A 922,746-nucleotide genomic window follows, 5' to 3' on the forward strand; every position below is an offset into this window, starting at 1 on the left:
ATCACGGTGACTTCCTTCCAGGGCATGAATGACGACACCTCGCCAGATCGATGGGGATCGGGCGGGTGTAACCCATGTCCTGGCACATCTGTTACCTATGTCTCCGGTCCATACACTTGCCCAAAGAGAAAGTAACTAAAGAGAAATGGCCTGAGAGCAGAGGGCGTGCTCTGTAGCCGCGCCTTTTCCAGTGGCAGACATCTGGAGTGCTTCGCTTCTTGCTCTCTCTTCTGGAACTGACTGGCGTCATCAGAGTCGCGCGCACTTTTCTCCTCCCCCTGCTCGCAGGGGGAGGCCGGGAGGGGGTAACCCCTTGCGACAACCTCTCCCGAGACGCTTTCTCAAGTACTCACCCCACCCCAACCCTCCCCTGTCCCACGGGACTAGCTTCGCGTCGCGAGCAGGGGAGGGGGCAGGAGCAAAACCGACGTCTGACACTGGGATAAGTGTTGCTACGAAGCACGCAGCGCTCTTTTAGACCATTTCTCTTTGGTTACTTTCTCTTTGGGTCAGCAAAGAGAAAGTGACTCGGGCGCCGGCAGGCGTCCGAAACGCCCGCTGCGTAAGCGGCCAGGTCGCAATAACTCAACGATTGTCGCGAAGGTGATTGGATTACGCGCTATAGGCGAAAGCGCCGTTTTGCATGACTACGCGGCAGTGCGTTACTGCTGCCGCTTAGCCCGAGTGCGCTTCTTGGGAGCACTCACTGCTCGAGGCGCATCGCTGATCACCATGCTGCCGCCACCACTCATCTGCTCCATCCCCGACAAAGCATCGACGTACAGCAAGAAATGTTGCAGATAGCCCGGCGACAGTTCACGCATGAGCGTGAGCGATCGATGCACCAGGTTGCCGGAGTTGAGCGGACCGGCGTTCGTGGGGACTTGCTCCAACGACTCCCGCAACTGGCTTTCGGTGCGGACCTTGGACCAGATCCTTTTGAAATCGTCGAGCACATGCAATTCCGGAAAGAGTGCGGGTTGGGAAACCGCGTCACTCGCTGCGGGATTGCCGTTGCGGGTGGTTGCCCGGCTGGCGATGCCATCGATCAGTTCGCCTAGCGCTCCGCGAGCGGGTGCGCCCGGTGTCACCGTGCTGTCAACGGCGTCGACGTTGGATGGCGCCTTCTTGAGATCGTTGGCATAAGCCTTGATCAGTTGCGCCAGCCTGTCATCCAGAAGGCGTCTTGCCTCGCCGCTGTGGCCCGCCGCGCGTCGTTCCATCGCATCGATGAAATGAAAGCGGATGGGATTCAGGCGATGGGCGTTCTGTTCGCGCCACGCGTCGAGTAACGCCCGGGCGTTTTTCTTGTTATGACCCATGCGGCGTCACGGTTGCCGTCTGCGGTTTCGGAATGGGGGCGATTTCCACGCGCCGGTTCCTGGCGCGTCCCTCGTCGTCGGCATTCGAACTCACCGGCTGTTCGGAACCGAACGCGGCTGCGAAGACCAGGGAGGCGGGCACGCCTTCGGCGATCAATGCACGGGTTACGGTCAATGCGCGTTCGGCCGAGAGCTCCCAGTTGTCGGCGAACTGGCGGTTGCCATCGCGCACCTGGCGGTCGTCGGTGAAGCCGCTCACCATCAGGATTTCGTCGCGCGTCTTGAGATAGCCGGCGAGCGGACCCGCCAGGCTCTTCAGGATTTCCCGTCCTTCGGGCTGTAGCTGATCGGAGTTCAGTGCGAACAGCACGCTGCCGCGAATACCGATGCGCCCGTTGACGAGCGTGACCCGGCCAGCGGCCAGTGGCCCGGCCAGTGCCTGCTCCAGAGTCTGGCGGCGTTGCGCCTCGATCTGTCGCTGCCGGACTTCCTCGTCCAGTCTGCTCGAGAGCTGCAGTTGCACGCCGATCACGCCCACCAGGATCAGCACGAACGCACCCAGCAGCACCGACATCAGGTCGCCGAAGGCGGCCCAGATCGGCGCCGACGACTCCTCGACGCCATCCATCTCTTCGCTCATGCCACTTCGGCTCCGGCGGATGCGCGCTGATGGCTGAGCTGTTGCAGGTCTTCGACGATCTGCTTCTGCGACAGCATGCTCAGGTCGATCACTTCACGGGCCTGCGCCACGTAATACGCAAGCTGTTCGTCACTGCGCGCGAGGGATTTATCCAGCGCGGTGGCGATGTGCTGCAAGCGGTCCATCAGCGCCTCATTCGAGTTGCCGTACATCTGCACGGCCGCGCCGAAGGCTTCGCTCAGGCTCGCCACCTCGACGGCTCCGCTGGTGACCTGGGCGGCCACGGCGCCGAGCTTGCCGGTTTCGGCTTCGATATGGTCGGTGAAGCGAGTGCTGACGCGATCGAGCAGATCCGCCGAGGTGGTGACCAGCGCGTCGACCGCAACGCGTTGCTCGGTGGATGCGTGGTTCACGGCATCAAGCAGCGTTTCCACCGTGGCCAGCAGACGGCTGCGCTCTTCCAGCATGGCGGTATCGCGCACCATGCTGTCGGAGAGTTTCTGGCGCAGCTCGGCGGCGACTTCGGCGGCTGCCTTGGGCGCTTCCGACGCTGCCTGCACGAGCCGGGAAATCTCGGCGATGGTGTTGCTGGCGTGCGCTTGGGTCTGGGCCGAGATGTCGCTCGCGGTTCGCGCCAGCGTGTCGCAGATTTCCTGCTGACGGCTTGCGGCGTGCACGCCCGCTTGTTCCCAATGGGTGTTCAACGCAGCCGTCATCGAGTCGAGCGTCTCTGTCCACGCCGCCAGTCGTTGCTGGTCCTGCGCGGCCAGCGCCGTCTGCAAGTCAGCATGCGATTGGTCGACGGTGCGGATCAGCGACGCCGAGTGCTGCTCGAAGCTCGCCGCTGCTGTCGTCAACGCTTGCTGGTGGTGAGCCGCCAGTTTTTCGTTGACGCCGTCTTGTTGCGACAGTGCATGATTCCACGCATCCGCCACGCTGCCCGCCGTGGTGTCGAGGCGCGTGAAGACGCCTTCCAGCAGACCGGTCGAGCGCTGCTCGAAGGTCGCGGTGAATTGGTCCAGCGCGCTGCGCAGGTCGTGAACCAGCGTCTCGTTCGATTGCCGGTGCGCGGCCAGTGCCTGGTTCCAGATATCCGCCACGGTGGTGGTGGTCGTTTCAAAACCGCTCGACAGTCCATCCAGCTGTCGTTGCACCGCCTGCGTAACGGTGCCATGCAGCGAGGCCGTCTCGCGTGCGAGACCCGCCATCGTGGCCTCCATCACCGGTTGCAGCGCCGCGCCGGCGGCACGCGCGCTCTCGGCAACGCTCTCCTTCAGCGACTGCTCCATGGAAGAGGCGAGGCGCGTATAGGCAGCTTCGGTCTTGCCGTGGAACGCTTCCTGGCTGGCGATCTGCCGCTCGTTCGCGGCCACGCTTTGTTGTTCGATAGTCGCCATCATCGTCTGCAGACGATCGACCAGGGTCGGCATTAGCGCGGTCTGCTGTTGCAGAAGCTTGAAGGTTTCCTCGCGCTGATGGCTCTGCGAGTAGATGCGCAGCGTGGTCGCGATTTTCGCGTCCAGCAGCTGCACCGCCTGAAGCCGTTCGCGCCGGCACAGCGCGGAAAGCAGCCCGAGCATCGCCGAACTGGCCACGCCCGCGATCGAGGTGCCGAACGCAAATCCCAACCCCTTGACTGGCGCGGCGAGCGAGCCGCGCATGGCCTGCAGATCGGTTGCGCTTTCCAGCGCCAGGCCAGTGCCTCTGAGGGTCGCCATCATGCCGAGCAGCGTGCCCAGCATGCCCAGCAACACCAGCAGGCCAACCAGATACGGCGTCAGCGCCGGCACCGGCAAGGCCACGCGCTCACCCTCGACGCGCAGGCGCGTCGCGTTGCGCAGGCTGGGGTGCAGACGTTCGAGCCAGCTACTCAGGCTGGTCGGTGTGGCGGACAGGTCCGTCACGGCGTGGGTCAGCGTGGTGGTGGCTTGCCGGTAGCGGTGCAGCTCAAGTCCGCCCGCGACGTAGCAGGCGCTGATCACCATCGCGACGGCCAGTCCCAGTGGGTTCGAGCCCACGTAGCCGGCGCCGATCCAGCACACGGCGGCCAGACCTACGGAAAACACAGCGAGATTAAGAAGATTTCTGTACATGACGTCCCAGTTAGCAGGTGCGAAGCGCTGCGAGCAGGCCTTCGACCGGTTGAAAACGAACATCCAGTTCGGCGAGCAATACGCTCTGCATGTCTTTGCGAAACACATCCAGCCAGGCGCCGGGCGTGGCTGTCGGGGTGTCCTCCGCTACCTGCGCATCGGCGAGTGTTTTTTCCTCGGTCTGGCGCAGGCGTTCGAAGTGTTTCCCGAGTAAAGCGGGCACGGTGCCGAGCAGAGTGTGTTCGCGGGGGCTCAGTGCGAGCTCCAGGGCGGCATCCACCTCCGCAAGCCGGGCCATGTCGGCCGATTGCTGGGCGAGTATGTCGCGCAGACGTCCGCGCAGATGGCCCGTGGCCGTCTGCATCCGCCGCTGCACGGCGAGATAGTGCTTGCGAAACGCCTCGTAATCGACCACCGCCTCCGCGTTCCCCTCTTCGGCAGGTACAGGTTCGGCCCCGCGCTGCCTTGAGGTGCTCCGATCGCGGTCGTCGGCAATGGCCGCTGCCAGCAAGCTGCGCACACGGGCGCACTCATCCTCTTCAGCACGGCCAAAGGTCTGCACGCCGGGAGTCGCCGCGGCCGGCCTGCCGTCCAGCGCCGTGGATAGCGCAATGGCATGGGTCCATTCGAGCCACTGGCTCAGACGGTCCGACAGCGCTTGCCTGGAAGGGGAAACGTCAACGTCCGTCAGGCGAGCCAATAAGCGAATGAACGTAGGGCCGCGGACCGTTGTGCGTAGGGGAGCTTGCACCATAACTGCTGGCGTCAAAACGACCAGTTTACACGCTGAGGGCTGGAGGCTGCTGAATGCGGTAAGGGGAAGCGAGGGGGAAATGGCTGGCCTACGCGCTTGGGCCGCCCGTTTCCGGCCCAAAACGAATACTCCATACTGCGGAAGGCGACGGCGGCTACGCCGCGCAAACCGGGGGCATTTGCTGGCAAAAGCTGGCGTCCGTCCCTATCGAAGTGCCTTCAGGGGATACACGTCGAATGATTCGTAGCGTCGTTGCGGCACTTTGGGTTGTCTTGTTCTGCTGTTTGCCATCCAGCCACGCCCAGGACGCCCTGGCTCCGGTCGAGGCCCGCGTGCCGTTTGCGCCTGGCGCGTTTGCCGGCAGCGATGGTCTGACGCATATGGCTTACGAGCTGCATGTCACCAATTTCTACGGCGACACCGGGCCGTTGAAGCCGGCGCAGCTGAACATCTTCGGAGATGAGGCGAAGACGCCGCTGCTGACGCTGGACGCGGAAGCGCTGTCGGGGATGATCCGTCCGGCACCGGCGGAGCATGAAACCCCATCGATCCTCCCCGGGAAACGTGCCGTGATCTTTGTATGGATCACGTTGCCGCCGGGCACGGCGGTGCCACATGTACTGCGCCACCGCATGACATTCGCTACGGATAAGCAGGGCGTTGCCTTGCTCGATGGCGCGACCGTTCGGGTCGATGAAGCAAGACCCATGGTGATCGGCCCGCCGTTGCGCGGTGGCCGCTGGATCGCGCACGAGGGACCCGGCGCGGCGCAGTCGCACCATTGGGGCAGCCTGGTGGCGGTGAATGGGCAGCTCACCATTCCGCAGCGTTACGCGCTGGATCTGGTGGGGCTCGATCCGCAGGGGCACGCGATGCGGTCCGGCGTGAAGGACATCCAGAAGTCGACCTACGCTGACTGGGTTGGCTATGGCGCGGACGTGCTCGCCGTCGCCGACGGCGTGGTGCGCAGTACGCGTGGCGACGCGGAAGAACACCGGCCACTCAGTCCGCAACCCGAGCCGGCTTCGCTCACCACCAACGTTCTGTTCGGCAACTACGTCGTGCTGGAAATCGCCCCCGGCGTATTCGCCAGCTATGCGCATCTGCAGCGCGGAAGTCTCAAGGTGAAGCCCGGCGACAAAGTGCGTCGCGGACAGCCGTTGGCGCGCCTCGGGCAGTCAGGCAATTCGGCGGCGCCGCATCTGCATTTCCAGCTATCCAACGCGGCGACGTTTGAAGGGGCAGAGGGCGTCCCGTACGTTTTCGACCGCTTCGATTTCTTCGGGCCGGAGACCGAGGCGCAGCTGTTCGGGCAGGGCGAGCCGTGGAAGGCCGCCCCCATCGAACGCCGCCGCGCGCAGCTGCCGTTGAACGACGTGGTGATCCAGTTTCCGAGCCAGTGAATCCGGCGGTTTGCGGAGGCGTTAGCCGATGACCGCCCCTGGCACCGGGTTGCTGAAATCCTCCGGTGCCAGCTTCTGCGTCAGGCGGAACACACCTTCATGCACTTTGCGCGGCAGCACCACATCGAGCACGGTGGTCTGGTGCGGCCCCCAGGCAATGTGCAGGTCGTCGCTGGCATCCATCGTCGCCAGGGCGTGATGAACCAGTCCGTCGAGATCGTCCGGTTGCACGCTGGCGGTGTAGGGGCAATGCCCGTTGACGGCCGCACGCAGCGTCTTGCGGCTGTTGGTGGGATCGGCCACGCGATCGTCGCCGGCCAGCAGGGCGTGATTGAGAAAGAACGAGATCACGTTGGGGGTGTGGCTGTTCGCCTGGCGGTCGAGCATGAAGCCTTGCGGCATCCAGTCCGGGTTCGGCGGTGTGCCGGCGGATAGCAGAAAGCGGCTGTCCAGCAGCGCCTCGCCGGCTTCGTCGGCGAGGCGCACGATCAACAGGCTGCGCGGGTCGTGGATATGCACGCGCGGCGAGAACGGCCCGACCGGTTCCAGCTCCACCTTGTCCGCATCGCGCTGCGCATTCTCCGCATCGAAGCTGTTGCAAAGCTGCGCATAGCTGCTGCCGTCGGTGACGCGCAGACAGCGCAGCACGGCATCGATCGTGGTGGCCGGCGCGGCGGCCATGATGCCTTGCGCATCTCCCGAGTGCGACGCGCCGGGAATCAGCTTGAACGCCGTGCGTGGTGCGCGCGTGAGATTGAGCGCGAGCGTGTCGCCGCTGTCAGTGCTGGTCTTGCGCGTCAGCACGGCGTGACAGGCATTGAGGTTCGCGGCGGCGATACGCACCACGCCATCCGAACCGTCTTCGCCGGTGTAGCTGTTGAGGTGGTCGTAGAGCGAACGGTCCGGCCGGTCACCGGTAAGCACAAACAGAAACTGTCCCTTGTCCGTCGGATCGGCGCCATGGATATGGTCGATATTCAACGACAGCGACGCGGCGCTTCCCAACTCCAGCCAGTCCAGAATCCGCTGCCCCGGCTCCACCCCGTTCCACCACGAACGCAACCGCCCCAACACTCCCTTGCCAAGCTGCGCCAGCGCCGAGCCGAAATTGGCCGGCGCCAACATGATCAGATGACTGAGGCGGATGGTGCTGTACACGCCGGGCTTCTCACGCTGCGCACGCAGCCACTCGCGCACCACCGGCCCGCCGGTGGAGTGGGTGATACAGGCGAAGCTGGCACCGATCAGATGCAAGTCACGCAACGCATGGTCGAACCCGCGGACAAGATCGGCCATCGTCACCGCGTCATCGAAACTCACGTACTCCGAGAGCCATAGATCGGCGACGTTCAATGCCATACCGCTGGCGGCGGCTTGCTGCTGCAGACGCTGGGGCAGGGCGCCGTAAGTCGAGGTGTTGGTGACGCTCCAGCCGTGGACGAAAACCAATGTGGTCATGGTTTGGGCTCCGTGGGTGGCCGGAGTATCTCCGATTGGCGTAACAGGTGTGACACTTCACAGCGAGAACCGCTACGTAGCAGCACTATCCCGAGCACCCACCCCTCACCCCAACCGTCTCCCCTGAGGGGAGAGGGAGCTGCTCTTCTTCTTTAAAAGGCGATGCGTAAGCGAGCCCGTCACCGGGTCCCCTGTGGAGCGGTGAGGGTTGGACGATCAGGCCCCGAAGGGGGCGCAGGCAGGACGCCTGCGCCTTTTCGACACGACAGGGATGTCGTGTCGAAAAGCCCGGCCAACCCTCACGGACCCGTAGGCGAAGCCGGAGGGCGCGCAAGAGGGGTGCCTTTTCTTTTGGTTACTTTTCTTTGGGCAAGCAAAGAAAAGTAACTCGGACCGCGGCAGCGGTTCGAAACCCCGCCGCAGGCGGACCAAAACATTCAGACGCTAAAACCCAGCGACAACACCACTGGATGACCAGCTTCGCTGTTGTGAAGCGCCTCCTGCCTACGCCGGAATGACGAGTAGGAAGGAGATTGCCAACTCTAAGTTGGCATCACTCCTTCATATCCTCCAGCTCCATCCCCTTGGTCTCACGCACAGCCACAATCACAAACACAAGAGAAATCAGCGCAAACAACGCATACAGCCCATAGGCAAAACTAAGCCCGATCTCCGCCAGCGAAGGAAAACTGCTGGTAATGGCGAAGTTGGCCAGCCACTGCGCAGAAGCCGCTACCGCCAACGCAATCGCCCGAATGCGATTAGGGAACATCTCTCCCAACAACACCCACACCATCGGTCCCCAGCTCAACCCAAAAAACACCACATAAGCATTCGCCGCGATCAACGCCACCATGCCCCATGGCGCCGGCAGACTGAGCGCCGCGCCGGTGCCGGAGGCCTGCGAAAAACACCACGCCATCAAACCGAGTGTGACCGCCATGCCGGCGGAGCCAATGGTCAGCAGCGGCTTGCGGCCGATGCGATCCACCAGCGCGATCGCGACCAGGGTCACCAGCACATTCACTACCGAGGTGGCGACAGTGATGGTGAAGGAGTCCGCTTCGCTGAAGCCCACGGAGTGCCACAGCGTCGAGGAGTAATAGAAGATCACGTTGATGCCGACAAACTGCTGGAACACCGATAGCAGGATGCCGATCCACACCACCGGCAGCAGGCCGGCGCGCGGGCCGCGCAGATCGCGCAGGGTGGGGCGGTATTCGGAGCGCAGGCTTTGTTCGATATCGGCCAGCTTGTGATCGAGTGCGCCTTCGTCGCGCAGATCGAGCACCTGGCGCAGCACGTCCTTGGCTTCGCTCAAACGTCCCTTCGCGACCAGGTGGCGCGGTGACTCGGGCACGCCCAGCACCAGCGAGCCATAGATCAGGGCGGGGATCACGGCGATCAGGAACATCCAGCGCCAGGCGGACAGGCCGAACCACAGCGGCTGCGAGGCGCCCCCGGCGCTGCTTGCCAGCCACGCATCGCTGAGCAGCGCGGTGAAGATGCCAAGCACGATGGCCAGCTGCTGCAGTGAGCCGAGACGGCCGCGCACCTGCGCCGGCGACACTTCGGCGATATAGGTTGGTGCGATCACCGAGGCCACGCCTACGCCGATACCGCCGACGACGCGCCACAGAATCAGATCCCACATACCCGACACCAGTCCGGAACCCAGCGCGCTCAGGGCGAGCAGCACGGCGGCCACCTGCATGGTGCGCACGCGGCCGAAGCGGTCGGCCAGGGGGCCGGCATACCAGGCGCCGATCGCGGAGCCGAGCAGGGCGCAGGACACGGCGAAACCGATGCGCCCCGCGCCGAGTCCGAAGCTGCCGCGGATCGCATCCACCGCGCCGTTGATCACTGCGGTGTCGAAGCCGAACAGAAATCCACCCAGGGCCGCGGCGGCGGCGATCAGTACCACGCGCGCGGTGGCGCGTTGCTCCAGCCCATTGCTGACGTCCACTACGCTCATCGTGCTCTCCCCATGGTGTTCTCCCCCGTCGATCGCGTATGAAAAGTGCGGCGATTCTGCCCCGCAGCCTTGCGCATAGTGGATGAATACGTATGCACGGGTTGGTGCTACGCAACACAATGGCGGCAGTGTCTAGAGCGAACGCCTGACTCGTGGTGGTGCGCGACTCGGTTTACTCTGGCGCATCCATTCTCGGAACGGGGCTGTCATGACTTTGTCTGTCTTAGCGCTGCTGTGTCTGCTGGCGCTGGTGTTGGGTTATTGGAAGTGGCGCAGGAGCAGCCGCGCTGTCGTGGTGCTGGCCTTGCTGTGGTTCTTCGGCATCGGTTGCGGTGCAGCACCAGCCTGGATGCTGAGTGACCTGCAAGGCGACTATGCGAGCACCGTGTCCGGCGGTTGGACGGCGCGCAGCGCGATCGTGCTGCTGGGGGCAGGCACGTTCCGGGACGAGCAGGTCCACGATCTGGAGCCGAGTTATTTCGCCAATGGGCGTCTGCTCACCGCGGTCACGCTGTATCACGAATGCCACGAAGCAGGTGGCGACTGCAAGGTATTGGTGAGTGGCGGCGATCCACAGGGGCATGGCGAAGCGGAGGCCGCGATCTATCGCCGAGCGCTGTTGCGCGCGGGGATTCCCGAAGGCGATCTGCTGATCGAAACGCGCAGCCGCAGCACCTGGCAGAACGCGGAATTCAGCAAGCCGATGCTGGAGGCGGACGGTGCGGAACGCGTGCTGTTGGTGACGTCGGGCACGCACCTGCGCCGCAGCCTGCTGTACTTCGCGCACTTCGGCCTGCATCCGCAGCCGGTACGCGGCGATTTCGTCAAGGCGATGTGGTCGTGGTATCCGCTGGCCTGGAACTTCACCCTGGCCGACGCCGCGCTGCATGAATACGTCGGCATTGCGCGCTATCACGTGTACAACGCGCTGGGCTTGAATGCCGCGAAGGCGGGTGTGGCTTCGGGGCAGCCTTGATAAATCGGGCCATCCCGTTGCGGGATGGCCCGATGGCGATTACGCCGCCTTCTTCAACGAAGCAATGTCGATCACGAAGCGATAGCGCACGTCGCTCTTGAGCATGCGCTCGTAAGCCTGGTCGATCTGCTGGATGTCGATCATCTCGATGTCGCAGCTGATGCCGTGTTCGGCGCAGAAATCCAGCATCTCCTGCGTTTCGGCAATGCCGCCGATGGCCGAGCCGGTGACGGAGCGGCGGCCGAGGATCACCACACCGGCCTGCACTGGCGGATCGATCGGCTGGAGCTGGCCGACCAGGCAATGCACGCCGTCGAGCTTGAGCGTAAGCAGGTACGGGTTGAGGTCATGCTGGTTCGGCACGGTGTCCAGGATAAAGTCGAAGTGGCCAGCCAGTGCTGCCATCTGCTTGGGATCGGTGGAGAGCACGACATGATCCGCACCCAGGCGACGGGCTTCTTCTTCCTTGCCCGCCGAGCGGGTGAACAGGGTGACGTCGGCGCCCATCGCCTTGGCGAACTTCAGGCCCATATGGCCGAGGCCGCCGAGGCCGATCACGGCGACCTTGCTGCCCTTGCCGATCTTCCAGTGGCGCAGCGGCGACCACGTGGTGATGCCGGCGCACAGCAGCGGCGCGGCGGACTTCGGATCGAGCTTGTCGGAAATGCTCACCACGAACTTGTCGTTGACCACGATGCGCTCGGAGTAGCCGCCGAAGGTCGGCAGGCGGTCGTGGCGGTCGGTGTCGTTATAGGTCCAGGTGGCACCCTCGACGCAGTACTGCTCCAGACCCGCGTTGCAGGAGGCGCAGTGCTGGCAGGAGTCGACCATGCAGCCAACGCCGACCATGTCGCCGACCTTGAACTTGCTGACCTTGGCGCCGACGGCGCTGATTTTGCCGATGATCTCGTGGCCCGGCACCATCGGATAGGTGCTGTTGTGCCACTCGTTGCGGGCCTGGTGCAGGTCGGAATGACAGACACCGCAATAAAGAATGTCGATGACTACGTCGTCTGGGCGCGGATCGCGGCGCTCGAAACGGTGGGCCGCCAGCGGGGTGGTGGCGGCTTGGGCGGCGTAGCCGAGGATGGACAGGGCCATGCGTTTCTCCTGGGTGGAAATAGGGAACGGCGAACGGGAGGAGTATGGGTGGCGGGCACGGAAGGCGGGTAGCCGGATCCTGCGAGATCGTTGCCCGATTCTGCAAAGCTGCGAGGGGGCACTCGCCTTGGCCCGGAGGAACAGGCAATCTCTGTGGCATCGCTTTTTGAGTCAAATGCATGAACAGCAAGCTTTCGTCCGCCCATGCCAGCTCGCGCATCGAGCGGGACTGCGAGGAATTGACAGCCATCGTTGAACGATTCGCGCTGACCGAAGGCGTGCACCCCACCGCCTGGGGGCCGCTCAGCTTCTTCCGCGCGGACTCCACCAGCGCGCCCGTCTGCGCGCTGTACGAGCCGGGCCTTGGCCTGGCCTTGCAGGGGGCCAAGCAGATCCTGCTGGGGCAGGAAACCTTTGTGCACGAACCCGCCAGGTATCTGGTGACTTCCGTGGATGTGCCGGTATCCGCGCAGGTCTTGCGCGCCACGCCGGAAGAGCCCTGCTTGTGCCTGACCTTCCGCTTCGATCTGCAACGCATCCGCGAATTCCTGCCGGAGATCCGGCCAGTCCGCGCGGCGGCGACGCCTTCGCGCGGCATCGCTCTCAGCCCGCTTGACGGTGATTTGCTGGACCCGCTGCTGCGCCTCGCGCGCTTGCTCGACAAGCCGCAGGATCTGCGGATGCTCGGTCCGCTGCTCGAGCGCGAACTGATCTATCGCCTGTTGACCGGCGAGCAGGGCGCGCGACTGGCGCAGATCGCTATCGCCGGCAGTCAGGGGCATCAGGTGTCGCGCGCGATCCGCTGGCTGCGCGAATACTTCGACCAGCCGTTGCGCATCGAGGATCTCGCGGCGCAGGTGAATATGAGTACCTCCTCGCTGCACCACCACTTTCGCGCGATGACGGCGATGAGCCCGCTGCAGTATCAGAAGCAATTGCGCTTGCAGGAAGCGCGCAAGCTGCTGCTGTCGGAATGTTGCGACGTGGCCACCGCCGCGCACCGGGTGGGCTACGAAAGCCCTTCGCAATTCAGTCGCGAATACAGCCGTCAGTTCGGTGCACCGCCGTTGCGGGATGTGAATCGGTTGCGGATGGAGGGAGTGGAATCGGTGGCGTGACGGTATCCACTCCTCCCCCTGCGAGCAGGGGGAGGTTGGGAGGGGGTAAGCCCTTGCGATAACGCCTTATGGCTTGAAGGGCTTGACCCCACCCCAACCCTCCCCTGCTGCGACCGAAGTAGTCCCTGTGGGACACGCAGGGGAGGGGGTAGGTAGGTGCAAGCTTTGGGTTCTTGTGCAGTAAGGAGAGGAAAGCTATTCCTCAAACCTCGCGCATCACCATCAAGCGCAGCTCCGTCATATCCTCGATCGCATAGCGCACACCTTCGCGGCCGATGCCGGACAGCTTCACGCCGCCATACGGCATGTTGTCCACGCGGAAGCTGGGGATGTCGTTGACGATCACACCGCCCTGGTCCAGCTCGTTCCACGCACGCATGGCGTGCGCAAGGCTGTCGGTGAAGATGCCAGCCTGCAGGCCGTAGTCGGAGTCGTTGACCATCGCCACGGCGTCGTCGAAATCCTTGTAGCGGGCGAGCAGGGCGAAGGGGCCGAACACTTCCTGCCGGTTGACCTTGGTGTCGCGCGGCACGTCTTCCATCAGCGTGGCTTCCAGCATCGGGCCTTTGCGCTTGCCGCCACACAGCACTTTGCCGCCCGCCTTGCGGGCTTCTTCGATCCAGCTGTACAAGCGCTCCGCGGCCGCCTCGTCGATCATTGGTCCGAGGAAGGTGTCCTTCTTTTTCGGGTCGCCGGCCTTGAGCTTCTTCACGGCGGCTACGAGGCGCTTCTTCAGTTCGTCGTAGATCGAATCGTGCACGTAGATGCGCTGCACACTGATGCAGCTCTGGCCTGATTGATAGAACGCGCCGAAGATCAGACGGTCGATGACGCGATCCAGATGCGGACCCTGGTCGGCGTCGACGATGCACGCCGCGTTGCCGCCCAGCTCCAGCGTCACCTTCTTGTGGCCTGCGCGCGCCTTCAGGTCCCAGCCGATCTGGCTGCCGGTGAAGGAGAGCAGCTTGAAGCGCGGATCTTCCACCAGCGGGCCGGCGTGCTTGCCGTCGAGGTTGAGGATGGAGAAGGCACCTTTCGGCAGATCGGTTTCCGCCAGCACTTCGCCGATGATCAGCGCGCCGATGGGCGTGCGTTCCGCCGGCTTCAGTACGAACGGGCAACCCGCGGCAATCGCCGGCGCCACTTTGTGTGCCACGAGGTTGAGCGGAAAGTTGAACGGGGTGATGAACGAGACCGGCCCCAGCGGCACGCGCTTGGTATAGCCGTGGTAGCCGTCGAGGCGCTTGGCGATTTCCAGGTTGATGGTTTCGCCGTTGGTACGTACCGATTCCTCGGCGGCGATGGTGAAGGTCTCGATCAGGCGGGTGACTTCGCCGTCCGAATCCTTGATCGGCTTGCCGGCTTCCACGCATAGCGCATAGGCCAGTTCATCGCGGCGCTCGATGAAACGCTTGACGCAGTGTTGCAGCACCGCCTGGCGCGCCCATGGCTTGAACTCGCGCATGGGTTCGGTGGCTTTCACTGCCGCGGCGATGGCTTGTTCTACCGCCTTGGCGTCGGGCACGGCGACTTTGGTCGCCACCTTGCCGCTGTATTTGTCGACCACATCCATCCACTCCTTGGATGTCTGCGCTTTGTTGGCGAGGTAGTAGGGGTATTTCTTCTCAAGCATGGTGACGCTCCGGTTGGATCGCGGCGCTGAGCTGGCGAATCTCTTCGTTGAGTATGCGGTGGTTGTCGCTGTAGTCGATGACCAGATCGATCAGATGCACGCCGCCTTGCTCGAAGGCGCGTTGCAAGGTGGGCAGGAATTCGTCGGCGCTGGCAGGCCGGTGGCCGTGCGCGCCGTGCGCTTCGGCGAAGGCGACGAAATCCGGATTGCCGAATTCCATGCCGTAGTCGGGGTAGCCCATCTCGGCCTGTTTCCAGCGGATCATGCCGTAGGCATCGTCGCGCAGCAGCAGGATGACCAGATCCATCTTGAGCCGCACCGCGGTTTCCAACTCCTGCGCATTCATCATGAAGCCGCCGTCGCCGCAGATCGCGAGCACCTTGCGGTCCGGATACACCATCTTTGCCGCCATCGCCGAAGGCAGGCCGGCGCCCATGGTGGCAAGCGCGTTGTCGAGCAAGACCGTGTTGGGCTGGCGTGCGCGGTAGTAGCGCGCGTACCAGATCTTGTACATGCCGTTGTCCAGGCACAGCACGCCGTCGTCGGGCATGTAGCGTCGCGTGTCCGCCACGAGCCGCACCGGGTGGATCGGGAAGCGCGGATCGTCAGCATGCTCGGCCAGCTGACGCTCGAACGCCAGGCGCACCTGATCGAAGAACTTGAAGTTCCAGTGCGCCTGCGGCTTCAACGCATCGGTAAGGCGTTCGACGGTATGCGCGATATCGCCCACCACTTCGATCTGCGGGAAGTACACCGTGTCCACTTCCGCCGACGAGAAGTTGATGTGGATGACCGTGCGCCGTCCTTTGTGCATGAAGAACGGCGGCTTCTCCACCACGTCGTGACCGACATTGATGATGACGTCGGCCGCGTCGATCGCGCGGTGCACGAAATCGCCATCGGACAGCGCGGCGTTGCCCAGCCAGAGTGGGTGATCCTCGTCCACCACGCCTTTGCCCATCTGGGTGGTGAAGAACGGCATGCCCAGCTTGTCGATGAAGTTGCGCAGCGCTACGGCCGTGCGCTGGCGATTGGCGGCGGCGCCGATCATCAGGATGGGGTGGCGCGCGGCGGTGATCGCCTCGCCGGCCTGCACCAGTGCGGCGTCATCCGGTGCGGGGCGGCGCGCATATTCGGTGGGCAGCAGGATCACTTCATCCACTTCGTCGCGCGCGATGTCCTCCGGCAGTTCCAGATGCACAGCGCCAGGGCGTTCCTCTTCCGCACGGCGGAAAGCCTCGCGCACGCGGGCAGGGATGGTCGGCGCCGATACGATCTGACGGGTGTACTTGGTCAGCGGCTGCATCATGTCCACCACATCGACCAGCTGGAACATGCCCTGCTTGTGCGTGCGGATGGGTTTCTGGCCGGTGATCATCAGCATCGGCATGGCGCCGAGCTGTGCATAGGCGGCGGCCGTGACGAGGTTGGTGGCACCTGGACCCAGCGTCGACAAAGCCACGCCGGCCTTGCCGGTGAGCCGTCCCCAGGTGGCGGCCATGAAGCCGGCGGCTTGTTCGTGGCGGGTGACGATGAGGCGGATGGAGGACTCGCGCAGGGCTTCGACCATATCCAGGTTTTCTTCGCCGGGTACACCGAAGATGCTGCGTACGCCTTCGGCTTCCAGGGCTTTCACGAACAATGCCGCTGCCTTCATGCACTCATTCTCCAGAGATGGAAACGCATGGCCGCGCAGGATGCGGCATGTTCCGTTCATAGCACGTGAGATCGTGTCCTGCGTTGTGCCACGATGGTGACCATAACCGCGTTATCAAGGTGAGTCCGCATGCGTACCGCGACGGTCATGCCTGTGCTTTTCATCGGCCACGGTTCGCCGATGAATGCGATCGAGGACAACGCCTACCATCGCAGCTGGCGGGCGCTGGGGCAGCGCTTGCCGCGGCCGCGCGCGGTGCTATGCGTTTCCGCGCATTGGGAAACACGCGGTGTCTATGTGACCGGTGCCGATGCGCCGGAGACCATCCATGACTTCTATGGGTTTCCGGCGGCCCTGTTTCAGGTGCGCTACCCGGCGCCTGGCGATCCGGCCCTGGCGCGGCGAATGGTCGGTTTGTCGCAGGAGTTCCATCTCCACGTCGATCCCGGTCGCGGGCTGGATCATGGGGCGTGGAGCGTATTGCGCGCGATGTATCCCGAGGCGGATGTGCCGGTGCTGCAATTGAGCCTGGATGTGCGGCTCAGCGGCCCCGAACACTATCGGCTGGCGGCGGTATTGGCGCCGTTGCGTGAGGAAGGTGTGCTGATCCTGGCCAGCGGCAATATCGTCCACAACCTGGCGTTGTTCCGCTTCCATAGTCATGAGCAGCTCGCGTGGGCATGGCGCTTTCGCACCGAGGTGAATGCCCTGATCGAACAGCGCGATCATGCGGCGCTATGCCACTACGAAAACCTGGGTCCGGATGCGGCACTGGCGATCCCCACGCCAGAGCATTACCTGCCGCTGCTGTATGCGCTGGCATTGCAGCGGGAGGGGGAGCCGGTGGAAACATTCAACGACGAGGTCATCAGTGCGTTGTCGATGACCTCGCTGGCCATCGGTCTCGATTCGTAGGAGCGCACCCTGTGCGCGAAAGCCCTGCAAAGCAGGGCCCATGTAGGCAGTTCCACCGGTTTGTCGCGCACAGGGTGCGCTCCTACATGAAGGTAGTCAGTCTTTGCTGGTGCGCAGCGACAGCTCGCCGTCGGCGAGGCGTGCGCGCAATGAGGTGCCGGGTGTCACGTTCAAGGCGGAGCGCAGTACGCGGCCTTCGGCGTCGAACAGGATGGCGTAGCCGCGTTCCAGTGTGGCCAGCGGGCTGACCGCGTGCAGCGTGCGCGCTGTCTGCTGCAAGGTGGCGCGGCGGCGTTCGAGGATCTGCGCGATGGCATGGCGCAGCCGCTGATCCTGTTGGGCGAGCCGATGGCTGAGCAAGGAAAGTTGTTGGCGCGGATGGCGCGCCAGCAGACGGGCATGGGCGCGTTCCAGCCGGCGGCTGCGATCGCGCTCCCGTTCGCGTACGACCGCGGCCAGCCGATGTCGCAGATGCGCCAGCCGTTCGCGGTCGCGCGCCAATCGGTTTTGCGGGCGCTGTGCCTGCAACCGTGCCAGCAGGTGATCGGTGCGCTGGATCAGCGCCTGCATGCGTCGCTGCTGCAGCGTGCCGAGCCGTTGCTGCAGCTGGCGCAGGTGCCGTGATAGGGCCGCGGCATCGGGTACCAGCAATTCAGCGGCGGCCGACGGTGTCGGTGCGCGCAGATCGGCCACGAAGTCGGCGATGCTGAAATCCACTTCATGTCCGACGGCCGAGACCACCGGCACCGCGCTGGCATGGATGGCGCGCGCGACTTGTTCGTTGTTGAAGGCCCACAAATCTTCCAGCGAGCCGCCGCCGCGGGTCAGCAGCAGCACGTCGTAACGTCCGCTGGCGGATGCCTTGCGCAACATGGCGACGATGGCGGGCGGTGCTTCGCGGCCCTGCACGGGTACCGGCAATACTTCTACGTCGGCCAGCGGCCAGCGCCGCGACATCACGCTGAGCACATCGCGCACAGCGGCACCGGTCGCGGAGGTGATCACGCCGATGCGGCGCGCGAAGGCGGGCAGGGCGCGCTTGTGGGCGGGATCAAACAGGCCTTCGGCGTCGAGCCGGGCCTTGAGCTGTTCGAACTCGCGTTGCAGCGCGCCTTCGCCGGCCGGTTCCATATGCTCGGCCACCAACTGAAATTCGCCGCGCGGTTCGTACAGGCCGACCTTGGCGCGCACCAGTACCTGCATGCCGTCGACCGGACGGAACTTCAGCCAGCCGCTTTTGGGGCGGAACATGGCGCAGCGCACCTGGGCGCCGCTGTCCTTCAAGGTGAAATAGAGATGCCCCGATGCCGGGCGCGCCACGTTGGACAGCTCGCCTTCGATCCACACCATAGGCAGCGCGTCTTCCAGCAGGTCCCGCACCAGCCGGTTGAGCGTGCTGGGCGTCAGGATGTGGCGAGAGGGCGTGGTGGAGTCGTCGTGCGCGTGCATGGAGGCGCGAGACTAGCACGAATGATTTGGATTACATCCGCTTGCCCGTGTCTGCGTAGCTTGTTTATGAGGCAAGCGGTTCAAGTCATTGATTAGGCGTTATTCGGTCTCGTCGACGGCCTTGACCCGCCGCCAATGCCGCCGGCGTGCACGCCAGGCCCGGATGCCGAGATTCAAGGCAAACCACAGCGCCAGTACCGCCAGCGGCCAACCCACCACGGCCGGCCAGAAAATCGCGACCACGGCGAGCGCCAGCAGCAGGACGGTGCCCATCACCAGCGGGCCGGTTTCGGTATCGCCCAGCACACGCCGGTCGGTGATCGCCGCGCCCACTGAATTCGCAATGCGCAAAGCGCCAGCGGCGGCGCGGCTCGAACTGCCGCCCATGCGGCGCGCGCGCGGCGGCGGTGTGCTGGCACTCACGCGTTCGGCATGCGGGCGATAGCGACGCGGTGCCAGCACGATCTCCGTGGCGTTGCCCAGGTCGATCTCGTACTGCGCGGCCAGGCAGCGCGCGAACTCCACATCCTCCACCGCCACGTCGATCTCGCGATTGCTCAGCCAGCTCGCGATATTGAGGTTGGACGAACCCACCCGCGCCCATTGCCCATCCGCCACCGCCGTCTTGGCGTGCAGCATCGAGCCGTTCCACTCGAACACGCGGATACCGGCCTTGAGCAGCGGCCGATAACCCGAGCGCGACATGCCGGCAACCATCGGGATATCGCTGCTGCCCGGCACCAGCAGGCGCACATCCACACCATCCCGCGACGCCGAGGCCAGCGCCTGCACGTAAGGCGCGACACCGACGAAATAAGCGTCAGTCAGCCAGAGTGTCTTGCGCGCCATCGCGGCGATCATCTGATCCAGCCGATACATGCCCGCCGTCGATGGCTGCGTTGCGATCACCCGCAGCGCCACCGTCCCGGCTTCCGCACTCGCTTCTTGTTCGAACGGAGGCAGCGGCGTGCCCATGCTCGACCAGCTTTGCGCAAACGCCGCCTCGATCTCGACCACTGCCGGTCCATGCAAAGCCACACCGGTATCGCGCCACGGCGCAATGCCGCGCTTCGCATCGCCCAGCCACTTCTGGCTGATGCAGACCCCGGAAAGAAACCCGACCTGCCCATCCACCACCAACACCTTGCGGTGATCGCGGCTGATCCACCCGAACGGCTGCCCCAATTGCGGCGGATTGAACACCCGCACCTGTCCGCCGGCAGCGCGCAGCGGTGCCCAGAAACTAGAGCGGGACTGCCCCAGGCAACCCACCCAGTCGTAGATCACCGCAACGAACACACCTTCCTTCGCCCGCTCCACCAGCGCATCGCGGAACGCCCGGCCGACCTCATCGTCCCGGATGATGTAATTCTCCAGCAGCACCCTTCGCCGCGCTCCACGGATCGCCGCGAGCCACGCCTCGTAATGCGCAGCGCCATCAATCAACAACTCAATCCGATTGCCAGTAAGCAACGGCGCACCAGCCGCGCGGCTCAGTGCCTGCTCGGCGAAAAGACGGCCGGGCGAAGAGGGAAATGCAGTCCGGTTCATGGGGAGAGTGTAGGGGATTGTTTGTTTTGGTCGGTGTGGCTGCGAGGCTTGTCTCTCACTAGAAGCGGTAAACCGAGCACCCACACCCCACCCCAACCCTCCCCTGCAAGCAGGGGAGGGAGTGAATAGCCAAACGAAGAAAACCATCCCGATGTCTGGCACTGGAAAAGGCGCAGCTACAGAGCACACCGCCTGCTCTTCAGGCCATTTCTCTTTGGTTACTTTCTCTTTGGGCCAGCAAAGAGAAAGTAACCCGGACCGCGGCAGCGGTTCGGAAGCCCGCGGCAGGCGAGCCCGGTCGCGACAACGCGACAACCGGAGCGCACCGCTCTGGATTCCGGCCTTCGCCGGAATGACGAAGTAGGGAGGGAACTACAGAAGACAAAACTCCCTGAAGCGCCAGTCATGCACCCCCGATCACCCTTCTGTCATGATCCCCCGCATGCCGCCAGAGCAATGTCACACCGACACCGAGGCCTGTGCCCAGCACATCGCCGAACGACTGGGTCCCGACCTGCGCATAGCTGCGCCACTCGGGTTGGGCAAACCCCATGGCCTGCTCAACGCGCTTTACCGGTTGACCAAGGCCGACTCCTCGCGATCGATGACGCTGTACACCGCGTTGTCGCTGACGCGGCCACGGCCGAAGTCGGGTCTGGAGGCGCGTTTTCTGCAACCCTTTCTGGACCGCCATTTCGGACGGGACGCGGAAGACCCGCAGTACGCCGTCGACCAGGCCCGTAACGCACTGCCGCCAAACGTAGCGGTCCACGAGTTCTATATGCAGTCCGGCGCGCTGCTGCATTCGGGCAGTGCGCAGCGCAATTACATCAGCCAGAACTACACCCATGTCGCACGCGACCTGGTGGTGCAGGACATCAACCTGCTGGTGCAACTGGTGGCGCGGCGCGAGACACTGCAGGGCGTGCGCTACAGCCTGTCGTGCAACCCGGATCTGACCCTGGATTTTCTCGATAAGGCGCAAGCTGCCGGCAAGCCGCGTCCGTTGTGTGTGGCGGTAGTGCATCCGGACCTGCCTTATCTCACCGGGCACGCCGAGGTAGCCCAGGACTTCTTCGATCTTGAACTGCAGCCCGAAGCGATAGCTCCGCTGTTCGCCTTGCCGCGACAGCCGGTGGATCTGGCGGAGTACGCGCTGGGCTTGCATGCCAGCGCGCTGGTGCGGGATGGCGGCTGCCTGCAGATCGGTATCGGTGCCCTGTCCGATGCCCTGGTGTACGCGCTGCTGCTACGTCAGCACAACAACGTGAACTGGCGGCGCGGTCTGGTCGCCATCGATCCGCGTGGCGCCACGCATGCGCTGGCGACCCGCATGGGTGGCCTCGCGCCGCTCGAAGCGGGTTTGTACGGCGCGAGTGAGATGGTGATGGATGGCTTCATGCACCTGCAGCGCGAGGGCATTCTCAAGCGCCGTAGCTGGGACAACCTGGCGCTCGAGCGCGCAGCCTCCAGCGGGAGGCTGTCCGGCCAGGCGCCTGGCGGGCACTACCTGCGCGGTGCGTTTTTTCTCGGCACGCGCGAGCTGTACCAGTGGCTGCATGACACCGAGGCGGCCGATCCGGATGCGATCGACATGTGCCGCGTCTCCAACGTCAACCAGCTCTATGGCGACCATCAAGCGCTGGCCAGTCTGCAGCGGCGTGGCGCGCGTTTCTTCAACACCTGCATGATGGCGACTCTGTTCGGCGCTGCGGTGTCGGATGGCCTGGAGGACGGCGCCGTAGTGAGCGGCGTCGGCGGGCAGTACAACTTTGTAGCGATGGCTCACGAGTTGCCCGATGGCCGCTCCGCGCTGCTGTTGCGCGCCACGCGCAAGGTGCGCGGTACGGTGGAAACCAATATCCGCTTCAACTATGGCTACACCACGATCCCGCGCCATCTGCGCGATCTGTTCGTCACCGAATACGGGGTGGCGGATCTGCGTGGCAAGACCGACAGCGAATGTGTCGAGGCCATGCTGGCGATCTGCGATGCGCGTTTCCTGGATGCGCTCTGTGCCGAAGCCAAGGCCAACGGCAAATTGGCAGAGGATTTCCAGATCCCCGAGAAGTGGCGCCGCAATCGCCCCGACGCGCTGCGCGAAGCGCTGGCGCCGCTGGAGCGTAAAGGCCTGTTGCCGCGCTTCCCGTTCGGCAGCGACTTCACCGAGGTGGAGCAGCGGCTGCTGCCGGCCTTGAGCTGGCTGCAATTGGCCAGCGCTTCCTGGCGCGGGCGTTTCACTCTTGCACGGGCCATGCTGCAGCGTGGCTCCGCAGTTGATGGTGAAGCGGAGGCCCTGGTGCGCATGGGGCTGGTGGGGCAGGGGCCGTTGAGTGAGCGCTTGCAGCGGAGGTTGGTACAAGTCGCCCTGCGGCACGTCGCGCCTAAAGCGTAGGAGCCCACCCTGTGGGCGAAAGCGGCCCATCAGGGCCGCCTCTTGTGATGGCCCGCGGCCACGCTGCGCGTGGCTTTCGCCCACAAGGTGGGCTCCTACATTAAGCTTCGCAGCCCCTGTCTTTATTCGGTGCCTTGTGATGTCAGATGCGGTGGCCTTGATCGAGCGTTACTACGAGGCGTTCAACCGTGGTGACTGGGGCGCGATGCTGGCCTGCCTGACCGACGACGTGGCGCACGACATCAATCAAGGTGGCCGCGAGACCGGTCGTGATGCCTTCCAGGCGTTCCTTGGCCGCATGGAACGGAGTTACCGCGAGCAATTGCGCGATATCGTGGTGATGGCCAGTACCGATGGCCAGCATGCCGCGGCCGAATACGTCGTGCACGGCGAATATCTGGCGGATGACGAAGGCCTGCCGCCGGCCCAGGGACAGCGCTATGTACTGCCGGGCGGAGCCTTCTTCGATATCCGCGATGGCCGTATTGCGCGCATCAGCAACTACTACAACCTCAACGACTGGATTGCCCAGGTCGGCGGTTGAGCGTGGCGATCCGGGTCATCACCTGTAGCGGCGAGGCGGTGACGCCTTATCTCGGCGACCTGGCGCGGCTGCGCATCGAGGTGTTTCGCGACTACCCCTATTTATATGAGGGCGATGCGGCATACGAGCAGCGTTACCTGACGGCCTATGCGCGGTCACCGCGCAGCGTGTTTGTGCTGGCGCTGGATGGGGATGCCGTCGTGGGGGCTTCCACCGGTATTCCACTGGCCGACGATGGCGATGCGTTCCACCAGCCATTCCTGGAACACGGCATGCTGCTGAGTGACGTTTTCTATTTCGGCGAATCGGTGCTGCTGGATGCTTATCGCGGCCAGGGGCTGGGACATCGGTTCTTCGATGAGCGCGAAGCGCACGCGCGACACCTGGGCGGATTCCGCTGGACAGCGTTCTGCGCGGTCGAGCGCAATCCGGATGATCCGCGGCAGCCTGAAGGTTACCGCTCCAACGACACGTTCTGGCGCAAGCGCGGCTATCAACGCCAGGACAACATGTTTTGCACGCTGGATTGGAAGGAGCGGGGAGATGATGCGCCCAGCGTCCACCGCCTGCGTTTCTGGTTGCGTCCGCTGGACGCCTGATCGATCGAAAGGGACTGCGATGTCACGCACGCTGGCCGAATGGCTGAGTTATCAGGAGCACGTCAATGTACGCAGCATCGAGCTGGGTCTCGATCGCGTGGATGCGGTATGGCAGCGCATGGGCGGCGCCGCGCCGGCGCGTCATGTCATTACCGTAGGTGGTACCAATGGCAAGGGTTCCACGGTGGCAATGCTGGAGGCCGTGCTGCAGGCGGCGGGGCGTCGCGTGGGCTGCTACACCTCACCGCACTTGCTGCACTACAACGAGCGCATACGCATCGACGGCCGCGACGCCAGCGATGAGGCGCTGATCGCCAGCTTCGAGCGGATCGAGGCGGCGCGTGGCGATCTGCTGCTGACGTACTTCGAATTCGGCACGCTGGCGGCACTCGATCTGTTCGCCCGCGCCGATCTCGACGTGGCGGTGCTGGAAGTCGGGTTAGGCGGACGCCTGGATGCGGTAAACATCATTGATGCCGACGTCGCGGTGGTCACCACAGTCGATCTGGATCATATGGATTGGCTGGGCCCTGATCGCGACAGCATCGGCCGTGAGAAGGCGGGCATTGCGCGGGCAGGGCGACCGGCCATCGTGGGTGAGCTCGATCCGCCTGCCGGCCTGCTCGATGCGCTGGCCGCGAGCGGTGCGCAGGTGGAGCGGGCGGGTACGGATTTTCACTGGGAGCGCGAAGCGAGTGGCTGGCGTTGGCAGCACCGCGACGGCATCGCTTTGTCTTTGCCTGATCCCAAGCTCGTGGCGCCAGTGCAATACGCCAATGCGGCCGCGGCGGTGGCCGCACTGCACGCGCTGCGCAAGGTGTTGCCGATCGAGTCAGCGGCGTTCGAGGCTGGCGTGCGCACCGCATTGGTCTCCGCGCGCCTGCAATCGCTGGGTGGCGACCCGGCCCTGATCGTGGATGTCGGCCATAATCCGCAGGCGGCGCGTGCGCTGGCCGAATGGCTGGATGCGCGTCCGGGCGGACAGGTGCATGCGGTCTACGGTGCACTGGCCGATAAGGATGTGGCTGGTGTGATCAGGGCGCTTGGCGCACGTGTCCATCACTGGCATCTGGCTGGACTGGAGCGAGATACGCCCCGTGGCCTGCCGGGTGAAGCGCTGGCGGAAGAGCTGCAACTGGCGTTGCCGGAAGCGCGTTTCGCCGTGCACGCCGACGTGCATGGCGCGTTGGAAGCCGCGCGTGGCACGGCGCAGCGAGGCGATCGCATCCTTGCGTTCGGTTCGTTTTTCGTCGCCGCGGCGGTACTGGCTGAATCACAGTCCTGACGATTTGCCGTGATTGGTCCCTTGGGCGGGTATAATCCCGCCCGTTTCGTGTTGCGCCTGTCGCCTTGGAGTCCGTCTTGAAAACACGTCTGCTGGGTGCCGCCGTTCTGATTGCGCTGGCGGTCCTGTTCGTGCCGATGTTCTTTTCCAGTACCCCACCGACGGCGGGTGGCGATGAAACGGTGAGTCTGGCGATTCCGCCGGCGCCGGATCGCGACCTGCAAACCAAGACCATGAGCCTCACGCCGGGCGTTGCGCCGTCTTCCACGGCTGCCGCCGCGCCGAAGCCGGCCGTGACCGGTGCCGATCAGCCCGTTGCGCCGGGTGCGGCACCCGTCAGTTCCGATAAGCTGGCCACCGTGAATATCGGCTCCAACCGTCCGCGCGACGTGGAAACCGATCCGGCCGCAGGCCAGAAGCCTGACCCCACCACGGTGAGCAACGGCAGTTCGCCGGCCCAGCCGGTGATCCCGGTCCAGACCAAGCCGGCAGCGACGCAGCCGGTGATTCCCGCCCAGACCAAGCCTGCCGCCGACAAGCCGGCCGCAACGGCGGCAGCTGCACCGACGCCGGCCTTGCCAGCGGCTACCGCCGCGCATGGCCAGTTCTCGCTCAATCTCAGTGCCTACGCGTCGACGACCAGCGCGCAGAGCCTTGTGCAGCGCGTGCGGGGCCTGGGTTACCCGGCTTCCAGCCGCGCGATCAATCAGGGCGGCAAGCAGCTGACCCTGGTCACGGCCGGTCCTTTTGAATCCCGCGCCGCGGCGGAAGCTGCGCGCCTGAAGATCACCCAGACCATTCCCGGTGCGCCGGCGCGCCTCGAAGGCAGTGCCAGCACGCCGGCCCAGGACGATGCTCCGGCGGCTGCACCGGCAACGGCCGCCGCCAAGCCGGCCGCGCGAGCGGGCGGCTGGGCGGTGCAGGTGGCGGCGATGGGTAGCCAGGCCGATGCCAATGCGTTGCGCGACAAGCTGCGCGCCAACGGCTTCGACGGCTATGTGGATACCGTGAACGCCAACGGCAAGCAGTTGTGGCGCGTGCGCGCCGGCCCGCAGACGCAGCGCGACGATGCAGTGCGCGTGCGTGACCAGATCAAGACCAAGCTTGGTCTCGGCGGCAACGTCGTCAGCGCGCCCTGACTGTACCGATGGCCACGACCGTGAACTGGACCGACTACATCATCATCACGGTCGTCGGTCTGTCGGTCTTGATCGGCGTGTGGCGCGGCCTTATTTCAGAGGTCATGGCGCTGGGGATCTGGATCCTGGCGTTCTGGGTGTCCTGGACCTTCGGGCCGAGTGTTTCGACCTACTTCGAGCATAAGATCGACCTGCCTTCGGCACGTATCGCCGTGGGCTATGGCACCTGCTTTGTCGCCGTGTTGATCGGCGGTGTGCTGGTGCGTTTCCTGATCGGCCGGCTGATCGAAGGTACCGGCCTGAGCGGTACGGATCGATTGCTGGGCATGGTGTTTGGCTTTGCGCGCGGCATCTTGCTGGTGACGCTGATGGTGTTTCTGCTGGGTTTCACCGCGTTTACCCGCGATCCGTGGTACCAGCAGTCCGTGTTATTGCCGCAGTTCAAGGGAGTGGCTGCGTGGCTCGGCGAAAGGGTGCCGGACAACGTGAAGCGTTATCTGCAGCCGTCCGCCGTGCTGGATCATCTGCCATCGATGCCTGCCATGCCGTCTTTGCAGTCCTTGCCGGCGTTGCCGGCGATGTTGCCAGGCGCCGCACCCGCGCCGGCACGCAGCTCCCAGGCGCCCGCGACGACCGGCGCGGCGCCCGCAACGAATCTCTAGCTATAGGCAACAACAACCATGTGCGGAATCATCGGCATTGTCGGTACCACCGAGGTGGCATCGGCCCTCTATGACGGCCTGACGGTGCTGCAGCATCGCGGGCAGGATGCGGCCGGCATCGCCACGGTCGACGGCGCGCGCCTGCGTCTGCACAAGGGCAACGGCCTGGTGCGTGATGTGTTCACCCAGGGCGCGATGAGCGGCTTGCGCGGCCGCATCGGCATGGGCCACTGCCGTTATCCCACGGCGGGTTCGGAAGGGTCTTCCGAGGCGCAGCCGTTCTACGTGAACTCGCCCTATGGCATCGCCTTCGCCCACAACGGCAACCTGGTCAACACCGAGACCCTGCGCCGCGAGATGTTCGAGGACGACCGCCGGCACATCAATACGGATTCCGATTCCGAGGTGCTGCTCAACGTGCTCGCGCACGAGCTGCAGATCCAGGACCGGATGGCGCTGACGCCCGATCACATCTTCAAGGCCGTGGCCGGCGTACATGCGCGTGCGCGCGGCGGTTATGCCTGCCTGGCGCTGATCCTGGGCTACGGCCTGCTGGCCTTCCGCGATCCCAACGGCATCCGTCCGCTGGTGCTGGGTGAGCGCGTGACCGCCGAGGGCCGCGAGTATGCGGTGGCTTCTGAGTCGGTGGCGCTGGATATTCTCGGCTTCAAGCGCCTGCGCGACGTGGCGCCGGGCGAAGCGGTGTTCATCAGCGACGACGGCCAGCTGTTCACCCGCATGTGCGCCGAAGCCGCGACGCACGCGCCGTGCATCTTCGAGTACGTCTACCTCGCACGGCCGGACTCGATGATCGAGAACGTCTCGGTCTACAAGGCACGCCTTCGCATGGGCCAGAAGCTGGCCGAAAAGATTCTGCGCGAGCGCCCCGACCATGGCATCGACGCGGTGATCCCGATTCCCGATACCGCCCGCACCGCCGCCAGCGCGCTGGCCGAAGCGCTGGGCGTGCCGTTCCGCGAGGGTTTCGTCAAGAACCGCTACATCGGCCGTACCTTCATCATGCCGGGGCAGGGCGAGCGCGTGAAATCGGTGCGCCGCAAGCTCAATCCGGTGGAGCTTGAGTTCCGCAAGAAGAACGTGCTGCTGGTGGATGACTCCATCGTGCGCGGCACCACTTCGCGCCAGATCATCCAGATGGCGCGCGAGGCTGGCGCGAAGAATGTGTTCTTCGCTTCCGCCGCACCGCCGGTGCGCTACCCCAACGTGTACGGCATCGACATGCCGGCCGCCTCCGAGCTGGTGGCTTCCGGCCATAGCGAGCAGGAAGTGGAGAAGATGCTCGGCGCCGACTGGCTGATCTATCAGGATCTGCAGGACCTGATCTGGGCCGTCCAGGATGGCAACGAGCAGCTGAAGCAGTTCGACGCTTCCTGCTTCAACGGCGAATACGTGACGGGCCTGGACAAGACCTATCTCGAACAGATCGAGATGCTGCGCTCCGACGACGCCAAGGCTGCGCGCCGCAGCGCATAAGTCATCGCAAGACCGGGAAGTATGCGCTGGCGGACTTCCCGGTCAGCGGATGTTGTGGCCGATGTGCCACAGCACACCGGTCGGGTCGATCAGATGAAAATCGCGTATGCCCCACTCGCGATCGTCGGGCGAGTTCATGCGCACGCCATGCGGGCCGTAGGTGCTGAGGATGTCCTTTTCCATCAGGCGCCGATGCCACGCATCCGCGTCGTCGACCAGCAGATGCATCATGAAGTTGTTGGCGTGCGCCTCGTTGTAGAAGTTCTGCAGCAGAAAGCTGCATTCGCCGAGCGCGAAGTACGCCACGCCCTTGAAGTCTGATTTCTCCTCGAAGCCCACGTCGGCGTAGAAGCGCCGCGACAGGTCGTAGTCGCGTGCCGGGACGAAAGCCTTGATCTCGACGGCATGCAGGCTGGGCATACGTCATTCCTTTGAGGAAGCCAGGAGCGCGACTATGCGCGCCCATCCTGGCCGGGTGCAATGCGGGCCTGTCGTCCGGCCGGCGCTACACTTCACCGCATGACCGATCTCCATCAAGCCGCCAGGCGCTGCCTCGACGCCAGCGAGCCGGCCGACAAGCTTCGTCTCACGCACGCGACCTGGCAGGCCTTCCTTGCCGGCGAACTTCGCCCGAGCGAGGACTCGCCTCCGCCCGAGCCCATCGCCGCGCCTGGCCGTCCGCTTCGTCCGCTGCTGGTGCCTTCGCGACAGGTTCCGCATCGCGGCCTGGGCACGCCGGAAGGTCGCGCGGCACTGGTGCATGCGGTGGCGCACATCGAGTTCAACGCGATCAACCTGGCCTGGGATGCGGTGTACCGCTTCCGCGGCAAGCCCGATGCGTACTATCGCGACTGGGCCAGTTGCGCCAACGACGAAGCGCGCCATTTCGCCATGCTCTCCGCGCGGCTGGCCGAGCTAGGGCATGCCTACGGCGACTTCGACGCCCACAACGGCCTGTGGGAAATGGCCGAGAAAACCGCCCATCACGACACTGCACGCATGGCTTTGGTGCCGCGCGTGCTGGAGGCGCGCGGGCTGGACGTCACGCCCGGCATGATCGAGCGTCTGCGCAGCGTCGGCGATGAAAGGACGGTCGACATCCTCGAAGTGATCCTGCGCGAAGAAGTGGCCCACGTTGCCGCCGGCACGCGCTGGTTTCGCCACTGCTGCGAGCGCGATGGCATCGACCCGCGCGACACTTTTCTCGACCTGCTGCGTGACTATATGGGCGCCAGCCTGCGCGGTCCGTTCAACCGTCCGGCACGGCTGGAGGCGGGGTTTGATGAGGAAGAGCTGGAGCGGCTCACGGCGCTGGCGTTGTAGCGGCAAGCCCTGAGCCTGGGCACAAAAAAGCCGGCGCTAGGCCGGCTTTTTTATCGAATTTTGGTCGGGGTGACAGGATTCGAACCTGCGACTTCTACGTCCCGAACGTAGCGCTCTACCAGGCTGAGCTACACCCCGTGGGAGCCGCGTATCTTAATGGCCCTTTTCAGGCTTGGCAACAGGTGCGTGTGTCCGAATCGCCCTGATCGGTCCGAGGAGCGGGTGGCCTTCTGCTAACCTATGCGGCTATCGCTGCGCCCAGCGCGCATAGGTCGTTTTCCCTTTTAAAGCTGAGGATTTCATGGCGCTCACCCCGGCCCGCACCATGCCCGGTGTACTCGAATTGCTCCCGCTCGACCAGATCGCTTTCCAGCGCATGCTCGACGTGATTCGCCGCAACTACGAGCGCTTTGGCTTTCTGCCGGTGGAGACGCCGGTGATCGAATATTCGGACGTGCTGCTGACCAAGACCGGCGGCGAGACTGAGCGTCAGGTGTATTTCGTGCAGTCCACCGGCGCGATGGAGCAGGGCGAGAAGCCGGACATGGCGCTGCGCTTCGACCTGACCGTGCCGCTGGCCCGCTATGTGGCCGAGCACGAGCATGATTTGTCGTTCCCGTTTCGCCGCTATCAGATGCAGCGCGTATACCGCGGCGAGCGCGCGCAGCGCGGCCGTTTCCGCGAGTTCTATCAGTGCGACATCGATGTGATCGGCAAGGACAGTCTGTCGGTGCGTTATGACGCCGAACTGCCGGCCGTCATCTATAGCGTGTTCCGCGAGCTCAACATCGGCGCCTTCACCATCCAGCTCAACAACCGCAAGCTGATGCGTGGTTTCTTCGAGAGCCTGGGCGTGGTCGATGCCGAGCAGCAGACCCTGGTGCTGCGCGAAGTGGACAAGCTGGACAAGCGTGGCGCCGATTACGTGCGCGACACGCTCACTGGCGAAGCCTTTGGCCTCAGCGCGGATGTCGCTCAGAAGATCCTCGATTTCGTGCAGGTGCGTTCCACTTCCTTGCAGGATGCCTTCGACAAGCTCGATGCACTCGGCGCTGGTCCGGAGTCTATGGAGCAAGGGCGCGCCGAGCTGAAAGAAGTGCTGGGCATGATCCGCGACTTCGGCGTGCCGGAATCGCATTTCGTGCTGAATCTCTCGATCGCGCGCGGGCTGGACTACTACACCGGCACCGTCTACGAGACCACGCTCAATGACTACCCGCAGATCGGCTCGATCTGTTCGGGTGGTCGCTACGAGAACCTGGCCGGCCAGTACACCAAGTCCAAGTTGCCTGGCGTAGGTATTTCGATCGGTCTGACCCGTCTCTACTGGCAGCTCCGCGACGCCGGCCTGATCAGCACCGCGCACAGCACGGTGGATGTCCTGGTGACGCAGATGGATGAGGCGCAACTGCCGGCTTACCTCGCGCTGGCGGGAGAGCTGCGCGGCGCCGGTATCGCCACCGAGGTGGTGCTGGAGGGCGGCAAGCTCGGCAAGCAGTTCAAGTACGCCGACCGCGCCGGCATCCGCTTCGTGGTGGTGCTGGGCGAGGACGAGCTGGCCAAGGGCGTGGTTACGGTCAAGGATCTGCGTCGCGAAGACCAGTTCGAGGTGGCCCGCGCCGATCTGATCAAGACGCTGCGCGTCGAGTTGGCCCAGGCCGAAATCGGCGCCTGAGCATGGTGATTCGAGGGGAGGTATGTAGCGGGTGAAGTGCTCACTCGTTGCTAAGAGCCTGCTCCCTATCTTTTCGTGGCCCGCGTTGAGTGTCGGCGGGCGTCAGGTGGTGGAGCGTGGCGCAGCGCCTGGCTGGCTGCCAGGCCAAGCCGCGCGCCGCCGCATGGCGCCCGCCGACACTCAACCCGAAGGGCCGGGTCTGTTTGCGCTCCAGCCGGCGTCATCGCTCGGTCGTGTACGGACGTACACTCCCTCCCTCTTCCTTGGCTGGTGCGCAAGCAGATCCCGGCGCGGGCTACGAAAAGATAGGGAGCAGGCTCTTACTTCCCCTTTCTTGTTCTTGTGTTCTCCTTCCCCATTCAACGCATTCTGGATACGCAGGCATGACGGCAAAGACGGTGCTTCTCGACGGCAACAGCCTTACCCGCGAACAATTGGTCGCGGTGGCGCGCCAGGGGCTTGGTGTAGAGCTGGACAAGGCGCAGCTTGTGCGCGTGCAGCGCGCCGCGGATTTCCTGGCCGACAAGGTCAGTTGCGGCGAGCCGACCTACGGCGTCACCACCGGCTTCGGCAGCAACGCCGACAAACTGCTGGGCGCACATCGTCTGCGCGACGAGTTGCCGGGAGGGCATCCTGACAAGCCGGAAGGCACGTTGCTCGACGAACTGCAGCACAACCTGATCATCACGCACGCAGTCTGCGTCGGTAAGCCGTTCGCCGAGGAAGTGGTGCGCGCCATGCTGGTGATTCGCATCAACACCTTGATGCGCGGCCATTCGGGCATCCGCGTCGAAACCCTGCAAGCACTTACGGCGTTGCTCAACAGCGGTGTGGTGCCAGTGGTGCCGGAGAAGGGCTCGGTGGGCGCTAGTGGCGATCTCGCGCCGCTTTCGCATCTGGCAATCGTGCTGCTCGGTGGCGGTGAGGCGTTCTACCAGGGCGAGCGGATGCCTGGCGCTGAGGCGCTGGAGCGAGCCGGTCTGTCGCCGATCCGCCTGTCCTTCAAGGAAGGCCTGGCGCTGAACAACGGCACCGCGCAGATGCTGGCCACCGCTGCGCTGGCGTTGGATTCGCTGGAATACCTGCTCGACACCGCCGACCTGGCTGCTGCAATGACGCTGGATGCCTTCGCTGGCCGCAGCGGCGCGCTGCGTCCCGAGGTGCATGCGCTGCGTCCGCATCCGGGGCAGGTCGAAACGGCAGGGCATGTGCGTGAGTTGCTCGAAGAGAGCACCCTGGTTGATATTCCTTATCACCTGGTGCCGCGCTTCAAGCAGTGGACGGCCGAGGCCTGGGAGCAGCCGGAGGATCAGGCGCTCAGTTTCGACATCGGTTGGGATTGGGTGCCGGCCAACCAACGTCATGGGCGCGAAGCGTTCTATAGCCGCTTCCTGCCGTTCCGTGGCGGCAAGAAGCATCAGCCGCAGGACGCCTACTGCCTGCGCTGCATGCCGCAGGTGCACGGCGCGGTGCGCGATGCCTGGGCGCAGGCGTGCCGGGTGATTGATATCGAACTCAATGCGGTCACCGACAATCCGTTGATCTTCCCAGAGGCGGAGGGCGCACAATTCATCGAAGAGCAGGTGATCTCGGCCGGCCATTTCCACGGCATGCCGCTGGCGCTGGCGATGAGCTACGTCAAGGCAGCCATCCCGGTACTGGCTTCGATCTCCGAGCGCCGCCTCAACAAGCTGGTCGACCCGGCTACCAACGATGGCCTGCCGGCGTTCCTCACCGGCAACGAGGATGGCACCGATTCCGGTTTCATGATCGTGCAGTACACCGCGGCGGCCCTGGTCAATGATCTGGCGACGCGCGCGCATCCGGCCAGTGTGTATTCGGTGCCGACCAGTGCGAATGCCGAGGATCACGTCTCGATGGGTGCCAACGAGGCGCGCCACGTGTTGGAGATGATGGAAGACCTCAGCCACGTGATTGCGCTGGAGTTGTACACCGCGGCGCAGGCGCTGGATTTCCGTCAGGCCATGCTCAATGCGGCCCGCCGCCTCGCGGCGCGCGGCGATTGGAAGGCGCTGGCCGGCAAGATTGCCAACGCGCCGCGCGAGGATCATCCGCATTACCCGCAGTTCGCGGCTGAGGTGCAGCAGCTCACTGCGGCGCTGGCTGGGGTGGGCGATTTCCACGCGGGTACTGCGGTGCGCAAGGCGCATGATGTGATTCGCGGGTATATCGATTTCATGTCGCGGGATCGGGCGATGGATGGGGATGTGCGGGTGGTTTGTGAGTTGGTGGGGCGGAGGGCGGTTCACTGAATTTGCTCGCGCTTTTCTCCCTTTGGTGAGCTGAAGGGGGTTCTGTGGGAGGGGGAGGCGAGTTCGGTCCTTGCGATATCCCTCCCAGTTCGTCATTCCGGCGCAGGCCGGAATCCAGTAGTGGTGCGCCTCGGTTGTCGCGTTATCCCGAATTGGCTCGCCTGCGGCGGGCTTTCGTCTCGCTGCCGCGAGCCGAGTTACTTTTCTTTGCTTGCCCAAAGAAAAGTAACCAAAAGAAAAGGCACCCCTCTTACGCGCCCTTCGGCTTCGCCTACGGGTCCGTGAGGGTTGGCCGGGCTTTTCGACAGGACATCCTTGTCCTGTCGAAAAGGCATCGGCATCCATGCCGATGCCCCCTTCGGGGCCTTTTCGTCCAACCCTCACCGCTCCACAGGGGGCCCGGTTACGGGCTCGCTTCGCATCGCCTAATGGAGCGGTTCTCCCTCTCCCCTCCGGGGAGAGGGTTGGGGTGAGGGGTGGGTGCTCGGGATAGCGCTGCTACGCAGTGCCGGTGCTTTGTGGGGCGGTATGTCTGCACGCGGCGGCGGGGCGCATCGCACTGATGCCCGTTCCATATCCCTGATTTTCCTTGCACTTTCGGCCGCCATTCCCAGGCTTGCGGCGCCGCATCATCGTCGGTATGATGCGATCCACTGTATTAACGCATTAGTACATTATGAAGCGTCGATCGTTGGATCCCGAGACCCCCGCCGAGTCCGCTGAGCTGAGTCTGTGTGAGGCTTTGCTGTCGTTGAAGAATGCGGATGAGATGAATGCTTTTCTGCATGACTTGTGCACGCCGGCGGAGCTGGAGGTGTTGGTGGATCGTTGGCGGGTGGTGCCGTATCTGCTGGATGAGGTGCCGTATCGCGAGATCCATGAGCGCACGGCGGTGAGTATCACCACCATCGGGCGGGTGGCGCGTTTTCTCAATCAGGGTAATGGCGGCTATCTGGCTGCCGCGGCCCGTGCAGCACGTCGTCGCGCGGCGGCGAAGAAGGCCAAGTCATGAAGACACGCGACCGCTTGCGCATCGCGATGCAGAAGTCCGGTCGGCTCACGGAGCCGGCGCTGGATCTGCTCAATCGCTGCGGGCTTAGCTTCCGACAGAGCCGCGACAAGCTGTTCTGCTTTGGCGAGGGCGAGCCGGTGGATCTGTTGCTGGTGCGCGATGACGACATCCCCGGGTTGATTGCGCAGGGGGTATGCGATCTGGGCATCGTCGGTCGCAATGTGCTCAGCGAGTATCAGTTGACTGATGGGCGCGAGGCGGAGCCGCTGGCCGAATGGCGGCCGCTGGGTTTCGGGCGTTGTCGTCTGTCGATCGCCGTGCCGCAGGAGATGGCCTATGAGGAAGTCGGGCAACTTGCCGGGCGCCGCATTGCCACCTCATATCCGGGCCTGCTGCGTGAGTGGTTGCGTACGAATGGTGTGGATGCGGGTGTAGTGACGCTGGCGGGATCGGTGGAGATCGCGCCGCGGCTGGGTACAGCCGACGCGATCTGCGATCTGGTGCAGAGCGGCGGCACGCTGGTCGCCAATCATCTGCGCGAAGCCGATGTCTTGCTGGAAAGTGAGGCTGTGTTGGCCGGGCCGCAGACGCTGCCGGTGGATGAGCGCGGCGACATGATCGAGTTGTTGCTCAAGCGTCTTGATGGGGTGATGCAGGTGCGCGAGTCGCGCTTGCTGCTGCTGCAGACCTCGCGCAGTGCGCTGGAAGCGGTGACCCGCCTGCTGCCGGGTGGTCCGCAGCCGACCTTGCTGCCAGTGGCGGGGCAACCGGACCAGTTGATGTTGCAGGCGCTGTGCGCTGGCGAAGTGAGTTGGCGGCAGTTGGAAGAGATCAAGAAAGCCGGTGCGCGCGAGATGTTCGTGCTGCCGGTGGAGAAGATGCTGGCATGAAGCGCCTGGACTGGAATCGATTGGATGCCGCCGCCCAGCGCGATGCGTTGGCGCGACCGGCGCAGTCACGTGCTGACGAGTTGCGTCGCGGCGTGGAGCAGATCATTGCGCAGGTGCGTGCGGATGGCGATGCGGCCCTGCGCGCGTTGAGCGCGAAGTACGACCGTTGCGTGATCGATGTGATCGAAGTGGATGAGGCCGAGTTTGCTGCGGCCGAAGCGGCATTGGCACCAGAGTTAAAGGCGGCCATCAAGGAAGCCGCGTCGCGCATCGATGCTTTCCATCGCGAAGCCGCGCCGCGGCCGGTCGCGGTGGACACCGCCAAGGGCGTGCGGGTGGAACGCATGCTGCGGCCGATCAGCAAGGTTGGCCTGTATGTGCCGGCGGGCAGCGCGCCGTTGCCGTCGACAGCGCTGATGCTGGGCGTGCCCGCGCGCATTGCTGGTTGCCGTGAAGTGGTGTTGTGCTCACCGGCACGGGCGGATGGTCGCTGCGACGAGGCCGTGCTGTACGCGGCACGTGTTACCGGCGTGCATAAGGTGTTCAAGCTGGGCGGCGCGCAGGCGATCGCGGCAATGGCCTATGGCACCGCCTCGGTACCTCGCTGCGACAAGCTGTTCGGTCCGGGCAACGCCTGGGTCACGGAAGCCAAGTTGCAGGTGTCGGGCGATCCCGAGGGCGCAGCGATCGATATGCCGGCTGGGCCGTCCGAGGTGCTGGTGATCGCCGACGCCGCGGCCAATCCCGCATTCGTGGCGGCGGATCTGCTGTCGCAGGCGGAGCACGGTCCGGACTCGCAGGTGATTCTGCTCAGTCCTTCGGCTGAGCTGCTCGACAAGGTCGCGAGTGAAGTGGATCGCCAGTGCGCCGAGTTGCCGCGTGCGTCGATTGCCGTGCAGGCACTGGCACAGAGCCGGTTGATTTTGGTCGATTCACTGGCGCAGGCCGTGGCGGTAAGCAATCGCTATGCGCCGGAGCATCTGATCCTTCAGGTGGCGGAGCCGCGCGCGTTGCTCGATGGTGTCGACAGTGCCGGCTCGATCTTCCTAGGTGCGTGGACGCCGGAATCCGTGGGCGATTATTGCAGTGGCAGCAACCACGTATTGCCGACCTACGGCTACGCCCGCAGCTACAGCGGCGTATCGGTGGCGAGCTTCCAGAAGCAGATCACCGTGCAGGAGGTGAGCGCCGAGGGCCTGCGCGAGATCGGTCCATGCACGGCGACACTGGCCGCGGCGGAACAGTTGGAAGCGCATCGGCGTGCCGTAACGCTGCGCCTTGCCGCACTGGAGGGCAGGGCATGAGCGTTCTCGATCTGGCGCGCCCGGAAATCCGTGCCATGCAACCGTATTCTTCCGCGCGCATGGAGGCGAGCGGCGGACGAATTCTGCTCAATGCCAATGAGTCGGCATGGGCGCCGGTGGGTGACGCGGGCCAGGGCTGTAACCGCTATCCCGATCCACAGCCTGCGGCGTTGATCGATGCGCTGGCCGAACTTTATGGCGTGCACCATGACCAGCTACTGGTCGGGCGCGGCAGTGACGAGGCGATCGATCTTCTGGTGCGAGCCTTCTGCCGCGCCGGACAGGATGCCATCGCCATCCAGCCGCCGACGTTCGGCATGTATGCGGTGTGCGCGCGCATCCAGAACGCCGGCGTGATCGAAGTGCCGCTGTCGTCGAGTTTCACGCTGGACGTCGATGCCGTCCTGGCAGCGATCACGCCGGCTGTGAAGCTGGTCTTTGTCTGCACACCGAACAATCCGACCGGGCAGCCGATTCCCCACGGGGATATCGAGCATCTCGCCCAGGCGTTGCGTGGCCGCGCGTTGCTGGTGGTGGATGAGGCCTATCTGGAATTCGCTGACGCCGATAGCGTGGCGGGCCTGATCGATCGCTACGACAATCTCGCCGTACTGCGCACCTTGTCGAAGGCATGGGCGTTGGCCGGCGCGCGTATCGGCAGCCTGCTGGCGAACTCGGAAGTGATCGCCTTGCTGCGCCGGATCATGCCGCCGTATCCACTGCCTTTGCCATGTGTCGCGGCAGCGCTTGAGGGCTTGTCGGCGCAGGGGCGGGCGAGCGCCTTCGAACATATCCGCGTGGTGCGCGCCGAGCGCTCACGCATGGCGAGTGCTTTGGCGACGCTGCCAGGCGTGCGGGAAGTGCTGCCGTCCCAGGCGAACTTCCTGGCGGTGCGCTTTGACGATGCAGGCGGCGTATATCAGCGCTTGTTGGCTGAGGGCATCGTGGTGCGCGACGTGCGGCGCTATCCGAACCTGGGCGATGCCTTGCGCATCACCATCGGCACGCCGGAGGAAAATGCCCGGGTACTGACAGTTTTGCAGGGAGCGATGGCATGAGCCGCAAAGTCCTTTTTGTCGACCGCGATGGCTGCCTGATCGAGGAGCCGGCGGACGAGCAGATCGATAGCTACGAGAAGCTGGCCCTGCTGCCGGGCGTGATCGCTTCGCTGCAACGCTGTGTGGCGGCGGGTTATGAGCTGGTGATGGTGACCAATCAGGACGGCCTCGGCACCGAGCGCTTTCCCGAGCCTCACTTCACCGGACCGCATGAATTGCTGATGCGCATCCTGGCTTCGCAGGGCATCCGTTTTCGCGAAGTGCTGATCGATCGCAGCTTTCCGCACGAGGGGCTGGATACGCGCAAGCCAGGCGTGGGCATGCTGCGCCATTATTTGGCGGACGACAGCTGGAGCCGCGCCGCTTCGGCCATGGTGGGCGATCGCGAGACCGACCTGCAGTTCGCCGCCAATATGGGGGTGCGCGGTTTCCGTGTCGGCCCGCAGGGCATCGCGTGGGATGAGATCGCCCACCAGTTGCTCGATGCACCGCGCACGGCCACGGTGGTACGCAACACCAAGGAAACCCGCATCACCGTCAGCGTGGATCTGGACCGCGTGGCCGAACCGCAAGCGCACACCGGGCTAGGCTTCTTCGATCACATGCTGGAGCAGATCGGCAAGCACGGCGGTTTCGCGCTGGAGCTGCATTGCGACGGCGATACCCATATTGACGAACACCACACCATCGAGGATTGCGCGCTCGCATTGGGTCAGGCCTTGCGCCAGGCGCTGGGCGACAAGCGCGGCATCGGCCGCTACGGTTTCACGCTGCCGATGGATGAGTCGCAGGCCAGCGCTGCGCTGGATCTGTCGGGCCGTCCGTACTTCGTGTTCGAAGGCAGCTTTCCGCGTGAACGTGTCGGCGAAGTGCCGACCGAACTGGTACCGCATTTCTTCCGCTCGCTGTGCGAGACGCTGGGCGCGAATCTGCACCTGAGCGTGCGCGGGGAGAATGCGCATCACATGGTCGAGGCGTGCTTCAAGGTGGTGGCGCGCACGCTGCGCCAGGCGATCCGGCGCGAAGGCAGCGAGCTACCGAGTACCAAGGGGGCGCTGTAATGGCCGTGGTCCTGGTCGATGCCGGTGGTACCAATATCGGCTCCGTGCGCTATGCCCTGCAGCGGCTCGGTGTGGACGCCGCGCTGACGTCGGATGCGCAGACCATCCGCAACGCCGACAAAGTCATTCTTCCGGGCGTTGGCGCGGCAGCTCCGGGCATGGCGCGCTTGCATGAGCTGGGGCTGGTCGAGTTAATGCGTTCGCTGACCCAGCCGGTGCTCGGCGTGTGCCTGGGGATGCAGCTGCTATGCGAGCGTTCGGAAGAGAGCGACACCACGTGCCTGGGTTTGATTCCCGCCACGGTGCATCGATTTGTCGAAGCCCCTGGATTGCGCGTGCCGCACATGGGCTGGAACCGCTTGAAGGCGACTGCTTCGCATCCGCTGTTGAAGGGACTGGATGAGCACAGCTGGGCGTACTTTGTGCACAGTTATGCGGTGCCGGTTGGCAATTACAGTCTTGCCGTCGCCGACTACGGCGGCGAGTTCTCCACGGTGATTGCCCGCGGCAATTTCCATGGCATGCAGTTTCATCCCGAGCGTTCGGCTGCGGTCGGCGCGACCTTGCTGAAGAATTTCCTGGAACTATGAGCTTCACCATCATTCCCGCCATCGACCTGCGTGCCGGACGCGTGGTGCGTCTGCGCCAGGGCGATTACGACCAGCAGACCACCTATGACTTCGATCCGCAGACCCTGGCCCGCCGCTATGCGGATGCAGGGGCCGAGTGGCTGCATGTCGTCGATCTGGATGGCGCACGCTCCGGCACGCTGGACAACCTGCAAGTGATCGAAGCGATCGCGCGTACCGGCATGCAAGTGCAGGCCGGTGGCGGTGTGCGCGGCGAGGACGATCTGCGTCGCCTGTTCGATGCCGGCGTCAACCGCGCGGTGCTGGGCAGTGTGGCGATCCGCGAGCCGGCTCAGGTCGGCACGTGGCTGGGCAAGTACGGCAGCGCGCGCTTGACCATTGCGCTGGATACGCGCCGCATCGATGGCCGCTGGGCGCTGCCGAGCGCAGGGTGGACGGAAGTGGAGGCGCGCTCGCTCGACGAACTGGCGCCCTGGTACGCCACGCGCGGCGCACGCCATCTGTTGTGCACCGATATCGATCGCGACGGCATGCTGGCCGGCTTCAATCTCGATCTGTATCGCCACCTTGCGGCCACGGCACCGGCGCTTGAAGTGCAGGCATCCGGTGGCGTGCGCTCGCTGGATGATATCCGCGACGCCCGTACGGCCGGCGCGTGGGGCGTGATTCTTGGACGGGCCTTGCTCGAAGGCCGCTTTACCATCGAGGACGCCCTGACATGTTGAGCCGTCGCATCATTCCCTGCCTGGACGTGCGCGACGGCAAGGTAGTCAAGGGCGTGCGTTTTCGCGATCACGTGGTGATGGGTGAGATTGTCGAACTGGCCATGCGCTATCGCGACGAGGGCGCTGACGAGCTGGTGTTCTACGACATCACCGCCAGCCCGGAAGGGCGCAGTGTGGATCGCGGCTGGGTGGAGCGCGTGGCCCGGGTGATCGATATTCCGTTCTGTGTGGCCGGTGGTATCCGCAGCGTCGATGAAGCCCGCGAGGTGCTGCATGCGGGGGCCGACAAGATTTCGGTGAACTCACCCGCGCTGGAACGCCCGGCGCTGATCGGCGAACTGGCCGATGCCTTCGGCGTGCAGTGCGTGGTGGTCGGCATCGACAGCCTGCGCGATGCGGACGGCGAATGGCGCGTGCGCCAATACACCGGCGACCCATCCAAGACACAGGCATTGGCGCGGCGCACGCTGGACTGGATGGTCGAGGCGCAGCAGCGTGGCGCCGGCGAGATCGTGCTCAATTGCATGGGCAGCGATGGGGTGCGTCAGGGTTACGACCTGGAGCAGCTCGGCGTCGCGCGTGCACTTTGCACAGTGCCGCTGATCGCTTCCGGCGGTGCGGGAGCGCCAGAACATTTCCACGATGCTTTTGTGCAGGCTGATGTGGATGGTGCGCTGGCGGCGAGCGTGTTTCACGGCGGCGCGATCGCCATTCCCGAGCTCAAGCGCTACCTGCGCGAGCAAGGTGTCGAGATCCGTCTTTGAGTGTCGAGGCTTCTTCCATGACTGATATCAACACCGATCTTTCCCGTCTCGACTGGCGCAAGGGCGATGGCCTGTTGCCGGCCGTCGTGCAGCACTGGCGCAGCGGTGAAGTGCTGATGCTCGGTTACATGAATGCCGAAGCGCTGGAGACAACGCGGCGCGAAGGCAAGGTCACTTTCTATAGCCGCAGCAAGCAGCGTCTGTGGACCAAGGGCGAGAGCTCCGGTCATGTGCTGGCCATGAAGTCGATCCGCATCGATTGCGACGCGGATACCTTGCTGATCCAGGCTGAGCCGCAAGGGCCGACCTGTCATCTGGGCACATCGAGCTGCTTCGGCGAGAGTGCTGTAGTGAGTCCGCCGCTCGGGTTCATCGCCGAGCTGGATGCTCTGGTCGAACAGCGTTATGTCGAGCGGCCCGATGGCAGCTACACCACGCGTTTGTTCGAGGGCGGCATCCGTCGGATCGCGCAGAAAGTAGGTGAAGAAGGTGTGGAGACAGCGCTGGCGGCCGTTGCTCAAGGTGACGAGGAGTTGCTGGGTGAAGCGGCTGATCTGGTCTTCCATCTCACGGTCGCGCTGCGCGCACGCGGGCTCGGATTGACTGATGTGGCTCGCTTGCTGGCCGAGCGTCACGCGCAACGCTGATGCTTTATCGCACGGTCTTTCGCAGGCCGTGCATGTCATGTCTTTGTTTCTAAAGCCTTGCGTAAGACGCTGGCGACGCTATTATCCGTTCCCGTCCGTATGGGTTCTTTCTAGTTAGAAATTTCCTAGCGGGCTTCAGTCGTCCGGGAGAGGGCGGCCATCCGACAGGGGGCACAAGCAGAACGACTTGTCGTCCGGATGCGTATCGATGTGATTGCAGGGCTCATCTGAGTGCTTGGCCGGTGACCATGAGGGCATCGGTACGTCGACGGGAACGGACATGAATACAATTTATCGTTTGGTGTGGAGCACCGCGCAGGGTGCCTGGGTGGTCGCGTCGGAGCTGGCCCAGGTACGCAGGGGCAATCGGCGCGGCGGGTCGGGGACCAACACACTGAGAGTGGCGGCGCTGACCCTTGCGCTGTCGCTGGCCGGTATTGGACCGGTGCTGGCCCAGAGCGTGACGCTCGGCGTCTACGACCCCCAGATCAACGACAACAAAGTCGGCCAGCAGATCGTCGGCGCCGGCAACACCATGACCATCTCCGGTCCCCAGCAATTTCTTGCTGGCGACAGCGGCGCGCGCAGCACTACGCTGGGTGCATTGAACACTGCTGGAAAGATCGTCAGCGGTTCGCAGTGGATTGGCGCGGGGCGGCTCAATCCCGGCACCATCAATTTCGGCGTCACTGTGCCCGACCCGATTACCGGCGGCACGCGCGTGGTATCGACCTATGCGACCGCCAATCTGGTGCCGCTGACACCGGTCGACATGAATACGTCGGTGCCTGACGAGGTGAACGTCAACGGTGCGCAGTACATCGACGCACGCGTCGGCACGGTGACTTCGGCCGGCGGCACGCTCAACGTCAATGTCGGCACGGCCGGTGCGGCTTCGACGGCGAGCACCAATGGCTGGACCATGGCGGCCAAGCAGTCCTCGCTGTTCTATGCGGACGGTAGCGCGGGTGTCGCCAGCAACATCAATTGGCAGTCCAACAACCGCATCACCTTTATCGGTGACGTCGCCGCGCCCAATCAGCCGCAAAACTACCAAGTCACTTATGTCTCAAGTTACGGCGGTACCTTCACCGTCACTACACTCGATGGTGTGGCCAATACAAAGGCGGTGAACAACGACAGCGACCTGCGCACCTACAACGACTGGCTGATCAGCCAGATCCGCGCGGGCAACCTGGATCCGGCGCAGTACACCAACGAGTTCAACAAGGCCTATGCGTCGTCGACGCAGAACGTCGGCTACAACATCTCCGCCAACAATCCCGCGGATGAGATCGCGCAGCCGATCGGCCTGCGCGTGGTGATGCATACGATTGGCAACAACGGCAGAGCCACCGTCAACAGCGGGGCCAAGCTGGAGGTGGTGAACTCGAACGGCGGCGCGATGCGCGCGGAGAGCGGTGGCACGCTGACCAACAACGGCACGCTGGCGACCACCCACACTTCGGGTGATGGCACGGCCATGTTCATGACCGGCAGCAGTTCGGGTACCAACAACGGCGTCATCAACGGCAATTTCTTCCTCAATACCAACGGCAGCACGGTCGACGGGGCTTACGGTTCCAATGTGGTCGATCTGGCCGCCGCCAGCGCCTTCACCAACAACGGCATCATCAACCTGGCTACCGGTGCGACCAATGGTGCGGGTGCGTCGGCAGGTATCCGGCTGAATGGCAATAGCAACGCCAACAACACCGGCATCATCAATGTCGGCGTGACCGGCTCGAAGTCCAATGGCTCGATGACGGGCGTGCTGCTTGCCGATGGCACCGGCCAGTTCACCAATACCTCCACAGGCACCATCTATATCGGTCGTGGGCCACAGACCAGCGCAGGCACCACGCCTGCCGATGTGGCGGTGAACCAGGGCACGCTCACTGCCGGCATCACCGTCAACGGTAATGCCACGGCGAACAACCAGGGCACCATCACCATCGGCAGCAGGACGCAGAATGCCGCAGGCATCGTGGTGAGCAATGCGCCCAATGCCACGGTGAACAACACCGGCACGATCAATATCAACGGCAAGGCGGCAACGGTGCCGCGCGAAAACGACGGCATCCTGGTGACCAACTCGGGCGCCGGCGGCGGCATCAGCAATGCGGGCACGATCAATCTCAACGGCGTCAACGGCGTCGGCATCAAGGTGCTGAGCACTAACGCCAGTGCTTCGACGGTCAGCTCCAGTGGCACCATCAATGTGGCCGGTGGCGCCGACCCGGGTAGCGGCACGCGCAACTTCGGCGTGTGGGTGGAAGGACAGGCCTCGGGCACGGCGACGGCGAATGTCAGCGGCCCGGTGAATCTGCTGGGTGATGGTGCTATCGGTATCCACGCGCGCGGCCGCGCAACGGTGGACGTGCTGGCGGGTGCCGAGCCGACCTTCGCCAACGGCACCAGGCAGATCGCGTTCTTCGCCTACGGTACCAACGCCAAGATCAATGTCGCGAGCGATACGCTCAACGTAACGACGACGGGATCCACCCTGTTCCGCATGGAGAATGGCGCGGGCTTCGATGGCACCGGATTGAATCTGACTGCCTCCGGCGCGAATTCAGTGGCGGTGCTGGGTACCGGCGCGCCTTCCGTGGTCAATACGAAGAACGCGCAGATCCAGGTGACCGGCAGCGGTGCCACGGGCGTAGTGATCGAGGGCGGCGCGGTGGGCACGATCGACGCCGCGACGACCATGCATCTCTCGGGTGTCGGGGCGGTGGCGGGCATAGTCGACGGCCAGAAGCACAGCCTGACCGGCGCGAACACCGGCTCGCCGGTGAGCACGACATCGCTCACCACGGCCGCCACGTTGACTGAAAGCCAGACCGCGCTGACCGGCTATATCGCGCGCAACAGCGCCAAGCTGACCAACACCGGGCACATTACGTTCTCCGGTGCGCATTCCACCGGCATCCGCGTGGAGTCGGGCGCGACCGCGACCAACAGCGGCAACATCACCGTGCAGGATGGCGGCACCGGCATTCTGGTCGATGGCAGCATCGGCAACAGTACGACCACTGCGAATACCACGGGCATTGTCACGGCGAATGGCGGCAGTGTTGCCGACCGTACACGCGGCGTGATTGCCACCGGTAGCAAGGCAGTGATGAACCTGCAAAACGGCTCGCAGGTGCAATTGAACGGCGTGGGAGCCATCGGTGCCGAGGCGGTCAACGGAGGTACGGTGAATGTCGCGGCCAGCGCGCTGCCGGTCTTCGCCAACACTGATCAGATTGCGTTCCATGCACTGGGCGCAGGCGCGCAGATCATCAGCGCGGCCAGCGCGGTCGATGCCAGCACGGCCAATTCCACTATCTACCGTATCGACGATGGCGCCACGCTCGCGCTCAGCGGCACGCCGGTATTGACCTCATCGGGCGCCGGCGCGCGCGGGATCACCGGTTCGGGCACCGGCACGCAGGTGACCACGGGCGCGACGACATTCAATGTCAGCGGCGCCGGTGCGTCCGGTCTTGAGGTGGATGGTGGTGCCACCGGTACGCTCAGCGCCGCTTCGACGGTGAATCTCAGCGGCATCGGCAGCATCGGCGGCATCGTGGACGGGCAGAAGACCGATATCTCCGGTGTCGCGGTAGGTTCGCCGGTCGCCACCACGCTGACCAATAACGGCGCCGTCAACGGTACCGGAGCCAATGCCGTTGGGTTTATCGCGAGGAACCAGGGCAGCTTGGTGAATGCCGGCGCGGTCAACATGACGGGCAGCGGCAATACCGGTGTGTGGTTGCAGAGTGGCGGCACGCTGACCAACAGCAACAGCATCCATGTGGCGAACGGCACCGGCGTGCGCGTCGAAGGCGCGCAGTCAAAGATCGCGGGCCTGGGCACGGTGACGGTGGACAACGGTGTGGCCGGCATCCAGTTGCTCAATGGGGCGCAGACGTCGATCGACGGGCAGGGCGGCAGTGTCGTCACCCACGGCACGGCGCACGGCATTCTGCTGGATACGGGCGCGTCGTCGCTGACGGCCACCCATGCCACCATCACCACCGACGGCACCGGCAACGGCATCGAGAATGCAGCGGAAATCGGCACGGTCTCGTTGAACAACCTCACGATCAATACGGGCAACGGTGCGGGCATTCGTACCGCCACGGCCTTTGATCCGGCTTCGACGGTGACGATGAATGTCGCCGGTTCGGGTACAGGCTTCGCCTTCCGCAATGCGGATGGTTCAACGGCCAGCAGCGCGCTGAATCTGAGTCAGAACTATGTGGTGAACGCCAATGGTGCCGGTGCCACCGGTATCCAGGCACTCACGTCGGGTGCGGTCACGACGGCGGCGACTGTCAATGTCACCAACGCGGCCGGCGGTTCGGCGCTGGTTGCGGGCACGGCGTCCACTACGACGAATACCGGCAAGCTGGTCTCGGCCAGCACGGTGTCGCCGGTGGTGGATCTGTCCAACGGCACCGGCACGAGTTTCACCAATACCGGCACGATCCAGGCCAGCAGCGCCACGGGTCAGGCCATTCGCGGCAGTGCCGGCAGCGACACGATTTCGCTAACGGGCGGATCGGTGCAAGGCGACATCGCCACCGGCAACGGCAGCGATAATTTCAGTTGGACGGCCGGCACGCTCAACGGCAGCCTGAGCATGGGCAGCGGCCCGAACAACCAGGCGTTGGTGAAGGGTGTGGATCTCTCCTCTACCTATCACCTGACCAGCGGCGTCGGTAGTGGCAATACGCTCAACCTGGACACCATCACCTATCGGGGCGGCTCCTTTGCTGCGGACGATCTCAGCAAGGGTGTCAATCTGGGCAGCGGCTGGAACACGATCAACTTCACCAAGACCGCATTCACGCTGACCGACAACCTCAGGCTCGCTCACAGCGACGTCACTATCGACTCGGCTTCAACGCTGTTTGCCGGCGACAATGTGCATCCGGTGATTTCCGACCCGACGCCTGGCGGCGTGCGTGTCACCAACGCCGGCACGATCGACCTGACCAATGGTGCAGGTTCGCCGGGCAACAGCCTGACCATCGACGGCGATTACATTTCGCAGGCCGGCAAGATCAACCTGATCACCACGCTCAATCTCGGCAGTGCCCTGAGCAACCAATTCACGGATCGCTTGCTGGTGCAGGGCAATGTCACCGTGCCCGGTGGTGCGACGGTGTTGAACATCACGCCATCGGCGGCGAGCACGGGCGCGTTGACCGATTTCAATCACAACAGCGCGGTGGATGCGAACGAAGGCATTTCGGTGGTGCAGGTGGCGGGCAGTTCCACGCCCGACGCGTTCCGTCTGGTGGGTGGTTACCTTGCCGCGGGTCCCTGGCAGTACGGGTTGTATGCTTTCGAGCCGGGATCGAGTTCGGCGACGCAGCGCGTGGTAGCCGGCTCGGGCAACCAGTTCTGGGATTATCGTCTGGCGAACATCTACGTCTGCGAGACGGATTGCGTGCCGCCGACCAAGGCCAATCCGCCGCCGACACCGCCGCCGGGCGATCCCGCGCCGGCGCCGCTGCCACCCGCCACGGTGACACCGCCGCCGGCTGTCACGGAAGCGCCGAACGACGGCTGCGTGGTCAATGGCATCGACAAGTGTGCGCCGGGCCGTCCGGCAGTGACGCCACAGGTTCCCTCGTATATCTCCGCTCCGGGTGCGCTGGCCGCCTACGGGTTCCGCGTGCTCGACAACTTGCACAAGCGCCTGGGCGAGATCCGCCACGAAACCGAACTGGATGATGGCCAGGGTGGTGAGGCATTCGCGCGCTACATCGGCGGCGACTACACCTACAAGACCAACCTGCGCTTCAACGAGTTCGGCTACGACTACGACCAGCACGTGAGTGCGCTGCAGGTGGGCGCCAACATCTTCAATATCGATTCCGAGAAGTCGGCGATGCGTGCCGGCGTGGCGTTCACGCATGGGCGCACGCGGGTGGAGCCCAAGGCGGCGGATGGCGACAGCCGCACCAAGTTCTATAGCAACAGCATTGCCATGTACCTGACCTGGCAGCACGTCAACGGCTTCTATGTCGATGGTGTGGTGTCGGGCGAACGCCATCAGGGCGATGTGAGCATCGCGCGCATGCAGGATGTGGGGCATCTGCGCGCGGCCGGCTGGACGGCATCGGTGGAAACCGGCTATCCGTGGCGCTTCGACAACGGCTATACGTTGGAGCCGCAACTGCAACTTGCGCGCCTGCACGAGCGTATCGACACGCTGGTCGACCGTGACGGCACTCGCGTGAACTACAACGACTACGACCAGACCATCGGTCGCCTGGGCGTACGTTTGACCCGCACCTGGGATCGCGGCAACGGCCAGTTCGGCACGCCGTATGTGCGCCTCAACTACATCAAGGGCTGGGGCGGTCGCGCACGGGTCAACGTGGGTGACGACACCGCGTCGTCGATCGACCAGACCTTTATCGGCGGTGCCTACGGCCAGGCTGTGGAACTTGGCCTGGGCGGGACCTATTCGCTGCGCAAGCAGCTGTCGTTCTACGGCGAGGCCGACTATCAGAAAGAGATAGGCAGCGGCGGCACGCGCGGCTGGAGCTTCAACGTTGGCGCGCGCTGGGACTTCCAGTAAAGCATAGCCTGCCGGTCAGCGATGACCGGCAGGCGCAGGCTTCAGATGGCCGGCCGGATGCGGTGGCTGGAACGCCACCGCGGGACCCGGTGTGATGTTCTTGCGCCACAAGGCGAGCTGATCGGCAATGCCGTTGCCGATATCGATCTGCGGTTCGGAAGGCGTGAGTTCGTCCTTCTTTTCCCATTGGCTGATTTCGCCGCTGGCTTGCTTGAAGGCGTCGATGAAATCGGGCGTGCGATTGAGCGCGTCGACCAGCCAGGCGCGGCCGAAGTAAGTGATGTCCGAATCGCTGCCGCAGCCGAACGAGCTGCGGTCGGTGCGCGCGGCAGTGAGCACGAGGGTGCCGGCGCTGCGCAGATTGGGCACGAAGCCGCCGGAATAGCAGGCGTTGACCACCACCACTTTCCACTTGAAATGGTGCTTATTGAGTATGTCGGCCAGATCTGGCGCGCCGATCTGGTCCAGCGGTAATGGATCTAGGTCCACCAATAGGCTGTGGTCCGGGCCGCCGTGGGTGGTGAGGTAGAGCATCAGGATGTCTTCGTCCGGCTTCATTACACTAGCCAAGGCGTCGAGACTGCTTTCCAGATTGCTCCAGGTCGCCAGCGGATGTTGCTCCAGCGTATCCGGATTATTGGCCAGCACCAGCGGATGCACGGTGGCGCCGAAGCGGCTGGCGAAGAGTGTGGCGCTGTATTCGGCTTCGTTGCGGAACACATCCTCGCCACCGTCGCCAGCGAACGAGACCAGGTAGAGATTGGGCTTGCCTGGGACGCGAGGCGTCAACTTCGCCAGCGTCTCGCGTAGCAGACGCGGCTGGGAGTAGACCACCTGTTCTGGTGTGGGGCCCTGTGCCGGCCAGTTGTCGAGCGTGCTATCGCCTGGCTTGTCGCTGCCGGCCTTGTCATCGTCCGCCTCCTCGCTGCTGCCTGACTCAGCCGGATCCGCTTGTGCGGTCGTGGCCGATGCCGCCAGAGGGTGGGTGGTTGGCGACAGCGGCGCGCGATGCGACAGCACAAGCATCAGCAGCACGCCGGCGGCGAAGGCGAGCAGGGCGGTGAAGGTGATACGCATGATGGGCTCGCGCGCGGACGTGTATCAGAGAGTGATGGCGTCGAAATCCGTATACGCCGGATGGTGCGGCTCGGCCGGGATGCTCAGCGGCGGGCGCAGCAGCCAGGCCGTGCGGAAGCCGGCGGCTTTGGCGGCATCGAGCTCTTCAGGGATGTCGGATAGGAACAGCAGATGCTGCGGCAGCTCGCCAATGGCTTCGGCGATCTTTTCGTAGGAGGCTTGCTCGCGCTTGGGGCCGGTTTCGGTGTCGAAATAGCCGGCGAACAGCGGGGTCAGGTCGCCTGCTTCGCAGTATTGGAAGAACAGTTTCTGCGACGGCACCGAGCCCGAGGAATACACGTACAGGTGCAGCCCCTCGCCACGCCAGGCATGCAGGCGCGCGGCGACTTCGGGATAGACGTGGGCGCGGTAGTCGCCGGCTTCGTAGCCTTCCTTCCAGATCATGCCCTGCAGGGCCTTCAGCGCGGTGGACTTGCGGTCCTCGTCGATCCAGCGCAACAGCAGTTCGATGATCTCCTGGCGGCTGGCCTCGACCAGGCCGGCTTCCTTCGCCGCTTCATGCAGCCAGTGCTGCACTTCAGGCCGGTCGACGTGGGTTTCCACGAAGGCTGGCAGGCGCTTGCGGGCGTAGGGGAACAGCACGTCCTTGACGAAGCTGATCGAGCTGGTGGTGCCTTCGATATCGGTGACGATGGCGCGGATGACGGTCATGCGGGTACCCGTAATGCAGGGGCACCAAGCTTACCCGTGGTGCGCACGGGCGCCTACCGGATTTCCATCTTGCGGCGAGGTTTCCCCGGGCTGGTTCACATCCCGGGAAATGGGTCAGGCGGCGGCCGTGGCCGAGGTGTGCGGGGTCATGCGGGGGAAATGCTGGGCGATGTCTTCGCCAGTGAAATTGGCGACCCAGCCGTCCTTGTTGGTGAACAGGCGAATGGCCACGAAGTACGGGGCCTCGCTCATATCGAACCAATGGCGGGTGCCGTCCGGCACACCGATCAGGTCACCTTGTTCGCACAGCACGTCGTAGACCTTGCCATCGATGTGCAGGGTGAACTGGCCGGCGCCGGCGACGAAGAAACGCACTTCGTCCTCGCTGTGGGTGTGCTCGCTGAGGAACTTCTGGCGTAGGGTGGCGCGTTCCGGGTGATCCGGCTTGAGGCTGATCACGTCGACGGCCTGGTAACCCTCTTCGGTCATCAGGCGATCGATGTCGCTGCGGTACGCCGCGATGACTTCGTCCTGGCTGGCGCCGGGCGCGACGGGTTGGCTGGCATCCCATTGCTCGAAGCGCACGCCGACCTTTTTCAGCTCGGCGGCGATCGCGGTGTGGTCGGTGTGCGTGGCCAGCGGAGCCTGTGGCTGCTGGTCGTCGAAAATGCGCAGACGGCTCATGCGGACAATCTCCTCAGATCGAGTTCGCAACCCAGCAGGAATTCCAGGGCTTCCAGATGGCGGCGGGTCTCGGCCATGTCGCGGCCCCAGGTATAGATGCCGTGGCCGTTGATCAGATAAGCGTGCAGCGGTTTGCCCGAATCCAGCCAGGCGTCGACCTGGGCAACCAGTTCCGGCATGTGCTGGGTGTTGGGGAATACCGGGATAACCATCTCGGCATCGTGCGTGGTCTGGCCGGCGATAGCCTTCTGCAGTTCCCAGCCTTCGAGGCGTATCACGTCTTCTTTGGCGAACAGGCGCGAGGCCACACTCTGGGTACGCGAATGGGTGTGCAGCACCACATTCATCTCGGGATAACGGCGATAGATCTGCGTGTGCAGATCGGTCTCCGCGCTCGGGCGTGCATCGGTGCCGACGGCCTTGCCATGCATATCGATCAGCATGATGTCGTTGCGGCCCAGCTTGCCCTTGTCGCGGCCGGAGATGGTGATGGCGGCGTGCTCCGCATCGAGACGCATGGAGAAATTGCTGCTGGTCGCGGGCGTCCAGCCGGCCGCGGCGAGTTCGCGTGCGGCATCGGCGATCGCGTCGGCGCGCTCGGCGAACAGGGCAGGGGAAATCGTGGCGGGAAGGACCTGGCTCATGCGGAATGGACGTCCAAATGGAGCGTGACTATAGCATGCGGCCCCAGCGCGGCTTTTCTCGAATGCGAGCCATTCTCGCAAGTCAGGATGAATTTCGCTGGGAGGGTTACCATGGACGCCGGATTCGCCGCAGAGTGTGGCGAAGATGTCCCAAGACGGAGGTTTGGCCAATGTCGCAAGAAAAAGATATCGAATCGCGTCGCCGCTTTCTCAAGGCTGCCGCAGGAACGGCTGCAGCCGCGGTGGCAATCGGAACCCTGCCGCGTTTTGCGCGCGCTGCCGATCTGCCGCATGTAGCGGAGTCCGATCCGACCGCGAAGGCGCTGGGTTATGTCGAAGACGCCGGCAGTACCAAGGATGCCAAGCGCAAGCCGGGTGATACCTGCGCCAATTGCCAGTTCTACTCCGGCGGCGCCGGTGGTTACGGCCCGTGTCAGCTGTTCCCGGGCAAGTCGGTGAATGCGAAGGGCTGGTGCGTATCGCACGCACCGAAGAAAGCCTGACGACGCTCATTCGTCGCAAAAAGAAAGGCCGGCTGAGATGCCGGCCTTTCTTTTTGCGCGTCGCTTACGCACAGACAGACGTCGCCGATGGCGTGCGACGCGAAAGAAGAGCAACGATGAAAGTCATCGGCGATCGGACGATCTGCCGGAAGGAGAAGATGCTGCCCAGACGCGTCAGGCCGAGGAGCTGACCCGCCTGACGCGCCGGGCGGCAATCCGGGGCCCACTGCCAAGTGATCAACCCACGGACTGAAGATCATACTCCCGGCGGGGGCGGTTGGGGCGGTCGGCGGTGAAAAAAATCCCGAAAAAGTCTCGTTAAATTCATTTAATACAATGAGTTACGCGACAATTCGTGATTCCATGTCAGCAATGAGTGTGAATTACCGACTTTCGGGAATAGATGGTTATTTCGGGCTTTTTGAAGAAAAAGCCCGGCTTTTTACGGAGATGCCAGTGGTTCGGCGAAATTTCCCTTAGAGGCGTTGCCGCAGCTTGCTGTGCCGGACGCCGTAGCCGAAGTAAATCGCCAGGCCAATCACGGTCCAGGTGATCATCAACAGCCAGTTGAACCAGGCCATGAAAGACAGCAGGGCCACGCAGCTGATGACACCGGCGGGGCAAATGAGCCATGCGGCAGGGACGCGGAAAAGGCGCGGCAGCTCTGGTGACGTGTAGCGCAGGATCAACACGCCGGCGCACACCGCCACGAACGCGATCAGCGTGCCCATCGAGGTGAGATCCGCCAGCAGATCCAGCGGAAACAGTGCGGCGAGAATGGCGATGCCGGCACCGGTGATCAGCGTGTTGAGATGCGGCGTGCGGTGCTTCGGATGGATACGGTTGAACACCGGCGGCAACAGGCCGTCGCGCGACATAATCATGAAGATGCGCGGCTGAGCGATGATCATCACCAGGATCACCGATGACAGGCCGATCAGCGCGCCGATCTCGACCACCAGTCGCAGCCAGCCCAGTTCTGGATGGGCACGGATCGCGGTGACTACCGGTTCGCTGGTGCCCAGTTCGGTGTAGGAGATCAGGCCGGTCAGTACGGCGGCCATCGCCAGATACAGCACCGTACAGATGACCAGCGAAACCAGGGTGCCGAACGGCAAATCCTTCTGCGGGTTCTTGCATTCCTGCGCAGCGGTGGATGTCGCTTCGAAGCCGATATAGGCGAAGAACACCATCGCCGCACCACGCATGATGCCGGACCAGCCGTACTTGCCCGGTCCTTGTTCCGCCGGAATGAAGGGATGCCAGTTCGCCGGATCGACGTAACGATAGCCAGCGACCACGACCACGATGATCAGGCCGACCTTGAGCGCCACCATCAGCACGTTGAGGCCGGATGACTCGCGGATGCCGACGTAGCAAAGCCAGGTCAGCGCCAGCACGATGGCGACGGCCGGCAGATTCATGATGTGCCCGGTGGTTACCAGGTGCCCGTTGGTGAACGCCAGCGGCGCTTCGGTCAGCGCAATCGGAAGATGGATGCCGACGTGGTCGAGCAGGCTGGTGAAGTAGCCGGTCCAGCTTGCGGCTACCGCGGAGGCGGAGATGCCGTATTCCAGCACCATGTTCCAGCCGATGAACCAAGCCACCATTTCGCCCAGCGTGGCGTAGGCGTAGGAATAGGAGCTGCCGGAGATCGGGATCAGCGTGGCGAATTCCGCGTAGCACAGCGCGGTAAAGCCGCTGCAGATCGCCGCGAGGATGAAAGACATCAGTACTGCGGGGCCCGCATGCTCCGCCGCCGCCTGTCCGGTCACGACGAAGATGCCGGTGCCGATCACGGCGCCGATGCCCAGGGCGGTGACGCCCCATGGGCCGAGGGTGCGGCGCAGGCTGGGGCCGCCGTGGCTGTCGTCGGCGTCGGAGAAATCAGTCTTGCGGGCGAGAAGCTGTTTGAGCATGCGTGAACCTGGTGGAACGTGGCGTCGGGGCATGGTTGCCCAATAAAAGCAGAAGGCCGGCTCGAAGCCGGCCTTCTGACGCGATTATGCGGCGGGCTTGCGCAACTTGCTGTGCGAGTAGCCGTAGAGGAAGTAGATCGCCTGGCCGATCGCGATCCAGGCCAGCATCCAGCGCCAATGCTCGACGAAGGACTGCAGGAACAGCGCCATGCAGGCCAGCGCGCCAAGCGGGCAGACCAGCCACGGCACCGGCACGCGGAATGCGCGGGGCAGTTCGGGGCGGGTATAGCGCAGCACCAGCACGCCGATGCACACCGTGGCGAAAGCGAGCAGGGTACCCATGGCCACCATTTCGCCCAGCACGCCGATATTGAACATGCCGCCCAGCACCGCGGCTAGCACGCCGACCACCACCGTGCCGACATGCGGGGTGCGGAACTTCTTGTGGATGCGACCAAAGACCGCCGGAATCAGGCCGTCGCGCGCCATCGAATAGAAAATGCGCGGCTGCCCCATCAGCATCACCAGGATCACCGAGCTGAGGCCAGTCACCGCACCGATCACCACGATGATCTGCAGCCAGTGCAGGGTCGGATAGTTGTCCAGCGCGGTGGCAACCGGTTCCGGCGTGCCCAGCAGGCGGAAATCGGCAATGCCGGTGAGGATGCCGGCAACGATGATGTAGAGAATGGTGCACACCACCAGCGAGCCGAGAATGCCGATCGGCATGTCGCGCTGCGGATTCTTGGCCTCGGCCGCCGCGGTGGAGACCGCATCGAAGCCGATATACGAGAAGAACACGATGGCGGCGGCACGGCCTACGCCGCTCCAGCCGTACTTGGAGGCGCCTTCATTGGCGGGAATGAAGGGGTGCCAGTTGTCCGGATTCACGTACTTCGCGGCGAAGGCGATGAACAGCAGGATCACCGTCACCTTGATCGCCACGATGATCGAGTTGACGAAGGCGGACTGCGTGATGCCGACGTAGCAGAGGCCCGTGATGGCGGCGATGATCGCTACGGCCGGCAGATTGATCAGCATGCCGGTGGCCTGGATATGGCCGTCAACCACGGTGAACGGCGCGGAAGCCAGCACCTGCGGCAGACTCACATCGTGGCCGATCCATCCGCTGATCAGCGACAGCAGCTTGTTGAAGTAGCCCGACCAGCCCGCCGCCACAGTGGCAACAGTGAACAAGTACTCCAGCACCAGACTCCAGCCCACGAACCAGGCGACGTACTCACCGAGCGTGGCGTACGAATACGAATAGGCGCTGCCCGATACCGGCAGCATCGCGGAGAACTCCGCGTAGCAAAGGGCCGCCAGCGCGCAGGCAAAGCCCGCGAGCACAAAGCTGAGCACAATGGCTGGGCCGGCATGCTGCGCGGCAGCCTGGCCGGTGATCACGAAGATACCCGCGCCGATAATGGCGCCGATGCCGAGCATCACCAGGTGGCGGGCGGTCAGCGCGCGTTTGAGGGTGGCCTCGCCGTGTGGCCCGACATCAGGAAGCTCTCCTGTGCCGGACGATGCCGAAATCGACGTCGTCGCAAAAAGGTTCTTCAGCATGTAGTTCCCCCCTCCGGGAATGGCAGCTTTTAGTTGTAGGAATGTTCTAGTGCGTCGCAGAGGCGGCGCGTTCGGCACGGAAGCACCGAACCTTAGCGGAGCGGTTGGAGGGGTACAAGTCGCGCCGCAGCTATGATGTAGGCCCTCTCCTTTCCTCTGTGTCATAAGTCATGCAAGACCATTCCAGGGCCATGCTGGCCCATTTTCACGACTACGCCGCTCACCGCCCGGAAGAACAGGCGGTCGCTACCCAGTTCACCGACTTTCTTCAATCTGCGCCCGAAGTATTCGAGCGCAGCCATCTCGTTGGGCACTTCACCGGCTCGGCCTGGCTGGTCAGTGCGGACGGTGAGCGGATATTGCTGACCCACCATCGCAAGCTTGAGCGTTGGCTGCAGCTTGGCGGGCATGCCGACGGCGATGCCGATCTGGCGCGTGTAGCACTGCGGGAGGCGGAAGAGGAATCTGGCCTGACCGATCTCGTGGTGGAGCCGTCGCCGTTTGACCTCGATTGCCACTGGATTCCCGAACGCAGCAGTGAGCCGGGTCACTGGCATTACGACGTGCGTTATGTGGTGCGGGCGACGGGCAGTGAAGTGTTCGCGGTCAGCGAGGAGTCCCTGGCGTTGGCGTGGAAATCGATCCGCGATATCGCTGAGGATGTCGAAGCGGACGAATCGCTACGCCGCATGGCGAAGAAGTGGCTGGCGCGTGGCGTGATTTAGTGTGCTACGGCGATTCGTATTTGCTGGGCGCGGGGTGCAGTTGGCCACACTGCGAACAGGTCCGCGCCTCGCGTGAACGATAGAAGCGCTCGAACACGGGCGGGAAGTCGTTCTCGATGCTCTCGAGGGTGAAGTACTCCTCGAAGAGCTTGTGATTGCATTGCTCGCAGAACCACAGCAGGCCGTCCTTCTCGCCGCTCAGTCGTCGACGCTCGATGACCAGCCCGATGGATTCCGGCATGCGTTGCGGAGAGTGCGGTACGCGCGGCGGCAGATAAAACATCTCGCCAGCACGGATCGGAATGTCGCGAGCGATGCCGTCATCCTGCACCTTGAGCACCATCTCGCCCTCGAGCTGGTAAAAAAACTCGGGGCCTTCGTCATAGTGATAGTCGGTGCGCGCGTTGGGCCCACCGACGATCATGACAATGAAGTCGCCGTCGACGATGCACTTGTTGCCCACCGGCGGCTTGAGCAGGTGGCGGTGTTCGTCGATCCAGCGCTGGAGGTTGAGTGGTGGCGTCAACATGCAAAGGCCCTCAGGTCGATGCGCGCTACCTTAGAACCTGTCTGAGTGGTCTGCCTAGTCCGTGTTGAGGCGCTTGCATCTACGCGGTGATTTCCACCGACGCCGTTTCCATCACGGCGCCGGAGCAACACCAGTGTTCTCAGACTTCCAGGGTTGCCAGATCGCCCTTTTCCTCAAGCCATGCCTTGCGGTCGCTGGCGCGTTTCTTGGCGAGCAGCATGTCCATCAGCTTGGCGGTGCCTTCGCCGTCGTCCACCGTCAGTTGCACCAGACGGCGGGTATCGGGATGGATCGTAGATTCGCGTAGCTGCGAGGGGTTCATTTCACCCAGGCCCTTGAAGCGGGTGGTGCTGACCTGGCCCTTCATCTTCTCGCGTTCGATCCGCTGCAGCATGGCCAGCTTCTCGTTCTCGTCGAGGCAGTAGAACACCTGCTTGCCCACGTCGACGCGGAACAGCGGCGGCATCGCCACGAACACATGGCCTTCGCGCACCAGTGCCGGGAAGTGGCGCAAAAACAGAGCGCTCAACAGGGTGGCGATATGCAGGCCGTCAGAGTCCGCGTCGGCGAGGATGACGACCTTGCCATAGCGCAGGCCGCTCAGATCGTCCTTGCCCGGGTCGCAGCCGATGGCAATGGCCAGGTTGTGCACTTCTTCGGAGCCGAGCACGGAGCCGGACTCCACTTCCCAGGTATTGAGGATCTTGCCGCGCAGCGGAAGGATTGCCTGGAACTCCTTGTCGCGCGCCTGCTTGGCGCTGCCACCGGCGGAGTCGCCCTCCACCAGAAACAGTTCGGTGCGGCTGAGATCGGTCGCGGTGCAGTCGGCCAGCTTGCCGGGCAGGGCGGGACCCTGGGTGATTTTTTTGCGAATGACCTGCTTGGATGCCTTGAGGCGCGCACTGGCGCGCTCGATGGCGAGCTGGGCGATGCGTTCGCCCAGTTCCACGTTCTGGTTCAGCCACAGGCTGAAGGCATCGTGCACAACGTTCTCGACCAGCGCCGCCGCGTTGCGCGAAGACAGGCGCTCCTTGGTCTGGCCGGCGAACTGCGGATCCTGCAGCTTGGTGGAGAGCACAAAAGCCAGGCGCTCCCACACATCTTCCGGCGCCAGCTTCACGCCGCGCGGCAGCAGGTTGCGGATGTCGCAGAATTCGCGGATGGCGTTGGTCAGGCCGCTGCGCAGGCCGTTGACGTGGGTACCGCCCTGCGCGGTCGGAATCAGGTTGACGTAGCTTTCCTGCACCAGCTCGCCTTCCGGCAGCCAGGCGAGGGCGACGTCCAGGCCTTCGGTTTCGCGGGCGACGTGGTGCACATAAAGATCCGACGGCAATGCCTCGGCGCCTTCGAGTTCGCCGCGCAGGTAGTCGCGCAGGCCGTCCTCGTAATGCCATTCGACGACTTCGCCGCTCGCTTCGTCGGTGAGTTTCACATTGAGGCCGGCGCACAGCACAGCCTTGGCGCGCAGCAAATGCTTGAGCTTGGACAGCGAGATCTTGGGCGAATCGAAATACTTGGCTTCTGGCCAGAAGCGCACGGTGGTGCCGGTCTTCTTTTTGGGCACGCTGCCGATGATTTCGAGCTCGCTGACGCGATCGCCGTGTTCGAAGGCCATGCGGTATTCGTTGCCGTCGCGGCGGATGGTGACTTCCACCCGGTTGGACAGCGCGTTCACCACCGACACGCCCACGCCATGCAGGCCGCCGGAGAAGTTGTAGTTTTTGCCGGAGAATTTGCCGCCCGCATGCAGGCGCGTGAGGATCAGTTCCACGCCCGGAATGCCTTCTTCCGGATGAATGTCCACCGGCATGCCGCGGCCGTCGTCACTGACCTCCACCGAGCCATCGTTGTGCAGGATTACTTCGATCGCGCTGGCGTGGCCGGCAAGCGCCTCGTCCACCGAGTTGTCGATGACTTCCTGCGCCAGATGGTTCGGGCGGCTGGTGTCGGTGTACATGCCCGGCCGGCGCTTGACGGGATCAAGGCCAGAGAGGACTTCAATGTCGGCGGCGTTGTAGCGACTGCTCATGCGGGGAAGGGGGTCCTGAGGATGGGGTCCTGCGGTGAAGGCGGGGGAGCATGGCCGGGCAGGGCGCGGCGGGTCAAGCATTCATCGGCGGGTGTTTCAGTAAGCCTTGCCAGCATGCTTTTGCAGGCCTCCGGTCAGAGCGGCGCGCAATGCCGCTCCAGCCACATCAGGTCGGCATCTTCCAAGAGTGGGCTGAGTGCGGCGCGCACGGTGGCGTGGTAGTCGTCCAGCCAGGCGCGCTCTTCGGGGTTCAGCAAGCCGGGTTCCAGCGCGCGGCGGTCGAATGGGCACAGAGTCAGCGTCTCAAATGCGTAGAACTCACCAAATTCGGTGAGGTCGGCTTCCACCACCACCGCCAGGTTTTCGTGGCGGATGCCGTGCCGGCCGGGCTTGTACAGGCCGGGCTCGATCGAGGTGATCATGCCAGGCTCCAACGCGACCAGGGCGCCGCCCGGTACCGGCGGCCGGATGCTCTGCGGGCCCTCGTGAACATTGAGGAAGAAACCCACGCCATGACCGGTGCCGTGGCCATAGTCCATGCCGCTGGCCCACAGCGGCGCGCGTGCCAGCGCATCGAGTTGCGGACCGCTGGCGCCTTTGGGGAAGCGCGCGCGGGACAGGGCAATCAGCCCCTTCATGACCAGCGTGGCGTCGCGGCGCTGCTCGGGCGTGGTCTCGCCCAGCGCCAGCACACGGGTGATGTCGGTGGTGCCGCCCAGATACTGGCCGCCGGAATCGACCAGCAGCAATCCCTGTGGTTTGAGCGTGCTGTGGCTTTCCGGTGTGGCCCGGTAGTGCGGCAGCGCGCCGTTGGCCTGGTAGCCGGCAATGGTGGCGAAGCTCTCGCCAACGAAATCGGGCTGGGCGGAACGCTCCTCGCGCAGCAGGGTGTCGACGTCCAGCTCGGTCTGTTTCATGCCGACGATCAGGCGTTCTTCCAGGCGGCGGAAGGCGCGCACCAGGGCAGCGCCGTCGCGGCGCATGACGTCGCGAATGTGGTCGAGCTCCGCCTCGCCTTTGCGTGCTTTGTGCAAGGTCGATGGGTTGGGGGCATCGATGCACCGGACCGCTGCCGGAATCGCCGCCGCGATGGCGCTGACTACGCGGGAGGCATCCAGTAACAGACTGTCGTTCGCGCCCAGCTCGCCCAGCGCGTCGGTGACGGTGGCGTAGTCGGCGAGCAGGATGCCGTCGGCGGCCAATGCAGCGACCAGGGCGTCGTTCAATTTGCCGCGGCCGACGAACAAGGTGGCACGCCCATCGACGGCGACCAGCAGGTGCGAAAGGAAGACCGGATTGCACTCCACGTCGCTGCTGCGCAGATTGGTCAGCCAGGCGATGTCATCCAGGCTGGACACTAGGTGGTGGCTGGCACCGAGTTTGCGCATGGCGCTGCGCAGGCGCGCGAACTTGTCGGCGCGGGACACGCTGGCATAGTGCGGCGCGTGTTCGACTATCGGTGCGGCTGGCAGCGGCGGCCGGTCAGTCCAGATGGCGCCCGGCAGATCCAGGTCGGTGCGCAAGCGGGCGCCCGTCTTGGTAAAGCGGTGCTCGATCTGGCGCTGGGTGGTCAGGGCCAGGCTGTCGCCGGCCGCGGCCAGCACCTCGCCTTCCCCCACATGTTGCTGCAGCCATTCCAGATGTTCAGACGCCTGCCCCACGCGCTGTTTCATCAAGGCGATGCCGCTGCCGGCCAATTGCTTTTCAGCCTGAGCGAAGTAGCGGGAATCAGTCCATAGGCCAGCATGATTCTGGGTCACCACCAGGGCGCCGGCCGAGCCGGTGAAGCCGGACAGCCAGGCGCGAGCCTGCCAGTGCTCTGGCAGGTATTCGGAGAGGTGTGGATCGGCGCTGGGTATCAGGCAGGCGGTAACGCCGTGCTGGCGCATGGTCTGTCGCAGGGCGGCGAGGCGAGAGGGAATGGCTTGGCTCATCCGTTCATGCTAGCAGTCCACCCACATGCGGTTTTCGCGGTATTGCATGAATCCGTGCGGGAATTTTCTACGGATCACTCGCGGCCCGGAGCAACCTCCGCTAAAATGCCGATTTCCAGCACGGCTGCATCCCATGACCCCCCTGATTTTCGTCACCGGCGGTGTGGTGTCCTCTCTTGGCAAGGGCATCGCCGCGGCGTCGCTGGCTTCCATTCTGGAAGCGCGTGGCCTCTCGGTCACCATGATGAAGCTCGATCCGTACATCAACGTGGATCCGGGCACCATGAGTCCCTTCCAGCACGGCGAGGTCTATGTGACCGACGACGGCGCGGAGACCGACCTGGACCTGGGCCACTACGAGCGCTTCGTCCACACCCGCCTGACCGGCAAGAACTCCATCACCACCGGCAAGATCTACGAATCGGTGATCCGCAAGGAGCGTCGCGGCGATTATCTCGGCGCCACCGTGCAGGTGATTCCGCACATTACCGACGAGATCAAGCACTGCATCCATGAGGCCACCCGTGGCTTCGACGTGGCGCTGGTCGAGATCGGCGGCACGGTGGGCGACATCGAATCGTTGCCGTTCCTCGAGGCGATTCGTCAGCTGCGCATCGAGCATGGTCCGGAGAAGGTGCTGTTCATGCATCTGACCCTGGTGCCGTACATCAAGGCGGCTGGCGAGATCAAAACCAAGCCGACCCAGCATTCCGTGAAGGAACTGCGCTCCATCGGTATCCAGCCGGACGTGCTGCTGTGCCGTTGCGAGCAGCAGTTGCCGGACGGCGAGCGCCGCAAGATCGCCCTGTTCACCAATGTGCCGGAGCAGGCGGTGATCAGCGCGGCCGATGTGGACATCATCTACAAGCAGCCGTTGTGGCTGCACAAGCAGGGTCTGGACGAGATCGTGGTCAAGAAGCTCGGCCTCGATGCCGGCCCGGCCGATCTCTCCGCGTGGCAGCGCACCGTGGATGCGGTGGAGCACCCGAAGGACGAGATCAACATCGCTATCGTCGGCAAGTACGTTGAGCACAAGGACGCCTACAAGTCCCTGGGCGAGGCGCTGCGCCATGGCGGCATCAAGCAGCAGACGCGCGTAAACCTGCAGTGGGTCGACTCCGAGCAGGTCGAGGCCGAGGGCTCTGCCAAAGTGCTGGGCGGGGTCGATGCGATCCTGGTGCCGGGCGGTTTCGGTAAGCGCGGTTTCGAAGGCAAGGTGCTGGCGGCCAGGTATGCGCGTGAGCATGGCGTGCCGTATTTCGGTATTTGCTACGGCATGCACGCGGCGGTGGTGGATTTCGCCCGCAACGTCGCCGGCCTTCCCGACGCGGACTCCAGCGAGAACGATCGCAATACCGGCAATCCCGTGATCGCCCTGATCACCGAGTGGACGACCGCCACCGGTGAAGTGGAACAGCGCACCGAGCGCTCGGATCTGGGCGGCACCATGCGCCTGGGCGCACAGGAGTGTCGCCTCAAGGCCGGCACGCTGGCGCGCGAGATGTATGGCCAGGAAGTGGTGCGCGAGCGCCATCGCCATCGCTACGAGTTTAACAACCGCTATCGCCAGTCGTTCGAAGATCTGGGTATGGTGATTTCCGGCAAGTCGATGGATGACCTGCTGGTGGAGATCGTTGAACTGCCGCAGCAGAAGCACCCATGGTTCCTCGGCTGCCAGGCGCATCCGGAATTCACCTCCACACCGCGCGACGGCCATCCGCTGTTCATCGGCTTCGTACGCGCCGCGCGCGAGTACAAGACGGTGCGCGAGGGCGAGCGTCTGGCCAAGGAGTCCGTGGCATGAAGTTGTGCGGGTTCGAAGTAGGGCTGGATCAACCGTTGTTCGTGATCGCCGGCCCTTGTGTGGTCGAGTCCGAACAGTTGCAGATCGATACCGCCGGCAAGCTCAAGGAAATCACGGGCAAGCTCGGCATCAACTTCATCTTCAAGTCCAGCTTCGACAAGGCCAACCGTTCCTCCGGCAACAGCTTTCGCGGACCGGGCATGGAAGAAGGCCTGCGCATTCTTGGCGAAGTGAAGCGCCAGATTGGCGTGCCGGTGCTGACTGACGTGCATGAGTACACCCCGTTCGCCGAAGTCGCTTCGGTGGTGGATGTGCTGCAGACGCCGGCCTTCTTGTGCCGCCAGACGGATTTCATCCAGGCCGTGGCCCGCGCCGGCAAGCCGGTGAACATCAAGAAGGGTCAGTTCCTGGCGCCGTGGGACATGAAGCATGTCGTCGCCAAGGCCAAGGATGTCGGCAACGACGACATCCTGGTTTGCGAGCGCGGCGCCAGCTTCGGCTACAACAACCTGGTCTCCGATATGCGCTCGCTCTCCGCCATGCGCGAGACCGGCTGCCCGGTGGTGTTCGACGCCACGCATTCGGTGCAGTTGCCGGGTGGCCAGGGCGCCAGCTCGGGCGGTCAGCGCGAGTTTGTGCCGGTACTGGCGCGCGCGGCGATCGCGGTCGGCGTGGCGGGCCTGTTTGCTGAAACCCATCCCAACCCGGAAAAGGCGCTCAGCGATGGACCGAACGCCTGGCCGCTGGGCAAGATGGAGGCGCTGTTGGAAACCCTGATGGAGCTGGACGCAGTCACCAAGCGTCACGGCTTCCTCGAACATACCCTTTGATGCCGTAGCGCGGGCTTGCCCGTCACAGCACATTCGCCTGTCATTCGTTTTGTCACCTCTGGATTGGAACTGCATGAGCACTGAAATCACCCGTATTCACGCCCGTGAAATCCTCGACTCCCGCGGCAACCCCACGCTCGAAGCCGAAGTGACCCTGGCGGGTGGCGGTTTCGGTCGCGCGGCGGTGCCGAGCGGCGCCTCCACTGGCACGCGCGAGGCGGTCGAACTGCGTGACGGCGACAAGTCGCGCTATCTCGGCAAGGGCGTGAAGAATGCGGTGGCGAACGTCAACGGCGAGATCGCCGGTGCGCTCAAGGGTTTCGACGCGGCCGACCAGAACGGCCTGGACAGCAAGCTGATCGCGCTGGACGGCACCCCGAACAAGGGCCGTCTGGGCGCGAATGCGCTGCTCGGCGTTTCGATGGCGGCGGCGCATGCCGTGGCCGCCGCGCGTGGCGAGCCGCTGTGGAAGTACCTCTCCAACGGCAAGCCCGGTGCGCTGCCGGTGCCGATGATGAACATCATCAACGGCGGTGCGCATGCCGATAACAACGTCGACGTGCAGGAATTCATGGTGCTGCCGGTCGGCCTGCCGAGCTTCGCCGAGTCGCTGCGCGCCGGTACCGAGATCTTTCACGCGCTCAAGAGCGTGCTGAAGGGCAAGGGCCTGAACACGGCGGTGGGTGACGAGGGCGGCTTTGCGCCGAACCTGCGTTCCAACATCGAAGCGCTGGACACCATTCTCGAGGCGGTCAACAAGTCCGGCTACAAGATCGGCAGCGAGATCCTGCTCGGCCTCGACGTGGCAAGCTCGGAATTCTTCAAGGACGGCAAGTACGACCTGGAAGGTGAGGGCAAGATCTACACCCCGGCGCAGTTCGTCGACCTGCTGGCCAGTTGGTCGAAGCAGTATCCGATCGTCACCATCGAAGACGGTATGGCCGAGGGCGACTGGGATGGCTGGAAGCTGCTGACCGACACCATCGGCAACAAGGTGCAGCTGGTGGGTGACGATCTGTTCGTGACCAACCCGGCGATCTTCCGCGAAGGTATCGACAAGAAGATCGCCAACGCGATCCTGATCAAGGTCAACCAGATCGGCACGCTGTCGGAAACGCTCGAAGCCATCGCCATGGCCGACGCCGCCAAGTACGCCGCGATCGTGTCGCACCGCTCGGGCGAAACGGAAGACACCACGATTTCCGATATCGCCGTGGCGACCACCGCGACGCAGATCAAGACGGGTTCGCTGTGCCGCACCGATCGCGTGGCCAAGTACAACCAGCTGCTGCGTATTGAGGAACAGCTCGGTGCCGCCGCCCGTTACGCCGGCCGCAACGCCTTCCCGAATCTGAGCAGCCTGCCGGGCTGATCGAGGTAACGAACGGCCCATGCTGCGCTGGATCGCCCTGATCTTGCTCCTGGTCCTGATCGGTCTGCAGGTCAAACTGTGGACCGGCAACGGCGGCGTGCACGAGGTGGAAACCCTGCGCGCCGCGGTGAAGAAACAGACCGAGGACAACCAGCGGCTGCTCCAGCGCAACCAGGCGCTGGGCGCGGACGTGGACGATCTCAAGCACGGCGAGCAGGCAGTCGAAGCACGTGCCCGCGCCGAGCTGGGTCTGATCCGTCCGGGCGAGACCTTCTATCAGGTGGTCGAGAAACCCGGCGCGGCCAGCAGCGTGGCGCCGCCGGCCAATAGCAACAACAGCGGGCAGTGAGCATGACGTCGCTGTGGTGTGTGGTTCCGGCAGCCGGGCGCGGTGCCCGGGTCGGCGGAGACATTCCCAAGCAATATCTGCCGCTGGCCGGGAGGCCCCTGATCCTGCATACGCTGGAGCGGCTTGCCGCGCATCCGCGCATTGCGGGCCTGATGGTGGTGTTGGGTGCGCACGATGAGATCTGGCCGGGCATGGATCAGCTCGGTGGCAAGCCGGTACGCACTTCCGTCGGTGGCGCGGAGCGCTGCGATTCGGTGTTGGCCGGTGTTGAAGCTCTATCCGAGGACGTTGCCGATGACGCCTTCGTGCTGGTGCACGACGCGGCGCGCCCCTGCGTGCGGACAGACGACATCAGTCGTCTTATTGAGTTGGGCGCCGTGGCGGGCGGTGGTCTGCTCGGCGCGCCCTTGCGCGATACGTTGAAGCGCGCCGATCCATCGGGCCGCAGTCAGGTTACCGAGCCGCGCGACGAGCGCTGGCGTGCGTTCACTCCGCAGATGTTCCGCCGTGCGGAACTGGCTGCCGCATTGCGCGCCGCCGCGGCGCGCGGATTGAAGGTCAGCGACGAGGCGATGGCGATGGAGCATGCGGGCTTCGCTCCGTTGCTCGTCGAAGGGGCCGAGGACAATATCAAGGTGACAACGGCCAGCGATTTCGCGCTCGCCGAGTTTCTGCTTGGCAAGACTATTTAAGGAGAGGCACGCATGATGCGGATCGGCCAGGGTTTCGACGTACACGCTTTTGGCGATGGCGACCACATCATGCTGGGCGGCGTGCGCGTGCCGCACAGCCAGGGCGTGGTGGCGCATTCAGATGGCGATGTGGCGATCCATGCGTTGTGTGATGCGATCTTCGGCGCGCTGGCACTGGGCGATATCGGTCGTCATTTTCCGCCGTCGCAGGAGCGCTGGCGCGATGCCGAAAGCCGGATCTTCCTGCGTCACGCCGCGACCCTGATGCGCGAGCAGGGCTACGCGATCGGCAATGTCGACATTACCGTGATCTGCGAATTGCCCAAGGTCGGCCCGCATGCGCAAGCGATGCGCGAATGCATTGCCGAAGAACTGAGTTGCGAAGTCGATCGCGTCAGCGTCAAGGCCACCACCACGGAGAAGCTCGGCTTCACGGGCCGTGGCGAAGGTATCGCCGCCCAGGCTTGCGTGCTGCTGGTCCTGGCATGAGCGAGGCGGAGGCCCGCAGCTCCGCTCACCGCTTGCACGAGCAACTCGATGCGATCATCGATCTGTTGCGGCGGCACAAGCTGGTCGAACAGGTCGCGCATAGCCAGCACGGCCCGCACCAGGAACTGGTGGACAACCTGCTGCATCGGCAGCACCTGGTTGAATTGCAGCGACAACTGGATGGCCTGCACCCGGCGGATATTGCCTACATCCTGGAAGCGCTGCCGCTGGAAGATCGCCTCACCGCATGGCAGTTGGTGAAGGCCGACCGCGACGGTGAAATCCTGCTCGAGGTTTCGGATGCGGTCCGCGAATCGCTGATCGCGGATATGGATCAGGGCGAAATCCTCGCTGCGGTGGAGCCGCTGGAAGCGGACGAGCTGGCTGACCTGGTCGAGGATCTCCCGACCGAAGTGCTCCCCGAACTGATGGCCAGCCTCGACGCGCAGCAGCGCGAACAGCTGCAGTCGGCGCTGTCGTGGAAGGAGGATCAGGTGGGCGCGCTGATGGATTTCGAGATGGTGACGATCCGCGAGGATGTGAGTCTCGAGACCGTGCTGCGCTATCTGCGCCGTTTTGAAGAGTTGCCAGGTCAGACCGACAAACTGTTCGTGGTGAACCACGACAACCTGCTCACCGGCGTACTGCCGCTGCACTGGCTGCTGGTGAATTCGCCCGAGAAGATGGTGAGCGAGGTGATGGCGCCGGACGTCAACACGTTCCATCCGGCCGATGACGCTTACGAGGTGGCGCAGGCATTCGAGCGCTACGACCTGGTGACTGCGCCGGTGGTGGACGACAGCGGCCATTTGATCGGACGCATCACCATCGACTCCATGGTCGATGTGATTCGCGAAGAAGGCGAAAGCGAGGCCCTGAGTCGCGGCGGTCTGCGCGAAGAGGAGGACATTTTCGCCTCGGTGTGGAAGTCGCTGCGCAATCGCTGGGCCTGGCTGGCGATCAACCTGGTCACCGCCTTTGTGGCTTCGCGTGTCATAGGCCTGTTCGAGGGCTCTATCCAGCAATTGGTCGCACTGGCTGCGCTGATGCCGATCGTTGCCGGCATCGGCGGCAATTCCGGTAACCAGACCATCACGATGATCGTGCGTGCGATGGCGCTGGATCAGATCACGCCGGATAGTGCCAAGCGCCTGTGGCGCAAGGAGCTTGGTGTGTCGTTGGTCAACGGCTTGGTATGGGGCAGTGTGATCGGCGTGGTGGCCTGGCTGCTTTATGGCAATCTCGCGCTGGGCGCGGTGATGACCGCGGCGATGACGCTGAATCTGTTGCTGGCCGCTTTTTGCGGGGTTGGCATTCCTATGCTGATGACACGCTTCGGTCGCGATCCCGCGCTGGGTTCCAGCGTGTTGATCACCGCCATGACCGATAGCGGCGGTTTCTTTATTTTTCTCGGGCTTGCCACGCTGTTCCTGATGTAATGCCCTCCGGTTTTCTCCTTTTTCGGTTTCCCTATTCATGAGCGAACTCCCTTACGCCTACGGCCATCCGCCGCTCACGGCGCAGCTGCGCAGCACGCCGGAAGACTTTCAGGTGGAAGAAATCCTTGGTTACGACGCCGATGGCGAAGGCGAACATGCCTTGTTGTGGGTCGAGAAGCGCGGCGCCAACACCGATTGGGTGGCGAAGGAGTTGGCCCGTTTTGCCGAGATACCGCCCCTCAATGTGGGTTATGCCGGTTTGAAGGATCGTCATGCCGTCACCCGGCAGACGTTCTCGGTGCAATTGGCCGGCAAGCCGGATCCCGACTGGTCGGCGTTCCCGCATGCCGAGGTGAAGGTGCTGGCCGCGACGCGCCACAAGCGCAAGCTCAAGCGCGGCGCCTTGCGCGGCAATCGCTTTGTGCTGGTGCTGCGACAGGTGCAGGGCGATCGCGAGGCGGCCGAGCAGGTGCTGCGGCAAATCGCGGATCGCGGCGTGCCGAACTATTTCGGCGAGCAGCGCTTCGGTCGCGAAGGTGGCAATGTGGCGCAGGCGCGTGCGATGTTCGGCGGCAAGCGGATGGATCGCGACAAGCGTTCCTTCCTGCTGTCAGCCGCGCGTTCGCATATCTTCAACGCAGTGCTGGCCGCACGCGTCGAACGCAACGCGTGGGATACGCCGATGGAAGGCGAGATCTGGTCGCTGGCGGGTACGCGTTCGTGGTTCGGGCCGGAGCCGTTCGATGCGGCGCTGGCGGATCGCCTGGCGCGCGCGGACATTCATCCGTCCGGTCCGCTATGGGGGCAGGGCGCTACGCCGGCCGGCGCCGATGCTGCCGTGCTGGAAAACGAGATCGCCGCTGCCAACCACGACCTAGCCGAAGGTCTCGCGGCAGCGCGCATGGATCAGGAGCGGCGTCCGCTGCGTCTGATTCCCAAGGATCTGAAATGGCGCTGGCTGGAAGACGATGCGCTGGAGCTGGCTTTCGAGTTGCCGGCCGGTGCGTATGCCACGGTGATCGTGCGCGAGCTCGCACTGACTTGAGCAGGGATCGGGGTGAGTGTCCTCACCCCGTCAGTACTTCCTAGAGAATGCCCAGTACCGCTTCCGGCGGACGGCCCAGTGCGGCTTTGCCGTGCGCAACGACAATCGGGCGTTCGATCAGGCGCGGATGGGTAGTCATCGCGGCAATCAATGCCGTGTCGCTCAGCGTGGGATCGTCCAGGCCTAGTTCGGCGTATTCCGGCTCGCTTTTGCGCAGCAGCTCGCGCGGCGTCATGCCAAGTTGATCGAGCAGCGCGGTGAGTTCATCCATGCTCGGCGGCGTATCGAGGTAGTTGATGACCTCGCACTCGCAGCCGCGCTCCTCTAGCAGTGCCAGGGTGGCGCGCGACTTGGAGCAGCGGTTGTTGTGATAGATGCGGACGTGGGTCATCGGGCCGCATCAACGCTCAGCGATTGCCGCCACGGTTGCCGCCGCCGCTGCGGCCACCACCGCCACCATGAGGACGCCCGCCACCGCCGTGCGGCCGGTTGCCACCGCTGCCGCCCTGCGGTCGATTGCCACCACGCCCTTGCGGTCGGCCGCCTTGACCTTGGCCCTGACCCTGGCCTTGGCGATTACCGCCGCCGGGTCCGCGATTGCCGCCGCCACCAAAACCGCCATACGGATTGCCGCTACGGCCTTCGGCAGAACGGGCGCCCGCCGGCTTGCCGCCACCGCCGCCGGGTCCGCGACGATTGCCGCTTGCAGCAGCGTTACCGCCGCCGAAGCCGCCACGGCCACCGCTGCGACCGCCACTGGCACCGCCGCCATCGCGGCTTTCGCCGGCGAACCAGGTGCGCACGGACGGCAGTTCCTGCCCCGGTGCCACACCGCGCTTGCCCTTGTAGCGACCGGCGCTCGGCGCACGCTCGGGGCGTGCCACGTTGCCGTTCACTTCCTTGCCGGGGCGGCGACGCTGCTGCTTGCCGCGGGCAGGTTCTTCGCGGATGCGATCAAAGGCGCGCAGTTCGCGGGCTTCGTCGTGATGAGCGCTGCTCCATGCGGTGCCGGTGCCGCGCTCGGGGCGATATTCGGTGACGTTGCGGGTGGCGCGACGTTGATGCAGCACGGGGCTCAGGGTAAGCACCGGCTGCGGCGCGCCGAGGCCGCTGACCTGACGCAACTGCTTCACGGCATCTTCGCCCAGCGTTTCGCAGTCGCCACGGCGCAGCGCGCGCGGCAGCTCGACGCTTCCGTAGCGAATGCGCTTGAGGCGGCTGACCAGGAAGCCCTGCGAATCCCACAGACGGCGCACCTCGCGGTTGCGGCCTTCGCGGATCACGACGCGGAACCAGCTATGGCTGCCGCCGCGGCTGATCACCGCGATTTCGTCAAAGCGGGCAGGGCCGTCTTCCAGTTCCACGCCGGCCTTCAGTTTCTCGATGAGCTCATCGGGCACTTCGCCATGCACGCGGCACAGGTATTCGCGCTCGAGTCCGCTGCGCGGATGCATCAGCGCGTTGGCCAGTTCGCCGTCGGTGGTGAGCAGCAGCAGGCCGGTGGTGTTGATGTCGAGGCGGCCCACGGCGACCCAGCGCGCGCCTTTTAGTCGCGGCAGCTGTTCGAACACGGTGGGACGGCCTTCGGGATCTTCGCGGGTGGTCACCACGCCTTCGGGCTTGTGATAGACCAGCACTTCGGTTTCATCGCGATTGTCGGTAGCGACCACGAACTGCTTGCCGTCCAGCACGACGCGGTCGCCGGCATGCACGCTGGCGCCGATGCCGGCGGCCGTGCCGTTCACTTCGACGTCGCCGGCCTGGATCCGCTGCTCGAGCATGCGGCGCGAGCCCAGGCCCGCGTTGGCCAGCACTTTGTGCAGGCGCTCTTCGAGTGCGGGGGTGTTTTCATTGCGCGGTTCGCGCTTGAGGGTCAAAACGGATTTCTGTGGCGCGTTCATGCGCGGTACTCCTCGGTATCTTGCGTGCCTTCGCCGTGTTCGGCGTCGGACGGATTCGCTGCCTCGGCGGCAGTGACGGTCGGGGGCTCGACGGGCGTCGCCGCGTCGGGTTCGGAAGTGGCAACGTCGGCGTCGGCCGGTTGCGCGGGTTCGGTGATCGGCTCGCCGGCGACATGGTTGTCGACGTGGCCGGGTTCAGAAGGGTGTTCGTGACCGGCGACCTGGAATTCGACGTCGTCGGTGTCTTCGTGGGCGCCTTCTCCGGCGGTATCCGCCTGGGCTTCGGTGCTCTCGGTGTCGGTTGCTTCTTCCGCCACTTCATCCGGATCGATCGGCAGATCCTTCACGACGCGGGCGGGGATGTCGTCATTGTCCAGCCGTAGCTGCGGGTCTTCCATGTCGCGGATTTCGGACAGTGGCGGCAGCTCGTCCAGCGATTTCAGGTTGAAGTAGTCAAGGAAGGCGCGGGTGGTGCCGAACAGGGCTGGCTTGCCGGGCACATCGCGGTAGCCCACCACGCGGATCCATTCGCGCTCTTCCAGCGTTTTGACGATGTTGGATGACACCACCACGCCGCGGATCTGTTCGATCTCCGGTCGCGTGATCGGCTGACGGTAGGCGATCAGCGAAAGTGTCTCCAGCAAGGCGCGGGAGTAGCGGCTGGGCTTTTCCGTCCACATCCGCGAAATCCACGGGTGCACGTCCTGGCGCACCTGGTAGCGGAAGCCGGAGGCGACCTCGCGCAGCTCCACGCCGCGGCCAGTGCAATCCTCGGCCAGCGCTTCCAGTGCCTTGGCGATCTGTTCGCGGTCGACTTCGTCTTCCTCGTTGAACAGGTCGCCCAGCTGCTGCACGTTCATCGGCTGGCTGGCGGCGAGCAATGCCGCCTCGATAATGTTTTTGAGTTGCTCGATCTGCATGGCCTTGATCGGATGCGGATACTTTCAGGTACCGACTCAGTCGGCGGCGGAGGCCCGTTGTGGTGCGGCCTCTTCGATGATTTCTTCGGCGTGCGAGACTTTTGCCTTCACGTAGATCGGAGCCAGCGGCTCTTCCTGCACGATTTCCACCAGCATTTCCTTGGCCAGTTCCAGCATGGCGAGGAAGGTCACCACCACGCCAAGCCGGCCTTCGGTCGGGTCGAACAGCGTCTCGAAGCGATGGAAGCTGCTGTCGTCAAGCTTGCTCAGCAGCTCGCCCATGCGCTGGCGCACGCTGAGCGCCTCGCGCTTGATGGCGTGATGCCCGAACAGTTCGGCCCGGTGCATCACATCCTTGAGAGCCAGCAACAGCTCCTTCAGGTCCAGCGGCGGCGGCAGCTTGATCACGGTGCGCTCGCCCGTGTCGGCGTGCACCGCCACTGTGTCGCGCTCCATGCGGGGCAGGGCTTCGATATCTTCCGCCGCCCTCTTGAAGCGCTCGTATTCCTGCAACCTGCGCACCAGTTCGGCGCGGGGGTCTTCCTCAAGGCCTTCTTCCGCAGGCGGCCGGGGCAGCAGCAGGCGCGATTTGATCTCCGCCAGGATCGCCGCCATCAGCAGGTATTCGGCGGCCAGCTCCAGGCGCATCACGTCGCGCATCATGTCGATGTATTCCATGTACTGCCGGGTGATCTCGGCAATCGGAATATCGAGAATGTCCAGGTTCTGCCGACGGATCAGGTACAGCAGGAGATCCAGCGGTCCTTCGAACGCCTCCAGGATGACTTCCAGCGCATCCGGGGGGATGTACAGGTCTTGCGGCATCTGCAACATCGGCTCGCCGCGCACGATGGCCAGCGGCATTTCCTGTTGTTGCGGTACCGACGCAAAAGCGTCTTGCGGTGCTGCGACCGGCTGAGGCTCGACTGGCTCAGTGCTCATCAATACATGTCGTTGGGCCGCCGTAACGGCTTGCAGTGCGTTCAACACGTTCGGAACCCTCGGGTTCCACCGGCATTCGCTCAGGAATGTCCCCGCTTCGGATGGTGGCCAACTGGCGAACACCCGTGAAACTCATTGCACGATGCCTAGCCGAGGCGCAGTTGGCGCCACCGTCGCGGTACCCCAAGACGAAGCCGCGCTATGGCGGTTTCAATCAAGCTGGCCGTGAGCGACCTTATGTGCGCTTTGATCCGGATCGGGTCGCGGCAAAGACGCAAGCCGAAACGCGTGAGAGCTGCGTCACGGGCTGTCCAAGAGGTCTGCTGAGTGCATCGGGCGGGTGCTTATGCTGTGCCGGCCCTGACCGGCAGGCGCACACCCTTTGACCCACGCAGGTTGAAGATTAGCGGCTGGGAGACGCCAAGTCCAGTGCGACGTCCAGTATCCAGTCCATCATGCTGCGGGCAAAATGCTGCAGCATGCCTGCCGCCGAACGCTCAATCATTCACGTTGATATGGACGCCTTCTACGCGGCGGTGGAGCAGCTCGATCGCCCGGAACTGCGCGGCAAGGCGGTGATCGTAGGCGGTCTGGGGCCGCGCGGGGTGGTCTCCACCTGCAGCTACGAAGCCCGCCGCTACGGCGTGTGCTCGGCGATGCCTACGGTTCAAGCCCGGCGCCTGTGTCCCGACGGGATTTACCTGGTGCCGCGCCCTGCGCGCTACCAGGAACTGTCGGAGCAGGTCTTCGATGTGTTTCACGAAGTGACGCCCGAGGTCGAGGGGCTATCGCTCGACGAGGCCTTTCTGGATGTCAGCGCCAGCCTGCGCTTGCTTGGCCCGGTCGAGGACATCGGTCGCCGCATCAAGCAAAGCATCCATGAACGTACCGGACTGATCGCCTCGGTCGGCATGGGGCCGAACAAGCTCCTGGCCAAACTGGCCAGTGAGATCTCCAAGCCCGACGGCTTTTTGCATATCAGGGCAAGCGAAGCCGCCCTGCGGCTGGCGCCACTGCCGGTAGGGCGGTTGTGGACCGTCGGCAAGGTGACGGAACAGGCGCTTCATCGCATCGGCGTGCGCACCATCGGCGAATTGGCAGCATGTGACCCGGCGCGTCTGAGGCAGGCGCTCGGACGTCAGGCCGCCATGCTGCAGGCACTCGCGCGCGGAGAAGACGAGCGTGCGGTCGAGCCGGTGCAGGCCGAGCAATCGATCGGGGCGGAGCACACGTTTGACGTCGATGTCGATCAGCGGGTGATGGCCGAATCCTGGTTGCTGCGCCAATGCGAGCGTGTGGCGGCGCGCGCCAGGGCGCGCGAGCTGCGCGGCACCACGGTGACGGTGAAACTACGCGAGCCGCCGTTTGTCACCTATACGCGCCAGGCGCCATTGCAGGCGCCGAGTGCGTCGGCCAGCGAGATTTATGAGGTGGCACGCCGCTTGCTTTATCTTTGGTGGCAGACGCAGTCGAGACCGCGCCTGCGCCTGCTCGGTGTGAGCCTGTCCGGTTTCGGCAAGCGAGCGCAGGAGGATATGTTCGCCGTTGGCGCGAAAGGCGCCGCGACAGATCAGGTGCAGGACGGGATCAATCGACGCTTCGGCACGGGTAGCCTGGTGCGCGCAGGAATACTGCGGACGCGCAAGCAGGATTGAAGGCCTTGGGGGTGGCCGCGATGGCGGTCGTGGGACAAGGCGGGTGGGCACTGCCGGACGCAGTGCGATGGGAGGAAAGGCATGACCAAAGCCGACGGCAAACCCAGGAGCAGTTCGGAACCCGAGCAACTGCGCCCTGCGCGCATGCGGATCGAGACCACCGTGCTCATGAGTCGCGGCAGCCAGTCGCAGCCGACGGAGCTGGTCGATATCTCGGCTACTGGCGCCCTGTTGCGGCGCCCGCTCGGCTGGCAGGGAGAAGTGGGGCAGAGCTGGATGCTGGACATGATCTTCGGCCATGACCTGCATATCCATCTCGAAGCGCAGGTGGCGCGCGTCTCCGACCGCCACATCGGTTTTGCCTACACACGTATTCCGGAGGACAAGCAGGTCCCCTTGTGGAACCTGCTGGGAGGCTACGCTGACATCCTGGAGATGTGGCACGACGAGTGAATCGTCGCGACGAGGCCGCCTCATGTGCCCGCGAAGGCGCGGGCCGTGGCGCCTCGAGCCTGTTCACTGCCCTGGAGTGGGCTGCCCTGAGGGGTGAACAGGCTCAGGGATAAATGCTCTTTTTCCTGAGCCCTTTTTTCTGGGCTTTCTCTCAGGCGCTGGTCGATGCCGCTTTCTTCTCGTCGCGCAACTCGCGGCGGAGGATCTTGCCTACGTTGCTCTTGGGCAGCGAGTCGCGGAATTCGATCACCTTGGGGCGCTTGTAGCCGGTGAGGTTCTGGCGGCAGAACTCCTTGAGGGCTTCGACGGTGAGATTCGGGTCCTTGCGCACCACGAACAGCTTCACCACTTCGCCCGAATGCTCATCCGGCACACCCACCGCGGCCACTTCGGCGACGCCCGGATGAGTCATCACGATGTCCTCGACCTCGTTCGGATACACGTTGAAGCCGGACACCAGAATCATGTCCTTCTTGCGGTCCACGATATAGAAGTAGCCGTTCTCGTCCATCCGCGCGATGTCGCCGGTGTGCAGCCAGCCATCGGCGCCGAGCACCTTGGCGGTCTCGTCCGGACGCTGCCAGTAACCCTTCATCACCTGCGGGCCGTGCACCATCAGCTCGCCGACTTCTCCCACCGGCAGCAGCTGGCCTTCTTCGGACCAGATCGCCACATCCGTCGAGGGCACCGGCAGGCCGATGGAGCTGTTGTAATCCTTCAAATCCAGCGGATTGATGCATACCGCCGGCGAGGTTTCGGTGAGGCCATAGGCTTCGGCAAGAGGAATGCCGGTGACTTTCTTCCAGCGCTCCGCGACCGCACGCTGCACGGCCATGCCGCCGCCGAGGGTCAGGTGCAGGCGCGAGAAATCCACTTCGGCGAAACCCGGCGTGTTGAGTAAGCCGTTGAACAGCGTGTTGACGCCGGTGAGCGCGGTGAACCTGGATTTCTTCAGCTCTTTCACGAAGCCCGGCATGTCGCGCGGGTTGGTGATCAGCCAGTTCAATCCGCCCAGACGCATGAACACCAGGCCGTTCGCCGTCAGCGAGAAGATGTGATACAGCGGCAGCGCGGTGATGATGACTTCCTCGCCGGGCTTGGCATTGCTGCCGATCCACGCACCGGCCTGCATCATGTTCGCGATCATGTTGCCGTGGGTGAGCATGGCGCCCTTGGCCACGCCGGTGGTGCCACCGGTGTATTGCAGGAACGCGATGTCGTCGTGCGTCAGCGACACCTTCGGCAGCGGATGCGCGGCGCCTTGCGCCAATGCATCGCGGAAGCGCACGGCATGCGGAAGGTTGAACGCCGGCACCATCTTCTTGACGTGCTTGAGCACGAAGTTGATCAGCCCGCCCTTGGGGAAGCCCAGCATGTCGCCAATGCCGGTGGTGACGATGTGCTTCACCTCGGTCTTGTCCACGACCTGCTGCAGTGTCGCGGCGAAGTTGTCGAGTACCACGATGGCCTTGGCACCGGCATCTTCCAGCTGATGCTGGAGTTCGCGCGCCGTGTACATCGGATTGGTGTTGACCACCACCATGCCGGCGCGCAGCGCGCCGAACAGGGCGATGGGGTACTGGAGCACGTTGGGCATCATGATCGCGATGCGATCGCCCTTGCTGAGCTTCAGTACACCCGTGAGGTAGCCGGCGAACTGGCGACTCAGTTCATCGATCTGGCGATAGCTGAGCTGCTTGCCGAAGTTGGAAAAACTTGGGCGATCGCGAAAGCGTTCAAAGGCTTCTTCCAGTACCGCGGCAACGGAGGCGTAGGCATTGATGTCGATCTGCGCGGGTACGCCATCCGGATAGTGGGCCAGCCACGGACGCTCGTTGCTCATGTTTGATCCCTGCTCCTGTATCGACTGCCAGCGCGCGGCTTGCGCGCGCATAAGGCATCATAGTGACGCGGCATTGGAGCATACGCTCGCGTACAGCGGCAAGCCGCGCCGCAACGAGGTTTTCGTATGCCCCGGATCAGGCAAAACCTGCTTTTGCTGATGTTTCTCGCCAGCTTTGTGCTGGCGCTTTCCGGCTGCCATCGCGTGCCTGACGAGCAGCGCATCCGTCAGGCCATCGATGCCGCTGCCCAGGGTACAGGGCAGGTCGATGCATCCGCGCTCACTGCCGTGTTGACCGACGACTTCGACGGCAATGGCGGCACGATGGGGCGAAAGGATCTTGGCAATCTGCTGCGTCTGGCGAAGTTGCGTGGCGAAACCGTGCATGTCGTGATGGGGCCGGTGGAGATGGAGCCGCGCGGCGACCGCTACATAGCGCGCTTTACGGTGACGCTCGGCAGCGGCGGCAAGCTGTTTCCTGCTGAGCTGGGCGTGTTCAAGGTCGAAACGGCCTGGCGCAGGGAAGGGCGTGACTGGCATTGCTATACGGCGACGTGGACGCAGCAGCTGTAGGAGCGCACTCTGTGCGCGACAACCCTACGAAGCAATGCCCCTGCGCGCTTGCCGCGCACAGGGTGCGCTCCTACAAGATGCATCCGGCGCTGACAAAAAACGCCGCCCTGAGGCGGCGTTTTCGTCTTGCAGGTCCTGATCAGGCGGCCTTCTTGCTGGCCAGCTGACGCAGTACGTATTGCAGGATGCCGCCGTGGCGGAAGAACTCCCGCTCCTTCGGAGTCAGCAGCAACACCTTCACGGTGAACTCCTTCTTGCTGCCATCCGCAGCCGTGGCGACGACTTTGGCTTCCTTCGACTCGCCGCCCTTGAGGCCGGTGATGTCGAACGTCTCCTTGCCGGTCAGGCCGAGCGATTGAGCGTTCTGGCCGTCCTGGAACTGGCAAGGCAGCACGCCCATACCCACCAGGTTCGAGCGATGGATGCGCTCGAAGCTTTCCGCGATCACCGCCTTCACACCCAGCAGCAGCGTGCCCTTGGCCGCCCAGTCGCGCGAGGAGCCCGTGCCGTATTCCTTGCCGGCCAGCACCACCAGCGGAGTCTTCTCCGCCTTGTACTTCATGGCGGCGTCGTAGATCGCCAGCTGCTCGCCACTCGGCACGTGCAAGGTGTAGCCGCCTTCAACACCATTGAGCATCAGGTTCTTGATGCGGATGTTGGCGAAGGTGCCGCGCACCATCACGTCGTCGTTGCCGCGACGCGAGCCGTAGGAGTTGAAGTCCTTCGGATCCACGCCCTTGCTGATCAGGAAGCGGCCCGCCGGGCTGTCCTTCTTGATCGAGCCCGCCGGCGAGATGTGGTCGGTGGTGATGGAGTCGCCGAACAGGCCGAGTACGCGCGCGCCGTGGATGTCTTCGATGCTGCCCGCTTCCTTGCTCATGCCGTCGAAGTAGGGCGGGTTCTTGATGTAGGTGGAGTCATCCCACTTGAACAGCGCGCCGTCCGGTGAGGCGATGTTGTTCCAGCGGCTGTCGCCCTTGAACACGTCGGCGTAGTTCTTCTCGAACATAGCCGGATTGATCGCGCCGGCGATGGTGTCGGAGATTTCTTTGTTGCTCGGCCAGATGTCCTTGAGGTACACCGGCTTGCCATCGTTGCCGGTGCCGAGCGGATCCTTGGTCAGGTCGATATCCAGCGTACCGGCGAGCGCGTAAGCGACTACCAGCGGCGGCGAGGCCAGGTAGTTCATCTTCACTTCCGGATGCACGCGGCCTTCGAAGTTGCGGTTGCCCGACAGCACCGACGCCACGGCCAGGTCGCCGTCGGCAATACCCTTGCTGATCTCGATCGGCAGCGGGCCGGAGTTGCCGATACAGGTGGTGCAGCCGTAGCCCACCACGTAAAAGCCAACCTTTTCCAGCTCCTTCAGCAGACCGGTCTTTTCAAGATAGTCGGTGACCACCAGCGAACCCGGGCCAAGCGAGGGCTTCACCCACGGCTGTGCTTTCAGGCCCTTGGCCGCGGCTTTCTTGGCCAGCAAACCAGCGCCAAGCATGACGGCGGGATTCGAGGTGTTGGTGCAGGAGGTGATGGCGGCGATCACGACAGCGCCGTCACCGAGCTTGAAGCTCTCGCCGTTGCGTTCAACGCGCACACCGCCATTCGTAATGGCATTGGCTGGATTGCCGATGGCTGTCGAGCCGCCCTCGCTGATGAAGTTGGAGGTTTCCTCATTGCGCGGCTTGCGGTTGGCGGTCAGCGGACCTACCGCATCGTGGAAACTCTTCTGCACGCCTTCCAGCAACACGCGGTCCTGCGGACGCTTCGGGCCGGCCAGCGAGGGCTTCACGTCGGCGAGGTTCAGCTCCAGCGTGGTGGTGAACTGCGCGTGCGGGGTGTTCTCGTCGTGCCACAAGCCTTGGGCTTGCGCATAGGCCTTGACCAGTTCGATCTGATCGTCGCTGCGGCCCGACAGGTGCATGTAGTTCAGTGCTTCCTGGTCGACCGGGAAGATGCCGCAGGTTGCACCGTATTCCGGGGCCATATTGGCGATGGTGGCGCGATCCGCCAGCGGCAAATGCTTGAGGCCATCGCCGAAGAACTCGACGAACTTGCCCACCACCCCGAGCTTGCGCAGCATCTGGGTGACGGTGAGCACGAGGTCGGTGGCGGTAACACCTTCAGAGAGTTTGCCGGTGAGCTTGAAGCCCACCACCTGCGGAATCAGCATCGATGACGGTTGGCCCAGCATCGCGGCTTCGGCCTCGATACCACCGACGCCCCAGCCGAGCACGCCAATGCCGTTGATCATCGTGGTGTGCGAGTCGGTACCGAACACCGTGTCCGGGTAAGCCCACTGCTCACCGTCCTTCTCGGCAGTGAACACCACGCGAGCCAGATGCTCCAGGTTCACCTGATGGACGATGCCGGTGCGCGGCGGTACGACTTTGAAGTTGTTGAAGGCCTTCTGGCCCCAGCGCAGGAAGGAGTAGCGCTCCTGATTGCGCTCGAACTCGATCTCGACGTTCTTCTCCAGCGCCGACTCAGAGCCGAACACATCAACCTGCACGGAATGGTCGATCACCAGCTCGGCCGGTGCCAGCGGGTTGATCTGATTGGCATCGCCGCCGAGTTTCACCACGGCATCGCGCATGGCGGCAAGGTCGACCACGCAGGGCACACCAGTGAAGTCCTGCAACACCACGCGGGCGGGCATGAAGGCGATCTCGGTGTCCGGCTCGGCCTTGGGGTTCCACTTGGCGACTGCCTCGATTTCCTTCGAGGTGACATTGACGCCGTCCTCATGGCGCAACAGGTTCTCCAGCAGGATCTTCATCGAGTAGGGAAGTTGCTTGAGGTCGAAACGCTGGCCGAGCTTGGCGAGGCTGGCGATCTGGTACGAGCTGCCGTTGACCTTGAGGGTGTCGCGGGTGGCGAATGAATCCAGCATGGGGCTAACTCCTGTTGCTTTGAATCTGGCGGACGCACGAGGCGTAGCAGGGGAATCCTAAGGCACGATACGTGAGAGGAATTGTAAGAGCCTGTTCAATGCCTCCGCGTAGCTCGCGTTGCCCCGCTATGGGCGCCTGGCGGTGAGGCGTGGCGCAGCGCCTGACTGGCCGTCAGGCCAAGCCGCGCCTCACCGCCAGGCGCCCATAGCGGGGCAACCCTTCGGGCCGGGTCTGTTTGCCCACATGCCTGCGTCATCACTCGGTTGTGTACGGACGTACACGCCCTCGTTCTTCCTTGGCCTGCGTGCAAACAGATCCCGGCGCGAGCCACGCGGAGGCATTGAACAGTCTCTCAGGAGACCCGTCTTCCGTTCGGGGATGCCGGGCAGTTTGGGGCAAATGCCGGAGCGCGCAAGCTACCCGTTCGGTTATTCGCGCATTTCGTCCTTGCAAGATTTCGAACGCTGGCGGAAACAACGTCTTGCGTTGCGGTGCCGGTGCTGCGACTGGCAAAATAAGCGGCTGTAATGACGCCCGGAAATGGCTTGGGGGCTAGCTTTTCGCTCCCTTGTGCCGCCAGCCGGCCGTTCAGCCCTTCGCCATTCAACGGACGAGATCACATGCTCAACGCTTATCGCCAACACGTCGCCGAACGCGCCGCTCTGGGTATCCCCGCGCTGCCGCTGTCGGCCCAGCAGACCGCCGACCTGATCGAACTGCTGAAGAACCCGCCCGCTGGCGAAGAAGCGTTCCTCGTCGATCTGATCATCCATCGCGTGCCGGCCGGCGTCGACGACGCGGCCAAGGTCAAGGCCTCGTACCTGGCAGCCGTTGCCTTCGGTACCGAGAAGTGCGCGCTGATCAGCCGCGAGAAGGCGACTGAGCTGCTGGGCACCATGCTGGGTGGCTACAACATCCATCCGCTGGTCGAGCTGCTCGACGATGCGCAGGTCAGTGGCATCGCCGCTGAAGCGTTGAAGAAGACCCTGCTGATGTTCGACGCCTTCCATGACGTCAAGGACAAGGCTGACAAGGGCAATGCCAACGCCAAGGCCGTGCTGCAGAGCTGGGCCGACGCCGAGTGGTTCACCAGCCGTCCGGAAGTGCCGCAGCGCCTCACCATCACCGTGTTCAAGGTGCCGGGCGAAACCAATACTGACGACCTGTCGCCGGCCCCCGATGCCACCACGCGTCCGGATATCCCGATGCACGCGCTGGCCATGCTGAAGAACAAGCGCGAGGGCGCACCGTTCCAGCCGGAGGAAGACGGCAAGCGCGGTCCGATCCAGCAGATCCTCGATCTCAAGAACAAGGGCCATCTGGTGGCCTACGTCGGCGACGTGGTCGGCACCGGTTCCAGCCGCAAGTCGGCCACCAACTCAGTGCTGTGGTGGACCGGCGAGGACATCCCCTTTATCCCGAACAAGCGCTTCGGCGGCGTGTGCCTGGGTTCGAAGATCGCCCCGATCTTCTACAACACCATGGAAGACGCTGGCGCGCTGCCGATCGAACTCGACGTTTCCAAGATGGAGATGGGCGACGTAGTCGAGCTGCGCCCCTATGAAGGCAAGGCGCTGAAGAACGGTGAGGTGATCGCTGAATTCCAGGTCAAGTCTGACGTGCTGTTCGACGAAGTGCGCGCCGGTGGCCGCATTCCGCTGATCATCGGCCGCGGCCTCACCGCCAAGGCGCGCGAGGCGCTGGGCCTGCCTGCCTCCAACCTGTTCCGCCTGCCGCAGAACCCGGCCGACACCGGCAAAGGCTTCACCCTGGCGCAGAAGATGGTCGGCCGCGCCTGTGGTCTGCCGGAAGGCCAGGGCGTGCGTCCGGGCACCTATTGCGAGCCGAAGATGACCTCGGTGGGTTCGCAGGACACCACCGGCCCGATGACCCGCGACGAGTTGAAGGACCTGGCCTGCCTGGGCTTCTCGGCCGATCTGGTGATGCAGTCGTTCTGCCACACCGCGGCTTATCCGAAGCCGGTCGACGTCAAGACCCATCACGAGCTGCCGGCCTTCATTTCCACTCGTGGCGGCATCAGCCTGCGTCCGGGCGACGGTGTGATCCACTCCTGGCTCAACCGCATGCTGCTGCCCGATACGGTCGGCACCGGCGGCGACAGCCACACGCGTTTCCCGATCGGCATTTCGTTCCCGGCCGGTTCGGGTCTGGTTGCCTTTGCTGCGGCCACCGGCGTGATGCCGCTGGACATGCCGGAATCGGTGCTTGTGCGCTTCAAGGGCGAGCTGCAGCCGGGCGTTACCCTGCGTGACCTGGTCAATGCGATCCCTCTGTACGCCATCAAGGACGGCCTGCTTACCGTTGCCAAGCAGGGCAAGAAGAACGTCTTCTCCGGTCGCATTCTGGAGATCGAAGGTCTGCCGAATTTGAAGGTGGAGCAAGCGTTCGAGCTGTCCGACGCCTCGGCCGAGCGTTCGGCGGCCGGTTGCACCGTGCACCTCAACAAGGAACCGATCATCGAGTACCTCAACTCGAACATCACCTTGCTGAAGTACATGATCGCCCAGGGTTACCAGGACGCCCGCAGCCTGCATCGCCGCATCAAGGCCATGGAAGCCTGGCTGGCCAACCCGCAACTGATGGAGCGCGATGCGGACGCTGAATACGCCGCGGTGATCGAGATCGACCTGGCCGACGTGCACGAGCCGATCGTGGCTTGCCCGAACGATCCGGACGACGTGAAGACCCTGTCCGATGTGGCCGGCGCGACCATCGATGAGGTGTTCATCGGTTCCTGCATGACCAACATTGGTCACTTCCGTGCCGCGTCGAAGCTGCTGGAAGGCAAGCGCGACATCCCGACCAAGTTGTGGGTGGCCCCGCCGACCAAGATGGACCAGAAGCAGCTGACCGAGGAAGGCCACTACGGCGTGCTCGGCACGGCTGGTGCGCGCATGGAAATGCCGGGCTGCTCGCTGTGCATGGGCAACCAGGCCCAGGTGCGCGAGGGCGCGACGGTGTTCTCCACCTCTACCCGCAACTTCCCGAACCGCCTGGGCAAGAACTCCAACGTGTACCTGGGTTCGGCCGAGCTGGCGGCGATCTGCTCGCGTCTGGGCCGTATCCCGACCAAGGCGGAGTACATGACCGACATCGGCGTGATCAACGCCAACGGCGACAAGATCTACCAGTACATGAACTTCGACCAGATCGAAGACTTCAAGCAGGTCGCCGATACCGTCGAAGCCTGAGTGATCAGCTAAGTGGAAAACGAAGCCCGGCCCTGTGCCGGGCTTCGTCGTTTATGCTTTGCGCCGCCTCCATCACGGGGCAGGGCAGCGAGGCAACAGGCAGGATGATTTCCACCCACTTATCGGTAGTCTCGTTGCGTGACCTGACCCTGGTGCAGGCCGTGCGCAGGCATGGCAGCTTCAACAGCGCGGCGCGCGCGATGCATATCAGTCCTTCCGGCCTGTCGCATCAGGTGCAGAAAGTGGAGCAGGCGTTGGGCGCGCCGTTGTTCGAACGCGGTGGCCGGCGCATCGTGCCCACGGCGGGCGGGCAACGATTGCTGGAGCAAATCGATGCGGTGCTTCTGGCTGCCGAACACTTGCAGCAGGCCGCGCGTGCGGGTGAGGTAGCGTTCGGTGGCGAGCTGCGGCTCGGTGTACTGGCCACGTTGGGGCCGTACCTGTTGCCGCATCTGATCGCGCCGTTCCCGCAGCATTTTCCGGAGGCCCGCTTGAGTCTGTCCGAAGGCAAGCCGCGCGGTCTGCTGCGCCGCTTGCACGAAGGCGAGCTGGATGCGGTGCTGGCGCCACCGGTTCCGGCGGTCAGTGGCATTGCCATGCGCCCGCTGTTTTTCGAGCCCTGGGAGGTGATGCTCCGTGCGGACCATCCCTTGGCCAGCCGCCGCACGGTGGCGCTGGAGCAATTGGACGCCAGCGAGGCGACCTTGATGACCGAAAGCCATGCCGATCATGTGCTCGGCGGTGGCCATGTGCAAGACGTCAGCCTGGAAAGCCTGGCCGCCCTCGTGGGGCTGCGCGGCGGCTATGCCCTGGTGCCTGCACTGGCGCATGAGCGCCTTGCCTCGACGCCCAACGTGGCGCTGGCGAAGATCAAGGGACAGGCGCCAGGGCGCGAGATCGCGCTCTATTGGCGCGAGGCTTCGCCGTGGCATGGCGATCTGCAGGCCTTTGCGGAACTGCTGCGCAAACTGGCAAAGCAACGGCCAGGTCTCAAACTGATCGACGAGACATGACGCCACGGTAGGAGCGCACCCTGTGCGCGAAATCCCTGCGAAGCAGGGCCTCATGGTGGCATGAAAAAACGCGGCTCTCTCGGGTCGTTTCGCCCACAGGGTGGGCTCCTACGGTTTAGCCGTTATCGAGCGTCGCCCCGGTCAGCAGCCCGCGCGCCAACATGCTGCACTGGCGGCGATACAGCAGCAGTTGCCACTGCCGCCCGCCGATCTGCCGCCACAGCACTGCCGAGCGCACGGCGGCGAGCAGGCTGGTACGCACTTTCTCGACCACATTCGGTTGCTGCAGCTGCTGCGGATTGCCGGTGACCATCACCCGCGGCTTCAGCGTGGAGAGCGTGGAGACATATAGCTCCGCAAGGCGCTTGATGACCTGAGGCGAGTTCTGGCCGAAGTGTTCGACCTGGCGCTGCGCGGACACGATGCCCTGCTGCAGATCGTTGAGCAGCTGGTTGTGGCGCGCCAGGCTGCGCTCCAGCCGCATGACGGTGACTGCCATGCGGGTGATGCCCATGTCGCGGCCGGTTTCATCCAGTTGCGAAATCAGTTTGCGCAGGCCCAGCCGCACGCCGGCGACATCGCCGTAGACACCTGCCACCGACGCGGCGTCGATGCGGAATACGCTGCCCAGGCTGGCTTCGAAGGCAGTCTCGTCGCAGCGTCCGTCGTTCGCCAATTGCTGCGCCAGCGCCGTGGCCTGGAACAGACCGGCAAGGGCGAGTACGCGTTCTTCGTTCATAGCAAAAGTTTCAAGCACGTTGGACGGACTCTTCAGTAACTGAGGCGGCATTCCAGCCGCCGTAGGGAGCATCGGTGCGGGCGATCACGGCGCCGCCGAGACAGGCGTCGCCGTCGTAGAACACCACGGACTGGCCGGGGGTGACAGCCCGCTGGGGCTCGTCGAAGCGCACCTCCACGCCACCCTCGAACAGATGCACGGTGCAGTGCTGGTCCTGTTGGCGGTAACGGGTCTTGGCGGTGCAGCGGAATTCGGTGGCGGGCGCCTCGCCGGCGACCCAGCTTGGCACTTCGGCGATCAGGCGTTGCGAATACAGCCAGTGGTTTTCGCCGCCCTGTGCCACGTAGAGCACATTGGCGGCGACATCCTTGCCCACGACGTACCAAGCGTCGCCGCCGGCACCCTGGCGTCCACCGATACCCAGGCCGTTGCGCTGGCCGAGGGTGTAATACATCACGCCCTGATGTTCGCCGATGCGCTCGCCTTCGGGGGTGCGCATCTCGCCGGGGCGGGCAGGAATGTATTGGCTGAGAAATTCGCGGAAATCGCGCTCGCCGATAAAGCAGATGCCGGTGGAATCCTTCTTGGCATGAGTGGGCAGGGCGGCTTCCAGCGCCATGCGGCGCACCCGCGATTTCTCGATTTCGCCGACCGGGAACAGCGTGGCCGCGAGCTGCTGCTGGCCCAGCGCGTGCAGGAAGTAGGTCTGGTCCTTGGCGGTATCCACAGCGCGCAGCAGGCGATAGCGGCCGTCTTTGAAGTCGACGCGCGCATAGTGGCCGGTGGCGATTTTTTCCGCGCCCAGTGCGCGCGCCTCGTCCAGGAAGGTCTTGAACTTGATCTCGCGGTTGCACAGCACGTCGGGGTTCGGCGTGCGGCCCGCGCGATATTCGGCCAGGAAATGCTCGAATACCCCGTCCCAATACTCGGCGGCGAAATTGCGCGCATGGAACGGAATGTCCAGGCGGCCGCAGACGGCAACAGCGTCCTTGCGGTCGGCGTCGGCCGTGCAGGGGCCGTCGCGGTCGTCCTCTTCCCAGTTCTGCATGAACAGGCCTTCGACCTGATGGCCTGCCTGTTGCAGAAGCAGGGCGGCGACCGATGAGTCAACACCGCCGGAGATGCCGAGCATCACCTTCACGGGTAGCGGTCCTCCGATAGCAGGCTGCCGAGCACGGTCAGCGGTACGCGCTGGCCAGCCAGCCAGGCATCGATGCTTTGCAGTACCAGCGGGCTGCGCAGTTGATCGCCCAGTGCGGCGACTTCAGCGCGGGTCAGCCAGAGCGCGCGGTGGATACCCTTGTCCAGGGGGCGCTGCGGGTCATGTGACAGCGCGCGTGCGGCAAAGCTGAAACGCACCACGCTGTCGCCATGCTCCGTGCTGCGCCATTGGTGGACGCCGATCAGGTGTTCAAGGGCGACGGTCCAGCCGGTCTCCTCCAGCGTTTCGCGCACAGCGGCGCTGGCCAGGCTTTCGCCATCATCCAGATGGCCGGCAGGCTGGTTGTAGGCCAGGCGGCCGGCGACTTCTTCTTCGACCATCAGGTAGCGATCGCCGTCGGCCACCACACAGGCGACCGTGACGCGGGGGCACCAGACGGCGGAAGGGGAGGCCTGGATATCGTTCATGGGGATGATATGGCGCCGTTGCCGGCACTGGAAAAGGCGTCATTGTGCCATTACCTGAAGGACTCATCCGTGCCCGGAGCCCATGCGGTATCCCGGCGCTATACTCCTGACCAAGATCCGGCATCCCGAAACCATGGCGCACGAACCCGAACACGAGCAAGGCCACGAACACGGCCTGGCGGTTGAAACCTCCCGTCCGGAGGTAGCCCGGCCGCCACTGTTTCAAGTGGTACTGCTCAATGACGATTTCACCCCGATGGATTTCGTGGTCGAGGTGTTACGCAGCTTCTTCAGCCTGGACCAGGAACGTGCGGTCCAGGTCATGCTTCATGTGCATACTCGCGGCAAGGGTGTGTGCGGCGTGTTTACCAGGGAGGTGGCCGAAACCAAGGTGACCCAGGTGAACGAATATTCACGTGCTCATCAGCATCCGTTGTTGTGCACTATGGAAAAGCTCTGAGCGAACCCCATTTCGTGGTCATCGCGGCATTGCCGCCCTGCCATTCAAGCGGAGAAGGTCCGGATGTTTAGCAAGGATCTCGAAGTCACCATCGGCCAGTGCTACAAGCAGGCCAGAGAGCAGCGCCACGAGTTCATGACGGTGGAGCATCTGCTGCTCGCGCTCACCGAAAACCAGTCGGCTCTGGGGGCGCTGCGCGCCTGCGGCGTCGACCTGCCGCGCCTGACCCACGAGCTGGAAAAAATCATCGCCGAGACCGTGCCGGTACTGCCGCATGGCGACGAGCGTGATACCCAGCCTACGCTGGGCTTCCAGCGCGTGCTGCAGCGGGCGGTCTACCACGTGCAGTCCTCGGGTCGTAAGGAAGTCACTGGCGCCAATGTGCTGGTGGCGATCTTCGGCGAGAAGGATTCGCATGCGGTGTACTTCCTGCACCAGCAGGAAATCACCCGACTCGATGTGGTCAATTACATCTCGCACGGCATCGCGAAGATCGGCGACGAGCCGTCTTCCAGCATGCCGGGTAGCGAGCGCGACGGCGAAGAGGGTGGCGAGTCCAAGGGCAATCCGCTCAGCGAATACGCCAGCAACCTCAACGAGCTCGCGCTGGAAGGCAAGATCGATCCATTGATCGGCCGCCAGGACGAAATCGAGCGCACCATCCAGGTGCTGTGCCGCCGCCGCAAGAACAACCCGCTCTATGTCGGCGAGGCTGGCGTAGGCAAGACTGCGCTGGCCGAAGGCCTGGCCAAGCGTATCGTCGATGGCGATGTGCCGGAGGTTCTGGAGAGCTCCACCATCTGGTCGCTCGATCTTGGCGCACTGGTGGCTGGCACCAAGTACCGCGGCGATTTCGAGAAGCGTCTGAAGGCGGTGATTTCGCAGCTCAAGAAGCAGCCGGGCGCGATCCTGTTTATCGACGAGATCCACACCATCATCGGTGCCGGTTCGGCGTCGGGCGGTACCATGGATGCGTCGAATCTGATCAAGCCCATGCTGGCTTCCGGCGAGCTGCGTTGCATTGGCTCGACTACGTTCCAGGAGTTCCGCGGCATCTTCGAAAAAGACCGTGCGCTGGCCCGTCGCTTCCAGAAGATCGACGTGGTCGAGCCGACCGTGGCCGACAGCATCGAGATTCTGAAAGGCCTGCGCTCGCGCTTTGAAGAGCACCACAACGTCGTCTACACCAACGAGTCGCTGAAGGCGGCGGTGGACCTGTCGGTGAAGCACATTCCCGACCGATTGTTGCCGGACAAGGCTATCGACGTGATCGACGAAGCCGGTGCTCGCCAGCGCCTGCTGCCGGCTGATCAGCGCACCGGCAAGATCGATGTGCCTGAGGTGGAATACATCGTTGCCAAGATGGCGCGTATTCCGGCCAAGCAGGTCTCGGCTTCCGACCGCGACGTGCTGAAGAACCTGGAGCGCAACCTGAAGATGGTGGTGTTCGGGCAGGACGCGGCGATCGAGGCGCTCTCGGCTTCGATCAAGATGGCGCGTTCCGGCCTGGCTGACCCATCCAAGCCGATCGGCTGCTTCCTGCTGGCCGGCCCCACCGGCGTCGGCAAGACCGAGGTTACCCGTCAGCTGGCGATGCAACTCGGTATCGAGATGATCCGCTTCGACATGTCCGAGTACATGGAAGCGCATTCCGTCTCGCGCCTGGTCGGCGCACCTCCGGGTTATGTTGGTTTCGACCAGGGTGGTCTGCTGACCGAGGCGGTGACCAAGCATCCGCATGCTGTGCTGCTGCTGGACGAAATCGAGAAGGCGCATCCGGATGTGTACAACATCCTGTTGCAGGTGATGGATCGCGGTGTGCTGACCGACACCAACGGTCGCGAGGCGAACTTCAAGAACGTAGTGCTGGTAATGACCACCAATGCGGGCGCGCAGCAGGCGTCGCGTCGCGGCATCGGTTTCGTCAAGCAGAACCATTCGATGGACGCGATGGAAGTGATCCGCCGCACCTTCACTCCGGAGTTCCGCAATCGTCTCGATGCGGTGATCCAGTTCAATGCGCTGGATTTCGAGCACATCCTGCGCGTGGTCGACAAGTTCCTGATCGAGCTGGAGTCGCAGCTGAGTGAGAAGCATGTCATCCTCGATGTGGATGCCGATGCCCGCCGCTGGCTGGCCGAGCATGGGTTCGATCCGCAGATGGGTGCCCGCCCGATGTCCCGCGTGATCCAGGAGAAGGTGAAGCGTGCCTTGGCCGACGAGTTGCTGTTCGGCAAGCTGTCCGAAGGCGGCAAGGTCAAGCTGAGCGTGCTGGATGGCGAACTGAAGGTGGACACCGAGGCGGCGGAGAAACTGCCGGCCGTGGTGTCCTGAGGCAGGGACGCAGGCAAACGAAAAAGGCCGCGCTACAGCGCGGCCTTTTTGTATTTGTAGGAGCGCACCCTGTGCGCGATCCCGTTGTGATACTGCTCTGTAGGTTATTCGCGCACAGGGTGCGCTCCTACAGAATTACTTCATGCGGTACGTGATACGACCCTTGGTCAGGTCGTAAGGGGTCATCTCGACCTTGACCTTGTCGCCGGTGAGGATGCGGATGTAGTGCTTGCGCATACGGCCGGAGATATGGGCTGTGATCACGTGCCCGTTTTCCAGCTGCACGCGGAACATGGTGTTGGGCAGGGTCTCCTGGACCGTGCCTTCCATTTCGATGACGTCGTCTTTGGCCATGCGTTCCGGTCGGTGAGGGTGCAGCCGTCGTGGCCGCGTAAGCGGGCGATTATGCCATGGATACGGGCATGGTTAAAGATTCATCAGCTGAAGTGCTCGTCCAGCTTCCGTCGGATCTCGTCCTCGACCATGCCCTTGAGGGGCGCCAGCATCATGCCCAGCTCGGCTTTGACCTGGATCGCCTCTTTTTCGACCGCGATGGACCCGCTCACGCCAGGGCGCGAAAAGCTCAGCGTGTCGCCCTGCCATTGGCCGCTCATGCCGAACTTCTCCTGCATGCGCGTGGCGACCTTGTCGACCACGGCGCGAGCCTCGTCCATGGAGAGCTGGTGCGGGCGGCGGATATCGATCTTGGGCATAAGCGAATTCCAACTAGAAAATAAAACATATTACGCGGTCTTGCGTCGGACTTGTCCCACTCATCTGCTAGAGTCGCGCCCGTCTATCGACTGGTTCACAGATGCGCATTGAGTTTCCCAATTCGGCCCGTGAGGACTTCCGCTGGGACCAGCTGCTGCTGAGGATCGGCAGCGCACCGGACAACGATCTCGTGCTCGCTGCCCATCAGGCCGGCAGCCATCATCTGCGTATCCAGCAGGATCGTCGTGGCTGGGTGTTGCAAGTGTTGCCGCAGGGCAATCGCATCTATGTGAACGCAAGGCCGGTGCGCGAGCGCGCCCTGTTGCGCCCAGGCGACATCCTCAGCGTGGGCGATTGCCGTATGTTGCTGCGCTCCAATGACGAGCCGGATACGCGTCAGCCACTCGATGCGCCGCCTCTGGAGCGTTGCACGGTGGCTTTGCGCGCCGTGGCCGGGCCGTTATCGGGTCGCGTACTTTCGGTACAGGACAAGCTGGAGCTGGGGCCGCTGGGCCGCTATCCGCTGGAGTTGCCGCAAGGGGAGGCCGCTTCGCTGCGTGTGTCGTGGGGGGATGGCCAGTTATGGCTCGAAACTACCCAGTCATCGGCACGCTACCCGCTACGGCTCAACGGCGTCGCCGTGGAACAGGTGGCCTTGCTGCCAGGCGACCAGATCGGTCTCGCCATGCATCGCTTCGTACTCGATGCCCCCGGCATGGAGCCAGAGCCGGAGATCGTGATGCCCGAGCCAGAGCCGGCGCACCTGCCTGAAGAGGACGCCGGGCCGCGCGGTGAAGTGTGGTGGCTGATTGTCACGGCCGCCGTACTTGCGCTTGGCATCGCGCTGATCCTGCTGGTTCGTTTCTGAGGCAACCGTTGACCTCGGGTTGCTGCGCCGCGCCATAATGCGGGGATTACACCCCACGAGGCGTCTTTAGTGAGCAGGGTTTGGAATTTCAGTGCGGGGCCGGCCGCCATCCCCTCGGTCGTACTGGAGCGCGCACAGCGCGAATTGCTGGATTGGAATGGCAGTGGCGCCTCCGTGATGGAGCTGTCTCACCGCGGCAAGCTGTTTATCGGGCTGGCCCAGCAGGCTGAAGCGGATCTGCGCGAGCTGCTCGGCGTTCCGGACGATTACGCGGTGCTGTTCCTCCAGGGCGGGGCCACCCAGCATTTCGCGCAGATTCCCATGAACCTGGCTGGTGATGGCGATAGTGCCGACTACATCGTCAACGGGCACTGGGGCGAAAAGGCCGCGAGCGAAGCCGCGCCGTACGTGCGTGTGAATATCGCCGCCAGCAGCAAGAGCGATCAGTACCTGCGCCTGCCGCCGCGTGAATCCTGGCAGCTCGATCCTCGTGCGGCTTATGTGCACTACACGCCGAACGAAACCATTCATGGCGTGGAGTATCACGAGATTCCGGATGTCGGCGACGTGCCGCTGGTGGCGGACTTCTCTTCCAACATTCTGTCCGAGCCGCTGAATGTCAGCCGCTTCGGGCTGATCTATGCCGGTGCGCAGAAGAACATCGGGCCATCGGGTCTGGTGGTGATGATCGTTCGCCGCGACCTGTTGCAGCGTGTCTCGCGCCCGATGGCGAAGATCTTCCGCTACGCGGAGCAGGCGGCGAACGACTCGATGCTCAATACCCCAAACACCTGGGGCTGGTATCTCGCTGGATTGACCTTCCAATGGCTGAAAGACCAGGGTGGCTTGGCCGCGATGGCCGAACGCAATCGCGCCAAGGCCGAACTGTTGTATCAGGCCATCGATGGCTCCGGCGGCTACTACCGCAATCCGGTGCAAGTGAGCGCGCGTTCGCGCATGAACGTGCCTTTCACTCTGCACGATAGCGCGCTCGATGCGGCTTTCCTGAAGGAATCCGAGGCGGCGGGCCTGCTGGCGCTGAAGGGGCACAAGGCCCTCGGCGGCATGCGTGCGTCGCTCTATAACGCGGTGCCATTAGAAGCCGTGCAGGCCTTGGTGAGTTTCATGAAGGACTTTGCCGTCCGCCACGGATGAGTCAACGTGCCCGGCGACCATTCCGGAAGAGAATCGGGCACTATGCATAAATCATTTGGACTTCTTTACCCCCAGACTGCCAGACCATGACCGACCAGGGAAAGCCCGACCAGACCAAGAACGATGCCGGCGGTTCGCTCACGCAAGTGCGTGAACGCATCGACAGTATCGACCGCCAGATCCAGGAGCTGATTTCCGAGCGCGCCAACTGGGCGCAGGAAGTGGCTCGCGTCAAAGGCGAGGGGCTTTCCGCCATCGACTATTACCGCCCCGAGCGTGAGGCCCATGTGCTGCGCATGGTGGTGGACCGCAACCACGGTCCGTTGTCGGATACCGAGATGGTGCGTTTGTTCCGCGAGATCATGTCGTCGTGCCTCGCCCAGGAAGATCCGCTCAAGGTCGGCTTTCTCGGCCCCGAGGGCACCTTCAGCGAGCAGGCGGTGCGCAAGCACTTCGGTCATGCCGCCTATGGCTTGCCGTTGGGCAGCATCGAAGAAGTATTCCAGGAAGTGGCCGCAGGCCATGCCGACTTCGGCGTGGTGCCGGTCGAGAACTCCGGCCAGGGCATGATCCAGGTCACGCTGGATATGTTCCTCACCTCCGATGCCAAGATCTGCGGTGAGGTGGAACTGCGCGTGCACCAGTGCCTGCATTCGCAGGGCGGGCGCATGGAAGACATCAAACGCGTTTATGCGCACGCGCAATCGCTACAGCAGTGCAAGACCTGGCTGCGTATCAATCTGCCGGGCGTGGAATGCATCTCGGTGAGCAGTAACGCGGAGGCTGCGCGTCTGGCACGCCATGCCGACGACGCGGCGGCGATCGCGGGTGAAACGGCAGGGCGCGTTTACGGGCTCAAGACCCTCGCCAGCGCCATCGAAGATCGCGCCGATAACACCACGCGCTTCCTGGTGATCGGCCGCTCCCTGTTTCCGCCGTCGGGTAACGACCGCACGTCGTTGCTGATCACGGTGAACGACAAGCCGGGCGCGCTGTACGACGTGCTCAGCCCGTTCGCCAAACATGGCGTGAGCCTCAACCGCATCGAATCGCGCCCCGCACACACGGGCAAGTGGCAGTACGCGTTCTTTATCGACGTGTCCGGTCATGTGCAGGATGCGGCGATCCAGGCCGCTATGCACGAGATGGGCACGGCCGCCGCCAAAGTACGAGTGCTCGGTTCCTACCCGGTGGCACTGCCCTGATTAATCAAGTGGCGGGTGCCTGGTGCCCGCCGGTGGAGATTGCTTCGTGAGTCGACTCGACTGGAACAGCCATCCGGGCCGGACGCTGCAGGGCAGCGTGCGCGTACCGGGCGACAAGTCCGTATCCCATCGCGCGCTGATGCTTTCGGCGTTAGCTGATGGCCGCTCGCATATCCGCGGTTTTCTCGAAGGCGAGGACACCCGCGCCACAGCGGCCGTGCTGCAGAAACTCGGCGTTCTTATCGAAACGCCCGCCGATGGCGAGCGCGTGGTGCATGGCGTAGGCCTGCATGGTTTGCGCGGGACCGCCGAGGCACTCGACTGCGGGAACGCTGGTACCGGTATGCGCCTGTTGTCCGGTTTGCTGGCAGGGCAGGCATTCGATAGCACGCTGGTCGGTGACGCTTCGCTGTCGAAGCGCCCCATGCGTCGCGTCACCGAGCCGCTGGCTCTGATGGGCGCGCATATCGATACGCAGGATGGGTTGCCGCCGCTGCGTGTGCACGGTGGCCAGGGGCTGCGCGGCATCCGGTACACCCTGCCGGTGGCCAGCGCCCAGGTGAAGTCGGCGTTGTTGCTGGCCGGCCTCTATGCCGAAGGTGAAACCGAAGTCATCGAACCGCATCCTACGCGTGACTACACCGAGCGCATGCTGGCCGCGTTCGGCTGGCCGATCGCGTTCGAGCCCGGCCGTGCGCGTCTTTCCGGGCGGCACGCGCTGAGGGCGACTGATGTGGATGTGCCGGCGGACTTCTCTTCTGCCGCGTTCTTCCTGGTGGCGGGCAGCATCGTGCCGGGCTCCGAATTGCGATTGCCTGCTGTTGGCCTGAATCCGCGTCGTATCGGCCTGTTGCAGGCGCTGCGCTTGATGGGGGCGGACATTCGCGTTGAGAACGAACGTGAGAGTGGCGGCGAGCCGGTCGGCGATCTGATCGTGCGCTATGCGCCACTGCACGGCATCGAGCTACCCGAGGCGCTGGTGCCGGACATGATCGATGAGTTCCCTGCATTGTTTGTCGCGGCCTCGGTCGCACGCGGGCGCACCGTCGTGCGCGGCGCGGCCGAATTGCGGGTGAAGGAATCCGATCGCATTGCAACCATGGCGGCGGGCCTTCGTGCGATCGGTGCGGTCATCGAGGAGACGCCGGATGGTGCCGTCATCGACGGTGGCGTGCTGGCTGGCGGGGAAGTGGATAGCCATGGCGATCACCGTATTGCGATGAGCTTTGCAGTGGCGGGCCTGGTGTCGCAGGGCAGCATTCGTATCAACGATTGCGACAACGTGGCTACGTCGTTCCCCGGCTTTCTTGAACTCGCCAATGGCTGCGGCTTCGAGCTTTCGCGCGCGGCCTGACCGGCTCTCGTCTCTGTCCTGCGTTGCGGTTAGGCTTGGCGGCCTCTGAACCGAGGTCGCCATGTCCGCCCACGTACCGCCCTTTATCGTCGCCATTCCCGCCCGCTACGGCTCGACCCGCCTGCCGGCCAAGCCGCTGCGGGAGATCGCTGGCGTGCCGATGGTGGTACGGGTCGCTCAACGCGCATTGCAGGCTGGTGCCATCCAGGTCGTGGTGGCGGTGGATGATCAGCGCATCGCCGACGCGCTCGCCGGAAGCGGCGTGGATGTCTGCATGACTCGCAGCGACCACGCCTCCGGCAGCGACCGCCTGGCCGAATGCGCCGCGCACTACGGCTGGGCCGACGATGCCATTGTGGTGAACTTGCAGGGTGACGAACCGTTTGCCCCCGCTGCGGGCATTCGCGAAGTGGCGCGAGCGTTGGCCGAGGATGACGCGCCAGTAGCCACGCTGGCTACTCCCATCACCGACGCGCATGAATTGTTCGATCCGAATGTGGTGAAGCTGGTGCGCAGCGCTATGGGCCGCGCCCTGTATTTCAGTCGCGCACCACTGCCGTGGGCACGCGATGCCTTTGCCGCGAATCGCGATGTCTTGCCTGCCGATGTGCCGTTCCTGCGCCATATCGGCATCTATGCCTATCGCGCCGGTTTCCTGAACCGCTATGCCAGTCTGAGTCGCACGCCGCTGGAGCAGGTCGAATCGCTGGAGCAGTTGCGTGTGATGGAGCACGGCCATGCCATCGCCGTGCGCCTGACGCCGGAGCCGTTTCCGCCCGGCATCGATACCGCGACCGATCTGGAGCGCGCAGAGCAGTGGTTACGCAGTCAGGCATGAGCGCGCCGCGCCTGCTCTTTGTTTGTCTGGGCAACATCTGCCGTTCGCCGCTGGTCGAGGCCGTGGCACGCCGGCGTTGTGCCGAGGCGGGGCTGGACGTGATGGTCGCCTCCTGTGGCACCGGTTCCTGGCATGTGGGTAAGGGCACGGATGCGCGGATGCGCCGCGCGGCGGAAGCGGCCGGCTTCGACCTGTCCGGGCATCGGGCCCGTCAACTTCAGCGCGGCGATCTGGAAGCATTCGATCTGGTATTGGCCATGGATCGCGACAATCTCTACGGCGTCGAGCGTTTGGTGACTCCACAATCCACGGCTGAGACCGGTCTGTTTCTCGAGTGGGCCGCCGCTGCGCCGCCTGCTGAATTTCCTGATCCGTATTACGGACAAGAGGAAGGCTTCACCGAAGCGGTGGCCTTGGCCGAGCGCGGCGTGGCCGGCTTGATCCGGCGATTGCGCGGCCGCCAAAAAAAAGCGAAATGAGCGCACGGTGACAGCCATCGCGCAGGGGCAAACCGGCTAGAATCCTCCCCATGCTGCCCACCCCGCCGCAAGCCTTCGACGGCAAGGCTTTTGTCCGCACATTGACTACTTCGCCCGGCGTCTACCGCTATTTCGATGCGGGGGACGATCTGCTTTACGTCGGCAAAGCTGGCAACTTGAAGAAGCGCGTGGGCAGTTACTTCCTCAAGCCGAGGATGGAACCGCGTATCGCTGCCATGGTGTCGCAGATCGCGCGCGTCGAGATTACAGTGACACGCACTGAGGGCGAGGCGCTGCTGCTGGAATCGCAGCTGATCAAGTCGCTCAAGCCGCGCTACAACATTCTGCTGCGCGACGATAAAAGCTACCCGTACATCTACCTCTCCGGCTACGAGGATTACCCACGGCTGGCCTTCCATCGCGGTGCGCGGAATATGCCTGGGCGTTATTTCGGGCCCTATCCCAGCACCTTTGCCGTCCGTGAAAGCCTCAACCTGATGCAGAAGCTGTTCAAGGTACGGCAGTGTGAGGACAGCTATTTCCGCAACCGTTCGCGCCCCTGTTTGCAGCATCAGATCGGCCGCTGCACGGCGCCGTGCGTGCAATTGATTACGGTGGAGGATTACCGCAACGACGTGCGCCACGCCGAAATGTTTCTGGACGGACGCAGCAGTGCGGTGATCGATGAACTGGCCGGTTCCATGGAGCAGGCGGCCAAGGCCCTGGAATTCGAGCGCGCGGCGGCGATGCGCGATCAGGTGGCCGCGCTACGGCGCCTACAGGCGCAACACCATGTGCAGGGTGCCAGCGCGGACATGGACGTGATCGCTTGCCGTATCGAATCCGGCATGGCCTGTGTCAGCGTGCTGTTTTTCCGCAATGGCATCAGCCTGGGCACGCGCGATTTCTTTCCGCGTCTGCCGCTCGATGCCGAGCCGGCCGATGTATTGGCGCAGTTCATTGCGCAGTACTACCTGGATCGGCCGGTACCGCGCGAGCTGATCCTAGGCGAACCCGTCGCCGATCAGGAGATCCTGGCCGAGCTGCTGGCACAGCAGTCCGGGCATGCGGTGGAATTGAAATCGAGCGTGCGTGGTGAACGTGCGCGCTTCCTGCAGATGGCCGAGCGCAATGCGCAGGCCTCGCTCACCGCGCGCCTCGCCAGTCGCCAGACGTTGGGTGCGCGCTTCGACGATCTGCAGAAGCTGCTGGAGCTGGATGAAACGCCGCGGCGTATCGAGTGCTTCGATATCAGTCACACCATGGGCGAGGCCACCGTGGCGTCGTGCGTGGTGTTCGGCCCCGAGGGAGCGGAGAAATCGCACTACCGGCGCTTCAACATCACTGGCATTACCCCGGGTGATGACTACGCCGCCATGCATCAGGCACTGACCCGGCGCTTCCGCAAAGTGGCGGAAGGCGAGGGCGCCTGCCCGGACGTGTTGCTGATCGACGGTGGTGGTGGTCAGGTGGCGCAGGCGCTGGATGTGCTGAAGGAACTTGGTATGAGTGGCGTCCATGTGGTCGGTGTGGCGAAAGGGCCCGGACGCCGTGCTGGCGAAGAGACCCTGGTGCTGGCCGATTCGGGCCGTAACTTGCATCCGGGGCCGGCCTCTCCCGCGCTGCATCTGGTGGCCGCCGTTCGTGACGAAGCCCATCGTTTTGCCATCAGCGGGCACCGCAAGCGTCGTGAAAAAGCGCGGGAACGCAGTGTGCTGGAGGACGTGCCCGGCATCGGTGCCCGTCGCCGTACCGCGTTGCTCAAGGCGTTCGGTGGCCTGGCTGGCGTGGAGGCGGCTGGCGTGGAAGAACTTACGCAGATCAAGGGGATTGATCGCGGCCTGGCCGAACGCATCTATGCAGCATTGCACGGCTGATCGGCGGCAGTGCTGCTGACTTGGCCGCGTGCGACACTGCGCGAATGAACGCGAAGGAACCTATGCACATCAATTTACCCACCTGGCTCACTCTGTTCCGCGTGGCCTTATTGCCGGTGATGGTGGTGGTGTTCTACTGGCAATTCCCGGGGCACAACATCACGGCGGCGATCGTCTTTGTGCTCGCCGCGATCACCGACTGGCTGGATGGGTATCTGGCGCGTCGCCTGAATCTCACCTCGGCCTTCGGCGCATTCCTGGATCCGGTGGCCGACAAGCTGATGGTCGCGGTAACCCTGTTCCTGCTGGTGGAGTCGCATCGCGGCGGCTGGCCAGGTGTGGTGATGGCGGTGACAGCGGCAGTGATCGTGGGGCGCGAGATCAGCGTGTCCGCCCTGCGCGAATGGATGGCCGAAATCGGCATGCGCGCCACCGTGAAAGTGGCTTTCGTCGGCAAGCTGAAAACGGTCATGCAGATGATCGCGCTGGTGGTGCTGATCGTGCAGCACGAGAGGAGCGCTGAGGCGCTACGGCTCTACCATATCGGTGAGGCGCTGCTGGTGGTGGCGGGTGTGCTGACGATCTGGTCGGGCCTGCATTATTTGCGCGCTGCCTGGCCGATTCTGCGTGGGGAACCGCCGCGGCGCGAGCTCGCCGACGAAGATGTCTGAGACATGTGACAGAGGCTTGACGATCGTTGTTTAGCCATTACAATGCGCGACTCCGATGCGGGAATAGCTCAGTTGGTAGAGCACGACCTTGCCAAGGTCGGGGTCGCGAGTTCGAGTCTCGTTTCCCGCTCCAGATTCCGCACAAAGCCCCGGCCTAGCCCGGGGCTTTGTCGTTTTGGTCGCTGGGCAAGGGGGCATGTTCCTGGCCCGCGGAGATGCACGAAACGTGAAAAATTCACGTTCAGGCTCTTCACAAATGGCGATGTTCTGCTATGATTTCTGACTCCGATGCGGGAATAGCTCAGTTGGTAGAGCACGACCTTGCCAAGGTCGGGGTCGCGAGTTCGAGTCTCGTTTCCCGCTCCAGTTTTCAGCAAAACCTCGGATTCCCGGGGTTTTGTTTTTTCAGCGAAGCGTGATCTTTCCGGTTACGATTCGCGAGCAATGGCCAGGTGGCAGAGTGGTCATGCAGCGGCCTGCAAAGCCGTGTACGCCGGTTCGATTCCGACCCTGGCCTCCATTGCGAAAACGGTTCTCGCGAACCACAAGAACCCGCCTTGTTGCGGGTTTTTTGTTGGCTGCGATAAAAGAGTTTTCGGCAATCCTGTCCGCGCTGCGAAGCCTATAGACAGAGGTCCGCGTGCTAGGATGCGACCCCGTTTGACGATGCCCGCCACCAAGGCCCGCAACGTCGCGGACCATCTGCCCGGATGGCGAAACTGGTAGACGCAAGGGACTTAAAATCCCTCAGCCGCAAGGCTATGCGGGTTCGACCCCCGCTCCGGGCACCATGATGATTTTTTTACGCTGATGGCGCGGTCTCGCGACTGCCGGCACGCAGTTGCTGTCATTCCAGCGGAAGCAGTTACGCCGGTTTGTAACGACACGGCGTAGTCTGTCGCCGACAGACCCAGGGATGGTGATCGAAGATACTGAACGCCCGCATCGAAGCCAGCGGGTTTACACCTGCCTGTGAACCGAAAAGAGGGGTCTTTTCTGTTCGCCCATGTTTCGCGCGTTTAGCGCTTGCATTGGACAGATAGGCAGCCTAATTTCAGGTTCCACCCAGGGAGGGCGGCGTAGTGATCAATTTGGTTCTGGTTGACGATCACGAGCTCGTGCGTACGGGCTTTCGGATGATTCTGCAGCAGCAGCCCGACATCCATATCTGTGGTGAAGCAGGTACGGCGGAAGAGGGCTTGCGGCTGATCAAGGCGCATGAGCCGGAGATCGCCCTGGTCGATGTCCATATGCCGGGCATGAGCGGTATCGAGCTCACCGAACGGGTGGCCCGTTCCAAGCTGCCGACTCATATCATCATCATCACCGTGGTCGATGACGCGCGTTTTCCGAAGCGCCTCCTCGAAGCGGGCGCGCTTGGCTATCTCACCAAGGGTTGTACTGCTGAAGAGCTGCTTATTGCTGTGCGCCAGGTGGCTGGCGGACGTCGCTATCTTGCGCCGACGGTTGCGCAGCAACTGGCACTCGCCACGCTGGACGGTGAGGGCTCGCCTTTCGATGCGCTCTCCAGTCGCGAACTGGAAGTCGCCATGATGCTGGTGCGCGGCAAGGCGCTCAACGCGATCGGCGAGCAGCTCAATCTGAGTCCGAAGACGGTATCGACCTACAAGCAGCGCCTGATGGAGAAGCTGCAGGTGGATCATGTGGTGAGTCTGGCTCACCTGATGACCATTCACGGCCTGCTGGATACGCACAACAACCAAGTGGGCGGGTGATCGAACCCTTCTCGCGCGAATAAAAAAAGCCGGACGAGAGTCCGGCTTTTTTGTTTTCATCCAGAGGCGGCCTCAGCCGCCAGATGCACTGGTCTTGTCCTCGGACGGCTTCTCTTCCGTCTTGGGCTCGACGAACGGCTCCTGCGACACCGGCGTATGCGGGTGGAAGTCGGGATGGCTCAGCAGGTCACCCTGCTTGGGCAGGCCGGTAACCGGCGGCAGCGTGGTTGCTATGTCAGCGACTGATTCAGCGACTTCTTCCACCTTTTTTCTAGCTTCGACCGGCGTAGTCACCACAGGCACTGGCTCAGGTGCGGGAGCCGCGGGTGGCACGATCTCGACGCTGGTCGTCTCGTGGACGACCGCTGCCTGCACGGGCGCTGCGACCGGCATCGCCGAATGATCCGCAATGCGGACTTCGCTGTCGGTGACCGGCGCATGCGGGACAGAAACCTCAGGGGCGATCGGCGCCTCATGAGAGGCTGCGGGGACATACGTAGCCACCGGCTCAGCAGTCACCGGCTCGCTTTCGCCAGTCTCGGTCTTGACCGGGATAGGCGGGAGCGTCGGCAGATTGAATGCGACCGGTGCGGGAGCCGGCGTTTCCACCACTGGAGCCTCGTGCATGATCGGGGAGGGCATGGACTGCGCTGTGACGGCAGATGCTGCCGTCTCGCTGATCACGGCCGCTGTAGCCGTCGCAACCACGGCGGTCGCGGCAACGGCGGTCGCCGGAGCGGCCGGGTGCGATGCGGCTGCCGACTCGCGATCCTCGTCGTCCAGATCCAGGTCATTGTCGAGCTGAGCCTCGGCACCGCCAGTGCTCGCTTGCGTTCCGTCCTCATGACGACGACGGCGACGGCCGCCGCGACGACCGCGACGACGACGCGCCTGTCCGCCTTCGGCTTCCGGGCCGGCGGCCTGGACCGTATCCGGTGTCACTGCATCGGTCAGCGGCTTTGCGGCCAATGCTTCCTGCGCGGCCTCGGGTGCTGGGGCGGCTGCCGGACGCTGAGCCTGAGCCTGAGGCTGCTGCGGTTGGCGAGGCTGGCGCGGTTCCTGCGCCTGCTGCAGTTTCGCCTGCTGGTCCTGGCGCGGCGGCAGAGCTTGCTGCTGCTTGCGCTCGGCCTGCGCCGCTTGCTGTTCGGGCTTGGGCTGCCGCTGTTGCGGCTGCTGGTCCTGCTTGGCGGCCTGCGCCTGCTGCTGCGGCTGACGCTGCTGGCGATTGCCCTTGCCTTGCTGCTGTTGGCCTTGGCCACCTTGCTTGGTCTGTTGCTGCTCGCGGCGCTGCGATGGCTGCTGGCGATTGCCCTGTTGCGGGCGACCGCGTTCATCGCGACGGTTGGCGCGGGCTTGCGGCGAGGATTCTTCGCGCTTGGCCTGCGGAGCCGGCGCGGCCGGTGTCGCGCTGCTGCGGAACCAGCCCAGCAGGCGTGCGATCACGCCGCCGCTCGGGGCCGGTGCCGCCGCTGACTGGCGACCCGTCGGCTGCGCGGCGACTGGCGTGGCTACTTCCTCGCGCACCGGCGCAGGGGAGGCGGGCACGATGCCGCTGACGGCCGGCTGCTCGCTACTGCCAAGAGCCTGGCCCATCTTCGGGACCGGCGACGCTTCGACGGCGGTCAGGCGCTCGTAGCTGGGCTTGCTGTGCTCGCCCATGTCCGCTTCGCGGATGCGCTGGATTTCGATGTGCGGCGTCTCGAGCTTGTCGTCGGCCACGATCACCACGTGCACCTTGTTGCGCAGTTCGATCTCGACCACGCTGGCACGCTTTTCGTTGAGCATGAAGTTGGCCACCGTCGGCGGGGCCTGCACCAGCACCTGGCCGGTGTTGTCCTTCATGGCGTGCTCTTCGATCAGGCGCAGGGTCGACAGCGCCAACGATTCCACGCCGCGGATATGGCCATGGCCTTCGCAGCGCGGGCACACGATTTGAGTGGCTTCGCCCAGGCTCGGGCGCAGGCGCTGGCGGGACATCTCCAGCAGGCCAAAGCGCGAGATGCGGCCGATCTGCACACGGGCGCGGTCCAGCTTGAGGGCGTCTTTCAGACGCTCCTCCACCTCACGCTGGTGCTTGGGGCTGTCCATGTCGATGAAGTCGATCACGATCAGGCCGCCGGCATCGCGGATGCGTAACTGGCGGGCGATTTCCACCGCCGCTTCGCAGTTGGTGTTGAACGCGGTTTCCTCGATGTCGCTGCCCTTGGTGGCCTTCGACGAGTTGATGTCGATGGCGGTCAGCGCTTCGGTCTGGTCGATCACGATCGAGCCGCCGGAGGGCAGGCGGACCTGGCGGTCGAACGCGCTCTCGATCTGGGTCTCGATCTGGTAGCGCGAGAACAGCGGGGTGTCGTCCTTGTACAGCTTCAGCTTGCGCAGCGCGTTCGGCATGACCTGCTGCACGAACTCGCGGGCGTCGTTGTACAGCGACTCCTCGTCGATCAGGATCTCGCCGATGTCGTTGCGCAGATAGTCGCGCAGGGCGCGGATGAACAGCTTGGATTCCTGATAGATCAGGAACGGTGCCTTCTGCGAGCTGGCAGCGGCGGAGATCGAACGCCACAACTGGAGCAGGTAGTCCAGATCCCACTGCAGCTCTTCGGCGTCGCGGCCCATGCCGGCGGTGCGCACGATCAGGCCGACATCGTCGGGAACGGTCAGGTGTTCCAGGGCTTCTTTCAGGGCCTGCCGGTCTTCACCCTCGATCCGGCGCGAGACGCCGCCGGCCTTCGGGTTGTTCGGCATCAACACCATGTAGCGGCCGGCGAGGCTGATGAAGGTGGTCAGGGCGGCGCCCTTGTTGCCACGCTCTTCCTTCTCGACCTGGACAACGACTTCCTGGCCTTCCTTGATCAGCTCGCGGATGGCGGTCTTGTTCGGATCCAGGCCCGGCGTGAAGTACTCGCGGGAGACTTCCTTGAGGGGCAGGAAGCCATGGCGCTCGGCGCCGTAGTCGACGAAACAGGCTTCGAGGGAGGGTTCGACGCGAGTGATGCGGCCTTTGTAGATGTTGGCTTTTTTCTGCTCGCGGGAGGGGATTTCGATATCGAGATCGTAAAGGGTCTGGCCATCGACGATGGCCACACGCAACTCCTCACGCTGAGTTGCGTTGATCAACATACGTTTCATTGTGGTTTTTCCTTAGCTTGCCGCGCGTCGCGTGCCGCGGTGGCGCCTGAGGGGCGGCCTGCCGGGGATCGCGCCGCTGCGGTGAAGCGGCATAAAGACGGGACCGTTTCCGGTTCCGGGGTGATTCGTGGCATCACGCCAGCCGTTCCGATTCCTCTTAATGAACCGGACAAACGACAACCCGAACCGTTACGATGAAAGGGAGCAGCGACCGGCTGCCAAAGAGGCGGCCGGCGCTATCCTCGCCGGCGTCACGGGCGGGCGTCCTAACCCCAGCCGCAGTTTCGGCGAGTAGGACGTAGCGCTGGCCGAGTATCCTATCTAGTCAGGTTTTTTTCAATGCAGACGGTAACTTCCCACGATGCACCTCAAGGTGTGCGTCAAGTCGAGATCGGCCCCGAGCGGGACGGTCAGCGGATCGATAACGCCTTGATGACCCTGCTCAAAGGGGTGCCCAAGAGCATGATTTACCGCCTCCTGCGCACCGGCCAGGTCCGGGTCAACGGGAAGCGGGCCAAACCTGACACACGTCTCATTGCTGGCGATACGTTGCGAATCCCCCCGGTTCGGGTGGCCGAACGCGCGCCCGATCAGGGTCCGCCGTCAGGGATGGTCTCGGCAGTCGCCGACGCCGTGATCTTTGAGGACAAGCACTTCCTGGTGATCGACAAGCCGTCGGGCATCGCCAGTCACGGTGGTAGCGGAGTAAGCCACGGCGCTATCGAGCTGCTGCGTGCCGCCCGCCCGCAGGAGCATCTGGAACTGGTTCATCGACTGGATCGGGACACCAGCGGCGTGCTGGTCTTCGCCAAAACCCGTGCGGGCCTGACCGGTCTGCAGGCCGAAATCCGCGCTGGCACGGTGACCAAGCAGTACCTATGCCTGATGGTCGGTCACCCCTCCAAAGCCAAGTTCGACGTCAACGCGCCGTTGCTCAAGTCGGTGATGCAAGGCGGAGAGCGCATGGTAAGAGTGGCTGATAACGGCAAGCCATCGCTCACTTTTTTCCGTGAGATGGAGCAGTATCCGGGCGCCCGCCTGATGCAGGCCACCTTGGGAACCGGGCGCACGCACCAGATCCGCGTGCACGCCGCACACATCGGCCATCCGCTTGCCGGCGACGCCAAATACGGCGACAAAGACATGAACAAGCGCTTCCGCGAGATGGGGCTGCAGCGGCTTTTCCTGCACGCCTCGCATATGAGTTTCGAGGTGGACGGGCGGGCCTATAGCTTCTCCGCGCCCATGCCAGATGACTTGAAGGACTTCCTGGATGTGCTTGCCGTGAAAGGAAAAAGGCTGCGCTATCTACAGGAAAAATCGCGCACTGACTTCTAAGGACCGCAGTAGCCCGCCGGCGAGTCCGCTTTCGACCAGCAGAGCGCAGCCGGCATGGGCAAGGGCAATGGGCAACAAGGCCCGCGACCGCATGAAGCACCAGGCCCACCATAGTTCCGCCAGGAAGCAGAGTTGCATCAACACCCCGTTGGGGGTGTGCAGCAGCGCAAACAGGGCGGCGGTTGCCAGCCAGATAGCCGGGCGCGGCCAGCGCAATGATTCCAGCCGGCGCATCACCACGGCCAGCATCAGCCATTGCTGCAGGGCAGCCCAGCCCAGATAAATAAGTGCATGTCGCCCGTCGGGTGGGTTGAGACAGTGACCGAGCCAGGCAATCAATCCCAGTGCGACAGGCAACAACGCCAACGGCATGACCCAGTCCCGCCAGTCGCGGCTTAACCAATGCCATGCATGAGGCCGTTGATGCCATTCGATCCATGCCGCATACAGCAGCGCTGCTCCGAACGCGACCAGGCCAGGTATCGAAAGATGCAAACCCCACTGCAGGCCAGCCATCAGCCAGAGTGGACCGACCATTGTGATGGCGATCTCCAGCCATGGACGTGCTTTGGCCGGAGGCGGCCAAATAGAGCAGCCGGTCAGTAGCAGCACGTACGCTCCACAAGCGAGCCAGCCGAGCCAGGCGGGCATCGGCTCATGTGCGCTTGCGACGAGTCTGGCTCCGGACGGAATCAGCAAAGCCGCAGGCCAATACCCATGCAGTTGGTCGCGGAGGGCGAGCCAGGTCTCGGCCGGGGCGACAGCGGAAAGCTGAAATAGCGGAGCCGGCGATTGATAGCCGCTCTGACGCAATTGATCGATGCGTTGTCCAGCGAGCCACTTGTCTGACGGCAAGACAATAGCTGCGTCGGTATCGACAGCTGAGGCAGGTTGATCCGTCAGCAGTGCGACTTCCCGCAGATGCAGGCTGGCTCCAGCCGGTAGGCGCGGTCTGAGCCGCAACATGTGGCGGAGGACCCCCAGGGGCGCGCAGGCTCGACCGTCAGCAGATCGCCACACAAGGCTGCGCAGATCGACGGTCCGTTCGGCGACGCCCTGATGAAGCGCGGTGGCAGAGGCTGCGATGCAGGTAGGGCTCTGCGCATCGGCCTGTACGACCAGGTCGAGCGTCCCGTCGGTGCTGCTCTCCATGCGCAACCGGAGCAATGGCCAATGCGCAAGATCGATCGGCTGCATCACGGGCAAGCCGAGATCGAAGGGACTGCCATCGTGGCTGGTGACGAGAAGTTGGCCGCCATCATGCGCCGCTGTTGCCGCGCCAAACGGATGGCCTGCCACCAGATTGCGCGGCCGCCGCAATGACCAGTACCACAAGGGCTCCCGGTTTTGCAGCGCGTGAAGTCTGCGCTCCGCCTCGTGCTGCAGATGGGCCTGGGTCACTCGCGTGGATAGCGTGTGCAGTGCCAGCATCAGCAGCGCCACGGCCAGCGCGAAGCCGATGGCCGTGGCGGCAGGGCGCAAGAATCCTTTCACTATCAACGGGCCAGCAAGGCCTCGACCCGTGCCGCGCAGATGAAGTCGTTGAGCGAGAGGCCGCCGACGTCATGCGTGGACCACAGCAGTTGGCAATGACCGTAGCCCGCCTCGATGTCCGGGTGATGGTCTTCATGATTGGCCATAAAGCCCACCGCATTGATGAAGCCCAGCGTATGGTGGAAGTTGGCGAACTTGAAATCCTTCACGATAGCCTGACCGTCCGCGGTCAATGTCCAGCCAGGCAGCTGTGCCAGCAGTCCGTTGATCTGTGCGGCATCCAGCGCGTGCTCCTTGCCTTTGCGCGGGACGCAATGCTGGCTGGCGAGATCGGCATGGCTCATGGGTGTCTCCGGAAGCGATTCAAAGGCGCGAAGCGTCGAAGCTACGCAGAAAAAAGTCAAAGCCATGCACACGATGCAAAACAGGACTAAAATGGTGCTGTTTCTGGCGGGCGCACTTCAAGCGCGCTGCCGGTGTTATCCGGAGCAGGCATGATCGACATTTCCGAACGCGCGCAGCAGCACTTTCTGCGTCTTCTTTCGCAACAAGGCATCGATGGGCTGAGCATCCGCCTGCACGTGACCTCGCCCGGCACGCCGGCGGCGAACTGCGAGCTCGAGTTCTGTGAGCCGCACGAATTGACCGGGCGCGAATGGACCATCGAGTGCGAGGGTTTTCTGTTCCATATCGATGGTGACAGCGCTTCCTGGCTCGACGGCGCTAGTATCGACTACGAACCCAATCTCACCGGCGGCCAGCTCAATATCCGCGCGCCGCGCATCAAGGGCGCGCTGCCTGGCATGGAAGCAGGCCTGGTGGAGCGCGTGCGCTACGTGCTCGAAGCTGAGGTGAATCCGCGCATCGCCGCGCACGGCGGCCGCATCAGCCTGCTCGAAGTCAGCGCGGATGGAGTGGTGGTGCTGCAGTTCGGTGGCGGTTGCCACGGTTGCGGCATGGTGGATGTCACGCTCAAGCAGGGTGTCGAGAAGACCTTGCGTGAGCGCGTGCCTGAAATCACCGAAGTGCGCGATGCCACTGATCACGCCGGTGGCAGCAATCCCTACTATCGCAAGAAGGAAGGGCAGTCGGCGCTCAGCTAGTTCAGGACGACGCTCAAAAAAAGGCCCGCCTAGGCGGGCCTTCTTCATTTCGTTATCCAGGCGAGGGAATTACTTATCGCCCTGGATATGGCCCTGCAGACCGTCAAGCTTGGTCGGCAGGCTGGAGAAGTAGGCGGCCACGTCCTGGATGTCCTGCTCGGACAGCGTAGCGACGAAGCCCTTCATGATGGCGTTGTTGCGGTGGCCGTCCTTGTACTCATGCAGCACCTGCTGCAGATACACGTTGTACTGACCAGCGAGGCGCGGGTACTGCGGATCGACCGCGTTGCCGTCGGTGCCGTGGCAGGCGAAGCAGGTAGCTGCCTTCTGCTTGCCGGCATCGATGTTGCCGGCCGCCGCGAACAGCTGGGTGGAAGCGAACGCCAGGACGGCGCCGAATGAAAGCAGGGTGAGCGCACGTTTCATGCGAATCCTTGATCCTAGGCTACTTACTTGGCGAGGCTGGAAAGGTAGGCGGCGATGTCTTCGATGTCCTTGTCGGACAGACTCTGCGCCTGGGCCACCATGGTCGGATGGGTGCGGTCGCCGCTCTTGTAGCCGTGCAGCGCATTGATGATGTACTGCTGGTTCTGGCCCGCGATCTTCGGCACCGGATAGCGCGGGTAAGCGTTCTGGTAACCCGGTACGCCGTGGCAGCCGTTGCAGGTGTAGATCAGTTTGCGGCCAGCGGTCTTGTCGCCCTCGGCATGCACGCTGCCGGTAGCAAAGAGTGCGGCGGCGACGGTCAGGCCAAGCAATTGCAGTCGAGTCATCGAGATCATTCCCACGATTCCGGCGGGTACATGGCGGTAAGTCGCGGAAGTATAGTGGTTGGGTTCAGGCAGGAACAACACTGCCTGGGACGTTCTGCCAACCATCTGTCGAAGGAGCTGGGGATGCACGGGATCATATCGAGGGGCCGCGCGGCGGCTGTCGGGGTACTGGCGATGCTGCTGTCGCTGCCGCTCGCGGGTGTGCTGGCTGCCGCTGATGCGCCGGCACCATACCGTATTGTTGGCTATGTGGCGGATGCCTCGCCGCTGCCACCGATCGATGCAAACAAGCTTGACGTGATTAATTACGCCTTCGGCACGCTCGACGACCAGGGCGACATTGTGCTGAAGAGTCCGGTCGCTACCGCTTCGCTGGCCACGCTCACCGGACTGCGCAAGGTCAACCCTTCACTCAAGGTGGTGCTGTCAGTCGGTGGCTGGAGCGCTGGCCACTTTTCCGAGGCGGCACTGACCGACGCGTCGCGCCAACGCTTCGCTGACGATGCGGCCAAGCTGATCGAGCAGCACGATCTCGACGGGCTGGATGTCGATTGGGAGTATCCGACGCTGCCAGGTGGCGACATCAGTCATCGTCCCGAGGACAAGCGCAACTTCAGCCTGCTGCTGGAAACCGCGCGCGCTCGTCTGGACAAGCTGGGCAAGGCACATGGCGGTCGCCACTATCTGTTGACCATCGCCGCGGCGGACAGTGAGTTCGTTGCCGGCATCGAGCTGGAACGCGCAGGTCGCTCGCTCGATTGGTTCAACCTGATGACCTACGACTTCCACAACAGCCTGACTTCGACCACCGGACATCATGCGGCCTTGTATCTGGCAGCCGTCGCACCGGCCAACGACCGCTCCGGCGACAAAGCGGTGCGCCAGTTCCTTGCCGCTGGTGTGCCAGCGAAGAAGCTGGTGGTGGGAGTGGCGTTTTATGGGCGTGCTTTCACCGGCGTCGATTCGGCCCATGATGGCTTGCAGCAGAAGTACGCCAAGTTCGTGGGCGCGCCATCGTGGCGCGAGTTGCTGGCGAGCTATATCGATAAGAACGGATATGTGCGCCACTGGGATGCGCAGGCCCGGGCACCCTTCCTGTGGAACGCCAAGACACGCACCTTCGTGAGCTACGAAGACCCGCAGTCGATCCAGGCCAAGATGGATTACGTCAAAGCCAAGGGGCTCGGCGGCGCGATGTACTGGGAGCAGAGCCTGGACCAGAACGATCAGCTATTGGATGTGATCGACCGCGCCTTGCATCCAAAGAAGCCTTAGAGCATGCCCCTTCAGAGCACGCCCTTTTAGAGCAGGCTCTTGAAGATATGGATGCCGGCGGTGTACTCGCCCACGATGGTGCCGAGGCAGACCAGGAAGAAATTGAGCAGGGTGCGCGCGATGCGGTTCTTCCACCAGCCACTCCAATGGCTGATGTCATCGCGCAGCGTGTCGAAATCGGCAACGCGCGGTTTGCGGACCCAGGCTTCGGCCATCGCGCTGATCGCCCCGGATGGAATGCCGGGGCGGAAGGGCTTGATGGGGCCGGCGATGGCGGCGGCAAGAATGCTTAGCGGGTGACCGCCAGCGATCACTGCGCCCAGCACGGAGAAGCCCGCGGTGAACAACACCCAGTCGCGCAGCGCCTGCGCGCCCAGCGACGTGTTGCGGTGGAACGCAAAGCCAATGGCGATGAACACCGCCAGCACCAAGCCCACGGCGACCCATTTCGGCCAGCGCGACTTCGGTGGAAGCTGCGCCAGCTCGGTCGCCGTTGCAGCCGGATCTTCCTGCTGGGAGCGCAACAGTTCGCACAGGCCCTTCAGGTGACCGGCGCCAATCACTACAAGCACGCGGCGGGGGGCGGCGAAGTTCGCCAGTGCGGCTTCCTCACGCAGGCGCGCGGCCATATAGGCATCGCGCTCGCCGATCAGGCTGCGGTAGAGCGGTTGCGATTCGCTGGCGAACTCACTGAAGGCGCTTTCCAGCATGTCGCCTTGCTTGAGCTTCTCAATTTCCTTTTCTTCGATCTCTTCGCGCTCGAACACGCTGGCGAGCAAGCCACCCATCAAGCCGAAGCGCTGCCAGAAACCCACGCTGCGCCAGGCGCGCTTGAGCGTAGTGCCAACATCGCGGTCCACCAGCCATACCGGCAGTCCGCGTTGCTCGGCACCGTCCATCGCTGCCTTCATCTCAGCGCCGGGCTGGATGCCGTATTGATCGGCCAGACGCTTCTGGAACGAGGACAGCACAAGGCTCGCCGCCACCATGCCGGCCTTGCCCTGGCGAATGACCTGGAACAGGTCCATCTTCTTCAGTGCATCCGGATCGCGCATGCCTTGCGCGCGGCTCGGGCACAGCTCCACCGCTACCGCATCGAACGACTCACGCGCAAGCAGTTCTTCCACGGCCTCCACGCTGGCGCGGGACACGTGCGCCGTGCCTAGCACCACATATTCCACACCGTCACGCACTACGCGCTCGATGGGCTGGCCTTCGAGGGCGGCGGGCAGGGTATCGGCGGTAGCTTCCAGGCTCATGCGTATCGTCAATCTTGGTAGGAATCCCCTGCATGGGGATCGCCGCCGCCAGGCACAAGCCGCGCGGCGGACCGGGGTTCAGGCGCGTGCCTTCAGTCGCGGAAACGCTTGAGCAGGTCGCTATAGGCGTCGATGCGACGGTCACGCAGGAACGGCCAGATGCGTCGCACGTGTTCGCTGCGCGCCATATCGATCTCAGTCACCAGCAGTTCGCGCTTGTCGGTACTTGCCTGAGCCAGAAACTCACCCTGCGGCCCGGCCACAAAACTGGTGCCCCAGAACTGAATGCCGGCGCCGACGCCGGAAGCATCCGGCTCATAGCCCGTGCGATTGCACGACAGCAGCGGCAGGCCATTGGCTACCGCATGTCCGCGCTGCACTGTCACCCAGGCTTCGCGTTGGCGGTCTTTCTCCGGCTGCACGTCATTCGGATCCCAACCAATCGCGGTGGGATACAACAGCAGATCGGCGCCGGCCAGCGCCATCAGGCGCGCGGCTTCCGGATACCACTGGTCCCAGCACACCAGCACGCCGAGGCGTCCCACCGAGGTGTCGATGGGATCGAAGCCGAGGTCGCCCGGGGTGAAGTAGAACTTCTCGTAGAACGCCGGATCGTCCGGGATGTGCATTTTGCGGTACTTGCCGGCGACCTTCGCCGAACGATCGAACACCACGGCGGTGTTGTGATACAGGCCGGTCGCGCGCTTCTCGAACAGCGAGGCCACCACCACCAGCTTGAGTTCTTCGGCCAGCTTGCCAAGACGCTCAGTGCTGTGGCCCGGAATGGTTTCGGCAAGGTCGAATTCCGACACCGACTCGTGCTGGCAGAAATACGGGCCGTTATGCAGCTCCTGCAGCAGCACCAGTTCCACACCGGCGGCCGCGGCTTCGCGCAGGCCGGCTTCGATGGCGTCGAGATTGGCGTCGCGGCTGCCGCGGTGGGTTTCCTGCAGCAGCGCGACCTTGAGGGTCTTGCGGGTCATGCCGTGGTGTCCTGTCCGCCCGAATGGCGAAAAGACATAGTGTAGCGGACCCCGGCTAAGAGCCTGCTCCCTATCCTTTCGTAGCCCGCGTTGAGTGTCGGCGGGCGTCAGGTGGTGGAGCGTGGCGCAGCGCCTGGCTGCCAGGCCAAGCCGCGCGCCGCCGCATGGCGCCCGCCGACACTCAACCCGTGGGGCCGGGTCTGTTTGCGTGCCAGCCGGCGTCATCGCTTGGTCGTGTACGGACGTACACTCCCTCACTCTTCCTTGGCTGGCACGCAAACAGCTCCCGGCGCGGGCTACGAAAGGATAGGGAGCAGGCTCTTAGGTTATCGGCCGAAACGCAGCGTGGTTTCAGCCTTGCCGATCACGTGCTGGCGAATCATGAAGCCCGCCTTGGCGGCGGAAGCGTCCGCGGGCAGGCCCAGGCTGGGCACGTCCAGTGCATAAACGGTGAACACATAGTGATGCGGCTGATCGCCCGGCGGCGGGCACGGCCCACCCCAGCGGGCGTCACCATAATCGTTGCGCAGACTGCGGGCGCCAGGGGGCAGGGCGCTGCCTTGCGGCAGGCCCTTGGCCGTTGCCGGCAGATCGATGACCACCCAGTGCCACCAGCCGCTGCCGGTCGGTGCGTCGGGATCAAAGACGGTCAGCGCCAGGCTTTTTGCATTCGACGGCACACTTTGCCACTGGATGGCCGGCGCCAGATTCTGGCCAGTGCAGCCGAAGCCGTTATAAGTGTGGCGCTGCGCGATCATGCCCTGCGCATCCTTGGCATCCACGCTGATGCTGAAATCGCCCGCATGGGCGGCGAATGAGCAAGTGATCAGCAGTGCGGCCGCTACGGTTTTGAACATGGAAGGCTCTCCTCGAGAAGTGCGCGCATGATGCGCTGTCTCACCGCGACGATATGCCAGCATCCGCGCAAGCCATCGCCCGAAACGCTCAGGTGTCGCCCTGGTCGCGCAATTCGGAAGGCAGGCAGCCAAAGCGCTCGCGGAAACGTTCGGAGAAACGCGAGGCCGAGAGATAGCCGCAAGCCATCGCCACCCATTTCAGAGGCTGCGTACCGCCTTGCACAAGGGCGAGCGCATGGCCAAGCCGGACCTCTTCCAGTACATCGCGAAAGCTGGATTGCTCGGCGGCAAGTTTGCGGCGCAATGTCGCCGGGCTCATCGCCAGCCGGGCCGCCAGTGCGCCGGCACGCCAATCTTCGGATGGCGCGCTGGCAAGCAGCATGCGCACGCGTTCTGTCGTTGGCCGGCCGTCCTGCGTGCTGGGCACGAAGCCAGCCAGGGCGAGGGCTTCCAATAATTCAGCCACGCGGTGATGCAGCAGCGATTCGGGCAGGCGATCGCGCAAGCCTTGCTCGGTATGCGCAAAAGCCTGATCGAGTTCACGGGTCGGCGCCAACCGTGCCCAGCGGCGCGAGGGCAGGGTGGCTGGGCGCTTGTGCAGCAGTTCGGTGGCGATACTCAGGCAACTGGCGGCGTAGCCGCCTTCCAGCGCGGGTATGTTCTCGACATTGAGCAATTGGCCGGGTGCGACCACCAGGTAGTGACCCGCATCGATGTCGGTGGAGTGTCCGCCGTCATCGATGCGCTTCTGCCCACTCACGATACGCACCACGCTCAATTCGGCGAACGGGGCCGCTGCGATGCGCTGACGGCGCCGCGTATAAATATCGAGGCGGGCAATGCCCATGCGCGGAAGCCCGCCTTTGCTTCAGTGCGCGATGCCGGCCGGCAACTGCATGGTGATGCAATGCAGGCTGCCGTTCTGCCAGATCAGCGGGCGGCAAGGCACCTGCACCACGACACGGCCTGGATGCGCTTCACCGATGATGCGCGCGGCCTCATCGTCGGCCTTGTCGCCATAAGCCGGCACCAGTACGGCACCGTTGACGATCAGGTAGTTCGCATACGAAGCGGCCAGGCGACGGCCTTCGTCGACGATGGGCTGGGCCCACGGCAATGGATAGAGCTGGTAAGGGCGGCCATCCGGAGTGCGCAGAGCGGCCAGTTCGGCGGCCATCTTCTGCAGCTCGTCATGATGCGGATCGCTGGCATCGTCGCAGGCCTGGAACACGATGCGGTCGCCGGGCGCGAAACGAGCCAAGGTGTCGATGTGCGCGTCGGTGTCGTCGCCTTCCAGGTAGCCGTAGTCCAGCCACAGGATGCGTTTGGCGTGCAGGCTGTCGCTCAGGATGTCGCTCATCGCTTCGCGCGACTGCTCGGGGTGGCGCTGGGTGAGGCAACGCCAGGTGGTGAGCACAGTGCCTTCGCCATCGCTTTCGATGCCGCCGCCTTCCAGTGCCCAGTCGATGCGCTTGTGCGCGGCCTGGCCGAACACGCCGGCCTGCACCAGGCCGGCGATCAGCGCGTCATCCTGCTCGGCGCCGAACTTGCCACCCCAGCCGGTAAAGCGGAAATCGGTGAGCTGGAAGGCGCCGTGGCCGTCCTTCAATGTGATCGGGCCCGAATCGCGCAGCCAGGTGTCGTCATACGGCAGCTCGACAAAGCGGATACGCGAGAGATCCACACCGGCCGCGCGCAGCTGCTGCTCCGCGTGAGCGCGCAGGGCCGCATCCGCGACCACGATGATCAGCGATTGAAAACGGGTGACGGCGCCGGCCAAAGCCACATACGTGGTTTCGACTTGCGCCAGGCGCTCGGCCCAGTCGGTGTCGGCATGCGGCCAGGCGATCAGTACCGCCGACTGCGGTTCCCATTCCGCCGGCAGGCGCAGGATGGAGTTGGTCATGGAGAACTCGCGCTTCAGAACGAATGAAGCGCGAATTGTAGGGGAGCGGCGTCCGAGGGACGAGTTATCCCGCCCCCCGGCTCAGCCGGATCAGTTCACCGAGGCCGGATTCTTGTTGTTGCCGGCCGGCGTGTTGAGCACCGAATGGATCACATGGCTGTGCTCGAAGTACACGATGAAGTTCGAGTAGTCCCAGCGGTTGATCACCGGATGCTTCTGGCTGTCGCCGCCACGGGGCGAGAGCTTGCGCTGCGGGGCGCCGTACTTCTTTTCCACCTGCTCCATGCTCATGCCGCGCTGGGGCAGGTCCATGCCCTTTTCCTGTTGCACGCGGTTGATCAGCAGGTTGTCGGCCCGGGCCGGCTGCGGCGCGGAAACACCGGCAGCGGCGAGCAGCGCGATCATCGGCAGGCTGATGCTGAACTTGTACATGGTCCCCTCTCCACGCTGGCGGGGCACAGCTCAGGCTGCGCGTCCGCACGTTAACCCGGTGTGCCGGTAATGTGTGTCCCCAAGATCCGCGCCAGCGTACCCCGAACAACGGCGCTGCGCGGCAGCAATGCGGCGTCGTTGTAGCAGAACCGGACGGGCTATTCCACGCGCAACCGCTGCGACTGCGATGGGGTAAGCATTTGCTGCGGTTGAGCGCCTGTTCAACGTCTCCGCGTAGCCCGCGTTGCTTGTCCGTGGGTGCCAGGTGGTAGGGCGTGGCGCAGCGCCTGGCTGGCTGCCAGGCCAAGCCGCGCACTGCCGCATGGTGCCCACGGACAAGCAACCCTCCGGGCCGGGTCGGTTTGCCCGCATGGCGGCGTCATCACTCGGTTGTGTACGGACGTACACGCCCTCGTTCTTCCTTGCCCTGCGCGCAAACCGATCCCGGCGCGAGCCACGCGGAGACGTTGAACAGGCTCTAAGATGTCCGGCTGCGGGCGGCTGGACGCCCGGTTACGGATACGCTTCGCCCATGATCGCTTTCCGCCATTTCGCCCTGCGCCGCGGCAGCCGGCTGCTGCTGTCCGACATTGACCTGGTCATCCAGAGTGGCTGGCGGCTGGGCGTGATCGGGCGCAACGGCTGCGGCAAATCCAGCCTGTTCGCGGCGCTGCAGGGGCAGCTGGAAGCCGATGCCGGCGACCTCGATCTGCCCTCCAAGCTGCGACTGGCCTCGGTAGCGCAGGAGACTCCGGCACTGCCGGACCCCGCCATCGACTATGTGATGGGCGGCGACGTGGAACTGGCCACCGCCTTGCGTGACGAGCTGGATGCCCAGGCGCGCGGCGACACCGAGGCCATGGCCAAGGCCCACCATCGGATCGAAGAGCTGCACGGCTATGACGCCCGCGCCCGCGCCGGTCGTCTGCTGCACGGCCTGGGCTTCGCGCCCGAGACGCATGAGCGCGCCGTCAAGGAGTTCTCCGGCGGCTGGCGTGTACGCCTCAACCTGGCGCGTGCGCTGATGGCTCCTTCCGAGTTGCTGCTGCTCGACGAGCCTACCAACCATCTCGACCTCGACGCTGTGCTGTGGCTGGAAGAATGGCTGCGCCGCTACCAGGGCACTTTGCTGATCATTTCGCACGACCGCGAATTCCTGGACGGCGTGATCACCCACACCCTGCACCTCAACGATGGCGGTGCCAAGCTCTATACCGGCAACTACAGCGCGTTCGAACGGCTGCGCGCCGAGCACCTGCGCCAGCAACAGATCGCGCACGAGCGTGAGCAGGCCGAGCGCGCGCATTTGCAGTCCTTCATCGATCGCTTCAAGGCCAAGGCCAGCAAGGCCAAGCAGGCGCAGTCACGCGTGAAGCGGCTGGAGAAAATGGCCGGCACCGAAGCGGTGCGAGCCGAGCGCCCGTTCCATTTCCAGTTCGCGGTGCCGGATCGCCTGCCTGATTCGATGCTGCAGCTCGAAGAAGTGACCGCCGGCTACCCCGGTGAGCAGGGCGAAGCACCCAGCGTGATCCTGCAGGATGTGCGTTTCCGGCTGGAAGCCGGCGAACGCATCGGCCTGCTCGGCCCCAACGGCGCCGGTAAGTCGACCCTGGTGAAGACCCTGGTGGGTGAGTTGCCCGTGCTTGGTGGCGAACGCAAGGCACACAAGGATCTGAAGATCGGCTACTTCGCCCAGCACACGGTGGAAAGCCTGCGCGAAGGCGCCAGTCCGTTCGATCATTTGCAGGACAAGGCGCCGGGCGTCGGCGCGCAGGCGATGCGGGATTTTCTCGGTACCTGGAATTTTGCCGGCGATCGCGCCTTCGAATCGGTCGATGGTTTTTCCGGTGGCGAGCGCGCACGTCTCGCGCTCGCGCTGATCGCCTGGGACAAACCGAACCTGTTGCTGCTCGATGAGCCGACCAACCATCTGGACCTGGACATGCGCGAAGCACTGGCCGATGCGCTGGCCGATTTCGACGGCGCACTGGTGCTGGTCTCGCACGATCGCCATCTGCTCGGCATGGTCTGCGACAGCTTCTGGCGTGTGGCCGATGGCGTCGTCGAAGGTTTCGATGGCGACTTGGATGACTATGCGCGCTGGTTGCGCAGTCGCGGCTCAGCCAACAAGAGGGCGGACAAAAAGGCTAAGGCCGCTGCCGGCAGCAAGCCGGCAATGCCGGTAGAGACGCCTGAAGAACGTCGCCGCAACGCCGCCGCGGACCGGGAGGGCGAGAAAGTCGCCCGTCAGCGCGTCAAGAAGATCGAGACCCGCGTCGCCACCATCGAAAGCGAGCTTACGGCGCTGGAGAGCAAGCTGGCCGATCCCGCAACCTACAACGGTTCTACCGCCGAGCTGATGAAGTTGGGGCAGCGCCAGACCGAGCTGCGCCGTGAGAAGGAAACGCTTGAAGGCGAATGGCTGGAGCTCTACGAGCGGCTGGAAGCCTGAGCATGAGCGAAGCTGTTACGAAGCCGCTGGAGCTGTGGTTGCCGGATCTGCCGCGCTTCGATCCGTCGCATCCCATCCGCGCACTGCTGGCGCGCGGCGATCGCATGGAGGATGGCGCCAAGGGTTATCTCGTCGGACTGGCCGGATACTTCACATGCCCGAATGGCTTCTCCGCGGCGGCGCTCACTCGCGAGATGTTGGCCGGCGATGCGGCTGACGCGGCCTGGCTTTGCGCCGACCCGGCCTGGATCCAGCCCGACCTCAATGGCGCGCGCCTGCTGGCCTGCGGGCAGATGCAGCTCAGCATGGATGAAGCCCAGGCGCTGGGGCGTCCGCTGAAGCCGGTCTTCGGCGATGCCGGGATGATCCTTGAGATCAGCTCGCCGGATCGCTGGCACGTGCGTTTGCCGCTCCATAGTCCGGTGCCGGATTTCGCCGCGCCGGAACAGGCGCTGGGCGAAGACCTCTACCAGCATTTGCCGCAAGGCGCGGACGGTCGTCGCTGGCGCGCGCTGCTCACCGAGGTGCAGGTGCTGCTGCATCAGCATCCCTTGAACGCCGAGCGGCGCGAACATGGACTGGCACCCATCAACAGCCTGTGGCTGTGGGGCGGTGGCCGCTTGCCGAATCGCGTGAACAGCGAGCTGGCGGCGGTGGTGGCCGATGATCTGCTGCTAGGTGCGCTGGCCAAGCGAGCCAACGTTACGGTGTTGCCACGCACGCCGGCTTCGCTTCAACGGCTGCGGGCAGGTTGGCTGCTGGATCTGCAGGATCTCCCGGTGGACGATCTCACCCGCGATTGGTGGCCGCGCTTGCAGCCGCTCGCGGCACAGCAACCGCTGATGTTCGCTTTCGCCAGCGGCGAACGCTGGCTGTATCGCCCCTGGCATCGCTTCCGTTTCTGGCGCGGTGGCGTTCGATGAGCCAGCTGACGTTGTGCCGCCGTGCCCTGCAGGGTACGCCCAACGGCTGGAGCGACGCGGTGCATCCCGTGTTGCAAAACATCTACGCCGCGCGCGGCGTACTGACGCCGGCGCAGGCAGATCATCGGCTCGTGCAATTGCTCTCACCACGGCAGTTGGGTGGCATGGACCGTGCGGTGGATTTGCTGATCGAAGCGATCCGCGACGACTGGGCGATTCTCATCGCTGGCGATTACGACTGCGATGGCGCTACGGGTACGGCTGTCGCCGTGCGTGGCCTGCGCCTGCTTGGTGCGCGACAGGTCGGCTACGCCGTGCCCAATCGGTTTGTACACGGCTATGGCCTGAGTCCCGCACTGGTCGACTCGCTGCAGCCGAAACCGCAGTTGATTATCACCGTCGACAACGGTGTCGCCAGCGTGGCGGGTGTGGCGGCCGCACAGGCGCTAGGTATCCGCGTGATCGTCACCGACCATCATTTGCCGGGCGAGCAATTACCCGCGGCGGATGCGATGGTGAATCCGAATCTGGCTGGCGATGGCTTTCTCAGTAAGGCCTTGGCCGGCGTGGGCGTGATGTTCTATCTGCTGCTCGCCTTGCGCGCCCGCATGCGTGAGCAGGGCACGTTTGAATCAAAGACCGAACCGGATCTGTCCGTGTTGCTGGACCTGGTGGCGCTAGGCACCGTGGCAGATTTGGTGCCGCTGGATTTCAACAACCGTGTGCTGGTGGAGGCGGGCCTCAAGCGCATCCGTAGTGGACGCGCCTGTCCTGGCATCACCGCGCTGATCGAATCGGGCAAGCGCAGCCTCGCCACTCTGTGCGCGAGCGATCTCGGTTACGCCGTCGGTCCGCGCCTGAATGCGGCTGGTCGCCTGGAAGACATGCGCCTGGGCGTGGAATGCCTGTTGACCGACGATGCGGCTAAGGCGCGCCGTTACGCTGATCAGCTCAGTGCGATCAATCAGGAGCGCCGCGAGCTGCAGGCGGCGATGGTGGCGGAAGCGGAAGTGATGGTCGGGCGCGTAGGCGGCAGCGATGCAGTTGGCGTTGCCTTGTTCGAGCCGTCTTGGCACGCGGGCGTGGTCGGCCTGGTGGCGTCCAAACTGAAGGAGCGTTTGCATCGTCCGGTGATTGCCTTCGCTCCGGCCAGTGAAGACAACACGGAAGAATTGCGTGGCTCGGCGCGCTCCATCGCCGGCTTTCATATTCGCGATGCGCTCGCGGCCATCGATGCCCGTCAGCCCGGCTTGATCGAACGCTTCGGCGGCCACGCGATGGCCGCCGGTCTGAGTCTGAAGACTGACGACTATCCACGCTTCGCCGAAGCCTTCGACGCCATCGCCCGCGAATGGCTGGATGACGAACGCTTGCAGGCTGTGCTCTACACCGACGGCGAACTTCCGGCCGGCGGTGCCACGCTCGAACTGGCACGCCAGCTGCGCTATGCCGGTCCGTGGGGGCAGGCTTTTCCCGAGCCGCTGTTCGACAACGAGTTCGAATGCGCCAGTTGGCGTGTGATGGGCGAAAACCATCTGCGCCTCAGTCTGTGCGATCCGCGCGATGGCAACTTGCTCGATGCGGTGATGTTCAACGCCTATACCGGCCATCCGCCGCCGTCGCGGCTGCGTGCTGCCTATGAGCTGACCATCAACGACTGGCAGGGGCGTGAAACACCACGCTTGCTGCTGCGGCACATCGAAGCGATCTGAACGTCGCTCAATGCGCGTAGTTCAAGGCGATCGCTGGAGTAACGGTGGTGGAACTGTGATGTCCGGTAAAGACGCGTACGCCGACCAGTACACCTAGCTGGCTGCTCCAGTTGTATTCGATGGCGGGAGCGAAGCCGAACGTTTCGCTGGGATGGGACGCGAAGTTGAGGTTCTCCTGCACGCCGCTGGAAGCATCCGCGCGATAGCCGCGCACGCGGGTTTCATCCGAACGTCGATAGGACAGGTCAAATGCCAGTACCCAGCGCCGGGTCAGACTGTATTCCCATGCGGCGTTGATGAAGAAGGCGTTTCCGGGCGAAGCGGTCCCGCGAAAGCCATCCGGCGTGCCATAGGCACTTACATCCTCGATGCGCGCGCGGCGGGAGAAAGAGCGGCCGATGTTGAAGCGCATGCGAAGAATGCGGCCATTGGGCATCCACAGATAAGTCTGCGTATTGAGCTGCAGGGTCGTGGTGTATGCGCCAGCACCTTGCCCGTCCGCCAGCCGCTGTCCGAGCCGGTCGTAACGACCGGTGGGAAGCGTTTCCTGGATCATCAGGGCGGTGGCAGGCAGGGCACTGCCTTCATGGAAGGATGTGAAGCTGTACTGCGCGAGCACGCTGACGTCACCAGTACGAACCCCCGAGCTATCAGGACCATGGTTGGGGCGGTTGTAGCCGAATGTGGGAATGACACCGGCTGTCAGGCGATCGGTGACGCCGTACTCCATGTAGGTCAGCGAACCGAAACTGTCGCCTTGCGAGGAACGCACGTCGTAGAGATAGGGCTCGATGAGGTAGTGGCCTTGCGGAAGCGCGGCGGCGTTGTTGGCCATCATCGGGCCGGTCCACCACGCTTCGTCGAGGGACTGACGGGTTGGGCTGGATGATGCGAGATCCGTCGGCGAGTCGGCGATGGGTGATGTGGCGGATGCGATTCCGGACAGAGACAGAAGACTCCACACGAGCACCGTCCGAAGATGGTCCCTGGCACGCATCGTGGTCATGCCTTGTCCTGCTGCGCGAGACGTCGCAAAACCGTCAGGTATGGCTGCCACCAACGGGGGATGGCCGCCGTGGCGTGCTTATTGGTTTCAGCATCCGGCGTGCCCAAGCGCCCATTGTTGGTGGTGAGCAGGATCTTGGTGTGATCGCCGGTGCTCTCGGAGCGAGCGCGCGGTATCGCGAAAAGCAAAGCTACGGGGCCATCGCCCATGCCGCGATAGACGGGATAGGCAAGCGATGCGCGGCTGTTGGATGTGTTGTGGCTCATACGGAATCCTGGGTTTTGCGTCGCGATTCGCGCGACGCTTCGGCCAGGACAGGAGACCACGGTGGCAGGAAGCCACGCTGTCAGAATATTTAGCGATCCAGCGGTCGGTCGCGTGCGACGCGCGCCTCGTGCGTCAGCAACCAGCGCTTGCGCTCGATGCCGCCGCCATAGCCGGTAAGACTGCCATTCGCGCCGACGACCCGATGGCAGGGCACGATGATCGAAATCGGATTGTGTCCGTTGGCAAGGCCGACTGCGCGCGATGCCTTGGGCTTTCCCAGTCGCGCAGCGAGCGCGCCATAGCTTTCCGTCTGGCCGAACGGAATGGCATTCAATGCTTGCCATACGGCGTTCTGGAATGCAGTGCCACGTGGAGCGAGCAGCAGCTCAAAACGGTGCAGTTCGCCGGCGAAGTAAGCGTCCAGTTGCATCTTTGCCGGTCCAAACAGTCTGTCGTCGCGCCGCCATTCGATCCCGATCCGCGGGCCGTATTTGTGGTCGGGCATATAGAGCCCGCCAAGCGCGTCGCCATGGCTTACCAGCAACAGTTCTCCGATGGGGCTTTCGTGCGTGGCGAAATAGATGGTCATTGGAGCGAGATGCTGGGGGATGAGGGATTAACGCTGCTTCGTTACCTGGAGTAAAGCGTGTCCAGTGCGATGCGGGGCAGATGGCTAAAGATTCCGACAGCGGCATACATGGCCGGATGGTTTTCTATGTACACGTCCTTCTGTGGGATGCCATCTCTCGAGGCCAATCGGTTATGCGTACGACGACATTCATTCTTGTTTTGATCTTCTCGATGCTTTCGGCCACGGCACAGGCGATGGACGCCGACCGCTCTGTGCGGGCTGCCGAGCAGCTGATCCAGTCTCACTATATGCATCGCGACCGCCTGGCCACGATCCACCGTGTGCTGAGGATCGATCGGCACCTGGGCGCCTATCGGGCCACCGCTTCGGACGCTGAGCTGGTTGCAAGGGTCAATGCCGATCTGCGCGTCGCGTCGAACGATGTCGACCTGCGTCTGATGCTGAAAGACACGGGAGCATTGGCGGGCAGTGCAGAGCGGGGTGGCGTGATCTGCGGCAACCAATCCGCGGGAGTGCCGCGGATCGCCTACTTCGACATCGGCGAGCGTCTCCAGTTGGCGGTGCCGACCTGCTCGCCGTCGTGAGCCATGCGTGTGTTGTCCCGTTCTTCACGCGCCCTAGCTCTCCCTGCAACAAGCGTCGCGCTTGGATGGTGCCATCTCATCTATCAGGAGAAGGCCCATGATCGTTCAGATGACCGGCTTGCCGCCGGGTGTGCTCGGCTTCACCGCCCACAATCAGGTGACAGCGACGGACTATGAGCGGGTGATCGTCCCGGATATCGAGGCGGCGTTCGCCATCGACCCCAAGCTGCGGGTGATCTTCCATATCGATAAAGACTTCACCGGCTTCGATGCGGGTGCGATGTGGGATGACGTCAAACTGGGTTTCCGTCATTTCAGCGGCTGGGAGCGTGTCGCCCTGGTGACTGATGTGGGCTGGCTGCGCGCGCTGTCGAAGGCGCTGGGTTTTCTTACGCCGGCCAAGTTCCGCCTGTTCCAGGACGCGGAGCTGCAGGAGGCCAGGAACTGGGTCAGCGAAAAATGATCCAGGCCGGGATGGCAAAAAATTCCTGTTGCGCATTGCAGCAGAGTATGCGTAAAGTCGAGCCATGACTTTCCGTATCGCCAGCCCGAGCCTGTTCCATGCCGCCTTTGCGGCAGGTGCTGCCGTGGCCGCGAGCGGCCTGAATAACAACAACGCCAATAACAATCCCCGCATCGATGGGTGGGCCGGCGTGTAGACACGAAACAAGTCTCTGAATCACGCAAAAGGGCCCGCCAACAGCGGGCCCTTTTGTTTTTGCGCGTTATCAACCCTTCGAGGAGTGCAAGACCATGTGTTCCATCTTCGGCATGTTCGACCTGCAGCCCGGCGACGACCTGGCCGGACTACGCCGCCAGGCGCTGGAGTTGTCGCAGCGCCAGCGTCATCGCGGCCCTGACTGGAGCGGTGTGTTCGTCGACGCGGGGGTGATCCTGGTACATGAGCGTCTGGCCATCGTGGACCCTGCCAGCGGTTCGCAGCCGCTGCGTTCGCGTGACGAGACGCTGGCGCTGGCGGTCAACGGCGAGATCTACAACCACCGCGAACTGCGTGCGGCCAGCGATTACGACTTCACCACCGGTTCGGACTGCGAGGTGATCAACGCACTGTATCGCCAGTACGGCGCGGAAGGTTTTATCGAACAGGGCGTGTCGCGGCTCAACGGTATTTTTGCTTTCGCCCTGTGGGATAGCGAAACGCAACGCTATCTGATCGCGCGCGACCCCCTCGGCGTGTGCCCGCTGTATTGGGGGCACGATGCGGAAGGGCGTTTGTGCGTGGCATCGGAGATGAAGGCGCTGTCGGGTGTCTGCGCCGACGTGGATACCTTCCCGCCGGGGCACATCTTCGACAGCGCCACCGGCGAGCTGCGCCGCTACTACCACAAGCCCTGGCGCGACTATGCGGTAACGCGCGGGAACGACCTTGCGCCGGCCGCTCTGCGTGAAGCCTTTGAGCAGGCCGTGCACCGGCAGTTGATGACGGACGTGCCTTACGGTGTGCTGCTTTCCGGTGGCCTGGATTCCTCCCTGGTGGCCGCGTGCGCCGCGCGCTTCGCCCGCGAACGTATCGAGGACGACGATCGCAGCGAGGCATGGTGGCCGCGTTTGCATTCTTTCGCGATCGGCCTGGAGGGCTCGCCCGATCTTGCCGCTGCGCAGATCGCCGCCGACGCGCTGGGCACTGTGCACCACGGTTTCGTCTACACCTTCTGGGAAGGGCTGGACGCCTTGCCGGAGGTGATCCGTCATATCGAAACCTATGACGTCACCACTATCCGCGCCTCCACCCCAATGTTCCTGCTGGCCCGCCGCATCAAGGCGATGGGCGTGAAGATGGTGCTGTCGGGCGAGGGGTCGGACGAGATTTTCGGCGGCTATCTCTACTTCCACAAAGCGCCGTCGCCGGAGGCCTTCCACGAGGAAACCGTGCGCAAGCTCGATGCCTTGCACAGCTTTGACTGTCTGCGCGCTAACAAGGCGATGATGGCCTGGGGTGTCGAGGCACGCGTGCCGTTTCTGGATCTGGAATTTCTGGATGTGGCGATGGGCCTGGATGCCAAGCACAAGATGGCCGGGCAGGGCCGTATCGAAAAGGCGGTGCTGCGCGAGGCGTTCCAGGGCGCTCTGCCGGATTCGATCCTGTGGCGGCAGAAAGAGCAGTTCAGCGATGGCGTGGGTTATGGCTGGATCGACGGCCTGAAGGCTCATGCCGAGCAGGCGGTCAGCGACCGCGAGTTCGCCGCGGCGGCCACACGTTTTCCGCACAACCCGCCGGCGACCAAGGAGGCTTATCTCTACCGGCGCATCTTCGAGCAGCATTTCCCGGGCGCGGCCTGCGCGGCGACGGTACCGGGCGGCAAGTCGATTGCCTGCTCCTCGCCGGCGGCACTGGCCTGGGATCCCGCGTTCGCCGCGGCGGCCGATCCCTCGGGCCGCGCGGTACGCGGCGTGCATCAGCAAGCGCTGGCGTGAGCCGATGAGCGGTCAGGCAGCGGGGATCAGCCGCGAGGCATCCCCCTGCCGACCGCCGTGGCGATGAAGGTCATGGCAGCGGCGCAGGGCCGGCCTTTGGCGCACCAGCGCGCGGGGCTCGTCTGCTATCCTTGCGGGTCTTTGCCCACCATTACATTCCCATGATCGAAACCAATCCGATCCTCGCGCAGATCGCGGACCTCAAGGGCCGCGTCGAGTCGCTTAGGGGGTATCTTTGACTACGCCACCAAGCGTGAGCGTCTGGAAGAAGTAAGCCGCGAACTGGAAAGCCCCACCGTGTGGGACGACCCGCCGCGCGCGCAGGAACTGGGCCGCGAACGCGCCCGCCTCGACACCATCGTCAGTGGTATCGACTCGCTGACCGCCGGCCTTGCCGACTCCGGCGACCTGCTGGAAATGGCCGCTGCCGACAACGACGAAGAGACGGTCCAGTCCATCGTGGCCGACCTCGGCAAGCTCGACGCCCAGGTGAGCAAGCTGGAATTCCAGCGCATGTTCTCCGGCAAGATGGACGCCAATAACGCCTTCGTGGATATCCAGGCCGGTGCCGGCGGCACCGAGGCGCAGGACTGGGCTGAAATCCTGCTGCGCATGTATTTGCGCTGGTGCGAGTCGCGCGGCTGGAAGACCGAGCTGCTGGAAGTCAGCGGCGGCGACGTGGCAGGCATCAAGTCCGCCACCTTCCGCGTGGAGGGCGACTACGCCTACGGCTGGCTGAAGACCGAGATCGGCGTGCACCGCTTGGTGCGCAAGAGCCCGTTCGATTCCGACAACCGCCGCCATACCAGCTTCACCTCGGTGTTCGTGTCGCCAGAAGTGGATGACGACATCGACATCGACATCAATCCGGCCGACCTCAGGACTGACGTGTATCGTTCGTCCGGCGCTGGTGGTCAGCACGTCAACAAGACCGAGTCGGCCGTGCGTATCACGCATATCCCGACCAACACGGTCGTGGCCTGCCAGACCGAACGCAGTCAGCACGCCAACCGCGACCGTGCCATGAAGATGCTGGCCGCCAAGCTGTACGAGCTGGAGATGCAAAAGCGCAATGCGGAGAAAGATGCGCTGGAAGCCTCCAAGTCCGATATTGGCTGGGGCAGTCAGATCCGCAATTACGTGTTGGACCAGAGCCGCATCAAGGATCTGCGCACCGGTATCGAGCGCTCGGACACGCAAAAGGTGCTGGACGGCGACCTGGACGAATTCGTCGAGGCCAGCCTGAAATCCGGCCTGGATGCGGGTGCCAAGCGCATCGACGCGTAACCTGTCCGTCATCGTTCCTCACCAACGACGAGGTGCCTGTATGAACAGCAGCAAGATTGTCCCGATTCTGATCGTCTGCGCGGCGTTCACAGCTTTCAGTGGCACGGCGGGCGCGCAGCAGGAAAACTCTTCCGGCCAGGGCATCAAGCAGGATGCGAAATCTGCCGGCAAGGCAGTCGGCGACGCCGGCCGCGACGTCGGGCATGCGACCCGTGATGTGGCCGTCAAGGTTGGGCACGGCGCGCGCGATGCAGGTGTTGAGGTTGGGCACGGTGCGCGCGACGCTGGCGTCAAGGTGGGACACGGTGCGCGTGATGTAGGCGTCAAGGTGGGGCACGGTGCACGCGACGCAGGTGTCAAGGTTGGGCATGGTGCACGCGATGTAGGCAAGGATATCGGCCACGGTGCGCGCGAAGGCTGGGATGCCACCAAGCACGCGGCCAAGAAGGTGTTCGGCAAAGAAGATTGACGAGATGCCGCTGCGGGGAAAAAAGCTCTCCCGCCCGGCCATCAGATGACCAATGAAGATGCGCACGCCATCAGTGCGCGCTTGCAGCTACGGAAAACCCATGAGTGAACTGACCGATACCCAGCCCGTCGACGAGAACAAGCTGATCGCCGAGCGCCGCGAGAAACTGAAAGCGCTGCGCGGGCAGGGCATCGCCTTTCCGAACGACTTCAAGGTCGACAGCTTCGTCGGTGATCTGCAGGGCGAGTACGCCGACAAGGATGTGCATACCGCCGAAGCCATCGATGCGCTGGCGCGTCGCGTGAAGGTCGCCGGCCGTATCGTGCTCAAGCGCGTGCAGGGCAAGGTCAGCTTCGTGCAGATGCAGGACATGACCGGCCGCATCCAGCTGTTCATCCATCAGGGCACGGCGGGCGAGTCGACGTACGAGGCATTCAAGGGCTGGGACGTGGGTGACATCGTCGGCGCCGAAGGCGTGCTGATGCGCACCAAGACCGGCGAGCTGTCGGTGAAGGTGGACGCGCTGCGCCTGTTGACCAAGAGCCTGCGCCCGTTGCCGGACAAGTTCCACGGCCTGGCCGATGTGGAGCAACGTTATCGCCAGCGCTATGTCGACCTGATCGTCACCGAGGAAGCGCGCCGCACCTTTGCGCAGCGTTCGCGCATCATCGGCTTCATCCGCAAGTGGCTGGAGGAAGAGCCGCGCCGCTTCATGGAAGTGGAAACGCCGATGATGCACGTGATCCCCGGCGGTGCCACGGCCAAGCCGTTTGTCACGCATCACAACGCGCTGGATATGGATCTGTTTCTGCGTGTGGCGCCGGAGCTGTATCTCAAGCGCCTGGTGGTCGGCGGCTTCGACCGCGTGTACGAGATCAACCGCAATTTCCGTAACGAGGGCGTGTCCACCCGGCACAACCCCGAGTTCACCATGCTCGAGCTGTACCAGGCTTACGCCACCTACACCGAGATCATGGACCTCACCGAAGCGGTGATCCGTGACACTGCGAAGAGCGTGATCGGTACCACCCAGCTGACCTGGGACGGCGCCGAGATCGATCTTGGACCCGCATTCCGCCGCTGGTCGATGGAAGACGCCGTACTGGAGCACAACCCCGAAATCCGCCGCGAGGAGCTGCGCGATCGCGCGGCGATGGCCGCTCATGCCAAGCGTCTCGGCTGCCACGTCAAGGACGGCTACGGCTGGGGCAAGCTGTTGCTGGAGATTTTCGAGAAGACGGTCGAGCACACACTGGTGCAGCCGACCTTCATTACCCAGCATCCAGTCGAAGTCTCGCCGCTGGCGCGCGAGACCGATGCCGATCCGGGCATCACCGATCGCTTCGAGCTGTTCGTCAACGGCAAGGAACTGGCCAATGGCTTCTCCGAGTTGAACGACCCGGAAGACCAGGAAGCCCGTTTCCGCGCTCAGGTCGCAGCGAAGGATGCCGGCGACGACGAAGCCATGCATTTCGACGCCGACTACATCCGCGCGCTGGAAGTGGGCTTGCCGCCCACCGGTGGTCTGGGTATCGGTATCGACCGCCTGGTGATGCTGCTTACCGGTGCGTCGTCGATCCGCGACGTGTTGCTGTTCCCCTATATGCGCCCCGAGGCTTAAGCCATGCGTCGACTCCTGGTCATTGCGTTATTCGCGTTGGTCGGGATGTCGCCGGTGCTTCTGCTGGCCAAGCATCATGATGGGCATCAGTCGGCCAACGGCCTGGCTGACGCCACCGTGATGATCATCCGTCATGCCGAGAAGCCTGAAGAAGGTCCGGGCCTTACACCGGAAGGCGAGGCTCGCGCCCGGGCTTATGTCGACTACTTCGAGCATCTGACGCTGGGCGGTCAGTCCGCTACGCCTGATACGCTGGTGGCAACGGCCGACTCCAAGCACAGCATGCGGCCGCGCCTCACCATCAAGCCGCTGAGCCAGGCGCTCAGCTTGCCGGTCGACAATCGCTACAGCGACGATCAGGTGAAACCGCTGGTCGAATCCCTGCGTTCGGACGCCCACGGACGCCGCATCCTGATCTGTTGGCACCACGGGGAAATTCCCGCGTTGATCGATGCGCTGGGTGGCGACTCAAAAACCTTGCTGCCCCATGGGAAATGGCCCGCCGAGGTCTTTGGCTGGATGGTGGTGATGCACTTCGACCACCACGGACGCCTGCAGGCGGGATCGACCGAGCTGGTGCAGGAGCATTTGATGCCTGACGACGCTTCCGTTCCGGCGGCGGCCCGGTAGGAGCGCACCCTGTGCGCGAAAACCCGACGGGATGAGGTTTGGCCAGCTTGATCGCGCACAGGGTGCGCTCCTACGGCGCAATGACGCGGTGGCGTGTTGTGGCATCAAGCCATTCCCGTACATGCCTCGGTGTACTCAGCTAAAATCGCGGTTTTCCCCGAGCGGAAACTGATTTATGTGGTACGCCATCATCGGCACCGACGTTCCCAACTCCCTTGAGGCGCGCAAGTCGGCGCGGCCCGCCCATCTGGATCGCCTCAACCAGCTGCAGGCCGAAGGCCGCATGCTGCTGGCTGGCCCGTTTCCGGCAATCGACGCGGAAGACCCGGGTCCGGTCGGTTTCACCGGCAGCCTGATCGTGGCGGAGTTTGCTTCGCTGGCCGACGCGGAAACCTGGGCCAAGGCCGATCCCTATATGGCTGCGGGCGTGTATAGCAGCGTGGCCGTCAAGCCCTTCCGCAAGGTGCTGCCGTAACCATGGCGATCCCGATGGCCGAGCAGATCCGCGAGCGCCTGCAGTCGGCGCTCACGCCGGTCGAGCTGGAAGTGCTGGATGAGGGTTACAAGCACGCCGGTCATGCCAATGAGGGCAAGGGCCATTTCCACGTGCGTATCGTCAGTGCCGCCTTCGCCGGCCAATTGCCTATCAAGCGGCACCGCATGGTCTATGCGGCGCTGGAAGGGTTGATGGACAACGGGATCCACGCCCTGTCTATCGACGCCGTAGCGCCCGATCCATAAATGCATTCAATAACATTGACATAGAATGTACTCTTAAGATTACACCTACTGTCAAAATGCATTGCGACCCCGCCTCGCGTTTGGCACAGTGCCTTGTCGCCCACAATGGCTGGGCTCCCTGTAAAGCTGCCGCGGATCCCGCATGCGCCTAACCACGATCAAACTCGCCGGCTTCAAGTCCTTCGTCGACCCGACCACGCTGCATCTGCCGACCAATATGACCGGCGTGGTGGGTCCGAACGGTTGCGGCAAGTCCAACATCATTGACGCCATCCGTTGGGTGATGGGCGAAAGCGCCGCCAGCCGTTTGCGCGGTGATTCGCTGACCGACGTGATCTTCTCTGGCTCCAACTCGCGCAAGCCGGTGGGGCAGGCGACGGTCGAGCTGATCTTCGACAACGGCGACGGCACCATCCAGGGCGAATACGGGCAGTACGCCGAGATCTCGGTGAAGCGCCAGGTGACGCGCGACGGGCAGTCCGCCTACTTCCTCAATGGCGCGCGCTGCCGCCGCCGCGATATCACGGATCTGTTCCTGGGCACAGGCCTGGGGCCGCGCAGCTACTCGATCATCGAGCAGGGCATGATCAGCCAGATCGTGGAAGCCGCGCCGGAAGAATTGCGCGTGCATCTGGAAGAGGCCGCCGGCATCTCCAAGTACAAAGAGCGCCGCAAGGAAACCGAGAGCCGCATCAAATCGACTCGCGAGAACCTCGACCGCGTGAAAGACGTGCGCGACGAGGTGGACAAGCAGCTCGAGCACCTCAATCGCCAGGCCCGTGCCGCCGAGCGCTGGAAAGCGCTGAAGGAAGAGCAGACCCGCAAGGAAGCCGAGTTGCGGGCACTGGAATACCGTGGCCTGAAGAGCCAGCACGATGGCGAGGGCGCGGGACTTTCCGCTGCCGAGACCGAAATCGAAAAGCGCCTGGCCGAGCAGCGCCACGTCGAGGCCCAGCTGGAAAGCGTGCGCGAGCGTCATACCTCGGCCAGCGAACATCTGAACGTGGTGCAGGGCGAGGTCTACAAGGTCGGCGCCGAAATCGCCCGCGTCGAACAGCAGGTGCGCTTCAACAAGGAAACCGCGGAACGTCTGCAGCGCGCCCATGGCGACGCCGAGCGTGAGCACGCTGAGCTGGCCACGCACATCGCGACCGACCGCGAGCAGGTCGAGACGCTGCGCATGGCGCTGGCCGAAGGCGAGCCGAAGCTGGAAGCCCTGCAGCAGATGCAGGACGACACCGCCGACGCGCAGCGCGATACCGAAACCAAGCTGGCCGACTGGCAGCAGCGCTGGGACAGCTACACCCGCACGGCCGGCGAGGCCAGCCGCGCTGCCGAAGTGGAGCGCACCAAGCTCGCCTACCTCGACCGGCAGGCAATCGATCTGTCCAAGCGCCGCGAGGCGCTGGAAGCGGAGCAGAAGGCCACCGACGTGGCCGCGCTCGACGCAGCTTCCGAACAGCTGCATCAAGAACACGACACCCAGCGCGAGCGTGTCGAATCGCTCGGCGGCCTGCTCGACCAGCACAAGCTGAGCCACGAGAAGGTGCTGGACGAAGAGCGTCAGGTGCAGTCCACGCTCAACGAGGCACGCCAGCAACTGCAGACCGCCCGCGGTCGCCAGGCGTCGCTGGAAGCGCTACAGCACGCTGCGCTGGGTCAGGAAGAGAGCGCCGCCAGTGGTTGGCTATCGCGTCTCGGCCTGGACAAGTCGCGCCGCCTCGGCGAGGCATTGCAGGTGGAAGCGGGTTGGGAAACCGCCGTGGAAACCGCGCTGGCGGGCTTCCTCGACAGCGTGCTGGTGGATGGTTCGCACGCCCTGGCCAATGAATTCGGTGGCCTAGAGAACGCCGATATCGCGCTGCTCGATGCCGCGGAAGGCGGCGTCAACACGGCGGGCACGCTGGCCGCGCACGTGCGCGGTCCGGCAGCGGCAGTCGCCATTCTCAGCCACGTGCTGACTGCAGAAAATCTTCAGGAGGCCGACCAGCGCGTCGCTTCACTGTCCGCCCTGGCGCCGTACCAGTCAGTGATGACTCGTAGCGGCGAATGGCTGGGCCCGGGTTGGGCGCGCGTTCGTCGTGCGCAGGGCAATCAGGTGGGCATCCTGGCCCGCGAGCGCGAGATGCGCATGCTGGCCGAGCAGATCGCCACGCTGGAAGCCCGCATCGAGGAAGCCACCGGTCAACTCGACGATCTGCGCACCAGCAAGTTCGAGGCCGAGCGTGCCCGCGACGATGCGCAGCGCGAGCTCTACAACGCCCATCGCCGCCAGTCCGAGCTGGCCGGCCAGCTGCAAAGCCATCGCGGCAAGATGGAAACCGCCCGCGCCCGTGCCGAGAAAGTGGCCGGCGAAGTGGGCGACCTGATCAATCAACTCGACGAGCTGCAAGGCCAGACCCGCGATGCGCGCGCACGCCTGGACGAATCCGTCGGCAACATGGGCGATCTGGAAGACCAGCGCCGCGAGCTGGAAAACGAACGCCGCGTCTTGCTGGAAGCGCGCGAAGAGGCCCGCATGAATGCCCGCGAGGCTGCCGACCAGGCGCATGCATTGGCCCTGGGGATGGAGTCCAAGCGATCCGCGTTGAGCTCCCTGGAGCAATCGCTGTCGCGCATGGACGCCCAGATCCGCCAGATCGAGGCGCGCCGTACTGAGATCACCGAACAGCTGGCTGCCGGTTCGGATCCGATCGCCGAGCTGGAAGCCGAGCGTCAGACCTACCTCGACCAGCGCTTGCTGGTGGACAGGCAATTGGTCGAAGCGCGTCGTGGGCTGGAGGATTGCGACGGTGAGTTCCGCCGCCTGGAGCAGGAGCGCCAGCGCATCGAGCAAGGGTTAAACAAGCTGCGCGAGAGCCTCTCCGAGAAGCGCCTTGCTGCACAGGCACTACATCTCCGCGCCCAGCAGCTGGCCGAAGCCATCGCCGCCTCCGGCTTGGAGCTGGAGCCGCTGCTCGCCGAGCTGGCTGAAGACGTCGACGCTGGCCAGTGGCGTTCGCAGCTCACCGATATCGCCCAGAAGATCCAGCGCCTGGAGCCGGTCAATCTGGCCGCGATCCAGGAACACGCGGAGCAGAGCGAGCGCAAGAACTACCTCGACAACCAACTCGCCGACCTTGCCAGCGCCATGGAAACGCTGGAAGGCGCGATCAAGAAGATCGACCGCGAGACGCGCCAGCGTTTCAAGGAAACCTTCGACCGCGTCAATGCGGGTGTGCAGGAGCTGTTCCCGCGCCTGTTCGGCGGCGGTCATGCCTACCTGGAACTGACCGGCGATGATCTGCTCGACACTGGCGTGGCGATCATGGCGCGCCCGCCGGGCAAGCGCGTGTCCAACATTACCCTGTTGTCTGGTGGCGAAAAGGCGCTTACCGCTGTCTCGCTGGTATTCGCCATCTTCGGTCTCAATCCCGCGCCGTTCTGCCTGCTGGACGAGGTGGACGCGCCGCTGGACGAAGCCAACGTGGGCCGCTTCTCCAGCATGGTGAAGGAGATGAGCGAGAAGGTGCAGTTCATCTTCGTCAGCCACAACAAGGCCACCATGGAAGCGGCCTCGCAGCTTTGCGGCGTGACCATGCGCGAACCGGGTGTCTCGCGTCTGGTGCAGGTCGACTTGGCCGAAGCGGCTAAACTCGCCGGCGCAGCCTGAGGAGAATATCTATGACCGTGCAACCCGTGCTCGCTTTTGCGTGGAATCCCGCGGTTGGTATTCCATTGTTGGTCGTCGGCCTGATCGTGCTGGCGCTGATCTGGCTGTTCGGCCAGCCCAGGAAAGAGCAGGGCAAGCGTCGTGTGATGCCCGGGACAGCCGATGAGCGTCGCGAGCCTACGTTTGGCGATGTCGATACCGCCGATGGCGAGCGCTCCTTCAGCGCGCGCGACGACTTCCGCCTGGACAGCATGGATGAGCCTACGCCGCAGCAGGGCGAGCTGGACATGGGGCTGCGCGAGGAGCTCGAGCGTCTGGGGGCCACGCTGTCCGGCGAGCGGATAGCTGCCGCCCCGTTGACCAAGCCGTCGAGTGCTGCCGCTTCCATTATTGAAACGCTGCGCGCGCCGCCGGAGCAGCTGCTGGCTGACCCGTTGGCCAAGGTCGGCGTGCCCGAGCCGTTGCAGCGTAGTGCCGCGCAGGCGCCTGCACCGGCTCCCGCCGCCCCCGCACCTGCCCCGCGGGTACCACCGCGCTCCGATCTTGGCCGCCGCCCCGCGCAGCTGCCGGTCGAGCGCATCGTCACCCTGTTCGTAGTGGCTCGCGAAGGTGCCCCGTTCAATGGCGCGGACCTGATCGTGGCGGCGGAAAAGGCCGGTCTGGAATTCGGCGACATGGGCATCTATCACCGCCTGGTCGACGGCAAGCGCGAGCAGGGGCCGATCTTCAGCGTGGCCAACATGCTCAAGCCCGGCAACTTCGACCTGAGCCGTCTCGATGCCCTGCGCACGCCGGGCCTGAGCTTCTTCATGACCCTGCCGGCGCCCATCCCCGCGCTCGATGCATGGGACGCCATGCTCCCCACGGCACAGCGCCTGGCCGAGCTGCTGGATGGTCAGGTATTGGACGAAGAGCGCAACGCGTTGGGTCGCCAGCGCATCGCCCATATCCGCGACGAGCTGCGTGGCTGGGACCGCGACCACGAAGGCAAAGAGATCATTTTCGGCCGCTGAAACCGGCCCGAATGGGCGGGGCGGCCCCCGAAACTGAAAAAAGTGCCTCAAAAATCCGTGTCTGATGACACATTTGTGCGTTAGCGTCTTGGCGTCGTCGCTCGCTTGCCATACATTCCACCTGCCGAGAGGCATGCTGATTAACCAACCCACCAATAACTACGGGGAATGTATGGCCAAGACGCAGAAAGCCGCCAAGAAGACCACCGCCAAGGCTGCCGCCAAGCCGGTGGCGCCTAAGCCGATCAAGGATGCTCTGAGCAAGTCCGGGCTGGTCGCCCACATCGCTGAAGCCAGCGGTATCGTGGCTAAGGACGTGCGCGCTGTGCTCGCTGCGCTGGAACACGCCGTTGCCGGTTCGATTCACAAGAAGGGCGCCGGTTCGTTCACGCTGCCGGGTCTGCTGAAGATCTCCGCGATCAACGTGCCGGCTAAGCCGAAGCGCAAGGGCATCAACCCCTTCACCAAGGAAGAGCAGTGGTTCGCTGCCAAGCCTGCCACGGTGAAGGTGAAGATTCGTCCGTTGAAGAAGCTGAAGGACGCCGCAGCCTGATAGGCGGTTGCGAGAAACGCGGCAGCGCAAGCTGCCGCGTTTTTTTTGTGCCCGTCATCCGCTGCTGCGCGGATGCGTCGTGTCAGTGAATGACTACGTCAAATAGCGCTGCTCAGGCGCTTACGGTTGGGGAGGGGCGGGTTGCTATAGTCAAAAACCCGCGCTTGGAAGGCTGTGGTTTCAGCATGGAAAGAAAGCTTGCCGCTTCGAATGCGACATCGCCGCGGACATGGCGCATCCTGGTGCTTGAAGACGACGACGTGCTGCGCGAGCACATTCTGATCCCCGGCCTGATCGACTACGGCTTCGACGTCACCGGTGCGCGCACCTCGGCCGACCTGTACCGGCACATGCTTTCCAGCCAGTACGACATGGCACTACTGGATATCGGCCTGCCCGGCGAAGACGGCATCACCGTGGCGCGGCACCTGCGCGAGCTGTCCTCCATGGGCATCGTTATGCTCACAGGAAATCACGAGCGCAGCGATCATGTTCGCGCGCTGGCGGTGGGCGCGGATCTGTACCTGTCCAAGCCAGTCGACCTCGAAGTGCTTGCCGCCAGCCTGCATAGCCTGGGGCGCCGTTTGCGGATCCCTGTTGCGGCCAGCGTGGAAGAGCAGCCTGTCTACGACCCGGCCCCGCCACGCATGGAGTGGCGTCTGGAAACGGACGACTGGTGTCTGGTGACGCCTGGCAACGCCACTATCGCGCTCTCGGGCTCGGAGCGCTGCGCGTTGCAACAACTCGTGGCAGCCAAAGGCATGGCCGTTTCCCGCGAGGAACTCATCGCCACACTTTGCCAGGATATCTACGACTTCGATCCGCATCGCCTGGAGATGCTGGTGTACCGGCTGCGCCGCAAAGCTAGGGAACAGGGCGAGTCGCTTCCATTGGTGACGGTGCGCGGCCTCGGCTATGCCTTCATCGTCGACCAGCATGCTGTTGACGACGAGCTGATATCCATCGGCGGTTAATCGCCCACCCGCCGCAAGGGAATTCTCAACGTAAAGCAGGTTCCGTGACCGGGAGCGCTGTCCACTTCGATGGCGCCGCCGCAATCTTTCATTACGCGCCTCACCACGTCGAGCCCAAGCCCGGTTCCCTCATGGACCGGCTTGGTGGTGTAGAACGGCTCGAAGATGCGCTGACAAATGTCCAGCTCTATGCCCGTCCCGGTATCCGTCAGTGCCACTACCGCATGGCCATGCGTGGGATCGCTCTGTGTCGAGATGCGCAAATAGCCGCCTCCCGGCATGGCGTCACGCGCATTGGCAGTGAGATTCAGCAGCATAAGCTCGAACCGACTACGGTCCATGAGAACAGGGAGCGCCGCATCGGGTGCCTGTTGCAGTTCCACTTGTACCCGCACGCCACAGAGCTGCCGCAGCATGGGAACGAAGTCCTGCAATGCCTGGCCTGCATCGAAGTATTCCGGCTCGCCGGTATCGTCGCGCGAGAAGGTGAGAAGCCGGCGACTGACCTTCATGGCACGTCGCGTTGCTTGCTCGATACCTTCCAGTGCTTCCATCAATGCACGGATGCCGGCGCCCGCCAGACGCTCGCGCGCGGTGACGTAACCAAGGATCACGCTGAGAATATTGTCGAAGTCGTGAGCGATGCCGCCTGCTACGCGACCCACAGCCTCCATTTTCTGGGCATGGAATAGTTGCGATTGCGCGCGCTCGCGTTCCGCAATTTCCGTCACCAATTGCTCCCCACGTGCCTTGGATTCCTTCAGGGCTGTGAGCAGTGCATGGACACAGCGATCGATGACGACCGTAATGACGAGATAACTGAGCACGACAGATGGTGCATTGCCGAAAGCGGCACTCATCGACTTGCCGGCTGCAACGAAGCGATGGGCATCGACCGCCATGCCGATACCAAAGATCGCCTGCAGTGTCGCAAAGATTGCCCACAGCGCATGGCGCCCAAGCACGAGGCCGCCGACGACCAGACTCAGCAGTACATGCGTCTGATCGAACATGAGCAGCTGAAATCCAATCGCCATGGCGCTAGCTGCCATGCCGAGAAGAAGTGTTGAAAGAAACACGACGATCGCCAGACGGAACTTGCCCCAGCGAACAAGCGCAAAAGCTGTTCCCGCGGCCAGCGCCGTCGCCATGTCCGCGACAAACAGCACATCGATGCCGCGGATGGTCGAAAGGCCAACCAGTAGATAGTGGTAGAGCCAGTTGGCGGGAAGCATGACGCTCATGAACAGAAGAAGGAGTTGCATGGCGCGGGCATGGCGTCGGTATAGCGGATCACTTTGATGCGCCATGTCGAGCCAGCGCTTTATGGCATCCAGACATTTTTTTTTCACTGCAAATCCTTTTGCAAATACATCCATAGGAATGATCGGAAAGTCTGGTGAATTTTGTCGTTGTTTTTTATTTGGACTTCCAAATGACATCACGTTTTCTCACCTGTTTCTCACCAAATCAAGTGGAACATCACGAGATGTAAGTGATCTTGGTTAGCTCACGCTAGAAAGCGTGCGTGACTTGAATGCTGCGCTCGCGAATGCTCGGCCTGCGAGAGGTGCTCGATCAAAGAGGGGTGCCTCCTCATTTGCATGAGTCATGACACATCGCATGACTCGCGCAGATCGGTATGGCATGGATGCCCGTCATTCGGATCGGCTCCACGCCTGGCTAAAGCAGTCATGGAGCACGTGAATGAACAAGATCTACAGCAAGGTATGGAACCGGTCGTTGGGAATGCTGGTCGTCGCCTCTGAGTACGCGCGGGCGAACGGCAAGGGTGGTGCATCGCGTCGTCTGCGTGCCGCAGTGGGCGCGCTGACCATGGCTGCCGGCCTGGTGGCAGGGCAAGCGGCTCTCGCTGCCGGACAGAGTGCCAAGAATGAAGCCGGAACCAAAACGACGGTTGCCGATGCTGTAGTGCAGGGCACACCCAACCCTAGCGGCAGCTACGCCGATGGTGGCGGCGCCGTTTCCGGCCGCAACGCTACAGCGATCGGCAGCAATGCAGACGCAACAGCTGATGGCACCACCGCCTATGGCGCCAATGCCAAGGCCAAAAAAATAAGTGCCTCCGCATTTGGCAACAACGCCAACGCGGCCGAGACCAACAGTACGGCCGTTGGCGCGAATGCCCAGGCCTTGCAGGCGACGGCCACCGCCGTAGGTTCCAATGCTCAGGCGCGTTCAAACGCAGCCACGGCGCTGGGTTACGACTCCCGCGTACTCGACGGCGCTACCAATGGGACTGCCATTGGTTCGCGCAGCCAGGCTCAAGCTGACAACAGCGTGGCGCTGGGCGCCGGCTCCATCGCCGATCGTGTCAACAGCGTGTCGGTGGGCTCGGCCGGCATCAAGCGCCAGGTCACCAACGTGGCCGATGCCACGGAAGACTATGACGCCGTGAACAAGCGGCAGCTCGACAAGGTAAGCGAGAGTGTCAGCGACGCACAGCACTACTTCAAGGCCGATGGCGCCAAAGATGGCAGCGATGACGCAACCGCATCGGGTGATGGAGCCGTTGCAGCCGGGCGCAACAGTGTCGCGTCCGGGACCAACTCCATTGCCATGGGCGCCAACGCCGAGGCCGAGGGCGATGATGGTGTCGCCATAGGCAATGGCGCTGTTTCGGTTGGACGTGGTTCTGTCGCCCAAGGTCATAACGCCTATATCAATGGCAAGTCGGCGGTCGGCGTGGGCGAAAGCACCCGAGCGATCGGTGATGCCAGTGTCGCGGTAGGCGGCATCATGATGGTTGACGGCGATATTCCGATGGCCACTTCGGCATACGGTTATGCAGCCAGTGCTTTTGGCGCGGCAGCTACAGCATCGGAAACCGGTGCTACGGCGATCGGTGCACGTGCCTATGCGCGTGGTGAGTTCACTACGGCGCTTGGTTCATTGAGCTCGGCTACTGGCGTTGGTGCCGCTGCGCTAGGTGCAGGCGCCCGTGCATCCGCAGAAGAGGCCCTGGCGGTGGGTAGTAACAGCTCCGCGCTGGCTAATGGTTCGACTGCCATTGGCTCGGGGGCCCGCTCATCAGCAAACAACGCCGTGGCGGTAGGCAATGGCAGTTTTGCACTGGAAAAGAATGCAACCGCGCTGGGTGCAGGTGCCCGTGCCGCTGGTGAGAATAGTGTGGCTCTGGGTGCGGGTTCCGTCGTCACCCGCGATAACGCCGTTTCCGTCGGTGCGGATCGCCACGAGCGTCAGATCATCAATGTTGCGGCTGGTGTCGCGGCGACAGATGCCGTGAACAAGTCGCAGTTGGATCGGGTGAGCGCCGGCGTCAGTGACGCACAGCATTACTTTGCTGCCGACGGCAAGGACGACGGCACCGACGATGCTCGCGTGACGGGTGCCAATGGTCTGGCCGCCGGTCCAAGCAGTCGCGCTGCTGGTGATCGCTCTGTCGCTTTGGGCAACAACAGCGTCGCGTTTGCGCAGGACTCTGTGGCGCTCGGTTCCGGCGCTCGTGCTGCTGGCACTAATAGCGTGGCCTTGGGTGCGGGCTCCGTCGTCACCCGTGACAACGCCGTTTCCGTAGGTGCGGATCGCCACGAGCGCCAGATCATCAATGTTGCGGCTGGAGTCGCGGCGACAGATGCCGTGAACAAGTCGCAGTTGGATCGGGTGAGTGCCGGCGTCAGCGACGCACAGCACTACTTCAAGGCCAGCGGCAAGAATGATGGTACTGATGATGCACAAGCCAGCGCTGATCTGACGCTGGCGGCTGGTGCCAACAGTCGGGCGTCGGCGTTGGCGGCCACTGCACTCGGCACGGGGAGTATCGCATCGGCAGTGGATGCCACCGCGGTCGGTATGTTGGCGCAAGCTTATGGCGCAGAAAGCATGGCGCTAGGTGCCGGCTCGGTGGCGCAGGGTGATTCCAGCGTTGCGAATGGACATGCGGCCATGGCTATTGGGATCGCTTCGATCGCCGTCGGCGATTCGTCCATAGCAGTGGGGGATGATTCGGTTGCTGTTGGCAACGATGCGATTGCCGCCGGGAAGGACTCGATCGCCCTCGGTCACCATGCGGTAACCCAGGCTGACAACGCCATCGCACTGGGTACGAACTCGATCGCGGATCGCAACAATGCCGTTTCGGTTGGTAGCGCAGGCAACGAGCGCCAGATTGTCAATGTCGCCGATGGTACGGAGGCCCACGATGCGGTGAACAAGTCGCAGCTCGACAAGGTGAGCGAAAGCATCGGCGGCGTGCAGCACTACTTCAAGGCCAGCGGTAAGAACGACGGCACCGACGATGCGACCGTCACCGACGAGAACGCCGTTGCCGCTGGTGCCAACAGCGTGGCGGCTGGCGCTGCTACTGCCGTGGGCAACGATGCCCGCGCTACGGGTGTCGGCAGTTCGGCATTCGGACAGAACGCGATAGCTGAAGGGGACGCTTCGGTGGCTATGGGCCAAGGCTCCTATTCGGCGGGCTTCGCCAATACGGCACTTGGTGCTCATGCCGAGGCTAACGCCGATCAGGCAGCTACTGCGCTGGGCGCACTCAGCATCGCTTCGGGTACCGGCTCCACAGCAGTCGGTGGTGCCGCTGAAGCTGATGGCCAAGGCAGCTTGGCGGCAGGCTTCTCCTCCCGTGCGCATGGTGAGGCCAGCGTAGCAAACGGCGCTTACAGCACGGCTGTCGGCGATTTCAGCATCGCCATTGGCCACGACGCATGGGCGGTGGGCAAAGGCGCCATTGCCATGGGTGAAGAATCCACGGCCGCCTCCGAAAACTCGATCGCCATTGGCAACACCACCATCGCCAAGGGCGTATCAAGCGTGGCCATCGGCGACAGCAATAACGTCAATGGCATCCGTTCGGTAGCGCTCGGCAGTAACAACACGGTTAACAGCGACGGTGCCGTGGGTATTGGCGCGGGCAACACCATTGGTACGAATGCCGTGGGTGGCATCGGCATCGGTGTTGGCACCACCGTTGGCAACAACGCCAGCAACTCCATTGCGATGGGCACCTTTTCCACCATCGCCGATGATGTCAAGAACGGCACCGCGCTCGGCTCGTTCTCTGAGGTTACGGGTGATGATTCCACCAGCGTAGGTGGCCTCTATAACGAAGTTCTCAGCAACGGCGACATCGTCACCAGGCATACGCTGGCGGACGGCAAATACTCCACCGCACTGGGTTCCGGTGCGCAGGTGGACGGCGACTGGAGCACCGCCGTAGGTGTAGCCAGCACAGTGACAGGTAACCATGCGCTGGCGGTTGGCTATGACAGCCGGGCGTTGGCGAACAACACCACGTCTGTTGGCAATGAGGCGATCGCCTACGGTATTGGTGGCACCGCCGTGGGTGATAGTAGCCTTGCCTTTGGCGACGCTTCGGTCGCCCTGGGTCAGGGCAGTCAGTCGTGGGGCTTGGGCAACACCGCGCTTGGCGCTCATGCTGTTGCCGATGCCGATCAGGCAGCCACGGCACTGGGTGCACTTAGTACTGCCTCGGGCACCGGTTCCACTGCCGTTGGCGGCAACGCCACTGCGGCTGGCGAGGGCAGTCTGGCTGCCGGCTTCGGCGCGATCGCCCGTGGCGATGGAAGCACCGCGACCGGTAACTACAGCATCGCTTTGGGCAAAAATAGTGTTGCCAATGGCCACTACGCCTGGGCATTCGGTCAGGCATCCATTGCCCTGGGGGATGAATCCACCGCGCACTCTGACAACTCGATTGCTATCGGTAACAAGAGCGTGGCTGACGGTAATTCGAGTACTGCTGTTGGCGGTCAGTTGGCAGTCTTTGGCCGCACATTGTCGACATCGGCTGAAGGCTATGCGGCCAGCGCTTTTGGCGCAGGCGCCTCCAGCATGGGCAACAATGCGACGGCACTGGGTGCGGGCGCCAACGCTAACGGCAACGACAACACCGCTCTCGGTGCGTTCAGTAGCGCGCTCGGCACGAATTCCACTGTCGTGGGTTCCTATGCCAAAGCTTCGTCGGACGAAGCGATCGCCGTGGGTCATTTAAGTGCGGCAGCAAGCGAGAGTTCCATTGCGATCGGCGGTGCCTTCGCTTGCGGAACTCCGATCTGTATCGACGAATACACACGTGCGGAAGGACGCAACGCTGTCGCTCTCGGAGCCGGCTCTCTTGCTCATGGAGATAACAGCGTCGCTATCGGTCCCCGTGCAAAGGCTTGGGGTGCCGATTCGGTGGCGATTGGTTACATGTCATTCGCCGATCGCGATAACAGCGTGTCCGTGGGTCGGGTTGGACACGAACGTCAGATCATCAACGTCGCCGATGGCACGGAAGGCCACGACGCCGTGAACAAGTCGCAGCTGGATAAGGTGGCGCAGAACGCGGCCGCAACGAGCAAATACTTCAAGGCCAACGGCGACAAAGGTATTGGCTTCTTCGACGATGCCATCGCTGAGGGTGACTACGCCATTGCCGTGGGCAGTTCCAGCTATGCCAGTGGTTTGGATGCCATCGCCATGGGCAAGAGCTCGCGGGCAACGGGTGAGCAATCCCTGGCACTGGGTGATTCCGCCGACGCTTCCAGCTACAACGCCATCGCCATCGGCACCGGCAGTGTCTCGAGCGGTGGGTCCGCGATCGCCATGGGCCTGAACAGCCATGCCACGGGTGTCCGCAGTACTGCCATCGGCCAAGATTCCGAAGCCGACCATATTGGCAATGTCGCCCTGGGCTGGGCCGCCAAGGCCAAAGGTCTTTTCTCGATGGCCATCGGTGGGGCATCCCAAGCTACGGGCATGAATGCTGTGGCGATCGGCCCTGGTGCGATCGTCACCGGAAATAACTCCACCGCTTTGGGGGCAGGCGCAGGTGATGGAATGCTCGGCATCGATGAATTTGTTGCCGTTGGCACTAGCGCCCATGTATACGCCTACCGTGGCACTGCCATAGGTGCTGCCAGTTATATCGAAGATGGGGCCACCAACAGCTCCGTCCTGGGCGCCCATGCATCGAGCTTCGACGTTGATGGCACAGCTATCGGCGGTGGCAGCAAGGTGCTGTATGGAGCATCCAACGCAGTTGCACTGGGCGCCAACTCCATCGCTGATCGTGCCAACGCGGTCTCGGTGGGCAGCGTGGGTCACGAACGCCAGGTCACCAACGTTGCTGCCGGTACGGAAGATACCGACGCAGTCAATCTGAGCCAGTTGAAGGACGCTACGGCAGGCTCCAGCGCCAGCAACCACTACTTCAAGGCCAATGGCAACAGTGATGGCAGCGATGACGCCGTTGCCAGCGGTGATTTCACCGCCGCCGCGGGCTCGGGCAGTTACGCCGCAAATACTGGCGCATCGGCGTTCGGCAGTGGCGCCAATGCGCTGGGTGAGTTCAGCACGGCGGTTGGCTATGGCAGCAATGCGCTTGGCAAGAACAGCGTGGCGTTCGGCGAAGGCTCGGAGGCAAGTGCGGAAGGCTCTTCCGCCTTCGGTGCCCATTCGTCGGCGAATGGCGAGTATTCGCTGGCCATGAACGGCGGCACGGTGGGTGCTGGCGCCAACTTCGGCATGGCTTTTGGTTACGGGGCCTATGTCAGCGATGGCTCGCTCGGTTCGATGGCATTCGGTCCGACGTCGGCGGTTATCAATGGTGCTCAGGGTGCGATAGCGATGGGCGTTAATGCCATTGCTGGCAGCGATTTCGCCATCGCCATGGGTGGCTACGGCGCCTTCTTTGACGAGACGGCGAACACCTTCCATCTTGGCGGCCCCATCTCGACGGGACGAGGTTCTATTGCACTAGGCAGCGTCTCGAAGGCTACCGGTGATGAAAGTGTGGCTCTGGGTATTGGAGCGACATCCGCCGGCAACCGTTCGGTGGCTATTGGTGCCGGTGCAGGCATCCATGGCTTGACGGATAACAGCGTTGCCATTGGCGAGTTGAGTTCGGTAACGGGTGCCAACTCCGTGGCGTTGGGTGCTCTCTCTGCAGCTAACCGAGATAACACTGTCTCGGTGGGCAGCGCTGGTCACGAACGTCAGATCACGAATGTTGCCGACGGAACGCAAGGCACGGATGCAGTGAATCTGAGCCAGTTGGAGAAGGCAACGGCTGGTTCCGGCAGCAGTAATCACTACTTCAGGGCCAACGGCAACGGTGATGGCAGCGATGATGCCGTTGCTGACGGTGAGTACGGCACGGCGGCAGGTTCGGGAAGTTATGCCGCGGGTACGGGAGCATCGGCCTTTGGTAGTGGTGCCAATGCTGTCGGAGATTTCAGTACTGCAAACGGTTATGGCAGCAATGCCATCGGTGACTATTCGGTTGCACTGGGTGCGAATTCGCAGGCAACGGGAAGCGAAGGTATCGCTGTCGGTAATGGCAGTCAGGCTCGAGGCGACAAGAGCATCGCTCTGGGTGCCGATGCTCTTGCGGTAGACCCGGACAACATAGCCATCGGTATGAATGCGCAAGCACTGGATCGCGAGACTATGGCTATTGGTGCAAGTGCGAAGGCCGTGGGCGAACGAGCCCTTGCACTGGGTTTGGGGGCCGAGGCTGACGGTACTCAGGCATTGGCCTTGGGCTCGTTCTCTAGGGCACAAGGGCCAGGAGCCGTGGCCATAGGCAATCAGGCCGAAGCGAAGGATTTTGGTGTGAGTGTTGGCTTTGGGGCGAGTGCATCTGACGGCGGTGTGGCTCTCGGTGCAAGTAGCTATGCCAATACCGGCGCCATGGCGATAGGCCAGCAGGCTTCGGCTAAAGGTGCGTTTAGCCAGGCCTTCGGCTTGAGGAGTCAAGCGCTCGGCGATAGCAGTATCGCGTTGGGCAACCGGGCGCAGGCACTGACAGACAACAGCGTTGCACTGGGTGCTGGTTCTATTGCAAATCGTGCCAACGCGGTGTCGGTTGGCTCGGCAGGTAACGAACGCCAGATCACCAACGTTGCAGCCGGTACGGAAGGCACCGACGCAGTGAACAAGTCGCAGCTGGATGCAGTAGCCAATGCCGGTGCCGCAACCAACCGCTACTTCAAAGCCAACGGCAAGAACGATGGCAGTGACGATGCGGTGGCTAACGGTGCGTACTCAATTGCGGTTGGTGCATCGGCCAAGACCATCGGGGCGGACGGGCATGATTCGATAGCGTTCGGGCACAACGCTCTCGCTTCCAGCTCCAATGCAACCGCCGTGGGTTCGGGGTCGGAGGCTTACAGCTACGGCTCCACCGCTATTGGTTCCGGCGCCGTGGCCAAGACCAAGACCAGCGCGGCCAACGCGCCGGGTGCCTTCAGCGCCACCGCGATCGGCTTCCAGTCGCAGGCTATCAACGACTATGCCGTCGCACTTGGCATGTGGTCCAAGGCCGAAGGCAGGTCGTCGACCGCTGTCGGTTCGATGGCACAGGCCCTGGCAGATAACTCTGTCGCACTGGGCGCCAACTCCGTGGCTAACCGTATCAACGCCGTGTCGGTAGGCAGCGTGGGGCACGAGCGTCAGATCACAAATGTGGCAGCGGGTACGGCCGACACCGATGCCATCAACGTGAAACAGATGAACAAGGCCATCGGTGATATCAGCGGCGATCTGGCGGGCGCGGTGAAGTACGACGATGCCAGCAAGTCATCCATCACACTGGAAGGCCAGAACGGTACGGTGATCTCCAATGTCGCCAGCACCAAGCTGAGTGCAAGCAGCACCAACGCCGTCAATGGCGGTCAGCTGTTCGAATTTGGCGATCAGGTGGCCCAGATGTTGGGTGGCGGTTCCTATATGACCGGTAATGGACTAGTTGCGCCGAACTACATCATCCAGGGCAGCTCCTACTACAACGTGGGCGATGCGCTGAGTGCGGTAGACGGCAAGCTGGGCCAGCTGGACCACCGTGTGGGGCAGCTGGAGAGCGGGAATCCTCCTGCTCCGGGACTCGGTGCCAACGAAACGGTAGCCAGTGCTCCGCTTCCCACTTCGCCTGGAGTGACGCCGCCTGCTCCGGCGCCAGCTGCGACACCTGCTGTTGTGCCCAACGTCGCCAATGGCGTAGCACCGACCGATGCCGCCAACGTCAGCCAGGTGGACGAGGCACTGGTCACCGCCAAGTCCTACACCGATACGACAGCGCAGCAGACGCTCTCCGATGCCAAGACGTATACCGACGAGAAGACCGCCAACATGGTCAGCAACTCGGACTTCGACGCCTTCAAGTCGGACACCAACGTTCGCTTCAATAGCCTCAATACGCGACTGAATCGCGTGGGTGCGATGGGTACGGCGATGGCCGGTATGGCCGGTGCCATTGCGGCGGCGCCAGGTACCGACAACCGCGTCAGCGCAGCCGTAGGCGGCTATCGCGGGCAGGGTGCGCTGGCCGTTGGTTATGCCACGCGCATTCCGGGCAATGGTGCCGTGTTGTTGGGTGGTTCCATCGCCGGTGGCGGCGAGTCCAGCGGGACTATCGGTGTCAGCTTCGGCTGGTGATGTCGCGCTCCCCCTTCCGCTAACGGGAGGGGGAGTTTCTCGTACATCGCCATGTCAGCGCTGGCATGGCGACCATCAGGCGGTCGCGGATCGCCCGACTATGTCCGGAGCGCGGAAGGCTCCGGTCCATCTCTGATTGAAGGATCCACGCATGAAGTCACGTCCTACTTTTTGTGTCAGCGCTATGGCTATCGCCCTGACTCTGGCGATGCCTGCGGCCCATGCCGCCGATGCGCCGATGTTGGTGGCACCGAAGCTGTCCGTTGCCACATCCACTCAGGAAAGCTATAGCCGTTTCATCATCACTTATCGCGACGGCAGTGCCGAGCGTGGTAACCGCAGCGCGGTGTTGCAGAACGTCAAGGCCGCGGTGGCCCGTGCGGATCTCGATCACGCCTCGCGTTCGGCCAACGGGGCCACCATGGCGCCCCTGGCGGCGATTTACCAGCGCAAGCTCGGTACCGGTGCGGATCTGGTGCACATGTCGCGCAAGCTCGATCAGCGCGAAGCGAACGCGCTGATGCAGCAGATCGCCGCCGATCCGGCCGTGGCACATGTCGAACCCGATGTGATGATGCAGGCCGTGCGTGACATCACCCCATCGTCGGACGTCGCGCCGCAAGCCTTCACGCCGAATGATCCGTACTACGCGAGGTATCAGTGGCACTTCAACAATGCCATTGGCGGCGCCAATGTCAGCAAGGCCTGGGATCTGGCCGACGGTGACGGCGTCACCGTGGCGGTGCTCGATACCGGCATCACCAATCATCCGGATATCGATCTGTCACTGGCCGATGCGGGCTATGACTTCATTTCTGATGCCTTCATTTCCGGTCGCGCCTCCGATGATCGCGTAGCCGGCGGTTGGGATTTGGGTGATTGGACCACGGCGGACCAGTGCGGTGCGGGCTCCACCGAGAGCAAGAGCAGCTGGCATGGCACGCATGTGTCAGGCACCGTTGCGGAATTGACCAACAACAGTTATGGCATGGCCGGTGTGGCTCACAAGGCGAAGGTCCTGCCGGTGCGCGTGCTTGGTCATTGCGGCGGTTACACCTCCGATATCGCCGATGCCATCGTCTGGGCTTCGGGTGGCCATGTGGATGGCGTGCCGGACAATGCCAATCCAGCACAGGTGATCAACATGAGCCTCGGCGGAAGTGGCGCTTGCGCAGCCGACAGCGTGACGGGCACGGCCATCTCTGGTGCGATCAGCCGTGGTACTACCGTGGTGGTGGCCGCGGGTAACAGCAATGCCAATGTGGCCAGCTTCAATCCTGCCAGTTGCCCCGGCGTGATCGCGGTGGCATCGAACGGCATCACGGGCAAGCGCGCGTTCTATTCCAACTACGGTGCCGGCATTGCCATCTCCGCGCCGGGTGGTGGCGTCTATACCAATGACGACCCGAATACCGGTACTCAGGCGAACCCGGAAGGTTTCGTGTGGTCGGCGATCAATGCCGGTTCGACGGTTCCGAACCAGCCAGCTTACGGTAGCTCGGCGGGTACTTCGCAGGCATCCCCCCATGTTGCAGGCGTGGTCGCCATGATCCTCAGCGCCACGCAACAGGCAGGCAAGGCAACGCCGACGCCGGCTCAGGTCAGGACCATTCTTGCCAGCTCGGCACGTCCTTTCCCGGGCGCTGTCGATCAACCGATCGGCGCCGGCATCGTCGATGCCTATGGGGCCGTCAACAAGGCGCTGGGTAATGGTAGCGGTGCGGAAATTGCGAGGCTGCTGACGCGTAACGTGATTCTCGGCAATCAGGCCGGTGGCACTGGTGCAACCATCTTGTATGCGATCAAGGTACCTGCCAGCGCAACGACGCTCAATATTCGCACGCTTGGTGGTTCGGGCGATGTCTCTCTGTTCGTCAAGGCGGGCAGTTCTCCCTCCTATGACGGAAGCAACGCCGACTTCAAGTCAGTCAAGCCGGGCAACAATGAGGCGGTAGTCATCGCGCAACCGAGGGCGACAACGTACTACATCCGTGTGTTTGGTGTGCAGGCCTTCGATAAGGTCTCCGTGCTGGCCACGTACAATCAGTAATACCGTTCGGGGTGAGGGGCAGAGCCTCCGGCGAAAGCCGGGGGTTTTGTTTGTTTTGGGGTGTGTTATGCCAATGGCTTCGAAATTTTTTGTCGAGCCATCTAGACGTCCAAAGTGCATATGCATATACCCATCCATCATTTCTGTGACGATAGGGTGACGGGCAACCTATCGGGAAACCGGATGGGGATAGGTCACCAAGATGCAGGTGCGATGGCTGGCGCAAATGGCCGATGGATGGGTTGGCCCCATGGCCTTTATGGCTGGCTTGGCCGCGCTGCCGTCGTGCGCTTCCGCTACCGGTGGCTATGACTTCTACGGCAACTGGCCGACCCATGTGGTCGCCGGCGACGGCACTGATATCGGCATCGCCGCGCTGTACCAGGTCGACCTGAATCGATTCGCCGGCGATGGCGGCCGTTTTCAGGATGCCCAGACCAATCGCCGCAAGTACCTCGGCATTTATGTGAGGAAGCAGGGCATCTATGACCTGAATGTGCAGTACGACTATCAGGCCAGGCAATGGGTGGATACGTTCATTCGGGTACGCAGCAAAGGCCTGCTGGGAACCGATCTCGGCACCTTCCGCTTCGGCTACAGCAAGACGCCCGTGGGGTTCGAGGGTGTCACCAGCTCCGCCGCCACTACCTTCATTGAAACCGCGTTGCCGACCCAGGCGTTCTGGGAGGGGCGGCGCACCGGGCTGGACTGGGCCTGGCTGCGGCCCTCGTACCTGATCAACCTAGGCTATTACTTCGTACACAAGGACCTGGATGGCAACAATCCGGGCCATAGCGTGGCCGGGCGCGTCGCCTGGGTACCCGTCAACGAGGCCGGCCACGTCGTGCATCTGGGCCTGTCGGCTTCACGCGAGACACCGGAGTGGCGCGACGGAACCGCCCCCGCGGCTAGACTGCGCGCCCGCCCGGAGGATGGCTTGTCAACGCTCCGCCTGGTCGATAGCGGCGCGCTGCCCTATACGAACCATATCGATCGCCGCGGGGTGGAGGCGCTCTGGATCGAAGGGCCATGGTCCCTGCAGGGCGAATATCTCGACGCCAAGGTCAAACGTGACGGTGGACGGCCAAACGTATCGGGGCACGGCTACTACGCTTTCGCCACCTGGACGCTCACCGGCGAATCGCGTTACTACAGCGACGGCAATGTAGCGGACCGCCGCTACAGCAGCCGCAACCAGGCGGTAATCCGTCCTGCCCATCCATGGGGTGCGCTCGAACTGGCCGTGCGCTACAGCCGGCTCGATCTCGATGACGGCGCTGTTGCTGGTGGTCATGAACACAACTGGACGCTGGGGGCTAATTGGTACCTCGGCGAACACCTGAAATTCCAGGCGAACTACGTCTGGGCCGTCAGCGAGCGCCGTCACGTGCGCGTTGACCCCGATATCTTCGAAATGCGCGCGCAGATCAGTTTCTAGCGCGACGCTGACGATCTTTGAATGATTGGTGTGGGAGAAATACCCATGCAAGGACATACGGCGCGGCTGCCCAGCGCCTTTCGACACTCTGCCCTGGACTGGAGTACCGCAATGCCTCGATTCCGACTGACCTTGCTGCTTGTACTCGCTGGGCTCTCCTTCGGAGCGGGCGCGCAGGCACAGGATCGTCTGCTCAATGTGTCCTTCGACCCGACCCGCGAGCTGTATAAGGACGCGGACGTCGCCTTTGCCGCCGCGTGGAAGCAGCAGACCGGCAAGGATGTGCGCGTCACCACCTCCAACGGCGGCTCCGGCAAACAATCGCGCGCGGTGCAGGATGGGCTCGAAGCCGACGTGGTCACACTCGCACTGGCCTGGGATATCGACGTGCTGGCCGATCGCGGCCTGCTGGCGAAGGATTGGCAGTCGCGTCTGCCGGATCAGAGCACGCCGTACACCTCCACCGTGGTGTTCCTGGTGCGCAAGGGCAATCCGAAGAAGATTCACGACTGGCAGGACCTGATCCGCGATGGCGTGCAGGTGATTACGCCCAACCCGAAGACTTCGGGCGGCGCCCGCTGGAATTTCCTCGCCGCGTGGGGGTGGGCCTTGCACCAGCCGGGCGGTAATGCGGACAAGGCTCGCGCCTATGTCAGCCAGCTTTACAAGCACGTGCCCGTGCTGGACACCGGTGCGCGCGGCGCCACCAATACCTTTGTGCAACGTGGCATCGGCGATGTGCTGATCGCGTGGGAAAGCGAGGCGCTGCAATCGCAGCAGGAACTGGGCAAGGACAAGTTCGACATTGTGGTGCCGTCGCTGAGCATGGTGGCTGAGCCGCCGGTAGCGGTCGTCGATAAAGTCGTCGACAAGAAAGGCACCCGTCAGTTGGCGGAGGCCTATCTGAAGTATCTGTACTCGCCGCAAGGACAGGAACTGGTTGCGAAGCATTTCTATCGTCCGCGCCTGCCGGCCGTCGCGCAAAAGTACGCAACACAATTTCCGCCGGTGAAAACCTTCACTCTGGCTGAAGCGTTCGGCGACTGGCGCAAGGCACAGGCCACGTATTTCGCCGACGGCGGTGTGTACGACCAGATCAGCGAAGCGGGGCACTGAGCCGATGCGTAATCGCGCCATGCCAGGATTTGGTTTGAGCCTCGGCATTACGCTGGCCTGGCTGGGTGGCATCGTGCTGCTGCCGCTGGCGGCGCTGGCGTGGAAAGCCGGCAGCCTGGGGCCGACGGCGTGGTGGGCGCAGATCGGCACACGCCGTGTGCTGCACGCACTCCAGCTCAGTTTCGGCGGTGCGCTGGTAGCGGCTGCGATCGATGTATTGCTGGGTCTGCTGCTGGCCTGGGTGCTGGTGCGTTATCGCTTTCCGTTTCGCCGCTTGTGCGATGCCCTGGTCGATCTGCCGTTCGCGTTGCCCACGGCAGTGGCCGGTATCGCCCTGACCGCGCTGTATGCGCCGAACGGCTGGATCGGCAGCCTGCTGCAGCCGCTGGGGATACAGGTGGCCTATACCCGTATCGGTGTACTGCTGGCGATGGTCTTTGTCGGTCTGCCGTTCGTCGTGCGCACCTTGCAGCCGGTGATCGAAAGCATGGAGCACGAGGTGGAAGAGGCGGCCCGGACACTTGGCGCCACGCGCTGGCAAAGCTTCCGCCGCGTGCTACTGCCGATGCTCATGCCCACCTTGCTGACAGGTTTTGCGCTGGCCCTGGCGCGCGCGGTGGGCGAATACGGCTCGGTGATCTATATCTCAGGCAATCTACCGATGCGCACGGAAATCGTGCCACTGCTGATCGTGCAGAAGATCGACACCGGCGGCGATACCGGCCCGGCGGCCGTGCTGGGTGCGGTGATGCTTGCGGCTTCGCTATTCGTGCTGATGGCCGTGAGCCTGCTGCAACGCTGGAATCGCCGCTGGACGGAAGTGGGCTGATGGTCGCCGTGATCGCCAGTCATGCCATTCATCGCTCACGCGGATGGGGCGTGTCGTTGGGGCGGGGTGTGTTGATCGTGCTGGCGCTGCTCTCTGTCGCCGGCCTGCTGTTGTTGCCATTGATCGCCGTCTTTGTCGAGGCACTGGGCAAAGGCTGGCAGGTATTCGCCACGGCCATCACCGATCCCGATGCGCGCACCGCTGTGCGCCTGACCCTGACCGTCGCCGCCATTGCCGTGCCGGCGAACATGGTGTTTGGCCTTGCGGCCGCATGGCTGATGACGCATTACGAATTCCGCGGCAAGCAGTTGCTGGGTGCCTTGATCGACCTGCCGTTCTCGGTGTCGCCGGTGGTGGCGGGCCTGGTCTATGTCCTGGTGTACGGCGTGCACGGGTGGTTCGGCGACTGGCTGGATACGCACGGCGTGCGCGTGATCTTCGCGGTACCGGGACTGGTGCTCGCCACGATCTTCGTCGCGTTTCCTTTCGTCGCACGCGAGTTGATACCGCTGATGCAGGCGCAAGGCAACGAAGAGGAGCACGCGGCGCGCACGCTGGGCGCCAGCGGCTGGCAGATCTTTTTCCGCGTCACTTTGCCGAAGGTGCGTTGGGCGCTGCTGTACGGCGTCTTGTTGTGCAACGCGCGCAGCATGGGCGAATTCGGCGCGGTGTCGGTGGTATCGGGTCATTTGCCCGGCCTTACCAACACTCTGCCGCTGCAGGTGGACCAGGTTTATAACGGTGGCAGCGACAGCGCGATCGCCGCGGCATTTGCACTGGCGTCCTTGCTTGCCTTACTGACTTTGCTGACCTTGCTGATCAAGCGGCTGGTCGAATGGCGGCATGGCGGCGAGCTGGCGCATCCGGTACGACGGCATTGAGGCGGTGATCGCATGAGTATTTCCATCCAGGGTCTGACCCGCCGCTACGGTGCTTTCAGTGCGCTGGAAGGCGTGTCGCTCGATATCGCCAAAGGCGAGTTCGTTGCGCTGCTGGGGCCGTCGGGCTCGGGCAAGAGCACGCTGCTGCGCATCCTTGCCGGACTCGACGACCCCGATCAGGGCAGCGTACAGCGCGACGATGAGGATCTGCTGGCGTTGGAGGCGCAACATCGCCGCGTCGGCCTGGTGTTCCAGCACTACGCTTTGTTCGCGCACATGACGGTGAGTGAGAACGTGGCGTTCGGCCTGCGCGTGCGTCCGCGCCGCCAGCGGCCCTCGCGCCGCGAGATCGCCACCCGTGTGCAAGAGCTGTTGCGTCGCGTGCAACTGGAGGACATGGCACGCCGCTATCCGGCTCAACTCTCCGGCGGCCAGCGCCAGCGCGTAGCCCTGGCTCGCGCGCTAGCGGTAGAGCCTTCGCTGCTCCTATTGGACGAGCCGTTCGGCGCGCTGGACGCCCAGGTTCGTGTGACCCTCCGTGGCTGGCTGCGCGAGCTGCAGCGTTCGTTGGGCCTGACCACGCTGCTGGTGACCCACGATCAGGAAGAAGCGCTCGAGTTGGCCGATCGCGTGGTGGTGATGAACCAGGGACGCATTGAACAGATCGGTACGCCGGCGGAGATCTATCGCGAACCGGCGACGCCATTTGTCTACGGTTTTATCGGCCGTGCCAATCGTTTCGACGGACGCATCGAAAGCAGCCGCCTATGGCTGGGCACCCATGCTGTGCCGGGTGAACTGCCGGCCACCTGGGCACCCGGCGCAGTCAGTGTCTGGTTGCGGCCCGAACACGTCACCCTCGCGCCGCGCAGCGGCACCGGCTGGGCGGGGCAGGTGGTGCGACTGGTCCAGGCCGGCAGCGCGGTGCGCGCAAGCCTGCAGCTGCAAGGCTGCGAGGGCATCGAAGTCGAAGCGGAGTGGAGCGCCGATGACGTGGAGCGTCGCGCTCTGGTCAGTGGCTCGGCGGTGGCGGTGCAACTGCGCGAGCTGACGTTGTTTCATGCTGGCGGACTGCGTCATGTCTTCCATCCGCGCCAGGACGATGGCGGCGCGAACGGTGGCGCGGTGGACATCGGCCCCTGGCTGCATCGCCGGGGCTGAGCCTTCCTTCTACGTTTCCTGCGATGGGTTTCGCCCACCTTTTCGTTGAGGGCTCCCTCGCACTTTCGACGTGAAGGGCCCCTTCACGTAGTGGCTTTACGGCCTAGCCGCCCGGCCGCCTATACCGCCATGGCTTGTTTGGCACGCTTCTTTCATGCCCTTACACATCCAACAATAGGTATAGACCGCTAACGTTGGTCATGTTGCCGTGGCAGAATGGCACCCTGATCGACCAGCCATCCGGCCCCGCGAACGCTCCGCGGGTATAGCGCCTCGGGCCTGGCGTGATGCGCATCACATATTTCGATGCGCACCCCCCTCAAACCCGATCCACTGGCGTAGCGCACAGGGTCATTCCGTTCGATCATTTGCAGGTCCGGGACGTCGGGGAGGCGCCCCACGCTAGGGCAAGGTCCAATCATGCCGCGAGCTGATTGCCGCGGCAGGCTACGAGGGATGACGGTTACGACGGGGAGGGACGCTATGCGAGACGGAATGGCTCGGTTCGGATGGGTCCGCTACTTGCTGGTGGCGCTGGCTTATGCCGCCTGTTACGTCATGCTTCGCAGCGTGTCGGTCTCCAACTGGAATCTGCCGGCCAGCCTCCGGCTCGCCTGCCTGTTGTTGCTGCCTTATCGCTACTGGCCGGCGCTGATGCTGGGCGAGGCCATGCCTGTCGGCTATCAGGCCTGGACCCTGCACGAACAGTATGGCCTGGCATGGGCGACATTCGCCGCGTTTCCGCCGATCGTGCTGTGCGCACCGGTGGTGGCGTGGTTCCGGCGGAGTACCCGCATCCTGCAAATCGACGGTCGCGTCGATCTCGCGCTGCTGCTCGCTTCCGCGTTGGTCTGCGCGGTGCTGACGGCGATGGGCAACAGCCTAGCGCTGACCTCGGTGCAATTGCCCCATGGTGCGCCGGCACCAACGTTGACCGTGCAGATCGTGTTCGGCTATTTCCTCGGCAACTATCTCGGTGCGCTCACGCTGACGCCCGTGGTGTTCGCTATGCGCGGCTGGCTGGGCGGCGGGTTTGCCTGGTCAAAGGTGTTGCGCAACGATTTCCTGCGCGACGTCGCGGTGGGTCTGCTGCCGGCGCTGGCCGTACTGGTCTGGCTCGGCTCCATCGGCACGTCCGACACCATGCAGGTGTGCCGCATCTTCATGTTCCTGCCGGTGGCCTGGCTGGCCTGGCGCCATGGTTGGCAGGGCGCGGCCATCGGCGGCGGCATCGCCAGCTGCGTAGTGGCGTTTACCTCGGCCGTGCTGCGCGATCCCTCAGTGATCCAGGCGCAGGCCATCATCGCCTTCGCTATTACCACGCTGCTGATGTTTGGTTCGCGCATCACGTTGCCGGCGCTGCAGGGCGAGGAAAGGCGCGAGCGCGTCGACCGCGAGCATGGCCTGCTGCTTGCCCAGCAGGGGCTGTATCAGGAAGAGCTGCGCATGCGGAATGCCGCCGAAGCGCTGGAGCACGTCAGCCAGTCGGTGCGCGACATGCAGAATCGCCTGCTGGAAAGGCTGCGCGTGGTGTTGCCGGCCAATGAGGAGCGTGCCTATTCACGCCAGGCCGCGCTGGCCCAGCACGAGATGCATCGCCTCACCAATGCGCTGTATCCGCGGGTATGGCGCGAGCGTGGCGAACCGTCGCCGCTACAGGAAGGCCCGGTTGCCCTGGCCGCCGCGGCCGTGGGCGCTACTTATCAATGCGCACTGATGGGCCAGGATCTGGATCATCTTGCTTCCGATGTGCACATGGCGCTTTATCGCCTCGCTGCCGAATCGCTGGTCTACGCGCTGAGCCGTCAACCGACGCGGCACGTGGATCTGGTGGTTCGCGGCGGTCATAGCCAGGGCCATCGCTGGGTCGTGATGCGCATGGATTGCCACCGCGCGGCAGCGTCCGATGGCGGTACGCGACTGGCGCAAGAGCAGTGGAAGAAGGCGATGTCGTTGCTCGGCACCAGCGGGCAGGGCATCGACACCATTCGCGAGCGCGCTCAGATCTACGGCGGCGGTGCCCATGTGCGCGAAAGTGCCAGTGGGCTGCGCATCACTATCCTGCTGCATGATGCGCTACGTGCCACTCGCCACACGGCGGGTGGCCCGGAACAACCCCGGGCCACCGCACACTGAGCTGGCGTTCGCTGGCTCAGTTCACGCGCGAACTGCATTCAACCGGATCCTGACACGTCGCGGCAGCGGTGCGGATCTGCAGTGTGCCCGTGCTCTGTGGTGCCACTTGCACCTGCACAGCGTCGTCGCGATACACCGTTTCGCCAGCTTCATTTGCCGCAGGCGGTTGTGGATCCTGCGGCGTGGCGACGCGTGCTGCGTCCGCGCCGATCGGCAGCACGAGATAGTTGCCGCTCGAGGTCGCGAAAGCGCCGCGCACGTTGCCGTTGAGATCGTTGATCTGGATGTAGCGAACGCCGTTGCGCTCGAATACATACACATGCCAGCGTGGGCTCGAGCTCACATCCTGGGCATTCGGCCATGACTGACCGAGGCCTGCCGTGTTGTCAGCCGCCATGGCTGTCGTGGAAAACGCTACGCCGGCCAGCAGCGCGACGGTCGCCAGCTTCTTCAAACCCTGTGTCGTTAGATGACGCATAAATTGTCCCCTTGTAAGCCATCCGGTTTGGGCAAGATGCCGTAAGCCGGCATCTCATTACAACCCGCGCCATAGCGCGGTGACGCTGTAGGTCATGTGCGCTTACGGTCCTCGTGCCGCAAGTGCTCAAGTGTGAACTGCGTCAAATTATGGATGACCCGACTTGGATACTGGGGTCAGCGCGTTCAAGGCGTCACGCGCTCCTCACCTTCTACCGGCAGCACCTCATGAAACACGCCATAGTCGATATGGCTCATGCCATCCTCACCGTCGTGCACCAGATCCAGGTAGCGGTGATTCCAGCGCAGTTGGCGATGGCTCCACTGACGCCGGGCCAGCATCGGTTGCGAGGTGGTTTCGTCGACGCCCTCGATGGTCAGCATGATCAGCGCTTCGGTGCTCTCCAGCGTGTCGGGCGTAGCGTCGTAGAGCGGGCTGGTTTCGTCGATGACATGCATCAGGCTCCAGCTCAGCGAGAACACCGGATGATGGTCGCGCATCAGCTTCAGGTCGTAGATGCGACGCAGCCGGAAGCCTTCGGGCGACACTTCGCGCAACAGCAGATACAGCGTGGCCGAGGCTTCGGCGATCACGTTCTGGCGGATGTTGGCCGCGCGGATCATCAGGGTTTGCTGGCCGTTGATGCTGCGGATCACCGGATGATCCGCGAACAGCATTTTGGCGCGTGGCCGCGAGAAGCGCGAAAAGATCAGGCCGGTGACCAACGCGATGCAACCCATGCCGGTGAAGATCTCCGCCGTCGCGATGCAATGCGCATACACGGTCTGCGGATGCATATCGCCATAACCCACGGTGGCCAGGGTCTCCACGCTGAAGAAAAAAGCCCCGCTGAAGCTCTTGGGAAACTGGTTGGCGATAGCGTTGTCGCCGAGTTGATAGAGCAAGGCGAAGAACGCGTTGAGCAGCAGAAAGATGGTCGCGGCCAGACCAAAGAAAACCGGCCAGCGGATGGTCAGCGCATAGTGATAGATGTCGTCCCAGAACCGTCGCGTAAGTCCATGGCTGACGTATTGACGGCCGCCGATTTCCATCGTGCGCGGCTTGCGCTGAAACAGGGTGGAGCGCTTGGGTTCCATGACACGGTCATCGCGATGGGGAAGACGGCGACTTCAATACCACGTCGCCGCGCCTGTCCCAAAGCGGTGCGTTTCACCGAGCCTCCCTGGTTGCTCCCCTCGTACCGCTAGATCGCCGTCGCCCGCGACCAGTCACCCGTCCGGAACATCAGCGAAATCGGCTGATAGGCGTTTCTGGACAGCAAGGTAAAGGCGCTCTCCGGCGAGAGCTGCAGATAGAGCGATGTGGCGACAGTGCGGGGCATGGCCGGGTTCGTGCGTACCCGTCGCGTATAGGCCCGCAGATCGGCATGCTGGAAGCGCTCGTCGAAATCGGACGCATCCATCAACGCCTGCAGCCGGCGGAAGTTGGGAATGTCGGCGGGTTCGATGCGCCAATAACTCGGCCGATGGCGGAACGACCAGATCGTGCGGTTGGAGAAAGCGGGGGTGAGGTTGATAAAGAAATTTTCGGAATGCGCCTGGGATGACCTCGGCTGCAGCTCGATGGTGAGGCAGGCGTGCTTGATCAGCACGTCCTTGGTAGTGAGAACGCCGATACGTAAGCCGTAAGGATCGGCGCTGCAAAAATCGCAGCGATGCATGTGGCGGGTGTTCCGCGCGAAGAATTTCAGGTCGATGGTCGGGACGTTCAAGGCAGGGCGCTCGTCGGGGCTATCCCTGACTAGACGTCCATAGCCGGCAGAAATGAAACCGCCGGCGGGTGGTCAGAAGTTATAGGTGCCGCTGAGCAGAAAGCTGCGCCGGCGCTGCAGCGGCACGAAGCTCTCGTTGAAATTCACGCCATGCAGGCGGCGGTCGAACAGGTTCCTCACGCCGAGCGTCAGGCTCCAATCCCTGGCCTGGTACGAGAGGCTGGCGTCCACACTGGCCTGGCCGGGGATGTTGAAGTAATCGCCGGTGTTCCAGTTCATGCCCAGGCTGCGGCTGCGCGCGGTGACGCCGCCGGCCACGCCCCAGCCTTGCCATGCGCCGGAGAGCACGCGGTAACTGGCCCACAGGCTCAGGCGCTGATGCGGCGCACCGGTAGCCAGGGTGCCGTCGCGGTTGCGAATGCGCGCGTCGGTGTAGTTGGCGGTGATGTCGGTCCCCGGTGCCACCTGGCCAGTGAATTCGACTTCCACGCCTTTGTTGATCTGGCCGGGGCCGGGAATGGCGAAATAGGGTGGGTCTGACGTCACTACGTCGGTGCTGCGGTCGAGCGTGATGCGGTAGACCGCGGCGGCCAGGCGCGCGCGGCCCTGGAACAGGTTGAGCTTGGCGCCAAACTCGGTCTGGCGCGACGAAGCCGGACGCAACGGCTTACCGTTCTTGCCCAGCAAGGTGTCCGGCTGGAAGCCCGAGGCAAGGCTGCCGTAGAGCGAAACGTCCGGCGTCAGCTTGTACACCACGCCGGCATTGGGTACCCAGCGCGCCTTGCGCAGGTTCTGCGGGTTACCGTCGGCATCTTCGGTATTGAGCTGATACGACGAGCGCCGCACAGCCAGCAGCACATTCCAGTGATCGCCGATGGCGATCTGGTCCTGCAGGAACCAGCCGCTGTCGGTCGTCCACGGGTTGGAGGAGTCGGACGTGCCGCTGCTCGTGTCGAGCACGGACTGCACTGACGGCAATCGCGCACTGGAAAAGATGTTGTAAGGCGTGCCGGCAACCTGGAAGAAATCGGTGCTACTGCCGATCTTGGTGCGCGAGTAGTCGAAACCGATGACTACGGTGTGTTCGATCATGCCGTGCGAAAACACGCCGGTAAGGTCGTTTTGCAGCGTGTAATAGTCGTCCGAATAGCGATAGCTCTGCGCGATGGCGGTGATGTCGCCTGAAGGCATCGGCGAATCGAAGATCCAGCCCTGGATCCGCTTGGACTGGTGCGCATACTGGCCGCGGCTGCGCCACGTCCATCCCGCGCCAAAGCGATGCTCCAGCGAATACGTGAAGCGGTTGGTGCGCAGCATGGAGTGATCGCGCGGGTTGCCCAGCAACAGTCCGTCCGGCGAAGCACTGGCAAGGCTGTCACCCAGCAACACGCTGTAATCGGGCACCGGCAGGCGGTGGGCAATGTATTGCAGGCCCGCGATAAAACGGGTGCTGTCGTTCTGCCAGCCGATGGACGGGGCGAAGTAGGCGCGGCGGTCGCCGTGGTAACCCTGGTCGGTGCGGTCGGCATATTCGCCGGAAAGCACCATGCGGTAGCTCAGGCTCGGGCTCAGCGGGCCGGCCAGGTCGAGGCCGGTCTGGGTGTCGCCATGCGGCCCCAGTGCAAAGCTCAACTGCCGCAGCGGGCGGCTCTGCGGTTTCTTCATCACCACGTTGATCAGGCCGCCGAAATTGTTGTCGACGGAGAGATCGCCAAGGATCGACTCCGGTCCCTTCAGCACTTCGATGCGTTCCACGGCAATCAGCGGCGGGAAATCGCCCAGCCCCGACACGCTGTTGGGCATGCCGTCGGTCATGCCATTGCCGGTATAGAAGCCGCGGATCTGAAACAGCGGCACGCCGTCGTTGCCTTCGATGCCTTGCACGCCGGCAACATTGCGTACCGCATCGGCCACCGAGCGCAGCTGCTGCGAATCGATCAGGTCGCGCGTAACGACGCTCACCGATTGCGGTACGTCGGCCAGCGACGAGATGGTGCGCGTGGCGCTGTCGCTTATGTCGACCATGTAGCCTTCATCGTTGCCCAGCAATCCCATCGAACGCACGGTGGCGAGCAGCTTGGCGTCGCCCATGTCGGCCTTCAGTGCGGCGACGGTCTCGGGGCGAGGCGTCGGCGGACGCACTACCCAGCGCGGGCGCACCACCACGGTGCCGGCGTCGATGAATTCATAGTCCAGATCGGTGCCTTGCAGCAGCCGGGCCAGTGCGGCATCCACTGTCAGCGCGCCGCTGACGCCTTCCGAACGCAGGTTCGCGCTAGTGCAGCCAGCGGTCAGCAGCTGGACATTCGCCTGCTTGCCGAACGCGATCAGGGCCGAGGGCAGGGCTTGCGCTGGAATTGCGAAGGTCTTGCGCAACGTTGTGGCAGCCGGGCGCGAAGCATCCGTGGCACCCAGGGCGACCGAGGACAGCGAAAGACAGCCGCAGATGACCAGCGCGACCCCACGGCTCATAGCATGCACATTGCCCAGGCGAAAAATCTGATTTTTGCATGGGGCTGCAACGAATGTCAGTGCTATGAGGTTGGTGACCCGGTGCGGCTTTACGCACCGGTCACCGTCAGGGTTACCCGAAACTTACGGCGAGGCCTTGCCCTGCGCGCGCGACAGCACGATCTGTTCCTGCGTGGCCTTCACCTGGACGGGGAAGACTTTCGGCAAGGCGCTCACCCAGCTATCGATGGCGTCGGTCTTGATGCTGCCGGTGAAAGTGAGGGTTTCCAGGCTGCTGTCGGCGATGCGTAGCGGGCGCGGGCTATAGCGGTTGATGTTGGCCACCACCACGTCAAGCGGTTCGTTGATGAACTCCAGGCGATCGTCGCGCCAGGCCGCGGTCTGCTCCGGGGCGATGTCGCCGAGGCGCATGGCCGCCGTGGCCGGATCGAAAAAGATGCGCTGGCCGGCACCGGCCTCCAGCGCCCTGGAACCAAGGTGCGTGGACGACTTGTCGCTGACCTGCACACGCCCCTGGCTGACCGCCACGCTCACATGTTGCCCCGTGCGGCGCACGTCGAACGCGGTGCCGATATCGCGGATCGCCAGCGTACCGGCCGTTACCACGAAGGGACGCGCATCGGGCTCGATCTGGAAGAAGGCTTCGCCGTCGCTCAATTCGACCCGCCGCTCCTTATGGCTGAAATCGGCCGTGAGGCGGGAGGCGCCGCCCAGGGTCACCTTGGTGCCGTCGGGCAGGGTGATCTCTTCCTTCTGTGCCACCGCGCTGACATAGACCTTGTTGCTTTGCTCGCCCCCGTAACGCAGGGTCCAGGCCACGTAGCCCGCCAGTGCCATCAAAGCCACCGACGCCGCGGCCGTCATGGCCACCACGGCAAGTGGCCATCGGAACCGACGGCGCGGGGCCGGAACGGGGCGTGCGAACTCGTTGACGAAGCGCTGCCGGGTCAGCTCATCCAGGTTGCCAAGCCGCATGCCGAGTGCGGTGACATGCTCGAAGGCCTCCATATGCCGTGGGTCCAGCTGTGTCCATTCCAGCCACTGTTCGGTGAGGTCGTCGCTGACGCTGTCGGTGTTGTCGCCGGCATCGCGCAAGCGCGTCCACCAGTCGGCCGCGGCCAACAGGGTCTTGTCATCAAGAGGAATCGGTGTTTCGGCCATTACGGCATCTCCAGGTCGCCAACCCGCGCGCGGCAATAAGCCAGCGCATGGGTGACGTGGTAGCGCACCATGCGCTCACTCAGTTTCATGGTCTGCGCGACCACGGCGAAATCGCGTCCTTCAATCACATGCATGACAAACGCCTGATGGGTCTTTTCCGGCAGTTCGCGCAATGCCTCGCGGATACCGCGCCACTGCTCGGCGGCGGATGCATGGCGCTCGGGTATGGGGGCGCCGTGCCAGATGTCTTCCGGCGGATGTTCCAGCGCGGCATCGTTGCGCACCTTGTGCATGCGCAGCCGATCCACCGCCAGGTTGGAGGCGATGCGAAACAGATAGGCGCGCAGCGAGCTGATCTGCTCCGGGCGGTCCAGGGTCAGCATGCGCATGAAGGTTTCCTGCGCGACCTCCTGAGCGTCATGCGCCGAATTGAGCTTGCATTGCAGGAAGGCGATCAGTGCGCGATTGTGCTCGCGGAACAGCTCGGCCACCTGCGCGGCGTACCCCGGCGCGGCGTCGTTGGCGGTTTTTTCTAGCTTATCCACAGCGCTTCCGGACGGCTGTTGTTGAACGACCGGGGGGAGATCGGGCCCTGCGCCAAAGCATACGCGCTGTGCCTGGCAGGGGCCTGGCCGAGTGCATCGATGAGCAAGCGCTCGGCCTCGGTGCGCAGCGCTTCGCGGCGGCGGAAAGCCGCGCGGTGCTGGCTCGGCACGTCGGCTTCGGCCTTGCGTCCGAGTAAAGCAGGCAGTTGGTGCCAGCCATGCCGTACAGGCGTGCCTTTCTGTTCCTGCCAGAACGCATCGTAGTCGGCCTCAAACTTGCGGCCGTTGCGGCGCAGCGGGTGCGCTGCGTTGCTGACTGCGTGGATCCGCTCGATGCCGTAGTACCGCGCGAACGCGTAAGCCAGATAAAGCAGCAATTGCTTGGGACGCAGGCCATGCAGCTGGCGGGTCAGTTCGCGCACGATCTCCCGGCTGTTTTCGCCGTCCGGTCCCTGGATGCAACCGATGGCAAGGGTAGGGCGCTTGTCGATCACCGTCATGATCAGGCGATAGACCGGCCTGTCGTCGGCCAGGCTGAGCTGGATGCACAGCTCGCCCTCGCAACCCATGGCGATGGGTGGGCACAGAGCGATCTTCAGCGGACTGCCATCTTTCATGCGGAGATCGCCGAGCGGCGCATGGCCGCGCACGTAGATCGCCTGGAACAGCGTCCGGGGCAGCGCCGCCAGCGTGAACAGGTAATGCTGGCGGAGACTGCGCAGGCGTTCGCGCCGGCTCCACGTCAGATTGATATAGCGATGAAAATGCCGTTCGAGCAAACGCGCGTCGCGTCCCTGGTAGGCGCGCATGTCTGCGTTGCCGTAGATGAAGTCGAGGTGCCGCATATGCATCAGCGGCATACAGAGCGTGCGCATCACATATTTCACCGCCGTCAGCCGGCGATCCAGCCGCACGCCCAGCCAGTCCGGCCGGCGACGCAGCGAACGCACATAGTTGGTCGCGGTGCTCACGGGGCGCCATGACATGAAAGGGCTGAACCTCTCAGTGGCGGCCTCCCGCAGGGCAGCCATGAAGGTCGGGGCCGTGTCGATGGCTCCGATGCCGGGGCCGTGGTCGGGCTTGTTCAAGGGGGCGACGCTCGTCTGGGACTATGACCTTCAAGACGTGCGTGGGCCCAAAAATTGAAATGGCCGCGGTAAGAGCCTGTTTCTGGGCTGTACTTCGCGGCCCGGCAGGCTTGCGCCGCGCTTTCAGCGTGACGGCACCAGCTGCGGCGGGGCAGGGATCGGCGTAAAGTGGCGCGTTCACTCCCGCACCCATCGGAGCCGGCAACAATGGCACGTCAGAAACCGCTTCCGCTTTACCGCAATATCGGCATCATCGCGCACATCGATGCAGGCAAGACCACGACCACCGAGCGCGTCCTGTACTACACCGGCAAGAAGCACCAGATTGTCGACGTGCACGACACCAAGGACGGCAAAGGCTCCACCACCACCGATTACCTGGAGCAGGAGCGGAAGCGTGGCATCACCATTCAGTCGGCCGCCGTGTCGACCGAGTGGAAGGGGCACCAGATCAATGTGATCGACACCCCCGGACACGTTGACTTCACCATCGAGGTCAACCGCAGCCTGCGCGTGCTCGACGGCGCCGTGGTGGTGTTCGACGGCGTCGCCGGCGTGGAGCCGCAGACCGAGACCAACTGGCGCCTGGCCGACCAGTACAACGTGCCGCGCCTGTGCTACGTCAACAAGATGGACCGCATCGGTGCGAACTTCGCGCATTGCGTGAAGGGCATCCGCGAGCGCCTGGGCGCCAACGCGCTGTTGTGTCAGGTGCCGCTGGGCAGCCACGACGAATTCGTCGGCATGGCCGACCTGGTGGCCGGCGTCGGCTATATCTGGCAGGGCGACGACAAGGACAGCCCGTGGGAAACCGTGCCGCTGGACCAGATCGCCGCCCATCCCAAGACCCAGTTCTCCGCCGTCGCCGATCGCGAATGGGTCGCCAACCTGTCCAAGCTGCGCGACGAGACCATCGAGCGTGCACTGGAGATGGATGACGCCGCGTTCGACAAGCTGCTTCATGCCGGCGATGTCGAAACGTTCGTCAACAGCAGTGATTTCAGCCTCGACCTGCTGAAGCGGTGCATCCGCAAGGGCTGCGTATCCGGCAAGCTGGTGCCGGTGTTCTGCGGCTCGTCCTACCGCAACAAGGGTGTGCAGCAGTTGCTGGACGCCGTGATCGACTACATGCCTTATCCGGGCGAGAACGGCGGCATCGCGCTGGTGGACGAGGACGGCCACGTGACCGGCGAGCAGGGCGTGGTGGATGAAGCGCCGGCGCGCGTGCTGGCCTTCAAGGTGATCAACGACCAGTTCGGCACGCTGACGTTCTGTCGCATCTATTCCGGCGTGATCAAGAAGGGTGATACCTTGCTCAATGTCACGCGCGGCAAGAAGGAGCGCGTGGGCCGCATTGTGGAAGTGCAGGCCAATGCCACCAAGGAAATCGACGAAGTGCGCGCCGGCGACATCTGCGCCTTCGTGTCGCTGAAGGAAACCGAGACCGGCGATTCGCTGACCGATCCGGCGCACCCCGTGCTGCTGGAGCGCATGCGCTTCCCCGATCCGGTGATCAGCGTGTCGGTCGAGCCGAAGAACCGCAATGACATCGACAAGCTTTCTACCGCGCTCTACAAGATGGCGAAGGCCGATCCGTCGCTGAAGCTGGAAGTGGACAAGGAAACCGGGGAGACCGTGCTCAAGGGCATGGGTGAATTGCACCTGGAGATCACCATCGACCGCATGCGCACCGAGCTGGGCGTGGACGCCAGCATGGGCAAGCCGCGCGTGAGCTTCCGCGAAGCGTTCGGCAAGACGGTGGAACATACCTACACCCATAAGAAGCAGTCCGGTGGTTCGGGCCAGTTCGCGGAAGTGAAGATCATCTTCGAGCCGGGTGAGCCGGGCAGCGGCGTGGTGTTCTCCGACGAAGTCGTCGGCGGCCGCGTGCCGCGCGAGTACATTCCGGCCGTGGAACACGCCGTGATGGTGGAGGCGCGCGAAGGCCAGATCGCGGGCTACGAAGTGCTCGACTTCAAGGCGCGGTTGGTGGACGGCAAATTCCATGACGTCGATTCGTCCGCACTCGCCTTCGAAATCGCCGGCCGCGCGTGCTTCCGCGAGGCGCAAAAGCTGTCCAATCCCAAGCTGCTGGAACCGGTCATGAAGCTGGAGGTGGTCACCGAAGCCGATTATCTCGGCGACGTGATCGGCGACATCAACCGCCGTCGCGGTTCGATCAGCGACCAGGGTCAGCGCGGTACCAACGCCTTCGTGCAGGGCTTCGTGCCGCTGGCGGAGATGTTCGGCTACATCAACTTCCTGCGTTCGGCGACCAGTGGCCGCGGCACCTTCACCATGGAGTTCGACCACTACGAAGAAGTGCCGGCCAGCATGGTGGCTAAGTTGATGGAGAAAGAGGGCAGCAAGTAAACAGGCGAGCCCTGCAGCGCCGGCAGCCCGCAAGGGCTGCCGGCGTTTTTGTTTTAGCCGGCGTCCTTTTGCGGCGCCGAGCCTGCCAGGAACATCTCCACGGCGCGTTTGCACATGCGCCGGATCGCTGGCAGTGCGATCGGCGTCGTGTGGCGCTGATACATCCGCGCATTGGTCTCGGCCGTAATGAGCGCCAGCAGTTGGCGTGCGCTTACGCCGGCATCGCCGCGTTGCAGTAGGCCGAGGCTCATCGACTTCTGCAGCAGCCGGGTCAGGGCCGCGATGCACTCGTCGGGACCCGACTGGTGGAACAGTTCGCCCACGTCGGAACGTCCCGCTTCGGCGATGACCATCCGGTTGATGGCGATCGCCTTGGTGTCGTTGGTCAGTACCAGCAGGATCTGCTCCGCAAAGTGCAGTAGCGCGGCCTTGAGTTCCGCCTTGTCCTTGACCGTCGCCGGCAGTTCCTGCGTGGCTTCCGCGAGGTGGTCGGTGGCGAACGAACGCACCACCGCACTGAACAGTTCTTCCTTCGAAGGAAAGTATCCGTAGAGCGTGGCTTTCGAGCCGCGCAGGCGCTTGGCCAGCTCGTTCATCGACGCGCCTTCATAGCCGGATTCCTGAAACAGCGTGGCCGCCGCTTCGATGATCGCTTCGCGCTTGGCTTCGGTTCGGACTTTCATGCGGGCTCCATAAGCGAACCCAACTGTACATTTTTCTTGACGGGAACGAAAATTGCCGCCTATGATGAAAACCGTACCGTACGGTTTCGTTATCGAGCGGTACGGCCGGATAGCAGCCGGTCGTCGGGCGTTCCATCTCTCGCTATCGCGACGCCGTGCCTGGCCTCGCGGTAGCCATCGTTTTTTGAAGAAAACAGCAGCGCGACCCAGCAGTGCGTGTTGTCACGCGCTGACGGGGAAGTGTTTGCCTTTACCTAGCTCAATCAATCTGGGAGCCATCGAATGAAAGCTTCAACCGCGTTGCGTCAGGTGGCTATGGCAGCCATCTGTCTCGCCCTGGGGGCCTGCGCCACCACCCGTCCCATCAATTACTCCGGGCTGGAGTCCTCGCCCGAACTGCAGCCGAATCCCGACGACAGCTCCGGCCGCGTGCCCTATGCCTATACGCCGGAGGTGGACTGGCATCGCTACGACAAGGCCATCGTTGAGCCGGTGACGATCTATCGCGGCCCGGACAACCAGTTCGAGAAAGTCTCCGAACAGGACAAACAGGATCTGGCCGACTTCATGCGGACGAAGTTCGGCGAAGCGCTGTCGACGCGCTTCGGCCTGGTGAACCGTCCGGACCAGCGCACTCTGCTGGTGAAACTGACGCTGACAGGGGCCAAGGCCACCAAGCAATTCGTTGGCACGGTGACCAAGTTCGATCTGGCTGGCGGACCCTACAACGTGGTGCAGTCGATCCGCGGCAAAGAGGGCGCGATGTCAGGCTCGGTGAGCTACGCGGTGGAGATCTATGACGCCTCCAGCCACCGCCTTCTTAATGCGTATGTCGCAAAACAATATCCCAATGCCATGAACGTCAAGGCCACCTTCGGCGCGCTGGGCGCTTCAAAAACCGGCATCAAAAAAGGTGCGGACGACCTGATGGCACGGCTGGACTGACGCGACAGTACCGGGTCAAACACGCGAAGGGCGCCACATGGGCGCCCTTCGTTTGGACGTCTATCGACTAACTTTGGGATCAGCGCACGCCGCCGCCGGCATACAGCTTCTCGCCGGTCAGCCAGTACGAGTCATCGGAAGCCAGGAACACCGCGATCGAGGCGATGTCGCTCGGCTGGCCGATGCGGCCCAGCGGGGTCTGCGACACTGCCCAGGTTTCGAAGTCGGAACCGATGAAGCCGGCCGAATGCGTGCCTTCGGTTTCGACCATGCCGGGGTTCAGCGCATTGACGCGGATCTTGCGCGGACCGAGTTCGCGCGACAGCACGGCGGTGATGGCATCCACCGCACCCTTGGTGGCGGTGTAGACCGAGCCGCCGGTGGGCGCGATGCGGGTCACCAGCGAGCCGATGTTGATGACGCTGCCGCCTTCACCGAGGTGTTTCGCCGCGGCCTGGGTGGTCAGCAGCAGACCGAGCACGTTGACGTTGAACTGCTTGTGATAGTGCTCTTCGGTGATCTCTTCGAGCGGGGCGAACTCATACACGCCGGAGTTGTTGACCAGCACGTCCAGCCGGCCGAACTCCTTGACCGCCGCATCGATGATGGCCTGCGCATCGGCCGCTTTGGAGACGTCGCCCTTCACGGCGACGGCCTTGCCGCCGGCCTTGGCGATCTCCGCCACCACGGCTTCGGCGCCAGTCTTGCTGGACGCGTAGTTGACGACGACCGACGCGCCTGCGGCGGCGAGCGCCTTGGCAATCGCGGCGCCAATACCCTTGGATGCGCCGGTGACGACGGCGACTTTGCCTTTCAGCTTGCTCATGACGGTTCCTGTAGACAGGTGAGTGAGGGTGGTTCAATGTTTCAGTAGTTCGTAACATGTGAACTATGGAACTAAGAGTCAAGGGCCGATACAATGAATCCATGAAACCCCTGGTCCACCCATCGATCGACGACGTCACCGTGGAGGGCATCCTCCATGCGCTGGCCGACCCCGTGCGCGTGGCGATCTATGCGGAGATGGCCGGCTCGGCATGTGCCCTCAATTGCTCGACCTTCCAGAAGGTGAGCGACCGCGACATTCCCAAATCCACGCTTTCACAGCATTTCCGCGCCTTACGCGAGGCCGGCCTGATCCGCAGCGAGCGGCGCGGGGTGGAAATGCACAACACCACGCGCTGCACAGAAATCGAGCGACGTTTCCCAGGCCTGCTTGCCGGCATCATGAATGCGTACAAGGCACAGGTGATGGAAAAGGCGCGCAAGGCGGGGCGCAAGCCGTCCTCAAGAAAGACCGCGTAGGAGCGCACCCTGTGCGCGACAAGCCGGCAGGATTGCCGGTTTGCACGGCGAAGCCACCCAAAGGGCGAGGGCCATGGATGGCCCGAGTGAAAGCCCTGCGTCAGCAGGGCAGCAGCTGGAACGATGAAGAGCGCGGTCCTTTCGGACCGTTTCGCGCACAGGGTGCGCTCCTACAAGAAATCAGCGGAAGAACGTGGCGCTGAACATGGCCGCCAGCGCGGCCTGGGCCTTGTCGTCGGGCAGCTCGTTAGGCATGCAGGCATTGAAGAAGCGCATGCCGTCGATCAAGGACATGGTGCCAAAGGCCAGGTCGGCGGCCGGGGCGGGTGGCGTCTTTTTCATCATGGCGCAGAACTGCGTGATGAAATACGCGATGACGTCGCGCTTCTCCAGGCATAGCGCGTTGAAGCGCGTGCGGAACTTGGCGTCGCGCAGCGCGTGCAGCCGGGCCTCGGCCCACAGCGCGAAATTGTTGTCGTCGCGATAGCACTCGGCATAGAACACCGCGAGCTGCTGCTGGGTATCTTCGATTGATAAACCCGCATCCAGGATCTGCTGCAGCTGATCCTGGATGTCGTCGTGATCGCGCTTCAACAGCTCGATGAACAGGTCGGTCTTGCTGTCGAAATTCGAATAGAACGCGCCGCGGGTATAGCCGGCGCGCGCCGCGATGTCTTCCACGCTGGTGGCGGGCAAGCCCTTTTTCGCAATGATCACCGCCGCCGCGTCGAGCAGACGCTGGCGGGTCTGGTCGCGGCTTTCCTCACGGGTAAGTCGCTTGCGGGGAAGGGTTTTACGGGACATGCGCGCATCCTAGCACGAGGTGACAAATGTCATCATTTGGATTCTTTGTTGAATTCAAATACAACTATGTATTAGTGTTCGCCACTGAATCCCCGATGGGCGCGCCTGCGCGCCGGTCTTCCCCTGGAGTGGCCCATGACTCAGCACGATCAAACCGCCCCCGGCGGCCTGCGGCTTCGGCCGTTGTGGCTGCTTGGCACGACCCTGGCGGTCGCCGCCTTGTCCGCTTGCGGCGGCAAACCGCCCGAGAGCGAAGCGGCGCGGCCGGTGATCGCACAACCGGTGACCACTGCGGACAGCGCGCAGGCGCTGCGTTTCCCCGGCGAAATCCACGCCCGCTACGAGATGCCGCTGTCGTTCCGCATCGGTGGCCAGCTGATAGCGCGCTATGCGCGCCTGGGCGACACAGTGAAGAAGGGCCAGCCGCTGGCCCGGCTCGACGATGCCGATGCCAGCAAGACCCAGGCGTCTGCCCAGGCAGCACTCGATGCCGCCGAGCACCGCCTGGTCTTCGCCACCCAGCAGCGCGACCGCGATGAAGCGCAGGCCAGGGAAAACCTGATCAGCCGTCTCCAGCTCGAACAAACCCGTGACGCCTACGCCGCCGCGCTGGCCGGCCGCGACCAGGCCAGGCAACAGCTCGCGCTGAGCCAGAACCAGTCGCGCTACACCACCCTGGTGGCCGACCGCGACGGCAGCATCACCAGCGAGCAGGCCGAAGTCGGGCAGGTGCTTGCCGCTGGCCAGGCGGTGTTCGGCTTTGCCTGGTCAGGCGAGCGCGATGTGTTCTTCGACGTGCCGGAAGATCGCTTGTCCGATGTCGCGACGGGGCAGGTGGCCACGGTGAATGTGCTGGCCTTGTCCGGCAAACCCATCGCGGCGCGGGTGCGCGAGATATCGCCTGCCGCCGATCCGCAGGCGCGCACCTATCGGGTCAAGGCCTCCATCGACGAGCCCGGCGCGCAACTGCGCCTGGGTATGACCGCCGATGTGGCGCTCGCGCCGGCGGCGAACCAGGGCAAGTCGGTGCGCCTGCCGGCCACCGCGCTGTTCCACCAGGGCGAGAAGACCGCGGTGTGGGTGGTACGCGCCGAAGATTCCAAGCTGGAACTGCGCCCGGTCAGCGTGCTGCGCTACGGCGAACGCGATGTGCTGGTGAACTCCGGCCTGAACGCCGGTGAGCGCGTGGTGATGCAGGGCGTACATACCGTCTCCGCGGGCGAGAAGGTGCAGCCGGTGGCGCCGCCGCATCCGGAGGACGCGCCGCTATGAGTTCGCCCACACAGAACTCCTCCGGGCACGAAGAAGGGCGCTTCAATCTCTCCGCCTGGGCACTGCGCCATCAATCGCTAGTGTTCTTCATCATGATCATGGTGGCGCTGTTCGGCATGCTGTCGTACAGCCGCCTGTCGCAGTCCGAAGATCCGCCGTTCACCTTCAAGGTGATGGTGATCCAGACCTTCTGGCCCGGCGCCGACGCCAAGCAGGTGCAGGAACAGGTCACCGACCGCATCTCGCGCAAGCTGCAGGAAACACCGTCGATCGATTTCCTGCGCAGCTATTCGCGCCCTGGCGAATCGCTGATCTTCTTCAACATCAAGGACTCCGCGCCGGCCTCCAGCGTGCCGGATACCTGGTACCAGGTACGCAAGAAAGTCGGCGACATGGCGGTCCAACTGCCGCAGGGCGTGCAGGGGCCGTTCTTCAATGACGAATTCGGCGACGTCTATACCAATATCTATGCACTGGAAGGCGACGGCTACACCCCGGCGCAGCTGCACGACTACGCCGACCAGCTGCGCACGGAACTGTTGCGCGTGCCCGGCGTCGCCAAGGTCGATTACCTCGGCGACCAGAACCAGCGCATCTTTATCGAGATCCCGAATGCGCGGCTGTCCAAGCTCGGCATCAGCCCGCAGCAGATCGCACAGGCGATCAACCAGCAGAACGCAGTGGCCGCAGCTGGCGTGCTCACCACGGCCGACGACCGCGTGTTCGTACGCCCCACCGGTCAGTTCAACGACCTGGATGCGCTGAAGAACACGCTGCTGCGCATCAACAACCAGACGCTGCGCCTCGGCGACATCGCCACCATCCGCCGCGGCTACGACGATCCGCCGACTCAGCAGATGCGTTTCATGTCGCAGCATGTGCTCGGCATTGGCATCACCATGCAGCCGGGCGGCGATGTCATTCAGCTCGGCAAGGCGCTGGACAAGGCCACCACCGATCTGCAGAAACGCCTGCCTGCCGGCCTGAAACTGGCCGAAGTCACCAGCATGCCGCATGCGGTTTCGCATTCGGTGGACGACTTCCTGGAGTCGGTCGCCGAGGCCGTTGCCATCGTATTGCTGGTGAGCCTGCTCAGCCTGGGCTTCCGCACCGGCATGGTGGTGGTGATCTCGATTCCGTTCGTGCTGGCGGCGACCGCGCTCTGCATGGAACTGCTTGGCATCGGCCTGCACAAGGTTTCGCTGGGCACCCTGGTGCTGGCTCTGGGCCTGCTGGTGGATGACGCGATCATCGCCGTGGAAATGATGTCGGTGAAACTGGAGCAGGGCTGGAGCCGGATGCGCGCCGCCGCCTTCGCCTATACCAGCACCGCGTTCCCGATGCTTACCGGCACCCTGGTGACTGTTTCCGGTTTCCTGCCGATTGCATTGGCCAAGTCCGGCACCGGTGAATACACACGCTCGATCTTCGAAGTCTCCGCCATCGCACTGCTGGTGTCGTGGCTGGCGGCGGTGATCCTGATTCCGCTGCTTGGCTATTACATGCTGCCCGAGCATCACGAGCGCGCGAAGCCGGGCAAGGAGTGGTGGGCGCGCGTGTTGCCCAGGCGCTGGAACGATGCGCGCGCCGCCAAGGCGGCTGCCATCGTGCATCACGAAGGCGATATCGAGATCTACGACACCACCTTCTATCGGCGCTTCCGCGGCTGGCTGGATTTCTGCCTGCGGCACCGCTTCCTGGTGCTGGCCTCGACGGTCGTGCTGTTCGTGATTTCGCTGGCCGGTTTTGGTCTGGTGCCGAAGCAATTCTTCCCCAGCTCGGATCGTCCGGAGCTGCTGGTCGATCTGCGTCTACCGGAGGGTGCCTCGTACGACGCCACACTGACTCAGGTGAAGCGTTTGGAAGCCGCGATCAAGGACCGCAAGGAAGTCGCCAACTACGTCAGCTTCGTCGGCAGCGGCGCGCCGCGCTTCTATCTGCCGCTCGACCAGCAATTGGCGCAGCCCAACTTCGCGCAGTTCGTGATCACGGCGAAGGATGTCGAGCAGCGCGAGCAACTGGCGCACTATCTCGACGGCATGCTGCCGCGCGAATTCACCGCCGTGCGTACTCGCGTGAGCCGGCTGGAGAATGGCCCGCCGGTGGGCTTCCCGGTGCAGTTCCGCGTCAGTGGCGACGACATCGCTACCGTGCGCGGGATTGCCGAACAGGTGGCTGCTGTCGTGCGTGCGGACCCGCGCACCAAGAACGTGCAGTTCGACTGGGACGAGCCGGCCGAGCGCTCGGTGCGTTTCGAGATCGATCAGATCAAGGCCCGCCAGCTCGGCATCAGCTCGCAGGATGTCGCCAACTTCCTCGCCATGTCGCTGTCCGGCACCACGGTGAGCCAGTACCGCGAGCGCGACAAGTTGATTGCCGTCGATCTGCGTGCGCCCAAGGGCGATCGCATCCATCCCGACCAGATCGAACGGCTGGCTGTGCCCACGCCCAGCGGTGCGGCGATTCCGCTGGGCCAGCTCGGTAAGGTCAGCTACGGGCTGGAGTACGGCGTGATCTGGGAGCGCGATCGCCAGCCGTCGATCAATGTGCAGTCGGATACGCGCAATGGCGCGCAGGGCCTGGATGTCACCAACACCATCGACAAGCAGCTCGACGAGGTGCGCAAGCACTTGCCGGTCGGCTACCGCATCGAAGTGGGCGGTTCGGTGGAACAGAACCAGAAGGCGCAGGGTTCGATCAATGCGCAGATGCCGCTGATGGTGATCGCCGTGCTGACCCTGCTGATGATCCAGCTGCAAAGCATCGGCCGCACCTTCATGGTGGTGCTCACCGCGCCGCTGGGCCTGATCGGCGTGATCGTGTCGCTGCTGATGTTCCGCCAGCCGTTCGGCTTCGTCGCCATGCTCGGCACCATCGCCATGTTCGGCATCATCATGCGCAACTCGGTGATCCTGGTGGACCAGATCGAGCAGGACATCCAGGCGGGGCATCCGCGCTGGGAAGCGATCGTCGGCGCCACCGTGCGGCGCTTCCGTCCGATTACGCTCACCGCGGCCGCCGCCGTGCTGGCCCTGATCCCACTGTTGCGCAGCAACTTCTTCGGTCCGATGGCGACCTCCCTGATGGGCGGTATCACCGTCGCCACTGTACTGACCTTGTTCTATCTGCCGGCGCTGTACGCCGCATGGTTCCGCGTGCGTGCCGACGAGCCGAAGCAGGAGATGACGCCATGAGTTACCTGAGCATGAAACACACGGCGACGGTCGCCCTGATCTCCACCGCACTGGCGGCCTGTTCATTCGCGCCGCCAGCCAAGCCGCCCGCGCAACCGTCGCCGGCCAGCTATACCGTCGAGCCGGTGGCGGACCACAGCGCCGAAGCAGGCGGCGTTGCGCAGCGTTTTGCCCTCGGCGCGCGCGCCGTGCCGGAGTGGTGGCGCTCGTATGGTTCGGACACGCTCAACAGCTGGGTCGAGGAAGGCTTGCGCAACAACCCTTCGCTCGATGCCGCAAAGCACACCCTGGAAGCTGTGCACCAGCAGTTCCGCGCCGAAGTCGGCGAAGCGCTGCTGCCGTCGCTGGATGTGGGCGGACAGGGCAATCGCCAACGCGCGCTCGGCATGCCGAAGTTCGGCCCGCCGACCAATCTCTACAACGTCTACGCCGGGCAATTGAACCTGAGCTACACCTTCGATCTGTTCGGTGCGGCGCGCTATGGCGTGAGAGAGGCGGCGGCGCAGGTCGATCTGCAGTCGTATGAGTTCGATGCCGCGCGGCGCACGCTTGCGGCGAATATCGTGGTGACCGCCATCAACGCCTCGGCCCTGGCCGAACAGCTCAGCGCCAGCGAACGTCTGGCGGCACTGGCGCGCGAACAGGCCGGTCTGACCGAGCGCGCGTACCAGCTGGGCTCCGCGTCGCACGACGATCTGTTAAGCGCGCAACAGAATGCCGCGTCGCTGGAAGCGTCTTTGCCACCACTACGCATCCAGGCACAACGCAGCCGCCATGCCTTGGCGACCTTACTGGGCCGCACGCCCGATCAGGCGCCTGCTGCGTTGCCCCTGTCGCAATGGAAGCTACCGGCGGAGGTGCCGGTAAGCGTTCCTTCCGATCTGCTGCAACAGCGTCCGGATGTGATGGCGGCCGAGGCGGCGGTGCATGCCGCGTCCGCGCAAGTGGGCGTCGCCACCGCCAATATGTTCCCGCGCATCTCGCTGTCCGCTTCGCTAGGCACTGCTGCTTTCAAGACAGCCAATCTGTTTACTGGCGTCGGCGAGGTGTGGAGTGTCGGTGCCGCGTTCGCTCAGCCGCTTTTCCATGGCGGCGCGCTGCGTGCCCAGCGCAAGGCGGCCATCGCGAATTACGACGCTTCGGTGTCACAGTACAAACAGACGGTGCTCAACGCCTTCCAGAACGTCGCCGATTCCCTGGTCGCGCTGAACCAGGATGCGCTGGCCCTGCAGTCCGCACAATCCGCGGCCTCGGCCGCGCGTGAATCCTTCGACCACAGCCAGGCCCGCTACAAACTCGGCGCGGTGTCGTATCCGACGACACTGGCCAGCGAGCAGCGCTGGCAGAACGCGAGGCTGTCGGATATCCAGGCTACTGCGGCGCGGCTCAGCGATACCGCGGCATTGTTCCAGGCGATGGGCGTCCAGCCGTCCGAAACGCCTCTGGCGAAAGACTAAGTAACGCGCGCCATAGTCAGTTTGACGCAAGCCAGCGGCCTCTCTTTCGGCGAAAGGGAGGCCGCAATGTCAACGTCATGTGCATGACTGGCGCTTCGTACTAGCGAAGGTGGTGTAGGGGAATTCTCTAAATGATCACCAGCGCACATCTCTATAACTTTCATCAGATGGGATTGTGCGATCGCGCCGAGCATACTCCCCCGGGTCGCCGCCCAACCCCTTGATCCAACGGATATCTCACCGTCTGGTGGCGATGACCTGTCACGGCTCGATAGGCTCCAGGGAGGAGCGACGATGTCGGTCATGCTCGGCCACTCAAAAGCATTTCTGCTGATGCGCACGCAGCTGCATCGGTATGCCGGATGCGACGTGCAGGTGTTGATCGAAGGCGAGACCGGAACCGGTAAAGAACTCGCCGCACGCGAGATCCATTACGCCAGCGAACGCCGCGACCGACCCTTCGTGCCGGTCAATTGCGGCGCGCTGCCGGACAATCTGATCGAGAACGAACTGTTCGGCCATGAGCGCGGCGCCTATACCGATGCCAAAAGCGCGCAGCCGGGCCTGATCGACCACGCGCGTGGCGGCACGCTGTTCCTGGATGAGGTCGATACGCTCTCGAGCAAAGCGCAGGTCACCTTGTTGCGCTTCCTCGAGAACAGCGAATACCGGCCGGTGGGTGGTTGCGTGGCGCGTATCTCGAGTGCGCGTGTGATCGCGGCCACCAACGGTTGCCTGAATACGCAGGTCGCCGCCGGCCTGTTCCGCCGCGATCTGCAATACCGGCTCAATGCCTTGCATGTCCACTTGCCGCCGTTGCGCGAACGTACGGGCGATGTGCCGATGCTCGCCGAACATTTCCTGCGAGTGGTGGCGCAGCGACTGGGCGGACCCGTCAAGCAATGGACGGGCGCCGCCTTGCAGGTGCTGGACACACACCGGTGGCCGGGCAATGTGCGCGAGCTCGAGAACGTCGTACTGCGCGCCTACCTCGGCACGGAAGATGCGTTGATCGATGCGTCGATGCTCAGCGAGTTGATCGTCGCTACCGAACCGGATGCCACCAGCCAGTGCGAAGATGGATGCCCCGAAGAGGCCGACCTGCACTATCTGGAGGCGAAGCATCACGCCATGCACACGTTCGAACGCGGCTACCTGGTGAGCCTGATGAAGCGCGCGCAAGGCAATATCAGCGCCGCGGCGCGTCTTTCCGGCACTGAGCGGCGACAGCTGGGCAAGCTGCTAAAGAAACACGGCATCGCAACGGCGCCGTTTCGCTTTCAGAGCTAGCTGCATTTTTGGCGGAGCACGCCGGTTAGGGATTGCGTCAGATCTCAGCTACCCCCTCACTGTCGTCATTCCGGCGAAGGCCGGAATGACGAGATGTGGCGCTTTTTGATCGGGTTGAGATTCGACGCTGATCAGGCGAGCAAGAACGAGAGCGCATAGCTGAGGCACTCCGTTAATCAACACGCCGGGTATTCACGCACCCACCTGCGCGCATGAAACCGGGTCAACTCGCACCCGGCGCAGCGCGCACAACGCGCACATCTCCATTACTGGCGCCACTTCCTGGCGCACTCGGCGCTGGCATGCGTATTGCCTGAGACGTCCTCGGACGTGGAGGTGTCGCATGAGCCATCAGCGGACCAACGACGAAGCCGATCGGCCGGAGGTAGAGCGTGCCGTGCTTGCGTATCTGGAGCGACATCCGGATGCGGCCGACACGCTCGACGGCATCGTCAGCTGGTGGTTGCCGCAGCAGCGCTACGAGATCGAGCGCCAGCGCATTGAGAAAGCGCTTGGCCATCTGGTTGCGCTGGGCCGGCTTCGCTGCGATCGCCTTCCCGGCGGCGACGTGCTGTACGCACTGAACCGTCCCGACCCACCGGCCTTGCATTGACCGACGCACCCTGACATCACCGAGGAAACTGCTATGCCAGCCACCCTGAGTTATCCAGGCGTCTATATCGAGGAGATTCCCAGCGGTGTTCGCACCATCACCGGCGTGGCGACGTCGATCACCGCCTTCGTCGGCCGCGCGGCCAAGGGGCCGGGCGACGCGGATGGTCCGGTCATCATCAACAGTTACGGCGACTACGAGCGCACTTTCGGCGCGCTCGATCCCGCGTATCCGATGGGCTATGCGGTCCGCGATTTCTATCTCAACGGCGGCGCGCAGGCGGTGATCGTGCGCTTGTACAAGGGCGACGCCAGCAAGGCCAAAGCGCAGTTCGCCATTACCAACCTGCCGCTGGAGGCCGCTTCGGCCGGCATCTGGGGCAATCAGCTGCGCGTGCGCGTGGACAATCACGTCTCGGCCGATGTGGCCGCCTTGTACGGGTTGACCGCCGCCGACCTGTTCAACGTGACCGTGCGCGACATGGCGAGCGGTGCGCAGGAAAGTTTTCTCAATGTCAGTGTGAAAGAGAGTCCACGCCGCGTCGATCGCGTGCTGCAAGCCGGTTCCTCGCTGATCCGGGTGGCGGCCAGCCTGAGTCTGCCGGCGACCACGCCGCCGGCAGCCATGACCGACACCGTGCCGGCCGGCAAGACGGTATGGGACCAGGACGGCACCTCCAGCGGCGTTTCCACCAATGGCAATGACAGCGCACCGCTCGACACCTCGACCTACAACGGCGACCCGAATGCGAAGACCGGCATCTATGCCCTCAAGAAAACGGATCTGTTCAATCTGCTGTGCATCCCGGCGGACGTGCGCGGTGGCGACACCGACAATGCGGTGTACCAGACCGCACTGGCCTTCTGTGTGGAAAGGCGCGCCTTGCTGATCGTTGATGCGCCCAGCTTATGGAGCAATCCCAGCAGCATCGACGCGTCAAAGGTCTCAGGTCTGGGCCTGACCGGCACGGCCGCACGCAATGCCGCGCTGTTCTTCCCGCGTGTGATCCAGTCCGACCCCGCGCGGCAGGGCCAGCTCGACACTTTCGTACCCTGCGGCATCGTGGCCGGCATCATGGCGCGCACCGATACGCAGCGCGGCGTGTGGAAAGCGCCGGCCGGACTGGATGCCGCACTGAATGGCGTGCAGGGCCTGAGCGCGGTGCTCACCGATGGCGAGAACGGCTTGCTCAATCCGCTCGGCGTCAATTGCCTGCGCAACTTCCCGCTCGCGGGGCCGGTGGTGTGGGGATCGCGCACGCTACGCGGCGCCGATCTGCTTGCCGACGAATACAAATACGTGCCGGTGCGCCGGCTGGCGTTGTACATCGAGGAAAGCCTGTTCCGCGGCACGCAATGGGTAGTGTTCGAGCCCAACGACGATCCGCTGTGGGCGCAGATCCGCCTCAACGTGGGCGCCTTCATGCACAACCTGTTCCGCCAAGGCGCCTTCCAGGGCAAGACGCCGAACGATGCCTACTTCGTCAAATGCGATGGGGAAACCACCACGCAGAACGACATCAATCTGGGCATCGTCAACATCGTAGTCGGCTTCGCGCCGCTCAAGCCCGCCGAATTCGTGGTCATCCAGCTGCAGCAGATGGCCGGCCAGATCCAGACTTAGGAGCCTGTTTATGGTCTCCCCGTGGCCCGCGTTGCCGTTGAATGGTTGCCAGGTGGTAGCGCGTGGCGCTGCGCCCGGCTGGCTGCCAGGTCAAGCCGCGCGCTGCCGCATGGCGGCCATTCAACGGCAACCCGCCGGGCCGGGTCGGTTTGCCCGCAGCCCTGCGTCATCACTCAGTCGTGCACGGACGTGCACTCCTTCGTTCTTCCTTGTTCTGCGCGCAAACCGATCCCGGCGCGGGCTACGGGGAGACCATAAACAGGCTCCGAGGACAATGTCATGGCTCAATTCAGCGTCAATGCGCAGCGCTTCGATCCGTACAAGAACTTCAAGTTCCGGGTGAAGTGGGATGGCCGCTACGTGGCCGGCGTCAGCAAGGTCTCCGGCCTCAAGCGCACCACCGAGGTGGTGAAGCACCGCGAGGGCGGCGACCCCAGCAGCAGCCGCAAGTCGCCCGGCCGCACCGAGTACGAGGCGATCACCATCGAGCGCGGCGTCACCCACGACCCGGAGTTCGAGAAGTGGGCGAACAAGATATGGAACTACGGGGCAGGGCTCGGCGCGGAAGTGTCACTGAAGGACTTCCGCAAAGACCTCATCCTCGAGGTCTACAACGAAGCCGGCCAACTCACGCTCGCCTATAAGCTCTACCGCTGCTGGGTATCGGAGTACCAGGCGCTGCCGGATCTCGATGCCAATGCCAACGCCGTGGCGATCCAGCACATCAAGCTCGAGAACGAGGGCTGGGAGCGCGACGTCGGCGTGCAGGAGCCGACCGAACCCAGCTTCACCGTGCCGGCCGGTTGAGCATGCGCACGCCGAGCGCCAGCGAGTTGCTGCACGTATGGGAGCGCGGCGGCGCACAGTCCGCCGTGGCCCGCGGACTCGCGTTGCTCGATATCTGCTGTGGCGAAAACGTGCCGGAAGCGTTGGCCGGAATGCCGCTGGGCCAGCGCGATGCCTTGCTGCTGCAACTGCACGCGCGCCTGTTCGGCACGCAGCTCAACGGGGTGGCGAGCTGTCCCGCCTGCGGCGCGATGGTGGAGGCCAGCTTCGATTGCGACGATCTGCTTGCCATGCAGGGCGACGCGGGCGACGACGTCGCGCGCATCCTCACACTGCACTTGCCCGCCAACGAGATGCAGGTGAGCTTCCGTGTGCCCAACAGTGGTGACCTGCTGGCGCTGGAAGCCTGTGCGGATGCGTCGTCGGCGCGGCAATTGCTGCTCGAACGCTGTCTTGTCGACGTGGAAGGCGCGGCGGATACCGAGCCGCGCTCACTGCCGCCAGAACTGCAGGCCGAGATGGTGCAGGCGATGGCGACAGCCGATCCGCAGGCCGATGTGCAACTGGCTTTCACTTGTCCCGGTTGCGAAGAGCAATGGCAACCCATGTTCGATATCGCGCGGTTCCTGTGGCAGGAGCTGCATGCCTGGGCGCTGCGCGTACTGCGTGACGTTGACACACTGGCGCGCGTCTACCACTGGAGCGAGGCGGACATCCTCGCGCTCAGTCCGCGGCGTCGCCAGGCCTACCTGGAGCAATGCGTGTCGTGAGCGACTTTCTCGACCGGCTGGCGGCAAGGGCGATCGGCAGCGACAGCGTGCTGACGCCGCGGCTGCCGTCGTTGTTCGAGCCCATGCAGCGTGTAGCGGTGATGCCGTCCATGCAGGATGTCCAGGAAGAGCGGGACCGTTTGCCCGTCGGCGATGAAGTTACCGCGACGCCACCAACGCCAACGTCCAGAAGCAAGGCGGCCGATGCTGTCGATCCTGTGGAAGCGCGACGTGCACCGCTGCCTGTGCGCGAGCAAGTGGCGCCACCCGCACAGCACGAGCGCATCGTGTTCAAGGAAGCGGCCCCGTCCGCCGTGCCGCAAACGGCGCGACCTGCTGAAGCTACACAGCTACACACGACGATTATTCGTCACACGGAACATGACGTCGTATCACGCGATGCCGTGCGTCCACGACAGACCCGCCTGGAGCCCGCATCCACGCCCCCCATGGAACGATCCCGGGAGGATCGGGGCGTCCTGCTGCCGCCCGCGGCTCCCGTGTTCGCGACGCCGGTCGCCACGGCGGCACCGGCGCGCAGGCCGGAGTCGTCACGATCCGCCGCTGCATCCAATGGACTTCCGCACAGCGAGACTGGCGAAACGACGGTGCACGTCAGCATCGGCCGGCTCGAAGTGCGCGCCGCGCCGGCCGCCACTCCGTCACGCCGCGCGGAAGCGCCACGACCGAGCAGTCTCGACGACTATCTGCGCCAACGCGGCAAGGCATCGCCATGAGCAATGTCCTCGCCATCGCCGCCGCCACGCGCACGCTGCGCAACGTGCTGCTTTCCCGCATGCCGCTGCTGGATACCGACCTCAGTGACCTGGAGGTGACACTGCAGCCGCCGGATCTCGCGCGCAAAGGCATCAGCAAGGCACAGCTCAATCTGTTTCTCTATCAGGTCGTCTACAACGCCGGCTGGCGCAACATGGACATGCCCGGCCGCGTGCGCCCCGGCGAAACCGCGCAGCCGGCACTGGCGCTGAATCTGCATTACCTGATCACCGCGTGGGGGCGCGGCGATAGCGACAACGACGCGGTGAGCCACCGGGTGCTCGCGGCGGCGATGAGCACGCTGCATGATCGTCCGCTGCTCGACGGCGACGACATTCGCAACGCGTTGCCCAACAACGACCTCGCGGACCAGATCGAGCGCGTGCGTCTCACGCCGCTGCCGCAGAGCGTGGACGAACTCTCCAAGTTGTGGACCGCGTTCCAGACCAACTATCGGGTGTCTTCCGCGTACGAGGCGACGGTGGTGCTGATCGACAACCAGTCGCCGTCGCGCGCCAGCCTGCCGGTACTGCGGCGCGGCGCGCAGGATCGCGGCGTGATCAGCACGGCATCGATGGCGCCCTCGCTGAGCGGCGTGGCGCTGCCGCACTCACAGGCGGCGGCGCGGCTGGGCGACGATCTCATACTCAGTGGCAGTCAACTCAATGCGGCCAACGTATTGGCCCGTTTCAACAGTCTGCGCCTCGATGCGCCGGTAGACGTGGCGCCAACCGAAGGCGCCGCACCGGGTACGCTGCAGGTGCATCTGGCCGACAGCGTCGAGGATCCGCAGGCGCCATCGCGCTGGGCGCCGGGCATCTACACCGTGTCGCTGCTGGCGCAGCCCTCGGGATTGCCGGCGCTGCTCAGTAACGAGCTGCCGTTGGCATTGGCGCCGGTCATCACGATCAGTCCGCTCACCGGATCGCCCGGCACGCAGCATTTGAGCCTGACCTGCCTGCCGCGCATCCGCGATGGGCAGCGTGTTTTCCTGCTCTTTGGCGATCAGTTGGTAACGCCGAAGAGCATCACCAATCCGGTGGACCCGCATCAACCCACCGCGCTGACCTTCGATGTGCCCGGCGTAAGCACCGGGACCTACACCGTGCGCCTGCGCGTGGACGGCGCCGACAGCATTCCGGTCGATTTCACCGGCCCGGTGCCGGTGTTCGCCAGCAACCAGCAAGTGGTGGTGTCATGAGCGATTACGCGCAATGGCTCGCCGCCAACGACCAATACCTGGCCACCGCGCTGGCCGATTTGCGCGCGCGGCTGCAACGCGCCGCGGGCCAGGACACCGCGCCGGCCACTGCCGCGCGCAGCGTACCCGTGGTTCCCATGACGGTGGCGCCGACAATGGCGACGACCGAGACTCGGCATACGTCGTGGCTCGCCCGGGTGTTCGGCGACCACGCATCGCATGCCGCACCGCCCGCACCTTCGGTAGCGCCGGATAGTCAAACCGACCAGCCGGACCCGCAGGCGGCCGAGCCGTCGCCGGCTTCGGTGGCCTTCGACACATCGCCCGATCAGGCCAAGGCGACGTCTTTTGTACCTGCGCTGCAACTGCTTGCACAGCGTCTTGGCCTCTCTGATTTCGAGCGAGATGTGTTGCTGCTGTGCATCGGTATGGAACTGGATACGCGCATGCCGGCACTGTGTGCGCAGGCGCAGCACGACCCGACCAAGCCGTGGCCCACCTTCGCCCTCGCATTTGCAGTGCTGGACCAGCCGAGCTGGGATGCGCTGTCGCCGGAACGCCCGCTGCGCTACTGGCGCCTGCTGGATATCCACCAGCCCGGGCCGCAGCCCTTGATCGGCGCCGCGCTGAGCGCGGACGAGCGCATCGTCAATTTCGCCAAAGGCCTCAACTACGTCGATGACCGGCTGATGCCATTGCTGACGCCGTTAAGCGCCGCGGGCTTGCCGCCGTCGCAGCAGGCAGTGGTGGACCGCATGCTGGACAGCCTGCGGCATGTACCGGTCGGCGAGCCTTTGCCCACGGTGCAACTGATCGGCGCCGACAGCACGAGCAAGCAGGCCATCGCGCAGACCGTCGCGACGGCCTTCGGCGCGCAGGCGTTCCGTCTGTCGGCGTCGTTGCTGCCATCGGGCATTGCCGAACAGGAAACCCTGGTGCGGTTGTGGCGTCGAGAGAGCCAGTTGATGCCGGTGGCACTGTACGTCGACGCGGCATCCATCGACGGCGCCGACGCGGCGGCCAGCCCGGTGCGGCGTTTCTTTTCGCGAGTCGGTGGACTGGTGTTCGTGGATACCCGCGAGCCATGGAATGACAACGCCACGCATGCGTTGAGCGCGGATGTGACCAAACCCACCGCGATGGAACAGCGCACGCTGTGGCAGCGCCTGTTGGGCGAAGGTGCCGATCAGCACTCGCGGCAATTGGCAGGCCACTTCGATTTCAATCTCGGCAAGATCGGGCAGATCGCGCACACCGCGCTGGCCGCAACCGAGCAGAAAGCCGATGGACTCGGCGATGCGCTGTGGCAGGGCGCGCTGTCGCGCACGCGACCGGCGCTCGACCAGCTCGCGCAGCGCATCGAGCCCAAGGCCACCTGGGATGACCTCAAGCTGCCCGAGACCGAGAAAAACCTGTTGCGCCAGATCGCCGACCAGGTCGCGCAACGCAGCACGGTCTACGACGATTGGGGTTTCCGCGAACGCATGAATCGCGGCCTGTCGATCAGCGCGCTGTTCGCCGGCGAAAGCGGTACCGGCAAGACCATGGCGGCCGAGGTGATCGCCAACGCGCTGGGGCTGTCGCTGTACCGCATCGATCTCTCGGCGGTGGTCAGCAAGTACATCGGCGAGACCGAAAAGAACCTGCGCAAGTTGTTCGACGCGGCGGAGGAGGGTGGCGCGATCTTGTTCTTCGACGAGGCCGACGCCTTGTTCGGCAAGCGCAGCGAGGTGAAGGACAGCCACGACCGCTACGCCAACATCGAAGTGAACTATTTGCTGCAGCGGCTGGAAAGCTTTCGTGGCCTGGCGATCCTCGCCACCAATATGAAAAGCGCGCTGGATACCGCCTTCTTGCGCCGCATCCGCTTCGTCGTGAATTTCCCGTTCCCCGGCGTCGCCGAACGCGAGGCCATCTGGAGTTCGGTGTTTCCGGCGAAGGCTGCGATCGGTCCCCTGGACATCGTGCGTCTCGCCAGGCTCGCACTGACGGGCGGCAGCATCCAGGGTATCGCGTTGAACGCTGCATTCCTTGCGGCCAAGGCCGGCGCGCAAGTCACCATGCCGCTGATTCTGGAGGCGGCGCGCGCGGAATTCCGCAAGCTCGACAAACCGGTCAACGAGGCTGACTTCCGTTGGCTGGAACGTGCCGGGGGCCAGTCATGAGCATCGTGCTGCACATCGAGCGGCTGGTGCTGGACGAGGCGCTGCTCAATGGCGAGCGTGCCGGCGCGGTACGCACAGCGATCGAACGCGAACTGGCGCAACGCCTTGCGCAGCCCGGTGCCATCGGGGCGTTGCGCGGCATCGGCACAGTGGAGACGTTACCGCCGGCCACCTTGCCCGCCCCCGCGCATCCGCGCGAACGGTTGGGGACGCGCATCGCCACAGCCATGCATCAGGGATTGGGTATCGGCCATGGTGGGCGGAGAACATCATGAAAGCCCGGCGCCGCGCACCAGCACGCCAATACGCGGCAGGGAGTGGCGGCCATGGCTGAGCTGTCGGTCAAGACTGCCAAAACGGCGGATGTTGCCTCGACCCAGGGCGGGCTGCGACTGCGCCGTAAATGCGCCTGCGGTAACCATTCGCCAGACGGCGGCGAGTGCGAGAGCTGCAAAAAACGTCTTCAGAGAAAAAGCCATGCCGGTGCGGCGCCGGGAAGCGTGCCGCCGATCGTGCACGATGTGTTGGGCACGGCGGGACGGCCGCTGGATGCGGCCGCGCGCGCGTGGATGGAGCCTCGCTTCGGTCACGACTTCAGCGGCGTGCGCGTACATACCGATGGCCGCGCCGCCGATTCCGCGCGCGCCGTGGGCGCGCTGGCGTACGCGGTCGGCCAGCATGTGGTGTTCGACCATCATCAGTACGCGCCGCATACGCCGGCGGGCCGGCATCTGTTGGCGCATGAGCTGGCCCATACGATCCAGGATCCCGGCAGCGGCGCCCTGCATCCATCGCTGGAGATCGGCGACGCCAGCGATGCTACCGAACGTGCCGCGGATCAGGCGGCCGACGCGGTAACGCGTGGCGACAAGGCAAGCGTGGCGCCGGCAGGCGGCGGTGTGATCCGCCGCCAGATGCGCGAGTGCACGGCCAGTCCCGGGCAGACACCGGACCAACGCCTGGTGAGCTGCCCGGATGATGGTGACTTCCGCGTCACCATGAACCTGTCGGACCAGCCGGCCCGGCCGGAAACGCGAGTCACGGTGAACCCCGGCTGGAACAACCAGAGCATCTGGTTGAACATCGCCGTCTGCCGCGGCGGCACCGCAGTCACCATTACGCCGAATATCAACTTGCCGCAGGCGGTGGGTGCGGCGGTGGCCAACCTGACGGCAGGTTCGGATCTGCTGAAGGGAGTCAGCATCACGCCTGGCTTGACCTTCACCATTGCGCAGAGCAACAGCTTCACCTTCACCGTGGGACCGACGGTGACGCTGGACAAGCAAGGCGTAAGCGGCGTCGGCGGATCGGCGGAGGTAAAGACCAAGGATGTGGACGTCAAGGCCGACGTCACCTACGACCCGCGCAGCAAGACCGGCTTCCTCAACTTCACCTTCAGCGGCGGCTCGGCCCAGCCGGCCGTGGATTGCCACACCAAGGGCAAGCAGTACGTGGTGTTCAATTGCGAGCGCATCAGTCATGTGGCTGAAGTGCCAGCCGTGGCCGAGGAGAAAGAGACGCTCAGCGAAACGCGCTACGTCTTCTTTGAATACGCCACCGACAAATTCCGCCGCGACCTGGCCTTGCCGGTCAAGGATGTCCAGGATCTGGTCGGCAAGGGCTACAAGGTCGATTCCATCCGCGGCTTCACCTCGCCGGAAGGGCCACGCGGTACCGAGAACAAACCCAAGTTCGAGGGCAATACGCAATTGGCGATCGATCGCGCCAAGGCGGCGAAGCAATGGCTGCAGACCGGTGACGTCTGCAAGGGCTGCGACCTCAGCGGTGTGGAAGCGGAAGGGCAAGGAGAGTTGCCGCCGGTGCAGGGCAAGCAGGAACCCGAGCCCAAGGGCCGCACGATGGAGAAGGGGGCCGTTGACGAGTTTCTCGGCAAGACACCCGGCACCACGGCCGATCCGCTGGCGCCGAGCGACCCGGCCGAGCGCGAAAAATTCGAGAAGTTGCCGTTCAACGAGCAGCGCGATCGCGCCTTCAAGGCGATGCGGCGCGCCGCCATCGGGTTCAAGCGCGTCGTGACGAAACGCGAAGCGCAGCCGGGCAAAGCGGCCCACGATGAATTCAAGGCCGCCGATTGCCCGGACAATGTGATTGCGGCCGCGCAGAAATCGTTCGGCATCAATGTCACGACCGGCGCCATCTTGCCGCCTTCGGGAGGCAAATAGTGGACACGCGGGCTTCTCAACAGGCACGCCGGCCCGTGGCACCCGCAGTCGCTGGCGCGATGCGGTTGCAGCGCAAATGCGCTTGCGGTACACACGCACCGGGCGCGGGCGAATGTCCGGAATGCCAGAAGCGCAAAGAGACGCGTGCGCAAGCCAAGCTGACGATCGGGGCGCAGGATGATGCCTTCGAACGTCAGGCCGACACGGTGGCGGATGCCGTCGTGCGCAGCACGGGTCGTATCGGGAGCCCTTTGCACGAGACGTCCACGATCCGGCGCGCGCCGATGGCCGGCGCCACCGGCGGCGTCGCTTCGCCGCAAGTGGATGGTGTGCTCAACAGCGCCGGTCAAGGGCTGGATGCCGCCACGCGCTCCTTTATGGAGCCGCGATTCCAGCAGGACTTCAGCGGCGTGCGCGTGCATGCCGATGCCCAGGCTGGCGTATCCGCCAGGGCGATGGGCGCACTGGCGTATACGGTGGGCAACCATGTGGTGTTCGGGCGCGGCCAGTTCCAGCCGCATACCAGCGCCGGCCGGCATTTGCTGGCGCATGAGCTGACTCATGTGGTGCAACAGGGCGAAGGCGTCCTGCGTCGCGCGCCCGATCCGGCGGTGCTGAAGGAATTCGACGAGCGCGCCACCAAGATCAAGAAGGACAAGGTACTGCTGAAGCAGCCCTTCACCGCGCAGCAGGAGGTGAACCAGATTCTCACCGAAGCGCGCAAACGCGATGACCCGCTGTACTACGTGGGCAAGATGGAAGAGCTGCTGGCGACCAAGGAGCAGTCGGCGGAGGAGCAGGCCAAGGAAACCGCGGCAGAAACCAAGGACGCCGCCGATGCCGAGACGACACGTGCCGCCAGCGCGACAGGGCAGGCTCATGCAGGCGATGAGGAGGCGGTCAGCGCACAGCCCGGCCGCGTCTTCAGCAAGCAGAAGGCGCCGGGCGGCGAAACCTTCCTGATCGATGCGCGCGACGTCACCAATATCGCGGTCAAGGTGAAGGTGCATCTGATCCGCGCCGGCAAGGGCACCGCGGACGATGTGAAGCGCGTGAAGTCGATGGAGGATGCCATCGAGAAGCGCTCGGCGACGCTCGGCTACAGTGTGGATCTGGATTTCGTAGAGAAGTCGGGCGCGGACGTGTTCGACGTGAAAGTCGACACCAGCCAGTGGACCGTGTCCGACAACTGGGTCGGCGACGACGCAGCCATGGCGCATGAGCTGCATCACCGCCTGGGCCTGGAAGAGGACCGCTACAACTACATCGAGGCTCACGCGACCAACGAGAAGATGCACGTCGCGGACCGCATTCACTGGTTCCTGATGGAGCTCAACAAGAAGGTCGACAACAACCCCAATTCCATCATGAACGACAACGTGCATTCGCCGCTGGACGACGATGTGTGCCGAGTCGCGGGCAAGAAGACCAAGGCCGATGTCGATGCCTGCGTGGAACAGCGCACGCAGGCACGCAATAAAGTGATCGGTCCTCCGCTCGGCATGGCGGCACGCTGGGCCTACAAGGCATTCGAACGCCTGTCAGGACTTGCGCCGGCGCCGGCGCATCCAGAGAAGAAGGGTGAGCCGACGATGGAGGAACTCATCCAGCGCCGCGCAGCGGGCATGGCGACGCAGTTGTTCGGCGCCTCAGTGCCCACCGACAAACTGGCCGATCACATTGGCGCGACGCGGATGGAATTGACGCTGTGGAACCTGCAACTGGTATCCGCGCTGATCGACGGCTGCGATAGTTCGCCGACGGTGTCGCAGCAGGAGCGGCCGCGCATCCGCCTGTGCCCGGAGTTCCTGCGGATCGGCCCGGAGCAACAAGCGAACGCGCTGTTGCGCGAGGCGTTCCACGTAACGGGCATCGGCAACGCCGGCACCGATGCGGCATGCGCCACACCCGGCTGCGACGATGCTTGCGGCGACGCCAACAATGCCGAAGCCTGGGCGCGCCTTACCCGTTGCGTGGCGGAGATATGAGCATGGCACGGCAACGGCCAGCGACTCGCAGCATGACGGCGGAATCCGCGCGGAGCCGTGGTGCGACAAACCTGGTTCAGCGCAAATGTGGCTGCGGCACACATAGCACCGGTGGCGAATGCAGCGAATGCGCCAAGAAGCGCGAGCTGGTGCAGCGTAAAGGAGGGCACGGCACGGCGGGACACGAGGCGCCGCCTATCGTGGGCGAGGCGATCCAGTCGTCCGGGCAGCCCTTGGCGCCCACCACGCGCTTGTTCATGGAATCGCGCTTCGGACAAGACTTCAGTCAGGTGCGCGTACACACCGATTCGACGGCGGAGCGGTCGGCGCACGCTATCAACGCCCAGGCCTACACCGTGGGCCAGGATGTGGTTTTCGGTCGGGGGCGCTATGCGCCCGAGAGCGGATCCGGGCGGCACTTGCTGGCGCACGAGCTGGCGCACGTGGTGCAACAGAAGACCCTGTCCACCGGGTTGCAGCGGCTGACGATCGGCCAGCCCGATAGTCCGCTGGAGCGCGCCGCCGATGTGGCGGCCGACGCGGCGCTATCCGGACATGTCATGCCAGCGGCGTCCGGCGGTGCGGATACCGGCAGCGTGCAGCGCGCTGGCATGGGCGATGTGCACGAGGCGGAGGGTCGTCAGCTCGAACTGGATGCGCGCGCCGACGCGGCCGCGAAGAAAACCGTAGGCCCGATGGACGGGAAGTTGCTGACGCCGGAAGAACACACGGCGATCGATACCATGCTGACCAAGGACAAATTGCCCGCGGCCACCCCTCTGGCGCATGCCCAGGGCGCGAACTTTCTGTTGCACGACACTTCGTCGCCAGTTGGTGCCGCATCGATTGCCAAGGAGAAAGCCGAAGGGCGTGGCCCACTGGGCAAGGGCGTGAGCGCCTATGCCCCGCGCGACGATGCGCCGACCGTCGCCCGGCCGGATTTCTTCGAGACCAGGCGACCGACCACGACGGAGCGCGAGAAAGCGCTCGATGTGTTTGCCGTGCCTGCCGACGCGAAGTTGAAGCCGGACAAGCGGCTGGAGGCATGGACCGCGCGGCGTGATGCGCTGTTGCGGCAGGCCTGGGATGCCGCCACGCCAACAGCGCAGCAGGCCGCCATGGACGATGCCCTGGCCGGCAAGAACCTCACCCCGGCGGAAATCACCGCCGAGGAAAAAGGCACGACGAAGAAGGGCAAGGGCAAGAAAACCAAACACGTGCCAGGCGCGGCCGAGCAGCTGGACAGCGCCTCCACCGCCAAGATCATGACCACCGGCGGCTGGACCGTCGGCGAACTATGCAAGAAAAACGACTCGGCGGGCAGCAAGAGCGTCGCTCAACCCGGGTCCGAAAAAGCGATGCAGGGCGCGTGCGACGGCCTTCGCTCCTATTTCGGGCAACGCGAAGTGCGCACCGCTTATACAGCGAGCGTAGAGATCGTCCAGGAGGGTGTGAAGAGCGATAAGGGTAATCAGAACACCTGTGATCCCAAGAACCCGAACCTGACGCCGCTGCCGAGTCCACCCTACAGCGACAACCAGTACGCGAGCGTGACCGGGCTTTACCTGCGCGCCGCGCATATCGCCGGACGGTTTCCCGCGGTGACCACGCATTTTGTCGAGGACGCTTTTATCCAGGGCCACTGCGATCCTCGCTGCTTCGATCTTGGGCGTCTGTATAGAGAAATCGCCGCGCGGATCGGTCACCCGGCGGGCTGCACTTATGGACCGATCCCCAGCTACGGACGCACCTGGGGCACCAACAACATCTGGTGGGACGACGGCGTATGTCACGGGAAACCTCCATGAGCGCCCACCCGATTGGGGTAACGGTCCCGTCCCGCGCTGTCGCGCGGTTTGCGTCACAGCGCCACATCGGCGGAGCACTGAGCATGGACACATTGCGGAAAGGCGACCAGGGACCGCAAGTCGCCCAACTCCAGCAACTGCTGACGCAGCGCGGTTACTCCGCGCCGGCCAGCGGCGTTTTCGACACGCGTACCTGGCAAGCCGTGCGCGCCTTCCAGACGCAGAACCTCGATCAGCATGGCCAGCCGCTGGTCGTAGATGGCACGGCCGGTCCGCTGACCTGGTGGAGCCTGCAGAATCCCAAGCCGTCGATCGTCACGCCGACTGCGGTGGATTACACCGTGATGCCGGCGACGGGCGGCAGTGCGCGCGGACGCGCGGCGCTTGCTATCGCCATCGGCGAACTGAAAGCGGGCGCGTGCGAAGAGGGCGGCAATAACTGTGGTCCGTTCGTGCGCAAGTATCTGGCGCCTGCCGGTGTAGCCGAAGGCAACCCGTGGTGCGCGTCCTTCGTCAGCTACTGCTATCTGCAAGGCGCTGGCGGCAATCAGGCGCAGATGCCATTCGCGTACACGCCGAGCGCGCGCGACATGCTGGCCGAGTTCAAGCAACAGGGTTGGGCTTCGACACCGGGTGACGGCTACGTGCCGCAGCCTGGCGACATCGTGGTGTGGTGGCGAGTGAGTCTGGCCGGCTGGCTGGGGCATGTCGGCATGGTGCATTCGGTCAAGGACGGCATGCTCTACACCATCGAAGGCAACCGCAGCCCGAGTGTGCAGGGCTTCTCTTATGTGCTGAGCCGCATGGACAAGCTGCTCGGCTTTGGACATGTGCCATGAGCGGCTTCCCCGGCTCGCCGCGCATTCTGAAGGGCGGCATCGTACTGATCGATCCGGACAGCTCGGCGGTGCTGCGTGTGATCGCGCTGCAGTACAACCCGGATTCGATCACCCGCTCGTTGCAGGTGCAGGCGATCAGCGCGGATGGTGGCGACCGCTCGGAAGTGTTGCGGCTGAAAGGTCCGCCGGTCGAGACGATCAAGCTGGAAGCGGAGATCGATGCCACCGACCAGCTGGAGTTCCCCGAGCGGAACCCGATCGCCACGCAGAGCGGCGTGTTCGCCCAGCTCGCCGCGCTGGAAACCATGATCTATCCCACCAGCGGGCAATTGAACACCAACGACATGCTGTCGCAGATCGGTACGTTGGAGATCATCCCGATGGAAACGCCGCTGGCGCTGTTCGTGTGGAGTCAGACGCGCATTCTTCCGGTGCGTGTGACCGAGTTGAGTATCACCGAAGAGGCTTTCGACACCGCGCTCAATCCGATCCGCGCCAAGGTGAGCCTCGGCTTGCGCGTGCTGTCGGTGAACGACGTGCCGAGCGGGCACAAGGCGGCAAGCCTGTTCATGAGCTATCTGCAGAACAAGGAGCGGCTGGCCGGCACCGCGCCGGCGATGCCGTTGTCTGCGTTGGGCATTACGGGAGTGCCGTGATGAGCGTTATTTTTCCACCGACCAGCCGCTATGCGTTGACGCCGACGGGGACCTTCGTGCGCGCGGACGGCACGCCGGTCACTTATCTCAAGCGCCGCTTCGTGCCTGCGCCCGAGAATTTCGCATTGCTGCAATGGCATCGCGTGGTACAGGGCGAGCGGCTGGACAACATCACCGCGCATTACCTCGGTGATCCCGAGCAGTTCTGGCGGCTGTGCGACGCGAATCGTGCGCTGCGCCCGGATGAACTCACCGAGACCGTCGGCCGCAAGCTCGCTATTACCTTGCCGGAAGGTATTCCGGGGGTGCCGCATGCCTAAGGCCACGCTGACCAAGTATCGCCATCGTCACCAGCCCTGTCTGTCCGCAGGCCGCAGGGCCGTCGGCGAAGGCAGACTGGTGGTCTGTCGAGACGGCGGACCGAAGGCATGTGGACAGACAGGGCTGGCCCCAACATATGAAATGTCGAATGACGGGGTGACCCCAGGAAGGCTCGCAGGCCGCGCCGCGCAGCTTGCCAAGACAGCCAGTCTTCCCTGCGCCGCGCGGCGCGGCCTGCAAGCCTTCCTGGGGTCATGACGATGGCGATACTTGGTCAGCGTGGCCTCGGGGGCGTGCACCTGACCTTATTGGTCGGACCTGTGGTGCCGGTGCCGGTGCCGCAGATGGTGCTCGATGCGCTTACGCAGATCGAAGTGGTGCAGCCTGACGAAGCGGCCGGCGCGTTCACCCTGCAATTCACCCTGAGCGTGCAGTCGCCGCTGCACACCTTGTTTCTGCTCAGCGGCGGTGGCGTGGTGCCGCTGTTGCGGGTCATCGTGGTGGCGACAGTGAACGGCACGCCGCAAGTACTGATCGACGGCGTGGTGACCAAGACGGAAGTCACACCCGGCGCCGACCAGCGCCACACCAACCTGCAGGTGACCGGCGACGACCTCACCACCGTGATGCAGAAGCTTGAATTCTCCGGCCTGCCGGGGTTGCCGTATCCGGCGATGCCGGCCGAGGCGATCGTCGCCTTGCTGCTGGCGAAGTACGCGTTTCTCGGCGTAGTGCCGCTGGTGATCCCGAGTATCGCGTTCGATGTGCCGATTCCCACCGATCGCATTCCGACCCAGCAGGGCACCGACCTGGAATACATCCGTCTGCTCGCCAGCCGTGTCGGCTACGTGTTCTATATCGAACCCGGTCCGGCGCCCGGCATGAGCACGGCGTACTGGGGACCGAAGATCAAGGTGGGCGTGCCGCAGCCGGCGCTGAATGCGGATATGGACGCGGGCAGCAATGTCGAAAGTCTCAGCTTCAGCTACAACGGCAATGCGCGCAGCCTGCCCATCGTCTACATCCAGAATCCGCAGACCAAGATACCGCTGCCGATTCCGATTCCCGACATCGGCCCGCTCAATCCGCCGCTCGGCCTGATCGATCCGCCGCCGCAGACACTCAACCCGCTGCCGGAAACGGCCAAGTACTCGCCGGTGCGCGCGCTGTTGCTGGGCATGGCGGAGGCGGCCAAATCCGCCGATACCGTGACCGGCAAGGGCAGCCTCGATGTGGCGCGCTACGGCCGCGTGCTGAAAGCGCGGCAGCTGGTCGGTGTGCGCGGTGTCGGCCCCGCCTTCGATGGCCTGCACTACGTGAGCGAAGTGCGCCACACCATCAAGCGCGGCGAGTACAAGCAGAGCTTTAGCCTGTCGCGCAAGGGCCTCATCTCCACCGTGCCGCTGGTGCCGCCATGACCAAGTACTACGGCAAATACCGCGGCACCGTGATCCAGAACGTGGACCCCGAACAGCTCGGCCGCATCCAGGCGATGGTGCCGGATGTGTCCGGCCTGCTTCCCTCGAGCTGGGCGATGCCGTGCGTGCCGTTCGCCGGTAAGCAGAGCGGCGTGTACGTGGTGCCGCAGATCGGTGCAGGCGTGTGGATCGAGTTCGAGCAGGGTGATCCGGATTACCCGATATGGAGCGGCGGCTTCTGGGGTATCGCGGCTGAGGTGCCTGCGCTTGCGCTCGCGGGAAATCCGGTCAGTCCCAGCGTGGTGTTGCAGTCGGGTCTGCAGAACACGATCTCGATCAGCGACCTGCCGGGACCCACCGGCGGCATCCTGCTCAAGAGCACCACGGGCGCGATGATCATGGTCAACGACATCGGCATCACCATTTCCAACGGCAAGGGCGCCACCATCGTGCTGGCCGGGCCCACCGTCACCATCAACAACGGCGCGCTGGTCGTGACCTAGGAGCGATGCGCGATGCCCGGTTTCCTCATCCATGTCGGTGCCAGCGTGCTTTGTTCGCACGCGGGGCAGGCGCAAGCCACGATGCCGAATCCGCGCGTGATGGTGAGCGGCCAGCCCACCGTCGCCATATCGGGACCGTGGTTGATCGCCGGTTGCGCGTTTCCGCCGCCGCCCGCCGCCAACGGTCCTTGTGTCAGCGCCCAGTTCGTCACGGCGGCGACACGGGTCACTTCCAATGGACAACCGCTGCTGTGTTTGGACAGCCAGGCGATTTGCGCGCCTACCGGCACGCCGCTGCTGATCGTCGCCAGCCAGGTGCGCGTCAGCGCCATGTGAGGACGTCATGGACACCGCGATCAATATCGATTTCCCCTATGGCTTCGACCGCCGCGGCCGCACAGCGTCGACCGACAACGACGACCATGTGCGCGACATGATCGAGCAACTGCTGTTCACCCGCCCGGGCGAGCGCGTGAACCGGCCGGACTTCGGCAGCGGCTTGTTGCAGATGGTGTTCGCGCCAAACAGCCCGGAAGTGGCTGCCGCGTTGCAGTTCACCCTGCAGGCGGCCTTGCAGCGCTATCTCGGCGACGTCATCAGCGTCGGCGCGCTGCAAGTCACCAGCAACGATTCGACCCTGCAAGTGGATCTCAGCTATACCGTGCTGGCGACGGGTGACGCCCGCACGGCGAGCTTCACGCGGAGCACGCCATGAGCACGACGGTGAATGCGCCCTCGGTAGTGCCGATCGGCTGCGGCCTGTTGCCCGCCTGCAGCGATGAGGCGCGGCGCGAGCGGCTGCGCCTTTCCGGAAAACTCAACGGCATCGACTACGTGGAAGTCGGAGACGACGGCGTAACCCTGTGCGTGCATCTGTTCGGCCCGATACCCGCGGGCATCGCGGTTGCCAATGTGCGCGTCAGCGGCGGCGATCGCATCACCGGGTTGCGCGTGCTCAGCGTCAGCGAAGAGAACGAGCCGGCGATGCACGACGATGTCTGCCTGCGCGTCGTGCTGGATCGCGAAGGCGATCACTCAACCTACTGCCTGTGCCTGGTCGATGCAGCCTCGGGCAACGATCCCGCCGGCTGGATCGCCTATCCCGGGTTCGATCCACGTTATGCCTGCGCCGCGCTGCGTTTCCGGCTGGACTGCGCCAAGGATCTCGACTGTGCGGCGGAAACACTCTGCGTAGAGGCACCGGCACCGCTGCCGGAAATCAACTATCTGGCCAAGGACTACGCCAGCTTCCGCCAGCTGTTCCTCGATCGCATGGCGCTCGACGCGCCAGCCTGGCAGGAACGCCATGTGCCCGATATCGGTATCGCGCTGGTCGAAGTATTGGCCTACACCGCCGACTATCTCAGTTACTACCAGGATGCCGTGGCCACCGAGGCGTATCTGGCGACGGCACGACGGCGCATCTCGGTGCGCCGGCATGCGCGGCTGGTGGACTACCGCATGCACGAAGGCTGCAACGCGCGCGCGTTCGTGGCGCTGTCGCTGCCGGCCGGCGAAGTGACGCTGGATCTCGCGGAGATGTTGCTGCTGGTGCCACCACCTGCGCAGGAAGACGTCAAGGCCGGCACGATCACCGCGGCGGAACTGACGCGTGCGCGTGCCAACGGTGCGCTGGTGTTCGAACCGATGCCGCTGGATGGCGCGACCTCGATCACCGTGGTCGCCGCGCACAGTGCGATCCACCTGTACACCTGGGGCAATGAGCTGTGCTGCCTGCCGCGAGGCAGCACGAGGGCGGTGTTGCTCGACGCGCCGCCGCCTTCCGTTCCGACAACGCCCAATGCCGGCGCCACGGCGGCACCGTCCATGGATGTGGCCTCCACGGCGACCGCGCAGCGCCGATTGAAGCTGCAAGTCGGGGATCTGCTGATCCTTGAAGAAGTTCTGGGGCCCGCCACCGGCAACCCGGCCGATGCGAATTCGGAACATCGCCATGCCGTGCGGCTGACCGAAGTGCTGGAGATGGTCGATCCGCTCGATGGCAGCCTGCTGCTGCAGGTGAGCTGGGATGTCTGCGATGCACTGCCGTTCGATCTGTGCCTGTCGGTGCGCAAACCATCGCCGGATTGCGCGTGGCTGCATGACGTCAGCCTGGCGCGAGGCAATGTGCTGCTGGTCGATCACGGCGACCACGTGCCGGGACAATGCACTTGCGACCCGATCTGCGCGCCGCCGGCATTCATCGACGATACCGACTATCCCGGCCTGAGCCAGGCGCTCGCCGCGATGCCCGATGCCTGCATGCGCTGCGACGCGCTTGCCGAGAATTGCTGGCTGGTATCCGGCAGCGAGCAATATGACTGCTGCCGTTGCGAAGGCGCGGTCCAGGATGTGTTGCGCCCGCCCACGGACACCGGCCATGTGCTGCCCGGCACGCCGCTGACCTGGGCCGAACCCTTGCCCGATGGCCCCAATGCACCTGTGTGCCGATTGATGGTGCGCGATCCGCGCGCGGCGCTGCCGCAGCTCGATGTTTATGGCGGTGCGCTGGATGGCGTGTTGTTCAAAGGTACGCCTGCCGCGCAGTGGCATTGGCAGGCGCGGCAGGATCTGCTGGAGAGCGGTCCGGACGATCGCGACTATGTGGTCGAGATCGACGACGACGGTGCCGCGCACCTGCGTTTCGGCGATGGGGTGCTCGGGAGGCAGCCGCAGGCCGGTGATTTCTTCCGCGCGCGGACACGCCTCGGTAATGGAGCCGTCGGCAATGTAGGGCGCGAGAGCATCGTATGGCTGGCGTTGAAATCCGGCGATCAACCGGATGGCCTGGTTCCGCGCAATCCGCTGCCGGCGAGCGGCGGTACGGCGGCGGAGACGCTGGCCGAAGTGAAGTTGTATGCGCCTGGCGCGTTCCGCGCGCATCCGCTGCGCGCCATCACCGCCGACGACTACGCCATGTTCGCCGCGCGCGAGCCGGCGCTGCAGGGTGCAGCCTGCACGCTGGACTGGAACGGCAGCTGGTACGAGGCGGACGTGGTGGTCGATCCGCTGGGCCGCGAGTCGCTGCCCGGCGCGCTGGCCAGGCAGATCAAGCGCGATCTGCATCCGTATCGACGCATCGGCCACGACATCGCCGTGCGCGGCGCGTGCTATGTGCCCTTGTTGATCGAGCTGATGGTCTGCGTGCTGCCGGATTTTCTGGTGGCGCATATACAGGCGGAGCTGATCGATCGCTTCAGCGCCGGCCTGCGCCGTGACGGCACGCCAGGCTTCTTCCACCCGGATCGCTTGCGGCTTGGCCAGCCGGTCAGCGCCAGTGCGTTGATGGCTGAAGCCCAGGCCATCACCGGTGTGGCCCATGTGGAAGTGATCACGCTGGCACGCATGGATGGCGGCAAGAAGGGCGAGGTGCCGGATGACGGCCTGCTCGACATAGCGGCGACCGAGATCGCGCAAATGGACAACGATCCGGACCATCCCGACCACGGCAGTATCACGTTCACGATGGGAGGTGGCCGATGAGCTGCTGCAGCGCCTGCGGCCAACATGCCTGTGCCTGCGGATGCGGCGCCGGTACGCGCACGCCGCGTTCCCTGTACAACCGGCCCGGGCTGGACAGCCTGGTCTATCGCGTCGGTAGCTACGCCGATTTTCGCGCCACCATGCAGATGGACTTGAGCGATGCCGCCTTGCCGGCGCTGGCCGCACTGCGCACGCGGGACCTGGACGATCCGTCCATGGCCTTGCTCGATGCCTGGGCGATTGGCGCCGACGTACTGAGCTTCTATCAGGAACGCATCGCCAACGAGGGTTATCTGCGCACCGCCACCGAACGTTGCTCGGTGCTGCAGCTCGGCCGCCTGGTGGATTACCGCCTGCGGCCCGGCGTGGCGGCCAGCGTGTATCTGGCCTACACCATCGACGACAACTCGCCGACGGTGACCATTCCCGCGGGCGCCAAGGCGCAGTCCGTGCCGGCGCCCGGCGAGCAGATGCAGACGTTCGAAACGGCCGAGCCGCTGGAGGCGCGCAGCGCGTGGAATGCACTGAAGCCGCGACTGAGCCGGCCACAGAACATCACAGTGCAAACCATCGGCGACCTCGGCGAATTGTGGATCGCCGGCACCAGCAGCAACCTCAAGCAGGGTGATCGGCTGTTGTTCCTGTTCGGCGAACTCGCCACCGGCGTGCAGGCGGTGCGCATGGTGCAGTCGGTGGAGCCGCAGACGCAAAACGATTGCAGCAGGATTCTGCTGCGGCCACTGGAGCCGATTGCCGTAAAGATCATCCAGGCCGCGAATGTGGCCATCGATGCGCTGAATGCTTCCAGCGCCGGGCCGAATCACGACGAGTGGCTGTATGCCTTGAATTGGGTTCGCAAGCTGCTGCTGTTCGGTGGCGATACGACTGATAGCTACGACGCGCTGATGAAGCCTCCTTTCGGCAACGATGATCCGTCGCCGGGACCGCCGCCGGTCGATGTGTTCGCGGCGGCTGCGCAGGCGGCGTTCGGCAGTGGGTCGGATGGAACCGGCGGCTTCCCGGCTTCGTTCTCGTCGCTGTTCCAGGCGCTGACCCTGATGCCGACGGTGCAGCCCGCGAACAATTTTCTGCTTCCGCGCAACCTGGCTGTCGCCCTGGGCACGGCCAGCGATGCGAGGCCGCAGCTGTTGTTGAATTTCGAAACGAGGCTGGTGGATACCTTCTACGGATCGTGGACGGGTATACCGAACGGCGTACCGTCGCCGAAACTCAGTGGCGTGTTTGCACTGCGGCTCGCTGCGCCGATGTTCGGCTACAACGCGGTCGTGCCGATGGGGCTCGCGCCCAATACGGACAGCGCTACCAAAGCGGCCATACCGTTTGTATCGGTACCCGGCAATGACTGGCAGCCCAGCGAGACGCCCGACGTCGTGCGGCTGGACAACGCTTACGACAGTGTGGCTGTGGACAGCTATTTGCTGATCAATCCGTCGTCGTGGAATAACGCCGATCTGCCCTTCGTGGCCCAGGCCCGAAGTGTGCAGATCCATCCGCGCACGGCCTACGGGATCAGCGGCAAGACCACGGAAATCGCGCTGGCCAAACAAGGCAGCGATCCCTTGTGGGACGTTTCGGGCGATTCGAGCATCGCCCGGCTGCGCAGCACGCAGGTATTCGCGCAGAGCGACGCGCTGACGCTGGCCGATCAGGCGATTACCGACGATGTCGGCAATGTCAGCGCCCCCAGTGTGCCGACTGACGGCGCAACGCGGCTCACGCTGGACGCGGCCGTCGACGGACTCAAACCCGGTCGCTGGGTGATCGTGGAAGGCGAGCGCGCCGACGTGCCGAGCGACAACGCGGTGACCTCCGCCGAACTGGTCATGCTAGCCGCGGTGGAGCAGGGCGTGGACGCGCAGCTATCCGGCGATACCGTGCACAGCACGCTGGTGTTTGCCAACAAGGGCCTCGCCTACAGCTACCGGCGCGACAGCGTAAAGGTGTATGCCAATGTGGTCCGCGCCACGCACGGCGAGACGCGGAACGAAGTGCTCGGTTACGGCAATGGCGCCACGCCGATGCAGACCTTCACGCTGAAGCAATCGCCGCTGACCTTTGTATCTGCAGCCACGGTCGACGGCGTGCAGAGCACACTCAGCGTGGTGGTCAATGGGATGCACTGGCATGAGCTGCGCAATCTGGCGTTCGCCGAAGCGGGCAGCCGCAGTTTCGTCACCAGCATCGACGACAGCGGCAAGACCAGTGTGACCTTTGGCGACGGCAGCCACGGCGCGCGCCTGCCTACCGGCATGGAAAACGTCGCCGCGACTTACCGTAACGGCATCGGCACACCGGGCAATGTGAAAGCCGGCCAGATCAGCCTGCCGACGACCAAGCCGTTGGGCGTGAAGCAGGTGATCAATCCCTTGCGTGCTTCCGGTGGCGCGGATGCGGAAACACGCGACCAGGCGCGCCGCAATGTGCCCCTGGCGGTGCTTGCCCTGGACCGGCTGGTCTCGATTACCGATTACGCCGACTTCGCGCGCACCTTCGGCGGTGTGGGCAAGGCAGCGGCGGTCAAGCTGGGTGCCCAGGTGTGCGTAACCATTGCCGGCGCGGCGGACGCGCCGGTCGACCCGACCTCCGACCTCTACCGAAACCTGCTGCAGGCGCTACAGAAGTACGGCGATCCTTCGTTGCCGGTGAGCCTGGATGTGCGCGAACTGATCTCGCTCACGCTGAGCGCGAAGGTAGGGCTGGCGACCGACTATGTCTGGGAAGCGGTCGAGCCGCTGGTGCGCGCGGCCTTGCTCGACCGCTTCGGTTTCGATCGGCGCGGGCTGGCCCGCAATGTCTATCTCAGCGAGATCGTCGCCTGTATCCAGGCGGTGCGCGGGGTGGCCTGGGTCGATGTGGATGCGTTCGGCTCGATGGACGAGGCGACCCTGCTGGAAGGGTTCGGTGCCGACGATCCGGGTGGCGACAAGAACACGGGCGAAAAAAGTACGCTTGCCGTGGTGTCGAAGTCATCCGCTGCGTCGCAACTGGGGACGGTGAACCAGCGCGTGCAGGCGCTGCCCGCACGCTATGACGACAGCGGCAACCTGCTGCCGGCGCAGCTCACTTACTTCCTGCCCACCGTACCCGACACGCTGTTGCTGCAGGAGGCCAAGCCATGAGCGCGAACCCGGATCGCCTGTACGACCTGATGCCGGTGGTCTACCGCATGCGCGATGCGGAGCAGGGCTATCCGCTGCGCGATTTTCTGCGCGTGCTATCCACCCAGGCCAATGTGCTGGAACAGGACATCACGCGGCTCTACAACAACTGGTTTATCGAGACCTGCGATGACTGGGTGGTGCCGTATATCGGTGACCTGCTTGGCTACGGCCTGCTGCCGGAAGCAGCGACGCTGGCCGATAGTGGCGCGCATGCTGCGCGTCTCGGGCGCGTGCTGGCACCGCGTGCCGACGTGGCCAATACGATCGATGCGCGTCGTCGCAAGGGTACGTTGTCGCTGCTGGAAGACCTGGCGCGGGATGCCGCGGGTTGGCCGGCGCGCGCGGTGGAGTTCTACCGCTTGCTGGGCTGGATGCAGCATCTGGATCACCAGCACCCGCATCGCGGCGGCACTGCAGACCTGCGCGATCCCGGAACGCTGCAGCGCATCGGCTGGGCCAACGGTGCGTTCGATCCGTTCGCGCATAGCGTCGACGTGCGGCGCATGAGCAGCCACCATCGCCGTGGCCGTTATGGCATTCCCGACCTGGGCCTGTTCGTGTTCCGCCTGCGCAGCTATCCGGTGACAGTGACGCCGGCTTATTGCCTGGAAGAGCGCGGCCCGCACTGCTTCACCTTCAGCGTGCTGGGCAACGACACGCCGCTATTCCAGCGGCCGGTGGCCGAGAGCGTGCCCACGCATATTGCGCAGGAGATCAACCTGCCGGTGCCGTTGCGCCGCTACCGCTTCGCCGAGCGCGGCGCGGATGCCGACTACGCGAGCGTATCCGCCGCGCTGTATGGCGAAGACAAGAGTGTCCTGATCTATGCGCCCGATTGGCCGTCCAAAGGGCAGGGGATGCCGGTGCCGCGCGAAGCGCTGATGCCCGCCGACCTCTCGGGCTGGCGCTACCAGGTGCCGCGCGGCCGGCTCGCGGTGGACCCGGAACGCGGACGCATGATGTTCCCGGCCAATCAACGCCCCAAGGGTGGCATCTGGGTGTCGTACTGCTATGGCTTCGCCGCCGACATGGGTGGTGGCGAGTACGCGCGGATCACCCCCGAGCTGGAGCACGCCACACGCTACATCGTTCATACCGCGCTGCCCGGCAACGACCCAGCCAAGAACCCGCTGCCCGCGGGACACTACGCCAGCATCGCCGATGCGCTGAAGGCCTGGGCCCAGGCCAAGGCGGCCGACGCCACGCTGCGCTCGCTGATCATCGAGCTCGCCGAGAGCGGTGTCTACGAAGGCAGCATCGATCTGCAGCTGGATGCAGGTGAAGCGATCCAGCTGCGCGCAGCCGAGCGCACCCGGCCTGTGCTGCGCCTGCTCGATGTGCGCGCCAGCCAGCCGGATGCATTGAGCGTTGGCGGCGGCGCCGGCAGCCGCTTGTTGCTGGACGGTCTGCTGGTGGTGGGCCGCGGCATCGAAGTACACGGGCCGGTCGGCGACGACAGCACCACCGAGTTGCAGCAGGATCTGTGCGAGCTGGTGATCCGCCACTGCACGCTGGTGCCGGGCTGGGCACTGCATTGCGACTGCGATCCGAAGCGCCCGGGCGAGCCGAGCATCACCCTCGACAGCACGCGCGCGTCGTTGCGCATCGAACAGAGCATCGTCGGCGCCATCTCGGTGATCAGCCCACCACAGCGCGGCGAGCCGCCGACGCTGCAGGTATGCGACAGCATCGTTGACGCGACCGGCGTCGAACGCGTGGCGCTCGGCTCGCCCGACGAGGCAGTGGCGTATGTCGAGGCAAGCCTGCGGCGCTGCACCGTGATCGGTGAGATACAGGCGCACAGCATCCGTCTGGCAGAGGACAGCATTTTCACCAGTGTCGTGCGCGTGTTGCGCCGGCAATCAGGCTGCGTCCGTTTCTGCTACGTGCCGCCTGGTTCGCGCACGCCACAGCGTTTCCACTGCCAGCCTGATCTGGCGCTCGCTGCGGCGACCACCGATGCGGCCCGCGCGCAGGAAACCCTGCGCGTAGTGCCTCAGTTCCGCAGCCTTCGCTACACCGCGCCCCATTACGCACGCCTGGACGATGGCTGCTGCGAGGAAATCCGCAGCGGCGCCTCCGACGAGTCCGCGATGGGCGTGTATCACGATTTGTACGAGCCGCAGCGCGAAGCCAACCTTGTTTGGCGTCTGGAAGAATACGTGCCCGCGGAAACCGACGCCGGCATTCTCTACGCGAGTTAGGAGATCGACCATGAAAGGCGACTTCGCACGTGTCACGTTCGATCCGACACGGCACTACAACCGGGTGTTGCAACAGCAGGGAAGGGTGCTGCTGGAGGCTGACTGGAACGAGCAGGCCGGTATCCAGCTGCATCTGCTGCACACTTTGATCCGCGATCTGGTGGGGCCGTGTTGGGCCGTGGGTAACGGCTTTTCGATCGCGCAACAGCCGCATGTGGCGGACTGGCAGTTGCAGGCGGGGCATTTCTACGTCGATGGCATCCTTTGCGAAAACGACGTGTTATGCACGCTGGGAACCCAGCCCTATGCGCCCGCGCCAGCCGACGACGGCGGCGACTGGAACAACCCGCCGGCGAGCTTCGCGTTGTGGCTGGATGTGTGGGAGCGGCATCTCTCCGCCATCGAAGCGCCGGGCATTGCCGATGTCGCGCTGAACGGTATCGACACCGCGACGCGGGCACAGACCGTATGGCAGCTTCGCCTGCTGGATCTCGATACGGCACACGAAACCGCGCCACTGGATGCAGCCACGGCTGCGCTCAATCTTCGTTTGCTCGCAGCGACGACCGATGCGGAGAAGGCCGCGATCAAGCAGCAGCTCGACGCGATCGCCCAGCTGCGCAACAGCCTCGCCACCGGCGCCGCTGGGAACAACAACGACCCATGTAACTCGCTGCGCTTGATTCTGGGCGCGCGGGCTGCCTATGCATGGCCGATGCTGCGTGCGCAACTTGGGCCCGTGGTATCAGACAGTGACTCCTGCATCATTGCCGCCGACGCACGCTATCGCGGCTGCGAGAATCAGCTGTATCGCGTGGAAGTGCATCAGGGCGGGATGGCCAGCAGTGCGAACGCGACCACCACCACCGACTTCAAATGGTCGCGCGAGAACGGCTCGGTGATCTTCCCGATCGTCAACGCGGTGAGCACTCCGCAGAACGACGGCAGCGCGCAGCTCGCGGTATCGCTGGCCAACCTGGGCCGCGACCAGCGGCTGGGGCTGGCGGTGAACGACTGGGTGGAGCTGGTCGACGATGACTACACGCTTGCGCAGCGCGCTTCTCCGCTGTTGCAGGTGATCGCCATCGATATCGCCCAGCGTCTGGTGACACTGGCGGTGCCGAAGAATGTCACCGCTTATGCGGTCAGCAACGATCCGAAGAAACACCCTTTGTTGCGCCGCTGGGACCAGAGCCAGAACCTGGATGCGCAAGGCTGCGTGTCGCTGGTGGAGGGCGAGTTCATCGATCTGGAGGACGGTGTGCAGATTCGCTTTGAACCCGGTGGCATCTACGCTACCGGCGATTACTGGCTGATTCCCGCGCGCGTTGCCGGCAATGGCACGCTCGACTGGCCGCAGGCGGCGGACGGCTCGGCTGTCGCCGTGAAATCGCGCGGTATGCATCGTCAGGCCGTGCTCGGCATATTCGGCGCGCAAGGTGCCTATACCGAATGCTGTTGCCGCTTCGATTCGCTGTGCGCCTTGATGAAGAACTCGGTGAGACGATCGACCGATGCCATCGTGGCCGCTCCGGCTGTGGCGCCGATGTTTAATTCAGTCGTAACGACGGGAGCGACTGCCAAGGTCGCGAAGAAGCGCGGCACCGGGGCGAACAAACCATCCGGCTAGGCCGATACGCGCGGCGATCCATCGCATGATGGATCGCCGCGCTTCGTGCCGGAGGGGGGCGTGGGTTTCCGCGCGCTCTTGATCGCCGGCGCCGCATGGCGGCGCATGATGCCGGTGAACGCTTGTATGCCACAGGTCACTCGCCGAAGCGGGCTTTTCGGGAGTTGTGGCACATGCGAGTGAACCGGGCGGCAATGAAGACTGGCCTCCGGCCGGTTGCCGATGGCGCGTTGAATCACCCACAGGACGGTTGAACGACTATGAAGCGTATTCCGCTGGCGTTAGCTGCAGGCGTTTCTTTCGCTCTGGTTCCATGGGTGTTGTGCGCGAAGACGCGACATGTGCCCACCGCAACCGCATCGTGCTCGCCTTCGCTATTGCACGTCGATGGCAACCAGATATGGGTCAACAAGGAAGGGGCGGGGAGCGTGACCGTCGTCTTCGAGTCCGGATTCGGAAACGATTCGAGTGTGTGGTCGCAGATTGCGCCGCGGATTCGCGCCGCGGGTGCGCAGACATGGGTTTACGACCGTGCCGGCATGGGCAAGAGCAGCATCGATACGTCGGCGCCTTACAGTCTCGACAATGATGTGCACATCCTGAGAACGGCGCTGACCGATTGCGGCATCAAGGGGCCCATCGTGATGGTCGGGCATTCCTACGGCGGCGCCATCAGCTTGCTGGCCGCAAGCGAAGATCAGCGCATCAAGGGACTCGTATTGCTGGATGCCGTCGTTCCCGGCGTCTGGCCCAAAAGCGAAGTCGACAAGAACCTGGAAATGATGCGCGGGCAGTACAAGGAAGTCCACGAGAAAGCGCCAGGTCTCGCCAAGGTGGCGATTCCGTGGGCCGAGGCCATGCCGGCGACGGCAAAGCGAGTGGATGGCCTCAGCGTTCCAGACACCTTGCCGATCGAAGATATCGTTGCGGAGAAGGGACGCGACGACCCAGCGAGTGCGCGGATATGGAGTGACGCGCACAAGGCATTCACGGCGAACCATCCGCATCGCGAGTACGTTCTCGCTGAAGGCAGCTCGCACAAGGTCATGCTCGACAAGCCCGATCTTGTGGTGGACGCCATCATCAAGATGCTTGCGCAGGCAAAGGGCCGATAGCGGAGTGGCGAATTCTCAATGCTGGAGGACGCTGATCGTCCGCAGCCACACCTCGACCAGCTCGGGCCAGCCAGTGATCGGGCGCTCCGTGCGCCGCAAGCCGAAAGCATGTCCACCATTTGCGTACAGATGCATTTCCGTCGGCACGCCCGCTTTCTTGAGCGCCGCGAAGTAGACCAGCGATTGGTTCACGCCATCCACGTAGTCGTCTTCCGCTTGCAGCAAAAACGTCGGCGGCGTCTCGCGGGAGACCGGGACATTGGGATTCAACGTATCGTTATCGGTCGCGAGATGCCCTGGATAGATGGCTATCGCGAAATCCGGACGGCTGCTTTCCTTATCGGCCGCGTCTACTGGCGTATATAAGCGGCGCTTGAAGTGCGTACTCACTTCCGCCACCAGATACCCACCCGCTGAAAACCCCAGCACGCCAACCTTGCGGGGATCGATGTGCCACTCCGCCGCATGAAGGCGCACCAGGCCTAAGGTTCTCTGGGCGTCGTCCAGGGACGGCATGGATAACGCGCGGTTGTGCGGACGGCAATCGCACTGCCATTCATAGGGCGCGCTCGGAACGCGATACTTCAACAGGACACAGGTGACGCCTTTGGATGTCAGCCAGTCGCAGACATCGGTGCCCTCGAGATCCATGGCCAGCCCCTGGAATCCGCCGCCTGGAAACACGACAACCGCGGCTCCGGTGTTATTTCCGGTTGGGGCGTAGACCGTCATGGTGGGTAGCGACACGTTGGATACCCCCACGATCGGTTTGCCGCCGATGAGTTTGTGGCCAGTCTCGGTGAACTCGGGCCCCGGCATCGGCTTGGCATCCGGTGGTGTGCCGGGCCACAGCGGTATTTGTGTGTGTCCGTCGGAGGGCTGCCAGACTGTCGTTGCATATGTGCTTGAGCACACCATCAGCAGGCACAGGGCAATAAACCACAGCTTCATGGCGCTCCTCCGTTTTGGCGCACGGCCAAGGTTGAGTAATAGGGCCACCAGTCAGGTGGCCTCGCAGGTGTGCACCGATCGTGCTCGCCGTTCCGGACTGGCGGCGGCCGCTCCCGTGGGTTTTTCCGGGCAAGCCGTCGGTGCCGGAGGGAAGGATGGGGTGACCAACGGCAGAGGCACGGCAGTCCGGCTGGGCGCAGTATCGAGCTGGCCCTAAACCTCTGTTGTATTGACCTTTTCGCCCCCGTGTCTTTAGTTTAGTTGACTGTGGCGATTATTTGGTTCAATAATGAGAATGATCATTCATTCTTTGCCTTTCGCTATCCCCGAGCGAGCTGGATCGAGGTTTCGCATGTCTTCCCCATTCCCCTTGTCGCGTCTGCTGCTGGCAGGCGTTTTGACGGCCACCGCGCTGGCCCTGGCCAGCTGCAAAGGCGGTCACGCCGAGCAACCGCAGGGCGGTCCGACCGAAGTCACGGTGGTGACGCTCAAACCTCAGTTGGTCACGGTGACCCGCGAGTTGCCGGGACGTACCAGCGCGTTTCTCATCGCCGAGGTGCGGCCGCAGGTGAACGGCATCATCAAGCAGCGCCTGTTTACCGAAGGCGCGATGGTGAAGGCAGGACAGCCGCTGTATCAGCTGGACGACGCGACCTATCGCGCCGACCACAACAACGCCAAGGCCAGTCTGGCGAAGGCCAAGGCCACGCTCTACTCGGCGCAGCTCAACGCGAAGCGCACCAGCGAACTCGCGCGCATCGACGCGGTGAGCAAACAGGATGACGAGAGCGCCACCGCCGCGTGGCGCCAGGCTGAAGCCGATGTGGCGGCAGCGCAGGCATCAGTGGAAAGCACCGGCGTTACGCTCGGCTTCGCGCGCATCGTCTCGCCGATCAGCGGTCGCATTGGCAAGTCCAGCGTGACGCAGGGCGCGCTGGTCACGGCCAATCAGGCTGATCCGATGGCGCGGGTGCAGCAGCTCGATCCGATCTATGTCGACGTCACCCAGTCCAGCGGCGAGCTGTTGCAGCTGCGCAAGCAACTGGCCGCCGGCACGCTGAAGGAAAGCGACGGCACGCCGGTAAAAATCCTGCTGGAAGACGGCAGCCGCTATCCGCATGACGGCAAGCTGGAGTTCGCCGACGTCAGCGTCGACCCGACCACCGGCAGCTTCGCGTTGCGCGTGATCGTGCCCAATCCCGAGCACGCGTTGTTGCCCGGCATGTACGTGCGCGCGGTGCTCGACAAGGGCACCAACCCGCAGGCGCTGCTGGTGCCGCAGGCCGGTATTGCGCGCGATCCCAAGGGCGGCGCCACCGCCTTCGTGGTGGACAAGGATGGCAAGGCCGCGCTGCGCGACGTGCAGGCCAGCCGCACCATCGGCGACCACTGGCTGGTGGAGAGCGGTCTCTCGCCTGGCGACAAAGTGATTGTGGAAGGGCTGCAGATGATTCAGCCCGGCGCCGCCGTGCATGCCTCCGAGGCGGGCACGCAGGCCACCGTCGCTGCGGGACACGCGGCGGCCAAGGCCCACTGAGGAAACATCATGGCAAGGTTCTTTATCGATCGCCCGATCTTCGCGTGGGTGATCGCCATCATCATCATGCTGGCCGGCGCGCTGTCGCTCATGCGCCTGCCGGTATCGCAGTATCCGGCGATCGCGCCGCCGCAGGTGTCGATCAACGCCAGTTATCCCGGCGCCTCCGCACAGACCGTCGAGGACTCGGTGACGCAGATCATCGAGCAGAACATGAAAGGCCTCGACGGCCTGATCTACATGTCCGCCACCAGTGACTCCGACGGCAACGTGCAGGTCACGCTCAGCTTCGAGAACGGCACCAATCCCGATATCGCGCAGGTGCAGGTGCAGAACAAACTGCAGCTCGCCACGCCGCTGCTGCCGCAGATCGTGCAGCAACAGGGCCTCAACGTGGTCAAGTCCAGCTCGGGCTTCCTGATGGTGGTGGGCTTTGTGTCGGAGGACGGTCGCCTGGACGGCGACGACATCTCCGACTTCGTCACCGCGCATGTGGTCGATCCGCTGAGCCGTGTGGCCGGCGTCGGCAATATCGAAGTGTTCGGTTCCAAGTACGCCATGCGCATCTGGTTCGACCCGAACAAACTCGATACCTACAAGCTCACGCCCGCCGAAGTGGTGGCGGCGCTGCGCGCGCAGAACCAGCAGGTGGCGGTGGGCCAGATCGGCGGCAACCCGTCGGTAAAGGGACAGCAGATCAACGCAACGGTGATCGCGCAGCAGCGCCTGCAGACGCCGGAGCAGTTCCGCAACATCGTGATCCGCAGCGGTACCGATGGCTCGGTGCTGACCCTAGGCGACGTGGCGCGCGTCGAGCTGGGCCTGCAGGACTACGGCTTCACCAGCAAGTACAACGGCAAGTCGGCCACCGGCATCGCCATCTCGTTGACCTCCGGCGCCAATGCGCTCGCGACGGCGGAGCGCGTGCAGGCGGCACTGAATCAATTGCAGCCGTCATTCCCTCGCGGCGTGAAGTCGGTGATCGCGTTCGATACCACACCGTTCGTGAAGGTGTCGATCCAGGGTGTGATCAAGACCCTGCTCGAAGCGATCGTGTTGGTGTTCCTGGTGATGTACCTGTTCCTGCAGAACTTCCGCGCCACCTTGATCCCGACGATCGCGGTGCCGGTGGTGCTGCTGGGTACCTTCGGCGTGCTCGCCGCGATGGGTTACTCGATCAACATGCTCACCATGTTCGCCATGGTGCTGGCCATCGGCCTGTTGGTGGACGACGCCATCGTGGTGGTGGAGAACGTCGAGCGCATCATGAGCGAGGAAGGCTTGTCGCCTCTCGAAGCCACGCGCAAATCGATGACGCAGATCACCGGTGCGCTGGTCGGCATCGCCATGGTGCTGTCGGCGGTATTCGTGCCGATGGCCTTCCTGAGTGGGTCGACGGGTGTGATCTATCGGCAGTTCTCAGTGACCATCGTGTCGTCGATGGCTTTGTCGGTGCTGGTGGCGATCGTGCTCACGCCGGCACTGTGCGCGACCATGCTCAAGCCGATCGCCAAGGGGCATCACGCTTCCGAGCGCGGTTTCTTCGGCTGGTTCAATCGCCGCTTTGATCAGGGCACGCAGAAGTATCAGGCTGCCGTTAGCGGGATCATTGCGCGCAGTCGGCGTTTCCTGCTGGCCTTCGTGGCGATGACGGTGGCGATGGCGGTGCTGTTCCTGCGCCTGCCCACCTCGTTCTTGCCGCTGGAGGACCAGGGCTTTGTGTTCACCATGGTGCAGGCGCCGGTCGGCGCCACTACGGAGCGCACCGCGCATGTGGTCGACAAGGTGGAGAAGCACTATCTGGCTGACCCGGCGGTGGAGTCGCTGTTCTCCGTGCAGGGTTTCAGCTTCGCCGGTGGTGGCCAGAGCGCGGCGATGGCCTTCGTGCAATTGAAGGACTGGAAGCTGCGCCACAGTGCGGACCTGAGCCTGAATGCGGTCACCGGCCGCGCGATGGGTACCTTCAGCCAGATCAAGGATGCGATGGTGTTCGCCTTCGCGCCGCCGGCGGTGCCGGAACTGGGCAATTCGGCCGGCTTCGATTTCTATCTGAAGGACAACGCCGGCCTGGGCCATGAAGCGCTGGTGAAAGCGCGCAATGCGTTCCTGGAGAAAGCGAACAAGAGCAAGCTGCTCGCCAACGTCCGCGCCAATGGCATGGAAGATACGCCGCAGTTCCGCATCGACGTGGATTACAAGAAGGCCGCTGCGCAGGGCCTGTCGATTGCCGACGTCAACGACACCTTGACGATGGCGTGGGGCGGCCAGTACATCGATGACTTCATGGACCGCGGTCGCGTGAAGCGTGTGTTCGTGCAGGCCGATGCGCCGTTCCGCATGGCGCCGGAAGACTTCGACAAATGGGCCGTACGCAACACCAGCGGTGCGATGGTGCCGTTCCGCGCCTTCGCCAGCACGCACTGGGACTACGGCTCGCCGCGACTGGAGCGCTACAACGGCGTCTCCGCCATGCAGATCAACGGCGAGGCCGCAGCGGGCATCAGTTCGGGCGACGCCATGGCCGAAGTGGAGAAACTGGTGGGGCAGTTGCCGCAAGGCATCGGCCTGGAATGGACCGGCCAGTCGTACCAGGAGCGCGAAGCCGGCGCGCAGGCGCCGCTGCTGTACACCTTGTCGGTACTGGTGGTGTTCCTCTGTCTTGCCGCGCTGTACGAGAGCTGGTCGATTCCCACGGCGGTCTTGCTGGTGGTGCCGCTGGGCATTCTCGGCACGGTGACGGCAGCCTTCCTGCGCGGGCTGGATCGCGACGTGTACTTCCAGGTGGCGATGCTCACCACGGTGGGCCTGTCCAGCAAGAACGCGATCCTGATCGTGGAGTTCGCCAAGGAAAACATCGAGAAGGGCATGGAGTTGATCGCCGCGACCATGCTGGCGGTGCGTACCCGCCTGCGTCCGATCCTGATGACCTCGCTGGCCTTCGGCCTCGGCGTGCTGCCGCTGGCTATCGCGACCGGCGCGGGTTCGGGTGCGCAGCGCGCCATCGGCACTGGCGTGCTTGGCGGCATGCTGGCGGGTACGGCGTTGGGCATCTTCTTTGTGCCGCTGTTCTTTGTGACGGTGCAGCACCTGTTCGGAAGAAAAAAAGCCGCTTCAACATCGGCCCCGGCGGCGGGAGAGCTGTCCCATGAATAAGCTTCTTCTTTCTGTATGTAGCGCGGCAATCGCGCTGGCCCTGGGCGGCTGCGTCAATCTCGCGCCGAAGCTGCCCCAGGCGCAGCCCGGCATCCCGGCCGCGTGGCCGCTGCCGGAAACCACCGATGCCGCCGCGCAGGACAGGGCGGCGGACATCGGTTGGCGCGAGTTCTTTGCCGATCCCCGGCTGGTCAAGCTGATCGAGCAGGCGTTGCAGAACAACCGCGACCTGCGTGTGGCCGTGCTGAATGTGGAGAAGGCGCGCGCGCAGTACCGCATACAGCGCGCCGACCGCGTGCCCTCGATCAACGGCACAGCGTCGCTCACGCGCACGGGTGTCAGCGGCTCACCGGTCAGCCAGCAATATGTCGCGAATCTCGGAACCACCGATTTCGAACTGGATCTGTTCGGTCGCGTGCATTCGCTCAGCACGAGCGCGCTGGAGCGTTACCTCGCGCAAGGCGAAGCGCAGCGTAGTGCACAGCTGAGCCTGATCGCGGAAGTAGCGAACGCCTATCTCACGCTCGCTGCCGACCAGGAGTCGCTGCAGGTGGCGAAAGCCACGCGTGACAACCAGGAAGCCTCGTTCGATCTGACCAGGCAGCGGCACGCGCTCGGCGCCGCCTCCAGTCTCGATCTGAGCCAGGCGCAGACCACGGTCGAAACGGCACGCGCCGATGTCGCCCGCTTTAGCGGCCTGGTCGCGCAGGACACCAACGCGCTCAATCTGCTGGTGGGTGGGCAGGCGGAAGACACGCTGCTGCCGAAAGGCATGAGCGACGACACCACCATGATCGGCGCCTTGCCTGCGGGTCTGCCATCCGATGTGCTGCTGCGCCGTCCGGACATCTTGCAGGCGGAGCATCTGTTGCGCGCGGCGAATGCGGATATCGGTGCGGCGCGCGCGGCTTTCTTCCCGACCATCAGCCTTACCGGTAGCGCCGGCACGGCGAGCAATGAACTCTCCGGGCTGTTCAAGAGCGGCAGTGAGACCTGGACCTTCATGCCGCAGATCACCCTGCCGATTTTCCAGGGCGGCCGTCTCACGGCGCAGCTCGCCGGCGCCAAGGCCGATCAGCAGATCGCCCTGGCGCAGTACGAGAAGGCCATCCAGTCCGGTTTCCGCGAAGTGGCCGATGCGCTGGCGTTGACGCGCACGCTGGACGAGCAGCGCGCCGCTCAGCAGGCATTGGTAAGCGCGGCCGCCCGGGCGGATGAACTATCGCGTGCACGCTATCGGGCCGGGCGCGACAGCTACCTGGTGTCGCTGGATTCGCAGCGCGCGCTCTACAGCGCGCAACAGCAGCTCATCGCCACGCGCCTCGCCGAGCAGACCAACCGGGTCACTTTGTATAAAGTGCTCGGAGGCGGCTGGAGCGAACGTACACCATGAGCAAGCACGAGAAATCCATCGAAGAAGCACCGCTGAGTCGGCGCGCCAGGGAGCAGCGCGAGCGCATCCTGAGCGCCGCGCAGCAGTGCTTCGTCAAGTATGGGTTTCATGCGGCGAGCATGGCGAACATCGCCGAAGCGGCCGAGATGAGCGCCGGACTGATCTATCGCTACTTTCCCAACAAGAGCGCCATCGTCCTCGCCATCATCGAGCAGCAGACCGAGATCGAGCTGGAAGACATCCGCGCGCTCAGCGCATCCACCGACTTCACCGAAGCCCTGGTGGAAGCTTTCGCCATCTGGAGCAAGCCCACGCCGGATATGCGCATGATGAATGCCGCGCTGTTTCTGGAAACCAGCGCGGAGGCCACGCGCGACCCACAGGTCGCCGAGGCCATCCAGCACGCCGACGACCTGTGCTTCGCCGAATTCCGCGCATGGCTGGCCCGCCCGCGCGAACAAGGCGGCGTGGGCATGACGGCGGCACTCAGCGAGCGCCGCTCGCTGGTTTTCCTGTGCATGATCGAAGGCCTCGCGGTGCGCGCGGCACGCGATCCGAGCATGGATCTCGACCTGCTGCGGGGCGCGCTGGCTGAGGTGATGCCGCGGTTGATCGAAGAATGAGCGCCTAGGGTCCCTAGCTCTCGCTCTTCGCGGGAACGTTTCGCCACCGCATTAGGCGCGCCCACGCCGATACGAACAGATTGGTCAGCCCCAGGAAGACGAACAGGCCAAACAGGCCGATCACATCGCCGGTCCATGCCCAGAGCTGGCCATGGGGCCACGCCTTCGGATGGAACAGGGTGGACAGCATCCGCGACAGGGCGATCATCAGCGGCGTGTAGACGAACCACCCCGCGAGCAGCCAGCGATTCCTGCGGTCAAGCACCGCGCTTACGCTGAGGCGATAAGTGATGCGGGCGACGTAGTAGGCCATGACGACGGCGAGGACCACCAGCAGCAGATGGGCCCACGTCATTTCCCGCGAAAACGTCTCGTCGATCCAGCCGATGCCATTCGCCGCCGGCCAGTGCACCGTGACCGGGCGATCGAAATCCACCCATAAAGGGATGCCCAGCCACGTGGCCAGATACATCAGGCCGAAGCGAAAGCCCCACACGGCGGTGATGGCTGCGATACCCGCCATATAAAAGCGCAGCCGTTCATAGCGCATCGGTTCGTCCATGAGTAAGCAGAAGCTGGCGCCAGTCGGGATGGCCTGAGTTGGCGATGATAAATGCCGTGCATCCTTTGGGCAGGCTGGATCGTTGTTGGGGTACACCCCTATGAAGGAGCGACTCCCATGCAAGATCTCAAAGACCAGCGTGTCATTGTTACCGGCGGCAGCAGCGGCCTTGGCCTCGGTGTCGTGGAAGCCCTGGCGGCGCACGGCGCGGACATCACCGTGGTGGCGCGCGATGCCGCGCGCCTCGCTGAAGTGGAAACCCGGCTGGGTGTGAACGCCGCGCCGGGCGATGCCACCGACCGTGCCCTGGCCGCCACCCTGTTGCGGGAGATCCGGCCCAACGTATTGGTGCTCAATGCCGGTACCACGCCCCCGATGGGGCCACTGCACGAGCAAAGCTGGGAAGGTTTCAGCGAGCCCTGGAATAGCGACGTCAAGGCCGGCTTTCACTGGATCCAGGAGGCACTGCGATTGCCGCTCGAGCGCGGCAGCCGCGTACTCGTTGTCTCCAGCGGCGCTGCCGTCAACGGCTCCCCGATGTCAGGCGGCTATGCCGGCGCCAAGCGTATGCTGTGGATCATGGCTTCTTACGCGAACGGTGTATCGGCGGAGCTTGACCTCGGCATCCGCTTCCAGGCGGTCGTGCCGCGCCAGATGACGGCCGCCGGCGGCGTGGGGCGCTTCGCCTCCGAGTACTACTCGAAGCGCAAGGGCATTACGCAGGAGCAATTCCTTGCCGGTTTCGGCAAGCCGCTATCGGCGCGGGATTTCGGCGACTATGTGGTGCGCATCCTCACCGAAGCGCAGTACAACGAAATGCCCGCACTCGGCATCAAAGCCGACTACGGCATCGAGGCACTGGGAGTCTGAGCGTGACCGACGATTCGCTACTCGCCACCCAGCACGAAAGCCGCCGCCGCTTCCTCGATCTGGTGGCGGACCTGCGGCCGGAGCTGCATCGCTATTGCGCACGCATGACCGGCTCCATCGCCGACGGCGAGGACATCGTGCAGGACACGCTGGCACGGGCTTATTACCTGCTGCCGGACATGGGTGACATGCCGGCGTTGCGTCCATGGCTGTTCCGCATCGCCCACAACCGCGCGCTGGATCACCTGCGTCGTTATGAAGCGCGCATGGGCGAATCCCTGGATGCCGTGCACGACACTATCACCGACCCGGCGCCGGACCCGGGCGACGTGATCGCGCACCAGCAAGCGGTGCGACTGGCCGTGTCGCGTTTCGTCGACTTGCCACCGGCACAACGCAGTTGCGTCATCCTGAAAGATGTCCTGGGCCACTCGCTGGACGAGATCGGCAGCCTGCTGGAACTGAGCCTGCCGGCCGTCAAGGCGGCGCTCCATCGTGGCCGGCTGCGCTTGCGTGAACTGGCGCAGGTGCCGCCGGCCAATCTACCGCCACGCGAAACTTCGCCCGTGGTGGCCCGTTATGCTGCACTGTTCAACGCGCGTGATTGGGACGGCGTGCGCGCCATGCTGGCCGAGGACGTAAGGCTCGATCTGCTCGCACGCGCTCAGCGCACTGGACGCGCCGTCGGCGACTACATGAGCAACTACCAGCGCTATAACGACTGGCGCCTGGCCCCGGCCTGGCTGGACAGCCGCGAGGTGATCGCCGTGTTCCGGACGCCAGAGGATGCGCAGCCGGGCTATTTCATCGAGCTGACGGTGGAGCACGGGAAAGTGCGTTTGATCCGCGACTTCCGCTACGTGTCGTATGTGTTGCAGGACGCGCTGGCGGCGGGGCTGGTGGTCGCTGAGGGTACCCTTTGATCCAGGCGAGGCTGCTGCGGTTTTAACGCGGAGTCTGTCTGCCAGCCTATTTGCGCGTCTTGCCGACAAAGCCGAGCGCCTTCACCCATTCGCTGTCGCGCCGGAGCGTTTCGACACGCTGTCGACGGTAGTGCCGCTCGGCACGGTCCTGGATTTGGGTGACCCAACGGCGGAACCAGCGCCGGCTCTGCCGCATGTCGGTGACGAACCAGCGCATCATCCGGCGGCCCGTGGCCGGGGCGAAGCGATGAAACAGATCGTCATCGATGCATACGATGGCCTCGGTGGTGCCGGGATCGCCCTGGCGCGCGCAACGTCCGAACAACTGGCGATCCACGCGGGCCGATTCGTGGAATTCGGTGAGGATGACATGCAGGCCGCCCGCGTTTTCCACGTCCTGGCTGAGCTTGATGTCGGTACCGCGGCCGGCCATGTTGGTGGCCACGGTGATGCAGCCAGGTTGTCCGGCGACCGCCACCGTATCGGCCTCGGTTTTGTCCTGCCGCGCATTGAGTACGGTATGCGCGATGCCATCGCGTTCCAGCAACTGCCCGAGCAGTTCCGAAGCTTCCACTGAGCGCGTGCCGATAAGCACGGAGCGGCCCTGCGCGGCGACCTCGGCGGCGCGTCGCACCACTTCGCGCCAGCGATCCGCGCTGCTGGCGCAAATGCGATCGGCCAGACGCCGCCGCCGGCTGGGTTTGTGCGTGGGAATGCGGGTAACGGGCAGGCCGTAGGTCTGCTTGACCTCGGTGGCCACTTCCTGCGCGGTACCGGTCATGCCGCATAACAGCAGGTAACGGCCAAAGAAGCGCTGGTAGGTGATCTGTGCCAGCGTGCGGCGCTGGCCGGTAATCTCGCAGCCTTCCTTCGATTCGATCATCTGGTGCAGACCGCGCTCCCAGGTGCGATCCGGCATCACGCGGCCGGTTGACTCATCGACGATCTGCACTTTGTCCTCGGCCAGGATGTAGTGCTGGTCGCGCTGGAAGCAATGCACCGCCGAGAGCGCCTTTTGTACGAACTCGTCGCGCCACAAGGAAGAGCGCCACAGGCCGCCGAAGTCCGCCGTAGCTTCGCGAACATGCTGTTTGCCGACGGGAGTCAGCCAGATATCGCGGTGCTGCCCTTTGACGTAATGCGTGCCTGGCTCAAGCGACTGAGCGAGCGTGATGGATTGCGTGTAGATCGATGGGTCGAGATCGTCCGGAAGCGTTTCGGAAATGATCAGCGGCGTGCTCGCCTCATCAATCAATACGCTGTCCGCTTCGTCGATGATGGCGATGTGCAGGCCACGCAAAATCGGCGGCTCGCCCGAACGCGCACCGGCCAGCGAGCGCAGGCGTTGCTGGGTGAGGGATGCCTCGCCCATGGCGATGCAGTCCTTGAGGTAGTCGAACGTCAGTTCCTTGTTCGAGACATAAGTGATGTTGCAGGCATAGGCGGCGCGCCGCTTGTCGATGGCCATGTCTTGCAGGACCACGCCAACGCTCAGTTCGAGGAAATCGAACAGCGGCCGGTTGTGCTCGGCGTCGCGTTCGGCGAGATAGTCGTTCACCGTCACCACGTGCACAGCAGCGCCTGTGACGGCTGCGGTACAGGCCGCCAGCGTCGCCGCCAGCGTCTTGCCTTCGCCCGTCGCCATTTCGGCCAGCCGCCCTTGCAATAAGGCGCGGCCAGCGAGCAGCTGAACATCGTGGTGCCGCATGCCCAGCGTGCGGCGCGAGGCTTCGCGGATCAGGGCAAAAACTTCGGCAAGCCAACGGTCGGTAAAACCTCCGCGAAGCAGGTGCCGGGTGACTTCGTGCAACTGCGCGCGCAGTGCAGCGTCGCCCAGCGCCTTGGCGGCGGATTCGCGCGCCGCTGCGGCTTGTAAGAAACGGCGGGTGCGATAGCCATCCAGGCGCGGCAGCTTGCCCAGCCATGCACGCAGCCGGTCTTCCCAGGGCGAGCGCTTGGCGTCGAGGCGTTCCAGATAGGGACCGTCGCCCAGCTTGAGCGAACGGCCGGCGAGCAGGGCGCGTACGTCAGACACTGAAGTGGCTCAGGAACACCTGACGCAAGCGGCGCAACATCTGGAAGGCGAGCGGTTCGCTGCCGTGTTCGAAGCGCACGTGCACACGCTCGCCGAACGACGGCGAGGTATCGCGGGGCAGCGCCAGGTCGAGCACAAACACCCGCTGCAACACCTTCAGCCCGTTGGTGTCGTTGGGGTTGGTGGGAATGCTGCCGCCACCGTTGAGACCCAATGCGGCCGTCGGCAATTCATCGACCGCGCCAGGAAAGCTGCGTACGACGTGGGATTCGTAGACGTGCCCAAGCGAATCGGCCAGCCGCAGCGACACGCCTTTGAGGCGCTGATGGACGAGGTCGATATCGTCTTGTTGAACCACGACCCGCACCATCAGCTCGTCGCGTGCCAAGACGTAGCCGAGCAGTTCGCCTTTCTTGTAGTAGCGGCCAGGCATGTCCTGCACGGTGGCAACGATAAGATGCCCGTCGGTTTCCGCCTGTCCGGCAAGCCGCGCCGCGCGCGCTTGCGCGCGATCGACCACTTCGCGTGCTTCCTGCAGTTGCCTGCCGGATACACCTGCTTTCACCGGATCGGTGAACTGCTCGGCGTCGTAGCGCGCCTGCGCCTGTTCGAGCTTGGCCTGGTCCACGGCGAGCTCAGCCTGCAGCTGCGGGTTGTCCAGCAGGTACAAGGGATCACCGCGGCGTATCGCCTGTTCGGGCGCACTGAGCCAGCGATTGAAAAAACCATTCTCTCTGGCATGCAGCATGGCGTGATCGGGCAGCCACACAACGCCTTCGGCATGGGTGCGCAACGGCAGGGGAACGAACAACAACAACGACGCGACCAGGCCGATCGCCATAGCCGCACGGCGCAGCGCCCGCTCGCGGCAGCGATGCAGCGCGGCGCTTTGGCGAAGATGCTTCCAACCCTTGCGCCATGGCATGACGAACATGCTGAAGGCGCTCCAACAGGCCATGACCACGCCCACGATGAAGAACTTGCCGGCGACCAGGAAGATCACTGAGAGCGTCACAAAGGTGCGATAGCACCAGGCCAGCGGCGTATAGAAAAACAGCCAGCGCTGTTCGGCCGGCGACTCGTCGGGCTTGACCGCATCGGTGGAACCGAAGGCATAGCGGTCGATAAGCCAGGTCCACCATGTCTGTCCGCGCTGGGCGAGATTGGGCATCTCGATCAGGTCGGAGAGGATGTAGTAACCGTCGTAGCGCAGCAGCGGGTTGCCGTTGACCAACAAGGTGGAGACACCACCGATCACCATCACGTTGAACGCCACGCCGCGCACCACACCGGGCTCTGCGAGCAGCCAGATGTAGAGCGCGAGCGCCGCCAGGAACAGCTCCACCAGCATGCCGGCCGCCGCCACCAGGGCGCGCCTGTACTTGGAAGGGAAGGCTGCCGACGAAGAGGCCTCCACATAGGGCACCGGTGCAAAGATCAGGAACATCAGCCCCAGCTCGCGCACCGCGCCGCCCCAGCGCTTCACCGCAAAGCCATGCCCCAGTTCGTGCAGCAGCTTGACGACGGGATACACGGCCAGCATCACCAGCAGGTTGCTGGCCGATAGCACGCGATCGGAAAGGTTGTGCGTCAGCTCGCTCCAGTGCTGTGCGGCAAGCACGACGGCGGGCAGCATGACGGCCAGCCAGAGCAGGGCGCCGGCCGTGCTGAAACACCAGTTCACGTACGGCGAAAATCGCGTAAGCAGACGGTCAGGATTGAACAGAGGCAGCTTCAGGCTCATGGGATTGAGCAGCCACTGCCGGATGGTTTCCGAACGCTTGCGGCGATGGCGGTCCAGCGCATCGCCCGAATCCGGCGCAACGTCGGTCTGCAGCAGGTCGGCCGCATGCAACTGCACTAGCAGATCCACGACCTCAGGTTGCGTGCAGGCATCGCGCGAGTCGGAGGTATTGGCACGCTCCCACAACGCTTGCACGGTCTGGTGTCCATCCATGCCGGCGATCAGCGCGTAGGCAGCCGTGGACAGGCGATAAACGCGGCCACCGGTCTGATCCTGCACTACGTACCAGGGCCGGCCGCGAAACACGACGCGCTGCACGACCGCATACGGCATCAGTCGTGGCCGCAACGATGCCACGCTGTGCCATGACGGGCTGAACGGACTACGCGACATGCCGGGCCTTCATGCTTACAAGCCCCAGTTCCACAGGCTCAGGCGCAACCAGTCGAACAGGCTATGCAGCAACACCCAGCCAAGCTTGCGGCGCCCCACGCCGATCTTGCCCACGCCTTCCATGCCCGGCAGAAGCAACGGCGAGTCATGCGGGAGCTTGGCTTCGACACGATAGAAGTTCTTGCCGTCCTGCGCGGTCGCCACCGGCATGATGCGGGCGACCGTGAACGACATGGGTTTGCCGGCCAGGCCGCTGATCACCAGCTCGCCCGGCTGGCCTGCCTGCACCTGGCCGATATCGCGCTCGTCCACCTGAAGAATGATGCGATAGCTGTGCAGCGGGGCAATCTCGAACAGCTTTTTGCCTGCCTCCACTGGCGTGCCCACCTGCTGGCTCAAGTCGCCGCTGACGATCACGCCGTCGTAGGGCGCGACGATGTTCACGCGGGACAGCTTGTCGTCCAGCAGATCCAGTTGCGCCTGCGCCTCCTTGAGCTGCGCGCTGACCACCTGGATTGCGGTGAGGTCGTGCTCGGCCATCGCTTCGCGCAGCTTGTTGTCGTACTGGTCGCGCTCGCTCGACCACTTGGCGCGTTCCACGCGAAGTTCGTGATCGTCGAGCTGGGCCAGCGTCTGCCCCTTGGTGACGACGTCGCCGGCGCGTACCAGTCCGGTGGACAGGAAACCTTCGAACGGCGCGGCGGCGACACGCTGCAGTTCGCCTTCGGTGACCGTCTTGGCCGAGACTCGATACGAGACTGGCAGAAAAACCAGCAGCGCGAGCACGAGTACAGCGAGCAAGCCACAGGCTTTCCAGACCAGATGGCGTGGCCCCATGAGGGCGCCGAGGCTCCGGCGGCCTTCATCGCGCAGGCGCTGTAGCGAATGCCGTTCGGCATCGCTGCGTTGTTCGACCACCGGAGCGAGCAGGGCGGCGAAGGTGTCGAGCCAACGGCGTTCCTCTTCGCTCCAGGTATCGCCGTGATCGCGCTCAAGAGTAATGACGGCCAGCGCGCGTGCTTGCTGCGATACCGGTAGCGACATCACGCGAGTGGCGCCCGAGCGCTGGAGCAAGGCCAGGTGCGCGCGATAAGTTGGCGACAGCGGGTCAGCCGGTGAAGCGGTACTGACGGTCTGCGCCAGATCGCAGCATTCCCCCATGGCAGCAACATAAGCCTGCACCAGCGGCGAGGACTTCTCGAAGCTTGCCGCTTCCGACAACGCAGCCATCCGCACATGCCCGCTACGGATCAGCCCGATGGCGACACGGGAGGCACTGAAACGGCGGCGCAGATCATTGCTGACGTCGAACAAAGCCTGCTGGAAGCGCTCATGCCGCAGCGACGTGGCAACGGCTTCCAGCACGCTCAGCGAACGCTCGGCTGACTGACGCGCGTCATCGTGTTCGCGCTTGCCGAGCAGATTGCTGAGCCAGGCGCTGCCCCAATGCAGTTCGCGCAACAGCGCGGGCAAGCTGCCCTCTGTCGTCAGCGAAGCTTCAATGACGACCGTGCCCGCGACGCGCTCGTGAACCGTGATGGGCGTGGCGACATGCCATAAGCCCACTGGCTCTTCGCACGGCTGCACAACGACGCGGCGGTCCGCCATCGCGCGTTGCGCGGCGCCGCCCATGCGCGCCATGTCGGTATTGGCTGCCGGCCACACGGCAATCGGCACGAAACTCTGGCCGTCGTTCGATTCAACCAGGATGGCCGCCTGCGCGATGTCCGGAAATTTTTCGCGGATCAAGGCCAGCCAGCCATCGCAGAACTCGGCGGAGGTGCGCGCGCTGGTGAAACGTTGCCACGCACCCGCCAATAAGGTCGTGGTGTCGGCAGTCAGGTCATCGACGCGGGGCAAAGCGTTCATGGCGCGCTCCCGTCATGCAGCGCAGCGGTGGATGGCATCTCCGACAGCTGCGCCACGAAACATTGATCGAGCTCGTCGATATCGACGCGGCTCAGATCACCCAGGGTCGCCTTCAACTTGATGTACGAAGTGAGCTGCTGATAGCGCCCCTTGCGCATGTCGCGGCGCGACGCGGCGATCTGCTGACGTGCGGCAAGCACATCAGCATCGGTCTTGAGTCCGCGCGCCGTGCCGCGCTCAGCGACGGCCAGTGCTTTCTCGGCTGCCCCTATGGCGATCTTCGCCGCGCGGGCCTTGGCGAGGCCGGCGCGCCAGCTGAAAAAAGCCGTCTTCACGCCGACCATGGCCTGTCGTCGCGCGGCTTCGAGATCGTCCCTGGCCTTGTCGCGCAGCGCGAGCGCCTCCGCCACCTTGGCCGACTGGGTACCGCCCGAATACAGCGGCACATTGAGCTGCAGTCCAACAGTGAGCGTGCGGATGCGATAACCCGGCTGGCCTGGAAAGTTGCCGACGTTCTGGTCGCTGTTGCCGTAGCTGGCCACCATATCCAGCGTGGGCTGATGACCGGCGCGTTGCTTGCTCACTTCCTCGTCCGCCGCCGCCACCGCACGTGCCGCGGCGCGCAGGGCGGGGCTATGCGTGTCGATCATGGTCATCCAGGGCTCGAGATCGTCGCCGAGCAGGTTGGGTAATTCCATGTTGTCGATGAGATAGGGCTGCCTGAGATCTTCAGCCGGACCCACCCATTGCTCGAGCGCCGCCAGCTTGGTGGCCAGATCGAGTTCGGCCGAAGCTTCATCGGCGCTGGCTTCTTCGTACTTGGCGCGCGCATCGTCGGCCTGCGGTTCGCCTTGCGCGCCCAGCTCGGCGCCGCGCCGTGCGATGTCCCATTGCGCACGCAAGGCATCGCGCTGGGCAGTGGTGAACTCCACCGCGTCGCGTGCTTCCATCAGATCGAACCACGCGGTTGCCAGCTTCTGGTAGAGCTGCTGTTCGGCATCTTCCAGTTGATACTGAGCTTGCTGCGCTGCCTCGTGCGCCTGGCGCAAGCTGGCGACGTTTGCTGCGCGCCAGATCGGTTGGGTAAGGCTGAGCTGGTCGGTAGTGCCGTGATAACGGTCGTGCATGGTGCGCGTAATACGGTCCAGCGACTCGTAGCGGCGGCGGTTGCCATTGGTGCTGGCGGTCGCGGAGACCTGCGGCAGCATGGCACCGAATGCCTGCCGTGTACGTGCGCGCGAAGCGTCCAGATTGGCCTTGGCCGCTTTGTAGCCCGGCTCGCTTTCGTGCGCGATGCTGAAAAGTTCGCCGAGCGAATTCACCGCGGTGCTCGCCGCCAATGCGGGCATTGCGACAAGCGCGCATGCGCACGCCAGGGCGCCTTGCAAGGCCCATCGCAGGGAGCGTGGTGCACGCACGGACAGGGGCGGATCGAACCGGATCGGATCCCTGCCGTTGACGTAAGTACGTTCGCGTCGCACCTCAAATCCCTTCGCTGTGTCCGAGGGAGAGGCGGACCCGTCATGGGCCGCAACAACGAAGCGGACAGCGCGCAGGCGCGGTGCCCTGAGTCGTCATTGGTTCGGTAAATCCCCCTGAAGCAGCGCCATTCTGGCACCGTCCCGCAGACCCTGCCAAGGGACGGCGAAGGCAAGTCTGGCGTAAGTTTTTACGTCAGGTTTCGAGGGTCTGGACGTCACATCTTTGCGCTACCATCGCAGCTGTTCGCCAGCGCTCGGCGTATCGTTCGCCAGTCTCAGGGGGAGTCATGAAGCGCATCATGGGAGCGGCCGTACTGGCGGTCGCCTTGACCGGTTGTCACACCACCGGCCAGAAAATCACCACACTCGATCCGGGCAGCAGCCGGGAGCAGGTCGTGGCCACGCTGGGCCGTCCGGATGCCTTGGGCACGATGGGGGACTACGAGGTCTACACCTATCTCGCGCGTCACCGCACGCGCATGTCGGTGACGCACACCGACTACACCGTGGTGATGAAGGACGGGCACGTGGTGCAGTTCGGGCCTGGGCTGGCGCAGCGGGCGGGGTTGCATAACGTGGTGATCGTGCCCCCGGAGTCATAAACGCCGGTGGCCTGGTACGTGCACGAGAGCATGCGCACCACCTTGCGATAGGTGCGCTCGCCCGCGTCTTCAGGCCTCGACAGCATGCGGTCGCATGGGCTGAACTGCTCGATCGGCTAGAGGCCGTGGTCCGTCCGCACCGGCGTGCCCACAAGGATGTAGTCGACGCCAGGTCGCAGATCTCTCATCGGCTTTCGCTGACCAGCAAGTACGGTTTGCCATGTTCCAACTGGATCCTGCCGGGCCACCACGCGAAAGGCTTCTGGTGGCAGAGCGCTTCGATCCGCTCTTGATCCAGTTGAGCGAAGCGCGCCGTCAGGCTGCCGCTCCTGTGCTGGATGAGGCCATCAAGCGACGCCGCGTGGCGGCCATCGCAAGCGTCCAGCAGCAGGGAGCCAACTACTTTGACCTCGTGGCCAGCATAAGCGTCAGCGAAGCGGATAACGTACGCCGGCTCGACGAAGCGATAGTTCGCCACGGTGGCCATCAGCGCCTCATGGGTGGGCGCCAGGTGTTCGAGCAGGGCAGCCCTTTCCTCCATCCGGTTAGCAAGGCAACTGCTGATATCCGGAAACTCACCCGTTGCTTTGGTATTGGCGCAGTAGTTGCGTTCGATCAGCCAGAGTTTCTGGCCGGCGACGAAACTGGCAGCATCCTCGCCTTGGAAGGCCGCGCGTAGGCGGCTGAAGGTGATGGCGATGCGCTTGTCCGCTTCCAACAATTCGGGATGTTCACAGATCGATGCTTCCACGCCCTGGCCCGCACGCGCACAGGCGATGCCGACAGGCGCTTCGTCGGCGATCGCCGGCAGCGTTGCGAGCAATAGGTGGAGCGCGAATGCCACTAATAACGAGATGGCGATGGACACTGGGTTCGATCGAAGCATGGGCAAGCAAGATTCCTAAACGTATTCGCCCAGCCATATCGCATCGTTGCCGAGTGGCATGGTCTGAGGCGATTGCGCTGCGGCGGTGGCCATGGCAAGCATGCCGGCCATCATCGGTCGGTTCATTCGAGGCTAGTTGCAAGCACTGAGTAGATACGCATGGACCAGCGACCCCGGCGATCGCGCGGATCGCCGGGGTCAACCGCTCAGTTCAGCCGCTTCACCACCAAGCCGCTTTGCGCAGCCAGATCGTCCGGCGCTGGTAGCGGATCCGCCATGAGGGTGTTCCACCAGGCGCCGCCGACGTTCGCCGAGCTGCCGATGGTCGAACTGGCATCGCCTTGCCAATCGATCGCCTGCGCGGCATCGCTGTCGGTGTTGGCGCGTCGGACCACGATATAGCCGCTGCTGCTCGCCGACCATCCATAGGTTTGCGCACTTGCGGCCACCATCACGCTTTGCCCGTTCCAGCAACCATCATTGGTGACCACGTTGAGGCTGATCGTGGCGGTAGCACTGAGCTTGCCGTCGCTGACGGTGTATGCGAACCCATCGGAGCCCGTGTAGCCGCGGGCCGGGCGATAGGTGTACGTGCCGTCGTAGTTGCGCGTCAGGCTGCCATGCGTGGCCTTGCCCAGAGTCAGGGTCAGGCAATCGTCATCCGCGTCGCTGATCAGGCAGCTGAAGTCGATGCACACGCTGCCGTCCTTCTGGACCTGGAAGCTGGCGTTGCGCGCGGTCGGCGCGTGGTTCACCGGCGTGACCGTGATGCACACCATCGCCGTGTTCGAGTCGACCGTACCGTCGTTGTCGCGGTAGCTGAAGCTGTCAGTGCCGTACCAGCCCTTGTTCGGCGTGTAGGTGTAGCTGCCGTCCGTGTTGAGGCTGAGCGTGCCGTGGCAGGGGCCGCAGACGATGCGCGCGGTGAGCTTGTCGCCGTCCGCATCGGTGTCGTTGGCGAGCACATTGATGCGTACCGGCGTGCCGGCATTAGTCGTGGCCTGGTCGTCCTTGGCGACAGGAGCGTGGTTAGGTGCCAACACGGTGATGGTTACTGTGGCGGGTGCCGACTTCAGTTCGCCATCGTCGGCAATGTAGGCGAAGCTGTCCGTGCCCACGAAGCCCGCCTGCGCGGTGTAGCTGAAGCTGCCGTCGCAGTTGCGCGTCAATGTGCCGTGCTTTGGTGCCGATACCATCGTGGCGCTGAGGTCGTCGCGATCGCCATCCGGATCCGTGTCGTTGGCGAGTACATCGATACGCGCAGGCTGGTCGGCACGAACCGTGACGGCGTCATTGTTCGCCACCGGCGGCTGATCCACGTGCGCCACGCGGATCCACACCATCGCCGGATTGGAATCGAACTGGCCATCGTTAGCGGCGTAGACGAAACCGTCCAGGCCGTACCAGTTCGTATCCGGCGTGTAGGTGTAGGTGCCGTCGGCGTTGAGCGACAGGGTGCCGTGGCTCGGGCCACACAGGACATGTGTGGTGAGCTTGTCGCCGTTCGGGTCCCAGTCGTTGGCGACCGGATCGATCTTCACCGCGCCGTTCTCATTAACGTACGCCGCGTCGTCGAAGGCGATCGGCGGCAGATTCGGGCCGAGCACGGTGATGGTCACCGTTGCCAGATTCGAATCCACCTTGCCGTCATTGGCGACGTAGGTGAACGTGTCGGTACCGGTGTAACCGCAGGCGGCGGTGTAGCTGAAGCTGCCGTCGGCGTTATGCACGAGGGAGCCGTGCTTGGGTCCGGTCACCAGGCGCGAAGTCAGTATGTCGCCATCGGCATCGGTGTCGTTGGCGAGCACGCGGATCGTCGCGGTCTGGTTGTTGTGCAATGTTGCGCTGTCGTTCGCCGCCACCGGAGCCTGGTTGGCCGAAGCGATCACCAGACGCACCGTCGCCACGTTGGACAGCGATTTTCCATCGCTGGCCTGGTAGGTAAGCGTGTCGGTGCCGTACCAGGTGCCGGTCGGCACATAGCTCAGGCTGCCATCAGCGTTGCGGGTGAGCGTGCCATGCGTCGGGCTGGATACGATGACTACCGACAGCGGATCGCCGTCGGCATCGGTGTCATTGGTCAGCGGGTTGAAGGTCAGCGGCTGACCCTGCTTGCCGTTGTACGCATCGTCGTTGGCCACCGGCGGATGATTGGTGGCGCGCACCGTGATCGTCACCGAAGCCACCGCCGAATCTACCTGACCATCGTTGGCGACGTAGCTGAAGCTGTCGGCGCCGCTGAAGGCAGCGTTCGGCACGTAGGTGATGGTGCCATTCGCGTTCATCGTGAGCGTGCCGTTGGCCGGCTGGCTGATGATGCGCGCGGTGAGGCCGGCATTTGCCGCCCGGCCAGAGCCGGCGTTCACGCCCGTGCTGTTGTCGATATCGCTGTCGTTGGCAAGCACGTCGATCGTGACTGGCACGCCCTGGTCGGTGGCGGCCGTGTCGTTCACCGCGACCGGCGCGTGATTCACCGGCGTCACTGTCAGCACGATGGTGGCGACGTTCGAATCGACCGTGCCGTCATTCACCTTGTAGCTGAAGCTGTCGCCACCGGCGTAGTACGTCGTCGGCGTGTAGGTGAAGCTGCCATCGGCGTTGCGCACCAGCGAGCCATGCGCCGGTCCGCTGACGATCACCACCGACAGCGGATCGCCATCCACGTCGTTCGCGTTCTTGCGTGGATCGATGGCGGCGGCGCCATCCTCCGCCACCGTGGCGCTGCCGTTATTGGCGGTCGGTGCATGGTTCACCGGCGTGACGGTCAGCGTGATGGTGGCAATGTTGGAATCGACCGTGCCGTCGTTGACCTTGTAGCTGAAGCTGTCGGAGCCGCGATAGAGCACATTCGGCACGTAGGTGAAGCTGCCGTCCGCATTCTGCGTGAGCGTGCCGTGGGCCGGGCCGGTGACGATGATCGCAGTAAGCGGATCGCCGTCCACGTCGTTGGCGTCGGTGCGCGGATCCAGCGTCAGGCTGCCTTCCTCGGGCAGGGTGGCGCTGGCGCCGCTCGCGGTTGGCGCATGGTTGATCGGCGTCACGGTGATCTTCACCGTGGCGACGTTCGAATCCACCGTGCCATCGTTGACCTTGTAGCTGAAGCTATCCTCGCCGCGGTACAGCGCGTTCGGCACGTACTGGTAGCTGCCGTCCGCAAGGCGGGTGAGGCTGCCGTGCTGCGGGCCACTGACAATCACCGTGCTGAGCGCATCGCCATCGACATCGGTGGCGCCGCCGCGCGGATCGATCGCTAGCAGGCCCTCCTCGGCCACGGTGGCGGTGAGGTTGGTGGCGGTTGGCGCGTGATTCACCGGATCCATGGTGAAGGTGAGCGTCGCCACGGCTGAGCTCAGCTGACCATCGCTGAGCTGGTAGCTGAAGCTGTCGGTGCCGCGGTACAGCGCGTTCGGCGTGTAGGTGAAGCTGCCGTCGGCGTTGAAGGTGAGCGTGCCGTGTTGCGGGCCGCTGACCAAGGCAGCCGTCAGCGGATCGCCATCGACGTCGGTGCCGTAGCTCATCACCTGGCCGGCGAGTGCCTGTTCCTCCAGGGTATGCACCTGCGCATTGACCGCGATCGGCGCATGGTTCACGTGGACCACTACCAGGCTGACGGTGGCCTTTGACGAATCGACCGTGCCGTCGTTGACCACGTAGGTGAAGGTGTCGTCGCCGTAGAACAGCGAGCTGGGAACATAGGTGTACGTGCCGTCCGCGTTCTGCGTCAGCGAGCCGTGCTGCGGCTGGTCGACGATGCGGTAGGTCAGGGCGTCGCCATCGACGTCGGAGGTCAGCTGCTTGAGGTCGATGATCGCGCTGCCGTCCTCCTGCAGCGTCACCGTCAGGTTGTTCGCGCCCGGTGCATGGTTCACATGTGCGATGGCGAGATTGACCGTGGCGACGTTGGACTGCGCCTTACCGTTGTTCAACAGGTAGGTGAAGCTGTCGTTGCCGTAGTACAGCACGTCCGGTGTGTAGGTGAAACTGCCGTCGGCGTTGAGGGTGAGCGTGCCGTGCTGCGGGCCAGTGACGACGGTCGGCGTGGCGCCGGCCGTGTTGGTGTCGTTGCCCAGCACGTTGACGTTGACCGCGCTGTCCTCCTGGCCCTTCACCAGATCGTCGTTGGCCTGCGGCAGGCCCATCAGGCCCACGTCACTGACCGTGACGTGGCTGCCGGCGGGGCCGAAGCCAATCAGGTCGAACGACAGATTCACCGCCGTGCCGGCCGCGATGCCGCGCAGGTCGACCAGGTAGGTGCGGCTGCCGTCGGGGTTGGTGATGAAGGTGGCGCCCTGGCCGATGTGCGCGCTGCCGTCGCCTTGCAGGTTGAGCAGGGCGTCGGTGCGGGTGAGGTCGATCGCACCGCCGAGCGAGGCGCCGGTGAGGGCGTCGAGCAGGGCGGCTTCGAAGGCGTCTTCGGGCATGTCGCCCGGGTTCTGTAGATTGAGGTTGCTCACGGTGAAGTGCAGGAATCGATCATTTGCACCCAGCGTGAAGACCTGGTTGAGGCGCGTCTGTTGCGTGGCATTCTCTTCCAGGGTTGCGCTGGTGCCACTGCCGTAAACCACCTTGCCGACCTGGGTCCAGTAGCTGTGATCGGACTCGAGCCGCGGGTTCACCACGGCCGGCGTGACGCCCTGCGAGATCGAGCCGCCGCCACTTGCGGGCGACTGCACCGGACTGGTGACGCGTGTACCCGTGACGCCGGTGAACAGCACGCCGCCCGCCGCCTGTAGCAGGCCGGTGTCGACGGCGTCAGGCAAGCGACGCTCACCCGGCTGCAGGTATTGGCCCATGTTGTCGGTATCGCTGGAGATATCCGACAGGCCAAGCACGTGGCCCAGCTCATGGATAAGCACGGTGAGCAGATCGATCTTGTTCGCCGCGTCGGAGCCTGTCGTGGCCTGGAACAGCGAGGGCGAAGAGGTCGCCGTGAAGGACGAGAAATCCGGTGCGACATACCAGCCCCAGCCCGAGCCGGAGGCGTCGAGTGTGATGGCATGGGTTTGCATGTCGGTGATGGCGGCCTGCCCCTGGGGCAGGGTGGCGATCTGCACGGTCGCACGATCGAGCGTTACCTGCGACGCGCCGGCATTCGTCCAATACTGCTTGGCCAATGGCAGCAAAGCCTGCACCTGCGCCAGCGTCAGCACGGCGGTGCTCGTTGTGGCAGGACCTTCAACGTGAACGTCCTGGTGGGCGTAATCGGCGCGGCCGAACTGGATGCGACCGCTCTGGATCATTTGCCGTATGCGGGCAATGCGATCGGCGGCGTCGGCGAAGGCGGGGCCGAGCTTAAGGCCTTCGCTTTTTGAAGGTGGATACGAGAACGTCGAGATGAGCGTCGGATCGTTATCCAGGATACGCTGGACCACGAGGTTCGTGGAATTCAACAAGGCCGCGTCGGAGTCGAACGCGTAAAACACGGCGGTATTGGGGTTGGCCCCAAGCATTTCAGTATCACGGAACAGTGTGTAGACCGCGTCGTTGACTGATTTATCGGCTAGCTCTTTGAAAGCGTCGATTGGCCCCCAGGATTCTTTGCGATCGATGTAAGTGGTGAGGTTACCCTCGACTTTGCGACCCTCGTAAGCCCTGAAGTTGTTCACGTCCGGATGGGCGGCGGCGTCTTCGTTCCTGAAGAGGACGCCGTATTCGGAATGAACCCCCATGTCGTCAACGCGAGCCCCCCATACGCCGCGCTCGAGTACGCCTGCGCTGTTTGCGCGATCGAACGAGTGGAGTATGAACATGCCCCCGTTTTCCGGATTGGGGAATATGTCATTGACCTCGCGTTCGTAAAGGTGCGCCGTATTAGCCGGAATCGGCTCGCCTCGCACCGGGTCCCGCAAGGTAGAGGTAAAGCTCTGCTGCGGATGGGCGCCGCTGCAATTGGTGTTGTGAGCCCATAGGCCGTCCTCGCCCACGTAGTAGGTGTGGAAATCCTCCACCTCGATGTTGAACACCCGCCGACGCATGTAGGGGGCGTCGTATTGAAGATGACTAAGTACACTCTCGTTGTCGGAACTCACATCGCTAAAGCCATGCTCGAGATCCACGCGGAAGCCGGAATGTTTGTCGGCAAATGAGGTGGTAACGAATCCGATGTTCGGATCGGTAGTCTGATAAAGCGTTTCGCATTTGTAGACCACCGCGATGGTGCCGTCACTGAACTCCAGGTTTTGACCCGGCTTCAGATGTTCCAGCGCGATCCAGCCGATGTCCTGCACCCAGAACGGGTGGTTGCCCGTCGCATAGAGATACCCGATGTTCTTCTTGCGCGGGTCGTAGTAGGACAAGTGCCAAATCACCTTGTCTTCATGCACAAAGGTATTGAGCACGCGCTTGTACCGTCGTTCGCCCGTTGCCTCGGGCTGCGACAGCACCATGTCACCGGGCTTGAGCTTCTCGATGGGTACCAGACCGTGCTCCGTCCATACCGGCGTGCCTTCCACGAAACAGCCGATATCGTTCTCGGGATAGTTCTCGCGCATCATTCCGCATAGCGATTTGATTTCCTGGTCGTACAGGGCGTCGCCCGAATAGGTCTTTTTCAGGGTGGCTGCGATTTCTTCCAGCGACGGCACTTGATGACGTTCGGCAAAGCGCGCGCCGAGATCGGTTTCTATCAGCGAATTCTTCGCCGCATCGCGAATCGACTCGCGCAGCAGCAAGGCTTCACGCACCTGCAATGCCTTGGGCTGGGTGGTGTCGATCATGTTGGTGATGTTGCCGACCATGTCGCGGTACCAGCCTTCCGCCTGGCCCAGGGTCATTGATTGCGCATCGGGGCTGGTGAAGAGGGATTTGCCGTTGAAGCTGACGTTGTCGTGCCCAACCAACGTCGGCGCTTCGGTATCGAAGGCGGCGGTATCCCCGCCGGCTTCGACCGCTGGCGAGAAATGGACCTCATCGCTGGCGGACGGCGTGCCGTCGCTGCTCAGTTTGCCGCGCACCGGATCGGCACCGATGCCGATCATCTTGCCGATGCCGGCGAACAGGCCATGCGCCAGCGCGCCGACACCGCTGCCCATAAGGATCGACTCCAACAGCTCCGAGAACGAGAAGCTAGGTTGTCCGGTGGCGCCGTTAGTGAGGTCATAAATCTCCATCAGGCCGTTTTGCAGGATGGCATCGAACGTGGCCGCCGCCGCCGCGCCGCCGCCCACGGCCGACGCCAGCTTGCCCAGGCCGGCCAAACTGATCGTGCTGCCCACCAGCTTGCCTGCGTGCATGGAAATACCGGTGGCGAAGCCGGTATTCATGCAGTCCACGAAATTGGCGGTGAGGAAATCCTGGTATTGGAGTTGGCCGGCGTTGTACTGCTGCAAGCGTTGGTCGTAGCGACCCATGTAGCCGCCGCTGACCAGCAGGTCGAGGCCCTTGAACACCATCTTCGCGGCGAAGGTGTCGTCCGGGTTGAAGAACTGCTCCAGGTTCAGGGGCTGCACTACCGGTGGGCCCGTGACCACATCGAGGCTGGGGGCCGGCACGTTGACGGCATCGAGTTTCACAGGCAACCCCGGCACCGTATAACTGGCCATGCCGAAAATCCACCCATCCCAGAACTGGCCTGCGGTGGGGTTGTCGTAGCGCGAGGGCGTCACGGCCGGGATCAGATCGCCGATACCGGGCCGGGTGACGTAGGTGCGATCGATCGGCATGGTTCTCGGGTCGATGCCGCGCGCCCTGAAAGCGTTCTGTATATCGGGCGAATTGAAGTTCAATGCCGCCTGCACCAGAGCGGCCGCGTTCCATGTGTACATGGTGTAGGTCATGGGCGCGCCGGGGTCATAGTCGGGCTCGTAGCTCCACACACCCGCATACAGGATGCCGTCCATGCCTACCGTCAGCTTGTCGATCGCGCAGCCGGCGATCGGCGTGGTGGCACCGAGATAGACCGGCGGTTGACCGTTGAGGCCGAACGGGTTCTGGATGATGCCGATCTTGCCGCCCACCTGTGAACTGGGCAGGCCGCCGCTTTCCAGATCGAAGGTCGGGTCGTTGAAAAAGTAGTTGAAGTCGGCGACCAGGGCGTATTGCTGGCCCTTGTAGGTGACGATGACAGTGCCGGCGGGCTGCTGGATGTCCTGGTGATAAGCGTGTTGATTGGCTCGGAAGCCGACCGGCGCGCGCATCGCGACCGCGGTGCCGCTGGCGGTCGTGCTGCTGTCGATCTGGCCGGTGCTTCCGGTGTTGAGGGTGATGGCGCCTAGGCCGTTATCGACGTCGTTGCGGTTGCTGATCAGGAATTCGCCGCCGTCCTGGCCCGAAACGACGTACCAGGGGAGCTTGCCGCGGTTTGCCGTTCCGTACACTTCGCCGCCGAAGGTGGTCACCGCACCGGCCCCGACGATGCCCAGGTCGTCGATCTGGTTCAGGTCGACCACATGCACCGTGCCATTGGTCGAGACCACGGCCAAGTAGCTGTCGTCGTTGATGGCGAGGTCGCGATAACCCTGCGGGGGCACTGCGCCGCCGAGATCGATCGACTGTTCCTGATTGAGGAAGTCGCTGTGCACCGGATCGATATTGATGCGCAGCAGACCGCCGGCACCGCCGGTGCCCGAACGCAGGGCGACGTACAGCCACTGGTCGGTAATGGCCATAGCCGTGATGTTGCCGGGCGAGGACGTGCTCAGATGGTAGGTGTACACCACCGAGCGCGTCATCATGTCTACGACGTAGATGTCTTGATTACCGCCGGCGACGTAGGCGATCGAGCCGTCCTTCGAGTAGGTAATGCAGTGCCCAGTGCCTCGGGCCATGGCCAGCGGGAGGCCGCGTTCGTCCGTGGTGATCTGTTCCTGGAGCGCGATCGGCGCACTGTTGCTGTCTGTGCCGGGGCCGCCCGAGTGGTAGACGAAGATGGTGCTGGGCGTGGTGACCAGGGTGTTGCGTCGTGCTTCCTCCGACACCTGGCTGTATGCCTGGATCGGCGCGGTGAAAACACTGCCGCTGTCGACTTGGTCGCCGTCACCGGCATACGCGGTGGCAATGCGTTCGACGCGTATCACGTGCTGCGACAGCGCCACGTCGTTCGGTATGTCGAACTCGATGGTCTGATCCGGTCCGCTGCCGGAGGCAGTGACGTCGAAGGCCTGCCAGATCAAGCCATGCTGCGCGGCCGCTCCGGATACATCGGGCTCGGTCAGCTGATCGCCGATGGGCTGTACCCATACGCGCAATTGGAAGTTGCCGCCCGACTGCCCGCTGGGAATGAAGTCGCCGGTGAGCTTGATGTGGTGGCTGCCCGCCTGATAGTTGAACCCGGTGATCTGCGGTTGCGCATCCGAGCCGGCCGGATCCAGCGCGGGGAACGTCACGTTGGGATCGGTCGAGGTGAGTGCCGACATCGGCACATTGGCCTGGTACGTGCCGGCGATGGTGTACCGGATTTGCGAGATGGCCGTGGGCAGATCCAGCAACAGATTCAGGCCTGCGAGCGGAGCGGACGGCGAGATCAGATTGGCCATCGCGACACTGGCCATGTTCGACCAGAAGACCTGCCAGTTGAAGGCCCAGCCGTTGAGCGTGACATCGCCATGCGGCCCCGGCGGAGACTTGCGCATCGAGATGATGTAGTTGCCGCCGCCCAGTGCGCCGCCATAGGGCGGGCTGGCCGTATGTGCAAGGCCATCGCTACCGATCACGCCGGTATCGGCCAGCCACCAGGTGTTATGCACCACGCCGTCGGCCGACGTAATGGTGCCTTCGCGCCAGAACATCACCTCGGTGCCGGTCGCATAGGTGGTGGGCTGGCCCGTGGCGGGGTCGATTGGGCCGGCGACCTTGATCGCCAACTGCAACGGGGTGTTCGCTTTTTCTCCGCCCAGGTCGATCTTCACAGCCGCGACGATGTTGAGCAGCGTGGGCGCCGGTGGCGGGGTGACGAAACTGTTCTGGTCCGCCGTTTGGATGGAGGCCGTGGTGTTCGCCGCCAATGCGCCGGCGCCAATCATCAGGGTATTGCCGTTGGCGTCGGTGGTGACGCCGCCGGTGGCCGCATTGATCAGTGTGGGGCCTACCACGGGCGCGACTACGGTGACGGTGATGGTGCTCTGCAGCCCGTTGTTGACGATGGTAATGACCGCGGTGCCCGGTCTCTTGGCCTGCACCAGGCCATCTGCCGTGACGCTGACCACATCGGGGTTGCTGACAAAGTACAGCGTGCCCGACGTGGCTGTGCTCAGGTCGGTGGTGACTTGGCCGACAGAGCCGAAGTTGTGCACGTCGATCTGACGCTGCCCCACGTTCTCAGGCAAGTCAAAGCGCGGCGGGAACACGTCCAGCTCGTTGCCGAGGCCGTCGACGAACGGTGCGCTGGGCTGAATGCCCACGGTCAAGGCATTGACGGCGAACACGTTGCCGGCAGAAATCTCGATCACCGCATGGCCATTGCCGGCGCCGTGGATCAAGCCGTTGGCGTCGATCGTTGCGACCGACGCGTCGGTGGACAGCTCTTGCACGTAACTGCTGTCGAGCGAGACGCCGGTCTGATCCTCGAAGTCACCGATGATGTGCAAGGCTTGCGCCGTGCCGGTGTTCAGGGTGGGCATGCGGTCGACGTGCAGCGCGATCAACCTGGCGGCGCTTACATTGATGTTGAGCGATATCGGGGCGCCGGCGGCGTACCCGTCGTCGGCTTGCACCACCACCGTGGCGGCGCCGCTGTAACCCGCGGTCGGCGTAAACAGGATCGAGCGTCCATCGCTGCTGATCTTGGCGCTGCCATTGCTGACGCTGAGGATGCGCCAGTAGATCGGTGAACCGTTGTAGTCGACCGCCACCTGATCCAGCGCGATGCTGGTGCCCAGGCCCACGTGCGTGAGTGTGGTCGGCAGATTCGCCAGCGGCTGCGGCGGCAAAGTGGCCTGGAAGCCGTAGTTGGCGTAGAGGATCTGTCGATCGCTCTGATTGACCACACCATCGCCGCTGAGGTCGCCGGCGAGGTTTTTCGTTGCCAGATCCTGCTCGAAGGCTGCGCTGTCGCTGCCGTCGATCTTGCTGTCGCGATTGAGATCGCCCGCGATGGACACGCTGATATTCGCGGTTCCCGTACCGCTGAGGCGGAGCAGCTTCATGCCGGCCTGGGTGACGCGTACCAGCAGGGTGTGCACGCCGTTCAGCACGGTATCGCCCAGCACGATGCCACCGACCACTTGCAGGCTCGACGATGCATCGCTGAACTGCGCGGAGATCGCCAGGATGATGGCGCCTGTGCTGCCGGGTACCTTCACCGTCGAAGCTAGTTCGCTGTCGCGCACCTGGAAGGCGATGGAGGTGGTCTGTCCCGCCTGCAGGCTGCCGCTCCACTGGTTCGCCGTGCTGTTGCCCAGCCAGTTCGCTGCGGTGCCGAGGTTGGCGGTGATGCTGTCCTGGTACGGCAGGCTGTTGCTGTCATAGCCATACGGCGTACCCATGCCGGTGTCGTCCAGCGCGCGGACGAGGACGAGGCGGTTCTGCATGTCATAGCGATAGACGATGCTGCGGCCATGGCCATTCGCATCCAGCGGGCCCGTGATGCGTGCAATGCGGCCCTGTGCATCGCGCACGATATCGACGCGATCGGTGACCTGGCCATCCGCCAGTGCAATGCCCGCATCCGATACCAGCCAGTGCGCGCCATCGGCGAACACCACGTCGGTCAGCTTTCCTTGCGCGTCGAGGCTGTAATGCGTGCCGTCCGGCGCGGTGAGCACATACCCGCCCGGGACCCACGGCAGACCGGTGATCTGGTCGTACAAATGGTTGCCCTGGCGCTGCAGATGATCGCCGTCGACGGCCTGCAACTGCCAACCCTGGTCATGGCCAAAGCTGGCCTGATACACCACCGGCGCACCGGGCCCGCCGGGCAGGGGGGTGGATGTGGTACCCAGGGTAAAGCTGAGGTTCTGGATGCTGGCGTTGGCGTCGCTGAGATTGCTCGGCATGCGCAGCCATACGCGCGCGCCAGTCGCCCACGCCGCGGTTGCGCCGGTGGCTGTCGTGGCCAGCTGATCCGTGCTGAGATGGGTGGCAAAGCCGGTCAAGCTCCAATTGCCGAAGTAGGCGCCGGCGCTGTTGTCCAGCGCGCGATTGACCGTGAATGCATGGCCGCCGAGTTGGAAGGTGGCGTCGTTCGCACTTTGCTGGCTGAAGCTCTTTTGCGCCGTATCCACAGTGACGCGTGCATCGATCTCGCTGGTGCGGCCGCTGAGATCCCACGCAGTGAGCCGCAATTGGTACACGCCGTTGCGGAACTGCGCCGGGTCGAGCGTGCCGAGGGCCAGCGCCTGATTGACATTGGTGGCGTCGTCGCTTTCTTGTGCGAGCATTTGCCACTGGTCGCTGTTGGCGACGGCGATCTCCAGGCGATAGCCCATCAGCTGCATTTCCTGCAGCGTGGCCTGCAGCGCGATCGGCGAATCCACTTCAACCGGTTGGCTGGTGGAGGTCGATCCGGCCAATGCGCCGAGCCAGTTGATCGCGGGCGCCTGCGTATCGGCGGGATCCCTTACGCGTAGCTGGTTGTCCTTGGTGCTGCTGAAGCCGTCCGCGTCGGTGGCGATCACGCGTACATCGATCAGCCCCGGCTGTGCCGCCTGCAGATGGAATCGGCCGCTGGCGTCCAGCGCCACGGTCTGCCACTGATCGCTGCCGAGTGCGGCGCCGCGCACCTGCACGACCATGTTGGCGATCGGACTGAAGCTGCTCGCGCGCACCGTGACCAGCAGGGTCTGGCCGGGCAGGGCCGGTGTACTGGGCACGCTGTCGACCAGGATGCTCGGTGCGTTGGCGGAGGCATCCGCCACCACGCGCACGGTGAAGGTCTTCTGTACGGTGGCCTGACCATCGCTGACCATCGCCGTGACGATGAAATCACCCACCTGGCCCGGGCCTGGCGTCCAGTTCAGGCGCCGTGCCTGGGCGTCGTAACTGGCGCCGTCGGGCAGGCCGTTGAAGCTCACGGTGAGTCCAGCGGTTTGCGTCGCGCCGTCCGGATCGATGGCATAGATGCCGCCGCCACTGTTGGTGCCGCCGAGCTGAATCGGCAGGCTCAGTGCCTGGCCTACGGTCACGGCATGGCTGCTGACGGTGAGCGCGGGAGCGCGGTTCACGTCCAACACGCGCACACTGACGGTCTGTGTGGTGGCGAGTGTGCCGTCGGTGGCCTTGAAGGTGAAGGTGAAATCCTTGCTGGCGGCCGTGGCGTTGTTCACCACGTCGTACCCCGGGGTCCATTCGAAATAACCGGTGGCCGGGTTGAACGACACGCCGGCTGGGGTGTTGTCGTCGTACACCAGACTCATCTGCACCGGGTCGCCATCGGCGTCGGCGCTGCGCAGGTTGAACGACAGCGTGCTGCCTTCGTTCACCAGCTGCACCGGCATCGGCAAGATCACCGGCGCGTTGTCGACGTGCGCTATGTGCACTTCGAAGGTGCGGGTGAAACTGGTCGCACCGTCGCTGCCGGTCACCGTGAAGCGATAGACGCCCGGATGCGTACCGACGAGGTTGCTGCTCTTTGCGGCGAACATGCCCGGCGTCCAGTTCAGCGTGGCCTGATTGCCATTGGCGGCGCTGGGGACGTTGAGCGTCATGCCCGCAGGCAGGCCCGTCACGTTCCAGCTGATCAGGTCGGATTCCGCATCATTGGCAAACAGGTCGAGCTTGAGCGGACTGCTTTCGCTGCCGTTGAGCACCATCGGCACCGAAACATCGCCACTGTCGATGACGGCGTTGCCGTTGAGCTGTATGCCCAGCAACTGTGGCGCCGTGTCGGTGGCGCGCACCACGATACGGAAGGTGTGGCTGACTACATTCGGCACCGGGTTGGCTGGGTTGGTGTAACCCTGGTCCTGCGGCGGCAGGCCGCTGTCCGTGACGGTGACGGTGATGTCGTGGGGGCCGATGTCGTCGCTGGTCGGCGTCCAGGTCAACACGGCCTGGCCGTACTGCGCCTGCATGGTCAGCTGTGCGCCGAGTGGCAAGCCGGTGGCACTCAGGTGCAGTGCGTCCTGATCGGCGTCGGTGATCGCAATGGGTAGGCTCATCGGCTGCCCGGCCACGGCCAAGATCTGCTGCGGCAGGTTGAACACCGGCGGCTCGGTGAGGCTGCGCGCGGTGACCACGAAGCTCACCGACGTTGCCTGGGCCTGATTGGGTGTGCTGCCACCCGTGTCTTGGGCAATCAATGTGAGGGTGTAATCGCCGCGATCGTTGTCGTCCGGTGCGAAATGAATCGTGCCGGTGATATGGCCGTTGGCGCTGGGCGGATTTTGGGTGTAGCTCGCAAAACGCGGCAAGCCGTTGATGCTCACTTGAATCGGGTTGCCGTCGACATTGGTGATATCGAACGGGATATCCAGCGTGGCGCCCTTATCCACGAAGGCGTTGCTGATCGGTGCGATCAACGGCGCACGCGTCGAGTTGGCCACCACGATGGGAATGATCACCTGCGTGGATGCCGGCACACCGGTGCCGTCACCATCGTTGGTGGCGATCACCGTCACGTGATACGTGCCGGCCTCCGTATAGGTGGGCGTCCAGTCGATGTCGAGCGTATCCGGATCGAAGGTGGCTCCCGCAGGCAAGCCAAGTACCTGATAGGTGACGGTAGCTGGCGTGCTGTCGCCACCCTCCTGGTCCACCAGCGGGCCGCCTGGCCGCAGGCGCACCTTGGGTACGAAACCGGGATTGTTGGGGTCGAAGGCGAACACGTTGATCTGCAGCGGCTGGCCTTCCAGCGTGTTCCAGCTCTGGTTCAATGATGGGTCGAACTGCGGCGCGCCGTTGACGTTCAACACGTTCAACTGCACGGTTTGCTGCGTGCTGGTGCGCTCCACCTGTCCGTCGGGCAGGGTGCAGATGGCGGTGAGGGTCACGACAACGTTGTAGTTGCCATGCTGGGCGTAGCCCGGTGTCCAGTTCAGCCAGCCGGTATCGCGGTTGAGCTGCATGCCACCAGGCAGGTTGGCCGCGGAGTAACTGAGCTTGATCGTCGTGCCGTCGGGCTTGCTGAGGCCGCCCGGCATGCTGCCGGCCAATTGCAGGGCAAAGGCGTCGCCTTCGCGCAGGGTCTGCGCCGGCACCGGTGTGAGTACCGGCTGGGAGAAGGCTTGCTCCACCGCGATGTCGAACTGTTCGCTGACGGTGGTCTTGCCGTCGCTGACCCGCACGGTCACGTTGCGATAGATGCCGGCCTGATCGTAGGTCGGCGTCCAGCTGAGCACGCCGGTGCGCGCGTCAAACACGGCGCCGGGCGGCAGGTTGGTCACGCTGAGGGTGAGCGGGTCGCCGTCGATGTCAGACGCGCTCAGCGGCAGCGAAAGCGCCTGGCCTTCGGTAAGCGTCACATTGCCTTGTGCCGCGAAGGTGGGCGCGTGATCGCCGTTGGTTACGGGCAGGTGCAGCGTGCGCAGGGCCACGCCGCCGCGGCTGTCCTGCACGCGCAGGATCACCACGGTGTCGGCGTCGGCCTGGGCGCCTGGCGTCCAGCTGAGCGTCGCGGTCGAGTGATACGCGCCGTCGGCGCCCGCCGTGCTGCCCGAGGGTGGCGTCAGCGTGAGGCCCGCCGGGCCCTGCACGATCTGCCAATAGAACACGGTGCCGTCGGCGTCGCTGGCGTCGACCTGGGCCGTCCAGGCCTGGCCGACCGTGGCGCCCTGAGTGAAGGTATCGGGACTGGCCGCGCTGCCCACCGGCCCGATTGCCGGCGGCAGGTTGGCCTGCGGCGCGGCATACACGCTGTGGCCGAGATTGAACTTGGCCAGGTCTGCCAGGGGGCCCGCACCGCCGAACTGGCTGAGCGGCACCACGCTTACCGTGATGTTCGACAGCGTGGCGCCGACGGCGAGCTTGCCGCCCAGGGCCTGCAAGGCACTGGTGAGGTCGATGCTCCATAGCTGCGTCTGGTCGCCCGTACCCTGCGCCGCGCCCGTGATGGCGCTGCTGAAATAACTGCCCGGATCGAGCAGCAGCACCAGCGGGCCGCGCAGGTCGTCGGTGCCGATGTTGGTCAGGCTGACGTCATAGCTGACAGCGCCGGTATTGCGGTCCGCGCGGGTGTTGCTGAAAGCGATTTGCACTTGGCTGCTCATGTTGAGCAGGGCGGTGAAGCCGCTGATGGCGTCCTGGCCGATGCGCAGCTGCATGGCACTGCGCAGGTTGCCGCTGATAGTCAGCTGGTAATGGCCTGGGGTGAGGCCGCTCACATCCAGGTAGGCCGTATGCGTGGAGGCATCCCAGCGCACGCTCTTGGGTGCGATGGCGCTCTGGCTGCCGATGAGCTCGTAGTTGAGCGCATCCAGCACGCTGGATGGATCGGCTGCCGAGCTGCCGTTGCCCAGCCACATATCCTGATCGAACTGCACCGCAATCTCGCCCAGCGGCAACGGCACCAGCGCCCCATCCGGCACACTCGTCGCAATCACCTTAGGCGCCCGCGCCGGTGCGATCTCATCGATATGGTGCGTCTCGGCCACGAGGATGCGCCCATCCGCCGTGGTAAGGATCGCCTCACCCTGCGTACCGCCACCCGCCACCTGCAGCACGCGGCGCGATTGCAGTTCGATCATCCACACCGACGAACCGGTGGTGGTGTCGGTCACGCCCGTGGTCTGCACGTGCTGGGGGAGGGCGCCGGAGGCGACCAGGACGCCGTCGAGCAGCGAGCCGGGGGCGCCGAAGGCGATGCTGTCCACCACGCCGTTGAGGCGGTACTCCAGTTCCGCGCGGCCGAGCGTGATGCCGCTCATCGGGAAGCTGACGATGTCGGTCGTGCCGCTCGGGCTGGCGGCGGCGATGTCGCTGCCGGTCCAGCGCACACCCCACAGGCGGCCGTCCGGACCGAAGGCGAGGTCGCCGACGCGGGTGTTGCTGAAGTGCTGCCAGGCCCGGTTCGGATCGGTCTGGTTCGGGTGGAACACCTCGATGCCGTCGCCGTCGGAGACATAGATGTCCCCGGTGCCGGGCTGGATCGCCAGCGCATGTGTCAACGGCTGCTGACTCGGGCCCTGCATGCGGCGCACGATCGCGCCGCTGCTCGCATCGACCTGCAGCAGTTCGTTGCCGGTCATCACCCACAGCTGCCCGTAGGCGTCCACCGCCATGTCGAGCACGGGCTGATCGAGCACGAACAGCGGCGTGACGTTGTGGCCGCCGTCCTTGCCGTAGCGGTACACCTCGTTGCGCTGCTGGCCCGCGCTGACCAGGATCGAGCCGTCGGCCAGCTGCACCATCGCCATCGCGCCGATATCGGCGCTGCCGGTGGCGAAGCCGTCGGCGAAGCCGCGCGCAGCGAACGGCGCAAGCACGTTGGTGAGATCGCCCGCGTTAACGCTCGCCACCGGGCCCGGCAGCATCTGCGTGGCCTGCTGGAACAGCGGATTGCTGGCGTAGCTGCGATCGGGCGTCGCCTGCGGCACCTGCGCGGTCTGGTCGACGCCCGGTGTGACGCCGAGGCCGTCCAGCACCTGCTGGCGCGCGCCGTCGTCCGGCAGCACGGCATTGCTCACCGTGGCCGCCTCGCGGTTGCCCGCCAGGTCGGTGGCCACGGCGAGGAACTCGTAATGACTGCCGGCCTCGCCGGTGAACACCGCCTCGGTGGTGCCCGGCCCGACCTGGCGCTGCCAGATCTTGAAGTCGCCGCCGTTGGTCGCGACGTAGACCGTCACGAAACGGATCCCACTGGCGTCGTCCTGCGCGTTCCACTTCACGTCGTAAGTCGGTGCGCCCTGGGCGTTGTTGCCCAGCGAGGTGACGGCGACGGTGGTGGTCGGCGCCTTGGCGTCCAGCGTGACGTTGAGTGTGGCGCTGTCGATCGGCGGCGTCTGGTCAAAGAGCACGCGTGCCTGCATGGCGATCTTCGCACCCGACGCGGCGCTGGCCGCGGCGGACACGGTGAAGCTGACGAAGCCGCCCTGCGTGCTGCCGGCGAGCAGGCCGCGCGTGGCGTCCTGCATTACTTCGCCGGTGATCGGATCGATCGCCTGCAACAGCCAGGTGGCGATGCCGGTCTCGGCGTCCACGCCCGCGCTCACGCGCAGGATGTAGCCCTTGCTGCCGCTGAAATCGAAATCGCCCTGGAAGTTGGCGCGATCGGCCGGCACGTGGATGTTGATGTCGCCGATCTTCAGATCGCCCAGGCGCACCGAGCGCGGATCCAGGTTCGCATCCAGCTGCGACACGATGCGGATCTGGCCCACGCCCTGGCCGGTCGGATTGCTGAAGGCGAAGGTGTATGGCAGCGGCGTTGCAGACGGCACATAGGCGCTGCCATCGGTGGCCACGGCCTGGCCCTGCGGACCTTGCACGCTGATCGCCGCGTTGGTGGCGCCGGCCTGCTGCGCTACGAGCTGCAGATATTGGGTGAGGTTGAGGCTCTTGCCTGGCAGCGGATTGAACTTCTCGTCCAGCAAGCCTTGCGCGCGCAGGTACTCAAGTTCCGACTGGCTGCCGACGAAGATCTGGAAGTTCTCGAACTGCAGGGTGCGGCCGACGTGCTGGTCGTAGTCGGCCGGATTGGCCAACGCGGGCACCGGCACTTCGATCTCGTCGCCTTCGTCGTCCGTGCGCGTCTCGTAGTGATCGATCGGGCCCTTGGCCGCATTCGGATCGCCGGCATAGGTCGAAGTGTCGCCATACCACTGCTGCACCTTGGCGAAGAAGCCGAGGATGTCGGCCTGGGTGCGATAGCTGTCGCCGCCCTTCGACATCAGGATGCCAGCCGCGAGCGTGGCGTTGAGGCTGACCACCTGCGGATTGGTGGTGATCGGCGGCGCCTGGTCAGCCGGCAGCAGCATGCCGGAGGCTTCCAGCGCGGCCAGCCAGCCGTTGACCCACTGCGATGCGTCCGCAGCGAGTGTGGCGAGGTTGCTCGGCGCGGAAGCGTCGGCCAGCACGGCTGTGCGCAGACGCAGCGCGTAGGCGGTCTGCTCGGCGATGAACTCGTCGCGGGTGAGCGCGGTGGCGGCGGCCACCACGTTCATCTGGAACGACTCCGACAGCATCTCGATCTTGTAGAGGATGTCCTCCGGATCGGTGGAGCGGAAGCGCGCGGCCAGACCCTGCTGGACCTTGTCCAGGTCGGACACGCCACCATCGAGCAGGCCCTGCGTGCGCCAATCCGGATGCACGGCATAGAGCGCGTCGCGCAGGCCACTGAAGTCGCGGTTGATCCAGGCGGTGAGGCCGGGATAAGTCTGCAAGCGGAAGCTCATGCCTACGAAACCGTGTGCGGCGACGTCGAAGGCGTAGCCCGGCGCGAGGTTGAAGCCATTCGTGTTGAGCGTGCCATCCAGCGACGCCCACGGGATATCCGTGCGCGGCACGGTCGAGCCGGTCTGGCCGTAGGCCTGGTTGTTGGCGGGCGAGCCGCTGACGTTGCCGAATGGCGAGCCGCCCACGTTGGAGCCGAAGATCGCGTAGGGCAGGTTGAGTCCGTCGATCAGGTACTGGTTGTAGCCCATCTCGACTGCGCCGACGTCGAAGCGCACATAGGGCGTGTCGACGTTGGTCAGGCTCTGCAGCGAGACCGAGTAGGTGGCGCCGTCGCCCGGGTTGAGATTGCGCGGGCCGCCGATGCCAATGGTGACGTCGTCTTCGATGCCGCGTTCCACCAGGTAGCGATTCGCTTCGGTGACGCTCTGGCCGTTGGGGTTGATGACGGTGACGTCGTACAGGCCCAGCGGGAAGCTGCGCGTGTCGAAGATGGCGCGGATATGCGTAGCGTCCAGCACCTGCCAGCGATCCGGCTCAGCCTCGAACACGCCGGGACGGGTGAGCTTGACCAGCGCGCCGGCCTGGAAGGCCGAGCCGTAGATGTCCAGCGTGACCCAGCGGTGAGCGTCGTCGCTGACGCCACCGTTGTCCGGCGTGACCTTGGTGATCGACAGCGGCAGCAGGTCGGCGCGCAGCGTGACCGGCACGGCGTTGCCGCTGCGCGAGCGCACCAGGATGTAGTAGTCGCCGGCGAGCGTGCTGGGGATCACTGCCTGCTGGTCGGCCGACGAGGCATTCGTGTACGCCGCGTCGTAGGCGTAGGTGGTCGGGATATCGCCGTAACGGATGTACAGCTCGTTGTCGCCGCTGGCGGCCAACGCGTCGAGCATGACGCGCAGGGTCTGGCCGGCCGCGACGGTCACCTTGTACAGCTGCACATCACCGCTCGATAGCGTCGTTTGCAGCGGACTGGCGATGGCGAGCGGTGGCACCTGGGTCTGGATGGTGGCGGCCGAGGCGGTGAGGTTGTTGGCCTCGCCCGGCGCCATCACCAAGCCGTTCGGGCCATAGCTGATGCCGCCTTCGTACACTTCGTTGTACAGATCCGGGCGCACGATGATGCGCCAGTGGCCGTCCTTCAGCGGCGGCAGATTAGCGGTGAGTTTGCCGCTGTAACTGGCGCCACCGGCGAGATCACCGTTGTGGCTGACCTTGCCGAGCAGGATGTCGTCGAGGCCCCAGACATTGTCCATCGACAGATAGATGGCATCCGTCCACTGGCCGTAAGCGGGGTTGGTGGAGTCGTTGATGATGGTGTAGTTCACCGTCACCGAATCGCCGACCTTGGCCTGCGGTGGCACGGTCACGCCGGTGACCTTCAGATCCGCTGGCGGCGGCGTCTGCACCAGCATCGGCTGTACGGCGGCGGTGGCGTTGTTCTGGTCCTTGCCGAACTCCATCACCTGGCCATACGGGCCGGCACCGAAGGCGCGTGCCGGATCGGTGATCACGAACACGTAGTACGGGCCGTCCAGGTCACGCGGCGCGGTGACGGTGAAGTGCCCGTCGTAGCCGCCGCCGGCCGCGAGGCCGCCGCTATGGCCGAGGTAGCCCAGGTAGCGGTCCTGGTTGACGTCCAGGAAGCGGTCGCGCGAAAGGTAGATCAGGTCGTTCCACTGGCTCTGGTCGCTCGGCGTATCGCCGCCGGCGTTGGTGACGTGGTAGTCGACGCTGAAGCTCTGGCCGGCGACCACGGCGGCCGGCGCATTGACCACGCTCACCTGCAGGTCCGGCGGCGTGGCAAGAGCGATCGGCAGTGCGATCGAGGAAACGTTGTTGCCTTCGTTCTGGAACTCCAGCACGGCGCCCGGGCCGTTGCCGATGACCACGTCCAGGCCGTCGCGGATCGAGCTGGGTTCGCTGTAGTACCAATCCTTGGTGGTCGAGGTGTCGGCCTTGACGATGATGTTGTAGTTGCCGCTGATCGACTGCGGCAGGTGGAACGTGGCCGACATCGTGTACGACTCGCCCGGCTGCAGAAAGCGCGGCTTGCCGTTGGCGTCGACGAGGGAGACGCCTTTCACGCGGCCCGGGTTGTCGTAGAGCGAGCCTTCCACCAGCGGGTAGTCGGTGGGATCGAGTGACGTATCGTTGGACAGATAGACGCCGTCGTTCCAGTTGCTGACGCGGGTGGCGCGGTTGCCGCGGTTGGTCACTACCCAGGTGACGGTGATCAGGTCGCCGGACTTCGGTGCCGGATTGGAGACCTGGATGCTGTCGATCTGCAGGTCGGCTTCGCGGTAGGTGATGTCCAGCGGGCTGCCGCCGACGTTGTTGGTGTTGGCGCTGCCTTCATAGACCGAAGTCGCGTAGAGGTTGAGCGGCCAGCTGTTGTCGCCGCCGCTGAGAATCTCGTCGGCGGCGCGCGGCGGCAGGCCGGAGCTGTCGGGACGGGCGCTGTCGGTGATGACGTAGATGTAATAGCGCCCGTTGGTGCCCGCCGGCAGCGCCACGTTGACCGTGGTGGTGTAGCTGGCGCCGGCCGCAAGGCCGTTGGTGTTCTGATGCTCGAACCGGCCGAGCGCGATGGCGCGGCTGGGGATAAAGGTCGGGTCGGTGCTGATGAACACCGAGTCCTGCCAGCTGACGGTGCCAGGCCACACGGCCTGGCCGAAGTTGGTGACGGTCCAGCTGATCGGGGTCAGTTCGCCGGAGTAGTTCTGCGGCTGCACCAGTACCGCCGTCACTTGCAGGTCGGCCGGATGCGGGATGACCGCCGCCGCGTACGGCGTGGCGTTGTTGTTCTCGTTGAGCTCGCGTACCTGATTGAGCGCGTCGGTCTTGACGATGATGTAGCTGCCGACGATATCGGGCGCCAGTTGCACGGTCTGATTGACCGTGTACTTCTCGCCGTTGTTGAGCGTGCGGTTCTGCGTGTAGCTGCCGAGGGTCCAGACATGCGTGGCCTTGCTCAGGTCCGCGTTGTCGGCCACGTAGATGGTGTCGGTCCAGCCGCCGGTGAACAGGTCGCCCTGGTTCTGCACGGTATAGCTGAAACTGAGCGGGCCGCCGGCATCGATCGTCGTAGGCGCGTTGACCTGGGTCACCACGAGGTCGGGCGGGGTGATGCCCAGCACGCTGATCGGACGGCCCTTGTAGTCGTTGTTGTCGATCTGGTACTGGTCGTCATAGTTGATATTGGCCGCCAGCGTGTCTTCCAGGATGGTGCTGTAGGTGTTGGTCCAGACGGTGATGTAGTACTGCCCGCTGAGCGTGCCGTCCGGGATGGTGACCTGCATGTCGCCCAGGTAGTCCTCGCCCACGGCGAGGTTGCCGGTATGTACCATCGAGCCCAGCAGCACGTCGCCCTTATTGGCGCCTGGGCGTTTCGGATCCTTGGCCAGCCACACTGTGTCGGTCCAGCTGTTGACGTCTGCGGTGAGGCCGCGCGTGGTGGCGCTGCCGAGATTGCTGACCTTGTAGCGCACGTCGATGGTGCCGCCGTGCACGGCCTGGTCGGGCGCAGTGACACCGCTGGTGACCAGGTCGGAGAACGGCACCGGGTCGATGTAGAAGTGCACCGCCTTGAAGTTGTTGCTGTCGTTCGGGTACTCGTCGACGTTGTTGTCGGCGTCGGCCACCACGATCAGGTACGCGTCGCCAGGGAACCGGATCGGGATGCTGATGCTGCCGGTGATGTTGGAGTAGCTCTCGGTAGGCGCTAGCGCGCTGCCGTTGTCGAAGGTGCCGACCAGCTGGTCATCGCCGCTGAGCGTGCCGTCGTGCGACAGGTAGACCTTGTCGCGCCAGTGGCCGCTGGCAGGCACCGGGCCCAGGTTGGTGACGGTGTACTGGATGCCGACGTTGGTGCCGGCGGTGACGTGGTCGGGGATGGTGACCGCGCCCACCTGCAGGTCGGGGCGCGGCTGCAGCGCGACCGGCGTCGGGTTGCTGGCGATCAGCACGTTGTTGCTGCCGGCGGCGCCGTACTCGTACACCTGGGCGCCGTTGTTGCTGCCGAAGTTGGCGTTGGTGACGATCTCCAGGCGATACAGCCCTTCGATCTTCGAAGGCAGGCGCAACTGCTCCGTGCGCGTATAGCTCAGGCCCGCCCCGAGCGGGCGGTCATAGGTGAAGCTGCCCAGCACAATGGGCGCGCCGCTTCCGCTGGTCGGCACCAGCTTGACGGTATCCACCCACGGGCCGATCGCGTCGGCCTGGCCCTGATTGCTCACCGTCCAGGTCACGTCGGCGAACGTGCCTTCGAGCAGGCTGCCATCCGCGGCCTGGCTGTCCGGCGAGGCCGGCGCGATGCTGGCCGACTGCACCACCAGGTCGGGCGAGGGCGCGAGCGTGACCGGCACGGCCACGCTGTGGCCGACGTCGTTGTCGCCGTAGACGAACTCGAACGGTCCGCCGGTGCGCACGTTGAGGTAGTAATTGCCTGAGAGGCCGTTGGGCAGGGTGATGCCGATGCTGCGCGTGTAGCTGTCGTTCACCGCCAGCTGACCGATGTGGCTGGCGCTGCCAAACTGCGCGATCACGCCGGTGCCGTCCGGGTTGGCGCTCAGCCATACCTGGTCGGACCACTCGGAGCTGTCAGTGATGCCAATGCCCTGGTTGCTCACTGTCCAGGTCACCGTCAGCGGCTGGCCGCTGACCGGCGTGCCCTGCGCAAGGACGGATTGCACCTGCAGATCCGCATACGGCTTGGGCATCACGTCGACGTTGTGGCCGAGCAGGGCCGTGTCGTCGGCGGTGTTGCCGTTCTCGAACACCTGGTGCGCGGCGTCGGTGACCACGAACAGCTTGTAGCGGCCGGTGGTGCCCGGCGGCAGCATCACGCTGAGCGCGCCGTTGTAGCTGGCGCCCGCGGCGAGCGCGCCGTTGTGCGCGACCTCGCCGATCACGCGGTCGTCGCCGTTGCCCAGCACGCCGTCGGTGGAGAGGATCACGCGATCCACCCACTGCGAGGTGATGCCCGCGCCGGTGCCGTTATTGGTCACCGTCCAGCTCACGTACAACGTGGCCGGATCGGCGATCAAGGTGGCCGGCGCCTGCACGGCGCTCACCGCAAGATCGGCGTAGGGCGCCAGTTGCACGGTCAGCGCCTGCTGGCCGTTGTTGTTGTCGCGCGAGTGGTCGTCCAGTACGCGCGCCGCGTCGGTGATCACCACGAACTGATAGTCGCCGCTGGCATCCAGCGGCAACTGGATATCGGCGAACGCGTCATAGCTGCCGTTGGTGGCCAGCGGGCCGCTATGAGCGACCTCGGCCACCTTCTGCATCGTGCCGTTGTGGGAGAGGAATACCTGGTCGACCCAGTTGCCCGTTGCGATGCCGCCAAGGTTGGCGACCGTCCACTGCACGTGCGCGGTGCTGCCGGAGAGCACCAGCGTCGGTCCGCTGACCGAACTGACCGAGAGGTCCGGACGCGCCACGATCACGGTGGCGGTGGCGGAGGTGACGTTGTCGTTCTCGCCGTTGCGCTCGTAAATGGTGTCGTCCGCGTCGGTGCGCACGACGAAGGTGTAGGTGCCTTCGGTGAAGCCCTGGGGCAGGGTAAAGCTGATCGTGCGCGCCACGCTGCCGCCGGCCCCGAGGCCGTCGGTGTAGAACTGGCTGCCTACTTCGATCAGGTTGCCCTTGCCGTCGTCCAGGTAGACGCGGTCACGCCATACCGTCGTGACATCGGCCGTGCCGGTGTTGTGCGATACGTAGTTGACGCTGACCGTATCGCCCGGCCGCATGGTCGCCGGGCCAACGACGTCACTCACGGTGAGGTTGGCCGACGGTGCCAGCGTGATGTGCAGCACCGTGGCCGTCACGCCGGTGTTGTTGCTGGTGTGGCCGTTCTCGGCGACGGTGTTGTTGAGGTTGGTGTAGACCAGCAGGTAGTAGTCACCCACCAGGTCGCGCGGCAGGGTGAGCGTTGCGTTGGCCGTGTAGCTGTCGCCATTGGCCAGGATGCCCGCATGGGTCACCGAGCCCGCCAGCACGATGTCGTCGGCCGACGGCACGCCGGTGCGCGACAGCACGACGCGGTCGTTCCACAGCGCGAGATTGGTCGGCGCATTGCCGGTGTTGTTGACCGTCCAGCTGACGTTGACGTTCTCGCCGCTGAGCGCGGTGGACGGCGCGCTGACCGACACCACGCCGAGGTCGGCGTACGCCGCCGCCACGTTGATCGGCTGCCCGGCGCTGGCGTTGTTGCCGCGGGTGTCCGGCTCCAGCACTTCGCCATCGGCGTCACTGCGTACGGCGATGTAGTAGTGCCCGTCCGGCAGGTTGGGCAGGTTGACCGTCGCGCTTTGCGCGTAGCTCTGGCCTACCGCCAGTGCACCAGTGTGGCGCACCGTGCCGATGATGATGTCGTCGCCGTTGCCGATGATGGCATCGGTGCTGAGCACGATGACGTCGTTCCAGGCGTCGCTGGTGGCGGCCTGTCCGTGGTTGGCGACGGTCCAGTTCACCGTGACCGGCTGTCCGCCGATACCGGCGGGCGGCACGCTCGCGCTGTCTACGCGCAGATCGGCATAAGGCACCGCCGCCGAAATCACGGCGGTGGCGGCGCTGTTGTTGGCCTCCGCATCGTGCGTCAGGTTGGTTTCGTAGAGCACGCCGATGCCTGCGGCGTTCTGGTCGGTGGTGACCATGATGTTGATATTGCCGGTGCCCTTGAGCCCGTCCGGCAGGCGGAAGGTAAAGCTGCGCAGGCGATAGCCGCCCGGGCCGATGGCGCCGTTGGCCTGTCCGTTGGTGATCGCGGCCGGGTCGTACACGATGCTCGTATCGAGCAGGATCAGGCCCGAGTCGGCGCGCTTGAGGGTGATGCGGTCGTTGAACGCGGTGCCGGTAGCGCTGGCACCCTGGTTCCAGTCTTCCCAGGTGATGGTGACCAGGCCGCCGGCTTGCACGCCGGTGCTGGTGACCTGCAGGTTTTTCACCAGCATGTCCGGGCCGACCGCCTGGTCGATCTCGGCGATGTTGTTGCTCTCGCCGGTACCTTGCGCGTTGGATTCGGGAATCTCGCCGAGGCTGTCGGCAATGACGCGGATGGCGAAGTTGCCCGATGCATCCACGCCGTCGGGCCAGGTGAAGCTGGTTGCGCGCTGACGGCTTGCGCCGGCGGCGAGAGCGCCCTGGCCGAGTGCATCGCGCAGCACTACGGTGGCGACGACCTTGCCGGTGGACAGATTGCGTACTTCCAGCGTTTCGCTCCAGGCGTGGGCGACGTCGACATTGCCCTGGTTGCTGGTGGTCCAGCTGACGTTGACCGTCTGGCCGGGCTGGAAGGCACTGGCCGGTTGTAGCGCCAGGTTCTGTACGGTCAGGTCGGCGTACGGCGACAGCTGCACCGTGACATGCGTGGTGGCCGCGTTGTTGCCTTCGGCCGTACCGCTGGCATTGCTTTCCTTGATGACGTTGTCGGCGTCGGTAATCACCGTGATGCTGACATCGCCGGCCGCATAAGCGCCGTCGGGCAGACGGATCTGCTGATGGCGTGTACGCGCGTCGCCGTTGGCGATGGCGCCGTTGGCGGCGTCGCTGGCGTCATACGGCACCGTGACGTCGGCCAGAATCACGCCGGTGGCGGCATTGCGCACCACGATGCGGTCGTTCCAACTGCCACTGGTGGGCAGGATGCCCTGGTTGGCCACCACCCATTGCACGTCGATGGTCTGCCCAGTCTGCAAGGTGCCCGACGGACTGATGGCGACACTGGTAACTGTCAGGTCGGGCGCCGGGTTGACCACCAGCGTATCGAGGATCACCGGCGGGTTCTCTGGCACCGTCACCAGGCTGAAGCTCATGTTCACCGGTGTACTGAAGTTGTTGTTGGGCATGCCCAGAACGAGCGTGTACTGACCCGATTCGGCCAGCGTGCCCAGGTCGATGCCGGTTCCGTTGAATTGGTAGGTCCAGCGATTCTGCGTACTGTCCCAGACAGAATTCATCGAGCCGGAAGACTGCGCGCCGAAGACTACACGGCCGAGCGGGTCGAGCAGCGTCCACTGCGGCGGATTGGCGTAGTTAGTCGATGCCTGGCCCGGCAGTGCATCAAGGAAATAGTGCACGCCAGCCTGTGCGTTGAAACGGAACAGCTGCATGCCGCCTGGCTTGTCGATGGCGGTATTGACTGGTGTATCGGCCGTGATCGGCGTCGCCTGCGACGGATCGAGCACGCGGAAACTGAAAGGCGCGGTAGACGTGCTGTTGTTGTAGACCGTCAGCTCATAGTCGCCCGCCGCCAGCAGGCCAGCGAAGTCGTAGAGATAGTAGTAGTCGTAGTAGTTGCCGCTGTTGAAGCTGGTGTCGAACACCGGCGTGCCGCCGGGGCCGTCCAGCCGCCAGCGGGCAACGCCGGCGACGCCGAGGCTATCGAACGCATAAACACCGCTTGCGCCGATATGCAGGCTGTAGTGCAGTGGCGCACCGGCGGCAGGCAAGTTGCCACTGACCACGGTGTTGAGTGGCAGTGCGGTCGGTTGCACATCGAAGGCGAAGCTATAAGGGATGGTGCCGCTGAGGTAATAACCCGGCTGGTCGATCACCAGCGTGTAGCTGCCCGCCGCCAGCGACAGCGCACCCATCGTCGTACTGAGATTTCCGGTGGCCACGACGTTGCCGTACGAGGACACCAAGTGCCAGCGGAGATAGTTGGTGCTGTAGTTGTTACTCAGATTGGTGAACGAGAAGGTGCCGGCCTGGGCGACGTCGACGTGGTAGGCGACCACTCCCACCGCGGTATCGAAGTTGCCGTTGACTACCGTATCGGCGCCGAGTGCCGGTGCCGTCGCCAGATCGCTCAGCAGGAAATTGAAATTGCGCGCATAGGTCGACCCGTTCACGTCGGTCATGCGCAGTGTGTAGGTGCCCGCGCCGGGCACGATCAGGGCCCGGTTGGCTTGGCTCGGATTGAACGAATAGAGCAGGGTGCCCTGGCTGTCGTACAGGTCGATCCTCACATAGGGATCGCCCGTGGCGGCGCTGGCAAACCACAGGCTGCTGGCCTGGCTGACTTGCAACTGGAAGGCAGCCGAACCGTTCTGGATATTCGCCGTGGTGACCTGGCCGATGGTGAGCTGCTGCAGGCTGTGCGAAATATTCACCGTGAAGGTGAACGACTGCGCCGCGCCAATGGTGTCGGCAGAGGTATCGCGCACAAGGTAGTAACGCCCGGTGCGTGGAAGATTGTTGAGCGAACCACCGGCAGCGACTTGTTGCAGTGGCCGGCCGAAGGCGTCGTAAAGCATCCACGTAGAGGCACTGTCGTTGGTAGCCAGCGAGATCGTGTCGCCCTGGCTCGCATCGAATGCATAAATGTTGGCGGAGCCCGGCGTGGCGCTGTCCGTAGTGAGCGTGCCGTTGCTCAACACTGCGGCCTTGCTCAAGTCGAGCAGGCGCACGCTCATGTTGGCGTAGCCGTAGGGCGCGTAGCCAAACACCAGCTGATAGTCGCCCGGTTCGAGCTGGAAGATATTGCCGCCAGACCCGGCATTGGCGTTGGCACTGGTGCTGTAGATCACCTGGCCATACTGGAGGATCTGATAGTTCACATAGCCGCCCGACGCGATGTAGCCGGCGTCGAACATCAGACGTGTGGTCTGGTCCAGATGGAAGGCGTAGGGAATGTTCTGCTGCGGCGCGAGCCAGCTGCCGATATCGAACCGGGTAGTCGGTGTGTTGAGCGTGAACTGGAACGACACCGGCGTGGTGTCAGTAGCTGCGACAGCGTTCCACACCAGCAAATAGCGGCCAGCCGAAAGGTAGAAATCGCTCACGTCGGTCAGCGAGCCGCTGCTGACCCGGTTGCCGTTGTAGTCGAGCAGAGTCCAGTTACCGCTCAGTGTGCTGCCAGCCGGCGGCGTGAGGTGAATCTGCTGGTTAGTGCCGTCGATGGCATAGATCAGCTGCTGGCCCGGAGCGAGGCTGGCCGATACCGGCTGATCCATCGTCAGCACCGGCGCCTGGGCCACGTCGCTGAGCAGCAGCGACAGATGACTGGCATCGCTGCCCTGCGCGCGCACGCTCAACTGGTACGTGCCCGCCTGAAGCTGGACGGCTGACGGATTGAAATTGCCGGCGCTGACGTTGCCGCCACCGAACCAGGTATCGAGCTGGGTAAGCTGCCAGCTGAAGCCGTCGCCGCTGTTGTCCAGTGCGTTGATCAGAACACGCGTGTCCTGCGTCAGCGTAAAGGTATAGACATGCGTGCTTGCCGGACCGGTGGTGTCGAGCACCAGCGGCTGCTCCAGCGTCACGCTGCCCGCGGGTTGGGGCGCGGTGGTGCTGAGGGTGTAATTGAATGTGGTTGGAGCGGAGGCATTCGACGACCACACCAGGTAATACGTACCGTCCGCAGCAAACGCGGGCAGGGTGTCCTGCGCATCGGACACATCGCTGTACACATCGTTGCCATTGGCGTCGTACAGATCCCAGTAGCCGTTGGTCGGCACACCATCCTGCGGCAGGAAATACAGGCGCTGGCCCGCCTGAGCCTGGAGCTGGAAGGCTTTAACCTCGCCGGGCGCGAGCGTGACCGATAGCGCCGTATCGGTAGCGACCTCCGGGGCGCTGCCCATCGTGTTGAACAACAGGCTGAAGGCAACGTCTGGCAATGCGCCTTCGCCGCCCTGGGGCTGTTCGGTCACGGTGACGCGGTAGGTGCCGGGCATAAGCTGCATTACCTGGTAACCATTGCCCAGGTTCATTCCTTGCACACCCGGCCCGCTGAGCGTCGCTTGTATGCCGTTACCCTGTACAGGCATCCGGATGTAAACCAGTTTCGGCTGGTCCAGCGTGATCGAGTAGATGCGCGTGCCGCCGTTGGCGGGTATCGCTGCCTGCATCTCCTGGTCCAGGCTGAGCGGGGCGGCGGCGGCGATGTGGATCAGAGAGTCGGTCGGGCCATTGCCGCCCGACGCTATGACGTACCAAATCTCGTCGACATCGGCGTGCAGGGTGCGGATTTGATCGGAGCCGTAGAGATAGTCGCTTCCCAATACCGAGAGATCGGGGCGATAGATGGTGTACTGCGTGTAGGGTTGGCCGGTGATGAAGTAATCCTTGCCCGCCTGCACATGAAGGGCATAGATGTTGGCTGTGCTGGGCACATCGAGCGCATCCTGCGCGACACTGGCCTGCGCCTGCGTGATCACGTTGAAATCGACATTGACCGAACCGTCGACGGAGGCGGCCAGCTCGAGCGTGTAATCGCCCGCGCCGAGCAGGGTGGTGCTGAGCTGGTCGTCGCCCGGGTAGAAACTGTTATTGAGCCATTGCCCGCTGGCATTGCGCAGCACCCAGTTCACGCCATAGCCATCGCTGTGCGCGCGCAGGCCAAACAAGGTCGTTGCGTCGAGATGGAAGGTATAGGCGTGTTGGCCGGTGCCGCTGAAGGAGAGCGCGTAGGCCTGATTCAGTACCAGAGGCTCGGTCGGCACCGCGGGCTGGTTGCCCTGGCTGACAACCGATGTAGTGAACGTGGCGGTCAGTGGCGTGCTGGCGTTGATGACCACCAGCACATAGTGCCCGCCCTTCTCGAAAGTCACCGACTGGGTGGCGCCATTCTGGTCGAAGTAACTGGACGCGATCTGGTTGTTGTTCGGATCGAGGATGTACCAATACGCCTGCGCGGACGAACCGCCGGTCGACGCGGCAAGCGCCGTCAGGTTGAGGACGTCGCCAGCTCCAGCGCTGATGCTGGCTGTCTGCACATCCTTATTGCCGGCAAGATCCAGCGATACGGTATGGCCGGCCGACAGATCCGCGCCCTTGTCGAGATCGGTCAGCGTGAAATCCACATCGGTCGACGCGCCGCTGCTGCCGGTGTTTCCGGCGCCGGCAGCAGCGGCGAATGTAGCGCCCTGGTTGCTGTGGGTGCGCTGGAAAAGATGTAGCGTGAAGCTCCCGGCGGGAAGCTGCAGCACCATATTGTTCCAACTGCCCAGGTAACCCTGGGCCCAGGTATGGCCTTGGGCGTCATTGACGATGTAGGAAATGTTGTCGCTACCGTTGTACGGCGACGCGAGCATGTAACGGCCCGCCGCGGCGGTCGCGAAAGTGAAATCGGCCAGGTAGCCGTTCTCGGGCTGGAGCGAGGCGGTCTGTTTCTCGCCGATGGTCAGCGCGGCGGTTGGAATGGCGGCGGGCGATGCCGACACGGTGTAAGCGATGGCGTTGGTGCCAGGAACCGTGCGGTAAAGCACCAGCGTGTAATCGCCGGCCGGCCAGATCTGGGTCAGGTTGTCCCCGCGGAACTGGCTCGCGTAGAGGTTGTTTGCACCGTCGTAGATGTACCAGCCCAGTGTGTCGGTGCCGGTCGAGAGCGATAGCGGCGAATGCCCGTTGCTGGTGAAACGGAAGCTGGCCGTCGCTTGCGTGGCAGGCAATTGCCCCTGCACAGGCGCGCCGATCGTTATCGGCTGAGTGGTGCTGGCGTCCACCAGTGCGAACTGATACTGGGCGCCGGCCTGCCAGCTGCTGACGCGGATGTCGTAAGTGCCGGCCTGCAGCGTATACAAGTCGCCGGTCCGATCCGGGTAGTAGAGCTGCCCGTCGCGATAGAACTCGAAGTTCACGTTGCGCTGAGTGGACAGCAGGGTCAGTAGGAACGACGTATCGGTGGAGACACTCAGCCGATAGCTGTGCCGCACGCTGGGATCGTCGCCCAGCGTGCCCTGCACTACACCGCCCGGCTGGATCACCGGCGGCGTGACCGGCGTGGCGACAATGTCATAGCTCACCGTGCCGGAGTCGGCGCTATGTGCTTTCAGCACAAGCGTGTAGTTTCCGGGCGGCAGCGTGTTGATATCGGCGTCGCTGGCATCGCTGCCCTGGGCGACCGGATTGCCATTCTGGTCGAGCAGGCTCCAGCGCAGGTTCTGGTTGTTCTGCACGCCGAACGAGAGGTGATAGGCCGAGGCCGTCGCAAGCGATAGCCGCAACATCGTGGCCGCATTGCCGTTGGCAAGGGTCCCCGCGGTATCGGGCGTACTCATGTCCGCAGCCAATGCCGCATTGAGCAGCTGGAAGGCGAAGTGGCTGGCATCGCCCAATCCGCGCACCCACAGCTGGTAACTGCCGGCGTTATACGCGTGGGTGTAGGGATAGCCGTCCTCAGCGTCGTTCTGGCCCGACTCGCCTTGACTGGCGTTGTACCAATTGGGCAATTGGCCGGCCGGGACGATGCTCCATTGGATACCGGCATCCGAGTCGATGTTGTGCCACTGGAGCAGGGTGTACGCGTCCAGGTTGAAGCGGTAGACCGCGAGCGGAGTTGTGGCCGAGAGTGCCCCGGCGACCTGATCGTTGAAAGGTGTGGCGGGCAGCGGCAGCGTTTGCGCCGACACAGTGAACGGCACGCTGGCATCGATCAGGGTGCGGCTCACCATCAGGGCATAAGTGCCGGGAGGAAGCATCGGCGTATCGGTGCCCACACCGGCATCGGCCAGGCGGTTGCCTTGTGCATCGAACAGGGTCCAGCTCACATCGGTCGCGCCCTGGGCGTCGAGCAGAATGCGCAAAGCGGCCGGCGACGACAGTTCGTAGCGATACAGCGTGGCGCCCTGGCCGGCGGCGAGTACGCCTTGCGCCTGGTCTCCGAACACCGGCGCTGCGGCTGTGTCGAGCGTTTGCAGTCGATAGGTGGCGTTGTCCGTTGTCGCAGCGATGGTCACCACGTAATCGCCGGCCGCCGGCATGTTGTCGTAGTAGCTGCTGTTCTGGTCCTGCCAGGGCGCGTTGTCGCCGCTGTCGGCCCGCGCGATGCGCCAATGGATGCCTTGCGACCCGAGGTCGTGCAGCAATTCATTGAAGGAGAGCGTCTGGGTGAAGTTCATCGCCAGGCGATAGCTGGCGACGTCGCCGGCGAGAGCCAGCGAGCCGCTGAGCGTCGTGCCCCAGCTGAGCAGCGTCGGCGGCGGTGCGGCGGCCTCGCTCGGGGTCAGGGTGTAGCTCGCCGGCGCGTTGCCGTCGATCACGATGTAACGGCCGAGACCGGCACGCACGCTCGCTGCCACGACGCTCGACGCCATCGCGCCACTGGTGGACAACACAAGCTGGCCAGCCGCATCGAACACACGCACGATGACGCCGGCCGCAGCGGCTGTGTCCACCTGCAGGCTCAGCGACGATTGATCGAGGGTCGCCGCAATGTGATAGATCAGGGCATGACTGTCGGTGATCGACACCGCCGTGGCCTGGCCCATGGGCAGCTCGGTGGCGGTCGCGACATCGACGATGCGCACGCCATAAGCGCCCAGCGAATTACTATCGCTGGCCTGGATCTCCAGGGCATATAGACCCGGGCCCAGGCGCACCGGCGCGGCCACACCCAACTGGCCCGACTGCACCACCGCACCGCTGGCATCGCGTACCAGCCAGCGGGCGTTTCCAGCCAGGCCATCCACGACAAACATCGAGGGTGTCGCGACCGAGATCGCGTAGATATCCGGCACGCCAACGATGGCAAGGTTGCCCTGCGCATCGACGCCCGCGCTCAGCGTTGCGGTGGTTGGCGTGACCACACTGGCGTCGTAGGTCAGATCGACCGGCGCGGTATTGGCGATGTCGCCATCGAACAACAGTATGTAGCGGCCATCGTTTGGCAGCTTCAATGCGAGATCGATGCCGCCGGTCAAGGCGGAAGAGGGCAGGATCACATTGCCCTGGGCATCGAGCACACGAACGCGCACAACACCGCCCTGCGGCGCCGGCACGTGCAGCTTGAGATAGTCACCTGCATGCGCCTGGATGGCATAGGCCACCGACGCGCTGCCGGTATCCATGTGCAGGGCCTGACCATTGCCTGAAGTCAGCGCGACGGCGGCACTTAGATCCAGCAGGTTGAACGCATAGGCGCCTGTGGCCGCGCCTTCGGGCACCACGGTCAGCCGGTAGTGGCCCGCGGCGAGCAGCGCAATGAACGGATTGCCGGAGGCGTTCTCGCCCTGCACGAGCGACTGGCGATTGACGATCAGTCCGGTGGGTCCGATCAACTGCCAGTCGATATCGGGGCGATTGCTGAGCGCGTCGAACAACACGCGCGTCGGCGTGGCCAGGTCGAAGTTGTACTCGTAGCGCCGTGCGATCGCGTCGATAGTCCCGGTTACCGGCGTGCCGGGCGTCATGGCAAGCGCCGTGGTGATCACGTGGCGCAGCGTAAAGTTGCAGTTGCTGTCGGGCTGGCTCGAGTACGGGTTGTACCAGCTCAGCACGTAGGTGCCAGCCAGCAGGTGGAATGGATCGGCCGCGATGTTGTTGCTGCTGCCGTTGGCGACCACGGTGCCCTGCAGGTTCTGCAGCGACCACTGGGCGTACTGCTGGTTCGGTGGCACTTCCATGGCGTAGTCGCCGTCGGCGCCAGCCGTGAAGGTAAACGGTGTGGACTGGCCGTTCTGATGAAGCGCGGCAGTGGACGCCTGATCGGCGGGCAGCGCGGTCATCGACGCGGTGTCGATCAGGCCGAAATGGAAATTGCCGGTGGAGAGATCGGTATAGGCGACCGTGAGGACGTAAGTGCCTACCGGCAACGAGAGCAGGTTGCTGTAGCTGTTGCCAAAGCTGCGCTGCGATGCCTCCTGTCCGCGCGGACCGATCAGGCTCCACTGCAGATTGGACTGCGCGAGCGGCGTGTTCATCAGCAAGGTGCCGGGCGCATCCAGCGTGAAGCTGTAAGAGACGGTCTGGCCCGGTTGCGTGATGGTTCCGGCGATGTCGCTGCCAAGCGTCAGCGGTGCGGACACCGTGCTGCGCTTGCCCAGCGTGAAGGTAAGGGCCTGCGTCAGCGGTGGGTTGTAGTAGTTCTGATAGGGCGAGAAGACCAGCAGGTATTCGCCCGAATAGGCCGCGAGGATGTCGCTGGTGTCGTAATAGTTATAGGCCGAGCCCTGCGCGACGACCGTGCCTTGCGGACCGAACAACTGCCAGTTGGCGTTGTAGTTGACGCCGCGACGGTCGGCAGCAAAGTACAGGTGATCGCCAGCGCTGGCGTTGAAACGGTAGATGGTGGTCTTGTCGCTGGCGAGGCTGGTCTGCGTGGCTGTGCCGATGCTTAGATCCTGCGCCACGTCGCGGTTGAGCATGCGGAAGGCATAGCTGGTGGGCGTGTCCTGCACGTTGCGCAGGAACACCGTGTACTGGCCGGGTGGGAAGAGCACGCCCGATGCCGTGTCGTAGGACATCTGCTGCCAGTTGGTGATCGCGCCCGTGGCCGAGCGCACCAGCCATTGCACATTGCTGGGCAAGCCATTGGTACCGGCAAGGCTGTCGAACATCAGCACCTGCGGATGATCGACGGTGAAGGTGTACTGGGCCAGGCTCTGGCGCCCGGTCAGTGTGCCGGTGGCCACGTCATTGAAGTTCAGCGCGGCAGTGGTGACGTCCTGCTTGCTCAGGGTGAAGGTGTCGTTCGACGAAGCGGAGCCGTCGTAGTACTGGCCCATGTCCAGCAGGGTGTAGGTGCCGTCGGCCGGAATGGCGAATTGATAGCCCGGGTTGTTGCCCGATTGCGTGTTGATGACCTGGCCTTGTGGGCCGATCAGGCGCCAGGTGGGCTGGTAGTAGCCGGTAACGCGGTCTACGTTGAGTACCAGTGTCGAACCGGCGGTGGCCTGCACGCGATAGCCGACCGTCGCATACGACGGCGTCCGGTTGGCGACCGTTGACTGTCCCAGTTGCAGCGAGGGCAGGGTGGCCAGGTCGGTCACGCGGAACGCATAGGCGCCATTGCCCACGCCATAGCCTTGCGGTGCACCTTGCACCGTCAGTGCGTAGTCGCCTGCGGGCAGGGTGAGCACGCTATCGCTGCTGTTGGACAGATACGACTGGTTGAACTCCGTGCCGCGCGGGCCGCGCAACGTCCAGAGGGTGTTGTTGCCACTGGTCTGGCTGTCGAACAGCAGCTGGGTATCGCCAGTGAGAGTGAAGCGATAGGTCTTGGTGGCGTCCCAGGTCGCCAGCGTACCGGCGGTGGTGCTGCCCAGACTGAGCGGGTCGCCTGCCGGCAGCGGCGCGGGAGCCGTGTTGCTGACGTGATCGACGCGCTCCTGGAAATTCACCGCGGCGGTGTTGGAGACGTCACCTTCCACCAGCAAGGTGTAGTTACCGCCGAGTGCCAGCGAAAGGTTGCCGCTGTCGTACGACAGTGAGGAAGCGCCCGCAACGACGCGACCAAAGCTGTCGTAGAGGCGCCAGGTGGCCGAGCCGCCGGTGACCCCCATGCTGTGCAGGTTGATGCTGTCGCCGGCCGCCGCGTTGAACTGGAACGCCATGCTGGAGTTGCCCGGCGACAGCGTGCCGTTGAAGGCGGTGCCTTGCGTCGCTGCGACCGCTTGCGACAGGTCGAGCAGGTTGAACGCATAGGCGCCCGTAGCCGCACCATTGCCTTGCACGGTGAGCGTGTAGTCGCCCGCAGGAAGCACCATCACACTGTTGTTGTAGTAACCCTCCGAATAGGCCATCGAGAGGCGATTGATTTCCTGCCCACGCGGACCGCTCAACGACCACAGCACGTCATTGCGCGAGGTCAGGGAGTCGAACGCCAGTTGCGTTGCCGCGGCCAGATGGAAGCTGTAGACGGTCGATTGACCGGCCAGCCCGATGTTGCCGCTGACCGCGGTGCCAACGGTCAGCGACGCGGCGATGTCGGGGACGAGATTGAGCTGGAATCCGTAGCTGACGGCAGCAGTGGCGCTGTTGCTGTCCACGCCGTCGAGTACCAGCCAGTAGTCTCCGCTGGCGGCCACCGTGTAGGTGTTGCCGGCCTGTCCGAGCGTGCCGTTACTCACCTGCGCGCCATAAGGATCAAGCAGGCGCCAGTTGGCCGAGCCATTCGAAGGTGATGAGCTGCTCAGGCATACCTTCTGGCCCTGCGACAGCGAGACCTTGTACAGCGCCGATCCGCTCGGGTAATCGAGACTGCCGGCAACGGTGCTGTTGGTGGAGAGCGCTTGCGCGGATGCGCCGGTGAGCAGGCGGAACGGCACGCTGCCCAGCGCGCCGTTGTCCATGTTGATCGCCAGCGTGTAATGGCCGGCGAGCAGATTCATGCGATTGGCGTTATCGCCGTAGGCAGCGTTGTGGCGGGAAATCACCTGTCCGTAGGGGCCGGTCAGCGACCATTCGAAACTCGCATCCGACAGGCGGTCGAAAATCGCCGGCGTCGTGGTGGACAGATCGAAGTCGTAGTACGCCGTTTGTCCCGGTTGCGTGATCGCGGCCGTGGCGGCCTGATCGAGCGCAAGCGTGGCGTGGGTGTCGGTAACCGGGCTGAGGTTGAACGAATAGCTCAGGGGCGATGCGTTGTTGGTATCGCCTTCGACCAACAGAAGATATTCGCCGCTGCTCTTGAGTGCGAACGTGTTCTGGTCGTAGGCCAGGTTGTTGACGCTACCTTCCTGCCGCCCATACGGATCGATCAGGCGCCAGTAGGCGTTGCCGCCGGTGGTAGCGCTGACGCCGCCGCTCTTGAAATAGAACTGTTGGCCGGCCGTGGCGTTGAACCGGTACACGCTGGTCTCGTTGCCCTGGATCAGCGTGTCGGACACCGAGGTGCCGGGTGTGAGGTTGGCGGCCGCGCTGGCATCGACAATGCGCAACGCGTAGGCGCCGACGGCGTCGTTGAGACCATCGACGGTCAGCGTATAGGTGCCGGCGGTGAGGTCGAACGCCGGCAGGCCGCCGCCGCCATCGGCGGAGAACTGCTTGTTGGTGACCACCGATCCGTTCGGGCCCGAGAGCGACCAGTTGATATCGTTGCGGTTGGTCAGGCTGTCGAACACGACACGCTTGGTGTCCTGTACGGTGAATTGGTAATGGTTTTGCTGGCCGGGGGCGTCGAGCGTGCCGCTGATGGATAGCGCGGCGGGGTTGACGTCGCCCGAGAGCAGAACGCGCGGCTCGAGTGCTTCGAAGCGTATGGCGGGTGTCGCCGGGGCCGAGGGCGCTGCCGTGTCGGCGCGCTCCGTCGAGAGGTTTTCCAGGGAGACCTTACCGTTGCCGTTGCTGTGCGACTGTTCCATGTTGCCCTCTTGGCGAGCCGTCGGCGCATCAATGGCCGGGCTCTCAGCGTTGAAAGGTGTCGAGCTTGTGTCGTTGCCTTGAAACCATCAGCGATCGGCGCGCTGGCGCTGACCGTCACATCCGTTATGCGCGAGTCACTGCTTGCCCAGGCTGGCCTTGCACTTGACGCCCGATGGGACGTCCAGCCCGGGATTGGGCAAATCCATGAACACCACAAAGGTGCCGCTGGCCGCATCGATGATGCGATCCACACTGACGACCTTCGCCGTGTACGGCTTGCCCGGCTGTATTTCGGGAACCACGTTGGCGGTCATGCCGACCGCCGCTTCGCCGAAGGCGCGCATCGGCATGACGACGCGGATGCGCAGGGGATTGAGTTGAGCGAGCTTGACGATGGCGTGCTTGGTGGCGCCCGGCTCGAAGATCTCGCCGGGCCACATCATCTGATCCACTACGACACCGTCGAAGGGACTGCGTATCGTGCGAAGATTGAGCTGGCTCGATTGCTGGACGTACTCCAGGTGCGCCACCTCGCGATTCTCCTTGGCCACCAGCAGTTCGGCCTGCGCTTGCTTGAGCTCGCCTTCGGCGTCGTCGCTGTCCTGCCTGGACATGAGTTTTTCCGCCGCCATATCGCGACGCCGGTTGTATTTGCGCTGGGAGAATTCGATCTTGCTTTGCGCAAGCTGGCTCGGACCGGCCAGTTGTGATTTGTAGCGGGCGAGATCGCTCGCCGCTTGTTCGGCATGCGATTCGAGCGAGGCGAGCACCTGGCCATGCGTCACGCGGTCGCCACGCTTGACCAGTACGCGATCGATCAGGCCGGCCACGGGTGCGCCAAGCTCCACCGTTTGCGTGGGCTCGATCAGGCAGTCATAGCCAGCCGCTGCCGGCAAGGCCAGCACGTGCGTGCTTGCGACGGAAGCGATGGCGCCCAGAACCAGAACGCAAGTTCTTCGGGCGTGTAGCCGTGCGCCATGCTGTCCCAGAACCAGTCTGGGCAGAAGAGTCATTCCATTGTCCCCTGTTACACGGTTTGCGGCGGAGCCCCCTGACTTCGCCCTGCGAAACCGCGCAGCGAAAATTATCGGTTCGCCGCAGTACTCACAAGGAGTATTTTTCGCAAGTAATTGCGAAGCGAGAAGGAACAAACACTTCCGATGCGCGGCTCGTGCGGCGGGTGAGCAAACGTCTAGATGAGCTGCCTTCGCAGCCGTGCTCGTCGAGCGCCGTTCGCGAGTGTTCCTGCGCGTCATCGGGGGCATCGTCGTGTATGTGGCACCCGATCCAGAAATAGATAGATCCGGATCTGCCGCATCAATCACTGGCCGAAGTGATGCCGCGCTTGATCGCGGAACAGGCATCGAATGCGCCTGACCCACTGCCTCGAGATCAAAGACATAAACGTCACATGCCCGGGTGCAGATTGCGCGCTCTTTGCGCGCCGTGTTGAGCAAGCCCATTCACCAAGGGAGTGATGAGATGGCCTTCAAGATACTCAGTTGCGATGGCGGCGGCATACGCGGATTGATCACCGCGTTGCTCATTCAGGACCTCGATCAGAAATTCCAGATCATCGCCGGCGCCGACGGTTTTACTGGCACCTCCACCGGTGGCCTGCTGGCACTCGGTTTGGCGAATGGCGTTCCCATCGCGCAGATCGTCGACGTCTACTTGAAAGAAGGGGCAACGGTATTCACCCCGAATGGGTGGCTGCTGACCCAGGACGAAAAACAGCAGGTGAAAGAGCCGGAAGCGTCCTCGATCGAGGAGTTGGGCAGCGGGCCGGGCTTTTTCTCTTGTCAGTATGTGAACTCAGGTTTGAAGAAGATCGCCAGGACATTGGTCGGCGATGCACCGATCGCCTCGGTAAAACCCTTTGTCGCGGTCAACTCCGCGCGGCTATGGGATGAAGCAGGTCGTCGCTGGGTCCCGTGCACCATCTCCAATGGCCCGAGCAATATCTATCGCAACATCAGCATGACCGACGCCGCATTGGCGACCTCCGCCGCACCCACGTACTTTCCGCCGCACCGCGTGGCCGGAACCGGCTATGACTTTGGCTACTTCGCGGACGGAGGCGTCTTCGCGAACAACCCATCCATGACGGCGGTGACTGAAGTGCTGTACCAGAAGTTCGTGTCCAGCCTGGCGGATATCCGCGTGCTTTCGTTGGGCACGGGCGATAGTCCGCAAGGCATTCCGCCAGCCGCCGTGTCGGACCCATTGAAATGGGGTGTCACGCATTGGCTCTATCCATGGAGTAGCGGGCCCGGTGGTGTCGTGCCGGCGATGGCGTTACTGAACCTCACTATGGATGCCACGGCGGAACTGGCGGACATCCAGGCAGGCGAGATGCTCGGAGCCAATTATCGGCGAGGCAACGTGCCGCTCCCGAAGCCCTACGCGCTGGATGACTGGAAGAATGTCGACGAACTGGTCAAGGCGACGAAGGCACATATGGCTACGCCCGCATGGCAGGGCGTCTGCAACTGGGTAAAGCAGAACTGGCAATGAGTCGCGGCGGCCCGGATGCTCCCCAGCGATGGAGCCTGGGGGAACAAGCCGGCGAAGGAGCCAGGAAATGGGGCGGCTGAGATGCGATGCCGTGGCGGCTAAGTAGACTTGTTCGGGATCCGGTCTACCATCGCCGCCAGTACGCATCGAGATCCGCCAGATGATTGTCCGCCAGCAACCCTCCTTCAAAGACATTCTGTTTGCGATCCGCGGGTCGATCCTTCCGCGGATCGCGCGGCGCCTGGTGACGATTGCGCTGCTCAGCGTCGTGGCGATTCTTGCGGCCATCGAGCATCCCGGGATTTTTGCGAAGATCAGTGCCGTCCCGTTCACCCTGATCGGTATTGCGCTGTCGGTCTTCATGAGTTTCCGCAACAACGCTTGTTATGCGCGCTGGTGGGAAGGGCGGAGGCTGTGGGGTGAGCTGATCATTTCCTGCCGCTCCTTCGCGCGGCAGACCTCGACACTTGGGGAGAAGGATCGGCGCTTCCTCCTGCGTAGCCTGTGCGGATTCGCGGCCGGGCTGACCGCGCGTCTTCGCGGCGATGACGAGCCGGCGGCGATCGCCTCGTGGTGCACGCTTGATAACGTGGACAAAGCCCCGAATCCCACCAATGAGGTTCTCAACCAGGTTGGCAAGTACTGCCTGACGCTGATGCATCAGGAGAAGATCGGGGCGATCCACTATTCGGTGCTGGAGAAGCAGCTTGCCCAACTGTCCGATGTTCAGGGCGGATGCGAACGCATTGCTTCGACCCCTGTTCCATTCACCTATTCGCTGCTGCTCCACCGGACGGCCCTGATCTTCTGCATCACGCTTCCGTTCGCGCTTGCGGGTTCGCTGGGCTGGTGGACGCTGCTTCCTGTGCTGCTGGTCGCCTATACGTTCTTCGGCCTGGATGCGCTCGGCCATCAGCTTGAAGCTCCTTTCAGCCTGGAGCCGAATGCGCTCCCGCTCAATGCGATGCAGCGCATCGTCGAACGCGAGATGCTTGGGCTGCTCGGCGAAAAGGAGCTTCCGCCGCTGCTTGAACCCCATAATGATGTCTTGAGTTGAAACCAGCGGGCCATGCGGGTTCGAGCTGCTTTTCCGGAATGATGTGACGATGACTGAGCGCAAGCCTCCTCGATACAAACCCTACAACCAGCCGGCAGGTGGCTGGGGCGCGGCTGCGGCGACGGCCAAGGTTCTGCTTCAACAAAGCGTGGTCGCCAAAGGATCGCGTGCGCTGCTCGACATGAACCAGCCGGGCGGCTTCAAGTGTCCGAGCTGCGCCTTTCCGGATGCCGAATGCACCAAGAAGCTGGAGTTCTGCGAGAACGGCGTCAAGGCGCTGGCGTTCGAGGCGACCAAGTTCCGCATCACTCGCGAATTCTTTGCGAAGCACACAGTCACCGAGCTGATGGAGCAGTCGGATTACTGGCTCGAAATGCAGGGCCGACTGACCGAGCCCATGCGTTACGACGCCGCCACGGACCATTACGTGCCATGCGGCTGGGACGAGGCGTTCGAGATGATCGGCCGCCATCTGCGCTCGCTCGAAAGCCCGCATCAGGCCGAGTTCTACACGTCGGGCCGCACACCCAACGAGGCTGCCTTTCTTTATTCCATTTTCGTCCGGGAATTCGGCACCAACAATTTTCCGGACTGCTCGAACATGTGTCACGAGCCCACCAGCCGCGGACTGGCTCCAGCGATCGGGGTGGGCAAGGGCACGGTCGTGCTGGAGGACTTCGAGCACGCTGAAGCCATCTTCGTGATCGGCCAGAACACGGGCACCAACTCGCCGCGCATGATGACCCACCTGGTCGAGGCCCGGAAACGCGGCGTGCCGATCGTGGCGGTCAATCCGATGCCGGAGCGGGCGTTGATCCGCTTCACGGAGCCGCAGGATGTCGTGCAGATGGCGACCTTCGGCTCTACCGCTATTGCCAGCGAATTCGTCCACATCAAGATCGGCGGCGATCTGGCATTGCTGAAAGGCATGATGCGGGTGATCTTTGAGCGCGAAGCCCTGGGCGAGCAGGTCATCGATCATGAGTTCATAAGCCAGCATACGGCGGGACTGGAGGCGCTTCGCGACGAGGTGATGTCCCAGTCATGGGGCGACATCGTCCGGATCTCCGGTCTGGAAGAAGCCCAGATTCGCCGCTGCGCCGAGATCTATATCCGTTCGCGCGCCACGATGATCTGCTACGGCATGGGCCTTACCCAGCATCAGCAAGGCTCGCGCCTGATCCAGCAGGTGGCGAACCTGTTGCTGCTGCGCGGCAACTTCGGCAAGCCGGGAGCGGGTATCGCGCCGATTCGCGGGCATTCGAACGTGCAGGGCGACCGCACCGTCGGCATCGACGAGAAACCGTCCCAGGCCTATCTGGATCGCGTGCGCGATGTCTTTGGTTTCGAGCCGCCGCGCGAGCATGGCCACCACACCGTCGAGTCCATCGAGGCGATGCTGGATGGCACGGCCAAGGTTTTTATCGGCCTCGGCGGCAACTTCGTCCGTGCGGTGCCGGACACCGAGCGCTCCTACATGGCGATGCGCAAGCTCGCCTTGACCGTGGGGATCGCAACCAAGCTCAACCGGGGTCATCTGGTCCACGGCAAGGATGCGCTGATCCTGCCGGTGAGCTCCCGTTCGGAGTGGATCCGCACGTCGGCAGGTGAGCAATTCGTCACCATCGAGGATGCGATGTCCAATGTGACGGCTTCCCGCGGCGTACTGGATCCGCCCAGTGCGGACGTCATGCCGGAGGTGGAGATTGTCTGCCGCATGGCGCGCGCCACCTTGCCGCACAGCAAGCTGCCGTGGGAGAGCTATAGCCACAACTACGACCTCATCCGCGACAAGATTGCCGAGGTGTATCCCGCGATCTACAGCGAGTTCTCGGAAAGGATCAAAAATCCCAAGGGCTTCCACCTCGATGTGCCGCCGCGCCGTCTGGTCTGGCCCACCCCGAATGGCAAGGCCAATTTCCTGCCGCTGCCGGGGCTCGAGGTCAACGCTCCGGTGGCCGATCCGTGGATGCTGCGGTTGGCGACGGTTCGTTCGCACGACCAGTTCAACACGACGATCTACAGTTACAGCGATCGCTATCGCGGCGTTTATAACGACCGCATGGTGATCTTCATGAACGAACAGGACCGCGTTGCCCGCGGTCTGGAAGAGGGCGCCCGTGTGGCGCTCGAGACCATCAGCGAGGACGGCATCCAGCGGCGCGTGGACGGGTTGACCATCCTCGATTACCCGATGTCACGCGGCGCCATTGCGGGGTACTACCCCGAGCTGAATCCACTGTTGCCGCTCGACTACTACGACAGGATCAGCGGCACGCCCGCCGCCAAGTCCATTCCGGTGCGCGTGATGGCCGAGCGCTTGGAGAGCGTCTCGCAAGACGTCAAAGATTCGTAGTAGGTGCGTTATCGCGACCTGGCCGCTTATGCAGCGGGCATGTCGGACGCCTGCCGGCGCCCGAGTTACTTTCTCTTTGCTGACCCAAAGAGAAATGGTCTAGAAGAGCGCGGCGTGCTTTGTAGCCACGCATCTTCCAGTGTCAGACGTCGGGTTTGCTCCTGCTCCCTCCCCTGCTTGCGACGCGAAGCTAGTCCCGTGGGACAGGGGAGGGCTGGGGAGGGGTGAGTACTTGAGAAAGCGTTTCGGGAGAGGTTGTCTCAAGGGCTTACCCCCTCCCAACCTCCCCCTGTCCCACGGGACTAGCTTCGCGTCGCGAGCAGGGGGAGGAGAAGAGCACGCCTGGCTCCGACGACACCAATCAGCTCCAACGGAGAGAGCAAGAAGAGAAGCCCTCCCGATGTCTGGCACTGGAAGATGCACAGCTACAAAGCCCGCGGCAGGCGAGCCAGCGCACGCAGACGCGGCAACCGAAGCGCATCTCCTGCCCGCGCAGGGATGACGAGTAGGAAGAGTAATTGCGTGCGCCAACCCCGGCTGCGGAGAGATAGCCATATTTATCGCAGCGTAAGTGGATAGGATGGGAGCCTGATTCAACAACCCATCCCCCATCCATCGGAGGCCGATTCATGTCCGAGCGCGAACCTCGCGCCAACTTTCATATGGCCGACGTGCGACGCAAGCGCATCACGGCGCGCCGCGCGGTGGCGGTGGGCGAACTCCAGGCCGGCAGCGCCTATGACGCGATCGTGGAAGGGCGCCTGCCCAAAGGCGACGCCATCGCCATGGCCGAGATCGCCGGCCTGCAGGGCGCCAAGAACGCCTCGCAACTGATGCCGCTATGTCACCCGTTGCCGCTCGAATACATCGAACTGCGTTGTGAGCCAGTACCGGAACGCCAGGCCATCCGCGTCTACTGCGAGGTAGCCACCTTTGCCCGCACCGGCGTGGAGATGGAGGCCCTGGCGGGTGCCAGCGCCGCCTTGCTCACCCTCTACGACCTGACCAAGCCGGTCCAGCCGGCGCTGTCGCTCGGCGGCATCAGGCTGCTGTTCAAGGAGGGCGGCAAGAAAGGATTGTGGCTTCACCCGGAAGGCATGAGTGAAGCGGAGCGGCAGCGATACCGCCCGCGTGCGGAAGCGCGGCTTGAAGGCGTGGCGGCAGCCGTGATCACGCTCAGCGATCGCGCCAGCCGCGGCGATTATCAGGACACTTCCGGGCCGCTGTTGGTAGATCGCCTGCGTGCTCTGGGCGCCGACACAGGACCCGCCGAAGTGCGCGCGGATGACGCAGAGCCGCTGGCCGCGCGCCTGCGCGAACTCGCCGCCGCCGGCGTTGCGCTGGTGCTGTGCACCGGTGGGACCGGCCTCGGTCCGCGCGACCACACCCCCGAAGCGCTGGCGCTGGCTTCCGATCGTCACGTGGCCGGCATCGGCGAACTGTTCCGCAGCGAGAGCAGCCAGCACACCCCGCTGGCCTGGCTGAGTCGCGCGGATGCCGTGCTGGTGGAGAAGACCCTGGTGATCGCGCTTCCTGGCAGTGCCAAGGCCGTGGCCGAGGGCATGGACATTCTTGCGCCGATCCTTGCGCACGCCTTGAGCATGGCGGCAGGCGGAGGTCACGCATGAGTCACGATCTGCTGGATCCGGCGGGCGCGCAGCGAATCATTCTGGATGCTTGCAGCCAGGGGCAGCGTGAGCGTTGCCACAGCTCGGCCGCACTGGGTCGCATATTGGCGCTGTCCGTGGTGAGTACGAGTGCGTTGCCGCCGTTCGACAACTCGGCGATGGACGGTTATGCGCTCGGTGGCGGTACCGAGCCCTTGCCCGCCGGTAGCGAGTGGCCGATCGAAGGCGAGCAGGCGGCGGGGGACGCTGCGCGCAGCGCGCACGGCGCATGGGAAATCATGACCGGCGCACGCGTGCCCGGTGGGTTGGATCGGGTCATTCCAGTCGAGCAGGCCGAGCGACTGGAAGCCCCTTTGCGCGTGCGCCTGCTGGCCGATCTGACTGCGGGACAGAACGTGCGCTTCGCCGGTTCCGATGTGGCCGTGGGCGAAACCGTGCTGGCCGCCGGCAACCTGTTGGCGCCGCACCATCTCATGTTGTTGGCGGCGTTGGGTGTGGCTAGCGTCGACGTGGCCAGCCGGCCGCGCGTGGCCGTGCTGTGCACCGGCCGCGAACTGGTGGATGACCCTGCCATGCCCTTGGCGTCAGGGCAGATCCGCAATTCCAACGGCCCCTTCCTGGCGGCGCGGATACCGCGTGCCGGTGCGGAGCTGGTACATGCCGAAACGGTGAGCGACGACGTCGATGCCTTCCTTGCCGCGGTCGAGCGCGCCCGCGTCGCTGGTGCGCGGATCGTGGTTTCCACCGGTGCGGTGTCCATGGGCCGCTATGACTTCGTGCCGGCGGCGCTGGAGCGGCTGGGCGCGGAAGTACTGTTCCACAAGATAGCGATCCGCCCCGGCAAGCCTTTGCTGTTTGCACGACTGCCGGACGGTACGCTGTTCTTTGGCTTGCCTGGCAACCCCATCGCGGTGGCGGTGGGGTTGCGCTTCTTTGTCGAGCCGGCGCTGCGCACCATGTTGGGCCTGCCGCGCGAGCGGCCGTGGCAGGTGCCGTTGGCCGCGTCTTTCACGAAAAAGCCACGCCTGCACTTCTATTTGAAATCGCGCGTGGAGGTGAACGCTCAAGGACAGTTGGCCGCCACCGCGCTGACGGGGCAGGAGTCGTATCGCATCCGGCCGTTGGCCGAGGCGAATGCCTGGGTCGGGATACCGATCGATGCCACGACCTTGCCGGCGGGAACCCTGGTGGACACCTACGGCCTGGGTCATCTGGAAAGTCCGCAATGGGACTGGAAAGCATCATGAACATCCGGATCGCACTGTACGGTGCGCTGCGCGAAGCGGATCCACGCGGCTACGTCGAACTGGACGTGCCCGCTGGCAGCACCATCGCATCACTCCGCGAACTGCTTACGGCACACCTGCGCGAGCATGCGCCAGCCGTCAATCCGGGGCTGGTGCGAATCTCGGCATTCGCGACTGACGAAGAGATCCTGCACAACCATCGCGCCGTGCCCGAGGGCGTGGCGCTGGCCGTGCTGCCACCGGTAAGTGGAGGCTGACATGGATGATTTTCATGTCGCCGTGGTTGAGCGCAAAGTGGCTGCACTGGATGTGGCGGCGGCGCTGGAGTTCGTGTCCGATCCGCGCTTCGGCGGCATCGCCGTCTTTGTCGGCAAGGTGCGCGACCACAACCTGGGCCGGGTCGTCACCGGGATCAGCTATGACCTGTTCGAGCCGCTGGCCCTGCGTATATTCCGCGCGATCGGCGAACGCGCGCGCGCCGAAGTGGGCACGTCGCTGAAGCTCTATATCGCGCATGCTAAAGGCGACCTGGGCCTGGGCGATCTTGCGGTGGTGGTAGCTGCAGGCACGCCACACCGTGATGAAGCTTTCCGCGCCTGCCGGTTGGCGATCGAAGCGGTCAAGCACGAAGCGCCGATCTGGAAGCAGGAGCATTACATCGACGGTGACAGCGCGTGGAGCGAAGGCTGCTCGTTGTGCGACGAGCAACATGAGGCGCAGCGTGCCCAGGCCAGTCACGATGGAAGCGCCGGTCATGACCATTCTCATGAAAAGCACGACCACTGAGCCTCTGCCATGCATCGGCGTGGTGCTGGCCGGTGGGCTGTCATCGCGCATGGGGCGCGATAAAGCGCTGCTGCCATGGAAAGGGCGTCCACTGATCGAGCATCAGCTCACCGTGCTGAGCGACGCTGGCGTCGATGACGTTCGCGTCAGTGGTGATCGTCCCGGCTACCACGGCATTGCCGATGCGCAACCGCAGGCGGGTCCGCTGGGCGGCCTGGCCAGCATTGCTGAAACCTTGCCTGGCGACGTCGACCTGCTGGTGATTCCGGTAGACATGCCGTTGCTGCAGCCCGGACTCTTGCAGCGCCTGCGCACGGAGCGGCCCCGCGCGCGCAGCCTGTGTTTCGTCGGTCACGTGCTGCCGTTGCGCTTGCGCCTGGATGCCGACAGCCGCAACCGACTGCTTGCCCTCCTGCGGCACGGCGAGCCGCGCGAACGTTCGCTGCGCGCCTTGCAGGCGGCCATCTGCAACGAGGAACTCGCGTTGAGTGCCGCCGAAGCAGCACAACTCACCGACTGCAATACCGAAATGACGTGGAGCGAGGTCTCCGGATGAAGATACAGCTGCAAGAGCAGACGCTGCGCCTGCGCATCGATGAGGCGGAACTCGCGCAACTTCTCGCCGGCACCTCGGTGAGCAATCAGACACACTGGCCCGACGGGCGGGTGGAGCACCACCAATTGACGCTGGGCGGCCGCGCCGGCTGGCAGCGCGACGGCGACGGCTGGCGCGTAACCTTGAGCGACACCGAGGTGCGTGCGTTCGCCGCGCGCCTGCCCAGTCGCGACGGCTTGTCGCTGACACTGCCCGTGCCAGGCGCAGAGCCGTTGCAGTTGTTGTTCGACGTCGACGTGCGCGATAGCGTGCGCCATCGCCGCACTCATCGCGAGGACAGGACATGAATCGCAAACCGATGCTGACACGTTGGCTCGCACCGCTGCTGATGCTCGTCGGCATGACCGCACTGGCCGCCGATGCGCCGGTGCTGCGCGTCGCCTATGCCGGCTCGATGGGCGTGGTGATGGATCAGTCGCTCGGCCCGGACTTCGCCACGTCGCATCACGCCAGCTATGAGGGCATCGGGCAGGGCTCCTTCGCGCTCGCGCGACTGCTCGCGGCGAAGCAGATGCAGGCGGATGTTTTTGTCGCCATTACGCCCAGCCCGATGAAGGTGGTGCAGCAGGCGGGCCTGGTGGAACACGCCGTACCGGTAGCCAGCACGCGGATGGTGGTGATCTACAGCCCCGGTAGTCGCTTCGCTGCCGACTTCGCCGCTGCCGCGCGCGGCGAAAAGAACTGGTACGACGTATTGCGCAAACCCGGCCTGCGCCTGGGGCGCACCGACCCCGCGGTGGATCCGCAGGGCGCCAACGCCTTGCTCACCTTGCAGCTGGCCGCACGTTATTACCACCAGCCAGAGTTGCTACAGCAAGTGGCCGGCGAACTGCAGAATCCCAGCCAGATTTTCGCGGAGCCCTCGCTGATGTCCCGGCTGGAAGCGGGGCAGATCGATGCGGCCATCGGCTACGCCAGCGCAGCGCATTCGCATCATTTGCCGACCATCGATCTCCCCAATGAGATCAACCTCGCGCAACCCGCCATGCAGGCTGCGTGGTATGCGAAGGCGAACCTGAAACTGCCCGACGGCAAGGTGCTGACGGCGCAGCCGCTGGTGTTCTACGCCGCCGTGCTGAGCAACGCGAAACAACCCGAGCTGGGAAAGGACTTCATAAGCCTGCTGCAAAGCGCCGAAGGGCAGGTGATGTTGCGTGAGCGCGGTTACGACCCGCCACATGGCGATGCTCTGTGACGACAGGCGTCACCGCAACGCAGCGTCCGCGACTGCCAGCGCTGGCCGCAGCGCTGGCATTGCTGCTGCTTGCTACACCCTTCGCGGGTTTGCTGCTGGTCACCGATTGGCGGCATTTCGCTTTCGCTCGTGGCGATGGCGGCGCGGTCGCCATATCGCTGGGTTACAGCCTGGTAGCGCTGATACCGATCGTGGCGCTGGGTACGCCGCTGGCTTGGTGGCTGGCGCGGCACCGCTCGCGCAGGCAATGGCTGGTCGATGCGTTGCTGTTGTTGGCTCTGCTCACGCCGCCGCTGGCGATGGGCCTGCTGCTGGCCGCCATGTATGGTCCCTATGGTCCCGCCGGTCGGCTGCTGGAGCGGGCAGGGCTGTTGCTCACTAACTCGGCGCCGGCCTTCGTGCTGGCGCAGTTCTATGCGGCGCTGCCTTATTACGTGATGGCGGCGCGCACTGCGTTTGAGGGCGTGCCGCGCGAACTCGAGCAGATTGCGCTGACGCTGGGTTATTCGCCATGGCGCAGTTTTGTCCACGTGAGCCTGCCGCTGGCACGGCTGGGTCTTGCGGCGGCCGTGGCGCTAGCCTGGGTGCGTGCGCTGGGTGAGTTCGGCGCCGTATTGATCGTGGCTTATTACCCACAGGGCATTCCGGTGAAGCTGTGGGTGAATCTGCAGAACATCGGTCTGGACGCCGTGTATCCCTTGCTGTGGGTGTTCTTCCTGGTGGCGCTGCCGTTGCCGCTGGCGCTTGGCATCGCGGTACGCAGGCGCCTGCCATGATGGGCAAATCGTGATGCGCATCGATTATCAGATTGAGCGCCCGGTGACGCTGCATGCCTGCTTCGACGTGGAAGGCTTCACTGTGCTGCTCGGAGCTAGCGGCGAAGGCAAATCGCTGCTGCTCTCCGCCATCGCCGGGCTGGTGCCTGCGCGTGGCGAACCGTTCGGCGGCCTGCCGCCGCAAAGTCGCGCGGTGGGCTACCTGCCGCAGGGACATGCACTGTTCCCGCACCTGCGCGCGTGGGAGAACGTTGCCTTCGCCTTGCGCGGTTCGCGCCGTCGCGAGCTGGCCATGCAATGGCTGGAGCGCGTGGGCATGTCCGCGCTGGCCGAGCGCTGGCCCAACGCGTTGTCCGGTGGCCAGCAGCAACGCGTTGCGCTGGCCCGCGCGCTGGCGCGACGTCCGCATTTGTTGCTGCTCGACGAGCCTACGTCGGCACTGGATCCGATCACCCGCGATGACGTGCTTGCCGAGCTGATCGCGGAGGTCCACGAGGCGACCATTCCCGCCCTGGCGGTCAGCCACGATCCCGCCCTGGCTGCGGTGGCCGACCGATTAGTGCTGATGCATGACCGGCGCATCGTGCAGGTCGGCACCGCAGCGGAAGTTCACGCGCAGCCGGCCAGTGGCGCGGTAGCGCGGCTGCTGGGGCTGCGCAATGTGCAGCGCGGCCAGATCGTTGGCACTCCCGGCGAGCAACGGCTGCTATGGCCACAGGCGAGTGCGACCCTGCCGGTGAGCACGGCGCTACCTCATGGCGCAGCGGTCGACTGGCATATCGCACCGGCGGCGGTGACCGTGCATGAAGCGACCAGCGCACCTGCCGGCTCCCTATCTGCAACGCTCGAACTGCGGCAGACCAGCGCGCAAGGCAGTTACCTCGGCATGCGTTGCGGGCAGGCGCGGTTGTGGGTCGAGCTGCCGCCGGGAGACGCACTGCCGGCGGCACCGATGCTGTCGCTGCCGCCACATGCGATCCGTTGCTGGCCCGTCGCCGCGCAGGAGAACCCGACGCCATGACACAGCATTCCCCCGGCCTGGCGCGGCGCGCCGTTATCGTCCACCAGGGTGGCACCGAACAGCATGGCGAGGACTGGCTGGCCGAAGAGACGCCCGTCGAGCTGCGCTACAACGGCGAAGCCTTTGCCGTGATGATGGCCACGCCGGCAGACCTGGAAGACTTTGCCCATGGGTTCTCGCTGAGCGAGGGCCGCGTCGCGCGCGCCAGCGACATCCATAGCGTGACGGTGCTCGAACAACTGGAAGGCTATGTGGTGGAGATCCAGGCCTCCGGCGTACTGGCCGTGGACGACGAGTCGGCGCGCCTGATGCCGGGGCGCAGCGGATGCGGACTCTGCGGCAACCGTCATCTGGAAGACGTGCTGGAACCGCTGCCGCCACGCGTGCCGGATGGCCCCGTGCTTGCCCATGGCGCCCTGGAACGCGCGCTTGGCGCATTGGCGCAGCGCCAGCCTCTCAATAGCCAGACCGGCGCGGTGCATGCCGCGGCCTGGGCTTCGTCCGAAGGCGAGATTCTGTGCGTGCGCGAGGATGTGGGGCGCCACAACGCGGTGGACAAATTGCTGGGCGCGTTGAGCCGCGAGGGCGCCGACATGCGCAGTGGCTTTGTATTGGTCACCAGTCGCGCCAGTTATGAAGTAGTGACCAAGGCCGCCCGGCTTGGCGTCGGCCTGCTGGCGGCGATATCGGCCCCCACTGCGCTGGCTGTGGAGCTGGCCCGTGCCAGCAATCTGACTCTGGCTGGTTTTGTGAGACCTGGACGGTATGTGGTGTACACCCATCCGCAGCGGTTGTACGGCGGGGCCTCCTAAGGGGCTGTTTCATATCTCTGATTTTGTATTGATATGCCCGCCAACCCTGCCTTTTGTACCTCCTCCCTCCGGGAGAGGGTCGGGTAAAGGTTCGGCCCTTGAACCATTCCCTCCTACTTCGTCATTCCGGCGAAGGCCGGAGGCGCTTCACAACAGCGAAGCTGGTCATCCAGTGGCGTTGTCGCTCGGTTGTCGCGTCTGCGTGCCCTGGCTCGCCTGCCGCGGGCTTCCGAACCGCTGCCGCGGTCCGGGTCACTTTCTCTTTGCTGGCCCAAAGAGAAAGTAACCAAAGAGAAATGGCCTGAGAGCAGGCAGTGTGCTTCGTAGCTACGCATCTTCCAGTGCCAGACATCTGGATGGCTTCGCTTCCTGCTCCGTTCTCCTCCGGAACTGATTGGGGTTGAGTCAGAGCCACGCGCGCTTTTCTCCTCCCCCTGCTTGCAGGGGGAGGCCGGGAGGGGGGTAGGCCCTTGAGAAGACCTCTCCCGATACGCTTTCTCAAGTACTCACCCCTCCCCAACCCTCCCCTGCGAGCAGGGGAGGGGGCACGAGCAAAGGCAAAAACATCCCAACGTCTGACATTGGAAGGAGTGCGGCTACAAAGCACACCGCGCTCTTCCCGACCATTTCTCTTTGGTTACTTTCTCTCTAGGCCCCCTCGGGGGGTTGGGTCAGCAAAGAGAAAGTGACTCGGGCGCCGGCAGGCGTCCGACATGCCCGCTGCATAAGCGGCCAGGTCGCGATGGCACAACGATTGTCGCGAACAAAAAGGACACCCCCTCAGCAGACTTGATTGTTGCCTAACACGACTAGCTTTATCGTGCGTCGATAACATTTCAAACCCCCATCATCAGGAGTGGATAGTGCCTTCCATCATCGCGCAGCCGGTTACCGCCAAACTCACAAGTGCGGCCATTTTTCTTGTGGTGACCTTGAAGCCCGATCCACAACATGACGACACCGTGCGCGCGCTTTGCGGCGATCTGGCGTCGCTTTTGCGTGCGATCGGCTTCCGCGACCCCGATGGTCGCCTGTCGTGTGTCATGGGCTTCGGCTCGGAGGCCTGGGATCGGTTGTTCGGCCAGCCACGGCCGGCTGAGCTGCATCCGTTCCGTGAGATCAAGGGCCAGCACCACGCCGTCTCCACACCGGGAGACCTACTCTTTCATATCCGCGCGATGCGGATGGATATGTGCTTCGAGCTCGCCACCCAGATCATGTCCCGCATCGGCGATGCCGTTATGACCGAGGACGAAGTGCACGGCTTCAAGTATTTCGACGCACGCGACCTGCTGGGTTTTGTCGATGGCACCGAGAACCCGGTGGATCAGGACGCGGTGGACGCCGTGACCATCGGCGACGAGGATGCCGCGTTTGCCGGCGGCAGCTACGTGATCGTCCAGAAATACCTGCACGATCTGAAGGCGTGGGAGGCGGTACCCGTCGAGCAGCAGGAGCTGATCGTCGGCCGCAAGAAACTCTCCGATATCGAACTGGATGACGCGGCCAAGCCGGCGTACGCGCACAACGTACTGACCAACATTGAAGAAAATGGCGAGCAGCTCGAAATCCTGCGCGACAACATGCCATTCGGCGACGTCGGCAAAGGGGAGTTCGGTACCTACTTCATCGGTTACGCCAAATCGCCGGACCGGATCGAGAAAATGCTCGTGAATATGTTCGTGGGCAAGCCGGCGGGCAATTACGACCGCCTTCTCGATTTCAGCAAGGCGGTCACCGGCACGCTGTTCTTCGTGCCGTCCGCCAGCTTTCTCGCCGACGTCTCGGCGGAACCTGCCAGCCCTTCATCACCTGTCGACGCACCGAGCGCTGGCACGCGCGATGGGCGGTAGTGCTCCCCCAGAAGCTGCTCATCGGTCATTATCCCTTCACCGCGCGCTCCCACTGTCCCGATGCTTGAGCTCAACGAAATGATTCATGGAGATGCTTTGGTGTCGCAACCTCGTGATCAGCATAGGCGTCCGTTACGCGACTTGCGCATCTCGGTCATGGACAGGTGCAACTTCCGTTGCCCTTACTGCATGCCGGAAGCGACCTATGGCGAGCATTTCACTTTCCTCACCAGCGAGCAGCGGCTCGATTTCGACGAGATCGAGCGGCTTTGCCGCCTTGCGGCGCAGCTAGGCGTAAGCAAGCTGCGCCTGACCGGCGGCGAACCGCTGCTGCGTCCCAACCTGGCCGAACTGGTTGGGCGACTGCACCGGATTCCGGGCATCACGGACCTAGCCATCACCACCAATGGCGCGCTGCTGGCCCGGCAGGCCAGGGAGCTGCGCGAGGCCGGACTGGATCGCGTCACGATCAGCCTGGATACGCTGGACCCTGTGCTGTTCCAGCGGATGGCCGGCGGGCGCGGCAAGCTCGACGACGTACTGGCCGGGATCGAAGCGGCGCGCGCCGAAGGTTTCCCCAAAGGGCTAAAGATCAACACCGTCGTGCAACGCGGCGTCAACGAGTCGTCAGTCATCGAGCTCGTCGAACATTTCCGCGGCACGGGCATCGTCGTGCGCTTTATCGAATACATGGATGTCGGCAACCGTAACCACTGGGACACCTCCCAGGTGGTGCCGTCGCGCGAGCTGTTGCAGAACATCCATGGCCGCTGGCCGCTCGAGGCGCTTCCTTCCAAATACCCGGGCGAAGTCGCGACGCGTTATCGCTTCGTCGACGGGGAAGGGGAGATCGGCGTGATCTCGTCCATCAGCCAGCCATTCTGCGGCGGCTGTACCCGAGCGCGACTTTCGTCGGATGGCGTCCTTTACACCTGCCTGTTCGCCACGCAAGGGAAGGATCTGCGCGCGCTGTTGCGCAGCGGCAGTACGGATGAAGCCCTGCTTGAAGTGCTGCAAAAGGTATGGCGAGAGCGCACCGACCGTTACAGCGAGGAACGCGGAAAGAAGCGCAGCCAGGAGAATCACAAGATCGAGATGTATTACATCGGAGGTTGAGCGCGCCGGCCCGGACGGTAGGCGGTGGTGCGCTGAACGTACTTCGTCCAAAAACCATCGTGCTGCGTTCTGGAATCGCAGGAATATGGCCGGACCCACGCGGAAATTTATGCTACTTTCCGGCCAAGCTACGGGGTGATTCCCGTCGGCTTCAGGAGATTTTCGAGCCATGTCCACCGCCCATCCCGCGGGCGGTATGTCCAGCCAGATTTCCCGGGAGCGCAAGCGATGGCAATGACCCGCCGCGAGTTCATCAAGTTCACAGGCCTGGGCTTGGCAGCATCGAGTCTCGGCATGCTCGGCTTCGGGGCTTCAGGGGAGGCGCAAGCCGCCGCCGTGCGGCCCTTCAAGCTCACCCACGCGACCGAAACGCGCAACACCTGCACCTACTGTTCGGTCGCCTGCGGCATTCTGATCTACAGCATGGGCGACCGCGCCAAGAATGCGCGCTCCAACATCATCCATATCGAGGGCGACCCGGACCATCCGGTGAACCGTGGCACCCTGTGCCCGAAGGGCTCGGCCCTGCTCGATATCGTGCATGCGCCGACCCGCCTGAAAGCGCCGCGCTATCGTCCGCCGGGCGGCACCGAGTTCAAGGAGGTCTCCTGGGACTTCGCGCTGGACCGGATCGCCACGCTGATGAAGGAGGATCGCGACAAGCACTTCATCGCGAAGAACGCGGCCGGCACCACCGTCAACCGCTGGACCAGTACCGGCATGCTGGCGGCCTCCGCGTCATCCAACGAAACCGCCTATCTCACGTGGAAGGTGGCCCGCTCCCTCGGCATGGTGGTGTTCGACAACCAGGCGCGCGTCTGACACGGACCGACGGTGGCCAGTCTGGCCCCATCATTCGGTCGCGGTGCAATGACCAACACCTGGCAGGACATCAAGAACGCCAATGTCGTCGTCGTCATGGGTGGCAATGCCGCCGAGGCGCATCCGTGCGGCTTCAAATGGGTGATAGAGGCGAAGATCGAGAACGGCGCCAAGCTCGTCGTGGTCGATCCGCGCTTTACCCGCACCGCATCGGTCGCCGACTACTACGCTCCGATCCGCCCTGGCACGGACATCGCGTTCCTTAATGGCGTGATCCGCTATCTGTTGGAGAAGGACGCCATCCAGCATCAGTACGTGCGTGCGTATACCAACGCCGGCCTGATCGTGAAGGACGGTTTCGCTTTCGCGGACGGCCTGTTCAGCGGTTACAACGAGGAAACGCATAGCTACGACAAGTCGAGCTGGGATTACGAGCTGGACAAGGACGGTTTCGCCAAGTCCGACGACACCTGGCAAGACCCACGCTGCGTGATCAACCTGCTCAAGCAGCACGTTTCCCGTTACACGCCGGAGATGGTTTCGCGCATCTGCGGCACGCCGCAGGACAAGTTCCTGCATATCTGCGGACTGATCGCCGGCACCTCCGCGCCGGACAAGGCCATGACCAGCCTGTTCGCGCTGGGCTGGACCCAGCACTCGGTGGGCTCGCAGAACATCCGCACCATGGCGATGGTCCAGCTGCTGCTGGGCAATATCGGCGTGGCCGGTGGCGGCATGAATGCCCTGCGCGGGCACTCCAACATCCAGGGTCTGACCGACATCGGCTTGCTTTCCAACCTGATGCCTGGCTACCTGAATCTGCCCAACCAGAAAGAAACCAGCTTCGACGAGTACATGAAGACGAAGCTGTACAAGCCGCTGCGTCCAGGCCAGACCAGTTACTGGCAGAACTACCGCAAGTTCGTGGTCAGCCTGCAGAAGGCGATCTACGGCGATGCCGCCACGCAGGAAAACAGCTGGGCCTACGACTGGCTGCCCAAGCTCGACGTGCCGCTGTACGACATCATCAAGGCGTTCGAGATGATGAACAACGGCGAGATGACTGGCTATATCTGCCAGGGCTTCAATCCGCTGCAAGCGTTCCCGGACCGCGGCAAGATCCGCCGCGGCCTGAGCAAACTGAAGTTCCTGGTTACCATGGATCCGCTGGATACCGAGACCTCGCGTTTCTGGCAGGACTTCGGCCCGCAGAACCCGGCCAAGTCGGCCGAGATCCAGACCGAAGTGTTCCAACTGCCGACCACCTGCTTCGCCGAGGAAAACGGTTCGCTGGTCAATTCCGCACGCTGGCTGCAATGGCACTGGAAGGCGGCCGACGGTCCGGGCGAAGCCCAGTCCGACATCTGGATCATGAGTGGCATCTTTCATCGCCTGCGCGAGATGTATCGCAAGGAAGGCGGCGCCTTCCCCGATCCGATCCTCAACCTGACCTGGAAGTACACCGACCCGATCAGCCCGGATCCGGAGGAGCTGGCCAAGGAAATGAATGGCCGTGCGCTGGCCGATCTCACCGATCCGGCTACCGGCGCGGTGACCATCAAGGCCGGCACCTTGCTGGACGGCTTCGCCCAACTACATGACGACGGCACCACCGCGTCGGGCTGTTGGATTTTCGCGGGCTCCTTTACCGAAAAGGGCAACCAGATGGCCCGCCGCGATGCCACCGATCCGCGCGAGCAGGGCATCGCTCCCAACTGGGCCTGGGCCTGGCCGGCCAACCGGCGCATCTTGTACAACCGCGCCAGCGCGGATCCGGACGGCAAGCCGTGGAACCCGGCCAAGCCGGTCATCGAATGGAACGGCACCCGCTGGGTGGGCATCGACGTGCCCGACTACGGTCCCACTGTGAAACCGTCCGATGGCGTCGGTCCGTTCATCATGAATGCCGAAGGCATGGGCCGCCTGTTCGCGCGCGACATGATGGCGGACGGCCCGTTCCCCGAGCACTACGAGCCGCTGGAGTCGCCGGTAGACAACGTGTTGCATCCCAAGGTGAGCGCCAATCCGGTGGCTCGCGTGTTCGCCGACGACCGGTCCGCGTTTGGCAGTCCAAAGAACTTCCCGTACGTGGCGACCACCTACCGCCTCACCGAGCACTTCCACTACTGGACCAAGCACGCACTGATCAACGCCATCCTCCAGCCGGAGGAGTTCATCGAGATCGGTGAAGTCCTGGCCAAGGAGAAAGGCATCGAGCAGGGCAGTTGGGTGAAGGTGTCCTCCAAGCGCGGCGAGGTGGTGTGCAAGGCCTATGTAACCAAGCGCATCAAGCCGCTCGAGGTCGACGGCAAACCGACCCACGTGATCGGCGTACCCATCCACTGGGGCTTCACCGGCCAGGCCAGGAAGGGCTACGGCGCCAACACGCTGACGCCGTCCGTCGGCGACGCCAACACGCAGACGCCGGAGTTCAAGGCGTTCCTGGTCAATATCGAGAAGACCACCGCACCGATCGCCGCCTGAGGACACAGTCATGTCAGATCTGCAATCGCAAGACTATGTCCGCCGCTCCGCGTCGACCATGACGCCGCCCATGGCGCGCAGCCATGAGGATCAGGTCGCCAAGCTGATCGACGTCAGCCGCTGCATCGGCTGCAAGGCCTGCCAGTCGGCGTGCATGGAGTGGAACAACCTGCGGCAGGAAGTCGGCCACTTCGAGGGCTCTTACGAGAACCCCATGGATCTGAGTCCCAATGTGTGGACGCTGATGAAGTTTGCCGAGTACGAGAACGAGGAGGGCAACCTCGAGTGGCTGATCCGCAAGGATGGCTGCATGCATTGCGAGGATCCGGGTTGCCTCAAGGCCTGTCCGGCGCCTGGCGCGATCGTGCAGTACGCCAACGGCATCGTCGACTTCATCAGCGACAAATGCATCGGCTGCGGCTACTGCGAGAAGGGCTGCCCGTTCAACATTCCGCGCATCAGCAAGAAGGATCACAAGTCGTATAAGTGCACGCTGTGCTCCGACCGCGTGGCGGTCGGGATGGAGCCGGCCTGCGTGAAGGCATGCCCCACGGGCGCGATCATGTTCGGCTCCAAGACCGACATGAAGCATCAGGCGGCGGAACGCATCGTCGACCTGAAATCACGCGGCTTCGAAAACGCCGGCCTGTACGACCCCCAGGAAGTCGGCGGCACTCACGTGATGTATGTGCTGCACCACGCGGACAAGCCCTCGCTGTATTCCGGGCTGCCCGACAAACCGCGGATCAGTCCCGTGGTCGGCGCGTGGAAAGGCATCATCAAGCCGCTCGCCCTGGTGGGCATTGCGCTTGCCGCCATGGGCGGCTTCTTCCACTGGATCACGGCCGGTCCGAACGAGGTGACTGAAGAAGACGAGGAAGAGGGCGAGCGCGTCCTGCGCGAGCGTGCCTCGCCCGAGCCGGAGAAGACGCCATGAGCCGCCCGAAGGAAGTGATCGTCCGCTACACGACGGTGAACCGGGTCAACCACTGGATCACGGCCATCTGCTTCGTGTTGCTCGTGCTGTCGGGCCTGTCGATGTTCCACCCGATGCTGTTCTTCCTGTCCGGCCTGTTCGGCGGTGGGCAGTGGACGCGGGCGGTGCATCCGTGGATCGGCATCGTGCTGCTGATCAGTTACCTCGGCCTGATCGTGCAGTTCTGGCGCGAAAACCTCGTGCACAAGGACGACATCGCCTGGATGAAGTCGATCAAGTCCGTGGTGACCAACGATGAGGAACATGTGCCGCCGGTCGGCCGCAACAACGCCGGCCAGAAGTTCGTGTTCTGGTCGATGACGCTGTTGATTCCGGTGCTGTTCTTCAGCGGCCTCGTGATCTGGGAGGTGTATTTCGGCGAGGCTACGTCGATCCCGGTGCAGCGCGCGGCGGTGCTCATCCATAGTCTGGCGGCGATCGCGGCGATCCTCGTCTGGATCGTCCACGTGTACGCGGCGATCTGGATTCGCAACTCGGTGCGGGCGATGACCCAGGGTTACGTCACGCCGGGATGGGCCTGGCGCCATCACCGCAAATGGCTGGAGGAGCTGGCCTCCGATCAGCATGATGGCAAGACCGTTTTCAGGAAGCGTCCGTGAAGCAGGCAGGAGCACCACCCACCGGCAAATGGACCGGCCCGTCCCACGCCGGCGTCAAGGCGCCCGATCCGATCCTGCTCGCCGATCCGACCCAACGCTTCGCCGCTACCGCGCAACGACTGGAGCACCTCGCCGAAGGACATCCGATGGAGGCGTGGCTGCGCTTCATGGCGAAGTTGGCCTGGGCTCAACACGCCGTAGTCACCACGCGCGCCCCTTCAGTCGCGCTCAGTTCCGCCATCGTGGCCCAGGCCACCGAGGCGCGTTTGCCGCCGTTGGCGGCGGATGGTCATCGTCGCGATGCATCCTGGCGCGAAGGGCTCGCCTTGCTGCTTGATCATATCGACAGCAACGGACTGCCGCCTGCGGCGTTGGATGCCATAGCGCAGTTGCGGCGCAGCGATGCCGCCACGCTGGAGAAGCTGGCCGACCATTTCCTGCGTGGCGGGTTGGCCGCCCCCGATGCGGCTGCCGCTGTTTTTGTCGCCGCCGCCTTGCAGGTTTATTTCACCTGCTCAGCGGCGCGCCTCAACGTCGAGGATCTGCGGCTGCTCGAAGAGCGTGGGCTTTGTCCCTGTTGTGGCTCACCGTCGGTAGCTGGCCTGATCACGGCGAGCGGTGTCACGCCCGGCACGCGCTATCTGTACTGCTCGCTATGTTCCACCGCGTGGAATCACGTGCGTGCCGTGTGCATCACTTGCGGTGGCACGCGTCAGTTGTCGCTGCAAGGCATCGAAGGCGATCCCGGTGTGGTCAAAGCCGAGACCTGCGGCGAATGCCACACCTACGCCAAGCGGCTCTATCAGGCGCACGACATGCAGGCCGATCCGTACGCGGACGATCTCGCCTCGCTGGGCCTGGACCTGCTCGTCGCCGAGGCAGGCTTCGCGCGGCATGCGCCGAACCCGCTGCTGTTGGTGAGTGAGAGCGAAGCGGTCGCGGAGTAGTCGGCGAGCGTTTTCAGCGCATCCCCAGCAACGACGCGAGTGCTCCGCCGAGTATCCCGAAGCCGACCACCGCTACCGCAACGGCCACCAGCGTCCGCACGGGGAAGGAACGTGCCAGCATCGCCAGCGACGGCAGACTCACCGCTGGCAAGGTCATCAACAAGGCAGCGGCCGGGCCGCCACCTAACCCCAGGGCCAGCATGGCCTGCACGATCGGCACCTCGCCGGCCGTCGGAATCACAAACAACATCCCGGCCAATGCCAGCGCGGCGATCCAGAACCACTGATCGCCGATGGCCGGTCCGATGTGCGGGAACATCCACGCGCGCACCGCACCCAGCAGCAAGACGATCACCACATACTCGGGAATCAGCCGCAGCGTCATCCGCGCGAAGATCTGCATCCAGCGCTTGCCAACCTCGATCAGCGTACGCGGCTCTGGCTCTACAGGTAACGATGCGGCCACCGAAGGGCTGGGCTCCGTCAGCCGGTTGGCGAGATAACCGAGCCCGAACACCATCGGCACACCCAGCAGCAAACGCAGCAAGGTCCAGTGCCAGCCGAGCACGAAGCCCATAAACACCAGGGTCGCTGGATTCAACATCGTGTTGCCGAGCCAGAACGCCATCGCCGCGCCGGGCGTCGCCTGGTGTTTGCGCAGGCCCACGACAACCGGCGCCGCGCAGCAGGTGCACATCATGCCCGGCACCGCCAGCAGGCCGCCGGCCAGCACGCTACCGAAGCCGCGACCGCCCAGCACACGCTGCACCCAGTTCACCGGCAGCAAGGCCTGGATGCCCGATCCCAACAACAAACCCAACATCATGGCCTGCCAGATCGCCTTGCCGTAGGCCAGCGCATAGCCAAGCGCCGCGCTCCACGATGGCTCCGGCGCGCTCGCCGCGTCGCCCATCAGGATGGAGTGGCCGATGGAATGTTGGGCCGCTGCGACGAAAGCTCGCTCGTAGTACGGATGCCACTTCACATAGAACAAGCCGGCGACCGCCAGCAGCAGGAACACGGTCAGGCGCACAGTACGCGCTGTTTGCAATGCGGCGGGCATCGATCCCCCTGCGGACAGTTTGGGAATGGATGGCCCTACAGGGCACGACATTGCCCGCCGGATGCCGCAGGCCGGGTGCGCTGCGGAGGGGCAAGACTTTTATGAATGCAACGGTGGTGAGCATGCTACGGCGATCAGTCAAAGTCACCATGGCATGCGAGAGGTCTTGCTCCTCCCCCTGCTCGCAGGGGGAGGTTGGGAGGGGGTAAGCCCTTGAGAAAACCTCTCCCGAAACGCTTTCTCAAGTACTCACCCCTCCCCAACCCTCCCCTGCGAGCAGGGGAGGGAGCAGGCGCTCATATCATCGAGATTCAATGCTGGTCAGGTGCGGTTCTCAGGTCTCTGCACGCACGCCGCCAACTCACCTTGACCCCCACTCACTCCCCACCGCAGCATACGAACTACACTGAATCTCTGTCGCCGTGCGCCAGGCGATGTCACAGGATGAGCTGCATGACCGAGTCCGAGGTCACCTCGCTGCGTCACCTTCCTGCGGTTGCCGCCGTGCTGGCGACAGCCGAAGCGGCTGTGCTGCTGGAACGTCACGGTCGCGTCGCCACCACCGACGCCATTCGGCAAGCCATCGACGAAGCGCGCGAGGCATTGCGTACTGCACCCGCCGCGGCGCCCAGCGCCACCGAAGTCGCGCAACTTGCGCGGGGCCTGCTCGAGGCGCGCGCGCCGGGTCTGCGCCCGTTGTTCAATCTCACCGGCACCGTGCTGCATACCAATCTCGGCCGCGCCGTGCTTGCCGAGGCGGCGATCGATGCGGCCGTAGACGCGATGCGCCACGCGGTAGCGCTGGAATACGACCTGGCCGAAGGCGCGCGCGGCGAACGCGACGATCACCTGCGCAGCCTGCTCTGCGAATTGACCGGCGCGGAAGATGCCACCGTCGTCAACAACAATGCCGCCGCCGTGCTGCTTTGCCTCAACACTTTTGCGCTTGGGCGCGAGGCGGTAGTGTCGCGCGGCGAGCTGATCGAAATCGGCGGCGCCTTCCGCATGCCAGACATCATGACGCGGGCCGGCGCGCGCATGGTCGAAGTAGGCACCACCAACCGCACTCATCCCGCCGATTACCGTAACGCGCTCGGTGAACACACCGGCCTGGTGCTCAAGGTGCATACCTCCAACTACCGCATCCAGGGTTTCACCGCGGAAGTCGGTGCGCGCGAACTGGCCGCGATCGCCGATGCCGCCGGCGTACCGCTGTTGAATGACCTGGGCTCCGGCAGCCTCGTCGATCTGTCGCGCTACGGGCTCGCCAAGGAACCCACCGTGCGTCAGGCGGTGGAAGAGGGGGCGCGACTGGTCACCTTCTCCGGCGACAAGCTGCTGGGCGGTCCGCAGGCGGGCTTCATGGTTGGTGATCGCGTGCTGATCGAGCAGATCAACCGCAACCCGCTGAAGCGCGCATTGCGCGTGGACAAGCTGCGCCTCGCCGCGATCGAGGCCACGCTGAATCTGTACCGCGATCCCGATCGTCTCGCCGAACGGTTACCCACGCTCCGCTTCCTCGCCCGCGACAAGGCCGATATCGAAGCCCAGGCGCATCGCCTGCAGCCCGCCGTTGCCGCGCGGGTCGGCGATGCCTTCGTGGTTGAGGTCGGCAACTGTCTCAGTCAGGTGGGTTCCGGCGCACTGCCGCTGGACACCCTCGCCAGCGTCGCACTGCTGATCCGTTCGCGCGGTAGCCAGAGCGAGCTGGAGTGTCTGGCTACGGCACTGCGCACACTGCAGCGGCCGATCATCGGCCGCGTCGCCGATGGTGCGTTGTGCCTGGATATGCGCTGCCTGGCCGAAGCGGATGAACCGCTGTTCCTGGCCGCCCTGGCCGAGCTCGACATCGGCGGCACGGCCACGCACATCCCATGATCGTCGGCACGGCAGGCCATATCGACCACGGCAAGACGGCGCTGGTCAAAGCGCTGACCGGCGTCGATGGCGACCGCCTGAAAGAAGAAAAAGCCCGTGGCATCACCATCGATCTGGGCTTCGCCTATCTACCACTGGGCGACGATCTGACTCTTGGCTTCATCGACGTGCCCGGTCATGAGCGTTTCGTGCACACCATGGTGGCCGGTGCGAGCGGTATCGATATCGCACTGCTGGTCGTGGCCGCTGATGATGGCGTGATGCCGCAGACGCTGGAGCATCTGGCGATCCTTGATCTGCTGCATATCGGACGCGGCCTGATCGCGCTGACCAAGGCCGATCTGGCGACACCCGAACGGTTGGCAGAGGTGAGCACGCAGATTCGCGAGGCGACTGCGGGCACCATGCTCGAAGGCGCCGACATCCTGCCAGTCTCTTCGATCACCGGCCTGGGCATCGATGCGCTGCGCGAACGACTCACCGCCGAGGTGCGCGCTCTGGACGAACGCGCAGCCGATGGCCGTTTCCGGCTTGCCATCGATCGCGTATTCACGCTGTCCGGCATCGGCGTGGTAGTAACGGGCACCGTGTTGTCCGGTGTGGTGCAGGTCAAGGATCAGGTCCTGCTCACCCCGTCGGGATTGCCGGCGCGTGTGCGCTCGCTGCATGCGCAGAACCGTCCAGTCGAGCGTGGGCGGGCAGGGGATCGTTGCGCACTCAATCTCGCTGGCGACGGCATCGCCAAGGATGCGATCCATCGCGGCGACATGGTCGTCGATCCCTTCTTGCACGCGCCGACGGATCGTATCGATGCGCGCCTGCATCTCTTGACGGGTGAACCCAAGCCGGTCGGCCAATGGTTTCCGGCGCGCCTGCATCACGGCGCGGCTGAAGTCGGCGCTCGCATCGTTTTGCTCGAAGGGGAGCAACTGCTGCCGGGGCACACGGCCGACGTTCAACTGGTGCTGAGCCGGCCGATTGTCGCCGCGGCGCTTGATCGCTTCGTGCTGCGCGATGTTTCCGCCCAGCGCACCATCGGTGGTGGACAGTTCCTCGACCTGCGCGCGCCGTCGCGTCAGCGCCGCACCGCCGAGCGTGCGGCACAGCGTGCGGCGCTGGCTATCGCCGATCCGCGGGAGGCCTTCGCCGCCTTGCTCGAGGCGCCGCCGTTCGCATGGGATCTGCTGTCTTTCGCGCGGGATCGTGCGCTGTCCGCAGGCAGGCTCGATGACATCGTGGCTGCACTGTCACCCGTGGTCTTCGACCTTGGCGAGCAACGCATTGCGATCAACAGGGCGCGTTGGCAAGGCTTCGTCACCAGCCTGATCGAGTATCTCCACACCTTTCACGCGACCAACCCGGACCTGCAAGGCGTGGGGCGAGAGAAACTGCGACTGGCGTTGCTACCCAAGCTGCCCGTCGCTGCCTTCGCACTGGCCCTCCAGCAAGCCGACTTTGCTGGACATGTGGTTCGCGACGGCGCCTTCGTACGCCTGGCTAGCCACTCCTTGCAATTGAGTCCGGAGCGTGAGGTCTTGTGGCAGACCATCGCCCCGCTGCTGGGTGGCGAGGTCCGCTTCCGCCCGCCGCGTGTGCGCGACATCGCCGGAGAGCTTGGACGTCCGGAGCAGGGCATCAGGGATCTGCTGAAGTTCGCGGCACGGCTGGGCCTGGCCGACGAAGTGGCGCACGACCATTTCTTTCTACGCGCTACGATGCACGAGATGGCGCTGATCGCCGCCGACCTTGCCGCCCATGCGGCAGGTGGCCGGTTTACGGCGGCGCAATTTCGCGACCGACTCGACAATGGTCGAAAAGTCGCGATCCAGATCCTAGAGTTTTTCGACCGGCAAGGCGTTACGCTTAATCACGGCACCTTGCGCAAAATCCAGGCGCGGTATCTCGACCTGTTCGGACCCGCGCCCGGTGTGATCGCGTTACATGGAAGAGAATCGTCTCCGGTGGGGCGTCCGGACTTCAAATCCGGGTGAGGCAGCCAGACTGTCTCGGATGGGTTCGACTCCCATTCTCTTCCGCCACTTTGTGGCGCACGCGGTAGGAGCGCACCCTGTGCGCGAAAGCCCTGCGCAACAGGGCCGCTCTTTTTCCAATGCAGCAAACGGCCCTGCTGCGCAGGGCTTTCGCGCACAGGATGCGCTCCTACAGAAGATAGCTACGCAACGATAGCGTGGGTCGCACAGGTATATGGAACGGGTGCTTAGATCACCTCGATGCCCGATGCGCCCGCCGTCGCCGCACCGATGATGCTCGCGCGGGGATAGCCCGCCGCTTCGATCATCGCCCGGATGGCCTCGGCCCGTTCCGGCTTGCACGCCACCAGCAGGCCACCTGAGGTTTGCGGGTCGGTCAGCAACGCGCGGCGCCAGTCCGGCAGATCCGCGGGCAGGGCGACACCATCGCTATAGCTGTTCCAGTTCCGCTTGGAGGCGCCCGTGATGTAGCCGGCTTCGGCCAATGGCTCGGCCTGCGTAAAGAAAGGAATGCGCGTCTGTTCAATGCGGATTCGCACGCCGCTTCCACGCGCCATTTCCAGGCCATGCCCCAATAAGCCAAAGCCGGTGACATCGGTGATCGCATGCACATCGGCATCCTTGGCCAGCTCGTGGCCAATGCGGTTGAGCAGCGTGGTCGAAGCAAGCATTTCCTCATACGCATCCGCCGACAGAACCTGCTTCTTGAAGGCTGCCGAATAAATGCCGACGCCGATGCCTTTGGTGAGGATCAGCGCATCGCCGGCCTGCGCGCCGGAGTTGCGGCGCACATCGGCGGGTGCGCAGAGCCCGACCGCCGCAAGACCATAAATCGGCTCGGCCGAATCGATCGAGTGGCCGCCCGCAATGGGAATGCCGGCCCGCGCGCAAATCGCCTCACCACCGGCAAGGATCGCGCGCACGGTTTCCACGTCCATCTTGTCCAGCGGCATGCCCAGAATCGCCAACGCCATGATCGGCTTGCCGCCCATCGCGTAGACATCAGACAGCGCATTGGCCGCAGCGATACGGCCGAAGTCATAGGGGTCATCCACCACAGGCATGAAGAAATCGGTAGTGGCGATCACGCAGGTACGCTCATCCACCTGCCATACAGCCGCATCGTCGCTGGACTCGGTGCCTACCAACAGTCCTGCGAAAGGCATCGCCGCCGGTTTGTTGGCGAGCAATTGCTGAAGCACAGAAGGCGCGAGCTTGCAGCCACAGCCGCCGCCGTGGGCGAGGTCGGTCAAACGAACAGAAGTCATGCACGCCCCTGCGAAAGTCCCGATAGGTACCGGGGAGCATAGCGAAATGCAGCGGGGCTTATAGCGGGTAGCCAGCACAGCGTGCCTCCAGTCGCATTTATATCGACAGGGTATGAGTGCTATCCGATCAGTGATCTTTATCGATCAATGCCCCGGGAAGTAAGTTGCTCGCTGTGATCGGGCCAGAGAGCAACCCATGAAGAAGGACATCGTCCGCAGCTGCTTTTCCATGCTTGGTGCGAGCATGCTCGGTCTCGCCTTGTGCGCCGGGGCGGTGGCAGCGACTGCCAGCCGCGCTCCGTTAGTCATCAAGGATCAGGGAAGTCTGATCGCGGGTGGCACGGTGATCAGTCACCCGGGCGCGTTCGATCCTTATCACCCCATGAAGCCCGATGGTCAGACCTACCATGGTGACCATGTTTTTGCGTTCTATCAGATTCCGGTAGATGCTCGTCCGCTTCCGATCGTCATGTGGCATGGCGCAGGGCAGTCATCGAAAAGCTGGGAGACGACGGCCGATGGACGCGAGGGATTCCAGAACATCTTTCTGCGCCGCCGTTTCTCTACTTACCTGATCGATCAGCCACGCCGCGGCGATGCCGGCCGCAGTATGGTCGAGACCACCATCAAACCGACGCCCGACGAGCAGCTCTGGTTCAATCAGTTCCGCATCGGTCTGTGGCCGAACTATTTCGATGGCGTGCAGTTCGCCCGCAACCCCGAGACGATCAACCAGTTCTTCCGTTCGATGACCCCGAATACCGGGCCATTCGATATGGAGGTGCTCTCCAATGCGGGCGCGGCGCTGTTCGACAAGATCGGCCCCGGCATCCTCTTCACCCATTCGCAGGGCGGCGGCCCGGGCTGGCTGACTGCGATCAAGAGCAGGAACGTCAAGGCGATCGTCGCGTTCGAGCCGGGCAGCAGCTTCATCTTCCCGGAGGGCGAAATGCCTGCGCCGATCCCGAGTGCCTTCGACACCGTGCAGGGCGCCGCTGTACCGATGGCGCAGTTCGTTGCGCTGACGAAGATCCCGATCCTCGTTCTGTACGGCGACAACATTCCCGACCATCCGGTGGATCTGCCCGCCCAGGACAGCTGGCGCGCAAGGCTGCAGATGGCGCGCCAGTGGCGGGACGCCGTCAACAAGCACGGCGGCGACGTGACGCTCGTGCATCTTCCCGACATCGGTATCCGTGGCAACACGCACTTCATCTTTTCTGATCTGAACAATGTGCAGATCGCAGATCTGGTGACGAAATTTCTCGCCGAGAAACACCTGGATCGATAAGCAGCAGCCTCGCTGCGACGCGGACCATCCATTCAAGGAAACATCTATGAAACGCACAACGTTAATGGCTCCGCTTATGGCAGCCATGATCGGATTCTCCGCAGGCGGTGGCGCGGCGGATTACAAGAAGAACCCGTTCACTCTCGTCTATGACGGCGCGATCACGAAGAACGAGCAGGGCAAGGTCAATATCCACCCGGTCACGTACAAGCTAAACGGCCTGGATATTTCCGCCAACGTGTACACCCCTGCGAACTATGATCCGCAGAAGAAATACCCCGCGGTTGTCGTGGCGCACCCGAATGGCGGCGTGAAGGAACAAGTTGCCGGCCTGTATGCCCAGCGCTTGGCGGAGCAGGGCTACATCACCATCGCCGCGGATGCGGCGTACCAAGGTGCAAGTGGTGGCCAGCCGCGCAACGTGGACAAGCCTGCCTATCGCATCGAAGACATCCATGGCATGGCGGATTACATCGCCCGCTATCCGGGCGTCGATAACGCACGCCTTGGCCTGCTCGGCATCTGCGGTGGCGGCGGGTACTCATTGGCGGCGGCGAAAACCGACAAACGATTCAAGTCGATCGCCACGTTGAGCATGTTCAACTCCGGGCGGGTGCGTCGCAACGGTTTCAAGGATTCGCAACTGGACACTATCCAGCAGCGTCTGCAGCAGGCGTCCGATGCCCGTGCCCAGGAAGCTGCCGGCGGGCAAGTGCTCTATTCAGGGGATGCCAACCTGACCGATGAACAGATCGCCAAGCTGCCGTTTGACCTGTATCGGCAGGGCTATGAGTACTACTGGAAGACGCACGCGCACCCGCGCTCGACCTTCAAGTACACCACGAGCAGCTTGCTGGACCTGATGCGCTTCGATGCGACCGATCAGATCGAACTGATCGACAAGCCGCTGCTGATGATCGCCGGCAGCAAGGCCGACACCCTGTACATGACCGAGGACGCGTTCGCCAAGGCAACCGGCACGAAGGACAAAGCTTTGTTTCTGATTGACGGTGCAACGCATATCGAAACCTACTGGGTTCCGAAGTATGTGGATGTCGCCATGAGCAAGTTGACGCCGTTCTATGCCAGGACTCTCTGACACGAGCGCAAACGTAACCATCGGGAGCCAATGACGATGAACAAAACACTGTTAGGCATCGCGGCATGCGTGGCGATCCCTTTCGCCAACGCCGCCGAGCAACGTGGCAAGGCCAACGAATCAGCCGGACAGCAGATCACGCGCGCCGGCACTCAAGCCTCTGTGGCCGGCCCGGCGGAACGCTTCACCGGGCACGTGCGCGTCGACCCCTTATTTCCCGCCAGCGGAGACATCAGCGCATCGGGTGCCTACGTCACCTTTGAGCCGGGCGCACGTTCGGCCTGGCACACGCATCCCGCAGGACAGCGTCTGGTGGTGGTTGCCGGCGTGGGCCTGATACAGGAGTGGGGCAAGCCGGTGCAGGAAATCCACCCCGGCGACGTGGTCTGGTGTCCGCCAGGCGTCAAGCACTGGCATGGCGCCGCGCCAATGACGGAGATGACCCATCTGGCCGTCACCGGCGTAGTGGATGGCAAGAGTGTGGAATGGATGGAGAAAGTCACCGATGACCAATACAACGCCCACTAGGTTTCGCAAGCCCGGCGTGTTGACGACAGCGTTGGCGCTGAGCCTCGGGCTGATGCTGGCACCGGGTCTCGTTGCTCATAGCGCCGCGGAGCCGCAAGCCATGACCTCGACACAATCTCCCTCCGAAACGCTGTCCGCCAAACAGCAGGCCATTCCGCTGATCGCGGCCTTCATGGCCACGAGCGACATGCCCAGGCTACGCGCCGCCTTGAATCAAGGTCTGGACGCGGGCCTGACCATCAGTGAGGCGAAGGAGATCCTGGTGCAGCTTTATGCTTACACCGGCTTTCCTCGCAGCCTCAACGCGCTGGGCGAACTGAAGAAGGTGGTGGAGGAGCGCGAGCAGCGCGGCATCCATGACGCGCCGGGACGCGAGCCCAGTCATCCCGCGCCCACGGGCGAGGCGCTGCTGGCTGCGGGCGCAGCTAACCAGACCCGCATTTCGGGCGCACCCGTCAAAGGTCCGGTGTTCGACTTCGCACCCGTGATCAATCAGTTCCTGCAAGCGCATCTGTTCGGCGACATCTTCGAGCGCGACAACCTCGACTGGCCCAGTCGCGAGCTCGCGACGGTAGGCGCGCTGGCGGCGACGCCCGGTGTGGAGCCGCAGTTGCGCTCGCACGTCGGCGCGAGCATCAGAGTGGGTCTGACCACTTCGCAATTGCGGCAATTGGCACAGGTGCTGGCCGAACACGGCGATGCCGATGCGGCCAAACGCACTCGCGAGGCGTTGGACGCGTACCTGGCCGGAAACACCGGACGGAAGTAAGCCGGATATCAGTCGGAATAGCGCAGGGCGTCGCGGAACAACGTGAAAGCGGGTGAGCTTTGCCGTCTGCTTGGATAGTAAAGGTGGTATCCCGGGAACGGCGGGCACCAGTCCGAGAGCACACGTATCAGCCGGCCCTCCGTGACATGTGCCTGCACCAGGTCCTCAGGCATATAGGCCAGCCCCAATCCCTTGAGGGCGGCGTCCAGGCGCATGGCGATGTTGTTGAACACCAGTTGGCCCTCGACGCGCACTTTCAGTTCTTCGCCTTTCTTCTCGAACTCCCAGGCATAGATGCCGCCGTAGGTCGGCAGGCGGATGGTGATGCAGTTATGCCGAATGAGATCGCGCGGGGTCTTGGGTCGCGGATACCGGGCGAAATACGCCGGGGAGCCGACCACGGCCATGCGTACTTCCGGGCCGATGCGCACGGCGATCATGTCCTTGGCGACTTGTTCGCCCAGCCGGACGCCGGCGTCGTAGCCTTCAGCCACGATGTCGGTCAGGCCATAGTCCACGATGATTTCGATATGGAGGTCCGGGTACTCCGGGAGCAGCTTGGCGAGCACGGGCTGCAGGGTCGTGATCGCCGCATGTTCGCCCGCCGTGATGCGCAGCTTGCCTGCGGGCTTGTCCCGGAATTCGCTGAGCAAGGCCAGTTCGGTGTCGATTTCTTCGAACCGGGGAGTAATTACCTTCAGCAGCTGCTCGCCGGCTTCCGTGGGGGAAACGCTTCGTGTCGTACGGGCAAGGAGCCTGACACCCAGCTGCTCTTCGAGCTGACGCATGGCGCGGCTCAACGCGGGTTGCGATAGGCCGAGCTTGGCGGCGGCACGGGTAAAGCTGCGCTCCCGCGCCACGACCGAGAAGATCGCGAGTTGGTCGTAGCTCTCGGTCGACATTTATCCGCTCCGGTTATCAACCCTTTCCGATTATGCCATCTAGTGCCAGCAATCGTTCGGCCCTAGATTGGCCTCATGGCGGGGGCCACAAAGAGGCAGCAACGACATCTCCATGTGACCCTGCGCGCCGAGCGATCAGGCCGGCCGAAACAACGAACGGAGTAGATCCATGAAGAACCGCAAACTAGGCAACAGCCATCTCGAAGTCTCGGCGCTTGGCCTCGGCTGCATGAGCATGACCGCGTCGTATGGTCCCGCTGCCGACAAGCAAGAGATGATCAAACTGATCCGCGCCGCTCACGATCGCGGTGTCACCTTGTTCGATACGGCCGAGGCCTACGGGCCGTTCGCCAACGAAGTGCTGGTTGGCGAAGCGCTTGCCCCCATCCGCGACAAAGTGGTGATCGCGACCAAATTCGGTTTCGACATCGATCTGGAAACCGGTGAGCGCCGTGGCGGCACCAACAGTCGTCCGGAGCACATCAAGGCGGCGACCGAAGCCAGCCTCAGGCGCCTGCGTACCGACCGCATCGATCTTCTGTACCAACATCGCGTCGATCCGGAGGTGCCGATCGAAGACGTGGCGGGTGCGGTGAAGGACCTGATCGCCGAGGGCAAGGTGAAGCACTTCGGTCTGTCGGAGGCTGGCATCCAGACGATCCGCCGCGCACACGCCGTGCAGCCGGTGACCGCAGTGCAGAGTGAATACTCGCTGTTCTGGCGTGGACCCGAAGCGGAGCTCCTGCCGCTGCTTGAAGAACTCGGCATCGGCTTCGTGCCGTTCAGTCCGCTCGGTGCGGGATTCCTGACCGGCAAGATTGACGAGAAGACCCAGTTCGATCCGACCGATTTCCGCAACATCGTGCCTCGTTTCTCACCGGAGGCGCGCAAGGCCAACTTCGCTTTGGTGGATCTGATCAAGGTGGTCGCCGAGCGAAAACACGCAACGCCCGCCCAGGTGGCTCTGGCATGGCTGCTCGCGCAGAAGCCGTGGATCGTGCCGATCCCGGGAACGACCAAACTGCATCGCCTTGAAGAGAATCTGGGCGCTATCGATCTGGAACTTACCAGCGGCGATCTCGACGAGATCAACCTGGCCGTGTCGACGATCAAGATCGAAGGCGAACGCCTGCCCGAAGCCGCTTTGAAGATGACGGGGCGTTGAGCGAAACCCCGAAAGCTCGCTTTCCATCGATCTGATCAAGCGAGCCGGTAACCTGTGAAGCCTGCCGGAATCTTCGGCGTCGTTTGTGCGCTGCTGCATGGTGCTGCGTTAGGGAGCCGGATCTGCGGCTCCCTAACGATCCTATCTATCGTCCGATCGAGCGCAGTGCCTGTTCACTGTGTTCGTGTCAGCGTTGCCCTGAAGTTCGGCTCCCACGTTTTACCGCCGTCGTCCGAGAACGACTGTTCAAAATGGTGCGACGTCGGAGTGATATCCGACCAGACCTGGCGGACCAGGATGGTTCGGCCCTTGAAGGTCTCCTGATCATAAAATTCGCCGCGCCCGTCTTTGAACTCGCCGAACATGGGGCGACTTACCACGCCATCGTTGACGGCCGCTGCATTGAGGCTCCACTGGTGAGTTTCCGGGTTGTATAGAAACAGCAACAAGTCCTCGATGTGACCCGCAGGGCAATCGGCCTCGAGCTCCTCGAGCTGGCCTCGGCCATCCCAAACCTTGCGCGCGGCCAGGGTGCCTTCGCACTTGATCCATGTCGTGGAGCCCGTCAGCGGATGCTGAAGACGGGATATGCTGCTTTTCCAGTTGCCAAAGTGAAAGTCGAAATCATGCTGTCCATCTCGTTCCGTCGAGGGCATGGCGAGCGCTTGAAGGGGCGATAGAGCGACCATCAGGCTGCATACGACTGTGAAGACCATCGTGCACTTGAAAGGGGTTTTTAGGAACATTCGGCACCTCATGCGATTAGGGCGTGGAGCGGCCAGACTACCGACATGCGGACAGCAATCCAGGACCGTATTGGATAGCTAAAACGGACCGATATCAGGGGGATTTATGCCACGCCAATCGCGAGGAGCATTACTGCCGCCGGTGCCCGGTAGCCATCCACGACGCACCGATGTCTACCTCGCGTTACGCAACGCCATGCTGCAAGGCCTGCTGGCACCTGGGGAACGCATGCCGTCCAGCCGCAAGGCAGCGACCGACTATGGCGTCTCTCGTGGCCTGGTGGAGGAGGTGTATTCCCAGCTCGTAGAGGAGGGTCTGCTCGAACGTATCCTGGGGCGTGGCACCTTCATAGCCGGCCAGGTGGCAAAGCCGGCAGGCCTTGCCCGGGTCGAAAAAGCGCCAGGTCGCGAGTTATCCGTCTCGGCACGCGGGGCGGCGCTCGCGGGCAATCTCACCTGTCGCGTACCGCATGAATTCAAGCCATTCAATTCCGGTGTCGCGGACACGGCCGAGTTTCCCTGGAAGATCTGGCAGCGGATACAGGCGCGCACCGCTCGCGAAGTCCGGCGCGCCGACATGAACTTCACCGATCCGCGCGGCCTGCCGGCGCTACGCAGCTCGCTCGCGCACCATCTCGCGCAGCTGCGTGGCGTGCGCTGCACGGCGGAGCAAGTGATCGTGTTCAACAGTGTCCAGCAAGCGTTGTACCTGCTGGCATTGCTGCTCACGAACCCTGGCGATGCGGTATGGATGGAAGATCCTGGTTACCCAGGCGCGCGTGCGGCACTGGCACTTGCCGGCGCTGCCGTCGCGCCGATACCTGTCGACCGGGAGGGTCTGCAGGTGGAAGTGGGTTTGCGGCATGCGCCAACCGCGCGACTGGCCTATGTCACACCGTCGCATCAGTTCCCTACCGGTGTCGCCCTGAGCATGGCGCGCCGCGTCGCGTTACTGGATTGGGCGGAAAAGCACGACGCCTGGATCATGGAAGATGACTTCGATGGCGAGTTTGGGTATGTCGGCCAACCCGCGACACCGCTGCACTCGCTTGACCGGCATGACCGGGTGCTCTACCTCGGCACGCTCAGTAAATCCATGTTCGTGTCACTGCGGCTTGCCTTTGCTGTGGTACCGGAAGCCATGGTGGAGCAACTGGCCAACATCCGTACCCAGCTCGATACTTTCAGTGCTCCGCTGACACAGCTCGCCATGAGCCGCTTCATGGATGAAGGCCATTTTTCGACGCACGTGCGCCACATGCGTGGCGTGTATGCCGAGAAATGCGCCTTTCTCACCGAAAGCCTGGCGCCACTCGCCGACTACGGCTGGACATGGGAGAAAAACACGGTGGGCGTGCAAATCATGCTCAGCCACCCGGACACCGAGGAAGTGCAGCGCACAGCAAAGGCCAGCGGCCTGGCGCTGCATATGCTCCATACGTATCGACACCAACCCGCCAATGACGATGGCCTGTTGCTGCGCTTTGGTGGCCTCAGTATGGCCGCCATACGTTCGGGTGTTGAACGGCTGATTTCCGCCGCACAGGGAATCCATCAGCGCGCGCCACATGCGGCATTGACCGACTGAAGTAGCCCGCGAATCCTGCCGCCAGGCTATGGCGGCCACGCTGCGTAGTCGGCAGGCGTATCGATATCGAAGGCCGCCATGGGCAGGTCATAGGCATCAACGAGCGCGGCGTGCCGCTCAAGCAGCGAGCGTGCGCCGTGAGGGCCGCCAAGCGTGGTCAGCTCCTCGAAAATCGCACGAGGGAAGATGCAGGGCGGTCCAAGATGGCCCTCGTAGCGGGCGGCCAGAATCCGTTCCGGAGCGGAAGCATGGGCGTCGAGCATGCCGCGCAGGTCGGCGGCGGTAATGGCGGGCTGATCGGCCAGCATCACCAGCACGGCGTGCAGCGATGCCTCCCGTGCCGTCGCGACGGCAACACCGAACGCCAGCGAGGTTCCCATGCCGGAGGACCAGTCCGGGTTATCGGCCAGATGGACGGCCAAACCATCGAGACTGTGTGCAACTTCTTCGTTATACGCGCCAGTGACCACCACGACAGGCGACAGCGCCGCTTCCAGTGCAGTCATGGCGACACGCCGCACCATGGGTACACCCTTGATCGGGAGGGTCTGCTTGGCTGACCCGAAACGACTGGCTTGGCCGGCGGCAAGCACCACGGCACCGATACGCAAGTCACTGCCGTTCATGGGTGGATGGGTGTTTGCGAGTGCGATAGGGGGCCGCCGCTTCTGCCGTTGCGCGTCGCCAGGATTTCCGCGGCGACCGCGAGGGCGATCTCCTGCGGCGTTTCCGAGCCCACATCCAGTCCCGCCGGCATGTGCAATCGCGGATAGGTATGGGGGAAGGCCGCCTGTATTTGCGCCGCGCGTTGACGCGAGCCGATGACGCCGAGGTAACCCACTGGCGTATCCAGCAACGCCTCCAGGTAACCCATGTCGCGTTCAAGGCGATGTGTCATCACGACGGCGGACGTCAGATGGTCCAGCACGAGCTGTGTCGCCAGAGACTGGGGAGAAGCGGCAACGTGCCGGATACCATTCGTTGTTTCCGTCACGGCCTGGGCCGGATCCACCAGCGTGGTTTGCCAGCCCAGCTGCGCGGACAACTCGGCAAGCATGCGCGCGCTGACGCTATCGCCAACGATCACCAGCGCATGCGGCGGCCGCAGCGACTCGACCAGAACATCATAGTGCCGCCCCTCCACCTGCATGCGCCGCGTCATCGCGTTCGGTGCGCCGGCTTCGGTCGACGATAGCTCAGCGGCAAGCTGCTGCCGCAAGGCGTCGGTTTCGATATCGCTCCATGCGACACCATCGCCCTGCACCAGGCGCTGTGGTTTTGGCGCAAGCACGTCGCCATCGACCGCGTACACGGTCGCCATGGCGCCGGGTGAACGACGCGAACGCAAGTGCGCGATCGCATCGAAGAACTGTAGGTCGCTCTGTTCCCGTAGCGGTTCGATCAACACTTCCAGCTCGCCACCGCAGCCCGTTTCAAGCATGACGTCGTAATTCGCGTTGCGGCCATACGCGACGAGCGCCGGCTGGCCGCTGTCGATGGCCTGCTGTGCGCGCAACGCGATATCCCGCTGTGGGCAGCCGCCGGAGAGCTCGCATACCAGGCGCCCATCGCGCCGCACCAGCATGCTCGCACCCGCACGGCGAAAGGTGGAGCCGCGTGTCTGGGTGATGGTGACCAGCGCGGCGCCGTCCTGGTCATGCCCCAGGTTCAGCGCCTGGGCCGAGCGATACAGCGGATCGAACTCTTGGGCGACGTTCATGGGGCACGGTCGGGTAGGGTACGGCGATGTTCTGTCAAAACAGCCAGTCAAAGCCAGCGACAGGCATGTAGCGCCGCCACATTTTCACTTGTCTTTTCGTTCCCGAGGAGGAAGATTTGGCGTTGTCTTCACGGGTTCCGCCCGGTGGCGACAATGCGCACCTAGCCGCTGGCGTGCCTCGATGGATTTTTATCCGGGCGCATGCCGTGACAAAAACGCTTTGCCAGGGATATCCGCATGATCGTCCTTACCATCAACGGCCAGGAAACCCAGGTCGATGTGCCCGATGACATGCCCTTGTTATGGGTGCTGCGCGACGTCATCGGCCTGACCGGCACCAAGTTCGGTTGCGGTATCGCCCAATGCGGCGCATGCACCGTGCATCTGGATGGCCAGGCGGTACGCTCCTGCGTGCTGCCGGTAGCCGGCGCCGTAGGCAAGAAAGTCACCACCATCGAGGGCGTCAGCGGCACCGATCTCGGCAAGAAGGTGCAGCAGGCCTGGCTGGGGATCGAAGTGGCGCAGTGCGGCTATTGCCAGACGGGGCAGATCATGGCGGCCACCGCCTTGCTCGCGCAGAAGCCCACGCCCACCGACGCGGACATCGACACCGCCATGTCAGGCAACCTCTGCCGATGCGGTACCTACGTGCGCATCCGCGCGGCCATCAAGCAGGCCGCCACAGGGCAAGTGACCCTGCCGCAGACCATCGCCTGAACGAGCGCGGGCATCTATAGCGGGTGCCCATCACATGTATCGGATATCGATCGAGAGGATGTCATGACCCATCGCATACACCCCGTTGAGGCCGATACCGATTTACAGGACCCGTCACGCCGCGAGTTGCTGAAGCGTGGCGGCCTGGTGGTGGCCTTCATGTGGCTGGGCGGTGCCAGTCGGGTATGGGGGTTGGCCGATAACGCCCGCATCGACGCAGGCCACCCGCAATTCGCACCCAACGCGTACGTTCGCATCGGCAGCGACGGCAGCGTGCAACTGGTGATGCCGAGCATCGAAATGGGGCAGGGCGCCTATACCGGTCAAGCCACCTTGCTAGCCGAGGAACTGGATGTGGGCCTCGACCAGATCACCGTCGAACATGCCCCCGCCAACCGCAAGCTCTACGCCAATCCCTTGCTAGGCGACCAGGCGACGGGTGGCTCCACCACCATCCGCTATTGCTGGACCACCATGCGCAATGCCGGCGCCGCGGCTCGCTCCATGCTGGTGAGCGCGGCCGCACAGCGCTGGAAGGTTGACCCGTCGCAATGCACGGTGTCGCGCGGCCTGGTCACCCATGCGCCGACCGGGCGCACGCTGCGCTACGCCGAACTCGCCGACGCAGCGGCGAAGCTTCCGCCACCCGACAAAGCCCCGCTGAAAGACCCCGGGAATTTCCAGCTCATCGGCAAACCGATGCGTCGCGTGGATACGCCAGGGAAAGTGGATGGCACGCTGCCTTTTGGTATCGACATCCGCGTACCCGGCATGAAGGTCGCGACGGTGCAGGCATCCCCCACGCTCGGCGGTCGGCTGGGTTCGGTGGATGACACGCGCGCACGCGCCATCCCCGGCGTACTCAAAGTGGTGAAACTCGACAACGCCGTCGCCGTGATCGGCGAACACTTCTGGGCGGCGAAGCAGGGCCTGGAAGCGCTGGACATCACCTGGAATCCCGGCGCCAACGCCAACTTCACCACGGAACAACTGTTCCAGGACATGGCGCATGCTTCCGAACACGGCACGCCCATCCTGGGCCGCGAGGTCGGGCACGTCGACGGTGTCAGCGGCAAGACGATCTCGGCCACGTATCAGTTGCCGATGCTTGCGCACACCACCATGGAACCGCTCAACACCGTCGTGCATGTACGTCCTGATGCCTGCGAGATCTGGGTGGGCACACAGGTGCCCGCGCGCTGCGTCGACGTCGCCACCAAGATCACCGGCCTGCCGGCTGAGCGCATCACGGTGCACAACCAGTACATGGGCGGCGGCTTCGGACGGCGCCTGTTCGAGGACTCTGTGGAGCAAGCCGTTGCCATCGCCAAGCAGGTGGACTATCCGGTAAAGGTGATCTGGACGCGCGAGGAAGACATCGCCCAGGATCGTTTCCGTCCTGCCTACTACGACCGCATTTCCGCCACGCTCGATGGCCAGGGCAAACCTGTGGCCTGGACCCATCGCACCACGGGTGCCTCGGTGCTGGCGGTGTTCGCACCCGGCGCCATGGGCAAGAACGGCCTCGATCCGGACCTGGTGGAATGCGCTGCCGATATCCCCTATGCCATACCCAACATGCGCGTGGACTGGGTGCGCCATGACATGCCCGCGGGCGTTCCGGTGGGCTGGTGGCGTGGCGTCGGCCCCACGCACAACGTCTTTGTGGTCGAGAGTTTCGTGGATGAGCTTGCGCATGCCGCGGGCAAAGACCCCGTGGCCTATCGGCGCGACATGATTGGCGACAATCCGCGCGCGCGTGCCGTGCTGGAGCTGGCCGTGCAGAAGGCCGGATGGGGCCAGGGCACATTGCCCGCGCGGCACGGTCGCGGCGTCGCCCTGGCGGCGCCATTCGGCAGTTTTCTCTGCGTGGTGATGGATGTGGAGGTGTCGCCGCAGGGCGAGATCCGCATGACGCGCGCGGTGGCAGCGGTCGATTGCGGCACGGTGATCAACCCCAATACGGTGGAGGCGCAGATCCAGGGCGGCCTCGTCTTCGGTTGGAGCGCGGCGCTGTACAGCGGTATCACGTTGAAGGGCGGTGCCGTGGAGCAGCGCAACTTCAACGACTATCGCGTGCTGCGGCTCAACGAGACGCCGCCGATCGAGGTCTACATCGTTCCGAGCAAGGAGCAGCCGGGCGGCATCGGTGAAACCGGCACGGTGATGGCCATGCCCAGTCTGTCGAACGCCATCTTCGCCGCCACCGGTGTCCGTCTCAGAACGCTGCCGATCGATACCGCCGCGCTGGTGCAAGACAAGAGCGCGCTGAAGTCCGTATTGTCGGCGGTGAGCGAGCCGGTGCCGGGCCTCGACGATATCGCCGCGAAAGTGAGGAGCCTCGCATGAAAATCGGACGCCTCATCGGCCGGCTCGTGGCGCTGATCCTGTTGGTGGTGATCGGCTTCAGCGTCTACGCCTTGCTCACTGTGCGCCATGGCGGCGACGAAACCGCAGCCCAGCCCTCAGTCGCCGGTGCGCCGGCCGAACTCACCACGCCACAGGCGCGCGGCGAATACCTCACGCGTGCCGCCGATTGCGCGGCCTGCCATACCGTGCCGGGCGGCCAGGCCTTCGCTGGTGGCGTGGCCTTCAAGCTGCCGATGGGCACGATCTATTCCACCAACATCACCGCCGACAAAGACACCGGCATCGGCAGCTGGAGCGACGACGAGTTCGTGCGCGCGATGCATGCCGGCGTGAACAAGGAAGGCCAGCCGCTGTATCCGGCGTTTCCCTACACCTCGTACACGGCGCTCAGTCGCGACGACATTCTCGCGATCAAGGCGTATCTCTTCAGCCTTCCAGCCGTCCATGCGCCGGCGCGCGCCAATGAGCTGTCCTTTCCTTTCAATCAGCGCTGGGCCATCAGCCTGTGGAATGCGGCGTTCCTGAAGAAGCAGCGCTTCCAGCCGGAGCAAGGCAAGCCTGAAGCGTGGAACCGCGGCGCCTATCTCGCCACGGCGCTCGGACATTGCGATGAATGCCACACGCCGAGGAACGCCGCCTTCGCACTGGAGTCCGGCAAAGCGCTTGCCGGTACCGAACTGCAAGGCTGGAAGGCCTACAACATCACCTCGGACAAGGATCACGGCATCGGCGCCTGGACCGATCAGGAGCTGACCGACTACCTGTCCAAAGGACATGCCACTGGGCGAGGCACCGCTTCCGGCCCGATGGGCGAAGTGGTGGAGAACAGCCTGCAGTACCTGACGCCTACCGATATCGCGGCATTGGTCACTTACCTGCGCGATGTGAAGCCACAGGCGGGTGGTGTCTCCGTACCGCCCGTCGCAGCGACGGCAAACACACAGACGGCCACCACGGCCGGCCTGGGCGAACAACTCTTCGTCGGCGCATGCGCGGGTTGCCATCTCGACAACGGACAAGGCCGCCAGACCGACTACGCCTCACTCACCGGCATACGTTCCGTGCGCGATCCCCATGCCACCAATCTCACTCAGGTGATCCTGCATGGCACGCAACTGCACGTGGGCGGGCAACGCATCTTCATGCCGTCATTCGGGCGCGCCTATACCGATGCGGAAGTTGCCGCACTGTCCAACTACGTAGTCAGCCATTTTGGCGGGCAGCAGGGCACGCTCAGCGCGGCAGAGGTGGCGCAGCGCAGGTGATGTGATCTGCGTAGTGAGAGGCAAAGCAGCAGATCCCACCCATGCATGCTGTCGCTCCCTCCCCTGCTCGCAGGGGAGGGCTGGGGAGGGGTGAGTACTTGAGACAGCGCATCAGGAGAGGTTTTCGCAAGGGCCTACCCCCTCCCAACCTCCCCCTGCTAGCAGGGGGAGGGGAACGAGCGCATTACATTGCTAATCGTCCGTTACTTCCCTTTGCCTCAACCAACCACCACACGCTTCACGCCACGCAGACACTTCACCCACGTGATCAATCCGTGAATGAAAGACGCCGGCAAGGAAGGGGGCGCAAGGTCCCAGCACCTTCGGCGCGGGGCAGGCAACACGGGGAAGTGGATGTCGTCGAAGGCGCTTCGGTCAGCGTAATGCGCTGCGAATGGGGGCTGCTGCGTTATTGCGCATCCTGACCTTTAGGGGTCATCGCACGTCTACCTGGAGAGAAGTCATGCTTTCGAGGAACCCAGGCGGCTATCGCGCCGCTCTGTTCATTGCGATCGGTGTTGTCATCGCGGGACATGTCCATGCCGATACGCAATCCGCACCAGACGTAAGCTCTGCCGCTCATCACGATGTGCTTCATTCCTTGCGCGGCGTCATGCCGCGACCCGACGACTTCAGCAAGAGTCCACGCAATCATCCGGCGCATCCGTTGCCGTGGCTGGACGGTCCGGGCAATCCGACAGACGGTGCAGTCCAGGGCGCGACCAGCGGCGTGGCCGCGCCCACGGCCGGCTCCGGTGTCGATGGTGTCGGCAACGGCTTCAGCGGCCCGCAGGGTACGTTCACCGTCAACAGCGCTCCGCCCGATACCAACGGCGCGGTGGGCGCCACCCAGTACGTGCAGATCGTCAACACCGGGTTCGCGGTGTTCGACAAGGCGACCAAGGCGGTGACCTATGGTCCCGTGCAGACCAACACCTTGTGGTCGGGTTTCGGCGGCCCGTGCGAAACCGATAACGATGGCGACGCCACCGTGGTGTACGACAAGGCGGCCGGACGCTGGGTGATCTCGCAGTTCGCCGTCACTGCGGCGCCTTACTTCCAATGCGTTGCGGTTTCGGCCACCAGCGATGCCACGGGCGCGTATTACCGTTACGCGTTCCCCTACGGCAGTGTCTTTCCCGACTATCCAAAGATGGGCGTGTGGCCGGACGCCTATTACGAGACGTTCAATATGTTCAATGGCAACTCGTTCACCGGCGCCAAGCTGTGCGCCTATGACCGCAATGCCATGTTGAGCGGTGCGGCCGCCACGCAGCAGTGCTTCCAACTCTCCAGCAGCTACGGTGGCGTGTTGCCGGCGGATCTGGATGGCAGCACCGCGCCGCCTGCCGGCTCGCCGAACTACCTGCTGAACTTCACCGCCGGCCAGTTGAATCTATGGAAGTTCCATGTGGATTGGGCCAACACCGCCAATACCACGTTGACGGGACCGACGGCGATTCCAGTGGCTTCGTTTGCGGCAGCCTGCGGTGGCGGCACCTGCGTCCCTCAGGCCGGCACCAGGCAGCAGCTAGATTCGTTGGCCGATCGCCTGATGTTCCGTCTGGCTTACCGTCACTTTGCCGACCACGAATCGCTGGTGGTCAATCATTCGGTGAAAGTCGGCACCAGCCGAAAAAACCCTTACACCGGGGTACGCTGGTACGAAATACGCAGCCCGGGGACCACGCCTGTGGTGTATCAGCAGTCCACGTATTCGCCTGATACGACCTATCGCTGGATGGGCTCGGTAGCGATGGACAAGCAAGGCAATATGGCCTTGGGCTATAGCGCATCGAGCAGCACGATTCATCCGGCCATCCGCTATACCGGCCGTTTGGCAACCGATCCGTTGAGCACCATGCAAGCCGAAGCGAGCATCATCGAAGGCCTGGGTTCGCAGAGCGGCAGCAATCTGGCGCGCTGGGGCGACTACAGCGCGATGACCGTCGATCCCACCGACGACTGCACGTTCTGGTACACGAACGAATATTTAAAGGCCACCGGTGCATTCAACTGGAGCACGCGCCTGGAGTCGTTCAAGTTCGCGACCTGCCAGTAAAGAAAGACAGCCCGCTCGCCGGTCGGCAAGCGGGCTTCGGCATGCGACGTACAAGCCATGCGCATTCAAGAACCCTAAGGCACGCCCACGTCGGTAGCGGTTCGATGCTCATCGCGCGCCGCCTCCCATACTTCGCGCGCCGCATCGAGATTCATAAGCATGATGCCCAGGCCTACGATCAGATCGGGCCACATCGATCGGGTGAGGGCGGTGACCGTGCCCGCGGCAATGATGGCGATATTGGCGAACGCGTCATTGCGGGCTGACAGAAAGGCCGCGCGCGTCAGGCTGCCGCTATGGTGCCGATACCGCGTCAGCATCACGGCACAGGTGAGATTGATCGCGAGGGCGCCCAGGCCGGTGAGGGTCAAGGGCACCGGAGCAGGCGGCAACGGCACATGAAATTTTGACCATGCCGACCAAATCGTGGCTAATGCGGGTACCAGCAGAATGCCCGCCAACCCCATGCCGACATAGGCCCGAGCCCTCAAGCTCCAACCCAGCGCCATCAGGATCAGCAGATTCACCGAAGCGTCCTCGAGAAAATCGACGCTATCGGCAAATAGCGACACCGATCCGATCGTCAGGGCGACGGTGAACTCGATACCGAAGTAACCCAGATTGAGCAGGGCCACCAAGAGCACCACGCGGCGCAGCGCTGAACTCTCTTCGACCTCGTGAACCGGTGTGCTCAAGATACCCCTCCGCGATGCGCGCGTTATGAAATTTGCAGGATAGAGTGGTGATGCTGCATCAATCTGTCGATGCTGCTGATGAAAGCCATCGGTGTCCTGTCCTGCGCTGTTCGATGCTAGTGATAGCCACAGTAAGGGGCGAGAGTCCTCTTCAGTGCTGCGCTTGGGTGATGCGAAGCATCGGGCTCCCTTTCAATGCCTTGAGTGGAAAGTAGGCGTGGTGCAATGCAGGGTCCACGGCCACCACATGGGCGTTGGGTCCCAACATAGCCGTACCTAGTGTGCTGACCGTCTGTCCCTGGACTTTGAATAGCGATACCTCGCCAGATTCCCCGGCGACGTAGAGCCAACCCAGCGCTCCGTCGAACGCCAGAACATCCGGGTCTTTCGCCACATCAAACGACGACAACACGCGCCGGCTAGCCAGATCCAGTACGAGCAGCTTGCTGTTGTCCTCGCAAGCGATGAAGGCCAAGCGGGAAGCGGCATCGATATACAGGCCGTGATTGCCTTCAGCACCCGGTAAATCCGTTCGACTGATCACCTTGTCGGTGGCCGGGTCGATTTCCACCAACTGCTTGCGCGTCTGCACGTTCGCAAAGATGTGCTTGGACACCGGATCGTATTGCGTATTGCCGACTTCACCTCCGAGCGGAATCGTGGCGACCCGTGTGTTCGATCGCACGTCGATCACCGTGTCGGTGCCGCCGTGCTCGTCGGAGACGTAGAGCTTGTGGACGTCGGGCGCATAGGCCATGCCGTCCGGGTAATCGCCGGCCGGTACCCGCGCGGTGATCTTCAGGGTCTTCGGGTCGATCGCCACCACCTCATCCGTTCCGGTGGCCGAGGCATAGACGCGATCCAGCTCCGGGACATAGAGAACACCGTGCACGTGGCCCACGTCCGCGATATCGGCGATCACCTTCTGCTGCTGCGTATCGAATACCATCACGACGCTATCGCCCAAGTGCGCGATATAGAGGCGATGCGCAATCGGGTCGAGACTCGCGTAGTCCCAGCGTGTCGTGTGACCGCTTAGTGGAATATCCGCCACGGTAGTGAGAGGCAGATGACCTGCAGCGGCGCCGCTACACGCTGCGGATGACATGGCGAGAAGCACGGCCGTGATACCTGGGAGAACGGCGGCGCGGCGCCGCTCACATCGATCGTGCATGGTCTTCTCCTAAATCTTGGGTGGCCAAGTGTGCGTTTCGCCCTGGGCGAATTTGCACCACGCATACAGGGCGTCGTAGATCACCAGGCCGTGCTGCAACATGGCGTGGTCGTCGGGACAGTTGTGCGACAAACCGAGCGAGATCGCGTACAGACCGGCGGATTGAGGAGTCAGATTCAATCGCGAAGTATCGGCGCCACGGACGATGGCTGCGAGATACGACAACGCGGGCTCCTTCAATGCGTACTTCTCCAGAAAGGCATCGAAGCTGCAATGCTCGCCGACATGGGATAGCTCGGCGCCAGGAATGTCGTAGGGAATCGCCCCGGTCTGGCGGGCCACCTCGAAGACCTCGGCCGATGGGACGTAGAGAAATTCGGGTTCGTTGTCGATGAATCGGGTGACCAGCCACGGGCAGGCGATCCGGTCGATTTTGGGGCGTTCGCGGGTGACCCAGCGCATGGCGGACCTCCACAAAGCACAGTGTTGTTATGACTATGACGTAGACGTAGTATTTACTACATGTCCGTTAATCCTGCTACCTGGCTCATGCTGGTTGCCTCCCTGACGGGACGCAGTCCAGGGCCGCGCATGCGTTTATGGCGAGCCCTCAAGGCAGCCGGGGCCGAGGCGCTGCGTGATGGGGTGTATGTGCTGCCGGCCAGCGAAGCGGCACAAGCGTTGTTCCGCGCTCAGGCCGATGAAGTGATTCAGGCCGGCGGCTCCGCGCAGGTCGTCCCGTTCTCGGCCGCGGACCCTAAACAGGAGTCCGAACTGCGGGCGGCCTTCGATCGGACGCCGGTCTATGCCGAAGGCCTCGATCGCCTGACATCACTGATGACCGAATTGCCCGGCCTGTCCGAGATCGAAGGGCGCCGCCGACTGGTCACTCTGCGCCGCGACCTCGAAGGGATCGTCGCCACCGATTTCTTTCCCGGCCCGGCCCGCGATCGGGTCGAGATCGCTTTACGGGATGCCGAGCAAACGCTCAACGCCCAGTTCTCACCGGACGAACCGCACGCCGCGAAAGGGGCCATTTCACGCCGCGAGCTCGCTGACTATCGCGGCCGGGTTTGGGCCACGCGTCAGCACCTGTGGATCGATCGCGTCGCCTCGGCATGGCTGATCCGACGCTTCATCGATCCCGAGGCTCACTTTCTGTGGCTGGCCAAGCCCGCGGATTGCCCCACCGATGCACTGGGTTTCGATTTCGACGGTGCGACCTTCACCCACGTCGGTCAGCGGGTGAGCTTCGAGGTGTTGGCCACGAGCTTCGGCTTGGATGGTGACCCGAGTCTGGTCCGCCTGGGCCGACTGGTCCGCTACCTGGATATCGGTGGCGTGCCGGTGGCCGATGCCGCTGGCTTCGCCAGCGTCATGACCGGTGCCCGCGCCCGTCGCGGTGACGACGATGACGGCTTGCTGCATGACATGGCGACGGTGCTCGACTGCTTGTACGCCGCTTACCTGGACACTCCCGGAGAACCGACATGAATCCCTTCTTTTCCCGTGCGCGTATGCGTCCACTGTGGACATGGATGATGGTCGTTGGTTTGTTCGGCGTCGCGTTGCCCAGCGCTGCCGCCACCCTGGATCCGGCGATCATCGGTAAAGCCGCGGGTGTCGACGCCAAGGCACAACCTGACGGCGTAGTGAAGATCGGCTGGAGTCGCGCCGATGTGCCCGTCACCGTTGATGGCATGCGTCTGCCGCCCGCTGCCGGGCTGGGCTCGTGGGCCGCTTTCGCACCGATGGGCGACCAGGCGATGGTGATGGTGATGGGCGATACGGTTGTTTTCCAGGACGAGGTTGATGCCGCGATGGACGCGGCATTCGCGCATGGATTGCAAGTCACCGGGCTGCACAACCACTTCTTCTTCGATCAGCCGAAGGTCCTTTTCATGCACATCGGCGGCGAAGGATCGGCCACGCAGCTGGCAGCCGGCGTCAAAGCCGTGTGGGACGCCATCAAGGCGGTGCGTGCGGCGCAGCCACAACCCGCGCAGGGTTTCGGTGGCCCGGCACCTGCGCCAGGTAAGTTGAATGCCGAAGCGATTGCAACAGTCGTGGGACATCCGGCGCCGGTCACCGATAGTGTCGCCAAGATCACCGTCGGCCGCGAAGGTCATATGCACGGCCAGACCATCGGCGCCTCCATGGGGCTGACGACCTGGGCCGCTTTCAGTGGCAGCGACGATCTGGCGACCATCGACGGTGACTTCATCATGAGTGCGGCCGAAGTGCGGCCAGTGCTTCAAGCGCTGCGCAAAGCAGGGATCCACGTGGTGGCCTTGCACAACCACATGATGGGTGAGGAGCCGAACTTCTACTTCACGCACTTCTGGGGCAAGGGCAGGGCGACCGACCTTGCCCGTGGATTCCGCGCGGCGCTCGACGCGCAAGCCACCGTCGACAAGCACTGAGACAAGCGCGACGAAGCATTTCAAATCGGGCACATCATCTCGCATGGCGGTGCCGGTGAAGATTCGATGACGGCAATGATTGAGCATGACGCGCCTTCCGCAGCCTGCGCCATCTCGCTGCGTGAAGCCACCCGTGTCTGGGCCAAGGTGGGGCTGCTCAGTTTCGGTGGCCCGGCGGGTCAGATCGCGGTGATGCATCGCGAATTGGTCGAGAAGCATAAATGGATCAGTGATGCGCGTTTTCTACATGCGCTGAATTACTGCATGTTGTTGCCGGGGCCCGAAGCCGCCCAGCTCGCCATCTATATTGGTTGGTTGCTACATCGAACTGTCGGTGGATTGATTGCGGGTTTGCTCTTTGTGTTGCCCGGCTTTGTCACCATCCTGGGGTTGAGCATCGTCTATGCGCTCTATGGCCAGGTGCCGCTCGTTGTAGCGGTGTTCTTCGGCTTGAAGGCTGCCGTTCTGGCCGTAGTGATCGAGGCCGTGCTCCGCATCGGGCGCAAGGCGCTGAAGAACCGGGTCATGGTGGGTGTCGCCACGCTGGCTTTTCTTGCCATCTATGTATTCAAGGTGCCGTTTCCTTTGATCGTGTTGACGGCTGCCTTGGTGGGTTTTCTGGGGCGCTGGTGGTTACCTGAGCGCTTTCCCGCACCGGCGTCGACATCGACCGACGCGTCTTCGGAATACCTGATCGATCGTCTGCTCGGCCAGGGCCAGCTGCGACACACGAAACCATCCGCACGCCGCGCCATTCGCATCACGCTCACCTGGCTGGCTATCTGGTTACTACCGGTCGCGTTCGTCATCGGCGCGTTGGGTATGCACAGCGTGTTGGCTCAGGAAGGCATCTTTTTCTCCCAAACCGCCGTCGTCACTTTTGGCGGTGCCTATGCCGTACTGGCCTACATCGCCCAGCGCGCCGTTGAAAGCTTTCATTGGATTACGCCGGGACAGATGCTGGATGGTCTGGCGCTTGCCGAGACAACACCCGGCCCGTTGATCATGGTGCTGCAGTTTGTTGCCTTCCTAGGGGCCTATCACCATGAAACCGGGCTATCGCCCATGGCCGCCGGTATAGCTGGCTCAGTCCTGACGACCTGGGTAACGTTCGCTCCGTGCTTTCTATGGATCTTTCTCGGCGCACCGTACGTGGAGGCTTTGCGCAGCAATCGGGCACTCAATGCCGCGCTCTCTGCCGTCACGGCCGCCATCGTGGGGGTGGTATTGAACCTGTCGGTCTGGTTCACCTTGCACACGCTGTTTGGAAACGTGGAGCGACGGCACTTTGGGTCGTTGTCCCTGGATGTGCCGCAGTGGGTCACGATCGATCCGTTTGCCACGGTGATGGCTGTCGCGGCATTGCTGGCCATGTTGCGCTTCAAGGTGGGGATGGGGTGGACGCTACTGGGGAGTGGACTTGTCAGTGCCGTGTCACTTCTGGTTCTCCGGCATCCTGGCTGAATGTTCGGACGATGCTGGCCCGAACTATGCATAACGTTCCACGGCTGTTGACGGGGAAGGTTATGAACCGGCGAATTTCCGAAGAACCATGGTTCAAGCGCCACACGCTTCTATGGGAAGCGCTGGGGTTGTTTGCCGCGATCTTTGCCGTGACCAGCTACTCGCTGGTGCTGACCAGCGCAACCAGTAGCGTGGTCTCCATCTGGATCGCCAACGGGGTGGTGGTCGGCTCCCTTTTGCGCATTTCGGGCAAGAAGTGGTCTGTCTACCTGGCGGTGTCTTTAATCGCCTACCTGGCGGGCAAGGGGCTGCAGGGAGCGCCACTGCTACCCAGCCTGGCCCTGGGCCTCATCAATGGACTGGAAACGCTGATCGTCGCCTTCGCGGTGCGCCGCGCATTCCCGCGCATTGCCGACGACACCACCTTTCTGCGCCTGGGCCGTGTCGCGTTGAGCTCGACCTTGCTCGCCAGCGCGGTCTCCGCGCTCCTTGCGGCAGGGGTTATCGCGGCGACCCACAAGGGCAGCTACTGGCCTACGGTTGATTGGTGGTTCCGCGCCCATGTCCTGGGCATGGTGATTGTGGCGACGGCAACCCTGGTGGTGCTGACACAGCGCAGCCGTGTGCTCGGCAACCCTGGGCATCGCATCGCATTCTTCCGGGACATGGTGCTGGTCGCTGTGACGACCATCGGGGTGTTTGTCCAATCGCGATATCCGCTGCTTTTTCTGGTCTTTGCGCCCCTGCTGTTCGCGGTATTTCGCCATCACTTTGCTGGGCTGGTGGTGGGTATTTCAGTGGTCGCATTGATCACTAATGTGGCTACCGCTATGGGTACGGGGCCATTCGATCTCATGGTTAACGCCACCCCGAATGCGCGCGCGTTGTTGGCGCAGGTCTATCTCGGCGTGATCTGCCTGGTCACGGTGCCTGTTGCGCTCACGCTGGCCGATCGCCGGCGGCTGGAGCAGCAAATTCGCGACAGTGAGATGCGTTATCGCCTGCTGGCGGATTACGCGAGCGACCTGGTCATGCGCATCTGCCGCAACGGGGAGCGACGCTATGTGTCACCTTCCATCAAAGATTTGCTGGGCTGGGAGGTGGCGGACTTCATGCAGCCTCGCCCGGAACTCATTCACCCGGACGACCGGGAGCGGGTGGCCGCAGCCGTCGCCGAGCTGTGGGCGTCGGGGAAATCCTCGCTGACCCAGTATCGCCTGCAGCATCGCGACGGGCACTATGTCTGGATCGAGGCCTTGGTCCGTCTGGCGCCAAGCCCGGACAACCCGGCCGAGTCAGAGTTGATCTACACCGGGCGCGACGTCACCGAAAGCGTGCTCGCCGAGCAGGCTCTGGCCGACAGCGAGAAGCGGCTGCGTACCATCACGGACAATATTCCGGCCGTTATTGCGCATGTGGATTCCGCGGAGCGCTACACCTTCATCAATGCGTACGTGCAAAAGGTCTCCGGCCAGAAGCCTCAGGACATCATCGGCCGTACCGTTCGAGAGGTTCGGGGCGCGGCGCTCTATGAGCGGTTTTACGCCCATATCGCCTGTGCGCTTGCCGGTGGCGAGGCCACCTTCGCCTACGAAATGGAAGGGAGCGACGGCCAGAACCATTACCTGCAAACCACGTATCTTCCGGCCATGTCGGCGGCGGGCGAGCGCACCGGATTCTATGCGCTGACCACCGACATCACCGAAATCAAACGCGCCGAGCAAGAGCTGGCCTATCTGGCCCACTATGACGCGCTCACCGGGCTCGCGAATCGGCGCTATTTCGTCGACTGCCTTCACCTGGCGCTTGAACGCGCACGGGTTGCACGCTTTCCCTTGATGCTACTGATCATCGATGTCGATCATTTCAAATCCATCAACGACAACCATGGGCACGGCGTGGGTGATGCGGTGCTCCGGGAGATCGCGCACCGGCTCAAGAGCGTGACCCGAAAGTCGGATGTGGTGGCCCGCCTGGGAGGCGATGAGTTCGTCATCCTGTGTAATGACGTGGATGCCACCTATGCGGCCGAGGCCCTGGCGAAAAAAATCACCGATGCCATGTCCGAGCCCGTGCGGCTGGATTCGGCCCGGCTGGATGTCACCTTGAGCATCGGCGCGGCACTTTGTCGCGACGTAGGATCCGAGGACGAACTGATGCAACGCGCGGATGTCGCGCTGTATCGGGCCAAGGAGGCGGGGAGGGCGTGCTATGAGCTGGCGGTCAGCGGCTTGTAAGGGCTGCGCTACGCAGCCGGCCACCCAGGTGCGACACACCGTGCTCATAACGCGATGTGTCGCGGGTGATCATAGGGCGCTAGCCGTCCGTCACTTTCCCTTGCTTCAACTTCCTGGCGTACTGATTCAAGAAGTGAACCGCGAGGAGTAGGCCGCCGCTGCACTCCAGCGTCAGCGGGTCATACGCTGCTTCGGCTGGTTTGCGGTGATCTTGCGCGTCACGAAACTTCTCATGGCGCGCAAGCACACACGCGACCGCGTCCACCGCAATGGCAATGCCGGTGAGCTTGATGGATCGGCGCTTGCGCGCCTCTCTCGTCGCGCCTGTCGTAGCGCGCGAGCGGCTGCATGGAGCGGTGGATTTGTCGCCGGGGGGATCCGACAGGCGAACGGGTGCCGTATGATCGGGCTTAGCCACAATCAACTCCTATCAAGTTGGTTTGGTTAGCGGGTCGTGTGAGTGTCCGCTCTCACGATCCGCGCTTCTTCCACAGCATCGCTGCCATGGTCACCGACGTAGCCCCGTGAGAGACGGCGTTGGTGACTGACCGAACGTAGCAAAGGATGCGTCGCGCGTCTGTCAGGGTTTTCCTCGTTGCGGCGTCGCGATGATGTCGGCCTGCTTTCGTAAGCCGCTCACTTCGCCGGCAGTTGCTTGAGCACTTCGTCGCTGAAGTAGGGCTCGTCCTCTACCCAGAAGATGTAGTCCAACCCCAGGTAGTGCTCGGCGAAATCGAGAATGTCGCGCACCGTGTTCTTCTTGCCGGTCTTGGGGTTGATCTGGCGAAGGTTTCCATCCTGCACCGCCATGCCTTTCACCAGCGCATCGGGATAGTTTTTGAAGAAGCCATAGGTCTGCGCCATGTGGCTCTTGCGGTACGGCATCAGGTCAGGCCCGCCTATTCCCATCCTTAGTCGCTGCGCTTCCGCGAACAAGCCCCGCATATAGCCCTTGTCGTTCCACGGCAGCCATTCGCCGGGTACAAAGTTCAGGTAAACCATCGGCACCGATGTCTTGAAGGAGCTGGCAAGCACCTGCATGTTCTCCCGGATGGCATCCACATAGTCCTCAGGGCGGAAACCGGCAGGGAAGGTCGTGGTTCCATCGGGGTGCTCGGTGCCGATATCGATGGAGCTTTCGCTGAAATTGATTCCCGCGATCCTTCCGTCGAACTTATGCCCTAGCTGCCGTATCAGCGCCTGATAGCGCTCACGCACCGGCTTTTCCCACATCTTTGCCGACCAGCCGTATTCGTCATCGGCCAGAGGCTTACCGGGATCGCGCTCGGGGGCGGACGCCATGCTCTGCTTGAGTACGCCACCTTGGTAGATCGGGTCAGCCAGAAGGTAGTCAGGCACGTTGCGCCGGGGCGTAAAGGACTTCTCCTGCAGCTGAATCCAGAGTTGCTTGCCTATCGAATGCAGAAAGGCGAGATCCTCTTCTATGGCACTGAAGTCATACCGACCCTTTTCGGGTTCAAGGCTTCGCCACGTATAGACAATTTGAGCGCCGCTGAAGCGAGGGTCGCGCAGTGACTTGTCTGCCTGGATATTAGCGCCGCCGGCTTCCCGGTGAGGGAAATAGATGTAGTGCTTGATCACCGTATCGGCGCTAACGGCGTTACTGCTGCCCGAAAATATCAAGAAGATGCAAAGCAGAAAAAAATATCTCATGCGTCTCTCCATGCTTCATTGCGAGATGACTCCATGGCACCGATAGGCTCAACCCGAAAGCCTGGTGCATGGACGTTGATCTTAACCAGGTATGGCCCGGATCTTTGTCATGTCGCTCCATGCTTGCCTTACAGTCCGCTGAGAAGGTGACAGGCCTTCTTCCGTCTCACCTGCGAGCGGGGAGAGGTTGGGAAGGGGGGGGCTTGAGAAAACCTCTCCTGATGCGCTTCCTCAAGTACTCACCCCTCCCCAACCCTCCCCTGCGAGCAGGGGAGGGAGCAGGTTGTGCCCGCTGAAATTCAACGCCAATTGGAGGGCGCAACAGGACAGCCGTGCGGCACTGCGCAATGTCTCTACACACTGATTCTTCTTATAGTCGGCAGCATCACCACCAGGGGAGCTCCCATGTCACGCCACCATCTGGCCTCGATCGCCGCGGCCATGGCCGCCTCGTTCTGCCTCGCCTTGCCGTACACCGCCATGGCCCAGGTCAAAGACCCGCAAGCCGAGCAGATCGCCAAACGCAACGACACCGAGAAAGCGCTGGCGGATGTCGCAGTGATCGACCGCAAGGTGATGGTGAAGATGCGCGACGGCAAGCGCATGGCCGCCGACATCTACCGACCGAAGAACGCCAAGGGCAAGTTGCCGACGATCTTTTCGCGCACGCCATACAACTTCAACTATTGGGACGTGAAGCTCGGCGCACCGCGCGACATGACGCGTCCGCTCGATGCGGTGAAGCATGGCTATGCCTATGTCGAGATGAACGAGCGCGGCCATTTCTTCTCCGAGGGCAACTACGACATTCTCGGCGCGCCGGTTAGCGACGGCGTGGATGCGGTGCGCTGGATTTCTTCGCAGCCCTGGTCCAACGGCAAAGTGGGTACCACGGGTTGTTCGTCGACGGCTGAGTGGCAGATGGCCGTGGTGTCGCAGAACGAACCGGCGCTGGCCGCCTTCAATGTGCAGGGCTTCGGCGCGGGCGTGGGCCGGGTAGGGCCGTATTACGAGCAAGGCAACTGGTATCGCGGCGGCGCGGTGCAGATGCTGTTTATCGCCTGGATCTACGACTACGGCATCCAGAATCAGGTGCGGCCACAGTTCGCCCCGAACGCCACGCAGGCGGAACTGGTCAACGCTTCGCGCTTCTTCGACCTGGCGCCGCAGATGCCGCCGGTGGATTGGGACAAGGCGTTCCGGCACCTGCCGGAGAAGGACATCATCAAGGCCGTGGGTGGCCCACCGGGCATCTTCGATACGCATATGCCAGTAGCTACCGGCGGCAACATGGTGGCGCGCGCGCCCAATGATCCGGCCTGGTACAAGGGCGGCCTGTGGCACGACAACATGAAGATCGCCAAGCCGGGCCTGTGGTTCATGAGCTGGTTCGACGTGTCGGTATCGCCCAACCTGGCGGCCTATAACGAAGTGCGCCGTACCGCACCCAAAGAGGTGGCCGACCAGCAGTACGCCGTGATTGCGCCGGTACTGCATTGCGCCTACACGCGCGCCACCGAGCACACCATGGTCGGCGACATGGACATGGGCGATGCGCGCTACGACTACAACGCCTTGGTGTTCGGCTGGTTCGACCGCTTCCTCAAAGGTGAGGACAGCGAGGTCGTGAAGAAACAGCCCAAGGTGATGTACTACCTGATGGGCAAGAACGAATGGAAGAAATCGGCGACATGGCCGCCGGCCGGCGCCACCACCAAAGCCTTCTATTTCACCAGCGCAGGCAAGGCCAACACGCTCTACGGCGACGGCAAGCTGGTCGCTCAGCCGGAGGCCGACGATCATCCCGATCAATTCGTCTACGACCCCACCAACCCCGTGCCCACCTACGGTGGCGGCGGCTGCTGCCAGGGCAATGCGGTGAAGTTCGGTTCGTATGATCAGCGCGAGCAGGAAACCCGCAACGATGTGCTGGTGTACGACACCGAGCCCTTCACGCAAGGCACCGAAGTCAGCGGGCCGATCACGGTCTCGCTGCATGTTTCCTCCAGCGCGAAGGACACCGACTTCACCTTCAAGGTGATCGACGTGTATCCGGATGGCCGCGCCTTCAACGTCACCGAGAACATCCAGCGCATGCGCTACCGCAACGGCTACGACAAGCCGCTGGCATGGATGAAGCCGGACGAAGTGGTGGCGGTGACCTTCCAGCCGATCGACACCAGTTACTACTTCAAGCCCGGCCATAAGCTGCGCGTAGCTATCTCCAGCAGCAACTTCCCGCGCTTCGATCGCAACCTCAATACGGGCGGCAACAACTACGACGAGACCGAGAGCGTCATTGCCCGCAATGCGGTGCATCACAGCCGCGCTTATCCGTCGAAGATTGAGCTGACCGTGGTGCCGACGGAGTCATTGCCCGCCGCAGGGAAGGATTGACGGACTTGCACTGAAGGGAGCCTCGAAAAATCCTTCTTCGCTCGTCATTCCGGCTTTCGCCGTGGATAGCAAGTTATTCGAGGTGTACTGAAGTCGCGATGGGCGCGGTTACGCGTCCATCGCGCTTGCATGGCTAGCCGTTCCGTCTGGGTTTCACAGGGCCTCTACGCCGCATCGACAGCGGCATTACGTCAATTCGACAGAACGGGCGTGGATCGTGGCGTAGGATCGGCGAGACCAAACGTTTGGTTTACATGGACCTCCGATCCGTCATCAAGCTCACGATAGAACGCGCCGGCTGACAGCGTTCTTTTGAACGCAAGATCCGAGACTAATGATGTTTCCTCCTGCCGAAGGCATATATGTCTTTGCGTCGACGCATCATGCTGATCAATGCGGTCGTGCTGGCGGCGGTATTCGGCCTCACGTTTATCTTTGCCGTTCTGGCGCTGCGCCATTCCTTGAATGCGGAGAAGGATCGCGCGCTGGCCAACATCGCGAAGCTCACGACTTCCGCGATACGGGATCGCGAACTGATCGTGGCGGGTTCCGCCGAGATCATTTCTGACCAGGCCTGGCTTGCCAAGACACTTCGTGCAGGAGACCGTGCGGCCCTGCTGCAGGGCACGCAGCGCACGTTCGAACATATGCGCAGTGCGTATGGCGCGAACCTCTTGCAGTTTTTCACGCCGCCCGCCGAAGCCATCCTGTTTGTCGAAAACCCCGACATGCCAGTCAAGGATTTCCGCGCCACGCGGCCGATGGTGATCGCCTCGACCGTTCACGGCGTCAGTCAGCGCGGCATGGAGCTGGGTCCAGCCGGCTTGGCGATCCGTGGCATCGCGCCCATCAAAGACGAAGCCGGCCTGGTTGGCGTGGTCGAATACGCATCGGATTTTCAGGCGCTGCTCAAGCAGGTCAGCGTGCTTACCGATTCGCAGATGGCGACGTTTATCGACGACGATCTGTGGAACAAGGCGCGGCAAAGCGACAAGGAATTTACGCCTGCGCGGGACCAGGTGCTCGACGGCAAGCGCGCGGTTTACTCCACCGACTGGGACCTGACGAGTGCGGCCGTCACGCCGGACATCATTGCGCCGACGCGAGGCAATCGCTCCACCTCGCGCGTGATCAACGGCGCCGAGTATGGCGTACTGACCATGCCGCTGATCGACTACAGTGGCCAGCAGATCGGGTTCATCGTCAGCGTATCCAGCTTTGTAAGGTTGAATACCGCTTACGTAGACAATGTCCGCCTGGCCGTCATGCGCTTTCTGCTCGGCTTTATCCTGGTATTCGGCTGGGTGACGATCCTGATCAATAGCCTGTTGCTACGGCCGCTCGCCGATCTGCAAGGCAAACTCCGCCAGCTGATTCACGGCAAGGCCGATGAGCCGATCGCCGTACCCGGGCGAAAGGACGAGATAGGGAGCCTGTTCGAGACGGCGGAGCAAGTGCGCCAGAGGCTGCATGCCGCGGCGGAATCCGCACCAAGGAGCCCGTGATGTGTCATCGATGGCTATCGCGCCTGCTTGCGCTGCTGCCGCTGATAGCCGCATCCGCCAGCCCGGCGAGCGATCTGACCCAGATGCCGGAGAACGCGCCGCGGCCGCTGCCTGTTGCGGTATCGCTTTCGATCCTGGACATACAAGGGGTCAAGGAAAACCTCAATACGCTGTTCGCCACCGTGGAGTTGCACCAGGCATGGCTGGATTCGCGTCTTGCGTTCGATCCGGTCAAGCAGGGACTGGACCGGCTGATTTATACCGACCGGGAGGCGCAGTCCTTTCTTGATCAGCATTGGAATCCGCACGTCATCGTCACCAACCTGATCAGCACCACCGGAACGCCCCAAATCGGCATCGAAGTACGGCCGGACGGTACGGTAACCGAGATCCGGACCCTCACGGCCGGCTTTTATATCCATAGCGACTATGCCGACTTTCCGTTCGATCAACAGACGTTCCCCATCGACATCGCTTCAGATCGCTACAACCGCGATGCGCTGACACTGCTGTACGGCTCGGAAGAGAAGGCCGCTTCGGCGATCGACCGTTCAGTGCATCTGGCGCAGTGGACGTTGCATGGGCTGGATGGCGAGCATTTCAGCAGCATCGGCTGGGACGGCACGAGCTTCGAGCACCTGGCCATCAAGCTGCAGGCGAAACGAAAAACCTTGCAGTATGCGCCGCAAATCTTCCTGCCTTACTTGTTCATCATGATGGCGCCGTTGCTGGTGCTGGTGATCAAGTTCGAGGACGTGTTCCAGAAGGCGACGCTGCTGAGCGGCGCAGCGCTGGCGACGATTGCACTGCAGTTCTCGGTCGCGGCGAGCTTTCCCGAGGTGGTGCTTACCGACAACATTGTGTCGCGCATGTTCTGGCTCGGCTACGCATTCCTGGTGGTGATGCTGTCGCTGATCATCACGGTCTACAACACCACGCTGCAGTTCAGGGATACCCACGTCATCAAGGAGCTGCGGATTCAGCTCAACTGGATACCGGCCGCCCTGTTTCTGGTGCTTCTGATCGGCACCGTGCTGGCACCTGTGCTTCGGCAAACGTTCTCATGACACCTTACGCCATGACTCACCGTACATCGCGGCGGCACGCTGTGGGTGTCGCGATCATCGACAAGAGGGCAGAGAGATGGGCGCACATTCAAGGTCTATCCGGTCGCATGAATCATCGGGCGTGACGTCACGGCGCCATGCCTCTGCATTTTTGCTCCGACGGCACCGCTGTCTGGCGATGGCACTGTACGCAACGCTTGCATGTACCGGGTTTGCCATGACCATCACGGAGACACGCGCCCAGGAAGGCTCCTCGACGGTTTCTTTACCGATGTACGAGGTGTCGGATGCGGTAAAGAAGGCTGACGATGTCTTTTGGTCTCATTTACAGCAGAAGCTGAAATCCGACGGCATCAACGCACCGGTCGCCCTTGCGCGTACGAACGGCGAACTGGTCGATCAGTGGGAACAGCGGGATCTGCTCTTGTCGCAGGCATGCGGCTATCCCTACGTCCATACACTGGCCGACAAAGGCATAAAGATGGTCGGCACGCCGGTTTACGCCACCAACAGCAGCCTGCCCGCCGGGGAATATCGCAGCGTGATCGTGGTGAAGGCGGATTCGCCGTACAAGACCCTGGCTGACCTGAAAGGCAAGAAGGCTGGCGTGAACGAATGGAACTCCAACAGCGGCATGAACCTGTTTCGTGCGACGGTAGCGTCTAGCTTTCCGAGCGAGGCTTTGAAGCAAGGCATCTTTTCATCGGTGACGCTTACCGAGGGACATCTCAAGAGCGTGCGTATGATCGCCGCGGGCCAGATCGATCTCGCGTCCATCGATGATGTGAGCTACGACCTGATCAGGCGCGACTATCCGGAGCTTGCCGCCAAGACGCGGATTCTGACAGTCACACCCGCGGCTCCAGGCCTTCCCCTGATCACCAGCGCGCAGACAGACGATGCCACGATTCAAAAGATGCGTACGGCGATCAAGGGGCTGATCGAGCATCCGGACGACGCTGCGTTGCGTCAGGCGCTTGCCACTATGAAGCTTACGGGCTTTGTGGTGATCGATAAACAGGATTACGTCAAGCGCATCCGCCATCTGGAAGATATGGCGCGCGACAAAGGCTATCCCACGCTGAAATAAGACGCTGCCGGACGTATGGCCGGGCAAGCCGTCACCTTGCTTGATGGGTTGCGAGTGCATTTTCTCAGGGAGGCATGCATGAACCGTTGGCGGCGTGTTGTACGCGTTATCGCGTGTGTCGTGACCCTTCTGATCGGTTGTGGCCTGGCTTACGGCCAGGACAGCGCCGCCCGGGGGAAACGCAACCCCATCGACTTCCCGACGTCGGCATCGCCGCAGGCGGAGGCGACGTTTCTTGCCGGTGTGAAGTTGCTGCATAACTTTCAGTACGACAACGCGATCGAGACCTTTCGCGGGGCCATCAAGACGCAACCCCATTTCGGCATGGCCTATTGGGGCCTGGCGATGTCCTATAACCACCCACTGTGGGGCGAGCAGGATCTGCAGGCCGCACGCGGTGTACTGGCTGAGTTCGATAAGGCGCCCGAGTCAGGCCTGAGTCCACGCGAGAAGGGTTTTATCGATGCCGTGCGGCTTCTCTATGGCGATGGTGACAAAACCGCCCGCGACACCGCGTATGCCGATGCCATGGGCAAGCTCTACGCGCAATATCCCAACGACGACGAGGTCGCCAGTTTCTATGGGTTGGCCTTGCTGGGGCTGGAAGCGGATGAGAGCCGCAGCTTTTCTCTCCTGATGAAAGCATCGGATGTGTTGGAGGCGGTTTATGCCCGCAATCCCGACCATCCAGGCGTGCTGCATTACCTTGTGCATTGCTACGACGATCCCAAGTACGCGGCGCTCGGCTTGGCCGCGGCCGACCGGTACGAAGAACTGGCCGGCGACTCCGCGCATGCCTTGCACATGCCTTCGCATATCTATCTCGACCTTGGCTTGTGGGGCAAGTTCGTCTACGCGAACGAGCGATCCTGGGTCGCCAGCAAGGCGCGTATCGCGCGCGGCAAACTCAAGCCTGGCGATTACGACATTCACGGGCTCCACACGCTGCAGTGGATGCAGTACGGCTATCTCCAACAAGGACAGATCGCCAAAGCACTGGACTGCTTGAAGGCCATGGAAAAGATCCACGCGCTCAATCCAAGCCCGATGGTGAAGTGGTACCTGGGCATGATGCTCGCCTCCTACGCGGTCGATGCGCCGAACTGGAAAGAAGCGAATATGTCGCTCGATCTGAAAGGTATCGAGCTGGCGGCGCCGACCAGCGACCTGTTCGCGGGCGGTCTGGTTGCGATACGCGAGGGGCACACAGATATGCAGCCGGTGATCAAGCAGATCGGCGATCTCGTCGACAGCCGCAAGCATGCTAATGAAGGGATGGCCGGCCACCACGACGAGTCGTTCTTCACCAGCTTCTATGCCACCAGCATCGCACCCGCCCACATCATGCAGACCGAATTGCAGGCCATGCAGCTACTGGCCGAAGGCAGCAGGCAGGATGCGATCAGTCATCTGATCGATGCCGCCGCGGAAGAAGACAAATTGCCGATCGGCTACGGCCCGCCCGTGCCGGTCAAGCCATCCGTGGAGTTGCTCGGCGAGGTGTACCTGAAACTGGGGCGCCCGGTGAATGCCATGCGCGCGTTCGAGGTGGCACTGATTCGCTATCCCAATCGCGCAGCGTCGTTGGTCGGCCTGGCGACAGCCGCGAAACTCGCGGGCGACCGGGAGACCGAAACGCGAGCGGAGGAGGGGCTTCGCACCATCCGCGGTAACGCTGCCGTCAATGACCAGGGCTGGAAGGCATGGCCTTGTAAAGAATGCTCGGCGCCACATTGAACTGGGTTGCAAATACCCCCGAAGCAGCAGGTATGCTCGGCCTGCGTCAGTGGCGTGAATCTTGAAGCTGGCCAAGGAGGCGTTCGTGAGCAGCGGAAACCGACGCGAGAACCAAGTGGATTTGGAGCGCCTCACCGTAGACGGCCGCCCTCTTGTGCGGCGCTCGGAAGATCTCAACGCGATGACGCTCGACGAGCCCGACGCCGGCCTCTACCGCCGCGAGATGTCCACCCCTCGCTCCACCTACGATCCCTTTCAGGCGAACTTCGGCGAAGTATCGCTGGCTGAAGGCCTGCGCTCGAAGCACAGCAAGCACCGTCAACGCGTATGGGCCTGGTTGCTGCTGGTATTGCCGTCGGCTTTTCTTGGTTGCCTTGGCACGTTGCAGGCATGGGATGACGTGACTTTCGGTGAGTCCGGCTACCTGAAGGCGGCATTGGGGGCAGTCTTCTGGTGGCTGCCTACGGCGTTCTGGCTTCTTGTGATGTATCGCCGGCCTGCAGCGACGTCGAAGCACACGTAGACGCCACCGCGCTTCCATCGCCGCCGTGCATGGCAAGCCACTGATCGTACCGCCGCCGCACCAGCCGCTGGATGCTCGTGCGGGCGGAGGGATGTGCATCGTATTGCGTGGCGGCGACCATCACCTGATCGCCCAGCGTCTGGTGCACGGCGCAGGTGGTCATATGTTCGGTGCGCGCAATGTCATCGACCATCTGCAAGGCAGGGTCGGGCAGGGATGAAGCACGCGCGGCCACGCTGATGGCCAGACACACACATGCGCACACAGACATCTTCTTCATGGCCATAGACTCCCGTCTGGCATGGCCGGCATCGGCGCCAGAGTCTGTCGGTGGTGTTTCATTCCGGGTTGGATGCCCGGAAGGCTAAAGGGGTTTAGAACGTTGGCCGGGAATGGCCTGCGTGACCATAGATACGGCTACTGCCGCGCCGGTTGCATGGCAAATGACGATGGCCACGCGCAAGCTGAATTAGGCCGCGTCTGATATTTCGCCGTGCGTTCCTTGGGGATCATGACTCGATGGCGGGCATCACGCCCCGCAGGAGCATCCCATGGGGAACCAGGTCCATTACCACGTCATTCGCGCTACGCATGGCCAGTGGCAAGTGCTGCGCGAGCGCCAGCCGATCATCGTCCGCCGCGACCTGTTCGAAGCCGTCGATCTCGCCACCCGCTTCGCCGAGCGCGAAGCCCTGGTGGGTACATCCCGCGTCAAGGTGACTTGGAGCCGCGGGTTGTCGCACTGAGCGCACGGGACACATCCGGCGCCGCATCTTTCTTTCATTCCACCCGGCAAGTACCCACCCATGAATAAGGTTACTGACGCGCCGTCGCATCGGTCGGCGCAGCGTGCACGATGGTTCTGGCACGGGCGGCGCTCGCGCATCGTGCGTGGCGTGGATCATGCCGCCGTCATGTCCAATGTGATGGATGGCGGCATGCTCACGCCGCGTTATGCCTTTATGGCGGTGATGTCGTGCGGCATTGCGATTCTCGGTCTGCTGCAATCGTCAGCCGCGGTGGTCATCGGCGCCATGCTTATTTCGCCACTGATGGGGCCCATCGTGCAGCTCGGCTTCTCGCTGTGCGTGGTGGACTTCCGCATGATGCGGCAAGCCCTGGTGGCGCTGATGGCCGGCGTTGCGATGGCTTTGCTGATGGCGATGTGCATCGTGTGGCTGTCTCCGCTGAAGGAGGCCACCAGCGAAATCCTGGCGCGCACGCAGCCCACGCTGTTCGATCTGCTGGTGGCCGTCTTCTCCGGCCTGGCCGGCGGTTACGCGGTGATCACCCGCAAGGGTGAGGCGATTGTCGGCGTGGCGATCGCCACGGCATTGATGCCGCCGCTGGCTGTTGTGGGCTACGGCCTGGCGGTGGGCGATACGCATATCGCTGGCGGCGCGTTCTTCCTGTTCATGACCAACCTGCTGGCGATCGCGCTAAGCGTGACGTTGATCGCCAAGTGGTATGGCTTCGGCATCGACAACTCGCCGCAGCACACGGTGTGGCAGGCGGGCGTGATCGTGGTGACCTTCGTGCTGCTGGCCATTCCGCTGGGATTGGCCTTGCGCAACATTGCCCAGTCAACCTGGACAGCCAATCTGGCCCGCGCGGAAATCCAGGCCTATCTCGACCAGCAGCACGGCAGCATTGAGCGCCTTAAGGTGGAGAGCCATGACCAGCAAGTCGCGGTGAACCTGATGGCGATGGTGCCCGAGTACGTCCATGGCGCTCAGGAAGCACTGAAAGCCAGGCTGGAGCAGCGCCTCAAGCAGGAGGTCACGATCCAGTTCCGCCAGACACTGGAAGCCAACGACCGCCTGCTGCGCGACCGCAGCAGCCTGGACGAGCTGCGCGCGCATGTGGCGGACCTCGACGGGCAGCTTGCGCAAATGAAGATGCAGGCAGGCATGGATGTTGCCTCGCGCATACACGATCTGCTGTATCGACAGCTCGGCGAGGTTTCTATCGACGTGCTGGAACACAAAGTCGTGGTGCATCTCGCCCAGGGCACGCATTTGGACGAGGCAGGCATCCAGGCGCTGGATAGCGCATTGGAGCAGGTCGAGCCGGGTTGGCAGATCGAAGTCCTGTCCGCTCCCATCGGACACGACACCGTGAATTCGGAGGGCGCGCCGCTGGAATCGACAGGCTCGGAACCGAGCCGGGCACCGTAACCTCGCGGCCGCGACTAGCCGTGCTGACTCAGGAGATCTCGGGCGGCGGTACCAGCCCCACCTCCGAGGCGAACTTGAACAAGTCCGCGTCGGAGGCGATACCCAGCTTGGCCATGGCACTCACTTTTTGCGTGCTCACGGTCTGCTTGCTTCGGCCGAGCTGCTTGGCGATCTCCATGATGCTGTTGCCGGCGACATAGAGAGAGATCACCTCGGACTCCCGGGGCGATAACTTGGTAATGGGCTTGTCGCCGGAAAGCGATTGCACGATGGCAGCGATGGCCGGCGAGTAATAGCGGCGCCCCACATGCGCGGCTTGCACGGCAGGCGCGACATGAGCGATGTCGTCCGCCTTGCTGAGCAGGTTCTGGATGCCCTTGGCCAGCAAGGTACGGATCAGCACCGGCTTGTCGATGGCGGTGATCACCACAATGCGAAGCGCCGGGTAACGCTCGGCGAGGAAGGAAAGCAGGTTGAGTCCATCGCCGTAGCGGCCACCCGGCATCGCGTAGTCGGTCACCAGCACCTGGCAGGGCTGGGCATCCAGCAGGGTGACAAGTTCGGATGAGTCGCGCGCCGAACCGATCCGCCGGATTGTCGGAACATCATCCAGGGCGGCCTCGATGCCGAGCCGGATCACCGGATGGTCGTCGGCGACAGCGACGCGAATGTGGTTGCTATCCATGGTGACCGCCGATAAGGGTTCGACCAAGGCGCCCATAGCGCCATCTGGTGCCGCGAAAGCGGCCGTAGTATATGGCACCACGGGCGCGTTGATGCCCTGTGGAAACAAGGCGCCGTCCTGCGGTGGGCGGGGCGTGACGATATGACGACGTCCGGGAGCATCGCTTGACCATTCGAGTTGCGGTTGCGGATGACCATCCGGCCATGTTGGCTGGCATGGAGCAATTGCTGTCCGGCTTCGCGGACGTCACCGTCATTGGCCTGGTGACGGATTCAACCAAGCTGGTGGAGCTGCTGGGAGGCACTGCCTGTGATGTCGTGGTCACCGATTTTTCGATGCCGAAAGGGCGCTATGGCGACGGCATTTCGTTATTGAGGTTCCTACAGCGCAGGTTTCCCACGGTGAAGCTAATCGTGCTCACCGGGGTAGAAAGCGAAACCGTTCTGCGCAGCATTCTGGCCATCGACGTTCGCATCATCGTCAGCAAGGCCGACGACTATGCCTGCCTCGAAACGGCCATCCATCGGGCACGCGATAAGAAGGATTTTTTGTCGCCGGAAATCGAGCGCCTTTTGCAGGCGGCATCCACCAGTCAGACAGGTGCGCCGGATACGCCTGGGCAACTCAGCAAGCGCGAGACCGAAGTGTTGCGGCTCTTCGCCGAGGGGCTCTCGGTGTCGCAGATCGGCGACCGCATCGGTCGTAGCCGTAAAACCGTGAGCGCACAGAAAGTCACCGCAATGAAAAAACTCGGCTTGCAACACGACGTCGATATTTTTCGTTATGCGGTAACGCATGGCCTGGTTCCAGCTTCACAGTCCGCGCGGGAAAGCGCGAAGGACACCGAAGGGAATATGTGATCCGTGTCGCCGAATCGAGTGGCGATGCTGTCGAGAACGGCTGATTAGGCACCGTCCCATAGTTCACCTAAGTGCGCGTCCTTAGGCTCTTTTGAAAGCGGGCATGATCGACATGATCCGCACAGATAACGTCGCACTGCGGGTACACGGACGTGGAAGAAGCCAACGAAGCTAAGGTCTCCATGTTGTTGCTGGGCTTCTGCAATTTGAGCAAGACGGAGCAGGACCTCTTTGTTGAAGGGTTGAACAGATTCCTGTTCGTCTCTCCCGGCAAGCGGCGCCAGTTGATCGAGCGCCTGAAGAAAGCCAGTCATGCCGAGAACGCCAAAAGGGAGCTTCGCGCAAGCGGAGAAGCCCGCCTGTAGTTGCGTACCGGCTCTTCCTGCGAATGGCCGGCTTCAATTACGACCGGTCCGATGGTGGCGAAAAGAGCCGTGACGACAATGAGAGACCTCATTGCCTGTTGGCGATAGCCCTCGGAGTGAAGTCATGATTCCTCGCATTGTTCTGGCAGGCGACCAGCCGGTCGCTCTCATCGGCATAGCTGAAGCCATTGCGCGCAGTGGCGTCGGCCTTGTGACCGGCCAGGCAGCCAGCATGGATGAGCTGCAGGACATTCTGCAGACGGGATGGTGCGACCTGATCGTCACCGATTTCCGTATGCCAGAACGCGATCGCACCGGAGGGCTCGCGCTACTGCAGGACATACGCACTGCCTATCCTAAGATTCCGCTGGCCGTGATGACCGGCATGGACAATCCCGCGATCCATCACGCCGTGCTTTCGATGGGTGTGAAGGCGCTTATCAGCAAATCGGATCGACTCAACGAGATTCCGCAGGCCATCAAGGAAGTGATGCTGGGAAGCACCTATCTCAGCACAACCGTGCTCCTGGCGATTGTGCAGGGCGGCTTGCCACTGGATTTCCAGCAGCCGCGACTCAGCTGCCTGGGGCGTGAGGAATGCCGGATCGTCAGCGCCCTGGCGGCCGGTTCGTCGGTCGAAGACATCGCCTCGAAGCTGGGCGTCTCCACCGCCATCGTGTTCTGGCGAAAGCATGCTGTCATGCGCAAGCTGGGCGCGCGTTCGGACCGCGAACTCTTTGCCTATCTGGACGAACTGGCCGGGTTGCCCGGCGAATGGTTTGTCGATGAAGAGCCCATGCCTGAGCTGGCGTGAGTCGTGATTTTGTTGCGTGTCGCCATGCGCAGATAGTCGCGTGGCGATCGAAAGAACATGCGATAGCGCCGCCGCGACGCCCGACTCAGGGGCTGGCGATGCCCCAAACACGCCGTTCTTAAGCCATCGCAAGGCGATTTAGGCCCGGTCCGATACTTCGGCGCCCCCTCGATTCCTAACATCGTTCTCGTGCCCGGAAGTTCAAACACCAGGCATGCGTGCCCAGACAGAGCGGCGCGCGCCCGATCCCGGGCACCCGTAACCACCACAGGGCTTCGGAAACGCGCGAACCGTTCGCGCGGTGGAGCCATGCGCCCTCGAGAAGGGGCGCCGACTCACTCGACGTCTTTGAGAGGAAAACGAATGAACACCATCTATCGCATCGTCTGGAACGCCGCCACGAACAAGTGGATCGTGGCCTCCGAGCTGGCCAAGGGCCGCAAGAAGGGCTCCACGAAGTCGGCCGCCTCGCTGATGCTGCTGGCCGGCATGGTGGGCGGTCTGGGGCTGGCACATCAGGCTGAAGCTGCAACGACCACGCTCAACCCTACGGCGACGGCAAGCTGCGGCACACCGGCGAACGGCGCTCTACTGAATCCGGCTTGGACTGACGGCACGTCTCTCTGCGGCACCGCCGTGGGTGAAGCGGCTGTTGGATTTCAGGGCGGCTCAGCTTTCGGCGATCACGCCAGTACGAGCGGCTTCTACGGTGTGGCGCTGGGTGCTTATAGCTCGGCGGCGTCGCACGCGACGGCGGTAGGCCCGAGCGCCATGGCGCTGGGTTCTGACAGCTTCGCTGGCGGTGTGAATGCGACCGCTAATGGCACGGCCTCGGTCGCCATCGGCAACCGGGCGGCGACGCAGCAGGCCTATGCCACAGCAGCGGGCAATAACGCCTTGGCGCTGACGAATTCGTCTGTCGCGATGGGCAGCAATGCAACGGCCGGTTCCGTCGATGGTAGCGGCAATCCGATTGGGGCCAACCAGATCGCTCTGGGCATGGGCACGCTGGCGCTCGCGGATCGCTCTGTTGCGCTTGGCGCGGGAGCCACTGTTGACGCTTCAGCGGCCTATGGCATGGCCATGGGCCGCACTGCCCATGTGACCGCGACGGGCGTGAATGCGGTGGCGCTGGGACAGGCGAGCGTGGCCGATCGCGCCGACACCGTTTCGGTGGGTGCGGTTGGCAGCGAGCGCCAGGTGGTCAACGTGGCCGCCGGTACGCAGAACACCGACGCCGTAAATCTGTCGCAGCTCAAGAATACCGCGCAGAGCGTGGCCGGCGCGCTGGGCGGCAGTAGTACAGTGAATGCGGATGGCACGATCACCGCGCCGAGCTACACCGTGGCCGATCTCAGGAACGGCGGCAACAAGACCGTCAACAGCGTGGGCGATGCGCTGACGCAGCTCAATGCCAACACGACCAACCTGGATGGCCGCGTCACCACGAATACCAACGACATTGCGCAGATCCGCAGGTACAGCAAGGTCAACGGTACGGTCGCGTCCTCCGCCACGGGCGCCAATACGATCGCCATCGGTAACGGCGCGCAGTCGAACGTCGCCGGCACCGCCGACGGCAACATCGCGATTGGCTCCAATGCGAAGAACCAGAACACCGGCGCGGGTGCCATCGTGATGGGCCGCAATGCGACGATCCAGGGCACCGGTGGCAACGCGGCGGTCACCGGCGCAGGCTCCATTGCGCTGGGTGATAACGCCAACATTTATGGCAACAACTCGATTGCCATCGGCGCGAATGCTCGGGCCACGCATTCGGGCGATATCGCCGTGGGTGGCGGGGCAGCGGTAACGGGTAACAGCTCGATTGCCTTCGGTATCAACGCATCGGCTTCGGCTGACAATGCCATCGCCCTTGGTGCGAGCGCTGTGGCCAACCGCAACAACACCCTTTCCGTCGGCTCGGCCACGAGCACGCGACAGGTGGTGAACGTGATGGCGGGTACCCAGTCAACCGACGCGGTCAACCTGGGCCAGTTGTCGCCGGTGGTCTCAGCACTGGGGGGTACCGTCAATGCGAACGGCAGTATCACCACGCCGACCTACACCGTGCAGGGCACGGGTTACCGCGATGTCGCCAAGGCATTCGAGGCGATCGACGGCAACGTCACCAGCATCAGGACGGATATTACGGGCCTCGATCAGCGCGTGACGGTCAACGAGAGCAATGTCACCAACCTGATGGAAGGCAAGGTGGGCCTGGTGCAGCAGGCGGACGCGAACGCAGCCGTCACGGTGGCAGCTGCTACCGGCGGCAGCGCGGTGAACTTCGCCGGCACGGCGGGCGATCGCCAGCTCAAGGGCGTGGCGGCGGGTACCGCCGACAACGATGCGGTGAACGTGGCGCAGCTGAAGTCGGCCGGCCTGATCGGCGACAGCGGCGACGTGGCCAATGTGGTGACCTACGACAGCGCCGCGAAGAATGCGGTGACGCTGGGTGGCAGCGCGGCGTCCGTGCCGGTGGCGCTGAAGAACGTGGCCAGCGGCGAGCTGAGCAGCACCAGCACCGACGCGGTGAACGGCTCGCAGTTGTACGCAACCAATCAGCAGGTGGCCAAGAACACGGGCGACATCACGACGATCAACAATCAGTTGGGCAAGGTCGTCGCCAACAACAAATACATCGACATCAAGAGCGGTACGTGGTCGAGTGATGTTGCAGCATCAGCTGGCAACGGCTCGATGGCCATCGGTGCGAACGCGCAAGCGCCCGGCATGTCGTCGGTGGCACTCGGCGGCAATACCAGGGCCACCGGAGGTGACTCAACTGCCGTCGGCCGCGGTGCGCAGTCCGCGATGCAGGGTACGGCCGTTGGTGCAAGCACTCGTGCGAACAACACGGCAGCGACGGCGATCGGTTTCCGTGCCGACGCCAGCGGAGTGGGCAGCACGGCGACTGGTTATGGTGCCGTCGCGTCTGGCGACCGTGCGGTGGCCATGGGGTCTGGCGCTACCGCTTCGGGCGACAACTCGCTCGCGCTGGGTCGCCTGTCCACGGCATCGAACAACAACGCGGTCGCACTCGGCCAGGGCTCGGCGACGGACCGCGATAACAGTGTCTCGGTCGGCTCTGCGGGCAAAGAACGCCAGATCACCAACGTGGCCGACGGCACCGAAGAGACCGACGCTGTGAATCTGCGTCAGCTCAAGAAATCCGGTCTGGTCGCCAGCGATGGCAGCACGATGGATGCGGTGGTGTACGACGCCGGCTCCAATCGCGGCCAGATCACTTTCGGTGGCATGAACGGCACGCTGTTGACCAATGTGGCGCCGGGCCGCATCGCCAACGGCAGCATGGATGCCGTCAACGGCAGCCAGCTGTGGGGCGTGCAGGACCAGATCAACAAGATGGGCGATCGCGTCACCAACGTCGAGAACACTCTGGTGCAGCCGATCGCGCCAGTGGATCCGGTGAATCCCGTGAATCCGGTCGCTCAGGACCCGCACTTCGCTTCCAACGGCGATGCCGACAAGTCGGCGGTGGCGACAGGTGCCAGCAGCGTGGCGGCAGGCGAGAACGCGCAGGCCACCGGTGCGAACAGCACGGCGGCGGGCGCGGGCAGCATCGCCTCCGGCAACAACAGCGTGGCGACGGGTTCGGGGGCGCAGGCAACGGCCAGCAATGCGGTCGCGCTGGGCAACAACTCGGTGGCCGATCGTGCCGATACGGTGTCGGTGGGCTCGGTGGGCGGCGAGCGCCAGATCGCCAACGTCGCCGCCGGCACGCAGCGCACCGATGCCGCCAACTTCGGCCAGCTGCAGGACGCCGTGAGCGGCGTGCAGAACTGGGCCAGCGATCGCTTCGACGGACTGAGCAAGAAGCTCAACGACAACCAGCGTCAGGCCAACCGCGGTATCGCCGCTTCGGCGGCCCTGGTCAACAACATGCCGTACCTGCCGGGCAAGACCACGTTGAATGCCGGTGTGGCGGCCTATCGCGGGCAGAGTGCGCTGGGCGTAGGCATGTCGCGCTGGAACGATAGCGGCCGCTTCAACGTCAATGCGGGCGTGTCCGCTGCCCGTGGCGATGCTCCGATCTTCCGCGTTGGCGTGGGCGTAGTGCTCGGGGACTGACGCGAGAAGAACCCGTCACCCAACGATTGGATCTTGCCTGACCAAGGATGACGGCTTCGGCCCGGATGCACGGCATCCGGGCCATTTTTTTGGCCGTCCATCTGCCTGAGTGAAGAGGGCAATGTTTATCGATCAATTAAGACCGGTCCCATGTTTCGCCCCGGGCGTTCTCTCGATGATCTGCGGGCCTTCTCCCTACCTGCTTAACCACGCTGTCCGGTGGTGAAGGCGAGCGCCGACACGGCGATCAACCAACAACATCTGTCCCCAAGGATTTCATCCATGAAGCACATCAAGCTTGCCTCCGCGATCGCCGTCATCATGGGCATCGCTTTCGCCGGTTCGGCCGTCGCGGCCAACAACAGCGGCACCATCACCTTCACCGGCGCCGTCAACGACGTCACCTGCACCGTCAAGGGCGGCTCGGGCTCCGACGGCGGCACGGGCGACTTCGTCGTCGGCCTGACCCCGGCTGACGCCAGCCAGCTGGCTGCCGCCGGCGACATCGCCAACCCGAAGCGCTTCGACGTGCAGATCGGCGGCCCGGGCCAGGGCACCTGCACCGACGGCAAGATCGGCGCCATGTCGTTCGAGACCGCCAGCCCGCAGATCGACGCGGCCACGGGCGCGCTGCGCAACGTGCTGGCCGGTGAAGCCACCAACGTGCAGGTCCAGCTGGCTGACGCCGCTGGCACGGTGATCAACCTGGCCGATCCGAGCTTCTCGGTGCCTTTCACGATCGACGCGAACAACACCGCGATCATCCCGTACACCGCGCAGTACCTGGCTGTGAACGGCGCGGCGACCCCGGGTCTGGTCCGTACCGACGTGCTCTACAAGGTCGTCTACAACTAAGTAGCGGCGCTTGAAGCGATGCATCGGCGGACGTTCAGACGTCCGCCGATGCCCAACTCTCTTGAGGTGATGTATGACTAACGTAATGCGCTATGCCATGGCTGGCCTGCTCGTATGCGCCGGCATGTTTGCCGCTCGCTCTGAAGCCAGCGTGGTGATCGGCGGCACGCGTGTGGTGTACCCCGCCCAGGACAAGGAAGTCACGATCAAGCTCAACAACGAGGGCAGCAAGCCCGCACTCGTGCAGGTGTGGCTTGATGATGGTGATGAGAAGTCGACTCCCGATGCGGCCAAGGTGCCGTTTACGGTGTCGCCCCCGATTTTCCGCATGGACCCGGGTAAGGGCCAGGCCGTGCGTGTGGTGTACACCAAGGAAGCGTTGCCCACAGACAAGGAAACGCTGTTCTGGGTGAACGTGCTGGAAGTGCCGCCGAAGGCATCCGACGACGGCCGCAACCTGCTGCAGTTCGCTTTCCGTACCCGCATCAAACTGTTCTTCCGTCCACCGGGCCTCGCCGGTGAAGTCAACGCCGCACCGGAAAAGCTGACCTGGAAACTGGTCAATGGCGAAGGCGGCAAAGGCGTAGCACTGCAGGTCACCAACCCCACGCCGTATCACGTCAACTTTGCGCATGTCGGCCTGAAGATCGGCGAGCGCAGCGTGACGGAGAAGGGCGGTGGCATGGTGGTGCCCGGCGGTACCTGCACGTTCCCGCTCAAAGAGCTCACCAGCCGCCCGAGCGGTGACGTGAAAGCGCAGTTCGACGTCATCACCGATTACGGCGCGGTCAACACCATGGTGCAGCCGCTCGCCCCGTAAGCCTCAGCAACCCGTCGATACACCGTTCGGTTTTCCTGTTTCGCACCGCGCCTTGCGCGGCCTGCGAAGCGCATTGACGCGCGCAAGCGCCGGAGATGTTCCGCATGCTTCCCATGTCACCAGGATCGAAAGCAGACAAGACCGGAGCGCCGTGGCGCCTCGCGTTGCTGCCTGCCTTGCTCCTGAGTGCCCTGGCGCAGCAGGCGCGTGCGGCGGATCCCGCCGCAGCGACCGGGGCCGATCCGGCATCCGGCGCCATCAGCTTCGACGCGGGATTCTTTCCGGCGGGCGCGGCGCCCAAGGTCGATCTGTCGCGCTTTGAGAAGGGTAATGTCGTGCTGCCGGGCACGTACCGTGGTGACGTCATCGTCAACAAAGTCTGGCAGGCGCGCACGGATATCGTGTTCGCGGCTGAGCCGGGTACTGACAATGCGCAGCTCTGTTTCGACGCTGCTGCGCTGAGCCGTTTCGGCGTGGACTGGAAGAAGGTTGCCGCCAACACCGAACACCCACCGCTCAAGGCGGTGCCGACGGGGCAGTTCTGCGGGCCGATCGGCGATTACGTGCCGGGTGCCACGTCGGAGTTCGACAGCGGCTCGCAAGAGCTGTCCATCTTCGTGCCGCAGATCTACAGCAACCGTGCGGCCCGCGGTTATGTCGATCCCTCGCAATGGGATGCCGGCATCAATGCGGGCGTGCTGGGCTATACCGGCAACCTGTATCGCACCAGTGGCAGCGGCGACGGCCGGACCAGCGGTTACCTCAGCCTCAACGCCTCGATGAACTTAGGCTCATGGCATGCCGTGCATATGGGCTCCCTGAGCTGGACGTCGGGCACCGGCAAGCACTACCAGAACAGCGCCTCGTATCTGCAACACGACATTCCGTCGTGGCGCGCGCAGCTGGTGGCGGGCGATACCTTCACTACTGGCGAGCTGTTCGACAGCGTGCGCCTGCGCGGCGCGCGCGTGTACAGCGACGATCGCATGCTGCCGCAATCGATGCGCGGCTATGCGCCGGTGGTGCGCGGTGTGGCGGAGACCAATGCGCACGTCATCATTCGCCAGAACGGTTACATCGTGTACGACGCCAACGTCGCGCCGGGTCCGTTCGCCATCGACGACCTGTACCCCACCGGCTACGGCGGTGACCTGGACGTGGAAGTGACCGAAGCGGACGGGCGCATCAAGCGCTTCGCGGTGCCGTTCTCTGCGGTTGCCCAGCTGCTTCGCCCGGGCCAGAACCGGTGGAGCGTTTCGGCGGGCAAGGTCTCGCAGCTGAATCTGATCAATGCGCCCAACGTAGTGCAGGGCACCTTCCAGCGCGGCCTGAGCAACAGCCTGACCGGTTATGCCGGTGCGACCTGGGGCACGGGTTATCGCTCGGTACTGGCCGGCGCGGCATTCAATACCGGGATCGGTGCGTTTTCCGCCGATATGACGCAGGCGCGCAACCAGGTGCCGGGCCAGTCGGCGACGCAGGGCCTCAGCCTGCGCCTGGGCTACAACAAGAACTTTATCGATACGGGCACCAACTTCGCGGTGGCTGCGTATCGCTATTCGACCAGCGGCTACGTGAGCCTCGCCGATGCGGTGAGTCTGCGTGACGCGGCGGCGCGTGGCTATGGCGATGGCGCGGTGCCGCGTCAGCGCAACCGCATGGACGTCAACATCAACCAGACCCTGGGTAGCGGCTACGGCCAGCTGTTCGTGATGGGCTCGATGCGCGATTTTTGGCAGGGCGCCGGCAAGCAGGTCGATTTCTCGGCCGGCTATAGCAATCAGTGGAAGTCGATCAACTACAGCTTTTCGGCGCAGCGGACCCGCGAGAGTGCGAGCCAGCGGAGCGTGCCCGGCATCGGTGCGATCGACCGCATCCCGGGTGCATTGGATGGCTTCGATACGATCAACTTGCCCGGTCGCCGCGATACGCGCCTGTTCTTTACCGTCAGCATGCCGCTGGGCCGCAGCGATCGCGCGCCGCAGCTGACGGCTCTGGTCAATCACGCCAAGGAAGGTGGCACCAGCAGCCAGGCCACGGTGAGTGGTACCTACGGCGCGGACAACCGTATCGGCTACGGCGCCACTATTGGCCACGCCGACAGCGGCAATACGCTCAATTTGAACGGCCAGTACAACAGCCCGCTTGCGCAGCTGTCGAGCGGATACAGCCGCGGCAATGGCTATCAGCAGGTGAGTGCCAGCGCGTCGGGCAGCGTGATCGTTCACGGCGGCGGCGTCACTTTGTCGCCGCCCACCGGCGACACCATCGGTCTGGTCCATGCGCCCGGCGCGGCCGGTGCCGCCGTGTCGAACGGGCAGGGCTCAGCCGTGGATTCGCGCGGCTACGCCGTCGTACCGAACCTGCTGCCGTATCAGCTCAACACCATCACGCTCGATCCCAAGGGCACCGATGCTGGCGTGGATATCAAGGCGACCACGGTCAACGTCGCGCCGCGTGCCGGCTCGGTGGTTCTGTTGAGCTACGAAACCAGCAGCGGCCGCGCGCTGATGATCGAAACCACCTTGCCGGATGGTCGACCGGTGCCGTTCGGTGCCGACGTGTTCGACGAGAAGGGCGACAGCGTGGGCGTGGCCGGCCAGGCCAGCCGGCTGTTTATCCGCGACATGCAGGCCTCCGGCACCTTGACCGTGAAGTGGGGCGAGGACGCCGCGAATGCCTGCCGCATCCATGTGTCGGTGCCGCCGGCCGCCAAGGGGCGACAGGCCGACCTGGAGACGATTCACGCCGCGTGTGAAACCGTGAGTCCGGCGGCGGCGCAGAAGTCCGAGGTGCCGGGCAAACCCGTGGCCATGCTCGATGCCATGCAGCGTTATCCCGGCGTCTACGGCACACCGTCCATGCATGGAGGTCGTTTCGCGCCCGCCACCATCCATCACGCCGATCGCTATCGCGATGCTTCCGGCATGTCCGCGAGGGCCACAGGATGAACATACAAACACATGCCATGAACAACCTGGCTCAGCCAGGCGTTCCCAGCTCAGCGCATTGGACTCGCCGTGCGCTAGCGACCGTGCTGGTTCTACTTGGGCTAGTTACCGCTCCGGCTTATGCAGGGACGTGTGCCTATACCACGGAGACTCCAGTGGCCCTGAATGCTGTGGCGTCTCTTGCGGGAAGTATTACCGTGGGCCGTGACGTGCCGATTGGCACCGAGGTGTATAGAGCGACTTTCAACACGAACCGTCCCGTGAATATCACCTGCACGCCCGGGACCTATACGCGAACGCGCCGTTATGTGACGAATCCGTATCCGCTTTCCAGCTATGTGCATCCGTCGTACGGCAATCGCGTTTACCAGACCTCGGTGCCCGGTATCGGCGCCGTAGTTTGGAACGCCGGCACCGCCTTGCCATCCGTCATCGGTCCGTACACCTATACGGTACAAACCGTATTTACAGCGGCCACGGCCTGGGACATCAGCCTGATCAAGATTGGACCGGTTGGCGCCGGCACCATCCGAGGTACGGACCTGCCCACGTGGGAATACACCCACCTCGGGGACAACACGCTGCGCATGTTATTGGGCAGTTTCACGGGTTCGATCAATATCGTCTCGCGCACTTGCACGACTCCTGATGTGCCTGTGGACCTCGGCTCGCACTACATGACCGAGCTGAAGGGTGTCGGCACGACGACCAACACGTGGGTCAATGTGCCTATTGCCTTGAATAACTGCCCGGCGTTCTTTGGTGTTTTCCGTCGCGCACTGACCAACGACAGTGGCGTAACCCAATCCTCCACAAACAATCAGATTTCCTATCGCGTCGATCCGGTTACATCGATCGTCAATCCGTCGCAAGGCGTGATGGCCTTGCAGCCGGACGGCGTCAATCCGACCGCAACGGGCATCGGCATCCAGATCGCCAATGCCAGTAGCACGCCGGTGAGCTATGGCACGGTGACCAACTCGGGTCTGGCGCTCAACCAGACGAATGGCTCGAACTACACCATTCAGCTCAGAGCGCGCTATTACCAGACGGGAGCTACACCAACGCCGGGACAGGCGAATGGCGCCGCCACCATCACGCTGATCTACAACTGATGGGAGTCCAGGCGATGACGATCCGATTCCCATTGAAGTGGCTGGCCCTGGGCGGCGCGCTTGCCTTGCTGTCGGCCAATGCGGCCGCCGCGGATCTGACGGTGCGCTTCACGGGCCGATTCCTGGCAAGCACCTGCGCCTTTTCCATCGCGGATGTCGACCTGGGCAGCTATTCGGCCACGACCTTTACCGGAAGCACGACTACGCCATCGAGGAACATCGTGGTTCGGGCATCCAGCTGCACGCCGGATATCACGACGGTGCATATGCGGTTCACTGGTACGGCGGATGCCACGGTCACTTCCTACTTCGCCGCGCGGAGCGTAACGGGCAACGTGACGGGAGTGGGCATCGAGCTGATGAACGGTAGTTCGCAACGCGTGACACCCAACGTCACCACGTTCGACTGGCCGTTCGCTACCTGGGGCATGACCTACAACCTGTATGCACGCTTCGCACAGACGCGACCCAGCGTAACGGCCGGCACCGTCAGCACACCCATCACCATCCAATTCACCTACAACTGAGTTCTGCCATGAAGACTGCCATTCTCCCATCTGTTCTTGCTGTCGGCTTGCTCGCCTGCGCCGCCTCCGTGCAGGCGCAATCGGTGACCTTCAATGTGACTGGAACAATCACTCCCGGCGTGTGCGTGTTCACCGCCAATGACGTCGATCTCGGTACGTACAGCGCAACGACCTTTACCGGCAGCACGACCACCGGCTGGGTGGACGTACCGATCCGCTCCACGCGCTGCGACCCTCTGGTGACAGTGGTTCACATGCGCGTAACCGGCACCGCCGACGCCGCCGACGCGGCACTCTTCCGGGGCGTATCGGGTATTGGCGTCGAGCTGCAGCAGAAGATCAGCGGTACGCCGATCGTTCCTGCCGGCACCACCGTCAACTTCACGACCGTCCCCGGAGCGGCGAGTTATATGTTGCAGGGGCGCTTCAAGCAATCGGCGCCGACGGTGGCCGCCGGCACGGTGCGTTCGCCGGTCACCATCCAGTTCACTTACAACTGAGGCGGCCAGCCGATGAAACGCCTGCACCTACCTCTGCTTGTGGCTTTGGCGTTCTCCGCCGCCAGCGGTGGCGCGTGGGCGCAATCGGCCCAGTTCGACATGACCGGTCAGATCACGCTAGGTACTTGCGACTGGGCGGTGGGCGACGACAACCGGACCATCCGGCTGGACCCGATCAATGCCAATGCATTGCCTGCGAACGGCGGCGCTGGATTCAAGGCGTTCCGGTTGACGCTGCATAACTGCACGCCGGTGCTGAGCAATGCGACCTTCATTTTCTCCGGCACGCCGGACACGGTCGACGCGCTTCGTTTTCAGAGCACAGGCGACGCCACCGGCGTAGCGGTCGAGCTCGCATCGATGGACGGCCAGACGATTGGCGCCGACGGCACAAACAACACCCGCACGACACCGATCGTGTCGGGCCAGTCCTCGCTCCTGCTGCAGGCAGGCTACTGGCGGCTTGGCGGGCAGGCGCTCAATGCCGGCACGGTCACCGCCGTCAGCACGGTTACGCTGAATTACAACTAGGAAGTGGTGGTCCGGACCACGCTACGTGGTTTCGGACAGGGCAGGGAAGCCCCCTTTTTTTCATCGCCTCAACGAAGCGAGTGGCGCCGCCAAGATGCTGAATGGCCAATGGCGCCCCGCGAAATTAGGACCTGTCAGATATCTGCAGGGCGGGTCACCCCCTAGCCTTATTCCATACACCACGGATGCCGAGCGCGCGGGTTCATGCCCTCGTGCCGCGCACATGTGGGCGTGATCGCAACGAACGGGCGATGGTCGGGCCAGGACGGCTGGAGGAGCGGTGCCCACGCGCCGTCGTTATCCACCAGAACGAGGCATGACCTGCGCGCCAGACATCGCGCCGTCTTCATCAGACCCATGAACCGACGACTCCACCAACTCAAGGCCGCTCTTGCTGGGCACCGCGTCGATGTCTCCGGCGACGGCGACCTGGCTGCCATGCGTCGCCACCAGCGGCGCATGTTGTATGGCGGCGGCCTGGTGCTGAGCCTGGTGGTGGTGCTTGCCCTTATCGGGGTGATCGCGCAGCGCATGACGGACTATCAGACCAACCAGTTGGATGAATTCAATAGTGCGAGGCTGGCGCTCGAATCGCAGTTCATTCAGCGCGACGCGGGCTACGTGCGCACGCTCAACACCATGGAGTACGCGTGGCGTCATCGACGGGCACGCCTGATGGCGGGCGGCGACGCGCACGAGCGCAATTTCCTTGCGAACGGCGAGCACGCGGTTGTGATCGGCGGTCCGGAGGCCATGCCATGGCTGGTGCTCGGCGAACATGCATCGGCGATGCCAAGGGCTACGCTGGATCGCTACCTTGGGTTGATCGCCGAGCTATCGGTGACTGTGCAGACCTCGATCATGGAATCGAGCCGGCCCGATTCGACGATCGGTTACTTCTACGATCCGAGCGGGTCATTCTTTGCATTCGGCCGCGGGCTGGACGAAGGCGGCTGGCGTGAAGCCACCGGGCAGCGTGATCGTGCTTCCATGTTCGCGAATCTCGCGAAGCACGGCGTCGATCTGCATGATGCCGCAGCCCTGCGCAAACTGCGCCAGGGCAATCCGTTCCTGTCGTTCTACAGTACGAAGCTGCCCAGAATACAAACCACACTCGGCAGACATCCAGTTACCGGTGCGCCTGCGATAACGGGCTCGTTTGCTCTGATGGATGGCGAAAAGCCCATAGGCGCGATGGTGATCTTCGAGCCAGCGGAGCGCTTTGCGGATCGGCTCCGTGAGGTGGCCACGGGCGACTTTGCGTTGATCACCCATCAGGGCGAGGTCGTGCTGAGCACACCATCCGCCGAGGCAGCCTCCGGACTTGTGAAGGAGTTCCGCCGGGCCAATGGCTGGTCCGCCTGGCGTAGCGGCGTGACGGCGCATCGACACGGCGGCCGGTTCTTCATCGCCGACCGGGTCAAGGGTACGGACTGGTCATTGGTCTATGCCTATACCTGGCACGATTTCGTGGCTCAGCACGGCAGCGCCGTCGGGATCGACGCAGCACTGGCCGTGCTGGTGCTGCTGGGACTATGGGGCCTGCTGATCCACCTGGATCGCGGGGTCTTCACGCCTGCGCTTACGCGTGCCTCCCGCGTTTACGAAAGCGAAGATCTGAGCCGGGCGATCATCGAGACCTCGCCGGTGGGCCTGTGCCTGATCGCGGCCGACGATGGCGCGCCCATTCTGCAGAACGACCTGGTGCGCGAATACGCGGCCGGCGTACACCACGGCCATCGCACGCTGTATCGCCAGCTGGTAGAGGGTTTTGCGAAGGCTACGCAATCGCCCACGGGGCGGCCGGAGGGGCGTGAGTTCAAGTTGACGCTCGATGAGACCGGCGTCTATGAGAAACGCCATTTGTTGACGGCGGTGGTGCCCGCGACGTATCAGCATCGCGCGGTACTCTTGTGCGCCCTGCGTGATCTCACGGCGCGTGTCGAAATGGAGGCATCGCTCCGCCAGGCCCGCCAGGACGCGGAAAACGCCAGCCGTGCCAAGTCCGCCTTTGTGGCGACCATGAGTCACGAAATTCGCACACCGCTCAACGGCATCCTCGGTCATATGGAACTGCTTGGCAGGACGGCAATGAGTGCCCAGCAGACCGAGCGCCTGAGTCGCATCCGGCACTCCGCCGATTCGTTGCTGGCGGTGATCAGCGATGTGCTGGATGTTTCCAAGATCGAAGCGGGGCAGCTGGATATTGAAGAGCTGCCGTTCGATCCGCGCGCCATGATCGAACAAGTGGCGCTGTTGTACGCGCCCATGGCCCAGGCCAAGGGCGTGCGGCTGCTCTATCGGATCGACCCGGCGTTGCGGTCCGGCTACCGCGGCGGTGTGGCGCGTATCGAGCAAGTGCTGCGCAATCTGGTCAGCAATGCGATCAAGTTCACGGCGTCGGGCAAAGTGGTGCTGCGCGCATCGCCGGTGTCTGACCTGGATGGCACAACACAGCGCGTGCGTTTTGAGGTGATCGATTCCGGCATCGGCCTGACCGAAGCCCAGCAGGTGCGTTTGTTCGAGCCATTCGTGCAGGCCGACGTCAGTATCGGCCGCCGCTTCGGCGGCACCGGATTGGGCCTGGCCTTGTGTCGTCAATTGAGTGAGCTGATGGGCGGTGCGATCACCGTGCGCAGTACGCCGGGCGTAGGCAGCGTGTTCGCCCTTGAGCTGCCTCTACAGGTGGACAGCGCAGTCCGACCGAAGGAGAGGCCGCTGGAAGGCATGCAGGTTGCACTGCTGTCGAGCGTGCCGGAATGGCGTGGCGAGATCGGCGACCGGCTCGCAGCCTGGGGAGCACAGGTGGCGACCGCTGCGCATCCGGACGAACTGGACAGTGACTTTCTGGCCTCGGCTTCGGCGCTGGTGATCTATGGCCTGCCATGGGGCGCCTGGACTGACGCCGAAGAAGCGGCACTGGAAGCGAGACATGTGATTCGCGCACGCAGCGACGGCCCACTGCTGCCCGAGTGGCATGAGGATGCCGCGATCATTTCCTGCTACGCCAGTGATGCGTTGCTGCGAGCACTGCTACAGGACTGCGCCGATGACATGAGTGAACCGGCAGCGGAGGAAGCACAGGCCGACAGCGAACGCTGCCGCATCCTGCTTGTCGACGATAACCCCGTGAACCGCGAACTCGCGCAGCAACAGCTCGAGTTGCTCGGCTATGCGGTGGAAACCGCCGAGCACGGCAAGGCTGCCCTGGCGCGCTGGGATGCGGGGAAGTACGACATCGTGATGACCGACGTGAATATGCCCGTGATGAATGGCTACGACTTCACCCGCTCCTTGCGTCACCTTGGCGTGACGTTGCCCGTACTCGCCTTTACTGCCAGCACGGAACAAGAGGAGCGGATGCGCTGCGAGCGGGCGGGTATCACCGAGCTACTGCTCAAACCTTTATCGCTGGACCAGCTTCGCGCATCGCTTTTGCCCTACGCCATCCCGTAGGAGCGCACCCTGTGCGCGAAACGACCCGCGAGGGTCGCGCCTTTTGAACAGCGGCCCTGCTGGTGCAGGGCGTTCGCCCACAGGGTGGGCTCCTACATGAGGCCGCACGCCAGTTAACTGGCCACCAAAAATCGGCTAGATTGCCTGGACCAAAGGCTCCGCGCGGGCCCTCCATCGGCATGATCCGGGATATCGATGAGCCACCCCGACCACCCGCGGCCGTTACCCCATGCCCCTCCTGCTCCGGGCGATCACAGCGAACTCGCTTCGTTGCGCCGGCATCAGCGGCGCCTGCTGTTCGGCGGCGGCGGCCTGTTGACCTTGCTGATTGTGCTGACAGCCATCGGCAGCTGCTGGCTGGGTGTCTCGGACTACCACGCAGCTCAGCGCCAACTCTTTCAGGATGGTCGGGCCGCCCTCGATACCTTCCTGGTGCGGCGGAACTACGGCTATACCGCCAGCCTGTATGCCAACAATGCCTTATGGCTGACGCGGCAGTCGCTGTTGCTGCAGAACGGCGAGCCACTGGCCCGGCAGTTCGCGGCCGAGGGAGAGCGGATCACGGTACGGGCCAACGATGCATCCGTGCCGTTCCTGGTGCTTGGGCACGGCACCGCCGCCATGCCGGCATCGCGTCTGGCGGCTTATATGGGCGTGTTCTACGAGTACTCGTCCCTGATTTCATCGACGATCGCCGCGGTTGAATCGGCCAAGCCACTCACGGTATTTGCCTATGAGCCGGGCGGCTCGCTGTTTGCCATCACCGGTGTACGCGACGAGGCACAGCTGCTCGAGGCCTTGAAGGCTCCCACACGCGAGCAGGCATTCGCGCGCCTGACCGTGCGGCAGCCTGCTGCGACCAGCCCGAACGCCGCCGTGCTCGCACGCGGTGGCGAAGTGACGTTCTACTTTGCGCATGATCCGATCACGGGCGACCCTTCACTGGCGAGCACGATGACGCTGGCGGTGAATGGCAAAATCTATTTGCGCCGCGTCGCTTTCGAGTCGACGGACCGGATCAAGGAGAGTCTGCAGTCAATGTCGCCAGCCGTCTTTACGGTAGTAACCCATGCCGGCGACATCGTGCTCAACAGCGGCGACCCGGCAACGACGCCTGCGCAGACGCAGGCACTGCTTCGCTCGGCCGGACTCTGGTCGTTCTGGCCAGCAGGCCAGATAGCTCGTCGCGTCGGCGGCACCTATGTCATAGCGGACCAGATCAAAGGCATCGATTGGGCCGTGGTCCATAGCTATACCTGGCGACAGATGCTGGGCGACCTATGGCAACACTTTGCGCTCATTGCCGCGGCGGCCGCCTTGATCCTGGCGGGCTTATGGGCGCTGCTGCTGCGCATGGACCGCCGTGTGCTGGCACCGGCGCTGGCCGATGCGTCGCGCGTTTATGAGAGCGAGGCGCTGAGCCGGGTCATTATCGAAACTTCGCCAGTCGGCTTGTGTCTGCTGGATTCGCAGCGTGCGGATCCGATCCTGCAGAACGACGTGATGCGCCAATTTGCCGAGCAGGTCGGCGCCACCGTATCGCTGTATACGCAACTCGCCAGACAAACGCGAAACATGACGCACGCTACCCGTACCTCGGGTGCCATGGAATTTCAGCTGGACCTGCAACGGCAAAGCGGCGATCCGCTCAGCCTGCTGGTGGCGGCCGCGCCAACCCAGTATCGCGACCGGCCCGTGTGGCTGTGCGCATTGCGTGACATCACGGCGCGGGCGGAACTGGAGGAACGCCTGCGGCAGGCGCGCATCGATTCGGAGCAGGCGAAACTCGCCGCCGAAGCGGCGAGCCATGCGAAGTCGACCTTCGTCGCCACCATGAGTCACGAAATCCGTACGCCACTCAACGGCATCCTGGGGCACCTGGAACTGCTGACACGTTCGTCGCTCGATGCGGCGCAGCGCGAACGGCTGGATCGCATCCGGCTTTCCGCCGACACGCTGCTGGGCATCATCAGCGACGTCCTGGATTTCTCTCGCATCGAAGCAGGGCAGCTAGATATCGATCCCGTGCCGTTCCGGCTGCGGACCTTGGTGGAGCAGGCGGCGCTGTTGTACGCGCCGGGTGCGCAACGCAAGGGTCTGAAACTTTACTTCGCTATCGATCCTGCGCTCTCGTCCAGCTACGTCGCCGACATGCACCGCATCCGGCAGATCCTCAACAACCTGATCAGCAATGCGGTGAAGTTCACGGAGTCGGGGCGGATCAGCCTGCGCGTATCGCTTGCCGAACCGCATGACGGCAAGCCGCAACTGCGATTCGATGTGGTGGACTCCGGCATCGGCATGTCGGAAGCCCAGTTGGCGCAGTTGTTCGAGCCGTTCTCGCAGGCCGATGCCAGCATCTCCCGGCGCTTCGGCGGCAGCGGCCTGGGTCTCGCCCTGTGCCAGCAGTTGGCGCAATTGCTCGGCGGAGCGATCCATGTGCAGAGCACCGCGGGAGTGGGTAGCGTCTTCACGCTGGAAGTGCCGGTAGAGACGGCGCAGGAGACTGATGATCGAACGCTGCTTGCCGGCAAGCGCATTGCCTTGCTCTCAGGTGCCTCGGAATGGCGGACTGAAATCGGCGCGCTGCTGGGCTCCTGGGGCGCGGAAGCAACGGTAGCGGGGCAGCCTTCCGATTTCGATGCCGCATCGGTACGCCAAGCCGATGCCTTGTTGATCTTCGGTGCGCAACCGGCATGGAGCGACAGCGACGAAGCGGCACTGATCGATGGCGTGAAGCGGGTGATTCGCGCGCACGCCGACGGTCCGCTCGCGCCGCTTTGGCAGGACGGCGCGCTGCATATCTCTTGTTATTCCAGTGAAGCTCTGCAACGCGCCATCTTGCGTGGCGAAGCAGCCGAGCCCGATGCCCTGGCACCAACGGCGATCCCGGTGAACAGCCATGCCAAGGGCAGGGTGCTGCTGGTCGATGACAATCCTGTCAATCGCGAGCTGATCCTCGAACAACTCGAGGCACTGGGCTTTGGTGTGGACACGGCCGAAGACGGCGAGGCGGCCTTACGCCTGTGGCGTTCCGATGTGTACGTAGCCGTGCTGACCGACATCAATATGCCGCGCATGAATGGCTACGAGTTGACGCGCGCCTTGCGCGAACGCGGCGAGACGTTGCCGATCATCGCGATTACCGCCATGGCGCTGGCCAGCGAGAAACAGCGCTGCAAGGAAGCTGGCATCACCGCCATGCTGCTCAAGCCGATTTCGCTGGAGAAACTGGATGTCGCGATGAAGCGCCATGTCGCAACCATCGAACAAGCCAATCCGCCGTCGTTGCCAGCACGCAAGCCATCGGAAAAAGTGCGGCGAGCCTTCGTCGAGTCGGGTACGCAGGATCTGCAGACCATGCTCGATGCGTGGCAGCGACACGACGAAGCCACGGTGATGGAGCGACTCCATTCCTTGAAAGGCGTGCTCTTCATGCTTGGCGAACGCGACGCGGCACAGGCATGCGCTGCGATGGAGCGGCGCGTCGAAGCCGATGGCATCGGGGAAACCGATGCTTCCATTGGCCAGTTGGAGCAAAGGCTGCGGAACGTAATCGGCGATTATGAAGATAAGGGAAGCTCGGTTATCTGATTCGCCCCGCTTCGCGCCCGCTTTCTAATTTCCGTCTATTTTGAAGGCGTTTTAATCGCTCGTTTTTGCGGTTCGTTAGATGACGCAGTTCGCACTTCTTTGCGTAAACCGCAGGTTGTCACGTTTTCTTGACCGTACCCCATGTTAGCGTCGCTCGGCCGTTGGGAAGGGGCTTCCTGTCGGCGTTCTCAAGTTGTTTCGATCGCGCATAAAACTGCATCGCCGGGGCGGCGTAGGTTCTTGCCAGTTTATTGGGGCAGGATGGGGACGGCTTGCCTACTTAATTCGTACTGCAGGCTCATGTCTCTGTATTAGGGGAGTGTTTGTGCTGCCCGGTGGTTTCTCATCACCCATTGGAGAACACCGCAAATGAATAGCGCAAAGATTGGGTATAAGCATGCACGTGTCTGGCTGGCCCTTGTGGGGCTGATCGGCGTCACGGCCGCGCACGCGGCTGATGTACAGAAACTACGCGCACAGAGTCTGGGGGTGACGCCGAGCAATCAGCTCGCCGCCAGACTGGGGCTCAGCGCTGACAACAGTTTCGTCGCACGCCAGGCGACCAAGACGGTGCGTGGCACGCAAGTGGTGCGCATGCAGCAGTACTACAAGGGCGTGCCGGTCTATGGACACAGCATCGCGGTCGAGCAGGATGCCAGCGGCAACTCGCTGAGTGCGGACGGCAACCTGCTGCAGAATGCGCAAGTCGACCTGAGCTCGGTGACGCCGCGCTTGAGCACGGCGCAGGCGCTTTCCTCGCTGCGTGCCACCAAGGGCTTCCTGCCGACGACGGCGCAGGCGCCGCGCAACGAGCGCGCCGACCTGTACGTCTATCCCGATGAGAGCGGCCGCGCACGGTTGGTCTATCTCACCTCCTATGTCGTCGACAGCCCCAGCCCCTCGCGGCCCACCGCCATCATCGACGCCAACACCGGGCAAGTCATCAAGCAGTGGGAGGGCCTCACCAACGCCGATGCGACCGGCCCAGGCGGCAACGCCAAAACCGGCAAGTACAACTACGGTACGGATTACCCGTATCTCAACGTCACACAGTCAGGTACCAGTTGCTCGTTCCAGAACACCTACGTGAAGACGTACAACATGAATCACGCCACCAGCGGCTCGGGCACCTTGTGGAGCTTTACCTGCTCGAACAGCGATGAGGCCGACGTCAATGGTGCCTATGCGCCGATCAACGACGCTCACCATTTCGGCGGCGTGGTGCACGACATGTACCAGGCCTGGTTCGGCGCGCCACCGCTCAACCAGGTGCTGCTGATGCGGGTGCACTACGGCACCAGCTATGAGAATGCGTTTTGGGACGGTACCGCCATGTCGTTCGGTGACGGCGCGAGCACGTTCTATCCGCTGGTGTCGCTGGATGTGACCGGCCACGAGATCAGCCACGGCTTCACCGAACAGCACTCCAACCTGGCGTACTCCGGGCAATCCGGCGGCATGAACGAGGCATTCTCGGACATGGCAGGCGAGGCAGCGGAGTTCTTCGACCGCAACGGCCAGAACGACTTCCTGGTGGGCGCCGAGATCTTCAAGTCCAGCAGTGGCGCGCTTCGCTACATGTGCAACCCGACGCAGGACGGCGCCTCGATCGACAATGCGGCGAACTACTACAACGGGCTGGACGTGCACTATTCCAGCGGCGTGTACAACAAGGCGTTCTGCTTGCTGGCCAAGACCAGCGGCTGGGATACGAAGAAGGCGTTCGAAGTGTTCGAAGGCGCCAACGCCGTGTATTGGACAGCGTCCTCGACCTTCAATGACGGCGCTTGCGGCGTGGAAAAAGCAGCGGTCGACAAGGGCTACACCAAGGCCGACGTGACCGCGGCGTTTACCGGCGTCGGGGTCAGCTGCTCGGGCGGCGGCGGTGGCGGCACCGCGCTCCAGAATGGCGTAGCGGTGACCGGCCTGTCGGGTGCTTCGGGTGCGGTGCTGAACTACACCGCCGACATTCCGGCGGGCGCCCGTAACCTGGTGGTTACCATTTCGGGCGGCAGCGGCGATGCGGATCTGTACGTAAAGTTCGGTTCCACACCGACCACGAGCAGCTACGACTGCCGCCCTTATAGGGCCGGCAACAGCGAAAGCTGCAGCTTCGCCACCCCCAAGACAGGCAAGTACTACGTGCAGTTGCGTGGCTACTCGTCCTTCTCGGGTGTCACCCTGAAGGCCACCTGGACTCCGTGAAGCGCGTGGGTGACCACGTCATAAGCTGAGTCAAGAAGCCGGTGGGCGCCATGCATCCACCGGCTTTTCTATGACACGCCGTAAGCGCAACAGTCGCCGGCATTCAGGCCGACGTACTGACGAGATTGCCGCTGCTGCCGCCGCTTTCGGCCATCAAGGCGGAAACCAATCGTGCGACGGTAGCGGCCAGCTGGCCCATGGTGGTGGCCACCGCTGACTGCAATGCCGCAATGCTGGCGGCATGAGCCGGATCCTTGTCCTTGCCGCCCGACATGGCGGCGCGCAGCTGCTGCTGTTGCTGTGCAAGCTGTTTCTGCAACCGTTCGATCTGCTGTCGCAGGACCTGCACCGTGATGCTCGCGCCACCACCGGTTGCGCCCGCGGAATCCACGTTCCCTCCCTTGACGCCTGACGACTTGGTTGCCGATGTCGACTTGGGTGAGGTGGTGCTGGCCGATTCAGGGGCAGCACTTCCGGTTGTCACTGGCACAGCCGGGGAAGCCGTGTTGGGGCTGATGTTCAAGCGAAATCCTTGCGAAGGGGATGCGCTGTCTGCATCGGCCGATGCTCGCTAAAGTTGAGCCGCACCCATCCGATGCGGCCCAACCGTGCGACAAAAGCGTCGAAGAGCCAATCAGGACTCGCCAGGGATCACTTGATCGGCTTGCCATCGGCAAAGTCGCGTACAGCAGCGATGGTCGTATCCGTCGCTTCTTCCATCAGCCAGTGGCCTGCATGGGGAACCACGAGTTCAGTGACGTGATCGGCGGCGTTGCGCATCACGATGGCCTCGTTCGCACCAAACGATTTTTCTCCGCCGATGGCAAGCACAGGCATGGTGAGCTTGGTGGCCATGGAGGCCTTGTTGTCTTCCGCATCTTGTCGAATAGCGCGGAATTGGGCGAACGCGGAATGCATGGCGCCTGGCCGGGCGTAGATTTCGGCGTAGTGACGGCGCGAGGCTTCGTCGAACTTGGAGGGATCGCCCGCAAATTCGTTCCAGAACCGGTCGAGATAGATGCGCTCACGGCCTGCGACGAGGCGCTCCATATCCGGCCCGCCAAAGTCGAAGTGCCACAGCGCGGGCAGGCGCACGATCTGATCCCACGGCGGAATGCCAGGGACAGGCGCATCCATCACGATCAAGCGATCGGTCTTGGCCGGGTACCGCGCGGCGTAGGCATAGGCCACCATCGTGCCAATGTCATGACCTACGACGACAGCGTGATCGATGCCGAGTTTGGTCAATACGGCGCGTACGTCACCCGCCTGGGTTTTCTTGTCGTAGCCGCCCTCCGGATGCGACGAGAGACCCATGCCGCGCAGGTCGGGCACGACGACCGTGTGATCCCGAGCCAGGTTGGCGGCGAGCGGCACCCACATATCGCCGGTGTCGCCAAAACCATGCAGCAGGACGACGGCAGGGCCATGGCCACCGACGCGAACATGGATCGTTGCGCCGTCCGTCTGGATCTCCTGGGTTCGAAATGAGGAAGGGAAGGGTTGAACGTCCGCCATGGCGGGCAAGCTGAGCACCATGGACAAGGCTGTAGCGAGCAGAAAACGAAACATGAGCTTGACTCCGAGATAGGTGTCTCGCGGTGATGAATGGGATCCCCTGGCCGTGACGAAGCCGTAGTGCCGCTTCGTCAGGAAGGCTAGTTCACTGGAGACAGGGTTAGGTATGTGTGATCAGGGGTGCGCCATCAACCGATGAATGCTCCGCCTGTGATTTTCGTGCCGGTCTACGTCAGGCCTTAGAGCTGACTCATACCACCGTCGGCAATGATCTCCGTGCCGACGATGAAGGCCGATTCGGGCGCGGACAGGTGCAATACCGTCGATGCGATTTCGGCCGGCCGGCCAAAGCGGCCAAGCGGTACCTGGGCCTGGATCTGAGCGGCGGTAGCCTTCAAGGAGGCCTCGTCCAGACCAAGCTTCCCGTACAGCGGCGTTTCCACGGGGCCGGGGCTAACCACATTGACACGCGCGCCGCGCGACAAGAGTTCGGCGGAAAGCGTCTTGGCCAGGGAGATCACCGCTGCCTTGCTGGCCGCGTAGACCGACGAGCCCGGCATGCCGATATGCGCATTGATGGAGCCGTTGATGACCAGCGACGCGCCTTTATTGAGCAGCGGCAGCAGCGCCTGGACCTGGAAATACAGGCCCTTCACGTTCACGTTGAATATCTCATCCCAGAACGACTCGTCGACATCCGGAAACGGCGAGAACTTGGCGTTACCTGCATTGAGAAAGACGGCATCGAGCAGGAGACCTTGCGCACTCAGGCTGCCGGCCAACTCCCTGGCGCCCGCAACCGTGCTGGCGTCGTTGCGAATGGCTACTGCCTTTGGCCCCAGCGTGGCGGCGGCCTGCTCGAGAGAGGTCCGATCGCGGCCGGTGATGATGACGCGGGCACCTTCCGCAGCGTAAGCCTGGGCAGCGGCCAGGCCGATGCCGCTATTGCCGCCGGTGACCAGAACGGTTTTGCCTTCAAAGCGATTCATGACGTTTCTCCAAATGATGGGTTGGGGGTGGGGCGTTGAGCGTCATGTTGCGCGCCTGGCCCATGCTTGCCGTACCATCTCTTCGCCGTACTCGTTCGAAAGGATCGAACATGTTGTCCGAAGACGAATTGGCCCTGCTTGAAGCCATTCGCGATAGCGGAAGCCTTACCCGCGCAGCCGTTCGCCTGGGCAAGGCGCCATCAACCGTTTCGCATGCGGCGCGACAGCTGGAGGCGCGTTTCGACGCTCTTCTGTTCGATAGGCGCCGCTATCGCCTGCAGCTGACACCCGCCGGTCAGCTGTTGGCGCAGGAGGCTGCCCGCCTCAGCTTTGATGTTGCCCGCCTGACCCAGCGCGTGAAGCAGGTGGCCGGTGGCTGGGAAGATCGGCTATTGATCGTGACGGACGAGCTTTTGGAGTTCGAGTTGCTGATGCCCGTCATCCGTGCATTCGATGCGCAGCAATCCGGGGTCGCGTTGCGTATCACGCACGAAGTGCTAGGTGGCACATGGGAAGCACTGCGTGAAGGGCGCGCCGACCTGGTTATCGGCGCCACCAACGAGCCGCCCGTCATGCCGAATCTGCGCTGGCATGAGCTGGGGGTGATTGACTGGGTGTTTGCCATCTCGCCCCGGCACCCGCTGGCCAAGTCGAGCGAGCCGCTGACGAGGGATATGATCGCCGCCCATCGCGCCGTGGTCGTTGCGGACACCTCGCGACGGAGCGAGGGCAGGGTCTATGGCGTTCTTGGCGGACAAGCCACACTTGCGGTGCCAAGCATGCGCGCAAAGGCCTTGACCCAACGCGACGGGCTTGGCGTGGGTTGGCTGCCACGGCAGCGGATCGGCGCGATGCTCAAGAGTGGCGAGCTCGTGGAACGACGAGTGGCTGATCCGCGCGAGCCCAATACCCTCTATCTTGCCTGGCGTGGCGACCAGGCGGGGCGCGCGTTGAAGTGGTGGGTCGAGCAGCTCCATCAACCTCGCCTGGCCAAACGACTCATCCAGGGAAAGAACCTTGTCGAGTGAGTGGATGCTTTAAATCCACTTTGCAGACCTTCCTTTCGTCCTGCGTCATAGCTGCGGTCTTAGCTCCTGAGACAGGGCAATGCTGTAGTCAACGGCCACGAAGATGTTGTCGCCGCAGAACGCCCCACCAGACCACCACATACATCAGCTATGACTAGTCCCCACGTCGATCCAGCGCTCATTTTCGCCTGGCAAGCGGCACACTCCATCGCCCGGGGCTCCCCGCCACCTGTTCATGATCGCGGAGGCTTCCGAGTAGATACCCATTCGGAAAAAGAAGTGAAGCGCTGGGTATTTCCAGAGCTATGTGATGGCGTTCGCGCCGTTGCACATGACATCGAGGCTCCGCGGCATTACTTGAAACTGTGCGGCTCCAACAAAGAGCTGCGAAATGCAGTGCCAGTTCGCTGGGAGGTTCAGCCGGCCAACTATTTTATGCTGGCGACAGCGACGGCCCTCGATACAAAGCCACTGCCGCATGGTTACAGGTTGGAGCTTCATCAAGCCGGACCTGTCACCCGAGCTTGCGTCATCGCGCCTGATGGCGGCCTGGCTGCAAGCGGGTGCGCAGCCGAAATCGCGGATGCCTTCATTTACGATCGCATCGAGACTGCACCGGATCACCGGCGGAAGGGATTGGGCGTCGCAGTGATGGCCGCTCTTGGCAGTGCAAGAAAATCCCTCGCTAATCCTCAGCTCCTGGTGGCGACGGAAGATGGCCGCAACCTCTATGCGAACCTTGGTTGGACGGTGCTCGCGCCATTCGCCACCGCAACTATTCCGGAAAGTTGAGCTGGCTTGTTGGCACGCCCTTCCTTTCCGTGCGGCGGACTTCAAATATGGAAGAGCGCCCCGCGTGTGCGAGGCGCTCGACCGACCTGGTGTCCCAGTCTGGATTACTTCTTGCCCTGGGCTGCCTGCTCGATGATGGCAACGACCGCTTCGGGCTTGGATACATAGATGGCATGGCTGCCTGCTGCCTCGGCCACTGTCGCACCGGCGCGTTTGGCCATCATGTGCTGGGCGGGCGGCGGGATCATGTGATCGTTGGTGGCGACGAGGTACCAGCTCGGCTTCGACTTCCAGGCAGGAACGGTGATCTTGCCTCCAGCCGCCTCGACACCCCACGGTACCTGCGACGCCGCCATGAATTCGGCCTCTTCGGACGGGAGATCGCCCGCGAACGACGCGGCGAACTTGCCGCTATCCAGGGCCAGGAAGCCATCCTTCGGCGGCAGAACCGGGGGAACCGGTGCACCCGGGGCCGGGTTGGAAATCAGCGTCTGCACCGACTCGCCGGCTTCAGGAGCGAAGGCGGCGATGTAGACGAGCCGCTCTACCTTGGGATCGGTACCGGCCTCGGAGATCACCGCACCGCCGTATGAGTGGCCCACCAGCACTACCGGACCGTCCTGCTGCGCGATGACGCGCTTGGTGAAGGCGACATCGTCGGCGAGCGAGGTCGTCGGGTTTTGCACGATGCTGACGTTATAGCCGTCCTTTGTGAGCAGGTTGTAGACCCGTTGCCAGCCCGAACCGTCGACGAAACCACCGTGGACGAGCACGACATTCTTGAGGGGCTTCAAGGTCTGGGTGGGCTTGGCCGCATGAGCGGTGGAGGCCAGGGACAGGGCAGCAACTGCGGCGAACGCGAGTGACTTCAGTTTCATGGGATTCTCCAAAGGCGGGTAGGGTTGCGGATCGGTCTTTCGTCGGAGGGGCTGGCGAACCAGCCTTGGAGTGCAGATTGCCGCCGGGCCCTCGCGCGCACCATCGGTTGAATGACCGAGGCCCGCGCGGGGACGGCGGCGCTAGACTTCCCGCCTTCCTGTCTACAGGCCATGAAATCCATGGATGACTCCGCCGTCGCCCTCCTGGATGTGATCCGCTCGCTGGCCTTCGTTGGCGACCTCGCCATGGGCCAGCCCACCGATCACTCGCCGCGGGCCGCCTGGATGGCCGGGCAACTCGCCCGTGAGGCCGGCGCGGACCACGCAACGTGCACGCGCGCCACGGTGGTCGCTTTGCTGCGATGGTCGGGCTGTACGGCCAATGCGCCGGAGTTCGCCCAGTTGTTTGGCGACGACGTGAGTGGCCGGAAAGCGCTGCTTGCCATCCAGTCCCCCAACAGCGGCTTTCGGTCCGGCACACGCAACAAGGGATCGGCGTTTCTCTCGCTGTCGCGCATCCATTGCGAAGTGTCGGGCGACATCGCGGCACAGCTTGGACTGGATGATGAAACGCAGTTCGCGCTGCACCATCTGTTTGAAAGCCATGACGGCACGGGTGCGCCGGATGGCCTGCGCGGCAACCAGGTTCCCGTGGCCGTCTATATGGCCTCGCTTGCCGGGGATCTTGAGATCTTCAACCGTCTGTACGGCGTGGAGCAGGCATGCAGGCTCATTGGCGAACGGGCGGATGTGCTGTATCCGCGAGACCTCGCGAACGTGTTGCTGGCGCACGCCCAAGAGTGGCTATCCGCACTCGATCAGGACCCGACGCTGTCTGGCCCGTGCTCGCTGGATGCGACGCTCGCAGGACGCACGACGTCCCTGGAAATTCTGGCGCACGTCATTGACTTGAAGCTTCCCTGGATGACCGGGTATTCGCGCGACGTAGCGCAACTGGCGCGTCGTGCCGCGCGTCAGCTGGGGCTGGACGAAGCAGGACAGAAGAGGGTGTATCGGGCCGCGCTGATTCATGGCATGGGGCGAGCCTCAGTACCCAACATGGTCTGGGATACGCCGGGCCGTCTCGCAGAGTCGGCCTGGGAGCGGGTACGACTGGTGCCGTACTGGACTGGCCGCGCCGCGCGACAGATTGGCTCGCTGGCCGGTGAGGCCGAAGTCGCGTCGTATGCGTATGAGCGGCCGGATGGATCGGGTTACTTCCGCGAGGTGAAAGAAGTCAGCATTCCTTTCGAAGCCCGCATTCTGGCGGCGGCCGCGGCACTGGCTTCGCTTCGTGCGGCGCGCCCCTGGCGCGAGGCATATACGGAGCACGCTGCCAACGACATGCTGAAGGCCGAAGCCGCCGCGGGCCGTTACGATGTCGAAATCGTTCGCGCGCTTCTCGACAAGCCACGCTCCTCGGGTGCCCGATTGCAGGCGATGCCGTCGACCGGCCTGCTTACAGAACGCGAGCGGGAAGTTCTTCGCTGCATCAGCCTGGGCGCGAGCAACAAACAGGCAGCACAGAAGCTTTCCATCAGCCCGAGCACCGTACGCACCCATATTGAAAGCGTGTTCCGGAAACTGGAGTGTTCAACGCGCGCGGCAGCCACACTAAAGGCGACTCAGCTGGGCTTGTTGTAGCGCCGAGGCGCCATCGGTACGCAAGGGGATGCCGCTTGCCGTGTGCAGGATGCCGCTCATCCCGCACCGAATGTCCTTCGTCACCTCGTTCTTGCTCTACCAGTCGCGCCCCTGCGAAGGTGAACCACAACGCGCAAGCTTGATTGCCGATCACCTTCTTCAAGCCGATCCAAGGCAAGACACGCATGTCAAATCGCTCATCGGACCCGAACCTCCTGCGCAGGTGTTCCATTGCATGCGTCTTATTGGCGCTCAGTTCTTTGCCCGCGGTGGCAGTAACGCCAACCGGGCAACCGGAATCGACGACAAAAGCCACTCCGGCACCAACGCATTTCCAGCCCGAAACGACATGGCCAGACGGCGATGATTCAGCGCCCGCCTTCACGCCCGACGGCAGAACCGTGTTCTTTACTCATAGAGACAGCGCCATCACGATCATGATGTCCACGCTGCACGACGGCACCTGGTCCAAACCGCAGGTCGCGCCGTTCTCAGGCAAGTGGCGCGACATCGAACCCAGCATGGCGCCGGACGGCTCCTATCTGGTCTTCGTCTCCAACCGGCCTGCGGAGGCGGGCGGAGCGCCTCTGACGGGTTATTTTGGTGGGCAGTCGCAACCTGGCAAGGGCGGCAATATCTGGAGGGTCGAGCGCAAAGGCAGCGGCTGGGGCGAACCCGTGCGACTCCCCGACATCATCAACAGCAACTCGGCGATCTATTCGCCCGCTGTGGCCGGCGATGGCAGCATCTATTTCAACCAGCCGGACCCGGTGACCAGGAAGAGCCACATCTATCGAGCGCAAGCCAAGGGTAATGGCTTCGAGGCACCCGTCCCGTTATCGATCAGCGACGGAACTCATCCAGGCTACGACGTGGCCGTTGCCCCCGACGAATCGTTTCTCGTCTTCTCCGCCAACCGGGCGCCGGCAGCGAAAGGTCAGTCGTTGCTGTTCGTCGCCTTCAAGCGAAACGGTGAGTGGAGCGAGCCGCAGGCGCTCGACCCCCATGTCGAGGGTCTTGAGGCCCGGCTCAGCCCGGACCTCAAGACGCTGTTTTTCGAAACTGATGACGCTTTGGGGACAAAGAAGCAAGGCCGGATCTTTCAGGTTCCGTTGAGCGCATACATTCCCACGCGGTGATTCTTTGCAGACTCCGGGGTGGGCTGAGCAACAAATGCCAGTTTCTGTATGAAGCACAGCGAGCAGGAGGCGCAAACGTGCAGACTCAGCTAAATCCTTTGTACTGTGTTCGCACAATCAACAAAGCCAGAAGCGGTATCGCGACCGCATAGGCGTACTGCGTAAGCGTTACGCCGATGCCAAACGGAAACCATATGGTCGGAACGCCGATCGATCCCAGCTCGCCTGCATATTGCGCCATCAGGATAAATGCCATCGTGGCGATCGCCATGCCGCGCATCGGGCCGCCGCGAACCACCCGCACGGCAATCAGCGCGAACAGCACGAGCAATCCGAGCCGAAAGACGTGAGTCATCGCCGCGATCTGCATCAGTGCTCCCACGATGCCAACCAAAGTAAGCAGCAGGATGGCTCCATCGATGGCTCGCGAGGAACGCACACTCCAACGGTTCCAGGTGAGCGTCCAGGCGGCGACACTCAGGGGCATCCAGACTACTTTTGATAGCCACGCGTAGGTGGGCAGACTCATCAGATCAGTCCACGAGACAATCGCGTTGTCGAGGCGCTTCACCGCTGAAAGCGCGAGCGCGATGCAGGCAAACGCGATGAAACCCGGGCGACTGCTGCGCGAACGGATCGCAAGCGCCAAACCGATGAGCGCAAACATGGCCAGGGGCTCGATCACTTCGACGATGTAGCCCGCGACCGTCCGCCACCATTGCACGTGGTATAGCGCGTAACTCTCTGGGCGTGGCGCCAGCGTCGGCGCGACATGTACGCCGCCGCCATCGGGGTTGGCGTCATTGCCCTGCTGCATGAACGCACGGATGGCGAGCACCGCACGGGTACCGGCCGCATCGGCGGGAAGCGCGAAAATCAGCGGCCGCGTGCCGACGACTCGGGGGGATGCGCCAAGTCGCCCCGATCCGCCCAGCCGCACGCCGTTCCAATACAACTCGTAGCCATCGTCGACGATGGTCGGCCCCAGGACATCCCATGCACGATTTCCCGCCGGCACCGTCACCGTGCGTCGATACCAGGCATATCCCTGATATCCGGGATGCCCGTGCACCATCCAGCCACCGACATAGTTCGGCAGACCGACATCGCCATCATGGCTGCTTGCCGGTGCGCTCAGGTCCATCGTTTCCCAGTCGCTGTCGTCCACGTTCGCATCGGCCCAGCGCGGATCGTCACCGATGTGGAAGCGCCATGCGCCATCCAGCAATGGGGCGGCGGCACGCAGTTCGGATGGATCAGGCCGGCCGCCGATCGCAAGGACAGCGATCACGCCGCCCAGCGCAACCAGGCTAACTATGATGATCCAGATGGAGAGAACGCGGCGCTGTATATCGGGCGCCATTCCAACAGGGGAGGCGGGCTCGGCGGACTCTGCTGCACTCGTCATCTGCGCTCTCCGGATTGACTTCAATGCGTTATCAAACGTACCCGTGCGCAACGTATTGCTGCACTGGATTGGTAGTCTAGGTCGCTGCGAAGCGAGGTGCCTGTGCATTTTGGCCTGCCAATGGTTGGCCCATCCAGGCCGAGGCACGCCACTCAGAGCCGGGGCGCACCTATCTATGAACATGCAGTGCGACCGTGATTAAAGCAGTCCCTCGATAGGCAGTACCCGAAGAACAAGTACCTCGACGCGACGTTTCGTTGTCGCGCCTGGCTCGGTCTGGTCACTGACGGTGACGCCATTTTTTTCAGACAGCCATTGCATATGCGTGGCTTGGGAATGAACTCCGGGCGTCCCACGCAGTACGACATGAAAGGCGTTGCCTGGCTGGATGGCGGTGTCAAAGAATTGCTTTACGGCGTCCGCGAGTTCTGGCGAATCGACGATGAGCCCCATCTCCGTATTGAGCAGCTTGGAGCGTGGGTCCATATTGAGCGAGCCGATGAATACATGCGACTGGTCAACAATCATGGCCTTCGCATGGAGACTGACGCCGGAAGAGGTGCCACGAGCGGTAGCGGGTTGCGCAGCGCCAAGGGCAGGGCGCAACTCATACAGATCGACGCCGCCTTCCAGGAGACGCCTGCGATAGTGCACATAGCCAGAGTGCGCCGCAGGCTCATCGGTCGAGGCAAGTGAATTGGTCAGCACCTTCACGCTTACGCCTTGCTGCGCCAGATTGACGAGATAGCGCGACCCTTTATCGCCAGGCACGAAGTAAGGCGAAATCACTACCACCTCAACGCGTGCCGCGTCCATCATGGCCTTCAGCTTGGGGCCGATGCGCAGAAACGGCGCGTCCTTGGGCGCTTCGATTTTCTCCGGCCGGTCAGCAACAAAGCTTGCCGGACCCCAGAACCAGCCGCCGCGTCGATCGCCGGTGGCGCCATGGGGAAATTCATCGGCGATCTCTTGTGCATAGTCCGATTGTGCGAAGGCGCGCGCATCGCGTACCAGCTTGACTCGCAATACGGCGAGATCCGCATGCGTATCCCGCCTGGTGCGGAACGCCGTTGCCGGATACGCCGCATCGCAATTCCAATAGGCATCGAAGGAACGCGAGGCTTCCTGCACCACGGGGCCGATCGCCACCAGGTCAAGGTCTCGAAAATTGGTATCGCTGCCAGCATCAAAATAGTCGTCACCGATATTTCGGCCGCCGATGATCGCTACGGCATTGTCGACAATGAATGACTTGTTGTGCATCCGCCGATTAAGGCGCGCCCCTTCAAGCGCAAACTGCCCCAACTTCGAAAGCATGGTTGGGTGGCGCGTTCGGAAGGGGTTGAAGAGCCGTACCTGGATGCTCGGGTGTGCATCCAGGGCATTGAACATGACGTCCTCGTCAGCCAGGTGCACGTCATCCAGAAGAATGCGCACGCGTACGCCGCGATCCGCGGCTGCCAGCAGGTGTAGCGCGATAAGCCGCCCTGTCGCATCGTTCTTGAAGATGAAGTACTGCAGATCAATCGAATGGCTGGCCTGGTCAATCAGGGCCACACGACTCATGAGCGCGTTGGTGCTTTTGGTCAACAGGCGAAAGCCGGATAAGCCATCGTGCCGGGTCAGCTCGGATGCGACGTAGCGCGACGACGGGGTGTCCGACGCGGGCGGCAATGCGCTGGAGGGGGATTTGACGAAATCCCTGCGCATGGACGAACAGCCGCCCATGACAGCCATCACCGCAACCACGAGAGTCACATACGAGAGAAGCCTGATACGCATCGCGGCGTCACCTCATCCGATCTCCCGCCCCTCCCACTGAGGGGCAGGGCAAGGCTGCGGGTTGAGCTGGAGCCCGGCTAAGCCTCCTCTGGAGGAGGCTGCAGTGTCACCACCAGCTCCTCGAGCGTGGCGATCTCATCGTTCAACGCATCGTGCAGCTCACTTTGGCGCGTCATCAACGTCTCGATCGGCCCGGCGTGCTTGAGCTTCTTCAGCTCGCCGTCGAACAGAAGCCACTGCGCCGTCAGCGTTTCGACGTTGTTCTTCGCGTAGTGGCGCATCTCTTTGAGTTGCGCAAGGACGTCGTTGACGTGTTCGAACGGAGTCTTCGTATCCGTGGACATGGTGGCACCTCAAGTCCCATCCGATTTTCAGCATAGTCGCGTGAAGCTGGCTGGTGCTGAAACAGAGCGAATACATGGATTTCAGATGTTTATTACCTTCCTGCCAGCCAGGCGATCCGACACATGGCGGTGCACAACCGTGATTGGCTTGTGAATTTTCGGCGCACGGGTGTTACAGGTCGATACGCTGGCCGCTCTTCTCGGCAAAGGCGGTGCTCTTCATACCAAGCGAATTTCCGCCATCAGAAAATGCTCTTCAATTCCGATCAGCTTCATGGCCGATCCTCTATTCACCACGGGACAGTGCGGCCCATGCGGTCGAGGTATTCCAGGCCCGGCCTTCCCCGCTTCGAGAGCAGCGTGTTCACGATGTCCGGAATGGTTTCCTCAAGGCCGGACGGCGCGTTCGGACCGCCCAGCGCCGTACGAATCCAGCCCGGAGCCATCAGCACTAAGGCGCGTGGCTCACCTGCATGGCGAGCAGCGTAGCTTCGCATGTACTGATTCAGGGCGGACTTGCTGCCGCGATAGATTTCAAACCCACCGTTGGTATTGTTGGCGATGCTGCCCTGTCCCGACGACATGACGCCAATGAGGCCATCGGGAGGGACCAGATCCTGCAGCGCTTCGACGCTACGCATAGGGCCAAGTGCATTCGTGACCATCACACGGATGAACTCCTCGGTGGATACTTCAGCGATGGTGTCATTCGGATTCGCGTTGGCGGTACCGGCGTTCACGAACAGGATGTCGAATACCCGGCCCGACAAGCGGGCACGAAGTGCCGCGATCTGCTCCGGTTCGCAGATGTCGACGGTCTCGACCTCGACGCGGCCCTGGTTTTCGTCGGCCAGGTCGTGCAGTTGAGTTCGGCCCTCGATCGGGCGTGTAGTGCCGACGACGCTCCACCCCTTTTTCAAGAGTTCGGCGGCCATGGCATGCCCGAGGCCACGCGATGCACCGATGAGCAGAATGGCAGGGGCGTTATTGCTATTTGAGTGGCTCATAAAGATGCTTTGTCATTGGACAGTCCTGATCTTGGTGAAGGAAGATGCATTGCACCAGACGCGCTTGACGCAATAATCGATTGCATCGAAATCAACGATCAGTCAATGCAGGGGGCGACTTGACATGCAAGACGTGGACTTGAATCTCCTTACCGCGCTGGATGCATTGCTCACCGAGTGCAGCGTGACCAAGGCAGCGCACCGACTCGCCTCCATGCGGATCCCGCCCATCGGTGGCTGCGCGATACCATTTTTGCCATTTGCAAAAGTGCTTTCCCATAGATCCATCGTCACTGCGTGCGTTTGAGGCAAGCTATGGCGTGGACCGCAAAGAGGGGCCACGCCATTTCGAACATTTCAAAGCCGAGATGCCAGAGGCTGGTACACATTTTTAAGTAGCGAGGAGCGCGATGGCCGAGACGACGACAAGCCTTGGTATTGATGAGTTGCACGCCTACTGGGCTCGCGTGTGCGCGCCAGGATCTGCTGCGCCGCTACCGCAGGACGTGGTGAAGACGTTACTGGCCGGCCTGCGTCTTAACGTGCTGGAAACCCTGCGCTATCTGCATCAGAAGCAGCCGAGCTACGCACAATTCGAAGCCTGGGTATGGGAGCGCAATGGCGGCGAACTGGAAGAAGTCGCGCTGAATCGCTTGCGGCGCGCCCTCGCAGGCGAGGCCGTCGGCGCCGAAGTCGGCGATCTTGAGCATGTCGAAGGCCTGACCGCCGACGACCTTGCACACTGGCACGAGCATGGCTACGTCATCCTGCGCAACGCGATCAGCTCGGAAGCGGCGGAAATCGCAGAGACGGCTATTTACGATTTTTTAGAGATGGATCGCGACAACCCGGAATCCTGGTATCGCGAATCGCTGGGTCACTCCATCTGGGTGCCACTACTGCGACATCCCGCACTAGTGGCCAATCGTCGCGCGCCACGCATTCATAAGGCCCATGCACAACTGTGGGGGCGCGAGGATCTTTGGGTAACCATCGACCAAGGCGGGTTTAATCCGCCGGAGCGCGAAAATTGGCCGTTCCCCGGACCGCATTTGCACTGGGATGCCACACTCGCCGAGCCGCACTGCCTTGAATTGCAGGGCATCCTGTATCTCGCCGACGTCGATGAGGACCAGGGCGCTTTCAGCTGCGTGCCGGGCTTTCATCGCACGCTGAAGCAATGGCTGAAAAGTATCCCCTCAGGCATGGATGTGCATGATTATGCGCGGCGTACCTTGACGATGACGCCAATTGCCGCAAAGCGCGGCGACATGATCATCTGGCATCACCTGCTGCCGCATGGCAGCAGTCCGAATCGTTCGCAGCGACCGCGTGTCGTGCAATATATGTCGCTACGACCGACGCGCTTTGCCTACACCGAGGAATGGAAGTCTTGATTGTGATGGCTTCATAGCGTGCGACCAGCGTCGACGCGCTGAAGAAACTCATAGCGCGCCGCGTCGCGATCAACCATGGTATGTGTGTCTGCGCCAATGGCCTGACGCAATAGGCCACCGTCTTTGCCCGCTGCGGCCGGCCAATGCGGCAGGCCCGGGCCATTGGGATCGCCTGTTTTGATAAAGCGAACCCAATAACCCTGCATGATGTCCGAGACATGGCGATCGGCCACGGTCCAGGCAAAGACATCGTTACCGGACAGATTACCCAGGGCGTACTCGATTTCGCCGCTGTGCACCGCGCCGGCATCCGGAGCGGCACTACCGTCGCGCTTGGCTGGGCGCGCCTGGGTGAAATAGTAGTAGTACACCGGCGCTTGCCCGGTCTGGCGATGCAGGCGCATCCATTGCCACGTTGAGAAGGCGATGAACTGGTCGCCCGCGAGTGCTGTGCCGGACGCCTTGGCATCGGCTTCGGTCGGGCCTGGGTAGAGCTTGAGGGCTTCCGCGGCGTGTTCGCCAAACTGCTTCTGCACGGCGGCGCGATAGTTGTCGAGCGTCAGTGCCCGATCTTCGAGCAGGCTTGTGTAACTGCCTTCCTGCGAGTTCGCGCCGAGCAACAGAGGAATATGTGCCTGCCCACCGGCCTCATAGATGGCCTCAGGCGGGCGGGGGAGGAAGTAGCCGTCGACGGTGGGACGGAATTCGGGCACATCCTTTTGGCCCGCGGCTTCGAGTAGCGTCTGTGCGCTCATCGAGCGCAACTGATCCAGCGAGCGCGCTCCAACGCGCCGCACGAACGCTTCGCCTTCTCGCGTCGCCTGGGCGAGTGGCATCGGATTAAGGTTGCCGAGCACAGCGCCGCTTTCGCCTATCGCGCGATGCATCAGGCCCTTGGACAACGGCGAGGCCATTTGCGCTGATACCGACATGGATCCTGCCGACTCGCCGCCAATGGTGACCTGGTCGGGATCGCCACCGAATGCAGCGATATTGCGCCGAACCCACTTCAGCGCGGCTTGCTGGTCGAGCAACCCATAGTTGCCAGCGGCGTGCTCGGGCGACTCGGCAACCAGGGCAGGGGATGCCAGGAAACCGAAGACGTCCAGCCGATAGTTCACCGTGATCGTCACGATCCCGCGTTGCGCCAGGCTGGCGCCGTCGTATCGCGGCTCCGAGCCATCGCCAGCGATGAACCCTCCGCCATAGAAATAGACCAGCACCGGGAGGTTCTTGCGCGGGGTGTCCGCGGGCGTCCAGACGTTGAGGTACAGGCAGTCTTCACTCATGCCGTCGGAACGAAACACCATGTCGCTGAACACGGGACGCTGCATGCACCGCGGACCGAAATGATCGGCTTTTCGCACACCCGTCCACGCGGTCACCGGATGCGGTGGTTTCCACCGCAACGGGCCGATCGGCGGGGCGGCGTAAGGAATGCCCTTGAATTCGTTCAAGCCGGTCTTGGCATCACGGGTGCCGGACAAGCGACCTCCGGCAACGGTCGCTTCCGGCGTTGAGGTGGAAGCCAGAGTTGGCGCTGCGGTCGTGGCGGCCATCAGACCCAGGAGGATGCGGCGCGAGAGCATGGATGCGTTGAGCAAGGTAGGTTCCCCTGGATTGACTCGCCTCGGAGCGTGGCATCGCTGTTTAGAGCAAGTCGCCTTCAGATATCCGCCGCATCGGCTTATGTTTTTGCCATGCGTTGCGGCGGACCTCAAATCGAGCCTGTGTCTGGAGCCAGACTTGCCGCGTAGCGTGCCACATCGCATGACTGATCAAAATCATAATGGACTCCCTCTGGAAATCGCTGACAGGGATTTGTTGAACTCCACTGCTGTGACGATCTTGAAGTAGGAAAACCTATGCGCGGGAAGGCAATGGCACGGCGTCGAGGCTGGGCGGCGGCAAGCGGGTTCATGTGCATGCTGGCCTGCCTGCCCCTGGCGGTTCAAGCGGGGCAGGAGGCTCGTCAGATCGCCATCGACGTGAAGGGGCCTTCGTTTCCGACCGATCGCGCTTACAACGCTTCCGTCGGTTCCGATTATCCAGGCACGCTGATCCGCGATGACAACCTCGCCCAGCTCAAGACCGTGCAGGCGGAGCTCGGCTTTCGCTACCTTCGGTTCCACGCGATCTTCCATGACGTGCTCGGCACCTATCGGGAAGTCGACGGCAAGCCCGTCTACGACTGGACCAAGATCGACTATCTCTATGACCGCTTGCTCGCCATGGGCATTCGGCCATTTGTGGAGCTGGGCTTCACACCGGAAGCGATGAAGACCTCGGACCAGAGCATCTTCTACTGGAAAGGCAACACCTCCCACCCGGTGCTTTCAAAGTGGAGCGCACTGGTGGATGCCTTCGTGCGCCACCTGGAGCAGCGCTACGGGCAACAGGAAATTCGCCAGTGGTACTTCGAAGTCTGGAACGAACCCAACCTGGCTGGCTTCTGGGAGGGTGGCGATCAAAAGGCTTATTTCGATCTCTTCGATGCCACCGCACGCACCATCAAGCGGATTGATCCTCAGTTGAAAGTAGGTGGCCCCGCGACGGCTGGCGCCGCATGGGTACCGGCACTGATCGAACACACCACGCAAGCACGCACGCCGCTCGATTTCGTTTCCACCCACACCTATGGCGTCGATGGGGGCTTTCTCGATGAAAAGGGCGAAAGCGATACCAAGCTTTCACCATCGCCGGATGCCATCGTGGGCGATGTCCGTAGCGTGCGCCAACAGATCGACCATTCCTCGAAGCCAGGACTACCTCTCTATTTCACCGAATGGAGCACCAGCTATACGCCGCGCGACTCTGTGCACGATTCGTATGTAAGTGCCGCGTACATTCTTCAAAAGCTCAAGGCTTGCGAAGGCATGGTGCAGGGCATGAGCTACTGGACCTTCAGCGATCTGTTCGAGGAACCCGGCCCACCGACGGCGCCATTCCAGGGTGGATTCGGCCTGTTGAATCCTCAAGGCATCCGTAAGCCGGCTTATTTCGCCTACAAATACTTGAATCGTCTCGGCCCGACGGAGTTGAAGACGCCGGACGCGCAAAGTCATGTCACCTGGGATGGCGATGCACTCAAGGCGCTGGTATGGGATTTCTTGCAGCCCGAGCAGGACAAGAGCAACCGATCCTTCTTCACCAAGCTGTTTCCGTCACAGCCAAGCCGGCCGCTCAGCCTGGAATTCGAGCATATGCAGCCGGGCCAGTGGCAAGTCGCCATCTACCGCACGGGCTACGACGCCAACGATGCCTATTCGGCCTATCTGCGCATGGGATCCCCCAAGGCGCTGACAGACGATCAGCTGCGGCAGTTGCAGACGATCACGGCGGACAAGGCCGAAGTGCGTGCGCTTAGTGTCGATGCCCGTGGACACGCCACGCTGTCTATTCCCATGCGGTCCAATGACATTGTGCTGGTCGAAATCACGCGACGCGGACGGAATAAATGATCGCTAGCGCGAGCTTCGCGCTAGCGATCACGCGAGGGAAAGAGGCCGCCGCGCACACGTATCGCCTCTAGGTTTCAAGGCGATACGGCGTTGAGATTGATTTGTTGCGGCGGCAGTCCAGCAGCATCGACCTGCACCGTGACCGCTCCGGCATGCGTCGCCGCCTTGACGACGGCAACGACACGTCCATGAAACGTGCGTCGCTGTCCCGACTGAAAGCTGGAGGCATCATGCGGATCGCCATTGCCGATCCCCGCCAGCTGGCCGGCGCCGGCCACATGGAGGGTCACTTGCCGATCATGATTTTGCGCGTAGACCGGCACGCCGCTGGCATCGATGAGTTCCGCCGTCACGTATACGAGATCTTCGCCGTTCGCTCGAAATGGTGTCCGGTCGAGCGATAGCCGGACAGTCGCCGGCTCGCCTTCCGTCCGCAGCTCCCACCGTCCCGCCGCCTGGCCATCGCGATACCCAACCGCCACAAGACGCCCGGGCGCATAAGGAACCTGGTAGCTCGCCTTGTATTCGGTCGCCACATCGACCTTCTTGCGCCCGAGACTCTTGCCGTTGAGGAGAAGCTCCACTTCGGGGTACTCGGAATAGATCACCACCTCCAGCGGCTTTCCTTCCTGTCCCGGCCAGGTCCAGCTCGGATGAACGTCGTCCAGCGACCAATCGAGGTGCGGCGGCGTGATGGGAAACAGATGCCGATCGGGAAGGTCTTCGGTGCCAGGCGGCTGCTTGACGAAAGCCGATATCGGATCGATGCCGGTTTTCCACAGCACCTCCCGGTAATACGCCGCCGGTCGCTTGCGTCCGGTGGCGTCGATCTCGCCGCAGTAGGCCAGATGCCACGGATAGGGGCCAAGCTTCTGCCAGTCCTGGCTGTAGCCCATCCAGCCGATACCCGTTTCGCCGAGGTAATCGACGGCGGTCCAGACGAAATCGCCGAGGACCCAGGGCATGGTTTCCACGCTGCGCCAATACGTGAAGGCATCTTTCGGCGTGGACTCCGAGGTGAACATCACCCGTTCGGGAAACCGTCGATGGTCATCGGCAAACTCGTGCGCGTGGTAGTTGTAACCGGCTACGTCGAGCACAGCGAACTGCCCGTCGCTCTCGTGGCCGCCGGTGCTGACGGCCTGGGTGACTGGGCGGGTGGTGTCGAGGCGACGGACATGGGCGACCATCTGGCGAGCAGTTTCGATGCCCGGCTCAGTACCTTGTTCGGGGATTTCGTTGCCGATGCTCCAGAACACGACGCTGGGGTGATTGCGGCCGCTCAGCACGAGGCTGTCCAGATCAGCCCGCCAGTCCTCCTTGAAGAAGCGGGCATAGTCCATTGCCTTCTTGTTCTTGCTCCACGCATCGAATGCCTCGTCGACGACGAGCATGCCCAACGCATCCGCAGCATCGAGCGTCGCCTGACTGGCAGGATTGTGCGCGCTGCGGATGGCGTTGTAGCCGGCGCCCTTCATCAGCGCGACCTTGCGCGCGTCGGCATCGGGGAGGCCGGCGGCGCCCAGCATGTAGTTGTCGTGGTGGATGTTGCCGCCGCGTAGCACGAACTTTTTGCCGTTGATGCGCAGTCCGTTGGTTGCGTCGACGGCGATCGCGCGAATGCCGAAGCGTGTGCGGCGAATATCGGCGACGCCATCGCGAGTACGGATAGTCTGCTCGAGTACGTACAGATTGGGCGAGTCCGGCGACCACAATGCGGGTTCGCTCAGCTCGAACGTGATTTCGTCCGCGGTCTTGGCATGGGGCGCAAGCGTGGTTTGGCTGCTTTTCTGGACCACCGTCTTTCCGGACGGCGACACGATGCGCGAGACCACGTCCACGCCCTGGGTCTTCGCCGTGCCATTGGCGATGGCGAATTGCGCGATCACGCGGCCGGCCTCGCTGGTAGCCACGGGCGTGGTCACCTGGATGCTGTCCGGTTCGATATGCACGGGTGGCAGCAGTTCCAGTGTCGCGGGGCGGATCAGGCCCGAGCCGGCATACCAGCGCGACGACGGATCGGCGTGATCGACCCGGATGGCGAGCACATTGTCGCCGGCATGCACTTTGCCGGTCAGGTCGACGGCGAAGGCGCTATAGCCGTAATGATGCTTCTCTACGTGCTGGCCGTTGATCCACACGTCGGCGTCCATGTAGATCGCCTCGAAATGGACCAGCACGGTCTGCGCCGCATCCTGCGCATCGAGCGCCAAGTGACGCCGATACCAGCCGACGCCACCGGGGAGATAGCCCGAATCCTGTCCGCTGACCGCGTCGCGGTCGAAGGGCGGCGAGCCGTCGGGCTTGTCTTCGATGGACCAGTCGTGCGGCACGGATACTTGCCGCCACGAATGGTCGTCATAGGCAGCCAGTTCGGCGCCCTTGCTATCGCCGCGCTGAAATCGCCAGTCCTGCGACAAGCTGCGTTGCTCGGCGGCAGCCTGCGGCAAGAAAACGAAGGCGGCGATAGCTATGCAGAAGGCCCATCCATGCTTTGCGGTCATAAGCGGCTCGTAGGCGGCAACGGAGGCCAGCCCTGCGGGCAGGGCGCAGCGCCGGCTACGTTGAATCAGATCGCCAGGTGAGTCACTGGCGAAATACGGCGAAGTTCTTTACGAAATCCGCCGTTGCATCGCGACAGAATCAAGGGACCGCCAGCGCGGCAAGCGCGCCGCGATAGAGCCGGAAATCGCTTATCAGTCCATTGAAAGCGCTGGCCGCATGGCAAGCAATACGCACCCGTGGGCGGGCAGGTCGACGGCCATGCGCACGGATGCCTTCCGTTCGTGACCGCTCCACAGGTCGCGAGCGCGATAGCTGCCGGGGGTCAAGCCGAGCGCGCTCCATGCCGTGTCCAGCGTCACGGGCTTATCGTCCAGGTTGAATATCGCGAGATAGCGTTCGTCACCCTGGCCGGCCGCCACCCATACGCGCACGCGATCGAATCCTTTCGGTAGGCTAGTGACAGGATGATTGTCACGACTGGCCTGGTTGACGGCGATCACTTCCTTGTTGGTGATCAACCTGCGGGTGACGTCGTCCAGTCGGGTCAGATTGGCGCCCAGGATCAGCGGGGAGCGTGCGATGGCGTGCAATGTCAGCAGCGTGCGCTGCTCGTCCGGGGTCAGGCGCGATGGGCGTGGCGTGCCGAGGCCAGGGTGTGGCGCGAGCGTACCGATCGGCAGCATATCGGCATCGGGCCAATGGCCATTGCGGGCCTTGCCCGCCCATAGCGGCAGGCGATCGAAAACATCGCGAACGCCCATGGGGAAATCATTGTTGGGTTGCTCGTGGACGAACGACCAGCCATCCCAGACATCATTGGAGATGCGCCACATCTGTCCGTACTGCTGAATCTCAGCGGCATGCGACAACTGGGTCGGCCCGGGCGACAAGCTGAGCACGATCGGGCGTCCGGTCTTGCCGATCGCGGCGGCAATCTGGCGAATTTCGCTGATTCGGTAGGGATGGTCGGCGATGCAGTCGACCTTGAGAAAGTCCACGCCCCAGCGCGCGTACAAGGCCAGCATGGCGTCGTAATACGCTTGCCCGGCGGGCGTGTCGCGCACGCCGTAGTTGCTGTCGTCCCAAGGGCAAGTGTCCGCGGTGTCGGCCACATCCTTTGCATGGAAGCCGGAGCCGGCAACCGGCAGGTCGGCCGCTACGGCCTGCTTGGGAATGCCACGCACGATATGGATGCCGAACTTCAATCCCTTCGAATGCACCCAATCGGCCAGCGATTTGAAGCCTTGCCCATCGGACGCGGAGGGAAAACGGTTGAGCGCGGGGACCAGCAGGCCGTTTGCGTCCAGTGCGTAGTCCCGGCTCTGCAACGTGTCGCCGAAGGGATGGCGCATGTACCAGCCCTGGTCAATGACGGCGTAGGTCCAGCCATAGCCGTGCAATCCGGCGAGCACGGCGGCATTGGCCTTGAAATCGGCCTCGTCGATGGTGAGCCCGAACGAGTCCCAGCTGTTCCAACCCATCGGCGGGACAGGGCTGACGTCCTGTGCCTTCGCGCTGCCGGCCATGACCAGCAAGGTGAGCAGCACGGTCTGTATGCCGTTTCGCATGAGGTTTGCTCCTGTCGTGCCTCGCTCCTTCCCGAGGAAAGGAGCGAGGCACTTCTGCACGTGGTGATCCTGCGTCAGTTGGTGGAGGTGCCGTAGATGACTCCGCGTCCGCCATTCGTTCCCAGATACACCGTGCCGAATGTCCGCGGGTCGCCAACCACACGCGACACGCCACCCCACTGGTGCTGCGCGTCATTGATCTGCACCCAGGTCGCGCCAACGTCGACGGAGCGGAACAGTCCGGTGACGCCATTCACCGTGCCGGCGAGATAGATGGTCGGGTAGAACTTGCCGACCGCCGCCTTGCCGAAGCCGATCGACGTGGCGGCGCTGACCGTGGACGCACCCACCTGGCTCCAGTTCCAGCCGGAGCTCTGACTGCGATACAGGCCGGACTGCGTGGCGAGCCAGATGTCGCCCTGCACGCCGGTGACGGTGACGGCCTGGCTGGTCTGCCACGACGGCACCACGGGCAGGCCCGAGGTGGTCGACGCGTACCAGCTCGCACCCTTGTCGGAGCTGCTGAAGAAGGTGCCCGTCGCCTGATTCCAGGCGTAGAACAAATTGCCGTTGATACCGTCGGACAACACCTGTGCGCCGATCGGCAAGCTGGCCATGCCGTTGGCGGAGGGATAGGAGAGGGTATGCCAGGTGCTGCCGTGATCCGTGGAGGCCACCGGCGCCACATCCGACGGCGACCACATGATCGTGCCTGCGTCGGCGGAGATCGCCACCGTGCCGCTACCCTTGGTGGAACCTGCCTGGTTGGCGAATGGCGACCAGCTCTTGCCGCCATCGGTCGACCACGCGCCGTACACGTTGTTGCTGGAGTTGCCACCACTGCCCACACGCACGAGCGTCAGCGGCGCGTTCTTCGCGAAATCCAGGCCCGTGCCATTGCCGCAGAGAGGGTTGGTGACCTGGGTGGCGGGGGCGGTATTGAGATCGTTATGCACGAAACCGCAGACGTCGCCCAGGGCGCTGATCAACGGTGCGCCGGCGGTCGGCGAGAGCAACCCCAGTACCGCCGTTTCCTCGATGCCTTTGGCGCCGACGCTCCAGTGGGTGGGCTGACCGGCGTCCGCCGCGGTGAGGTCAGCGCTGCTCCAGATGCCGCCGCCGAAGCCATACATCGCATGCCCGGAATCGAAGGGATCGATGACCACCTCGCCCCAGTTGCCGAACGGCGCCTGGGTTTTGCCTGGCGGCACGATCCATGGCGACGCACTGGAGTCGCGCACCGCGCTACTGCCTACGTCCTTCCACGTCGAACCGCCGTCGGTGCTGCGGTACATGGTGTCGTCCGGCCACCAGTGATCCATCGTCATCACCACCAGCGTGCTGGGCCGCGCCGGATCCACCGCCAGACCGCTGAAGCCGGACGGATAGTTGTAGGGATCGGTCGGCGTGATGTTCCGCCAGGTGCCCAGGCCGATGCTGTACTTCCAGACCTGTCCCGCGGACATGCCGTTGGGCCCGACGGCATTGCCATACGTGATGTACAGACTGCCGTCCGGACCGATCAGGCCGCGCTGCGGCATGAGGCCGGCCGGGCCGCCGGCTATCGGCGCCCAGGTCACGCCACCATCGGCGCTTTTGTAGAGCGTCACGGCAGCCGTGCCGGTGGACACGCCGGCAAACAAGATCTTGGTGGGCGAACCGCTCGTGCTGGAAGGCTTGTAGAAGGCGAGGAACGCCACGCCAGCCCCCGTGCCATCGTTCGATAGGGCGGTGAACCCACTCACCCTCGACCAGGTGCTGCCGCTATCCGTGCTGGTCCACAAGCCGTTCGTGCTGGCCTGATTATTCTCGTTGGAGGTTCCATAGAACAGGATCGATCCCTTGTTCGGATCCACCTGCAGACGCTCGCCCACATTGCGCCCGTCCTCATTACCGCCGATGCGGAAGCTGAGCGGATGCGCGGTGAAATGTGCACCCTGGTCAGACGACACGAGCATCGCACCATTGGCGCCCCAGGATGACGTATACAAACCCGTCGCCAGATAAAGCATGTTCGGGTTGGACGGATCGATGGCGATGCTGTTGATGCCCATCCACTGCGTATTCTCCGGCGACGTGCCGTCGTTGAGCGGCACCCAGGCGGAGGTCATCGAATTGTAGCGATAGGCCCCGCCGACGTCGGTACGCGCATAGAACAGCCCTTGCTGCTTGGGATGCGCAATGATGCCGTCGACGTATCCGCCGGCCACGATCTGCACGTTGTTCCAGGTGTAGGTCGGCGCCGATGACTGCGCAAACGCGGCCATCGGCGGCAGCGCAAGCGTGCCAAAAGCAAGCGCGCAGGCGACGGCCCGCGATATGAGTTTCTGCATGAATCCTCCAGATTGATATCGGCTCGCCGCGGTGTTCCGACGCTGCTGATCCATCAGGGCGGGGCGCATGCAGGCGAACCATTGCGCCGTTTTGAATGCAGCGAAAGAAACCGTTCGCCGCGTGCTTCGCGAAAGAGGAGGCACGTTATGTCGCGCCACATTTCATTCGCCTGTCCACACGGTGACGAACGAACGACATCGGATGGCAGCGTGAGATGCCACACGCCATGCACTTGTATGAAGCTGAGGCAGGATCTTGTGCATACATCACGTCTCTCTCTCACGCATCGGCACTCTATGCGCATTGCGCTGCACGCGGCATTGCGAAGAACATCAATCGCGATTGCGAAAATTGAAACTCGGCGACAGAAATCTTGTGCTCGCGAAGACAATGTGATCAGCATCACCCACCGAAGGTGAAGATGTTCCGTTTGGCGCAATTTCTCGCGTCGCGGACTCGCCACTCGCCACTCGCGCAAGCGCACGGGTGCCATCGCGAGTGGCATCGCGAGTGGCATCGCGAGTGGCATCGCGAGTGGCATCGCTGTAGTTCGGCACGCGCGATCCGAGGGAATGGCGGGACGGCGCACCGAATCTTTATACGATGAGAGAGCGTTATTCGAGTAGGCAGGGGCAGCTTTCGAGTCGAAGTGGATACTCGAAATGCCATTAAGCATCGACGACACCAAGAAAGACTACGAGTGCATCAAAGTTGTGGCAGTCGAATTCGTACCGCGCGCCTCAATCACAGCATGCGCCTGGTCACGCCGTCGCGGTTGATCACCAGATGTTCTAGCCCCTGAAATTGGTGGCCAATGCGCATGAGAAATGCCCCAGGACAGTTATCTCGCTGACGTTGATGTCGCCAACTACGCTCCACGCAAAAACTGATAGCGACTCCTACGCAAAGGTGGCTTACCGCTTCGAATCTCCTGTTTTTCCATCGACAACGTCGAGTCGCTGAATTCAAAGCGATAGCGCGCCAGCATGTCGCCTTCGTTGAATTCGGCCAACAGGACGATGGCTGACGCTTTTTCTTCTATGGAGACGATCTTCCCTTGCCGGGAATCGGGCTGGCCGTCTGACTTGCTGTTCCAGGTAACCGCCTTGCCGTCGATATCGAAGCGCAGGCGTTCGTAGGAATAGACCGTTTTTCCGGGGCCGTCATCATGAACGTATGAGAGTGTGATTTCGTCAGGGGCGCTAAGCGCAACGTAGAGGCGTGTGGGTAGTGTGACTTCTTTATGAGGTGCGCCGTAATCAATATAGGTCAGAGTGCCTTTCCACTCGCCCTGGACGTTGCGAAGTACGTAGATGGGTGCCGGGTCGTAGAGCGCTTTCACGCTAAAGGCGGAGAGTAGCAATGCCAGTAAGAGCGCTATTCGATAGGCCATGACGTGGAGTTCCTACAGGAGAGGGCTGGGATCAGGTCATTAGGATGCGGCGAGCGCTGGAATCGTTTAAAGGCATCCTGGGCTCGAGGCGACTACCGCTTCGGCCGGCAACCCTGACGAGTGCCTGCCGGCGTCGACCAACTTCCGGCACTTATCGCTTAGCCCACCTTCCCTCGATAAGGATGTGCGAACCGATGCGCACGCATCCGGACGAAGGGAAGGGCATGACCGCAATGGTGAACAGGCGACGTTTCGTACAGGGCATGGCTGGTGCGCTCACTGGCCTTTGGCTGACACCTTCACTCTTGGCGAGCGCGCCAAAGAGCATGCGGGCCACCGTTGACGATTTCGTCCAGACCAACGGCTTCCATGGCGTCATCCATCTCGTGCGCAACCGGCGCGTGGTGCTGTCTGAGGCCTTCGGCATGGCCGACGTGGAAGCAGGGCGCCGCGCCACGTTGGATACGCTGTATCCACTGGCCTCGATCACCAAGTGGATAGCCTCGGTTACTGCATTGCGTCTGGTCGACCAGGGCAAGCTGACGCTCGACAGTGCCATTGTCGATTACCTCGCCGACTATCGCTCCGATACCGGCGCCAAGGTGAAACTCAAACACCTGCTGTCCAACAGTAGCGGCATCCCCAATGGCTTCACGCCCCAGGTGAAGGCCGATCCCAGCTTATGGACCCGCACATTCAGCACCGGCGATGCGATCAAGGCCTTCTGTTCCGGCGACCTCACCTTCGAGCCGGGCAGCCGCTTCTCCTATGACCTCACCAACTGGATTCTGGTCAAGGGCATCATCGAAAACGTCACCGGCAAGGAGTTCGCAGAAGCGGTCGACGCGCTCACGCTCGCTCCGCTTGGGTTGAAGCACATCCTGCCGCGCTATGCCGAGGAGGTCCGTTCAAGCATCGCTGCCGGTTATGCCTCCATCGATCCGCCGATGCGGAAGATGAAACCGCAACTGGTCTATATGGTGGCGTCTGGCGGGTATTGCGGAACCGCCGCGGACCTGGTGCGCGCCGCTGAGAGCGTGTACGGCGACTCGTTCCTCCGTGCCGAGTCGCGCAAGGCGCTCGGCACGATCCTGGTACCGACGGAATCCTATGCATTGGGCGGACGTATCAGGACGGTGCAGATCGACGGCACGCCGCAAGCCTTCGCATGGGAGACGGGGCGGACCGATGGCTATCGCTCGTTGCTCGCACACCGGCTGGACGGGCAGTCCACCCTTGTACTGCTCAACAATACCGACCTGAGCCAGAAAACCATCGACCTGTTCGCCGAAGCGCTGTTCGGCAGCATTCGGTGAAGTGGCCACGCTCACGCAATGGCCATTTCTCTAACGTCTTGTTCACCAGGACGTGATACCACCCACCACTGAACCAGATGATGGGATCCTCCAGATCGGCCAAGGCGTCCTGCGGCAAGCCAGGCATGTCGCGATAAACGAGTCCTTTATGAAATCCACCACAGGCTATCTTCCGATCCATCTGGCGAAGCCGGCGAGCACCAGTCCGCCCATCAATGACATGGGGTAGCCCCGATAGCAGGGGAGGTCGGCCGGGACTGCGCCATCCGGCATGGACCCGGTGCAGACCCGCATCCGAACCGCTGGTACCTCGCCGTCGAAGCGCGCGCGGTTCATGGAGACCCAGTGCTTGGCGTCATCGAAACCGAGATACATCATTGCGTTGCAGCAGGCTGCCACGTATCGCGTCGTCGGTGATGTGGAGCTGAGCTTGAGTCCGCGCAGCAGTTCGCCGCCCCGGACGGGACGCATGCGGTCCTTGCGTAGAACGAGGAAGGCGGTGCCCCCGCATGCATCCAGGATAGGCGGGGCACCCGGCAGGCCCTCGATCTGCCTTGCAGCCGCCTGGCAATCCGAACAATGGCACGCAACCGCGGCGATCGGCCGACCGCGGGTCTCGAGCAAAACGCCTCCACAGGCACAGGACGACTGAAAGCAGGGCTGGGGCAGCATCGCATGGGCTCCTCTGGCAACGGGATGACACCGATGGTCGCCAGAGTCACAACCTGTTCGACAGGTCCAAAGAATATTTTTCGACCATGTCGAAACGGGCCGTCCTGGATCGACTAGTAATCGATGCGGGAATTTCAACAAGGAGCAAGTCACCATGCGCTACGTGTGCCTGATCTATTTCGATCCGAAGAAAATGTTCGACGGGAGTGCCGAATCCAATGCGGTGCTCGACGCGGCCGGGGTGCACGGCCAGACCCTGAAGGCCAATGGCCAGCTGATCTTCGCCCAGCCGCTCGCACTGCCGGGCGAAGCGATGACCGTGCAAGTGCGCGACGCCAAGATGTCCGCGACCGACGGCCCTTTCATGGAAACCAAGGAAATGCTGGGTGGCCTGGTAGTTATCGAAGCGCCCGACCTCAATGCGGCGGTGCAGATCGCGGCCGGCATGCCTTTCGCCACACGGGGATCCATCGAGGTGCGGCCGGTTCCTGATTACACCAAACCACGCCCGGTACTGTGATGGAGCCAGGCGCGTACGTTGCCCTCGAGGCCGCCTATCGCAACGAAGCGCGCCGCGTCCGGGCCACGCTGATCCGGCTCCTGGGAAACTTCGAAACGGTCGAAGAAGCCCTCCATGAGGCTTTCGCGGCCGCCGCCGACCGCTGGCCCAAGGAGGGCGTTCCAGCGAACCCTTACGGCTGGCTGGTCTCTGTCGGCCGGTTCAAGACCATCGACCGCTGGCGCCGCGAAGGGCGGCTCGCGCAGGCGCTGCTCGCAGTGGCTCCGTTCGCCGAGGCCAGTCCCGAACCCGCGATGCCCGAAGTGATCGAGGACGACGAACTGCGGCTGATCTTCATGTGCTGCCATCCGATATTGCCGCCGGATGCGAGGATCGCCCTGACACTGCGCGAAGTGGCCGGGCTCGCGACCGAAGTGATCGCCCGCGCCTATCTCGTGCCCGCGCCGACGATCGGACAGCGCATCGTGCGCGCCAAGGCAAAGATCCGCGAAGCGCGGCTACCTTACGAAGCTCCAGCGCCCAGTGATGTGCCGGCCCGCCTGGAATCCGTGCTCAAGGTGATCTACCTGGTCTTTAACGAGGGATACACCGCCACGGAAGGCGACGCACTGATGCGACCGGTACTTTGCGACGAAGCATTACGCCTCGGGCAATTGGCGGCCGGGTTGCTGCCGGAGCCGGAAACCCAGGGCCTCCTGGCGCTGATGTTGCTGCATGATTCGCGCCGGGCGGCCCGCGCCGATGCGGCAGGCGATCTCGTGCTCATGGAAGATCAGGATCGTTCGCTCTGGGACAGAGAGCGCATTGACGAAGCCCGCCGTTTCATCGCGGACGCCCTCGCTCAACGAAAGGCAGGACCCTACCTGCTGCAAGCCTTGATTGCGGCAGTGCATGCGGAAGCAGAGAGCATCGACCGTACCGACTGGTCACGGGTGATAGCGCTCTACGATGTTCTCTGCCAGATGGAACCATCGCCGGTGGCGGCGCTTAACCGGGCAGCGGCGATCGCCATGCGCGATGGGCCGGAAACAGGGCTCGCCGCGATCGATGCGGTAACGGCCGCAGGTGAACTCGAACACTATGTCTATGCTCACGCGACGCGGGCCGACGTACTTCGCCGGCTCGGTCGAGTGGATGACGCGCGCGCATCCTACGGACGGGCACTGGCACTCACGCGTCAATCGGCCGAGCAGCGATTTCTGCAGCGCCGACTTGCGTCCCTTGAGTCAACGGCTTGACCGGATGCCGAACCAGGGCATGCCATCGACCGGCGATTACTCAGGGTGATTGAATACAGATATCCATCTAGCGTTATTTATGCGCGCCGACTGGAGCATCAACCTACCTCACGCATCCCGCCCCAGTGGCATGGCCTACAAAGGCGGGGCGCAAACCTGTTCCGTTCACATGAGGATCGCCCAGTGCCGTTTGCCAACTTCAAATTTCCCGAGGGTGTCATCGATGCCGCTCGCAAGGAAGAAATCATCCATCGAACGACCGCGATGTTCGTCGAGTATTTTGGCGAGGGCGTCAGGCCTTACTCCATGGTGCTCGTCGAAGAAGTCACAGACGGTGGCTGGGGGAGGGCGGATGAAACCCTGACGCTGGCCAAGATGGGGCTTCCGCCAAAGAAATAGTCCTGGGCCCACCATGGGCGAGCAGGGCGGACGCCGCCAATACAGACGCCGCCCTGCAATCATCAGGTGCTTGCTGCTGTCGAATATCAGTTTTCGAGCACGCCAAGATCAATGGAGTTCGCCATCGCCTGGTACCCAACATCGTTGGGGTGCAAATGATCGCCACTGTCGTAAGTGGGCAATAGGGCGGTGGGATTGGACGGGTCTCGCACGACCTGGTCGAAATCGAGTACGCCATCGGCGCCGTTCGCCGAGCGCACGAAGGCGTTGACGGCCTCGCGCTTCATTTCCCCTGCGGCGTCGTAATACGAAGCGCCGTTGTATGGGGTTATGGTCCCCAGGTAAATCTTGATCCCGCTGGCTTTCGCCTGGGCGATGGTAGCCTGCATGGCCGCGATGATTTGATCGGCGGAAACATTTTGCTGCGGAATGAGCTCGCCGAGGCCGATGTCGTTGATGCCCAGCAGGATCATGACGTGGGTCGCGCCCGAAACACCGGCAACGTCGTGGGCGAATCGCGTCACACCGGCAGGGCCGACACCGTCGTAGATCCAGCGGTTACCGGCGATGGCGGCATTGACCACGCTCACACGGCCCAGGTCTTCAGCAGCGGCCTGCACGCGATTGTCGAGATCGTTGGGCCAGCGGCGGTTGGCACTGGCGGTCGAGCCGTATCCGTCGGTGATCGAGTCGCCGAACGCCACGACCACCTTGTACGGATGTGCCGCCAGGTCGGTGACGCCGTCCGATGCGCCGGCTGTCGATGCATCGACCTCACTGAGCCAGAAGTACACGCTCGTCGTGGTGGCGTTACCCATCACGGTGGCGCCCGTCTGATTGCCTGGCGAGAGGTAATTGGTTTGCATGCCTATCGTGTGGGTGGTGACGACGGGCGTGTTCAGCGGCACATACAGGCTGACCGCCAGATCCGAATGCGTGGGCACCTGCAGGTAGACCGGGTCGCTCCATCGTTCTTCGCCGGGCGCGAGCGTTACGTTGCCTACGCCGCCGAATCGAAGCGTGCGATTAGTGGCGGGATCGATGCCGCCGTTGCCCGTACTGCGTGCAACCCTGGCTTCGGCGAACGTGACGGGGGTGGTTCCGAAGAAATTAGACAGCTTGATGCGGATCAGGCTGCCGCCATGCGATGTGTGGACAATCTGGCGGACCGACTGGTTCGAGATGGCGAGAGGCGGAACGGTGACGCCAGGGAAAATGATGTTGTAGTCCTGTGGTGCCGCATACCAGGTGGCGAACCACGGTGGTTGAACGCAGGCTGCCGACAAGAGCACAGCCAACGCCATGCAGGCGATGACTCTTCCGAACAAATAAAAGGTGCGAGTGCCTCTCTGGGATACGCGCTTACTCATGACCATTTCTCCTTGATGGTGATTTGCACGTGTGTTGCTGAGGGCGTTTCGACTTAGGGGCAGGCAAAAGGCGTCAAGCCGCCCTGGCGGTCGGTCACGCGACAACGTTCTTGAGTACTTGTGGGGAGCGGGCGTTCTATCGCCCGTCGTGTGGTGAATTCGTTATGAAAGGCGGCATTAAGCCGTTAGCAGGATGACTGAATTTCAATCCTGCGATAGCGATCACCTTTTGCCGTACAGAGCAGGATTTTCGCCGCGCTGATTGGCCTCTAAGAGGGGCATATGCAGCGGTGCATCGGCAAAGCCAATACCGTTCTCCGCAGCAATGCGGTGAGCTTCAATCCATGCACCGGCCTCGGCATGGCGATCATCAGGATCACGCTGAAGCTCTCGATCACACCGGCATCGATCTGGTGTCCGCTCACGTACTCGTGGCAGCACTACGCCTGGGCGAAGCGTGTGGCGTCCGAACGCGATTCGCGTCTACGACTCACAGCATGCGTTTGGCCACGCCGTCGCGGTTGATCACCAGATGTTTTAGTACCGCGCCGAAATGGAGGAGCAGCAGGAGGCCCAGCGCCACGACGAGACCGATATGGATTCTCCCGAACAGAACGCGCAGTGACTCGTTGGTCGAAAAAAGATCAGGCCAATTCCACAGGCCAAAAAAACTGACCGCGTGATTTCCCGCGACACGATGAGCGTAACCAGATAAAGGTAGCGCCAACATCGCCAAATAAAGCAGTCCATGCACACTGTGCGCCACCCATGCCTGCCAGGCTGGAATGCTGCCCGGCAGCGGCGGTGGACGGTGACCAGCGCGCCAGATCATCCGCGCTACGGCCAGCCATAACACCAATGCACCGATCGAGCCGTGCCAGAACAAGATGCCGTTCCATTCCGGCGACGTATGAGCGTAGCCGGGGAAATGCTCCATGCGCAGACCAACGACGAAGTTCGTCAGGATGAACAGCGCCGCCAGCCAATGCAGGACTTTGGCAGTGCGTGTGTAGTTCGCGGTAGAACGTGTTTGAGCCGACATAGGTGCAAGGGCCTTGTTGAATGAACTCAACGCCAAGCCATTCAACGCGAGGCGATATCAACATAACCACGATGCGGCCCGTTTTATTCCGGTGGATTTCGATGGCGCCGGATGGGCCGCTTCCAGCCATGTCATGGGTCCGCCATTGCGGGCAGTCAGACGCGGCGCGATCACCATGGCTGGATTGATCCGCGGCCACCGATCCAAAGCGGTTGCGCACCGTAGCGCAACCTTTCATCACACCTGGGGCACTCACTCAAATCAGTCAGTACTGAGCCGATCGGGACTGAAAGGCATCATCCGAGCCAGATCGTGGCGGGCAAGGCATTCATGGCCCATCGCTCCGCCACGTCGGCCACCGCAACGGCAATCCAATGGGCGAAGAAGCAGGCTCACGCGGATGGGCACACAAAAGCACAAGCTGGAATGGATTCAAGCGCTGAGGGGACTCGCCGCGCTCATGGTGGTCATGGTCCACAGCCGCAGCATATTGATGGGTACGGCGGCGGGGAAAGGCGTGGCTGACCATGTGCTGCTGCCCATGGCCATGGGTGTGGATCTGTTCTTCATCATCAGCGGCTTTCTGATGGTGTGGACCACCCGGGACTTCGATGGAAGCAACGCCTACCTATGGAAATTCCTGATCAAGCGGTTCGCCAGGATCTGGCCATTACTTGCGGTGATGACGCCCGTCGCACTGGTGGTAGAGCATGGTCCCGGAGGATTGCTCGACCGCACTCTTGTGCTTTCGTACCTGGAAGGGCTGGCCTTCATTCCCCACAACCCCGACGCGTCGGGCATCTACTTTCAGATGGCCGTGGGCGTCGCCTGGACGCTGTGTTTCGAGTGGTACTTCTACCTGCTGTTCGCCGCGTCCATGGTCTTTGGCCGATGGCGTTACGTGGCCATGGCTGCATGGTTTGCCTTGACTCTGGTGGTGATTCCGCTCGACCGAGGCGGCCACACCTTGCATGTGGCCGAGCAGCCCCTGGTGGCGTGGTCCAGGTACGCCAATCTCGCCATCAATCCGATTGTCTGGGATTTTGTGGGCGGCATGGCGGCGGGCTGGCTCTACGGTTCCCGCTTCAGGATCGGATCGACTGCGATGATCTATGCCTCAGCGGCGATACTTCTGGCTTTGCTGTGGCTGGCCTGGCAGCCGTTGGGGATGGTGAACTTCTTCGGCCCGCAAGGGTGGGGTGCGCCACTGACCATTCTGTTCGTCGGCATCGCGTTACTGGCCAAGACCGACGCGATCAAGGTTCCCAGGTGGTCCGTATGGATGGGCGCCATTTCCTATTCCCTCTATCTGGTTCACGTCTACGTCTTCGAAGTCCTGCAGCGCATCGCCATCCTGACCCCCTTGAGCCATCCCGCCTTCGAGATCACGCTCTTCCTGACCCGTCCGGTGGTCGCCGTGATCTGCGCCTGGGTCGTATTCCGCTACGTGGAATCCCCGCTGTCCGCTTGGACACGTGAGCGATTGTTGAGTCTGCGTATGCCTTGGGGCATTCAGGCGGAAGGCACGACCACTGAACTCAGTAACCACTCATAAGTTGGACTCCCGCCTTCGCGTTGCCAATGACGGGCAGCGAGAGATGGCTCAGCATGATGCGTCGCATTGGGTGCGACATCACGGGTTGAGATCTCTTCATAGCCCTGGGTTCTGGCTGACCCACGTTTTCGCATAACTGGGTCAATGGCGACCCAGCGTTGAAGAGACGCATCCCTCAACAGGCGCATTTCCATCGCTTTCACGGCCATCTCGGCATGGCACGCGAATTGCCTCGTGGCTAGACGTCATCGGCGCATCTTCGGCCGCGAGAGGGACGTGCCGACACCACCAAGCTCGGCAAAGACCACCAGTGACGTCGGGGTTTGATGTTGGGACTGGTTAGTGCGTGCAGTTAGTTGAAGCGGCGCAAGTCCGCGTCGCGCAGCCTTCTACCGATTCGATCAAATGCCCAGTCCGGGCCGTTGCGGCTGCTGAAGCCAGGAGCCATGCCGAAAATCCTCAACAGAGTAGGCGGAATTCACGGGGGTATGAAGATGAAAACCCAAGAACATAAGCCGGTGACGATTCGCCTTTCGGCTGAATCCGGCGCCGGAGAAGCGAAAAACCTCTATGCGTACGTCGCGGACAAGCGCGGCAAAGTCATCGAGTCGGTGCCCTTCAAGGGACTGGAGGCGCAGCTCAGGTCCACCAGGGGCGAGCTCGAAGGGCAAGCCAAGCTGTACATCGCGCAGGGCGTGCCGAGCCAGGCCGCCAGCAAGTTGAATGAGCGCACTTTGCTCAAGGCGGGCGCCTACCAGGTGGTGCAGAATTTCTCCGGGCATGTCATCGATGTGCTGCGCGTTCCCGCTGCGGTGCTGCAACCGTGGATCTGGAACAACTGCCTGATCACCGGGCACCTGTCCAAGGATTTCCTGATCGATGGGCAATCAGTCAACCAACCGGTGTGCAATGCCCGCGTGCATATTTGCGAAGTCGAAACCGAGTTCGTGTTTCCGCACATCCCGATCTACTATCGGCCGATCCCCGACTGGGTGATCAGCGAAATCAGCGAAAGATTCGCGAGCCTGTCCCAGCTCAACGTTGCGCCGCCACCCATTCCCGACCCGATCGGGCCGATCAGCCAGACCTTGATCTCCACCGGCCCGCGTCCAGCTCCGGCGGCGTCGCTGAAGATGAAGGCGGCGGCCCTGCCGGAGATCCCGGCGCACGTCCTGCGCTCTCTCACCTCGGGATCAGCCGAGACCGTGCGCCAGGCGATCTACGCCAACCATGCGCTGCTGTACCCGTACTTCTGCCTGTGGCCTATCTACTGGCCCTGGCTCTACACCTGCGACGAAGAGACCGTGGTCTACAGCGATTGCAACGGTCACTTCGAGATGTGGGAAAACACCTTCAGCGAGGACGGCCCGCTCAACATCTATGTCTGGGTCGAGGTCAACATCAATGGCCAGTGGGTCACGGTGTACCGTCCGTCGCTGCCATGCCATACCTGGTGGAACTACACCTGCGGCACCGACATCAATATCAAGGTGACCGACCCGCGCGTGATGCCGTGCGACTGCGGCATCAATGCACACGGTGAGCTCGCATGGTTCCGGTCGATCGGGGAAAGCGCCACTGCCCTGCATATCGAGCAAAGCGACGCCAACGCGGTGAGCGTGCAGGGCGGGGTGAGCCTGTTCAACGTCGGCTGCACCGACATCATCGACGCAAAGCGCATTAGCCCCTTCGGTGGAACCCTGAATTTCAAGCTGCTCTTCGGCGATGGACTGCCGACTGCCGGAGTCACCCATTACCGGTGGACGCGGACCCGTATCAAGGACGCGAACTTGAACGACATCTTCGGCGCCTCCCCTCAGGTCATCAACGGCCAGGTCGCCAAGACTTACTTCGTGATCACGCAGAGCGGCGGCCAGTTCCACTTCGAGACCCACGCGATCACCCTGGGCGCAGAGGGTAGTGGTCAGGACATTGGCTACCGGATTCCGCAGTGGGATATCTACAACGAACCGCTGGTTCCCTCCACCGATAAGGCCTTGACCATTCAGTGGACCAGCCCGGACTTCTGGAGCGCGAGCATCGACAGTCACGCCCTGGATGACGGCCTGTATCGTTTCGACCTGGAGCTGGGAACCATGAGCGCCGGCGCGTTCCAGGTGGTCGCGGTGCCCAAGGCGGTATTCCAGGTATCCGACTACAGCAATTCCGGAAACTCGGTGAACGCGCCCGATTACGACCTGCACATCGATTCCGGCAATACAGCCCATGCGCTTGCGCTGTCGTTCAAGGTGCGCATCGACAACGCCCCCTGCAGCGCCGTGATCCAGAATGCCGAGCTGACCGATGGGGCAGGCCACCTGGTTTATGTAAACGGGGTACCGGTGGTGTCGGGCAAGTGTGGCTTTATCCACTACACCAGCCTGGCCCAGGGAGTGCGCATCAGTTTCAATGCCTCGCATCCGCGCAATTTCGCCACATTTTCCTTTGGCGTCATCAAGGGCAACAACACCGATCCCACGGGCGTGTCCGCCAGCGGCTACGTGTTGTCCGGCGTCGACGGCTTCGCCTTGAGCGGGGGGCTGTTCACCCAGGATGTATCGGTACCGCAGCTGCTCGGCACCTGCCCCCAGGCGGCGTTTTCCGAGAACTTGAATGTGTATGCTCTGGCAACCGACGGCACTTACCGCTTGCAAAGCGGATACGACGCATCGGATGTCAAGGCTTTTGCCCTGAGCAACACCTGAAGCAGGCAAGGGCGGGCCATGCGTAGCGTGCCCGCGCGGACGTGAAGCGCGGGCACGGTCCACGGGCTTTGCCCGCCTTACGTTCGCTACGGGAATAGCCAGCCATCCACGGTAGCCGCAGGCACGAAGAGCGAACATAGCGACGGGTCATGCGACGGGAAGCCATGTGTATCCCTGAGCTTCCTTGTGAATATGCCCGAGCCCGGGAAACGGTGCGTGAGCCGCGGCTACGGCGTCACCACGTCTGAATGCCTCGGCGAGAAAGGTCTCTCGCGTCGTTTTCGCTTGCCTTGGCTGGTTGTCGTAGCAGACGGTCACGCTTGGTTCGGACAGTTGCACTGGGACAACATGGAACAGGTCTCCGCAGAACACGAGATCCCGTTCGCCCGTGCGCAAACGATATCCAGTATGGCCGGAGGTATGGCCGGGCAGGGGTTCTGCCATGAGACATCCGTACCAGGACGTCTCGGGATCGAACAAGCGATAGCGTCCGTCGGCGACATAGGGCGCAACGATCTGGCGAGCACAGTCGAACGTCGCCCGCACGCTAGGATCGACATGGTCGTAGCTGGATGCTTCCAGCCAGAACGCGGCCTCCTCGCGTGGCACATGAACGATGGCGCGCGGAAACACTGCCTCGCCATTTCGTGTCAGGCCACCGATATGGTCTGGATGGAGGTGGGTTACCAGCACGATGTCGATGTCGGAGGGTCGATGGCCTGCCGACATCAGCTGCGTCGCCATCCGGCCCAGTGTTGCGTCCTGCAGATCGCCCGCGCCAGCGTCGATGAGCATGCGATGCTGGCCATCATCGATCAGAAACGCGTTGACGTGGCTGGACACGACGTTGCCGAGGCGGGCTTCCATCATGAGCGTATCGAGCGATACCTCACCGCTGCGCAAGACGTCATGGACAGAAAGTGGGAAGTGTCCGTCGCATAACGCCGTGATCGTCATCCTTCCGATATGGAAACGATGAAAGCTTGGTTCACGAGAAGGCGGACAACTTTCGGGAGTCAGCCGCGGAGACAAGGAAAGACCGTCATCGCACATCGGTAAGGATCCAGAGCAAAGGAGGCTCTAGCCTGCCTATTGCAACGTCAGGCGCACACTGCCACGAACGTGCATCACCCCTTCACTATTGTTCGGGCTCGTCGTCGGCGTCGCCACCAAGCAGGTGCGTTGCGATGTCCGCCAGTGCCCGGATCCTGTCCGTCCCACGCATGTCCTCGTGATAGCCCATCCAGATATGTCGGGAGGGTGGTACTTCGCCGAGATCGATTCGCGTCAGTCCGGACGTCGCGTCACCGACCGCGCGCGGCAGCACGGCGAGCCCCATACCTCGTTGGCACAGTCGTGCCTGCAACGCGCGATGGTTCGCGACAACGACCGGTCGAGCATGCGGCAGGATGTCCCGAAGCCAGTCCACCTCTGGATAGCTGTGTATCACAGTATCCATGAGTAGCAGGTGCGATCCCCGACCATCGCCACGGACCGGAAGCACGGTATCGACCTTGGCGTACACGCCGTAGGTGATGCGTAAGAGTCGACACTGGACTATGCCTGGCTCTTCGAACGGCACTACCCTGAACACCACGTCCGCTTCCCGGCGGGAAAGGTCGTAGCGCCGCGAACTGACGATCAACTCCGGCAATATGCCCGGGTGGTCGTGTAGCAGCGCCTCGATGACAGGCGGCAGGATATAAGTCGCAAACCAGTCCGCAGAGGAAATACGCAGTGGACCGTAGGGACGGCTGTCTTCGCCGGCCAGTCGACGTTCGATGGCCAGCGCGGACACCTCCATCTCCTCCGCGAGCCGGAGCACCCTGGATCCAGCGTCAGTAAGGAGCACCCCGTTGTTGTGCCGTTGAAAAAGGGGGTGACCCACGTCTTCTTCCAGGGCACGCATGCGTCGACCAACCGTAGGATGACTCAGGCCAATGGCTCGCGCAGCTGCCCCTATCGATCCCTGACGTGCGACTGCGAGAAAGATGCGAACGTCACTCCATTCCACGTGAAGACTCCATTTTAGCGGAGCGGCGACTGTGCTTGAGTGCGATATAGCTCGCAAGCTGAGCAAAATAGTCGCGAACCAATCTCCACGTGACGCGCAAGCGTGAGGAGTGTTGCCCATGGCTTCGCCCACATCCTCGTCAACCGGCGGGCAACCGCACCCCGGAACCCAAGCAGAAGGCTGCACCCCAGAGATCAGGCCACAGGACACACCAGAGGCGGAGCCTTGCTGAAAGTGCTTATGCGTACCGAAGCGTCAGAGCTACATCATGGAACTACCCGCCGAATCCTCCATTGACGGTGGTCAGGATCGGCAGCTCGTCCGGGTCCTCCGACAGGGTTGGGAGCGTCCCCTTATTGACTGCCTGCAGGAGCTCCTTGACTCCGGGCATTGCCTCCGAAATCGGCGCGTCTCCGCCCACAATGGCCAGCAGCAGCCCCTCATCGTAGGTGGCGGGCGGCTCAAGGCACTCGAACCGTCTCGGCACACCCGGCGGAAAGGAAATGGTGTCGTACGGCCCGAGGTCAAGGAATTCATCGTGTGCAGGCGCGGCCTCCCATACAAAGCGCCACCGGCCCTGCATGGGGATAAAGGTCTCGTTGGTATTGTGATTGTGCAGTACCGGGCCGTTGCCTTCCTTCGCCTTAAGGAAGCCAACGCTGAAGCCGGCCTTCGGTGCAATGATCGCCTTGGTCTCATCCCCCACGGGATTGACGGCGTCCATACCTTCGGGCGGATTGAATCCGAAGACATTGAGGATCGTCTTGTGGTGACCTTCGATATTGCTGTCTGGCAGGCCCTGATCGGAGCCGTGAAGCTGTGTATAGCGAGCGACGAAGCGCGTTTCCATTTCTTCGCGTGAAACCCAACGCACAGGGAGCATGATTAGTTTCCTCTTGCCATCAATGAGTGGTGAAGGGTGTGTTCCGAAGCCATCGGAATAAGAGTCTTGCGAAAGTGTCCGGTTGCTGGACAACGGGGAGATGGCCACCCCGAGGGATGGCGTGATGCTCGCTGGCCGCATAGCGCGCGCGGATGGCCTGACGCATTGGACGCGGCAGCACCGGATCGTGACTGTCGTCGATCAGCAGCACGCGTTCGTCGGGCAGCGGCGTGCGGGGCAGGGGGTAGGTGCGTGCTAGCAGTTCCATACGCGCCTTGAACTGCACGGCCGTCTGATGCGGACCTAGTAGCGTGGCCATCACGACTTGCAGACGGATGCTGCCGGCATCGATGCCTGGCGCGCTCAACGCCGATATCCTGGCCTTGTTGAGGAGCACCGCGGCGTCAGAGGCCGCTATCGCGTCGATGGAGGGAAGGGTTTGGAGATAAGTGCTGGCGTCGTAAAAGCTATTGGACAGGACTAATCGATCCACACGCTCAGGATGCGCCATAGCGAAGGCTTGTGCGAGATAGCCGCCAAGTGAGCAACCAAGTAGATCGATACGGCCGATATCAAGCTGATCCAGCAGCTGCGCGGTCGATCGGATCATGGTGTCGACCTCGGAAAGGAGCGGCGCATCAGCGCAGATCAGCTCGACTTGCGTGTCGCATCGTGCGAACAGGGAACAGAAGATGCCACTCCCGCCCTGGATTCCCGGCAACGCCAGTAGCGGGCGGGCGCTGCCCGATGTCTCGCGCCGCCGGATGGTCCATAGGCCATCCTCCGTCGGGACCGTCAGAAGCGGCGTGGCAGAAAAATAAGTTTTGAGATCGCGCTCGACCTCGGCAGAAACACTTTCATGGATGGTCATGGCCGTTTGGGCATCCATTAACGATAGCGTTGAGTTCGATGGCATACGGCCGCTCAAGTCGCCTGATCGATGTCTGCCTTGGTACGCGACCCGATACCCCAATGCTCTGGATCAACTTCATCAAGAAGAATCAGCACGGCGTGCTCGGGGACCTGAAGGGCTCTTACGGTCAGCTCCGCCAGCTCTTTGACGAACTGCCTTTTCTGCATCGTGCTCCGTCCCTTGAGCATATGGACCTGGATCATGGGCATGGCTTGGCTTCCATCGTCGGCTGTATTGGCAGTCATGTTGATCGTGCGTCTTCGGCAATGTCTTTCAGGAACCGGATCACCTGATTGGCGGCACCCGTGTTGACCAGCTCCATGGCGGTACGATTGTCCAGCTCCGCAATGGGGTCATTCCGAAACCAGTGCATCACGCGTCGCGGATCAGGCTCGATCATGCCTGCCAGCGCATAGATCAATAGTCTGGTGCGGGATGTTGGTTTTTCCCTTGGAACGTTATGGGGCGGATCCACATCGCCTCCGTGGGCAGCGGTCGTGCACAACCCTGGCTGTGACGACGGAGTCATAGGGCGGTTTTCATCTACACCTGAGCTTTCGTTGCGCGCGTCAGCAGCAACGGACCGGCTCAGCCCAACGAAAAGGACATGCCGCCGGCGTGGCGCGAATCCGTTTTGAGATATTTGCTCTTGCTCGTGGGCTCCAGCAGGACGCAGCACTGCCACCAGAAAGGCATCTCATGTCGCTCGATGGCCCTGACCAACGCGCCATGGATGATGTCTCCCATGCGGCGCAAGGACGAAAGTGGCCGGTCGTTTGTTGTAATGAGGTGGGCAACGATGAACTCCGCCCCCGCATCGTCACCCGCCAGTTTCATGGGACACAGATGGACCCTGCTTTTTAGATCGTCCATTTCCGCCAAGCCTTCGTCAGCCAGGGTGGCGTGTATGACACAGAGTGTCGTATCGACATCGACGATATGAGCGAGACCTGGCGTGACCTCAATGATGATGTGTGGCATGAACATCACTCTCCCGGATACGCTGCTCGATGAAGCTGATCGTACGTTCGGCCAGACGCCGCGGCGACACATTGCTTCCTTTCGCTCATGCGATGGCACCGCCGCCATCCACCAGAACGGTGGATCCTGTGGCATAGGGCGTCCCTGCCAGATAGAGAATGGCGTTGGCGATATCCTCTGCGCTCCCCACGCGTTTAGCGGGGAGTCGATTCGCCGCCGATTCAAACATCTGATTTCTCGCCTCGTCGCTCATGCCCGACCACAGGGGCGTAGCGACGATCCCGGGCGACACCGTATTGACACGTATGGGAGACAGCTCCAGGGCGAGGCCACGCGCCAATGCTTCAAGGGCCGCATTGATGGCGCCTTGCAGCACGGAGGTGGCTGAAGGGCGTACGCTGAGAAATCCCGAGACCAGCGTCAGAGAGCCGCCGGCATGGATTCGGACACGCCTGGCGACGCGATAGGCGCCCCAGAATTTGCTGTTCATGGCGGCATAGGCGTCGGCGAGTTTCAACGAGCGGCTTGGCCCGCCAGGCGTCTGCGCGGCGGAAACGACGACGTGATCAAACACGGGGGCTGCGTCGAAGAACTTATCGACATCCTCGTCGCGAGTGATATCCAGAGAGCTGGTCGTAACACCGGGCAAGTGACGCAACGCCTCGGCGAGCTTGTCATGGCTTCGGGAGGCGATTGTGACGTCCCCTCCCGCATCGGAGAAGGCTTTCGCGGCCGCCAGCCCAATGCCCGAGCTACCGCCGACGACCAGGATGGACTGATTCTGAAAGGTGCGCATGATGGCAGTCACTTAGATGGTTTCGCTTTCGCGCAACGTAAGTGGGCTATGCAAGGCAAATCGGGCAATCTCGTCCTTACGCATGAAGGCCACTCCGGCCTTGCTCTTGGCGTAGTGAATGAATTCATCCCACGCGCTGACCATCTGCGGTGACCCGCTGATGCGGTCGTGCGCACTGATCGACATCATGCGGCGCCGGGTGCCGGCTTCGCGGTAGAGCTCATCAAAGTCGCGCTTGATCTGCGCCAGAAACTTGTCCGGCGAATAATTGCGGCCTTCGACCAGAAGGATGTCATTGTTGCGCAAGGTGTAGGGGACGACCACGAAATCTTTACCGTTGACCTGCTCGATGAAGGGTTCGTCTCGACTGATGTCGTCGATGTGATACGTGTAGCCAAGCTCCTGGAGCAGCGACAGCGTGTTTGGTCCACGCCGAAGCCAGTTGCAGTTGTATCCCGTCGGCCGCTGACCGGTGACCTCTTCGACCATGCGAGTACCTTCGGCAATGAACTGCTTCTCTTCATCCCGGCTCATCGCGTACTCGGAGCTCCAGCGAGGGCCGTGTCCGGCCGCTTCGTGCCCCCGTTCGACGATCGCCTTTGCCAGATCGGGATGCTTTTTGGCCGCTTCGCCGATCATGTGGGACGTCACCTTGACGCCATGGCGATCCCAGAGGTCCAGCATGCGAGGAATGCCTTCGCGATAGCCGTATGCGAACCAGGTGTTGGTGGCCGGATCCGATGGCACGCCCGCGGGAAAATCGACTTTGGGAAAAGGGCTGTCAGTGCCTTTGGGTGGCTGACCGCCGGCTTCGAATTGCATAGAGATGGAGATCACCAGGCGGATGTCGCCCGGCCAGAACCCGCCTACTGCAGGGGAATGATGCTGTGTGGACATGGAGTGCTCCGATCTAGCGTGAGAAATGCCTGGGAGGGTGGTCGCCACAGCGAGGCTGCCGACGGTGACGCCGGCTTGGATCAGAAATTTTCGGCGGCGAGCCTCGGCGAGGGTCAGTTCCGCATCGTTGTGCGTGTCCATAGTTCGGCCCGTCACTTGGCCACGAGGCCGGCTTGCTGCAGGAAAGTCAGGTTGTCTTCCAGGTGCCAGTCTTCGGCGATGCGTCCATCAGCCATCCGATAAATGTCGGTCGCGATGAAGTCGATCGCTTGGCCGCCACCTTGTTTGCCCGCAAAAGTGCCTGTGAAGCGGCCCGTGAAATGCAGGTGGGTGATCACGCGATCGCCGACCACGAGCATCTGCGTCACTTCGCAACGAAGATCCGGCACCGCCGTGCGGAAGGCCCTGGATGCCTTCAGTACGCCCTCTACTCCTTGTGGGCGGCCATGGGGCAACGTGTTGTCAATGAAGGTCGGCGCCAGGGCAATGCGCGCCAGACTTTCGTCGCCGGTATTCCAGAACGTGTCGTAGCGCCGCGCCGCCAGGATCTGTGCGTCCAGCGTCTTCTTGGCAAGGCTCTGGTCGACAATGATCTTCTTAGGTGTTGTCAGCGCTCCGTCTGGATTCGATGCCTGCGCAAGCACGGAAGCGGCGGCAAGCCAGGCGAGGGTCGCCATGAACAGCCCTCTGCTTAGCACGCGTGCTTCACGTGGCCGGAAGAAACGGCCAGCCCAAGTGCTAGCGGCAGATCGATCGGCGAGCGGATATGTGCGTCCGGGTTTGTTCATGGGTTTTCCTTGCAATGCAGCGAGTGAGGATGACGTCGTCAACAGGAGGAGGGTTACGGCGAAAGCGCACTCTTCATGAGATCCGATACGTCGCCCCTTCGACCGGCAAGTACCGCCCTCACGGAATACAACGCCGTGCCAAGCACCTGGCTCGGCTCGATCTTCGGAGGCATGACCAGTTCGTTGCGCGCCACCACGACATCCAGCAGGGCAGGCTCCGGGGTTTTCAGCCAGGCCGCCACGGCGGCCTCGAGATCGTCGGATCGCTCGACGCGCCGCCCCCATAGCCCCATGGCCTGTGCCACCTTGGCAAAGTCGGGGTTATGGAGGTCCGTATAAGCATCGAGCAAACCTTCGACCTTTTGCTCCAGCTCGACGAAACCGAGGGCGCCGTTGTTGAAAACGGCAACTTTGATAGGGAGGTGCTCCTGCACCGCAGTCAGGAGATCGCCGAAGAGCATGGCAAGGCCGCCATCGCCCGATAGCGAGATCACTTGTCGTTCGGGAAACGCCGCCTGGACGCCGAGTGCTTGTGGCATGGCGTTGGCCATGGTCCCGTGACTAAGACTGGTCAACGTTCGGTTGTGTCCGGTCGACCGCACATGGCGCAAACACCAGACCATCGGAGCACCGCCATCGGCCGTATAAACAGCATCCGCGCGGGCGAGACGGTCGATCGTCTCGGTCAAGAACTGCGGATGGATGGCTCCCGCGCCAGCCACGGCACGCCGCTCCAACGTCTCTTCCGCCTCTCGGGTCTCCGCCATCATCGCCGTCAGGAACGCATCGTCCGCGTGAGCCTGAATGCGTGGCAAGAGCGCCTCCAGGGTGGGCTTGATATCACCGACGACCGCGATGTCGACGGGATGGCGACGCCCCAGATGGGCACCGTCGATGTCGACCTGGATGATCGTGGCTCCCTGTGGATAGAACTGCCGCCATGCAAAGTCGCACCCCAGCAGGAGTAGCGTGTCGCACTCGGTTATTGCCCGATAACCGCCTTTGGTGCCAAAGACACCGGTCATCCCGACGTCATACGGGTTATCGTGCTCCAGAAAGTCCTTGGCGCGCGACGTGCGTGCGACTGGCGCTTTCAGTCGTTCCGCAAGCGCAACGACCTGATCGTGGGCATGCGCACACCCCGAGCCACCATAGATGGTGATCCGCCGGCTTGTATTGAGCGCCGTGGCGATGCGATCCAGTTCCGCATCGCTGGGGCGCACGACCGGAGAGGCGCGATGCACCTCGAAGTCCGGCTGGTCGGGCGCCTCGGCGTGCGATACGTCGACGGGGATAATCAGCACGGCAACGCCCTGGCGTGACAGCGCCGCTTGAGCCGCCAAAGCGGTCATACGCTGGGCCTGTGCGGGCGTCCTGATTTCCTCGCAGAAAACCGTGCCCCGGCTATAGACCGCTTTGAAGTCGACCTCTTGCGGGAAGTCGAAGCCGAGCTCGTCACGTGTAATCTGGCTGGCGATTAGAACAACCGGCGCCCGATTGCGATTGCTTTCCCAAACGCCATTGATGAAGTGGAGGCTGCCAGGCCCGCATGAGCCGGCGCATAGTGCCAAGTCGCCGGTGAGTAGCGCATCCGCGCCCGCCGCCATGGCGCCCGCTTCTTCATGACGAACGTGGATCCACCGCAGCGGCGATCGGCGAATGGCGTCCGTGACATAGTTGAGCGTATCCCCTGGCACGCCATAGCAACGCTTTGCGCCTGCCTTGCAAAGTACGTCAATGACGACGTCGGCCACTCGCTTGCTCATCTGCACCACCATGTAGAGAGGCATCCACGACGAGGTCGGCTGATATGGCCGGCGCCCACCTCTGGACGGGTATCTGAATCGCACGTGCGTCCGTCGCGCCTGGATGGATGCGAAGGAGCGGTCACGCATCTGCTGGAAAGACAACCCAACCCACGGGAACGCGTCACGAGCAGCCGCGCGCCGGGCTTGTGTCGATTTATACGGCGCTGGAACGACCGCTGACATCACTCTCTAGGAGGATTAGGCCATCCAGGTGTACCGCGCTTGCGGCACCGTATGCACGACCCACTCTGCGGAGTGGGGCCTGGATAGTGGCTTGTGCATTAGCATGCGTGTGTTATCGGGGATGAAGGGCCATTCCGTGACCGATCTTCCACTTGAAGGCCAGCCCAAGATCCGTGTGCTCGTGGTTGACGATCACCCGGCGATGCGCGATGGCTTGCGCCACTACATCGATAGCGAGCCGGACATGACGGTGGCTGGCGAGGCCACCGATGGAAAGAGTGCTGTGGAGGAATTTCTCCGCCTGCGTCCTGACGTGACACTGATGGATCTGCAGATGCAGATCGCCGGCGGCCTGCAGGCGATAAGCGCCATTCGAAGTCATGCTGCCCACGCGGTCATTGTCGTGCTCACCACATACCCTGGCGAGGCGCGCACCCGGCGCGCGCTCGCCCTTGGCGCTACTTCTTACCTGCTCAAATCGTCGTCCGCGGATGCGATCGTGGGAGCCATCCGCGCCAGTTTTGTCGGTCAGCGTGTGCTAACTGATGAGCTGGCAGCCGGACTTAAGCAGAGCCTGCCCATGGAGCAACTATCGCCACGCGAGCTCGACGTAATGCGATGGATCGCCGAGGGCGCCACCAATTTGCAGATTGCTGAAACCCTGCATGTTTCAGAGCAAACGGTGAAAACCCATGTCAAGAGCATCCTGGCCAAGCTGGGTGCCCATGACCGCACGCACGCAGTAGCGATAGCCCGACGTCGAGGCTACATCGATCCATAACATGACGCGCTCGTGGTGGCCAATGACTCTTCTACGTTTGTGTCAGCCTGAGCGATGTGTAGCCCTCCCCAAAGTCTGGACGTCCATTCGTAGAGACTTCGGGCAATGCACCATTAGCATCTACTGCCAGTCACTCATGCCCCTGCCTTGGCAGTGTCACGTGATTAGGTGGCAAGGTTTCTGAGCGGGGCCTGGAGTGGCAAATTCCTCAGAGAGGGGGCGACATTCCCCCTGCGCCCAGCAGGCAGGGTACGCACGCGCAGTAGTTCGCACTGGCTATACTCCTTAACTGGACACTTGTTGTCCGGCTGGTTGCATCTGGATCATTCCATCCATACTCACGAGCCTGTGCGCACACCTGCGCGAACGCTTCGGGGGAGTCAGCAAGGTTGCACCCATTCATGCGCAATGCCGCCCGCGTCCAGCGTTACAGACGGACCCGCATGACGCTCCTTGGGGCGCTTGCACTGATGATTTCGATCCCGCCGGTTGCGGCGCAGTCTGCGCGATTGGTGACAGACCAGGATGCCAGCCAGATGGTCCACACGGCATTCCGCGTCATCGATGGCGCGCCGTCGGATATTCAGATGATTGCGGTAGGCCCCGATGGCTTTATGTGGATTGCCACGTCGCGGGGTCTGACGCGTTTCGATGGCCTGCATTTCGACCACGAGCCGGTGCTCGGATTCCCCCTGCAGTCGGTGTACGACGTTTTCGTGGACCGCGACAACAGCGTCTGGGCGGGCCTGCTGTACGGCGGCATGGTGCGGGTGCGAGAAGGGAAGATCACCCTGATGAAGGGGGATGGCTTTCCGCCCGGGACCCCGTTCGCCATGCGCCAGCGCAACGACGGCACCTTGTGGGAGGTGACCTCCAAAGGTGTCGCCCATTTCGATGGCAGCCGCTGGGTGCCGCTGCCCCCTAACATGGGGTACACGCCCGTGCGTCCGCTCAGGGCGACACTGACGCCGGACCAGACGCTCTGGATCAACGACAACAACCATATCTACACCCTTGCCGCCGGGGCGCGCACGTTTGGTCATGCCACCGAGGACGACATGTGGCGGGCCAAGAACGAGATGCCGGCTGATAGGCAGTGGAAGCCGGCTCATCAGGGAGGGCAGGGCATTCGGGACAGAGCCGGCACGAACTGGTCAGTCATGGACAGTGGTATCGATCGTTATCACTGGCAGGCAGGCGAGCCGGCTCCTCGCATCGAACACCTTGGCCTTGCCGAAGGGCTTTCCAGCGAAGACATCCGCGGTATCGCCCAGGACAACGACGGCAACGTGTGGGTGTGGAGTTCTCGTGGCCTGGACCGGTTTCGACATAGCCGGCTGACGCGCGTTCCTATTGAAGGGGAGCGTGCCGCACCCGCCATGCAGGCCGACGCACGCGATGGCATCTGGGTCAGTTCCTTTCAGGATCCCCTCTGGCATGTGACCGGCAAGGGCGTGCAGGCCGTGCCGGGCAACGGCGTCGTGGCTTTCGCCTTGTCGCCCGATGGCAAGCTCTGGTCGGTGAGCCAGCACGGCCTGCAGTCCGATCGCGGCGATGAGCACGAGCGCATTCCACTGCCCGATGAAATCACACGGCTCAACTACCAGTCGCTAGCCGTTGGACCGGACGGCACCGCCTGGTTGTCGGTGGCGCGATGGGGCTTGTACCGGTATCGCGATGGACAGTGGCAACGCCTGACTGATCAAACCACGCCGGAGCCTACGCGCATGGTGTTCGATGCAAGAGGGCGGCTCTGGTCGGTGTTCGACGACCGCATCACCGTGACAGAAGGCGAATGGACTACCTCATACACCGCCGCCGATGGTCTGGATGTGGGGCCTGTGATCTCCATCGACGCCGCCGGGCCGGCCGTGTGGGTCGGCGGCATCAAAGGGGTGCAGCTGTTGAATCACGGTCGCTTCGCCGGGCTCGTGACATCAAAAGGTGACGCACTGGAGGGCGTCTCGGGTCTTCTCATCACGCCGTCTGGTGAGTTGTGGGCCAACACCTTGCGTGGGGTTGCGCGCATCGGTGCAGACGATGTCGCAAGGACGATGCTGGAGCCCACCCACGTCAATCGCGTGCAGTGGTTCGATCATAGTGATGGCATCAGCGGCGCACCCCAACAGCGACGCCCGGTGCCCACGCTAGTGCAGAGCCGCGACGGACGCATCTGGGCATCGACGAACGAAGGTGTATTCACCATCGATCCAGCGAGCTTCAAGCCGGACGCGCGCAAGCTCAGGCCGCTGGTGACGCACGTCAGCGCCGATGGCACGTCATTCGATATCCGTGCCGATATCGTGCTGCCCAAACTCGCCCATACCCTGCAGATCGACTACACCGCACCAGACCTGTCCGCGCCGGAACGCGTCCGTTTTCGCTACCGCCTCGATGGCATCGACAAGGACTGGCAGGAGGCCGGCGATCGCCGCGCCGCCTTCTATACGTCGCTACCGCCGGGGAGCTATGTGTTTCACCTGATGGCGGCCAATGAGGATGGCGTGTGGGGCGACGATGTCGTCGCTATCGGCTTTCGGTTGCCGCCCGCGTGGTATCAGTCCATCTTCTTCAAACTGGCCTGTGGCGCGCTGGTGATCGCACTTGCGATGGCCGCCTTCTATCTTCGGGAACGAAGGTTGGCGCGTCTGCGCCAGGTTCGCCGGGCGGAGCGGGAGCGCATTGCTCGTGACCTGCATGACACCCTGCTTCAAGGAACACAGGGGCTGATCTATCACGTCGAAAGTGCGCTCAAGCAGACGCGCGAGACCAACGTCCGCATTATGCTGATCGATGCCATCGAGCGGGCGCAGGACACGCTGATCGAGGGCAGGGAGCGGGTCAATGTACTGCGCGCCGACGACAGTGCGCCGGTCGACCTGGTCGAGCTGTTGCGGGTTTCTGCGCAGACGATCATGCGCGGGCACCACATCCGCTTCGACCTGGCCACCGAAGGCACGCCACGTCTCGTGCACGCCCCGGTCGCCGCTGAACTGGCCACCATCTTCCAGGAGGCACTGTCAAATGCACTGTTGCATGCGCATGCCCGCGCCATCGACGCCCGCATCGTGTTCCAGCGGCGACGCTTGACCATCGCACTGAAGGACGATGGAAGAGGCATTGCCGATAAGGTGTTGAATAACGGTGGTCGCGAAGGGCACTGGGGCATACGCGGCATGCACGAGCGCGCCGAGCTGTTCCAGGGGCGCGTAATCATCAGCCCGGGTACGGACAGAGGGGTTGTCGTCACAATCCACGCGCCAGGCAAGGTGGCCTACGCACAATGATGCGTGGCACCGGGCGAGCTCCCGACCCATAGCGGACGCACGCCGTTTTTCAGCCTTCCAGCCAGCCTCATTCTGTTGCCGACACAAAACCGATCAGATGGGACGCCCTGGTTTCATGGCCGATTAGCCTGCTCGACTTTGAGTTGGCTGCCATGAACATCATTGGTGCAAGGCCGCTCAATGTCCGCGACGGTGTTTGCGCACTGCCAAACACACCGCCCGGGGCGAGGCGGGGCTCCGATGCGCACGAAGGGCAACCTTTCAAGATCCTAAAGGCACTCAATAAGATCCATTCCTTCGTCGCTCGGGTGACGAACTTCAATCGGGAGGAGGGGCTGATTTTCGTGTGAACGGGACTGGACTGTTCTATAAGTGAAGAAGGCCAATTGCTGGCTGGCACTGCTTAGTTCTCCACAGCCCGGCTTGGAGACCAAGAACGTCATGATCAATGAGCACGTAAGGCGCTTTGTGGCCATGGTGCTTGCCGTCATCATGCTTGGGGTAGTTCTTTCCGGGCATACGCAGAGCGTGCCCGAGCGCTCGATCAGCCGGCTTTACCACTCCGCCTGGACAGTGAAGGAGGATGGTCCGGGGCAGGTGTCAGCCATTACACAGACGCCGGATGGTTACCTGTGGCTGGGTGCGGACTCAGGTTTGTTTCGCTTTGACGGCATTCGCTTCGAACGTTTTGAAGACGTCACCGGGCAGAACTTGCCATCGATCACGATCCAGTCGCTGTACACGGCGCCGGACGGTGCGCTATGGATCGGTTTCCAGCGTGCCGGCGTCAGTCGATGGAGCCAGGGGCGACTGGTTAACTACGGAGTCAAGGAAGGCTTGCCGACCGGCACCGTACATACCGTGCAGGCCGATCTGGATGGAGTGATTTGGGCCCAGCTGTGGAAAGGGGTGTATCGGCTTGACCAAGGCCATTGGCAGAAGGTGATCCTGCCCAACGAGAGGCCTCGCGGTGCGATGGCGCTGCTTGTGGATCAACGGGGTACATTGTGGGTCTTCGATGGCGTGGCCATCATGCGCAAGGAGCGCGGCGCGACGACATTCAGTGACACAGGTGACCACCCGGACCATGTCAGTGTGTTGGCACAAGATCGCGAAGGCGTGGTGTGGATGGCCTCCGCTCGCGGAACCGGCGGCGTGCGCCCCGTGCACGGACAGAACCAGGCTGCCGAGGTCACCGGGGAAATTCCAGTGCGCTCAGCCGGCATGCTGTTCGATCGCGAAGGTCGCGTATGGATATCGACTCTTGGTCAGGGCGTACGTTGGTATCGCTCGAGCGCTACGGCGCTTGCCCGGTTACGTAGCCCCAAGCCGTTGGAAGCCGATGATGACTTCACGCGTGACCAAGGCCTCAGCAGCGACTACACCTGGCCTATCTTCCAGGACCGCGAAGGCAACGTATGGGTGGGCAGCAGCACCGGCCTAGACCGCTTCCGCCCTAGTGCGATTGTGCCGTCGCCTTTCCCGCGCGCCATGCATGATGTGGCTCTCGCCGTGGATGCCGACGGCACTATCTGGGCTGGATCTACTACGCATCCGCTAACGCGACTGCAAGGCGATACGCTGCGCGTGTTTGACGCCGTGCGTCCCGAGCTTAGCAGTGCCTTTAAGGATCGCGACGGCAGTCTTTGGTTCGGTGGCGACAACGGCATCTGGCACATTGAGCAGGGTGAGCCTCGCCTGGCCGCACCAGCGCCGGCGGGTGCCAAGGGGCAAGTCCAGGCCATGACCCGTGACACCACGGGCGCACTTTGGGTATCGGGTGTTGGCTATCCGTTCAGCAGGTACGCGCAGGGTCAATGGCACGTAGTGGACCAATGGCCACAATTACCGCGCAACGAGGTTCCGGTAGCTATGGCCACCGATACGGTCGGCCGTATCTGGCTGGGTTATGGCAATGGCTGCGTGTATGTCATCGATGGCAACAAGCTCAACGTCTACGGTGCCAACCAGGGAGTGAACCTGGGCAGCATCACGCAGATTCTGGATACTGGAACTCACCTGTGGATAGCAGGCGATCAAGGTCTAGCCATCTTTGATGGCCAGCGGCTACACCGTATGGCCGCCAGTCGTTCCGGTGATTTGAAGGGCATCGCTGGAATGGTCGAGGGTCCGCAGGGCGACCTTTGGCTGCATACGATCCATGGCGTCGCGCACTTGCCCGCCAGCCAAGTACAGGGCTTCTTTCGAGACCCGGCTAACGTGATGCAACCCGACTGGCTCGACCACCTTGACGGTCTGCCTGGCCCGCCCACGCAGATGCGGCCACTGCCAAGCATGGTCCGCGGCAAGGATGGACGCCTTTGGTTTGCTACCAGTGGTGGCGTGGTATGGCTGGATCCGCAGCAGATTCCGCGGAACGCGTCGACACCACCTGTGCGTGTCACGTCGGTGATTGCGGATGGCCAGACCTATAGTCTGGCCAAGCCGTTTACCCTGCCGAAAGGCACGGTAAACCTTCAGATTGACTACACCGCGACAAGCTTCACGATACCCGAGCGCGTACGCTTCCACTACCGACTGGATGGCGTTGACAAGACGTGGCGTGACGCAAACACGCGGCGGCAGGCCATCTACACCAACTTGCCGCCTGGCGACTATCGCTTCCACGTCATGGCCAGCAACAACGATGGCGTGTGGAGTACAAGCGCAGCCACAGTAGCCTTCAGCATCGCCCCGGAGCCATACCAGACGGTGTGGTTCAGGCTACTTTGTCTTCTGCTGTTGTTCTTGGCTGCGGCTGCGTTTTACCTATGGCGTATGCGCATTGTGGCCGATCGCGTGCGCCAACATGTAAAGGGTCGCACTAGTGAGCGTGAGCGAATCGCCCGCGAGCTGCACGACACTTTGTTGCAAGGTGTGCAGGGCTTGTTAGTACGCCTGGAATCAATAGCAGCAGGCATGGATTCCAACGCCCCGCTTCGCCAGAGCCTGAATACCTCCATTCAACGTGCTCGAGCCATGTTGATTGAGGGGCGAGACAAGATCATTGCGCTGCGAGGCGAGGGTGAGCAGGGGCGCCTGTCGCAGGCATTGCGTGAACTGGGTGATGAATTGGCTGCGGCCCATGGATGTAAGTTCACACTTGCTGTTGCTGGCGTGGAAGTGCCGCTTTACGCTGCCACGGCCGAAGAAGTACTGAACATCTGTCGCGAAGCGTTGCGTAACGCATTCGTGCATGCGCAAGCCAACCTGATCCAGGTGGAAATAGAGTATCGACAAAACTCGTTGCGAGTCCTCATCCATGATGACGGCATCGGGATATCGCCCGACTCAATGCGCCAGGCGCAACGTGCGGGCCACTGGGGTGTGGTTGGCATGCATGAGCGCGCGAAGAGCATCGACGCCACGCTCTCCGTATTCCGGCGCGAAGTGGGCGGTACGACTGTAGCCTTGGCTATCCCGGGGCATGCTGCCTTTCCCCCTTGCACGACACCTTCCGGGTGACACGTTGAAGGCCCTTGGGATACCTACTGTTGTAGATGAGCCCGGTGACATTCTTCGTAGCCCCTCCGATTAACGGAGGCGCGTCGGCCAACCGACTCTTACCAAGACGTCGTCAGGCGCGTTCAAGGCGAACTCGTACATGCCCCACGGCTTGTCGCTCGGGTCGCCGTCTCCGAGAATCTCACCACGAAACACGGCGGCGAGTTCGTCGATATCCTCGCGGTAAAGGTAAAGCCCGAATGGATTACGCCCCGGCACAAGCCACCCATCGACTGCCGGATTAAGATGGATTTGGCCACCGAAGCCGTCGGCGAGCATCCGATAGTCACCCGGACTGTTTTTCTCGCGCTTGAAACCTAGCCGTACGAAAAACGCCTCGGTCCGGTCAAGATCATTGCAGGGCAATATGGCGATGAGGCTTGGCTGCATGTAGGCATGTCTCGCATGAAGACCCGGGACCCCTCAGCGCAACGCATAAGGGAACGAAAAACGGAAGGCTTGCACGTTACCTATCTACCGCCGGATCGGTCCACGCTACCGCCGAGGATGTGACTCCGCCGTGCTGATGCACCTAGTAGGCCAACTACTTATCATAGAGGCGTGCATTACGGCCGCCTCTTTGGGCCCTTGCTCACTCGATCACGCCTTGTAGGAACAATCCTACACATTGACGCGCCCCTCACCTCTACAGACTTCTACCCACGGGTCCTAAGCTATATATGTCCGGCTAGTCAGGCATGCTTGCCGACGACCCGGATTCAGGACATCGCAGCCATGGACGGCTGCAAGCCCCAAGGATGGGGCCCTTCTCTTTGCGAGCCTGCGCCTCCACAGGCCTATGTAATTAGCGCCGTTGCCAGCGCCCGATAAATGCCCGCCTTTGACTGCAGCTCCAGCCGGTGAAGGCTTCTGGATCGCGCATCGCCAATCTCGATATGGGGCAGGGCGATTAGGTCAAGTTACCGGGGCAGGGGAAAGTACTACTCGACGCTAAGTGGATTGCATGCGCCACTGCTGCAACCGCCAACTACGCCATGGCGTGCGCAAGCTTACGCATCATGGAGTGCCAGCCTTCGCACGGCCGCCAATCAGGGAGCTGTGCTGCTGCGCCACGAGCTGAGCGACCGGACCATCGCCCATGCCTACGTAAGGCACCTCGCGCGTGCGATCCACCTTGTATGTCCTCGTGCGAAACAAGCCGTTCGCTTCAGCCGTGGTCAACATCTGCTTGCCCATCGTGTCGTAGCGTCCGTCATCGAGCGCTTCTGCCGCGATGGTGCCCAGGTGTGCCAGCGCGGCCTGCATCGGGCCGCAACCCAGGCTGATGCGCCGCACACCCAGCTGCTGAAGCGCCTGCGAGACAGGTGCGCCCGGATAGCCGGTGTAGACGTTGAGCGGTACCGGCAACCATCGCACGAGCGTTGCGATGTCCTCGGCATCGGCCAGACCGGGGACGAAGATGCCATCGGCGCCGGCGTCGACATAGGCCAGTGCGCGCTTTCGCGTTTCCTCCATGCGAGCCTCCGGTGACAGCTTGCTCAGGTAGGTATCGATACGCGCGTTGATGAAAAACGGCAGATCATGATGCTGCGCAATCGTCCGCACGCAGGCAATGCGCTCGCACAGCACACCCGGATGCACCAGCGTTTGTGTGTCGGGCTCGGTGCCGTCTTCGATATTGATGCCCACCACGCCCAACTGGATCAGCGCGCCGACCAGGCCACCGGTCTCTTTGGCATCGCGCCCATAGCCACGCTCGATATCGACACTGACCGGCGCGGAGACCACCTGGCAAACGCGCCGGCAGGCCGCCAGCAGTTCCTGCACGGGCAACTGCTCGCCATCGGGATAACCAAGCGCCCAGGCCATGCCGGCGCTGGTGGTGGCGATCGCCTTGGCGCCCGCGTTTTCGATCACCCGTGCACTGGCGGCATCCCAGGCATTGGGCAGCATCAGCGGCGCCGGGCCGGCGTGCAGTTGATGGAAAAGCTCGGCACGCATTCTCTGTTTGTGGCTCATGATCCTGGCCTGTGTTTTCGCCCGACGCCGGGCAAGTGAAGCAGACCATGGGGCGGCCTGGCCGCGCTGTCAGAATCTTTAGCCACGCACAGCTCTTTCGGCGCGCGGCCTAGACAGACAACCCGTCTGCTTTCGCCGATGGCGACGGCAAAGCGGGTGGGTCCGCCCAGGGCGTCCATCGCCAAAATACCCCCGGCATGGTCGACATTAGAGAAGGGTGATCAGCCTGTGTTATCGGGGGTGTGGCGGAGCTGCTTTAACCCTGCCCACAAAGCCCCTCCTCAAGCCTTAACTCGCTTGCGGGGCATCCGCTTGCAAGTCACCCGTGCGCACCTTACAGTGAACCATATGGTTCACTATCAAGCCCGCCTCGACGCAACGTTCGCCGCGCTCGCCGATGTCACCCGACGCGGCGTGCTGGAGCAGCTCGGGGGTTCAGACGCCTCAATCACTGACCTTGCCCAAAGGTTTCACATGACCCTCACGGGCATGAAGAAGCACGTCAGCGTCTTGGAGCAGGCGGGGCTCGTGACCACGGAGAAGGTCGGGCGCGTACGAACCTGCAAGCTCGGAATGCGCCGGCTGGAAGAAGAGGCCGCCTGGATCGAACAGCACCGCGAACTCTGGAGCGCGCGCTTCGACGCGCTGGACAAGCTTGTCGAACACCTGAAACGCAAGGAGAAGGCAGATGCCCAAAGAAAAAGAAGGTAGTCCCGCCGCGATGAACCGCACCACCGTGGAACGCAAGTCCGACCACGAACTCGTCGTGAGGCGAACGTTCGATGCCCCGATGCACATCGTCTTCGAGGCGTGGAGCAATCCCGAATTGTTCAAGCAGTGGTGGGTTCCGAAGTCGGTGGGTATGTCGCTGGTCTCGTGCGACATGGATGTCCGCACCGGGGGCACGTATCGCCTCGTGTTCAGCCATCCGGCCTTCGATCAACCGATGGCGTTCTTCGGCACGTACAAAGAAGTAACGCCGCACAAGCGTCTCGTATGGACGAACGAAGATAGCGATCAGGGCGCCGTGACCACGGTGACGTTCGAAGAAAATGCCGGCAAGACGCTGGTCACCTTTCACGAACTCTACCCCACAGAAGCGGCCCTCGACGAAGCACTTGCCGGCTCGGCGGAAGGTCTGCCCGAACAGTTCGCGCAGCTGGATGAGTTGCTCGCAGGCAAATCGTGATTACACCGCGGTCATAGGCATATGAGAGGAGGAGGGCGACATGCTCAGACGCGATTTCCTGAAGACTGCCGTGGCGACCGCAGTGCTGACTGCAGCCCTTCCTGTTCAAGCCAAGAAAACTCTCGCCATGTCGAACGAGCATTTTGCCGACGTCAATGGCCAGCATCTCTTTTACAGCGTGCACGGCGCCGGCAAGCCGCTCATTCTTCTCCACGGTGGCATCAACCCAGACAGCTTCGGGAGCAACCTGGCCAAACTAGCCAAGGGCCGGCGGGTGATCGCCGTCCATCTCCAGGCACATGGGCGCACGCCGGACACCGACAGGCCACTGCGCAGTGAAACGATGGGCGAGGACGTTGCCGCCCTGATCGACCATTTGAACCTTGGCAAGGCCGACGTCATGGGCTATTCGCTGGGTGCCAGCGTCGCGCTGCAAACCGCCATTCGCCATCCGGAGGTGGTCGACCGGCTCGTGCTCGTGTCCGCGACGATGAAACAGGAAGGCTTTTATCCGGAGGGGGTAGCGGCCTTCAAACAGTTGGAGGCCAACGCTGCCACTCTCGGCCCTGGCGTCAAGGCATCGCCGTTAGGGAAGGCCTATCCCGATGTCGATTGGACCAACCTCTTCAGGAAGGTCGGTGACCTGACCAAACGCCCCTTCGACTGGAGCGCCGACGTCGCCAAGCTTCAGGCACACACACTGCTGGTCTTTGCCGACGCTGACGCCATCCGGCCCGAACACATGGTCGAGTTCTGGAAGGCGCTGGGAGGCGGTCAACGCGATGCCGGGATCGATGGCTCCCAGCGGCCCACAAACCAGCTCGCCATCTTGCCGAACACCACCCACTACACACTCCCCGTCGAGCCGATGCTGCCGGAGATCGTCGGACGCTTCCTCAGAACGTTCAAGGAAGGACTTTAGTTTCCAAATCATCCTGCTGCATTTACGACCCTCCGCGTGGTTGCTTCAAACGGCTTCAACTCGGTGGCAGGGGGCTTCCATTTCCGATTCGCGACCCACTCGTCGAAGAGAGTCGATGGAGGTAGCAGCCATGGATACCTGACCCGGTTATAGGGGCCCGCAGCATCTACAAGGCTGCGAATCCGGCGACGCAGGGCGGAGGAGGAGACAGCGTTAATGCCATGACTCCATGCCAGCTATTCATCACTTCATTGCGAAAGCATCAATCCCGGTAAGTTGAGCAGATAGCGCCCAGAGGCGTTCGGCTTGTTCGGAGTCAACAGCGTAAGGCCGGACGCCAACAAAGGATGGCGGCTCGTTTTCATCCAGCGTGGCAATCTCGCAATCCTCGCAATACAAACCTCCCATGCCTTCCAGCTGAGAAGATGTTGCGGCCCATACTTGGGTCGCCGCACCTTGCTGCGTTGTCTTGAAAGTTGGGTCGGCAGGATCGCCATTGGCATCGAGCCAGCCGGCGGCCATCATTTCGTTCTGTGTCAGATGACGCTGGAGTGGCGTGAAAATCTTGCCAGGATGAAGGGAGAAAGCGCGGACACCTTCCTGCTGACCAAGCCGATCAAGATGGACAGCAAACAGCGTATTAGCTGTTTTCGACTGGCCATAGGCCAACCACTTGTCGTAGCCCTGCGTAAACTGCACGTCCTTCCAGCGAATACCCGATTGGTGATGTCCCGCCGATGACACCACCACCACTCTGGCACCGCCTTTGAGCGACGGCCAGAGCAGATTCACCAGCGCATAGTGCCCAAGGTGATTGGTGGCGAACTGTGCCTCCCAGCCCGGCCCTACGCGAGTTTCCGGGCAAGCCATGATCCCTGCGTTGCCGATCAGGATGTCGATGTGCCGGCCGGTTGCCAGGAAGCGTTGCGCGAAGCCATGCACGCTGGCCAAGTCGGAAAGATCCAGCCGCTCGATTTCGACGCCGGAGATTCCGCTGGTTTTTGCGCGAGCAGCTTCCAGATCACGCGCAGCGACAATGACCCGGGCGCCGGCATCCGCCAATACTCGCGTGGTCTCCAAACCCAGACCAGAGTGGCCCCCGGTGACGACCGCGGTGATGTTGGACAGATTGCGCCCTGCGAGTACCTCCGCTGCGGTGGTTGCCGCTCCAAAACCGGAGGAGATGAGAGATTGTTTGCTGGTCATGGAGTGTCCTTTGAGCCTGATATGGAATCGGGGCAGAACCCGTGCTCAATATTGTCCAGGCTGGACTTAGGGCTTTGAATGTAGAAAAGTCCGACTGTCTGTCGAGATCGTCCAAAACACTCTATGGATCCCCTGTCTGAAGTCCTCTCGCTATTGAGCACCCAGAGCTCTGCCTTTGCAGGGTTGAAGGCGGGTGGAGACTGGGCCATCGACTTCCCGCCGCCTGACGGCATCAAGTTCAATGCAATCGTTGAAGGGGTGTGCTGGCTGATTGTGGAAGGCGTGGAGCAACCTATTCGGCTGGAGGCAGGTGATTGCTTCTTGTTGTCGCGCGGGCGGGCATTTTCACTTCGCAGCAACCTAGCGTTGCCAGGCATCCAATCAGATGCAATCTATCGCCACGCAGTCAATGGCATCGCTTGTTGCGGCACGGCCGACGCGTTTTTCCTCATCGGTGGACGCTTTGCCTTTGGTGACGAGACCGGGCTTCTGTTCGACGAGTTGCCTCCCGTCGCGATCGTCAAAAACGGTTCAGATCAAGCATCCGTGCTGAATTGGGCTTTGCAGCGTATTGCCCATGAGCTTGCCTCTCCATCTCCAGGCAACTCGATTGTGGTTCAACATCTCGGCCACATCATGCTGGTGCAAATTTTAAGGATCTATCTGGCCCAAGAAGGAAACAGCACACCGAGCTGGTTGCTGGCCATATCCGATCCCCGTATCGGGGCAGTCATTCAAGCCATCCATGCCAATCCAGCCCATTCTTGGACGGTCGAAAATCTTGCCAAAGTCGCAGGCGTTTCTCGCTCGACCCTCGCTTTACGGTTCAAGCAGAAAGCTGGTATCGCACCTTTGGAATACGTTTCGCGCTGGCGTATGCAATTAGCTACACGAGCGTTGAAGGCGAACCACACCACCATTTCCTCGATAGCGCAGAAGTTGGGCTATGACTCTGATAGTGCGTTTAGCCATGCCTTTAAGCGCATCATGAAATGCTCGCCTCGTGAATATAGAGAGGAGGCTCAGTCCATGAAATAAGCGATTAGAGAGAGTTATCGGGGGTAGGGAAAGGCGGGCTCCGATTGAGCCGTCATTCCCCTGACGCACGCGCTCTATTTAATTGATTTGCATGATTTGAACAGTGAGCGATGGCAAGAGCTGCTTTCACCCCAAAGCCATTGCTCAACTATACCGAGGGGAATGAAGAATGAAATTCGATTGGCACGGCGGGGAGATTTCGCGCACTACAGAAATCGATCCCGATTATAGGAATACGCAAAACGTCCGACGCTTCCTTTCCCATCAGTGCGGACCTGAATTCAAATTTGACCGCGGATTCATGACTTGGGTGCGCAGCGGCAACGCGAAGAACATGGGCGACGTAGCCGATGAATGGTTGCGCCGCAAGGCAGCAACTGGCATTCCGGAACATTGACTATCTATATATCTCCGACATGGCAAATTTCCTCACCGAACGGCCTTGCCGCCCTGATGATTAAACGGTGTTATCGAGGGTTACCCGTGATGATGATCATGCAGTTGGTCTGGCACCCAATCTCGGTCGAGACCACCTGCTGCAAGCCATTGGTGTGTGCTCGCTCTCGCTTGGGTGATAAGGGAGGCCGCCGCCGAGTAATCGTAAGCTGAAATATTCAGCGGGCAGAGGCTGGGTACAATCCGCAGTTGTATTCGGGCGCCTGTGAAGCGCTCCGCATCGTGAGCCAACTGGCGCGACACAAGCAGGCTGAGGGCGTGCATGGCGCGCGCAACGGCACCAGGAGGTGGCCGGTTCAGCGCGCACGCAAAGCCGGTTGGCAAGACTACGATACGCGTTGCGCCAAGATTCATTGCTGTGGAAATCGGTGTGTTGTTGGCTACACCGCCGTCGACGAGCCATTGGGAACCGATCTGCACAGGTGGAAATACCCCCGGGATTGCTGTGCTCGCGAGTACCGCGTCAATAACCGGACCCGATGACAGAAGCACTTCGTGCCCCGTCAACATATCGGAAGCCACGATATGTACTGGCAACGCGGCATGCTCGAGTTTCTGGTAGGGAAGATGCCGTTCCAGTAAGCGCCGCAATGCATAGGAGTCAACCAGATGACCTCGTCTTCGAAGGACACCCAGTATGTTGAAAGGGAGCACGTCACGCCGCTTGAGCATGCACCATAGACGCTCGAGCTTCTCAGTGCATGTTCGTGTGGGCTCCGTGGCGAAGTAGGCCGCATTGATGGCGCCAGCCGAAGCTCCGACCACGAAAGTAGGTGTTTCGCCCCAATCCAGCAGAGCTTGCAGCATTCCCACCTCTACAGCCCCCAGACTGCCACCACCGGCCAGCACGAAGGCCGTGCGGGGTGATCGGCCGTCGCCACTTGATAGCGTTGTTTGTGCCATGCCGGATACCTGCGTGCCTTTTTGCGGCTACATCGCGGCAAATCGGCTGCCGCATCCATCCAACCTCTTATGTTTGGACTTCGCTGCATAGCGACTCGGTGTTACCTGGCAATTCGAAATATGTAGCGCAAAGCGGCCTAGGCACTGCTGGGTGGCGGAGCAGGGGGTCAATACAAGCGTTTGCTCAATGGCTACTGGGCGAAGCAAAACTCAGGTCAGAATGTGCTTTCGAATGACCACTTTATGGCCGAGCCTGACGTAAAGCGATCAGCCCGTGTTATCGGGGGGCAAGGGTGCGCCTGCTTTCAACAAAGCAGCCATTCGATGTCTACGAGATTCGGGCGGTTCATAATGTCAGGAACTGGGGTTTTCGTTGAATACAGGGGGAGCTGTGGCCACGATAGATGGATTCTTGCTTGGCGGACGCCCTGACTCGGAAGGTTGCGCCGATCACGGGGCAGCCATCGCGTATCGCCTTCGCGCGCCGAGCCAGGTGAACCGTTCCGACGAGATCGATGGCTGGAGCGTGGAAAGTGCCGTAGGCAAGTCAACCATCGTGGCGCGGTCGCCGCAGACGCTCAACAGGCGGGAAGTTATCGCGGCAGGAACGGAAAACATCCAACGCTATCTCGACTTGCTGTCCTACGAGCGATTCGCAGTCTCGGAATTGGACGGCGTCGGAGCCGGCCACGTGCTGCTCTATACGCAGGGTAACCGCCGTATCGTGAAGATCATGGCCACCAGCGACTTGGGAATGGGAGTCTCTGTGACGGCTACGACTTACGATCACGAAGGAAATCCGAAGCCGACACCGCCGGGGCCGCCAGCAGTATGAACGCCGACGTTGCGTTTCTATCGGCTCATGCTGGTCGATCAGTACGAGCGCATGCGCTGCTATTTGTTCCACGCCAAGCCGGAGGACGGCATGGCGGCACCAACTCTTCCGGACCCGGAGTCGCTGGCGCTCGCATATGTGTCGTAGCGCCCGGAAACCATCCGGGGAGATGTACCAAGGCCGTGCACGACAAGCACGAGGGCCACGGCCAGAAGCGCCCAAAGGACCACCTCCGGCCCCATCGGCTGCGATCCTTGATTGCGCATAATGTATATTATGTCAAATTATGTAAATGGCTCCGCCGGGCCTGCAAGCGCAATGTTGCGTGTCGGTGCTGCCTGCCGCATTGAATGATGCGCTGTAAGCGTTGAGTTGGTGCTGCTTAGGCGTAGACATGTCTGCCTCATGTTGAACGACGGCGGACAACTGTGCATCACGGCGGCCATGGGCGCGGATAACTCTCCGGTTAGAAGACTCTGCGGACAAAACTTCATGCGTCCTGGCCGCTTTCAGGCTTCGCCTGGATAGCCGCAGCAGCTGGTTGCTCGGATACTCGCCTCTCTAACCGCCTGGACATGCCACGCGCAGCTACCGCGGAAGTAAACCAGCGGTACGCTGGCAAGCCGTATCCGAGCAGTAATCCGATGAGGAAGGACAGGCCCAGGTGCTGATTTCTCACTGTGCTGTCGATAAGTGGCTGGAGCTCCGGATCCCCAAACCAGCCGCATGCCGTGCTCACATCATCAACGGGAAGCCCCACCCGTTTCGCAATGGCTTCGCCACTGAGCGTCTTGCAATCAGCCGCAGTGAAATGGCGTGCCGTACTCCATACCTCGAAATTGGTTGGTGCCAACAAGAGTCCTTTACCGCTACCGTTCTTGACGCTGACCCACGCGCGCTGGGAGGTTAACGCGCTTATGGCAAGGATGAGCGTCGCGCCGCAAACCATGGTGATCAACAAAGACGTGATGAACTCCCAGCGCTTGGGGGGAGCCAGTTTTAAGCCGGGCTTACGTAAATCGAAATAATTGCCACAGCGCGCTACGTCCCCAATCTCCTCATTGTTGTCGACGGTCCAGGCGATTAAGCGACGGGTGTCCTCAAGGGTGCGACAACGCACGCCCGTTACCGCACGAAACTGCATCAGCGTGCTGCGTGAAGCAAGATAGGCTCGAATGACTCGATCACCCGGCTGGGGCTTGCCGTGGACAAGTGACCACAGCCGGGCAAGCAGCATGTGGGGAGAGCCACTTCGCCAGCACAGCCACAATAAAAGAAGGCCAATCGCACCCAGGTGAAGAAGGGTCCAAGCCCAACCGGGAATAGCACTAACGATTTCGAGCATGTCGCCCCTTCCTTGGTGAGTGTGGCTCTGTATTGCCCCTGTTCGGCGAAGCCTTAATTCGTGCCATCAGCTTTCTGGATCGCCGCGGGCTCGGTCAGCGTAATCGCATCAACGGCGACACTTGGATCATCCGCGCGTACCGTCGTGGTTATCGTGCCGGGGTCAATGTTGAATTTTCTCGCCCAGTCGACCACGTTCTTGGGCCTGTAGGTTTTATCGGCTCGCCACCTGGCAAAGACGGATGCGTCGATGGTCTCGTTCACCACGAACTTGACGTCTTTTCCATTCCCCAGCGTGGCTTGTCCAATTGGGCGCCGAAACGGGATGAGGAGGTGAAAAAGGGCGTAGAGCCCGAAAGCCATCTCCCGGAATGAGTTGTTGATTAGCCCCTCTTCCACGCTATCGTCTGCTGGCATGTCCCGAAACACCAGGCCCCTTGCCTTGGCCTTTTCCATCAGCCACATCAGTGGCCGCTGGGCAAGAATGTCGTTCGCGTATCCACCACCGACGTTCGCGTGAGCTCCCGCAAACCAGCGCTGCTCCACTCGCTGAGTGTCCGGGAATGCATATGCCCCTGTGGCGCTCTTATCGTCCTTGGCGCGCGGCCAAGTCCACAGCGTCGGCGCAAATGCGCGCCGATGCTCGTCAATCGCGAGCGCGTGATAGGCGGTGTCGTCATTAATCCAGAGGTCAGTCTGGAGGAAGTTGTATTGGGACCGGCTAATGAAGGGGATGTTGCCAAAGGGAAGGCCGAGTGCCCCGACTGTGTCCCATACGCCAAGGAACCAGATCGCGACGGGGCGAGAGTATCGCTTCAACCAGCGCTCCTCCGTTGTGAGGTTTGCATCCGCCGCATGGACAAGTTTCCGGATGGAGGTGACCTCACGTCGGCGGTATCGCGCGTACAGTTGGTCCACGGACAGTGGCGATCCGGCGATGAGGAGCCCGCATTCAGAGATAAGGCCGTTCAAGGCGCGAGCGGTATAGGCGCCACGACTGAAGCCAAAGATGAAGATTCGATCGCCCGGGTTGTAGTTCTCAACGAGCCATTCGTAGGCATTGATGACTTCAGCGTCCAACCCGTAGCCGAAGGCTCCTCCCATGAATCGCTGTCCAAAGAGCGTGCCCACGCCCTGGCTGTAATAGCTGATCTGGTCTTCGCTCGTGACACAAAGCGACTTGGCACGCCAGACGTTGGTATTGTTCTGGACGGTATTCCAGGTGCCATCCAAGAAAAGCGCAATGCGCTTTGGATTTGTCATGCCTCTCCCCCTATTTCGTTCGAACCAACGACTCCCCATCGTTATGACTACCGACTGCAGTGCGCATCAGTCATCGAGCGCAGATGGGCCGTGCGCCAAGCGAATCCGCATTCGAGCCTGGATCTCTTGTAAAAGCGCTTCGTCTGCGTTGCTGAGCGGCCCGATCCTTTCCGCGATATCGAATCCGCGCCAGACTTCGACCCAATGCCCGTCGCGATCCTCAACGCGCTGTATCGACCATGTCATGTCACTCGTCTCCTGTCTTCACCTGACGCTCGTCCCGGGTCACTTTTCGGTCGTGTTGCTGCACGACACTCGGGGCGCTATTTCTTAGGATGCATGTCGCGCACGAGCTCATGAAGGCTTTTGCCGGTCCGCTCCCGAACCGTTTCCAGGGTTGTATCCGAGCGAAGGCCCTGGGCAAAGTTGGGGCCGTATTCCTCCCTGAGCGTGCGGACGAGGGTGTCGCCACGCTTCTGGCGGATCTCGCCGGCCTTGGGTGGGTTTTGGTCGCGAGTGCGGCCATCGAGGCCGCGGGGCAGCTTTTTGCTCATGAGCGTAGCCCTCAGGTGTGCCGCCTGCGGCGGCGTTGCGGCCATCCTAATGGCCTACCGGTCTCATGCGCTGAGATGACCTGTCCACGGGTTGATCTGGCAATTTGTGCAGCAGCCTGTTGCACAATTGGTCAACAGTCCGCTGACTAATTGTCCAGCGGTCTGCTGGACAGTTAAATCGGACGCCGTGGCTTCGAGATTGTGGCTTCAACTGACTGAAAAATAGCCGTTTCCTACTATTATATAGATAGCGAATAATGGCACTTATTCGCTATCATGAAGTGTCGGCGTCATCTGGGGCGCCTCCTGAGCACCGTCATGGCCGAGCCGACCACCCTTCCCCTACGTGTTGTCGATGCGCTGCAGGACCTCACTTCGGTGCCGGCGGTAGCGCCCGATATCCATGCGCCGCGTCCCGCGATGGCCTCCTCGGTCGAGGCCGTGCTCGCGCGCCTCGCCAACTGGTCGAGCGACTTCGCTGCCGGCAGCGCGCCGGCCACGGTGAAAGCGGTGCGCTCCGACTGGACGCAGTACCTGGTGTGGTGTGAAGCGAGAAGGGCGACTCCCCTGCCCGCCTCCGTCGAGCAACTCGAAACGTTCTTGTCGGCCATGATCGACAAAGGGCGCAAGCGCGCCACGGTGGACCGCTATCTCTATACGGTGGGTTTGGTGCATGTCGCCGCGGGCTTGCCGAGTCCGTCGAAGGATCCGGACTGGCCGGTCAAATGGAAGAAGCTCATTAGACGTCTGAAAACTACCGGTGGCCACGCGCGCCAACAAGCCGGCGAGCTCGACATGGCCGGCGTCGACACCATCCTGGCGACGCTGGGTGAGAGTCCGCGCGATCTGCGCGATGCCGCGTTGCTGTCGATGGCCTCGGATACCTTGTGTCGCGAGTCGGAACTGGTGGCCATTCGCGTCGAACACCTGCACCACAACCGGCGTCGGAATACTTGGTCGCTGCATGTGCCGTTTTCCAAGACCAACCAGGATGGCGCCGCGCCGGACTATCGCTTCGTGAGTGGGGAAACGATCGCGCGCGTGCGTGCGTGGCAGGCCTCGGCCGGCATCATCGAAGGCGCCCTCTTCCGCCCCACCGGTGGACGGCCAAAGGCCAATGGTGGGGCGGCCGAAGCGTTGTTGCCGCAAGAGGTAGCACGGATTTTTCGGCGACGCGCCAAGGCCGCGGGGTTGGAGCATGCCGGGACGATTAGTGGGCATTCGACGCGGATCGGTTCGGCCAATGACTTAGCCGAACACGGTGCGACTGGCACGCAGATCCAACACGCTGGCGGTTGGAAAACGGACCGCATGGTGACCTATTACACGCGACGTTCGCAGGCAGGCGCGTCGGCTATGGCTGAATTGCGAGCATCCAACACGTCGAGCCCCAAGGAAAATCCGGCGTAGTCAGGTGCGAAGGTTAAGAGCCATAAGCACGGATCGAATGAGAACTACGCGGCTCCACCGTAATCCGAAGGGGCGTTTCAAAGCACGCCAAAAAAGCCATCCATGACGGATGGCTCTTTCCATGGGGCCACCGCATCACTTACTTGCTCCAGTGACCGTCCACCCACTCGTACTGCGACGTACCGTAGTTGTAGCGCCAGTGCCCCTTGACCCACCTCGTCGCGCCAAGGGGTTGCAGGGGCCTTAAATTTTGGATCCTGTCCGGTGGCTTCGGAGGTTTCGGCGGCCTGGGTGGCTGAGGAGGCTTAAATCCTCGAAAAACCATAGACCCTCTCCTTCAACGAAAGAGCTTCCGGAGCAACGACGCCCAACCTATCGTCGTGCGGTTATAGACACGGTTGTAGGCCGCCTTCTTAGGATTCGTCAGCCACCCATAGCCCCTTGGTGCGCGTAGACCGAGCGAATTCTTGACCATTCGCTTGACCGATGTCCTGGCCGCGATGGACTTCTTCCAAGACGGTTTGCGAACTCCAAATTTCATATCCTCCCCCTGAGTGCCACGACTGGCAATACGCGAACGCGGCACCCGGCTTGGGGCCGCGCCCTTACACCCTACGCCAGTGGTCGGGGATTCGTTTATCCGACAAATGGCGTACCCGAGCGACGTGCAAGGCATGGGTTGGGTACACCGCTTTAGCCCACGCAATGGCGCCGGCCTGCGTGCTCGATGTGTGGAGTGGCGTACTGGAATGGGCAGGCTCAACCGTGAAACGCCCAGAGTGTTCATTGATAAATAGACTGCTCATCGCTCTCGGTGCCTCCGTAGTAAGTAGGTAGCCCTGCAGGTCAGGCGCGAATTACTTGAATCGCCGACCGTACGGTTCCGCGCAGCCCAGCCATGTCTACGGCGACATGCCAGTGGCCGTAGCTCGGAACTTGAAGCCGGATGGGGGTCTGCTTTGCGAGACCTCCGACATACCGGTACTGATGCCCGCTCCGGTAGCTGGAAAAATTGGAGTTATCCATCAACCGAATATTTGCGGCGCTCCCATGGAGCGAGATCTGAACCACATCTCCGTTGTCGAGCTGCCCCAGGTCGTAGTGTGTGAAATTCATCAAACGTCTCCTTGGTACGAGCAGGTCACCGCCCCTCGGTATTGGCGCGAACATTCAGCCGCCAACTAATACGGCCTTGGTCCGTCGTGTGCTGGTGGTGATTCTGGGGTGGAAACGGATCGGACTCATTGCAGGCGTCCTCTTTGCCACACCCCAGACAGCGGTAGATCCCCGAAACAGGCACCGTGTTGCCAGGGTAATAAGTCTCTGTCCACCAAGAAAATTTCATGTCACCCTTGCTCAATTTCGAATCATCGACATACCAGGACATGTGACCTCCGAAAAATAAAACGACTTGCTTTATTTGACGAAATCGACAATACACTAGACATGTCGATATCGTCAAGTACCATTTGACAGACCCTTGCTGGACCTCCCTTTACATGCCCGAAGATCTGTTCCCGACTCGTCTCCGCCTCATCCGCGAACAACGAGGTTTCACCCAAGCCCAGCTCGCCACTGAGGCAGGGCTCCCTGCAACGACCATTTCGCATTTCGAAGCAGGCTCAAGAAAGCCATCGTTCGATAACCTTAGAAGGCTGAGCAAAACGCTGAACGTCAGCAGTGATTACTTGATGGGCATCACTGACACGCAAGAAGCGACTGGGGCGGCTTCTCGCATTGCTAGACACTTGGGCAATGCCTCCAAGGAAGACATCGCGTTTCTTGAACAGATGGCTCAGGCCATGGCCAACAAGAGCAAACCCAACGATGAATGACAGTCGGCGTCAACAGATTCACACCAAAGCTCTTGAGCTCCTGAGTGATGTAGGCCTCGATGCCCTCCCTGTTGACCCGCTACAAATTGCCCAGCATCTCGATATTGATGTCCACGCGAAATCCGCCAATGTCGAGGGCGCATCTGGCTGGCTTATCAAATCCGGCGAACACTTTGGTATCGCGTATGCGACGCACATCCAGAGCAAAGGGTTTCAGCGCTTTAGCATTGCCCATGAACTAGGCCACTACTGGCTAGACTCTCACCCAGCGCATATCTTCAAGCAGGGCGATATGCATCAATCGCACGCTGGGTTTGGAAGTGCGGACCCTATTGAGCTTGAAGCCGACTACTTCGCTGCGTGTTTGCTGATGCCGGCAACGCTATGTAAGCGGGTCATCTGGGGTAGCAAGGATGGACTTGCTGCGGTCAAGGCCTTGGCCCAGGCGACCCACACATCCCTCCAAGCAGCTGCGATTCGCTACGTCGAGCTCAGCAAAATTCCCTCTGGCATCGTCCTCAGCCTGGACGGCGTGGTGGAGTACTGCCTCGATGGTGGAATCAGGAAAGAAATTGGCTGGCCCAGGGGGCTTGGTCGCGGGGCGTCTATTCCACAAAACACAGCCACGCGACGCTTGGCCTCGGACCCCGATGCGGTTCGTCGTGCCGACGAAGACAGTGATGACGCGCCGGCTTCTGATTGGTTCCATGGGGTAGAAACCAGGCAAACGCTCACCGAGGAGGCTATCGGCCTTGGGTCATATGGCAGAGTCCTCACGCTTCTCACTTTGGATGAAAGTGACGAAGATGAGGAGGATGCTTGGGAAGAGCCTCGTTTTCGATGATAGATGAGACGTATCGCTACTGAGACGCCGTGTCGGTGCCAGGCTAAAGGGGGGGGTCTCATGGGCTTCCTCTTGAGCCGAGATGTTCTACAGGGGGAAATATGGGTAGACGGTCTTCCAGGGCGGAAGGGGCATTGCTGGTGCTGGCCCTCATCGTTGGCCTGCCCATCTATCTCGCCACCAAACTCTTTCAGACCACGGGCTGGGTCATCCCAGTCGTCACCGTCCTCGCAGTCATTGCCCTCCTCGTCTGGAGTGCGCACGTCAAAAAACAGCAGCGGCTGGCCTACCTGCGCGAGAAGTACCAAGACGAAGATATTGTGCAGAAGGTTTTCGCGGGTGAGTTCTGGCGGGGCCAGACTGAAGAGCAACTGCGCGATTCCTTGGGTGCTCCCGTCGCCATCGACAACAAGCTTTTGAAGACCATGACGCGGGAGGTGTGGAAGTATCAACCCTCTGGCGTCAATCGCTATCGACTGCGCATCACGGTCGAAAACGGCCGGGTTGCTGCATGGGACCAAAAGACCTAACCGTCACCACGTGGTGATAACAGGAGGAGCAAAGCATGGCCACAAGCAAGAAAGATGCGTCCAAGGCTTCCAAGTTACTCCGCACCAGCAAGAGCAAGATGGTTCGCTCGGTTGCAGGCTCCGACCTCGCCCAAGCCAAGCGAAAGAAAAAGAAGTAGGCGCTCAACAGGAAGGGCCACCTCGAGTGACCCTTCCTTCGTCAAGAGGGCGTATGAGTGATTGCCACGAGAGAGTGAGTCACTGCTTCAACCTAGTCGTTTGAGCAACCAAGCAAGAGCGAAGGTTCACCTTTACTTACTTGCCCCGATGCAGGTCAATTTGCTGCTGTATCCAGCCATCTAGCTCGAAACTAGCGTCGGCTAAGCGTTCGAAGCCCGTAGTCTCTTCGAGCTTCGGCAATTCGTATCTGCGAGGCGCGCTCGTCTCACGAGAAGGCTATTCTCTGCAAGTAATTGCTATTGATGTCCCCCTGAACTCCCTGGATGACTTCATGCAGCGTCATGTGGTGCTGAGCGAGGGCCATCAATCCAACTAGATTCTTCGGGATAACATCTGGTCGTGCCTCATTGAAGTCGTTGACTTCCTGACCTTCAATGTCTTAGTGCGCCCCAAGAATCTGGGAAAGCCTCGACGCGCGACCGGGGCGAAGCTCTCCTTCTATATCTCTCAAAGGTCGGAGGTAAGTGCTCCTCACCATCTCCCTGACCACAGCTCCAATCTCGGGCCCGATGCCCCGCCCCCCCCCCCGGACCGAACAATGCTGTCTACGCGACCCCGCCACCGCCCCTCTGGCGGTATCCAGCGCGCTTGGAGACCTAGAGCGAGCGAGCTCGTTCCGTCGCCCTCGTGCGTCCGCCAGGGACTATTTAGCCCACGTAAGCATCGATGCGAACGAAAGAAGGTGGACGTCTCTTCAAGCAATACCAATGGCCAAAGTAAACGTCTGTAGGAAGTGAAAATCAGGTCGACGGAGCGCAAAGCCGGATTCCAGCGGATCGCACAGTTTGACCAGCTCAGCATAGTCAGTGTCCGCTAGGTAAGGTCGTAGCCGCGCGCCCCAAGTCGCACGAAAAATTGCCTCGAGAAGATAGTCTTCGTCGCTGGGATTGAGAGGAGACACTCGATCAATATTGAACGTTTGTGCCTGTACGTCTTTCAGGCCAGCTCGTCGCAGGATGCCCACCGACGCTCGCACAGCCGTCAAGTCGCGTTCGTCGAGACTGTACTTGTCCCGATAATACTGACGCACGGCTTCGTTTGTCAGTCGCTCGAGTCTTGAGTCCCATGCGAAGTACATGTCAGGAAGGAATGAGCTTTGCCCTAATGCGATACGACCGCCTGGTCGTAAAAGGGTGGACAGTGTCGCCACGCTGGCATCTGGATCTCGCAGGTGATTGATCGTGTTAACGGACCAGACCAAGTCGAAACTTCGTGCCGATAATGGTGGCTTGGTCATATCAGCTTGAGCCACCAAGACGTCGATCTGAGCTTGCGCTCGGGCCACCGCTAGATGTGGTGAGGAAAGATCTAGGCCGATGACTATGCCATTGACGCCAAGAGCATCACGAAACCACTGGAGTGCTTCTCCTGTGCCGCAGCCCGCATCCAATACTTGCATGCCAGGCTCTAGACTCAGACTGGCGATCGCGTTGCGAAGTTCTGGCGCCGCAAATCGATTAAAGAGCGACAACTTTTGCGCATAGTCCCGGCTTTTCGTATCGCCTAGTAGCCCTGAATCGACAATCGGCTTGTCCACTTTGGCACCTGCAACAAAGGTCGGCCCCTATACCACCGGTAACCCTGAGCTTTTCTAGCCGGGAAAATCCCAGTGGAAAAATCAGGCCTTGAGCTTGCCGTGATAGTAGGCGCCTCTATCGTCGTATAGCTCAATCTTTCCGTCGGCTTTGAGCGCCCCGTAGTAGTAGCGGCTCTTGTGATCGTACAAGTCGATCTTGCCGTTATCTTTTAGCTTCCCGTACCAGTAGTTCCCTTGCGGATCGTAAATGTCGATATTGCCGCCATCCTTGAGTTTGCCGTGGTAGTAGGCGCCGGCCTGATCGTAGAACTCAATCTTTGTCATTCTGTGGTCTCCTTATCTGATGACGGGTGTGCAGAGTGAACCAAACCGACAGGTTCAGTACCACTCCCACAATCGCGGCCGTGACGGCAGAGAGCGCTGCATTAAGAGCTTGATTGCTGCGCAGCGCCTCCACGTACGGTGCGCCGAGAGATATCCACAAGAAGCAAGGCGCGAACGTTACCCAGGTCGTCAGTATCGAGCCGACCACGCCGGCCGCCATAGGCGGTAACCCAGTTTCATGGTAATTGGCCCCAAGAAGGCGACGAACTGCAGCACCATGATCAAAGGGCCAGGCGTTGTCTCGGCAAGAGCCAGGCCATCCAGCATCTGTCCCGGCGTAATCCAGTGGAAGTTCTCCACAACGCCAACAGTCTTGCCGACCCGTCGATGAAACTCGCGCTGCAGGCCATTGGCCAACCGCGCGGGCGGGTACTTGACGCGATGGAGCGCGTCGCGATTCCTGGCGACCACCTTCTCCGACGGCAAGGATCGCGCGCTTTATCGGCGCATCGTGCAGAGGGTGGGCAAGGTCGATACCTTGTCCATCGGAATGGAGTGCGATGGCGCGCCGCTCACTTGGCTCTACGGCCCTTATTTGAGCCAGCCGATCAGCCGCAAGGACGACGAATCGCGGCGCTTGTCCGGATCTGGCAGCGAGAACGCCTGGAGGATCGAGGAGGAAATTGGCTGCAGAACGGCTTACGTCTACGCCATGGGACAGGAGCCCTGGCTGCGATTCGTTGCTGGCCTGCAATACACTCCCCAAAGCAAGCAGATCGTCGAGTCCGACAAGTTCATTGGTCGCTGCCGGGAAGCCGGACTGACGGCGGAACGGCTGTACGGGTCCAGGACGATGCGGGTGTGAGCGCTCACCGCAGTCCCGCCTATTTGGATCCGCCTTGATCTCTACCAGATCGTCTAGCACACCGTACTGCGGAAGAAGCGCGTCAGAACGCGGCCCTGGTTGGCGAAGCTGTGCTCCTGCGAACTGTCAAACAGGTGGCAGCCCGCGGAGACCGTGACGGCTCCCGACGCCAATTCCAGTGTCAGCGTCCCCTCCACGACTACGATGAGGACATGCCAGCCCGAGGGGTCCGCGCCAGCCTGGTAGCGCTCGCCTGGTTGGAGCCGCCATTCCCACGTCTCCACTTCGCGGCTGACGCTCACGCTGCTGAGCAGGACTCCCTGGCCGCCCTGCGGTCCCTCCCAGCCCAGCCGGTTGATCGCATTGTTCATCGACGCGCTGCCCGGCTCACGCACCAAGTCCGCGAGCGTGGCATGGAGCACCAGGCCGATGCGGTCCAGGGTCGCGGTACTGACGCTGGTCCCTCCCCGCTCGATACCACCGATCATCCGCAAACTGACGCCGGAGGCGTCTGCCAGCGCCTTCTGGCTAAGTCCGGCGCGCTGGCGGTAGCGGCGCACATTGTCTGCCACGTGTGACAGGAAGGCTGGAGTGACGGGACTAGGCAAAATATTGCCTCGCTGCTATAGGTAATATATTGCTCATTCTCGGGAATCCGCATGCTGTTGACCAGCCCGCGCTGCTGGCGTGCCGCGCTCGCACTTTGCGTTGCCCTGCCCGCCGCCGCCCAGGCCGCACCCCCCGCGACCTGCCCGCCACCGATTGCCCTGACGGCCGCGGCCGCCCGGGACGACCTCGAACTGGCGATCCGTGCGACCGAAGCCGCCCTGCCCAACATCTATTGGCACCAGACACCGGAAGCATGGGAAACCGCCAAAGCGCAGGCACGCGCGACGATAGGCACCAGAACCTCCGAGGAGGCGTTCCTGCGTACTCTCCGGGTATTGCTATACCAGATCGGCGAAGGGCATTTCAGTGTGCGCCCCAGTGATGCCGTGGCCTGCCGTTATCGAGCCGCCCTCCAGTTTCCACTCGACGTACTGTGGCGCGACGACGGCCTTTTTGTGGCCGCCGGCTATGGCGATGCGAATGACATCCCGCAGGGCTCGGAAATCCTCACCATCAACGGAGAGCCGCACACTGCATTGCTCGACGAGCTGTATCGGGCCAGCCCGCATGACGGCGTGATCCGCACCGGTGTCATGCGTGATGAAGGTGCGCGTTATGCAGCGATGCGCTGGTTCCTGCGCGGCGAAGAACGCGCCTTCCACCTGCGCATTCGCATCCCCAATGGAAGCATCCGCGACGTCGAGGTGCATCCTGTGCCCTACGTCATCCGCCCTAAGCCGCCAGCTGCCTTGTCTCCAGTAGCTCAACTGCAATGGATCGACGACAAGACGGCCTATCTCTATGTCCCCACTTTCAGCAACAAGCGCTATCGCGCCGTCGGGGCCAACTACGCCTCGACGATCCAGGCCATCTTCGACGAATTGGGCGCAAGGGGTGCTGAGCGCTTGGTGTTGGATCTCCGCGACAACGGCGGAGGCTCTGAACCGAACGAGACGATCCTGTTCTCCTACCTTGTCGAGCGCCCCTCCCAGAAGTACGCATCCGTTCGCAGCCGGGCGAATGACCTGAAGGTCACCAGCCCTTCAGGACGTGTGTACCGTCACCAGATCTACGACAGCGACGAACTGTCGACTGTGCGCAAAGTCGGCGCAGATGCCCTGGAACGGCTCAACGCCCCACCGGAAGGCCTCATGACGCGCTGGTCCCCCGCGTCGCCCGTGTTCACAGGCAAGCTCGTCGTGTTGGCCGGCGGCATCACCTTCTCTGGGGGCGCCGAGCTGGCCTCGCTGTTGTATGCGAGCCGTCGAGGGGTGTTCGTCGGAGAGGAAGTTGGTGGTACTCACGCCGGCAATACGAGCGGCTACAAATGGGAGCTCAAGTTGCCGCACTCGGGCATGGAGATCGGCATCCCGCTGCTCAAATTCCGATTCACCTGGCCCGAAGTTCAGCACGACCATGGCGCGTTGCCCGACTGTAAAGTGCAGCCGCGCGTTGGTGAGCGTCGTCAGATTGACGATGCCGCGTATCGGGTAGCGCTGGCATTGCTGGCCATGCCATGGACACAACCACGCGGCGTCATGTGTCCAGCGCCCGCGGAACCCTGAAGCGCTGTCGATGCTGCGGAGTGCGCCGATTTCAGCGCGAGCGGCATACTTCAATGTCGCTCGCGGGTGATTACCGATCCTTCCCCCAGATCACCACTCCCCCGCGTATGGTGTCGCGCACGCGAGCAAAAGGCGGTTGCATCGTCTGCCGGGTCGCCATCGAGGAGCACGAGATCAGCGTCCATGCCCGGGGGCGATACGTCCTTTGTGCGCGGCATAGCCAAAACGAGAGGCTGGCGTGTCAGCTGGGAAACATTTCAAGGCCGACGACTGTGGCGTGATATGGGCAACGCCTTGGCCATCGATCACCGCCTCCACCACATAGGTGATCACGCTTGGATCGCTGCGTAGATCCTCCCTTTGCTCCGCTGAAAGGCCTTTTTCTTCCACCCCGTACGCGGCATCACAATCCGGCATCGTCGCCTTGGTCAGCCCGGTGGCCTGCTTGATCATTGCCCAGCAGTGAGTGGCGTCGCTACGCATCGAGCAAGGTGCGACGTAAAACTTGCGATACGTCAATGTCAGCGGGTGGTAGTACCACGGACGCAACTCGGGGTCGCGTGGCGGCAACAACGGCTTCACCGACAGCAGCGGCGCAGCGACGTCGGAGAATATCTTCCCATCGCCTGCGCTATCGTACACGGCGAAGGGTCGGCCACCGTTGGCGCCGTCACTCCCATCGAAGAACACATAACCTTGACGTACGCCCCGGAAATAACCGCTCCAGTCCCTAATCACGGTCTCGCCGTCGATGTTTTCGCGACGACAGGCTGGCTCGGCCTGTCCTTTCCGAAGGGTCACCATAGAGAGCTGGCCCGCTCCCTTGAGCCCCTCCAGATCCACTTCCTTGACCATCAAATCGGGGTAGTAATAGCAGGAGACCTTGGGATGAGCGCTGGGGTTCGGATCCGCCGGATTGGGCGGTAGCGTCAGGTGTTGCTCACGCAGCGGCTGGTCGAACAAGTTCGACGTCCCAGCCGCCCATGCACTTGCGTGGATGGCCAAGGCGCAGCTGGTCGCCCAATAGAGTTGGGGCGCGATGGCTCGCCAGGGTGACCTACTACGATGCACTTTGACTCGCCCCCAGGGACCCAGGCCAAGAGCCGGGCATCGATGAATTTCGCCAATGCTTCATAATGGACATGCCAAGGATCGTGGTGACCAAGTCTTCACTTGAACGGAGTCGAGAACGAAAGATTCCATAATGAGCCATCGCCGTGGTAGGTGGCGCGTACTTGCAACCCGTCTTTGGCCCACTGGTCCCATTCGACAATATCGTCGTCTACTTCCGTCACCTGCGGCGTACCGAATTCGCGCAGCGCATCTTCCCGCTTGGTGATCGGCCGGTCGCTGAACGGAATCGACCCCAAATATGGCTTGAAGCCCCTGCTGGTTGGGCCATACGCAAACACCGCCACTAGAATTCCCTTGCCGGCATCCTTCGGCACGGCAATTTTCTGCTCGTAGTTTTCCCGGTCCCAGAATGCCAGCTCCAATCCCAGGGACTTGAGTTCGATGGCATCCGAGCCTTCGGCCCGAAGTGTTTTGGTGGACAAGGACTGGATGTTTGCCCCCGCCGACTTCAAAAGCTGATCGAGATTGGTATTCAGTTCGGAATGTCCAAAGAAGGGGAATAACTCTTTCAGTATCACAGAAGGCTACCTCGGCTGATGCCCAAGCGACGCATTTCCCGACAGGCCGTTGAGCGACCAAGGCCGAGCTGCTTTGCTGCTTCGGCAGGTGAAGTTTTGGCGATGACGAGTTTGGGCGCCATAGTTCCACGAAGACGAGTGGTGTCAGATCGAACTCCTTCCCGCAGCCGGTCTAAAAGAGCTTCAGCCCATCCTTGCCGAGTACAAGATTTTTGAGAAAACCCATCGATTGCAGTATGGGTGGTCTCAGATATTTGCTCGCAGATTGACTAGAACTACGCTCATCGAAGGAGTGGGTGCTGTCGACAAATTAGCAGCCTTGTTCGGGACAGCTCCAATCAACGCACCTATGCTGACGACAGCACCTCGGCCGCTTGAGCAGGTCGAAAGCGGTTTCGCCATCAAGCCATCGTCTGACGTGCTTCTCTACGGTTTAGTGGACGAGCACGGCATCACTGTGCGTGGTGCAATGGCTCAGGGAGACGACAGGCAGATCTCTCGGGTGTTCGCCAAATTGCACTCGTCTTTCGGACTCATGCTGGTCGACTGGCGTCAGCAACTTGTTCTCTGCTCGGCTGGCCCGGACGGAAACTTTGTGGCTTGGCGTCCCTAGACGGCAGGTCCGCTTTCGACTGCTATATCAGCGGTCGACACAACACACCATGGACGCGCAAGCGTTAGCGGAAGTTCGCAAGGATCTGTCCGGCCACCTGCCCGTTACCAGGGCAGGTATGTCCGCTTTTCGGAGCGTCGAAATCGCATCTCTTCGGCCACGAAGTATGCGGACCAGGGGCCATGAAAGCCCTCTATCGTGAAGCGGAACACGCTACCGCCATTGTTGTCGAAGAAGCGCTTGCGCGTATCGTCAGGGAGCGCCCCGGGCAAGAGCTTGGAGAAGACCTCCGAGCCGGTGTCGGACTTCCAACTGATGGGGCAGTCAACGTAGCCCACGCCCATGAACTCGATCTGCATCTGATAGCCGTAGCTCATGTCCAGCGTGCCCCTGAGCACCGCACGGGCCTCATCGAGGCTCACGAGATAAAAATCCATCCACGGGTGTTCCATGATGGCCGAGTTCAACGCCTGCTCATCCGTTTCATATTCGGTCTTGTCATCAGCAGGGTTCATTCAGCACTCGGCGATGGTCGACAGTGGAGCTATCACGAAAGGCGGTTTTTTGTCGGCATCAAGTGGTCCCGAAACCCATCTGGTTCGTAAGTGGCGGATGAGCGGCGTACCACCTCGCATAATGCGATCATCAGAGAGAGAAAAAGGGCTGCACTGAGATTCTATGGGATCAAGGGATTGCCAGGGAACGGAATGCGCTCCCAGCGCGTGCCATCGAAACGTGCAATGTCCTTGTAGCCGATCGCCCACAACACGCCATCGACGACTTGCAGTATATGGCCGTCGTTGAATTCCGGCGTCAGTCCTGTCTTCAGCCGGTGGGCAGCACCATTTTCGTAGAAGAAGAGCCCCGTCTCGGTCGCCAGGTAAATCTGGCGATGGTAGGAAACGACGTTCACATAGGGGCGGCCTCGATCAAGGTCCAGCATATGCTTGAAGCCGTCGATGCAATTGCCGTGTAGCAGGGTTCCGTGGCGACCACATGCCCATATCGACGCTTCATGTTCGATGTGAATACTGCTGATCGAGGGAATGCCATGTGCGACAGATGTCCAGCACTGGCCGTCCCGGCAAAGCAAGATGCCGTCGTTCACATTGGTATGCCAGCCGCCCACATAGATCTCTTCTTCGTTGGGTCCGGCGATCGCACCAAGACTGAGGTCGCTCTTGATGCCCTCTGTCAGCAGTATCCCTTGATCGATGTGTTCCCAGCTTCCGTCCCGCAGCCGCCTGTAAACCTGGCCACTGCCGCCGCAGGCGTAAAGCGAGCTCCCGATCTGCGTAACGCTTTTGAGATAGCCCCACCCCTTGGCGTCTTCGTGCCAGAGACCGGAGTCGGCAATTCGTTCGGTCTCCGGCTCGCGCCCCATGGGCAGATGATAAAGTTCACCGTCCTCGTCGAGAAAGACGTAAGCGGTTGGCGCATTGGACAAGCCGGCGTTCGATGCCAGCACAAACAAGGCTGCGTCCGAAATCGTGACGGGCATGTCGAAATATGCCCAGGTCGGGTCCTTTTCCTCGCGGAACAGGCACAGGCGGGAAAAGCCATCAAAGCGCTCGTCGCGGTGGGAGCAGGCTACGAAGAGATCGTGGCGCGTTCTAGCAACGGCCGCCTCGAACATGAGCGGGATGCCATCGGGCTTGGTAAGAGGCTTCATGGGTGCGGTCCATTTGCTACTCATCTGGAAGCGTGCGCCGACGCTTTCAGCTCGTTTGGAGAATGCGGATCGCCTCGGCGCTGAGCGCAGCCAGTTGACCGTCGGCGCGATGTTCCTTGGCAAGCACCGCCATCACCTTTCCGATATCGCGTGGTGACTGCGCATCTACGTGTTTGATGGCGTGCGCAACCATCGCCACTCGTTGCGCCGCCGTCAGTGGCAGGTAGAGAGTTGTCTCGAGAAGCAGCGCAGTGTCCTCGTAACGTGGCAATCCGCTGCTACTGAATTCAAGCACTCCCTCGACCTTCAACGGGATACTCTCTTCGCCAAGCCGACCAAATGAAAGGCACCTAGTGAGGAAAAACACATGCACGCCGAAGAGACACATGCTCCCATCGACATAGCCCGGCGCCGGATTGAAAGGAAATTGGAAACTCTTGCCGGCCAAGGCGGAAAAATCATCTAGGCCGAGGTCGATCTGATCGCACCGTAGCGAGGTGTTGTGCGTCTCCCCATTGAACTCGAACGGGGCAAGCTCAATGGCAATGGATGCCAGTCCCAACGGGCCGCCCTTAGGGGAATATCGTGCCTCTATTGCCTTGATCTGCTCGGTGGGAAACGGGTGCATCTTGTTTGCTCTTTCGCCCTATGACTGATTTTTCGTCGCGCTTGGCATGGCTTTGGAGGGCCGCCTGTTTGCAAGGACGGACATTCCGGTCAAATCGACCCGCAAACCTCTCAACAGGCCACTCCTGGCATGCATGGAGTGCATGTCACCTGCCCCGTTATCAAATTCATCGAGGTGGATCATGCCGCGATCCACCTCGTACCCTTCGGGTCGGGGATGAATACCCTTGGCGTCCAGCAATCGGAACGCAGCGTGCCTACGTCAGCGCCGCAGCAGCAGACTTGATTGGGACCATCGCAGCCATTGAGGCCGCAGCAACCATTGAGGCGGCGCGCGTCGCTGGTGTCATGGACGGACTCGTTGAGATCATCGGGGTTCGACCAGCATTGCAGCACAAACTCCAGCGGACTTGACGCGTCGCCGCAGGCTCGCTCTATCGGCTCCCAGCTCTCGAATGCTACGCCGCAGACGGTGAGCCGCTCGCCTTCCTTATGTTGGGGCTGCGCCACGCCAGGCGTTTTTCCGGACACGATGGTGAGCGCGCCAGCGAGCACCGTCTCGCATCGTGCGCATTGCAGGGCCATTTTCATCTATAGTGCTCTTAAGAAACATGGAGCCCGATGAGGCATCGGACTGGCCGAACCCAGACGACATGCATCTCACCATAAAACTCCGGGCACCTCATCCGCGAGGAGCGGGATTCGCACCGGTGATGAGCATGCCAGCATTCGCATTCGCTCGAAGGGTTGGACCTCGCCCGGCCAAGACTCCGATAACCTGATCCTGACTCCAGTGCGTGGCCTGCCCGCGAAGCCCGTTGATCAGCCGGATTCCGTTCGGATGCTCAATCGTGCAGACCATGGCCGGGCAAGTGCTTACCATCGTGCCCAACCAACAAGCAGGCATCATGGATTTCGAAGAAATCTCTGTGAATGGCCGGCTGAATTGATGACTGCGCCGCTTTTTCCTTGGCTGATGGGCCACCATCCTCGTCGCGAAGCGTGCCTGTATATTGGAGCCGCGTATTCCGAGTATCTCGACAATCGTCGACGCCATCACAGACATCCAGTTGACCTCGTGCCGAGGATATCCGAGGCTGCCAAATTGAAGGCAAGCCTGCAACTGCCCGCCAAAGCATGGGGTGTCTGTTGGAATTTCCGTCCCTTACTGAAAAGTGAACACATGAAACTGAAAAACATGAGCTACCTCGCGGTCATGACCAGCGCCCTGCTCCTTCCAAATGCAGGTCTCGCGGCAGACGCATCCAAATGCACGTTCGGTGAAGCCGAGAGAGACAAGATCGTCGACGGCATGAGCTACGACCAAGCGGTAAAAATTCTAGGTTGCAAAGAAAAACGGACGGGGTCGGGCGAATATACGTTCTACGAATGGAAATCGACCGTTCCTCGCAACCCCAATGATGAGTCTCGGACCTATCCAGGCGTGTCTGCCGGAATGAAGGAAAACAAGCTGTTCGGGGTCACCGCCTATTGAGAAAGAGGCCATGCCTGCCTCTTCAAGGTCAAATCAGTACGCTCCCTCGCCCTACGTGGAACATACGTCTCATGCAAAACCGAGCCAGGGCGTCCCGCATCGCCGCGTCTTTCCTTGCCGTCGGCTGCGTGAGCATGGCTGCCGCGCTGACCGTGGTTCCGGTTGCGCCGGCAAAGGCTCAGGAGGCCTACCTCCCGGCGCAGCAGGATTTTGTCGGCAAATGGAAACTCAGCAGTGCGACCAGTCGGCCGCCGCGCGACATGAAGACGGCGCCGACACCGGCGCAAGAAGCGGGCGCCACGATGTTCCAGGAGACTGTGACGACACTCTATGCCGCGTTCGACTATCTGGAGATCACCGCGGATGGTCGTTACATTTTCCACCGGCCCGGTGACCCGGCCTCGGGTCCCTGCGCACGGTGTGGGACCTGGTCCTTCAGCAGGAGCTCACTGTGGCTCAAGCTGGATACGGCACCGAGGCTCGATATCCAGGCCAAGGGCAGCGAGATGCAGATGACCTTCACTGCGGAAACCGACGAGACATCCAAGTATTCCTGGCTGGTTTTCGGCTGGACGAAAATAAAGTAAGCCGTGCGACGCTGAGCTATATCCCGGTTCGACAGACGTGCTGCTTGTCGTTCCTCCACTGCTCCGTGGCGGCGTTGCCGATATTCCAGATCAATCCCAGGCTGATCAGCCCGCAAAGGGCGCCAAGAACCAAGACGCGGCGGCGCCCACGGCGTTTCAGGAAAATGAAAGTGGCGGCCGCGTACACCATCAAAGCGGGTACGGCAAAGATCAGTACGGAAGCCGGTCCGTCGCAATCGACCGCGTCGACGCCGATCGCGCGATATTCATTCGCCGTCCCCACGATGCCGATAATCGCGACAGGCAACATGGCAATCAGGGCGACATAGCCAAGCAATCTGGAGAAACGGGGCACTTCGGTTCCTTTTACGCTCAATCCTGACGTTATCGATCCGCGACCACCGAGGCGATGCCGCCGGGCTGACGCGGTGCAAAAATACCCTGGCCACCGTCGATAACCGGCTAATCGCAGAGCCTGGCGCGGCGAGGCCTCAGGTTTCCGGTGCACAGGACATGGACCATGCTCCATCAGACATTCGATAACGTGGGTGCCGTCACCGGTTTGTTGGTGACGCCACCCGCGGGGCGGCCGGCCTGGGCAATCAGGCTCTCATGCGTGCAATGAGCCGGGATCGGGCGGCTCGGACCGATAAAGCAGACTTCCACGTAAAGATGCAGCCGTGCCTGCAGGCGCTCCAGCAATCGCTTGCAGGCGGAGGCGCTCACATCCTCTTCGCCGGTCAGTCTACCTACAAGGCGCATGAACCAGCCGTCGTGCGCCTGCACATACAAGAACCAGCGCGGCGGGTCTGCCGTGTCCGGCTGTGTGTCGCGGCAAAGCCAGATGGCGCGAGCGTGCTGAAAAAGCGGCTGGAGCTTCTCCTGCAGCAAGGCGAGTTCGGACGCCTGCATGTCGTGAGGAAACAGGACATCATCAGCTGGCCGGCTTCCATCGCCGCCGGCCCAGGCCAGGTCGGCGATCTGCCGGTGCCGCTCGGCCGCCAAGGTATCTCCCGCCCGCAGGTAAAGCTCGCAAAGATGGAGATGGACTCGATACTCCGGCGAAGACGGGTTTGCGCTGATGCAATGCCACGCGGAAATCGCCCCGCGGATATCGCCATCACGCTCCAGGTCATCGGCCCGGAGCTCCAGCAGTGCCGGGTCGTCGGGCGCCTGTTGCAGCCCGTGTGCAATGGCTTCGGCGCGAAGCGGGCCGGCTGGATCGAACTTCCTCGCCAGCTGTGCCAGCTGCCTCCAATCGCGCTGATCAAACACCTGTTGCTCACGACGCTGCAGCAGCTTCAGGAACTGGCCATGCTGCCGTGCCTGCTGTTCTGCTGCATCCTGCCAGCCGCTGGCTGCGTGCTCGCGCCAGTCGGCATCAAGCTGCGCGGCGATACCGGTGGCCTCCCCTTGCAGCCAATCCGACGCCGCTGACGGCCCTTCAAGGTGCCAGGGCAGGCGGTCCGGGAGCGGGCCCGTCGGATCCCTTCCCGTTGCCGCCAGGCGCTCGGAAAACACGGGGTGAGTGTCGTGCATATCCGGTTTCTGGCAGAGGCTTTCGTGCAGCCAGACGGCCGCCTGCACGCCATCACGTGGACGACTGCCGACCGGCTCCGTCAACAGCTGCGTAAACGGCTGTGCCCGAGCGATGTCATCCTGGCCCGCCTGCGCAAAGATGCCCGGCCAGAATTGCTCGGACATGGCCTTCTGCCTCAGCACCAGGGCGGTTTCCGTCTCGCAGGCGATGTCGGCGCCCACCACCGCCATGGCCTGCGCATCGGCCACGACTTCGCAACGGCGGGAAAACTCCAGCGTCTCGCGCATCATGCGCGGCACATACCAGGAGAGAAACAACCGGAGCGGCGCGGTGATCAGCCGATGATTGCGCTCATGCAATGCGGCCAGCGCGCCCCAGCGTTGACGGGCCACATAAGCCCAGCGCGCAAAATGGCCATGCCGCCGGGAGATATGCGCATATTCATGCGCAATGACCGCCGCGGCCTGCTTGCCCGTCAATAAGGCAAGCAGCGGCAGGCCAAGCACCAGCACATGCTTCGACGGGCCGGCACGGGAGCCTGCCTGATAGATGGAGGCATTCAACTCGGTGTTGACATAGATGGCCGTGAACGCCGGTGCATCGCAGGCGAGCCGCAAGCGCTCGATCTCCCCGGCAAGTGCGGGGACGGTGCCGAGTTCCAATGCCATGCCGTGCGAGACCGGTGCCGGCGGTACCGTCGCATACGCGCGCAGGACCATCAGGCCATACATGACCCACGACAGCGAAGGCAAGGCAAGCAGCGCCAGCAGAATGGGCGATGACACCAGCCATGCCAGCAGAAGCGGCGACAGGATCAGCGCAACACCGCAGACCACCAGGAACGCATCGCCAGAGGCGAGCCATAGCAAGGCTCGCGCTCTGCCTTCACGGGGTGGCGGAAGGGGGCTGGCCGCGGCGATGCTCATTTTGGCGGCAGATGCTCACTCGAAAGTTTCTTGCCGAGGAAGAATGCGCGCAGTCCCCGCCCGGCCATCTGCCATCCGCTCGCCCCATAGACCTGCGTCTCCAGCCACTCCAGCGTGGAATGGCTGGGGAACAGCTCCTTGTAGCGGTCGAACCATTGCATGGCGATGAACTCGCTCTGGGGGACGCCATCGCCATATTTGTAGGCCAGGACGACCTCGCCATAAGCCTCGCCGGCGATGTGATCGTCATCGTGGGCGACCAGGGATTTCATATGGGCGACGGCCTGCTGCTTTTCGTCCGCCGTGCCGTGCCGGCGATCGACGCTGGCGATCCTGATCATGGCCATGTCGATGCCACCATGCATCGCCCCGACGTATAGAGAGCGGATGCGCTCGAAATTCTCACGGACGGTCAGGTCCAGCTTGTCGACATGTTCAAGGCGCCAGGCGTAGTTGTGCAGCGCGACCGGCTCCCCCTCTTCCGCCGCCTGCATGAGCCAGCGATTCACCTCGCTCTCATCGAGCAGTGATGGCTCGGCATCGGGCCGGATGCCGCTGGTGATGTCGTACATGCTGGCCGCGGCGGAGTAAGCGCGCCTTTCCGCAAACGCGCGGGTGAGATAGGTCGCCTCCTGTTGAAATCCCCCGTCCCAGATCATTCGGCAAGCATGCATGGGCGTACATTCGTCGGGCTCGTAGAGCGGTTCGAGCTGTACCGCGCGGTCGATCAATTGCGTCGCCACGGCCGGGTCGGCTCCGATGCCCCATATGCCAAACTGCCAGGCGAAAGCGGCCACGGCAAGCATGGTCGGCTCATCAAAATGGCGGACGGCGGTCTGCAGGACCCTCGCATAGGCGCCCTCCTCATCCTCGGCATGCCTGTCGTCGACATGCTTGATCAACATCAGGTTGGTGAAATCCCGAAACGGACCATCCACACCCGGATAGGTCTCGGGCGGCTTGCCATATCGAATGGATTCGACATGACGCCGGTGCGCGAGTTTCGCGTCCTTGAGCGAGTAATGGGTGAAATTGGCGTACTTCCCGAGCGCCATGAAGCGCAAGTCATCGGAAAGATCCCGCGCAAGCCAATCCTTGAAGATTTTCTCTCTGGCGCGAACCTCCCGAACATCGCCCGGCTCCGGATAATCGGGAAGCGTCAATGCATCATGCACGCCGGGCCATCGGACGGCATTGCGTTCCTGCTCGCTCAGAGCGGAACACAAAGGACCGACGGCGAATTTTTCGACCTCGCCATCGCCACCGCCCCACCTTGGGCTTAGATACTGGGCGTAGCTTGCTAGGAGCTCGGGCCAATGTGGCCGGAGCGAAAGCCCATAACGCAGCCAGTAATAGCCCGGGTTGTCGATGCCTGCCTGTTGCAAGCGCGGAAGACTGGCAGGAAGCGTCGCCGTTATCGTGCCCGGCGGCTTCAGTCCATGCTGGGCAAGCCTGGCGCAGGCCGCATCGTAAAGGTTCGGCTCGACCTCCTCCCGTTGCATGGTTTTTTCGACGGGCAAGCCGCGAAACAGCGCATCGACAAAGTCCGGCTGGCCGAGATACTGGCTCATCTGCATCATGGTTTCGGCAGCAAGCGCCGGCCGCTCCGAGAGCGCCATTGCCGCCAGCAGATGCTCGGCTGCCGTCACGCAAGCCATGCGGGCGGCGACCCATTGGTCTTCGCTCACCGCGGAAGACCAGGCGGCCGTTCGGATGGCACAGGCCCGGCCGAAATAATACTGACCGAGAATCTGCCTGGCATGGTAGGAGCGCGGATAGGCCTGACTCCAGGCTGTTAGCCCTTCCAATCTGAGGGATGCGTCGACGCTGGCATAGTCGAACAGGCCGGCGCCGCTGGACAGAAACCCGTAGTGGATGTCTGCGCCATCCGCCGACTTCCACCATGCCGCCTCAAGCTCGCCCAGCGTGCGCTCGATCTCGTCGAAGCGCCGCTCCAGCATCGCCTTCCGTAAGGCTTCCCGATGCCGGAACCGGGCCCATTCGGGACCATCCAGCGGCAAGGGAGGCGAGCTTGTGGTGATCTGCATGGACAGCTCCTTCAATCGTGGGGATTCGATGGGGATGGGGACAACTTGCCAGCGAACAGGGCGCACCCGAACGCCGGACAGAGGCGTTTTTTTGGGACAACCTATTGGGCGTAGTCCGGCGCTGCCGGACAGGCGTGCTGGATGACTTCGAGCCGTACGATGTCGTTGCGTGCAAGCATGTCGTCGTGGACATAACCGACACGAACCCAGGAGTCCGCGTGGACAATGCCGCCGCCGGGCTCGACCGCATGATAGCCAAGCCGAACTTCGTCCGCGCCATAATCGAACAGCTGCCCCGCCACCGACCATTGCTCCTGGCCGGCATCGGACTCGCCCGGCGAGGCAAGCCCAGGATGGAATTGGTCGAGACATCCCTCGACATTGGCGAATTGGCCACTGCGCACTTGTGCCTTCACCGTGCTGGCATGACGGATCTCGTGCAGCAGCGCCCAGCACACGCCTGCCGTGATGGCCAAGGCAAGCAAAAGGTAGAGCCACGCGCCTTTTCGTCCGAGGCGGGCCAGATACAGCGTGAAGCCGGACATGCCCAGGCCGAGCGCTGCGAAGGTGAGAAAGAAGAGATAGGCCGGGTTGATCTGATCGGGGTGCCGGGTGAGATCGAAAACGTCCAAGAACACTTCCTCTGTGTATCGCCATGCGATGGCTGGATTGGTATGAATATGAATCCGCTATGGCATCTCATTGGGCAGCCGTCTGGCAATCGCGCCGATGCGGCAGGGGCTTTCACTTCGCTCGTGGCAAGGCGTCCAGTTGCGCCTCATAGCTCTCGATCAGGGCAGGATCGGCATCGTCGTGGTGGCTGGCGATGAACGTGACCAATGCTTCCCGGTATTCCGCGATGAAGGCGTTATTGCGCGGACCGGCCCGGAATTGCGCCGCCGCCTTCTCGACGGGTCGACGATCCTCGTCGATTACGTACCTTTTTCCGTAGGGTGAGAGATTGCGCATGACGACGAAGTTGCGTGGGAAGCCTGGAATGTATCTGACCACGAAGATCTCGCCCTCGGGCGGAATGAGGATGGCGTTGGTGATCGGATAGATACTGGCGGACATCGTGTCGAATTGCGTCGGTACATCACGGCCGTCCGCCGTTTTCACTACCGTGTCATAAGCCCAGACGCTCTGATCATTCAGGGTCGAATTGGTTTCCTGCGCTTGGGTGATGACCGCCGTTCCGTCGATCCCGAAGGCCTCGAGAAAAAGCGCATTAAAGATGTGCGCGGTGAAGATGTTGATCTGCCCATAGATGAAGAAGACCAGGATCAGCCCATACCAGCCAGCTTTTCGCCGTCGTTTTGCCAGCGCGTGAGCCAGCAATGTCCCCGCCGCCATGATGACGGGCCAAGCCAAGAAGGGATGCTGGGTGAGGAAATATAGAATCGCCGACAGGATGGCCATGAAAACCTTGATCAGGAGAAGCTTCGTCGTCGCAGACTACTATGAGTCCTATGATTTCTCATTGATGCGAAGTGCCTGGGAATCAGGCAGGCGCTAAAGCCGGATGGTCTCGTTCGTAAGAGCCTCCCTGGGCGAAACGTCATCAAGTACCTCGCCCGTACGTAGGAGCTCGACCGCGCTCTTTCGGGCGGAACCCAAGGCGGAATGCTGAAGCCTGAGAATCCCCTCCCTCGCCAACAAAGAGCAAGGGAGGGGATGTCATTCATCAGGGTTGACTACCCGCCATCTGCACGGCTTTATAGGCATCCAGAATGCCGGCGCCGATGGGTTGGTCGCTACTCACCTGCGGCGTTGCGGCGGACGACGTCAATACCGACGTCACCTGATCCGGCGCCAGCAGTGCCCGGCCAAGGCCTAGGCGATAGCTCTGCATCAAGGCAATCACACCCGCCACATGCGGCGTGGCCTGCGACGTGCCGGCCATGCCTCCGTAGGTAGCCGTGGTTGGTGTTGTGGTGCCCGCGTTGATGGCGGACCAGATGAAGCCCGTCGTGGCCTGGTCGCCACTGGAGGCATCGTCGCGATACACGCCACCACCGGGAGCCGCCAGCGTGATGCCGCTACCGTAGTTCGAGTAGAACGCACGCTGGCTCGTGATGCCCGTCGAGGCCACTGCGACAACACCGGCACAATTCGCAGGCGACGAATTCGCAACGTCCTGGTTTCCGTTACCCGCCGCGACGACCACCGCTACGCCACGACCTATCGCGCCGGCGATCGCGGTTCCCAGTACGCTTTCGGCAGGACATTGCCCGTTGCCGCCCAAGCTCATGCTGATGACTTTTGCCGGATTGGCGTTATCAGGCACGCCATCCACATGACCACCCGATGCCCAGGTAATCGCGTCGGCGATATCGGCGTTCGAACCGCCACAATGGCCAAGTACACGTACCGGCACGACCCGTGCGTTGAAAGCGGTGCCCGCCATGCCCACGCCGTTATTGGTGAGCTGACCGCCCACGGTGCCGAAGACATGAGTGCCGTGCCAACTGCTATTCCTAGCCGCTATGCCGACTCCGCATTGATTGTCCGTTGTCCAGTCTCCCGTATCCCAGCCGCCAGCTACGCGACCGTCAGTCGTGCGGCCTGAAACCGCGTGGTCGAAAAGAAAGTCATAGCCGGCATTGGCCAGGGTGAGGTTCAGATCGGGGTGCTGGGTCACGCCCGTATCCAGGCTGGCAATCACCACGCCAGAACCATCCGCCAAGCTCCACGCCTTCTGGATATTTGCGCCGCCCCAGTTGGCAACGGGCGTGTTGAGCTGCCTGTCAAGAAAATTGGTGCCGTCTGCGGCCAAGTAATCCCATTGATAGGTGGGGTAATACGGGTCATTGGGTACCGTGAACGTCGCCGCGGCGCTGGGCCCAACCACGTCACTCATCGCGTGAAGCATGTATTCCGGCTCCACGAACGCCACCGCCGGATCAGTTGCGATCTGCTCAATGACGGCAGATGCCTCGGCGTTCGAGAGCGGGTGATCAGTGCGTACCAAGTCGGCACCCGAAGCAAGCTTATGCCCGTAATGCAGGCCCGACGCCTTGCTCGCCAATCCCCGCATCGCTTTGGTTCCGACCGATGGCGCACCACCGGCGCGTGTCATGGCGGCGCTGACATTCTGTACGGCTGTACTGGCATCGTCCCGTTCCGTGCTCCCGTCCTTATAAGTGACGATGAAACCGCGGTACGTTTTCCCATCCTGCAACGAACTTAGATCGTACTTGCTGACGAACGAAGGTTGCATGGAATGAACATCGCTAGTCGCCTCGGCTGTCACCGTCGTGATCAGTAAGACGGAAGCCGCTAGCAGCTTCATTTGAAATCCGTTCTTCATTTTTCATTCCTCCCAATGATTGAATCAAAAATGGATATTCGGAGGCGTCTCTAGCCACTTCCCTGTCCGGACCCGGTCGATCGTGCTCGACACACGCATCGACTGCATCAAGGTGTTGAACCCCCGGCGAAGCACTCTATGGACTAGTCCCGTCGCAGAGCTTGCGAATGTCGCGACCTAATCTGAAGTGAGAGAAGGTCCGCACTCTTCGAGTGTGAAGACGCGATGCCGCGGCCTCCATTTCAAAATTTCACCTCTCAATCGTTGAGTACAAACGAAGCACCTTCTTGAAGGCCCACCTGAAGAAGGTGGTCATTCGTTTCTTGATTGATTTGGAGCCGAAGTTTCCCCGTCGCCATCGCCGCCTCGACGACTTCTATGCGGTTTACGTGGTTAGCAAGCTTGGGACAGGGTCAGGGTATTCCTGACCCCTCTTTTCCGATATCGCCGTGGTCATAGTGGGTGTGGGGAGGATCCTGGCTGCTTCGAAGTGCGTGGCTCAGGGCATCAGCATGGATGTCCTACGGCAAACCCGCCCCATTACAAGCCCTCTACGGAGAGGTGGCTAGATCGAGAGTCAGGTGCTCGCTGCACGCCCTCTTCCCGATGGCGACGTTCCACGGAGCATCGACGACAGGACCCGTGCGACTGAGAAGTCATCGACGCCAACGACCGGTTCGGTCTTTAGGCGGGGATGTCCTAGGGAAACTTACCAACTGCAATGGCATCGGCGATCATCGCTACAACGTCGCAGACGTATCAGCGCCTGCGGCCCGCTTGCGTTGCCCTTGTCATCGCGAGGTCTTGAACAAGATCCTTGCGCACATACGGGGCCGCAAGTAAACCGCGTCATAGCGAACGATTAAGGACTGCGTTCGATGCGACGCCTCCCTCGCTAAGGGTGTTACAGCGTGACAGGCTCAAACTCGGCGAATATCTGCGAGGATTCGGCGAGCTGTGCCAAAGGCATGTAATAGCAAGCTTTACTGAAGTCATTCCGCAAGGCGCGAAACGCAGGATGATCGTATGCGCGGCGTTTCGACTGCGCAGAGCACCATTCGAAAACTTCAATGATCGCGCCGTTTCTGGCGCGCACAAGCGAAATCGGGTGGTCGCTGATGAACTGTTCGGATCGGAGCAACCTGACCTGCTCCCTGATCGCCGCAAGCAGTTCGCGCTCTTTGCCAGGTTTGGGCTTATAGGCGACGATCACGAGGCAGCTCATGGCATCTATCCTCTTTAATGCAGCAAATAACATGCACGAGATCCGTGCCGTGGGCGTGGCGTCGGACCGCGCGCGAAGAAAATCATTCCATCCGGCGAGTTCTGATCAGCTGGTCAATTTGCGGACAAAGGCTTCTGCAATGACTTTCGTGCTGAAACGTTCCTGTACATATGGACGCGCGGCCTCGGCCATCGGGCGCCGAAAATCCTCGTTGCACATCATCGTGATGGCGTTGCGCCAGGATTCGACATCGCCGGGCGGAAGGAGCAGCCCAGTTACCCCGGCATGCAGTGTTTCGGGCACGCCGCCGACCTGGCTGGCTATGACGGGCACGCCTGCCGCCTGCGCCTCGATCGACACGCGACCAAACGTCTCCGACGCGATCGACGGAAAGGCCAGCACGGACATGGCGCTGTAGTATGAGCCGACATCATGGATCCACCCGAGAAAATGATGCCGATCGGCCTTCGGTCCCGCGGCGGCACGCGCTCGCAATGCAGCCGCCTCTGGACCATCGCCGAGCCATAGGCAGTGCAGTCGGGGCTCCTCGGCCATGGCGGCCGTGGCCGCCTCGATCAACGTGAAAATGCCCTTGCCGCCGTGCATCCGGCCGGCATAGCCCAGCACGATGGCATCGTCGCTGATGCCAAGCGCATGCCGGATGGCGCAACACCGCGCCGGGTCGGGCAGGCATTTTGAGAGGTTCACCGGATTGTAGAGCACGTGAACCAAGGCATCCGGTATGCCGCGATCAAGATAAGCCTGCCGCGCATATTCGGATACGGCGAAGAACCGGGTCGCCAAGCGCGGAATCCCATAGGCAGATAGTCGCTTCATGGGTGGTGTCCGATGGCGAAATAACGCCACCGGCACCCTCAACCAGCGGCCAATGATCACCAGCGGCCAGTACTCCTTTCCAAAGTTGCCGACCAGCCAATGGGGCCTCACCTGCTTGGCGACAGCCAGAACGTCCCGGCATCCCCGTGCATCGAACGCATTGCGAAACGCCGCATAATGAAGACTAGCGCTTGATTGAGCCAACGACTGTGCGATCAGGCCGCCCGCACACGTCACGACATGAACCTCATGCCCGCTTTCGATTAGGGCTTGCGCAAGCGCGACAAAATGCGTCGCACCGCCGGTGTTTTCCGGGTTGGTGCCCACAAAGAGAAACTTCATGCGCGCCGGTCCTCGTAGCCCGTCAGCACTCGCATGGCAAACTGCGGAAGAAAGTGATGCCGAGCTATCTGTACGCGAGGTAAGCGCCACAGATTCGATTCGCGCGTCGCGCGCCCACGATGGGTGGTTGTCGCTGCTTCATAGCCGGCGTGTTGAGTGGCATCGGCAACGCGATCATCCACATCGCCATAGGGATAGCAAAATTGCGTTACGGCCACGCCGAAGCGATCTTCCAGATCAGCCTTACAAGCGTAGATTTCGTCCAGCAACTGGTGGTCGCTGCAGTGCGTCAGTCGAGGGTGATTTTGCGAATGCGCGCCTATTTCCATGCCGGCGCGATGCCACTGCCGCAGCTCATCGGCCGTCATGAGTTGCTTGCGGATACCAATGCGTTTTGCATCCCAAGTGTTGAAGCGGCCGATGCTTCTATTGACCACATAAACCGTGGCGCTAAAACCGAATCGGGACAGCACCGGCAGCGCCGATTCAAGATTGTCGGCATAGCCATCGTCTAACGTGATCGCGACCACGCGACCCTGTCGCTCACCTCGCAAATAAGGCATGGCGGCAGACATCGACAGCCCGGTGTAACCCATCCGATGTAGCAGCCACATCTGACGAGCGAATGCGGCAGGGCTGACATACAAGCTGCGATAGATCTGTAGGTCTCGCGGTAGATGTGCGACGTTGTGGTACATCAGGATGGGGAGGCGGCATGGACTGCCGGATGCCGCTTGCGCCACGTCATTACTCCGCTACGGATCATTGCTTTGGTCAGTCGCGCCGTTGTCCAGCCGTCGCTCGACGCCACCGCAACGGACACTCTCGACCAGATCTCCTGATCGCAAGCCCACCGTAAGGTGATCCCACGTGATACGACACGACGCAGACTATGAATCAGAGCACGCGCTTGTGTAGAGATCATGGATGTTCGATGTGCTTTGTGTCTGCTATGCGCGATATGCGCAGGCACGTCGATGACTTGGCTTGTCGTTTCAAATCCTCCGCCATCAAACGTCCACAGAGGGTCAACATTCCACTGGACCGCTGGCCATGTTCCAAGCAACCCGACGACGCATGCCGCTCCTTTCCCCGGCCGATTGTTCAACGGCCGATCCTTACGCGCTGCGCTTTGGCATCGTGGGAGCCAAAGGCAACGCGGCCGGCCCCTTTCGATTAGCCATCCGATTGGAGGTCTCGCGCGCCCATGCGGCATCCGAGACGTTTCTTTTATCGCTGATGCCGGCTTCGTCCGGCCGGTCGATCTGGACCTTTCGTCACTCGCCCAGCTATTGGCGCATCGCGCCGCTAGATATCTCCGTGTTCCGCCAATGCCAGGCGTTGATGACCTCTCTTCCCACCACCGGATCCGCTCCGGACGCGGAGTGGCTGATCGCCGCGCCGCTCCCAGCATCTCCTCATGAGGAGACGCCCTCATCACCGACGATGGCGCTCTATCTTCAACTCGCGCCTCAAGCGCCCTTCATTCTCTTGTCCAAAGATGCCTGTCGTCCGATGGATGGACTCTAGGCCATGCGTTTACCGCAGCAAGGCATGTCGAGGCTCAGGTGCCATCAACCGCATCAAAGCGCGCGACGCCATTTCAAAAGGCGTTGCGTCGCGCGTCTTTCTGAGCGAGCGCATTGTCTGCGTGAGCGTCATTACGCAGTGATGGTGGCCCCTTGCCAGCGAGGTTTGGTGCGACACGGTCGTCGCGCGTCGCCTGAGGCTCGGGTCTGTCACGTGCACCGGTCGGCGTTCCGTAGGACGTCGCCGTCATCCTCACCCGCCCTTCCCCGCCACGCCGGCTGGGTGCGGCGGCGTGGAGCGACTTGGTTCGGGAGCTGTCGTGTGCATCTACTCGATCTGTTGTCACAACATCGATTCGCCCTGACTCATCTACCACCCGCCCTGTTTGACGCCGTGTATATCCGCGGTACGGCATGCTTGGGCACGCTGCCGCTCCGATCGAGACATGATGCGATGCTCAGCCTGTGCTCGCTCCGTACCCTGGGTCATGTGGGTGCGTTGTGCCTGCAGCTCACCGACGGTGAGGAGGTGCTCTATCGGATCGCGATGACCGTGATCGACGAAGGGACCGCCTTGGTCATCACCACCGACGCTGCGCCCTGGCAAAGGAGCCGACACGCGACAAGGCGAACGCTGGCGCATGCCATGCATGGGGTGCGTCCGCATCAGCTGATGTGTGGCTTGGCGCGCGTGTTCGCCCGGCACTACGGCATGACGTGCGTCCTGACGGGAGCCTGCGAGAGGTCACCTCGAGATCACCGGTGGCCCGTGTTGACCGATGCACACCGCGCGGTGGGAACGTCGCGCGACCGCATCGGCAATGACGGGGGAAAGGCCTTGCCCGTGTTCGCTGGTCCGGCGCCACTGACCGCTAACGCCCATCGTCGGTCCGCTTCGCGGCGGCGTGAAGCGCTTCGTGCCACGGCGGAAGGGTTATTGGTGCGCGCGTTGCGCGAAGCCGGTTCGGCCGATCCTGCCCCATCTCACCCACCGGGTATGCGCGGCTCTTCTCATGCATGGAGGGGGATATGGATACGGTGAAACCCATCCCCGATCCAGCCCGGGATGGGCAGCGATCATCGTACGCGATGCAGGTAGAGGCGCTGTACCGGACACACTATCCGGCGCTGGTCAGCTACTTGCGGTGCCGGCTGCAATCGGAGCCGGATGCGCAGGAAGTCGCCCAAGAAACCTATGTCCGCCTGTTGACGCTCGTACAGCCGACGCAGGTGAACGACCTCCGTGCCTATCTGTTTCGTATCGCGACCAATCTGGCGGTCGATCGCTTGCGCTCGCAAACGGTCCGCACGCGGTGGGTCCATGAATCTGCCTCGGAGTCCCCTCCTATGACGACCCTGACCCCGGAACGCCAAGCCATGGCGGTGGAACAACTACAAAATCTTCGCCGTACCTTGCGGGAGATGCCCCCGAAAACCAGCCACGCTTTCGTGGCCTACATGATCGAGGGGCGCGATTTTGGCGTGATCGCGCGCGCCATGCATCTCAGCGAACGCATGGTGCGCTATCACGTGACGCGTGCGTTGGTGTTATGCCGTACGCGCGTGGACGATCTGGAGTAAATCGCATGTCATCGATCGAACGCTTTGACGAACAGTCGCTGCAGGTCGCCACGGACTGGTGGCTGCGCCTTCGCGAGGTGGCCGTCGCGGATGAAACCCTGCAGCAATGGTTGTTGTGGGTGGAAGGGGATTCGCGCCATCTCGATCTGTTCGAGCGAGTGAACGCATTGGCGAACCAACTGGGTAGCCTCGACGACGAGGCGCGTCGCTCGCTGGTGCGTGAATTCGCCACGCCCACACGCACGACGCGGCCATGGCTTTCATGGGCGGCGGCGGCCGGACTGATGGCAGTCATCTGGGGCGGGTATCTCGCGTGGAGCATCGCCACCCACGACAGGGTCACCCAGGACTACGCCAGTGCGATCGCGCAGCATCGGAACATTCGGTTGCCCGATGGCACCGAGATGGCGCTAGGGGGCGCATCCCACGTCGCCGTGCGCTTCACCGGCCGAGAGCGCCAGGTCGACTTGGCCGAAGGCGAGGCGTTCTTTCAAGTAGCGCACGATGCGAAGAAGCCATTTATCGTAACCGCCGGTCGTCTGGCCATTCACGATGTGGGAACTGCTTTCGATGTGCGGCATACCGGGCAGCGCGTAACCATCGTGGTGACGGAAGGTCGGGTACGGGTGGATTCGGGGCGTGGCGCCACCGCGATGATCGAGGCCAAAGCCGGTCAGCGGGTCGTCTATGACCCCACCACATCGACCTTGGGGGTCGACCAGGTGTTGCCGGGCGAAGCCGTGGCTTGGCGCGAGAATCGCATCGCGTTTGATAATGAGCCGTTGAGTGCCGTGGTGACTAATCTCAACCGTTACAGCGCCCGACCCATTCGCATCGCCGACCCCGGCCTAGAGAACCTAGGATTTACGGGGACGATCAACACCAATGCCATTGATCGCTGGCTAAACACGTTGCCACAGGTGCTGCCGGTGCGAGTGACCACCCGTTCCGATGAAATCGTCTTGAGCCACGCAGTACGCGATGTGCGTCAGTAACACGTAAGGTGGAATGCTTGCATGGATGACGGTGGGATGGGCCCGACGGAGGGCTTCTCGACTCGGGACGTATGCCACACTCCGCACGTTGCGTGGGGCAATGTGTGGCTGTGATGAATCGATGGGCATGGCTATTCGCTTGCGGTGCGCTAACGCCCCCGATGATTGCGGGGGCGTCGGCAGCGTCTGTCGCGGAAACCGCGCGCCCTTCCGCGACGGTCGACTTCACGATCCCGGCACAGCCCCTTTCCTCGGCCTTGATCGCCTTTGGTCTGCAGTCCCGCATCCAGGTCTTGACCGCCGGCGAGGCCATCGCGGGACATCAGTCCCCCGCGGTGCAGGGGCACCTTCATGTGGACGCCGCGCTAGCCTTACTGCTGGAAGGGTCGGGCTTGGTCTTTGAGTTTGTGGATCCGACTACCGTGGTGGTGAAACCCCCGCGCACCGCTGTCCTGACGCCGCCCCCCGCCGCCAGCAAGCCAGCGGCCACCTCGTTGGCGCCCGTGCATGCCATGGGGCTGTTCGGGCGCGAAGGGTATTTGAGCGATGGCACCAGCGGTCCCACGCGGCTCGAGGCGGACTTGAGCGAGATCCCGCAATCGGTCGGCGTGGTGACGCGAGATCTGATGAATGCGCAGCAAGCGCGTACCGTGGCCGAGGCGGTCAGAAACGTGGCCGGCGTCCAGGTCATCGATACCTCTTCGGGACTGCCTCGATTCCAGGTTCGTGGATTTCGCGCCGGCAACGGCATGACCAATGGCCTACCCAACAGTATCGCGGGCATAGGCGATCTACCTCCGCTGATCGGTGTGGAGCGGATCGAGGTCCTGAAAGGGCCGCAGGCGATCCTGGGGGATGTGTCATCGAACAATAATTTCGGCGGCCTGATCAACCTCGTGCTGAAGAAGCCGCAACGCGAACCGATCCACAACCTGACGTATGCCCTGGGCCGCTACGGCGATGTCGAGCTGGGCGTCGACCTGGCCGGCGCGCTGAGCAGCGACGGTCGCTTGATGTATCGCCTGATTGCGTCCGGCGAACGTGCGGACCACACCGCGCAGGGCTATCTCGGGCCACGCAAGCAATACATCGCGCCTTCGCTCGGCTGGAAGGGGCGGGACACCGCCTGGATCGTGGGTCTGTCGCGCATGGTCAATCGGATGCCGATCCCCGACCACACCCTGCTGCTGGGCACTACCCTGGCCTCGTCATCGCCGCCCGGCCTGCTGTTGGGGCATCGGCAAGATCACACGCAGTTTCAGACGAGCCGCGCTTACTATCAGTTCGAGCACGCCTTCAACCCGACCTGGTTGTTTCGTAGTCGTGGGCAGTACGTTCGCGAGCTCGGCAACCAACAAAGTTGGCTGTTCGAAGTCCTTTCGCCATCGGGTGATCTTTCCCCGGTGGCTAATCAGCACCGCCAAGCGGATGCCTACTACGCTCTGCAGAACGATCTCGTCGCCACCGTCGAGCAGGGGCGGGCCGTGCATACGGTCGTGATGGGTTGGGACTATTCGCGAACTCGCATTGGCCGCGTCGACGATCGGCAGGCGGAATGGGACGACGAGGCGTACAACTTATTCACCAGCCCTCCCCTGCCACCGGTGCATTCGCGAACCCTGGCCTCCGCCAGCACCACCACGTTCAACGAACCCTGGGTGACAGATAGCGGCCTGTTCCTGCAGGATCAGATCAAGGTGGGAGAGCGCGTGGACGTGCTCTTGGCCTTACGGCGCGCCGTGTACGAACTCTCTATCGAACGCCCGGATGGTTCCACGTGGGAACGTCGCCGGGCGCACTGGGTGCCCAACCTAGGGGTGGTCTATAAGGTGGTCCCCGGCCTGGCTCTCTACGCCAGCACTACCAGCGGTTTTCAACCGGATTCGACGCCCGGGAAAAACGGCGGCCCCTTGTTGCCTGCGTTGTCCCGGCAGACCGAGGTAGGCCTCAAACTCGATCTGCTGCAGGACCGCGCTCGGCTAACGGTCTCGGGGTACCGCATTACCTTGGATCGCCGCACGGTGCTTTCCTCGCCCACCCCGCCCTACTACGGCATTCCCGGGCCGGGACAAACCAACAAGGGCATCGAAGTGGAGTTCAAGGGCCAGGTCACTCCGGGGCTCAACGTCAGTGCCAACTACGCGTACGCCATCGTCCGCCATCACGATCCCTCGCCCGTCACCGGCGCCCCACGACACCAGCTCCATCTGTGGGGCCATTATGCTTTTCAATCGGAGGGTCTACGCGGCTGGAGCGTCGCGGCCGGTCTTCGCGCACGCAGTCACGCTATCGGTCTGTTGACCGACGGCAGCACCACGTTCCGCAACCCCGGCCAATACAGCCTCGATGCCAACCTCTCCTACCGCAGGGCGCAATGGAGCGTGACGCTCGGCGTCCAGAACCTGCTGCAACGGCGCCTGTATGGGGAGGACTTCGATGAGACCTTCGTGCCGCTGTATGGGCAGCGGACACTGCTGCTGAGCGGCACTTTTGCGTTTTGAGGCGGGGCCTCACCGATATGGTCTGGCTTTTCGACGAGGCGTCGCTAGCCTCCAGTCATGCAGCGACGTGGACACCCCCTCGTCGGCTCACCGTAGTGGCACGACCGCTCGATCGAGGCGATGGATGCGGGGCGGATACGCGGGTGTCGCTCGCTAGCGTGACCGACCGTGCGCGGTGGAAGCGCGGGACGTGACGAGTGGGTAAACCCCGTCCTCCCGCAAGAAGGAGCAGAGACGCGTGCGCCGATCACACGGTGGTCCGCTGCACTTGAGCAGCACTTGAACCGTCCGCGGATGGCGCGCGGTGTCGCCGCAAAAGCAGGCGTGGAAAACCGAGAGCAACGCCTTCGGTGAGCGGGCGGACTCTTCCGGTGCGGGATTAGTAAGGATCGTCCGGTACGTAATACACCGGCGTCGCCACACGTACGTCCGGTACAAGATACGGCGTCACCACCACCGGCGGGTAGTAGTAACGCGGAGGCGGTACGTAGACCGGCGCTGCAACGTAATACACCGGCGGGCTATAGTCGTACACGGAGACATACGGATCGACATAGATGGGCAGCCCGATATCGATCCCGATGCTGAGCGAGGATTGCGCCCACGCAGCGGGGCCCGCGAAGGTACCAGCCATCAGCAGGACGATGGCGCTTACCCATTTGGTACTGCGCATGTTCATGGTTTCCTCAACTCCTCGTGATGGTTTACGCCCCAGGCGGTAGGTCTGCGTCCGGGGCCCACAAATGCGCCAACGCCGTTGCTGACACAGAAAATGCCAATCAGCGCTAGGGCATCTGAGGGTTAGTGTGGGTACGCGCGATCCCTGCCGGGTGGAAACTCTGCGTAGATTGGATGGAGATCCGGCGCCGGTAAGCCCGGCTTCATACAAGGGCGGTGATCGCATGCCCTGAGGCCACGCCTTATACCCACTTACTTAACGAGCGAGCATCGACGCGATCCGGCCGTTTTTCTGGCGCAAGTATCCGGTGACCTCGTAGCCGCTAGGAGATGGTCACACCCGTGAGCGCGCTCCTGCCCCTCAAACGAAAAACCACGTACTCGGTCCTTCGCATGGCGGGACGACCAACCAAATTCGTCATTTGATTGATTAAAGCGTTTGGCGAAGTGACTGGGCAAATCCTTAATGCGGCCAAACGTCATTTCACCTGAATCGAATCGACCGACATCTCTAGCCTTCATCGGCCATCACGACGAGTGCTCACGAAATCACTTCGAACCATCTCGACGGCCACGCGCACACCGTTCAACACCTCGCGATCCATCGCGCCCCTCCTCATCGATCCTCAAATTCAACTATCGTCGTCATCCCCATCGAAGTCGTCATCGACTGCACCATCGTTAGTATCGGCAACGGTCTCTGCCCGAGGTTGTGCGGCCCTCATCGTGTCATGGTCGTCCGACGCCGCATGTGCGCTTCCATGTGCGCCGAGCCCCAGTGCGTTGGTGAGCACGTTGCCAACGACCATACCGCCCGCCACGCCCGCCGCCGTCGTCATCGCCGAAGCTAAGAAACTGCCACCGGGTGCAGCGTTAGATGGAGCCGGTGGCGCGCCCGAGATGCCCGAGGGTGCCCCCGCAGGTACCCCGCTTCCTGGGGTACCTGCGGAAGCGACGGCAGGACCTCCGCTCCCCGGGGTGGGTGGGCTGGAGGCCGGTGCCGAACTTGCCGCCGGGGTGGGCGATGATGGTTGCCGTTCTGACCGTCCGACGCTTCCGAACAAACTCGAAAGAAAGCCGTTATTGACGGGTGTTGACTTGGCTTTTTGCAGCTCACCCTCGAGCTGTTGAACGCGCTCATGCAAATTGGCCAGCGCCTGCTCTTGCACGAAAATGGTTTGAGCCATGGCGTAGGGTGCATAAGGCTGCTGGACGATTTTTTCGCGAATGAGGGCCTCGGCCTCAGGATCACGCGGCTGATGCTCCGCCTGTTTCAGGCGGTCGAAAATGCCGGCGATGGCAAGGTATTCGTCCTGGTTCATAAGTGCTTACTGTGTCCTCAATATGCCGTTGGCATTCGGGGTCGCACCTGGACCGTGCCAATGACAGGTTCACTGGTTTAGCACTCGTCGGCACGAAGCTTAGGCGATGACCATCAACCACCAGCCAAGTCGCCACGTGCAAAGCAAAACATAGCGATATGTAGTTGCCATGGAGGCTTGATGCAGATTACGCAGTCAGCGCCACCAGGGACTTGCCACACGCATCCAGGACAGCTCATCGGCGGCCACGCCATGGAACGGCAGCAGCTCACTCAGGCCGATCTCCTCGCGCTTGACGCGGCGCGGGATAGAAAACAGCAGGCTGGGATGGTCGCGGTCGGCGTAGATCACGGTGTTGCCGAAGGGGGTGTCCGCGGGTCGTCATACTGACATTGCACACTGGCATTTATAGGGACTGGCGATCAGGCCCTGGGGCGAGGTTTTGAGGTGGTAGCCTGGCGGCACTGAACCGCCAGCCGCACGGTGTTACATCCCTGTAACGGTCATCACGTTGCGGCTTGACAGGGTCTCGCGACGGGGACTACATGGCGGCGCACCTGTTGCGGTATCGCGCCTTGTCGTGGCGAACGGGGATGAACCACGTCGCATCACGGCGCTTGTCTGCGTATCCATTGGGAATTCGATCGTCCACCTTTCCGTACATCCAGGGGGCGGGGATGGTTTTCAATTCGCTCACCTTCGTCGTGTTCTTCGCGGTGGTGCTCGCCTTGCACTCGATGCCGCTGAGCTGGACGACACGCAAACTCAATCTGCTGATCGCGAGCTACCTCTTCTACGCGGCCTGGAATCCGCCGTTCGTCATCCTGTTATGGGTCTCGACCGTGGTCGATTGGTATGCCGCGCAAGGCCTGGTACGCGCACAGCGGCCCGTCAGTCGGCGCGCCTGGATGCTGCTCTCGGTGATCGCCAATCTCGGCATGCTCGGCTACTTCAAGTACGGCAGCTTCCTGCTCGCCAACTTCAGTGCACTGATGGCGAGTCTGGGCATCGACTATCAACCGCCGGCGTACGACATCGTGCTGCCGGTAGGCATCTCGTTCTACACCTTCGCCACGATGTCCTACACGCTCGACATCTACCTGCGCCGCGCCAAACCGGCGCGCCATGTTCTCGACTACGCGCTGTTCGTGACGTTCTTCCCGCATCTGGTGGCCGGGCCAATCATGCGACCGACCGAACTGGTGCCGCAGTTCGCGCAGCCGCGTCGTGCCACGCCGTACCAACTGCGCTTTGGCTTAGCGCTGATGACGCTCGGCTTGTTCCAGAAAGTTGTACTCGCCGACAGCTTTCTCGCCCATCCGGCGGAACTGGTCTACGACAGCGCCACTATTCCGAATGCGCTTGATGCCTGGATCGCCACGCTCGCCTTTAGCGGCCAGATCTTTTGCGACTTCGCCGGCTACTCGACCACCGCCATCGGTGCCGCGATGTGTCTCGGCTTCGCCATGCCCGACAACTTCCGGTTTCCCTATGCCGCCATCGGGTTCTCTGACTTCTGGCGGCGCTGGCACATCACGTTGTCATCGTGGCTGCGCGACTATCTCTACATTCCGCTGGGTGGGAATCGTCATGGCGAAGCGCGCACCTACCTCGCGCTAATGGGCACCATGTTGATCGGCGGCCTGTGGCATGGCGCCAATTGGACGTTTGTGGTGTGGGGTGGGCTCCACGGGGTGTATCTGTCGGCCGAGCGCCTGCTGCACGCGCGTTGTGCCGGTTATCGGCCGGGGCCATTCGCCCTGCTCGGATTCGGGCTGCTGACTTACGCGCTGATCAACGTGACGTGGGTGTTCTTCCGCGCCAAGGACTTCCACAAGGCGGGGCTCGTGCTGAATGGGATGTTCGGACAGAACACGATGTCGGCACCCATTCTCGACACGGTGTATCTGGTTACGGTGAGCGCCATCATCGCGGGCATCGTCGCCACCCACTGGCTGATGCGCGCACGCACGCTGGAGTCGGTGGTGGCACGCACGCCGGCACTAGTACTGTCGGTCGTCTGGGCACTGATGGGCTTTGCGATCGTCATCTCGCAGGGATCGGGCAATGCCTTCATCTATTTCCAGTTCTGAAAGGGCCGGCTTTGTTCGCCTGACCGCGTCCGACCGCCCGGGCGTCGCGCAACCCGTCCCCGAACGCGACGTGCCCGCGCGACCGTGGCGAGGCATCTTTATCGGCACACTGGTGCTGATGGCCTTGCTGCTGGCCGCGTGGGAATGGCATTGGCGCGACGCAGGCGCTCCCGGCGGCTACAAGAACAGCAACGGTTTGTGGTCGATCCAACGCCGCCGCATCGATCATGGCGAAGGCGGCGCGACGGTGCTGATCGGCGATTCACGGGTGTTATTCGACCTGCAGCTGCCAGTGTGGGAGCGCCTTTCGGGCCACCGCCCGATCCAGCTCGCGATCGAGGGCACGTCGCCGATGTTCGCGCTGGAGGACCTCGCGGATGATCCCGCCTTCACCGGGCGATTGCTGATTGGCGTGGCCCCGGACATCTTCTTCAAAGGCGCCCAGCGCCGCACGGGGTTGCTCACGTACTACCGCAAGGAAACCCCGGCGCAACGCGCTGGCCAATGGCTGTCGATGCACCTGCTCGAACCCTATCTCGCTTTCGACGATCCTGACTTCGCACTCTTCACCGTGCTGAAACGACAACCCTGGCCTCTCCGCCCGGGGCGCCCTTTCTTGGCTGACGTGCGCAAGCTTTCCGTCATCGATGCGGATCGCAACTGCCATCTATGGAGCAAGGTCGAGAATGATCCCGACTACCGAGAACAGGCCAGGCAGATATGGACGCAGCGCTTTGCTCCACCGCCGCATGGGGCGCCATCACGAGATCGGACGCAGGCCATCGCCCAGGAGCAGATCGAGCGTGCCGCAGCGGCCGTGATCAAGTTGCGCGCACGCGGCGTCGACGTGATCTTCGTGCGCATGCCGAGCAGTGGAGCCTACCTGGCCTATGAAAACAAAATCTTCCCGCGCGAACACGCCTGGGATGTGCTGATCACGCGTAGCGGTGCACCCGGCATCTACTTCGAGGACTATCCTGAGCTGAGCGGATACACCCTGCCCGAGTGGTCGCATCTGTCCGCGGCCGACGCCGAGCGTTTCACCGCCTCGCTGTATTCGATCATCGAGCGCGACTACTGGCTCACCGACAAGCAACCTTGATTGGTGGGCAACCAGGGATCCAGCGTGTCGATCACTCGCGGATTGGACCATCAGCGCTGTTCGCAGCATCATCCAATCGCGAGATGGACAATCGAAACTCACCGCCCTATCTGTTTATGGGCCGCACTCACTACGGACATTCAAGTTCACACCGGCCAGCCTACTGGTTGTCGCGCAGGCGCCGCACCGCGTCACCGAGACGCGCATCATAGTCCATAGGTGTGAGCCCCATGCCGGCCGCGCGATTGCTGGCCGGATCGATCGCGAGTGACTCGTTCCACGGCCCATTGGCATGGATCAAATTTCCCGCCGCATCGTAGTCGCGCAGCTGCTGCCCACCCGAGCCGTACTCCTGCCTGGTCATCGGACCCATTGAGGGCCGCGCTTTCACAGCACCTCGTGGTCGATCCACTACCGCCCGCAAAAGCACCGCGACGAGAAGACCCGCCGTCGCGGCCACCGGTGGCTCGCTTCGACCCAGTGGGTCGTATCGTTCGGCTCCGCAAAGCGGTCATCTATCGGCGCCACACTCCCACGCGGCCCAGCCACCCGCTGCCAGCGCCACCGCGGCGGCCGGCGAGAACCACATCGGATGTGGAAAGGCCGCCAGGTTGGCCAGCGCCAGAGCCAGCAAGACCACTACAATCGCCAACGCGACCCCGAGGGCATGGTGCCGGTCCAGCCGTATGGCCACCCATACGCCCAAAAAAGCGGCCAGCAGATAGGCCACCACGGGGGCGACGAATAGGTACGCCCCGGACAGGACAGCATGGCCGATGAATTCGATACCGAAGACGACGCCATGGGCGACCACGAGACCGGCCAGGACGGCGAGAGCGGTACGTAAGTAGCGCGGCATGTCGCGGAGTCTCCTGATCTTCGAAAGGAACGTCACGTCAGGCATAGGGGATACGTCGACTGAGGCGCGTAGTGAGGCAGAAACAACCGTGTCGGTGTGCCGCCACCACCACTAACCGCACGAGCTGTCGATCAAGCTCTGCGCATCGTGGCGCAGCCGCCGCATCTGCATCTAGACAGACCCCGGTCACCCGCACGATTCGCATTTTCATATCAGCGAGTCACTCAAGAGAATTCGGGACGAACCCGGTTGGTCCTGATGGCTCAAGGAGATCTTCATGCGGCGCGGGAGGAAGCCCCTCCGCCGCGATCAACAAGCCGGCACGATCAAGGAAGTCGCCCCTTGAAGGGAGAACGTCGCACGAATGGACGACGTACACGTCAGTTGCCATCGTGCCCACCGCAGCCGCTAGCAGGTCTGCCCTCCACCCATAACGGCTGACCGCACTGGGATGTCCATGGAAGGCCGCATCGCTGCCCACGCTAAGCCTTGCATCGACCTCATCCCGTCGGGATCGCCACGGCTCGGCAACGTGCTGCAGCGGCACACTAACGAATGGCATGACGCCATCGCCACGCGCGCATGGAGTACACGGCCCACCACTGCGAGGCAACCATCCTTCCCCCGTTCATGCCCCTCCCCGATGGCGAGTCCCGTGTTGACGGCGGCAAACACTCGTCGGAGCGGCACGCTCCTATTTCCCGGTCTGCGCGGCGGGCATCGGCTCACCCTTGCACGGCCGTAGTGAAGCGCGACTCGATGAAAATATCGTGTGCGTTTGTTGGACATCGTGTTGAGATAACCACGCTTGCAGCAAACGATGTCCCTCCGGCGCCCACCGTCACGTCCTCGCCTGAATCGATGGCGCGATCGATGCGCCACAGGGAGCAACGGCGGCATGCCACGAACGTCAATGCGCCCTTTCGTGGAATCAGAAGAGAGTCTTTCGGCGCGACAGTGCCCAACCGATCCAGCCGCCGGCCGCCAATGCCCTTGCTGTCGCAATCGCGGACCACATCGGATCCGGACGGACGGCCAGATCGGCCCGCGCCAAGAGCAGCAGCACCAGCACGATCGACACCGTGATAGCGACGGCATGATGTTGCGCCATCCGCACGGCCATCGCGACGCCCACCACGGTGGCCGGCACATAGGCTGCCACCGGTACGATGAAGGCGTAGTCGCGCACATGCATCGCGTGGCTTCCACCCTCGATCGCCAAGACGATCATCTTAGTGACAACCAGGCCGACCAACATGGCGATGATGCTACGCAAGTAGTCAAGGGCGTTAGGTCGCCGCGTTCCCTGCGAATTGGCGTCATCAGGCATCGGAGGGAATCAATCGAGCACCTCCCGCCAATTCACACGCTTGAGTGCATTGCTCGTGGTTCCTTGCCGCATGCGGGCGGTTTGTGGCAAGGAACCGGCCTGTCCATACAGCAAGGCCAACTCGCCGTTGGGCAACTTGATCTGCTGCAGTTTGGTCGGTGCCGATTCGGTCGTCACCGCGCTGACCAGATTTCCCACACCGTCCAGCAGCACAGATTGTCCGCCGCTAAAACGCGCCGCATAGATACTGCCCTTCAAGGCACACGGATCGGCGGTCGGCGTCATGGTGGCCCAGCCCACGGTGTAGGTCCCCGCCGCCGCGTCCGGATCGACCACGATGCGCTCACTGCCGCCGTTCGTGCCCACCCGTCCGGACAAGTCATAGTACCAACCGGCATCGCTGTCATTGATCACGATCCCCTTGATCAAATCGGCGACGGGCTTGAGGCGGCTGGTGCTGCGTGACAAGGGTAGTGACGTGGTCGATGGCCTTCCGGCGTCACCGTCGCGCAGGGCGTACATCGTCTGTTGCTGCGTATCGTTCAGATCGCTGACATCGAGCGCCTTGCCGGTGCCCACAAACACCCAGCGCCGCGAGCCGAGGCCGATGGCATTCACGTCCAATTCGATCCGTGGCGCGGTAGTGATCGGCTGCGGACCCTTGATGGGGTCTTGCAGCGTGGCGAACAGCACCGGCGGAGGATAAGCCCCCTTCCCCGACAGATCGAACCGCCACAGGTTGCCCAGCAGATCGCCGACGTAGACCTGTTCGAGGGTGTTGTCCCCGATGTCTTTCGTGTACCCCGTCGCCGATCCCAGGCCACTGGGGTTGGCCGCGCTGCCCACGGTATCGGGGGTACTCAAGGTCTCCAGCAACGCCCCCGTCTTGGCCTGGATCACGTACAGATGGCCGTGGCCAGAGGGGTTGTTATAACCGGAGGTCATCAGGACCACCCAGCCGTATTTGCGCGTCTTGGCAATCAACGGCTTGCCATAGGAGAAGCCCATGTCGGCCTCAGTGAATTCCCACCGCACCTTGTCAGTCGCCAGCGTTTGCTCGATCGCCGCCGTGCTGCTGGTGGCGTCGATGGTCGCGGGCACGGTGGTGATATCCAAGGCGTAAATGCCGCGCCCTCCCTTCCCCAAACCACCGACCAGCAGGGTGTGCCAGTCGGCGTTAGCCGACGTACTGAGGGTGGGCGGCGCGGCCGAGGCAGAGGCGGCCGTATAGGTGAAGTCGACGTCCGCCACCTGCGGAGTCTGGTCCACATAGAAATGATGCGCGTAGCTCGTCGCGCTGACCCCGGTGAGATTGCTCAGCGCCGCCAATCCATCCACCTGCGGACGACGGCTGGGACCGTTGAACAACAGACTGGGAACGTAAGCGAACAGTTCACTGCCACCACCCGATACCGGATTGGCGGTTGGTGCCACCGAGAAACCTCCCGCAAAGGCATGCAGCATGCCGTCATTGGCACCGACGTACACCACCGGCGCCCGCTTGGTCTGCTGCGTCCGGAATTTTGCATAGCCGGGGTTGGCCGCGTCGCTGTATCGGGGCGACAACGCCCCCTGCACTACTACCGGCTCCGAATGCACGATGTCGCCCAGAACGTGTCGGCGCACCCGAAACTGGGAACCCTCGCGGGAGGCGTCCCCGCGCAGATAATTCACCTGGTCGAGGGTTAGCACGCCTTGCTGGGCCGCCGACAACTGGGGATAGCGAAACGGAATGCCTTGCGTGCCGTCGAAAGTAATGATGCGACGCCCCGTGTCCCACCCGTATTGGGTCGTGGACGCGCCGGTCGCTTTGACCAGCGCGTCCAACTTCGCCTGCGCACTCCACCGCGGACTACCGGGAACGGCATTGACGCTGCCGGGGGCTGTTGATGCGGCGAGATAGCCAGCGAGTTCGCCCGACCAGGCGGCGGGGGTGTAGGTCACGGTATAGATGGGAAACCCGCTGACCGGTGAGTAATAGGGAGCGGCTGTGCGATCGGCCACTACGTTGGTGAGAATACGGGTCAGGGTCACCCCCGGGCCCGCCGCGCTTTGGGTCGTCTCCGCGACTTTCTTGAAGATCTGCGACAAACCGGCCTGGATGAGATCGGGGCGGTTGCCGGGAAAATAGTTGTCGGGTCGCAGATCCTTGTTCGCTTCCGTGCTGGGGTTGGTATGCCATGTCAGCACACTGGCAGGCATGCCGTTCCCGTTGACGTCATCGAAACCACCGTATTTGGCGGCGAGCCAGTACATGTTGGGACCGGCACTGGGCGTGCCGCAATTACTCGGCGTGCAATTCGAATTGAACCGGGCGGGGTTATAAATCTCTTTGCCCGGCGTGCCGTCATAGGACCCCGGTTCCAGCACGTCCACCGTATACGTGTCGACCGTTTGCTTGCCGGACAAGTCGCTGCGAATGTCCTGGGTGTGCGCAAAGTAGGCCAAGCCCGCCATGTTGTAAGTGGCATCGACCGTGGTGTTGGGTTCGAGCCGGTTGCCCAGTTGCGTGGCACCGGCGCCGAACAAGCTGACCATGGTCACCGTGGGATTGGTTTCGATCAACGGCAGATCGCCCAATCGCGATGTATAGAGCGCGGCGTCGGCCCCGTTCACCGGCGGCAGCGCGGCACGTATCGCGGAACTGGGAAGGGGCCCCGCCGAACTGGGGACACGGGTGTCGTACCAGGTGTGCGAATCGCCGATCGTCACGATGGCATTCGCTTGGCAGGTGTACTGCACCGGATCGCCGAGCTGTCCGCCGAAGGCGGGAAACGCGGTATCCAAGCTGTTGGCGACAGACAGGCCCGCCGTATAGTCCGCGTGGAGCGGCACGTTCATCAGGTACGCCAGCGCGGCCCAGTAGAGGTCCGCCAGCGTGTCGTAGGTTTCATAGCCGTTGTCATAGCCAAACTTATTGAGATAGTTGATCGCACCGGTCAGCGTGGCGTCGCGACCGCCGGGGGCCGTTCCGGCGGCGTGATCACTATCGGGGTTGGCGATGAATACGCCCGTGGCCTCATCCCACTCGGTTTGAGGATTGGACGTCCGCGGACTGTTGCCGCCATAACGCGTGGGACCATTGTCGTGCAGCAGCGCACGCACCACGCCGTTGGCGGCACGGCGACCACTTTGAAACGCGTAGCCGGCGGCGCCTACACGAATCCGCGTGAAGTTCTGCTGGATCAGGCCTTCCGGCTTGTTGTAGCGGCCAGCGTTCGGGTAGTCGGTTGGCTTATGCGCCGCATTGCAGTTCACTTCCAATTGACCTGACACGCAGACCTGCACGGCCGCGTTGTACGTCGTGGCGGCGGCGTTGATATAGACCGGGTCGTCGTCGGTGCCCACGTTGATCTGCGAGCCATCGTCCGCGAACCCGGGGTTGTTGGACACGAGGAAGCCGGTGCCTTGACCGGCCGATCGCAGATACACCCGTGCGGCCGTGGCGTAGCTGGCGTCCCCAATCACCGCCGCTGTCGCGCTATTGAGCCCCGCGCCGACCGTGCGATCGGGGAAATTGCCGGTATTACTCTGGTTGTTTAGTTGGGATCGAAGCAACACCGTCGTGTCCGCGGTATCGATGCTGCGATGACCGCCGGTGAGGCTCAAACGAAACTCGTCCAGCGCCGTCATCGTGGCCCAATTGAGCAGGTTGCCACTCCAATGGCTACCCTGCCCGTCCACGCAACTGCCGGTGGCAGCGATCGCCACGCCCGTTGGCGTGAAATAGCGACGCACCGCATCGTAGTCGTAGCACTTCGTGTTATCGAAGTAGCCTAGGTAGCTGACGCGGTAATCGAAACCGGTGCTGTCCTTATAGGCGGCCACGGTCCCGGTAGGAAATTCCACCGAAAGCGCCAGCATCAGGTTGGCCGGCACATTGGAGGCACTGCCCACCGGGATATCGGCCAAGGTCGTGGCGGCCTGCACCTGACCGCTCGCCAACGTCCACAGTAACGCTAGCCCCGCGTGCACGATGCGACGGGTGACCGATCGATCCAGCCACGGGCGCATCAGCCTTTCTCCCGGACGGATATGGATCGACACGGACATAGTATCGGCACCGCGCGACGCGGCATGCGACCGGCGCATGGCGACGGTCGCGAACCCTCGCACGGGAATGACTTAACGCAGCACGGTTTGCACATAGCTCACCACTTGTTTGGGACCTTCGACACGCACAGTGAGGCGATAGGCCGCCTGGCTGTCGGACGAGAAGCCGCCCGGATTACCGGTGGTGGAGCCACCAATCACGGTAGCCGCTGGGACCAGGCACGCATTGGGGGCGACCGTCAGCGCGGGCCCCGGGTTCGGACACAGCCGCTCGACCACATAACGCACTTCATCCTGACTTCCGGTCACCGTCATCGGCTTACCAGCGGTCTTGGCGCTGAGCACGAGAGGAATGCCACGGCTGTCGGTGCGCTGCGGCGTGGCGTAGTAGCTCGGTGGTTGATCGGCTTCGCCGGCCGCGCCCAGATACGTTGTGGCCGCGGCCATCGCATCTTGATAGGCCAGCTCCGCTTCGTGGGTCGCTTGTTGCTTGAAGGCCAGGCGACCGGCCACGACGTTGCCGGTATCGACCGCACGCATCAGCGCGATCGCTGCCATCAGCGTGATGAGTAAGACAATGATCGCCAAGAAGGTCGACACGACGCCGCGCTGCGTGCGCGACGGTGCCAAGCGGTCAGCGGAACGGAGGAAAGCGACCATCGTGTGTGCTCAGAAATGCTGCGTGATAAGGGCATTGCGGATGGGAATCGTGGTGTCGTAGACCTTGTAGCGATACTGCGGCTGCGTACTGATGGTGTATTGCAGGCTCGCGTCCAGGTCGGCAAATAGCTTCAACGAAGGGGCGCCGACATAATCGGAGGCGCGTTCAGGCAGGAGGCTCTGCGCGACGACCGCCACGCGGATCGCCTTGATTTGCGCGAAAGCGCGGGCGGCGGCGGCTTGATCTGTCGTCAGCGCCGTGATCGACCACGCCCCCGTGGGCGTCACCCACGTATCGACGACATTGTCACCATCGGTGTCGACCCCGTAGAGCGCCTTCACCTGGACGATGCCGTCGGCGACGGTCCAGGACTTCGTGCCGCGCCGCCCCAAGGCATCGTAAGTGACCAGGGACGAGGTGGCCGGATCCACGCCGTAGAGACTGATGACCGGCTGCGGTCCCAGATTGAAGGCCTGGCTCGCCCCGATCAAACCGGCGGGCGGACTATCGGCCGGAGACAAAACCCATCGATTCGTGGCGACGGAGGCGATCGCGATCTTGGCCAACGCGCAGTCACCCGCCGTGGTCGTAGCCAGCACATAATCGCCGTCGGACGATCCGAACGCGTTGTCGACGTCCACGGTGGCGCTATCGGGCGCGCCTACCACGCTGGCCTTGAACACAGTGGTCGCCGGATTGCCGGCGACCAACGCCAAGGTATCGGATGCCACCTGCCCCTTACTGTCCGTACCGCCGCTGGCGATGAGCACGGGCAACGCACGCATGGTCACCGGGGCGGCGGCGGTGTGGGGCCAAGTCGCAAACGGTGCGGGCAACGCCGAGGCGCGCGGCAGTTGCTGGGTTCGCTCCGCGTAGGCCGACATCGCGCATCCCCACACGCCATAGTTATAGCCCTGAGTCAGTCCTGCGCCGGCGGTGCGGACCTGTCGCTCCAGTTCAAATAAGGCATACAGGCCGTTCTGCTGTGCATCGCTGCCGCTGGTGGTGGTGCGCTTGCGCCCCTCGAATGCGGCAAAGGCCGACATGATCGCCAGCAGGCAGATGAGGCTGATGAGCAACCCGACCATCAGTTCGACGAGCGACAGACCACGGAAGCGATCACGCAAGACCAGGACGCGAGGATGGAATAGACGGGGCATGGTCGTCGCCACTGGCTCAGCGTGCGATATGGGTGGTGGAGACATAGCGGTGGTACGCGTCGTCACCGGGCGCACGCCAATAGAGCGTCACCGTGACGATGTTGTCGGCACTCACCTCGATGACCGGCGCCTTCTCGCGTACACCGGGAAGCCCTTGCGTCGCCGACAACGACGTGAGCGTGGCGGCCCAGGTCTTGTATTGCGCGCCCTCCGGACTTTTGAAGTTGGCGCTCAAGGTGCCGGGGTTTGACACCCACATCTGCGCCACGACCTGATCGACGGCCATGGCGGCATCGGAGCGATACTTCGCGTCGCGACTCAGTTTCGTCGCGGCGCTCTGCAACGCCACCATACCCACGATACCGATGGAGAAGATCACGATCGCAATCAGCGCGTCGAGCAAGACCACACCCTGCGAATGTCCGCCGGGCGAGCATCGACGCGCGGTCCTCACAGACACCCCTGTGGATTCGTAGTGATCCGGAGGGCGGGATCGCACAGACGAGTCATGCCACCTGCCGAGATGAGGATGACAAGTCGTCGACCGTCGGCACGGGCCGTATTCGCGTCTACCCGTTGGATCGCGGTCGCGCCCCAATCCAACGGGCGCCCCAGGGCGTTAAATGTCACGCCGGCCCCCGCTCGAATCATGTCGGTCAGTGCTATCGATACATCGCCGACCGACGTGCTGGCGCTGGGGTACACCTCTTGCGCGCCGCCGGCGGCCACGAAGCGCTGCAGCATGTTGTCGGCGCTAGCCTCCTGTGCCTTGTCGCAGGAAGGGGTACTAGCCAGCACGCACACCGTCCAGTCCGCGCCGGACGACTGAAATTCGAAACGCACGGGGGCCCCCCGGCTACTCGCTTCCACACGCGCGTAACGCAAGCCGTTCTGGATCGATTCGGCGGCCGTGCGGATGTGTGTGTTCCGCAGCCATTGCCGAAACGGCGGCACGCCCAACAACAGCAACGTGCCCAACACCGCCAGGGACACCAGCATTTCGATCAAAGTAAAACCGGCGCGCGCGTGGCCCATCATTGGCAACCGCCGCCCTTGCGCACGATCCAGCAACTGATCGGCGGCGCCCCCCACCCAGAAGGGACGGCTGAGGTTGCACGATCATTTTTTTCGTTGATCGTGAAAACGAAGCCATCGACTTGAGTGCCCGCTTTGCCAGTCGCGGTGGCCACATAGGCCTGCCCCGCTGTACTGCCCGCCGCCGGAGTGCAGGTCAAGGTGAAGTACGATAGGCCGGCGGGCCGTGCCACACCGCACTCGCTACCAGCACCGTACGTGCGGTTGTCCTGGTAGAACTGCTCCATTCCCGCGCGGTACGTCGCCAAGGCGTTGTACGCTTCGGTGAGCTTGCTTCGCCGAAGGTAGTCCGCGTACGACGGCAAAGCGATCATGGCCACGACAGCCACAATGGCCACGGTGACCATCAGTTCGACCAACGTAAAGCCGGTCGACCGATTACGCCGACGCCCCATGACGATCATGCTGCCCCCTTGCCCCTTATCGCTGCCCGGCGCATGCCAACGCCGTGAACCTTCGTGCCCACCGACGAGCAAACACCACCCTTGCCGCAGGTCATGTGTACCGCGGCGGGTGGGCGCGAGTGAATCTTCCCGGTCTTCGATGGATGCCGAATGGATGTCTGATGGAGGCCTTATGGAGAATGCCTCGCGAGGGCCTTCAGCCGCGGCATGGCGTGACCCAGGACACGCTGATCACGGCGGCCTGATTTCTGGTGATTCCCCCAAACGCACGACGCGAAACAGCGCTCCCGGCGGCCCCTGCCGCAAAGTGACGGAGGCACCCTGAGTCAAGGGGAAATGACGCAGCACCGATTCCACCGAACGAAAGAGCAACTCTGCGCTCGGCCCGTACATGAATAGGCGCAATGTGCCCTGACCGATGTCGTAGCCGTCAAACTCACCGGTATGCGCGTGATGGATCGCCGTGATCAATTCACCTTCGAGCACGCGCACGCTTTCCCTTAACAGGTGGGCATCCACTTCAACGATCACGGCTCTTACAACCACGGTCTGTGGCATAGCGAAGGACACACGAACCTCCGTGCAGTCAAACGAATCAGTTTGCTTCGTCCAAGGCCGGACGAGCGATCGCGCGCTGACGGCATGGCACACGCCAGCCGCATCGTCCACGCAGCGGATACGACATCGCCGATATCGCTCAAGTTTCCTTCAGAGCATGTTCTGGCGCGGGACGATGTGCATGCTCAAGCACTGAGAGCGAGGTGACGCAGGCCCTGCCATCGACAACAGGGATCCATCCCACCTCATCGCGTGTGTTCGACGCAACACGCACTGCCTTTCCATGTGCTCTCCATGCTTTTGCGTAGCGTTCACCTGATGAGCGCAGTCCTTTGAGGTGGTGACCGTGGACCGGAGTCCGAGCCCGACGTATCCCATTTTGACGTATCACCACATCACGCCGTCGCCTCATCGGTCCGACCGCTCCGCCATCTCACCGACCGGCTTTGCGCGACACATGTGGCTGCTGCGGCGACTCGGTTATGTCGGCCTGTCCCTGGCCATGGCACTGCCTTATTTGCGCGGTGAACGCGTGGGCCGCATCGCCATCCTCACGTTTGACGATAGCTACGTCGATACCCTCGAGCATGCATTGCCAGTGCTTTTGCATCGCGGGTTCAGCGCCACTTGTTACGCAGTGAGTCGGGCGATCGGTCAGGTCAAGACCTGGAACGTGGCGTCGGCAGGCTCCGGGCTTCTGCTGATGTCGGTCGATCAATTGATGTGGTGGCATCAGGCCGGCATGGAAATCGGTGCACAGACGCGTTCGCACGCACGGCTGACAGCGTGTACAGCGCGACAGTTGCGCAACGAAATCGCGGGCGGCCGACAGGAGCTTCAGCAGCGGCTGGGCGTGGCCGTCTCGCAATTTAGCTATCCCTTTGGTGAGGTCAACGACCGCATCGCCGCGACCGTTCGCGAGGCGGGCTTTGCCGCCGCCGTCACCGCCCGGCAAGGACGCGCCATCGTCGGCGGCGATCTCTGGCAATTGCCTCGTCTCGCTGTGGACCAACCGGCGCTGCTGCCGTTTGCGGCCAAACTTCTGACGCACCACGAGGAACGGCGTGCATGAGATTTCTGTTTGTGGGCACCTCCCCGGAGCACGGCGGCGCAGCCTCCCATTTCGTGACGCTCGCCCGTGCGCTCACAGAACGTGGCCACCGGGTCCACGCCGTCGTACATCCGCAGGGCGAGATCGCCCGGCACCTACGCGACTCGGCGGTCACCCTGCACGAGGGCACTTTCCGCAATGCCCTCGATCCGCGGGGCTATCGCGCGGTCTTCCAGACCGCGTGGCGCACGCAGCCTGATCTGCTGGTGACCGGCTTTGGTAAGGAGTACTGGCCGTTAATTTTGCTCAGCCGGCTGATCGACGTGCCGGTGACCTTGTTCCGTCATCGCCTTCCTCCGCTGCACGCCCTCTCCAACTACGGCCTTCCCCGCCTGGCCGACTATTTCGTAGCGGTTTCCCAATACGCGCGCCGCACCTACATCGCGCAAGGCGTGCCCGACAACTGCGTGCGGGTGCTGTACAACCCCGTCGACACCTCCCGTTGCCGTCCGCATGCCGAACAACGGCGCGCGGTGCTGCGCCGCCTGGGGCTGGACGAGGAGGTGATCCTGGTCGGCTATGCCGGCCAGATGCATGGAGGCAAAGGTATCTTCACGTTGCTGGAGGCGCTTCATGCCGCCATGGCGCGCGAACCGCGCCTGCATGGCCTTTGGTTGGGTGATGGCGAGGATGTGCTCACGTGGCGCCGGCAGATTGAAGCGCACGGCATGGAGGCTCGCCATCATCACCTGGGATGGGTGTCGGATATGTCAGCGTTCTATCCCGCGATGACCCTGCTGGCCTTCCCGTCCGTGCAGCCGGAGACGTTTGGCCGATCGGCGGCGGAGGCGCAAGCCGCTGGGGTGGTGGTCCTGGGCAGCGACCTGGGGGGGATCCCCGAAACCCTTCAACCCAACACCACGGGGCTACTCCTTCCCGCAGGGGACGTGGAGGCCTGGCGCGACGCGATCCTGGCGATGTGCGATCCCGTACGTCGGCGACCGTTGGCGGCCGCCGGCCGCGCGTTCGTCCAGCAACAGTTCGACGCCCATCGCATTGCCGATGCGTTCGTGCACATGGTCACGCCTCACGCTCGACGTCCGTTACGCACCTCCGTCACACGGAGCGTGGATGCACCATCCGTGCGAAGGCCACGATCGGCCCGCTCCAAGCCGCAAGGCGGCCGACGGAGAACCAACGATGAGACGTGACCCACCCGCCAGCATTCCGAACTACCCCAACGCCGAGGCGCAGCTCGCCAGCTTCATCGCGAAATATCCTCCGGCGATCGCCGCGCTGGGCACCGAGGTGCGGCTTCGCTTCCGCCGCCGCTACCCCACCGCGATCGAGCTGGTGTACGACAACTACGACGCCTTGGTATTAGCGCTCAGTCCCACGGAGCGACCGTCGGATGCCATCTTCTCGATCGTGTTCCATCCGCTCGAAATCCAAGTGTGCTTCCTTCAGGTCAAAAAAGGCTTTTACGATCCGGAGCATCGCTTGCAAGGACGGGGACGCATCGCTAAACACCTCACGCTCACCAATTCTGCTCCGTTGGACGAGCCCGCTGTCGACGCCTTGATGCGTCAAGCCATTCGGCGCGCGAAGGCCCCTTTTGCCACCGATGGTTTGCCGCGTCTCATTATCCGTTATGTGGCAGCGCTTCAACGCCCCCGTCGCCTCGATCAATAACCAGTCGCCGGCACGAGGTGCCTTGTTGGCGATATTCAAGGATCAAGGCCACTGCACGCGCCACGTCATCCGGCACCAACAGCGGCGGGGTGGATGACAACGCCGAGGGCAGCCGCGCCCTATTGCCATCGATCCCTGTCGATGCGGCATTGATCCTAAATTCGTGCAAAGACGCCCCCGTCGTTTTCAAGGCCTCCGTGAGCCATCGCGGTGGACGGCCGTGCCCTGACCAGGTGCGCCACGGATCGGTCGGATGGCGATATCTGGGAATGCCCGCATCCAACTGACGCCAGTGGCTGTACTCCGGAAAAATATCCCACCAATGCAACCGTTCCGCCATGATCATGGCATCGATCCGTCGCCGCAACGCCGCGATGCGGCACTTCCGCTTGATCTTGAGACAGGCTGCGACACGGGCGACAACGATGCGACGCTCGGCGGGCGGCAGCCGCAGTAAACCAGTTCTCATCGCGTATCCTCCATGCGAGTCGCGAGATCACTCGTGGCACAAGGAAACACGCGACAGGACGGCGCGACGGCACGGGGGAAGGCGTAAGTCACCATCATGGCGCCCCCGCGGCGACCGGCGTCAACGAACGCGGATCCGGTGAAGAAGCCGGCCATGGAGCACCGCCCAAGGCCTTGTAGAGCGTGACGTACGCGATGCCGCGTGCGGCGCGTGCCGTAATCACATCGAGCGCCGCCCGCTGCTCTTCGATCAGGCCGTCCTGCACGTCCAGTCCACTCGCCAACCCCAGCGTCGCGCGTCGGCGCATCGCGTTGGCGCTGACTTGAACGGCACGGGCACCACGCGATGCGGCACGTTCCCGTTGACCGGCCTGCTCCAGTTCGTCCAGGGCGATCTCCGTCTCGGCCACACCCTGGAGGACCGCCTGCCGGTAAGCGAGCAACGCCGCCTGCAGCTCATGATCCTTCGCATGTGCGTTGGCAACGCGACGCCCCCAGTCGAACAACGGAATATCGATGGCCGGCCCGGCGGAAAAAATGCTTTCACCCGTCCGCGTCCGCGATCGGTTCGTCGCGACATTGACCGACCACTGCAAGGACGTACCCAACCCCACGCGCGGGTACATCTCAGCGCGACTCAAGCCCAGTTCGCCGGCGGTCCGCAGGACCTCCGCTTCCGCCAGGGCGATTTCGGGACGCGTTCGCAACATGTCGGCAGGCGCAGAGGTGAGATGCCACTCCCCCAAGGACGGCTGAGGGCCAGCATCCAACCAACCGGTATCGGGTTCGTTCTGCCCCACCAAGACGGCCAGCTGTTGCGCACTGCGGGTGATGGCCTGGCGCGCGTCCGCGTGCGCGATCTCAAGATGCGCCAGTTCGGCCTGGACGCGGGCCAGGTCGACCGGTGATGCCAGTTTCAGGCGGTGACGCACCTCCAGCAGACGTTGCTTCTCTTCCCACGCCACTTGCATGGTGTCGAGCGTCTGCGCCTGCTGCTGCGCGGCGCGCAACTCCAGCCAGCGGCGAACGACCTCGGCGACCAAGGACACACGGGCACCCCGCCATTGCGCCTGGGCCGACTGCGCCTGCCCTTGGGCTACCCGCTGCGCACTCTGCCACGCACCAAACAGTGGCAACTCCCACCGTGCGTCGAAGCCCATCAGGAAATACGAAGCGCTCGTATCCGGATTGATCACATCGTTGGTACGGACATGAAGCGCCGGCAGCTGGGCATCGTGCGCGTGCGCCACTAGGGTACGCGCCGCCCGCAGCCGTGCTGCGGCCTGCGCGACCTCCAAGTTATCAGCGAGGGCGCGATCCACCAACGCATTGAGTTGCGCATCGCCAAAGGCGTGCCACCACACACGCAGATCCGCCGGGGCCGGTGTCGCATCCGGCGGCAGATGATGCCAAGTTGCGGGAACGGCGGGCGGGCCAGGCAAGGTCGGCACCGAGGCACAACCGGCCAGTGTGACCATCGTCAACACCAGTGCCAGGAATCCACTCGTCCTGTGGACACATCGTCGACTCGTACCGTTGGCCCGCCACAACCAGCCACCGACGGCTCCAGCCATACGGTCACCACGAGCAAATGTTGTACGCATGCAATCGACGGCCCCGCCTTCTCTGGTGGGAGCCATAAATCACGCCGACGTACGTATTGGATGGACCTTGGATGGAGATTTGATGGATATACACACCCTCATCCGAAGACCAGCCCTTCACGCCTCAATAGGATGCGCACGCGAAGCGACGAGAATAAGGTTGGCGATCACACGCCGTGGCGACGAGGCAACTTGACGGTACTGGATTGATCCATGCCGTAACGCTGTCGAATCAGGTACAGCGGACGCCCCTTCACCTCGTTGAAGATGCGTCCGATGTAGGCGCCCACGATGCCCAAGGAGAGCAGTTGGACGCCACCGAGAAAAGCCACGACCAACAGCATAAGCTCCCCATGGCTGATCACGGCATGAAGAAAGAGCGCGCCGAAGGCTCGCACGAATCCGTAGAGGATCGCCACGGTCATCAAACCGCCCCCCGTCAGGCCAATCCATTGGAGTGGACGCTGCGAGAACGCAAAGAGGCCATCCATGGCCAAGGCCAGCAGCGCACGAAACTTCCATTTGCTCTGGTCGTTCTCGCGCCCAGACTCGCGGTAGAACAACGCGGCTTGACGAAAACCGATCCAGGCAAAGATGCCTTTCATGAAGCGCGTGCGCTCCGGCATCCGCCGAATCGCCGCCACCACATCACGATCCAACAAGCGAAAATCGCCGGCTTCTGGCGGTAGGCGCACGTCCGACAACCAACGAAAGAGCCGATAGAACAGCTTCCGCCCCCAACGACGACTCGACCGAGCCTCCTGCCGCGATCGTCGCGTCATGTAAACCACGTCGTAGCCACTGCGCCACTCCGCCACCATCGCGGGCAGCATTTCCGGTGGATGCTGCAGATCCCCATCCATCAGCACGACCGCGTCGGTATGGCAGTGATCCATACCGGCGGTCAGGGCGTACTCCTTGCCGAAATTGCGACTGAGCTCGATGATCTTGATACGCGACTCGAGGGAATGCGCCGCGATCAATTGCGTCAGTGTGTTGTCTTCACTGCCATCGTCCACGCAGATAATCTGCCACTGCACGTCCATAGTGCGCAGCACATGCATCAAGCGATCCAGGAAGAAGCGAACCTGAGCCCCTTCGTTGAACAAGGGGACGACCACGGCCAGGGTGGGGGAATTCGTCGACATCAGTGGATCGCTCCGCGACGTTCCTGCCCTGCCTCACCGCGAGATGGTTTATGAAAAAACGAGGACTGGTGTTGACCGCCGATGACTTCGGTATCGCTCCGGGCGTGAGCCGAGCTATCTGCGAACTGCTGGAGTTGGGCCACCTGTCGGCCACTGGTTGCATGGTGGTCTCGCCGCATTTCCCAACGACAGCGCCGTGGTTGCGTCCCTATCTGGATCGGGCCGATATCGGGCTGCACGTCACGTTGACGCATGACCGTTCGTTGCCAAGCCTGATGCGCGATGCATTCTTGCACCGGCTGGATCCGCTCACCATACGAAGCGCTATCGAAACCCAGGTGCAGCGATTCGAACAAGCGCTGGGGCGTCCTCCAGCCTATCTGGATGGACACCACCACGTGCATCAGTTGCCGTTGGTGAGCGAAGTGGTCGTGGATGTCGCCACGCGTCTGGGGGCCTATGTGCGCGTTACGGACGAGGCCCTGAAGACCATTGGTCAGGTCGGTGTAGCGTGCGGCAAGGCCGCCCTCCTCTCGGCCTTGGCCCGCCCCTTCGCCCGCGAAGTTCACGCCCGTGGCCTGCAACGCAATCATGGGTTTCGCGGCGCCCGTCCCGCCTCCACTCGGCGACCCTTTCGCGATCTCTTCCGTCGCATGATCCGACAGGCGCCCGCGGGAACCATCCTGATGTGCCATCCGGGGCACATTGATGCCGCGCTGCGCGCTGCGGACACGCTCGTCGACAGCCGTGAGGAAGAATTTCGCTACTTGGCCAGCACGGCTCTGTCGGACGATCTCACGACCGAAGGCCTGTCGTTGGCTCGGCTCGTGGACGCCCTCAGCGAGGGTGGCCCAACGGGCCACGGCCGATCGTGAATTTCTGGTCTGCATAAGGCTGCCCTCAAGACACTAACGCAGTGAGGGCCTCGCCCTGGTGCGCAAGACGGCACGCTAACGAAGAACGATGGATAGATCGTCGCTCGATCGTGGGGAACCGATGAACAAAGCCGAGGCGGGAAGCCGGCCGATACCAGCAACGTGTTCAGACCGTGTCGGAGCCGATGTTCCGTTTGACTGGACCAGCAGTCACGGCCTCCACACCGTTCACACGCATTCGAAACACGGTGTCCATCCTCACGCTTACGATGATGCAGGGGCATCCCCCGTGATGCCATCGTGAGTCTTCACTATGCGCATGCGCCGAATGCCTGAGGTCGGACCGCACGAGCGGCCGACCCGGCGCGCTCGATGGATGGCAGGCACCATGAGCGTGTCGGTGTTGCTGAGCCTACTGGGCATGTTCGCGTACCGCGACACCACCTTGGTGCAGGTGGAGGGCGTCATCGTGCGCCACTGCCATCATTGGGTGGTGACCTCCCCTGTGGACGGGACAGTCACCCAACTGCCGATCACTACAGGGGGGCGAGTGGTGGCAGGACAGCCCCTCGCACTGGTCTTCGGCCCGCCCACGCCGCCTTCGTCCTTCACGCCAGTCCGCGACGAGCGGGCGTCCCCACGTCTCCAACTGCGTCACGCCCCCACCGATGGCATCGTGGCGTACACGCACGTGCAACCGGGCCAGCCAGTCACTGCGCAACAGCCGCTACTGACGTTATGGCCTGCCCCTTCCGAACGCATAGTCGCCTTCGTGCTCCCCAGGTCAACGATCACCGACTTCCAACCGGGCGACACCGTCATTTTGCGATTTCCTGATCAGCCCACGTGGCACCCTCAGACCGGTCGTATCCGCGACGTGGGAGGCGGAGGCTCTAGTCCGGACGACACAACCGCCATGCCTCTCGAGCCCGAGGCGCAGGTGCTCGTCGGGCTCGAGAGGGACATGCCTTGGTCCACGACGGGACGTCGCACTGTGCGGGCCAATGTCGATGTCCTGGTACGCCGCCGGCATCGCTGGGCGGATCTGGGTGTCCAGGCGCTCGACTGGGCGGCCAAGGAATTGCTGCATAACCTCATTCGGCCGATTACGGAACTACCGGACGCCATCGAAGCTTCAGCATGATCCGCCCCATCACCTTCGTCCGCTTGCCGGGACGCCCTGGGCGATCCCGCGTGCCGGTTGGGCCACTCCGTGAGCGAAGACCGCCGCTGTGATGCCCCTTTACGGATACCGTCAAACTGACTTCGTTATGTCTGCATGTCGCGGCGGCCTGCGCGCCGAAAGAGCCACCTCGGCCATAAGGCCTAAGCACTGGATTTCAGCACCCTCTGGGTGTTGACTCTAGCGAGCATCCCGCCGCGTTCGCAACGAACGTGGCGGTAGCGTCGACGGAAGAAATCCGTCGCAAGGGGATCGTACTGACCTTCCACGCAACCCGCAGCGCGTTGCCGAAGGCTTGTTGCGCGCTGCTCGGACAAAGGGATGGGGGTGGTTATGCGTTATGGAACGGCATGGATGATGTTGGCGCTTTGCGCGCTGGTGATGAGTGGTTGCACTGCCGCAGTCAAATCTCATCGTGTTGGATTCAATACTTACGCGTCATCCGGTTTGGTCTATCACCTGCCCCTAAAGCTCCTGAAGCTACAGGTGACCGTCGAAGGCACGAAGCAAACACCAGACGTCCTGCTAAGCGAGGCTTATGGCGACCCGTCCTCAACGTATGTCCTGGAGGTGAGCCGCAGTCAATTTGGCGACAACGCACTCGACATAGGCATCAGCGAAAAGGGGCTTCTTTCCACGGCAGACGCGCAAACCACGAGCAGAGCGGATGATGTATTGAAGAACGTGGCATCACTTGCGGCCTCAAGTGCGCTTATGGCGGAGCATATCAAGGGAATACCAAAGAACCAGACCGGAGTTCCATCTGGCAAGTGCATCGGCGATGGCATCTACTCCGTCCTGATCGATGTTCGTTCGCCGGGCGCAGCTCTGTGCGAGATTGAGTTCCAAATCATTCCCCTCGGTCCCGACGCCACGTTGAATCGCGATGACGCCAATAATCCCGTCGGCAATCAGGACAAGCACGCCGCAGACATTTGCACTGCACCGGATGCTCGACCGAATGACTGTCGACAGGTCAATGGGATCTACTATCGCCAGTTCGCGCCGTTTCAAATCATTGCGACCAGGGGCAACGATGATGACAACCCCTCGGGGTTTCTAGTGATGGCACCGGACCCTCGACAGGTCAACATGCTTCCGGTACCGAGCAGTCTGTTTGCGGACAACCACACCTACATCAAACTGGTCGATGGGATGCCCATTGAGTACAAGCCCACCGTGAACAGCGAAGTGGTTGGTGTACTGAAGATTCCTGCGGATGTCATCGGCGCGTACTTTGGCGCCATCGGCAATCTGTTCAAAGCCTTCGGCGACAGTAAGTCAGCTCAAGCATCGGCGCTCGGTGATGTGGCCGCCTTGAAGTTGAAGCAATACAAGACGGATCTATGCCTTAAAGCCATCGCCAGCCGGGATGACAAGAGTGTATCAACGGCATGCACATCTCCATGAAGCGGCCTACCGACCATCCCTGCCAGCAATCGCCTGCTGCACATCGATGCTTTTCGCGGGCATTCGGGTAGCCTGTTGAATACGTTGGCCCAGCCTCGTCTTCCATCAGGGATGGGGACCAGGGCAACGGAAGGCCCTGCCGCTCGACCTGACAGCGAGATGATGTCGCTGCCGATACTCCCTCTCACTCAGGGGACCTACCATAACGACCTACCGGCAGCCGGCAAGCGGGCTCACGCTTAGACCTTAACCTTCATCGCTTGCAGAAACGGCCGGACACACCACCGACGGCGGTTGCGGCGGATCCTTCACGCGTTGATCGGCGACCACCACCTCGCTTCCGTTGACCTTAGCCCGAGCGATAGCAAGACCCAGAGCGCTGGTGGCCGAACACGTGCCGGCTTTGCGCCACCCGAAATAGATGCGGCGGACAGGGTGTGACGTATCCGCCATGCCGTCGACATGCCCCCCGGACACCCAGACGATCGCATCCGCGAGGTCCGAGACATAGCCGCTACAACGATAAGAAGCGTGACGGGAGTTGGGCCTGGCAGCGCCGACGTGCCTGGCATGATCCGAGCTAGGCCGCGCCTCCAAAGCGGTGTAGCTAACCTCGCGTATCGATGGCGTGCGCGCCATGGCATCAATGCATTCCAAGGTGATGCGGTGCGCGATGTGTTGCGTCTTCTCGCCCGGCAGCACCCAAGAGACTCGGGAGCGTGACGCGCTATCAATCATCGGCAACGATAGGTCGGGCTCCACATAGGCCACCGCGGGATACGTGGCTAGCGCTTGAATGAACGTGTGTGCTTCCACCGGATCCAGTTGACGCGACGTGACAATCAGCATCCCACCGGTCGCCAACATCCGTTGAAAATTGATCCGCAGAGGAGGTGACCTCACCGCACTCGACCGGTGGTTCGGCGCTATCAGGCCGACCCGCCTGGCGACGTCCTTCGCATAACGAACCGTGGCCGCGGGGCTGTAATGCTCTTTGTCCGATTCCCGGAAATGGATGATAAAGCGGTCGTAGTGACCATCCGCGACCACTCCAGAGAGATCGAAATTGACCACCGGCGGCCGCCCCATCGCGGACGGAAAGGCCAGGAGCGACAACGTTACCCAGATGACGAGCTGACAGGCAGTGCGGCACATATGACAGTTTCACAAGACAGGTCAGGAGAGATCCTTGCCGCAACGATGCGAACGGCAGCGCATGGCCAGATCAAGCGTTGACGATCGCTGACATGGTCAATGCCCCATGGGTCCTTTCCCGTGGCTAGATAAACAGGGTTGCATGGAAGGACCATGGATGCTCAGCGCAATATCCATGGACGGAGGTCCATCCACTTTATTTCTGTGGACAACCGCCAATGATCGCCCCTATGTGCGACAAGCGAAGGGGCCCTCCTCCAAACAACGGTCGCGTCGCTGAGGAGCAACGGACTTCACCAGCGAATTGGGGACAGAACACTCCAGTGCGCAGGCCGGTCATTCTCCCGACATCTCACGTCGCTGACAAATCCTGTCGCCTGGCGCGAAATCATCATCCACACAATCTCCACGATTCATGAAGGTGATCTCCATCTTTGTGGACAAAATGACGCTGCCGTGGAGCGTCGGGGGACACAGGCGCTCTCTGTCCTCTGTGGAGGGCGCCTAAGAGCTAGTGATGATTGATCTCGTGACAATGAATAGGTATGCCGCGAGATGGTGTTCGATCGCTCCACGGCTTTCGTTGATCGGGGTGTGAAATCCGCGCGGGTCGCAAGGCTGGTGCGGGTGGGCGAACGCGCGCGCCGGTGGCATCGTCGTAGCGGTGGGATGCCGCGATCAGGGCATCGCCGCGCAAGAGGATTACGCATGTATTTCGCCACCCGGCCCACGGTCCGGTTTCTGGTCGCGATGCTTCTGCTACTGGGTGGGGCGCTAGGTGCGCGCCCCTCATCCGCGGCCTGTTTCAATACGGGGGGCGACATCGCGCGCGTCGAGTTCACGCCGCCCGCCTCCCTTACGGTGCCTTTCGGTGCACCGATAGGGAGCGTGATCTATCGCTCGCCCACGACAGCTCCACTCACGACCACTCAATTACTGTGCTCACCCAATACCTCGCACGGCCTTCAGAATGCCGTAGGTGACTCGCCCGCGGCAGGCAGCGTGATCTTCCCCACCGCCGTGGCCGGCGTGGGTTATCGCCTCCGGTTGAGTGGTCCAAACGCCTCCGTGGGACCTTACCCCTGCTGTCGCACTCGAGGCGCATGGTCTTTCGTCAATGTCACCGCGTCCGCCAATCTGGAACTTGTCAAAACAGGACCGATCGCCAATGGCGCCGTCCTCACGGCCGGCCCGCTCGCGCATTGGCTTTTCGATGATGAACTCCGCGCGGAACAATTCAGCCTAGGCAACGCCATCACCCTGGTCGCGCCAGCCTGCGCCGTCAACACGAAGGACATCGCAGTGACCTTGCCACCCTTATCGAACACCGCCTTTCAGGGCGTCGGAAGCGCCCCTGGAGACACGCCCTTCGCGATCCTGCTGCAGTGTACCGGCGGCACCACCCTGGCCATTACCCTGGATACGAATCTTCCTCAGGGAAGTACCGCAGGCGTCATTGCGCCACCGCCGCAAACGGGCGCTGCAGCCAACATTGGAGTCCAGATCCTGGATCAGTCGTTGACCCCCGTGAATTTTGGCACCCTGAAAACGGTCGGCACGACGCCCGACGGCCTACTGAGCCTGCCCTATCACGCACGTTACTTTCAGACCGACACCCCGGCAGGTACAGGAGTAGTCACGGCGTCGGCCACATTTACGCTGTCCTATCCCTAGGCGAATGTGTCGTCCGCGTCGACGCGAACATCCACGATACCGGCACGCGCGCGCCGGCTTCGACACGGCCGCGTCCTGAAAGGCTGCACCGTCTTCGGCTAACGACGAAAATGCACCCGTACCCGCTGACCCACGCGCCAAGTTGGCGGCGGCGGCTGATCAAAGACCAAGACGCACTCGACGATGCGCGCACGCGCACGCGTCGCCGGCTCGCCCAGGGTGCCGGGGCCAAGCACCGCCCCAAGCCGTCGGACGTGAGCACGAAGTGCCGGCACCCCCTGCCCGCTTTCATCCATGATGTCAGCGGCCTGACCTTCTCGCACGGCCGCAAGATAAGACTCCTGAAGCTCGGCGCGCACGAAGGGCTCGGTGTTCGGCAACAACACAAACGCAGGACCCGAGTGTGCAGAGACCGTCGTGCCGGGCTGAATCCGGCGACGTATCACCACCGCGTCGACTGGCGCCGATAGACGATGTTGGGCTAGGTCGTGACGGGCGGCGGCGAGCGCCTGAGCGGCCTGGGTCACCGCCGCCTTAGCGCGCTCCAACTCCCCCCGCTCCTGAAGTACGCGCTCCTGTGCCTCATCGACATGTCGTGCGTCCTCGGCGCCCACTGCTGCAGCTTGCGTTAGTCGCACAAGATGTCGCGCCGCGACCGTCACGCGTTGCTGCGAATGGCGCTGTTGCATCGTCGCCCGACGATGCCCCAATTCGGCCATCCGTACCTTTAGACGCGCAGACTCAGCATCGAGTGCGGCAAGCAACTGCCCCTGACGAACATGCTGCCCTTCCATCGCCGTCACCTCGACCACCGTGCCGTCACGTGGTGCGCTCAGCTTGACCAGTCCGCCTTCGACGTCGATACGTCCTCTGGCCATCGCAACCAGTGTCGAGGCGTGGGCGCTGCTTTGATCACCACCGAGCGTATGACGCGAACAGCTGACGGTCGACCCCAGCAGAAGACTAGCGAACAAGACCCAGCTAAAGCAGCGCGGCAACCCAGCGATGGATGCATCTCGCCTCTCCGCGGGATGGTCATCGCCACGATCGTTTCGGAGGAAGAGGCCATACCACCCTAGGGCGACCGCCGATCGGGAGTCACGAGAAGGGATCGCTCCAAGGCGCGCCGGTATCAGCGCATCCACGGTACATATCCCTCGACGGGGAAGATGCTTCACGGTGCTCCCATAAGGTGTACGGTCAAAACAGTTCACGGCTTGCCTCATCGAAGATCGTCGTCAGCGGAGCCTATGCACCGCACTTCGCCGCGCTTTCAGCCTAGCGAGAGAGATGACCAATTCACGTTGAAACGATGGAGGACCCATGGAGGGCCAATAGGCGGCTAATGCCTCTGCAAGCGGTCCATCCAATCTCCATCGATCGTCGCTAGTCTCGCCGCGCGGGCGAAACCGCTATCGATGGCGAGGATCGTGGCATGGGCGCGTCGAAGGGTTCGGAACGGACACACGCATCTCCTTCGTCGCCGGAACGGCCATGGATACCATCGGATTTCCGCACCGCAAGCCTCAACGATCGCCTTGCGCTCATGGTCTTGGCGCTCGTGGCGGTGATGGTCGCCCTGACCTTCCAGGACTATGGCATCACCTGGGACGAGGAATTACAGGCCACCTACGGCCAGTTGCTGTGGCGCTTCTATGCAAGCGGCTTTCAGGACACCGCCGCTTTCCACTACCAAAATCTGTACCTCTATGGCGGGCTGTTTGATTTAGTGGCGACCGCCCTTTGCCGTGTCTCGCCCTTGGGCGAGTACGAAACCCGCCATCTGCTGGGCGGCGCGGTGGGGCTTCTGGGTCTGGCCGGCACCTGGGCCTTGGCGCGTCGTCTGCACGGCCCGCGCGCGGGCCTGCTCGCCCTCAGCCTGCTGGCCGTGACGCCCCTCTACTACGGCCACATGTTTTTCAATGCGAAAGACGTGCCGTTTGCCTGCGGCATGGTGTGGTCGCTCTATAGCCTGGTTCGGCTGATCGAGGCCTTTCCGCGTCCGCCGTTTGCGCGGCTCGCGGCTTTTGGGGTGATCAGCGGCCTGACACTGGCCACCCGGGTCGGCGCCGTGCTGCTCTACGGCTACCTTGCCGTCGCCTGGGCGGCTTACGCGCTGAGGCGACTACCGCAGACACCGGGGATTGCACCGATTCGCCCGCTGCAAGACGGGATACGACTTCTTCTGATCCTTCCCATCAGCTATGGCGCCATGGTGCTCGGATGGCCTTGGGCCATCGCCTCGTGGCTGAACCCCCTCCAGGCGCTCCGCGCCTTCGCGCATTTCGACTGGCCCGGGCTGGTCTTGATTCAGGGGCAGTGGCTGCCCGCCGCTGCGTTGCCTTGGCATTACCTGCTGCTGTTCTTCGTCATCCAGTTGCCCGAACTGCTCCTGCTCGGTTTGGGTGCAGCCTTAGCCGTACTCGTCTGGCCAAGACGTCTGCGATGCGGCCCACCGGATTTGCGCGTGGGTATTGTGGCCCTGGCGGCCCTGTTTCCCCTGGTGCATTTCATCCTCGCCCGCCCCACCGCCTATCACACGGTGCGGCACTATCTCTTTGTGATTCCTCCCTTGTGCGTGCTCGCGGCGGTGGGGCTGGATCGACTCTGGCAATGGCTCCGCGACCGCCTAGCGAGGCCCAAAATCAACAGCCTCCGTGCGGTGTGGTGCCTGGCCCTGGTGATTCAAGCGGTACGCATGGTGACGCTGCACCCCAACGAATACATCTACTACAACGCCTTCGTTGGCGGTGTCACCGGCGCCAACGACCGCTTTGAACTCGATTACTGGGGTAGCTCCCTCAAAGAAGCGACGCGCCAACTGACCGCCCTGGTCGCGCAGGAAGACGCACAGCGTCCGATCGGCCGCGCCTACCGCGTCGCCGTGGGTGGCCATCCCCTGTCGGTCAGTTATTTCCTTCCCTCCCATTTCGCTCTGAGCACCGACGTGGAGCACGCCGATTTTGTCGTCAGCCTCACGGAGTCCCACATGGATGTCACGATGCCGGGAATTACCGTCGCGACCGTGGCGCGTGAAGGCGCCGTGCTTGCCGTCGTCAAGGATCATCGCCCCCATCGCCCTTGAGTCGGCCCGTAGACCATCGTTCCCTCATCGAGCGTAGGCACTTTGTGCACGCAATATCCATCTTGCTCGCTACAGTCCGCGATGCATTCCTGCCCATCGACACGTGGTCCATGGTGTTGTTCGAAGGCGCGCCCTCGATGTTTCAAGCACTAGGGCCGCACATCGACCAGGGCGGGCGTCGTCATCGATCACCGAAACTCTGGCTGGATTACGAGCATGTCCTTCCCCCTCCTGCTACGTCACTCTGCGGCAGCGCTTAGTCAGCGCATCCCCTGGCCCAGCACGCGGCATCTCACTCGCGCCGATGTTGTGGCGGCGGATCCGTACTTGGTTCGTTTTGCCATCAGCGCCGATCCGAACCTGACCATCGCGACAGCGAGTGTCATGCTGGCCCTTCGGCCACGCCGGGTGGACATCGTTCCGGAGCGCCTTCGCATGACGCTTAAACCGGCGCGTTCCAATCGCCAGTTGCACGAGCCACCGCTATCGACGACGTACTGGCGTATCGAAAGCGCCGATGTCGCTGTGTTCATGCAGGTACAGACCTTGCTCCAAGCGCACGAGCTATGGGAACACTACGACGAGGCACGGTTGATCATCGACCTCCGCACCAGGGACACCGACGGCGGTGCGCCACGTTCAGCCCAGGTGTCGATCTATGCGCAAATGAATTTTCAGTCGAGATTCCAGCGCATCTTGAAACACGTGCCGATACCTACCGTGCCGACCACCAACCTGTCAGACATGCCGTTTGCGCTGCTTACGTAACGGACCGTCGATACGCGACGCGCCGAAGTCAGGCCCGTCCGTCCCTACCGAGATCTATGGACATTCACTCTAGCCACGCTGTCGGCATCGGCCAGAACCGAATGCCGGTAATGCACCACGCATCAAGAGCCTGTGGCGACCCTCGGCGGTCGGCCGACGCCTCTCTCGACTAGGGGGCGTCCGGCCCACTTCGGACGGTCGACCGAGGCACCGTCAGGAGACCATGAGCCGTGAAGCTCTTCCATCGTTTTGTCCGTCGACACATCGCCGATACCGGCTTCATTCGAGGCCGTCGTGAAGTTCGTGGCCGTTCGCGGCCCATCATCTTGCCAGCACCATGGGTGCTGTCCGTGGTGAGTGGCAGGCTGCGGCGTGCCCCGATCCCCAGCCCGACCACTGGCCATCGCCGCGATGGACTTACGGCGCCCGTTTCACCGATCGATTCGGCGCGCCCACTCGCCACGAGGGGAATGACTCGCGATCACCGACCACGACGGGAGAACCTCAGGCGGTTCCATTCGTGCAAGGCCCTGCTCACCCTGATGGTCATGCTGCTGGGACCGGCCTTGCTGAGCGCATGCTCCCGCACCCCGCTGCCCCCAGCGACCACACCAATCGTCATCCATGACCAAGGCATTCTGCGTGTGCCGGAGAAATCACCGCTGCGTGCACGACTGAAAGTGCAGACGGTAACGCTGCATGCAGCGCCGCACGCCCTGTCGGTGCCAGCCATGATCGAAGCGGACCCGGCGCACACGGTGAACGTGCTGGCACCGCTGACCGGCCGCGTGGTGGAACTCAAGGTAGGGCTGGGCGACCATGTGAAGCGCGGCCAGGTGGTGGCGGTGATCGCCTCGGGCGATTATGCGCAAGCGGTGTCCGATCAGCAGAAGGCCGCCGACGCGCTGGCCCTGGCAAAAAAAGCACTGGATCGCGCCGAAGGCGTGCAGCAAGCCGGCGGCGGCGCGCAGAAGGATCTCGAAGCCGCGCGCAGCGCGTTCAACCAGACACAGGCGGAATACGGCCGCACGCAGACGCGGCTCGCCTCGCTGAGTGGTGCGGCGGTCAAGGGCGATGTACGCCGTATGGCCGTGGTGTCGCCCGCGAACGGCAGCATCACCGCGCTGTCCACCGCGGTAGGCGCGTTTGCCAACGACGTCAACGCGGTGCTGATGACGGTGACCGACCTGGGCCACGTATGGGTGACCGCCCATGTCGCCGAGAACGAATCCGCACTAGTCACACCCGGTCTGTCGGCCGATGTGGTGTTACCGGCACTGCCGGGCCGGCATGTCCAGGGTACCGTGCAGTCGGTGAGTGACGTGCTCGATGCCGACTCACGTCGTGTCAAGGCGCGCATCGTGGTTCCGAATATCGACGGCGCACTCAAGGCCAACATGTTCGCCACGGCCGTGTTTCGCGTAGCGCAGCCGAAGGCGTTGCTGGTGCCGCAATCGGCGCTACTGATGAACAACGACAGCGTCACCGTCTTCGTCGAAGTGTCGCCGTGGGCGTTTGCGCGCCGCACGGTGGAGCTCGGCCTGGACGAGGGTGAGCAGGCGCGCATCATCAAGGGCCTCACGCCCGGCGAACGCGTGGTGGTGGCCGGTGGAGTGCTGATCAATGATTGATAAGCTCATCGCCTGGTGCCTGCATAAGCGGGCGCTGGTGTTCGGTATCGCCATCCTGGTCATGATTTACGGCCACTACGCGTGGACGCAGTTGGCGGTGGAGGCTTATCCGGACCTCAGCGACGTCACCGCGCAGGTCACCACTCAGGTGCCCGGCCTGGCCGCCCAGGAAATCGAACAGCAGATCACCATTCCCCTGGAGCGCGCTTTGGCCGGCACGCCCGGTCTAGTGTCGATGCGCTCTAGCAGTACTTTTGGTCTGTCGCTGATCACCCTGGTGTTTCGCGATGGCGCAGAGGATTACTGGTCGCGCCAGCGTGTGATGGAACGCATTGCCGGCGTCACCCTGCCGGCCGGTGTCACGCCTGCGCTCGATCCCGTGTCCGGACCCGTCGGTGAGATCTATCGCTACACGCTGGAGTCCGACACCAGGAACCTGATGGAGCTGTCGGAGATCCAGCGCTGGAAAGTGATCCCCGCGTTGCAGCAGGTGTCCGGTGTCGCGAATGTCGACAACTTCGGCGGCTTCACCAAAGAGTTCCAGCTCGAAGTGGATCCGCAGAAGCTGCTGCAGTACGGCGTCGGTATGAACGACGTGATCACCGCGATCAGCGCCAACAACACCAACGCCGGTGGTGGCCGCGTGACACGCGGCGAGCAGTCGTATGTGATCCGCAGTGAGGGCCTGATGCGCTCGCTCAAGGACATGGGCGACATTGTGGTGACCCAGCACAACGGCAACCCGATCCGTGTACGCGATCTCGGCAAGCTGCAGTACGGCCACCAGATCCGCGAAGGCATCCTGGGAAAGAACGGTAACCCGGACACGATCCAGGGCGTTGTCGATCTGCTCAAGTACGAGAATCCCTCCAAGGTGCTCACAGGAATTCACGCCAAGGTCGACGCGTTGAACCAGCAGTTGGCGGCACAGGATGTGCGCATCGTGCCTCATATCGATCGCGGCGATCTGGTGCAGGCCACGGTGAGCAAGGTCTCGCATACGGTGATTGAGGGCGTGGCGCTGGTCTGCTTCGTGCTGATCCTGTTTCTTGGCAGCCCGCGCAGCGCACTGGTGGCAGCGGTGACCATTCCGTTCGCGCTGGTGACGGTGTTCATCGTGATGCACTTCTTCAAAATGCCGGCCAACCTGTTCTCGCTCGGCGCGATCGACTTCGGCGTGATCGTGGACGGCGCGATCGTGGTCACCGAGGCGATCCTGCGCAAACGCGAGGCACGACCGGACGCGTATCTGCACGAGACCGACGTGCTCAGTGCGACCAAGCAGGTGGCGCGCCCGATCTTCTTCGCCACCCTGATCATCATCACGGCCTATGCGCCGCTGCTCGCGTTCCAGCGCGCTGAAGGCAAGCTGTTCTCGCCGATGGCGTACACCGTGGGTTACGCCCTGCTCGGCGCACTGCTGTGCGCGATCACCTTGGTGCCGGCACTGGCCTGGCTGGCGCTGCGCCAGCCACGCAAGATGCTTCACAACAAGCCGTTGGAACGCCTCCAAGCCGCGTATCGCCGGGCGCTGGAGCGGCTGCTCGATCGCCGCCGCATCATCTACACCGTTGCCGGCATCGCGCTGGCCGCGGTGATCGCTCTGGGGGCGAGTATTGGTCGCGAGTTCCTGCCCGAGCTGGACGAAGGTTCCTTGTGGCTGCAGGTGCAGCTACCCAGCGGCTTGTCGCTAGAGAAAGCGAGCGAGATGGCCAGCGAGTACCGTCGCGTGGTGGGCGAATTCCCCGAAGTGAGTCACGTGGTTACCCAACTGGGGCGCAACGGCACGGGTACGGATCCCTGGACGCCGTCGCACATCGAGTCGAGCGTTGGCCTCAAACCCTATGACGCGTGGCCATCGGGCGAGAGCAAGGCGGACTTCGTGCGCCGGCTCCACGCGCGCCTGCAGCAAATCCCGGGCATCAGCGCCAGCATCAGCCAGCCGATCATCGACAACCAAAACGACTTGTTGGGCGGCGCGCACAGTCCGTTGGTGTTGCGTATCTACGGCGACGACTACCAAGAGCTGCGCCGTATCGGCGGCGCGATCGTCGACGCGCTGAAAACCGTGCGAGGCACGGCCGACGCCTCCCTCTTCCAGGGGCCACCCAGCCCTCAATTGACCGTGACAGTGGATCGTGACGCCGCCGCACGCTACGGCATCAACGTCGCGGACATCAACACGCTGATCCAGACCGGCGTGGGTGGTTCGGCGGTGACACGGGCTTATGTGGAGGATCGCGTCTACAACGTTACGGCCCGTCTATCACCTCAGGTGACCGCGCAGCCGGAAACGCTGGGTCAACTCACCCTGACGTCGCCGTCCGGCGCGCGCGTGCCGCTGGCCATGGTGACCAAAATCACGCTGCAGACCGCGGAGAGCACCATCGCCCATCAGGGCGGCAAGCGCCAGCTCACCGTGCGCGTCGCCAACCGCGATCGCGCGTTGTCCGAGTATCTGGCCGACGCGCAGGACACAATCGGCAAGGCCGTTCACTTCGACGCCCAGCAGTACCACCTGGAGTGGGCCGGCCAGTTCGAAAACCAGCAGCGCGCGCAAGCCCGTCTGGTGCTCGTGATGGGCCTGGTGCTCGCGATGATGGCGGTATTGCTGTTCGCCGAATTCGGCAATCTGCGCCAGGCCTTGCTGGTACTCGCGGTGGTGCCGCTGGCGGCCTTGGGCGGCCTGATTTCGCTGCACCTCAAGGGTGAGACCCTGAACATCGCCACGGCGGTGGGCTTTATCGCACTGTTCGGCGTGGCGGTGCAGAACGGCATCATCATGGTGGCCAACTTCAACCGCATGCGACGCGAAGGCCACGGCGTGCGTGATGCGGTGCTGTTGGGCGCCACCGAGCGTTTCCGCCCGGTACTGATGACTGCCACGGTAGCCAGCGTCGGCATGCTGCCCGCGGCGCTCGCCACCGGCATCGGCACGGACGTACAACGCGGACTCGCCACGGTGGTGGTGGGCGGCCTGGTGATCGCGACCCTGCTCACGCTCTTCATTCTGCCCGCGCTCTACGACGCACTCGAGCATGTCGTCGAGCGCCGTCGTCGGTGTCATTCACAGCCGGCGAAGGAGATCTGATCATGCGCCTACTCGCCAAGTCGCACCTGCACCTCATGGTGGTCGCCGGCATCGTGCTGGCACTTGCCGGCTGCAAGGTCGGCCCCGACTACCACCGTCCCGCCGCACCCAAGGCTACCCGCTACGCGCCCGAAGCACTGCCGGACACGACCGTATCGGCGCCGGTGCAGGGCGGTGAGGCGCAGCGCCTGGTCACCTCCATGGGTATTCCGGATCAGTGGTGGGCGCTGTTTCGCTCCCAGCCCCTCAATGCGCTGATCGACGACGCGCTCAAGCACAACGCCGACATCGAGGCAGCCCATGCAGCCCTGCGGGTCGCGCAGGAAATGGTCCATGCGCAACGCAGCACGTACCTGCCGACCGTCACGGCCGGCGTCAACCCCACACGCCAAGATACGCCCAAGGATCTGGCCAGCCCCCTCACCTCAGGCAAGAGCCTGTATAGCCTTATCACGGCACAGGTCAGCATTTCCTACCTGCCGGATGTGTGGGGCGGCAATCGCCGCCAAGTGGAATCGCTGACGGCGACGGCCAACGCCCAGCGCTTCCAGTTGGAAGCGGCCTATCTATCGCTCACTAGTAACCTGGTCAATGCCGCGATCGGAGAAGCCTCGCTGCGCGCGCAGATCGACACCACGCAGCGAATCATCGATCTACAGACGCAGGTGCTCGACACGTTGAAGCGCCAGTACGCGCTCGGCGATGTGCCAGAGACAACGGTGGCCGCGCAGGTCGCTGCGCTCGAGCAAAGCCGTGCCGCGCTACCGCCACTGCAAAAGCAGTTAGCCCAGCAACGTGACCTCCTGGCCGCCTTGAGTGGACGTACACCAGACCACGCCCTCGACGCGACGTTCACCCTTGACCGTCTGCAGCTGCCCACCGACCTGCCAGTGAGTCTGCCGGCGCAACTGGTCGAGCAGCGCCCCGATGTACGCACCGCCGCAGAACAGTTGCATGCCGCCAGCGCGGACGTCGGCGTCGCCGTCGCCAATCGCCTGCCCAATGTACAGATCGACGCCAACTTCGGCCGCACCTCCGTCAAGACACGGACCTTGTTCGCAGGTGGCGCTGGCTTCTGGGCCTTGCGGACCAATGTCACGCGGCCACTGTTCGATGGTGGGGCATTGAAGCACAAGCAGCGCGCCGCCGAGGCGGCCTATCAGCAAGCGGCCGCGCAGTACCGGGGTGCGGTGATCGCCGCCGCACAAGAAGTGGCTGACACACTTCATGCCATTCAAGCGGATGCGGAAACGCTGGTCGCCGTGGAACGCGCCGAGCGTGCCGCCGCACGTAGCCTGGCCATTGCCCGGCGCCAACTGGCGTGGGGGGATCTCAGCGCAAGCGCTGTGTTGACCACGGAATTGGCCTGGCAGCAGACCGCGCTGGCTTTGGTGCAAGCCCGAGCCGCCCGTCTGACGGATACCGTGGCGCTGTTCCAGGCACTGGGGGGCGGTTGGTGGAACCGACGTACGGTGACACCCTCCAACGATGGCAAAGGTGTTCGCGTGACGAAGCGACTGGCGCAGGTTCCTGACGGCTCCTAGACCGCCGTCCGCCGCGTTGTTGCGCAAAGCTCCGCTCGATGGCTTACCACAGACTGTCCACGCTTGGTCGGAAATACGCGTGCGCCTATTCCCTTGCCAAGGCATCGACGGGATCCAGACGTGACGCATGGCGGGCCGGCAGGAAGCCGAAGATCAAGCCAATAAGCATCGAGCACGTAAACGCGGCCACCATGGAGGGCAAGGAAAACACCATGCGAAGACCATAGCTACCACCGGGTGTCACCATCCACCCCAACACGAGCGCGAGCGCGACACCAGCGATGCCGCCCATGACACAGACCAGGACGGCCTCGATCAGAAATTGCTGCATAACATCTGAGGGCCGCGCGCCCACCGCCATGCGAACCCCAATTTCCTGGGTGCGCTCGGTCACGGATACCAACATGATGTTCATGACACCAATGCCGCCGACCACCAGCGAAATCACCGCAATGGCCGTAATAAGCATCGCCAAGGCCGCGCTGGTCTTCGTGATGGCTTGACGAATCTGGTCGGCGTTGAAGATATAGAAATCCTTGACGCCGTGCCGTCGCGTCAGGAACTGCGTCACGGCCTGCTGGGCGGCCTTGCTGGAAATGCGATCGCTGATCCGAACGATGACGCTCTCCAGGGACTGGTTGCCCAAGATCCGGGTGGTGGCGGCCGTATAGGGGATATAGATGGTGAGATTGGCGTTGCGGGTAGCCCCGAGCGATTTGGACTCCAGTATCCCCACCACCTTGGTGGGCAATCCACCCAGCAGGATCACCGCATTGAGCGCATCGCCGCGACGGTGGGGAAATAAGGTGGACAGGGTTTTCTGGTCGATGATGGCCACCTGAGCCGCCCGTTGCACGTCATCGTTGCTGAACCACCGACCGTCGGCCAACGCAAGTCCACGCACCCGGAAGAAGTCCGCGCCTACCCCACTGACTTGCGCCTGCGCGGTCAGCTGGCGGTACCGCGCTTTGACATCCAGCGATACATTGGGCGTGGCGCTGTCGACATAGGGTTGCGTAGCCAGGGCGTGCACATCGGCCACCGTCAATGTCTGAATCAGGGCGGCGTACGGATCACCGAAGTCCTTGCCTGGATAGATTTCCATGGTGTTGGTACCTAGCTCGCTGATTTGCGCCAGCACTTGGCGCTGAGTCCCCTGCCCGATGGCGACCACGGAGACCACGGACGCGATACCAATGATGATGCCCAGCATGGTGAGCGACGTGCGTAGCCGATGCGCCGCCATGGCCAGGAGCGCCATATGCAGCGCATTGGCAAAACGATCCGCCACGGTCCACCACGCGCTCCTTGGCAATGTGGCGTTGTTGTTCCGAACCAAGGAACGAGGCACCCCATGCTGCCCGGTAGATTGGTCGGAGACGATACGGCCGTCGCTGATCTTAATGATGCGCTGGGTGTGCGCTGCAATGTCCGGGTTATGCGTGACAATGATGATCGTGTGGCCCTCGGCATGCAGGGCCTGAAGAAGTTCGAGAACCTGCATCCCGCTGGCCGTATCAAGCGCGCCGGTCGGCTCATCGGCCAAGATCACTTCACCGCCATTCACCAGTGCACGCGCCAGGGACACGCGCTGCTGCTGTCCACCGGAAAGCTGAGGGGGGCGATGATGTTCTCGCGCCTGCAATCCCAGCCGCTCCAGTAACTCCGTGGCCCGCGCCCGTCGAACTGCCGGTGCATGCCCCGCGTACAAGGCGGGCATCTCTACGTTGCCCAGCGCGGTCAATTTGGGCAAGAGGTGATAGCGCTGGAAAACAAAACCAAAATGCTCCCGCCGCAAGGCCGCCAAGGTCTCCGGAGAGGCATCGGCCGTGCCTTGTCCGGCAATGAGGTAATGGCCTTGGCTGGGGCGATCCAGACAGCCAAGAATATTCATGAGGGTGGACTTGCCCGATCCGGACGGCCCCATGATCGCGACCATTTCACCGCGCCGGATGGTCAGATGGATATTCCGCAACGCCTCCGTCACTGTGTCGCCGGTCGTATAGGACCGCGAGACGCCGTGTAATTCCAGCAAGGCGTCGGGTATCACGACCCGAAGTCCATGAGCGAGGGCGCGGCATCGGCGGGGGCTTTGGAGGCGTCCCCGAGGACCACGCGTTCGCCCAAGCGTAAGCCGGAGCGAACCTCCGCCTGGGCATTGTTATTAAGGCCCACGTCCACGCGGCGACCGTCCCGATGCCCCTTAGCATCGATGACCTGAACAAGATAGATCGCCGGGGCGACCCGCTCCCCCAGAGCCGCTGAGGGAATCGTCATAACGTGCTCAACCTTCGCGAGCAAGACTGACACCTGTACCGTCATCGAGGGTCGTAGCACCCCGCGTGGGTTAGGCACCTCAAAGATGGCATGGTAATAGATGGCGGCATTGCCACTTGTCCCCGTAGCCTCGCTCGCCAACGTGGTCGGACCCGGCTCGATACGCTCGATATGCGCATTGTGCCGCTGCTCCGGCGCTCCCAAGGTGGTGAACCAGACCGACTGCCCCTTGGTCAGCTTGGACACGTCCGCTTCTGAGATTTCCGCACGTACCACCATCGTGTCCAAGTCCGCGAGCACGACGATGGTCGGGGTCGATTGAAACGCATTGAGAGTCTGCCCTTGCTTGGTCACGATGGCGACTACCGTGCCATCAATCGGCGCCGTGATACGGGTATAACTCAGGTTGATACGCGCCGTGTCGACCTGCGTCTTCGCCTGCTCAATTTGCGCCGCCAAGGAGGCGATTTCGGCCTGAATGACTTTTACCGCAACCTCCGCGTTGTCATAGTCCGCACGAGGAGTGAATCCTTTGCCAATAAGAGTTCGCTGTCGTTCTAGGATCAAGCGGGCCTGCGATAGTGCCGCGCGGCGGGCATCACGTTGCGCTTGCAGCGAGGTCACGGCGGCTTCGGCATTTTGCAAGGCCGACGTCTGCTGCTGCGCATCCACTTCCGCGATGAGTTGCCCGGCGTGCACACGATCCCCTGACGCGACATGCAGGCGATTGATACGTCCGGTGACTTGCGCCCCGACATGCACGAGTTCTCGGGGCTGCACCTTACCGATCGCCATGACGGTCTGTTCGATCGTCCCAATGGTCACCGTGGCGGTCACCACATCCGCATCAGCGCGCGGGGTGGAACGGCCGACCAGCACGATCAACGCCACGCCCACACCAAGTACGATCGCCACCACCCAGGCGACCCGCGATCCGTAGCCCTTGGCGCGGATCGCCATCATGGCGCCGCATCCGCTGGCAGGCATGACCCCATCGCCCGCCTGCCCTGTCGGCGCCGGTCGCTGGATCGCGACCACGCAGTGATCGAACGGGACGGTCGCGGTGCCCGACGCGCTCCTTGAGATACGCACTTACGGCACGCCTCCTTCAGCCTGGCCCGCGGCATGTCGGGCCGCGCGGCATGACCTGCACGAGGGATCACCGTGGGGTCATCCACGCTCACAAAAGAAGAACGCATTTCAAGGCACCGGGTGTTTTACGTTGGAGGGTTGGGGGACGCGGAACGTCCTGCCACTGTAGGGACTTGTGTGGACAAATCGTCCCAACACGATGACGCGGTTATGGAAGAACCGTGGCAGGTCGGCACCCGATGCTTTCGTAAGGCCTACCGCTGAGGGACGTCCGAACACGGTAAGGGCGGCCGTGCTAGCTGGCTCGTCGATGAATTGCTGCGATGGCCTACACCCGAAGCACATGATCGGACCACAGTTCGTCCATGCGACGTCGCTAGTTTGCAGTCGGCAAAGCTTCCCTTTGCTCCGGCATCGCCGGTTCCCCTCCGACCCCTGAAGGACAATTCCATGAAACGTATCGCCATCCTGAGTATGTGCATGCTGCTGGGCGTAGCCAGTCAAGCCAGTTTGGCCACCGGGGCTCCCGCGCCGATGGGCCAGGCGAAATCGGCCGAACCGGCCAAGACGACCCCCAGCTCGTCCACCGTCCCTCGCACGCCGAACCGCCCTTGGGGCTCTGTGCAGTCACCGAAAGTCAGCCCGCCGGCGCCGGCTGCCGGCAATACGCCGCCGAACTCGTCACGCAAGGCGCCCCGCCTGCCCCCCAGGAAAGACGGGACCGGCGGTCACTAATTCCGCCAAATGAAGTGCCAGCAACAGGAGGTTTCTGGCGACAGGGTTCACCGAACTCGCATCCCCCTGCGAGTTCGGATTCCTCAGGAATCCATTGCAATGTCTTACGTAACCAGCCGTGCCGTGCGCGTGACGCATGCCTATGACGCATTGTTTGGAGCGTTGCAGTTGACATCGGGCCTCCAACACTTGCATAGCCACGATCTTGGACTGCTCTTTGATGCTGCCTACACCGCCTTGCTGTACAGCCATGCCCCCAAGTACCTGAGGGACATGCAGCAGGATCTGGACGAGCTACTAACGCGTGCCCACGCGCAACCGCGTCACCTCCTCGAAATGCATGGCGCCTTGGTCCTGATGCGTGACTTCGACGCGGCCCGTGCGCTTCGACAACGCTATCCGCAGGTTCCTTTTGAAGCGATACCGACCATTACTACGTTGTCACGACGGTGTCATCCCGCCACCCCCAACGTCTTCGCCTGGGAGCCGAGCACACAGTCCTTGCGGTGTCGACCCGCGCTGTACGAAGCAGCCGCATGCATTCTCGTGCTAGCCGCGCCGTCATGTGCGATGTCGCAAGCGGCCCTTCGCCTGATTGAGCAGGATCCGGTGCTCCATGCCGTTTTCAAGACTCATGCGGCATGGCTGATCCCCCCGCGAAGCACCCTGGATCTGGAGGCGATGGTGCATTGGAATAGCGCGCATCCACAGGCCGCCCTGGTTCTCATGCATCACGCCAGCGACTGGCCGATAGCCAGCCCTTTCAAAACCCCCACGTTCTGTTTCCGACGAGCCAACGGCATGACTCGGATTGTGACCGCCATGCCGCTGCCGGCACTGGGGCTGGCCCTGCATCGTGAGATCGTGGCCGCACACCTACCGTCCGGATAAGTGAACGGCACTCACCCCCGGCGGTCTCGCTAGCTAGCACCGCGATGTCTTTCCTTCGCCGCTTGGTGGAGGGTGGCCCACTGGCGATCAACGCTCTCTAGGTTCCGACTCGCGACCACCCGACTGCGACCTATGAGGAATGGGTGGCGTGCTGCAGCAGTGCATGGACTCGGCCCACCAGTAGGTCGAGATCGAACGGTTTCAAGAGCATGTCCATCCCCGGCTGCGCTAAGACCCCATCGTGCGACAAGGCCAGAGTTTCGGGATGCCGGGTCGTGAACAGCACGCACAATTCCGGGCGACGCCCACGCGCCATGGCCACCATGGTGCGGCCATCAAGCAGTGGCAACTGAACTTCCGTGACCACCAGACGGATCGACGATTCCGTCCGCAGGATCATCCATCCCTCCTGACCGTGCGCCGCGGTGATCACCGCGTGGCCATGCCGCCGCAAGCGGCTGGCCGTCCGTCGGCGTAGGGAGCAGTCATCGTCGACGAGAAGAAGGGTCACGGGGAAGCGCGTCAGGTTCGAGGTAGTCCCCGGATCGGAGCCCCGCCTTGGCCCTCACGCGTTCCACGCATCCCCAGGATGAAATCAACGAACAGCGATGGCCCACGGAAAAGCCATCACCGATCGCGGTGATGGCTTTTCGACGTCCTTGCGAAGGCTTCAGAGCGAGAAATCGTACTGCGCAGACAGTCGGACGTAGCGCGGCGCGGTGAACCCCTGGATACCGCCGTACATATTGTTCGGCGAACCACCACGCGCACTGCCATTAGCATTCGTGCCCACCACGCCACCGATCGCGGTCTCGTCAATTGACGTGGCGCGCTGCTGGTTGAACACATTGAACACGTCGATCCCCAAGGCTAGCTTGTGGTTAGCGAAGGCCGGACGCCACTGTGCGCCCAGATCCAAGCGGTAGCTCCATGGCAGAGTCCCCCCGGCCCCGCGTGGCGACACTTTGCCATAGCAAACATGGTAACCGCCTTGGTCACCGGCGCGCGCCATGTAACCCGCCGGATCGGTGTAAACCCCATCCCCGCCCGGGAACCAAGGACCCAAACAGTTCTTCGGACGGCCCGAAGTCACCGTCACGGTGCTGCTGATCAACCACTCCGGGGTCAGCTGCCAGTACCCAAACGCGCGCACGGCGTGGCGACGATCGTTCGGCAGGTTGCCGCTGGCAAAACGCATAAATTCCGGGAAATCCCAGTCCTGCGAAGCAGCCACGTCTTCCTGCACGATATCGGACTTCACCTGACCTTCGGTATTGCCCCAGTTGTGGGACCAGATGTAGTCCACACGACCATACCAGGTGCCGTCGAACGGATGCTCCGCGTACAAGTCCAGCGCCAAGTACTTACGCTTGGTCTTTGGCATACCGAAATCACGCGCACTCAACTGCACATGACGTAGCACCGCTGGCGCACCGGAAGGCGCTACGTTGACGTCGAATTCCGCCCCCCGTCCCGGATTGAAAATCACACCGGGGTAGGCAATCCGATCAATGCAGTCGGCGACACTACTGTAATCCTGGTAGTGACTGGCCAGATACGCGCAGACCGGCCGCGAATCGGAGGTGTCGTCGACCTGCGATTTCAGCTGGCGATAGGTTGCGCGCGCGCCGACCGTGAACGACGGTGTGAGCTGCTGATCCGCACCCACGATGAATTCATCCTGGTAGTGCGAACGTAGATCCTTGATACGTGCCGTGCGGGGATCGCGCGGTTGACCGAACTCCGCGTTCGGCGAGGTTTCCGGGCCCAGCGCTACGAGATTGAGCGGCAGATCGGTCTTCGGATCAATGCCACTGTAGGTGAAGTTCTGCTGGGTATTGAGTGAACCACCCGCACCGCGAATGGCCACCCCGTTCGGCAGGGCCAAGTAGTAACGGCCGGCGTTCGCATAGATCTTCAGGCTGGCATCGCCCCGGACGTCCCAACTGACGCCCAAGCGCGGCGCCCACTGGTTGCTCTGCTGCATGAAGACCTGGCCAGCACTGTTGTAGTTCTTGAACGACTCATTGCGCACGCCCAGATAGGCCAGCCAGCGATCCGTCACCTGCCAATGATCTTCGAGATAATACGCATCCAGTTCGAGCTTGTAGTTGCCGCCTTGCTTATGCTTAATCAGCTGCACGGTATTGTCCGACCCATACAGCCACATGCCACGATATTTGTCGGAGTTGACGTAGGCCTCACCCGCCGCCGTATTCAAGGTCTGCCGATCCACGCCACCGCGCAGATCATGGCTGCCCAGGCGGTATTCCAGATCCAATCGCCATCCCTTGGTCTTGTTGATGGTGTCGTAGGGCACGACCCCCAGCGGCTGATAGGCATGGTACTGATCCCGCACTGCAGGGGGGGCATCGTCCGATACCCGCACGAGTGGATAGTCCGGGATATTGGCGAGGTTGGGCTGGAAAGTACGACTTTCGCCGTAGAGCGCCGTCACCGTGAAATCGTCGGTGATGTAGCCGGTGTACTTGCCTAAGTACAGCTCGTTGTTGTTCTTGACGCGCCCGTCGGCCTTCGCGTTATACGCCAACGGCGACAGCGTGACATTGCTCCAGCCGTAGGTCTTGCGGCTGCTTTGCGAATTGTCCTGCAGCGCGGTCAGTTCCAATAGGTGGCTGTCCGTAATGTTCCAGTCCAGCTTGGCGTACCACTTCGTCGCTTTGTCATGGTCCGTGCGGAAACCGCCATTCTTGTTTTGAGCACCGGAGGGTGTCAGCGCACCCGCCGCGGTGTAGGTTGCGTCGCCCGTCGCCAGCACGCCTGATTGATCGGTCTTGGTGAAGTCCGCCGCGCCGAAGAAGAACAGGCGATCCTTGATCAGGGGGCCACCCAACCAAGCGGCATAGTTGAACTGACCAAACGTATTGTCAGCACGATAGCGGCGCAGCTTGCCGTTGGAGCCGAAAGGCTGGTTGATGCCCTGCTCAGCCGACAGCAAGTTGCCGTCCGCATCGCGGTGATTGAACGGCCCCGGCCCCAGCGCCAGCGAGCCCGCATCGGGATGATCCGGGTAGTAGTAGTTACGCGGACTAGCGCGTAAGGAGTCAGGATTCCAGAAGGCCGCCACGCCGCCCTTCCATTCGTTGGTGCCGCGCTTGCCTACCAGGTTGATGAAACCGCCGGTGCTGTGACCGAACTCTGCACCCGCGCCGCCGAGCAGGATCTGCTGCTGATCGATCGCACCGAACGGCAGCTCGAAGAAAGTCTCGTTGGTCAGGGGATTGGTGACGTTGTAGCCGTTGATCGTGTAAGCATTCTCGGAGATGCCGGAGCCGCCAATCGCCAATCCGTCGTTGACGAAACGGTTGTCTCCCGGCACCACGCCCGGGGCGAGCAAGGCCACGGCCAGAACGTTGCGTGCCACCGGGATTTTGGCTAGCTGATCCGCGGTAAACACCGTGCGCGTGTCCACCGACGACACGTCGATGGACGGCAAGGCCGAGGCGACAACCGTTACCTTCTCCAGGGTTTTGGCATTCACGCCACCGAACGAGACTTCGGAATTGCCAGCGATCGAGACGTTGACACCGTCGCGGCTGTCCACTCGCTGATCCCCCTTCAGCAAAGTGACCTTGTAATGACCTACCGGCAAGGACGCCGCGCGGTAACGACCGTTGCTATCCACCGCGATGGTGCGCGTCAGTCCGTTATCGGTATTTTCGATCTGCACGGCAGTGCCGGCACCGGCGGTCACCTGGCCGTAAATGGCGCCGGCGGCATTGGACTGCGCCCATGCGGTGCCGCCGAAGGCGAAAGCCAGTGCCACGGCCATGGCGGAACGCCGCAAGGTGACCTTGCGTTGCATCGAATACATATTGTTCTCCCCTCGTAGTGCTTAACAGCGATAAAGAGCCGGCAATGTCCTGGCTCCGGTACGTTCGGTGGCTCCAGCGATGTGGATGGATGCGACGTGGTACGTGCCTCTGACCGATGTCGAGTGGGCATCGGCCACCCGAGCAGCGCGGAAATTTATGGAAAACTAACTTAGGTACATTGATGGAGATTTCATGGATGAAGCATGGATGCCCCATGGACAACGCGACGATCGTGCGATGAATTGCTGCGCGGCCCCGACCGATCTCGAGCAATGAAGCGGATCCACCCAATGGGAGCCGTGCCGGCGGCATCGACACCACGACCGCGGCACTCGCCCTAGTTGTAAGCACCCGCCCACGTCACCGCGGGGGCTTACGCAGCAGATAGACCGATCCGAAATGCGCGATGGCATCCGGATGCGCGACGGGCTGATCGGGCGCATCGATGACAAGCAGTAGTTCCGCCTCGCCATAGAACGCGGCACTCTTGCCGCTGGACTGCAAATACGGCGACAGGTAGCCCGCCGCCTGCGGATCGCGTGTGAAATCGTGGGCCACCGCGACGTCGGTGAGATAGGGCACCCACATGCCGTAATAGAACGGTTGTGGCGTTGTTCCGAGCGCCACCGGTTTTGAATCCGATAGCGCGGGAAGCAGTTTCCCCAGTTGAACGAGATCAGGCGTCACGCGCCGCACCATGGACCACCGCCAGGCGCGGCGAACCATCAGGGCGGAGGCCACCACCATGATTGACGCAAAAGCGATGGCGAGAGCGGAAGCCCAGTGGATCCAACGCTCTCCCGATTCCGGGGGAGATCGAATGCCCGGCACGGGCAAGGTGAGTAGCAAAACGCCCAATAGAAGTGTGACGAAATATTCGGAGATCTTGAAGCCCCCGTAGTCAAACCCGCAGGCCACCATGGCGACCTGCGCCACGATGAAGGCCATGAGCACGCCGCCCAGCAGCGAACGCACCTTCCCGGTGGCGTCCCCTTGCCTCATGACGCGCCATCGGAGCAGGTACACCAATAGCGCCGCTCCGAACAGCGGCATCCCGGCATACATACGCCCATACAGTTCCGCATCGACTTGGGTGAGGGTCCAGGTCGTGCGATAGACCATCCAGGCACCCTGCGCGGCCCACGGCAACATGAGACCTGCCGTGATCAGTTCACCGATCAACCAGCCAGCCTCCGTCATCACTACCCGCAGGGAACGCACGGCGAACCCGTAGCCGAGTACGCCCAGTACTCGTGCTAAACCCGCCACGGCCAACAATTCGGGGTAACCCGACAACAGACTCCCCAGCAGCAACACCCCCGCCAGGAAGCTGGGGATGGCGCGTGGCACCAAGGCAAGAGCCACATACGCGGTGGCCGCCGCCAAGTGCAGCCCATTGGCATAGTTGGAATTGATCGCGACATGCCACAGCATCGGGCAAGCTAACGCGTAGACCAGCACGATCAATCCTGTGGTCAGCGAACGCACGCGCCAACCGTTCGGAAGGAAAGCCAGCACCGATAACCCCGCCAGCAACACCCCCGCGGCCTGCAGCGCGTTGTAAAAGTAGAGTGGATCACGCCGCCCTAAGGCACTAAACCACGCCAACAGGCCTTCGGCCGCGGGACGAGGCTGCATCGCCTCCGTCCCAAAATAACCTCGACTGATGGTGTACACCGGATGCTCGGGCGAGACATCCGCCGCACCATGAAACGCGTGCTCCAGCATGTATCGCGCACTGGAGGTAAAGGTGAAGCTATCGGCATTCCGCGTCCCCTCGAACTGCAACGCATCGCCGAAGAGGATGGGGGCGATCAAACACACGTCCGCCACGATGACAGCCACCGCCAGAGCACATAGCATCTTTCCGTGAGCGACCAGCAAATACCAAGCATTGGCGCGAACACTACGCGCGGCCCACGACAGCAGGATAAAGGCCATCACTCCCGACAGTATCCATGGCGACGCTACTCCGATGGGCCAATACACCTGCGCCGCACGGCACGCGATCAACAACACCGCCAACCCTAAAGCAGCGGCAAAACCGATCGCGCGCAGCTGTCGCCCCAGGCCGAGGCCGACGGCAAGCGGGTAACCGATGAGCAAAGGCAACAGCAGGCCCATGCTTCCCGCAAAAACGACGGACTCAAACGCCATAGTGGCTCCAATGACCAGGCAACGAACGCGGGCGACTGCCCTTCCCCGTCGGTAGGTGGAAGGTCACTTTGCGTTGGCGCACCCTCGCCGCCATGCCGCAAAAAAGTGGCCGCCGTGGGAAGGAGGCGGCCAAACGGGGAGTTCACGTCGAATGCCTCGACGTCGTTGCTGTTATGGGTGTTATAGGGAAAAGTCGTACTTCACGGCCATACGGACAGAGCGCGGCGACATGGTTCCGAGCGTGGCCCCATAGACCGTATTGGCCGTCCCGGCCTGATCGATGGCACTCTCGTTGATCGTGATCTTGCGCTGGCTGTTGGTGACGTTGAACACGTTCATCTCAAACGCCAAGCGCTTGTCGGCGAACGCCGGACGGTATGACACGCCCAGATCCAACTGGTAAGTCCAAGGCAAGTTACCTATCGCCCCGCGGGGCGAGGCCTTGCCGTAACACACGTGGTACGCGCCGATGCCGTTACTGCCGATATAGCCACTCGGATCGGTATCGCCCGTGGCATCCGGGAACCATTCGCCCAAGCAGTTCTTCGGACGACCGGAGTTGGCGAGCACGGTGCCACTCACCATCCACTCCGGGGTCAGCTGGTAGTAGCCGAAAGCGCGAATCTGGTGGCGTCGATCATTGGGCAGATTGCCATTGGCGAATCGCATGAACTCCGGAAAATCCCAATCCTGCGACGAAGCCACGTCGGCTTGTGCCAGGTCGGACTTGATTTGCCCTTCGGTATTGCCGTAGCTGTGCGACCAGGTGTAGTCGACACGACCGTACCACCGGCCATCAAACGGGTGCTCAACATAGAGATTAAGCGCCGTGTATTTGCGCTTCGGGGCGGGCATACCCAAGTCGCGAGCACTCAGCACCACATGGCGCAGATCGGGCTTGCCAGTCGGATCCCGCGCATAGTTGTGCACATCGACATTGAAGTCGGCGCCGCTACCCGGATTGAAGATCAGCCCCGGGTAACCCAGACCACCGGCGGCGGGGCCCGCGTTACAGGTCGCCTCGCTGCCACCGTAAAGATCACGGTAATGGCTGACCAAGTACTTGCATACCGGGCGTGGGTCGGAGGTGTCATCAATCTGCGAGCGCAGAATGCGATAGGTGGCACGTGCGCCGACGGTAAACTCCGGGGTCAGCTGCTTATCGAAGCCCAGAATGAATTCATCCTGGTAGTGGGCTCGAATGTCCTTGGTTCGTACCGTCGACGGATCGCGCGGGGTACCGAACTCCGCATTCGGCGATAGCACCGGCGTGAGCGGGCGCAGACCGGTAGGCAGGTCCGTGGCCGGATCAATCCCCGTGAAAGAGAACCACTGCGTCGTGTTCAGCGATCCTCCGGCGCCACGCACGGCCACCCCGTTCGGTAGACCCAAGTGGTAGCGTCCGGCATTGGCGTACACCTTCAGCGTGGCATCGCCGTTCACATCCCAGCTGAGGCCCAGACGTGGCGCCAGCTGATTGCTCTGCTTCATGAAGGTCTGGCCGAAGCGGTTGTAGTTCTGAAACGACTCGTTTCGCAGACCGATATACGCCAGCCAGTGATCGTTGATCTGCCAACGGTCCTCAATGTACTGGGCGTTCAATTCCGTCCTGTAGTTCCCTCCCAACTGGTGCTTGATCAGTCGAACCACCCCATTGGGATCGGTCGACCGCGGATACCCCGCCGGTAACGCGGCATTGGGCTCGTAGCGCCATAGCCCACCGTACTTGTCCTGATTGGCGTACATCTCGCCGGTGGTGGACTTGAGGGTCTGACTATCGATACCGACGCGCAGGTCATGCGCACCGAGGCGATACTCGACATCCAGGCGCCACCCTTCGGTCTTGTCGTGCTTGCCGGTGGAGAGGTTGCTGTACGGCTGGTAGTTGTGCATCCGCCCCACGACCGGACTGGCGGCGTTAGCGCGCACCAAGGGGAAGTCGGGTGCCACGGTCAACTGCGGCTGCTTGCTTTCGCTCTGCCCGTACAGCGCGGTAACGGTCAGGTTGTCGGTGAGGTACCCCGTGTACTTGCCCAGATAGAGCGCGTTGTTGTTCTTGGTGCGCGCGACGGACGACGGTCGACCCACCTGATGCATCAGCGTGGTGTAGTCGAAACCGTAGTTGTTGGTTGTCTGTCCCAGGTTGTCTTCCATCGCCGTCAGCTCAAGCAGGTGGCTGTCGGTGATGTTCCAGTCGACCTTGGTGTACCACTTGATCGGTTTGTCCGTGTAGTTTTGCCAGCCGCTCGTGGGATTCCGAGCCGACGGCAACATCGCTCCGGTGGCTTGGTTGTAACCCACCGTGGCGGCGGGACTGCTTCGTACGCCCGTACTGACCCCTTGCCCGGTGACGCGGGTAAAATCCGCCGCACCGTAGAAGAACAGCGTGTCCTTGATCAGCGGTCCGCCCAGCGACACCGACAAGGTGGTCTCAGTCGACGTGTTCCGTTCGCGATAGAGACGCAACTTGCCATCGGACGCGTACTTTTGCGGATACCCTCCTTCGGGGTGGAGCGGATACTGCAAGTTGTTCGGCGAGGAGCGTAGGCCCGCTGGCGTCCAGAACACGGAGACATTGCCCTGCCACGTATTCGTGCCACGCTTGCCCACCACATTGATCACGCCACCGGTCGAATGACCAAACTCCGCGCCCAGGCCTCCCGTGAGCACCTGCTGCTGCTCGATCGCCGAAAAAGGCATCTCGAAATACGTTTCGTTGGTCTGCGGGTTTGTGACGTTATAGCCGTTGATGGAATACGCGTTTTCCGAAATACCCGAGCCGCCCATGGCCAGCACGTCACCTGGGAAACGACTGTCGCCGCGCACGACACCGGGTGCCAGCAACGCCGCCGCCGCCACGTTGCGTGCCATCGGAATCTTGGCCAACTGTTCGGTGGTCAACACCGTGCGCGTATCCACCGACGAGACGTCAATCTGCGGCAGCGCCGAAGCCACGACCGTCAAGCCCTCCAGCGTCTTGGCTGACGACTCGCCGCCGGTAAAAGACACTTCCGTCGCGCCGGCAATCGTGACCTGCACACTGTCCCGGCGACTAATCGTCCGTCCGTCCTTTTGCAGGCTAACGCTATAGCGACCGATCGGTAAGGACGACGCACGATAGCGGCCGTTCGCATCGACCCCGATCGTGCGTGATGAACCCGTATCGAGATTTTCAATCACGACGGCGTTGCCGGGCGCGGTGATCGCCTGGCCGAAGATAGCGCCGGACGCGTTCGACTGCGCGAAGACGGCGCCATGGCCGAACACCAGCGCCATGCCCACCACGAGCGCGGAGCGACGCAGACGAATCATGGATGGCACGGACGGAATCTGGCGATGCATGAGTTCTTCCTCGTTCGTGATGCGTAATGGCAGGGCTCGGTTAAAGCAGATCGAACCGCTGTGGCGATGACGAATCTCACCGATACCCGTCAGCGACGTGTCGGGATGAGCTGAGGACACTCGACCTAACCGCACCCGACACGCCGCAGAGGTAACGGAAAAGTAACTTACACACTGACGTGGACCTGTCGTGCGTGGCTCGTGGAGATCTCGTGGAGATTCGCCATGGAACGTTTCGGCGGAGCGGTGGTCGCTAGCGGAGCCGCCAGGAATGGGGCACGATAATTCCCAACGGCCAAATTTGGCCGTCCATTTCAATGGAACGACCGTGGCACACGTACCCCTTATTCTCATTGTCGAAGACGAGCCCGACATCGCCGACGTGCTCGACAGCTACCTGCGGCGCGATGGCTTTCAGACCCAGCGCGCCAGCGACGGCGACCGCGCACTGCAACTGCATCAACAATTGAAACCGGACCTCGTGTTGCTGGATATTCGCCTTCCGGCGCTCAGTGGCATGGAAGTGCTGCGCGAGATCCGCAAAGTGGGGGACACTCCGATCATCATGGTCACGGCCCTGGCCGATGACATGGACAAACTGGTGGCGTTGCATGTGGGCGCCGACGACTATGTGGTCAAGCCCTTCAATCCCAGCGAAGTGGTCGCGCGAGTCAAGGCCGTGTTGCGACGCCTGCATGCGGTCTCACGACAGACGCGCCCGACACGTATCGGACGCATCCAGATCGATCACGATGCGCATCTTGTCAGCGTCATCGACGACGCCGGACAGGAGCATCCACTAACTTTGACGCGCACCGAATTTCGACTGCTGGCCTACATGGGGCGCAACCCCAAGCGCTGCTTTGCGCGTCAGGACCTGATTCACGCCTGTCTGCCCGAGAGCGATGCGCTCGAGCGGGTCATCGATTCGCATCTGAGCAAGCTTCGCCACAAGCTGCAACAGGCCGGTGGTGGCTCGTTGATTGAAAGCGTGCGAGGGGTCGGCTACCGACTATGGCCCGAGTCCTGAAGCATACCTGGGTACGCCTGGGCATCTACGTCACGCTGGTCATCGTGCTGACGGTGACGGTGCTTATGACCAGTTTCTGGGGGCTGCAGGCGTTGCAGCAGCGCGAATTCCTGGGACGACTGCCGGCTAACCTGAGGACCGAACTCCAGGCGTTGGATCGCTCAGGCAACGAATTCAGCCTCCGCGCCGTGCAGATTTACAACCAGTACTGGCGTGACAATCCGTGGTACGGCGATACGGCGGCCGTCCTGCTCACCCTGATCATCTGCGCCACCTTGGCCAGCATCGTATCGTTCTGGTTGGCGCGTGTCGTGACGCGCCCGATGTCTTCCATGGCCGAAGCAGCTATGCGTATCGCCGGTGGCGACTTGACGGCCCGCGCCGAACGCGTGGCCGGCACCGGCGAACTCGTGGATTTGGTGGTCCACTTCAATCAGATGGCCACGTCGCTCGAAGCGTTGGAACACGAGCGCAAGGAGACCGCCGCGGCGATCGCCCACGAATTGCGCACGCCCTTGACGATTCTTCAGGGGCGCTTGCACGCGTTATGCGACCAGGTCATTGAAGGCACTCCGACGGAATACCAGAAGCTGCTGGATCAAGTGGTCCACCTGGGGCGTCTTGTCGAAGATCTGCGTGTCCTTTCCTTGTCCGAAGCAGGACGGCTGTCGTTGCAATGCGCGCGCTTCGACTTGGCGGCGCTGGCCGAAGATCACCTGCAGGCCTACGCGGCCCTAACCCAACAACGCGGCATCCAGACCGAACTGCAGGCCGAACTCGCCGTGGTGACGGCCGACCCGGATCGCATCCGCCAGATCCTGTCCAACCTCTTCGACAATGTCCTGCGCTACGCCGCATCCGGCGGTCTTTTACGCGTCGTGGTGACGAAAGACGCGCGATGGGCGATCCTGCAAGTCTGCGATGCCGGTCCGGGCCTGCCAACACGCCTGCAAAACCGAATGACTGTGTCGACCTACCACGAGCGGACGACGCTCACGTCGAAAATCGATCACCAAGCCGATGGCTCAGGGCTGGGCTTGGCCATTGTGCGGAGCCTGGTGCAGCAACACGGGGGGTATTTGGAAGTGCAGAACTCGCCTACCGCGGGCACCGTCTTCACGATTTCCCTCCCGCTGACCGAGTCCGGCTAGTGCTTAGTAGAAAACCAAGCGCTGGGGATGCGATTGACATCGTTACAACGCTAAGCGTTGCAACGGATAGGCGTAGCCGACCACGTGCTCCGCGAATGGTGCGCACTGCCGAGCTCACTTCCGGGAGATTCAATCATTACGCTCACCCCAGAGACGGCGATGCAGGTCGCAGCGAACCCGCCACCCGCCATGAGTGAAGAGCATGCCGGGTGCGCCACAGACCTCGCAAATACCGGCAGACACCATCTCTGCATTCTCCAGCAGCCGAAAGATGACAGCGTCAGCCCCTTCCATACGGAAGCGCAGCACGCCGAACTCCTCTCTGACCTGATGAATCACGATATAGAGGCCCTGCTCTTCCGCGTGCGCCACGATGCGGCGACTCACTGCGTGAACGACCTCGATCCAGCCATCGCCGCATTCGAACACAAAGTGCTCTCCGGCCCCCTCCCCTTCACCGGCTCCGTAAGCGGGCGGCAGTCGAAAAAGGCGAGGAAAGTCGGAGAGCAGGCGTTGCGAGTTTTCCAGGTTCATACGAAACGACAGGATCCCTGCCGACGATAGCGGGCGATCCGTACCAGACCACGGGATAACGCGGCAGCCAACGCACCGGGCGCACTTTGGCTAACCGATTATCCGGATGCTTGATGGAGATCGCATGGATGTTTGAAGCGGTTTTGATGTAGGCACAACATCCTCTCGTCGCGCCGGCCGACAAACGCGCACCACTGGCCACCCGGCGTTCATGCCCTCATGTTTCGGTTTTCGCCCTCATGCGCCGCATGATCGGGCGGCGTTGACATTGCCTGCGACAGGGCTAAGTAGCCCCACGCCATGAAGTAGGCGCGGCGGGGATTGCCACCACGCATGCTAATGATAATAATTCGCAATATCGTGCTGGCGATACCTCGTCGGTGCGGATAGACGATCCATCGCTCTTCGCCGCGACCTGACCCAGCCAGCGCCACGCCGGTTCGGCGACATCCCTTCCCTCTTCGCCTATCGCACCTTCGCGAGAAGTGCGTGCAGCTCCATGTCAGGTATCAGGCTCATTTCATGCGCATGCTCCCCCTCTCCATCGCCTTGCTCGCCGCTCTCGGTACGCCCCACGCCCGGGCAGACGACGCCGACCAAGTCAAACTGCTGCCCGGTGTGACGGTACAGGCCACCCATCCCGGAGACTATCGCGCGCCGAATGCGGTGAGCGCGACCAAGATCGACGCCGCGTTGCGCGATGTGCCACAGACCGTCAACGTGGTGCCGGCAAGTGTTCTACGCGACCAACATGCGACCTCGATCCAGGATGCCTTGAAGAACGTGCCCGGCGTTGGCTTCTCCACGGGCGACGGGCAACGCGACCAGGTGTCGATTCGCGGTTTCACCGCGATCGCAGATCAATACGTCGACGGCATCCGCGACGATGCGCTGTACTTCCGCGACCTGTCGAACATCGAGCGTATCGAGGTGATCAAGGGGCCGGCGTCGGTGTTGTACGGGCGCGGCTCGTCGGGCGGACTGGTCAACCGCATCACCAAGCAGCCCGGCATCGATGGCGGCGAAGTGGGCCTCAGCTACGGCAGTTGGGCCGATCGCCGCGGCGAACTGGATGTCGGTCACCGTTTCGGCGATGCCGGAAGCGCCTGGCGCATCACGGGCGCAACGGAGGATGCCAACAGCTATCGCGACCCGCAGTTTCTCAAGCGCCGCGCGATCGCTCCCTCCGTCCTGCTGCACCCGGGACACGACACCACGTTGCTGCTGCAAGTCGACTATCTGCAGGACAAGCGCGTGACCGATTTTGGCATCCCGGCCTATCACGGCCGGCCGGTCGATGTGCCGGCAGGGCGGTACTACGGCGCGGCCAACGCCCGTGATGTGGATACCAGCGAGTCGAAAGTGAAATCGACAACAGCCACGTTGACGCACGCCTTCAACGACCATCTTTCGCTGCGCAATGCGCTGCGCTGGTACGACTACACGCTCGATCGCAACAACACCTTGCCCGGCACGGTGAACGAGCAGGCGAAAACGGTCTCGCTCAACCGCTCGAACGTCTATCGCCACGAACATGGCTGGTTCAACCAGACCGAACTCAGCCAGCGCCTGGAAGGCGATCGGGTGACCCACGACCTGCTCTACGGCGTGGAATTGGGCCGACAAAATAAATCCTTGCTCAATCGCAGCGCGAATGGCGTAGCCACCGTCGATCTGTTCGACCCCAAGCTGCCGGTGCTGCCGCTGCAGGTGGCTCGGGCGCCTGGTGCCGATAACCTTGGTCGTTTTGATACGGCCGCCGTCTATCTGCAAGACATGCTGAGCATCGGTACGCAGTGGAAGGCGTTGCTCGGCCTGCGTTACGACCGCTTCAAGCAGGACACGGAAAATCGCTTGCCGGGCCAGCCCAACCTTTCGCGCACGGACAAGGCGTTGAGTCCGCGCGCCGGCCTGGTGTGGCAGCCATCGGCATCGCAGTCGTACTACGCGTCCTGGAGCCGCTCATTCCAGCCCTCGGGCGAAGCCTTTGCCTTGGCGGCGAACAACGCCGACATCGCGCCCGAGCGCACTCATAACACCGAAGTCGGCGCCAAGTACGACCTGCTGGATGGCCGCATCACGTTCACTGCGGCAGTGTTCCAACTGGAGCGCAGCGGCATCAAGACGACCGACCCGCTGACCCAACGGGTGTTGCCGATCGGCGAGCAGCGGACGCGCGGCGCGGAACTCAGCGCCGCTGCCGATCTCGCCGACGGTTGGCGCCTACTCGCTGGCTATGCCTACCTGGACGCACGCATCACCCATTCGGTAGCGATCGACGCAGGTCGTCCGGTCCAGGGCAAGCGTGCCACCTTGACCCCACGGCACAGCGGAAACGTGTGGGTGACCCGCTCGTTCGCGGAGCATTGGCAGCTCGGTGGTGGGCTGAACCTAGTCGGCGCCCGTCAGGCCAACCCCGGCAATACGGTCACTTTGCCGGGCTACGTCACTGCCGATGTGATGGCGCAGTACCACACGGGGCCCATCAGCTTTCAACTCAACCTCACGAACCTGTTCGACACGCGCTACATCGTGTCGGGTCACGGCAGCAGCCCCAACCTTAATCTGCCGGGCGCGCCGCGGGCAGCCAACCTGACGATGCGGTACCGGTTCTAAGTACCACCTTGGCGGACAGGATCCAGATCGCCGGTGAAGGTTTTCAAGGAGGGGAGCGTGGCTGCGCTTGCGATGTTCCCCACTTCCTTCTAGGAACACCGTAGTTCTTATATCGGCCCATACACCAACCATAAAACTGGATCACATGCTGGTAGATCGGCAACGCTCCCTCGCCGGGCGCCATAACCGTCATGAGTAGGGGCAATGCCAACATGGATCGGAGTGGCTGGATTCGCTGCATGTTGGTTCGATTGACGCGTTCCGAGCTGGGGCCGGGCTCGGCGATCGCTGCCAGAGGCAATGCATCCAAAGAAGAAAGCGCGCCATAAGTGTCGCCACATCTACAGCCGCAGACTCAGCGCACGGCTCCTTTATTCGTTATGGCGATGCCCTGGTGTCGGCGTGACTCCTGACCCGGGTCAGAAATCGACCGATGACGATAGAAGCAGCGTGCGGGGCGCACCCAGCGATATCGTCCCGAAGGACGCTACACCCGACCAGTATTGGCGGTCGAACGCGTTCAATACGGTGGCGCGAAAGATGATCGGCCTGCCGTGGAGTCTGGCGGTATAGCGCGCGCCCAGGTCCACTGTGGTCCACGACGGCACCGACTGCGTGTTCACCTGGTTGATATATTGTCGGGACGTGTAGGTGACATTACTGTTGAACACCAAGCCTTGAACCCAGGGCAGATCCCATTCGACGCCAGCGTTGGTCATCAGATCGGGCACACCTACCGGCCGGTTGCCGACCGTCGCAGCGCTATTCGTTTTGGTCAGCACGGCATCCAACACGGTCACACCACCCTGTACTCGTACTCCGCGCACAGGCTCGCCCGACACGCTTAGCTCCACGCCACGGTTGCGCTGCTCGCTGTCCACGCCGTAAACAGTGCCCGTCAATTGACCACTGGGTTTCGTGATCTGGAACACCGCGAGCGTAGTGAGCAGACTGTTGTGGTCCATCTTCACGCCGGCTTCGTACTGCCTGGTCTTGTACGGCGCGAAGACCTGGCCTGCGTTCGATGCCGTGGTTGGTGCTATGTCGCCCTTGCTCAGGCCCTCGATGTAATTGGCATACAACGACACATCTTGCCACGGCCTAATGACCATGCCTGCCATGGAGGTGAGCGCGTTCTTGCTGTACGACGAAGTCGTCGCGCCTGTCGCCGCGCTAAAGTTATCCGATTCAACTTTCTGCTGCCGAAGCCCTAGCGTCAGTTGTAAACGGTCACTCAACACACTCATGGTGTCTGCCAGCGCCACTCCGGAGAGCTGCGACGACGAGATCTTGGGCACCAAGCTAGGCGCGGCGATGAATTGCTCGGGCGCAGCCCGCGGCGTGTAGATGTTGGACAGAACCGCTGTGCCTTGGTGGTTGGCCGTTGCTGTCCGGTCGTAATAGGTACTCGCCTGCAGCACGAAGGCGTGCTTGACGGCCCCGGTATCGAAGCGGGAGCGCAGTCCTACATCGGCTGTGGTGCGACTGACCCGGAACTTGTAATTACCCGGCACGGAGCGCGTATCGCCAGCCGCATTCAAGATGATCGGCGTTTGGTCGGAGAGCCGAGCGATGCTGGTCCGCGAGCCACCAGCGTCAACAAATAGGGTGGTCTCGTCGGCCAGATCGTATTCCGCATGCGCCAGGGTCGACTGACCCTCCGACTTCCACCAACCCCACGACTGCGTCACGTTACGCCGTCCGTCGGCTGCGGACGGCATGATTACGCCAGAAGCCAGAAGGAACGGTCGTGTGGGCGCATCCACCTTTTCGTGCTGCGTGATGAAGTCCAGGGATGTGCGCAGCTTTCCGCCTTGATAGTCCAAAGAGAGCGCGCCAATGTCGGTGCGCGCCTGTTGATTATCCAGCGGTGTTTGCCCTTGCCGATGCGAGCCGTTGAAGCGAATGCCGAACGCCCTGCTTTCGCCAAAGCGATGGCTCACATCGACGTGGCCGCCTGCCTGCGCGTCAGATCCATACGTCGCCGTAAAGCGTGTCAGGTCGTGTGGCAGTGCGCGCTTGGGCACGATGTTGACGACGCCACCTACACCACCGTTGGGTGACATGCCGTACAGCAGCGCGGCCGGGCCTTTGATGATCTCCACGCGCTCTACATATTCTGAAAAGATATGGTAGTTGGGTGCGACGCCGTACAGGCCGTCGAATGCCACCTCACTCAGATTGCCCTCGCCGACGGGGAATCCGCGAATGTAGAACGAATCGGTTACACCGCCAGTCTGGCCGGTAAAGCGGATTGAAGCGTCCTTGTTCAAGACGCCTGCAAGCGTCGTCGCCTGCTGGTCATCCAGGCGCTGCGAAGTGTGGGTGCTGATACTGAACGGCGTGTCCATCGTGTCCTTGTTGCCCAGTAGACCGACACGGCCGTCATGATCAGCCTGGGCGCCGCCGGCCGTGGTCACTACGGTCGGTAATTCAATAACGCGTTGCACGCGAGATACGGCGCCGGTTTGCACTTGCCCAAATGCCGCTGTGCTAACGCCAGTCGTGAGTGCGCTAGCGAACGCTATGTGTGTAACCCATGTTCGCGATCGGAACGGGGCCGTTGGCGATAGGGGCAACGGCGGAACCATTCGAGCGGCGGCGCGAAGAGACGACATGCAGCGACATCCTTTTAAGCATGAAAAGCAGGCTGTTCAAAGGATGATGCCTTAAATACGAATGACTCTCAATATCATTTGACCACTATGTAGCAACGACCAAGGTTTAGGTCATTCCGACGGCGTGCTGTGAGCAGGCATATTCACGAGACGATGAGCAGCCCGCCTCACCACCGGCGGATGACCGACATCATGCCCTGGCCAAATGCCGAGCATGTTGTTATCAATGATGCTTAGCCGCCTCTTCAACCAGCCCTCCTCCCAGCGCCTTGTAAAGTGCAACTGCGTTGAGGATCTCCCCACGGCGCAGGTCCAGCAGCGCTTGGCGTGCCGCATAGAGCTGCCGCTGGGCGTCCAGTAGCTCCAGCCGCCCGTCCAGACCAGCGCGATAGCGTAGATTTGAAAGTTCGACACGATGCTCTGCACTAGAAACAACCCGTGCTTGCGCATCGATTTGCCGACCAAAGGTCGCGCGACCGGCCAAGCCGTCGGCGACCTCCCGGAACGCGATCTGGATGGCAGGCTCGTATTGAGCAATCGCCTCGGATTTGCGCACTTCAGCCAAGCGTAGTTCAGCGCGAAGACGCCCTCCCTGAAATAGCGGCTGAGTCAGCTGTAGCGAGAAGGTCCAAACCCGACCGGCTGAAACCGCAGTCGAAAGCGGACATGCTGCCTAAAAGCGAACCCAATCTCGTCAGCTCTGAAATCGCCCCCGCCGCTTTTGGCGAAGTACCTCCGAAAAGCGATCAATGAACTCGCCCATTGAGCCCCGAAAGCGTAGGACCTCGGGCGGAACCGGAATGCCAAGCTGACGGGCAATGTCGGTTGCGTACTGCACCTGGGCCGGAGTCGGTGGCTTCAAATCGGCATCCAGACATTCCACCAAGCTGACAGCGAAGCATTGGGCCAGCCGGGCCTGGAAGCTTTCGATGCCACCCGAATGAAGCGCACGGTCGTACTGAAGGATCCAAGCCTCATGGATAGGGTCATCCAGCGGGATGGGGATGACCTCTTCGTCATTGAGTACCAGGCGCATGCCGTGAACCCAATAGCCCCGACTGGGGCTGCTTGCGGCCAATACTACGAAACTCGTAGTATCGCGAGCAAGGCAAAATTACGAATCTCGTAGGGGTTACCTCCTACGCAGGTTCGTGACATGCCACGGCGAACAGATATACGGCTGGTGTTCCAGCGGCGCCTCAAGCAGGCCCGGCTGGATCAGGAGCTGTCCCAAAAAGATCTCGGAATCAAGGCGGGATTGGATCCGTTTGTGGCCTCCACACGCATCAATCGCTACGAGAAAGGCATCCATGAGCCGGACATGGCGACGGTGGCTCGTCTCGCTGCCGCGCTGAAAGTGCCAGCTGCCTACCTTTTCACGGAAGATGAACGCCTTGCCCGGATGATCCTGGCTTTCGAACAGCTCTCGGCCGCTGAAAAGGATCAGCTGCTCAAAACGATGGAGAAGCCCTAGGTCGCGTGGATAAAGAAGAACGCAACGAACGTCAGGCCCCGCCCGAACTATTGGAGGCGCTATGGCTCAATGCGGGCCGCGACGCACCGGCCGAGGGCGCCTTCTTGCGCGCACTGAGTCACCACCCAGTGGTGGCGCTCTTGCGGCAGCCACCGGGCCCCGGCCCCGCCGCTCCCGAACGCAACCTCGTTCAGTGGCAACGCCGTACGGATGGCATGACGTTCGTTCCCATCTTCACGAACGTGCAGCAGCTATCAATAGCACCACCTGCGCCGGTCCAGATCGTGCGCACGTCTATACGGTTACTGCTCGCTGTCGTCGGCAGCCAAGGCTACATCGTCAATCCGCTATCCGACACTCCCTTTGAGCTAAAGGAAGCACACCGAGCTCTGCTGCACGATCACATAGCAAGAGCCCATCAAGAAGCCGAACATCCCTCCCGAAAAGCCCCCTGGGCATTTCAGTTGCCCGACGACACCCTCTTTCCCGTCGCGGTTGCGCTCGTCGAATGGTTCAACCAGCACGACCGCGTCGATCTCGCCTTTCTCTATGAACTCACGCGAGGCCATGTTCGCCGGAGCGAGATCGTTCTGGGACTGGATGAACCCGCGGACGTCGTGCTGGCAGATACCCTAACCACGATCGCCATCCAGGCTGGTGTGGATGCGGCGCGCTTCATCGTGCGCTTCCTGCCCGATGAGTCGTCACATCGCGAAGGCATTGTGCGTGGTGGCATTAGGCCGTTCTACCAACGCCCCGGGCGGTGACATCACTAAATCGATTGAATGAAATCAGCAAGCCATCGTTATCTCGTCGGGCTGCCGATTTCATGGGCCTCATAGGCCGCCCGCGCATAAGTAGTCGCCGAGCTCCTCTTTGAACATCGCAACCGCCTTCTTCTCCCAGCAGACACCGCTTGAATGGGGCTGGTTGATCAGTGCGAGCGGCCACTGCGCCGGATGGACCCACTGGGTCACTTTGGCCGAGCGACGCCCTATTCGCCGCAACGGTGCCCGCGAGCACTCAATCCATTCCACCACGTCGCTGGGCACCTCCGGGAGTCCGACCATGCCCCTATGTGCCGGCCGCACGTCACCTGTAAGGGCCAGCGTGACGATTTTCTCGGTAACAACGGCACGCCCTGTGCGCCGCTTACGCAATGAGGCGCTCATCATCCGCTCAATCGTCTCCTCTTGCGCGCGAGACAACGTGCTTGCACCAGCCATCTTGCGGTGAAGTGCCGAATGATGCGGAATTTCCAGGGCCGGCAGCGTCCAGGCCATAGCGCGATTCGCAACGGCAGGGAGATCGTAGCGGCACAGCGATAACTCATGCACATCCGTTCGCACGCGATCCAGGATCAATTGCCGCATGCGCGCAAACAGAAGCACCGCCGTGCGTTGTCCTTCGGGTCGGCGGTAAAACATTGCCAGCGCGGGAGGGATGTGGCTCGCGATAACGAGGATGTCATCGCTGCCTTTTGCGACGGCCTGAATGAGCAGCATCCACAGGGCAGCGATAGCATCGAGCGTTCCAACCATGACCAGGCAACGAAGGTGATGCAGCGTTACGGGCTGGAAAGAACCTGACCCCACACGCTGAATACCGAACATCATGGTGCGAACGTGGAGAAGTTTATGAACTTGCTCCGAAAAGGTGTTGTAGCGTACCTCTTCATCCTGCATGGGGAGCTGGCCCGAGCGCATGAGCTCCCATATGAATGGGTTGCACCAAGGCCATGCTCGCGGTTTGAGTTGGATGAGTCGTTGAAGCACTTGCGCATCTAGGCCGTGATCCCCTCGCCGGCTCTTTGCAATACGCCCCGAACTCACTCGGCCGGGACCGTCCTGTCGTTCTTTAACCATCCCGAGTTCGTCTTCGATGACTTCGGATGATGCACGCGGCATGGCGCTGCTTATCGCTTCGATCGCCATCACGCTCTCAAGGACGCTGGCGAAATCGTAAGGGCGATATTTCCGTTCAAGCAAGGCGATTTCCGCGCCCTTGCCTGGAAACGTGGGCCCGGATGGTTGCCTTAGGTCGTCGACATGGGCCATTGCATCCTGACTCGCCATCTCAAGCTACCTATGCCTAGGTATAGACATAGATTTCATAGCAGTCTCAATCAAAATTTTGAGACGGTCTAGCCACAAACCGCCTGTTACGCGATAACGCCGTATCGTTTCGCGAGGCTGGCGCACATGACGACCCCATCGGGCTCCCTGGAATCGCGACTACTGGAAAGCCTGCTAACCCAGTGGGGCTATGTCATGGGAAGCGCGGGATTACGCAACGCGCTCGGCTTTGCAACGCAGCAGTCGCTGCGACACGCCCTACAGGCCGGTCACATTCCATTTCCTGTCTTCACCATCGAGGGGCGAAAAGGGCCCTATGCGCGGACGCACGACGTCGCCGCATGGCTAGCGTCACATCCGACTACCCCGCCCCCACCATCGCCGCGTGGGTCGACTGGCAATGCGCGCGCTCCGGCCAAACGCACTCGAAAATCGAACGCGCCCTAATCCCATCCACGAGTAAACGCGAAGCGAAGGAGGTGCAGCCTACAAGACGTCTTAGATAACCGCCGTCCCCTCACGGCAATAAAAAAGCCCTCTCGGGCGCAATCCGAAAGGGCTTTTGAGGTGCCAATGTGCTGGCGAGCTCGCAAGCACGGTACCTCCGTTGTCGTCGCAACACAAGCATCTCAATCGGGATGAGGGGCGGCTTTTACCTCGGAGGTACACAACCATGCAATCTGTCACTCACGCCACTCTCTGCGGAGAGGCGGCGACGCTCCCCCATGGCCCGACGGGCACCACGTCCATCGTTGCCCCGCCGAGCGCAAAACAAAAAACCGCCTCACCCTTCTCAGTCCGCCCCCTCACACGCCCGGAACGACGTCGTGGCGACCTTTATTTGTACAGGTCACCGAAGCTGTCCCGAACGGTCGAACTGATCGGCTGCGTGAATACGGCCCTTGCCCTCACCCTGGAGTTTGATCCACGCGTCACCGCCTATGTGGAGCGCCCGCGAAAGCTCACCCTGGCCTCCGGCACAAGCATTGAACTCGCCTTCTGGACACGCGAGCGGAAAGGACGGGAACGGTTCTGGCTGCCCGTGGCAGCCAGTGACACCCTCCATACGACGACACCTCGACGCGAACATCGCCAGGCCCGCGACATCATTGAAGCCGCACAGATTGCACACATCGACCTGGAGTTTTTCTTCGAAGACGATCTCCGGCGGCAATCGGCCGTACTGAGCACCTGGTACAGGCTTCTGCCCTACGTGCAGACCGCACGAACCCTCCCTCACCGCGAATCGCTTAGCCAGCAGATCATGGCCATGTTCCAGATCCTGGAGAAAGCCACTGTCGAACAGATTGAACTGCAGCTTCAGGCCTTCCATGCCGCCGACGTCCGCGCGGTGTTGTTCGACCTTATGCATCGCGGTGAGTTGGCGATGCATGACCCCACTCGCCTGGGCCGCTTCAGCGTCCTGACCCGGAGGGGTAGCCATGACTGATCCCGTCCTTGCCATTGTCGGCGTGGATGCGCGCGAGCTCGTGCGTCCTAACACCGACGACATTACCGAGGAGCGCCGCCCCGCCTACCTTCGCCGCGCCGACGCCATGACGGACGTCGCCGGCGGCACGCCGGTTACCGTCGCCGCCCGCATCCACGCCGTCGACCCACGAACCGTGGCCAGGGATTGCGAGATCGCTATGGAACTGGCGATCGATGGACTGCGCATAGGCTTCCGTGCCTGCATTCCCTTCAAGCATCGGCGCACTAAGCCCCGTCCATCCGACACATACGTCGAAGCTTCGCCCACCAAGGGCCCCTACGCTCTTCAACGATTGCTTCAAGGATGCGAAAAAGCCAGAAAGCTCGTCGAGGCTTACAAAGGTGCACTTCCTGATGGCAAGCGCAAGATTCGGGCCTTTGACCGGCTGTTTGATCAGTTCAAAGCCATCATTCGCGCAACGCTAGGCAAGAATGGCTACCCCTTTACCGCCAAGGACGAAGGGCGCCGAGCACTGTTGCTGCACATCAAGCGCACTCGACTAGCCCGGCTGGAGGCGGGCGCCACGGAGGTCGAAGACACCGAGCCCAACGTGACGCGGTTCAACCAGATCTTCCACCTGGCGCCGCTGGATCGGATCGAGTTCGACGCACACAAGATCGATACCGATTGGGTGCTCGCCTTAACCGACCCTCAGGGCAAGGTGGTCAAGCGGCACATCGAGTGCATCACCGTCCTGGTGGCGATTTGCGCCGTGTCGCGGTACGTACTCGCCCACCTGTTTGTACTGGGTGCTTACAACCACCTGGACGTGCTTCGCCTGTTCCATAAGGCGCTCTCACCCTGGCAGCGCCGGACACTGATCGTGCCCGGCATGCAATACCCCGAGGGAGCGCAATTGGGACTTCCCATTAGCGACCAGGGCGTTGGCCCGCGGGGCATCCTGATCGCGGGCGACAACGCGCTAGCTCATCACGCAAACCACTGCGTCAGCAACCTGCTGGACCATCATCGCGGCATCCTCAATTTCGGGCCGTCGCACGTGCCCGAAGTACGCCCTATTGTTGAAGCATTCTTTCGCCTCCTGGAAGAAGGCGCTTTACGCAAACTCGCAGGCGCCTTTCAGCCGGAAACTCGCACCCGCGGCAAAACGCGCACATCGTACTTGCGCGCGGAGGACCATCCCTTCCACTTCGAAGGCATGGAAGACCTCATGGACGTCCTCGCGGCCGGATACAACATCACGCCGCACTCCGGGCTTGGAAGTCGCACGCCAGCCAGCGCGATGAATACTCACCTGGTATCCGGCTGGAGCTGGTACAGCAGCGATGCCGCCAGCGACGCCTCGCGCCTGACGACCATTCGGTTCGCCCCCACAGTTCGTGGCGGCGTATCCAGCGGCCGCCTGCCTTTCGTGCAGTACCACGGCGCCCATTATCGCAGCCCGAAACTCATGGGACGACGCGACATGGTCGGGAAATGCTTCTTCGCCGAAGCCAATCTCCAGGATCTTCGCCAGATTGTCCTCTTGAACCCTGAAGATGGCGCTCCTTGGTCACGCCTGACGGCCCTCCCGCCGTGGGATCGCACGCCACACGACCTGCATTTACGCCAACAAATCATTCGCGCCCGAAATCGAGGCCTACTTGACCTCGTGGGAAGCCGCGACGCGATCGAGAGCTACCACGCCTTTACGCGTGAACAGGCACTGCAAGGCAAGGCAGCTCCCGACCTGTATGCCCGCGTCGACGCGAGCTTCCAGCCCGCCCCGAACCCAACGCCAGGCACCGGCACGACGCCCGTCGTGTTTCCCCGGCGCGGCCGCACAACATTTGCGCACCGCAAGGACTAATCATGAATGCTCTCAACATTTCTCCGTCCTATGCTCAGCATCCGCTGGAGCAGCTGTTCCGCCCCACGGTCGCCACCCATCCGATCGAACGTCTCGCCGACGCCATCAATTCGGCCCTCGACGTAGGTTACCGCGGCATCTGTATCTTCGGCTTCGCACGCCTTGGCAAATCCGAGGCCGCGAACTACCTGATCAACCATCCCGAATGGCTAGGTGATCGCAAAGCTGCATTCGTCCACATGGACGCCCCGGATGGACACAAGCGCTCCGACACCACGTTCTTCAGAATGTGCATGGCGCTGCTCGGCTTGCGCATCCCCGCACGTGGCACACAGGTTGAACTGGGCGACATGGTCGCCGGCCGAATGATCGAGATGTGCCAGAACGCAGGAACCCGCCTCATCATTGTTTTCATCGATGAGGCGCAGCGCCTAGTTCCCAGCGACTACGAACACCTTGTCACACTCGACAACCGCATGACGAAGGCAGGCTACTACCTGTTTGTCGTGTTCGTGAACCAGCGAGACATCACCGGCTTCTCGAATGAAACGATTGGAAGCAACGAACATCCACCTCACGTGACCGGCCGCTTCCTGATTCGGAAACATGAGTTCACCGGACTGGTCGATATCGAAGAAGCGGCCTACGTCTTGTCGCGCTACGACGATGGCACTGAGTGGCCGCCCGGCTCAGGCATCAGCTTTACGCGGCATTTCGTGGAACAGGCCTTCGCTAACGGGTTTCTTCTTTCCCATTACGCCGCTCGACTGTGGGCCATGGCGTCAAACCTTCGGTCGCAAGCACGTTTGCCCGAGCACTGGACGTGGCCCATGAAGACCTTTGAGGCAACGATCGTGTATCTCCTAACCATCATTGCGCCGCGCACGCCGCAGTTCGAGTCCTTCACTGATTCGGATCTTGCCGAGGCACTTCACGCCTCCGGATTCGTTGAACTCGAACTCAGCCGCCACACCTACAAGCCGAAGGGGAACTAATGAACGCTCTTCTGAACCTCCAGCCCGCCGGAAAGTACCTGCCGCAGCGCCTGCTTGGCGAGGACTGGACCGCCTACGAAGGGTGCTCGCGCTTTGGCGTGTCCTGGCGCGCATCTCGCCTCAATCATCTGACCAAGAATGAACTCCGCTCCGCCCTGGGTGTGTCACTCCGGGTGCACGAAAATCCTTTCGAGAAGCTCACGCATACGCAGGCATCACCCAGCAAACTGCTTGAGCTGTCACCCGACCAAACCATCGACACGAAGCATTGGCCCATGGAGTTCTGGTGGCCCTTTGGCGGACCCATTCCCTGGGAGGCGATGCCGTGGCGATTGCGCATTTGCCCGGCCTGCGCAAGGCACTGCTATCACTCCATGTTGTTTCAAGCCCCCGGGGTGCATCACTGTCCGTGGCATCGCGTTGCTCTCATAGAATCGTGCCCTCGTTGCGATCGGCCATTGCTTGCCGGGACACGCGAAGGCCTCCCTATCGGCGCATGCCCGTGCGGCCATGACATGGTGGACTACGTCGAAACCATCGAGGGCGATTCCGCAACGCTTAAGAAAAAACAAGATGCGATCGAGGGTTACGGCATTTGGGCCGCATGCAGCAGGCGCGTCAGTTACCTTGTTCCGCCGACCCAGTACGATGCTCGCGCTTGGCACGCTTTGCATGGGCTTGCCGTCCCCGCACCGAATGCACTCCTGCCGGGACAGCATGGTCTGCCGAACATGTTGGCCAGCGACCTGATTCTGGAGCGTGTGTCCATGGAACGAGCCATCAGACACAACATGCGTCAGCTCAGTCCCAAGAGTGGCCTGGAATCACCGAAGCCCTCCGTGGTCGCACTACCTTCATCCTGGAAGGATCCACTGACGCACATTGGAGCCGAACTCACTCGCATGCTTCCCCCGTCAGCACTCAAGAGATTGTCTTCCGACCCCAACTCGCGAAGCGCAATGCGTCACCTGTCGATCTTCGCGGGCATCAATGGCCTGTATCTCCATACGGAGTCTCTGGAGCCCACGACGCTTCACATGCTCAGCAGCCTGGCCTCGGCGTTGCAGGCTGATCGACACAAAGCCAAAGAAGACACGCTGTCGACCCGAGCCAAGGCGCACCCTTTGGCGCCACCGGTCATCCATCGCACCATCCTGCGTGTCCTTTCGCGCGGATATGCAGATGGCGCCAGGGTAACGCTCGGGCGGCATGCTCCGGAGCTGTATGACAACGCCCGGACGAGGCCGAAGACGCGCCTCCCCTGGGTGGTGATATGCCTGCCACCCAAGCTGTTGCCGTCCGCGCGGATCGCCTGGACACCCCAGCCGGGCACGGTCTAACCGAAACCGCAAGACCATCAAAGCCGAGGCAGCAATGCCTCGGCTTTCCTTTTGCCACGTAAAGATATCCTTCGCGGCTCAAGCACTGCATAGTTATCCGCGTCGTGCCCGGAGAACCGCATAGTTCTCGGCTTTCGATAGAGGGGCGGCATAGTTTTCCGCGGACGATGGCGCGGTTACAGAAACCAACCTGCCGACTACGCCAAGCCAAATCAACGAGTTACAAATTCATGCTTTTCGACGGCAGACAGGTGCTCTTTGATAAATGGCACTCGCCCCTCATTAGCGTCATTCGCTCCATTGATGTCACCGTGGCACACGGTTGGCTCGAAGAGCCTCTTTTCCGGCCTTGATGACCTCTATGGTTGGAGGTTGAGTGGCGACGAATTCCCAAGCCGGGAGTGTTTGGCCTCCCGACCCGGCATGACCGCTCCAATACGGTGCGATCCGGATGGGAGCCGGAAAATGGCGGGAGTGGCCGTGCTTATCGGCCTCAAGAGTAATTGGGCAGTCACGTTCTGTGGCTCAGGCTTTGCGGGCGAAGCTGCACAGCCGGTCTTTACCCTGCCCGCCTATTGCATTAACCCTTACCGGGGTACCAATGCACCCCTCGTGTACAGGACGCCCTGGTGAGCTCCGGGAGTAGGTGCGAGACTCCGATGATGGGCCGTGTGCAGTCACGTAGTTCCTCGAACACCTGAATATCTTCCGGGGACGAGTCCTTATGAATAAGATGATCCGCACGGTCGACGTGCCGCCCATCGCATGAAGGAGGTCTGGCAGTCCTTGTTCTTTGGCGACACAGAACCGAACCATCGGCCAAGCGGACTGGGGCGCCGTAAGAGCGTCAAGCAGTGCAAGTGGCCACTTTCCAGGCCGTCGCAGGCACGCGGGCAGTGGCCGCTCGCGCCCAGCAGAATATCGACGGAAAGTGTCTATCGGCCTAACCCGCCCCTGCAATGGGCCGCTGGAAATACTCCGCGGGGCCGCCAGGCTCCTGGGCGGGGGCTGATTTGGGCTGGAATGCGACCTTAGTCGGAATGAACGGTGTCCTGGGGCGGCATCGAGGAGCCGCTAAGCGATTGATACTGCAGAACCAGGATGGTAGATATCTTAGAAGAGGATCAAGGAAAGAGCGGGTGTAGCCGATAAACCTTCAGCAGCGCCGCGTTGCTTATTGCTAGTAGACCAGGGAGGTGCCATGCCTAGCAGCTATGAACAGTACCCGCCGTACATCCCCATCATTAAATGCCAAAAGTGGGAGCGACTTGCGCTTAAGGAAACCGCTCCGGCCGTGGCTGATCGCATTCTGCCGTGTATTGAAGTGCGGATGTCCGACCAGCATCGGGCCATGATCCAGGAGTACGGCACCACTTGGACGCGCCCGGCATTGGTGGACTATGCCGATCCACATGGTCACTTGAGCCCGAGCCGAATTACAGAGCTCAACGATTTTCTCAACGTCGTCGGGGGTTCCGCTCAGCTAGCGAGCCCCGTCCTGAGTCCCGCGTCGGCAAGGACAACATTCCCTGCGATCAAAGCAGCACTTGGTAACCGCAAGGTGGCATTGCGACTGCGACTTGCCGATTTCGACTCGATCGATGACCAGTTGGCGCTTGTCCAGCATTGCTTGACCACGCCAGGCCTAAAGACGGCCACAAACCGGCTTATCGTCGATCTCGGAGTAACGCCCGGCAACCTGGCTGGCGCATCGATCGCTGTCTTTGCGAATGCGCTAAAAAAACTCAAGGCACTGGATTTTCCTCACATCCACCTGGCATCGGGCGCTTTCCCCGATAGCCTGGCACACATCAACGGTGCAACCCTCATTGATCGCAAGGATTGGACATTGTGGGAGAAGATTGCCGCCGCCTCCCCTGCGACGCACATAGGATTTTCTGACTACGGACCGCTAACGCCCAAGTGGACCGAAGAAATCACCCAGCGACGTGGTGGTCGCGTGGTCATACGATATGCGCTGAAGAACAAGTGGCGCGTTATCAGAGGTCAAAATAATACAAAGGCTGAATCCATCGCCATCTCAACCCTGATGGCGAACGCCTACGCGGCGGAATTCAAGGGCCGCGGCTACTCGTTTGGCGATGACCTGATCGCCGATCGCGCGGACCCAGCCGTTCCGTTGCGGAAAAAGAAATGCGGGCTCTACCACTTCACGGAGTTTTGGACTCACCACATGGCATTCGTGGTGAAGGACCAGTATTACTGAAGGGTGGGCGCCCGTTGGGCGCGATGAAGTAGTGCGTCGCGAAGATGCCGCTTGATGTCTTCAAGCGGCATGGTGTTCGCGATATGACGCTGGATAAGGTACAGGCTCTTGCTTCGCCAGCCCTTCATCTGCCCCGAATCTTCGAGGACCGCGAGTGCCTCGTCCTTGGTGAGTACCGAGGCAAGACTGTCTGCACTCTGTCGCACGTTCAGGCGCGCCGGACGCAACTGCCGGAACGTCCCGGTCGCCGGATCGAGCACCATCGCGCCCCACCAGGGCGGCAGCAGCTCCATCGCTTTCGCCACATGGCGCTCCGCCATCACCAATGTCACGTGATCAAAGACCCGGGCATACCGGGACCCCTGACTGATCAGTCTGGCCAGGCTGTCCGCTTCGCTTTTGATTTCGAAGCAATGCATTTCCTCGATGAGGACGAGGTCGGCGCGAACCTCGCCGCCATGCAGACGCACCTCCTCCAGGAAGGAGTGCCCGCTAGCCCGCACTTTCTTGACCAGATGGCCGGTCAACGCTTTTTTGATTTCAAGCTCTCTCATGGTGAGTGCGGTCGGTTTGAGGGCGAATGAAGCATACCACAGGCATGCATTTATGCAAAACATGCTACGCTATTTGCATGAAACGACCAAAGGACCCCATCGCCCTCGCCCACGAGCTCCGTCAACGGCTTGCGGAACGAGGCCTAACGTCTGGAACCGCTATTGCCAAGGCGACCGGACTCGGCCAGTCCCAGGTTCATCGGAATCTCTATGGGTCCCCGAGACGGGTCAGTCGAACGCTTTTGGCGTTATGCAAATATGCAAAAATTGACGCATATGAACGAGCCAGTGATCCGCGGAACTCCTTGGCCCTGATGGAAGCCCTGGCGCAGGTGTGGGACGGGAGTGAAGCGCATGCACGCCGGCTGGCCAAACTACTCTTTGCACACCGTCAAGCCCACATGTGAAAATTGAGCGGCTCCGCCGGAGGCCAAGGATGAATACGAAGACGCCCGTCGTCTCTGCCAAAAGCGCATACGAGAGCCTGGCTGCGGCTGGATTTCCCAAGGCGTATGTCACTCGCCTCCTGCCCGATTGGTGGGACAACGCGCTATTTAAGACCAGCGGCGGGGCGATCGAGTTTGCTTCGATCCTGAGGCAGCGCCTGGGGATCGACGTGCACTTCGCGAAGAATGGTGAGCTCGAAGTGTCCGGCATGAGCACCCATGCCCGCTTTAAGAGGCGCAGCACCACGGCAGAGGGTGAACTTCAAGTCTGTGCGACCCTGGGGATGGCACTCGCCAAGCTTGCGCTGTATTGCTCGCGCATACCCTACACGCCACTCCCGCAGGACCCCGCGGCCGTGGGGGCGCTCATCCGGGCGTCTATCGACAGAAACACTGTTTCGTTTGATGCCCTGCTGGACTTCTGTTGGAGCCGGGGGCTGCCGGTTCTGTTTCTGAAGGATCTTCCTAGGGGTAGCAAGCGCATCGCAGGCATGGCGCTACAGGTCGACGCGCGGCCGGCCATCGTGCTCGGCTATCAGTCATCCCAGGACGCACGTCAGCTTTTCGTATTGGCACACGAGTTGGCCCACATCTGCTTGGGGCACGTTGCCGCGACCGGCGCACTTATCGACGAGGGACTGTCCGCCGTAACAGATGCACTACAGGGGGCGGACGCGGTGCCTTCAGATGCAGAGGAGCGCCAAGCGGATGCCTTTGCTCTGACGCTGTTGCGGAACGGAAAGGCGGCGCGCCTTGGCGACGGGGCACGTTTCGCGTCGGCCGCCGAATTGGCCGTGTCCGCGCTGGCCACAGGCAAGTCCCGAGGAATCGATGTCGGCCACCTTATTTTGAGCTATGCCAAAGATAACGACGACTGGCTGATGGCGAATCAGGCGCTAGCCTACTTGCCGGACAATGCCGACGCACTGACTTCGGTGCGTGAGCGCTTCATCGCCAACGCCGACCTCGAACGACTGACTGAGGAAAACCGAAGCTATTTGCTCAGCGTGCAGGGATTTTGATGAGCATCACCAGCTACCTGCTCGATAGCGATGCGGCTAAATGCATGTGTCAGTACGGCCTGATGCAAGATTTGGCGACGGCGCTAAGCGTCACGTTGTCGGATTTTTACATTCTCTCGCAACTCCGTTACCAGCTACGCCTTGGCACCCCCACGAAAGCCCTTGAAAAACTCGGCACAGCAGAGGCCGTACAGCAGGCGCAACTGCTGGTGTCGAGTGCTGCCGAAGTAGTCGTACTGACCGAATCGGCCAACTATCTTTTGCTGCAAGGCACTCCAGATATTGACGGTGGCGAACTGGCTTTGTTTGCAGCCTTGTGCGATCAACCAAATTCGGGACTGATTACCGGCGATAAACGGTCTCTTGTCGCGTTGTGCAAGGTTGAGGGCTTAGGAGCCACCCTTAGTTGGGCGCACATTATGTGCACCGAAGAAACCATCCGACGACTGATAAAGCACTTTGGTTGGCAATACATTTCCGACAGAATTCGCGCGCAACCTGACGTCAACATCGGGCTGAGTTTAATCTTTGGACGGTCATCGCCCGCTTCTGAACAGGCTATTCACGAGGGCCTTGATAGCCACATAAATGCGCTTGCCATTGATACCGGTGGCAAATACATCACCGCCTCCTTCACTGGTCAGACAGCTTAAGCCACCCAGTCGCGACAACTGCTCGCGCCCATTCGTCCAGGCACCTAAGAGCGGGACCTGATCAGGTGGACACCGATGCGCTCAATAGACGTCACCGTTCGACCGGCTCACCCGCTTAGGTGTCATCAGGCGTACGACATGAGTGCCCGAACCAGCTTAGATCTTTGTATTTAATCGGTTTTGTCGGGTGGCTTTTTTAAGGATCGCGGACATTGCGCTTAGCGCCCCGGACGAAGTCACGTTCTCCTACGTCCACAGCGTCTCGACGTTGTCGATGGAGAAACAGGAGATTCGAAGCGGTAAGCCGCCCTTGCGAAGGAATCGCTATCAATTCTCGCGCGGAGCGTAGCCGGTGAACTAGCAGGGCCAGGTTGAGTGGGATGAACCTCGATGCGGCGGATGCTTGATTCACCTGTCCGAAGGAGCCGGTCCACCTCGCCCTGACCCCGTGCGGGTCGTTCACCGCATGGTCGCCGCCCTCCCCTCTGGCTGTGCCGTATCGATCTTGCGCAGCCGATTACTGTGTGATTCGAGCCGCCCAAAGTGAGCACGCTCGATGAGCGTTCGAAACGCGTCATTTCACGTTGACAACCGCAACCCAATGCGCACAACGTATGGCGCGGTGTTTCCACGGAGGGCTTCGACACGCTGCCAAGTCGGCCTGGCTAAGGACTCCCGCATACGTCTTGAAGAGCAATGTTCGGAAGTGGCCTCCATCCCGAACGAGTGGGATGGATCGCCATTCAAATCCAACTCAATAGCTCAGGAGTAACGCTATGCAACAGACTGACGATATCGTTTCGGGCTGGCTTAGTGGTTCGGACAGCATTGACGGCATGGAGAATCCTGCCGGCCCACTCTACATCGAAGGTGCAGCGGCGACCGAGGCGGCACTGACCGGCTCGAGCGCGGGGATGAACATGTTTACCAGCGCCACGACCGTTTCGTGCGGTGGCTTCGGCGGGTGTGACTGTTGTTGAACTAAGCTTCAATCAACGCGCAGCCCGATGGTGGCTGCGCGTTGATCATCGACAGTTTTGCGAACCGCCTCCTGCACTGGAAGGATTCCAAGCAAACGATGGTCGAGACAAACACACCCGATGCCTTCGTCCGCATCATTGAGCATTTCACCGCCTCTACACGCGAAGCATTCGCTGCCTGCCTTGCGGAACTATCAACAGAGCTCGATCTCGACGAAGCGGCATTGATCCGCTCGGCGACCGAAGAAGCCCTGCACCATACGGCGAGACTCAAGCTCAATCGCGTACTGCTGTTGGAGCTGCATGCGGCCAAGCGGGCGGGTGAACTGACTGCCGAAGACGACGCCGGTCGCTTCGCCCAATTCGTCGAGCACTCGCTGCAGCCGGAATTTGCCGAGCATCTGGATCGTCGCTACCCGCCGCTGCGCAAGCGCCTGCAGCGAGTACTCAGCCAGCAGCGAACCTCCATCGAAACGCTACTGATGCGGTTTATCGCTGACCGTGGCGCATTGACGCCCTTGCTTGGCCGGCCGGCTGGACGACTGACCGCACTGACCCTGGGGCAAGGCGACCTGCATGCAGGCGGCCAAGCCGTGGCGCGGTTGTCGCTGGACGGTGGCGAGGTGATGTACAAGCCGCGCTCGCTACGCATCGACAGCGTGCTCGATGCATTTCTTGCCGGCGTTTTCGGCGCCACCGTGGATCGCATCCGCGTGCCCGAGGTGATCGACCGCGGTGACTATGGCTGGGCCGCCTACGTTGCCCAACGCTACTGCCAAAGCGAAGATGAGCTGCGGATCTTTTATCGCGGCCTGGGTCATTGGCTGGCGGTGTTGCGTCTGCTCGGCGGCACAGATATCCATTTGGAGAATCTGATCGCCGCAGGCCCGGTGCCGGTGGTGATCGACGTCGAGAGTTTGTTTGCCGTCATCGACAAGGGCCAGCCATCGCCATACGGTCAGGCTTACGATTTTGCCCAGGCACTGATCCGCAGCTCGGTGCTGCGCACGGGCATCGTCCCGTATCGCGCGCCGGCGCTGGGCTTCGATGGAGTCGACATCTCGGCGGCCGGTGCGTTACCGAACCAGCAGCCACAAGTGCATGCGCCGATTATCGTTGGCGAAGGCACGACAGAGGCGCGGTTAAAGGTCATCAGCGTGGACGTGACCCCATCCCGGAACCATCCTGGCTCGAATCCGGACGTGTCGTTGTACTGGGACCAGATAAGCGAAGGGTTTCTCGCCGCCACAGCGCAGCTGCGCAAGGTCGACATCGAGGGCCAATTGATGCCGTTGCTGGCCGCATTCGAGCACTGCCAGGCGCGCGATATCCGCCGACCGACCCAGGCCTATATGGAAATCGGGCGCATGCTATGGCACCCCGCTTCGCTCCACGATGAGGCCAAAGCGATCGAGCGCGCCCGGGACTTGCTTGCACGCAATGCTCTCGTGGTGTCGATCGCGCCATCGGCTGCGCAGGAGATAGCAGCCGAGATCGACGATCTGCGCTACGGCGATGTGCCGGTTTTCGCGGCGCCGCTGACGCGCGCGCGGATCGATGCGGCCATGGCCGACTGGCGGGCGATGCGTATCGATCTGGAGGAGTTGACCATTCGCAGCGCGCTGGTCGCGACTAAACTCAATCGCAGCGTTGACGAGCCCGTGGATAACCGGCGGCATTACTACGCTCGCCATCCGCACACCGATCGTCTCGAGGCACGCCGCCGCAAGCTTGCCCTGGAAGCGGTCGAGCGCCTGCTGCGACTTGCAGTGCGCGGTGACGATGGCACGGTGACCTGGATTACCCCCGAAACAACCCAGAGCGGCTGGCTGGTCCAGCCGCTGCAAGCCGACGTCTACTTCGGCCTCGGCGGTGTGGTGGTCGCGCTGGCCGGCTACGTCTGCGAGATCGAATGCGGTCGCGCAGACAGGGTGCCCGGCATCAAAGAGACACTCGACGGTGCCCTGCACATCCTGCAGGCATTGGTAGCGACTGATAAGCCCAAGACGATCGGCGGCTTCAGCGGCTACGGCGCACAGATCTGGACCTGGCTGACCCTGCATGATCTGTTGCGGCGTCCCGAGCTGATCGCGAACGCCGTGGCATGTGCCGAGGCTTTGGCACGCGAAGGCTTCGACAACGATCTCTACTTTGACATCATCGATGGGGCCAGCGGCGCTATCGTGCCGCTGCTGCAACTCGCCGAAGCCACCGGTGACGCGCAATGGCTTGCGCTCGCCGCGCTGGCGGCGCAGCACCTGGAAGCCGCAGCTATCGTCGATGCGCGCGGCGCGCGCTGGCGGACGCCCGTGTTCGCCGAACCGATCGGCGGATTCGCCCACGGCGCCGTCGGCATCGGCTGGTCACTCGCGCGGCTGGCGTTGTCCGGTGCCGGCGACGAGGCCGACCGTATGCGTTGGAGTGCGCTCGCCGACGCTGCGTTCGCGTTCCAGGATTCGCTGTACGACGAGACACTGGGCAACTGGCTCGATATGCGTCAATTGGGTGTCAGCGAGACCTTTCACACCTGGTGCAACGGCAGTGTCGGCATCGGCCTGGCCGCTAGCGACCTGTACTCGCGCACGCGCGATCCGCGTCATTTGCGCACCTTGCGCCGCGCCGTGGCGGCATCGCATGGCCAGTGGGGTTCAAGCCATACGCTTTGCCACGGTGACCTGTCGCTATGGGAGTTGTTCGTACGCGCCGCGGCATTGGATCCCGATGTCTCCAATGCTGACCCGGACGAGCCGACCGCCCAGGTTATTTCAGCCATTGAGGAGCATCACGGCGTGATCGGCGGGATGACCCGCGCCGCCTTCACCCCGGGCCTGATGACCGGCCTGGCTGGCGCCATCCACAGCCTCAACCGGATGCATCCGGACTGCGGGCTGGCTTCGCCGTTGTTGCAGGAACGGCGACTCCAGTCATGAGAGAAGCGATTTAACGCATCCAGACGCAACTCGTGATCGCCGATGCATCGTCGAGCAACGAGAAGCCCAGGCGAAAACGCATGCCTGCCGGCAAGCCCGGAGCGAGCGGCTCGGCTGTCTCCGCCTCGATCGTGCCCGTGCCCCCTTGGGCGCGGATGATTTTCAGCGCGCCGAATTCGAAGATCCGGCCAACCGTTGCCGCCGTGGCTTTGTAGAAGCTCTCCTTGGCCGAGAAAGCGATCGTCAGCGCCATCGGCAAGCCGAGGCCGCGCGCGAGCCCGTCCAGCTCGAGTCGTTCGTCGGTATCGACCACTGACTGGACGATCGCGTCGAGGGCGCCTGCCGAAACCACTCGTTCAATATCGATGCCGACACCTCGCACGGCGCCGTCGCGTAAGGCCACGGCCGCCGCGATGCGGGCGGCGTGCGTGATGCTGCCGGTGAAGCCCGCTGGCCATGCCGGTGCGCGGGATGGTTCGATAGCGAGATCGGCCACGCTGACGCCGGCTTCGGCGAGTGCGGCGACGGCAGCGCGCCGGCCGGCGAGGTATTCGGCCCTGCGCTTGGGCACGCTACGGGCTATGGATGGCGGACAGGCGATGCCGAAACGGGAAAAGTGCGCGTCGTCGCTTTCGTTGGCATCGAACGCCAACAGGAACGCATCGGGCAGGCCTCCCGGATGCCGCGCCAATGACAGGCGTCGCAAATCAGGCCTCCACTTGTGTCAGCACGATCTCGTTCTGCCGGTGCCTCACCGCCACCCAGATCCGCCAGAAGTACAACATGCCGATGCCCGCCTCGAACGATGAACCAACGACCCAGCACACGGGCAGGTATCCGGCGTCGCCAACGTGGCCGAGCGTCATCAGATAGATCGTGGGAATGCTCAGCACCCACATCATCACGAAGCGCACCGCGAACAGAAACCGCGTAAGGCCGAACGCCTCCAACACCGCCTGCCCGGTCATCGAGAACGCGAAGGCCAGCGAATACGTCCACAGTACCTTCGAGGTCGCGACCGCCGATCGGCGGATCTCATCAGGCTTGTCGGCCAGGCCGAATGGATCGAGCAGCACGCTTGGCGTGACGATCTGCAGGAAGGCGGTGAATGCCACGTAGGCCAGTTCGATCCCCAGCGTGACGAGCAGGATCCTCGGCACCTGGCCGAACTCACCCTGCCCCAGCGCGTTCCCGCACAGCACACTGCAGCCGATTCCCAAGCCCAGCAGCGGGATCACGCCGATGTAACTGACGGTGAGGTTGACGTTGTTGGCGGCGAGCGCGATCGCGCCGAGCCCGGCGATGATCCAGATGAAGGCGGCATTGCCGAAATTGCCGATGCCCGCCGTCACGCCCAGCGCGATGCCTTTCCTGATCCTCGGCGCCACGTCGCCATGGCGAATGCCGCGCGTCGCGATCAGTCGCCGGACGTCGCTCCACACGTCCCTGGGCAGATAGCCCACATAAATCACGGTAATCGCCAAGGTGCCGGCCAGCGTGCCGAGCGCCGAGCCGCGCATGCCCAGTTCCGGCAGGCCGAAGCGGCCGAACACCAGGCCGATGGTCGCCACGATGCCCACCGCCTGCCCTACCAGCCCGGCCACCAGAGTGATGCGGGTCTTGCCGATACCGTTGAAGTACGACGACAAGGCCATGTTGAACGTCATCGCCGCACCGAAGTACGCCGACCAGTAGAGGAACTGGGATTCCAGCCGGGTCAGCGCAAGCGGCCTGTCGCTCAGCGCGGGAATCCACGCCATCAGCGGCGCGAATAACAACAGCAGCACCGCAAAGACGACGCCGACGACGATGCCGATGGCCGCCTGCCAGGCGGCATCCGCATGGCCCGAGCGGCCGTAGGCCTGCGCGACGCAGGAGCGCGAGAAACCAACCACCGCCACGAAGAAGCCGACGATCGCCATCGCCGTGTAGACCGCGGGGCCAGAGGCGGCCAGCGTATCGCTCGAATATCTCGCCAGACAGATCCGATCGACCAGCATCATGATCAGGTTGCCGATCATGGAACCCATCAACGGCAGCGAGACGTGCAGGATCCGCCTGGCGATCTGCACGTTGGACGCGGGCGCGACGGCGTTCAACGGAGCTCCCCTGCCGGCGGCACGCGCAGCTTCAGACGCACGGGCACCGAGCTGGGCGCCATGAAGAAATTCAGCAGCTCCTTCGCCGGCGGCGCCGTGGGATCGGGCTCCAGTTCGAAGTTGCGCATGATCATCGCGACCACGACCTTGATCTCGGTCAGCGCCAGGAAGCGCCCCGGGCACAGCCGCGAACCGCCGCCGAACGGAAACAACTTGCGGCTGGGATCCTCCTCCTCCGGTTCGCGCAGCTCCGCCACCCAGCGTTCGGGCCGGAACCGCTCGTGCCCGGGGAATTGCGCCTCGTCGCGCCCCTCCCCTGCCGTCGCAACAATGATGGCCGTGTTCTTCGGAATGAAGGTATCGGCGACCACACAATCGGCATTGGCCGTGAGCCCGAGATACGGAGCGACCGCTTTCAGCCGCTGCGTCTCGCTGTGCGCCGCCTCCAGGTATGGGAACGCCTTCATCTGCTCCCACTCGCGCGGCAGCGGCGCGTCGCCGAGCACCAGGTCCGTTTCGGCGGCCAGCGCGGCGGCGGCGGCGGGGTTCTGCGCGAGCAGGCAGAGCATCCAGGCGATCGAGTTGGCGGTGGTGTCCTCGCCGCCGATGACGCTGAGGATCGCGTTGGCGACCAGTTCCTCGTCGGTGAACTCGGACTCCGGATCCTCGCTCGCCGCGATCATCGCCTCGAGCATGTTGGCGGGCTTGCGTTGCAGGTGCCGCTGCTGCTCCATGCGCTCGCGCGTGTGGTGGATGAACTCCGTCACGCGCGTCTCGATGTCGGCGAACGAGCGCTCGGCGGCGCGATCCACCGGCAACTTGAAGTAGCGCCAGTACGGGAACGCCGCCGTGGTCCGGTTGCCCAGGCGCTGAAACATATTGTCGATATCGCGCTGCAACGGATCGCCGTCCTGGTTCACCGCGTCAATGTCGTGGCCCATGGCGATGCCGACGATGGTGTCCAGCGCCATGCACTTCAGATCGCGGCGCAGGTCGATGGCGCGGCCCTCGGCCAACGCCCTCTTCCAGCGTTCGAGCATGCGTTCGGTCAGGCGGACCATGGTCGGGAAGAAGTTGCGGATCACCTCGGCATTGAGCCCGCTCATCACCAGCTTGCGCTGCTTGCGCCAGGCGGCACCCTCGGCGGTGAACACGCCGCCGATGTGCAGCTCGTTCATGATCTGCTTCAGGCCGCCGTTGCGCCGGAATCCGTCGGGACGCTCGCGCATCACGCTGTGCGCGGTGGCCGCGTCGGAGACGATCACGATGGTGTGGCCGAACACCTGCAGCCGGAACATCGGCCCGAACTCGCGCACCCATGCGGTGAACTTCTGATGCATCTGCCGGCCGCTGAGCTGCAGCGCGTTGCCGACAAAGGGCTGGCCTTTCGGTCCGGGCAGGTCTTCGATGCGGCGCGTGTAACGCAGCTCAGCCGGGGCTTCCGTGGCCAGGCCGAGCTCGTCCGAGGCGATCGTTTCGTTCATGGCATTCCCCTCTTGGGCGGTCATACCTGATCAATCAGGGGTTAGTGGCGGTGAAGGAGAGATTCGGCGCGTAGCGCCCTATCCGCTCCGAGATGTCGCGCGCGAGCTTTTCGACCAGCGGCGGCTTGACGATCGACAGATGCGAACCGCCGATCTTCGACACCTCCAGATGCCGGCCCAGCAACTCGCGCCAACCCAGCGCGACGTCCTCGCCTTCGTGGCGGTCGGCCGCGAAGTACGTCACCGGCAACTGCGCCGCGGGCGGCCGATAGTCGTCGGCCGCGCGGCCGCACGCTTCGTACAGCGCTACGGTGCGCCGCACTTCCTCCGTGTCCAGTCCAGGCGGCACCAGGGCCGCATCGAGGCATAGCGCGATCATGCCGTCGAGGTCGCCGCGCTGTGCCCGCGCCATCAGTTCGGGAAACGCGGGATGGCGGCGCCAATCACCGGCCAGGTTCAGGTCGAGCAGCCAGTTCAGCAGCGCCCGGCAGCTATCGTGTTTCACCGGATGCTCGTTGCGCTGCTTTGCGCGCACCGACGGGCCACTGGTGTCGATCATGCCCACGAATTGCACATCCTCGCCCGCCGCCAGCAGTCGGTGGGCAATCTCGTAGGCGACCATGCCACCCAGCGACCAGCCGGCCAGCAGGTACGGACCGGACGGCCGCACTTCGCGGATGGCATCCAGATAGGCCGACGCCATGCCGTCGATGCTTGCGTGCAGCGTTTCGCCTACCGCAAGGCCATACACGGGCTGGTCGGCATCCAGGTGCTGCGACAAGTCGAAGGCGTACTGCACGCCGCCGCCGATGGGGTGGATCAGGAATAGCGGCGCGGCCGAACCCTTCGCGCGGATCGGCACCAAGTTCGGATGCAGGCCACCCTGCTTGCGCGCATCGACGAATGCCGCCAGCGCGCCCAGCGTGGCATGCGAGAACAGGTCACGCAGCTCGATCTCGGCGACGTGGCGCTTGCGCAACTGCGAGACCAACTGTGTCGCCAGCAGCGAATGGCCGCCCAATTCGAAGAAATCATCGGTGAGCCCGACCTTCTCTACTTTCAGCAGCTCCGACCACACCGCCGCGATGGCCTTCTCCATGGCAGTACGCGGCACGATGTGCTCGGCTTCGTCGTGCGCCATCTCCGGCGCGGGCAGCGCCTTGCGGTCGACCTTACCGTTGGAGGTGAGCGGCATCACCGGGAGCGGCACGAAGTACTCCGGCACCATATAGTCGGGCAGCGTCTGCGCCAGAGTCCGGCGCAGCGCGGCCGGATCCGGCAATGCCTGGCCGTCGTGGGCCACCAGGTAGGCCACCAGGCGCGGGATGCCGCGCTCGTCCGGCCGTGCCAGCACCACCACGTCGCGCACAGCGTCCAGCGCCGCCAGCGTCGACTCGATCTCACCGAGCTCGATGCGCAGGCCACGGATCTTCACCTGGTGATCGCTGCGGCCGAGATACTCGATGGTGCCGTCCGGCAGGTAGCGCGCGAGGTCGCCGGACAGATACATGCGCGCGCCGGGCGTCGTACTGAACGGATTGGGGATGAAGGTCTGCGCGGTCAGGTCCGGGCGGTTGACGTAGCCGCGCGCCAGGCCGACGCCCGCGATGAACAGGTGCCCCACCACACCCACCGGCACCGGGTTGAGGAAGTCGTCGAGGATGTGGATCTGAATGTTGGCGATCGGCGTGCCGATCGGCACGCAGTTCAGCGCACTGTCCTTGCGGCACTGCCAATAGGTGACGTCGACCGAGGCTTCCGTCGGACCGTACAGGTTGTGCAGCTCCACGTGGTCCCAGGTGGCAAAGAAGCGCTGCTGCAGATCCATCGGCAGCGCTTGTCCACTACACATCACCTGGCGCAGCGATCGCCCGCTACCGGGCTCCACCTCGTTGAGGAAGACCTCCAGCATCGGTGGCACGAAGTGCGTGGTGGTGATGCCTTCGGCGTCGATCAGGCCGGCCAGGTAGGCCACGTCCTGATGGCCGCCCGGCCTCGCGACGACCAGCGTGGCGCCTTCCAGCAGCGGCCAGAAGAACTCCCACACCGAGACGTCGAAGCTGAAGGGCGTCTTCTGCAGCACGCGGTCGGCACCGGTCAGCGGATAGGCCTCCTGCATCCATTGCAGGCGATTGACGATGCCGCGGTGATCGATGCCGACGCCCTTGGGCTTACCGGTGGAGCCGGAGGTGTAGATCACGTAAGCCAGGTGACCCGGCTGCGTGGCGTTGGCGGGATTGCCCGCGTCTTCGCCGGCCCACACCGCGGCATCGCCGTCGAGACAGAGCACCGGTACACCAGGCACCGACGGCGCGGCGTGGCGCAGGTGTTGCTGCGTGAGGATCGCGGCGGGAGCCGCGTCCTCCACGATGGTCGCCAGGCGGTCGGCCGGATAAGTCGGGTCCAGCGGCACGTAGGCGCCGCCAGCCTTCACGATCGCGTACAGGCCCACGATCATGTCGATGGAGCGCTCGGTGCACAGGCCGACCAGCACATCAGGCCCCACGCCGAGACGGCGCAAGTGACGCGCCAGGCGATTGGCTCGCGCATTGAGTTCGGCATAGCTCAGCGACGCGCCTTCATACACCACCGCCGCATGGGCGGGGCTGCGCGCGACCTGCGCCTCGAACAACTGGTGCAGCGTGTGCGTGCCCGGTCCCACCCGCGGATAGACCTTCGCGGTGTCGTTGAAGCCGTAGACAAGATGCCGGCGCTCGGCCTCGCCCATCATGCTCAGCTCGCCCACAGGCCGTTCCGGCTCAGCCACGATCGCCTGCAGCAAATGCGTGAAATGACCAGCCATCCGTTCGATCGTGGCGTGGTCGAACAGGTCCGTGTTGTACTCGAAGCTGCCGTACAGTCCTTGCGGGCCTTCGCTCAGCGTCAGCGTGATGTCGAACTTGGCAGTCACCGTCTCGTGCGCCACCAGCTCCAGCTCCAGTCCCGGCAACGCCAGGTTGAGCGGCGCGTTCTGCAACACGAGCATCACCTGGAACAGCGGCGAATAGCTGGTATGGCGCTCGGGTTGCACTGCGCCCACCAGCTGTTCGAACTGCACGTCCTGGTGCGCGTAGGCATCGAGCGTCGTGGTGCGTACCTGCCTGAGCAGATCGGTGAACCCGGCGCGCAGATCCACCTGGGTGCGCAACACCAGCGTATTGACGAAGAAGCCGATCAGGTCTTCGATCTCGCTGCGATTGCGGTTGGCGATCGGCGTGCCGATGCAGATGTCGGTCTGGCCGGAATAACGGGCCAGCAGCACGTTGAAGGCGGCGCAGAGCGTCATGAACAAGGTGCCCTGCGACTTCCGGCTCAGCACATGCAGCTTCGTACCGAGCTCCGCCGGGAGGGCATAAGCCAGCGCGGCGCCATCCTGCCCCTGCATAGGCGGACGCGGGCGATCGGTCGGCAGGGTCAGCAGCGTCGGGTTGCCGGCAAGCTGCTTTTTCCAATACGCCAGTTGCCGCTCCAGCACCTCGCCGCTCAGCCATTCGCGTTGCCAGCGGGCGAAGTCGACGTAGCGCATCGGCAGCTCAGGCAAGCTCGCGTCCGTCGCGAAACTGCGGTTGGCGTACAGCGTGCCGAGTTCGCGCACGAGGATACCCATGGACCAGCCGTCGGAGACGATATGGTGCATGGTCAACAACAACAGATGCTCTTCGTCGGCCAGCCGCAGCAGGCTGGCGCGCACGAGTGGGCCGCCCTGCAGGTCGAACGGCGTGCGCGCTTCGTCGAGCATCAACCAGCGCGTCTTCGCGTCGCGTTCCTTCGGCGCCATGCCACGCAGGTCGTGCAGCACCAATGGCAAGTCCAGATGCGCAGCGATGTACTGCACCGGCATGCCGTCGGCGCTGCCGAAGCGGGCGCGCAAGGCGTCGTGGCGGGCGACCACGTCGTTGAGGGCACCCTCCAGCGCGCTGGCGTCCAGCCGGCCTTTCAGGCGGACCGCGGCGGGGATGTTGTAGGTGGGACTGTGCCCTTCAAGCTGGTCGAGGAACCACAGCCGCTGTTGCGCGAACGACAGCGGGAACGCCGCGTCCTGCGCCGCGACCGGTATCGGCGGCGGAATCTCCATCTCATCCGGCGTCGGTGCGGACATGGGCAGGCGCTGGACAAGCGCGGCTACCGTGGGTGCTTCCAGGATCGTGCCCACCGGCACATCCACGCCGAACTCGTCGCGGATTCGCACGGCCAGCTGCGTCGCCAGCAAGGAATGGCCGCCGAGTTCGAAGAAGTCGTCATCGAGGGCGACCGACGGACGACCAAGCAGCTCGCACCAGATGCGCATCATCGTATGCGCAGGATCGGTTGTCCGGGCCGCGGGTACCGCGATGGCGACCATCGCGCCATCCGTTCGCACAGCACCCATGGCGGGCAGCGCTTCGGCGGCATCGGGATAGCGCACGTCCGTCCAGCAACGCTCGCGCGCAAACGGATAGGCCGGCAGGCTGACGCGGCGCGGACGCACCCCGCCCGCGTAGAGCCCGCTCCAGTCGAACGCGAAACCCTTCACCCACAGGTCCAGCAACTTGCCGTACTTGCCCTTGACCACCCAGGCCTGCACGGCGGCTTGCATATCCTCGTCGTCGGCGAGCACCGAGAAGGCACCGCGTTTCGCCTGCCCCATGTAGAGGTCGTCGACTTCCCTGCTGCCCGCCACGAACGCTGCCAGCTTCACGCGCAGATCGTCGAGCGATGGCGCCAGTATGGCGAGCCGTTCCTCCATCGCCTCGCGGCCCACCTGCAAGGTGTACGCGACGTCCATCAGCGTGAGCTCCACGGCGTGGCGCTCGGGGGCGAGCGCCGCCAGCAACTGTTCGGCCCTGGCCTTGAGGCGCTCGGCATCGCGTGCCGAGAGCACGATCATGGCCGGACCCTGCGACTGGCCTGCACGCCCCGGCACTGCCGGCTCGATGTACTCCTCGATCACCAGATGGGCATTCGCCCCGCCGGCGCCGAACGAGGAGACGCCCGCGCGCCGCGGGAACTCGCGGCGGCGGCCGTCGACGTCGAGCTGCGGACGCGGCCACGGCGCCAGCGCCTGCTGCACGAAGAACGGCGTGTCGGCAAAACGAATTTCCGGATTGGGCGTGGCGGCATGCAGGCTCGGCGCCAACATCGCGTGCTTCATCTGCATCAGCACCTTGCTCACCGCAACGAAACCGCTCGCGCTTTCGCTATGACCCACGTTCGACTTGGCCGAACCGAGCGCGCAGAACTGCCGGTCTTGCGTCCACTGGCGAAACGCTTTCGCCAGGCCGGCCACCTCGATGGGATCGCCAAGGTGGCTGCCGGTGCCCTGCGCTTCCACATAGCTCACGGTGCGCGCGTCGACGCCGGCGCGGCGCAGCGCGTCGGCCACCAGCTGCGCCTGCATGTTCGGGTTCGGCACCAGATAGGCATTGGTCTTGCCGCCGGCATTGATCGCACTGCCCTTGATCACACCGTAGATGTGGTCACCATCGGCCACTGCGCGATGCAGCGGCTTGAGCACGAAGGCGCCCACCGCCTCGGCATCGACGAAACCGTCGGCGCCGGCGGCGAACGATTTGCACTTGTCGTCGGCGGACAGCATGGTCATCGAGGCCAGGTCGATCAGCTGCGTGGGTGCAACGATCAGGTTCACGCCACCGGCGATCGCGACCTCGCTGTCGCCGCTGCGCAGGCTCTCTAGCGCGAGGTGGATGGCGGTGAGCGACGACGAGCAGGCGGTATCGATCGCCAGGCTCGGCCCCTGGAAATTGCACAGGTGCGAGACACGGTTGGCGATGGACCAGAAGCGCGCGCCGGTGGCGTAATGCTCGTTGCTGACACCGACGAAGATGCCCACCTTGCGGCCCACGCTGAGGTTGGCGGCCGTATAGCCCGCGTCCTCGATGCTCGCGTGCACCTCCTGCATGAACAACCGCTCCTGCGGGCTCATCAGGCGCGCCTCGCCCGGTGCGATGTTGAAGAACAGGCGGTCGAAACCCTGCACGTCATCGAGCAGTCCGGCCCAGCGCGTGTAGGTCTTGCCAGGCTGGCCCTTGCGCTCATCGAAGAAACGGCCGTGCTCCCAGCGCTGCGGCGGCACCTCGGTCACGCTGTGGCGACCGGCGGCGAGGTTCTCCCAGAATTGGTGGACATCGTTCGCACCGGGATAGCGGCCCGACATGCCGACGATCGCCACGTCGAACGGCGCCGCCGCGGCAGGAACGCTGGGGATGGTGGCTTCCACCGGCAGCACGTCCCTCGCCTGTGCACCGCTTGCGTGAACCGCCGTCTCAAGCGGTGCCGCGGGAGCCGCGGTATCGAGACCCGCCCAGCGAGCCAGCGCCGTGGGATCGGCCTGCATGAAATACTCGACCAGGCCTTCGATGTCGCGGTGCTCGAAGAACAGTGTCGCGCCGATGCTCTGTGCGCCGAACACCTCACGCAAGGCCTCGGTCAATTCCATGACCACGATCGAATCGAGACCGTATTCATCGAAGCCGACGCCCGCCTCGATCGCCTCCAGTGGCAATGACAGGCGCCGACTGATCAGTTTGCGGAATTGCAGGACGCCCTTCTCATGCAGGACCGCGGCGGAAGGCAGCGTGTCGGCATGGCTTGGGTGTGAGGTGATGCCCATGGAATCATTCATGTCGGGTGAGTTCCGTTCGTTGTTCGTTTCACGTGACGGCCTGGGATGGACGGTGCGCAGGCTGAGCTTTTCAAGGCGGACATGGACCTCGCCGTTCGCATCGCAGAGGTCGATGTCGAGTTGGCTGATGTCGCTGCCGGCCGCCGTACCTTCGGCATGGCGCACGCAGGCCCACATCTGGGCCACGCACGGTGCGAACACCTGCACGGCGTCGACCGCGAACGGCAGGGCCAACGCGAGGCCATCCTCGCCATGCGCCGCCAGATGCAGGCCCAGCGAAGACTGCAAGGCAGCGTCCAGCAGGCTGGGATGCAGTACGTAGTCGTGTAGCGAAAAGGCGACCGAGGACGGCAGCGAAATCCTCGCCAACACCTCGCCCTTGCCGACGAACAGTTCATCCACGCCGCGGAAGGCTGCCCCGTACTGCAAACCCTTGCGTTCGAAGACCGCATAGCAGCGCTCATGGTCGACGTGGGCCACCGTGCAGCGGGCGCGCAGCGAAGCGAGATCGTGACGGCCCACCGGTCGAGTCGCAACAGCGTCCGACGACGCGATGCCTTGGCTGTAGACGGTCCCGTCGTCGCCGTGGAAGGCGAAGCGGAATGCGCCATCCTGCTCCGGCGTCAGCGCAAGGTTGAGCGCCAGTCCTGCCCCATGCGCAACCGCCGGCCGCACCCACGCGACCTTTTCGAGACGAACGCGCGCCGGACCGGACATCGCCTCCTGGGCTGCCGCACGCGCCATCTCCAACTGCGCCACGCCGGGCAGCACGCGGCGTCCCTGTACGCGATGGTCGGCGAGGAAGAACTCCGCGCCGTCGAAATGACTGGCGTAGCGCCGCACCGATGCGTCGGAGGTGTCGCGATGGAGCATCGGGTGCCGACGGACTGGCGGCGTGACGCGCGCCTCTGTTCCCGTCCAGCGCGCCATCGCCTCCGGTTCGGTCGCGACGAAGTGATCGGCCAGCGCGTCGATCGTCGGGTGTTCGAAAAACAGCGTCGAAGTGACCCGGTCCTCGATGCCGACGTCTTCGAACGCCGCGCGCAGAGCATTTGTCAGTTCCAGCACGAGAATCGAATCCATGCCGTAACGGTCCAGTCCTGTCGCAGTGTCGATCTCGCCGGCTGGGATCTTCAACGCCTTGCCGACCAGTTTCGCGAACCGCCCACGGCAGCGCTCGCGCAGCGAGGCGGCATCGACGTTGGAACGTACCGGCGCCGCGTCGACAGGACGCGAGACAGTGGCGATATCCGCGCGCGCAGGCGTACTCGCCTTCACACGCCGCCTCTGCAAGCTCACGCCATCGCTCTCGGCCACGATGACCTGCTGCCCCAGGCCATGTGCCGGCTCGGCGGGGAAATGCACGTGGCGATAGCCTTCCTCGCGCAGTACCGCATTCCAGCGCGACGGCGACAGGCTTGGGCAACCCGGTATGCGCAGCGCCTCGTCCTCGTACAGCCACCAGCCGTCGAGCAGGCCGAACGTCAGGTGCGACCACAGCTCGCAGCTGGCCAGTTCGTTGAGCACGAGCAGGCCATTCGCGCCGAGCAGGGCCTTGGCGTTGCGCAGGCTCTCGCGGATGTCCCGGGTGGCGTGCAGTACGTTGGTGGCGATGGCGAGGTCGTAAGCCCCGGCCTCGACGTCCTGCCCTTCCAGCGGATTGCCGATGTCGAGCAGCCGGTACGTGAGGTACGGATAATGCGGGCCATATTTGCCTTCGGCGTGCAGCAGAAACGCGCGCGACAGGTCGGTGTAGCAGTACTCCCCGATGTGCTCCGCATAAGGCGCCAGTCGCGCCATCACCCGCGCGCTGGTGCCGCCGGTGCCGGCGCCGATCTCGACGATGCGGATCCGTGCCGCCGGATCGCGCGCGACGCGTGCCGCCACGAAGGCGAGCACGGCATCGCACAGCACGTCGTTGAAGTGATCGGCCACGGCATTGCCCTGGTACACACCTTCGACCAGCCGCATGGATGAGTCCGGGAACATCACTGCCGTGGCCTCGACACGGCCCTGCAGGATCGAAGGCAGCGCACGCAGCATCGTGTCCACCAGCGTCACTTGGGCCTGGCGTACGTTGCCCGCGCCCAGCCAGGCCGCCTTGCGCTCGCTCCATGCGGCCCATGCGCGCTCGAGCGACGGTGCGATGGCGGGCTCGGTCTCCGCGATCCAGCGCAGGCTGTGGCGCAACCAGCGCGCATGCCGCGATGCGACGAGTGCCGGATCCGTCAGGCCGAGCGCCTGCAATTCACCGCGCAGGATCGCCAGTGCAAGACGGTCGATTTCCCTGCCCTCCGCTGCAAGCTGCGCAGCATCGCCCGGGAAGGCTGGTGCGACACCCTGGGCCAGCGTCCGCGCCAGCGAATCGAAACGGGCCGCATGCAGTCGCGCCCGCGCATCGCCGACCAGATCGAACACGCCGCCGCGAACTTCGTCCCGTGTCGCCTTCATAAAACCGAGCTGGGGCATGGGCGAACGCCATAGCCGGTCGAGCGCCCGCATGCCTTCGGCCGGCTCGATCGAACCGATGCCCTGCCGCGCCATGCGCTCGCGGTAGTCGCCGGAAGCGACCACGCCGACGCTGCCCCAATAACCCCAGTTCATCACCTTCACCGGATACGGCAGGCGTGCTGCGAGATGCAGGGCGTAGGCGTCCTTGAACGTGCAGCCCGCCGCGTAGCCGCCCTGCCCCGCTGCGCGCACGAAGCCGGCCAGCGACGAGAAAAACAGCATGAAATCCAGTGGCAAGGCGCCGAATACCTGGCCGATCCGCACGCTCGCGCCGACCTTCGCCGACAGTCCCGCGCGCAGACGCTCCTCGTCCATCTGGGCCACGCTCTTGTCGAGCAAGTCGATCGCCGCGTGTACGACGCCATGGATCGCTCCATGGCGCGCAAACACCTCCTTGCGGACGCGCTCCAGCGCCGCGCGATCGGAAGCGTCCGCCGCAATGTAGAGCGGCGCCGGACCGAACGCGCCCAATCGGGCGCGTGCCTGCGCGATGGCGTCGTCCTCGGGCCGACGCCCGATCCAGACGATCCGCGCGCGGCACATGCGGATCAGGTGTTCGCTCCAGGCCTGGCCGATCCCACCCGCGCCGCCGACGACGATGTAGACGCCGCCCTCGCGATACGGCGACGCGCCCTCAACGGGAGCCGCATCCATCGGCGACAGCACCTGCCTGAACCACTGGCCGCCACGCCACGCCAGCGTGTCGCCACGGCGCTCATCGGCCAATCGGCACATCGTGTCGACAGGCCACGCGCCCTCGCGCGCCATGTCGAGCAGACGCAAGCGCCAATGGACGAACTCCTTTGCCACCGCTCCCGCAAAACCGTGGACGGCGGCATGCCGCGGCACGACGGCATCGGATCCGTGCGCAGCCTGCGACTGGATCGTCACGACGATGAAATCGATCGCGCGCTTGTCGTAGCCAAGCGCGAGCAGTGCCTTGACGAGGCGGAAGCCGGCGATGACGCCGTGCTCCTGCGCAGCGATCAGCGTTTCGTCGGCATCGGTCGCGTCAGCCTCGTCGAGATCCACGAGCCAGATCAGCCGGTCGAAGGAACCGGACGCACGCAAGCGTTCCTCGATCGACGCGATGTCGAACACCGCGGGCCATTCGACAGCCACCGCATCCGGCAGCGCGGCGAGCATGGCGGCCCGCCGCATCGGCGAGCCGCCGACGATCAAGCTGCGCCCACCCAGAACAGGCGGCGCGAGCTTCGGCTCGATCACTTCCCAGCTCGGCATCAGCAGCCATTCGTGGCCGCCAGCGGAGGGTGCCGCCGGCTCCGTGCGACTCGTCGCCGTCGCGTCCGGCACCCAGTAGCGACCACGCGCGAACGGATAGGTAGGCAGGCTGATGCGGCGCGGCGTACGCGTCCCGTGCAGCGAGCGCCAGTCGACCGCCAAGCCGGTTACCCATGCGTCGAGAAGCCGATCGAAATCGCGAGCCTCGATCCATGCGGCGACCGCGCGCGCATCGTGCCTGGCATCCTGCCGTCCGCGCGATGCCGTGCCGCGATGGACGCGCCCCGCCTCCCCCTCACCGGAGATGATCGCGCGCAACCGGTCGCGAAGCTCGTCCATCGACGACACCACCAGCGCGAGCCGCACCTCCATCGCCTCGCGCCCCACCTGCAGCGTGTACGCGAGATCGGCCAGGCCGGCGTCGGTGTCCGCGACGAAATCCAGCAGCAGGCGAATTTGTTCGCGCAGCCGCTCCTCGTCGCGAGCTGAGAGGAGCACCGGCACCGGTCCGCCAACAGAAGACTTCGCCGCCGTTGGCGCGAGGTACTCCTCCAGCACGACATGCGCATTCACGCCGCCGAAACCGAACGAACTCACGCCCGCGCGACGCGGCAGCACCCGCCCCTGCGCATTGCGCAGCGGCGCCCACGCTCGCGCCTCGCGCACCACGTAGAAAGGGCTGCCATCCAGTTCGAGATACGGATTAAGCCGGTCGCTGTGCAGGCTCTTGACCAGGGTGCGGTGCTTCATCTGCAGCAGCACCTTGACCACGCCGGCGACACCAGCGGCCAGTTCGAGGTGACCGATGTTGGTTTTCACCGAACCCAGCCCGCAATACGGCGCGGCGACCGCCGCATCGCCAAACGCCGCCTTCAGCCCTTGCACCTCGACCGGATCGCCCAGTCGCGTACCGGTGCCATGCGCCTCGATGTAGGTCACCGTGCGCGGATCGACGCCGGCCTGCCGCTGCGCCTTGCGGATCACCTCGGCCTGCGCGGTGGGATTCGGCGCTGTCAGCGAATTGGCGTGGCCGCCGTGGTTTTCCGCGACGCCGCGCACGAGACCGTAGACATGGTCGCCGTCGCGCTCGGCATCGGCTAGCTTCTTCAACACCAGCATCGCCACGCCTTCGCCGCGCACGTAGCCATCGGCCTCGGCGGCGAAGGTCTTGCAGCGGCCATCCGCGCTCAGCATGCCTGCCTTGCTGAAACTGATGTGCGCTTCCGGCGTCACGATGGTGTTTACGCCACCGACTACCGAGACGGACGCATCTCCCCGGCGAAGGGCGGCGACACCGCGCGCCAGCGCGATCAGCGAACTGGAACAAGCCGTTTCCACCGGCTCGCTCGGGCCATGCCAGTCGAATAGAAAGCTGATCCGGTTGGGTCCGACCGAGGGCACGCCGCCGGTCGAGGCATAGGCCTCACCACCCAGTCCCGCGCGATCGATCAGCCTGCCGTAGCCGGTGGCGCCTGTGCCGACGTAGATCGCCGTATCGCTGCCCGCCAGCGCGACGCCTGCGTAGCCGGCGTCTTCCAACGCCTTCCACACATGGATCATCGCCAGCCGCTGTTGCGGATCCATCAGCTCGGCCTCCTTCGGCGAGATGCCGAAGAACATGGGATCGAACTCGTCGACGCCATCGATGAAGCCGCCCCAGATGATGTTGGTGCGGTGCGCTTCGCGGCCCGGGTCGCCATGGAGACTGCGCCAGTCCCAGCGTCCAGGCGGGATCTCGTCGATGCAATCGCGACCATCGCGCAGGTTCTGCCAGAACGCATCGATATCCGCCGCATGCGGGAAGCGGCCGCTCATGCCGACGATCGCGATGGGTTCGCCCGCCGCGGGTTCGTCGATCACCGGCGCGGGCGCAGCCCCCTGTGTTACTTCCGGCGACGGCGCGCTCACCGATGCGGCGGAGCCGTTCGCCACGGCGCCGCTGCGCACCGGCGATGGTGCGACCGCAACACCATGGTCGCGCATGAGGTGATCGGCCAGACCGTCCAGCGTGGGATGTTCGAAGAAAACCGTCGGCGTCAGCCTGAGCTGGTAATGCTGATTCAGGACGTTGCCGAATTCGGTCAGCGATACGGAATCGAAGCCGTATTCGCTGAAGGTCGTCTCGCCGTCGAGGTCCTCGGGCTTCACCTTGATCAGCGACGACACGAGGCTCGCCAATGACTGCCACACCGCCTCGCGCGACGATGCTGCCGTCACCGCGATGGCTTCATTCTCCGCCACGGCGACGGGCCGCTCGACTGCCACCGGCGATACCGGGCCCAGCACAGCCTCGCGGATACGCTCCGGCTCGCCGGCCACGATCAGCAGCTGATTGGCGTCGCTCGCCCACGCATCGCGCAAGATCCGCACGCCCGCTTCGGAGGACAGCGGATGCATGCCCAGCTGCTGGCGCATCATCGTCTGCGTGGCGGCATCTACCCGCATGCCTCCTTCGGCCCATAGCGGCCAATTGATCGACAGCGTGCGCCCACGACATTCGCCGCGAGCCACCCGCTCCGCGCGCTCATGCACGAAGGCATCCACGAATGCGTTCGCCGCCGCGTAGTCGGCCTGCCCCACGCTGCCTATCGCACCGGCGATGGACGAGAAGCAGATGAAGGCATCCAGCGCCATGTCGTGACTGGCCCGGTCGAGGTTCAACGTACCCGCCACCTTGGCGCGCAGCACCTCGCACAGTTCCTCGCGCGTCTTGGCGACGAGGAAGCTGTCGCGCACCACGCCGGCGCTGTGCACGATGCCGTCGAGGCTTTCGAACTCCTCCGGAATGCCGCGCACCAGCGCGGCGACGGACTCGGCATCGGCAACATCCATCGCGTGATAACGCACGATGGCGCCCAGCGCCTCGAGCTGGCGCAGCTGCTCCCGGAGGGTATCGTCCGGCGCCGAACGGCCGGTCAACACCAGCACCGGGTTGCGCACTTCGCTGGCGATCGCGCGAGCGAAGATCAGGCCCAGCCCACCGGCACCGCCGGTAATCAGGTAGACGCCACGGTCCTTCCATGGCGAGGCGGGATGCGTCGCGGTCCGCGCTTCCACCCAATGGACAACCTGCCGCTCGCCGCGCACGTGGCGCACGCGCTGCGCGTCGCCATCGCCCTGCAGCGCGCGGATCACATCCTGTCCGGCATCGACGGCGATCAGCTGGCCGATCAGGCGCGGACTCTCCAGCCGCGCGGTGCGCAGCATGCCGCCCAGTCCCGCCAGCGTCTGCCGCTCGCCTTCACGCGGCACGACGACCTGGATCAGGTGACGGCCCGGCTGGGCGATCAAACCCTGCAGCGCCTCCAACAACATCGCCGCCGCCGCTTCGAAAGACGCGGCATGATCCGCTGCGGTAGGCGCGACAAGGCATGTCGCCTCCGGGAACCGCTCCTGGATGCGCGCCGCCTGCCCGTCTTCCAGGCCGCACAACAGCACGAGACGGGAGGCGAAGCTGTCACCGTCGCTGACGGCGCTCGGACGGGCCGTCCACACCGGCTGGAACATCAATGTCTCGATCGGGCCGATGGATGTCGCCGGCAAACGCGCGGGTTCGACGCGCGATGGAAACGGTGCCGCGCCCGCAGAGAGCCAGTGGCGCTCGCCCGCGAAAGGATAAGTCGGCAGGCTGATGCGCCGCAGGCGTGCGTTGTCGCCATAGAGGCGTCGCCAGTCGAGATGAAGCCCCTTCGTCCACAGGTCGAGCAGGCGGTCGTATTTGCCCCGCGCGAACCAGGTCGCCACCGTGCCCGCCATATCGTCATCACCCGCCAGCGCGGCGAGCGCACCGGCGCTGCGCCGCGCCTGCCCGAGATAGAGGCCTTCGATGGCGGTCTCGCTGGCGAGCCAGGCCGCCAGCTTGTCGCGCAGTTCGTCCAGCGAGTGCACGAGCAGCGCGAGCCGTTCGTCCATCGCTTCGCGTCCGACCTGCAAGGTATACGCGAGGTTCGCCAATGCGATGTCCGGCGTCGCCAGGCAGGCGAGCAGTTCGCGCGCCCGTTCGCGCAGGCGTTCCTCGTCGCGGGCGGAGAGCGGCACCATCACCGGGCCGGCCAACGCCGGCGCTACGGCGGACGACGCGTACTCCTCGACCACGACGTGAGCGTTCGCCCCACCCGCGCCGAACGAGGAGATGCCCGCGATACGCAGCCGCTCGCGACCGTCGATCACTGGTCGCGGCCATGCGGCGAGTTCCTGTTGCACCACGAAGGGCGTGGTGCCGAAATCGATGTTCGGATTCAGTACCGCCGCATGCAGGCTGGGCGCCAACTGCCGGTGCTTGAGCTGCAACAGCACCTTGGTCAGCCCCGCGATACCCGCCGCACTTTCGCAATGGCCGATGTTCGACTTAGCCGAACCGATCGCGCAGTAGCCCGTGTCGGTCGTCCAGTGCCCGAAGGCTTTCGACAGGCCAGCGATCTCGATGGGATCGCCGAGGCTGGTCCCGGTGCCATGCGCTTCGATGTAGCTGATGTGGCGCGCATCCACGCCGCCAGCGCGCAATGCGCGCTCGATCACCTTCGCCTGCGCGTTCGGATTCGGCACCGTGTAGCCATTGGTCTTGCCGCCGTGATTGACCGCGGTAGCGCGGATCACGCCGTAAATGTGGTCGCCGTCAGCCTGCGCCTGCGCCAGTGGCTTCAACAGCACCGCACCCACGCCTTCGCCCGGCACGTAGCCTTCGCCACCTTCGCCGAAACTCTCGCAGCGGCCCTTGGCGGAAATGAACTTGCCCTGGGCGAGCACGAGGTACTTGTTCGGGTGGATCGAGACGTTCACGCCGCCGGCGATGGCCACGGCGCAACCGCCGCGCGCCAGGCTTTCGCAAGCCAGATGGATCGCCGTCAACGACGACGAGCACATCGTGTCCAGCGCCAGGCTGGGACCATGGAAGTCACAGAAATACGAGATCCGATTGGCAATCGATGCCGGACTGCCCGGCGCGGCGACGAAACGGCCGTGCGCCTGTTCCTGCGCGCCGTAGAGCTGGTACTCCTCGTACATCACGCCAGCGAAGACACCCACGTCGCCATCCTCGGCGACGTTCTCGCGCGTGTAGCCCGCGTCTTCCAGCGTGGCGTGCACGCATTCGAGAAACAGGCGCTCCTGCGGGTCCATCAGTGCCGCCTCGCGCGGCGAGATGTTGAAGAAGCGTGCGTCGAAGCGGTCCACGCCGTCGATGAAACCGCCCCATTTGCCGTAGGTCTTGCCCGTCGCGTTGCGATCCTCGTCGAAATAAAGCGTGTGATCCCAACGGTCGGCCGGGATCTCGGTGATGCTGTCGCGACCCTGGCTGAGGTTGACCCAGAACTCCTCGAGGTTGCGCGCCTGCGGATAGCGCCCGGCGACGCCGATGATGGCGATGCCGTCCTCGGGCGTCCCGCCCCGTGCGGGGAAGCGCGCTCGCAAACGGCTCGTCGCCACTGCCGGCGGAACCGGCGCAGACACCTGGCCGGTGGACACGGGCGCGGCGACGGCGGCCGTTTCACCCAGCAGGCCGGCGAGCGCTGCACGCCGGTGTTGCAGGAAATAGTCCGCCAGCGCGGCAATCGTCTGGTATTCGAAGAACAGCGTCTTCGGCAGCGGCCCGAAGGCCTGCTCGAGCCGCGCGGTGAGGTCCAGCGTCATCACCGAATCGATGCCATAGACCTCCAGGCGGGCCTCGGCGTCGATCCGCTGCGGCGGCAGCTTCAGCGTGGCCGACAGCATGCGCACCAGATAGCGCACGGCGCGTTCGCGCAAATCGTCCGCGGAGCCGAGATGCTCCGCGCGTATTTCGTGCGAAAGCGGCTCGACGTACGCCATGCGATCCGGCGCTTCCGCGACGGCCGCCGGCGCGTCGCCCAGGACGCTTGCCCGCAGCCGCTGCGCATCGCCAGCCACAACCAGAACCTGTGGCGCGCCCAGCGACCACGCGCGCGCCAATGCATCGCAACCATCGGCCGTCGCCAACGGCGTCATGCCTTTTTCCTGCGCCAGGTGACGCCGCGTAGCCGCGTCGACCCGCATGCCGCCTTGCTCCCACAGCGGCCAGTTCACCGCAAGCGTCCGGCCCTGGCGCCGACCCTGCGCGACCAGCATGTCGCGATGGTGCGCGAACGCGTCCATGAACGCGTTCGCCGCCGCATAGTCGGCTTGGCCCACGTTGCCGATGGCGCCGGCCAGGGACGAGAACACGATGAAGGCGTCGAGGGCCAGCTCACGGCTCGCCTCGTCGAGGTACAGCGTGCCGGCGACCTTCGCGCGCAGCACGTCGCGCAGGTCGTCGCGCGTCTTGCGCAGGATGAAGCCATCACGCAGGACGCCCGCGCTGTGCACAATGCCGTCCAGTCCATCCTCACCCGCGATCTCGCGCACACAGGCCAGCACGGCCACGCGATCGCCCACGTCGAGTTGGCGATAACGCGCCTGCACGCCCAGTGCGGCGAGTTCGTCGAGTACGGCCTGCGTCATGCCGCTCGAGGGCGAGCGGCCGGTCAACACCAGGATGGCGCCCGGTGCCTGCCGCGCGATGTCGCGTGCGAAGACCCGTCCGAGGCCACCCGCGCCGCCGGTGATGAGATACGTGCCACCCGCCTTCCACGGTGGCACGACATCCGCTGCGGATACCGTTTCCACGCCCGCCGCTTCCACCCACGTGGCGATCTGGCGCGCGCCATCCACGTAGCGGATCGACACGGCGGCGTCGCCGCCGTTCTCCACCAGCGTTCGCGCCACGTCCTGTCCCGCCTCGACGCGGATCACCTGGCCGCGGATGCCCGGGTTCTCCAGCCGCGCCGTGCGCAGCATGCCTTCCAGTCCCGCCATGAGCTGGCCTGCGCCCCGCGCCGGTACGGCCACTTGCGCCAGGCAGGGGCCGGGCTCGGTGGCCCACGTGCGCAGCGTTTCGAGCAGCGTGGCGGCCGCCGCTTCGTAGGCTTGCGCGGGATCGTCACCGAGCTCGATGCCCATCGCGTCGGGGAACGTCGTGCGCACGCGTTCGAGCTCCGACGCTGCGAAGCCGCAGAGCAGCACGGCATGTTTCGCGGCAACACCTGCCACATCGTCGGAAGCCACCCGCCGCGCCTGCCATGCGGGCGTCGCCAGCAGAACCGACGAAGCCTCGTGCATGACGGGTGCCGCCTGCCGCAGGACCAGTCCGCCGAAGCGAACGCAGATCCTGCCCGCTTCGTCGCACAGGTCGATGTCGAAACTCCGCCGTGCCGCGTCGTCCGTCTCGCGCTGCGTCACCACGGCCCACATGCGCTCCGCGCACGCGGCATACCTATCCAGCGAGGCGAGCGCCGCGGGCAACCAGAGCGTATCGCCGCTGGGCGAGGCCAGTCCGACGGTGGCCTGCAGCGCCGCGTCCAGCAGGCTCGGATGCAAGGCGAATTCTTCCAGGCGCATACCGGCCGGCAACGCGATGCGCGCCAGGGCCTGCCCTGCCCCCACGAAGATCTCCGCCAATCCCTGCAGCGAAGGACCGTAAGCCAGCCCCATGCGTTCGAATGCCGCGCGGCACTGCGCAGCGTCCCATCGCGATGCGACGCACTCCTTGCGCAGCGTATCGATGTCGCAGGCGGCGGGCGCGTCGCCTTCTGCGACGAGTGCGACCACACCTTCGGCGCAAACCCATGCCTCGCCATCGCCATGGAAGATCTCGAAGCGGATCTCGCCATCGTCCTTCGGCAGCAGGCCGACGTGCACCTCCAGTCCATCCGCCGCGACCACCACCGGCCGGCGCCACGCCACGTCCTTCAGCCGCAACCGCTCATCGCCATCCAGCGCCTCGCGGACGGCCCGATGGACCATCTCCAGTTGCGCGACGCCGGGCAGCACGCGGCTGCCACGCACCACGTGATCGGCGAGAAAAGACTCGCGTCCCGTAAAGCGGGAACTGAAACGCTGCAAGGCGAACGTCGAGGTATTCCGGTGCAGCAGCGGATGCAGCGCGGCGGCGGGCAACGGAGCCGCAGTCGACGATGCCGTGTCCACCGCCAGCCAGTAGCGCTCGCGGGCGAACGGATAGGTCGGCAGGCTTACGCGGCGTGGATGGCGATCGACATGAAGGCTGCGCCAGTCGAACGCCAGGCCCTTCGTCCACAGCGCGAGCAACTTGCCGTGCTTGCCCTTGGCGAGCCAGGCCCGCACCGTGCCGTCCATGTCGTCATCGTCGGTCAACTCGGCCAGGGCGTCGCGGTTGCGCCTGGCCTGGCCGTGGTAGAGCTCGTCGATGGCGTTCTCACCGGCGAGCCAGGCGGCCAGCTTGTCGCGCAGTTCGTCCAGCGAATGCACGAGCAGCGCGAGGCGTTCGTCCATCGCCTCACGGCCGACCTGCAATGTGTAGGCGAGGTCGTGCAGCGCAAGCGCGGGGTCCGCGTCGATGGCCGCGAGCAATCGCTCCGCCTGTTCGCGCAGCCGCTCCTCGTCGCGCGCAGACAGCGTCACCATCGCGGGACCGCTATCGCGCGCATCAGTCAATGCAGCGCCAACGTATTCCTCGATCACCACGTGAGCGTTCGCGCCGCCCGCGCCGAACGAAGAGATGCCCGCGATACGCAGCCGCTCGCGACCGTCGATCACCGGTCGCGGCCACGCGGCGAGTTCCTGTTGCACCACGAAGGGCGTGGTGCCGAAGTCGATGTTCGGATTCAGCACGCCCGAGTGCAGGCTGGGCACCAACTGCCGATGCTTGAGCTGCAGCAGCACCTTGGTCACGCCGGCAATACCCGCCGCGCTTTCGCAATGGCCGATGTTCGACTTCGCCGAACCGATCGCGCAGTAGCCCGTGTCGGTCGTCCAGTGCCCGAAGGCTTTCGACAGGCCGGCGATCTCGATGGGATCGCCGAGGCTGGTGCCGGTGCCATGCGCTTCGATGTAGCTGATGTGGCGTGCATCCACGCCGCCCTTGCGTAGCGCCTGCTCGATCACCTTCGCTTGCGCGTTCGGATTCGGCACCGTGTAGCCGTTGGTCTTGCCGCCATGATTGACCGCGGTAGCGCGGATCACGCCGTAAATGTGGTCGCCGTCAGCCTGCGCCTGCGCCAGTGGCTTCAACAGCACCGCACCCACGCCCTCGCCTGGCACATAGCCTTCGCCGCCTTCGCCAAAGCTCTCGCAGCGCCCCTTGCCCGAGATGAAACGCCCCTGGGCCAGCGTGAGGTACTTGTTCGGGTGGATCGACACATTCACGCCACCGGCCACGGCCACGGCGCAGTCGCCGCGCTGGATCGCCTGACAAGCCAGATGGATCGCCGTCAGCGACGACGAACACATCGTGTCCAGCGCCAGGCTCGGACCGTTGAAGTTGCAGAAATAGGAGACGCGATTGGCGATGGATGCGGGATGGCCTGCCACAGCGAGAGGCTTGCCGCGCACCTGCTCCTGCGCGCCGTAGAGCTGGTACTCCTCATACATCACGCCAGCGAAGACGCCGACATTGCCGTCCTCGGCGACGTTCTCGCGCGTGTAGCCCGCGTCTTCCAGCGTGGCGTGCACGCATTCGAGGAACAGACGCTCCTGCGGATCCATCAGCTCCGCTTCGCGCGGCGAGATGTTGAAGAACAACGGATCGAAGCGATCCACGCCGTCGATGAAACCGCCCCACTTGCCGTAGGTCTTGCCCGGCGCATTGCGATCCTCGTCGAAGTAAAGCGCGTGATCCCAGCGGTCGGCGGGTATCTCGGTGATGCTGTCGATGCCCTGGCTCAGGTTCGCCCAGAAGGCCTCGATATCGGCAGCCTGCGGATAGCGCCCGGCGACACCGACGATGGCAATGACACCAGCACCGTCACCACCTGCCCTATCGGCGCGGCTGCGCATGTCGTAACGCGTCCGAACGGCCGGGGGCAAGGCGATCGCCTTCTCTATCTTCGTGGCGACCGGCGGCGACACCGCGGCGGCCACACTCCGCCGCTCGCCGAGCAAGGCGGTCAGCGCCTCGCGATGCTGCCTTGTGAAATATCCAGCCAGGGCCGCCAGGGTCTGGTATTCGAAGAACAACGTCTTCGGCAGCTGGCCGAAGGTTTGCTCCAGCGAGCGTGTCAGGTCGAGCACCATCAGCGAGTCGATGCCGTAGGTCTCCATGCGCGCCCGACGGTCGATCCGGTGCAAGGGAAGCTTCAGCGCCGTCGACAGGAATCGCTCGAAATGGCGCGTGGCGCGTTCCTGGAAACTGTCGTCGTCCTCGTCTTCGGTGACGCTCGCCACCGCGACGACAGATTCCGGCTCGGGAAGGATGTCGCTTGCAGGCGGCTCTTTCATCGAGTCGATCGCCGACAGCACAGGAACGGCAACGCGGCCCGTCGGCGCCGGCTCGGCGACGTGGAAGGCCAGCTTGCGGAAGCGCAGGCACGGCACGCCGTCGTCACCGCACAGATCGATGTCCACCACACCCGGGGCATCGCCCTGGCGTACCACCGCCCACCTCGCATCCGCGCACGAACCCAGCACATCGAGCGCCTCCAGCGTTACTGGCAACATGAGCGTCGGCGTGGCGCCGCCCGCGTCGGCGTACAAGCCGATAGTCGCCTGCAGGGCCGCATCGAGCAGGCCTGGCGGCAACGCACAGGCGTTCCCTTCGGCGCGCCAGGGTGCCGGCAAGGCGACCCGGGCGAGTACCACGCCGTCGCCGGCGAACAGTTCGACCAGGCCACGAAAGCCTTCGCCATAGCCGAGCCCCATCGCGTCGAACACGGCATAACACGCCGCGGCGTCGAGATGCCGGGACGCGCAGCGCTCGCGCAAGGCGGCAATGTCGTGCGGCGCCGGCGCCGGACTGCTGGCCATCGCGGTGGCCGTGCCGCGACCATGGATCAGGCCACTCTCGCCGTCCGCGTGGAGTTCATAGGCGACGTCACCATCGTCTTGTGGATAGAGCGACAGATGCAGTGTCACGCCGCCATCGCCGGCGATCACCGGTCGCGTCCATGCGACGTTCTTCAGATGCAGCACAGCGCCGGATTCCATCGCCATGCCCACCGCGAAGCGGGCCATTTCCAGTTGGGCGACACCCGGCAATACGGCGCGGCCGCCGACGCGATGATCGGCGAAGACGACTTCGTTCCCGCCGAAGCGGCTACTGAAGCGCGGCCCGGCCAGCGTCGAGGTATTGCGTTGCACGAGCGGATGCAGCGCGACCATGCCTGCGCGCGGCGCGGTTCCTGCCGGGATCCAATATCGCTCCGTCGCGAACGGATAGGTCGGCAGGCTGACGCGGCGCGGCGTGCGACCCGTATGCAAGCGGCGCCAGTCGATCGCGTGGCCCTGCACCCACAGCGCTACCAGCGAGTCCATCCGACCTTGCGCGATCCACGCTTGAATCGTGCCATCCATGTCTTCCCGCACCGTACCGGCCCGACCGCGATGCGCCGCGCCGGTGCCATCCAGGAAGTGCATCAACTTGCCATGCAAATCGGCCAGCGAGCTGGCGACAAAGCCGAGGCGCTCTTCCATCGACTCGCGCCCCACCTGCAAGGTGTAGCCGAGGTCTGCCAGGGCAACGCTGGCACGCGTCTCCGGCAAACCGACAAAAGCGGCGAGCTGCCTTACCTGTTCGTGCAACCGCTCGCCATCGCGGGCGGACAACACCACCGCCACCGGACCCTCCGCCGTCGCCATGCCGGCCGCCGACGCGACGTACTCTTCCAGCACGACGTGCGCATTGACGCCACCGAAGCCGAATGAGCTCACGCCCGCGCGCCGAGGTACCGGACGCCCCTGCGCATCGTGCAACGCGGTCCACTCGCGCGCCTCGGTCAGCACGTGGAACGGGCTGCTCGCGAGGTCGATGTAGGGATTGAGGACTTCGGCATGCAGGCTCTTCACCAGGGTCCGGTGCTTCATCTGCAACAGCACCTTCACCACGCTGGCGACGCCCGCCGCCAGTTCCAGATGACCGATGTTGCTCTTCACCGAACCCAGCGCGCAGTGCGCGGCAGCAACGTCACCGCTTCCGGTCGCCGCATAGCGTTCGCGGAAGGCAGCCTTCAACCCGTTCACTTCCACCGGATCGCCCAGCGGCGTGCCGGTGCCGTGCGCCTCGATGTAGGTCACCGTGCGCGGATCGATGCCGGCCGTCTCGTGCGCGCGGCGGATCACCGCCGCCTGCGCCGCGGGGTTCGGTGCCGTGAGGGAGTTGGCGCGGCCGCCGTGATTCTCCGCGGTGCCGCGCACCAGACCGTAGATGTGGTCGCCGTCACGCTCGGCATCGGCGAGCTTCTTGAGCACCAGCATCGCCACACCTTCGCCGCGCACATAACCGTTGGCATCGGCCGAGAAGGTCTTGCAGCGGGCATCCGCGCTGAGCATGCCGGCCCGTTCGAAGCTGATGTGCAGTTCGGGATTGACGATGGTGTTCACGCCGCCGGCGATGGCCATCGCGCAATCGCCGCGCTCCAGCGCGAGCACCGCGCGGCGCAGCGCGACCAGCGAACTGGAACACGCGGTCTCCACCGGCTCGCTCGGCCCGTGCACGCCGAGGAAGTAGCTCATCCGGTTAGGACCGACCGAGGCTACCGCGCCAGTCGACGAATATCCTTCGATCGCCGCGCCGGCACGACTGGCCAGCGTGGCGTATCCGCTGGGCATGGTGCCCACGTAGAGGCCCAGGTCGCCGCCCGCCAGCGCGGACGCCGCGTAACCCGCGTCCTCCAGCGCTTTCCACACATGGATCATCATCAACCGCTGCTGCGGATCCATCAGTTCGGCCTCCTTCGGCGAGATGCCGAAGAACGCCGGATCGAACTCATCCACGCCGTCGATGAAGCCGCCGCGCACGGCGCGACCGGCGCTGCCTTCCGGCGCGCGTTCGCCATGCCATGCCAGCCAGTCCGCCCGCGACGCGGGCATCTCGCCGATGCAATCCCGGCCTTCCGCCAGATTGCGCCAGAACGCCTCGATGTCCCCGGCCTGCGGAAAGCGGCCACTCATGCCGATGATCGCCACCGGCTCCTTCACCGAAGACGGCGGTACCGCGACCGCGGTGACGAAACCGCGCCGCGCGCGTTCGCGGACGGGTTCGCCAATGAATGATTCCGCCACCGCGGTCGCTACCGGCGCCATCGCAGAAGGCGCCGCGAAGCGCGGCGCGAGCGCCTCGCGATGCTCGCGCTCCAAATGTCCGGCCAGGCCATCCAGCGTGGGGTACTCGAAGAAGATCGTCGGCATCAGCTCGAGGCCGTACTGCCGATTCAGCGCATTGGCGAAACCGGTCAGCGAGATCGAATCGAAACCGTATTCGCTGAGCGAGGTATCGCCGTCGAGGTCTTCCGGCTTCACTTTGATGAGCGACGAGACCATCGCCATCAGCGCGCGCTTGAGCGCATCGCGCAAGCCATCGGCAGAGGGCTGCGCGGAAGGCGCGGCCCGCTCGGGCGATGCCGCGGCGACGCGTGTGTCCGGCATCGCCGCGACACGCGGCACGCCAAGGAACACCTCGCGGATACGCACGGGCTCGCCCTCGATCACCAGCACCTGGCTCAGGCCCGTGGCCAGCGCCCGGTGCAGGGCTTCCACACCGTTGGCGGTGCCCATCGCCTGCATGCCCCACTGCCGCGCCAGCATGGCGCGGGTCGCCTCGTCGGCGCGCATGCCGCCCTCCGCCCACAGCGGCCAGTTCACCGACAGCGTGCGGCCGTGGCGCACGCCGCGCGCCACGCGGTCGGCGCGTTCGTGCGCAAATGCATCCATGAAAGCGTTGGCCGCGGCGTAATCCGCCTGCCCCACGTTGCCGGCCGCACCGGCGATCGACGAGAAGCAGACGAAACAGTCGAGGGGGATGTCGCGGGTAGCGTCGTCGAGGTTCAAGGTGCCCGCCACCTTGGCGGCGAACACGTCACGCAGGTGTTGCCGGGTCTTGCCCGCGAGGTAGCCGTCGCGCAGCACGCCCGCGGCGTGGACGACGCCGTCGAGGCTTTCGAATTCCTCCGGAATGCCGTGCACCATCGCGGCCAGCGCATCGACATCGGCGACGTCGACAACGTGATAGCGCACCACCGCGCCGAGGGCCTCCAGGCGGCGGACCGTCGCCAGGATACGTTCGTCGGGCGCCGAACGGCCGGTCAACACCAGCACCGGGTTGCGCACCTCGCGGGCGATCGCCTCGGCGAAGATCGAGCCGAGACCGCCGGCGCCGCCGGTGACGAGATAGACACCATGGTCCTTCCACGGCGACGCGGCCGCGACAGGCTGACATTCCGTCCAGCTTGCGACCTGGCGTTCGCCATCGACATAGCGCACATGGCGCGCGTCGTCGTCGCGATTTTCCAGCAGTGCCGCGGCCATGTCCTGCCCGGATTCCACCGCGATCAGTTGGCCGAAAAGGCGCGGGTTTTCCAACCGGGCCGTGCGCAGCATGCCGAGCAGGCCGGCCAGCGGACGGTCGTCTCCGCGCGACGGCACGACCACCTGGATGCGGTGCGCGCCGCCCTGCGCGGCCAGCGACTGCAGGCGTTCGAGCAACATGGTTGCTGCCGCTTCATAACGCTCGGCCAGGCCGCCATCGACGGGAGGAGCGACGAGCGTCACACCGGGGAGCGCATGCATGGCGTCGCCCACGTCGACGCCGCAGGTCATCACGACGTGGCTTGCGAACGGTTCGCCAATGACAGCCTCCGCTGCCTTCGCAGTCCATGCCGGCTCCAGCAGCATGGTGCTGGCCGTGACGATCTCACCGGTCGCGGCTGCCATTGCGCGCAACCCCACCTCGGTGAGGCGGATGCAGACGGCGCCGTGCTCGTCACACAAGTCGATGTCGAGCCTAGGCACAGCCTGGTCCGCGCCGCTGCCATCGCTGTAGTGGACGACAGCCCACACGACGTCCGCGCATGAACGCAGCGCGCGCAAGCCGCCGAGCGCGAAAGGCACCAAGGGCACCGCTGTCGCGGGCACGGGAAATTGCAGGCCCAGTGTGGCCTGGAACGCCGCGTCGAGCAGGCTGGGATGTAATTCGTAACCGTCGGCAGGCGCCGCCGCGGGCACGGCGATGCGCGCAAGCACCCGCCCCGCGCCAACGTGGAGTTCCTGCACGCCCTGGAACGCCGGCCCGTAATGCAGGCCCATGCGCGCGAACGCCGCATAGCATTCCGCCGCCGCATGGGTCGACGTGCACGATTGCCGCAGGGCCGCGAGATCATGACCGACCACTACCTCCGCGTCGCGTCCATCGACGGCCGTGCCCTGCGCGTAGACGAGGCCTTCGTCGCCGTGGATCTCGAAGCCGACGGCGCCTTCCACCTCCGGATACAACGAGAGATGCAGCGCGATGCCCCCGGCACCGGCGACGATGGGCCGTAGCCACGACACGTGCTTCAGGCGCGGCGCAAAACCTTCCTCCGCGACCTCGACGACCGCACACCGCGCCATCTCCAGTTGGGCGACACCTGGCAGCATGCGCGTACCGCGCACCACATGGTCGGCGAAAAAGAATTCGTGGCCGCTGAAGCGCGAGCTGAAGCGCGGCCCCTCGAGGTCCGACGTGTTCCGGTGCAACAGCGGATGCACGTTCGCGCCAGCGGCAATAACCGGTCGCGCATCGCCGGCCTGGATCCAGTAGCGCTCGCGGGCGAACGGATAACTGGGCAGGCTGACGCGTTGCAGCGGCGTGTCGCCACGGAGGCGCCGCCAGTCGATCGCGAGGCCTTTCACCCACAGGTCCAGCAACTTGCCGAACTTGCCCCGCGCAATCCACGCATCGACGATGGCATCCACGTCATCGTCGCCGGTGAAGGCCGACAAGGTGTCTTTGTGGCGGCGCACCTGTCCTCGGTAGAGCCCTTCGATCGCCGTTTCCCCGGCGGCATAGGCGGTCAGCTTTGCGCGCAGTTCGTCCAGCGATTGCACGAGCAACGCGAGGCGTTCGTCCATCGCCTCACGGCCGACCTGCAATGTGTAGGCGAGGTCGTGCAGTGCAAGCGCCGGATTCGACTCGATGGCGGCGAGCAGGCGCCCGACCTGCTCGCGCAGGCGATCCTCATGGCGAGCCGAAAGCACGACGAGGGCCGGTCCCGTCGTCTTTGCAAGAACGGGCGCTGTGTATTCCTCAATTACCACGTGAGCGTTCGCGCCACCCGCGCCGAACGAGGAGATGCCCGCGATACGCGGCCGTTCGCGACCGTCGATCACCGTCCGCGGCCACGCAGCGAGCTCCTGTTGCACCACGAAGGGCGTGGTGCCGAAATCGATGTTCGGATTCAGCACCGCCGAATGCAGACTGGGTGCCAGTTGCCGGTGCTTGAGCTGCAGCAGCACCTTGGTCACGCCGGCAATACCCGCTGCGCTTTCGCAATGGCCGATGTTCGACTTCGCCGAACCGATCGCGCAGTAGCTCGTGTCCCGCGTCCAATGGCGGAATGCCTTGGCGAGCCCCGCGATTTCGATCGGATCGCCGAGACTGGTGCCGGTGCCGTGTGCTTCGATGTAGCTGATCGCGCGCGCATCGACACCGCCCCTGCGCAGCGCCCGCTCGATCACCTTCGCTTGCGCGTTCGGATTCGGCACCGTGTAGCCGTTGGTCTTGCCGCCGTGATTGACCGCGGTGGCGCGGATCACGCCATAGATGTGGTCGCCGTCAGCCTGCGCCTGCGCCAGCGACTTCAACAACACCGCACCTACGCCCTCGCCCGGCACATAGCCTTCACCGCCTTCGCCAAAACTTTCGCAGCGCCCCTTGCCCGAGATGAAGCGACCCTGGGCCAGCATCAGGTACTTGTTCGGATGGATCGACACGTTCACGCCACCGGCCACGGCCACGGCGCAGTCGCCGCGCTGGATCGCCTGGCAGGCCAGATGAATCGCCGTCAGCGACGACGAGCACATCGTGTCCAGCGCCAGACTCGGACCGTTGAAGTTGCAGAAATAGGAGACCCGGTTGGCAACGGACGCTGCGCTGTTGAACACCGCGAGAGGGTTGCCCCGTACCTGCTCTTGCGCGCCGTAAAGCTGGTACTCCTCGTACATCACGCCAGCGAAGACACCGACGTTGCCATCGTCGGCCACGTTTTCGCGCGTGTAGCCCGCGTCTTCCAGCGTGGCGTGTACGCATTCGAGGAACAGACGCTCCTGCGGATCCATCAGCTCCGCTTCGCGCGGCGAGATATTGAAGAACAGCGGATCGAAACGATCCACGCCGTCGATGAAACCGCCCCACTTGCCGTAGGTCTTGCCCGGCGCGTCGCGGTCCGCGTCGTAGTAATCGCGGTAATCCCAGCGTTCGGGCGGAATCTCGGTAATGCTGTCCTTGCCCTGGCTCAGGTTCGCCCAGAAGGTTTCCAGGTCGGCGGCCTGCGGATAGCGCCCGGCCACGCCGACAATGGCGATCTCGCCCACGGCGTCCGCCGGCGCATCCGGCACCGCTCGTGCCGCATCCACACGCGTGGCCTGCTTCGAGCCGAAGCGGGGACGGCGCGCCTGCACAGACACGGCCGCGTCGTGGGGCGTGAACGCTACCGGCGCCTCCTGCGATGCCTCACCAAGCAACTCGATCATCCGGTCGCGATGCTCGTCGAGGAAATGCCCAGCGAGCTCGGCGATGGTCTGGTATTCGAACAGCAACGTCTTGGACAAGAGTCCGAAGACCTGTTCCAGCGAACGGGTCAGTTCCATCACCAAGATGGAATCGATGCCGTAGGCCTCCATCCGCGCCCGTGCATCGATGCTGTCCACCGACCGCTTGAGCGTGCCGGCCAGCAGCCGGACGAAATAGCGCACGGCCTTGTCGCGCAGATCGTCGGATGGTGCGCCGGGCTCGCCGGCCGATGCCGAGGGCATGAACGGAACGTCCGCGAGCGAAGCCATGAAGCGATCGATCGCACCCTCGGCGACCAGTATCTGCGGCGCATCCATCGCGATGGCCTGATCCAGCGCGGCGAGACCGCTGGCGGTGCGCAACGGTACCAGGCCGGTCTGCGCGGTCATGTCCGCGCGCGTCGCCTCGTCGACGCGCATGCCGCCCTCTTCCCATAGCGGCCAGTCCACCGACAGCGTGCGGCCATGGCGCAACCCCTCGGCGACCCGCTCCGCCCGTTGCCGGGCGAAGGCATCCATAAAGGCGTTCGCGGCCGCGTAGTCGGCCTGCCCCACATTGCCGAGCGCACCGGAGGTCGAGGCGAAGCAGAGGAAGATGTCGAGCTTCAGCTCGCGGCTGGCCTCGTCGAGATGCAGCGTGCCCGCGACTTTAGCGCGCAGCACGTCGCGCAGTTCGTCGCGGGTCTTGCGCACAATCAGGCTGTCGCGCAGGAGGCCCGCCGCGTGAACGATGCCATTGAGGCCACCGGCGATCGCCGCGAGTTCGCGCACGCACGCCAGCACGGCCTCGCGATCGCCTACGTCGAGCTGGCGATAGCGCACCGTGGCGCCCGCTGCCGCGATATCGGCGAAGCTGGCGTCCAGTGCGTCAGTCCGTGGCGAGCGACCGGTGAGCACCAGCGTGGCGCCCATCGCCACGTTAGCGATCCGGCGCGCAAGAATCCTGCCCAGACCGCCCGCGCCACCGGTGATGAGATAGGTTCCACCCGCCTTCCAGGGTGAGTTCGCGGCCAATGGCGGTGCGGCTTCCGTCCAGTGCGATTCCTGTCGCACGCCTTCCGCGTAACGAATGCGCGAGGCGAGGCTGTCACGGTTCTCGACGATGGCCTGGGCGATGTCCTGCCCCGTCTCGACCTCGATCACCTGGCCGGCAATGCGTGGGTTCTCCCGCTGCGCGGTGCGCAGCAGGCCACCGAGGCCACCCATGAGTTGCCCTCCGCCCGCTTGCGGCACGACGACCTGAATCAGGTGCCGCCCCGGCTGTCGGACCATGGCCTGGATGTTTTCCAGCAGCAGCGCGGCAGCGGCTTCGTAACGCCGCGCCGTATCGTCGTCCTCGTCGACGTCGATGCAGGTCACGCCGTGCAAGCGCAGCTGTATATCGGCCGACGGCGCGGCGACGCAAAGCATCACCACGTGTTGCGTATGGCCACTCGTCCCTGTCATCGCGGGCTGCGCATGCCACGCGGGCACGAGCAACGCCGTCCGCGTCGCCTCCTCGTCGGCCTGGCTCACGGCGCGCAGGCAGAAGCCGCCGAGGCGCGCGCATACGGTGCCGGCGTCGTCGCACAGATCGATCTCGTACCGGCTCAGCGCATCGCCCGGGCGATGACCGGGTTCGCGGCGGATCACCGCCCACAGGTCGGCATGGCATGGCGCCATGACTTCCAGCGATGCGAGCGCGAACGGAAGCGCGAGCCGGGCATCGGCGCCTTGCTCCACGAGGCAGGCGACGGTCGCTTGCAGCGCCGCGTCGAGCACGCTGGGATGCAAGCTGTAATCGCCTTGCGACGATGTCGACGTCTCGGGCAGGACGATGCGCGCCAGCGCTTCTGTCTCACCGACGAGCAGTTCGCCCAGCGAGCGATGCGCGGGGCCGTAGGCGAGACCCACACGCTCGAACAACGCGTAGTACGCGTTCACATCACGACGGGGACGACCGCAACGCGCGCGTATCGACGCGAGGTCGTGGGTGACCGGGTCCAGGCCGGACACCTGCTTCACCACCTCACCCTGGCTATAGACGGTACCGTCGCCGAGATCGTCGTAGATCTCGAAAGCGAAGCGTCCGTCATCTTCGGGAAACAGTGCGACGTGGCATTCCCTGGGCTCGTCTTCCACCACGAAGGGGCGCAGCCACACCACGTTCTCCACGCGGCAAGCGCCCGCGGTGGCGAACGCGAGTTCCGCCGCACAGCGCACCATCTCCAACTGAGCTGCGGCCGGCAATGTGCGTTGCGCCAGAACGACGTGGTCGGCGAGGAAGCTCTCGCGTCCTGTGAAGCGACTGGTGAAGCGAAGCCCTGCGACGTTCGAGGTGTTGCCATGCACGAGCGGATGGATCGCCGCCTGCACGCCGGGGGCGGCTTTCATCTCGACCCAGTGCTTTTCCCGGACGAACGGATAGGTCGGCAAGGCCAGGCGCCGGCGCCGGCCGGACACATGCAGCGCGGCCCAATCGAAAGCCTGGCCGCGCACCCAGCGCTGCGCCGTCGCGGCAAGATCGATATCGGGCGACGCCAGCGGCGCCTCGGCGGCCGATGCCATCGCCTCGGCCGTGAGCTCGCCGATGAAGACGCTTCCGTCGTTCGTATCATCGGCAAGCCACGTCTCCAGCCGGTCGCGCAGCGTCACCACCGCATCGACCACCGTGGCGAGGCGCGCGGCCATTGCCTGCCGCCCTAGCTGGAGCGTGTACGCCAGGTCGGCCAGGTCCGTCTCGCCGATGTCGCCGGAAGCGAGCGCATCGAGCAGCTGCCGCACACGCGCGCGCAACACAGGTGCGGTCTTCGAGGAAAGCACGATGAGTACAGGCTCGCGCGACGATGGCGCCGCGTCGGCTGGCGCGTTGCCGCCGAGGTATTCCTCGACCACAACGTGCGAATTCACACCGCCAAAGCCGAAGGAGCTGATGCCCGCCCGGCGCGGAACCGGCTGGCCATCCTCCGTGGTGCGGGTCGCCCAGGGCTGGGCGGCGTCAACGATGAAGAACGGACTTCCATCCAGCGCAATGCGCGGATTGAGCTTGCGGTAATGCACCAGGGGCGGAAACACGCCGTGCCGCATGCACAGGATGGTCTTGATCAGGCCGGCCATCCCTGCCACCGCTTCGAGGTGGCCGACATTGGTCTTGACGCTGCCGATGCCACAGGAGCCTTCATCGAGCACCTCGCCGCGCTCGGCGGCGACGCGGGCGAAGGCCATCTTCAGTCCCTCGATCTCGATCGGATCGCCCTTGGGTGTGCCCGTGCCATGCGCCTCCACGTAACTCACCGTACCCACCGGCACGTCGGCTTCGCGCAGGGCCTGTGCGATGACGTTCGACTGCGCGAGCGAACCCGGGTAGGTGACCGTGCGCGCATGGCCGCCGTGATTCATGGCCGAGCCGCGCAGCACGGCGAGGATCCGATCGTTATCGGCGAGGGCTTTCGCCAGCGGCTTGAGCAGCACCATGGCCGCGCCTTCGCCGCGCACATAACCGTTCGCGCGCTCGTCGAAAGTCTTGCAGCTGCCGTCCGGCGAGAGCATGCCGGTCTTGGCGAACGAGATGAAATGCGTGGGGCTGCACAGCACGCTCACCCCGCCCACCAGCGCCTGCTCGCATTCGCCGCGCCGGATGGCGTGAGCGGCTTTATGCAGTGCCACCAGCGAACTCGAACACGCGGTATCGATCGGCAGGCTCGGGCCGTGCAGGTTGAGGAAATAGGAGATGCGGTTGGGGATCAGGGCGGTATGCGTGCCGGTCGCGACATGCGCCTCGATCGCGTCGAGCGCGCGGCCCAGGTGGTCGCGATAGTCGAAGGTGAAGACGCCGATGTAGACGCCGGTGCGGGTGCCGCTGAACGCGCGCGGGTCGTAGCCGGCGTCCTCCAGGCAATGCCATGCCTGCTCGAGCATGATGCGCTGCTGCGGGTCCATCACCGCCGCCTCGCGCGGGGACACGCCGAAGAAATCGGCGTCGAAGTACTCCACGCCGTCGATGAAACCGCCCCACTTGCTGGTCGACTTGTTTGGCTCGCTCACGTCGGCCGAATAGAACGCCTCCCGATCCCAGCGGTTCGCCGGCACTTCGCCAACGCTGGAGCGTCCCTCGCTGAGGTTGCGCCAATACTGCGCGTAGTTTTCGGCGCCCGGGAAGCGGCATGACATGCCGACGATGGCGATGTCCTCGCGTGCCGTGGCTGGCGGTGTGGACGGATGGCTTTGCGGGATCTGATCGACGTTCATGCTCGTGCCTTCCTGTGCCTATGCCGATGTCTGATTTCAGCCGCGGCGTAGCCGCGCGTAGGAACGGTTGAGATGCTCGGCCGCCGCTTCCATCACACGGACAGCGATGTCGTCCACGTGGCGCGCGGTCCACGGCTCCAGCGCCGTTCCCTTCACCCACTGGTTGAACGAACCCAGCGCGGGGCCCGTCTGGATCTGGTAGTTGACGCGGTCGTCGCCCTTGCCCTCCATGGCGATGCGCGTGCAGTAGGCGAAGTACCAGCGGAACACCAGGGCCATCTTGTGCTTGGCGTTCGCCTCGGCCTTGGCGATCTCGTGCGGCAAGCCCGCCGAATGAAAGTAGGCGCGGGTTTCGGCCCAGATCTCGTCGAAGGTCTTCCTGAAGAACGTGGTTTCCAGTTGCCGCCGCGTGCGCTCGGGGATGTCGTCCAGGCTCTCGTGATGGCGATAGAGCGACAGCAGCTTGTTCGCCCGCGCCGGGAAGAACACCGACTTCTTCAACACCTGCACCTGCGCACCGATCTCGAACATGTCGCCCGCCGGCGCGTACTCGGTGTCCTGGATGTCCATCGCCTGCAGCAGCGCCTTGCCGTCGGCGCTCATGCCCGATTCCACCGTGCACTGGTTGATCGAACCGGTGGCGATGAAGTCGGCGCCGAGCAGGAAGGCCGCCGCCGCGGCCTCGGGTCCGCCGATGCCGCCGGCCAGTCCCATGCAGATCGGTTCGGCGTAGGCGTTCCCGGCCTGCAGTTCGTCGCGCAGCCGCAGCAGCGGCGGCAACATCACCGCCGCGATGCCGCCATCCGTATGGCCGCCGGAATCGGCCTCGACACAGACGTCGTGGCTCATCGGAATCGACTGCGACCAGGCGGCCTGCTCCGCCGTGACCAGGCCGCGTTCGAGCAGCCGGTCGACGATCGCTTTCGGCGGCGGACTCATAAAGGCCCGTGCGACTTCAGGGCGCGACACCTTGGCGATGACCCGGTGCATGCAGACGAGTTCGCCTTGCGCGTTGCGCTGCAACCCCTGCACACGGAAGCGCACCAGGGCGGGTGTCATCTGCATGAACGCGGCCGCTTCCACGTTGCGGATGCCGTAGCGCAGATAGAGCTCGACCACCGCCTCTTCCTGCGCGGGATACTCGTAGTTCGCCAGCAGGTTCATGCCATAGGGTTGCCCCGCATCCAGCTCCGACTGGATGCGCACGATGGCCTGTTCGATCTTCGCCGGCGACAGACCGCCGGCGCCGAAGAAACTGAGGAACCCGGCCTTGCCCATCCGCACGACCAGTTCCGCGGAGGCAACGCCCCGGTACATCGCGCCCGTCATGTAGGCATAGCGCACGCCGTGGCGGTGGCGAAATACAGCGCTACCCAGCGAGGCCGCTTCGATCACAGAGGAGGCGTCTTGCTCCGCGACGCGGGTCTCCACTTGGATGCCGCTACCCTCCGCGCGGGAGACGACGGACGGCACGGCTACGGCGATCGGCTCGTCTTCCTCGGCAGCGAATTCCGCATCGTCAAAGATCGGCGTCTGCGTGCTGCGGATCTCGTTCACCATCCTCGACAGGATCGTGGCGCCCAGCTCCTGGAACTCGACCTCGCCCTTGCCCATCACGTAGCGGATCGAGTCCACCCAATGCACCGGGTTCGCGATCTGCCGGGCCAGCGTATCGGCGATGCGGCTGCCGTCGTACGGCCGCGCGGTCGCGTTGGCGATCACGCTGATCCTGGGCGCCTCGAAGGAGAACCCGCGCAGGAACTGTGCGAACTCCGCCTGCACCGGTTGCATGTGCCGCGAATGGAAGGGCGCGCTGACATTCAGCGGCACGTAACGCAGGTTCATCCGCGCGAACAATTGCGCTGCCGCGGCGAGCGCCTCATGGTCACCCGCAATCACCGTCTGCGTCGGCGTGTTGAGGTTGGCGATGTCGACGGCGTGCAGACAATGTTCGTCGAGCATGCCGCGGATCTCCTGCGCCGAGGGGCCCAGCACCGCGGCCATGCCGCCGCCGCTCGCGCGCCCCATCAGCTCGCCGCGCTTCTGCACCAGGCGCACGCCCGTCTCGAAAGAGAACACACCCGCCGCGTGCAGGGCGTTGTATTCGCCCAGGCTGTGGCCGGCGAAGAACGCCGGGGCCTTCGCGCTACCGCCATCGCCCTGGGTCGCCTGCGCCCGGTAGTAATGCAACGCGTTGACCACGTACAGCGCCGGCTGCGTGTACTGAGTCTTCGACAGCAAGCCATCGCGGTCGTGGAGGCAGAGGTCTTCCACCGAATAGCCGAGGATTTCCGACGCATGCCTCACCTGCTCGGGAAAGAGCGGAAAAAGCTCCTTGCCCATGCCCCTGAACTGGGAACCCTGGCCTGGAAAAATGACTGCCTTCATGTTGCGTGACTCCGGTAGCTGTCCATGACGTACCTGTCTGCTCCGCACCGGCCGCGTGGCCGTTCGCGGTGCCGCCAATGCATCGAGTCGTGCGAGATCGCCGCCGGAAGGCGACATGATCGAGCGGATGTCCGCTCCCTCCGGCAACGCGTATTTCAGTAGCGTCGCCATCGTCCCGGCGGGGCTGGCGTCGACGTAGCGATAACTTTCCGGCGCGCCGATCGCCGCCAGCGTTTCCGGCAGGCGGATGGGATCGCGCACGACGGACCAGAAATGGTTCGACGGAAACTCGTGCAATACATCACCCGCTGCGCAACAGGCGACGGGCACGCGGCCGGCCTTTGTCGTCACGCTCCGCAGGAATGCCTCGTACGGCGCACGCGCCGCATCGATCCAGCGGGAGTGGAAGGGAAACGCAACCGGCAACTCCTGAAATGCCATACCGCGATGGCGCAGCAGATATTCCACCGCCGCACCGTTGGCTTCCGGCAGCGAAAGCACGGCATGCGTGTCGAAGTGGCGCGCACCGACTTCGCACAGGGCGAGCAGTTCGGCATCGAGATAGCGCCGTGGTTCGCCTACCACTGCGATCATGCGCCCCGCGTCGGCGTGCGCTTCGACGGCGAGCGCCTGCTCGATGACCGCCAGCAGCGCGTCGTCCGCGTCGATGCATCCCGCCACGGCGGCCGCGGCATAGGTACCCAGGCTCGCGCCCAGCACCAGATCGAAGCGCAAACCGCGCTCGAGCAGCGACGTCGCGAGCGCGTACTCCACCATGAAGATGGCGACGTGACTGTGCAGCAGGCGTGCCAACGGAACGTTCGCGGCGACGCCTTGCGCGAACAGCACTGCCAGCACGGACTCGCCGCAACGCTCGCGCACGACACGGTCGGCGTGCAGCATGCTTGCGCGGAAGCATGCGTCGCCTTCGAACAATTCACGGCCCATCCCTACGTGATGAGACCCCTGCCCTGCGAACGAAAGAACGGTTTTCACGAGCGACGCATCCATACTGGCTCATGGCTCCGCACCCCAGCCGTGGATACGACCGAGCGGATACGGAATCCATGGCTGACCCTGCAGCCAACTCCCCTCCCCTCAGGGGCATATGGACGACCCGCGTCGGGGTCATCCGGAACGCAAAACGAAACGTTCGGCGACGCTAACGGCGCACGCTAGCGTCGAGTGATGTCGGACGCATGTCAGTCCAGGTGGCGCCAATGAATTCGAGGCAAGCCGCTTTAAACCCCTGCTTGCCCGCCTTCGCCCACCCCTGCGGCAATGCCTTGAACACTGGCCAGGTCGAATACTGGCCTTCCTGATTCACCACCACTTCGTACAACGTTTCCGACAAGCGCGAACCGGTAGACATGCGTACTCCTGTAAAAACTGAGGGACGCCGTTTCGCGAAAACACGAACGGCGTGTCAAATCCTTGGAAAACGATGACTGGTACGACAGGGATGGCGCTGGATGCCCGCGCCTTCACGTGCGGTGAACAAAATACGTGAGTGCCCCCTCCATATAGATTCTTTAAACAACGCATCCGACTTTGCAAGCCGCAAGTTCTTGTGGTGTCGGCATTCGATCGAAAACGGCTCGACGTATCGCCCCGGATGAAACTGCAAGTGCCAGCCCGCGATGGCTGACTTGAAATGTGAACTCGGTTCCAACTTGATTTTGCCGCCTGAAATGGCGCCCGCCGAGAATCACCAATCCATTGAATTGGCTTGCGAACTTTAAGTCCGCAGCACACGGCGTCATTAATAAATAATGACGCGCCGGCACCTTGTAACGCAGGGTCATTCCGACCATGCCGTCCGGCGGCGTCGCCCATGCAGAAACCGACGCTTGTTGCTCAACCCCACTTCAGGAGCCGGCAAAAAACGCCGAGCGATAAACATCCGGTGATGCGCACGCCGCTCCTAATGCGGAGGGATATAAGTGAATAGATGGCCGAATGGCTGTTGATAATGTCGGGGAGCCGCACAGGCTCGCAAAGGAACGACTCAATCACTATCCGAATCCGACTCCGCGTCGTAACCAAACCCCGCCTTCGACTTGAACGTGTGCTTGGTCTGCGCGAGCTTGGCCGTCGACTTACGCACCTCCTTGGGCTGGGATTCGTAGCGGCTCTTCCAGATCTTGCCCGGCTCGTTGCCGAAATCCACGTCGTGACCTTCGGATTTGACGTGGCCCATACGGCCGGAACAGGTCAGACAGGGGCGCATCTTGCCGCCGATGACTGTCCGCGTCTTGTGTCCGCTAGTCTCCAGAAGATCCATGAATTTCTCCTCGACATGGCGCCCCTCCTGGGTACGGTCGCTGTGCACGACAAAGACTTTGCCCGTGCTCTTGAAGGCCTGCTTCACGGCCTTCTTGTCGGTCATGTCGAGATACTCCGGCTCCTTGTCCCGCAGCAGGTTGGCGGAGTACGCCGCTGCCGTGCGCGAGGCCGCATCCGCGCCCTTGCCGCCTTTCACCCATTTCTTCTGCCCGCCCTTGTCGAACATGCGGGACTCCAGCTTGCTGGCGTGCCGGCTGGTGATGCGTCCGCCGGCGGACTTCTTGGTGGCAAAGTAGCTCTTGTCCACCAGGGCTTTGCGCGTCGTGTCCGTATAGGACAGCGTCTTGTGGATGGTGCGCGCGGTATCGTCCTCGTTGCTCCCAATGAAGATGTTGGTGCCGGCGCGCATCATCTGGATTTCCACCGGGTTGTCGAGACCCTTCTTTTTCGCCTTGTTCCTGGCGTGGAAATACAGCCGCGTGGAAACCTGGCGGAACAGCTGCCGCTCGCGGTTACCGCTATAGCTTCTCGGTCCGACCGTCTTGATGCCTTTCTTGGACTGGAAGCCCGCTTGTGAGGCGCCGCTCCCCTTCACGTGCGGTGCGATCGCGTTGTCCCAGGAAGTGCTGCCTTTAATCTTGGGCATGGAAATGTCCTCGACGAGGATGATTGAAATGACGCAGGACCAGAGTCCTCAATCCTTGTAGCGCTTGATCATGTCGCTCACTGGCGTCGGCGGCTTGCCGCCCGAGATGCCGTGCCAGGCTTTGGTAATGCCGGAACGCTTGTCGAACAACTCGTCGACCTTCGCGACGGTCTCATCCATGTGGCCCGGCTTCGTCTTCGAGTAATCGGTACGCGCCGGCAACCCGTGCTCGGCACGCAGGATGTTTTCGCTCGGATTGAATGCGCCGCGGGGTGTCTTACTCAGGCCCACGGTCTCGAACTCCTCCTGCAGATGGTTGGTGGTCTGGACCACCTCCATCAGGTGTTTGCCGAATCCAGCGTTCTTGCCGCGCTCGACGTCAGCCCCTTGCGAGATCGGATCGTTGAACAACGGATGGTTGGCCTGGTTGAGCTGAGGAACGCCGACCGCCTTGCCGTGGGCCAGCCGGTGTGCGTGCACCATTTCGTGACCGAGGCCGATGAAGCGGTTGGCGGTGGCCTCGTTGGCGTTGATGCGCACCTCGCTGCCCCAGCCCTTCCCTTCTTTGCCATCAAAGCGATAACCCTCTTCCACGCCCGGCGTCGCGTGTGGCGCATTCATGTTCGAAGCGTCACCGGGCTTGAGCGCGCGGATGTAAACCTTGGCCTGGTCGCCGGCATGCGCGCGGTTCTGCGTGACGCGCGCATCGAGCTCTTTCATCATCTGGTTGCCGCCCGGCTTGCTCATCAACGTGTGCATGGAGCGCCGCGCGTCGGCCGCCAAATCCACGAACGAGCCGGCGTCCTGGCCGGCGGTGCGCTTGACGTGCACGTTATCCAGCTCACCGTGCACGCGTACTTCCTCCACCGGTTTGAGCTTCTGCTTCTGCGCCCGCAGCAGTTCCGGCGTGAAGCCGGCTTGCGGTGTGCGCGCCACGCGCGCCACCACGGGCGCCCAGCGCTTGGGGATCTCCGCGCTTTTGCCGGACTGGTTGGCCTTGGCGAGTTTGGCCGTGACGTCATCGACGAGGCGTTGCTCGCGCCCACTGACCTTTGGCGTGGCACCGGTGCGGTTGGCCTCGGCGAACTTGTTCGCCACTCGGGTTCTGAGGCTGTCCTTGGGCATGCGTGACTCCTGCGCGTAGTAGTGCTTCGCTGATCGACGAACGCAGCGTTTCCCGCCGCGCCGCGGCTTCTCATGAACGATTGAAGGTGAGCTTGTGGAACGTGCGGTTGCCCGTCGTCCGGTTCTTGATGCTCACCATGTACTGCCGGCCCTTGGGTTGTCCCGCCGCGTCGAACGTCTCTCTCACCACGATGCCGCCCCTGATCGTGGCGTGATGCGTATTGCCGCCGCTCGCCGCCGTCATCAGCCGGCCGATCCGGTTCTCGATGAGCTTGTGGCCGCTCAGGTTGATGGATTCGCGTTCGTTGGAGAGATTCTGCGTCATGTTCGGAGCGCCGAACTTGTCGGGAATCAGATGCGACTTGTTGGCGGGCACCGGGTTGTAGCCCGGATTGAGTACGGCAATGGCTGCCAGCGCTGCGCGGGCTGAATTGGTCGGTCGCTGGCGCAACTTGGCCGACGCGTATGCTTTCTTGATGCTGCCTCCGGCATGGTTGACCTGGCGATGACCGAACTTGGTCGTGGCATCCCGCGGCGCGTTGGCCTCGGTCTTGAAGGCACGATATTTGGTGCGATCGGAGCTCGAATAATTCACGCGGCCAACGGTGGTATTGCCTTCCTTGACGGCTGCCCAGGTCCAGTTTCGTTTCGGCATAACGCAAATCTCCATCGGTAATGGATCGCCCTCGATGCGACCCGGATCGGTTGGAACTTGAACGCCGGTATCGGAGCGACCGGTCAGTGCCCCCGGCTATTGGGCGGCGCGACCACCGGCAGCTCGCGCGCATCGCTGAGGGAGCGCTGGCGGCGCCCAGTGGTGTTGGTCTTGGTCGCCATCTGATGCAGCGACTTCGTGGTGAGGTCGCGCGTATCCGACTCGGCCGAGGTATTGACCGATGGTTTGATCCAGGCGTTATGGAGGTCGTGGCGATAAGCCTCCATCGCGGTATGCGGCTGGTTGCCGTGCGCGTCCAGATAGCTGCGGATCACCGGCGGCACCATGCCTTGCAGACGGTTGTCCCCATGCATGACCGACCCGACTTCCCACTTCTTGCGTTCGCGCTCTTCCTGCACATGTTCGACCAGACTGTCGAACGTCGCCGGCTGGCGCAGGTCGTTGTTGCCGGTCAGGGCCGCGAAGCGTGCCGTCGGCAGCGCCTGCACGTGAGGCTTGGCCAGATTGAGACGCGTCGAGGGATCGGACATGTACTTGATGGTCGCGAGCGTGCCCATCACCGTCGTGTCGCGGAAGCGCTCGGGCGACGTCGCATCCTGCGCGGTCCGGGTCACCGCCAGCTCGCGGGCACCGTCGCGCCCACTGCCCGGCCGGCCATTGCCGTGGCCTTCGGTGATGGCGCCCGTGGTTCCGCCGACCGCCGCGGACTTGATCGAAGGCGTATGTCCCGCGATGGGTTGCCAGCTCCCCGGTACCGCCGCGGGATTCGGCGGTGGGTTGTGCCAGACCAGATCGGCCGTGCGCGAGCGAGCACTGAACAGATCCCGGGCTTGCCTTTTGCGAATGCCCAGCCAGTTGGGGCGCACCTTCAATAAGCGTGTGGCGATATTCTCGTCCAGGCCGGTGCCGACGAAGGTCGGCACGGCACCCGCCCGGCTGGTCAGTAAGTTATGCGACTTCACGCGTATGGCGGGCGATCCCCCTCCCCCATGCTTGGCCCAGCGCGCCCATGGATTGCGCAACTGCCTCAGCTCCGCCCTGATGGTAGGGCTCAGTCCTCTTTGGGCGAGCTTCCCCATTCGCTGCGCCTGCTTGGGCGGACGCCCCGAGGCATAGAAACGAAAGGCGTTGCGCGTTCTCGTAAAGACATGGCGCAAAGTCAGTTTATCGTCGGCATGAGAGGGCATGGGTATCTCGCGGACAACGTTCGCAGGAGATGGCGCGTGTTATTCGCGCGGTCTCAGATAGGGGTGAAGGTCAGCTTGTGGTAAGAGCGCGTGTTGGTCGTGTGGTCCTTGATGCTGGTCATATAGGTGCGACCGGTGGGCTGGCCGGTATTGCTGTAGTCCTCGGCCACCACCAGGCCGCCACGCGTGCGCGTCGGGCTGGTGTCGCCCGGCGCGGTCACGGCTTTCATCAGCCGGTTGATGCGGTTCTCGATCTTCTTGTGGCCGCGCAGGTTGATGGACGGCCGTTCGTTGGCGAGATTTTCCCGTCGGCTGGGGCCACCGAAAACATCGGGCCCAAGGTGCGCCTTGTGCGCACCGGCGGGGTTGTAGCCGGGATTGAGCACGTTCACGCCGGCCAGGGCCGCACGTTGCGCATTCGGCATGCGCCGCCGCAATTTCATTGACACGTAGGCCTTCTTGATGCCGCCGCCGACGGGATGATTGATCTGGCGATGACCGAAGCGATTCGTTCGCGGCGCCGCGGCCTGTGTCTTGAAGTTGCGGTATTCCTGGGCGGTGGAAGCGGCGTAGCGCACGCGCCCGACGGTGGTGTTGCCCTCCTTGACGGGCGCCCACGTCCAGTTGGAATTATGGCTAGGCATGCGATCCCCCTTGCGCTGGATAGAACTGCGGCCGGACGTCAGGCATCGGTTTGCTCTCCAAGCAAATCGAAGACATCGATGCGCCCTCCTCCTTTTTGAAATACCTCTCGATACAACTCCGCCGCATTCAATCCGCCCCACGCCACCGCGCGGCGAATCAGATACGGCACCGGACTGTGCGGCTCGATCCGCATCAGGTACTCGCCGATCTCGGCCAGCATTTGATAGGCGTGCTCGCGCTCGCCGAGCATGTCGGCCATGCTTCGCAACTCGCCGCCCTCTTCGTCGGCGACTTCATTCGCTTCATCGCCGGACGCGGATGCCGCGGATGGCAGAACCGACGGCCCACGCCGGGCCAGCTCACCGCGCAATAGCGCTTCGATACGGGCAAGCAGTTCGTCGAGCTTGCTCAGCGAAGGCGTCTCCGCGCCCAGCCGTTCGCGCAATGCCTGCTCAAATGCATCGATGGCGGCGCGACCGTCGCCGATTACCGCGTGGCGTTCGCGCAGCGTCGCGGCATCCGCTTGCGCGAGCAGCACATGCAAGTCCTCGAGCGAGGCGGCCTCTTGCGCCTCGTCCGGCAGGTCGCCGTTCACCGCGCGCAGGCGCTCGTGGTAATGGGCCAACTCCCAATGCGACCAGCTGGCCATGTGCTCGTCGTCTTCCACCAGGGGCAGCAGTGCCACGGTGTTAGGCAGCTTCTCGTTGATCCAGCGCACGATATTGCAGCGTGCGTCGAAGCCCTCGCCGTCGTCGCGCGGATGCAGTGATTCCCACCACGCGTCGCACAGGCCGCGCAACAGCGTGAAGCATGGCGCCAGGGCGGCGTAGCCGCACTGTTGCAGCTCGGCCTCCAGCAGCCATGCGCCCAGCTGTAGATCCTTGCTGACAGTATCGAGCGTGCCCGCGGCCAGCTGCGAGACCTTGGGCCAGTTGGCGCGCCGGGGTTCGGTGGCCCACGCCCCCATCGGCAGCGTCATGTCGTCGCTCTGCCGCAGCTGCTGGATCATGCGGAACGCCATGCTGCCGCGCGCCGGCACGCCGGCCGGCTGCGGCCCATCCAGCGGTGCGAGCAACCGCGCAAAGGAAAAACCGAGGCGGCGCTCGAAGTATCCGCCGTCGTCGCGGACGATGGCGGCCGCCTGCTCCGTCGGCGCGGTCTCCATCATCCTGGCTTGCGCGTACTGGCTCATCGCTCGACTCCAGACATCACCACAGCACGGGCGCTTCGCGCGGGAACGCGGGCGCTTCCAACGGCACCGGCGCCTTGGTGGCCGCATCGGTGCCGGAAAGTTTCAAGGTCAGGTACAGATCGGCCTGGTCGTTCGCCTTGCCACCGCCGGACGCGGCGTTGCTGTCCAGCACAGGCACCCGGAAGCGCAACAGACGCTGCGCCGCATCCAGCGCCCCAGTCTCCGCCGGCGTGCCGCGCGCATCCATCCAGCGCAACAGGGCCCACGAACCACCGGTCTCGAATATCGCGTGGTAGCCGCTGCTGCGCAGGTCCGGTTGCGCGGCATCGGGAAGCGGCATGTAGCGCGAGCGATCAGCCCACTGCAGATCCAGCGACAGCGGTGTGCCCACGCTCCACGCGAAACTGTCGTCCGCGCCGGGCCAGGCCGCGCCCTGGGCGCCGCCCGCATGCAAGGTCCAGCCGATCAATTGATTGCTGATCGGCGAGCGATCGGGCAAGGCGCGGAAGCCCACCTTCACCTGGATCGGCAGGCTTTGCGGCTGCGCGGACAAGGTGCCGGCGAAGAATGTTTCCACCGCATCGAGCTGATCGAGGAAGGCTTTCATTTTTGCCGCGCGCGCGCCGCTCGCGTGCTCAAGCCACGTCTTGAGCTCCGGCTTTTCCTTGGCGTAGTAGACGAAGAACGCCTTGACCACCGCTGGCGACACCTCGCGCGAATCGGTTGGCCCGAACGGATAGCGTCCCGCCAGCTGGCTGTTGAACAGCATGCCGATGCGCGCGTAGTGGAGATCCGAACTCGACTGGCCGCGTCCCGAGCAAGCGGCCTTGGCGAGTTTCTCCATCTCCCCGCGCCGCGAGGAAAACAGATCGTTGCCCGGCGCTGGCGACGCGTACGCAGCCAGCGTTGCCTCGCAGTTGGCGTAGGTGAGATTGGCCAGCTGCTTGAGGAAGAAATCATTGAGGTGTGCGACTTGTCCGGCCGGATCGGCGAACTGCACCGCGCGATTCAACTCGCTGATGGTGCCACCCCAGTACACATCAACCTGGGTGTTGATGCGCTGACTGTTGTTGATGCCCTGTGTCTGCTTGAGCAGCGTGACGAACGGCGCGGCGTAACGCGACAGCACTTGCACGCGCTGCATCTGGCGATCGAGGTAGCCCTGCAACACGGGCACCGTGCCAAGGTCGAACAGCGGCGTGTTGTCGTCGCCGATGGGCAAAGGCGGATCGTATAAATGGCTGGCCGAGGCCAGCGACGACGCATCCAGCAGCATGCTGGATGCGTAGTTCTGCGCACACTGGCCCACTTCGTTCGCGAGACTGCCAAAGCCCAGCTGGCGCATGCGCTGCTGTGATTGCAGCAGCGGATCGATCGCCGCGGACAGGTCGGAGCTCTCCTCGGACAGCTCGCGGTCCAGCTGCGAGGAGGCATCCAGACCGGTATCCATCACCTGCACCTGCCCGCGCTGATTACGCGCCAGACTATCCTGCAGCGCCAACTGCAGTTGGGCGCGCGCCAGGCGCTCGTAGAGCGGCTGGTCGCTGGCGACGCCCACCTGCCCCAGCCGTTCGCGACTGGCAAATTCCTGGTACTCGCGCAACTGGGCCAATACCGCATCGAAAGTGCTCGACCGCCATCCGCCGGCGGCACCGTTGCAGCTGTACAGCATCGGTGACTTGATCTGCATGAAGGCGGTAGAGGCCAAGTCACGCAGGCCACCGACTTCGCGCCCCAGACCAGGACTAATGCCTTCCAGCCGACGATTGGAGGGATTGATCACGAACAGCGCGCCGTACGGCGCCAGGGTGGCGCTGCGCAGGCTGTCCACCGCCGGCTGGTAGCAGCTCTCCTCGTCGAAATAGCTCAATGTGTTGCGCAGGCTCGGGTCGTAGCGATGGTGCTTGACCAGGTCCTCGATGCCTGGCGTGATTTCGTCGCCCATGCGCGTGCACGGGTTGTCCGCCGGCGTACTCAGCAACCAACGGTTGTGCACCCAGCTCAACCAGCTGTTGAAGCTGCGCAAATTGTCCAGCAGCGGTGGCTTGCCTTCTTGCAACGACGCCAGCAGCGACACCCCTTCCGCGGCGCGGCGCAGCAGATCGCTCTCGGCCTGGGCGGCCATGCGCTCGAACTGCTTGCCCAGGCGTTCGCGCATTTCGACCGAGATGGACGGCAGGTTCGCGTAGTGCGCGGCCACCAGCGCGTCGCCCAGCGGGCTGTCGCGCTTGACGGTATCCGCCGGCAGCGGACTGCCGTAGAGGTATTCGGCCAGCGCGCCGAAATCCACCAGCACGCCGCGCCGCGCAACCATGCCGGTCTGCGCGATGCGGGCGAAACGTTGCAGGTTGTCTTCCAGCGCGGACAGCTCGGTCAGCTGCTGCTTGAGCTGCTTCTGGTAGTCGGCATAAGCCGTGTCCGGCGTCGCCGCGTTCTCCGATAACTTGAGCGTCGCCGCCGACAGCGCGTCGATCTTCTGCGTCAGCTTGCACGCCATCGCCGGCAAGATCACCTGCTGCAGCGCATTCTTCGATACCACATCGGTGACGCCGCTCTGGATGCGGCGATCCACCCATGACAGCGGAATAGCCGCGTAGCGCGTGTTCTCGCTCAGCAACGTGATCTGCGCCACCAGCTTGTAGATGCGCTCCTGGTCCAGGCAGCCATGCTGGGCCAGCGTCTTGCTGTTGAGCGAAATATTGATGAGCGTGTCGCGCAGTCCCTGCGCGTGGCGATTCACCTGCGCCGCGCTCCATGGCATCGCGATCGCGAGAGCCATCGCGATGCCGATCAGGCACAGTTGCAGGCGCCGGATCAACCGGTTGCGCGCCAGCAATCCTTTCTGCGTGCGTTGCGCAAGACGCTGCTCGGCCAACGCCTTGTCGCGAATGAATCCCTCGATGAAGGACACATCCTTGCGTGTCCCCGCCACCTCCGGCAGGTCACTCGCCCCCACCACACCGGCGAAATAGAGGCCGCGGCAGAACGAGCGCGTCTCGTATACGTTGGTCTTGAACAACGTGGCGAGGAAATCCAGTGCCGGTGCCTGCAGGCTGCGCATGTACTGCGGGAACAGAAAGAACCCGTCGACGTCGTCGATATGATCCTTGCTGGTCGCCGCCTCCAGCACCAGGCTGCGCAGGCCATCGATGACCTTGTCGAACGCCTTGGGCACCCAGTCGGCCGGCAGGCCGTTGTCGTCGAGGGTAGGACTGGACCAGCCAACGATCTGGCTGCGCAGGCGCGGATCCTGCGTGCGCCAGAAGCCGTCGAAGCCGGGAATGGTGTCGCAGTGGCTGAACACCACGTACACCGGCAGCGCGTAGGCGAACGTGTCCTGCAGTTCGTGGATGCAGGCGTACGCCTGACGGCCCAGCGTTGCACGCTGTTCCGCCGTTGCCGCGCACAGCCGTTCGGCGGAAATCACCCAGACGATCCCGTCCAGCGCACGGTCCGGGCGCAAGCTGTCGATGTCGGCCAGCATCTCGCTCCAGCGCGCGTCGGCCGGGCTGGCTCCAGCGACGACGGCGGCGCCGGCATTCGTCTTGAACGGTTCGCCCAGCACGCTGTCCGGATCGATCAGGATGCCTTTCTCCAGGAACAGCCACTGGCTGTTGGGCACGGCCTGGCTCAGATAGGTTTCCTGTTTGGTCTCGCGCTGACGCGCGGCGCGCTGCAACTCCTCGGGCACTGAAGCGGCGAGGCTGCTCTTGCCGTCGCCGGGAAAGCCCATCAGCAACAACCACGAGCTGCGGTAGCGCCAGTCGCGGTGCGCCCACAGATAGCGCAGCGCGCGCCCGACCACCGCGTAACGCCGCTTCACACCATCGCGAAAACGCACCCAGCGCCCCTGCTTTTCACGGCTCTCGGCAGGACGCGCAGCGATCGCTTTCGAACGCGCTCGCCACATCAGCCAGGCGATCAGCAGGAAAGCGACCGCGGCCAGCGCCGCCAGCGCCAGAAACAACGGATCGAAACCGCCGCCTGCGTTTGCGGCGCTTGCGGTGGATGCATGGGCTGGCGCGGCGACGGGATTCATACCGCCCCGTTGATCGCATCGAGCAGCGACCAGGTCAGGAGCAGCCACACCAGCGAGGACAACACCAGGTAACCGATCGCACCATAGGCGGCGGCGCGCAGCCAGGGCGCCAGCGCAATGCGCGTGTTATCGCGATCAGACACTACCGTGTAGTCGTAGGCCTGCGGGAAGGCGTGCGCCTCGACGCTGCCGAGCTTGCGTCCACTCGCCAGCGGATACAGCCGCGCGCGGTACTGGCGCAGCTTCTGCCGTCCCTCCGGACCGCGGTACATACCCTGGAAGCCCAACTGCAAGGCAAGCAGCAACACTGCGGCGAGATCCGCGTCCAGCGACGTGCGTTCGCCCGCGCCCATCAGATCCTCGACCAGGGCGAAGAACCGGCGCCCGGCCACGCGCGTGCGCTCGACCGTGTATTCGAGCAGGTGCTCGGGCCAGTGTTCGGCGCCTGGCCAGGTGAGTTCGAGGATGAAGATCTCGTCGGCCAGCGCCACCATCGCGTAGCGCGCGTTCCGGTAGGCCTCCAGTTCCGCGCTGGTCGCCGCCGCCTGCACATCGCGCGATTGCCGGTCCAGCACGGCCAGCAGCCGGCGCGCGATGCGTTCGGTCATCTGGTGCGGTTCCATCTCCGCGTGGGGATTGTCCGGCTGCAGCAGCCGAATCAGCTCGCCCTTGAGGATGGCGAGCTTGATCCGCGCGACTTCCTCGTAAAACGCCGCGAAGCGCCCGAGCAAAAAGTTGGCGGCGGCGGCGTTCGCGCTCATGGACGCGACGGGGCTCCTTCGCGCGGCAGGTAGAGCGTGATCGCCGCCGGCACCTGCTCGTCCGGCTCGCCAAGAATGACAAAGGTGTGGCCTTCGCTGATCAGCGGCCGCGAACTACCGTCCTCACCCTCGATCGTGGCGTTGTCCATCTCATAGACGAACGCGCCGGGACGAAGGTTGAGCGCGGCCACCTGTGCAGGCGTCGCCTCCTTCACTGTCGCGCCGGGATAACGTCGCCGCACCAACAGGTAGATCAGCTCTTCGTTGGCCATGCGCGCACTGCCCAGCCACTGAGTGAGCGTGGCCGCGTTCTGTCCGGCGCGCGGGGTGAGCTCGATCAGCAGTTTGCCGGTGTCGATACCGCGCGGCAGCTGGATGCGGAACCCCGATGCGCCGACGCGCTGGAACTCCAGCACGCGATAGTTGGCGTTGAGCCGGTTCAATTGATCGCGCACGTAGGCAATAGCCCGCGTAAAACCCGGCAGGCAGTCGCCATGGTCATAAGCGCCCAGCACCGGCGGCGGCGGCGCACCCGGTGTGGCGGCCACGAAGCCGACCAACTGCGACAGCCCCAGGTACAGGTCCGCCGGATGCGTATTGACCGACTGCAGCATCACATCGAATGCCGGCAAGGCCATCACCAGATGACGAGCCGCCTGCACCTGCGCGCTCGTCTCGCTGTCCAGGCGCGGTTGGCCGCGGTCGTCCAGGCGCACGCCGAGCAGCTCCCGGTATTTCTGCCACAGCAACTCCGACAGCGCCGACAGCGAACGCTGCAGGCTGGCCTCGCCCTGGAAAGCGGAAGCGCCGACGCACAGCATCGGCGGATGGAACGGAGCCAGATGCACGCCGCGCGAATCGCCATACAACTCCAGCAAGGGCACCGAGCAATAACTCTTGGCCACGCTATCGCCAGCCACGAGGCTCAACTTCGGCCGCATGCGGTCGACGGTGATCTCGTCCTTGCCAGTGTTTTCGTCCGCCTCCAGGTTGCCGCGCTCGATGGTGTAGCGCTGCATGTCGCCGATATCGCTGGCGGCCCCCTTGCCGCGCACCGGAACGCGCAGATGCACCCGCACCTGCTTCTGCTGATTCCAGTCGTTGCCGCTCAGGTCCAGCGACAGCGCGGCCGGAGCGAAATAGCCGGGATAGTCGATCACCAGCCCGTCGGTCATCACGCAGCGCAGGCGCTGGAATACCACACGCCCCCGGGTCAGCTCCGTGGGATCGAGCGCCATGTCCAGCACGCCCCAGGCATACGGCTGCAGCATTGTCAGCCGCCGGTGCAGCAGGTTGTTCCAGTAGATGTCGTTCTGCTGGAAATGATGCGGCGACAGCAGCATGCCCTCCGACCAGGAGACCGGCTCGGGCAAGGTGTCGGCAGCGTCGTCGATGGCGTTCATGGCATGTCCTACGGCTGTTCGGTCACGGAAACCTGGGTGGCGACCAGCCACACCACGGCGCGGCGGAACTTGGTGAGGTCGGCGCGCGCCTGCCCCTCCTTGGTCAGGTAGTTCGCGTACGCATAGACACCCACCGCTTTGCCCGCGCGCTTGGGCAGCGGCACCGGATCGATGACTTGCGCCGGCGGCACCTCCAGATGCACCACATCAATGGCCTGGCCCATGCCGTTGAGCAGCGCGGTCTTCTGCCCGAACCACTCCGGGCCGGTCTGGGGCAGCATCGCGACGCTGGCGGTGTCGTACAGAAACACGATGTCCAGCTGCACCGCCGAATTGAGATTGGCACCCGGCGGCGCCGCCACGCGCACGCTCGACAGCGTGGTGGCCGGTGTACGGCCAAGCAGTTTGTTCACCGCGCCGCAGCCGGCCAGCCCGACCAGCAGGACAGCGAGCGCCACCGCATGGGCAAGGTGGCCGCGCATCAGCTCATCACCATCACGGTGACCTGCGCCGGCGTCAGCGACACGCCCACCATGTTGGGCAGCAGGCCGTTCTGCCCCACCAGGCCCAGCATGTGCGTGCAGGGAATGCCGCCCATGAACACCTTGAAGCTGCCCAGCAGCGAACGGAACGGCCCCATGAACAGATGCGAGACCACCCCGCCCTCTGCACCCGGCTGATCGCCGTTGCTGATGGCGCCGACGGTGATCAGGTTTTCCGCCAACCCGCCGCCGACGATCACCTGGAATTGCGCGGGCACGTCGGCGAAAGACAACGCGATATTGGGAAACGGCATCGGCGTGGGCACGCCAAGCACCGGCACGAAGCACACGTCCGGAAACGCCAGGTTGAGTACGCCGAGGTTGGTATTGACGAACATGGACTCATCCCAGACTGATGCGCTCAGCGTCGATCTTCGCGTCCTGCCGCGCGGTGATCATGGCTTGCTCGCCGTGCAGCCTTAAGAACTGGCGCGCATCGAGCAGGAACTGCTCCACCTGGGTGACATAGGTATGCGCGGTGTGCACCAGCGACTCGGCGGCACTGGCGAACAGCTGCCGCGCGTTGAGCGTGAGTACCCCCTGCACCGCTGTCACTTCCACGTCGCCCGCCGCGCGCAACGCGATGGTGCGCGTGGCGGCGATATCCACCTCCGCCTGACGGATGGATAGCGCGTCCGCGCCTGGCACCGCCAGCGTGGCCCGCCCGCCATCGGCGCGCGCCAATACGTGCAGCACAAAGCATTCGCCGTCAGCCGTGCCCACCAGCAGCACGCGGTCCCCTGGCTGTGGCATGACTAGGCAGGACACGGCCTGCCTGGCCGAACGACCGTCGTCGAGACGCCAGGTGTCGCGACCCGCAGCGGCGTGGATGATGGCCTCGAACCATGCAGGCGCGGCCTGGACGACCGCGGGCTGGGTGGATTTGGCTGAGCGGGTGGCGAACATCATGGCGTCTCCAGGGCAAGGGCGCGGGCCTCGGCGACGAGGCGGGGCGACGAGGTGCCGCGCATGCGGCGGGTGTGCGCCGCGTGCATATCGACATCGGCGAAGCGGGTGTTGTGGAAGCTGGCATGGTCCAATCGCGCGTGGCGGAAACGGACGCACTCGCCGGCGGCATGATCGAAGCGCGCATAGGCCAGCACGGCCTGATCGAAATCCACATCGACCAGTCGCGCGTGATCCCACACGCTGCCAGTGGCCTGCGCACCGGCCAGCGACACCCTTTGCAGATCGGCGGACTGAAACAGTGCACCTGCGCAGGCAAGACCGGCCGCGTCCACATCGATCCACTGCGATTCGAGCAGCAAGGCACTATCCAGTTTCGCTTCTCGCAAACTGGTGCGAGCCAGCACGGCCTTGCGCAGATTCGCTTCGCGCAGATCGGCGCCGTCCAGACGCGCGTCGGTGAAATTCGCGCTTTCCAGCAGGCAGCGCTGCAGCACCAGACCGCGCAGGTCCATGCCGTCGAAACGGCTGCCCTGCAAGACGGCCGCCTGCGCCACCAGCCCGCGCACGTCGATAGTGCGGAAGTCCGCCTCGGGAATGACCGCCTGCGCCAATGTGGCGTGGGCCAGCCCCAGGCCGGCCAGCTCGCATTGCGTGGCGACCGTGCGATGCAGGACTGCGTGCGCGAAGACCGCCCCGCGCAGATCCGCCTGAGTGAAAGCAGACAAGGCGATCTCGGCCTTCGTCCACGCCGACGCCGACAGGTCGGTCAACGCGAACGCACACTGCTGCAAGGACGCGCCCTCCCAGCAAGAACCGGGCAGCCGGCAGCGCGTGAAGCTGCAGCCTTCCAGCGCCGCGTCGCCGAAATCCGCCTCGCGCAAGTCGCAGTCGACGAACGTCACGTGCTGCAGACGGCTGCCGCGCAGGCGCGCGCCGCGCCACGTCACCTGATTGAGGACCAGTTTGTCGAGCGTGCGTCCGGTGCCGTCGAGCCCATCCAGATCCACGCCGTGGAGAGGACGCCCGAGGCGCTGCAGATAGGCGACGTCATCCCAACTGATGGCGGCAGCGCTCATGGCAACCTCCGCCCTGGCTCAAGGCGCACACCATCCAGTCGCGCATGATCGAAGCGCGCCTCGGCGCATTCGGCTTGCACAAAGTTCGCCTCGCGCAGGTCGGCCTCACGGAAGTCCGCGCGGCGACACATGGCCTGGTAGAAGTCCGCCGCCTCCGCGTGGCAGCCGCCAAGCTCGCCGCCCATGAATAACGAGCGGTAGAACAGCGCCCGCTCCAGCACGGCGTGGTGCAGGCGCGCGCCGCTGAAATCGCATTCGCGGAATTGCCCCTCGGCGAGGTTCGCGTCGGCCAGGTTTGCGCCACGCCAGCTGCTTTGCTCCGCGCGCACACGCTGCAGGTCGGCGCGTGACCAATCCGCGCCGCCTCCACCCTGCACACGACTGAGATCCGCGCCGGCCCAATGGCTGTCGGTCAGGCGACATTCCATCAGAACGCTGCGGGTCAACGCGGCCTCGCGCCAGTCGCTACCGGCGAAACTGGAACCCAGCGCGACCGTGCGCTGCCACGTGGCGTGCGCCCAGCGGCTGCCGTCGGCCTTGGCGTGCAGCAGCACGCAATCGGCCAGTGTGGTGTGTTCGAGATTGGCGCCCTCCAGCACGATGTTCGGCGCGATCCAGCGCTCGAAGCGCGCACCGGCAAGATCGGCGCCGCGCCAGTCGGCCTCCCCCGCCTGCGTGCCGGCGAAGCTGGCACCGCGGAACACCGTGTCGCGCGCACGGGTGCTGGCGAGATTGGCGCCGTCGAAACACGCGGCGGCGCAGTTGGCCGCGTCCAGCGCGGCGCCGGTCAGCGCCACTTCGCTGAGGTCGGCGCCATCGAGCTGCGCGCCGCGCAAGTCGGAAGCTTCCAGCAAGGCACCGCGCAAATCCGCGCCAGAGAGCATGGCGCCGCGCAAGTCCGCGCCGGCGAGATCACAGCCGCGCAAAGAGCCTCCCTCGCGCACGCGCAACAGCAACCATTGCCCGATCGCGGTGGCCACTTCCGGTTGCAACGGCAAACCCGACACGCTCGGCTGCGGCGAGGCCAGCCGTCCTTTGCGCTGCAATTCGTGGATCTGCTCCACCGCCACTGGCGGCACCCCCGCCACGGCACCGAATTCACTCATCGCGCCCATCGCGCCGGCACGTCCTGCCGCGCGCGCCAGCGCCTCCTCGATGGTGGTCGCCGCGGCAGGCGGCAATTCGGACAGTTGAGCGAGCAGCTCGGCGGCTTCGTCGCGCCGCGCCTGCGCCTGTCCGCGAGCCTCGCGGCCCAGGCGGTCGGCTGCGTCGAGCATGCCGCCAAGGTCGAAATCGCCGCGGCGAATCGCGGCTTCGCCGGGACCCGGCAATTCCACCGCCATCGGACGCGGCGGCGGTGGCGGCGCGGGCATGCCCGTCGATGCCTCGAACTCCGCGGCCAGGCCAGCTTCGCGCGCCGCTCGCGCAGCGAGGCGGCGCTCCTGTTCTTCCTGCGCCTCGGCGTGCCGCGCAGCGCGCAGCGCGGCGTCGGGCTCCGGGGTCAGCTGCGCTTCGTTGAAAACGTGGCGCGCGGCGGTATCGCGATTGAGCCGCAGCGCGAGTACTTCGCCGTAATGCGACAACGACTGTGGTGCATCGGCAGCGTGCTCATAGGCCACCATCAGCGCTTCCACATCCAGCGCGAGGCTGTCTTCCACGCCGATCTCGCCGCGGTGGATCGCCACACCCAGTTCCGCGTCAGGGAAGAACCACACCGTGTCGAACCACAGCGCGACTTCCTCCGCCGCATCCGCCGGCTGGCCGGCGCGATGAGCGAACGCGCGTGGACGGAACTCCGGCAGGAAGCCTTCGATCACGGGCAGCCGCGGATGCATGCCTTCCAGGCGGTAGGATTCGCCGCCAACGAAGAAGCCATCGATACGCTGATCAGGCGGCGCGGCATTGAAGAACTCCGCATGCGTGTCGTCGGCCAGACCCGGATATGACTCGCTGCGCCAGCGCCGCCCATAACTGCCGATCCATTGCCGCCGCGGCATCCAGCCCACGTCCAACTGGCCAAAGCCGGCAGGCGCGTAGCGGCGGCGTGGCGCACGCACGGGCCGGCGCGGATCCTCGATGTTGGGCATGTCGCCGTGATTGCGTCCGAACAACGCCGCCAGCGGGTTGCGCGCATAGCCGCGCCCTTCGGGATTGGCCGGATGCCCGGCGCCGCCGTAGGCGCGCGCCCAGGTCAATGGCATCTGCGTGAACGGCAGCGGCTCGGTGACTTGCAGCCACGGCAGCATGCCGTACATCCATTGGCGGTCGCCGACCACACGCAGCCGCTTGTCCACGCCGCCCACCGCCAGACGCACGGCCTGTTCGGTGACTGCGAGGCCATGCGCCGCGTAAGCGCTGCCGGCGAGCAGCACTTCGCCGCGCGCCTTGGGCATCAGCTCATCCAGCGGACGCCCGGGCGGCAGCGCCGACATCACCTTGCGCCATTGCAGATTGTCGCGCAGCAACGTCTCGGGGCGCCCGCCCAGCGCAAAGAAACTCAGCGTCGCTACCAGCAGACGATCCCTGCCCTGCCAGCGATACGGGCGGTGCATCAGGCCGAGAGTCATCGGTTTGACGATCTTCATGCGCGCCTCATACGTAGATGTAGACCACCGGGATCGACACGCTCAGGCCAACGATGTCCAGCGAGATGCGCGCGGCGGCGAGCGTCACCGACGTACCCACGCCGGTGATGTCCACCGAGGTGGACGAGCCGTGGACGCCCACCCGCGTTTCGCCGCCCGTCACGCTGACGTCGGTGCTTTCGCCGGTGACCGATATGCCCATGCTGCTACCGGTGACGTTGATGCGTGTGGTACTGCCCACGACGCCGATGTCGGTACTGCTGCCGGTCACGTTGATGTTGGTACTGGTGCCGGTGATGCCGATCTGGCTGCTGGCGCCGGTGGCCGAGGTTGTGTCGCTGCTGCCGGTCGCCGAAATCTGCTGTGAGATGCCGGTCACCGACGTGCTTTCGCTCTTGCCAGTCACCGAGGTCTCGTTACGCACGCCGGTCAGCGATACCTGGTCGGCCAAGCCGGTGAGCGAGACGCCCGCGCTGCGGCCGGTGGTGGACATGGAGGTGGTCATGCCTACCGTATCCACCGCGTTGTTCATGCCGGTCGTGCTGACACTGCTTTGCATGGCGGTGGTGGTGACGTTGTTCACCACATTCTGCGTGGTGATGCGCGTGGCCGTGCCCGCCACCTCGTCCTCAGCGAAGGTGTCGCCGGTGATCGTGCTGTAGCTGGTGGTGGTGCCGATCGTGCTCTTGCTCCACGTCTCGGCCGCTTCCATGGTGCTGTAGGTGCTGCCGTAGGACTCGGAACGGCTGAGCAAGCCGGCGGCGCCATTTTCGGAAGTCGAGTAGCTGTAGCTGGCACCTTGCGAATAACTGGTATCGCGATACTGCCCGCTCTCGTAGCTGCCGTTGACGATGCCCACCGCGTGGTCCAGGTCGTAGGCCGAGTGCAAGCCGAAGCGGATGCTCTGTCCATCGCCGTAACTGGTGGAGTAATTGCTGCCGACGTGGGTGTTAGCGGTCCAGCCCGAAGGTGTCACCACCAGGCTGCCGTTGGGCGCGATGAGCTGCTGTACCTCCGGCAGCTCTGATTCGTCGCTGGCGCGCGTCACCAGCACGGTGGAGCCAATCTCCGGCACGGAGTTCATGCTCGCCGACAGCTTCACCCACACCGGCTCGGCAGGCGCGCCGGGACTGGAGAACTGCACGTAGACGCCTTTGGCCAACAGATTGGGCGGCGCTGCTTGCGTGTCGCGCAGCCGGCTGGTGGCGGGATCGAAATTGGCCGGCTCGTAATAGCGCCAGTCGGTCGGCCCGCGCCCGGCCACATCCACCACCTTGGCCAGGATGCCGCCCTGCTGCGTGTCCTGCACCGAGAACGCGGTGAGCATCGCCGCCGCGTCGGTGGCCTCGAACTCGTTGGTGTAGCCGCCGTCCGCACTGGCCTTGTGCGTGACCTTGCTCAGCACAAAGGCCTTGTTCTCCAGTGAGGGACGCACCGGCGCGGGCGACACCCCTTCGGCCATGTCGCCGCGCAGGGTGAACTGGCAGCCCACATGGAACCCAGAGCACGTACTGGCGCCGGATAGCTGTCGCGACGAACCCACCATGCTCGATGCCGTGGTACGCACATACTCACGCACCGTGCCGCTGCTCATGCCGTACTGGTAGGTGCGGTATTGATTGAACGGCAGCTCGCCCGGGTCGGCCGGAGTGAACGCGCCAAAGGTCTGGAACGTCGGCACCGGATCCTCATCCGGGGCGTTCTCCTGATGTGCGAAGCGCCCATTCACGCCGGTGCTGGTGAGCGACTGCTGGTAGCTGTACTGGAACACCACGTCGTCCTGCTGCATGCCCAGCTCGTCGATCGCGGTGTACGTGTAGCGCAGCGGACGCCCGAAGGCCTGCGGATAAGCCGGGCGATTGGCGAACACCACCGTGTGCCCGTTGCCCGTGTGCTTGAAGTAGTAATAGATGTGCGCCTTGGACATCATGCGGCGCAGGAATTCGTAATCGCTCTCGCCGGCCTGCAGCCAGTCCTGCACACGTGCCACCGCGATGTTGTCCTCGCCGGACACCGCGTCCAGCGAATAGTCGACGTAGTGCCTTCGCATGAGATCCGCGATCACGTCGCGCACGCTCATCTGTGCGTGCACGGCGTAGCGATTGGTGAGATTCAACCTCCACAGCGCGGGCTTCATGCCGACGCGATACACGCCCGGCTCATCCATGGCGAACGAGCTGACGATGCCGTTGTATAGCGTCATCGACGGTGCCGAACCGGTGCGCAACGCCTGCACGAAACGCGCGGCGGCATCTGGCGACTCGCTCGCCGCCGGACGGCTCAGGCCGACCGTAACCGGGCGCCCGATCAGTGCGTCGAAGTTCAGTGGCGGATTGAGTTTCGGCGCGGTGTTGCCACGCAGCTGCAGCTGGAAGTCAAACGGCTCGGACACTGACTCCGGTCCTTCGAAGGACAGCAGCCGGAAGGTCTCATCGCCCAGCCAACGATTGCCCGCCATCGAGATGCCGCAATGCAGGTAGAGCAGCGGCGAATCGGACTGTCCCGCATGCCCGATCGGCTGGATCGCGGTACGGCCGGCCGTGTCGGTGGGTAACGCGCTCATGCGGCCTCCTGCACATCGTCGGCACGGATGGTGAAGCTCACCGAGCGCGGTTGGCCCGGACTCCCGTCGAGCCACCCCGTCTGGCCCAGCCGCAGACCGTGACCGCTGCCGAAGCCCGCGAGGCGGCGCGGCTTGCCCAGCCACGTCGGCGGAAGATCCGCGTCGTCCACCTGGATCGACACCACCGCGTCGACGTGCCGGTCGAACAGGTAATGCACCATCGCCACCAGCCCGCGATAGCCGTCGCCGAAATGCGTGTCGTGCGCGCCATCCGGCCGATGCGCGCGATCAGGCAGCAGCAGGCACAGGCGTGCGTACGGCACCGGCCCGATGTGCAGGCCGATGGCGGCATGGTTCACCCAGACCCGGCGCCCGAGCGGCGCGCCCTCGCCCAGCGTGCGCTGGCCCAGCAGCGTGCGGTCACCCTTTTCAATGTCGCGCCACGCGCCAACCAGCGCCTCCACCTTCACCGGCGCCCGCAAGTACACGCCCAACACGATCTGCGCCTGCGCCGCACTCTTGCGGCCGTTCGCCACCAGGCCCGAGAGCGCCAGCAAAGCGCGCCGCGGCAAGGGCACGCGACGCGCCAGAATCGCTGCGCCCTCTCCTTCGAACGCCGACAACCCCATCAGCGCGCCGGCTGCTTCCGCCAGGTGTGTGTCTTCCGGACGCACCGCATCGAAGGCCGGCACGCTGGCCGCCTTCAGTTCGTAACGCAGCGTGCTGAGCCGGTGATTGAAGATGTCCAGGAATTCCGCCATCGCCGGGTCGCGTTCGGCCAGCCGCTGGCGCGTCCACTCGGCGAAGCTGTCCGGCAGCGGACCGAGCACGCCCGACAACGCGAAGTTGGCGACGAACAGCTCCAGGCGCGGATGCGCCGCCACGCGGCGGTGCTCCGTGCGAAGACGTCCACGCGAGATTTCGCTACCCGGAAACACCGGCGACATCTCGCCGCGGAAACGCAGGCGCGCCGACACCGCGCGCGCGCCGTCGCGGCGCACGGCCGCGTCTTGCCGCGGCCACGACTGCAAGCGGACCCACTGGAAGAAATCGAAGCTGGCCGGCCGCCGCAGCAGCCGGTCGGCTAGAGACTCACCTGTGCGCCAGTCAGGGGTGGCCATGACTTGAGCTCTCCTCGGCGGTAGGAAGATTCGAGAATCAGTTCGATAACGGTGTTGACCTCCGCGTAGAGCGCCAGGAACCGGTGCAGCACGCTGCCGAACAGCACCGCGCTACCCCCTTCGAAATGGCCCAGGTCCACTTGCAGGCGTACTTGCAGACAATCGACAAAGCCACGCCATGCTTCGCGGCGCGGCATGCGTTTCTGCACACGGCGGGTAGACATCGCGCGCAGTCCGTCGATCTGCCGATAGCCGGTGAGACTGGCCGGGCCCACATGCAGGCGAAGCATGTTCTTGAGCACCGGCGGCCCGCGCTGGCCGTCGACCAGCGACAGATGGTTGAGGCACAGTTGCGACACCAGCGCCCACGGCCGCTCGCCAACCATCTGTGGCGGCTGGTTGGGCGTGGGCTTGCAAGCCACGCGCAGCGAGGTCACCGGGCCGGCGCCCTCCAGATACAACACGGTGCCCACCAGCAGCTGCGACGGCAGCCGGCGATTGGTGCACAGCGCGGTGCCGCCGATCATCTCTTCGGCCGGCAGCATCGGATCGAACTCCGGATCCAGGAAAGATACGAAGGTTTCCGTGCCGTGCACGGCGCCGGTCTGGTTGACCTCGCGGCGCGTGGCGTAGAAGTAGTCGATCTTGTCCAGCCGCTGCATCTCGTCCAGCGAGAAGTACGGAGCGATGGGCCGCGGGCTGCGATCCGGACGGATCGAGATCAATTCCTCCAGGCTATAGATCTCGCAGTAGCGGTGGTTTTGCTCGTCGGCGACCAGGCGGTATTCGTACTGGCGCTGATCGAGCACGAACGGCTCGATACGCTGCGGAAACAGGTTGATCAGCGGCAGGCAGTTGAGTCGCAGCAGATGGCGATCGTAGTAATGGTCCTTCGACGGCGGCACATCGAGCAGGAACAGAAGATCGAACTCCTTGTCCACGCCGGAGAGATCCATGCCAGCCACGTCGAAGAACAGGAATTTCTGTGGAAACGCGAAGTACTCCTGCAACAGTCGGTAGCCCGGATGGGTCAGTGGATTGGCGCCCAGCACGGCCTCGTTGTCGTCGAACCCGCGCCATTGCAGCTGCCCGGCATCGAGATAACGCAGCTCGCCGGTGGCGCGGATGCGCACCGCCATCCGTACCAGGTGCATCGCCAGCGCGTCATACAGCGCATAGGCGTGTTTGTGGTCGACGTGGATGCAGAAGCGCAGGAACGGGATCTTCATGGCATGCACGGGCTCCTTGCCCATGCAATGGATGGTGGCGCTGAGGATGGAAGCGGTGCGGGTATCGGCCGGGTCCAGCGGATAGGCGTTTGCCGCCATCGCTTCCATGTGGGTGACCTTCAACGGCCACAGCGGTGTGTCGTAGCAGGTGCGGAAGCGGCAGCGCACCTGCTGGCCGAGTTCGTTGGTGGCCAGCGCATAGACGTAGCGGCCGCGCTCCAGCGTCGCGCCATGCGCGAAGTTGGCACCGTCCGGGCGCACCTCGATCTCGCCCACCACCATCGACGGCAGCGGCGCTTCCAGGTGCGGGTACAAAAGACCGAGCAGTGCGTTGGGCAACACGGCCTGGTCGATTTCCAGCTGGTAGCGCAGCCGGCCCGCCATCCAGGCGAAGGACTGCACCAGCATCTCCACATGAGGATCGCTGCTGCGCCCGCCGCTGAGCTCGAGTTCTTTGGCGATGGCCGGGAAGGACGCCCCGAACTCCGCCGCCTCGTCGCGCAGCGACGCCAGCTCTTGCTCGAACCACATCTTCAGGCGGGGCGCATCGGCATTCATGCCAGGTCATCCGAATAAGGCAGTTCGAAACGGAATGCGCTGGGCTCGGCTTCAATCTGCACGCTACCGTGCACCACCAGCGCATACGGCCGGATGGATTGGCCAGTCGCCAGCCATTCCAGCCGGGGTGCGCACAGGCGCGGCTCGAAGCGGGCGATCGCGGCCAGCAGGCGCGCGCCGTAGCGCTCGTGCTCCGGCAGGCCGATCCCGGTGTCGACAATCGGCGGCATGCCGAAGTCACAGACACGCGCACTGCTCGCCGCCACGTAGGGACGGCATTCCACGATGCGCTGAATCTGCGCCGCCACCGCCGCCATCGGATCGAACGGCGGTGCCCGCCCCATGTCCGGCTCGCTACGGTTGATCAGCCGCTCCATCAGGAATTGCACGCCACCTTCTCCCCCGCCCCGCGTCTCGCTATCGATGGCTTCAGCTCGTGAACTGACCGATCGGACGATTGCGCGCGATAGACCAGCCGGATGCCAGGTTGCCCGAGGTGTTCATGTCCGCCTCCTGCACCGTGTAGGTCCACAGCACTTCGGTGAAGTTGAGCTTGAACTGCTCGGTCGGCATGTCGTCCGGATTGGACTGGAACTGGATCTCGCTGATGATCGCGTCACGCAGCTCGATGGTGAGGATGTTGGCGGTCTTCTCGCCGGAGTTGCGCGCGATGTAGATCTTGGTCGGATTCTTGTCGCCCTTGCCCAGCGGCATGGCGCGCAGGCAGTACTCGTAGAACTTTACCGAGGTCTTGTCCACGTACTTCACGCAAGTGAACTCGGTAATGATCGGGCGGCCCGAGGTGCGCGCCGAGTTGCTCACGTCGGTGGTGATCTGCTGCTTCATGCCCTGGTGTACGGAGACCAGCTCCAGGCATTGCCCGAGCTTGAGCACCTCGTCGCGCCACTGGTCGTCGATCAGGCTGCCGCCGCCCTTCCAGCCGTTGGGGCCGCCGAAGATCGATGCATCGCCGGGTTGCAAGAGAATGAGGTCCATGGTCGCTCCTGGTTGAGATCGGGGGCCGCGCTCGCGGCATCAGCCTGCGGGCAGATCCGCCACCAGGCGAATCGACGTGGTGAGTTCTTCCAGCTGGAAATGCGGCTTGATAAACACCGTGGCCTTGTACGAGCCGGGCGAGCCGGGTACGTCGGTCACGGTGATCTGCGCGGCGCGCAGCGGATAACTGGCCTTCACCTCCTGCGAGGCGTTGTCGTCCAGCAGCACGTACTGCGAGATCCAGCTGTTGAGGTAGGCCTCGATGTTGCCGCGGGTGAGGAACGCGCCGATCTTCTTGCGCATGATCACCTTGATGTAGTGCGCGAAGCGCGACGCGGCCAGAATGTAGGGCAGCATCGCCGAAAGCTTGGCGTTCGCGTTGGCTTCGTCGCTGATGTACTGGCGCGGCAGGTTGGCGGTCTGCCCGCCGAAGAACGCCGCCTGCCCGGTACCCTTGCAGTTGCACAGTGCGATGAAGCCCAGATCGTTGAGCTCCTTTTCGCGCCGATCGGTGATGGACACTTCGGTCGGGCAGATCATGTTCACGAGATCGGCGTCGTCGCGATAGGTAAACACCGGCAGCCCATCCACCAGGCCGCCGCCCTCGACGCCGCGGATCGCCGCCGTCCAGTGGTACAGCGCGAACGAATGGGTGATGCGCTCGGCCAGCGCGTAAGCGGCGTTGCCCCACAGGAAAGCGTTGTGATCCGGACCGTCGGGCCCCGTCACCGTCTCCTCATAACGCAGGCCCTCGGCCGGACGCGCATCCTTGCCGTATGGCAGCCGCAGCAGAATGTGCGGCAAAGCCAGCGCCACGTAGCGCGAGTCTTCGCTGCCACGGAATTCCATCCACTGCGCCAGCTCCGGCGACTCGAACAACTGACTCAGGTCGCGCGGCTTGGCCAGCTTGTCGAAGCCGTCCAGGCCGAACAGTCCGGGCGCCGCCGCCGCGAGAAATGGCGCATGCGCGGAAGCGGCGATCTTGGTCAGGTTCGACAGCAGCGACATGCTGGCCGGCGAATGGTCGAACTCGTAGCCACCCAGCAGCATGCTGTACGGCGAGCCGCCGTAGGTGCCGAACTCGGCCTCGTAGATCATCTTGAAGATGCAGCTCTGATCGAACTCGGCCGCCTTCTCAAGTTCCTTGCGCAAGTCGTCCATGCTGGCGTTGAGCACGCGCAGTTTCAGCAGCCGGCCGCTTTCGGTGCGCGACACGACGTAGTAGAGGCCGCGCCAGGTCGCCTCCAGATCTTTGAAAGATTTGGTGTGCAGGATCGCATCCAACTGCTGGCCTATCTGCACGTCGATACCGCCGGCGCGCTCGTCCATCAGGCCGTTGGCGCCCAGTGCTACCTGGGTAAGGTCCTTGTTGCCCAGCGGCACCAGGATCTCGTTGGCGAAGCGCCCGGCCAGGCGGCGTGCCTTGCTCAGCGGATCGATCGACAAAAACGCCTGCTGCCGCTCGATCGCCAGCGCCGCCTGGCGCTTGGCCAGTTCGCCCGCGGCGGCAGACTGCGCCTGAGCCGCGAGTACCGCGGCATCGGCGTCATTCTTGTCCTTCTGTGCTTTGACCACGGCGGCATTGGCATCGGCGGTCGCCTGGTCGCCCTTGGCCTTGCCCACCGCGTCCTGTGCCTTGCCGAGCGCCGCGGCGGCGTCGGTGGCCGTTTTTTGCGCGGCAGCGAGCGCATCCGCCGCGGTCTTGACCGCCGTCGCCGCACCGGCCGACGACGCAGCGGCCGCATCAGCGGCCTGTTTAGCCGACGCGGCCGCTTGAGCGTTGCCGGTCATCTGCGCGGCCAGCAGGCTCACCAAGGCCACCGGCACGTCGGCGCCAGCCGCATTTGCCGGCGGGTTGTCCTGCACGTTGATATTGGCGGCGACCCAGGTGTCCGACGACGCGTCGGCGAACGCCGTTTTCAGTGCGCCGATCGCGCCGCCATCGAGCGTGGTGCGATCCAGCAATGCGCCCAGGGCGTCATTGCATTCGGCCATCGACTGCAGCGAGCGCAAGTCGGCGCGCGCGTCGTAGCGCTGACGCAGACTGGGCACCGCATTGACGATGGCCAGCGGCTCGAAATCCGCAAGCGCATTGAAATGCAGTTCGCCGGTGAGGGTCTTGCCTTCGCCGGCGATGGTATCCGCGATGCCGCCCAATGAGATCATGGGCGAACTGTCGGCCATGATCTTGTCGAACGACTCGGCGTCGATGTCGCGCATGCGCCGGTCCTTCAATGCCGGCAGCGCGCTGGCATCCAGCTCGCCCGACAGGTTGGCGAACATGCCGACGATGAAGGCCAGCTCGACCTTCTCGCTCGAGCCGCCCGTCTCGACGTCGTACGTGATGCGCACGCGCGGCGGCCGCACACGCAGTAGCTTCTGTTGGATGCTCTCGACAGTCATGTACAGGCCTCGTTTCTGTGAGCGGCTGCAAAGTCCCTGCGCTTTGAACGCTGCCGCACGCGTTGCGGAACGGACGATTCAAAAGGCGTGCCAACGGCGATAAATGGCGATGCAGCGCGGTTCTTGTCGCGCCACGCATGCACGAAGGCAGATCGGCCGTGTGTTTTTTCACACGACGGATCGCGCCATGCAGGATGAAAACGCAGGCGCAATACGTTGAATCGATGAAGCGAATGGCGCGCATCGCAGAGGCGAGAAAAAAACATCACACCGTGTGCGGAACGACACACCCGGTGTCGTTGTGCATGCTCAATCACTATGCGTTTGGCGACGCGCACGCACGCAGCGTGGGCCGCGCATGAGAAATACCGTCGAAAGATCCACACGCCATCCCGCCCCTCCCTCAGCGGGAAAGTGGCAAGCGGCGTTCTCGGCGCAGGGGATGGACGCGCAGAAAAAAATAAGGCGCGGCAACGGTTCTCAGGCTGCGGCAACGCGACAGCCGAATGCACCATGCGGAATGACCAGCCTCACTGTCGTGAAGCGCCTCCGATCGTCACCGGAATGGAGGAAGAACAGAAAATGTCAGCGCGAGAGCGAGCGTCAACCCTCGCCGCGCCACAGGCGCCAGATCTCACCCGCCCCCAGTCGCTGGCACTCCACCACCTTCTCCTCTTCCAGCAAGCGCAGCGCGTCGGCGACCACTTCCAGCGGCACTTCCACGCCCGCCGGGCGCAACCACCACTGCTGGATACCCTTGACGGAATCGGCGCAGCCCGGCCGTGTCGCCAGATGGCGGGCAATGGCATCGGCAACGACACGTACGGATTGGCCAGTCACTCACGCGCCTCGCCGAAGGGTTTCATTCGCCGGAATCTTGCTCCTGTCCGGCAACGGAAGCGAGCCTGTACTTGCTCACCAGCTTGCTGAACGCGCTGCGGTCCTGGCCCGCCATGCGCGCGGCCCGGGTGATGTTACCGCGCGCCCGTGCCATCGCCGAAGCCACATAGTTGCGTTCGAAATCCGCGATGGCGCGAGCTTTCGCCTGCTTGAACGCGGCATCGTCACCGGCCGTGGCGGGCGACTCCGGCATATCCTGCGGCGGGCCGCTGCGGATCACCTGCCCCTCGCACATCAAGTACTCGCGCTGCACGAAGTGCTCCAGTTCGCGCACGTTGCCCGGCCAGCTGTAGCGCTGCAGCGCGGACAGAAAATCGGGATCGAAACGCTTGGGCACCGTTTGCGTACCGTACTGGCGGTTGAGCCGCCGCAGGAAGGCCTCGGCCAGCTCCGCCACGTCGCCACCGCGTTCGCGCAACGGCGGCATCACCAGCGGCATGACCTTGAGCCGGTACAGCAGGTCGCGACGGAACTGCCGTGCCTTGACCAGCTCGTCCAGGTTGGCATTGCTCGCCGCGATCAACCGCACATCGGTCGAACGCGTCTGCGTGCCGCCGACGCGGCGGTATGTGCCGTCCTGCAGGAAGCGCAGCAGCGATGCCTGCGCCTTCAACGAAAGCGTGTCGACCTCGTCGAGGAACAGCGTGCCGCCCTCCGCTTCGCTGATCAGTCCCGGCGATGCCTGGCGCGCGTCGGTGAACGCGCCGCGCTCGTGCCCGAACAATTCACTCTCCACCAGCGAGTCGGCCAGCGCGCCGCAATTCACCGCGACGAACGGTCTCGATGCGCGCGCACTGAGATAGTGCACCGCCCTGGCCCCCAACTCCTTGCCCGTGCCGGTTTCTCCGCCGATCAGCACGGTCACATCGAATTTTGCGATACGACGTATCTGCGCAATGACGTGTGCGAACTGCGGCGAGGATCCAAGCAGATTGGATTCCGCGATATCGACCATGATGCCCCCTGTGCGGGGTATCGCATCCTTTGCCTCCATGGCGATGCCCCGGACTGGCAATGTTGCCCCTCGCCTCGCGCGACCACAATATGCACACGTCAGGAAAAACCGCATGCGCAGCGGCTTGAAGACGTCCAAATGTCTTTTTCATGTGAAGAGAGCGGCGAGCGCGCCCGCTTCGATTCACCACAGGGGGCTCGTCCATCCATGTTCGCCAAGCTCGGCCTGATCTTGCTGATCCTGTTGTTCGGAGCGTTCGCCTTCGCGGGCGGCATGATGGCGCCGGATCACTGGCGCGCCCCCATGCTCGCGCTCGCCGCGTCGTGGCGCCCTCCTGCCGCTGTTTCCGCAATACATGTTCCTGCACCCGCCACATCCATCGTCACACCGGCACCGGCAGCCACCGCTGTTTCCACCAATGCGCTACTGGTAACCAGCGATGTGGCCGCGCCGGCACCGGCGGCAGGACAGCCCGCCTATGCGTTGCAGCTGGGTCAGTTCATCGTTGCCGGCGACGCGGACGTACTGGAGCGCCAGGCACAGTCGCTCGGCCTCCCGCTCTCGCGCATCGCTGCCGTCGATCCCGATCACGCGTCGTGGACTGTGTTGGCCGCGGGGCGTTTCCCCTCACCCGCCGCGGCGCAGGATGCGACAGCACGCGTGCAGGCCGTGCTCAAGCTCGCCAGCACGCCAGTGATACGCCTGCCGGCAGAAGGCAAACCGTCGTCATAAGAACAGCCCCCGCCTGGCGTGCGCTGGATCGCGCCAGCCAGCCTCGCCCAAGGTCGGCACGAAGCAGATCTTGACCTGAGCCATGCCCTGCGAGGTAAAAAACACCCGCTTGGTGGCCGACTGCCGATCGGGCGTGATGAACCAGCGCTCGTCGCCGACGGCCAGCCCCCAGGAAGAAACGCGGCAGACCCACAGGTCGGCGTTGCCGCGCGTATCGACGATAGCCACGCGCACCTGCGCCTCGCCCATGGTGTCCGTTACATAGATGCGTGCCATGTCTCCCCCGGCGCCAGGCGGCTGTCCTTCGGCGACCTAAGGTATCTGGTTCGCCCAGGCCTAAACAGGCTGGAGGCTTTGCAACGCCGTCGGCAGCAACTCCGCCACCGTCGGATGGATATGCACGGCATGGGACACGGCGGTGTATGGCGCGTTGGCGTACATCGCATCGAGCAGGCAATGAATGGCCTCGTCGCCGTTCACGCCGAAAATGGCTGCGCCGAGCAATGCCTGGGTGGATCCGTCGACGACGACTTTCATGAAGCCGACCGTCTCGCCGCGCTCGACCGCACGCCCCACCCGCGACATGGGCCGCACACCGACCAGCACGTTGCGACCGGATTGCCGCGCTTCCTGCTCGGTCATGCCGACGCGCGCCAGCGGAGGGTCGGTAAACAGACTGTAGGCAAGAATGCGGTCGGAAAGACGGCGCTGGCCTTGGTCGAGCACGTCCGACGCGACAATCTCGAAATCGTTGTAGGACGTATGGGTAAAGGCGCCTCGCCCATTGCAGTCGCCCATGGCCCATATGCCGGGCACATTGCTCCGGCAATGCTCATCGACCTGGATGTAGCCGCGCGCATCGACGGCAACGCCCGCCTTGTCCAGGCCAAGATCATCCGTATTCGGGCGACGGCCCACCGCAAGCAGCAAGTGCGTTCCCACCGCCTGCTCGCAGAGCGTATTGCCTTGGGCTTTCACCCTCACCGCGCCGGCCGTTCCTTCCAGGGCGATGCATTCCGCACCCAGGTGAACGGTGATGCCTTCGTCCTGAAGCAGTGCCAGAACGGCTTTCGAGACGTCGTCGTCTTCGCGCGGCAACAGACGCGGGGACCGTTCGATAATGGTGACCCTGGATCCGAAGCGGCGAAACATCTGCCCGAACTCCAGGCCGATGTAACTACCGCCGACGATCATCAGGTGCTCCGGCAGATCGCGCAGTTCCATCATGCCCGTATTGGTGAGGTACGGGACGGTATCGATGCCGGGAAACTCGGGCACCGACGCGCGTCCGCCGACATTGATGAAGAAGGACTCCGCTTCGATAAGCGTATCGCCCACCCGCAAGGTCGTCGCCGATTCGAACCGAGCGTGTCCTTCAAGCAAGGTCACCTGGGGCATGTTGCGAAGCCAGTGGTCGACACCACGGCGGGCATCGCCGGAAATACCCTGGGTCCGCTCCCAGACCCGTTGCATATCGACGTGTGAATCCTGGGCCTGCCGCACGCCGTACTCATGTGCGCGACGCGACATATGCGCGACGTAGGCGCTGGCCACCATGGCCTTGGTCGGTATGCACCCGGTGTTTACACAGGTACCGCCGACGAGCTTCCGCTCGATCACGGCGACACGCTTCCCTGCGTTGCCCAGCTTTTCGGCGAGTGGTGGCCCCGCCTGCCCCGCACCGATCACGACCGCATCAAAATGCTGACTCATGAGACCTCCAGGCATCCGGTCGACCAACGATGCGCCATGGCCATCGATAGGGGAAACGATTCGCGCAGCGTGGAGAGTATCAGGGTCTTAATCCGGCTCCGGATTCAGGAACTTGTGCACTGCCTGGATCACCACCGATCCTTCGCCGACACCGGACGCCACGCGTTTGACCGAGCCGCTGCGCACGTCTCCCACCGCAAAGATGCCGGGCTTGCTGGTAGCAAACGGTACGGAAGTAGGCACGCCCTCGCCATCGATACCGGTGATAACAAAACCCTTCGCGTCCAGTGCAAGACAGCCATGGAGCCAGTCCGTGTTTGGCTCGGCGCCGACCATCACGAACACATTGGCCACCGCCCGGGTTTCGCTTGAGCCGTCGCGCCGCCCGGACCACGTCACCTGTTGCAGCCGGTCGCCGCCCTCAAGGCCTACAATCTCTGTTTCGGTATGCAACGTGATGCGCGGCGATTGAAGGATGCGCCGAATGAGATAGTCGGACATGGTGGCCGCCAATCCGATTCCGCGCACGAGCATATGCACGTGCGCAGCAATGCGCGAGAGAAACACGGCGGCCTGCCCCGCGGAATTTCCACCACCCACCACGATGACTTCCTCGCCAGCGCAAAGCTTCCCCTCCATGGGCGTTGCGGCGTAATGGATTCCCTGCCCTTCGTAGCGCTCGTAGTTGGGTACGTCGAGCTTGCGATAGCGCGCACCTGTCGCGATCACCACGGCGCGCGCCGTTACCCGCTGTCCATCGTCCAGCTCCAACTGGTAAGGCTGCGATGCACAGTGAAGGTTCGCCACGTTGCGCGAGATGGCCAGGCGAGCCCCAAACTTCTGCGCCTGAATCTGCGCACGACCCGCCAGCGCCTGCCCGGAAATGCCCGTGGGGAATCCCAGATAGTTCTCGATCTTCGACGACGTACCCGCCTGACCTCCGGGTGCCATGCCTTCGATCACAATGGTTTCCAGACCCTCGGAGGCGGCATAGACCGCCGCAGCCAACCCCGCTGGCCCTGCCCCCACCACGGCGACGTCATGGACGTAGCCAGGCTGGAGCGACTCGGTCAGACCCAGTCTGTCGGCGAGCTCCGCCGTCGACGGGTTCATCAACATCTGGTGGTCTGGCGAAACCACGACGGGAAACAGATGCGGCTCGACGTCGAACGTATCGAGCAGTCCGGTCGCCTTCGGGTCGAGATCGGTATCGATCAGGCGATGCGGGTAGCCGTTGCGGACCAGGAAGCGCTGGAGCCGCAGCGTGTCGGCGCCATGGCCAGGCCCTATCAATACGACACCGCCAATGCCCAGCTGGATGATGCTCACGCGGCGAAGAATGAACGCGCGCATGATGATCTCGCCGATGTCAGGCTCGCCACTGATCAGCTTGCGAAAGTTATCGCGCGTGATGCGGATTAGGCGGCTGTCTACCAACGTCAACCCTGACACCAGGATCATGCGCTGGTTGAAGTGGTCGAGCTCGCCGGTGAATTGATGGCGCGTATGCGTAGTGACCGTGCGCGGATGGCCATCATTGTCGATATCGACGATCTCGATACCGCCATCCAGCACGAAGAAGAAATCCGCGCCTCGCTGGCCACGCTCAAAAAGAACCGTACCCGCGGGCACTTGCTCGGCCTCACCATACGGCGCGACACGCTCAGCCATCTCATCGGTCAGACGCGGAAATCGCTGTGCGTCGCGCGTGTCAGGCTCAGGTGCAAGGTGAGCGTTGTTGCCTGGCGTGCTGCGCATCTCGTCTTGCATGGTGCATCTCGCTATCCGGTGATGGGCTATCGACAGATCGGCGTCCTTGGGAAGGGAAATAGCCAGGGCCATGCCCTGCCCATCCCCTTCCCAGGACCATTTCGGCGTAATGCGCCGTCCATCATCAGGCTACGCCCCACGCCGAGGCATCGCCAACATCATCGTTGGTTCGCGTGCTTCAGGAGCGGATGAACTCAAGCAAGTCGTTGTTGACCTGCTCCTGATGGGTGGCGGTCAGGCCATGCGGTGCGCCCGGGTAGACCTTCAGCGTGGCGTGCTTGACGATCTTGGCCGAGAGGCGGCCCGAGTCGTCGATCGGCACGATCTGGTCGTCGTCCCCGTGAATGACCAGCGTCGGCACCTCAACCTTCTTCAGGTCCGGGGTGTAGTCGACTTCGGAGAACTCCTTGATGCAGTCGTACTGCCCCTTGAGGCCGCCCATCATGCCCTGCATCCAGAACGAGTCGCGCATACCCTGCGTCGCCTTGGATCCCGCGCGATTCGCGCCGAAGAACGGGCCGGAGAGATCCTTGAAGAACTGGGAACGATCGGCCAGGGTCTTCTGGCGGATATCGTTGAACACGTCGATCGGCAGGCCACCGGGGTTGTTGGCGGTCTTGACCATGATCGGCGGCACCGCTCCGATCAGCACCAGCTTGGCCACGCGTGCATTGCCGTGACGACCGATGTAATGAGCGACTTCACCGCCGCCGGTGGAGTGACCGACCAGCACCACGTTCTTCAGGTCCAGCTTCTCGATCAGCGTCGCGAGATCGTCGGCATAGGTATCCATGTCGTTGCCGTTCCACGGCTGGCCCGAGCGGCCATGGCCACGACGGTCGTGCGCGATGGTGCGATAGCCGTGCGAGCTCAGGAACAGCATCTGGGCATCCCAGGCGTCGGCGGTCAGCGGCCAGCCGTGCGAAAACACGACGGGCTGACCCTTCCCCCAATCCTTGTAATAGATCTGCGTTCCGTCTTTGGCGGTAATCGTGGTCATGTCAGAGTGTCCTGGTCGAGGTGAGGTAGGTGCGACTGCGCCGTGGCTGGAAACGCTCGCTGCAAATCCAGCCATAGGCAATGCCAGTGCGGCGGAAACCACGGCGGCGCTACCGAGAAAAGCGCGCCGCGATGGATCGATATCAAGGCTTGAGTCTTTCGACGACATACGGTCTCTCCTGGTTTGACTCTTCACTCCCCCATAGACCGTGCACGCGACAGGTCATGCAGGTGTCGGCAAGGCGACACCTGCGCGGCGGCATGGGTGGAGAGATCCGGCGGGACAAGCCGATGCCGGCCTGTCGTTCATTGTCTCCAGCCGCGAACAGATGCGAAGACCTATCGAGGTAAACCTCGCCTACCCATCCGGGTAATTGCCAAGCCGCGGAGCCGCCGTATCGACTCAGGTATTTCGTCCCGACTCGAACAAGAACCACATCCGGCGCTCTGCTTCGTCCATCCAGTTTTCCAGCAGGCTGGCCGTGGCCACGTCGCCGTACTGATCGCACAGGTCATGCACTTCGCGCATGGTGGAGGCGATACGTGCATTGTCCTCGCGAAGTTCGGCCAGCATGTCGGCTGGCGAGACGAAATCGGCATCGTTGTCGTCGATGCGTTTCAGTCGTGCGATATGACCGATGGAGCGCAACGTCGTGCCGCCGATTTTGCGCACGCGTTCGGCGACGGGATCGAGCGTGGCGTAGATGCTGTCGGCCTGCTCGTCCAGCAGCAGGTGATAGTCGCGAAAGTGCGGCCCGGACATATGCCAATGGAAGTTCTTGGTCTTCACATACAGCGCGAAGAAATCCGCGAGCAGGACATTGAGCTCGCCGCCAATATCGCGTCGAGCATCCTCGCCCAAGGCGCTGGGCGTGGTCAGTGGCGCTTTGCGGAGCTGTTTGGCTTTGCTGCTGTCTTTCATCGTCGTCTCCTTGGTGGAAATGGCTTATCGAGCGGATGACATCAGCCGCTGGCGCTCGCATCGCGATGGAGAAAAGCGGCCAGCGCCACCACGGGCGGCAGGGCAAAACACCAGGCACCTACGCCGGCATAAAGCAGCGCGGCCAGCGCGCAGCCCAGCGCGAACGTGAGTACCGCCTGGCCCATGCGCGCCAGGCGTCCGTGGATAATTTCCGTCTGCTCAGCGGGCACGCCCTGCAACAGGTCGCCGACGTCGAGCATGATCTGGGTGGTAGTGCCAGTCATCAGCGTGGTGGGCGGTGCGCTGCCCAGATGCACTCGCTGCAGAGCGTTCTGTACCGCCATGCCCGCCACCAGCGTGAGGCCAGTAACCATCTCGGCCCAGTTATCGCCACGCGGGAAAGGGCTGCAATAAACGGCGAGAACGCCGCCCGCGGTCAGCAACGCCAGCTTCACTCCCAGCAGGGTCTTGAGCACCGGCCAACCGCGATCGATCAGGCGATAGCGCAGCAAGCGCGCCAATACCACCACCGCGCAAAAGGTCGGCAGCGCCAGCAGTTTGGTGACGATGCCGGACGTGCCCAGCACCAGCGCCGCGCCAATGGTGACGAAGTTGCCGGTGACGTGGGCGGTGAACAGGCCGTGCAAGGCCATGAAGCCCGCCGTGTCGACATAGCCTGCATTGAAGCTGAGTAGGGTCGGCAAAGTCAGTTTCATAAGCGTTGGTTCCTAGAGATGTCATGCGGCGTGCCGGCGCTCGCCGGCCTTACCATAAGTACTTGAGCTCGACGCCCAGATAGTTGCTGTTGTGCCCACCCGCGCGACGGATGGCATCGCCGATATCGAAATGAACCATCTCCACCGCCGCGGCGAGATTGGCATTGAAGGCGTAGTCGGCGCGTAGTTGCCCGTAGGCGCCAGTCCAGCGGCCACCCTTGCCCGCGGTGCCTGGCACCGCGACGTTAGGCTGCGTATATACCGCGTCGGCCGTCGTCTCGCGCCACTGCAAACCGAGCGCTCCCATGACGGTCAGGCGTGAGGTAGGTTTCACCGTGACGGAGGGCTTCACGTGGATGAAGTTCGTGTAGCCGGTGTAGCCCGCCAGCGTGACGTAGTAACCGTTCGGAAACAGCGGATTGAAGGTGCCGATGGTGTTGTCGCCGCGACGGCGATCCCCCGAGGCCGCATCGACCTGCAGGCCGATGCGTGGCCGCCAGTCGATCGATGTAAAGGTGTACCCGGCGCGTGTGCCGATCGCCCAGGCGCGAATGTCTTTCGCGCCCACCGAACCACGCTGCGCCATCGCCTCGATATCCCAGTCGAAGCCACGCGCCGCACCAGCGTAGCGGGTGTCGAAAACATGGCGAAGCTCGCGCCCGCTGCCGTCGATGTATCTTGCGTTGTCCCGCGCAAAGAGCGAGTAGTACGCGGACAACTCCTGCGTACCGAACACCAGGCGTTCCGCGCGTAGCATGCTGAAACGCAGATGGCGATTGGAGGTATCGTCGAAATCATGCTTGTCCGCGTACTGCACCGGCTGGCTGATAAAGCCGATGAAGCGCCAACGGCCGGTTTCCCAATCCGCCCACACGGCATCGAAAGCCTGGCGCACATTCGGGCCGTCCCTCAGCGAAACGAAGCGCTGCAGATCGAAGGCGAACTCCTGGCGCCCGATGCGCGCCTTGAAGGTCCCCGCCGCGAACGTATTGGTGAACGCCAGGAAAGCCAGCCGCAGGTCGAGCGGATTCCTGTCGACCGGCGTGGTGTTGCGCTTGCCGTAGTCGCGGGCGTCTTCCAGCTGGGTGAACAGCTGCCAGTGCTGATTGAGGTGAAGATCCGCATGGATCTGCAAGCGCTGGATCAGGTAGCTGTCACTGCGGTTGCCGCCCGCGCCAAAGCCCACGGCGTCATTCGACTCCACGCGCTCGCGCAGATTCAGGCCCAGCGAGAGATAGCTGGCGGGGTTGGTCGCGGATAGCGGGATGTATTTGAGCGCATCGCCCGGCTCCGTCCGCAACGCCGGGTCGGCCAGTGGCGACCAGTTCTCCTGCCAGCGATTGAACAGCGGCACCGGCCTCGCGGGTGTCGTTGTCGCATCCTGCGCCGCTGCCGCATGCGCGAACATAACTACCGCGGCGCAGGCGAGAGCGGCGCATCGCATCGCGCTTACTTGCCCGCCGCCGCGTGAATCTCCGCGACGTAGTTGCCTGGAAACGCCACCATGGCGATCCGCCGTCCATCGGCGGTGTAGGGCTCCACCAGCACCTTCGCACCACTGGCCTTGGCTTTGGCCAAGGTGTCATCCAGGTTGATCACTTCGTATCCGGTGAGTTCATGCCCATAGGGGTACGGCAGATGGCCGTCGGTGACCTGCACCGACATCTTGCCGAAGGTGGACTCGATACGGACCCGACGATAGGTGTCGTTGGAACGCCCTATCTCGACACCGGGCGCATGCGCATCGTCGGAAACGACCTTGCCGTGGGAGAACGCGAGGAAGCTGTGGATGAACGCATTCGCGCGATCCTTGGATACGTAGACGCGGTTCTCCGGCACGGTCTGGAACGCCGCGTAGTTCGGCGCGGTGGTGTGCCAGTAGAGCTGCATGTTCACGCCGCCCGGCCACTGGATGACCGCGTCGCGGCCGATCGGATCGGGAAAGGCGTCGACGATGACGTCGGCGCCGGCTGCCCGCGCGGCGCGGATCGCCGTGTCCATGTCCTTGACCAGGTAACCCGTACGCTCCGCCCCGAACGGATGCGGCACCGGCGTCTTGAAGCCGAACAGCGACACCGTGCCCACCGGTGTCTGCAACAGCTGCGAGGACGTACTGCTCGGCGTGGGCGTGACGGTCACTACGACCTGTTTGGTGCTCTGCCCGCCAAAGGTGGCGGTGAAGCTCTGCACGAAACGGTCGACTTCGGCGGGATCGACATACACATGCGTGGTGTCGTACTGCGAACCCACCGCCACCTCGGGTGTGGCCTGCGCGGTGCGCGCCTCCAGGGGGGCGACGGTGGCGAGCGAGGCCGTTCCGATCCCGAGGACCGCCGCCAGAACGAGAGACTTGATGCGCATGGGAAGCTCCAGATCAGGATGACTACAGAAGATGGGTGAGTGAATCGATCGTCATGTCGATGCGGCGCGCCGTTCGCGCAGGTCATGCCACGCCACCAGCAAAAACCCGCCGGCCAGGCCGAGATGCTCGAAGAACGTATTGGCGGCAGGTATCCGCTGCGGCGGCGGCAGCTCCCAGAAGCGTGCGGCCATAAAGGTCGCCATCACCGTGAACATGGCAAGCGCCAGTGCACCCAGCCAGCGATAGAAGCCGGAGAGGATCAGCAGCGAAGCACCGAACTCCAGCGCGATGGTCGCCACCGCGAACAGCTTCGGCGGCGACAGACCGAAATGTTCCATCTCGGCTATAGCGCTACCGAAATCCACCGCCTTGTCGAAGCCGCCCTGCAGATAGGCCGCGCACAGCAGCAGCAAAGCCACCCAGCGAATGACCGGTGAGCCGATGAAGTCGCGCATGCTCATATCGCCCAGCACGCGCAGCCCAGCGCGCCCCAGAATGATTTGAGATCGGCGATCGGCAGCTTGCTCGACCATGCCGTAGCGTGATCGTGTCCATGGATGCCGCAGGCATGAGCGCACCCGCACGACTGCATCGCCATCTGGCGCACCGCCGCAGCACCCGCCTTGTTCTCGCCCCATGCGGCATAGCCGCCATAGCGGCGCACCGGTGACCAGTCCGGCATCGCGGGCGGGATCGGTGCTTCGTCCAGATCCGTGAAGCCGCCGGCGGCGTAGACGATCCGGCCGCCGACCATCGTCAGCTCCGAGGAGGTGTCCGCGATCTCGCTCTCCGCGCATGCAAAGAAGTCACGATCCGGCACCACCAGATCCGCGAACTGGCCAACCTTGATCTGGCCCTTCTTGCCCACTTCGTTGGAGAACCAGGTGACGTTCTCGGTCCACATGCGCAATGCGGTCTCGCGATCCAGGCAGTTGCGCTGCGGATAGAGACGCAAGCCGCCCACGGTGCGGCCGGTGATCAGCCACGCCAGCGATACCCAGGGGTTGTACGAAGCGACGCGGGTCGCATCGGTACCGGCCGACACCCGTACGCCCTTCTCCAGGATCTTGGCCACCGGTGGCGTGGCTTCCGCCGCGCCCATGCCATAGCGCTCGACGAAGTACTCGCCCTGATAGGCCATGCGGTGCTGCACGGCGATGCCGCCGCCGAGCGCCGCGATGCGATCGATCGATTGCTCGGAGATCGTCTCGGCGTGGTCGAAGAACCAGTTCAGTCCCTCCAGCGGAATGTCCTGGTTCACACGCTCGAAGACATCCAGCGCGCGGCTGATGGTTTCGTCGTAGGTGGCATGCATGCGCCACGGCCAGCGGTTCTCGGCGAGGATGCGCACCACGCCTTCGAGGTCGCCTTCCATCTCCGGCGGCATGTCCGGCCGCGGCTGGCGGAAGTCCTCGAAATCCGCCGCGGAAAACACCAGCATTTCGCCGGCCCCGTTATGGCGGAAGTAGTCGTCGCCCTGCTTGTACTTCGACGTGCGCGTCCAGTTGAGAAAGTCGTCCTTCTCCGCCTTGGGCTTCTGCGTGAACAGGTTGTAGGCCAGGCGGATGGTCAGTTGGCCTTCGTCGGCCAGCTGCTGGATTACCGCATAGTCTTCCGGGTAGTTCTGCGAGCCGCCACCGGCATCGATCGCACCTGTGACGCCGAGGCGGTTGAGCTCGCGCATGAAATGGCGCGTGGAATTGAGCTGGTAGTCGAATGGCAGCTTCGGGCCGCGCCCAAGCGTTGCGTAGAGAATCGCCGCATTCGGCTTGGCCAGCAGCAGGCCCGTGGGATTGCCGTCGCTGTCGCGCACGATCTGCCCGCCCGGCGGTTCGGGCGTGTCGCGGGTATAGCCGACGACGCGCAGCGCGGCCGCATTGAGCAGCGCGCGATCGTAGAGATGCAGCAGGAACACCGGCGTGTCCGGCGCCACGGCATTCAGTTCTTCGATCGTCGGCAAGCGCTTTTCGACGAACTGATGCTCGGTGAAACCGCCGACCACACGCACCCATTGCGGCGGCGGAGTGATCGCCACTTGCTGCTTGAGCATCGCCATCGCGTCGGCCAGCGAACGCACGCCATCCCAGCGCAGTTCCAGATTGAAGTTCAGGCCGCCACGGATGATGTGCAGGTGGTTGTCGATCAGACCGGGCAGCACGCGACGGCCCTTGAGATCGATCACGCGCGTACCGGCACCAGCCAACGCCATGACCTCCGCGTCGCCGCCCACGGCGATGAAGCGCCCGCCGGCGATCGCCACCGCCGACGCATGCGGGTTGCCGCGATCGAGCGTGGCGAACTGGCCGCGATGCAGGATGAGCTCAGGCGTAGCCGGTGCGGGGCTCATGACTTTGCCTCCGTCTCCGGCTTGGCGGTGTGCTTCCCTTCGGGGAGCTGGCCGAACACATGCGGCTTGATCTGCCCGCCGAACCAGGCGGTTCCCGCAGCATCCCGGTTCAGCAGGTGCTTGACCAGCGGCGGAATCTGTTCGCCGGCAAGAATCCCCAGCAGACCGACCAGGGCAATCACTGGCGGCGCGGGCGAGCGGACTTTGAGCAGGGCATAGACGATGCCTACCAGCAAGCCCGCGGCAAGAGAAAGAACATAGGGCTTCATCGACCTCTCCACTCGACTACGTGAAAGCGGCGGCCGCCAGGCCGCCACTCATGACCGCGCTCAGCCTTCGTGCGCACCGAACATCGACTTGGCGTAGGTGATGCCCAGGCCATAGGCGCCGCCGTACTGCCGGGCAATGCCGGTAGTGCTGTCGTACGACTCGGTGCGCGCCCAGTCGCGCTGCAGTTCCAGCAAGTATTGCAGTGCCGTCATCGGGCGCACGCCCGCCTGCACCATGCGCTCGACGGCCCGATTGTGAGCCTCGGCCGAGACGTCGCCACAGGCGTCGGTGATCACATAGACCTCGAAGCCCTGGTCGAGGGCCGACAGTGCCGGACCAACGATGCAGACCGAGGTCCACAGGCCAGCCATCACCAGACGGGTTTTGCCGATCGCATTCACCTGCTTGATGACGGCAGCGTCTTCCCAGGTATTCATCGAGGTGCGGTCGAGCAGCGCCTGGCCCGGGAACGGGTCGGTGACCTCGGTGAACATCGGGCCGGAGAAGCTCTTCTCCGCCACCGTGGTAAGGATCGTCGGCACCTTGAAGCTGGCGGCCGCGCGCGCCACGAGGCCCGCGTTGTTGCGCAGCGTGATGGCGTCAATGGAATGCGTCGCGAACGACATCTGCGACTGGAAGTCGATCATGATCAGCGCATGATCTTTCGGGGTCAGCAACAACTTGCCCGGGGTGGGCGTTGCGGTGATGGACATCTCGGTCTCCTGAGTAAAAGCAGGGATGGCAGTTCCCGCATGGATGCCTTGGAGAGGCGTTCTGCGGGACTAGCGGAGAGGTTCACTTTCCTCTAGATGCGCGCACACGCACAGCCTGGAAAGAGCAAGTCGTGGCTACCCGATTGGGGGTATCCGCAAGCTCTATGGGTAGGAGCGCACCCTGTGCGCGATGGGCCTGCGAAGCGCTGACCTGTCACGGTCGCCCACAGGGTGGGCTCCTACAGGGGGATGTGGGATTTACGAGTCTAGGAAGCCGCGACGGATCGCGATGGTCACCGCATGCGTGCGGTCCGACGCGTCCAGCTTCGCCATGATGCTCTTGAGGCGCGCTTTCACTGTGTCTTCGGAAATGCACAGCATCTCGGCGATGCGTTTGTTGCTATGCCCCGTGGCAACCAGGCGCAACGCACTCAGCTCCTTGGCGGTAAGCATGTCCGCCATGGCATGCGAGGCAACCTCGCTCGCCAGTTCGCCGACGATCATGCGGCGTCCTATCGCCGCGCCGCGGATCGCCTGCAGGATGTCGTCGCGGGTGGAGGTCTTGAGCAGATAGGCTGTGGCGCCGGAAGCCAGCGCCTGTTTCACCCGGGCATCGCCAGGATAGGTCGTCAGGATCACTAGCCGTGCCGAAGGAAATTCGCCACGGATCTCCGCGATAGCTTGCAGGCCATCCATCCGCGGCATCTGCAGATCGAGCAGCGCCACGTCCGGCTGCAGCTCGCGATAGCGGGCAACGCTTTGCGCGCCGTCAGCTGCCTCGCCGACCACGGTCATATCGGGTGCGCTATCGATTGCCGCACGCAGGCCGTCCCGCATCACCGGGTGATCGTCTGCAATGAGCACTCGAAGCATGCTTGTCTGGTTGTCCACGCCACTCACTATCCGATGCGACACCCTAGGGTTCAATGCCCATTCGGGTGAAAGAGCGTGCCACAAAGCAGCGACGATGTAGTGCGTTGCCGATACACTGTTCGCCGGCCACTCAGGCGAGTGTCGGTGGTAACGGGGCATCTTCAATTAGCGCGATGTTTATGAGGCGATGTAAGCGCAACGCGCTACTTATTTGGCTGAGCGTCGGCCTGCTGGGTTTCTGGTCGTGGGCGATCGCGCAGACCGGCGCGGCCGCCGATCAGTTTCGACAGACGTCCTGGACGGTCGAGCGCGGCGCGCCGGCGGATATCTGGGCGTTTGCGCAGGATGGCGACGGATTTCTATGGCTTGGCACCGGCACAGGGCTATATCGCTTTGACGGCGTGGCGTTTGAGCGTTTCGCGCCTACGCCGGGCGAAGACTTCCGCTCGCTGGATATCACCGCATTGTCCATGCAGCCCGATGGTTCGCTATGGATCGGCTCGTTCTATGGCGGCGCCAGCGTGCTCAAGGCGGGCCACCTCACGCATTACGGCGAACGCGATGGCTTCCCGTCCGGCATGGTGGTCGCTTTCGCCCAGGCCGGCGATGGCAGCCTATGGGTGGCCAGCCGCGACGGCCTGGCTCGCTTCGACGGCAAGCGCTGGCAGGTCATCGGCAACGACTGGAACTACCCGGCAAAGCGGGCCGACTGGATGATGACTGATCGCGAAGGCACGCTGTGGGTGACCACCGGCGATCAGCTGCTGTTTCTACGCAAGGGTTCCCACCACTTCGAGTCCACCAGCGAACAGGTCAGCCAGGACGCGATCCTGGCACAGGCTCCCGATGGCACCTTGTGGCTGTCCGACGGACTCCACGGTACCCGCGCCCTGCCCGGCCTTTCCGCCGCGCATCCTTCACTCGCCCCGGGCCGGGTACCCGACAAGACCTCTTTCGCGTATTCCAAACGCATGCTGTTCGACCGGGATGGCAACCTCTGGGGCACCGATGCCGCGCGCGGTGGCGTGTATCGCCTGGCTTCGCCTGCGCGGCTGGCGGACGGCCGCTCGCTGCGGGCCGAAGATCTCGATGGTGTGTTCAATCGCGGCAATGGCCTGCCTTCCGATGTGGCCGTGCCGCTGCTCGAGGGGCGCGAGGGTAATGTGTGGACAGGTACCAACCTGGGCCTCAGCAGTTTTCATCACAACAGGGTGCAGGTGCCGGCCAACACCTTGGTAAACCCCTCCGCCAATTCCGCGCTCACGACCGGCGACGAGGGCGCGATCTGGCTCGCCAATGGCGGTTCGCTGCTGCGGGTCACTGCGCGAGGCCGCGAGGTGGTAAGCGAAGGTCTTCCGGATATCAGCGCCGCGCTTTATGGGGCGGACAAGACCCTATGGGTCGTCGGACACAACCAATTCGGCCGGGTCATCAACGGCAAGCTCGTCGAACTCGAGCTACCGGTAGCGAGCAAGCACGTGAACATCCAGGCGATGGCTTCGGACCGGGAAGGCGGACTCTGGGCCAGCTTCGCCAAGAACGGCCTCTATCATTGGCAGGCGAATCGCTGGACGCGCATCGACCAGGGCGAAGAACTCAACGCATCAACGCCGACAGCACTCGCTTACGATGACGCGGGACATGTGTGGGCCGGCTATCCCGGCAACCGGCTGATGCTGATCGACGGTCAGGCCCGGCAAATGTTCGGGCCAGCTCAAGGCCTGCAAGTCGGTAACATCGCGACCATACAAGCGCGTGGAAGCGAGCTCCTGGTCGGCGGCGATGCGGGACTCGCCCGTTTGCGCGATGGCCGGTTCCAGTCGCTCGCCGTCACGGAGCCTCAGGTGCTGACCGCGGTGTCCGGCATTGCGCAGACCGACAAGGGCGATGTCTGGATCAATGGAAGCCGCGGTGTGGTGCATATCGATGCCGACGCGTTCCGTCGCGGCTTTGAGAACACCGGATACCGCGCACCTTACGAGTTGTTCGACTTCCACGACGGCCTGCCCGGCATTGCTCTGCAGGCCTCGCCGGTACCCACCGCTACTCTGGATGGCTCGGGCCGTATCTGGTTCAACACCAATCAGGGTGTCGCGTGGATCGACCCCGCTCGCCTGCGCCGCAACCTCATCGCACCATCGGTTTTTATTGAAGGACTGACCGTCGGCGACAAGCGCTACACCGACTTGCACAACCTCCAGCTACCCCAGCGCACCAGCAACCTGCGACTGGATTACACCGCCACCAGTCTGGCCATCCCCGACCGCGTGTTGTTCCGCTACAAGCTCGACGGTGTCGACGAGCAGTGGCGTGAGGGCGGCAATCGGCGCGAGGTGTTCTATGCCAATCTCGGCCCCGGAAAGTACCGTTTCCATGTCACCGCGGCGAATGATGACGGCGTGTGGAACGACCAGGGCGCAAGCATCGATTTCAGCATCGCGCCGCAGTTCTTCCAGACCTCGTGGTTCCGTCTGCTTTGCGCCGCCGCCGGCCTTCTTCTGGTCGCGATGCTCTATCTCTGGTGGTTGCGCCTGATGAGCGAGCGTATTCATCTGCGCCTGGAAGAACGCACCCGCGAGCGCGAACGCATTGCGCGCGAACTGCACGACACCTTGCTGCAAGGTGTGCAAGGACTGTTGCTTCGCCTGCAGGCGCTGGTCGCCGGGCTACCCGCCGATGATCAACGGCGCAGCGCCCTGGACATGGCGGTCGACCAGGCGCGCGACATGCTGGTCGAAGGCCGCGACAAAATCGTGGCGCTGCGCGGGGCCGACCAGGCACGAGGGCAACTCGTCCAATCCATTCGCGCGATCGGCGAAGAGCTGGCATCCACCTATGGCACGCCCTTTCGCGTGATCGCCAGCGGAGCCGAGAAACCCTTGTGTCCTCCGGCCTGCGACGAGGTCGTCGAAATCGTCCGCGAAGCCATGCGCAATGCCTTCATCCATGCCGGCGCCCAGTTGATCGAAATCGACATCAGCTACCAGCCGCAAAACCTGCGCATTGCCGTTCGCGACGACGGTCGCGGTGTCCAGGCAAGCACCATCCGGCAAGGTCGGCGCGAGGGCCACTGGGGCCTGGTCGGCATGCACGAGCGGGCGGAGAAGCTCGGCGCCACGTTGACCCTTCGCCGCCGCGAATCCGGGGGCACCGAAGTCGTGCTCGCCATTCCCGGACATGTGGTGTTTGGCCCGCAACTGTTTGGAAGGCGCCCTGTTGGCTGAGCCGTGTTTCACCTTTTCGGGTACTGCCAAGCCGGTCATTGGATGATAAATCTTGGGTTTGCCGCCGTGGAATGCCTGATGTTCCAAGCATTCCAGTGATGCGAGTGCGCCCTGCTCCCGACCATTTCCCCCACTATTCCGCATAGGACGTTCCAGCATGACTGGCCACAGCGCGTCGTCGCCTCATCTGTCCAAACGCACACTCTTTGCCATGGCCCTGGCCGCCGGCTTGGCCGTTGCCAACATCTACTACAACCAGCCGATGCTGGACCTCATGAGTCACAACCTGGGCGATGCGCGCGTCAGCGGCTGGATTCCCACGCTCACCCAGCTGGGCTACGCAGCGGGCCTTTTGTTCCTCTTGCCGCTGGGAGACATGCTTGAGCGTCGCCGGCTCATTGTCGTGCAGTTTCTGGTTCTCGCGATCGCGTTGATGCTTGCCGCTGTCGCGCCCGGACTTGCGGCACTCGCTGTGGCATCGGTGCTGGTGGGCGCGGCCGCCACGGTCGCGCAGCAGATCGTGCCATTCGCCGCCCTTCTTGCGGCGCCGGAAAGGCGCGGCGCGGCCATCGGTAGCGTCATGAGCGGATTGCTGACGGGCATCCTGCTCAGCCGAACGCTCGCGGGTCTGATCTCCAGCATTTCGGGATGGCGATCGATGTTCTGGCTCGCGGTGCCTGTCGCCGTCATGGGAGCCGTCCTCATGCAGCGCTCGTTGCCCGCACACCATCCTCGACACCCGCTGCGTTACGGCGAACTCATGGCCTCGCTCGGCAAGCTCTGGACCGGCGAGTCATTGCTCAGGCGGGCCGCGATGACGCAGGCATTGCTGTTCGCATCGTTCTCGGCCTTCTGGACCATCCTTGCGCTTCGCCTGGCGCAGCCGCCGCTGAACCTCGGCGCGGCAGTGGCCGGCCTGTTCGGCATCGTGGGGGCTGTGGGTGTGGCGATGGCTCCGGTGGCGGGACGCGTTGCCGACCGCAAGGGTCCCGCGCCGGTCATCGTGCTGGGAGCCGCCGCCACCATCATCTCCTGGCTCATCTTCGCTTTCATGCCAAGCCTGTGGGGCTTGATCATTGGTGTCATCGTGCTGGATTTCGGCGTGCAGATCGCCCTGGTTTCCAACCAGCACCTGATCTATGGCATCCACCCCGAATACAAGAGCCGGCTCAATACGCTCTTCATGACGACAATGTTTGTCGGCGGCGCCATGGGCTCATTCGCTGCATCGTGGGCGTGGAGGCAATACGGCTGGGCAGGCGTATCCGTGCTGGGTGGCGTCTTGCCCATCGGTGCGCTGGCCATGAGCCTGCTGCATTGGCGCCCGTCGCGTGTCGCCAGGGCGACGGGATGAGCGCCGCGCCAGCGAGTCTGCAGATCGTTGACGACGCTCAGGAAGGATGGATCATGTCCCGCGCGTAGGCGAGTCCGATGCCATAACCACCAGCATGCGCTTCCACGATGGCGCGCGCGCCATCGTAGGTTTCATGGCGCGTCCAGTCGCGTTGAAGCTCGAGCAGGACCTGGATCCACGACGTCATCGTCACGCCAGCGGCCTCCATGCGACGCAATGCCAACTGATGGCTTGCATCCGTCAGGCCACCGCATGCATCGGCGATGACGGATACCTCGAATCCCTCGGCCTTGGCTGACAGCGCGCAGAACGACACGCATGCTTCGGTCAGCAGTCCCGCTATGAGCAGGCGCTTACGGCCGGTCGCGATGATGGCGGACCGAACCGCCTCGTCTTCCCACGCGTTCATGTTTCGACGCTCGATGGGCAGAACGTCGGGTATGGCCGCCTGAATCTGCGGCATCATGGGACCGCTATAGACCTTACTCGCCGACGTGCTGGCCACTACCGGCAGCTTGAACACATTCGCCGTCCGTGCAACTGCAACGGCGTTGTCACGCAGGACCTGGCGATCGATGGAGCTCACACCGAATGCCAGGCCCGCTTGAAGATCGACCAGCAAAAGCATGCAGTCGGCGGGCGTCACGAGTGGCAGTGGACTAGTCATCTTGGCTTCCTCGATTGATGGACGAAATCATCAGCTTCGATCCCCTCAGGGTCTTCGGGCCTTGGCTGACAGTGCCTGCTGAAATGACTCTGCTGTTTGGTCAAAGTGCGAGGCACCGACATCAAAGATCCAGCGACGAAGACGATGAGCCGAGGCAAGGCCCGACTCAGTCACTTTCGCCTGAGCGCCAATCGCCTCGAGGACAGCCTCCATCATCGTTTGCGCCACGCCGGAAATGACGCGCCCATCCAGGCCGGCATCAAGGAGACTTGGAGCAAAAGCACAGCTTGTGAAGCGATGCTGCATGGCCGTTCGAACAGAGGTAGCTGCCGCCATGGCCGATACTTTTGGCGTCCAGATATCGGGATCACCGAGACCGATCACCAGGACTGCCTGAGCCGGAATCGCAAAGGGAACACGGTCGAGCAGCAATGTTTCCAGATAGTGGCCGCTAAAGACGCCGGACCGCCGGAGTGCGGATAACGCACCACCCAGTGCCGCATCCAGATGTTGCATGCCTCCCACCCATCCCGCATCGCCGATCTCGCGCTCGAACATGCACGCGCACGAGAGATCAACCGATGCCTCCACACCATCCCAGGCGGCCATCTCAATGGAAATGTCCTTCCACATGCCTATTTTTCGCTGCAGGGGCATCGCGCTCTTCTCTGGCCTCACTCATGCCGCGTGCACTAGGTATTTCTGTTTGCCGGCACACGAATGGCGGCAGAAATCTCTACGCGAGTGGCCGTTCTCAGCAGGTAAGAGCCCGCCCCCATGGCCAATGCGCGCTTGTCGATAGCCCGCCGGGGCAAGGCCGACAACGACCACATGACTTATAGCGTGACGGCCTGTTGAAGCCTTGGCTTCAACGTCAGTCGCGTCACTCTTCTTCATCCAGCGTCAGAGTTGCCTCCGGCACTGCGATCAACCGGGCCTTCGGGATGGGCACACCACTCTTTTCGGAGAGGCCGTACACGCCCTTATCCATGCGCTCCAGCGCGCGGACCACTTGGGCAAGCCGCCTCACATTGCGATGGAAAAGTGCCTCGTCGTTCTCCTGGATGGCCATGCCCTCCGCGCTGTCGGCGACATCGCGAGCCTCGCCACCAGCTTCGAACTGCACGGCCTCCTCCTCCTCGCCAGCGACGTCTGCGGCCCGGGTCAGGTCGTCGCGAAGCTTGATCAGACGCGCTCTTTGCGCGTCCAAGAAATCCTGATCCAGCACCTCGTGTGCCGGTGCCTGTTCGCGCTTGCTCATTAGCCGCCTCTCTTACCCAGGGGTGATCCGTCCACTCGCTATCGTGTCGTGTCCAAGGAACAGCATGGCTGATCCATCCGCCTCCTTGCGGAAGCGAAAGACCCTTTGATCATAGGTCCGCATACGGAGGCGCCATAGACCCTAATGGGTGATGTTGAAAATGATCCAGGCCCCAGGCGAGGCCTTCCGCCCCACGTCCGCAAAAAGGACAACAGTGCTGCTATTCGAAAGTCACTCTTCGAAAGGTCGTTCACCCAGCGCTTCGACGATGTGATCAACAAAGCAGGTAATGCGCGATGCAAGCGTCGTGTTTCGGTAATAGACCGCGTTGACCGGCTGGCGCACATCCAGTGCCTGCCTGGCGAACAGTTGCACCAGCCGCCCCGATTGGCGGTCTTCGCGCGTCAAGAAGTCCGACAGGCAGACGATGCCTAGTCCTGCCAACGCCATCTGTCTGAGCGTTTCGCCGCTGGATGAAGCGATGGTTGGCGTGATGTGGACAGCACTGCCACTGGCATCGCGTAACGGCCAGTCATTGAGCGTATCGGGCTGAGTGAAGCCGAGCAGGTCATGCTGATCGAGCTGGGCCGCCTTGGCTGGCGTGCCGCGGCGTTTTAGGTAGTCAGGGCTGGCAAGGATGCGCAGGCGGCTGCTTCCGATGGGGCGCGCGTGCAGCGTGGAATCCTTCAAGGCGCCAATGCGAAACGCCACGTCCGCGCGCTTCTCGATCAGATCGATGATGCCCTCGTTCGAGTTGAGTTCCAGCTCGACGTCCGGGAAGCGGGCGCGAAACCCCGCCACCTGGGGCACGATAACGTGCAGCATGAACGGCGTTGCCGCATCGACGCGAAGGCGTCCGACTGGCCGTAACCGCCTCGCCGCCATTTGCTCTTCCGCTTCGTCCACCGACGCCAGAATGCTGCGGGCGTATTGCAGGAAGGCCGCGCCCTCTTCGGTCAGCTCCAGTCGTCGCGTGGTGCGCCGGAGCAAGGTGGTCTGCAGCTTTTCTTCGAGACGGCCGAGCGTGCGACTGGTCGCCGAGATAGTCAGCTCGAGCTGTTCTGAGGCGGCCGTTATAGAACCAGTGTCCACAACGGCCACGAACGCCTGCAATTCGTCGAGGGTCGTTTTCATTGTTTACTTAAACTCAAATGTATTTGGCTTATATACGGCTTAATCTTCAAATGTAAAGTCGACAGACTGCGCTCCATTGACTCCCTTCATGGATCGTAGCCATGCCTCTTGCACTGTTTGCCCTGACGCTGGCGGCCTTCGCCATCGGCACCACGGAATTCGTCATCGTCGGCCTGATCCCGACGATTGCCAGCGACCTTGGGGTTGGCATTCCCTCAGCCGGCCTGCTGGTGAGCCTGTATGCCCTGGGTGTCGCAATTGGTGCGCCCATCCTCTCCGCCATGACCGGCCGCATGCCGCGCAAGCCGTTGCTGGTCGGGCTGATGGCGCTGTTCACCATCGGCAACCTGGTGGCATGGATAGCGCCGGGCTACGGCACGCTGATCGTGGCCCGCCTGTTGACCGGGCTGGCGCACGGCGTGTTCTTCTCCGTGGGCTCCATCGTTGCCACCAACCTGGTGCCTCGCGAAAAAGCGGCCCGCGCCATCGCCACCATGTTCAGTGGCATGACGGTGGCCTTCGTGACCGGCATTCCGCTGGGCACTTTTATTGGCCAACACTTTGGCTGGCGCATGACCTTCCTGGCCGTCGCGGCGTTTGGCGTGATTGCGCTGATCGGTGCACTGGCACTGGTGCCAAACAACATCCAGAACAGCACACCGGCCCCGCTGCGTCGTCAGATGCGCGTACTGCTGGAACCGCGCCTGCTGCTGGTCTATGCGATGACGGCCGTGGGTTATGGCGGTTCGCTGATCGCCTTCACCTTCCTCGCACCCATTCTGGAAAACATCGCCGGCTTCAAGCCCGACATGGTGGGCCTGGTACTGCTCGCCTACGGCGTCTCGGTTGCTATCGGTAATGTCTGGGGTGGCCGCCTGGCCGATCACCGCGGACCGGTGACTGCGCTGAAGATCATCTTCGGACTCCTGGCTGCCGTGCTGCTGGTGCTGACTTTCACCGCACCCAGCAAGCCCCTTGTGGTGCTGACGGTTCTAGCATGGGGTGCGGTGGCCTTCGGCAACGTTCCGGCCTTGCAGGTCTACGTGGTACGGCAGGCCGAACAGGTCGCCCCGGAAGCAACGGACGTCGCCGCCGGCTTCAACATCTCGGCCTTCAATCTCGGCGTCGCCGGCGGCTCCTGGTCCGGCGCGCAAGTGGTCAGCCATCTAGGCCTGGTGCATACGCCGTGGATCGCCGCCTTGGTGACGTTGGGCGCGCTTGGCCTCACGGCGCTCTCTGGACGTCTGGATGGCCGAACCGCCCCAGCCCAGCTCGCACAAGCCTGATCCCCCTCCCCCTCATCGACTTCTGCAACGTAACAAGGAGTTACTCCGTGAGCATTCCATCTTTTGGCGTCGGCACCTTTCGCCTGACCGGCCAGACCGTTATCGATTCCGTGCGCACCGCACTGGAACTGGGTTATCGCGCTGTAGACACCGCACAGATCTACGGCAATGAGGCCGAGGTCGGCCAGGCTATCGCCGACAGCGGCATCAAGCGCGACGACCTGTTCGTCACGACCAAGATCTGGACCGAGAACTACGCCAAAGACAAGCTGATTCCCAGCCTGCGCGACAGCCTGAAGAAGCTGCGCACATCCCATGTCGACCTCACCCTTATCCATTGGCCGGCGCCCGGTACCGGCATCGAGCTCTCCGAATACATGACGGCCCTGGCCGAGGCAAAAGCAGTGGGGCTGACCCGGCAGATCGGCATTTCCAATTTCAACATCGAGCTGACCCGACAAGCCATCGCGGCGGTGGGCAAGAACCAGATCGCCACCAACCAGATCGAGCTGAGCCCTTACCTGCAGAACCCCAAACTCACTGCGTTCCTCAAGGAACAAGGCATCACGGTCACGTCCTACATGACGCTGGCCTATGGCAAGGTGCTGAAGGATCCCATGCTTGCGCAGATCGCCCAGAAGCATCAGGCGACCGTGGCGCAAGTAGCGCTGGCCTGGGCTTTACAGCTCGGCTACGCAGTCATCCCGTCCTCCACCAAGCGCGAGAACCTGGCCAGCAACCTGCTCGCCCGTGACCTGCGCCTGGATGCCGACGACATGGCGAAGATTGCTGCGCTTGAGCGCAAGGGCCGCGAGGTCAGTCCCCAAGGCCTTGCTCCGACGTGGGACTGATCGCGCGCCGTCATACACGCCGCTCATTCAATCGCCGAGCACGTGCTCCCGCTTTTTCACACTCAGTCAGCCGACACGAACGTGTCGGTCACGGAGATTCATCATGCCTGATCGGCCAGATCCACTCTTCCAGCCCTATGCCCTGGGCCATCTTGAATTACCCAACCGCATCGTCATGCCGCCGATGACGCGCTCGCGCGCCAGCCAACCCGGCGATATACCTAACGAGTTGATGGCCGAGTACTACGCGCAGCGCGCCAGCGCCGGCCTGATCATCAGCGAGGGCACCTGGATTTCTCCGCTCGGCAAAGGCTATGCGTGGACGCCGGGCATCTATTCCCCTGCGCAGGTGGCCGGATGGCGCAAGATCACCAAGGCCGTGCACGCAGCAGGTGGGCGCATTTTTGCGCAGCTGTGGCACGTGGGCCGTCTGAGTCACACCAGCCTGCTCGATGGCCTGGCGCCGGTGTCCTCGTCGGCTATCCAGGCCGAGGGCGTCAACGTATTCGTGGCCGAAAGCAACGGCACGCCCGGTTTCGTAGCGGCGTCCAAGCCGCGCGCGCTCAAGGTGGAGGAAATCCACGCCATCGTTGATGAGTATCGCCAGGCCGCACGCAATGCCATGGCCGCCGGCTTCGACGGCGTGGAGCTGCATGCGGCCAACGGCTATCTCGTCAACCAGTTCATTGATTCCAACGCCAACGACCGTACCGACGCCTACGGCGGCTCGCTGGAGAATCGCCTGCGCTTTCTTGGCGAAGTGGCACAGGCGCTGGTCGAAGGCACGGGCGACAAAAGCCGCGTGGGCATTCGCCTCGCGCCACTGACCACGCTCAATGGATGTGCCGATGCCGATCCGGAAACCACCTATCTTGCCGCGGCGGAACTGCTGAGTTCGATCGGCGTCGCTTATATCCACATCGCCGAGGCTGACTGGGACGACGCACCGCACATGTCGGTCGAATTCAAGCAGCGACTGCGCGCGGCGTTCCCGGGTACGCTGATCTACGCCGGCAGGTACACCGCCGAGCGTGCACGCATAGCGTTGCGCGAGGGATGGACTGACCTCATCGCCTTTGGCCGCCCCTTTGTCGCCAACCCCGACCTGCCGGAGCGACTGCGCATCGACGCGCCACTCAACACGCACGACCGCAACACCCTCTTCGGCGGCGGCGCCCATGGCTTCACGGATTACCCCGCACTGGCTGCCTGCACGGCCTGAGCACACCTAATACAACCTGGAGCTGATCGACAGCCGCGAGATCTTCCGCGACAAGGCGCGGTAATTCCTGGCTTGTGCTCAGTCAGCCGCTATACGTCAGCTCCACTCAGGTCAACATCAACCCGGTAGCCATCCGATGAACAACCAGACCCGAACTCTCAGACCACCGTTTGCCGGCCGCGCTTTCCGCGTCGATTACGACGTCCTATCCGCGCACAACATCTATGCCGAGGACGGCCAGTCCGTCCGTTACGCCATCGTCGCCGGCCCTTACACCGGGGCCAGTGGCGAATCTCCGTGCCAATGGCGGCAAATCGCCGAAGGCGTCTACGTCATCTCGTGGCAAGAGGCTGATGGCGCGACCGTGGTGCATGTCGACGATTTCGGTGCCGGCCGATCGCTGGCTTTCTTCACCGCGTCCGATCTCAGTTTCCACCGCATGCAGGGCGCACTAACCGCGTTGGATGCTGCGCATGACACGGCATCCGACAGCCAGACATGAGCGCAGTAATGCGCTCACCGCTTGAGATTTCGCGGTGTGCCGGACTTTTCGTGACGTGACTCTAAATGCGCCGCGCCGGCGGCGCATACGCCAACGTCATTTTCGTGACGTAACGACCATGAGCTCCTTCAGCTCACGGCGGGCCGCCTCCGCCTCCCCCTGATCCAAAAAGTTGAGAACCATCTGCACGCGCTCAAACAGCAGCAGAGCGGCTCTTTTGCGGCGCGCGCGAAAGCGCGCCTGGCGCTGCGCGCTGGTGAGCGGACTTTCCTTCCGCGGCCGTCCGCGCGGACGACGAAAGGCCAATGGCAGTTCGAGGGTTCCGGGATCGCGCGCATCAACCATGTCTTTGCTCCGTTGGGCGGCGCCCATTTTAAGTTACGTAACAATAAATGCAAGAGTATTTTGCGAATTTGGGAGAGAAAAATTAAATATTTCAGTCTTGTATTCGATATATCTAAGGTTAAATATCGGAAATATCAGGCGCATTTGCCCGCCCCGCTCCACCCGCGACATGTTTTTCGTAACCGCACGAAAACCCGGCAACCGGCATGACCGGTACCGCACATGGCACTGACTGACTCACCATCGTCGCGATGGCATCTCTATAGTCGGCCGATCATTCAGAAGAAGCCGGAGCCCGTTCATGACTCGTCTCTCCCGAATCGCACTCGCCTTGGCCATCGCCGTCGCCGCTCTGCCCGCGGCCGCGACGGATCTCAAGGTGATGTCGTTCAACGTCCGCACCATGGCCGCCCAGGACGGCCCCAACGGCTGGGACAAGCGGCGCGACTTGTTCGCCGACACCATCCGCCAGCTGCACCCCGATGTCATCGGCACGCAGGAGCTCATCAAGCAGCAAGGCGACGACACGGTCGAGCGCCTTCCGGAATACACCTGGTTCGGCCGCGACCGCTTCGGCGGGCACAACGACGAGCACATGGGCATCTTCTACCGGAAGGACCGGCTGAAGCTCGTGGAATCAGGCGACTTCTGGCTTTCCGATACACCGGACAAAGTGGCCAGCATTACCTGGGGCAATATCTTTCCGCGCATGGTCAACTGGGCATTGTTCGAGCACCTGCCCAACCACAAGCGCTTTTATCTGCTCGACACGCACTTTCCCTATCGCGACCAGGACGAAGACGCCAGGACGCGCGGTGCGCGGGAGATCGCCGCCTGGATCGCCAAGCTGCCGCCAGATGTCCCGGTCATCATCACCGGCGATTTCAACACCGAGCCGAGCAGCGAAGCACATACCGTACTCACCGCCACCTTGAAGGATGCGTGGAACACCGCGCCGAAACGCGAAGGCCCCGCGAAAACCTTCCACGACTTCACCGGCAAGGCGACCGTGCAGATCGACTGGATCCTCTATCGCGGCGTGAAGGCCAACGCCATGCGCACGATCACGACGTCGAAGGACGGGCGCTACCCGTCCGATCACTTTCCGGTGCAGGCGGACTTCACGCTGTGAGACCAGCCTTTCCCTGCTGAGTGCGTCAACGCATATCGAGCACCACCACGGATCGCGGCGGCAGTGACAGCACCCACTCGCCGCCGCTGGACGACATCCCTGCCAGCGGCTCGGGTTTCACCACGCCTGGATGATCGAAGGTGTTGATCGACGTTATCGCGGGCGCTGTGAGCACGCGCCCCTTGATGCTTTTTGCCTGCGCACCCGACAAGCGGACATGAAGTCGGACCGGCTTGTCAGGGCTGGGATTGACCAGGCCAACATGGACGACGCCGGCGGCATCGCGTCCAGCGCTGGCCTGCACGCCAGGCACATGCACGTTGCCGAACACATAGTCCGGCGCGCGCACGTCCAGCGGTAGCGAAGTGGCTCCCTGAAAGACCTGGTACATGTCGAACACATGGTAGGTCGGGGTAAGCACCATGCGCTTCTGGTCGGTGAGGATCATGGCCTGCAGCACGTTCACCATTTGCGCGATGTTGGCCATGCGCACGCGATCGGCGTGGGCGTGGAAGATGTTCAGTGTCATCGCGGCAGTGAGCGCGTCGCGCAAACTGTTCTGCTGATAGAGCGGCGGCGAGGCGACACCGGGTTGCGGGTCGTACCAGTTGCCCCATTCGTCGACCACCAGCGCGACCCGTTTCTTCGGATCGTATTTGTCCATGATCGCGCTATGCCGATTCAAAAGATCATCCATATGCAACGCGCCATGCAGCGTCGCAATCCACTCGGTCTCGCCGAAGTCGGTGGCGGAGCCTTTCTTTTTCCAGTCCTGGGTGGGCAGCGTGTAGTAATGCACGCCATAAGCATCGATCAGCTCGCCAGCCGCGGACATCACACCCTCGGTCCACGCCACATCATCGGCATTGGCACCGCTGGCCACCCTGACGATCGCTGACGGATCGTCACCGGAGGGATGCACAAAGGTCGCGAACTGACGATAGAGATCGGCGTAATACGCGGGCCGCATATGGCCGCCACAACCCCAGGCCTCATTGCCGATACCGAGATAGGCAACCTTCCACGGCTTGTCACGGCCATTGGCGCGACGTTCCCGGGCAATGCTCGATTGGCCGTCCGCCGTCAGATATTCCAGCCAGTCGCTCATCTCGCGCGCTGTGCCGCCGCCGACATTGACCCCGATATAGGTCTTGGCGCCGATCAGCTCAGCGAAATCCATGAACTCATGCGTGCCGAAGGCATTGTTCTCTTCACCGCCCCAGGACAGATTCCTGCGGACCGGCCGTTGCCCGCGCGGCCCGATACCGTCTCGCCAATGGTACTCATCGGCGAAACAACCACCCGGCCAACGGATGACGGGCACGTGGATCGCCTTGAGCGCATCCACCACGTCCTTGCGGTAACCCTTGATGTTGGGAATCGCCGACGCCTCGCCGACCCAGATGCCCTGGTCGATGCCGTGGCCCAACTGTTCTGCGAACTGCCCGTAGATTTCAGGCCGGATCACCGCACCCGGTCGATCCGCGTGCACGACGACTTGCGCGTCCACGGCATACGCCGGTTGCCCAACACAGACTCCTGCCCATGACAGCAGCAGAAACGAAAACAGACTGCGTGCCGTCATCCAAGCGCTGACTTTTATCACCTGCCGCCCCTAGCCTTCGTTCTGAATGCCCCAAGGGCGTCTATTAAGGAAGCCCCCCGCTCGGGCGCATCTTCGGCCAAACGCGCGTTGCGATATCCACCAGCGGCGCTTATGTTTTTATGGCTGCGCTAACCCTGCAGCGCTTTCATCAACACGCCGGCCAGCCGCCCGCCTTCAGGCGTTGCCCAACTGCCGGCAAGCTCTGCGATCAATTGATTGGTGCTCGTTACCGTCGCACCGGCGCGCTCCATGCGACGTAGCGCAATGTCATCGGCCATTTTCGTCGGCGAAGAACCCGCATCCGCGACTACTTGAACGTCGTAACCATCGCGCACCAGGCTCAGTGCCGGATAAACGGTGCAGACATCATTGGTAACGCCAGCAAGGATCAATTTCTTGCGTCCGGTAGCCTTCACCGCCCTGGCAAAGTTCTCATCATCCATCGCGTTGACGATACCGAGGCGCTTGATGCGTGTTTCAAACGCTTCGGGGAGCAACGTTTTCAATTCATCCAGCAAGGGCCCCTGCGCGTACTCCTCCATGCTCGATGTAAGGATCACCGGCATGTTGAGGATCTTCGCCGTCTCGGCCAGCATCAGCGCGTTGCGCTTGAGCTCCTCGAACGGCATCGATTTGGACCAGCCCATGGTGCCGACCTGATGGTCGATCAGCAGCATGGCTGCGTTGTCGGCGTTGAATCGTTCGTAATCCATAGCGTTCCCCTAGGGTTGGGTAGCCGTTGAAAGAAGCGGCGAGCCACTGAAGACCACGACTTTGGCCGCCCCGCTTGTCGCCTGGATCCGGATCACGTACGGCGCCTCCCGTGCCTGGAAAACCGGCAGCTTGAGATCTTCCAGATCGAAACGCTGACCATTGACGGCGACGGCGCCGAAGATCGGCATGATGAAAGTGCAATGCCCGGCACCCACGACCAGCTCAGCGCCGCCCTCCAGAAAGATGTCGAGCATGTCCACGGCCGTCGGCGGGCGCAGCGGAGACTGCACATCGCCATAGCTCCCCAAGGGCACGCGTACTTTGACGCCAGGCCACTGCACGACGGGAACGTCCTGGGGTTCAAGGCTCAGCGCGAAGGGTTCCATCTCCCGTTTCTCCGGCGGGAGGTTGACGAAAATCTGCAGCGAATGGACCGCCTTGTTTGGCTCCGCCGGAATCTCTTCGTGAACTATTCCGCGGCCGGCCGTGGTCCAGTGCAGACCGCCCGGCCGTATCAGGTTGTGATGGCCGATCGAGTCCCGGTTGCGAATACCGGTTTCCGAATCGAGGAACACATAAGAGACCGCGGAGAAACCGGCATGAGGATGCGGCGGAAAGGTGGGTTCGCTCATCCAGGCGTGATCGACCCCGAGGAAGGGATCGATCAGTGCAGCCACACCACGCAATCCGTAGGCCCTGAATCCGCTGCCGTGGTTGGCGCGCTGGAGTGTGGCAATCACAGGCATGACGATCTTCCTCAGGCCGGCACGGCTTCGCTCAGCGCGGGGTAATCGGTGTACCCACGCGCGGTGCCGCCGAAGAACGTGGTGCGATCCGCGTCGTTCATCGGCGCGTTCGTCTTCAGCCTGGCGACAAAATCGGGATTCGCCAGAACCATCTGGCCGTAGGCTTCCAGATCAGCCAGCCCCGAGGCCACGTCAGCTCCGATCTGTTCGCGTGGACGGCCCGGGCGATTAAGGATCAACGCCTGCTTCCAGCGCTCACGGATGTCGGCCAGGAGCGACTCGTTGCCCTGATGCATGATGTGCAGATAAGCCAGACCCAGCTTGTCGAGCTCTGCAACCAGATAGCGGTAGAGATCCGGTCCCTCGGCACCTTCGTCGATACCCCACATCGTCGTGCCCGGCGAGAGACGGATCGCCGTCCTGTCCGCGCCGATTTCATCCGCGATGGCGGCAGCTACCTCAATCGCGAAGCGTGCGCGGTTTGCAATCGACCCGCCGTACTCATCCGTGCGCACGTTGGCGCTTGGGGCGAAGAATTGCTGGACCAGATAGGCATTGGCGCCATGGATCTCGACACCGTCGGCACCGGCTTCGATCGCCCGGCGCGCCGCATGGCGGAAGTCGGTCACCGTCTGACGCACTTCGTCGGTGGTGAGGGCACGCGGCGCGGGGATGTCCTGCATGCCCTTCGCCGTGAACATGGGCGTGCCCGGTGCGATCGCCGAAGGCGCGACGCCCTGGCGATGATGCGGGGTGTTGTCGGGATGCGACATGCGCCCGGCATGCATAAGCTGGATGACGATGTGGCCGCCTTTAGCGTGCGCAGCCGACGTGACTTTGCGCCATCCGGCGACCTGCGCGTCGGTATAGATACCGGGCGTGGTGAGGTAACCCTGCCCATCGTCCGACGGCTGCGTGCCCTCGGTGACGATCAGGCCGAGGTCGGCGCGTTGCGCGTAGTACTCAACGGCCAGCGCTCCCGGCGTGCCATCGGGCTCCGCGCGGCTGCGGGTCATCGGCGCCATGACCAGGTGGTTTGGCAGGATGTAGCGACCGACGCGAACAGGAGTGAATACCTGATCCATGATGAAGTCCTCTAAAGAGATGTGGGGGAGCCGCGGTCTCGCGCTTACGGGGCTGCGATCCGGGTGCCTGCCCGAGACACCAGCGCCTCGGAAGCAGCCATGAATTGGCGGATATGTGTGTCGGTCAGTCCCGGCGACGGCAGGATGGCCCGCGCTTTCCGGTTGAACATGGCGCCGCTGTGCGCTTCGATATCGCGAGAAGCCAGCAACGGCGCGATGTGCTGCGCGTAGGCGTCGGCGCTGGGCGACAACCAACCGATCAACGTTTCTGCGATACGCGACTTCAGCGAATCCTTGCCAAAAAAGTTGTCGCGGATGTTCGTCTTGATGAGCCCCGGATTCAGGCCAAAGAACGTCGCCTGCGGGTAGCGCTTGACCGCATCGAGCACCAGCATCTCGTTGCCGGCTACCGTGTTCATGTGCGCGGACATCGCCTTGTAGGATGTCTCGGCATTGAGGTCGTCAGGCGTACCGATCTGGCCGCCGCCCGGGTAGCCCACAATGAAAACGCGGGGCTTCATCCGTGCGTCGCCAGCGCGCTCCACACCAAGCCGCGGCGCGATGCCGCGCAGGATGACCAGCCGGTTCAGATAGCTCACCGCCAGGTCGCGCTCAATGCCTTCCGCGGTTACCTGGCGCTCGGGTGCAGCAAAGATGCCTGTGGTGAAAATGACCAGGTCCAGCGTCTCCGCCGGCAACAGAGTCGCGACGCGCTGCGCTTCGCGCATCAGGCTCAAGTCGGCCTTGATAAATTCGATACCGGGGGTGCCCGCGTCTCGGAAGGTCTGGCCCACGACGATCACATGGGCACCACGCGAGGCAAGCAAGCGACTCAGCGCCCGGCCAATGCCACCGGTTCCGCCAATGACGGCGACCCTCCACCCCTGAAAAGCGTGGCTTGCATCATCGGCGCGATGCCACTTCACACGTTGATCGAACTTCATAGCGATTTCCTCGAAATCTCATTGAGGAGATCATGGACCTACGCCACATATGGGATAAAGACGGTATAGTGGATTTCATTGATCCATTGATGGAGCAATGTAATGGAACTCTTGAACGATATGGCCTTGTTCGTCGAGGTCGTCAAAGCCAAGGGCTTTCGAGGCGCTGCCGAGGCGACCGGTGTTCCAAACTCGACGCTCTCGCGCCGCATCAGCGCGCTGGAAAAAGCCATCGGCCTTCGCCTGCTGCACCGTACGACGCGCAAAGTCGAACCGACCGAAGCGGGCCGTATCTATTTCGAGCGCTGCAAGCGCATCGTCGACGAGGCCAGGCTTGCGCACGAACAACTCGGCGAGATGCTCGCCCAGCCCAGTGGCGTGCTGCGCGCATCGCTGCCCGTGGATTTCGCAGTGATCTACATGGCGCCATTGATTGCCGAGTTCGCGGAGCGGTATCCCGGCATCACCTTCGATCTCGATCTCACGCCACGGCAGGTCGATCTCGTCAGCGAACCCTTCGACATCGCGATCCGCATGGGTGAACCTGCAAGCTCGCATCTGATCGCACGCCCACTGGCATCCTTCGTGCCCCACCTTTACGCGTCGCCACGCTACCTCGAGCGATCAGGTGAACCACAGGAACCGGCCGACCTTGAGCGGCACGAATGCCTGAACATCCTCAAGGCCAACACCTGGACCTTGCACCAGGGAAAAGAGTCGACCCAGGTTTCGACCAGCAGCCGGTTCACCATCAACAGTGTCGGCCTGATACGCCGCATGGCGACACTCGGCATGGGCATCATGCTGGTGCCGGATGCCGTGGTCACTGATGATCTGGCCGCCGGGCGGCTGGTTCGCGTGCTCGGCCACTGGCACGGCAAACCCACGCCTGTCTATGCGCTTACAGAAACCCGATTGCTTCCAGCGAAGACGCAACGCTTTATCGAATTCCTGCGTGAACGCCTGGGACAGACCGAAGGGGGATTTCCCGTTGAATAACGCTATCTCTAATGAGCTCACGGAAAGCTTTGCAGCCATCGCTCAAGGCGATACCGGACGAGCGCAAAAGCTATTGGAGGCCGCAACAGCACAAGGCTCTCTACTGGCGCGCGCCCTCGCGGATCTGCTGGGCAGCGGAGAACACGGCACCGTCTACGACCAGCCCGCCGCGTTCGAAGCCTTCATACGAGGCGGCGACAACATGCCGCTTTATGCGGCGGTAAGCGCGGCACTCGCGCATCTCTACGACGCATTCGCTGTGAACACCCTGCTCGACGTGGGCTGTGGTGACGGTATGGCCTTAATACCCGCGCTTGCGCAAACCGGCCACATCCCGAGCCGCGTGGACCTGGTCGAGCCCTCGCCTGCCCTGCTCTCTCATGCCACCGGACAACTGGCTTCATCCGCGCGGCTGCAACAGAACCACATACGCACGTGGCCACTCACGGCGCAGGCGTTCTGCGACGCTCTTGAACCCTCCATGCAGTGGGACTTGGCGCAGGCCAGCTTTTCGCTGCAAAACCTGCCCCCGTCGGAGCGGGAACAGACCTTGCGGCGCCTGCGCCCTCACCTTCGCCGGCTGGCCTTGATCGAGTTCGATGTGCCGCCGCTGGTGTACGACACCGAGGCGTATTTCATCTCGCTGGCCCAGCGCTACGAACGTGCGCTGCGCGCGTATCACGACGATGCGCTACTTATCGCAGGCGGTTTCCTCGCGCCCATGCTGCTGGGCCAGGTACGGCAGACGACAAAGCCCTCGAATTGGGAGCAGCCCATCAGCGCGTGGGTCGAAGAACTGCAGCGTGCCGGCTATACCGTGCTGCGCACCGAGAAGCTGTTCGACTACAGCTGGTCACCTGCGGTGTTGATGCTCGCGGAACCGGGCGCTTCAGCTTAGGCGAATAATGGGCGTCGGCCGCCTTCATGCGATCACTGAAGGCTGCCGCCGTTCTCCGTATCGCCCTCGTCCCAGCGCAACACTCCGACACTTGCATGACCGCGCACGTACTCCAGACGCACCGTCGCATGGATTGAAACGCGAACACCGTCCGCCCCTTTCGCCGTCGCCACGATGGTCCTGACATTGCCGCCACGCCAGCTTCCGATCACGGTTCCATTGGGCAATGCCTTGGGCAGATTTTGCGGCGGCGACGCCTGGCGTATGGCGACAAAACGCTGCGCAGACTCGATGCTGACGCCCGGCAACGTGGCGAGGATCAGCGCTGATGCAAAAGCCGGCGCAGGTGTCGGGCGCCGCGACCAGACCGTGATAAACGGAGCGATGCGGCGATAGAGCGTGGGTGTCATGCCGAGTACGCCCTGCACATCTTCGGGCGTGGCGAATTCGGTATAGCGCGGCCCCCGCGCGAGTCCGGCGCGGGCATAACGCTGCGTGCCCTCATCGCGAAACACCTTGCCGCCCGCATCACGCGATTCCTGCACATTCGCCGCGAGCGCCTGCGCGGATGTGGCATCCAGACCGGCCACCTGGAACAGACCCTGCAGCACTTCCGGCGTCGCGGTGTTGAGATCGACCTTGCCCGCATCGTCGTGATTGCGGATTTCGATGTCGGCCTCGTCGAGGCGCAGCACATAGGGCCGGCCATCGGCGATCCAGCCGCCGCCGTTCTTGCCGGCGAACTCGGCCATGCCACGCATCACACCGGCCTCGGCCAGATAGTGAAGCCGCACCCGCGCCGCCTGATAGCGTGCCTGCAGTGCTTCGGTGCGAGTCAATGTGGCGTAGCCGCCCAGCAGGATCGCCAACAAGGTGCATGCCCATAGCACCACGACCAGAGCCACACCTCGCTGGTAATTAATGTTGCCCGGCATCGGCCAACGACCTCGCCAGCGCACGCGCATTGGTCGCGTTCGGGCTTTGCCGGATCAGAGCATCCAGGCGTGGCCATGAGCCGCCTTGCCCGTGCACCAGTTCGATGCGCACCATGGCCGGAAGCGAAACGGCCCCCTTCCACTGTTCCTTCCATTCGCCAGGCACGTTGTTGCGGGATGCCGCGTAGTAAGCGAAATGACCATCGCGTATGCCGCGCACCAGCACTTCTGGCGCCACGTTAGCGAGCGCCGCCGGTCCGCTCGGAGAGAGCGCACTGCTGCTCCACTCCAGCCGGAAAGTGCCGCCACGCTCCTCCTGGACCAGGGCCAGGGTTTGCAACTGCGGTCCCGCGGCATCGAGGTAACCGGGTAGCGGTGCCACAAAACGTATGCGGCGCGATTCGCCATCGAACACGATGGGATTGCCATTCGCATCGAGCTTCCACGGAATCGCCCGCGCCTGCATCAAATCATGACGAAGGAACTGCTGCGCCGCGCGTATCTGGTCGAGCTGCTCGACGCGCTTCGAGCCGGAATGCACGCTCTGCGTCGCAGTGCGGATGCCACCGAACACCGCCAGCAACAACATCCCCAGCAGCATCAGCGCCGTCAACACTTCCAGCAGGCTGAAGCCGCGCGCGTGCCTCATGGCGCACCTCGCGCCGGCGCAGGCGAAGGCTTCTCGTCCACTGCGCGCAACGTCACGTAGCGGGTCGAACGCGGCGAGCGCATATCGCCCCACTGCACATCCAGCTCCACGCGATAGAGCGTCAAGGTACTGTCGGCAGGCACGCCGGGCTCCGTCCATCGCGTAACGCGCATGCGCCAGCGATAGTCGAGATCGAAGTCACCCTTATCGTCCCCTGCCCTCACCGGCTCGGCCACACCGAGGCCATCGAGCTTCGACTGCGCCCACATATCCGCCCGGCTGATTTCCGCGGCACGGCTCGACAAATTCATCGACCCACCCGCCACTTTCATCAACGCCGCGAAAGCGATCGCCAGCAGCAGGATGGCGGCGATGACTTCGAGCAGGCTGAACCCACGAGCGCGCGGCGGCATGGACGGCTGTTTCGACTTGGCATAGCTGGCGATGGACAAAGACTGGCATGCCTTGATTACAGAAGCGTGCCGCCTGGCCCGGATACAGAAAAACGTGAGAGAGGGCGAACCCTCTCCCACGCACCACGGCAAACAGGACAGATCAGTTGACGATGCAACCGTCGATCTGCGACTGCGTGAAGCTGGTGTTCAAGAACGCCAGACCCTGGCCATCACCAATCGTGGTGGTGGCGGCAGTGATCGTCGCGTTGTACGGCGCGCCCAGCAGCTTGCGAACGTTGGCGGTATCGCCGCCGTTGTTGTTGGTGTTGCCCAGCAGATAGGACACGGCAACGATCGGGTAGCTACCCGACGGCTGAGTGGCGTAGGCATTGGGCTTCACCAGCGCGATGCACTGGGTCGACGGGGCACCGGAGATGGCAGCGAAGGTCGGGCGACCATTGGCGTCCACGCCAGTGATGGCCTGGTTGTAAACCACGTCGGCGCTGTTGATCGTCACCTTATGCGTGGTCGGATCGGCGAAGTTGGCCACCGGATCAAGGCTGTCAACCGTGGCGAACAGACCGAACGCGCCCTGCACGTTGGCCGCCTCGGCATAACCGATGCTGCCATCCGTAGCGAGCACCTGATTCACCACGGCGGGGTTACCACTCTGACCGCTCCACGCGCTCGGCAGACCGCTAGGGAAGTAGCTGGCGACGGCATTGGTGAAAGCCTGATCCGTCACGAAATGCTGGCTGCCGGTGGCCGCGCAGCTCGCCGACAAATGATTGCTGAAACCGAAGCTGGTGCCACTGCCATCGGAGCGATAGGCGACCTTGATGGTGCCGTCCACGACGTTGCTGGGAATGCCGGTAACGCCCGGCTCGCTGGCAAGCGCCTTCCAGGTGGTGATCTTGCCCGAGAAGATCTTGCAGACGGCCAGGCTGGTGAGGTTCAGCGAGGGCACGTCGGACTTGTTGAAGGCAATGGCGATCGCGCCGGCCACAGCCGGGAACTGCACCGGATGGCTGCCCGAGCGATTGGTGACGTAGTTGTTGTAATCGGTCGACGACAGCGGCGAATCCGAAGCCGCGAAGTTCGGCTGGGTCAGATCGCTGCGATTCACGCCAGAGGTAGCGGCACCGAAACCCGTCGGGGTCGGACCATCCGGGCAACCATTCTGCACGTTGGTGCCACTGACGCCGGCGAGGATGTTCTTGCCCGCGCCACTGCCGGTCTGGCAGTAGGAGACCTGCGGGTTGCCGGTTTGAGCCGAGAACGTCGCCAGGAAAGAACCGGAGGTCGGAGCAATCAGGCGATGGGTGACATCACCACCGTAGCCGAGCGCCGGCAGCGTGGCGCCACCACCTACCAAAGTGGTGCCGGCATTTGCGGCCGAAGCGACGGCGGTCATGCCGAGCACGAGCGCGCCCGCAAGCGTCTTCATGCGGGTATTTCCATTGAACCCGAAAATCATGACGTACCCCTTGCAAATATACCCCCGGAATGGAGGCTTAGTATTTGTACTGGCACGCAATGACATGACGATTAAGAATACATGTATAGAAAAATGTCTTTGCGATGACTTCGCATTCCATGGATCTCGTCATGAAACGCAACGGAAGCATTGATTGAAAAATGCTTTCCACAATATTTTCATGGAATTAAATAAATATGGAAATGGATCGCAAAAAGTGAGATGTCGCAGCGCGCTCAGGCGTCAAACTCGCGCAGCATGGATGCAACCTCGGCATCGAGTTCTTTCTCGCTCGCCAGGACATGCAGGTCATCGCTTTCCAGCTCGCGCAACACGCTGCGGATCGAGCTGCGACGGCCTTCGCGACACCACAGATTGAGCACACCAGCCAGCGCCGGCATGAAGCCTGGCGTATGGCGGCCATCCCGATCGGAGCGGCGGCGCAGCCTTCCTTTCAACATGTACGACAGGCGCGCATGGAGACCGATCACCGGGGATCGATTGAGTTGCTCAACCAGCCCACGCTCGCACTGATCCAATAAACGATCTGCGATTTTTTCCTGACGCGCATCCAGCAGTTGCCGCAAGGCTTCAGCCAAAGCAGCTCCACTGCCCCCTTCATAGCTCTGGGCAGACATTTTTACCCTTGTCGAATGGATAATCCTTAAGGGATAACTAATTAATCACTATCCCTGGCCTGCGAAATCTTTTAGCAAGCGCTGATCATTCGATTTTTAAATAATGCATCCATTTGGACTGCGACACACGCCGGCAAAATCGCGTGATAGCACCGGAGTCCACCGCTCCGCTTATTCCGTCAATCGTTTGCTCTCCTCCGGTGTCAGCAGACTTCTGGCTCGTGTGCTCAGGGCACCGCCACCAAAAACCTGCACCGGACTGTTCGGGTCGTAGCGTTTGCGCACATCCTTGTCGCCAATGCTGCTGGTGTTGTCGCCGAAGCCCAGCACTTGCACCGAAATAATCGACGGCTGCTTGCTGCGCGCATCGTCCTGCTGCTGGCGTGCCATATCTTCTGCCGCCTTGGTGACGGCGCTTGCTGCCGCGTTCGCCGCATTCAGCGCACCCACATTCACCGACTGCGCGATCGGCACGCCGATCTTTTCACCCTGCACCTGGATGTTGTCGGCGTTGGCAACCTGTGCCGCCGCAACAATCAGATTGCCGGCGACGCGAATGCCCGCGTCGCCGGCATCCACCGTGCCACGCGGGGCGATCAAGTAGACACTGCCTGCCGGTGCGCCTGGCACGGTCTGCAGCGTAGCGATACCCGCGCCGCTGACCTGACCGCGCGCATCGATGCGGCACCATGCGTCGATGGTGCAGAGATAGGTCGGCGGCGGAATCTCCGCCGTGGTCTTGGCGCCCTGGCCGGCATTGATGTCACCGTTGGAACTCCACATCACCAGATCGCCGCCTTGCTCGGTGAAGATGCGGCTCTGCGCGAGCAGGACACTACGATCAGTGAACATGTTGACGCTGCCCTGCTCCAGGGTCAGCACACCCATGCTGTTGGGACCGGCAACGACCCTGCCGCTGCTGTCGGTGATGACGGGCGGCGCCGAAGCACTACCAAGCAAGGCCTGACCACCTGGGCCGAGGATTGTGATGTTGCCGCCCTGCTGCGTCTGGATGGTGGTGCTGCGGATATCCAGATCGCCCGTGTCGACTGTTCGTGCAGCGCCATTAAGGCCGCCCTGTCCACTGCCGTTGGCGGTATAGCCGAACGATGCCGGGAACAACGTGTCGATGGCTGCGTAACCACGCGCGTATTGGCCGTGATACTGGCTGGCCGCATCGTTGTAGTCGGCACCGACCGCAGCGAGAATTTTGAACAGTGATTCCGAGACAAACTGGCGCTGCACGTAATCAGGCTGCTGATCGAACAGCTGCCGCGCCTGCTGCGGAGTGAGATTCACTGTCAGCCTGTCCTGCGCATAACCGGTGTCGACCACCTGTCCGGCCATGCGTCGATTCATGAAGGCAACCAGTTCCGGCATCAGGCTATCCACGCCCGCGGTGCTGCCATCCACATAGCGGGCCATGAAGTCGCCGGTCGCCATACCAGGCCCCACGCCATACAACACGCTGATGTCGGCACTGACATGCGGCAGGTATGGATTGAATAGATTGCCCACGCTGTCGATACCGGTATTCGCGGCGTTTCCGGTGCGGAATACTGAGGAGTTGTTTGCCACCTCGGTCTCATTCGTGAGCGGACCGATATTGCGCCCCGCCTCGACCAGGAAGCTCCCAGGCCCACCAAGCAGAAGTGCGGGTGCCAATCCATAGGCGCCCGGATCTTTGAGGCCGAAACCCCATCCTGGGGTCGTGGAGATCGCCGTGTCATAGATATCGCGACCGGCGGCTACCCGCGTGACATCCGCATCGCGCAGATGCTGCCCCACCAGAGACAGATTGACGATGTCCCGACCCGCCTGGATCTGCGCCTGCTTCGAAGGAATCAGTTGCAGCTGGCGATACTGGAATCCATTCGGCGCATCGATGCCGTTGACGATGTCGCCTTGCAGCGCATAGATCTTTACCGGTTGGGTATCGTTGCGATGCAAAGGATTCTGTGAATGCAGCAGGGCACTGGTTCCGCCGCTGAGGTAGCCGAATGCCCAGTAATCGCCAAGAGCATTGCTGCCACCAGCATCACCGGTTGGCTGTAGCGCTGACGGAAGTAATCCGGGAGACGCATCGATCAAGCCAAAGGCATTGGACTGAGAATTACCTCGCGTACCCATCGTATACACGAGCTGGCTGAAATTAACGTTGTCCGCTGCCAGCAGAGTCAGATTGCCCGTCGCTGAGGGGTAGAGCGCACCAGCGCCACGGATATCCAGACTTCCAGACAAGGCCTGCAAGTTGAGCGTCGCCGGCAAAATGGCACCGGGATTCATCACGGTAGACGAACTGCCGTAACTGAACATCAAGCCCGGCGTACTGAGGCTGTCCAGATCGACATCCCCCAGCGTCGCGGTAACGTTAAGCGACGACGCAGCGCCGTAACTCTGCGAGTCAAAATGCTCCGCCGGTAGCGCGGCATTGATCGGATCGCTGCCCGAAGCGCCGGAACCGCCATTCAGATAGGAAGGGTTGTACACCCCGCCGATATCCGCGCCGCGCTGTGCATGCACATCCCACTGCGCATCCTGCAAAGCCAGCAATGTGGACACTGGAGTGGCGATGCCGCCATAGATGATGTTGGTGGGAGGCGCGGTGTAGCTGAAGCCGGCAGCGATCGCCCCGTCCGCCAGCATCGTTCCCTTGCCTTTCCCCACGAAGTAGGCACCACTGAGAATGTCGCCCCCCGCATGCACGTCGAGATTGCCGCCACCGAAAGTGGTGACGCTGGTGCCATCCGCGTTCGCCCGCCATGTCGTAGGCAGCGAAACCGATAGTTGACTGATGTTGCCACCAGCGTTGATGGCAACATTGCCGCCTACGCTCATCACGCCCTGGCCAAAATTGGCGAAATTGATCGAAGACGCGCTGCCGTCCGCGGCATTGGCGGTCTGCATCCACGGCCACCAGTACTGTGAAATATCCGTACCCGGCTTGCTCTTGGTCACGTTACCGGTGGCGTCGATCACCTGCTGGATGGCGTTGATATTGCCTCGCGCCATCAGGCTCAGGTCGCCGCCGTGCTCAGGATTCACTTGTCCCGTGCTCAGCATGTAAGGAAGCGCGGCGTCCGCGCTGCTGATCCAGTTGGGCCGGACCACCGAAACCTGCGCATCCGTACTCGTCCCCGCGGCGGGCATACCGGCGGTGTAGATCACCGCCGGCGCACTGGCATCGAGCCAATCGATATCGCCTCCGGTAGCGACATCGATGGAACCACTGCCCGTACGCACGGTGGTCGGCAACAACAAGGTTTTGCCGTTGAAGGGACTCTTGGCATAGATGTCGGGAGCGGTCAGCGTGCTGACTGTCGCGAAGTGGCCATCGAGTTGAACATTACCGCCACCGGTATGCGTCGCCATCGGGTCGACGCTGCCAAGCTGGGCACCCGCCACGAGTCGATACGACGCACTCGAACCGCCGAGCAAGGTGGCAGAGGCAAGTGATGCCGGACTGCCCAGTGTCGGCATGTTCGACGGGCTGTTATTGGCCACGCTGGCTGGCACATAGATCGTAGTGGGCTTGCCGCCGCCCGTTGGTGCGGCCGGGTTGGAGAGCGGTGCGAACGGTGCGTAGAACAGCTGGCTTCCGGCCGTTGCGTTGCCCACCTTCGAGGATACGTAAACGTAGTAGGCCGCGTGGCCCGCGATATAAGAAGAGTAGTCCGTGGTGTATTGCGTGTAATCCGTTGCCAGCGGCAACAGCAGTGGCGATGGCGTGGTGTTGCGCTTGCTTACCGGGTTGACGGCGAAATTGCTGGTCAACCAGGCCTGATACGCGACTACGTAATCGCTGTACTTGCCATAGGCTGCAGGCTGAGGCGCTACCAGGGCAGTCGGACTATAGGCCAGGAAGCCCGTGCTCTGACGCAATCTGAAAGTATTGGCCCAGGCCTGTTTGGTGCCGTCGCCGACTTCACCGATGTAGGCCTCGTAGTTGACGTAGTAGTTGTCCGACTGCCCTTGGAGCGGCGCCTGTAACGCCTTGTAGTACGGGTCGCTGGCGATGCTTATCGTGCCGCCGCCGGGCGTATAGCCTTGTGCCGCGGAACCTGCTTTCAAGTTAATGGTGCCGTTCCACAGACTGTTTGCGTCCAGGTACTGCTGCGAACTGCGGTAAGCCGTCAGTGCCTGATCGTAAGCAGGGTTGCTCTTGTTCGGATTGGCCCCCGGCGCGAACGGCGCATAGAACAGCTGACTGCCTGCTGTTGCATTGCCCACCTTCGAGGACACGTAAACGTAGTAGGCGGTGTGACCAGCGATATAGGAAGCGTAATCGGTGGTGTATTGCGTGTAGTCCGTCGCCAGCGGCAGCAGCAGCGGCGACGGCGTGGTGTTGCGCTTGCTCACCGGATTGACGGCGAAGTTGCCGGTCAACCAGCTCTGATACGCCGTCACGTAGTCGCCGTACTTGCCATAGGCTGCAGGCTGAGGCGCCACCAAGGCAGTCGGACTGTAGGCCAGGAAACCGGTGCTCTGACGTAACCTGAAAGTATTCGCCCAAGCCAGCTTGGTACCGTCGCCGATCTCACCGATATAGGCTTGATAGTTGAGATAGTAATTGGCGGATTGATCGGAAAGCGGTGCCTGCAAGGACTGGTAGTACGGATCGCTGGCGATGCTTACCGTACCGCCACCGGGCGTGTAACCCTGCGCTGCGGAACCGGCTTTCAAATTGATTGTGCCGTTCCACAGATGGTTTGCATCCAGGTACTGCTGCGACACCGTATATGCCGCCAGCGCTGCCGCATAACCATTGTCGGAAGGCGGCGGAAGTGCCGGATTCGCCAATGCGGCGCCATTATTCTGCTGATAGAACCCATCCGTGATACTGGCCTGGATATCCAGATCACCAGCCGCGCGCACGGTCAGCACCGGCGCCATGCCCAGGTAGCGATAGGCCAGCGCGATACTGCCGTCGCTCTGCGTCGTGCCGGCGCCGAGATTCCAGTTGGTCAGCACGGAAATCTTGCCGTGCTGCGCACCGTCTGACGGGTTGTTCAGCTCGATGCCCGGTCGCAACTGCAGATTGGCGATACCGGCATAACGACTACCGAAGCTGTAGCCCGGCTGCTGCACATAGCGCATCAGCGTGCCCGGCCCCTTGCTCGCATCGCCGCCAAGATAGCCATAGAAACCGGCGTGATCGCCGTTGACCTTGTCGGGAATGAAGAAGTTGTTCTGCAGGTACTGCTTCAACTGATCCGCAGTAGCTGGCGCGGCGAGGATCTTGCCGCTCGCATCGGCCCAGGTCCCGGCCACCATGCCCGCGTTGCCGCTGGCATCAAGCTGATACCAACCCGCCGGATCGATCACACCGTCGAAATGCTTGGCGGGATCGGCCTGCGTGTCCTTGCTGCTCCAGATCGCGTAAGGCTCCACCGTCACTACGCGGGCACCCTTGATCGACGCGCCGCCGCCATCCACCGCGATGTGCACATCGCCGTCGCTCAACAGTGGCGCACGCAGGCTGACCGATCCGCCGGAGAAAGCATCCGATGACCCGCCCGACACATCGATGCGCGCATTCGCACCAAGATGGATGAAACCCGAATCCTCAGGACGGATCTCCTGATAGCCGTAGCTCGGATTGAGGTTGCCATCCGGCGTGCTGCTGGTAGCGATCACCACGTCACCGCCCCGCTGCGCCGGAATATCGCTGGTGGCGATCAGGCTGCCTTCGACGTCCACGCCCTTGTTGCCGTACAGCGCAATACGGCTTCCCGAATGGCCAGCCGCGTCGATGGTGCCACCAATCACTACGTGACCGCCGCTAGCATCACTCGCTATTCCACCGCTTGCATTCAAATACACCTGCTGCGCTTTGAGCGTGTGTCCGACCGACAAGTTGAGATCGCCGGTGCCGCTGCTGACCTGGAACAAACCCGTCGCACCCGCAGCAGTCGCAATGTCGACGGTCCGGTCGAGATCGACGGCACCGCCGCTACCCAGAATGAAATAACCGCCGCGATAACCATCCTTGGCCTGACCAAGCAACGTGCCCGAAAGCAGCACATTCGTCCCGGCCTGAATGGAAAGACTGCCTGCATCACCGCCTGCGCCGGCGCCGGAGAAATCCAGCGTCGAGCCCGGGGCGAGATTGACCGCGCCTTGATCCACACTCAGCGAGAGCGCGCCGCCCGGCGCATAGGTGGTGGTGTCGAAGAAGGTTTTGTTGATACCGCCGACGGTAAGCTTGCTGCCGCTGGCGATAGTCAGATCGCCATGCGTGGCTTCGATATCGAGATTGCCAGCCGGCGCGGCGACTGTCGTCGCGAGATTGACCGTACCACCCTTAAGGCTCAGCGCGCCGCCCATCACACCCGTTGGCACCGCTCCACCTGAGCCGGTGATATTCAGTGCACCGGTAGTGCTCAACTGCGTGTCGGCCGCGTTGTCGGCCAGCAGCCAGGGTGTCGTGAGATTGACGTCCAGACTGCCAAAGTCGAAATGCCCGGCACCCTGCCCCTTCATACCCTGACCGGCGGTGGCGGAAAAACCGCCAAAGCCGCGCAGACCGGTATTGCCCGCGCCGAAATCCAGTTCGTTGGCATGGATGGTGAGCTGTCCGCCGCCCGTAGCGAACGACTGCGTGAGCGCGCCGAAATCATTGGAAAGGCCGAGCTTGCCGGCCTCCAGGCTGACCGCACCGCCATCGCTGGTGAACGTGCCTGCGCTGAGATTCAAATCGTGCGCAAGATCCACATTCACATTGCCAAGGAAATCGATGTTGCCGCGACTTCGCAAGCTGACGCTCTGCGCGTTGCGCAGCAGATTCAGCGTGTCCTTGCCGATGACGAAACCGCCCGCACCACTCGGCGCCGACACACCGTCGCCGAGGAAGGTGATCTGGTTACTGTTGGCATCGATGGCCTGCGCGGACAGCGCCGCTGTGGGATCGGCTGTGGTGGCACCGGTCGCATCCAGCGTCAGCGCGCTGCCGCCGTCGACGCGTGCTCCGGCACCGATGCTGAGCGCGCCGTTGCCGGACACGCTGTTACGTACGATATTCGCCGCACCATTCTGCGACACACGCAACAGTGCGCCGTCACCACTGACGGCGGCAATGGGTTTGCCGTTGGCGTCGGTGCTGGCAGCGGCACCGAAATTCAGCGCCACGCTACTCTGGCCGGAACCCTGCCCCGCTGCCTGAAGCACGCTGCCCTGCTCCAGCAGAACACCTTGCGCGCCGGGATGGCCACTGCCGTTCGCCACCAGCAGAATTTCGGGGCCCCGCAAGGGATGGGCGGCATCGTTGGACAGCACCACGCTGTCGGCGACGGCGCTGACCTGATAGCCGTGGCTACTGGCCTGCCGCGAGCCGCCGATCAACAGGCTGCCCGCGCCCAACGCATCGAGGCCATCGGCGGTAAGACTGAGGTAGCCATCACGCGCGGCTTCATTGGCGCCGACGATCTGGATCGCCTGCGCGCCGATATCCACCAGCGAACCGCGGCCACCGGTTGCCGGATTGGCGATCAGTGTCGCGCCAAGATCGAGCGTACGCCCCGCGGCCAGAGCCAGCCGGCCGGCGTCCGCCACCGAAGGCGGCGCGACGTTGCCGGCTTTGGCGGCCAGTGCCGCGAAGAAGGTGTCCGCATCGGTAAGACGGTACTGCGAATACTGCTGCCATACCGGGCCGGACTGCAGCAGGAAGGTGGTGTTGCGCGCATCCCGCGCACCGCTCAACGCATCGGCGAAATAGCCTGCCACGCTGAGCGTGCCGTCTGCCTGCGTCGCGCTGCGGCCAAGCACACTATCTCGCGCGCTGGTGTCCTGCACGACGCGATATGCACCCGGCAAGGTCGCGTACTTCGCCGGCAACAAGGTGTAGTAGCCGGCCGCAAGACCTGGTGCGCCCGACAGGTATACCGACTGACCTACCGCTGGCCCGGCGCCTGCGCCGTTCTCCAGTGCGGCATCGTGCGGCGCCAACGGAGCGTGATAGCCCGGCAGGATCGCGTAGATGGCGCGACCATCCGCGTACTGCGGTACCTGTACGCCAGCCGTGTTGTTTTCGTAGCTGATGGATTGCTGCGCCAGTACGTCGCGCGTGCCGCCCACGCCAGTCACCCATTCGGACGCCTGTAGATGGCCGCCGCCCGACAGGTCGATGCCCGCGCCAGCGTCCAATGCCAGGGCATCGCCGTTCAACGCGATCTGTTTGGAGGGTGCGGCGGTAAGGTCCGGCGAATCGGCAACGGGGTTGCCCTTGTAGCGCCACTGCACACCATCGATGGTGGAACCGAACGGCACGGTCTGGCCGTCCAGCGATACCGAGGTGAGACTGCCCGGCGCCAGATGCAAGGACTGCGTGACCGCCAACGGATATAGCGTGGGATCGATACCGAACGCCGTGGACTGTGCCGTCGGATCGGTCACACCGAGCATCAAGTTGCCCGAGGGCACGCGTATCGTGCCCTGTTGTTCGATGTGGTTGGCGCTGATCAGCAAGGCACCGCCCGCCGACAATGGCGCAGTGCTGTTGCCGTTCGGCAGCACTGTCACCGTGGTGGACAGTGGCTGCCCCGATGCATCCTTCAACCCCGAGCCGTTCGCGTCGATCACAAAGTGATAGTCGGTGGCCGGATAGAGTTGCGCCGCCTTGAATTGCAGATTGCCGGTGCTGAACAACAGGCCAGCGCGTTCGGTGTTGCCATTGTAGGCGATGGTCGACGGCGCGACGAAACGGATGTCGCCACTCGATGTGAAGTTCGCGTTTGCCCAGCGCTGGAGATTGAGCTGGCCGCCGAGATCGATGAAGTCCGCATTCACCTGCAGCGCGCCGTCACCCGACATCGGCATCGGCGCTGCGGTGGAGATGGCGCTTCCAGACAGATTCACGTAGGGCGCATCGATGCGCACGCTGGCGTTACCGGTGGCGTATCCCGCACCAGGTGCTGTGGCGCTGCCGCTGCCCTGGGGCAGCGCCCGATAGGCACTGGCATTGGCCATGAAGGCGCGTCCCAGCGACAGTCGCACATCACCGGCGAATGCCAGCGGTACGACGCTGGGATAAATGGCGCCAGGACTGCCCGCAGGGTCTGGCCCGATGACCATGGTGCTGATACCCGAACCGCCGAGACGGTCCACCGCGAAATGCAGCACGCCAGACGGCGCGCCGCTCTCGACCTTGGTGCCTGGCATGAGACCGGACGGCAGCAGAGCCCCCGACTGCTGCAGAAGGACACCCGTCGCGTCAGGCGCATTCTGCTGTCCCGACGGATGAGTCAATCCCGTGATGCTGAGGCTGCCGCCCTGCGCCTGCGTTGCGCCACCCTGCGCCTGCAGTTGCGCATCCATGTACAGGCCCGCTGCCGCCGAAAACGCGATGCTTCCGGCATCGCTCCATACTGGTGTGGCGAGATAGCTGACTGCCGTACCGAGTCCGTTACCGTTTGCGCCCGGCAGATCGAAGCGATCCGACGCACCGGAGACATCAATGCGGCTGCCCTGCTCAGCCAGTACGTAACCACCAAAACCAGTGAGCGAGACATTGCCACCGGCAAGCACTACACCCGTGCGCGGAACGATCTGGCCCACGGGCACGCCGGCGGTGCCGTTGCTGGATACGGCACCGGCCCAAGGATCGATCAGGGAGGTGCCGGACGCATCCAGCGACGCTGAAGCGCCGAGCCAGATCTGCGGCGTCAACGCCGGCAAACCAGCGCGACGATTCAACTGCTGGGTCGAAATCGCGATATCACCGCCCGGCGCACTGACCGCACCCAGGATGGTGGTGGCTTGCGTACCGGCCAGCGCGACATGTGCACCGGCATCGGCAAGGATGGCTGCGCCTTCACCCAGGCTTACCGAACCGGCGACCCCAGCATAGGTTGGTGCGCCTTTCGACGGATCCAGCGGAATGACACTCCAGTCCAGGTACTGCCCGGCTGTCAGCGAGAGACCGGGGCCATGACCGCTCGCCGTGTTGCGCGTGACGTAGCGATGATAGGGATCGAGCGCACCGATGGTGGCGTAGACGCCCTGCGGGTGGCCGGCATCGCTCGCATACAGATCGCTGCCGGTCGGCGCGACGAGCAAGGCTTGATAGTTCGGCAGCCAATTGCCGCGCGTCACCTGCACCTGTGCGCCGGGCGCGATGATCGCGTCGGTGATCGCGGTCAGCGCGTAATTATCGAAGCCCTGCCCGGCGAAGAAACCCGGAGCCAGATATAAGCCATTGGCCAGCGGCATCGCGCTGGCGTCGCCGCCGATCTGTATCAGTGGCGCCTGCATGGTCAGCGTGCCGCCGCCACTGAAGCCGTACCCACGCAGACTGCCATCCAACTCGATGGAGCCACTGTCGAGCGCGTTGGGTGGAACCGCCGTTCCGTATCCTCCGGCGTAAGTGCTCAGGCTGATATCGCCACCATGGCCGTCTGGCACACCATGACTGAGTTGCAAACGGTTGTCGGGGCCGACATAGCCGCCGCCCGACACATCCAGCACGCTACCCGGCTTCAGCAAGATCGAACCGGTGCCATCAACCGTCCCACCGCTGGGTGCAACGGCAGCCTGCGTAACAAGACTGATACTGCCGCCATTGATATAGCGACCGCCGATCAACGCATCGGCGCCGCGACCCGCATCATTCACCCAGAGACCGCGCGTGCTCAGCGTCGCTCCGCTGCCGATGGTGATATCGGCGCGCAAGGGACTGCCATCCGGCGCCTCCAGAGATGGCGTAGCGGACACGGGAGCGGTCGTGGTCATGGCGATCGAGCCGGCTGGCGCGCTGATATCGCCGAGCACGGTGACGCGATTCGCCTTCATCGCAATGCTGCCGCCGGGCCGCACGCCAAGCGATGTGCCTGCCTGCTCCAGGATCTGCCCACCGCTGGCACTTGGCGTCAGATCCAGGTTCAGCGCACTGAAACCGGCGTGGTCGATCATGCTGGCTGACACCGGCAGCCAATAGCGCAAGTCGGCATCGCTAGCGGTATCCGTCGCCGGTGAGGCGAGCGCCGTATCCCAAGACGTCGTGGCACCGAATGTCGGCACCAGGGCATCGAGAACCAACGCCGACTGCTGCAACAGAATGCCCGGCGAATACAGAGTGTTCTTCGGGTCCGCCGCCGAGGGCAGCACGCTCAGGTCGAAGGTGCCGCCCGCGGGCTGCTTGCCCTGCCCCACCTGATTGCGTCCGGCGAATGCCTGCGCGGTGATATCGCCATCCAGTACCAGCGCGTGCCCGGCCTGTACCTTTAACTCGCCCGCATCGCCGCCGACGACGAAACCCTGGTCCCAGCGGCGCGCTCCGGCCAGCAGCGGATTGTTGTAGGTCTGGGTGATCCCCCAACGGCTGTGGTCCAGCGTGTATTGCCCCGCGAAGCCGACGTACGTCATGTTCGGATCGGCGTCGGTGATGTTGTAGATGCGTCCGTTTGCGCCCAGCAGATTGGGGGTCTCCACCCAGCCCGGCTGATAGGCGAGGAAGCCGCCATCCAGGTTGAGCTGGGCACCACTGCGCACCATCACCTCGGGAGCAGCCAGCGAGATGGTGCCGCCCTTGGTCAGCATCTGGCTGATGTCGCGCGGCACGTTCTCCACATAGCCAGCGACGTTGAGGATGGGGCTGCCCACCCAGTCGAGACCGTCTGCGCGCGTGCCGCTCTGCGAGCTGTCGACCGCGATGTTTTTCTGCGTGTAGAGAAAACTATTGCGCAGCAGTGGCGAGTTGGCCAGTTCGTTCTGGCCGATACGCGCCACATTGACCAGCAGCGCGGACATCGGCAGCGCCACATTGGCGAGACCGGAGACGTCGAGGATGGCACCATCATCCACGTAGACACGGCCCGCGTTGACGCGGGCATCCTTGGCGTTGTCGACCTGCGCGACAATCGACAGTGACGCCCCGGGCGCTTCCAGCAGAGAGCCTGACTGGAACGTCACCGAACTGCCGCTCAACGATAGGTTGCTGCCCTTGAATGCCGCATCGGCCGCCGCGCCGGACGACGTTGTAGTCCCATCCTTTTCGGGCAAAACCGTGGTGACCGACCCTGCGCCAAGTACGAGGCTGCCGCTGCGGAAATAGGAGTTCGACCCGTCGCTGTTGAAGGTGGCCGCGTCCCGCGCATTGAGTTCGACGCTGCCCGGATGGCTGATGCTGGTCGAGGCCACGACTACGCCACTCTGTGTGATGTCGTAACCCAGCATGTGTATCTCGCCGCGCCGCGACTGGACCAGTCCGGTGTTGCTGGCAAGTCCTTGCGGATCGGAGGCCGGCGAGATGTTGGCCACTTTCAATGCTGCTCCGGCATTGCTGCCCGCTGCATTGGCGAATTTGGAGCCCGCCGCAAGGACGGCCTGTCCATCGTCAGCAATGATTGAACCCGCATTGGAAACATTCGGCGCGGCGATCAAGGCAAAGCCCTGCGCGCCAGTAGTGATCGACGCGCCCTTCTCGATCACCACATCATGCTTGCGGCCATCAGTGAAGGCGCCGTCGACGAGTAGGCCGACATCTTTCGCCGCCTGACTCGAAATCCCCCCGCTCATGAAACTCGTGTTGCTGCTCGCCACATCGCCACTGAACAAATTCAGCGAACTTGCCAGCAGCGAATGCGTATTCACCTGGCTGCCCGCACCAAACAGAATGCCGTTGCGATTCAGCAGGTACACCGTGCCTTCGGCCTTGATCTGGCCGAGGATCTGGCTGGGCGAGCCGGACGGATCCTGGATGCGGTTGAGCGCGATCCAGTCGTTGGCGCCGCTCGACTGATTGCCGCCGCTCTGGTTGAAGTACAGCGTGGTGTTGCGGCCGACGTTGAAGCTGTCCCAGGTCATGATCGCCTTGGCGGCGGTCTGCTTCACCTCGACCGTGGTCTTGCCTGCGGCGGCGGTCTGTACCGGCGCGTTGGCGTTCTGCCATAGCAAGGGATTGCTGGCGAGACCGGCGGCGACTTGTAGTCCGCCCGCGGCGAGCCCATCCGGTACCGGCGAACTCAATTGCTGTGCGGCTTTCTGCGCCGACTGCTGCGCACTCAGTTGGGCAGCCACGGCTTGCGCAGCGTTGTTGAGATTGGCGATGGATTGCTGCACTACGCGCTGTTGCAGCAATTGTCCCGAGGTCTGCGCCGCAAGCCCGGTGGGTACCGGTGTGGTGACGTTACCCGCAGCCGGGGCACCGACTTGTCCGCGCTGGCCGGCCAGCCAGGCCTGGCTCAGCGGCGGCGGGTTGCCTGCGTGAGCCTGCATCGCCGCGCCCATCGCCAGCGCCGCGGCGATCCATTGGGCCAGCGGCCTGCGCCCCAGTGCGCCGCGCGGTGTTGCCTTGACTGCCTCGACGGACTTGAGCGGCTTGATCACGAGACCCTCATCTCATTCATTCGTTGTGAAACACGCGACTCACGCATGCGTGAGCGCTGTTGCAAAGGCGCAGCTTCTCGGAAGTAAAGACATCCGTTTCGCGACGCGACTGAACTGTTGTCACTAAAACTTCATGCAACTTGTTCGCTCTCCTGCATGGAGAAGAGGAGCAGAAGCCCGCGAAAACGCGCCCCCTCCCCTGCGTGCAGCAGGGGAGGGTTGGGGTGGGGTCAAGCCCTTCACCGTGTAACGCCACCTCAAGGGCTTACCCCCTCCCGGCCTCCCCCTGCGAGCAGGGGGAGGAGCACGGCATCGGCGCACTGCCGAAGTGACATCGAATCGTCATGTGCAATCGCGCGCACCCTCAATGCCCGGCAGATGGATGCAGCAAAGGCACCGATGGATACGTCGGCGATGGCCATTGCGGAAATACTGACTTGCCGAGGTTGTTACCCATGCGGTGACTCAGCGCGGAGAAGTTGTATTGGCCGACCTGCCGATTGGAAGGTTCGAGCGCGACCGCGTCGATCGCAGGCGCTTTCGCCATCGGGTTCGCTGTGTCGCCAGGCGCAAGCGCACGGCTGAGACAATCGAAAGCAAGCACCGAGCGCTGGTTGATGCTTACCTCGACGCAGCTCGGTGGCGCTGTCGCCATCGGTTCGCCCGCCACCGCATCGATTGGCGGCAACGCTCCGACGCCCAGCACCATCAGCCATCGCCACGGCGTCCGCACGCCACGCGTGACGGAGAACACCGTGGCGACGGCGCTCATGGCTGCTTGCCCTTGGCCGCGCCGGGGACATAACGCTGTTCGTAGAGCCGGTCGCCATAACCCTGCGCCGCGTTCTCCAGCTTGACCCTGGCTGCCGCCGCGAACGGCTGCCGCGCGGACAGCACCGTGCCCATGTCCATGTGCGCATAGGCGTCCAGAATTTCCTGGCCCACCTTGTACAACTGCTGGTTGCGGGAGCCGCAGGTGTTCAGCTCGCTCTTTGCATCGGCGAGCTCGATGGTGAGCGTGCTTTCACGCGCCTGCTGCGTTTGCAGCTTTGCCGCGACGTCGGTGCCTGAGCGTTGCGCCTGTTGTAACGCTTCTTCGGCGCGCTGGCGCGCGTTGCGCTCAGCGGCGAGTTCGGAACCGCCACCCGCCGCGGAGGCGCGCAGCTTGCTCAGCTCTGCCTGCGCCTGCGCCAGTTCCTTACGGGCCTGGTCACGCTCGTTCTGTATCCCCTGCTTCTGTGCGTTCCACGCGGCCTGCTCGCTCTGCAGATCCTGTAGCTGGCCACGCGCTTCGCGCAGTTGGGTGCGCAATTGCTCCTCCAGGCTTTGGGCCTGTGCCGGCCCCGCCGAAAACCACACCGCCAGAACGACGGCCACACCAAGCATGCGTTTCATGAAAGGCGTCTCCGTGGAGCCTGCTTATGACTTCCCCGTAGCCTGCGCCGGGATCTGTTTGCGCGCAGAACAAGGAAGAACGAAGGAGTGCACGTCCGTGCACGACTGAGTGATGACGCGGGACTGCGGGCAAACAGACCCGGCCCGGAGGGTTGCTGTTGAGTGGCCGCCACGCGGCAGCGCGCGGCTTGACCTGGCAACCAGCCAGGCGCTGCGCCACGCGCTACCACCTGACAGCCACTCAACAGCAACGCAGGCCACGGGGAAGTCATAAGCAGGCTCCTAAAACTTGCTGTTGATTTCGAGCTGCAGCACGTCGATGGACAGCGGCGGGCCGAATACCTGCTTGGCATTGAAGTAACGCGCCGACAGCCAGGTACGCTGGGCGATGCCGTAATCGGCGCTGATGATGAAGCCCTTGGCGTTGGTGCCGCCGAGGTGGAAGTTCGGATCGGTCAGGCCATCCAGTACCGCGTCGGGCTGCAGGTACTTGTAGCCGAAGGTGACGTTCCAGTCGTTCGCCTTCATCGGGTTTGGATTGCCCAGGATGCCGCGTGCCAGCCAGCCAACCGGGCCGCTCTTGTATGGGCCGGTAGTGGTCGGCGAGTCGCCGTTCTCGTAGTTGTTCACCGGCTGCCCCAGGCCGTTGGGATAGCGCTTGAACGCATCGCGCGCGTGATACGCCATGTTGCGCACGTAGTCGGCCTGCAGGCGCACCGGCGTCTCGCCGATCTTGAAATCGAACTGGTTGGTCAGGTTGAGCAGGTGGTAGTCGTAAGCGAGGCCGACGAACTGCGGCTGCGCGTAATTACCCGGCGAAGACGGATCGGGCACGATGTTGCGCAACAGGAACACGCTGTTGCCCTTCTGCATGAACGTCGGCGCGGTATCGTCGGTGCTGCAGAAATTGATGCCGGTGTACAGCGCGCACGGCTGCGACAGCTGGCCGCGCATGCTGTCGTAGTAGTAATAGGCCAGCGCGGCGGTCCACTGCATGTCCTCGTCGAACTTCCAGCTCGCGCCCACCTGCGCCGCCGACAGCCAGCGCTGGCTGTCGCGGTTCTTCTGGTAGCCGAAGCCCTGCGACGGCGCATCGTTGCCGGTGTACTGGATCGGGAACAGGCCGGCGGTGGCGAAGCCGTTGAGGCCATCGGCCAGCGGCAGTTCGGCCTGGCCGGCGATGCCGTCGAAGTTGAGCTCCGGCGAATAGATCAGGTCGGTGACAAAGAACGGATTGGCCATGCGGCCGGCAGTCAGCGAACCCCAGGCCACCGGCTGCCACCGCACCCATGCGCGATCCAGCCACAGGTTCTTCTTGACCAGTCCGCCGCCCAGCGCCTGCGTGGTGGACACCGGGTTGTTGTCATTGCCCGAACCGATACGAATGCCGGCGGTGATGGTGTCACCGAGCTTCACCGACATGCCGATATGCGCCTGCAACGACAGTGTATTGGTGCGGTTCTGTTGCGAATTCAGGATCGGCGGATTCACGCCCTGGGTGATCTTGTTGATATCGAACGGGCCGTTGCGGTTCAGCGCGGCATAGTCGATGAAGTACGGCGAGTTGTTGCGGCTGAAATAGCGCGACTCGTCGCGCACGCGCAGATCGCCGGACCAGCTGATGCGGTCCAGCCACTCCGGCAGCGCGTCGGGCTGCGCCCAGTGCTCGGTACGCGCCTGCGCGATCACTTCCTGCTTGACCTGCTCACGGATCTCGTTGCGCACGCTCTGCGGCACGTAAGGCACGCGCACATCGCCGGGCTGCGCGCCATCGGCGACAGCAGCTACGGCGGTCGATGCCTTGCGCGCCTGCGCGGCTTCGGCGTTCGCTTCGGCGATCAGCCCGTCCGCATCGCCCTGCGTGATCAGCCCCTTCTTCACCATCAGGCGGATCAGGTTGATGGTGGCATTGGGCGAAGGCGCTGCGTCCTGTGCCATCGCCGCGCTGCCGGCACCGGCCAGCAGCAGGCCGACAGCCAGGCACAGCGCGCGCCGTCGTAGCTGGCGGTGCGAGCGGATGACGTAGGTGGACTTCATGATGTTCTCCAAAAAGGTGCGATGCCGTTGAGGACGCTGTAGGAGCGCACCCTGTGCGCGATCGGCCCGCGAGGGCCGCGGTGTTGATATGAGCCCTGCGTCGCAGGGCGGTCGCCCACAGGGTGGGCTCCTACAGGGTGAGGTCTGGGGTTCATACCGGTCGGCGCCCCCGTATGGCGGCGCGTACGGGCATGCGCAGGCTCGGCGGTGGCGGCGTGTCGATGCTCAGTTGTTGCAGCACTTCCACCAGCGCTTTGTCGGTGCTATCCACGCCGCTGGGGGCGACCAGCTCGACGCGCGTGATGCGTCCGCTGGCGTCGATCCACAGGTTGGCTTTCACGTCGAAGGAAAGGCGCCGCGTGCGCTCGTCGCGCTGGATCGCCTGCTGTAACGCATAGCCGAGGTATTGCTCGTACGAGGAACCGCCGACGCCGGTGCCACCACCGCTGCCGACCATGCCGCCGCCGTCGCCCGCGCCGATGTTGAAGGAGTCGTTGCCGGCCTGCGCCGGGCCATTGATGCTCACCTGTTTCGCCACATCCGGCGCCTGCTTCGGCGCTTCGATCGGCTTGGCCGGTTCGTTGGGCTTGGGCAGCACCTGTTTTTCTTCCTCGACCTTCTTCGGTTCCGGCGGCTTTTCCTTCGGCGGCGGCGGTGGTGGCGGCAACGGCGTGATGGTGGCGATGCGTGGCGCTTCGCGGCGCACGCCCACCTGATGGCTGGCGAGTTTCCACACCAGCCCCAGTACGGCGAGGATCACGGCGGCCAGCATCAGGCGCCCGCGCCATCGCCGCCACCCGCCCCCGGTCTGCCCGGATGCATTCATCGCAGGTCTCCGCACCGTCAGCCGCCCGGCTGCTTGCCGGTGACGAGACCGACTTGCGACAGGTCGAGCCGGCGCAGCAGATCGAGAATGTCGACCACCTTCTGGTACTGCACGCCGGCGTCGCCTTTCACGATGATCGGGAAGTCCGGCGTCACCGCTTTCTGCGTGCGCAGGCGCGCCTCCAGTTCACCCAGCGTGACTGGAAAGGCATCCAGGAAAATCTGCCCGCTTTCCGACACGGTGATTGCCTTGGTCTGCGGCTTGGCCAGGCTCACTGACGCGCTGGCCTTGGGCAGGTTCACCTTCACGCCCTGCACCGAGGCGGTGGTCATGATGATGAAGATCACCAGCAGCACGTACGCCAGATCCAGCATTGGCGTGATGTTGATGTCGTCGTAGGGCTTGTCGTCGTCTTGGACTTGCATGGCCGCGGGCTCCTTACGGACCGACCGTGCTCTGGTCGGCCTCCCGGTGCAGTTCGGCCAGGCGCGTGACGAACTCATCCACGAACACCTGCATGTTCGCGGTGACTGCCTTGTTGCGCGTCAGCAGATAGTTGTAGCCAAACAGCGCGGGGATCGCGACGAACAGGCCGGCCACGGTGGCTAGCAGCGCGGCGGCGATGCCCGGCGCGATGGCGTTGACGTTGACGTCGCCGGCCGCGGCGATGGCCGCGAAGGTGATCATCACGCCCACCACGGTGCCGAGCAGGCCGAGGAACGGGCCGCCGGAGATGGCGATGGTCAGCATCACCATCGAGCGAGAGAGTTTCTGGTTCTCGCGCACCAGGGTGGAATCCATCACCGCGCGGATCGCTTCGATCGACTCGGAGGCGATGACCACATGGCCGTCCTTGTTGCGGCGGCGCCAGACTTCCTTCTTGCCGGTTTCGTACAAGCGGAAGAGCGAGGAGTCAGCCAGCTCGACCTTGGTGGCCGGCGTTTCTTCAGCAAGACCGAGCAGGTTGCTGCCAAGGTCGCGGAAGCGATCGAGGAAGCGCTCGTTGGCCGAGCTCACCGCGCCGACGTAGCGCGCCTTGTTCCACATCACTACCCAGGAGATCAGCGCCATCACCAGCAGGATGCCGATCACCACCCAGGCATCGGCCGTGACCGATTTGACGATGATGCCGAAGTAGCCGAAGCCGAAACCGGATTTCTTTTCGTCCTCGCCGTACTGCACCAGCTTGGATTCCGCGCCTTGCGACAGCGCGTCGACCGCCAGCACGGTGGCCGGGCGCGCCACGCGGGAAATGCGCAGCTCATCCATGTCGCCGATGAAGTTCGCGAGCGTCGCGCCCTGCCCGTCGGCGGCTGGCGCTTCACCGCCTACCGTCGCCGCATCGGTCAAGGCCGGCACGGTGGCCGCCAGGGTCGCATAGGGCTGGCCATTGACGTAAAGCACGGTCTTGCTGCTGTCGGCGGTGACTGCCACATGCGTCCACTGGCCGGCCTTGAGCGGCTCGCCGGCCGGGCTGCGCTGCGCCTGCTCGCCGTCGATCTCCACGAACGGCGCGCCATTGGCCAGACCGATCAGCAGACCTTTGCCATCCTGTCTGCGCGCATACAGCGCGGTCGGTGCGGTGGGCAGCGCGTCCACCTTGATCCAGGCGCTGAAGCTGAAGTTGCCGCCCGCGGCAAGGTTCAACGAAGCTGCCGCCGGCAGCGTCAGCATCGCGCTGCCGTCGAAGCGCGCCGCCTTGCCGACGATGCCGCCATCCACCGGGCGCAGCTGGCCCTTGGTCGCGTTGTTGCCGTAGGCCGTAGTGTCCTTCGGCAAGGCACCGGCGGCGTCATCGAAGTGATAGACCAGGGTGTAGTCAGCGTCGAATGTCGCCGCACCGCTGCTCTGCGCGGGTGCTTTGGCGTTGCCGTAGTACATCCATACGGTCTGCTGGCCGTTGGCCGGCAGGTCGGTGGTGTCCAGCCAGATCTGGCCGACGCCCATCACCGGGTCGAAACTTTCCACTTCGTAGTTGAGTGGCGTCTTGCCGTCGGCGGCGATAAAGCGGATATCCGCGCCGCTCTTCGCCACGCCATCGAACTGGAAGTTGCCTGGATGCAGGCGGATCAACAGTGGCACGCGGCCCGGCGCCTGTGCCATGCCGGCACCCTTGGGGCTGGTATCCAGCGTGATGGCCTTGCGGTAGGACCAGTCGTCGTTCCACCACGCGGCATCCGCCGCCATGGCCGGGCGCGCCAGCCACGACAGGCATAGCAAACACGCGAGCATCAGATAACGCATTGTCATTGCACCCCTATGCGACAGAATTCGTTGGCGATGGCTTTTGTCCGCGATGGCGTTCATCACAGACTGGCCTTCACGTTGAAGAGCAGGCGGCCGTCGTGCGCCTTGGTGCGCGCGCCGTCCTTGAGCGGATAGGCGTACTCCAGCTCGCCGTTGATGTAACGGAACAACACGAAGCGCGTACCCACGCCGGTGCTGAGCAAGGTGAAGCGGCCGCGCTGATCCGGCAGCGGATCGATCAACAGCACGCGCGAACCATCGACGAAGAAATGAAAGCGCCAGTCGCTCACCGCATCGCCGATCCATGAGGCGATGGACGGACTGCGCAATTCCACCGAACCGATGGCACCGTTGTCGCCGGTGTCTTCCGCCGACAGATAGCCGCGCACGCTGCTGGCGCCGCCAGCGGCGAACTGTTCGCTGGAGATCAGCGGCGAATCGGCGAGCTGGCCGCTGGCACGGAACGCCAGCGAGTAGTCGCCCTGGAATACGCGCGTGTAATTGAAATCAGCACGCAAATACGCAAAGTTCTGGCGCGCATTGAAGCGCTGGTTGTCGAACGCGTTGCGATCGCTGCCCAGGCCGCGCCAACCGAAGTTGCCGGCCAGCGTGAAGCCGGTCGACGACTTCTCCCCTATCCGCTGCCCGTTGTAAGTGATGGAGGCCGGGAAGTAGGTAATCGGCACCTTCGAACTCTGGCTGCCGATACTGATGTTCTGGTCGAAATGCTTGCGGCTCACGCCGAACGACAGCGACTGGCTATAACTGCCCAGCGTCGGCAGCAGCCGCGTGGCCTGCAGGCTGACCGCGTTGCCCTTGCCCAGTACCGTGGTGCCGCCCAGTGTGTTGGCGTTGCTGTTGGACTTGTAGCCGGAACCCAGCAGGCTCCATCCGTCGCCCATCGGCGCCAGATAGGAAAGTGCATAGACCTCGGCGGCCTTGCGATCCTGCGGCGCGACGATATAGGTGGCCGAGATGGCGTGACCGAGCTGCCACAGGTTGTCGTAGCGGACATTGCCGATAGTGCGCAGTACGGGCGTGTCCGCGCTGTGGTCGTTGTTGACCTCCACGCTACCGTGCAGCGGATAGGTGTCGTCGACCTTGAGGGTCACGTCCATGGTCTGCGGCAAGGTGCCCGGCTTGAGCAGCGGCACCACCTGCTGGCCCGGCTGGCGATTGACCGCCGTGAGCTGCTCCTGCGCCTTGGTGAAGTTGGGCACCGCACCTTCGGCCAGCGCCGGCACAGCATCGCGGATCGCCTGCGGCGAGTGATACCTGGCACCTTCCACGCGCACGCGGCCGATGCTGTTCTCCGTCACCTGCAGCAACAGCACACCACCCTTCACCTGCTGCGGCGGCACTTCCACCACGACCGATTGATAGCCTTTGGCCTGATAGATCTTCTGTATGGCGTCGCGCGCGGCATGCACGTCATCGAGGCTGCGGCCCGGACCGAGGAACGGCTCCACTGCCTGCTCGATGTCCACCGCCTCAAGCAAGGTATTGCCGCGCACGAGGTATTCGTTGACGTCGAAGCGTGCGGGCGGCTCGCTGGGTGCGGCGCCCGCCTGTTGCGCGTGACCGGCAACCTGCCACGCCAGCGCCATCGCGATCAGCCACGCCAGCGGCCGCCGGGCCGCATCGCGCGCCGTCCTGGCGCTCATAGGCGTTCCCCGCTCGCGACACACCGGCTGGCCGCTCCGTACTGCATGGGAGCCAAAGCTATAGCGCGCCGGATAACCAAACCGCGACAGACACATGTCCGATCCAAGGCCGGCGCCGCCGTGTCGTGCATGCCCTCGCCCACCGGCCATCTGGACGGCCAAACCACACCATGATCTATCACGCGACCACCATCCCCCGAGGGCCGCGCGCCGACGGCCTCTCTCCGTTTCAAGATCGCGCCCGCCGGGTTTTACCCGACGAACGCCAAGAATGAGAGTGGGCATCCCAGCCCGTGGATCACATCCATGCCGAAATAGACGGCATGCCGCGCGAGGGACTGAACCGAGTCACGAAAATTTCATGTCAGCCTGTGTTTCAGGATGTTTTCCGGCATTCCTGACATCGAATCGTCATGAATTCAGTCAGGTGAAGTGGATGCGAAGCGCGGGGCGCGCCCAACGTTTGGGTATCGCGACTGGTCACTTATGCAACGCGCGACAATCGCTGAGTTATTGCGACCTGGCCGCTTATGCAGCGGGCATGTCGGACGCCTGCCGGCGCCCGAGTCACTTTCTCTTTGCTGACCCAAAGAGAAAGTAACCAAAGAGAAATGGTCGGGAAGAGCGCGGTGTGCTTTGTAGCTACGCCTTTTCCAGTGCCAGACCTCGGGTCTGCTCTTTCTCCCTCCCCTGCTTGCAGGGGAGGGTTGGGGAGGGGTGAGTACTTGAGAAAGCGTCTCGGGAGAGGTTATCGCAAGGGCTTACCCCCTCCCGACCTCCCCCTGCGAGCAGGGGGAGGAGCAAAAAGAGAAGCTATCCAGATGTCTGGCACTAGAGGAGGCGGAGCTACAGAGCTCGTCGCCTGCTCTCAGGCCATTTCTCTTTGGTTACTTTCTCTTTGGGCCAACAAAGAGAAAGTGACCCGGCTCGCGGCAGCGAGACGGAACGCCCGCTGCGTAAGCGGCCAGGTCGCGAAAGCGCAACGATTCTCGCAAACACAACTCGCGCACCGAGAAAACGACCTCAGCTCAGCAACACAATGCCACCCGGCAAAGTAGTGACATGAGCACCGAAGGCGTCATGAATCAGCGTAGCCGCATCAGCAAGCTGATTCAGCGTAAAACGCGCATGGACCTTGCGCGCACCCAGCGCGTCATTGGTGAGGATGATCTTCCCCGGCCGGTAGCGATTGATCTCCACCACCACCGACGACAGCGGCTGGTTGTCGAACACCAAAACACGACGACGCCAAGCCATCGCCGTATCGATATCGGCCGGTGCGGGCGCGGCCATGCCGCGCTGGCCATAAAGCGCACGCTGCGCGGTACCGATCGACTCCGTGCGCCCCTGGTATTCCAGGCGCACGGTGCCGTTGAGCCCGGTCACTTCGACGTCGCTATCTAGGCAGCGCACATTGCACTGCGAACCGGAGAGCGCCATCACCTGACCCTTTGAAGCGTAGACGGTGAATGGCTCGCTGGCGCCATCGAGTGTCTGCAGCTGGATCTCGCCGGTGAGCAGTTCAATGCCCACGGGCCGACCGCCGGCATACTTCACATTGATCGCCGTCTGCGTATTCATCTCGACCACGACACCCGGCGCCACCTGTACCTGACGCTGCTCGCCGGTCGCGGTGCGGAAGTCGGCCATCATGTCGCCGACACCTGGCCACAACCGCATGGGCGGACGCAGCAACAAGAACGCGGCCGATGCGGCCACCGCGCCGCCAAGGAAGGCGCGGCGGCTCATGCGGCGCGGGTCGCGCTGCAGCTCATCGGTCTTGATCTGCTCACGTTGTGACAGCGCACGCGCAGCGGTGCCCAGGTTGTCCCACAGCAAACGGGTCTCGGCGAAGGCCCGTGCGTGTGCCGCGCTTTGCCCGCACCAGTGGCGGAACGCCTGCGCGTCGGCGGGGGTGGCCCGGCCGGAGGTCAGCCGCAACAGCCAGTCGCGCGCCTCGCGGTGAAGCGCCGAGCTGTGGCCGGTGATGGCGTTAAGGCAGCGCTGATCAGGTATCGCCATCGTCATGATGCCTGGAAGGCGCGCAGGCGCCGTCGTGTGGCGCAGGGAAGACTGGCCGTCTTGGCAAGCCACGCGGCGGCGCCTGCGCGCCTTCCAGGCATCACCCCATCATTTGAAATCTCATGCGTTGGGGCCAGCCCTGTCTGTCCGCATGCCTTCGGTCCGCCGTCTCGACAGACCACCAGTCTGCCTTCGCCGACGGCCCTGCGGCCTGCGAACAGACAGGGCTGGTGACGATGGCGATACCTGATCAGCGCTGCCTTAAGGGTCTGCATACTCATCAAGACTCTTTTCCAGCCCCGGGACCGAACCGCTGCACCACCCGGCGATCGAGACGTGCGCCACAGTGTTCGAGTGCGCGCTTGAGTTCCTTGCCGACCATGCGTACGGAAATGCGGAAGCGGTCGGCAATATCCTGCTGCGAGACGTCCTCGACCCGGGCGGCGAGCAGGATCGCGCGCTGGCGCGGGGTCAGCTCCTGCAGCGCCTGTTCGAGCGCGGCCACTTCGAGGCGCGCGTGCACGATTCTGGCAGGGTCGAGTGCGTCATCGGCGAAGTGCAGCAGTTCCTCGACTTCTTCCCCGGTAAGGTAGCGGGCCTCGGCCTGGCGCTGGTCCGCCGCCACATTGAGCGCCATGCGGAACAAATAGCCGCCCGGGTTGCTCTGCGCGACCGTGCCGTCATGCATGCGCTCGACGCGCAGATAGGTTTCCTGCAGCACGTCGTTGACCAGCTCATCGGAACCCAGGCGCCGGCGCAGGCGTTTGCGCAGCTCGCCCTGTTGTTCCATGAATAACGCCAGCAAGGACATCGACGAAGCCGCCATCAGGCCGCCTTGTCGCGCGCGGGCGAGCGGCTGGTGCAGCCCGGCAGCCGCGACGCCGCGCCGGGCAACAGAAGTATCGTTACGGGCTGCACCATCACCAGCGGTGGCGGCTCCAGCCGCAGGCGCAGCATTGCGACCTGGATTGCGGCATCGCGCTCGGCGGAACCACTGCTGCTGATCAGGCGCATCTTATCGACCGTGCCGGCCGCCCCGATCCACAACTGCATGACCAGCCGGTAGGTGCCCAGCCGCGTGGTTTCGGAACGGCACAGATGGTTTTCGACGGCGGATTGCAGCGTCGCACCGTAGGCTTCGGCGACCGGATCGGGGGGCGCGTCGTTTTCCTGACGATCCTCGTGAATGTCACTGCTGTGCGTCGCTCCCGCCGTGGCGGTGGTATCGGCGGGTATCAGGGTGAAGGCCTGGTCGGCGGCGTAGTGCTGGACCAGGCCGGTACCTGCGAGCAGACGATCGAGCGCCTGTTCGGCCGTAAAGTCGCCGCTCACGCCCGGCGACTCGCGGCCAGCGAGCAAGGTCTGATCGACCAGCAAGGCCTGGCCGGTCACATCACTGAAAGCACGCACGGCGCCGCTCAACGACTGCGGGCCGATATCGAAATGAAGGCGCTGACGCGCATCACGGCGAACGGGAACGTCATCCGACGCCGGCGGCAAACCCATGGCATAGCCAGCTCCCCACGAAAGCAAACACCCTGCGGCTAAGACCCACTTGGCGCGCGACATGACCGTTTCCTGATTGCCCGGACCGGAAAGGCCTCTATGCCAAGCACAACCCCTCGCACATCCGTCGGGATCGTAACTATGTCATATGTCAGTTAGATAACCGCAAGGTGGTTCTGCTTCGTTCGTCCGCCTAGTAGTCGTAGCTCACGCTCAACCGGACGTAACGCGGCGCCTCGCGATACAGCGCCGTGCCAAACAACGGATTGGGCGAATACGGCGCCTGCTCTGAGTTGGGCTGGAGGAAGGTCGGGCGCTGTTCGTTGAAGACATTGAACACGTTGGCGCTGATGGCGAGTCGCTTGGCGGCGAACATCGGGCGATAAGTCACGCCAAGGTCGAACTGGTGAAGCCAGGGCAAGCGGCCGTGGCTGCCGGGTGGCGACGGTTGTCCATTGCAGAAGTGGTAGGCGTTGCCGTAGCCGACCGGGTCGGTGTGATCGGGGCCGTAGTAACCAAGGCAGATGCGCGGGTTACCGGATTGCACGCTGAGGTTGCCGGATACCTGCCACTCCGGATCGATCTGGTAATAGCCGAAGAGTTTCACCACATGGGTGTGGTCGTTGTTCTGCGGGCCATTGGTGTGTTCCATGATCGCGTAGTTGTCCCAGTCCTCGCTGGCGGACGCGCCGCCTTGCAGCAGATCCGAACGCACCTGCCCTTCCGTATTGCCGTAGCTGCGCGAGAACACGTAATCGATCTTGCCGTACCAGGTGCCGTCGAAGGGGTGTTCGAGAAAGGTTTCCAGGCTGTAGTAGCGGCGCTTCAATCCGTTGAAGCCCAGTTCGGCGTCGCTCATCGGCACGCTGACCAGACTGCCGTTCGTGGTCACCAGGTTGAAGGTATTCGCCCGGCCCGGATTGATCAGGTAACAACTGTTGCTGGAGGCGATCTGGTAACCGAGCGATTGCGCCTTGTCCAGCACACGGTTGACGTCGCAGAAATCGTCGATCGCGTTGCGCAGAATGCGCTGGGTCAGCTTGGCTCCGTAGGTCCAGCTCGGACCGGCGGTCTTGGTGAAGCCAAGAATGAACTCGTCCTGGTCCTCGGCCTTGATGTTCTTTGCTGTCACCGTGCGAGGGTCAGGCGGGATGCCGAAGGAGTTGTTTGCCGAGACCGGGTTGGACATCACGGTCAGACCTGTCGGCGTACCGTCGGCAGCGATACCGCCATAGGTGTAGTACTGCTGCGTACTGACGTAACCCGCGGCGGCACCGGTCGCCGGGTTGAGCGGCATGCTCAGGTAGTAGCGGCCGGCATTGCCGTAGATCTTGAAACTCGAATCGCCATTGACGTCCCAGCTGAAGCCGAGCCGCGGCGCCCATTGCGGCTTGGTCTGCGAAATGAACGCCTGTCCATTCGGGTTGTAGTCGGTGAACTGGTCGTTGCGCAGGCCGAGCGACAACAGCCATCGATCACTGACCTGCCATTTGTCTTCAACATACTGGGCGCGCTGCATGGAGCGCACGCTCACCGCGTTGTTGGATACGTTCTTCTGTACGTAGTAGCCACCCTGCCCGTTCGGGAAATTCGCCGGTGCGGGCACGCCCAGGCCGGACACGATCGGTGCATTGGGGGTATTGGTGTGCCCGTAGGACCAGACGTAGCCAGGCCCGGAGTTCTTGTTGCCCTGGTTGAGCGCCTCGGATCGCTGGTTGTCGATACCGACGCTGATCATGTGATCGCCCAGGTGGTAACTGACATCCAGGCGGGTGTTGGTGGATTTGTTGCTGCGCGCGGGGTCGTAGAGCGTCTGGATCGTCTGGTTGTTGCCGCGCGCCACGCCGCCGTTCAAGGCCGGATTCTGGTTGGTGATGTTGCTGACGTAGGTAAGGTTGCTGTCGTAGCTTCCCGGCACGTCGTAGTCGGTGGTCTTCATCTCGCCGTACATCGCGCTCACCGTGAGGTTGTCGGTGATGTAGCCGGTGTACTTCGCGACATAGAGGTCGCCGCCGACCTTGGTGTTGTCGTCGGCATTGATGAAGGCGCCCTGCTTGAGCGCGGTGTAGTCGTACTTGGAGATCGAGCCATTGCCCTGGCGCTTGTCCGAGGCGCCGGTGAGCTCGAGGATATTGCTGTCGTTGATGTTCCAGTCCAGCTTGCCGTACCAGCGCGGGCTGTCGTAGCGATACGTTTGATAGGGCTTGCTGTTGTCGACCGCATTGACGTTGGTGCCGTCCTGGCGCTCGAACTCGCCGGCCAGGAAGAAGAACAGCTTGTCCTTGATCAACGGACCGCCAACGTAGGCACTGGCCGTGGTAGTCCAGAGCTTGTTCTTGCTCTTGGGGTCGTAGAGGTTGCCCGCCACCGGCGACGACGGTATGCCGTTGGCGTAATGCACATCGGTGTAGTCGCTGCGGGCGAAGGACGGCTCCCACAATATCTGGGCGCCATAGTGCCAGCTGTTGTTGCCGCGCTTGCCGACCTGGTTGATGACGCCGCCGTCCGAACGGCCGTATTGCGCGCTGTAGCCGCCGGTATAGACCTCCTGCTGATCGATCGCGCCGTAGGGAAGCGTGATGCCGCCATGTCCGTTGAGCGGATCGGTCGTGTTGAATCCGTTGATGTAGTACGCGTTCTCGGTGGCGGCCGAACCGCCGAAGCTGACCAGCGGCTTGCCGGTGGCGGTCGTGAAGTTGGCACTGTTCCTGAGGACGCCGGGAGCCAGCATGGCGATGGCTTCGGCGGACCGTCCGAGCGGGAGCTTCGCCAGCTGCTCCGATGTGATCACCGTGCGCGAGTCCACGCTGGTGACATCGATGGCCGGCAGCGCGTTGGCGACGACATTCACCGAACCAAGATTGGATACCGCCTGACCCGCTCCCGCCGCGCTGACAAATGAGACATCGGTGCCCGCGCCGACGTGCAAGGCGATGTCGCTGCGTGTCTCGACCGTTTTTCCTTCCCGGCGCAACGACACCGTATACGTGCCCAGCGGCAACTGCGAGGCGACGTAGCGGCCCCGTGCATCGATCGGCACTTCGCGCTTGAAGCCGTTGGCGCTTTCGATCAGCACGGTTTCGCCACCACTGGGGGTCACCTGACCGAAGAGCGTTCCGGTGGTCGCCTGGGCGAATGCCGCGCCTGAGGTCCCCAGCCCGACGGCCAAGGCCAGAACCAGGGCGGTTCTATTGAATGAAGACTTATTTTGGGCGTGCTTATCCAGATCGCGCTTGTACGGCAGCGATTGCAACGTCGTCATTATGTTCATCCCATCGTTGGCGTAGGGCTCAGGACGAAATGACCATGCCGGCATCGGCGTGCTGGCAGGTAACACGCTGAAAGCATCAGCGCGTCAGGAGGTCACGATCATCCAGAAAAGCCGGAATTAGATCGATCTAAATCATGTTCCCTTTAAAGCCCGAACAGGATGCATCCAATTCGGGCTCGGCGAGAACCATGCATCGGTGTCACATGGTTGTCAACTATTTCCACAGAAACCAATGGACATTTAGACGTCTAAACGATTTGTTGATATGAGCAATAGTTGACGCAGTCCACAGCAATATAAGCAAACCTTGTTGTTGCTTCCGCACAAACGACAGGCCAAGAGCTCCTACCGGGCCAGCGCCCATGAGGCTCGCGTTATGCGTACCATTCGTCTCCGACACGCTACCGAGCCAGGGAACGACACACCATGTATCCATCCGTCAAATCCATGATCGTGGCTGCGGCCTGCATCGGCTTCGGCATCCACGGCGGGAGAGTACGGGCCGAATCATCTGTTGACCGGAATGGCGCGGCCTATGTCGATCTGCTCGACATGCACGGCTCGCCGAACACGCCGACGGACCGAAGCTTCAATATCTTTTTTGACGCTGGCGCGTGGCACGGCTATAGCTTGCCGCTGACGGATGATCGGGAAACGGGATTTTCCGGGCCTTTTGTGCATAGCCTGTCTGAGGGGCAATGGGCCGGCGCGCGCTTCGCTGCCCTGGCGCTGAGGGATGTCGCGAGCGAGCAGGACATGACCCTGGTCCCGGCTGAAAGCCATGCGGCACCGGGCTATCTCGTTCGCGTTTTTTCCGGACTGGATCTGACTGTGCGCCAGACTCTGTTCTTTGCCGACTCCTGGCACGCACTGGTGCGCGTGGAGCTGATCGCGGCGAAAGCGCAGGACGTGAATCTCTCCGTACTCGGCCGTGCGATGTCCACCGACAACGCACGGCTCGACCAAAACGGCGATACGGTGACGCAAACCTTCGCCCATTCAAACTCGAAGCTCAGCACACGGCTTCACATGGATGGGGCGCCGGCACAGCACGTCACGCTGTCGGGTGCAAATTACCGGATCAGCCTGGAGCAGCCCCTGCATCTGAAACCTCATCAGGCCGCCACGGTCTTTGTTGAGCAGACGCTGATCTATGACTCTCGCGCGGAGACACCGCCGCCGGTTGACTACGCCACTGCATGGATCAGGAATCGCGAGCGCTGGGCTGGCTATCTGAAGTCCGCCGCATCGACTCGCCTTCCCGGCTTGTCCGATGACGTCGTACGCCGGGTGGCCGTCAAGGCCATGGTGACTCTGCTGGGCAACTGGCGCGCAGCGCGTGGCGACATGCATCACGACGGCGTGATCCCCTCTTACTCCAATCCCGATTTCAATGGCTTCTGGGCCTGGGATTCGTGGAAGCACGCGGCGGCGCTGGCGCACTTTGCGCCGAAGCTTGCGCGCGAACAGATACTTGCGATGTTCGACTACCAGGCCGCTGACGGCATGGTTCCGGACTGCGTCTATCTGGATAAGGCGAACAACAACTGGCGTGACAGCAAGCCGCCCCTGGCGGTATGGGCGGCGCTGGAGCTCTATCGCGCCGATGGCGACAAGGCCTTTCTGGCCGACCTGTACGACAATCTGGTGCGCTATCACCGCTGGTGGTTCACAGCGCGCGATCACGATCACAACGGACTGGCCGAGTTTGGTTCGACCGATGGCACCCGAATCGCTGCGGCGTGGGAAAGCGGCATGGACAACGCGGTCCGCTTCGACACCGTCGCCATGCTCAAGAATGGCGACGGCGCCTGGTCGATGGATCAGGAGTCGGTCGACCTCAACGCCTATCTCTATCGGGAAAAGCTCGACCTCGCCGCGGTCGCGGCCATCCTCGGCAAGACGCAGGATCAGCAGCGCTGGCTGGCCGAAGCCGCGGCAATGAAGACACCGATCCAGACGCGGATGTTCGATCCGGCGCTTGGCTATTTCTTCGATGCCAGGCTGGGCCGGGACGAACGTGTGCGCATATTCGGTTCGGAAGGTTGGGCGCCGTTGTGGGCAGGTGTGGCGAGCGCCGACCAGGCGGAATCAGTGATTCGTGTGATGCTCGATCCGAAGAAGTTCGCGACGGTCATGCCCTTCCCTACCCTTGCCGCGGACGATCCCCGGTTCGCGCCGATCAAGGGTTATTGGCGCGGTCCGGTGTGGCTCGACCAAGCCTATTTCGGCGTCGAAGCGCTAAGGCGTTATGGCCACGAACGGCAGGCCGATGACATGGCCCGCCGCTTGGTGCTTCGGGCCAAAGGGCTCACGCAGCAAGCGCCGTTCTATGAAAACTACGACCCGCTGACGGGCACCGGCTATCAATCGCGCAACTTCAGTTGGTCGGCAGCCAGCTATTTGCTGTTGCTGCAACATTCCGTGAAGGACTCTTCTCGCTAGACCATGACACGGCGGTACTGTGGGCCGCCGTGTGCAGCCGAAGAATCCGGCGCAACTCCAGAATGGCGGCTGGCGTTTCCTGCACGCTATGCCATGACGGTATGGCGAGCTCGGACTCTGCACCGTCCAGGTGTGCGCTGCGATAAGGCACCACGCCATCGCTGCTGTCGATCAGCGGCCCCGGCGGAGTGTAGACGCCGACGATGGTGTGATAGCGCACGGCCGGCGACATTGGCAGATCGGCCGCGGCCATAATGAAGGGATCTTTGTCGCTCAGGTTGTCGATGCTGTTCGGGATGCGCATCGGCGTGCTGCTTTCCGAATCGCCTTTGATCAGGTCGGAAACGCTGGCGACTTCCTTGATGACGTTGGCTGGCAGACGGATCAGGTTGCCGAACCAGCGCGCCAGGGTGTGCTGCGCATAAGGCGTGCCCCGCTGCGGCGAAGCGAGAAATACTGCCCGAGTCACCTGGGGCATGGGCGTGAATTGCAGGTACGGGGACAGGCGTTCGCGCAACCGCGCTTTCTTGGCTGGCGACAGATCGGCGCGGGTGGGAATCACGCTCCAGAGTCGGTCGCCGCTGGACGACACCAGCAGGCGCGCGATGACGCCGCCCATGCTGTGGCCGATCAATACGACGTTGTTCGACGCGCGCGCTTTGCCGCTGGGGTCGAAGTGGCGGAAGGTGGTGTCCAGCGCCTTGCGGATGTTGGCGAGGTTGACGGCAATGGGCGCGTTAGTCGGGTAATAGATTTCCCACACCTGATAGTTGCGGCGCAGTTCGGCGTCACCCATCACTTCGTTCGACACGTTGATCCATGCCTCGGGGCTGCTGGCCAGACCGTGCAGCATGATCACTGTCATGCGATTGGGGTCGTAAGGCTGCATCAGGAAAACGCGTGGTGTCTTGATACCGCCTTCCCTGCCCAGCAAGGAGCGGATCGACTGGCTGGCAAACCCCGAGCGCGCCAGCCACACACCGTAGGCCGCGGTGAAGTTGGCGGCCAGCGGCACTTCACGGCCGGCAACGGTGACCGAGTCGTCGCGATACGGGTCCCTGACCAGCACACGGACCTGACGCGTGGCGAGTACGTCGTTCAAGGTGGTGCCGTCAAACAACAGGGCGCCGGTCATCGACGCGTAGTCGGGTTCGCGCCATGGCACGTCGTTGTCGGGTTTGTCTGGTGGAGCGACGGCCACGAACTCGGAACCAAAGCCGTCGCGCCGGTAGACATTGCGCAGTCCGTTGAAACGCAGCGTGGAGGCGGAAAGCAGCTCCACCGGTTCTGTCGGTTCCGCCGTGCTTTCGACTGACTTCGGACCGGCCTCGGGCCGCATGACCGTCCAGCCGGCCAGCTGCGTCTGGGTCCATTGCTTGTCCAGGTGCGGCAGTTCCTGGAAGAAGCGCGTCACCACGCGCTGCACCGAAAAATTGTAGAAGCCGATCACCTGCACCTGGCGCAGCTCGAAGGAGCGTTCGGACGGCTGGCGCTTGGTATAGAAGAGGTAGGCATAGGCGTAGCGCCCAGCCTGCAGAAAGGCATCGAGAGTCTGGTCGCTCATCTCCGCGTCGATCTTCGAGCGGTCGCTGCGGATCGCCCGCGCCAGCCAGAGTTCGGAGAGCGCCGACAGCCGCTGCTCGTCGGTGAGTCCCGATGAGTGCAGCACCGTCTCCACGCAGGCGTCGAACGCACGCTCGCAATCATCGGCGTTCAGTGCCACCACGTTGAGCGACTGCACGCTGCGGTCGCTCAATCTGCCGGTGCCGATCACATCGCCGCGCCGCTCATTGACCGACTCGTGCAGCTTGATGCGGCTGACCCCCACCATGGCGCAGGCGTTGAGGCAAAGCAGCCCAGCCAGCAGAACGCATCGCACTATCCAGACGCACTTTCCGTGGTTCATCGTGCGAGCGGTCCACCGTGGGGAGTCGAGGCTGCGATTGTAGCCATGCCGGGTGACGCCGCCACGGCTCCCGGCGTACTCCGCCAAACGGCTCACAAACGGTCACCCCGGTTCCGGCTTGCCACCATCCTGCGTTGTCATCGGGCGAGCAAAGCTGCAGGCTTGCACCCTTGAATGGACGCCCGGCGGAAACACGATGACCAAGAAATACCGGCAGTTTGGCCGGGTCGTAATGATCGCCTTGCTGGGGCTCGTCACCTTCGCCTCTGGTGTATGGGGCGCCCTGGCGCTCTGGTATCGCCTGCCGGGAGGAACGGCCGTGCAGGCGACGGGCAGCGTGCTGTGGTCGGTTGCCGTGATCGTGCTGGTGGTGTTCGCGGTGTTGCGGCACAGCTGGCTCCCGCTGGGTATCTACGTCCTGATGTATGTGGCGCTGCTGGGCTGGTGGTCAACGCTGGTTCCGTCCAATAACCGCGTCTGGGCCGACGATGTGTCCCATCTGCTGTCCGGCCAGGTGACGGGCAGCCTGGTGACGCTCACTAATGTGCGCAACTTCCACTGGCGCACGGATGACGACTACGACATCCACTGGGAAACCCGCAGCTACGATCTGGACCACCTGGCCTCGGCGGACGCCGTGCTGTCGTACTGGGGGAGCCCGGCTATCGCGCACGCGATGATTTCGTTCGGCTTCGACGATGGCCGCCATGTGGTTTTCTCGGTGGAGATCCGCAAGAAGCGTGGCGAGCAGTTCTCGTCAATCGGCGGGTTCTTCCGGCAGTTCGAGACGATCCTGGTCGCTGCCGATGAGAACGACATCATCCGGGTCCGTACCAATGTCCGTGGCGAGGACGACTACCTCTATCCGCTGCGCATGGACAAACCCGCGATGCGCGCGCTGTTCCTCTCCTATGTGCGAACGGCGGATGAACTGGTCGAGACGCCGGCGTTCTACAACACGATCGCGTCGAACTGCACCACGCTGGTCTACGGCATGGCCAAGAAAATCGACCCGGGCCTGCCCTGGGATATCCGCCTGCTGATGACCGGCTATCTGCCGGAGTACCTGCACAAGGTCGGCGCGGTGGATACGAGCATCCCGGTGGAGCAGCTTCGCCAGCGTGCGCGGATTACCGACAAGGCAAGAAACAGTCCGTCTGATGCGGACTTCTCCAAGGCGATCCGAACGCCTTGATCGGCGTGAACTAATAGCGACAGCGTCGGACTGCGCGCGACGCGCTACGCGAGCCCGGGGCCGGTGCGCAGCCGCAACAGCAAGGTCAGCACCACGGCGAGCATCGCCGCCACGGCGGCCAGGGCATAGACGATGCCGAAGCCCATGCCGCCGGCGATCCAGCCGCCTACCGGTCCGGTGATCGCCATCGCCACATCGAGAAAGACCGAGTACACGCCCAGCGCGGAGCCGCGGCTGTGGGCGGGAACACGATTGACGGCTTCGACACCGAGTGCCGGAAAGATCAGCGAAAAACCCAGGCCGGCGATGGCAGCGCCAATCGTCGCCATGAAGGCGCCGCTAGCCTGCCACAGCATCAGCAAACCGACCGCCTCAAAGGCGAACGACACCATCGCCACGTAGTACCCGCCCCACCAGTTGATGGTGCGGCTGAAGACGAAGCGCACGCAGGTGAACATCACACCAAACACACTCAGGGTCAGCGCCGCGCCCTGCCATTGATGCGCGGCATAGAACAAGGTGATAAAGGTCGCGATGCAGCCGAAGCCGATGGAACCCAGCGCAAGGCCCATGCCGTAGGGCACCACACGCGCGGCGACGTGCAGGAATGGCGCGCGCTCACCGGCCGCCACGGCGGTTGCGCGCTTCAGGCGTGCCAAGGGAAGCGCGATCAACATCAGCGCGAACGTCATCGCGCCGATGGCGACGAAACCGAACTGGCCTTCCAGCCACACGCCGAGCGGCGCGCCTGCGGCCAGTGCGCCATAGGTGGCAACGCCGTTCCAGGAAATCACGCGGGCGGTGTGCTGATGACCCACCTGCCCCATGCCCCAGGCAATGGAGCCCGTGCCCACGCAGCTTTCCGCACAACCGAGCGCCAGGCGTCCAATCAAAATCAGGCCAAGGCTGAGCGCGGCATGCCCCGCAGCCAACGCACCCAGCAACAGGAACACGCCGCTGGCGGCGCACATGCTCAGGCCGGTCAGCACCGTGCGTTTGGGTCCAAGGGTGTCGGCCATGCGGCCGGCGTGGGGGCGGCTGATCAGTGTCGCCACGTACTGCACGCTGATGGCGAGGCCGGCCAGCATGGCGCCATAGCCAAGCCGGTTGTGCACGAAGCCCGGCAGCACCGCCAGCGAGAGGCCGATGGTCAGATAGGTGACAAAGGTGAAGGCGACGGTGCTGAGGATGGGCACCATCACGCGAGAGCGCTGGTCGTGGGTCGACTCAGCGGAAGCAGCCTGGCTCATGAGTACATCGAAGATGGCGTGCGGCAACGGCGCACCCGCACATTGTAAACGCGGATGCTGCAGCGCGTCATGATCGGATTGACGCAGCGCCGCCGCTACGGCTCCTGCGTTATCGTGTGCGTTCTTGTTGAGCGAACGGGATGGTTTACGTGATTGAGCTTGTGGGTTTCGACGGCGACGACACGCTGTGGCACAGCGAGGGCTATTACCAGGAAGCGCACGCCGAGTTCGAACAGATCGTGGGCCGCTATGTGGACTTGGGCAACCTGCGTCTGCACGATCGCCTGCTCGCTACCGAGCGGCGCAATATCAAGCTGTTCGGCTATGGCGCCAAGGGCATGACCCTGTCGCTGCTGGAAGCGGCGATCGAGATCACCGGCTCACGCATCAGCGCCGCTGACCTGCATCGCATCATCGGTATCGGCAAGCATGTGATGTCGCATCCGGTGAAGCTGCTCCCGGGTATCCGTGAAGCGATCGAGGCCGTAGCGGCGCGATACAAGATCGTGCTGATCACCAAGGGTGACCTGTTTCATCAGGAACAGAAAGTGGAGAGCTCCGGCCTGGCCGATCTGTTTCATCGCATCGAGATCGTGTCGGAGAAAGACGAGCGCGCTTATCGCCGCGTGCTGGGCGAGTTCGGCATCGACGCGGGATGCTTCGCGATGGTCGGCAACTCGCTACGCTCGGATATCGCGCCGGTGGTGGCATTGGGCGGCTGGGGCGTGTACATGCCTTACCACGTGACCTGGGCGCACGAGGCGGATACGGATTTCGCAGCCAGCTCGCCGCGCGTCGTACAAGTGCAAGGCGCCGATGGCATCGCGGAAGCAGTAAGCGAACTTGGCCTGCGGACCGCGGCCTGAGGGTGCATTCATGAGCGCCGATGTGATGCCTTCGTCTGTTGGCTTGGCCAATACCGCCGCGCTGGAACAGGACCGGCAACGACTGCATGACTTCATCGAAAGCCATCGACGGCTGTTCGTGCTGACGGGTGCTGGTGTCAGCACCGACTCGGGTATTCCCGACTATCGAGATAAAGATGGCGGCTGGAAGCGTCCGCAACCGGTGACCTTCCAGGCCTTCATGGGTGAACTGCGTACACGGCAGCGTTATTGGGCGCGCAGCCTGGTTGGCTGGCGGCGTTTTTCTCTGGCGCGCCCCAACGCCGCGCATCTCGCGCTGGCCCGGCTCGAAGCGGCCGGACACGTGGAAGTGCTGCTGACGCAGAACGTGGATCGCCTGCATCAGGCGGCCGGCAGCCAGCACGTGATCGACCTGCACGGCCGGCTGGATCAGGTGCGTTGCATGGATTGCGGGCAACTCATGCCGCGTCAGGATTTCCAGCGAGAACTGGAACACCGCAACCCGGCCTGGGCCGTGCTGGAAGCGACCGACGCGCCGGATGGTGATGCCGACCTGGACGGGCATGACTTCTCCCTGTTCGTGATCCCGCCCTGCCCGATGTGTGGCGGCATCCTCAAACCGGACGTGGTGTTTTTCGGCGAAGGAGTGCCGCGCGAACGGGTGGAAGCGGCCATGCACGGTCTGGCGGCCGCGGATGCGGTACTGGTGGCCGGTTCGTCGTTGATGGTGTTTTCCGGCTTCCGTTTCGTGAATGCGGCGGCCAAGGCGGGCAAGCCCATCGCCGCCGTCAACCGGGGCCGAACCCGGGCCGACGGGCTGTTCAGCCTGAAAATCGAGCAGCCAGTGGCCGACGCCCTGGCCCTGGTTGGCTGAGATAGCTCGCGGGACCGTCGTTTTTGTAGCAAAGTAGGTAGCCCGGCGCGGGTAACTGCGCTGGAGCGTTCGTCCTGATCTGCATCAAGAAGCGTGTGAGCGCTTCGGTTAAAGCTAGCGGCGTGGAAGCCGCAGCCACGCCCGTCCGCAGTTTTCCGAGTCGAACTTATGCATCTGACCCCACAAGACCAGTCCGCCACGCACCCGGTACCGCCCAAGCGACGCGTGCCTTCCGGCGAGGCTTTCGAGGCCTTGTGCGACGCTTATGAGGGCTATCTGCATAAAGCGGAAAGCGCCCGCGCCGAGCTGCTGCGGAACTATCAGCCCAAAGCCCTGCATGCCTGGCGCGTCGGGCTGCGCCGCATCACCGCCACGCTCGACCGCGTGGCGCAGGCGCTTGGCGGTGACGACCCGCAGGCGTTGATCGAGCAGCTCAAAGTCTTTCGCAATGCGACGGGCGAAGCGCGCGATATCGATATTCTGCTGGACGAAACACTGCCCGCCTTCGTGGCCGAGGGGCGCTTCGATGGTGCATGGCTGCAAGCCTTGGAGACGCGCCGCGCCGAACTGCATCGGCAAGCGGTCGATGGCCTGCGGCATGCACCGCTGACAGCACCGCTGCGCGCATTCCGAACCTGGCGCGAAACCCACGCCCCCATGGCGGACAAAGCGTTGCGCCAGCTCGGTGCCGGGTTGATCGAAGCCCGCCTCCATCAGCTGCATAAGCGCGCGGAACGGCTGGAAGATGGACGCAAGCACCTGCATCGGGTGCGCACCACCACCAAGAAACTCCGCTACACCATGGAACTGTTCCAGCCGCTATTCCCCCGTCGCGCCACGCGTCACTGGCTGGATCAACTGGCCGAACTGCAGACACACCTGGGCGAGGCGCACGACCGCATGACCGGGCGCGCGCTCTGCCGCGAATGGCTGCCGGAGGCAAAGGGGCACGAGGACCTGAAAGCATTCCGACGCTGGGCGAAGCACACGGCCCATGCCTCTTCCACCAAGGCGGCGTCATCGCTGGAGCAGCTTTGGCGGTTGGAACGCTACTGGGATCGTTGAGCGCCCACCACGTGCGGACTCAACGGCGCGAGCGGAAGAACTCGCGCAGCATGGTCGACGACTCATCGGCCAGCAGGCCGCCATCCACCTGGATGCGGTGGTTGTGACGATCTGAAATCAGGGTGTCGAACACGCTGCCAGCGGCGCCGGTCTTGGGATCGGTGGCGGCGTAGACCACGCGGCCTATACGGGCATGCACCAGGGCCATGGCGCACATGGCGCAGGGCTCCAGCGTGACGTAGAGGGTGGCGCCGGTCATGCGGTAATTCGCCAGCTTCTCGCCGGCCGCGCGCAAGGCCTGGATCTCGGCGTGCGCAGTGGGGTCGTTGAGGGTGATGTTGCGGTTCCAGCCCAGGCCGACAATCTCGTCGCCAAGCACCAGCACCGCACCTACCGGCACTTCGTTCTCGGCATCGCGAGCATGCGCGGCCAGTTGCAGGGCGCGGCGCATGAAGCGCTCGTCCTGCTCGGAAAAGACTGGCGCTGCTGGCTGGATGGGTTCTTCCGTCATTTCAATGCATTACAGGATATTCGTGAGAAAAGTGGCGTGCCTGGCCTTGGATCAAAGAGCAGCCAAAGCCAGGCACAGCCTCATTCCCACTCAATGGTGGCCGGCGGCTTGCCACTGATGTCATAGACAACGCGAGAAACACCGCGCAACTCATTGATAATTCGATTGGATACCTTGCCAAGGAAGTCGTACGGCAGGTGAGCCCAATGCGCGGTCATGAAGTCGATGGTCTCCACGGCGCGCAAGGCGATCACCCATTCATAGGCTCGCGCATCGCCCACCACACCCACCGACTTGACCGGCAGGAAGACAGCGAAGGCCTGGCTGGTCTTGTCGTAGAGATCCCAGCGGCGCAGTTCTTCGATGAAGATGGCGTCGGCACGGGCCAGCAGTTCGGCGTACTCGGGCTTCACTTCGCCCAGAATGCGCACGCCGAGACCGGGCCCCGGGAACGGATGGCGGTAGACCATTTCGCGCGGCAGGCCGAGTTCGACGCCGATACGGCGCACCTCGTCCTTGAACAGCTCACGCAGCGGCTCGACCAGCTTGAGCTTCATGTGCTCCGGCAGGCCGCCGACGTTGTGGTGGCTCTTGATGACATGGGCCTTGCCGGTCTTGCTGCCGGCCGACTCGATCACGTCGGGGTAGATGGTGCCCTGGGCCAGCCACTTCACGTGACCGTCGCCGGCGGCGGTGACCTTGGCCGATTCCTCGTCGAAGATCTCCACGAACAGGCGGCCGATGATCTTGCGCTTGGCTTCCGGGTCGGCGACGCCTTCCAGTGCCTTGAAGTAGCGCTCCGCGGCATTCACGCGGATTACCTTCACGCCCATGTGTTCGGCCATGGTGGCCATCACCTGGTCGCCTTCCTTCCAGCGCAGCAGGCCTGTATCGACGAAGACGCAGGTCAGCTGCTTGCCGATGGCCCGATGCAGCAGTGCGGCGACGACCGACGAATCCACGCCGCCGGAGAGGCCCAGCAGCACATGATCCTCGCCGACCTGGGCACGCACGCGTGCGATCTGGTCTTCAATGATGTGCGCGGCCGTCCACAGCGTCTGGCAGCCGCAGATGTCGGTGATGAAGCGCTTGAGCAGCGCCGTGCCCTGCTTGGTGTGGGTCACTTCCGGATGGAACTGCACGCCGTACCAGCGCTTGTCCTCGTTCTCCATCACCGCGACCGGGATGCGGTCGGTGGTGCCGGTGATGACGAAGCCCGGCGGTGCCTTGGCGACGTGATCGCCGTGGCTCATCCACACGTCCAGGCGATGGCTGTCGCCATGGTCGCTCAGGCCGGCGAAGAGGCAGCTCGCCGGCGTGATATCGACTTCGGCATGGCCGAACTCGCGCGCGTCGGCTGCCTCGGTGGCGCCACCCAGCTGCGCAGCCAGCGTCTGCATGCCGTAGCAGATGCCAAGGATAGGCAAGCCGGAGTCGAACACTTCCTGCGGCGCCTTGGGCGCGCCCGGCAGCGTGGTGGACTCGGGACCGCCGGACAGGATGATGCCCTTGGCGCCGAACGCGGCGATCTCGGCCGGGTCGTGGTCCCACGCCCAGATTTCGCAGTACACGCCGATCTCGCGGATGCGGCGGGCGATCAGCTGGGTGTACTGCGCGCCGAAATCGAGGATGAGGATTTTGTCGCTATGGATGTCGGTCACGGTCCGGCTCCGATGCGCGGCAGTGCCCTGCCCTGCGCCTGTTCTCTGAAAACGCTCCGCCGGCACCGTAGGCGCCGGCGGATGGAAACAAAGCGCCGGCCATGGGGCCGGCGCTGGGGATCACTTACGAGTTGAGCCGGTAGTTCGGCGCTTCCTTGGTGATCTGGATGTCATGCGGGTGCGCTTCGGTGACGCCGGCGGAAGTCACTTTGACGAACTGCGCGTTGTTGCGCACATCGTCGACCGTGGCGGCACCGAGATAGCCCATCGAGGCACGCAAACCGCCGATCAGCTGATGGATGATGTTGCGCAGCGGGCCGCGGTACGGCACGCGGCCTTCGATACCTTCCGGCACCAGCTTGTCGGCGTCCGCTTCGTCCTGGAAGTAACGGTCCTTGGAACCCAGCGCCATCGCGCCAAGCGAACCCATGCCGCGGTAGCTCTTGTAGGAGCGGCCCTGGAACAGCTCCACCTCGCCGGGGGATTCCTCGGTACCGGCGAACATCGAGCCGAGCATCACGGTGGACGCACCGGCGGCGAGCGCCTTCGGGATATCGCCGGAGTAGCGGATGCCGCCATCGGCGATCAGCGGGATCTCGTCCTTCAACGCCGTGGCGACCAGGTCGATCGCGGTGATCTGCGGTACGCCGACACCGGCAACCACGCGGGTGGTGCAGATCGAGCCGGGACCCACGCCGACCTTCACTGCGTCGACGCCGGCATGCAGCAGTGCGCGCGCGGCTTCGCCGGTGACGATGTTGCCGGCGATCACCTGCACCTGCGAGTAGTTCTTCTTGACCCAGGCGGCGCGTTCGATCACGCCCTGCGAATGGCCGTGCGCGGTATCCACCACCAGCACGTCCACACCGGCGTCGACCAGCGCGGCAACGCGCTGCTCGGTGTCGCCACCCACGCCCACGGCCGCGCCGACCAGCAGGCGCTCGTGCTTGTCCTTGGCGGCGTGCGGGTTGTCGCGGGCTTTCTGGATGTCCTTGACGGTGATCAGGCCGCGCAGCTGGAAGTCGTCGTTGACCACCAGCACTTTTTCGATGCGGTTCTGATGCAGCAGCTGCAGCACGTCGTCCTGGCTGGCGCCTTCGCGCACAGTCACCAGCTTCTCCTGGCGCGTCATGATGTTGCGCACCGGGTCGTCATGCTTGCGCTCGAAGCGCAGGTCGCGGCTGGTGACGATGCCGACCAGCTTCTCGCCATCCACCACCGGCACGCCGGAGATGTTGTGCGCGCGGGTGAGCTGCAGCACTTCGCGGATGGAGGTGTTGGGGCCAACCGTGATGGGGCTGCGGATCACGCCCGCCTCGAACTTCTTCACCAGGCGCACTTCGGCAGCCTGCTGCTCGGCGGTCATGTTCTTGTGGATGATGCCGATGCCGCCCTGCTGGGCCATGGTGATGGCGAGGCGCGCCTCGGTGACGGTGTCCATGGCGGCGGACACGATCGGGATATTGAGGCGGAGGTTCCGGGTCAGCCGCGTGGAGGTATCCACGTCGCGAGGGAGGACGGCCGAATGGGCCGGAACGAGGTACACGTCGTCGTAGGTGAGGGCCTCGGCGAGGATACGCATGCGATTATGTCCCGCTGCAAAGAGGGAATTATACGCATCCGCCCGTGGCGCTGCCAGCGTCACGGGTGAACAGAACGTCGCACGGAACGCTACAAAAGCGCTTGATCAGGCCACCTTGTGCGGGATGCCGCGGGACTCCGCAGCTTCCAGCGTGTTCTCCAGCAACGTGGCCACCGTCATCGGGCCGACGCCGCCAGGAACCGGCGTGATCCAGCTGGCGCGCTTCGCCGCGGGCTCGAATTCAACGTCGCCGACCAGTCGGCCGTCGTCCAGGCGATTGATGCCCACGTCGATCACCACGGCGCCTGGCTTGATCCATTCGCCCTTGATCAGGCCCGGCTTGCCCACCGCGACGATGACGATGTCGGCCTGGCGGATATGGCTTTCCAGATCGCGCGTAAAGCGATGGCAGCAAGTGGTGGTGCAACCGGCGATCAGCAACTCGAGCAACAGCGGCCGGCCGACGTGATTGGACACGCCCACGACAACCGCGTGCTGGCCGCGCACCGGGCGATCGGTATGGCCAAGCAGAGTCATCACGCCACGCGGCGTGCAGGGACGCAGGCCGAAGCGGCGCAGGGCCAGGCGGCCGATATTCACGGCCTGGAAACCATCAACGTCCTTGGCCGGATCGATGCGGTCGACCAGGGCGTCTTCGTCGATATGTTCCGGCAGCGGCGACTGCACCAGGATGCCGTGGATGTCGGGATCGGCGTTGAGGCGGTCAATCAGCGCGAATAGCTCTTCCTGGCTGGTGGTGGCCGGCAAGTCGTAACCGAAGGAGCGGAAACCGACCTGCTGGCAGGCTTCGCGCTTCTTGCGCACGTAGACGGCGGACGCCGGATCGCTGCCCACCAGCACCACCGCCAGGCCCGGCTCGGACAACCCCTGCGCTTTGCGCTCGACGACACGCCGGCCGATACGGTCCAACAGCTCTTTAGCGATGCGTTTGCCGTCGATGATCCGTGCGCTCATGGTCGTGCCTGCCTGCAAAGATGCCTATTATCCGGGCTCGTCCATACGCACACAAACGACATCGCATGTCTGGCGAAGAAAATCACTGGCCCTCCTTCCCCCTGCCTGGCACCTCTGTGGTGTTGCGCCCCTGGCAGCCTGGCGATGCCGATGCGTTGTTCGAGGCGGCGAGTGAATCCGTGGAAAGCGTGGGACGTTGGCTGCCCTGGTGCCACGCCGGTTACGCGCGCGAGGAAAGTGAAGCCTGGGTCGCCCATGCCCAGGCCGGCTGGCAACAGGGCGAGCTGTTTGCCTTTGCGCTATTCGACACCGAAAGCCATGCTGTGGTGGGCGGCATGGGGCTCAATCAGTTCGATCGGCAGCACCGTAGCGCCAATCTTGGCTATTGGGTACGCGGCACGCGGCAAGGCAAAGGCTTCGCAGCTCGCGCAGTGCCCATCGTCGCCCGCTTCGGTTTCGAGACGCTGGGCCTGGTGCGCGTGGAGATCGTCTGCGCGGAGCAGAATCTTGCGAGCCGGCGCTGTGCCGAGAAAGCTGGCGCGGTGTATGAGGGCGTGGCCCGGCATCGGCTGGTGATTGGCGACACGCCGGTAGATGCGGCGGTGTATGGGCTGATCCCGCCTGATCTCGCTCAGGTTGCGCAGAGCTGAGCGATATCCTCGTAGCCGGTAAACGCCCCGGTATGCCCGCAACCGGGACATTCAGGATCGCGCGGCAGACGGGTTTCGCGGAAGCGCATGCCCAGCGCGTCGACGTGTAGCAAGCGACCAACCAAGGGCGTGCCGAGATCGAGGATGAGCTTCAAGGCTTCGGTCGCTTGCAGCAGGCCGACCAGGCCGGGAAGTACGCCCAGCACACCCGCTTCGCTGCAATTCGGCGCTTCAGCGGCCGAAGGCGGCTCAGGGAACAGACAGCGGTAACACGGCGAATCGGCGCGGCGCGGATCGAACACGCTGACCTGACCAGTGAAGCGTTCCACCGCCCCGTACACCATGGGCAAGCCAAGGCGTCGCGTTGCCGCGGCTACCAGGTAGCGGGCGGGAAAATTGTCGGCGCCATCGATCACCAGATCGTGCCCTGACAACAGGCGCTCGACGTTGTCGGCGCGCAGGCGCTCTTCGCGCGTTTCGACACGCACCCGCGGGTTCAAGGCAGTCAGGGTCAGGCGAGCGGACTCGGTCTTGGCCATGCCTACGCGGGCATCGGCGTGGATGACTTGGCGATGCAGGTTGGAGCGCTCTACGCGATCGTCGTCGATCAAAGTCAGCTGACCGACGCCGGCCGCGGCGAGATAGAGCGCAGCGGGTGCGCCGAGGCCGCCTGCTCCGAGCAAAGCGATCTTCGCCGCGCCGAGCTTCGCCTGCCCTGCCTCGCCCACCTGAGGCAGGCGCAACTGGCGTGAATAGCGCTCGGCAGCATCGGCATCCAATGCGCCCGTGCTTATCGGTAAGCCTTCGGCTTTCCAGCGGTTAAAGCCACCGGCCACGGAAACCACCTGGCGGTAGCCCAGGCGCTGCAAAGCTTCGGCAGCGAGCAGCGAGCGTTGCCCGCTGCCACACAACGCCAGGATGGCGCGGTCGCGATCCGCTTCGATCTGCTCTATACGCAATTCCAGGAAACCACGTGACAGCCCCAGCGCGCCGGCCGGCATGCCTTCGGCGCGTTCGTTGTCTTCGCGCACATCGATCAGCAGCGCGCCTTGTGCCTGGCGGCTCAAGGCCTCGGCCGGAGATATCTCGGGCACCCGCTGGCGCAGCTCGGCGAGCCAGCTCTCGCGATTGAAGGACTCAGTCATGACGCAAGTTTAGGACGATCCGGGAGCGAACGCCCGGTGCGCCGGAAACGACGGATCAGCGCTTGCGCTTCTTCATCTCGCGGATCATGCGCTGGCGCTTGCGCATCTGGCCTTCGGTCAGCACGTTCTTCTTGCCAGCGTATGGATTTTCGCCGTCGCGGAAATCGATGCGGATCGGCGTGCCTTCCAGACGGAATCGCTTGCGGAAGAAGTTTTCCAGATAACGCCGGTAAGCAGGCGCGATGTGCTTGGTACGGCTGCCGTGGATCACAATGGTCGGCGGGTTGCTGCCACCGGGATGGGCGAAACGCAGCTTGGGCGCATGGCCACGCACCAGCGGAGGCTGATAGCCCTCGTAGGCGCGCTCCAGCGTCTTAGTCAGTTCGGACGAGCCCAGTTCCTTGGTGGCCGACGCATGTGCGCGCACCACGGCGCGCATCAGCTCGCGCAAACCGGAACCGTGCAGCGCAGAAATGAAAACGTTCTTGGCCCAGTCGACAAATTGCAGGCGACGTTCGAGTGCACGCTGGCATTGCTCGCGTTGATACGCGTCCATGCCGTCCCACTTGTTGACGGCGATGACTAGCGCGCGGCCTTCTTCCACGGCGTGACCGATAAGGGTCAAGTCCTGGTCGGCGAGGTTCTCGCGGGCGTCGATCATCACGACGACCACCTGGGCGGCAGCCATCGACTGCAGCGTCTTGATGACGCTGAATTTCTCGACAGCCTCTTCGACGCGCGCCTTGCGGCGCACGCCGGCTGTATCAATCAGGGTATAGCGCTTGCCATCGCGCTCCAGCGGAACGCGGATGGGATCGCGGGTGGTGCCGGCGACCTCGGACACGATCAAACGGTCTTCACCGAGCAGGCGATTGATCAGCGTGGACTTGCCTGCGTTCGGGCGGCCGACGATAGCTACGCGGATGCTGCCCGACTCTTCCGGCGACAGTTCTTCGTGAGCGTCTTCGGGCAGCAGTGGCAGCACCGCAGCGACCAGCTCCTCGGTGCCACGGTTATGCGCGGCAGACAGAGGCAGCGTGGAGGCGAGACCGAAAGCCGCGAACTCGGCGAGTGCATTCTGTTCGTCGAGACCATCGGTTTTGTTGACTGCAGCGATGATCGGCTTGCCGCTGCGGCGCAACTCATCAAGGATGGCGCGATCCTGCGGCAGCAGGCCATCGCGCGCATCGACGACAAACACCAATACCTGGGCTTCTTCGATGGCAAAACGAACCTGTTGCGCAGTAAGCGCATCCAGGCCGTTATCGACGCCAGAGAGACCTCCGGTATCGACCACTACAAACGGTTGTTCACCGGTACGGCACACGCCGTAGTGGCGGTCGCGGGTGACGCCCGGCATATCAGCCACCAGGGCGTCACGGCTGCGCGTCAGCGCGTTGAACAGGGTCGATTTACCGACGTTGGGGCGACCGACCAGAGCGACGACGGGCAGCATGAGAGCGCATAGTTCCTTGCGATCAGTGCGTGCCGAGACGGTAAGCGCCAATGCGGCCCTTCACGTCTTCGACATACACGGTGTCGCCCACTACCAGCGGCTGGGCGCGAATCGCTTTCTTGGACAGGCGCTCGCGCGCGGCGATGGTGCCGTCGCTGCCCTGTAGCCAATGCACATAGCCTTCCATGTCGGCAACCACGATGTAGTTGCTCTGCACGGCCGGCCCGGTGAGCCAGCGGTACTTCAGCGCGTCGCTCTTCCACATGTCGGCACCGCCGTTCTTGTCGAAAGCCCAGACCTGGGACTGGTCATTGACGCCGTAGATCGCGTTGCCGTTGATATCCAGCGAGGTGAAAGTGGAGAACGGACGCGCCCACAACGGACGGCCACTGGGGCCATCCACCGCGGCGAGCGAACCGTGGTAGGCAGCGCCATACAGTGTGCTGCCATCAAGCAGGATGCCGCCGTCGGCATCGTTCAGGCGATCGATCTCGGTGCGGCCTTCGCCGCTGGCGAGATTCTGTTCCCACAGCTTCTCGCCGTTATCCAGGCGCAGCGCGACCAGCTTGCCGTTGTCGCTGCCGAAGAAGATCACGCCGTTGGCGACCAGCAGCGGACCATTACCGCGCAGGCTGAGCAGCGGCACGCTGCCCTGGTCATAAGCCCAGCGGCGCTCGCCGGTGGTGCTGTCGAGACCGTACAGGCGGCCGTCGGCCGTACGGGCGACCACAAGGTTATTGACGATGGCCGGCGACGACAGCACTTCCGAACTGACGGTCGCTTCCCAACGGGGCGAACCATCCTTCGCGTTGATGCCATAGACGTGGCCGTCGAGCGTGCCGATCACCAACAGGTCGCCGGATGCAACCGGGCCGCCGGCATAGAACGCGTCTTTGCGCTTCTTGTCGCCCCAACCGAACCAGCCCTTGGTGCTGGAACTCTTGGACCACAGGGTCTTGCCGCTGGTGGCGTCCATCGCAGCGATCTTGCCGTCCGTGCTGGCGGCGTAGATCACGCCGTCGGCGAAGGCCGGGCGCAGACGCACGCCGCTTTCGCCGGCGCCGTCACCAACGCTACTGGTCCACAGACGAGTGACCTGGGCCGTAGGCTTGAAATTCTTGTCGAGCGGCGTCGGCGGCTGGACGTTTTCTTTCTTGAACGAATGACAGCCGGACAGTGCCACTACCGACGTCAGCGCGAGCAACATGGCCCGCTTCATCATTCCGCGCTTCATAAACCCAGCTTTCATGCACCCTGCTTCCCGGCCACAGCCAGATTGTCGAGTTTCAACTGCAAGGCGCCGCTTTGCGGCGCGCCCTCGCCCAGTGCGGCCTTGGCGGCCTCATAGGCCTTGCGCGCGTCATCCGGGTGACCAAGCTTGACCTGTGCGTCGCCGCGTAGTTCCTGACTCAGGCCCACATAACTCTTGGGATCCATGCGATCGAGCGTCGCGATGGCGTCGGCGGCTTTATCTTGCGCCATCTGCACCTGCGCAATACGCAGCTGCACAAGCGACTTCAGCTCGTTCGCGGGGGCATGGCTCTCGGCCCAGTTCAGGGATACGAGTGCCTTGTCCAACTGCTTGTTGTTGACCTGGCGCACCGCGCGGTCACCGGCAGCGAACACGGCATACGGCGTGTCGGCGTAATCCTTGAGCAGCGCTTCGGTCAGCGCTTCGGCGGTATCCGTCTTGCCGCTGGCCGCTGCATTCTGGATCTGCAGGTAGAGCTGCGAAGCATCGCCCTGATGATTGGCCTTGTGCTGGTTCCACTGCTGCCAGCCAAAGATGCCGACCAGACCGATCGCGACGCCGACGACGATGGACAGGCCATTCTGGCGCAGCCATTTCTGTACGCGTTCACTTTGCTCGTAGTCGTCGTACGCTTCAAATGCCATGCAATCACCCTTCAGGGGAAACGATGCTCGCCGAGGTTCGACCCGGCCGTTCCGTCGCAAACGTTCTATACAAATATGGGGGCAAGCCCGCTTGCCCGCGCACTAGATGCGGGCAAAGGACAAGCATAACCGATTGCAGCCAGCCTGCGGGCTGGCTGCGGGAATCACACGCCAGCCGGCGTAGCCTTGCCGTCGCGCAATTCCACCTTGAAATGCGCGACATTGGCGCGGCGGAAGCCATCGAGAGCGACCGGCTGGCCATCCAGCGTGACTTGCGCCCCGGTGGCATTGCCGATGCGTACCACCAGCGGCTTGTCGCTGCGGTAGGTCTTGCTGGTACCGGCCTGAAGCAGGCCGTACTCAAGCCGTGAACCATCCTGTGCGGTCACTTCGACCCAGCTGGCGCTGGGCAGGCTGAGCACCAGGCTGTGCGCGCCCTCGCCGATCGACTCCGGCTTGGCGTTGTCCTTTGGCGGGGTGTTGTCGCTATTGCCTAGCGACGGGAACGGCGCCATCGACGCCAGCAGCGGCTGCTGATCCTGGTCGGCGGTGGATACGGCCGGCTTGGCTGGAGGCGCCTGCGTATTCCCAGCCAACTCCTGGGAAGGTGCACCCGTGCTGCTGGCGACGGCGGGGGCCGTTTCAGTCTGCGCCACCGGCGCGGCATCGAGTGGGGCCAGATGACTGACATCGCGGTCCAGCGTGCCACGCACGCCTAACCAGATGGTCGGCACCACGATGGCCGCGGTCAGCACCACATACGTGGCGGCGCGAGCATAGCGTTCGAGCAGGTAGCGCGAATGGGAGATGCCACCGGTGGCGACCAGGGTTGGCTCCGCCGGCTTGAGGCGTCCCAGCTCGACCTGGATCGCTGCTTCGTCGACACCGACGTGACGGCCATACTTGGCGAGGTAACCGCCCAGGTAAACCTGGTAATCGATGCCTGCGTAGTCGCCGATCTCGAGCTGGCGCAACACGCGCACCGGGAGACGCAGCGCCTGGCCGCAACTCTCGATATCAAGGCCACGTGCCTCGCGCGCGGCACGCAGACGCGCGCCAAAACTCTCCGGCAACGAGGTCGCGTTATCCACGCTTGCTGCGCTCGCATCGAACAGATCAATTTCACCGGCATCGTGGCCGGTAGGCTGTGACTGCTTGGATGTCATTGGCTTGCGGATGAGTCGATGGCGCGGGCCTGCTCCGAGTCCGGGAACTGGCTTTGCAATCGCCTGCTATAAGTAAGGGCAGCATCCTTGTTGCCCAGACGGGATTCAATATCGTGGCCGAGCTTGAGCCCGGCCGGAGAGGGTTGCCCCAAAGCGTCGTAGCGCTGGATGAAAGCACGCGCACGAAACGCATCGTTCTGTAGATAGAGCGCGTTGGCGAGCTGGTACAGCGCATCCACGTTCTGCGGGTCGAGCGTTAGCGCCTTGCGGAAATCCTCTTCGGCGCCCGCGTTGTCGCCGCTACCGAGCTGGCAGCGTCCAGCATTGGTCCAGGCCAGCGCCGGGGTCTGATAGAACGGATCGGCCACCGCCTTCTGGAAGTACGGCGCCGCCTCGCTCGCCCTGCCCGTCTTGCACAGGAAAGCGCCAAGGTTGTTGTTGGCGTCGCCCTTGGACGGATCCAGCGCTACGGCCTTGCGGTAGTGCTGCTCGGCTTCCGGCAGATTGTTGATGCGCTCGTATAGCACCGCGATCACGGTATGCGCCGGGACATAGTTGGGATCGAACTGCAGCGCCTTGTTGAGCTTGGTCAGTGCACCCTGCAGATCGCCGTTCTGCATATAGGTCTGCGCCAACTCGGTATGCACGCGAGCCCCTTCGAGAGCGTTGTCGCTCTTGCTGGCACGCGGCAACGGGTTGTCAGTACCACCTGTTGTCGTACATGCAGCCAACGATGCGGCAAGACAGCCCGCCAATAGCATCCGTTCAAGCCGCATGACTCGCACCTTCGTCCAGGCGTTTGCGAAATTCGGCCTGGCGACGCGTGCGATCCAGCACCTGCCCCTTCAACTGACCGCAAGCTGCATCGATGTCGTCACCGCGGGTACGGCGCAACATGGTCAGCACATTTGCGTTGAGCAGCTGGGTCTGGAAGGCGCGAATGGTGTCGGCGTCGGAGCGCTCGAAGCGCGTGCCGGGGAATGGGTTGAAGGGAATCAGATTGACCTTGCAGTTCGGCATGCGACGCATCAGCTTGATCAGCTGGCGGGCATGCTCGGGCTGGTCGTTGACGCCCTTCATCAAGGTGTATTCGAACGTGATCGACGTGCGCGGCTTGCGTGCCAGCCAGCGCTGGCAGGACGCCATAAGCTCGGCGATCGGATAACGCTTGTTGAGCGGCACCAGTTCGGTACGCAGTTCGTCGTTCGCGGCGTGCAGCGAGACGGCGAGCGACACGTCGATGGTTTCCGACAACTTGTCGATCATCGGCACCAGGCCGGCGGTGGACAGCGTGACGCGCTTGGATGCCAGGCCGAAGCCCAGATCATCGCGCATCAGGCTCATCGCCTTGGTGACGTTGTCGAAGTTCAGCAGCGGCTCGCCCATTCCCATCATCACCACGTTGGTGATGCGGCGGTTCTGGTGCGTGACGTTGCCGAGATATTTTGCCGCCACCCACATCTGCCCAATGATCTCGGACGTAGCGAGGTTGCGATTGAAGCCTTGCGTCGCGGTGGAGCAGAACTGGCAGTTCAGGCCGCAACCCACCTGCGAAGACACGCACAGCGTGCCGCGGGTCGGCTCGGGGATATACACCGCTTCGACAGCGTTGCCGCCATCCATGCCGAGCAGCCACTTGTGTGTGCCGTCGGCGGCCGCCTTGTCAAACATGGTTTTCGGCGGAGCGATATAACAAGACGCTTCGAGCTTTGCCCGAAGCGCCTTGCCTACGTCCGTCATGTTTTCGAAGTTGTCTTCCAGGTGATGGTAGATCCACTTCATCACCTGCTCGGCGCGATACGGCTTCTCGCCGATCTGCGTGAAGAAATCACGCAGACCCTGGCGATCGAAGTCGAGCAGGTTGACCTTCTCGGGTGGATTGACCACAGCCTGATTCACAACTCGAAACCTCAGCGGGAAAGGACGTCCGTCGCAGCGAAGAAGTACGCGATCTCGACAGCGGCCGTTTCGGCAGCGTCGGAACCGTGCACAGCGTTCGCGTCGATGGAATCAGCAAAGTCGGCGCGGATGGTGCCCGGCGCGGCTTCCTTCGGATTGGTGGCACCCATCAGATCGCGATGCTTGAGCACGGCGTTATCGCCTTCCAGCGTCTGGATCATCACCGGACCCGAGATCATGAACTCGACCAGCGCATTGAAGAACGGACGCTCGCGGTGCACAGCGTAGAAGCCTTCGGCTTCCTTGCGCGACAACTGCTTCATCTTGGCGGCGATGACCTTGAGGCCAGCCTTTTCGAAACGAGCGTAGATTTCGCCGATCACGTTCTTGGCAACAGCGTCGGGCTTGATGATGGAAAGGGTGCGCTCCAGCGCCATGGTAGGTCTGCTCCGGGAAAACTGGTATTTGAGTGGGCGGCCTGACAACTAGCCAGCAAATTAGGCCAAATCCAGCAAGGAATCGCGGATTTAGCTCACGAAAGTCTGACAGATTCTAACTGATACGCAAGCCAGGCGCGCGGGTGTTGTAAACGATCGTTTGACTCTTGGGATTTGTCCCACGTATGCTCAAACGATCGTTTGACTCCTGTTCGAGCCACCCGGGGACCGCCCACTTGCACAGCGCGCCACATTCGACCAAGGAACGCATCCTCAGCTCCGCCGAGGAACTCTTCGCCAGGCACGGTTTTGATGGTGCCTCGCTGCGCCAGCTTACGGCCGCCGCCGGGGTCAACCTGGCCGCAGTGAACTACCACTTCGGCTCCAAGGACCGCCTCATCGAAGAGGTCTTCCGCCGCCGCCTGGACGAGCTCAACGGCCGCCGCATGGCCGCCCTGAACCGTATCGCCGGCCAGGAGGAGACCACCCTGGAAGACGTGCTGGCCGCCTTTATCAAGCCCGCACTGGACCTCTCGCACGATGGCAACGGCTCCCTCTTCATGCGTGTGCTGGCCCGGGCCTTTGCCGAGCACGACGACACCCTGCGCAAGTTCCTGTCCGAGAACTATGGCCATGTGATGCGCCAGTTCACCGCCGAATTCGCTCGCCTGCTGCCCCACCTGAGCAAGGAGGAGCTGTACTGGCGCGTGGACCTAGTCACCGGCGCCCTGACTCACGCCATGTCCGGCTTCGGCATGATCCAGCGCAAAAGCGATGTCACGGAACACACGCATCGTGAGCAGACCGCGGCACACCTGATCCGCTTTGCCGCCGCCGGCCTCAGCCATCCCTGAATTCATGCCGGCCGGCAACGGCCAAACCCTACGACTCACCCTGTGTTTGATCTTCGGAGAAGCCAATGACCGCTGCACCGCTTCCTACATCAACGCTGCGTATCCGCAAGGCCGCGGTTCTCGGCGCCGGCGTCATGGGCGCGCAGATCGCTGCGCACCTGACCAACGCCAACGTCGAAACCGTGTTGTTCGATCTGCCTGCGAAGGAAGGCCCGAAGAGCGGCATCGCGCTCAAGGCCATCGACAACCTCAAGAAGCTCTCTCCTGCCCCGCTGGCTGACAGCACCCGAGCCGCGGCGATCATCCCGGCCAACTACGACGATGACCTGGAGCATCTGAAGGACGTCGACCTGGTGATCGAGGCGATCGCCGAACGGATGGACTGGAAGCTGGATCTCTACAAGAAGATCGCGCCGTTCGTTTCTCCCACCGCCGTGCTCGCCAGCAACACCTCGGGCCTGTCGATCAACGGCCTGGCCGAGGCGTTGCCGGAAGAAATGCGCCATCGCTTCACCGGCGTGCACTTCTTCAATCCGCCGCGCTATATGCATCTGGTCGAACTGATTCCGACCAAGCTCACCGACAAGACCGTGCTCGAAGGCCTCGAAGCCTTCCTCACCACTACCGTCGGCAAGGGCGTGGTCTACGCCAAGGACACGCCGAACTTCATCGGCAACCGCATCGGCGTGTTCTCGATGCTGGCCACCATGTACCACACCGAACAGTTCAAGCTCGGCTTCGACACCGTCGATGCGCTGACCGGCCCGGCCGTGGGCCGTCCGAAGAGTGCGACCTACCGCACCGCTGACGTGGTCGGCCTGGACACCATGGCGCACGTGATCAAGACCATGGCCGATACGTTGGCCGACGATCCGTGGCACGAATACTTCAAGGCGCCGGCATGGCTGCAGGGCCTGATCGACCAGGGCGCGCTGGGCCAGAAGACCGGTGCGGGTTTCTACCGTAAGGCCGGCAAGGACATCGTGGTGCTCGATGTCGCCAAGCGCGACTACCGCGTGTCCGAGCAGAAGGCGTCGGACGAAGTGTCTGCCATCCTCGCTATCAAGGATCCGGCCGAGAAGTTCGGCAAGCTGCGCGCGTCGAACGACCCGCAAGCGCAGTTCCTGTGGGCTACCTTCCGCGACCTGTTCCACTACACCGCCTATCACCTCGCCGACATCGCCGACACCGCGCGCGACGTCGACTTCGCCATCCGCTGGGGCTACGGCTGGAAGCTCGGCCCGTTCGAGACCTGGCAGGCTGCCGGCTGGCAGCAAGTGGCGGGCTGGATCGCCGAAGACATCGCCGCCGGCAAGGCCATGAGCAAGGCACCGCTGCCGGCATGGGTCACCGATGGTCGCACCGGTGTGCACAGCAAGGCCGGTTCGTACTCGGCCAGCGCTAACGCTGACAAGCCGCGTTCGCAGCATCCGGTCTACCAGCGTCAGTTGTTCCCCGATCCGATCCTGGGCGAGAAGTTCGACCAGGGCACCACGGTGTGGGAGAACGACGGCGTACGCCTGTGGACGCTCGGCGATGACGGCGTCGGCATCATCTCGTTCAAGACCAAGATGAACACGGTCAACGATCAGGTACTCGACGGCGTCCAGCAAGCCATCGACGTGGCTGAGCAGAAGCTCAAGGCCGTGGTGATCTGGCAGACCGGCGAACCGTTCTCCGCTGGCGCGGATCTCAAGGGCGCGCTCGGCCTGCTGCAAGCTGGCAAGCTCGACGACTTCGAGAAGATGGTCGCTAACTTCCAGCACACCAGCATGCGCATCAAGCACTCGCTGGTGCCAGTGGTGTCTGCTGTGCGTGGTCTCGCCCTCGGTGGTGGCTGCGAATTCCAGATGCATTCGGCGCGTACTGTCGCCGCGCTGGAAAGCTATATCGGTCTGGTCGAAGCCGGCGTGGGTTTGCTCCCGGCCGGTGGCGGCCTGCATGAGCTGGCCGTGCGTGCCGCGCAGTCCAACCCGTCCGATCCGTTCGAAGCATTGAAGAAGGTATTCGAGACCGTGGCGATGGCCAAAGTCTCCGGCAGCGCACTCGAAGCCAAGCAGCTGGGCCTGCTGCGCGACAGCGACGTCGTCGTGTTCAACGCCTATGAATTGCTCTACGTCGCCAAGCAGGTGGCGCGCGCGCTGGCGGAGAGCGGCTACCGCCCGCCACTGCCTGCCCGCGCCATCCCGGTGGCCGGCGATGTCGGCACCGCTACCTTCCGCGCTTCGCTTGCCAATCTCCAGGCCGGCTACTTCGCTTCCGAACACGACGTCGCGATCGCCACCCGCATCGCGGACACGCTGTGCGGCGGTTCGATCGAGCGCGGCTCGCTGGTGGACGAGGAATGGCTGCTCGCGCTGGAACGCAAGCACTTCGTGGAACTGGCGCAGACGGAAAAGACGCAGGCGCGCATTGCCCACACCATGACCACCGGCAAGCCGCTGAGGAACTAAGGGTTCGTCATCCCGGCGTAGGCCGGGATCCAGTAGCGACAACCCAACACTGAGTGACTGGATGACCAGCTTGCGCTGTTGAAGAGCCACTCCGGCCTTCGCCGGAATGACGATCAAAAACTGAAGTGCGTCGCCGCGAACCGCGCGACGCCACGGAGCAAAGACCATGACCAAGCAAGTGCAAGACGCCTACATCGTCGCCGCCACCCGCACCCCGGTCGGCAAGGCGCCGCGCGGCGTATTCCGCAACACCCGTCCTGACGACATGCTCGCCCACGTGATCCGTGCCGTAATGGCGCAGGCGCCGGGCATCGATCCGCACCGCATCGGCGACGCCATCATCGGCTGCGCCATGCCCGAGGCCGAGCAGGGCATGAATGTGGCGCGCATCGGCGTGCTACTGGCCGGCCTGCCCGACACCGTGCCGGGCGTCACCATCAACCGCTTCTGCTCCTCCGGTGTGCAGGCCATCGCCATGGCCGCCGACCGCATCCGCCTGGGTGAAGCCGATCTGATGATCGCCGGCGGCACCGAGAGCATGAGCATGGTGCCGATGATGGGCAACAAGATTGCCATGAACCCGGGCATCTTTGACAACGAGCACATCGGCATCGCCTACGGCATGGGTATCACCGCCGAGAACGTCGCCACGCAGTGGAAGATCTCGCGCGAAGAGCAGGACGCCTTCTCGGCGCAGAGTCACGAACGTGCCCTCGCCGCCATCAAGGCCGGCGAGTTCAAGGACGAGATCACTCCGTTCCAGCTCGACGACCACTATCCCGACCTCGCCACGCGCGGCATCAAGACGGATAGCCGTCTGATCGATACCGACGAAGGTCCGCGTCCGGGCAGCACGGTGGAAGTGCTCGGCAAACTCAAGCCGGTGTTCCGCAACGGCCAGTTCGGCGGCAGCGTCACCGCCGGCAACTCCTCGCAGACCTCCGACGGTGCCGGCGCGCTGCTGCTGGCCAGCGAAGCTGCCATCAAGGAATACAACCTGACGCCGCTCGCCCGCTTCGTCGGCTTCTCCGTCGCCGGCGTGCGTCCCGACATCATGGGCATCGGTCCGAAGGAAGCGATTCCGAAGGCGCTCAAGCAGGCCGGCATGACCCAGGACCAGCTCGACTGGATCGAACTCAACGAAGCCTTCGCCGCGCAGTCGCTCGCGGTGATCAAGGACCTCGGCCTCGACACGAGCAAGGTCAACCCGCTCGGCGGCGCCATCGCCCTCGGCCACCCGCTCGGCGCCACCGGGGCGATCCGCGCCGCCACACTGATCCACGGCATGCGCCGTCGCAAGCAGAAGTACGGCATGGTGACGATGTGTATCGGTACGGGTATGGGCGCCGCCGGTATTTTCGAAGCGCTCTGATCATCAGCATCATCGAAAACAAGAACGGCGCCGTAGCGATACGGCGCCGTTCCTTTGGCTGGACACACAAGCCAGGTAGCGCCCCAGCGATAGTGTCTACTTGAACACACCCCAGTGGTTCGACGTATTTATCGTCTCCTGGAGCTTCCCCCGAACTGTATCGGCCCATGTGGGATCGGCATACATGGATGCATTTCGTTGACCATTTGACGTGCAAACCGTCTCCGGGGCAGGCAGCGTCCGGTTAATGAAATACTCTCCGATAAGCTTGGACGCGCACTCATTGCCTTTGGCGATGACGCCATGCCCAACGCCATCTTCTATCGTCACCAGCGATGAGTTGCGGATGGCGTAGTGTAGTGACCTCGCTCCCGACAATGGGGTAAGCGGGTCGTACTGCAATTGAAGCATCAACGTGGGAGGAAGCCTGCTCAACATGTCCTGCGTAGGCTTATGAGCCGAATATTGATCGGACCAGTAGATGCACGGATTTCCCGTAACATCCTCGGTATCCACCGCTAGCGAAGGCGACGAAAGCAGGCTTCCCAGCGAAGCCCAATATTGCGGGTAAGTATTGCCTAGAGGTGCGTCGTTGCAGGACACAGCATTGTAAACCGACGAAGATACATCCAGGTTCAATGGCTGATCGTCAACGTCACTGAAATACTCATTGACCATGCCTCTGGCACGAAATCGGGCCGTGCCATTTGCCTCGTAGTCATTGCTGAATACGTGCTGGCGGACGAGCGAAAGCATCGTACTTTTATCAATACCAGGATTTTCCTTCAACAACGCCGCCACGCCCTGAGCGGCGGTTAGCGCCAACCCAGGGTTGGAAGTTGCCGACAATAGATCGCCAATATTGCTGTTGCGGACAATCCTCCGGACCTTTGGCGGCAGCGAAGCCATCAGCTGGCCGATATGGGAAGGATTGCTACCGAGATGGTAGTAATCGGGCCTGCTGATGATCTCCGGAATCAGCTTTAGATCCACCACGCTCTGAATGGACCGTATTTGATTCACCAGCGCCACATCGAACGACCTGGTGAAATCCATGCTGCTGTCCAGAACCAAACGATCGGTGTGCCCCGGAAATAATATCGCGTACCACGCACCCATCCAGGTGCCATAAGAAGTGCCGTAGAAATTGATGCACTCCTCTTTCAAGGCCTGGCGTATGACGTCAATATCACGCACTGTGCGCTCGGTATTTACATAAGCGGCCTGTGCGCGCGACACCCCTTGGCAGCCATTTGCAATCACTCGCGCCTTATCCTGCATACGCACGATATTGGCACTGCTGCGATCATCCGGATCAATGAAATCCGGGATCGTCTGGTCACTATGACAATTCAGTGCATAGTCGCCCGGCCCACTCACTTCCGCAGTATCACCACTACCGACAAGCGCTTCGGAGGTGCCGGTTCCCCTGGGGAGAAAACCAACAATGTCGTAGTCCTCTGTAATCTGTTTCAACAACGCTCCGGCTGGATTGTTGGGATCACCTGCACTCCAAAATCCGAAAACGTCTTGCGCAAACGTCAAACCCGTAAGCGCCCCGGGCCCACCAGGATTAACCACGATCACACCACGGTGACGATCACTCCGTGACGCCGCGATCTTGATCACACTGACTTGCATTGTTCCTGCATCGGGGTGGTCATAGTCGACGGGGACAGCCACCTTCCCGCATAACATCCGGTCGCCAAGCTCGAACCAGTTGTAGGTGTATTTCTCGCACGACTCCCACGCGATGCTCGGCACAGCAACGAGACCGATCGAATTCGCGCCATCGTAATGCCCTTCGTTGCTGGCACGAGCAGCTATGCTTTCGGGTATATCCGCTGCACAAGAAGCCGGCGACGTCAGAGAAAGCGCCGCCGCCATGGCTAGACCAAAGATCCGTTGATTCTGCATAACACTCCATCGAATGCACTACACCAAGTCAACATTCTTCGTCATGGCACAGTCGCGCGTCCATTGGACATATCCGGAAATCAAAGAACTAGGACGCACTCTGTTTCCATTTGCGCCGCGCCTGGACGGTGAGCAGCAAGGAAGGCGTGCTTAGTTATGTCACCAAGGCAGGTGGCCTTGCTAACCGGCTTGAGCCCATCGCAAAAGATGTCTTCATGGGCAGTGACGACGAACGGAATCTGCTGATCTTCCATCGCGATGAACATGGCAAGGTCAATGCGCTCATCGAACGCCGCAAGTTCAACGATCTGCGCCTGACCAGGGATACATGACGCCACGCCACCGCGAGAGTGGCCGCAGGCACGGTTCAGACCGGCGGATCTTCCATGCCGGAATGGCGTGACACGGGAAGATGCCAACCGTGCCGGATGGCCATAAAGCGCAGTCCAAAACAAAGCGCAGCGCCGGTCAGCGTAGTCGCCACGAGCGGCACATGAAACTGCTCGCCCAGCACGACCACAGCGGCACCCGCCAGCGCGGCCACGGCATACAGATCCGCGCGCAACACCGTGGGTATCTGCGTTACCAGCACGTCGCGCAGAATGCCACCGCCCACGCCGCTGAGCATGCCAAGCAAGGCGGCCATGACCGGATTAAGTCCGTGCGCCAACGCCTTTTGCGCGCCGGCGACCGCGAATAATGCCAGGCCCGCCGCATCGGACATCTGCACCGGATTGCGCCAGCGTTGAATGTTCGAATAGCGGTAAAACGTGACCATACCGGCTAATACGGAGACACCGAGATAACGCCAGTCGGCGATCGCCGCCGGTGGGGTGGCGCCGATGAGCAGATCGCGCGTGATGCCGCCGGCGTTGCCGGCCGCGAACGACAACACCAGCACGCCGAACAGATCCAGTTTGCGTCGAACACCGGTCACTGCGCCGCTGAGCGCGAACACAAAGGTGCCGATGAGATCGAGCACCAGCAGAAGCATGTGAGTCATGGGTTTCCCGCCCGTTGCGCCGCAGACGCATCTCTATCGCCCGCTCCGCACGCGGTCAATAGGGTCGACCATGGTGGAAGTGCCCTGCCTCATCCCTCTTGCTACCTTTGCGGCTCCGGAATCAGGACGAGACGGATATGACATCCCTTCACGGCATCCACACCATCGACACCGGCTTCGTGCGGCCACGCTTTGACGCCGCCTATCTTGTGGTGGAGAACGGGCATGGCGCCTTTATCGACTGCGGCACCAACCATGCGGTGCCGCGCATGCTCGATGCCCTCGCCGCCGCCGGCCTGGAGCCGGCACAGGTCGACTGGCTGATCCTCACCCATGTACACCTCGACCATGCCGGCGGCGCCGGTGAACTGGCGGCCACGCTGCCGCAGGCCAAGGTCGTGGTGCATCCGCGTGGCGCCCGCCACATGATCGACCCAACGCAACTATGGGCTGGCGCCAGCGCCGTCTACGGCGAAGCCGTGATGGAGCAGACCTATGGCCGCCTGCGCCCGATCCCGGCGGAACGGGTGATCACTGCGCCGGAGGGCCACGTAGTGGATCTGCAAGGCCGCGCGCTGCGCTGCCTGGATACGCCGGGCCACGCCATGCACCATCTCAGCGTCTATGACGAGAAAGCCAATGTCTGCTTCACCGGGGACACCTTCGGCCTCTCCTACCGGGAGTTCGATACCGCCAAGGGCCCGTTCATCGTACCGACCAGTTCGCCGGTACAGTTCGATCCCAGCGCGCTGCACGACTCGATCCGCCGCCTGGTCGCTCTGCACCCGCAGGCGATGTACCTCACTCATTACGATCAAGTGCGCGATGTCGAGAAACTGGCCGACGACCTGCATGCCCAGATCGATGTGATGACCGAACTGGCGCTGGTCGCTTATCGCAAACCCGATCGCCACGACTGGCTCAAACACGCGCTCACCGATCTCTACGCCGAACGCGCCGCCGACCACGGCTGGAACGGCAGCCGCCAGGCGCTCATCGATATCCTTGGCATGGATATTGAACTGAACGCCCAGGGCCTCGAGGTATGGCTGGATCGCCAGCACCAGTAACCGTACGGTGGGCGATCAATGCTTGCCCTGCTGCTCCTGCTGCAGGCGCTTGTCCAGCTTGACGCCACCAGCGGCCGCGTAGGCTTTGCAGGCTTTCGAATCCACTAGTGGATTCGGCTGTTTGCCTTGATCGCGCAGCGCGACCTTGTCTAGAAAATCGCTGGCATCGGGATGCGGGGTGATCAGGATGTCGCAGGGCAAGCTGGCGACATTGGCAAACGTCTGGCGGAAATCCTGCTCGCGATGCGGATGTTCCGCATTGTTGCTGTAGCGATAGGCGTCATTGCTGAAAGCCGTGATGCTATCGGCATACACCATATGCAGGCAGCGCTCCGCCTCGCAGGATTCCCAGGTCCAGCTGGTGCTGCCCGGCGTATGCCCGGGGGTGTAATGCGCCTGCACCACGATATCGCCGACACGGACCTGTCCACCGTCCGCCACCACGCCCACCTTGGCCACCGGCGGAAACCTTGGCGCTTCGCCATATTGCGGATCCTCGGGATCATTGCCGCCCAACCTCAACGCCTTGGCGCCGGCTTCGCTGGCTGTTACCGCCGCGCCGCTCGCAGCCGCCAGCGCCGCGATGGCTCCCGCGTGATCGGCGTGCGCATGCGAATTGAGTATCTGTTTGACGTCCTTCACCCGGAAACCAAGCGCTTCGATATTCGCTTCGATCTGGCGGGCGTTTTCCGGCAAGGTCCCGTCGATCAGCACATGGCCTTGCGGCGACGTGATCAGGATGGCGCCGAGACCGTGAGTGCCTACGTACCAGCTATTGCCGTAAATGCGGAACGGCTTCTGCGGTTGCGTCCACGCGGGGTCCTGTCCTGCATATACCCCTGGCGCGCACAATGCAGCCGCTCCGCCCAGCCATGCCCAGAGCACAAACTTCTTCATAAAGACCCCTTTGCTTGGTAGAGATGGACATGATGAACATCCCTGCCCGGCCATGCATGGCACAACGCGGGCGCAGAGCGGCCGCGTACGGGGCTTTACATCAACTCACGGCGTCCAGGGTCTTGGCATAGACGTGCTGGGTCTTGCGAAGCATATAACCCTGCCTGCGATAGAACTCATGTGAGGCATCGCGCAACACATTGGAGCGCACTACCAGCGTGGCGAAGCCCAGAGCATGCGCCCATGCCTCCGCATCATCGACCAGCGTGCGCCCTACACCCTGGCGACGTGCCTGCTCACTCACCACCAGGCCGACGATCTCCGCGCGCTCACCCGATTCCAGCGTCATCCGGCATTCCACGGCGATCCAGCCAAGCAGAGTACCCGCAGCCTCCACCACGCTGATGCGGTGGACCGGGTCGTCGAGCAATGCCGTCAGCCGCGTCACGATCTCGGCCGCCGAAGCGGGATAACCGAGTTCGCCAGACAGGCGAGCGATTTCGCTCGCATCATCCAGGCGCGCCCCGCGCAACATGCTCATATCAGGCAGGCTCATCTCAGGCGAGCCGAGTGCCGTTGGGCACCGGACGTTCGATGGTAGCAATCACCACACCGGCCTCGGTGGGAAAACCCGTGAGAAGGAACTGCGAACGGAATGGCCCCACCTGTTTCTCGGGAAAGTTGATCACGCCGACAATCTGCCGGCCGACCAGATCCTCCGGTGCGTACAGCGCCGCGATCTGCGCGCTGGTCTTCTTCTCGCCGTAAGGACCGAAATCCACCCACACTTTCCAGGCCGGCTTACGCGCCTCGGGGAAAGCTTCCACCCGTATCACCGTGCCGGCCACCATCAGCACCTTTTCGAAATCGGCCCAGCTGATCTCTGCCGTATCGTGCGCCGTTGCTTCACTCATCCTTCCAGCCTCGTCTTGAACCAATCCTTGCCTTGCTGCCACCAATAGCTGGCCTGCGCCGCAAGATAGCCGGCAGGGCGACACGCGCTGACCAGGCCGTAATCGGCAAACTGTTTCCAGCGATCATCACTGCCGGCAATCGCAGCGGCAAGCAAGTCGCCGGCCGCGCACGTAGGCGCCAGGCCATGCCCGCCAAACGCCTGCGCCCACCACAAACCGTCGGCACTTCCGCCGATCTGCGGCATCTGGTGGCGCGCGTAACTCATCAAGCCCGACCACGCGTAATCGATCTTCACTCCCTTGAGCGAAGGGAACACCCGCTGCATATCCTTGCTCAGCACTCGCTGCACCGCTTTTGAGGAGCGGTTGCGGATGGAGATGCGTCCACCCCACAACAGCCGTGTATCCGGCAGCGGCCGGTAGTAATCGAAAGCAAAGCGCGAGTCGTAGATGGCCGCACGCGTGCGCAGACAATCCGCCAGACGATCGCCCAGCGGCTCCGTCACCATCACGTACGTGGCGATGGGCAGAATCGCCCGATCGATCGGCTTCCGCAGCCCCGCCAGATAACCGCCACAGGCCAATACCACCTGATCGGCCAGCACTGCACCTTGCGCGGTTTCGAGGCGCCAGCGCAGGCCATCACGACGCAGCTGCCACACATCCGTATTCTCGTGAATACGGACACCCTGCTCCGCTGCCGCCCCGGCCAGGCCAATCGCGAAATTCAGCGGATGCAGATGCAGGGCATTGCGCTCGTACAGCCCGTCGAAATAACGCTCACTGCGCACGCGCTCGCGCAATGCTTCCTGCGGCATCCATTCCCACTGCACCCCGTAGTGTTCAGCCAGCAACTGCTGCCGTTGCCGTAATACCGCAGGGTCGCGGAACCAGTTGGCCCAGATCACGCCTTCATCCACCGGATCGCACGGAATGGCGTAACGCGCGACCTGCCGGCGAATGCGCTCCACGGCTACCGTGGTCAGGCCGAACAAGGAGCGTGCCTGCGCGTCGCCGCGCTGGTTCAGCAGGCTTTGCTCACCCAGCGAATAACCAGCAAAGACAAAACCGCCATTGCGGCCAGAAGCGCCGAATCCGATCTGCTCGCGCTCAAGCAACACTACATCGCGTACGCCACGCTCGGCCAACCCCAACGCCGTCTGCAAACCCGCGTAACCGCCACCCACGATCGCCACGCGCGCGTCGGTCTTGCCCTGCAGGGCAACGTACGGCTCGTAAGCCGTCGCGGTGGCACGATAGTACGACTGTGCAGGGGCGTTACTCATACGGATGTGAGGTTGCTAGCGCCCACGGGACTGCCACAACGAAACATAGCGACCATATCCCGATGTCGGAAGGGCATCGCCGTACTCATAGCCGTTCTGGTAATCAATGAGCTTGCTTGGGTTCGGTTCGATGCGCCAGATGAACATCATCGCTCCGCAATTGGTGGCTACCTGCACGGCAGGATACGAGCTATCCGGATCGGCGACATAGGCCATTGGCTTGGCAGGCAACTCGACCCGATAGTGAACCCCGCGCGGCGAACGTACGAAGACCAGCTGCGAAACGGTGGCACATCCCTTCTCTGGACCGACCGCCGACATGCCCTCCGCATCAGCGTCGTTCAATGCGCGCCCTGGCACAAACAGGTAGACGCTACCGTCAACACCGGTATCGATGGCCGTTACGCCCTTGCCGAGCGGCAGATAACTTGTCGGCCCCAATGGCAAGGTGACGCCCTGATCCTCCAGAACACTGCCTTCGAAGGCAGGTGGTTTCAATGTGGAGTGCAGGGCGCGTAGGGCATCGAGTTCGGCGACGGTCGCCGGGCGCTCCTTCCATCTTGCCGGCGCAAAACGGCGCGTGGATATCAGCAATGGCGGCGCCAACATCTTTTTGGCTGGCTGCGCGGGCAATGGCGACAGCCACAGATGGGCGATCGCTTCCCCTTCTATGGTCAGTCGCGTGCAGGCATGTGGCCTGTCGTCCCCTTGAATCCATAAGGGCGAATGGTCACTGCATGCTCCGCTGATCTGGTCTATGCCCGCTAGCGGCACCTCTACTGACTTGCCGTCCTCCGCCAAGCCACCGATGACCGTATGCGACATACAGCTATGGCCCTCAGGCCATTCATCGCCCCAGGCCGTGGGCATCAACATGACGAAGAGCCAGAGACAGGAAGCGAGAAAAACGTCGTGGCGCACCATCCCTCTCCCTGGCTTCATGGCGAAGCCGCCTGCGTGAGTTTCCTTACATCATCGAGTCTCATCACATCCCTTCCCCCCAGGATTCGGAATCTATTCCACCAAGCTGACACCCAGCGACCGTTGGTCGCTCATGCCGCGATCATCGATCACGCGAACTTCGTAATTGCCCGCTGCCTGCGGTTGCCAGAACAGCGATTCTCCGGGCGCGCTGCGCCCCACAAAGGCGTCATTGACGAACCAGTACAGCGTGCGTGTTGCGGCATCTCCATTCGCGGCGAAGGCGATACGGCTCTCGCCCTGTTGCTTCAGCCGCATGGCGTAGATGCTGCCGCGCAGCGGCGAGGTGATGCGTGGAGGCTCGCCGACGGCTACCCCGCTGTTCGTGCAGGTTTCGTTGCGCGGCGGCGTGCGGCGCGGAATGCCGGCCTGGATGAAGACCTGCTGCAACTCGGACGGCCAGAATTCGTACACCTCCAGATGGGTGTGTTTCCCCTCATAAGGCGGGCACGCCGGCTTGCCGGTGGCGTCGTCCATCACCACCGGGCGATGGATCTGGCTGACGCGGATCGGTGACTTGCCGGGAATGAACCAGGTCATGCCTTTCTGCGGGCACCACTGATTCGGCAGATCGCCGCTGGCGAGACAGATATCCACGCGCTTGAGGTTGGCTGGCATGTGCCGTACCGGTTCGCTCAATCGTGGCCGTTCGGCGCGCAGGGCGTCGACCATCTGGAAGAACAGCGGCGCGGCCGCCTCCGCACCGACAAAGGCAGGATTGCTGCTGCCGTCGAAGTTGCCGACCCATACCACCAGCACATAGGGGCCGAAGCTGCCCGCGGTCCAGGCATCACGGAAACCCCAGGAGGTGCCTGTTTTCCAGTACACCGGCAGACGATCCGGCTGCGCGCCAGTGGTTTCGTCCGGGCGCGGGTTCTGGCGCAGCATGTCCATCACCATGAAGCTGGCTTCGTCGCTGAGCAGGCGCGTGCCTTTCGACGACGGGTCATCCGCGAGCAGGCGCAAGGGCTTCAGTTCGCCGCGATTGGCCAGCATGGCGTAGAGCCCGGCCAGTTCCTGCATGGTGACTTCGCCGCCGCCGAGCACCAGGGCCAGGCCGTAGTGTTTCTCGCTGGCCAGTCGGCTGATGCCGGCGTCGCGCAGGAATTGATAGAAGCTCGGCTGACGCAGCTGCGAAGCCACCCACACGGCGGGGATATTGCGGCTGCGTACCAGAGCCTCAGTGGCGGTCACCGGGCCAAGAAAATGACCGTCGAAATTCTCCGGGGTATACGGACCGAACGATGTCGGCACATCGCGCAGCACTGTCTGCGGATGCAATACGCCCTGGTCGAAACCCAGTGCATAGATGAAAGGCTTGAGGGTCGATCCTGGCGAACGCTTGGCCAGCGTGCCGTTCACCTGGCCCTGGATGCTGCCATCGGCATAGCCAGCCGAACCCACCAACGCCTTCACCGCCATGTCGCGGGTATCGATCAGGATGGCGGCCGCATTGCGGATGCCGCGCGCGTTGTTGCGCTCGATATAGCGCGCCACTTGTCGTTCGAGACCGTGCTGCAGATCCAGATCAAGGGTGGTGGTGACGCGGCTGTCGAGTGGCCCGGCTTGCAGTCGCCGTGCCGCCAACACTTGCTCCACGGCATGCGGTGCCTCAAACGGTAACTGCGAAAGTGGCCGCAGGTTGAGCGGCAAGGCGAACAGCGGCTTCAGTGAGGCATCCTGCGGATGCGCGCGCAGCCAGCGTGCGTAGAGTCGATTGCGCGACTCGGTCAGTCGGCTATTGATAACGTCAGACGGTGCATCACCCACGCTTTCGGCGGATGCCTGCAGACGCCGGGTAGGATCTTGCGGCACCACCGCGAGCGTCAGCGCCTCGGGCAGACTGAGTGCCGCGGGTGGCTTGTCGAAGTACGCAAGACTGGCGGCGCCCACGCCTTCGACATTGCGCCCATAAGGGGCGTAGTTGAGATACGCCTCGAGAATCTGGTTCTTCGAATAGAACAGCTCCAGCTGGATCGCGCGCCCGAGCTGGTGCAGCTTGCCCAGCGGTGTGCGCGTGTTGAGCCGCCACAGCAGGCGCGCCAGCTGCATGGTGACGGTGGAGCCGCCCTGCGGATTGCCATGGCGTACATAGGTCACCCATGCGCCGCGCAACAGACCGTACGGATTGAAACCGGCGTGCCAGCGATACCAGCGGTCTTCGTGCAGCAAAACGCCTTGCACCAGTTGCGGCGACACATCGCGCAGGGGCACCCACAGGCGATAGCGGTCATCGCTGGCCAGGGTCAGTCGCAGCAGATGGCCCTTGCTGTCGTACACGGCAGTGGATGAGGTTTGCCACTCGCGCAATGGCACATGCGGCCACAGGCGGCAACCGATCAATGCCGCCATCACCAGAACGATACCCACCAGCCAGTTCTGCCAGCGATGAACCCAGCGGGCAATGGCGGACAACAACGGCTTGGCGGACATGAAGCTCATCAGGTATCGACCAGCCTCGCCCTCTCCGCCATGGAGAGGGCGAGGTATCCGGACTTAGGGTTTGCGCACGACGTTCAAGGTAGCGCCACCCGGCGAACGCGCCTGGATTTCCCGGTTGTACATCGACTCGCCGTAGGCTGGCGGCACAATGAACTTGCCGGCATTAGTCGCCTTGATGCGATAGACGAACTCACGCACATCCGGCGTGGCCGTGCCATAGATCACTACACGATCTTCGCGGATATCCGCGTACTCGGGCGTCCAGCTCGAACTGGACAGACCGATCGGCGAACGCCAGGCACTGGGCTTCACTTCGCTATCGCCACCCTGGTCATTCTCCGCGCTGCCGTCCTCCTGGTGGTCGGTCACTTCCGGCGGCGGCTGGATCACCGGCTCGAAGCCACCCGGCAGCAGATCCACGATCGCCACGTCGGAAACACCGTCGCCACTGGTGGCGCGGATCTTCACGTGGACGTCGATCTCCTGCCCGATGCTGATCTGATCCAGCGACTTGCCGTTGGTGTCGGTGTAATCGCGGATGATCTCGATGCCGTTCTTGATCGCCTTGTTGGGCGCATCGCGGTCATAGCCGCCCTGGCTCGCCACATACCACGCCGGCAAGGCGCCGCCATTGGTAAAGCGCAGACGACCCGCCGCAGCGTTCCAGCTACCGGCCTGCATCAGATTGCCTTGCAGGGCGGCGATGGCTTTGACGCTGCCATCGGTATGTACTTCATCGATGTTGAGCTTGCTGAGATCGCCGGCCGACTGGCTGGCGTAGGCATCCAGCGCGAGCAGGGTCATCGACGACGACAACGTGTTGTACCACTCGTGCGCCAATGGGTAACTGATGTTCTCCCACACGCGTGGCGACAACGCCTTGGCCCGTTCGGGGAAGTGCTTGCCGAGCAGGTACAGCACGCTGGAGTCGCGGATCAGCGAGTCGTAGTAGTAGTCGTAGACGTACGTCTTGTCCGCATTGCTACGCTCCAGCAATTTCTGCGGGCCGGCCATCAACTGACTGGCCTGCTTGTCCTGCTTCAGCAGCTGATAGGAGGCTGCCAGCCAGGCAGCGGCCAGATCGTTCTTCCACTGATCCGGATAAGCCTCCTGCAAGCGCTTCTGCACTGCTGCCAGATCATTGGTGGTGACGTTGCCCTGGCGCGTCAGCAGATAGACCGCGTAGGCGCGCTGACGCAGCTTGTCGAGCGAGTCCATGCCGTTGTCGCTGGCGAGCTGGCGCAGATAGCTGTTGCCCGCGTCGAACATGTCCTTGGGCACATTCACGCCACGGTCGCGCGCTTCGATCATGAAGTTCATCGCGTAGACCGACACGAACGGATCCGCATCCGGCGTCGCCGCCCATACACCGAAACCGCCCTGCCCGTTCTGGCGCGCGTGCAGCGCATCGAGGAAGCCGGCCAGCGCTTCGTCGTTGCTCAGCTTCTTTTCGCTGAAGGCGGGTTGTAGCGCGTGCGCGAATACCGGCACCACCGGCCATTTCGCCACCACCAGCTTGGGCATGGCCGCGCTGATCAGCTGCTCGCTGCAGTAGTTCTGGTAGTTGACCAGGAAGCTAGTGAGTCCTTGCGCGAGCACGACCGGCAGCGGCGAGAAGGCGGCATCGCGTGACGCGTACTCGTCGTACAACTTGCGCAGGTCGGGCAGGTCTGCCTTGCTGCCAGCGTCGACCCGGCCCACGTTGACCTGGGTGCGATAGGCCGACGCCGGGCGCACCGAGACATCGACGCTCTGCTTGGCGGACTTGCCGCCATAGCTCGCGGTAAAGGTCAGATTGCCGGAACCCAGTTTGTCGGTGGCCTTGACGCGGAACAACGCCACGCCCTCGCGCATCTCGCCCAGATTGAGGCTCTGGGTCGCGTTGCCGATCGCCTGTAGCTGCGGGCCGGTCTTCAAGTTCACCGCCACCGGCACCTGTTTGCCACCCAGCCCCGTCAGGTTGTTGGCCACACCCACGCTGACTTCCAGTTCGTCACCCGGGGCCAGCGTCGTCGGCACGTTCGGCGACAACACGAAATCGCCGCGCACGGTGGTGGCGCCTTCAAAGGTGCCGATGCGCTCCGGCGAAACCGATACCGCCATCACGCGCAGCTTGCCGTTGAAGTAATCCGGCACCTGATAGGTCAGCTCCTTCTCGCCGTCCACGTCGACAATGCCGGACCAGAACGCCACCGGCTTGTCGCGTTTGCGCTTGAACGGATTGAGCTGGCGGCCGATGGCTGCGTCGGCGTCACCGCCGGCTGCGGCCATGCTCATCAGCTTCTCGAAGTCCGGTAGGATCAGATCGAGGATCTGGGAAGTGTTCACTTCCAGCATGCGCTTGCGGAAGAAGAACTTCAGGGGATCGCCCAGCTTGTAGCGGGCCACCTGCAGAATGCCTTCATCCACGGCAAACACCACGGCCTTGGTCGGCTGTGGCGCATGGAGCTTGAAGGTCAACGTTTCACCGGGCTTCACCAGTGCCGGCGATTCGACCTTGATCGGGTTGCGCCGCGCATCCAGGTTCACCGAAAACGGCACTACGCCGTAGCTCAACGGGCTCATGAAGATCTCGTCCGAGGACGGATCGCGGATGTACTGTACGTTGATGTAGCCGTTGCCCTCGAAGTCCGCCGGCACGGTGATGTGCTGCACCGAGCTGGTGGTGTCGGCATGGAACCAGGCGTGCGCATACACCTTGTCACGTTCGATGGTGATCAGGCCGCTACCCGCATATGGCGCGCGCACGGCGATGTCCACCGACTCACCCGGTGCGTAATCCTGCTTGCTCAGGTTGAGCTGGAGTTCCGCGTTGCGGTCCAGCGAGCGCGACACGTTGGCGGCGCCGGCCACCGAGTAGTCGACGCGGTTCACTTCGGTACGGTCATTGCCGCGCAGGATCACCAAGGCGTAGTTGCCCGGCTTGTCGGTCGGCAAGGTGTAATCGAAACCCGCGGCGGGAATCGTCAGTGCCTGCTCGTTGACCGCGATTTCCTTGAGCTTGGACTGGTATTTGTAGACACCCGAGTCCTGCTTGGTCAGCACCGAAATGTAGCGGCGCTCGATCAGCTGCGCGCGCAGGTCCTTCAATTCGATCGCTTTGGCCTGACTGTTGATCGCCACTAGATGCACGCTACGCGGCGTGTTGCGGCTAACGTAGTCGAGACTGTCGGCGGCTTTGTAACCGACCAGCCAGTCATTGCTGGAAACCAGTATCTGCGCGGCCGCGGCTACGCTGCGCCCGCCCTCGGCTTCGTGCGCCTTGGCGAGGAAGTACAGCTGATACGTAGCGTCGGCGTATTTCTTCAGGTCCAGATCGAATTCGGCATGGCCCTTGTCGTCGGTCTTGCCGTCCTGCAAGGTTTCCTCGTAACCCTCCTTGGCGCGGCGCACGTCGTAGAAGTGATAGTCCTGCCAGCTGCGGAAGGCCGGCCAGGCCGGACGCAGCGTGAGCGAAGCTTCCACGCGGCGATCCGCCGCCGGCGTGCCGAACAGGTTCTGCACGTCGACCAGACCCTTCAACTGATCCGGCTTTACCCAACCTTCCGGCACCTGTTGCGACAGCTTGGCTTCCACCTTCATGCGGTCGGGCAGGAATTCCTTGACCTGCACGGTGGTACTGCCGATCTGCGCACCGGCCTTGCCATCCTTGACGATGTAGAGATTCACCGTCCAGGTGCCGGTGGGCGCGGTTTCCGCCGGTGCGTATTCGAGTTCACCAAAGCCACTGTTGTCCATGTTCAACGGCAGTTGTTTTACTGTGGCGCCGCGCGGATCGACGATCTCCGCCTGCAGCGGCACGCCGGTCACGCTATGCGTCCAGCTGGCGGCACGCACGATCAGGCCGATATGGAAGGTGTCGCCCGGCCGGTAAATGCCGCGATCGGAGAACAGATAGGCGGAAAGCTGGCCCTGGTTGGTCGCGTTGCGCTCGCCACCGATGTCGAAGCGCGAGTAGTCGAGCTGGCGGTCATAACCGCCGATCGGCAGGAAGGAAAGATCGTCGGCCTTCTTCACCAGATACATCACCGGACGCTTTTCGCGCTCGAGTCCCTTGAAGGTCGGGAAGTGCACGGCGCCATCGGCACTGGTGGTCTCGTTGTAAAGCGTCTGGCCGTTGACCGCCAGCACCGACACGCTGGCACCGCCCACAGGCTGGCCGCTGTGAATCGATTGCACGAACACGTCCTGGCTGCCGTCCACGCCGCGTTTGACCAGCATGCCGAGGTCGGTGACCACGACGAGGCGAGTGTCGACGGGGGTAGACGAGTCGTCCCCGGATTCGCTGTTGTAAGCGTTGCCCCCGCTTTCGCCTTCGTCGCCGGATTCATCACCTGCACTGGCATTGTCCTGCCCGTCCGCGCGCGGTGCGGCCTGCGCACCCTGTTCTGCAGCGGCGGCAGCATCGGCTTTTTTCTTCTCGGCCACCGGGTCGTAGCTGGACAGGTGCAGCAGGAACACGCCGCGCTTGCCGTCCTTCAGATACTGGCCAAGGTCGACACCTTCGTAGTGGGCCTTGCCGGGATCGCCCTTGGGGAAGGCGCGCTTCTGCTCGAAGCGCTCGACGATATGGTCTTCGCTGAAGTCGTAGCTCAGCGAAGGCCGCGCATAGTTGCCCTGATTGAGGCTGACCAGGTGTTGCAGCTGATCCGGCAGTACGCGACCGACCTCCACCTTCATGCCCGGCAGGTTGCGCGACACCACGGACACGCGCCTGCTGCCGCTCATCGACAGTAGCGAACCATCCGCCATAAAGCGCAGCAGCTTCGGATATTCGGGAACCGTCACCACCTCAAAGCGTGGCTTGCCGAGCACATAGCCGCCGAACGACTTGAGCCCCTTCTCCACACGCACATAGATCTGCTGTCCGGGCTCGGCGTGGAACTTGAAACTCTGGCCGGCCTCGTATTCGTTTTCCGTGGGCACCAGCTCGAGCTTGAGCGGCTGCGACTTACGCAGCACCTCCTCGCTAACCTGGGAAGCGCCCCACGCATAAGGTGGCTCGTCTTCGTCCTGCTGCACTCCGGGCTTGCGTCGCGGCAGTACCCAGGCTTTGGTCAGGCCTGCGAGCTCGCTGTCGCGCACCGTACCGCCGACGCCCATCACCAGTACTTGCTCGGGCTCGTACTTGTCGTTGTCGACCAGGGTGGGTGTGATCTCGTTGATGGTCAGGCTGTACAGGCCCGGCACGGTCACTGGATGCGTGAGCTTGTCCTTGAATGCGTCGCCGCCGCGCAGACTGCGCACGCCCTTGTCGATGCTGTACTGCACGGCGCCGTCGTCGCGCGGCAGGGCCAGCGGCTGCGAATGAATCCACGCGGTCAGCTTGTTGGCGTCGTACGTCACGCTGAATTTGAGCGGCGTATCGGAGCTGCCTTTCTGCGCCAGCGCAACCTCGATCCGCTTCTCGAACTGGGCCGAGTCCACCGGGTAATTGAAGACCACCTGCTGGATGGTCTTCTTGGCCGTGGCGTCCTGCGGGTCCTGATAGAACTCGCCTGTGCCCAGCTTCACCACGAAAGGCGTCGTGTCGAAACTGAAGTGGTCTTCGGCCATCAGCACGTGCGGAGCAAAAGCCTTGCCGGTGTCGAAGCGCACGTCGTAATGCTTGCCAACCGGCCAATCCTCGGCCGGCACGAAGTTGAGCGTGCGGTCGTCGAGCCAGGTCCACTGCCCCTTCACGGCGGGCTGCATCACGACGCCAGTGGTGACCGGCTTGCCCACCAGCTCGAGCGGCGCTGCCGAGCGCGAGAAGCGCAGCGCAAGCGGATGGATCACGATCGGCTGCTTTGTGTAGTCGCTGATCGCCGGCGTCTGCACTTCAAAGGAAATGCGCGCGGGCTCGATCGGCTTGGGACGGTTTTTGTACCACTGCCAGCCGAACCAGCCAGCGGCGGCAATCGCCAGCGCGGCCACCAGCACACCTGCGGCGCGCAGCGGGCGCTGGCGGACAAAAGTGCCGGTCGCGGGCATCCAGGTGGGTGCCGACCAGGACAATTGTCCAAAGAAGGGCCGCAGGATCAGGCCGATCCCGAGCAGCAAACCGCGCACGAGGCGCACCGGTAGCAAGAGCAGAAACCGCAGCAAATCCATAGTGCTTCCTGGCAATCATCCAATGAACGGGCGCGGCGTATCGCCGACCTCAGGCCAATCACCGCTTGCGACAAAGCCGCCCCATCGAATGGAACGGCGAGTCGGTCGGTTTTCCCCAAGCGCATCCTGCTCCACGAAAATGGCAGGACGCGGTACAGATTCTGACATGATGCCGCCGCCAGCACGCAGCGGGAATCGGACCGGGCTTAGGCCGCCCGGTCCGGCAAAGCACTCAGAGCGCGCTCAGAAGCTCACGCACGGTCGGTGCCAGCTTGGGATCCTGCAGGGCCATGTGCATGGTTGCGCGGACCAGGCCGGCCTTGTTGCCGCAATCGAAGCGCGTGCCCTCGAAGCGATAGGCCAGCACCTTGCCCTGCTCTTTCAGCAGCGCATCGATGGCGTCGGTGAGCTGGATTTCACCGCCGGCACCCGGCGTGGTCCGCTCTAGCAATTCGAAAATGCGAGCCGGCAGGACATAGCGTCCCACTACGGCGAGGTTCGACGGCGCGTCCGCCGGCTTGGGCTTTTCCACCATGTGGCGGATCTGCGCGCTGCGTTCGTCGATGCGCGTGGCATCAACGATGCCGTACTTGTCTGTTTCGTTGTTCGGCACTTCCTCGACGGCGATGACACCGGCGTGCTGTGCTTCCGCCAGCTCGACCATCTGGCGCAGTGCGCCCTTGCCATTGTTCCAGATCAGGTCGTCTGGCAACACCACGCCAAACGGCTCATCGCCCACCACAGGCTTGGCGCAGAGCACGGCGTGGCCGAGGCCCAGCGCCTCCGGCTGGGTAACGAAGATGGCGCGCACATGGCGCGGCAGCGTTCCCTGTACCAGGGCAAGCAGTTCGTCCTTGCCCTTTTCCTGCAGCTTCGCTTCCAGCTCGTAGGCCTTGTCGAAGTAATCGGCAATGGCGTGCTTGTAGCGATTGGTGACGAAGATCAGCGTGTCGGCGCCCGCATCCACGGCTTCATCGACGGCGTACTGGATCAGCGGCTTGTCCAATACAGGCAGCATTTCCTTGGCGACCACCTTGGTGGCCGGAAGAAAACGCGTACCCAGGCCGGCCACCGGGAAGACCACCTTGCGCAACGGCTTACTCACTCACTTCTCTCCAGATTCATTGCGACGGATCGACACCACATTGTCCGGCTGCGCCACGTCGCTCCAGCGGAACGAGGGCAGCAGGCTGGATACGCAGCGCCGCAGACTCTCTTCATCAAAGGCGGAGGTCGCCTCGGAAGCTTTGACCAGCTGGGCCTGCAACAGCTCCCAGCTCACCTGGCGGTACTGCGCCAGGAAAATCTTGGCATGCGCGGTCGCGCTGTAGTTCTCGAGCGGATGGAACAGCTCTTCGAACAGCTTCTCGCCCGAACGCAGGCCGGTAAAGACAATGGGAATCTCGGTGCCCGGCTTCTTGCCGGCCAGGCGGATCATCTGCTCGGCGAGATCGCGGATCTTCACCGGCTCGCCCATGTCCAGCGCGAAGATCTCACCGCCCTTGCCCAAGCTCGCCGCCTGCAGGATCAGCTGGCAGGCTTCGGGGATGGTCATGAAGTAGCGCGAAATTTCCGGATGGGTGATGGTCACCGGGCCACCCGCGCGGATCTGCTTGCGGAACAGCGGTACAACCGAGCCGGCGGAATCCAGCACGTTGCCGAAACGTACCGTGATATAGCGCGTGTTAGAACGCGCATCGAGGTTCTGGCACCAGATCTCCGCGATGCGCTTGCAGGCGCCCATCACGCTGGTGGGATTGACTGCCTTGTCCGTCGAAATCAACACGAAGCATTCCGCCTGATAGCGGTCAGCCATATCGGCCATGGTGCGCGAGGCCAGCACGTTGTTGCGAAAGGCGGAGCGCAGCTGGCCTTGCAGCAAGGGCACGTGCTTATAGGCGGCCGCATGGAACACGACTTGCGGCTTCAGCTCGGAGAACAGGCGGTTTGTTGCCGCCGGATCACCGCAATCAGCGAGAACGGCGTCGAACAGCAGCTCGGGGTATTCCTGCCGCAGTTCCTGCGAAATCTGGTACAGGTTGAACTCGCTGTGATCGACCACCGTCAGCGACTGCGCGCCCAGTCGAGCCACCTGCCGGCACAATTCGGAACCGATCGAACCGCCGCCGCCAGTCACCAGCACGCGCTTGCCGGTCAGGGTTTCCCGGATGGCCGTCCAATCGAGTTCGATGGCGTCGCGACCCAGCAAATCCTCGATCGCGACTTCCTTGATTTCGTTGAATTGCGCGCGGCCAGCCACGACGTCCTCGAGCTTGGGCACCGTGCGATACGGCAGCCCTGTCTGATCGCATAGCTCGACGACATGCCGCATCTCTTCGGTCGACGCGCTGGGCATGGCGATCAGCAACATCTGAGCGGCCACTTCGCGGGCCAACTCAGGCAACAGCTCGACCCGGCCAAGCACCGGACGCCCATTGATACTGGCGCCGCGCAAGCTATCGCGATCATCCACAAAGCCGACGACGGCGTAGCGGCTATCGCGGTGCAGGTCACGCGCCAGCGCCTCGCCGGCCCGATCGGCACCGACAATCAGCACGCGCTGCACCGGCTGCGACTGAAACATGTCGACCCGGCTGTCCTTCCAAAAGCGATAGGTCAGGCGCGGTGCACCCAACAGCAGAGACAGCACGACCGGATAGACCAGCAATACCGAGCGCGGCACATCGGTCAGGCGGTTGTAGAGGAACAGGGTAAGGCCGATGGCCAGTGCGCCGATGACTGTGGCGCGCAGGATGTTCCACAGGTCCGGCAGGCTGGCGAAGCGCCAGAGGCCGCGGTACAGGCCGGTCCAGTTGAGTATCAGGCCCTGGACGGCCAGGACCAGAGGAAATTCGAGCGGATGAAAGCTGATTGCCGCGTCATCGATCAGGGCATATCGCAGTGCTTTCGCCACCCACCAGGCCACGGCCGCCATCAGCAGGTCGTGTAGGACGACTGCCGTTCGCGGATGAATGACACCGATCAGTTTACGTAGCGACATGCTTGGCCCTGTGCTGGATACACCACAAACAGTAGCGTTTGGCGAGCATCCATGCTGCGCTCGCGATCAAATACGTGACAACGCAGATCGTCCACCCCAAGTCTGGACAAAACCATGACAGCCAGGCCAGAGGTGCTGCGATCAAGAGGTTCCAACCCAGGTAGCACGCGCCCCCCAGAGCGTGCGACATGCCACTGCGAACCAGCCATTGGTACACGTGCTCGCGATGGGGAGTGTACCAGCGCCGACCTTTCAGGAACCGGCTAAGGAGGGTAAGGCTGGCGTCCGTTACAAAGGATGAACTGAGGATCGCAGCCGGCCAGAGCAGCTGGTTGTTCACCCGCCATAGCATGGCGGTGAAGGCGAACAGCAGAAATCCCATGGTCCCGCTACCCACATCTCCCATGAAAATAGCGGCGCGGGGCCGGTTGTAGCACCAGAACCCCAGGGCCGCGGCCGCTAGGCAAGCGATGCCCGCAGCGAGCGCAAACTGCCCTGCCGCCATGGCGAGCCCCGACAACCCAAGCGCGACAAATAAGACCTGCTGTGCCAGCAAGCCATCGATGCCGTCCATGAAGTTATGGAGATTGATACTCCAGGCGCCAGCGAGGATCAGCAGAGGCAGCCATAGCCAGGACATCTCGCCGATCACTAATGCGCACGCAAACAAGGCACAGGCCGCCAGTTGAATGCCCAGGCGCGGCAATACCGGCAAGGCATGGTGGTCGTCCCACCAGCCGATGGCCGCGACCATCAGGGTCGCTGCGGCTAATACCCAGGGCAACCCGCCTGTCCACGCCGCAGGCAGCAATGACAAACACCAGGGAGCGGTAAGCACCACGGCAATCACCATGCCGACACCCCCACCGCGCGGTGTCGGTATCGAATGCGAACGCCGCTGCCCCGGTTGATCCAGCATGCCGCGGCGATGCGCGTAGGCAATGGCACCGCGCACCACGAACAAGGCAACCAGCAACGATGCCAGCACCATCCCTATGGCCAGCACGAAAGGCGACATCCCTACCTCACTCGTTCGCGACGCCGTGGATCGGCCGGATCGTGCTCCAGCTCTTGCAGCTGGGACATTGCCAGTGGTGCGCCTTGGCGCCGAAGCCGCAGCGGCTGCAGCGGTACATCGCCTGCCCTTCCAGCAACTTCTTGGTGAGGTCGCGCAGAATCAGGAAATTCTCGCGCGCCTCGCCTTCGACCTTGTCCATGGTGGCGTCGATCAACGCCATGAGCCCGCGCACCGAAGGACGCTGGCGCAGCTGCGAAGTAAGGAAATCAATCGCCATGCGTTCGCCATCACGCTGCTGATACAAGCGAGTCAATGCCAGCACCGGCGAGATACCGTGGTAACGCTCCAGGATGTCGCGCAGGAAACCCTCGGCGCGTTCCATCTGCTGCGAGCGGGCGTAGCTGTTGAGCAACGGCGGAAGGATTTCCGGCACGAAAGCGATATCGGCCTCGATCGCCGTCTCGTACACGTCGACCGCTTTGCCGTGCTCACCCTCTTCGGCATACAGACGCCCGGTGAGCATGAAAGCGCGCACGCAGTCCGGCTGGCAGGCGAAGGCCTGGCGCAGATATTCGCCAGCATCCTGACGAGCGCCATGCTGACGCGCCTGATCGGCGAGTTCGCAATAGAACTGGGCGATCATGCCGGCCTCGTCTTCGCCGGTCATCGCTTCCAGACGCCGTGCATGTTCGATGGCTTTGTGCCAGTCGCGCTCATGCTGGTAGATCGCGATCAGATGGCGCAGCGCCGAAGGTGCGTGCGCATCCATCGCCACCAGATCGGAGAACAGGGTCTCGGCACGGTCCAGCAAACCTGCGCGCATATAGTCCTCGCCCAGTTCCAGCAAGGCGACGGTCTTCATCGCATCCGACAAACCGGGACGCGACACCAGATGCTGATGCAAACGAATGGCCCGATCAACCTCGCCACGGCGACGGAACAGATTGCCCAATGCCAGATGAGTCTCGACCGTATCGCGGTTGTATTCGGCCAGGCGGAGGAAAACCTCGATCGCCTTGTCCTGCTCTTCGTTGAGCAGGTAGTTGAGGCCGCGGAAGTAATCCGAGGAAAGCTCACTGACTTGTGCGCCGGAGCGGCGTACGCCCGCGCTGCGGGCGGTCCACCAGCCGCTGACAAAAGCGACCGGAATCAGCAGGGCCAACACATAGAGGGCCATCATGCGTCTGCGGGTTGCCTGGTGTTGACATCACGGACGGCCTGCCGGCGCTGCCGACGGTGGCGCGTACTCACCCCGAGCCAGGCGGTCAGTCCACCCAATAGCCAGCCCAGCATCAGGGCCGTCAGCAAAGCCGCGCCCTTGGGCATCTGGAAATGCGCGAAGGCCAGGTCGTAGTCGACCAGATCGGCATTAAGCGCCCCCAGCACTACGCCGGCGGCGACAAACAGCAGCAGGATCAGCATCACGATCAATCGCATGGCCGCGACTTTACCCGATTGCCATGAAGCGGCACAGGCATCGGCGGATCACACACATGCCAATTCATCGAACGACAAGGCCGCAAGAACCTATCCATGACCGCCTTGCTTTCACGTACCGCAGACAAAAAAGAAGGCAGGACCGGCTCAACGCCGCCTGCCTTCAGAAGGCTTGGAACCCTGCCGGACCACTTAAGTGGACGCGACTTGCTCCAGATCCTGATTCACGCGCTCGCGCAATTCCTTGCCCGGCTTGAAGTGCGGAACGTGCTTGCCCGGGAGGGCTACCGCTTCGCCGGTCTTGGGATTGCGGCCCATGCGCGGCGGCCGGTAATGCAGCGCAAAGCTGCCAAAGCCGCGTACCTCGATGCGTTCGCCATGAGAAAGCGCATGGCTCATCTGCTCGATCACGCTCTTGACGGCCAGCTCGACATCGCCAAACGCGAGGTGGGTCTGGCGCCGTGCCAGCGCTTCGATCAATTCGGATTTGGTCATGGGTCCCCAATGTCCGTGACGTGGAACCACGGGGCGGCAACATGCCGCCCCGTGTCTAGCTTGTTGCTTTATTAGTCAGCCTTGTTCAGCTGCTCTTTCAGCAGAGCGCCGAGCTTGGTCGTACCGCCGGAAGCCGACGAATACTCCTGCATGGCGTCGTGCAGCTCTTCCTCGTCCTTCGCACGGATGGAGAGCTGGAGCTGACGGCCCTTTCGGTCCATGCCGGTGAACTTGGCTTCGACCTTGTCGCCCACCTTCAGGTGCTGGGTGGCGTCGTCGATGCGCTCCTTGGCGATGTCGTTGGCGCGGAGGTAACCCTCGACGCCCTCGCCCAGATCGATCACCGCGCCCTTGGCGTCCACTTCCTTCACGACGCCATTGACGATGGTGCCGCGCGGGTTGGTCGCCATGAACTGACCGAACGGATCCTGCTCCATCTGCTTGATGCCGAGGGAGATGCGCTCGCGCTCCGGATCCACTGCCAGCACCACGGCTTCGATCTCGTCGCCCTTCTTGAAGTTGCGAACCAGATCTTCGCCCGAAGCCTGCCAGGAGATGTCGGACAGGTGGACCAGGCCGTCAATGCCGCCGTCCAGGCCGATGAAGATGCCGAAGTCGGTGATCGACTTGATCTGACCGGACACCTTGTCGCCCTTCTTGTGCATCGCTGCGAAGGCTTCCCACGGGTTCGAGCGGGTCTGCTTGATACCCAGCGAGATGCGGCGACGCTCTTCATCCACGTCCAGCACCATCACTTCGGTCTCGTCGCCGACCTGCACGACCTTGGCCGGGTTGACGTTCTTGTTGGTCCAGTCCATCTCGGACACGTGGACCAGGCCTTCCACGCCCGGCTCGATCTCAACGAAGCAACCGTAATCGGTGACGTTGGAAACCTTGCCGAACAGGCGGCTGCCGACCGGGTAGCGGCGAGCGATAGCGACCCACGGATCGTCGCCCAGCTGCTTCAGGCCCAGCGACACGCGGTTGCGCTCGCGGTCGTACTTCAGCACGCGGACGTCCAGCTCGTCGCCGACGTTGACGACTTCGGACGGATGACGCACGCGCTTCCACGCCATGTCGGTGATGTGCAGCAGGCCGTCGATACCGCCCAGGTCCACGAACGCGCCGTAGTCGGTGAGGTTCTTGACGGTGCCCTTGACCACTGCGCCTTCGGTCAGGCGCTCAAGCAGCTTCTCGCGCTCCTCGGAGAACTCGGTCTCGACGACGGCGCGGCGGCTGACCACCACGTTGTTGCGCTTGCGGTCGAGCTTGATGATCTTGAACTCGAGGTCCTTGCCTTCCAGGTAAACCGGATCGCGGACCGGACGCACGTCGACCAGCGAGCCCGGCAGGAATGCGCGGACGTCCTTGATGTCGACGGTGAAACCGCCCTTGACCTTGCCGGAGATCTTGCCGGTGATGGTCTCTTCCTTGTCGAACGCCTGCTCGAGGTCGTCCCACACCATCGAACGCTTGGCCTTCTCGCGGGAGAGCTTGGTCTCGCCGAAGCCGTCTTCCAGTGCGTCGAGGGCAACCTTCACCTCGTCGCCTACCTGCACCTCGAGCGTGCCAGCCTCGTCCTTGAACTGCTCGATCGGGACGATGCCTTCGCTCTTGAGGCCGGCGTTGATCACGACGACGTCGTTGCGGATTTCCACAACGATACCCGTGACGATGGCGCCCGGCTTCAGCTTGGAGATGGCCTGTTGGCTCTGTTCAAACAGCTCGGCAAAACTTTCAGTCATGTTGATTCCAGAAATGAGAAAAGGCCGTAATCCAGTGCGCGCCGTCGGATAAATGCGCACGGATGGATCGGCCCACCGGTTATGGGTGTCTTTGGAGAAATCCCCTAGGCACCGTTGACCAAAACCCCTGCCGCGACAGGGGCACGAATGCCACAGTGCAACCCGATCAGGACTGCACGACAGCAAGTACTTTCGCGACGACGGCGTCGATGCCCATACCGGTGGTATCCACCAGAACCGCATCTTCGGCCGGCTTGAGTGGCGCGACTGCCCGGGATGCATCGCGGGTGTCACGCGCTTCAATTTCGCGCTGAAGGCCGCTAAGTGTAACGCTGAGACCCTTTTCCTTCAACTGCTTATAGCGCCTTTTCGCACGCTCGGCAGCGCTGGCGGTCAAAAACACCTTATGGGCGGCGTCGGGGAAGATCACGGTGCCCATGTCCCGCCCATCGGCCACCAACCCTGGCGCCTTGCGGAACCCCAACTGCAGGTCCACCAGAGCCTGGCGCACCGTGGGAATCGAGGCGATCGCTGATGCCGCCGCACCAGCCGTCTCAGTACGCAGCTCGTCCGTGGCGTCGTGCCCGTTGACCAGGACGCGAGTGTCCTGGCCGTCCGGGGCGGCATGGAAGCGGATCTTCACGTGCTGGGCACAACGAGTGACCGCCTCGGCATCAGACAAATCCAGCCCTTCCATGCCTGCGGCATAGCCCACTGCCCGGTACAGCGCGCCCGAATCCAGCAGACGCCACCCCAATTGCTCCGCCACCAGGCGGCTGATGGTGCCTTTGCCCGACCCCGAAGGCCCGTCGATGGTAAGTACAGGGACGGGGGTGGAAGGGGTCATGGCGGCTCCGGGCTGGCGGGCAAACCGTTATCTTAACGCGTTGACCCCACCCCACACGCGTGCTATCTAGCCCGCCCACCTTCTTTCGGCGACCGCTGGCGCCTTCCCCATGAGCGATCTTCAACGCGAGTTCCAGCAGGCCGCTGAGGACGTCCAGGGATTGGGCAAACGACCGGACAACGACACCCTGCTGAAGCTGTACGCGCTGTACAAGCAGGGGTCCGAGGGCGATATCCAGGATCCCCAGCCGGGGTTCTTCGACTTCATCGGCACCGCCAAATACGAAGCCTGGGCACAGCTGCGCGGCACGCCCCGCGACGAGGCCATGCGCCGCTATATCGACCTCGTTCACCAGTTGCTGGCCTGACGGCCACACCAAAGCGCTTGCTTTCCCGCCCTCGTACCGGGCACATTCATACGACCGTTTGAATGCCTCGGGCCGTATGACCTACCCTCATCTGTTCGCTCCGCTCGACCTCGGCCACACCACGCTCTCCAACCGCATCCTGATGGGCTCGATGCATACGGGCCTGGAGGACAAGGCTGCCGATTACGACAAGCTGGCCGCGTATTTCGCGGAACGGGCCCGGGGTGGCGTAGGCCTGATGGTGACCGGCGGTATCGCGCCGAGCATTGAGGGATGGCTCAAACCATTCGGTGGCCGGCTGTCCATGCCGTGGCATGTGACCCGGCATCGCAAACTCACGCGCGCCGTGCACGCAGAAGGCGGCAAGCTATGCATGCAGATCCTGCATGCTGGCCGTTACGGCTATCACCCGATCTCGGTCGCACCGTCCAAGATCAAATCGCCGATCACGCCATTCACGCCCCGCGCTCTGTCCTCGCGAGGCGTGGAACGAACCATCGGCGACTTCGTCCGCTGCGCCAAACTGGCACGAGAAGCCGGTTATGACGGCGTCGAGGTGATGGGTTCGGAAGGCTATCTGATCAATCAATTCTTGGCGGCCCACACCAATCGACGCAACGATGCCTGGGGCGGCGACGCCGCGAAGCGCATGCGTTTTCCCGTGGAAATCGTGCGCCGTACGCGCGAAGCAGTAGGCCGCGATTTCATCATCATCTATCGTCTGTCCATGCTCGACTTGATCGAGCAAGGACAGGACTGGGACGAAATCGTCGCACTGGCCAAAGCCATCGAGGCGGCCGGCGCCAGCATCATCAATACCGGCATCGGCTGGCATGAAGCGCGCATCCCCACCATCGTCACCAGCGTGCCGCGCGCAGGCTTCGCCTGGGTGACGAAGAAACTCAAAGGCGAAGTATCGATTCCGCTGATCACGACCAATCGCATCAACATGCCCGAGGTCGCCGAACAGGTGCTGGCCAACGGTGATGCGGACATGGTCTCGATGGCACGCCCGCTGCTGGCTGATCCGGATTGGGCGCGCAAAGCCCAGGCTGGGCGCAGCGATCGCATCAACACCTGCATCGCCTGCAATCAGGCCTGTCTCGATCATGTGTTCCAGAATCGGCGCGCCAGTTGCCTGGTTAATCCGCGCGCTTGCCACGAAACCGAATTGACGATCACACCGGCCATAGCCCGCAAGCGCGTGGCCGTGATTGGCGCAGGCCCGGCCGGCATGGCCTGCGCCAGCACGCTGGCGGAGCGAGGTCATGACGTGACCTTGATCGATCAGGCCAGTGATATCGGCGGCCAGTTCAACTACGCCAAGCGCATTCCGGGCAAGGAAGAATTCCACGAGACGCTGCGTTATTTCCGTCATCGCCTTGCAGACGCGAGCGTGCGCCTACAGCTTGGCGAGGTCGCCGAAGCAAGCGCTCTAGCGGCATATGACGAAATCGTCGTGGCCACCGGCATCACCCCGCGACACGTGAACTTCCCTGGCAGTGACGATCCGCGCGTACTGACTTATCTCGATGTGTTGGCGCGTAATAAACCGGTGGGATCACGGGTCGCGATCATCGGCGCCGGCGGCATCGGCTTCGATGTTGCCGAATTCCTGGTGGAACACGCGCCCTCGCCTACGACTGACGTAACCCGTTGGACCCGCGAATGGGGGGTCGACATGCAGCTCAACGCACGTGGCGGACTACAGCCACCGCAACCGGAGCGTCCCGCCCGTCAGATCTGGCTGCTGCAACGCACAGACGGTCGCCCAGGCGCGCGTTTGAACAAAACCACTGGCTGGGTGCATCGCGCCACGCTCAAAGCCAAGCGGGTCAGCATGCTCGGCGGCGTGAGCTATGACCGGCTGGATGCGGAAGGTCTGCACATCAGCGTCGACGGCAAGCCGCAATTGCTGCCTGTGGACAACGTAGTGATCTGCGCCGGTCAGGAGCCGCTGCGCGAACTGGCTGACGCCCTCGCCGCCTCTGGCAAAAAAATCCATGTCATCGGTGGCGCCGACGTAGCAGCCGAACTCGACGCCAAGCGCGCCATTGCCCAGGGTACCCAACTCGCCGCCTCGATCTGAGGCGGCTCCGGACCGCAGCTTTCAGCAACCCGAAAAGGAAAGCGCCCCGCTAAACGATGCGTCGATAGCGGGCCAGGGGGAGGGGCCGGGTATCGCGGGGGTAGCATCGTCGCGGGGCGAGGGTCGCCGCCACCTGGGGGGAGGGGACGGTGGCGGGACGATGTGAAGCATATGATCGACTGATTACAGAAACCAATATATATTTTGGACGAAACTTATATGTAAACCCTATATATGTTCGATTTCCGCCAGCTCCGCTATTTCGTTGCCGTCGCCGAGGAGCTGAGTTTTACCCGTGCCGCGCAACGCCTGCATATTTCGCAGCCGCCACTTTCTCAGCAAATTCAGTCGCTTGAATCTGATCTAGGGGTGCGCCTGCTGGACCGCGACAAGCGCAACGTCGCGCTGACCGAGCCCGGACGGGTTTTCCTTGAACAGGCCAGGCAGATCCTCGCCAAAGCCGATGAAGCCCGCGGCCAAGTAGTGCAGGCCGCCGCCGGATTCAGCGGCCAGCTGCGCCTGGCTTATACGGTCTCAGTCACCTTTCATCCCTCCCTGCCCCAGACTCTCCTGCGCTTCAGCCGCCACGCGCCGCACGTTCGCGTCATTCTCAGCGAGATGTACACCGAACCGCAGTTCGACGCGCTCCTCGCCGGCGAACTGGATGTCGGTTTTGTCCGCGACGTGCCCAAGCACGAAGCCGATGCCCGCGCCCTGCGACTGGATGAAATCGATCGCGAACCACTCCTTCTCGCCCTGCCCTCCGAGCACCGGCTGGCTGCGCGCAAAAAGATCTGGTTGCGCGAAGCGGCCGACGAGGCCTTCGTGGTGCAGCCACGGGCTTTGGCAGCCACCCTATACGACCGGCTCGCGCATATGGCAGCCAAGGCCAGTTTCCATCCGCTGATCCGACAGCATGCCCAGCAGATCAACGGCCTACTGATGCTGGTAGCCGCGGGCATGGGGTTGGCACTGATCCCCGCCTCCATGTGCACGGTCAGCCTGGCAGGCGTCAGCTTTGTTCAGTTGGAGGATCCCGATGCCTATATGCTGCTGGCCGTCGCCAGCCGCCGAGACGATACCTCCCCGGTGCTGGCACAGTTCCTCACCACCCTGGCCGAGGAGAGAGCGATTCCGCCTTTGTTGTAAATCCGGACTTGTTCCAAGGCAATCAAGCAGCTACACTTTCGAGCTTGTCTTTTTCCGTTAAGTGTCAGGAGCTGGCCGTGAAGGTGCTTTCCTCTTTGAAGTCCGCCAAGCAGCGGCACCGTGACTGCAAGGTTGTGCGCCGTCGCGGCAAGGTGTTCGTGATCTGCAAGAGCAACCCGCGTTTCAAGGCTCGTCAGCGCTGATCTTCAGCAGCGACGTGCACGAAGAAGGGCCGCGAAAGCGGCCCTTTTTTATTGCCTGTGCAATCCGCAAAATCGCCAGAGCCCCTGTAGGAGCGCACTCTGTGCGCGATCCGGACGCCATATAGCGCTGGATCGCGCACAGAGTGCGCTCCTACAGGTTCGGTATCAGCCGTAGCGCACACCGGTGATTTCGTATCGCTTCACACCGTTCGGCGCCCTGAACTCGAAGCTGTCCCCGGCACTCTTGCCGATCAGCGCACGGGCGATCGGCGACGACACCGCAATCAGGCGCTGCTTGATGTCCGCTTCCAGGTCGCCCACGATCTGATAGGTCACAGCCTCGCCGCTGTCCTCTTCCTCCAGATCGACGATGGCGCCGAATACGACGCGCGAACCGGCGCCCAGACGCGTGACGTCGATCACCTCGGCCGTCGACAACGCCGCCTCGAGTTCGGCGATGCGTCCTTCAATAAAGCTCTGCTGCTCGCGTGCGGCGTGATACTCCGCGTTCTCCTTCAGATCGCCATGCGCACGCGCCTCGGCGATGGCCGCGATGATGCGCGGCCGGTCCGACGACTTCAGCTTCTCCAGCTCGCCACGCAGGCGCTCCGATCCAGCTTTGGTGATGGGTGCACGACTCATGCATTCAGCTCCTTGTGCAACTCCTGCAGGCTATGCACCTCACCGGCCCCATGGAAGTCCAGCGAATGCACCAGCGCGCGGGCTCCGGCGACGGTGGTTGAGTAAGTGACGCGATGCTGCAAAGCCTCGCGGCGGATCGAGAACGAGTCAGCAATCGCCTGCTTGCCCTCGGTGGTATTGACGATATAAACGATCTCGCCGTTCTTGATCAGATCGACGATATGCGGCCGGCCTTCGGCCACCTTGTTGATGCGCTCGCAGGCCACGCCATGCTCGGCCAGGTACTTCGCGGTGCCCTCGGTGGCCACCAGGCTGAAGCCCTTTGCCAACGCGTCGCGTGCCACCGGTACCAGGCGATCCTTGTCAGCATCGCGCACCGATACGAACACCTTGCCCTTCGGCGGTGTCTTGATGCCGGCAGCGTCGTGACCACGTGCGAAGGCGGCACCGAAGCTCCGACCCACACCCATCACTTCGCCAGTGGAGCGCATTTCGGGACCAAGGATCGGATCCACGTTCTGGAATTTCAGGAACGGGAAGATCGCTTCCTTCACCGAGTAGTACGACGGAATCACTTCATGCGTCGCACCTTGTGCCGGCAAAGTACGGCCAGCCATCGCACGCGCGGCGATCTTGGCCAGCGCCACACCGGTAGCCTTGGACACGAACGGCACGGTACGCGAGGCACGCGGATTCACTTCGAGAATGAATACGGTGTCGCCCTGGATGGCGAACTGGGTGTTCATCAGGCCGATGACCTTGAGCTCCTTCGCCATCAGGCTGACCTGGCGGCGCAGTTCATCCTGCACTTCGGCCGTCAACGAGTACGGCGGCAGCGAGCAGGACGAATCGCCGGAATGCACGCCGGCCTCCTCGATATGCTCCATGATGCCGCCGACCAGCACGTTGCCCTCGGCATCGGCGATGATGTCGACATCCACCTCGACCGCGTGATCGAGGAAGCGATCCAGCAACACCGGCGAGTCGTTCGACACCTGCACCGCTTCGCGGATGTAGCGCGAGAGATCGGCATCGCTATAGACGATTTCCATGGCACGACCACCAAGCACATAGCTCGGACGCACCACCATCGGATAACCAATCTCGCGTGCGAGAGCGAGTGCCTCGTCGGCATGGCGCGCGGTGCGGTTCGGCGGCTGCTTCAGGCCGATCTTTTCGATCATCTGCTGGAAGCGCTCGCGGTCCTCCGCCAGATCGATCGAATCCGGCGAGGTGCCGATGATAGGCGCACCCGCGGCCTCGAGTGCACGCGCAAGCTTGAGCGGGGTCTGGCCGCCGTACTGCACGATCACGCCCTTGGGCTTCTCGAGATCCACAATCTCCAGCACATCTTCCAGCGTCAGCGGCTCGAAATACAGGCGATCGGAAGTGTCATAGTCAGTGGAGACGGTTTCCGGGTTGCAATTGACCATGATGGTCTCAAACCCATCCTCGCGCAGGGCGAGCGCCGCGTGCACGCAGCAGTAGTCGAACTCGATGCCCTGACCGATGCGGTTCGGACCGCCGCCCAACACGATGATCTTGTCGCGATTGGTCGGGTTGGCCTCGCACTCTTCTTCATAGGTCGAGTACATGTACGCCGTGGTGGTGGCGAACTCGGCCGCACAGGAGTCCACGCGCTTGTACACCGGACGCACGCCCAGCGTGCGGCGCAGGTGGCGCATGGCCGCCTCATCGCTGCCGGTCAGTTCGGCCAGACGGGCATCGGAGAAACCCATGCGCTTCAACTCGCGCATGCGCGCCGCATCAAGCGCGCTGACGCCTTGCGCCTGCACTTCGTTCTCGGTCAGCACGATGTCTTCGAACGCGGCCAGGAACCATGGATCGACGCGGCTGAGGTTATGCACCTCTTCCAGCGAAAGACCCGCGCGGAAGGCATCGGCCAGATGGAACACACGATCCGGACGCGGCTCGCGCAGTTCGCGCTTCAGCACAGCCAAGCCATCCTCGGTGCTGATATCCAGGCCGGTCGGGTTGAGGCCGGTCTTGCCGATCTCCAGGCCACGCAGCGCCTTCTGCAGCGATTCGTGGAAGGTGCGGCCCATCGCCATCACCTCGCCCACCGACTTCATCTGAGTCGTGAGGCGGGCATCCGCCGACGGGAATTTCTCGAAGGCAAAACGCGGGATCTTGGTAACCACGTAATCGATGGTCGGCTCGAACGATGCCGGGGTCAGGCCGCCAGTGATGTCGTTCTTGAGCTCATCCAGCGTGTAACCAACGGCCAGCTTGGCGGCGATCTTGGCGATGGGGAAACCCGTAGCCTTCGACGCCAGCGCCGACGAACGCGACACGCGCGGATTCATTTCGATCACAACGACGCGGCCGTTCTCGGCATTGATGCCGAACTGCACGTTGGAGCCGCCGGTATCCACGCCGATCTTGCGCAGTACCGCGATGGAAGCATCGCGCAGGCGCTGGTATTCCTTGTCGGTAAGCGTCTGCGCCGGAGCGACGGTGATCGAGTCGCCGGTATGCACGCCCATCGGATCGAGGTTTTCGATCGAGCACACGATGATGCAGTTGTCCGCCTTGTCGCGGACCACTTCCATCTCGAATTCCTTCCAGCCGAGCACGGATTCCTCGACCAGCACCTCGCCCACCGGCGACAGCTCGAGACCGCGCTTGACGATCTCTTCGAACTCTTCGCGGTTGTATGCAATGCCGCCACCCGAGCCGCCGAGCGTGAAGCTGGGGCGGATGATGGTCGGATAACCGACCTTGGCTTGCGTGACGAGCGCCTGCTCGAAGGTGCGAACAACCTCCGCCTTCGGACACTCCAGGCCGATCTCGGACATCGCGACGCGGAACAGCTCGCGGTCCTCGGCCATGCGTATGGCTTCGCGCGAAGCACCAATCAGCTCGACGCCATACTTTTCCAGCACGCCGTTGTCAGCGAGATCGAGCGCGCAGTTGAGGCCGGTCTGGCCGCCCATGGTCGGCAGCACCGCGTCCGGGCGCTCCTTGGCGATGATGCGCTCCACCGTCTGCCAGTTGATCGGCTCGATGTAGACCGCGTCGGCCGTCTCCGGGTCGGTCATGATCGTGGCGGGGTTGGAGTTCACCAGGATGACCCGGTAGCCCTCTTCCTTCAGCGCCTTGCATGCCTGCGCGCCGGAGTAATCGAACTCGCAGGCCTGACCGATGACGATCGGGCCGGCGCCGATGATGAGGATGCTCTTGATGTCGGTACGCTTGGCCATCTCAGCGGGCCTCCTGCATCAGCTTGGCGAAACGATCAAACAGATATCCGATGTCGTGCGGACCGGGGCTGGCTTCCGGGTGACCCTGGAAGCAGAACGCCGGCCGGTCGGTGAGCGCGAAGCCCTGCAGCGAACCATCGAACAGCGAGGTGTGGGTGACGCGCACGTTGGCCGGCAGCGTCGCCGGATCCACCGCAAAGCCATGGTTCTGCGAGGTGATCAGCACGCGGCCGTCGTCGTGATCCTTCACCGGATGGTTCGCGCCGTGGTGGCCGAACTTCATCTTCAGCGTCTTGGCGCCGATCGCCAGACCCATGATCTGGTGACCCAGACAGATGCCGAACAGCGGGATCTTGGCGTCGAGGAATGCGCGAGTGGCAGCGACTGCATAATCGCAGGCAGCCGGATCGCCAGGGCCGTTCGACAGAAACACGCCATCAGGCTTCATCGCCAACACTTCGGCGGCCGGCGTCTGCGCCGGCACAACGGTGATATCGCAACCCTGCTCGGCGAGCAGGCGCAAAATGTTGTGCTTGGCGCCGAAGTCGTAGGCCACCACCTTGAAACGCATGGCTGGCTGATTGAAGGCCGTGCGATCCAGATCGTAGACGCCTTCCTTCCAGCCATAAGGCTTGGTGACGCTGACCACCTTGGCCAGGTCCATGCCGTTGAGGCCCGGGAAGGCGCGAGCCTTCGCCAGTGCGGCCTCGGCATCCACGTTCTCGCCAGCCACGATGCAGCCGGCCAACGCACCCTTGTCACGCAGGATGCGGGTCAGGCGGCGGGTGTCGATACCGGCGATGGCCACGATGCCGTGGCGCTTGAGGTAATCGGTCAGGCTTTCGCTGCTGCGCCAGTTACTGGCACGACGCGGCACGTCGCGCACGATCAGGCCAGCGGCATGCACAGCAGTGGACTCGGCGTCCTCGGCATTGACGCCGGTGTTGCCGATATGGGGATACGTAAGGGTAACGATCTGACGCGAGTACGAGGGATCGGTGAGGATCTCCTGATAGCCGGTCATGGCGGTGTTGAAAACCACCTCGCCGACGGTTTCGCCAGTCGCGCCCACGGCGTGACCGTGGAACACGCTGCCATCTTCGAGGGCAAGCAGAGCAGAAATAGGCATGGAGGCCGCCTTTTAGGTGCAGCAAAGTCCGCAAGCCGCTCAAAGCAGGCTTGTGGACCTTGGTCGAGGAAAGTCACAGGGCGGGTCGCAATGATAGGTGCGAGGCGGCTGTCTGTCCACCGCGAGAAGCGTGAAAAGCACGTCTTTGTGTCAGCCGCGAGACAGGCGAAGCGTTACACTACCGCCCGTTCCGAAGGAGATGCACACACCCATGAGCGCCGCCGTTCTGCTCGATCCTGCCCGCTTTGACCGCCCGGACACGGATATAAGGCTGGAACCGTTCCCGTTCATGATCGCGCACGGCCAGCTGCCGGATGAATTCCGCAGCGAGCTGGAGCGCGACTTCCCGCGCTACACCAGCGCCGGCTTCTTCCCTTACGACCCCAGCGACTGCGGCCCGTCCGTCAACGCCCTGGTCGAAAAACTGACCGCGCCGGAGTTCGCCAGCGCTATCGGCAAACGCCTGGGTATCGAAGGCCTCGGCCAGTATCCGACCCTGGTTACTCTGTGCCGCTCGCTCAACAAGCGCCACGGCACCATCCACACAGACAGCACGTCGAAGGTCGCCACCGCCCTGCTCTATCTCAACTCGCAGTGGCCGGACACCAGCGATGGCTGCCTGCGCTTCCTCAGCAGCATCGACAACATCGACAACACCGTCGCACCGGAACTCAAGCCGCTGTATGGCGAGTTCGCGGTATTCAAGCGTTGCGAAAACTCGTTCCACGGCCACCTGCCTTATGAAGGTGAGCGCCGGGTGATCCAGGTTGCCTGGCTGACCAGCGAAGAAGAAAAGCTGCGCAAGACCAAGCGCGGCAAGTTCGCCCGCACCTTCAAAAAGCTGTTCGGCTCGCTGGACCGCAAGCTGGGCGCGGACCGCGACCGCAACGCCGCGCACCGGGACTAAACCCCTAAGCCTGCTCCCCTGCACGCGGCACGTGTCGTAGCATTCGCCGTTCCGACCGTCTTCGAGGGAACCCATGCCCTTCGTGCTCCTGCTGTCCCTGGCCTTGCAGGTGGCCTGTGCCGTCCACGTGGTTCGCAGCGGCCGGCCGCTGTACTGGATCTGGCTGCTCCTGATCGGCTCATATCTCGCCGTGCTGGTGTATGTGCTGGTAGCAGTCATCCCTGACTTGCGCCACGACCCTCGCGGCCGCAAAGCCGCCAGCAAGGCCATGCAGGTCATCGACCCGCAGCGTCGCCGGCGCGAACTACAGCGGCAACTCGAATTGAGCAACACCGTCGACAACCGCCGGCGGCTCGCCGACGAGTGCCTGCAGCAAGGTGATTACGCCAATGCACAGGAGCTCTACCAAGGCCTGCTTACCGGCATGTACACCACCGATCCTGATTTCATGCTCGGACTGGCCCAGGCGCAGGCGGGCAACGAACGCTACGCCGACGCGCGCCTGACCCTCGAAGCCCTGATCAAGGCCAATCCCAACTACAAATCCAGCGATGGGCATCTGCTCTACGCACGCTGCCTGGAAGAGCTCGGCGAGACCGACGCTGCACTGGAGGAGTACCGGGTACTGGCTGACAGCTACCCGGGCGAGGAAGGCCGTTTCCGCTACGGCCGCCTGCTCGGTCGCACCCAGCGCCATGCCGAAGCACGCGATGTACTGCACGGCCAACTCAAGCGCGCCGAATTGATGCCAGGCTACTACCGTCGCAAGGAGCAGGCCTGGCTCAAGGCGGCACGACTGGAGCTGTCCCGGCTGGGCGAGTCCTGAATCCATGACTCCACCACGGATATGACCCCACGGATGGGAGGCCAGCCATGAGCCCAGTAGCGCTGCATACGGTTTTTGAGATGCTCGCGTATGCCGTGGGTTTCCGTACCTTCCTGTGGACACGCAAAAAGCTCGCGCCAAGCGCATTCACTCACGACGATCACGTTGCATGGGTTGGTGTCGGCGCCATTGTCGGCGCGGCGCTGGGCGCGAAGCTCGCGTTCTGGCTGGACGATCCGCTGGCCGCGTTCCGGGACTTCCCTGATCTCGCGCACTTGCTTGAGGGCAAATCCATCATCGGCGCTCTGCTGGGTGGCCTGGCCGGCGTGGAACTCGCTAAGAAGATCGCCGGCGTGCGCCAATCCACCGGCGACGCCTTCGTGCTGCCGCTGACGGTCGGCATGTGCATCGGCCGCGTTGGCTGCTTCATGGCAGGGCTTAGTGATCATACGTACGGCAATCCCACAACGTTGCCATGGGCGGTGGATTTCGGCGACGGACAACCGCGCCACCCGACCCAGCTCTACGAAATCGCCTTCCTGCTGGCCCAGTACACGCTGATCCATTTCCGCCGCACGGCCCTGGTTGAGCCAGGCGATCGCTTTCGCGCCTTCATGATCGGCTATCTGTCATTCCGCTTGCTGGTGGAATTCATCAAGCCCCTGCCCTATGCCTATCTGCATGCCCTATCGGGTTTGCAGCTGCTGTGTCTGGCCGGCTTGCTCCACTACTATCGGGACATCCCCCGCGTGCTGCGGGCGTTGTTTGCAAGGAGGCGAAACGCGTGGGAGCCAAGGTAAGGCCTTATCTGTTCTACGACAGTGCGGTATCCATCTGCACCCAGTGTTTGCGCCGAGTCGAGGCGAAGATCCTGATCAAGGACGAGCGCGTCTATCTGGAAAAGTGGTGTCCGCATCACAGCCGCGAGCGTGTGCTGATCGCCGACGATGCCGCGTACTACCGGCAATGCCGCGAGCTCTACATCAAGCCACCCGAACTGCCGATGCGCTTCAACACACCGCAGCACTTTGGCTGTCCATATGACTGCGGTCTGTGCCCCGAGCATATGCAGCATTCCTGCCTTACCCTGGTCGAAATCACCGACCACTGCAATCTGCGCTGTCCTATCTGCTATGCCGACAGTGGCCCGCATCGCCCGGGATTCCGCGATCTGGCCACGGTGGAGCGCATGCTGGATGCCGTCGTGGCGAACGAAGGCGAGCCGGACGTAGTGCAACTCTCCGGCGGCGAGCCGACTTTGCATCCGGATTTCTTTGCCATCCTCGATGCCACGAAGCGCAGGCCGATTCGCCATGTGATGGTCAACACCAATGGCCTGCGGATCGCCAAGGAACCCGATTTCGCCGCGCGCCTGGCCGACTACCAGCCAGGCTTCGAGCTTTATCTGCAGTTCGATTCATTGCGTGATGAAGTACATAAAGATCTGCGCGGCGCCAAACTGCGCGATGTGCGCCTGAAAGCGCTGGAACACCTCAATCGCCATGACATCTCGACCACGCTGGTCGTGACTGTCAAGAAAGGACTGAACGACGGCGAGCTCGGTGAGATCATCGATTTCGCGTTGCGCCAGCCTTGTGTCCGCGGCGTCACTTTCCAGCCCATTCAGGCGGCCGGCCGTCTGGAGGGCTATGACCCGGAGCACAACCGACTCACGCTTAGCGAAGTGCGCCGGCGCATCCTGGAACAAAGCCCTCTGTTCCAGCCAGACGATTTGATCCCGGTGCCGTGCAACCCTGACTGCCTTGCCATGGCTTATGCCCTGACGCTGGGCGACCGGGTGTTGCCCCTGACGCGTTTCGTCTCGCCGGAAACGCTGGTCAGCAAGGGACGCAACACCATCGTGGTCGAGCGCGATGACGAACTGCGCGCGCATGTCTTCGAATTGTTCGCCACCAATCATTCGCCCGAGTCACAGGCCTGCTCACTCTCGGACCTGCTGTGCTGCCTGCCACAGGTGCAGGCGCCGTCCGACCTGTCGTATCGCAACGTGTTCCGCGTGCTGATCATGCAGTTCATCGATGCTCATGGTTTCGATCTGCGCGCCGTCAAGAAATCCTGCGTGCATATTGCCCAGCCCGACGGCCGCATCATCCCGTTCGACACGTTCAATCTGTTCTACCGTGACGACAAGGCCGCACGCCTGCAGGCCTTGCGCAAGGAAATCGAACAGACCCGCACCATCGAGAGGACGCTCACATGAGTGAGACGAGGTTGCCTGACCAAGCTCCGCTGCCGCCCGAACAGCCTGAGCCGCCGCCCGGTCAAGGCTCGCTGATCGCCGGCATTCTATTGGCCTGGGTCACCTTCCTCGTCGGTGAAGCCCTATGCAGCCAGGCAGGTCTCCTGGCCTGGTGGCTGCCGCCAGTAGGCATTCTGGTATGGGGCATCATGCTGATGACTAACGGCACTAAGCCGCGCACTGGCAAAGGCCTGCTCCTGGGGCTGGCATCCATCTTTGCGGTGGCATTGCTGTTGGTCGCCGCGTGCTTCGGCATGCTCTCGCACAGCAACTTCAATTGATGGACAGACGGCGGCGGCAGCGCCGCCGCCCGCACTCACTATGCGGTGAAATGCCAGGCAACGTAGGCAGCAAAGACACCGTAGAGCAGCCCCACCGGAACGATCCAGCGCGCGTCCACGCGACCGCGGTGAAACAGCCACCACAAGAAAATCACCGCGACGCCGGTAAGCACACCGGCCACCATCAGCGGCGCATCAAACAGCCAGGGCGTGCCAAACAAAGCCAGTGAACTGGGAATGGTGGCCTGGATCATCATGGCACCGGAGATATTCGCCAACGCGAGACGCTCCTTACCTTGCCGCACCCAGATCAACGCATTGACCGTTTCCGGCAATTCGGTCGCCACCGGGCTCAACACCAAAGCCACCAAATGCGGCGACAACTGCAGGGCCACGCCGATCGCTTCGATCTGTTTGACGAAGGTATGCGAGGCAATGGCAATCACGATCAGCGCCAAGGCGGTTTGCAGGAACACGCGCGACAGTGCCGGATCCAGCGCATGCGGCTGGAAGTTCAGCGGCTCGAGTTCCTCTTCTTCCGGTGCAGTGTCGTCGTCCTGCAATTCCCGCCATACGTAGATGCCATACGCGGCCAGAAACAGCACGCCCAACCATGGCTTGAACGCAAAGGCCACCAAGCCCAGCCCGCACTTGACCACAAAGATCGCCAGGAACCACGCCTGATCACGCGCCAACCGGCCATGCTCGACGCGCACCAAATTGTCGCGTCGCTGCAAACGATGCCGGTTACTCCATAGCGCGATACCAACTACGGCATAAGCAATCGTCGCCAGCACCAGGGGGCCGCCCAACGCAGCGCCGACGCCGATGTCTTTCTGTTCCGGTGTGGCGCCGAACACCACTGCGACGAAGGTCACCGCGCTTTCCGGCAAAGCCGTACCAAACGCGGCAAGTACGGTGCCCGTCGCCGTGGCACCCAGACTGAGCTTGCGCCCGAACCATTCAACGCCGTTGACGAAATACTCGCAGGCGAAATAGATCGCGCCAGCGGAAAGCAGAAACAACAGAGCGGTAAGCATGTGAAATTCCACGGCCGAGCGAGCGGAAAACCATTGGCGCAACGACGCACCTCGCCCGGCCGGGTGAGCACGTCGTGGCCAAAGGTCTCGCCGGGCGGGCGCGATACCGACGATATCGGTTCGCGACGCCATCCGCGCCATGAAGCCGAAGCTTCAAGTCTGTTGACGCGGATTCCTCTGGATACGAAGGCCATGACGGCCCTCAGGGGTGAGGATGGCTACTCCCCAATGACAACGGACGGGATGGTATAGGCCCGACTCGAACCAGGCAAGCCGATCAGCGCTGTGATGTCAGCGCGCAACGCGCTCGGTCAGCATCGCGTCCAGGTCATACGCGCCGGCCGCACGGCCAGCCAACCAATGCGCCGCTTCGATAGCGCCTCGCGCAAAGATCGAGCGATCCGTGGCGCGATGATTGAGCTCGATACGCTCGCCCTGCCCCATCAGCAGCGCTTCGTGCTCACCCACGATGTCGCCACCGCGCACCGTGGCAAAACCGATCGTGCCGAACGGACGTGGCCCCGTCAGGCCCTCGCGGGCATACACCGCGGCTTCGGCCAGCGTGGTGCCACGCGCGGCGGCAGCCGCTTCGCCCAAAGCCAGGGCTGTGCCGGAAGGCGCATCCACCTTGCGGCTGTGATGTGCCTCGATGATGTCCAGATCCCAGTCAGGCAAAGCCGCCGAGGCCTCGCGCAGCAAGCGCTTGAGCACCGCCACACCGAGGCTGAAATTGGCCGCACGCAGCAATGCGATGCGCTGCGATGCATCGGCAAGCCGATCCTGCATGGCCTTATCGAGTCCCGTGGTACCCGTGACTAGAGCGACGCTCTGCGACTCGCAATAATCCAGCGCTTCCCCGAGCCCAGCCGGCCCGCTGAAATCGATCACGACATCGAGCGAGTTCGCCGCCGGCCAGTCATGGGTAAAGCGCAAACCATCCGTACCGGGATAAATTGGGCTGCCCAGTAGTGGCGCATCGGCGGCGGTAATACCCGCCACCAGTTCAAAGCGCGCATCGTCGCGCAGCAATCCAAGCAGGGCCTGCCCCATGCGGCCAGTGGCGCCATTAACGGCAAGACGAACGGGGCGGCTCATGCGGAACTCCGGTTACAGCGACAACGAGGGATGGGCGATGCTAACGCCAGCATCGGCTGGCGTACATGCCAAAGACAATCAGGACGTCACGCGCGACCAGAACTGCTTGACGCCATCCACCCAGGTCTTTGCACGCGGCATGTGCCTGTCGGCATCGCCTTCGCTGAAGGTGGCCTCGAGCTGCTCAAGCAAATCGCGCTGCTGCTTGGTCAGGCGCACTGGCGTTTCGACCACAACGTGGCAGATCAGGTCACCAGCACGACCATTGCGCACCGATTTCACACCACGCCCGCGCAAACGGAACTGCTGTCCGGTCTGCGTTTCGGCGGGAATCTGGATCGGCACTTCGCCTTCCAGCGTCGGCACAGCGAGCTCTGCGCCCAACGCCGCTTGTGCAAAGCGAATCGGCAACTCGCAATAAAGATCATTGCCCTGACGTTGGAAAATGGCGTGCTCTCGCACCTGCACTTCCACATACAAGTCGCCGGATTCAGCGCCGGCCGGGCCTGCTTCACCCTGCCCCGTCAGACGGATGCGGTCGCCATTGTCCACGCCAGCGGGAATGCGCACTGACAACGTGCGGGTTTCCTCAAGGCGTCCTTCGCCACGACATTGCCTGCAGGGTTTCTCGATCGCCTGGCCGCTGCCGCCGCAATGCGGGCACGCCTGCTGGATAGAGAAAATGCCGTTCTGCATGCGCACGCGGCCGTGCCCCTGGCAGGTCTTGCACTGTACGACCTTACCGTCTTCCGAACCGCTGCCATTGCAATGGTGGCAGTTGACCTGGGTCGGCACTTCGATCTTCTTCTCGACACCGAACACGGCTTCTTCGAGGTCAAGATCCATCAGATAACGCAGATCCGCGCCGCGCCGCGCGCGCCCGCGACCACCGCCCATGCCGAAAATGTCGCCGAAGATATCTCCGAAGATGTCGCCCATGTCGCCAAAGCCGGCGCCACCGCGACCGCCGCCCATACCGTGCTCAAAAGCGGCGTGTCCGTGCTGGTCGTACATTGCGCGTTTCTGCGCGTCGGAGAGCACCTCGTAGGCCTCCTTGGCCTCCTTGAATTTCTCCTGCGCATGCGGATCGTCCGGGCAACGGTCCGGGTGGTACTTCATCGCCAGACGGCGGAAGGATTTCTTCAGCTCGACCTCAGTGACCGTGCGTTCGACACTGAGGACTTCGTAGTAATCACGCTTGCTCATTCGTGCATCCGACTCGAATCGCGTTCACATGAATCACGCGATCCATGCCTATTCAACAAACAGCCCGCGCCAAGGAAAATCCCCGGCGCGGGCTGCGTCAGATCGGCAGCGCCGACCGGCCTATATTACTTCTTGTCGTCCTTGACCTCGGTGAACTCGGCATCGACCACGTCGTCCGGCTGGGACGAGCCATGCGGGCCTGCCTGCGCACCGGCATCCGCCTGAGCGCCGCCCTGGGCCGCTGCGTACAGCGACTGCGCAGCCTGCTCCAGCTTCTCGACCTTGGCTTCGATCGCAGCCTTGTCGTCGCCGTCCTTGACCTTCTCCAGCTCGGACAGCGCACCTTCGATCACACTGAGCTGCTCGGCCGGCACCTTGCCGCCGTGCTCCTTCAGTGCGCTACGCGTAGCGTGCACCAACTGGTCGGCCTTGTTGCGGGTGGCGACCAGCTCGTGGAACTTCTTGTCCTCTTCCTTGTTGGCTTCGGCGTCCGCGACCATGCGGGCGATCTCTTCCTCGGACAGGCCCGAACCGGCCTTGATCTCGATCTTCTGTTCCTTGCCGGTCTTCTTGTCCTTGGCCGTCACGTGCAGGATGCCGTTGGCGTCGATGTCGAAGGTGACTTCGATCTGCGGCATGCCGCGCGGCGCCGGCTCGATGCCTTGCAGGTCGAACTTGCCCAGCGACTTGTTGGCGCTCGCGCGCTCGCGCTCACCCTGCAGCACGTGCACGGTCACCGCGGTCTGGTTGTCGTCGGCGGTCGAGAACACCTGCGCCGCCTTGGTCGGCACCGTGGTGTTCTTCTCGATCAGCTTGGTCATCACACCGCCCATGGTCTCGATACCCAGCGACAGCGGGGTCACGTCGAGCAGCAGCACGTCCTTCACGGTACCGCCAAGCACGCCGCCCTGGATGGCTGCGCCGACGGCGACGGCTTCATCCGGGTTGACGTCCTTGCGCGGCTCCTTGCCAAAGAAGTCCTTCACCGACTCCTGCACCTTGGGCATGCGGGTCTGACCACCGACGAGGATCACCTCGTTGATGTCGGACACGCGCAGGCCGGCGTCATTCAACGCGGTGCGGCACGGCTCGATGGTGCGCTTGATCAGGTCTTCCACCAGCGCTTCCAGCTTGGCGCGGGTCAGCTTGATGTTGAGGTGCTTCGGACCGGAAGCGTCAGCCGTGATGTACGGCAGGTTCACTTCGGTCTGGTGGCTGGACGACAGCTCGATCTTGGCACGCTCGGCGGCGTCCTTCAGGCGCTGCAGAGCGAGCGGATCCTTGCTCAGGTCCATGCCCTGGTCCTTCTTGAACTCCTCGACGAGGTAATCGATGACCTTCATGTCGAAGTCTTCGCCACCCAGGAAGGTGTCGCCGTTGGTGGCCAGCACTTCGAACTGCTTCTCGCCGTCGACTTCGGCGATCTCGATGATCGAGACGTCGAAGGTGCCGCCGCCCAGGTCGTACACCGCGATCTTGCGGTCGCCGCCCTTCTTGTCCAGGCCATAGGCCAGCGCGGCCGCGGTCGGCTCGTTGATGATGCGCTTGACGTCGAGACCGGCGATGCGGCCGGCATCCTTGGTGGCCTGGCGCTGGCTGTCGTTGAAGTAGGCCGGCACGGTGATGACGGCTTCTGTGATGGTCTCACCGAGATAGTCTTCCGCGGTCTTCTTCATCTTCGCCAGCACTTTGGCGGAGATTTCCTGCGGCGCCATATTGGTGCCATCGGCTTTCTGCACCCAGGCGTCGCCATTGTCGTGGGCGACGATGCCGTAAGGCACGATGTGCAGGTCTTTCTGCACTTCCTTGTCGGTGAACTTGCGGCCGATCAGGCGCTTCACCGCGTAGAAAGTGTTCTTCGGGTTGGTCACGCTCTGGCGCTTGGCCGACGCGCCAACCAGCACCTCGCCATCCTTGCCGAAAGCCACGATGGACGGCGTGGTGCGATCGCCTTCCGAGTTCTCGATGACCTTGACCGTGGTGCCGTCCATCACGGCGACGCAGGAGTTGGTCGTACCCAGGTCGATGCCGATGATCTTGCCCATATCTATGCTCCGAATATCTATGCAGCCCCGCGGCCGCGCTGTTTTGTCAGATGGGGCCCGGCCCTGGCGATTCAACGTGCCGGCGAACCCTCGTTATGTGTAGTGAAGCCGCTGGAGTAGCCGTTGTTCAGGCTGCCTCGCCAGCGCAAAACGGTTTCAATCCTTCGCGACCGCGACGAGCGCCGGACGCAGCAAACGGTCGTTCAACACGTAGCCCTTCTGCAGCACACTGACCACCGTGTTCGGGGCATGGCCCGGGGCCTCGACCATGCTTACGGCGTGATGGCGCTCCGGATCCAGCGGCTGACCCAGCGGGTCGACCTGGACCAGGCCGTTGTTCTCGGCGATCTTCAGCAGCGACTTGAGGGTGAGCTCGATGCCTTCACGCATGCTGTCCAGGCTGCTGTTCTTCACTGCCAGGCCACTTTCGAGTCCGTCGTAGACCGGCAACAGTTCGTTGAGCAGCTTTTCGTTGGCGAAGCGACGGGCCTGCTCCAGATCGCGGTGCAGACGGCGGCGCTGGTTCTCGATCTCGGCCTTCTCGCGCAGCACGGTTTCGCGCAGCTCGGTATTGGCGGCATCGAGCTCAGCCACGCGGGCCTTCAGCGCCTCCAGTTCGGCGTTTGGCTGCGCCTCTGGCGCGTTGGCATCCGATGCCCCGTTCGGCACCCGCGGATCGTTGTTTTGCATGAAAGACTCCAAACCTCATCCATGGCCGGCACGCTGTGCCGACCGTCAACAAATATCGCGGGTAAAACCCCGCCTCCCGGGGCGGTTATAAGGCCGTGGCGGCGCGATTCAAGGCGTCGCTAAGCAATCCGGCCGTGGCCTGCACCACCGGGATCACACGTTCGTAAGCCATGCGGGTGGGGCCGATCACCCCAACCGCCCCCAACACGCGCCCCTGCGCGCCATAACTGGCCGTGACCACGCTGCACCCGTCCAGCGCGGCAAAGCCCGATTCCTCGCCAATGAACAGCCGCACGCCGGGTGCCCGGGCGCAGACTTCCATCAACTGAACCAATTCGTTTTTCTTCTGGAAGGCCTCGAACAGCTCACGCAGGCGCTCCAGATTGGCCAGCTCCGAATAGCCCATCAGGTTGGTCTGGCCGCTGACCAGCACATCGTCGGCCTCGCTCTGCGGCGCGAACGATGCCGCGGCCAGCTCCACCGCACTGGAAAGCAGCTGGTTGAGCTCGCTGCTGGCTTCACGCAGTTCGCGCAGCAGGTGCGCGCGGATGTCGTCCAGGCGCAGTCCGGCGAAGTGGGCATTGAGATAGTTGGCGGCCTGTTCCAGCTCCCGGCCATCCAGCGGGCGCGCCAACTGCACCACCCGGTTCTGCACCTGGTTGTCCGAGAACACCAGGATGACCAGCACCCGCGATTCGGGCAGCGGCACAAAGTCGATATGGCGCAGCGGGAAATCCACCTGCCGCGGCACGGTGACCACGCCGGCGAAATGCGTCATCGCCGAAAGCAGGCTGGACACGTTACCCAGCAGGTCGCGGGTCGTGGTCGGCCCCGGCGGTAGTTCCCGCTGCAGGCGCGCCATGTCTTCGAGCGGCAGCGGCTGGAGTTCGATCAGACTGTCGACGAACAGGCGCAAGCCGCGCGGAGTCGGTACGCGGCCCGCCGAAGTGTGCGGTGAGGCAACCAGGCCGGCCTCTTCCAGGTCCGCCATGATGTTGCGGATGGTGGCCGGGCTCACGTCGAGGCCCGACGAACGCGATAGCGTGCGCGATCCCACCGGCTCGCCGTCGGCCAGATACTGCGCGATCAGCGTGCGCAGCAGGCGTCGTGCGCGAGCATCGATGTCATGGCCAAGTGGGTGGGGCATGCGCTGTGGCAATCCGTGAGACAGGAGAGAAATAAGGTCTGCCCCCATAGTTTGCAAGAATTCGGAAACCAAGGGGGAGCGGCGCGGCCATGGGGAAGACCCGGCGCGCGGGCGGGTTTGTACCGACCGGCTGCTGCCCGTCCGTTTCTGCCCTTACAATCCCCCGACTTTCCAACGCCGCCACCCATGCTCACCTCGCTCTACGTCCGCCATTTCGCCGTCGTTGAAGAAGCCGAGATCGCCTTCGGCCCCGGCCTTACCGTGGTCAGCGGCGAGACCGGCGCCGGCAAATCGCTGCTGGTCGATGCCTTGATGCTGCTGGCCGGCGGGCGCGCCGACAGCGGCATGGTGCGTGCCGGCAGCGACCGCGCCGAGCTCGCCGCCGAATTCGACCTGGCGAACCTGCCCGAAGCCCGCGACTGGCTGCGCCGCGAAGAGCTGGACGAGGAAGACGGCAGCTGCCGCCTGCGCCGCGTGATCCGCGCCGAGGGCAGTTCACGCGCATGGATCAATGGGCGCCCGGCCAGCGCCAGCCAACTCGGCGAGCTGACCACGCTGCTGGTGGAAATTCACGGCCAGCACGAACACCAGGCCCTGCTCTCGCGGGCCCATCAGCTGGCCCTGCTCGACGCTTATGCCGGCCACGAGACCCTGCTCGCCCAAGTGCAGAGCAGCGCTCTGCAATGGCGCGAGATCGGTGCCCGCATCCGCAAACTGAGTGGCGGCGAAGACCGCGAGGAACGCCTTGAACTGCTGCGCCACGAGGCCGGCGAACTGGAACAGTGGGCGCTGCCGCCGGCGGAACTGAGCGAACTCGAAGCCAGCCACAAACGGCTCGCCAACGCCGGACGCCTTGCCGAAGGCGCCGCCGGTGTCGCCGAACTGATCGATGGCGACAGCGAACTGGCCCTGCGCCGCTCGCTTGCCCGCGCGCATGCCGAACTCGACAAGCTCGCTGCGCTGGACGACAGGCTTGCACCGCTGCGGGAGCTGCTCGACAACGCCACCATCCAGCTCGGTGAAGCCGCCGATGGTCTCGGCCGCTACGCGCAGGACGTCGATCTCGATCCCGAGCGCTACACCGAGGTGGATACCCATCTCACTCGACTGCACGAACTCTCCCGCAAGCACCGCACGCCAGTCGCCGAGCTGCACGAGAAGGCCCTCACCGTGCGTACCGAGCTGACCGAACTGGAAGGCGCCGGCGATGCACTGGAGCGCCTGGCCGCACAACGCGATCAGTTGCAGCGCGATTACGACACGGCTGCAGGCAAGCTGAGCAAGGCCCGCACGACGGCCGCAACCAAGCTCGGCAAGGAAGTCAGCAGCCTGATGGCCGAGCTCGGCATGGCCGGTGGCCTGCTGAAAATCGAACTGGAAGCCACCGCGGGCGACGAACCCGACCCGCAGGGTCGCGAACGTTGCGAGCTGCTGGTCAGCGCCAACCCCGGCCAACCGCCGCGCGCATTGCGCAAGGTCGCCTCGGGCGGCGAGCTGGCCCGTATCAGCCTGGCCATCGAAGTCGCCACGCTGGGCAAGGACACCGTCGGCAGCATGATCTTCGACGAAGTCGACACCGGTATCGGCGGCGCGGTGGCCGAAGTGGTGGGCCAGAAGCTGCGCGCACTGGGCGGCCAGCGTCAGGTGCTATGCGTGACTCACCTGCCGCAGGTGGCGGCTCAGGGACATGCTCACCTGTGCGTCAGCAAGCACAGCGATGGCGCTTCCACACATACGCGGATCGAGAAACTCGACGCCAGCGGTCGACGCGACGAGCTGGCACGCATGCTGGGTGGCCTCGAAATCACCCGCGAAACCCGCGCCCACGCCAAGCAGATGCTGGACCGCGCGCAAACGGCCTAGAGGCTGAGGTCAAGCTCTCAAGCCCTATTCACAAGCGCAACTTGTAGGAGCGCACCCTGTGCGCGAAAGCTGCCGCCAGGCCGCCATATGATGCCGCCCCGTTTACACGGGTTCGCGCACAGGGTGCGCTCCTACCGATGGTGTGCAGGCTCTCAAACCTTGCCGTCGCGCGACGGCAGCATGCCGCGTTCGCTGGCCATGCGGTAAAGATCCAATTCCGAACCCGCGCCCAGCTTGCCCATCAGGCTGGCGCGGTGGATGTAGACGGTCTTCTGCCCAATCCCAAGCTCCGCTGCCACTTGCTTGGGCGCGCGCCCGACCGCCAGCAGCAGGAATACCTCGCGTTCGCGCGTGGTGAGGCGATGGATCGGATCCAGCACTTCGCTGGGACGTTCGGCGCGACGCTGGCGCAGATCGGAGCTGAGGAAGCACTCGCCCTGCATCACTGCACGCAGGCCGGCGACCAATTCCTCCGGCGCCACGCCCTTGGTCACGTAACCGCTGGCCCCGCGGCGCAAGGCTTCGGAAACGTAGGGTTCGCCGTCATGCATGCTCAGCACCACGATGCGCGTTTCATCGGCCACGCTGCGCAGATGCTCGATCAACGGCAGGCCGCTGCCATCAGGCAGGGACAGATCCAGTGCCACCAGATCGGGCCGGCGCTGGCTTACCGCCTCCACAGCGTCATCGGCGCTGCGGCACTCGGCCACCACCTCCAGGTCGGGCTCCAGTTCGATCAGCCGCTTGAACCCCTCGCGGACTATGGCGTGGTCGTCGACCAGGACAATGCTGTACATGCCCTCACTGTATAGCAGGGCTGCGCTGTTGGACACGGCTGTCGCGCCCTTCCCGACCCGCGCGCCCTTAGAGATTCCCCGGGCCGCACATGTACCATCGCGGCATGTCACCGAAACCCTTGTTTTTGCCCTGGACCGGCATCTTTATCTGCATCGGCTACTTCCTGGCGTGGCTGCTGCTGTGGCCGACCGAACAGCCCTATTGGATGCTCCCCTACGGCCTGCGTTTTGGCGCCCTGCTGCTGTCGCCGATGCGCATGTGGCCGTGGCTGCTGGGTGCGGAATTCGCCGCCACCGGCCTGATCGCCGTGGCCGAAGGCCTGCCGCTGGGCTGGGTAGGCTTTGTGGCCGGCGAACTGCCCGAGCCGATCGTGGTGGCGATCTGCCTGTCGCTGATGCGCCGCGCCCAATTGCACGTAAGCATGCGCGACCCGGAAGACGTCTCGCGCCTGTTGCTTTCCGCCGCCTTCACCGTGGCGGCGACCACTGTGGTCGATGCCGCCCTGCTGAGCATGATCCACCTCATGCCCTCGTCCGATCTGCTGATGCGGGCGCTGGGGCAGGACTTGCTCGGCAACTATGTCGGCACGCTGCTGGTGGTGCCGCTGCTGATCATGTTGTTCCGCGCCCACATCAACCATCGCGCGCTGGCCAACCTGACCATGGATGGGTTGCTGGTGATGCTGCCGGCGCTGGCCATCCTGCTGCTGCTCTCTTCGCATCCCTCACCACAGCCGCAGTTCGCGCGCATTCTCTCGCTCGCCCCGGTGCTGTTCTTCGCATTCCGCCATGGCTGGCGCGGCGCCAGCCTGGCCATGCTGATTTCCAATCTGGGCATGACCCTTGTCGATCATTTCGTCGGGCGCCCTGCTTCCGATGCCACGGCGCAACTGTTTCTCGCCGTGGCGGGCACCGGCGCACTGATGTTGGGTGCGGCCACCGACGCCTTGCGCCGCAGTAGCGAGCGTGTGGCCGAGCAGAACGTCTACCTCGCGGCCGTCAATCGACGCCTCGACCAACTCGCGCGCCAGCTGCGCGATGCGGCGCGCGGCAATCTGCAAGCCGAGGAAAACCAGCGCCGCCACATGGCCGCCGAACTGCACGACGAACTCGGCCAGAACCTCACCGCCATCCACACCCATCTGAAGCTTGCGCAGTCGCGTCTTGCCCAGGCGGGCATGGAAGATATCGGTACGTCGATCAGCACCATCCTCGGCCACATGCGCCGCGCCCTGCATCGTCTGCTGGACGACCTGCGCCCCGCCGTGCTCGATGAATTCGGCCTGCTGCGCGCGCTGGATGAAGGCCCGATCCGCGACCTGCTGACCACCGCCGGCATGATCTATCACACCGAATTGCATGGTGACCCGCGCCTGCTGGACGAAGACACGCGCACAGCGATCTATCGCCTGGTGCAGGAAAGCGCCACCAACGCGGTCAAGCACGCGCAAGCGTCCACCTTCCAGCTGCGCCTGCGTATCGGCGAGCGCCAGAGCGGCGCCTTGGCCCTGCTGGATATCCGCGATGACGGCGTGGGCCTGCCCACGCGCATGCCGCGTGGCGGCCGCGGCCTGCAAGGCATGCGCGACCGGGTCACTTCGCTAGGTGGTCTGTTTCGCCTGCGTCCGGAATCCCAGGGTGTTCACCTGCGAATTCTGCTGCGCAGCAGCAATGCCAACGGTTTCACACCTCGCCTATAAGTTCCCCGGCATAGGAAATTTTCCGATACCACCGATGTGAACGCTTCGTTAGCATCCTTCCCATCGATGTGGGGGAGCCACCATCGCAAGATGGTGAGCCATGCCAACCGTGGGGACGGTGGGCATGAAGAACGGCAGGATGCCGTTCCGCCGATACCGGTGGTAAAGCCTGACACTGCGAGCAACTCGCCCCGTCAGGAAACCAATCGGTAACGGTCAGCCGCTGGGTGGACAGGAGTCCATCCGCGGCTTTTTTTATGGGCGTGTGTTTTATCGGCGTGCCTTTCCCAGCCAGCCATCAGGCAACAAAAAAGCCGATGGCTCCCGCCACCGGCCTTTTCCGCGAATCCCCAGCCTTATTTCGAGCGCGACTTGGGCCGCACGTAAAGCACCAGGCTGTGATCCTCGATCACGTAGCCGTGCTTGGCCGCGATTTCCTGCTGGAGGCGCTCGATCTCCTCACTGACGAACTCGATCACTTTTCCGCTGTCCACATCGATCATGTGGTCATGATGCTTGCCGCGGTCGAGTTCGTAGACGGCCTGCCCGCCTTCGAAATTGTGCTTGACCACGATGCCGGCGGCCTCGAACTGGGTGAGCACCCGGTAGACCGTGGCCAGGCCGATGTCTTCCTGGTGGTCAAGCAGTTTCTTGTAGATGTCCTCGGCGGTGAGGTGATGGATCTCCTCCTCTTCGAGAATCTGCAGAATGCGCATGCGGGGGTGCGTAACCTTCAACCCGGCTTTGCGCAGTTCCTTGGTTTCCTGTTCCATAGCTCACTCCCGGCTTACTCAGTCCCGCCAAGCCGTTAGTGTATCATCCGACACCTTCACGATCCGGACGCAACACGCATGCACAAGCTGATTCGCACGCTGGGTTTCGCCTTGCTGGGCCTTTCGCTGGCCAGCTGCCGACTCATCTATACCCCCGACGTGCAGCAGGGCAACCTGCTCGACAAGAAGAATGTGGAACAGCTGAAGCCCGGCATGACCAAGCGCCAGGTGCTGGTGTTGATGGGCTCGCCCTCGGTGGCGACGCCGTTCGACCAGAACCGTTGGGATTACGTCTCCACCCAGCAGCATCGCGGCGGTCCGATCAAGGTTCGTACCCTGAGTCTCAGCTTCAACAACGACACGCTCGTGCGCACCGAAGGCGATTTCTTCGCGGAAGACGCCAAGAAGCTGGTCGAGCAGCAGAAGAAGTTCCGCGCCGGCTACCCGGTGGACGAGACCTCGGGCGACAAGACCAAGACGCCGGAAGAAGAAAAGAAGGACAACGACGGCAAGTAATCGCCGTCTTCAGCCCTCATGTGCGCGCCGCCGGCGCGCCTCCTTCGGATCAAGCGTGAGCGGCCGGTAGATTTCCACCCGGTCGCCATCGCTGAGCACATCGTCCGGCCCCGCTTTTCGCGAAAACACACCGAGTCGTGCCGGGTCGATCTGCAAGCCCTGCACGGCGGCAGCGATACCCGAAGCCTCGATGGCCTGCATCACCGTACTGCCGGCAGGCAGCGATACCTGGTACAGCCACTGGCGCCCCGGCTCGGCGTAAACCACCTCGACGGCGATGCGCTCAGCCATAGGCGCGCTCCGCCTCGCGGCAGAAATCCTCCACCATGCGGCTGGCCAACCCCTGGAAGCCTAGTTTCAAGGCGGTGCCGCCCAGCTTGCCGGCATAGTCGAAGTCGAGCGCAAAGGCGATCTTGCAGCCGCTGTCGCCCAGCGCAGTGAAGTTCCACAAGCCTTCAAGGCTGCGGAACGGCCCATCCACCAGGCTCATTTGCAGGCGGTGCGGCGGCTCGGTGGTATTGCGGGTGGTGAAACTCTGGCGGAATCCGGCAAACTTGAGATCCAGCCGCGCCACCAGCATGTTCTCTCCACGCTCGAGCACTTCGGCGCCGGCACACCAGGGGAAACGCTTTGGGTATGCTTCGACCGCATTGACCAGGTCGAACATTTGCGCCGGGGAATACTTCACCAGCGCGCTGCGGCGGATCTCGATCACGTCAGCCTCATCAACATCACTCAGGGTCCGGCCCATGCAGCCGGGTCGACAGCAGGGCAAGCAGCCCGAAGTTTAGCGGACATGGCCAAGGCTAAGGACAAAGACAACAAGGGTGGCGGCACCATCGCGCTCAACAAGCGCGCCCGCCACGAGTACCACATCGATCAGCGCTACGAAGCCGGCATCGCGTTGCAGGGCTGGGAGCTGAAGGCACTGCGTGCCGGTCGCATCAACTTCGGCGACGGCTACGCCGTTGTCCTGAAGAACGAGCTCTATTTGATCGGCACGTCTATTCCGCCACTCATCAGCGCATCCACGCACGTCATTGCGGAAGACCGCCGCACGCGCAAACTGCTGCTGCACCGGGAAGAAATCGACCAGCTGATCGGCGCCGTCGAGCGCAAGGGCTACACCCTGGTGCCCATCGCCATGTACTGGAAAGGCAACAAGGTCAAAGTCGAAATCGGCCTTGCCCGCGGTAAGCAGGCGCACGACAAGCGCGACGCTGAGAAAGAACGCGACTGGCAGCGCGAGAAGCAGCGCACCATGCGTTCGCACAATCGCCTCGCCTGAGCCACACACGCATCGCCGCTCAAACGAGCGGCATATACATGGCGTCGTCCGGCAGCGCCTTGAAACCCGCGCGCTCGTACAAGTTGCGCGCACCAGGTGCGACGCGCAGGGTCACCGCATCCACACCGTGCTCGCGCGCCGCCGAGCCGACCGCCGCCATCAACGCGCTGCCTATCCCGTCGCCACGCTGCCCGGGCTTGACGTAGACATTCAACAGATACCAGCCCTGCCCCGTCGGATAGGTGGCCGAAGGCAAGTGCGGAAACGGATTGACGGCGGCGCTGCCCACCGTGCGGCCATCCAGCTCGGCCAGCCACGCATGCAACTGGCCTGCCCCCATCGCCTGCTCGATCCATGCGCGCAGCCTGTCGGCAAAGCCATCAGGCAAGTGCTGCCCCATTTCCTCCAGAAAAGCGCAACGCAGATCGGTGAGCGTGCCTGCATCGCCCTGCCCCGCCAGACGAACTCTTGCCATCTCGCACCCCCGTGGCCATCGACGTGCTAACGATAAAGGCTGAATGTCTGCTCCGCGCGCCTTGATGTATACAGGCGCGGCTCCATATACTGTCGCGTTCCAGCCGTTTTGTTTTCCCCGGGGGTGTTCTGGCTTCGACGGGGGTAGTGAGATAGTTTGGTGCATGCCGAGGGGGCAGCTTTCCTCGTAAATCCAGCCGCAAACTTATAGTTGCCAACGACGACAACTACGCTCTGGCCGCTTAAGGCCTAGCCCCGAACCCACTTGTGCCTGTGCTCGTGGATGTAGGGTCATTATCACGGGATCGCCCGAAGCTGCCGCCTGTCGGCCAGGGTTAAATCAAGCGGGCTGGTCCTTCGATGCGCTTTGCACGCTGTGCTGTCGCGGGACGAGAATCAACGGCGAGCTAAGCATGTAGTACCGGGCGTCAAGCGCCTTCGGACGCGGGTTCGACTCCCGCCACCTCCACCAATAGCGAAAAAGCCCGGCGAGTGATCGCCGGGCTTTTTTTCTGCGAAAGCTGGATATTCAAGAACTGAACCTGACCCCGTTTTTTTGGGAAGCAATCATTCGTTTTAGCGACGGGGATTAGGTGCAAACGCCGATGGCAGGAAAACCTAAGTGGGCGAACATACAATCGGAACGTCCATCTCTCAGAGCATCGACAGATGACGGCGGCTTAGGTCGGCTGCCTTGATCGGCTCGAACACGAGACCTTCGCCAACCGGCCCAACAACGAGGCGCGCTAAATTTCAGGGAGTAGAACATGCATAAGAAGGGACGATTCGATTTCGTAATTGAACGCGCTACAGGGGATGATGACGATGAGAGAATCGTCAGAATTGTGATCAGTCCTGATCCGAGGCGGTACTCCGAAGTAAAACAGGACGGTAAAACCTACTTTCTGGACAAATACCTGAAGGCTCTCGTCCCGTTGGAGGAAATGCACAAAGAAATGGCTGGCCTACCCATTTTTAGGCTTAGCCCAACTATCCAGTCTTCGCGTGACTACGCAAATACTAGACGCGAACATGTAACCAATGAGCTGCAAGGTGGAAATCACACACCACCTCAAGAAAGAGCGTCGCCCCATCAGGACCTGACGGCAAGCGAATTACGGGACCTCGCCTTCCTTTCAGTGGATATATGCGGATCGACTGCATATCGAAAAGACGATTTCCAAGGATTCGAAAAGGCATATGCCATCCTGATTCAAGAACTGGGAACGCTCGTAGGACAATTCAACGGCAGCATTCTCAAGCTGACCGGCGATGGATTTATCGCCTACATAGACCACCCATCGTTTACGAGCCAATGCGATGCAACGATCGATCTTGGCCTTTCGCTCTTGGTTCTCGTGAGAGACACCATCAACCCCTCTCTGCACACCATTGGCCTTAGCCCGATAGCGATTCGAGTGGGCGCCGACTATGGGCCGGCGACTATGCGTACGATCACCATACCCGCCACGAACTATCAAAGCGTCGAAGTAGCCAGCGATGCGCTCAACCGTGCGGTAAAAATTGAACAATCTTGCGATCCAAACCAATTTCGTATCGGCCGTGAGCTTTACGAATTGGTGCATGTCCAGTGGCTGGAAAGATCAACCGAAGTGCCCTTCACTGGGGAGAGCGTGGGCATTCCTGACTACAGGGTATACGCGTTGAGATGACACCAAACAGCTGAGTGTTTGATAGCCACCAATCAGGGGGGGGAGCACTGTGGATTACGAAAGTCTCAAGAAGTCCTACTGGGAAGCGCAGTCACAACGGGTACAACTTCTTCGAGACCGAATTAGGGAACGAGAGGATGCGCTCGCCAATGGCCGTGTCGTGCCTGACGGCACCGATTTGGCGTTGGGGTCGGGGCGCAGGCTGAACATGGCAGTGATGTTCATCGACATATGTTCGTTCTCTGGACGCCCGGCCGAAACCGTCGTCGAACAAAGAGCGATGCTGGCCGCATTGAACCTGTTCTTCTCTGAAATGATCCGAGTCGCAGAGGATTACGGCGGAACGGTAGAAAAGAATACTGGCGACGGGCTGATGGCCTATTTTGAAGACAACGCCGGAACGCCGCCAGAATCGGGATGCAAGCGAGCCGTAGCCTGCGCACTTACCATGATGGCTGCACGCGAACACCTTATTGACCCCATACTCCTTGCAAGTGGCTTCACACCATTCGCGTTTCGCATATCAATTGACTACGGAACGGTGACCGTTGCCAAGCTCGGGGTCGCGCGAGGATTTAACTCGTATGTAGCGATCGGCACAACAGCGAATTTCGCCGCAAAAATGCTCAACAAGGCTGACGCGCAAGATATCGTCATTGGTGAGTCCGTTCGAAGTAACCTGCCTCTGAACTGGCAAACTCAGTTCGCCCAGGTCCACCCAGAGTCAACCGGCTGGATCTATAGGATCAACAACGAACCCTATCTTCTGTACAAGTATACCGGGCGCTGGGCGCGCCTAACGGAGTGAAATAATGACTGGCACACAAGAGCAGTCCCGTGGCGAAGGCGCGAACATACCAACGCCACCCGATATTGCTGCCGTTACGATGCTCCCACCTTCGGACCGCGTTCCGCATGCCCCTGAAGTTGGCATGCGTGGCCATCAGAGTGATGCGACTGGTCAACCTGCAACGATGACGTTCGCGAGTGAATCCCACGAATACATACGCGAATACATTCGTAACGCCGATCAGAAGGCCATCTTCTATTTCTCAGTGTGCTCTGCGCTTCTCGCGTTCGAACATACCCAGAATTGGTCTCAACGCTGGACGAAGCTGCCCTCAGAATGGTCAGCGCTTGATCTCGTGACCTGCGCTGCGATGATTGGTCTTGCTTTGGCCGCAGCATGCTTCCTTTACGTCGTTATACCGAGACTCGGCGGATCACCCCGTGGTCTCATCTTCTTCAAGTCGGTTGCAGCGTATGCCAATGCTGAGGAATATGTTTCTGATGTTGTGAAGCGATCTGAGGCAGACTTGGCCTCTGAGAAGCTTCGGCACTGCCACGAACTGGCGAAGGTTGCATCCTCAAAGTACACGGCACTTGCAGCGGGCTTACGAGTTGGTGGTGTGGCAATTCTCTGTTCGCTGGTGTTGCTCGTTTCCGTTCCGCCCCGGAATGGGAACGACCCCACAAAACCACCGACCACTTCTGCCCCCTCTTTGAAATAGGTACAAGTCAGCTTGAAGGAGAGCTTTCAAGCGAGCTGAGATGGCGTAAAAAGCCCCATTTAGACGGCTATCCGGCTGGAATCTGGCGAACACCCTACTGACTCGTAAATCAGTGTCCAGCCCTTGATTTTCAATTTTTTGTCAAAAAATACCCAGTTAAAACAAAGATCTAAAATTCCGTCATGTGGCCGCCACCTCCACCAATAATGAAAAAGCCCGGCGAGAGATCGCCGGGCTTTTTTTGTTTACTCGAAAGCCAGCTGTTCAAAAATTGAACCTGACCCCGTTTTTGTGGATGCCAAGCGCACGCAACGCCTGAAGATGCTGATCGTGGGGAGGTGGATTGAAGAAGCTAGCCTTCTCGCGCCAGCTCATTCAATCGAGCTCGACCGACATCAATTGCCGACTGTAAATCGGTGTAGCTGCGGCTGCCATCCCACACCGGCCGGCCTCTTTGGCCGTGCCCGAGATCCCTGGCAATTTCAGGCATCCATTGCTTCGCTTCCGGGTACACCGGATGGCTGATTTCCACGACATCCAGCACGTAGCTACCGAGACGAAAAGTTGCGGCGATGTTGCGCATAAGGGTGGCCTCCTTTTGGGCTGGGCCGACCCTATCACCGATGTTCTCAGTCCGCTATTGAAGTCTCCCTTCAACTCGACGCCCCGAGAACAATGTCCGGGGAACGCATGATGTCAGTCTTCGATGAGCACATCTTCGTCGGGAATTTCTGCGCCGAACGTCCGCTTTGCATATTCAAGAAATGGCTTGTAGTTGGAGAGAACTTCATCGCATTTGACCATGGTGTTACGGGCAGCGTTCTTTACCTTTACGACCCAGAAAACATGTTCTTGATACTGCGTACAGGCTCGATCGATCTGGAAACAGGACGTTCGAATCGTGCTGACGACGGCCGCAATATGCGGAGCGCAGTCGTCGGGCAACATCGTCACACTTTCCGCATCAACCTGCTTGACCAAGCTTTCCCATTCCTTCGATTGCTTCCAGTACGACGAAATCTCTTGTCCGATGCGGGGATTTCCGGCGTCCATTTCAATCAACTGCTGGGAGGCCACCTTCATATCTTCCGTGTGCCCGTGGAGCAGCGCGAGTTCATTGAAGATGTTGGCCGCATGCGTCTCTTCGCGGCGTGTTCTACGCGCATCTTCCCGGGCAGCTTGCTTGCCCGCTATTTCTAATGCGATGCGAGCGGCTCTAAAGCTCGCTATCGCTGCAGCAAATCCACCCGCCGCAGCCAACAGCCCCATGATCGCTGCGGCCCACGCGGCTTGCTCGACAGCATTGAGGCCAAGCCACCAAAACACCGTCGGAAGACTGTGCGTTATTGGAGTGCTTCCCATGCGTGAGTCCCCCATCCCGTTCAGTTCCTCGATGGTGAAGGCGATCCTCGAAGGCCGCAAGACGGTGACGTGGCGGGTCGTGAGGCCACAGCCTCCTGATCGTGTTGGGCATCGAGAGACCATCGGATTGCCTACCGCGCCACCTCGGTCGAAAGGAAAGGCTTTGTGGCTACAGCGAAAGCTCTGGCAACGACGGTGGGTACGCCCGCAGCCTATTCGGCAGGCCCGACGACCGGCTCTGAGTGAAGGAAACTCACTATCCCAAGGTCGCTCATGGTTGCACTATAAATGCCTGCAATTGTGGTTCAGCTTTCGGGTCACATTCCGGGCGCTAAAGCCGGTACGGCAACACGGCAAACCCCTACATACCCACTAGCCACCATCTGCTAAGTTCGGCCAGTCACCAACGCCGTCTCTCATAGGGCAACGTTGATGACCATTGCAGCGATGCAGTGAAGAAGCGCGGACCGCATGGGGGGCAACCCATACGACCCGCTAACCAAACCAACTATTGGAGAGTTGATTGTGGCTACGCCCGATCATACGGCACTCGCACGCTCATCGGTTCCCTCCGATGACAAACCCACCAATCCCCTCGGCCATCCGTTCTTTTTAGAGGAGACGGCGGAGGAACCGCGGCAACGACTGGCCGCCAAACACACCGGCATCGCCATGGCGATCAATACGATTTCCTGCCTGCTTGCGAACAGCGAAACGTTTCGCGAGACGCAGGCGCATAGCATGCCGACGGAACCCGGCCAGTGGCCTCTCGGTGCGTTACATACCGAAGGCTTGTTCGCCGCGATCTACTTCCTCAGTCAATACGCCGAGTTGCTCGGTCACGAGCCGTTGGTGCGACCTTAGCGCCCTGTGATCACCCCGCGGCACGCCGCGTTATGAGCACGGTGTGCCGCACCTGGATGCGAACGGTAGGGATGCCATCGATATGAAGACTTCGAAAGCCCGGCATGGCTGGGCTGGACCGCGCGGGCGCGCGACTATTTTGCATATGTCTATCACTCCCGCCACCCCACTCAGGACTCGAGCAGGACGTGGTTACACGTGGCTCAAATTTCGATGAGAATCTCTACTGGAACAGGCTCAGTTCTGAGCGCACATCAACACTCAAAGGGCCGGAGGCCAATTTGCCCAGCTTTCAAGCCCGTGCGCTCGCGGCCATCGTCACGCTGATAAGGGTGCGCCGGATGTGGGATCCGGAGCAGCTTGACGCCACGATCGCCAAGGACCGGCGCAAAGGCGCGGCTCAGCCCGACGGCCTGGAGAAGCGTTTTACCGTGCGCAAGGAAATGATCACGGGCCAAGCCGTCTTCACGGTGACGCCGAAGGGCCGCATGGCGCAGAGGCAGATCCTTTATCTCCACGGGGGCGGCTTCGTGATGTCCATCACCCAGCCCCACTGGGAGTTCGTCGGGAAGATGGCTGATCTTCTGGATGCGACCGTGACGGTTCCCGCCTACCCGCTGGCGCCAGAACACAGCATCGACGACACGCTCGCCATGGTCATGCCGCTCTACGAACGCTTGGTGCGCCAATGTCCAGGTCAGCTAACGGTGATGGGGGACTCCGGTGGCGGCAACCTGGCTCTTGTCGCGGCAATGCAGGCGAGGGATGCGGGCCATCCCCTCCCCAGCCAGATCGTGCTGGTCTCGCCGGGGCTGGATTTCTCGTTCTCCAACCCTGCCCAGGTGGCCATCGACAAGCGTGACCCGATCCTCAGCCTTCGCGGCATGAAGAAGCTCGGACAGATGCACGCCTGCCGCTATGACATCCGCGATCCGAAGATCAGTCCGCTTTTCGGAAACTTGCGCGGCTTGCCGCCGATTGCCGTGCTGACGGGTACCCGCGACATCACAAATCCCGATGCCCACGCCCTGCGCGCCAAGCTCACGGAAGTGGGTGCGCCCCCCTCCTTCTTCGAATATCCCGAGATGATGCATGTGTGGCCTCTGTTCCCGGTACCAGAGGCGGAGCAAGCCCAGCGTCAGATCGCCGACTTCATAAAGCAGCACGACACACCAGCCGCAGCCCCCGCGACCTAACCCATTGTCGCGCTAGCCTGGTGGACTGCCTCGTGGAGAAGTACAGAACCCGGTTCGCCCACGTCTACTTATAGGTGAACCGTCGAGCGATGCGTGGCTCTGGAGCGGATAGGTTCCGCTGTTGACATTGAGTGCCGGCAATTTGGCCGCCCCGCCCCATACACCATTCGGCATGTGTACTCCGCCCGCCCCCCTTGTTCTAATCGGCGACCACCTTCCTGCATGAGGGCCCGGCCATGCAGCTCAAAACACCCATGCACTGCGTCAGCGGAAACTTCCGCCCCAATGGGGATGTTTACGCGAACCTCGAACACGATGCGGCGGCTGCGCACGCGATCCTTGCGGCGCTGGATCGTTCCATCGATATCGGGCTCAGCAGCGACGCCCGAATGATCATCGACGCCTATCGGCGCGCGCTGATCAACAGCGCCAATGACCTGATGTGGAAGTGGGGCTATCAGTAGTAGCCATCGGCTTGTAGGCGGCGTACTTGGACTCGCCGATCAAGCAGACAGCCTCTTGTTGGTCAGCTCAAGATTCCAGATGCGGTCGCATCAAGGCCCCGAACCACTCAATGAATGCATTGAGTCGGTGCGAGCGTTGTCGCCTGTGGGAATAGATCAATGACACCGGCATCGACGCGGCGCGGAACTCTGGCATCACCTCCACCAACCGCCCGGTGTCGAGCAGGTGCTGTACGTCGTAGCGGGGAATCTGGATCAGCCCCAGCCCAGCAAGGCAGCAGGCGATATAGCTCTCTGCATTGTTGACGACGACGCGGCTGGGAATGCCGTCGAGATGTTCGCCATCCTCTGCCATGTATTCCCATGGCAGCTCCCGTCCGCTGGTGGATGAGGCGTAGCCGATGGCGTGATGGCCCTTGGCCAAATCCTTCGGTGTGGCAGGTATGCCGTTGTCGCGGAGGTAGGCCGGGCTGGCGCAATTGATCAGGGCGATACGGCCGAGCGGGTGCACCACCAGCCGGCTGTCATGCAAGGTGCCGATGCGCACGGCACAATCGACGCCCTCCTGCACAAGGTCGATAGCGTGGTCGGTGGAGCCGAGCATCAGTTGCAGGCGCGGGTAGCGGCGCAGCAGCCCGGGCAAGGCCGGCGCAATAAGCCGCCGGGCGATGCGGCTGGGCGCATCCACGTTGAGGCGCCCGACTACCTTGCGCTGATGGGCGAGGAACATCTGTTCGATGTCTTCCGCCTCTGCCAAAAGTTGTCGCGCACGCTCCAACAGCTGTTCGCCATCGGCGGTGACACGTACCTGACGGGTGGTTCGATGCAGCAGCCGCACACCCATGCTCGCCTCCAGTTGCTGGATAGCGGCGGACACCGAGGCGCGCGGCAGTTCCAGCGCGTTGGCGGCGCGGATAAAGCTGCCCATCTCGGCAACCTGGATGAAAAGGCGGTACTGGTCGAGTCGGTCCATGGCTTCTCTTTATACCGTTGCACGCACGAAAGGGTGGTTCGGCATGCATCTGATCATCCCGCAAAACCGCCTTGATCGAGAAAGGCCTGCTCCTCGGGGGTGCTTGTGCGCCCAAGCAGCGGGTTGCGATGGGGAAAGCGGCCGAAGCGCCGGATGATCGCCTGATGACTCTCCGCATGCGCCAGCCATGGTTGCCCCAGCTGCGCATGGAGCGCCACCGAAAGCGCCTGGTCGGCGGCATCTTCCGAGTGCGCAAAAGGCAGGCAGAAAAATAGCCGCAGGTCGGGATCGACGGCGGCTATGTAGTTTCTGGCCTGCGCGGTGCGGGCAAACGCGCGCGCCAGGGTATCGGTCGCGTACATGCGAGCCGTACCGCGAAAGGCATTGCGGGGGAACTGATCGGTCAACAGAAGTAACGCCAATGAGCCAAGGGGCGATACCTGCCAGCCATCCAGCGCACGCGCGGCAGCGGCCTCGTAGGCACTCAGGAAGCGTTCGCGAAATCGCCGGTCAAAGGCCGCGTTCTTCGCGAACCATAGCCCTGCCCCGGCGTTACGCCAGAACGTCACGACATCCGAGGGTGCAACTCGGCAAGCGGCGCCCGCCTCGAACTTCATTGCTGCTGGCATTACGAATGACCAAAGTGCCAGGCCGCCACCGCCGCTACGACGGCAGGGATCGCAAACACGATCAGTAGAACCGGCAGCTCATCACGCACGCTATAACCGGCATGGCTCACACCCACCCAAAGGTTGACGAGGGAAACCACCAGCCACGCGGGCACGAACACCTTGGCGGCCAGCGCCAACGCGGTGGCATCGTTACCCCATAGGCCGCCAAACCATAGAAAGGTTGCCAGCAACAACAGTCCGCCGCTCACCACCATGAGTGTGTGCATACCCGCTAGCTCCGCTCAGGAAAAAACACTCAGGCTCTTGGCGATGTCCTTGCCGGCATACGGCGGAAACACATCGAGCTCGACATCGGGGTTGCCGATCAACATTGCCTTGGTATTGCTCAATGCGTCGAAGCCGGCTTTGCCGTAGTACTTGCCCATGCCGCTGTTACCCACCCCGCCAAACGGCAAGCTGTCGATCCAGCAATGCAGGTTGGTCTGGTTCACGCAGCCGCCACCGAAAGACAGGCTGTGCAGCACATAGTCGATGTGCTCCTGGTTCTTGCTGAAGATATAGGCAGCGAGCGACTTCGGCTTGCGCTTCATGATCTCTACGATTTCGTGCAGGTTGCTGTACGGCATCACCGGCAGCACTGGGCCAAACACTTCCTGTTGCAAGGCCGGATCATCCCAACTGGATGGATAGAGAATGGTCGGCTCGACGTAGCGCGCCTTGATGTCGGAACGCCCGCCCAGCACAACCTTATCCGGCAAGATGTAAGAGGCCACGCGCTCCGCATCATGCTCGCTGATCATGCGCGCGAAATCCGGACTCTGTTGCGGGTCGGTGCCATACATCCGGATCACCGACGCCTTCAACCGCTCAAGAAAGGCTTCCGCCACGCTCTCATGCACATAGACGTAGCCCGGCGCGATGCACCACTGCCCAGAGATGGCGTTGTGCCCCCACGCAATGCGGTCGGCCGCGATGTCCAGATTGGCTGTTTCATCGACGATGGTCGGATTCTGCCCGCCAAGCTCGAGGATCACCGGCGTCAGATGTTCGGCCGCCGCGCGCATCACCACCTTGCCCACCGCCGAACTGCCGGTGAAGAAGATGAAATCGAAGGGCAGCTTCAATAAGTCGGCAATCTCTTCGCGCCCGCCGGTCACCACGGTCACATTTTCTGGCTTGAAGTACTGCGGCACATATTTCTGGAACAGCGCCGCGGTGGCTGGCGTGGTATTCGCCGGCTTCAGGATCACCGTATTGCCCGCCGCCAGCGCAGCGATAGCGGGATCCAGCAACAGCAGGATCGGTGCATTGAATGGGCCGATCACCAGCGTGACGCCATACGGCTCCTTCAGGATCACGCCGCGATGGCCGGTTTCTTCCAGGCCTTTGGGAATCGGCACGAACTGTGGCGCCATCAACTCCCGCAGGTTGTCGCGGTAGTACTTGATGACACCGGTCGGCACCGTGATCTCGAACAGCTGCTCGAACACCGGCTTGCCAAAGTCCTGGTAGAGCGCCGCGCAGAATTCGTCCCGATGCTCCTGCAGCATGCGCTCCATGGCATCGAGCTGTTCGATGCGCCATTCGTAGGACTTGGTGATGTCGCTGCGAAAGTGCGATTGCTGCGCATCGAAGATCGGCTGGAATCGATTGTCCATGACGGCGTGCTCCGCGGAGGGGAGCGCGGCCCCGAATTGGCGGCCGCCTCCGTAACAAGTCATTACTTGGTGGTGTAGCCGCCGTTGATAAGGATGGTCTGGCCGGTGATCCACCAGCCGTCGCTCACCAGATGACGAATGAATGGCACCACATCCTGGATATCGGTCAGGCCAGTCTTGCTGAAGGGCGAAAGCGCGGCGGCCGTCTTGTGATAAGCCACGGCATCCGCACCCTCGGCCGGATAGAAAAATGGCGTATCCATCGGCCCCGGCCCCACGGCCGTTACGGAAATACCGCGTGCGCCAAACTCTTTGGCGGCCGCGCGGGTGAAGTGCTCCACCGGCGCCTTGGTGCCGGCGTAGGCAGCATAGAACGGCGTAAACGCGCCAAGCAGCGAGGTCACCAGGGTCACAACCTTGCCGTTGTCGTTGACGTGCTTGCCAGCCTCACGCAGAAAGAAGAACGCGGATTTGGCATTCACCGCCGTCATCTCGTCGTATTCCGCTTCGCTGATTTCCGTAAACGGCTTCTTGAGCACCTTGCCGACGGTATTGATGGCAATGTCCGGCCGGCCTACGGCTGCGATGGCATCCGCGAACAGTTTCTCGACCGCGCCTGCGGTGGTCAGGTTGGCCTGCAACGCCACTGCCTTGGCGCCCGCGGCCTGGATCGCGGCCACCGTGGCATCGGCGTCCGCCTTGCTGCCCGCGCTGTTGTAGTGGACAACCACGGCCTTGGCGCCCTGCTGCGCCAGATCGCGAGCGATCAGCCCGCCAAGATTCTTGGCGCCACCGGCGATGAGTACGGTTTTACCCTTGATCGAATGGTCTGCCATGACAGTCTCCTCGTATGCGTGTGGCGAAGACTCGAGTTTAGGCAGCCGCTCCCACGTGATCAGCCGCGCCGGGCTGGATGGACTATCCAGAAAAACAGCGCAATCCCCGGCCGCATGCATCGGCTCCGCACACGAAGGCCATCAGGCCTATGCCACCTGGTCAGCCCACGCCCGCCAAGTGTCGGATGGCGCCGTGCATGGTCGTGCCGTAGTAAATGCCCCATACCCGAAGCGAAACAGGGCTATGGACATGCAATCGACCATGCGCGCTGTGCGCGAACACGTATCCACGCTGCCCGGTGTGCGGCACTACCTCGATGCCAGTTACCGGCGGCGCTTCTTCGCGCACACCTCGCTGACGCACAACATGTATCGCGGCGTGTACCCGAGCTTTGCGGAGGCGTTGTCCAGCGTGCCGGCCAGCCGTGCCTCCGGCTACGACAATCCGTCCTCGGCCGAGCTGTATCGGGAACGCACTCGCCGCGTCTACATCAACGACTATCCCGTGATGTTGTGGCTGTCGAAACTGTTTGAGGATGGCAGCACGTCGGTGTTCGATCTTGGCGGCCATATCGGCATCGCCTACTACGCCTATCAACGGTTTCTGCGTTACCCGCCAGGCCTGCGCTGGCTGGTGCACGATGTTCCCGCCGTCACCGCCGCAGGCGCCGCGTGGGCGGAAACCAATGACGAACACCGCCGCCTCGGCTTTACCGATCGCCATGAAGACGCCAGCGGCACCGATATCCTGTTCGCCGCCGGCTCACTGCAATACCTCGACTACACGCTGGCGGAGTTCCTCGGCAAATTGCCGCGCCCGCCGAAACACCTGTTGCTGAACTCCGTGCCGATCCATGTCAGCGCTTCGTACTTCACTGTGCAGAACATGGGCACCGCCTGCTGCCCGTATCGCATCACAGCCGAGCGTGAGTTCATCCACGGCCTGAAGGCATTGGGTTATACGCTCAAGGATCGCTGGGAGAATCAGCAACGGAGCTGCATGATCCCGTTCTACCCGGATCACTCGCTCGACCGCTATTTCGGCTTCTGCTTCAGCCGCGACGGGTGACTCAGATCACCGACGTCTTGCCGCCATCCATCGGAATCACCGCGCCAGTAACGTAACTGGCCAGCGTTGAAGCGAGGAACAGCGCCACGTTGGCGACCTCCTCCGGCTCCGCGACACGCCCCATGGGTATGCCTGCGATCTGTTCGGACAACAGCGCTTCCGCCGAACGGCCGCTGGCGCGCGCAGACGCCTGCAGCCCCTCCTGCATGCGCCCCGTACGAGTCACGCCAGGATTGATCACGTTCACCCGCACGCCTTTATCGGCATACGCCGTGGCATAACCGACCGACGCCAGCATCAGCGCCGCATTGGCCGCGCCGCCGCCGATATGCATGGGATTGGCCTGGCGTCCGCCCTGCCCGACCACATTGACGATGGCGCCTTTGCCACGCGCCGCCATGCGACGGATCACCGGATCGATCGCATGCATGTAGGTGAAGTACTTAGCCTGCATCGCGGCGTGCAGTGCCTGCGTATCCAGCTCGGTCGGCGGTGTCCGCCGCGCGGCACCGGCGCAATTCACCAACACCTCGATCGGGCCGTGATCGTCTTCAATGCGCTCCATCACCATCTGCGCCGCCACGCTGTCGCTCAGGTCCGCCGGCTCCACATGGATATGCAGACCCAGCGCCTGCAGCTCGTGTTTAGCCGTATGCAGATGCTCGGGCGAGCGCGAAATACCGATTACGATCGCCCCTTCGCGGGCGAAGGCCGCCGCGCAGGCCAGGCCGATGCCTTTGCTGGCGCCGGTGATCACCACGACACGACCGGTCAGGCCGAGATCCATGCAGTCACTCCTTGTGAGTCGAACGACATTATTGAAACAGAAGCCGCGCCTTGCGGCCGTGACGACGTGATGCCTGTCATGCACGACAGCTGATGAGCGGCCCTGCCGGCCACTAAACCCCTGGCGCAGGATGCGCATCCAAGGCAAGACCGCCCGAGGCAATGCCGCCCGGGCCGTCTTGCCAGGCCCGCCGCCGTATAGGCCATCAGTCATGTTGCGAATTTCAAGGTCGCCTATTGACGGGCTCAAACATGGTGTTATAGTTCACTACAACACCGGTCCACGAGGTCACTAAAGGAGACCCGCCATGAAAGCGCCGAACCTGCTCGCACTGTCTGCTGCCGCGCTGTTCACCACTGCCGGCCTGCTCGCCATCAACTCCAACGTCAAGGCCGTCCCCGTCGGCGAAATCAACGGGGCGAAGGTCATCAACCTGGCCCCGGTCGAAGTCCGGCCCACCGCCGAGGACCTGCGCGCCGCCGCCCTGCTGGCCGATACCAGCATCGCCAGCTTCGCGGTTTCCGCCGCCGCCGAGAGCCGCGCCAGCCTGCTCGGGGCACAGCTAGCCATGCCCTACTATTCGTTTGGCACCACGCTCGGCCGTATCAGCAAGGAATAACGTATGACCATTACCTGGAACGACAGCGTCCCGATCTACCGCCAACTGCGCGAACGCGTCGTGGCGATGATCCTGGACGGCGCCTTGAACGAGGGCGACCCGCTGCCGTCAGTACGCCAGGTTGCTGCGGATTTCCAAATCAATCCGCTCACCGTGTCTAAGGCGTACCAGGAACTGGTCGACGACCAACTAGTGGAAAAAAGGAGGGGGTTGGGCATGTTTGTTATCGATGGAGCCCGCGAGGCGTTGCTCAAATCCGAGCGCGAGCGCTTTCTGCGCGAGGAATGGCCGGCCCTGTTCGCCCGCCTGCAACGCCTCGGCCTGGATCTGAAGACCCTGATGCGCGAGACGGAGAATCAGTCATGAACGCCGTCGTCACGGCCAGTGGCTTGAGCAAGCGCTACAAGAACACCACCGCTCTGGATCACGTCAATTTTCAGATCGAGTCCGGCCGCATCGTGGGCCTGATCGGCCCGAATGGTGCCGGCAAGACCACCGCACTGAAGGCGATCCTCGGCCTCACCGATTTCCAGGGCCATCTGAGCGTGCTCGGCTTCGACCCGCACACGCAGCGCGACAAGCTGATGGAGCAGGTCTGCTTTATCGCCGATGTCGCCGTGCTGCCGCGCTGGATCCGTGTGCATGAAGCGGTCGATTTCGTCGCCAATGTGCACCCGCGCTTCAACCGCGCCAAATGCGAAGCCTTCCTGGCGCGCACCAAGCTCACGTCCAACCAGCGCGTGAAGCAGATGTCCAAGGGCATGATCGTGCAGTTGCACCTGGCCCTGGTGATGGCTATCGACGCCCGCCTGCTGGTACTGGACGAACCCACGCTCGGCCTGGACATCCTCTATCGCAAGCAGTTCTACCAGAGCCTGCTGGAGGATTACTTCGACGAGAGCAAGACCATCATCGTCACCACTCACCAGGTGGAAGAGATCGAACACATCCTCACCGATCTGATGTTCATCCGTGACGGCAAGATTGTGCTGGACTCCGACATGGATGCGGTCGGCGAGCGCTTCATCGAAGTGATGGTCGGCGCCGACAAGGCCGACACCGCACGCCAGATGAAGCCGCTGGATGAGCGCCAGGTATTCGGCAAGAGCATCTTCCTGTTCGACGGCGCTGACCGCGCGACGCTGGAAGCGATGGGCGAAGTACGCCGCCCCTCGATCGGCGATCTGTTCGTCGCCACCATGAAAGGGACCTACGCATGAAAACCTTCTACTGGCTCGTCAAACGCGAGTTCTGGGAAAACCGAGGCGGGTTTCTGTGGGCGCCGGTGGTCACCGGCGTAGTGTTTCTGGTGCTCAACATCATGGCCATTATCGCGGCCGAGGTGGTCGGGGCCCGTCACGGCTTCAATATCGGCGGCAATAACCTGCAGGAGCTCATCGCCAAGGCGGATGCGGGCGACATGCAACAGATCGGCGCGGGTCTGGATATCGTCATGATCTCCGCGATGGGACTGATCAGTTTCGTCACCGGTATCGTGGTGCTGTTCTATTGCCTGGGTGCGCTCTACGACGACCGCCGCGACCGCAGTGTGCTGTTCTGGAAATCGCTGCCCATTTCCAACACCAGCACGGTCTTGTCAAAAGTCGTGAGCGCCGTTGTCCTGGCTCCAGTGATTGCGGTTGTCGTAGGCATCGTTATCGGTCTGGTGCACTTGGTGATCGTCACGCTGGTGCTATCACTGCACGGCGTCAACGTATGGCAGCTGCTCACCCTCGCCCACCCGTTCCGCGCCGTCGGCTCGTTGCTCAGCTCGATTCCGCTCTATGCCTTGTGGGCCGCGCCGGCTGTCGGCTGGCTGATGCTCTGCTCGGCCTGGGCACGCAGCAAGCCCTTCCTGTGGGCCGTGGCGATGCCGGTGGTCGCAGGCCTGATGGTGACCTGGTTCGGCATCATGGGGGTGTTCAATCTTCCTGCGCAGTGGTTCTGGGTCAACATCGTCGCCCGACTGTTGTTCAGTGTGTTCCCTGGTACGCAGCTGGTAGCTAACCCCCACGCCTACACGGCATCGATCGATCTGGGTGATGCGCACAACCCGCTGGCGTTGCTCTCCCCTCTGCATACCTACACAGCGCTGGCTTCGCCCGACCTGTGGATCGGCGTGGCAGCCGGAGCAGCGCTGATCGCAGGAGCCATCTGGTTCCGCCGGGTACGCGACGACAGTTGATCAGGGTTCGCTTCGTAGCAGCCACGACCATCTCATCCAGCATTGACAGGGAGGCATTCCATGAAGCACCGCTCAATCACCTTCGGCCTGATGGCTGCGGCTCTCAGCCTTTCGCTGACCGCTTGCGGCCAGCCCAGCCACACCGACGCCGCAGCCGACACCGGAGCCACTAGCGGCGCGGCCGACGCGATGAAGGAAGTACAGCAGCAGACCTCGCCGTCGGTCATCGGCGCTGAGGTGCAAAAGGGTATCGCCCAGGCCAAACGCGAGCTGGTCACCAAGGACATCGACGTCAACAGCGTGCATATCGACAACGACCATCATCGCGATACCAGCCATCTGCCCAAGGCGGTCATCACGCCGCAGAACGACCTGGTGATCGCCGGCAAGACGGTGCCGGCCACACCCGAGCAACACACGCTTTTGGCGGACTACCGCCAGCACATCATCAGCATCGCCGAAGCCGGCATGGATATCGGCGCCAGCGGCGCCAACCTCGGCATGACCGCCGCCAAGGAAGCGATCTGGGGAGCACTCAGCGGCCAGAGCGACAAGGAAGTCGAGGCGCGTATCAAGCCGCAGACCGCACAGATCAAGGCCGCTGCCCTGAAGCTGTGCAAGCGCATGCCCGACCTGCTCACCTCGCAGCAGAAGCTCGCCGCGGCGATGCCGGAGTTCCACCCCTACGCCACCATGACGCAGCAGGACGTCGACGACTGCGGCAAAGACGTCGACAAGGATTGAGCAAGGACCCGGCCGGCAAGCCGCGGCGACCTTGCCGGCCAGTAACACTCCCGTTGTGCCAGCCGGCGTCTCCGCACGGAAGCGGGACGCCGGCGTGGCTTTGTTCGATGACGGAGTGTCATTTCGCTAGCCGCCCACCATGCACCTAGGGGGTTCCATGGGTTCGTCCGGTAGGTTTTCGTCCGTTTGCAAACTGCTGCTGAGTAGCTGCCTGCTCATCGCCACTGCTCATGCCGAAGAGGCGACTCCCGCCCGATTGCGTGGAGAAGCGCTGGACAAGGAAGTCGCCCGCCTGATGCAGGCCGCGCACGTGCCAGGCCTGGCCCTGGCGGTGATCGAGGACGGCAAGATCGTCCACCTGCGCGCCTACGGTCAGCGCGATGTGGAAAAGCAGCTGCCACTTACTGTCGACACCGTGATGTACGCCGCCTCGATCACCAAGGCCGCGTTCGCCTACGCCACCCTCAGCCTGGTCGACCAGGGCAAGCTGGATCTCGATACGTCGATCGCCAAGCTGTTGCCCAAACCGCTCCCCGACTACGACAAGTACGCCGACCTCGCCGACGACCCGCGCTGGCGGCTGATCACGCCACGCATGCTGCTGAGCCATAGCGCCGGATTCGCCAATTTCCGCTACTTCCCGCCCGACGGCAGCGGCTACGACCCGAATGGCAAGCTGAAGATCTATGCGGCACCCGGCAGCCGCTTCGCTTATTCCGGCGAGGGCATCAACCTGATGCAGTTCGTGCTCGAGAACGGCCGGGACGTTGACGTGGCCACACTGATGCAGAAGCAGCTGTTCGACCGCTTCGGCATGCGCCGCACCAGCATGATCTGGCGCGAGGATTTCGCCGACAACCTCGCCATCGGCTATGACGAGAACGGCAAGGCACTGGGCCACAAGCAACGCGGCTCGGTGCGTGCCGCTGGCTCGATGGATACTACCGTCGCCGATTACGCCCAGTTGCTTGCCGGCATGGTGCGTGGCGACGGACTCGGCGCCAAAGCGCATGCGATGTGGCTGACGCCCGTGCAGCGCATCCGCTCGGTGCAGCAGTTCCCCACCTTGGATACGGCCACCACCACCGACAACGATGGCATCAAGCTGTCCTACGCTCTCGGCGTGGCGGTGTACCAATCGCCGCAAGGGCCGGCCTGGTTCAAGACCGGCCACGACGACGGCACCAACAATCTTGCCCTGTGCCTGGAGAAGTCTCGCGATTGCGTATTGATCATGAGCAACAGCTCGAACGGTGAAAGCATCTACCGATACCTGGTCGACGCGACGTTAGGCCCGACGTGCTATCCGTGGTTCTGGGAAAACGACATTCCCTACGATCATCCGGAGTGGCGCGCGCCCGAGGCGCGCAAACTACCGCATCCGCCCTGCGCACCCGTGCGCCATGCCTCATGAACACCGACATATGTCCAAGGAGCAAGGAAATCCTCATGCTTAAGCAACGCCTGATCCCGCTGTTCGCCCTGTGCGCCCTCGCCACCGGCTGCGGAAGCGGGAGCTATACCTCGACCGACCACGGCCGCATTACTTCGCACGACGGTCTGGTCGCGCTCCACGCGGATAGTGGCCCCGAAGCCACCATCGACCAGGCTGGCGCCTTAAGCATCGACGGCAAGCCCGTTGCCGTCGACGATCACCAACGCGAGCTGCTGCGCCGCTACTACGCCAATGCGACGGCGGTCCACCAACACGGCATTGAGACCGGCAAGGCCGGCGCGGCGATGGCCGGCGAAGCACTCAAAGGCGTGGCGGAAGCCGTCAAGGGCGACGAGAACAGCGTGGATAGGCGCGTCGAGGCACAAACCCAAAAGATCACCGATCAGGTCATGAAAATCTGCGACGACCTTGCCGGCATCAAGGCCGCGCAGGACGAACTGACCGCCAGCCTGCCCGCGTTCAAGCCTTACAGCACGATCATGGACGACAAGTCCGTGACCGATTGCAGGAACGACAGCAAGAGCGAGCGCAAGGACTGACACCCGCCCTAGGCGGCACTCAACCGCCGCCACCGCCTCCGCCGTGGATGCCACCCTTGGTGAGCGCCATGGGATCCAGCAGTTGCTTCAGCTCATCCTTCGACAGGCCAGTGGTTTCCAGCGCCACGTCCATGATCGGCCGCTTCTGCTTATAAGCCTGCTTGGCCGTAGCTGCGCCTTTCTCGTAACCGATCACGGGATTGAGTGCGGTGACCAGGATCGGGTTTTTCTCCAGCGCCTCTTTCACGCGCGCCGTATTGACCTTGAAGCCGGCGATGGCCTTGTCGGCCAGCAGGCGGCTGACATTGGCAAGGATGTCGATGGACTGCAGCAGATTGTGCGCAATCAGCGGCAGCATCACGTTGAGCTGGAAGTTGCCCGACTGACCGCCGATGGTGATGGCGGCGTCGTTGCCGATCACTTGCGCCGCCACCATCGCCGTAGCCTCCGGAATCACCGGATTCACTTTGCCCGGCATGATCGACGAGCCGGGTTGCAAAGCAGGCAATTCGATTTCACCGAGCCCCGCAAGCGGGCCGGAATTCATCCAGCGCAGGTCATTGGCGATCTTCATCAACGCCACCGCCAGCGCCTTGAGCTGACCGGAAAGCTCCACCGCCGCATCCTGCCCCGCCATGCCTTCGAAATAATTGGATGCCGAATCGAAGCGCACGCCAGTGAGCTTCTTCAGTTCGCGCGCTACCGCCGAACCGAACTTCGGATCGGCATTGATACCTGTGCCAACGGCAGTGCCGCCCTGCGGCAGGCGGCGCATGCGCTTGAGGCTGTCTTCGATGCGTTCGATCGCCGAATCGATCTGCGCCGCCCAGCCGGACAGCTCCTGGCCGAAGGTCACCGGCATCGCGTCCATCAAATGCGTGCGGCCGGTCTTGGGCGTGTTCTTCAATTCGCGCGCGCGACGCTCGATAGTTTTCTTCAAATGCTTCAGCGCGGGCAGCAGCTGTTCGCTGGTCGTGAGCGTGGCGCTGACGTGGATAGCGGTGGGAATCACGTCATTCGAGCTCTGCCCGTAATTGACGTGATCGTTGGGGTGCACCTTAGTGCCAGCCTTGCCCGCGAGGTGCGCAATCACCTCGTTCGCATTCATATTGGTGCTGGTGCCGGAGCCGGTCTGGAACACGTCGATGGGGAACTGGTCGTCGAACTGGCCATCCGCCACCGCCAGCGCGGCCTTGCGAATGGCCGCCGCCTGCCCTTTGCGCAGATAGCCAAGAGCCAGATTAGCCTCCGCCGCCGCGGCCTTGATCAACCCCAGCGCGCGGATGAAAGGCCGCGGCAAATGCAGGCCGGAAATGGGGAAATTGTCGACGGCGCGCTGGGTCTGCGCGCCGTACAGTGCATCGACCGGGACTTTCAGTTCGCCCATGCTGTCGTGCTCGATGCGGTACTGGCTCATGCAGGATTCCTTGGATGGTGAGGCCCGCCGGGGACTATAGGCCGGCTTTCGTTAGAGTCGTGCCAAAGGCTCCGCTGGCCGCGGGGTCCCGGCGCCTGTTGTAAAATGCCCGCTTTCCCTGCTCCGGAACACCTCTCGATGTCCTCCCATGCCCTGACCGCCCTGTCGCCGCTGGACGGCCGCTACGCCAGCAAGGCCGAAGCGTTGCGCCCGATCTTCAGCGAGTTCGGCCTGATGCATCGCCGCGTGCATGTGGAGATCGAGTGGCTGCTGGCGCTCGCCGCGGACCATGGCATCGCCGAGCTGCCCGCGTTCTCGCCGGCCCAGGTAGCCCAGCTCAAGGCCATCGCCGCCAACTTCAGCGTGGACGATGGTGCGCGCATCAAGGCGATCGAAGCGACCACGAATCACGATGTGAAGGCAGTGGAGTACTTCATCAAGGAGCGCATCGGCAACGACGCCGCATTGGCCCAGGCCAAGGAGTTCGTGCACTTCGCCTGCACCAGCGAAGACATCAACAATCTCTCTTACGCGCTGATGCTGCGCGACGCGCGCGAGCAGGTGCTGTTGCCTGCGTTTGACCGCATCATCGCCAAACTGCGCGAACTGGCCCACACCAACGCCGCGCTGCCGATGCTCTCGCGCACCCATGGCCAGACCGCCTCGCCGAGTACACTGGGCAAGGAACTCGCCAACGTGGTGGCGCGCCTGGAGCGTCAGCGCAAACACCTCGCCGCGCTGGAAGTGCCGGGCAAGATCAACGGCGCCGTGGGCAACTACAACGCGCATGCCATCACCTATCCGGAGCTGGACTGGCGCGCGTTCTCGCAGCGCTTCGTGGAAAGCCTGGGCCTGGACTACAACCCGTACACCACGCAGATCGAACCGCACGACGGCGTGGCCGAATACTGCGACGCCGTACGCCGCGCCAACATCATCCTGATCGACCTGGCGCGCGATATCTGGGGTTACATCTCGCTGGGTTATTTCAAGCAGGCACTGAAGGCCGGCGAAGTCGGTTCCTCGACCATGCCGCACAAGGTCAACCCGATCGATTTCGAAAACGCCGAGGGCAACTTCGGCCTCGCCAACGCCCTGCTCGGCCATTTCGCCGAGAAGCTGCCGATCAGCCGCTGGCAGCGCGACCTCACCGATTCCACCGTGCTGCGTGCCCTCGGCACCGCCTTCGGCCACACCCTGGTGGCACTGGAATCGCTGCAGAAAGGCCTGGGCAAACTGACCGTCAACGCCGACCGCCTCGCCGCCGATCTCGATGCGAGCTGGGAAGTGCTGGCCGAAGCCGTGCAGACCGTGATGCGCCGCTACGGTTTGCCGGAGCCGTACGAACAGCTCAAGGCACTGACCCGCGGCCAGGGCATCACCAAGGATTCCATGCGCCAGTTCATCACCGGACTCGACCTGCCGGCGGATGCGAAGCAGCGTCTGCTGGATCTCACACCGGGTGGCTATATCGGTCTGGCCGAGCCGTTGGCGCGCGATATCTGATCGTCGCCGCCGCTTCACCACTGCAATAAAGAAAGGGGCGCCCACTGGCGCCCCTTCTTGTTTCAGGCCGCGGCCTTCTTGATCAGGCCTTCCGCTTCGAGTGCTGCCTGCACCGTGGGGCGCGCGGCGACACGCTGCTGGAAATCCAGCAGTGCCGGGAACTCGGAAAGATCGAGTGCCACATGCTTGGCCCAGTTGGTCACGGTGAACAGGTAAGCATCGGCCACCGTGAAGTGATCGCCTATCAGCCACGGATGCTGGGCCAGGCGCTGCTCAAGCAGGCGGTAGCGCTTGCGCAGATATTCCTTGCGCTCTTCACGCACCGTGTCGGGCGTTTCTGGCTTGAACAACGGCGAATAGCTCTTGTGCAATTCGGAGTTGATATAGCCGAGCATCTCCTGCAGGCGGTAACGCGCCGACGTGCCATTCGCCGGGGCAAGTGCGCTTTCCGGCTTCAAGTCGGCGAGGTATTGCACGATGGCCGGCCCCTCCGTCAGCAGCTCGCCGTTATCCAGCGCCAAGGCCGGCACATAACCCTTCGGATTGATCTGCCAGTAATCCTGATCGCTGGCGGTGCGCTTGGTCTTGTTGTCTACCTTCTCCAGTTCGACCGGGATACCGGCTTCCAGCGCAACGATATGCGGCGACAACGAACACGCGCCTGCGGCGTAATAAAGCTTCATGGCAATGCTCCAAGGTGGGGGTGGACGGAAAACCCCGACATGCTAGCCATCCATGGTTACTCTTGGATACCACCTAACCATAGGTAACCCGTAAAATGCGGTAACCGTCGAGTTACCTGGTTCACATTGGATCAGTCCACATCGGATCAACGTTCATGGGCCTGCCCGTACGCAAGAGCAAAGTCGCGCCGCCACCCGCCTGCCCGCTCAGCGAAGTACTGAGCCTGCTGCGCGGTGCGTGGGCGCCTAATGTGGTTTGGCAGTTGAGCGGCGAAGCCCGACGCTTCGGCGAACTGCGTCATGACATGCCGAAGATTTCCGCGCGCGTATTGAGCGCACGCCTGCGCGAGCTGGAATCCCGAGGCCTGGTGACGCGACGGGTACTGCGCACCTCGCCGCCCTCGGCCGAATATGCATTGACGCCGCTGGGGCGCGAATTGCTTCCGGCCATCGATGCGATCGCCAACGTGGGCCGGAAACTGATCGCGGAATGGGAAACCTTGCCACGACGGGGTAGGTAGTACGGAGAGCCCCACTTCTCCTCCCCCTGCTCGCGACGCGAAGCTAGTCCCCGTGGGACAGGGGGAGGCCGGGAGGGGGTAGCTCCTTGAGAAAACCTTTCCTGCTGCGTTTCCTCAAGTACTCACCCCTCCCCGGCGAGCAGGGGAAGGAGAAGGAGCGACGCTACAGCTTCACTCCACCTCGTCCGATCCCTCGTTGACGCCCTCGAACAAGAACGTCGACAGATAGCGCTCGCCGGTATCGGGCAACATCGCCAGCAACACTGAATCCTGCGGCGCATCCTTTGCCACCTGCAAGGCGGCCGCCAGCGTCGCACCCGACGAGATGCCGACGAAGATGCCTTCCTTCTGCGCCAGCTCGCGCGAGGTGTCGCGAGCCAGCACATCGTCGATCGGCAGGATCTGGTGTGCCACGTTGCGATTGAGCACGGCGGGCACGAAATCCGGCGTCCAGCCCTGGATTTTGTGCGGCTGCCATTCCTTGCCTGACAGCAGTGCCGCACCAGCCGGTTCGCTGGCGATGACCTTGACCTCCGGTCGCGCCACTTTCAGCACCTCGCCCACACCAGTCAGGGTGCCGCCAGTGCCCCAGCCGGTAACGAAATAGTCGAGCCGGCGGCCGGCGAAGTCGCGCAGGATTTCCGGTGCCGTGGTGTTGCGGTGGTATTCGGGATTGGCCGGGTTCTCGAACTGGCGCGCGAGGAACCAGCCGTTCTTTTCGGCCAGTTCGGCCGCCTTGCGCACCATGCCGCTGCCGCGCTCCGCCGCCGGTGTCAGCAGCACCTTGCCGCCGTACGCGCGGATCAGTTTGCGGCGCTCGATCGAGAAGGTCTCGCTCATCACCGCCACGAAGGGGTAGCCGCGCGCCGCACACACCGCCGCCAACGCCACGCCGGTATTGCCGGAGGTCGCTTCGACCACGGTCTGTCCAGGCTTCAGCGTGCCGCGTCGTTCGGCGTCAAGGATGATCGCCAGCGCCAGACGATCCTTCACCGAACCCGCCGGGTTGAAGGCCTCTACTTTGACGTAAAGCTCGACATGCTTCGGCGCCAGGCGATGCAGCTTGACGATGGGGGTATTGCCGATGGTGTCGAGGATGCTGTTGTAGATCATGGGTCACTCCATGGAACCTGAAAGGGAACACCTGAAGGGGATACCTGAAGAAAAAAGGAGCGCGGGCGATAGTGCGCCTGCGCCGGTAAACGGATTGTTTGTCAGGCGCGGCGTGCCGCCAAGCCAGCCAAAGGGCTGATGCTCGCTGGCTCACGGTGAAGACGGCGACTATCCGCGACACCTTCCAGCGGCGGCTTGCCGAACCAGGCCAGCGATGATGCCAGCGCCGCTACCTCGCCGAGAATCAGCAAGGCCGGCGAATGTACCTGATGGGCTTCTGCGCGCTCCGCCAGATGCGCGAGCGTGCCTGTCACTACGCGCTGCTCCGTTCGCGATCCGTTCTCGACCAGGGCAAACGGGGTTTCCGCTGCGCGTCCGTGCTCCAGCAAGTGCTGCTGCAATACGCCCAGCTCGCTGACACCCATATAGACCGCAAGCGTCTGCCGCTCCTGCGCCAGCGCCGCCCAATCGAGGGTATCGTGCGACCCACGGCAATGTGCCGTGACGAAGCGCACCGACTGCGCATGCTCGCGATGGGTCAAAGGAATGCCGGCATAAGCCGCGCAAGCCAACGCGGCGGTAATGCCGGGCACGACTTCATAAGCAACGCCATGCGCACGCAGGAATTCCAGCTCCTCACCGCCGCGCCCGAACACGAATGGATCGCCGCCCTTCAGGCGCACTACGCGCCGACCTGCCGTCGCATGTTCGAGCATCAGCGCATGGATCTGTTCCTGCGTCGCATGATGATTGCCGGCCTGCTTGCCGACTTCGATGCGCTCGGCGTCGCGACGCGCGAGTGCAAGTACTTCCGGGCTGACCAGCCGGTCGTGCAGGATCACGTCCGCCTCGTTCAAGGCACGCAGGCCGCGCAGGGTGAGCAGGCCCGGATCGCCTGGTCCGGCTCCTACCAGCACGACCGAGCCACGACCATCGGTTACGTTCGCCGCCAATGCCCGCTCCGCTTCCGCCTCGGCCAGCGCGGGTTGTCCACGGCGTAGAAATTGCAGCGCCGGCCCGGTGAACAGCTGCTCGTAGTAGGTGCGCCTGGCGCGCAGATCCGGCAGCCGTTCGCGAATACGTTTGCGAAGGCGGGATGCCAGCGTAGCCAGCGGCCCCAGCGCGGGATCGAGCCATGTCTCCAACCGCTCGCGCAGAAGGCGCGCGAGCACCGGTGCATCGCCACCACTGGAAATCGCTATCGTCACCGGCGAGCGGTCCACCACGGCCGGCACATGGAAACTGGACAGCGCCGCATCGTCCACCACGTTGACGAACAAACGGCGTTCTCCGCCGAGCGTCGCAATACGCCGGTTGAGATCGGTGTCACCGGTGGCGGCTATCACCAGCCACGCATCGTCCAGCCAGACCTCCTGAAAATGACCTTCCCTCAGAGTGATGTGGCCGGCAGCAGCCCAGGCACGCAACGCAGGCGAAGCCGATATCGCGCCGACAGTAACCGCCGCGCCCGCCTCCAGCAAAGCCGCTGCCTTACGCTCACCGACCACGCCACCACCGACCACCAGCACAGGCCGTCCGGAGAGATCGGCGAACAAGGGATACAGCTTCATGGGTGGGTGGACTCCACGGGCATATGCCTCTGAGGGCGGATATCTCCACGCTAGGCAGCCCCCGATGGCCGTGCAAATGATTTATGGCCCGCTCCATATGCCGCCGGGTTATGTACCCCGTCGCAAAATACAACGAATTCCCGCGACCTCGTTGACGCGATCATTAAATGGATGTATAGACGTCTAAATCATGCCCACCGAAACGACCATCGCCATGCACGCAACCCCAGCCCTGCTTCATACCAAGGCCGGCATGCTGGCGATGAACGCGTTCTTCCAGGCGCATGCCAGCATGCGATGTACCCCTGCCGCGGACCCGAGCCTGACTACTGCCCACGCCCGCCCACGGATGCTTTCGCATGACCCTGACTCAATTGCGCTATCTCGTCGCCATCGCCGACGCCGGCCTTAACATCACTCTCGCCGCCGAACGCGTACACGCCACCCAGCCCGGACTCAGCAAGCTGCTCAAGCAGCTCGAGGACGAACTCGGCTTCCAGTTGTTCCACCGCAAAGGCCGCAGCCTGGATTCCATCACCCACGCCGGCAGCCACGTACTGGAACGCGCCCGGGCCATCCTGGCCGAAGCCACCAACATCCGCTCCATCGCCGCCAACCTGCGCAACGAGTCGCGCGGCAGCCTGCGCATCGCCACCACCCACACCCAGGCGCGTTTCGCCTTACCCAGCGCCGTCGCCGCACTGAGTCGCCAATACCCGCAAGTCAGCGTGCACCTGCAACCGTCTGCCGATGCGGAGGTGATGGGCCTGCTGGAAGGCGGCCACGTCGACCTGGCCATCGTCAGCACCGCCGGCGCCGCCCCACCCGCTACCGGCATCGCCCTGCCGGCCTATCGCTGGAATCGCGTCGTACTGGCACCCCAACAACACCCGCTCGCCAACCTGGGCCGCCCACCTACTCTCGACGAACTCGCCGCCCAGCCACTGATCAGCTACGACTCCTCACTCAAGGCAACCTCCTCCCTGAGCCGCGCCTTCCACGCCGTCAACCTGCACCCGCAGATCGCCATGACCGCCAGCGACGCCGACCTGATCAAAACCTACGTCCGCGCCGGCCTGGGCATCGGCATCCTCGCCGAAATGGCCCTGCTCCCCAGCGACAACGCCGACCTGCGAGCACTCCCCGCAGACCACCTGTTCCCACCCTGCACCACCTGGATCGTACTCAGACGCGAAAGCGTCCTACGCGAATACGCCCTCGAATTCATCGGACTGTTTGCGCCTCACCTCGAGCGACGCGCGGTCAGTCGGCTGCTGGCGAGCACTGGAACATCGGCCACGCATTGGCCGGCCATTCCGCATTGGCGGGAGCGCGTGGCGTTTGTGACGGCGGATGTGGATTGAAGCTTGCGCAAGTCGTTTGTTGAAATGCATTAAACCCACTACGTAGCAACACTATCCCGAGCACCCACCCCTCACCCCAACCCTCTCCCCGGAGGGGAGAGGGAGCTGCTCTTCTTCTTCTTTGAAAGGCGATGCGAAGCGAGCCCGTAACCGGGTCCCCTGTGAAGCGGTGAGGGTTGGACGAAAAGGCCCCGAAGGGGGCATCGGCATGGATGCCGATGCCTTTTCGACAGGACAGGGATGTCGTGTCGAAAAGCCCGGCCAAGCCTCACGGACCCGCCGGCGAAGCCGGAGGGCGCGTAAGAGGGGTGCCCTCTCTTTTGGTTACTTTTCTCTGGGCAAGCAGAGAAAAGTAACTCGGCCTCCGGCAGGAGGACGAAACCCCGCCGCAGGCGGACCAGAACACGCAGACGCTAAAACCGAGCGATAACACCACTGGATTCCGGCCTACGCCGGAATGACGGATTAGGGGTGGATATCGCAAGCACCCCTCTTAAAGAGAGAGGCAGCAAAGCGCTCAAACCGCAAGCAACCCCCGCTTCCTCAACAAATCAAGAATATGCCCCGCCAACACCGCAGGCACCGCCCCATCCCCATCCACCCGCAACTCCGGCTGCTCCGGCACCTCATACGGATCACTGATCCCCGTAAAGTGCGCAATCTTCCCGGCGCGCGCTTGCGCATAAAGACCCTTGCGATCGCGCGCCTCGCATACCTCCAACGCCGTCGCCACATGGATCTCAATAAAGTCGCCATGCGCCTCCACCAGTGAGCGCGCATCCGCACGCGCATCGGCATAAGGCGCGATCGGCGCGCACACTGCAATGCCGCCGTGGCGCACAATCTCGCTGGCGACATAACCAATGCGCGTCACGTTCGCCGCGCGATCCTCACGCGAAAAACCCAGGCCGCGCGACAAATGCTTGCGCACCTCATCACCATCCAACACCGTCACCGCACGACTGGTGTGCTCGAGCAACTGCGCGACCAGCGCCTGCGCGATGGTGGATTTGCCAGCACCCGACAAGCCAGTGAAGAACAGTGCAAAGCCCCGTGGCGCCTGCGCGGGATGGCGCTCGCGCAGGATCCTCACCACCTCGGGAAAGGAGAACCACGAAGGAATCTCGCTGCCCTCATGCAGATGGCGGCGCAGCTGGGTACCCGAGATGTCGCGCACGTCGTCGTCGGCCGCCACTTCGGTCGCCGGCACATACGTGTCGCGGTTGGCCGCATAAACCATCGCCGGAAACGGTACGACCTGGATGCCCAGCTCGGCCTGATAACGCTCCAGCAACTGCTGCGCTTCGAACGGACCGTAGAACGGCTTGCCACTGGAATCGTTGCCGGGGCCCGCGTGATCGCGCCCTACGATGAAATGACTGGCGCCGTAGTTCTTGCGGATGATCGCGTGCCATATCGCTTCGCGCGGACCGCCCATGCGCATGGCCAGCGGCAGCAGTGACAGCTTGGCGCTGTCGGCGGGGTATTGGGGCAACAACGCGCGGTAGCAGCGCACACGCGTGTAGTGATCCACATCGCCTGGCTTGGTGCGGCCCACCGATGGCTGGATCAACAGCTTCGCGCCCACCTTCTGCGCGGCACGCAAGGTCAGTTCACGGTGGGCACGGTGCATGGGATTGCGCGTCTGGAAGGCAACGATGCGGCTCCAGCCGTTCGCTGCGAACCACTCACGCAGATGGCGCGGCGTGTCGCGCAATTCGGCGAAGTCGTAATGCACGGGCGACTGGATGCCACGCAAGCGGCCACCGAGATAGACCGGCCTCGTGCGCTCGAGCAGTTCAGCCACGCCGGGATGCGCGCGGTCGACCGTACCGAAAACTTGCTGCGCCTCGTGGACAAGATCAGGACGGTAGATGTCCTGCACTTCCAGCACCGCCAGCGGCACACCCTGTATGTCGCGCAGTGCGATTTCGCTGCCGGCTGACAACGACGCGGCAAACTCCTCGCTCACATCGAGCGTGATCGGAATCGGCCATAGCGTGCCATCGGCAAGGCGCAGTTCGTCGACGACGCGACGGTAATCGGCCTCGCCGAGAAAACCCTCCAGCGGTGAGAATGCGCCATTGAGCAACAGCTCCAGATCGCATAGCTGGCGGGTGTTGAGATCAAGCGCCGGCAGACTTGCACTGCGCTGTTTCAGCGCGTCGGCGTCGGCTTGCGGCAGATAGAGGTCTTTGAGCGTGCCGCCATGAGGCGGGATCAATGCGTCTTCTTCAAACGCGGGCTGGATCGGGGCGAGTGCACTCTGGCTCATGATGGTTTCTTTGTAGTGATCGGGGTGGTAACGGCTAGGCGGCTTACGCGAGGCTGTGCAGTCCGCACTCGCGCTTGAGGCCGAAGAAACGGGTGTCCTCCACATCCATGCCCGGTTCCCAGCGCCGGGTGGTATGGGTATCGCCGATGGAGATGTAGCCCTGCTCCCATAGCGGGTGGTATGGCAGACCATGCCGTTGCAGGTATTGGCCAACGTCGCGATCGGTCCAGTCCGCGATGGGGTGGCACTTCCAGCGCTCGCCGCGGCGCTCGATGAAACCGATGCTTTCGCGGCTGCGCGACTGCTGGCGACGCAGACCGGCGAACCAACTGCCAACGCCTAGCTCATCCAGCGCACGCTGCATCGGCTCGACCTTGCGCAGTTGGTTGTAGCGGTCTAAACCGTCTACGCCCTGCTCCCAAAGCCGTCCGTGGCGAGATTCCATCCATGCCCGGCTCAGGGAAGCGCGGTAAACCTTGAGATTGAGCGACAGGCGCGCGGTCAGTTCGTCGATGAACTGATAGGTCTCCGGAAACAAATAGCCGGTATCGATCAGCACCACCGGCAGCCCGGGACGCTGCTGCGTCACCAGATGCAGCGATACAGCCGCCTGCGCACCGAAGCTGGAAGACAGCATGTGGTTGCCTGGCGTGTGCTCCAACATCCAGGCCACACGTTGCTCTGCGCTCTGCTCACCGAGCCAGGCGTTCAACGCAGCCAGCGCCTTTCGTTCGTGCTTGGCCTCCTCCAGCGTGATGCTGCTCATGCGATTACCTCGGCTGGAATGCGCCGCGACGAAACAGGTGCGACCACACCGGTACGCAACAGAAAATCACCGAAGTGTTCGCCCTGCCCGCGCTCGCGGGCATAGCGGGTGAACAGTGGTTCGAGCGCGTCAAGGAGGGTGTCCTCGTCCACATTCTCCCGATACACCTGGTTGAGCCGTTGGCCACTGAAATCCGCAGCCAAGCGCAGGTCGTAGCGGCCGGGTCCGCGACCGACCAGAGCGATCTCGCCGAGATACGGGCGCGAGCAGCCGTTCGGGCAGCCAGAGATGCGCAGCAGAACGGGTGCGTCGGACAAACCATGCTCGCCCAACAACACCTCGACCTTGTCCAACAGATGCGGCAGATAGCGCTCAGCCTCGGCCATGGCCAGGCCGCAGGTCGGCAAGGCGACGCAAGCCACGGCGTGGCGGCGGATGCCGCTGTGCTGGCGGTAACCGTCCAGTCCGTGCGTGCGGACGATCTCGTCGATGCGCGCGCGATCTTCGTCTCGCACGTTCGCCACGATCACGTTCTGGTTGCAGGTAAGGCGGAAGTCGCCCTGATGCACTTTGGCCAGTTCGCGCAAACCCGTCAGCCAGCGGCGCTCGCCCACATCAGCCAGACGACCGGATTCGATCTGCAGGGTCAGGTGCCAGCGACCATCATGCCCCTCGATCCAGCCGTAACGATCGCCGTTGTGGTCGAAGCGGAAGGCGCGCTCGTCTTCCAGCGCAAAACCAAGCCGTGCTTCCAGCTCAGCCTTGAAGGCATCCACACCACGATGATCGAGCGTGTATTTCAGTCGGGCGTGCTTGCGCTCGCTGCGATTGCCCCAGTCGCGCTGTACGGCAACGATGGCCTCCGCCGTGACGAACAGGCGCTCCGGCGGCACGAAGCCGATCACCGTCGCCAAACGCGGATACGTGGTGGGGTCGCCATGCGTCGCCCCCATGCCGCCGCCGACCGCGACATTGAAGCCGCGCAACTCACCCTGCTCGATGATCGCGATCAAGCCCAGGTCCTGCGCGAACACATCCACATCATTGAGTGGCGGAATGGCCAGGCCGATCTTGAATTTGCGCGGCAGATACGTGGCGCCGTACAGCGGTTCGTGCTCGGGCTCGCCGACCAAAGCTTCGCCGTCCAGCCAGATCTCGTGATACGCGCGCGTCGTCGGTGCAAGCCCATCGGAAAGCCTGGCCGCCCAGGCGAAGGCGGCCGCATGCGCGCCCGTCTCCACCGGGTTCGGCGTGCTCACCACATTGCGCACTACGTCGCCGCAAGCAGCGATGGTGCTGGCCAGTGCATCGTGGATAGCGGCGATGGTCGGCTTGAGTTTGCGCTTGATGATGCCGTGCCACTGGAAGGTCTGCCGCGTGGTGATGCGCAGCGTTCCGTTGGCGTGCTCGCGCGCGAGTCGATCGAACACCAGCCATTGCGAAGGAGTCACCACACCGCCAGGCAACCGCGCGCGCAGCATGAAGGAGTACGCCGGCTCCAGCTTCTGGCGGCGCCGCTCGTCGCGCAGGTCGCGGTCGTCCTGTTGGTAGCTGCCATGAAACTTGAGCAGCTTGCCGTCGTCATCGCTGATGGCGCCGGTGACGGGATCGCGCAGGCCTTCGGCAATCGTGCCGCGCAGAAAGCGGCTTTCGGCCTTGATGCGTTCGAATTCGGAAAGCGGGCTGCTCATATCAATACACGTCGCGGGCGTAACGCCCTTGTTGCAGGAGGTCGGCGAGCCAGGCTTTGGCGTCTTCCGGGGATTGGCCGCCATGGGTGGCGACTACGTCGATTAGTGCGGCATGCACGTCCTTGGCCATGTGGGTGGCATCGCCGCAGACGTAGAGATGCGCGCCATCCTTGAGCCACGCATACAGCTCACGGCCGTGTTCGCGCAGGCGATGCTGCACGTAGACCTTGTCGGCGGCGTCGCGGGAGAAGGCCAGGTCCAGGCGATGCAGTGCGCCCTGCTTGAGCGCGTCCTGCCATTCGAGCTGGTAGAGGAAGTCCTGGCTGAAATGGCGATTGCCGAAGAGCAGCCAGTTGCGCCCGCTTGCCGCGATCTCACGACGTTCCTGCACGAATGCGCGAAACGGCGCCACGCCGGTGCCGGGGCCGATCATGATGATGTCGCGCGAAGGATCGGCGGGCAGCCGGAAGCGTTCGTTCGGCTCGATGAAAACAGGAACGCGGCCATCTTCATCGCTCGTGGCCAGGAAGGATGAAGCGGCACCCCAGTGCGGTTCGCCGTGAGCGAGGTAATCCACAGTGGCGACCGTGAGATGCACTTCTTCGCCCACTGCCCTGGCGCTGGAGGCGATGGAATACAGGCGCGGCGTGAGCGAACGCAATGCCACCACCAGCGCATCGGCCGACCATGCGCCGCGATAACGGCGCAACAGATCGATCGGCTGGTACTCGGCCAGCAGACGGGCGAACTCCGCCGCATGTTCCGGTTGCAGTACGCGAGCCAGATCTCCGCTGCCACTTGCCGTGGAATGGGTGGCGACGAAGCTGCGGGTCAGGCGGGTCAACTCGCGCTCACCGCCCAGCCAGCGAGCCAGGGGCAAGCTGCGACCTTCATGACTTACTTCCGTACCGCCATCCAGTTTCAGCACATCCAGCCATTGCCGCACCAGGGCGGGCGGGTTCTGCGGCCACACACCCAAAGCGTCACCAGGTGCGTAATCCAGGCCGGAGCCTTCGAGCGACAGCTCCAAGTGCCGCACTTCCCGCTCGCTGTCGCGCGACACGATGCGCTGGTTCGCCAGCACGGCAGCTTCGAATGGTTGCTCACGGGAATAGATGGTGCGGCTGGGCACTGCCTGCAGATTGGGCACGCGCACGGCCAGGGATGGCGCTTTCGCCACGACCTCGCCCGCATGCTCCAGCACGGTATTCGTCCATGGCGCGGCGACCGCATCGATGTCCACATCGGCCTCGCCCAGCGCAGCGAGACGGGTACCGCCCAACTCCGCCAGCCGGGCGTCGAGCTGGCGGCCGATGGCGCAGAACTGCGGGTAACTGGAGTCGCCCAGGCCGAGCACAGTGAACTGCAGCGAAGGCAGGCGCGGCGCACGCCGTCCGGCGATGAACTCCACCAGGCCGCGCGCGTCATCCGGCGGCTCGCCCTCGCCTTGGGTGCTGATCACCACAGCCAGATAGCGTTCCTGCGCCAGTTCTCGCTGCGGATAGGCATCGGCGCGCACCAGACGCACCGCCAGGCCGGCGGCTTCAAGGCGCTTACTTAACTGTTCGGCGATGCGCCGCGCGTTGCCGGTCTGGCTGCCGTAGAGCACGGTGACTCGCTCGCCCGGCACCACCTCGGCTTTCGGCGCAGCGGAAAACGGCTGGCGTGCGGCAAAGGCCGCGCTGTGCGCCGCCACCCAGTACAACTGATGGGGAGCCAGGCCGTCGAGCAGCCGATCCAGCTGCCGGACCTTTTCTTCCGGCAGCGGCGATGGGGCCGGCGCGGGGGAAACTACTGCGTTCACCGATGCTTCCTTTGGACGTCTATCCGCCTATACGCCCAAAGATACGTTTATCGCTCCATGCTTATGAAAGGATGTATCGACATATGCACATGTCCGATCCATTATTTCCGGGTTAAGCCCCTACCCTTCGCCGGGCTTGCGGCACCGCCCCGGACTACCTGGCACGGCCGGACGGCGGCTGCGCTTACAATGCCCGGATGACCAAGTCCCGCCCCCTCCCCATCGAAGTCCGCGGCTCCGCCCGGCAGCCCCTGGGCATGACCCCGGCGCAGTTCCTCAGCGACTACTGGCAGAAACGCCCGCTGCTGATCCGCAACGCCTTCCCGGGCTTCATACCCCCGATCGAACCGAACGACCTGGCCGGCCTCGCCTGCGAGGAAGCGGCACTGTCGCGCCTGATCATTCATGACGAGAAGCGCGACCGCTGGAGCGTGAAGACCGGCCCACTGAGCGAGGACGACTTCTCCCGCACCCCCGACAGCAACTGGACCCTGCTGGTGCAGGACGTCGACAAATGGGATGCGGACGTGGCCGCCCTGCTGGAGTCGTTCCGCTTCCTGCCGAGCTGGCGGCTGGACGACATCATGATTTCCTACGCCGAGCCGGGTGGTGGCGTCGGCGCCCATGTGGACCAGTACGACGTGTTTCTGCTGCAGGGCCTGGGCCAGCGGCATTGGGCGATCAGTGACGACCCGGCCGCGCCGAAGGATTTCCGCGACGACGTGGAGCTGAAGCAGCTCAAGCACTTCGAGCCCACCCACGAATGGCTGCTGGAACCAGGCGACATGCTCTATCTGCCGCCCGGCGTACCTCATGACGGCACGGCCTTCGGCGGCCCCTGCATGACCTTCTCGGTCGGCATGCGCGCACCCTCGCGCGCCGAGCTGACCGGCGACCTGGCTGATTACCTCGCCGAGCGCCTACCGGACGAACTGCGCTACACCGATGCCGACCTCAAACCTGCCAAATCCGTCGGTGAGATCGATCGCGCCGCCCTGGCCCGCCTCAAACAGGCTTTGTCGTTCGCCGCCGCCATGGACGACGCCTTGCTGACCGACTGGTTCGGCCGCTTTATTACCCGTTACCGCAACGCGCAGGTACCCGCCCACCCGGACAAGCCGATGACCGAGGCCGCTCTGCGCAAGCAACTGGACGGCGGCGCCCAGCTGCTGCGCCACCCTTGGGCGCGGCTCGCCTGGGCCAAGACCAAGGCTGGCGCCACTCTGTTCGTCAGCGGCCACGCCTATCCCGCGCCGGCCGCGTTGGCCGAGCAGCTGTGCGAACAGCGCGTCATCAGCTTCGCCAAATCCCCTGCGGCCACTGAACTGGCCTTGCTGCTGACCTTGGTCAACGATGGCCACTGGCTGCCGCAGAAGGCACGCCGCCGATGAAGTTGCAGGACTTCCATTTGGAACGCGCCGACTGGACCCGCGAGCGGGACCGGGAGGCTTTGCGCGAGATCCGGCTGGAAGTTTTCGTGCAGGAGCAGAACGTCCCCGAAGCGCTGGAATGGGACGAACTGGACGAACCTTCGTCCCATGTCTTGGCCCGCGATGCCGCCGGCCAGCCCATTGGCTGCGGCCGGTTGACCCCGTTGCACAAGATCGGACGGATGGCCGTGCGGCAACCCTGGCGTGGCACCGGCGTGGGTGTCGCGCTGTTGCGCGAACTGATCAGTCGCGCCCGCGCGCTGGGCTGGGCCGAGGTTTCGCTGGATGCCCAGGTAAGCGCCATCGGCTTCTATGAGCGCGAAGGCTTTGTGGCGCACGGCGAGGTCTTCGACGATGCGGGCATCCCGCATCGGCATATGACCCTGGCGCTGACCACCGCCGACCGCCCCGCCCAAGCCGCCGCGGAAAGCCTTCCCGCCGGCAGCCGCAGCGAACAGGCCGACACCCGTCTTGCCTTGCTGCGGCAAGCCAGGTACCGGCTGATGATCTACCAGCCGATCCTGCCCACCGACATCTATAACTCCTCCGCCGAGCTGGACGAGTTGAGGCGTATCGCCACCTCTGGCCGCGGCTCGGAAATCCGCGTGCTGCTGCACGATCCCGCCGCCGCGCTGCGCGACAGCCATCGACTGGTGGCGTTGGCGCAGCGGCTGCCCAGCGTGATGCTGGTCCGCACCCCGATGGAAGAACTCGATCTGGCTTACAGCTCGGCCTACCTGCTTACGGATAGCGGCGGCTATCTGTTCCAACCGGATGCCGGACGGCCTCAGGGGCGCGCGTCCGCCAATGACCGCAGCGGGCAGGCGCCGCTGCAACAGCATTTCAATGAAGTATGGGAGCGCGCGGTCCGCGCGACAGCCCTGCAGCCGCTTGATATCTAAGAGGCCGCTGAACGCCGGATCGGTCCGCCCTCACCGGCGGGCCGGCGCCAAATCCTCCGGCAAACCCTGCGAATGAAGCCTCTACGACGATGGTCGGTACCCCGACACTCGAAATATTGCGCATCAACCCCACTTCAATCGCGTTTCCTGGGTTGCCGCGTCGCAGCACCCCGGGGCTATAATTAACAGGATTTTTCCCCGCCATCCGACTGGGTCGACACTGCGCTTAAGGTGCCGCACTTAGGGGGATGGCTGCAGGCCTACCTTCCCTCACCGGTGGTGACGTGAGCACAAATCTGATTCGCGAGTTCTTTGATTCGTCCCAACTCGCCGGCGGCAATGCCGATTACGTCGAGCAATTGTATGAATCCTGGTTGGCCGACACTTCGTCGGTTCCCGCCGAATGGAGCAAATACTTCGAGACCTTCAAAGGCCGCGAGTCGGGGGACGTTCCCCACTCTGCGGCCATTGCACGTATTGAGGCCGCCCAAAAGCAGCGCGGCCCCGTTGCCGGCGCTCCGGTGGACGATGCCCACGCGCGCAAACAGGCCGCGGTGCTGCGCATCCTTACCGCCTACCGCTCGCGCGGCCACCTGGCCGCCAACCTCGACCCGCTGGGCCTGAGCGAGAAGCTGCCGGCGCCGGATCTCGGCCTGGCCTTCCATGGCCTGAGCGACGCTGACCTGGATACCGAGTTCGACTGCGGCAACTACGCCGGCGGTGGTGTGCGCCTGAAGTTGCGCGACCTGCTGGACCGGCTGAAGAAGGTGTACACCAAGACCCTCGGCGTCGAGTTCATGCACATCAGCAATCATGAGCAGCGCAACTGGCTGTACTCGCGCCTCGAAAAAGCCAACGGCAGCGCCGGGCTGGACAAGGCCGGCAAGCAGCGCGTGCTGGGCGAGCTGACTGCGGCCGAAGGCCTGGAGCGCTACCTGCACACCAAGTACGTCGGCCAGAAGCGCTTCTCGCTGGAAGGCGGCGACAGCCTGATCCCGATGGTCGATGACGTGGTTCGCTTCGCTGGCGACAACGGCATCAAGGAAGTGGTGATCGGCATGGCCCACCGTGGCCGCCTCAACGTGCTGGTCAACATCCTGGGCAAGCCGCCGAAGACGCTGTTCAACGAATTCGAAGGCAAGTTCGAGCACCCGGACGACCCGGCGCACTCGGGCGACGTCAAGTACCACATGGGCTTCTCCGCCGACGTCAAGACGCCGAACGGCGGCACCCACGTGGCGCTGGCCTTCAACCCGTCGCACCTGGAAATCGTCAACCCGGTGGTGGCCGGCTCGGTGCATGCGCGCCAGACCCGCCGCCGCGACACCGAGCGCCAGCAGTCGATGGCTGTGCTGGTGCACGGCGATGCCGCGCTGGCCGGCCAGGGCGTGAACATGGAGTTGTTCAACATGTCGCAGGCGCGCGGTTTCAAGACCGGCGGCAGCCTGCACATCGTGGTGAACAACCAGGTGGGCTTTACCACCTCCAACCCGCAGGACGCCCGCTCCACGCTGTACTGCACCGACCTGGCCAAGATGGTCAACGCGCCGGTGTTCCATGTGAACGGCGACGATCCGGAAGCGGTGATCCAGGCCACGCGCCTGGCGTATGAGTTCCGCAAGCAGTTCCGCAAGGACGTGGTGATCGACCTGGTGTGCTACCGCCGCCACGGCCATAACGAGGCCGACGAACCGGCCGCCACGCAGCCGGTGATGTACCAGATCATCCGCGCCCGCCCGACCACCCGCGACCTGTACGCGCAGCAGCTGGTGAAGGAAGGCGTGATCGCCGACGGCGACGGCCAGAAGATGGTCGACGACTATCGCCAGCGCCTGGAAGCCGGCAACCCGATGACCGAACTGACCAGCGCGCTGGTCAAGGACATCGAGGTGGACTGGAACCAGTTCATCGGCGGCAAGCTGTCCACCCAGACCGACACCGGCGTGCCGAAGGCGCGGCTGGTCGAGCTGGCCAACCAGCTGCTCGATGTGCCCAAGGACATCACGCTGCAGTCGCGCGTAGCCAAGATCTATGACGACCGCCGCAAGATGGCCGCCGGTGAGCAGGCCGGCGACTGGGGCTTTGCCGAGAACCTGGCCTACGCCACGCTCATCGACCAGGACTACAACCTGCGTCTGGTCGGCCAGGACTGCGGCCGCGGTACGTTCTTCCATCGTCATGCCGTGCTGCATGACCAGAAGGACGGCCACACCTTCATGCCGCTCACCAACGTGCGTCCGACCGCCGACGTCGAAGTGATCGACTCGCTGCTCAGCGAAGAAGCGGTGATGGCATTCGAGTACGGCCACGCCACTACCGATCCTTACACCCTGCACATCTGGGAAGGCCAGTTCGGCGACTTCGCCAACGGCGCGCAGGTGGTGATCGACCAGTTCATCAGCTCGGGCGAAGCCAAGTGGAACCGCCTGTGCGGTCTCGCGCTGTTCCTGCCGCACGGTTACGAAGGCCAGGGTCCGGAGCATTCCTCCGCGCGCCTCGAGCGCTTCCTGCAGCTGTGTGCGCTGGACAATATGCAGGTCTGCGTGCCGACCACGCCGGCCCAGGCGTTCCACATGATCCGCCGCCAGATGGTGCGCCCGACGCGCAAGCCGCTGATCGTGATGACGCCGAAGTCGCTGCTGCGCCACAAGCTGGCCGTCTCCACGCTGGACGAGCTCGCCGCCGGCAGCTTCCAGCTGGTGATCCCGGAGCATCGCGATCTGGCGGCCAAGAAGGTCAAGCGCGTGGTGCTGTGCGCCGGCAAGGTCTACTACGACTTGCTGGAGGACGCGGAAAAGCGCGGCGTGACCGATGTCGCCATCGTGCGCGTCGAGCAGCTCTATCCGTTCCCGCGCCCGGAAGTCACGGCCGAACTGGAGAAGTTCCCTTCCGCCAAGGAAGTGATCTGGTGCCAGGAAGAGCCGATGAACCAGGGCGCCTGGTTCCAGATCCGTCATCACCTGCAGGCTTGCGTGAACAGCAAGCAGAGCCTCTCCTACGCGGGACGCGCTCGTTCGCCGGCGCCAGCCGCAGGCCACCTCAATACCCACGTCGCCGAACAAGCGGCGCTCGTCGAGCAGGCGCTGGTCGCGCCGATCGGCACCGACCACTCCGCGGAGTAAGACAAGCATGTCCATCGAAGTCAAAGTCCCCGTCCTGCCCGAGTCTGTCTCCGACGCCACCATCGCGACCTGGCACAAGAAAGCCGGCGACGCCGTGAAGCGCGACGAGAACCTGGTCGATCTCGAAACCGACAAAGTGGTGCTGGAAGTGCCGGCCCCGGTTGACGGCGTCATCAAGGAACTGAAGTTCCAGACCGGCGACACCGTGACCAGCCAGCAGGTGATCGCGGTGATCGAGGAAGGCGCTGTTGCCGCCGCGCCGGCTCCGGCCGCTGCCGCTCCGGCCGCCGCTCCCGCTGCTGCCGCCCCGGCTCCCGCCGCTGCCGCCAAGGGCACCGAAGATCTTTCCCCGGCCGGCCTGCGCGTGGCGACCGAGCAGAACATCGACCCGTCCAAGGTCGCCGGCACCGGCCGCGATGGCCGCGTGACCAAGGAAGACCTGGTCAACTACGGCAAGGGTGGCGCTGCCGCTCCGGCCGCTGCTGCGCCGGCCGTCAAGCCGACGCCGGGTTCGCGTCCGGAAGAGCGCGTGCCGATGACCCGCATCCGCGCCCGCATCGCCGAGCGCCTGATGCAGTCGAAGAACTCCATCGCCATGCTCACCTCGTTCAACGAAGTGAATCTGGCCGAAGTGGTGAAGATGCGTAAGTCGCTCGGCGAGCAGTTCGAGAAGACGAACGGCGTGAAGCTCGGCTTCATGAGCTTCTTCGTCAAGGCCGCCGCGGAAGCGCTGAAGCGCCACCCGGTCGTCAACGCTTCGGTCGACGGCAACGACATCGTCTATCACGGCTACCAGGACATCTCGATCGCCGTGTCCACCGACAAGGGCCTGGTGACGCCGGTGCTGCGCGACGTGCAGGACAAGGGCTTCGCCGATATCGAGAAGGGCATCCTCGACTACGCCAAGAAGGCGCGCGACGGCAAGCTGGGCCTGGATGATCTCCAGGGCGGCACCTTCACCATCACCAACGGCGGCACCTTCGGTTCGCTGCTGTCGACGCCGATCGTGAACCCGCCGCAGAGCGCGATCCTCGGCATGCACGCCATCAAGGAGCGCGCCATTGTCGAGAACGGCCAGGTCATCGCCGCCCCGATGATGTATCTCGCCCTGAGCTACGACCATCGCATCATCGATGGCAAGGACGCGGTGCTGTTCCTGGTCGATATCAAGAACCAGCTTGAGAACCCGCAGCGCATGCTGTTGGGCATCTGATTAGCGCGGGAACGGGGAATGAGGAACGGGGAACGGTGAAAAGCACCTTCTCTGTTCCCCGTTCCCCGCTCCCTGTTCCCGCCTTCAAGAGATAAGAACCATGAGCGACAAATTCGACGTCATCGTCATCGGCGCCGGCCCTGCCGGTTATGTGGCCGCGATCCGCGCCGCACAGCTGGGCCTGAAGACCGCCTGCGTGGACGCCTTCACCGGCAAGGACGGCAAGCAGGCCCTCGGCGGCACCTGCCTCAACGTGGGCTGCATTCCGTCCAAGGCGCTGCTGGATTCCTCCAAGCAGTTCCACAACCTGACACACAACTTCGCGGTGCACGGCATCAGTGCCGACAACCCGAAGATCGATGTGGCCACCTTCATCGGCCGCAAGGACAAGATCGTCAAGCAGTTCACCGGCGGCATCGGCCAGCTGTTCAAGGCGAACAAGGTCACGCCGTACTACGGCACCGGCAAGCTGCTCAAGGGCAACAACGTCGAGATCACTGCCGCTGACGGCAGCAAGCAAACCATCAGCGCCACCAACGTCATCCTCGCTTCCGGCTCGGTGCCGATCGAGCTGCCGTTCGCCAAGTTCGACGGCAAGATGATTGTCGACAACGCCGGCGCGCTGGACTTCACCGAAGTGCCGAAACGCCTGGGCGTGATCGGCGCTGGCGTGATCGGCCTGGAGCTGGGCAGCGTGTGGAAGCGCCTGGGTTCGGACGTGACCATCCTCGAAGCACTGCCGGATTTCCTCTCGGTGGCCGACGCCGACGTCGCCAAGATCGCCGCCAAGGAATTCGCCAAGCAGGGCCTGGCCATCAAGCTGGGCGCCAAGCTGACCAAGGCCGAGGTCAAAAAGAACGAAGTCGCGCTGACCTACGAAGACAAGGACGGCGTGCATGAGCTCGTTGTCGACAAGCTGCTGGTCGCCGTGGGCCGTCGCGCCTACACCACCGGCCTGCTGGCCGACGACACCGGTGTGAAGCTGGACGAGCGCGGCCGCATCGTGGTCGACGCGCACAACCACACCGGCGTCGATGGCGTGTGGGCCATCGGTGACGCCGTGCGCGGCCCGATGCTCGCGCACAAGGGCTCCGAGGAAGGCGTGGCTGTGGCTGAGTGGATCGCCGGCAAGGCGGGCCATATCAATCTCGACACCGTGCCGTGGGTGATCTACACCGAGCCGGAAATTGCCTGGGCCGGCAAGACCGAAAAGGAACTGAAGGAAGCCGGCATTCCGTACAAGGTCGGCACCTTCCCGTTCGCCGCCATCGGTCGCGCTGTCGCCATGAACGAGGCCATCGGCCAGGTGAAGATCATTGCCCACGCTGAAACCGATCGTCTGCTCGGTGCGCACATGGTTGGCCCGGGTGTGTCGGAGCTGATCGCCGAAGCCGTGGTGACGATGGAGTTCAAGGGCTCCGCGGAAGACCTGGCGCGCATCGTCCACGCGCACCCGACGCTGTCGGAAGCCGTGCACGAAGCCGCCCTGTCGGTTGACAAGCGCGCCATCCACAAGGGCAACTGATCGTCGTATCAGGCCATTGACGGCCCGCTCGTGGCGACATGGGCGGGCCGTTTTGTTTCAGCAGCGAGTGAAGCCATGCCTACTCCCACCGCCCTTTGTGTCTACTGCGGCTCTAGCCCCGGCGGCCATCCCGAATATGCCGAACAGGCGCGCGCTTTCGGCACCGAAATGGCCAGGCGCGGCATCACGCTGATTTACGGCGGTGGCAAGGTCGGCTTGATGGGCACCGTGGCCGATGCGGTACTCGCGGGCGGCGGCAAGGTCGTCGGCGTGATTCCGCGCCAGCTGGTTGAGCGCGAAGTGGCGCATCCGAATCTCACCGAGATGCATGTGGTCGAGACCATGCATCAGCGCAAGACGCGCATGTACGAACTCTCCGACGCCTTCGTCGCCCTGCCCGGCGGTTTCGGCACCATGGACGAGATGTTCGAGATGCTGACCTGGGCGCAATTGGGGCTGCACAAATATCCCTGCGCGTTTCTCGACGTGCGCGGCTACTACCGGCAGTTGCGCGGCATGATGGATCACATGGTGGACGAGCGCTTCGTGCGTCCCGAGCAGCGCGATGGCGTATGGTTCGGCGACAGCATGGAAAAGCTGTTCCACTGGATGGAGCACTACCAGGGCGAATACACGCCGAAGTGGATCGACCGCAGCAGTGTCGAAGCCTGAGCGACTTTCTTCCGCCGCCACCGGGAACAGCCATGACCGATGCCGTTAACTCCACCCCGGTGGACTTCCGCGCCTTCCGCATCCATAACGACGACGCCGGCTACCGTGGCGGCATTGAAACGATGAACACGCAGGCGCTGAGCGCAGGCGAAGTTCTCGTGAAGGTGGCCTACTCGTCGGTCAACTACAAGGACGCGCTGGCCGGCACCGGCAAGGGCAAGATCCTTCGCCACTACCCGCTCAATGGCGGTATCGATGCCGCCGGCGTGGTGGCCGCTTCGACCGACCCGGCGTTCAAGGAAGGAGACAAGGTGCTATGCACCGGCAGTGGCCTGTCCGAAACGCGCGACGGCGGCTACGGCGAATACATCCGCCTGCCCGCGCAATGGACCATACCGCTGCCGAAGGGGCTGAGCCTGCGCGAGAGCATGATCATCGGCACCGCCGGCTTTACCGCCGCGCTGGCGCTGCTGCGCATGCAGGATAACCGGCAGACGCCCTCGCTCGGTCCGATCGCCGTCAGCGGCGCCAGCGGCGGCGTGGGCATGCTGGCCATCGATATCTTTAGTCGCGCTGGCTATGAGGTGCATGCGATCAGCGGCAAGGCCGCGCACTTCGATTTCTTGCGCGACCTGGGCGCAGCGCAATGCATCGACCGCCACCAGCTCGCCTTCAGCGGCAAGCCGATGGATTCAGCGCGTTTCGGCGGTGCCTTGGACAACGTCGGCGGACCGATGCTGGCCGGCCTGCTGCCCCTGATCGAGCCCTATGGCAATGTCGCCATCTGCGGTAATGCCGGCGGCATCGCTTTCGAAAGCACAGTGATGCCTTTCATCATCCGTGGCGCCAGCCTGCTGGGCATTGCCTCGGCCGGTACCGCCCGCGACATCCGCGACCGCGTATGGGAGCACCTGGGCGGGGACTGGAAACCCCAGCACCTTGAGCGCATCGCTACCCGCGAAGTCAGCCTGGATCAGCTGCCCGACGTTTTCGGACGCATGCTGGCCGGTGACTCGTTCGGCCGCACGTTAGTGCGGCTGAACACCTCCCACCAAATCTGAACCGACTTGGAAGCGCCGCTTTCGCGGCATAGAATCCATCGAAACAACAAGGGGACCCCCACCTTATGGCACGCATCCTGATCGTCGACGATTCGCCGTCGCAGTTGCTTGGCATCAAGCGCATCGTCGAAAAGCTCGGGCATGAGACCCTGACAGCTGAAGACGGTGCCGCCGGTGTCGAAGTCGCCAAACGAGAGCTGCCCGACCTGATCCTGATGGACGTGGTTATGCCGAACCTCAACGGTTTCCAGGCCACCCGCACCATCAGCAAGGATCCGGCGACCGCTCATATCCCGGTGATCCTGGTGACCACCAAAGACCAAGAGACCGACAAGGTCTGGGGTCTGCGCCAGGGCGCCAAGGCTTATGTGACCAAGCCGATCAAGGAAGAGGAACTGGTCGAGACGCTCAAGGGCCTGTTGCCGGCCTGAGCGGCGTACAGCATCGCGATAATGAAAACGGCGCCTGATGGCGCCGTTTTCATTTCATGCCGCCACTGATTCAGTGCCGCGGGTTGTAACCAGAAAACGCTTTCTGCAATGCCTCGTAGGCTTCGCGCTGCGCTTCGCCTTCCGCCTGGGGTGTACGGATGGAGAGCTCCACCAACTGATCGCCAGGATGCTTGCCGGGCATGCCGCGTCCCTTCAGGCGCAGCTTGCGCCCCGACTGCGAACCCGCCGGAATGCGCAGATCCACTGTGCCCGCCAGGGTCGGCACCGGCACTGAGGCACCCAGCGCAGCTTCCCACGGCGTGATCGGCAGGACGTGCACCACATTGTGGCCATCCAGCCGGAACCGGGCATCGTCGCGGATGCCGACTTCCAGCAACAGATCACCGCTGGGTCCACCATTGCGGCCGGGATGACCCTGACCGGACAGGCGGATCACCTGCCCCGGCTGGATACCCGCCGGAATCTTTACTTCCAGCACCCGCTCATTGCCGCTGCCGTCATGCAGGGCCAGGCGCGTGCGGCCGCCGTCGAAGGCGGTCTGCAGATCGATCTGCACCTGCGCCTGCACATCGCCGCCGCGCTGGGCGCGCGGCGCACCGCGTGGGCCACCGGCGGCGCGTCCGCCAAACAGGCTTTCGAAGAAATCGCTGAAGTCGCCATTGCCGGCGTCGCCAAAATCGAAACCCTGCCCTTGTCCCTGCCCCCAGCCCGGCGGCGGCCGGAACTGTTCGCCGCCGCGGTAGCCGCCGGCGCGCACCTGATCGTAGGCGCGTCGCTTCTCGGCATCGCGCAGGACTTCGTTGGCCTCGTTGATGGCTTTGAATTTCTCTTCGGCGCCCGCGTCCTTGTTCTTGTCCGGATGGTATTTGCGGGCGAGCTTGCGATAAGCCGCCTTGATCTCGGCTTCGCTGGCCTCGGGCTTCACGCCCAGGGTGTCGTAATAATCTTTGAATTCCACAGCCTCTCCCCGGCCTTAGACTCAATCAACGCAGACGGCCCGCTGCGGATCATCGTCCGCAGCGGGCCTCCTAGCAATACAACGCGCTGAGAAAAGCGCGCTCAGTGCGTGGTGTTGATGGCGATGCGACGCGGCGCAGTCTCGGCGCGCTTGGGGATCACCACTTCCAGCACACCGTGTTTGCCGTTGGCGATGATGCCTTCGGCATCCGCGCTATCCGGCAGCGCAAAGCGGCGGAAGAACGCACCGTAGCTGCGCTCCTGGCGGGTAAAGCGTGGACCCTGCTCTTCGCTCTCCTGCTTGCGCTCGCCTTTGATGGTCAACACGCCCTTGTCCATGCTCACCTCGATATCCGCCGGGTCAATGCCGGGGATGTCCGCGAGAATGACAAAGCGTTTGTCGTCTTCCTTGATATCCACGCGCGGCGCCCAGTGGCTGGCCGTATTGGCCGTACCGACCTCGTCGGCGTTCAGCAGGCGATCGAAGACCTGGCGGATATCGCCCAGATGGTTATTGCTCCAGGAAAGATTGCGACTCAGGTTCATGGGATAGCTCTCGTCTCAATAGGGTGCGGTGCCATCACCGCCTGACTGCTAGATAGGTGCGGCCGGTGGCGATTCAAGACGACAGACAGGCCACGCAAGCGCTAGCATCTGTGCGCTTACCCTCCCTTAAGAGTCCCCGCCATGACGATCCAGATCGGCCAACCCATCCCCGACGTCGAGATCAAGACCATCGTCGATGGTGGCATCCATCCACGCCACACCGCCGAGCTGTTCACGGGGCGCAAGGCGGTTTTGTTCGCCGTGCCCGGCGCATTCACTCCCACCTGCTCCAACAAACACCTTCCCGGCTATGTGCAGCACTTTCAGGATTTCCGCGAGCGCGGCATCGAGGTGATGTGCCTGGCCGTGAATGACGCCTACGTCATGCAGGCCTGGGCGCAAAGCCAGCAAGTGCCCTCGGGCATGCTGATGCTGGCCGATGGCAACGGCAGTTTTACCCGCGCGCTTGGATTGGAGCTCGACGGTACCGCCTACGGCATGGGCCTGCGTGCGCGGCGTTTTGCGTTGTATGTAGTAGATGGCGTGGTTGAGCAATTGCACGTGGAAGCACCCGGCGAGTTCCGTGTCTCCAGCGCCGAAGCCATGCTCGCTGCTGTTGGAGACTGACCCTATGCACGATGCCGTCGAGATACGCGAAGGCGGGCTGGATCATCCTGCGGTTATCCGGCTGCTGCAGGAGCATCTGCAGAGCATGCATCTGCACTCCCCGCCGGAAAGCATTCACGCACTCGATCTCGATGCCTTGCGTGGGCCGGACATCAGCCTCTGGACGGCGTGGCAAGACCAGGAGCTGCTGGGTTGCGGTGCGCTCAAGCAGCTCGACACCGCGCACGGTGAACTCAAATCGATGCGCACAGCATCCAGCTATTTGCGCAAAGGTGTCGCCAGTCTCTTGTTGCGGCATTTGCTGGAGGAAGCCAGGCAGCGCTCCTATCACCGCCTGAGCCTGGAAACCGGCTCCATGGAGGCATTCGCTCCGGCCCGCCGCCTCTACGCCAGTTTCGGTTTCGAGGCTTGCGAACCGTTTGCGGATTACATCGACGATCCCAACAGCGTATTCATGACGCGAGCGTTGTAGTTGCGACCAGTGCGTCGGCAAATGTTTCGAAGCCCGTCGGCGTGCTATTGGCAGCGTTACGGCCTTCCAGTGAATGGATGCGGCCTTCATTGATGGCCTGCGCCAGTTCCACGTACAGATGCGCGAGGTTTTCGGAGAAGCCAGCCTGACACAGTAAGCCGGTCATCGCTTCGTATGGCACCTGCTCATAGGCAAGGTCGGGCATGCCAATGCGTTCGCCGATCAGGCGTGTTGCTTCCGCGTAGCTGAGATCGCGTGGCCCGAGCAGTTCGCGCACCACAACGCCATGCCAGTCCCGCGCCACCAAGGCTTTGGCAGCGGCGTCGGCGATATCGCGGGTGGCAATCATCGGAATCGCCACATCGGGAGCCATGGCGTCGCCATACATGCCAAGCTGCTTGATCGTTTCCAGCGACGCATTGAAGTTCTCGAACAAGGCACCACTGCGCAGGATCAAGGCGTTGATGTTTCCCATGTCGCGCAACCGCGCCTCATGCGTATGCAGGCTCGCGATGGGACCGTTGCCCGCTGGCAGATCGGCGCCGACGCTGCTGTGGAAAACGACATGGCTGACGGCACTTCTGCGCAACGCCTGCACGACGGCTTCACCCTGCGCGTTCTGCATGGCGTGATAGTCGGGTGTCTGCACGTCATAGGCGAGCAAGGTGTAAACCGCAGCGGCGCCGCTGAACGCTTCCGCCAGAAAGCCTGCATCGTCCGGCTCGCCGGCAAGTACCTCGGCACCCGCCTGGGCCAGTGCCTGCAATCGCTGTTTTGAGCGCCCAAGGGCGCGGACGGACTGGCCCGCCTGCAGCAGTCGTTCGACCAGTCGGGTACCGGTATGTCCGGTGGCTCCCATTACCGTAATCATGTGATTCTCCTCGCATAGGGATGACGGCAAAGGCGGCTGCCTTTGCACGGTTACCAGTCTGTGCGGCGGGTGTGGAGACCACCATGATGGCGAGTCGCCGTTTTTTGTCCGTTCGTCCACAATCCAGTTCCTCACGGTCCCGCGCGGGAGGACATGCCTGCCATGAATAGCCCGGACGTCTGGACGCCCATCGACCCGCTGGGTGAAGCGCTGCACTTTCTCCGCATGAGCGGCACCTTCTATTGCCGCTCCGAGTTCACCGCGCCATGGGGGCTCGACCTGCCGCCGATGCCGCAATGCCTGATGTTCCACGTCATCACCACCGGCCAGTGCTGGCTGGAAGTCGAAGGCGAAGCGCCTCAGCCGTTGCAACCCGGCGACCTTGCCCTGGTATCCCGCGGCGAAGGGCATCGACTGGTCAGCACACCCGGCGCGACCGCTGCACCGCTGTTTGATTTGCCGCGCGAAATGATCAGCGAACGCTATGAAGTGCTGCGCCAAGGCGGCGGAGGTGCCAATACCAACCTGATCTGCGGCGCCGTGCGTTTCGACCACCCGGCGGCGCATCAACTGATCCAGCTATTACCTAAGGTCATCCGCATCCAGCCCCGTCCTTCACCACATACGGACTGGATCAGGGACACCCTGCGTTTCATGGCGGCTGAGGCGGAGACGCTGCGCCCTGGCGGCGAAACCGTGATCACGCGGCTTGCCGATATTCTGGTGATCCAGGCGATCCGTGCCTGGATCGAGCGCGATTCCGCCGCGCAGAGCGGATGGCTCGGTGCCTTGCAGGACAGGCAGGTCGGTCGCGCCTTGCAGCTCATCCATCGCGATCCCGCACGCACCTGGACGCTGGCAACGCTCGCCGCCGAGGTCGCGATGTCGCGTTCGGCTTTCGCGGCGCGCTTCACCGAACTGGTCGGCGTACCGGCGATGCACTACATCGGGCGCTGGCGCATGCACATAGCACTGACCCGATTGAAAGAAAGCCACACCACTATCGCCGACCTTGCCAGCCAACTGGGCTACCAATCCGAAGCGGCCTTCAACCGCGCCTTCAAACGCTATATCGGCGTACCGCCTGGCACGGCGAGACGGCAGGCGGATGCCGCCTGACCTTCAGCACTGGTGGGTCGTGTGCCACCAACCCAGGGTACGCGGCAGAACATGCGGCTTCGCGCGTGGGAGATGGAACCATGCTTCATCTGCCGAAAGCTGTCCGGCATCTGGCTTGTGCAGTACTGATCTGTCTTTCAGCACCGGCCGTTGCGCAGCAACGCGAACCGGTACTGCAATCGTTTGACTTGCAAGTGCCGTGGCGTCCCCAGCCGATCAACATCGATGGCAAGCAGCAACTGATCTATGAGTTGCACCTGCGCAGTTTCGCGCGGGAAGTGCTAACCCTGAAGCGATTGCGGATTGTCGATCGCACTACCGGCGCCACGCTGGACGACTTGCAGGGAGCGGCCTTGCAGGCCGTGATCGGCCGACCGGACTTGGTGACCAAAGATCCACAGCAGCTTCCGCCCGGCAGCCAGGCCATGATCTATCTGTCGCTGCCGTTCACCTTGAAGGAGGCGGACACTCTCTCGCATATCGTGGATTTCGATACCGCCGACAGCGCACAACTTCGCCACGCAAGCATCGAAGGTGCCCGGATTGTCGTAAACCAGCCGACACGACCGTTGCTGCTGGGCCCTCCGTTTCGCGACGGTATGTGGACCGCGATCTACGATGCGTCATGGCCACGCGGGCATCGCCGCGTGCTCTACGCAGTCGATGGTGCGGTTCACATCCCTGGTCGCTTCGCGATCGACTGGATCAAGGTCGATCGCAAGGGCCGCTACGTCCACGGCGATGCTGACAAGGCGAAAGACTGGCTGGGCTATGGGGCGGACGTGCTCGCCGTGACGGATGGCGTCATCGCCTCCGCCCGGGACGACATGCAGGAGAACCCTTCGGTTCTCGCCAATGCCCGCAACAAGGTGCCGCTGGAACAGGCCAGCGGCAACTACGTCACTATCGATCTGGGCGACGGGCGCCATGTGTTCTACGAGCACCTCAAGCCCGGTAGCGTGCGCGTAAAACCGGGAGATCGCGTGCGCCGCGGCCAGGTCATCGGGCAGCTCGGTTACACGGGAGAATCGACCGGGCCGCATTTGCATCTGCATGTAGCTGATGCGAACTCGCCCTTGAATGCAGAGGGCGTCCCCTACGCGTTTGAACAATTCCACGTGCTCGGTGCGTATCCATCTATCGACAGCTTCGGCAAGAGCGAGCCGTGGCAGATCTCGCCAGACAAGGACAACAACCGGCAGCGAGCAACCTTGCCAGCACCGCTGGCTGTGGTGGAGTTTCCCGCGATGCCCTGATCAATGCTGGTAAGAAATATCTAATTGAATAGTCTTATTCAAGCGCGTACATCTGCCCCTAAACAAGCTCATTGCCAAGGGGTTATTTATGACATCGCACCACACTGCACCGACCTTCCTCGCATCACTGACGCTGCTGGTCTTGCTATCAGCCAACGCAGCCACCTCATCCGGCGTTATCCATTTCCGTGGTCTGATCTATGCGCCTGCTTCGGCCTCCCAAAGCTTTGCGCAGAGATCGCACGTCATCAGAGAAGCGCCGGCCCATATCGACACACAACCATTGCAAGCATCGCGCGCGCGGATGCCACTGGATTTGTTGGATTACTTCGCTGGCTATGCGAGTCCGGCGGCAACCGTAGTAACGGCGCGATACAACTAACCCGCTCCCAAAAAGAAACCCGGCCGAAGCCGGGTTTCTTTGGGTCGTGACAGAAAAGGATCAGGCTCCGTTACCGTCGGGCTCGGCCGAAACCGGATCCGCCGGCGGCAGCGTCTCCGACACCTCGCCTTCTTCACCGTTTTCTTCATCCGCATCCAGACGCACTACGCTGACCAGTGCCTCATCCGCCGGCAGGCGGATCAACGTTACGCCCTGCGTGTTGCGGCTCAGCTGCGAAACCTCCGCCACGCGGGTACGCACCAGGGTGCCCTGGTTGGAGATCAGCATCAGCTCGTGCGCCTCGGTGACCTGCACGGCCGAGACCAGCGGGCCATTGCGTTCCGAGCACTGAATGCCAATCACGCCCTGGGTGCCGCGGCCCTTCTTCGGGAACTCGTCGAGCACGGTGCGCTTGCCATAACCGCGTTCGGTAGCGGTGAGGATGTCACCTTCCGACGCAACGATCAGCGACACCACTTCGGCCTTATCGGCGAGCTTCATGCCACGCACGCCGGTAGCGGTACGGCCCATCGAGCGCACCTCACCTTCGTCGAAGCGCACGGTCTTGCCGTTGGAGGCGAACAGCAGCACGTCGCTGTTGCCATCCGTCAGCTCGACACCGATCAGCGCGTCGCCTTCGTCGAGATTGATCGCGATCTTGCCCTTCTGCAGCTGGAAGGCGAACTCCGTGAGCGGCGTCTTCTTCACCGTACCGTGCTTGGTGGCGAAGAAGACGTAACGGTCATCGGTGTACTCGCGTACCGGCAGCACCGCCTGCACCTTCTCGCCTTCGCCGAGCGGCAGCAAGTTGATCATCGGCTTGCCGCGCGCGTTCGGACCCGAGTCCGGCATCTGGTAGACCTTGAGCCAATAGACGCGACCGGTGCTGGTGAAGGTGAGCAGCGTGTCGTGGGTATTGACCACCCACAACTGCTCGACGAAATCCTCGTCCTTCAAGGCGGAAGCGGAACGACCCTTGCCGCCGCGGCGCTGCGCACGATACGTACTGGCCGGCTGGCGCTTCACATAACCGGTATGCGACAGCGTGACTACCACGTCTTCCGGCGCGATCAGGTCGAGGACATTGAGGTCTTCCTGCGAATGCTGAATCTCGGTGCGGCGTGCATCGCCGAACTCTTCCTTGATGACCTCGAGCTCGCCGCGGATGACCGACAGCAGGCGTTCCGGATCTTCAAGGATCTCAATCAAGCCACGAATGACTTCGAGGATCTGGCGATATTCGTCGGAAAGCTTTTCCTGCTCCAGGCCGGTCAGGCGATGCAGGCGCATCGCCAGGATTTCCTGGGCCTGGACGTCCGAAAGCTGATAGCCGTCGCCCTTCAGGCCATCACGCGGATCCATGTCTTCCGGACGCGACGCTTCAGCACCCGCGGCAGCAAGCAGACTGGAAACCATGCCCGGCTGCCATTTGCGCGCAAGCATGCGCTCACGCGCTTCCTGCGGCGATGCCGACGTGCGGATCAGCTCGATCATCTCGTCGATATTGGCCAGCGCGACGGTGAGACCTTCAAGGATATGCGCGCGAGCGCGAGCCTTGCGCAGTTCGAAGATGGTACGGCGCGTGACGACTTCACGCCGATGGCGAATGAATGCCTCAAGAATTTCCTTGAGGTTCAACAGCCGCGGCTGGCCATCCAGCAACGCGACCATATTGATACCGAAGGTGACCTGGAGCTGCGTCTGCTGGAACAGGTTGTTCAGCACCACGTCCGCCATCGAATCGCGGCGGATCTCGATAACGACGCGCATGCCGTCCTTGTCGGACTCGTCGCGCAGTTCGCTGATGCCTTCGAGTTTCTTTTCCTTCACCAGCTCGGCGATCTTCTCGATCAACCGCGCCTTGTTCACCTGATACGGCAGCTCATGGACGATGATCGTCTCGCGGCCGTTCGATTCGGTTTCGATCTCGGCCCGCGCGCGGACGAGGATACGACCACGACCGGTGCGATAGGCTTCGATGATGCCCGACGAACCATTGATGATGCCCGCCGTCGGGAAGTCCGGCCCCGGGATGAACTGCATCAAGTCTTCGATCGACAGCGATGGATCGTCGATCAGCGCGATCGTCGCCGCGACCACCTCAGTGAGGTTGTGCGGTGGCACGTTGGTCGCCATACCCACGGCGATACCGGCGGAACCATTGATCAACAGATTCGGAACACGCGTCGGCAGCACCAACGGCTCGTGCTCGCTTTCGTCGTAGTTCGGCCCGAAGTCGACAGTCTCCTTGTCGATATCGGCCAGCAGCTCCTGGGTGAGGCGCGCCATACGCACTTCGGTGTAACGCATGGCCGCAGCGTTGTCGCCGTCGACCGAACCGAAGTTACCCTGGCCGTCGACCAGCATGTAGCGCAGCGAGAATGGCTGGGCCATGCGGACAATGGCGTCATAAACCGACGCGTCGCCGTGCGGGTGGTATTTACCGATAACGTCACCGACCACGCGGGCCGATTTCTTGTACGGCTTGTTCCAGGCGTTGCTCAGTTCGTTCATCGCGAACAGCACGCGACGATGCACTGGCTTCAGACCATCGCGAACATCCGGGAGGGCGCGGCCTACGATCACGCTCATGGCGTAATCGAGGTAGCTCTGACGCATCTCGTCTTCGATATTGACGCGAATGACTTCTTTGGCGAGTTCTGCCATCAATCGGCTTCCCTGGTGAAGAAAAAAGGTCGCAACACACGCGCTTTAGTCGCGTGCGCAAACGACCCGCAGACAACGTTCCGAGTGTAACACGAACGACGTCAAAGCGACAGTATTTATTTCAATAAAATCAAAGGTTTAAACGGTGCTTTTGGAGCCTTTAAAAAGCACCCCGCGCGCTGTCGAAAAATTGACCAGCGCAGCCACCAGCGAGCCCACTGCCACAGCGATCGCTGGCCAGGGCCGCAACGGCGGAAAGGCCATCAGCATGAAAGCGTAGGCGGCGTAGTTGATCAGCGCACCGGCGGTCATCAGCCCCATCCAGTGCAACCACTCCACCAGCAGTGAGCGACCGCTCTGGCGATGCGCGAAGGTGTATTGCCGATTCCACCACCAGGTAGCCGTTGCGGCCAGAAGGAACGAAACAAGGCGCGCGAGATAGGGATTCCAGCCACCCAGGCCAACCAGTGCTTGCACAACACCGGCATCGACCACCAGGCCAATGACGCCGCCTACGAAGAACAGGCCAGCCTCGCGCTGCAGCTTCATGAACCGAACAGCGCCTGCATGGCCAGGGTCGTGGGACGTTCGATGACGCCGCGCTCGGTAACGATGGCATCGATCAGTTCCGCCGGCGTCACGTCGAACACCGGATTCCACGCTTCGGCACCCTCCACCACCGTGCGCTGGCCGGCGACAGCCAGCAGCTCAGTGGGATCGCGCAGCTCGATCTCGATGTCTTCGCCCGATGGCGTCGCCATGTCGACCGTGGACGACGGCGCCACCACCATGAACTTCACACCATGATGGCGAGCGGCAATCGCGAGCTGATAGGTACCAATCTTGTTGGCGGTATCGCCATTCGCAGCAATGCGGTCCGCCCCCACGATCACCCATTGCACTGCACCAGAGCGCATCAGATGGGAGGCGGCTGAATCGGCAATCAGCTTGGCCGGAATGCCATCACGCACCAGCTCCCACATGGTGAGGCGTGCGCCCTGCTGCCACGGGCGCGTCTCGCCCGCATAGACCTGCTCGATGCGGCCGGCGCTGACGCCGGCGCGAATCACGCCCAAGGCCGTACCAAAACCGGCAGTGGCGAGGGAGCCCGTGTTGCAGTGGGTCAGCACGCCCGAGTGCGGCGCGATCAGCCCGGCGCCCAGTTCGCCCATGTGGCGATTGGCCGCCAGATCTTCGTCCTGGATCGCCTGCGCTTCGCGTTCCAACGCCATCGCATCGGCACCGGTGGCGATACGCGCTTTCATGCGATCCAGCGCCCACATCAGGTTCACCGCGGTTGGCCGTGCAGCGCGCAATTGGGACAGCGCCTGCTCCAGCGAAGCGCCTTGCTTCGCTGCCAGCACTACACCCCATGCGGCCGCGATACCGATCGCCGGCGCGCCGCGCACGGCCAGGTCGCGGATGGCTTGGGTCACTTCTCCGGCATTACGGCAATCGATCCAGCGCTCCTCGCGCGGCAACAGGCGCTGGTCGAGCAGGCGCAGGTGATCGCCCTGCCATTGCACCGCGCGGATGCGGTCGTAACGGTCGTAGTCCATGGTCATGCGGGTTATTCACTCGTACAAAAAAGCAAAGGCCTGCGGATGGTGGGGCCGCAGGCAGCTGTGTGGGAAATCGCGCCGGGCAAAAACGCCTTCAGGTCGCTTCCGGCATCACCAGCCACAGGATCAGATAGAGCAGGATACCGGAGCCGCCAAGCAGGGTCAGGATGATCCAGCCCACGCGCACAATGGTGGGGTCCCAACCATAATATTCGGCGATGCCACCACACACTCCGGCCAACATTCGCTGGCTGCTGGAACGGCACAGTCGTTTCTCGTTGCTCATGCAGGCTCCGCTGACGAAGATCAATCGCGCGACCGCAACCACTGATGGATGGCCGGCGGCACTTCGCGCTGAGCGCGACCGGACACATAGATGCCGATATGCCCGCCCTTGAAGGCAAGCTGGGTGTAGTCGGTGGTGCCGACGTGCTTGCCTAACGCACGCGAGGCGTCTGGCGGCACTAGGTGATCCTGCTCGGCAAAGATGTTGAGCACTGGCTGAGTCACCATACCCAGATCCACCGGCTTGCCGCCGATGATGAGCGTGCCCTTCACCAGCTTGTTGCCTTGGTAGAAGTCCTTGATGAACTCACGGAACGCTTCGCCCGCCTGGTCCGGCGAATCGAAAATCCAACGCTCCATGCGCAGGAAATTCTCCAGCTCCTTCCGGTTATCGAAGATGTCGACCAGGCTCACGTACTTCTGCTGGTTGAGCCGCACCGGCTTGAGTGTGAGGTAAACCCAATTCATCAGCTCGGCCGGAATATTGCCCAGCGTATCGACGAACAGATCCACGTCCAGATCCTGCACCCAATGCGAGAGCATGTTGTCCGGCGTCTGGAAATCCACCGGCGTCACCATGGTGATCAGGTTCTTCACTTTCTCCGGGTGCATCGCCGTATAGCACAACGAGAACGCGCCGCCCTGGCAGATACCGAGCAGGTTGATGGCTTCCAGACCATGACGCCGCCGTACGACGTCGACGCAGCGGTCGAGATAGCCGTTGAGATAATCGTCCAGCGTCAGCCAGCGATCGGCGCCATCCGGGTAACCCCAGTCGATCAGATATACGTCTTCGCCCTGCTCCAGCAGATTGCGCACCAGTGAGCGATCGGCCTGGAGGTCAGTCATCCACACGGTATTGACCAGTGCGTAGACGATCAGCAGCGGCGTCTTGGAGGTCGGCTTACCCGTACCTTTGAAATGCCAGACGGTAAGTTTGTCTTCGCGATAGATAGCTTCGCGCGGCGTATTGGCGTAGTCCGGCTCATGCAGGCCGCGCAGACTCTCCACACCAGCAGCAAGCTTACGCTGGAAAGCGGTGATTTCGCCGAGGACCTTGGCCGGATCGATGCGTAGAGGCGTGAACATGCAGAATCCTTACTTGCGCTTGCGCGTAGCGCCGCGTGCTGCGGGTCCGGTGGTGGCACGGCGGCTCGGGGCTGACTTGCGGACACGGGTCGTATCCACATCCAGCGGCGCGGAGGCTGTCTTCTTTACCGCGGCGGTCGCGGCGGCGGGGCGGTCAGCCAGCTTGCGCTTGAGCGCCGCCACTTCGGCCCGCAAGGCAGTGACTTCATCATTCGCAGCAACGGGCGATGCGGCATTGGCACGCATCTCGCGCCGCAATTCCTGCAGGCGCTTGCCCAAGGAAGAAACCTCGCTGCGAGTGGGCATGCCCAGTTCGCGGCAAAGCGCTTCAAGCTGCTGTTGCTGCAGTTGGCGCACCTGCATCTGCGCGTTGACCATCGCACCATAGGCTTCGCGGAATTCGTCGGAGAGTGCGATCTCCGCGTACGCTTCTTCAGCGGCATCCACCCACAGGTCATAAAGCGCCTTGAGCGATTCGACCTGCCGGCCCGGCTCCATGTGTTGCGCGAGTTTTGCCTGCAACTGCTCGAACCCTTGCGCATTGGCACGCAGGATCAGCGACTGATAGTGCGCGGAGGTTTCCGCGTAGGCGCGCATCGCCTCGGCAAGCGCCTGCTGCTGCATTTGCCGCTCTCGCGTATAGCCAAACGCAGGCATGTCACCCAGGCCCGGCAGGTCGCCAAAACCGTGCGGCTGCATCGCTTGCAACCAGGCCTGCCATTGTTGGGCGAACCCTTGCGCTGCCGCGTTATCGATGCCAGCGAAGGCTTGCGCGAACGGCTGGCTACCGCCTGTGAACAGGTTGCGCAGCGATTGCTGCCAATCCTCCTGCACCTGCCCGACGATGCCGCTGGTGGCGGCAGTCTGCAGCCATTCGGCGTAGCCCTTCAAACCGCCCAGGGCGCGTGTCAGCAAATCGTCGGCCGATGAAGGGGCGACAGGTCTGAATGGATTCGGCGCCCCTCCCTGCAGCGATTGCATCCAGCCATCCCAGGACTGCTGCGCCCATGCCTGGTATTGCTTCATGAAATCGGGGGCTTGGTCGCTCATGCCTGCATCCTCGTCGCTACTCGGACATCCTAGCAAAAGGATGCATGGATGAGTCCCGCACACGCACAAACACAAAAGCCCGGCTTGCGCCGGGCTTTTGCTTGAAACAGGACATCACAAAAACGATTAGACGCTGGCGCCCTCGTCCTCGGTCACCGCCTTCATGGACAGGCGGATACGGCCCTGCTTGTCCACTTCGAGCACCTTGACCTTGACGATGTCACCTTCCTTAAGCTTGTCGGAGACCTTCTCCACGCGCTCGCTGGAAATCTGCGAGACGTGAACGAGACCGTCCTTGCCCGGCATGATCGTGACGAACGCGCCGAAATCCATCAGCTTGGCGACCTTGCCTTCGTAGATGCGGCCCGGCTCAACGTCGGAGACGATCTGCTCGATGCGCGCCTTGGCCGCATTGGCCGCCTCGCGATTGACCGAGGCGATCACAACCGTGCCGTCGTCGCTGATGTCGATGGTGGTGCCGGTCTCTTCGGTGATCGAGCGGATGGTGGCGCCGCCCTTGCCGATGACTTCGCGGATCTTGTCCGGGTGGATCTTGATGGTGAGCAGGCGCGGGGCGTATTCGCTCATCTCCGAACGCGGCGTGCTGATGACCTTGGCCATCTCGCCAAGGATGTGCAGACGACCACGCTTGGCCTGCTCGAGCGCCACCTTCATGATCTCTTCGGTGATGCCGTCGATCTTGATGTCCATCTGCAGCGCGGAGATGCCATCGGCGCTACCGGCCACCTTGAAGTCCATGTCGCCGAGGTGATCCTCGTCGCCCAGGATGTCGGACAGCACGACGAAGTCGTCGCCTTCCTTCACCAGACCCATGGCGATACCGGCCACCGGAGCCTTGAGCGGCACGCCGGCGTCCATCATGGCCAGCGAGGAACCGCAGACCGAAGCCATCGACGAGGAGCCGTTCGACTCGGTGATCTCGGAGACCACACGCAGCACGTACGGGAACTCTTCGATGCTCGGCTTGACAGCCTGCACACCGCGCTTGGCGAGGCGGCCGTGACCAATCTCACGACGCTTCGGCGCGCCGAAGCGACCGGCCTCACCCACCGAGAACGGCGGGAAGTTGTAGTGGAACAGGAACGGATCCTTCGACTCGCCTTCCGGCGCGTCGATGATCTGTGCGTCACGGGTGGTGCCGAGAGTGGCCACGACCAGCGCCTGCGTCTCGCCACGAGTGAACAGGGCCGAGCCGTGGGTACGCGGCAGCACGCCGACGCGCACGCTGATCGCGCGCACGTCATCCAGCTGGCGGCCGTCGATGCGGACCTTGGTCTTCAGCACGCTGTCGCGCATGGTGCGGTACTCGAGCTCGGCGAATTCCTTCGCCAGCTCGGCCGTCGGCCAGGCCTTCTCTTCAGCCTGCGCCTTGAGCGACTCCAGCACGTCCGACTTGATCGCAGCGATCGCGTCGCGGCGCTGCAGCTTGTCGCGCACCTGGAAGGCTTCCTCCAGCTTGTTGCCGACGGCGCCCTTGACGGCAGCGATCAGCGACTCGTCGCGCGACGGCGGCTGCCAGTCCCACGACGGCTTGGCTGCCTCGGTGGCCAGCTCGGCGATCGCGCGGATGGCCGACTGCATCTGCTGGTGACCGAACATCACGGCACCCAGCATCACTTCTTCGCTGAGCAGCTTGGCTTCGGACTCGACCATCAGCACCGCATTGGCGGTACCGGCAACGACCAGATCCAGCTCGGAGGTCTTCAGCTCGGTGACGCTCGGGTTGAGCAGGTACTTGCCGTTGGCGTAGCCGACGCGGGCAGCACCGACCGGACCCTTGAACGGGATACCTGCCAGGCTCAGCGCGGCGGAGGCGCCGAGCAGCGCCGGGATGTCGCCGTCAACCTCGGGGTTGAGCGAAATCACCTGGGCGATGACCTGCACTTCGTTCTTGAACTCTTCCGGGAACAGTGGGCGCACCGGACGATCGATCAGACGCGAGGTCAGCGTCTCCTTCTCGGTCGGACGGCCTTCGCGCTTGAAGAAGCCACCGGGGATGCGGCCGGCAGAGTAGAACTTTTCTACGTAGTCGACGGTGAGCGGGAAGAAATCCTGCCCCTCGCGCGCCTTGGCGGCTGCCACAGCGGTGACCAGCACAACGGTGCCACCCATGCTGACCATGACCGCACCGGATGCCTGCCGGGCGATTTCGCCCGTCTCCAGTGTGACTTCGTGATTACCGTACTGGAATGACTTGGTTACTTTCGCCACTGTCTTTTCCTGAATTTGGAAGTGCGGCCATCGAGTGGCCGCTTTTTGACGTTTGCGCTCAATGAAGAACGCAAAAGCAACCCTTAACGGCGGAGGCCGAGGCGTTCGATCAGGGTCTGGTAGCGGACCTGATCGTTCTTCTTCAGATAACCCAGCAGGCTCTTACGCTGGTTGACCAGCTTGAGCAGGCCACGGCGGGAATGATGATCCTGCTTGTGGGTCTTGAAATGGTCGGTCAGGTGATCGATGCGGGCCGACAACAAGGCCACCTGGACTTCCGGCGAACCGGTGTCGTTCGGCACGCGGCCGAAATCAGCAATGATCTTGCCGGTCTGTTCTGCAGTGAGGGACATGAGTATCTCTTCCTTAAAAACGGGAGCGAAGCTTGCGCAACGTCACCGGGCGATGACGTTGCGCAAGCTTCGTCTGGATGAATGAAAGCTCTGAAACAAGCGGTGTATTGTAGCGAGGCGGAGCGCAGTACAACAAGACCATGACAATCACGCCGTTAGCTCATCTTTGGCGTGTCAGGCATGGCAGAAGGCAGGTTGAAGCCACGCTGGATCCGCAGCTTCCCCTCGCCATCGATTTCACACAGGGCCAGCGGACGACCATCGGGGGCAAAAGCGGCATACCGCCCGGGCGCCACCCCGGTTAACTGAATCTGGCGCCCTCGTGAGACGCCGAAACTCTGGATGTCGTCCAGATGCAGGGCAGACCAGTCGGCCAGACCCGCCGCCATGGGCAACACCAGGGCATCCATAGCCGTATCGCCCAGCTCCGCCGCCTGCTGCAGTTCCTCCAGTGTCACCATGACCGGCTCGCGGAAGGGATCGACCCACAGGCGGTGCAACGACGTCAGATGGGCTCCACAGCCAAGATCCTCACCGAGGTCGACCGCCAGACTCCGCACATAGGTACCGGACCCGCACTCCACATAGAAACGCAGGCTGTCCGGTGTACGCGAGAGCAGATCCAGCCGGTATACCTCCACTTCACGTGGTGGCGCCTGCACCGACTCACCGCGGCGGGCCTTCAGATAGAGCGGCTCGCCATCCTGCTTGAGCGCGGAATACACCGGTGGCACCTGGGTGATGCGCCCGCGCAGCCTGGCCAGCGCCGCCTCGACAGTCGACTCATCCAGCGCCGGCACTGGACGCTCGCGCAGCACCTCACCCTCGAGATCAGCAGTAGCGGTAGTCGCGCCCAGCCGGCATTCGGCGACATAAGCCTTGCGCGACCCGAGCAGACAGCCGGCGATCTTGGTCGCCTCGCCAAAGCACAGCGGCAACAAACCCGTGGCGAGCGGATCGAGGGCGCCGGTATGGCCGCCCTTTTCGGCCCGAAGCAGACGACGGGCCGCCTGCAAAGCCTGGTTGGAACTGAGACCCAGCGGCTTATCCAGCAGCAGGATGCCGTGCAGGTCGCGGAAGCGGATACGGCCCATCAGTCCTCGTCGCTTTCCTCGCGAGGCGCAAGATCGCGCGCCTGCTCCCGCAGCAAGGTTTCGATGCGCTCCCCCTTGTCCACCGAGTCGTCGTACTTGAAGCGCAGCTCCGGCACACGGCGGAGGCGCATGCTGCGCGACAACGAGCGGCGGAACTCCACGGCCAGTTCATTCAGCGCCTTCACGGCCGGAATGGACTGGTCAGGCAGCAGGGCTGTGACCCACACCGTGGCCCAATCCAGATCGCGGGTCACTTCCACGTCCGACACGCTCACGGAAGGCAGACCATGATCGCGCACGGCGGCATGGACCAGCAGGCCAATCTCGCGGCGCAATTCGGCGCCGACGCGGTCGGTACGTTTGAAATCGCGTGAGGGCATAGGGAACTCCTCGACCCGTCGGGCCAAAGGGCGAGCAGCGAGGGCGCCGGCATCGCGGACTACAACAAGCGGAAAAGCCCGGACAAGCTTGCCGTCCGGGCTTTCCATGATCGCGGATGCGGGATTTTCGCGCCCTCGCTACTCATCCCTCATCCCGGTGTTACAGCGTACGAGCCACCTCGATGCGCTCGAAGCATTCGATCTGGTCACCGACCTTGACGTCGTTGTACTGCTTCACGGCGATACCGCATTCCATACCGTTGCGCACTTCGTCGACCAGGTCCTTGAAGCGGCGCAGCGATTCCAGCTCGCCCTGGAAGACCACCGTGTTGTCGCGCAGCACGCGGATCGGCTTGCTGCGCTTGACCGTACCTTCCACCACCATGCAGCCGGCAACCGCACCGAACTTGGAGCTGCGGAACACTTCGCGCACCTGGGCCACGCCGATGATCTCTTCGCGGACTTCCTTGCCCAGAAGACCCGAAGCCGCCTGCTTCACCTGATCGATCACGTCATAGATGATCGAGAAGTAGCGCACGTCGAGACCGGCGGTATCGATCACCTTACGGGCCGAAGCGTCAGCGCGGACGTTGAAGCCGATGACCAGCGCCTTCGATGCCGCCGCGAGGGTGGCGTCGGACTCGGTGATGCCGCCGACGCCGGCCGCGATCACGTTGACCTTCACGTTCTCGTTGCCGATCTGGCTGAGCGACTCGCGCAGTGCCTGCACCGAACCCTGCACGTCGGCCTTGACCAGGATATTGAGCGTCTGCTGCTCAGCACCCTGGCTCATCTGAGCCATGATGTCCTCAAGGCGGTTGGCCTTGCTGACCATGCGCGTTTCGCGACGCTTGAGCTGACGCTCGGCAGCCACTTCGCGGGCCAGTCGCTCGTCGGCGACCACCACGAAGTCGTCACCGGATTCCGGCACACCCGACAAGCCGAGCACCTGCACCGGAATCGACGGGCCGGCTTCCTGCACCGTCTTGCCGTTCTCGTCGACCAGTGCACGCATGCGACCGTACTCGATACCGCAGACGACGAAGTCGCCGCGCTTGAGCGTGCCCTGCTGCACCAGCACCGTGGCCACCGGACCGCGACCGCGATCCAGGCTGGATTCGATCACCACACCGGAGGCGGGGCCGTCTTCGACCGCCGTCAGCTCCATCACTTCGGCCTGGACCGAAATGGCGTCAAGCAGGTCATCGATGCCCATGCCGGTCTTGGCCGACACCGGTACGAATGGCGTGTCGCCACCCCACTCCTCCGGAATCACTTCAAGAACGCCGAGGCCCTGCTTGACGTGGTCCGGATTGGCGTCCGACTTGTCCATCTTGTTGACCGCCACGATCAGCGGCACCTTGGCAGCGCGAGCGTGCTGCACGGCTTCCGCCGTCTGCGGCATGACACCGTCGTCGGCTGCCACCACCAGCACCACGATATCCGTGGACTGCGCACCGCGGGCACGCATCGAGGTAAACGCGGCGTGGCCCGGGGTGTCAAGGAAGGTGATCACACCCTTCGGCGTTTCCACATGGTAGGCACCGATGTGCTGGGTAATGCCACCGGCTTCGCCCGAGGCGACCTTGGTGCGGCGGATGTAATCCAGCAGCGAGGTCTTGCCGTGGTCGACGTGGCCCATGATGGTGACCACCGGCGGACGCGGCTTCTTCTCGCCTTCCAGCTCGGCGTTCTGCGTATGTGCGGCGAGCGCAGCCTCGGCGTTGTCGTTGCTGACGGCGACAGCGGTATGGCCCAGCTCTTCAACCACCAGCACCGCGGTGTCGTGGTCGATGGTCTGGTTGATGGTGGCCATCACGCCCATCTTGAAGAGCGCCTTGACCACTTCCGAGCCCTTGACCGCCATCTTCTGGGCCAATTCGGCAACCACATTGGCGTCGCCCACCATGACTTCGCGCACAACCGGCGCGGTCGGGCGGGAAAAACCATGCGCACCGCCAGAGGCAGAACTTGCACCGCCACGAACAGCCTCACGCTGGCCGCCCTTGCCGGGCTTGCCACGCTTGTTGGAACGGCGGGCGCGGTCGGCGTCGGAAAGGTGCAGCTCGCCTGCGGCGAAACGCTTGCCACCCGGACCCTCGTCGCGATCGCGGCCGGCAAAGCGCGGCTTGTTGCGATTCGCATCCGCCGAAGCGGCGGGAGCTGCCGCGGCAGCAGCCGGCGCGGGAGCAGGCGCGGCGGGCGCCGCAGCAACGGGCGGAGCCACCGGCTTTTCGCGGCGGCGCGGCTCGTGAATGCGCGGCAGAATCATGCCGAGCGCCTTCGGGTCGATCTTCTGGACAGTCTGCTGAACCGGTGCGGCCTTTTCGCGCGGCGCGACCACTTCAGCCTCGGCAACACTTTCAACCACAGCCGCTTCCTGTACGGGTTCAACGGCTGCAGCTTCCGCCTCGGCCTGGGCTGCCGCATCGGCTTCAGCCTGCAGACGACGCTGCTCAGCCTCGGCCTGCTTGCGCTGCTCGGCCTCGATACGCTGCTGCGCTTCTTCCTGGCGGCGGCGATCGGTCTCGATGCGCTCGTTTTCTTCATGCTCGCGCTGCTGCTGGGATTCCTGCAGCTTGCGAACGGCATCTTCGCGCTCGACATCCGAGCCAGCTTCTTCGGCAATGACGCTACGCTTCACGTAGGTGCGCTTGGCGCGCACTTCCACGTTCACCGTCTTTGCGCCGGTGGCGCCGCGCGCACCCGGCGTGGCCACCTTCAGCTCGCTGACTTTGCGGCGCTTTAGCGTGATCTGGCGCGGAGCGCTGTCTTCGGCCTCGGCCGTCTCTTCGCTCTTGCCATGGGTGCGGCGCAGAAAGCCGAGCAGCTTCACCTTTTCGGTGCTGCTGATCACCTGCTCCGGATCGGAGAATTTCATGCCAGCCTCGGCCAGCTGCCCGAGGAGCTTGTCCACCGGCATGCCAAGTACCTTGGCGAGTTGTTTGATCGTTACGTCCGACATCGTGTTCTTTCTCCGCCGTTCCCGCGCTTATCGTCTGTGCGGGCAAACCTGCACAGCTACCTCCATCCCTGGTGGAAGACCTCTCAAGGCCCTCCTCGGCGCGCCCATCCAGGGCGCTGCCGCCCGCGGTTAGCCACCCTTCTCCAGTCGCGCGATCATCGGCGCACGTGCAGCCATGATCAGTGCCTTGGCGCGCTCTTCGTCCATGCCTTCAATATCGATCACATCGTCGATGGCCTGGTCGGCCAGGTCGTCCACCGTGACCACACCGCGTGAGGCCAGCGCGTAAGCGGTCGACTCGTCCATACCCGGCAGTTCGAGCAGCTCTTCCGACGGCTGATGCTCGTCGATGCCCTCTTCCACAGCCAACGCCTCGGTGAGCAGGGCGTCGCGGGCACGGGCGCGAAGTTCTTCGACGATGTCTTCGTCGAAGCCCTCGACAGCCAGCAGCTCGGCGCTGGGCACATAGGCGATTTCTTCAACACTGGAGAAGCCTTCCTGCACCAGGATGTTGGCGATCTCCTGATCCACTTCGAGCTTGTCCATGAACAGCTGGCGAGCGGTTTCCTGCTCAGCTTCGCTCTTGGCGGTGACCTGGTCCTGCGTCATCACGTTGAGCTGCCAGCCGGTCAGCTTGCTGGCGAGGCGCACGTTCTGGCCGCCGCGGCCGATGGCTTGGGACAGCTTGTCCTCCGCCACAGCGATGTCCATCGAGTGCTTCTCTTCGTCCATGATGATGGACTGCACTTCGGCCGGCGCCATGGCGTTGATGACGTACTGGGCCTGGTTCTCATGCCACAGGATGATGTCAACGCGTTCGCCGTTGAGCTCGTTCGATACTGCCTGCACGCGCGAACCGCGCATGCCGATACAGGCGCCAATAGGATCGGTGCGGCTGTCGTGAGCCACCACGGCGATCTTCGCGCGATCGCCCGGATCGCGGGCGCAACCCTTGATCTCGACCAGGCCCTGACCGACTTCCGGCACTTCGAGCTTGAACAGCTCGATCATGAATTCCGGCGCGGCGCGCGACACGAACAACTGCGGTCCACGCACTTCGGAGCGCACTTCGTACAGGTAGCCGCGCACGCGATCGCCGACACGGGCCGACTCGCGCGGGATGGTCTTGTCACGCGGGATGAATGCCTCGGCGTTGCTGCCCAGGTCCAGATACACATTGCCGCGCTCAACGCGCTTGACGATGCCGGTGATCAGCTCGCCCACGCGATCCTTGAACGCGTCCACCACCTGCTGGCGCTCGGCTTCGCGCACACGCTGCACGATGACCTGCTTGGCGGCCTGAGCGGCGATACGGCCGAACTCGGCGTTCTCGATCTGCTGCTCGATGTACTCGCCCACTTCCGAGTCCGCACGCTCGTCGACCGCGTCCATCAGGCGCAGCTGGCGGAACGGCGATTCCATTTCGCCATCGTCGGCGATCACTTCCCAGCGACGGAAGGTCTCGTACTCGCCGCTGTGACGGTCGATGGAAACGCGGATATCCGGATCTTCGTCCGGATAGCGCTTCTTCGCCGCCGAGGCCAGCGCAGCCTCCATCGCCTGGAAGATCACTTCGCGCGGCACGCCCTTCTCGTTGGCAACCGCGTCGACGACTAGCAGTAGTTCTTTGCTCATTGCAGCAACTCCGTAGACGCCGTCCGGCGCCCGATCGCTCAGATAAATTATTTCGTGGCCTTCTTGGCCGGCTTCTTGCCCGGCTTGGGCTGCGGCACATAACCGAGCGCTGCCCAATCCGGCACTACACGCGCGCTTTCCACCGCGTCGTGCTCGAACTCAAACGTCTTCCCCTCGGCTTCCAGCGAGATACGCTCGCCTTCCACCGCAACCACCTTGCCGCGCAGACGACGACGACCTTCGATCGGCGCCTTCAGCAGTATCTTCACTTCCTGACCGCTGACCTTGGCGAACTGGGCCGCCGTGAACAAGGGGCGATCCATTCCCGGGGAGGAAACCTCAAGCAGGTAATGCCCTGGAATCGGATCTTCCACGTCCAGCATGGCCGACAGTTCGCGACTGGCCGCCTCGCAATCGTCGAGGGTCACCTCGCGACCGTCCACGTCCAGGTAAACACGCAGGGTACTCTGCCCTTGCGACGGGGAGAACTCCACGCCGATGCATTCCAGGCCTAGATCGGCCAGAACCTCTGTGAAGCGTTGTGCCAGTGCCTGTGTATCCATAAGTCCGTCTACCGTCGCCAGAAACAAAAAATGGGCTCAAGCGGCCCATTCCATGCTCTCTTCCGAGAGCGTCCTCGCCGATGTCCCGACCCCTCCAGGCTCTTTCCGGCACATGGCCACAGCAACCAGTATCAAGCGTTGTGTGACGACCGTGCGACGCATCCTTGCGCCCAACAAAAAAGCCTCACGAGGAGGCTTTCTTGTTCTAAGAAAGATCTGGTAGCGGGGGCAGGATTCGAACCTGCGACCTTCGGGTTATGAGCCCGACGAGCTGCCAGACTGCTCCACCCCGCATCAGAGTTTGAAAAGTTTAACGAGATGGCCGAATTCTTGCAAGCGTTATCGTGAACTTTCTAAGACTATTTTTAAGAAGTGATGACAAATCCAATGGCGGCGGCAAAAACCGCCACCACGGATCAGCCCGGAAACACGCTGCGGCACCAGCCCAGCAGCGGGCCCCAAGTAAAACCAAGCACCAGCAAGCTCAATGCATTGAGGGACAGCACCACACGCACCGTCGGATCCTGCTGCATCTTCAGCTCGGTGCCCTCGTTCGGCTGGTCGAAGTACATCACCTTGACCACGCGCAGGTAGTAATAGAGACCGATGATGGCGAACACCGCACCCACGATGGCCAGCCACAGCATGCCGGCGTGAATCGCAGACTGCAGCACCAGCAGCTTGGCGAAGAAACCGAACAACGGCGGCACGCCAGCCAGCGAGAACATCACCAGCATCATCAGGAAAGCCATCCACGGCGAACGCTGGTTCAGGCCCTTGAGATCATCGATCTCTTCACACTCGAAGCCCGCACGGGCTAGCGCCAGGATCACACCGAAGGCGGCGGTACCCATCAGCGCATAACTGATCGCGTAGAACAGCGCCGAGGCATAGCCCTCTGGACCGGCGTTGACCAGGCCCAGCAGCAGATAGCCCATGTGCGAGATGGTCGAGTACGCCAGCAGGCGCTTCAGGTTGGTCTGCACGATGGCGACTAGGTTGCCGATCGCCAGCGACAACACCGCCAGCACGGCCAGCATCTGCTGCCAATGCTGGGATAGGTCGCCCAGGCCCGACTCCAGCAGGCGGTAGGCCATGCCGAATGCGGCCAGCTTCGGCGCGGAACCGATGAAGATGGTCACCGCCGTCGGCGAGCCCTGGTATACGTCCGGAATCCACATGTGGAACGGCGCCGCACCGAGCTTGAAGCCGATACCCACGATCATGAAGATCATGCCGAACAGCAGCAGGTTCGGCATGCCGGTATGGGCCGCGGCCGTGTGCAGGCTGGACAGATCCAGCGTGGCGGTAGCGCCATAGACCATCGACATGCCGTACAGCAGCATGCCCGAGGCCAACGCACCCAGCACGAAGTACTTGATCGCCGCTTCCGACGACAGCTGCGAGTCGCGGTTCAGGGCGACCAGCGCGTACGACGACAGCGTCAGCAGCTCCAGGCCCAGGTATACGGTGACCAGGCTGCCGGCGGACACCAGCAGCATGATGCCGATCACCGCAAAGATCGTCAGCGTGTAGAACTCGCCGATGAAAAGCTTGCGATCAATCAGGTACGGGCGCGCGTAGATGAAAACCAGCGCCGTGCAGAGCAGCGCGAAGACTTTGAGGATCTCCGCCACGCCGTCGCGCACGAACATGCCACCGAAGGCCACCACCGGTTGCGGCGGCTGCCCCGCCACCACCAGATAGATACCGACCAGCAGGACCGCCACCGAGAGCCAATGCAGCACACCGCGCTGCTCCGGCTTCATGAAAGCGTCCAGCAACAGCAGAAGGCACGCCGCCACCACCAGATACAGCTCTGGCAGCATGATCAGAATGTCATTGATATTCGGCATGGTCATTCTCAGATCTTGTGGTTGCCAAGCTGCTGCACGAGCTGCGTCACCGAGCTATCCATCAGGTGGATCAGCGGCTGCGGCCAGATGCCCAGAGCCAGCACGGCGGCGGCAAAGGCGCCGAGCACAAACAGTTCACGGCCGTTGATGTCTTTCATCTCGGCCACGTGCGGATTGGTGATGTCACCCCACAGCACGCGCTTGACCATGTACAGCGTGTAAGCCGCACCAATGATCAGAGTGAACGCCGCGAACAGCGCGATCCACGGGTTGGCCTGGAAGCTGGCCAGAACCACCTGGAACTCACCCACGAAACCGCTGGTACCCGGAAGACCACTGTTGGCCATGGCGAACAGCACGTAGAAGAAGCCGAACCAGGGCATCACGTTGATGACGCCGCCGTAATCCTTGATCTGACGTGTATGCAGGCGGTCATACAGCACGCCGATGCAGGAGAACATCGCGCCCGACACGAAGCCGTGCGAAATCATCTGCACCATCGCGCCCTGCATGCCGAGCTTGGCGGCGTCCAGGTTGCCGGCACCACGCACCAGCATGAAGGCGATGAAGATACCCAGGGTGACGAAGCCCATGTGCGCCACGGACGAATACGCCACCAGCTTCTTCATGTCGTCCTGCACCAGAGCGACATAACCGATGTAGACCACCGCGATCAAGCTCAGGCCAATCACCACCCAGGCATAGGCCTCGGAGGCATCCGGCACGATCGGCAGCGAGAAGCGCAGGAAACCGTAGCCACCGATCTTCAGCATCACCGCGGCCAGCACCACCGAGCCACCGGTCGGCGCCTCCACGTGGGCGTCCGGCAACCAGGTATGCACCGGCACCATCGGCACTTTCACCGCGAAGGCGGCGAGGAAGGCGAAGAACAGCCAAGTCTGCTCCTTCATGTCCAAGGGCAGCGCAGCCAGCGTCTGCAGATCGAACGTGCCTGCCTTCAGATACAGGTAGATCAGGCCCACCAGCATGAAGATGGAGCCGAGGAAGGTGTAGATGAAGAACTTCAGCGTTGCATATACGCGGCGCGGACCACCCCAAATACCGATGAGGATGAACATCGGGATCAGCATGGCCTCGAAGAACACATAGAACAGCAAAGCGTCGGTGGCGCAGAACACACCAATCATCAGGCCTTCGAGCACCAGCATAGCGGCCATGTACTGGTGCGGCTTGTTCTGGATGACTTCCCACGCGCCAACGATCACCAGGATGCCGACAAAGGTGGTCAGCAGGATCAGCGCGATCGAGATGCCGTCCACCGCCAGGCTGTAATGCACGCCGAGCGAGGCGATCCACAGATGATCTTCGGCCAGCTGCTTGGCGCTGTCTGCCGCGTTGTACTGCGGCAGCAGGTAGAGGCTGAGCGCGAAGGTGAGTATGGCGACCAGCAGCGAAATCCACCGCGCGGTATTCGGACGGCCGGAGCCGGCGAGCAGCACCGGAATGGCGCCGACGATAGGTAGCCAGATCAGCAGGCTGAGCAAATGATTGAACATGGATCTGGGTTCCCTTATTGCCCGACCAGCCAGTACCCGCCAAGCAGCAGGATCAGGCCGAGAATCATTGCGAAGGCGTAGTGATAGAGGTAGCCGGACTGCAACGCACGGAACCCGCGCGCAATGCGCTGGACCAGCGAGGCCGAGCCGTTCACCAGCACACCGTCGATCACCGCGGCGTCACCGCCCTTCCACAAGGCGCGACCCAGAGCGATGCCGCCGCGCGCGAACACGATGTAATACACCGCGTCGAACCAGTACTTGTGGTTGAGAACGTTGTAGATCGGCTTGAGCGCGTTCTTGATGCGATCAGCCACGCTCGGATTGAACAGATAGATGTAGGTGGTGATCACGAAAGCCGCCAGCACCAGCCAGAACGGCGGTTGCGCGAAGCCGTGCAGCGCCATCGCCGCCGCACCATGGAACTCGTGGCTCAGCTCGCCCAGCACATCGTTGGCCTCGTGCACCTGAATGGCGCCACCGAACCAGCCGCCGAACAACATCGGCTTGATCGCAAAGAAACCGATCACCAGCGACGGAATGGCCAGCAGCACCAGCGGTAGCGTGACCACCCACGGCGATTCCTTCGGCGTCTCGTGCATGATGCCCGGCTCGTGGTGGCCGTGGTCGTCCTTATGCTCCACGTGATGACCGTGACCGTGGTCGTCATGGACCACCGTGAAGCGCTCCTTGCCGTGGAAGGTCAGGTACATCTGGCGGAAGGTGTACAGCGCCGTGACGAAAGCACCGGCCAGCACGCAGAAATAAGCGTAACTGGCGCCCCAGCGATGCGACTCGCCGACGGCTTCGATGATCGCGTCCTTCGAGTAGAAACCCGCGAAGAACGGCACGCCACACAGTGCCAGCGAACCGATCCACATGGTGATCCAGGTGATCGGCATGTACTTGCGCAGGCCGCCCATGTAGCGCATGTCCTGCTCATGGTGCATGGCGATGATCACCGAACCTGCCCCCAGGAACAGCAGCGCCTTGAAGAAGGCATGGGTCATCAGGTGGAACACCGCGCCGGCATAGGCCGACACACCCAGCGCCACAGCCATGTAGCCAAGCTGCGACAGCGTCGAATACGCCACCACGCGCTTGATGTCGTTCTGCACGATACCGATAAGGCCAGTGAACAGCGCACCAGTGGCGCCAATGACCATCACGAAGCTGAGCGCGGACTCCGACAGCTCGAAGATCGGCGACATGCGCGCGACCATGAAGATACCTGCGGTCACCATGGTGGCCGCGTGAATCAGCGCCGAGATCGGGGTCGGGCCTTCCATCGAATCGGGCAGCCACACGTGCAGCGGCACCTGGGCCGACTTACCCATGGCACCAATGAACAGCAGGATGCCGATGACGGTAGCCGCATCCCAAGCATGGTTCTGGGTGATCTGCAGAGTCTTGCCGACCAGGGTCGGAGCGTTGGCAAACGCGGTGGCGTAGTCCAGCGTGCCGAGGAAATACAGCACCGCCGCAATGCCCAGCAGGAAACCGAAGTCGCCGACGCGGTTGACCAGGAAGGCCTTGAGGTTGGCGAAGATCGCCGTCGGGCGCTTGTACCAGAAGCCGATCAGCAGGTACGACACCAGACCCACCGCCTCCCAGCCGAAGAACAGCTGCATGAAGTTGTTGCTCATCACGAGCATCAACATCGAGAAGGTGAACAGCGAGATGTAGCTGAAGAAGCGCTGGTAGCCCGCATCCTCGTGCATGTAGCCGATGGTGTAGATATGCACCAGCAACGACACGAAGGTCACCACCACCATCATCATGGCGGTGAGTTTGTCGACCAGGAAACCGACGCTAGCCGTGTACTTGCCGATCTCGAACCAGGTGTAGATGTTGTGGTTGTAGACCTGGGCTGCATCGGTGCACAGCAGGTACAGCACGTACATCGACAGGCCGCAGGAGATCGCCACGCCCAGGATGGTCGCGGTGTGCGAACCAACGCGGCCGATGACCTTGCCCAGGAAGCCGGCCAGCAGACAGCCGACGAGCGGTGCCAGCGCAATGGTCAGCAGAATGGAGGTAGACAGTTCCATCGGCTCAGCCCTTCATGCTGTCGATTTCGGCGATATTGATCGTGCTGCGATTGCGGAACAGCAGCACAAGGATCGCCAGGCCGATAGCGGTTTCCGCCGCAGCCACTGTGAGAATGAAGAACACGAACACCTGCCCTGCCACGTCGCCGAGGAAGCGCGAGAAGGCCACGAAGTTGATGTTCACGGCCAGCAGCATCAGCTCGATCGACATCAGCAGAACAATGACGTTCTTGCGATTGATGAACAGGCTGGCCACCGCGATGCAGAACAGCACCGCGCCGAGCACGATGAAGTGCGAAAGCGTGATCACGGCGTGTTCTCCTGGTTCGGGGCCGGACGTTCGGCCGCCATTTTCACGATACGGATGCGATCGGCAGGCTTGATGCTGACCTGCTGCGCCGCAGTCTGGTGACGCGTGCCCTTGCGATGGCGCAGCGTCAGCGCGACGGCTGCAACCACGCCGACGGTCAGGATCAATGCGGCGATCTCGAACGGCAGCAGGAACTGTGTGTACAGCGCATGGCCCAGCCATTCGGTGTTGGACACGCCAGCCACCGTGGCCGGATTGGGGCCCATCACCGCCATGTGCATGGCACGCACGCCGATCAGCGCGAGCATTTCGCCCAGCATGACCAGCGCGACGATGATGCCCACCGGCAGATACCTGATGAACCCTTCGCGGACATGCTCCTGCTTGATGTCGAGCATCATCACCACGAACAGGAACAGCACCATCACCGCACCGACGTAGACCACGATCAGGGCGATGGCGAGGAACTCGGCCTCAGCCAGCAGCCAGATGCAGGCCGTGCTGAAGAAGGTGAGCACCAGCGACAGCACCGCATGCACCGTGTTGCGCAGGGTGATCACACCCAGCGCGGCGCCCACAGTGACCGCCGCGAAGGCGTAGAAACAGACGAGTTGGAACATTTGAGGATCGATCATGATGTCCCTGCCTCAGCGATACGCGGCGTCTTGCGTGCGAGCGGCGGCGATTTCATGCTCGAAGCGGTCGCCGATGGCGAGCAGCTGCGACTTGGTCACCACGTTTTCGCCACGCTTTTCGAAGTGGTATTCGTGCACGTGTGTCTCCACGATCGAATCGACCGGGCAGCTTTCTTCGCAGAAGCCGCAGAAGATGCACTTGAACAGATCGATGTCGTAGCGCGTGGTGCGGCGCTGGCCGTCGCTCTCGCGCGGCGCCGAATCGATGGTGATCGCCAGCGCCGGGCACACCGCCTCGCACAGCTTGCATGCAATGCAGCGCTCTTCACCGTTCGGATAACGGCGCAACGCATGCAGACCGCGGAAGCGGTTGGATTTGGGGATGTGCTCCATCGGGTAGCGCATCGTGTACTTCGGACTGAACATGTAACGCATGGTCAAGCCCATGCCCTTGAACAGCTCGATGAGCAGCAGGCTCTTAAAATAGTCGGTAATGCGGGACATGATTTCTTCAGCCTCCCGTGCCAATGCTGACCCAGCCGTAGTACTTCATGCAGCCGGCGACGAGGACCCAGACGATGGTGATGGGAATGAATACCTTCCAGCCCAGACGCATGATCTGGTCATAGCGGTAGCGCGGAAAGCTGGCGCGGAACCACAGGAACATGAAGGCGAAGATGAAGGCCTTCACGAACAGCCAGAAGAAGCTGCCCTGCCCGATGAAGCCCCACGAAGCCGGGAACGGCGACAACCAACCGCCCAGGAACAATACCGAGGCGAGGAAGCTGATCAGGATCATGTTGGCGTATTCGGCCAAGAAGAAGATCGCGAACGCCGAACCGGAGTACTCCACGTGGAAGCCGGCCACGATTTCCGACTCGCCTTCCGCCACGTCGAACGGCGCACGGTTGGTTTCGGCCACGCCGGAGATGAAATAGATCACGAAGACCGGCAGCAGCGGCCACATGAACCAGTCGAAGATGCCCTTATGACCGGCCTGGGCATGCACGATGTCAGTAAGGTTCAACGACCCGGCCAGCACCAGTACGCAAACCAGGCACAGGCCCATTGCCAACTCGTACGAGATCACCTGCGCCGCCGAGCGCATGGCACCCAGCAAGGCGTAACGCGAGTTGGATGCCCAGCCGGCCAGAATGATGCCGTACACGCCAAGCGAGGTCATCGCCAGCAGATAGAGCACGCCGGCATTGGCGTTCGATAGCACCATCTTTTCGTTGAACGGAATGACCGCCCAGGCAGCCATCGCCGGAATCAAGGCCAGCAGCGGCGCCAGGTAGTACAGGAACTTGTTCGCGTTGGTCGGAAGGATCACTTCTTTGATCAGCAGCTTCACCACATCCGCGAAGGCCTGCAGCAGGCCGAGGGGACCGATCTTGTTCGGTCCCATGCGCACGTGCATCCAACCGATGACCTTGCGCTCCCAGTACACGAACATCGCCACCGCCAGGATCACCGGAACGGCGATGCACAGGATGTAGATGATCGGCCAGACGAGCTGGTTGAGGATCTGTTCGCCCATGTGCTTACGCCTTGCTCAGGGTGATGGCCGCGCCGTAAGGCGGCAGCGTGGCGGTAAGGTCGTGCCCGGCCTCGATCCACACGGCGCCATCCGGCACCGAGGCATCGACGGCCAGCGGCAGCGAGACATTGCCGACGCGCACGGGGGCGCCATCGGCCAGACCCTGACGCTGCGCTTCAGCCGCGTTAAGGCGCACGGCCGGTGTGCGGTTCAGCGGATGTGCGCTGAGTGCCGAGGCACGGCGCAGCACCGCATCGGTGCGATAGATCGGCCAGGTAGCCAGGCGACTGAGGCCGGCAGCGGCTCCACGCTCGGCGAGACCTTCGCGCGGTGCGGCGGCGCGGTCGACGATACCTTCGCGCAGGCCGGCCAGGTCATCGAACTCGAAACCGGCCAGCTTCAGCGCACCACCCAAGGCACGCAGGACCTTCCAGCCCGGACGCGCATCACCCGGCGCCTTGGCACCGGACACCACGCTCTGGGCGAGACCGTCGACGTTAACCAGGGTCGCGTCGATTTCCGGTAGCAGGGCAATCGGCAGAATCACGTCGGCCACTTCACGCAGCGCGGGGCTGGCATAGGCGGTCAACGCCACCACGTGGTCAGCGGCATGCAGCGCCTTGATGGCGGCGGCGCCATCGGCGACGTCGTGCGGCAATTCCACGCCGTACAACACATAGGCCTTGCGCGGCTGAGCGAGCATGGCTTGAGCGTCGAGGCCACCGTTACCCGGCACCACACCGACGCGGGCCAGACCCAGCGCATTCGCGCCGACCGGCAGTTCGTTGTATGCAGCACTCGTGGCGTCGGCGATGAAGCGAGCCACGGCGCGCAGCCAGGAGGCCTGCGGATGCGTGACAGCAGCCTCTCCGAGAATCACCGCCGCCTTGCCGGCTTTGAGCGCGGCGATGGCGTCACGGTCGCCGGCATCGGCATTCGCGCCGTTGATCGCGGCAGCCAGCGCGGCAGGTGCAGCGGCACCCGCTTCGACAGCCGCCTTGGCCAGCGCCAGCAGCGCATCGACCATCGCGTGCGGGGCAACGATCTCTTCGCCCGCCAGCTTGTAGTTGAAGTTGAAGCTCGCCGGATTGACGGCGTAGACCTTGGCGCCCTTCTTCACCGCCTGATGCACACGGTGATTCAACAGCGGCAGCTCGTGACGCAGGTCGGAGCCGACCAGCAGCACGCCCTTCACCTGATCCAGCTCGGCTACCGGCAGACCGAAGGCTTGCGCCGTCGCGTTGTCGGCGAAGTCGAGCAGCCGGATGCGATGGTCGACATGGGCACTGCCCAGGCCGCGCGCGAGGCGAACCAGCAGGTCACCCTCTTCGTTCGATGTGGCCGGATGCACCAACACACCCAGCTCGCTGCCCGGCACCTTGGTCAGCGCTTCACCGGCGACGGCAAGAGCGTCTTCCCAGGTGGTCGCCTGCCACTGGCCATTACGCTTGACCTGCGGCGCGCTGACACGGTCAGCGGCGTACAAACCCTGATAGCTGTAGCGATCACGGTCGGACAACCAGCACTCGTTGATCGACTCGTTGTCGCGCGGAACAGCGCGCAGCACTTCGCCACGACGCGTATGCAGCCACAGGTTCGAGCCCAGTGCATCGTGGTAGCCAATGGACGGCTTGGCGATCAGCTCCCAGGCGCGTGCCTGGAACTGGAACGGCTTGTTGGTCAGCGCGCCGACCGGACAGACGTCGATGATGTTGCCCGACAGTTCCGTCTCGATGGTCTTGCCGATGTAAGTGCCGATCTGCAGGTTGTCGCCGCGGCTCATGCCGCCCAGCTCGTAGGTACCGGCGATCTCGCTGGTGAAGCGCACGCAGCGCGTGCACTGGATACAGCGGGTCATCTCGGTAGCCACCAGCGGGCCGAGGTTCTCGTCGGCGATGGTGCGCTTGCGCTCGGTGTAGCGCGACACACTGCGGCCGTAGCCAAGGGCCACGTCCTGCAGCTCGCACTCGCCGCCCTGATCGCAGATCGGGCAGTCGAGCGGATGGTTGATCAGCAGGAATTCCATCACGTCGCGCTGATACTTCAGCGCCGTACCCGTGCGGGTCTGCACCTTCATGCCTTCGGCGACCGGCGTTGCGCAAGCCGGCTGCGGCTTGGGCATCGGCTTGCCGCCCATCTCCACTTCCACCAGGCACATGCGGCAATTGGCGGCGATGGGGAGCTTGCGGTGATAGCAGAAACGCGGAATCGACACGCCGATCGCATCGGCGGCTTCGATGATCATCGCGCCCTTGCGTATCTGCGTCGGCTTGCCGTCGATCTCGATGTTCAGCAGATCGGGGGCGGTGGTGTTGGCGGGCTGCGCACTCATGCAGCGGCTCCCAGCTTGTCGTCGACGATGGAACGACCGTTGACGATGTAGTACTCGAATTCATCCCAGAACTGGCGCAGGAAGCCCTGCACCGGCCACGCGGCGGCTTCGCCGAACGCGCAGATGGTGTGGCCTTCGATCTGGCCGGCAATGGCCTTGAGGCGGTGCAGGTCATCCATGGTGCCCTGCCCATCCACGATGCGGGTCAGTACGCGATGCATCCAGCCGGTGCCTTCGCGGCACGGCGTGCACTGGCCGCAGGATTCCTTGTGGAAGAACTGCGAGATGCGACGGGTGAAGCGCACCGTGCAGACGGTGTCGTCCAGCACCACGATGGCGCCCGAACCCAAACCCGTCTTGAGGTCGCGCAGCGTGTCGTAATCGAAAGGCAAGCCCTTCAACTGCTCGGCGCGCAGCACCGGCATGGACACACCGCCCGGAATCGCACCCTTCAGCGTGCGGCCCGGGCGCAGGCCACCGGCCATCTCCAGCAGCTCGTCGAAGGTGGTGCCAAGCGGCACTTCGAAGTTGCCGCCCTTCTGCACGCAACCGGAGACCGAGAAGATCTTCGGTCCGCCGTTCTTGGTCTTGCTCTGCGCCAGGAACCAGTCTGCGCCTTTGCGCAGGATCGCCGGTACCGAGGCGTAGGTTTCGGTGTTATTGATGGTCGACGGCTTGCCGTACAGGCCGAAGTTGGCGGGGAACGGTGGCTTGAAGCGCGGCTGGCCTTTCTTGCCTTCCAACGACTCCATCAGCGCGGTTTCTTCGCCGCAGATGTAGGCGCCAGCGCCGAGCGCGCCGTAGATGTCCACGTCGATGCCGGTGCCCTGGATGTTCTTGCCGAGCAGGCCGGCCGCATAGGCTTCCTTCAGCGCTTCTTCGAAATGTTCGAAGGGCTCGTGATGGAACTCGCCGCGCAGATAGTTGTAGGCCGCCGTGGAGCCGGTGCAATAGCACGCAATGGCCATGCCCTCGATCACCGCGTGCGGGTTGAAGCGCAGGATGTCGCGATCCTTGCAGGTACCCGGCTCCGATTCGTCGGAGTTGCAGAGGATGTACTTCTGCATAGTGCCCTTCGGCATGAAGGACCATTTCAGACCGGTCGGGAAGCCCGCGCCGCCACGGCCGCGCAGGTTGCTCTTCTTGATTTCTTCGATCAACGCATTGGGATCGGGCTTCTCAGCGAGGATCTTCTTCCACGCTTCATAGCCACCGACCTGCGTATAGCTGTCCATCGCCCACGGCTTGTCGAAATGCAGCGTGGTGTAGACGACCTGATGTTCCTGGGGTGCCGGACCGTATGCCATGACGCCCTGCCCTTACTTGAGACCGTCGAGGATCTCGTCGATCTTTTCGATCGACAGACGCTCGTGGTAGTGACCATTGACGGTCATCGCCGGCGCGCAGGCGCAGGCGGCGATGCATTCTTCTTCGCGCTTGAGATAGACGCGGCCATCCGGCGTGCTTTCGCCGAGCTTGATGCCGAGTTTCTTCTCGCAATGCTTCACCAGATCCTCGGCGCCATTGAGCCAGCACGAGACGTTGGTGCAGATCGCCACGTTGTTGCGGCCGACCGGCTTGGTCTCCAGCATCGAATAGAAGCTGGCGACTTCGTAGGCCCACACGGCCGGCAGGTCGAGGTATTTCGAGACGGCAGTGATCAGCTCATCGGTAAGGAAGCCCTGGTTCTGCTCCTGCGCGACGAACAGCGCCTGGATCAGCGCCGAGCGCTTGCGATCCGGCGGAAACTTCGCCACCCACTCATCGATGTGATGGCGGGTGTGCTCGGTGAGTACGGCAAGCGGGTCAACGTTCTTGACCTGCTCGTAATTTCCGGTGGCTTTCATGAGTTCTTATCCTCCGGGCTCAGCGATCGACTTCGCCGAACACGAGGTCATAGGTGCCGATCATCGCCACCACGTCAGCCAGCATGTGGCCGCTCACGATGGGGTCGATCGACGACAGATGGGCAAAGCCCGGCGCGCGCAGGTGCACACGGAACGGCTTGTTGGCACCGTCGGAGACGAGGTAGCAACCGAACTCGCCTTTGGGCGCTTCGACTGCAGCGTAGGTCTCGCCGGCCGGCACGCCGTAGCCTTCGGTAAACAATTTGAAGTGATGGATGAGGGCTTCCATATCCTCCTTCATGGCCTCGCGCTTGGGCGGCGCGACCTTGAAGTTCTCCACCATGACCGGGCCCGGATTGGCCTTCAGCCACTTCACGCACTGCTGGATGATGCGGTTGGACTGGCGCATTTCTTCCACGCGCACCAGGTAACGGTCGTAGCAGTCGCCGTTGACGCCCACCGGGATGTCGAAATCCATCTCGGCGTACTTGGCATACGGCTGCTTCTTGCGCAGGTCCCATGCCACACCCGAACCGCGAATCATCGCACCGGTCATGCCCCACTGCTGGGCCAGCTCCGGCGAGATCACACCGATGCCGACGGTGCGCTGCTTCCAGATGCGATTATTGGTGAGCAGTTCCTCGTACTCGTCCACCTTCGACGGGAAGTCAGCAGTGAACGCTTCGAGGTAGTCGAGCATGGAACCTTCGCGCCAGCTGTTGAGGCGCTTGAGGTCGTTGCCCTTGTGCCACGGCGACTCGCGGTACTGGGACATCTTGCCCGGCAGATCGCGATAGACGCCACCCGGACGATAGTAGGTCGCGTGCATGCGCGCGCCCGACACCGCCTCGTAGACGTCCATCAGCTCTTCGCGCTCGCGGAACGCGTAGAGGAACACCGCCATCGCACCCAGGTCGAGCGCGTTCGAGCCGATCCACATCAAGTGATTCAGGATGCGGGTGATCTCGTCGAACATGGTGCGGATGTACTGCGCACGCTCCGGCGCCTCGATACCCAGCAGGGTCTCAATGGCCTTCACGTAGGCGTGCTCGTTGCACATCATCGACACGTAGTCGAGGCGGTCCATGTAACCGATGGACTGGTTGAACGGCTTGGATTCGGCCAGCTTCTCAGTGCCGCGATGGAGCAGACCGACGTGCGGGTCGGCGCGGACGATAGTCTCGCCGTCCATCTCCAGCACCAGACGCAGCACACCGTGCGCGGCCGGATGCTGAGGGCCGAAGTTCATCGTGTAATTGCGGATTTCCTGCATGCTCAATTCTCCCGCCAGTTATCGGCGGCTTCGGCCTTGGCCTGCACCAGGTCGGCGTCATCACGGATCACACGCGGCACCAGCACGCGCGGCTCGATCGACACGGGTTCATAGACCACGCGCTTCTGCTCGGGGTCGTAGCGAACTTCGACGTTGCCGATCAGCGGGAAGTCCTTGCGGAACGGATGACCGACAAAACCGTAGTCGGTCAGGATGCGGCGCAGGTCCGGGTGGCCTTCAAAGATGATGCCGTACAGGTCGAACGCCTCGCGCTCGAACCAGTTGGAACCCGCCCACACACCCGTCACCGACGGCACCACCGGCAGCGAGTCGTCTTCGCAGAAGATGCGCAGGCGCAGGCGATGGTTGTTCTCGATCGACAGCAGGTGAATCACTGCTGCGAAACGACGCGGCTGGTTGACGTCACGCGGACGGTCGGCCCACGTGAAGCGGCCCATCGCCTCGCCTTCCACACCACGCGAGAAACCAGTACCGGAGACGGTTTCAGTGTCCCATTCGGTCTGGCCATAACCGAGGTAGTCGATACCGCAAAGATCGACCAGCTCGCCGAAGCGGAAAGTCGATTCGTCACGCAGCGCCTTGGCCACTGCGATCAGATCGGCGGCGGCCACTTCGGCGGTGACTTCGTTGCGGACAGCGGAGATTTTCAGCGTGTCGCCGAATCGCGCGGACAGGCGCTCGGCCAGCGAGTTCATTTGCGTTTCGCTCATGGCTGGGCCTCAGGACCGCGCGATGGTGCTGGTGCGGCGGATTTTCTTCTGCAACTGCAGGATGCCGTGGATCAGCGCTTCGGCCGTCGGCGGGCAGCCCGGCACGTAAATGTCCACCGGCACGATGCGGTCGCAGCCGCGCACCACGGAATAGGAGTAGTGGTAATAGCCGCCGCCGTTGGCGCAGCTACCCATGGAGATCACCCACTTGGGGTCGGGCATCTGGTCGTAGACCTTGCGCAGAGCCGGGGCCATCTTGTTGACCAGGGTGCCTGCCACGATCATCACGTCGGACTGGCGCGGACTCGGGCGGAAGATCACGCCGTAGCGGTCCAGATCCAGGCGCGCGGCGCCGGCATGCATCATCTCAACGGCACAGCAGGCCAGACCAAAGGTCATCGGCCACATCGAACCGGTGCGCGCCCAGTTCATCAGCGCATCGACGCTGGTGGTGGCGAAACCGCGCTGGATGACGGGATTGTCGCCGGCAGGACGCAGGATGTCGTCCACCAGGTTCAACGGCTGCGGGTTGTGCATCACCCGATCAAGAGAGGAGATCACTCCCATTCCAGCGCTCCCTTCTTCCACACGTAAGCAAAGCCGATGACCAGGAGCAGCAGGAACAGCGCCATCTCAACGAGCGCAATGATGCCGATCTTGTCGAACACCACCGCCCACGGAAACAGGAAGGCAATTTCCAGGTCGAAAATGATGAAGAGGATCGCCAACAGGTAATAGCGCACGTCGAAACGCATGCGCGCATCCTCGAACGCCTCGAAACCGCACTCGTAGGGAGCGAGCTTCTCAGAGTCGGGCCGGCGAGGGCCGGCAAGCAGGCCGATGGCCAGCAGGACCAGGCCTAAACCTGTAGCGACGCCGATAAACAGCAGAATGGGCCAGTATTCGGCAAGCACGATGTAACGTACCTCCGCGCCATCGAGGCGCATCAGTGACCGTCGGGGTAAACGGTCCGGCAACTGAGATCGGCAGGCCCGCGAAGGCCATGGGCTATCCAGCCACGATCGCACGCGATGAAGCCACGAGCGTCCGACTTTCCACGATCGAATTCGGGAATCGGGACATTGTATCAGTGCGCTTAACAACAACAAGCCTCGGCTGCTATTTCGCAGCTCCCCGGCACCGATATTGCAGCCATGTGAATGCCCCTTGTCGCGCAAGGCGCGACAAGGTCGCGTCAACGCAACGCGTTACATGGTGTGAGTGGGACGCTCCGAGCCGGTCATACCAGCCAGGATGTTCTCGATGCGGGCTCTTGCGACCTCGCCATCGGAGGAGTCATTGAATTGCACCCCGATCCCCGCCGTGCGGTTGCCCTGGGCGCCCACCGGCGTGACCCAGACCACTTTGCCGGCCACGGACAGGCGTTCGCCCTCATCGGCCAGGTTCACCAGCAATACCACTTCGTCGCCCAGCGAATAGCTCTGTGCCGTCGGAGCGAACAGGCCGCCATGCTTGAGGAACGGCATATACGCGTTGTAGAGCGCGGCCGTGTCCTTGATCTTCAACGAAATGATGCCCTGACGGGCGGCAATGGCCGGATTCATGCCTGCTCCTGCGGGCCGTGGGCGGGAACGGCCCGATGTGCGGCATCGTAGCGAGCGGCAGCAGCAGGCGTAAAGCGAAAAAGGCGGTGCATGGGAGCTGCCTCACATACCTCGTCACCTAGAGCTCGCACCACCCCCAGCGGTCGAAAATCCAGGGCGACGGCAGATCCATATGCAATTTCACGAAACGCGGCCCCTCCGTCTCCGGTAGGCGGAGCAGGTACCCACCCTCTCCACCTCGTTCCAGCGGTGCTTCCCGCCAGGACCAACTACGCACGCCCCCATGATCCGCCACAGTCAACTTGAGCCAGGGCCGCAGGGCTGGCGAAGGCTGCCAGGGCAGGCTTTGCCTCGCCCCTCCCATTTCCCGGTAGTGCTCGGGCCGGTCCGCCAGGCGGTGCATGCGCCTACCACTGAGCGCCATCTGGCTCCGATGCTGGCGCAGGGCCGCCAGCTTGTTCTCGTGGATCTCAGTGGAGCTCGCGATCTCGACCAGCGCTCCCTGATCATCGGCGTGGCCATGGACGAGATAACTCAATAGTCGCGGGTTACCACCCTGCCATTGCGCCACGGCCAGCCGTGTCAGCACATGTGCGGCGCTGTGATCCGGATGACGGTCGGTCAGTGCGGGAAATACGATGAGATTGGGGCGAAACACATCCAGCTGCATCGCCCAGAGTCGCAGCGCCCCGAGCAGATCGGCCCGCAGCGCGCGGGTAACTCCCATATCCGGCAAGCCCAGAGCGTGCATCGCCTCCTGCGGCAAACCGAGCCGCCCCAGCGCCAACCCCACCTCGCCGCGCCGGCGCAGCCCCCAGCGCTCGCGTTCGGCAGCACCAATGCGCAGACGCCGCTCGAGCCAACGCTGCGGCCAGGGATTGTTGTCACCATCGGTGAGCAACAAGATGCTGGCGGCGCCACCAGCGGCACGGACATGCTGGATCAGCTCACCAGTAGCGATCGACTCATCGTCCGGATGGGGCGCGATGACCAGCAGGCGCGTCTGCGCATCCAGATTCAACGGTGGTCCGATACTTGTATCGAGGCGATGCGGTCCCATTCCACGCTCCCAATGATCACCCAGGGCACCGCCATCAATAGTCGAACGGCTGCGCAGCAGCTGCGGCCCGCTTCAACGCCAGCGCGCAAGCAGCTCCAATAGCAACAGGTCGCCGCGCAACGGGCCACGCAAGGCATCGCGCGCACGATTGGCAGCGATATACCAATCGCCGAGCGCTTCGGCGTCGAGCGCGCTGGAAAGCGGACCGTTCCCCGCACCCGCCTGTGCCTTGGCCTCATCCGCGGCTGCCTGCGCGGCGAACCACAAGCGCTGCCCGGGCTCGTTGTCCAGCCAGCGGCGCACGACCTCCATTGCTTCGCCACGGCCGGCGGCCAGCGCTGCAAGATCCTTGCGCACTTCCTGGCGGCGGGCGAGCGCCCCCTCTTCCGACCATGCCTTGGCCATGCCGGGATTACCACCCGCCGCATCAAGCGCCACGGCGGCATCCTTCACATGCTCGGCCTGCAGCCAGGCCAGGGCCTGCTCGCGCGGCGGCAACGGGAACTCGATGCGCTGGCAACGACTGCGGATGGTCTGTGGCAGACGCCACGGCGCGTCCGCCACCAGCAGCAGCAACGTGCTCGGCGATGGCTCTTCCAGCGTTTTCAGCAGAGCGTTGGCTGCCGCGGCATTCATCGCATCCGCCGGATCGATGCTGGCCACCTGCCAGCCACCGAACTGACTGGCCATGGCCAGACGGGCCGACAGATCACGGATCTGGTCCACCACGATTTCGCTGCGCTGGACACCGTCCTTGCGCACGCCATAACTCAACGCGACGACATCGGGATGCGTCCCGGCCCTGAGCAACTGGCAGCTACGGCACTCGCCGCAAGCGTCGCCATCCACTGGCTGCGCGCATAGCAGGCCTCGCACGAAACGAAGCATGAAATCGCGCTTGCCCAGTCCGGCCGGACCGCACAGCAACAGCGCGTGAGGCATCGCATCGCGCTGACGCCGCGCCTGCAGACGCGCCCAATGCTCGGCATGCCACGGCATCACCGTCATGCCGTTACCTCGAACAGAGGCGCTAATGCCGCCGTGGCTGCCCGCAGCACTTCCGCTGGCGTCAGGCTGGCGTCGATGACCCGGAAGCGCGCAGCGTCCGTGGCGGCGCGCGCGCGATACGCTTCGCGCACCCGTTCGAAGAAAGCGTCGGCTTCCACTTCGATGCGATCGGCCTCGCCGCGGCCAGCGGCACGAGCACGTCCGGTGGCCACCGGCAAATCCAACAGCAAGGTGATATCCGGCGAAAGACCATCAGTGGCCCAGCGCTCCAATTCGGCGATGCGCTCGACCGGCTGCCCGCGACCACCGCCTTGATAGGCATAGCTGGCATCGGTAAAGCGATCACATAGCACCCAGCGCCCTGCTGCCAGCGCGGGCTCGATCACTTCGCGCACGAGTTGAGCCCGTGAAGCGAACATCAGCAGCAATTCGGCTTCCGCCACCATGCCGTGCCGCGCGGGGTCCAGCACGATGGCGCGCACCGCCTCACCCAGCTCCGTGCCACCCGGCTCTCGGGTCAACACCAGATCCACGCCGTGCGTGACGATGTGCTCGCGCAAACCGGCAAGCAACGTGCTCTTGCCTGCGCCTTCGCCGCCTTCGAGGCTGATGAATTTTCCGCGCTTATTGATCATGGGCACCGCTTCAACTGATAACAGGCCACGTTGCGGTTGTGCTCGTCCAGCGTGCTGGAAAACACATGGCTGCCATCGCCGCGCGCAACGAAGTAAAGCTCACTGCCCGACGCCGGATGCAGCGCCGCCACGATCGCCGGCTTACCCGGCAGCGCGATCGGCGTCGGCGGCAGGCCGGGACGGGTGTAGGTGTTGTAAGGCGTATCGGTGGTGAGATCGCTTTTGTGGATATTGCCCGCATAGCTCTCGCCCATGCCGTAAATCACGCTGGGGTCGGTCTGCAACAACATGTGCGTCTGCAGGCGCCGTATAAACACACCGGCAATACGTGGCCGCTCGTCGGCACGACCCGTTTCCTTCTCCACGATGGAGGCGAGGATCAGCGCGTCATACGGCGTCGCCAGCGGCAGCTTCGGGTCGCGCTGCGGCCATAGAGTGTCCAGCATCTTGCCCATGGCGGTGTGGGCGCGCTTGAGTATGTCCAGATCGCTGTCGCCTTTCACATAGGCGTACGTCTCGGGAAGGAAGCGCCCCTCCGGGGCTTCGTCTGCCGCTTCGATCTTCTGCATGACCGCAGCGTCATCCAGTTCAGCGCCGTCCTGGCGCAACTTCTCCGCTTTCGCCAGCGCCTGCCGGAGATCGCGGAAGGTCCAGCCATCGACGATGGTGAAATTACGCTGCAGTACCTTGCCAGCCGCCATGTTGGTGAGCAGGTCGCGTGGCGTCATGCCGGTGCCGAGCGCGTATTCGCCAGCATGCAGCCGGCCGGCCACGCGCAGCTGTTCGGCCAGGAGGCGCCAATACAACGGCTGCGCCGTGCTGATGCCCTGCTGGCGCAACTGCGCCACGATGTCCTTCAGGCTGCTGCCGCGACCCACATCGATGCTCTGTCCCGATGCCTCCACGTGGAGCGGCGACTGGCTGAAGTTGGCGTAGTCCCGCCACCCATAGGCGAGCGCGCCGGCGATGGCCAGCAACACCAGGAGAACCACACCGCGCCACAAGGCGCGACCATGCATCGTGCGTCGACTCATGCCTGCTCCATCGGAAAACCCAGGGCGCGCCAATGCCGCTGCATGGCGCGGGTAGCCGGCCCGGGAACATACACGGTATCGGCCACGGCCTGAACCGGCAGGATGCCTCGAACACTGGAACTGAGGAAGAGTTCGCTGGCGTGGCGCAGTTCGTCCAGGGCGATATCCCGCACCTGCACCGCCTGCGTGGCCAACACTTCGGCACGCGCTACGCCGGCCACGCCGCAGCGCTCTAGCGAAGGGGTGACCAGGCCGCCATCGATCACCGCGAACAGATTGGCCATGGTGGACGACACCACCCGGCCCGAGGTATCGCAAAGTAAGCCGTCAGCCACAGCCAGGTCGTTCCACTCAGCCCGGGCCAACACCTGCTCCAGGCGATTGAGGTGTTTCATGCCGGCCAGTCGCGGCTGCTCGGCCAACCGGATGTCACAGACGCGCAGGCGTACACCCTGTGAGTAGATGTCCGCAGTCAGTGCGGGAGCAACGAAACCGGCGACAACGCGATGAGGGTGCGCGACCGCAGGAAGCGCGTAGCCGCGTTCGCCAAGGCCGCGCGTGATGGTGATGCGCACCACCGCCTGCACCCATTCCTGCACGACCTGCACGGCTTCCGCCAATAGCAATTCCGCATCGGGAGCCGGCAGCAGCAATCTTGCGCAGCTAAGGCGCAGCCGCTCCATATGCCGTGGCCACAACGGTGCCACTCCATCCACAAAGCGAATCGTTTCAAACAGACCGTCGCCATAAGCCAGTCCGCGATCCAGTGCCGGCACCACGTCGCCCGCGTGGCCATTCACCAGCATGCGCACCGCTGGCGCGGACATCAGCCGGCTACCCCGAGCGCACGCAATAGCCCCCTGGCTTTGGCGCGCGTCTCGTCCAGCTCCTTCTCGGCCACCGAATCCGCCACGATGCCCGCGCCGGCACGCAGGCTCAGATCCTGGCCAGCGAGGGTGAAAGTACGGATCAGGATGTTCAAATCGAGGTCGCCATTGCGATCGAGATAACCCAGGGCGCCAGTGTAGGCACCACGCGGAGCGTCCTCCAGCGCAGCGATGATCTCCATGCAACGCACCTTGGGGCAGCCGGTGATGGTGCCACCCGGGAAAGTCGCGGCAATCACCTGTCCCGGCGTCACGCCCGCGCGCAGCCGGCCACGTACGTTGGAAACGATGTGATGTACATGGGCATAACTCTCCACCACCATCAGCTCGTCCACCTGCACCGTACCCGGCACGCAGACGCGGCCGAGATCGTTGCGCTCCAGATCGATCAGCATCACGTGTTCGGCGCGCTCCTTGGGATGCGTACGCAGCTCGCGGATACGGGCGAGTTCGTCATCCGATGACGTGCGTGGACGCGTGCCGGCGATCGGCCGGGTCTGCGCAACACCATTGCGCGCTTCCACCAGTCGCTCCGGCGAGGAACTCACCACCGCCCAGGCAGGCTGCTGCAACATGCCAGCGAACGGTGCCGGGTTTGCCTCCCGCAACGAAGCGTAAAGCGAAGCCGGCGATGGCGACTGCGCATAGTGCGCATGCCAGGCGCGCGACAGATTGACCTGAAAGATATCGCCGGCATGCAGATGTTCATGAATGCGTGCCACGCCATCCAAGAAACGCTGCGGATCGTCTTCGCCTATCTGCACCGGCGCAGGCAAGTCAGGAATAACTGGCGCGGCGGCGAGATCGGCCTCCAGCTGGTCGAGCAATGCTTCGTGTCCCTGCTCGACGATCAGCACCGTGCTTTCGTTTGCATGATCCACGATCACCGCCGCCGGACAACGTAGTGCGAGAGCGACAGGCAGTTCGTGCGGATTGCGCAAGCGCAGGCGCGGCTCGATTTCACCGGCCAGTTCATAGGCGAGCAGCAGAACCCAGCCGCCATGGAACGGCAAACCGTCATCCGCTTCGCGCGGCATGCGTTCGGCCTGCCAGGCCAGATCCAGCGCATCGAGAAATTTGCCGGAACGCTCCTTGCCTTGCCCATCCGTCAGGCGGCCATCCGCACACAACGTCAGGCGGTCCTGCGGAAACGCAAACAGGATGTCAAAGCGCGTCTGCGGTGTACCGCGGACCACACTTTGCAACAGGCAGGGATAGCGCTCTGGAAATGCAGCGGCCGGCGCGAGCAAATCGCGCCGGCCGTGCAACGTACGACGAAGACTGGTCACACGTCGCTCAAACGCGACGGAATGCCAGCGTACCGTTGGTGCCACCAAAGCCGAAGGAATTGGAGATCACCACCTCAAGCTTGGCGTCGCGCGCCGTGTGCGGCACGAAATCGAGATCACAACCTTCGCTCGGCTCGTCCAGGTTGATGGTCGGCGGCAGCACCTGATCGCGCAGCGCAAGAATGGAGAAGATCGCCTCCACGCCACCCGCCGCACCGAGCAGATGACCGGTGATGGACTTGGTCGAGCTCATCGCCAGTTTGTAGGCGTGGTCGCCAAACACCTTCTTGGCCGCCATCACTTCGCCCAGATCGCCCAGCGGCGTCGAGGTGCCATGCGCATTGACGTACTGCACTTCGGAAGGGTTGATGCCGCCATCCTTGAGTGCGCTTTCCATGCAGCGCGCAGCACCTTCGCCACCTTCGCTGGGCGCGGTGATGTGATAAGCGTCGCCGCTCATGCCGAAACCGATCAACTCAGCGTAGATCTTCGCGCCACGCACCTTGGCATGCTCGTATTCCTCCAGCACCAGCACGCCGGCGCCATCGGACAGCACGAAGCCATCGCGGTCCTTGTCCCACGGACGGCTGGCCTTGGTCGGCTCGTCGTTGCGGGTCGACATGGCCTTGGCCGAGCAGAAGCCCGCCATCGCCGTGCCAGTGGTGGCGAACTCGGCACCGCCGGCGATCATCACGTCGGCATCGCCATACTGGATCATGCGCGCGGCCAGACCGATGTTGTGCGTACCGGTGGTGCAGGCGGTGACGCAAGCGATGTTCGGGCCCTTCAGGCCGTACATGATCGACAAGTGGCCCGAGACCATGTTGATGATCGAGCTCGGCACGAAGAACGGCGACACGCGGCGCGGGCCCTTGTCGTGCAGCTCGATCGAGGTGTGCTCGATGGTATGCAGGCCACCGATACCGGCAGCCACGGCCACGCCGATGCGCGGCGCGTTGGCTTCCGTCACTTCCAGCCCGGAATCCTTGAGCGCCTGAGTGCCCGCAGCGATGCCGTAGTGGATGAACGGGTCCATCTTCTTGATGTCTTTCGCCGCGATCCATTGCGCGGGATCGAAATCACGTACCTGACCGGCGATGCGGGTGGCATAGGCCGTGGCGTCGAAATGGGTAACCTGACCGATGCCGCTGACGCCCTTGAGGATGTTGTCCCAGGCGGTAGCGATATCGTTGCCAACCGGCGAGATGATGCCGAGTCCGGTGACAACCACACGTCGTTTGCTCATGCTGATCTTCCTTCATGGTTCCGTGTATCTGCCGCGGAGGCAGCCGTCCCGCCCTTGATGAGGGAGGAGACGTCGTCTTGCCCATATGGCGCGCATCCGTCGCACCATACGGGATCGGACGTTGCAAAATGCAGAAACGAAAACTGCGCCAATGTGGCGCAGCTTTCGGTATCGCATCGTGGGCGGGTGGGCTGCGCCGAACGCGCCGGCCGCCACGAATCGATCATTACTTGGCTTCGTGGGCCTTGATGTAATCGATGGCCTGCTGCACCGTCGTGATCTTCTCGGCCTCTTCGTCCGGAATCTCGCACTCGAACTCTTCCTCGAGAGCCATCACCAGCTCAACGGTGTCCAGCGAATCCGCGCCCAGATCGTCAACGAACGACGAGCCCGCCTGGACTTCATCTTCCTTCACGCCCAGCTGCTCGACGACGATTTTCTTGACGCGCTCTTCGATGGTGCTCATGTTGCCAATACCTCCCAAGGACAAAATGCCGGCGGATTGTAGTGGCTAAACCGCAAGGCCGCCATGGTCCGCCAACGTTGGTAAGGCGCAGGCCCTGGGGACCGGCGCGAAAGGGTAATTGTCGCCTAAAAACGGGCCGCTGGCGACAGTCCTGATGAAACCGGTCAGCGGGCCGCCGTCTCGACAGGGGAAGCGACCTGACCGCCCGGCGCGACAGGCCAGGCTGAGGCAGGCCGCAGACCGACCCAGCCGTTGGCCGCCCGGGTCAAATGCTGTGTTCCAGCCGGTAGCGCACGCGACGACCACACCAGCAGAAAACCGTCGGGATGCTGCCGCGCCCATTGCGCCGGGTCGTCAGTGGTGGACAAGGGTTCGGGCAGGCGCGCCAGGAACGTAATCAGCCCTGGCTCATTACCGGCGCGCGCCAGCGGCACACCCTCCTGACGCATCTGCACCACAGTCTGCGCCAGCCCCCGCAGATCCATCGCACCCAGCGCCTGGGTGCGGATCAATGGCAACAGCGCAATGGTCAGCAGCAGCATCGCCCAGGCCACCCTTCGCTCCGGCATCGACTCGTAGGGCCACAGCAACAGCAGGATCGAAAGCACGACCAACACAGCAGTCAGCGCAAACAGTGCTTTCACCACGACAGGCGCAACGGGTGTCGGAGACATATCGCCGGGGTGCAGATAGGCCCACACCAACAACGCCGCCACCAACGCAGAGAACGCCAGCATCCGTCGCGATGACAACAAGCGTGGCTCGTATCGCAGCAATGCACCAAGCCACAAGCACAGGCCCGGAAACAGCGGAATCAGATAGTGCAGTTGCTTGCCGCTCACCAGGCTAAAACCAATGAAGGCTGGCACCGAGGCACATAAACCAAAGCGTGCGGCCATCGATGACATCGTCACCGCGGGCGCTGTCTTCAAACGACTCCAGCGCAACACCAGCGGCCATGGCAGCAACAGCGGAATCAGCCATTGCAGATACCACCACCATGCGCGGTTGTGCGCGAAACTCTCGACCACACGCCCCGCCGTCTGCGTGACCAGCAACTCCCTGGCCTCCGCCATGCCCAGATGCTTTACCGCCGCCAGCGCCCACAACAACACCGGCACGCCGCCGAGCACGACCAGCAACAACGCAACGCCAATACGCCCCCAGGAGGGACGCGCCGCTTCCGGCCGCACCCACCAACGCGCCAGCACGATAGGCGGCAACAGGTGCAACAGCACTACTGGCCCTTTCGCCAGCATTCCCAGCGCGCTGCCGAGAAACAGCAACCACAGCGCGTGGCGTGATCCATCGCGCATCCACTGCACGATGGCGAGGAAGGCGAGCAGCACGCAGAAGCACAGCAGCACGTCGAACATCACCACGCCGGCGAACAACTGGAAGTACAGGAAGCCCAGCATCAGCCAGGACGCCTGCCCTGCGACATCGTGATCGAGCTTGCGCTCGAGCTTCTGCACCACGGCGATACAGCCCGCAGCGAACAACACCGGCAACACGCGCGCGCCCCAAAGCGACACGCCGAACAGGCTCCAATCGAGATTGAGCAGCCAGAACAACAGCGGCGGCTTATCGAAATAGGGAAAGCCGTTGAGGTGCAGCGTAATCAGCTCGCCAGACTGGCGCATTTCCCAGGCAATGCTGAGGTAGCGCGTCTCGTCGATCGGCACCGGCGGCAAGATGCCCAGGAAGGGAAGCAGCAAAAACATCGCCAACCAGGGGTTAGCATCCAAGCTAGCTCGCAAACGTCCCAAGGCATTCATGCCATCCAGTTTCCGTGGCCCTACTTAGGCCGATCTTAGCGCTGGATAATGGCGTCGCGACGTGACGAAACGGCTCACAAAAAATTGCCTGGAGCACAATTGACGTCGCGAAGCGACGGCCCGCAGGGTTGCCGCTATGGAGGGCGGGCAACAAAAAAAGGCCGGCCATGCAGGCCGGCCCCGAACCATCACGGCATGTACATGCCGCCATTGACGTGCAGTGTTTCGCCAGTGATATACGCCGCCGCCGGCGACGCCAGGAAAGCTACCGCCTTGGCGATATCGTCCGCCTCGCCGAGACGCCCCAACGCGATTTGGCCAAGCAGCGCCGTCTTCGATTCCTCCGGCAATGCACGGGTCATATCGGTGTCGATAAAACCCGGCGCCACCACATTCACTGTGATGTTGCGGCTGCCAATCTCGCGCGCCAGCGACTTGGAGAAAGCGATGATGCCGGCTTTGGCCGCCGCGTAATTGGACTGCCCCGGATTGCCGGTGAGGCCGATCACCGAAGCGATCGAAATGATGCGGCCCTTGCGCGCCTTCATCATGCCGCGCATCACCGCCTTGGAGGTGCGATACACCGAGGTGAGGTTGGTGTCGAGAATGGCCTGCCAATCCTCGTCGCGCATGCGCATAAGCAACTGGTCGCGGGTGATGCCGGCATTGTTGACCAGGATCGAGACCGGGCCGAATTCCTTGCTGATCGCGTCGATCAACGCTTCGACGGCAGCGCCATCCACTACGTTGAGTACGCGACCGTGGCCGCCGTGCGGCGCCAGACGCTCGCCGATCGCCGCCGCACCGTTCTCGCTGGTGGCGGTGCCGATCACGGTGGCGCCCAGTGCCGCCAGTTCGTTGGCGATGGCCGCGCCGATGCCGCGGCTGGCGCCGGTGACGAGGGCGATTTCGCCTTGCAGTGTCTTGCTCATCTGTATCGCTTCCTGAGGCTCAACGAGAAAAAGTCATGCATCGCGCAAGCGATGCTTACGTCCAATCGGCGCGAGTGGCATCGAGGTCAGCCGGCGCGCCGATGGCGCGCGCGTCGACGCTCTTGTCGATGCGCTTGATCAAGCCGGCCAACACCTTACCCGGACCACATTCGGCCATACGCGTGGCACCGCCCGCGACTAACGCTTGCACACATTCGGTCCAGCGCACCGGCAGATACAACTGGCGCTGCAAGGCGGTGCGGATATCGTCGAGGTTGTCGTAGCTGCGTGCCTCGGCGTTCTGCACTACCGGAATCGATGGCTGCTGCCATGACAGCGCAGCCATACGCTCGCCCAGCTTATCCGCCGCGTCACGCATCAGCGCGCAATGCGACGGCACCGATACCGCCAGCCTGATCGCCTTCTTCACGCCAAGCTCGGCGAGCTTGGCCAGGGCGCGATCCACCGCCTCACTGTTGCCGGCGATCACCAACTGGCCTGGCGAATTGAAATTGGCCGGGGATACCACCTGCCCTTGCGCCACCTCTTCGCACACCGCGGCGATCTGTGCATCGTCGCCGCCCAGAATCGCCGCCATGGCGCCTACACCCGACGGCACCGCCGCCTGCATCAGGCGACCGCGCTCGGCGACCAATGCAGCCGCGTCATGCAGCGACAACGCGTCCGCGCACACCAGCGCGCTGTATTCGCCCAAGCTGTGACCGGACAGCTGCGCCGGCTGCGCACCACCAAGCTTCTGCCACACCCGCCATACCGCGACGCTTGCAGCAAGCAGCGCCGGCTGCGTGTTCTCGGTGCGGTTGAGCTGGTCTTCCGGCCCCTGCTGGCTAAGTGCCCACAGATCCACGCCAGCACCCTGCGACGCCTCGTCGAAGGCGGCCTTCACTTCCGCGTGCGCCGCGGCCAGTTCCGCCAGCATGCCCACAGACTGGGAACCCTGGCCGGGAAAGACAAAAGCGAGCGATGCGTTCTGACTCATGAAAGAAAGATTTCCGTCGACGAAAACCGGAATGGTGCCAGCAACGCCGGCCGTACGCAGCAGGATGGCCTGATTCGCGTAACAAGCAAGGCGGCAAGAGGCGCGAGTTCACGCAGGATGCCCAACAAAAAAGCCGGTGCACAGGGCACCGGCTTTTCCTTAGCTCTTTGCGCCAAGCCGTTGACCGGCAGGTGCATCCGCCTCAATAGCGCAGTAGCGCCGAGGCCCAGGTGAAGCCGCCGCCGAACGCTTCCAGCAGCAGGTTCTGGCCGCGCTGCACCTTGCCGGAGCGCACGGCGTAATCCAGCGCCAGCGGGACAGAGCCAGCCGATGTGTTGGCATGCTTGTCGACGGTAACGATCACCTGCTCCATCGGCATATTCAGGCGCTTGGCGGTGGCCTCGATGATGCGCAGGTTGGCCTGGTGCGGAATCAGCCAATCGAGCTGGGAAGCCTCCATGCCGCCCGCCTTCAAGGTCTCTTCGACCAGGGCATCCAGCGTCTTCACCGCCACCTTGAATACTTCACGGCCGCTCATGTTGATGCGCACGCCGTGGTTCGGCTCGTCCCTGAAACCTGCGGAGACGCCCACCGGGTTCCACAACAGTTCCTTGTAGCCGCCGTCCGCGTGCAGGCAGGTGGCATAAATGCCCGGTTCGCTGGAGGCCTCAAGCACTACCGCGCCGGCACCGTCGCCAAAGAGCACGCAGGTTTCACGCTCGCTCCAGTCGATCATGCGGGTCAGCGTTTCCGCGCCGATCACCAGGACTTTCTTCGACTGCCCGCTACGGATGAATTTGTCGGCGATGCCCAGAGCATAGACAAAACCCGAGCAGGCGGCGTTGACGTCAAAAGCCGCGCAGCCGTTGGCACCCAGGCGATGCTGCACCAGGCAGGCAGTGGACGGAAAAATGATGTCGGGCGTGGTCGTGCCAAGCACGATCAGATCCAGCTCGGACGCCTTTACACCCGCGGCTTCCAGCGCGCGCTGCGCAGCGAGGAACGCGAAATCACCGGTGGTCTGGCCTTCGACGGCGACGTGGCGCTGACGGATGCCGGTACGGGACTGGATCCATTCGTCACTGGTATCGACGAATTGCTCCAGATCGGCATTGGTCAGGACGCGCTCCGGCAATGCGCTGCCGGTACCAGTGATGCGGGCGTAGATCGGGGCCATGGGCTATCCATCAGCGGAATCGGCGCACACGGCACCTCATCCACATCAGGGATGACCGCCCGCACCAAGACAGCAAAGTTACGTTCGTGAGCGCCTAAACGCAAAGCGGCGCGTCGCCGCGCCGCCATGCGAAACCGTATCCCTTGCGGGAACGATCAATCCTCTTCGACCACCGAGGTGTTGGTCTCGATCACTTTCTTGCCACGGTAGTAGCCGTCCTTGGTGACGTGGTGGCGCAGATGCACCTCGCCGCTGGTCGGATCGGTGGCCAGCTGCACGGTCTTCAGCGCATCGTGCGAACGACGCATGCCGCGGGTGGACGGGGTTTTGCGGCTCTTGGCAACGGCCATGGTGAGTCTCCAGCTAAGCGATTATTAAAATCGACGTTATTTCTTGAGTTCGCGCAGAATCGCGAACGGGTTATCGGAACGACCCTCGCCGGAAGTGGCTTCCGGCGGCGGGGCTACTACTTCGTCAGGCAGCACGCTGTCCGGATTGACCGGAACCAGCGGCAGCACCAACAGCAATTCGTCTTCGATCACGTCCGCCAAGTTCAGCTTGCCGTCTTCGGCGACCAGCAGCGGCTCGCTACCGGGCGGCAGGGCTGATTCCTCGCGTTCGTCACGGATCAGGCCCAGACGACTGTCCACCGCTACCGGCAGCACGAATGGCTCCAGCGAACGTTGGCAAATCAGCGTGAGCGGAGCCTGGACGCGAACGTCGAGGTACGCCGTACCGAATTCGTCACGACCGAAATCCAGCTCGAATCGGGCCTCGCCCGTGGTGTCCGCAAGAGCCCCGCCCAGCCGCTGCATGGCGGCAATGGGCAACGACCCCTGGAACGAACGCCGCGCCGAGACCATGCGCCAAGCGTCCACGGACTCTGGCAGTGTCACGGACATAATCACGAAATCTTAGGTTTGCCGGCGTTTGAAGTCAACATATTGTTTATACCGGACTAAACGCCGCGCTTAACTTTTCGCGCTCCAACGCATTTTGCCTGAACGGCACTCATGCGGCAGACTGCCGGCTCCGCCGCCCTCGAGCCGAACTGCTCACGTGAATGCCTATCTGACGCTTGGCTCGGTCGCGCTGTTTCTCGCCCTGGTCGCCGCCGTCGCCGTGGCCCTATGGTATCGGCGGCGCAATGACCGGCGCACGCACAGTCTGCACCAGCTGCTGGAACTGGCTGACTGTCTGGAAGGCGACCTGAAAACCTGCCGCGCCGGCCTGCAACAGGCCCATGCCGTGATGTCCCTCAATCCCGACCTGCCGGCAGCCAGCGAGCAGGAAGCCCGCCATGCGATCGAGGCTGGCCTGCGTTCGCTACTGCAACAGCGCATCTGGATCCGTGACCAGGCGCCTCGGGCCAGCCAGGATCAGCTCGACCGGGCTGTCTCGAACATGATCGAGACGCGTAGCCGCCTGGGGCCTCTACTGAAAGCACTCGACCAGGCCCAGCATGCCCTCGATGACGCCATGCGCGAACACATCATCCAGCGAGGGCCGGAGGCATGACCCTGCCCCGCCTGATCCTGGGCTCTACATCCCGTTACCGAGCCGAGTTGCTGCGCCGCCTCTATCCCGAATTCGAGCAGCGCGCCCCGGGCACGGATGAAACCGCACTCCCTACCGAAGCGCCACAAGACCGCGCACTGCGGCTCGCGGTGGCCAAGGCGGAAGCCGCGGCGGACGGTATGGATAACGCCCTGGTGATCGGCTCCGACCAGGTCGCCGAGCTGGACGGCACCATGCTGGATAAGCCCGGCACCGCTGAACGCGCCCGAGCCCAGCTGGCCGCCAGCTCCGGTCGCGCCGTGCATTTCCATACCGCGCTGTGCCTGCTCGATACGCGCAGCGGTAAACGCCATACCTATATCGATCACACCCGCGTGCGTTTCCGTACGCTGAGCGACGACGAGATCGCCCGTTATGTCGAGCGCGAGCAGCCGCTCGACTGCGCCGGCAGCTTCAAATGCGAAGGACTGGGCATCAGTCTGTTCGAGCGCATCGACAACGAAGATCCCAGCGCCCTGATCGGCTTGCCGCTGATCGCCCTCGCCCGCCTCCTGCGCGAGGCCGGCGTGGCGTTGCCCTAAACTTGCGCTATCGCGCGTACGCCGCGGAAGCCAAACGCCAGATCGAACAATCTTCTCGTGCTACCGACGGCTGTACGCCCGCCGGTGCGGGAACACGGCCAGCATAAAAGGCAACGCGCTTGCGGCCATCGAACAGATCGAGCCGGCGCAGCGGCTGCGGCTCCTCGATACGCTGGCAGAGCGTGCCCAGCCAATCGGAACGCTCGCGCACGCGCAGTGACGTTTCATCGACGGCGAGCAACATCGGCATCCCCGCATGGGCCTCGCGCAGGGACGCCTCATCGCGATGCCAGATCGCCAGCTGCGGCGCCCGCCCGTGCTTGGCGTTGACGGGGCTATCCAGCGCATAGACGGGCGTGGCGCCGTTCAACTGAAAGTCGATCTCGGCCGCCAGCATGAAATTGTCCGCTACCAGAATCGCCGAGTGCTCTTGCAAAAGCTCTCGCGCCGCCGCACCACTTTCCCGCCATCCAACGAAGCGCGCTGGAAACGCCTTCATACTGGCCAGTGCACGGGAGCCATCTTCGCTTGCGGCAAGACTGAGATACGCGAGCGCACCGAGCTGGCCAGCGATAGCCAAGGCGACGGCGCCGTACGCGAACCAACGCACCCAGCGAATCTGCAGCCGCGAGCGCAACAGCACCGGCAACACACCAAGCAAAGGCAAATATCCGGGCAGCGGCCAATGCGCTCGAAAGCGCAACTCATCGGCGAACAGTCCCAATACGAAATAGATGACGATGAAACACAGCGAGACCATGGCGATGACATCCCAGGGCGCCCCGTCGCCGCGCCTTCGCCAACTGCGATAAGCCGCCCATAGCAGCAGCAGATAAAGCAAAGGCGTGCACGCCACCGCCTGCTCCAGCGGCTGTATCAACGCATCGGCATGGAAACGCCAGGGATTGCGCTCCACTACCTGGAACGCCACTCCTGCGCCGCGCTGCTGCCAATTGGAAATAAGCAGGGGGATCAGACCCAGCGCCGCCACCGCCATCGCCAACCAGAATCCGCCGCGGCGCCATTGCTGGCGACCGCGTGGTGTCAGCACGAACAACAACAGGCCAGCGAGCATCGGCATCACCGCGCGATAGTGCGTCAGCCAGCACATCGCCAAAGCACCACCGAGCATCAACCAATCGCTGGAACGATCGCCCTCCATCGCACGAAGCACGGCCCATAGCGCGAGCATGCTAGCCACAGTCAATGGCACATCGGGCAAAGCCAGCACGCCAAGACTTCCAGCCAACGGCAACGCAAGGCAAAGCAGCCCCGCCTGCCACCCGGCGCGCGCATCGAAAGCCTGCCGCGCGAACGCGACCACCAGCCAAGGTAAGGCACTCCCCAGCAACAAGAACGGCCAGCGCATCCCCAGCAGGCCGTGTCCAGCCACGCTCTCGCCAAGCCGGATCAGCCACGCAGTCAATGGCGGCAGATCGCTATAACCCCAGGCCAGGTGACGGCTCTCCTGCCAATAGAACGCCTCGTCACCAAACGGCGACAGGCTGGCGGCAATCGCCAGACGACCGAGCAGCAATAAGAAGAAGGCAATGAGAAACGCGGCTCGCCAGCGCGCGAGGCCGAGGACTACACTGCGGTCATGCATGGTTCATCCCCTGCACCGCCCTCACCTGCCGCCCAAATTCCATGTCTGCCATCACTCCACTTCACGATGATGTCCTGCGCTCGCGCCTCGACGCCGCCATGGCGCAGGTCAACCAGGTCCTGCTTGGCAAGCCGCGCCAGGTCAAGCTCGCTTTTACCTGCCTGATTGCAGGCGGGCATCTGTTGCTGGAGGACGTGCCGGGCGTGGGCAAGACCACCCTTGCTCATGCACTCGCCGCGAGCTTTGCGCTGGACTTCCAGCGCGTGCAGTTCACCAGCGACTTGTTGCCGTCGGACATTATCGGCGTGAGTGTTTATGAGCGCGAGACTGGACAGTTCCGCTTTCATCCCGGTCCGATCTTTACTGGCCTGTTGCTCGCCGACGAAATCAATCGCGCCACGCCGAAAACACAAAGTGCGCTGCTCGAGGCGATGGCGGAGGGCCAGGTCACCGTAGACGGCCAGACGCATAGGTTGCCGCAGCCGTTCTTCGTCGTCGCTACGCAGAATCCGCTGGATCTTGCCGGCACTTTTCCTTTGCCGGACTCGCAGCTCGACCGTTTCATGCTGCGCCTGTCGCTGGACTATCCCGATGCCGCCGCCGAGCGCGCCCTGCTCACCGGCAGCGATCGCCGCGACCTGCTCGCGCAACTGGTGCCGCAGCTCGACGGTGCCGGCCTCACCACCTTGCATCGGCAGACGCAGACGATCACCGCCAGTCCGGCGCTGCTGGATTATCTGCAGGCGCTGCTCAGCGCGAGCCGGCGCCATGCCGAGATCCGCGTCGGCCTGTCACCGCGCGCCGGTCTTGCTCTGCTCAACGCGGCGCGTACCTGGGCCATGCTCAGTGGCCGCACTCATGTGCTCCCGGAAGATATCCAGGCGCTGTTCGTACCTCTGGCAGCGCACCGCCTGGTTCCCGCACGCGGCGCCAACGGCGACACACTCGCGCGCCAGCTGCTTGCCGAGGTCGCCGTGGGTTGATGGCCATGCCACTGGCCGAGACGATCCGCCGTCTGCAGCACCACGCCGAGCGACGCCTGCCGGCGCTCACCCGCTATCGGCGCCCCGAAAACCTGCCCATCGAGCTGCACCGCCGGCGTATCTACATCGTGCCCACCGGCCTGGGGCTGGCTTTCGGAATCCTGCTGCTGGTGATGCTGGCCGGCGCGCTGAATTACGCGAATAACGCCGCGCTGCTACTTACGTGCCTGCTCGGCGCCGCCTGCGCGGCAAGCATGCTGGTCGCCTTCCGCAGCCTGGACGGGTTGCGCCTGATAGCCATTCAGGCGGACCACGCGATGGCTGGGCAGCCACTCATCCTGCATCTTCACTTCGACGCCGGCATACGCACTCGTCAGGCCATTCGTGTCCATATGGACGGCCAAATGCAGGCCTTTGCGATCCCTGCCCAAGGGCAATTTGTCCTGCAGTTGCCCATGGCCACCACGCGGCGCGGCTGGCAAGCATTGCCGCGCATCCAATTGTGGAGCAGCTGGCCCCTTGGCTTGTTCCGCGCGTGGAGCTGGTTGTATCCGGAGCAATCCGTGCTGGTGTGGCCTTGCCCCGAAGCCGGCGGGCCACCGCCGCAACTGGCGGCCGATGATCCGTTGCATCATCGCCTGCATCACGGTGAAGACCTGGCTGCCCTGCGCGACTATCGCGCCGGCGATCCGCAACGTCGCATCGCGTGGAAAGCCAGCGCCCGGCATGACAGCCTGCTGGTGAAGGATTTCGAACAACCGGAACCACGCCAGGAGTGGCGTCTGGACTGGCGCCAACTGTCGAGCCTCAACAATGAGGCGCGCATCGCCCGCCTCGCCCGCTGGCTGGGCGAAGCTGAAGCACAAGGTCGCCCCAGCAGCCTGTGGTTGCCGGAAGAAGATATCGGCCATGGCTCCGGCCCGGCCCATTACGCGCGCTGCATGAGCGCACTGGCGCGACTGCCGTGATTCGCCTGCGCCGCACTCCGCGTAACGAAATACCGCTCGACGGCCGCGCCTTCGATCTGCTCTGTCTCACTGCCGCGGTGGTGCTAGGCCTGCACGCGTCCCACCTGCCGCCATGGTTGAGCGCCGCCCTGGCCACGGTGCTGGGGTTGCGCTGGTGGCAACGCCGGCGTCAGCGAGGACGCGCACCGATTTATCTGAAGTTGCCATTGGTCGCGCTGCTGGCAGCTACCGTGATCTTCCACTACGGCAACATCTTTGGACGCGAACCGGGCTCAGCGTTGGCGGTAGGTTTACTGGTACTCAAGCTGCTGGAAACCGAAACGCCGCGCGATGCCAAAGTCGCCGTTGGCTTTGCCTGCTTCACGCTGATGGCAGCGTTGTTGTCGGACCAGGGCATGGTCGCCACCTTTATCGTGGGACTTGGTCTGGTGCCCGCGCTTGCCACTCTGCGCGCTCTGCAACCCGCACGCGTCGCTGCCAGCCTGCCACGCGAGCTGCTTCCCGGCCTGGGTTTGCTTGCCGCGGCGATTCCGCTTTCCTTGCTCGGTTTTGTGCTGGTGCCACGACTGGATTCGCCGCTATGGGGAGCACCACCTTCCGCGCAGGCACGCACCGGCCTCAGCGATCGCATGTCCCCAGGCGACTTCGTCGATCTGCTCACCGACGATCACCCTGCGATGCGCGTGAGTTTCGATCAGGCCTTGCCGGCACCGGCCCAACGCTATTTCCGCGCCTACGTGATGACGCACTACGACGGCCGCCGCTGGACCACAATGCCGAACGGGCAATCGCCGGCACCGCTCGAAGCGACCGAGAGCCAGAGCTATCGCATCACTCTCGAGCCGAACGGCCAGCAAGTACTGCCGGCTCTCGACGTGCCGCTGGAAGCGCCGCCGCAGGCGAGACTGGGAGCAAACCGCGAAGTGGTCGGCGGCAAGCCGGTGCAGGATCCTCTGACCTATTCGCTGCACTCCGCCGTGCGCTATCGCTTCCAGCCCACGCTGGACGACGCCACACGCCGGCGCAGTCTGCTGCTGCCGGCTGGCTTCAACCCCCGCAGCCTGGCGCTGGCCACGCAGTGGCGCGAACGCTACGGCGATCACGACGACGCCATCGTGAAGGCGGCGCTGTCGCTGTTCCACGATGGTGGCTTCAATTACACGCTGGCGCCGGCACCGCTGGGCCGCGACGCGGTAGACGATTTCCTGTTCGCCACGCATGAAGGTTTCTGCGAACACTATTCCTCCGCCTTCACGGTGCTGATGCGCGCCGCAGGCGTTCCGGCGCGAGTGGTCACGGGTTACCAGGGCGGTTACTGGAACAAGCTCGGCCAATACCTGCTGGTGCGGCAATCCGACGCGCATGCCTGGAGCGAAGTGTGGCTGGCCGGGCGTGGCTGGGTACGCGTCGACCCTACCGCCGCCGTACGTCCCGAACGCGTCAGCCTGGGCGCCGCCGCGGTCGCTGCCAGCCAGACCGGATGGCAGGGACTGAACTGGTTGCAGGACATCCGCAATCGCTGGGATGTCGTCAACCGCTGGTGGAGTGAAGGCGTTATCGGCTTTGATGCACTGAGGCAACGCGGGCTCCTCACGCCATTCGGCGTCCGCGATACCGACACGACCACGTTGAGTGTGCTGCTGGCCATCGGCAGCGTGTTGTTCGCCGCGCTTGGGCTTGCCTGGGCGCTTTGGCGCAGACACGACACCGACCCCATGCGGGCGGCCATGCAGGCACTCGAACGGAAACTGGCGCGTGCCGGCATTGCGCGGCGGAGCAGCGAAGGCCCACAGCATTATCTGCTGCGCGCGGCGAGGGCCCTGCCCACCCAGCGCGCGGAGCTGGACCAATTGATGAGGAGCTACCTCGACCTGCGCTATGCCTATACCGATCCGCCGCCCGAATCCGTTCGCGGCTTTAAACAGGCGGTACGGGATTTCCGGCCACGACACGTGGTCAAATGAACCGAATCAGTAGATTTGCGGATACAGGATCATCCGCCTAACGATGGAGAAAGCGGTCATGTCCACCTATAAAACCCTGGCCCTTGCGGCCGTCACGGCCTCGCTGGCCGCCTGCGCGACGGTCCCCCAGCCGCTGCAAGGCACTTACACCGACCTCAGCACGGCCGCGGCGCAGCAAGGCGGCGCCGGTGGCGCCAAGGTGCGCTGGGGCGGCGAGATCATCAAGACCGAACCCGGTCCGCAGGAAACCTGCTTCTACATGCTGTCGCGCCCGCTCGACGATGAGGCCCGCCCGAAGGCAGACAGCAGCAATGACACCCAGGGCCGCTTCGTTGCCTGCCGCTCCGGCTTCTACGATCCGGAAGTCTTCGCGCGCGGCCGCGAAGTGACCATCACCGGCACCCTGCATGGCACGGTTTCGCAGAAGGTCGGCGAATACGACTACGCCTACCCGCGCGTGGAAGCCGACGTGGTCTATCTGTGGCCGAAACGTGTCGCCGTGCGCTACCCGCCGGGTTATTACGACCCGTTCTGGGGCCCGGGCTGGGGTCCGTACTGGGGCCCGTGGGGCGACCCGTTCTGGTACCAGCCGCGCGTGATCGTGGTGCCGCGTCCGGTACCGCCGCCCCGTCCGAGGTAAGCCGCGTAAAGCACCAAAGAAAACGCCGGCCATGTGCCGGCGTTTTCGTATCGGTGAAGAGGCTGTCCGGATCAGCCCGGCGGCCAGTGCATCCGGCGCCCGGCCAGCAAATGCACATGCAGATGGAACACCGTCTGCCCACCATGCTCGTTGCAGTTGATCACCGTGCGATAGCCCTGTTCGGCCAGCCCTTGCTGACGGGCATAGGCCGCTGCCGCCAGCAACAGCTTGCCGAGCAGCTCAGCATCGGATGCCTTCGCTTCATCGAGGCTCGCGATGGCGCGCTTGGGCACGAACAGCACATGCACCGGCGCCTGCGCATTCAGATCGCGGAAGGCCAGCACGTCATCGTCTTCGTAAACGATGTCGGCGGGAATTTCGCGGCGGATGATCTTTCCGAAAATCGTGTCGGCCATGTCTCGGTTCCTTAGGGCAACGCTGATGAAGTATCGCCATCGTCACCCGCCCTGTCTGTTCGCAGGCCGCAGGACCGTCGGCGAAAGCAGACTGGTGGTCTGTTAAGACGGCGGGCCGAAGGCATGTGGACAGACAGGGCTGGCCCCAACGCATGAAGTTTTAAATGAAGGGGTGATGCCTGGAAGGCTCGCAGGCGCCGCCGCGTGGCTTGCCAAGACAGCCAGTCTTCCCTGCGCCACGCGGCGGCGCCTGCGAGCCTTCCAGGCATCATGACGATGGCGATACTTCATCAGCGTTGCCCTAGGTCACAAACTCTGCCGGCTGCCGAAGGCATGCGCCAGCGTGCCGCGATCGACGTACTCCAGCTCACCGCCCAGCGGCACACCGTGGGCCAGCCGGGTCGGTTTGACTCCGGCGGCGCGCGCCAGTTGCGCGAGATAGTGCGCCGTCGCCTCGCCTTCCACCGTTGGATTGGTGGCGATGATCATCTCTTCGATCTCGCCTTCCGCCAGCCGCTCGGTGAGCAAGCCGAGACCCAGCTCTTCCGGCCCCAATCCATCCAGCGGCGACAGGCGGCCGAGCAACACGAAATACTGCCCGCGATACCCCGTAGCCTGCTCGATCGCCGCCAGTTCGGTTGGCGACTCCACCACGCAAAGCACGTGGCGATCGCGGCTACTGCTGGCGCAGATCGAGCACACCGGCTCCTCGCTGAAATTGCGGCAGCGCGTGCAATTGCCAATGCGCTGCATGGCTTGCTCGAGCGCACTGGCGAGCCGCAATCCACGCTCGCGTTCACGCTCCAGCAAATGGAAGGCCATCCGCTGCGCACTCTTGCCGCCCACGCCGGGCAGGCAACGCAAAGCTTCAATCAGATCGGTGAGGAGTTTGCTCATGAATCAGCTTGTTGGATGTAGGAGCGCACCTTGTGCGCGATAGACGCATCGGTTAACCAACCATCGCCCACGGGGTGGGCTCCTACCTTCACATCAGAACGGCATCTTGAAGCCGGGCGGCAAGTTCATGCCGGAGGTGACGCCACCGAGCTTGTTCTTACTGACGTCCGCCACCTTGTTGACCGCGTCGTTGATGGCGGCAGCCACCAGGTCCTCGGCCATCTCCGGATCGTCAGCAAACAGCTTGCGGTCGATCTGCACGCGACGCACTTCGTGCGTGCCGCTCATGATCACGCTCACCAGACCGCCACCCGAACTACCGGTGACTTCGAGCTTGGCGATCTCTTCCTGCGCGCGCTTCATTTCTTCCTGCATGCGCTGCGCCTGCTGCATCAGCTGGCCGATTTGTCCTCTCATGATTCTGACTCCGAATGGTCTGGTAGTAGGGTTTACGGCTCAAAAGGTTTGACCGACTGCGGCAGTACGCGCGCGCCGAATTCGCGCCGCAACGACTGCACCAGGGGGTCTTCCTCGATCGATTGCTCGGCCGCCGACTGTGCTGCTGAGCGTGCCGTGGCTGCGCGCGCGGCCGGTGTTTCCACACCGCTGGAATGATCGCCGACAAAGCGCAGGCGGATGCGCTCGCCCATGGCCTGGCTGATCCGCTCTTCCATCTGGCTCACCATCGGTTCGACCGCGAGATGCATGTGGATCGGCTGCAGCGCCAGCACCAGGGTCTGTCCTTCGCGCTCGCGCAGAGCGGCGTTCTGCGCCAATTGTCCCAGCGGTCCGCGCAGGCCGGCCTGTTCGATCATCGAATCCCAGTGCGGCAATCCATTCGCATCCAACACCGGTGCGGCACGCGTCGGTGCGGGGGGCGCGACAGGAGCCGGCTCCGTGCGGACCGGCGCGGGCTCCGCCGTACGCGCTGCCGGCCGCTCAACAGCGGCTGGAGCGGGCGGCGCCGCACGCGTCGGTGCGGCTGCCGGTGTACGCGCCGACGCACTGGCTGCTGGCCGCTCGGCGCGCGAACCATCACCGCCATCCGCCGGGCGGAAAGCCAGCATGCGCAGCAAAGCCATCTCGAAACCGGTACGCGCATCCGGCGCCAGTGAGAGATCGCGGCGTCCGCCGGTGGCGATCTGGTAATAGAGCTGCACGTCTTCCGCGCCCACGCGTTCGGCCAGCGACGCCAGTGCCTGATCGTCACCGGCATCGCCTTCGGGGCGATAGCCGGGCACCAGCTGGATCAGCTGGATCCGGTGCAGCACGCTGGCAAGATCGTCCAGCACGCCGCCGAAATCCGGCGAGAAGGAAGCGATGCGCGCGCACTCTGCCATCAACTGATCGCCATCGCCCGCCGCAAGCGCCTCGAGTACACCGAGCACCTGCCCGCGCGCAACGCTGCCAAGCATGGCGCGCACATCATCGACCTGCAGCGAACCACCGCCATAGGCGATAGCCTGGTCGAGCAGCGACAAACCGTCGCGCAGCGAACCATCGGCGGCGCGCGCCAGCTCGACGATCGCGGCGTCTTCATACGCAATGTTCTCGGCACCGAGGATGTGCCGCATCTGGCCGGAAATCTGCTCCGGCAGCAGGCGCTTCAGGTTGAACTTCAGGCAGCGCGACAACACCGTCACCGGCAGCTTCTGCGGATCGGTGGTGGCAAGCAGGAACTTCACGTGCGGCGGCGGCTCTTCCAGCGTCTTCAGCAGCGCATTGAAAGCCGGTTTGGACAGCATGTGCACCTCGTCGACCAGGTACACCTTGAAGCGGCCACGCGCTGGCGCGTACTGCGCGTTCTCGATCACCTCGCGTACATCATCCACGCCGGTGTTGCTCGCCGCGTCGATCTCCAGCAGATCGACAAAGCGGCCGGCATCGACCGCCGTACAGACGGCGCATTCACCACAGGGATCGGCCGATTCGCCGCGTTCGCAGTTCAGCGACTTGGCAAAGATGCGCGCGATGGTGGTCTTGCCGACGCCGCGCGTACCGGTGAACAGATAGGCGTGATGCATGCGCCCGGTGTCGAGCGCATTGGTGAGCGCGCGGACCACATGCTCCTGCCCGACGAGTTCGGCGAACTTGCGGGGGCGCCATTTGCGCGCGAGTACCTGATAGGACATGCGTTAGAGCCTGCTCATGGCATCCCAGTAGCCCGCGCCGGGAGCTGTTTGCACGCAGGACCAGGAAGAACGAAGGAGTGTATGTCGATACACGACTGAGTGATGACGCAGGACTGGGGGCAAACAGACCCGTCCCGAAGGGTTGTTTTGCTTTAGCCGCCTGGCGGCCGCGCGCGGCTTGGCAAGGGCACCACCCTGGCCAGCGCCACGCGCGGCCGCCAGGCGGCTAAAGCAAAACAACGCAGGCTGCTGGGATACCATGAGCAGGCTCTCTTACCTTGGGGCGAGAACTGATTGTGCCAAGTCATCCATGGCAAGTCAGTAATACGAAGCGAAGCCCGAAAAGGCGGCGGCCCCGCCAGCCACACCCCGGCACCCGAATCATTCGCTACCGTTGCTCCCTTCCGGGCCTGGCGGAGTTTACGAACTATCGTCGCGGGGGGACCGACGGGGCCACCATAGACGTTGGGCTCTTGCCCATGAACGGTCGTCAGGACCGCTGCGCGATTTCACTCACTGGCGGAGAGGGCGGGATTCGAACCCGCGATACGGGGATAAGCCGTATACACACTTTCCAGGCGTGCTCCTTCAACCACTCGGACACCTCTCCGCGATGGTGAAATCGCCTTACCGGCCATCAATGCCCGGCAAAGAGGCGAAATGATACCGGCAGGCCGGAATTCAGACAAGCCGGCGCAGCGAATCAGCCCGCATCAGCCCTGGGTGGCATCGGTGCCGCCAGCGCGATTCGCGCACCGGCGGCAGCGATGGCATAGCCGCGCGCAGCCAGGACCGCGCCGTCCTCCACGCTGCCGTAGTGGTACAGCCGCAGGCGCGAACGCAGGTGTTCTGGATACTCCCGCTCGATATCGTCGATACCGGTGTGCGACGGATTGCCGACCAGCCCGCAGTCGTGCGCGATCACTTCGGTACCGCCCGCATACCGCCCCAGCATCTCCGGCACCGGCCGGGTATCACCGGTAAAGGCAAAACTGCCCGCCAGCGCGATGCCGAACGAAGTGCCTGGCATGTGATGGCGCGTCGGGAATACGTCGAACCAGCAACCGTCCAGCCAGAACCCGCGACTGCACGGCAACAGGCGAAAGGCTTCCCAGAAATTGACGCCGCCCTCCGCCAGCACATTGGGGTAATCAGCCACCCTACCCTGCAACCATGGCATCAGCCCCGCCTGCAGGAACAGCTTGGTCTGCCCACGCAGGCGCTCGTCGAACCACAAGCGGAAGAACAAACGCTCCAATCCGCCCACGTGATCCATATGCGTGTGCGTGATGTACAGGGCGCGCGGAGGTTCGCCATAGGCAGCCAGATAGCGATCCAGCGTATCGGGACCGCAGTCGATCAACAGCATCGGTTTGCCATCGCGCTCCAGCACCGCGGACGACGAACCCAGCTCGACGGCATGCGCCGCGCCGACACCAAGAAAATGCAGGGTCCAGGTCATAGGCTTCGCGATCGGTTCAAAGTCGGATGCAAGCGACGGCACTCACAGCAGGCCGCCATCGCTGGTGCCGAAGCTTAGCTCGTAGCGATAGAGTAAAGGCTTCCACAATTGCTGTTCAAACGCCGTCTCACCCTGCGCCGCGGCGCCAAGCTTGATCAGCGAGCGACGCAGGCGCTGCAGATTGGCCAGCCGCCAGCTTTCGGCCGGCCGCCGCCGTTCGCCACGGTCGAAGTCGATCAGGTACAACTCGGTGGCTGTCACCAGAATGTTGTGTGCATTGAGATCCGCGTGCCAGATGCCCACGCGGTGGAAACGCGCCACCAAAGCGCCAACCAGTTCGGCCAGTTCACCGTCGAACTTCCCGGCGGCAAGACATTCGGCCAGGGTGGAGGCATCAGGAATGCGGCGAGTGATCAGGTCGGCGGTATAAAACAGACCATGCCGGCGATAACGCGCGGCAACCACGCCGGGCACGGGCAGTCCTTGCCGGATCATGTCGGCCATCAACCGGAATTCCGCAAAACCGCGGCTACGTTCCGCGCCCATCCACAGATAGCGGTCCCCCATCCATTTCGCCACCAGACCGCCCCGACGGTAGTGGCGCAGCACGCAATCGCCGGCAGGCGTATCGATGACGGCGACGCCGCCGCGCCCACCCGACTGCGTGCGCAAGGCGCCGCGTCCGCACCAGTAATCCGGTGCGAACCAGTCGTCATTGACTTGTGACGATGCCGTGGCGTCGAACAGAATCGCTCCGGCGGTGCCCTCACGGACTTGCTCTTGCATCATCATGTCCGGCTTCACAACGCCCTGCTTCGCCCAATGACCAGCGATTCTAGCCCCATGCCCGCTCCTGCCTCCATCTGCCTGCTGCGTACTTCCGCCATCGGCGACGTCACCCACGTCGTGCCCCTGGTGCGCACGCTGCAGCAGGCCTGGCCACAGACCCGGCTCACCTGGATCGTGGGCAAGCTGGAACGCCGCCTGGTCGGCGACCTGCCTGGCGTGGATTTCGTCACCTTTGACAAAGCCGCCGGCTGGGCGGGCATGCGCGCCGTGCGTGACGCGCTGCGCGGGCAACGCTTCGACGCCCTGCTGCAGATGCAGGTGGCCATGCGCTCCAACCTGCTCAGCCTGGGCATCAAGGCCCGCCGCCGGGTTGGTTACGACCATGCACGTGCCAAAGACCTGCATGGATTGGTGATCAACGAACGCATTCCCGCGCGCACGGGTGAGCATGTACTCGACGCGATCGGCAGCTTCTGCGAACCGCTGGGGCTGAAGCAGACCCAGGTTCGCTGGGATATCTCCATTCCCGAGGAGGCCCACGCCTGGGCGGCAGAGCAACTGCCGGGCGATACGCCGACCTTGCTGGTCAGCCCCACCTCCAGCCATGCCCTGCGCAACTGGCGCCCGGAGCGCTACGCCGCCGTGATGGACCATGCTGCTCAGCGCGGCTGGCGCGTAGCCTTGATCGGCGGACCGTCGCCGGACGAACGCAACATGGCAGACGCGATACTCGCCGTGTGCCGCCACACACCGCTCGACCTCACCGGCAAAGACACTCTCAAGCGCCTACTGGCCATGCTCAGCCGCGCACCACTGCTACTGACGCCCGACTCTGGACCGATGCACATGGCCAATACCGTCGGTTGCAAAGTGCTGGGTCTGCACGCGGCCAGCAATCCGGATCGCTCCGGGCCTTATTCCGACCGTCGCTGGTGCGTCAACAAATACGACGAAGCCTCACGAAAATATTTGGGCAAACCGGCCAGCGAGATTCCGTGGGGCAGCAAGATCGAGAAGCCGGGCGTGATGGACCTCATTGAGACCAACGAGGTCATCGAACGATTTGAGGCAGCGAGTGCCGCTTTCAGCCAGGGCGCGCTGCGGTAGGAGCGCACCCTGTGCGCGAAACGGTCCGTAAGGACCGTGCTCTTCAAAAGCTCCGCTCACGCGGAGCTTTTGCGCACAGGGTGCGCTCCTACCCATGTACTTACTTGCTCTTGTAATCCTGATACGACTTCTCTTCGACCAGCTGCGAGCCGAGCTTGAGGTTGATCTCGCGCTTTACCGCCGCGCGATCGTCGTTCTGGAAATACACCGCGCGGGCGAGCTCGATGAATTCCTGGTCGAACGCCTGCGCCTTCTCCTTTAAACGAATGCGATCCTCGATATCCCATAGCGCTTCGTTCACCGCCAGCAGGCGCGCGCGCTCGGCGGCGATATCGGTCTTCGAGGCATCAGCGTTGGCCCAGGTGGCATTGAGCAGGTCCAGCTCATTACGCACGTTGGCCAGCTTGGCCGGGTCGGTGATCTGACGCGACTTGATCTCCAGGATGGTGATCTTGTCGATCAACTCGCCGTAGGACACCGGAACTTGGATCAGGCTCATGGAAACTCCAGGGACTAAACAGGCAGAGTGTCGGCGGACGCTCCGCGGGATGCCCATGATAAAGAAATGTCTCGCCTGCCGTTCAGCCGAACGGATTAGACTCGGCTCGCCCATCCACCTGGAGGATCCATGAGTACCAAGCGTTTTCTCGCCCTGACCGTATCGGCTGCCCTCGCCTTCGTTACCCTGTCGGCAACCGCCGCGACCGGCACCAACCGACCGGCAGCACCGAGCCGCCCTGTGGCGGATGCCGGCACGCTCAACGGCAACGTATTGATCCGCAACGACGGCATCTTCCTGCGCTGCACCCAGTGCGGCACGGTGGAATCGATCGAACACAACGTGACCCAGGGCCGCGACCACGGCACGGCCGGCGCAATCATCGGCGCTGTCGCCGGTGGCGTGCTGGGCAACCAGGTCGGCAGGGGTAACGGCCGCAAGCTGGCGACGGTCGCGGGCGCGGTCGGCGGTGGTTTTGCCGGCAACAAGATCGGTACCGGCGGCGGCAGCGAGAGTTGGACGCTGCGCCTGCGCATGGGCAACGGCAGCTACAGCAATGTCACCGTGCCGGATGCCAGCGCCATTCGCGAAGGCGATCTGGTGCAAGTCGACGGCGACGGCAACGTCACGCGCATTCAGTAAGCCAGCCGCCTAGTAATCTGGCGGCGTTCTCCACGCAACGGTCGGTGCAAGCCGGCCGTTGTCGTATCAACGTGTCGCGACGCGGGCTTTCGCCACCCGCGCGCAGACGTCATCAAGAAACGATTCGGGCAATACGGCGCGCACCGGCACGGCCCACCCATGGGACAAAGCCAACGGGCGGCATTTCACCGCATCTTTCTCCGTCATCAGCACGGGCACGCTGTCGCCAAAAGCCAGGTCATCGGCCCGATAGGCGTGGTGATCGGGAAACGGATGTTCGACCACCTCCAGTCCCCGTGCCCGCAAACTGTCGAAGAAACGTTGCGGATGACCAATACCAGCGACAGCATGCACACGCTGCCCACGGAAAGCTTCAAGGCTTTGCAGATGGTCGTCCGCCATGGACCTCGCCATATCGCCCTGCAATGACATAGGCACTTCGCCTGACTGCGCCTCGCCACCGTTGCAGACACGGAAGTCCGTCGTTGCCAAGCGCGCCATCGGCTCACGCAATGGCCCAGCCGGCAACAGCGCACCGTTACCGAACCGGCGCGCACCGTCGATCACGCAGATCTCAACATCGCGTTGCAGGCGATAGTGCTGCAGACCGTCGTCGGCCATCACCACATCACAGCCCGCATCGATCAGCAGTTGCGCCGCCGCCGGACGGTCGCGGCCCACGGCCACCGGCGTACCGGCCGCGCGAATCAGGCAGGGTTCGTCACCTACGCGAGCCGGATCAGGCAAGTCGTCCAACAGCAGCGGTCCTTGCTCCGTACCGCCATAGCCGCGACTGACCACCCCCGGCTGGAAACCATGGCGGCGCAGCGCCTCGGCGAGCGCCATGGTGAGTGGCGTCTTGCCGGTGCCACCCACGCTGATATTCCCGATCACGATAACCGGCACCGACAGGCGTTCGCTGTGCAACCAGCCGTGCCGGTACAGCATCCGGCGCAGGCTGCTCACGCCGCCGTACAGCACCGCCAGCGGCAAAGTCCACCATGGCCGTCTTCCCTTGCCGTACCAGGCGGCCTGGAGCGTGTCGGCCAGCGCCATGGGGACCTCAGTCAGTAGCCTTGTCGTGGAATTGCATGCGGTGCAGCACTGCGTAGTGACCGCCCATGGCGAGCAACTCCGCATGCGTACCGCGCTCGACAATACGCCCCTGCTCCATCACCGCGATCTGGTCGGCATGCTCGATGGTCGACAGGCGGTGGGCGATGACCAGGGTGGTGCGGTCGCGCATCAGGCGCTGCAAGGCTTGCTGGATCAGCCGCTCCGATTCGGTATCGAGCGCGCTGGTGGCTTCGTCCAGCACCAGGATCGGCGCGTTCTTCAGGATCGCGCGCGCGATGGCAATGCGCTGACGCTGGCCGCCGGACAGCATGTTGCCGCCCTGACCGATCTGGCTATGGATGCCCTTGGGCAGGCGCTTGATAAACTCCATCGCATTCGCCGCTTCGGCCGCCGCGATGATGTCCTTCTCCTTGGCACCCGCCAGCTCGCCATAGGCGATGTTGTCGGCCACGCTACCGTCGAACAACACCACGCTTTGCCCCACCCAGGCGATCTGCTTGCGCAGGGACGTCAGCGTGTAGGTGGTGTAGTCCAGGCCATCGAGATCGATATGGCCTTCGCTCGGCTCATAGAAACGCGGCAACAGACTTACCAGGCTGCTCTTGCCGCTGCCTGATCGGCCTACCAGCGCAGTGACCGTTCCCGGCTGGCAATGAAGATCGACACCGCGCAGCGCTTCAAAGGCATTGCGCGCATAGGTCAGGCGCACGTCCTTGAAGACGAGGTTGCCGCGCGTCTTCTCCAGCACCAGCTTGCCGTGATCGATTTCCGGCGGCATGTCGATGATCCCGAACAGATCCTCGCACGCGGCTACGCCGCGCTGGATGCCGGCCTGCACGCCGGTCAGACGCTTCAGCGAAGGCAGCATGGCGCCCATCGAGGTCAGCACCGTGATGAAGACACCGGGCGAAATGCTGTCGATCACACCCGGCCGCGTACCGAGGTAGACCAAGAGCGCCAGCGCAAATGCGGCGGCGGTCTGGATCGTTGCGCTCGACATCGAACTGGTAATGGATACCTTGAGATTGAGGCGCTTTGAATGCTCAGTGACTTCTTCGAAGCGTTCCGCTTCATGCGCTTGTCCGCCATAGATGCGGACCTCCCGATGCGCACCCACCGACTCCTCGACCGTACCGGTCACCGAACCCATGGTGCCCTGAATGCGCTTGCTGATCTGCCGATAGCGCCGGCTGACCACCGTCACGATCAGCACGACCGCCGGCACCATGATGAGCAGCGCCATGGTCAGATAGGCACTGGTGGACAGCATCACCCACATCATGCCGATGATCATCACGCCTTCGGTCACCGCCACCTTCACCGCATCGGTGGACGCCTGCGCCACCTGCTCGCTGGTATAGGTGATGCGGGACACCTGCTGCCCTGAGTGCTCGGTCCCGAAGAAGGCGGCCGGCAGGCGCAGGTAGGAACTGAAGACGTCGCGCCGCATGGTCTGCACAACGTTGCGGCCGATATACGCGATACCGTAGTCGCTGAGGAAGATACCGATGCCGCGCAGCATAAACAGCCCGATGATCCAGATCGGCATCCAGAAAATCAGATAGGCGTCTTTCTTGGCGAACAGGTCGTCGATCAGTGGGCGCAGCAGCTTGGTAAAAGCGGCAAGACAGCCGCTTTCCAACCCCATGCCCACCACCGCGATCAGCCCGATCGGCCAGTAGCGGCCGCTATAGCCAAGCAAGCGCTTATAGGTGCGCCAGGTTTCGGCGTCCCAGACGTTGACTTTCTTTTTGCTCACTTGCCGGCGTCCGCCTGGCTAGGCGTGGTGGCGATGGAAAGCTTGGTAAAGCCAAGCTGCCCCAGCGCGTCCATCGCCGTCACCACGTTCTGGTGTGGCGTCATGGCGTCGGCGCGGATGGTCACCTGACGCTCGCGGTCGTCGCCGGCGATGTTGGCGATGGCTTGCTTGAGCGGTTCGATGCCCTGCCCCAGCACTTCATCGCTGCCCACGTAATAGTGTCCTTCGCGGTCCACCACCACGGTGAGCGCCGGTGCCTGCATGTCGCGCTCATCGGCGCTGGCCTTGGGCAGGGTCACCTGCATCCGCGTGTGCTGGATGAAGGTGGTGGTGAGCACGAAGAACATCAGCAGGGTAAGCAGCACGTCGATCAGCGAGATCACGTTGATCTCGAAGTCGTCGTGCCGACGGTCATTGCCGATACGCATGCGGGATCAGCCTGCGCTCTGCTCGGTGGCGGCGACCGTGCGACGCGGGCGCGGCGTAACGGGCGCGGTGACGGTCAGTTCGTCGAGCAGCGCGGTGGCCTGCTTCTCCATCTCCACGCAGTAACCAGCCACCCTCGAGCGGAAGTAGCGGTGCAGCACATAAGCCGGGATCGCCACTACCAGGCCGGTGGCCGTGCAGATCAGTGCTTCGCCGATACCGCCCGCCATCTTCATCGGGTCACCCACACCGCCCTTCATCACATCGAGGAACATGCGGATCAGGCCGATCACGGTACCCAGCAGGCCGAGCAGCGGGCCGATCAATGCGATGGTGCCGAGCGTGTTGAGGTAGCGCTCCATGTTGTGCACCACATGGCGGCCGGTGTCCTCGATGCGCTCCTTGATCAGCTCGCGCGGGCGGTTGCGCACAGCCAGTGCCGAAGCCAGCAGTTCGCCGAGCGGCGAACCGCTCTCCAGAGTGGCGAGATGCGCCGGGTCGAGCTGGCCCGAACGCGCCCAAGTGCGCACTTCATCGCCCAGACCGGGCGGCAGCACCGACTTGCGGCGCAAGGTCCAACAACGCTCGAGCACGATCGCCAGAGCGACCGCGGAACAGATCAGGATGGGCAGCATCGCCCAACCGCCAGCCATCAGGATTTCCAGCACGACTACACCCACCCATGCGATCACATGCAGGGGCGCATCATAGCAGTCCCGCCCGGCGGTTCCGCGGCACCGGTGGCAATTGCGCAAAGCGGCCTGCGCACTGACGGCGACCGCATTTATTCGCGCCAATAACGCGCCCGATAAGCGCGCCAGGTAGCGGCGATCACCGGCGGTCCGGCGGCCGGTATGTTGACCAGGATCGCACCTTGGTCCGCCGTGTTCAGCAAGGGCACGCCCAGTTCTGTGTATCGCGCCACGACGGCCGGATGAGGATGGCCGAAGCGGTTACGCCAGCCGGCCGAAACCAATCCCCAATCCGGCTTCAAGCCTCGGATGAAGACGACGCTGGATGAGCTGCGGCTGCCATGGTGCGGAACCTGCAAGACCAGCGGCGGCCCCGGAGGCACCTCCGTGGTCAGACGGGACTCGACCTGGCTGCCGATATCTCCGGTAAGCAAGACACGTCCGCCCGCTCCCTCGACCAGTAAAACACAGGAACGATCATTGCCCTTGCCATCGCGCTGATCCATTGGCGGACTCAGCAAACGGAAGCGCACGCCGTCCCAATCCCACGCCTGCCCCGCCTCACAGGCGCGCATCGGCAGAGGCATGTGTGCTGGCTCACCGGCAAAGCGCTCAGCGGTGGGAAATGCGGCGGCCACGGCCTGGGTGCCGCCGGCATGATCGTTATCGGCATGGCTGACCATCAGCACGTCCAGACGATCGATACCCAGCGCACGCAGTGAAGGAAGCACCGCCGCCTCACCCAGATCGAACTCCGATGGATAACGCGCGCCGGTGTCATACACCAGCGTGTGATGGCGCGTCCGCAGGACCACCGAAAGCCCCTGCCCCACGTCCAGCATCCACACCTGGAATCCGCCGCTGGCAGGTCTCTCGATCGGAGGCCATAGCAGCGGAAGAAACATCAATCCCCCCAGGCCGCGCAGCGGAACACCGCGCGGCAGAAACAGCCACCATGCGCCGAGGGTTGCCAGCACCAATGCCCATGGCTTCACCTCCGGCAAATACCAGTGCGCACCCGGCCAGCCGGCCAGCCGTTCGAGCAACCACCATTGCCCATGCGCAAGAACGGCGGCCAGCCGGAATACGAGTGTGGCCAAAGGCGGACAAAGACCGAGCATGAGCATGCCCAGCAATGCGAGCGGCACAATCACGAAACTGACGAAAGGCACCGCGATCAAATTGGACAAGGCACCGACCAGCGAAGCTTCGCCAAAGAACCACAGTGTCAGCGGCAGCAGCGACAAGGTCATCACCAGCTGCCCCATCGAAAGCTCGCGCAGAAAGCCCTTGAGTCCTTTGCCGTGCGCACTGAGGCAGAGCATCAGGAAGGTCACGCCGACGAAAGAGAGCCAGAAGCCGGCAGAGAGCACGGCCAGCGGGTCCATCGCCAGGATGGCGATCAGTGCGAGGGCGAGCGATTGCGCACCGTTGCCCTGCCGCCGCAGGCAACGCATAAGCGCCACTACCGCAATCATCAACAGCGTGCGCACCGTCGGCAACCCGAATCCGGCCAGCGCGCTGTACAACGCAGCCACCAGTAGCGCCGCCATGGCCTGAGCCTGCGTGCGCGGCATGCGCAAGCCCAGCCCTGGCCATAGCCAGTACGCGCCCTGCAGTAGCCAGATGCCCGCTATCGCCGCTACGCCGACGTGGAACCCCGAAATAGCGATGAGATGCGAGATGCCGTTGGCACGAGCCACTTCCCAATCGCGCTGACTGAGATCGCGCGTATCGCCAACCGCGAACGCTTTAAGCAAAGCGGCATCGTGCACGTCACTCACCCGCCCAGCGATATGGCGGGCGATACCATCGCGGACGGTATTGATACACCAGCCAGAAGCTCCGATCGGTGCATTGGCTATGTCCTCGCGCACATAGCCCGTCGCCACGATGCCGCGTTCCAGCGCCGTGCGTTCGCTATCGCCGCCACCCGGATTGACCAGGCCGCGCGGACGCTTCAAACGCAGACTGAGACGCCATCGCGAGCATGGCGCCATCGCAGGCACGGTGTTGTCCCGGGTGGTGTACCAGGCAAGGCGCAGCCGGCCATGCAGCAACACGGGCCGGCCATCCAGCCAGGCCCGGTCGACGGTCAGCACAAATCGCGTCGCATCTTTGCGAACCTGCGGCAGATCGCTGATCGCGCCGGTCACCACGAAATCGCGCCCTTCGAGATCGCGCGGCAATCGCGCCTGCATCGCCGCACTGCCGCACCAGCTCGCCCAAGCCGCGCCAAGCGCCATCCCCATCCACGCCAACCAGCGAAGGCCCGGCCATCGCCACAGACAGACGATGGCGAATGAACCGGCCGTTGCCGACACCCAGCGTGGCGGCAGGATCGGCAGCCATTGCACGGCGAGCACGCCGAACAGCAGCGCCACGGCGGCCAACACGATGGGGTGACTTCGCACTGGCGCATCCCTTCCCTGAGGACGCAGCCAGCCTATCGCGCCGACTTCGGCGCGGGAGATGAATTATCGGTAGGTGAAAACCGGCAAGCCTGTCGGCCAAGGCGCGAACATCGGCCTCTCCGCGATGAATCGGCTCAGTGGTGCGGCCGGTCCTGCAACTGGCCGTTATGCAGCTCCAACGTACGATCCATGCGGGCCGCCAGACGGCTGTCGTGCGTCACCAGGATGAAGCTGGTGCCGATCTCGCGATTCAACTCCAGCATCAATTGATAGACCTGCTCGGCATTCCCTTCGTCGAGATTGCCCGTCGGTTCGTCACCCAGCACACAGGCCGGGCGCGTCACCAGCGCACGCGCCACCGCGCAGCGCTGGCGTTCGCCGCCGGAGAGTTCCGCCGGTTTGTGCTCCAGACGCTTGCCCAAGCCGACACGGCCCAGCAATTCGCTCGCCTGCTTCTGCGCTTCCGGAATCGACGTGCCGCGGATCAGCAGCGGCATGCACACATTTTCCAGCGCGGTGAATTCGGGCAGCAGATGATGGAACTGATAGATGAAACCCAGCGAACGGTTACGCACGCGGCCACGCTCGGCATCGGACAGCTGCGAAAGCATCCGCCCTTCCACCTCCACTTCACCGCGGGTCAGCGTGTCCAGCCCGCCGATGATATGCAGCAGCGTGCTCTTGCCCGATCCGGACGCGCCTACGATAGCCAGCGTCTCGCCGCGCTTCAGGGTAAAGCTGACATCGCTCAGCACATCGGTGTGCAGGCCGCCCTCTTCATAGGTTTTGGCGATATGGCTGGCGCGCAGCACGATGTTGTTGTCGGCAGTCATCACATTACTCATAGCGCAACGCCTGCGCCGGCTGCGTGCGCGACGCGCGCCACGCGGGATAGAGGGTCGCCAGCAGCGAGAACAGGAAAGTCACCAGCGCCACCCAGCCCACATCGCTGGCTTGCAGTTTGCTGGGCAGCTCGCTGATGTAATAGACGTCGGGCGACAGGAAGGTCACACCGAAGGTGTGCTCGATCCACTTGACCACTTGCGGCAGGCGCCAGGACAACAGCGAGCCCAGGCCCACGCCGAAACCGATGCCGACAAAGCCGACCAGCAGCCCCTGCACCATGAACATGCCCATGATGCTGAGCGGGGTCGAGCCCAGGGTACGCAGGATGGCGATGTCGGCCTGCTTGTCCGTCACCAGCATCATCAGCATCGAGATCAAGTTGATCACCGCCACCAGGATGATCAGGGAAAGAATGATGCCCATGACTTTCTTCTCCATCGAAATGGCGGAGAAGAAGTTGGCATGGCTATCCATCCAGGTTTCCACCCGATAGACCTGTCCGAGCTGATTGACCAGTTCCTGCGCCACCGGCCGCGCATTGAACATGTCGTCCAGCCGCAGGCGGATGCCGGTGGGTCCATCGAGTCCGTTGAGCTTCTCAGCGTCGCTCATATTGATCAGGGCCAGATTGGAGTCGAACTCCTGCATGCCCAGTTCGAAAATCCCGACCACCTTGAAGCCACGCAAGCGCGGCACGCTACCCATCGGCGTGGCGCGAAACTCCGGTACCGCCATCGTGACCTTGTCGCCGACATTCACGCCGAGGGTCAGCGCCAGTTCGCGACCCAGCACGATGTTCCATGCGTTCGGCTCCAGGTCGGTGAGCTTGCCCTCGACCATATGCTTGTCGATGTCGGAAACCTTGGGCTCCTGAGCCGGCTCTATGCCGCGCACCAGCGCGCCACTGGGGCGGCGCGCCTGCAGGAAGGCCTGCGTTTCTACATAGGGAGCCGCACCCCGCACGTGCGAATTGGCTTCCGCGATCTGCACCGCTTTCGACCAGTTCTGCACGTTCTCGCCCGGCAGACCGGAAACCGTCGCGTGTGAAATGGCACCGAGAATGCGCGTGCGCAATTCGTTATCGAAGCCATTCATCACCGACATCACCGTGATCAAGGCGGTCACGCTGATCGCAATGCACACGATGGAAACGGTGGAAATAAACGAGATGAATTGATTGCGTCGCTTGGCACGCGTGTAGCGCAGGCCAATGAAAAGCTCTAGCGGTCGGAACATGGACGGGTCGCTTATGGGTTCGTGGGCGGGCCGCCCGGACATCGCGCCTTAGGACCGCGACGCCGCGGCAGAGTGCCCCAAGCCTTGCGGTTCGGCAAGCTGGGGCTCAGAAACGGGGCATGGCTTCGTCGGGTTTTACCGTGGCTAGACGCATGCGCAGACGCCGGCGCAGATCGGCATCGCTATTGTCCGGCGCCAGCAGCAACACCGTCTCGCGCCCCTCGGCCGATCGCAGTCGCAACAGCAAAAACACGCCCAATATCCGAAATGAGTGCAACACGGCCACCATATCCTGGCCTTGGTGCAACCGGAGGCCCCAGTTGCCGTCAGCCGCCCATCCGGCCGCCCGCACCGGTTGCCGCCCCTGCGCTGCAATAGCGTGAAACAAGGCAATGCCAATGCCAGCGAGCAACAAGACCTTCAGCCCAAAGGCCACGCCGGCCAGGATCACAGCCAGCCCCGCCAAGCCGGCCATCGCCATCAGGCAGCGGCCGAACAAGCGGGAGGGACGGTATTCAAAGCCGATGGCGGGCGCGGATGTCATCGATGATTGCCTGCCAATCCGCGCGCGACGGCCGGGCGTGACCCATCACCCAGTCCCACAGATCCGGATCCTGCACGTCGAGCAGTTCGTCGAAAGCCTGGCGTTGCGCTTCGTCAGCCGCCGCGAAACGCTCGTCCAGCCAGCCGCCGAACAAGGCGTCCAGTTCGCGGGTACCGCGGCGGGTGCGCCAGCGCAGGCGCTTGATGCGAGCTTCTTCCACGTGATCTACCGGCCTCGGGTTTACTGCCCCACCCGGATGACGGGTGAAAACCAAGAGGCCGGCTAGCGCCGGCCTCTTCCATCCATCGATCAGAGAGCGCGACGCTCGACGATCAATTTCTTGATCTCCGCGATCGCCTTGGCCGGGTTCAGACCCTTCGGGCAAGTGCGTGCGCAGTTCATGATGGTGTGGCAGCGATACAGCTTGAACGGATCTTCCAGATCGTCCAGGCGCTCACCGGTCGCCTCATCACGCGTGTCGACGATCCAGCGATAAGCCTGCAGCAGGATGGCCGGGCCGAGATACTTGTCGCCATTCCACCAGTAGCTCGGGCAGCTCGTCGAGCAGCAAGCGCACAGGATGCATTCGTACAGGCCATCGAGCTTCTTGCGATCTTCTGGCGACTGCAGGCGCTCCTTGTCGGCCGGGGCCGGGCTCAGCGTGCGCAGCCAGGGCTTGATCGAAGCGAACTGTGCATAGAAGTGCGTCAGGTCCGGCACCAGATCCTTCACTACCGGCATATGCGGCAGCGGGTAGATCTTGACGTCGCCCGAAGCGCAATCGCTGATCGCCTTGGTGCATGCCAGCGTGTTGGTGCCGTCGATGTTCATCGCGCACGAACCGCAGATGCCTTCGCGGCACGAACGGCGCAGCGTGAGCGTCGGATCGATCTCGTTCTTGATCTTCAGCAATGCGTCCAGAACCATCGGGCCGCAGGCGGCCATATCGACTTCATAGGTGTCGATGCGCGGGTTCTTGCCGTCGTCCGGCGTCCAGCGATAAACGCGGAACGTACGCGGCTTCTTCGCGTCCTTGGCCGGAAAATGCTTGCCCGGCTGGACCTTGGAATTCTTGGGTAGCGAAAACTCTGCCACAGTCGTGTCTCCAGTCCGGGTTCTCAGTAAACGCGCTTCTTCGGCGGCACCACTTCGACCTCATCGGTCAAGGTGTACATGTGCACCGGACGGAAATCGAAGCTGGTCTTGCCCGCCTCGTCCACTTTCACCAGCGTGTGCTTCATCCACTCGGCGTCGTTGCGATCCGGGAAATCCTCGCGCGCATGACCGCCGCGGCTCTCCTCGCGCTGCTGGGCCGAGTGCATGGTGGCGACGGCCTGATCCAGCAGGTTGGCCAGCTCCAGCGTTTCGATCAGGTCGGAGTTCCACACCATCGAGCGATCGCTGACGTGAACATCCTTGAACGAATCGCGCACGGCCGAGATCTTCTCCGAACCTTCCTTCAGCGTGGTGCCGGTACGGAACACCGCCGCGTCGCTCTGCATGATGCGCTGCATTTCCAGGCGGAGCTGTGCGGTCGGCTTGCTGCCCTTGGCGTTGCGCAAGCCGTCGAAGCGAGCCAGCGCCTTGTCGAGGATATTCGCCGGCAGATCCTTGTGCGCCGTCTCCGGCTTGATCAGTTCGGCGCAGCGATGCGAGACCGCGCGGCCGAACACCACCAGATCGAGCAGCGAGTTGGAACCGAGGCGGTTCGCACCGTGCACCGATACGCAAGCCGCTTCGCCGATGGCGAACAGGCCCGGCACGATCGCATCGACGTCGTCGCCCTTCTTCTGCACGACTTCGCCGTGATAATTGGTGGGGATGCCGCCCATGTTGTAGTGCACCGTCGGGATGACCGGGATCGGCTCCTTGGTCACATCCACACCGGCGAAGATGCGCGCCGATTCGGCGATACCCGGCAGGCGTTCGTGGATCACGTCTGCGCCCAGGTGCATCAGGTTGATGTGGATGTGGTCCTTGTGCTCGCCGACGCCGCGGCCTTCGCGGATTTCCATCGTCATCGCGCGGCTGACCACGTCGCGCGAGGCCAGATCCTTCGCGTTCGGTGCGTAGCGCTCCATGAAGCGTTCGCCGTTCGAGTTGGTCAGGTAGCCACCTTCGCCACGCACGCCTTCGGTAATCAGGCAGCCCGCGCCGTAAATGCCGGTCGGGTGAAACTGCACGAACTCCATGTCCTGCAGTGCCAGGCCAGCGCGCAGCACCATGCCGCCACCGTCGCCGGTGCAGGTATGCGCCGAGGTCGCGCTGAAATAGGCACGGCCGTAGCCGCCCGTCGCCAGCACCACCGCGTGACCGCGGAAGAAATGCAGAGTGCCCTCGTTCATGTCGAGCGCGAGCACACCGCGGCAGACGCCATCGGCATCAAAGATCAGGTCGATCGCGAAGTATTCGATAAAGAACGTGGCGTCATGTGCCAGCGCCTGCTGATACAGCGTATGCAGGATCGCGTGACCGGTACGGTCGGCCGCGGCGCAGGTACGCTGCGCGGTGCCTTTGCCGTAATGCGTGGTCATGCCACCGAACGGGCGCTGGTAGATCTTGCCCTCCTCGGTACGCGAGAACGGCACACCGTAGTGCTCCAGCTCGATGATCGAGGGAATGGCCTCGCGACACATGTATTCGATCGCGTCCTGGTCGCCGAGCCAGTCGGAACCCTTGACGGTGTCGTAGAAGTGGAAGCGCCAGTCGTCCTCACCCATGTTGCCGAGCGCGGCGGAGATACCGCCCTGCGCCGCCACGGTATGCGAGCGGGTCGGGAACACCTTGGTGATGCACGCGGCCTTGAGGCCCTTCTCGGCCAGGCCGAAGGTGGCGCGCAGGCCCGCGCCACCGGCGCCGACCACGATCACGTCGTACTTATGCTGTTGGATCTTGTAGCTTTCCATCGAACTCACGCTCCCAGCGTCACGCGCAATACGGCCAGCACGCTCGCCAGCGCGCCCAGCACCGCGAGAAACTTGATCAATGCCATCGACACCACTTCTTTCCAGCGGGTGTGGACGTAATCCTCGATGACCACCTGCAGGCCGAGCACGGCATGCCAGAACACCGTGATCGAGAAGGCGATCAGCAGAAGGGCATTCCACGGCTTGGCCACGGTGGCCTTGGCGGTGGCGTAATCGGCATGCAGCAGCCCCAGCACGGTGATCACGAACCACAGGCCAAGAACGGCCAGGGCAGCCGCCGTCAGGCGCTGGGTCCACCAGTGGCCGACACCCGACTGGGCCGAACCTAGGCCGAGGGCGCGCTTGAGGGGGTTGCGCAGATGCTTCGCGTTCGCGCTCATGCCGCACCTCCCGCCGTCAGCACGTAGGCCCAGACGATTACGGTCAACACGATGCTGCCGACCACCGACAGCCAGCTCGAACGCACGAACTGCGGAATGGCGTAGCCAGCCCCGGCGTCCTGCACCAGGTGACGGATACCGTTGCACAGGTGATAAAAGAGCGCCCAGCTCCAGCCGAACAGCAGCAGCAGTCCGATCGGGCTGCCGACACAGGTCTTGAACTGGTTGAAGCTGGCCTCGCCACCCGCGAGGGAAAGCAGGCCCCACAGCACCAGCAAGGTGCCGACCGCGAGGGCGATGCCGGTGGCGCGATGCAGGATGGAGGTCACCATCTGCACTTGCCACTTATATATCTGTAGATGCGGAGAGAGCGGTCGTCGGGTGTCTGCCATGGCGGCTATCCTGTGTGGAATCGCTGATGCCCGAGCCGTCCCCTGTCACCACCCTGCCGACGCATGCGCCGACGCGACGGATCAGAAGTCGATACAGCGCCCATTCTTCTCCCAGTCGCCGTAGCGCGTGGGATCGGGAGCCGATCGCTCCGCCGGAACCTTATCGGCTGCCTTGTCGGCAGGCACGATGGCATGCTCCGCCGGAACGGAGACAGGCTTGGATTCGGTTTGGGAGGACGTGTCGGACATGGTTTTAGTAAGCCGCCGAAGGTTAATACTTGCGTTAAGACGGCACAACCTTGACGACTGCCGCATCGTTTGACCCAAGCCACCCTAGCGCTCGACTTGCAGACTGCCCCAACCGCCCCCATCCCGCGCCCCATGCCCCGACATTACACCGCCGAAACACTCTCGCTCGAAGGCCCGGACGCTATCGCGTTCGCGCAAGCCCAATTCAGCAGCCAGGTCACCGCACTCAGCGATGGGCAGTGGCAATTCAGTGCCTGGCTAGATGCACAGGGACGCGTGCGCGCTCTGTTTCATCTGGCGCGACTGGCAGAAGATCGATTGCTGCTGCTACTGCGCGGCGGTGATGCCGCATCCATGGCGGATGCACTGCGTCGTTTTGTATTTCGTTCGAAAGTGATCGTGCAAGCGTTGCCATCCCGCACACTTGGAACCGGTGATGCGATGACGACGCACACCGTGAACGAGACACCTGTGCTGATGTTCGGCTGCGATACGCACAGCCTCGTAATCGGCGCGCATGAAGATGATGCATGGCGCTTGTCGCACATTCGCGCGGGCTGGCCGTGGCTGCCCGATTCAGCATTGAATGCATTGTTGCCACCTGCCCTGTCGCTGGAACGCTTGCAAGGCGTTGCCTTCGACAAAGGCTGCTATCCCGGCCAGGAAATCGTGGCGCGATTGCATTATCGCGGCGGTCATAAGCGGCATATGCATTGCGTCGTATTGTCGCAACCGGTGAGCGCTGGCAGTGTGCTGCGCGATGGCGCGCAAGAAATCGCACATGTTCTCGATGCGATTGCTGTCGATGCACATAGCGAAGCACTCGCCATCATCAGCGATGCGATTGAGGAGCAAGCAAATCGTGATGTTTTGCGCATCGCAAACGACAACATCGAGGTGCGACTGCAACAACGATGGCCCGCTTAATGAACAATCGTTCATACAAACTCACGACACGTTCACGCGATCGTGAGCGTCAAGTGAACTTCGATCACCCGGCACTTGCCAGAAGCGAAACCCGCCACTAGGCTCCGCCGATCAAATTAAGTGGCACCCCTTGCCCGTGGGTGCCGCAGTACGCGACGAACCGGAGGGGTCCGGATCGGCGCGACCCGGCAGAGACGCCGGAGGAACAACCGCCAAAGATGCGGAACAGCGTTGCAGGCCATTGGATCGATAACGATCCGAGCCACGCCTAAGCAGCAGTAACGAACGGCATCGGATCAGCCGTTCGAACGCCACAATCCCGTGGCAAACCGTCTCGGCCACAAGTTTCGGCCGCGTCGTGTTCAATCCAGATGGAACGGCCTGCCCGCCCGTCCATCGCAACGGCGCATCTGGTTCAGCAGTAACGACCCGGCGCGTACAGCACGTTGGAGGCAGACAATGAAACTTTCCATGCTGTTGTGGCTTGCGTCCGTGCTGCCCCAACCTGTTGCCGACCAGACCTGCCTGGCGACGACGGTGTATCTCGAGGCCCGCAGCGAGTCGACCATCGGCCAATTCGCCGTGGCCGAAGTCGCCCTTCGCCGCCGCGATCGCGGCACCTGGGGCAAGAACGTGTGCGAAGTTGTCAAGGCACCGCGCCAGTTCGCCACCACCACGACGGCAAGCAACTTCGAGATCACCGATCTCACGGCCTGGACCAAGGCGTGGAAGATCGCCGGCGACTCCATCGTCAACTGGAGCCTGCCGACGAACGAGCGCATGGTCTATGTACCTCGCGCCGATCACTTCGCCACCACATCGGTTTCGCCGACCTGGAGCACCAGTCGCGTCGTACGCACCATCGGTGAACACGCGTTCTACGCAGTCAACTGATCGTCCATCATAAGCAAAAGAAAAGGCCCTCTCTCGAGGGCCTTTTTTATTACATCGAATAGACGTCTAGACGTCCATTCGATCAGCGTCGGTAGACGCGATTATTACGAACCTCGACGTAGTCGCCACGACGCACCTGCGGATCATCGGCCTGAGTGACCGTCGCAATGCGACCATCATCCAGGCGAACGCTGATCTGGTATGCCGTATCCGGCCCGCTGTTGCGCTTGCCCACCTCGTTACCGACGGCACCACCGGCCACGGCACCCACTACAGTTGCTGCCGTACGGCCGTTACCCTTACCCACGGTATTGCCGAGCAAGCCACCGGCCACAGCGCCGATGACCATACCCAGCGGCGAAGCGCTCTTGTCGACATTGATCACCTGCACATCGTTGACCACGCCGCACTGCCCGCAGCGGCTGGAACCGTAGCCACCGTTGTCGTAACCGCCACCGTAGCCACCTCCATAGTTGCGCGGCGGCGGCGTGGCGCAGGCCGACAGCAGCGCGAAACATGCGGCCAGAGCGACGATGGCCAGACGTTTGTTAAGCAATGTCTTCATGGCGTGATCCTCCAATCAAGTCAATACGCGTGGGTCAATGCGCGTCGGAAACAGCCACTACACCTTCCTGCACCTGCACGCGGTCGCCCGGATCGTGATCCATGCGGATCGTGCGGGTCACACCGTTGTATTCGTATGCCACGTCATAGGCAACGACCTTGTCACCACCCTTGCCCTGCACCGTCGTGCAACGGCGCTGGGTGCTGGAGACCATATTGTTCTCCTGGCGGTTCTTCTGGATTTCGTGACCGGCATAACCGCCGCCAACCGCGCCAGCCACCGTGGCCAGCGTGCGTCCCTTGCCACCACCGATCTGATTGCCCAGCAGGCCACCGGCTACGGCGCCAATGGCGGTACCGGCAATCTGATGCTCATCCTTCACCGGCGCGCGGTGCGTCACCACTTCATCGTGGCATTCCTGGCGCGGCGCGCTGGCCGTGTCCCGCACGGGCGTCACACTGACCACGCGGGCGAACTTGGCACCGGCCGGCGCCGACTGCGAAGCCATCCCGCCCACGCCACCGTCGGCGTTCGCGTCACGGTTACAGGCCGTCAGGCCGACCGCAAGCACGGCGCCGAGACCCAGATTCAGCGCGGAAATGACTAACCTGCTCATAATGCTCTCCTGTATGGATCACTGGCGCACCCCGCACCATTTAAGGCGATCCGTAGTGAATTCATTGAACCCTCGATCAACTGAATGCTGGCTTAGATCGAGCCGATTTATCCTATCGCTTTGATTCCCTTCATCCTGTGATCGAGCTAACCGATAGCCACGCCCATCTCGACGACGCCGGATTTGACGGCGACCGTGCCGCCGTACTGCAACGAGCCCATCAGGCGGGCGTGCGGAATATCGTTGTTCCGGCCATTCACCAAGCCTCCTGGCCGGCTATCGATGCGCTATGCCAGGCCCACCCGGAGGCACATCCGGCCTACGGCCTGCATCCGATCTATCTGGAACAGCACCAGCCAGGGCATCTGGACGATCTGGTCCGCTGGCTGAATGAACATCGCGCCGTTGCGGTCGGCGAGATCGGCCTGGACTTCTTTCTTGAGGACCTGGATCCCGAGCGCCAGCGCAGCTACTTCCAGCGCCAGCTCCATATCGCACGCGACTTCGACCTGCCCGTCGTGGTGCACACCCGCAAGGCGATGGATGAAGTGACCTCGACCCTGCGCCGCATCGGCGGCCTGCGCGGCGTCGTGCACAGTTTTTCTGGCAGCGAGCAGCAGGCCGAGCAACTGTGGCAGCTCGGTTTCTGCATTGGCATCGGCGGCCCAGTCACGTATGAGCGAGCCCAGCGGCTGCGCCGCATCGTCGCGAACATGCCCATCGACCACTTGCTGCTGGAAACCGACGCACCAGACCAGCCCGGCGCCGCGCACCGCGGCCAACGCAATGAGCCTGCGCGGCTGACTGAGGTACTCGCCACCGTGGCGCAACTGCGCGGCGCCAGCGAGCAAGACATTGCGGCCGCTACCACAGTCAACGCCCGAAAACTCTTTCGATTCGACTAAGCACTTGCCGCAGCAATAAATCGACTGCTACCGTAATAGTTCACTGGCGAACTATTTCTTGGTGAAATGACTCGACTGCAAGAAGCCATCTCCCATCTGGACGCAGGTATCGCGCGCGCCAGCGAAACCGTGCCCGGACTCCCGGTGCGCGAGGTCGTGTTGCTCCGCCTGCTGTTGATGACGGGCTCTTCGGTGCTTGAGGAAATCGAGCGCAACCTCAAGCCCTACGGTATGGGCGACAGCGATTTCCGCACGCTGATGATGATCTACAGCGCCCCCAATGGCCGCGCCTCACCCAGCGAACTGTGCGACGCCGCGCAACAGGGCGCCACCAACATGACCCGGATCGCCAACGTGCTGGTCAAGCTCGGTTTCGTCACACGCGCATCCAGCGTCGAAGATCGCCGGCGCGTCGAGCTGAGCATTACACCTGCCGGCAAGCGCTTCGCACGCAAAATTCTCCCCATGATGTTCCCGCGCGTGCATGGCGCCTTCGCCAGCCTCAGCGCCGCCGAGAAAAAGACGCTGGACCACCTGCTGCGCCGGGTGGCCGCCAATATCGATCACCTCACTGCCTCGGACGCTCGTCCATGACCGCCCTTCCCCCGCAACGCCGTTCCTTTGGACGTCGTGCAGCCATCGTTGCGGCCATGGCCGTGGCGCTCGCCGGCTGCGCGATTCCCGCGAAACTGCAGCACCCCACCCTGCGTGACGACGTACCACTGGCCGGCCTCGAAGCTCCCGCCCGTGCCGGCTGGCCCGAGGCCGAATGGTGGCGCCAGTACAACGATCCGCAGCTCGATGACTTGATTGCCCGTGCCATGAAGGGATCGCCCGATCTGGCGCAAGCCATGTCGCGTGTGGCCACGGCGCAGCAATCGATACGCATCGCCGCGGCACAGGCAGGACTCAGCGTCAACGGCAGTGCGCAGGTCAATCGCCAACGCATGAGTGAGCACGGCCTGATTCCGACCCGCTTCCTGGGTTTCACCTGGTACAACCAGGCCGACCTCGGTATCCAGGTGGATTACGACTTCGATTGGTGGGGCAAGAAGCGCTCGGCCATCGAGTCAGCGATCGACCAGGCACATGCCGCCGAAGCGCAACGCAGTGCGGCTGCACTGACAATCCAGAACGCAGTGGCCGACACTTACTTCGGCTGGTTGGCCGATCAGGCCCGCATTGACGTGGCGCGCCAGCAGGTAGAGACGCAGGATCAGTTCACGCGCGTCACCGATCTGCGCGTGCGGCAAGGCGTCGACCTGCCGGACGATGCACAAAAGGCACGGGCTCAGCAGGCCGCCGCACGCGAAATGCTGGTCGCACTGGAAAGCTCGGCGAAGATCCGCCAGGCCGCGCTTGCCAGCCTGCTCGGCATCGCCCCCGCCGACATGCCCGCGTTGCAGCCACGCCCCTTGCCTGCTGTCGATGGCGGTCTGCCAACCAACGTTGGTGTCGATCTGATCGCGCGCCGTCCGGACATCGCCGCCAGTCGCTGGCAGGTTGAAGCCGCGCTGAAACAGACCGATCTGGCGCGCGCGCAGTTCTTCCCTGACGTCAGCATCTCGGCCATGGCGGGGCTTTCGAGCATTGATCTGGACAAACTGTTCAATGCCTCAAGCCGTGTTTTCGCACTGACCCCGGCCCTGCATTTGCCGATCTTCAACAGCGGCCTGCTGCAAGCGAACTTCCGTGCCAGCAAGGCGCAACTGGATGCGGCAGTAGCCCAGTACAACAGCACCGTGCTTTCCGCCGCGCGCGATGTATCCGTGCAAAGCCTGACAGCCCAGCAGCTGGCAGCACGCAGCAAGGAGCAGGCGGTGCAGGTCGCGGCCAACGAGCGCCTGCTGACCAACGCTCAGGCCCGCGCACGACAAGGGGTACGCGATATCCGCGAAAGCCTCGGTGCCAAAGGCCAGCTGCTGCAGCAGCGCGATGACGCACTCACGCTACAAGCGCAAGCGCTTTCTACCGATCTCTCACTGATCAAAGCGCTGGGCGGCGGTTATCGCATGTCTGATGGCAGCGCATCGACCCGCAGCGACGCACCCGCTTCTTCCACTTCTTCGCCATCTTCTTCCGGAGCCGCCGATCATGAGCGCCACTGAACCCGCCACGCGCAAGGACGATAACGATAGCGGCACAGCCGCCAAGGATCCGGGCAAGCGCCGTCGCGCTCTGCTGATCGTCTTGCTGATTTTCGTCGCGCTGGGACTGGGTTGGTTCCTGCTGTGGCTGTTCGTATTCTCTACGCGCGAGAGCACTGACAACGCCTATGTGGGCGGCAACCAGGTTGCCATTTCCGCGCAGGTACCGGGCACCGTCGTCGCCATCCTTGCGGATGACACGCAGCGTGTCGAAGCCGGCCAAGTGCTGGTGAAACTGGATAGCACCGACGCCGATGTGCGCCTGCGCCAAGCGAGCAGCGCGCTCGCACAGGCCGTGCGCCAGGTACGCCAGCAGACCGATTCAGCAACCGGCGCCGACGCCGCCGTCGCCGCCCGCCGTATCGACCTGAAGAAAGCCCAGGCCGATCTCAAGCGCCGCCTGCCGCTAATCGCCGAACAAGCCGAAGCGCCAGAAACCGTGCAGCACCTGCGCGATGGCGTGGAGCAGGCTCAAGCCGCCCTGGATGCCGCGGTGGCGCAGGCTAATGCCGCCCATGCTTCCATTGAAGGTACGGAAGTCGCGCAGAATCCGGCGGTGGAACAGGCGCGTGCCAATTTCCGCGCGGCCTGGGTCGCCGCCCAGCGCAACGCGATTTTTGCGCCGGTCGCGGGCTACGTCGCACAACGCAGCGTGCAGCTTGGCAACAGTGTGCAGCCCGGCCAACAGTTGATGACCGTGGTGCCGCTGCACGATTTGTGGATCGATGCCAACTTCAAGGAGAGCCAGCTGCGCCACATCCGCATCGGCCAGCCGGCAAAGATCGTCGCAGACGTCTACGGCAGCGGTGTGGAGTACCACGGCAAAGTGATCGGCCTGGGCGCCGGCACCGGCAGCGTGTTCTCACTGCTACCGGCGCAGAACGCCACCGGCAACTGGATCAAGGTCGTGCAACGCGTACCCGTGCGCATCGCCATCGACAACAAAGATCTGGATCAGCATCCGCTGCGTATCGGCCTGTCCACCGAAACCACAGTGAACATCACTGACGACAAGGGCCCCGTACTGGCACAGGCGGCACAGCAGCCGACCGCCGAGACCAATGTGTACGAGCAGATGGCGAGCAAGGCGGACGCGGAAGCCGACAAGATCATCCGCGACAACCTGAGCTCTCGCGACGCCCACTGAGCCCGAGTCGACCATGGCCGCCACGCCCAACGACACCGTACCTCTCAAGCCGCTGCAAGGCGGCGCCCTGGTTCTGCTGACCATCGCGGTCGCATTCAGCACCTTCATGGAGGTGCTGGACATGACCATCGTGAACGTCGCGGTGCCTCATATCGCGGGCAGCCTCGGCGTCAGCTCCAGTGAAGGCACCTGGACCATCAGCTCCTACGCCTTGGCCAGCGCGATCATGCAGCCGCTTACCGGCTGGCTCGCGCGACGCTTCGGCGAGGTGAAAACCTTCGTCGCCTCGGTGGGGCTTTTCGTCGTGTTCTCGATGCTGTGCGGCCTGGCCAACAGCATGCCGATGCTGGTGATCTGCCGACTGCTGCAGGGCGCGGGCTCCGGCCCGATGGTGGCGCTGTCGCTGACCCTGTTGTTGTCCAGCTACCCCAAAACCAAACAGGGCATCGCGCTTGCACTATGGGCGATGACCGTGGTGGTAGCGCCGATCTTCGGCCCCATCCTTGGCGGTTGGCTTACCGACAATTTCTCCTGGCCGTGGATTTTCTATATCAATGTGCCGGTCGGCGCGCTGGCAGGTGTCATCACCTGGACTCTGTTACATAAGCGCGAGACCAAGATCTATCAGACGCCGATCGACATCGTCGGCCTCGTCTTGCTGGTGGTCGGTGTGGGCGCGCTGCAGTTCATGCTGGACAACGGCAACGATAACGACTGGTTCTCCTCGCCGATGATCACAGTGCTGGGCATCACCGCCCTGGTGTGCATCACGTTCCTGATCGTGTGGGAATTGCACGCCAAGCATCCGGTGGTGGATCTATCGCTGTTCAAGCGACGCAACTTCACTGTGGGTGTCACCGCACTATCGCTGGGCATGATGGCTTTCTTCGGCATCAACGTCGTGTTTCCGCTGTGGTTGCAAACCACGTTGGGTTACACCGCGACCTGGGCCGGTCTGGCGACAGCGCCCGTTGGCATCCTGGCCTTTCTGATGGCGCCGGTAATCGGCGCGAACATCAATCGGATGGACCTGCGCGCCGTCGTGACGGTGGCGTTCCTGATCTTCGCCGGCACCTCGTTCTGGTTTGCCAGTTTCGACAGCTCCGCCTCGTTCGCTACGCTGGTGCTGCCCCGCTTCATCATGGGCGCGGGTATTGCCTGCTTCTTCATTCCACTGAACCAGGTGTACCTGTCGGGCCTGCCGGGTGAGGAAATCGCCAGCGCCTCCGGACTCGCCAATTTCTGCCGCACGATGGGATCAAGCGTTTCCACTGCCGTGACGGTGACTCTGTGGCAGCACCGGGGCGAGTTTCACCATGCGGTGCTGACCGAAAGCGTGACGCCGGATCACCCGGCGGCCACCCAGTTTTTGCAGGGTTTGAATCATGTCGGCCTGACCGGCACCAAAGGTCTGACCCTGGTCGACCAGCTACTGACCCGCGAAGCACTGACCCTGGCCGTGAACGACGTGTTCTGGCTTTGTGCGGTGCTGTTCCTGGCGATGATCCCCTTGCTGTGGTTCGCCAAGCCGCCCTTCGGCAGTGCCGGCGGTGCGGTAGGCCATTGATAAAAAAGATCGATTCAAATTTTTGCTGCACTTTCCGGTGCAGCAAAAAAGTGTCCTTTGCGACTGGTGCGGCGCAATACGATCTGGTAGTTTCCGCCGCATGGCACAAACGATCCGCACCATCAAGAAGTATCCGAACCGTCGGCTCTACGACACGGAAATCTCCAGCTACATCACGCTGGAAGAGGTCCGTCAGCTCGTACTCGACGGCGAAACCTTCGAGGTCCGCGACGCCAAGAGCGGCGAGGATCTGACCCGCTCCGTGCTGCTGCAGATCATCTCCGAGCACGAGGAGAAGGGGCAGCCGATGCTCTCGCCGCAGCTGTTGAGCCAGATCATCCGGTTCTACGGCGACTCGCTGCAGGGCTTCATGGGCCCCTATCTGGAGCGCAGCCTGCAGGTCTTCCTGGACCAGCAACAGCAGTTCCGCACCCAGCTCAACAGCCTGCTGGGCCAGACACCCTGGTCGATGCTGAACGAGCTGACCGAGCGCAACATGGAAGCGTGGAAGTCCATGCAGCGCGGACTGGTCGATGCCGCCACCCAGGCCAACCCGGCTAACCCAGCCAACCGCGGCACCAAGAAGTAAGGCAGCGTCCCTGCTCCCGGCCGGCGGCCTTCGATCGCCGGCCTTTTCCTTGGACTACCCGTTGCAGCACAACACGTGCTGCCGTGCGGCATGATTGAGCCTGTAGCTATGAAGAAGCGCGTCGCGATCGTTACCGGCGGCATCGGTGGCCTCGGCACCGAAATCTGCCGGCAGCTGGCCCTCGCCGGCCGCCAGGTGATCGCGTCCGACCTGCCCGCGCGGGCCGACCGGCTAGACGCCTTCCGTACAGAACTGGCCGATCTTGGCGATGCCATCCGCTTCGAGCCCGCGGACGTGAGCGACTACAACAGTTGCGCGGATCTCATCACACGCGTCGAGGCCGAGCACGGCAGTGTCGATATCCTGGTCAACGCCGCCGGCATTACCCGCGACACCAGTCTGCGCAAGATGAGTCCGCAACAGTGGCATGAGCTGATGCGGGTCAATCTGGATGGCGTGTTCAATATGTGCCGCAACGTGGTCGAGGGTATGAGCGCACGCAGCTTCGGCCGCATCGTCAATCTCAGCTCGGTGAACGGACAGACCGGCCAGTTTGGCCAGACCAACTACTCCGCCGCCAAAGCCGGCGTGCACGGTTTCGGCATGGCCTTGGCGCGTGAAACGGCGCGCAAGGGCATTACCGTCAATACGGTTTCGCCCGGTTATTGCGATACCGCGCTGGTGGCCGCCGTGCCGGAAGACATCCGCAGCCAGATCATCGCGGACATCCCGGTTGGCCGCCTCGGCTCGCCGGCCGATATTGCGCGCGCCGTACGCTTTCTGAGTTCGGACGACGCCGGCTATATCACCGGCGCCAACCTGCCGGTGAACGGCGGGTATTTCATGAGCTTCTGAGGCACCGCCGCGCACGCCGCCAGCGGCAAGCATCGCGGGAACCACGGGAAGTCGCTACGCTTGGCGGATAACGCAGCAGCCGACTTTTCCATCCACCGGTCGCCCAGCGGCCGACGTTCCCGCGGAGCCTTATGGCGCAGCAATCGATCACCCTCATCGGCGGCGGCCTGGTCGGCGCCCTGCTCGCCCAGCAGCTGGCCCGGAGAGGATTTGCCGTCGATGTCTACGAAAAACGCCCCGATCCACGCCGTGCAGGCTTCATAGGCGGCCGCTCGATCAATCTCGCCCTGGCCGAACGCGGCCTGCAGGCACTGCGTACCGCCGGACTCGCCGCGGATGTGCTGCAACGCGCCGTGATGATGCGCGGACGCATGGTGCACACGCGCGACGGCCGTTCTGGTTTGCAGCGTTATGGCGTGGACGACAGCGAGGTGATCTGGTCGGTGTCGCGCGCCGCCTTGAATATGCTGCTGCTGGATGCCGCCGAAACGTCCGGTGTGCGCTTTCATTTCGGCCAGTCACTGGTGGCAGCGGATTTCGACGCACGCCGCATCCGGCTCGCGGACGAGCAAGGCAAGGAGCGCAGCATCGACGCGGGTGTGCTGATCGGCGCCGACGGTGCTGGGTCGGCGCTGCGGGCAGCGATGCACGCTTACGCACCACTGGGTGAACGGATCGAACCGCTCGGGCATGCTTACAAAGAGCTGGAAATCCCCCCGGCCGGCACGCTGCCAGCCAGCCTGCTCGGCGAGAGTGGCGGCCACGACCAATTCGCGCTGGAACCGCATGCACTGCATATCTGGCCGCGCGGCGGCTATATGTGCATCGCGCTGCCAAACACCGAAGGCAGCTTCACAGTAACGCTGTTCCTGCCCGGCCAGGGGCCGCACCCCAGCTTCGCCACGTTGCCGGATACGGCGGCGGCGCAAGCGTTCTTCCGTGAAGACTTCCCCGATCTGCTGCCGTTGATTCCCGATTTTGCGCAGGACTACGACAGCCACCCGGTCGGCACGCTATCCACCCTTTACCTGGATCGCTGGCACCTGGATGGCCGCGCGTTGCTGATCGGCGATGCCGCGCACGCTATCGTGCCGTTCCACGGCCAAGGTATGAATTGCGGTTTCGAGGACACGGTGGTGCTGGCCGCCTTGCTGGCTGAATCGCCGGAAGACACCGCCGAGGTGTTCGCCGAGTTCCAGCGCATCCGCCAACCCAATGCCAACGCGATCGCGGCAATGGCGCTGGAGAACTACATCGAAATGCGCGATTCGGTGGCCGACCCGCATTACCTCGCCAAGCGCGAACTCGGCGCCCTGCTGGCGGAACAGGCGCCGGGCCACTTCATGGCGCGCTATCGCATGGTCACCTTCACCCATCTACCGTACGCCTACGCGTTCGAGCGCGGACGCGCGCAGGATCAGCTTCTGCAGCAGTTGCTGCGCGGCTCGACCGATGCCGGAAGCGTCGATCTCGATGCCGCGGTAACCGCCCTCAAAGCCACCCTGCCCCCGCTGCCCAGCCTGCGGCATGGATGAAAACCTGCTCGCCGCCTACCGCGCCGCGGCGTATCGCGTGCGCCTGCGGCAAGGCGGCTGGGCGACGATCCGGATCGATGCACCGCTGCCGACTGCATTGGTCGCTGTGGCTGGAGAGCGCCCCTGGGGCTTTATCACGGCATGGAATCCCCATTCGCAGGTGCGCAGCAGCGGATGGAACCGCAAGGTCCAGCACCGATTGCTGATCACCCTGCGCGACCTCCCTTCGACACAAAGGGTGTGCGCTGGCGTAGGAACCGGCATGGGCTGGAAAGAGCCCAGCCTCTTCGTGATCGGACCGGATACCGCAAGTCTGGACACAGTAGCCAGGAACTTCGAACAAAACGCCTACGTGCACGGCTATCGCGACGGCATCGCCCTGCTGCGGCTGCTATAGACGCTACGGCGGCGCTGCGCCGCATAGACAAGCCCGGCGGCCTTTGCGGACAATCGCACGGATGACTGCTCCGTCCGCCCAGTCCCCGCTCCTTCTGGAAGCGCGGGCCTTGTCCTTTTATCGCCAGGACGAACCTGTGTTCGGCCCGCTGGACTTTCGCCTGCACGAGGGTGAAGTGGTGCTGGTGGAGGGCGACAACGGCAGCGGCAAGACCACCCTGCTGCGCGTCCTGGCCGGTTTGCTGCATATCGACGAAGGCGAGCTGCTGTGGCGCGGTGCGCGCTGGCAGCGCGACGAGCACCTCGGAGACACCTTGTTCCTGGGACACCACCTTGGCCTGAAGGGCGATCTCAGTGCCCGCGAGAACCTGGCGATAGCCAGCGGCCTCTACGGGGTTCGCGATGGCGCCAGCGCAAACCAGGTGCTGGGCGACGTCGGCCTGCCCGGCTACGAAGACGAACCGGTGCGCCGCCTCTCGGCTGGCCAGAAGAAGCGCGCCGCTCTGGCTCGCCTGCTGCTGCTGCCCGCCACGCTGTGGCTGCTGGACGAGCCCTACGCCAACCTCGACCGCACCGGTATCGAACTGGTCAATCGCCTGCTTGAACAACACGCGGCGCGCGGTGGTGCCGCGCTGGTCACCAGCCATGGCGCGGTGAGTTTCCTGAGCGGCGAGCCAAGACGCATCCGGATGCACGCATGAACCAGGCGCCGCTCGCCCCCGCCTGCGCCGCGCTGCTGCGACGCGATCTCACGCTGGCCTGGCGCCGCCGCGGCGATATCGCCATGCCGGTGCTGTATGCGCTGATCGTCGCCACGCTGTTCCCGTTCGCGCTCGGACCCGAAGATGCGTTGCTGCAACGGATCGCCAGCGGTGTTGTGCTGGTCACCGTGCTGCTGGCCATGCTGCTGGCGCTGGACGCCATGTTCCGCAGCGATATCGAGGACGGCTCGCTGGAGCAGCTCGTGCTGGCCCCCCAGCCGCTGGCGCTGATGTTGGGTATGAAGATCCTCGCGCACTGGCTGACCACCGCACTGCCCCTGATCGTGATCGCGCCCCTGCTCGCCGGCATGCTGCATCTACCGGCAGCCGTGATGCCGGTGCTGCTGCTCGCCTTGTTATTGGCCACGCCGCTGCTCAGCTTGCTCGGCGCCATCCTGGTGGCGCTGACGGCCGGTACCCGGCGCTCTGGTATGCTGCTGGCCTTGATGTTGCTGCCGCTTTGCGTACCGGTGGTCATCTTCGCCGCTGGCGCGGTGGCGGCAGCTCAACAGGGGTTGCCCTGGCTTGCACCCATTGCCTGGCTGGGCGCAGCCCTGGCCCTGGCTCTGGTGCTGGCGCCGATGGCCTGCGCCGCCGCTCTCCGCATTGCCCTGGATGCCTGACACTCGATATGGCGAACTGGATCCCGCTCTGGTTGCACAAGCTCGGCTCGCCGCCGATCTTTTACCGCTTCGCCGGCACACTGCGGCCCTGGGCGATGGCGCTTGCGCTGCTGCTCGGCGCGGCGGCGCTATATGGCGGCCTGGTGCTCGCCCCGGCCGACTATCAGCAAGGTGATGCCTACCGGATCATCTTCATCCATGTGCCCAGCGCGTGGATGAGCCTGTTCGTCTATGGCGTGATGGCCATTGCCTCGTTCATCGCCCTGGTGTGGCGCATCAAGCTGGCTGAGGTGGTGGCAATGGAATCGGCGCCGATCGGCGCGGCCTTCACCTTCATTACCTTGGTCACTGGCTCGCTGTGGGGCAAGCCGATGTGGGGCACATGGTGGACCTGGGATGCGCGCCTGACTTCGGAGCTCGTGCTGCTGTTCCTGTACCTAGGCGTGATCGGCCTGTATCACTCCTTCGAGGATCGCCGCCAAGGTGCGCGCGCCGCCGCCTTCCTTGCCATCATCGGCATCATCAATGTGCCGATCGTGCATTTCTCAGTGAACTGGTGGAACACGCTGCACCAGGGTTCCACGGTGCGCATCCTTGGCCCCTCCAAGATGAGCGGCGACATGCTGTGGCCGCTGCTGACGATGATGGCAGCCACCAAGTTCTATTACATCGCCAGCCTGTTCGGCCGTGTGCGCACCGATCTGCTGGCGATGGAAAGTGGCAAGGACTGGGTGCGCCAAATTGCTGAAGAGGAAGCGAAGCGATGAGTGCATTCCTCGCCATGGGCGGCTACGGCGCGTATGTATGGCCTGCCTATGCCGTGTTCTTCGTCGTGCTGATCGCCGACTACCTCGCCCCCGGCCTGCGCCGCCGCCGCAACCTGCGCGAACTTCGTACCCGCCTCGCGCGCCAGAGCGCGCGGCAACAGCGCAGCCCTGCGCCGTAAGCAACCGCTGCTGAGTGACTTCATGAATCCAACCCGCAAACGCCGGCTCACCATCGTCCTTCTGGTCATCGCCGCCGCGACCGTGGCGATCGGCCTCACCGTGTTCGCCTTGCAGCAGAACATGAATTACCTGTTCACCCCGAGCCAGGTGCAATCGGGCGAGGCCACCAGTTACAAAACCTTCCGTCTCGGCGGCATGGTCAAGGCGGGTTCGATCCAGCGCAGTGGCGATTCGCTCAAGGTCACCTTCACGGTGATCGATGCCACCGGCGCGATGCCTGTGGAGTACACCGGCATCCTTCCGGATCTGTTCCGCGACAACCAGTCGGTGATCGCCACAGGTCACATGGACAACGCGCGCTTCATCGCCACCGAAGTTCTCGCCAAGCACGACGAGACCTATATGCCGAAGGAGCTGAAGGATGCGATGGCCAAAGCACACGAAGGCAAAAAGGTCGATGAGGCCGCCATGCAGGACAAACCGCGATGACACCTGAGCTAGGCCAACTCGCTCTCATCCTGGCCCTGCTGCTGGCACTAGCACAGGGCATCCTTCCGCTGATCGGCGCATGGCGCGGCAACCACGCCTTGATGGCGGTGGCGCGCCCGGCGGCAGCAGGCCAAGCGGTGTTCGTGGCGCTGGCTTTTGGCGTGCTGAGCTGGGCCTTCCTGCATTTTGATTTCTCGGTGCGCTACGTCGCCGACAACTCCAACCTCGCCTTGCCTTGGTACTACCGGCTCGCTGCGGTGTGGGGCGCACACGAAGGTTCGCTGCTGCTATGGATCTTCATCCTCAACGTCTGGACGGTGGCGCTGGCAGCATTGAGTCGCAATCTGCCCGAGGTATTCATCTCGCGCGTGCTGGGCGTGCTTGGCCTGGTTGCCGTGGGCTTTCTCGCCTTCATTCTGTTTACCTCGAATCCATTCGAACGCCTGCTGCCGATGCCACCTGACGGTGGCGATCTGAATCCGGTATTGCAGGATCCGGGCATGACCTTCCATCCGCCCGTGTTGTACATGGGCTACGTAGGCTTCTCGGTGGCTTTTGCGTTCTCCATTGCCGCGTTGCTCGGCGGTGAGCTGGAGCAGGCCTGGGTGCGCTGGGCGCGACCATGGACCAATGTGGCCTGGGGCTTTCTCTCTGCCGGTATCGTTGCCGGCAGCTGGTGGGCTTATGCGGAACTGGGTTGGGGCGGCTGGTGGTTCTGGGACCCGGTGGAGAACGCCAGCTTCATGCCATGGCTGGTCGGCGCCGCGCTGATCCATGCACAAGCGGTGACAGAGAAGCGCGGCTCGCTGCGCGCATGGACCATCCTGCTGTCGATTTTTGCGTTCTCGCTGTCACTGCTGGGAACCTTCCTGGTGCGCTCTGGCGTGCTGACTTCGGTGCACGCTTTCGCGTCTGACCCGAAGCGCGGCCTGTTTATCCTGTGCTTCCTTGCCGTGGTCGTCGGCGGTTCGCTGCTGCTGTATGCATTGCGCGCGCCCAAGGTGGCCGGCGGCAAGCCCTTCCGGGCGATCTCGCGCGAAACCGCGATTCTGATCGGCAATCTGATGCTCACCGTGGCGGCGGCGATGGTGCTGCTGGGTACCTTGTTCCCGCTAATCGGTGATGCCCTGAACCTCGGCAAGATTTCGGTGGGACCGCCCTACTTTGGTTTTCTGTTCACGCTGTTGATGCTGCCGGTGGTGCTGTTATTGCCGTTCGGCCCCTATCTGCGCTGGGGCAACAAAGGCGAAGCAACACTGCTGAAACAAGTGTTGTGGCGCGCCGGCCTGGCCGCAGTGGCTTGCGCCATCGCTGCCGCCTTCGTGACCGGTTGGCAGATGAAAGCCATTGCAGGCACAGCTGCCGCTGTCTGGTGCGGCGTCGGCACCTTGCTCTATGTAGTCAAGCGTTGGCGTGAGATGCCGGCCGGCCGCCGCTATCCGGCAGAGATGGCCGGCATGCTGCTAGCGCACTTTGGCGTCGGCGTATTCCTTGCCGGTGTGCTGCTGACCGAGTCGTTGAGCGTGGAGCGCGACGTGCGCATGGCGCCCGGCCAGACCCAGAGCATCGGCGGCTACGATTTCCGCTTCGACGGTGTGCATGTCACCGAAGGTCCGAACTGGCACGGTGACCAGGGCGTGGTCACGGTATCGCGCAACGGCCGCGAGATCGCCGTGATGCATCCGCAAAAGCGCACCTATACACGCGGGCAGGTGCAGACCGAGTCGGCTATCGATCCCGGCGTAACACGCGATTTGTACGTTGCGCTGGGTGAGCCGATGGACCGCAAGGATCCCGAAGGCGCCTGGGCGCTGCGCCTGTATCACAAGCCGTTCGTGCGCTGGATCTGGGCGGGCGGCCTGCTGATGATGCTAGGCGGTTTCTTCAGTGCAGCCGATCGCCGCTTCCGCACACGACGCGTCGCTGCTACCGAACCCGTAGCCGCGGCGGTGGTCCAGGAGTCTCGTGCATGAGCCGCCTGATTCCGTTCTTTGGGTTTCTGTTGCTGGTGGCGCTGTTCGGTTTTGGCATCTGGTGGAATACGCAGCACGATCAGCGCGAAGTTCCCTCTCCGCTGATCAACAAGCCTGCGCCGGCGTATGTGCTGCCAAAACTGGACGACCCGGCACAAACCGTCAGCCGAGCCTCGATGCTCGGCAAACCCTACTTGATCAATGTCTTCGCCAGCTGGTGCATTGCCTGTGGTGAGGAACATCCGGTGCTGATGAGCGAAGCTCAGCGCATCGGCGTGCCATTGGTCGGCTACAACTACAAGGACGAGCCGGATGATGCGAAGGCATGGCTGGCGCGCCACGGCAATCCTTACAGCCTGATCATCGCCGACCGCGAAGGCCGCACCGCTATCGATTTCGGCGTGTATGGCGCGCCTGAGAGCTTCCTGGTCGATGCTAAGGGGGTGATCCGCTACAAGCGCATCGGACCTCTCACGCCTGAAGTCATCGAGAAGGAACTGAAGCCAGCCATTGCCGCGCTCGCGAAGGAGACGCCGTGATGAGGCATCTTCCTGTGGGCAACCGCCCTGTAGAACGCCGCTTCCGGCATCGTGCACAGAGCGCGCTTCTGCTGTTGTTCTTCTGCGGCGCACTGTTTGCGCAGGCCATTGATCCGCTGCCGTTCAAGAATCACGCCGAGGAAGTCCGTTTTCAGGCGCTCACCCGTCAGTTGCGCTGCATGGTGTGCCAGAACGAGAACCTTGCCGACTCTAACGCTGACCTCGCACGCGACCTGCGTCACGAGGTATTCCAGCTGATGCAAACCGGCAAGAGCGACGATGAGATCAAGCAGTATCTGGTCGACCGTTACTCCAAATTCGTGCTGTACGACCCGCCGGTGGAACGAAGCACCTTGCTGCTGTGGTTCGGCCCGCTGCTGATCCTGCTGGCTGGTGCCGGTGTGGTGGTAGTGACCGTGCGCAAACGGACCCGCAACAACCAGGCGCCGGCGGCGGCGAACAGCGGCGCGAATGACGAAGGGGACGACTGGTGAAGCTAGCTTTCTACATTGCCGCCGCGGCGATGATTGCCGTGGCGCTGGCTTTGCTATTGCTGCCGTTGATTCGGCAAGGACGGCGCATGGGGCGGCCACGCGGCATCTTCGCGCTGGCGCTGACCGTGGCGTTTGTGTTGCCGCTGGGTGCGGTGGGTCTCTATCTGCTAGTGGGCACGCCGGTCGCACTGAATGGCGTCGTCGCGCAGACCGAACAGCCCGTCAATATCGACCAGGCTGTCACCGAGTTGCGCAAGCACCTCGAACAGAAACCGGATGACGTACAGGGTTGGCTGTTGCTCGCGCAAACCTATAGCGCCATGCGCAAGCCCGGCGAAGCCCGCGACGCCTACGACCAGGTGCTGCGCCTCGATGCCAGCAGCACCGTCGCGATGATCGGCTGGGCCGAGACCGATTCGATAGTGCGCCCGGATCATCGCATCGATGGTCGCGCGCTGGAGCTGCTCGAACGCGCAGTGAAACAGGAGCCGGACAGTCAGCGCGGCCTGTGGCTGCTCGGCATCAGTGATTTCCAGCACGACCGTTATGCGGAAGCCGCCGCCACCTGGCGCAAGCTGCAACCACTGCTCGAACCCGGCTCTACCGTTGCCCAGGCCGTCGCGGAGCAAATCGCGGTGGCAGATGCACGCGCAGGCGGCAAGCCGGCGCCGACATCCACCGTTGAAGGTCCCGCACTGCAGGTGCAGGTTGTGCTATCGCCAGCTCTGAAGGACAAGCTCACCAGCGGCGACACTCTTTTCGTTTACGCGCGCGCCGAGCAGGGCCCGCCCATGCCACTGGCCGTAGCCAAGCTCGATGCAACTGCGCTGCCCGCCACCGTTACGCTAACGGATGCGATGGGCATGACACCACAGCTCAAGCTTTCCTCCGTGCCGCGGGTGTTTGTGGGCGCCCGCATCAGCAGGAGCGGGCAAGCCATGCCGCAGCCGGGCGATCTGGAAGGTGACGCCGGCGTGGTCGATGTCGGCACACGAACGCCAGTCAAGATCAGCATCGACAAGGTTCATTGAATGACTCACGACGCGCGCCGCTACTTCGATCTGCCCTCCCCCTTCCCCATGAAGCGAGGCGGCGAATTACACGGCGCCCGCGTTGCCTATGAAACCTGGGGCGAGCTGAGCAAGGCCCGCGACAACGCGGTGCTGATCCTTACCGGCCTTTCGCCGAGCGCGCATGCGGCGTCTAACGACATCGATCCCTCCCAGGGCTGGTGGGAGGCCATGATCGGGCCAGGCAAAGCCATCGATACCTCGCGCTGGTTCGTTATCTGCGTGAACTCGCTGGGAAGCGACAAAGGCTCCACCTGCCCCGCATCGATTGATCCGGCGACTGGTCAACCCTATCGGCTGAGCTTTCCCGAGCTTGCCCTGGAAGATGTGGCCAACGCCGCGCACGCCGCGATCAGCGGTCTGGGCATCGAACAACTCGCCTGCCTGATCGGCTGCTCGATGGGCGGCATGAGCGCACTGGCCTACATGCTGCTTCACCCCGGCAGCGTACGCGCGCATATCAGTGTGGATACTGCGCCGCAGGCGCAGCCTTTCGCCATTGCCATCCGCTCGCTGCAGCGCGAAGCGATCCGCCTGGATCCGCATTGGAACAATGGCCAGTACGACGACCAGCGCTACCCCGATACCGGCATGAGCATTGCGCGCAAGCTCGGCGTCATCACTTATCGCTCAGCCATGGAGTGGAACGGCCGCTTCGCGCGCATTCGTCTTGAAGCCGAACAGCGTGACGACAATCCGTTCGGTTTCGAATTTGAAGTGGAGTCGTACCTGCAGGGACACGCGCAACGCTTCGTGCGCACCTTCGACCCAAACAGCTACCTCTACCTCTCGCGCGCCAGCGACTGGTTCGACATCGCCGAATACGGCGAGGGCAGCATCCCGGAAGGACTCAAGCGCATCCAGATCGAGCGCGCTATGGTGATTGGCGTGAGTACCGACATCCTGTTCCCGCTGGAGCAGCAGGAACAGATCGCGGAAGGACTCAAGGCAGCCGGCGCCGCGGTCGAGTTCGTCGCGCTGGACTCCCCACAGGGCCATGACGCCTTCCTGGTCGATATCGAGAACTACAGCCGTGCGATCGGTGGCTTCCTCACCCGACTCTGAACGCCCTTCCTACCCATGGGCCCGGCCGCTGCTAAGATGTTGCGGCAACAACGCTAACCGAGAACGTCATGCTCACCCTGGAATTCCCCGGCTATCGCAAGCTCATCGACGCCATCGATACCGCCGTCAGCAAACCCACCACGCCCGAGATCACCGACAGCCTGCGCAACAGCCTGTGCCGGCTGATCCGCGGCAATGAAGTAAAGCTGCCTGACTGTGTCTTCGAGACCGCCGAGGGGCGCTATGCACGCCGCGAGCTGTACCGCAGCGATGAGCACGGCTATTGCGTCGTAGCGATGACCTGGGGCCCGGGTCAGGGCACGCCGATCCACGACCATTGCGGCATGTGGTGCGTCGAAGGCGTATGGAGCGGTGCACTGGAAGTGGTGCAGTACGAGCGCCTCGGCGAAGTGGATGGCGAATGGCGCTTTCAGCCCGTCGGCTCGATCCAGGCCGGACCTGGCTCCGCCGGCAGCCTGATCCCGCCGCACGAGTACCACACCATCCGCAACCCCAGCGATGACGCCGTGGCGGTGAGCCTGCACATCTATTCCGGCCAGATGACCCATTGCGCCATCTTCAAGCCGGTCGGCGAAAATCACTGCTACGAGCGTAGCGACCGTCAGTTGGGTCTCGACCCGGTGCACTGAACCCGGCATAATGATCAACTGCAATGCCGGTGTGGCGGAATGGTAGACGCGGCGGACTCAAAATCCGCTTCTAGCGATAGAGTGTAGGTTCGAGTCCTATCACCGGTACCAAATCAAAAGGGTCGAGCGAAAGCTCGGCCCTTTTTTGTGCATCAAGATCGCTTGAAGATGCCGGGCAAAGGCCGCTGGCTCCACTGCCATACTCAAGTCGCGCTATTGCGCTCGAGAATGGCTTTCATGTCATCAAAGCCTATGGGTGCCGACGTGTGCTCATGGACAATCCGCCAGCTGCCACCTTCTCGCGACATTCCCCAGGTAAGGCGGTTCTGCATCGCCCTTAGCCTTTCGCCTGCCAGGGACATGCCGGCATAAGTCACGATGGCGCTGAGCAGCGCCCATTCCTGCGCGCCAGTGATCTGGATTTCCTCCATGCTCACGGCCACCGACTCCTCGCCCAGCGAAGCAAACCACTGCTCGACGACTTGGCGCCACTCCATCACACCCTGATGGCACCAGACGCCCCAGGCGTCGAACACTCGCACGTTCTGGCTGTAGAGCTTGATGAAAGCATCGACATCCTTGGCGAGGACCGCTGCTTTGTAGCCTTCGAGAACTTGCATGACCTGCTTGTCGAAATCACTCATCGTCTTCTCCAAGTGCAACACCTAGTTTCAGGTGTTGAGCCTTGGATCGACAAGGTCCGGCTGGCCTATGAAGTTTCGATGGCAAATCGCGCCTGTTCTAAAGAACAAAAATGCACGGATATATTTGAGCCAAAGAAAAAGCGCCCAGGTTTCCCTGAGCGCTTTTCGATTTGGTGGGCCGTGTAGGATTCGAACCTACGACCAATTGATTAAGAGTCAACTGCTCTACCAGCTGAGCTAACGGCCCGACTAACTTTTGAATTGGGGTGGACGATGGGACTCGAACCCACGACAACCGGAATCACAATCCGGTACTCTAACCAACTGAGCTACGCCCACCGTAAACCTTGATGTATTGGCGCGCCCGACAGGAATCGAACCTGCAACCGTCGGCTTAGAAGGCCGATGCTCTATCCGGTTGAGCTACAGGCGCAATGCACTTGGTGCAGAGCAACTGCTGGTCGGGGCAGAGGGATTCGAACCCACGACTTCCAGCTCCCAAAGCTGGCGCTCTACCAAGCTGAGCTATACCCCGATTTCGAACCCTCGATCGCTTGCGCGAGCCGAAGCTTTGAAATGCTACGGGTGTCGCTTCGCTCAGTCAATCCGTATCGAAGCACACCGAACACATCTTTCGTCCGGTCCGCACGGCGATGCTTTGCCTTGCGGCGCGAACCATGATGCGAACATCATGCCCCGCGTTGTAATGGCGCGCCCGGAGAGATTCGAACTCCCGACCACCAAGTTCGTAGCCTGGTACTCTATCCAACTGAGCTACGGGCGCGCTGTAAAACCTTTGCTTTGTCGCGTAACCACCTGAGTGGAAAGCGCCGAAGCGAGAAGCGGAATTATTCAGATTCGGAGCGCGGCCGTCAATACTTTTTTCAGATTTTTTTCATCGAGAGCGAAGATTATTCATTCTTGATGACGACCGGTCTTGCCTGAGCCGTGCATTCTAGCCGTCCAAACCAAGGACGCCTAGGGGCAACTCTCCTCCTAATGCCACCATAAGCAAAGAGGGCGGCCTCATCAGCCGCCCTCTTCGTCATCGATCGCTGGAACCTCTCAGGAGAGCGGATGGCGACTCTGCGTAGCCGGGTCACCCACTTTCGCACCAGCATCGCCGCGCGGCGGCGGAGGCGGTGGTGTGGAGCCTGACGAAGCCGTCTTGGACCAATCCGCCGGCGGACCCGGCATGCGGCCATTCATGATGTCTTCGATCTGATGCGCGTCGATCGTCTCGTACTGCAGCAGCGCATCGGCCATGACATGCAGCTTGTCGATGTTGTCGGTCAGCAGCTGCTTGGTGCGTGCATAAGCCCGGTCAAGAATCTCACGCACTTCCTCGTCGATCTTGCGCGCAGTCTCGTTGGAGACGTTCTTGTGCTGCGTCACGGCGCGGCCGAGGAACACTTCATCCTCTTCCTCACCGTAGGTCATCGGACCAAGCTTGTCGGACAGACCCCACTTGGTCGCCATGTTGCGCGCCATCTTGGTGGCGCGCTCGATATCGTTGGAAGCACCTGTGGTGACCTTGTCCTCACCGAAAATCAGCGCCTCGGCCACACGACCGCCATAGAGCGAGCACAGCTGCGACTCGATCGCCACGCGGTTCATGCTGTATTTGTCGCCTTCCGGCAAATACATGGTGACACCCAACGCACGGCCGCGCGGGATGATGGTGACCTTGTAGACCGGGTCATGCTCCGGCACCAGGCGACCCACGATGGCGTGCCCTGCCTCGTGATATGCGGTGAGCTTCTTCTCATCCTCGCTCATCGCCATCGAGCGACGCTCGGTACCCATCAGGATCTTGTCGCGCGCCTTGTCCATATGACTCATGCGCACGTCGCGAGCGTTCTCGCGCGCGGCGAACAGCGCAGCCTCATTAACAAGGTTGGCGAGATCGGCGCCCGAGAAGCCCGGCGTACCGCGCGCGATAGTCATTGGATCGACGTCAGCGGCTGTCGGCACCTTGCGCAGATGCACCTTGAGTATCTGCTCGCGGCCCTTCACGTCCGGCAGGCCCACTACCACCTGACGGTCGAAGCGGCCGGGGCGAAGCAGTGCGGGATCGAGCACGTCAGGGCGGTTGGTGGCAGCGATGACGATGACGCCCTCGGTGCCTTCGAAACCATCCATCTCTACCAGCAACTGATTGAGCGTCTGCTCGCGCTCGTCGTGACCGCCACCCAGGCCGGCGCCACGATGGCGGCCGACGGCGTCGATTTCGTCGATAAAGATGATGCACGGCGCGTGCTTCTTCGCCTGCTCGAACATATCGCGCACACGGCTCGCGCCGACGCCGACGAACATCTCGACGAAGTCGGAACCGGAAATCGAGAAGAACGGCACTTTGGCTTCGCCGGCAATCGCCTTGGCAAGCAAGGTTTTGCCGGTGCCCGGCGGGCCCACCATCAGCACGCCACGCGGGATCTTGCCGCCGAGCTTCTGGAACTTGCCCGGGTCGCGCAGGAACTCAACCAGCTCGCCGACCTCTTCCTTGGCCTCATCGCAACCAGCGACGTCACTAAAATTGACCTTGATCTGGTCCTCGCCCTGCAGCTTGGCGCGCGAGCGGCCAAAGCTCATGGCACCGCGGCCACCGGCACCGGCCTGCATCTGCCGCATGAACCAGATGAACACGCCCACGATCAGGATGATCGGTAGCCAGTTGAGCAACAGGCCCAATAGCGAGAAGCCATTATTGGAGGGCTCCTGACGCACCTCCACGCCCTTGTCCTGCATCTGCTTGACCACCGAGTTGGTGGAGAAGCCCAAGACCGGCGCGACGGTGCGGAACGAGCTGCCATCCTTTAGCTTGCCGCTGATGCTGGCCGGCTGATCCGCGCTGATCATGGCGGTGGCGACGTTGCCGTTGTCCACGCTCTGCACAAAGCTGCTGTACGGCAGATCGGACGACGATGCGCCATGCGGGTTGAAGCTCTGAAACACCGTGAGCAACACCACGGCGATAATCAGCCAGAGCAACAGATTTTTAGCCATTTCGTTCATGCACGGTTCTCGCCCGGTTGACCGTCACTGACCTTTTTTCCTGTGGCCAGTGCATATACCTCACGCGAACGGGCGCGGGAGGCCTTTGGTTTACGCATAGTTACGCGCGAAAACTCCACGCGCAAGCTACGTAAGTAATCGTCGAAGCCAGCTCCCTGGAACAGCTTGATCAGGAAAGAACCGCCAGGTTTCAGCCATTGGCGGCTGAAATCCAGCGCCAGCTCGGCCAAATCCATGGCGCGGATCTGATCGGCCAGCGCGACACCACTCATATTGGGGGCCATGTCGGACAGCACAAGATCAACCTTCTGGCCGTCCAGGCGGGACTCCAACTCGCGCAGCACAGATTCCTCGCGAAAATCGCCCTGCAGGAACTCAACCCCGCCAATACCCTGCATAGGCAGGATATCCATGGCGATGATGGTGCCGTTGTCGCCCATCCGCTGGCGCACCAGCTGGGACCAGCCCCCGGGAGCGGCCCCCAGATCGACCACGCGCATGCCTGGCTTGAGCAGACGGTCGCGATCGATCAACTCCTCAAGCTTGAAGGCCGCACGCGAACGCATCCCCTCGGCCTGGGCCTTCTTCACATAGACGTCATCGAAATGCTCCCGCAGCCAGCGGGAACTGCTTTTGCTGCGAGACATGTCGGCAACGGCCACAGATACGGGGAGAATGGTCCGCATGATACCCTTTACGGTCCATTCGCCGCGAATCCGAGACTGAACGCATGGCCCTTTCCCCTTCGCAGCGCCGCTACCTGCGCAGCCTCGCCCACGACTTGAAGCCGTTGATCCTGCTCGGCGCCAAGGGCGCTACCGATGCCGTGCTCAAAGAGCTGGACCAGACCCTGTCGCACCATGAGCTCGTCAAGGTGAAGCTGTCGGGCGGCGATAAGGAAGAGCGCGACGCGCAGATCAACTTCCTCGCCGAAGGCACAAAGTCCGAGAACGTGCAGCAGATCGGCCATATCGTGGTGCTGTTCCGCCGCAACGAAGACGAACCCAAGCTCGCCCTGCCCCGCTAAGCCGCCTATGGATCTCTCACTCGACCGTCCTGGCGAATACCTGTTCGTGCGCCGCGTCGGCGCCCGCAGCATCACCGTGATCGACCGCGAGTTCACCCGCAGCCTGTTGCTGGCTCCGGACCGCACGATTGAGGATTGGCCGGTCACTCACGCCGGCGAGCTCGACGCAGAACACGTCGAGACCATCCTGGCCCTACAGCCTGAAGTAGTCATCCTGGGCACCGGCGAACGCCAGGTGTTTCCGGCAGCCGCCTTTATGGCCGGCTTCCTGCGCAAGGGTGTCGGCATCGAAGTGATGGACAACGCTGCCGCCGCACGCACCTACGACTTGCTGGCCGGCGAACACCGGCGCGTGGTCGCTGCCTTTATCCTGCCCCAGAACTGAGCTTTTCGTAGGAGCCCACCCTGTGGGCGAAACCTACGAAGCAGTGGTTATACCGAGTCGCCCGCAGGGTGGGCTCTTACCGTTATCGCGATGGCAGATAGCCCATCGGGTCAACCGGATTGCCGTCGCGGCGGATCTGGAACTGCAGCTCATCCCTGGTCGAACCGGTCGAGCCCATCTCGGCGATCTGCTGCCCGGCGCTCACGCGCTGACCTTCCTTCACCAACCGCTTGCTGTTGTGCCCATAGGCCGACAGGAAGCTGTCGTTGTGTTTGATGATGACCAGCTCGCCGTAGCCGACAAGGCCGTTGCCGCTGTACACCACCACGCCGTCAGCCGCGGCGCGCACCGGATCGCCCGACTTGCCGAGAATTTCGATACCCGGAATCGCATCGCCACTCTGGAAACGCTTGCCCAGGCCGCCGTCCGCCGGCCAGCGCCAATTGACGCCACCGTTTGAGCGAGTCGCGCCCGATGCCACCGGAGCTGGAGGCGGTGTGGCCACCGGGGGCGGGGCATGTGTAGGCGTGGGCGCACCGGCCACCGGTACAACCGACGTGGCACTCGCCGGTGTTGTGCCCGTGGTCACTGCAGTAGCCGCAACTACCGGTGCCGCAGCCACCGGAGCAGTCGGCGCACTAACCGGAGACGGAGAGGCGCCATGTGAGCTCACTGGAGCCGGTGGAGGAACCGTCTGGAAACCCGGCGCCGGACTAGCCGCAGCTGTCGGGTGAGCCGCAACCGGTGCCTGGGAGACCGCCGTAGCGGGATGCGATGCCACTGCCGCAACGGCAGGACGACTCGCCCCAGTGCCTGATGCCGCACCAGTAGAGGACAGCTTCAACGTCTGGCCCGGCCAGATCGTGTAAGGCGCCGCGATACCGTTCCAGGACGCCAGGTCACGGAAATCCACGCCCTTGCGGAATGCGATGGAGTAAAGGGTGTCGCCCTTCACTACCTGATACGTGCCGCCCGGCGCGGCGGCACGCGCTGCCGCCGGGCTGACTGTTTGCCCGCGTCCGCTGCCGGCTGGCTCCACTACCACCGAACTGCGGGGCGATACGCAGGCAGCCAGCGTCAGAGCGGCCGCGATGGGAGCGAGAAAACGAAGATATCCATTCATGCGCGCAGCATACCCAGCCGTAACGGCATTTTCATGCGGGCCTACCTTACCGTTAGCACCAAGCGTTCAGCGCAGCCAGATCCACCACACCAGCAACAAGGCAAGGATCACGATGGCCGCCCAGCCGATGCGCTCAATGTGCTTATGCAGGACGCGCTCGGCCTTCTCGCCGAACAGGCGGATCAGCAGCGCCAGCAGCCACACGCGCTTGCCGCGCCCCACGGCAACGCAAACCAGAAACGGAATGATCGGCACGCCAACAATGCCCGCCGCCCAGGTCACAAACTTCATCGGCACCACCGGCTGCAGCGCCGCCAGCGCCAGCACCACCAATAGGCCGATCCAATGCGTATTCATCTGCGCTCGCAGGCTCTCTACACCTTGCTCGATCGGCGCCAGCAAATGCAGCGCATCGAGTACAGGATGCAGCGCCTGGAACGCCCAATGCCCCAGCGCATAACCCACCAACGAACCAAGCAGCGAGAACAGCAAGCTGATGTTGGCGTAGAAAAACGCCTTGTGCCGCTTGCCCAGCATCATCGGCGCAAGCATCACCTCCGGCATGATCGGGAAGATGAAAGCTTCGACGAAGCTCAGGCCACATAGGTAATACACAGCCCGGGGGTGACGCGCCCAGGTAAGAGCACGGGCGTACAGCGTTCCAAACAGGCGCATCAGGCGCTTCCTTGATGGAGGTGGCGCATCAACCGATGCCGCCAAGCAGCGGCACGAAACTCACCGCACCGAGTTCTTCCTGGATAAAGTCGCCCTGCCCGTCACCGCGCATGCGAATCAACGTCTGGTGGCTCGGCGAACCTACCGGCGCCACCAACACCCCCGTGGGACTCAGCTGATCGAGCAGCTGCGTCGGGATCGCATCACCGGCTGCGGTGAGGATGATGGCATCGAACGGCGCCTCATCCGGCCAGCCCAGTTTGCCGTCGTCATGGCGCGAACGAATGTTGGTCAGCCCTAGCTGACGAAAGCGGCGGCGCGCCTGGCGCAGCAGCTCTTCAATGCGCTCCACCGTAAACACCTGAGGCACCAACGAAGCCAGCACCACGGCCTGATAGCCCGAGCCAGTCCCCACTTCCAGCACCTTCTGCGGCATACCGAACTCAAGCAAGGCCTCAGTCATCCGCGCCACGACCCACGGCTGCGAAATGGTCTGGCCGTGACCGATCGGCAATGCGGTGTTCTCATAAGCGCGCGAGTGCAGCGCCTGGTCAATAAAGTGATGACGCGGCAGATTGCGGATCACGTCGATCACGCGCTGATCGCGAATCCCCTCTTCCTTGAGTTTGGTCGCGAGGCGATCGCGTGCGCGCTGCGAGGTCATTCCCTCGCCCTTGAGTGCGGATGGCGGCAACGGATGCACGTTCACCTCAGGCCGCCTCGTCATCGGTTTTGGCCGCCATGCCGTCAGACAGCACGTGAGCCCAACTGCTTACCTTTTCCAATGCCTGGAAACGGGTCAGATCGACATGAATCGGAGTGACGGACACATAGCCGCGCCGTACCGCGTCGAAATCAGTACCGGGACCGGCATCATCCACATCGCCCGCCGGGCCAATCCACCAGATGGTCTTGCCGCGCGGGTCGGTTTGCTTGATGCAAGGCGCCGAACGATGGCGTTTGCCAAGCCGGGTCACCTCGAAGCCACGGATCTCGTCCCACGGCCGGTCCGGCACGTTGACGTTGAGAATGGTGTCCGCCGGCAGGGGATCGACCAGCAGGCGCTCCATCAGCAGCAGCACGGCCCTGGCCGCCGAGTCGTAGTGCTCGCCCTTGTGATCCTTGCTGACCAGCGATACGGCGATGGCCGGCAAGCCGAGAAAGCGCCCCTCCATCGCGGCCGACACCGTGCCCGAATAGATCACGTCATCGCCGAGATTGGCCGAGTTGTTGATACCCGACACCACGATATCCGGCTCGTAGTCGAGCATGCCCGCCAGCGCCAGGTGCACGCAGTCGGTGGGCGTGCCCGCCACGCGGTAATAACCGTTATCCATCTCCAAGGCGCGGATCGGCGCATCGAGCGTGAGCGAGTTGCTGGCGCCGGAACGGTCGCGATCAGGAGCCACCACCGTGACCTGGCCGACCGCACTCAGGCGTTCGGCGAGCACGCGGATGCCCACTGCATCCACGCCATCGTCGTTACTGACAAGAACTCGCATCATGATCCGTTCAAAGCTGATATCCGGCACGCCGCCCGCAAGCTCCCCGGCGCGCTCCGTAGACCCCGAAGTCTACCCGAGCGGGCCGATGGTTTCACGGCCGCGATCACGTGTGCAGCAGCTTGAAAGCATGCGTCCACTCGTTGTGCAGGAGGCCCGGAATGCACCACAGCATGCATAGCGGCTCGATGGCGCGGGCGGCTTCGATCTTGCCCATATCCGCGGTCTCCCAGCCGAACTGATCGAGAATGCCGCGCACCACCTGCTTCGCCGCATCGTCATTGCCGCAAATAAACATGCTGGGTCTTCCGCCCGGGTAGGCCGGATTGACCATCTGCCTGTTGCCCACCGAATTGAAGGCCTTGACGAAACGTGCCGCCGGAAAGGCCTTCTGCAGCCGCTCCATCAGTGACTCGTCCAGTGTCGTAAAGAACGACAGAACACCGTTCACCGGCGGCCGATCCGCGATCGGATTGGTGGCGTCGATGACCAACTTGCCTACCAGATGATCCGCGCCCGCCAGGGAGAGCGCATCCCTGGCCGCGCCACCCTTGACGGCCAGAACCACCAAATCGCCGAAGGCCGCCGCCTCCGCCATGCCGCCAGCGCGGCCACCCGGGTTGGCCTGAAGCCACGGCTCCAGCTTTGCCACCTCGCGCGTCCCCAGCATGACCTGATGCCCGTGCTTGATAAAGCCACTAGCCAGCGTTTCAGCCACCACACCGGACCCGATAATCCCAACCTTCATATCCGACTCCCGGTTGCGCAGATAGACAGGCAGCTTGCACCCGCACCGGCCAGCCTGCCAGCACCACGGTCACGGAACCGTCGGCGCGTCGGCGCAGTCCATCTTGGTTAGGATGCCTGCCATGAAACGCCGCCCGCCTTCCCCTATCAGCGACGACGATACCCGCCTGTTCCGCGAGGCTATCGGCGAGGTGCGCCGGCTCGACCCGGTTGAGCCGCCGCCAGCCACACCCAAGCCGGAACCGCACCCGCACATGCTGGAAGCCGATGAAGCAGCGGTGCCGGGCGAGCTGCTCGATATGGCTTTTGATCCGGGCGTACTGGAGGTCGGCGAAGAGCTGAGCTACCTGCGCGACGGCTATCCGCCGAAACTGCTCAAACAACTCAAGCGCGGCCAGTTCAGCGTGCAGGACGATATCGACCTGCACCAAATGAATGCCGCGGCAGCGCAAGCCACCATCGCCGACTTTCTCGCTGAGGCACGTCACAACGGCTTGCGCTGTGTGCGCATCGTGCATGGCAAGGGCCTGCGCTCGAAAGCGAGCGGGCCGGTGTTGAAGGTATTGACCGACCGTCTGCTAAGACGGCGTGACGACGTGATTGCCTTTGCTTCGGCAAGGCCGATGCAAGGTGGCACCGGTGCCGTGGTGGTCTTATTGAAAGCGTAGCCGCAGGCCGGAGCCACACCCCAACCTGCCATGCATCACTCCATACGCAGCGAGAACTCGTCTGCGTCCATCCACGCCGGGAACCGCTCGCGGTGAGCCAGCAGTGGCGCGGGATCGATCGTCACCGTCACCACCTGCTCCTGTGAGCCCAGCTCCACCAACGGCTCGCCCACCGGATCAAGCACGGCGCTGTCGCCCGCATAGGGCAGATCATTGCCATCCACGCCAACGCGATTCAGGCCGATCACGTAGCTCAGGTTCTCGATCGCCCGCGCGCGCAACAACGTGCGCCACGGCTGACGACGTGGCGCCGGCCAATTGGCCACGAACAATGCGAGGTCGTAATCCATACCACCCGCCGCGCTTTCCAGACGGCGGTTGCGCAGCCATACCGGGAAACGCAGGTCGTAACAAACCTGCGGCAAGATGCGCCAGCCCTTCAGCTCGACAATCAGTCGCTCGTTGCCGCCACCATAGCGAGTGTGCTCGCCAGCCATGCGGAACAAATGCCGCTTGTCGTATTGCGCATAGCTGCCGTCAGGTCGTGCCCACAGCAGACGGTTGTACACCGTGTCGCCTTCGCGAATGGCAAGACTGCCGCAGATGACAGCATCCACTTCGCCGGCCAATGCACGTAGCCAGGCCACGCCTTCGCCGTCCATGGTCTCGGCACTGGCACGCGTGTCGTTGCTGAAACCGGAAAGAAAAGTCTCCGGCAACACAATCAAATCGCTCTGTCCGGCCACGCTGCGTACCAGGGCACCGTAGTAATCGCGATTGGCCGGTGCGTCGTGCCACCGTGTGGCACCCTGCACCAGACTCACTTTCAGAGTTTGCATAGGCGCTCCGCGGCGGCTTCCATGGTGGCGTCGCTCTTGGCGAAGCACAGGCGAACCAGACGCGTATCAGGAGCGGTTTCATAGAACGGCGCCAAAGGAATCGCAGCCACGCCGCCTTCCTTCACCAGCCACTCGCAGAACGCAACATCCGACTCATCGCGAATCGCCGAGTAGTCCACCAACTGAAAATAACCACCTGGCACATCCAGCAACTTCAGCCGCGACGGCTTGAGCAGCGCACGGAAACGGTCACGCTTGGCCTGATAGAAGGCCGGCAATTCCAGATAGTGCTCCGGCGTGCTCGCCATGAATTCGGCGAACGCCAACTGCGCCGGGTGAAAGGTGCAGAACGTGAGGTACTGATGCACCTTGCGGAACTCGGCCGACAGCGCTTTCGGCGCCACCGCATAACCGAGCTTCCAGCCGGTGCAGTGGTAAGTCTTGCCAAACGACGACACCACAATGCTGCGCTCGGCCAGCTCGGCATGGCGAAGCACGCTCTGATGCTGCGCGCCATCGAACACGATGTGCTCATACACCTCGTCAGAGAGCACCACAATCTCGGTGTCGCGCACGATCGCCGCCAGCGTGTCGAGATCGTCCGCCGACAACACCGCACCCGACGGGTTGTGCGGACTGTTGATCAGGATCATCCGCGTACGCGGCGTGATCGCATCACGCACGCGCTGCCAGTCGATACCGAAGCTCGGCACCGTCAGCGGGATATGCACGGCCTTCGCACCCTGCAGGTCGATGGCCGGCTCATAGCTGTCGTACGCCGGGTCGAACACGATCACTTCATCGCCCGCACGCACGACGGCAGCAATAGCGGCGAACAGGGCCTCGGTAGCGCCGGAGGTCACCGTCACATCCGTATCGGCATTGATGCGGCGCCCATACATGCGCTCGGTCTTCAGCGCGATCTGCTCGCGCAGCGGCGCCAGCCCGATGCCCGGCGCATATTGGTTGCGGCCTTCGGCCATCGCGCGGGTGATCGCATCGCGCAATGCTTCCGGCGGCTCAAAGTCCGGAAAGCCCTGCCCCAGGTTGACAGCCTTATGTTCCAGCGCGAGCTGACTCATCACACTGAAGATGGTGGTCCCCACCTTCGGAAGCTTGGTTTCGATATGCATGGGCTCAGGGATTTGGAAGGCCAAACGGAATGCTAGCACGCCCCATCGATCACACTTCCGGCAGCGGGCGCTTGCTGCATTCCTCATGCTTCTGCAGCGTGGCGGAAGGCAGCCGCTCGGCCAGGAAGTCGACGAAGGCACGCACGCCGGGCAACAGGCCGCGGCGGCTGGGGTAGACAAAGTGCATGGTGCCTTCGGGCACGCTCCAGTCGGGCAGCACTACTTCGAGCTCGCCACGGGTGATCGCCGGTGCACACACGAATTCCGGCAACAGCGTGATGCCTATGCCGCGCCGCGCCGCTTCCAGCAGCACCACAAAGTCACCGCAGATCAGGCGCGGCTGGATGTCCACCACGACACGCTCGCCGTCGGCGCCGATCAGCTCCCAACTCTGCGCACCCTCATGCTCGTTCATGGCCAGCGCCGGGATCGCCGAGAGATCCGACGGCATCTGCGGGCGCCCCACCTGCTTGAGCAAGGCCGGACTAGCCACGGGCAGCACACGCGACTGACCGAACGTACGCATGACCAGCGTCGCATCGGTATCCAGCTTGCTACGCACGCGGATGGCGAGGTCGAAACCCTCGCCAATCAAATCCACGCGACGGTTGGTCGCCTGCAATCGCACCTGCACCTTCGGATGCTGCGCCAGGAAGTCGGGCAGCACGTGCGCCACGATGGTCTGCGCCAGCGAATTGGGACAGCTCACGCGCACCACGCCACGCGGCTCGGCGCGCAACTCGTCCACCGCATCCTGCGCGGCGCGCGCTTCTTCCAGCACGGCACGGCAATGCGTGTAGAACCGCTCGCCGACTTCCGTCACCACGAAGCGGCGCGTGGTCCGTTGCAGCAGACGCACACCGAGGCGCTCCTCCAGTTGGGCGATGCGCTTGCTCAGGCGCGACTTGGGGACACCCAGCGCACGGCCGGCGGCGGAAAAACCACCGTGTTCGACCACTGAGGCAAAGAAATACAGGTCGTTCAAATCCTGCAGGGCGCCATCCAGTACGATCATCACTGTTCCCATTTTCGAACAATTAGTTCAGAACAGGCCGACTTATCGAGCCATTGTTCCAAGTATATCGTTATTCCCGTCGCCGGCCAGACCGGCTCGTGATCGAGGAATTGCCATGAAACTGCTGCATATCGACTCCAGCTCCCTGGGTAGCCACTCCGTTTCCCGCGGCCTGACCGCCGCCATCGTAGCCGAGCTGGTCCGCGAACAGCCGGGCCTGGAAGTCATCTATCGCGACCTGGTCGCTCAACCACTGCCGCACTGGACTCCGGTGGCGGACGCCGCTGATCCCGCTGCCCTGCTGGGCAACGAGGTGATGGAGGAATTCCTGGCCGCCGACGTCATCGTGGTGGGTGCGCCGATGTACAACTTCAGCATTCCCAGCGCGCTGAAAGCCTGGCTCGACCGCGTCTTGGTCGCCGGCAAAACGTTCCGCTACACCGAGAATGGCCCGGAAGGCCTGGCCAAGGGCAAGCGCGTGATCATTGCCTCCAGCCGCGGCGGCATCTACACCGAAGGCACCAGCGGTGCAGCCGTGGACTTCCAGGAACCCTACCTGCGCGCCGTGCTCGGCTTTATCGGCATCACGGATGTGGAGTTCGTCCGGGCTGAAGGCGTCAACCTCAGCGCCGATCACAAGACCGAGGCACTGAAGACTGCCCAGGCCTCGATCGGTGTGGTGGCAACCCGCAAGGCCGCCTGATCCACCCAGCTTTAAAAGCCACCCCAGGCCAACGCCGCGCAGGTCATCGCGCGGCGTCGGTTTTTCCGGCGGTATAAACCGCCTTGCCGTCCACCCAGGTACTGAGGGGTTTCAGGTCGGCGATCTGTCGCGGCTCGATGGTCAGCGGATCGGCGTTGAGCAACACGAAGTCCGCACGCATGCCCGCCTTGAGCATGCCCACCTCTCGCTCCATGAAACCCGCATAAGCCGCCGCACGGGTAAAGCCCACTAGCGCCTGGATGCGACTCACCTTCTGATCCGGCAACCAGCCGCCCGGCGGCTGGCCCGCCAGATCCTGACGGGTGATCGCGGCGTACAGACCCAGCATCGGGTTCACGCTTTCCACCGGGAAATCCGAGCCAAAGGCCAGCGGCACGCGCTCGTGCAGAAAGCGCTGCCACGCATAAGCGCCCTTCAAACGCTCGGTACCCAGGCGTTGCGCGGCCCAGGGCATGTCCGACGTGGCATGCGTCGGCTGCATCGACGCGATCAAATGCAATGTGGCGAAGCGCGGAATGTCATCCAGCGCCACGATCTGCGCGTGCTCCACGCGCCAGCGATGATCCGTCTCCGCATCCTTGCCCAGCACCGCCTGATAGGTGTCGAGCACCATGCGGTTGCCGCGGTCGCCAATCGCGTGCGTCGCTACCTGTACTTTGCAGCCACGCGCCTTCGCCACCGCCACGCGGTAGTCCTCTGGCGACGTGACGAAGATGCCCTTGTTGCCATGATCGTCGCTGTAGTCGCTCAACAAGGCGGCGCCACGGCTGCCCAGGGCGCCATCCATATAGAGCTTCACCGTATGCATGCGCAGGCGGCCGCTCGGATCGATCCACTGCCCGCCTTGCGCGCACAGCCAATCCAGCGCGGCGTGATTGCCGTCGGCCATTTCATAGAGGCGCAGCGGGATCTCGCCATCCTTCGCCATCTGCTGCAGCACTTTGAAGTCGTCCAGGCTCACGCCAGCGTCATGCACGCCAGTAAGGCCTGTCGCCACGGCATCGTCAAAAGCATGCTTGTAAGCCTCGCGCGTCTGCGCCGGAGTCATCGGCGGAATCGCGCTTTGCACCAAATCCTGCGCGCCATCCACCAATACGCCACTGGCCCGCGTGCCCACGCGCTGGATGCGTCCGCCGTCCGGCTGCCAGTCGCCATCCAGCGACTTCTTCGCCCGCTTCATCGCTGCCGTATTCACCCAGGAAGCGTGGCCATCGACACGTTCCAGATAAACCGGCCGATCAGGAAAGGCCGCATCCAGGTCCGCCGCGCTCGGGAAAGATTTCTCAGGCCACAGGTTTTGATCCCAACCGCGACCGAGCACCCATGCGTCCTTCGGCAGCGAAGCCGCCCAGGCTTGCAAGCGCTTGACCACTTCCGCCTTGGAACGCGCGCCAACCAGGTCCGCCTGGCTGCGCAGCACACCCAGCCCGAGCAGGTGTCCATGCGCATCGATTAGCCCCGGGATGACCGTGGCGCCGTGCGCATCCACCGACTTGGCATCGCGATACTGCGCCTGCAATTCACTGGTAGTGCCCACGGCGAGCAACCGGCCGTCATCGCCCCAGGCCAGCGCGGTAGCCTGCGGCTTGTCGGGATCCAACGTGTGAATATGGGCGTTGACCAACAAGGTGGTCGCCTGCAACGGCAGCACAGCCATCGCCAGTACCGCGACCAGGGCGCGGCGGATCGACATCGACATGAGCGGCATCCGTCAGATAGATCGCCGCACTTTGCCCAGATCACTGGGGTGAAACAAGCGCCGAAGGCGGAGCGTAGTCATCCGGCCCCTTCCGCCGGAGCCTTCGTGCAACGCAGGTCTCTATCCCTTCAGGCCGCGGCGACCAGCGGAATGGGTTCCGGCCGGGCGTACTGCGCAAGACGGATCGAGGATTCCGGCCCCGGCATCTCGACGCACACCGAGCGTCCGGAACGCGCGTGTTCGTCGCGTGCCACTTCACGCGCCAGGGTAATCGCCGGTCCGAGCCGCAAATCACTGAACAGGGAAAAGCCCGAACGGCACACACTCCACTGACCTTCGGGCGACTGCTTGAGCGAGTAGACGATCATCTGCGCGACCTGTGCGGTGGTAGGAGGCCGGGTCATCGGAAGGCTTAGCGGGCACGGCCGCATCTTCCTGACTCGCCGACTCGGAAAGAGTGCCCTTTCCTATGGAGTTCTCCTATCGGCTCCTTACCCAGGTGTTTGTAGGCATGAGACTACTTGTGTGTCGGCGCGATGCGACGCTCACCACAGGATGCATTCCTCAAGGCGCTTAGTGTCTTGCCGCCGCCAAAACCAAAATCACCTCAAATAAACCCATCAATCCATTGGATTCATTGAATTTATTCGAAGACCGGCGTACTCACCTGACCGTTGGACACCCCCAGAAATAGAAAAGGCGCCCCGTACCTAGTCCGGGGCGCCAAAGCCTTGGCTCAGGGGCGTGAGCCATGCAGAAGAACACCCCGGTCATCGGCTGGCGCGGGCGTTTCGCCCACCGCCTGACTCACGGGGCAGAGATAGCTTGCGCCGATCCCTTGCGACGACCTAGCGGGGATCGGCGCGTCGTTCTGTAGGGCTTTTCCTATCAGATTTCTACGGCGCTTAATCCGGCTTCGCTGCGGTGGATGCCGCGGCCGGCGCCGGCCGCACTCGCGACTGCAGATAAGCCGCTACATCCTGCTTGGATATCTTGCCGCGATGCTCGCGATCGATCTGGTCGAAGTGGCTCGCAATGAACGGCACGTTGCCCGCCTTGGCCTCGTCCTTGGTCAGCAGGCCATCGTGATCGCGATCTGCAGCATCAAAGTTCTTGGACACCACATCCAGCTTGGAGGCCAACCGCCCGACCCCGGCCTGGGCTGAAGCCCACATCGGCAGGCCAAGACCAACGGCAACAATCAACGCGGCACGCGCTATGCGATACATGGGAACTCCTTCAACACGATGAAAACAGAGCCCTTGATTATTTACCAAGGTCCTCTCGGGCTGAAGCATCTGCGGACGGCAAATTACGTTTGTCCGAATTCCCCAGCACGGTAGCGGCGCTGATGGCGTCGTCGCGATTCGCGAAACGTTTCGCCGTAACGCCAAAACGCCCCCGAACAGCCATGCCATCCTGCAAGAGACGCCAGCCGCCCCGCCACAACCCTGAGGCATCCGGCCCATCAGCCCAGGCCTCGATCAAAACGAGCGGCATATGCGTCCCCAACGAGGCGGTAAGGATTCGACCCTAGCCCCATTCCATGACACTAGCAATCAAGCCACTCGCAGGGCGGCGTTGCAGGGACGTAACAACTCGACCCGTCCGTAGGAGTAGTGTGTAAAGAAATAGCTGGATCACGCCCCCGACATGGAGGCGTTGTGGCACCACCGCATGCACAAGGCACCACGTGCATACGTGTGTAGAAACAAGACGGTTCGACCACCTGTCGATTGGAGTTAGGCCGACCACGTAGCGGTTTTCCGGATACGGCCAGCTTTCACTCTCCAGTTCGCGACGCACTCTCCCGCACTTTGGAGAGCCCGAAACCTTCGGCCTGTCGATACGGCAGCCGATCTCCAGCGAGCCCATTCATGAATCCACCGCCCAAACCGCTTTCGCTTGCCAGCATTCACGACGTCTACAGCGGCGCCACACACACCAAGCCCGAACGCAGCACCGAAGAAAAAGCCGCGCCGGCTTATCGCACGACAAAGCAGTTTGCGAGAGACCCCGCGCACCCCGGCACCGCTCCCACACGCCCGACGGCACCGAATACGCGCATTCGCAGCCGGTAAGCGCCTGAGGTCAGGCCACCTGGCCTCCAACCCGCGCAGGCATCCATCCGAAAGGCCATCGCAAGATGGCCTTTCTTGCGTCGGCACTCGTCAGTGCTCAAGCCGGTGCGTTCCTAATGATCGGCCAGGATCTTCACGAACTCATCCGCGATGACCGCTGTGCTGAAGTGCTCCTGCACGTACAACCGCGCCGCCTCGGCCATCGGCCGCTGAAACGATGCGTTGCACATCTTCAGAATGGCGCGGCGCCATGCATCCGCATCACCTGGCGGCAGGAGCACCCCTGTCACATCCGGACGCAACGTTTCGGGCACGCCACCAACGTTGCTCGCCAGCACCGGAACCCCCGATGCCTGCGCCTCGATCGAAACGCGGCCAAACGTCTCCGGTGCAATCGATGGAAACGCCAACATCGACATCGCGCTGTAATAGGGACTGACGTCGTGCGTCCAGCCGAGAAAGTGATGCCGTGTTGCGACCGGCCCTGCGGCGACACGGGCACGCAGATCCTGAGCCTCTGGACCATCACCCACCCAAAGGCAATGCAGCCGCGGCTCTTCCGCCATAGCCGCCGTCGCTGCTTCGAGCAAAGTGAAAATCCCTTTGCCCCCGTGCATGCGTCCGGAATAGCCCAGCACGATGGCCTCATCATCGATGCCAAGCGATTGCAGAGTCGCACCTCGCTTACGTGCATCTGGCCGGCATCGCGCCAAGTTGACCGGGTTATAGAGCACGCGCACCAACCCGGCCGGCACGCCGCGATCCAGATACGCCTGCCGGGCATAGTTCGACACCGCGAAAAAACGCTGCGCCAGACGCGGAATCAGGTAGGCCGAGAGTCGCTTCATCGGCGGCGTGCGATGACGAAAGAGCGCCACCGGCACGCCAAGCAAACGCCCCATCACAATCAGCGGCCAGTACTCCTTGCCGAAGTTGCCCACCAGCCAATCAGGTTTCGATTGTTTTGCCGCCGCCATCACCTTGGCGTAGCCACGTAGGTCATAGGCATTACGGAACGTGGCGCCGTACAAACGGACTTCGGAGTGGGCCAGTTCTTTCGCAATCAGGCCGCCTGGATAAGCGACCACATCGACCGAATGCCCCACCTCCACCAGCGCCTGCGCCAGCGCGACGAAGTGTGTCGCCCCGCCGGTGTTCTCCGGATTGGTGCCCACGAAAAGAAACTTCATGCACGCCGATCCTCATAACCGGTCAGCGTGCGCATAGCGAACTGGGGCAGGAAATGGTGTCTCGCCACCTGTACCCGCGGCAGCCGCCAAAGATCCGAACCGGGCACCGCACGCCCGCGACGCGTGGTCGTGGCCGCCGTATAACCGGCTTCCCGGGTAGCGATGGCGACGCGATCATCCGCGTCGCCATAGGGGTAGCAGAACTGCGTAACCTCCAGGCCCAGGCGATCTTCCAGATCGACCTTGCTGCCCCGAATTTCGTTGCGTAACTGGCGATCGTCGCAATGCGTCAAACGGGGATGCGTTTGCGAGTGCGCACCAATCTCCATGCCACCGCTGTGCCAGGCCTGCAACTCGTCGACTGACATCAGGCGTTTGCGAATACCCAGGCGCTCCGCGTCCCACGTATTGAAACGGCCAACACTTCCACTGACGGCATAAACCGTTGCGCTGAAACCGAACCGTGACAGCACTGGCAGCGCAGACTCAAGATTGTCGACATAGCCATCGTCGAGCGTGATGACGACGACACGTCCCTGACGTTCGCCTCGTAGGTAAGGCATGGCGGCGGACATCGACAAACCTGTATAGCCAAGCCGATGCAGCAACCACATCTGGCGGGCAAACGTCTCGGGGCTGACGTACAAGCTGCGATAGACGCGCAGATCGCGCGGTGCAGGCGCGATGTTGTGGTACATGAGAATGGGCAGTCTGTCGTTACCGCGGGATACCGCTTGCGCCATGTCTCCGCTCCGGAAGGCTTGCTCCAACCTGACTCACGCTGTCAGGCCAATGCCGAATCGTGGCTCGACCTGGCCGTGCACAAACAAGTGAACTGGACTCGATCAACGTACTGGGGGGAAGCAAAGGCATTCCAGCAAATCAGGCTGTCGTCGCGCTGTCGTTCCTGACAACTGGGGGATGAAGCGCAAGAAATGCCCCTCGCCGCAATTCCGTTCGCCTCCCAAAGCCCCACTCCACCGCGCATACAATGCGCCACCCTCATCAACCGATACGCGCGCCATGCCCGAAGAGATCGAAGTCGACACCGACAAACTGCGCGAAGCCATTGCGGAAGAGGTGGAGCGCGAAGGCGGCAACCTGCTCCGCACCGTGGCACTCAGCACGGCGGTGTTCGCGGCCCTTGCTGCGATCACCTCACTGCAAGCCGGCAGCACCGCGAATGAAGCCTTGATCCTCAAGACCGAAGCCACTGCCCTGCAGGCCAAGGCCTCCGATGCATGGGCGTACTACCAGGCCAAAGGCGTCAAGGCGGCCATCGTGCACAACGCACAAAGTGCTTGGAGCGCGGCAGATAGAACGCCACCGGCAAAGCTTGCCGAGGACGAAGCCCGCTACCTCAAAGAACAACACGAAATCGACACCCAGGCGCGCGAACTCGAACACGAGCGCGACGCCAAATCGGCCGAAGCCGATCACCTGATGCACCAGCACCATCGCTATGCCGAATCGGTAGCGCTATTGCAGGTAGGTATTGCACTGGGTGCGGTAGCTGCGCTCACACGCAAGCGTCCCGCCTGGTGGGCTTCCGTTGCCCTGGGACTGGTGGGCTGCGCGCTGTTCGCCTATGCGTTTTTCAGCGGACTTTGAAGCTGCCAGGTGCGGCACACCGTGCTCATAACGCGATGTGCCGCGGGTGATCACAGGGCACTAACCGTCTGTCACTTTCCCTTGCTTCAACTTTTTCGCGTACTGATTGAGAAAGTGAACCGCAACGAGTAACCCGCCCCTGCACTCCAGCGTCAGCGGATCGTGCGTTGCATCCGCTGACATGGCATGGGCTTGCGCGCCCTCGAGCGCGTCGCTGCGAGCAAGCACGCACGCCACCGCATCCACGGCAATAGCAATGCCGGTGAGTTTGATCGAGCGGCGCTTGCGCGCTTCTCTATCCGCGCCTGAAAGAGCACGCGAGCGGTTGCGAGAGAGGGAGGGTTTGTCGCCGGGGGGATCCGACAGGCGAACGGGTGCCGTATGATCGGGCTTAGCCACAATCAACTCTCCTATAGTTGGTTTGGTTAGCGGGTCGTATGGGTAGCCGCCCATGCGATCCGCGCTACTTCACTGCATCGCTGCAATGGTCACCAACGTAGCCCCACGAGAGACAGCGTTGGTGACTGGCCGAACGTAGCGGAAGATGGATGCGCGCGTCTGTAGGGCTTTGCCGCGTCGTCAGGTGAACTTGAGCGCTCTAGTTTGCATCGACGATAGACGCCATGACGTTCAGTCCGTTAGCTCCAATGCATTTATCAGGCTCTTAGCCATGTCGAGTCGGCAGAGAATTCCATAGAGCATCCGACCAACCATCCCCGGGTTAACTGTCGTCTCTCCAGCGTCCGCGGCCAGATCGCTTGCTAGTAGCTCGATGCTCCCTGTAACTACTTGGAGCAAGCACGATTCAACGCATTGGCGCCGACCTACTCCCGATCCGTCCCCGCTTCTTCCGCCTCCCGCAACCCAAACGGATTGCATCGCAGATGAAAACTATCCTGCGACATGCCTTCCTCTTCCTCGGATTGCGCCACTAGTTCAGCGAAGGCCTTGCGCTCATCCGGCGACCACGCCGCATCGCTTGCACCACGACGCACGAGTGCCTTGGCGAGAATCGAATCGCCTTTCTCCAGTGCCAAGCGCAGCGGGTCACTCGCCGGGCTGGCCGGCGTGATGCTGGCACCCATGGCGATCAGCGAACTGAGCACGTTATCCATCCGTCCGCGATAGGTCTCGGCGGCGGTGTTGTTTCCCCAATCGATCAATACCATCCAGAGGTCGCGCTGGGTAGCCGCGTCGATGTGATAGCCCCGTGTCGCCAACCACGCTAGCGTGTGTTCCGCACCACGCGCGGCAGCGGCGAGAATCAGGCTGCCTTCTTTGGCGGATGACGATGGCTTCGACGGATCGGCGCCGGCCTCGATCAAGGCCTGCATGCCTTCGGGATGATCGCCCGCCGCTGCACCCCAAAGTGCTGCGTGGAGATCATCAGCTGTCCAGAACGGCTCCAGCGCGCGGATCATCTCGGGCTGGTAGCGCAAACCTGCCAGGCCAGACACGGGCATGGACATGTCGAACATCGAGCCACCTTGGCAGCCGCGCTTACTGCTGCGCTCGGTATAGAGGTGCTGGTATTGCGCCTTATTGAGGCTGCTCAATTGCCACGCGAGTACGCCTGATGCACGCCGGTCCACGGCTTCTTCCACCCAGGTGTCACCGGCGCAGAGATCGCCACAGAGATTGACCTGGCTCGCGAAGTCCTGGGTGTCGTCCTTGGTGATGGCTTCGACGATCTTGTACTGATGCTCGGCCTGCTTCCGGGTGTGCGCGCTCTTGAGGTCTTCCAGATAGGACCTGGCGACCGAGCTGCCGCCCACAAGCAACACGACACCCGCCAGCCAAGCGTGCACCACAAACGCTTTGCGCTCTGCACCAGCAGCCAGCCGCCAGGGGCGCGCGCCTACGGTGTAGAGCCCGAACAGCAACAATGCGCCACCAGCCACGGCGAGGCAGGCGAGCAGCAGCAGACCCATGGCCATCCCGGTGCCGTAGTCGCCACCACCGCGGCCCATGAAGATCAATGCGGTAACAAGGATCGAGCCCCAAAGTCCCAGGGACGACAGGCCCAGCAGGAATCGGAACCCGGCGTTGGATCGGGTGTTGTCGCTCAAGTGGCCTCCATGTCGCGTGCAAGCCAGTGCGGCCATCAATGTGACGCACTTGGCATTTCCGTCACCCAGGACTGTTGCCTAGGAATAGTCTGATTCTGAGTGATCGCGCAGAAAACGACCATGCCGCCGGCCCTGAGGCGGACTCTCGACGCGCCCCCGCTCGAAAGCACTCCTCCTCACTGGCCTTTTCCGACATGCCAGGAAGGTGTGTACCGGCGAGCACGTCGGCGGCGACCGGGTCTACTGCTGTGGCTCGGTCGCCGGGGATTCTTGGGGTGATGCCGCTACGGGCTATCGCCTTCGAGCCAGTGCCACGCGCCACTCGCTTCGACGTCAAAGCGCTCAACATTGACGGATAGCTGCGCGCCATCCTTGCTGCGCCAGGTTTGCTCGCCACGCCTTCGATCCACGCCGTACAGCGCCGATCCTGATTCGACAGAACATGGCCCTGCGATCACCCCGAGCACATACCCTTCGGTCAACTGCGCCGCGACGCGGTTCCCGTTGACCCACACTTTGGCCAACCTCATAACCTTCGCCCCCTCCCTGTGCTGCCATGCCCATCCCAGGCCCAGCAGTGGGGAAAGCGTACCGAAGGCGGTGTTGTGGATATAGTGACGGCCCGTTTTTGATGCCAAGGCATCCGATGAACCAGCCGCACCCGACGCCCTCCCGCTCTCCCGGCCGACCCACCGCGGGCCCCCAGGGAACCCGGTTGTTTTCCGCCGAGGAGTTGCGTCAACTCGCCAGCGAAGCGGAGACGGCATCGAACGGCCGGGCCAGTCCGCATGATCCGGTGCTCGAAGGTGTCAGCACCGGACTCAAGGGTCGCCGTCATTCCCTGCGCTCGGGCCGCCAGACCGTTGGCCGGCGTAGTGACAACGACATCGTGATCGATGATCTGAGCGTCTCGGCGTCGCACGCGTGGATCATCAATCAGCACGGCCACTACTTGATCATGAATACGCTGTCGACCAACGGCACCTTCGTCAACGACAAGCGTGTGCATGAGGCGGTGCTCAAACACGGCGACCGCATCCGCCTGGGGCAGGCCGAGTTTGTATTCCGCACGCGCGAGCGCGGTCTGCCGACGCCCTCCCTCCTTAGCTATCTGGCCGCTGGTTTGATGGCAGCCATCGCCCTGGGCGTTCTGATCTGGCAGCTTGCGAAGTAACCACCTCATGACCGACAGCTTTCCGCGGAGCGTTGGCCGCTATCGCATTGACGGCATCCTCGGCCAAGGCGCGATGGCCGTCGTCTATGCCGGGTTCGATCCGGACATCGAGCGCCAGGTGGCGATCAAATGCCTGCATCGAGAAGTAGCTGACGATCCTGGCTATCGCAAGCGCTTTCAGATCGAGGCCCGTGCTGCCGGCCATCTGACTCACCCCCACATCGTTACGATTTTCGAGGCGGGCGAAACCGACGATGGACGCCCGTATATCGCGATGGAGCGACTGTCCGGCGAGACGCTGGCGAGCCGCGTCGCCAGTGAGGGCTTTCCTTCGCCAGAGATAGTTATCGAACTGGCGAGCCAGATCGCGGCGGGACTCGACTATGCGCATGCGCAAGGCATCGTCCACCACGACATCAAACCCGAAAACATCATGCTGGCCGATGGCTGGCACTACGCGAAGATCGCGGACTTCGGCATCGCCGAGCGTCGCCGAACACGCCAGACCTCGGGTAGCGCACCCAAAGAGATCGGCGGCACGCCGACGTATATGGCAATGGAGCGCCTGCGTGGCGAGCCCAGCGATGCGCGTAGCGATCTGTTCTCGTTGGGCGTGGTGTTGTACTGGCTGATCGTTGGCAAGTCGCCGTGGTCGGGAACCGGTGACGTGCAGGAGCTGCTTAAGGAACGCCTGCATACGCCGCTGCCCACGATCGAACCGCGTGATCCGGCGACGCCTTCGATGCTGGTCGATGTTGTGCGCACGTTGCTGGCTCCCACCGCAGATACGCGCTATCAGCGCGGCGCCGAGGTAGTCGATGGCCTGCGTGCAGCCCGACGAGAGTACGAGCGCCTGCATGAGAAGCCGTTGACCGCCCGTATCATTTCGCTGCGCCTGCGCTGGGCCAGCATGCTCGGCGCCATTCTTACGCTGGTGCTCCTGCTTGGTCTGGCCGCGATCTATGCGAAGCAGAACAGCGCCGCCACCGGGCTGGCTCAGGATTTCGGCCAATCCATGGGACGCATGATCGCCAGCGAGTCTGCCGAGAATTTGCTACTTGGCGATCGCGCAGCGACCCGCGCGCTGGTCGAGGACATTTCGCGCAATCGGCAGATCCATTACCTGGCTATCGCGGATCGCTCCGGCCACGTGGTCGCGAGTACTCGCCCGGATGAAATCAACGGCGAACTCCCCGCCCCCGCCGCATCGCAGCGACAGGCCACGCCAGATGGCAGCGAAAGCTATCTCGCCAAGGACGACTCACAGGCGGATGAAACCCTGATGTTCGATGTGCCCATCCGCTATCAGACCAAGGCGGTGGGCGAATTGCGGTTGGGCATCAACACCGAACCGCTGCGCGCGGCTCAGAGAACCACGCTGTGGGTGATTGTCGCCGTGCTGTTGGTGACGCTGATTGCCGTGGTGGGTGCGGCCTACTGGCTGTTCCGTCAGCCGCTGATGTTGCTGGATCTGCTGGGCGACGCTTTGCTGCGTGTATCACGCGGCGACTTCGCCCATCGCATTCGCCTGACTCGCCGGGACGAACTTGGGCAGCTGTTCCATACGTTCAACCTGATGAACAGCGCGCTGCAGTCGAAGCAGCAGCCACGACCGCGTACTCCCCGGCAGGCTAAGGCTGGCGACGTTACGCAACCAACGCAGGTTATGCCTGCGCCATCGCGCGAAAGGGAGCCCGGCTAAAGCCAGGCTCCGGCAACCGCATGCTCACAGTTGCGTGAGCCGTTTCTTGAGTTCCAGCGCGCGTGCGCGATAAACCGTGGCCGGCTCGTAGCTGGGGTCGATCGCCAGTACCCGATCCCATAGCGCAATGGCGGGATCAAGTTGTTGGTCGCGATACAGCACGATCGCGCGCTCGTGGTACGAGGACAGCAACTGCGTACGCAAAGACGATGCCTCGCTTCCGCTCGGCTTGAGTTTTGGATCCAGGCTCAATGCCTCGCCGAGACGAGCCAACGCCTGCGCCTTCTGCCCCTGACTGGACAGGGCGACACTTTCCTTCTGTAGGCGAGCCGCTTTCGCTGTGGGCGATTCGGTGTCCGACACGGCACTGGGGCGCACTATCAGCGTGTCGTCGGATGACGCCTCGCTACCGCTGTCCGCCACCAGCCCTTGCGACGCGACGTTCTTGGCCGACGCCGGCAAGCGCAATGTCTGGCCGGCACGCAGCAAGGAAGGGTTGGTCGAGCCGTTGTAGCGCGCCAGCACCAGAAACAGATTCGCGTCACCGAGATAGCGCGCGGCGAGGGAACTGTAGGAGTCGCCCGACTGCGCGACATACGTTCGAGACGAGCTGCCAAGCATCTGTGCCGGATCGCTCGTGAGCTGACGCAGCATGCCCTGCGCCGAGCGGTCACCGGGATGCTGCCGCAGGTATTGCCGCAGGGCCTTTTCGCCAACGGCGTAATGCCCTTGCTGCAGATCGCCATTCACGATTGCCGCGAGCGAAGGCTCCCGCCCTCCTTCGGTACTCGCCATCTCGACGGGCTTTTCCACCGTTGCGGCGGGAGCATTGTCGGACGACGGGCCTCCCACCTTCGACTTGAGTGCCTTCATCTGCGCGCAACCGGCCAGGCCGAGCATTGCCGCGGAAAGAACCACCACCGCTGTGGCCCGCTTCCACGGGAAGCCGACGGCCACATCCCCCTGTACCTTCATCATGCTTGCGTCACTGCTCCACGCGAACCGGCTGTCAGGCTAACTCATCCGTGGAAACGAAAATCAGCCGGTCTTCACTGCTGTATTGGCGGGCTTGCCGCACTCCGGGCAGAAGCGGCTGCCGGCTGGCAGTTCTGCCTGGCAGCCAGTGCACTGATCCGGTGCCGCCAAACGATGCCCGCAATCAGGACAGAACTTACCGCCCCTCGCTTCGCATCCGCACTGCGGGCAAACCAGCTGCCGCTCGGTAGCGATATCGACCTGGCCGGCCTGACTCTTGCCCAGTTCGCGCGCATTGTCCTTGGCCGCCTCCAGCTTGCCTTGATGGCGTGCGGCCTGGACTTGCGTGGAGATATCAGGAGCGCAGGTCTGGCACAGCCCGCTATCGGTACTGAAGCAGCGGTCGCATACGTAGTGATGGCAACTGGCGCAGCGATGGAAATGGTTCTCCGCGGCGGTAATAGCCTCCTTGAACGCCGCATCACGAGACGTGCCCCAGCCGGCTTTGGCGATACCTTCCACCGCATTGTCCAGACTGCCGCCCAGACCGCCGAGCAGATTGCTGGCCAAGCTACCGATTTCCCTCATCCAGCCCGATGCCTGACCGCTTCGGTAAGGCGCGAAAGGCGAGCGCCATGTATCGCTGCAGCTCTGACAATAAAACTCGAACTGGAAACCCGCGCCGGTACCGTATTGCTGACTCAGGTCGTGGTAGTTGTTGGAAAAGTGCAGGTCGTCGCTCATCGTTCCCTCGTTGGCGTCATCAAGGCCGCAGCTATCCGGGCCGGGAAAACGCGGATTATGCCTAATCCATTAGGACGAAAGTTCGCTGGCCATCACCTTGATCCTGCCTGCTCGGAGCAGCCCATTCTGTGCGAGCAGCCTTTGACCTTTCTGCTGTCGATAGGCTGACGGAAACCGCACAAACGCTCGCTTTCGAGTCTGTGATCCCCTCGCTTAGCGCCGCCGTTTATCTAGGACTATTCTGATAGACGCTAGATGGGGCATGCCGGAATCTTTGCTCGTCCTCCAGGAACGGTCCACTGAAGGGCAACGGGCAATTCGGTCCCCTGCTGATGCGCCCACTGGCCCCCGCAAGGGGGCCTTTCTCTTTCTGAAACGGGAAGGCTGCTTTCCAATTCGATACGCGCTGGCTGAACGGATGGAGAGCGTCATCTCGACACCCCTTCCTAGTAGCTCAGTCGTTCAGGTGAAAACTCTTAGCCTCATTCCTCGGAAGGGGGCTTCCACTCCATGCCACATGCGCATGACTATCCAGCTCAACGTCTAGGGAGACCTGATATGAAACGCTTCTTCGTCGCTACGGCGTCGCTATCGCTGCTTGCGCTCTCCATCAGTGCGGTAGCCGCACCCTGGCAAGGCAGGGATCGTGATCAGGACCACGGGTGGTCGGACGATGGGCACGGACATGGTCATGGCCGCGGCCATGATGATGATGACAATGATCGCGGCCACGGCCACGGCCGAGGGCATGACGACGACCGTCACGACAACGGCCGCCACCTCGGCTGGGACAAGCATTACGGACGCGGCGACCGCCTGCCCGAGCGCTATCGCGTTCGCGAGTACTACGTCGACGACTACTACCGCTATCACCTGCATGAGCCGCGCCCGGGCTATCGCTGGGTCCGTGGTGACGACGGCCAGTTTGTACTGATCGCGATTGCCACCGGCATCATCACCGACATCGTGCTTGGCAACTAAACGGAGATGACCATGTTGATGCGCAATGTACTCTTCGCAGGAATGACGGCCGCCGCCGTCCTGAGCCTGTCAGCCTGCAACCGTGAAGCCAGCGCCGATGCCGGCGCCGGCATGGCCGCGGCCCCCGGCGGTTCGTCGGCGGCCGACAACGGCGCCAAGTACGCCCGTGTGATCAGCGTCGACCCCGTCCGCCAGACCATCAACAATCCCAAGCAGGTCTGTCACGACGAAGTGGTCTCACACACCGAGCCGCCCAAGGATCAGCATCAGATCGCCGGTATGGCGATCGGCGCGGTGGCCGGTGGCCTGCTGGGTAACCAGGTCGGCGGTGGCAAGGGCCGCACGTTGGCGACCGTCGCCGGTGCCGTCGGCGGTGGTTACGCCGGCAAGAAAATCGAAGAAAGCCGGCAGCAGAACCAGGTAACGCAAACCACCGAACGCCGCTGCGAAACAGTAAACAACAGCAGCAACAAGATCGTCGGCTACGACGTGCGCTACGAATACAACGGCGTCACTCGCACACAGCGTATGGATCACGACCCAGGCGATCGCGTACTGGTGCAGGAAGGCGTTACCGCCGTCTCGTCAGCTCGCTAAGGCAACTCGACTCGGTAAGCGCTGTTGAAATCAGGGCTCAGGAACACGTTGCGATGTTGGCGGCGTGTTGCTGAGCCCGCTTTGTTTCTGACGCCAGTGCGCAGGCGAGCTGGGTGCGGCGGTTGCTCCAGACATTGCGTCCATCCGTAGCCTTGCACATCGACAAAATCCTCAGAAACAAAAAACCCCGCGACTAGGCGGGGTTTCATGCGTTCCAGAAATCTCGTGAGACTTGCCGAAACTGCTGTTGGTGCCCAAGGGGGGACTCGAACCCCCACGACTTGCGTCGCTACCACCTCAAGGTAGTGCGTCTACCAATTCCGCCACCTGGGCAGGTGTCTTACTTAATTTTTCTTCGCGGGTTCCGTCGCTGCAGGAACTTCGCTGGTGTTCTTGGCTGCGGCCGGGACGTCGCCAGCGGCAGGCTTGGTGGCCTGCGGCACTTCCGCATTGGCCGGGGCCGGTGCGGAGGGCTGCGCATTTTGCGTGGCAGCCGGCGGGTTGGCAAGACCGGACATCACGCCCAGATCGCCACCGGTGTTCTGCGGCGCACCATGACGGCTCAGGTAGATACCCATGCCAAGGCTGAGCAGGAAGAACAGCGCAGCCAGCACGCCAGTGGCGCGCGTCATGAAAGTGGAGGAACCGCGCGCACCGAACACGGTGGCGGAAGCACCGCCGCCGAAACCGGAGCCCGCATCGGCACCAGCGCCGCGCTGCATCAGAATCAGCACGATCATCGCGGCGGCGATCAGGATGTAGAAGACGCTGAAAATGACGAACATGGGTTTCCGGAAGTCCGTACGCTCAGTGCGCCGCGGCGCAGATACCGAGGAAATCGGCAGAGGTCAGTGAAGCGCCTCCGATGAGTCCCCCATCCACGTCCGCTTGCGCGAACAGTTCCGCGGCATTCGCCGCTTTGACACTGCCGCCGTAAAGCAGCCGGGTCAGACCGCCGATCATAGCATCTTCCTTCGCCAGTTGGCTACGGATGAACGCGTGCACTTCCTGCGCCTGCTCCGGGGTCGCGGTGCGGCCGGTGCCGATGGCCCACACCGGTTCGTAGGCGATCACAGCCGTGTCGAAACTGCCGATACCATTCAACGCGATCACGGCCAGTAGCTGCCTGGCAATCACCGCCTCCGTCTCGCCGGCCTCGCGCTGGGCCAGGGTCTCGCCGACGCAAAGGATCGGAGTAAGGCCGCCGGCACGGGCGGCAGCGAACTTGCGGGCAACCAGCTCGTCGCTCTCGCCGTGATACTGGCGACGCTCCGAATGGCCCACCAGCACCCACTGGGCACCGCTGTCGGCCAGCATCGCCGCCGACACTTCACCCGTATAGGCACCCTGCCCTTCGTGCTCACTGACGTCCTGCGCGCCGAAACCCAGGCCCGAACCAATGTGGCTGTCGGCCAACGCGGCGATATAGGGAAATGGCGGGAACACCGCAACATCGATCGCGGACGGCTTGCCGGCGACGATCTCGCCGACCAAAGCCTGCGCCATGGATCGGCTGCCATGCATCTTCCAGTTACCGGCAACGAGCTTCTTGCGCATGGCCTGCGTCCCTTCCCTAAAAACGCGAGAGCTTAGCGAGCTGCCCCTGGCGCGGCAACGCCATGCCGGCTGGCGCACGACGGCGGCAGCCGGCAAGATCGCGGGCATTCACAAAACCGCGAGAGATACATGCCGCCGTCCCGTCCGCTCAGCCTGATCACAGGCGCCTCCGCCGGTATCGGTGCCGCTTTCGCCCGCGACCTCGCAGCACGCGGGCACGACCTCGTACTTACCGCCCGCCGCGTCGATCGACTGGAAGCCCTTGCCGAAGCATTGCGGCGGCAACATCAGTGCCAGGTCACGGTGCTGCCCTGCGATCTGGCCGATCCCGCCGCGCCAGAACAACTATGCAACGCCCTGGCCCAGCGCGGACTGCACGTGGACTGGCTGATCAACAACGCCGGCTACGGTGTGCCTGGCACGTTCGAGGCGACCGCGTGGAAGACGCACGCGGACTTCATCCAGGTGCTGATCACCGCACCGGCCGAACTCGCCTGGCGCTTATTGCCCGGCATGCGCCAACGCAGCTACGGACGGATCGTCAATGTCGCCTCGCTGGCCGGCCATGTGCCGGGCTCCGCCGGGCACACGCTGTACGCCGCATCCAAGGCCTACCTGATCAAATTCTCGCAATCGCTGGCGCTGGAGAACCGGCATCTCGGCATCAACGTATGCGCGCTTTGCCCCGGCTTCACCTTGTCGGAATTTCACGACGTCACCGGCACGCGCGATCTGGTCAACAAGATGCCCAGCTATATGTGGCAAACCGCAGAAGCGGTGGTGCAAGAAAGCTACGAAGCAGTGGAACGCGGCGAGATCGTCCACGTCACCGGTCGCTTCAACCGCTTCATCAAGAGCCTGGTGAAGCTGATGCCGGATCGCATGGCGTTGTGGTTATCGGCGCGCGAATCGAAACGCTACCGCCACGCCGACTAACCGCCAATCCATCGCGCCAGCAGGAAGGCGGCCGCTGATGCGATGCCGCCGACCAGCATGGTCTGCAACGCACCACGTCCCATGCCGATACCGGTGAAGCGCGCCTTGGCCGCACCGAACAAACCCAGCGCCACCAGCGTGCAGATCACCGACACCGGCAAGGCGCGCGACAGCCCGCCAATCAACATGTAAGGCAACAGCGGCACCAGACCACCGACCACATAAGCACCGCCGATGGTCAACGCGCTACGTAACGCCCGTCCCGGCTCCGGCTGTTCCAGCCCCAGCTCGAAACGCATCATGAAATCGACCCAGGCGTCTGGGTCAGTACGGAAATGCGCCAGGATCGGCGTGCAGGCCGCGCGGTCGAGACCATAGTGCGAAAAAATCTGCACCACTTCGTCTTCTTCACGATGCGCCAGCTCGCGCACCTCATAGTGTTCACGCGCCCGTTCCGAACGGTAATGATCGGCGTCGCCGCGCGCGGCCAGATAGCCGCCCAACCCCATCGCGATCGCACCGGCGGCAATCTCCGCGACGCCCGCCACCACCACCACGCGGCTCGCCGCCACCGCGCCCGAAAGGCCCGCTGCCAATGCAAACGGCACGGTAAGCCCGTCGGCCATGCCGATCACCAGATCGCGCACGGTATCCGATGCGGTGAAGTGTTTTTCCGTATGCGGTGTCAGCGGCATGGCGGCGCTCCAGTGGAAGACGCGCCACTTTACCCGGGACTGGAGCGAGCCTCTCGATTAAGAAAGCGAATTACTGGCGTTTGCAGGTCAGTGTGTCGCCCACCACGAACTGCCCCTCCTTCATCACCTGCCAGTCGACCTGCAGGTCAGCCCCCTTGCGCAGATAGACGAAACGCTGCGCCGGCTGTACCTCCGTCGATGAAGTCCAGGTGAGCGTGTCCTGCACCCAACCGTCCGAGTTGAAACGCCGCGCACCACCAAAGTTGTCCTGCACGGTCGCGCTGTAGCGTTGCGCTTTGGCGTCGTAGGCCCAGGCCTCCACCGCCCGATAACGCGCCGGTGCCACATCGCCATGATGCTTGAGCACGGCTTCGCCGCCGAGATCCGGCTCGAAACGCATGCTGGAATCGATGGTCTTGCCGCTAGCTGGGAACACGCCATGGCATTGCCAGTGGCCGATCAGCCCATCCATGGCACGCATGGGTGCCACGACCGGTTCTGCCGCCATAGCGGCCGTGACGCAACACGAGGCAACCACCCAGACGGGTAACAGCGAAAGTCGCATGACGGCGCTCCTTTGAAGAGGAGCCGAGGCTAACGGACTTCCGGCCGGTTCCCGCCGGCCGGAAGTCATGCCTGGCGTCAGATCAGCTTGATCTCGCGCAGGCGCTGCAGCAGGTACTCATGCGAGGTGATCGAGGTGTCATAGCGGCTCGGGTTTTCCGCCGTCACGCACTGCGGCAGCGGATCGAGCACTACATCCGGATTCGGATGCAGGAAGTACGGCACCGAGTAACGCGGCTTGCGCGCGTTCTCATTCTGTGGATTGACCACACGATGCGTGGTGGACGGATACACGTGGTTGGTCAGGCGCTGCAGCATGTCGCCGATATTGACCACGATGGCGTCGCCCTCGGTGGTGATCGGCAGCCACTCACCTTCGCGGGTCAGCACTTCCAGACCTTCCGCGCTCGCACCGACCAGCAGGGTGATGAAGTTGATGTCTTCATGGGCACCCGCGCGCACGTTGGGGATGTTCTCCTCGGTGATCGGCGGATAGTGGATCGGACGCAGGATCGAATTGCCCTGTTCGGTCTTGTCCTCGAAGTAGTTCTCGGGCAAGTCGATATGCAGGGCCAGCGCGCGCAGCACACGGGTGCCGAGCTGATCCAGCGCCTCGAACAAGCCGTAGCCATACTGTTTGAAGCTGGCCACTTCCGTCGGCCACAGATTGGGCGACATCACGTCGGCAAAGCGGGAGTCGCGCGGAATCTCGCGCCCCACGTGCCAGAACTCCTTGAGGTCGGCGTACTTGCTGTCCTTGGCGGTCTCCACCTTGAACGGCGTGTAGCCGCGCGCGCCGCCACTCCCCGGCACGTGGTACTTCATCTTGGTGTCGGTGGGCAACGCGAAGAACTGCTGGAAAGCGTCGTAGGCGCCATCGATCAGTTCACGCGGAATACCGTGGCCGCTAATGCAGCAGAAACCGAATTCGCGGTAGGCCGCGCCCAGTTCGGCGACGAAGGCGGCGCGGTCGGTGTCGTAGCGACGGATATCCAGGGTCGGTACTTTTTTCATGTCGTGATCCACAGGTTGGCGTGCGGTCGATTCAGTCCGCCACCGCAGGGGCGGGGCACGTCGGGCCATTCCTTGGCGACCTGGGTAAGACAACCTGTTCCTGGAACAGGCTCTTACTGGCTCACGAGCGTTCGGCGGAGGATTTTACGACCTCCGCCAGCTTCTCCGCTATCCGCTTCACCTCGGCCTCGTCGGCCGCCTCCACCGTCACTCGCACCAGCGGCTCGGTACCGGAGGCGCGCAGCACCACCCGGCCCCGGCCCAGCAGCGTCTGCTCAGCCTCCGCCAAGGCCTCTTTCACGGCCTCGCTATGCAGCGCCTCGCGGGCGCCATCGGCGCGGACGTTGATCATGAGCTGAGGTGTCTTATTCAGACCCTGGCGCGCATCGGCGAAATCGAGTCCACCCAGCGCCTCCAGCACGGCTAGCGCGGAGACAATGCCGTCGCCCGTGGTGGCGCGATCCAGACACAGGATGTGGCCCGAGGTTTCGCCACCGAGCAGCCCGCCATGCTGCTTGAGCTGCTGCAGCACATAACGGTCGCCCACGTTGGCGCGGATCAACGCCACGCCCAGCTTGTCCAGCGCCTGTTGCAGGCCGTAGTTGCTCATCAAGGTACCAACCACCGGCCCTTTCAGATGGCCCTGCGCCTGCCAGGCGTGAGCCAGCACGTAGAGCATGTCGTCGCCGTCGGCGAGCAGGCCATTGCGATCCACCATCTGCACGCGGTCGCCGTCGCCGTCGAAGGCGATGCCGAGATCCGCATGATGTTCGAGCACCGCCAGTTGCAGCGTCTGCGGATGCGTGGAACCCACCCCGCGATTGATATTGAACCCGTCGGGCCGGTCGCCGATGGCGATCACTTCCGCGCCCAGCTCGGCGAACACCCTGGGCGCCACTTGGTAGGTCGCGCCATTGGCGCAGTCCAGCACCAGCTTCATACCACGCAGACTGAAATGCTCGTCGATGGTGGCCTTGCAGAATTCGGTATAGCGCGCCACGGCGTCATCGACGCGGGTGGCCTTGCCTAGCCGCTCGGAGGGAACGGTAGTGAACTCGCCATCCAGCTCCTGCTCGATGGCTTCTTCCAGTTCGTCGGATAGCTTTTCGCCGGTCGCCGAAAAGAACTTGATGCCATTGTCCTGATGCGGATTGTGCGAGGCGCTGATCACAATGCCCGCCTGCGCGCGCAACGAGCGCGTGAGGAACGCCACGGCCGGCGTCGGCATCGGGCCAAGCAGGCCCACATCCACACCGGCAGCCACCAGACCGGCCTCCAGCGCGGCCTCGAACATATAACCGGACACGCGAGTGTCCTTGCCAATCAGCACCTTCGGCCGCGACTTCGCGTTGCGCGCCAGCGCAATGCCTGCCGCATGGCCCAGCCGCAGCATGAAATCCGCGCTGATCGGCCACTGGCCCACCGGGCCGCGGATGCCATCGGTACCGAAGTATTTGCGTTCGCTCATAAGGGGATCCTGTGCACGCGCGCCGCGCTTGGCGCCGCCGTGTTTTTAGTTACTCGTCGTCCGGCCAACGCGGCGCGGCCGGACGGCTCTCACGGCGTACCGTCGGCTCCCCTGCAGCCACGGCATGCCAAACCGCCAAAGCGTCGACCGTAGCGGCCACATCATGTACACGCACCATACGCGCGCCACGTTGCACCGCGATCACCGCGGCAGCGACCGAACCGGCCACGCGCTGCGCGGGCTCGGCCTTGCCGGTGAGCGTCCCGATCATCGATTTACGCGACAGGCCCACGTAAGCGCCGCTGCCTAGGTTGCCGAAACGCTCCAGCTCGCGCAGCAGGGCCAGATTGTGTTCCAGCGTCTTGCCGAAGCCGAAACCCGGGTCGACCATCACCTGCCGCTTGTCGATGCCGGCCAGCTCGCAAGCAAACAAGCGATCGGTGAGAAACCGATGCACATCGCCCACCACATCGTCGTAATGCGGTTCGGCCTGCATGCTGCGCGGCTCGCCCTGCATATGCATCAGGCAGATCGCCACACGCAGCTCGGCCGCGGCGTCCAGCGCGCCTTCGCGGCGCAGCGCGTAGACGTCGTTGATCATGCCCGCGCCCGCGGCCACGGCGGCACGCATCACTTCCGGCTTGGAGGTGTCGATAGCGATGGGCAGCGACGTGCGCGCCGCCAACTGCTCGATCACCGGAATGACCCGGCGCAGCTCTTCCTCCAGCGATACCTCATCGGCACCGGGGCGGGTGGATTCGCCGCCCACGTCGAGCATGTCCGCGCCCTCCTCCGCCAGACGCAGGCCATGCGCCACCGCGGCTTCGGTGCTGGCGTGGCTGCCGCCGTCGGAAAACGAATCGGGCGTGACATTGAGGATGCCGACCACGCGTGGCCGGTCCAGCCGCAGCGGGCGGCCGGCGCAATCAAGGACAGGGGCGAATAATTCAGCGGACATGTTCACTCCCGGATCGCGCAGCACTGAGGCATATCGCGGCGTGGCGATGAATCAACCGGCGCCGCCCAGCGCGCCCATGTATTGGCGGTAGTAGCGCAACTCTTCGATGGAATCGCGGATGTCCGACAACGCGGTATGCGCGGACTCCTTGCTGAAACCCTTGCCGATACTCGGCGACCAGCGGCGCGACAACTCCTTGAGCGTCGACACATCGAGATTGCGGTAATGGAAATAACGCTCCAGCCGCGGCATCTGGCGATGCATGAAGCGCCGGTCCTGACAGATCGAGTTGCCGCACATCGGCGATTTGCCGGCAGGCACCCAGGCCCTGAGGAAATCCAGCGTGGCCTGCTCGGCGTCGGCGTGGTCGTCAGAGGAAGCCAGCACCTGATCCCACAGGCCGGACCGGCGATGCTGGTTGCGGTTCCACGCATCCATCGCTTCCAGTTGCTCCGAGACGTGGCGGATGGCGAACACCGGGCCTTCGGCCAGAATGTTCAGGTCCTTATCGGTGACGATGGTGGCGATCTCAAGTATGGAGTCGTTATCGGTATCGAGACCGGTCATCTCCAGATCGATCCAGATCAGGTTGTCGTCATTAGCTTGGTTCATGCTCCCTCCTGGGCGCGCAGTCTAGCAGCAGGTGCCTGCGCGAACTCCGTAGGAGCGCACCCTGAGCGCGAAAGCGGCCTGGAGGGCCGCCGCTCTCGGTTCAGCGCATGACCGCGGCCCCGCTACGCAGGGCTTTCGCCCACAGGGCGGGCTCCTACAACAGAGCTCCGGACGCCGTGCGATCATCCCGCCATGCAGACCTTCTTCTGGCACGACTACGAAACCAGCGGCGCCGACTCGTGGCGCGACCGCCCCCTCCAGTTCGCCGGCATCCGCACCACCATGGAGCTGGAAATCGTGGGCGAACCGGTGATGTTCTTCGGCAAACCGCCGCGCGACATGCCCCCTCACCCCGAGGCCTGCCTGATCACCGGCATCACCCCGCAGCAAGCCGAGCGCGAAGGCGTGAGCGAGGCCGATTTCGCCGCGCGGGTGCACGAGCAACTGGCCGCACCCGGCACCTGTGGGGTGGGCTACAACTCGCTGCGCTTCGACGATGAGTTCACCCGGCAGATGCTCTACCGCAACTTCTACGAGCCCTATGGGCGCGAATGGGAGAACGGCAACTCGCGCTGGGACCTGATCGACCTCGTCCGCATGTGCGAGGCCCTGCGCCCCGAAGGCATCGTGTGGCCCACGCGCGAGGACGGCTCGCCCAGTTTCAAACTGGAACATCTCGCCACTGCCAACCATCTGCAGCAGGAGCGCGCGCATGATGCGCTCTCCGACGTGCATGCACTGATCGACCTGGCCCGCCTGATCCGGGTGCGCCAGCCGCGCCTGTGGGACTGGCACTTTGGCCTGCGCCGCAAACAGAAAGTGTTCGAGCTGCTCGACGTGGTGAACATGACGCCGGTGGTGCATGTGTCGTCGCGTTACCCCGCCAGCCGCCACTGCCTGACCCTCATTGCGCCGCTGGCCCAGCACCCGAGCCGGGCGGGCGAAGTGATCGTGTATGACCTCGCCACGGATCCAAGCGCACTGCTGGCCCTGGATGCGGATGAAATCGCCGACCGCGTATTCACTGCACGCGCGGATCTGCCTGAAGGTGTCGAGCGCATCCCGCTGCGCACCGTGCGCGCCAACCGCGCTCCCGCGCTGGCGCCGCTGTCGGTACTCAAAGGTGTCGATACCGAACGTCTGCAACTGGATGTCGAGCGCTGCCTCGCACATCGCGATGTGCTCGCCGGCATCGACGGACTTGCCGCGAAACTGCGCCAGGTGTTCGAACGCGCCGCCGAGCTGCCACCGCCAGCCGACCCCGAACTTGCCATCTACGGCGGCTTCCTGCCCGATGCGGACAAGCGCCTGCTGGCCGACGTGCGCGCTACGCCACCGGAGCAACTGGGCACGCGCCCGTTCCCGTTCCGCGATCCGCGTTATCCGGAATTGCTGTTCCGCTATCGCGCCCGCAATTGGCCGGAGACACT

735 protein-coding genes, 15 tRNA genes, 2 other RNA genes, 2 pseudogenes and 1 riboswitch (1 of these 755 only partly in view) are annotated in these 922,746 nt (G+C 63.2%); of the genes and pseudogenes, 352 read left to right on the forward strand and 402 right to left on the reverse strand.

Annotation, left to right across the window (positions count from 1 at the left end; genetic code table 11):
* Positions 1 to 662 precede the first annotated feature (662 nt).
* The 4 genes from ISS97_RS15400 to ISS97_RS15415 are packed head-to-tail and all read right to left on the reverse strand — an operon-like array spanning position 663 to position 4,809.
* On the reverse strand, positions 663 to 1,322 hold the full coding sequence (locus ISS97_RS15400; protein ID WP_379983733.1) for a DUF2894 domain-containing protein: 660 nt from the start codon (positions 1,320 to 1,322) through the stop codon (positions 663 to 665).
* Positions 1,312 to 1,962, reverse strand: coding sequence for an OmpA family protein (locus tag ISS97_RS15405; protein ID WP_379983732.1), 651 nt, complete (start codon positions 1,960 to 1,962; stop codon positions 1,312 to 1,314). Before ISS97_RS15405 ends, ISS97_RS15400 begins: the two co-directional genes overlap by 11 nt.
* Complete coding sequence (locus ISS97_RS15410) at positions 1,959 to 4,055, reverse strand: DUF802 domain-containing protein (RefSeq protein WP_379983730.1); 2,097 nt, start codon at positions 4,053 to 4,055, stop codon at positions 1,959 to 1,961. The genes ISS97_RS15405 and ISS97_RS15410 overlap by 4 nt, the downstream gene beginning before the upstream one ends.
* Before the next feature lie 10 nt (positions 4,056 to 4,065).
* Complete coding sequence (locus tag ISS97_RS15415; protein WP_379983729.1) at positions 4,066 to 4,809, reverse strand: DUF3348 domain-containing protein; 744 nt, start codon at positions 4,807 to 4,809, stop codon at positions 4,066 to 4,068.
* A gap of 236 nt (positions 4,810 to 5,045) precedes the next feature.
* On the opposite strand from ISS97_RS15415, the gene ISS97_RS15420 reads away from it, so the two are divergent.
* Positions 5,046 to 6,212 (forward strand): M23 family metallopeptidase, encoded by a 1,167-nt coding sequence (locus ISS97_RS15420; RefSeq protein ID WP_379983728.1) that lies wholly within the window; start codon positions 5,046 to 5,048, stop codon positions 6,210 to 6,212.
* 21 nt (positions 6,213 to 6,233) lie between these two features.
* Here ISS97_RS15420 and ISS97_RS15425 read toward each other — a convergent pair whose 3' ends face one another.
* Positions 6,234 to 7,670, reverse strand: a complete 1,437-nt coding sequence (locus ISS97_RS15425) for a lipase family protein (RefSeq protein ID WP_379983726.1) — start codon at positions 7,668 to 7,670, stop codon at positions 6,234 to 6,236.
* Positions 7,671 to 8,223: 553 nt separating this feature from the next.
* Positions 8,224 to 9,645, reverse strand: a complete 1,422-nt coding sequence (locus tag ISS97_RS15430) for a sugar porter family MFS transporter (protein WP_379983725.1) — start codon at positions 9,643 to 9,645, stop codon at positions 8,224 to 8,226.
* A gap of 208 nt (positions 9,646 to 9,853) precedes the next feature.
* Here ISS97_RS15430 and ISS97_RS15435 point away from each other — a divergent pair, with 208 nt between their 5' ends.
* Positions 9,854 to 10,621 carry a YdcF family protein gene (locus ISS97_RS15435; protein WP_379983724.1) on the forward strand — a complete coding sequence of 256 codons (768 nt, stop codon included), beginning with the start codon at positions 9,854 to 9,856 and terminating at the stop codon, positions 10,619 to 10,621.
* A 39-nt stretch (positions 10,622 to 10,660) separates the two neighbouring features.
* Here ISS97_RS15435 and ISS97_RS15440 read toward each other — a convergent pair whose 3' ends face one another.
* Positions 10,661 to 11,722: an NAD(P)-dependent alcohol dehydrogenase gene (locus ISS97_RS15440; RefSeq protein ID WP_379983723.1), complete on the reverse strand. Its 1,062-nt coding sequence runs from the start codon at positions 11,720 to 11,722 to the stop codon at positions 10,661 to 10,663.
* 179 nt (positions 11,723 to 11,901) lie between these two features.
* Here ISS97_RS15440 and ISS97_RS15445 point away from each other — a divergent pair, with 179 nt between their 5' ends.
* Positions 11,902 to 12,840 (forward strand): AraC family transcriptional regulator, encoded by a 939-nt coding sequence (locus ISS97_RS15445; protein ID WP_379983722.1) that lies wholly within the window; start codon positions 11,902 to 11,904, stop codon positions 12,838 to 12,840.
* 202 nt (positions 12,841 to 13,042) lie between these two features.
* On the opposite strand, the gene ISS97_RS15450 is transcribed toward ISS97_RS15445, so the two are convergent.
* Both ISS97_RS15450 and ISS97_RS15455 read right to left on the reverse strand, forming a co-directional pair.
* Positions 13,043 to 14,473 carry an aldehyde dehydrogenase family protein gene (locus tag ISS97_RS15450; RefSeq protein WP_379983721.1) on the reverse strand — a complete coding sequence of 477 codons (1,431 nt, stop codon included), beginning with the start codon at positions 14,471 to 14,473 and terminating at the stop codon, positions 13,043 to 13,045.
* Entirely contained in the window at positions 14,466 to 16,130 is a 1,665-nt protein-coding gene (locus ISS97_RS15455; RefSeq protein WP_379983720.1) for an acetolactate synthase large subunit, read from the reverse strand. The genes ISS97_RS15450 and ISS97_RS15455 overlap by 8 nt, the downstream gene beginning before the upstream one ends.
* 129 nt (positions 16,131 to 16,259) lie before the next feature.
* Between ISS97_RS15455 and ygiD the strand changes: the two genes are divergently transcribed.
* Positions 16,260 to 17,045, forward strand: coding sequence for a 4,5-DOPA-extradiol-dioxygenase (gene ygiD / locus ISS97_RS15460; RefSeq protein WP_379983719.1), 786 nt, complete (start codon positions 16,260 to 16,262; stop codon positions 17,043 to 17,045).
* A gap of 96 nt (positions 17,046 to 17,141) precedes the next feature.
* Here the strand turns inward: ygiD and xseA are convergent, their stop codons facing one another.
* Both xseA and ISS97_RS15470 read right to left on the reverse strand, forming a co-directional pair.
* Positions 17,142 to 18,494 (reverse strand): exodeoxyribonuclease VII large subunit, encoded by a 1,353-nt coding sequence (xseA, locus tag ISS97_RS15465; protein ID WP_379983718.1) that lies wholly within the window; start codon positions 18,492 to 18,494, stop codon positions 17,142 to 17,144.
* Between the two features lie 99 nt (positions 18,495 to 18,593).
* Positions 18,594 to 20,045 (reverse strand): phospholipase D-like domain-containing protein, encoded by a 1,452-nt coding sequence (locus ISS97_RS15470; RefSeq protein WP_379983717.1) that lies wholly within the window; start codon positions 20,043 to 20,045, stop codon positions 18,594 to 18,596.
* A 442-nt stretch (positions 20,046 to 20,487) separates the two neighbouring features.
* Between ISS97_RS15470 and ISS97_RS15475 the strand changes: the two genes are divergently transcribed.
* The 7 genes from ISS97_RS15475 (at position 20,488) to purF (ending at position 28,163) form a co-directional block, all read left to right on the forward strand.
* Positions 20,488 to 22,440 (forward strand): acetyl-CoA hydrolase/transferase C-terminal domain-containing protein, encoded by a 1,953-nt coding sequence (locus ISS97_RS15475; RefSeq protein WP_379983716.1) that lies wholly within the window; start codon positions 20,488 to 20,490, stop codon positions 22,438 to 22,440.
* 139 nt (positions 22,441 to 22,579) lie between these two features.
* Positions 22,580 to 22,984: a ketosteroid isomerase-related protein gene (locus ISS97_RS15480; RefSeq protein WP_379983715.1), complete on the forward strand. Its 405-nt coding sequence runs from the start codon at positions 22,580 to 22,582 to the stop codon at positions 22,982 to 22,984.
* 2 nt (positions 22,985 to 22,986) lie between these two features.
* On the forward strand, positions 22,987 to 23,583 hold the full coding sequence (locus ISS97_RS15485) for a GNAT family N-acetyltransferase (protein WP_379983714.1): 597 nt from the start codon (positions 22,987 to 22,989) through the stop codon (positions 23,581 to 23,583).
* A 19-nt stretch (positions 23,584 to 23,602) separates the two neighbouring features.
* Positions 23,603 to 24,868 carry a bifunctional tetrahydrofolate synthase/dihydrofolate synthase gene (gene folC / locus ISS97_RS15490; RefSeq protein ID WP_379983713.1) on the forward strand — a complete coding sequence of 422 codons (1,266 nt, stop codon included), beginning with the start codon at positions 23,603 to 23,605 and terminating at the stop codon, positions 24,866 to 24,868.
* 77 nt (positions 24,869 to 24,945) lie between these two features.
* On the forward strand, positions 24,946 to 26,007 hold the full coding sequence (locus ISS97_RS15495) for an SPOR domain-containing protein (protein WP_379983712.1): 1,062 nt from the start codon (positions 24,946 to 24,948) through the stop codon (positions 26,005 to 26,007).
* 20 nt (positions 26,008 to 26,027) lie between these two features.
* Positions 26,028 to 26,669, forward strand: a complete 642-nt coding sequence (locus ISS97_RS15500) for a CvpA family protein (RefSeq protein ID WP_379983748.1) — start codon at positions 26,028 to 26,030, stop codon at positions 26,667 to 26,669.
* 18 nt (positions 26,670 to 26,687) lie between these two features.
* Positions 26,688 to 28,163: an amidophosphoribosyltransferase gene (purF, locus tag ISS97_RS15505; protein WP_379983711.1), complete on the forward strand. Its 1,476-nt coding sequence runs from the start codon at positions 26,688 to 26,690 to the stop codon at positions 28,161 to 28,163.
* A 42-nt stretch (positions 28,164 to 28,205) separates the two neighbouring features.
* On the opposite strand, the gene ISS97_RS15510 is transcribed toward purF, so the two are convergent.
* Positions 28,206 to 28,583, reverse strand: coding sequence for a VOC family protein (locus ISS97_RS15510; protein WP_379983710.1), 378 nt, complete (start codon positions 28,581 to 28,583; stop codon positions 28,206 to 28,208).
* Positions 28,584 to 28,682: 99 nt separating this feature from the next.
* On the opposite strand from ISS97_RS15510, the gene ISS97_RS15515 reads away from it, so the two are divergent.
* Positions 28,683 to 29,486: a ferritin-like domain-containing protein gene (locus ISS97_RS15515; RefSeq protein WP_379983709.1), complete on the forward strand. Its 804-nt coding sequence runs from the start codon at positions 28,683 to 28,685 to the stop codon at positions 29,484 to 29,486.
* A gap of 61 nt (positions 29,487 to 29,547) precedes the next feature.
* On the opposite strand, the gene ISS97_RS15520 is transcribed toward ISS97_RS15515, so the two are convergent.
* Positions 29,548 to 29,624: transfer RNA gene (locus ISS97_RS15520), tRNA-Pro, on the reverse strand.
* Between the two features lie 163 nt (positions 29,625 to 29,787).
* On the opposite strand from ISS97_RS15520, the gene hisS reads away from it, so the two are divergent.
* The 12 genes from hisS (at position 29,788) to ISS97_RS15580 (ending at position 48,071) form a co-directional block, all read left to right on the forward strand.
* Positions 29,788 to 31,161, forward strand: a complete 1,374-nt coding sequence (gene hisS, locus ISS97_RS15525; protein ID WP_379983708.1) for a histidine--tRNA ligase — start codon at positions 29,788 to 29,790, stop codon at positions 31,159 to 31,161.
* A 383-nt stretch (positions 31,162 to 31,544) separates the two neighbouring features.
* Positions 31,545 to 33,434: an HAL/PAL/TAL family ammonia-lyase gene (locus ISS97_RS15530; protein WP_379983707.1), complete on the forward strand. Its 1,890-nt coding sequence runs from the start codon at positions 31,545 to 31,547 to the stop codon at positions 33,432 to 33,434.
* Between the two features lie 676 nt (positions 33,435 to 34,110).
* A complete protein-coding gene (locus ISS97_RS15535) occupies positions 34,111 to 34,446 on the forward strand; it encodes a YerC/YecD family TrpR-related protein (protein WP_379983706.1) in 336 nt (111 codons plus the stop codon).
* Positions 34,443 to 35,336: an ATP phosphoribosyltransferase gene (gene hisG / locus ISS97_RS15540; RefSeq protein WP_379983705.1), complete on the forward strand. Its 894-nt coding sequence runs from the start codon at positions 34,443 to 34,445 to the stop codon at positions 35,334 to 35,336. Before ISS97_RS15535 ends, hisG begins: the two co-directional genes overlap by 4 nt.
* Entirely contained in the window at positions 35,333 to 36,640 is a 1,308-nt protein-coding gene (hisD, locus tag ISS97_RS15545) for a histidinol dehydrogenase (protein WP_379983704.1), read from the forward strand. The genes hisG and hisD overlap by 4 nt, the downstream gene beginning before the upstream one ends.
* On the forward strand, positions 36,637 to 37,698 hold the full coding sequence (hisC, locus tag ISS97_RS15550; RefSeq protein ID WP_379983703.1) for a histidinol-phosphate transaminase: 1,062 nt from the start codon (positions 36,637 to 36,639) through the stop codon (positions 37,696 to 37,698). The genes hisD and hisC overlap by 4 nt, the downstream gene beginning before the upstream one ends.
* Positions 37,695 to 38,759: a bifunctional histidinol-phosphatase/imidazoleglycerol-phosphate dehydratase HisB gene (gene hisB, locus ISS97_RS15555; RefSeq protein WP_379983702.1), complete on the forward strand. Its 1,065-nt coding sequence runs from the start codon at positions 37,695 to 37,697 to the stop codon at positions 38,757 to 38,759. The genes hisC and hisB overlap by 4 nt, the downstream gene beginning before the upstream one ends.
* Positions 38,759 to 39,349, forward strand: coding sequence for an imidazole glycerol phosphate synthase subunit HisH (gene hisH / locus ISS97_RS15560; RefSeq protein ID WP_379983701.1), 591 nt, complete (start codon positions 38,759 to 38,761; stop codon positions 39,347 to 39,349). Before hisB ends, hisH begins: the two co-directional genes overlap by 1 nt.
* On the forward strand, positions 39,346 to 40,074 hold the full coding sequence (gene hisA / locus ISS97_RS15565) for a 1-(5-phosphoribosyl)-5-[(5-phosphoribosylamino)methylideneamino]imidazole-4-carboxamide isomerase (protein WP_379983700.1): 729 nt from the start codon (positions 39,346 to 39,348) through the stop codon (positions 40,072 to 40,074). Before hisH ends, hisA begins: the two co-directional genes overlap by 4 nt.
* On the forward strand, positions 40,068 to 40,838 hold the full coding sequence (gene hisF / locus ISS97_RS15570; protein ID WP_379983699.1) for an imidazole glycerol phosphate synthase subunit HisF: 771 nt from the start codon (positions 40,068 to 40,070) through the stop codon (positions 40,836 to 40,838). The genes hisA and hisF overlap by 7 nt, the downstream gene beginning before the upstream one ends.
* A 17-nt stretch (positions 40,839 to 40,855) precedes the next feature.
* Positions 40,856 to 41,485: a bifunctional phosphoribosyl-AMP cyclohydrolase/phosphoribosyl-ATP diphosphatase HisIE gene (gene hisIE / locus ISS97_RS15575; protein WP_379983698.1), complete on the forward strand. Its 630-nt coding sequence runs from the start codon at positions 40,856 to 40,858 to the stop codon at positions 41,483 to 41,485.
* A 280-nt stretch (positions 41,486 to 41,765) separates the two neighbouring features.
* A complete protein-coding gene (locus ISS97_RS15580; RefSeq protein WP_379983697.1) occupies positions 41,766 to 48,071 on the forward strand; it encodes an autotransporter outer membrane beta-barrel domain-containing protein in 6,306 nt (2,101 codons plus the stop codon).
* 15 nt (positions 48,072 to 48,086) lie between these two features.
* Here the strand turns inward: ISS97_RS15580 and ISS97_RS15585 are convergent, their stop codons facing one another.
* The 4 genes from ISS97_RS15585 to ISS97_RS15600 all read right to left on the reverse strand — a co-directional run bounded on the left by ISS97_RS15585 (position 48,087) and on the right by ISS97_RS15600 (position 51,187).
* Positions 48,087 to 49,148 carry a C13 family peptidase gene (locus ISS97_RS15585; RefSeq protein ID WP_379983696.1) on the reverse strand — a complete coding sequence of 354 codons (1,062 nt, stop codon included), beginning with the start codon at positions 49,146 to 49,148 and terminating at the stop codon, positions 48,087 to 48,089.
* A 24-nt stretch (positions 49,149 to 49,172) separates the two neighbouring features.
* Positions 49,173 to 49,859: an acireductone synthase gene (gene mtnC / locus ISS97_RS15590; RefSeq protein WP_379983695.1), complete on the reverse strand. Its 687-nt coding sequence runs from the start codon at positions 49,857 to 49,859 to the stop codon at positions 49,173 to 49,175.
* Positions 49,860 to 49,973: 114 nt separating this feature from the next.
* Positions 49,974 to 50,543, reverse strand: a complete 570-nt coding sequence (locus ISS97_RS15595; protein ID WP_379983694.1) for a 1,2-dihydroxy-3-keto-5-methylthiopentene dioxygenase — start codon at positions 50,541 to 50,543, stop codon at positions 49,974 to 49,976.
* The gene (locus ISS97_RS15600; RefSeq protein WP_379983693.1) at positions 50,540 to 51,187 is read right to left on the reverse strand and encodes a methylthioribulose 1-phosphate dehydratase; all 648 of its coding nucleotides are present in this window, start codon (positions 51,185 to 51,187) and stop codon (positions 50,540 to 50,542) included. The genes ISS97_RS15595 and ISS97_RS15600 overlap by 4 nt, the downstream gene beginning before the upstream one ends.
* Positions 51,188 to 51,357: 170 nt before the next feature.
* On the opposite strand from ISS97_RS15600, the gene ISS97_RS15605 reads away from it, so the two are divergent.
* Positions 51,358 to 51,690, forward strand: coding sequence for a high-potential iron-sulfur protein (locus ISS97_RS15605; protein WP_379983692.1), 333 nt, complete (start codon positions 51,358 to 51,360; stop codon positions 51,688 to 51,690).
* A gap of 476 nt (positions 51,691 to 52,166) precedes the next feature.
* Here ISS97_RS15605 and ISS97_RS15610 read toward each other — a convergent pair whose 3' ends face one another.
* A complete protein-coding gene (locus ISS97_RS15610; protein WP_379983691.1) occupies positions 52,167 to 53,609 on the reverse strand; it encodes an amino acid permease in 1,443 nt (480 codons plus the stop codon).
* Between the two features lie 84 nt (positions 53,610 to 53,693).
* Positions 53,694 to 55,178 carry an amino acid permease gene (locus tag ISS97_RS15615; protein WP_417323430.1) on the reverse strand — a complete coding sequence of 495 codons (1,485 nt, stop codon included), beginning with the start codon at positions 55,176 to 55,178 and terminating at the stop codon, positions 53,694 to 53,696.
* Positions 55,179 to 55,369: 191 nt separating this feature from the next.
* Here ISS97_RS15615 and ISS97_RS15620 point away from each other — a divergent pair, with 191 nt between their 5' ends.
* On the forward strand, positions 55,370 to 55,903 hold the full coding sequence (locus tag ISS97_RS15620; RefSeq protein WP_379983690.1) for an NUDIX hydrolase: 534 nt from the start codon (positions 55,370 to 55,372) through the stop codon (positions 55,901 to 55,903).
* A 4-nt stretch (positions 55,904 to 55,907) separates the two neighbouring features.
* On the opposite strand, the gene ISS97_RS15625 is transcribed toward ISS97_RS15620, so the two are convergent.
* The 3 genes from ISS97_RS15625 to ISS97_RS15635 all read right to left on the reverse strand — a co-directional run bounded on the left by ISS97_RS15625 (position 55,908) and on the right by ISS97_RS15635 (position 60,395).
* Positions 55,908 to 56,432: a 3-hydroxyanthranilate 3,4-dioxygenase gene (locus ISS97_RS15625; protein ID WP_379983689.1), complete on the reverse strand. Its 525-nt coding sequence runs from the start codon at positions 56,430 to 56,432 to the stop codon at positions 55,908 to 55,910.
* A 139-nt stretch (positions 56,433 to 56,571) separates the two neighbouring features.
* Positions 56,572 to 58,461 carry a DNA topoisomerase IV subunit B gene (gene parE, locus ISS97_RS15630; protein ID WP_379983688.1) on the reverse strand — a complete coding sequence of 630 codons (1,890 nt, stop codon included), beginning with the start codon at positions 58,459 to 58,461 and terminating at the stop codon, positions 56,572 to 56,574.
* A 134-nt stretch (positions 58,462 to 58,595) separates the two neighbouring features.
* The gene (locus ISS97_RS15635; protein WP_379983687.1) at positions 58,596 to 60,395 is read right to left on the reverse strand and encodes a M24 family metallopeptidase; all 1,800 of its coding nucleotides are present in this window, start codon (positions 60,393 to 60,395) and stop codon (positions 58,596 to 58,598) included.
* A 133-nt stretch (positions 60,396 to 60,528) separates the two neighbouring features.
* Between ISS97_RS15635 and ISS97_RS15640 the strand changes: the two genes are divergently transcribed.
* The 8 genes from ISS97_RS15640 (at position 60,529) to truD (ending at position 68,415) form a co-directional block, all read left to right on the forward strand.
* On the forward strand, positions 60,529 to 62,199 hold the full coding sequence (locus ISS97_RS15640) for a CTP synthase (protein ID WP_379983686.1): 1,671 nt from the start codon (positions 60,529 to 60,531) through the stop codon (positions 62,197 to 62,199).
* Complete coding sequence (gene kdsA, locus ISS97_RS15645) at positions 62,196 to 63,029, forward strand: 3-deoxy-8-phosphooctulonate synthase (protein ID WP_379983685.1); 834 nt, start codon at positions 62,196 to 62,198, stop codon at positions 63,027 to 63,029. Before ISS97_RS15640 ends, kdsA begins: the two co-directional genes overlap by 4 nt.
* A 73-nt stretch (positions 63,030 to 63,102) precedes the next feature.
* Positions 63,103 to 64,401, forward strand: coding sequence for a phosphopyruvate hydratase (eno, locus tag ISS97_RS15650; RefSeq protein WP_379983684.1), 1,299 nt, complete (start codon positions 63,103 to 63,105; stop codon positions 64,399 to 64,401).
* 19 nt (positions 64,402 to 64,420) lie between these two features.
* The gene (gene ftsB / locus ISS97_RS15655; protein ID WP_379983683.1) at positions 64,421 to 64,750 is read left to right on the forward strand and encodes a cell division protein FtsB; all 330 of its coding nucleotides are present in this window, start codon (positions 64,421 to 64,423) and stop codon (positions 64,748 to 64,750) included.
* Positions 64,747 to 65,442: a 2-C-methyl-D-erythritol 4-phosphate cytidylyltransferase gene (ispD, locus tag ISS97_RS15660; RefSeq protein WP_379983682.1), complete on the forward strand. Its 696-nt coding sequence runs from the start codon at positions 64,747 to 64,749 to the stop codon at positions 65,440 to 65,442. The genes ftsB and ispD overlap by 4 nt, the downstream gene beginning before the upstream one ends.
* A 15-nt stretch (positions 65,443 to 65,457) precedes the next feature.
* Positions 65,458 to 65,931, forward strand: coding sequence for a 2-C-methyl-D-erythritol 2,4-cyclodiphosphate synthase (gene ispF / locus ISS97_RS15665; RefSeq protein WP_379983746.1), 474 nt, complete (start codon positions 65,458 to 65,460; stop codon positions 65,929 to 65,931).
* Complete coding sequence (gene mgtE / locus ISS97_RS15670) at positions 65,928 to 67,370, forward strand: magnesium transporter (protein ID WP_379983681.1); 1,443 nt, start codon at positions 65,928 to 65,930, stop codon at positions 67,368 to 67,370. Before ispF ends, mgtE begins: the two co-directional genes overlap by 4 nt.
* A gap of 37 nt (positions 67,371 to 67,407) precedes the next feature.
* Positions 67,408 to 68,415, forward strand: coding sequence for a tRNA pseudouridine(13) synthase TruD (gene truD / locus ISS97_RS15675; protein ID WP_379983680.1), 1,008 nt, complete (start codon positions 67,408 to 67,410; stop codon positions 68,413 to 68,415).
* Between the two features lie 40 nt (positions 68,416 to 68,455).
* Here the strand turns inward: truD and arsC are convergent, their stop codons facing one another.
* From arsC to ISS97_RS15695, 4 genes are read right to left on the reverse strand one after another with little or no spacing between them, the layout of a single operon-like run.
* Positions 68,456 to 68,806, reverse strand: a complete 351-nt coding sequence (gene arsC / locus ISS97_RS15680; RefSeq protein WP_379983679.1) for an arsenate reductase (glutaredoxin) — start codon at positions 68,804 to 68,806, stop codon at positions 68,456 to 68,458.
* A gap of 16 nt (positions 68,807 to 68,822) precedes the next feature.
* The gene (locus ISS97_RS15685; protein ID WP_379983678.1) at positions 68,823 to 70,316 is read right to left on the reverse strand and encodes a pseudouridine synthase; all 1,494 of its coding nucleotides are present in this window, start codon (positions 70,314 to 70,316) and stop codon (positions 68,823 to 68,825) included.
* Entirely contained in the window at positions 70,313 to 71,236 is a 924-nt protein-coding gene (gene scpB, locus ISS97_RS15690; protein WP_379983677.1) for an SMC-Scp complex subunit ScpB, read from the reverse strand. The genes ISS97_RS15685 and scpB overlap by 4 nt, the downstream gene beginning before the upstream one ends.
* A 36-nt stretch (positions 71,237 to 71,272) precedes the next feature.
* On the reverse strand, positions 71,273 to 72,178 hold the full coding sequence (locus tag ISS97_RS15695; RefSeq protein WP_379983676.1) for a segregation and condensation protein A: 906 nt from the start codon (positions 72,176 to 72,178) through the stop codon (positions 71,273 to 71,275).
* Between the two features lie 479 nt (positions 72,179 to 72,657).
* Here ISS97_RS15695 and dinB point away from each other — a divergent pair, with 479 nt between their 5' ends.
* Both dinB and ISS97_RS15705 read left to right on the forward strand, forming a co-directional pair.
* On the forward strand, positions 72,658 to 73,833 hold the full coding sequence (gene dinB / locus ISS97_RS15700; RefSeq protein WP_379983675.1) for a DNA polymerase IV: 1,176 nt from the start codon (positions 72,658 to 72,660) through the stop codon (positions 73,831 to 73,833).
* A gap of 81 nt (positions 73,834 to 73,914) precedes the next feature.
* Entirely contained in the window at positions 73,915 to 74,286 is a 372-nt protein-coding gene (locus ISS97_RS15705; protein WP_379983674.1) for a PilZ domain-containing protein, read from the forward strand.
* A 151-nt stretch (positions 74,287 to 74,437) separates the two neighbouring features.
* Here ISS97_RS15705 and ISS97_RS15710 read toward each other — a convergent pair whose 3' ends face one another.
* Entirely contained in the window at positions 74,438 to 76,129 is a 1,692-nt protein-coding gene (locus tag ISS97_RS15710) for a long-chain-fatty-acid--CoA ligase (protein ID WP_379983673.1), read from the reverse strand.
* Between the two features lie 126 nt (positions 76,130 to 76,255).
* On the opposite strand from ISS97_RS15710, the gene ISS97_RS15715 reads away from it, so the two are divergent.
* Positions 76,256 to 76,702: a hypothetical protein gene (locus ISS97_RS15715; RefSeq protein WP_379983672.1), complete on the forward strand. Its 447-nt coding sequence runs from the start codon at positions 76,256 to 76,258 to the stop codon at positions 76,700 to 76,702.
* Positions 76,703 to 76,841: 139 nt separating this feature from the next.
* Here ISS97_RS15715 and acnA read toward each other — a convergent pair whose 3' ends face one another.
* A complete protein-coding gene (gene acnA, locus ISS97_RS15720) occupies positions 76,842 to 79,592 on the reverse strand; it encodes an aconitate hydratase AcnA (protein ID WP_379983671.1) in 2,751 nt (916 codons plus the stop codon).
* Positions 79,593 to 80,213: 621 nt separating this feature from the next.
* Here acnA and acnB point away from each other — a divergent pair.
* Positions 80,214 to 82,805 (forward strand): bifunctional aconitate hydratase 2/2-methylisocitrate dehydratase, encoded by a 2,592-nt coding sequence (acnB, locus tag ISS97_RS15725; RefSeq protein WP_379983670.1) that lies wholly within the window; start codon positions 80,214 to 80,216, stop codon positions 82,803 to 82,805.
* Positions 82,806 to 82,909: 104 nt separating this feature from the next.
* Positions 82,910 to 83,818 (forward strand): LysR family transcriptional regulator, encoded by a 909-nt coding sequence (locus ISS97_RS15730; RefSeq protein ID WP_379983669.1) that lies wholly within the window; start codon positions 82,910 to 82,912, stop codon positions 83,816 to 83,818.
* Between the two features lie 115 nt (positions 83,819 to 83,933).
* Here ISS97_RS15730 and hflD read toward each other — a convergent pair whose 3' ends face one another.
* Genes hflD through ISS97_RS15745 form a run of 3 tightly spaced genes read right to left on the reverse strand, consistent with a single transcriptional unit; the run spans position 83,934 to position 86,186 of the window.
* Positions 83,934 to 84,557: a high frequency lysogenization protein HflD gene (gene hflD, locus ISS97_RS15735; RefSeq protein WP_379983668.1), complete on the reverse strand. Its 624-nt coding sequence runs from the start codon at positions 84,555 to 84,557 to the stop codon at positions 83,934 to 83,936.
* A gap of 10 nt (positions 84,558 to 84,567) precedes the next feature.
* Entirely contained in the window at positions 84,568 to 85,698 is a 1,131-nt protein-coding gene (gene mnmA, locus ISS97_RS15740) for a tRNA 2-thiouridine(34) synthase MnmA (protein WP_379983667.1), read from the reverse strand.
* The gene (locus ISS97_RS15745) at positions 85,695 to 86,186 is read right to left on the reverse strand and encodes an NUDIX hydrolase (RefSeq protein WP_379983666.1); all 492 of its coding nucleotides are present in this window, start codon (positions 86,184 to 86,186) and stop codon (positions 85,695 to 85,697) included. Before ISS97_RS15745 ends, mnmA begins: the two co-directional genes overlap by 4 nt.
* A 133-nt stretch (positions 86,187 to 86,319) precedes the next feature.
* Between ISS97_RS15745 and clpS the strand changes: the two genes are divergently transcribed.
* Both clpS and clpA read left to right on the forward strand, forming a co-directional pair.
* Positions 86,320 to 86,646, forward strand: a complete 327-nt coding sequence (gene clpS / locus ISS97_RS15750; RefSeq protein WP_379983665.1) for an ATP-dependent Clp protease adapter ClpS — start codon at positions 86,320 to 86,322, stop codon at positions 86,644 to 86,646.
* 63 nt (positions 86,647 to 86,709) lie between these two features.
* Positions 86,710 to 88,980, forward strand: coding sequence for an ATP-dependent Clp protease ATP-binding subunit ClpA (clpA, locus tag ISS97_RS15755; protein WP_379983664.1), 2,271 nt, complete (start codon positions 86,710 to 86,712; stop codon positions 88,978 to 88,980).
* 135 nt (positions 88,981 to 89,115) lie between these two features.
* Here the strand turns inward: clpA and infA are convergent, their stop codons facing one another.
* Both infA and ISS97_RS15765 read right to left on the reverse strand, forming a co-directional pair.
* Complete coding sequence (infA, locus tag ISS97_RS15760; protein ID WP_019466733.1) at positions 89,116 to 89,334, reverse strand: translation initiation factor IF-1; 219 nt, start codon at positions 89,332 to 89,334, stop codon at positions 89,116 to 89,118.
* An 83-nt stretch (positions 89,335 to 89,417) separates the two neighbouring features.
* Positions 89,418 to 89,693, reverse strand: coding sequence for a polyhydroxyalkanoic acid system family protein (locus tag ISS97_RS15765; protein WP_379983663.1), 276 nt, complete (start codon positions 89,691 to 89,693; stop codon positions 89,418 to 89,420).
* A gap of 101 nt (positions 89,694 to 89,794) precedes the next feature.
* Between ISS97_RS15765 and ISS97_RS15770 the strand changes: the two genes are divergently transcribed.
* The 13 genes from ISS97_RS15770 to ISS97_RS15830 all read left to right on the forward strand — a co-directional run bounded on the left by ISS97_RS15770 (position 89,795) and on the right by ISS97_RS15830 (position 99,877).
* A complete protein-coding gene (locus ISS97_RS15770) occupies positions 89,795 to 90,562 on the forward strand; it encodes an FHA domain-containing protein (protein ID WP_379983662.1) in 768 nt (255 codons plus the stop codon).
* Positions 90,563 to 90,631: 69 nt separating this feature from the next.
* Positions 90,632 to 91,717, forward strand: coding sequence for a 3-phosphoserine/phosphohydroxythreonine transaminase (gene serC, locus ISS97_RS15775; protein WP_379983661.1), 1,086 nt, complete (start codon positions 90,632 to 90,634; stop codon positions 91,715 to 91,717).
* Between the two features lie 86 nt (positions 91,718 to 91,803).
* Positions 91,804 to 92,922 (forward strand): prephenate dehydratase, encoded by a 1,119-nt coding sequence (gene pheA / locus ISS97_RS15780; protein ID WP_379983660.1) that lies wholly within the window; start codon positions 91,804 to 91,806, stop codon positions 92,920 to 92,922.
* A gap of 46 nt (positions 92,923 to 92,968) precedes the next feature.
* Positions 92,969 to 94,276, forward strand: a complete 1,308-nt coding sequence (aroA, locus tag ISS97_RS15785) for a 3-phosphoshikimate 1-carboxyvinyltransferase (protein ID WP_379983658.1) — start codon at positions 92,969 to 92,971, stop codon at positions 94,274 to 94,276.
* 61 nt (positions 94,277 to 94,337) lie between these two features.
* A complete protein-coding gene (kdsB, locus tag ISS97_RS15790; RefSeq protein ID WP_379983656.1) occupies positions 94,338 to 95,114 on the forward strand; it encodes a 3-deoxy-manno-octulosonate cytidylyltransferase in 777 nt (258 codons plus the stop codon).
* A complete protein-coding gene (locus ISS97_RS15795; RefSeq protein WP_379983655.1) occupies positions 95,111 to 95,593 on the forward strand; it encodes a low molecular weight protein-tyrosine-phosphatase in 483 nt (160 codons plus the stop codon). The genes kdsB and ISS97_RS15795 overlap by 4 nt, the downstream gene beginning before the upstream one ends.
* A 50-nt stretch (positions 95,594 to 95,643) precedes the next feature.
* Positions 95,644 to 97,470 carry an excinuclease ABC subunit UvrC gene (uvrC, locus tag ISS97_RS15800; protein WP_379983654.1) on the forward strand — a complete coding sequence of 609 codons (1,827 nt, stop codon included), beginning with the start codon at positions 95,644 to 95,646 and terminating at the stop codon, positions 97,468 to 97,470.
* Between the two features lie 62 nt (positions 97,471 to 97,532).
* Positions 97,533 to 98,141: a CDP-diacylglycerol--glycerol-3-phosphate 3-phosphatidyltransferase gene (pgsA, locus tag ISS97_RS15805; protein ID WP_379983653.1), complete on the forward strand. Its 609-nt coding sequence runs from the start codon at positions 97,533 to 97,535 to the stop codon at positions 98,139 to 98,141.
* A 57-nt stretch (positions 98,142 to 98,198) separates the two neighbouring features.
* Positions 98,199 to 98,274 (forward strand) — tRNA-Gly (locus tag ISS97_RS15810).
* Positions 98,275 to 98,431: 157 nt separating this feature from the next.
* Positions 98,432 to 98,507: transfer RNA gene (locus ISS97_RS15815), tRNA-Gly, on the forward strand.
* 80 nt (positions 98,508 to 98,587) lie between these two features.
* Positions 98,588 to 98,661 (forward strand) — tRNA-Cys (locus tag ISS97_RS15820).
* A 184-nt stretch (positions 98,662 to 98,845) separates the two neighbouring features.
* Positions 98,846 to 98,932, forward strand: a tRNA-Leu gene (locus tag ISS97_RS15825).
* Positions 98,933 to 99,223: 291 nt separating this feature from the next.
* Positions 99,224 to 99,877 (forward strand): response regulator, encoded by a 654-nt coding sequence (locus tag ISS97_RS15830; protein ID WP_379983652.1) that lies wholly within the window; start codon positions 99,224 to 99,226, stop codon positions 99,875 to 99,877.
* Positions 99,878 to 99,949: 72 nt separating this feature from the next.
* Here the strand turns inward: ISS97_RS15830 and ISS97_RS15835 are convergent, their stop codons facing one another.
* Positions 99,950 to 103,006, reverse strand: a complete 3,057-nt coding sequence (locus tag ISS97_RS15835; protein ID WP_379983651.1) for an Rne/Rng family ribonuclease — start codon at positions 103,004 to 103,006, stop codon at positions 99,950 to 99,952.
* 339 nt (positions 103,007 to 103,345) lie between these two features.
* On the opposite strand from ISS97_RS15835, the gene ISS97_RS15840 reads away from it, so the two are divergent.
* Positions 103,346 to 104,344, forward strand: a complete 999-nt coding sequence (locus ISS97_RS15840; protein ID WP_379983650.1) for an RluA family pseudouridine synthase — start codon at positions 103,346 to 103,348, stop codon at positions 104,342 to 104,344.
* On the opposite strand, the gene ISS97_RS15845 is transcribed toward ISS97_RS15840, so the two are convergent.
* Together ISS97_RS15845 and ISS97_RS15850 are read right to left on the reverse strand one after the other, a co-directional pair.
* Entirely contained in the window at positions 104,315 to 105,826 is a 1,512-nt protein-coding gene (locus tag ISS97_RS15845; protein ID WP_379983649.1) for a CPBP family glutamic-type intramembrane protease, read from the reverse strand. The two genes, ISS97_RS15840 and ISS97_RS15845, sit on opposite strands and share 30 nt — an antisense overlap.
* Positions 105,827 to 105,840: 14 nt before the next feature.
* Entirely contained in the window at positions 105,841 to 106,182 is a 342-nt protein-coding gene (locus ISS97_RS15850; protein ID WP_379983648.1) for a 4a-hydroxytetrahydrobiopterin dehydratase, read from the reverse strand.
* Positions 106,183 to 106,332: 150 nt separating this feature from the next.
* Here ISS97_RS15850 and ISS97_RS15855 point away from each other — a divergent pair, with 150 nt between their 5' ends.
* The gene (locus ISS97_RS15855) at positions 106,333 to 106,941 is read left to right on the forward strand and encodes an NfuA family Fe-S biogenesis protein (RefSeq protein ID WP_379983647.1); all 609 of its coding nucleotides are present in this window, start codon (positions 106,333 to 106,335) and stop codon (positions 106,939 to 106,941) included.
* A 69-nt stretch (positions 106,942 to 107,010) separates the two neighbouring features.
* Here the strand turns inward: ISS97_RS15855 and ISS97_RS15860 are convergent, their stop codons facing one another.
* Positions 107,011 to 107,367: a c-type cytochrome gene (locus ISS97_RS15860; RefSeq protein WP_379983646.1), complete on the reverse strand. Its 357-nt coding sequence runs from the start codon at positions 107,365 to 107,367 to the stop codon at positions 107,011 to 107,013.
* Positions 107,368 to 107,390: 23 nt separating this feature from the next.
* On the reverse strand, positions 107,391 to 107,714 hold the full coding sequence (locus ISS97_RS15865; protein ID WP_090452614.1) for a c-type cytochrome: 324 nt from the start codon (positions 107,712 to 107,714) through the stop codon (positions 107,391 to 107,393).
* Between the two features lie 123 nt (positions 107,715 to 107,837).
* Between ISS97_RS15865 and ISS97_RS15870 the strand changes: the two genes are divergently transcribed.
* Positions 107,838 to 108,989 (forward strand): glycoside hydrolase family 18 protein, encoded by a 1,152-nt coding sequence (locus ISS97_RS15870; RefSeq protein WP_379983645.1) that lies wholly within the window; start codon positions 107,838 to 107,840, stop codon positions 108,987 to 108,989.
* Positions 108,990 to 109,015: 26 nt separating this feature from the next.
* Here the strand turns inward: ISS97_RS15870 and ISS97_RS15875 are convergent, their stop codons facing one another.
* From ISS97_RS15875 to ISS97_RS15900, 6 genes are all read right to left on the reverse strand, one after another.
* On the reverse strand, positions 109,016 to 110,248 hold the full coding sequence (locus ISS97_RS15875; protein WP_379983644.1) for a TraB/GumN family protein: 1,233 nt from the start codon (positions 110,246 to 110,248) through the stop codon (positions 109,016 to 109,018).
* Between the two features lie 92 nt (positions 110,249 to 110,340).
* Positions 110,341 to 111,231: a carbon-nitrogen hydrolase gene (locus ISS97_RS15880; protein WP_379983643.1), complete on the reverse strand. Its 891-nt coding sequence runs from the start codon at positions 111,229 to 111,231 to the stop codon at positions 110,341 to 110,343.
* 326 nt (positions 111,232 to 111,557) lie between these two features.
* On the reverse strand, positions 111,558 to 112,088 hold the full coding sequence (locus ISS97_RS15885; protein ID WP_379983641.1) for a YbhB/YbcL family Raf kinase inhibitor-like protein: 531 nt from the start codon (positions 112,086 to 112,088) through the stop codon (positions 111,558 to 111,560).
* An 88-nt stretch (positions 112,089 to 112,176) separates the two neighbouring features.
* Positions 112,177 to 112,935 carry a helix-turn-helix transcriptional regulator gene (locus ISS97_RS15890; RefSeq protein WP_379983640.1) on the reverse strand — a complete coding sequence of 253 codons (759 nt, stop codon included), beginning with the start codon at positions 112,933 to 112,935 and terminating at the stop codon, positions 112,177 to 112,179.
* Between the two features lie 21 nt (positions 112,936 to 112,956).
* Complete coding sequence (locus ISS97_RS15895) at positions 112,957 to 113,994, reverse strand: agmatine deiminase family protein (RefSeq protein WP_379983639.1); 1,038 nt, start codon at positions 113,992 to 113,994, stop codon at positions 112,957 to 112,959.
* A 90-nt stretch (positions 113,995 to 114,084) separates the two neighbouring features.
* Positions 114,085 to 114,426, reverse strand: a complete 342-nt coding sequence (locus tag ISS97_RS15900) for a hypothetical protein (RefSeq protein WP_379983637.1) — start codon at positions 114,424 to 114,426, stop codon at positions 114,085 to 114,087.
* A 532-nt stretch (positions 114,427 to 114,958) separates the two neighbouring features.
* On the opposite strand from ISS97_RS15900, the gene ISS97_RS15905 reads away from it, so the two are divergent.
* The 3 genes from ISS97_RS15905 to recJ are packed head-to-tail and all read left to right on the forward strand — an operon-like array spanning position 114,959 to position 119,513.
* On the forward strand, positions 114,959 to 116,878 hold the full coding sequence (locus ISS97_RS15905; protein WP_379983636.1) for an ABC-F family ATP-binding cassette domain-containing protein: 1,920 nt from the start codon (positions 114,959 to 114,961) through the stop codon (positions 116,876 to 116,878).
* Positions 116,879 to 116,880: 2 nt separating this feature from the next.
* Positions 116,881 to 117,801 (forward strand): phosphoglycerate mutase, encoded by a 921-nt coding sequence (locus tag ISS97_RS15910; protein WP_379983635.1) that lies wholly within the window; start codon positions 116,881 to 116,883, stop codon positions 117,799 to 117,801.
* Positions 117,798 to 119,513, forward strand: a complete 1,716-nt coding sequence (gene recJ / locus ISS97_RS15915) for a single-stranded-DNA-specific exonuclease RecJ (protein WP_379983633.1) — start codon at positions 117,798 to 117,800, stop codon at positions 119,511 to 119,513. Before ISS97_RS15910 ends, recJ begins: the two co-directional genes overlap by 4 nt.
* Positions 119,514 to 119,520: 7 nt before the next feature.
* On the opposite strand, the gene ISS97_RS15920 is transcribed toward recJ, so the two are convergent.
* The 3 genes from ISS97_RS15920 to ISS97_RS15930 all read right to left on the reverse strand — a co-directional run bounded on the left by ISS97_RS15920 (position 119,521) and on the right by ISS97_RS15930 (position 121,375).
* Positions 119,521 to 120,519, reverse strand: coding sequence for a transporter (locus tag ISS97_RS15920; RefSeq protein WP_379983631.1), 999 nt, complete (start codon positions 120,517 to 120,519; stop codon positions 119,521 to 119,523).
* A complete protein-coding gene (locus ISS97_RS15925; protein ID WP_379983630.1) occupies positions 120,516 to 120,785 on the reverse strand; it encodes a hypothetical protein in 270 nt (89 codons plus the stop codon). Before ISS97_RS15925 ends, ISS97_RS15920 begins: the two co-directional genes overlap by 4 nt.
* A gap of 89 nt (positions 120,786 to 120,874) precedes the next feature.
* Positions 120,875 to 121,375: a methylated-DNA--[protein]-cysteine S-methyltransferase gene (locus ISS97_RS15930; protein WP_379983629.1), complete on the reverse strand. Its 501-nt coding sequence runs from the start codon at positions 121,373 to 121,375 to the stop codon at positions 120,875 to 120,877.
* Positions 121,376 to 121,548: 173 nt separating this feature from the next.
* Here ISS97_RS15930 and ISS97_RS15935 point away from each other — a divergent pair, with 173 nt between their 5' ends.
* The 14 genes from ISS97_RS15935 to ISS97_RS16000 all read left to right on the forward strand — a co-directional run bounded on the left by ISS97_RS15935 (position 121,549) and on the right by ISS97_RS16000 (position 135,338).
* Positions 121,549 to 121,962 carry a hypothetical protein gene (locus ISS97_RS15935; protein ID WP_379983628.1) on the forward strand — a complete coding sequence of 138 codons (414 nt, stop codon included), beginning with the start codon at positions 121,549 to 121,551 and terminating at the stop codon, positions 121,960 to 121,962.
* Between the two features lie 97 nt (positions 121,963 to 122,059).
* On the forward strand, positions 122,060 to 122,425 hold the full coding sequence (locus ISS97_RS15940) for a SpoIIAA family protein (RefSeq protein ID WP_379983627.1): 366 nt from the start codon (positions 122,060 to 122,062) through the stop codon (positions 122,423 to 122,425).
* Between the two features lie 64 nt (positions 122,426 to 122,489).
* Complete coding sequence (locus tag ISS97_RS15945; protein ID WP_379983626.1) at positions 122,490 to 122,621, forward strand: hypothetical protein; 132 nt, start codon at positions 122,490 to 122,492, stop codon at positions 122,619 to 122,621.
* Between the two features lie 94 nt (positions 122,622 to 122,715).
* Positions 122,716 to 124,398 carry an asparagine synthase B gene (asnB, locus tag ISS97_RS15950; protein WP_379983625.1) on the forward strand — a complete coding sequence of 561 codons (1,683 nt, stop codon included), beginning with the start codon at positions 122,716 to 122,718 and terminating at the stop codon, positions 124,396 to 124,398.
* A 161-nt stretch (positions 124,399 to 124,559) separates the two neighbouring features.
* A protein-coding gene (gene prfB, locus ISS97_RS15955; protein ID WP_379983624.1) for a peptide chain release factor 2 occupies positions 124,560 to 125,685 on the forward strand; the annotation gives its coding sequence in 2 pieces (ribosomal slippage) (positions 124,560 to 124,634 and positions 124,636 to 125,685; 1,125 coding nt in all).
* A gap of 40 nt (positions 125,686 to 125,725) precedes the next feature.
* Complete coding sequence (locus ISS97_RS15960) at positions 125,726 to 126,154, forward strand: hypothetical protein (RefSeq protein WP_379983623.1); 429 nt, start codon at positions 125,726 to 125,728, stop codon at positions 126,152 to 126,154.
* Positions 126,155 to 126,254: 100 nt separating this feature from the next.
* The gene (gene lysS / locus ISS97_RS15965; RefSeq protein WP_379983622.1) at positions 126,255 to 127,775 is read left to right on the forward strand and encodes a lysine--tRNA ligase; all 1,521 of its coding nucleotides are present in this window, start codon (positions 126,255 to 126,257) and stop codon (positions 127,773 to 127,775) included.
* 3 nt (positions 127,776 to 127,778) lie between these two features.
* Positions 127,779 to 128,405 (forward strand): flagellar basal body-associated protein FliL, encoded by a 627-nt coding sequence (locus ISS97_RS15970; protein WP_379983621.1) that lies wholly within the window; start codon positions 127,779 to 127,781, stop codon positions 128,403 to 128,405.
* Positions 128,406 to 128,580: 175 nt separating this feature from the next.
* Positions 128,581 to 128,880, forward strand: a complete 300-nt coding sequence (locus ISS97_RS15975; RefSeq protein ID WP_379983620.1) for a YciI family protein — start codon at positions 128,581 to 128,583, stop codon at positions 128,878 to 128,880.
* Between the two features lie 8 nt (positions 128,881 to 128,888).
* Positions 128,889 to 129,146 (forward strand): BolA family protein, encoded by a 258-nt coding sequence (locus tag ISS97_RS15980; RefSeq protein ID WP_379983745.1) that lies wholly within the window; start codon positions 128,889 to 128,891, stop codon positions 129,144 to 129,146.
* A 142-nt stretch (positions 129,147 to 129,288) separates the two neighbouring features.
* On the forward strand, positions 129,289 to 132,798 hold the full coding sequence (gene smc, locus ISS97_RS15985; RefSeq protein WP_379983619.1) for a chromosome segregation protein SMC: 3,510 nt from the start codon (positions 129,289 to 129,291) through the stop codon (positions 132,796 to 132,798).
* Between the two features lie 11 nt (positions 132,799 to 132,809).
* A complete protein-coding gene (gene zipA / locus ISS97_RS15990; protein WP_379983618.1) occupies positions 132,810 to 133,811 on the forward strand; it encodes a cell division protein ZipA in 1,002 nt (333 codons plus the stop codon).
* A 172-nt stretch (positions 133,812 to 133,983) separates the two neighbouring features.
* Entirely contained in the window at positions 133,984 to 134,364 is a 381-nt protein-coding gene (locus ISS97_RS15995) for an HU family DNA-binding protein (RefSeq protein ID WP_379983617.1), read from the forward strand.
* Between the two features lie 185 nt (positions 134,365 to 134,549).
* Positions 134,550 to 135,338, forward strand: a complete 789-nt coding sequence (locus ISS97_RS16000; RefSeq protein ID WP_379983616.1) for a response regulator transcription factor — start codon at positions 134,550 to 134,552, stop codon at positions 135,336 to 135,338.
* Here the strand turns inward: ISS97_RS16000 and ISS97_RS16005 are convergent.
* Positions 135,335 to 136,780, reverse strand: coding sequence for a sensor histidine kinase (locus tag ISS97_RS16005; protein ID WP_379983615.1), 1,446 nt, complete (start codon positions 136,778 to 136,780; stop codon positions 135,335 to 135,337). The two genes, ISS97_RS16000 and ISS97_RS16005, sit on opposite strands and share 4 nt — an antisense overlap.
* A 265-nt stretch (positions 136,781 to 137,045) precedes the next feature.
* Here ISS97_RS16005 and ISS97_RS16010 point away from each other — a divergent pair, with 265 nt between their 5' ends.
* The 8 genes from ISS97_RS16010 to ISS97_RS16045 all read left to right on the forward strand — a co-directional run bounded on the left by ISS97_RS16010 (position 137,046) and on the right by ISS97_RS16045 (position 155,386).
* Entirely contained in the window at positions 137,046 to 145,775 is an 8,730-nt protein-coding gene (locus ISS97_RS16010) for an ESPR-type extended signal peptide-containing protein (protein WP_379983614.1), read from the forward strand.
* 151 nt (positions 145,776 to 145,926) lie between these two features.
* On the forward strand, positions 145,927 to 147,825 hold the full coding sequence (locus tag ISS97_RS16015) for a S8 family serine peptidase (RefSeq protein ID WP_379983613.1): 1,899 nt from the start codon (positions 145,927 to 145,929) through the stop codon (positions 147,823 to 147,825).
* 250 nt (positions 147,826 to 148,075) lie between these two features.
* On the forward strand, positions 148,076 to 149,263 hold the full coding sequence (locus tag ISS97_RS16020; RefSeq protein WP_379983612.1) for an OprO/OprP family phosphate-selective porin: 1,188 nt from the start codon (positions 148,076 to 148,078) through the stop codon (positions 149,261 to 149,263).
* Positions 149,264 to 149,374: 111 nt separating this feature from the next.
* Entirely contained in the window at positions 149,375 to 150,379 is a 1,005-nt protein-coding gene (locus ISS97_RS16025; protein WP_379983611.1) for a sulfate ABC transporter substrate-binding protein, read from the forward strand.
* A 4-nt stretch (positions 150,380 to 150,383) separates the two neighbouring features.
* On the forward strand, positions 150,384 to 151,208 hold the full coding sequence (cysT, locus tag ISS97_RS16030; RefSeq protein ID WP_379983610.1) for a sulfate ABC transporter permease subunit CysT: 825 nt from the start codon (positions 150,384 to 150,386) through the stop codon (positions 151,206 to 151,208).
* Complete coding sequence (gene cysW / locus ISS97_RS16035; RefSeq protein WP_379983609.1) at positions 151,208 to 152,089, forward strand: sulfate ABC transporter permease subunit CysW; 882 nt, start codon at positions 151,208 to 151,210, stop codon at positions 152,087 to 152,089. The genes cysT and cysW overlap by 1 nt, the downstream gene beginning before the upstream one ends.
* 12 nt (positions 152,090 to 152,101) lie before the next feature.
* Positions 152,102 to 153,250 carry a sulfate/molybdate ABC transporter ATP-binding protein gene (locus ISS97_RS16040; RefSeq protein WP_379983608.1) on the forward strand — a complete coding sequence of 383 codons (1,149 nt, stop codon included), beginning with the start codon at positions 152,102 to 152,104 and terminating at the stop codon, positions 153,248 to 153,250.
* Between the two features lie 495 nt (positions 153,251 to 153,745).
* Positions 153,746 to 155,386: an MASE1 domain-containing protein gene (locus ISS97_RS16045; protein ID WP_379983607.1), complete on the forward strand. Its 1,641-nt coding sequence runs from the start codon at positions 153,746 to 153,748 to the stop codon at positions 155,384 to 155,386.
* A gap of 16 nt (positions 155,387 to 155,402) precedes the next feature.
* On the opposite strand, the gene ISS97_RS16050 is transcribed toward ISS97_RS16045, so the two are convergent.
* The 7 genes from ISS97_RS16050 to ISS97_RS16080 all read right to left on the reverse strand — a co-directional run bounded on the left by ISS97_RS16050 (position 155,403) and on the right by ISS97_RS16080 (position 162,760).
* Positions 155,403 to 155,864: a hypothetical protein gene (locus ISS97_RS16050; RefSeq protein WP_379983606.1), complete on the reverse strand. Its 462-nt coding sequence runs from the start codon at positions 155,862 to 155,864 to the stop codon at positions 155,403 to 155,405.
* 185 nt (positions 155,865 to 156,049) lie between these two features.
* Entirely contained in the window at positions 156,050 to 156,961 is a 912-nt protein-coding gene (locus ISS97_RS16055) for an ion channel (protein ID WP_379983605.1), read from the reverse strand.
* A 107-nt stretch (positions 156,962 to 157,068) separates the two neighbouring features.
* The gene (locus ISS97_RS16060; protein WP_379983604.1) at positions 157,069 to 157,596 is read right to left on the reverse strand and encodes a hypothetical protein; all 528 of its coding nucleotides are present in this window, start codon (positions 157,594 to 157,596) and stop codon (positions 157,069 to 157,071) included.
* Between the two features lie 72 nt (positions 157,597 to 157,668).
* Positions 157,669 to 160,068 carry a TonB-dependent siderophore receptor gene (locus ISS97_RS16065; protein WP_379983603.1) on the reverse strand — a complete coding sequence of 800 codons (2,400 nt, stop codon included), beginning with the start codon at positions 160,066 to 160,068 and terminating at the stop codon, positions 157,669 to 157,671.
* A gap of 123 nt (positions 160,069 to 160,191) precedes the next feature.
* Complete coding sequence (locus ISS97_RS16070) at positions 160,192 to 161,229, reverse strand: FecR family protein (RefSeq protein WP_379983602.1); 1,038 nt, start codon at positions 161,227 to 161,229, stop codon at positions 160,192 to 160,194.
* The gene (locus ISS97_RS16075; protein WP_379983601.1) at positions 161,229 to 161,774 is read right to left on the reverse strand and encodes an RNA polymerase sigma factor; all 546 of its coding nucleotides are present in this window, start codon (positions 161,772 to 161,774) and stop codon (positions 161,229 to 161,231) included. The genes ISS97_RS16070 and ISS97_RS16075 overlap by 1 nt, the downstream gene beginning before the upstream one ends.
* Positions 161,762 to 162,760: a VirK/YbjX family protein gene (locus ISS97_RS16080; protein ID WP_379983600.1), complete on the reverse strand. Its 999-nt coding sequence runs from the start codon at positions 162,758 to 162,760 to the stop codon at positions 161,762 to 161,764. Before ISS97_RS16080 ends, ISS97_RS16075 begins: the two co-directional genes overlap by 13 nt.
* Before the next feature lie 309 nt (positions 162,761 to 163,069).
* On the opposite strand from ISS97_RS16080, the gene fusA reads away from it, so the two are divergent.
* Entirely contained in the window at positions 163,070 to 165,235 is a 2,166-nt protein-coding gene (fusA, locus tag ISS97_RS16085) for an elongation factor G (protein ID WP_379983599.1), read from the forward strand.
* Positions 165,236 to 165,288: 53 nt separating this feature from the next.
* Here the strand turns inward: fusA and ISS97_RS16090 are convergent, their stop codons facing one another.
* Entirely contained in the window at positions 165,289 to 165,918 is a 630-nt protein-coding gene (locus tag ISS97_RS16090; RefSeq protein ID WP_379983598.1) for a TetR/AcrR family transcriptional regulator, read from the reverse strand.
* Between the two features lie 282 nt (positions 165,919 to 166,200).
* Here ISS97_RS16090 and ISS97_RS16095 point away from each other — a divergent pair, with 282 nt between their 5' ends.
* Entirely contained in the window at positions 166,201 to 166,863 is a 663-nt protein-coding gene (locus tag ISS97_RS16095; protein ID WP_379983597.1) for a DUF3313 domain-containing protein, read from the forward strand.
* 79 nt (positions 166,864 to 166,942) lie between these two features.
* Here the strand turns inward: ISS97_RS16095 and ISS97_RS16100 are convergent, their stop codons facing one another.
* Positions 166,943 to 167,689, reverse strand: a complete 747-nt coding sequence (locus tag ISS97_RS16100; RefSeq protein ID WP_379983596.1) for a glucose 1-dehydrogenase — start codon at positions 167,687 to 167,689, stop codon at positions 166,943 to 166,945.
* Positions 167,690 to 167,790: 101 nt separating this feature from the next.
* On the opposite strand from ISS97_RS16100, the gene ISS97_RS16105 reads away from it, so the two are divergent.
* Entirely contained in the window at positions 167,791 to 168,168 is a 378-nt protein-coding gene (locus ISS97_RS16105; protein WP_379983595.1) for an ArsR/SmtB family transcription factor, read from the forward strand.
* 180 nt (positions 168,169 to 168,348) lie between these two features.
* On the opposite strand, the gene ISS97_RS16110 is transcribed toward ISS97_RS16105, so the two are convergent.
* On the reverse strand, positions 168,349 to 168,972 hold the full coding sequence (locus ISS97_RS16110) for a TetR/AcrR family transcriptional regulator (protein ID WP_379983594.1): 624 nt from the start codon (positions 168,970 to 168,972) through the stop codon (positions 168,349 to 168,351).
* Positions 168,973 to 169,107: 135 nt separating this feature from the next.
* On the opposite strand from ISS97_RS16110, the gene ISS97_RS16115 reads away from it, so the two are divergent.
* The 12 genes from ISS97_RS16115 to ISS97_RS16170 all read left to right on the forward strand — a co-directional run bounded on the left by ISS97_RS16115 (position 169,108) and on the right by ISS97_RS16170 (position 184,395).
* Positions 169,108 to 170,244, forward strand: a complete 1,137-nt coding sequence (locus tag ISS97_RS16115) for an efflux RND transporter periplasmic adaptor subunit (protein ID WP_379983593.1) — start codon at positions 169,108 to 169,110, stop codon at positions 170,242 to 170,244.
* Positions 170,241 to 173,438 (forward strand): efflux RND transporter permease subunit, encoded by a 3,198-nt coding sequence (locus ISS97_RS16120; RefSeq protein WP_379983592.1) that lies wholly within the window; start codon positions 170,241 to 170,243, stop codon positions 173,436 to 173,438. Before ISS97_RS16115 ends, ISS97_RS16120 begins: the two co-directional genes overlap by 4 nt.
* The gene (locus ISS97_RS16125) at positions 173,435 to 174,895 is read left to right on the forward strand and encodes an efflux transporter outer membrane subunit (protein WP_379983591.1); all 1,461 of its coding nucleotides are present in this window, start codon (positions 173,435 to 173,437) and stop codon (positions 174,893 to 174,895) included. The genes ISS97_RS16120 and ISS97_RS16125 overlap by 4 nt, the downstream gene beginning before the upstream one ends.
* Positions 174,896 to 175,189: 294 nt before the next feature.
* Positions 175,190 to 176,185: a sigma 54-interacting transcriptional regulator gene (locus tag ISS97_RS16130; RefSeq protein WP_379983590.1), complete on the forward strand. Its 996-nt coding sequence runs from the start codon at positions 175,190 to 175,192 to the stop codon at positions 176,183 to 176,185.
* A gap of 343 nt (positions 176,186 to 176,528) precedes the next feature.
* Positions 176,529 to 176,798 carry a hypothetical protein gene (locus ISS97_RS16135; RefSeq protein ID WP_379983589.1) on the forward strand — a complete coding sequence of 90 codons (270 nt, stop codon included), beginning with the start codon at positions 176,529 to 176,531 and terminating at the stop codon, positions 176,796 to 176,798.
* A 33-nt stretch (positions 176,799 to 176,831) separates the two neighbouring features.
* Positions 176,832 to 178,421 (forward strand): phage tail sheath family protein, encoded by a 1,590-nt coding sequence (locus ISS97_RS16140; RefSeq protein WP_379983588.1) that lies wholly within the window; start codon positions 176,832 to 176,834, stop codon positions 178,419 to 178,421.
* Between the two features lie 279 nt (positions 178,422 to 178,700).
* Positions 178,701 to 179,228, forward strand: coding sequence for a phage tail protein (locus ISS97_RS16145; protein ID WP_379983587.1), 528 nt, complete (start codon positions 178,701 to 178,703; stop codon positions 179,226 to 179,228).
* Positions 179,229 to 179,230: 2 nt separating this feature from the next.
* A complete protein-coding gene (locus tag ISS97_RS16150; RefSeq protein ID WP_379983586.1) occupies positions 179,231 to 179,977 on the forward strand; it encodes a T4 family baseplate hub assembly chaperone in 747 nt (248 codons plus the stop codon).
* Positions 179,974 to 180,714, forward strand: a complete 741-nt coding sequence (locus tag ISS97_RS16155; protein WP_379983585.1) for a hypothetical protein — start codon at positions 179,974 to 179,976, stop codon at positions 180,712 to 180,714. The genes ISS97_RS16150 and ISS97_RS16155 overlap by 4 nt, the downstream gene beginning before the upstream one ends.
* Positions 180,711 to 181,955: a DUF4255 domain-containing protein gene (locus tag ISS97_RS16160; protein WP_379983584.1), complete on the forward strand. Its 1,245-nt coding sequence runs from the start codon at positions 180,711 to 180,713 to the stop codon at positions 181,953 to 181,955. Before ISS97_RS16155 ends, ISS97_RS16160 begins: the two co-directional genes overlap by 4 nt.
* Positions 181,952 to 184,120: an ATP-binding protein gene (locus tag ISS97_RS16165; RefSeq protein WP_379983583.1), complete on the forward strand. Its 2,169-nt coding sequence runs from the start codon at positions 181,952 to 181,954 to the stop codon at positions 184,118 to 184,120. The genes ISS97_RS16160 and ISS97_RS16165 overlap by 4 nt, the downstream gene beginning before the upstream one ends.
* Positions 184,117 to 184,395, forward strand: coding sequence for a hypothetical protein (locus ISS97_RS16170; protein ID WP_379983582.1), 279 nt, complete (start codon positions 184,117 to 184,119; stop codon positions 184,393 to 184,395). The genes ISS97_RS16165 and ISS97_RS16170 overlap by 4 nt, the downstream gene beginning before the upstream one ends.
* Here the strand turns inward: ISS97_RS16170 and ISS97_RS16175 are convergent.
* Complete coding sequence (locus ISS97_RS16175; protein ID WP_379983581.1) at positions 184,390 to 184,599, reverse strand: hypothetical protein; 210 nt, start codon at positions 184,597 to 184,599, stop codon at positions 184,390 to 184,392. The two genes, ISS97_RS16170 and ISS97_RS16175, sit on opposite strands and share 6 nt — an antisense overlap.
* Before the next feature lie 21 nt (positions 184,600 to 184,620).
* Between ISS97_RS16175 and ISS97_RS16180 the strand changes: the two genes are divergently transcribed.
* The 15 genes from ISS97_RS16180 (at position 184,621) to ISS97_RS16250 (ending at position 205,450) form a co-directional block, all read left to right on the forward strand.
* Positions 184,621 to 186,303, forward strand: a complete 1,683-nt coding sequence (locus ISS97_RS16180) for an eCIS core domain-containing protein (protein WP_379983580.1) — start codon at positions 184,621 to 184,623, stop codon at positions 186,301 to 186,303.
* Between the two features lie 35 nt (positions 186,304 to 186,338).
* Complete coding sequence (locus tag ISS97_RS16185) at positions 186,339 to 188,291, forward strand: eCIS core domain-containing protein (protein ID WP_379983579.1); 1,953 nt, start codon at positions 186,339 to 186,341, stop codon at positions 188,289 to 188,291.
* Between the two features lie 149 nt (positions 188,292 to 188,440).
* On the forward strand, positions 188,441 to 190,099 hold the full coding sequence (locus ISS97_RS16190; RefSeq protein WP_379983578.1) for an eCIS core domain-containing protein: 1,659 nt from the start codon (positions 188,441 to 188,443) through the stop codon (positions 190,097 to 190,099).
* Positions 190,100 to 190,182: 83 nt separating this feature from the next.
* Positions 190,183 to 190,938 (forward strand): CHAP domain-containing protein, encoded by a 756-nt coding sequence (locus tag ISS97_RS16195; protein ID WP_379983577.1) that lies wholly within the window; start codon positions 190,183 to 190,185, stop codon positions 190,936 to 190,938.
* Positions 190,935 to 191,594: a hypothetical protein gene (locus ISS97_RS16200; protein ID WP_379983576.1), complete on the forward strand. Its 660-nt coding sequence runs from the start codon at positions 190,935 to 190,937 to the stop codon at positions 191,592 to 191,594. Before ISS97_RS16195 ends, ISS97_RS16200 begins: the two co-directional genes overlap by 4 nt.
* A complete protein-coding gene (locus ISS97_RS16205; protein ID WP_379983575.1) occupies positions 191,594 to 191,914 on the forward strand; it encodes a LysM domain-containing protein in 321 nt (106 codons plus the stop codon). The genes ISS97_RS16200 and ISS97_RS16205 overlap by 1 nt, the downstream gene beginning before the upstream one ends.
* A 261-nt stretch (positions 191,915 to 192,175) precedes the next feature.
* Positions 192,176 to 193,333 (forward strand): hypothetical protein, encoded by a 1,158-nt coding sequence (locus ISS97_RS16210; protein WP_379983574.1) that lies wholly within the window; start codon positions 192,176 to 192,178, stop codon positions 193,331 to 193,333.
* A complete protein-coding gene (locus tag ISS97_RS16215; RefSeq protein WP_379983573.1) occupies positions 193,330 to 193,836 on the forward strand; it encodes a phage baseplate assembly protein V in 507 nt (168 codons plus the stop codon). The genes ISS97_RS16210 and ISS97_RS16215 overlap by 4 nt, the downstream gene beginning before the upstream one ends.
* A 12-nt stretch (positions 193,837 to 193,848) precedes the next feature.
* Entirely contained in the window at positions 193,849 to 194,172 is a 324-nt protein-coding gene (locus tag ISS97_RS16220) for a hypothetical protein (protein ID WP_379983572.1), read from the forward strand.
* A gap of 7 nt (positions 194,173 to 194,179) precedes the next feature.
* Positions 194,180 to 194,551 carry a GPW/gp25 family protein gene (locus tag ISS97_RS16225; protein WP_379983571.1) on the forward strand — a complete coding sequence of 124 codons (372 nt, stop codon included), beginning with the start codon at positions 194,180 to 194,182 and terminating at the stop codon, positions 194,549 to 194,551.
* The gene (locus ISS97_RS16230; RefSeq protein WP_379983570.1) at positions 194,548 to 197,319 is read left to right on the forward strand and encodes a putative baseplate assembly protein; all 2,772 of its coding nucleotides are present in this window, start codon (positions 194,548 to 194,550) and stop codon (positions 197,317 to 197,319) included. The genes ISS97_RS16225 and ISS97_RS16230 overlap by 4 nt, the downstream gene beginning before the upstream one ends.
* Positions 197,316 to 200,459, forward strand: coding sequence for a putative baseplate assembly protein (locus tag ISS97_RS16235; RefSeq protein WP_379983569.1), 3,144 nt, complete (start codon positions 197,316 to 197,318; stop codon positions 200,457 to 200,459). Before ISS97_RS16230 ends, ISS97_RS16235 begins: the two co-directional genes overlap by 4 nt.
* Positions 200,456 to 202,705: a hypothetical protein gene (locus ISS97_RS16240; RefSeq protein WP_379983568.1), complete on the forward strand. Its 2,250-nt coding sequence runs from the start codon at positions 200,456 to 200,458 to the stop codon at positions 202,703 to 202,705. Before ISS97_RS16235 ends, ISS97_RS16240 begins: the two co-directional genes overlap by 4 nt.
* Positions 202,706 to 202,715: 10 nt before the next feature.
* Positions 202,716 to 204,335, forward strand: coding sequence for a DUF6519 domain-containing protein (locus tag ISS97_RS16245; RefSeq protein ID WP_379983567.1), 1,620 nt, complete (start codon positions 202,716 to 202,718; stop codon positions 204,333 to 204,335).
* 341 nt (positions 204,336 to 204,676) lie between these two features.
* Positions 204,677 to 205,450, forward strand: a complete 774-nt coding sequence (locus ISS97_RS16250) for an alpha/beta fold hydrolase (protein WP_404580150.1) — start codon at positions 204,677 to 204,679, stop codon at positions 205,448 to 205,450.
* A gap of 15 nt (positions 205,451 to 205,465) precedes the next feature.
* Here the strand turns inward: ISS97_RS16250 and ISS97_RS16255 are convergent, their stop codons facing one another.
* A complete protein-coding gene (locus ISS97_RS16255; protein ID WP_379983565.1) occupies positions 205,466 to 206,401 on the reverse strand; it encodes an alpha/beta hydrolase in 936 nt (311 codons plus the stop codon).
* A 352-nt stretch (positions 206,402 to 206,753) separates the two neighbouring features.
* Here ISS97_RS16255 and ISS97_RS16260 point away from each other — a divergent pair, with 352 nt between their 5' ends.
* Genes ISS97_RS16260 through ISS97_RS16275 form a run of 4 tightly spaced genes read left to right on the forward strand, consistent with a single transcriptional unit; the run spans position 206,754 to position 213,107 of the window.
* The gene (locus tag ISS97_RS16260; protein WP_379983564.1) at positions 206,754 to 207,938 is read left to right on the forward strand and encodes an efflux RND transporter periplasmic adaptor subunit; all 1,185 of its coding nucleotides are present in this window, start codon (positions 206,754 to 206,756) and stop codon (positions 207,936 to 207,938) included.
* 9 nt (positions 207,939 to 207,947) lie between these two features.
* Positions 207,948 to 211,091, forward strand: a complete 3,144-nt coding sequence (locus tag ISS97_RS16265; protein ID WP_379983563.1) for an efflux RND transporter permease subunit — start codon at positions 207,948 to 207,950, stop codon at positions 211,089 to 211,091.
* On the forward strand, positions 211,084 to 212,484 hold the full coding sequence (locus ISS97_RS16270) for an efflux transporter outer membrane subunit (protein ID WP_379983562.1): 1,401 nt from the start codon (positions 211,084 to 211,086) through the stop codon (positions 212,482 to 212,484). The genes ISS97_RS16265 and ISS97_RS16270 overlap by 8 nt, the downstream gene beginning before the upstream one ends.
* Positions 212,481 to 213,107 (forward strand): TetR/AcrR family transcriptional regulator, encoded by a 627-nt coding sequence (locus tag ISS97_RS16275; RefSeq protein WP_379983561.1) that lies wholly within the window; start codon positions 212,481 to 212,483, stop codon positions 213,105 to 213,107. Before ISS97_RS16270 ends, ISS97_RS16275 begins: the two co-directional genes overlap by 4 nt.
* A 13-nt stretch (positions 213,108 to 213,120) precedes the next feature.
* On the opposite strand, the gene ISS97_RS16280 is transcribed toward ISS97_RS16275, so the two are convergent.
* Positions 213,121 to 213,669 (reverse strand): hypothetical protein, encoded by a 549-nt coding sequence (locus ISS97_RS16280; RefSeq protein ID WP_379983560.1) that lies wholly within the window; start codon positions 213,667 to 213,669, stop codon positions 213,121 to 213,123.
* A 117-nt stretch (positions 213,670 to 213,786) separates the two neighbouring features.
* On the opposite strand from ISS97_RS16280, the gene ISS97_RS16285 reads away from it, so the two are divergent.
* On the forward strand, positions 213,787 to 214,539 hold the full coding sequence (locus ISS97_RS16285) for an SDR family oxidoreductase (protein WP_379983559.1): 753 nt from the start codon (positions 213,787 to 213,789) through the stop codon (positions 214,537 to 214,539).
* 2 nt (positions 214,540 to 214,541) lie between these two features.
* Positions 214,542 to 215,462, forward strand: a complete 921-nt coding sequence (locus tag ISS97_RS16290; protein ID WP_379983558.1) for a sigma-70 family RNA polymerase sigma factor — start codon at positions 214,542 to 214,544, stop codon at positions 215,460 to 215,462.
* A gap of 46 nt (positions 215,463 to 215,508) precedes the next feature.
* Here ISS97_RS16290 and ISS97_RS16295 read toward each other — a convergent pair whose 3' ends face one another.
* Genes ISS97_RS16295 through ISS97_RS16310 form a run of 4 tightly spaced genes read right to left on the reverse strand, consistent with a single transcriptional unit; the run spans position 215,509 to position 222,852 of the window.
* Positions 215,509 to 217,497 carry a preprotein translocase subunit SecA gene (locus tag ISS97_RS16295; protein ID WP_379983557.1) on the reverse strand — a complete coding sequence of 663 codons (1,989 nt, stop codon included), beginning with the start codon at positions 217,495 to 217,497 and terminating at the stop codon, positions 215,509 to 215,511.
* A complete protein-coding gene (locus ISS97_RS16300; protein WP_379983556.1) occupies positions 217,490 to 219,634 on the reverse strand; it encodes a hypothetical protein in 2,145 nt (714 codons plus the stop codon). The genes ISS97_RS16295 and ISS97_RS16300 overlap by 8 nt, the downstream gene beginning before the upstream one ends.
* A gap of 15 nt (positions 219,635 to 219,649) precedes the next feature.
* The gene (locus ISS97_RS16305) at positions 219,650 to 221,503 is read right to left on the reverse strand and encodes an HlyD family efflux transporter periplasmic adaptor subunit (RefSeq protein ID WP_379983555.1); all 1,854 of its coding nucleotides are present in this window, start codon (positions 221,501 to 221,503) and stop codon (positions 219,650 to 219,652) included.
* Positions 221,500 to 222,852, reverse strand: coding sequence for a TolC family outer membrane protein (locus ISS97_RS16310; RefSeq protein WP_379983554.1), 1,353 nt, complete (start codon positions 222,850 to 222,852; stop codon positions 221,500 to 221,502). The genes ISS97_RS16305 and ISS97_RS16310 overlap by 4 nt, the downstream gene beginning before the upstream one ends.
* A 419-nt stretch (positions 222,853 to 223,271) precedes the next feature.
* On the opposite strand from ISS97_RS16310, the gene bamE reads away from it, so the two are divergent.
* A complete protein-coding gene (gene bamE, locus ISS97_RS16315; RefSeq protein WP_379983553.1) occupies positions 223,272 to 223,586 on the forward strand; it encodes an outer membrane protein assembly factor BamE domain-containing protein in 315 nt (104 codons plus the stop codon).
* Positions 223,587 to 223,770: 184 nt separating this feature from the next.
* Here bamE and ISS97_RS16320 read toward each other — a convergent pair whose 3' ends face one another.
* The 3 genes from ISS97_RS16320 to ISS97_RS16330 form a co-directional block, all read right to left on the reverse strand.
* The gene (locus ISS97_RS16320) at positions 223,771 to 224,454 is read right to left on the reverse strand and encodes a lysozyme inhibitor LprI family protein (protein WP_379983552.1); all 684 of its coding nucleotides are present in this window, start codon (positions 224,452 to 224,454) and stop codon (positions 223,771 to 223,773) included.
* Positions 224,455 to 224,678: 224 nt separating this feature from the next.
* Complete coding sequence (locus ISS97_RS16325; RefSeq protein WP_379983551.1) at positions 224,679 to 262,697, reverse strand: tandem-95 repeat protein; 38,019 nt, start codon at positions 262,695 to 262,697, stop codon at positions 224,679 to 224,681.
* Between the two features lie 135 nt (positions 262,698 to 262,832).
* A complete protein-coding gene (locus tag ISS97_RS16330; protein ID WP_379983550.1) occupies positions 262,833 to 263,603 on the reverse strand; it encodes an efflux RND transporter periplasmic adaptor subunit in 771 nt (256 codons plus the stop codon).
* Positions 263,604 to 264,180: 577 nt separating this feature from the next.
* Here ISS97_RS16330 and ISS97_RS16335 point away from each other — a divergent pair.
* From ISS97_RS16335 to fdhE, 19 genes are all read left to right on the forward strand, one after another.
* Positions 264,181 to 265,215 carry a patatin-like phospholipase family protein gene (locus ISS97_RS16335; RefSeq protein ID WP_379983549.1) on the forward strand — a complete coding sequence of 345 codons (1,035 nt, stop codon included), beginning with the start codon at positions 264,181 to 264,183 and terminating at the stop codon, positions 265,213 to 265,215.
* A 160-nt stretch (positions 265,216 to 265,375) separates the two neighbouring features.
* Positions 265,376 to 266,272 (forward strand): bestrophin family protein, encoded by an 897-nt coding sequence (locus ISS97_RS16340; RefSeq protein WP_379983548.1) that lies wholly within the window; start codon positions 265,376 to 265,378, stop codon positions 266,270 to 266,272.
* A 49-nt stretch (positions 266,273 to 266,321) separates the two neighbouring features.
* The gene (locus tag ISS97_RS16345) at positions 266,322 to 268,628 is read left to right on the forward strand and encodes an FdhF/YdeP family oxidoreductase (protein WP_379983547.1); all 2,307 of its coding nucleotides are present in this window, start codon (positions 266,322 to 266,324) and stop codon (positions 268,626 to 268,628) included.
* Between the two features lie 629 nt (positions 268,629 to 269,257).
* On the forward strand, positions 269,258 to 270,256 hold the full coding sequence (gene moaCB, locus ISS97_RS16350; RefSeq protein WP_379983546.1) for a bifunctional molybdenum cofactor biosynthesis protein MoaC/MoaB: 999 nt from the start codon (positions 269,258 to 269,260) through the stop codon (positions 270,254 to 270,256).
* Positions 270,253 to 271,503: a molybdopterin molybdotransferase MoeA gene (locus ISS97_RS16355; protein ID WP_379983545.1), complete on the forward strand. Its 1,251-nt coding sequence runs from the start codon at positions 270,253 to 270,255 to the stop codon at positions 271,501 to 271,503. Before moaCB ends, ISS97_RS16355 begins: the two co-directional genes overlap by 4 nt.
* A complete protein-coding gene (locus tag ISS97_RS16360; RefSeq protein ID WP_379983544.1) occupies positions 271,500 to 271,760 on the forward strand; it encodes a MoaD/ThiS family protein in 261 nt (86 codons plus the stop codon). Before ISS97_RS16355 ends, ISS97_RS16360 begins: the two co-directional genes overlap by 4 nt.
* Position 271,761: 1 nt before the next feature.
* A complete protein-coding gene (locus ISS97_RS16365) occupies positions 271,762 to 272,289 on the forward strand; it encodes a molybdenum cofactor biosynthesis protein MoaE (RefSeq protein WP_379983543.1) in 528 nt (175 codons plus the stop codon).
* On the forward strand, positions 272,258 to 272,845 hold the full coding sequence (mobA, locus tag ISS97_RS16370) for a molybdenum cofactor guanylyltransferase (protein ID WP_379983542.1): 588 nt from the start codon (positions 272,258 to 272,260) through the stop codon (positions 272,843 to 272,845). Before ISS97_RS16365 ends, mobA begins: the two co-directional genes overlap by 32 nt.
* Positions 272,842 to 273,192, forward strand: a complete 351-nt coding sequence (locus ISS97_RS16375) for a hypothetical protein (protein WP_379983541.1) — start codon at positions 272,842 to 272,844, stop codon at positions 273,190 to 273,192. The genes mobA and ISS97_RS16375 overlap by 4 nt, the downstream gene beginning before the upstream one ends.
* Positions 273,189 to 274,100 carry an extracellular solute-binding protein gene (locus ISS97_RS16380; RefSeq protein ID WP_379983540.1) on the forward strand — a complete coding sequence of 304 codons (912 nt, stop codon included), beginning with the start codon at positions 273,189 to 273,191 and terminating at the stop codon, positions 274,098 to 274,100. The genes ISS97_RS16375 and ISS97_RS16380 overlap by 4 nt, the downstream gene beginning before the upstream one ends.
* Positions 274,097 to 274,876 carry an ABC transporter permease subunit gene (locus ISS97_RS16385; protein WP_379983539.1) on the forward strand — a complete coding sequence of 260 codons (780 nt, stop codon included), beginning with the start codon at positions 274,097 to 274,099 and terminating at the stop codon, positions 274,874 to 274,876. The genes ISS97_RS16380 and ISS97_RS16385 overlap by 4 nt, the downstream gene beginning before the upstream one ends.
* Positions 274,877 to 274,889: 13 nt before the next feature.
* Positions 274,890 to 275,897, forward strand: coding sequence for an ABC transporter ATP-binding protein (locus ISS97_RS16390; protein WP_379983538.1), 1,008 nt, complete (start codon positions 274,890 to 274,892; stop codon positions 275,895 to 275,897).
* Complete coding sequence (fdhD, locus tag ISS97_RS16395; protein WP_379983537.1) at positions 275,894 to 276,709, forward strand: formate dehydrogenase accessory sulfurtransferase FdhD; 816 nt, start codon at positions 275,894 to 275,896, stop codon at positions 276,707 to 276,709. The genes ISS97_RS16390 and fdhD overlap by 4 nt, the downstream gene beginning before the upstream one ends.
* An 863-nt stretch (positions 276,710 to 277,572) precedes the next feature.
* Positions 277,573 to 278,562, forward strand: a complete 990-nt coding sequence (locus tag ISS97_RS16400) for a Dyp-type peroxidase (protein WP_379983536.1) — start codon at positions 277,573 to 277,575, stop codon at positions 278,560 to 278,562.
* Between the two features lie 78 nt (positions 278,563 to 278,640).
* Complete coding sequence (moaA, locus tag ISS97_RS16405) at positions 278,641 to 279,678, forward strand: GTP 3',8-cyclase MoaA (protein WP_379983535.1); 1,038 nt, start codon at positions 278,641 to 278,643, stop codon at positions 279,676 to 279,678.
* Between the two features lie 228 nt (positions 279,679 to 279,906).
* Positions 279,907 to 282,984: a formate dehydrogenase-N subunit alpha gene (fdnG, locus tag ISS97_RS16410; RefSeq protein ID WP_379983534.1), complete on the forward strand. Its 3,078-nt coding sequence runs from the start codon at positions 279,907 to 279,909 to the stop codon at positions 282,982 to 282,984.
* A 10-nt stretch (positions 282,985 to 282,994) separates the two neighbouring features.
* On the forward strand, positions 282,995 to 283,921 hold the full coding sequence (gene fdxH, locus ISS97_RS16415) for a formate dehydrogenase subunit beta (RefSeq protein WP_379983533.1): 927 nt from the start codon (positions 282,995 to 282,997) through the stop codon (positions 283,919 to 283,921).
* Complete coding sequence (locus tag ISS97_RS16420) at positions 283,918 to 284,580, forward strand: formate dehydrogenase subunit gamma (protein WP_379983532.1); 663 nt, start codon at positions 283,918 to 283,920, stop codon at positions 284,578 to 284,580. Before fdxH ends, ISS97_RS16420 begins: the two co-directional genes overlap by 4 nt.
* A complete protein-coding gene (gene fdhE, locus ISS97_RS16425) occupies positions 284,577 to 285,527 on the forward strand; it encodes a formate dehydrogenase accessory protein FdhE (protein WP_379983531.1) in 951 nt (316 codons plus the stop codon). The genes ISS97_RS16420 and fdhE overlap by 4 nt, the downstream gene beginning before the upstream one ends.
* Positions 285,528 to 285,540: 13 nt before the next feature.
* On the opposite strand, the gene ISS97_RS16430 is transcribed toward fdhE, so the two are convergent.
* Positions 285,541 to 286,590, reverse strand: coding sequence for a permease (locus ISS97_RS16430; protein ID WP_379983530.1), 1,050 nt, complete (start codon positions 286,588 to 286,590; stop codon positions 285,541 to 285,543).
* A 444-nt stretch (positions 286,591 to 287,034) separates the two neighbouring features.
* Between ISS97_RS16430 and selA the strand changes: the two genes are divergently transcribed.
* The 3 genes from selA (at position 287,035) to ISS97_RS16445 (ending at position 290,507) form a co-directional block, all read left to right on the forward strand.
* Complete coding sequence (gene selA, locus ISS97_RS16435; RefSeq protein WP_379983529.1) at positions 287,035 to 288,468, forward strand: L-seryl-tRNA(Sec) selenium transferase; 1,434 nt, start codon at positions 287,035 to 287,037, stop codon at positions 288,466 to 288,468.
* A complete protein-coding gene (gene selB, locus ISS97_RS16440; RefSeq protein ID WP_379983744.1) occupies positions 288,465 to 290,459 on the forward strand; it encodes a selenocysteine-specific translation elongation factor in 1,995 nt (664 codons plus the stop codon). The genes selA and selB overlap by 4 nt, the downstream gene beginning before the upstream one ends.
* Positions 290,412 to 290,507, forward strand: a tRNA-Sec gene (locus ISS97_RS16445). Before selB ends, ISS97_RS16445 begins: the two co-directional genes overlap by 48 nt.
* 179 nt (positions 290,508 to 290,686) lie before the next feature.
* Here ISS97_RS16445 and selD read toward each other — a convergent pair.
* Positions 290,687 to 291,727: a selenide, water dikinase SelD gene (gene selD / locus ISS97_RS16450; protein ID WP_379983528.1), complete on the reverse strand. Its 1,041-nt coding sequence runs from the start codon at positions 291,725 to 291,727 to the stop codon at positions 290,687 to 290,689.
* A 196-nt stretch (positions 291,728 to 291,923) separates the two neighbouring features.
* On the opposite strand from selD, the gene ISS97_RS16455 reads away from it, so the two are divergent.
* From ISS97_RS16455 to ISS97_RS16470, 4 genes are all read left to right on the forward strand, one after another.
* Positions 291,924 to 293,018, forward strand: a complete 1,095-nt coding sequence (locus ISS97_RS16455; protein WP_379983527.1) for an alpha/beta hydrolase — start codon at positions 291,924 to 291,926, stop codon at positions 293,016 to 293,018.
* Positions 293,019 to 293,094: 76 nt separating this feature from the next.
* On the forward strand, positions 293,095 to 294,117 hold the full coding sequence (locus ISS97_RS16460) for an alpha/beta hydrolase (RefSeq protein WP_379983526.1): 1,023 nt from the start codon (positions 293,095 to 293,097) through the stop codon (positions 294,115 to 294,117).
* Between the two features lie 36 nt (positions 294,118 to 294,153).
* Positions 294,154 to 294,645 (forward strand): (R)-mandelonitrile lyase, encoded by a 492-nt coding sequence (locus ISS97_RS16465; protein WP_379983525.1) that lies wholly within the window; start codon positions 294,154 to 294,156, stop codon positions 294,643 to 294,645.
* The gene (locus ISS97_RS16470) at positions 294,623 to 295,414 is read left to right on the forward strand and encodes a carboxymuconolactone decarboxylase family protein (RefSeq protein ID WP_379983524.1); all 792 of its coding nucleotides are present in this window, start codon (positions 294,623 to 294,625) and stop codon (positions 295,412 to 295,414) included. The genes ISS97_RS16465 and ISS97_RS16470 overlap by 23 nt, the downstream gene beginning before the upstream one ends.
* Before the next feature lie 8 nt (positions 295,415 to 295,422).
* On the opposite strand, the gene ISS97_RS16475 is transcribed toward ISS97_RS16470, so the two are convergent.
* Positions 295,423 to 296,316, reverse strand: coding sequence for a LysR family transcriptional regulator (locus ISS97_RS16475; RefSeq protein WP_379983523.1), 894 nt, complete (start codon positions 296,314 to 296,316; stop codon positions 295,423 to 295,425).
* 169 nt (positions 296,317 to 296,485) lie between these two features.
* On the opposite strand from ISS97_RS16475, the gene ISS97_RS16480 reads away from it, so the two are divergent.
* Positions 296,486 to 297,481 carry an aldo/keto reductase gene (locus tag ISS97_RS16480; RefSeq protein ID WP_379983522.1) on the forward strand — a complete coding sequence of 332 codons (996 nt, stop codon included), beginning with the start codon at positions 296,486 to 296,488 and terminating at the stop codon, positions 297,479 to 297,481.
* A gap of 173 nt (positions 297,482 to 297,654) precedes the next feature.
* Here the strand turns inward: ISS97_RS16480 and ISS97_RS16485 are convergent, their stop codons facing one another.
* Positions 297,655 to 298,227, reverse strand: a complete 573-nt coding sequence (locus ISS97_RS16485) for a hypothetical protein (RefSeq protein ID WP_379983521.1) — start codon at positions 298,225 to 298,227, stop codon at positions 297,655 to 297,657.
* 106 nt (positions 298,228 to 298,333) lie between these two features.
* Here ISS97_RS16485 and pdxR point away from each other — a divergent pair, with 106 nt between their 5' ends.
* Positions 298,334 to 299,815, forward strand: coding sequence for a MocR-like pyridoxine biosynthesis transcription factor PdxR (pdxR, locus tag ISS97_RS16490; protein ID WP_379983520.1), 1,482 nt, complete (start codon positions 298,334 to 298,336; stop codon positions 299,813 to 299,815).
* Positions 299,816 to 299,841: 26 nt separating this feature from the next.
* Here the strand turns inward: pdxR and ISS97_RS16495 are convergent, their stop codons facing one another.
* Both ISS97_RS16495 and ISS97_RS16500 read right to left on the reverse strand, forming a co-directional pair.
* A complete protein-coding gene (locus tag ISS97_RS16495; RefSeq protein ID WP_379983519.1) occupies positions 299,842 to 300,441 on the reverse strand; it encodes a nucleotidyltransferase family protein in 600 nt (199 codons plus the stop codon).
* A complete protein-coding gene (locus ISS97_RS16500) occupies positions 300,438 to 301,535 on the reverse strand; it encodes an XdhC family protein (protein ID WP_379983518.1) in 1,098 nt (365 codons plus the stop codon). Before ISS97_RS16500 ends, ISS97_RS16495 begins: the two co-directional genes overlap by 4 nt.
* A 237-nt stretch (positions 301,536 to 301,772) precedes the next feature.
* Between ISS97_RS16500 and ISS97_RS16505 the strand changes: the two genes are divergently transcribed.
* The 4 genes from ISS97_RS16505 to ISS97_RS16520 all read left to right on the forward strand — a co-directional run bounded on the left by ISS97_RS16505 (position 301,773) and on the right by ISS97_RS16520 (position 307,949).
* Complete coding sequence (locus ISS97_RS16505) at positions 301,773 to 302,252, forward strand: (2Fe-2S)-binding protein (RefSeq protein WP_379983517.1); 480 nt, start codon at positions 301,773 to 301,775, stop codon at positions 302,250 to 302,252.
* A 63-nt stretch (positions 302,253 to 302,315) separates the two neighbouring features.
* Entirely contained in the window at positions 302,316 to 304,601 is a 2,286-nt protein-coding gene (locus tag ISS97_RS16510; protein ID WP_379983516.1) for a xanthine dehydrogenase family protein molybdopterin-binding subunit, read from the forward strand.
* Complete coding sequence (locus tag ISS97_RS16515; RefSeq protein ID WP_379983515.1) at positions 304,598 to 305,887, forward strand: c-type cytochrome; 1,290 nt, start codon at positions 304,598 to 304,600, stop codon at positions 305,885 to 305,887. Before ISS97_RS16510 ends, ISS97_RS16515 begins: the two co-directional genes overlap by 4 nt.
* A gap of 463 nt (positions 305,888 to 306,350) precedes the next feature.
* The gene (locus ISS97_RS16520) at positions 306,351 to 307,949 is read left to right on the forward strand and encodes a hypothetical protein (protein WP_379983514.1); all 1,599 of its coding nucleotides are present in this window, start codon (positions 306,351 to 306,353) and stop codon (positions 307,947 to 307,949) included.
* Between the two features lie 74 nt (positions 307,950 to 308,023).
* Here the strand turns inward: ISS97_RS16520 and ISS97_RS16525 are convergent, their stop codons facing one another.
* From ISS97_RS16525 to ISS97_RS16535, 3 genes are all read right to left on the reverse strand, one after another.
* Positions 308,024 to 308,644: a cation transporter gene (locus ISS97_RS16525; protein ID WP_379983513.1), complete on the reverse strand. Its 621-nt coding sequence runs from the start codon at positions 308,642 to 308,644 to the stop codon at positions 308,024 to 308,026.
* A 151-nt stretch (positions 308,645 to 308,795) separates the two neighbouring features.
* A complete protein-coding gene (locus tag ISS97_RS16530) occupies positions 308,796 to 309,818 on the reverse strand; it encodes a YncE family protein (protein WP_379983512.1) in 1,023 nt (340 codons plus the stop codon).
* Between the two features lie 9 nt (positions 309,819 to 309,827).
* Positions 309,828 to 310,280, reverse strand: a complete 453-nt coding sequence (locus ISS97_RS16535) for a chromate resistance protein ChrB domain-containing protein (protein ID WP_379983511.1) — start codon at positions 310,278 to 310,280, stop codon at positions 309,828 to 309,830.
* A gap of 129 nt (positions 310,281 to 310,409) precedes the next feature.
* Between ISS97_RS16535 and ISS97_RS16540 the strand changes: the two genes are divergently transcribed.
* The 4 genes from ISS97_RS16540 to ISS97_RS16555 all read left to right on the forward strand — a co-directional run bounded on the left by ISS97_RS16540 (position 310,410) and on the right by ISS97_RS16555 (position 315,942).
* Positions 310,410 to 311,312 (forward strand): chromate resistance protein ChrB domain-containing protein, encoded by a 903-nt coding sequence (locus tag ISS97_RS16540; RefSeq protein ID WP_404580151.1) that lies wholly within the window; start codon positions 310,410 to 310,412, stop codon positions 311,310 to 311,312.
* Positions 311,309 to 312,241, forward strand: coding sequence for a DUF1259 domain-containing protein (locus ISS97_RS16545; RefSeq protein WP_379983509.1), 933 nt, complete (start codon positions 311,309 to 311,311; stop codon positions 312,239 to 312,241). Before ISS97_RS16540 ends, ISS97_RS16545 begins: the two co-directional genes overlap by 4 nt.
* A 66-nt stretch (positions 312,242 to 312,307) precedes the next feature.
* The gene (gene chrA, locus ISS97_RS16550; RefSeq protein ID WP_379983508.1) at positions 312,308 to 313,705 is read left to right on the forward strand and encodes a chromate efflux transporter; all 1,398 of its coding nucleotides are present in this window, start codon (positions 312,308 to 312,310) and stop codon (positions 313,703 to 313,705) included.
* 62 nt (positions 313,706 to 313,767) lie between these two features.
* On the forward strand, positions 313,768 to 315,942 hold the full coding sequence (locus ISS97_RS16555) for a diguanylate cyclase domain-containing protein (protein WP_379983507.1): 2,175 nt from the start codon (positions 313,768 to 313,770) through the stop codon (positions 315,940 to 315,942).
* Between the two features lie 79 nt (positions 315,943 to 316,021).
* Here the strand turns inward: ISS97_RS16555 and ISS97_RS16560 are convergent, their stop codons facing one another.
* Together ISS97_RS16560 and ISS97_RS16565 are read right to left on the reverse strand one after the other, a co-directional pair.
* On the reverse strand, positions 316,022 to 316,360 hold the full coding sequence (locus ISS97_RS16560; RefSeq protein ID WP_379983506.1) for a hypothetical protein: 339 nt from the start codon (positions 316,358 to 316,360) through the stop codon (positions 316,022 to 316,024).
* A 218-nt stretch (positions 316,361 to 316,578) separates the two neighbouring features.
* Complete coding sequence (locus tag ISS97_RS16565; RefSeq protein ID WP_379983505.1) at positions 316,579 to 317,616, reverse strand: hypothetical protein; 1,038 nt, start codon at positions 317,614 to 317,616, stop codon at positions 316,579 to 316,581.
* 405 nt (positions 317,617 to 318,021) lie between these two features.
* Between ISS97_RS16565 and ISS97_RS16570 the strand changes: the two genes are divergently transcribed.
* From ISS97_RS16570 to ISS97_RS16610, 9 genes are all read left to right on the forward strand, one after another.
* Positions 318,022 to 320,013: a CocE/NonD family hydrolase gene (locus tag ISS97_RS16570; RefSeq protein ID WP_379983504.1), complete on the forward strand. Its 1,992-nt coding sequence runs from the start codon at positions 318,022 to 318,024 to the stop codon at positions 320,011 to 320,013.
* Positions 320,014 to 320,375: 362 nt separating this feature from the next.
* Complete coding sequence (locus tag ISS97_RS16575) at positions 320,376 to 321,518, forward strand: cache domain-containing protein (RefSeq protein ID WP_379983503.1); 1,143 nt, start codon at positions 320,376 to 320,378, stop codon at positions 321,516 to 321,518.
* On the forward strand, positions 321,518 to 322,585 hold the full coding sequence (locus tag ISS97_RS16580; RefSeq protein ID WP_379983502.1) for a ligand-gated ion channel: 1,068 nt from the start codon (positions 321,518 to 321,520) through the stop codon (positions 322,583 to 322,585). Before ISS97_RS16575 ends, ISS97_RS16580 begins: the two co-directional genes overlap by 1 nt.
* A 121-nt stretch (positions 322,586 to 322,706) precedes the next feature.
* On the forward strand, positions 322,707 to 323,675 hold the full coding sequence (locus ISS97_RS16585) for a phosphate/phosphite/phosphonate ABC transporter substrate-binding protein (protein WP_379983501.1): 969 nt from the start codon (positions 322,707 to 322,709) through the stop codon (positions 323,673 to 323,675).
* A 78-nt stretch (positions 323,676 to 323,753) separates the two neighbouring features.
* Positions 323,754 to 325,412 carry a tetratricopeptide repeat protein gene (locus tag ISS97_RS16590; RefSeq protein ID WP_379983500.1) on the forward strand — a complete coding sequence of 553 codons (1,659 nt, stop codon included), beginning with the start codon at positions 323,754 to 323,756 and terminating at the stop codon, positions 325,410 to 325,412.
* Between the two features lie 61 nt (positions 325,413 to 325,473).
* The gene (locus tag ISS97_RS16595; RefSeq protein ID WP_379983499.1) at positions 325,474 to 325,935 is read left to right on the forward strand and encodes a hypothetical protein; all 462 of its coding nucleotides are present in this window, start codon (positions 325,474 to 325,476) and stop codon (positions 325,933 to 325,935) included.
* 91 nt (positions 325,936 to 326,026) lie between these two features.
* Positions 326,027 to 326,155, forward strand: a complete 129-nt coding sequence (locus ISS97_RS16600; RefSeq protein WP_379983498.1) for a hypothetical protein — start codon at positions 326,027 to 326,029, stop codon at positions 326,153 to 326,155.
* Positions 326,156 to 326,486: 331 nt separating this feature from the next.
* A complete protein-coding gene (locus ISS97_RS16605) occupies positions 326,487 to 326,681 on the forward strand; it encodes a hypothetical protein (protein ID WP_379983497.1) in 195 nt (64 codons plus the stop codon).
* Positions 326,682 to 326,741: 60 nt separating this feature from the next.
* A complete protein-coding gene (locus tag ISS97_RS16610; protein ID WP_379983496.1) occupies positions 326,742 to 328,112 on the forward strand; it encodes a TIGR00341 family protein in 1,371 nt (456 codons plus the stop codon).
* 28 nt (positions 328,113 to 328,140) lie between these two features.
* On the opposite strand, the gene ISS97_RS16615 is transcribed toward ISS97_RS16610, so the two are convergent.
* Positions 328,141 to 328,797, reverse strand: coding sequence for a response regulator (locus ISS97_RS16615; RefSeq protein WP_379983495.1), 657 nt, complete (start codon positions 328,795 to 328,797; stop codon positions 328,141 to 328,143).
* A gap of 164 nt (positions 328,798 to 328,961) precedes the next feature.
* Between ISS97_RS16615 and ISS97_RS16620 the strand changes: the two genes are divergently transcribed.
* The 14 genes and pseudogenes from ISS97_RS16620 (at position 328,962) to ISS97_RS16685 (ending at position 351,485) form a co-directional block, all read left to right on the forward strand.
* Positions 328,962 to 329,657, forward strand: a complete 696-nt coding sequence (locus ISS97_RS16620) for a response regulator (protein WP_379983494.1) — start codon at positions 328,962 to 328,964, stop codon at positions 329,655 to 329,657.
* 152 nt (positions 329,658 to 329,809) lie between these two features.
* Positions 329,810 to 330,022 (forward strand): hypothetical protein, encoded by a 213-nt coding sequence (locus tag ISS97_RS16625; protein ID WP_379983493.1) that lies wholly within the window; start codon positions 329,810 to 329,812, stop codon positions 330,020 to 330,022.
* 124 nt (positions 330,023 to 330,146) lie between these two features.
* A complete protein-coding gene (locus ISS97_RS16630) occupies positions 330,147 to 330,836 on the forward strand; it encodes a response regulator (RefSeq protein ID WP_379983492.1) in 690 nt (229 codons plus the stop codon).
* A 375-nt stretch (positions 330,837 to 331,211) separates the two neighbouring features.
* Positions 331,212 to 334,931: pseudogene (locus tag ISS97_RS16635) on the forward strand (YadA-like family protein); the annotation flags it as partial.
* A gap of 282 nt (positions 334,932 to 335,213) precedes the next feature.
* Positions 335,214 to 335,786, forward strand: a complete 573-nt coding sequence (locus ISS97_RS16640; protein ID WP_379983490.1) for a fimbrial protein — start codon at positions 335,214 to 335,216, stop codon at positions 335,784 to 335,786.
* Positions 335,787 to 335,859: 73 nt separating this feature from the next.
* A complete protein-coding gene (locus tag ISS97_RS16645) occupies positions 335,860 to 336,606 on the forward strand; it encodes a fimbrial biogenesis chaperone (protein WP_379983489.1) in 747 nt (248 codons plus the stop codon).
* Between the two features lie 104 nt (positions 336,607 to 336,710).
* Positions 336,711 to 339,557 (forward strand): fimbria/pilus outer membrane usher protein, encoded by a 2,847-nt coding sequence (locus ISS97_RS16650; protein ID WP_379983488.1) that lies wholly within the window; start codon positions 336,711 to 336,713, stop codon positions 339,555 to 339,557.
* A gap of 260 nt (positions 339,558 to 339,817) precedes the next feature.
* Complete coding sequence (locus ISS97_RS16655) at positions 339,818 to 340,672, forward strand: fimbrial protein (protein WP_379983487.1); 855 nt, start codon at positions 339,818 to 339,820, stop codon at positions 340,670 to 340,672.
* Between the two features lie 14 nt (positions 340,673 to 340,686).
* Positions 340,687 to 341,199 (forward strand): fimbrial protein, encoded by a 513-nt coding sequence (locus tag ISS97_RS16660; RefSeq protein ID WP_379983486.1) that lies wholly within the window; start codon positions 340,687 to 340,689, stop codon positions 341,197 to 341,199.
* 8 nt (positions 341,200 to 341,207) lie between these two features.
* The gene (locus tag ISS97_RS16665) at positions 341,208 to 341,699 is read left to right on the forward strand and encodes a fimbrial protein (RefSeq protein WP_379983485.1); all 492 of its coding nucleotides are present in this window, start codon (positions 341,208 to 341,210) and stop codon (positions 341,697 to 341,699) included.
* A 12-nt stretch (positions 341,700 to 341,711) separates the two neighbouring features.
* Positions 341,712 to 342,230 carry a fimbrial protein gene (locus ISS97_RS16670; RefSeq protein WP_379983484.1) on the forward strand — a complete coding sequence of 173 codons (519 nt, stop codon included), beginning with the start codon at positions 341,712 to 341,714 and terminating at the stop codon, positions 342,228 to 342,230.
* Between the two features lie 357 nt (positions 342,231 to 342,587).
* Positions 342,588 to 345,686 carry a response regulator gene (locus tag ISS97_RS16675; RefSeq protein ID WP_379983483.1) on the forward strand — a complete coding sequence of 1,033 codons (3,099 nt, stop codon included), beginning with the start codon at positions 342,588 to 342,590 and terminating at the stop codon, positions 345,684 to 345,686.
* Positions 345,687 to 345,881: 195 nt separating this feature from the next.
* On the forward strand, positions 345,882 to 349,280 hold the full coding sequence (locus ISS97_RS16680) for a hybrid sensor histidine kinase/response regulator (protein ID WP_379983482.1): 3,399 nt from the start codon (positions 345,882 to 345,884) through the stop codon (positions 349,278 to 349,280).
* A 369-nt stretch (positions 349,281 to 349,649) separates the two neighbouring features.
* A complete protein-coding gene (locus tag ISS97_RS16685; RefSeq protein ID WP_379983481.1) occupies positions 349,650 to 351,485 on the forward strand; it encodes a M4 family metallopeptidase in 1,836 nt (611 codons plus the stop codon).
* Between the two features lie 103 nt (positions 351,486 to 351,588).
* Here ISS97_RS16685 and ISS97_RS16690 read toward each other — a convergent pair whose 3' ends face one another.
* The 3 genes from ISS97_RS16690 to ISS97_RS16700 form a co-directional block, all read right to left on the reverse strand.
* On the reverse strand, positions 351,589 to 351,876 hold the full coding sequence (locus ISS97_RS16690) for a hypothetical protein (RefSeq protein ID WP_379983479.1): 288 nt from the start codon (positions 351,874 to 351,876) through the stop codon (positions 351,589 to 351,591).
* Between the two features lie 260 nt (positions 351,877 to 352,136).
* Positions 352,137 to 353,057: an alpha/beta fold hydrolase gene (locus tag ISS97_RS16695; protein ID WP_379983477.1), complete on the reverse strand. Its 921-nt coding sequence runs from the start codon at positions 353,055 to 353,057 to the stop codon at positions 352,137 to 352,139.
* A gap of 185 nt (positions 353,058 to 353,242) precedes the next feature.
* Positions 353,243 to 353,992, reverse strand: coding sequence for an SDR family oxidoreductase (locus ISS97_RS16700; RefSeq protein ID WP_379983476.1), 750 nt, complete (start codon positions 353,990 to 353,992; stop codon positions 353,243 to 353,245).
* 110 nt (positions 353,993 to 354,102) lie between these two features.
* Here ISS97_RS16700 and ISS97_RS16705 point away from each other — a divergent pair, with 110 nt between their 5' ends.
* Both ISS97_RS16705 and ISS97_RS16710 read left to right on the forward strand, forming a co-directional pair.
* Complete coding sequence (locus ISS97_RS16705) at positions 354,103 to 355,020, forward strand: LysR family transcriptional regulator (RefSeq protein ID WP_379983475.1); 918 nt, start codon at positions 354,103 to 354,105, stop codon at positions 355,018 to 355,020.
* Between the two features lie 279 nt (positions 355,021 to 355,299).
* Entirely contained in the window at positions 355,300 to 355,812 is a 513-nt protein-coding gene (locus ISS97_RS16710) for a GNAT family N-acetyltransferase (protein ID WP_379983474.1), read from the forward strand.
* 104 nt (positions 355,813 to 355,916) lie between these two features.
* On the opposite strand, the gene ISS97_RS16715 is transcribed toward ISS97_RS16710, so the two are convergent.
* Entirely contained in the window at positions 355,917 to 356,690 is a 774-nt protein-coding gene (locus ISS97_RS16715) for an alpha/beta fold hydrolase (protein WP_379983473.1), read from the reverse strand.
* A 111-nt stretch (positions 356,691 to 356,801) separates the two neighbouring features.
* Here ISS97_RS16715 and ISS97_RS16720 point away from each other — a divergent pair, with 111 nt between their 5' ends.
* Entirely contained in the window at positions 356,802 to 358,334 is a 1,533-nt protein-coding gene (locus tag ISS97_RS16720; RefSeq protein WP_379983472.1) for an HD domain-containing phosphohydrolase, read from the forward strand.
* Positions 358,335 to 358,477: 143 nt separating this feature from the next.
* Positions 358,478 to 359,473 carry a TolB family protein gene (locus ISS97_RS16725; protein WP_379983471.1) on the forward strand — a complete coding sequence of 332 codons (996 nt, stop codon included), beginning with the start codon at positions 358,478 to 358,480 and terminating at the stop codon, positions 359,471 to 359,473.
* Between the two features lie 85 nt (positions 359,474 to 359,558).
* On the opposite strand, the gene ISS97_RS16730 is transcribed toward ISS97_RS16725, so the two are convergent.
* The 4 genes from ISS97_RS16730 to ISS97_RS16745 form a co-directional block, all read right to left on the reverse strand.
* The gene (locus tag ISS97_RS16730) at positions 359,559 to 360,932 is read right to left on the reverse strand and encodes a glycoside hydrolase family 2 (protein ID WP_379983470.1); all 1,374 of its coding nucleotides are present in this window, start codon (positions 360,930 to 360,932) and stop codon (positions 359,559 to 359,561) included.
* Between the two features lie 147 nt (positions 360,933 to 361,079).
* Positions 361,080 to 362,663 (reverse strand): phospholipase D family protein, encoded by a 1,584-nt coding sequence (locus tag ISS97_RS16735; RefSeq protein ID WP_379983469.1) that lies wholly within the window; start codon positions 362,661 to 362,663, stop codon positions 361,080 to 361,082.
* A 77-nt stretch (positions 362,664 to 362,740) separates the two neighbouring features.
* Positions 362,741 to 363,007: a hypothetical protein gene (locus ISS97_RS16740; RefSeq protein ID WP_379983468.1), complete on the reverse strand. Its 267-nt coding sequence runs from the start codon at positions 363,005 to 363,007 to the stop codon at positions 362,741 to 362,743.
* Positions 363,008 to 363,297: 290 nt separating this feature from the next.
* On the reverse strand, positions 363,298 to 364,014 hold the full coding sequence (locus ISS97_RS16745; protein WP_379983467.1) for an SDR family NAD(P)-dependent oxidoreductase: 717 nt from the start codon (positions 364,012 to 364,014) through the stop codon (positions 363,298 to 363,300).
* Between the two features lie 410 nt (positions 364,015 to 364,424).
* Here ISS97_RS16745 and ISS97_RS16750 point away from each other — a divergent pair, with 410 nt between their 5' ends.
* A complete protein-coding gene (locus ISS97_RS16750; protein ID WP_379983466.1) occupies positions 364,425 to 365,411 on the forward strand; it encodes a phytanoyl-CoA dioxygenase family protein in 987 nt (328 codons plus the stop codon).
* Between the two features lie 11 nt (positions 365,412 to 365,422).
* On the opposite strand, the gene ISS97_RS16755 is transcribed toward ISS97_RS16750, so the two are convergent.
* On the reverse strand, positions 365,423 to 367,015 hold the full coding sequence (locus tag ISS97_RS16755) for a carboxylesterase/lipase family protein (RefSeq protein WP_379983465.1): 1,593 nt from the start codon (positions 367,013 to 367,015) through the stop codon (positions 365,423 to 365,425).
* A gap of 276 nt (positions 367,016 to 367,291) precedes the next feature.
* Here ISS97_RS16755 and ISS97_RS16760 point away from each other — a divergent pair, with 276 nt between their 5' ends.
* Entirely contained in the window at positions 367,292 to 368,872 is a 1,581-nt protein-coding gene (locus ISS97_RS16760; protein ID WP_417323429.1) for a GH39 family glycosyl hydrolase, read from the forward strand.
* 74 nt (positions 368,873 to 368,946) lie between these two features.
* On the opposite strand, the gene ISS97_RS16765 is transcribed toward ISS97_RS16760, so the two are convergent.
* The 4 genes from ISS97_RS16765 to ISS97_RS16780 form a co-directional block, all read right to left on the reverse strand.
* Entirely contained in the window at positions 368,947 to 371,376 is a 2,430-nt protein-coding gene (locus ISS97_RS16765; protein WP_379983464.1) for a glycoside hydrolase family 2 TIM barrel-domain containing protein, read from the reverse strand.
* A gap of 192 nt (positions 371,377 to 371,568) precedes the next feature.
* Positions 371,569 to 372,945 carry a glycoside hydrolase family 27 protein gene (locus tag ISS97_RS16770; protein WP_379983462.1) on the reverse strand — a complete coding sequence of 459 codons (1,377 nt, stop codon included), beginning with the start codon at positions 372,943 to 372,945 and terminating at the stop codon, positions 371,569 to 371,571.
* Positions 372,946 to 373,019: 74 nt separating this feature from the next.
* Complete coding sequence (locus tag ISS97_RS16775) at positions 373,020 to 375,278, reverse strand: beta propeller repeat protein (protein ID WP_379983461.1); 2,259 nt, start codon at positions 375,276 to 375,278, stop codon at positions 373,020 to 373,022.
* Between the two features lie 869 nt (positions 375,279 to 376,147).
* On the reverse strand, positions 376,148 to 376,672 hold the full coding sequence (locus tag ISS97_RS16780) for a hypothetical protein (RefSeq protein WP_379983460.1): 525 nt from the start codon (positions 376,670 to 376,672) through the stop codon (positions 376,148 to 376,150).
* Between the two features lie 326 nt (positions 376,673 to 376,998).
* On the opposite strand from ISS97_RS16780, the gene ISS97_RS16785 reads away from it, so the two are divergent.
* On the forward strand, positions 376,999 to 377,988 hold the full coding sequence (locus ISS97_RS16785; RefSeq protein WP_379983459.1) for a serine hydrolase domain-containing protein: 990 nt from the start codon (positions 376,999 to 377,001) through the stop codon (positions 377,986 to 377,988).
* Between the two features lie 165 nt (positions 377,989 to 378,153).
* Here ISS97_RS16785 and ISS97_RS21845 read toward each other — a convergent pair whose 3' ends face one another.
* Positions 378,154 to 378,816: a GFA family protein gene (locus ISS97_RS21845; protein ID WP_449757862.1), complete on the reverse strand. Its 663-nt coding sequence runs from the start codon at positions 378,814 to 378,816 to the stop codon at positions 378,154 to 378,156.
* On the opposite strand from ISS97_RS21845, the gene ISS97_RS16790 reads away from it, so the two are divergent.
* The 3 genes from ISS97_RS16790 to ISS97_RS16800 all read left to right on the forward strand — a co-directional run bounded on the left by ISS97_RS16790 (position 378,815) and on the right by ISS97_RS16800 (position 380,817).
* Positions 378,815 to 379,180: a YciI family protein gene (locus ISS97_RS16790; RefSeq protein ID WP_379983458.1), complete on the forward strand. Its 366-nt coding sequence runs from the start codon at positions 378,815 to 378,817 to the stop codon at positions 379,178 to 379,180. The two genes, ISS97_RS21845 and ISS97_RS16790, sit on opposite strands and share 2 nt — an antisense overlap.
* The gene (locus ISS97_RS16795; RefSeq protein WP_379983457.1) at positions 379,180 to 380,418 is read left to right on the forward strand and encodes an RNA polymerase sigma factor; all 1,239 of its coding nucleotides are present in this window, start codon (positions 379,180 to 379,182) and stop codon (positions 380,416 to 380,418) included. Before ISS97_RS16790 ends, ISS97_RS16795 begins: the two co-directional genes overlap by 1 nt.
* A gap of 183 nt (positions 380,419 to 380,601) precedes the next feature.
* Positions 380,602 to 380,817, forward strand: a complete 216-nt coding sequence (locus ISS97_RS16800; protein WP_379983456.1) for a tautomerase family protein — start codon at positions 380,602 to 380,604, stop codon at positions 380,815 to 380,817.
* 86 nt (positions 380,818 to 380,903) lie between these two features.
* Here ISS97_RS16800 and ISS97_RS16805 read toward each other — a convergent pair whose 3' ends face one another.
* Together ISS97_RS16805 and ISS97_RS16810 are read right to left on the reverse strand one after the other, a co-directional pair.
* Complete coding sequence (locus ISS97_RS16805) at positions 380,904 to 382,187, reverse strand: SGNH/GDSL hydrolase family protein (protein ID WP_379983454.1); 1,284 nt, start codon at positions 382,185 to 382,187, stop codon at positions 380,904 to 380,906.
* A 490-nt stretch (positions 382,188 to 382,677) separates the two neighbouring features.
* On the reverse strand, positions 382,678 to 383,259 hold the full coding sequence (locus ISS97_RS16810) for a cytochrome b (protein WP_379983452.1): 582 nt from the start codon (positions 383,257 to 383,259) through the stop codon (positions 382,678 to 382,680).
* Positions 383,260 to 383,629: 370 nt separating this feature from the next.
* Between ISS97_RS16810 and ISS97_RS16815 the strand changes: the two genes are divergently transcribed.
* Positions 383,630 to 384,784, forward strand: a complete 1,155-nt coding sequence (locus ISS97_RS16815; RefSeq protein ID WP_379983451.1) for an acyltransferase family protein — start codon at positions 383,630 to 383,632, stop codon at positions 384,782 to 384,784.
* A gap of 446 nt (positions 384,785 to 385,230) precedes the next feature.
* A complete protein-coding gene (locus ISS97_RS16820) occupies positions 385,231 to 387,489 on the forward strand; it encodes a hypothetical protein (RefSeq protein ID WP_379983450.1) in 2,259 nt (752 codons plus the stop codon).
* A 147-nt stretch (positions 387,490 to 387,636) separates the two neighbouring features.
* Here the strand turns inward: ISS97_RS16820 and ISS97_RS16825 are convergent, their stop codons facing one another.
* From ISS97_RS16825 to ISS97_RS16875, 11 genes are all read right to left on the reverse strand, one after another.
* Positions 387,637 to 388,446: an MBL fold metallo-hydrolase gene (locus ISS97_RS16825; RefSeq protein WP_379983449.1), complete on the reverse strand. Its 810-nt coding sequence runs from the start codon at positions 388,444 to 388,446 to the stop codon at positions 387,637 to 387,639.
* 181 nt (positions 388,447 to 388,627) lie between these two features.
* Positions 388,628 to 389,503 carry a LysR family transcriptional regulator gene (locus tag ISS97_RS16830; RefSeq protein WP_379983448.1) on the reverse strand — a complete coding sequence of 292 codons (876 nt, stop codon included), beginning with the start codon at positions 389,501 to 389,503 and terminating at the stop codon, positions 388,628 to 388,630.
* Between the two features lie 274 nt (positions 389,504 to 389,777).
* On the reverse strand, positions 389,778 to 390,386 hold the full coding sequence (locus ISS97_RS16835; RefSeq protein ID WP_379983447.1) for a cupin domain-containing protein: 609 nt from the start codon (positions 390,384 to 390,386) through the stop codon (positions 389,778 to 389,780).
* Positions 390,387 to 390,405: 19 nt separating this feature from the next.
* Positions 390,406 to 391,257: an alpha/beta fold hydrolase gene (locus tag ISS97_RS16840; protein ID WP_379983446.1), complete on the reverse strand. Its 852-nt coding sequence runs from the start codon at positions 391,255 to 391,257 to the stop codon at positions 390,406 to 390,408.
* A gap of 53 nt (positions 391,258 to 391,310) precedes the next feature.
* On the reverse strand, positions 391,311 to 391,508 hold the full coding sequence (locus ISS97_RS16845) for a tautomerase family protein (RefSeq protein ID WP_379983445.1): 198 nt from the start codon (positions 391,506 to 391,508) through the stop codon (positions 391,311 to 391,313).
* A gap of 32 nt (positions 391,509 to 391,540) precedes the next feature.
* Entirely contained in the window at positions 391,541 to 391,774 is a 234-nt protein-coding gene (locus ISS97_RS16850) for a hypothetical protein (protein WP_379983444.1), read from the reverse strand.
* A 113-nt stretch (positions 391,775 to 391,887) separates the two neighbouring features.
* A complete protein-coding gene (locus ISS97_RS16855; RefSeq protein WP_379983443.1) occupies positions 391,888 to 392,280 on the reverse strand; it encodes a hypothetical protein in 393 nt (130 codons plus the stop codon).
* Between the two features lie 85 nt (positions 392,281 to 392,365).
* Complete coding sequence (locus ISS97_RS16860) at positions 392,366 to 393,088, reverse strand: SDR family oxidoreductase (RefSeq protein WP_379983442.1); 723 nt, start codon at positions 393,086 to 393,088, stop codon at positions 392,366 to 392,368.
* Positions 393,089 to 394,114: a polysaccharide deacetylase family protein gene (locus ISS97_RS16865; protein WP_379983441.1), complete on the reverse strand. Its 1,026-nt coding sequence runs from the start codon at positions 394,112 to 394,114 to the stop codon at positions 393,089 to 393,091.
* 11 nt (positions 394,115 to 394,125) lie between these two features.
* Positions 394,126 to 394,650, reverse strand: coding sequence for an ester cyclase (locus ISS97_RS16870; protein ID WP_379983440.1), 525 nt, complete (start codon positions 394,648 to 394,650; stop codon positions 394,126 to 394,128).
* A gap of 164 nt (positions 394,651 to 394,814) precedes the next feature.
* The gene (locus tag ISS97_RS16875; protein WP_379983439.1) at positions 394,815 to 396,527 is read right to left on the reverse strand and encodes a thiamine pyrophosphate-dependent enzyme; all 1,713 of its coding nucleotides are present in this window, start codon (positions 396,525 to 396,527) and stop codon (positions 394,815 to 394,817) included.
* A 361-nt stretch (positions 396,528 to 396,888) separates the two neighbouring features.
* Here ISS97_RS16875 and ISS97_RS16880 point away from each other — a divergent pair, with 361 nt between their 5' ends.
* From ISS97_RS16880 to ISS97_RS16890, 3 genes are all read left to right on the forward strand, one after another.
* A complete protein-coding gene (locus ISS97_RS16880; RefSeq protein ID WP_379983438.1) occupies positions 396,889 to 397,533 on the forward strand; it encodes a response regulator transcription factor in 645 nt (214 codons plus the stop codon).
* A 443-nt stretch (positions 397,534 to 397,976) separates the two neighbouring features.
* Positions 397,977 to 400,820 carry a sensor histidine kinase gene (locus ISS97_RS16885; RefSeq protein ID WP_379983437.1) on the forward strand — a complete coding sequence of 948 codons (2,844 nt, stop codon included), beginning with the start codon at positions 397,977 to 397,979 and terminating at the stop codon, positions 400,818 to 400,820.
* Positions 400,821 to 401,192: 372 nt separating this feature from the next.
* Positions 401,193 to 404,285, forward strand: coding sequence for a sensor histidine kinase (locus ISS97_RS16890; RefSeq protein WP_379983436.1), 3,093 nt, complete (start codon positions 401,193 to 401,195; stop codon positions 404,283 to 404,285).
* A 69-nt stretch (positions 404,286 to 404,354) separates the two neighbouring features.
* Here ISS97_RS16890 and ISS97_RS16895 read toward each other — a convergent pair whose 3' ends face one another.
* Together ISS97_RS16895 and ISS97_RS16900 are read right to left on the reverse strand one after the other, a co-directional pair.
* Positions 404,355 to 404,714, reverse strand: a complete 360-nt coding sequence (locus ISS97_RS16895; protein WP_379983435.1) for a VOC family protein — start codon at positions 404,712 to 404,714, stop codon at positions 404,355 to 404,357.
* 627 nt (positions 404,715 to 405,341) lie between these two features.
* A complete protein-coding gene (locus ISS97_RS16900; protein WP_379983434.1) occupies positions 405,342 to 406,286 on the reverse strand; it encodes an isocitrate lyase/PEP mutase family protein in 945 nt (314 codons plus the stop codon).
* Between the two features lie 366 nt (positions 406,287 to 406,652).
* Here ISS97_RS16900 and ISS97_RS16905 point away from each other — a divergent pair, with 366 nt between their 5' ends.
* Genes ISS97_RS16905 through ISS97_RS16915 form a run of 3 tightly spaced genes read left to right on the forward strand, consistent with a single transcriptional unit; the run spans position 406,653 to position 408,415 of the window.
* Positions 406,653 to 407,015: an ArsR/SmtB family transcription factor gene (locus ISS97_RS16905; RefSeq protein ID WP_379983433.1), complete on the forward strand. Its 363-nt coding sequence runs from the start codon at positions 406,653 to 406,655 to the stop codon at positions 407,013 to 407,015.
* Complete coding sequence (locus tag ISS97_RS16910; RefSeq protein ID WP_379983432.1) at positions 406,993 to 407,493, forward strand: SRPBCC family protein; 501 nt, start codon at positions 406,993 to 406,995, stop codon at positions 407,491 to 407,493. Before ISS97_RS16905 ends, ISS97_RS16910 begins: the two co-directional genes overlap by 23 nt.
* Before the next feature lie 40 nt (positions 407,494 to 407,533).
* Positions 407,534 to 408,415, forward strand: coding sequence for an alpha/beta fold hydrolase (locus ISS97_RS16915; protein ID WP_379983431.1), 882 nt, complete (start codon positions 407,534 to 407,536; stop codon positions 408,413 to 408,415).
* 243 nt (positions 408,416 to 408,658) lie between these two features.
* On the opposite strand, the gene ISS97_RS16920 is transcribed toward ISS97_RS16915, so the two are convergent.
* Positions 408,659 to 409,621 (reverse strand): SDR family NAD(P)-dependent oxidoreductase, encoded by a 963-nt coding sequence (locus ISS97_RS16920; RefSeq protein ID WP_379983430.1) that lies wholly within the window; start codon positions 409,619 to 409,621, stop codon positions 408,659 to 408,661.
* 123 nt (positions 409,622 to 409,744) lie between these two features.
* Between ISS97_RS16920 and ISS97_RS16925 the strand changes: the two genes are divergently transcribed.
* Together ISS97_RS16925 and ISS97_RS16930 are read left to right on the forward strand one after the other, a co-directional pair.
* Positions 409,745 to 410,659 carry an AraC family transcriptional regulator gene (locus ISS97_RS16925; protein WP_379983429.1) on the forward strand — a complete coding sequence of 305 codons (915 nt, stop codon included), beginning with the start codon at positions 409,745 to 409,747 and terminating at the stop codon, positions 410,657 to 410,659.
* Positions 410,660 to 410,828: 169 nt separating this feature from the next.
* Positions 410,829 to 411,056: a DUF6434 domain-containing protein gene (locus ISS97_RS16930; protein ID WP_379983428.1), complete on the forward strand. Its 228-nt coding sequence runs from the start codon at positions 410,829 to 410,831 to the stop codon at positions 411,054 to 411,056.
* A gap of 80 nt (positions 411,057 to 411,136) precedes the next feature.
* On the opposite strand, the gene ISS97_RS16935 is transcribed toward ISS97_RS16930, so the two are convergent.
* Positions 411,137 to 412,018: a patatin-like phospholipase family protein gene (locus ISS97_RS16935; RefSeq protein WP_379983427.1), complete on the reverse strand. Its 882-nt coding sequence runs from the start codon at positions 412,016 to 412,018 to the stop codon at positions 411,137 to 411,139.
* Positions 412,019 to 412,511: 493 nt separating this feature from the next.
* Between ISS97_RS16935 and ISS97_RS16940 the strand changes: the two genes are divergently transcribed.
* Positions 412,512 to 412,853 (forward strand): hypothetical protein, encoded by a 342-nt coding sequence (locus tag ISS97_RS16940; RefSeq protein WP_379983426.1) that lies wholly within the window; start codon positions 412,512 to 412,514, stop codon positions 412,851 to 412,853.
* A 9-nt stretch (positions 412,854 to 412,862) separates the two neighbouring features.
* A complete protein-coding gene (locus tag ISS97_RS16945) occupies positions 412,863 to 413,000 on the forward strand; it encodes a hypothetical protein (protein WP_379983425.1) in 138 nt (45 codons plus the stop codon).
* A 343-nt stretch (positions 413,001 to 413,343) separates the two neighbouring features.
* On the opposite strand, the gene ISS97_RS16950 is transcribed toward ISS97_RS16945, so the two are convergent.
* The 4 genes from ISS97_RS16950 to ISS97_RS16965 all read right to left on the reverse strand — a co-directional run bounded on the left by ISS97_RS16950 (position 413,344) and on the right by ISS97_RS16965 (position 416,014).
* Positions 413,344 to 414,198, reverse strand: a complete 855-nt coding sequence (locus ISS97_RS16950) for a DUF6216 family protein (protein WP_379983424.1) — start codon at positions 414,196 to 414,198, stop codon at positions 413,344 to 413,346.
* A gap of 53 nt (positions 414,199 to 414,251) precedes the next feature.
* The gene (locus tag ISS97_RS16955) at positions 414,252 to 415,460 is read right to left on the reverse strand and encodes a DUF2235 domain-containing protein (RefSeq protein ID WP_379983423.1); all 1,209 of its coding nucleotides are present in this window, start codon (positions 415,458 to 415,460) and stop codon (positions 414,252 to 414,254) included.
* A 66-nt stretch (positions 415,461 to 415,526) separates the two neighbouring features.
* Complete coding sequence (locus ISS97_RS16960) at positions 415,527 to 415,706, reverse strand: hypothetical protein (protein WP_379983422.1); 180 nt, start codon at positions 415,704 to 415,706, stop codon at positions 415,527 to 415,529.
* 77 nt (positions 415,707 to 415,783) lie between these two features.
* On the reverse strand, positions 415,784 to 416,014 hold the full coding sequence (locus ISS97_RS16965; protein ID WP_379983421.1) for a hypothetical protein: 231 nt from the start codon (positions 416,012 to 416,014) through the stop codon (positions 415,784 to 415,786).
* A gap of 318 nt (positions 416,015 to 416,332) precedes the next feature.
* Between ISS97_RS16965 and ISS97_RS16970 the strand changes: the two genes are divergently transcribed.
* Positions 416,333 to 417,424, forward strand: coding sequence for a tyrosine-type recombinase/integrase (locus ISS97_RS16970; RefSeq protein ID WP_379983420.1), 1,092 nt, complete (start codon positions 416,333 to 416,335; stop codon positions 417,422 to 417,424).
* Between the two features lie 846 nt (positions 417,425 to 418,270).
* Here the strand turns inward: ISS97_RS16970 and ISS97_RS16975 are convergent.
* Entirely contained in the window at positions 418,271 to 418,540 is a 270-nt protein-coding gene (locus tag ISS97_RS16975) for a DUF1883 domain-containing protein (RefSeq protein WP_379983419.1), read from the reverse strand.
* Between the two features lie 383 nt (positions 418,541 to 418,923).
* Here ISS97_RS16975 and ISS97_RS16980 point away from each other — a divergent pair, with 383 nt between their 5' ends.
* The 4 genes from ISS97_RS16980 (at position 418,924) to ISS97_RS16995 (ending at position 420,791) form a co-directional block, all read left to right on the forward strand.
* A complete protein-coding gene (locus ISS97_RS16980; protein WP_379983418.1) occupies positions 418,924 to 419,259 on the forward strand; it encodes a helix-turn-helix domain-containing protein in 336 nt (111 codons plus the stop codon).
* Positions 419,252 to 420,103, forward strand: coding sequence for an ImmA/IrrE family metallo-endopeptidase (locus ISS97_RS16985; RefSeq protein WP_379983417.1), 852 nt, complete (start codon positions 419,252 to 419,254; stop codon positions 420,101 to 420,103). The genes ISS97_RS16980 and ISS97_RS16985 overlap by 8 nt, the downstream gene beginning before the upstream one ends.
* A gap of 140 nt (positions 420,104 to 420,243) precedes the next feature.
* A complete protein-coding gene (locus ISS97_RS16990; protein WP_379983416.1) occupies positions 420,244 to 420,633 on the forward strand; it encodes a hypothetical protein in 390 nt (129 codons plus the stop codon).
* Between the two features lie 35 nt (positions 420,634 to 420,668).
* The gene (locus ISS97_RS16995) at positions 420,669 to 420,791 is read left to right on the forward strand and encodes a hypothetical protein (protein WP_379983415.1); all 123 of its coding nucleotides are present in this window, start codon (positions 420,669 to 420,671) and stop codon (positions 420,789 to 420,791) included.
* Between the two features lie 755 nt (positions 420,792 to 421,546).
* Here ISS97_RS16995 and ISS97_RS17000 read toward each other — a convergent pair.
* From ISS97_RS17000 to ISS97_RS17015, 4 genes are all read right to left on the reverse strand, one after another.
* On the reverse strand, positions 421,547 to 422,389 hold the full coding sequence (locus tag ISS97_RS17000) for a class I SAM-dependent methyltransferase (RefSeq protein ID WP_379983414.1): 843 nt from the start codon (positions 422,387 to 422,389) through the stop codon (positions 421,547 to 421,549).
* A gap of 81 nt (positions 422,390 to 422,470) precedes the next feature.
* Positions 422,471 to 422,713, reverse strand: a complete 243-nt coding sequence (locus ISS97_RS17005) for a hypothetical protein (protein ID WP_379983413.1) — start codon at positions 422,711 to 422,713, stop codon at positions 422,471 to 422,473.
* Complete coding sequence (locus ISS97_RS17010; protein ID WP_379983412.1) at positions 422,700 to 422,933, reverse strand: chromate transporter; 234 nt, start codon at positions 422,931 to 422,933, stop codon at positions 422,700 to 422,702. The genes ISS97_RS17005 and ISS97_RS17010 overlap by 14 nt, the downstream gene beginning before the upstream one ends.
* A complete protein-coding gene (locus ISS97_RS17015) occupies positions 422,903 to 423,040 on the reverse strand; it encodes a hypothetical protein (RefSeq protein WP_379983742.1) in 138 nt (45 codons plus the stop codon). The genes ISS97_RS17010 and ISS97_RS17015 overlap by 31 nt, the downstream gene beginning before the upstream one ends.
* A 106-nt stretch (positions 423,041 to 423,146) precedes the next feature.
* Between ISS97_RS17015 and ISS97_RS17020 the strand changes: the two genes are divergently transcribed.
* Complete coding sequence (locus ISS97_RS17020; RefSeq protein WP_379983411.1) at positions 423,147 to 423,578, forward strand: hypothetical protein; 432 nt, start codon at positions 423,147 to 423,149, stop codon at positions 423,576 to 423,578.
* 53 nt (positions 423,579 to 423,631) lie between these two features.
* Here the strand turns inward: ISS97_RS17020 and ISS97_RS17025 are convergent, their stop codons facing one another.
* On the reverse strand, positions 423,632 to 424,138 hold the full coding sequence (locus ISS97_RS17025) for a helix-turn-helix domain-containing protein (RefSeq protein ID WP_379983410.1): 507 nt from the start codon (positions 424,136 to 424,138) through the stop codon (positions 423,632 to 423,634).
* Between the two features lie 99 nt (positions 424,139 to 424,237).
* On the opposite strand from ISS97_RS17025, the gene ISS97_RS17030 reads away from it, so the two are divergent.
* A complete protein-coding gene (locus ISS97_RS17030; RefSeq protein WP_379983409.1) occupies positions 424,238 to 425,752 on the forward strand; it encodes a S41 family peptidase in 1,515 nt (504 codons plus the stop codon).
* A gap of 174 nt (positions 425,753 to 425,926) precedes the next feature.
* On the opposite strand, the gene ISS97_RS17035 is transcribed toward ISS97_RS17030, so the two are convergent.
* From ISS97_RS17035 to ISS97_RS17060, 6 genes are all read right to left on the reverse strand, one after another.
* The gene (locus tag ISS97_RS17035) at positions 425,927 to 426,715 is read right to left on the reverse strand and encodes a hypothetical protein (RefSeq protein ID WP_379983408.1); all 789 of its coding nucleotides are present in this window, start codon (positions 426,713 to 426,715) and stop codon (positions 425,927 to 425,929) included.
* A 206-nt stretch (positions 426,716 to 426,921) separates the two neighbouring features.
* Positions 426,922 to 427,404, reverse strand: a complete 483-nt coding sequence (locus ISS97_RS17040) for a hypothetical protein (protein WP_379983407.1) — start codon at positions 427,402 to 427,404, stop codon at positions 426,922 to 426,924.
* A 717-nt stretch (positions 427,405 to 428,121) separates the two neighbouring features.
* Positions 428,122 to 428,532, reverse strand: a complete 411-nt coding sequence (locus ISS97_RS17045; RefSeq protein WP_379983406.1) for a hypothetical protein — start codon at positions 428,530 to 428,532, stop codon at positions 428,122 to 428,124.
* Between the two features lie 161 nt (positions 428,533 to 428,693).
* On the reverse strand, positions 428,694 to 429,689 hold the full coding sequence (locus ISS97_RS17050; protein ID WP_379983405.1) for a WD40/YVTN/BNR-like repeat-containing protein: 996 nt from the start codon (positions 429,687 to 429,689) through the stop codon (positions 428,694 to 428,696).
* A 46-nt stretch (positions 429,690 to 429,735) separates the two neighbouring features.
* Entirely contained in the window at positions 429,736 to 430,317 is a 582-nt protein-coding gene (locus ISS97_RS17055; RefSeq protein ID WP_379983404.1) for a GatB/YqeY domain-containing protein, read from the reverse strand.
* Between the two features lie 179 nt (positions 430,318 to 430,496).
* Positions 430,497 to 430,907, reverse strand: a complete 411-nt coding sequence (locus tag ISS97_RS17060; protein ID WP_379983403.1) for a hypothetical protein — start codon at positions 430,905 to 430,907, stop codon at positions 430,497 to 430,499.
* Between the two features lie 358 nt (positions 430,908 to 431,265).
* Between ISS97_RS17060 and ISS97_RS17065 the strand changes: the two genes are divergently transcribed.
* Together ISS97_RS17065 and ISS97_RS17070 are read left to right on the forward strand one after the other, a co-directional pair.
* The gene (locus ISS97_RS17065; protein WP_379983402.1) at positions 431,266 to 431,811 is read left to right on the forward strand and encodes a hypothetical protein; all 546 of its coding nucleotides are present in this window, start codon (positions 431,266 to 431,268) and stop codon (positions 431,809 to 431,811) included.
* A gap of 71 nt (positions 431,812 to 431,882) precedes the next feature.
* Positions 431,883 to 432,398, forward strand: coding sequence for a hypothetical protein (locus ISS97_RS17070; RefSeq protein WP_379983401.1), 516 nt, complete (start codon positions 431,883 to 431,885; stop codon positions 432,396 to 432,398).
* A gap of 16 nt (positions 432,399 to 432,414) precedes the next feature.
* On the opposite strand, the gene ISS97_RS17075 is transcribed toward ISS97_RS17070, so the two are convergent.
* The 9 genes from ISS97_RS17075 to ISS97_RS17115 all read right to left on the reverse strand — a co-directional run bounded on the left by ISS97_RS17075 (position 432,415) and on the right by ISS97_RS17115 (position 443,324).
* A complete protein-coding gene (locus tag ISS97_RS17075; protein ID WP_379983400.1) occupies positions 432,415 to 432,753 on the reverse strand; it encodes a hypothetical protein in 339 nt (112 codons plus the stop codon).
* A gap of 173 nt (positions 432,754 to 432,926) precedes the next feature.
* Positions 432,927 to 434,807 carry a M48 family metalloprotease gene (locus ISS97_RS17080; protein WP_379983399.1) on the reverse strand — a complete coding sequence of 627 codons (1,881 nt, stop codon included), beginning with the start codon at positions 434,805 to 434,807 and terminating at the stop codon, positions 432,927 to 432,929.
* A gap of 53 nt (positions 434,808 to 434,860) precedes the next feature.
* Positions 434,861 to 436,912 carry a DUF4034 domain-containing protein gene (locus tag ISS97_RS17085; RefSeq protein ID WP_379983398.1) on the reverse strand — a complete coding sequence of 684 codons (2,052 nt, stop codon included), beginning with the start codon at positions 436,910 to 436,912 and terminating at the stop codon, positions 434,861 to 434,863.
* A 101-nt stretch (positions 436,913 to 437,013) separates the two neighbouring features.
* Positions 437,014 to 437,544: a hypothetical protein gene (locus ISS97_RS17090; RefSeq protein ID WP_379983397.1), complete on the reverse strand. Its 531-nt coding sequence runs from the start codon at positions 437,542 to 437,544 to the stop codon at positions 437,014 to 437,016.
* Between the two features lie 112 nt (positions 437,545 to 437,656).
* Positions 437,657 to 438,331 carry a hypothetical protein gene (locus tag ISS97_RS17095; RefSeq protein ID WP_379983396.1) on the reverse strand — a complete coding sequence of 225 codons (675 nt, stop codon included), beginning with the start codon at positions 438,329 to 438,331 and terminating at the stop codon, positions 437,657 to 437,659.
* Between the two features lie 265 nt (positions 438,332 to 438,596).
* Positions 438,597 to 440,222 (reverse strand): S8 family serine peptidase, encoded by a 1,626-nt coding sequence (locus tag ISS97_RS17100; RefSeq protein WP_379983395.1) that lies wholly within the window; start codon positions 440,220 to 440,222, stop codon positions 438,597 to 438,599.
* 904 nt (positions 440,223 to 441,126) lie between these two features.
* A complete protein-coding gene (locus ISS97_RS17105) occupies positions 441,127 to 441,447 on the reverse strand; it encodes an antibiotic biosynthesis monooxygenase family protein (RefSeq protein ID WP_379983393.1) in 321 nt (106 codons plus the stop codon).
* Positions 441,448 to 441,552: 105 nt separating this feature from the next.
* Complete coding sequence (locus tag ISS97_RS17110) at positions 441,553 to 442,626, reverse strand: glycosyltransferase family 4 protein (RefSeq protein ID WP_379983391.1); 1,074 nt, start codon at positions 442,624 to 442,626, stop codon at positions 441,553 to 441,555.
* Entirely contained in the window at positions 442,623 to 443,324 is a 702-nt protein-coding gene (locus tag ISS97_RS17115) for a polysaccharide deacetylase family protein (protein ID WP_379983741.1), read from the reverse strand. The genes ISS97_RS17110 and ISS97_RS17115 overlap by 4 nt, the downstream gene beginning before the upstream one ends.
* A 355-nt stretch (positions 443,325 to 443,679) precedes the next feature.
* Here ISS97_RS17115 and ISS97_RS17120 point away from each other — a divergent pair, with 355 nt between their 5' ends.
* From ISS97_RS17120 to ISS97_RS17140, 5 genes are all read left to right on the forward strand, one after another.
* A complete protein-coding gene (locus ISS97_RS17120; RefSeq protein WP_379983390.1) occupies positions 443,680 to 444,156 on the forward strand; it encodes a hypothetical protein in 477 nt (158 codons plus the stop codon).
* A gap of 141 nt (positions 444,157 to 444,297) precedes the next feature.
* Entirely contained in the window at positions 444,298 to 445,197 is a 900-nt protein-coding gene (locus ISS97_RS17125; RefSeq protein ID WP_404580158.1) for a DUF535 family protein, read from the forward strand.
* A complete protein-coding gene (locus tag ISS97_RS17130) occupies positions 445,185 to 445,736 on the forward strand; it encodes an RNA polymerase sigma factor (RefSeq protein WP_379983388.1) in 552 nt (183 codons plus the stop codon). The genes ISS97_RS17125 and ISS97_RS17130 overlap by 13 nt, the downstream gene beginning before the upstream one ends.
* A gap of 5 nt (positions 445,737 to 445,741) precedes the next feature.
* Positions 445,742 to 446,731, forward strand: coding sequence for a FecR family protein (locus tag ISS97_RS17135; RefSeq protein WP_379983387.1), 990 nt, complete (start codon positions 445,742 to 445,744; stop codon positions 446,729 to 446,731).
* A 113-nt stretch (positions 446,732 to 446,844) separates the two neighbouring features.
* The gene (locus ISS97_RS17140; RefSeq protein WP_379983386.1) at positions 446,845 to 449,232 is read left to right on the forward strand and encodes a TonB-dependent siderophore receptor; all 2,388 of its coding nucleotides are present in this window, start codon (positions 446,845 to 446,847) and stop codon (positions 449,230 to 449,232) included.
* A gap of 379 nt (positions 449,233 to 449,611) precedes the next feature.
* On the opposite strand, the gene ISS97_RS17145 is transcribed toward ISS97_RS17140, so the two are convergent.
* The 3 genes from ISS97_RS17145 to ISS97_RS17155 all read right to left on the reverse strand — a co-directional run bounded on the left by ISS97_RS17145 (position 449,612) and on the right by ISS97_RS17155 (position 451,583).
* Positions 449,612 to 449,905 carry a hypothetical protein gene (locus tag ISS97_RS17145; RefSeq protein ID WP_379983385.1) on the reverse strand — a complete coding sequence of 98 codons (294 nt, stop codon included), beginning with the start codon at positions 449,903 to 449,905 and terminating at the stop codon, positions 449,612 to 449,614.
* A gap of 637 nt (positions 449,906 to 450,542) precedes the next feature.
* On the reverse strand, positions 450,543 to 451,232 hold the full coding sequence (locus ISS97_RS17150) for a DUF2076 domain-containing protein (protein ID WP_379983384.1): 690 nt from the start codon (positions 451,230 to 451,232) through the stop codon (positions 450,543 to 450,545).
* Positions 451,233 to 451,427: 195 nt separating this feature from the next.
* Positions 451,428 to 451,583 carry a hypothetical protein gene (locus tag ISS97_RS17155; protein ID WP_379983383.1) on the reverse strand — a complete coding sequence of 52 codons (156 nt, stop codon included), beginning with the start codon at positions 451,581 to 451,583 and terminating at the stop codon, positions 451,428 to 451,430.
* 326 nt (positions 451,584 to 451,909) lie between these two features.
* Between ISS97_RS17155 and ISS97_RS17160 the strand changes: the two genes are divergently transcribed.
* Together ISS97_RS17160 and ISS97_RS17165 are read left to right on the forward strand one after the other, a co-directional pair.
* Positions 451,910 to 453,325 carry an MBOAT family O-acyltransferase gene (locus tag ISS97_RS17160; protein ID WP_379983382.1) on the forward strand — a complete coding sequence of 472 codons (1,416 nt, stop codon included), beginning with the start codon at positions 451,910 to 451,912 and terminating at the stop codon, positions 453,323 to 453,325.
* A gap of 70 nt (positions 453,326 to 453,395) precedes the next feature.
* Entirely contained in the window at positions 453,396 to 454,427 is a 1,032-nt protein-coding gene (locus ISS97_RS17165; protein ID WP_379983381.1) for a hypothetical protein, read from the forward strand.
* Between the two features lie 160 nt (positions 454,428 to 454,587).
* Here the strand turns inward: ISS97_RS17165 and ISS97_RS17170 are convergent, their stop codons facing one another.
* The 10 genes from ISS97_RS17170 to ISS97_RS17215 form a co-directional block, all read right to left on the reverse strand.
* Positions 454,588 to 454,791 (reverse strand): hypothetical protein, encoded by a 204-nt coding sequence (locus ISS97_RS17170; RefSeq protein ID WP_379983380.1) that lies wholly within the window; start codon positions 454,789 to 454,791, stop codon positions 454,588 to 454,590.
* 147 nt (positions 454,792 to 454,938) lie between these two features.
* Entirely contained in the window at positions 454,939 to 455,331 is a 393-nt protein-coding gene (locus ISS97_RS17175; protein WP_379983379.1) for a hypothetical protein, read from the reverse strand.
* 886 nt (positions 455,332 to 456,217) lie between these two features.
* Complete coding sequence (locus ISS97_RS17180) at positions 456,218 to 456,616, reverse strand: hypothetical protein (protein WP_379983378.1); 399 nt, start codon at positions 456,614 to 456,616, stop codon at positions 456,218 to 456,220.
* A gap of 9 nt (positions 456,617 to 456,625) precedes the next feature.
* Positions 456,626 to 460,630 (reverse strand): pilus assembly protein, encoded by a 4,005-nt coding sequence (locus ISS97_RS17185; RefSeq protein WP_379983377.1) that lies wholly within the window; start codon positions 460,628 to 460,630, stop codon positions 456,626 to 456,628.
* A gap of 111 nt (positions 460,631 to 460,741) precedes the next feature.
* Positions 460,742 to 461,329 (reverse strand): pilus assembly PilX family protein, encoded by a 588-nt coding sequence (locus ISS97_RS17190; RefSeq protein WP_379983376.1) that lies wholly within the window; start codon positions 461,327 to 461,329, stop codon positions 460,742 to 460,744.
* Between the two features lie 9 nt (positions 461,330 to 461,338).
* Positions 461,339 to 462,490, reverse strand: a complete 1,152-nt coding sequence (locus ISS97_RS17195) for a PilW family protein (RefSeq protein WP_379983375.1) — start codon at positions 462,488 to 462,490, stop codon at positions 461,339 to 461,341.
* Between the two features lie 16 nt (positions 462,491 to 462,506).
* Positions 462,507 to 462,944: a type IV pilus modification PilV family protein gene (locus ISS97_RS17200; RefSeq protein WP_379983374.1), complete on the reverse strand. Its 438-nt coding sequence runs from the start codon at positions 462,942 to 462,944 to the stop codon at positions 462,507 to 462,509.
* On the reverse strand, positions 462,941 to 463,528 hold the full coding sequence (locus ISS97_RS17205; RefSeq protein WP_379983373.1) for a GspH/FimT family pseudopilin: 588 nt from the start codon (positions 463,526 to 463,528) through the stop codon (positions 462,941 to 462,943). Before ISS97_RS17205 ends, ISS97_RS17200 begins: the two co-directional genes overlap by 4 nt.
* Positions 463,525 to 463,989, reverse strand: a complete 465-nt coding sequence (locus tag ISS97_RS17210; protein ID WP_379983372.1) for a type IV pilin protein — start codon at positions 463,987 to 463,989, stop codon at positions 463,525 to 463,527. Before ISS97_RS17210 ends, ISS97_RS17205 begins: the two co-directional genes overlap by 4 nt.
* A gap of 231 nt (positions 463,990 to 464,220) precedes the next feature.
* Positions 464,221 to 464,559: a hypothetical protein gene (locus ISS97_RS17215; RefSeq protein ID WP_379983371.1), complete on the reverse strand. Its 339-nt coding sequence runs from the start codon at positions 464,557 to 464,559 to the stop codon at positions 464,221 to 464,223.
* A 445-nt stretch (positions 464,560 to 465,004) separates the two neighbouring features.
* Between ISS97_RS17215 and ISS97_RS17220 the strand changes: the two genes are divergently transcribed.
* From ISS97_RS17220 to ISS97_RS17230, 3 genes are read left to right on the forward strand one after another with little or no spacing between them, the layout of a single operon-like run.
* Positions 465,005 to 465,619, forward strand: coding sequence for a polysaccharide deacetylase family protein (locus tag ISS97_RS17220; RefSeq protein WP_379983370.1), 615 nt, complete (start codon positions 465,005 to 465,007; stop codon positions 465,617 to 465,619).
* Positions 465,616 to 466,809: a glycosyltransferase family 4 protein gene (locus tag ISS97_RS17225; RefSeq protein ID WP_379983369.1), complete on the forward strand. Its 1,194-nt coding sequence runs from the start codon at positions 465,616 to 465,618 to the stop codon at positions 466,807 to 466,809. The genes ISS97_RS17220 and ISS97_RS17225 overlap by 4 nt, the downstream gene beginning before the upstream one ends.
* Positions 466,799 to 467,290: a hypothetical protein gene (locus ISS97_RS17230; protein ID WP_379983368.1), complete on the forward strand. Its 492-nt coding sequence runs from the start codon at positions 466,799 to 466,801 to the stop codon at positions 467,288 to 467,290. The genes ISS97_RS17225 and ISS97_RS17230 overlap by 11 nt, the downstream gene beginning before the upstream one ends.
* On the opposite strand, the gene ISS97_RS17235 is transcribed toward ISS97_RS17230, so the two are convergent.
* The 3 genes from ISS97_RS17235 to ISS97_RS17245 form a co-directional block, all read right to left on the reverse strand.
* Entirely contained in the window at positions 467,241 to 467,759 is a 519-nt protein-coding gene (locus ISS97_RS17235) for an H-NS histone family protein (RefSeq protein ID WP_379983367.1), read from the reverse strand. The genes ISS97_RS17230 and ISS97_RS17235 overlap by 50 nt on opposite strands.
* A 94-nt stretch (positions 467,760 to 467,853) precedes the next feature.
* Positions 467,854 to 469,236, reverse strand: a complete 1,383-nt coding sequence (locus ISS97_RS17240) for a TolC family protein (RefSeq protein WP_379983366.1) — start codon at positions 469,234 to 469,236, stop codon at positions 467,854 to 467,856.
* A gap of 293 nt (positions 469,237 to 469,529) precedes the next feature.
* Positions 469,530 to 470,510, reverse strand: coding sequence for a glycosyltransferase family 2 protein (locus tag ISS97_RS17245; protein ID WP_379983365.1), 981 nt, complete (start codon positions 470,508 to 470,510; stop codon positions 469,530 to 469,532).
* A gap of 50 nt (positions 470,511 to 470,560) precedes the next feature.
* Here ISS97_RS17245 and ISS97_RS17250 point away from each other — a divergent pair, with 50 nt between their 5' ends.
* From ISS97_RS17250 to ISS97_RS17260, 3 genes are all read left to right on the forward strand, one after another.
* Positions 470,561 to 471,385, forward strand: coding sequence for a ChbG/HpnK family deacetylase (locus ISS97_RS17250; protein ID WP_379983364.1), 825 nt, complete (start codon positions 470,561 to 470,563; stop codon positions 471,383 to 471,385).
* Positions 471,386 to 471,773: 388 nt separating this feature from the next.
* Positions 471,774 to 472,529, forward strand: coding sequence for an HlyD family efflux transporter periplasmic adaptor subunit (locus tag ISS97_RS17255; RefSeq protein ID WP_379983363.1), 756 nt, complete (start codon positions 471,774 to 471,776; stop codon positions 472,527 to 472,529).
* 372 nt (positions 472,530 to 472,901) lie between these two features.
* Complete coding sequence (locus tag ISS97_RS17260) at positions 472,902 to 473,978, forward strand: hypothetical protein (protein WP_379983362.1); 1,077 nt, start codon at positions 472,902 to 472,904, stop codon at positions 473,976 to 473,978.
* A 246-nt stretch (positions 473,979 to 474,224) separates the two neighbouring features.
* Here ISS97_RS17260 and ISS97_RS17265 read toward each other — a convergent pair whose 3' ends face one another.
* Positions 474,225 to 475,133 carry a S8/S53 family peptidase gene (locus ISS97_RS17265; RefSeq protein ID WP_379983361.1) on the reverse strand — a complete coding sequence of 303 codons (909 nt, stop codon included), beginning with the start codon at positions 475,131 to 475,133 and terminating at the stop codon, positions 474,225 to 474,227.
* Positions 475,134 to 475,841: 708 nt separating this feature from the next.
* On the opposite strand from ISS97_RS17265, the gene ISS97_RS17270 reads away from it, so the two are divergent.
* On the forward strand, positions 475,842 to 476,807 hold the full coding sequence (locus ISS97_RS17270; protein ID WP_379983360.1) for a fimbrial protein: 966 nt from the start codon (positions 475,842 to 475,844) through the stop codon (positions 476,805 to 476,807).
* A gap of 98 nt (positions 476,808 to 476,905) precedes the next feature.
* Here ISS97_RS17270 and ISS97_RS17275 read toward each other — a convergent pair whose 3' ends face one another.
* Positions 476,906 to 477,952 (reverse strand): HlyD family secretion protein, encoded by a 1,047-nt coding sequence (locus ISS97_RS17275; protein ID WP_379983359.1) that lies wholly within the window; start codon positions 477,950 to 477,952, stop codon positions 476,906 to 476,908.
* 290 nt (positions 477,953 to 478,242) lie between these two features.
* Here ISS97_RS17275 and ISS97_RS17280 point away from each other — a divergent pair, with 290 nt between their 5' ends.
* The 5 genes from ISS97_RS17280 to ISS97_RS17300 all read left to right on the forward strand — a co-directional run bounded on the left by ISS97_RS17280 (position 478,243) and on the right by ISS97_RS17300 (position 486,926).
* A complete protein-coding gene (locus tag ISS97_RS17280; RefSeq protein WP_379983358.1) occupies positions 478,243 to 479,892 on the forward strand; it encodes a glycosyltransferase family 39 protein in 1,650 nt (549 codons plus the stop codon).
* Between the two features lie 216 nt (positions 479,893 to 480,108).
* Positions 480,109 to 480,660, forward strand: coding sequence for a hypothetical protein (locus ISS97_RS17285; protein WP_379983357.1), 552 nt, complete (start codon positions 480,109 to 480,111; stop codon positions 480,658 to 480,660).
* 470 nt (positions 480,661 to 481,130) lie between these two features.
* On the forward strand, positions 481,131 to 482,291 hold the full coding sequence (locus ISS97_RS17290) for an efflux RND transporter periplasmic adaptor subunit (RefSeq protein ID WP_379983356.1): 1,161 nt from the start codon (positions 481,131 to 481,133) through the stop codon (positions 482,289 to 482,291).
* Positions 482,284 to 485,382, forward strand: coding sequence for an efflux RND transporter permease subunit (locus ISS97_RS17295; protein ID WP_379983355.1), 3,099 nt, complete (start codon positions 482,284 to 482,286; stop codon positions 485,380 to 485,382). The genes ISS97_RS17290 and ISS97_RS17295 overlap by 8 nt, the downstream gene beginning before the upstream one ends.
* 2 nt (positions 485,383 to 485,384) lie before the next feature.
* A complete protein-coding gene (locus tag ISS97_RS17300; RefSeq protein ID WP_379983354.1) occupies positions 485,385 to 486,926 on the forward strand; it encodes an efflux transporter outer membrane subunit in 1,542 nt (513 codons plus the stop codon).
* Positions 486,927 to 487,011: 85 nt separating this feature from the next.
* On the opposite strand, the gene ISS97_RS17305 is transcribed toward ISS97_RS17300, so the two are convergent.
* Positions 487,012 to 488,973, reverse strand: a complete 1,962-nt coding sequence (locus tag ISS97_RS17305; RefSeq protein WP_379983740.1) for a MacB family efflux pump subunit — start codon at positions 488,971 to 488,973, stop codon at positions 487,012 to 487,014.
* On the reverse strand, positions 488,973 to 490,166 hold the full coding sequence (locus tag ISS97_RS17310) for an efflux RND transporter periplasmic adaptor subunit (protein ID WP_379983353.1): 1,194 nt from the start codon (positions 490,164 to 490,166) through the stop codon (positions 488,973 to 488,975). The genes ISS97_RS17305 and ISS97_RS17310 overlap by 1 nt, the downstream gene beginning before the upstream one ends.
* 963 nt (positions 490,167 to 491,129) lie before the next feature.
* Between ISS97_RS17310 and ISS97_RS17315 the strand changes: the two genes are divergently transcribed.
* Complete coding sequence (locus tag ISS97_RS17315) at positions 491,130 to 491,921, forward strand: hypothetical protein (protein WP_379983351.1); 792 nt, start codon at positions 491,130 to 491,132, stop codon at positions 491,919 to 491,921.
* Between the two features lie 130 nt (positions 491,922 to 492,051).
* On the opposite strand, the gene ISS97_RS17320 is transcribed toward ISS97_RS17315, so the two are convergent.
* From ISS97_RS17320 to ISS97_RS17335, 4 genes are all read right to left on the reverse strand, one after another.
* Positions 492,052 to 492,432, reverse strand: a complete 381-nt coding sequence (locus tag ISS97_RS17320) for a response regulator (RefSeq protein ID WP_379983349.1) — start codon at positions 492,430 to 492,432, stop codon at positions 492,052 to 492,054.
* Between the two features lie 159 nt (positions 492,433 to 492,591).
* Positions 492,592 to 495,756 carry a TonB-dependent receptor gene (locus ISS97_RS17325; RefSeq protein WP_379983348.1) on the reverse strand — a complete coding sequence of 1,055 codons (3,165 nt, stop codon included), beginning with the start codon at positions 495,754 to 495,756 and terminating at the stop codon, positions 492,592 to 492,594.
* A gap of 361 nt (positions 495,757 to 496,117) precedes the next feature.
* The gene (locus ISS97_RS17330; protein ID WP_379983347.1) at positions 496,118 to 497,914 is read right to left on the reverse strand and encodes a hypothetical protein; all 1,797 of its coding nucleotides are present in this window, start codon (positions 497,912 to 497,914) and stop codon (positions 496,118 to 496,120) included.
* A gap of 180 nt (positions 497,915 to 498,094) precedes the next feature.
* The gene (locus ISS97_RS17335) at positions 498,095 to 501,256 is read right to left on the reverse strand and encodes a TonB-dependent receptor (RefSeq protein ID WP_379983346.1); all 3,162 of its coding nucleotides are present in this window, start codon (positions 501,254 to 501,256) and stop codon (positions 498,095 to 498,097) included.
* A 328-nt stretch (positions 501,257 to 501,584) separates the two neighbouring features.
* Here ISS97_RS17335 and ISS97_RS17340 point away from each other — a divergent pair, with 328 nt between their 5' ends.
* The gene (locus ISS97_RS17340) at positions 501,585 to 502,286 is read left to right on the forward strand and encodes a response regulator (protein ID WP_379983345.1); all 702 of its coding nucleotides are present in this window, start codon (positions 501,585 to 501,587) and stop codon (positions 502,284 to 502,286) included.
* On the forward strand, positions 502,271 to 503,437 hold the full coding sequence (locus ISS97_RS17345) for a sensor histidine kinase (RefSeq protein ID WP_379983344.1): 1,167 nt from the start codon (positions 502,271 to 502,273) through the stop codon (positions 503,435 to 503,437). The genes ISS97_RS17340 and ISS97_RS17345 overlap by 16 nt, the downstream gene beginning before the upstream one ends.
* A gap of 129 nt (positions 503,438 to 503,566) precedes the next feature.
* Here ISS97_RS17345 and ISS97_RS17350 read toward each other — a convergent pair whose 3' ends face one another.
* On the reverse strand, positions 503,567 to 503,971 hold the full coding sequence (locus ISS97_RS17350; protein WP_379983343.1) for a hypothetical protein: 405 nt from the start codon (positions 503,969 to 503,971) through the stop codon (positions 503,567 to 503,569).
* A 522-nt stretch (positions 503,972 to 504,493) separates the two neighbouring features.
* Between ISS97_RS17350 and ISS97_RS17355 the strand changes: the two genes are divergently transcribed.
* Positions 504,494 to 506,587, forward strand: a complete 2,094-nt coding sequence (locus ISS97_RS17355; protein WP_379983342.1) for a TonB-dependent receptor — start codon at positions 504,494 to 504,496, stop codon at positions 506,585 to 506,587.
* Positions 506,588 to 507,006: 419 nt separating this feature from the next.
* On the opposite strand, the gene ISS97_RS17360 is transcribed toward ISS97_RS17355, so the two are convergent.
* From ISS97_RS17360 to ISS97_RS17370, 3 genes and pseudogenes are all read right to left on the reverse strand, one after another.
* Positions 507,007 to 509,037, reverse strand: coding sequence for a TonB-dependent receptor (locus ISS97_RS17360; protein ID WP_379983341.1), 2,031 nt, complete (start codon positions 509,035 to 509,037; stop codon positions 507,007 to 507,009).
* A 391-nt stretch (positions 509,038 to 509,428) separates the two neighbouring features.
* Positions 509,429 to 509,821, reverse strand: a pseudogene (locus tag ISS97_RS17365) (TolC family protein); the annotation flags it as partial.
* Positions 509,822 to 509,899: 78 nt separating this feature from the next.
* The gene (locus ISS97_RS17370; RefSeq protein WP_379983340.1) at positions 509,900 to 510,241 is read right to left on the reverse strand and encodes a hypothetical protein; all 342 of its coding nucleotides are present in this window, start codon (positions 510,239 to 510,241) and stop codon (positions 509,900 to 509,902) included.
* Between the two features lie 120 nt (positions 510,242 to 510,361).
* On the opposite strand from ISS97_RS17370, the gene ISS97_RS17375 reads away from it, so the two are divergent.
* Positions 510,362 to 510,679: a helix-turn-helix domain-containing protein gene (locus tag ISS97_RS17375; protein ID WP_379983339.1), complete on the forward strand. Its 318-nt coding sequence runs from the start codon at positions 510,362 to 510,364 to the stop codon at positions 510,677 to 510,679.
* Positions 510,680 to 510,684: 5 nt separating this feature from the next.
* Positions 510,685 to 511,446, forward strand: coding sequence for an SseB family protein (locus ISS97_RS17380; RefSeq protein ID WP_379983338.1), 762 nt, complete (start codon positions 510,685 to 510,687; stop codon positions 511,444 to 511,446).
* Positions 511,447 to 511,515: 69 nt separating this feature from the next.
* Here the strand turns inward: ISS97_RS17380 and ISS97_RS17385 are convergent, their stop codons facing one another.
* Complete coding sequence (locus tag ISS97_RS17385) at positions 511,516 to 512,754, reverse strand: hypothetical protein (protein WP_379983337.1); 1,239 nt, start codon at positions 512,752 to 512,754, stop codon at positions 511,516 to 511,518.
* Between the two features lie 673 nt (positions 512,755 to 513,427).
* On the opposite strand from ISS97_RS17385, the gene ISS97_RS17390 reads away from it, so the two are divergent.
* The 5 genes from ISS97_RS17390 to ISS97_RS17410 all read left to right on the forward strand — a co-directional run bounded on the left by ISS97_RS17390 (position 513,428) and on the right by ISS97_RS17410 (position 520,618).
* Entirely contained in the window at positions 513,428 to 514,204 is a 777-nt protein-coding gene (locus ISS97_RS17390) for a hypothetical protein (protein WP_379983336.1), read from the forward strand.
* The gene (locus ISS97_RS17395; protein WP_379983335.1) at positions 514,197 to 516,056 is read left to right on the forward strand and encodes a hypothetical protein; all 1,860 of its coding nucleotides are present in this window, start codon (positions 514,197 to 514,199) and stop codon (positions 516,054 to 516,056) included. Before ISS97_RS17390 ends, ISS97_RS17395 begins: the two co-directional genes overlap by 8 nt.
* Before the next feature lie 2 nt (positions 516,057 to 516,058).
* Positions 516,059 to 517,051 (forward strand): ATP-binding protein, encoded by a 993-nt coding sequence (locus ISS97_RS17400; RefSeq protein WP_379983334.1) that lies wholly within the window; start codon positions 516,059 to 516,061, stop codon positions 517,049 to 517,051.
* The gene (locus ISS97_RS17405) at positions 517,051 to 518,391 is read left to right on the forward strand and encodes a hypothetical protein (RefSeq protein WP_379983333.1); all 1,341 of its coding nucleotides are present in this window, start codon (positions 517,051 to 517,053) and stop codon (positions 518,389 to 518,391) included. Before ISS97_RS17400 ends, ISS97_RS17405 begins: the two co-directional genes overlap by 1 nt.
* A 1,201-nt stretch (positions 518,392 to 519,592) precedes the next feature.
* Positions 519,593 to 520,618 carry a beta family protein gene (locus tag ISS97_RS17410; protein ID WP_379983332.1) on the forward strand — a complete coding sequence of 342 codons (1,026 nt, stop codon included), beginning with the start codon at positions 519,593 to 519,595 and terminating at the stop codon, positions 520,616 to 520,618.
* Here ISS97_RS17410 and ISS97_RS17415 read toward each other — a convergent pair.
* Positions 520,612 to 521,172, reverse strand: a complete 561-nt coding sequence (locus ISS97_RS17415) for a sce7726 family protein (RefSeq protein ID WP_379983331.1) — start codon at positions 521,170 to 521,172, stop codon at positions 520,612 to 520,614. The two genes, ISS97_RS17410 and ISS97_RS17415, sit on opposite strands and share 7 nt — an antisense overlap.
* 77 nt (positions 521,173 to 521,249) lie before the next feature.
* On the opposite strand from ISS97_RS17415, the gene ISS97_RS17420 reads away from it, so the two are divergent.
* From ISS97_RS17420 to ISS97_RS17440, 5 genes are all read left to right on the forward strand, one after another.
* Positions 521,250 to 521,579, forward strand: coding sequence for a helix-turn-helix domain-containing protein (locus tag ISS97_RS17420; protein WP_404580152.1), 330 nt, complete (start codon positions 521,250 to 521,252; stop codon positions 521,577 to 521,579).
* 29 nt (positions 521,580 to 521,608) lie between these two features.
* Positions 521,609 to 522,640, forward strand: coding sequence for an ImmA/IrrE family metallo-endopeptidase (locus ISS97_RS17425; protein ID WP_379983329.1), 1,032 nt, complete (start codon positions 521,609 to 521,611; stop codon positions 522,638 to 522,640).
* Positions 522,640 to 523,293: a hypothetical protein gene (locus ISS97_RS17430; RefSeq protein WP_379983328.1), complete on the forward strand. Its 654-nt coding sequence runs from the start codon at positions 522,640 to 522,642 to the stop codon at positions 523,291 to 523,293. Before ISS97_RS17425 ends, ISS97_RS17430 begins: the two co-directional genes overlap by 1 nt.
* 776 nt (positions 523,294 to 524,069) lie before the next feature.
* Positions 524,070 to 524,273: a DUF6229 family protein gene (locus ISS97_RS17435; RefSeq protein WP_379983327.1), complete on the forward strand. Its 204-nt coding sequence runs from the start codon at positions 524,070 to 524,072 to the stop codon at positions 524,271 to 524,273.
* 98 nt (positions 524,274 to 524,371) lie between these two features.
* Positions 524,372 to 527,203, forward strand: a complete 2,832-nt coding sequence (locus ISS97_RS17440) for a type 2 lanthipeptide synthetase LanM family protein (RefSeq protein WP_379983326.1) — start codon at positions 524,372 to 524,374, stop codon at positions 527,201 to 527,203.
* 10 nt (positions 527,204 to 527,213) lie between these two features.
* On the opposite strand, the gene ISS97_RS17445 is transcribed toward ISS97_RS17440, so the two are convergent.
* From ISS97_RS17445 to ISS97_RS17580, 28 genes are all read right to left on the reverse strand, one after another.
* Positions 527,214 to 527,909 carry a 4'-phosphopantetheinyl transferase family protein gene (locus ISS97_RS17445; protein ID WP_379983324.1) on the reverse strand — a complete coding sequence of 232 codons (696 nt, stop codon included), beginning with the start codon at positions 527,907 to 527,909 and terminating at the stop codon, positions 527,214 to 527,216.
* A 1-nt stretch (position 527,910) separates the two neighbouring features.
* Positions 527,911 to 529,302, reverse strand: coding sequence for an MATE family efflux transporter (locus tag ISS97_RS17450; RefSeq protein WP_379983323.1), 1,392 nt, complete (start codon positions 529,300 to 529,302; stop codon positions 527,911 to 527,913).
* Positions 529,299 to 530,786, reverse strand: coding sequence for a cytochrome P450 (locus ISS97_RS17455; RefSeq protein WP_379983322.1), 1,488 nt, complete (start codon positions 530,784 to 530,786; stop codon positions 529,299 to 529,301). The genes ISS97_RS17450 and ISS97_RS17455 overlap by 4 nt, the downstream gene beginning before the upstream one ends.
* A 34-nt stretch (positions 530,787 to 530,820) precedes the next feature.
* On the reverse strand, positions 530,821 to 562,893 hold the full coding sequence (locus ISS97_RS17460; RefSeq protein WP_379983321.1) for an amino acid adenylation domain-containing protein: 32,073 nt from the start codon (positions 562,891 to 562,893) through the stop codon (positions 530,821 to 530,823).
* Positions 562,894 to 562,929: 36 nt separating this feature from the next.
* On the reverse strand, positions 562,930 to 566,277 hold the full coding sequence (gene fabD / locus ISS97_RS17465) for an ACP S-malonyltransferase (protein ID WP_379983320.1): 3,348 nt from the start codon (positions 566,275 to 566,277) through the stop codon (positions 562,930 to 562,932).
* Positions 566,278 to 566,443: 166 nt separating this feature from the next.
* Positions 566,444 to 566,653: an MbtH family protein gene (locus tag ISS97_RS17470; RefSeq protein WP_379983319.1), complete on the reverse strand. Its 210-nt coding sequence runs from the start codon at positions 566,651 to 566,653 to the stop codon at positions 566,444 to 566,446.
* A gap of 636 nt (positions 566,654 to 567,289) precedes the next feature.
* On the reverse strand, positions 567,290 to 568,213 hold the full coding sequence (locus ISS97_RS17475) for a hypothetical protein (RefSeq protein ID WP_379983318.1): 924 nt from the start codon (positions 568,211 to 568,213) through the stop codon (positions 567,290 to 567,292).
* A 48-nt stretch (positions 568,214 to 568,261) separates the two neighbouring features.
* Positions 568,262 to 569,338: a M91 family zinc metallopeptidase gene (locus tag ISS97_RS17480; protein ID WP_379983317.1), complete on the reverse strand. Its 1,077-nt coding sequence runs from the start codon at positions 569,336 to 569,338 to the stop codon at positions 568,262 to 568,264.
* A gap of 70 nt (positions 569,339 to 569,408) precedes the next feature.
* A complete protein-coding gene (locus tag ISS97_RS17485; protein WP_379983316.1) occupies positions 569,409 to 569,993 on the reverse strand; it encodes a hypothetical protein in 585 nt (194 codons plus the stop codon).
* 83 nt (positions 569,994 to 570,076) lie between these two features.
* Positions 570,077 to 570,976 carry a hypothetical protein gene (locus ISS97_RS17490; RefSeq protein WP_379983315.1) on the reverse strand — a complete coding sequence of 300 codons (900 nt, stop codon included), beginning with the start codon at positions 570,974 to 570,976 and terminating at the stop codon, positions 570,077 to 570,079.
* 278 nt (positions 570,977 to 571,254) lie between these two features.
* Entirely contained in the window at positions 571,255 to 571,845 is a 591-nt protein-coding gene (locus tag ISS97_RS17495) for a hypothetical protein (protein ID WP_379983314.1), read from the reverse strand.
* 38 nt (positions 571,846 to 571,883) lie between these two features.
* Positions 571,884 to 573,038 (reverse strand): type VI secretion system protein TssA, encoded by a 1,155-nt coding sequence (gene tssA, locus ISS97_RS17500; protein WP_379983313.1) that lies wholly within the window; start codon positions 573,036 to 573,038, stop codon positions 571,884 to 571,886.
* Between the two features lie 16 nt (positions 573,039 to 573,054).
* Positions 573,055 to 577,077 carry a type VI secretion system protein gene (locus tag ISS97_RS17505; protein WP_379983312.1) on the reverse strand — a complete coding sequence of 1,341 codons (4,023 nt, stop codon included), beginning with the start codon at positions 577,075 to 577,077 and terminating at the stop codon, positions 573,055 to 573,057.
* Positions 577,074 to 577,838 (reverse strand): DotU family type IV/VI secretion system protein, encoded by a 765-nt coding sequence (locus ISS97_RS17510; protein ID WP_379983311.1) that lies wholly within the window; start codon positions 577,836 to 577,838, stop codon positions 577,074 to 577,076. The genes ISS97_RS17505 and ISS97_RS17510 overlap by 4 nt, the downstream gene beginning before the upstream one ends.
* On the reverse strand, positions 577,835 to 579,241 hold the full coding sequence (tssK, locus tag ISS97_RS17515; protein WP_379983310.1) for a type VI secretion system baseplate subunit TssK: 1,407 nt from the start codon (positions 579,239 to 579,241) through the stop codon (positions 577,835 to 577,837). The genes ISS97_RS17510 and tssK overlap by 4 nt, the downstream gene beginning before the upstream one ends.
* Before the next feature lie 8 nt (positions 579,242 to 579,249).
* Positions 579,250 to 579,723, reverse strand: coding sequence for a hypothetical protein (locus ISS97_RS17520; RefSeq protein ID WP_379983309.1), 474 nt, complete (start codon positions 579,721 to 579,723; stop codon positions 579,250 to 579,252).
* Positions 579,723 to 580,121, reverse strand: coding sequence for a DUF4150 domain-containing protein (locus tag ISS97_RS17525; RefSeq protein WP_379983308.1), 399 nt, complete (start codon positions 580,119 to 580,121; stop codon positions 579,723 to 579,725). The genes ISS97_RS17520 and ISS97_RS17525 overlap by 1 nt, the downstream gene beginning before the upstream one ends.
* 4 nt (positions 580,122 to 580,125) lie before the next feature.
* Positions 580,126 to 580,692 carry a DUF3540 domain-containing protein gene (locus tag ISS97_RS17530; RefSeq protein ID WP_379983307.1) on the reverse strand — a complete coding sequence of 189 codons (567 nt, stop codon included), beginning with the start codon at positions 580,690 to 580,692 and terminating at the stop codon, positions 580,126 to 580,128.
* Positions 580,689 to 581,768, reverse strand: a complete 1,080-nt coding sequence (locus ISS97_RS17535) for a pentapeptide repeat-containing protein (RefSeq protein WP_379983306.1) — start codon at positions 581,766 to 581,768, stop codon at positions 580,689 to 580,691. Before ISS97_RS17535 ends, ISS97_RS17530 begins: the two co-directional genes overlap by 4 nt.
* The gene (locus ISS97_RS17540) at positions 581,765 to 584,353 is read right to left on the reverse strand and encodes a DUF2169 domain-containing protein (RefSeq protein WP_379983305.1); all 2,589 of its coding nucleotides are present in this window, start codon (positions 584,351 to 584,353) and stop codon (positions 581,765 to 581,767) included. The genes ISS97_RS17535 and ISS97_RS17540 overlap by 4 nt, the downstream gene beginning before the upstream one ends.
* Positions 584,354 to 584,360: 7 nt before the next feature.
* Positions 584,361 to 586,916, reverse strand: a complete 2,556-nt coding sequence (locus ISS97_RS17545; RefSeq protein ID WP_379983304.1) for a contractile injection system protein, VgrG/Pvc8 family — start codon at positions 586,914 to 586,916, stop codon at positions 584,361 to 584,363.
* Positions 586,913 to 588,037, reverse strand: a complete 1,125-nt coding sequence (gene tssG / locus ISS97_RS17550) for a type VI secretion system baseplate subunit TssG (protein ID WP_379983303.1) — start codon at positions 588,035 to 588,037, stop codon at positions 586,913 to 586,915. The genes ISS97_RS17545 and tssG overlap by 4 nt, the downstream gene beginning before the upstream one ends.
* Positions 588,001 to 589,824, reverse strand: a complete 1,824-nt coding sequence (gene tssF, locus ISS97_RS17555; protein ID WP_379983302.1) for a type VI secretion system baseplate subunit TssF — start codon at positions 589,822 to 589,824, stop codon at positions 588,001 to 588,003. The genes tssG and tssF overlap by 37 nt, the downstream gene beginning before the upstream one ends.
* Positions 589,821 to 590,213 carry a GPW/gp25 family protein gene (locus ISS97_RS17560; RefSeq protein ID WP_379983301.1) on the reverse strand — a complete coding sequence of 131 codons (393 nt, stop codon included), beginning with the start codon at positions 590,211 to 590,213 and terminating at the stop codon, positions 589,821 to 589,823. Before ISS97_RS17560 ends, tssF begins: the two co-directional genes overlap by 4 nt.
* A gap of 40 nt (positions 590,214 to 590,253) precedes the next feature.
* Entirely contained in the window at positions 590,254 to 590,820 is a 567-nt protein-coding gene (locus ISS97_RS17565; RefSeq protein WP_379983300.1) for an Hcp family type VI secretion system effector, read from the reverse strand.
* A gap of 39 nt (positions 590,821 to 590,859) precedes the next feature.
* Positions 590,860 to 593,223: a type VI secretion system contractile sheath large subunit gene (gene tssC, locus ISS97_RS17570; RefSeq protein WP_379983299.1), complete on the reverse strand. Its 2,364-nt coding sequence runs from the start codon at positions 593,221 to 593,223 to the stop codon at positions 590,860 to 590,862.
* A 603-nt stretch (positions 593,224 to 593,826) separates the two neighbouring features.
* Positions 593,827 to 594,063, reverse strand: coding sequence for a hypothetical protein (locus ISS97_RS17575; RefSeq protein ID WP_379983298.1), 237 nt, complete (start codon positions 594,061 to 594,063; stop codon positions 593,827 to 593,829).
* A 22-nt stretch (positions 594,064 to 594,085) separates the two neighbouring features.
* On the reverse strand, positions 594,086 to 595,078 hold the full coding sequence (locus ISS97_RS17580; RefSeq protein WP_379983297.1) for a sigma-54 interaction domain-containing protein: 993 nt from the start codon (positions 595,076 to 595,078) through the stop codon (positions 594,086 to 594,088).
* 207 nt (positions 595,079 to 595,285) lie between these two features.
* Here ISS97_RS17580 and ISS97_RS17585 point away from each other — a divergent pair, with 207 nt between their 5' ends.
* On the forward strand, positions 595,286 to 595,810 hold the full coding sequence (locus ISS97_RS17585; RefSeq protein ID WP_379983296.1) for an SPOR domain-containing protein: 525 nt from the start codon (positions 595,286 to 595,288) through the stop codon (positions 595,808 to 595,810).
* Here the strand turns inward: ISS97_RS17585 and ISS97_RS17590 are convergent.
* The 13 genes from ISS97_RS17590 to ISS97_RS17650 form a co-directional block, all read right to left on the reverse strand.
* Complete coding sequence (locus tag ISS97_RS17590; protein WP_379983295.1) at positions 595,805 to 596,086, reverse strand: DUF6150 family protein; 282 nt, start codon at positions 596,084 to 596,086, stop codon at positions 595,805 to 595,807. The genes ISS97_RS17585 and ISS97_RS17590 overlap by 6 nt on opposite strands.
* A gap of 60 nt (positions 596,087 to 596,146) precedes the next feature.
* On the reverse strand, positions 596,147 to 597,523 hold the full coding sequence (locus tag ISS97_RS17595) for an FAD-containing oxidoreductase (protein WP_379983739.1): 1,377 nt from the start codon (positions 597,521 to 597,523) through the stop codon (positions 596,147 to 596,149).
* Between the two features lie 87 nt (positions 597,524 to 597,610).
* Positions 597,611 to 599,293, reverse strand: a complete 1,683-nt coding sequence (locus ISS97_RS17600; RefSeq protein WP_379983294.1) for an FAD-dependent oxidoreductase — start codon at positions 599,291 to 599,293, stop codon at positions 597,611 to 597,613.
* Between the two features lie 178 nt (positions 599,294 to 599,471).
* The gene (locus tag ISS97_RS17605) at positions 599,472 to 600,293 is read right to left on the reverse strand and encodes an alpha/beta fold hydrolase (RefSeq protein ID WP_379983293.1); all 822 of its coding nucleotides are present in this window, start codon (positions 600,291 to 600,293) and stop codon (positions 599,472 to 599,474) included.
* Positions 600,294 to 600,695: 402 nt separating this feature from the next.
* Positions 600,696 to 601,214 (reverse strand): Dps family protein, encoded by a 519-nt coding sequence (locus ISS97_RS17610; protein ID WP_379983292.1) that lies wholly within the window; start codon positions 601,212 to 601,214, stop codon positions 600,696 to 600,698.
* A 41-nt stretch (positions 601,215 to 601,255) separates the two neighbouring features.
* On the reverse strand, positions 601,256 to 601,930 hold the full coding sequence (locus ISS97_RS17615) for a YoaK family protein (RefSeq protein WP_379983291.1): 675 nt from the start codon (positions 601,928 to 601,930) through the stop codon (positions 601,256 to 601,258).
* A 49-nt stretch (positions 601,931 to 601,979) separates the two neighbouring features.
* A complete protein-coding gene (locus tag ISS97_RS17620) occupies positions 601,980 to 603,374 on the reverse strand; it encodes an alginate export family protein (RefSeq protein WP_379983290.1) in 1,395 nt (464 codons plus the stop codon).
* A gap of 5 nt (positions 603,375 to 603,379) precedes the next feature.
* Positions 603,380 to 604,291 carry a glyoxalase gene (locus ISS97_RS17625; protein WP_379983289.1) on the reverse strand — a complete coding sequence of 304 codons (912 nt, stop codon included), beginning with the start codon at positions 604,289 to 604,291 and terminating at the stop codon, positions 603,380 to 603,382.
* A 51-nt stretch (positions 604,292 to 604,342) separates the two neighbouring features.
* Entirely contained in the window at positions 604,343 to 604,747 is a 405-nt protein-coding gene (locus tag ISS97_RS17630) for a DoxX family protein (protein ID WP_379983288.1), read from the reverse strand.
* 2 nt (positions 604,748 to 604,749) lie between these two features.
* Positions 604,750 to 606,639: an amidohydrolase gene (locus tag ISS97_RS17635; RefSeq protein ID WP_379983287.1), complete on the reverse strand. Its 1,890-nt coding sequence runs from the start codon at positions 606,637 to 606,639 to the stop codon at positions 604,750 to 604,752.
* Positions 606,636 to 606,908, reverse strand: a complete 273-nt coding sequence (locus ISS97_RS17640; RefSeq protein WP_379983285.1) for a XapX domain-containing protein — start codon at positions 606,906 to 606,908, stop codon at positions 606,636 to 606,638. The genes ISS97_RS17635 and ISS97_RS17640 overlap by 4 nt, the downstream gene beginning before the upstream one ends.
* A gap of 60 nt (positions 606,909 to 606,968) precedes the next feature.
* Positions 606,969 to 607,622 carry a hydrolase gene (locus ISS97_RS17645; RefSeq protein ID WP_379983284.1) on the reverse strand — a complete coding sequence of 218 codons (654 nt, stop codon included), beginning with the start codon at positions 607,620 to 607,622 and terminating at the stop codon, positions 606,969 to 606,971.
* Positions 607,623 to 607,880: 258 nt separating this feature from the next.
* The gene (locus tag ISS97_RS17650) at positions 607,881 to 608,495 is read right to left on the reverse strand and encodes a response regulator transcription factor (protein ID WP_379983283.1); all 615 of its coding nucleotides are present in this window, start codon (positions 608,493 to 608,495) and stop codon (positions 607,881 to 607,883) included.
* A gap of 179 nt (positions 608,496 to 608,674) precedes the next feature.
* Here ISS97_RS17650 and ISS97_RS17655 point away from each other — a divergent pair, with 179 nt between their 5' ends.
* Positions 608,675 to 611,719, forward strand: a complete 3,045-nt coding sequence (locus ISS97_RS17655) for a sensor histidine kinase (RefSeq protein WP_379983282.1) — start codon at positions 608,675 to 608,677, stop codon at positions 611,717 to 611,719.
* A 157-nt stretch (positions 611,720 to 611,876) separates the two neighbouring features.
* Entirely contained in the window at positions 611,877 to 613,073 is a 1,197-nt protein-coding gene (locus tag ISS97_RS17660; protein ID WP_379983281.1) for an MFS transporter, read from the forward strand.
* Between the two features lie 37 nt (positions 613,074 to 613,110).
* Here the strand turns inward: ISS97_RS17660 and ISS97_RS17665 are convergent, their stop codons facing one another.
* From ISS97_RS17665 to ISS97_RS17680, 4 genes are all read right to left on the reverse strand, one after another.
* Positions 613,111 to 613,701, reverse strand: coding sequence for a hydrolase (locus ISS97_RS17665; protein WP_379983280.1), 591 nt, complete (start codon positions 613,699 to 613,701; stop codon positions 613,111 to 613,113).
* Between the two features lie 84 nt (positions 613,702 to 613,785).
* Positions 613,786 to 614,373 carry a M17 family peptidase N-terminal domain-containing protein gene (locus ISS97_RS17670; RefSeq protein WP_379983279.1) on the reverse strand — a complete coding sequence of 196 codons (588 nt, stop codon included), beginning with the start codon at positions 614,371 to 614,373 and terminating at the stop codon, positions 613,786 to 613,788.
* A 250-nt stretch (positions 614,374 to 614,623) separates the two neighbouring features.
* Positions 614,624 to 615,001: a TraR/DksA family transcriptional regulator gene (locus ISS97_RS17675; RefSeq protein ID WP_379983278.1), complete on the reverse strand. Its 378-nt coding sequence runs from the start codon at positions 614,999 to 615,001 to the stop codon at positions 614,624 to 614,626.
* A gap of 231 nt (positions 615,002 to 615,232) precedes the next feature.
* Positions 615,233 to 616,135 carry a LysR substrate-binding domain-containing protein gene (locus ISS97_RS17680; protein ID WP_379983277.1) on the reverse strand — a complete coding sequence of 301 codons (903 nt, stop codon included), beginning with the start codon at positions 616,133 to 616,135 and terminating at the stop codon, positions 615,233 to 615,235.
* Positions 616,136 to 616,236: 101 nt separating this feature from the next.
* Here ISS97_RS17680 and ISS97_RS17685 point away from each other — a divergent pair, with 101 nt between their 5' ends.
* The 4 genes from ISS97_RS17685 (at position 616,237) to ISS97_RS17700 (ending at position 619,996) form a co-directional block, all read left to right on the forward strand.
* Positions 616,237 to 617,421, forward strand: a complete 1,185-nt coding sequence (locus tag ISS97_RS17685) for an MFS transporter (RefSeq protein WP_379983276.1) — start codon at positions 616,237 to 616,239, stop codon at positions 617,419 to 617,421.
* Positions 617,422 to 617,468: 47 nt separating this feature from the next.
* Entirely contained in the window at positions 617,469 to 618,272 is an 804-nt protein-coding gene (gene dkgB / locus ISS97_RS17690; protein WP_379983275.1) for a 2,5-didehydrogluconate reductase DkgB, read from the forward strand.
* 103 nt (positions 618,273 to 618,375) lie between these two features.
* Positions 618,376 to 619,494: an alkene reductase gene (locus ISS97_RS17695; protein ID WP_379983274.1), complete on the forward strand. Its 1,119-nt coding sequence runs from the start codon at positions 618,376 to 618,378 to the stop codon at positions 619,492 to 619,494.
* 136 nt (positions 619,495 to 619,630) lie between these two features.
* Positions 619,631 to 619,996, forward strand: a complete 366-nt coding sequence (locus tag ISS97_RS17700) for a MoaF-related domain-containing protein (protein WP_379983273.1) — start codon at positions 619,631 to 619,633, stop codon at positions 619,994 to 619,996.
* Positions 619,997 to 620,092: 96 nt separating this feature from the next.
* On the opposite strand, the gene ISS97_RS17705 is transcribed toward ISS97_RS17700, so the two are convergent.
* Positions 620,093 to 620,341 (reverse strand): hypothetical protein, encoded by a 249-nt coding sequence (locus tag ISS97_RS17705; RefSeq protein WP_379983272.1) that lies wholly within the window; start codon positions 620,339 to 620,341, stop codon positions 620,093 to 620,095.
* Positions 620,342 to 620,642: 301 nt separating this feature from the next.
* Between ISS97_RS17705 and ISS97_RS17710 the strand changes: the two genes are divergently transcribed.
* On the forward strand, positions 620,643 to 621,473 hold the full coding sequence (locus ISS97_RS17710) for an endonuclease/exonuclease/phosphatase family protein (RefSeq protein ID WP_379983271.1): 831 nt from the start codon (positions 620,643 to 620,645) through the stop codon (positions 621,471 to 621,473).
* Positions 621,474 to 621,498: 25 nt separating this feature from the next.
* Here ISS97_RS17710 and ISS97_RS17715 read toward each other — a convergent pair whose 3' ends face one another.
* The 5 genes from ISS97_RS17715 to ISS97_RS17735 form a co-directional block, all read right to left on the reverse strand.
* Positions 621,499 to 622,983: an alpha-N-arabinofuranosidase gene (locus tag ISS97_RS17715; RefSeq protein WP_379983270.1), complete on the reverse strand. Its 1,485-nt coding sequence runs from the start codon at positions 622,981 to 622,983 to the stop codon at positions 621,499 to 621,501.
* A 224-nt stretch (positions 622,984 to 623,207) separates the two neighbouring features.
* Complete coding sequence (locus ISS97_RS17720) at positions 623,208 to 623,756, reverse strand: isochorismatase family protein (RefSeq protein ID WP_379983269.1); 549 nt, start codon at positions 623,754 to 623,756, stop codon at positions 623,208 to 623,210.
* 45 nt (positions 623,757 to 623,801) lie between these two features.
* Entirely contained in the window at positions 623,802 to 624,539 is a 738-nt protein-coding gene (locus ISS97_RS17725) for a pirin family protein (RefSeq protein WP_379983268.1), read from the reverse strand.
* Between the two features lie 11 nt (positions 624,540 to 624,550).
* Positions 624,551 to 625,624, reverse strand: coding sequence for an alkene reductase (locus tag ISS97_RS17730; protein WP_379983267.1), 1,074 nt, complete (start codon positions 625,622 to 625,624; stop codon positions 624,551 to 624,553).
* Positions 625,625 to 625,668: 44 nt separating this feature from the next.
* A complete protein-coding gene (locus ISS97_RS17735) occupies positions 625,669 to 626,568 on the reverse strand; it encodes a Rossmann-fold NAD(P)-binding domain-containing protein (protein ID WP_379983266.1) in 900 nt (299 codons plus the stop codon).
* A gap of 120 nt (positions 626,569 to 626,688) precedes the next feature.
* Here ISS97_RS17735 and ISS97_RS17740 point away from each other — a divergent pair, with 120 nt between their 5' ends.
* Both ISS97_RS17740 and ISS97_RS17745 read left to right on the forward strand, forming a co-directional pair.
* On the forward strand, positions 626,689 to 627,567 hold the full coding sequence (locus ISS97_RS17740) for a LysR family transcriptional regulator (RefSeq protein WP_379983265.1): 879 nt from the start codon (positions 626,689 to 626,691) through the stop codon (positions 627,565 to 627,567).
* Positions 627,560 to 628,465, forward strand: coding sequence for a class I SAM-dependent methyltransferase (locus tag ISS97_RS17745; RefSeq protein ID WP_379983264.1), 906 nt, complete (start codon positions 627,560 to 627,562; stop codon positions 628,463 to 628,465). Before ISS97_RS17740 ends, ISS97_RS17745 begins: the two co-directional genes overlap by 8 nt.
* Positions 628,466 to 628,497: 32 nt before the next feature.
* Here ISS97_RS17745 and ISS97_RS17750 read toward each other — a convergent pair whose 3' ends face one another.
* From ISS97_RS17750 to ISS97_RS17830, 17 genes are all read right to left on the reverse strand, one after another.
* Positions 628,498 to 629,400, reverse strand: coding sequence for a type II secretion system minor pseudopilin (locus tag ISS97_RS17750; protein ID WP_379983263.1), 903 nt, complete (start codon positions 629,398 to 629,400; stop codon positions 628,498 to 628,500).
* Positions 629,384 to 630,049, reverse strand: coding sequence for a prepilin-type N-terminal cleavage/methylation domain-containing protein (locus tag ISS97_RS17755; RefSeq protein ID WP_379983262.1), 666 nt, complete (start codon positions 630,047 to 630,049; stop codon positions 629,384 to 629,386). Before ISS97_RS17755 ends, ISS97_RS17750 begins: the two co-directional genes overlap by 17 nt.
* Positions 630,046 to 630,501, reverse strand: a complete 456-nt coding sequence (locus tag ISS97_RS17760; RefSeq protein ID WP_379983261.1) for a prepilin-type N-terminal cleavage/methylation domain-containing protein — start codon at positions 630,499 to 630,501, stop codon at positions 630,046 to 630,048. Before ISS97_RS17760 ends, ISS97_RS17755 begins: the two co-directional genes overlap by 4 nt.
* 103 nt (positions 630,502 to 630,604) lie before the next feature.
* Positions 630,605 to 631,891: a substrate-binding domain-containing protein gene (locus tag ISS97_RS17765; RefSeq protein ID WP_379983260.1), complete on the reverse strand. Its 1,287-nt coding sequence runs from the start codon at positions 631,889 to 631,891 to the stop codon at positions 630,605 to 630,607.
* 266 nt (positions 631,892 to 632,157) lie between these two features.
* On the reverse strand, positions 632,158 to 632,520 hold the full coding sequence (locus ISS97_RS17770; RefSeq protein ID WP_379983259.1) for a hypothetical protein: 363 nt from the start codon (positions 632,518 to 632,520) through the stop codon (positions 632,158 to 632,160).
* Between the two features lie 210 nt (positions 632,521 to 632,730).
* A complete protein-coding gene (locus tag ISS97_RS17775; RefSeq protein ID WP_379983258.1) occupies positions 632,731 to 645,879 on the reverse strand; it encodes a filamentous haemagglutinin family protein in 13,149 nt (4,382 codons plus the stop codon).
* Positions 645,880 to 646,243: 364 nt separating this feature from the next.
* Positions 646,244 to 646,651, reverse strand: coding sequence for a hypothetical protein (locus tag ISS97_RS17780; protein WP_379983257.1), 408 nt, complete (start codon positions 646,649 to 646,651; stop codon positions 646,244 to 646,246).
* A complete protein-coding gene (locus ISS97_RS17785) occupies positions 646,648 to 647,274 on the reverse strand; it encodes a hypothetical protein (RefSeq protein ID WP_379983256.1) in 627 nt (208 codons plus the stop codon). The genes ISS97_RS17780 and ISS97_RS17785 overlap by 4 nt, the downstream gene beginning before the upstream one ends.
* 282 nt (positions 647,275 to 647,556) lie before the next feature.
* On the reverse strand, positions 647,557 to 649,311 hold the full coding sequence (locus ISS97_RS17790; RefSeq protein ID WP_379983255.1) for a putative porin: 1,755 nt from the start codon (positions 649,309 to 649,311) through the stop codon (positions 647,557 to 647,559).
* 151 nt (positions 649,312 to 649,462) lie between these two features.
* Positions 649,463 to 650,137: an energy transducer TonB family protein gene (locus ISS97_RS17795; RefSeq protein ID WP_379983254.1), complete on the reverse strand. Its 675-nt coding sequence runs from the start codon at positions 650,135 to 650,137 to the stop codon at positions 649,463 to 649,465.
* Between the two features lie 17 nt (positions 650,138 to 650,154).
* Positions 650,155 to 650,562, reverse strand: a complete 408-nt coding sequence (locus ISS97_RS17800) for an ExbD/TolR family protein (RefSeq protein ID WP_090451753.1) — start codon at positions 650,560 to 650,562, stop codon at positions 650,155 to 650,157.
* Positions 650,563 to 650,575: 13 nt separating this feature from the next.
* Positions 650,576 to 652,381: a DUF2341 domain-containing protein gene (locus ISS97_RS17805; protein ID WP_379983253.1), complete on the reverse strand. Its 1,806-nt coding sequence runs from the start codon at positions 652,379 to 652,381 to the stop codon at positions 650,576 to 650,578.
* A gap of 62 nt (positions 652,382 to 652,443) precedes the next feature.
* The gene (locus ISS97_RS17810; RefSeq protein WP_379983252.1) at positions 652,444 to 654,048 is read right to left on the reverse strand and encodes a ShlB/FhaC/HecB family hemolysin secretion/activation protein; all 1,605 of its coding nucleotides are present in this window, start codon (positions 654,046 to 654,048) and stop codon (positions 652,444 to 652,446) included.
* Positions 654,049 to 655,071: 1,023 nt separating this feature from the next.
* Positions 655,072 to 656,070 carry a FecR family protein gene (locus tag ISS97_RS17815; RefSeq protein WP_379983251.1) on the reverse strand — a complete coding sequence of 333 codons (999 nt, stop codon included), beginning with the start codon at positions 656,068 to 656,070 and terminating at the stop codon, positions 655,072 to 655,074.
* 280 nt (positions 656,071 to 656,350) lie between these two features.
* Complete coding sequence (locus tag ISS97_RS17820; protein ID WP_379983250.1) at positions 656,351 to 656,896, reverse strand: RNA polymerase sigma factor; 546 nt, start codon at positions 656,894 to 656,896, stop codon at positions 656,351 to 656,353.
* A complete protein-coding gene (locus tag ISS97_RS17825; RefSeq protein WP_379983249.1) occupies positions 656,896 to 657,576 on the reverse strand; it encodes a secretin and TonB N-terminal domain-containing protein in 681 nt (226 codons plus the stop codon). Before ISS97_RS17825 ends, ISS97_RS17820 begins: the two co-directional genes overlap by 1 nt.
* 193 nt (positions 657,577 to 657,769) lie before the next feature.
* The gene (locus ISS97_RS17830; protein ID WP_379983248.1) at positions 657,770 to 660,838 is read right to left on the reverse strand and encodes a TonB-dependent receptor domain-containing protein; all 3,069 of its coding nucleotides are present in this window, start codon (positions 660,836 to 660,838) and stop codon (positions 657,770 to 657,772) included.
* 435 nt (positions 660,839 to 661,273) lie between these two features.
* On the opposite strand from ISS97_RS17830, the gene ISS97_RS17835 reads away from it, so the two are divergent.
* A complete protein-coding gene (locus ISS97_RS17835; protein WP_379983247.1) occupies positions 661,274 to 663,292 on the forward strand; it encodes an MGH1-like glycoside hydrolase domain-containing protein in 2,019 nt (672 codons plus the stop codon).
* Here ISS97_RS17835 and ISS97_RS17840 read toward each other — a convergent pair.
* Complete coding sequence (locus tag ISS97_RS17840) at positions 663,228 to 665,123, reverse strand: esterase/lipase family protein (RefSeq protein ID WP_404580153.1); 1,896 nt, start codon at positions 665,121 to 665,123, stop codon at positions 663,228 to 663,230. The genes ISS97_RS17835 and ISS97_RS17840 overlap by 65 nt on opposite strands.
* 271 nt (positions 665,124 to 665,394) lie before the next feature.
* On the opposite strand from ISS97_RS17840, the gene ISS97_RS17845 reads away from it, so the two are divergent.
* Positions 665,395 to 666,393 (forward strand): Lnb N-terminal periplasmic domain-containing protein, encoded by a 999-nt coding sequence (locus ISS97_RS17845; protein ID WP_379983245.1) that lies wholly within the window; start codon positions 665,395 to 665,397, stop codon positions 666,391 to 666,393.
* A 44-nt stretch (positions 666,394 to 666,437) separates the two neighbouring features.
* On the opposite strand, the gene ISS97_RS17850 is transcribed toward ISS97_RS17845, so the two are convergent.
* A complete protein-coding gene (locus ISS97_RS17850) occupies positions 666,438 to 667,643 on the reverse strand; it encodes an MFS transporter (protein WP_379983244.1) in 1,206 nt (401 codons plus the stop codon).
* 140 nt (positions 667,644 to 667,783) lie between these two features.
* Between ISS97_RS17850 and ISS97_RS17855 the strand changes: the two genes are divergently transcribed.
* The 3 genes from ISS97_RS17855 to ISS97_RS17865 all read left to right on the forward strand — a co-directional run bounded on the left by ISS97_RS17855 (position 667,784) and on the right by ISS97_RS17865 (position 670,448).
* On the forward strand, positions 667,784 to 668,509 hold the full coding sequence (locus ISS97_RS17855) for an HAD family hydrolase (protein ID WP_379983243.1): 726 nt from the start codon (positions 667,784 to 667,786) through the stop codon (positions 668,507 to 668,509).
* Between the two features lie 25 nt (positions 668,510 to 668,534).
* Complete coding sequence (locus ISS97_RS17860; RefSeq protein ID WP_379983738.1) at positions 668,535 to 669,383, forward strand: NAD-dependent protein deacetylase; 849 nt, start codon at positions 668,535 to 668,537, stop codon at positions 669,381 to 669,383.
* A 168-nt stretch (positions 669,384 to 669,551) separates the two neighbouring features.
* Positions 669,552 to 670,448 (forward strand): CHAD domain-containing protein, encoded by an 897-nt coding sequence (locus ISS97_RS17865; protein WP_379983242.1) that lies wholly within the window; start codon positions 669,552 to 669,554, stop codon positions 670,446 to 670,448.
* Positions 670,449 to 670,467: 19 nt separating this feature from the next.
* Here ISS97_RS17865 and tadA read toward each other — a convergent pair whose 3' ends face one another.
* The 4 genes from tadA to folD all read right to left on the reverse strand — a co-directional run bounded on the left by tadA (position 670,468) and on the right by folD (position 675,177).
* On the reverse strand, positions 670,468 to 670,959 hold the full coding sequence (gene tadA / locus ISS97_RS17870; protein ID WP_379983241.1) for a tRNA adenosine(34) deaminase TadA: 492 nt from the start codon (positions 670,957 to 670,959) through the stop codon (positions 670,468 to 670,470).
* Positions 670,960 to 671,039: 80 nt separating this feature from the next.
* Positions 671,040 to 672,620 (reverse strand): glutamine-hydrolyzing GMP synthase, encoded by a 1,581-nt coding sequence (guaA, locus tag ISS97_RS17875; RefSeq protein ID WP_379983240.1) that lies wholly within the window; start codon positions 672,618 to 672,620, stop codon positions 671,040 to 671,042.
* Positions 672,621 to 672,744: 124 nt separating this feature from the next.
* A complete protein-coding gene (guaB, locus tag ISS97_RS17880) occupies positions 672,745 to 674,202 on the reverse strand; it encodes an IMP dehydrogenase (protein WP_379983239.1) in 1,458 nt (485 codons plus the stop codon).
* 105 nt (positions 674,203 to 674,307) lie between these two features.
* A complete protein-coding gene (folD, locus tag ISS97_RS17885; protein ID WP_379983238.1) occupies positions 674,308 to 675,177 on the reverse strand; it encodes a bifunctional methylenetetrahydrofolate dehydrogenase/methenyltetrahydrofolate cyclohydrolase FolD in 870 nt (289 codons plus the stop codon).
* Positions 675,178 to 675,242: 65 nt separating this feature from the next.
* Here folD and ISS97_RS17890 point away from each other — a divergent pair, with 65 nt between their 5' ends.
* Positions 675,243 to 675,827 (forward strand): GNAT family N-acetyltransferase, encoded by a 585-nt coding sequence (locus tag ISS97_RS17890; RefSeq protein ID WP_379983237.1) that lies wholly within the window; start codon positions 675,243 to 675,245, stop codon positions 675,825 to 675,827.
* On the opposite strand, the gene moeB is transcribed toward ISS97_RS17890, so the two are convergent.
* From moeB to ndk, 8 genes are all read right to left on the reverse strand, one after another.
* The gene (gene moeB / locus ISS97_RS17895) at positions 675,809 to 676,972 is read right to left on the reverse strand and encodes a molybdopterin-synthase adenylyltransferase MoeB (RefSeq protein ID WP_379983236.1); all 1,164 of its coding nucleotides are present in this window, start codon (positions 676,970 to 676,972) and stop codon (positions 675,809 to 675,811) included. The genes ISS97_RS17890 and moeB overlap by 19 nt on opposite strands.
* Positions 676,973 to 677,027: 55 nt before the next feature.
* The gene (gene der, locus ISS97_RS17900; protein ID WP_379983235.1) at positions 677,028 to 678,428 is read right to left on the reverse strand and encodes a ribosome biogenesis GTPase Der; all 1,401 of its coding nucleotides are present in this window, start codon (positions 678,426 to 678,428) and stop codon (positions 677,028 to 677,030) included.
* Between the two features lie 22 nt (positions 678,429 to 678,450).
* Complete coding sequence (gene bamB, locus ISS97_RS17905; RefSeq protein WP_379983737.1) at positions 678,451 to 679,650, reverse strand: outer membrane protein assembly factor BamB; 1,200 nt, start codon at positions 679,648 to 679,650, stop codon at positions 678,451 to 678,453.
* A 23-nt stretch (positions 679,651 to 679,673) separates the two neighbouring features.
* A complete protein-coding gene (locus ISS97_RS17910) occupies positions 679,674 to 680,324 on the reverse strand; it encodes a YfgM family protein (RefSeq protein ID WP_379983234.1) in 651 nt (216 codons plus the stop codon).
* 164 nt (positions 680,325 to 680,488) lie between these two features.
* Positions 680,489 to 681,490 carry a RodZ domain-containing protein gene (locus ISS97_RS17915; protein ID WP_379983233.1) on the reverse strand — a complete coding sequence of 334 codons (1,002 nt, stop codon included), beginning with the start codon at positions 681,488 to 681,490 and terminating at the stop codon, positions 680,489 to 680,491.
* Positions 681,487 to 682,266 (reverse strand): type IV pilus biogenesis/stability protein PilW, encoded by a 780-nt coding sequence (gene pilW, locus ISS97_RS17920; protein WP_379983232.1) that lies wholly within the window; start codon positions 682,264 to 682,266, stop codon positions 681,487 to 681,489. Before pilW ends, ISS97_RS17915 begins: the two co-directional genes overlap by 4 nt.
* On the reverse strand, positions 682,256 to 683,389 hold the full coding sequence (gene rlmN, locus ISS97_RS17925; protein ID WP_379983231.1) for a 23S rRNA (adenine(2503)-C(2))-methyltransferase RlmN: 1,134 nt from the start codon (positions 683,387 to 683,389) through the stop codon (positions 682,256 to 682,258). The genes pilW and rlmN overlap by 11 nt, the downstream gene beginning before the upstream one ends.
* Before the next feature lie 11 nt (positions 683,390 to 683,400).
* Complete coding sequence (gene ndk, locus ISS97_RS17930) at positions 683,401 to 683,826, reverse strand: nucleoside-diphosphate kinase (protein ID WP_379983230.1); 426 nt, start codon at positions 683,824 to 683,826, stop codon at positions 683,401 to 683,403.
* Positions 683,827 to 684,011: 185 nt separating this feature from the next.
* Here ndk and ISS97_RS17935 point away from each other — a divergent pair, with 185 nt between their 5' ends.
* The 3 genes from ISS97_RS17935 (at position 684,012) to ISS97_RS17945 (ending at position 688,505) form a co-directional block, all read left to right on the forward strand.
* Positions 684,012 to 684,680: a TetR/AcrR family transcriptional regulator gene (locus ISS97_RS17935; RefSeq protein ID WP_379983229.1), complete on the forward strand. Its 669-nt coding sequence runs from the start codon at positions 684,012 to 684,014 to the stop codon at positions 684,678 to 684,680.
* Between the two features lie 65 nt (positions 684,681 to 684,745).
* Positions 684,746 to 687,133: a 3-hydroxyacyl-CoA dehydrogenase/enoyl-CoA hydratase family protein gene (locus tag ISS97_RS17940; RefSeq protein ID WP_379983228.1), complete on the forward strand. Its 2,388-nt coding sequence runs from the start codon at positions 684,746 to 684,748 to the stop codon at positions 687,131 to 687,133.
* Positions 687,134 to 687,299: 166 nt separating this feature from the next.
* Entirely contained in the window at positions 687,300 to 688,505 is a 1,206-nt protein-coding gene (locus ISS97_RS17945; protein ID WP_379983227.1) for an acetyl-CoA C-acyltransferase, read from the forward strand.
* A gap of 96 nt (positions 688,506 to 688,601) precedes the next feature.
* On the opposite strand, the gene ISS97_RS17950 is transcribed toward ISS97_RS17945, so the two are convergent.
* Positions 688,602 to 690,422 (reverse strand): alpha/beta hydrolase, encoded by a 1,821-nt coding sequence (locus ISS97_RS17950; protein WP_379983226.1) that lies wholly within the window; start codon positions 690,420 to 690,422, stop codon positions 688,602 to 688,604.
* 128 nt (positions 690,423 to 690,550) lie between these two features.
* On the opposite strand from ISS97_RS17950, the gene ISS97_RS17955 reads away from it, so the two are divergent.
* Positions 690,551 to 690,754, forward strand: a complete 204-nt coding sequence (locus ISS97_RS17955) for a hypothetical protein (RefSeq protein WP_379983225.1) — start codon at positions 690,551 to 690,553, stop codon at positions 690,752 to 690,754.
* Between the two features lie 35 nt (positions 690,755 to 690,789).
* Here ISS97_RS17955 and ISS97_RS17960 read toward each other — a convergent pair whose 3' ends face one another.
* Positions 690,790 to 691,425 (reverse strand): trimeric intracellular cation channel family protein, encoded by a 636-nt coding sequence (locus tag ISS97_RS17960; protein ID WP_379983224.1) that lies wholly within the window; start codon positions 691,423 to 691,425, stop codon positions 690,790 to 690,792.
* A 137-nt stretch (positions 691,426 to 691,562) separates the two neighbouring features.
* On the opposite strand from ISS97_RS17960, the gene ISS97_RS17965 reads away from it, so the two are divergent.
* The gene (locus tag ISS97_RS17965) at positions 691,563 to 692,495 is read left to right on the forward strand and encodes an MBL fold metallo-hydrolase (protein WP_379983223.1); all 933 of its coding nucleotides are present in this window, start codon (positions 691,563 to 691,565) and stop codon (positions 692,493 to 692,495) included.
* A gap of 15 nt (positions 692,496 to 692,510) precedes the next feature.
* Here ISS97_RS17965 and bla read toward each other — a convergent pair whose 3' ends face one another.
* From bla to cmk, 15 genes are all read right to left on the reverse strand, one after another.
* The gene (gene bla, locus ISS97_RS17970; RefSeq protein WP_379983222.1) at positions 692,511 to 693,392 is read right to left on the reverse strand and encodes a subclass B3 metallo-beta-lactamase; all 882 of its coding nucleotides are present in this window, start codon (positions 693,390 to 693,392) and stop codon (positions 692,511 to 692,513) included.
* A 100-nt stretch (positions 693,393 to 693,492) separates the two neighbouring features.
* On the reverse strand, positions 693,493 to 693,948 hold the full coding sequence (locus ISS97_RS17975) for a GNAT family N-acetyltransferase (protein ID WP_404580154.1): 456 nt from the start codon (positions 693,946 to 693,948) through the stop codon (positions 693,493 to 693,495).
* 1 nt (position 693,949) lies between these two features.
* The gene (locus tag ISS97_RS17980; RefSeq protein WP_379983220.1) at positions 693,950 to 694,306 is read right to left on the reverse strand and encodes a tRNA-binding protein; all 357 of its coding nucleotides are present in this window, start codon (positions 694,304 to 694,306) and stop codon (positions 693,950 to 693,952) included.
* Positions 694,303 to 695,592, reverse strand: a complete 1,290-nt coding sequence (locus ISS97_RS17985) for an NAD(P)/FAD-dependent oxidoreductase (RefSeq protein ID WP_379983219.1) — start codon at positions 695,590 to 695,592, stop codon at positions 694,303 to 694,305. Before ISS97_RS17985 ends, ISS97_RS17980 begins: the two co-directional genes overlap by 4 nt.
* Before the next feature lie 15 nt (positions 695,593 to 695,607).
* Positions 695,608 to 696,516 (reverse strand): hypothetical protein, encoded by a 909-nt coding sequence (locus ISS97_RS17990; protein ID WP_379983218.1) that lies wholly within the window; start codon positions 696,514 to 696,516, stop codon positions 695,608 to 695,610.
* A gap of 90 nt (positions 696,517 to 696,606) precedes the next feature.
* Positions 696,607 to 699,015, reverse strand: coding sequence for a penicillin-binding protein 1C (pbpC, locus tag ISS97_RS17995; protein ID WP_379983217.1), 2,409 nt, complete (start codon positions 699,013 to 699,015; stop codon positions 696,607 to 696,609).
* Positions 699,016 to 699,069: 54 nt separating this feature from the next.
* The gene (locus ISS97_RS18000; protein ID WP_379983216.1) at positions 699,070 to 705,108 is read right to left on the reverse strand and encodes an MG2 domain-containing protein; all 6,039 of its coding nucleotides are present in this window, start codon (positions 705,106 to 705,108) and stop codon (positions 699,070 to 699,072) included.
* Between the two features lie 232 nt (positions 705,109 to 705,340).
* A complete protein-coding gene (gene galU, locus ISS97_RS18005; protein ID WP_379983215.1) occupies positions 705,341 to 706,213 on the reverse strand; it encodes a UTP--glucose-1-phosphate uridylyltransferase GalU in 873 nt (290 codons plus the stop codon).
* On the reverse strand, positions 706,214 to 708,109 hold the full coding sequence (locus ISS97_RS18010; RefSeq protein WP_379983214.1) for a polysaccharide biosynthesis protein: 1,896 nt from the start codon (positions 708,107 to 708,109) through the stop codon (positions 706,214 to 706,216).
* Positions 708,096 to 709,127 carry an MraY family glycosyltransferase gene (locus ISS97_RS18015; RefSeq protein ID WP_379983213.1) on the reverse strand — a complete coding sequence of 344 codons (1,032 nt, stop codon included), beginning with the start codon at positions 709,125 to 709,127 and terminating at the stop codon, positions 708,096 to 708,098. The genes ISS97_RS18010 and ISS97_RS18015 overlap by 14 nt, the downstream gene beginning before the upstream one ends.
* 7 nt (positions 709,128 to 709,134) lie before the next feature.
* A complete protein-coding gene (gene lapB, locus ISS97_RS18020) occupies positions 709,135 to 710,307 on the reverse strand; it encodes a lipopolysaccharide assembly protein LapB (RefSeq protein WP_379983212.1) in 1,173 nt (390 codons plus the stop codon).
* Positions 710,304 to 710,564: a lipopolysaccharide assembly protein LapA domain-containing protein gene (locus ISS97_RS18025; RefSeq protein ID WP_379983211.1), complete on the reverse strand. Its 261-nt coding sequence runs from the start codon at positions 710,562 to 710,564 to the stop codon at positions 710,304 to 710,306. The genes lapB and ISS97_RS18025 overlap by 4 nt, the downstream gene beginning before the upstream one ends.
* A 192-nt stretch (positions 710,565 to 710,756) precedes the next feature.
* The gene (locus tag ISS97_RS18030; protein ID WP_379983210.1) at positions 710,757 to 711,089 is read right to left on the reverse strand and encodes an integration host factor subunit beta; all 333 of its coding nucleotides are present in this window, start codon (positions 711,087 to 711,089) and stop codon (positions 710,757 to 710,759) included.
* Between the two features lie 41 nt (positions 711,090 to 711,130).
* On the reverse strand, positions 711,131 to 712,804 hold the full coding sequence (gene rpsA, locus ISS97_RS18035) for a 30S ribosomal protein S1 (RefSeq protein WP_379983209.1): 1,674 nt from the start codon (positions 712,802 to 712,804) through the stop codon (positions 711,131 to 711,133).
* A 166-nt stretch (positions 712,805 to 712,970) separates the two neighbouring features.
* The gene (cmk, locus tag ISS97_RS18040; protein ID WP_379983208.1) at positions 712,971 to 713,651 is read right to left on the reverse strand and encodes a (d)CMP kinase; all 681 of its coding nucleotides are present in this window, start codon (positions 713,649 to 713,651) and stop codon (positions 712,971 to 712,973) included.
* Positions 713,652 to 713,760: 109 nt separating this feature from the next.
* On the opposite strand from cmk, the gene ISS97_RS18045 reads away from it, so the two are divergent.
* From ISS97_RS18045 to ykgO, 4 genes are all read left to right on the forward strand, one after another.
* Complete coding sequence (locus ISS97_RS18045; protein ID WP_379983207.1) at positions 713,761 to 714,018, forward strand: acyl-CoA-binding protein; 258 nt, start codon at positions 713,761 to 713,763, stop codon at positions 714,016 to 714,018.
* Between the two features lie 76 nt (positions 714,019 to 714,094).
* Positions 714,095 to 716,107, forward strand: a complete 2,013-nt coding sequence (locus tag ISS97_RS18050; protein ID WP_379983206.1) for an FAD-dependent oxidoreductase — start codon at positions 714,095 to 714,097, stop codon at positions 716,105 to 716,107.
* A gap of 234 nt (positions 716,108 to 716,341) precedes the next feature.
* Positions 716,342 to 717,256, forward strand: coding sequence for a LysR substrate-binding domain-containing protein (locus tag ISS97_RS18055; RefSeq protein WP_379983205.1), 915 nt, complete (start codon positions 716,342 to 716,344; stop codon positions 717,254 to 717,256).
* 77 nt (positions 717,257 to 717,333) lie between these two features.
* Complete coding sequence (ykgO, locus tag ISS97_RS18060) at positions 717,334 to 717,459, forward strand: type B 50S ribosomal protein L36 (RefSeq protein WP_008215056.1); 126 nt, start codon at positions 717,334 to 717,336, stop codon at positions 717,457 to 717,459.
* A gap of 165 nt (positions 717,460 to 717,624) precedes the next feature.
* Here ykgO and greA read toward each other — a convergent pair whose 3' ends face one another.
* Genes greA through carA form a run of 3 tightly spaced genes read right to left on the reverse strand, consistent with a single transcriptional unit; the run spans position 717,625 to position 722,454 of the window.
* A complete protein-coding gene (gene greA, locus ISS97_RS18065; protein ID WP_379983204.1) occupies positions 717,625 to 718,101 on the reverse strand; it encodes a transcription elongation factor GreA in 477 nt (158 codons plus the stop codon).
* Positions 718,098 to 721,325 (reverse strand): carbamoyl-phosphate synthase large subunit, encoded by a 3,228-nt coding sequence (carB, locus tag ISS97_RS18070; protein ID WP_379983203.1) that lies wholly within the window; start codon positions 721,323 to 721,325, stop codon positions 718,098 to 718,100. Before carB ends, greA begins: the two co-directional genes overlap by 4 nt.
* 1 nt (position 721,326) lies before the next feature.
* Positions 721,327 to 722,454 carry a glutamine-hydrolyzing carbamoyl-phosphate synthase small subunit gene (gene carA, locus ISS97_RS18075; protein ID WP_379983202.1) on the reverse strand — a complete coding sequence of 376 codons (1,128 nt, stop codon included), beginning with the start codon at positions 722,452 to 722,454 and terminating at the stop codon, positions 721,327 to 721,329.
* A 211-nt stretch (positions 722,455 to 722,665) separates the two neighbouring features.
* Between carA and ISS97_RS18080 the strand changes: the two genes are divergently transcribed.
* The 5 genes from ISS97_RS18080 (at position 722,666) to ISS97_RS18100 (ending at position 726,728) form a co-directional block, all read left to right on the forward strand.
* Entirely contained in the window at positions 722,666 to 723,361 is a 696-nt protein-coding gene (locus ISS97_RS18080; RefSeq protein WP_379983201.1) for a 2OG-Fe(II) oxygenase, read from the forward strand.
* A gap of 73 nt (positions 723,362 to 723,434) precedes the next feature.
* Entirely contained in the window at positions 723,435 to 724,187 is a 753-nt protein-coding gene (locus ISS97_RS18085; protein WP_379983200.1) for a tetratricopeptide repeat protein, read from the forward strand.
* A 47-nt stretch (positions 724,188 to 724,234) separates the two neighbouring features.
* Complete coding sequence (locus tag ISS97_RS18090; RefSeq protein WP_379983199.1) at positions 724,235 to 724,987, forward strand: prolipoprotein diacylglyceryl transferase; 753 nt, start codon at positions 724,235 to 724,237, stop codon at positions 724,985 to 724,987.
* Positions 724,972 to 726,408, forward strand: coding sequence for a radical SAM protein (locus tag ISS97_RS18095; RefSeq protein ID WP_379983198.1), 1,437 nt, complete (start codon positions 724,972 to 724,974; stop codon positions 726,406 to 726,408). Before ISS97_RS18090 ends, ISS97_RS18095 begins: the two co-directional genes overlap by 16 nt.
* Positions 726,405 to 726,728, forward strand: coding sequence for a hypothetical protein (locus ISS97_RS18100; RefSeq protein WP_379983197.1), 324 nt, complete (start codon positions 726,405 to 726,407; stop codon positions 726,726 to 726,728). The genes ISS97_RS18095 and ISS97_RS18100 overlap by 4 nt, the downstream gene beginning before the upstream one ends.
* A gap of 38 nt (positions 726,729 to 726,766) precedes the next feature.
* On the opposite strand, the gene ISS97_RS18105 is transcribed toward ISS97_RS18100, so the two are convergent.
* The 6 genes from ISS97_RS18105 to hrcA form a co-directional block, all read right to left on the reverse strand.
* The gene (locus ISS97_RS18105; protein WP_379983196.1) at positions 726,767 to 727,768 is read right to left on the reverse strand and encodes a sodium:calcium antiporter; all 1,002 of its coding nucleotides are present in this window, start codon (positions 727,766 to 727,768) and stop codon (positions 726,767 to 726,769) included.
* Positions 727,769 to 727,848: 80 nt separating this feature from the next.
* Positions 727,849 to 728,007, reverse strand: a riboswitch (yybP-ykoY riboswitch).
* Positions 728,008 to 728,059: 52 nt separating this feature from the next.
* Positions 728,060 to 728,863, reverse strand: coding sequence for a 4-hydroxy-tetrahydrodipicolinate reductase (dapB, locus tag ISS97_RS18110; RefSeq protein WP_379983195.1), 804 nt, complete (start codon positions 728,861 to 728,863; stop codon positions 728,060 to 728,062).
* A 78-nt stretch (positions 728,864 to 728,941) separates the two neighbouring features.
* Positions 728,942 to 730,069 carry a molecular chaperone DnaJ gene (gene dnaJ / locus ISS97_RS18115; RefSeq protein ID WP_379983194.1) on the reverse strand — a complete coding sequence of 376 codons (1,128 nt, stop codon included), beginning with the start codon at positions 730,067 to 730,069 and terminating at the stop codon, positions 728,942 to 728,944.
* Positions 730,070 to 730,194: 125 nt separating this feature from the next.
* Positions 730,195 to 732,114, reverse strand: coding sequence for a molecular chaperone DnaK (dnaK, locus tag ISS97_RS18120; protein ID WP_379983193.1), 1,920 nt, complete (start codon positions 732,112 to 732,114; stop codon positions 730,195 to 730,197).
* 156 nt (positions 732,115 to 732,270) lie between these two features.
* Positions 732,271 to 732,804, reverse strand: a complete 534-nt coding sequence (gene grpE / locus ISS97_RS18125) for a nucleotide exchange factor GrpE (protein WP_379983192.1) — start codon at positions 732,802 to 732,804, stop codon at positions 732,271 to 732,273.
* An 85-nt stretch (positions 732,805 to 732,889) separates the two neighbouring features.
* Positions 732,890 to 733,951 (reverse strand): heat-inducible transcriptional repressor HrcA, encoded by a 1,062-nt coding sequence (hrcA, locus tag ISS97_RS18130; protein WP_379983191.1) that lies wholly within the window; start codon positions 733,949 to 733,951, stop codon positions 732,890 to 732,892.
* 186 nt (positions 733,952 to 734,137) lie between these two features.
* On the opposite strand from hrcA, the gene recN reads away from it, so the two are divergent.
* A complete protein-coding gene (gene recN, locus ISS97_RS18135; protein ID WP_379983190.1) occupies positions 734,138 to 735,814 on the forward strand; it encodes a DNA repair protein RecN in 1,677 nt (558 codons plus the stop codon).
* A gap of 152 nt (positions 735,815 to 735,966) precedes the next feature.
* Here the strand turns inward: recN and ISS97_RS18140 are convergent, their stop codons facing one another.
* Positions 735,967 to 736,611: a response regulator gene (locus tag ISS97_RS18140; protein WP_379983189.1), complete on the reverse strand. Its 645-nt coding sequence runs from the start codon at positions 736,609 to 736,611 to the stop codon at positions 735,967 to 735,969.
* Between the two features lie 104 nt (positions 736,612 to 736,715).
* On the opposite strand from ISS97_RS18140, the gene ISS97_RS18145 reads away from it, so the two are divergent.
* A complete protein-coding gene (locus tag ISS97_RS18145) occupies positions 736,716 to 738,311 on the forward strand; it encodes an MASE1 domain-containing sensor histidine kinase (RefSeq protein ID WP_379983188.1) in 1,596 nt (531 codons plus the stop codon).
* A 356-nt stretch (positions 738,312 to 738,667) separates the two neighbouring features.
* On the opposite strand, the gene fur is transcribed toward ISS97_RS18145, so the two are convergent.
* The gene (fur, locus tag ISS97_RS18150; protein ID WP_379983187.1) at positions 738,668 to 739,084 is read right to left on the reverse strand and encodes a ferric iron uptake transcriptional regulator; all 417 of its coding nucleotides are present in this window, start codon (positions 739,082 to 739,084) and stop codon (positions 738,668 to 738,670) included.
* A 78-nt stretch (positions 739,085 to 739,162) separates the two neighbouring features.
* Between fur and ISS97_RS18155 the strand changes: the two genes are divergently transcribed.
* Entirely contained in the window at positions 739,163 to 739,600 is a 438-nt protein-coding gene (locus tag ISS97_RS18155) for an outer membrane protein assembly factor BamE (protein WP_379983186.1), read from the forward strand.
* A gap of 9 nt (positions 739,601 to 739,609) precedes the next feature.
* On the opposite strand, the gene ISS97_RS18160 is transcribed toward ISS97_RS18155, so the two are convergent.
* Positions 739,610 to 739,891 carry an RnfH family protein gene (locus tag ISS97_RS18160; RefSeq protein ID WP_379983185.1) on the reverse strand — a complete coding sequence of 94 codons (282 nt, stop codon included), beginning with the start codon at positions 739,889 to 739,891 and terminating at the stop codon, positions 739,610 to 739,612.
* Positions 739,884 to 740,315, reverse strand: coding sequence for a type II toxin-antitoxin system RatA family toxin (locus tag ISS97_RS18165; protein ID WP_379983736.1), 432 nt, complete (start codon positions 740,313 to 740,315; stop codon positions 739,884 to 739,886). The genes ISS97_RS18160 and ISS97_RS18165 overlap by 8 nt, the downstream gene beginning before the upstream one ends.
* A gap of 81 nt (positions 740,316 to 740,396) precedes the next feature.
* Here ISS97_RS18165 and smpB point away from each other — a divergent pair, with 81 nt between their 5' ends.
* Positions 740,397 to 740,888 carry an SsrA-binding protein SmpB gene (gene smpB / locus ISS97_RS18170; protein WP_379983184.1) on the forward strand — a complete coding sequence of 164 codons (492 nt, stop codon included), beginning with the start codon at positions 740,397 to 740,399 and terminating at the stop codon, positions 740,886 to 740,888.
* Between the two features lie 19 nt (positions 740,889 to 740,907).
* On the opposite strand, the gene ISS97_RS18175 is transcribed toward smpB, so the two are convergent.
* Complete coding sequence (locus tag ISS97_RS18175; protein WP_379983183.1) at positions 740,908 to 741,363, reverse strand: GNAT family N-acetyltransferase; 456 nt, start codon at positions 741,361 to 741,363, stop codon at positions 740,908 to 740,910.
* A 119-nt stretch (positions 741,364 to 741,482) separates the two neighbouring features.
* On the opposite strand from ISS97_RS18175, the gene ssrA reads away from it, so the two are divergent.
* The 4 genes from ssrA (at position 741,483) to ISS97_RS18195 (ending at position 744,546) form a co-directional block, all read left to right on the forward strand.
* Positions 741,483 to 741,834, forward strand: a transfer-messenger RNA (tmRNA) gene (gene ssrA, locus ISS97_RS18180).
* A 295-nt stretch (positions 741,835 to 742,129) separates the two neighbouring features.
* Complete coding sequence (locus ISS97_RS18185; protein WP_379983182.1) at positions 742,130 to 743,035, forward strand: adenylate/guanylate cyclase domain-containing protein; 906 nt, start codon at positions 742,130 to 742,132, stop codon at positions 743,033 to 743,035.
* A 49-nt stretch (positions 743,036 to 743,084) separates the two neighbouring features.
* Positions 743,085 to 743,843: an adenylate/guanylate cyclase domain-containing protein gene (locus tag ISS97_RS18190; RefSeq protein WP_379983181.1), complete on the forward strand. Its 759-nt coding sequence runs from the start codon at positions 743,085 to 743,087 to the stop codon at positions 743,841 to 743,843.
* Positions 743,844 to 743,847: 4 nt separating this feature from the next.
* Entirely contained in the window at positions 743,848 to 744,546 is a 699-nt protein-coding gene (locus tag ISS97_RS18195) for a Pycsar system effector family protein (protein ID WP_379983180.1), read from the forward strand.
* Between the two features lie 352 nt (positions 744,547 to 744,898).
* Here ISS97_RS18195 and ISS97_RS18200 read toward each other — a convergent pair whose 3' ends face one another.
* Both ISS97_RS18200 and ISS97_RS18205 read right to left on the reverse strand, forming a co-directional pair.
* A complete protein-coding gene (locus ISS97_RS18200; protein ID WP_379983179.1) occupies positions 744,899 to 745,129 on the reverse strand; it encodes a hypothetical protein in 231 nt (76 codons plus the stop codon).
* Between the two features lie 113 nt (positions 745,130 to 745,242).
* Entirely contained in the window at positions 745,243 to 745,908 is a 666-nt protein-coding gene (locus ISS97_RS18205) for a hypothetical protein (RefSeq protein ID WP_379983178.1), read from the reverse strand.
* A 525-nt stretch (positions 745,909 to 746,433) separates the two neighbouring features.
* Here ISS97_RS18205 and ISS97_RS18210 point away from each other — a divergent pair.
* The 3 genes from ISS97_RS18210 (at position 746,434) to ISS97_RS18220 (ending at position 748,432) form a co-directional block, all read left to right on the forward strand.
* Positions 746,434 to 746,772 (forward strand): hypothetical protein, encoded by a 339-nt coding sequence (locus ISS97_RS18210; protein ID WP_379983177.1) that lies wholly within the window; start codon positions 746,434 to 746,436, stop codon positions 746,770 to 746,772.
* A 188-nt stretch (positions 746,773 to 746,960) separates the two neighbouring features.
* Positions 746,961 to 747,968, forward strand: a complete 1,008-nt coding sequence (locus tag ISS97_RS18215; protein WP_379983176.1) for an alpha/beta hydrolase — start codon at positions 746,961 to 746,963, stop codon at positions 747,966 to 747,968.
* 236 nt (positions 747,969 to 748,204) lie between these two features.
* Entirely contained in the window at positions 748,205 to 748,432 is a 228-nt protein-coding gene (locus tag ISS97_RS18220) for a hypothetical protein (protein ID WP_379983175.1), read from the forward strand.
* Between the two features lie 67 nt (positions 748,433 to 748,499).
* Here ISS97_RS18220 and ISS97_RS18225 read toward each other — a convergent pair whose 3' ends face one another.
* The 5 genes from ISS97_RS18225 to ISS97_RS18245 all read right to left on the reverse strand — a co-directional run bounded on the left by ISS97_RS18225 (position 748,500) and on the right by ISS97_RS18245 (position 752,531).
* Positions 748,500 to 749,405 carry a LysR family transcriptional regulator gene (locus ISS97_RS18225; protein ID WP_379983174.1) on the reverse strand — a complete coding sequence of 302 codons (906 nt, stop codon included), beginning with the start codon at positions 749,403 to 749,405 and terminating at the stop codon, positions 748,500 to 748,502.
* Between the two features lie 53 nt (positions 749,406 to 749,458).
* Entirely contained in the window at positions 749,459 to 750,022 is a 564-nt protein-coding gene (locus ISS97_RS18230; protein ID WP_379983173.1) for a DUF924 family protein, read from the reverse strand.
* Positions 750,023 to 750,033: 11 nt separating this feature from the next.
* Positions 750,034 to 750,303, reverse strand: a complete 270-nt coding sequence (locus tag ISS97_RS18235) for a hypothetical protein (protein WP_379983172.1) — start codon at positions 750,301 to 750,303, stop codon at positions 750,034 to 750,036.
* 15 nt (positions 750,304 to 750,318) lie between these two features.
* Positions 750,319 to 751,695, reverse strand: a complete 1,377-nt coding sequence (locus ISS97_RS18240; RefSeq protein ID WP_379983171.1) for an aldehyde dehydrogenase family protein — start codon at positions 751,693 to 751,695, stop codon at positions 750,319 to 750,321.
* Between the two features lie 62 nt (positions 751,696 to 751,757).
* On the reverse strand, positions 751,758 to 752,531 hold the full coding sequence (locus ISS97_RS18245) for an SDR family oxidoreductase (RefSeq protein WP_379983170.1): 774 nt from the start codon (positions 752,529 to 752,531) through the stop codon (positions 751,758 to 751,760).
* Between the two features lie 250 nt (positions 752,532 to 752,781).
* Here ISS97_RS18245 and ISS97_RS18250 point away from each other — a divergent pair, with 250 nt between their 5' ends.
* Entirely contained in the window at positions 752,782 to 753,600 is an 819-nt protein-coding gene (locus ISS97_RS18250) for a TIGR04325 family methyltransferase (protein WP_379983169.1), read from the forward strand.
* Between the two features lies 1 nt (position 753,601).
* Here ISS97_RS18250 and ISS97_RS18255 read toward each other — a convergent pair whose 3' ends face one another.
* Positions 753,602 to 754,387, reverse strand: a complete 786-nt coding sequence (locus tag ISS97_RS18255; protein ID WP_379983168.1) for an SDR family NAD(P)-dependent oxidoreductase — start codon at positions 754,385 to 754,387, stop codon at positions 753,602 to 753,604.
* 307 nt (positions 754,388 to 754,694) lie between these two features.
* Here ISS97_RS18255 and ISS97_RS18260 point away from each other — a divergent pair, with 307 nt between their 5' ends.
* The 7 genes from ISS97_RS18260 (at position 754,695) to ISS97_RS18290 (ending at position 759,930) form a co-directional block, all read left to right on the forward strand.
* On the forward strand, positions 754,695 to 755,006 hold the full coding sequence (locus ISS97_RS18260; protein WP_379983167.1) for a hypothetical protein: 312 nt from the start codon (positions 754,695 to 754,697) through the stop codon (positions 755,004 to 755,006).
* Between the two features lie 3 nt (positions 755,007 to 755,009).
* Positions 755,010 to 755,372: a GntR family transcriptional regulator gene (locus tag ISS97_RS18265; RefSeq protein WP_379983166.1), complete on the forward strand. Its 363-nt coding sequence runs from the start codon at positions 755,010 to 755,012 to the stop codon at positions 755,370 to 755,372.
* Positions 755,369 to 756,226, forward strand: a complete 858-nt coding sequence (locus ISS97_RS18270; protein WP_379983165.1) for an ABC transporter ATP-binding protein — start codon at positions 755,369 to 755,371, stop codon at positions 756,224 to 756,226. Before ISS97_RS18265 ends, ISS97_RS18270 begins: the two co-directional genes overlap by 4 nt.
* Positions 756,223 to 757,191 carry a hypothetical protein gene (locus tag ISS97_RS18275; RefSeq protein ID WP_379983164.1) on the forward strand — a complete coding sequence of 323 codons (969 nt, stop codon included), beginning with the start codon at positions 756,223 to 756,225 and terminating at the stop codon, positions 757,189 to 757,191. Before ISS97_RS18270 ends, ISS97_RS18275 begins: the two co-directional genes overlap by 4 nt.
* 60 nt (positions 757,192 to 757,251) lie before the next feature.
* The gene (locus tag ISS97_RS18280; protein WP_379983163.1) at positions 757,252 to 757,935 is read left to right on the forward strand and encodes a YggN family protein; all 684 of its coding nucleotides are present in this window, start codon (positions 757,252 to 757,254) and stop codon (positions 757,933 to 757,935) included.
* 157 nt (positions 757,936 to 758,092) lie between these two features.
* Positions 758,093 to 759,349 carry a serine hydrolase domain-containing protein gene (locus ISS97_RS18285; protein ID WP_379983162.1) on the forward strand — a complete coding sequence of 419 codons (1,257 nt, stop codon included), beginning with the start codon at positions 758,093 to 758,095 and terminating at the stop codon, positions 759,347 to 759,349.
* A gap of 35 nt (positions 759,350 to 759,384) precedes the next feature.
* A complete protein-coding gene (locus ISS97_RS18290; RefSeq protein WP_379983161.1) occupies positions 759,385 to 759,930 on the forward strand; it encodes a DUF2884 family protein in 546 nt (181 codons plus the stop codon).
* 19 nt (positions 759,931 to 759,949) lie between these two features.
* Here ISS97_RS18290 and ISS97_RS18295 read toward each other — a convergent pair whose 3' ends face one another.
* Complete coding sequence (locus tag ISS97_RS18295) at positions 759,950 to 761,347, reverse strand: class II fumarate hydratase (protein ID WP_379983160.1); 1,398 nt, start codon at positions 761,345 to 761,347, stop codon at positions 759,950 to 759,952.
* Positions 761,348 to 761,485: 138 nt separating this feature from the next.
* Here ISS97_RS18295 and purB point away from each other — a divergent pair, with 138 nt between their 5' ends.
* Complete coding sequence (gene purB / locus ISS97_RS18300) at positions 761,486 to 762,853, forward strand: adenylosuccinate lyase (RefSeq protein WP_379983159.1); 1,368 nt, start codon at positions 761,486 to 761,488, stop codon at positions 762,851 to 762,853.
* 62 nt (positions 762,854 to 762,915) lie between these two features.
* On the opposite strand, the gene gstA is transcribed toward purB, so the two are convergent.
* Positions 762,916 to 763,536, reverse strand: coding sequence for a glutathione transferase GstA (gene gstA / locus ISS97_RS18305; protein ID WP_379983158.1), 621 nt, complete (start codon positions 763,534 to 763,536; stop codon positions 762,916 to 762,918).
* Positions 763,537 to 763,691: 155 nt separating this feature from the next.
* On the opposite strand from gstA, the gene ISS97_RS18310 reads away from it, so the two are divergent.
* The gene (locus tag ISS97_RS18310) at positions 763,692 to 764,057 is read left to right on the forward strand and encodes a winged helix-turn-helix transcriptional regulator (protein ID WP_379983157.1); all 366 of its coding nucleotides are present in this window, start codon (positions 763,692 to 763,694) and stop codon (positions 764,055 to 764,057) included.
* 171 nt (positions 764,058 to 764,228) lie between these two features.
* Here the strand turns inward: ISS97_RS18310 and cysK are convergent, their stop codons facing one another.
* Positions 764,229 to 765,170, reverse strand: a complete 942-nt coding sequence (gene cysK, locus ISS97_RS18315) for a cysteine synthase A (RefSeq protein ID WP_379983156.1) — start codon at positions 765,168 to 765,170, stop codon at positions 764,229 to 764,231.
* Positions 765,171 to 765,271: 101 nt separating this feature from the next.
* The gene (gene cysG / locus ISS97_RS18320; RefSeq protein WP_379983155.1) at positions 765,272 to 766,741 is read right to left on the reverse strand and encodes a siroheme synthase CysG; all 1,470 of its coding nucleotides are present in this window, start codon (positions 766,739 to 766,741) and stop codon (positions 765,272 to 765,274) included.
* Positions 766,742 to 767,100: 359 nt separating this feature from the next.
* Between cysG and ISS97_RS18325 the strand changes: the two genes are divergently transcribed.
* Complete coding sequence (locus ISS97_RS18325; RefSeq protein ID WP_379983154.1) at positions 767,101 to 768,105, forward strand: LysR substrate-binding domain-containing protein; 1,005 nt, start codon at positions 767,101 to 767,103, stop codon at positions 768,103 to 768,105.
* A gap of 517 nt (positions 768,106 to 768,622) precedes the next feature.
* Here the strand turns inward: ISS97_RS18325 and ISS97_RS18330 are convergent.
* Genes ISS97_RS18330 through ISS97_RS18345 form a run of 4 tightly spaced genes read right to left on the reverse strand, consistent with a single transcriptional unit; the run spans position 768,623 to position 774,641 of the window.
* Positions 768,623 to 770,380, reverse strand: a complete 1,758-nt coding sequence (locus ISS97_RS18330; protein WP_379983153.1) for a bifunctional sulfate adenylyltransferase/adenylylsulfate kinase — start codon at positions 770,378 to 770,380, stop codon at positions 768,623 to 768,625.
* A 43-nt stretch (positions 770,381 to 770,423) separates the two neighbouring features.
* Positions 770,424 to 771,146, reverse strand: a complete 723-nt coding sequence (locus ISS97_RS18335) for a phosphoadenylyl-sulfate reductase (protein WP_379983152.1) — start codon at positions 771,144 to 771,146, stop codon at positions 770,424 to 770,426.
* Positions 771,143 to 772,837 (reverse strand): assimilatory sulfite reductase (NADPH) hemoprotein subunit, encoded by a 1,695-nt coding sequence (gene cysI / locus ISS97_RS18340; RefSeq protein WP_379983151.1) that lies wholly within the window; start codon positions 772,835 to 772,837, stop codon positions 771,143 to 771,145. The genes ISS97_RS18335 and cysI overlap by 4 nt, the downstream gene beginning before the upstream one ends.
* Before the next feature lies 1 nt (position 772,838).
* Complete coding sequence (locus tag ISS97_RS18345; protein WP_379983150.1) at positions 772,839 to 774,641, reverse strand: assimilatory sulfite reductase (NADPH) flavoprotein subunit; 1,803 nt, start codon at positions 774,639 to 774,641, stop codon at positions 772,839 to 772,841.
* A gap of 197 nt (positions 774,642 to 774,838) precedes the next feature.
* On the opposite strand from ISS97_RS18345, the gene ISS97_RS18350 reads away from it, so the two are divergent.
* The 8 genes from ISS97_RS18350 (at position 774,839) to pilH (ending at position 784,997) form a co-directional block, all read left to right on the forward strand.
* Positions 774,839 to 776,032 carry a JmjC domain-containing protein gene (locus tag ISS97_RS18350; protein WP_379983149.1) on the forward strand — a complete coding sequence of 398 codons (1,194 nt, stop codon included), beginning with the start codon at positions 774,839 to 774,841 and terminating at the stop codon, positions 776,030 to 776,032.
* Complete coding sequence (locus ISS97_RS18355) at positions 776,029 to 776,973, forward strand: GNAT family N-acetyltransferase (protein ID WP_379983148.1); 945 nt, start codon at positions 776,029 to 776,031, stop codon at positions 776,971 to 776,973. Before ISS97_RS18350 ends, ISS97_RS18355 begins: the two co-directional genes overlap by 4 nt.
* A gap of 284 nt (positions 776,974 to 777,257) precedes the next feature.
* Positions 777,258 to 780,095: a 2-oxoglutarate dehydrogenase E1 component gene (locus tag ISS97_RS18360; protein WP_379983147.1), complete on the forward strand. Its 2,838-nt coding sequence runs from the start codon at positions 777,258 to 777,260 to the stop codon at positions 780,093 to 780,095.
* Between the two features lie 7 nt (positions 780,096 to 780,102).
* Positions 780,103 to 781,308: a 2-oxoglutarate dehydrogenase complex dihydrolipoyllysine-residue succinyltransferase gene (gene odhB, locus ISS97_RS18365; protein ID WP_379983145.1), complete on the forward strand. Its 1,206-nt coding sequence runs from the start codon at positions 780,103 to 780,105 to the stop codon at positions 781,306 to 781,308.
* A 100-nt stretch (positions 781,309 to 781,408) separates the two neighbouring features.
* Entirely contained in the window at positions 781,409 to 782,833 is a 1,425-nt protein-coding gene (gene lpdA, locus ISS97_RS18370) for a dihydrolipoyl dehydrogenase (RefSeq protein WP_379983144.1), read from the forward strand.
* Between the two features lie 75 nt (positions 782,834 to 782,908).
* Positions 782,909 to 783,505 (forward strand): LOG family protein, encoded by a 597-nt coding sequence (locus ISS97_RS18375; RefSeq protein ID WP_379983143.1) that lies wholly within the window; start codon positions 782,909 to 782,911, stop codon positions 783,503 to 783,505.
* 32 nt (positions 783,506 to 783,537) lie between these two features.
* Complete coding sequence (locus ISS97_RS18380; protein WP_379983142.1) at positions 783,538 to 784,566, forward strand: YhdH/YhfP family quinone oxidoreductase; 1,029 nt, start codon at positions 783,538 to 783,540, stop codon at positions 784,564 to 784,566.
* Positions 784,567 to 784,631: 65 nt separating this feature from the next.
* A complete protein-coding gene (pilH, locus tag ISS97_RS18385; RefSeq protein WP_090451529.1) occupies positions 784,632 to 784,997 on the forward strand; it encodes a twitching motility response regulator PilH in 366 nt (121 codons plus the stop codon).
* A gap of 70 nt (positions 784,998 to 785,067) precedes the next feature.
* On the opposite strand, the gene ISS97_RS18390 is transcribed toward pilH, so the two are convergent.
* Positions 785,068 to 785,976: a DnaJ C-terminal domain-containing protein gene (locus ISS97_RS18390; RefSeq protein WP_379983141.1), complete on the reverse strand. Its 909-nt coding sequence runs from the start codon at positions 785,974 to 785,976 to the stop codon at positions 785,068 to 785,070.
* Positions 785,977 to 786,077: 101 nt separating this feature from the next.
* Positions 786,078 to 786,521 carry an Hsp20/alpha crystallin family protein gene (locus ISS97_RS18395; RefSeq protein ID WP_379983140.1) on the reverse strand — a complete coding sequence of 148 codons (444 nt, stop codon included), beginning with the start codon at positions 786,519 to 786,521 and terminating at the stop codon, positions 786,078 to 786,080.
* A 141-nt stretch (positions 786,522 to 786,662) separates the two neighbouring features.
* Between ISS97_RS18395 and ISS97_RS18400 the strand changes: the two genes are divergently transcribed.
* Together ISS97_RS18400 and ISS97_RS18405 are read left to right on the forward strand one after the other, a co-directional pair.
* A complete protein-coding gene (locus ISS97_RS18400; RefSeq protein ID WP_379983139.1) occupies positions 786,663 to 787,148 on the forward strand; it encodes a peroxiredoxin in 486 nt (161 codons plus the stop codon).
* A 4-nt stretch (positions 787,149 to 787,152) separates the two neighbouring features.
* Positions 787,153 to 787,620: a GNAT family N-acetyltransferase gene (locus ISS97_RS18405; RefSeq protein ID WP_379983138.1), complete on the forward strand. Its 468-nt coding sequence runs from the start codon at positions 787,153 to 787,155 to the stop codon at positions 787,618 to 787,620.
* Here the strand turns inward: ISS97_RS18405 and ISS97_RS18410 are convergent.
* Positions 787,601 to 788,491, reverse strand: coding sequence for an NmrA family NAD(P)-binding protein (locus tag ISS97_RS18410; protein ID WP_379983137.1), 891 nt, complete (start codon positions 788,489 to 788,491; stop codon positions 787,601 to 787,603). The genes ISS97_RS18405 and ISS97_RS18410 overlap by 20 nt on opposite strands.
* 162 nt (positions 788,492 to 788,653) lie before the next feature.
* Here ISS97_RS18410 and ISS97_RS18415 point away from each other — a divergent pair, with 162 nt between their 5' ends.
* From ISS97_RS18415 to ISS97_RS18425, 3 genes are all read left to right on the forward strand, one after another.
* Positions 788,654 to 789,610: an AraC family transcriptional regulator gene (locus ISS97_RS18415; RefSeq protein ID WP_379983136.1), complete on the forward strand. Its 957-nt coding sequence runs from the start codon at positions 788,654 to 788,656 to the stop codon at positions 789,608 to 789,610.
* Positions 789,611 to 789,690: 80 nt separating this feature from the next.
* Positions 789,691 to 790,866, forward strand: coding sequence for a M23 family metallopeptidase (locus tag ISS97_RS18420; RefSeq protein WP_379983135.1), 1,176 nt, complete (start codon positions 789,691 to 789,693; stop codon positions 790,864 to 790,866).
* 88 nt (positions 790,867 to 790,954) lie between these two features.
* Positions 790,955 to 791,248 carry a hypothetical protein gene (locus ISS97_RS18425; protein WP_379983134.1) on the forward strand — a complete coding sequence of 98 codons (294 nt, stop codon included), beginning with the start codon at positions 790,955 to 790,957 and terminating at the stop codon, positions 791,246 to 791,248.
* Positions 791,249 to 791,308: 60 nt separating this feature from the next.
* Here ISS97_RS18425 and gyrA read toward each other — a convergent pair whose 3' ends face one another.
* The 43 genes from gyrA to ISS97_RS18640 form a co-directional block, all read right to left on the reverse strand.
* A complete protein-coding gene (gene gyrA, locus ISS97_RS18430; protein WP_379983133.1) occupies positions 791,309 to 793,915 on the reverse strand; it encodes a DNA gyrase subunit A in 2,607 nt (868 codons plus the stop codon).
* Positions 793,916 to 794,053: 138 nt separating this feature from the next.
* Positions 794,054 to 794,464, reverse strand: coding sequence for a GtrA family protein (locus tag ISS97_RS18435; RefSeq protein ID WP_379983132.1), 411 nt, complete (start codon positions 794,462 to 794,464; stop codon positions 794,054 to 794,056).
* Entirely contained in the window at positions 794,461 to 795,474 is a 1,014-nt protein-coding gene (gene mtnA / locus ISS97_RS18440) for an S-methyl-5-thioribose-1-phosphate isomerase (RefSeq protein WP_379983735.1), read from the reverse strand. The genes ISS97_RS18435 and mtnA overlap by 4 nt, the downstream gene beginning before the upstream one ends.
* A 97-nt stretch (positions 795,475 to 795,571) precedes the next feature.
* Positions 795,572 to 795,763: a PspC domain-containing protein gene (locus ISS97_RS18445; RefSeq protein WP_379983131.1), complete on the reverse strand. Its 192-nt coding sequence runs from the start codon at positions 795,761 to 795,763 to the stop codon at positions 795,572 to 795,574.
* 20 nt (positions 795,764 to 795,783) lie between these two features.
* Positions 795,784 to 796,851 (reverse strand): class III poly(R)-hydroxyalkanoic acid synthase subunit PhaC, encoded by a 1,068-nt coding sequence (locus ISS97_RS18450; protein ID WP_379983130.1) that lies wholly within the window; start codon positions 796,849 to 796,851, stop codon positions 795,784 to 795,786.
* Positions 796,852 to 796,860: 9 nt separating this feature from the next.
* On the reverse strand, positions 796,861 to 797,901 hold the full coding sequence (locus ISS97_RS18455; protein ID WP_379983129.1) for a poly(R)-hydroxyalkanoic acid synthase subunit PhaE: 1,041 nt from the start codon (positions 797,899 to 797,901) through the stop codon (positions 796,861 to 796,863).
* A gap of 126 nt (positions 797,902 to 798,027) precedes the next feature.
* Positions 798,028 to 800,133, reverse strand: coding sequence for a polyribonucleotide nucleotidyltransferase (gene pnp / locus ISS97_RS18460; RefSeq protein WP_379983128.1), 2,106 nt, complete (start codon positions 800,131 to 800,133; stop codon positions 798,028 to 798,030).
* An 83-nt stretch (positions 800,134 to 800,216) separates the two neighbouring features.
* On the reverse strand, positions 800,217 to 800,486 hold the full coding sequence (rpsO, locus tag ISS97_RS18465; protein ID WP_379983127.1) for a 30S ribosomal protein S15: 270 nt from the start codon (positions 800,484 to 800,486) through the stop codon (positions 800,217 to 800,219).
* A gap of 155 nt (positions 800,487 to 800,641) precedes the next feature.
* Positions 800,642 to 801,580, reverse strand: coding sequence for a tRNA pseudouridine(55) synthase TruB (gene truB, locus ISS97_RS18470; RefSeq protein WP_379983126.1), 939 nt, complete (start codon positions 801,578 to 801,580; stop codon positions 800,642 to 800,644).
* Positions 801,580 to 801,960, reverse strand: a complete 381-nt coding sequence (rbfA, locus tag ISS97_RS18475; RefSeq protein WP_379983124.1) for a 30S ribosome-binding factor RbfA — start codon at positions 801,958 to 801,960, stop codon at positions 801,580 to 801,582. Before rbfA ends, truB begins: the two co-directional genes overlap by 1 nt.
* Before the next feature lie 160 nt (positions 801,961 to 802,120).
* Positions 802,121 to 804,925, reverse strand: a complete 2,805-nt coding sequence (infB, locus tag ISS97_RS18480; protein WP_379983123.1) for a translation initiation factor IF-2 — start codon at positions 804,923 to 804,925, stop codon at positions 802,121 to 802,123.
* A 129-nt stretch (positions 804,926 to 805,054) separates the two neighbouring features.
* Positions 805,055 to 806,560: a transcription termination factor NusA gene (gene nusA / locus ISS97_RS18485; protein WP_379983122.1), complete on the reverse strand. Its 1,506-nt coding sequence runs from the start codon at positions 806,558 to 806,560 to the stop codon at positions 805,055 to 805,057.
* Positions 806,561 to 806,607: 47 nt separating this feature from the next.
* Positions 806,608 to 807,123: a ribosome maturation factor RimP gene (locus ISS97_RS18490; RefSeq protein WP_379983121.1), complete on the reverse strand. Its 516-nt coding sequence runs from the start codon at positions 807,121 to 807,123 to the stop codon at positions 806,608 to 806,610.
* 217 nt (positions 807,124 to 807,340) lie between these two features.
* A tRNA-Met gene (locus tag ISS97_RS18495) sits at positions 807,341 to 807,417 on the reverse strand.
* A 122-nt stretch (positions 807,418 to 807,539) separates the two neighbouring features.
* A complete protein-coding gene (gene nuoN / locus ISS97_RS18500; RefSeq protein ID WP_379983120.1) occupies positions 807,540 to 808,979 on the reverse strand; it encodes an NADH-quinone oxidoreductase subunit NuoN in 1,440 nt (479 codons plus the stop codon).
* Between the two features lie 8 nt (positions 808,980 to 808,987).
* A complete protein-coding gene (locus ISS97_RS18505; protein ID WP_379983119.1) occupies positions 808,988 to 810,496 on the reverse strand; it encodes an NADH-quinone oxidoreductase subunit M in 1,509 nt (502 codons plus the stop codon).
* Positions 810,497 to 810,510: 14 nt separating this feature from the next.
* Positions 810,511 to 812,547 (reverse strand): NADH-quinone oxidoreductase subunit L, encoded by a 2,037-nt coding sequence (gene nuoL / locus ISS97_RS18510; RefSeq protein ID WP_379983118.1) that lies wholly within the window; start codon positions 812,545 to 812,547, stop codon positions 810,511 to 810,513.
* Between the two features lie 4 nt (positions 812,548 to 812,551).
* Positions 812,552 to 812,857 carry an NADH-quinone oxidoreductase subunit NuoK gene (nuoK, locus tag ISS97_RS18515; protein ID WP_026634431.1) on the reverse strand — a complete coding sequence of 102 codons (306 nt, stop codon included), beginning with the start codon at positions 812,855 to 812,857 and terminating at the stop codon, positions 812,552 to 812,554.
* A complete protein-coding gene (locus ISS97_RS18520; protein ID WP_379983117.1) occupies positions 812,854 to 813,492 on the reverse strand; it encodes an NADH-quinone oxidoreductase subunit J in 639 nt (212 codons plus the stop codon). The genes nuoK and ISS97_RS18520 overlap by 4 nt, the downstream gene beginning before the upstream one ends.
* Positions 813,493 to 813,504: 12 nt before the next feature.
* Complete coding sequence (nuoI, locus tag ISS97_RS18525) at positions 813,505 to 813,996, reverse strand: NADH-quinone oxidoreductase subunit NuoI (protein ID WP_379983116.1); 492 nt, start codon at positions 813,994 to 813,996, stop codon at positions 813,505 to 813,507.
* A 7-nt stretch (positions 813,997 to 814,003) separates the two neighbouring features.
* Positions 814,004 to 815,032, reverse strand: a complete 1,029-nt coding sequence (nuoH, locus tag ISS97_RS18530; RefSeq protein WP_379983115.1) for an NADH-quinone oxidoreductase subunit NuoH — start codon at positions 815,030 to 815,032, stop codon at positions 814,004 to 814,006.
* Positions 815,033 to 815,036: 4 nt separating this feature from the next.
* A complete protein-coding gene (nuoG, locus tag ISS97_RS18535) occupies positions 815,037 to 817,364 on the reverse strand; it encodes an NADH-quinone oxidoreductase subunit NuoG (RefSeq protein ID WP_379983114.1) in 2,328 nt (775 codons plus the stop codon).
* Positions 817,361 to 818,671 carry an NADH-quinone oxidoreductase subunit NuoF gene (gene nuoF / locus ISS97_RS18540; protein WP_379983113.1) on the reverse strand — a complete coding sequence of 437 codons (1,311 nt, stop codon included), beginning with the start codon at positions 818,669 to 818,671 and terminating at the stop codon, positions 817,361 to 817,363. The genes nuoG and nuoF overlap by 4 nt, the downstream gene beginning before the upstream one ends.
* Before the next feature lie 12 nt (positions 818,672 to 818,683).
* On the reverse strand, positions 818,684 to 819,211 hold the full coding sequence (nuoE, locus tag ISS97_RS18545) for an NADH-quinone oxidoreductase subunit NuoE (protein ID WP_379983112.1): 528 nt from the start codon (positions 819,209 to 819,211) through the stop codon (positions 818,684 to 818,686).
* Between the two features lie 19 nt (positions 819,212 to 819,230).
* On the reverse strand, positions 819,231 to 820,484 hold the full coding sequence (locus ISS97_RS18550) for an NADH-quinone oxidoreductase subunit D (RefSeq protein ID WP_379983111.1): 1,254 nt from the start codon (positions 820,482 to 820,484) through the stop codon (positions 819,231 to 819,233).
* A 2-nt stretch (positions 820,485 to 820,486) separates the two neighbouring features.
* Positions 820,487 to 821,215 carry an NADH-quinone oxidoreductase subunit C gene (locus ISS97_RS18555; RefSeq protein ID WP_379983110.1) on the reverse strand — a complete coding sequence of 243 codons (729 nt, stop codon included), beginning with the start codon at positions 821,213 to 821,215 and terminating at the stop codon, positions 820,487 to 820,489.
* A 9-nt stretch (positions 821,216 to 821,224) separates the two neighbouring features.
* The gene (locus ISS97_RS18560) at positions 821,225 to 821,782 is read right to left on the reverse strand and encodes a NuoB/complex I 20 kDa subunit family protein (RefSeq protein WP_090451468.1); all 558 of its coding nucleotides are present in this window, start codon (positions 821,780 to 821,782) and stop codon (positions 821,225 to 821,227) included.
* Positions 821,773 to 822,129, reverse strand: coding sequence for an NADH-quinone oxidoreductase subunit A (locus ISS97_RS18565; RefSeq protein WP_379983734.1), 357 nt, complete (start codon positions 822,127 to 822,129; stop codon positions 821,773 to 821,775). Before ISS97_RS18565 ends, ISS97_RS18560 begins: the two co-directional genes overlap by 10 nt.
* 294 nt (positions 822,130 to 822,423) lie before the next feature.
* Positions 822,424 to 822,780 (reverse strand): PilZ domain-containing protein, encoded by a 357-nt coding sequence (locus tag ISS97_RS18570; protein WP_379983109.1) that lies wholly within the window; start codon positions 822,778 to 822,780, stop codon positions 822,424 to 822,426.
* 118 nt (positions 822,781 to 822,898) lie between these two features.
* A complete protein-coding gene (locus ISS97_RS18575; RefSeq protein ID WP_379983108.1) occupies positions 822,899 to 823,840 on the reverse strand; it encodes a PIG-L deacetylase family protein in 942 nt (313 codons plus the stop codon).
* Between the two features lie 72 nt (positions 823,841 to 823,912).
* Positions 823,913 to 824,848: a DNA polymerase III subunit delta' gene (gene holB / locus ISS97_RS18580; RefSeq protein ID WP_379983106.1), complete on the reverse strand. Its 936-nt coding sequence runs from the start codon at positions 824,846 to 824,848 to the stop codon at positions 823,913 to 823,915.
* Positions 824,845 to 825,483, reverse strand: a complete 639-nt coding sequence (tmk, locus tag ISS97_RS18585) for a dTMP kinase (RefSeq protein ID WP_379983105.1) — start codon at positions 825,481 to 825,483, stop codon at positions 824,845 to 824,847. The genes holB and tmk overlap by 4 nt, the downstream gene beginning before the upstream one ends.
* On the reverse strand, positions 825,480 to 826,517 hold the full coding sequence (mltG, locus tag ISS97_RS18590; RefSeq protein ID WP_379983104.1) for an endolytic transglycosylase MltG: 1,038 nt from the start codon (positions 826,515 to 826,517) through the stop codon (positions 825,480 to 825,482). Before mltG ends, tmk begins: the two co-directional genes overlap by 4 nt.
* Positions 826,514 to 827,344, reverse strand: coding sequence for an aminodeoxychorismate lyase (pabC, locus tag ISS97_RS18595; protein WP_379983103.1), 831 nt, complete (start codon positions 827,342 to 827,344; stop codon positions 826,514 to 826,516). The genes mltG and pabC overlap by 4 nt, the downstream gene beginning before the upstream one ends.
* A complete protein-coding gene (locus ISS97_RS18600) occupies positions 827,344 to 828,693 on the reverse strand; it encodes an aminodeoxychorismate synthase component I (RefSeq protein WP_379983102.1) in 1,350 nt (449 codons plus the stop codon). The genes pabC and ISS97_RS18600 overlap by 1 nt, the downstream gene beginning before the upstream one ends.
* Positions 828,694 to 828,700: 7 nt before the next feature.
* A complete protein-coding gene (gene fabF, locus ISS97_RS18605; RefSeq protein ID WP_379983101.1) occupies positions 828,701 to 829,939 on the reverse strand; it encodes a beta-ketoacyl-ACP synthase II in 1,239 nt (412 codons plus the stop codon).
* 226 nt (positions 829,940 to 830,165) lie between these two features.
* Entirely contained in the window at positions 830,166 to 830,405 is a 240-nt protein-coding gene (acpP, locus tag ISS97_RS18610) for an acyl carrier protein (protein ID WP_090451453.1), read from the reverse strand.
* A 164-nt stretch (positions 830,406 to 830,569) separates the two neighbouring features.
* Positions 830,570 to 832,153, reverse strand: a complete 1,584-nt coding sequence (locus tag ISS97_RS18615; protein ID WP_379983100.1) for an ArnT family glycosyltransferase — start codon at positions 832,151 to 832,153, stop codon at positions 830,570 to 830,572.
* Between the two features lie 218 nt (positions 832,154 to 832,371).
* Entirely contained in the window at positions 832,372 to 833,115 is a 744-nt protein-coding gene (gene fabG / locus ISS97_RS18620) for a 3-oxoacyl-ACP reductase FabG (RefSeq protein ID WP_379983099.1), read from the reverse strand.
* 55 nt (positions 833,116 to 833,170) lie between these two features.
* Positions 833,171 to 834,115 (reverse strand): ACP S-malonyltransferase, encoded by a 945-nt coding sequence (gene fabD, locus ISS97_RS18625; protein ID WP_379983098.1) that lies wholly within the window; start codon positions 834,113 to 834,115, stop codon positions 833,171 to 833,173.
* Between the two features lie 202 nt (positions 834,116 to 834,317).
* Entirely contained in the window at positions 834,318 to 835,292 is a 975-nt protein-coding gene (locus ISS97_RS18630; RefSeq protein WP_379983097.1) for a beta-ketoacyl-ACP synthase III, read from the reverse strand.
* Positions 835,293 to 835,447: 155 nt separating this feature from the next.
* The gene (rpmF, locus tag ISS97_RS18635; RefSeq protein ID WP_379983096.1) at positions 835,448 to 835,642 is read right to left on the reverse strand and encodes a 50S ribosomal protein L32; all 195 of its coding nucleotides are present in this window, start codon (positions 835,640 to 835,642) and stop codon (positions 835,448 to 835,450) included.
* Positions 835,643 to 835,678: 36 nt separating this feature from the next.
* Positions 835,679 to 836,194 (reverse strand): YceD family protein, encoded by a 516-nt coding sequence (locus tag ISS97_RS18640; RefSeq protein ID WP_379983095.1) that lies wholly within the window; start codon positions 836,192 to 836,194, stop codon positions 835,679 to 835,681.
* Between the two features lie 157 nt (positions 836,195 to 836,351).
* On the opposite strand from ISS97_RS18640, the gene ISS97_RS18645 reads away from it, so the two are divergent.
* Together ISS97_RS18645 and ISS97_RS18650 are read left to right on the forward strand one after the other, a co-directional pair.
* Positions 836,352 to 836,810 (forward strand): hypothetical protein, encoded by a 459-nt coding sequence (locus ISS97_RS18645; protein WP_379983094.1) that lies wholly within the window; start codon positions 836,352 to 836,354, stop codon positions 836,808 to 836,810.
* A complete protein-coding gene (locus tag ISS97_RS18650) occupies positions 836,807 to 837,391 on the forward strand; it encodes a Maf family protein (RefSeq protein WP_379983093.1) in 585 nt (194 codons plus the stop codon). The genes ISS97_RS18645 and ISS97_RS18650 overlap by 4 nt, the downstream gene beginning before the upstream one ends.
* A gap of 7 nt (positions 837,392 to 837,398) precedes the next feature.
* Here the strand turns inward: ISS97_RS18650 and ISS97_RS18655 are convergent, their stop codons facing one another.
* Positions 837,399 to 838,997: an ArnT family glycosyltransferase gene (locus ISS97_RS18655; RefSeq protein WP_379983092.1), complete on the reverse strand. Its 1,599-nt coding sequence runs from the start codon at positions 838,995 to 838,997 to the stop codon at positions 837,399 to 837,401.
* Between the two features lie 41 nt (positions 838,998 to 839,038).
* Here ISS97_RS18655 and ISS97_RS18660 point away from each other — a divergent pair, with 41 nt between their 5' ends.
* The 4 genes from ISS97_RS18660 to ISS97_RS18675 are packed head-to-tail and all read left to right on the forward strand — an operon-like array spanning position 839,039 to position 843,552.
* Positions 839,039 to 839,980 carry an AAA family ATPase gene (locus tag ISS97_RS18660; RefSeq protein ID WP_379983091.1) on the forward strand — a complete coding sequence of 314 codons (942 nt, stop codon included), beginning with the start codon at positions 839,039 to 839,041 and terminating at the stop codon, positions 839,978 to 839,980.
* Positions 839,980 to 840,948: a DUF58 domain-containing protein gene (locus ISS97_RS18665; RefSeq protein ID WP_379983090.1), complete on the forward strand. Its 969-nt coding sequence runs from the start codon at positions 839,980 to 839,982 to the stop codon at positions 840,946 to 840,948. The genes ISS97_RS18660 and ISS97_RS18665 overlap by 1 nt, the downstream gene beginning before the upstream one ends.
* The gene (locus tag ISS97_RS18670) at positions 840,945 to 842,912 is read left to right on the forward strand and encodes a transglutaminase TgpA family protein (protein ID WP_379983089.1); all 1,968 of its coding nucleotides are present in this window, start codon (positions 840,945 to 840,947) and stop codon (positions 842,910 to 842,912) included. Before ISS97_RS18665 ends, ISS97_RS18670 begins: the two co-directional genes overlap by 4 nt.
* Before the next feature lie 58 nt (positions 842,913 to 842,970).
* Complete coding sequence (locus ISS97_RS18675) at positions 842,971 to 843,552, forward strand: Slp family lipoprotein (protein WP_379983087.1); 582 nt, start codon at positions 842,971 to 842,973, stop codon at positions 843,550 to 843,552.
* A gap of 71 nt (positions 843,553 to 843,623) precedes the next feature.
* On the opposite strand, the gene ISS97_RS18680 is transcribed toward ISS97_RS18675, so the two are convergent.
* The 8 genes from ISS97_RS18680 to ISS97_RS18715 all read right to left on the reverse strand — a co-directional run bounded on the left by ISS97_RS18680 (position 843,624) and on the right by ISS97_RS18715 (position 849,251).
* Positions 843,624 to 843,968, reverse strand: a complete 345-nt coding sequence (locus ISS97_RS18680; RefSeq protein ID WP_379983086.1) for a histidine triad nucleotide-binding protein — start codon at positions 843,966 to 843,968, stop codon at positions 843,624 to 843,626.
* Between the two features lie 306 nt (positions 843,969 to 844,274).
* Positions 844,275 to 844,865 (reverse strand): recombination mediator RecR, encoded by a 591-nt coding sequence (recR, locus tag ISS97_RS18685; RefSeq protein WP_379984663.1) that lies wholly within the window; start codon positions 844,863 to 844,865, stop codon positions 844,275 to 844,277.
* Between the two features lie 93 nt (positions 844,866 to 844,958).
* Complete coding sequence (locus tag ISS97_RS18690) at positions 844,959 to 845,282, reverse strand: YbaB/EbfC family nucleoid-associated protein (protein WP_379984662.1); 324 nt, start codon at positions 845,280 to 845,282, stop codon at positions 844,959 to 844,961.
* Between the two features lie 32 nt (positions 845,283 to 845,314).
* Entirely contained in the window at positions 845,315 to 846,997 is a 1,683-nt protein-coding gene (gene dnaX, locus ISS97_RS18695) for a DNA polymerase III subunit gamma/tau (protein WP_379984661.1), read from the reverse strand.
* Positions 846,998 to 847,350: 353 nt separating this feature from the next.
* An RNA gene (gene ffs / locus ISS97_RS18700) (signal recognition particle sRNA small type) lies at positions 847,351 to 847,447 on the reverse strand.
* A gap of 67 nt (positions 847,448 to 847,514) precedes the next feature.
* A tRNA-Ser gene (locus ISS97_RS18705) sits at positions 847,515 to 847,607 on the reverse strand.
* A 93-nt stretch (positions 847,608 to 847,700) separates the two neighbouring features.
* Positions 847,701 to 848,459 (reverse strand): MBL fold metallo-hydrolase, encoded by a 759-nt coding sequence (locus ISS97_RS18710; protein ID WP_379984660.1) that lies wholly within the window; start codon positions 848,457 to 848,459, stop codon positions 847,701 to 847,703.
* A gap of 42 nt (positions 848,460 to 848,501) precedes the next feature.
* Positions 848,502 to 849,251: a 3-deoxy-D-manno-octulosonic acid kinase gene (locus ISS97_RS18715; protein WP_379984659.1), complete on the reverse strand. Its 750-nt coding sequence runs from the start codon at positions 849,249 to 849,251 to the stop codon at positions 848,502 to 848,504.
* A gap of 51 nt (positions 849,252 to 849,302) precedes the next feature.
* On the opposite strand from ISS97_RS18715, the gene ISS97_RS18720 reads away from it, so the two are divergent.
* Positions 849,303 to 850,355 (forward strand): glycosyltransferase family 9 protein, encoded by a 1,053-nt coding sequence (locus ISS97_RS18720; RefSeq protein WP_379984658.1) that lies wholly within the window; start codon positions 849,303 to 849,305, stop codon positions 850,353 to 850,355.
* 100 nt (positions 850,356 to 850,455) lie between these two features.
* On the opposite strand, the gene ISS97_RS18725 is transcribed toward ISS97_RS18720, so the two are convergent.
* Positions 850,456 to 850,854: a DUF6165 family protein gene (locus ISS97_RS18725; RefSeq protein ID WP_379984657.1), complete on the reverse strand. Its 399-nt coding sequence runs from the start codon at positions 850,852 to 850,854 to the stop codon at positions 850,456 to 850,458.
* Positions 850,855 to 850,983: 129 nt separating this feature from the next.
* Between ISS97_RS18725 and ISS97_RS18730 the strand changes: the two genes are divergently transcribed.
* Positions 850,984 to 851,496, forward strand: a complete 513-nt coding sequence (locus ISS97_RS18730) for a glycine zipper 2TM domain-containing protein (protein WP_379984656.1) — start codon at positions 850,984 to 850,986, stop codon at positions 851,494 to 851,496.
* Positions 851,497 to 851,562: 66 nt separating this feature from the next.
* On the opposite strand, the gene lpxK is transcribed toward ISS97_RS18730, so the two are convergent.
* The 14 genes from lpxK to ISS97_RS18800 form a co-directional block, all read right to left on the reverse strand.
* Complete coding sequence (gene lpxK, locus ISS97_RS18735; protein ID WP_379984655.1) at positions 851,563 to 852,552, reverse strand: tetraacyldisaccharide 4'-kinase; 990 nt, start codon at positions 852,550 to 852,552, stop codon at positions 851,563 to 851,565.
* 7 nt (positions 852,553 to 852,559) lie between these two features.
* Positions 852,560 to 854,332 (reverse strand): lipid A export permease/ATP-binding protein MsbA, encoded by a 1,773-nt coding sequence (gene msbA, locus ISS97_RS18740; RefSeq protein ID WP_379984654.1) that lies wholly within the window; start codon positions 854,330 to 854,332, stop codon positions 852,560 to 852,562.
* Positions 854,329 to 854,760, reverse strand: a complete 432-nt coding sequence (locus tag ISS97_RS18745) for an ExbD/TolR family protein (protein ID WP_090451409.1) — start codon at positions 854,758 to 854,760, stop codon at positions 854,329 to 854,331. Before ISS97_RS18745 ends, msbA begins: the two co-directional genes overlap by 4 nt.
* A 6-nt stretch (positions 854,761 to 854,766) precedes the next feature.
* A complete protein-coding gene (locus ISS97_RS18750) occupies positions 854,767 to 855,411 on the reverse strand; it encodes a MotA/TolQ/ExbB proton channel family protein (RefSeq protein ID WP_379984681.1) in 645 nt (214 codons plus the stop codon).
* A gap of 131 nt (positions 855,412 to 855,542) precedes the next feature.
* Positions 855,543 to 857,864 (reverse strand): DNA internalization-related competence protein ComEC/Rec2, encoded by a 2,322-nt coding sequence (locus ISS97_RS18755; RefSeq protein ID WP_379984653.1) that lies wholly within the window; start codon positions 857,862 to 857,864, stop codon positions 855,543 to 855,545.
* Between the two features lie 134 nt (positions 857,865 to 857,998).
* Positions 857,999 to 858,709: a lipoprotein-releasing ABC transporter ATP-binding protein LolD gene (gene lolD, locus ISS97_RS18760; protein ID WP_379984651.1), complete on the reverse strand. Its 711-nt coding sequence runs from the start codon at positions 858,707 to 858,709 to the stop codon at positions 857,999 to 858,001.
* Positions 858,702 to 859,946 (reverse strand): lipoprotein-releasing ABC transporter permease subunit, encoded by a 1,245-nt coding sequence (locus ISS97_RS18765; protein WP_379984650.1) that lies wholly within the window; start codon positions 859,944 to 859,946, stop codon positions 858,702 to 858,704. The genes lolD and ISS97_RS18765 overlap by 8 nt, the downstream gene beginning before the upstream one ends.
* 106 nt (positions 859,947 to 860,052) lie before the next feature.
* Entirely contained in the window at positions 860,053 to 860,490 is a 438-nt protein-coding gene (locus ISS97_RS18770) for a protein YgfX (RefSeq protein WP_379984649.1), read from the reverse strand.
* The gene (locus ISS97_RS18775) at positions 860,462 to 860,710 is read right to left on the reverse strand and encodes an FAD assembly factor SdhE (protein ID WP_379984648.1); all 249 of its coding nucleotides are present in this window, start codon (positions 860,708 to 860,710) and stop codon (positions 860,462 to 860,464) included. The genes ISS97_RS18770 and ISS97_RS18775 overlap by 29 nt, the downstream gene beginning before the upstream one ends.
* 89 nt (positions 860,711 to 860,799) lie before the next feature.
* Positions 860,800 to 861,585 (reverse strand): succinate dehydrogenase iron-sulfur subunit, encoded by a 786-nt coding sequence (locus ISS97_RS18780; protein WP_090451404.1) that lies wholly within the window; start codon positions 861,583 to 861,585, stop codon positions 860,800 to 860,802.
* A gap of 23 nt (positions 861,586 to 861,608) precedes the next feature.
* Positions 861,609 to 863,396, reverse strand: a complete 1,788-nt coding sequence (sdhA, locus tag ISS97_RS18785) for a succinate dehydrogenase flavoprotein subunit (RefSeq protein ID WP_379984647.1) — start codon at positions 863,394 to 863,396, stop codon at positions 861,609 to 861,611.
* Between the two features lie 5 nt (positions 863,397 to 863,401).
* Entirely contained in the window at positions 863,402 to 863,797 is a 396-nt protein-coding gene (gene sdhD / locus ISS97_RS18790) for a succinate dehydrogenase, hydrophobic membrane anchor protein (RefSeq protein ID WP_379984646.1), read from the reverse strand.
* Complete coding sequence (gene sdhC, locus ISS97_RS18795; RefSeq protein ID WP_379984645.1) at positions 863,794 to 864,189, reverse strand: succinate dehydrogenase, cytochrome b556 subunit; 396 nt, start codon at positions 864,187 to 864,189, stop codon at positions 863,794 to 863,796. Before sdhC ends, sdhD begins: the two co-directional genes overlap by 4 nt.
* 81 nt (positions 864,190 to 864,270) lie before the next feature.
* Positions 864,271 to 864,438 carry a DUF1674 domain-containing protein gene (locus ISS97_RS18800; protein WP_379984644.1) on the reverse strand — a complete coding sequence of 56 codons (168 nt, stop codon included), beginning with the start codon at positions 864,436 to 864,438 and terminating at the stop codon, positions 864,271 to 864,273.
* Positions 864,439 to 864,507: 69 nt separating this feature from the next.
* Here ISS97_RS18800 and ygfZ point away from each other — a divergent pair, with 69 nt between their 5' ends.
* Positions 864,508 to 865,365: a CAF17-like 4Fe-4S cluster assembly/insertion protein YgfZ gene (ygfZ, locus tag ISS97_RS18805; RefSeq protein WP_379984643.1), complete on the forward strand. Its 858-nt coding sequence runs from the start codon at positions 864,508 to 864,510 to the stop codon at positions 865,363 to 865,365.
* A 459-nt stretch (positions 865,366 to 865,824) separates the two neighbouring features.
* On the forward strand, positions 865,825 to 866,259 hold the full coding sequence (locus tag ISS97_RS18810) for a cell wall hydrolase (protein ID WP_379984642.1): 435 nt from the start codon (positions 865,825 to 865,827) through the stop codon (positions 866,257 to 866,259).
* 82 nt (positions 866,260 to 866,341) lie between these two features.
* On the opposite strand, the gene ISS97_RS18815 is transcribed toward ISS97_RS18810, so the two are convergent.
* Positions 866,342 to 866,824 carry an outer membrane lipoprotein gene (locus tag ISS97_RS18815; RefSeq protein ID WP_379984641.1) on the reverse strand — a complete coding sequence of 161 codons (483 nt, stop codon included), beginning with the start codon at positions 866,822 to 866,824 and terminating at the stop codon, positions 866,342 to 866,344.
* A gap of 34 nt (positions 866,825 to 866,858) precedes the next feature.
* A complete protein-coding gene (locus ISS97_RS18820; RefSeq protein ID WP_449757863.1) occupies positions 866,859 to 867,440 on the reverse strand; it encodes a glycine zipper 2TM domain-containing protein in 582 nt (193 codons plus the stop codon).
* Positions 867,441 to 867,577: 137 nt separating this feature from the next.
* On the opposite strand from ISS97_RS18820, the gene ISS97_RS18825 reads away from it, so the two are divergent.
* The 21 genes from ISS97_RS18825 (at position 867,578) to ISS97_RS18925 (ending at position 885,303) form a co-directional block, all read left to right on the forward strand.
* A complete protein-coding gene (locus ISS97_RS18825) occupies positions 867,578 to 868,345 on the forward strand; it encodes a TatD family hydrolase (RefSeq protein WP_379984640.1) in 768 nt (255 codons plus the stop codon).
* Positions 868,346 to 868,411: 66 nt separating this feature from the next.
* Positions 868,412 to 868,939, forward strand: a complete 528-nt coding sequence (locus ISS97_RS18830; protein ID WP_379984639.1) for a MarR family winged helix-turn-helix transcriptional regulator — start codon at positions 868,412 to 868,414, stop codon at positions 868,937 to 868,939.
* Positions 868,936 to 870,453 (forward strand): efflux transporter outer membrane subunit, encoded by a 1,518-nt coding sequence (locus ISS97_RS18835; RefSeq protein WP_379984638.1) that lies wholly within the window; start codon positions 868,936 to 868,938, stop codon positions 870,451 to 870,453. The genes ISS97_RS18830 and ISS97_RS18835 overlap by 4 nt, the downstream gene beginning before the upstream one ends.
* Positions 870,440 to 871,639, forward strand: a complete 1,200-nt coding sequence (locus ISS97_RS18840; protein ID WP_379984637.1) for an HlyD family secretion protein — start codon at positions 870,440 to 870,442, stop codon at positions 871,637 to 871,639. Before ISS97_RS18835 ends, ISS97_RS18840 begins: the two co-directional genes overlap by 14 nt.
* A 13-nt stretch (positions 871,640 to 871,652) precedes the next feature.
* Positions 871,653 to 873,206 carry a DHA2 family efflux MFS transporter permease subunit gene (locus tag ISS97_RS18845; RefSeq protein WP_379984636.1) on the forward strand — a complete coding sequence of 518 codons (1,554 nt, stop codon included), beginning with the start codon at positions 871,653 to 871,655 and terminating at the stop codon, positions 873,204 to 873,206.
* A 100-nt stretch (positions 873,207 to 873,306) separates the two neighbouring features.
* The gene (phaR, locus tag ISS97_RS18850; protein ID WP_379984635.1) at positions 873,307 to 873,795 is read left to right on the forward strand and encodes a polyhydroxyalkanoate synthesis repressor PhaR; all 489 of its coding nucleotides are present in this window, start codon (positions 873,307 to 873,309) and stop codon (positions 873,793 to 873,795) included.
* A gap of 108 nt (positions 873,796 to 873,903) precedes the next feature.
* The gene (gene phbB, locus ISS97_RS18855; protein WP_379984634.1) at positions 873,904 to 874,650 is read left to right on the forward strand and encodes an acetoacetyl-CoA reductase; all 747 of its coding nucleotides are present in this window, start codon (positions 873,904 to 873,906) and stop codon (positions 874,648 to 874,650) included.
* A gap of 131 nt (positions 874,651 to 874,781) precedes the next feature.
* Positions 874,782 to 876,185, forward strand: coding sequence for an FAD-dependent oxidoreductase (locus ISS97_RS18860; RefSeq protein WP_379984633.1), 1,404 nt, complete (start codon positions 874,782 to 874,784; stop codon positions 876,183 to 876,185).
* The gene (locus ISS97_RS18865) at positions 876,178 to 876,582 is read left to right on the forward strand and encodes a DUF3293 domain-containing protein (protein ID WP_379984632.1); all 405 of its coding nucleotides are present in this window, start codon (positions 876,178 to 876,180) and stop codon (positions 876,580 to 876,582) included. Before ISS97_RS18860 ends, ISS97_RS18865 begins: the two co-directional genes overlap by 8 nt.
* A 61-nt stretch (positions 876,583 to 876,643) precedes the next feature.
* Positions 876,644 to 877,282: a cytochrome c biogenesis heme-transporting ATPase CcmA gene (ccmA, locus tag ISS97_RS18870; protein WP_379984631.1), complete on the forward strand. Its 639-nt coding sequence runs from the start codon at positions 876,644 to 876,646 to the stop codon at positions 877,280 to 877,282.
* On the forward strand, positions 877,279 to 877,965 hold the full coding sequence (gene ccmB / locus ISS97_RS18875; protein ID WP_379984630.1) for a heme exporter protein CcmB: 687 nt from the start codon (positions 877,279 to 877,281) through the stop codon (positions 877,963 to 877,965). The genes ccmA and ccmB overlap by 4 nt, the downstream gene beginning before the upstream one ends.
* A gap of 8 nt (positions 877,966 to 877,973) precedes the next feature.
* The gene (locus tag ISS97_RS18880) at positions 877,974 to 878,732 is read left to right on the forward strand and encodes a heme ABC transporter permease (RefSeq protein ID WP_379984629.1); all 759 of its coding nucleotides are present in this window, start codon (positions 877,974 to 877,976) and stop codon (positions 878,730 to 878,732) included.
* Complete coding sequence (gene ccmD / locus ISS97_RS18885) at positions 878,729 to 878,911, forward strand: heme exporter protein CcmD (protein ID WP_379984628.1); 183 nt, start codon at positions 878,729 to 878,731, stop codon at positions 878,909 to 878,911. Before ISS97_RS18880 ends, ccmD begins: the two co-directional genes overlap by 4 nt.
* Before the next feature lie 22 nt (positions 878,912 to 878,933).
* Positions 878,934 to 879,401, forward strand: coding sequence for a cytochrome c maturation protein CcmE (ccmE, locus tag ISS97_RS18890; protein WP_379984627.1), 468 nt, complete (start codon positions 878,934 to 878,936; stop codon positions 879,399 to 879,401).
* Positions 879,398 to 881,374, forward strand: a complete 1,977-nt coding sequence (locus ISS97_RS18895) for a heme lyase CcmF/NrfE family subunit (protein WP_379984626.1) — start codon at positions 879,398 to 879,400, stop codon at positions 881,372 to 881,374. The genes ccmE and ISS97_RS18895 overlap by 4 nt, the downstream gene beginning before the upstream one ends.
* Positions 881,371 to 881,913 carry a DsbE family thiol:disulfide interchange protein gene (locus ISS97_RS18900; RefSeq protein ID WP_379984624.1) on the forward strand — a complete coding sequence of 181 codons (543 nt, stop codon included), beginning with the start codon at positions 881,371 to 881,373 and terminating at the stop codon, positions 881,911 to 881,913. Before ISS97_RS18895 ends, ISS97_RS18900 begins: the two co-directional genes overlap by 4 nt.
* On the forward strand, positions 881,913 to 882,407 hold the full coding sequence (locus ISS97_RS18905; RefSeq protein WP_379984623.1) for a cytochrome c-type biogenesis protein: 495 nt from the start codon (positions 881,913 to 881,915) through the stop codon (positions 882,405 to 882,407). The genes ISS97_RS18900 and ISS97_RS18905 overlap by 1 nt, the downstream gene beginning before the upstream one ends.
* Positions 882,404 to 883,438 (forward strand): tetratricopeptide repeat protein, encoded by a 1,035-nt coding sequence (locus ISS97_RS18910; RefSeq protein ID WP_379984622.1) that lies wholly within the window; start codon positions 882,404 to 882,406, stop codon positions 883,436 to 883,438. The genes ISS97_RS18905 and ISS97_RS18910 overlap by 4 nt, the downstream gene beginning before the upstream one ends.
* Positions 883,439 to 884,542, forward strand: coding sequence for a homoserine O-acetyltransferase MetX (gene metX / locus ISS97_RS18915; RefSeq protein WP_379984621.1), 1,104 nt, complete (start codon positions 883,439 to 883,441; stop codon positions 884,540 to 884,542).
* Between the two features lie 68 nt (positions 884,543 to 884,610).
* Positions 884,611 to 885,192: a cysteine dioxygenase family protein gene (locus tag ISS97_RS18920; RefSeq protein ID WP_379984620.1), complete on the forward strand. Its 582-nt coding sequence runs from the start codon at positions 884,611 to 884,613 to the stop codon at positions 885,190 to 885,192.
* A 25-nt stretch (positions 885,193 to 885,217) separates the two neighbouring features.
* Positions 885,218 to 885,303 (forward strand) — tRNA-Leu (locus tag ISS97_RS18925).
* 92 nt (positions 885,304 to 885,395) lie between these two features.
* Here ISS97_RS18925 and ISS97_RS18930 read toward each other — a convergent pair.
* The 8 genes from ISS97_RS18930 to rlmE form a co-directional block, all read right to left on the reverse strand.
* Positions 885,396 to 885,836 carry a YybH family protein gene (locus ISS97_RS18930; protein WP_379984619.1) on the reverse strand — a complete coding sequence of 147 codons (441 nt, stop codon included), beginning with the start codon at positions 885,834 to 885,836 and terminating at the stop codon, positions 885,396 to 885,398.
* A 171-nt stretch (positions 885,837 to 886,007) separates the two neighbouring features.
* Positions 886,008 to 886,083 (reverse strand) — tRNA-Lys (locus ISS97_RS18935).
* A 15-nt stretch (positions 886,084 to 886,098) separates the two neighbouring features.
* Positions 886,099 to 886,175: transfer RNA gene (locus tag ISS97_RS18940), tRNA-His, on the reverse strand.
* Between the two features lie 17 nt (positions 886,176 to 886,192).
* Positions 886,193 to 886,269 (reverse strand) — tRNA-Arg (locus ISS97_RS18945).
* Between the two features lie 25 nt (positions 886,270 to 886,294).
* Positions 886,295 to 886,371: transfer RNA gene (locus tag ISS97_RS18950), tRNA-Pro, on the reverse strand.
* A 172-nt stretch (positions 886,372 to 886,543) separates the two neighbouring features.
* Positions 886,544 to 886,620 (reverse strand) — tRNA-Arg (locus tag ISS97_RS18955).
* A gap of 281 nt (positions 886,621 to 886,901) precedes the next feature.
* The gene (gene ftsH, locus ISS97_RS18960; RefSeq protein WP_379984618.1) at positions 886,902 to 888,851 is read right to left on the reverse strand and encodes an ATP-dependent zinc metalloprotease FtsH; all 1,950 of its coding nucleotides are present in this window, start codon (positions 888,849 to 888,851) and stop codon (positions 886,902 to 886,904) included.
* Positions 888,848 to 889,498: a 23S rRNA (uridine(2552)-2'-O)-methyltransferase RlmE gene (gene rlmE / locus ISS97_RS18965; protein ID WP_379984679.1), complete on the reverse strand. Its 651-nt coding sequence runs from the start codon at positions 889,496 to 889,498 to the stop codon at positions 888,848 to 888,850. The genes ftsH and rlmE overlap by 4 nt, the downstream gene beginning before the upstream one ends.
* 83 nt (positions 889,499 to 889,581) lie before the next feature.
* Here rlmE and yhbY point away from each other — a divergent pair, with 83 nt between their 5' ends.
* Positions 889,582 to 889,878 carry a ribosome assembly RNA-binding protein YhbY gene (yhbY, locus tag ISS97_RS18970; protein WP_379984617.1) on the forward strand — a complete coding sequence of 99 codons (297 nt, stop codon included), beginning with the start codon at positions 889,582 to 889,584 and terminating at the stop codon, positions 889,876 to 889,878.
* Between the two features lie 7 nt (positions 889,879 to 889,885).
* A complete protein-coding gene (locus ISS97_RS18975; protein WP_379984616.1) occupies positions 889,886 to 890,263 on the forward strand; it encodes an Mth938-like domain-containing protein in 378 nt (125 codons plus the stop codon).
* Positions 890,264 to 890,345: 82 nt separating this feature from the next.
* Here the strand turns inward: ISS97_RS18975 and ISS97_RS18980 are convergent, their stop codons facing one another.
* From ISS97_RS18980 to ISS97_RS19000, 5 genes are all read right to left on the reverse strand, one after another.
* The gene (locus ISS97_RS18980; RefSeq protein WP_379984614.1) at positions 890,346 to 891,386 is read right to left on the reverse strand and encodes a peptidoglycan DD-metalloendopeptidase family protein; all 1,041 of its coding nucleotides are present in this window, start codon (positions 891,384 to 891,386) and stop codon (positions 890,346 to 890,348) included.
* A gap of 66 nt (positions 891,387 to 891,452) precedes the next feature.
* Positions 891,453 to 892,061: a YqaA family protein gene (locus ISS97_RS18985; protein ID WP_379984613.1), complete on the reverse strand. Its 609-nt coding sequence runs from the start codon at positions 892,059 to 892,061 to the stop codon at positions 891,453 to 891,455.
* Between the two features lie 28 nt (positions 892,062 to 892,089).
* Positions 892,090 to 892,770, reverse strand: a complete 681-nt coding sequence (locus ISS97_RS18990; RefSeq protein ID WP_090451372.1) for a protein-L-isoaspartate(D-aspartate) O-methyltransferase — start codon at positions 892,768 to 892,770, stop codon at positions 892,090 to 892,092.
* Between the two features lies 1 nt (position 892,771).
* Positions 892,772 to 893,563, reverse strand: a complete 792-nt coding sequence (surE, locus tag ISS97_RS18995; protein ID WP_379984678.1) for a 5'/3'-nucleotidase SurE — start codon at positions 893,561 to 893,563, stop codon at positions 892,772 to 892,774.
* A 106-nt stretch (positions 893,564 to 893,669) separates the two neighbouring features.
* Positions 893,670 to 894,311, reverse strand: a complete 642-nt coding sequence (locus ISS97_RS19000; RefSeq protein ID WP_379984612.1) for an NADPH-dependent F420 reductase — start codon at positions 894,309 to 894,311, stop codon at positions 893,670 to 893,672.
* 121 nt (positions 894,312 to 894,432) lie between these two features.
* On the opposite strand from ISS97_RS19000, the gene ISS97_RS19005 reads away from it, so the two are divergent.
* Positions 894,433 to 894,978 (forward strand): Smr/MutS family protein, encoded by a 546-nt coding sequence (locus ISS97_RS19005; RefSeq protein ID WP_379984611.1) that lies wholly within the window; start codon positions 894,433 to 894,435, stop codon positions 894,976 to 894,978.
* A gap of 35 nt (positions 894,979 to 895,013) precedes the next feature.
* Here the strand turns inward: ISS97_RS19005 and ISS97_RS19010 are convergent, their stop codons facing one another.
* Genes ISS97_RS19010 through ISS97_RS19020 form a run of 3 tightly spaced genes read right to left on the reverse strand, consistent with a single transcriptional unit; the run spans position 895,014 to position 897,965 of the window.
* Complete coding sequence (locus ISS97_RS19010; RefSeq protein ID WP_379984610.1) at positions 895,014 to 895,817, reverse strand: amidohydrolase; 804 nt, start codon at positions 895,815 to 895,817, stop codon at positions 895,014 to 895,016.
* The gene (locus ISS97_RS19015; protein ID WP_379984609.1) at positions 895,805 to 896,950 is read right to left on the reverse strand and encodes a pyridoxal phosphate-dependent aminotransferase; all 1,146 of its coding nucleotides are present in this window, start codon (positions 896,948 to 896,950) and stop codon (positions 895,805 to 895,807) included. Before ISS97_RS19015 ends, ISS97_RS19010 begins: the two co-directional genes overlap by 13 nt.
* Positions 896,951 to 896,999: 49 nt before the next feature.
* Entirely contained in the window at positions 897,000 to 897,965 is a 966-nt protein-coding gene (locus ISS97_RS19020; RefSeq protein WP_379984608.1) for a LysR substrate-binding domain-containing protein, read from the reverse strand.
* Positions 897,966 to 898,080: 115 nt separating this feature from the next.
* Here ISS97_RS19020 and ISS97_RS19025 point away from each other — a divergent pair, with 115 nt between their 5' ends.
* Positions 898,081 to 898,668 (forward strand): FMN-dependent NADH-azoreductase, encoded by a 588-nt coding sequence (locus ISS97_RS19025; protein WP_379984607.1) that lies wholly within the window; start codon positions 898,081 to 898,083, stop codon positions 898,666 to 898,668.
* 43 nt (positions 898,669 to 898,711) lie between these two features.
* Here the strand turns inward: ISS97_RS19025 and ISS97_RS19030 are convergent, their stop codons facing one another.
* The 3 genes from ISS97_RS19030 to ISS97_RS19040 all read right to left on the reverse strand — a co-directional run bounded on the left by ISS97_RS19030 (position 898,712) and on the right by ISS97_RS19040 (position 901,617).
* Positions 898,712 to 900,388 (reverse strand): amidohydrolase, encoded by a 1,677-nt coding sequence (locus ISS97_RS19030; protein WP_379984606.1) that lies wholly within the window; start codon positions 900,386 to 900,388, stop codon positions 898,712 to 898,714.
* Positions 900,389 to 900,516: 128 nt separating this feature from the next.
* The gene (locus ISS97_RS19035) at positions 900,517 to 900,792 is read right to left on the reverse strand and encodes a hypothetical protein (protein WP_379984605.1); all 276 of its coding nucleotides are present in this window, start codon (positions 900,790 to 900,792) and stop codon (positions 900,517 to 900,519) included.
* Positions 900,793 to 901,293: 501 nt separating this feature from the next.
* Positions 901,294 to 901,617 carry an EF-hand domain-containing protein gene (locus ISS97_RS19040; RefSeq protein WP_379984604.1) on the reverse strand — a complete coding sequence of 108 codons (324 nt, stop codon included), beginning with the start codon at positions 901,615 to 901,617 and terminating at the stop codon, positions 901,294 to 901,296.
* Between the two features lie 648 nt (positions 901,618 to 902,265).
* On the opposite strand from ISS97_RS19040, the gene ISS97_RS19045 reads away from it, so the two are divergent.
* A complete protein-coding gene (locus ISS97_RS19045; RefSeq protein WP_379984603.1) occupies positions 902,266 to 902,469 on the forward strand; it encodes a hypothetical protein in 204 nt (67 codons plus the stop codon).
* A gap of 113 nt (positions 902,470 to 902,582) precedes the next feature.
* On the opposite strand, the gene ISS97_RS19050 is transcribed toward ISS97_RS19045, so the two are convergent.
* Both ISS97_RS19050 and ISS97_RS19055 read right to left on the reverse strand, forming a co-directional pair.
* A complete protein-coding gene (locus ISS97_RS19050) occupies positions 902,583 to 903,659 on the reverse strand; it encodes a glycosyltransferase family 4 protein (protein ID WP_379984602.1) in 1,077 nt (358 codons plus the stop codon).
* Complete coding sequence (locus ISS97_RS19055) at positions 903,656 to 904,402, reverse strand: polysaccharide deacetylase family protein (RefSeq protein ID WP_379984601.1); 747 nt, start codon at positions 904,400 to 904,402, stop codon at positions 903,656 to 903,658. The genes ISS97_RS19050 and ISS97_RS19055 overlap by 4 nt, the downstream gene beginning before the upstream one ends.
* Positions 904,403 to 904,682: 280 nt before the next feature.
* Between ISS97_RS19055 and ISS97_RS19060 the strand changes: the two genes are divergently transcribed.
* Positions 904,683 to 905,270: a DUF4337 domain-containing protein gene (locus ISS97_RS19060; RefSeq protein ID WP_379984600.1), complete on the forward strand. Its 588-nt coding sequence runs from the start codon at positions 904,683 to 904,685 to the stop codon at positions 905,268 to 905,270.
* A gap of 60 nt (positions 905,271 to 905,330) precedes the next feature.
* On the opposite strand, the gene ISS97_RS19065 is transcribed toward ISS97_RS19060, so the two are convergent.
* The 3 genes from ISS97_RS19065 to ISS97_RS19075 all read right to left on the reverse strand — a co-directional run bounded on the left by ISS97_RS19065 (position 905,331) and on the right by ISS97_RS19075 (position 907,869).
* Positions 905,331 to 905,669: a hypothetical protein gene (locus ISS97_RS19065; RefSeq protein WP_379984599.1), complete on the reverse strand. Its 339-nt coding sequence runs from the start codon at positions 905,667 to 905,669 to the stop codon at positions 905,331 to 905,333.
* A 425-nt stretch (positions 905,670 to 906,094) separates the two neighbouring features.
* Complete coding sequence (locus ISS97_RS19070; RefSeq protein WP_379984598.1) at positions 906,095 to 907,339, reverse strand: hypothetical protein; 1,245 nt, start codon at positions 907,337 to 907,339, stop codon at positions 906,095 to 906,097.
* A gap of 284 nt (positions 907,340 to 907,623) precedes the next feature.
* Positions 907,624 to 907,869, reverse strand: coding sequence for a hypothetical protein (locus ISS97_RS19075; RefSeq protein WP_379984597.1), 246 nt, complete (start codon positions 907,867 to 907,869; stop codon positions 907,624 to 907,626).
* A 185-nt stretch (positions 907,870 to 908,054) separates the two neighbouring features.
* On the opposite strand from ISS97_RS19075, the gene ISS97_RS19080 reads away from it, so the two are divergent.
* Both ISS97_RS19080 and ISS97_RS19085 read left to right on the forward strand, forming a co-directional pair.
* Complete coding sequence (locus tag ISS97_RS19080; RefSeq protein WP_379984596.1) at positions 908,055 to 908,513, forward strand: FHA domain-containing protein; 459 nt, start codon at positions 908,055 to 908,057, stop codon at positions 908,511 to 908,513.
* 7 nt (positions 908,514 to 908,520) lie between these two features.
* Positions 908,521 to 910,215, forward strand: a complete 1,695-nt coding sequence (locus ISS97_RS19085) for a protein kinase domain-containing protein (RefSeq protein WP_379984595.1) — start codon at positions 908,521 to 908,523, stop codon at positions 910,213 to 910,215.
* A gap of 24 nt (positions 910,216 to 910,239) precedes the next feature.
* Here the strand turns inward: ISS97_RS19085 and ISS97_RS19090 are convergent, their stop codons facing one another.
* Together ISS97_RS19090 and ISS97_RS19095 are read right to left on the reverse strand one after the other, a co-directional pair.
* Positions 910,240 to 911,193 (reverse strand): LysM peptidoglycan-binding domain-containing protein, encoded by a 954-nt coding sequence (locus ISS97_RS19090; protein ID WP_379984594.1) that lies wholly within the window; start codon positions 911,191 to 911,193, stop codon positions 910,240 to 910,242.
* Between the two features lie 60 nt (positions 911,194 to 911,253).
* Positions 911,254 to 911,934, reverse strand: coding sequence for a zinc ribbon domain-containing protein (locus tag ISS97_RS19095; protein WP_379984593.1), 681 nt, complete (start codon positions 911,932 to 911,934; stop codon positions 911,254 to 911,256).
* A gap of 558 nt (positions 911,935 to 912,492) precedes the next feature.
* On the opposite strand from ISS97_RS19095, the gene ISS97_RS19100 reads away from it, so the two are divergent.
* Both ISS97_RS19100 and ISS97_RS19105 read left to right on the forward strand, forming a co-directional pair.
* Positions 912,493 to 912,915 (forward strand): RcnB family protein, encoded by a 423-nt coding sequence (locus ISS97_RS19100; protein WP_379984592.1) that lies wholly within the window; start codon positions 912,493 to 912,495, stop codon positions 912,913 to 912,915.
* Positions 912,916 to 912,921: 6 nt separating this feature from the next.
* Positions 912,922 to 913,512: a glycine zipper 2TM domain-containing protein gene (locus ISS97_RS19105; RefSeq protein WP_379984590.1), complete on the forward strand. Its 591-nt coding sequence runs from the start codon at positions 912,922 to 912,924 to the stop codon at positions 913,510 to 913,512.
* Positions 913,513 to 913,760: 248 nt separating this feature from the next.
* Here the strand turns inward: ISS97_RS19105 and ISS97_RS19110 are convergent.
* From ISS97_RS19110 to tpiA, 3 genes are all read right to left on the reverse strand, one after another.
* Positions 913,761 to 913,845 (reverse strand) — tRNA-Leu (locus ISS97_RS19110).
* A gap of 11 nt (positions 913,846 to 913,856) precedes the next feature.
* Positions 913,857 to 914,297 (reverse strand): preprotein translocase subunit SecG, encoded by a 441-nt coding sequence (gene secG / locus ISS97_RS19115; RefSeq protein WP_379984589.1) that lies wholly within the window; start codon positions 914,295 to 914,297, stop codon positions 913,857 to 913,859.
* A gap of 22 nt (positions 914,298 to 914,319) precedes the next feature.
* On the reverse strand, positions 914,320 to 915,069 hold the full coding sequence (tpiA, locus tag ISS97_RS19120; RefSeq protein WP_379984588.1) for a triose-phosphate isomerase: 750 nt from the start codon (positions 915,067 to 915,069) through the stop codon (positions 914,320 to 914,322).
* 129 nt (positions 915,070 to 915,198) lie between these two features.
* Here tpiA and ISS97_RS19125 point away from each other — a divergent pair, with 129 nt between their 5' ends.
* Positions 915,199 to 916,005 (forward strand): SDR family NAD(P)-dependent oxidoreductase, encoded by an 807-nt coding sequence (locus ISS97_RS19125; protein ID WP_379984587.1) that lies wholly within the window; start codon positions 915,199 to 915,201, stop codon positions 916,003 to 916,005.
* Here ISS97_RS19125 and ISS97_RS19130 read toward each other — a convergent pair.
* The 6 genes from ISS97_RS19130 to orn form a co-directional block, all read right to left on the reverse strand.
* Positions 916,002 to 916,700, reverse strand: a complete 699-nt coding sequence (locus tag ISS97_RS19130) for a VIT1/CCC1 transporter family protein (protein ID WP_379984586.1) — start codon at positions 916,698 to 916,700, stop codon at positions 916,002 to 916,004. The two genes, ISS97_RS19125 and ISS97_RS19130, sit on opposite strands and share 4 nt — an antisense overlap.
* A gap of 70 nt (positions 916,701 to 916,770) precedes the next feature.
* The gene (locus tag ISS97_RS19135) at positions 916,771 to 917,265 is read right to left on the reverse strand and encodes a hypothetical protein (protein ID WP_379984585.1); all 495 of its coding nucleotides are present in this window, start codon (positions 917,263 to 917,265) and stop codon (positions 916,771 to 916,773) included.
* Between the two features lie 77 nt (positions 917,266 to 917,342).
* Positions 917,343 to 918,278, reverse strand: coding sequence for an isopenicillin N synthase family dioxygenase (locus ISS97_RS19140; RefSeq protein WP_379984584.1), 936 nt, complete (start codon positions 918,276 to 918,278; stop codon positions 917,343 to 917,345).
* Between the two features lie 121 nt (positions 918,279 to 918,399).
* Positions 918,400 to 919,746, reverse strand: a complete 1,347-nt coding sequence (gene glmM / locus ISS97_RS19145) for a phosphoglucosamine mutase (protein WP_379984583.1) — start codon at positions 919,744 to 919,746, stop codon at positions 918,400 to 918,402.
* A 49-nt stretch (positions 919,747 to 919,795) separates the two neighbouring features.
* Positions 919,796 to 920,704 carry a dihydropteroate synthase gene (folP, locus tag ISS97_RS19150; protein WP_379984582.1) on the reverse strand — a complete coding sequence of 303 codons (909 nt, stop codon included), beginning with the start codon at positions 920,702 to 920,704 and terminating at the stop codon, positions 919,796 to 919,798.
* Positions 920,705 to 920,755: 51 nt separating this feature from the next.
* Positions 920,756 to 921,316: an oligoribonuclease gene (orn, locus tag ISS97_RS19155; protein ID WP_379984581.1), complete on the reverse strand. Its 561-nt coding sequence runs from the start codon at positions 921,314 to 921,316 to the stop codon at positions 920,756 to 920,758.
* Between the two features lie 192 nt (positions 921,317 to 921,508).
* On the opposite strand from orn, the gene sbcB reads away from it, so the two are divergent.
* Positions 921,509 to 922,746, forward strand: the 5' portion of a protein-coding gene (sbcB, locus tag ISS97_RS19160) for an exodeoxyribonuclease I (RefSeq protein WP_379984580.1). 214 nt of this gene lie beyond the right edge of the window; only the first 1,238 of its 1,452 coding nucleotides appear in the window; its start codon is at positions 921,509 to 921,511; its stop codon lies off the right edge, out of view.

It is taken from the genome of Dyella koreensis (assembly GCF_044904565.1).
Lineage (GTDB): Bacteria > Pseudomonadota > Gammaproteobacteria > Xanthomonadales > Rhodanobacteraceae > Dyella_D > Dyella_D koreensis.

What these genes read in the sequence shown, in the direction of transcription:
- ISS97_RS17835 (WP_379983247.1), top strand. Translation starts at nt 661,274, where the DNA reads ATGTATCCATCCGTCAAATCCATGATCGTGGCTGCGGCCTGCATCGGC.
- ISS97_RS17295 (WP_379983355.1), top strand. Translation starts at nt 482,284, where the DNA reads ATGATTGATAAGCTCATCGCCTGGTGCCTGCATAAGCGGGCGCTGGTG.
- ISS97_RS17680 (WP_379983277.1), bottom strand. Translation starts at nt 616,135, where the DNA reads ATGAAAACGACCCTCGACGAATTGCAGGCGTTCGTGGCCGTTGTGGAC.
- hisD (WP_379983704.1), top strand. Translation starts at nt 35,333, where the DNA reads ATGAAGCGCCTGGACTGGAATCGATTGGATGCCGCCGCCCAGCGCGAT.
- dnaJ (WP_379983194.1), bottom strand. Translation starts at nt 730,069, where the DNA reads ATGAGCAAGCGTGATTACTACGAAGTCCTCAGTGTCGAACGCACGGTC.
- ISS97_RS16495 (WP_379983519.1), bottom strand. Translation starts at nt 300,441, where the DNA reads ATGAACGGCAGTGACTTGCGTATCGGTGCCGTGGTGCTTGCCGCCGGC.
- ISS97_RS16955 (WP_379983423.1), bottom strand. Translation starts at nt 415,460, where the DNA reads ATGACAAATCCAAAGCGCATTGCGCTTTTCTTGGATGGCACCTGGAAT.
- ygiD (WP_379983719.1), top strand. Translation starts at nt 16,260, where the DNA reads ATGCGTACCGCGACGGTCATGCCTGTGCTTTTCATCGGCCACGGTTCG.
- ISS97_RS18745 (WP_090451409.1), bottom strand. Translation starts at nt 854,760, where the DNA reads ATGCGTATCGGCAATGACCGTCGGCACGACGACTTCGAGATCAACGTG.
- ISS97_RS18185 (WP_379983182.1), top strand. Translation starts at nt 742,130, where the DNA reads ATGCATAAGAAGGGACGATTCGATTTCGTAATTGAACGCGCTACAGGG.
- ISS97_RS17505 (WP_379983312.1), bottom strand. Translation starts at nt 577,077, where the DNA reads ATGAATCCCGTCGCCGCGCCAGCCCATGCATCCACCGCAAGCGCCGCA.
- ISS97_RS15710 (WP_379983673.1), bottom strand. Translation starts at nt 76,129, where the DNA reads ATGAGCAACGAGCGTCCGTGGCTGGCCCACTATCCGGATGGCGTACCC.
- ISS97_RS16215 (WP_379983573.1), top strand. Translation starts at nt 193,330, where the DNA reads ATGACCAAGTACTACGGCAAATACCGCGGCACCGTGATCCAGAACGTG.
- moaA (WP_379983535.1), top strand. Translation starts at nt 278,641, where the DNA reads ATGATTCATGGAGATGCTTTGGTGTCGCAACCTCGTGATCAGCATAGG.
- ISS97_RS15920 (WP_379983631.1), bottom strand. Translation starts at nt 120,519, where the DNA reads ATGACCACGATGCGTGCCAGGGACCATCTTCGGACGGTGCTCGTGTGG.
- ISS97_RS16785 (WP_379983459.1), top strand. Translation starts at nt 376,999, where the DNA reads ATGCGGGCCACCGTTGACGATTTCGTCCAGACCAACGGCTTCCATGGC.
- ISS97_RS16775 (WP_379983461.1), bottom strand. Translation starts at nt 375,278, where the DNA reads ATGCAGAAACTCATATCGCGGGCCGTCGCCTGCGCGCTTGCTTTTGGC.
- ISS97_RS17705 (WP_379983272.1), bottom strand. Translation starts at nt 620,341, where the DNA reads ATGGTTGATGCGCGCGATCCCGGAACCCTCGAACTGCCATTGGCCTTT.
- ISS97_RS18405 (WP_379983138.1), top strand. Translation starts at nt 787,153, where the DNA reads ATGCACGATGCCGTCGAGATACGCGAAGGCGGGCTGGATCATCCTGCG.
- ISS97_RS17390 (WP_379983336.1), top strand. Translation starts at nt 513,428, where the DNA reads ATGCAATCTGTCACTCACGCCACTCTCTGCGGAGAGGCGGCGACGCTC.
- ISS97_RS15515 (WP_379983709.1), top strand. Translation starts at nt 28,683, where the DNA reads ATGACCGATCTCCATCAAGCCGCCAGGCGCTGCCTCGACGCCAGCGAG.
- ISS97_RS18725 (WP_379984657.1), bottom strand. Translation starts at nt 850,854, where the DNA reads ATGAGCCTGATCCAAGTTCCGGTGTCCTACGGCGAGTTGATCGACAAG.
- ISS97_RS18055 (WP_379983205.1), top strand. Translation starts at nt 716,342, where the DNA reads ATGTTCGATTTCCGCCAGCTCCGCTATTTCGTTGCCGTCGCCGAGGAG.
- ISS97_RS19055 (WP_379984601.1), bottom strand. Translation starts at nt 904,402, where the DNA reads ATGGCGCAAGCGGTATCCCGCGGTAACGACAGACTGCCCATTCTCATG.
- ISS97_RS17030 (WP_379983409.1), top strand. Translation starts at nt 424,238, where the DNA reads ATGCTGTTGACCAGCCCGCGCTGCTGGCGTGCCGCGCTCGCACTTTGC.
- ISS97_RS19030 (WP_379984606.1), bottom strand. Translation starts at nt 900,388, where the DNA reads ATGTCGATGTCGATCCGCCGCGCCCTGGTCGCGGTACTGGCGATGGCT.
- ISS97_RS16480 (WP_379983522.1), top strand. Translation starts at nt 296,486, where the DNA reads ATGAAGAACCGCAAACTAGGCAACAGCCATCTCGAAGTCTCGGCGCTT.
- ISS97_RS16950 (WP_379983424.1), bottom strand. Translation starts at nt 414,198, where the DNA reads ATGCTCGAAATCGTTAGTGCTATTCCCGGTTGGGCTTGGACCCTTCTT.
- ISS97_RS18815 (WP_379984641.1), bottom strand. Translation starts at nt 866,824, where the DNA reads ATGAAGACATTGCTTAACAAACGTCTGGCCATCGTCGCTCTGGCCGCA.
- ISS97_RS17170 (WP_379983380.1), bottom strand. Translation starts at nt 454,791, where the DNA reads ATGACCAGGCAGGAGTACGGCTCGGGTGGGCAGCAGCTGCGCGACTAC.
- carB (WP_379983203.1), bottom strand. Translation starts at nt 721,325, where the DNA reads ATGGCCAAGCGTACCGACATCAAGAGCATCCTCATCATCGGCGCCGGC.
- ISS97_RS16240 (WP_379983568.1), top strand. Translation starts at nt 200,456, where the DNA reads ATGAGCGCGAACCCGGATCGCCTGTACGACCTGATGCCGGTGGTCTAC.
- ISS97_RS17370 (WP_379983340.1), bottom strand. Translation starts at nt 510,241, where the DNA reads ATGCGCCTGGTACTCAATGACGAAGAGGTCATCCCCATCCCGCTGGAT.
- ISS97_RS17300 (WP_379983354.1), top strand. Translation starts at nt 485,385, where the DNA reads ATGCGCCTACTCGCCAAGTCGCACCTGCACCTCATGGTGGTCGCCGGC.
- ISS97_RS19000 (WP_379984612.1), bottom strand. Translation starts at nt 894,311, where the DNA reads ATGAAGGTTGGGATTATCGGGTCCGGTGTGGTGGCTGAAACGCTGGCT.
- ISS97_RS16200 (WP_379983576.1), top strand. Translation starts at nt 190,935, where the DNA reads ATGAGCGGCTTCCCCGGCTCGCCGCGCATTCTGAAGGGCGGCATCGTA.
- ISS97_RS15970 (WP_379983621.1), top strand. Translation starts at nt 127,779, where the DNA reads ATGCGTCGACTCCTGGTCATTGCGTTATTCGCGTTGGTCGGGATGTCG.
- tadA (WP_379983241.1), bottom strand. Translation starts at nt 670,959, where the DNA reads ATGACGGAAGAACCCATCCAGCCAGCAGCGCCAGTCTTTTCCGAGCAG.
- ISS97_RS15450 (WP_379983721.1), bottom strand. Translation starts at nt 14,473, where the DNA reads ATGCTTGAGAAGAAATACCCCTACTACCTCGCCAACAAAGCGCAGACA.
- ISS97_RS16590 (WP_379983500.1), top strand. Translation starts at nt 323,754, where the DNA reads ATGAACCGTTGGCGGCGTGTTGTACGCGTTATCGCGTGTGTCGTGACC.
- parE (WP_379983688.1), bottom strand. Translation starts at nt 58,461, where the DNA reads ATGAGCAGTCGCTACAACGCCGCCGACATTGAAGTCCTCTCTGGCCTT.
- ISS97_RS17710 (WP_379983271.1), top strand. Translation starts at nt 620,643, where the DNA reads ATGACTCGTCTCTCCCGAATCGCACTCGCCTTGGCCATCGCCGTCGCC.
- ISS97_RS17355 (WP_379983342.1), top strand. Translation starts at nt 504,494, where the DNA reads ATGCGCATGCTCCCCCTCTCCATCGCCTTGCTCGCCGCTCTCGGTACG.
- ISS97_RS17210 (WP_379983372.1), bottom strand. Translation starts at nt 463,989, where the DNA reads ATGATCGTCATGGGGCGTCGGCGTAATCGGTCGACCGGCTTTACGTTG.
- ISS97_RS19135 (WP_379984585.1), bottom strand. Translation starts at nt 917,265, where the DNA reads ATGCGACTTTCGCTGTTACCCGTCTGGGTGGTTGCCTCGTGTTGCGTC.
- ISS97_RS17720 (WP_379983269.1), bottom strand. Translation starts at nt 623,756, where the DNA reads ATGCTGCTGATCGACCATCAGGTCGGCACCATGGGCTGGTCCAAATCG.
- ISS97_RS18560 (WP_090451468.1), bottom strand. Translation starts at nt 821,782, where the DNA reads ATGGGAGTGATCTCCTCTCTTGATCGGGTGATGCACAACCCGCAGCCG.
- holB (WP_379983106.1), bottom strand. Translation starts at nt 824,848, where the DNA reads ATGACGGTGATGCCGTGGCATGCCGAGCATTGGGCGCGTCTGCAGGCG.
- ISS97_RS17415 (WP_379983331.1), bottom strand. Translation starts at nt 521,172, where the DNA reads ATGAGAGAGCTTGAAATCAAAAAAGCGTTGACCGGCCATCTGGTCAAG.
- ISS97_RS18880 (WP_379984629.1), top strand. Translation starts at nt 877,974, where the DNA reads ATGGCGAACTGGATCCCGCTCTGGTTGCACAAGCTCGGCTCGCCGCCG.
- ISS97_RS17375 (WP_379983339.1), top strand. Translation starts at nt 510,362, where the DNA reads ATGCCACGGCGAACAGATATACGGCTGGTGTTCCAGCGGCGCCTCAAG.
- ISS97_RS18280 (WP_379983163.1), top strand. Translation starts at nt 757,252, where the DNA reads ATGAAGCACCGCTCAATCACCTTCGGCCTGATGGCTGCGGCTCTCAGC.
- ISS97_RS17400 (WP_379983334.1), top strand. Translation starts at nt 516,059, where the DNA reads ATGAATGCTCTCAACATTTCTCCGTCCTATGCTCAGCATCCGCTGGAG.
- ISS97_RS17725 (WP_379983268.1), bottom strand. Translation starts at nt 624,539, where the DNA reads ATGCCTGTGATTGCCACACTCCAGCGCGCCAACCACGGCAGCGGATTC.
- ISS97_RS17245 (WP_379983365.1), bottom strand. Translation starts at nt 470,510, where the DNA reads ATGTCGACGAATTCCCCCACCCTGGCCGTGGTCGTCCCCTTGTTCAAC.
- acnB (WP_379983670.1), top strand. Translation starts at nt 80,214, where the DNA reads ATGCTCAACGCTTATCGCCAACACGTCGCCGAACGCGCCGCTCTGGGT.
- ISS97_RS17890 (WP_379983237.1), top strand. Translation starts at nt 675,243, where the DNA reads ATGTCTGGCGAAGAAAATCACTGGCCCTCCTTCCCCCTGCCTGGCACC.
- ISS97_RS16840 (WP_379983446.1), bottom strand. Translation starts at nt 391,257, where the DNA reads ATGACCATCCATGAAAGTGTTTCTGCCGAGGTCGAGCGCGATCTCAAA.
- ISS97_RS16700 (WP_379983476.1), bottom strand. Translation starts at nt 353,992, where the DNA reads ATGAATCGCTTTGAAGGCAAAACCGTTCTGGTCACCGGCGGCAATAGC.
- hisS (WP_379983708.1), top strand. Translation starts at nt 29,788, where the DNA reads ATGGCGCTCACCCCGGCCCGCACCATGCCCGGTGTACTCGAATTGCTC.
- ISS97_RS16925 (WP_379983429.1), top strand. Translation starts at nt 409,745, where the DNA reads ATGGATCCCCTGTCTGAAGTCCTCTCGCTATTGAGCACCCAGAGCTCT.
- ISS97_RS17480 (WP_379983317.1), bottom strand. Translation starts at nt 569,338, where the DNA reads ATGCCCAAGGACAGCCTCAGAACCCGAGTGGCGAACAAGTTCGCCGAG.
- hisG (WP_379983705.1), top strand. Translation starts at nt 34,443, where the DNA reads ATGAAGACACGCGACCGCTTGCGCATCGCGATGCAGAAGTCCGGTCGG.
- ISS97_RS18085 (WP_379983200.1), top strand. Translation starts at nt 723,435, where the DNA reads ATGCCCTTCGTGCTCCTGCTGTCCCTGGCCTTGCAGGTGGCCTGTGCC.
- ccmB (WP_379984630.1), top strand. Translation starts at nt 877,279, where the DNA reads ATGAACCAGGCGCCGCTCGCCCCCGCCTGCGCCGCGCTGCTGCGACGC.
- ISS97_RS18325 (WP_379983154.1), top strand. Translation starts at nt 767,101, where the DNA reads ATGACCCTGACTCAATTGCGCTATCTCGTCGCCATCGCCGACGCCGGC.
- sdhA (WP_379984647.1), bottom strand. Translation starts at nt 863,396, where the DNA reads ATGGAAAGCTACAAGATCCAACAGCATAAGTACGACGTGATCGTGGTC.
- tssC (WP_379983299.1), bottom strand. Translation starts at nt 593,223, where the DNA reads ATGACTGTCGAGAGCATCCAACAGAAGCTACTGCGTGTGCGGCCGCCG.
- selD (WP_379983528.1), bottom strand. Translation starts at nt 291,727, where the DNA reads ATGACTTCTGTTCGTTTGACCGACCTCGCCCACGGCGGCGGCTGTGGC.
- cmk (WP_379983208.1), bottom strand. Translation starts at nt 713,651, where the DNA reads ATGACCCCTTCCACCCCCGTCCCTGTACTTACCATCGACGGGCCTTCG.
- ISS97_RS18860 (WP_379984633.1), top strand. Translation starts at nt 874,782, where the DNA reads ATGGCGCAGCAATCGATCACCCTCATCGGCGGCGGCCTGGTCGGCGCC.
- ISS97_RS17420 (WP_404580152.1), top strand. Translation starts at nt 521,250, where the DNA reads ATGAAACGACCAAAGGACCCCATCGCCCTCGCCCACGAGCTCCGTCAA.
- ISS97_RS17145 (WP_379983385.1), bottom strand. Translation starts at nt 449,905, where the DNA reads ATGCGCAGTACCAAATGGGTAAGCGCCATCGTCCTGCTGATGGCTGGT.
- ftsB (WP_379983683.1), top strand. Translation starts at nt 64,421, where the DNA reads ATGCTGCGCTGGATCGCCCTGATCTTGCTCCTGGTCCTGATCGGTCTG.
- nuoL (WP_379983118.1), bottom strand. Translation starts at nt 812,547, where the DNA reads ATGGAACTGTCTACCTCCATTCTGCTGACCATTGCGCTGGCACCGCTC.
- ISS97_RS16970 (WP_379983420.1), top strand. Translation starts at nt 416,333, where the DNA reads ATGGCCGAGCCGACCACCCTTCCCCTACGTGTTGTCGATGCGCTGCAG.
- ISS97_RS17105 (WP_379983393.1), bottom strand. Translation starts at nt 441,447, where the DNA reads ATGAGCTGCCTCGTGATCGTCGCCTATAAGCCCAAACCTGGCAAAGAG.
- rbfA (WP_379983124.1), bottom strand. Translation starts at nt 801,960, where the DNA reads ATGCCCTCACGCGATTTCAAACGTACCGACCGCGTCGGCGCCGAATTG.
- ISS97_RS18655 (WP_379983092.1), bottom strand. Translation starts at nt 838,997, where the DNA reads ATGCATGACCGCAGTGTAGTCCTCGGCCTCGCGCGCTGGCGAGCCGCG.
- phaR (WP_379984635.1), top strand. Translation starts at nt 873,307, where the DNA reads ATGGCACAAACGATCCGCACCATCAAGAAGTATCCGAACCGTCGGCTC.
- ISS97_RS15940 (WP_379983627.1), top strand. Translation starts at nt 122,060, where the DNA reads ATGATCGTTCAGATGACCGGCTTGCCGCCGGGTGTGCTCGGCTTCACC.
- truB (WP_379983126.1), bottom strand. Translation starts at nt 801,580, where the DNA reads ATGGGCCGTATCCGCTTCCGCGACCTGCACGGCATCCTGCTGCTGGAT.
- ISS97_RS16470 (WP_379983524.1), top strand. Translation starts at nt 294,623, where the DNA reads ATGACCAATACAACGCCCACTAGGTTTCGCAAGCCCGGCGTGTTGACG.
- ISS97_RS16885 (WP_379983437.1), top strand. Translation starts at nt 397,977, where the DNA reads ATGACGCTCCTTGGGGCGCTTGCACTGATGATTTCGATCCCGCCGGTT.
- ISS97_RS15440 (WP_379983723.1), bottom strand. Translation starts at nt 11,722, where the DNA reads ATGGCCCTGTCCATCCTCGGCTACGCCGCCCAAGCCGCCACCACCCCG.
- ISS97_RS17670 (WP_379983279.1), bottom strand. Translation starts at nt 614,373, where the DNA reads ATGTGGAAGGACATTTCCATTGAGATGGCCGCCTGGGATGGTGTGGAG.
- ISS97_RS16995 (WP_379983415.1), top strand. Translation starts at nt 420,669, where the DNA reads ATGGCCACAAGCAAGAAAGATGCGTCCAAGGCTTCCAAGTTACTCCGC.
- ISS97_RS16485 (WP_379983521.1), bottom strand. Translation starts at nt 298,227, where the DNA reads ATGTTCCTAAAAACCCCTTTCAAGTGCACGATGGTCTTCACAGTCGTA.
- ISS97_RS17050 (WP_379983405.1), bottom strand. Translation starts at nt 429,689, where the DNA reads ATGAAGCCTCTTACCAAGCCCGATGGCATCCCGCTCATGTTCGAGGCG.
- ISS97_RS17180 (WP_379983378.1), bottom strand. Translation starts at nt 456,616, where the DNA reads ATGCCTGATGACGCCAATTCGCAGGGAACGCGGCGACCTAACGCCCTT.
- ISS97_RS17015 (WP_379983742.1), bottom strand. Translation starts at nt 423,040, where the DNA reads ATGCTGGATGGCCTGGCTCTTGCCGAGACAACGCCTGGCCCTTTGATC.
- ISS97_RS19100 (WP_379984592.1), top strand. Translation starts at nt 912,493, where the DNA reads ATGAAACGCTTCTTCGTCGCTACGGCGTCGCTATCGCTGCTTGCGCTC.
- ISS97_RS17185 (WP_379983377.1), bottom strand. Translation starts at nt 460,630, where the DNA reads ATGCGCCCGTGGCTGGATCGATCGGTCACCCGTCGCATCGTGCACGCG.
- mtnC (WP_379983695.1), bottom strand. Translation starts at nt 49,859, where the DNA reads ATGACCGTCATCCGCGCCATCGTCACCGATATCGAAGGCACCACCAGC.
- ISS97_RS15535 (WP_379983706.1), top strand. Translation starts at nt 34,111, where the DNA reads ATGAAGCGTCGATCGTTGGATCCCGAGACCCCCGCCGAGTCCGCTGAG.
- ISS97_RS16670 (WP_379983484.1), top strand. Translation starts at nt 341,712, where the DNA reads ATGAAACGCCTGCACCTACCTCTGCTTGTGGCTTTGGCGTTCTCCGCC.
- ISS97_RS18750 (WP_379984681.1), bottom strand. Translation starts at nt 855,411, where the DNA reads ATGGCTGGCGGTTGGGCGATGCTGCCCATCCTGATCTGTTCCGCGGTC.
- ISS97_RS17255 (WP_379983363.1), top strand. Translation starts at nt 471,774, where the DNA reads ATGAGCGTGTCGGTGTTGCTGAGCCTACTGGGCATGTTCGCGTACCGC.
- ISS97_RS18155 (WP_379983186.1), top strand. Translation starts at nt 739,163, where the DNA reads ATGCACAAGCTGATTCGCACGCTGGGTTTCGCCTTGCTGGGCCTTTCG.
- ISS97_RS17190 (WP_379983376.1), bottom strand. Translation starts at nt 461,329, where the DNA reads ATGGTCGCTTTCCTCCGTTCCGCTGACCGCTTGGCACCGTCGCGCACG.
- ISS97_RS18000 (WP_379983216.1), bottom strand. Translation starts at nt 705,108, where the DNA reads ATGGATTTGCTGCGGTTTCTGCTCTTGCTACCGGTGCGCCTCGTGCGC.
- ISS97_RS17755 (WP_379983262.1), bottom strand. Translation starts at nt 630,049, where the DNA reads ATGAGGCACGCGCGCGGCTTCAGCCTGCTGGAAGTGTTGACGGCGCTG.
- ISS97_RS17750 (WP_379983263.1), bottom strand. Translation starts at nt 629,400, where the DNA reads ATGCCGGGCAACATTAATTACCAGCGAGGTGTGGCTCTGGTCGTGGTG.
- dapB (WP_379983195.1), bottom strand. Translation starts at nt 728,863, where the DNA reads ATGAGCCGCCCCGTTCGTCTTGCCGTTAATGGCGCCACTGGCCGCATG.
- hisF (WP_379983699.1), top strand. Translation starts at nt 40,068, where the DNA reads ATGTTGAGCCGTCGCATCATTCCCTGCCTGGACGTGCGCGACGGCAAG.
- ISS97_RS17810 (WP_379983252.1), bottom strand. Translation starts at nt 654,048, where the DNA reads ATGAGCGCCAGGACGGCGCGCGATGCGGCCCGGCGGCCGCTGGCGTGG.
- ISS97_RS17585 (WP_379983296.1), top strand. Translation starts at nt 595,286, where the DNA reads ATGTTCGCCAAGCTCGGCCTGATCTTGCTGATCCTGTTGTTCGGAGCG.
- recR (WP_379984663.1), bottom strand. Translation starts at nt 844,865, where the DNA reads ATGAGCAAACTCCTCACCGATCTGATTGAAGCTTTGCGTTGCCTGCCC.
- ISS97_RS16615 (WP_379983495.1), bottom strand. Translation starts at nt 328,797, where the DNA reads ATGGATAGCAACCACATTCGCGTCGCTGTCGCCGACGACCATCCGGTG.
- nusA (WP_379983122.1), bottom strand. Translation starts at nt 806,560, where the DNA reads ATGAGCAAAGAACTACTGCTAGTCGTCGACGCGGTTGCCAACGAGAAG.
- nuoG (WP_379983114.1), bottom strand. Translation starts at nt 817,364, where the DNA reads ATGAGTGCGCAGCCCGCCAACACCACCGCCCCCGATCTGCTGAACATC.
- ISS97_RS16715 (WP_379983473.1), bottom strand. Translation starts at nt 356,690, where the DNA reads ATGAAACTGAAGTCACTCGCGTTCGCCGCAGTTGCTGCCCTGTCCCTG.
- tssA (WP_379983313.1), bottom strand. Translation starts at nt 573,038, where the DNA reads ATGAGCCAGTACGCGCAAGCCAGGATGATGGAGACCGCGCCGACGGAG.
- ISS97_RS18025 (WP_379983211.1), bottom strand. Translation starts at nt 710,564, where the DNA reads ATGCGATTGATCGTGATGCTGATCCTGCTGCTGTTTGTCGCCGCCGGC.
- ISS97_RS17240 (WP_379983366.1), bottom strand. Translation starts at nt 469,236, where the DNA reads ATGGTCACACTGGCCGGTTGTGCCTCGGTGCCGACCTTGCCTGGCCCG.
- carA (WP_379983202.1), bottom strand. Translation starts at nt 722,454, where the DNA reads ATGCCTATTTCTGCTCTGCTTGCCCTCGAAGATGGCAGCGTGTTCCAC.
- ISS97_RS18425 (WP_379983134.1), top strand. Translation starts at nt 790,955, where the DNA reads ATGACATCGCACCACACTGCACCGACCTTCCTCGCATCACTGACGCTG.
- phbB (WP_379984634.1), top strand. Translation starts at nt 873,904, where the DNA reads ATGAAGAAGCGCGTCGCGATCGTTACCGGCGGCATCGGTGGCCTCGGC.
- ISS97_RS16500 (WP_379983518.1), bottom strand. Translation starts at nt 301,535, where the DNA reads ATGAACGTCGCCCAAGAGTTCGATCCGCTGTATCGCTCGGCCCAGGCG.
- ISS97_RS17820 (WP_379983250.1), bottom strand. Translation starts at nt 656,896, where the DNA reads ATGGCGGCTTCGTCGATGTCCTTGCTGGCGTTATTCATGGAACAACAG.
- ISS97_RS19045 (WP_379984603.1), top strand. Translation starts at nt 902,266, where the DNA reads ATGAATCCACCGCCCAAACCGCTTTCGCTTGCCAGCATTCACGACGTC.
- recN (WP_379983190.1), top strand. Translation starts at nt 734,138, where the DNA reads ATGCTCACCTCGCTCTACGTCCGCCATTTCGCCGTCGTTGAAGAAGCC.
- ISS97_RS16070 (WP_379983602.1), bottom strand. Translation starts at nt 161,229, where the DNA reads ATGGCCGAAACACCGATTCCTCTTGATGACAAGACCCTGTTGGCCGCG.
- ISS97_RS17565 (WP_379983300.1), bottom strand. Translation starts at nt 590,820, where the DNA reads ATGGACCTCATTCTCTTGCAACCCGGCGATGCATCGATCTTCGGCGGC.
- ISS97_RS16015 (WP_379983613.1), top strand. Translation starts at nt 145,927, where the DNA reads ATGAAGTCACGTCCTACTTTTTGTGTCAGCGCTATGGCTATCGCCCTG.
- ISS97_RS18400 (WP_379983139.1), top strand. Translation starts at nt 786,663, where the DNA reads ATGACGATCCAGATCGGCCAACCCATCCCCGACGTCGAGATCAAGACC.
- ISS97_RS17610 (WP_379983292.1), bottom strand. Translation starts at nt 601,214, where the DNA reads ATGAAAGACAGCAGCAAAGCCAAACAGCTCCGCAAAGCGCCACTGACC.
- nuoE (WP_379983112.1), bottom strand. Translation starts at nt 819,211, where the DNA reads ATGAAAGCCACCGGAAATTACGAGCAGGTCAAGAACGTTGACCCGCTT.
- purB (WP_379983159.1), top strand. Translation starts at nt 761,486, where the DNA reads ATGTCCTCCCATGCCCTGACCGCCCTGTCGCCGCTGGACGGCCGCTAC.
- ISS97_RS17855 (WP_379983243.1), top strand. Translation starts at nt 667,784, where the DNA reads ATGGTTTACGTGATTGAGCTTGTGGGTTTCGACGGCGACGACACGCTG.
- ISS97_RS16050 (WP_379983606.1), bottom strand. Translation starts at nt 155,864, where the DNA reads ATGCGTCATCTAACGACACAGGGTTTGAAGAAGCTGGCGACCGTCGCG.
- ISS97_RS16235 (WP_379983569.1), top strand. Translation starts at nt 197,316, where the DNA reads ATGAGCTGCTGCAGCGCCTGCGGCCAACATGCCTGTGCCTGCGGATGC.
- ISS97_RS16865 (WP_379983441.1), bottom strand. Translation starts at nt 394,114, where the DNA reads ATGGACACGCACAACGATGCGGAACTGACCCTCGCCGAGGCTCGCCGC.
- ISS97_RS18045 (WP_379983207.1), top strand. Translation starts at nt 713,761, where the DNA reads ATGAGCGATCTTCAACGCGAGTTCCAGCAGGCCGCTGAGGACGTCCAG.
- ISS97_RS15695 (WP_379983676.1), bottom strand. Translation starts at nt 72,178, where the DNA reads ATGAGCACTGAGCCAGTCGAGCCTCAGCCGGTCGCAGCACCGCAAGAC.
- ISS97_RS17990 (WP_379983218.1), bottom strand. Translation starts at nt 696,516, where the DNA reads ATGGTGCGCCACGACGTTTTTCTCGCTTCCTGTCTCTGGCTCTTCGTC.
- arsC (WP_379983679.1), bottom strand. Translation starts at nt 68,806, where the DNA reads ATGACCCACGTCCGCATCTATCACAACAACCGCTGCTCCAAGTCGCGC.
- ISS97_RS18895 (WP_379984626.1), top strand. Translation starts at nt 879,398, where the DNA reads ATGACACCTGAGCTAGGCCAACTCGCTCTCATCCTGGCCCTGCTGCTG.
- ISS97_RS17545 (WP_379983304.1), bottom strand. Translation starts at nt 586,916, where the DNA reads ATGAGCGCGTTACCCACCGACACGGCCGGCCGTACCGCGATCCAGCCG.
- ISS97_RS18575 (WP_379983108.1), bottom strand. Translation starts at nt 823,840, where the DNA reads ATGGGACCGCATCGCCTCGATACAAGTATCGGACCACCGTTGAATCTG.
- ISS97_RS18840 (WP_379984637.1), top strand. Translation starts at nt 870,440, where the DNA reads ATGAGCGCCACTGAACCCGCCACGCGCAAGGACGATAACGATAGCGGC.
- ISS97_RS16355 (WP_379983545.1), top strand. Translation starts at nt 270,253, where the DNA reads ATGAGTCACGATCTGCTGGATCCGGCGGGCGCGCAGCGAATCATTCTG.
- ISS97_RS15885 (WP_379983641.1), bottom strand. Translation starts at nt 112,088, where the DNA reads ATGTTCAAAACCGTAGCGGCCGCACTGCTGATCACTTGCTCATTCGCC.
- ISS97_RS17120 (WP_379983390.1), top strand. Translation starts at nt 443,680, where the DNA reads ATGTTCCAAGCAACCCGACGACGCATGCCGCTCCTTTCCCCGGCCGAT.
- ISS97_RS17735 (WP_379983266.1), bottom strand. Translation starts at nt 626,568, where the DNA reads ATGAAGTTCGATCAACGTGTGAAGTGGCATCGCGCCGATGATGCAAGC.
- acpP (WP_090451453.1), bottom strand. Translation starts at nt 830,405, where the DNA reads ATGAGCACCATCGAAGAGCGCGTCAAGAAAATCGTCGTCGAGCAGCTG.
- ISS97_RS17110 (WP_379983391.1), bottom strand. Translation starts at nt 442,626, where the DNA reads ATGAAGTTTCTCTTTGTGGGCACCAACCCGGAAAACACCGGCGGTGCG.
- kdsA (WP_379983685.1), top strand. Translation starts at nt 62,196, where the DNA reads ATGAAGTTGTGCGGGTTCGAAGTAGGGCTGGATCAACCGTTGTTCGTG.
- ISS97_RS15430 (WP_379983725.1), bottom strand. Translation starts at nt 9,645, where the DNA reads ATGAGCGTAGTGGACGTCAGCAATGGGCTGGAGCAACGCGCCACCGCG.
- ISS97_RS15580 (WP_379983697.1), top strand. Translation starts at nt 41,766, where the DNA reads ATGAATACAATTTATCGTTTGGTGTGGAGCACCGCGCAGGGTGCCTGG.
- ISS97_RS16825 (WP_379983449.1), bottom strand. Translation starts at nt 388,446, where the DNA reads ATGACGATCACGGCGTTATGCGACGGACACTTCCCACTTTCTGTCCAT.
- ISS97_RS18140 (WP_379983189.1), bottom strand. Translation starts at nt 736,611, where the DNA reads ATGTACAGCATTGTCCTGGTCGACGACCACGCCATAGTCCGCGAGGGG.
- ISS97_RS17595 (WP_379983739.1), bottom strand. Translation starts at nt 597,523, where the DNA reads ATGAGTCAGCATTTTGATGCGGTCGTGATCGGTGCGGGGCAGGCGGGG.
- ISS97_RS17310 (WP_379983353.1), bottom strand. Translation starts at nt 490,166, where the DNA reads ATGATGGCGATCCGCGCCAAGGGCTACGGATCGCGGGTCGCCTGGGTG.
- ISS97_RS17655 (WP_379983282.1), top strand. Translation starts at nt 608,675, where the DNA reads ATGAGGCGATGTAAGCGCAACGCGCTACTTATTTGGCTGAGCGTCGGC.
- ISS97_RS18975 (WP_379984616.1), top strand. Translation starts at nt 889,886, where the DNA reads ATGGATCTCTCACTCGACCGTCCTGGCGAATACCTGTTCGTGCGCCGC.
- ISS97_RS16335 (WP_379983549.1), top strand. Translation starts at nt 264,181, where the DNA reads ATGGCCTTCAAGATACTCAGTTGCGATGGCGGCGGCATACGCGGATTG.
- ISS97_RS18505 (WP_379983119.1), bottom strand. Translation starts at nt 810,496, where the DNA reads ATGTTCAATCATTTGCTCAGCCTGCTGATCTGGCTACCTATCGTCGGC.
- ISS97_RS18640 (WP_379983095.1), bottom strand. Translation starts at nt 836,194, where the DNA reads ATGTCCGTGACACTGCCAGAGTCCGTGGACGCTTGGCGCATGGTCTCG.
- ISS97_RS16640 (WP_379983490.1), top strand. Translation starts at nt 335,214, where the DNA reads ATGAAGCACATCAAGCTTGCCTCCGCGATCGCCGTCATCATGGGCATC.
- ISS97_RS16720 (WP_379983472.1), top strand. Translation starts at nt 356,802, where the DNA reads ATGACCGAGGCCCGCGCGGGGACGGCGGCGCTAGACTTCCCGCCTTCC.
- gyrA (WP_379983133.1), bottom strand. Translation starts at nt 793,915, where the DNA reads ATGGCAGAACTCGCCAAAGAAGTCATTCGCGTCAATATCGAAGACGAG.
- ISS97_RS17535 (WP_379983306.1), bottom strand. Translation starts at nt 581,768, where the DNA reads ATGAGCGCTGCCGCCATCAGTTGGGATGACGTCGCCTATCTGCAGCGC.
- hisA (WP_379983700.1), top strand. Translation starts at nt 39,346, where the DNA reads ATGAGCTTCACCATCATTCCCGCCATCGACCTGCGTGCCGGACGCGTG.
- ISS97_RS16275 (WP_379983561.1), top strand. Translation starts at nt 212,481, where the DNA reads ATGAGCAAGCACGAGAAATCCATCGAAGAAGCACCGCTGAGTCGGCGC.
- ISS97_RS17805 (WP_379983253.1), bottom strand. Translation starts at nt 652,381, where the DNA reads ATGCGTTATCTGATGCTCGCGTGTTTGCTATGCCTGTCGTGGCTGGCG.
- ISS97_RS16280 (WP_379983560.1), bottom strand. Translation starts at nt 213,669, where the DNA reads ATGGACGAACCGATGCGCTATGAACGGCTGCGCTTTTATATGGCGGGT.
- tssF (WP_379983302.1), bottom strand. Translation starts at nt 589,824, where the DNA reads ATGAATGCCGATGCGCCCCGCCTGAAGATGTGGTTCGAGCAAGAGCTG.
- fusA (WP_379983599.1), top strand. Translation starts at nt 163,070, where the DNA reads ATGGCACGTCAGAAACCGCTTCCGCTTTACCGCAATATCGGCATCATC.
- ISS97_RS17540 (WP_379983305.1), bottom strand. Translation starts at nt 584,353, where the DNA reads ATGAAGATCGTCAAACCGATGACTCTCGGCCTGATGCACCGCCCGTAT.
- clpS (WP_379983665.1), top strand. Translation starts at nt 86,320, where the DNA reads ATGGCGCACGAACCCGAACACGAGCAAGGCCACGAACACGGCCTGGCG.
- ISS97_RS17135 (WP_379983387.1), top strand. Translation starts at nt 445,742, where the DNA reads ATGTCATCGATCGAACGCTTTGACGAACAGTCGCTGCAGGTCGCCACG.
- hisH (WP_379983701.1), top strand. Translation starts at nt 38,759, where the DNA reads ATGGCCGTGGTCCTGGTCGATGCCGGTGGTACCAATATCGGCTCCGTG.
- rpmF (WP_379983096.1), bottom strand. Translation starts at nt 835,642, where the DNA reads ATGGCCGTTGCCAAGAGCCGCAAAACCCCGTCCACCCGCGGCATGCGT.
- ISS97_RS16105 (WP_379983595.1), top strand. Translation starts at nt 167,791, where the DNA reads ATGAAACCCCTGGTCCACCCATCGATCGACGACGTCACCGTGGAGGGC.
- dnaK (WP_379983193.1), bottom strand. Translation starts at nt 732,114, where the DNA reads ATGGGCAAGATCATCGGCATCGACCTGGGTACGACCAACTCCTGCGTC.
- ISS97_RS17780 (WP_379983257.1), bottom strand. Translation starts at nt 646,651, where the DNA reads ATGAGCGCCGTCGCCACGGTGTTCTCCGTCACGCGTGGCGTGCGGACG.
- ISS97_RS15685 (WP_379983678.1), bottom strand. Translation starts at nt 70,316, where the DNA reads ATGAACGCGCCACAGAAATCCGTTTTGACCCTCAAGCGCGAACCGCGC.
- ISS97_RS18660 (WP_379983091.1), top strand. Translation starts at nt 839,039, where the DNA reads ATGTCTGCCATCACTCCACTTCACGATGATGTCCTGCGCTCGCGCCTC.
- cysW (WP_379983609.1), top strand. Translation starts at nt 151,208, where the DNA reads ATGGTCGCCGTGATCGCCAGTCATGCCATTCATCGCTCACGCGGATGG.
- ISS97_RS16935 (WP_379983427.1), bottom strand. Translation starts at nt 412,018, where the DNA reads ATGGCACAAACAACGCTATCAAGTGGCGACGGCCGATCACCCCGCACG.
- ISS97_RS15610 (WP_379983691.1), bottom strand. Translation starts at nt 53,609, where the DNA reads ATGCTCAAACAGCTTCTCGCCCGCAAGACTGATTTCTCCGACGCCGAC.
- ISS97_RS17620 (WP_379983290.1), bottom strand. Translation starts at nt 603,374, where the DNA reads ATGCGATGCGCCGCTCTCGCCTGCGCCGCGGTAGTTATGTTCGCGCAT.
- sdhC (WP_379984645.1), bottom strand. Translation starts at nt 864,189, where the DNA reads ATGGCAGACACCCGACGACCGCTCTCTCCGCATCTACAGATATATAAG.
- ISS97_RS17980 (WP_379983220.1), bottom strand. Translation starts at nt 694,306, where the DNA reads ATGAGTGAAGCAACGGCGCACGATACGGCAGAGATCAGCTGGGCCGAT.
- purF (WP_379983711.1), top strand. Translation starts at nt 26,688, where the DNA reads ATGTGCGGAATCATCGGCATTGTCGGTACCACCGAGGTGGCATCGGCC.
- ISS97_RS18710 (WP_379984660.1), bottom strand. Translation starts at nt 848,459, where the DNA reads ATGACCTGGACCCTGCATTTTCTTGGTGTCGGCGCGGCGCATGCCGTC.
- ISS97_RS17070 (WP_379983401.1), top strand. Translation starts at nt 431,883, where the DNA reads ATGCAAAACCGAGCCAGGGCGTCCCGCATCGCCGCGTCTTTCCTTGCC.
- ISS97_RS17830 (WP_379983248.1), bottom strand. Translation starts at nt 660,838, where the DNA reads ATGACGACGTTGCAATCGCTGCCGTACAAGCGCGATCTGGATAAGCAC.
- ISS97_RS17010 (WP_379983412.1), bottom strand. Translation starts at nt 422,933, where the DNA reads ATGGCGGCCGGCGTGGTCGGCTCGATACTGACGACCTGGGTAACGTTC.
- ISS97_RS16360 (WP_379983544.1), top strand. Translation starts at nt 271,500, where the DNA reads ATGAACATCCGGATCGCACTGTACGGTGCGCTGCGCGAAGCGGATCCA.
- nuoH (WP_379983115.1), bottom strand. Translation starts at nt 815,032, where the DNA reads ATGGGCGAACAGATCCTCAACCAGCTCGTCTGGCCGATCATCTACATC.
- ISS97_RS15705 (WP_379983674.1), top strand. Translation starts at nt 73,915, where the DNA reads ATGACCAAAGCCGACGGCAAACCCAGGAGCAGTTCGGAACCCGAGCAA.
- lolD (WP_379984651.1), bottom strand. Translation starts at nt 858,709, where the DNA reads ATGAGTAATGTGATGACTGCCGACAACAACATCGTGCTGCGCGCCAGC.
- ISS97_RS17975 (WP_404580154.1), bottom strand. Translation starts at nt 693,948, where the DNA reads ATGAGCCTGCCTGATATGAGCATGTTGCGCGGGGCGCGCCTGGATGAT.
- ISS97_RS16920 (WP_379983430.1), bottom strand. Translation starts at nt 409,621, where the DNA reads ATGACCAGCAAACAATCTCTCATCTCCTCCGGTTTTGGAGCGGCAACC.
- ISS97_RS16515 (WP_379983515.1), top strand. Translation starts at nt 304,598, where the DNA reads ATGAAAATCGGACGCCTCATCGGCCGGCTCGTGGCGCTGATCCTGTTG.
- clpA (WP_379983664.1), top strand. Translation starts at nt 86,710, where the DNA reads ATGTTTAGCAAGGATCTCGAAGTCACCATCGGCCAGTGCTACAAGCAG.
- ISS97_RS17265 (WP_379983361.1), bottom strand. Translation starts at nt 475,133, where the DNA reads ATGTGCCGCACTGCCTGTCAGCTCGTCATCTGGGTAACGTTGTCGCTC.
- ISS97_RS16125 (WP_379983591.1), top strand. Translation starts at nt 173,435, where the DNA reads ATGAGTTACCTGAGCATGAAACACACGGCGACGGTCGCCCTGATCTCC.
- ISS97_RS15435 (WP_379983724.1), top strand. Translation starts at nt 9,854, where the DNA reads ATGACTTTGTCTGTCTTAGCGCTGCTGTGTCTGCTGGCGCTGGTGTTG.
- ISS97_RS17695 (WP_379983274.1), top strand. Translation starts at nt 618,376, where the DNA reads ATGCCTGATCGGCCAGATCCACTCTTCCAGCCCTATGCCCTGGGCCAT.
- fabD (WP_379983098.1), bottom strand. Translation starts at nt 834,115, where the DNA reads ATGAGTCAGAACGCATCGCTCGCTTTTGTCTTTCCCGGCCAGGGTTCC.
- ISS97_RS15930 (WP_379983629.1), bottom strand. Translation starts at nt 121,375, where the DNA reads ATGACCATCTATTTCGCCACGCACGAAAGCCCCATCGGAGAACTGTTG.
- ISS97_RS16310 (WP_379983554.1), bottom strand. Translation starts at nt 222,852, where the DNA reads ATGCCCGCATTGGCGGCGAGCACCGCGGTGAATTCGCTCGGCGAACTT.
- ISS97_RS16555 (WP_379983507.1), top strand. Translation starts at nt 313,768, where the DNA reads ATGAACCGGCGAATTTCCGAAGAACCATGGTTCAAGCGCCACACGCTT.
- hisIE (WP_379983698.1), top strand. Translation starts at nt 40,856, where the DNA reads ATGACTGATATCAACACCGATCTTTCCCGTCTCGACTGGCGCAAGGGC.
- ISS97_RS16650 (WP_379983488.1), top strand. Translation starts at nt 336,711, where the DNA reads ATGCTTCCCATGTCACCAGGATCGAAAGCAGACAAGACCGGAGCGCCG.
- ISS97_RS15415 (WP_379983729.1), bottom strand. Translation starts at nt 4,809, where the DNA reads ATGGTGCAAGCTCCCCTACGCACAACGGTCCGCGGCCCTACGTTCATT.
- ISS97_RS17825 (WP_379983249.1), bottom strand. Translation starts at nt 657,576, where the DNA reads ATGGGTTTGCCGCCGGCGTCGGATGACGTTCCCGTTCGCCGTGATGCG.
- ISS97_RS17740 (WP_379983265.1), top strand. Translation starts at nt 626,689, where the DNA reads ATGGCCTTGTTCGTCGAGGTCGTCAAAGCCAAGGGCTTTCGAGGCGCT.
- ISS97_RS18270 (WP_379983165.1), top strand. Translation starts at nt 755,369, where the DNA reads ATGAACGCCGTCGTCACGGCCAGTGGCTTGAGCAAGCGCTACAAGAAC.
- ISS97_RS16380 (WP_379983540.1), top strand. Translation starts at nt 273,189, where the DNA reads ATGAATCGCAAACCGATGCTGACACGTTGGCTCGCACCGCTGCTGATG.
- ISS97_RS17425 (WP_379983329.1), top strand. Translation starts at nt 521,609, where the DNA reads ATGAATACGAAGACGCCCGTCGTCTCTGCCAAAAGCGCATACGAGAGC.
- ISS97_RS17915 (WP_379983233.1), bottom strand. Translation starts at nt 681,490, where the DNA reads ATGACATCCAAGCAGTCACAGCCTACCGGCCACGATGCCGGTGAAATT.
- ISS97_RS16195 (WP_379983577.1), top strand. Translation starts at nt 190,183, where the DNA reads ATGGACACATTGCGGAAAGGCGACCAGGGACCGCAAGTCGCCCAACTC.
- bamB (WP_379983737.1), bottom strand. Translation starts at nt 679,650, where the DNA reads ATGATGAAGCGGGCCATGTTGCTCGCGCTGACGTCGGTAGTGGCACTG.
- hrcA (WP_379983191.1), bottom strand. Translation starts at nt 733,951, where the DNA reads ATGCCCCACCCACTTGGCCATGACATCGATGCTCGCGCACGACGCCTG.
- mltG (WP_379983104.1), bottom strand. Translation starts at nt 826,517, where the DNA reads ATGAGTCGACGCACGATGCATGGTCGCGCCTTGTGGCGCGGTGTGGTT.
- ISS97_RS16780 (WP_379983460.1), bottom strand. Translation starts at nt 376,672, where the DNA reads ATGGCCTATCGAATAGCGCTCTTACTGGCATTGCTACTCTCCGCCTTT.
- ISS97_RS18630 (WP_379983097.1), bottom strand. Translation starts at nt 835,292, where the DNA reads ATGGCCCCGATCTACGCCCGCATCACTGGTACCGGCAGCGCATTGCCG.
- mgtE (WP_379983681.1), top strand. Translation starts at nt 65,928, where the DNA reads ATGAGCGAGGCGGAGGCCCGCAGCTCCGCTCACCGCTTGCACGAGCAA.
- folC (WP_379983713.1), top strand. Translation starts at nt 23,603, where the DNA reads ATGTCACGCACGCTGGCCGAATGGCTGAGTTATCAGGAGCACGTCAAT.
- ISS97_RS16605 (WP_379983497.1), top strand. Translation starts at nt 326,487, where the DNA reads ATGGGGAACCAGGTCCATTACCACGTCATTCGCGCTACGCATGGCCAG.
- ISS97_RS19020 (WP_379984608.1), bottom strand. Translation starts at nt 897,965, where the DNA reads ATGATCGTACTGGATGGCGCCCTGCAGGATTTGAACGACCTGTATTTC.
- ISS97_RS18255 (WP_379983168.1), bottom strand. Translation starts at nt 754,387, where the DNA reads ATGGATCTCGGCCTGACCGGTCGTGTCGTGGTGATCACCGGCGCCAGC.
- ISS97_RS15470 (WP_379983717.1), bottom strand. Translation starts at nt 20,045, where the DNA reads ATGAACCGGACTGCATTTCCCTCTTCGCCCGGCCGTCTTTTCGCCGAG.
- chrA (WP_379983508.1), top strand. Translation starts at nt 312,308, where the DNA reads ATGACGGCAATGATTGAGCATGACGCGCCTTCCGCAGCCTGCGCCATC.
- ISS97_RS17280 (WP_379983358.1), top strand. Translation starts at nt 478,243, where the DNA reads ATGGGCGCGTCGAAGGGTTCGGAACGGACACACGCATCTCCTTCGTCG.
- ISS97_RS16245 (WP_379983567.1), top strand. Translation starts at nt 202,716, where the DNA reads ATGAAAGGCGACTTCGCACGTGTCACGTTCGATCCGACACGGCACTAC.
- ISS97_RS15855 (WP_379983647.1), top strand. Translation starts at nt 106,333, where the DNA reads ATGATCGACATTTCCGAACGCGCGCAGCAGCACTTTCTGCGTCTTCTT.
- ISS97_RS17950 (WP_379983226.1), bottom strand. Translation starts at nt 690,422, where the DNA reads ATGCAGAATCAACGGATCTTTGGTCTAGCCATGGCGGCGGCGCTTTCT.
- ISS97_RS17935 (WP_379983229.1), top strand. Translation starts at nt 684,012, where the DNA reads ATGCTCAAACGATCGTTTGACTCCTGTTCGAGCCACCCGGGGACCGCC.
- ISS97_RS19105 (WP_379984590.1), top strand. Translation starts at nt 912,922, where the DNA reads ATGACCATGTTGATGCGCAATGTACTCTTCGCAGGAATGACGGCCGCC.
- ISS97_RS19035 (WP_379984605.1), bottom strand. Translation starts at nt 900,792, where the DNA reads ATGACCCGGCCTCCTACCACCGCACAGGTCGCGCAGATGATCGTCTAC.
- ISS97_RS18845 (WP_379984636.1), top strand. Translation starts at nt 871,653, where the DNA reads ATGGCCGCCACGCCCAACGACACCGTACCTCTCAAGCCGCTGCAAGGC.
- ISS97_RS18665 (WP_379983090.1), top strand. Translation starts at nt 839,980, where the DNA reads ATGGCCATGCCACTGGCCGAGACGATCCGCCGTCTGCAGCACCACGCC.
- ISS97_RS15420 (WP_379983728.1), top strand. Translation starts at nt 5,046, where the DNA reads ATGATTCGTAGCGTCGTTGCGGCACTTTGGGTTGTCTTGTTCTGCTGT.
- ISS97_RS15870 (WP_379983645.1), top strand. Translation starts at nt 107,838, where the DNA reads ATGCACGGGATCATATCGAGGGGCCGCGCGGCGGCTGTCGGGGTACTG.
- ISS97_RS18290 (WP_379983161.1), top strand. Translation starts at nt 759,385, where the DNA reads ATGCTTAAGCAACGCCTGATCCCGCTGTTCGCCCTGTGCGCCCTCGCC.
- ISS97_RS16535 (WP_379983511.1), bottom strand. Translation starts at nt 310,280, where the DNA reads ATGCGCTGGGTCACCCGCGAACGCCCCAAAATCGACCGGATCGCCTGC.
- ISS97_RS15625 (WP_379983689.1), bottom strand. Translation starts at nt 56,432, where the DNA reads ATGTTGACGCCACCACTCAACCTCCAGCGCTGGATCGACGAACACCGC.
- ISS97_RS16025 (WP_379983611.1), top strand. Translation starts at nt 149,375, where the DNA reads ATGCCTCGATTCCGACTGACCTTGCTGCTTGTACTCGCTGGGCTCTCC.
- ISS97_RS18275 (WP_379983164.1), top strand. Translation starts at nt 756,223, where the DNA reads ATGAAAACCTTCTACTGGCTCGTCAAACGCGAGTTCTGGGAAAACCGA.
- ISS97_RS17085 (WP_379983398.1), bottom strand. Translation starts at nt 436,912, where the DNA reads ATGCAGATCACCACAAGCTCGCCTCCCTTGCCGCTGGATGGTCCCGAA.
- ISS97_RS17650 (WP_379983283.1), bottom strand. Translation starts at nt 608,495, where the DNA reads ATGCTTCGAGTGCTCATTGCAGACGATCACCCGGTGATGCGGGACGGC.
- ISS97_RS17945 (WP_379983227.1), top strand. Translation starts at nt 687,300, where the DNA reads ATGACCAAGCAAGTGCAAGACGCCTACATCGTCGCCGCCACCCGCACC.
- ISS97_RS18980 (WP_379984614.1), bottom strand. Translation starts at nt 891,386, where the DNA reads ATGAATGGATATCTTCGTTTTCTCGCTCCCATCGCGGCCGCTCTGACG.
- ISS97_RS17635 (WP_379983287.1), bottom strand. Translation starts at nt 606,639, where the DNA reads ATGAGCCCCGCACCGGCTACGCCTGAGCTCATCCTGCATCGCGGCCAG.
- ISS97_RS16820 (WP_379983450.1), top strand. Translation starts at nt 385,231, where the DNA reads ATGCCGAAAATCCTCAACAGAGTAGGCGGAATTCACGGGGGTATGAAG.
- ISS97_RS17130 (WP_379983388.1), top strand. Translation starts at nt 445,185, where the DNA reads ATGGATACGGTGAAACCCATCCCCGATCCAGCCCGGGATGGGCAGCGA.
- ISS97_RS15400 (WP_379983733.1), bottom strand. Translation starts at nt 1,322, where the DNA reads ATGGGTCATAACAAGAAAAACGCCCGGGCGTTACTCGACGCGTGGCGC.
- ISS97_RS17060 (WP_379983403.1), bottom strand. Translation starts at nt 430,907, where the DNA reads ATGAAAATGGCCCTGCAATGCGCACGATGCGAGACGGTGCTCGCTGGC.
- ISS97_RS17460 (WP_379983321.1), bottom strand. Translation starts at nt 562,893, where the DNA reads ATGAACGTCGATCAGATCCCGCAAAGCCATCCGTCCACACCGCCAGCC.
- nuoI (WP_379983116.1), bottom strand. Translation starts at nt 813,996, where the DNA reads ATGTCCCGCATTACCGACTATTTTAAGAGCCTGCTGCTCATCGAGCTG.
- ISS97_RS16915 (WP_379983431.1), top strand. Translation starts at nt 407,534, where the DNA reads ATGCTCAGACGCGATTTCCTGAAGACTGCCGTGGCGACCGCAGTGCTG.
- ISS97_RS16095 (WP_379983597.1), top strand. Translation starts at nt 166,201, where the DNA reads ATGAAAGCTTCAACCGCGTTGCGTCAGGTGGCTATGGCAGCCATCTGT.
- cysT (WP_379983610.1), top strand. Translation starts at nt 150,384, where the DNA reads ATGCGTAATCGCGCCATGCCAGGATTTGGTTTGAGCCTCGGCATTACG.
- ISS97_RS18225 (WP_379983174.1), bottom strand. Translation starts at nt 749,405, where the DNA reads ATGGACCGACTCGACCAGTACCGCCTTTTCATCCAGGTTGCCGAGATG.
- ISS97_RS16845 (WP_379983445.1), bottom strand. Translation starts at nt 391,508, where the DNA reads ATGCCCATGATCCAGGTCCATATGCTCAAGGGACGGAGCACGATGCAG.
- eno (WP_379983684.1), top strand. Translation starts at nt 63,103, where the DNA reads ATGAGCACTGAAATCACCCGTATTCACGCCCGTGAAATCCTCGACTCC.
- ISS97_RS16305 (WP_379983555.1), bottom strand. Translation starts at nt 221,503, where the DNA reads ATGAACGCTTTGCCCCGCGTCGATGACCTGACTGCCGACACCACGACC.
- ISS97_RS16160 (WP_379983584.1), top strand. Translation starts at nt 180,711, where the DNA reads ATGAGCAATGTCCTCGCCATCGCCGCCGCCACGCGCACGCTGCGCAAC.
- ISS97_RS18175 (WP_379983183.1), bottom strand. Translation starts at nt 741,363, where the DNA reads ATGGCAAGAGTTCGTCTGGCGGGGCAGGGCGATGCAGGCACGCTCACC.
- ISS97_RS15510 (WP_379983710.1), bottom strand. Translation starts at nt 28,583, where the DNA reads ATGCCCAGCCTGCATGCCGTCGAGATCAAGGCTTTCGTCCCGGCACGC.
- ISS97_RS16375 (WP_379983541.1), top strand. Translation starts at nt 272,842, where the DNA reads ATGAAGATACAGCTGCAAGAGCAGACGCTGCGCCTGCGCATCGATGAG.
- pheA (WP_379983660.1), top strand. Translation starts at nt 91,804, where the DNA reads ATGACCGACCAGGGAAAGCCCGACCAGACCAAGAACGATGCCGGCGGT.
- ISS97_RS17005 (WP_379983413.1), bottom strand. Translation starts at nt 422,713, where the DNA reads ATGACAAAGATTGAGTTCTACGATCAGGCCGGCGCCTACTACCACGGC.
- ISS97_RS19085 (WP_379984595.1), top strand. Translation starts at nt 908,521, where the DNA reads ATGACCGACAGCTTTCCGCGGAGCGTTGGCCGCTATCGCATTGACGGC.
- ISS97_RS16745 (WP_379983467.1), bottom strand. Translation starts at nt 364,014, where the DNA reads ATGAGCCACTCAAATAGCAATAACGCCCCTGCCATTCTGCTCATCGGT.
- ISS97_RS17260 (WP_379983362.1), top strand. Translation starts at nt 472,902, where the DNA reads ATGCGTTATGGAACGGCATGGATGATGTTGGCGCTTTGCGCGCTGGTG.
- fdhD (WP_379983537.1), top strand. Translation starts at nt 275,894, where the DNA reads ATGACACAGCATTCCCCCGGCCTGGCGCGGCGCGCCGTTATCGTCCAC.
- ISS97_RS18675 (WP_379983087.1), top strand. Translation starts at nt 842,971, where the DNA reads ATGTCCACCTATAAAACCCTGGCCCTTGCGGCCGTCACGGCCTCGCTG.
- ISS97_RS17600 (WP_379983294.1), bottom strand. Translation starts at nt 599,293, where the DNA reads ATGCAAGACGAGATGCGCAGCACGCCAGGCAACAACGCTCACCTTGCA.
- ISS97_RS18230 (WP_379983173.1), bottom strand. Translation starts at nt 750,022, where the DNA reads ATGAAGTTCGAGGCGGGCGCCGCTTGCCGAGTTGCACCCTCGGATGTC.
- ISS97_RS16135 (WP_379983589.1), top strand. Translation starts at nt 176,529, where the DNA reads ATGAGCCATCAGCGGACCAACGACGAAGCCGATCGGCCGGAGGTAGAG.
- pbpC (WP_379983217.1), bottom strand. Translation starts at nt 699,015, where the DNA reads ATGAGCTTCATGTCCGCCAAGCCGTTGTTGTCCGCCATTGCCCGCTGG.
- ISS97_RS17590 (WP_379983295.1), bottom strand. Translation starts at nt 596,086, where the DNA reads ATGGCACGCATCTATGTAACGGACACCATGGGCGAGGCGCAGGTGCGC.
- ISS97_RS16010 (WP_379983614.1), top strand. Translation starts at nt 137,046, where the DNA reads ATGAACAAGATCTACAGCAAGGTATGGAACCGGTCGTTGGGAATGCTG.
- ISS97_RS15835 (WP_379983651.1), bottom strand. Translation starts at nt 103,006, where the DNA reads ATGAAACGTATGTTGATCAACGCAACTCAGCGTGAGGAGTTGCGTGTG.
- ISS97_RS17485 (WP_379983316.1), bottom strand. Translation starts at nt 569,993, where the DNA reads ATGCCGAAACGAAACTGGACCTGGGCAGCCGTCAAGGAAGGCAATACC.
- ISS97_RS17395 (WP_379983335.1), top strand. Translation starts at nt 514,197, where the DNA reads ATGACTGATCCCGTCCTTGCCATTGTCGGCGTGGATGCGCGCGAGCTC.
- ISS97_RS17455 (WP_379983322.1), bottom strand. Translation starts at nt 530,786, where the DNA reads ATGAACGAAACGATCGCCTCGGACGAGCTCGGCCTGGCCACGGAAGCC.
- ISS97_RS16120 (WP_379983592.1), top strand. Translation starts at nt 170,241, where the DNA reads ATGAGTTCGCCCACACAGAACTCCTCCGGGCACGAAGAAGGGCGCTTC.
- ISS97_RS15595 (WP_379983694.1), bottom strand. Translation starts at nt 50,543, where the DNA reads ATGAGCCGTCTGCGCATTTTCGACGACCAGCAGCCACAGGCTCCGCTG.
- ISS97_RS16565 (WP_379983505.1), bottom strand. Translation starts at nt 317,616, where the DNA reads ATGAGATATTTTTTTCTGCTTTGCATCTTCTTGATATTTTCGGGCAGC.
- secG (WP_379984589.1), bottom strand. Translation starts at nt 914,297, where the DNA reads ATGTTCGTCATTTTCAGCGTCTTCTACATCCTGATCGCCGCCGCGATG.
- ISS97_RS16505 (WP_379983517.1), top strand. Translation starts at nt 301,773, where the DNA reads ATGATCGTCCTTACCATCAACGGCCAGGAAACCCAGGTCGATGTGCCC.
- ISS97_RS15425 (WP_379983726.1), bottom strand. Translation starts at nt 7,670, where the DNA reads ATGACCACATTGGTTTTCGTCCACGGCTGGAGCGTCACCAACACCTCG.
- ISS97_RS17045 (WP_379983406.1), bottom strand. Translation starts at nt 428,532, where the DNA reads ATGAACCCTGCTGATGACAAGACCGAATATGAAACGGATGAGCAGGCG.
- ISS97_RS15840 (WP_379983650.1), top strand. Translation starts at nt 103,346, where the DNA reads ATGCAGACGGTAACTTCCCACGATGCACCTCAAGGTGTGCGTCAAGTC.
- ISS97_RS17960 (WP_379983224.1), bottom strand. Translation starts at nt 691,425, where the DNA reads ATGACTCACATGCTTCTGCTGGTGCTCGATCTCATCGGCACCTTTGTG.
- ISS97_RS16855 (WP_379983443.1), bottom strand. Translation starts at nt 392,280, where the DNA reads ATGCCACACATCATCATTGAGGTCACGCCAGGTCTCGCTCATATCGTC.
- ISS97_RS15880 (WP_379983643.1), bottom strand. Translation starts at nt 111,231, where the DNA reads ATGACCCGCAAGACCCTCAAGGTCGCGCTGCTGCAGGAAACCCACCGC.
- ISS97_RS18375 (WP_379983143.1), top strand. Translation starts at nt 782,909, where the DNA reads ATGCCTACTCCCACCGCCCTTTGTGTCTACTGCGGCTCTAGCCCCGGC.
- ISS97_RS17335 (WP_379983346.1), bottom strand. Translation starts at nt 501,256, where the DNA reads ATGCATCGCCAGATTCCGTCCGTGCCATCCATGATTCGTCTGCGTCGC.
- ISS97_RS18555 (WP_379983110.1), bottom strand. Translation starts at nt 821,215, where the DNA reads ATGAGCGAAACGCAAATGAACTCGCTGGCCGAGCGCCTGTCCGCGCGA.
- yhbY (WP_379984617.1), top strand. Translation starts at nt 889,582, where the DNA reads ATGGCCCTTTCCCCTTCGCAGCGCCGCTACCTGCGCAGCCTCGCCCAC.
- ISS97_RS21845 (WP_449757862.1), bottom strand. Translation starts at nt 378,816, where the DNA reads ATGGTGACTTGCTCCTTGTTGAAATTCCCGCATCGATTACTAGTCGAT.
- moaCB (WP_379983546.1), top strand. Translation starts at nt 269,258, where the DNA reads ATGTCCGAGCGCGAACCTCGCGCCAACTTTCATATGGCCGACGTGCGA.
- ccmA (WP_379984631.1), top strand. Translation starts at nt 876,644, where the DNA reads ATGACTGCTCCGTCCGCCCAGTCCCCGCTCCTTCTGGAAGCGCGGGCC.
- ISS97_RS18985 (WP_379984613.1), bottom strand. Translation starts at nt 892,061, where the DNA reads ATGCGCCTGTTTGGAACGCTGTACGCCCGTGCTCTTACCTGGGCGCGT.
- ISS97_RS17150 (WP_379983384.1), bottom strand. Translation starts at nt 451,232, where the DNA reads ATGAACCAGGACGAATACCTTGCCATCGCCGGCATTTTCGACCGCCTG.
- ISS97_RS16545 (WP_379983509.1), top strand. Translation starts at nt 311,309, where the DNA reads ATGAATCCCTTCTTTTCCCGTGCGCGTATGCGTCCACTGTGGACATGG.
- ISS97_RS17435 (WP_379983327.1), top strand. Translation starts at nt 524,070, where the DNA reads ATGCAACAGACTGACGATATCGTTTCGGGCTGGCTTAGTGGTTCGGAC.
- ISS97_RS18050 (WP_379983206.1), top strand. Translation starts at nt 714,095, where the DNA reads ATGACCTACCCTCATCTGTTCGCTCCGCTCGACCTCGGCCACACCACG.
- ISS97_RS18900 (WP_379984624.1), top strand. Translation starts at nt 881,371, where the DNA reads ATGAGCCGCCTGATTCCGTTCTTTGGGTTTCTGTTGCTGGTGGCGCTG.
- ISS97_RS17315 (WP_379983351.1), top strand. Translation starts at nt 491,130, where the DNA reads ATGTCTTACGTAACCAGCCGTGCCGTGCGCGTGACGCATGCCTATGAC.
- ISS97_RS15600 (WP_379983693.1), bottom strand. Translation starts at nt 51,187, where the DNA reads ATGAGCCAGGTCCTTCCCGCCACGATTTCCCCTGCCCTGTTCGCCGAG.
- ISS97_RS18415 (WP_379983136.1), top strand. Translation starts at nt 788,654, where the DNA reads ATGAATAGCCCGGACGTCTGGACGCCCATCGACCCGCTGGGTGAAGCG.
- pilW (WP_379983232.1), bottom strand. Translation starts at nt 682,266, where the DNA reads ATGCGGCTTGAACGGATGCTATTGGCGGGCTGTCTTGCCGCATCGTTG.
- ISS97_RS16510 (WP_379983516.1), top strand. Translation starts at nt 302,316, where the DNA reads ATGACCCATCGCATACACCCCGTTGAGGCCGATACCGATTTACAGGAC.
- ISS97_RS17095 (WP_379983396.1), bottom strand. Translation starts at nt 438,331, where the DNA reads ATGGCCATCCTGTCGGCGATTCTATATTTCCTCACCCAGCATCCCTTC.
- ISS97_RS16540 (WP_404580151.1), top strand. Translation starts at nt 310,410, where the DNA reads ATGCGTTTATGGCGAGCCCTCAAGGCAGCCGGGGCCGAGGCGCTGCGT.
- ISS97_RS18100 (WP_379983197.1), top strand. Translation starts at nt 726,405, where the DNA reads ATGAGTGAGACGAGGTTGCCTGACCAAGCTCCGCTGCCGCCCGAACAG.
- ISS97_RS16735 (WP_379983469.1), bottom strand. Translation starts at nt 362,663, where the DNA reads ATGCGTATCAGGCTTCTCTCGTATGTGACTCTCGTGGTTGCGGTGATG.
- ISS97_RS17860 (WP_379983738.1), top strand. Translation starts at nt 668,535, where the DNA reads ATGCCTTCGTCTGTTGGCTTGGCCAATACCGCCGCGCTGGAACAGGAC.
- tssG (WP_379983303.1), bottom strand. Translation starts at nt 588,037, where the DNA reads ATGGCCACCCCTGACTGGCGCACAGGTGAGTCTCTAGCCGACCGGCTG.
- ISS97_RS16345 (WP_379983547.1), top strand. Translation starts at nt 266,322, where the DNA reads ATGACTGAGCGCAAGCCTCCTCGATACAAACCCTACAACCAGCCGGCA.
- infB (WP_379983123.1), bottom strand. Translation starts at nt 804,925, where the DNA reads ATGTCGGACGTAACGATCAAACAACTCGCCAAGGTACTTGGCATGCCG.
- grpE (WP_379983192.1), bottom strand. Translation starts at nt 732,804, where the DNA reads ATGCAAAACAACGATCCGCGGGTGCCGAACGGGGCATCGGATGCCAAC.
- ISS97_RS16570 (WP_379983504.1), top strand. Translation starts at nt 318,022, where the DNA reads ATGTCACGCCACCATCTGGCCTCGATCGCCGCGGCCATGGCCGCCTCG.
- ISS97_RS15410 (WP_379983730.1), bottom strand. Translation starts at nt 4,055, where the DNA reads ATGTACAGAAATCTTCTTAATCTCGCTGTGTTTTCCGTAGGTCTGGCC.
- ISS97_RS19090 (WP_379984594.1), bottom strand. Translation starts at nt 911,193, where the DNA reads ATGATGAAGGTACAGGGGGATGTGGCCGTCGGCTTCCCGTGGAAGCGG.
- ISS97_RS18355 (WP_379983148.1), top strand. Translation starts at nt 776,029, where the DNA reads ATGAAGTTGCAGGACTTCCATTTGGAACGCGCCGACTGGACCCGCGAG.
- ISS97_RS17205 (WP_379983373.1), bottom strand. Translation starts at nt 463,528, where the DNA reads ATGATGGGCCACGCGCGCGCCGGTTTTACTTTGATCGAAATGCTGGTG.
- cysG (WP_379983155.1), bottom strand. Translation starts at nt 766,741, where the DNA reads ATGAAGCTGTATCCCTTGTTCGCCGATCTCTCCGGACGGCCTGTGCTG.
- mtnA (WP_379983735.1), bottom strand. Translation starts at nt 795,474, where the DNA reads ATGGACTACGACCGTTACGACCGCATCCGCGCGGTGCAATGGCAGGGC.
- ISS97_RS17055 (WP_379983404.1), bottom strand. Translation starts at nt 430,317, where the DNA reads ATGCACCCGTTTCCCACCGAGCAGATCAAGGCAATAGAGGCACGATAT.
- ISS97_RS16040 (WP_379983608.1), top strand. Translation starts at nt 152,102, where the DNA reads ATGAGTATTTCCATCCAGGGTCTGACCCGCCGCTACGGTGCTTTCAGT.
- ISS97_RS18410 (WP_379983137.1), bottom strand. Translation starts at nt 788,491, where the DNA reads ATGATTACGGTAATGGGAGCCACCGGACATACCGGTACCCGACTGGTC.
- ISS97_RS18810 (WP_379984642.1), top strand. Translation starts at nt 865,825, where the DNA reads ATGAAACTTTCCATGCTGTTGTGGCTTGCGTCCGTGCTGCCCCAACCT.
- ISS97_RS16900 (WP_379983434.1), bottom strand. Translation starts at nt 406,286, where the DNA reads ATGCGTGCCGAGCTTTTCCATCAACTGCACGCCGGCCCGGCGCCGCTG.
- xseA (WP_379983718.1), bottom strand. Translation starts at nt 18,494, where the DNA reads ATGCACGCGCACGACGACTCCACCACGCCCTCTCGCCACATCCTGACG.
- ISS97_RS16300 (WP_379983556.1), bottom strand. Translation starts at nt 219,634, where the DNA reads ATGTCGCGTAGTCCGTTCAGCCCGTCATGGCACAGCGTGGCATCGTTG.
- moeB (WP_379983236.1), bottom strand. Translation starts at nt 676,972, where the DNA reads ATGACTGAGTCCTTCAATCGCGAGAGCTGGCTCGCCGAGCTGCGCCAG.
- ISS97_RS19005 (WP_379984611.1), top strand. Translation starts at nt 894,433, where the DNA reads ATGAAACGCCGCCCGCCTTCCCCTATCAGCGACGACGATACCCGCCTG.
- tssK (WP_379983310.1), bottom strand. Translation starts at nt 579,241, where the DNA reads ATGAACGCCATCGACGACGCTGCCGACACCTTGCCCGAGCCGGTCTCC.
- zipA (WP_379983618.1), top strand. Translation starts at nt 132,810, where the DNA reads ATGACCGTGCAACCCGTGCTCGCTTTTGCGTGGAATCCCGCGGTTGGT.
- ISS97_RS15890 (WP_379983640.1), bottom strand. Translation starts at nt 112,935, where the DNA reads ATGGGCATTGCCCGCCTCGATATTTATACGCGGCGCCGTCAGCGCATC.
- ISS97_RS15615 (WP_417323430.1), bottom strand. Translation starts at nt 55,178, where the DNA reads ATGCTGAAGAACCTTTTTGCGACGACGTCGATTTCGGCATCGTCCGGC.
- ISS97_RS17495 (WP_379983314.1), bottom strand. Translation starts at nt 571,845, where the DNA reads ATGCCTAGCCATAATTCCAACTGGACGTGGGCGCCCGTCAAGGAGGGC.
- ISS97_RS16140 (WP_379983588.1), top strand. Translation starts at nt 176,832, where the DNA reads ATGCCAGCCACCCTGAGTTATCCAGGCGTCTATATCGAGGAGATTCCC.
- ISS97_RS16150 (WP_379983586.1), top strand. Translation starts at nt 179,231, where the DNA reads ATGCGCACGCCGAGCGCCAGCGAGTTGCTGCACGTATGGGAGCGCGGC.
- ISS97_RS17700 (WP_379983273.1), top strand. Translation starts at nt 619,631, where the DNA reads ATGAACAACCAGACCCGAACTCTCAGACCACCGTTTGCCGGCCGCGCT.
- ISS97_RS16575 (WP_379983503.1), top strand. Translation starts at nt 320,376, where the DNA reads ATGTCTTTGCGTCGACGCATCATGCTGATCAATGCGGTCGTGCTGGCG.
- asnB (WP_379983625.1), top strand. Translation starts at nt 122,716, where the DNA reads ATGTGTTCCATCTTCGGCATGTTCGACCTGCAGCCCGGCGACGACCTG.
- ISS97_RS15480 (WP_379983715.1), top strand. Translation starts at nt 22,580, where the DNA reads ATGTCAGATGCGGTGGCCTTGATCGAGCGTTACTACGAGGCGTTCAAC.
- ISS97_RS16980 (WP_379983418.1), top strand. Translation starts at nt 418,924, where the DNA reads ATGCCCGAAGATCTGTTCCCGACTCGTCTCCGCCTCATCCGCGAACAA.
- ISS97_RS19015 (WP_379984609.1), bottom strand. Translation starts at nt 896,950, where the DNA reads ATGCATATCGAAACCAAGCTTCCGAAGGTGGGGACCACCATCTTCAGT.
- ISS97_RS18395 (WP_379983140.1), bottom strand. Translation starts at nt 786,521, where the DNA reads ATGAACCTGAGTCGCAATCTTTCCTGGAGCAATAACCATCTGGGCGAT.
- ISS97_RS16265 (WP_379983563.1), top strand. Translation starts at nt 207,948, where the DNA reads ATGGCAAGGTTCTTTATCGATCGCCCGATCTTCGCGTGGGTGATCGCC.
- ISS97_RS18770 (WP_379984649.1), bottom strand. Translation starts at nt 860,490, where the DNA reads ATGACATCCGCGCCCGCCATCGGCTTTGAATACCGTCCCTCCCGCTTG.
- ccmE (WP_379984627.1), top strand. Translation starts at nt 878,934, where the DNA reads ATGAATCCAACCCGCAAACGCCGGCTCACCATCGTCCTTCTGGTCATC.
- ISS97_RS17685 (WP_379983276.1), top strand. Translation starts at nt 616,237, where the DNA reads ATGCCTCTTGCACTGTTTGCCCTGACGCTGGCGGCCTTCGCCATCGGC.
- ISS97_RS17220 (WP_379983370.1), top strand. Translation starts at nt 465,005, where the DNA reads ATGTGGCTGCTGCGGCGACTCGGTTATGTCGGCCTGTCCCTGGCCATG.
- ISS97_RS16960 (WP_379983422.1), bottom strand. Translation starts at nt 415,706, where the DNA reads ATGACATGGTCGATACAGCGCGTTGAGGATCGCGACGGGCATTGGGTC.
- kdsB (WP_379983656.1), top strand. Translation starts at nt 94,338, where the DNA reads ATGTCCGCCCACGTACCGCCCTTTATCGTCGCCATTCCCGCCCGCTAC.
- ISS97_RS16600 (WP_379983498.1), top strand. Translation starts at nt 326,027, where the DNA reads ATGTGCATCGTATTGCGTGGCGGCGACCATCACCTGATCGCCCAGCGT.
- ISS97_RS19130 (WP_379984586.1), bottom strand. Translation starts at nt 916,700, where the DNA reads ATGCCGCTGACACCGCATACGGAAAAACACTTCACCGCATCGGATACC.
- pdxR (WP_379983520.1), top strand. Translation starts at nt 298,334, where the DNA reads ATGCCACGCCAATCGCGAGGAGCATTACTGCCGCCGGTGCCCGGTAGC.
- ISS97_RS16675 (WP_379983483.1), top strand. Translation starts at nt 342,588, where the DNA reads ATGAACCGACGACTCCACCAACTCAAGGCCGCTCTTGCTGGGCACCGC.
- ISS97_RS16100 (WP_379983596.1), bottom strand. Translation starts at nt 167,689, where the DNA reads ATGAGCAAGCTGAAAGGCAAAGTCGCCGTCGTCACCGGCGCATCCAAG.
- ISS97_RS16340 (WP_379983548.1), top strand. Translation starts at nt 265,376, where the DNA reads ATGATTGTCCGCCAGCAACCCTCCTTCAAAGACATTCTGTTTGCGATC.
- lpxK (WP_379984655.1), bottom strand. Translation starts at nt 852,552, where the DNA reads ATGGCGCTGGCCGACACGCTCCAGGCCGCCTGGTACGGCAAGGGAAGA.
- bamE (WP_379983553.1), top strand. Translation starts at nt 223,272, where the DNA reads ATGAAGCGCATCATGGGAGCGGCCGTACTGGCGGTCGCCTTGACCGGT.
- ISS97_RS17350 (WP_379983343.1), bottom strand. Translation starts at nt 503,971, where the DNA reads ATGAACCTGGAAAACTCGCAACGCCTGCTCTCCGACTTTCCTCGCCTT.
- ISS97_RS16475 (WP_379983523.1), bottom strand. Translation starts at nt 296,316, where the DNA reads ATGTCGACCGAGAGCTACGACCAACTCGCGATCTTCTCGGTCGTGGCG.
- ISS97_RS17270 (WP_379983360.1), top strand. Translation starts at nt 475,842, where the DNA reads ATGTATTTCGCCACCCGGCCCACGGTCCGGTTTCTGGTCGCGATGCTT.
- ISS97_RS15640 (WP_379983686.1), top strand. Translation starts at nt 60,529, where the DNA reads ATGACCCCCCTGATTTTCGTCACCGGCGGTGTGGTGTCCTCTCTTGGC.
- rlmE (WP_379984679.1), bottom strand. Translation starts at nt 889,498, where the DNA reads ATGTCTCGCAGCAAAAGCAGTTCCCGCTGGCTGCGGGAGCATTTCGAT.
- ISS97_RS18650 (WP_379983093.1), top strand. Translation starts at nt 836,807, where the DNA reads ATGACCCTGCCCCGCCTGATCCTGGGCTCTACATCCCGTTACCGAGCC.
- ISS97_RS16790 (WP_379983458.1), top strand. Translation starts at nt 378,815, where the DNA reads ATGCGCTACGTGTGCCTGATCTATTTCGATCCGAAGAAAATGTTCGAC.
- ISS97_RS18435 (WP_379983132.1), bottom strand. Translation starts at nt 794,464, where the DNA reads ATGAAGCTGCAGCGCGAGGCTGGCCTGTTCTTCGTAGGCGGCGTCATT.
- ISS97_RS16835 (WP_379983447.1), bottom strand. Translation starts at nt 390,386, where the DNA reads ATGCTCCCTGTGCGTTGGGTTTCACGCGAAGAAATGGAAACGCGCTTC.
- ISS97_RS17140 (WP_379983386.1), top strand. Translation starts at nt 446,845, where the DNA reads ATGAATCGATGGGCATGGCTATTCGCTTGCGGTGCGCTAACGCCCCCG.
- lapB (WP_379983212.1), bottom strand. Translation starts at nt 710,307, where the DNA reads ATGATGGCCCTCTATGTGTTGGCCCTGCTGATTCCGGTCGCTTTTGTC.
- truD (WP_379983680.1), top strand. Translation starts at nt 67,408, where the DNA reads ATGAGCGAACTCCCTTACGCCTACGGCCATCCGCCGCTCACGGCGCAG.
- ISS97_RS15865 (WP_090452614.1), bottom strand. Translation starts at nt 107,714, where the DNA reads ATGACTCGACTGCAATTGCTTGGCCTGACCGTCGCCGCCGCACTCTTT.
- ISS97_RS16255 (WP_379983565.1), bottom strand. Translation starts at nt 206,401, where the DNA reads ATGAAGCTGTGGTTTATTGCCCTGTGCCTGCTGATGGTGTGCTCAAGC.
- ISS97_RS18145 (WP_379983188.1), top strand. Translation starts at nt 736,716, where the DNA reads ATGTCACCGAAACCCTTGTTTTTGCCCTGGACCGGCATCTTTATCTGC.
- ISS97_RS19095 (WP_379984593.1), bottom strand. Translation starts at nt 911,934, where the DNA reads ATGAGCGACGACCTGCACTTTTCCAACAACTACCACGACCTGAGTCAG.
- ISS97_RS15475 (WP_379983716.1), top strand. Translation starts at nt 20,488, where the DNA reads ATGCCGCCAGAGCAATGTCACACCGACACCGAGGCCTGTGCCCAGCAC.
- surE (WP_379984678.1), bottom strand. Translation starts at nt 893,563, where the DNA reads ATGCGAGTTCTTGTCAGTAACGACGATGGCGTGGATGCAGTGGGCATC.
- ISS97_RS15960 (WP_379983623.1), top strand. Translation starts at nt 125,726, where the DNA reads ATGAACAGCAGCAAGATTGTCCCGATTCTGATCGTCTGCGCGGCGTTC.
- ISS97_RS15975 (WP_379983620.1), top strand. Translation starts at nt 128,581, where the DNA reads ATGTGGTACGCCATCATCGGCACCGACGTTCCCAACTCCCTTGAGGCG.
- ISS97_RS19125 (WP_379984587.1), top strand. Translation starts at nt 915,199, where the DNA reads ATGCCGCCGTCCCGTCCGCTCAGCCTGATCACAGGCGCCTCCGCCGGT.
- ISS97_RS19050 (WP_379984602.1), bottom strand. Translation starts at nt 903,659, where the DNA reads ATGAAGTTTCTTTTCGTGGGCACCAATCCGGAGAACACCGGCGGGGCG.
- ISS97_RS17665 (WP_379983280.1), bottom strand. Translation starts at nt 613,701, where the DNA reads ATGCTTTTGCTGGTCGATCTTCAAGCGGGCCTGGCATTCGGTGTGAGC.
- ISS97_RS16895 (WP_379983435.1), bottom strand. Translation starts at nt 404,714, where the DNA reads ATGCAGCCAAGCCTCATCGCCATATTGCCCTGCAATGATCTTGACCGG.
- ISS97_RS15795 (WP_379983655.1), top strand. Translation starts at nt 95,111, where the DNA reads ATGAGCGCGCCGCGCCTGCTCTTTGTTTGTCTGGGCAACATCTGCCGT.
- ISS97_RS15635 (WP_379983687.1), bottom strand. Translation starts at nt 60,395, where the DNA reads ATGAGCCAAGCCATTCCCTCTCGCCTCGCCGCCCTGCGACAGACCATG.
- ISS97_RS16965 (WP_379983421.1), bottom strand. Translation starts at nt 416,014, where the DNA reads ATGAGCAAAAAGCTGCCCCGCGGCCTCGATGGCCGCACTCGCGACCAA.
- ISS97_RS18830 (WP_379984639.1), top strand. Translation starts at nt 868,412, where the DNA reads ATGACTCGACTGCAAGAAGCCATCTCCCATCTGGACGCAGGTATCGCG.
- ISS97_RS19040 (WP_379984604.1), bottom strand. Translation starts at nt 901,617, where the DNA reads ATGTATCGCATAGCGCGTGCCGCGTTGATTGTTGCCGTTGGTCTTGGC.
- ISS97_RS16580 (WP_379983502.1), top strand. Translation starts at nt 321,518, where the DNA reads ATGTGTCATCGATGGCTATCGCGCCTGCTTGCGCTGCTGCCGCTGATA.
- ISS97_RS18080 (WP_379983201.1), top strand. Translation starts at nt 722,666, where the DNA reads ATGAGCGCCGCCGTTCTGCTCGATCCTGCCCGCTTTGACCGCCCGGAC.
- ISS97_RS17285 (WP_379983357.1), top strand. Translation starts at nt 480,109, where the DNA reads ATGTCCTTCCCCCTCCTGCTACGTCACTCTGCGGCAGCGCTTAGTCAG.
- ispF (WP_379983746.1), top strand. Translation starts at nt 65,458, where the DNA reads ATGCGGATCGGCCAGGGTTTCGACGTACACGCTTTTGGCGATGGCGAC.
- selB (WP_379983744.1), top strand. Translation starts at nt 288,465, where the DNA reads ATGATCGTCGGCACGGCAGGCCATATCGACCACGGCAAGACGGCGCTG.
- ISS97_RS17440 (WP_379983326.1), top strand. Translation starts at nt 524,372, where the DNA reads ATGGTCGAGACAAACACACCCGATGCCTTCGTCCGCATCATTGAGCAT.
- ISS97_RS16750 (WP_379983466.1), top strand. Translation starts at nt 364,425, where the DNA reads ATGGCCGAGACGACGACAAGCCTTGGTATTGATGAGTTGCACGCCTAC.
- ISS97_RS17800 (WP_090451753.1), bottom strand. Translation starts at nt 650,562, where the DNA reads ATGCAAGTCCAAGACGACGACAAGCCCTACGACGACATCAACATCACG.
- ISS97_RS18730 (WP_379984656.1), top strand. Translation starts at nt 850,984, where the DNA reads ATGAGTACCAAGCGTTTTCTCGCCCTGACCGTATCGGCTGCCCTCGCC.
- gstA (WP_379983158.1), bottom strand. Translation starts at nt 763,536, where the DNA reads ATGAAGCTTTATTACGCCGCAGGCGCGTGTTCGTTGTCGCCGCATATC.
- ISS97_RS15730 (WP_379983669.1), top strand. Translation starts at nt 82,910, where the DNA reads ATGATTTCCACCCACTTATCGGTAGTCTCGTTGCGTGACCTGACCCTG.
- nuoF (WP_379983113.1), bottom strand. Translation starts at nt 818,671, where the DNA reads ATGGCATACGGTCCGGCACCCCAGGAACATCAGGTCGTCTACACCACG.
- ISS97_RS18450 (WP_379983130.1), bottom strand. Translation starts at nt 796,851, where the DNA reads ATGTTCACGCCTCTACGCATCGATCCGGCCAAGGTCCTCGGCGAAATC.
- ISS97_RS18240 (WP_379983171.1), bottom strand. Translation starts at nt 751,695, where the DNA reads ATGGACAATCGATTCCAGCCGATCTTCGATGCGCAGCAATCGCACTTT.
- ISS97_RS18455 (WP_379983129.1), bottom strand. Translation starts at nt 797,901, where the DNA reads ATGAGCGACCAAGCCCCCGATTTCATGAAGCAATACCAGGCATGGGCG.
- ISS97_RS15530 (WP_379983707.1), top strand. Translation starts at nt 31,545, where the DNA reads ATGACGGCAAAGACGGTGCTTCTCGACGGCAACAGCCTTACCCGCGAA.
- ISS97_RS18865 (WP_379984632.1), top strand. Translation starts at nt 876,178, where the DNA reads ATGGATGAAAACCTGCTCGCCGCCTACCGCGCCGCGGCGTATCGCGTG.
- ISS97_RS16795 (WP_379983457.1), top strand. Translation starts at nt 379,180, where the DNA reads ATGGAGCCAGGCGCGTACGTTGCCCTCGAGGCCGCCTATCGCAACGAA.
- ISS97_RS16455 (WP_379983527.1), top strand. Translation starts at nt 291,924, where the DNA reads ATGAAGAAGGACATCGTCCGCAGCTGCTTTTCCATGCTTGGTGCGAGC.
- ISS97_RS18090 (WP_379983199.1), top strand. Translation starts at nt 724,235, where the DNA reads ATGAGCCCAGTAGCGCTGCATACGGTTTTTGAGATGCTCGCGTATGCC.
- scpB (WP_379983677.1), bottom strand. Translation starts at nt 71,236, where the DNA reads ATGCAGATCGAGCAACTCAAAAACATTATCGAGGCGGCATTGCTCGCC.
- ISS97_RS16530 (WP_379983512.1), bottom strand. Translation starts at nt 309,818, where the DNA reads ATGCACGATCGATGTGAGCGGCGCCGCGCCGCCGTTCTCCCAGGTATC.
- hisC (WP_379983703.1), top strand. Translation starts at nt 36,637, where the DNA reads ATGAGCGTTCTCGATCTGGCGCGCCCGGAAATCCGTGCCATGCAACCG.
- ISS97_RS15905 (WP_379983636.1), top strand. Translation starts at nt 114,959, where the DNA reads ATGATCGCTTTCCGCCATTTCGCCCTGCGCCGCGGCAGCCGGCTGCTG.
- ISS97_RS16765 (WP_379983464.1), bottom strand. Translation starts at nt 371,376, where the DNA reads ATGACCGCAAAGCATGGATGGGCCTTCTGCATAGCTATCGCCGCCTTC.
- ISS97_RS17195 (WP_379983375.1), bottom strand. Translation starts at nt 462,490, where the DNA reads ATGCCCCGTCTATTCCATCCTCGCGTCCTGGTCTTGCGTGATCGCTTC.
- ISS97_RS18690 (WP_379984662.1), bottom strand. Translation starts at nt 845,282, where the DNA reads ATGAGAGGACAAATCGGCCAGCTGATGCAGCAGGCGCAGCGCATGCAG.
- ISS97_RS17160 (WP_379983382.1), top strand. Translation starts at nt 451,910, where the DNA reads ATGGTTTTCAATTCGCTCACCTTCGTCGTGTTCTTCGCGGTGGTGCTC.
- ISS97_RS16145 (WP_379983587.1), top strand. Translation starts at nt 178,701, where the DNA reads ATGGCTCAATTCAGCGTCAATGCGCAGCGCTTCGATCCGTACAAGAAC.
- ISS97_RS16610 (WP_379983496.1), top strand. Translation starts at nt 326,742, where the DNA reads ATGAATAAGGTTACTGACGCGCCGTCGCATCGGTCGGCGCAGCGTGCA.
- greA (WP_379983204.1), bottom strand. Translation starts at nt 718,101, where the DNA reads ATGAGTCGTGCACCCATCACCAAAGCTGGATCGGAGCGCCTGCGTGGC.
- ISS97_RS17175 (WP_379983379.1), bottom strand. Translation starts at nt 455,331, where the DNA reads ATGCCTGACGTGACGTTCCTTTCGAAGATCAGGAGACTCCGCGACATG.
- cysI (WP_379983151.1), bottom strand. Translation starts at nt 772,837, where the DNA reads ATGAGCAGCCCGCTTTCCGAATTCGAACGCATCAAGGCCGAAAGCCGC.
- ISS97_RS18010 (WP_379983214.1), bottom strand. Translation starts at nt 708,109, where the DNA reads ATGTCGCTACGTAAACTGATCGGTGTCATTCATCCGCGAACGGCAGTC.
- ISS97_RS17605 (WP_379983293.1), bottom strand. Translation starts at nt 600,293, where the DNA reads ATGACCACGATTACCGCCAAAGACGGAACGCAGATCTATTACAAGGAT.
- ISS97_RS15945 (WP_379983626.1), top strand. Translation starts at nt 122,490, where the DNA reads ATGACTTTCCGTATCGCCAGCCCGAGCCTGTTCCATGCCGCCTTTGCG.
- ISS97_RS17645 (WP_379983284.1), bottom strand. Translation starts at nt 607,622, where the DNA reads ATGTCCATCACCGCAACGCCCACCCCGGGCAAGTTGTTGCTGACCCCG.
- ISS97_RS17615 (WP_379983291.1), bottom strand. Translation starts at nt 601,930, where the DNA reads ATGAAACTGACTTTGCCGACCCTACTCAGCTTCAATGCAGGCTATGTC.
- ISS97_RS17815 (WP_379983251.1), bottom strand. Translation starts at nt 656,070, where the DNA reads ATGGCGATACCTGATCAGCGCTGCCTTAACGCCATCACCGGCCACAGC.
- rpsA (WP_379983209.1), bottom strand. Translation starts at nt 712,804, where the DNA reads ATGACTGAAAGTTTTGCCGAGCTGTTTGAACAGAGCCAACAGGCCATC.
- ISS97_RS16420 (WP_379983532.1), top strand. Translation starts at nt 283,918, where the DNA reads ATGAGCCGCCCGAAGGAAGTGATCGTCCGCTACACGACGGTGAACCGG.
- ISS97_RS17640 (WP_379983285.1), bottom strand. Translation starts at nt 606,908, where the DNA reads ATGAAGCCCTATGTTCTTTCTCTTGCCGCGGGCTTGCTGGTAGGCATC.
- ISS97_RS18380 (WP_379983142.1), top strand. Translation starts at nt 783,538, where the DNA reads ATGACCGATGCCGTTAACTCCACCCCGGTGGACTTCCGCGCCTTCCGC.
- ISS97_RS18800 (WP_379984644.1), bottom strand. Translation starts at nt 864,438, where the DNA reads ATGTCCGACACGTCCTCCCAAACCGAATCCAAGCCTGTCTCCGTTCCG.
- ISS97_RS16090 (WP_379983598.1), bottom strand. Translation starts at nt 165,918, where the DNA reads ATGAAAGTCCGAACCGAAGCCAAGCGCGAAGCGATCATCGAAGCGGCG.
- pilH (WP_090451529.1), top strand. Translation starts at nt 784,632, where the DNA reads ATGGCACGCATCCTGATCGTCGACGATTCGCCGTCGCAGTTGCTTGGC.
- ISS97_RS16205 (WP_379983575.1), top strand. Translation starts at nt 191,594, where the DNA reads ATGAGCGTTATTTTTCCACCGACCAGCCGCTATGCGTTGACGCCGACG.
- acnA (WP_379983671.1), bottom strand. Translation starts at nt 79,592, where the DNA reads ATGCTGGATTCATTCGCCACCCGCGACACCCTCAAGGTCAACGGCAGC.
- ISS97_RS18265 (WP_379983166.1), top strand. Translation starts at nt 755,010, where the DNA reads ATGACCATTACCTGGAACGACAGCGTCCCGATCTACCGCCAACTGCGC.
- fabG (WP_379983099.1), bottom strand. Translation starts at nt 833,115, where the DNA reads ATGAGCAAGACACTGCAAGGCGAAATCGCCCTCGTCACCGGCGCCAGC.
- ISS97_RS16115 (WP_379983593.1), top strand. Translation starts at nt 169,108, where the DNA reads ATGACTCAGCACGATCAAACCGCCCCCGGCGGCCTGCGGCTTCGGCCG.
- ISS97_RS18550 (WP_379983111.1), bottom strand. Translation starts at nt 820,484, where the DNA reads ATGCAGGAAATCCGCAATTACACGATGAACTTCGGCCCTCAGCATCCG.
- ISS97_RS18220 (WP_379983175.1), top strand. Translation starts at nt 748,205, where the DNA reads ATGCAGCTCAAAACACCCATGCACTGCGTCAGCGGAAACTTCCGCCCC.
- dinB (WP_379983675.1), top strand. Translation starts at nt 72,658, where the DNA reads ATGCCTGCCGCCGAACGCTCAATCATTCACGTTGATATGGACGCCTTC.
- ISS97_RS16055 (WP_379983605.1), bottom strand. Translation starts at nt 156,961, where the DNA reads ATGGAACCCAAGCGCTCCACCCTGTTTCAGCGCAAGCCGCGCACGATG.
- fur (WP_379983187.1), bottom strand. Translation starts at nt 739,084, where the DNA reads ATGGAACAGGAAACCAAGGAACTGCGCAAAGCCGGGTTGAAGGTTACG.
- ISS97_RS17405 (WP_379983333.1), top strand. Translation starts at nt 517,051, where the DNA reads ATGAACGCTCTTCTGAACCTCCAGCCCGCCGGAAAGTACCTGCCGCAG.
- nuoN (WP_379983120.1), bottom strand. Translation starts at nt 808,979, where the DNA reads ATGCCGAATATCAATGACATTCTGATCATGCTGCCAGAGCTGTATCTG.
- lysS (WP_379983622.1), top strand. Translation starts at nt 126,255, where the DNA reads ATGAGTGAACTGACCGATACCCAGCCCGTCGACGAGAACAAGCTGATC.
- uvrC (WP_379983654.1), top strand. Translation starts at nt 95,644, where the DNA reads ATGCTGCCCACCCCGCCGCAAGCCTTCGACGGCAAGGCTTTTGTCCGC.
- ISS97_RS17530 (WP_379983307.1), bottom strand. Translation starts at nt 580,692, where the DNA reads ATGATGTTCGCCACCCGCTCAGCCAAATCCACCCAGCCCGCGGTCGTC.
- ISS97_RS16760 (WP_417323429.1), top strand. Translation starts at nt 367,292, where the DNA reads ATGGCACGGCGTCGAGGCTGGGCGGCGGCAAGCGGGTTCATGTGCATG.
- ISS97_RS15910 (WP_379983635.1), top strand. Translation starts at nt 116,881, where the DNA reads ATGAGCGAAGCTGTTACGAAGCCGCTGGAGCTGTGGTTGCCGGATCTG.
- ISS97_RS18680 (WP_379983086.1), bottom strand. Translation starts at nt 843,968, where the DNA reads ATGGCCGACACGATTTTCGGAAAGATCATCCGCCGCGAAATTCCCGCC.
- ISS97_RS17940 (WP_379983228.1), top strand. Translation starts at nt 684,746, where the DNA reads ATGACCGCTGCACCGCTTCCTACATCAACGCTGCGTATCCGCAAGGCC.
- ISS97_RS16080 (WP_379983600.1), bottom strand. Translation starts at nt 162,760, where the DNA reads ATGTCATGGCGCCCCGTGAGCACCGCGACCAACTATGTGCGTTCGCTG.
- ISS97_RS16695 (WP_379983477.1), bottom strand. Translation starts at nt 353,057, where the DNA reads ATGTTTCGTTTTCTGCTCGCTACAGCCTTGTCCATGGTGCTCAGCTTG.
- ISS97_RS15745 (WP_379983666.1), bottom strand. Translation starts at nt 86,186, where the DNA reads ATGAACGATATCCAGGCCTCCCCTTCCGCCGTCTGGTGCCCCCGCGTC.
- ISS97_RS18245 (WP_379983170.1), bottom strand. Translation starts at nt 752,531, where the DNA reads ATGGCAGACCATTCGATCAAGGGTAAAACCGTACTCATCGCCGGTGGC.
- ISS97_RS15770 (WP_379983662.1), top strand. Translation starts at nt 89,795, where the DNA reads ATGCGCATTGAGTTTCCCAATTCGGCCCGTGAGGACTTCCGCTGGGAC.
- ISS97_RS16460 (WP_379983526.1), top strand. Translation starts at nt 293,095, where the DNA reads ATGGCAGCCATGATCGGATTCTCCGCAGGCGGTGGCGCGGCGGATTAC.
- ISS97_RS16270 (WP_379983562.1), top strand. Translation starts at nt 211,084, where the DNA reads ATGAATAAGCTTCTTCTTTCTGTATGTAGCGCGGCAATCGCGCTGGCC.
- ISS97_RS18195 (WP_379983180.1), top strand. Translation starts at nt 743,848, where the DNA reads ATGACTGGCACACAAGAGCAGTCCCGTGGCGAAGGCGCGAACATACCA.
- ISS97_RS18250 (WP_379983169.1), top strand. Translation starts at nt 752,782, where the DNA reads ATGCAATCGACCATGCGCGCTGTGCGCGAACACGTATCCACGCTGCCC.
- ISS97_RS17580 (WP_379983297.1), bottom strand. Translation starts at nt 595,078, where the DNA reads ATGGTCGATATCGCGGAATCCAATCTGCTTGGATCCTCGCCGCAGTTC.
- ISS97_RS18310 (WP_379983157.1), top strand. Translation starts at nt 763,692, where the DNA reads ATGGGCCTGCCCGTACGCAAGAGCAAAGTCGCGCCGCCACCCGCCTGC.
- ISS97_RS17430 (WP_379983328.1), top strand. Translation starts at nt 522,640, where the DNA reads ATGAGCATCACCAGCTACCTGCTCGATAGCGATGCGGCTAAATGCATG.
- ISS97_RS18285 (WP_379983162.1), top strand. Translation starts at nt 758,093, where the DNA reads ATGGGTTCGTCCGGTAGGTTTTCGTCCGTTTGCAAACTGCTGCTGAGT.
- ISS97_RS15875 (WP_379983644.1), bottom strand. Translation starts at nt 110,248, where the DNA reads ATGAGCCTGGAAGCTACCGCCGATACCCTGCCCGCCGCCCTCGAAGGC.
- ISS97_RS16005 (WP_379983615.1), bottom strand. Translation starts at nt 136,780, where the DNA reads ATGTCATTTGGAAGTCCAAATAAAAAACAACGACAAAATTCACCAGAC.
- bla (WP_379983222.1), bottom strand. Translation starts at nt 693,392, where the DNA reads ATGAAGAAGTTTGTGCTCTGGGCATGGCTGGGCGGAGCGGCTGCATTG.
- ISS97_RS17785 (WP_379983256.1), bottom strand. Translation starts at nt 647,274, where the DNA reads ATGAAACGCATGCTTGGTGTGGCCGTCGTTCTGGCGGTGTGGTTTTCG.
- ISS97_RS18445 (WP_379983131.1), bottom strand. Translation starts at nt 795,763, where the DNA reads ATGAGCAACGAGAAACGACTGTGCCGTTCCAGCAGCCAGCGAATGTTG.
- ISS97_RS16770 (WP_379983462.1), bottom strand. Translation starts at nt 372,945, where the DNA reads ATGCGAAACGGCATACAGACCGTGCTGCTCACCTTGCTGGTCATGGCC.
- ISS97_RS19010 (WP_379984610.1), bottom strand. Translation starts at nt 895,817, where the DNA reads ATGCAAACTCTGAAAGTGAGTCTGGTGCAGGGTGCCACACGGTGGCAC.
- ISS97_RS17910 (WP_379983234.1), bottom strand. Translation starts at nt 680,324, where the DNA reads ATGGCATTTGAAGCGTACGACGACTACGAGCAAAGTGAACGCGTACAG.
- ISS97_RS15995 (WP_379983617.1), top strand. Translation starts at nt 133,984, where the DNA reads ATGGCCAAGACGCAGAAAGCCGCCAAGAAGACCACCGCCAAGGCTGCC.
- ISS97_RS18260 (WP_379983167.1), top strand. Translation starts at nt 754,695, where the DNA reads ATGAAAGCGCCGAACCTGCTCGCACTGTCTGCTGCCGCGCTGTTCACC.
- ISS97_RS16225 (WP_379983571.1), top strand. Translation starts at nt 194,180, where the DNA reads ATGGACACCGCGATCAATATCGATTTCCCCTATGGCTTCGACCGCCGC.
- ISS97_RS19140 (WP_379984584.1), bottom strand. Translation starts at nt 918,278, where the DNA reads ATGAAAAAAGTACCGACCCTGGATATCCGTCGCTACGACACCGACCGC.
- ISS97_RS17230 (WP_379983368.1), top strand. Translation starts at nt 466,799, where the DNA reads ATGAGACGTGACCCACCCGCCAGCATTCCGAACTACCCCAACGCCGAG.
- ISS97_RS18295 (WP_379983160.1), bottom strand. Translation starts at nt 761,347, where the DNA reads ATGAGCCAGTACCGCATCGAGCACGACAGCATGGGCGAACTGAAAGTC.
- ISS97_RS16665 (WP_379983485.1), top strand. Translation starts at nt 341,208, where the DNA reads ATGAAGACTGCCATTCTCCCATCTGTTCTTGCTGTCGGCTTGCTCGCC.
- ISS97_RS18765 (WP_379984650.1), bottom strand. Translation starts at nt 859,946, where the DNA reads ATGTTCCGACCGCTAGAGCTTTTCATTGGCCTGCGCTACACGCGTGCC.
- ISS97_RS17625 (WP_379983289.1), bottom strand. Translation starts at nt 604,291, where the DNA reads ATGCGCATCAAGTCTCTCGTTCTGGCGGCGGTCCTCGGGATCGGAACG.
- ISS97_RS17235 (WP_379983367.1), bottom strand. Translation starts at nt 467,759, where the DNA reads ATGAGAACTGGTTTACTGCGGCTGCCGCCCGCCGAGCGTCGCATCGTT.
- ISS97_RS18200 (WP_379983179.1), bottom strand. Translation starts at nt 745,129, where the DNA reads ATGCGCAACATCGCCGCAACTTTTCGTCTCGGTAGCTACGTGCTGGAT.
- tmk (WP_379983105.1), bottom strand. Translation starts at nt 825,483, where the DNA reads ATGATCAATAAGCGCGGAAAATTCATCAGCCTCGAAGGCGGCGAAGGC.
- ISS97_RS17765 (WP_379983260.1), bottom strand. Translation starts at nt 631,891, where the DNA reads ATGAAGACGCTTGCGGGCGCGCTCGTGCTCGGCATGACCGCCGTCGCT.
- ISS97_RS18105 (WP_379983196.1), bottom strand. Translation starts at nt 727,768, where the DNA reads ATGCTTACCGCTCTGTTGTTTCTGCTTTCCGCTGGCGCGATCTATTTC.
- ISS97_RS17965 (WP_379983223.1), top strand. Translation starts at nt 691,563, where the DNA reads ATGACATCCCTTCACGGCATCCACACCATCGACACCGGCTTCGTGCGG.
- ISS97_RS16910 (WP_379983432.1), top strand. Translation starts at nt 406,993, where the DNA reads ATGCCCAAAGAAAAAGAAGGTAGTCCCGCCGCGATGAACCGCACCACC.
- ISS97_RS19060 (WP_379984600.1), top strand. Translation starts at nt 904,683, where the DNA reads ATGCCCGAAGAGATCGAAGTCGACACCGACAAACTGCGCGAAGCCATT.
- pgsA (WP_379983653.1), top strand. Translation starts at nt 97,533, where the DNA reads ATGCACATCAATTTACCCACCTGGCTCACTCTGTTCCGCGTGGCCTTA.
- ISS97_RS16680 (WP_379983482.1), top strand. Translation starts at nt 345,882, where the DNA reads ATGAGCCACCCCGACCACCCGCGGCCGTTACCCCATGCCCCTCCTGCT.
- ISS97_RS17100 (WP_379983395.1), bottom strand. Translation starts at nt 440,222, where the DNA reads ATGAAGAACGGATTTCAAATGAAGCTGCTAGCGGCTTCCGTCTTACTG.
- ISS97_RS15585 (WP_379983696.1), bottom strand. Translation starts at nt 49,148, where the DNA reads ATGCGTATCACCTTCACCGCCCTGCTCGCCTTCGCCGCCGGCGTGCTG.
- cysK (WP_379983156.1), bottom strand. Translation starts at nt 765,170, where the DNA reads ATGATCTACAACAGCATCCTCGACACCATCGGCAATACCCCCATCGTC.
- ISS97_RS18335 (WP_379983152.1), bottom strand. Translation starts at nt 771,146, where the DNA reads ATGAGCAGCATCACGCTGGAGGAGGCCAAGCACGAACGAAAGGCGCTG.
- ISS97_RS18835 (WP_379984638.1), top strand. Translation starts at nt 868,936, where the DNA reads ATGACCGCCCTTCCCCCGCAACGCCGTTCCTTTGGACGTCGTGCAGCC.
- lpdA (WP_379983144.1), top strand. Translation starts at nt 781,409, where the DNA reads ATGAGCGACAAATTCGACGTCATCGTCATCGGCGCCGGCCCTGCCGGT.
- ISS97_RS16390 (WP_379983538.1), top strand. Translation starts at nt 274,890, where the DNA reads ATGCGCATCGATTATCAGATTGAGCGCCCGGTGACGCTGCATGCCTGC.
- ISS97_RS16985 (WP_379983417.1), top strand. Translation starts at nt 419,252, where the DNA reads ATGAATGACAGTCGGCGTCAACAGATTCACACCAAAGCTCTTGAGCTC.
- ISS97_RS18715 (WP_379984659.1), bottom strand. Translation starts at nt 849,251, where the DNA reads ATGATGATGCAAGAGCAAGTCCGTGAGGGCACCGCCGGAGCGATTCTG.
- ISS97_RS18160 (WP_379983185.1), bottom strand. Translation starts at nt 739,891, where the DNA reads ATGGCTGAGCGCATCGCCGTCGAGGTGGTTTACGCCGAGCCGGGGCGC.
- ISS97_RS16110 (WP_379983594.1), bottom strand. Translation starts at nt 168,972, where the DNA reads ATGTCCCGTAAAACCCTTCCCCGCAAGCGACTTACCCGTGAGGAAAGC.
- infA (WP_019466733.1), bottom strand. Translation starts at nt 89,334, where the DNA reads ATGGCCAAAGACGACGTCATCGAAATGGAAGGCACGGTCCAGGAGACC.
- ISS97_RS16065 (WP_379983603.1), bottom strand. Translation starts at nt 160,068, where the DNA reads ATGAGCCGTGGGGTCGCGCTGGTCATCTGCGGCTGTCTTTCGCTGTCC.
- ISS97_RS15925 (WP_379983630.1), bottom strand. Translation starts at nt 120,785, where the DNA reads ATGAGCCACAACACATCCAACAGCCGCGCATCGCTTGCCTATCCCGTC.
- ISS97_RS17850 (WP_379983244.1), bottom strand. Translation starts at nt 667,643, where the DNA reads ATGAGCCAGGCTGCTTCCGCTGAGTCGACCCACGACCAGCGCTCTCGC.
- ISS97_RS16020 (WP_379983612.1), top strand. Translation starts at nt 148,076, where the DNA reads ATGGCCTTTATGGCTGGCTTGGCCGCGCTGCCGTCGTGCGCTTCCGCT.
- ISS97_RS17985 (WP_379983219.1), bottom strand. Translation starts at nt 695,592, where the DNA reads ATGAGTAACGCCCCTGCACAGTCGTACTATCGTGCCACCGCGACGGCT.
- smc (WP_379983619.1), top strand. Translation starts at nt 129,289, where the DNA reads ATGCGCCTAACCACGATCAAACTCGCCGGCTTCAAGTCCTTCGTCGAC.
- ISS97_RS16705 (WP_379983475.1), top strand. Translation starts at nt 354,103, where the DNA reads ATGTTGTCCGAAGACGAATTGGCCCTGCTTGAAGCCATTCGCGATAGC.
- ISS97_RS16975 (WP_379983419.1), bottom strand. Translation starts at nt 418,540, where the DNA reads ATGAATTTCACACACTACGACCTGGGGCAGCTCGACAACGGAGATGTG.
- ndk (WP_379983230.1), bottom strand. Translation starts at nt 683,826, where the DNA reads ATGGCGCTGGAGCGCACCCTTTCCATCATCAAGCCCGACGCTGTTGCC.
- ISS97_RS19025 (WP_379984607.1), top strand. Translation starts at nt 898,081, where the DNA reads ATGAAACTGCTGCATATCGACTCCAGCTCCCTGGGTAGCCACTCCGTT.
- ISS97_RS16220 (WP_379983572.1), top strand. Translation starts at nt 193,849, where the DNA reads ATGCCCGGTTTCCTCATCCATGTCGGTGCCAGCGTGCTTTGTTCGCAC.
- ISS97_RS17345 (WP_379983344.1), top strand. Translation starts at nt 502,271, where the DNA reads ATGGCCCGAGTCCTGAAGCATACCTGGGTACGCCTGGGCATCTACGTC.
- ISS97_RS18205 (WP_379983178.1), bottom strand. Translation starts at nt 745,908, where the DNA reads ATGGGAAGCACTCCAATAACGCACAGTCTTCCGACGGTGTTTTGGTGG.
- ftsH (WP_379984618.1), bottom strand. Translation starts at nt 888,851, where the DNA reads ATGAACGAAATGGCTAAAAATCTGTTGCTCTGGCTGATTATCGCCGTG.
- ISS97_RS16260 (WP_379983564.1), top strand. Translation starts at nt 206,754, where the DNA reads ATGTCTTCCCCATTCCCCTTGTCGCGTCTGCTGCTGGCAGGCGTTTTG.
- mobA (WP_379983542.1), top strand. Translation starts at nt 272,258, where the DNA reads ATGACCATTCTCATGAAAAGCACGACCACTGAGCCTCTGCCATGCATC.
- odhB (WP_379983145.1), top strand. Translation starts at nt 780,103, where the DNA reads ATGTCCATCGAAGTCAAAGTCCCCGTCCTGCCCGAGTCTGTCTCCGAC.
- ISS97_RS18720 (WP_379984658.1), top strand. Translation starts at nt 849,303, where the DNA reads ATGCCCGCTCCTGCCTCCATCTGCCTGCTGCGTACTTCCGCCATCGGC.
- ISS97_RS15860 (WP_379983646.1), bottom strand. Translation starts at nt 107,367, where the DNA reads ATGAAACGTGCGCTCACCCTGCTTTCATTCGGCGCCGTCCTGGCGTTC.
- ISS97_RS17795 (WP_379983254.1), bottom strand. Translation starts at nt 650,137, where the DNA reads ATGAATGCATCCGGGCAGACCGGGGGCGGGTGGCGGCGATGGCGCGGG.
- ISS97_RS16875 (WP_379983439.1), bottom strand. Translation starts at nt 396,527, where the DNA reads ATGAGCAAGCGAGTGGCCGACGTCGTCATTGACGTACTTTGCAAGGCA.
- ISS97_RS17525 (WP_379983308.1), bottom strand. Translation starts at nt 580,121, where the DNA reads ATGTTCGTCAATACCAACCTCGGCGTACTCAACCTGGCGTTTCCGGAC.
- ISS97_RS17630 (WP_379983288.1), bottom strand. Translation starts at nt 604,747, where the DNA reads ATGCGCGACTTCATCGGCTCACCGGTCATTCGCTGGGTGGCTTTGCTG.
- folP (WP_379984582.1), bottom strand. Translation starts at nt 920,704, where the DNA reads ATGTCCGCTGAATTATTCGCCCCTGTCCTTGATTGCGCCGGCCGCCCG.
- ISS97_RS16905 (WP_379983433.1), top strand. Translation starts at nt 406,653, where the DNA reads ATGGTTCACTATCAAGCCCGCCTCGACGCAACGTTCGCCGCGCTCGCC.
- ISS97_RS17510 (WP_379983311.1), bottom strand. Translation starts at nt 577,838, where the DNA reads ATGAGCGCGAACGCCGCCGCCGCCAACTTTTTGCTCGGGCGCTTCGCG.
- ISS97_RS16660 (WP_379983486.1), top strand. Translation starts at nt 340,687, where the DNA reads ATGACGATCCGATTCCCATTGAAGTGGCTGGCCCTGGGCGGCGCGCTT.
- ISS97_RS17330 (WP_379983347.1), bottom strand. Translation starts at nt 497,914, where the DNA reads ATGGCGTTTGAGTCCGTCGTTTTTGCGGGAAGCATGGGCCTGCTGTTG.
- ISS97_RS16230 (WP_379983570.1), top strand. Translation starts at nt 194,548, where the DNA reads ATGAGCACGACGGTGAATGCGCCCTCGGTAGTGCCGATCGGCTGCGGC.
- ISS97_RS17865 (WP_379983242.1), top strand. Translation starts at nt 669,552, where the DNA reads ATGCATCTGACCCCACAAGACCAGTCCGCCACGCACCCGGTACCGCCC.
- ISS97_RS15605 (WP_379983692.1), top strand. Translation starts at nt 51,358, where the DNA reads ATGTCGCAAGAAAAAGATATCGAATCGCGTCGCCGCTTTCTCAAGGCT.
- pabC (WP_379983103.1), bottom strand. Translation starts at nt 827,344, where the DNA reads ATGTCCGCGCCAGCGGTGCGCATGCTGGTGAATGGCCACGCGGGCGAC.
- ISS97_RS18235 (WP_379983172.1), bottom strand. Translation starts at nt 750,303, where the DNA reads ATGCACACACTCATGGTGGTGAGCGGCGGACTGTTGTTGCTGGCAACC.
- ISS97_RS18905 (WP_379984623.1), top strand. Translation starts at nt 881,913, where the DNA reads ATGAGGCATCTTCCTGTGGGCAACCGCCCTGTAGAACGCCGCTTCCGG.
- ISS97_RS18490 (WP_379983121.1), bottom strand. Translation starts at nt 807,123, where the DNA reads ATGGATACACAGGCACTGGCACAACGCTTCACAGAGGTTCTGGCCGAT.
- metX (WP_379984621.1), top strand. Translation starts at nt 883,439, where the DNA reads ATGACTCACGACGCGCGCCGCTACTTCGATCTGCCCTCCCCCTTCCCC.
- ISS97_RS16175 (WP_379983581.1), bottom strand. Translation starts at nt 184,599, where the DNA reads ATGGCTTTTTCTCTGAAGACGTTTTTTGCAGCTCTCGCACTCGCCGCC.
- orn (WP_379984581.1), bottom strand. Translation starts at nt 921,316, where the DNA reads ATGAACCAAGCTAATGACGACAACCTGATCTGGATCGATCTGGAGATG.
- ISS97_RS15620 (WP_379983690.1), top strand. Translation starts at nt 55,370, where the DNA reads ATGCTGGCCCATTTTCACGACTACGCCGCTCACCGCCCGGAAGAACAG.
- ISS97_RS17675 (WP_379983278.1), bottom strand. Translation starts at nt 615,001, where the DNA reads ATGAGCAAGCGCGAACAGGCACCGGCACACGAGGTGCTGGATCAGGAT.
- ISS97_RS17065 (WP_379983402.1), top strand. Translation starts at nt 431,266, where the DNA reads ATGACTGCGCCGCTTTTTCCTTGGCTGATGGGCCACCATCCTCGTCGC.
- ISS97_RS18350 (WP_379983149.1), top strand. Translation starts at nt 774,839, where the DNA reads ATGACCAAGTCCCGCCCCCTCCCCATCGAAGTCCGCGGCTCCGCCCGG.
- ISS97_RS15765 (WP_379983663.1), bottom strand. Translation starts at nt 89,693, where the DNA reads ATGCCCAAGATCGATATCCGCCGCCCGCACCAGCTCTCCATGGACGAG.
- ISS97_RS16930 (WP_379983428.1), top strand. Translation starts at nt 410,829, where the DNA reads ATGAAATTCGATTGGCACGGCGGGGAGATTTCGCGCACTACAGAAATC.
- selA (WP_379983529.1), top strand. Translation starts at nt 287,035, where the DNA reads ATGAGCTGCATGACCGAGTCCGAGGTCACCTCGCTGCGTCACCTTCCT.
- guaB (WP_379983239.1), bottom strand. Translation starts at nt 674,202, where the DNA reads ATGCGTATCCTCGCCGAGGCCCTCACCTACGACGACGTGTACCTCGTT.
- ccmD (WP_379984628.1), top strand. Translation starts at nt 878,729, where the DNA reads ATGAGTGCATTCCTCGCCATGGGCGGCTACGGCGCGTATGTATGGCCT.
- ISS97_RS18520 (WP_379983117.1), bottom strand. Translation starts at nt 813,492, where the DNA reads ATGATCGATCCTCAAATGTTCCAACTCGTCTGTTTCTACGCCTTCGCG.
- ISS97_RS18920 (WP_379984620.1), top strand. Translation starts at nt 884,611, where the DNA reads ATGCTCACCCTGGAATTCCCCGGCTATCGCAAGCTCATCGACGCCATC.
- ISS97_RS17290 (WP_379983356.1), top strand. Translation starts at nt 481,131, where the DNA reads ATGACTCGCGATCACCGACCACGACGGGAGAACCTCAGGCGGTTCCAT.
- ISS97_RS15900 (WP_379983637.1), bottom strand. Translation starts at nt 114,426, where the DNA reads ATGTACAAGTTCAGCATCAGCCTGCCGATGATCGCGCTGCTCGCCGCT.
- ISS97_RS17840 (WP_404580153.1), bottom strand. Translation starts at nt 665,123, where the DNA reads ATGGTGGGGGTCAGCCGCATCAAGCTGCACGAGTCGGTCAATGAGCGG.
- ISS97_RS16685 (WP_379983481.1), top strand. Translation starts at nt 349,650, where the DNA reads ATGAATAGCGCAAAGATTGGGTATAAGCATGCACGTGTCTGGCTGGCC.
- ISS97_RS17250 (WP_379983364.1), top strand. Translation starts at nt 470,561, where the DNA reads ATGAAAAAACGAGGACTGGTGTTGACCGCCGATGACTTCGGTATCGCT.
- ISS97_RS19075 (WP_379984597.1), bottom strand. Translation starts at nt 907,869, where the DNA reads ATGAGGTTGGCCAAAGTGTGGGTCAACGGGAACCGCGTCGCGGCGCAG.
- tpiA (WP_379984588.1), bottom strand. Translation starts at nt 915,069, where the DNA reads ATGCGCAAGAAGCTCGTTGCCGGTAACTGGAAGATGCATGGCAGCCGA.
- ISS97_RS16870 (WP_379983440.1), bottom strand. Translation starts at nt 394,650, where the DNA reads ATGGCGACCCTCGCCTGGCTTGCCGCCGCTTCCGTGCTTGCGCAGGCA.
- ISS97_RS16645 (WP_379983489.1), top strand. Translation starts at nt 335,860, where the DNA reads ATGACTAACGTAATGCGCTATGCCATGGCTGGCCTGCTCGTATGCGCC.
- ISS97_RS18420 (WP_379983135.1), top strand. Translation starts at nt 789,691, where the DNA reads ATGCTTCATCTGCCGAAAGCTGTCCGGCATCTGGCTTGTGCAGTACTG.
- ISS97_RS17385 (WP_379983337.1), bottom strand. Translation starts at nt 512,754, where the DNA reads ATGGCGAGTCAGGATGCAATGGCCCATGTCGACGACCTAAGGCAACCA.
- ISS97_RS16365 (WP_379983543.1), top strand. Translation starts at nt 271,762, where the DNA reads ATGGATGATTTTCATGTCGCCGTGGTTGAGCGCAAAGTGGCTGCACTG.
- ISS97_RS17660 (WP_379983281.1), top strand. Translation starts at nt 611,877, where the DNA reads ATGACTGGCCACAGCGCGTCGTCGCCTCATCTGTCCAAACGCACACTC.
- ISS97_RS16170 (WP_379983582.1), top strand. Translation starts at nt 184,117, where the DNA reads ATGAGCATCGTGCTGCACATCGAGCGGCTGGTGCTGGACGAGGCGCTG.
- der (WP_379983235.1), bottom strand. Translation starts at nt 678,428, where the DNA reads ATGCTGCCCGTCGTCGCTCTGGTCGGTCGCCCCAACGTCGGTAAATCG.
- hflD (WP_379983668.1), bottom strand. Translation starts at nt 84,557, where the DNA reads ATGAACGAAGAACGCGTACTCGCCCTTGCCGGTCTGTTCCAGGCCACG.
- ISS97_RS18570 (WP_379983109.1), bottom strand. Translation starts at nt 822,780, where the DNA reads ATGAATCCGGCCATTGCCGCCCGTCAGGGCATCATTTCGTTGAAGATC.
- ISS97_RS17845 (WP_379983245.1), top strand. Translation starts at nt 665,395, where the DNA reads ATGACCAAGAAATACCGGCAGTTTGGCCGGGTCGTAATGATCGCCTTG.
- ISS97_RS17475 (WP_379983318.1), bottom strand. Translation starts at nt 568,213, where the DNA reads ATGCCCAAGATTAAAGGCAGCACTTCCTGGGACAACGCGATCGCACCG.
- ISS97_RS16465 (WP_379983525.1), top strand. Translation starts at nt 294,154, where the DNA reads ATGAACAAAACACTGTTAGGCATCGCGGCATGCGTGGCGATCCCTTTC.
- hisB (WP_379983702.1), top strand. Translation starts at nt 37,695, where the DNA reads ATGAGCCGCAAAGTCCTTTTTGTCGACCGCGATGGCTGCCTGATCGAG.
- ISS97_RS17225 (WP_379983369.1), top strand. Translation starts at nt 465,616, where the DNA reads ATGAGATTTCTGTTTGTGGGCACCTCCCCGGAGCACGGCGGCGCAGCC.
- ISS97_RS18330 (WP_379983153.1), bottom strand. Translation starts at nt 770,380, where the DNA reads ATGAGCCAGAGTGCACTCGCCCCGATCCAGCCCGCGTTTGAAGAAGAC.
- ISS97_RS16130 (WP_379983590.1), top strand. Translation starts at nt 175,190, where the DNA reads ATGTCGGTCATGCTCGGCCACTCAAAAGCATTTCTGCTGATGCGCACG.
- ISS97_RS16285 (WP_379983559.1), top strand. Translation starts at nt 213,787, where the DNA reads ATGCAAGATCTCAAAGACCAGCGTGTCATTGTTACCGGCGGCAGCAGC.
- ISS97_RS16630 (WP_379983492.1), top strand. Translation starts at nt 330,147, where the DNA reads ATGATTCCTCGCATTGTTCTGGCAGGCGACCAGCCGGTCGCTCTCATC.
- ISS97_RS17325 (WP_379983348.1), bottom strand. Translation starts at nt 495,756, where the DNA reads ATGTATTCGATGCAACGCAAGGTCACCTTGCGGCGTTCCGCCATGGCC.
- ISS97_RS15715 (WP_379983672.1), top strand. Translation starts at nt 76,256, where the DNA reads ATGCCCCGGATCAGGCAAAACCTGCTTTTGCTGATGTTTCTCGCCAGC.
- ISS97_RS15850 (WP_379983648.1), bottom strand. Translation starts at nt 106,182, where the DNA reads ATGAGCCATGCCGATCTCGCCAGCCAGCATTGCGTCCCGCGCAAAGGC.
- ISS97_RS17730 (WP_379983267.1), bottom strand. Translation starts at nt 625,624, where the DNA reads ATGGATCAGGTATTCACTCCTGTTCGCGTCGGTCGCTACATCCTGCCA.
- ISS97_RS16045 (WP_379983607.1), top strand. Translation starts at nt 153,746, where the DNA reads ATGGCTCGGTTCGGATGGGTCCGCTACTTGCTGGTGGCGCTGGCTTAT.
- ISS97_RS16740 (WP_379983468.1), bottom strand. Translation starts at nt 363,007, where the DNA reads ATGTCCACGGATACGAAGACTCCGTTCGAACACGTCAACGACGTCCTT.
- ISS97_RS17790 (WP_379983255.1), bottom strand. Translation starts at nt 649,311, where the DNA reads ATGAAGTCCACCTACGTCATCCGCTCGCACCGCCAGCTACGACGGCGC.
- fabF (WP_379983101.1), bottom strand. Translation starts at nt 829,939, where the DNA reads ATGAGCAAACGACGTGTGGTTGTCACCGGACTCGGCATCATCTCGCCG.
- ISS97_RS16815 (WP_379983451.1), top strand. Translation starts at nt 383,630, where the DNA reads ATGGGCACACAAAAGCACAAGCTGGAATGGATTCAAGCGCTGAGGGGA.
- folD (WP_379983238.1), bottom strand. Translation starts at nt 675,177, where the DNA reads ATGAGCGCACGGATCATCGACGGCAAACGCATCGCTAAAGAGCTGTTG.
- ISS97_RS15895 (WP_379983639.1), bottom strand. Translation starts at nt 113,994, where the DNA reads ATGACCAACTCCATCCTGCGCCTGCCGGCGGAATGGGAACCGCAGTCG.
- ISS97_RS16805 (WP_379983454.1), bottom strand. Translation starts at nt 382,187, where the DNA reads ATGAGTAAGCGCGTATCCCAGAGAGGCACTCGCACCTTTTATTTGTTC.
- ISS97_RS15455 (WP_379983720.1), bottom strand. Translation starts at nt 16,130, where the DNA reads ATGAAGGCAGCGGCATTGTTCGTGAAAGCCCTGGAAGCCGAAGGCGTA.
- ISS97_RS16520 (WP_379983514.1), top strand. Translation starts at nt 306,351, where the DNA reads ATGCTTTCGAGGAACCCAGGCGGCTATCGCGCCGCTCTGTTCATTGCG.
- ISS97_RS18930 (WP_379984619.1), bottom strand. Translation starts at nt 885,836, where the DNA reads ATGAGTGATTTCGACAAGCAGGTCATGCAAGTTCTCGAAGGCTACAAA.
- ISS97_RS15445 (WP_379983722.1), top strand. Translation starts at nt 11,902, where the DNA reads ATGAACAGCAAGCTTTCGTCCGCCCATGCCAGCTCGCGCATCGAGCGG.
- ISS97_RS16210 (WP_379983574.1), top strand. Translation starts at nt 192,176, where the DNA reads ATGGCGATACTTGGTCAGCGTGGCCTCGGGGGCGTGCACCTGACCTTA.
- ISS97_RS16325 (WP_379983551.1), bottom strand. Translation starts at nt 262,697, where the DNA reads ATGGAACAGTCGCACAGCAACGGCAACGGTAAGGTCTCCCTGGAAAAC.
- ISS97_RS17125 (WP_404580158.1), top strand. Translation starts at nt 444,298, where the DNA reads ATGGTGGCCCCTTGCCAGCGAGGTTTGGTGCGACACGGTCGTCGCGCG.
- sdhD (WP_379984646.1), bottom strand. Translation starts at nt 863,797, where the DNA reads ATGAGCGCGAACGCGAAGCATCTGCGCAACCCCCTCAAGCGCGCCCTC.
- smpB (WP_379983184.1), top strand. Translation starts at nt 740,397, where the DNA reads ATGGCCAAGGCTAAGGACAAAGACAACAAGGGTGGCGGCACCATCGCG.
- glmM (WP_379984583.1), bottom strand. Translation starts at nt 919,746, where the DNA reads ATGAGCGAACGCAAATACTTCGGTACCGATGGCATCCGCGGCCCGGTG.
- ISS97_RS18820 (WP_449757863.1), bottom strand. Translation starts at nt 867,440, where the DNA reads ATGAGCAGGTTAGTCATTTCCGCGCTGAATCTGGGTCTCGGCGCCGTG.
- recJ (WP_379983633.1), top strand. Translation starts at nt 117,798, where the DNA reads ATGAGCCAGCTGACGTTGTGCCGCCGTGCCCTGCAGGGTACGCCCAAC.
- ISS97_RS17410 (WP_379983332.1), top strand. Translation starts at nt 519,593, where the DNA reads ATGCCTAGCAGCTATGAACAGTACCCGCCGTACATCCCCATCATTAAA.
- ISS97_RS18015 (WP_379983213.1), bottom strand. Translation starts at nt 709,127, where the DNA reads ATGTCGCCTTTCGTGCTGGCCATAGGGATGGTGCTGGCATCGTTGCTG.
- rpsO (WP_379983127.1), bottom strand. Translation starts at nt 800,486, where the DNA reads ATGTCCCTCACTGCAGAACAGACCGGCAAGATCATTGCTGATTTCGGC.
- dnaX (WP_379984661.1), bottom strand. Translation starts at nt 846,997, where the DNA reads ATGTCCTATCAGGTACTCGCGCGCAAATGGCGCCCCCGCAAGTTCGCC.
- ISS97_RS16000 (WP_379983616.1), top strand. Translation starts at nt 134,550, where the DNA reads ATGGAAAGAAAGCTTGCCGCTTCGAATGCGACATCGCCGCGGACATGG.
- ISS97_RS17470 (WP_379983319.1), bottom strand. Translation starts at nt 566,653, where the DNA reads ATGTCTACCGGTTCGCGCTTGTCGGAAACGTTGTACGAAGTGGTGGTG.
- ISS97_RS16165 (WP_379983583.1), top strand. Translation starts at nt 181,952, where the DNA reads ATGAGCGATTACGCGCAATGGCTCGCCGCCAACGACCAATACCTGGCC.
- ISS97_RS15935 (WP_379983628.1), top strand. Translation starts at nt 121,549, where the DNA reads ATGCGTACGACGACATTCATTCTTGTTTTGATCTTCTCGATGCTTTCG.
- ISS97_RS17520 (WP_379983309.1), bottom strand. Translation starts at nt 579,723, where the DNA reads ATGCGCGGCCACCTTGCCCATGCGGTGGCGCTCGCTGTCCTGCTGGTC.
- ISS97_RS15405 (WP_379983732.1), bottom strand. Translation starts at nt 1,962, where the DNA reads ATGAGCGAAGAGATGGATGGCGTCGAGGAGTCGTCGGCGCCGATCTGG.
- fdxH (WP_379983533.1), top strand. Translation starts at nt 282,995, where the DNA reads ATGTCAGATCTGCAATCGCAAGACTATGTCCGCCGCTCCGCGTCGACC.
- ISS97_RS16430 (WP_379983530.1), bottom strand. Translation starts at nt 286,590, where the DNA reads ATGCCCGCCGCATTGCAAACAGCGCGTACTGTGCGCCTGACCGTGTTC.
- ISS97_RS17115 (WP_379983741.1), bottom strand. Translation starts at nt 443,324, where the DNA reads ATGTACCACAACGTCGCACATCTACCGCGAGACCTACAGATCTATCGC.